Here is a 922,746-nt window from a genome sequence, read left to right on the forward strand (position 1 = left end):
GCCTCCCCAGATACGTTCTTTCATTTCAGCTTTAAATTGCAGTGGATATGCTTGTGTCAATCGAATCTCTCCTTATCTATATAAGTGCAGGGTGTTTATTTGGAAGCAGGGGCTGGCTGGAACATCTCAAGAAACTCGCCATCAGGGCCATAAAAGAAAAAGTAGCGGGCCCCATTTGGCAGTGTCGTGATTTCGGTGTCTTTAAGCGGAACACCTAGCGCCCTGATACGGACAAATTCCGCTTCGACATCATCGACGGTAAACGCTGTATGGTGGGTCCGGCCTTCAGCGGCCAGCTCCCCGTCATAGCCTTCGACCAGCTCAAGCTCGGATTCATGAGCGTCAGCTCCCGCAAGGAAGGCTAGGCGGATAACTCCGTTGGTATGGGTCATAGTGTACAAATGCTTCAATCCGACAACTTCCGTATAAAAAGGGATGGAACGGTCAAGGTCTTGAACCATAATTCCGACATGCTCCAATTTTCGTACTGCCATAGTGGTGGGCCTCCTTATTATAGAACCGCTTTATTATAAGAACCGAAGGATCAGAAGACATTCAGGTCCGGCTGGTCTTCTTCTCCACCGCAAGCAGAAAAGGGGCCGCCGGTTTTTGCGGCATCCGGTAAAGAACGGCTTGTCCCTCAACGGAAGGCAGTTCAGCTGCCCATTCTTCCACTGCGGCCGCTTCGCTGTCTCCTCCCGGGTGGCCGGGATAGAGGACTACAGTAAGGATACCGCCGGTCCGAAGCAAGTCAAGCGATGCCTCCAGAGCGGCAAGTGTGGATGACGTTTCGGTAATGATCGACGCATCCGCGCCGGGACCTGGAAGATAGCCCAGGTTAAACATGACCGCGGCCAGCCTGTTCCGGTGAGCCTGCCCGATATATGCAGCCATTCCGGCATGGCTCCCATGGATCAGATGGAGCTCCGGGAGCCGTTCATGAGGAACCGACGCCAGACGCTGACGGGTGCGCTTAAGTGCCTGCTCCTGAATATCAAAGGCGTACACACATCCGCGCCGGCCGGTACGTTCGGCAAGAAACAAAGTATCATTGCCGTTGCCGCATGTTCCGTCAATGGCCGTATCGCCGGGAGAGAGGCGCTCGGCAACCAGCTTGTGAGCCATGCCAAGCACAGATAGAAATCCCATTCTCCTTCTATGCCTCCCACAACCGGCCCTGCCATGTATTTCGGCGGCTGAGCTCCTGGTCGATCGCGTTGAGCACTTCCCATTTCTTCAGGCTCCACATGGGGCCGATAAGCAGATCGCGCGGCGCATCGCCGGTCAGACGATGAACAATCATCTGGGGGGGAAGAAACTCCAGCGTATCCGCGATCAAACCAATATATTCATCCTGATCGAGAAAACGCAGCAGGCCGGCTTCATACTGGCGGACCATAGGTGTCTTGCGCATCAAATGAAGCAGGTGGATCTTGATGCCCTGTACATCCATAGCGGCGACAGCCCTGCCCGTATCCAGCATCATCTCATGCGTTTCCTGGGGCAGACCGTAAATGATATGTGCGCATACCCGTATGCCGCGTTTCCGCAAACGTTGGACGGCATCCAGATAGCATGCCGTATCATGGGCGCGGTTGATCAGTGCAGAGGTGGACTCATGAACCGTCTGGAGGCCCATTTCAACCCACAGATAGGTTCGTTCATTCAGCTCCGCCAGATAGTCTACGACATCGTCGGGAAGGCAATCCGGACGAGTTGCAATCGACAAACCGACGACTCCAGGCTGGCAAAGAATTGCTTCATAATATTCGCGAAGCTCTTCGACAGGAGCGTAGGTATTGGTGTAGGCCTGAAAATAACCGATATAACGGGCATCGGGCCATTTCTGATGCTGCAGGTCCCGAATGGTATTGAACTGCGTAACCAGATCATTCCGGCGGCTGCCGGCAAAATCCCCCGAGCCGCGTGCGCTGCAGAAGGTGCAGCCGCCGGCAGCGATGGAGCCGTCGCGGTTGGGGCAGGTGAAGCCTGCATCCAGCATGACCTTAAACACCTTGCCTCCGAATTGTCCGCGCATTTCATAGTTCCAGGTATGGAACCGTTTGTCCGCCCACAATGTTGGTTTGGCGGCGGTAGTGTCAATCTGCTTGATAGCTTGCATTTTTTGTTCTCCTCATGCCTGCAGAGGCTGTTCATTCATTCTTTTCATTAGGGAACAGCACCTGCAAGCCGTCATGGCTTACTCCCCCAATTGTATCGAAATTTTCAGCGGAACGCTACGCCGCAACCGTTATTGAATAAACATCCCGTGTTTGCCGGTGGCGGGAACTCTTCGCTGGCTGGAAATAAAACAGTGGAATTTCACTGAAAAAGCTTGCTGTACCTTACATATAGTGTTATATTAAAAGTGCGGAAAATCAACATTTTCATTAATTTTATCCTCACTACAATCACTTGTCATAGCTTGTCGGTTTTCTGGAAATCGTATTGACTAAAACCGTGAGGTGATTCTGGATGAATACGCAAGTGAAAATTCCCCAAGGGGATGAGAAGATTACCGTTCAATTAACCCGCAAAGAAATGATGGCTTTGGCTGGCATTCGTTTTCATGGCAATCACAATATTGAAGTTTCCGCACGCAAAAAACTAAACGAAGCTTTGGTGGAAACGTATGAATCCGACAATGTTCAGCCGCGTCAGATCATTAATTAAATCCCCATAGTCCACTTAAAACTTTGATTATCATTTTTCAATAAAGCCGGGCGGCGTTTATGACGCCAGCGGCTTTTTGTTTTTTAGCCGCGTTTTTTTTGGACCTCGGTTGATTCCTGGTCGCTCTCTGCTCTTTACAAGCGTGCCGTTGCTTTGGCACAATAAGGACGGACAAGGGCTAATGAGATATTGGAGGAATGAAACAACTATGCGTCTTAGAGGAAGAAAAGGAATACGCGAAAGCTTGGAAGCGCAGCCGGAACTGGTGGTTCTTGAGGCGCAGCCTCATAAAGGACGCTGGCATGAACTATTCGGCAACGACCATCCCATTTATGTGGAGCTTGGCATGGGGAAGGGCCGGTTTATTACCGATATGAGCGTCCGCAATCCCGATATCAATTATATCGGCATCGATATGTATGATGAACTGATTCGCCGTGCAAGCGACAAGGCACGTGTCGCCTGGGCGGAAACAAGCGAAGAGAATCCATGCAACCTGGCGCTCGTGCTCGCGAATATCGAGACCATTGAAGAGATCTTCGCACCAGGGGAAATCCAGCGCATTCATTTGAATTTCAGCGATCCCTGGCCGAAAAGCAAACATGCACGCAGAAGATTGACCCACTCGCGTTTTGTAGCGAAATATATCGAAATTCTTAATGAATGGGGAGAAATTCACTTTAAAACGGATTCCGAGTCCCTTTTTGAATTTTCACTGAACAGCTTTGCGGATATGGAGCTTCCTATGCGCAATATTTCTTTGAACCTGCATAAGGACGGATTGCGCGATGACCTTGTCCTGACGGAATATGAAGCCAAGTTTGTCGATCGCGGCAATCCGATTTACCGGTTGGAGGCCATCATAGGCAAAAACTCGCTTGCTGAGCATCGCGAAACCAAGCGGCATGCTCAATTGAAGGACCAGGTAGTGCAGACAAGCATTGAGGTTGCCGAGCCCAATACGGCGCCTGCCACCACATCCGAAGGATAATGCAGCCCCAGATACATTCGCGACCATGCCACGGATATGCCAAGGATGAGAGCGGCCGGCAGCAGCAGAGGCAGCAGGGCGGCGTCTGCTGCCAGCCAGGGGATCAGCCAGGCGAATATCGCAGTCGTGTGCCCGGAAGGAAAGGAAGAATCACACAAGGGCTTTAGAACCGTATTGACTTTAGGCAAAGCCTGATGCGGTCTCAGCCGCCTGAATTTCCGCTTCACGACCGCGACCGGAATATGGCTGATTGCGACGGCGGCTGTAGCTTGCCACCCTGCGGTTCGCCAAGGGTCAGGCGCGAGCAGTGCGCAAAGAAGCGCACTGCTCAGTGTAAATGTGGCTCCGCCTGTATGCGTAATGGTATTCAGCCATCTTCCCAGCCATCTTTTTAACCCCCGATGGGAAGGTCCGCGGTTCACCCACATAAAGATCCGCCGCTCATTGGATTGCAGCCAAGAAACGACCCGGCTCATCGAGCATACCTCCTTTTTTTCAATGGAGTCGAAAATCTGCATCTATTACAGTTTACAATGAAATTGTATGTACAGTATCAATCAAGAAATTTGTTAATACCTATTTAACCACATATAGGATATACGAATTGCGTGGGGCTGGAGTTGCAGCCGATTGTGCCCGATAGCAGGCGTTTTCTGTTGAGAAAGCGCCTATTTTGCATGAAATGCCGGATTTAAAAGTAATTTGACCGAAATTTTCCGTTTTACAATCGGCATAGGATGGTTAAGATGTTATGGAGATAGAAGTTCTGGAATGGAATCTGCCCCTCAAGGATTGGAATAATGAGGATCCGTTTCCATCAAGTTCATCATTCCGTCACAATGCCAGCTTGGTTGATGAAACTTTTACATCCGTTTTTTCGTTAAGTAGTTAGGCGAACGATTATGATTTTTTCGTAAAATGCATGAAAAAAAGGGTGTAGCATCAGAAAAACAGGGTTTAAGCTTGCTGGAAGGACCATGTAAGCCTTTTTCTAAGCTAAAAGGACCGAAAAAAGGACATTTACGCTTTTGACAAAAAGGAAATTAGTGTGGAAAATCATTATGGCTGCGGAAAACAAACAAATAGAACCGCATCGATGAATCAACACACGCACCAAAACCAGAGAGAATATGAAAAATGGGGTCTCAAGGGGGCAGTAATGGTTATGGTCAATTCACTTTTAATTTTTTTCCAAATCTTTTTGGCGTTCGTCGGTGTTTATCAATTCACCATTTCGCTGTTCGGAATCGTTCGCAAAAGAAGGCATCTGCAGCACAAACCACAAAAATCATTTGCCGTGCTCGTCGCAGCCCATAATGAGGAGCAGGTTGTGGGCGCATTAATCGAAAACCTTAAAAATCTTGATTATCCGAAAGAACTTTACGATATTTTTGTCATTTGCGACAACTGCACGGACGGCACGGCTGAAATTGCACGCAGCTATGGCGTACATGCATGCGAGCGCCAGAACCCGCATTTGCGCGGCAAGGGTCACGCGATCGAGTGGATGCTGAAGGAGCTTTGGGGCATGCAGCGGCAATACGATGCCATCGTCATGTTCGACGCCGACAATCTGGTCGGCAATGACTTCCTGCTCCACATGAACAATGATCTTTGCGAAGGCAAGCAGGTGATACAAGGTTACCTGGATACGAAGAATCCGTCCGATTCCTGGGTTACTGCTTCTTATGCGATTACCTACTGGTATTGCAACCGTTTGTGGCAGCTTTCGCGCCGCAATCTGAATATGGCCAACTTCCTTGGCGGCACGGGGATGTGTTTTGAAGCCGGCCTCTTGAAAGAAATGGGCTGGGGTGCGACAAGTCTGGTGGAGGATTTGGAATTCTCCATGCGCTGCGTAAAACGCGGCATACATCCGGTACTAAATTACGATGCCAAAGTTTACGATGAGAAGCCGCTTACGTTCAAGGCTTCATCGCGTCAGCGCTTGCGCTGGATGCAGGGGCATTTTACCGTGGCCCGGCATTATTTCTTCCCGCTGCTCTGGGCAAGCATCAAGGAACGCAATTTCGTCAAATTCGACGCCGCACTTTACTCCATATCCGTGTACAGTACCTTTATCGGTTTCGTGGCGACGGCGATCCTTTGGATTGATAATATTATTCCCGCCCAAAATGCTTTTACTTCGATTTATTTTTATCTGCCGCTCTGGCTGCCGATCGTTGCCATTTCGCTGACTGCGGTTATGTTCCCGCTGGTCATGTTGCTCGAAGGAATCAAATCCGGCAAGATGTATGCGCACTTGTTGTCCATGATCGTATTCCAGCTTTCATGGCTGCCGATTACGTTCTATGCCTTCTTTACGCAAAACAACAAACAGTGGAGCCATACCCAGCATACACGGGTGCTTCGGCTGGAAGAAGTGCAAAGCAAGCAGATATAAGTCGTGTCCCAATTTGATAGTTGACATCAAAGCGATAGACATGATATATTAATTTGGTGACGCAGGCATGTATCGCGTTAACGCAAAAGCAGAAGCACCCGCTTCTCACCTGTTCGGCAGTCGGCCGGCTGGTTCGCGATCGATGATTGAAATAGGCTTCGCCGTTTAAGGCGATGATTGAATGCCTACAATCTTGGTTAATGGAATGCGGGTCCGTGCGGATCCGCATTTTTTATTTTGCTTCAACGATTCGCAAAATTTGGAGGTGGCAGGCTATTAGCAGGGAACATCAAATCAACGATGAGATTCGAGCCCGCGAAGTACGTGTAGTAGGTGCGGATGGCGAACAAATCGGAATTAAATTATTTCGTGAAGCGTTGCAGATGGCAATCGATGCAAACCTTGATCTTGTGAACATTGCACCTACGGCGAAACCGCCAGTATGCCGCATCATGGATTATGGCAAGTTCCGCTATGAAACGCAGAAGAAAGAGAAGGAAGCCCGCAAGAACCAGAAGATTGTGGATACCAAAGAAGTATGGTTCCGTGCCAACATCGACGAGAACGATTACCAGACTAAATTCCGCAATGTAGTGAAATTTCTGGGTGAAGGCGATAAAGTGAAATGTTCCGTCCGCTTCCGCGGCCGTGAAATTACGCATGCATCCGTTGGTCAGAAGATTCTTGACCGGCTGGCGAAGGAAGTTGCCGATCTGTGTGTCATGGAACGTATGCCGAAGCTGGAAGGCCGCAGCATGATCATGATATTGGCGCCCAAAACAACCAACTAACGCATAATCAATGAGGAGGATCACCACATGCCTAAAATGAAAACACACAGCAGTCTGAAAGACCGCTTCAAAATTACCGGTACCGGTAAAGTTAAACGCTTCAAAGCGTTCCGCAATCATTTGCTCTCCGGCAAGTCCGCTCGTCAAAAGCGCGTATTGGCAACACAGCCGCTGATGGCTGCAGGCGATGTTCGCCGCTTGAAGCAAGGCCTTGGAAATTTGAAATAGCACATAAACGCGGATTCAAAAAATTCATGAACATGGACTTTTTGGCATCCTCATAGCAGCAAACATAAGCATAACCAACATTCGGGAGGTTTCTATTCATGGCAAGAGTTAAAGGCGGATTCGTCCGCGCACGTCGTCGTAAACGGATTTTGAAGCTGGCTAAAGGCTATTTCGGTTCCAAGCATCGCCTGTTTAAAACAGCGAAAGAGCAAGTAATGAAATCGCTGATTTACGCATACCGCGACCGTCGCCGCAACAAACGCGATTTCCGCAGACTGTGGATCGTTCGTATCAATGCAGCAGCTCGTTTGAACGGCCTGTCCTACAGCAAATTCATGTTCGGCTTGAAGCAAGCCGGCGTGGAAGTGAACCGCAAAATGCTTGCTGACCTTGCGGTCAATGACATTAATGCGTTCAACTCGCTTGCAGGTATCGCAAAAGAGAAAGTAAATGCCTAGCATTTGCATATAGAAGTGTTACAAAAAGAGCCATCCGTGTGCGGAAGGGCTTTTTTTCTTATTTCATGGCTTTCATAAAGTTTCCATGTACTTTAAATATCTATAGAGACAGGTACAATGAGGATGCCGCAAAAGGCGTCTTCTTTTTTTATTGAGACCGCAGTCAGCCTATCTTTAAGAGGCTATGGACAACGGTACAATCGGCAGCCGCTCATCCCGAATAAGCTGTACAGGGTAACTAAGCGAAGGTTTCGTAAGGGGGGACAGCCTGCCCATCAACCCCGGGAAACCCGCAGCAAAGGTTCGAATGACATGTACAGGAGGGATTGCGCATGCAACGCGTCTCCAAAGATCAGGCACGTAAGCTTATTGGCAAAACAATCTATGCGGTTCGCAGGGACGGATCCGTGCGGACGGGCAAGCTCGTCCGTGTTCATGAGAATAAGCTTTATTTGCGTCCGGCAGGCAAAGGAAAAGGAAAAGGCAAATCTGTTAGAACCAAAGCCATATTGCCGCTCGTACTTTTTGATTTGCTGGCCATTGGTACACTTCCGTTTGCCGGCGGATTCGGTCCCGGATTCGGTTCCGGGTTTGGACCAGGGTTTGGGCCAGGCTATGGTCCCGGACCGGTATACGGCCCTGGATATGGTGGAGGTTACGGAAATCCATGCTGCCCGCCAGGTTTCAAAAACTACTAGGCCGAGTTTGTTAATTGACGGGGTACGTGTTTTTTAAGTCAATGATTTAACCATCTCGAAGCAGCGCAATTCCGGAAAGTCGCGGTTCGCGCGGAAACCGAGACGGGTGTATAGCCGCTGAGCGTCGTTATTGCTGTAATCCACGAATAATCGGGCTGTTGTGCATTCTTGTTTCCGCGCGTAGGCTTCGCCGTAAGCCATCAGCTTGGTCCCCAATTTCTTCCCGCGATGCTGTGGATGAACCGCAAGCATGTCGTAGAGCAGCGTGCCGCCTTGCGTGTAGAGGTGAACGAAGCCGAGCGGCGTGCTTGTTTTTGTTCGTGAAACCACGAAGGTCGTGCCGCTGCGAAGGCGAATGGGCAGCTCGCGGATGGTCTGCGCATCCCGGGGAGAAGTCGAAAAGGACAGAGGCATCAGTTCGGATTTGATTAATCGGATGATCTCGGTATCATCTGTTCTTGCCCGCCTTGGTCTGATCAATGATAATCAACCTGCTTTCAGCCGGGCTTTTGTGTCAGTCGGCACCCGGTGCAATAGTTCTATCATCTTATGTGGGGGCATTCCGAAATGCTCCCCTGATCAAAGGCCTTTTTCGGTTATTTTGCCCTTGCAACCTACAATCGTTCTTGACTAACGCGGCCACGAAGCATATAATAAGTTTTAAGCAACACACAAGGACCAAGGGTTCCCGTATTACTGGCATGATTTAACAGGGCGATTGAGCCATGATGAATGTCAGGTTCTTATCAGTATCAAGAAATCTCCGAACAGACCAACTCAATGGTCCGGATATTTTCAAATAATGGATCTGCTATGAAGAGGACGAAGTGTTAAGGGCTCTTTTGCTCAGAGAGCGGACGGATTTGCTGCAACCGTCGCCAGAATCCCTTTCCAACGAGCTCACCTCGGAGCTGTTTCCCTGAAAAGATTGCACAACTTGATTTTGTGATAATCGTATTAGGGGAAATCGTAAGGCACACGTTAAGGTGCCAAGGTATGAACGATTGCGTGCACGCCGTTCTTACCTATTGAGGTTATTTGCTGCGAAGTGAATAACAAACCTGGGTGGTACCACGGAAGATATACCTTTCGTCCCTAGACGCTGAATAAGGCGTCAGGGCGCGAAAGGTTTTTTTGTTTTTCAAGAGAGGAGGACGACTTAATGGTCGCTCAAAGTGCAACGCTAAGGTCAAAAGAAGAATTGATGGAAAGAATGAGTAAACCAGATGTTATTACCGGTTCGGAAATGCTGCTTCGCAGCTTGGTGCTTGAAGGTGTCGATTGCGTCTTCGGTTATCCCGGAGGAGCTGTGTTGTTCATCTATGATGCTATGCATGGATTCTCGGATTTCCACCATCTGCTGACCCGCCACGAACAAGGCGCCATTCATGCGGCAGACGGCTATGCGCGTGCTAGCGGGAAGGTCGGCGTATGTATCGCAACGTCGGGACCGGGAGCTACGAATTTAGTAACGGGAATCGCAACCGCGTATATGGATTCGGTGCCGCTTGTCGTCATAACGGGCAATGTTGCGACGAACTTTATCGGAACAGATGCTTTTCAGGAAGCGGATATTACCGGCATTACGATGCCGATTACCAAACATAGCTATCTGGTGCGCGATGTTGATGATCTGCCACGCATCATTCATGAAGCTTTTCATATTGCCAATACAGGCCGCAAAGGGCCGGTACTGATCGATATTCCGAAGGATGTTTCGTCGCATAAGGCATTATTCAAGCCTGTGAACGAAGTCAGCATCCGCGGGTACAATCCGACCGTATCCGCGAAGAAGCCGCAAATTGACAAAATGATCAAAGCGATTGAGGAAGCGGAGCGTCCGGTCATTCTTGCGGGCGGCGGAGTTGTATACTCCGGCGGGCATGAGGAGCTGTTCGAATTCGCCACGAAAGCGGGCATTCCGATTACAACGACGCTGCTTGGTCTGGGCGCATTCCCGAGCGGCAACGACTTATGGATGGGCATGCCGGGTATGCATGGCACGTATACGGCCAACAAAGCGATCCAGTCAGCGGATCTGCTGATTAATATTGGCGCACGTTTCGATGACCGGGTAACGATGAAGCTGAACGGTTTTGCTCCAAAAGCCAAAATCGTACACATTGATATCGATCCGGCGGAGATCGGCAAGAATGTTCCGACTGATATTCCGATTGTCGGCGATATCAAGACTGTTCTCCAGCAGGCGAACAAGGATGTGAAATATGCAGCGAAAGCGGATGCCTGGCGTGCGCATATCCTGCAGTCCAAGCAAGATTATCCTTTGAGCTATGTGGATTCCGACGTAGAGTTGAAGCCGCAATGGGTTATCGAGATGATCCATGAGACGACCAAAGGTGAAGCGATTGTAACGACGGACGTTGGGCAGCATCAGATGTGGGCGGCGCAATATTACCGTTTCAACCAGCCGCGTTCATGGATCACATCGGGCGGTCTGGGGACCATGGGCTTTGGGTTCCCGTCCTCGATCGGTGCACAGATGGCCCATCCCGACCGGCTTGTCGTTTCCATTAACGGTGATGGGGGCATGCAAATGTGCGCCCAGGAGTTGGCGGTATGTTCCATCAACAACATCCCGGTTAAGGTTGCGATTATTAACAACCAGGTGCTGGGAATGGTTCGCCAATGGCAGGAGCTTATCTATGAGAACCGCACCAGCCACATCGATCTGGCAGGCAGCCCGGACTTCGTCAAGCTCTCGGAGGCATACGGGGTCAAAGCATTCCGGGCGACGAACAAGGAAGAAGCACGCGATGCCTGGATCGCAGCGATGGATCATCCTGGACCGGCCGTAGTCGAATTTGTCGTCCGCAAAGGCGAGAACGTTTATCCGATGGTTACGCAAGGATCAACGATCGATGATATGCTAATGGGGGATTCACAATGAAGAAACATACGATTGCCGTTCTCGTAAACGACCAGCCCGGCGTTCTGCAGCGGGTATCCGGCCTGTTCGGACGCCGCGGGTTCAATATTGAAAGCATTACAGTAGGGACAAGCGAAGAGCCTGGCTTGTCCCGGATGGTTATCGTCACGACAGGCGATGATCATACGCTGGAGCAAGTCACCAAGCAATTGTATAAGCTTATTGATGTTATTAAAGTTATTGATCTGAGCGCCAATCCAATGGTTGGCCGCGAGCTTGCGCTCATCAAGGTGAATGCCGAGCCGTCGTCGCGTCCGGAAATTCTTGGCGTGGTCGATACATTCCGCGCGGCTGTTGTGGATATTGGCACCAGCACGCTTGTTGTACAGGTTGTCGGGGATACCGACAAAATCGATGCCATGGTCGAGCTCCTGAAGCCTTACGGCATCCGCGAGCTGTCACGTACCGGCGTAACCGCGATGATTCGCGGGAATGCGAGATAAAAGAAACAACCGCCCGTTTTGGGCGGGAGTTAAAGCGGGGGAGCTCGGAAACAGTTTGTACTTCCGACCGTCCCTCCTTTAACACCCGCTCAAAAGGGTTAAATTAAAGGAGGCATTATTATCAATGGCAGTTACATTGTATTATGAAAAAGATGCAGACCAAAGCGTACTTCAAGGTAAAACAATCGCAGTTATCGGTTACGGCAGCCAAGGACATGCTCAAGCACAAAACCTGCGCGACAGCGGCTTGAAAGTGGTTATCGGTCTTCGAGCCGGCAAATCCGCTGAAAAAGCGAAAAACGACGGGTTTGAAGTATTGTCCGTAGCAGAAGCGACTAAAGTAGCGGATGTTGTACAAATCCTTATGCCGGATGAAACACAAGCTAAGGTATATAAGGAAGAGATTGAACCGAACCTGAAAAAAGGCGCGGCTCTGTTGTTCTCCCATGGTTTTAACGTTCATTTCGGACAAATTATCCCTAATAAAGATACCGATGTACTGCTTGTTGCTCCAAAATCGCCAGGCCACATGGTTCGCCGCACATACGTGGAAGGCTTTGGGGTTCCAGGACTTATCGCAATCGAACAGGACGCAACCGGCAATGCCAAAGCAATCGGCCTTGCTTATGCTAAAGGCATCGGCTGTACGCGCGCGGGCGTTATTGAAACGTCTTTCCGCGAAGAAACGGAAACCGATTTGTTCGGCGAGCAGGCTGTCCTTTGCGGCGGTGCAAGCGCGCTGGTCAAAGCGGGCTTCGAAACACTGGTCGAAGCCGGTTATGCTCCAGAGATGGCTTACTTCGAATGCTTGCATGAGCTGAAGCTGATTGTCGATCTGATGTATGAAGGTGGTCTTGCCTCCATGCGCGATTCCATCTCCAACACAGCTGAGTATGGCGACTATGTTACCGGACCTCGCATTGTAACCGACGAAACGAAGAAAGCGATGAAAGAAGTGCTGGTTGATATTCAATCCGGACGTTTTGCCCGCGACTTCATTCTTGAGAACCAGTCCAACCGCGCTATGCTGACGGCTACCCGCCGCAACGAAGCCGAGCATCCGATTGAAGTAGTCGGCGGACAGCTTCGTGAACTGATGCACTGGATCAAGAAGTAAATCTTAGATACAAAAGAGAAGAAGCCCGCATTGACTAGCCTATCGGGCGGCGGGCTTGTTTCTCTTCTCAATAGGGCTAACCTGTCATCCCGGATTCCAGGGACGTTTCCCTCTTCGCCTGCCTGGCGGATGAGGGAGCGTTCCGCCATCCGGGATCATTCCGTTCATGGAGGTGTACGACTTGCGTAAAATTTATGTATTTGACACAACGCTTCGTGATGGGGAGCAATCTCCCGGCGTAAACCTGAACACGAAAGAAAAAGTCGAAATCGGCCTGCAGCTGGAGAAGCTGGGTGTCGACCGGATTGAAGCCGGATTTCCGGCAGCTTCCCCAGGCGATCTGGAAGCTGTGAACGCGGTAGCCCGCGCCGTGAAGAACGCGACTATCATCGGTCTTGCCCGTTCGCGGGAGCAGGATATCGATGCGGTAAAAGAAGCACTCAAAGGCGCGCAGGATCCTTGCGTCCACTTGTTTCTGGCTACATCGCCGATCCACCGCAAGCACAAGCTGCGGATGGAGAAGGAGCAGGTGCTGGAAACCGCGGAGAAAGCGATCCGTTATGCGAAGCAATACTTTGACAAAGTAGAGTTCTCCCCGGAGGATGCCGGACGCACCGAGCTTGACTTCCTATGCGAAGTAACGGCGATGGCTATTCGTGCCGGTGCTACGGTAGTCAATATTCCGGATACGGTGGGCTACATGAACCCGTCCGAGTTCGGCCATATCTTCAAAACGCTTAAGTCCGAGGTTCCAGGGATTGAGAAGATTCAGCTAAGCGCACATTGCCATGATGATCTGGGCATGGCAACGGCTAACGCGCTGGCGGCGATCCTCAACGGTGCTGATCAAATCGAAGGCACGATTAACGGCATTGGCGAGCGTGCAGGCAATACCGCCATCGAGGAAGTTGCAATGGCGCTTGCTACACGTGCCGATTTCTTCCAGGCGAACACATCGCTCACATTGAGTGAAATTGCCAAGACCAGCCGTTTGGTCAGCAAGCTGACCGGCATGGTGGTACCGGGCAACAAAGCGATTGTCGGCGCGAATGCATTCGCTCATGAGTCCGGCATTCATCAAGACGGCATGCTGAAGGAGAAAACGACCTACGAGATTATTTCACCCGATATCATCGGGCTGAAGGAATCCAAGCTCGTATTGGGCAAACACTCCGGACGGCATGCATTCCGCGAGAAGCTGATCGATCTGGGTTATGAGCTCAGCGACGAATCCGTGAACCAGGCATTCGCCAAGTTCAAGGATCTGGCGGACAAGAAGAAGGATGTAAGCGATGAGGATATTCGCGCGCTTCTGGAAGAGAAGCTCATCGATACACCGGAAATTTATACGCTGGAAACGATTGAAGTCAGCTATGGCAACAAATCGGTGCCTAGTGCGACCGTCCGTATCAGCATCGAAGAGCATGGCGTGCGGGAGCAGAAGGCCGAAGGCAACGGTTCCGTTGATGCGATATATAATGCGATCGATGCGGTAACGGGAGAGACCGCCACGCTGGAGGATTACTCCATCAAGTCCGTCACGCATGGCAAGGATGCGCTCGGCGAGGTTCATGTCGTGCTCGCTCAGGATGGCGTATCGGCGCAGGGACGCGGTCTCAGCACCGATATTCTGGAAGCCAGCGCCCGCGCATATATCGATGCGCTCAACCGGCTGATCGAGAAACGCAAAACACCTGGCCGTCGTGACAAGATGAGCCTGATTTAGATGCCTTGCGCCAGCTTTCCACTTGGAAGGCGCCTGTTTTAAACTTTGCACGCATCCATTTGCTCTCATCCGGGCATAAGGATGCTTTTTTTTGCATCCACTAGCCATTAATCATGGTTTCCCTCTGCCAACAATATGAAATCGTCGATGTTGCGCTATTTACTCACCTGGGTCTATGAACCCATGCTATAATGGGAGTACATATAGGATCAGGGAGGATTTTTACACGGATGTTATTTGTCTGGATAGCGCTTTGGACCGCATCTGCTTTGCTGCTGGCTACCAACCGCAAGAGCGCGGCGGTACGCTGGCTCAGCCTGGTTGCTTTCTGCGGCGGAACAGGGGCATTGGCGTCCGTTATTGAAGGGTGGATACTCGCCTGGCTTGACTCTGGGCTGATCAACACCGGTCATGAACGATGGCTGCGGATTGTCCAGCGCGGATGTTCATGGACAAGTTACTACGGATTGCCATATGCATTTATTTGTTTTGCTTCCTCCTATCATGCGGGCGCACTGCCGTTCTTTTATGCAAGGAAGCTTCCTGCGTTGGCATTGTTGTTTCCGTTAGGCATGCTGGCTGTTCCGGTTACGCCGGATACTCCTGTCCATTTTGGACTGCTGGCGATATGGGCAATTCCATATATAGTCGTAGGGGCTGTGCTGCTCCTGCTTAAGCAAGACCGCCACCCGGCAGACCGGAGGGCGCATGCGGTCATGATGGCGGCCGTGCTTCCTGCTGTCCTGATTGCCTTGTTTATGAATTATCTTATGCCACTATTCGGCCTTTACGGCATGTGGCGTTATAATGTGTGGCCGATCGCGTTTGCTTTCGTTGTATTTATTGTGGCGCTCTTTAATTTTGGGTTTCTTGGCGTTCAGCTGCTCATTGAAAGGCGGCGGCTGGATTTCTCGCTGCGCGCGATCACCAGCGGGACGGCCATGCTTAATCATGCCATCAAGAATGATATTGGCAAAATTAAACTGTTCAGCGACAAAATCGAGCGTTCGGCTGAAACCGGTCAGGAGCTGCGTGAGGATATCCGGGTCATCGGCACGGCAGCCATTCATATCGAGGATATGATCAGGAGCGTGCACGAGCGTACGCAGGAGCTGAGGCTGCAGCCGCAGCGTTCCGGTTTGTCAACGCTTGTGCGCGACCAGCTGACAGCGCTTCTTCCGCGTCTTGAAGGCCGGATTGTGCTTCATGCGCATTACGACGAAAGTGCGGAGGCTCTGATCGATCCCGTCCAGACAGCCGAAGCGATCAACAATGTGCTGTCCAATGCCGTTGAAGCCATGCCAGGCGGCGGGGAGCTGAAGGTCAGGGTGATTGGCGGAAGGCGCGGCAGCACCATTGAAGTTCGGGACAGCGGTACCGGCATCGAGAAACAGCATTTGCGCAAAGTGACAGAACCATTCTTCACAACAAAAAGCGGCAAAGCTATGAATTTCGGTCTTGGTCTGGCATATTGCATGCAGCTGATGCATCGCCAGGGCGGGGAGCTGAAGGTACAGAGCGAGCCCGGCAGGGGAACGGTGGTCTCCTTCCATTTTCCAGCGATAAAAAAGGCCAAAGGAGCAGGATGATGACAGTAGAAAATGTGAACATCAGGGTCATGATTGTTGAGGACGATCCGGACTGGCGCAGAGGGCTGGCTGCCTACATCAACAGCCAGCCTGACATGGTTGTGGTAGCGGAGGCCGATACGGCGGAGAGAGCTCTGCAGCGGGCCGAGGAAGCGCAGCCGGATGTCATTCTGCTGGATATTATGCTGGCGGACAGTCCGGAGGGGCTCCGGCTTGCCGGAGAGCTGCCGTTGTCCTCGGACGCACGCATCATGATGCTGACTTCCATGGATGATAAAGCATTCGTTGTGGAAGCCTTCCGGGCGGGGGCAGTCAATTATTTGGTCAAATCCGAATTCTCGGTCATTCCAGATGCCGTCCGCAAAGCAGCAGCCGACCATTCCGCGATCGACGCCTCGGCGGCCAGACAGATGCTGGAGGAGTTCAGGCGGTTGAAGCACCTGGAGCGGGAATATGAAGTGGATAAATTCAAACGGCAGGTTACCCCGTCAGAGCTGCAGATGCTGTCCATGATTCATGAAGGGTACAGCCAATCCGAGATTGCCGAGAAGGAATTTCTTTCGCTCCGTACGGTCAAGAATCATGTCAGCAACATTTTGCGCAAGCTGGGCGGGAAAAGCAGCAAGGACGCTGCCAAGAAAGCCAAGGATATGGGCTTGTTCTAGGCGTGCAAAAACCCTGATTTGGTTTCATCCAGCCGATTTTGATCGCTGATCATAAAGCGGCGCAAACGAAAAATATTCAGGACGAAGGGGCTGCTAGCGGATATATCCTTGCTGAAGCGGGAAAGCCGCAAGAGTGGGAAATGTGGACATGGCGCATAAACCGGAAAGCCCCGGGTCACCAGGTACTTCGCTTATGCATCTTGCCTATAGAAGTCATAGCTTTAATATCTTTGTCTTATGCGCCGAAATATGGTACAACTGAACATAGACTGAGAATCATAATCAAAAGGGTTGCAGGACTGGCGGCGAACGAATCTATGCCAGCAGAGCAGGAAGCAAGCCCCAAATCAAAGGAGAATTCCATTATGGCAGACGTTAAAAAAATCGCGGTCATCGCGGGCGACGGCATTGGACCGGAAGTTGTAGCCGAAGCGCTAAAAGTATTGAAAAAAACCGAAGAGCTGTTCGGTTATAAGTTTGAAACCGAGCACGGACTTTTTGGTGGCATCGCGATCGATGAGAAGGGTACGCCGCTTCCCCAGGAAACGCTCGACATTTGCAAACGGGCAGATGCCGTGCTGCTTGGCGCTGTCGGGGGGCCGAAATGGGACAATAATTCCAAGGAGCTTCGTCCGGAAACCGGCCTGCTTGGCATTCGCAAAGCGCTTGGCTTGTTCTCGAATATTCGTCCTGCGAATGTTTTTGATTGTTTGAAAGAAGCTTCAACGCTCAAGCCTGAAGTGCTCGAAGGTACGGATCTGATCGTTGTGCGCGAGCTGACCGGAGGCATTTATTTTGGCGAGAAGTTCCGCCGCGAAGGCGCTGGAGGCGAGGAAGCCGTAGATACCTGCGTCTACAACGTGACCGAGATTGAGCGGATTGTCCGTCAGGCGTTCGAAATTGCCCGTACGCGCCGCAAGAAGCTGGCATCTGTAGACAAAGCAAATGTGCTGGAAACTTCCCGTCTGTGGCGTGAGGTCGTGAACCGGATTGCACCTGATTATCCGGACGTGGAGCTGGAGCATGTTCTAGTTGACAACTGTGCGATGCAGCTTCTTCGCCGCCCGTCGAGCTTTGACGTTATTGTGACGGAAAACATGTTCGGCGATATTTTGAGCGATGAAGCGGCGATGCTGACGGGATCGATCGGAATGCTGCAATCCGCCTCCCTGGGCGAAGGAAGCTTTGGCCTTTATGAGCCGGTGCACGGTTCGGCGCCTGATATTGCCGGACAAGGCATTTCCAACCCGATTGCAACTATTTTATCCGTTGCCCTGATGTTCAGGCTCACGTTCGATTACAAGGAAGCGGCGCAATCGATTGAAGATGCCGTAGAGTCCGTGCTGAACGCCGGACACCGCACAGGAGACATCGCAGTGGACAAGAGCAAGGCTATTGGAACAGTTGCGATGGGCGATTTGATCATTGCTGCGATGAAGAAGTAGTTTATAATAATTATTAAAAAGAAATCATTTCATTCTTGACTTTGTTACAAAGTGATGTTAGGATTTTAAACAGAGCAACATGCTAGGAGCGCTTGTCCAAGGCCGGTAAAGGTTATCCGCTTCAAACGGCCCCGTACCGGAAGGAAAGCGTTAATCAATTCGAAGCGAAAGCTTTTCGACCCCTTTTTCCGACAGAGTGACGAGGATCGTTGAGCGGTTCGCAAACAACAACATTGCGTAAGTTTTCCGGCAGCAAATTATTCGCGACTATAGCGATGATTGTTTAAGGAAGCTTGCCGCAAAAAACTTAGGAGGTATTCGCAAATGGCAGAACGTTTGGTAGGTCGTCCGGCTCCTGATTTCACTTTGGAAACGGTGAGCGGCAATGGACAGGATTTCGGCAATGCTTCACTTGCAGACTACAAAGGCAAGTGGCTGGTACTTTTCTTCTATCCTTTGGATTTCACTTTCGTGTGCCCGACGGAAATTACGGCTCTTAGTGACGCTGCAAGCCAGTTCAGCGAACTGAAAACCGAAATTCTTGGTGTCAGCGTAGACAGCAAACACAGCCACCGTGCTTGGATCAATACACCGGTTAATGATAATGGCCTGGGCAAACTGAATTTCCCTCTTGGCGCTGATATTACCAAGAGCGTTGCCCGTGACTATGGCGTTCTGATCGAAGAAGAAGGAATCGCACTGCGTGGTTTGTTCATCATCGATCCGGATGGCGAAATCAAATATCAAGTCGTTAACCATAACGATGTTGGACGCAGCGTTGAAGAAACAATCCGTGTGCTGCAGGCGCTCCAATCCGGCGGTTTGTGCCCGATCAACTGGAAACCAGGCGACAAGCATCTGGTAGCGAAATAAGTATCTTCCTGTTTCAACATGACAAAACCCGGCAGCCTTCCTTAGGCTCCCGGGTTTTTCGCCGCTATGGAGCAAAATGCCCAAGCAAGTAGCATACAGGGTATTAATCCGAAGTCAAGCAGGAATTATAAATATACATAACGAATACCTTTAGAGATATTCAATAAAACAGTTATATAAGGCGGCTATCAAGAAATACGGATTCGACAAACTTAACTCATTTTGCAAGCATATTTTTTTGAAAAAACTCATTCTGATTAACCAAGGTTTAATGTGGGTAAGGAGGAGTCTGTCATGAGTTTCTGCTGCGGTGCAAGTATGATTGGTACAAACGGTACATTAAAGCATTTTCGTACGCATATTCATAACGTTCCTATTCTGTTCTGTCCGGTATGTCATCGAGTGGAAATCCATCATATGGTTGAAAATGAATATGAAATTTTAGCTGAATATGCTCATGGCGACGGTGCTCCCGAAGTCGATTTTCTTGAATATGTCGAGAAGGACAATGAGACCTTATTCGAGAACTGCGTAAACAATGAGGACGAGGATCCCATGGATGTCGTACAAAACCAGATCGATATGGCACTTGATCTGCTCTGCTTTGCTAAACAGATTTCCGATGAAGGTTGGCAATTGGAATTAAAGCGAAGGCTTGGCACATTAAGCCAGCGGCGTAATAAGCTTCGTAAGCGGCGGACATCCGAGGGATATTGTTAAAAGGTTTACGCCTCCTTAAACAAGGGGGCTTTTTTCTTTGAACGGTGCGGTTTATACCCCCTTAAGACCACAGAACCGCACGAAACTTGTAAGGAGAGGTGGAATTGTTGCTACTCGTCGTATTTAAACGATTATTCGGAAAACACGGGTCTGACTTGCCACCACAAAAGAACGAGAAGGCTTCGCCCGAAATGATGGTGGAGCTTATACGCTCCGGTGAAGCTTCACGCGATGCATTCATCCTGGCTTATAAGCCGTATATCGCTAAAGTTACGAGCCGTTTTTGTAAAAGATATATAGATCCTTCCAGGGACGATGAGTTCAGTATTGCACTCAGCGCCTTTCATGAAGCAATGGAGCAATTTTCAAGTCAAGCAGGAAAATCGTTTCTCGGTTTTGCCGAAACGGTCATTCGGCGCAGGCTTATTGATTATGTACGAAAAGAACAGCGCCATCAGCATACCGTACCCTACAGCTCTTTTGATCGCCTGGATGATGAGGGGCAAACCATTAACCCCATTGAAATGCAGGAATCCGTCAGCCGCTTCCAGGACACTCAGCATGCGGATGCCAGAAGGATGGAGATTTCAGATTACAACCATAGCCTGCAGATGTACGATATTGCGTTCATGGATTTGCCGGATTTGTCTCCCAAGCATGCTGACTCCCGCGAGATGCTGATCGCGATCAGCCGCACTCTCGCCTCATCACCCGGCATGTATGAGTCACTTATGGAAACCCGGAAGCTGCCAGTGAAGGAGCTTTGTCAAATGTCCGGGGTATCGAGAAAAACGATCGAACGCAATCGTAAATATTTGATTGCATTAGCAGTACTGCAGCGCGGAGATTATCCTTATCTGCAGCATTATCTGGAGCCTGTCCTGTCGCCCCAAAAGGAAGCTGGACATCAGTCGATGGGAGTGAGAGTATGAATCGCGGAATCGTCATGGAGATCAGCAAACGTCATCTGGTCGTTTTGACAGCTGAGGGCTCCTTTTATCGTCTACCTGTCAAGCCGGATGCCTCTATCGGAGAAGAGATCCTTTTTCCGGCAGACGCCAGACGGGGCATTCCACGCCGTCTTCTCCGTTTGACCACGCTCGCCGCGGTCGTCTTACTCCTGCTGTTCGTTCCCTTTCTGGTGTTGCCATTCAAGGAACAATCAGCTGTTGCCGCTTATCTGACTATGGATATCAATCCCAGTCTGGAACTAGGTATCAATAAGAACGAGCATGTCGTTCAGCTCCGTGCTTTGAATCAGACCGGAATCAGTCTCATTAAGGACCTTGCCTTTCATGATTTGCCTCTGGAACAGGTGACTCGGAGCATTATGGAGCGTGTACAGAATCAACATTATCTGCCAACAGACGGGGGGGAGATTGTAATTACAAGCATCATGATGCGTCAGGTCGATGATGTGTCATATGAGAGACAATTGTCTCAACAAATGGATACGGCTATTAAGAAGGTGTTGGAAGAAACTGCAGCCGCTTCCGCAAACCATGTGGAGGTAACGACGTTAGCAGCGCCGAAGGAGTTGCGGGATGAAGCCAATGAGCAGGGGATTTCAGCAGGCAAAATGGCAGTCTATCTGCTGGCCAAAAGCCAGGGGCATGAGGTGTCCGTGGAGGAGCTGAAAACCCATTCGATACCGCACACAACCAAGAACTGGGGCGGGGTCAAAGCCGTCGTCGACGGTAAGGATAAGGTCTCGCCGGACCAGCAGAACCAGCTGAAGAAGAAACTGCAGGAACTGATCAAATCCGAAAAAGAAGAGCAAGCCAAAACGAAAAAGGCTCCCGAGGGTCAGCGCCAGAAAGGAAAAAGTCAGGAAAATAAAGCGAAGAACCCGCAAAAGGATGTCCCATCATCCAGCAAAGACAAGGATAAGCAGCATCAAGGGGGCGCTGATCAATCCAGGCAGGATAAAGCCTCCGGTCAGAAAGCGGGTACAGGAAAAACAGTTCCAGGTCAAAACACTTCGACAGACACGGACTTGGGTAAAAACGGCTCGGATTCCAAGGAAAAAAAACCTTCATCCGACAAATGGAAGCTGGAAATGAAACAAAAGCAGGAGAAAAACAAGAAGCAGGACAAAAATAACGGTCAGCACAACAGCAATAATGAAAACAATAACAGCCGTAACGATAACAGCAACGGAAGCGACGATACTGATAGCAACGATGACAAAGACAAAGATAAAGTTAAAGATAAGGACAAAGACAAAGATAAGGACAAAGAAATAGACAAAGAAAAAGACAAAGGAATAGACAAGGAAAAGGACAAGGAAAAAGACAACGGAAATAGTCGCAAGGAACAGAATAAGAACCGAAACAATCTGAAGAATAAGGTTAAAGATCATAATGACGAAGATCAGTGGAGCGGGGAGAAGCAGCAGGAGAAAAGCAAGACCATTTCCAGCAAGCAGGTGGAACCCAAAAACGACAAAATGGATATCACAATTAGAATGTGGGCAAAGGGAGCATAAAAACACTTCCCAATGGCCATTGTTTGTCGTTTTTGGAAGAGAATATGGAGAACGGTTGTAAATGGAGTAAAGCACGCCAAATGGAAGCACGAATGTTAAATCTACGCGGGCTATATACAGGCGAAGAGTCAAAAATCGCGTGTAAATTGTTCTTTTTTGACACGGCGTATTTCGACAGTATCTCCTGTTGACACAAATTAGGTGATATCTCTATGATTAGTGTAAGTTCTACTTGGATCAAACCCGAATAGCGGTTTAACAGAGTGGAGGCGATATTATATAGTGGAAATGTTCCATTTTCGAGGGACGGCCGATGTCATCATCGCACGTCAGAGAGGAAGGGACATTGCAAAAGCGATCGGCTTCGGTCTCGTGGATCAGACTATTGTTGCGTATATCATTTCAGAATTGGCAGTGAAGCTCCATAGCCCGCTTAGCGGAAGAGGATATATGGTGATACGAACCATCGCAGGGTGCAGGGAAGAATCGAAGCTCGGCATCGAAGTGCGGCTTTTTGACCAATTTCATGGGCTGAGCCGGGTACAAGTATCCAGTCTGGAGAAGCTCGTCGATGATATGGATGTGATACGTGATCGTGCGCACGGGACTGTAATGACGTTTCGTAAATGGCTGGTCTCTCCGCTTCATATCGATTAAACGATTTATGCTGCAGGAGAGGAGTAGAACATGCAAGCAATCCGAAAGCGCTACTTTCCGGCTCTCGCCGAATATATCCGGACCGGCAGTGAAGCTTCTCTTTTTGAAGCGACCGAAATCGGAAAATTGCTCAATGGCCTCCATCCGGAGGATATCATCGCTATTCATGATGAGTCCATGCAAACACTGGCCGCAAATGTGGAAACCGAGGAAGCGCTCAAGCTTTACAGCCGGTCTTTTATTTTTTTAATTGAACTGATGGTAGCCTTCAGATTCCGGTTGCAGCCGGATCAGACGCCAGAGCAGCGTTTTAATGAAATGCGCGATATGCTGCTTAGCTCCCATCGGTCGTTTCAGATGGTCAAAAATAAATATGAAAACGTGCTCCAGCATATGGACAGCGGTATTGCCATATTTGATAGCGACGGCTTTTTATCTTTTATTAATTTACAGATGGCCAAGCTGCTTGATATTCCCCGCAAGACGCTGATTGGCTGCAATCTCCGGGAGATCCTGGCCAATTCCCAGCTAAGCCGCAGCACCAAGCATATTTTGATAAAGCTGCATAAGGAAATGTTCCTGAGAAGAAGCCGGTATATGGAGTTTCAGGATGCCAGCGGCCGCCATATGTTGGTGACGGTTACATATGGCGATCAGCTTGACGGCGATTATTTATTCAGCGTGAAGGACGTAACGGAATACAAGCAGATCGAGCAAAGCGCCTACCAGAATGATAAATTAGCGATGTTAGGCAAGATCGCAGCTGCGATCGCCCATGAGATCCGCAATCCGCTGACCTCTATCCGGGGATTTATCCAACTGCTAAGGCCGCATCTGCTGCAGCTAGGTAAAGAAGAATACGCCCGGATTATATTGGCTGAGATCGACCGCGCCAATGATATTATTTATGAATTTCTTAACTCCTCCAAGCCCTCAGCTCCGATGAAGCAGAATGTACCGATCAATTCGCTGCTTCGTGAGGTTATCCTCCTGTGTGAAAGCGAAGCGCATATGAAAGATTGCCAGATTCAGTTTGAGTCCTATGACGAGGAACTCAACATCTCTATTGATGTCAAGCAAATCAAGCAGGTGATCCTCAACATTGTGCGAAATGCGATGGATGCCATTGAGGAAATGCGGGGCGAACGTGCGGGACTGATCGATATCGTGACCATGCGTGATGGAGCCTTTGCTGAAATTACGATACGCGATAACGGACGAGGCATGGATCATACAACGAAAACGAAGCTGTTCGAGCCCTTTTTTACTACGAAATCGGCCGGTACGGGATTGGGGCTTTCGGTGAGCTACCGAATCGTCCGCAACCATGGCGGTACCATCCGTTTAACCAGTAACAGCGGAGAAGGAACAGAGTTTAATATCTATTTGCCATTAGTGGAATAAAAGATTAGAATCGGGTTATAAACTTGATTTTGGGCACCTGCCTCCTAAAATCGGGAATGCCCGATTTTTTGTATGTCATAAAATAAAGAACCTTTTGAGAGTGGAGTGATTGCAGTTGAGTATTCAGTTTACATATGGAATGCGGGAAGAAGAATTTGACACCATTATCCGATTTGTCAGCCGGGAGGAGCTGCTCTCAGAGAATGTGGGAGATGCCCAATGGGTCCATCCCCAACTGGACGCGTCGCTGCGGCAGCACTTTGAGAATAAGCTGTTCAAAGCAGAGCCGAAGGAAACATTGTGTCTGGCAACGTTGGGTCTGCTATCCGCATCATATGTCATTTATGTCGGTGTGCCTGGACCGGGCATGAACACCGATAGTCTCCGTGACGCGGCAGCTGCAGCGGCAAAGGCGGCCAAACGCTTGAAGGCTGTTTCGGTGCGTCAGATTTTGCCCGGATATCTCTCTATCATTTCGCAGGAATCTCTTATTAGTGAAGCGGCGCAGGCATTGACGGAAGGTTATCTGCTGGGAACCTTCACCCGCAAGTCGGAGAAGAAGGACGGGGAGAAGGGACAGTCCACGATTCAATCGGTATCGTTCAACTCCTCCCAAGCGTCTGCACAGGAGTCGGCTCCCTGGGAGGCGGGCATCCGCCGCGGAACCGTATTCTCGCAGTCCGTCGGCTATGCGCGCGACCTGGTCAATCTGCCCGGCAACAGACTGACGCCCGAAATGCTGGCGGAAGAAGCGGAGTCGCTGGCTTTGACCTATGGATTGGACTGCGAGGTTCTTGATGAGTGGTCCGCCGCGGAGCAGGGAATGGGAGGGCTTCTCGGAGTCGGACAAGGCAGCGCCAATCCGCCAAGAATGATTGTGCTGCATTATAACGGTGCCCCGCAGGATGAGGAAATTTGGGGGATAATCGGCAAAGGCATCACCTTCGATACGGGCGGAATATCGCTCAAGAAGCCGCAGGGGATGGAGGCGATGATTTCCGATATGGGCGGTGCGGCGGCTGTGCTGGGCGCGATGCGGATTATCGGTGAGCTTCAACCTGCCGTGAATGTGGTCGCGGTCATTCCGACTGCTGAGAATATGCCATCGGACCGTGCCATCAAGCCTGGAGATGTCATTGCAATGATGAGCGGGCTGACTGTCGAGGTCGTCAACACGGATGCCGAAGGCCGTCTGGTCCTTGCTGACGGATTGACCATGGCCATCCGCCGCGGAGCAACAAAGCTGGTCGATGTGGCTACATTGACGGGAGCAGTGGGTGTCGCACTTGGCGATATCGCTACGGGCGCGGTGACCAATGACGAGACCTTGCTGCAGGAGGTTATCCTGGCTTCGAAGAAAGCGGGCGAGCGGATCTGGCAGCTGCCGGCATATCCGGAGTTCCGCAAGCAGCTGGACAGCGATGCCGCAGATTTGAAGAACAGCGGCGGCCGTTACGGTGGTGCAAGTACAGGCGGACTGTTCATCGGAGCGTTTGCCGAGGAGAAGCCCTGGGTGCATCTGGATATCGCAGGAACGGCGTATTTGGAGCGCGGGCGCAGTTGGGAGAGCAAGGGCGGAACGGGTGTCATGGTAAGAACGCTGGGAGAACTTCTGATTCCATAAATCAAGGCGTTGGTGTTATCAGCAATACAGTCGGGACAGTCATCTAGAAGGAGATCAGACACCATGTCATTTTGGCTTCATCTCATTTCGGTTTTTCGCCGAAAGAAGCTATCCGACCAAAGGAGAGGCCTGTTAACCTCGATTATGGAAGGAATTCCGGCCACCATTATCGGCAATTTGCTAGGCGGCCCCATGCTTACGATTTATATTGTTTTTCTCGGCGGGACCTCAGCGGATGTCGGATTGGCCGTTGCAATTCCGCAGCTGGCCAATTTGGTTCAGCTCATCGCCGCTTTCTCCATGCAGCGGTTCAACAACCGCCGGCTGCTGCTCACGATCTTCGGCGTATCCCATCGGATCATCTGGGTCGCTACCGGTCTGATTCCGTTTTTTGTGACGGAGGAGCTGCGTGTTCCTTTGTTCATCGGCATGTTCCTGGTCTCCTTCGTATGCGCTTCAACCAGCGGAATGTTCTTTACATCCATGATCGCTGACATGGTGCCTGTGAAGGTACGCGGCCGTTATTTCGGCATCCGCAATACCATTCACTGGGCCTTTGCCAGTATTTCTTTGCTGGTCGGAGGGCAAATTCTGGAGCATTTCAATGAAGAGTCCGGCTTTGTCATTCTTTTTGTAATCAGTGCGCTTTGTACAGTATGGAATGCCTTTGAGCTGCGGCGTTACCCCAATCTGCCTTTCGAGCGCTCCACGGCGACGAGCTCGGCAGCGTTGTTCCTGAAGCCCCTGAAGGATTTCGTTTATATGAAAGCGGTGATTTTTATCGCTTTCTTCATATTGCTGCAGAATGTGGCGATCCCGTTGTTTTCTTACGTCATGCTGGAAATTCTGGAAATCAGCAAATGGCGAATTACAGTCATTACGACGGTCCAGATGGTTTCGATGATGTTTAGCTATTATTATTGGGGCACACTGAATACAAGATTCGCGACGCGTACGCTGCTGCTCTGGACACTGCCGATTATTTCCTTTTCCTGCATGCTCTGGGCGGGAATCGAGTTTCTTCCGGCGCTGCTGGTATTGATTGTCGTACATGGTGCACTCGGGTTCGGTCTGGGTGGCTTTAACCTGCTGGTCTTCAATCTGATTATCGGCGATACGCCGAAATCGGACCGTCCCATGTATGTTGCGGTATATTCTGCGCTGACAGGGATTACCGGCTTCATTGGTCCGTTGACTGGAGGATACATCTATAACTGGATCGCCGAGAGTCCATTCTGGCTGCAAAGCTACGGGATCTCTTTTCTGTTCGGGACGGCTATGCTTGCTCTTTCATTGACGGTTGGACCGATGGTATTCCGGACACGGCGCGGAATTTAGATCCAAATGGAGGCGATGAACGATGGAAATGGAGTGGAAACGCGCGGACGAAGCGCAGGCGGACCATGCTTCCCGCGTCCCCCCGGGTCAGCGGCTGACGGCAGGTTTTCCGGTGCTGCATCACGGCGAGGTTCCCTATTACCGTGATATGGGGAAATGGGATTTACGGCTGTTCGGTCTTGTTGAGGATGAAACGGTTATTTCGTACGGTGATTTCATGAAGCTTCCAATGCGGGAGTTTGGCAATGATATTCATTGTGTGACGACCTGGTCCAAGCTGGACAATCGATGGGACGGCGTACCGGTGGCGGTTATTATGGAGAAAGTCAAGCTCAAACCGGAAGCGAAGTTCGTCATGCTGCATGCCGAGGAAGGATGGACAACCAATCTGCCGCTGGAGGATTTCCTGCGGGAGACGTCGTTCCTCGCCGTACGTCATAACGGAGAGCTGCTGACACCGGATCACGGTTACCCCGTGCGGATGGTCGTTCCGCATCTCTATTTCTGGAAAAGCGCAAAATGGCTGCGTGGTATTGAATTTTTGGCTGCAGATAAGCCGGGTTTCTGGGAACGCAATGGCTATCATATGTATGGCGATCCCTGGAAGAGCGAAAGATACGATTTTGATTGATTGTTGCAGACGGGAAATATACGGTGGCGGGAGTCGGTTTCGACTGCATACAATCGATGATATTTCTAAGTCCCGAAGTCGGATACAACCGACATACATGTAAAAAAAGATCACTTCATGGGCACTATGATGCTATGAAGTGATCTTTTTATGATTTTGGGCTATTGCACTGTCGTGCCCTTTAGATCAACAGATCTATGAATAGGGGCTTTACCTTATGACATGCCGAGCACGGTATCCATTTCAATTCACTAAAGTGTGTTAAAAGACTGACTTCTGGTTAAATATATCAGATAACCATTAAACAAAAAAATATGACACCCCAAGAAAAGGAAGGTCGATATGGATAATTCGAATCAAAACGTACCAGAGAAATCAGTCTTCAGCCTGTTTAGTGATGAAAATGTTGAGAATCCCTTTCCGTTATTCGCGCAGATGCGGCAAACGGGATCCGTTATTTCTATTCCGAATCCGATGGGTGGGACGGGAAAAGCTTGGGTGGTCACACGTTTGGAAGAGTCGCTGCAGGTTCTAAAAGATCATGCCCACTTTACTGTAGACCCAAGCTCCATAGCTGGCAGCAATAACATCAGGGCAACCCTCGCTGTAAATGTTGATCCATCCGCACCCCAGACCTTCTTTACCGGAAGTTCCATGCTCTTTGTCGATGAGCCTGATCATCGACGGTTACGGGGGTTGGTGTCCAAAGCCTTCACACCCAGATATATGGAAAGCTTACGCCCTCGTGTGCAGGAGATTGCTGACGAATTACTCGACCGGGTTCAAACTCAAGGCGAGATGGACATCGTCAAGGACTATGCCTATCCCTTACCGATTAACGTCATTTCTGAGATGCTTGGGGTACCAAAAGCAGATCAGGCAAAAATTCATGTCTGGTCTGGTGCGCTCGCGCGCGGTCTGGGATTTGGAAAACAAGAACCGGAGGTAGCGCAGCACCTGCGGGCGTTCGGCGAATACACCGCACAGCTAGTAGCTGACAAACGCCAGCATCCTGCTGATGATTTGATCAGCCAGCTGATCGCCATTGAAGAGGAAGGGGATCGCCTGGACGAAGCGGAACTGATCTCGATGATTACACTCCTAATCTTTGCCGGACATGAGACAACCTCAAACCTGATTGCTACCGGCACCTTGATGTTGCTAGATCATCCCGAGCAGTTGGAGAAGATCAAAGCCGACCTCAATCTGGTTCCTTCGACCCTTGAAGAATTGCTGCGCTTCAATGGACCCGTCACATCACCGGGACCTCGATTTGCCATCGAAGATGTAGAGCTTGGTGGGCAGCGAATCAAGAAAGGGGAAATGGTCATTGCCCTGGTAAAATCAGCGAATCGCGATGAGAGCCAGTTTACGGAACCGGAGGAGCTAGATATTACTCGCAAGATCAATCGTCATCTCGCCTTTGGGCAAGGAATACATATGTGTTTAGGCGCGCCGCTAGCCCGTGTGGAAGGAGACGTTGCGTTTTCCACTCTGTTGAGGCGCATGCCCGATCTGCGGCTCAACGTACCTCGGGAGAACGTCACCTGGCACTTCGCGCTGAACTCACAGGGGTTAGCCTCCCTCCCGGTCGCTTTTTAATGGAGGTAAAGATAATTGTATGTATTCTGCGAATGGCGCACACGACGGAGTGGGGGCATCCTCTTTCTTTTGTTTACCGAACGCCTCCAGCAAGTGAAAGCACGACCAAAAGCCCAGTCGCCTCGTGACTGGGTTTGGTCGTGTAAAACAAAGCCAACAGCACAAACAACTGTACGGAGCTATTTCAATTACCATTTGTGTTAATTTTATTGAACCACTTTTACGACTTTTAGATTATTTGACTTCGTATGTTCCAAGACTCTTCTGCCATATCTATCAGTGCCTGAACGGCTAATTAGTAAATAAAGAAACATACGCTGGTAGCAGGTGAGATTGTTTCGAAGGGGAATGGGGAAAAAAGGAGGACCATTATGGTATGGCCCTCCCTTGTTGAACTGTCTCACCCGTTCGTTTAAACGCTACCTATCGAATAACCCTCTGCCAACGAAGTATGCAGAAAAATCGGCTTTTTCCCTAGCTCTCGAGACCAAACAGACAATTGAAAGATGTGGTGATTCTCTTGAGCGATCAAATGGCGCATCACTTCGCCGTATGCAATCGAACCAATCATTGCGAACTTGCCAGTTATACTCGAATAATTTCAACATTGTCAAAGCCCCCAGATTTGAGGCATCACATCAAGTAACGTCCCGTGATCGACTGCTCCGCATGGATGATCTGCCCCGGTGTGCCCTCAAACACCACCTGTCCGCCCTTGCTGCCGCCGTCAGGCCCCATATCGATGATCCAATCCGCTTGGCTGATTACATCGAGATTGTGCTCGATGACGATCACCGTATTGCCGGCATCCACGAGCCGGTTCATGATCTCCAGAAGGTGACCGATATCTGACATATGCAAGCCGGTCGTCGGCTCGTCCATCACGTAGATGCTGCCTTTCTTATGCAGCTCGCTTGCCAGCTTGATACGCTGGCATTCCCCTCCCGAGAGCGTGCTGAGCGGTTGGCCCAGTGTGATATAATTCAGCCCCACATCACTCATCGCCTGGAGCTTGCGCACAACCTCTTTTAGTTGAAAAAAGTCCAATGCTTGCTCTACCGTCATCTCCAGCACTTCTGCAATGGACTTGCCGTTCAGCTTGTATGCGAGCACCTCTTCCTTGAACCGTTTACCTCCACATACTTCGCATGGCAGCTTCACACTGTCGAGGAATGCCAGGTCTGTATACACAACCCCAAGCCCTTGGCAGTTCTCGCAAGCCCCCTTGGAGTTGAAGCTGAACAAGCCTTGATTTACTTTGTTTGCGGTAGCAAAGGCCTTGCGCACATCATCCATAATGCCGGTATAGGTCGCGGGATTCGAGCGGGTTGACACCCCTATCGCAGATTGATCAATGACGATTGCATCCGGGTGCTGGCTGAGGAATACTTCATTAATCAATGTACTCTTGCCTGAGCCGGCGACACCGGTAACGACTGTCAAAACTGCGGTTGGAATATCCACACTCACGTTCCGCAGGTTATGAAGAAGGGCATCCTTAATGGGCAGCTTGCCGGATGGCTGCCTGCAATCATCCTTCAGCTGGAGCGGGCGCTTCATATGGGTGCCTGTAAGTGTATCAGCCTCCAACAGGCCTTGGAACCTTCCTTCATACACGATGGTACCGCCGCGTCTGCCGGCGTGAGGCCCGACATCGACGATATGATCCGCCACCTTGATCACATCGGGATCATGCTCGACGACGATCACCGTATTACCTTTGTCCCGCAGCTTCTGAAGCAGTTCATTTAACCGGTGTACATCACGGGGGTGCAGGCCAACGCTGGGCTCATCGAAGATGTAAGTGACATCCACCAGGCTGCCGCTCAGGTGCTTCACCATTTTGACGCGCTGCGACTCGCCTCCAGACAATGTATCCGTTTCACGGTCCAGCGTCAAATAGTCAAGTCCGATATCCACAAGATGCTGCAGCCGCTCCGTCAGCGATCTGACGACCGGCACGGCGACCGCGTCGTCAATTTCCCGGATGACGCGAATGAGATGTCCAACCTCCATGGAGGATAATTCCGCAATGTTGTATCCATTGATTCGGCAATTGAGCGTGCTCTGACTAAGTCTTGCGCCGTGGCAGCTGGAGCAGATACCTTCGGTAATGAAAGGCGCAACAGTTTGCTGCGTGCGCTCGGACTTCGTCTTCACATCCTGCTTGATGTATTTGTTGGTGAACTTTTCAATGACACCTTCTACTGTAATATTCGTTGCCTTTCCGGCGAAATCCATCTTCACTTTCCTCGCCTTGCCATACAGCAGTTGCTCCAGGTCTTCATCCGAATAATCGCTTAGCTTCTTGTCGGGATCGAATGGCCCAGATTGCATGACCATATTCCAATCCCAGCTGTTCACCGTATAGCCCGGCAGCAGGATTGCCCCTTCATTTAATGACTTTGACTTATCCACCGCCTTGCCTATGTCAATACCCAGGCTGCGGCCGATCCCATTGCACTCGGGACACATGCCTTGCGGATCGTTAAACGAGAACATATGCGCTTGTCCCACATAGGGCTGACCCACACGGGAGAAGAGAAGACGGAGAATGGGAGAGATATCGGTAATCGTGCCCATCGTGGAATGGGAGCCGCCTCCCAGCCGCTTCTGATCCACAATAACTGCCATACTCAGGTTCTCGATTGCGTCAGCATCGGGCTGCGGAAAACGCGGCAGAAAGTTGCGGACGAACATGCTAAAGTTTTCATTCAGCAGACGCTGGGATTCGGAGGCGATCGTATCGAAGACAATCGATGATTTGCCGGATCCGGATACTCCGGTGAAGATTGTGATCTTCCGTTTGGGAATACGCAAGGATACGTTCTGGAGATTGTTTTCCCTCGCACCCGAGATTACGATATACTCCTGATTTAATTCGCTCATTGTTAACACCCTTCCGATAGTGCTAATTTCTATTTCTTTCACATTGTATCATTATCACATCATGCGAACTAGAATCGAACTTACAAGATTTTCAGATTATCCAAAAGCAGACATAAACCGGCTGCAAAAGAAATGCGGCCGGTTTATGTTCGTTTTTAGGGAATGCCGTTATTGCTCCAAAACCTTTTCCAGCCCGCCGCACCATTTATCCTACAACAGGCTCAAAATTGTTATCCATCGCCTCACCATCCTGAATGTTAACCACCCACTTGGCAAGCTTGCTTGAATCGGTTAGGGCGGACCAAAGCTTCTCGATCGTGGTCGTGTACTGAAATTCCAAAGATAATGCTAAACTCATTCTTCTTCCTCCTCTAATAGTTGGTTCAAGCGCAGCATATTGGTTCCCCAGAACTTGCTATAGAAAGCTACCCAATCTTGAACCTCTCTGAGTGGAGAGGCATTTAGCCTAAATCGCGTTTCTCTGCCGACTTTTCGGTCAAGTACCAGTCCGGCCTCTTTAAGGATTGCCAAATGCTTGGATACCGCTGACCGGCCCATCTGAAACTGTCCCTTTAATTCAAGCGGTAATTCCTCTGCATCTACTAACAGATGAATCAGTCGGCGTCGGGTTGGATCTGCAATCGCATCAAACACATCCCGCAACTGGTTGTTCTCGTTCACAACACCCTCTCCCAAATATTATTCTGTAATGGAATCTATTGATGGCACGAAGGAAAGCCGATATTTTCATCAGCTCCTTAAAGTGTGCGGCCCTGCGGACGCTGCGCCCCAGGGGCGATGTTCAATGTAAAATAATTGGACACCATTTGGTGTCGTGTCAACAGCTTTTTTAAGCTCCATATGAGAACTGTCAGCCAGTTATAAGTGCCATCGATAGTAAAGGCGAGGTTGACAAGATTACTTTATACGACTATATTATACCCATAGGGGTATACGTATAAAATTATTATCCCTAAGGGAATATGTTGTTGAACTTGTTTGAGACCGAATGAACATAAAAAGGAGGAACGATCAATTTGAATGCAAGTCATGATATTAAAGCGGACCAGACAATTGATTGCAAAGGACTGGCTTGTCCCATGCCGATCGTAAGAACGAAGAAGGCGGTTGATCAATTACATGCAGGGCAAGTGATTGAGGTGCTAGCCACCGACAAAGGCTCGCTAGCCGATATACAAGGCTGGGCCAAAAACACGGGCCATCAATACCTGGGAACCCTGTATGAAGGTGAAGTGTTGAAGCACTACATCCGCAAATCAAATCCAAACGAGGTTCGACCAGAGAAGAAATTTCCCTGTTCGATTACAAGCGAAGAGCTGGGACAGAAACTTGCGGCAGGCAACAAGATAACGGTATTGGATGTACGCGAACCGGCGGAATATGCATTTAACCGGATCTCAGGATCCCTTTCCATCCCGTTGGGTGAGCTGGAGAGCCGGATTGCAGTGCTCGATCCGGAAGACGAGATTCATGTCATCTGCCGCACTGGCATGCGCAGCGATCTTGCATGTCAGCTGCTTTCTGCCAAAGGCTTCGCTCGTGTCACAAACGTTGAGCCGGGAATGTCGGGCTGGACGGGGTCCACTGAAAGTAACCAATAGCCTGTCAGATGACAATGGATGACATGAGCTTTTCCAAATATAGGAGGTAATTTCATCATGAGCATCGCCGCAGAGCTTAAAGCAATGACAGCCAGAGAACTTACGCAATTGGTGCTGGCCAAAGAAGAGTTGTTTATTCTAGACGTTCGCAACGAGAGCGATTTTAACGATTGGAAGATCGAAGGGGAACGAGTCGAAATCTTGAATATTCCCTATTTTGATTTACTGGACGGGGTCGAAGCAGCCCTTGATTCCATTCCGCAAGGAAAGAAAATGCTGGTCGTGTGCGCTAAGGAGGGCTCCTCCAAATTTGTCGCAGAGCAGATGATTGAGGCGGGAAGAAGCGACGTTTTCTATTTGGAAGGCGGCATGAAAGCTTGGAGCGAGCATTTGGAGCCGGTCAAGATCGGTGACTTGAAGAATGGCGGCTCTTTGTATCAATTTGTCCGAATCGGCAAAGGCTGTCTTTCCTATATGATTGTCTCGGGTGGTGAAGCGGCTGTCGTGGACACGCTTCGCATGACGGATGAATTTATGGATTTTGCGGAAGAGAAGGGCGCATTAATTAAGCATACGATCGATACGCATCTGCATGCGGACCATATTTCAGGTGGGCGGAAATTAGCGGAGCAAGCAGGAGCGAGCTACTGGCTGCCCCCGAAAGATGCGGAAGAGGTTATGTTCACTTACGACAAGCTGGAGGAAGGACGAACGATCACGGTAGGTCATACGACGATTCAGATTGAACCGGTATATTCGCCTGGCCACACCATTGGCAGCACTTCGCTTATCATCGATAATCAATACTTGCTGTCTGGAGATATTCTGTTCGTAGAATCGATCGGACGGCCGGATTTAGCCGGCAAAACGGAGGATTGGGTAGGCGATCTTCGGGAAACGCTGTATAGCCGGTATAAGGAACTTTCGCAGGATCTGATCGTACTCCCCGCTCATTTTGGCAAAATGTCAGAACTCGGCGAGGGTGGTAAAGTGTCGGCCCGGCTCTCGGATTTGTATCGCGACAATCCGGGCCTGAACATTGGAAATGAGGATCTATTCAGAGCGGCCGTTACGGACAATCTGCCTCCTCAGCCAAATGCCTATCAAGAAATCCGCCAGACGAATATGGGCAAGATTACGCCAAACGAAGAAGAGCAGCGCGGGATGGAAATCGGTCCGAACCGATGCGCCGTTCACCATTAAATCAAAGGGGGAATTATGGATGCAAGCGGATATTATTGTTGATGCCAAAGGATTGGCGTGTCCGATGCCGATCGTGAAAGCAAAGAAAGCGTTGGACGGATTGCAAGCAGGGCAAGTTATGGAGGTTTCTTCTACGGATAAAGGCTCAGTGAACGATTTTCAGGCCTGGATAAAGCAAACCAAAAACGAGCTTGTGAAACATGAAGAAGTGAACGGCGTTTATAAATTTTATGTAAGAAAGACCTGATTTAAATAAGCGAACACGAATAACGAAATGTGTTCGCTTATTTAAAACGCTCATAATCAAATATATTACCCTAATTACTGGAATTTTGCATACGGTTTTTCCGTTTCTCAAAGACGGGGGAGGGGCGTTATGGACATACTCCTTTTTATCGTTATGGTCGTACTGGGATTTGTCGGCTCCTTCTTCTCGGGGCTGCTCGGTATAGGCGGGGCTATTATCAATTATCCACTACTGTTATATGTGCCTTCCGGTCTCGACGTGGCTGATTTCTCGGCACATGAGGTGGCTTCGATCAGTATGTTTCAAGTGTTTTTCGCATCATTGGCAGGAGTGCTGGCGTTCCGCAAGAACAGAAAGAATGGCAGCGCCGTTGTACACAAAGGGCTCGTCATGTATATGGGTTCCAGCATTTTGGCCGGAAGTCTTATCAGCAGCTTTGCTTCCGGTTATTTAACCGGAGACGTCATCAACTTGATTTATGGAACATTGGCGATCCTTGCGGTAATTCTAATGTTAATACCAAATAAGGGCAAAGAGGACGATCAAGCAGGTCAAATCGCATTCAATAAAGGAATCGCGATTGGCTCCGCTTTTCTGGTTGGCGTCGTTTCCGGTATCGTCGGGGCCGGCGGAGCTTTCATTTTGATTCCGATCATGCTGACGGTATTAAAAATTCCGACCCGGACTACGATCGCGTCTTCGCTGGCCATCGTGTTCATCTCTGCAGTCGGCGGCGTGATCGGCAAATTAACGGGGGGCGCCATCCCCTTATGGCCGACGGTTTTTACGATCGCAGGAAGCTTAATTGGAGCGCCGCTCGGCTCAAAGGTGAGTTCGAAAATCAATGTCAAGCTTCTGAGATATGGTCTGGTTGTTTTGATCGCATTGACTGCGATTAAGGTCTGGTCATCTATTCTTATGAAATAACAAGGGGGTAAAAGACAAATGGAAATGACAAAAGAAAAAACGACTATTGTGTTGTTTAGCGGTGAATTGGATAAAGCGATTGCGGCCTTTATTATTGCGAACGGGGCGGCGGCGTACGATCACGAAGTGACCATCTTCTTCACCTTCTGGGGTCTGAACACGCTTCGCAAAGACGAAGTTGTGAAGACCAACAAAGGCTTGCTGGAAAAAGCGTTCGGATGGATGATGCCCAGAGGCGCGAACAAGCTTGGCTTGTCCAGAATGAATTTTGCTGGAATGGGACCCAAAATGATTAAGCATGTTATGAAGAAGCATAATGCGATGACGCTTCCTCAGTTAATCGAATTGGCGCAAGAGCAAGGGGTTAAGCTCGTGGCATGCACGATGACCATGGACCTGCTCGGCCTGCAGCAAGATGAGCTGATTGACGGCCTTGAATATGCAGGGGTGGCCACTTATTTGGGCGACGCAGCGAACGCGAAAGTAAATCTGTTCATTTAAGTGTTCATGAGATTATTTTTTTGCTTTATAATATACCCATACATGTATAACATCAATCGAAGGGTAGGGGTATGAATGAATTATAATTACACGGATCAAATGAAAACCCGGCTAAGAAGGATCGAAGGTCAGATTCGCGGTGTGCTTCGATTAATGGAGGAAGGCAAGTCATGCAAAGATGTGGTGAGTCAATTATCCGCTGTTCGTAATGCCTCGGATAAGGCAATCGCTCACATCGTGGCGGAGAATTTGCAGCAATGCCTCTTGGAAGAACAGGCAGCCGGCAACAATACGGACAAGCTGGTTAAAGAAGCCGTGGAGTTACTTGTGAGGAGCAGATGAATTTCAGGGCAATCGATGGGGAATTCTAATCCCGTATAGCATTTCACAATCCACACTATCGAGGTGCTTTAAATATCATGTTCAATTTTACAGTTGAGACGGCAGCAACACCCGAACAAGCCATAGCAGATCTTACGGAAAGCCTGAAAGTAGAAGGTTTCGGGGTATTGTGGGAACTTGACATGAGGGGGAAGCTTGCAGAAAAGGGAGTGGAATTTGACCGGGATTATTACATTATCGAGGTATGTAATCCGGCTGAAGCCAAGAGGGTGTTAACCGAAAATCCCTTGGTCGGGTACTTCTTGCCATGCAAGATGGCGATTTACGAGGAAAACGGAAAGACCAAAATGGGAATGCCGAAGCCCACGGTCTTGATGGGGAACATTGAAAGCAAGGCCCTGATGGAAATTGCTTCAAATATAGAAAAGCGGCTTATCGCCTGCATAGAAAATGCTGTTAAATGAGTCGGTGAGGCACTCTTTTCCGAAGAGAGGTCCACACCTGGACTTTTAGGAAACAAAAGCAGCAATGAAGCTCCCCTATGTTCCTGGGGGGCTTAAACGTTTTGCCTCATAACCACGCGATTCTGGCAGTTTTACATGATCTCAATATTTCGACATTTTTTGCTTATGTAAGCATTGACAAATAAAACTGTAACTGCTAAAATTACAGTATTCAGAAAAGATCTATGGCGACACATTATAGAATTGAGGTTGCCATTGAATCGTCTGAACAAGTGTAACTAATCGAGTTACAGATTGTATGCAAATTTCGCGACAGGTGGTGTTCAAGATGACATTTGAGATCAGCGATTGGGTACAGGCGAATACCAGCAATGGGGAATTAATTCATGGATATATCGAATCCATGGATGGGGAACAGGGAATTGCCAAGCTAATGGTTATAAAATCGGATAATGAAGAGATCGTAGGGAAAATGATCACGGTACGCGAGCATGGTCTGAAGAGGTTGCCGGCAGCCTCGTTCGATGATGTCGGGCACATACTGAACCTCATTGATCTGGCGCTTTCCACGCATGACGAAGCCTGGTTTATGGAGCTGACCGAGAAACTCAAACCGGCTGGCCTGGCCGCGAGGGAGAACCACCTCATACCGAGAATTCATCAATCGTTTACCAACCGGCTCGGGCTTTACGATCTTAAATAATAGCCGACCGTCATGGTATAAAAATAACCTTCATCTATTCAATCGTCAAGTATGAAATGCTTGGCGATTTTTTGTGCGCTTTTTCATGTATCGAAGACAGGCGGGTCATTTCCGGTACGTTATTAAGCTTGATCCCCTCTCGGCTCTTCAGGTATATTAAAATCGTAGAGACGTTCACGAACGGGCCTTGCATCCTGCAAGGTCCGTTTCATTCATGAGGTTGTTTCCTGAAGGATGGCATTGTTGTCGGGATTGTCGGATTGCACATTAGTATGCAAAGGAGTGCGGCACTGATGAATATGAAAGCTTTGGTATTTGAGGCCCCACGCAAAGCGGTCGTCAAGGAAGTTCCATATCCAAAACCGAATCACAATGAGGTTACGATCAAGGTTGCGAGCACGGGGATTTGCGGCACGGATATTCATATTTTTGAAGGTGAATTCATATCGCCTTATCCGATTATTCCAGGGCATGAATTTTCGGGCATCATCTATGAAATTGGCTCTAATGTAAGCGGATTCGAAGTCGGGGACCGGGTCAGCGCCGATCCTACACTGTATTGCGGAGCCTGCGAGTTTTGTCTGACCCAGCGCACCAATCAATGCCTGAATTGGGGGGCGCTCGGCAACACGGTTAATGGCAGCATGGCCGAGTTCGTGTCCGTGCCTGCGCGCAATGTGGTGAAGCTTCCGGATGAGATGAGCTTCCAGGAAGGAGCCTTCATTGAACCGATGGCATGTGTCGTGCATGCCATGAACCGGCTGCAGACCAAGGCTGGAGACCGGGTTATTCTCTTCGGGGCGGGAGCCATGGGGCAGCAGCTGGTTCAGGCATTGATCCATTCGGGCGCATCGGCAGTGGTGGTAGTGGATATGTCTCCTGGCAAGCTAGAGCAGGCTGTCAAGCGCGGGGCTACGAGAGGCGTGCTGGCTGAAGAAGCGGGCGAGCTGCTGCATACGCCGGAATACAAGCACGGCTTTGATATTGTGGTGGATGCGACGGGCATCCCGGCTGTCATAGAGCGGGCTTTTGCTTTCATGGGGCCAACGGCCAAATATTTGCAATTCGGCGTCACGGCAACGGATGCGCGGATCAGCTTGTCCCCTTTCGAGTTATATAACAAGGACTGGACCCTTATCGGCTCCATGGCGATCAACCAAACCTTCCTGCCCGCCTTTCACTGGGTGAAGGAGAAACGCGTAGAGCTTCTGTCCCTAATCTCCAGGGAAATTTCCCTGGACGAAGCGCCGGCTTTCTTCGAGCAGGCCAAAAGTCCGGACTGGTTCAAGATTCAAATCAAGCTGTAGACGAAAAGCCGTCTTATTCCAGAAAAATCGTATCGAACGGATAGTCCTGCCTCCTGATCCGGTATTCGCGCGGAGACAGGCCCAGATATTCGCGGAACACTTTGCCGAAGTAACTGGGGCTGTCGAAGCCGCAAATACGGCCGATTTCCTGAACGCTGCTATTCGTGCTCCGGAGCAATGCAACGGCTGCCTCCACTCGCCGGCGGCGCAGAAATTCCAATGGCGTAATGCCTTCCTTCTGCTGAAAGAGACGGCAAAGATAGGATCGGGAAATGCTGCAGTTCGCAGCGATTTCCTCCAGGGAAAGGCTGCGCGCATAATGCTCCCTCATAAAGTCCTTCGCTCTGCGAATGGGCTGGGGAGACACGGGCCCTGCCGCCATGGACGTTTCCGGCGCCAGTAAGGACAGCATGAAACCGTATAACAGCTGCGACAGGGAAGCGGAATCGGAGATCCCATCTATGGATACCGCCCGGTACAGTTCCCAGAACCGCTCAAGCGTCTGCGACCCGGCCTGCAGCGAAACGATCGGCCCTTTTCTGGCGAGAATGCGTTCCCACATGCGGACAGCATCCTCGCCTTTGGCATTTAACCAGATAAATTCCCACGGCTGGTCCTGCCGTCCGGCATAATAATAATGGTGCGAGCTGGGGATTTTCACAAGAAACCCTTTTCCAGCATGAAGCACGGAGGACTCGCCCCCGATCTCTATTTTTCCTTCCCCGCTCAAAGTATACTGGAATACCACATGCCCGTGATCCGTCCGTGCATGCCCTTCATTCCCGTAATTCGCGGAGCATGTGCTCTGCCAGCCGATGGAGTCAAGCAGCATATAGGGGAGCGGCTCGGCATAACGAAACGCGTAGGAGCCTGGCTTCAGCATAGATAATCCTCCTTTTATCTGAAAAGGAATGGCGAAAGTTGAAGAAGATGCCAGATCAACATAATAATATTGTTGCATACTTAATAATAAAATTTTACCATACCCGCGTAAAGAATACTGTGATTGGATAGTAACTCGTACGTACGATATCAATTTTGTTATAGAATGGGTACTATTTTAAGATTGATGCCGCCCGCTCACCTTGTTAAGATGAAGCCATAACAGGATCAAAGCTTTTCGTCAAAAAACGATGTGAAGAATACATGGGCAAAGGGGATATGGCGTGAAAGATACGATGATAGCTTTTGAAACCCGACCACTCAGTTCACTTACGAAGGTATTTGCCGATTCGGAGCTTGCGGATACGCGCAAAGCCGAAGGAACTGCTCTCTGGAAAGAGATTTTCTCCTTCCAGATCGCTTATCGTGCAGACGATTCCGTTGCCGATCTTCGCATAGCGGTTGATTCGCCGCTTGCTCCATATATCACGATGCGGACTGTCGGGCTCGCCCCATCGGAGATGCCGGTGTACGCAAATCCCGATGAACATTATTTGCGCACGGTACCGGGACTGTTTCCAGATCCCCTGTACCCGTTGACGGAAGGACTGCGGGCGGTAGCCGGTCAATGGCGGTCGGTATGGGTCACCGTCGCTCTTCCTTCCCGGCCGGAGGCCGGTGATCCGCTTTATGCCGAATCGACGGCATCGTACCCGATCGACATCGTAATCACGGATGCGGAAGGTAAGCAGCTGGGCGCAGAGCGTTTCCAGCTGGAAGTGATCCAGGCCGAGCTGCCTGACCAGAAGCTTCTTCATACGGAGTGGTTTCACAGTGATTGTCTGGCAACCCAATATGGCGTGGAAGTATTCAGCGAAGCCCATTGGCAGCTGATCGAGCGTTATGTGCAGAATGCCGCTGCTCACGGCGTGAATATGCTGCTGACACCGCTGTTTACGCCTCCGCTGGATACCGCTGTCGGGGGCGAACGTCCAACCGTTCAATTGATTGGCGTAGAACAGCTGGACGGGCAGGAGTACCGGTTTGATTTCACGCTTCTGAAGCGCTGGGTCCAGATGTGCCGCAAGCAGGGGATCAAGCATTTTGAATTTTCCCATCTGTTTACCCAGTGGGGCGCCAAACATGCTCCGAAGATTGTCGCTGCTGTCAACGGAGAGGAGAAACGCATCTTTGGCTGGGAAACAGAAGCGACCGGGGAGGAATATACCCGGTTTCTGGATCAGTTTCTGCCGCAGCTGGTTCAATTCATCCGCGGGCAGGGTCTTGAGAAGAACAGCTATTTTCATGTCTCGGATGAGCCGCATGCGGAGCATCTGGAAGCATACCGTCAGGCAAGCCATATTCTGAAACGGCATCTGTCGGAGTTTTCCTTTATTGAAGCGCTGTCTGATTATGAGTTTTTCGATCATGGACTTGTACCGATTCCGATTCCTTCCAATGATCATATCACGCCTTTCCTGGAGAATGGCGTAGAGCCCTTGTGGACGTATTACTGCTGCGGCCAGCACAGGGATGTCTCCAACCGGTTCTTCAGCATGCCGTCGTCTCGCAACCGCGTACTCGGTCTGCAGCTATATAAATTCGGCATCCAGGGATTTCTCCATTGGGGCTACAACTTCTGGTATTCGCGTCATTCCATCCATCCTATTGACCCGTTCAGGGTGACTGATGCCGTCTATGCATTCCCGTCCGGCGATGCCTTCGCCGTCTATCCGGGAGCGGAAGGGCCGCTGGATTCCATCCGCTGGGAAGTTTTCCATGAAGCCTTGCAGGATCAGCGGGCGCTTGAGCTCCTGGAGCAGCTTGCCGGCAAAGACGAAGTGCTGGAACTGCTGGAGCGAGGGCTGGATGAAGCGATAACCTTCAAGAATTATCCGGTGGATAAGGACTGGCTGCTGGGTACGCGGGAGAGTATCAACCGTCGTATAGCGGAGCTGCTGGCCGATAAATCCTAACAAACGCATCGCATAAATATCCATATGCAAACATGAAGCTGCCGGCAAAGATGCCGGCAGTTTTTTTGCTGCACTTTCCCGCCGAGTTCCATCGTTCGCATTTAGAGAACGCCGGAGAGGGGCTCCTTATGAGTTGAACAGGGGCTGTACGATTAGGTTATACTATCATTCAAGGGTGCAGCAAGGCTGTTAAAATTTCGCCTGCCCATTACATGCGGAGAGGGTCATGGCTATGAATAAGCTGAAAGAACGATTTTTGCAATCCAGTCTGAGAAACAAACTGATACTGGCATTCGCCTGTTTTATTATTGTTCCCTTCTTCGTCGTTGGCGGTACCTTGTCGTGGCTGTATGTCAATTCCAACCGCACCATGCTGCTGGATGCGGTCGTAGAGAACAACAAGCAAGTTATTAAGAACATTGACACCTCGCTTCAGCCCATTATGCGCTTATCGATCCTACCCATGCAGGATAAAACGCTGCTTCAGATGATGAATAAGGATTACGCGGCCTCGCCTTATCCTCTCTATGAGAGGGAAAAAGATTTTGATACGGCGGGAGGCATTATCAAGAACAGCATGCTGCTGAATTCCGATCTGATTGACTCGGTCGTTATCTACCAGAATACGAACAAGATCATCCTGGGACGAAGCCATAACGATTATATGAATCACGCCTATTTGCAGTCCGATTTTGCAAACGAGTCCTTCGTCCGGAAGGTACTGGAGAAAAAAGGCGAAAATGTGCCCATTGGCATTCATTCCGATCAACTGATGTCATTTCGCGGCACCCCAGTTGTTTCGGTCGGCCGGGCCATTGTGGACCCGTATACGAAGGAAGATCTCGGTTTCATCCTCCTGAATGTGGGGATCGATAAATTAAAGACGTTATGGAGCGACATTCATTTCACGAATCATACGAGATTCTATCTGGTGGATGAGCAGCAGCGGCTGATTTACAGCCAGAACAATGATGAAATCGGAAGTCTCGTCTCCGATGTGCTGGGCAGCGAGTTTGATTCGATCCGGGGCGAGGGCAAGGATTACAGACAGGACCGGGAACATTATTTGATATCGGCTACCGCAGCGAGCGCAAACTGGACGGCTATTACGGTCATACCCAAAAGCGAGCTCTTCGGGTTTGTGAATACCATCGTTCAGACTATTGCCATCTCGCTGCTGGTGCTGCTCGTTCTGTCCATCATTACTTCGGTATACATCGCTACGGGCATAACGAAGCCTCTTCTGATTTTGCAGCGGAAAATGAAGCTCGTCTCCCAGGGGAATCTGGATGTGACGATTGATATCCAAAAAGGCGAAGTGGGCAAAATCAGCATGACGATCGACAATATGCTGGCAGAGATCAGAAGGATGATTGGCCAGATTTACCGGGACGAGCAGGAGAAACGGCAGCTGGAGATGCTGGCGCTGCAATCGCAGATCAAGCCGCATTTTATGTACAATACGTTGAACGTGATCAAATGGATGGCTAAAATCCAGGGCGCCTCGGGCATTGAGGAGGCGTTGGGGGCTTTTTCCGCTGTTATCCGGTTTACGGCTAAGACCGAAAGCGATTTTGTTACCGTTGCCGAGGAGGCCGCGTTTATCCGGAATTATACGCATATTCTCGATGTCCGTTATTTCAATAAATTCGAACTTTCGATGGATATCCAGCCGGAGGTCATGTCTTATCAGACGCTGAAGTTTCTGCTGCAGCCCTTGGTTGAAAATGCAATCTTTCACGGATTTGACGAAATCCCCTACAAGGGCAAGCTTGGGATTCGCATCTATGAAGAAACAGGCCATTTGGTCATGCTTGTAACTGACAATGGACGCGGCATGAGCCAGCAGGAAGACGAGAAGCCGGCCGCGACTGGCGGGCAGCTCAATGCGATCGGCATGGATAATATCCGCAAAAGAATTGAACTGCATTTCGGGGATGCTTACGGCCTGTGGATCACAAGCGGGCCTGACCAGGGGACAACAGCCAAAATCATCGTCCCCATCATAAATGGACAAGGAACAGGTGAATAGAGATGAACATCTTTATTGTAGACGACGAGCCTCTTGTACGAATCGGGATTAAGTCCTCCAATGACTGGGAAGAAGCGGGGATGACCATTATCGGGGAAGCGGGCGATGGCGAAGAAGCGCTCCGGCTCATCGGGGAGCTTGACCCGGATATCGTTCTGTTGGATATCAAAATGCCAAAAAAGGACGGCATTCAGGTACTGAAGGAAATAAAAGAAAATGGTTTCAAGGCCAAAGTCATCATTCTCAGCAGCTTCGATGATTTCATCTATGTGAAACAAGCGATGAAATTAGGCGCAGTAGACTATTTTCATAAACCAAGCATGAACATTCAGGAAATCATCAGTCTGCTCCAAAGCCTGAAGGAGCAGCTGTCCAAGGCTCAAGGAAGTCTGCCGCTTCCGCAGGATCAGATCCCTGGAAAAGAAGTGATTCTCCGCAGCCTGATTGAAGGGAAGACAGAATATGCGGGGCACACCAGGCTGCGTGAAGGAAATTTGCATATCGTGCTTTTCAGCGTGAAAGAGGCAGCGCAGGTTATGAGAAGGTATACGAAGGAAAGTCCTTCTGTTTTGCAGAATACGATCCGCCATCTGCTTGGCGAGCTGCTTGCCAAAGAAAATGAAACTGAATTTTTTCAGGTAGAGGACAATCTGTTTTGTGTTCTGATCGGCTACAGCAAGTCGAATAGCACACAAGCTCTGTTTGCATATATCAATGATATCGTGCTTCTGATTCATTCCTCGTTGAAGCGCTTTGTCAATATTGAAACGGTATTCGGCGTCAGCGACGGGTTTCAATATTTCGGAAAAGCCGGACAGGCTTTCGATCAGGCAAGGGAAGCGCTTGGCATGAAGTTTTATCAGCCTGGCGATCCGGTATTCTACTACCGTCCGCTTCTGGACGGCGAGGAGAAGGTCGAGCGGATCCATGCCTATGTGCTGGCAATGAAAAACGGCTTGATGGAAGAGCAGTATGATCAATTTGCCACCAATCTGCAGGAGTGGGAGCAATATATTCAGCAGCATGAATGTCTGAGCGAGCAGGATGCGAAGAAAATCTACGAAGGGCTCCTGTTTATGCTGCAAAATGAAGAGCAGGTCCTGGCGAAACCGTCCCAGGTGGAGGAAATCGAAACCTTCTCCGATCTGTCGGCTTATTACCATTCGCTCTACAACGGGCTGCTTCGGGAGAGAATTTCCGGCGCCTATAAGGAATATAATCCGCTTGTTCAGAGCATTATACAATTTATTGAAAACCAATATCAGGAATCGATTACGCTCAAAATGCTGGGCGAGACCTTCCATGCGAGTCCCAATTATATCAGCCGTGTGTTTAAACAGGAGGTGGGGCGCGGACTGTTTGACTACTTGAATGAAATTCGGATTGATAAAGCCAAAGCGCTCCTGAAAGATTACCGCTACAAAATTTACGAAGTTGCCGAGAAGGTCGGTTTTAAAAGCCAGGTTCATTTTGCGATTGTGTTCCACAAGTATGTGGGCAAGCCGCCCAAGGAATACCGCAAAGAAATAGGGAGATTTCCATTAACAAATGATGATGAGAATAAAGAATAGCCGAAACCCGGTCCTGCAAGAACGCATTTGGTCTATTTGAATAAACGAATGGTGATCTGAATAATTTTTTTGGGGAATGTAAACCTTTATTATACGTATAGAAGAGAATCAACTACGTGCAGATAGAGGGGGAAGAACATGAGAAGAACAGGTAAGCTTACGGCTTTATTGGCTTTGTCTTTGGTTCTGGTAATCAGTCTTGCGGCTTGCGGAAACAAGAACAATGGCAATAATCAAGGAAGCACAAATGGCGGAGGTGCCAGCAATCAGAAAGCAACCGTTACGATGGGATTCTGGGGAACGGCGCAGGATCTGAAAATCTATCAGGATGCGGCAAACACCATTTCCGAGGAATATCCCAATATTGAGCTGAAAATCAAGCAGTATCCAAGCAGCGACCAGTTCTGGAATCAGCTGCCGGGTGAGATTGCGGCCAAAGTGGCTCCGGATTTCATCAAGATCTCCAACGAAGGTTCTTATGAGTATATTCAGAAGGGGTTATTCACCCCGCTCGACGATATCGTGAAATCCACAGGTGTGGATATGAACAAATTCAGTCCCGCTTCTCTGAATATCTGGAAGGTGGATGAGAAGCTGTACGCGGTTCCGAACAGCAGCTCGCCGGGGATGTTCTTCATTAATGAAGACATGTGGAAAAAAGCCGGACTCGGCGAATATCCGAAAACCTGGGATGAAGTGGAGACCGCAGCCAAGAAGCTGACGACCAAGGATGTACACGGCATCACGATCAATCTGGATCCATACCACATCTCCAATTACATTAAATCTTATGGCGGCGGCTGGGGTTTTGGCAAGACCATCAATTCCCCGGAAAATGTAAAAGCCCTGGAGAAGATTTTCGAAATGTACAAGGCAGGTATCGCCGTCACACCGAAATCGCTCGGCTTTGGCTGGGACGGGGAAGTATTCTCCAATGGCAAATCGGTTATGACCACAGGCGGTTACTGGTATAAAGGATTCCTGAAGGATGCGGCTCCGAATCTGAAATATTCGGTCATTCCGGTTCCCGAAGGCACGGTCAAGGGAAGCACGATGATTGCCGACTCGTACGTGGTGCTCAAAGGCGCCAAGAACAAGGATGCGGCGCTTCAGGCAGCGTATTACATGACCAATGAAAAAACGCAAAGCGAATTCCTGAAAATCGGCAATAACTCGGCGGTAGAGAGCTTGTCCGCCAAGTTTTTTGAAGAAAATCCCGATTTCAAGGCTGTACAACCGGCTATGGAATACAGCACCGACTTTGAATATCCGGCCGAATCGAAGAAATTTAAGGATGAGCTGGTCAATCAGCTCGAATCGGCCATCCTGGGCGGATCGAATAAATCGGCACAGGACATACTCGACGGTATACAAGCCCAATTCAAATAATTTGTCCGTTCCCGTTTCCGCTTATGGAACGGGAACGTTTTATAATCCGGTAGAGGGAGGGATATGATGGCATCTCAAGGCAACGGGACGATACAGGAGCCGGCAGGAAAAAACGGGAAACAGCCCTGGCTGCGTTCGATCGCAGATACCGACTTTACAGTCGGCTGGCTGTTTTGTCTGCCGTTTCTGCTGTTATGGCTGTGGTGGTTTCTGTACCCTTTTTTGCAGTCGTTTATTAGAAGCTTTCAGGATGCGAATTTTGCGGCGCTGGATGAGGCCAAATTCATTGGCTTGCAGAATTACATCACGATCCTGCAGGATCATGAGTTTTACCGGGCCGTGCTTCATTCGCTGGAAATCGTGGTGATCGCCGTTCCGGTCCAAACGATCATCGGTTTGCTGATCGCGATCCTGGTCAATCAGAAGGTGAAGGGCAAAGGCATCTTCAGAACGGTGTTTTTCATTCCGTACATTACCTCGCAAATTGCGATAACGACAGTATTTATGATGCTCTTCAAGCAGGGCACCTTCGTGACAGAATTTTTCTCGCTGTTCGGGTTCGCCAACACGACCTGGTATGCGAGTACCGATTACGCGCTGCTCTTTGTATGTATTCTATTTATTTTCCAACAATGCGGATTCACGATGATCGTATATCTGTCGGCCCTGCAGGAGGTGCCGAAGGATCTTTATGAAGCGGGTCAGATGGACGGCGCGTCCAAATGGGCGGCGTTCCGTTATATTACCGTTCCTTATTTGAAGCCGATCACGTTCTTCATCGTGTCGATCGCTACGATTCTGGGCTTTCAGATTTATGATCAGATTGCCGCGATTTCCAGATATGGGGCGCTGGGTTCGCCAGCCGGGGCGACGAGTACGGTCGTGACGTATTTCTACCAGAACGGGATCCGTTACATGAACATCGGATACGGAAGCGCGGCGGTGGTGCTGTTTTTCTTCATCATCATGCTGATCACGTTTCTTCAGAAGAAACTGCTGGACGAGAAGGGGTGAGGACAAATGGCCGCTAAAAAAAGAATGACGCTTATTAGTATCTATGCGCTGCTGGTGCTGTTTGGCCTGCTGTTCGCCCTCCCATTCCTGTACACCATCTATACCTCGTTTCTGACGATGAAGGACGTGAATCAATTTTCCGGCATCCCGGAACTTACGGTCGCCAATTACAAGATGTATTTCACGAACGAAGCCTATGACGTGCCAAGATGGCTGTTGAACACAGTTATTATGACAGCGCTGGTCATACTCGGCAATCTGGTCATTAATCCCATGACGGCTTTTGCGCTGGCCAAGCTGCAGTTCGCCGGCAAGAAAGTGATTTACTGGATTGTCGTCGGATCGATGATGGTGCCGTACCATATGATTCTGATCCCCGTATATGTGAATGTGGCACAGCTGGGATGGCTGAATTCCTTCTGGGGTCTGACGGTTCCGTTTCTGTATCAATGTCTGTATATCTTCATGCTGCGGCAGTTCTTCATCAGCGTGCCCGGTGAATTTATTGAAGCCGCCAGACTTGACGGCCTGACCAAGATGGGAGCCTTCTGGAGGATCGTCTATCCGCTGGCCAAGTCTTCGCTGATTACAATGTCGATTCTGGCGTTTGCCGGGACGTGGAACAGTTACCTGATTCCAAGCACCCTGGTCAATGTGCCGGAAATGTATGTGCTGGTTGTCGGGCTCAACAGCGTGAAGGATCTGTTCTTCGAGAACACGCCGCTCATTATGGCCGGTGTGGTGCTGACCACGCTGCCGATTCTGATCTTTTTCTTTATTTTCCAGAAGCAGTATATCGAAGGGGTATCAAGCTCGGGCGTGAAAGGCTGATTGCCCGGGAGCGACGCCCATATTTTCCAATAGCAGCACTCAGAAGAACCGCCAAGTCTTTCGCTTGGCGGTTTTTTATGCTTGGCAAAGAAGAATTTCTCCTCGCCGGGGGAGTTCTTATGTATAGGGCAAGATCCGTTCTCTTTTAATCAGAATGGTGCATATATCTGGAAGCGGTTTCTTGATAATATGGGTAGCAGAAAAGAAAGAGGTGGCAGCTATGACGCAATTGTTTATTCCGGCAGACCGGCGAGCATCAGATGGTCAGCAGCGCAGTGGGAAGCACCCCCCTATACCCAACCTTTGGCTGAGAATGCGCAAATACTGGATTCTGTATCTGCTCATGATTCCGGTAATCGTATACTATGCAATCTTCCGCTATTATCCGCTGGTACTGCAAACTGTGCTCTCGTTCAAAAACTACATGCTGCTCAAAGGAGTCTGGGGCAGCGAGTGGGTGGGCTTCGGCAATTTTCGCGATGCGGTCACCCATCCCGACTTCAATCACATTCTGGTCAACACGATCAGCATCAGTCTGCTGCGCATCGTGTTCGGATTTTGGCCGCCGCTGATCCTGGCGATTCTGTTATTCGATCTGACCTCGTCCAAGCTGCGGAGGATCAGCCAAACGCTGGTATACATCCCCCATTTCTTCTCCTGGGTAATTGTTTACGGCATGGTGTACGCGCTGTTTGCGAATAGCGGGTTGCTTAATGGGATTGCCGTGGCGATGGGAGGCTCCGTGCAGAACTTCCTGCTTTCTTCCGACTGGTTCCGTCCGATTCTGATCGGATCCGCCATCTGGAAGGAGATCGGCTGGGGCACGATAATCTATCTGGCTGCGCTGATGACGATTGATCCCAGCCTTTATGAAGCAGCTAAAATCGACGGCGCGGGGCCGCTCACGCGAATATTCCGGATTACGCTGCCAGCCATTTCGAACATTATCGTTTTTTTGTTTACATTGTCTCTGGGGGGCATTCTGTCCGCAGGCGGAGAACAGATTCTGCTGTTCTATAACCCGGCCACCTATAATGTAGGCGATGTTATTGACACCTGGATCTACCGCCAGGGTTTTAACGATTTGCAGTACAGCTTGTCCACGGCGGTTTCTTTTTTCCAATCGATGGCCGGTCTGCTCCTGGTACTTGCCGCCCACAACGTGTCCAAGCGAATAACTGGCATCGGTATTTGGTAATGAGGGGGAGACAACATTTGATCAAACAGATGAACGCTGAAAAAGCATACCAGGTCGTAATTACGATTCTCATTCTGCTCGTCTCGTTATCTGCATTATTACCGCTGATATATGTTCTCTCCACTTCGCTTGTCAGCGAACAGGAATACATTCAGCGGGAAGGATTCGTTTTCATTCCGCGCCATCCGACGATCGAGCCGTACAAGCAGCTTTTTGGAGAGATCCAATTCATGAACGCTTTCGGCATCAGCGTGGCGAGGACGGTTCTGGGAACCCTGCTTATTTTAACCTTAACCTCCATTACCGCTTATACTTTGTCGCGCAAAGACATTCCCGGACGCAACCTTCTCATCTGGAGTGTACTGGTGACAATCCTGTTCACAGCCGGGCTGATTCCCAATTTCCTCGTCGTAAGCGACCTGCATTTGAAGGATACCTTCTGGGCGATGGTGATTCCCGGGGCGATCGACAGCTGGAGCGTACTGGTGCTAAAGCAGTTTTTCGAGAATATTCCCCGCGAAACTGAGGAGTCCGCGATCATTGACGGGGCCAACGAGCTGCAGCTTATGTCCCGCATCATGCTGCCGATGAGCCTGCCGGTCTTAGCGGCGCTGGGATTGTTCGCGGCAGTCGGACATTGGAACGCCTGGTTCGATGCTTTCATATATATTTCCGATACGCATTTGCACCCGCTTCAGCTGTTTATCCATAATTTGTTTGTCAGCTCCAGTCCCACTGCGCTGGTTGGCGGCAATATGAGCGTTAATCCTGTCCATCGCGTCTCGGATGAAACGATGAAGATGGCGCTGGTTGTCGCCGGGACGCTTCCGATTCTCTGTGTCTATCCGTTTCTCCAGAAATATTTCACCAAAGGCATGTATCTCGGCGCTGTGAAAGGCTGACAAGTGAGCAAGTGTATGAATCCAGGTATCCGGCAGCTTGCTAAAAATACAAATAAAAAGGGGAAAAGCAAATGAAAAAGAATGTTGTTACTAGTCTGCTAGCGGTTTTGTTGATGGTATCGCTTGTATTGACTGCCTGCAGCAGCAACGAATCGGGCAAGGCTTCGGAAAACACAGACGTCAACAGGCAGAATAATGCCGACGGGGAGCCGGTGGAGAGTTCCAGCAAAAAAATTACCATCAACCTGCTGGAAACAGGGTGGGTCAATACGCCGCTGTCGAACGATCCCTGGAAACCGTGGGCGGACAGCAGATACAACGTTGACTTCAGGCTAACCGCCATCCCCGGGGGCGATCTTCAGCAGAAGCTGACCGTCGCTTTCGCCTCGCAGGAACCGCCGGATCTAATCTTCACGGGAGACAAGACGCTGATTGAGAAATTCTATAAGCAGGGTGTGCTGCTCAATGATTATACGCCTTATCTCGACAAGCTGCCAACCATGAGCCAATATTTCAATGACGGTACTAAAGCCTTCACATCAAGAGAGGGCAAAATGATTATGCTTCCGCTTGCGCCTGATAAAAACCGCTGGACCGTACAGATCCGCAAAGACTGGCTGGATAATCTGGGAATGAAGGAGCCAGCCACCGACGAGGAATTATTCGCATATTTGAAAGCGGTCACCTTCAATGACCCTGATGGCAACAATAAGAATGACACGTTCGGCACAACCTCGGCGGGAACCGGCAAGGATCTGTCTCTGTTCAGCAGCTTCGAGCTGATGTATGGCCCCACCGGCTGGTATATTGGCGATGACGGCAAGGTGAACAGCTCCATGCTGGATGGAACGCATAAGAAAATGCTGGATTTCGTAAAAAGGCTGGTAGACGAGAAAGTCGTCGATCCGGACTGGTATTTGCAGGACTGGGGTAAAATGGGCACAAAAGTGCATGGCAGTAAAGCAGGCATGATCTGGTATCCGTCCCGGGAGCTGATCAACGAGGAGTCGAGAGACAAGAAAAACGAAGATTATCTGAGCTTCTGGGAACCGATCCCGATTCCCAAAGGCTCGGAAAAAGGTGGCAAGCTTGGTCCCGATCCCATTGCAGGCGGTGTATATGCGATCTCGGCCAACGCGGCTTCCGACCCTGACAAATTGGACCGCATCCTGCATATACTCGATGACGGCCAATATCCCAACGAAGGGTATCTGGGTTTCCGCTGGGGTGTAGGCGTACCGGGTGTCGACCAGCAGATCCAAAAAACCGAGGATGGCAAGACTTATATCAACATGAAGGATGACTTCCGCGCGAAGAGCGGCAACTCGGCCGGTATTGATTATGGAACCTGGGTGAACTTCAATGGCACCGACCCTATTCTGGAGCTGTCGGAAGCCTCGCCCGGCAAGCTGACCCTTACATGGGCCGCTGCGGAAGAGAAGGTGAGAGGTTTTGACAAAAGCAAAAATTATAACGATCTGCTTAACCTGGATGCGACGATCGTGTCCGACCTGAAGAAGCTTCAGGATGAATTCGATATTCAGTATGTGCTTGGAAAAGACAGCAACTATGACAAGTTCATGGAAACCTGGCTGAACAACGGCGGCCAGCGGCTGCTCGAAGATGCAGCCGCGCAGTTCAAAGCGCAAGGATTGCTGCAGTAATTTACGAAGAGCGCGTTCGGGTACCGGCAAAACCTCCATTATATATGGGGGTTTTGCTGCTGCTGCTATACCGCCAAAGTCAAGTCCATTCCCGGCAGACGGGCGTTTGAGGTAAGATGGAAATAAAACAAAGGGACGATAACCAAACATGGCTGCAAATCTAAAAAAAATGTTTCGTTACCGGTCGTGGTCGCTGGCGCTGAAGCTGACGGTTATCTTTTCCGCTCTGATTACGGCTATTGTCGTGTCTGTTGGTGTAAGCTCTTACATGTCCTATAAAAAAACGATCCGCAACGAGATCCAGCGATTCGTGCCGCAAACGCTTGTTCAGGTCAACCGCCATCTGGACACCTATATAAGCGAAATGATCAGCATCTCCCAGGAAATTCTGAAGGCGCCCTATTATGATTTATTTCATGAATTCGAAAACGCCTGGGAAATGGGCGGCAACAAGCCGACCATTGAAAACTCGCTGCTGCTGAACCAGGCCATTCAGTTTGTCAGCAGGGGGTATGACCGCCATTTGCTTGGGCTCATCTACTACAGCAGCGACGGTTATGCCTATATTCGCACGAACACTGGAGGAGGCAGCTGGCTGCAGCGTGATTACCATCAGGAGGATTGGTATGTGGCGAGCCGGAAGCTGTCGCTTTCCATCCTCGGGACAAGGAAAGAAATTTTGTTTGATAACGAGCTCCGAATCGAAAGGGCTCCTTACGCGTTTACGATTGTGCAGCCAATTCCGAACCAGGAAAAAAACGGAATCAGCGGTATTTTGCAAATATCCGGCGACCTGGAGTCGGTGAGCAGCATTCTGGTGGGAATGGATATGGGGACGAACTCGAACATTTATATTACGGATAACGGCGGGAAAATCGTTTATTCGAGCGACAACCGGCTGCTCGGCAAAGTATGGGAAGCGGATGACGGCATTGATCTGAAGGCTGCCCATTCCGATATGGGTTCGCAAGTTATCGATTTGCATGGGAGCAGGATGCTGGCCAGCTACAGCAAATCAACCAAAACCGGATGGACCGTCATCAGCATGATCCCGATGAAGGCGCTGACTAGCGGAATCAGCAGCGTCGGAACGTGGACGGTGGCGATGGTGCTGCTCGCTGTCATCGTATCCGCGCTGGCTGCGAGAATGATTGCCTACGGGGTGACGAATCCGATCCGTCATCTTAGCAAGCAGCTGGATAAGCTGGACGAGGACAACTTTCGGATCATCCATAAGCCGGAGCGTTCCGACGAAATAGGCGTATTATGGAAAGCTTATGAGGGAATGGTCATGCGGATCCGGATACTGGTTGAGGAAGTGCTCAAGAGCAAGCTGCTCAAGCAGGAATCGGAAATCAAGGCGCTGCGCAGCCAGATCAACCCCCATTTCATCAATAATGCGCTTGAAAATATCCGGATGACACTGGTGCGGGAACGTTACGGACAGGTGGAATCGGCATTGGTCAGCCTCGGTGATATTATGCGTTATCAATGTATGCACATGGAGGAAACCGTACCGGCAAAAAAAGAAATCGAAATGGTGCGAAACGTGCTCCATATCCAAAAAATCCGTTTCGGTGACAGGCTAAGCGTCGAGTATGCGATCGATGCTCAAGTGGACGATATGCTTATCCCCAGCTTTATGATCCAGCCGCTGGTTGAAAACGCGGTTAAATACGGCATCTCCCCGGATGATGGATGTATCCGGATCGTGATCAGGATCAAAGCCGAATCAGGATATATTATCGGCTCGGTAATCGATGAAGGGGAAGGGCTTGATGCCGGCCAACTGGATCATGTCATTCAATTGATGGAGTATCCGGATAAAGGCGGCCCCCAAATCGGACTTTCCAATATCAGCCAGCGTCTCCGGTTAATATACAACGGCAGAGCGGAATTTGCCATCGACAGCGCGAAAGGGGCGGGTACGATCGTAAAATTCCGGCTGCCGGTCATTCTTAATGATGCGGGGGCTGAGGAGCTTTGATGAATATCGTCATTGTCGATGATGAAATTGAAATTCGCGAGGGACTTCGCCGTCTGATCGAAAAGCTGGACAATGCCGGTCATTACCGGATCGCAGCGGTATGCGACGGAGCCGTTGAAGCTCTGGATGCGCTTTCGCGGGAGAATGTCGATGTGCTGATGACGGATATCCGGATGTCCCAGATGGATGGACTGCTTCTGACGGAAACCGCCAAGAAACTTTATCCTGCCCTCCAGGTCATTATGCTAAGCGGCTACTCGCAGTTTGATTATGCGAGGCAGGCTCTGAAGTTGGAAGCAAGCGACTATTTGCTCAAACCGGTGCGCAAGGAGGATTTGGAAGGGGCGCTCGCCAAGCTCTATGACCGTCATGTGGAGCTGCGAGAATCCCGGATTTATCTGGATCAGGAAGAATTCCGGCAGCGGCTGTCCGGGTACGCCGCGATAATCGCGGCCGATGAAGACGGCACTACCGGCAGCGAGCTTCAGACAACGGAGCTGACTCTTGCCATGAAAGACATCGTCGCCGGGCTGCCGAATGCGTATCTGCTCAAAGGATTTATTACCAAAAACGGTTCGGGAGCGGTAGTTGGACTATATGGCGGTTCGGCGGCGGAGGTGGAGAAGCTGATAGGCGGGATTTGCAGCGCCGTACGGGAATACGGCGAACGAATGGAAAGCCCGGTCAGTATCGGCGTGTCCGATATCCTACAGGATCAACGTGATGCCCATACCCTTTATCTGCATGCCTGTACGGCATTGGCCAGCCGGATTATCGGGGGCGGAGGGGTCTGGTTCTACAAACCGGCAAGCTTTAACGGGAACCTGTTCCGAATCGATTTGAGCCGCATTGACGTTTCGCTCGACATCCTTGATTTCACAGCGCTGGGCAAGGAGATTCAGCAGTTGATGGAGGTCGCGGCAGATAGCGGCGAGATCGGGTTTCTCATCTGGACTATCAATACGATCATCCTGTCGCTGAACGAAAAAGTGAAATCGTTCAACCATCTGAATGAAGCGGCCCCTTATGATATATCCGCCTTTCTGTTCAAAATATTATGGTGCCGGAGCCGCGGGGAATTGGCTTCTTATATGCAGGAACGGGTGAAGGCCTTGCTCTGCCACTTGTCTCCCGAAAAAAGAGAGGGGCATATCATTCAAAAAGCTAAACAGTATATCCGGCTCCATCTCGATGAGCCGCTGACGCTTGCCGATATCGGGCAGGAGGTGTGCGTTAGCGTCAGTTATTTGAGCAGGCTGTTTCGGGAGAAGACTGGAGGCACGTTTCTTGAATATTTGACCGGGGAGAGGATGAACCAGGCGAAGGAGCTGCTATCCGATCCCGGAGTCAAAGTGTATGAAGCGGCTGAGAAAGTCGGCTATGGCAGCTGGAAGCATTTCAGCCGGACCTTCAAAGAAGTGACAGGACATACCCCAGCCGAATACAGGCAGAATTTATACAGCCGCAGCGAGCCCTGACCGCTTGGATCAGATGCGGGGTGGTCTGCCAAAACAGGTCTCCTTTCTTATCAGGGAGGCTTTTTTGTCGGGTCCGTGATCCTGGAAGGAAGCTTTCCGCGAGGGTCTATACAATTTATCCGGGGTACGATAAGGTGGCATTAATGACTTTATTGCCGGGAGTGAGAGCATGAACATTTGGAACCGTATTTCGTCCTTATCGATTTATCCCAAGCTGGTGCTGGCCTTCCTGGTTGTTCTCAGCCCCATGTATCTGATCAGCTGGCGCATGAATGATGCCGGCTCGAGCACAGTGGAGAAGGAGATTACCCAATCGCTGCTGTCGCGTGCATCTCTGTATATGAATATGCTGGAATTCGACTTGAGCCGGGTCATTACCCTGCTCCAGGAATATGTGAACGATGAGGATCTGCTAAAGCTTTCATCCTCCGCCGAGGTCATGTCTGAAATCGAAAAGATGCAGGCGCAGCTTGGTTTGAAGAAACGTCTGGATATCCTTAAGCATTCCAGTAAATTTGTAGAAAATGCAAGCGCTTTTATACCGTCAATGAACCGTACAATATCGGCTAATGACAGAATCTTCACCGCATTTAACGAAGATCAATTCCAGTCTCTGCACAGACCGACGAACCGGTTCGAGTCTCCGTTTCTGGTATGGCAGAATCGAATTTTTATCAGTCTGCCTTACCCGGATCCGGCTGTTTCCAACAATCAGAAACCGATGTTTATGCTTACGGTGGAAATTTCGATGAATGAGCTGTCTGATGTACTGAAGGAATTCACCACCGAAGGCGGCGGTGCCGTTCTTGCCGGTGAGGAGAAGTCCTGGACGGTGAGCGGAATCCGAAACGAAGCCGATGCTACGATGCTGCAGGAAGCGGATATGAATCACGAAGGAAAGAATCCGGATGAAGCGCAAATCCGTTCGTTGACCTTGAAGAACGATCCCTATATTGTGGTCTCGAAACGCTCCCCGAAGCTGGGTATGACGCTATTCATGTATCTGCCCAGCAAAAGCGTGACCGCATCGCTTAATTCTTACCGGTCATGGTTCTACATGCTGTCCATTGCTTCGATATTTATCGTGCTGTTGTTTTCCTACAGTATTTATCTGATCATTCACCAACCGCTGAAGAAGCTGGTGCGTTCCTTCCGGCGCATTGAGCAGGGACATTTCAATCTCGAGGTGAATTACCCGCTTAAAGATGAGTTTGGTTATTTATACGGACAATTCAATGGGATGGTCAAGCGCCTGGATGTGCTTGTGCATGAGGTGTACGAACAGCAGTATCGGGCACGCACCGCGGAGCTGCGGCATTTGCAATCGCAAATCAATCCTCATTTTCTGTACAACAGCTATTTCATTCTGTACCGGATGGCCATGCTTAAGGACCATGACAATGTCATTTATTTCACCAGGCATCTCGGGGAGTATTTTGAATTCATTACGCGTGACGGGGCTGAGCAGGTACCCCTTGAGAATGAAGTCAAGCATGCCCGGACATACGCCGAAATTCAGTCCGTCCGCTTCGGAAACCGGATCCAGGTGGAATTTGACGAGCTGCCGGAGGGAGCAGCCTCCTACGTCGTCCCCCGTTTGATTTTGCAGCCGTTAATAGAGAATTGCTACAATCATGGCATGGAGCAGAAACGCAAGGGAGGGTGGATTCGAGTTCAGTTCGAATGTCAGCCGAACAAGATAATGATTGTCGTGGAGGATAACGGGGGAGACATGGACGAGGATAAGCTGCGCGATCTGCAAAGCAAGCTGCATCAGGATGACTCGGTGGATGAGCATACGGGGCTTCTGAACGTGCACCGCCGTATTCAAATCCGTTATGGGGGCCAGGGCGGATTGCTGCTCGCAGTCGGTGAAGAACGGGGTTTGAAAGTGACGATGATTCTGCCCGGAGAAGGAGGAATGACAGCATGATCCGATTGTTGATTGTGGATGATGAGCCGTATACGGTGGATGGTTTATTCGAGATGCTGGAGAATACGCCTCAGCTTGAACTGGAGCTTTATCGCGCCTATTCGCCGGAAGAGGCGGTGGAATGGATGTCGCGGACGAAGATGGATATCGTGCTGAGCGATATCCGCATGCCGGGGATGACAGGGCTGGAGCTGCAGAAATGGGTGGTGGGACAATGGCCGCGATGCAAAATTATTTTCCTGACCGGCATCCGTGAGCTGCAAACCGCCCAGCACGCGATTCGGACAGGCTCTGTCGATTATATTCTGAAAACCGAAGGCGATGAAGCGATTCTCCGCAGCATCCGCAAGGCGATGGAGGAGCTGTTGGAAGAAACGCGAAGCGACCAGTTCATACTCCAGGCCAAGGAACAGATGCACAAGGCCCTTCCACTGCTGCACAGGGAATGGTTCAATTCACTTCTGGACCCGGGCTATCCAGGAGGAAGGAGTCAGTCAAGAATGCGGGAGCTTGATATCCCGCTGCTTTATAATGAGGATCTCATTCCGGTAATCGGGCGCGTCGACCGCTGGGAGGAGCGTGCCAATTCCGCGGATCATACGCTTCTGCTGTATGCCATACAGAACATTGCGGCAGAGTTTTTTGAAACCGTCGTCTTCTTCTCCGTCCATCTGGACACCAACCATCTTGTGCTGCTAATCCAGCCGCGATCCTCCGGGGACGGCTCAAACGAAGCAAAGCCAGTCCATTCGGCTGATGCACGTTGGAGGAAAACAGGCTCATTTGTCCAAGGGACGCTGGAGTCCGTGCAAGAGACATGCCTTCGTCTGCTGAAACTGCCGGTCTCCTTCATCAGCCCGGCTTACCCTGTAACATGGTCGGGCTTGCCCCGGGCTTATGCCAATATGAGGCATCAACTTGTTCTTGGGCTCGGCACGGGCGTAGGCATGCTGATGAGTGTTGACCCGCTTGACGAAGTCGGCAGCAGTGATCCGCTGCCTCCGGTCCGGATGATGATGGACAAACTGGAGCGGTTGTTGAATGAAGGGCTGGAGGAGCCTTTTATTGAATATTTGCAGGAAGTGCTGGCAAGGCCGGGAAAATTCGCCGATTACGTCCAGATCTATTATTCTGTGGCCGCTCTTCTGCTTGCCCAATTCGAGTTGGTGGATCCTGGAACGGACGGAAGCCAGACTGATCTGGAGGAATTGTTCAACCTCCCGATCCACCATACCAGCGAACAGGCGCATCAATGTTTCCTTAAGGTTTCCTCGCTGATTCTGGCCCGGCGCCGGGAGCTGCAGGATGAACGGACCTCGCAGGTGATCAGTAAGCTTCATCAGTATATCTGCTGCCATCTGGATGGGGATCTGTCTCTGACCAGGCTGGCGGAAGTCGTTTACCTGAACCCGACCTATTTGTCCGTGCTTTACAAACAATCGACCGGAAACAATCTTTCCGAATATATTGCCCGCATCCGGCTGGAGAAAGCCAAGGAGCTGCTGGAGACGACTCCGCTGAAGATTCATGAAATTGCCGAGAAGGTCGGATTTGAGACGGCTGGTTATTTTACGCGGTTTTTCAAAAAACGGCTGAACGTGACACCTCAGGAATTCCGAGGAAAGGGATGAACCAAACAGAAGATAACAAATCTAAGCAGAGTGACATTTACGCATGTATAGCCCGCCCTTTACACTAGAGAGCATAACAACCACACAACATATAGGGAGGTCGTAGAATGAGCAAGATCACAAGATGGACAACAATTTTGATGCTCGTTTGCATTATGGTATTTGTAACCGCTTGCTCCGGGAAAAACAATGAAAAACCTGATTCTTCAAATGGCGGCGACAAAGCGGGAGTCAATAACACCGATTCCGGCAGCAAGGATAACGCGGCAAGTGCTAACGAACCGGAGCCCTTCTCGGGTAAATTCGATCCGCCGATTGAAATTTCCACGGTCCGCATCGTTAATGACACCTATAAATATCCGGAAGGCGATTCCATAGAGAGCAATGTGTGGACCAAAACCATTATGGATAAGCTCGGCATCAAAATCAAAAATAAATGGGTCGTCAGCGGCGATCAGCCAGGAGGACAAGGCGAGCAGAAGATGAATGTCTCGATCGCCTCCGGGGATCTGCCGGATTTCATTCCGGTTAATGCCAAACAGCTGAAGCAGCTGCAGGAAGCTGATGAATTGATGGACCTGACCGAAGTTTTTGAGAAATACGGCTCACCTTTTCTGAAAGAGGTATTGAACCAGGATGGCCCGAATGCCTTGGCTTCCGCAACCTTTGACGGCAAATTAATGGCCATTCCTAACACGGGGTCTTCTATGGACGGTGCCCCAATGATCTGGATGCGCAGTGACTGGCTGAAAAAGCTTAATCTGCCTGAACCGAAAACGATGGCTGATGTGCTGGCGATATCCGAAGCGTTCACGACTCAGGATCCGGATGGCAATGGCAAGAATGACACCTACGGGATCGCCTTGAACAAGGATTTATACGGCGGTTTTGCAGATATGACGGGTTTCATGAATGCTTATCATGCCTATCCGAAGCAGTGGATCAAGGATGCAGAGGGCAATATTGCCTATGGCAGCATTCAACCAGAAATGAAAACAGCACTGGCCGTGCTTCAGGACCTTTACAAAAAAGGGCAAATTGATAAGGAATTTGGTGTCAAAGACGGTGGTAAAGAAGCGGAATTGACCGCATCCGGCAAACTCGGTATCGAGTTCGGTACGATGTCCAACCCGCTATGGCCTTTGGTGGACACCAAGAAGAATGACCCGAATGCTGAATGGCAGTCCTACGCTGTTCCATCGGCTGATGATCAGCCGATGACGCCTCAGGTCGGCTTTGCGGTTGGCCAATATTTCGCCGTTAAAAAAGGTGCCGAGCACCCGGAAGCGCTTCTGAAAATTATGAACTTGTTCGTGGAAACCGGCTGGGGAGAATCCACTACGCCGGAGAACTATGCGGCACATTTCACCAGCGATGGTTTCGAGTATCACAAGTATCCGCCTTTCCTGGCCTGGCCTTCACGTAAAAACCTGGATATCCATCTCCATGTTTCCGCGGCGATTGACAGCAAAGACACTTCGGCGCTTAATCCGGAAGAAACAGATAATTACGGTAAAATCATGGCTTATCTCGAGGGTTCCAACAAGGATCCGCTTGGCTGGGCTTACGACAAGGTTTTCGGTAAAACAGGCTCCTTCGTGATCATTAACGAATATGTCAATTCCGACAGATTGAAAATGACCGAATTCTTTGGTGCTCCGACACCAGCGATGGTGGAGAAGGAATCCAATCTGCAAAAACGCGAGCTTGAGGTATTCACCAAAATTATTATGGGGGATTCCATTGATAATTTTGATAAATTTGTAGCCGATTGGAAGAAACTTGGCGGGGACGAGATTACAGCTGAAGTGAATGAATGGGCTAAAAACAAGTAATTCATGAGCATGAAGGGGAAAGGATCGTCTTTCCCCTCCTCATGTTTTTCGCCAAGACCTGCTTCAGTTAACAACTTTTGAGGAGGAACCGTATGTCGCTGAAAAAATGGAGCGGACAGCTCCCGCTGCATCTCATGATACTGCCGGGACTTATCCTCATTCTCATTTATAACTATGGACCCATGTTCGGATTTGTTATTGCTTTTGAGAAATTCGTACCGGCCAAAGGGATTTTCGGTTCCAAATGGGCTGGACTCGACAACTTCCGTTACGTGTTGGAAATGCCGGAAACCAAGCTGATTTTATTGAACACCATCTACATCGCTTTGATGAAGATCATAGCTGGACTCATAGTACCGATTGTTACGGCTTTGCTGCTCAATGAGATCAAGAAGGAGTTTATCAAACGCGGTGTACAGACGCTGATTTATCTTCCCCATTTTCTCTCCTGGATCATCCTGGGCGGGATTTTGATTGATATTCTGTCGCCTACCAACGGGATTGTCAATCAGTTTCTGGGTATTTTCGGTATCGAGCCGATTTATTTTCTAGGCGATAATTCTTGGTTCCGCTTTGTGCTTGTCGCATCCGATGCATGGAAGGAATTCGGATTTAATACGATTGTTTATTTGGCGGCTTTGACAAGTATTAACCCTGCTCTTTATGAAGCTGCAATTGTCGATGGCGCTAACCGCTGGAAGCAGACGCTTAATGTTACGCTTCCTGGCATGGCACCGATTATCATCCTCTTGCTAACGCTAAGCTTGGGAAATGTGCTGAATGCCGGTTTTGACCAGGTATTCAATTTATATAGCCCTCAGGTGTACGAGACGGGGGATATTATCGATACGTTTGTGTATCGGATTGGTCTTGTCGATGCCCAGTACGGTGTGGCGACAGCAGTCGGTTTGTTTAAATCAGTCGTTTCTATGATTTTCATTTCGCTTTCTTACTATATTGCCTACCGCTTTGCCAACTATCGTATCTTCTAGTATAGAAAGGAGCGCAAAAACATGGTAGAACATTATTCATTCGGCCGCCGATTATTCATTGGCTTCAACTATCTGTTTCTTTGCCTGCTTTCTGTGTTATGTCTGCTTCCGCTGATTCATGTGCTGGCCGTATCGTTCAGCTCCAGCGGAGCGGCGCAGGCGGGATACGTTACGTTCTGGCCGGTCGAGTTTTCGCTCAGTTCCTATGAATTCGTCCTGAAGAAACCGGCATTCCCGCAGGCCATTCTGGTTACGCTCAAACGGGTTGGCATCGGAGTTGTCGTCAATATGCTGTTGACTATTATGGTCGCTTACCCGCTCGCGAAGGATAATAAGAAATTTCCGCTGCGCACGTTCTATGCCTGGGTGTTTGTCGTGACGATCCTGTTCAGCGGCGGTCTAATTCCGCTGTACATGACCATCAAATACACCGGAATTATGGATACGATCTGGGCGCTCGTGCTGCCTTCGGCTGTTCCGGTTTTCAATGTTATTCTGCTGCTCAATTTCTTCCGCGGACTGCCGAAGGAATTGGAGGAAGCGGCATTCATTGATGGAGCGGGCCACTGGACGACGCTGTGGCGAATATTTGTCCCTTTATCCACGCCTGCTCTGGCGACTGTTACGCTGTTTGCGACGGTGAATCATTGGAATTCCTGGTTTGATGGATTGATCTTCATGAATTCACCGGAGCATTACCCGCTTCAGAGCTACCTTCAGACGGTCGTCATTAACCGCGATCTTTCGCTGGTATCCTCCTCCGATATGGCATCGCTCTCTGAAGTGAACGACCGTACAGCCAAGGCAGCTCAGATTTTCCTGGGTTCGCTTCCGATTCTGATTGTATATCCATTTCTGCAGCGTTTTTTCATGAAGGGTATCGTTCTTGGCAGCGTAAAAGGATAACATGTCTCTTTAATAGAGTTCAAAAAGCAGAGCCGCAGCGAGTTGACATTCACCGTCAGATTCGCTGCGGTCCTTTTTTGTGGAATACCAGATAAAGGGTTGACTTCATGTTCCTATCCAGTTTAAGTTGAAGATTGGAAATAAGCACGGGAATGGAGCGATCAATATGAATCAAACATCTTTCCCGCCAGAAATGAAAGAGCAAAACAGTGTCAGGCGGCTGCTTCTTCGGATTTGGAAATACAAAAGTCATTATGTTCTGGTTATCCCAGCTCTGGTTCTGATCGTTATCTTCAAATTTAATCCGTTTCTTGATGCGGTCCGTCTTGCTTTCACGGATTATCAGCCCTTTAAGGGGATGGCCGGCAGCGACTGGGTGGGGATGGATAACTTTAAGACCTTATTTGATCATCCGGGGTTCAGGCAGGTTCTTGCCAATACCCTGTCCATCAAGCTCATTTATATTTTCTACAGCGCGATCGGGGCGCTCATCCTTGCCCTGGTCCTGAGCGCCGTTCAGTCCAAGAGGCTTCGCCATATTTTCTCGACACTGTTCCTGGTCCCCTATTTCCTTCCATCTGTTGTTATAGGCTATATTGTGATCATGTTTTTTTCGCCCAGCGAGTCGCCTGTGAATTTCGGGGATGTATTTGTGCTGGGGAATACGAGGCTGTTCCAGCCCGTGCTTATCGTCGTAGAGGTTCTGAAAACCATCGGCATTCCCGTTCTACTGGCGCTGGCGGCGGTCCGCTCGAAGCAGATCGCGCTGGAACAAAGCGCAGACGGCAGGAGCGGCAGCTATTGGCATGCCAGCCTGTCTCCTGCGCTGCGTGCCGTTGCGGCGTTTATGCTTCTGCAGCTGTCAACGATTCTATCCACGGATTTCGAACTGGTGAGCACCTTGTACAACCCGCTGGTTTACGAGGTTGGCGATACACTGGATACCTTTCATTACCGTACGGGATTTCTGAACGCTGAATACAGCATGGCGGGAGCATTATGGCTGTTTCAATTTACGGTTCAGCTGGTCTTTACGCTGATCGCTTACCTGCTTATCCGAACATTCTTGCTCAAAGATCTGTTCTCACAGTCTGAAGAGCGGGAGGGAAGGACGGCCAAAAGGCCTGGCGGTGGGAATGGAATCGGGATCGCCGCAGCAAGCTTATATGGCCTGCTTGTACTGTTTATGCTGTATTTGTTTTTCGGATATCCGTTGGTTTCCGGTAAAGCGGAAGGATTGGCATTGCCCGATGATTTTGCCATGGCCAATTATGTGCTGTATGTGGTTCTTTTCCTGATTGCCGTGGCGGTTAGTACCATTATTACCTTGACGCTTGCTTATCCGTTGACCGTGCGCAGGCTGCCGGGCCGCAATTTATATAAACTGTTCCTGCTGCTTATGCTGGGCTTGGGAACAGGATCCATTCATGAATTTTTATTCTATAAAGAATTAGGCTGGGTGAATACTTATTATCCCATGATGGTCCTGGGCTTCTTCCCGGTTATCCATGTGTTTGTCGTCAAAAGCATATTCAACAGCAAATATGCAGATCTCAAAGCAAAAGCGGAGGAAGAAGGAAGGGGAGAGCTGCACGCGTTCTTCCACCTGTTCATACCCAAAGTTTGGAAGCCCTTGGCGGCGCTTGGTATTCTGCAGTTTACCATGTTGTGGAACTCGTATGTCTCCTCCTTTCTGTATACGATGAGACCGGACCTGCAGTCTCCCGTGACCAATTTTCTGACCTATGCGACCCGGTTGGGGATGGGGGCGGACGCTGCGCCGGAATCCTCCGTTATTCTGACGCTGGGATTGCTCGTCTGCCTGCCGCCCGTTGCATTGCTGATTATGTTCCGGAAGCTGTTAACCTCAGAAGTATTCATCAGCCAGATCCGTAAACTGTAACGAGAGCCAATATCGCAAACCGCAGCTAAAATCCGTCAACCCTGCGCCTTACTTTGGTGCAGGCTTGTAGAGATACCGGCTGAAAGCACAAAAACGCCGTCCTTACCGGGGGAAGGACAGCGTTTTTGTTGTAATATGGAATGTCTGAATTTCCCCAAGCAACTGGCTTAGTCTTTTATTCCAAATTGGCGTGATTTCCGAACATCTTGGAAGAATCCAGCTTCTGACGATCCATTAAGGACAGAATAAGGGCATCGGAAAGCAGCAGGAGACTTTGCTCAAACAAGGAGCCCATAGGTTGAGCGGTAATAGCACCGCTATCCGTCTGTTCCTTGGAGGAGGCCGGTATGCGGACCACAATATCGGACAATGCTCCGATGGACGAATCGGCAGAAATCGTGGCGACGGCGACCGATGCGCCAATCGCTTTCGCTTTGCGGACCATAGAGAGGAGGCTGGCGGTTTCGCCTGAGCCTGAGCCGATAATCAGCACATCGTCCCTGGAAATGCCGGGTGTTGTCGTTTCACCGACCACATGAGCAGAATAACCCATATGCATCAAACGCATGGCAAGAGCTTTCATCATCAGCCCCGAGCGGCCGGCTCCGGCGACAAAGATCTTCTCCGATGCAATGATCCGTCCGGCCAGTTGATCCACCGCTTCAGCGGATATGCCTTTCAGACAATGAGAGAGCTCAGTGATAATTTTATCCGTATACAACGTGATCCCCATCTATTTAGCCCTGCTTAATGAGCTGCTGCATTTGGGAGGCTGCCGCTTTGATATCATCATGGCCGGTAATACCGCCGCCGACAATGACCAGATCCGGTTTGGCCGCGATTACCTCAGGCAGCGTGGAAAGCTTGATTCCGCCGGCAATGGCCGTTTTGGCATTCTTGACGACGCGTTTAATGGCCGTCAGCTCCTCGAAGGAGTTTTTTCCTTCCGCCTGGGTATCGTAGCCGGAATGTACGCAGATATAATCCACGCCAAGCGCATCGAGCTCCTTGGCCCGCTCTTCGATATTTTTAACGCTGATCATATCGACCAGTATTTTTTTGTTTGTTTTAGCCGCTTCCTCCACTGCGCCGCGGATTGTGGAATCCTCCGCCACGCCGAGCACGGTCACGATATCCGCTCCTGCTTCTACGGCTTTCATAACCTCGTAGCCGCCGGCGTCCATGACTTTAAGATCTGCCAATACTTTCAAATTCGGGAAAGCGTCTTTAATCGCCCGGACCGCATGAAGACCTTCGTTGATCACGACAGGCGTACCGATTTCTACAACGTCTATATAAGCTTCGACTTCCTTAACCAAGGCTTTGGCTTCCGGGATGTTTACAAGATCCAATGCTAATTGTAATTCCATATCAATCACTCCTGTTTCGATTTTTATTGTAATGTTCAGCTGCAAGGCTTATTCTAAAGCTAAAGTATCTATTGAGGAAGTACGCACTTGCAGGTGGGGTAGTCACCGTCAGTATACTATTGGCGCCCTGACAGGGTTTGCGGCCCGAAAAACGATGCTTCGGTTCGGTATGAGCGATAAGAAAGGAGCCTGCGAGTATGGCAAATGAGCTGAAGGAACGGATAAATCTAAAGGAGATTAACTGCGAGAAGGAATTGACGCTTGCTGTAATTGGAGGAAAGTGGAAACTGATTATCTTGTGGCATCTGGGGCTGGAAGGAACGAAACGTTTCAGTGAGCTGAAGCGGCTTATACCGTCGATCACCCAGAAGATGCTCACCAATCAGCTTCGCGAGCTTGAGGATGATCAATTGGTGGATCGCAAAGTGTATGCCGAAGTGCCGCCCAGAGTGGAATATACGCTTACTGATTATGGAGAAAGTTTAATGCCTATCCTTCGGATGATGTATAGTTGGGGAAAAGATTATGGTGAAAAAGTCGTATGGAAATAACGAATTTGCCAATGTCCGACCGGGTTCGACAAAAATGGACCTAAAGCGCTTTGTTTCAATAAGGGCGCTTTTTTTCGCTGCAAGATTTAAGGAAATAGGTCTGACTATTAAGTTGAAAATGGGCGAGTTAACAATTATGATGAATAGGAATGACATCAAGATGACGTGATCACATACTTCTATTTGTAATGTGTGGAGCTGTACTCTGCCTTCAAAAGGGGAATATGATGTGGGAATACTTCTTATGTTTGAAAACGCAGATGGGGAAAATGTACTAGAAACATTCCTGGAAGAAATTCTTCCTTATATGATGATTGTAAAAAACGGGAAGATCATCGCCATAAACTCCGATGCTTCACGTTTATTTGGTTACGACCGAAACAGGCTCTTTGGAATGGAGCTGCTTGAACTGATTCATCCCAAAGATAGGCGGACCTATCTGATCGAGGAGGAGGAAGTAAGGGCGCACAAAAGTAAGAACATCGTATGGCAGGCACGCGGGATCAGACAGGATCATTCGATCTTTCCTCTCGAAATCCATGGCGTGATGAAGCTGTTTCTCGGAATCCATTTATTCATGATCACGGAAGTTGTGGATCTGACGGAGCGCCAGCTGATTGAGAAAGCGGACAAGCAGATTGAGGAGCGCTTCCGTACGGTGTTCAATTACGCCGCTGCCGGCATTGCTCTGCTTGATATTAACGGGCGCTTTCTCGAAGCGAACTATTCGTTCTGTGATATCCTGGGATACTCTGAGGCCGAGCTTGCCAAGGTCCGCTTTCATGGCATCCTTCATCCGGATCATCTGGACGATCATCTGGATCATTCCACCAAGCTGCTGATTGCGGAGATACCCTGGTATGAAATGGAGAGCCGTTTTATCCATAAATCAGGTCAAGTGGTATGGGGATTGTTGAATACGACGATTGTGCGGGATGACCACAACAAGCCGCTTTATTATATCGTGCAATTTCAGGATATTACGACCAAGAAAGAAGCGGAGGAGCTTATCCGCAAGTCCGACAAGCTGCTGGCTGTCGGTCAGCTCGCCGCAGGAGTCGCGCATGAAGTGCGAAACCCGCTGACCGTTCTTAAGGGCTTCACCCAAATGCTGCAAAATACGGACAAGAAAAATGAGACCTATTACCAGCTGATGCTTTCGGAAGTGGACCGGATCGAATCCATTATCGGGGAATTCCTGATGCTGGCCAAGCCGCAGGAAGTCGAGTTCAAGATGAATGACATTGGTTCTATCATATCCAGTATCATTATTCTGATGGAAACGAACGCAATTTTAAGCAATGTGCAGATCAGCGCAAACCTTGGCAATGTGAGGACGGTTCTGGAATGTGACGAAATCCAGATCAAGCAGGCGCTCGCGAATATCATCCAGAATGCAATCGAGGCGATGCCGCAGGGCGGTCTGATAACGGTAACGGTGGAGGAATTCGATGAGGAGAATCTGCTTATCGCCATTGCAGATCAAGGCTGCGGTATCTCGGAGGACCGGATCGCAAGACTGGGCGAACCGTTCTACTCCAGCAAGGAGAAAGGAACGGGGCTGGGGCTCATGATCAGCTATCAGATCATCGAGAAGCATAATGGGCGGATTCGCGTGAACAGCAAACTTGACGAAGGCACCACCTTTGAAATTATTCTCCCCTTGCAACAGGATCAGGGTCCTCCCGTTCTTTCGGAGTGGTCCGGCGTCTGAATCTTTCTTATAGGAGCAGCGGACAAAAAAAACCTGACCAGGACCGGTCAGGTTTTTTTTGCTTTGTCATCAGGAGGTTGTTTTCTCCGGTTCCGGGTATTCAACGCCTTTCGTATCGACGGTGACCTTTTTCATTTTTGGAGGATTTACAGCAAGCTCTGTACCGGCAGTATCCACGCTGACGATGGCGTCAACGGTTTCCAAACCTTTGGTAACTTTGCCGAAAGAGGCATACAGGCCGTCCAGACCTGTATTGCTGTCCACCATTATGAAAAATTGCGAGCCTGCGGAATCCATATCCCTGGCTCTGGCCATCGAGATTACGCCCCGTTCATGAAGCAGATTGTTTTCTACGCCATTCTTGGTGAATTCGCCTTTGATGCTGTAGCCGGGTCCGCCCGAGCCGCGACCATCCGGATCGCCGCCCTGGATCATAAATCCGGGCATAACGCGGTGGAAGGTCAAGCCGTCATAGAAGCCTTTTTTGGCCAGAGAGATAAAGTTGTTGACTGTATTTGGCGCTGTTTTGGGATAAAGCTCAATCTCGATTGTTCCGCCGTCCTCCATTTCGATGGTAACAACGGGATTATCGCCCGAAGGAAGAGATCCATTTGTGCTGCCGCTGTTTGTATTGGCATCCCCGGATTCTGCAGGAGGCGTCGAATTGGTATTTCCCGATGCGTTTCCTGACGTATTCCCGGGCGTATTGGCTGAATTGCTTCCGTTAGCGGCATTGGGCGTATTTTCTTTGGCTCCGCATGCGGAGAGCAGCAGTACCAGTGCCGTAAGCGAGATGGCCAGCAGAAGCTTCATGGAAGATTTGGTCCATTGCAGTTTGGGGCCGGATTGAGCTGGATGAAGATCCGGTGTGAAGCCTGTCCGATTCATTGCTAGTCCCTCTTTTCATTTTTCTATTTTCTATGTTTTGGCGTAAGCATCTGAGAACTATTCGACGGGTGTTTGTTGGAATCCTTTCCATTTAGGGTCCAAAATATGTGGAATTTGTGGATTTTTTAGTGTCCGAAGTTTGTCTGCTGCTAATATTATGCGGTCCAGCGAGCATATAATAGGAGGGCTATATCATTAAATTGTGAACATTTTTAATTAATATGAGTATTAATGTTGATATATGAGTCATATTAATGTATATTGAAGTCAATAGTACGACACATATAATAAATTGTTTTCCAATCATGAGGAGGGATTCTCAAAATGGGTATGGAAATCGGTTATCAATCATCTGACAAGGACGCGTTGGAGCTCGGCGTCATTATCTGCAAGCATTGTTCCGAGATTATCGGCACGCTGCCGATGGACGGCTATAAGAAGGTGCACGGCATTTGTCCGGATTTGGATTGCATGAAGACCGATGATCAGAAGGAATCAGCCGGATAAAAAAAGACAGGTCAAACCAACTGAGCTGCGGTTGCTTCAACCTGCTTCCCAATTCTGATAATATGGAGGGATGAAGAAAGTCCAAGGAGGGGCGTCATATCGAACTTACATCCCGTCAACTGCAAATCGTCTCTATCGTCGAACAGGATGCCCCTATTTCAGGGGAACAGATTGCGGATAAGCTTGACACCACTCGTCCGAGCATCCGGGCGGATCTGGCGCTGCTTGTGATGCTTCACGTGCTGGAGGCCAAGCCGAAGGTAGGCTACTCTCTTGGCCGCGCGTCGTCCGGGCAGGATTCCCGCTATCTGGAGCGTTTTCATCAACGCAAGGTGAAGGAGGTCCAATCCGCTCCGGTGGCTTTGTACGAGACTACAAGCGTAAGCGATGCCGTCGTGGCCCTATTCCTGGAGAATGTCGGAAGTCTTACGGTGGTGGACGCGCAGGGTTATCTGGCCGGAATTGTCTCCCGCAAGGATCTGCTGAAGGTTACGCTTGGCAACCAGGGAGCCGCTGCAATCCCAATCAGTCTGGTCATGACGCGCCACCCCAATGTCGTAACAGTTACACCGGAGTGTACGGTTGTCGAGGCGGCCCGCAAGCTGATTACCCATCAGGTGGACAGCTTGCCTGTGGTGCGGGACGCGGATACACAAGGTTCGGGAAGCCGGCTGGAGGTAGTCGGCAGGATCTCGAAGACGACGATGACCCTTCTACTGCTTGAGCTGGCAACGGGCAAAACACCAGAAGCCTTGTAAGATAACGGATCAAGGAAAGGACCGCATTGGCGGTCCTTTCAGAAATAACCTGACGGGAAGCCGGTGCAGGAAAGGACTCTTTTACCATTTTAAATGTAAATATATTCATAAAAAGGTTGAATTAACAATTTTATACATGCATTTATTCCCCTACATACAAGGAAAAGGAGTTCTTTTATCATGAATCAGAAACAAATATTCTCATTCTCCGAAGGTCATGCCAGCATGAAATCTTTATTGGGCGGCAAAGGGGCCAATCTGGCTGAAATGGCCCGCATCGGACTTCCGGTCCCGGCCGGATTTACCATTACGACAGATGCCTGCCGTATTTTTTTTCAAAAGGGAGAGCGCTTGACGGAAGATCTGTGGCAGCAAGCCAGGGGCGCACTGGCGGATTTGGAAGTTGCTACCGGTCAGGCATTCGGCGATCCGGGCCGTCCGCTCCTGCTGTCCGTAAGATCGGGTTCGGTAACCTCGATGCCAGGCATGATGGATACCATTCTAAATCTCGGTCTCAACGATCAAACGGTCAAAGGGTTTGCCGCATCGACGAATGACCCCCGCTTCGCGTATGATTGCTACCGCCGCTTGCTGCAGATGTTCGGACATGTGGTGATGGGCATTCCTTCACATCTTTTTGACCGTCTGCTGCAGGAATTAAAGAATGAAGAAGGCGTGCAGCAGGACCAGGAAGTCTCTGCAGCAGGCTGGGAGAAGCTGATCGGCACGTTCAAGGCCTGTTATGTCGGCCAGACCGGCCGTGAGTTCCCTCAGGATGTGAGCGAGCAGCTGCGTCTGGCAGTGGAAGCGGTCTTCCGTTCGTGGAATACGAGCAGGGCACAGATTTACCGCAAAATTAACAGCATTCCCGACGATCAAGGGACGGCGGTTAATGTGCAGTCGATGGTTTTCGGCAATAAAGGCAACGATAGCGGAACAGGAGTCATCTTTACACGCAACCCCTCCACGGGCGAGAGGGGGTTGTACGGGGAATATCTCATCAATGCGCAGGGCGAGGATGTGGTAGCGGGAGTGCGGACGCCGCAGCCGATAGCGTCCTTGAATCATGAGCTTCCAGATATTTATAAGCAGTTGAACGATACGGCTGAGCTGTTGGAAAATCATTATCGCGACATGCAGGATATCGAATTTACGGTTGAAGGCGGAAGGCTGTTCCTGCTTCAGACCCGGGCCGGCAAACGCAATGCCCAAGCCTCCATGAAAATCGCCGTCGATCTGGTTAAAGAAGGGGTGCTGCGCAAAGAGGAAGCGCTGCAGCGTATCGAACCCGGGCATCTGGATCAGCTGCTGCATCGCGGTATCGAAGAAGAGCTGGTCCACGGTGTTATCGCTTCGGGGCTTCCAGCCTCCCCAGGGGCTGCGGTCGGCCAGGTCGTCTTTGATGCGGATATGGCCGAAGCCTGGAGCCGGGAAGGCAAAGCCGTCATCCTGGTCCGGTCGGAAACGACGCCGGAGGACATTCATGGCGTGCTGGCTGCCGAGGGCGTGTTAACCAGCAGAGGCGGGATGACCAGCCATGCAGCCGTGGTGGCAAGAGGCATGGGCAAGCCATGCGTATGCGGCTGCGAGGCGATTCATATTACGGCGGCTGAGAAGTATTTTGAAGCCGGGGAGATAAAAGTCGCCGAAGGGGATTGGATCACGCTGGACGGCGGAACGGGAAGAGTCATTGCCGGCATCGTGCCGCTTCGCGAAGCGGAGATGACGCCGGAGCTGCTGCAGATGCTGGAATGGGCTGATGAGATCAGGACGATGAAGGTGCTTGCCAACGCCGATAATCCCAAGGATGCGCAAGCTGCGCGAATGCTGGGTGCGGAAGGGGTCGGACTGTGCCGGACGGAGCATATGTTTCTCTCGCCGGAGAGACTGCCGCTCGTCAGGGAAATGATCCTGGCAGACAGCAGGGAGACCCGCGATCTTGCGCTGGCCAAGCTGCTGCCGCTGCAGCGGCAGGACTTTGAGGATATTTTCCGGGCGATGGATGGCCTGCCGGTGACGATCCGTCTTCTGGATCCGCCTTTGCATGAATTTTTACCGCAGAGCTCGGAGCTGCAGCAGAAGCTGCATGAGCTGAGCGGAGACGGACCGGAAGCGCAGCAGGAGAGACACGAGCTGCGCAAGCTGCTCGCCAAGGTACAGCACCTTCATGAAGCCAATCCGATGCTGGGCCAGCGGGGCTGCCGGCTCGGGATCGTGTATCCGGAAATCTATAATATGCAGATTGAAGCGATCTTTAAAGCCGTATTGACCTGTAAGACGGAAGGAATAACGGTCATTCCTGAAATCATGGTGCCCTTGGTCGGACATGATACGGAGCTTAAGCTGCTGAGGGAAAACATCGACAAAGCCGCTGCAAGGATCGTGGAACATGAAGGGCAACAAAACCTGTCCTATAAGGTTGGAACCATGATTGAGGTGCCACGTGCTGCGCTTACGGCCCGTAAAATTGCCGCCTATGCAGATTTCTTCTCTTTTGGCACAAATGATCTGACGCAGATGACGCTTGGCTACAGCCGGGATGATGCGGAGGGGAAATTTATGTCCCGGTACATCGATGAGAAGCTGCTCCCCTATAATCCGTTTCAGGTGCTGGATACCGAAGGCGTCGGACAGTTGATTGAAATGGCCGTGCTGACGGGCAGAGCGGTCCGTCCTGCGCTGAAGACGGGAATATGCGGGGAGCATGGTGGGGATAAAGCATCGATTGCGTTCTGCCTGCGGGCGGGGCTCGATTATGTCAGCTGCTCGCCATACCGCGTTCCGCTGGCCAGAATCGCTGCCGCCCAAGCATGGCTTGATATTCAAAGGGACGACAGCCAGGAGAAACCGGAAGCCGTATAACCGTTAGACGGCAGTTTACCGCCTTTCGTCGTGATTTCACCCAAAGACAACCCCCGGAGCCGCTGGCTTCGGGGGTTGTCTTTGGGTTCCATCCTGCTGTATCAGTCAGCCACAGGTCGATGAGCTGAAAAAGATGTTTATTTGGCGTCCGCTTTTTTGCCTCGCTTGAAGAATGGAAACGGGATCGAGAAACGTTTGCAGTCTGCTTTCATTTTGCCGTGCTTATCGAAGTGAAGCGAAGCGTTGATTTCACCGCCAAGCACAATAATAATGCTCGACAGATAGAGCCATGTAAGCAGTACGATAATCCCGCCGATACTGCCGTAGGTTTTGGAGTAATTGCTGAAATTGTTCACGTAAAAGGAGAAACATAACGAAGTGATAATCCAGCCAAAAGTGGCGAACAGCGCGCCGGGCACCACTTCTCGGAAACGCAGCCGCAGATTGGGCGCGAACAGATACATGCAAGCAAAAACGACAGCCATAACGATGATCGGGATGGCAAATTGCGCTACGGTCCAAACCATATCGAAACTGCCAGGCAACTGCGTCCATTTGTACAGCATATCTCCGATTACTCTGCCGAAGATCAGCATGACCATACTGAACAGAATGACCAGAGCCAGTACGAAGGTGAATATAAGCGAATACGCTTTGACTTTCCAGAACGGTCTGGTCTCCTCAACATCATAGGCTTTATTTAAAGCTTTCATGACGGCATTAATCCCATTGGACGCCGACCATAACGTGATGATCAAACCAACGGAGAGCAGAGAGCCGCTTCTTGAAGCCTGAATCTCGCTGAATGTGCTGCTGATGGTTTTGGTTGAGAGCTCCGGCATGACCAGCTGGATTTGTTCGATAACATCCTGCAGCGTCAAATTGGCGAAGCTGAGGACAGCGATAATGAAGATCAGGAACGGGAAAAAAGAAAGAATCAAATAATACGTCAGCTGTGCTGCCAGGGCCGGCACTTCGTCATCTTGAAAACGGCAGTATAAATTTTGGGCAAAATCCATGAAGGTTCTGCGTTTTTTTATATCGCTGCCGGCTTGGGAGCCAGTCGCTTTGTCAGGATATTGAATAACGACATTAGACTTCCCCTTGACAGAGTCTGGACCCACTAGTTTAGCCACTGCACTCAACCTCCTTCCATGAATACATTTGTAATTACCCGGGGACTCCCCCTGTAAACCTGTCCCTGCTTTATATTTATTCCACAGATGGAAAAGAAGACACACTCTTGTTGATTCCCTTGTGAATTTATTCATTTCCCTCAAGAGATTAACGTGGAATTCGCCCGCATTGCCGTTTAATGATGGCAGTACGGGTGTAATTCATATAGTGGTGGGGCAAGCATCCAGGTCTCATCTGATAACCTCCGGGGGGATAAAGAACAGGAATGAAAAAGATATTGATTATTGAGGACCACGGGGTGATATCGAAGCTCCGAAAGGATACTTTAGAAGCCGGCGGCTATGCCGTGGAGCTTGCGGCAAGCGCAGACGCAGGCGTGCAGAAAGCAATGAAAGAACCCTTTGCCATGATCATTCTGGACCTGGCGGTCCCGGGCAGAGATGGCTTCGATATCTGCAAGATTTTCCGTCAGACAGCAGATGCGCCCATAATGATGATACTAGCCACGCACGAAGAGGTCGATTCAATCAGAATACTGGGCCTTGGAGCGGATGATTATTTGGTGAAACCGTACAGCATGGACGAGTTTATGGCGCGGGTCGGCGTTCAATTGTCCCGTCATTTACCCAATAATGAACAGCAAGCACATACTGACACAGCGGAAATCAGCCCGCATAATCCATTCCGTGCCGGAATCTTGCTCATCGACAGGCTGGCACGGAAGGTATATGTGGAAGAATGCGAGGTGGCGTTGACCGCCAAGGAATTGGACTTGCTGCTGTACCTGGCGGCTAATCCTAACCGGGTATTTACCAAAGAGGAGCTGTTTGAGCGGGTTTGGGGCCTGGATTCAATGGGCGATCTCCCTACAGTAACGGTACATATCAGCAAACTGAGGGAGAAAATCGAGCAGAATCCTTCCAAACCGCAGGTAATCGAGACCGTTTGGGGCTCAGGCTACCGGTTCAATAAACAAGAATAGCAGCATAGCTTGCCCGCGCAGCAGCCGCCTGAGCTTACCCGGGCGGTTGTTTCTATCGAGAAGCCGCCGTATCCTGGTTGACAGCTATGATTCCATATTTTTGGGGCGAGCCTGTTGTGGCGCCAAACCAGACTTCTCCATTGCCTACCATTACGCCCTTGGCGTTAACGAATAGGTTATCTTTTTTTTGATTAGCCAGCGCTTCTTTTACGGAAACGGTAAATATAGTGTCGTACTTAGCGACAAAGTCCTCTTTGTTATTGATGGAAACAGAGCCTTTGGCGTCATTGACTCTCATCGGAAACAGCACATAAGCAGCAACTTTATTCGGATCTCCATCAGCTACGGCTGACTTCACCTGATCAAATACCGCTTCAAAGGCGGAAGGGTCGTCAATACCTGCAGCGGAATAAGGATTGTTTGTTTCTGCGGGTTTGGATTCGGCAGGTGGCCGCCCCTCTGCGGACTGTCCCGTTTGCGGCTGGACATTGTTATTGGCAGTGTTTTCGCTCCCACTAGCAGGGTCAGATTTGCCGGTACTGGTATCAAGTGAAGGGTTGGAACTGCATCCGGCAGTCAGCAGGAGACCGGCCAGGAGCAGGGTTGCGCTTCTATTATGAGGCTGCCTTGCAGGGAATTTCAATCTTGAACGCATCGTTCTTTGCATGGAGGCTCATCCTTTCTTGAAAGTGATCGTTTAGAATAATTAAAGCTGCGGGAAAAATTAAAAACTTCTTGTCCATTTTTTTTGACAAGTCAGCTGTCCATGGTACCATTAGGTATTATTTGGCGTCTTGGGACAGCCGGTGCGAGGAAGGAGAGGCATGTAATGAAGGTTATTACCTCTATAATGGTCCGTTCAACCGAAATTGATGTAAACGGTCATGTGAACAATGCCAAGTATTTGGAATATCTCGAATGGGGACGAGAAGAATGGTACGAACAGGCGGGACTTCCTTATGATGAATTTCTGCGGCTGGGCATACAGACTGTAACTGTGAATATCAACATTAATTACCGCAAAGAATGCAGGCAAAATGACCGACTGCAGGTTATTACAGTGCCGGAACGGGCGGGCAGAACAAGTTATGTCTTAAGCCAGCATATCTGTAGCGAAGAGGACGGCGTGCGGGCCGATGCGCTCATTACCTGCGTCACAATGGATGCCAGTACCCGCAAGAGCAGGGAGCTTCCCCCGGAGCTGCGCCGTTTATTCCCTGGCGGAGAGCTTCACCGCTAGCGACACAAACTCCCTTTCACGTTTTTTTATACTTCCTCTCCTGTGAATTTTATACTATAATGATCACAAACAAACCAAAACGAACATTATAGGAGGAAAAAGGAAATGAAAACGGAAATGGATATTCGTCATGCATCACACCCTGAGGATGTCAAAAGGTATGATACACAAACGCTGCGCAAACACTTTCTCATTGAATCCTTATTTGAGCCCGGCCATCTACATATGACTTATACGCATTATGACCGTCTTGTCATTGGGGGGGCTATGCCTGCGGAACAGCCGCTTGTTCTGGAAGCTCCGCAAACGCTCAAGACCGAATATTTTTTTGAACGGCGGGAGGCCGGCTTTGTTAATCTTGGCGGTCCCGCTGTCATTGCCGTTGACGGGGAAGAACATTCCCTGAACCGCCTGGATGCTCTCTATGTTGGAAAAGGAGCGAAGAAAGTGACGCTGGCAAGCCCGGATCCATCCGATCCGGCCAAGCTGTATTTCTGCTCCGCCAATGCCCACCATACGCTGCCGGTCAGCAAAATGGCTATCGATAAAGCCAATCCCAACCATTTGGGTTCGCTGGAAACCTCTAACGAGCGGACCATTTATCAATTTATCCACGAAGGTGGACTGCAGAGCTGCCAGCTGATGCTGGGCATCACGATCCTGAAGCCGGGCAGCATCTGGAACACGATGCCTGCCCATCTTCACGACCGGCGGATGGAAGCGTATCTTTATTTCGATTTGAATCCGGACGCAAGGGTCTTCCATATGATGGGTCTTCCGGAAGAATCCCGTCATCTTGTGGTAGCCAATGAGCAAGCGGTTATTTCCCCGCCCTGGTCCATCCATTCCGGCGCCGGGACCTCGAATTATTCCTTCATCTGGGCGATGGCCGGAGAGAATTATACGTTTAAAGATATGGACAGTGTACCGATGGATACGCTGAAATAAGTTGAAAGTGGAGGGGGGCGTTTCATTGATGCTGGCCGCAACCAGACACAGGAAGATTATCGATGAGCTGCAGCAACGCGGAGCGGTGAAGGTGGCGCAGCTTAGCGTTTCCCTCCAAGTGACGGAGAAGACGATACGCGACGATCTGGAGAAGCTGGAAGCCAAAGGGCTGCTGAAAAGAACGCATGGCGGCGCTCTGCTGCTCGAACCCAGTGAAGAGAATATCTACCCGCTTGTCTATCCGAACAATAAGCTGGAGGACGCGAAGGAAATGATAGCTGCTGCAGCTTTGAAGCATGTCCATACGGGCGACATTATCGCTCTGGACGGGGGCAGCACGACGCTCGCCATGGCGAGGCGGATGCAGAATAAGCCGCTGACAGTCGTTACGAACGATGTCTTAATTATCCGCGAGCTTGCGCTGCATGATCAAATCCGGCTAGTCGTTCCCGGCGGCTACAGGCATCATAATCTGCTGCTTCATCCGGAATCGCTGGATTGGGTGCGCCGGATGAACATCCATACCTTCTTCCTGTCGACGACAGGCATTCATGCGGAATATGGCTTCAGTGTTTTTACGCCGGAGCTGGCACCGGTTAAACGGATTTTTATCGAGGCATCCAAGCGGGTGATCTGCGTCGCCGACCACAGCAAATTCGATAAAGGGGCGCTGTTCACCTTCGCGTCTCTGCCGGAGGCCGAGCGGATTATTACAGATGATGACCTGGACCCTCTCATCCTCAGCAAATATCAAGCCTTGCAGGCAACTATTGAACAAGCGGACAGGAGTGGGAATGAATGAGTACATTATTTGACCTCACCGGCAAAAAAGCGCTGGTCACCGGAGCTTCACGGGGAATCGGCAGGGCGATTGCCCTGGCGCTTGCGGAAGCGGGGGCAGATGTGGCGCTTGTGACCAACCAGAGCAGCCCGGCTGAAATCGAACAGGAAATCACCTCATTGAACCGCAGAGCGGTGGTTATCAAAGCCGATCTGTCCGAGGAAAGCAGGCTGCCGGATGTGATTGCCCAAACGATCGGAGCTTTCGGCAAAATCGATATACTCGTCAACAATTCCGGCATCATCCGCCGGACCCCCGCTGCCGAGCATGCCGCGGCGGATTGGCATGATGTCCTGAATGTCAATTTGAATGCGGTTTTCTTCCTCAGCCAGCTTGCCGGCCGGGAAATGATCAAACAGGGCTCGGGAAAAATCATCAACATCGCATCCATGTTATCCTTCCAGGGCGGGATCAATGTACCGGGCTATACGGCAAGCAAACATGCCGTAGCGGGTCTGACGAAGGCGCTCGCCAATGAATGGGCATCCAGGGGCGTGCAGGTGAACGCCATCGCACCGGGCTATATCGAGACGGACAATACGGAACAGCTTCGCGGGGATCCCGAACGAAGCAAGCAAATTCTTGAGCGTATCCCCGCAGGCCGATGGGGCCAGGCCGATGATCTGAAGGGACCGGTCGTACTGCTGGCTTCCGCGGCATCGGATTATATGAATGGCCATGTGCTGTGCGTGGACGGAGGCTGGATGAATCGTTAATTGATCAAGCCAAAAAAAGGATGTCTTCCGGAAAATTGCCGGTCGACACCCTTTTTTTTTGGCGCGGGACACAATGGGGATACAGCTTGTCCATATTAGCCGCCGTTAGTGACCTTTCTTTCGTACTTGCTTATGGTGGTCTTCCGCCCATTCTTTGGCCTGTGCGGTAGCAATGGAGATGGCGCGGCCTTCTTCGTAACCGTCCTTCAGCAGGGCATTGGCAATTTCGACGGCTTTTTCGCGCACGGGGGCCATAAAGTTTTTCAGGGAGTCGGGATAATCGTCCTTGGTCCAAGGCATAAGCGTTCCTCCTTTATACAGGGATCTTTTATTTATTTAGCCCTTGTATCCAAAAAACAAACAGCGGCATCCGGCAAAATCGATATTCGTCACTCAATCATGTAGAATGGGTAAGGACAGATACGAACGAAAAGAAAGGGTGACGAGAATGGAATTCCGAACTGAAAAGGATTCGATGGGGGAAATTCAGGTCCCCGCCGATCGTCTATGGGGAGCGCAGACAGAGCGCAGCCTGCACAATTTCAAGATCGGTACGGAGAAAATGCCGGTTGAGCTGATACACGCTTTTGCTTATTTAAAGAAAGGAGCCGCGCTCGTAAATAAAGAGCTTGGCAAGCTGGAACCCGAGAAAGCCGCAGCTATAGCCGAAGCCGCCGATGAAATAATCGAAGGCAAGTGGAGCAGAGAATTTCCGCTCGCGGTTTGGCAGACGGGCAGCGGTACGCAATCGAATATGAATGTCAATGAGGTCATTGCGCGCCGGGCCGGTCAGTTGCTCGTGCAGCAGGACCCCGCCAGCCAGTTGAAGATCCATCCCAATGATGACGTGAACCGCTCGCAAAGCTCCAATGATACCTTCCCGACTGCTATGCATCTGGCAGCACTGATAACGGTAGAGGATACTGTCCTGCCTGCCATCGCCCAGCTCAAAGCAACGCTGCAGAGCAAGAGCGAAGCATTCGCCGATGTGATCAAAATCGGCCGCACGCATCTGCAGGATGCCACGCCCCTTACACTGGGGCAGGAAATAAGCGGCTGGGTGCGCATGCTGGAGAAAGGCGAGCGCAATATAAGAACCAGCAGCGAGGAGCTGCGGGAGCTGGCGATTGGCGGAACCGCAGTTGGCACCGGTCTGAATGCGGACCCCCGATTCGGAGAGCTCGCCGCCCAGGAGCTCAGCCGCTTGACCGGGAAAAGCTTCCTGAGCGCGCCGAACAAGTTCCATTCCCTGACGAGTCATGACGAGATCGTATTCGTGCACGGGGCCTTTAAGGCGCTGGCAGCGGATCTGATGAAGATCGCCAACGACGTGCGCTGGCTCGCCAGCGGTCCCCGCTGCGGAATCGGTGAAATCAGCATTCCCGAGAATGAACCGGGAAGCTCGATCATGCCCGGTAAGGTCAACCCTACCCAGGCGGAAGCATTGACTATGGTTGTTTGCCAGGTGATGGGCAATGACGCGGCAATCGGCTTTGCCGCCAGTCAAGGGAATTTTGAGCTGAATGTATTCAAGCCGGTGATTATCCATAACTTTCTGCAATCCGCAAGGCTGCTGGCCGATGCGATGCGTTCCTTTGACGAGCACTGCGCCGTTGGTATTGAAGCGAACCGCGAAGCCATCTCCGGCAATCTGAACAAATCGCTCATGCTCGTTACCGCACTTAACCCCCATATCGGATATGAGAATGCGGCGACCATCGCCAAAACCGCTCATAAACAGGGGCTTACGCTTCGGGAAGCCGCCATTCAGAGCGGGCTGATCAGTGCCGAGAAGTTCGACGAAGTGGTCCGTGCGGAAGATATGATCTGAAATCAGAATTAGGGCAGAACCGGTTCGTGTCGGCTCTGCCCTTATTTTCTTATATCGAGTAAGGGGAAGGGCTGCCGGCCCGCTCGCATCTGCGAAAAACGACAGCATTTTTCGTGGAAAGGAATCCTTATGTCAAGCCGATTTGGACATTTTGGCTTTGCGTTCAAGGAGGTTTTCAAGTATCATGGATAGAAAAGACAAGATATGCAAAAGGAGCTACACACTCGAATGAATGCTAAAATTAAAACCAATCATTGCAAAATCGTCGATTGTACGATACGCGACGGCGGACTCGTTAATAACTGGGATTTCAGCGTTGAATTTGTTCAGGATCTCTACAACAGCTTGAATGAAGCAGGCGTGGAGTATATGGAAGTCGGCTATAAAAATTCACCCAAGCTGCTTAAAGGAGCGGAATCCGCAGGCCCGTGGCGTTTTCTGGATGACGAATTCCTGCGCGAGGTTATTCCTCAAAAGCTGAATACAAAGCTGTCGGCGCTTGTCGATATCGGGCGAGTGGACGAGAATGATATTTTGCCGCGCGAGCAGAGCATGCTGGATCTGATTCGTGTCGCCTGCTACATCCAGGATGTGGAGAAGGCGCTTGAGCTTGTAAAGCTGTTCCACGAACGGGGTTATGAGACTACGATCAATATTATGGCGCTTTCCAATGTAATGGAGAATCAGCTGCTTGAAGCGTTCGAATTGCTTGAAGCAAGCGTGGTCGATGTGGTCTATGTGGTTGATTCCTATGGCAGCCTGGATCCCAATGACTTTCTATATCTGGTTGAGAAATTCCAGAAGCATCTGCCGAGCAAACGCCTTGGCGTGCATACGCATAACAACATGCAGCTGGCTTTTGCCAACACGCTTATTTCTGCCGAGAAGGGCGTCGAGCTTCTTGATGCATCCGTCTACGGAATGGGACGCGCGGCGGGCAACTGCCCGACTGAACTGCTGGTCGCCCATCTGAAGAATACCCGGTACAATGTGAGACCGGTCCTGGATATGATCGAGAAGCATATGATTCCCCTGCGCGAGAAGGAAGAGTGGGGTTATATCATTCCTTACATGATTACCGGCATGCTGGACGAGCATCCCCGTTCAGCGATGGCGCTGCGGAATTCGGCAGACAAGGACAAAGGCGTGGACTTCTACGACAAGCTGACCACACCGGAGATTCTTCACAGTAATTAGATTTTATCCTTGCGTCCAGGCAAGAACATGATGAAGTAGAGGGCTGTCCTGTCCAGCGGAGCTTAAGTGGAGGCTCTGGTGAGGCGGGGCAGCCTTTTTTGTGCAAAGAGCGATCCAATACTTTTGACTGAAAGAGGGGGCCGCGGCATGTCTTTCGCTAAAATAACCAACCGAAAAATATACGAGCAGATCGCCGATCAATTGAAGCAGTTTATTTTGGAAGGCGGTTGGAGAAGCGGCGAGAAGCTTCCTTCCACCAAAGAGCTGTCCGAGCAGTTCCAGGTGGGGCGCTCCACCATGCGCGAAGCACTGAGCGCGCTGCGGGCGATGGGACTAATAGATATCCGTCAGGGGGAAGGCTGTTTCGTGCGGTCCGTGGAATCGGCTGAAATCCAGATGCCGGTATTCGAGTCGCTGCTGCTGAGCAAAGAAGCGATCTTTGAGTTGTTGGAGTCGCGAATCGCACTGGAGGCGGCGAATGCATCAATCGCTTCAACCCGCCGGACAGAGGAGGATCTGGCAGCTTTTCGTCAGCTTCTGCATTCGATGCAGGAGCATTTGGGGGATGAAGCATCGGGGGAGGCCGCTGATATTGAATTCCACCGGCTGCTTGCCGCAGCTACCCATAACTCCATCATGGTGAGACTGCTTGATACGATATCCTCCCAGATGGAAGCAGCGATACGCGAAGCCCGGCGCATTCAGATTTATGGGAGCAAACAAGTTTCCGTCCAGCTGTGGGAAGAACATGAAGCCATCTTCAAGGCGGTGGAGGAACGCGATCCGGCGGGGGCGGAGAAGGCGATGCGGACTCATTTGACCCATGTCGAACGGGTGCTCCGCAATTATTTGGGCAAAACAGAGGCTCATGACAGTGGCGATATGTAACATTTTATTTGCCATGGGCCAAGCAATTTGCCCTTTATTTTTATCCACATGTCTGATAAGCTGATAATATCGAAATAAAACGTATTCATCGAGAGGGGACTCGAAAAGAAATGAAAGTATCCTTATTTATAACCTGTCTGGCCGATACGCTGTATCCGGAGGTCGGGGAAAGTGTCGTACGCGTGCTCAGCGATTACGGCTGCGAGGTAGATTTTCCCGAAGCGCAGCTGTGCTGTGGACAGCCGGCTTTCAACAGCGGCTATCAGGATGAAGCCCGGGAAGTGGCCCGCGGCCTGATCCGAGCCTTCGAGCATAGTGATTATGTGGTATCGCCGTCAGGCTCATGCACGGGAATGGTCCATCATTATTATCCTTATTTATTTGAGAATGAGCCAGAGTGGAAAGCAAAAGCGGCTGCGCTGGTGGAGAAAACCTATGAATTCTCGCAGTTTCTCGTGGGTGTGCTTGGCGTAACCGATGTGGGGGCTTCGTTCCCGCATTCTGTCACCTATCACCCGTCCTGTCACGCGATGCGCCTGCTCGGCGTAACCGAGGAGCCGCTTCAGCTGATTGACGCCGTCAAGGATATCGCCTTCACCGAACTTCCACGCAAGCAGGACTGCTGCGGGTTTGGCGGTACTTTTGCTGTGAAGATGGCTGACATGTCGGAAGCGATGGTGTGTGACAAAGCGGCCTGCGTATGCGAGACCGGCGCAGAGGTGCTGGTGGGCACGGATATGGGCTGTTTGATGAACATTGGGGGCCGGCTGAATAAGGAAGGCAAACCAGTGCGGGTTATGCATCTGGCACAGCTGCTTGACGAAGGGAGACGGACATAATATGAGTGGAACTACGGATCAATTCGTGGAGGACCGGGAGAAGCCGCAGTCGCCTACAACAGGGGGCAAGCCGCAGCATGCGCCGGTTCATTCGCCAATCGGCTCGGAGCTGAAGAAACGGACCAGAGAAGCGCTCAAGGATGATTTTTTGCGCAAAGCTGTAGCGTTTACAACCGATAAGCTGCGCAATGGACGTCTGGGCGCTGCCGATGTATTAGGGGACTGGGAGGCTTGGCGGGAACGCGGACGGGCTATTCGCGAGCATACGATCTCCCATCTTGATTATTATCTGAGCCAGTTCTCCGACAATGTCGTAAAGAATGGCGGCAATGTATACTTCTGCAAGACCGGCGATGATGCCGTCAGCACCTTCATGGATATTGCCAAGAGCCATAAAGCGAAGCTTGTCGCCAAAGGAAAGTCAATGGTTTCAGAGGAAATGCATCTGAATCACGCTCTTGAGGCAGAAGGCATAGATGCGATTGAGACGGATCTGGGCGAATATATTTTGCAGCTGGCGAGGGAAACCCCTTCCCATCTGATTATTCCCGCGATTCATAAGAACAAGCAGCAGATTGCCAATCTGTTTGAAGAGGATTCCGGGCGGCCTTTCGAGCCGGAAACCAAGATTTTGGCCCAGTATGCCAAAAATAAGCTGCGCAATTATTTCCTTGAAGCGGATATTGGGCTTACCGGCTGCAACTTCGGCGTAGCGGAGACCGGCTCGATTTCTCTGGTTTCCAATGAGGGGAACGGGCGGATGGTCACAACGATCCCGAAGGTTCATGTCGTGGTTATGGGGATGGAGCGTCTGGTTCCGAACTTCGAGGATCTTGAAGTGGTGCTCAATCTGCTTGCACGAAGCGCGACGGGGCAGAAGCTGACGGCGTATACGTCAATTCTTACGGGCAAGAAAGGACCGCAGGACCTTGATGGCCCGGAGGAACTGCATGTCATAATTCTGGATAACGGCCGCTCCGGACAACTGGGCGATCCCATCTTCCAGGATGTGCTGAACTGCATCCGCTGCGCGGCTTGTCTGAACGTGTGCCCAGTCTACCGCAACGTCGGCGGACATACGTACGGCTCGGTCTACAGCGGACCGATCGGTGCGGTGCTGACGCCGCTCCTCCAGCAGGACATGAAGGAAGCGGGCACCTTGGCCTATGCCTCCAGTCTGTGCGGGGCCTGCTATGAAGCTTGTCCAGTCAAGATTCCGCTGCATGATATGCTGGTTCATTTGCGCCACCGCAAGGTGAAGATGAAGCTGACCGGGCTGCCGGAGCGGGTTGCATTCAAAGCCTATGAAACGATGTTCGGCAATGTTACGCTCTTCAAGCTTGCTACCAAAGCGGGCTATTATTTGCAGAAACCGCTTGTCCGCAATGGCTTCATCAAGAGCGGACCGCCGCCGCTGTCTGGCTGGACCCAATCCCGCTTTATGCCGATGCTGCCGAAGCAGAAATTCCGCGACAAATGGGCTGCCCTTCAGGAAGAGCTTGCCGCCAAGGCCAAAGCCGATTCGATCGTCGGCAAAGCGCCGGTGAAGGCGGATGCCGTCGGTGCCCAGGCGCGGGCGGATGCCATACAGCAAAAAAACCGTAAAGGAGGCGGTGGCGATGGCGCCAACTAATGGTATAATGCATGGTAAAGAAGAATTTATGAAGCGGATTGCCAATAACCTCGGACGCAAAAGTCCGCTGACGGCGCCGCCGGCGAAGCCGATCCGCGGCGTGCCGGATCATTACCGTGCCGTCGAGCTGAATGCGGATGAGCGTCTTGATGCTTTTATCGCCAACTGGACGGCGCTCAGCGGCAAGGTTCTGATCGTGGACGAAGACGATGCGCCTCATACCATCGGGCAATATTTGCTTCAGGTCTGTCAGGACCATAACATTACCCGCACCGTGCGATGGAACCATGAAGGCTTGAATACGCTTGGCCTTGATGAGACGATGCGCGGCGCCGGCATAGAATCCTTGATCTGGCGCGAGGGTGGCGAAGCGGATGTTGAGCCTCGCCCTCTGCCGACCGGACCGGACGGCAACTGGTCCAAGCGCAGCAGATTGCTGCAAGCGGCAGAGCAGAGCCGCCTTGGGATTGTTTGGCCGGACAGCGTGATCGCCAATACCGGCACGCTTGCCCTGTTCAGCGAAGGCGGTAAAGGCCGATCCGTCAGTCTGCTGACGGAGGTGCTGTTCGCCATATTCCGCGCGGACCAGATTGTGACCCGAATGGGCGATGCGTTCCAGCTTTTCCGCTCGCTTCATCCCGAGGTGGCGACGATGCCTTCTTCCCTGAACCTGATTACGGGTCCGAGCCGAAGCGCCGATATTGAGAACGATTTGACCATCGGCATCCATGGGCCAGGAAGCGTGTATGCCATTATCATTCAATAAAGGAGCGATTCATTTATGTCCAATCATGAGCCATTGAACCGGATAACCGATCGAATTCAGTCGCGGGAGCAGCTGCAGGAGCTTTCTCCTAAGGGCGTATGGGACTCTTCGTTGACTGCTGCGATCAACAGCCTGAGCTTCAATACGCCTACGGCCGATGCGGCTGTGGACAAGGCGATGATTGCGCTGAAGGCCGGCCTTCATTTGTGCAATGACAGTTTGGACGAATCGCATGCCTACTCACAGGAAATAGAAGATGACAGCACCGGTGGTTACTGGCATGGACTCATGCACCGGATGGAAGGCGATTATTCGAACGCCAACTATTGGTTCAGCCGTGCCGGAGCCCATTTGTCGCAGGCGAGTATTCAGTCTAGAGTCAGCGATTATTTGCGCAGCGACGTTGATCTGGAAGAACTTCCGAGCGGAGCAGTACGCGAAGCGCTGCTTGCGATCAGGGACGGGCAGATATGGCTGCCCCAGATCCTTACCGGAGCGATTGCGGCCCAGGAAAGCGGGCAGGAGAAGGAAGAAACGCGGCCGGTGCTGCAGATGATTCAGCAAATTGAGCTTGCGGAGCTGCTGGCCTTTACCATAACGGCGGCAACCAAAGAAGAACAAATGATCTAATAAATAAAGAAAAGCCTTAGCTATAGTCCTTTATTACTGGACCTTGCAGCTAAGGCTTTTCTTCGCGTTGGCGTTCAGTCGGTATGAACGCTTGGCGGATTGAGTTGATTTGAGCTTGATAACGGTGCGGCGGTCCGATCCCGTTTGTTGAACGGCCACCAGTTGGCTTCCCCGACCAGATTGGCCAGAGCCGGTACAACCAGGCCCATAAAAACGGTAGAATAAAGCACCAGTCCGATGACGATGCCCGCTCCGATCTGCAGCAGTGTATTTACGCCGGACAGCATGAGCGCGGCGAAGGTTCCGCCCATAATAACTGCAGCGGATATAATAACCCCGCCGGTCGTAGACATCGCCCGGGTCATGGCATACGCGATTCCGCGAGGCCGGTATTCTTCCTTGAACCGGGCCATCAGGAAGATGCTGTAGTCGACCCCGAGCGCCACGATAATCAGGAAGATGAAGAAGGAGGCGCTCCAGGACAAGCCTGTTTCTCCGAGCAGCCGCACGAAGATGAATTCGACGATCCCCATGGTCACAAAATAGTTGAAGCCCAATGACAGCAGCACATAAAGCGGCGCAAGGAAAGAACGGAGCAGAATCATTAGCACAATGAAAATTCCGATCAGCACAAATGTGCCTGTGCGCGTAAAGTCATTTTGCGAAATCGCCTTGAGCTCCTCAATTTGTGCGGTTGTGCCGCTGAGGCGGATTTGTGGTTCGGATATGGGGCTTTTGGCCAAGCTTTGGTTCAGCGCATTGCGCAAGTTATCGACGGTTCCCATGGCTTCCGCGGAATAGGGATTAACCGAGAGAATCACATCGAATTTGGTTGTTTTCCCGTCTTCCGACATGTAATAATCGAGCGCCTGTTGAAGCTCGGGACGATCCAGCGCTTCCTGGGGCAGGTTCCAGCCGGGGATTTGACTATTGCCGATCATCGTCTGGGCGTCCTTTACCTGTGCCAGACCCAATGAGATATCTGCAAGTCCCTTAGCCCCGTCATTCAGACCGCCTGTCAGCGTGTCTAAACCGCCTTTAAGCTTGGCTGTTCCATCAGCCGCCTGCTTTTGCCCAGCCGCAAGCTGTTCCAGTCCGCCTGCAGCTTCCGCGACTCCGGGATTAAGCTTCTTGAAGCCCTGCTGGAGAGCGGCGGTGCCTTTAGTCAAATCCTTCAAGCCGCCGCTTAGTCCCTGCTGTTTGCCGAGAAGCGCCTGGATGTTGGCATCCTCTACAAGCTCGGGATGTGCTTGAAGCAGCTTTTGCAAATCAGCACTCATGGATTCCGCCAGTATTGCGCTTTGCGATAAACCCCCGGCCACTTGATCGGTACCTTTGGCAGTATCCTTCAAACCATTGTAGATTTGGTCAAGCCCTGTCTTGGCTTTGGTCGTCTGCGAGGCCATGGTGCGCAGCCCGTTGGTCAGCTTGTCGATATCATCTTGGCCGCTCTCGATCGAGCCGCTTGCGCTTGTCAGTCCAGCGGCAATCTTATCGACTCCGTTCTTCATCTCGCCTAGCGCATCCGATGCCTGATCAAGCTGGTTGGGCACGGCCAGGTCGGCCAACTGCTCACCGAGCGGCCGGATAGCGCTTCTGACCTCCTGGACTCCCGCAAGCCTAGACAAGCTTTCACTAGCGGCCTCCAGCGCGGCAAGCGCTTCTGGCGTTCGCATGGACGTTGAAGAGCCCAGAGCGATGGAGACCGGGAATACTTCACCAGAACCGAACGCCTGCTCAACCTGGCGGAAACCCTGCACGGAACTGTGGCCGGAGTCGATTTCGGCAATATCGTCAAAAGAGCGTTTGCCCTCAAACAGCAGGGTAACCGGAGCGAGCAGAATAACCGTGACGAGCAGCACCGCTACCGGCCTGCGTGCGGCCAGGGAAGCCATTGCGGTCCACAACTTGGATTCGCCATGTCCCTGTCCGCTTATCACCTTCGATGGCCAGAACGTGGCACCACCGAATATCATCAGCAATGCAGGTGTGAGCGTCAGACCCGCGAGCAAGGTGACCGCAACCCCGATCGATACGCCGACGGCAGACTGGTACAAGCCGAATTGGGCAAAACCAATCAGAAAGAAAGCGACAAATACGGTGCTGGCGGAATAAGCTACCGTCTTGCCGACGGTTCGCATGGTGCGTATCATCGCTTCCACCTTATCCCCGTCGTGGCTGAGTTCCTCGCGGAACCGCTGAATGAGGAGAATGCAATAATCCGTTCCCGCACCGAACAAGACGGCTATGAGGAAGGATTCCGTGAAGGAGGAGACAGGCATTCCGTAATCGGTTGCCAGCGCCACCAGCCCCCTGGTAATCACGAGTGATATCCCGATGGTCATGAGGGGGATGAACGGTGCGACCGGTGAGCGGAAAACGATCAAAAGAATGATAAGAACCAGTCCTACCGTAAGCAGCTCTGTTTTCTTCAAGCCTTCCTCCGAGCTCTTCTGAAAGTCTTTGGAGATAGGCGCGCTGCCTGTCAATGAAACCTGGCTTCCGGCGGGAGCCCCCTGTACCTTCTCGCTAAGCTTATCGACGGCTTCCTGCGTGATGATATCATTCTCCGGCCATTCAAAGCCCACAAGCAGCATTTCGGTGGTGCCGTCACCGCTGCGGAATTTGCTGGCGAGCTCCGGGGTATCGTACGCGGATTGTACCGATTGAAAGCCTTCCTTGCCACTGAGGGCTGTCAGCTCCGAGGCTTTGTTGCGAAGCCAGTCCTGATCTTCTTTAGTCAGACCCGAGGCTCTTGAATAAACCACAATAGCGCTTGATTTTGTGATGGATGCGGGGTTGATCTGCTCCATCATTTTTTTCGCTACGGACGATTCAGCGTCGGAGGAGATAAATTTCTGTTCCGTATTGCGGACAATGGCTTGCAGGTCCGGCAAACCGAACATGGCGGCCACCGTGATGGCCAGCCAGGCGATCAATACGATCCACTTGGCGCGGGCCAAACCGCGGACAAAGCGTTCTGTCATTTGATTGTTCCTCCCTTTTTTTGTTCCAGGCAATTATTGTTCCCAACCCCAATTTCAATCCCCACAGAACTAGTTATAAATTAAAATCCGAAAAAAATCAATATTTTTGTACTAGCGGTCATTTATTTTTTTTTCATAAAATCATTGAATTTATTGAGTTTATTGATATGATTCGTTTGGTTTTATGGATTTGTTTTGGTTTTAATGTACTATCAGTCATAAATATGTACGTCACGAGTCCAAGTATGATACACTAGGTTTTGTATAATGTCCGCAAAGAACTGCAAAGCGAGGAGATCTGCTTATATGGATCGCGAAATGAAGAAGGAACAGACAAGGCTGCGGATTAAAGATGCGGCGTATGCCTTATTTTCCGAGCTCGGTTATGAAGCTACGACCGTTGAACAGGTAGCGAAGCTTGCGGGCGTGGCCAAAGGCACTTTTTTTAACTATTTTTCCTCCAAGGATGATCTTATACATGAGCTTCAGGGGATATTCGTCATGACGGAGGTCGCAAAGCTGAAGGATAAGCCGGGGCCGCTTATTCCCCGCCTGCGGATGGTTATTTTCCAAATGGTTCAGCAGTTCCCGCATAATAAATCGTTAATCAGGGCTTTGTTCCAGGCTGAGCTTGGGGGAGGGCGCGCGCTTGAGATGCATAATTGCATCGTCGAGGATCTGCTTGAGGGCATTGTTCCGATTATCGTGCTTGGCCAGGAGAGCGGCGAGCTGCGCAAGGATATGCCTGCGATTATGATCGGGCAGCTGGCGCTTCAGACTTATTTTGGAGCGCTGTTCATGTGGTCGATGGACTCGGGCGATGAGCCGATAGACGAGCAGATGGCATTAACCTTTGACCTTTTTTTCAAAGGAATTGCCAATTAAAATAGGATTGAGGCAGGCACATCATGGAAATACCCCGCCGGTCGGAGCCCGGCGGGGCGTTTTTGCTTATTTTTATTCGAAGCAAGTGGGAATAACGTCAAGCGGTACTTTTTCAAACAATGGACTGACCGACTCGCTGCGATGAATCCTGCCGATCGCTTCGCCGAACAGCGGCGCGACCGAAACCAGCCTGATTTTGCTGGAATGAACCAGATTCGGATTATCGACGGAGTCTGTTCCAATCACAAACTCGATCGGACTTTCCTCGAGCTTGCGGACCGCCGCTTCGGTGAAGGCGAGATGGGACAGGCAAGCAACAATACGTGTAGCTCCTTTAATTTTCAGCCATTTGGCCAGTTCAATCAAAGTGCCTCCCGATAAAGAGAAATCATCCACGATCAGGGCGGTCTTTCCCTGGACATCCCCGATGATTTCCATCATTTCCGCTTCTTCCTTGTGATTATGCCGGGTCTTGTCCCCAAGCGCGATGGAAGCATTCAGGTTATTTGCGAACTTTCGGGCCTGCTTGGCAAAGCCCGCATCAGGAGAGACCACAACCAAATCGGTGAGTTTCATCTGCTTGACTGCTTCGCACAGGACGGGCAAGGCAAATAAATGATCCACCGGTTTTTTGAAAAAGCCTTGAATCTGATGGCTGTGCAGATCCATGGCCACTACCCGGTCAGCTCCGGCAAGCTCAATGGATTCCGCACAAACTCTGGCTCGAATCGATACACGGGGCTCGTCTTTCTTGTCCCCTTTGGCATAACTGAAGTAAGGCATGATGACCGTTACGGAATTGGCGCTTGCCCGTTTGAAGGCATCGACCCAGAACAGGATTTCCACAAACTCGTCATTGGGCTTAACACCAATGGATTGCACCAAATATACATCTTTATCGCGAACCGTCTCCCCTATTCTGACAAAGGTGTTTCCGTCGGAGAAGGTTAAAGCTTCGGAATAGCCAAGCTCAACGCCCATATAGCGGCACATTTTGCGGGCAAAGGTTTGTCCCGAGCTGCCGGCAAAGATTTTGATTTCATTGTGAGTCATAAGGATCCTCCGGATTTTTATAATAGGTGCAAAAGGGAAAACAAGAAAATAACAGCGTTGAAACAGTCTGCCGGTTAACCCAGGCCTTCCAGTTTACCGTCGCCGCGAATGGCGGCTGCATGATGCTTCGTGTTGGGATGAAGATAGCCTGTGGCAGTGAAGGAGCTGCCTTCCACAGAAGTGCCCTTCAGCTCCACGCGGATATCCTCACTTTGTTCAAAATCCCGCAGAAGCGAAGACTGTGTCATCCCGTCAAGATCAATATACCACAGCCTGAAGCCGCCCTCGGTGACAATCACAAGCTGAGCGGAGGCAAATGCAAGCCTGGTTGCTATATGTTTATGTGTGATGGTCAGTTCCGACAGCATATAAGTGTTCATGATGCTCCTCCTTCAAGCAATTACGGCAAACACGCAGAAGAATCATTTGGCACGCAAAGCGTCCTTTTTCGTTTCTTCCGAGAAGAAATGTTCAGGCACGTAGAGCTGCCTTTATCGTTTCTTCTGAGAAGAAACGACCAGGCACACAAGTCTGCCTTTATCGTTTCTTCTATATACTACAGGATAAATGTCGAAAAAACACGTTTGTTTTCATATTAACTCCCGCTTCTTCCGTTAGCGCGGACGTAAAATATTCACACTTTTTGCTTAGCTGCAACAATTCCCAATTCCGCAACGTCGAATTATTCAAAGCCATCCATAAATAGACAAATTGGCTTAATGGTGCTTGGAGAATATGCATTTGACAAGGGGGAAGCAAGAATGAGAAAGGTAAGGGGAATTTTGCGCCCAGGCGCTGTCCGGCTGCTGGGTTTGGCTGCGTTGCTGCTGCTTGTGCCTGCGCTGGGCGCTTGTTCGTCGTCATCGGATAACGGCATGCAGAATGCGGCGTCATCTCCGGATCATTCGACGGAGTCGAAAGAGGCTGCTGCCGGTGACCGGGCGACGGAAAGCGGTTCCAGGTCTAACGGTGACGAGACCGCAAGGGTTGAATCCGAGACGACCGGAGAAGCCGACAGGCCGACCGGAAAACGGGAGCACAACCTGGAACCCGAGCCACAAGCAGGCTTATTGACTGCAGGAGAATGGAATGATCTTGGCCGCTGGAATGAATGGGAGGAGCTGCTTGATAGCTCCGAAGGAGCGGATAACCGGAAATATTGGTCGTTTTATTCATTTAAACGTTTGGAGCTGACAGTGACCGGCGGTGGGCGTCCGGTATCGGATGCGGAGATAGCCGTGATAGACAAGGATGATCAATCCATCTGGGAAGTCAGAACGGATATTAACGGAAGAGCCTCTGTATTTAACGGAATATTTGAGCAGCAGGGAGGCAAAAGCAAATATCAGGTAGTCGTGAAAGCAGGCGGCCAGACCAAACGGTATGAGAATGTGGACATCCGGCGCAGCCAAAGCCAGACGCTTGAAATTAAACTTGATGAGAGCGTGCCTGTATCCAATTCACTGGATTTGATGCTGGTTGTGGATACGACCGGCTCCATGGGCGACGAGCTCAATTATTTGAAAACGGAGCTTAAGGACGTCGTTGAACGGGTGGCAAAAGATAACGGACAGCAGCTGGGAATCAGGGTCAGCACCAACTTTTACCGGGACGAAGGTGATGATTATGTCGTCAAACCGTTCCCGTTCACTGGCGATGTGGAGAAAGCCGTCCAACAAATTTCCGGACAGCGGGCAAATGGGGGAGGGGATTTCCCGGAAGCCGTGGATCAGGCGCTGGACAACGCTATTCATGATCATGATTGGAGCGAAGATGCGCGCGCAAGGCTGCTTTTTCTGGTTCTGGATGCGCCGCCCCACCACGACAGCACAATTGTGAAGCGGATGCAGAAACTGACGCAGGAAGCTGCGGGCAAGGGGATCCGCATCATACCGGTTGCTTCTAGCGGTGTTGATGTGAACACGGAGTACCTCATGCGTTTTATGGCGGTATCCACAGGAGGAACGTATATTTTTTTAACCAACCATAGCGGAGTCGGGGATGATCATCTGGAGCCGGCTGTTGGGGAATATGAAGTGAAAGCGCTGAATCGCTTGCTCGTTGAGGTTATCAACCGATACTGCGGGAGCGGTCAGAGCACCGGCATCGAATAAAATAGGCATCCTCCAGCGAAGTCGTCTGTTTCGTGAAATGGGCGGCAGGGGGCTCCTGTCCGATACAGCGGACGGTGTAGACGCGATCCTCCGAGCGCATGTGGAGAATAATGGCTGGATCAAGCTCGCTGCAGGCGACGGAATCAAGCTGGCCTTCCCAGACCGAAAGCTGCAGACCATGATTCCAGTCCTCGATGGAGCCGTGATAGCGAATTTGCCCGCCTTCCAACCATATGACCTGGTCCGCCCACACATCCCATTCATTAAGCTCATGAGTGGAGACGACAATGGTCTGCTCGCGGGCATTAGAGGCCATGAAGCGGATAAACCGCAGGCGTTCCAGTGAATCCAGCGCATTGAGCGGCTCATCCAGAAAAATATAAGCAGGCGATCCAATCCACGCTTGGGCAAGCGCGATCCGTTGACGGATGCCTTGCGCGAGTGTTTTTATTTTTTTCGTCTTAAATGGCGTAATATGAAAAGCATCCATCAAAAAGTCCAGATGCTGCTGATTGGCTCCGCCTTTGAGCTCCGCCAGGTAGTGGAGCAGCTTGGCAGCCTTCATTTCATCATACAGCTCGATGCCGGTAGGCACAAATCCGATCATGGAACGGATAACGGGCAAATCGCGTTCCACTGTCAGACCGTTATAGCGGATCTCCCCCGCTGCGGGAAACTGCGCCGTAGCGAGCAGCTTGAGCAGCGAGGATTTACCGGCGCCATTTCGTCCGACAAGCAGCGTAATACCAGGCTTGATGGACAGTCTGGGAATACGAAGCTGGAATTCCGAACCGGCGGAGCGCCATAGGATCTGTTGAAGCTCAAGCATGAGAGACCCCTCCTTCGCAGTTTCATTAAAGTAATAACGGCGCTGGCCGCAGTGGTTACTGCGGCAGCAATTTTGTGCCAAAGCTGCGGCGGTAAGCCTGTATCAGCAGCAGCAAGCCGGCGGCCAGGGTGAATGCGTGAAAGGATACAAAATGCTTGCTGATCGTCTGGTCGATCATGGGAGAAGCATATTGTTCGATACTGGTCCATCCGATCCAGAGGATGAACGAGCACAGGAAAGCGGCTTTGAATCCTTTCCACATCAATACATAAGCGGTTACTCCGCTAAGAAGCAGGAGCAGCGACAACCACTGCAGCATAAACGGCAGCATCGGAAAGGAATAGACGCGGACATTCATGTAGATGGACCCCACTAAACCGAAAATCAGATTAAGCCCGATGACAATCATCGTTCTGACAACCAGCAATAAGGCCGGGGGATAAGGGGTAATGCTCTCGATCATCCGCATCTCTCTATTCCACGAACGGAAGCTGTAGGCAAGCGAAGCCAGCAGGAGAGCGGGAAGGGCCAGAGTGAACATGGTGCCGACCGTATGGAAGGAGACATTGTCATGTGTAGGCAGCAGCCACAGCAGCATGACGAATACGACCAAGCTTGACCCCCAATATACCCGGGAGTAGGACGAAAGCTGCGACCGCAGCAGTCTAAGCAGCGAAGGGCGTTTGACGCGGGCATGCGTGCTGTGCGAAAAACGTTCTTCTTCATATGATTCGCGCAGCTCGTCGAAAGCAGGCTGCAATGTCCGGATCAGCATTGTCGTGTCGTTAGAGGACACGGGATTTGTCATGATCTGGGATAGAGGCGCCCGAAGCTCTTGCTCCAGCTGCTTGAGCTCATCATCTTTTGGTGTGTTCATAGCGTTGACCTCCTTTATCGCTTTCTTCCTTGCTTGCCCGCCCATGTCCCAGACGCGCCTTTAATTTCCGCAAGCCGCTGTACAGGTGAGTTTTGACCGAACCGAGCGGCAGACTGACAATATCGGCGATATCCTGCAGCTTCAAATCCTGATAGAAACGCAGCGTGATAATCTCCCGCTGAACTTCCGGCAGCGCCTCCAGCGAATGGAGCACTTCTTTTTTGGTTTCCTGGCGTTCTGCCAGCTCCACGACGGAAGGACCCGCATCGCGCTGTTCGGGGGGATCGGCAAATGGGAATTGATCTGTTCTGAACTGTGCGCTTTTCCAATAATCGCGGCACATATTGAGCGCAACGCGGTACAGCCATGCCTGTACATTGTCCGGCGGTTTTTTATTATGCAGCTGCTTGATCAGCTTCAGAAAGGTTTCCTGCGCAAAGTCCTCCGCCCGGCCTGGATCCCGGAGCTGCCTCTGCAAAAAGCCGGATAAAGGAGCATGATACCGGTGAATCAGAGCTTCGAAGCTTGCCTGATTTCCGCTTTGCATTCCCTGTAGCAATTCCTCGTCCGTCATTTCCGTCCTTCACCTGCTTTCTCTTCTTTCCAGACACGAAGCCAATCCATCCATGATATATCCGGGTAAGTGTAAGGGCTTCTTTCCATTTCGTTGTAGCTGTAGGGGATGTTTAAGAAGTTATCCTCTACCTTCAGTCCTTGCTGCAAAAACCTTAGCAGTACACGCTTCACCAGATCGGCTTCGCCGTTTGAGAAGGCTTCATTGATCATCAGCGCCATCGACTGGGAAGGGGGCGAATCGCCCATTATTTGAATGCTGAAGGTAGGATCGATTTTGTCATAAGCTTCTTTTTGATCCAGGGACAGAATAGCCGAGCGGATCTCCTGCACGATGGAGTATTCATTCTCGGGGTCGCGGTAATCCTCCCATTGGTTCACGTCCAAATACACCTCGGTATTATCACCGAACAACAGCTTGCTCATAATCGGCTGCAGACTTGAATAGGTCAGGCGGGTGTATTGGTTGGCCTGGAAGAAGAACATATTGCCCTGAGCGGTCCCTTGACCACTGAAATAATTAGGGAATTGGGCACTCATGGGGAAATAGAAAATCTGCTCCACACCCTCAAGCGGCATTCCCGACCATGCCTGATAATAACTGCGCCGTTCTTTGAACGCGAGCAAGAATGATTTGGCGTCCTTTGCGCTCCCTGGTGTGGTCATGACCGAGAGCGTCTCTCCAGGTATTCGCACTTGGGTGAAATTGCCTCCGAGCAGGAAGGGAGCCTCTGCAGAATTCTGGACGAAATGGCGCGCCTGCGGACGATCATCCGCGGCAGCCGCTATTGAAGCGTAAACAGGACCGGGAAAGCCGCGAAGCGTGATGTCGAAATGGGTCCGCAATCCTTTTACAACGTCAACACGGTCCGATAGATAGGTCCCGGTGTACAATTTCAAAGTGTCTCCGCCGGGGATCGGAAACCATCCCAAATGAGCTGGCAGCAGGACATTGGACCCTTGAACAAAAGCAAATTGCGTTTCTGAGCCGCCGTTCGAACGCCACTCATTAATGGTGCCTCCATAATGGATTTCGATTATATGGTTTTGTCTGCCGGACTCCAGAAGTCGCTCGTCAAAGGAAACAAAATCGCCGTCCCGCCGCCATGAAGCTGGTTTGCCGTTAATATTCATAGCATTTATTTCAAGCAGCGGATCGAGCAGGAAGGTAACCTGCCCCGGGAAATGACGCTTCACCTGCCGGATCGTCTCAGAAGCAGGAATGAGACTGCCCTTTTGAGTCGGCAGCTCGATGCGGGCCAGGATATCAAGAGAGTTATCGGCTTGGCGGGTCAGATCCAGGATCATGCTGTCGATCCGAAACTGGTATAGCTCATGCGGATCGATTTGCGCATCGTTCTTGGCGGCTGCTATCATAATGTGCTGCTGGGTATAGCGTTCGTACCACATCCAGCCATATGGGACATAAACCGCTGCAGAGAACAGCAGGCCAAGCAGCATGATGATCATCGGAGTGTTTGCTCTGTATACGGGTCTCGAACAGGCCAGTCTGGCACCTGCTGCCGTAAGCATAAACAGACTGAATGCCGCCACAAAGAAAAACATCAGAATATATTCCCGTCCCGCCAGGTCAAATGTCCACACCTCGTTGTTGGTATTCACAGTGATGCTCAGCAGATGATTGAGGCTGAAGACCTTGACAGGATACCAGTGCATGTTGTCCACCATTAGAGCCGGCAGGAACAGCGCGCCAAATACCCATCCGCAGAATGCGATCGGCAGCGAGAACCGCAAGGGCATCAGCGCACCAAGCACCAATCCAAGCGCAATACCTGCCGCAAAAGACATTTCGTAAAAAAGCGTGTACCAGACGATCATATGCAGGGCCGATTCCAAAGGCAGAGCATGATGCCATGCCAGTGCCGCGTAGCCAAGTTGTATCATCAGAGTACTGACGCTCATATAAAGGAAACCCGCCGTCCATTTGCTGGCGATGATAACGCGATTGGTCACGGGCAGCCCAAGACTCCATTCATACGATGCATGAAGCGTATCGCGTCGAATTAGCAGCACACCAAGCAGCACGGGTACGGCGGTGATGAACATCATAATGAGGCTGTGCGCTTCCGCGGCATAGAGATTGAGATCAGTGGACTGAAAATGCCGCATATCCAGGCATTGAAGGATCATCCACGCGCCTGCAGCGGGGGGCAGCAGAAGCGGCCAGCGCTGCTTGACCAGCATTCGCAGCTCAAACCGGATCTGCAATATCAGCGACCTCATTGTCCGTACACCTTCGGCAGGCCGGCTATAAGCGCCATATAGCCATCTTCCATGGTGGGAGTAGCGGAGGTGGCATACGGAGTTGGCGGCCGATCGCCGATCGCTCTGCAGCGTATGCCGTCCGCCGTTCTACGGGCGGTCATCAGCCACTCCAGCGACATCGAGCGCCATTCATGCTCGGATGCCTCCCATTCCCATAACCGGCCATCTGCGAAGCGGGCAAGTCCCGCACGCGGCCCTTCATAATGCAGCTGTCCGTTCCCCAGGACGATTACGCTGCGGCAGCTTGTCGCCACATCGCTCAGTACATGGGTGGAGAGCAGGACTACGCTACTGTGGGCTAGTTCAGCCAGCACATTGCGCAGACGCACGCGTTCCTCGGGATCAAGCCCTGCGGTAGGCTCATCTACGATCACCACCTGCGGGTTGCCAATCAATGCCTGGGCGATTCCCAGCCGCTTCACCATGCCGCTTGAATAGGTCCTGGCCGGCCGGTCCGCCTGGGCTTCCAGATGGACGGCGTGCAGCAGCCGTTCCATTTCGTTGTCCTGTTCGTGGCGTGTGCCAGAATTTTTCAACCTGGAGACATGCCTCAGCCACTGGCGGGCGGTGAGCTGCGGATACATTTGAAAGGTTTGCGGCACATAGCCGATGGACCGTCTGACGGCTACGCCCCCGCGGACGGAAACGCCGCGGATTGTAGCATCCCCGGTAGACGGCGCAAGCAGGCCGGCAAGCAGCCGCATCAGCGTTGATTTCCCGGCTCCGTTCGGTCCGAGGAGGCCATAAAGCCCTCTTGTAAATTCCAGGGACAATGGCTCAAGCGCCCAGTTTTTTTTATATTTTTTCCCTAAATTGTAGGCGGCTAACATCGTTGTTTCTCCTCCTGCCCAAATGACGATTGCATGGTCCAAAAAGTTTGAGTTGCCTCTTTCGAAAGGTCTGGACAAGATGAACCTTTATGGTACAAACTATAAAGTGCAGGTTCAAACGTTTAATGATATCCTCCAACGGATAAAGGCGTATGCTTCATTATAACAAGACGAGTCAAGACAAGCGGATTCGTTATACAAGAAGCATCGTGGCGGAATCAGGAGGAGGCCGGCTATATATCAGCCAGGCACAGTACCGGACGCCATTACTATGAAAGAGCCGGCACAATAACAGATGCCGCCGCTCCTATATGGAAAGGACATCATACCCATGCATGCATCAAAGATAAAATGCCTTCTTAAAGCAGATAAAAGCACGGATGATGAAAATATCCCTATGGTTGATCTAAATTGCGATTACGGCGAGAGTTTCGGCGCCTATTCCTTTGGTCACGAAGAGTTGCTCCTTCAATATGTCACCTCAGTCAACATTGCTTGCGGGTTCCATGCCGGAGACCCGCACACGATGCATGAAGCGGTCATGCAGGCTATGGATGCCGGCACCGCAATCGGCGCTCATCCCGGACTTCCCGACAGGCTTGGTTTCGGGCGCAGGGAGATGGCGGTCAGCACACAGGAGGTCTACGATCTAACGCTTTACCAGATTGGCGCCCTGGATGCTTTCGTGCGAGTCGCAGGAGGGAAGATACGTCATGTAAAGCCCCATGGAGCGCTCTATCATATGTCGGAAAGACGGGTGGATATCGCTGAAGCTCTTGTCCGTGCAGCCAAAGACTATGACGAGCGGCTGATTATTTACGGTCAATCCGGAGGCCTGCTGCTTGCGGAAGCGGATAAACAGTCCATGCGCCGTGCTTCTGAGGTATTTGCAGACCGCTTTTACATGAAAGACGGCACTCCTATGCCGCGAACAACAGAGGGCGCTTCGCTTTCGAATCCGAAGGAAGCGCTTCAACAAGCGCTTGCCATGGTTCAGCGCGGAGTGGCGTTCACGCCGGAAGGAACAGAAGCAGCCGTGCAGGCGAATACGATCTACCTGCATGGTGACAGCCCGCATGTCGAAATCTTTGCTTCAACGCTGCGGCAGGGCCTGCTTGCAGAAGGGATCAGACTAGCTGCGCCATTCGCTGCTCCCCCAAAAAACATGGATGATCAGTAGAGCCGAAATTTCTCCGTATTTTTATGAAAGGGGTCACCATGTCGATGAACCGGGCGGAAAAAACGACATTATTCACGGCTCTTATCGCCGTCATCAGCTTTATGCTCATACAACTTTTTCATGGTGAGCTGTATCGGCCGATCCCGCAAGCTGTCAATCTGTTCCTGCATTCCGCAATGGAGCTGCTCAATTTCGCGATCAGCTTCACGATCTTGGTACTAGGCTGGCTTTTTTTTATTAAATCGTTATCGCGACAACGCCTGTATACAGCAGCGCTGTTCAGCATGGTCGGCATTTTCGATATGCTTCATGCTCTTACGATGGAAGGGATGCCTTTTTACCATGAGGTCGGGACTGTCTCGTTGTCACTCGTTTACGCCGTTTCGGCGCAGCTCATCGGTTCGCTTGGACTGTTTCTTATTTTTCGCGCAGACGATAGGCCTGTACCCTCAGCATCGCGGCAGCCAGTATTCCTGTCTGCCATTTGCTGCGGCCTGCTGCTTGCCGTCCTGTTGTATTCCATATCCAAATGGCCTGTTGCCCAACTTTTCTCTGACACTTCATGGAATGTTCTGCAGATCTTCGCAACTGTACTGATATTAACCGCCTATGGCGCAAGCATTGGAACCTTGCTCTATCGAAATCGCAATGATCGTCCTCAAGCGCTTTTGACGGTCGTGCAGTCGCTGATTTTCTTCCTGTTTGCCAGTCTGCAGTTCTGTCTGAGCAGCAGTATCCATGACACCGACATGCTGGTCGGGCATCTCTATAAGCTTGCGGGATACTATTATTTGATGAAGGGCATCTATTATGTCACCATTGAAGAGCCATTCAAGGAGCAGGAGCGCTCGGAGGCGCGAATTAATTATTTGGCGTACCATGATGAGCTGACGGGTTTGTCCAACCGCCGTCTGCTGACAGAGCGGTTGCATGACGAGATTCAGCGCGCTCAGCAGAACGGCAACCGACTGGCCGTTCTCCTGATGGATATTGACCGCTTCAAAACCATTAACGATGCACTGGGCCATACGTTCGGCGACCAGATGCTGCTTGCGGTTTCCCACAGGCTGCGTGAGGCTGCGGCAATGCCTGAACGGGTGTTCAGGATGGGCGGAGACGAGTTTGTCTTATTATTGCCCGACCTCACGGAAACATTAGCTGCGAAGGAGCAGGCCCAACTTCTGATGAGGCTGTTCGACAAGCCATTTCTGTTGGATCAGGCTGAGTATCATGTGACCATCAGCGTAGGCATTTCTTTCTATCCCGAAGACGGACAGAGTGTGGATATTTTGATGAAAAATGCCGACACGGCGATGTATAATGCCAAAATCCACCGCAACGAATTCGCTACCTATGTTCCCCGTATGAATGTAAAGGCCCATGACCGGCTCCGTCTGGAAAGCGATTTGCACCGGGCACTGGAGGAGGAGCAGTTTGCACTTGCCTATCAGCCGCTTGTCAATTTGGCGACGAATAAGGTAGTCGGCGTCGAGGCGCTGGTCCGCTGGCATCATCCACAGCGCGGGCTGCTGCCTCCCGGTGAGTTCATTTCGCTGACGGAAGAAAATGGTCTTATTCTGCCGCTGGGCGAATGGGTGCTCCGGGCTGCATGCCTGCAAAACAAAGCCTGGCAGGATGCGGGGCTTCCGCCCATGATGATGTCGGTCAATCTGTCGATGCGCCAGTTCCGGCAGCATCAGCTGGCAGATCGGATCAAGTCGATATTGGACCAGACAGGTATGCACGCGAAATATTTGGAGCTTGAAATTACCGAGAGCATGACCAGTGACGTGGAATTTGCCACCGAGACGCTGACAAGTCTGAAGAAGCTCGGGGTCCAAATCAGTATTGATGATTTCGGAACGGGATACAGTTCTTTGGTCTATCTGAAGCGGTTTCCGATCGACAAGCTGAAGATTGACCGGTCATTTGTAACCGATTTGACCAAAGGCGGCAGTGATGCCGCCATAGTAACGACGATCACCTCAATGGCCAAGAACCTGAAGCTGCGAGTGACCGCCGAGGGCGTCGAAAACGCTGAGCAGATCCGCTTCCTTCGTGAGCGGCAGTGTGAGGAAGCGCAGGGTTATTATTTTACCAAGCCGATCCCTGCAGGCTTGTTCGAGAATTGGTACAAGCACCGAAGCCATTCGGCTTAACGAGAAGCTGTCTGGCATTGTGAGGCTTATTTTGCAAAAAGGGCTGTCTTTGCGCGACCGTTTATACACGGTCAAACAAAGACAGCCCTTTGTAGATTATTTGGCAGTTGAAATCTGAATATCAAGCATGAACGATCCAGTCATGGCTCCTGCTGCATGGCTGACTCTTGCGGCGCTGTTTGTTTTTATTCTGGGTTTGGATCTGTATGAGGACAACACATTGGTGATTTCGGACCAGTTGGCAGGTTGGGACAAGGAGTCCGGTATCGGAACAATCTTATTGGATTTGGCCGTAGATACGGAGAAGATGACGGCGAAAGTGAAAAGCAGACAAACCATCGTGTAAACACTGACCCGTTTCATCCAATGAAAAGCTGAAGTCCCGTCATCCCTGTGAATCCGCCGTCTTCGTGCCTTTTGTCTCCAGATCAGCAGAGCAGCAGCAGATGCAAGCGACGCAACCAGAATGATCAGCTCGTTCTGAAACTGGACTGGAAGCGGATAAAGAATCATGGCTGCATGGATGATCGCTCCTACAGTTACGGTCTGGATCGGCACAACAAGCCCAGCTTGAGCGGCGATGCGCCGCTTGGTCCGGTTGGCTGGAACCTCTGGCTCCGCTGTCTGCAGCCGGATGATTTCCATCAGCTTGGGTCTGGAGTAAACCGCGCAGGCTGTTAGAGGGAGGGAAATCATGGGGACAAACAGCAGTGCTTTATCCCATACAAACCACCAGCTGTAGGTGGAGAAAAGCAAAAACAGCGCAATCTGGCTGATCGCCAGCAGTCCAAGTGCAGCAAGCAGCACGAGGCAAAGCTTGGCGGTTCGCTGCATCTCCGCAATCGTATGCCGGAAAGCAATACTGCCGGTGCCGTAGCCTGCAAGCAGAGCAACAAGCAGATAAACGATGGCGAGTACCGCATTGATTCCCAGAAGTGCTTCAGACATAATCATTTCCCCCGTTCTATTCTCTGCTTTAATTCTACAGGGGATAGAAACAATTGTTAATCGTCCCATAGACCAGATTCATGCTGGACTTTAGTCGAGCATAAGAATCAGACCCTGGAATCATCGTGAAATTAAGGTCTAATAGTGCGCAATAGAAGAGAGCGGGTACTCTTAGCCGCTGCCAAGAACGCTGCGAAGTTGGGCAGTTGCGCCAACTTAATGGTCCGGTCAGCATACCCTTCATTGGCTTCCTTGTCAATGATTGGATATTGTTGGTCCTTCTGTAGAGCGGTTTTACTTGTTGTATAAAACTACTATTTTTATTTAGGGAAGTAAATCCTTGGGAATGGAGGGGGATGCCAAGTTCTTCTGCGATTTTAGGCAGACTAACAAGCATTAACTTGATGTAATACGACCACTTACGGGGATAATGCGTCCCTGAGGTTGGGAACTGAAAGGGAGAATACCAACAATCTTTACGAAAAAGAGCCAATAAAAGACCAAGCTTGTTGAACAAGCTTGGTCTCTTTTAGAAGCCTTTTAAAGGTCGCCCCAGTTGAGATTGGACGATTTGCTGTAATTGGTTACTTTTTGTTCGAAGAAATCAGTTTTCATTCCGTTCATATTGCTGAAGCTTTCCACCCATCTCATGGGATGTTCGACAACCTCAGGGTAAAGAACATCGAGCCCGAGCTTGCGGAGGCGCTCATTGGAGAGGAAGCGGATATATTGATCGATGATTTCATTTGTAATGCCGGCAATTTGATTGTTGGTGATATACTGACCCCACTCAATTTCATGTTCCACGGCTGTTTTCATCATCTGCCGCAGCTCCTCAATGAGCACGGGCGTAAACAATTCGGGATTTTCTCTGCGCACTTCCCGGAAAATTCCCTGGAACAGCGCCAAATGCGTCAGTTCATCGCGTTGAATATATTTAATCTCGGATACGGTACCGAGCATTTTTCCTTGTCGTCCCAAGGCATAGAAGAAGCTGAAGCCGCTGTAGAAATAAATGCCTTCGAGAATATAGTTGGCCATGATGGTTTTAATGAGGTTCTGCGATGAAGGATTAGAGATGAAGTTCTCATACAGATCGGTAATAAACCGGTTGCGTTTGAGCAGATTCTTATCTTCGCGCCACAGATTGTAGATTTGATCGCGTGCCTCTGCCGAACAAACGCTGTCCAGTATATAGGAGTAGGACTGGCTGTGGACGGCTTCCTGGAACGTGTGAACAGTCAGGCATAGATTGACTTCCGGAGCGGTGACATACTCATTCACATTCGGCAGGTTGGCGGTCTGCAGCGAATCAAGGAAAATCAGAAAGCTGATTATTTTATCGTAGCTGTTCCGTTCGGAAAGCGTGAGGTTCTTGTAATCTTTGGCATCCTGGGCGAGCGGAATTTCCTCGGGGATCCAGAAGTTATTCATCATGGTACGGTACATTTTGGTTGCCCAGTCGTATTTCACATTATTAAGTTCAATCAGGTTGGTGGTGTTGCCGCCGATCATGCGGCGCTTGCCCCAATCACGGTCACCGTCTTCGTTGAACAGTTTTTTCTTCTGCAAATCCATTAGACTGCTTCCTCCTTTATTACATAAAGAAACCTTGTCAGATATGAGCGCATAAAACGCGATGGTTACCCCTCATTGCAGCCGGTCTGCGGCAGGAAAGCTGCAGCGCTTTACGCGCTGCAGCTTTCGCAATCCTCAACCTCAAGGCTTTTGTTGCGGCAATAGTAAACGGTTTTGAGGCCATTCTCCCAAGCTGCCATGTAAAGCTCCAGAAATTCCTTCGCCGTATATTCCGGCGTGATATACAAGTTAAAGGACTGTGCCTGGTCAATATGGCGCTGTCTGCGACCTGCGGCTTTGATGCTCCAGTGCTGATCGATATGATGCGCTTCCTTGTAGAACCAGAACGTTTCTTCATTGAGGTTGGGCGCCGTTTGCGGGATGACCGCATTTTTCTTTTCTTCGACGAAGAACTTGCTGAATATCGGATCGATACCTGCGGTCGAACCGGCAATCAACGAGGTCGATGCCGTAGGCGCGATTGCGAACATCCAGGCGTTGCGGACCCCATGCTCGGCTACTTCTGCTTTTAGTTTCTGCCACTCAGGGCTATTGTAACCGCGACGTTCGAAAAATTCGCCGGTCTGCCATTCGCTGCCTTCAAATACTTTATAGGTGCCTTTTTCCTTGGCGATTTCCATGGATGCCTTGACGGCGCAGAAGTTAATCCATTCGTACAGTTCATCGGCTTTATCCAGATGATCCTCCGATTCCCAGGCGATGCCATTGAGCGCCAGCCATTGATGATAGCCGCTTGTCCCAAGCCCGACAGCGCGGTATTTCTGGTTGGTGATTTCCGCCTGCGGGATTGGATAGTGGTTAATATCGATCACGTTGTCCATCATCCGCATCTGGCAGGTGACGACTTCTTCAATTTCTTCACGAGAACGGGTACGGCCCAAATTCAAAGAGGAGAGGTTGCATACGACATAATCGCCGCTTTTCACTCTTGTAGTGATCATACCGTCTTCATGTGTTGAGGATTCGTATTCCGTCGGACTCATGTTCTGGCAAATTTCCGTACACAGGTTGGAACAATAGATAACGCCTTTATGCTTGTTCGGATTGGCGCGGTTAACCGCGTCCCGGAAAAAGACAAACGGCGTGCCGGTCTCAAACGAACTGGTCAATATACGTTTCATGATATCAATCGCAGGCACTTCGTCACGGCTAAGGTTCGGGTTGCTGACGCATTCCTCGTACCGGCTTTCCCATTCCTCGCCCCATGAATCCTCAAGTGCCCAGCCCATCAGGGAACGGACCTCATGCGGATCGAACAGGCAGAAATTCTCGCGCTCTTTGACCTTGCGCATGAACAAGTCGGGAATGCAAACGCCAGGGAAGATGTCATGCGCCTTCATGCGATCGTCGCCATTGTTTGTTTTGAGATTGAGGAAATCGAGGATATCCTTGTGCCAAATATCCAGGTAAACCGCAACGGCTCCTGAACGGACACCCAACTGATCGACCGCGACGGCCGTGTTGTTGTAGTTCTTGATCCATGGCACAACTCCGCCGGCAACACCCTTGTATCCGCGGATGTTGGAGCCGCGGCTGCGTACCTTGCCGATGTAAATGCCCATGCCGCCGCCGAATTTGGATACCTGTGCGAAGCTGGAATCGACATTGTAAATGCCCCACAGATTATCCGGCACCGTATCGATGAAGCAGCTGGACAATTGGTGGAAAGGTTTGCGGGCATTGGCCAGCGTAGGCGTGGCTACCGTCATCTGAAGACGGCTGAGAACATCATAAAATTTGCGCGCCCAGGCCAGTTTGTCATCCTCTTTCATCGCCAAATGCATCGCCACGCCCATGAAAAGCTCCTGGGGCAGCTCCAGTACATCGCCACTGAAGCTCTTGATCAAGTAGCGGTCAGCGAGCGTTTTGAGGCCGATATAATTAAACAAATAATCACGCTCGGGAGCAATATAATTGCCCAGTTCGCGGATTTCTTCACGGGTATAATGCTCAAGTATGTACTTGCCGTATAATCCTTTATCCGTCAAATACGTAATCAGTGAATAGAAATCCCCATAACCGAAATAACCGTATTTACGGTTGATGGCGGACTCTTTATAAAGATCGTACACAAGCAGCTTGGCAGCAACATATTGCCAGTTCGGCTGTTCGATGCTTGTCTTCTCGACGGCGACCTGGGTCAGGGTACGTTGAATTTCCTTGGTGGTAATATTGTTGCGGAAATAGGGAAGCAGGGCGGTTTCGAGTTCGAGCGGATCGCAATCGTTGTAGCCCACGCACGAGAAATCAATCACTTTTTTGAGCTTGGAAAATATCAGTTCTTCTTTCTGGCCGTTTCGTTTAATAATATCCACGAGGGCAAGTCACTCCTTGTCGAAGGGTTATGGGAAAGAACCCCTATATACACAATATGTTGATGGCACTTAACAAAATTACACCAATATATAGTAGGTGTCAAGAAATATGATTCGACAAATCCACCCTCCAAGCAGCCCCGGAAAAGGCTTTGAAAAGAGATGAAAACGTATAGTTATGCGTATTTCAGCCTCTGATTCAAACGGTTTTAGTCCCTAACGGATTTTTAATAAATGGATACATTGGAATTAAATTAAGCTGACTATGCAATTATGAAATGGATTCATTTATCACGAAATGTTCGGATTTGTGGATTGGTGTTCATCGTGGGGGTTTAGTAAACTAGGGAGGAATGATTATTGCTGCCCAGCGAGAGGACGTGTGGTTACAGGCCATGACAGAAACAAGACGCTTGAATCCTATTTTTTTGAAATATTTCACTTTCCTTGCAGCCTTCTTCATGATGGTGACGGTCCTGATTGGTATACCGGGCACTGCCCAGGCCCATGCGGAGCTGGAACGCTCGATACCAGAGGCGAATACGAGGCTTGACGGGACGCCGGAAGCTGTTGAACTGTTCTTCAATGAACCGATCGAGCCCAAGGCGGGTACGGTGGAGGTGCTGGACGCCAAATCAAATTCCGTTACATCCAATGATCCGGTGGTAAGCCAGGACCGCAAATCGCTTAAGCTCCAGCTTCCAAAACTGGGAGAGGGCGTATATACCGTTTCTTATCAGGTGATTTCAGCGGATGGACATCCGGTGAGCGGCTCATATGTATTTGTTATCGGCAATCCTCCCGAAGGCATAGACGCATCGACCTTTGATCCGCATAAAGCTATGGGACATGAAGGACACAGCTCTACGACCCAGCTTTCAACGGAGCAATTTGTGCTCTATGCCGTCCGGATCGCCTATTATGCTTCCCTGCTGCTTGCTGCCGGCTTTATGCTATGGTCCGTTCTTACCCGCAGCCGCAGTACGCTGGCAGAGGATACCCTGAAAAAATGGGGGCAGTTGGGAATGCGCGCTTTGCTCGTTTCTTCCCTGCTCTATGTATTTATCCATTCCCGCGAAATTCTGAAGGATTATCCATCGAGCGAATACAGCCGGCTGTTTCTGTCCACTTCCATCGGTCAGATCTGGGTCGCGCTGATTCTTCTTGCAATAGCCGGGTTTGCCGCATTGCGGTTCAATCGTGCCGTGAAGCTTGTCTGGCTTGCTGCGATACTCGGAGTAGAAAGCTGGAGCGGCCATGCCGTGGTTTTCCGTCCGAAGCTGCTTTCTGTTCTCTTTGATTTCATTCATCTGGCAGCAGCGGCGGTGTGGGTAGGGGGATTGGTGCTCGTGCTTGCGCTTTGGTTCCGGGACAGGAAGGAAGCGGGGCGTTTCGCCCTTGGCTTCTCCAAGGCGGCGCTGCTTTCAATTGCTGTGCTTGCGCTGAGCGGTGTAGGCATGACGCTGCTTTTCCTGCCGTCCCTGAATTATCTGTTCTATACGTCCTGGGGCATTCTGCTGATGGTTAAGACCGGCTTTGTGCTTCTTGTTCTTGTGACTGGCGGTATTCTCCATATGCGGACACGGCGGGGGGATCTTCCTACGACTGCGCTGCTGCGGATTGATGCCGGATTAATGGCTGCAATCGTCGTGGCCGCCGCCCTCTTTACCTATATAAGCCCGGTTCCGGCCAACGAGCCGGTGTATTATCACAAGATGGGCGAGGATATGCATTTGACCCTGAAAATTACACCTAATAAGCCTGGTGTGAATGAGCTGTCCGTGAAGGTCTGGCTGCCGGAAAATGTAGGTGAGCCGAAGTCGGTTCTGCTCCGCTTGCACGCTCTCGACCGCAAGGAGCTTGGCCCGATTGATATTCCGATCCAGCCTTTTGAAGATAAGGAGCTGACCTCTTTTGACGGTTATATAAAAGCGGCGTACAGCGCCGAAGGGCCCTTTATCCCGTTTGCCGGCCGCTGGAATGCCGAGGTGAGAGTTATGGACAAGGAAGATAATGAGCTTGTCCGAACGTATGAGTTCCGCAATTATTAGATCGGATGAAAATACTCGAGGACAGGGAATAAACAGGAGGAGCGCTATCATGCCGGAAAAGCCCACCAGCGAAACGGAAATGAGCGGCCGCAGCGCCGTGACTGACGGCGGTACCACAAACGTAAGTACCCCGGCCGGTTCAGCTTCGCCCTATACAAGGATTAAATGGCTGATCCTGTGGATGCCGACTCTGACGATCGCTTTATGGGAATATGTCCGCCATACGTTCCTGCTTCCCTATATATCGATGGATCTGGGCAATTTGCTGGCACCGGTTATTGTTCTGACGGTTACCGCGACGCTTGGCCGGAAGCTGTTCCGGATGCTGGAGCAGACAAGCGAGTCCCTGCAGTTGGAGAAAATGACCAAGGCCGCCTTACTGGAGCGGGAGCAGCTGGCCCGGGAGCTGCATGACGGCATCTCCCAGTCGCTGTTCCTGCTGTCGGTTAAGCTCGACAAGCTTGAGCAAGTTCAGGATAACGAGAGTGGCCGTGAAACCAGAGAGCAAATCAGGCAGACGGTACGTTATGTCTATGAAGATGTGCGGCAATCGATAGCGGGTCTTCGCAGCGAGCCGTCCATGACGGAGGTGCAGTGGCTGGAATCCGTACGAAAAATGGCTGAGGATTTGCGGCTTGGCGGGCTTGAAGTAAAGATGGACTGGAGAATTGCCGAGCGCTCGCTCGCAACCAAGGAGAAGATCGAGCTGCTGGCGATCGTCCGGGAAGCGATGCTGAATGTGCAGAAGCATGCTTCTGCATCCAGCCTGATTGTAACGGCGGAATCCACCGGTGATTCTGCAGGAGAAGGAAGCGGATTTCGCTGCGTTGTGGAGGATGACGGCGCAGGCGCTTCCGAAAAACAGCTTTATGCCAAAGGAAGGTTCGGCATCCGGATGATGCAGGACCGCGCGAAGGCGATGGGCTGGACCTTCCAGATCGGCAGCAGGGCCGAATTAGCGGAAGGACCCCCATCTGGAACATTCATTCTCGTGGAGAAAGATCAGTTGTGAGTGAAGGGAGCGGGCTGGAGATGTCCGAGGCGAAAATAATAAGGGTGCTCCTGGCTGACGATCACCCGCATGGCCGGGAGGGAATCCGCGAGATTATCAGCGCCGATCCCGCGTTTGAAATTATCGGCGAAGCGGTGAATGGGGAACAGGCCGTGATGCTTGCGGCTGAGCATGGTCCCGATCTTGTGCTCATGGATATCAACATGCCGGTCATGAATGGCATGGAAGCGACCCAATCGATAAAAGCCATTGACCCGCGGATCAAAATTGTGATGGTCACCGTTTCGGACGATATTGCGGATTTATTCGAGGCTGTCAAACGTGGAGCACAGGGTTATTTGCTCAAAAACCTCTCTCCTTCCGCCTGGCTGGATTATCTGAGGGCTATCGCTATCGACGAGATTCCTCTCTCCAAAGAACTGGCATACCGATTGCTGCAGGAGTTCAGCGGTGCAGGCGGCCAGGAGCAGGCAAGAGCCTCACGGGCAGGAGACATGAACAGCGTCAGGGAAGTAGGCCGCGCTTTCTCCCGCCCTGAGGCGGCTCCGCCTGCCCAGCGGAGCGTCAGGGAGGAAGGCAAGACGCCGCTTACTGTCCGGGAGAGGGACGTTCTCGAACGGGTTGCATCGGGGAGCTCGAACCGGCAGATCGCGGAGGACTGCGGGATTTCGGAAAATACCGTCAAAAATCATCTGAAGAATATTCTGCAGAAGCTGCATCTCGATAACCGAGTGCAGCTGACTCGTTATGCCGTGGAAAAAGGGCTGCTAAGGCGCGGCGGCGAATTCACGGATTAATCACATTTTCATAGCCCTATCGAGTCATGCCTTCCCCCTTCTCTCCGGACTATAATGAAATTGCGGCATATATACGGCCAAATTGTTAATATACCGATCATGAAACAGGGGGATTTCAAGAAAATGAGTATGAGGAAAAAATGGTCCACAGCTTTTGCAGCCATGCTGTCGTTATTTTTATTTGCAGGTTTAGCCAGCGCGCATGTATCGGTACAGCCGCAGCAAACAACGCAGGGTTCTTATGAAGTGTTTACGGTCCGAGTGCCAAGCGAAGCGGAGAATGTAACAACCAAGAAGGTTCAGGTCAAGGTCCCGGACAGCGCGGCCGTAAGTCGTGTCCAGCCGAAGCCGGGCTGGAAGATCGAGCTGGAGAAAACCGCGGACAATGCGGTTACCTCCATTACCTGGACTGCTGAAGGTAACGGTCTTGCGCAGACAGAGTTTGATGAATTCCGTTTTCAGGGCAAGGTGGCGGACGACGCGAAGGAATTGCTCTGGAAAGCTTATCAGACCTACAGCGATAATTCTGTCGTGGAATGGGTCGGCGCAGCCGGTTCCGATTATCCGGCCTCAGTGACTACCGTTACGGCCGGAACCGGCGAAGGGGATGGCCATGGCGCGGCGGCGCCTGCGGCTGGTAACGATGCTGCCGATGAGGCAGGCACGCCGGATGCGGACAGCGGCGATAACACCGTGACATTATGGCTTGCCATTGCCGCGCTTGCCATTTCCATCATTACTTTGATTTCTGTTTTGTCCCGACGCAAAAAAGCATAGGTTTTATGAGCCAATGGGAAGCGCGGCCTTGCGTAGAGGCTGCGCTTTGCTTATAATTAATACATTCGATTATGAATAGTACGACATGCCTTGATGGAGAAAAGTAAGCCGCGATTCGCGCACAGGGAGAAGACGCCGTGATTGAGAGCGTCTTTGCAGATCAAACGCCGCCGAAGTTCACTCCGTAGCAGACTGCTTGAACCGCGCACCCAAAAGTGCCGCAGTAGGGAAGTCCGGCCCGGCCCGTTACAGCCGGTATGAGGGATTGCACATACGTTTTGGAGCAGATCAAGCTTATCCTGCCGTTTTCTTTGCGGTAGTCGATGGCGAAGGCTGAACACTACGAATGATACATGCGTTGCCGACGGTAGGAACCTGAAGGTTCTTATAATAAGCACAGGGCAGGGCAATCCGAATTAGGGTGGTAACACGGTTCTTTCGTCCCTTACGGGGAGAGAGGGCTTTTTTTTATGTTTGGAAATCGGCAGATTGAGCGTACATGACGTTAGCGCTGAATCAATAATGCAGGCTGAATAACCTCCTGAAGGGAATGAGAGCAATGAAGGAAAGATTGGAAGCCCTGCGCACAGAGGCGCTGAAAGAGCTGGAGGATGTACAGAATCCGCAGCAGCTGAATGATCTGCGTGTCAAATATCTCGGGAAGAAAGGCGCTTTAACCGAGATTTTGAGGGGAATGGGCGGTTTGAGCGCCGAAGAGCGTCCTGTTATTGGGCAGGTGGGCAACGAGGTCCGTGCAGCTATTGAAACGGTTATCGAGGAGAAGCAGGCCGTATTTCTTCAGGCAGAAACTGAAGGCCGCTTACGCGCTGAAACAATCGATGTTTCGCTTCCCGGCAAACAGCTTCCAGCCGGCGCAGTGCATCCATTGAACAAGGTTGCGCAGGAAATCGAAGATGTGTTTATCGGCATGGGCTATACGATTGCTGAAGGACCTGAGGTAGAAACGGACTTTTACAACTTCGAAGCCCTGAATCTGCCCAAGGATCATCCGGCGAGAGATATGCAGGACTCCTTCTACATCACGGATGAAATATTGATGCGCACGCATACGTCGCCCGTGCAGATCCGCACCATGAAAGCGATGAACGGCCAAACGCCCGTTAAAGTCATTTGTCCGGGCAAGGTGTACCGCCGGGATGACGATGATGCGACTCATTCGTTCCAGTTCAACCAGATCGAAGGCCTTGTAATCGGCCCCGATATCCGGATGAGCGACTTGAAGGGAACGCTGCTGCAGTTTGCGCAGGAAATGTTCGGCAAGCAGACCCAGATCCGCCTGCGTCCAAGCTTCTTTCCGTTCACGGAGCCAAGCGCAGAGGTGGATGTGACCTGTGCGCAATGCGGCGGTCACGGCTGCCGGATGTGCAAGCAGACAGGCTGGCTGGAAATACTCGGCTGTGGAATGGTCCATCCCCGCGTGCTGGAAATGGGCGGCTATGATCCCAATGAGGTCAGCGGGTTCGCCTTCGGGATGGGCGTGGAGCGAATCGCGCTGCTTAAATACGAAATCGATGATATTCGCCATTTCTACACGAACGATCTGCGCTTCTTAAGCCAGTTTGTACGAATGTAACGAGGAGGTTTGGACCAATGAATGTATCTTATAAGTGGCTAAGTGAATATATCGATCTGTCCGGTTTTGACGGAGATCAGCTGGCCGAGCTGATGACGCGCGGCGGTATTGAAATCGATGTGGTCGAAAAACGCAACAAAGGAATCAGCGGTGTGGTCGTAGGCCATGTGTTGACCAAGGAGAAACACCCCGATGCGGATAAGCTGAATGTTTGTACCGTGGATGTCGGGCAAGGCGAGCCCTTACAGATCGTATGCGGAGCCAAAAACGTCGCTGCCGGTCAACATGTGCCGGTTGCAGTAGTAGGAGCTAAGCTGCCAGGCGATTTCGCAATTAAGCGGGCCAAGCTGCGGGGCGTTGAATCCCAGGGGATGATCTGCTCGGCGAAGGAGCTGGGTCTGAACGAGAAGCTGCTGCCCAAGGACCAGCAGGAAGGCATTCTCGTGCTGCCGGAAGGTACGGAAATAGGCAAATCCATCCTGGATGTGCTTGCGATTGAGGATGAAGTGCTGGAGCTGGATTTGACGCCTAACCGCTCGGATTGTCTGAGCATGCTTGGGGTAGCCTATGAGGTCGGCGCGCTGACAGGCCGTCCGGTCAAGCTGCCGGAAACGCAGGTGAGCGATGCAGCGGAGGGAGCCGCTGATCATATCACCGTAACGATCGAAGGAGAAGAGCAGTGTACCCATTACGCCGCCCGCTATATCAAAGGCGTGAAGATTGGCCCTTCGCCGCAATGGATGCAGAACCGTCTGATGGCGGCAGGCATCAGACCAATCAGCAACATTGTGGATATCACCAACTTTGTCATGCTGGAGTACGGACAGCCGCTGCATGCGTTCGATGCCGACAAAGTGGAAGGCGGCCGGATTGTCGTACGGCTCGCGCGGGAAGGCGAAACGATCGTAACGCTCGACGGGCAGCAGCGCAGCCTCGAGCCGCATATGCTGGTAATCACGGACGGGGAACGGCCTATTGCGCTAGCCGGCGTTATGGGCGGAGCTTCTTCGGAAGTGACTGACGGCACGGTCAATATCCTGCTGGAATCGGCCCGCTTCAACGGCGCGACGGTCCGCAAGACCTCAAGACAGGTAGGGCTGCGCTCGGAATCCAGTATCCGGTTCGAGAAGGGCGTTGATCCGGCCCGCGTGATTCCGGCTCTAGACCGTGCCGCTACCCTGATGGCGCAATACGCTCAGGGGCTCGTGCTCGATGGGATCGTCGAAGAGCTTGGCTCCAGTCAGGATGAAACGGTATTGACCATGACGCTGGACAAAATAAACCGCTACCTCGGTACGGAGTTGTCCAAGCTGGAAACGGAAATTATTTTCGGACGCCTGCAGTTCCCGTATGAATTTGGGGCAAACGGGGAATTTACGGTGAAGGTGCCTACACGCCGGGGAGATATTTCCCGGGATGTGGATATCATTGAAGAGGTCGCGCGTCTTCACGGCTATGACAACATCCCGACAACGCCGATCGAAGGACCGTCCACCCCCGGCTCCCTGACCAAGCCGCAGGCAATCCGCCGCGAGCTGCGCAAGCGCCTGACCGATGCGGGACTGCATGAGGTGATGACTTATTCCTTCACGCATCCGGACCGTACCCTGCTGTTCCCTGCGCTGTCGGAAAAGGATGCACAGCCGGTAAAATTGTCTTTGCCCATGAGCGAAGACCGGAGCGTGCTGCGAACCGCCCTGCTTCCGCAAATGCTGGAAGTCGCGGCCTACAACCGCAACCGCAAAAACGACAATCTGGCGATATTTGAAATCGGCAGTGTCTTCCACTCGGATGAGGCGCTTCTGACACGCCTTCCGCAGGAGAAACACCGTTTGGCTGTGCTGCTGACCGGCAGCCGGAATGAGGCGGCCTGGAATCAGAAGCCTGCAGCGGTGGATTTCTTTGATGCAAAGGGAATTATCGAAACGGTCGCCCAGGTGCTCGGCATCAGCGGGATGGTCCAATATGAGGCTGCACAGCCTGAGCATATGCACCCTGGCCGCACGGCGGCGATCGTCTTGACGACGGAAAGGGGACCGGAGACGATCGGTTATGTCGGCCAGCTTCACCCGTCGGTCCAGCATGATCATGATTTGGCGGATGTTTATGTGCTTGAGGTTGAGCTTGGGCCGTTGTATGATGCGGCTGCTTTCAAGATCGCCTACAGCGTGCTGCCGCGTTATCCGTCTATTGACCGCGATATCGCCGTTGTCATCGACCGCGCGCTGCCCGCAGGCAAGCTGCTTGATGCTGTGCGTGAAACCGCAGGCGAGCTGCTGGAATCGGTGAAGGTCTTCGATGTCTACACGGGCGAGAAGCTTGGAGCCGACAAAAAGAGCGTCGCCATCTCGCTTGTCTACCGGCATGCCGAGCGTACGTTGACGGATGAGGAAGTTACCGATCTGCATAACCAGGTCGTGACAAGATTAGAAGATTCTTTTACTGCAGAATTGCGTAAATAGGCAGGAGATAAGCGAAGCCGTATCGAATTAGTTCATTGCGAACCGATATCGATGCGGCTTCGTCTATTATTTGTTTGAAAAGCTTGAGGGTGAACGGTTGCTCGATGGATCGTAACCGGGTGGACGGCAAATAGGGATGAATGGCATCTGGTGCTAGTAAGGCAATAGATCGATTGGTTTAGCTTATGCTTTCGAAGATATGGTGCTTCGAAAACTTTTTAGGAGGATATGCCCTCATGGACGCTGCCGAACGCGCACGTGTAACAGTTGACATATATGGAAACCAGTTTAAATTTACAGGTCATACCAACCCGGATTATATTAAGCGGATTGCCGCTTTGGTCGATGATAACATGAACAAATTAGCCAAGGGCTATCCTAGGCTGGATTTGCCCAAGCTCTCCCTTCTTGTCGCCGTGCATATGGCGGAAGATGTATTTCGGCTAAGCCGTGAGAACGAGCGCATGCAGGAGATGGAGGAGCGGCGGGATGCGGCAGTAGCCGAGATGGAAGAAAACAAGCTTCTGCTTGACTCTATTCGCGAGAAAGCGGCGGCTGACAAGGCTGATGCCGAAGCGGAGCTGGCAATGGCCCAGGAGATTGCGCATGAAGAATTGGAGAAAATCAGCTCCGTTTTGCAGGGGCGCCTGGAAGAGACGAAGCAGCTGGCGCAGCAGGAGCTTGCGGCTCAGCGCGAGAGACATCTGGAAGAGGTCAGGAAAGAACGCGAAGCAGCCAGCCTTGAGCTGGAGCAGCTGCTGGCTGCACATGACAGCGAGCTGACGAATATGCGAGAGACCGCAGACGCGGAACTGGCAGGCATCCAGGAGAAACACGTCTTGGAAACGGATCGGGAACGCGAAGGGGCCCAACTGGAACTGGACCATGTGAGGGAAAAGCTCAATGCGGAGCTTGCTCTGGAGCAGGAGGCTCACGCGAAGATGGTCGCGGCAGGGGCAGCCGAGCTGGAGCGGACACGCACGGAGCTGCAGAATCGGCTCGATAAGGCCATAGCCGATGCGCGCGATGAGCTGGAGCTTGCACAGAGCATCCATCAGGATGAGCAGGCAGCGGCAAGGGCGTCAGCGCAAGAAGAGCTGGAACGCGAGCGTGAATCTGCCCGCCAGGAGCTGGAGAGCGAAGCTGCGGCCTGGAACAGCAAGCTCAAGCAGCTGCAGGATGAGCAGACAGCTGCAAGGGCGTCAGCGCAGGAGGAACTGGAGCGCGAGCGTGAATCTGCCCGCCAGGAGCTGGAGCGCGAAGTCGCCGCCTGGAACAGCAAGCTCAAGCAGCTGCAGGATGAGCAGGCAGCGGCAAAGGCATCTGCGCAAGAGGAGCTGGAGCAGGCTCGGGCCTCTTACGACGAAAAGCTGGAACAGTTGCTGGAGGAACAGCTTAAAGCCGAGGATGCAGCCCAGAAGGAGCTGCAAGAGGTGCGTTCCGGACTACATGCGGAGCTGGAGCATACCCGGGCAATGGCCATGGCCGAGCAGGAAAGGGTCAGGCAGGCATCGCGCGAGCGGATTGAACGCCTTCGAGTGGATGCCGAGCGAGCAGCCGCTGCGGCCGCTCTGGCTGCGGAGGAGCAGCTGGCGAAGGTTCGCGAAAGGGCCTCAGCCGAGCTTGAGCAGGTGCGTGCCGCTTCCGCCGCGGCTTTAAGCGAAGAACGTGAAACGGCCCATGCCATGCTGGAGGAATCCGAGCGCACCGCTGCCGCTGCCGCGGCTGCTGCTGAAGAACGGCTGGAAGCTGCGCGAGAAGCCGCCAGGAAGAGGTCTTCGGAGCTTGAGCAGGAGCTGGCGGCTGCCAAGTCCGCATGGCTAGAAGAGCGCAAGGCCGCAGAGTCGAAGCTGGCTGAAGTTGAACAGACGGCGCAGGAAATGCTTGCCGAAGCGATAGAAGCAGCCGCTGCAGCGAAGAAGGAGCTGGAGCAGCGGCTGGAAGAGTCGCAGGAAGCGGCCCGGTCCGCGCTCGCGCAGCAGCGGGCTGAAGCCGAGGCGGCTCTACGTAAGGAACGCGAGGCTGCAGAGACTAGGCAGTCAGAAGTCGAGCAGACCACACAGGAAATGCTTGCCGAAGCGGAAGAAGCAGCCTCCGCAGCGAAGAAGGAGCTGGAGCAGCGGCTGGAAGAGTCGCAGGAAGCGGCCCGGTCCGCGCTTGCGCAGCAGCGGGCTGAAGCCGAGGCGGCTCTACGCAAGGAACGCGAGGCTGCAGAGACTAGGCAGTCAGAAGTCGAGCAGACCGCACAGGAAATGCTTGCCGAAGCGGAGGAAGCAGCCGCCGCAGAGAAGGCGGAGCTTGCGCAGCGGCTGGAAGCGACCCGGACAGAACTTGCGCAGCAGCGGAAGTCCCAGGAGGAGCAGTTGTCCCAAGCCCGCAAGTCAGCTTCGGAGCTGGAACGGGGGAAAGCCGCCGCAGAGGCAGCGCTGCAAGAGGAACGAGAAGCGTTGCAAGCCATGTTGGAGCAGGCGCTGCGCGAGGGCGAGGAACAGGCCGGGATCATCCGCGTGGAAATGGAGTCGGAGCGTGATGGGCTGGAGCAGAGGCTGCGTGAGGAAATGGACCGAAGGGCTCTGGAATGGCAGCAGGAGCGTGAGCAGCTCAGCGGGAAACTGACTCAGGTCAGGCATGAATATAATGCAGCCCAAACGACATTATCCGAACAGCAGCGACTTGCGCTGGAAGCGGCCGAAAGGGAAGAGTCGCAGCGCACGACAATTGACACTCTTGAACAGGACCTTCTGGAAAGCGAGATCGGCCTGGAAGAGCTGCAGCGTCAATTCACCGAGCTTCAGCAGGAGGATAGCCGCAGGGCCAGGGCATTGGAACAGCAGGAGCAGCAGCTGAAGGAGCTGAGCGACAGGCTGTCGGATGCGCGGCACGCAGCCGGTGAAGCCGATGAGCGTCTTGCCTTGCTGACGGAGAACCAGGCCCGGCTGAAAGCAGAGCTTGAGGAGCAAAGCGTTCAAGAGCAGGAGCTTCGCGAGAAGCTTCAAGCGGCTGAGGACCGTGCCGCTGACATGATGACGGAGGCCCGGATGCAGATGGCCGAAGCCGAGCGTCTGGCCGAGGAGACTGCGGCGGAAGCGGAGAAGCGGGAACGAATGGCCATGTCCGAGCTGGAGCGGGCCAAGCAGGAGGCAGCGGCACATGCCGAGGCGGAAGCGGGTCTTTACGAGCAGCTGCTTCAAAGCGAAGAGGAGACAAGCAAGGCCAGAAGCCGGATTCAACAGCTTATCGACCGGATCGAGGAGCTGGAAGCATTGGCATCGGAAGCCAGTTCGTTCGAGGACAATTTACAGTCCGAGCATGAAAGGCTGCAAATTGAACACGGCAAGCTCAAGACAGAATACTTCAAGCTGCAAACCGAATATAATGAGTGGATTGAGCTGATTGAGAAGAGCTGACACCCCATAAAATGAACAAGAAGTGCCGCAGGGACCCCTGGATCCCCGGCACTTTTTTATACTTCCCTGCTAATAGAAGTTTTCTTCGTTTGCTTGCAAAAATTCCGCTGCCCGTGCTGGTGCCCTGATTTCTCGCAAGAAGAGCATCATCCTGCCATCGGCGCAATGTGCACAAAAAAAAGCTCCTGCCTCTTGTGAGCGAGGAAGGAGCCGTAAGCCATACTAAACTGTTGCATATGCCGCAGCCGCTAATGAACTATTCGACTTTGATTTTGGCGATCATCTTGCTGTGGCCAGTGCCGCAAGGGATGTCGCAGTGAAGTTCATATTCGCCAGCATCGTTAACCGTTACATCTTTTGATTTGCCATCTGTCAGCTTAACTTGAAGATCGGGAATTTCAACGCCGTGAACGCCGTCGGATTTGAAGGAAATGGTCGTTGCTTCACCTTTTTTAATCGTATATACTTCTTGATCGAACTTCCAGTTGCTTGCTTTAATGACGATCTCATTGGCTGCGGCAGTACCTGTATTTTCTGCGGGCGTGTTGTTTGCGTTCCCTGACTTGTCATTGTTGGATCCGCATGCGGCCATAATCATTACCAGAGCTGCCACTACGGAAACCAATAGGATTTTTCTCATGTAATCATTTCCCTCCATACTGAATAATTAACTATCTTTTACCAGTATAACGGGATTAGCCAAAAATTGCAGTGTCAAACTGATGAATGAAAGATGAACAAATGATGAACATTTCAATAATTATCCATAATATCATCATTCAAAAGGCCGGGCATAACGGATGTACCGCCATGCCCGGCCCTTTGGGACGTAACTTCTGACTCATCTAGCTGTTCTTGGCCCGGCCCGCCTCATACGGTGTGGCAACCGGGATGAACAAGTCGATAATACCGATGACTAATGCGGCCAGAATCGCACCCAGCCATGTGACGCTCACTCCACCGACGATAAACTGGGCAATCCAGATCACAATGGCGCTGGCGATAAAACCGACAATGCCGCGGCCGAAAGGGGTGACCTTTTTACCGAAAATACCTTCGATAATCCAGCCGAGAGCGGCGATCACAAGCGCGAGGAATAATGCGCTCCAAAATCCGCCGACGCTAAACTGGGGAACGATGAAGCCCACAATCATCAGCACGATGGCTGAAATGACGAACCGAACGACATGACCCAGAAAATTCATGCGGGAACCTCCTAAAAAGTTTTTGGGAACTTTCGCGTTCCGGTTTTTTGCATCATTCTTCCTTACTGTCAGTCTCCATGCATACAGCTGACATTACAGGATGCTTCATTATTGTTACCTTCTTTGCTCCAGTCATGCATGCTGTCTTCAGTCATGGCATACGTTGTACGCTTCGGCTATAATAAGAATCGAGGGGAGTTGTGCTCGTTGTGGACAAAAAAATCTTACAGACATTAGAATTTTCAAAAATTGTAAATAAATTATCGCAGCATGCGGCTACTTCGCTTGGCAAAGCAGTGGCGGAAGCCGTTCATCCAAGCTCTGATCTGGAAACGGTCAAACTGACGCTGCAGGCGACAGACGAGGCATATAAAGCGGACCGCCTCAAAGGCAATGCGCCTTTCGGAGGAATTGTGAACATTCGTCCTGCACTGCTGCGTTCGATTATAGGTGGAACGCTCAATCCGGCAGAGCTGTTGGAAATTGCCGAGACCATTCGCGGCTCGCGGCGTGTGAAGCGCCACGTGCTGCAGCTTCATGACGATGATCCGGTTCCGATGCTGGCCGATATGGCACAGCAGCTGACCGAACATAAGGTGTTGGAGGACGCGATTCTCGCCTGTATCGACGAGCAGGCTGAGGTCATGGACAGCGCAAGCGCACAGCTTGCCAGTATCAGACGGGAGTTGCGAGGCGGGGAGTCGCGTGTTCGCGAAAAGCTGGAGCAAATGGTGCGTTCTTCCTCAGTGCAGAAGATGCTGCAGGATGCGATAGTAACTATTCGAAACGATCGGTACGTGATTCCCGTAAAACAAGAGTACCGATCCCATTTCGGCGGCATTGTACACGATCAGTCCGGCTCCGGAGCTACCCTGTTTATTGAACCGGAAGCCATTGTGGCGATGAATAACAAGCTCCGCGAGCTGCGCCTGGCGGAAACCCGCGAGATCGAGAAGATCCTGCAGATGCTGACTGCTCAGACATCAGAATACGCAGATGACTTGCAGCTGGATCTGGAAGTGCTCGGGGTGCTTGACTTTGCTTTTGCCAAAGGTCGGCTTGCTCATCAGATGGGGGCGACGCAGCCGCGTATGAACGACCGCGGTTATCTGAAGCTTCGCCGGGGAAGGCACCCTCTGATTGCCAGGGAGAAGGTTGTTCCGACCGATGTGGAGCTCGGCAACTCCTATTCGACGATCATCGTGACAGGACCCAATACAGGGGGGAAAACGGTCTCGCTCAAAACCGTAGGCCTGCTAAGCCTGATGGCGATGTCGGGAATGTTCATTCCGGCGGAAGACGACAGCCAGATGTGTGTATTCGATGCTATATATGCCGATATCGGCGATGAACAAAGCATCGAACAGAATTTAAGTACATTTTCCAGCCACCTTACGAACATTATCCGCATTTTGGGCAATATGACACCGAAGAGCCTGGTGCTGCTCGATGAGCTCGGGGCGGGAACCGATCCCGCGGAAGGTTCGGCTCTGGCTATTGCCATCCTGGAGCATATGCATAAACTGGGCTGCCGGATCATTGCCACGACCCATTACAGCGAGCTCAAAGCTTATGCTTACAACCGCAAAGGAATCATTAACGCCAGCATGGAGTTTGATGTGCAAACGCTCAGCCCCACGTATCGGCTTCTTATTGGCGTCCCGGGACGAAGCAACGCTTTTGCCATCGCCGAAAGACTCGGCTTGCAGCGCTCAATTATCGATGTGGCGCGGGGAGAAGTCAGCGAAGAGGATATGCGGGTGGAGAACATGATTGCTTCCCTGGAGGAGAACCGTCTCACGGCCGAAGCGGAGCGGAAAACCGCTGAAACGCTGCGCAGAGAGGTGGAAGAACTGCGGGCGCATCATGAGGCCGAGCGCGACAAATTTGATCAGCAGCGCGATAAGCTGATGATCAAAGCCCAGGAGGAAGCACGCGATACGATTGCAAAAGCAAGGAAAGATGCGGAGCAAATCATCACGGACCTGCGCAGGCTTGCCATGGAGGAAGGCGCCTCCGTCAAGGAGCATAAGCTGATAGAGGCGCGCCGAAAGCTGGATGAAGCAACACCGGAAGTGAAGAAGTCGAAAACCGGCAAACCGAAGAATGCTACTAAGCCGCAGCGGATCGAGCCGGGCGACGAGGTGATGGTATATAGCCTGGGGCAGCGCGGCCATGTTATTGAAATTAGCGGGAACGATGCTCAGGTTCAGCTTGGCATTCTGAAGATGAAAGTTTCGGTGGGCGACCTGGAACTGGTCAAACGGGCCGAAACGGCCAAAACCCAGCAGCCGAAGCTCGCGGCGAGTTTGAAGAGGACCCGGGATGAAAATGTGCGCATGGAGCTGGATTTGCGGGGAGCGAATCTGGAGGAAGCAATTGTTGAAGTGGACCGTTTCCTGGATGAATCCTTCCTGGCCGGCCTCGGCCAGGTCTATATTATCCATGGCAAAGGTACCGGTGTGCTGCGGACGGGAATCAGCGAATTTCTGCGCCGCCACAAGCATGTGAAAACATATCGGCTCGGCAATTACGGAGAAGGCGGTGCTGGCGTTACTGTTGCAGAAATGCATTGATGAAAGCAAACGCCATACACCTGCATGCCCGTCAGAATAAGGGAGGCTCTCAATGGAAAACGAAATCGATACGCTGCTCGGCAATCCGTATGCGGCGTCGCTTGCTTACGTTTCAGTGGCCATTTTGGCTCTGGTCGTTTTCCTTTATTTCTTTGAATATGTCACCCGTTATCAATGCTGGCAGGAAATTAAAGAAGGAAATATTTCCGTCGCCATGGCCACAGGAGGGAAAATATTCGGTATCTGCAATATTTTCCGCTTCTCTCTGCAATCCAATGAAACCGTATATCAGAGCCTGTTATGGGCAACGTTCGGTTTCCTGCTATTGATCGTCGCTTATTTTTTGTTTGAATTTTTGACTCCCGTTTTTCGGATTGACGATGAAATCAAGCGGGATAACCGGGCTGTCGGTTTTATAGCCATGATTATATCGGTTTCCATCTCTTACATTATAGGAGCTACGATTGCTTAAGTCTCATGGCTCGTTAGGATCCACCAACAACATTTCGGAGAGGGCTTTTACACGTATGAAATATTTATGGGGAACTTTGTTTGCGCTGGCTGTGCTTTTTGTTGTACTTGGTGTGATCTATCTTACGAAATAAACACTCAATCCATTGAAAAAGGAGATCAAAAAATGGCAGAAGTTGAAAATCCGATATGCCCGTGGTGTCAAACGGAAATTGTTTGGGATGAGGAAATCGGGCCGGAACGCCATTGTCCTCACTGTGAGAATGAACTGACCGGTTACCGGACCGTTCAGGTTGGACTTGACGGCCTTGACGAAGAAGTGGAAGATTCGGAAGAAATAGGGGAGAATTGGGACGAGGAGGAGGATGAGGCAGCGAGCGGCAATAACCAGCCGGATCTGACTGGGCTCAGCCATTACAGCAGAGACCGTCTGGCATTGGATGAGACGATGGATCGTCTGCTGGATGACCAGCTCGAGGCGCCGGAATGTCCGTCCTGCCGCGAGTTTATGCTGGAGGCGGGCACGCAGACGATTACGGAAACCCAATTCCAGCCGCGCACACCTGAAGCTCTGACTGAGCCACTTCTGACGACGCCGTTCCGGATTGTGCTCTATTTCTGTCCTTCATGTTTCCACACCGAGCAGCGGCTTGGCGTACAGGAACAGGAGCGATTGGTGAAGCTTTTGACTAAGGCAGTAGCTGACGGGAATTAAGAGCTGCCGCATGCCTGGCAGGTTCAAGAGGCACAGCATGAAGAAAGAAATGGGAAAGGGTTCGATCCCGGCATGCATTGGGTTCTTTGAGGGAATCTTACGTCAAGTAGAGCGCTCAAAGCAAACATGCGGGAGGGATTGGCTTGGATCATAGCAAACATGCCGTTCATTCACGGGGGTTCGCTTCTTCCAAACCCGGCAAATTGCGGACTGAAACCTTTGAAGACAAACGGGGCGGCCGTCAAGCCCTGGACAGGCAGGCCATGCTTCTGCTTGCGGTTCAGGGTCTGATAGCCGTGGCAACCGCGCTTTCCGGAACGTTTTTACCGATATATTTATGGAAGGTCAGTAAGTCGTTTGCATTGATCGGCTGGTTTAATTTCACGTTGTATACGGTGAGCGGACTCACCTTCTGGATTGCAGGCAAATGGGTGAAGGAACATAATAAGATGAACAGCCTCCGTCTGGGCATTATGATGTCGGGGGTATTTTATTTTATCATCCTGCTCTTGGGGTCAAAGGCGGTAACGTATGCTATTCCGCTGGGCATACTCGGTGGACTGGGCCAAGGTTTTTTTTGGCTGGCTTATAATGTCGTTTATTTTGAAATCACGGAACCGGGCAACCGCGACCGTTTCAACGGGTGGACAGGACTGATCGGATCCGGCACAGGCATTGCGGTCCCCTGGATATCAGGATTTATCATAACAGCTTTTCATGGCGAGCGCGGCTACAGCATCATTTATACAGCATCGGCCATTATATTCGGGATTGCCATGGTTCTCAGCTTCTGGCTCAAAAAAAGAGAAGCTACGGGGCGATATGACTGGTTCTATGGCTTCAGGCAGCTCCGAAATTCAAAGGATCCGTGGCGCCGTATTGCCTTGGCAACTGCAGCGCAAGGCATACGGGACGGTGTATTTATGTTTTTGATCGGACTGTTGATCTATATGGCGACGAACAATGAGCAGAAGCTGGGCAGCTTCTCGCTCGTAACCTCGGTTTTGGCTTTAATCAGCTTCTGGGCAATCGGGAAGTTCCTCCGGCCAAACCTCAGAAGCCGGGCCATGTTGATTGGCGCGGTTGCTGTAACTATTGCCATTTTTCCGTTGTTTTGGTCGTTGACGTATAGAACCATGCTGACTTTTGGAATCGGGACAGCGATATTTATGCCGCTGTTCATCATTCCGATGACATCGATCGTCTTTGACCTGATTGGGCGAAATGAGGAAAGTGCTAAGCGTAGAGAAGAGCTTGTCGTGCTGCGGGAGGCTTCGTTGACCGTCGGCCGTATTATCGGCATTACGGCTTATCTGCTTGTTCTTCCGCAGGCTTATTCCATGTCCCGGGCTATTCCCTGGCTGATGCTGGTCATTGGTGCTTGCCCGCTGATTTGCTGGTTCCTTGTGCGGCGTTTTTTAGGCGGCTTGCCCGCCGGCAGCTCCGGGAAGGACCCGGTCTGAATCCAGGGGAACGAGCCTGCCTGGTGACAGGTCCGACCAGATGATTGGGTCACGAGGCAGAGCATTTTAATTAGATGAAGACACTGTTGTTCGCAGAACCCTTATATTAGCCGCGTCTTTTAAGAAGGGCGGAAGGGCCGCCTTTCTGACCTTCATAATATTTACCGGAAGGAATCCAGCGCCCAGTGCAGAATTGTCGAAGACAGAGGCACAGGGCTTCTTTCCATTCATGGCGAGCATGAAATTCTATATTTCGGATACGGCATTATAAATTGAAAGGCGGGTATGCCCGATGATGAAGACACAAAAGTATAAAAACCCTGCCCTTCCTGTAGAAGAACGGGTAGCGGATCTCCTGGCCGTAATGACTCTGAAGGAAAAGGTCGGCCAGCTCAACCAGCATATGTACGGCTGGGATGCGTACCGCCGCAATGAAACAGGAGGCGTGGAGCTGACGGAAGCCTTCAAGCAGCATGTTGCGGAATATGAAGGAATGGGAGCCCTCTATGGACTGTTTCGGGCGGATCCCTGGTCTGCCGTCACCTTTGACAATGGTATCCCCACTGCCGATAACGCTAAAATCGCCAATGATGTGCAGCGCTACATACAGGAAAATACCCGGCTTGGAATCCCTGCCTTGTTGACGGAGGAGTGCCCGCATGGACACCAGGCCCTGGACGGCACTCTGCTTCCTATAAATCTTGCAGCGGGTTCGACATGGAATCCCGCTCTATTGGAAACAGCTTATGCCCATGTTGCTGCCGAAATCAGAGCCCGTGGAGCTCATATCGGTCTGGTATCGGCGCTTGATATCCTGCATGATCCGCGTTGGGGACGCTCGGAGGAATGTTATGGAGAGGATCCTTATCTTGCCGCCCGGATGACAGCTGCGGTCGTTAAAGGCATGCAGGGGGACGACGAGAGTCAGCTGCGTTCTTCCCGCAAGGTTGCAGCCGTAATCAAGCATTTATGCGCGCAAGGGGCGCCTCTGGGTGGACTGAACGCCGCACCGGTTCCCATTGGGGAACGGGAGCTTCGTGAAATTCATCTGCCCGGAGCAAAGGCGGGCATTGAAGCAGGGGCCATGGGCTGCATGGCGGCTTATAATGAGATTGATGGGATTCCCTGCCATTCCAATGAGCAGCTGCTTACGGGCATCCTTCGCGGGGAATGGGGATTTAACGGGATTGTTATGGCAGACGGCTGTGCAGTTGACCGGCTGATCTCGCTGACAGGCGGTTATGAAGAAGCGGCTGCGCTGGCGCTTGCCTCCGGGGTTGACCTCAGTCTGTGGGACACTGCTTTCACAACGCTTGAGCAAGCTGTCCGGCAGGGAAAAGTGGACGAGCGTTACATTGACCGGGCGGTCGTCCGCGTGCTGGAATTGAAATTCAGGCTGGGCTTGTTCGATCATCCCTATACGGATGAGTCGCTGGCGGCATCGGCAGTGAACAGCCCGGCTATCCGCGAAACAAATTTGCAGGTAGCACGGGAATCCGTGATCCTGCTCCGCAATGAAGGAAATCTGCTGCCTATCCGTAGAAATGTAAAGCGGATTGCCGTCATCGGACCGAACGCGGACCGGCTGTATAATCAGTTAGGCGATTACACCAGCATCCAGCGGGAAGGAAGCGGGACAACCGTACTTCAGGGAATCGCCATGACTGCACCTGAGGGCGTTGAAATTGTGCATGCCCAGGGATGCGGCATACGCGATCAGTCCACAGCTGGTTTGCAGGAAGCGGTTGAAGCCGCCAGGGCGGCGGATATTGCAGTGCTAGTGTTGGGTGGAAGCAGTGCCCGCCGTTTCGGCGGAAACTTTGATCTTAACGGCGCCGCTATCGTGTCGGAAGGCGATCCTTCGGAAATGGACTGCGGGGAAGGCGTGGATTTGGCCGATCTGCGGCTTGGAGGCGTACAGGAGCGGCTGGTGCGGGAGGTCGAAGCGACCGGGACACCAGTCGTGATTATTGTTATTCAAGGAAGGCCGCATGCGTTATCCGCGATTGCGGAGCGCTGCTCCGCCCTGTTGTGTGCCTGGTACCCTGGAACCGAAGGCGGCAGGGCGATAGGAGAAATATTATTTGGGGCTGTTAACCCCAGCGGAAAATTGACGGTTTCGCTGCCGCGTTCCTCGGCGCAAATTCCGGTTTATTACAACCGGAAAGATCAGGGGCAGCCAAGCCCTTATGCTGATATGCCGTCTACGCCGCTGTATCCCTTTGGTTTCGGGCTAAGCTATACCCGGTTCGCATACAGCCCAGTCCGGTTGTCCAGATCAGCAATCTCTGCTTCGGAGCTGCAGAACGGATGTACAATTGATGCGGAGCTTGAAATTGAGAATGAGGGAGACAAAGCAGGAGATGAAGTCGTTCAGCTGTATATTCAAGCCAGCCAGTCCGGTATTACAAGGCGATTGCTGGAGTTGAAGGGTTTCCGTAAATTAAGGCTGGAGCCTGGACAGCGTCAAACAGTTTCCTTCCAGTTGGGCCGGGAGGAGCTGGCGATTTGGAATCGCGATATGAACTTCACCGTCGAACCGTGCAAGGTATCCGTGAGAGTCGGACCCCATAGTGCCGATACCGCCGGAGAGGAATTTACGGTGACCGTGTGACCAATAAACAAGGATGATCTGGTCTGAGCGGGAGAAGGGGAGAGTGGGAGAGTGGACATGGGCAAAGTAATAGATGGCATCATTGGGTTGTGCGTGGGGGACGCCCTGGGTGTTCCCGTTGAATTTCAATCCAGAGCCGTGCTGGAGCAAAAACCCCTCACGGATATGATCGGGTATGGCTCGCACCGACAGCCGGCAGGCACATGGTCGGATGATACTTCCCTTACCTTATGTTTAATGGACAGCATCGCGGATTGCGGCGGTCTTGACTTGCGTGACCTGGCGGACAAGTTCCGGAAGTGGTGCTGGAATGCAGATTGGACCCCTCACGGGGATGTATTTGATATCGGGATCGCTACGCGTGAGGCGATTATGCGGCTCGATGACCGATCACTGCCGCCGGAGCAGGCAGGAGGAGCAGGCGAATTCAGCAATGGCAATGGCTCGTTGATGAGAATTCTTCCACTTGCTTTCTATTTGAAGGGCCGCTCCTTTGAAGACCGTGTGCTGGCCGTCACCCAGGTATCTTCGCTGACACACAGGCATCTGATATCCGTCATTGCCTGTGTGATTTATGTGGAAACCGCCATTTCTCTATTGAATGGGAATGTAATGGAAGACAGCTTGAATAGCGCGAAGCAATCAGTGGTCCGGCACTTTTCCGGGAGCCCGCAACTTGCGGCCTTTGACCGCATTTTGAAGGAGGATTTGAAACAGCTGGAACGCGCGGAAATTCAATCCACTGGTTATGTGGTCCATACGCTGGAGGCCAGTCTATGGTGTCTGCTGCATGCCGGAAGCTATGAGGAAGCGGTATTACAGTCCATCAATCTGGGTGAAGATACAGATACTACCGGAGCGGTAACTGGCGGATTGGCGGGACTGATTTATGGCTTATCCGGCATCCGCAGCAACTGGACCGGCCAGTTGGCCAGATACGATGAGATTGTTGGTTTATGTCATCGGTTCGAAGAGACGATCGGCAAAATAACGGATAAATAAAACGAGGAGGCTATCATGGCGAGAATTGTAAACAGTATTACCGAGCTTATTGGAGATACACCCGCAGTCTGCTTGCAGCGCTTGATCAAGCCGGGTGATGCTGAGGTAATTGTCAAGCTGGAGCGTTTCAACCCCAGCGGCAGCGTGAAAGACCGGGCAGCGTTTTCATTGATTCAGGATGCCGAGCAAAGAGGCAAGATCAAGCCTGGAGACACCTTAATCGAACCAACCAGCGGGAATACCGGTATTGGGCTGGCAATGAATGCCGCAGCAAAGGGATATAACCTGATTCTCGTAATGCCTGACAATATGTCCATTGAGAGAATCGCGCTTCTCCGGGCGTATGGAGCGGAGGTGGTTTTGACTCCTGCAGCGGAAAGGATGCCAGGAGCGATACGTAAAGCAATGGAGCTGCAGACCGGAATACCGGGCAGCTATATTCCCAACCAGTTTGAGAATCCCGCGAACCCCGATATCCACCGGGTCACCACGGCACCTGAGATTATCGCCCAGACAGAGGGCCGTCTCGACGCATTTGTTGCCACTTCGGGTACAGGCGGAACGATAACGGGCACAGGGGAGACGCTTAAAGCGGCCATTCCCGGAATTCATATTGCGGTCGTGGAGCCGCTTGGCTCGCCGGTACTCTCCGGAGGCGAGCCAGGTCCGCATAAGCTGGTCGGGACAAGCCCGGGATTCGTTCCGGCTATACTCAACACAGCGGTATACGATGAAATTATTCGCGTAGCCGATGACGACGCAATAGCTACTATGCGTGATCTTGCGAGGCTGGAGGGTCTGCTTCTGGGACCTTCTTCTGCTGCGGCTGTCTGGGCAGCCATGCAAATTGCATCGCGGATTGGAACGGGCGGCCGTGTTCTGTGTATGGCGCCGGATAGCGGTGAGCGATATTTAAGTATGGAGCTCTATTGACGCAGTAAGCACGAGGTCTATCTGAAGGACTCTAGGCTTTCCAGGACCGCAATACATCCTTGACAATAAGCCGTCGTTCTTTAATATACGTTCGGAATACCTCCGGCTCCTCCAGAAAGGTGGCAAAGGGTGATTTTCTCGTAAAATCATCCCTGATGGCCGGCAGCAGCCGCTCATGCATTTGGATCAGGATGGGATCAAGCCGCTTCATTGTAAATTGATCAGCCAGCAGCCGGGTTAGAATACGGCGGTAGTCTTCCCGGCAAGAGCGGTATGACAATACTTTGCGCGTCAAGACATTATATCCTTTAACACTGACAAGATCACTGCCGCATAGTTTGCCGTAGCAATTTCTTCCCCAGGTGCCTTCATAGTCCCAGGGGATTATCCGGTATTTGCCGCTTGGCACATGTTCATAGAGGGCATAATTCTGGTCGAAGCCATCATAATTTCCGGTTAACACGGCACCGGCAAGCCACTTCAAATAATTTCTGATATCCAGACGCTTCCCAATAAAGGTTCGCAGCTTGTTGTCCGCCGGCCGGTTGATGCCCTTGAGGAACCGCTTCAGCCTGACCGGTGTCATTTTGTTCCCCTTCATCACATGGTATCCGGACAGCAGCCATAGTTTCTTCATTTTCGTATCCGGATCAAGCTCACTGAAATTAGCGTGGTCATTCACCGCATAAATAAGCGCGCGGGAGCGGATGCCCCGCGTCTGAAAGAAGGTCTGGTTAACGGCTTCAAGCTCCAGATAAACCCCATGCGGCTGGCCGTTCCATTCCAACAGGAAATGACGGGTGTGCGGCGAAGGAACGCCGATCATATTGAAGAAATGGAAGGAAAACATATTGCGCAGCATAGAGGGATCATCGAATTCGGCATTCCAGTGCAGTGTCTGATTATTGCCATAGACGACTTCATAGGATTTTTTTGGATAATTTCGTGTATGGCCTCCGCGGTAACCAAGCCGGGCATCATATATTTGGCCTTCCATCTCCAGCTTGACCGGTACAAATCCCATGCTCCAGACATCGGACCGGAGAATAGCCAAATCGGCTTCTTCAATCGTAATTTTTCGGGTCGGCAGCTCTCCTGGTGACATTGGACCATCCCCTTAAACGAAGATAAAAGCCCATCGCAAAGCGGTAGGCTTCTTATGCTTCTTTACATTATGCGGGCGGCTGCCTAAAGGTCACAGCCGTGCTTCTGCATTGGATAAGGGTAAAGGGACCACCGTAGGGGCTCGCCGGAAGCTGCTATTCTTTTGTGGGTTCCTGATCCCCATATGAGGAAGGGCGTTTGCCTTTGGTGCGGTTCACTCCCGCGGAATTTTGCGCTTTGTCTTTCGTGTCGTTTATCGTTCCGGATCGATGCTTCTCGCCCCGCGTTCTCTGTAAACCTTTTGACCGGTCTTTCTCGCCCCGCGTTCTCTGTAAACCCTTTGACCGGTCTTTCTCGCCCCGCGTTCTTTGTAAACCCTTTGACCGGTCTTTCTCGCCCTGCGTTCTCTGTAAACCCTTTGACCGGTCTTTCTCGCCTTGCGTTCTCTGTAAACCCTTTGACCGCTCTTTCTCGCCGCTTGTTTTCTGCATGCCTTTGGACAAATAATAGTCCTCGCCATCCTGGCAAGGAATGCCACCGTAGAATGGATCCTCTTTTTCTTGATTCGCCGCTTTTCGTTTCGGCCGTTTTCCGCTTACAAGGGATGCGGAATCCCGTTGCTTCTTCCATTTAGCAGTGCTTCGCAGGGATGAGCCGGCGGCTCTTCTGGGCATGAAAGTTCCTCCTTTGATTCATCTTTATCCAAGCTATGCAGCTAATCTAGCAGCGGCGCCGGGCTTAAATCTATCTTTCGCAAAATAGATACTCATCCAGTGCGGTTCCTGTTTGAGATTCATATAGATAACGTACAGCAAGCTTGATTTGATAGATGCAGGGAGGTCGAATGCTAGTGAAACTTGGTCACCCATTATTGGGTCAGAGGGTCGAAATTTACGTGCCGGACCGCGCTCATTCCTTATCGGGCAAGCTGATAGAATGGGGACAGGATATGCTGGTTCTTCATAATGGGAAGCATTATATTTATATCCCGCTTCTGCAGCTTTCGCAAATGCAGGCTGTTGCCGGAGCCATTGGGGAGACCGATGATCCGCAATCGAATTTCGAGCTGCACAGCGAGCATTTCTCGTACCGCAACGTCCTGATGAATGCAAAAGGCATGTTTTCTGAAATTTGTATAAACGGCCAACCGGCTGTTCATGGTTATTTGAGCAGTGTCATGAACGATTTCTTTGTATTCTGCTCACCGGCTCATCATTCCATCATGGTGACCCTCAAACATTTGAAATACTTGATTCCCTACAGCCCTAATGTCAATCCCTATGCGTTGACGCCGGATCAGATTCCGCTTAAACCGACCCCGTTCTCACTCGCTCGGACATTTGAGCAGCAAATGAACAAGTTGGTGGATCAATTCGTCATTCTCAATCTCGGAGAAGATCCAAATAAAATCGGTCTTCTGAAAGGAATCCATCAAAACATAATCGAGCTGTCCAATGCAGCCGGTGAATCCGTCTATGTACATCTTGACCATGTACAAACCATCCATGTTCCCTGAGGCAAGCGTGAACGGATTCTTCCATTAGAGGAAGAGTTCGGATACATATTATTATCAGCAGAGGACATAATACGGAAGGTTCACTCAGTTGGAAAAAAGGAGGGAGTTTTGCAAATGATGCAGCCTATATCATCCAAGGAAATGGAATATATCGTCGATTCCATATCCAATGAGGATTTGTTGATGAAACAATGCGCGGCCGTTGCGTTTACAGCTCAAAATCAAGGGATCAAGCAAGTATGTTCGCACATGATTTCGACGCACCATCAACATACGCAAACCTTAATGAATGCTCTTCAACAGCACCAGCAGCTGGCCCCAACCCAGCCGCAAAACTAGACGAACGGGAGGAATCGAAAAATGTATCAGCAGCAGCAAAATATGCAGAATGGGCCCTTGCAGGCGCTTATGCCTGAAGAAGATATGGCTTACACCGTCCTGGCGGATCTGAAGAGAGTAGTCCGGGAGTATGCGACTGCGGCAACGGAATCAAGCTGTCCGGAAATTCGCGGGATGTTCACCCAACTGCTGAACAATACGCTTCATATGCAGGAAGATTTGTTCAACGCGATGAAAGCCGCGAATATGTACAGTGTCTCCTCGCCAGCGCTTCGCCAGGATCTAGCCAAGCAAATCCAGCAAAATCAACAAATGATTCAAAAAACGGAACAGCATCTTCAAAAGCTTGAGCAGAAAAATCAGTCAGCCCAACAGCAGATGCAGCAAAACTCAAGTCAACATCAGGCGTATCAGCAGCAGCAAACGCCGCCGCAAAACGGCCAATATTTTATGTAGATGCCTTACACTGCAATCTGTTTATTTGGAAAAAGCCCCGAGAGGGGTTTTTTTCAATTATAGGAAAGTATCTTTAATTCTAATGGAAGAACTTGCGTCGCATGGACTGCATCAGCTGTTTCTTCTTACGTTTACAAGCTCTGCGTCTTTTGATCTTTGCAGGAAGCTTGGATTCGTTGTAATATATTCATTATAACTATTGACGCGAAGACAGCCCGACTGCCCTTGAACAAGGCGCAAACGAAGCTGTCCGTGCTGGATTACCAAGACATTGGGAGGCTATGACGATGAATGAGCGCAAGATGAAAATTTTGGAGCTGCTTAAAGAAGATGCGCGCCGCAGTGCGGATTTGATCGCAACCATGCTGGATGAGCCGTTGGCGGAAGTTAAGCAGGAGATTGCTGAACTGGAACAGGACCATATCATCGTCAAGTACGCGACCGTAGTGAATTGGAGCAAAGTGGAAGACGAGAAGGTAACGGCATTGATTGAGGTACAAATTACACCGGAACGCGGTCGGGGCTTTGAGGGGATCGCGGAGCGGATTTATTTATATCCGGAAGTGAAGTCGGTCTATTTGATGTCGGGGGCGTATGACCTGCTCGTGGAAGTACAAGGGAAAACGCTGAAAGATGTGGCTTCCTTCGTATCCAACAAGCTTTCTCCGATTGATGCGGTACTTTCTACAAAAACCTTCTTTATTCTGAAAAAATACAAGCAGGACGGCATAATATTCGAAGAGCATGAAGACGACCACCGTCTTCTAATCTCACCGTAAAGGGTGATCGGACATGATTAAAGACGAAGAATTACAGCAGAATCCCACCAGCCGGACTTCTATGGCTGATTATTTGTCGCCCCAGGCCAGAGTAATGAAACCATCGGGCATCCGCCGTTTTTTTGATTTGGCCAGCGGCCGCAAAGATATTATTACACTCGGCGTAGGCGAGCCGGATTTTGTCACGCCATGGCATGTACGCGAGGCCTGTGTTTATTCGCTTGAAATGGGCAAAACACAATATACCTCCAATGCCGGGACTCCGGAGCTGCGCGAAGAAATCGGCTATTATTTGAACCGTCAATTCGATGTATCCTATAATCCGGCGGACGAGATTCTGGTTACGGTCGGAGGCAGCGAGGCGATCGATCTGGCGCTGCGGGCCCTTATTGCCCCTGGAGACGAGATTCTGGTGCCAGAACCTTGCTATATCTCCTATTCTCCTATTACTTCCTTGAGCGGTGGCGTGCCGGTCGGGATCGAGACATTCGCGAAGGATCAATTCAAGCTGACGGCCGAATCGTTGAAGGCTGTCATTACGCCCCGCTCGAAGGTGCTTATTTTGTGTTACCCCAGTAATCCCACGGGCGGCATCATGACACGGGAAGATTGGCTGCCGATTGCCAAAGTCGTGGAGGAGCATGATCTTATCGTCATATCCGATGAAATATATGCGGAGCTGACCTATGGTGAAAAGCATGTAAGTTTTGCTTCGCTGCCAGGGATGCAAGACCGGACCATTCTGGTTAGCGGCTTCTCCAAAGCTTTTGCGATGACGGGCTGGCGGATCGGCTATGCCTGCGGACACCGGGATCTGATTTCCGCCATGCTCAAAATTCATCAATATACCGTCATGTGCGCGCCGGTGATGGCTCAGGTAGCGGCTCTCGAAGCGCTGAAGAACGGACTGGAGGAAAAGGACCGTATGGTGGAAGCTTACAATCAGCGCCGCCGGCTGGTCGTTCACGGATTCCGTGAAATTGGATTGGATTGTCACGAGCCGCAAGGCGCCTTTTACGCGTTTCCTTCCATCAAAGCGACCGGACTCAGCTCCGAGGAATTTGCGACAGCTTTGCTGCTGGAACAGAATGTGGCTGCCGTACCGGGTGATGTATTCGGGCTTGGAGGCGAAGGGCATTTGCGCTGTTCCTATGCCACTTCGGTCAGCCAATTAACCGAGGCGATTGAACGTATCGGTAATTTTGTACGAAAGCTCAGGGCGGGCTAATGGGTATTGTAGAAAAAAATGTATTTTAAAAAATAATATGTTCACATTTGTAATTGTTTGTTATAATTTAGTAAAACTTCAAGGAAGCTAGGAACTAGTGGGAAGAATAACAAACATTCCGTTGTTATATCCTTAAAGTATTGTGGGGTAATTCCCACTGCCAACAGCAGTAGAACGACGACAAGGAGGGATGGCAATGGCTTTTGCGGATTATGGCCTATCGTTTAATAATGAGCCGGGTACCGTGTCTGCTAGAAAGTTGTCTTCCTCAATTCAGACGTTAGAAGATGAGATTTATATGCTTCGCACGAAGATGGAACAATCCTATACGGAAGAAACGACCTTTAATTCCGACAAGGTGATTGATCTGAGCCGCAAGCTGGATTTGAAAATTAACGAGTATATGCATGTTATGAGAAGAAAGGCAAAATCATAGCGTCGGAGATTCTCATACCTTGAGCCCTTGACGAGGGCTCTTTTATTTTTTTTGGCATCCATTTATGCTATATTTGACGTAGATATTCGAGGTGGAGGGATTAAGTTGTTGTTAAAGAGGAATCGAGCTTTTTTTGCAGGTTTAACGCTTTTGGTATTATGCATAGCTCTTTCAGGTTGCGGATCTAAAGCCGATTTGACTGTTTTTATCATGCCTAAGGAATACCTGCCTGACGGTGTCACCACAAAGGTCCAGGAGAAGCTGACGGAGAAATTCGGAGAAGACAAGAAAATCGTGATCAATGCTTCTCCTATGTACAATGACCAAAAGCTGATTGTGGAAATCGCCGCTGGAGGTAACGGGGTTCTCATTCTTCCCAAGGAGACGCTGGTCAATATGATTAAACAGGGACCAGCTGTGCAGCTGGACGAGTGGTTTGACGCTGCGGCTTATCCGGAGGGTGTGATGGAAAGCGAAATTGGCGATTCCAAGAACCTGAAGCTCGTCAAAGGACTGTTTGCCATTCCTGTCGAAAAAACGATTTTTAAGGACGCGGGCTATAACGAGCCCGATATGCTGATGATTATTCCGGCCAATGCACCGGATCAGGAATTGTCTGCTGCGGTGATGAAGGAGCTTATTAAATCATGAAATTATATACACGAACAGGGGACGAAGGACAAACGTCCGTAAAAGGTGGACGAGTCCGTAAGGACGATGTCAGGGTCGAGGCGTATGGCACTGTCGATGAGCTGAATTCTTTTGTAGGTCAAGCTGCGGCCGTCGCTGCGGCTTCCGGGAAGCTGGAGGCATTGGTGGAACAGTTGATCGAGATTCAACAGGAATTGTTTGATTGCGGCTCTGATCTGGCCTTTGCTGACCCGCAAGGCCGCGAATGGAAGATGGATGCCTTACCTGCCGCAAGGCTTGAGGAATGGATCGATGCTCATGTGGATGCATCGCCGGACTTAACCCGTTTTATACTGCCTGGAGGCAGCGAGGTTTCGGCATTGCTGCATGTTTGCCGTACGGTCTGCCGCAGAGCGGAGCGCCGTACTGTAACGCTGGCGGCAGAGCTTCCCATCAATAATGAAGTGCAGAAATATATCAACCGTTTGTCCGATTATTTCTTTGCTGCCGCCCGATATGCCAACGCCCGGCTGGGGGCCGCAGATACGGAATATGTGCGCAGTGCGGAAGTGTTCCGCAAACGGGAAAAATGAGTGTCCTTTATTATGAACCGCTGGTACTGGAGATTGCCGCCGAGGATGATGGCAAAACCGTAAGGACCGTGCTGGAACGGCGCCTTGGCGTATCCCGGAAACTGATGTCGCGGTTGAAGCTTACGGAGCATGGACTGACCTTGAACGGAAAACGGGTATTTACGAATGAAAGGGTCAAAGCGGGCGATTGTCTGGCACTGCGGATGGAGCAGGAGCAGTCGGACGATATCCTTCCGGAGCCGATGCCCCTTGATATTGTATACGAGGACCGGGAGCTGCTGATTATTAATAAGCTTCCGGGGATCATTGTTCACCCGACTCATGGACATTACACTGGAACGCTTGCTAACGGAGTCGTTCACCACTGGCTGCAGCAGGGGGAGATAGTCCGATTCCGACCGATCCATCGGCTGGATGAGGAAACCTCGGGTCTGGTCGCCATCGCCAAGAACCCGTACGTACATCAGCAGCTCTCGGAGCAGATGCAGGCGGGAGAAGTGGACAAGCGCTATCGTGCGTTTGTGTATCAAACACTCCATCCGCTATCAGGCACAGTCAACGAACCTATCGATCGTTCGCCCGATGAACCGCATCGGCGCATGGTTCTTCCAGATGGTTATCCTTCTGTCACCCGTTATGAGACCGAGGCTGTATATGGAGACGGCAGCGCGTCGAAGATTAAGCTGAAGCTGGAAACGGGGAGGACTCATCAAATCAGGGTTCATATGAAGCATATGGGCTGTCCGCTCATTGGCGATAAGCTTTATGGCTATGCGTCCGAGCCGGGAATCAGCGGTGGTTCGCCGGTATTGGAAGCTGCCGTGGAGCGCCAGGCGCTGCATGCCGCAGTCCTGGGTTTTACCCATCCCATGACACGCAAATATATGGAATTCGAAGCAGCGCTCCCGCAGGATTTACAGCGGCTGGAGAAGCTGCTCCTTGCCGGGCAGCGGCAATAGGGGATTCAAGCGTCCCTTATTAGAAAGGAAGCATCTTATGAAAAAACTGACAATATATGAATATCCTAAATGCGGCACATGCCGCAGCGCCGTTAAATCACTCAAGAGCAAGGGATATATGCTGGAGTCCCATGATCTGTTTGAGCAGGCACCTTCCGTGGGAATATTAACCGGACTGATCAGTCGTAGCGGTCTTGAAATCAAGAAATTTTTTAATACCTCTGGTGATGTATACAGGGAATTGAATCTGAAGGATAAGTTGTCGTCGTTATCGGATCAGCAGAAAATTGAGCTGCTTGCATCGAATGGGCGACTTATTAAAAGACCGGTTGTAACAGACGGGTCGAAAGTAACCGTCGGCTATAAAGAAGAGGAATATGAAGATGTCTGGGGTGGTTGATTACCAATGTTGACTACGGGTTGTTCCTGCGCGTGCAGGAAGCCGGAATTGCCGCCTTGCAGGAGAATATGGAAGGCTTGCCGCCTTCGCGGTGGGGATGATCTACGAACCGCGCAGAGATGCCTTGGTGGAGGCGTTGCACAAGGAGGGCTGGGAAGTGGAGAAACCTAAAGCAACCATGTTCCTATGAGCCCGACTACCCAAGATGCGATGGAATATTGAGGTTCCATGGGTCTTCCGCATCATTTCCCAGGAAATGCTACGGCGCTGCGGAGGGACCAATTTATAATATACGAACCCATAATGGAGGAGAGGAAATGATGAACAAACGACTGATTATCGGCGACGCAACGCAGGAAATGGCCAATACGCGCCGCATTCTGGAAAGCCTACCCGAGGAGCATTTGTCATGGAAGCCGCATGAGAAATCGATGACGCTCGGCGGGTTGGCTACGCACCTGACCAATCTGCTGAACTGGCAAATCGCGATTTTGCAATATCCGGAGTTCGATCTTTCCACTGTGCCGCAGCGGCGGGAGCCTCTGGATAAACGAGCTGACTTTCTGAAGGAGTTTGACGCGAACGTCGGCACCTTTGATAAGCTGCTCGCCGAATGTGACGAGAAGTCGCTCGGCGAAGAATGGACGCTGCGCCATGGTGACCATATTATCCTCCGCGAATCGCGGGCGATTGCGCTCCGCACCTTCGGATTAAGCCACATGGTCCACCATCGGGCGCAGCTCGGGGTCTACTTGCGGCTGCTCGATATTCCGGTGCCGGGTATGTACGGTCCATCGGCCGACGAGGAATCCCAATGAAATAGGCTTCTTCATCCAAATAGTCGCAGGGCACTGGCATGACCGCCGGTACTCTGCGACTGTTTTTGTTATTGTCGATTAAATGCTCAAATGGATCAGACACGCGGCGCAGCTGGAGAATAAGCAAAACATGGAGGGTTGATCACATGAAAATAGCTGCGCTTTACGATATTCATGGAAATTTGCCAGCTTTACTCGCTTAGATTAATGAATTCCGGCCTCGTTGAACTGATGGGTAGTAGGGTTAAATGTGATATGAATTGTGCCATGCTCTAAACGCCGTTTTCCTGAGATCCATAGGAAGATGGGTTCGCCTGGATGCTCGGGGAAATAAAGCTGGTGTAGATGCGCAATTCTCTTTAGGTGATGAAAAACTGGCTTTTTCGGTGCGGGAGGAATACAACGAAGTTGATTTTTCAGTAATATATACACTACCAAACCCAAATACAATTAATGTTTTAAAACAAAGTACAAATTGTATCAATATGTACCTGCATGGTTTACCAACCAGTTTGTAGATTATTTAACTAAACATTCCTAGAGCTTGAGAAATGGGCTCTGTAAAAAAGGAGCGCCTCGGATGGGTTTGTCCACAACACATCAAGGAGTCGCTCTTACTATGAAGTATAAGCAATCAGACGCACAAAATCACAGATTGAACGAATTACCACCTCACATCTCAAAAGAGGTCAAGCAGTAAAAACTGACTAGCCAAAAAAATTAAAAAGGCTGATTTAGCTATATAAGGTCATGAAACAATCCGATCCATTGCAGCGTCTTACCTTTAAAAGGGGAGTTGATGACATAATGAAGAAAATTATATTAGCGGTTGCGACCGCGAGTCTACTGACCGTTTCGGCAACAACCTACGCTGCTGCACCTGACAAAATCTTTGTTAAAGGGGAGCAAATCCAATCTGAAGTTCCGCTAATAGTCGATAAAGGCAGGGTATTAGTCCCGCTTCGCACTATAACTGATTCGCTTGGCGCTTCGGTAGAATGGAACCAAGAATCGAAAACTGCCACCATCCGCAAATGGTCGGAAACGGTTAAGATAACCGCTGGTAAAAACATCGCGTATTATATAAAGGCTGATCAATCTAATAATATGACGCTTGATGTGTCCGCAAAAATCGTAAAGAATCGCGTTTATGTTCCACTTCGTTTTCTTTCGCAGTTTTATGGTTATCACGTGGCCGCAAATGAGAATACTGTGTTCGTGAACTCGCCGCTCAGCCAAAACGAGCAAGATATCCTATATAGGGGAGAACTGGCGAATGCGCGGCAATTTGTGATGGACAAGGGTCCGAGGAATGCTCATTATGCTCAAAAATCAATACCTTATACGCATGAACGAGAAGGTTTTGAAACAACCTTTCTTTTCCCAGTCGGCGAAGCCAATCGCTTTTTCTTGATATCGGACGATACCGTTTCGTTTTATGAACTGCAAGATGACTTTTTCGTGATCACATGGCAGGCGCACATACCTGTTGGTCAAAAAGACACGGATCAGCTTTTCCTGGACAACAAAGTGACGAACGCCACAGGAACCAAACCCGACATCAAAAAGGAATTTTTCTTTTACAGAACCAGTGGCTTAATGACCAGCACCAATATTACAGCAGGGAAAATCAGTCTTGATGGAAAGATCACTGAAACTGGCGTCAAAAGAATTGTCGGCGATGAAGTCAAAGAACAATCAGGATCACTGGCTTTCGAGCTTCCTGACGAGATAAGGGCAGAGATAAATCAGTAATCAAACTCGAATATCTGTAATCGGATAGTTAAACAGAACAACAAGTGATGTTAAAAAAACTGCCGTTACGAATACACGGCAGTTCTTCCAACTTCTATGGAGGACCATTCATTTACATCAGATGGGTTGATATCGCTAAATCTAATTTACTTGTTCGCATCCTCATAGCTCTTTTTGAAGTAATCGAATACCTCCTTTGCTCCCTTGGAATTGTAGGCATCGAGGAAGCTATTTTTCGCTTTTTCAAAGTCAGCATCGGTTTTCTGGTAAATGACTTTGGCGATGTTAGCAACCAGATAAGCATCCAGCTGTTCTTTCTTCCCCTGAATATCGGAGCCCGGAACGGCTGAAAGGCTTCCCAATTTGCCTACATCATAGGAATAGTTTGGAATCTTTATAAAAGCATCGTTGATCGTACTGTAATTATAATGAGCCATAAAATCATTTTGAACAGGGGTTGCAAGTTTTTTCACAGTCTCTGGCACCTGCATGAAGTCGGATGGATATCCCTTTGGATTTTGGGGCGGATTGAAACGCTGCATATGTGAATATTTCAAGACGCCCGTTTGCAGGAAGTGTTTAGGATCACTCTTCAATGCGTCCAATTCCGAATCCTTTACAATAGGGACGCCGTTCACCATATCGTATTGTTTTCCTTCGACACCGTTTTGCAGAAGCTCTGAACCTTCATTGGTATATAAATAGTTGATAAATTTCATTGCGGCTTCGGGATTTTTGCTGTTTTTGGAGATAAACATCTGGAACTGGTTCCCGTTTATCGACTGTGCTGCAACATAGATATTATTCGGATTATTATTAATCATGAGGGGGACAAATCCCTTCTCTGGGTTACCCTCGGCAATAAATTGCTGATCAGCGCCAGCTTGAGACCAATGCGTTGTACTGGCAAAATACCTTCCTGACTTAAATTTGTCATTTAGTGCTGCAAACTTTAATGTAGCAGATTCCGGATCGAGAATGCCGCGCTTATAGGCCTCGTTATAAAACTTCACCGATTTCCAGAAAGTGGAATTTGGATCAGATATCCGTGGAACGATTTGTTTTTTATCCATACTGTAATAAAGATCATTGTATCCGCAGCAGGCCTCGCCTGCCATATTATAGTTCGCTCTATCGATCATCAATTGTCCCCAATCATCGGACAAGTTGATGCCGATGCCGTAGGTTTTCTTGCCGGCTTTGTTAGTGGGTTCCAGCTTCATCATTTGTTCCATTACATTAAGCAAATCATCCAATGTATCCAGCTTTGGATAGTCTAATTGTTTATATAAGTCCCAACGCAGGTTCCATGCATTCTCATTGACAAGCGGTGAGAAAATAACCTGTTTAACACCACCGGGCAAATAATATAAGGCATGCGTATCATCCGAACTCAACTGTTTGGAGACTTGCAAAGCATCTCCGGCGTTTTTCAGGATGTCCGGACCAAACTCTGCCACCAAGTCATCCAGCGGAATCGCCTGTTTGGCACCATATACTTTAGCTTGATCCGTCAGTGTATTGAAGATCACAATATCGGGCAGGTCATTGCCTGCCAGCATAACCGCCATTTTCTGTGCGGGATCCGAAATGTTGAGGTTCGAGGTGAAATCGAGTTTCACGCCAGTCCGCTTTTCCAATTCCTTCATCACATCGTCATCTTGAAAAGCACCGTTAAGGTTTGCCGATTCCACACCGCCAAAGATAGTTAACGTCACAGGCTCGGATGGGGTTGTCGGAGACTCTGTTGATCCTTTGTCTGAACTTGGTTCCGTTGTTGTTTCTTGAGTGGTGTTTGTGTTGTTCCCGCTGCAGCCCACCATCATAACAAGCAATACGGCGATGAATACGAATACAAAGCTTTTTTTCCATTTCTTGTTCATAGCGACCTCCAAATATTTTTTTTATATCAAAGGCTCTTTGTCTGGATATACCCGTCTGGATATACCTGCCTGGATATCGTTTGAAATCTTATCGACTTGTCTTAACCTTTGACAGCGCCAAGCATCAGTCCCTTGAGAAAGAACCGCTGCAAGAAAGGGTAAACCAGTATGATCGGGATGGTGGCTACCATGGTAATGCTCATTTGCACCGAAGTTGGCGTTAGGGTAACAGCGTGCTGCGACATGCCGGCATTGGTAACCATGTTCATGGCCGAATTTTGCTGATTGACAAAGCCATATAGCAGCAGCTGCAGCGTTTCCAGCTTCGGGTTGGGAACCATATACAAATTGTCGACCCAGGAATTCCACTGATTGACGGCATTAAATATGGCGACAGTTGCCAGAACCGGTACGGACAAAGGCAGGATAATCTTGTAAAGAATTTGATAATAAGATGCCCCATCAACCATGGCCGATTCCTCCAGTGCCTTAGGAAGCTCCTCCATATAGGTTTTGATCAAGACAACAAAAAAGGCAGAAATCACCCCTGGTAGAATATAGAGTAAATAATTGTTGTAAAATCCCAGCGCCTTCATCGTGATGTACCATGGAATCAATCCAGGAGTGATATACATGGTAATCAGTACAGTAACATACATGGTTTTACGAAAAGGAACGATTGGCTTACTAATGCCGTAAGAGAAGATCGTGCAGCCGATCAAAGTGATTAAGGTGCCCAGTACGGTGCGGGAAACCGAAATAAAGAAGGCCTGGATGATCATGTTTTCTTTGAATAATTCACGATAATTGTCAAGACTAAAGCCAGCCGGCCAGAGATATACGCCGTGAATGGCCTTGGTCGGATCGCTGATGGAATAGATGAATATATAGTAGAATGGGAAAAAAGTTATCAGAACAATCAGGGTCAGAATCGCTATATTCAATACATCCCATGCGCGCTGCTTTGGTGTTAACAGAACCCGATTTTGCTTCAATGTGTTCACCTCGTTTACATGATGGAGCGACCTGTGGTCATTTTTGTAAAGCGGTTTGCAGAAAACAGCAGGATTATGCTAATGAATGATTTGAAAATACCCGCTGCTGTCGCGTAAGGAAAGTCAAACTGTACAATACCCATTCTGTAAGTATAGGTGTCGATGACTTCAATACGCTCGCTGATCAAAGCATTATGGAACACGTAGTATTGATCGAATCCGATATTCAGCATATTGCCGATATTGATTAGCATCAGAATGGTAAACGTCGGCATGATGCCAGGGATCGTAATATGCAGCATCTGCTGCCACCGGCTGGCCCCATCCACTTCAGCGGCCTGATATTGCTCTTGATCGATCCCCGCGATAGCTGCAATATAGATTATTGCAGTCCAGCCTACATTTTTCCACAGTGTCGCAAAGGTCATGAGCCACCAGGTCCAGCGGGGGTCTGCCAGAATATTCGAAGGCGCTCCAATCCAATGAAGCGTATTGTACAGCAGGCCGTTGACCATCCCGTCATCAATGGACAGAAAGGCAAAGAAAACGGAGTACACAATAATCCATGAGGTGAAATGAGGAAACGAAGAGACAATTTGTACAAACTTCCCATACCAGCGGCTTCTGACATTTGTAATTAGAATGGCCAATATAACGGGAGCCGGTGAGAGTAGCAGGCCCATAAAACTAAGTACAAGCGTATTACGCAGCACAAGTCCGAAGTCTGAGGTAGAGTCGAACAATCTATGGAAATATTTCAGCCCGACGAAGGGGCTTTCCATAATGCTTCTACCCGGAATATAATCCACAAACGCAATGCTCCATCCCCATAAAGGAACATAATTGAACAAGATCACAAGGAGAAAAAAAGGAACGGTCATGACGAGTAACGGGACTAGGTTTCTCCGTCTTAGTTTGCTTTTTGCAAGATTGCGCTTAACCAAGAGGGTATTTTGCTTCAAGGGTGACACTCCTTTGACTGGATTCTGACTCTGTTCAAATAATAGCATTCAGGTTGAGCGTATTCATTCCATAATATAAAGAATTTCACTAGTAAAAATAAAGAATGGAGCAGATCCGCTTGCGGACCGCCCCACTAGTATCTATTCCTTATCTGAATCGTTTCGCTTGCGCAGCTCGCCGGGATTCATATCATAAGTCTGTTTGAACCACCTGTAGAAATGATCTGCATATTTATAGCCAACCCGTTCCGCAATTTCCGAATTGGAAAGTGAGGTTTGCTCTAACAACCGATAGGCGTGCTTGACTCTGACCTTGTTTATGTAGTCGTTGAAATATTCGCCTGTTTTCTTCTTAAACAGCTGACCCAAGTAGACCTTATTGATGTAAAAAAGCTTCGATAATTCTTTTAAATTCAGCTCCCGCATATAATTTTGTTCGATGTGTTCGATAATCTCGTCGATGCGGCTATCTGATTTTCGATTCTTGGTGCTCTCGACATACCCGAAAATTTCAAGCGAAATTTGCATTAAAAATTGTTCCAGCAGCTGGATATCGCCGTGGCCGATAATATGCTCCGCTTCACTAGATTTACCGGTATAAAACGTTTGCCAATCGCCATGATACTCTTCTGTAAGCTTAGCCAGATGAATGATCGTCGTGATCACACCATATTTTAATTTCGCCAAGGTCATATAATGCAGCTTCAGCGATGCGATTAATTGCCCGATTTCTTTAGCGATCCGCTCTGGACTTCCCTCGCGGATCGCCAGCAGCAAGGCATCATCATCCCAGAGGATATCGGGCAAGCCTCCTTTAAACACCTCGGGTTTGTAAATAAACACATGTTTCATTACGAAAAAAAACTTTTGCTCCATCGCTTTCAACGCTTGATTGTACGAGTGCTTAATCTCCAAAGGTTGCGATACGATGGAACCCACCCCAATGGTGACTGATTCCTTGACATATCGCTCGGTGCAATCGACGATGTGTTCAGCCATAGCGGATAAACGATCACCAACCGTTTGTACGGGATCAGTTAATAAAATCCCGAAAAGCTGATCGGAAATTTCAAATACATAGCCGCTATGACTTACAATTTCCGTCATGACATTGCGCACTGCAAACCGCTTTAACCGAATTTCCTCGCCCGGTAGTGAAATCAGAAATTCGCCAAAACGATCGACCGAAACAATCAGCAGACAGAATTGATCTCCCTGAAGCCCAATATCATAGGTGGACGCAGTATCAATCAAATTCTGAATAATTTCGCCACGGGCTACTTTTCCCAGAAAGATATCCCTGAGCGATTGAAGCTGCTCCATCTCTTTCAATCTTAGTTGAGTGGCATGCCACAGCCGATTGTAAATCAACTCCAATGTCTGACCCAATTCAATCGGATCGACCGGCTTGAGCAGGTAGTCGTTAACCCCGTACCGCAATGCTTCTTTGGCATAAGAAAAGTCGTTATAGCCGCTAAGAATCAATAGCTGAATGTCCGGGTACTGTTTATTCAATACGCGAACCAGCTCCAATCCATCCATCAGCGGCATTTTGATATCCGTAATGACCAGATCCGGCTTCAATTCAGCGATTCGCTCCTGCGCTTCCAGACCGTTCGATGCTTCCCCGACAATCACAAAGCCAAAGCTCACCCAGTTAATAATCGTCTGCATACCTGTGAGAATTCGCGGCTCATCGTCGACAATGAATGCTGTATACAAGGATATTCCTCCTTTTTCCTTGCAGAGTGCTTACAATGGATACTGAATGGGCAGCAGAACGACCACCCTTGTTCCAGTCGGCTCGTTGCCTCCTATGGCAATCCCGTAACCGGCACCAAAGTGAAGCGCAATGCGGTCGTGCACATTTTTCAACCCGATACTGCCGCTTTTTTTCATTTCTTCTGAGGCCAATTCCCGTTGGATGGCAACCAGCTTAACAGGCGGAATCCCCATCCCATTATCCTCCACCACAATTTGCATCGTATCGTTATCGCCCTCTACAACCGTAATCGAGATGAGAGCCGTACCGCCAATGCTCTCGATGCCATGCTTAACCGCATTCTCAACCAGCGGTTGAATCGTGAGTTTGGGAATCAGCGTGTTTTTTAAATGGGGAGGAAATGCGATCTGATAAGATATTCTATCCTGAAAGCGGTATTTTTGAATACTGAGGTATTTCTCAACCAACTCTAATTCCTCTTCTAAACCAACTAGATCGCCTTCCCAATTCAACAGGTGACGAAACAGCTTTGAAAAACTTAGAACCACGCTGGATGTCTCTTGATCCCCTTTGTTATGCAGTCCCATTCGAATCGATTCCAAAGTATTGAATAAAAAATGCGGATTGATCTGGCTTTGCAAAGCGTATAATTCAGCTTCCCTTTTTTTGATGGTAATATCCTTGAGAGTTAAGTTGACTTTATAGTTCTCAATAATCGATTGTTGCAAATTCTCGATCATCCTGTTGAAGCTTTTGGTCAGAACACCGATTTCATCCGTTGCTCCCGTATCTTCAATGATGGAAAACTCGCCATTTCTCGAGCTCTGCATTTTTTTGACCAAGGCTTTGATTCGGGCCGTAATCCGGTTTAAAGCAATGATGAACATGCCGCTGCTGAACAGTAAACAAAGCAGAAAAGCTGCTAACAGTGTTTTTCTAATTGTGACTTCTTCATGAATGATTTGATCAAGCGGAATTAAGGTCAGCAGCCGCCAATTCGAAAACGCCTGGCCATCGCCCAGCTTTTTAATCAATACTTTAAACATTTGACCCGTACGATCATCTTTAATATCGAATGGCTCTACTTGTTGATCGGATTCAATCAGCTTCCTGACGATCGGCCATGTCATGGGAATGTTTGAATTGGAATAGATCGTCTTCCCCTCCGTATCGGTAACGGCCATGGCTTGAGCGCTTTTAGTTCCTTTGACAGTGAGGGAGTCGAAGATGCTATTCGAAATTAATACGGAGACCACAGCAGTAAATTGCCTTTGACTATTATACATTGCTCGGGACAAATAGATCTGATCGCCGATCTCACCCCATACGAGCTTTCCGAGAGCGGCAGTTGCAGACGTATATTCCAACTGATTTTGCACATCGTGATCAGCAAATATGAACGTATTCGAGTCTTGAAGCAGGGTGGTATTGGTAAAATATATTTTCAAGCTGGCTGTAGCATTTTTGTTGTTGAAATCATAAAAAGTGACAGGCTTAAGATAATAAGCGTAGGCATCTATGCTTTCCAAGTCACTTTGATACACCCGATTTGGATTTAAATAATTAATCAGCTCCTGATCATAGCTTAATCGATTAACCATATCCACGTACTGATTCAATTGTCCCTGGATCGTGATGGATGTCTGCTGGGTGCTGTCCTGAACCAGGTTGGTCGTCTGCTGAATAATTTTTTTGCCGGAAATGGATAAAACGATCTGAGTGGTTATAATCAACGGGATGAAAATCGTCATGAAGTACAATAAAAACAACTTGGTTCGCAAATTTAATTTGGTCAAGCGAATTCGTTTCAAGATAGCCCCCCTTATTGCGATCAGAGTAACAAGACTTAGGCAGGTTTCTAATCGATTGACACCCGTTTAAGCAGATTGCTATAATTCGTTTGAATTATAGCGTATTTAAACTATCAAGGAAAGAAGGGAAAACGATGAAAGAGGTAAGATATGTAGCCCATCGCGGATTCAGCATGAAGGCACCGGAGAATACAATCCCGGCATTTGAACTGGCGGGCGATTCCGGCTTTTGGGGAATTGAATGTGATACGTACTGCACCGTCGATGGAGCATGGATTGTGCATCACGACCGCACGGTAGACCGGATGACGAACGGGTCTGGCAAAGTGAAGGATTTGACTTATGCACAAACGCAAGAATTGACGATTGTTTCCGGTCATAATATCTCCGATTATCCAGGTTTACGCATGCCGCTATTGGAAGAGACGCTTGCCGTTTGCAAAAGATTTGGAATGTTCGCTTTTGTAGAAATCGAAGAATATCATAGAGATGCCGATTTGCAGGCGCTGGTAGAGATAGTTGAGCGTAGTGGAATGATTGAGCGGTGCCGCTTCATCTGCTTCAATGCAGAAGACTTGCGAAAAGTAAGAAAGCTGCATAAGAGCATACCGCTTGGGTTCCTGACAAGCGAGTGCCCGACAGAGTCAGATCTGGACATCGTCCAAAGCCTGGCTCCGGCTTTTCTTGATTATTATCATGAGAAAACAACGGCGGAGGATATTCGCAGATGCCACAAGGCTGGAATTGAAGTTTCCGTTTGGACCGTTAACACACATGAGCTGGCTCAGCCTTTTATACTGGCCGAAGTGGACTATATCACAACAGATACTGTGCTTCATCAAAAGTAACAACGGGGCAGGGCTTACATCTAGGTCGGATTAAAGGAAAAGCTGATTATTTATATTCCTGACAAATTGTTGTCAGGGCCGCGATTAGGTAATTAGAAGCAGGAAATTAATAGCGTGTTTTCGTCGGTGTCGAAGGTCATGGCACATATATACAAGGTTGATTGCGGTTGGTATGACATCATGATGGGAAAAAGCATGAAAGAAGCGTTAGCGGCTTCTTCTCAAATCGAGGCGAATGCAGAAGCTGGAAGCCTTGAGGAACTGGAAGCCAGGTATGACGATTTATCAATGAGATTCAAAGCATGTATTAACGAACATGCGGATCTGGAGAAAGAGGTTGCCGGATCCGGTTATATAGAGCAAGATGTTATCCCGCCTTGGCCGTTTGGCCGAAGCGGGATTTTTATGTCATTTCATAATGAAAACTGCCGTTCTACTAGAGCTTAGATTCTGCTCAATAACGCTGCAGCACAACATGGGTGGCGTTATATTTTATTGATCGACTCTCGAATGACAAGATCGGTAGAAAGTAATACTTTTTTGTAACCGCGGGAGGTGTCCTTGATGCTCTCGAACAGAAGTTTTGCGCCTTCATAACCAAGCATCTCGAAATGCTGCTTGACGGTGCTCAAAGAGACTTTGGCGAATTTGGAGCTTTCAATGTCATCGAAGCCCATGATGGATATTTGCTCCGGTATTTTGACGCCTTGCAGTGTAAGTTGTTCAATTACTTCGAGAGCACGTCTATCGTTTACGCAAAAAAGAGCGGTAAGCTCGCCTTTTTGAATTTGTCTCAAAAGCCTGGAGTAGTCCAGATCCCGCTGAAGAAATAAAATATCGTCATTTGGCGTTAGTGAGGCGTTTGCCATGGCATTGAGGTACCCGTTGTAACGTTCGACCTCTGTACTCAGATGGAAATCATAGGCGGCAAATCCGATATTCCGGTGGCCTTGGTCAATCAAGTACTCAACAGCCTCATAGGCGCCGTCATGATTATTACATGTAATACAATTAACTGGATAGCCCGATGGAAAACGGTCCAGCATGACAAACGGAATCGATCTTTTTCGAACTTCTTTGAGATATTCTTTGGCTGAGTCGGGGTTGGCGGAATAAATAAGGAGCCCTCGATTCTCGGATTGAATGAGTTTCAGAATGAGTTCCCGTTCTTGCTCAACATCATTTTCCACAAATTCAATAATGAGTTTGCAGCCCTGTTGGTTCAAGAAGGATTGAACGCCTTTAATGAGCTGCATATACGAACTGTCGTACATTTCGTTGCCGGAAATAATAAAGGTAACGTAATCAGACGGTTTACTGACAGAAGCCTCCTTACTTGCGACAAAGCTTCCCTTACCCCTCACACGATAAATGACCCCTTCATTGACAAGTTCCGTCAACGCTTTCCGCACCGTAATCGAGCTCACATCGAGCAATTTGGCAAACTCTGATCCGCTCGGAATTCGATCATCCTTGCCGAGCTCATTATTCTCTATTTGTAAAAGGACATAATCCTTTACCAGCTGATACTTTGGCAATGTTGTATCGTTCTTGCTCATGTAAGATCACCTCATATTGGATGTATGCTTAATTATAGCGCACTTTATGAGAAATTGTATACTAACTTATTCTATTCAACTCAACATCCTGAAGAAATCGGCCACCAAGCGTTCACACTTGAGTTGACGCAGAAAAGGGTTGGCGACCGCCCGACAAGCCAATATTCCCAAGAGAATGGTGGATTCCAGGCTTTAAGGGTTTATTTGATTTGTACTTGTCATAAATTAAGCATACAAATCAGTGGGATTATTTTAAAAAACTCTGTATTGACGCAAAATATGGTATGTGTTATTCTTCGCTTAGTATAACAACTTAGAGGATGCAGCATAAGGGAAATCAGCATTTATGTTAGTAGCGGAAGTACATAATCGCGAGTATGGAACGTTGTCCGAATACGTTGCATGTCTATTTTGAAAGCGTTTAAACGTGGGCAGAAGCGTGAAAGGGAAATTTGTACAGGCTGAATTGAGTGCGCTTTCAATTCCAAGATCAAATCCAATGGCTTCTTTCAGATCGAAGGACTAAGTTGGAAGCAATCTCTGACATGAACTTCATAATAAAAGGGGTGTTCCTTTGGAAAGAACGAATAAAAAGCTAGGATTAAAAATTTGGAAACAACGTTATCTTTATCTGATGGTGCTGCCTGGTTTTTTAACGATTCTCATATTTTGTTACTTTCCGATGTATGGGATTACCATAGCGTTCAAGGATTACAGCGCTTCTAAGGGGATCATGGGAAGTCCCTGGATTGGATTTAAATATTTTAACACTTTTTTTCATGACCCAATGGCATTCAGAGTGTTAAAAAATACATTACTTTTGGGTCTGTATACTTTGCTTTGGTCGTTTCCCGCTCCAATCATACTTGCCCTATTATTTAATGAACTGAGAAACAAACATTTCAAAAAAATCGTACAAACGGTTTCTTATTTCCCTCATTTTATCTCTGTGGTAATCGTTGCGGGTATACTTAAGGATTTTGCTGCCAGAGATGGTCTCTTTAATCATATTATTTCCTATTTTGGCGGAAGTCCGATCATGTTTCTATTAGAACCGGGCTATTTCAGAACCATATTCATTTCATCAGGTATATGGCAGGGGATTGGTTTTGGGACAATTATCTACCTTGCTGCTTTGAGTGGAATAGACCCTACCTATTATGATGTCGCGGAAGTGGATGGGGCAAACAGATGGAAGAAGATCGTGCACATCACTTGGCCGTCAATCAGACCAACAACAATCATATTACTTATATTCTCCTTAGGCGGAATACTGGGATCGGATTTCCAGAAAATCATCTTGCTGTATTCACCGGAAACATATAGTGTAGCTGACGTCATTGGATCCTATGTATATCGGCAAGGAATTTTAGGCGCAAGATATGAGTATACCACTGCAATAGGTTTATTCATGTCAGTGATATCCTTTTTCATTCTGTATATCTCAAATTGGGTAAGCCGCAAGGTATCGGAAACGAGTTTGTTTTAGGGGGGAGAATATTGAGGAAAGTCAGTTTGGGTTCCAGAGCCTTTGATGCTGTTAATATTTTCATTATGCTATTGATCCTTGTTGTCGTGCTGTACCCCATATTGAACATTATTGCTACTTCTCTGAGCAGTGCAAGGTACATATCCTCGGGAAGCGTTGCGATTTGGCCAAGAGGATTCACTGTACAGGCCTATGCAAATGTATTGAAAGACGCGCTTATTTATAAGGGGTATATGAATTCGATTCTTTATGCAGTTGGTTCTACCGGGATTATGCTGTTGTTTACTTCCTTATTGGCTTATCCGCTTACCGTCCCAGGATTTATGGGGAAAAAATTCATTACCATATTTCTCATGATCACAATGTTTTTCAGTGGAGGATTAATCCCAACCTACTTGCTTATGCGCAGTATGCATTTGTTAAATACGGTTTGGGTGATGATACTTCCCGGCGCGGTCGGTGCATACAATGTGTTTTTATTTAGAACGTTCTTTTTAAATATTCCGACGGAGTTAAAAGAATCGGCTGTCATTGATGGAGCCAATGATATTGTGGTCCTGTTTAGAATTATTTTACCATTATCGAAAGCCCTGCTTGCCACTTTTGCTTTATTTGGTTTAGTAGGAAGCTGGAACAGCTGGTTTGAAGCTTTAATATACCTTAAGGATCAGGATAAGTATCCATTGCAAATGATTTTAAGAAACTATTTATTCACCCTGGACACAAGTGCAATTCAGGGTAGGGTAGGGGCTGGCAATGTCGCCATTAATTCATCGGGAACCGCGCTTGATCCCAAGGCAATAAGAATGAGTGTCATCATTATTACCATGTTTCCCATTATGGCCATATATCCATTTTTTCAAAAACACTTTACAAAGGGGGTATTGGTTGGAGCGATTAAGGGTTAATGAAATGATCTTGATGCAGTCTTTGACGCCATAAGAAACATATTCATAGGGAGGAATTTGAATGATTAGAAGGGCAAAAATGCTTAGCCTGGTCATGGTCTGTTTGCTCGTTTTTTCCGCATCGGCCTGCACCAACAATAATGAAGCTGCTGATGACTCCAAGGATAGTGATACCTTGACTTTTTCTGTGACTTTAAGTTCCCAAGGGGTAGACAATGAGAATAGTTTGGCAGGAAAAGAATGGAAGAAGCAGATGGAAGCGAAGCTGGGCAAAAAACTGAACATAAAGTTTAACTATATTCCAGCATCTGAATATGACGAAAAAGTTAAACTCATGATTGCCAGTGACGATATGACAGATTTCTTCGTAACTCCTTTATTCTACGATATCACGGATATGGCTAAGGAGGGCCAGATTCTGGAGCTAAGTCAATACAAGGAACTAATGCCTAACTATATGAACTATCTCAGCAAGGTTAATAATGGCATGGCAAGAGTGACCAATTCTGAAGGTGAAATGTATTCCTTTAAAGAAACATCTACGCCACGTTTTCCTTTGGATAAAGGGATGTTAGTACAGAATGTATCTGCATACCGATATGATGTATTTAAGGCAAATAACATAAAAATTCCGCAAACGCTTGATGAATTCTATGACGCGGCAGTAAAACTGAAGCAGCTCTATCCAGATAAATATCCTATCGATACAAAATGGAACAGTTTAAGATCTCTTTTCTCTGCTAATCACGTGAAGGATGATATTTACTGGGATGGAAGCAAATATGTTTATGGCATTTTCGATGAAGGATATAAAGATGCCATTCAGTTTGCCAACAAGCTTTATTCAGAAAAGTTATTGGATCCTGAGTATACAATTGATACGGATGATACGATCAAGAAAAAAGCTTTGAATGGAGATACCTTTATGTGGTTGACCCAGTGGTTTACGGAACCGGGCGATTATACGAGAACGGCTAATGACGATAAAATATATGCGGTTTCCTTGTATCCGGATAATCCAAAGTATGGTACAGCCTGGCAGGAAGTGGCCAATGGAAATACCCCGGACTTAGGTTGGGCTACCTTTTGTATCAGTTCTAAAACCAAAAATCCTGAGGATCTGATCAAGCTTATCGATTTACAATATTCTGACGAAAATATCAGACTCGTGACTTGGGGAATCGAGGGTACCACCTACAAAATCGGAGAAGACGGCAACCCGACCTTTATGGATTCATTTAAAACGGCAAAGGATCCATGGGCGGAAGGCGATAAATACGGGATCCGAGCAAGTAAAAAATATAATCCTGGTTTGCAAATGGTAAACGATGCAAAAGCATTCGTAGACTTTGCCGCAACTGATTATACGTTCTTTGATAACAAATATGAAGAAGTCCCCATTGAAAAGTCGCCGTATTTAACAAGTTTACCCATGCCCAAAAATGATTATATTCCCTCGTGGTTCAGTGAACCGGCCATCCAATTTACACCGGACGAAAGCCAGGAAATATCCGAGATTATGAACCCGATCAAAACCTTTGTTACGGAAGAGCAGGCGAAGTATGTTTCCGGCAAGGCAAGCTTTGACAGCTGGTCCAAATTTATTGACCAGGTTAAAAAAATGGGGGATACCGATAAAGTGTTAAAGATTTACAACGATGCTGCTCAACGAGTCCTGTCCAAATAACCGATCAGTAACATGGCAATTTCACCCGTCACCAATCGAAAAGAAATTCGGGAGGGAACAAAAGATGAAATTGAAACTGTGGAAAAATGCAGGATTATGGGCCTGCGCTATGCTGATGGTCATGGTAGCACCAGGCGTTACGACGGCGGGGCAGGCAGCGGGGAGCAGTGTAGAGCAGGTGGAAAGCATGACGGTCCTTAAGAAGCATGCACCGTTCATGATTAAGGTCGTGGATGCCGAGACGGGCCGTGGTATTCCGCTCGTGGAGTTAAAGACGACGAACAACATCCTGTATTACACGGACAGCTCCGGTATCGTGGCGTTTGATGAACCGGGCCTTATGGATCGGCAAGTATTCTTTCATATGTTCAGTGACGGCTACGAGGTGCCAACCGACTTCTTCGGCTACCGCGGTCAGGCCGTCGACGTAACGCCCGGCGGGAGCGTCACGCTGCAGATGAACAGGGTCAACATTGCCGAACGGCTTTACCGGGTTACCGGCCAGGGCATATACCGCGATAGTCTGCTGCTCGGCTTGAAAGCACCGATTAAACAGCCGGCAGTCAACGGTCTGGTTATGGGCCAGGATTCCGTGCAAACAATCGAGTACAACAATAAGCTGTACTGGTTCTGGGGGGATACGGATAGACCGGCCTATCCGCTGGGGAATTTCCGTACGACGGGCGCGACGTCGAAGCTGCCTCAAAACGGCGGCCTGGATCCCGATGTCGGCGTTAATCTGGACTATTTCACCAATACAGACGGGTTTGTGAAAAGCATGGTGCCGTCTCTTCCTGATGGGGCGAATATGGCGTGGATTTTCGGCCTGATGACGGCCGAGGACAGCACGGGAAAAGAGCGCCTGCTCACAGGCTACAGTACGCTTAATCCGGATTTAACCGTGCGCGGCATTCTCGTCTTTAATGATCAGACGGAGCAATTCGAACAGGCCGTTCAGTTTCCGTCCAAGGACGACTGGCGCCATCCGGGCGGCCAGGCGACCTACTACGAGGAAAACGGCGATGGCTTTTGGCTCTTTACCGAGCACCGAATACCGAATTTGCGCGTTGCCGCAAGTTACGATGCCATTGTCGACTATACCCAATACGAGTCGTTTACATGCCTGGCGCCGGGAGCGGCCTACGACGGGGCTAATACATCGCTCGAACGCGACCAGAACGGCCAGCTCCTGTGGGGCTGGAAGAAGAACACCCCGCCGCTCAGTCAGGATGAAGAGAAAGAACTGATTAACCTCGGTCTGATTCATGGTGGCGAGGAGCGCTACTATCAATTGAAAGATGCCGATACCAATAATGAAATTCAGCTGGCCCAAAGCTCTGTTGAGTGGAACGATTACCGGCAGCGCTATGTGATGATTGGACAGCAGGTTATGGGGACAACATCGGTTCTCGGTGAGATCTGGTATGCGGAAGCGCCTTCGCCGCAAGGTCCGTGGACAACGGCCAAGAAGATCCTTACACATGACAATTACACCTTCTATAACCCGGCTCAGCATAAGTTCTTCTTCGAAGACGGCGGCCGCGTCATTTACTTCGAGGCGACCTATACGAATACGTATACGGATCATATTCCGACGCCGCGCTACAACTACAATCAGATCATGTATAAACTCGACTTGACTAATCCGGCCCTAGGCCTTCCATCTGTTGAAGGAACTACCGGAAGCTAGCGGGGCGTGTAGCGAGAGCGTGTCGCTGAAGCGACACGCTCTGGCCGTGCTTCGGAGCAGCGGCATTTGTTCCAACCAAGATAAAGCCATAGGATGTGAGCGGAGATTTGAATACGAGAACAGAGATTCAGTACCATATCGAGAAGCTGTTAAAGCTTAAAGACCGTTACATATATACGAAAATCTCGTCAATCGATTTTACAGGCTTTGTTACAAACGAGCGTCTTTCCTGTGCGGAAACGAGCGGAAATTTGTTCAACCCTATACGCCCTGGGGAACGGTGGGGCGGCGATTGGATGTATGCGTGGCTCCGCGCTTCGGTTATCGCTCCGCAAGCAGCGGAAGGCAAGAGGCTGGTTATCCTGGCCGATTTTGGCTCGGAAGCAACAATTTATGTGAATGGGATCGTAAGCGGGGCGCTGGATCTCCAACATCATGACGTGACATTGACGCGGAGCGGGATGCCCGGCGAGAAATTTGAACTTGTCGCGGAAGCGTATGCCGGCCATACGGGTCTGCAGCCGATGATGGGCAAATCCTTTCTCTGTGTATTCGAAGAGGACATCTATCAGTTTTACATCGATTTGGAATGTTTATTTCAAGTCAGACAGCATGTTGACGTGAACTCGCTGCGGGCAGCGGAAATCGACGGTCATCTGAAGCAGGTTATATCGACAATCGATTTCAGCCTTGCATTGGAGGAGCGGACGGCTAACGTGAATCGGTGCCGGTCGTTTATGGCGCCGCTCCTGGCGTGCGTGAACGGCTCGACGGCTCCACTGATGTTCCTCATGGGGCAGTCGCATCTTGATATCGCCTGGTTGTGGCCGATCGAGGAGACCAAACGAAAGATCGCCCGAACGATGTCCAATCAGCTCGCGCTTATGGAGGAGTACCCCGAATACCGGTACGTTCAGAGCCAGCCGTATTTGTTTCAGCTTGCCAAGGACTTGTATCCCGAACTGTATGCGCGCATTAAACAGGCGGTGGCGGAAGGGCGGATCATCCCCGAAGGAGGCATGTGGGTGGAGCCCGATACGAATTTGCCTGGCGGGGAAAGCTTGATTCGCCAGGTGATGCACGGCAAGAGATTCTTCAAGGAAGAATTCGGCAAAGACAACGACATGCTTTGGCTGCCCGACGTATTCGGTTACTCCGGCAACTTGCCGCAGATCATGAAGGGCTGCGGGCTTCGCTACTTTGCATCTGTTAAAATGTTTCAGACTTACGAGAATGTAGCCGCCCCGTTCCCGTTCAATACATTCCTCTGGGAGGGCATCGATGGTACGCAAATTCTGACGCATCTGCTCGATTACGGCGAATTTCCCATCCGGGTCAACCCGTCGTTTCTGATCAGCCAGTGGAATGGACGCGTGCAGAAAGACGGCATTGCAACAAGACTCGTTCAATTCGGGCATGGCGACGGCGGAGGCGGAGCGAACCGGGATGACCTGGAGTTTCTGCGCCGGCTTGAAAATTTGGAAGGTGTCCCGAGAACGAAGCACGGTTCCCCGATCGACTATTTTCAGGATCAGATTGACAGGGGGATTCCCGATGCGAAATACGTGGGAGAGCTGTATTACCCGGCGCACCGGGGAACGTTAACGACGCAAGCGCTGCTGAAGCGGTTGAACCGGAAGGCCGAAATCAGCCTGCGCGAGGTTGAACTGTGGGGTGCCGCAGCAGAAAGGCTTCAAGGCCGGGAGTATCCGTATGATGCGATGGACCAATTGTGGAAACGATTATTACTGCATCAATTTCATGATATTTTGCCTGGTACGTCCATTCACCGGGTTCATGAGGAAGCACAGGCTGAACTAACGAGGCTGAACGAGGACATCTGCGACATGGCCGCAGGCACACGGGATACGCTGGCCGACGGCGGAAGCACTGGCCTTACGGTCTTTAATTCGTTGTCCTGGAAGAGAAATGAACTGCTTGTGCTCCCTGATGGCGTCAATGGGATTACGGATTCGAACGGCAAGGCGATACCCGTTCAACGGCATGACGGGGTCATATATGCCGAGGTCGAATCCCCCTCCATGGGCTGGTCGACGTATGCGATCGGACAAGGGGGGGCGCCAGTGGAAGTTGTGGTCCCTAAGGCGGTATCTGCTACAAGGACGCATCTTGAGAACGAATATCTCTCGATTGAAGTCAATGGACAGGGGGAGCTTGTCAGTATCGTGGACAAGGAAAGCGGGACGGAGTGGGCCGCGGGAAGTTGCAACGCCTTAAAGATGTACCGGGACCAACCGTCCGCCTTTGATGCTTGGGAGATTGACCGGCGTTACGCTGCGTCTCCGGTAGAGCTGGACGGGAAGGCCAGCGTATGTGTTACGGCGGATGGCCCGCTCTTTGCGAATATTCGGGTCGAACGGGTTCTTCATAACTCGACCCTGATTCAAGATATCCGGATTCGGGCGGGCAGCCGGCGGATCGAATTCCACACCACGGTCCACTGGAATGAGACGAACAAGATGCTCCGCGTCGATTTTCCAGTGGGCATTTATGCGAACGAGTCGCTCCAGGAGATTCAGTTCGGTTATGTCCGAAGACCGAATCATTCTTCGCTGCCCCACGACTCGGACCGTTTCGAAGGGTGTCAGCACAAGTGGTCGGCGCTTGCGGAGACGAACCGCTGCTTCGCGCTTCTAAACGATTGCAAATATGGGATTTCCGTGAAGGATCATACGATGAGCATGACGCTGCTCCGGTCACCGACCTATCCGGATGAGACGTCCGATCAGGGAACGCACCAATTTACATACGGGTTCCTGATCTGGAATGGATCGTTCGCAGACAGTCCCGTCGTCCAGGAAGCCTACGAGCTGAATTATCCCGTCAGCATCACGCGTGGAGCCAGCCGAATTGAAGAAATGTCACTGCTACAAGTCAATCAAGCCAATGTGATTGCGGAGACGGTCAAGCTTGCCGAGGACGGTTCGGGGGATTGGATCATGCGCTTGTACGAGTGCAAAGGGTCCTCGATATCATGCGGACTGGATGTGGGCATGCCCGTTGCGGCCGTGTTCGAAACGAACATGCTTGAGGAGATCACAGCCGAATTGCCACACGAGAATGGGGAGATCCTGCTACATTTCCGCCCTTTCGAGGTGAGAACGATTAGAATCGTTCAAAATGTTCAACCAGCTTGAAGGAGTACAGGGCCGAAGCGACAGTGAATAACATGAAAGCTGTGGAACACTAACAGATGACAAGAACAATATTTCATTAATTTGCCGCGTAAATCGCGGTACCCGAAAGACAGGCACTTATTCAAAGTGTCTGTCTTTCGGGTAAGTTTTCAAACAAATGCAGCAACCTTTTTCAATTAAAGTTTCTTATATCTTTCATTGGCTGCATTTAACACTTCCATATAACGGTCTAAGCCCATTCCTTCTAATTTTTTCACATAGTTATCCCAGTTGTTAAATGATTCCTGGCCAAGAATAAATTTGACTTCCATTTCTTCAGCATATTGCATGGCTTCAGCTTGAAAGCTCTTAACAATTGTATTTTCTTCTGATGTAAACATAAATGGATCTACTCCATTAGCCATAACTGGCTGCGTATACGGCTCAAATCTTTTTACAGCCTCGTCAATTCTGGTAATCGCTGCGGCTTCAAGCATTTCCTTTTTCCATGGACGACGCTTTGTCATTTCATCGGGAACAATATAATAAGGCAAGCCTAGACCAAACATGGGTGAGAACTGACCACGGCTCTTTTCGATGGGTTGAACCAAATGGTCATATTCCGGCGTCCACCAATAACCTCCATCTGCATCTACTTCATAAGTTACACCTTTAAAACCATACTGCATTTCAATCCAGCCTTGCTCAGAATACCAATAATCAAGCCACTCCATCGTTTCCTCCGGGTGTTTATTGGCATTTGTAAGTACGACCTGATTTTGCCAGACTCCTGAGTTAAATGTAGTGAGTAGCGGATGATCCGTGAATTCACTCTTGAACGGTGCAACCATGTCGAAATCGTCCGGCTTATGAGGTTCCGCATTATGACTCATAAAGGCACCGACTAATCCTGCATTAGCAAGGCTGACATGATTTTCTTCCTTATCATTCAACATAGTTGGGCTTAATAATTTTTCATTCCACAGCAGGTTCAAATATTTCAACAGCTCTTTGTAATTGGGATCTGTCTTCACAAACCTGATATTTCCACTAGCATCTAAATCAAATCCATACTGAATGAAATTATCCGAGCCTTTGGTACCTAATCCAAACGAACCCGCAAAGTATTGACGTGCATTCGAAGCACTAATATACATGGGCACAACATCAGGCCCTTTTTTGCGGAAGGCTCTTAAAACATCTGTAAATTCATCAAGAGTAGTCGGTGTGGAGAGTTTCAATTCATCCAGCCATGTCTGTTTAACCCATAACTTTCTGGTATTGTCGCCCATCCAGCCATTAATAACCGGCAGAGCGTAAATATTACCGTCTGCTGAAGTAATCGCTTTTCTAATTCGAGGATTTTCATCTAAGACCGCTTTAAGATTAGGGGCATGGTTATCAATCAGATCATTTAGACCGATAATAATTCCTTGCTTCGCATAAGTATCAATTTCCACTGCGGACAATGACGAGCGTGCAATGAAATCTGGCACATCATTGGATGCAAGGATGAGATTACGCTTCTCCACATACCCCTCGCCAATATTTTCCCAATTCACGACGACATTCGTGTTTTTTTCGCGTTCCTTAAATACCAGCATCGTGTTCCAGTCCGCCTGATAAGGGTGCTTTGAGGTAAGGGCTTTCAAAACAATGGTTTTGCTCGAGTTATTCTGAGATGTATTCTTATCATCTGCGCCATTTGTTGCTTTGTTTCCATTCGTGCTATTGCCGTTATTCGAGCAAGCCACTACAAAAAGCAGAACAAGCAATACGCTTACTACCATAAAACCTTTCAGAGTTCTCGTCTTCGTCACACAATTACCCCCTCATTATTAAGCTTGAATGTTGATCATTAATGATTATCTGAATAGCAAAGTAAGTGTAAAGCTTACCCTGCTAACAAGACCCTACCCTTTGATGGCTCCTATCATAACGCCCTTAACAAAATACTTTTGTACAAAAGGATACATAATTAGAACGGGCAAGGTTGAAACAACGATAACTGCATATTTAATGCTTGAACCAAATTGCGAGCTATCTTGAATAAAGGTTGACGAATTGGCTTGCATGAGATTGCGCAGATCGTTTTGCACTAAAATTTCTCTTAAAATGAGCTGAAGCGGAAATTTATTTCGATCACTTAAAAAAATAAGGGCATTAAAATAAGAGTTCCAATGTCCAACCGCATACCAGAGTAAAATAACGGCAATAATTGGACCTGATAACGGAAGTACGATTCGAAATAAAACACCTATTTTTGAACAACCGTCAATATCAGCCGCTTGATATAGCTCTTCAGGAATCGAAGTTTGGAAATAGGTACGCATGACGATGACATTAAACATCGATATAGCAGAAGGAAGAATCATGACCCAAAAATTATCAATCAAACCCAGCTGTTTTGTAACCAAGTAAAGAGGGATTAAGCCACCGCTAAAAAACATGGTAAACGTGAAAATCATCGTAAATACATTTCTTCCAACCAAGTCTTTTCGAGAAAGAGGATATGCTGCCATAATCGTGAGTGCTACATTGATTACTGTACCAACGACTACATACATAATCGTGTTCCAATAACTGCGAATAATATCACCATTTTCAAAAACTTTAATATATGGCGTAAAACTAAACCCCTTGGGAAGCAGCCACACCTCCCCCCGATTTACATAATCAGGATCGCTGAAAGACGCGCTGAGGATAAAGACGAGTGGATAGAGAAAGATAAATGTTAATAGGATAAGAAATGTTACATTAATAATGTCAAACGTACGATCTGCCTTCGTCTGAATGATTTTCATATTCCACCTCCTCGTTTACCATAGACTAACTTCACTTGTTCGCTTGGCAATGGCATTTACCACAATTAAAATGACGAAATTAATAACCGAATTAAATAGACCGACTGCAGTAGAGAAACTATACTCCATATTTTGCAGCCCCAATCGATATACATAGGTTGAAATGACATCCGACGTCGCCATATTAACTGAATTCTGCATAAGAAAAATTTTCTCAAACCCAACACTCATAACATTGCCTGCCGATAAAATAAACAAAATAACCGCTGTAGGCATAAGATAAGGCAATGAAATATGCCAAATCCGCTGCCATTTATTGGCTCCATCAATAACTGCGGCTTCAATTTGTTCATGATCAATTCCAGCTAAAACAGCAATAAAAATGATTGCGCTCCAACCTGTAGACTGCCATATCCCGGAAAGCACATAAATACTTTTAAACATGCCGGGATTATTCATAAATGCAATAGGTTCAAAGCCAAAAAGTCCTATAAAGTTGTTCACTAAGCCTTTGTCCGGAGCAAGAAATATGAAGATGATACCTACCATTACAACTTGAGATATAAAATATGGGGCATAAGATACGTTTTGAATTATTTTTTGAAAACGTTTACTTATTAGTTCGTTAATCAGTAAGGCGAATATAATTGGAGCTGGAAAGCCTAGAACGATAGAGTAGACACTAATCAAAATCGTATTCACTACGGTCCGTTCAAAGAAGATGGAGTTGAAAAAATTCTCGAAATGGATAAAACCAACCCATTCACTCCCGACTATCCCTTTTGAAGCCCAAAAATCTTTAAATGCAATTTGCACTCCATACATAGGCCAATAGCAAAAAACTAAAAAGTACAATAATGGCGGGAGTAATAACAGATATAATGGCCAATTCACTTTCATACTTCGTCTTAGATTACGGAATGGTGAAGATTTCTTCTCAAGCAGTGGTACAAGATAAGTCGAATTTTTCATATTTTCTTTCCTCCTAGCAAATATTGTTTACAGAGCCTGCAAAACGGAAAGACCATTCGGAGTGGAAGAGCTGAATCCGCTTCCATTTCTGTGTAGTAGATCAACGATGGGCTGCATGTGGTAGAAGATGACTCTGATTAATTGAATACCTTAACAATAAATTGTTGACATTTATTATCAACAGGATACAAGGTTGCTTTTTTATTGTCAATATTTTACCGGCAATTATTTTTCGCTTTTACTGCCGGCATGGGCGATTCGCTTGAAATCTAGTTTTTTACTACGGTTGATTATTCCTCTAACCTTCCTGAAAGATGTTTTGACCGAACAAGGAATTCCCACATCGGAGCGTCATGCCATACGTCTCTAAGTCTTTTTTATATACGCCATAATTGTATTTACTACAAAAAAATAACATTGTATACTAAAATTATATATTGTATGTGTTTGTATTGTGATATGGGAATTGAGGCTCGCATGGTTGGTAAGGGGAAAAATCGTTTGAATGAGGAGTGTGGATATGTTTACGGAACGCGCTTTTATTTTTCAAAAGGGGTGGCGTCTCAGCACCGACCCCGAGAACGTAGGAATCCATAAGGAATGGTTTGCGTCCGGCGCCCCTAACGCAGCGAAGGACGTTATCGTGCCAGGCATTATTCAGCAAGTATTTCCGGATTATAATGGCATCGCTTGGTACTGGACGGAATTTGATCCTCAGCTTAGCAACACTCCGACTAGCAGGTATTTGTTGAAATTTGGTGCTGTTGATTATGCGGCGAAGATCTGGCTGAACGGTATATTCATTGGCGAACATGAAGGTGCGGAAGTCCCGTTTGAATTAGAAGTTACGGATGTTCTGCATCCGAACGCCAGGAATCTCCTCGCTGTTCGCGTAATCAATCCGGGTGAGGAGCCGGTTGAGGGTTTTGCACTGAAGCAAATTCCACACATGAATAAGGTCGCTACGGCAAAATTCACTCCAGGCAGTAGTTTCAACTCAGGCGGAATCGTGATGCCGGTAACATTGTGCGAAGTACCCATGATTCGCTTCAGAGATGCGAGGGTCACAGCTGACCTTCACACTGGCGAAGTGAATGTAGAGCTTGAATTGGAATCAGAGTCTCTCAGTGACTGCTCCGGGATGCTGACTGCAACTGTTAGACCTGTTCGTGACGGACAATTGACGGCTTCTCTTGTCCAGGAGATTAATTTCGGTGCAAATTCTCGCGAAGCGGCAGTTCGATTTCGCATGGAAGACCCTCATCCATGGAGTACTGAAGATCCGTATTTATATCAGATTCAAATGCAACTGATTGTAAAGGCTTCCAACAACACTGCACCTATGATCGACGAACGGACAATTCGGTTTGGGTTCCGTCATTTCGAAGTGAAGGACGGCTATTTTTTCCTGAACGGGAAGAGAGTGTTCGTGCGATCAACTCATACAGGCAATCATTATCCAATTGGCGGTCGTGTGCCGATTAACAGGGAGCTGCTTTACAAGGATCTCATTTTTTCCAAAGCAAGCGGGTTTAATATGGTGCGGTTCATTGCCGGAACAGCCATCCCGGAGCAGCTAGATTTCTGCGATGAAATCGGCTTGATGGTCTATGAGGAATGCCATGCGGCCTGGCTGCTAGAAGATTCTCCACAGATGGGCGAACGGTTCGACCGCTCGACGCTCGGGATGGTACAGCGCGACCGAAATCATCCGTCCGTTGTGATCTGGGGGTTATTGAACGAAACGTTTGACGGACCGGTATTCCGTCATGCCCACCAGTTCTTGGCGAGGTTGCGCCAACTGGATGCAACCAGGCTTGTGCTGCTCGGAAGCGGTCGCTGGGACGGCCATAACGCGGCAGGTTCCGTCAGCAATCCTCACTCATTGGAGTGGGAACATGTGTGGGGTAATGAAGAGCCAGGTATCCTAGGTGATGTCAAACGAACAGAATGGTATAAGGGCATAAATGGATATGTGAAAGGGGCCGGAGATGCTCATTTATATCCCACGCTGCCGCAAAACTCAGAGATCACTCGAGAGATTCGCAGTATTGGGGAAGGTGCTAAACCAATTTTCGTCAGTGAGTATGGCGTAGGCAGCTTGCTCGATGTCTTACGGGGCAGTAAACGATATGATCAGCACGGAGTGGACCGGGGATTGTTGGATGCTAGGTTGTTCCATTCGATGGCGGATCGCTTCCTCTTCGATTGGAATGCGTATGGTTTCGATAAGGCATATTCGTTCCCGGAACGGCTGTTTGAGGAAAGCCAGCGTTTACACGCCTTGCAGCGGAGATTCCAATTCGATCTCATTCGCGCGAATCCCAATGTGGCCGGTTTCAATTTAACTGGCATGTTGGACCACGCGATTACTGGTGAGGGACTCTGGACATTCTGGCGGGAGTGGAAGCCGGGGATCGTCGATGTGTTGGCGGATGGATGGAGTCCCCTGCGCTGGTGTTTGTTTGTCGATCCTCTCCATGCGTATACAGGGAAACCATTCGCTATTGAAGCAGTGTTGGCTAACGAGGATGTGCTAGCGGCAGGGCAATACTCTGCTTCACTGCGTATATCGCACGACGGCAATGTTGTGTGGGAAACGGCGGCGAGTTTTGAAATTAAAGACCCAGCACCGTTAGCCGCTTGCGTATATCGTGATGAAGTGGTACTGGATGGCCCGGAAGGGACCTATGAGTTTGAAATCATATTGGATCGTGGAGGAGCTCCTGCTGGGGGAAGACTTGAATTTTTCCTTTCAGATGAGGTGAAAGCTGCAGATGATCATTCCGGGCTCGTTCTATGGGGTATTAATGATGAGATTGAGGAATGGCTGCATGCGAGAGGCTTTCCTACGACACGTTATAGTATTGATTCTGTGCTTGACGGGGACTCGCTCGTTCTTGTGGGGGCTTTAAAAGAGGGGGAAATTGATTCCTTATTGTGGAACCGATTGCTAGCGGCTGTTTCTCAAGGCGCTAGCGTTGTATTTCTGACACCAGATCCGTTCCAAGTTGGAGGAGATCCCACGGGCAGACTGCCATTGCCTCGCAAGGGAACCTGCTATCATTTGCGCGATTGGCTGTATCACAAAGAATGCGTCGCCGTACCGCATCCTATGTTTGAAGGGTTGCCCACTCGAGGCATCTTAGATTGGAGGTATTTTGGAACGGTTACACCCTCTCATCTATATGAAGGGCAAGAGTTGTCCACTGACATCGCGGCGGCTGGCTTCGCGACCGGTTATCCGTGTCAGGGCGGATATAAATCCGGTACAGTGCTTTCTAGCCATCGGTTGGATGCGGGCATGCTAATTCTGAACACATTCAAGATCATCGGGAATGTAGGCAAAAACCCAGCAGCTGATAGGCTTCTGCTCAATATGATTCGTTATGCAGCGCTTCAAGAGTGAAGCCATAGATGAACCCAAACCATAATCACTATTTAAAAAATCAAGCTGCCTGCAGCAGAAACTGACGATTTAAGCGATCATAGGTTAGTTTTGTGCTGTTGTAGCTCGTATGTGCTTAAGCACATAACTGTAAAAACGGGCAGTTCGCCAATTCATCTCGTGGAGAGGTCTGTCAAATCTTTTGTGTAACATCTTCTTTATATCATGATGAAGCTGGTAAATATAGGAGTGGAGACTCTTATACGAACATGATACTATATATAGTAATTCAGTTTTGGAGTGGAGAGATCAAGGTTGAGTGATAACAAAAAAAAGGTGCTCTTAGTCGACGGTATGGCACTGCTTTTCAGGGCGTACTATGCGACTTCATATTCGGGTTATATCCGGAAAACTAGTTATGGTTTGCCTACCAATGCAGTATTCGGGTTTATTCAATACTTTTTTGACGCTATTAACACGTTTAACCCGACGCATGTCATTTGTTGTTGGGATATGGGCAGCAGTACTTTTCGTACCGAGAGCTATAACCAATACAAACAAAATCGTCCGGAAGCTCCACTTGAGCTTCTGCCGCAATTTGACTTAGTCAAAGAAGTAGTTGCTGAAATGGGTGTGCCTAATATTGGATTAGCTGGCTACGAAGCGGATGATTGTATTGGTACATTGTCAAATCAACTTCAAAGCGACTCCGAAGTATTTATTTTAACTGGAGATCACGACATGCTTCAGTTAATAACAGAACAGGTGAAAGTAGTAATCATGAATAAGGGGCGATCTAATTACACGGTGTATGATTTAGATACGCTTTTTTCTATCAAGCAACTCACACCTTTACAGATCATAGATTTAAAAGCGTTTATGGGAGATACAAGCGATAATTACCCTGGCGTTAAAGGTATAGGCGAAAAGACTGCCCTTAAGCTGTTGAGTGAGTATAAATCTGTAGAAGGTTGTCTCGAATGCCTTGAATTGCTTCCCGCAAGTATTAAGAAGAAAATTGAAGAAAATTTGGATATGCTGCATCTTTCAAGAGATCTGGCCCGAATCCGGCTTGATGTGCCCATAGAGTGTGTTTTAAATGATTGTCTATGGGAACTCCGTCATGATGCGATCACAAGGAAGTTTGAAGAATTGGAATTTGGCGGTCTTGTTAAGATACTTGGCGAGCCAGTTCATAGTTAAAGTTTGTCTACTTGTTTGAATAAGAATGGTGACTCTTGCAGCCGTTTATCCGGCCTATCAAGGGTCTTTTTGCTGTTAAGCGGGTTTATCGAACTATTTCCTGCCTGTTTTCTTGAAATTAGTTAATGAATTGATGTTTTTATTCATTTTATTTTCTATATAGCAAATTTAAATTTGATTATGCTTGTGATGTGAAAAGGAAGAACTCGTTGTAGAGAGATTCATGCTTTATTTGGGGAGGGGGTTATATCGGAATTATTCCAGAAAACAACTGTGGCAGGTTAGAGAAGACAGACCCTAGAACCGGAATATAATACGGGAATGATATTACGGCTACTTAAAAAAAGGAGAAATAAAATGAACATTCCGAGAATTGTAAGCGCTATATTAGCTCCTGTTCTACTGATCTGCCTGTTGCTGGGTCCGCTGCCCGGTAAATCGGAGGCCGCTGCCGGCGTTCAGTTGACGTTCGATCTGGGCGCCCAGGGACAGACGATGGCCAACAAGTTCGATCAACTCAACATTTGGGATTTGAACGATCATTGGACCGGCAAGGCAGATGATCAACCAGCTGATTATTTTGCATCGCGTTATCCCTTCATTGAAAGAGTTAAACTGATGACCGCAACAGGGGGTTGTTATACGGGGTACACCGGCTGCGGTACAAACCGCGATTTGTTCGTCGATCCTTCGGACAGAACGAATCTGACGGATTACAAGTTCGATACGCTTATCCAGGCGATGCATAACATTATTAATCAGGGGCTAAAACCTTATATCGTCACCGGCAATGTACCGATGAAATATAGCTCCAATCCGTCGATAGGAGTATTCGGCGTAAATGTCAGTCCTCCGGATGATTATGAGGTGTACTATAGCTATATTAATGCTCTGGCAGACGCATTAGTCGACGAATTTGGAATCGACCAGGTCAGAAACTGGGAGTGGGGAGTAATCACGGAGTTTGAAAATCGCGATATGTTCACCGACGGTGCGATAGATGCATCAAGTACGCGAATCGCTTACTTCAAACTTTATGATTATACGGTAGCCGCGCTTCGGGATGCGATTGGAGCGTCCAATCTGACGGTTGGAGCGCATGCGATGGCAGTCTCTCCAGGACTCTGGAGCCATTTGGAATTTATTGATCATGTGGCGAAAGGAGTCAATGCCAAGACAGGCGAGATCGGAACGCAGATTAATTTCATTAGCGGATCCTTCTATGATCTGAAGCCCGGAACTCCTGCTCCTTCCTCCAAGTCGCTGGAGGATACCTTGAAGTTTCTGCGCGGCCGCGCTATCGAGAATGGATTGACAAACCTAAGAATTGGTATAGATGAGGGTCGTATTCTTCAAGGATTGGACGGGAGGGATTTGTTTTCGAGAGTGGTTGGGCATAGCTTCCAGGCGGCGGCGGATGCTAAGCTGTTCAAGCAACTGCACGATTGGAATATCGACTGGTTCTCGATGTGGGGTATGAACACGGAAGGAGTCTGGGGAGATGTTGATTCCGTAAGCGCACACATTGCGAATCTCTCCTACCGCATGGTCGGCGACCGGCAGATCAATGCGCAGCTGACAGGTTCGGCTAATGGGCCAGGCAATGAAATCGGAGGAATCGGTGGTTATAACGAAGCGGATAACAAAGTGAACCTCATGATCTACAACTATAATGCCGATCTTGGAGCAACGACCGGGGAATCGCCTGCGATTACGATTGAAAACATCGCTCCGGTTGCCGGGGACTCGGTAACCGTGAAACAGTGGATCGTGGACGATGAGCATGCCAATTTCTGGCCGACGTGGTGGGCGGATCAGTCCACGCGCGGTTTGAATGACGGGTCCTATAACTTTTGGTCGAAGTATTCCGTTGAAGTACCGACTTCGCTTAATAACCAGGGAGATAAGGACTATTGGTACTCTAGGGAGGATACGTACCGGGATTTGGCCGAGCTAAATTCCACGACCAAAACGGCCGTTGTCAGCGGCGGCAAGTTGACGCTACATCCGTCTCTTGGTCATCATGGCGTCGTTTTCTATGAGATCACGAATGCGGTCCATACGGCTGCGCCGCAAGTAGTGGTGGACGAGCTTGACGATTGGAGCAAGAGTGATACGCATAGCGCCGGATTTATATTCGATACGGGTAATGCCGCGCTGCTCGGCGATTCGAGCCGGTTGATGCGGAAAGATCCTTCTTATGATACTGACGGAGATTATGTGACGTATCATTATCCCGGTATGATCAGCTTCAACGCCACAGGCTTGTTTGCCTCGTCCGGCGAACGAATCAGCGATTTCAAGCTGTACACGTCGGCAGACGGGGTGACATGGGCAAAACAGATCGGCTGGAGAAGCCAGGATACTTTGATCAATGATGATTTGTGGACCAAACGCGAGTACTCGCTTGCCTCCGTACCGGCGGGAACGAATTATATCAAAATCGAATTTCCCGCGGAGCAAGCTTTCTTCTACAGTCCCCAGCTGTCCAAGGTGGAGATCGCCTATTCGGCATCGTGCGCATGCTCGGATCCATTAACGCACGCAGATGAGCTGGATGACTGGTCGGTCGCCGATTCCCATAGCGCCGGTCTGCAATTCGATACGGGAAACAGTGAATTGTTAGGCGATCCAAGCAGAGTCATGCGGACGGGGATTGACACGGAATTAGCGGAGTACGTTACTTATCGCTTTGATGGGATGGCGGCTGCTTCGATATCGGGCGTGTTCGCTTCGAACGAGGAGGAGATTGTGGATTTTAAGTTTTATACTTCGGCTGACGGTTCATTGTGGACGGAGCACAACGGAACCACTTTCGCGGATACACCGATCTCAAGCATTCTATGGACGAATCGGCTATATTCTTTGACGGGGATGCCTGAGGGTACACGTTTTCTGAAAATCGAATATCCGCTCGGCGGGGCGAATTTCTGGAATCCGCAGCTTGGGCGCGTGTCTATCCAGACCACGCCGGAGGCTCCCGTTCAGGTGATGGCAACCGCTTTGGGGATGTCAGACATTCTAGTGAGTTGGGCAACTTCCATCGGCGCCGACACCTACAACGTGTACAGAGCTTCGAGCGCAGATGGCGCTTATGCGAAAATCAACAGCACCCCGGTTGCAGCAACGGCTTACAGCGATACCGGATTGCTCGCGGGGATGACGTATTTCTATAAAATCTCTGCGGTCAGCAGCTCCGGGGAATCCGGGACATCGGCCGAAGCCGGTGCCACAACGGCTTCAGCGGCCACGACCCTTCATACGGACGAGCTTGATGATTGGACTGTCGCTTTCTCGCACAGCACAGGCCTGGAATTCGACACTGGAAACGGCAGTTTGTTAGGCGATCATAGTCGTGTGATGAGATCAGAGACGAGAGAGGATTCAGTTGAGTCTGTCATTTACAACTTTGAAGGCATTTCACGCGTGGATATCAATGGCCTCTTCTCATCAAGTCAGGAAGACATCCGGGATTTCAAGTTCTTCCTGTCACAAGACGGCAACTCTTGGACGGAATACAACGATGCGGTCATTAGCGATACGCCGATCACAAGCGTATTATGGACGAATCGCAAGTATACTCTGAGTGAAATCCCTTATGGAACTGCGTATATGAAGATCGAATTTCCGGAGATCAACAACTTCTTCTGGAACCCGCAGCTTAGCCGGGTTGAAATCCAGGTGACGGAATATGCGGTACTTCAGGCGCCATCCGGATTGTCCGCAAGCTCTTCCGATGCCGCTTCGATCCAGCTAGGCTGGACTACTGTTGCCATGGCAGACTCGTATAACGTTTATCGGGCCCAAGAGGCGGACGGTACGTACGAGAAAATAAATGCCTCAGCCATTTCGGAGGCTGCATATACCGATGCCGGATTAGCGGCGGAGACGACCTATTATTATCGGGTGACGGCAGTTAATAGTAAAGGCGAATCTGAACTTTCGGCGACAGCGAGCGCTGCGACGGGCTCACTCCCGACGAACCCACCGACGGACCCGCCGACAAACCCACCGACAAACCCACCGACGGACCCGCCGACGAACCCACCGACGGACCCGCCAACGAACCCACCGACGGACCCGCCGACAAATCCAGATCCAACCGGAAGCAGCCCGTCTTCGAATGAAGGATATTCGGGGCAGCAACCAGATAAGGCAGCAAATGAGTCGAGGATAACGGTTGCGAGCGGCAAGCTGCATGTGTCCGCAACAGAAGACGGTAACGGAATCGTGCAAATCAAGCTGCAGGAGGATCAAATCAGGCAAGCGATTCAAGGAGTTGATGCAGGCGTACTCACGATTGAATTGAATACAGGGGAGGGCCGGCAGGCTGATGGTGTTCTGCTTTCAATTCCACTCCAGCATGTGGCAAGCGCCACTGATAAGATTCGCAGTATTCTGATAAAGGCCGGCTCAGTCACTGTGGAAATTGCGGTCGACGAATCGGCGGGCATCGTCAATGGTGATTCTTCTAATTTGATACTCGCGGTCTCGTTAGTCGATCCGGCTTCGCTGACAGAAGCGGCGAGGCAGCAAATTGGCAGCCATGCAGTTTACGATATCTCGCTTTCCGTAGACGGCCGTGACCTGCATCAGTTCAATTACCCTGGAGCCATTGTTTTATCGTTGGCTTATAAACCAGGAGAAGGGGAGCATCCTGAACAGATTGTGAGCTACTTTATTCGACAAGACGGCACCCTGGAGGTGGTGCAGAATGCGAGATTCCATGCACAGACCGGCGAGGTAACATTCCAACCGGCGCACTTAAGCCAATATACGGCTGCGTATGCCGAGGTTTCGTTCACTGATCTGGATCTGGCCCCATGGGCAACTTCTTATATTCGCACGCTTGCTGCGAGAGAATTCGTACAAGGAATGACTGACAGCAGCTTCCAACCGGGGAAAAAGGTCACCCGCGCAGAGTTCCTGCAGATGCTTATGAAGGGATTGAACCTGATTGATGGCCACGCATCCAGCAACTTTGACGATGTGAAAGAAGGAATGTGGTACTACCAGGCAGTGGCAAGCGCAGAGACGCTCGGAATTGTGCAAGGCCGGAGAAGCGGAACCTTCGATGCGGCAGCGTCGATTACCCGAGAGGAGATGGCTGTCATCGCCTATCGTGCGGTTCTAACGGCCGAGCTGCTCGAGGTGCCTGCAGTGGACAGCGGGGAGTCTTTCACCGATCAAATGCAGATCTCCTCCTATGCGGCACAGGCGGTTGGCGCTATGCGTCAAGCGGATATCATCAATGGGTTCGAAGACGGAGCATACAGGCCGAAGGAAGCCGCAACTCGCGCCGAATCAGCATCCATTCTCTATAAATTGCTGTTCTTGAAGCAATAAATCAGTGGACAATGCCGTGCTTGGGTAAGCACGGCATTGTCCTATATCCTGTTGCACCCGATCCTGGGAGTACGTCCAGCTTGATGGAGCAGAAGTTCGATGAATTGAAGTCGTCCATTCCGCATATCCTGACAACGATCATCCATCCAGGGGCAAAGAGGAGACGCCGGCATCCGGCGTCTCCTCTTTGAGGTGGGAAGGGATTTCTTGAACGTCACGATTTTCCCGGTTATTCTTTTACCGCTCCGAGCACCATACCCTTGACGAAATATTTCTGCAGGAAGGGATATACAAGAAGAATGGGAATGGCACCGATAAAGATCTGGGATGCCTTAACGGTCTCATTGGAAATTAATCGGATATCTTCCGGCCGCATGTTGATCTTGCTGAAGTCCTCTGTTACGACAATGGTTTGCAGCAGGGTACTTAACGGCCACTTTTTCGCCTCCGACAAATAGATCATTCCATCAAACCATGAGTTCCAATGCCCAACCATCGTGAAAAGCGACAACGTAGCGAGTGCCGGCATGGAAATCGGCAAGTAGATAAACAAAAGTGTCTTGATATGATTCGCCCCATCGATTAGAGCCGCTTCTTCCAGCTCTTTGGGAACCGTCTTGAAGAAGTTCAGCATGAGCACCATATTCCAAGCGGAAACGGCGCCGGGCAGTACCAATGCCCAGATTGAATTCATAAGCTGCATCTTCTGGATGACGATATAGGTGGGGATCAGACCGCCGTTGAAAAGCATCGTAAACACAAAAAACCAGGTATACGCGGTTCTCCCGCGAAACAACGAATTCATCTTGGAAAGGGGATATGCCGTCAATATGGTTACAAGCATCCCGATCCCGGTTCCAAGGATGACCCGTTGGATCGAAACGCCCATGGAGCGTATGAAGTTTGGATTGGACAAAGTTTGTTTATACGCATCCACATTGAATCCGATAGGCCATAAAGTGACCATATGCGAATTTGCCGGCTCTTTGGCACTGAATGAAACGGCCAGAATATGAATTAAAGGCAGGATGCAGGCAATCGCCGCGGTAAGAAGAAATAGGAGATTCACGGAATAAAAGAGCTTATAGGTTTTGCTTTTATAATACATCAGTCTGCTCCTTTGGTTAGAATATGCGATAGTTGGCGAATTTGTATGCCATTCGGTAAGCGGTCACGATAAGAACCAGACTAATGACGGCTTTGAACATGCCTACTGCTGCACCGAAGCTGAATTGGGTCTTGAGCAGGCCTACCCGATAAGCGAAGGTATCGATGATATCCCCCTTGTCATAGACCAGCGCATTGTACAGATTGAATATTTGATCGAAGCCCGCATTCAGGATACTGCCCAAAGACAAGGTGCCAAGTACGATAACGATCGGGATGATGGAGGGGATCGTAACACTCCACGTCTGCTGCCAGCGACTTGCCCCATCTACTTCCGCAGCTTCATAAAGGGATGGATTAACGGCCGTCAAGGCGGCCAGGAACAGGATTGTGCCAAAACCGAATTCCTTCCATACATCGCTAACGACCACCGTAAATCGGAACCAGTCGCCTTGCATCAGAAAAGGGAGCGGCTCAATGCCGAATAAGGAACTGAGCAGTTGATTGACAGGGCCATTGGTGCCAAGCAGGTTGATCAGAATCCCGCCCAGAATGACCCAAGACATGAAGTGCGGGAGATAGACGAGCGTCTGCACCAAACGTTTGACGAACATATGGCGCAATTCATTCAATAACAAAGAAAACACGAGGGGCACCAATAGTCCGAAGAATATTTTGAGACCGGCTATAATGAAGGTATTGCGAATGACCTGCACGCTGTCTTCCCTCGTCAGCATAAGACGGAAGTGATCCAATCCCACCCACGGAGAATGGAAAAATCCGAGCCACGGCTTGAAGTCTTGAAAAGAAATAACGAGGCCGAACATGGGCAAATAGAGAAAAATGACGGCCAGTACGATTCCGGGAATCAGCATAGCGTGAAGCTGCCAGGTCTGTCTGAAATTCCAGGCGTTTTTGTACCAATTCAATTCGGGTTCCTCCTTTATGGGGTTAATGATATTATTGTAAAAGAGCATATGGATTACAGATACGCCAATTCCTTAACTAAAAAAGCAATCTGTTAACTTATGTCGAAAGCGCTGTCATTCAAGTTAATGAATTGTCTTTTTTCTTGAATATGTTTTCTGTTTTCGATGTTATTTTTTCGCTATGCTTGGGTTGCATTTACAAATAACATTGGAGGTCAACACATGAACGGAATCAGAAAGCGGATCGCTCTGGTACTGAGTTTGGTTTTCTTGCTCACAACACTGGCGGCGTGCTCCGGCAATTCCAGCAACACATCATCGGGGGAGCCACAAACTGCACCGAGTGCTTCCACATCAAATTCAAGCGGAGCGACGGACTCGACTACGGAAGTATCCACGGAAACCGCGCCCTTCCAGAACGGCAAGTACGAGCCGGCAATTTCTATTAATACGGTAATTCCGATATCGGATGACATTCAGTACTTCAATGGGGAAACGGCGGAGAAGAACATACTTTTCGATCAAGTCAAAGAGAAATTGGGGTTGGATATCAACGTTCTATGGACCGCCCCCACAAAAAACGAGGGCTTTAAGACGAAAATGCTTCTTTCTTTGTCATCCGGCGAGAAGCTCCCCGATGTCATCAATACGATGGGAGACCCGGACTTAACGAATCAATTGATCGATTCGGGCAATTTCATGGATCTTACAGAAGCGATCGAAAACTATGCAAGCGAAGACATTAAACGTATTTTCAAAGAGAATCCGGACTTGTTCTACTCGGTCACCCGCAATGGAAAGATCATGGCGCTGCCGATCCCTTCCTTTGGACCGAATGGGCCGCCGCTCATGTATATTCGCCAGGACTGGCTGGATAAATTGGGACTGAAAGCGCCGACGACCATTGATGAGATGGAAACGGTTATGGATGCATTCGTGAATCAGGATCCGGACGGCAACAACAAGAAGGACACCTTCGGACTGGCGCTGCAGCTGAAAAATCCTTCAGGGGACATCTTCGCGGACGCCACTGCACTGTTCGGGGCATTCGGAGTCATTCCCGGCAACTGGAGCAAATCTGAAGACGGACAATCGCTTGTCTTTGATACGGTACAGCCTGGGATGAAAAACGCCATTGCCAAGCTTCGGGATTGGATGGCCAAAGGATTGATTTCCAAGGACGCCCCTCAGCAGGACGGAGGTACGGCGACGCAGCTCTTTACTTCAGGCAAAGCCGGAATCGTATTCGGACCGAATTGGTTTCCGTATTTTCCGTTGCCCGATTTGGGGGCGAACGTGGAAGGAGCAACCTATAAGGTGTATCCCGTTCCTGTCGGACCGGACGGCAAGGCCGGACGGCGATCATTCCCACTGGTCGGGGCAACGATACTGATCAACAAAAACTACGCCCACCCTGATGCCGTGTTCAAATATGCGCAAGTCATGTACGAGTTTGCCAGAGACAGCGGAATCTGGGACATGACCAAGGACAAAATGCTCAGCGGCGGTTACGATGCGCAGGGAAGCGTATTCCATGTGGCGAAGTACGGATTTATGCCGAACTATTTTGTCGATCCCTGGTACCAGGTCGACGGATATTTGGATTATATGATCCAGGGCAAGCCGGGAAGATCCTCCAGCGAACAGGAGAGCTTCGATACGTGCAAGAGTAATCCGCTCTGCATAGACGGACAAATTGAATCGATGAAAGCCTGGAAGACGCAGCAGGATGCGGACAGGATGAACCTATTTGTCGGACCAACCACGGAAACTCAAAAAACGCAGGGTGATTTTCTCAGCAAACTGGAATATGAAACGATCGTTACTCTTATTTTCGGGACAAAACCACTCGAAGACTTTGAACCTTTTGTGGAGAAATGGAAGTCCAGCGGCGGGGATAAAATAACGCAGGAAGTCAATGAATGGTATACTGCAAATGTGTTGAAAAAATAGAAATTATCAAAGAAGAGGCGGAGCTGTCATCCGTCTCTCTTGTTCGTTAAAATTGCCGTGATCAGAAGAGATGAAAACAGACGGGGCGGTTATTTATGGTCAGAATGAACAACTTCATTAAAGTGAATATCCTCATCCTCATTCTGTTGGTTCCCGTCCTCATTATGTATATGTATTCCAATCGTACAAGCATTGGCGTACTCGAGCAGAACATCCGGGATTCACAGACAACCCGGCTGGCGTATTTGTACAAACAGCTGGACGATAATGTCAGGCAAATATCACTGATGGCAAATGTCCTGCTCAAGGATCCTAATGTGAAGGAATTCAGGGATGCGGATCTGTACGGAAATGATATGACATATGACCTGCTCAAGAACGTACAGGTCATCAGCCAGAAGCTTAATCTGCAGAGCGTCGCCAATACCTTTACGAATTCCATTACGATTTACGCCCCGCGGATCCAGAAGGCGATCGGACAATATTCGCTTGTCTATTATGATTGGAACGATATCGGCACGCATGCCTCTCCGAAATGGCAATATGATCGGACCAACGGCCAATTCGTACTCTATGCTTTTGATCCCATTAACGAGCATCGCCTGGTGGAAAATGCCGGATTGATTGCCAAGGTAGGCTTCTCATCGAGCAATATCGTCAAGCTTCTGGACAACAATCACTCCGGCGGAGAAGGCGGAACGTTCCTGTACAATCCCGCAGACAGTGCGGCGATTCCTTCCGGAAGCGCATTTTCCATTGCGCAGGACATCCGCAATGAGATTCGCAACTGGCAGCTCACCGATCAGGGGTACGGTACAATTGCTATCGGCAAAGCCAATTACTTGGTGAACTATGTGAAATCGGAAGAGCTGGGCTGGTACCTGTTAGACTTCGTGCCGATGCAGGATATTTTGTCGCCCATTACGGCCAACCGCCGTTTCTTCTTCTTGTTCCTGGGGATTATGCTCTGTGTAAGCGTTTTAATCTCTTATATTTTGTACCAGAATATCCGTATGCCGATCAAGGATCTGATCCGGGGCGTTCATCAGCTGAAGAAGGGCAATTATGCCGCGAGAATTCAAGTGAAATCGGATAATGAATTCACCTTTTTGTTTCAAAGATTCAATGAAATGGCCGAGGAAATCGAAAATCTGGTCGGGAAGGTATACGCGGAGCAAATCCGCTCGCGGGAAGCGACATTAAAGCAGCTGCAGTCGCAAATTAATCCTCATTTTCTATATAATTGCCTGGCTTTCATGAAAAGCATGGCGGTGCTCGATGAGAAGCAAGCGATTATTGCCATGTCCGTCAGTCTGAGTAAATATTACCGTTATACAACGAGAAATGAACGGCAGCTTGTGACAGTGCGCGCAGAGATGGAACTGGTCGAGAATTATTTACGGATACAAGGGCTTCAAATGAAACGGCTGAGCGTGCATGTTGAGCTCCCCGAAGATCTGCTCGAGCTTGAGATCCCCAGGCTGTTGATTCAACCTGTCGTTGAGAACGCGATTATTCATGGAATTGAGCCGCATGCGGAAGCAGGGCAGCTTATCATAAGGGGCGAACAGCGCGATGGCGAAAACTATATTTCCGTTGAAGACGACGGACCCAGTCTCACAGAGGTGCAAAGACTTGCACTTGCCAAGAAGATCAATTTGCCGTTGACGGATGAAATCGGCTGCGGCTTGTGGAACGTTCATCAACGGCTGCGTTATCAGTTTGATTCGAACGCTGGATTGCAGTTCGATGTTTCATCGGCCGGCGGGTTAAAGGTTATTCTTCATTGGAGATAGATCAAAGGGGAGAGCAGGATGTTTCAAATACTGATTGTGGATGACCACGAACATCTGGTGGAGAGTCTGGCAAGATCGCTCCCTTGGGATGAACTGGGAATTGAGCAGGTGCACAAAGCCTATTCCGGCAGCGAAGCATTGAATCTTCTGGATACGTATCCGATTCAAATCGTGATCACGGATATCAGGATGCCGGGCATGTCCGGTCTGGAATTGATCGAACGGATCCGGCAGAAGCACAAGAGAATCAAAAGTATACTGCTAAGCGGCTATGCTGAATTCGAATATGCTAAGCAAGCCATTCAAAGTCATACTGTCGATTATATTCTTAAACCGGCCGAAGACGAAGAGATTATAGCAAGTCTGCGTAAGGCGACGGAAGCGATTTGTAAAGAATGGGAGGAGGTCAGCTCTCATCAGCGGACGCTCTATACCTTAAGAGAAAATGTGCCTAAGCTGAAAGATAATTTGCTTAATGAACTGCTTAGAGGGCGCAGTCTTCCAAAGGTTGTTCTGGCACAACAGCTGGAGTCCTTTGAAATTCCCTTCTCCGCAGATGACGAAGTAACGATGATGCTCGTTCGCCTGGACGAATCGTTTTTTGCTTACAGCCGACATGATTTCTATCTGTTGGAATATGCAATCGGGAATATGGCAGAGGAAATATTCGGAGACGAATATGAGCTGTGGACATGCCGCGATGCCAACGATTACCTTGTTTTTCTCATTAAGGAGAGGGCGGTGTTAAGCACAGACCTTTATTCCGGGGAGAATTCGCTGCTGCATAGACCGCTGAAGTTGGAACGTGAGGCAAGCGAGCTGCAGAACTGTGTCAGATCCTTCCTTCAAGGCAGCATTTCCGTATTGATCAGCAGCAAAGGATCATTTCCGCGTGAAATACCGATGCTCTACCAATCGTCTCTCAGACTAATCCGGCAACGCTTCGGGGGAACCGACGAATTTCTTATTTCCGCCGACTCCTTCAGTAATTCACAGACGATCGACTCGTCCACCGGCTTGTATGATTCTCCGACACTGGTTCAATTGCTGGAAGCGGGACGGTATGATGCAATTGACGACAAACTGCACACCGTATTTGAGTCCATTGGCCGGAGTAATCGGCAAACCTACCAGGAACATATCATGGAAGTTTGTTTTGCCGTAGCAAGCGCATTGATTTATATTTCCCACAAGAACAGCAAACAGCTGGAAGCGGTCATCGGCGAAGACTTCAGTGTGCTCCTGCAGGCGATCCCTTTCCGGAATGTCGGGCAATTGCAGATGTGGGTATCACGGGTACTTGGCAAGGTTAAGGCGGACATGAACAGCGAGCAAGGCGAGACGGCGGCCTATCTGATCCGGAGGGCCCAGGAATATGTCGAGGATCATCTTTCGGAGGATACGTCCTTGCAGGCAGTTGCGGACTTTGTCCACCTGCATCCCGTCTATCTCTCACGCGTTTACAAGTCCGAGACTGGTGAAGGCTTGAGCGGGTACATCTTACGATTAAAAATGGAAAAAGCCGAGAAGCTCCTGCTGGAAAGCAGCAAAAAAATACATGAAATTGCCGAGCAGCTCGGTTATGAGAATCCGCCTTATTTCATTAAAGTATTCAAGAAGTACTTCGGGTGGACGCCCAAGGAATTCCGGGATCAGAATGCGCACTGAAAGGGAGCAAGTATAGATCTTAAAAATAACTAAGGAGGATACACATTTGAACGGTAACCGCAGGACGGACGCTTCATAAAGCGTCTCTCTTGCGGTTTTTTTTAATAGCCGAAGTATGATCTTTTCATCAGAATCTTTCATCAGCATATTCAAAATTCCCCCTCCTTATCCGACAATGGTATAGACACTCTACATATCTGGACATGGAAAGGGATTGGGGCAAGGTGCACAAAGACAGAAGTCAAAAAAAGAGAATGATTAAGTTGAATTGGAAGACGGCAGGGCTCGCGGCAACAATGATGCTGGGTGTTCTCGCGGTTCCGCTAATGGAGACGGCATCAGCCGTGCCGTATAAGGAATCGGATAAATCGGGCATTAACCGGACAGCATCCAACCGGGCACAGTCCATAACGGCGGAAGAGCCGGCAGGTCAAGTAACCCTTACCTATCCCAAGGCTTCAGTTGCTTTGACCGCTGGTACACGGGAGTTTATCGGCAGTTCGCTGATCGTTTCCGAAAAGGTGGCTTTGACATATCAAACGGGTAATCCAGCCGTCGCCAAGGTGAATACGGCGGGTGTTATAACGGCTGCTGCCGCAGGCAGTACGACCTTGACTATTACGGTGGTTTCTACCGGCTATAAGGGCCAGTTAAAGCTGCCGGTAAAGGTTTCGGCCGCGCAACCGCTAAAGCTTGGCTTCTCTCCCAAGCTGGAATCGCGTAAGGTAACGGCTGGTGGCAAGAGTTTCTCCGTTAGCATGGTTACGATACCCAAAGGCATGCCCGTCACTGCCGGAATTGCAGGCCGGAGCGTAGGCGCAACCCAGCCGTTATCCGCGATAGCCAAAAACTATAACGCTGATATTGCCATTAACGGGACCTTCTTTGATGCTTATAGCGGCGTTCCCGATCCATATGGCAATATAATCCGCGACGGGCTGCCGGAGCATATTGGGAATTTAGGCACAACAATCGGTTTCAAATGGGATGGAAGCGCGGTGATGGACTCCCTGCGCATCAAAATATTCGGGAATGTTGAGGGCAGCGAACGCACCAGCGGCTGGTATGCTTATTTTATTAACCGCAAGCCTACCTCCGGCTCGGCTGCGACCTTGTTTACCCCCGCTCGCGGCGCAAAGCTGGGATTTGCTGCGGCATCGGCCGTCATTGTGGAGAACGGCAATGTGAAACGGATCGCCTACGGCGAGAATGCGGAGATTCCGAAGAATGGTTATGTATTGGTTTTCCTGGGCGCGGAGAAAGGACAAGCGGGCAAATTCAAAGTTGGCGACAAAGTGTCCTACAACGTCGAATATCAGGACATGAACGGCAATAAGCTGGATTGGAGCCAGGTGCATACGGCTATTGGCGCAGGTCCCAGACTGGTGAAGGATGGCAAGGTTTCGCTGAATGCGGCGGACGAAGGTTTCAGGGATCCGAAAATCCTTAGCGGAGGGGGCGCAAGAAGCGGTATTGCCATCCTCAAGGACGGGTCGGTCATAATTGCCACGGTATCGGGAGCAACGATGAAGCAATGGGCGCAGGTAATGGTCCAGCTTGGCGCCCGGCAGGCTATGAATTTGGACGGCGGAGCCTCGTCCGGTCTTTGGTACAAGGGCAAATCTGTGACCTCTGCCGGACGCGAGCTCAGCAATGCTTTGCTTTTCGGAGAGAAGCTTAAGTGGTAGATTGACAACAAGAAGCCGGCACTCTTTTTTAGAGGCCGGCTATTTTTATCGTTTTTTTATCGGTTAACGTTCGAATTCAAGGCTCATCCTGAACATCCGGTACGATATTGAGCTTGTCGGAAGGTCGATAACCGATACGCCATGGCGTGCTTGAGCCAAGTGATTCGGAGATCAGGTCGGAACCATAGGATTCCTCGGTATTTTCTTCTGCCGTGAGGTCATTGTGCTGCGATTCAACCGAAGACATATCGGTCTGACGGTTTTCTTTGCTGAATCGGCTGCTCATTGTGATTCCCTCCTGCTTTGAAGCCTATTTAATGCTTTCTTAGTATATCCCGTTCAATCCGTAAAATTCACGCTACCCACTACAAGCTCCAGAAACGGGCTCAGGTCGCCGGCTTCTTCCTCGGTAAGCTTGAACACATGCTCCAGATAACCTTCCTGCTCCAAATCATCCTGGCCCATAATGGCGGTACGGCCGCTTTGCAAATCGGTTACCAGCTTCTTGCCATAGAAACGGCTGGTCGACATGATAGCAAGGTCGAACCGCTTGTAGTTCGGGGTTATAAAAGTGACGAAACGCGTCGACGTATCTTCAGTCATGTCCGACATAAAATCATAATCAGGGAGCAGCATCGGGGAACCTCCTTCATTTATACATCCTGCAGGGCCGGCTTCGCAGGCCAGGCCGTTGCGTGCACGTTCTATCATAGCACCTGGACGATACAAGGGGCAATATGGATAGAGACCTCTTGTCATATACTGCCTGAAGTTCTTTGTTCAAAAGGCTATTGCACGAAGACGTGAACTTATGCTATGCTTTGAGCAATCAAATCATTGCACCGTGAGGAAGCACCTCTTCAGCCCTAACCGGCAGGAGAGGTGCTTTTTTTGTGCCCATTCCGCAAGAACCGGGTGCCTCGACGCTTGCTGCGATTGAGAAACAACTATTATTAGGAGGCGTGAAACATGCAAATCGTCTTTATGAACACCTTTGAGAAATCGGAGGACAATGGACGCAGCGTTCAAGCACAACTGTCCATATGTGAGCAGGAGGGAGTGTGGACAGTGATCTGGACGGAGCCGGAAGGGAAGAAGCCGGATCAGCAGTCCGTTTGGTTTGAAGGAGGTTCCTGGGAAGAAATGATGACAGCCTTTCGTCATGGGATCGCGGTTCAGATGGGCACGGGCTATATGCCGCTTATTGATGGTCTTCTCGATGACCGGCTATCTGCAGCCGGCAGGGGAGGGATGTATACCATGCTGCAGTGTTACGGTGAAATGAACGCAAACAGCGAATTGTTCGGCCAGCTCCGGGAATGGCGCAGATCCAGGGCAATCGCCGATAAGAAATCGGCGTATCTGATTTCCGCCAACCGGATGCTTTGGATGATCAGCGCGTTTGTGCCCCATCAGCTTGAAGAGCTGGCGCAAATTCCCGGTTGGGGTGAAAACAAGCAAGCGGCTTACGGGGAAGAAGTCCTCGCAATCACGCGCGCGTTTAAGCAGAAATCGTCTTTTCCGCTGGAATGGGTTGCAGACTCTTTGGATCAGAAGGCCTATACCCAATGGTTATTCAAACAAAAGGAGAACAAGTATAAAACCCAGATGAACAGACAGCAGGAGAAGCAGCATCTTCTGAGAGCGATTGCAGAAGGGAAGACGCTTGACCAGATGCAAGCCGAGCTGGAGCTTCCGCGGCGCGACCTCATGGAGCGGATCGAGAAGCTGGAGACGGAAGGTTATGATGTGGAGCCTTTGATTGAACGTGAACTGGAGCAGGTGCCCGAAACGGAGCTGCAGCTGGTATGGGAAGCGCTGCTGAGTGAGGGAGACCGTTACCTGAAGCCGGTCCTTTTCAAGGTATATGGGGAGGATACGGTAAAAGGAAAGCCGGTGGATAAGTTGTATGACCGGCTGCGTCTCATCCGATTGCGCTACCGGCGGATTAAACCGGAAGCGATCTAGTTCGTCTTCCTAGACCAGATGGGATCGGCATGAAGTATCTTGGCACCGCTGCCGCAGGGAAGCCCCGTTTCGTAGGAGCGGTTGGCAATAAGATCGGCCGCCGCCACCCGGAGCGGGCAGGACTGGAACAGGCTGTCTTCATGGACAGGCTGTGCAGCCATCCGATGGATTTCCCACAGCCACAGGAGGATCGCTGTTATGATCGGTTTGTCTTCATTCAGGGCTATGTTCCACATGTCCCAGATGCTCTCCGTTCTGATTTGTTTGCCGTCCGTGGGATCCAGCCAAGGCCGGCGTCTTTCATTTATAGAATGTCAAGAGGCGGCAGGGACCGTTTAAAAACAAATGGTTCAATCCTGCCGAAGGTAAGGATCCGCCGGAATCCCGAAGGATCGTGGAAAAGCCGCTGCGCCCGTATCATATCACGCATAGCGGCACTCCATTGATCCCGCCTGTGGCAATCAAAGCTTCTTCACCAAGCACTTCCAGTACTTTTTGGCCAAATATGAAATGCGTCCATATATTCGGCATCCTCTTACCTCCTGGGGCTTTAGTTCGACAAAATACAACATAATTTACTAAAATGGAGACGAGAGTAGTATACTTGTCCTAATTTCTTTAGTATAATATGTGAGAAGAACGAATTAAGAATCAAGTCGAAAAGGGGCGCTACTTCACGATGAAGGCAGAATATATTAATCCCTTCCTGGAATCCGCAATTATTGTCATCGAACAAGTTGCTCAAATTCGACCTGCTGCCGGGCAGTTGGGGATAAAGGACGTTAAGTTCGTTGAGAATCATATTTGGATTCAGATCGGTCTCAATGGCCAAATGACAGGCGATATCGTATTCGGTTTGAGTGAAGAGGTTGCTATGAAGATGATTTCGGCGATGATGGGCGGCTATGTCATTTCGGAAATTGACGAGATGGGACGAAGCGCAATCTCGGAACTTGGGAATATGATCAGCGGAAATGCCAGTACAATGCTTTATAATCAGGGTGTGAGGGTGGATATAACTCCTCCTAAAGTCATGCATTCCGCGCAGGCGGCCGGGTTCAAAGCTCAGCGGGCACTCACTATTCCACTTATTATGGAGGGAATTGGCGAACTGGACATTCAGGTATTAATTGCATCCTAGCATGTTGTGAGCTCCTGCCGGAGCTTTTTTGTTTTTTTAGAGCTAAAAAAAACTTGTCTATGCTATACGCAGGCAACCCTGCTAAACCGGATAAATGTGAATATTTTGCCTTAATGTCCTGCTTGCAGTAAACTGGATAGCAGGTGATGAACGTTGATACGAAATAAGATCATTTTAATAACCGGTGGATCGAGCGGAATCGGAGCGGAAACAGCCAAACGGCTGGCTTTGCGCGGTGCAATCCCGATTATTACCGGCCGCAATGAGAACCGCCTGAAGGAGATGTCAGCCGAAATTGAAGGCAGGCATGGCATTTACCGGATGGATGTGACCTGCTATGACGAGGTTCTTCAGATCACCCAGCGTATTCAACAAGAGTTTGGAGCCATTGATGTCCTGCTCAACAATGCGGGCTTTGGCTTGTTTGAAAGCTTTGTGGATGGGGAAGTGGAGCATTTCGCAAGCATGATGGATACCAACTATATGGGCATGGTACGATGTGCCAAGGCTGTGCTGCCCTATATGCAGAAGCGGGGATCTGGGCACATCATCAATGTAGCGTCGATGGCAGGCAAAATAAGCACAGCTAAAGCTTCGGGCTATGCGGCCACGAAGCATGCTGTGCTGGGACTGACCAATGCCATGCGAACAGAGCTGGCACCTATGGGGATAACGGTATCTGCCATTAATCCCGGTCCTATTGATACGCCTTTTTTGAAATCTGCAGATCCGGAGGGCACATACTTCGACAGTGTCAGGGGATTTATGCTCACGCCGGAGCGGGTAGCCGCGGCAATCGTCAGAATGATCGAACGTAAGACGCCGGAAGTGGACCTGCCGTTATCCGCCGCGATCGGGATCCGGATATACGGATTGTTTCCGCGTTTTGCGGACCGTATTGCCGGACGCTGGCTAAACCGTAAATAATAGATGCTTAACATTAAGGAATGAGGGACAAGATGGACAAGACATGGGAATCTTTTGAGCTGCATCCGCTGCTGGCGGAGGCGCTCCGGGCCAATCATATTGAAACGCCGACTGCTGTGCAGGCAGCCGCCATTCCGCTTCTGCTTGAAGGGCGCGATGTATCAGCAAAATCGCAAACGGGCACGGGCAAAACATTGGCTTATATGCTGCCTGCCCTGCAGAAGGTGGATACCGCCAATTCAGGTGTACAGGTGATGGTGATTGCGCCGACCCAGGAGCTCGCCATGCAGATTTTTCGCGTTGCGGAGCATTATGGGGAACCGCTTGGCATTAAGACGCAGCAGCTAATTGGAGGCGCCGCTATGCAGCGTCAAGTGGAGAAGCTGAGACTGCATCCGCATATTGTCGTAGGCACGCCGGGTCGGATTCATGAAATTATGGCTGCTGGCAAGTTAAAGCTGCATCATATCGGACTTGTCATTATTGATGAGGCGGATCAGGTGTTTAATCTGGGTTCGACCCGGGAGGTCGAGACTCTTCTGAAGGCGATGCAGCGGGACCGCCAAATCGCTTTCTTCTCGGCAACCAGGCCGGTAGAAATGGAGAAAGTGGAAGCAAGGTGGATGCGCGGACCGGAGCGTGTCGATGCGACGGGCAGCAGCCAGGCTCTTGAGAATGTGAACCATTATTTCCTGGTTTGCGACAAGCGGGACAAGGTGGACACGGCCAGGCGTCTGATCCGGATGATGGAACCGAAAACAGCGCTGCTTTTTATTAATGAAACCGATGAAATTGCCAACTACGAGGCTAAATTCGGCTACGAGGGTTTTAAGGTTGAAACGCTTTATGGCGATGCGGATAAGCAGCGGCGGGCCGGGACGCTTCAACGTTTCCGCGAGGGCCGGATCCAGCTTCTGCTGGCTACGGATATAGCGGCGAGGGGACTGGATATCGTGGATCTGCCGCTTGTGGTTCACCTGGATCCGGCACTGGATGCGGACCATTATGTTCACCGGTCGGGACGGACAGGACGGATGGGCAAGCCGGGCACGGTGGTATCCATAGTTACCACACAGCAGCTGTTCATTATGGATAAATTCCGCAAGCAGCTCGGAATCGATCTGCGTGAGAAAGTAATGTACCGCGGAAAACTCGCAGATCCGGGAGAAGGCGGAGCCGTCCGCGGGAGCAAATCCTACGGCAGACAGCTTGATGAAGCTGCCGCAGCGCAGAAGAGGGCGGGCCGCGATGCTTCCAGGCATCCAGGAAGCGAAGAATCCGGCGGGAAAACTCACCGCGAAGCTGCCAATGCAGCTGCAAGAACGAAATTATCTGCCGGGGGAACGCAGAACCGGGGAGATGAAGCTCAGCGGGGCGACCCGTCCCGTCAGGCTTCGGGCAGCCTGCCTTCCAGTTCGAATCCACGTGCTGCGGGGACATCGGGCACCCATAAGGAATCTGCGCAGCTGCCGCAATCCGACAGAGCATCCAAGCCGTCAACCGCTGCTGGAAGCACAAGCAATACAAAAGGGAAACCGGCTAAAAACATCCAGCCTGCGAAGTCGAAGAAAGAAATGGAACGCGAACGGAAAAATAAAGGGGCTCCAAAGTGGCTGAAAGCCAAACGGGGAGATGCAGCAAGCAAGGAAAATAATGATCGTCAGTAACTGTAAAAGGGAGGAGCAGCGGCCATGTGCGGGTGCTTCTTCTTTTTTTGCTGTCCAAAGGGGCATGCACGTTTGTGCTACGCGGTTATGTTATGCAGTTGTCTTACGCGATTCTCCCAAATCGTCAGAACCGTACTGTCTACCCATCAATCATGCCAAGGTCCGCATCCCTTGCAGGCTGAGCCAGGACGACAATCAAATCAATATCGCTTCGTTGAGGAGGGAAGCCGTCAAAAGCGACCGAGCCTTGGATATACAGGCCAATGGTATGGTCGTGCTGGTCGGTTTGCAGTAGCCTGTAAAAAATCCAGATCATGGGGTAAATACGGCAGGTATTGTGGATTCTTTCATCATCTATACTTCTCCTTCTATCGTTCATTTGCATGAACACCTGGTGGTCTGGGAAATGTAATTTTAAGGGAAAACGTCTCAGCCCCTCACTAAATGGGTAATAGAACATATGCCTGCTAGGCAGGTTCTTGTTATTAATGGAAAGGGGAAGTGAACCTTATGATGGAACATGCGAAGAAGGTGGCTTTCTTACTGGCGCACGACTTTGAAGATTCCGAGATGAAAAACCCTTATGAAGCTATAGTGAAAAATGGCCACGAGGCGGTCATCATCAGTTTACAAAAAGGCATGGAGCTGACCGGTAAACACAGGACGGTGTCCTACACCTCTCATTTAGCAGCGGAAGATGCCAATGCGGCGGATTACGATGCTGTCATCATACCGGGGGGGGAATCGCCTTCCCATTTGATCGACAATAAGTCCGTCATAGCGTTCATCAAGGAGATGGACAAAAACCATAAGGTCATTGCCGCAATTTGTCACGGACCATTGCTCCTTGAGCGCGCGCAACTGCTGGAGGGACGGAATATAACCGCCTATCCGGAGCTTCATGAAGAATTAAACGATGCTGGCGCCCGGTTCATCGACAAAGCCGTGGTAGTGGATGAGAATCTGATCACCTCCCGCACGCCTGAAGACGAGCCATATTTTATCGAAGAAACGATAAAAAAACTGGGCGTAGCCGCATATTGACAACATGACGGTTTGATCCAACATATCCGTGACCGGCATGAAACGTTGACCCTCTTGAGGGGGCAGCGTTTTTTTGTTGGCTCAAGGTTGCTTAGTCGCTTTTTCTAAAAAAGTCTGACCGGGTCATAAATCCCCATTCCGCTAGGTCTGCCGCTCTCTGTACACTGCGGGCGAGCAGCCGAACTGCCTGCGGAAAATCCGGTAAAAATAGGAATAGCTGCCGAATCCACAGGTCTCGGCAATTTGCTCCAACGGCATAGTGCTGAACTTCATGCGCTCCATCGCCATGGACAACCGGACATTCTGGGTATACTGGATAATAGTGACGCCGAAGCATTCTTTGAATAAATGAACGGTGCGGGAAACACTCAAACCAACATGGCTGGCCACGTCCTGGATGAGAAAAGTAGCACCAGCCTGTTCATCGATGAAGTTTTTCATCCGTGTAGCGATAAAGGATTTCCCATGCAGCACCGCCTGCGTGGCTACGGCCCTGTCCAGACTCAAACACAAGGAACGTAGCAGATAGTCGCACATTTCCCGGTCCTCCTGTATGAACCGCCGTTTCTCCAACGCAAGTGCCCTCCATATGGACAACAGCCGCTCGTCGGAAACAATTTTTGTTTTCTGGGGACGTTCCTTGCGGGCCCACCATTCATCCAGCCAGGGGCCGTTGCACACCACAAAATAATCGCCGCTCGCTGTTTGCGATTGACCGCCGGCAGGGGAATGGTCCTCCGCCACAATATGAAGCTGATAGGGATCCCCGGGCTTGAACAGCAGCAGATCGCCGGCCTCTATACGTTCCAGCCGTCCGTTGACGAGCGCTCTGCAGGAACCCTCGGTCTGAAGCCGGAACAGATAGGTTTGCAGCCCTTCCGAATATTCAATCTGAAAGGGATGTGAATGATAAGAATAACTGCAAAGCATAACATCATTATACGTAGGGTACATAGTCTGACCTCATTTAGTAGCAAGATTGTTCATGTTATAAGTATATTCTACATCTCCTTGCGGCGGCTTTTCCACTATAATGATTGTCAGATCAGTAATCAGTTTGAGAGAGGATGAATCAGATGAAAATCGGATTGCAATTGTATACACTGCGTGATGTTTTATCACATGATTTCAATGGAACGCTTCGCGAAGTAGCGGCAATGGGATATGAAGGGGTCGAGTTTGCGGGATATGGAGGCGCTTCCGCAGAGGAAATGCGTGACCTCTTGCAGGAACTGGGCATTGAAGCTTTTGGCAGTCATGTCAGCCTTCAGCGTCTGGAAGAGAATCTCGAAGAGGAAATCGCTTTTTTGAAAACAGTGGGAGCAAGCTATGTCATTTGCCCTTATCTGACGGCTGAGCAGCTTAGCGGCGGAGAAGCTTTCTGGAAGGAATTGTTCCGGAAGTTTGCCGCAATCGGCGAGCGTTTGAAGCAGGAAGGCTTGCAGTTCGCCTACCACAATCATGATTTTGAATTCGCCGGCAAAATCGGCGGAGAGTTCATATTCGATGCCATGTACAGCCATGTGGATGCTGATTTGCTTAAGGTGGAGATGGATATCGGCTGGGTCCAGTATGCGAAGCAGGATCCGCTTGCCTATATCGCGAAGTACAAAGGCAGACTTCCGCTGCTTCACTTGAAGGATTTCCGTCAGCAGGAAACAGGCGGAGCCATTGATACAGTCGAGCTGGGACAGGGGGATTTGGCCTTGAACGATATTATAGCCGCTGCCCAGCAGGCTGATGTGAAATGGCTCGTCGTCGAGCAGGATACCTGCGCGAACCCGCCGCTTGATTCTGTCCGCACCAGCATCAACTGGTTGAAGGAAAATGGTCATAAAGCATAATATTCATTCGAGTTAAGAATACAATACCCGGAAGAGGAGTTGCCGTCAGTATGAGTAAAATCAGAGTTGCGGTCATCGGCTGCGGATCCATCGCCGAAAAAAGACATATTATTGAATATGCAGCGAACCCCAATGTTGAATTTGCGGCCTTCTGCGACCCCGTCATGGAGCGTGCGCAGAAATATGCGGATGAATATGGAGCCAAAGCTTTCGCCAATTACGAGGATATGCTTGCCGAGATCAAACCGGATGCAGTAAGCGTTTGTACGCCTAATTACCTGCATGCCGCAGCAACAATCGCGGCTGCCAATGCCGGCGCTCATGTGCTGGTCGAGAAGCCGATGGCTGCCACCGATGGGGAAGCGGAAGCGATGATTGAAGCAGCCCGCAAAAACAATGTGTATCTGATGGTCGGCCATAACCAAAGACTGATGCCACCGCACGTGAAGGCGAAGGAGCTGCTCCAAAGTGCGGGACTCGGTCGCGTTCTTACTTTCCGCACTTCTTTCGGGCATCCTGGACCAGAATATTGGAGCATAGACGGTCCCGGCAGCTGGTTCTTCCGCAAAGAGGAAGCCGTGATGGGCGCTATGGGCGATCTCGGCGTACACAAGTCCGACCTGATCCGTTATTTGCTGGACGATGAGGTAGCGCAGGTGACGGCTTTCATCGGAACGCTGGATAAGAAAAATACGCAAGTGGACGACAATGCGACGGTCCTCCTTCGTATGAGCAGCGGCGCTATCGGCACGCTGGTTGCCAGCTGGACGTACTATAAAGGCGAGGACAACAGTACGGTGCTGTGGTGCGAGAATGGTGTCATGAAGATCGGAACAGATCCCGAGGACCAGATTATTGTGGAGCTTCGGGATGGAACGGTCGAGCGTTATAACGTCGGCGCGATCTCAACGAATGACAAACAGCAGACAAGCGGCGTCATTGATGCTTTCGTTGAAAGTCTGGTCACGAACACGCCTCCGGCTATAACCGGCGAGGAAGGCCGCAAGTCGCTGGCTGTTATTCTCGCAGCCTTTGAATCGCAGGCCAAGGGCACGGTCATCAGCTTGTAGGTTTCAACAAACGAAACAAGCACGCTTCGTGTACGGGACAAAGCACGCTTCGCGTACGGATTAAAGGAAACAAAGCACGCTTTGCGTACGGATCAAAGGAAACAAGCACGCTTTGCGTAAGGATCGAAGGAAACAAAGCACGCTTCACGTACGGATCATTCTTACGATCGCTGTCGTCCCCGGATTTCTTTGATTGTATAAAACATGTATCGGTTGAAATCCAGTGACGAAGACGACCACTATCGTTTCTCCAGAACGATTCCGTCCGCTTTCGCGCTAAACCTGATTAACCGGCTCCCATTATGGGGCCGGTTTTTTTATCGATTTTTCTATAGACGAAATTAGCTGGTATATATTTCTGCATCCAAAGTGTGGGTTGCAAATCACAATGCCTGCTGCAGTAAGGTTTTTCCTTCTTAGAGCTGGAAGAAGATGTCGTAAGGAACTACAGCAAGGATTTCCCATCTTAGAGCAGCCGAAGATGGCCTTCAGAACCATATTGCGAACTGCAATAAGGTTTTTCCTGCTTACAGCCAGGAAAACAAGACATAGGCTGATGCAGGAAGGTTATTCCTTGCTGGGCTTCCGAATTACCCGCAGGCGCAGGAACTTCGTATGACCTACCTCCAAAGCGGGACAGCTTATCAATGTTACATTGCGGTCACAATAACTTATGCAAAGGAGAGTACCTGCCGGACCCATCTGCCGCCGTTATCTGCTTGGAGAGTTGACCATCCCAGGGATTCCGCTGGCGGCAGGTTATGCAGCTGATCATCGATATAGAGTACCCGGGATCCGGGAGGCAGCAAGGAAGCTGTATGGGCAAAAATAGCGGGAGCAGGCTTGGAGGACCCGAACTGGCTGGAGATGGTCATGCTGCTGAAGCAGTGCCTGACCGGCGACAATAGTGGCAGAAGCCATTCGGAACGATGATTGCTGAGCAGATGAATGTCGAAAACCTCATGCCATTCCGGGATGAGCTTCATAGCGGGCAAAGGCTGGATATTCATATGCAGCAAACGGCGCGCCTGATGCTCCTGAAGTTGCGGCAGTTGTTGCCGCAGCCAATGCCAGAAGGCAGGTTCTGCTGCTTTTCCATTCCACAGGTCCTCCCGAAGCTCGAGTTGATATGTTTGAACCAGCTGATCATAAGCAGCGGGTTCACCTGCTATTTGCTGCCAGAACAGCGGAGACAGATTGGCCACAAGCACGCCTCCCGCATCAAGGACAAGCTGTGGTTTCATTGGCATAGACGCGCTCCTCTCATGAGCAGGCATACAGAATGAAGTCCCCCATTTCGGTGTTTCATGGGCCTTGGTCTATTAAAAATCGTGTGGACTCACGCACCAGAAGCTTTGTAGGAAGCACGATTTTGCGCCGCTCCTGCATGGGATTGGCGATCACGGACAGCAGCAGTCTGGCGGCTTCTTGCCCGATCAGCTGATCCTGCTGGATGACGACTGTAGGCGGAACCGCCCACATGGCCCCGTATTCGACATCATCAAAGAAAACCACGGACAGCTGCTCCGGGACCTTTATGCCCAGCATAGCGGCCGTTTTCATAATCTCATAGCCAGTCCCGGAGTTCTCCGCGAATATGGCGGTGGGCAGCTGCCGCTCCTCCAGAAAGGCTTCAATTACGGACGGTGACGCATCTGTCACCCGATAACCGGGAGCAGAGGTGATGCCTGCCTCCGCCAACGCTTTCTCGAAGCCGCTCAGCCGCTCCTCAACGCTGGTCGTTCCGCTTTTCCCGGATGCGATATATGCGATATGGCGATGGCCCATACCAAGCAGATGCCGGGTCGCTTCATAAGCGCCTCCACTATGATCGGAATAGACGCAGTTCGCGGCAATCCCCGGCATATCGCGGTCAATCAGGACCAAGGGAAAACGCGACAAGGTCAGCTGAACCAGTTCTTCATTATAATGCTCGCCGTCCACAGGGAAAACGATCAGGCCCTTCACACCCAGCCGGAGAGCCTGGCGGACCCGCTCCCGCTCCTGCTCCTGCGAATCATTCGTCTTGAAAAAAAGCAGATTATAGCCGGCTTGCACGAGCACCTCCTCGATTCCGCCAAGGATATGGGCCGTAAAAGCGTTCTGCAGGCGGGGCATCAGAAAAGCGATCGTCTTTTTTGCGCCGCCCGTCGAATCTTCACTGGTTTCTTCGGTGTAAATGGTTTTTTCCCCGACCCCGGGCGCGGATAGAAAAGTTCCTTTGCCCTGAATGCGGTATATCAATCCTTCTTTGACAAGCTGCTGAAGCGCATTTTTGACCGTAATACGGCTTACATTAAACTTCGCAGCCAGTTCATGCTCGGTCGGCAGCTGATCATTCTTGTTCCATACGCCCTGCCGGATCTGCTCAAGCACGAAGGAACGAAGCTGTATATATAAAGGAATACGTTTCTCGGAATGGGTCAAGCGATTCATCTCCAGACAAGAGTTATATAACAAATATACAATTAAGACTGCTGCTTGTAAATGATTGCGATTATAAAAAGCAACCTTCAACTTCATACAGGTTCTATTCCCATCGATAAATAAAACGATTGACGGAAAAATAACGGAATGATAAGTTATATACATATTTAATAGACCATTAAAAATTTGTATATTTGTTATACTAAAGGAGTGCTTCAGATGTCCGAGTCCGCTAAAACTGTCCATGTCATTTCCCACTCCCATTGGGACCGCGAATGGTATATGCCTTATGAGAAACATCATGTCCGATTAATCGAGCTGATGGATACGCTGCTCGGTCTTATGGAGGCGGATCCTGAATTCCGCAGTTTCCATCTTGACGGGCAGACGATTATACTTGAAGATTATTTGCAGGTCAGGCCGGAGATGAGGGGACGCCTGGAGCATTTTGTCCGCAACGGTCAAATTCAGATCGGTCCCTGGTATATTCTTCAGGATGAATTCCTCACCAGCAGTGAGGCGAATATCCGCAATCTGCTTATCGGGCTGCAGGATGCAAGCGCGTACGACAAGGTATCGAAGCTCGGTTATTTTCCCGATTCATTCGGCAATATGGGGCAGGCCCCGCAAATCCTGCGCCAGGCGGGAATTGATACGGCTGTTTTCGGCAGAGGGGTGAAACCGACGGGCTTTAACAATGAAATCTCCGGCAGCTATTCCTCGATGTTCTCGGAAATGTATTGGGAGTCGCCGGACGGCTCGAAGGTGCTCGGAATCCTGTTTGCCAACTGGTATCATAACGGGATGGAAATTCCGACGGATCCCAAACAGGCGGCGCTTTATTGGAAAACCAAGCTGCAGGACGCGGAGCAGTTCGCCTCCACTCCGCATCTGCTATTTATGAATGGGTGCGACCATCAGCCTGTGCAGACGGATTTATCTGCAGCGCTGAACACGGCACGTGAGATTCTGCCGGAGATTACATTTGTCCACTCCAACTTTGATGATTATATTGCCAGTGTCAAAGCCGCGCTTCCCGAGGACTTGGCCGTGATCCACGGCGAGCTTCGGAGCCAGCAGACCAATGGCTGGTTCACGCTGGCGAACACCGCTTCCGCCCGCGTATACATCAAGCAGGAGAACCAGCGCGGCCAAACGATGCTGGAGAAGGTCGCCGAGCCGCTCGCCGCTTTTGCAGCGCTGGCAGGCAAACCCTACCCGCATCATCTGTTTACGTATGCTTGGAAAACCTTGATGCAGAATCATCCGCATGACAGCATCTGCGGCTGCAGCGTCGACGAGGTGCACCGTGAAATGATGACCCGGTTCGCCAAAAGCTTCCGGGTGGCGGAGGAGATTGCCTTAGAGAGCATGACGGCTATTACCTCCAGCATCGATACGGAGAGTGTTTATGAAGGACAGGACGCTGTTCCTTTCGTGCTGTTCAACTCTACAGGCTGGAAGCGGACTGGCGTCGTCGTAACCGATGTGGATATTCAGCGTCTGCCCATAGGCTCGCAGGACAGGGAATCCCTGATCAGCAAACTCAAGCAGATCAACCCTGGCGATTACACGGTCGTTGACCCTAAGGGACAGGCGGTGCCTGCTGCAATCGAGGATCTGGGAGTTACCTTCGGCTACGATCTGCCTAAGGATAAGTTCCGCCAGCCGTACATGGCTCGTACAGTCCGGGTGACGTTTCATGCTGATGCGGTGCCGCCGCTCGGTTACCGTACTTATGCGCTTGTTCGCCAGGCAGAGGTTGAAGCTTCAACTGGCTCGAACGCAGCAGACCAAGCGCATGATTCACGCGAGATGGAGAATGAATTCCTTGCTGTGCGTATTCAGAATGACGGCACGCTGCATGTCACCGACAAGCGCAATGGCCGAGTATATCAGGATCTTGGCGCTTTCGACAACACGGGCGATATCGGCAATGAATATATTTACAAGCAGCCTGAAGGCGAACAAACGTTAACGACATTCGGCCATCCGGCTGTGATCTCGCTTCATGAGAAAACGGATTTCCACACCAGCTATGACATTATTCACGAATGGGAGATCCCGGCAGGGGCAGACGAAAGGCTGGTTGAGGAAATTGCCGGGTTCGTACCGTTTCTGGAACGCCAAGCCCAGCGGTCTGAGGAGACCGTCACTCTTCGTCTGAACACAAGAGTCACATTGGAGCAGGGAAATCCGTTTGTCCGCTTCAACACCAGGTTCAATAATCAGGCTATGGATCACAGGCTGCGGGTGCTGTTCCCGTCCGATGTGGAGGCCTCCGTCCTTCGGGCCGATTCCATCTTCGAGGTAGCGCAGCGGGATATCCAGCCTTCCGTAGAATGGGTCAATCCAAGCAATGCCCAACATCAGCAGGCGTTCGTGAATGTCAGCGACGAAGAAGGCGGCGTCACAGTTGCCAATTTGGGGCTGAATGAATACGAGGTGCTCCGCGATGGCCGCAATACGATTGCCGTCACGCTGCTGCGGGCGGTTGGCGAGCTTGGCGACTGGGGGGTGTTCCCGACACCCGAAGCGCAGTGTATCGGTGAGCAATCCTGCGAGTATCTGTTCATTCCGCATGAAGGCGGGGATGGAAGAATGGAGTCCTTTGCCATGGCTTATCAGGAACAGGTGCCTTGGATGAGCGTTCAGACGGCGATGCAGCCAGGTGCGCTGCCTGCCGAATATCAATTTGTGGAATGGTCCGGGGCCAATCTGGCACTGTCAACCGTCAAAATTGCCAAATCAACGGGAGATTTGATTTTACGCTGGTTTAACACGACCAATGAATCCGCTGAGCTGTCATGGAGCAGTTCTTCGGAAGTGCGCTGGTATAAGAGCAATGTTATCGAAGAGCCGGGAGAGCTGCTCCCCGAAGGCAGCTGCAAGCTGTCCATCGGACGGGCAGAAATCGTGACGGTCGGCGGAGTATCGAAGGACGAATAATTTAATAAGCAGGATATCGGGGCTGCCTGGCTGACATTCATGGAATGTGGCCCGGCGGCCTCTTGGTTATACGGTGCCAGAGATGTTACAATGCTAGAAAAAGCCGCCGAAAGGGTGCATGAATGATGAAAGCTGTCTACGCAGGGAGCTTCGACCCCATTACGCTCGGGCATATCTCCGTCATTGAACGTGCTTTAAAAATATTCGAATCGATCCATATTGTCGTCGCCAACAACCGTTCCAAAAACCATTTGTTCACCTTGAAGCAGCGGGCGGAGCTGGTGCAAAGCTCTATCCCGGAGCAATATGCAGCCCGGACTGTGATCGCTCCCTACGAAGGGGTCGTGGCCGATTATATCAATGCCAACGGAATCGGAGCTGTGATCCGGGGAATCCGCAATGCAACGGATCTGGAGTACGAGCTCCAGCTGGAGCAGTACATCCGCAATACGACGGAAGCTGAAACGGTATACTTATCTCCTTATACGCAGCATATGCAGACGAACAGCTCGCTTGTCCGGATGTTTTTTCAGTCGGGCAAACATGAACTGGCCAGCCACTATATGGCTCAGGGTGCCTACAACCTCGCTCTGCTCTACGAAATGGGAGGAAAAAGCAAATGAAAATCACGATACTTGGCCCATGGGGCGCTTATCCCAAGGCCGGCGAAGCCACAGCGGGTTATTTGCTTGAGCATCAAGGGAAATCCGTTCTCATTGATTGCGGGAGCGGGGTCCTGGCTCAAGTACAGCGTTATCTGACGCTTCCAGAGCTTGATGCGGTCATCATTACGCATAAACATCATGATCATGTCGCCGATTTGGGCTGCTTGCAGTACGCCTGCCTGATCGATACCGATCTGGGCAACCGAAGCACGGTCCTCCCGGTCTATTATGCTGCTGAATCGGACAAGGACCTGAATGTCCGATCACTGCCGGGTACGGAGATCCGCCGCATTGAGGCAGGAGGGAAACTGCCGCTGGCAGGACTTGATTTCACCTTTTTCAAAACCTTTCATGAAGCTTATTGTGTCGGCATGAGGATAAGCGATGGCCAGCGACACCTCGTTTATACAGCGGATACGTATTATGAGGAATCGCTGATTCCGCATTGTGCGGGGGCTGACGTGCTGATCGCCGAAACCTCCTTCCATAAAGCGGTCAGGGATGCCCGCAAATACGGCCATATGAATAGCGAAGAAGTTGGTAGATTGGCGGAACAAGCACAGGTGAAGCGTCTGGTTCTGACCCATCTGCCGCATTTCGGCGATATTGGCCAGCTGGCGCCTGAGGTGGCGGAAACTTACCGGGGGCCGATAGAAACTGCGGTTTGCGGCATGGAGATCCGATTATAAGGGGATTTTCTATATAGCTCACACATTGGGAGCAAAAACAAAGAGGACCCGACTGCCGCAGCAGCGTGGGTCCTCTTTGTTTTTGCTATTTGAAAAAAAGGAAATGGGTCGGAAGCGACCGCAGCACTCCATCCGAGGGATGGTTGACCACTCGGCCGTTAAAGACCAGCGTGGAGGAGCCGCCGCCGTCGAGATTATAGCCGTCGATGGCGCCGAAGCGGGACAGCAGAATCTGCATCTCCTCAAGCGTTGCCCCCGAGCTGCCGTTCTCATTGCGCCCGTCAACAACAAGAAACAGAAGCTGGTTATCCTTATAATTGGCGACCGCCGTACGCGGAGCGCGCACCGGGTTGTTTTTCCATTTCTCCGGAATTTTTTGCGTGACCCCGTTCTTCAGCAGCACCGGTACGAAGGAAGCGCCGAATTTAGGTTTCTGCTCGTCAAGCTGCGTTTTATCCACAAATTTTCCGCCAATGAGCTCCATCCGTTCATTCAAGCCCACGAAGAACAGGTCTTTATAGGTAGGTTCGAACCCGCTCAAATACTCTCCGTTCACGACGGTTGTGCTCAGCGGATAACGTTTACCACGGTCATCGGCAAATCCGCCCGCATTAACGCCGGCTACCGCTTTATACCTTTTGACCGCTGCGAGGGTCGTTTCGGAACTGCCGTACTTGTCCTGGCCCAATACCATTTTCATTCCTTTATCCGAATTCAGCTTCACCTTCAACGCATAACCGCTGAAATTCTGGGCTTTAACGGCAAACAGCTGGGCCTGCAAATTATCCGATTTAACGGTCTCCAGCGGTGCCCCGATTTTTTTGGTAATACGGGTATCGTAAATTTTAGCCGGCCGTCCCGACTGGGCGGAAGCCGTTTTGACTATAGAATTCATGCTTTGGTTGGTAGCTTGATAGAGAGCAATCGTTTTTTTCAGCGATTTGGCCGTATCCGCTGCTGTTTGCTTGGCTAGGTCAAGGTCGCCCAGAACCCGGCTGGTCTCCTGAAGTGGAACGGAAGCAGCCGAATTATCCCGGGGAAAAGCGTTATCTGTCAGCGTGAAGGACATGCTGGAGTACAGCATCCAGATCAGCAGACCAATAAATGGCGCACATGTTAACAGACAAAACCGGTTGAACTGTTTAATTGTCATCGTCATTTCAATACATCCAGACTTTTTTGCAATTCGGCCAGTTTTTTCTTCACTTCATTAATCTGTGTATACAGCTGGTTGCTGTTATCGGTTTTGTCATTGGCATTGTCCTTGGTGAATTTCAGCAGCTGGTTGAGGGCGTCCACTTTTCCTTGAACCTTGGTGATCTCGCCGGCAAAGCTTGTCTCCAGCTGTTTGATCCGGTTCTGATAATCCGTCTGCATGGCGCTGATCTGCTTGGCGGTCTGCCGGCTGATTTCCGTTTGCATCTGCGTTTTCATTTTTCCGGTGTACCATATGGCGCCGACCACGCCACTCGCAATAAGAATCATCCAAACGGCCAGAAACAGCGGAAATGTCGACCTTGATCGGCGTTTGATCTGCTCTTGCCGGTTGTATGTAGTGGTCTTGATGTCGGTATTCATTGCTATCAATCTCCTTTTAAACCTTCTTCGAATCTATATTCTAGCATAAAAAAGAGATGGAAGCAGAATAGGCCGCTGAAAAACGTAGACTTAAACCAATGAGAGAATGGTTATGCCCTTGCAGCTGAATGGCAAAAAGACCCGGCGTAGAGGCGGTCAGCATACGCGGGTCAATGTGAATGGAGTATGGATGTTTGTGCCCGGTTGCGCTGCAGTTTTCTCCAGGGCAGAGGGAGACAGCCACCCCTTCTTCTGAAACCAGCCGCTGAAGGCATGGATAGTCGAAAATCCGGTCTTTATGCATGCAAACCGTCAAAGAAAATGGCTATTCTTCTGACGGTTATTCAGCTTTTTACGGCAACCTCTTGTTTGCGCTTGTCCGATTCATAGACCGCTTCAATGACACGAACGACAGATCGGCCGTAATCTCCGGAGCAATAGGGCTGTCTTCCATCCCGGATACAAGCCAGCAGGTCGAGAAACTGGAGACGCATGGGATTTACGGACTCAATTGAAGGCACTTCTTGATATACACCATCCCGGGACAACCAGACGGATTTGTGATTGAGGATCTTAATCATTCCGTGTGTGAATACCAACTCGGTTTCCTCGCTGCCAACACCTTTGTAGCCCGACAAATTCACGGTGCATGGCACGCCCTGAGAAGTCGTCAGCAGCATAGAAGCGCTGCCCTCCACATCGGGATACCCTTCAGCCTCATAGCTTAATATCGCTTTGGCTTGAACAATACGGCTGTCGGTCAGCCACTGGATTTTGTCGATGCAATGTGCGCCCAGATTGGCGACGATTCCCCCGCCCGATTTGGCAGGATCCAGGAACCATGCTGGCCGGTCAGGTGTGAAGTATGAGCAGTGCCGATTGTCATTCACCATAATCAGATTGCCAAGGCGGCCCTCGCGGATCAAAGCTTTGGCGGTCAAATTCTGGGCCAGATACTGCTGGGTATGTCCGACGAAAATGATCAGCCCTTTGCTGTTCGCCAGCTCTATTATTTCACTGCATTCTTCGTCGGACAGCGCCATCGGTTTTTCGAGCAGCAGGTGGCAGCCTTGATTCAGGCAATAAAGGGCCACCTCCCTGTGAAGGAAGTGGGGCAGCGCGATAATAGCGATATCAGGTTTAACTTCCGCAATCATTGCGCGGTAATCCGTATAGGCCTTCAGCCCGAAGCGGTCTGCGCAATTCTGTGCTCTCTCCAGGTTAATGTCTGCGAGAGCGGATGCCTGGATGCCTTCCAACCTGGAGATGGCCTCAAGATGGCTGTCTCCGATACCTCCAGCACCGATAAGGGTTGCCGTAATCGTCATTTGTTCTGAACGCCACCTTTGCATGGAGTGATTTTCGAGGCAAGTATAACATTAGTATCTGAATGAAAAGAAGGACTATATGTTGTCTTTAATTACGAGGTTCTGCTTTTATGCGTCAGTTCAAGTTAGAATAAGGCTCATGAACATCATTTCGTAATTTCAAGGAGGCAATCAAGGATGAATAAAGAGCTTCGTATTGGAATGATCGGTTTGGATACCTCGCATTGCGGTTTGTTTACAGGCCTGCTTAATGACTCCTCCCATCAGCATCATGTATCAGGCGGCAGAGTCACACTTGCCTATCCCGGCGGGTCAGCGGATCTGCACAGCAGCTATTCCCGTGTTGATGGTTATACGGAGGAGATGCGCACGAAATATGGCGTGTCTATGGCAAAAACGATTGAAGACGTGGCTGGGCATTCAGATGCCATCTTCCTTACTTCCGTAGATGGCAGGGTGCATCTTGAGCAGTTCGCGCAAATTGCAAGCTATGGCAAGCCGGTTTATATCAATAAACCCTTTGTATTAAGCTTAAGGGATGCGGAAACGATTTTTGAGTTGGCTGATAAATATAAGACCGCCATCCTGAGCTGCTCCTCGCTGCGTTATTCCGACCCTCTGATCCAAAGTCTGCTGCCGGATGAGCGCGGACAAGTCATTGGCGCGGATTCTTTCTCCTGCATGCCGCTGGAGCCAACGAATCCCGGGTGGTTCTGGTATGGGATCCACGCCGTAGAGATGCTTTATACGGCACTGCCGACAGGCTGCCGGAAACTCCGGTCCTATTCAGACTCCAGAAGCGAACATGTCGTTGGAGTTTGGGAAGATGGCAGAATCGGCACGGTTCGGGGCAACCGGATGGACAATCATGATTACGGGATTACCGTTCACCGGGAAAGCGGTTCGATTGCCATTAATCCTTTGGGAGGCAGCCGGCCTTTTTATGTGAACTTCGTGGAGGAGGTCATGAAGATGTTCCAGACCGGGACAACGCCTCTGGATCCGCAGATCACACTGGAAATAACACGCTTCATGGAAGCTGCGAACGAGAGCCGGATCAGCGGCGCTGAAGTGAAAATAAGGTGACGGAGGATAAGAATATGACAGCACCCCGCATTTGGGATTTATCCAGCCAGCATACACTCTCCCTGCTTCTGGATCCGATAACAGGCGCTCCCAAGTCTTTATCCATCCCAATCCATTCCAGTGCAGCTTCAATGTCGTTCATTGAAACCACCTTGCGCGATGAAGATGATCAGATCCGTTATCGTGCGCAGATCGTGGTGGAATGGACTGGAGACCATTTGCTTGAAATTCCGGCCAATTGGTTCGAGCCGGTGGGATCGCAAGATATGTCCGCTATATTGACCCAATTGACATTGACCTGTTGGGATAGCGGACCGCTTTCGGCTATGCTGACTGTAGACCATCCGGTATGGACTGAACATACGCCGCTCATTCAGGTGAACGAGCGGGAACAGCTGCTGGATGTGTTCACGGCTCCGGGCTTTTGGGAACCTGGCGAGTGGGAGCAAACCTCAGGCGAGGGCGCATTCAAAAAAATGTGGCTGTACGCGCAACTAAGCACCCAGTCCGGGCCTGAACAGTCAGGTTCGGTTGCTTACACGAAGCAGTATGATAGGCCTATTGATCAGTTCCAGGCATTGGTTCTGGGTTTGTCCACCGATGAGCTAGGCGCATTCAGTCTTCAAGTCATGGTGGACGGTGTAAACCGGCTGGTGGTCGACCGCAAGCCGGGAAGCGGATTTGAGGAGCTTCGCGTTGATTTGGCCGGGAAGCTGTTGAATTCCGTTACGATTGGGCTTAGTACGGATCCGGGGCGCGAAACGGGGGAGCAAGAGGGGAAGCTGATCTGTCTCATCTACTGGATTATGCTGGAGAGCCGTGGCGAATTTCCAGCAATAACGAATGAGATCACAGGAAGCGGTGATATCGTGGCGCCGACAGAGGAGGTGCTTGCGGGAGCAGCAGTTTATCCGGTTAAGGAAGCCGGGCTTCATGAGCAAATGCTGCCGGTCGGTTTTTTGTTCGATCGTGAAGGCTTGCTGGCCCTGCGGAAGCGCGTGTTCCAAAAAGGTTCCGAAGCCAGCCGCCTGTTCGGTGAAATTCGGGCTGAAGCAGAAGCCAACTTGAGCTATCGGCCGGAAGATTATCTTGGCACATACATGCCTGTAGACTGGGCAAGGCAGGGCATCGAACGGGCATCCTCCCCTAACAGTGACACTCATCGCTTGTTCAGTACACTCGTATACTCCGCCTTCGCCTATGCCATCGAAGGGGATCTCCGTTTCGGCTTGGCTGCCCGGAGGGCGTTGCTGACCGTTGCCCGGATCAAGCACTGGGCAGCAGGGTTCGTGGCGAGATACCCTGCAGGCTTGCGGGGTTATCGCGCGCCCTTCATTGAATCGCATACCTCGCAGGCAGTTGCATTGTGTTACGATCTGATTTGTCCGCTCCTCACGCCGGAGGAAAGGCGTGAAGTTGAGGATGCCTTATATACGAAAGGCATGATTTGGCTGGATGCCTTCCTCCGTCAGAATGGGGAAGGGTACTTGCTTGGGAGCAACCAAGGAGCTGTATATACGCTTGGATTGTTGTACGCTGCACATGCGGCAGCCCGCAGTCATCCGGATGCAGCGGCAGTCGCCCAGCGTTGGAGCAGTTGGCTGGAACGCATGCTTGCCGGCTATTACCATGCGGACGGCAGTACGAATGAAGGGATGATGTACTGGGAATATACGACCCATTATGCGATTGAATCGCTGTTGATTATTAGCGGCCAGAGCGGTCGTCCCGTCAGCGGGCTGATACCGCCATCAATGGCTCAAACCATGGATTATCTCTCTCATTTACAGTCGCTTGCCTATCCTTCACTACGGTTTCTCGCACTGGGAGATTGCCGCAATGAGGACTTCAATAACCTGGGGCCTTCGCTGCTGTTCTTCTCGCGTTACTTGGGAGATACGCGATCCTTGGCCATGTGGCAGCAGCACTATGCCATCGCACACCCGCCAGGCAATCCTTTCTTCGGGCTCCCGATTGGAACGGGCCAATATACGACAAATGGGCTGCTTACCCTGCTCTTGCTGCAGGATGAGAAGCCTGTGAAGCAGGAACTTCCCAAGCATCGGATATTCGCGGAGACAGAGCGCATACTCTGGCGCACAGGCAGTAATTTCGGAGATAAACTGTTTTTCTTTGAGGGAGGACCGCAATCGTTCGAGCACACCCATTACGACAAAGGCCAGTTCCTGCTTGAAGCGTTCGGCGAAACGCTTGTCGTTGATCCCGGAACGATTACATACAACAGACCATTCTCGACATTATTGAAGGCTTCCAAATTTCATAATGTCGTAACCGTAAATGGCAAGGACCAATCCTACAAGGACCCGTCTCAAGCTGTCGGGATAAAAGCTCTACGGGAAGAACAGGATTATGATTACCTGCATGCAGACCTGACCCATTCTTATCAAGAGCTGTCCGTCTATAACCGCCGGATTCTATTCGTCAGGCCAGACTATTGGCTGTTGTATGACGAGGTTGATGCGATAGAGCCGGGACTGGAGTGGAATTTGCACAGCAAAGGAATGTTCTTCGCGCTGGAACCGGATGGGCGAAGCCTGCATTTTATCGCCCAGGCGCCTCAAGCCGGATTAAGGGTTGCTGTTGCAGCAGACCAGTCATTGACAGCGAAGACAGCAACATATTCCGATGAGGGTGTTGTTCTTAGTCATCACCTTGCCCTTCATACTGGCCGCAGCGCCGCGAAGCTCAGGCTTGCAGCCATACTGTGCCCTTATGCAGGAGAAGATGAGAATGCCGTTAACGCCATAACAATCCAAACAGAGAGCAGCAAGGAAGGGGCGGTGTTTACCGTAAACGGAAGCTTTGGTTCAGATCGGGTCACATGCAGCTTCGAAGACGGCATATTCAGGGTGGAACGCGGCAGCGGGTGCATGATTATCGCTTAACTTCATGTCTATGATTTGAGCCATTCACAAATGGAAAGCTTCCCTTCAATAACACCTACGTTGCCGAAAGGGGGCTTTTATTTACTGTCAGCATATTGGATGGTGAGCCTGATTAAGTATTGTGTATGAAAGACCAAGTAAAGTAGAGGCTCACATTTTTTACAATATATTAAATGTTTGAAGTTCATAGATGTTATGCTATACTCAAAAAAGTTAATGACTGAGGAGGTTATCGCATGCTGCAATTTGAAGTGGATAAAGAATACCCTAGGCCGCAATTTTACCGTTCGTCCTGGTTGAGCTTAAATGGGGTTTGGGAGTTCCGTTTCGACGATGCGTCGGAGGGCGAGCAAGCAGGTTGGCATAAGGATGTTCCGGGAGACCGCAAAATCATAGTGCCTTATACGTATGAAACGAAAGCGTGCGGTATTGGCGAGGAGAAATTTCATCCCGTCGTATGGTACGAACGCGAGCTGGATATTCCTGCGGATTGGAACGGGAAACGCATCAGGCTGAATTTCCAGGCTTCCGACTATTTGACGAAGGTCTGGGTCAATGGAACGTTTGTCGGTCAGCATGAAGGCGGTTACACTGCTTTTTCATTCGACATTACCCATGCTCTGGCGCAAGAAGGCGTTAACAAGGTAGCCGTCCGCGTAGAGGACAATAACAGCTGCAATCTGCCTCGGGGCAAACAGCGCTGGGTGGAGAATAATTTTGGTTGCTGGTATGTACAGACGACCGGTATTTGGCAGAGTGTCTGGCTTGAAGCGGTCGAGCCGCAGTATATCGATTCGGTGAAGATGACCCCGGACGCCGACAAAGGAAGCATTAAATTCGAATACGATGTTCGCGGCTGCGATCAGGCGGAGCATCTTAGCTTAAAGACGCGTGTAACGCTTAAAGGCGCCTTTATCCGGGAAGTACAGCAATCGGTGGACCGCGCCCAGACCACTCTGGAGATCGACCTGTTGAGCGAAAATATTGGCGAGTGGAAATCCGCGCATTTGTGGTCTCCGCACAATCCTAATCTGTATGAGGTGGAATTTACGCTGCTGCGGAACGGGGAAGAGGCGGACTATGTCCGTTCATACTTCGGCGTCCGTAAAATTTCGATTCAGGGATCCGAAGTATTGCTCAATGGAGTGCCTCTCTATCAGCGCCTGCTGCTTGACCAGGGCTACTGGAAGGATACGCATCTTACGGCGCCTTCAGTTGACGCGCTGATTGAGGATATCGATAAAGCGATGGCCTTCGGCTACAATGGCGTCCGCAAGCATCAGAAGCTGGAGGATCCGCGGTTCCTGTACTGGTGTGACCGCAAAGGGCTGCTGGTCTGGTCGGAAATGCCGGCCGCTTATGAGTTTAATGACGATGCCGTGCAGCGCTTTACGCGGGAATGGATGCAGGCGGTTCGCCAGAACTATAATCATCCGAGCATTATTACGTGGGTGCCGTTCAATGAATCCTGGGGAGTCCACAGCATTGCCCAAGACTACAAACAACAGCAGTTCACCGTCGCGATTTATCATTTGACCAAATCCTTTGACGCGATGCGTCCGGTAATTGTCAACGACGGCTGGGAACATACGGTATCCGACATTATTACGCTACATGATTATGAGGAGCGCGGCGAAGCGTTTGCGGCCTGGTATGCAGATAAGGACGAAATATTCAAAAAGTCGTTCAATAGAAGCAAGTATGCGATGGCCAGCGGCTATGAATATAAAGGCCAGCCTATCCTCATCAGCGAATACGGCGGGATTGCCTTCAACTCCGAGGAGGGCTGGGGGTACGGCAATCAGGTGAAAACGGAGGAACAGTTCATTGAGCGCTTCCGCAGTATTACGCAGGCGATCAAGCAGCTGCCTTATGCATGCGGCTTTTGCTACACGCAAATTACCGATGTGCAGCAAGAGGTTAACGGCTTGATGACGATCGACCGCGAGCCCAAAATCGATCCGGAAATCATTAAAGCGATCAATCTGTCCTGAAACTGAAGCAAAATTTCCATAACCGGCCGGTCCGTCATCTTCTTATGACAGCCGGCTGGTTTTTTGTATGAAGCGGACTTGAAAAAAGTAAGTCGATAACAGGAGCTTGAGGGAGCTGGTATCGGGTTTCGCTTCAATGACTTTTTTCGGTATAATAAATGTTGAGGTGAGTAGTGATGGAACCGGTGCTGCATGTTCACCATTTAACGGGCGGATATAGTCCGCGAAAGCCTGTGCTTCATGATTTGTCTTTTGAAGTGCACCCAGGCGAAATGATTGGTTTGATCGGTCTGAACGGGGCCGGAAAAAGCACAGCAATTAAGCATATTCTTGGGCTTATGCAGCCGCACAAGGGCGAAGTCCGCATTCAGGGCCATACCCTGCAGGAGCAGCCGGAGCATTACCGCAGCGCGCTTGCTTTTGTGCCGGAAACGCCGCTGTTGTTTGACGAGTTGACAGTCGAAGAGCATCTGCGTCTGACAGGAATGGCTTACGGCATGGACGAAACCCTCTATAAGGAGCGTACCGAGAACCTGCTGGATGATTTCTACATGACCGGAAAAAGGAGTGCTTTCGCCGCGCATCTGTCCAAAGGGATGCGCCAGAAGGTGATGATCATGAACGCATTATTAGCGCGTCCGGCGCTTTATATCATTGATGAGCCGTTTCTGGGGCTGGATCCCCTCGGAATCCGTTCCCTCCTGGATCAGCTGGTGGAAGTCACCCGTCAGGGTTCGTCAGTGTTTATGAGCTCGCATATCCTGTCGACCGTGGAATCGTACTGCCACCGCTTTATTGTGCTGCATCAAGGCAGAATTATTGCCCAGGGCACGCTTGCGGAGGTTTGCGTGGCAGCGGGTCTGGAGAAAGGCAGGGAGTCGCTGGAGGAAGCCTTCTACCGGCTCGTTGCGGACGGGGGATCACATGGACCGGTCAGTTGAGATGCTTTGGAGCTCGCGTGCGCGCGCTTTCTGGAAAGAGTCGATGCCCTACATAAGCGCAATGGTCCAAAGCGGTGTTCCGCTCGTAACCTCATTTCTGCTCATCGCGGGATTCGCAGGTTATACGACCCTGATTCATCAGGTGGACCAGACGTTTCCTTTTGTCTGGATTGGCGTGCTTGTCCTGACCCCAGTCGTATGCTGGAATCCTTTGCGGACGTGGCTCAGAGAAGCCGATACTGTGTTTCTGGTGCCGCGCGAAGCGCAGATGGGGCGGTATTTGCGGCGCTCGTTCCTCTATAACGGGACGACGGGGCTTATAGGGGCGGCTGCCGTTGTGCTGATTTACAGCCTGCTTTATGTGAAGGGGCCAGGGCTGATAGCCTGGCAGCTGCTGGTGATTGCGGTACTGGCGGTTAAGCTGCTGAATGCGGCAGCGGCCTGGAGGGAAAGACAGTTATCCTGGATCGGCGCGCGGCGCGGCATGCGTGTGCTGCGGTGGATAGCGACTGCAGCGGGGTTGGCGGTGTTGTTGAAGGCACAGCCCTGGATGGGCGCCGTGTACTTCATAGCAGCGGCGGCCGTGATGGCCCTGATCTACCGGGGGCTTAAGCGTTATCCGGTACCGTGGCTGACGCTTATTGCGGAGGAGAACGCCACCAGGCGGAGATTCACTGTTTTTTTCAGCGCATTTGCGGATGTGCCGTCGGAGAATGCGCAAGTATCCACAAGGAAATATATAACCTGGCTTCCTGCCCGGCTGTCATTCAGCAAAGAGAATGCGTTTGCGTATCTATTTGCCCATACCCTCATTCGTACGGAATTGGGTGCAATCGTGCTGAGACTGACCGCCTTCGGCATGATTGCCAGTTTCCTTGCCGCTTATTCGGCGCTTTGGTCGGGGTGGGGATCTGCCGGCGTATGTCTATTATTCCTTTGGCTCGTGGGCACACAGATTGCTTCCTTGGTCCAGTCCCACCGTCATTCCGTATGGCGTCATCTCTACCCGCTGCCGGATGATTCGCGTTTGTCGGCCCTGCTGAAGGTGGACCGCATCGCATTGTTCGTATGCGGCGCGCTGGTATGGCTGCCGCAGGCTATCCTTCTGCCCTTGCGCGGTTATCCAATACCGGCTGCCGCAGCCGCTCTGCTCATCGCCTTGTACGCGCTGGGGCTGCGCCCTTCCCGCATAAAACGAAGCTATATGGGCGAATCGGAAGAGGATTAGGCAATCATCTTGGCCCTTGTGATGGGATCACATGTATATACAGCTTTTTAAAAGCAGCTTTCCTTAGGAATGTTTCCACTTCCATGAGAGCTGCTTTTTTTTATGTTGTGCAGCGCTTGGAGCCGGGATAAGAAGAAATCAACTGATCGGGCAAAGCGTTTCACTTAAACTTGCTTTCTCGCATATACCAAAAATCCGCTAATCTCTCAAGCTATTTGTCTATAACATCTTTGAGATCGAGACATAGAATAAAGTATCTTAAAGGAGAGGCAGGAAAGTGTAAATGAAAAAGTTATACGTCAAGAATTACAAATCAATTGTACGCAATTCTCGCGGTAAAGTGAATTTGAAGGGGAAAGTTACCATCAAAGGCTGCGGAGGCAGCGATGTTGGGGGCGTCGGCGACAGAAATAGAAATGATGACTGCAGCAGAGGCTTTCGCGGACCTTCGCTCAAACAGCGCCTTTGCGGTTGGGCAGAGGCCAGTACGCTCGTCACCGTCAGTGTTGACCACACAATCTTAAGAGGCCGCGTTATCAGCGTGGATGATAACGGATTTGAAATGACCATCACTCACGGACGTGAAGATTGCAATGATGGCAACCGTTCGCGATTCGACCAGTTCCCGGCCGGAGCTATCGTCTTTATTACTTTCCGAAATGTCAATGCCATCGCAGCTGGCATCCGCTAATCATTGGAATGCAGAAAAAGAGAGAAGCGCAGATTGCGCTCCTCTCTTTTTTGGTAAAAGGAGAAATCCGCAAATCTATGAAGTTATATGTCTATAGAATCCTGCTTGCTTTTGCATAGAATATTGTAACTTGAAGGAAAGGACGGTACCGGAATGAAAAAAGTATTCGTTAAAAATTATCATTCACTTATCCGCAAAGCCCCAACCAAAATAAAAGTAAGCGGCAAAGCAACCATTAAATGCTTTGGCTTTGGCTTTGGTTATGGCCGTATGCCTTATTTCGGAAATTACGGCAACAATGCCTATGCCAATCCATTTATGCAGAGAGAAAAAGTCGAGCAAGGCCCCTGCAGGAACGGATTTAACGGGCCGACGCTTAAGCAGCGTCTATGTGGTTGGGCAGAGGCCAGTACCCTTGTCACAGTCAGTGTTGATCATGCCATCTTAAAAGGGCGCATTATCAGCGTCGATGACAATGGCTTTGAAATGACCATCACCAACGAGCGAAAGCGTCGTGACAAATCCCATAAAAGTTCGCGTGAACAGATTTTCCCGGCGGGATCCATCGTCTTTGTTACCTTCAGGCAGCTTAACGCCGTAGGGGCAGGTGCATGCTAAAAGCTCCGGCTCGTCAAAAAGGAAGCACCAGGCGGCGCTTCCCTTTTGACTTAGCCATAAGTGCCCTGGCGGAGACAATCTTTACATAAAAAAAAGCAGAGCCCGGGTGGAGTCCACTACGGGCCCTGCATATTGATCCTGCTGTTAACTGCTGGTGACAGCGACATCCTGCACAGCTTTATATATCGTATCAAAAAGCTCTTCAAGATCTGCCTGCTCAATACAGGAGAAAGCCACGCGCAGATCTGTTTCGCCCAGTGCAATCGTCCCTACGCCGTATTCCTCCAGCAGTTTGGTGCGCACTGTTTCGGCGCTGATTCCGCTTAGTTTCAGGCACATGAAGTAGCCGGAGTTGAAAGGATAATAGGACCACACCTTGCCATAGCGTCCGCTGTCCAGCAATTCTTTTACCCGATTGGCACGGCCTTTCATAATGGCAGCCTTCTCCGCCTTCTGAGAGTTGAATTCCGGCGATTGAAGCGCCCGCAATACGAAGGTTTGAGACGGATGCGGTCCGCTGGAGATGGTGGCGCGGATAATGCCGAGCGTTTTCTGCTCCAATGCCCCAAGCAGGGCAGCCGAAGGGGAGGCGTAAGTAATGAAGCCGACGCGGAAACCCCATACATATTCTTCTTTGGTTGCTCCATCGACTTTAACAGCCAATACTCGCGGATGCAGGTCGGCTAACTGGCCGAACAGCGATTCATGCATGGAATCCTCGAAGAACAGACCGAAATAGGCATCGTCCGTAACCGCTACAACATTCACACCTGCTTCCGCCGCATCGCGGATCGCGGCAACGATCTCCGCACCTTCCGCCGCGCCAGGTGTATAACCGGTCGGGTTGTTGGGGAAATTCAGGATGACGATCGCTTTGCCTTTATCTTTCTGCGCCAGAAGCGCTTGCCTGAGGCCTTCGCTATTGAAACGATCCTGCTCGTTATACAGCGGATATTCCACCATTTCCGCACCGCGGCGGATGCCGAAGGTCAGCTCGTAATTTTCCCAGTTTTTGTCGGGGATAATGATGGCATCGCCGGAATCTGCGAACAAGTCCGCCACGATGCTCAGGCCATGCGTAAGCGCATTGGTCACGATCGGATTGCTGATGGTTTTGGCCTTGATTGACGGGTTCTCTTCCACCATCTTGCTGCTCCACGCACTGCGCAGTTCAGGTTTGCCTGCAGGCGGCGCATATTCATAAATGTCCTTCGGATTATACGCGGACAGGGTGTCTTGGATGACCTTCAGATGCATCGGTTGTCCGTCTTCAATGGCGATTCCAATCGTTGCATTATATTTCTTCGCCTTTGCTTTTGCTTCGGCCGATTGGCTCAAAATGCCTTCCTTCGGGAAATAGATGGCTCTGCCGAGGGAGGACAGCATCGCATACACGTTAGCATTTTCGCGTTCAATCGTCTCGTTCAACTGCCTGGCAAGTGGGTTCATGGAATACATTCATCCTTCCAAAATATCATTCAACCGTCCAAGAGGAACGGAAGTCTTTTAGCTGATATTATATCACTTTTGGCGAGGCTTAGGCCATTGTGAACGATGATTTTTTTATGTCAGGTTGCACAGTGATTTTGCGCTGGTGTATGATGACAACGACAGATAACCTAACAGCGTTTTAATTTTAATTAAAAGATATGGCTGGGAAGCATTTCAGACATCGTATTTATATGTTTTTTTTATTCGAGGGGGAGTTTGTATGCTGCATTGTAATGCTTCATCCTTCGTACTGCTATCCTCATTTGCCAAAATCGTCTGCGAACCGGGTTGGAAGTGGCAGAAACGGGAAAAGCCGATCCCCAACTTCGATCTGTTCTATATATGGAGCGGACAAGGGAACCTGGAATTAAACGGGGAGACCTACCCTCTATCCAAAGGCAGCTGTTTTCTGTTTCGCCCGGGCGATTATACGAGCGCCACCCATAATCCGCAAATGCCGCTCGTTCTGACCTATATTCATTTCAGGATCAATGAATCCATGGAGATGATTCCGGAGCGTTATCGGATATTGAAGGAAACGGTCGACTTTGAGCGTATGCTCTCCCGTTATGTGCGGCTTTTTTTGGTCAAGACGTATGCAGCCGAGGAGGAAGCGCAGCTTATTCTCAAGCAGTTGATGATACATCTGCTGCGCGAGGATCATGAAGGACCGGTGGAGCGCAAGGCCAGCAATCAGCTGACCGAAGCGATTCATGAAATTGCCAACTATATCCGGCAAAATCCTGGTATTGCCCACCGTGTCGAGGATCTGGCGCAGCGTGCACAGCTGTCACCGCGTTATTTTTCTATCAAATTCAAGGAAATGATCGGCTCCTCGGTGCAGACCTATATGATCCGGACGCGTATTGAGCGGGCCCAACATCTGCTCATGCATGCAGGCATGAATGTAACTGAGGTCGCCGATACGCTGGGCTATCGGGATATTTTCTTTTTTAGCCGGCAGTTTAAGCAATATACCGGGAAAAATCCGTCTGAAATACGCTAGCCTGATGAACAAGGCCCCACCCGCTAAATCGCGGGCGGGGCCTTATTCTTATAAAGGGAGAAATGCGATTAGCGGCTAGTCTCCAATAGAATGAGGGCAGAAGCGTCTCATGAGCTCGATCGTTTCGGTATCCTGCGGCAATCCGCGGTTTTCCAGACCTTTCGTGAGCGACTCCCGTTTGGAGGATTTTAAATTCTGCCCGAATTTGAACTTTCCGACCATCCTGGAAGCATCGATCCTGACGATCGCCACACCTTTAAGACGGGGAATATAATCGGCATCTCCGGCATCGATTGTCTTATACCCGCCCTCAGGCTGGAGCTTGCGCATCAGTGCCTCCAGCACCTCTGCTTTCTCATGGGGATCATCGACAGCGACGGCCTGGCCGTCTATACGGACGGATTTGAAATAGGAGGTCGCCGGGCAGGCCATAAGCGGATCGGAGAAATAGGAAGGAATGATGGCATATTCCTTGGCGACTGCAAAGGTTACGCCAGCTTGCTTCCTCAGATTGGTCATTTTTTCGCCGATCCGGCTGCCGTGGAAATACAGGCTCCCATTGTGGAAGACAAAATTCAGCGGTGTGATGCACGGCATGCCATCCGGGTCGACCGTGCCCAGAAATCCGAAACTCATTTCCTTCAGAAAACCGGAGCATTCCTCTTGATTAATCTGGCTATCCATTTCAAATTCCTTTCTCCGCATAGAATCATCCCCATTCTTCCCCAGTGGCCGTTTATCGATCAGTTGGCTATGTCCACTATAATATCCCGAATATTGACAACTAAAAAGATCCAATTTAGAGTTGTTTTATTGAACCAATTGGATGGGGGAATGACAGTGGAGCTGCGGATCGCCTATGACCGTTATTATACGGAGCTCGGGAAGAAGTCAGAGGCGCTCTATCAGGCGCTGCGGGAAGCTATTGTCGCGGAAACGCTGCCCGAGGGCTTCAGGCTGCCATCAAGCCGGAAGCTCGCGAAGCTGTATGAATTGTCGAGAGGCGCAGTCAATATCGCTTACGATACGCTCCTTGCGGAAGGGTATGTAAGGACCGAAACAGGCAGCGGGACATTCATCGCTTATCGTCCATCCTCAGCGGAGGATCATGCCAAGGCGGAGGAGCAGGGAAGACAGCATGCTATCATTCATCTGTCCGACTGGGCCGAGCGTCTTGACGGCAGCACGGGCAACAGCATGGGCATCACGAAGCGGCAGGAGACGGAAGAACGCGAATCGGGAAATTGGGATAAATCAGCGGAACAAGCCGAATCGGGTGGACCAGCTTCTGCCAGCAGATCAGACAGGCCTTTGATCGACTTTGGCATCGGCCAAGTAGATCCGGAGCTGTTCCCTGTGGAGGAGTGGCGGGCTTCGCTGTATGCCGAAGTTCGCGCGATGACAAGCCATTGGCCCTTACCGCCAGCAGAAGTAGAAGGCTATTTGCCTCTGCGGGAAGCGCTGCTGCAGGAGCTAAGACGGGAGAGAGGCATACATGCATCCGCTTCACAGTTGTTTCTGACCAGCGGATCCGCGCAGGCGATCACATTGCTGTCCATGCTGCTGGTTACACCCGGCACTTCAGTTGTTCTTGAGGATCCCTGTTATTCCGGAACAGCCAGAGCCGTCCGCGCCGCAGGAGGCACCATTATTCCCGCGCGGGTGGATGATCAGGGCATACTCCTCTCCAATTGGCCTGCAAAGCTGCTGTTCGTTACACCGACCAGGCATTTTCCAAGCGGAGCTGTCCTGTCCGCAGACAGGAGAAAGGCGCTGTTGGACTGGGCCGTACGGCGCCAGGCCGTCATTATCGAAGATGACTATGACAGCGAGCTCCGCTGGGGCGGTCGCCCGTCCGAGCCGCTGAAGGCGCTGGACCGCGAAGGGCGGGTCGTATATGTCGGCACTTTCTCCAAGACAATGTTCTCGGACTTAAGAATCGGTTATGTTGTCGTTCCGGAATCGCTGGTGGAGCCGTTTCGTCTGGCGAAATCATTGATCGAGCCCCGGCCAGCCGGCCTTGCCGAACAACGTGCGCTGGCGAATTTTATGAACAGCGGCAGCTATGCCAGACATTTACGCCGGATGAAACGTGTTTGCGGAAGAAGACTGATTTGTCTGCGTGAGCAGATGAGTCTCCGGCTGGGCCGCTGGCTGCGGATTGTTCCTGTCGATGCAGGTCTGCATCTATATGCGCAGTGGCGCGGAGAAGCGGGCGATTATGAACGGTTCCGTGAAGGCTGTGCGGCAGCGGGGGTTCATTTCACGGATGACGGCGGCTTATGGTTGAATGAACCGGAGGTCAGGGCGGGATTGTTCGGTTTTGCCCATTTGAGCGAGGAGCTTCTGGATCTGGGGGTTCGTCGGATGGAACAGGTTGTGCGTTTATTATAGGAGCGGGTTATAGCCAGTGCAGCGGACAGGTGGGGGCGCACGATTTTATGTTGAGGATGGCAGAAGGGGCAAACAAGGACGATAGTCAACGGGTGGCCATATAAAAAAAGCGTGATGCGAGTCAAGCAGGGTTAAACGGAGTTCTCCTGCAAGTCGCATCACGCTTTTTGGTTTGTGGCGGTGCGGTTATTTTACTTGCAGATGCTGCTCCAATACATTCGTGCTTAGGGAACCAGCATTGCGCCGAGCCTTTCGCCAACCGAAACTTTCAGACCAGTTGTCAAATCCGGACGCGGAGTGAACGTATTCTCCTCCAGCAGCAGCACGACGGTAGAGCCAAATTCGAAATAGGCCAGTTCTTCGCCCTTCTCCACCTTATTATGAAGGGGCTCTACATATTTGATGCTGCTCACGTTCATTGCCCCTACCTTAACGACAGCCGACTCGGCATGAGCATGGCGGATATAGGTTATCAGCCGTTCATTGCGGCTAAGAACCCTGCGCATATGACGCAGGCCAAACTCATTGACGGGATATACTTTGCCGGGCACATGCTCTCGTTCCACAATAGTACCTTCAACCGGGGTATGAATCCGATGGTAATCGGTCGGACTGAGATATAGCACGATATAGTAGCCATTCTTATAGTTATCTGTCCGTGGAGAGCGGTTCAGCAGCTCTTCCACCGTATAATCCTGTCCTTTGACATTGAGGATGGTACCGGCTTCAATTGGTCCGCATCCGGTGATCAAAGCATCAACGGGACTTACAACGGCATCCGGATCGGTATCCACATTGCGCAGGCCCGGTTTTAACCGGCGGGTGAAAAATTCGTTGAGGGTACTGTATTCTTCAAGCCGTTTCTCGGCTTCTTCTACGCGGATCCCATAGATGCGTGAGAATCTTGGAATTAAGCGCCGGCTAGCGCCTGACTGGGCAAACCGACCGGTTAATCGAGAAATCCATTTGCGGGAGCTCAGCTCCGTCATCGATCGAAGCAGCCATTTGGTCATGCCGGAAATTCACGTCCTCTCTTCGCTTGCAATTACTCTAAATTAGCAGAAAGGAAAAGGGTTGCCTAGTCCTTATTCGATTTCATCTAACTTCTTTCGGATAAGTTTGACATATCACATCTGATTAATCAATAGAGAACGTGATCCATCAGGTTTAGGCCAGGCTATTGTTGCAGATGCTATTCTAGTGAGGTGAAAGCTGATGGTGGTAATCATCCTGGCTGGCCTGATTATGGGAGGCTGCCTGCTGTATTGCTTGTGCAAGTGGAAACGTGAATTGGAAAAAGCTGTCGATGCGATTGCTGTTGTTGCGTATATCGGTTTCTTTTCTCTGGCAGCCCGAAGCGTGATCCGGACGCTCCTGGATCATACCGTATTCATGACCCAGGTACATGAGGTGTTGATGGACCCGGTGTTTCTGGCATGCGGTGCTTATCTGGGACCCTATGGTCTTCGTTTGCTTCTGGAGAGATTGGCCGGTCGGTAGGCGGCTTCACCGGTCATGTCCTGTTATAGGATATTGCCGGGTTCAAGGAAGCTAGTAGAAACGTATGCTAAAAATATTGAAATTCCAGTTGAGGCTTCTTATGAAAGGAGCTGGTTATTTACGATGAGGCGCCCCAAAATTGCATTCGTAACACCAGGCACTTTTCCGCTGCCGTCGGCAAACAGCAGCTCGGTCGAACGTGTCATCGAGAAGCTTGCACCGCTGGTGGGCACATCGGTGGAAGCGCGTATATATGGCCGCAGCAGCCGGAATCTCCCTCGTATAGGCAGCTTGGGGGCCGTGAGATGCGAGCGGTTTCCGGCGGCTGACAAGCGGAAATATGTGCAGCAGGTTGGACGATCAATCAGACGCTTCAAACCGGATATTACGGAAATCGAGAATCGGCCGGGCTTGGTGCTCAAGCTGATGAAACAGCGGCCTTCCGGGCGGTACTGGCTGCATTTGCATTCGTCGACTTTTATCGGTCAGCATTCGATCCGCCCGGCTGCGCTTGTCCGGAGCTTTCAGGCAGCGGATAAGGTGCTGGTGAACAGTGAATATTTGCGCGGTGTGGTAGCTGCACGTGTACCGGATTATGCGCATAAGCTCAGAGTTGTATACCCGGGTGTGGATACCGGTCGTTTCCAATCGCAGTTTACTCTCGATGGGGCATTTCGCCGAAACCAGCTTCGTTCCGAGAGGGGCTGGAACGGGCGGAATGTGATATTGTTTATGGGGCGGCTGATCCACAAGAAAGGTGTGCATCACCTGCTGCGGATGATGCCGGAGCTGATTAGAGAGCATCCTTCGGCATTGCTTGTCATTGTAGGCGGAGCCTTCTACGGATCAAGCAGACAGACGGCGTATGTGCGTGAGCTTCATCGAATAGGCAAGCAGCTGCGGGGGCATGTTCAATTTGTTCCGTATGCCCCTTATTCCGAGGTGCCCGACTGGTTCCTGACGGCGGATGTCGCCGTCGTGCCCTCCGGCAATCGGGAGGCGTTCGGACTGGTGAATGTGGAGGCTATGTCTTGTGGAGTGCCAGTCATAGCGACCCGGGCGGGCGGAATGAAAGAAATTATCGAGGATGGCGTCACGGGTTATCTGGTTGAGCCTGCGCAGGTCGAAGCGCAAATACGCGAAAGGCTGCTTACCCTGCTGCGCAATGATTACCTGAGATTGGCGATGGGAGTCAGAAGCCGGGAGCGTGTGGAGCAGCACTTCACATGGGGCCATTCCGCGGCACGCTGGCTGGAATTGTTGAACGAGAGCGGTTTTTGACGAATTTAATCCTTGTCATTTGTCGAGCATGCCGTTATTATAGGTAGTAATAAAGTGACCGGTATAAATGATGCATGAGCAGGAAGCACCTGCTTGCAAGCTGTTTTTTCAGCTTGCAGGCAGGTGCTTTTTTTTGTATTCGGACAAGGAAAAAGATCGTCGAATGCCAGGAGATGATGGTAGAATATGCTAAAGATTGGATTATGCTGGTGTAGGTTGAAGAGGTAGTCTGAGAGATATTCAGTTATGAATGAAAAGGAGAGAATTTTACATGAAAAAACGTATCAGCATAATGGTGATGGCAGCCACGCTGCTTTTCACCCAAATTTCGTTCGCAGCCCCTGCGGCAACAGCAGGCTTTAGCGATGTTCGCTCCAAAGATTGGTACTATGCATCGGTACAGAAACTAGTGGCGAATGGCATTCTGAACGGGTTTTCCGATGGAACGTTTAAACCCAACCAGTCCGTAACACGCTCCGAGCTTGTGAAAATGATGGTTGTGGCACTTGATTTGTCGGTTGAAGAGCGCAAAGAAGGGGAGACCTGGTTCGCGCCTTATGTGAGCGCAGCCAAAACTGCGGGATTATACAATGTCAAGGATTTCACTTCCGGTTGGGAGAAGCCGATTACACGTCTGGAAACAGCACGAATAGCAGTCCGGGCGGTCGATCCGGCCTTTAAAAATTCAGATGACAAACAGCTTATGTACGAGTCCACCAAACGCGGCATTATTAATGGCGTGGCCAACGGAGAATTAGGGAAAGCGGAGTCCTCTACCCGCGCCCAGGCCGCGGTTATTATTGACCGTGTGCTGCAGTTGGTGGATGGTAAGACGCTGTCAATGGATAAAAGAGCAGCATCCTATGCCGAGGTGGAGCTTAGAGGGACGAATATGGAAACTATGTGGGGCGGGAAAATGGATGCTTTGCCAAATAAACAAGATCTATCTAGCTCTGTAAGAGGAACATTTGAGCAGGTTTTAATCATCGACATGGACGATAAAAATAGCCCCTACAGAAATTGGGCTAATGGAGCGATAAAGGTAGACGGCACGGATTGGAAGGGAGATTACTTGGTTGCATTTAAGATTACAATGGAAAATACAAAGATTATCCCTAAAACAGAACTCTATTTCAACTATTTAGTTGGCAATCCATTCTTTACCAGAACGGTTATTCCAAAAGACTCGGGAATTATGACCCCAATAAGCAACGTTACGTCCTTGCATATGGATAAAATCAATAAAATATCTACTTGGTTTTTAGTCACACTTAGCAAAAATAAACTCACAGAAATCAAATCGCACAATGAGATGTTTTGGTACTTCCAATTGATCGGCAGCACATCTTACTTTACTTTATCAAAAGACGGAAAAATATTATAATTAAGAGGGGAAAGACATGAAACGTCTTCATACAATAATATTACTGATTTCAATATGTCTTTCATTAATGCCTAGCGTTTCTTTTGCAGATAGTAATCCCTTAGAACCATTGATTATAAATTCATCAAATTTAGCAGGATATCAAAAATATTCACCAACCTATTTACGAGACATTTCAGTTACTGTCCCGCAGTTTACAGGCTATGAAGTTAAGTCGTATAAACTAACAAAAAATGGTATTCACAAAGGGCAGCTAGATCCATATGATCCAGCAACAAAAAAAATAAGCATAGAAGGCTTGAATGGAGATGCAGTATTACTAACCGGTGAAGCACCGTCAAATATGTTCCACGCGATTTGGCGTACAAGTTCTGGAAATTCATGGAGAACTAGCCTGCCAGAGCTCGGCACATATCAGTTTACTGCAGACTCATCAACAATATCAGGAGGCGTATCTAATTATCCAGGACTTTTCCCTGTGAATGATGACAGTGGAGTAAAAATTCCTGATCCACTTCGATACTCAGACGGATCGGCAGCATCTTGGTCTGATGGAATAACTGCTCCTTCAATATTTAAAACAGAATTAAAAGAAGAAATCTCTAAATCATTAGTCGAACCAAGTTCTATTACTATTACCTCAGCCACCCCAAAACAACGGGGTATGGTTATCGATTATTACGGAAAGGGAAAAGACGGTTATGGATATTTAAAAGTACATAAACCTATGAATAGCACATACAACATCGAAGGAATTGACTATGATGCTGATAATAGCCTTGGTTATCCGGTTCAAGGTAGAACCTACGTCTTAGAATCTCTAACAACCTGGTCTGCACAAACGTATGTACTTAATTTCGAGATTGAAGTTACCTATACAAGCTCTGACATAACGACATTAACTGATCTCATTGCCGATGAAATTATTCCGAGCGGCACAATTGAAGTCAATAAAACAACGACCTTTCGAGCCCAATTTCATAATGTTGGACCGGCAATCAATACACCCTACAATCTAAAGGTCATGGATGAATTAGGGAACACTGTGTACTTAACATCACGGTCCACGACACCGCAAAATAGCGGAATCTTGGAAATCTCATTCACGTATACGTTTACTAATTCAAATACGAAAACCTTTCGTTTCATAGTAGACAGTGCAAATGCAATTACTGAAACGCGAAAAGACAACAATGAAGTATCCCGTTCATTCAAACCGGGTGACACGCCTCCACCGGACCCGGGCGACAAGAACTTTACTGGCGACTTTGATGTCCTTCCTGGAACGATTTCTTACCGGGATTCATTCACCTTACATCCAAAAGATTTTCAATTACAGGGCTGCACCTACATATCCCATTCCTTTAAAATCCAGCGCGGCCTTACCTGGATCGGACCCGATGTCGTGGGTCAAGCAAAAGACTCTACATACACGTACAACACCTATCCTTCGATTATCGGGGTAGGGACCCATCAAGTTTCAATGAAAATCACAACCAGCTGCGGGGAGAAGTGGGTAGGGCCCAAGACGCTGACCGTTACGGGACCCGCACAGAATAATCCGCCACAGTTCCAAATCGCCTTTGTGGATCCCTCGCGGCCAACCGTTCCTGTTCATGAAGTGATTGAAGGAACTACGTTGAACCTGGTGGTCATCCAGGATCCATCTGTTCCTACACCAATGGATCCGGACGGTGATTCGATTTATTTCGATGAATTTTTCTTCAGCTCCAGCGAGTCGCCGTGGATCAAATCTTTACCGGCCAAGTATACGGTTGTCCCCTGGGGCATGTATAACATCAAGATGGACACGAGCGGTATCCATCAGGTGAGCGCGCAGATTCATGATGTGTGGGGATTGTCAACACAAGCCTCGACCTACATAACTGTCCGGCCGGAAAACCCGATCCCCGTTGCCCGATGTCCCGCCACGGTGATTGAGAATCATGTTGTACCTGCATCTGCCTTTGATGCAAGCGCAAGCTATAGTCCCGTTCCGGGAAGATCGATTAACCACGGACGTGATGAATGGACGAATAAATTGACATCCTACACGAACGGCACCGATCACGATATTACCGTGCAGGTATCTCTGCATGTCTATGATACCAAGGGATTGAAATCTGTCTCACCCTCGACCTGCGAGATCATCGTCAAGCCGGATTTGCCGCCAATTGCGAAGCTCGATGTACCGCCGCTCGGTATCCGGAATGAACCGACCGTCATTCTCAATAAATCCTCCAGCCCGGATGGCGACCAAATTGTAAAAGCCGAGTACAAGTATAAGTACGATGCCAATAATAACGGCTTTGCCGATGATGCCTGGCAACCGATTACAGGACGGCTGGACAAGCTGACGATTAATCCGGACAAGGTCGGGAAGTATCTCTTTTATGTGAAGGTGACCGAGGAGTTTGGCCAGTGGGGGGATACCTCCAAAACCGCCGAGGCGACGTTGACGTTGGATGTTGTCAACAATGCACCGGAGGTTTCCTTTGAAGTCGAAGGCAAGAATCCGCAGCCGGATCTGGATCCGTCCACGACCATTCGCCCGGAAGTGATGATGAACTGGCCGGTCTACATTACGAACGATACGCAGGAAGTGTACAATAAAAACAATTTGTGGCAGCCATCGGGCGGCAGCCTGATCAGCGGGGAAGGCCGCAATTTCGGTAATCAGAGGTCTTATCCTTACATCGAATACAATTCGTTTACAACTTGGTACGACGCATTTGATTTGTCGGATAATGGATATGGAAATAACCGGCTTTCTCCTTGGCGAGCTGCAGAGAGTTTTAATCCAGCATTATCCGATTTGGTAATCGGAAAAGATAATATTCATGTGCTGTTTTATGAAACAAATAAAATCAGATCAAACAAAAAAACCATTTATTTTGATGAATATAATTATCAAAACAATAAGATTGTTTCATCGACCATTTATGCCCTTGATCCATCAAAATTATCAGAGCAAGAAACTTACGGTACTGGTGGTAGTTTACTATACCGTTATAGAAACGGATCGCCATATACGTATTTCAAAACCTTTTCTCTACCCACTAATTGGGGGGGAGCAGTAGAATGGGAATTTGCCGATCGGTACATTTACGTTGCAAATGCGAGGACGATGACGGTTCTGGATGCCCGTACAGGAAATCAATTGGCGACCAAAAGTTTTGCCGATATGGGACTAGATGTTGTGAATGACTACGGCAATTGGTATATCAGTCATGCAAATGGCAGTAAGTTGATGCTGCGAAGGGATAATTTCACCAAAACCGCGTCCTCAAGTACACAATGGAGAGAAATCAGTCCCGATTTGACCGTAAAGCAATTGAGGGATTGGTCCATACCATCACCACGCGCGAGTTTATCAGGCATGGATATGAAGTATACAGTAGCTCGGACATTATTTACTGATCCGGCCGGTGCCATTTACACCTATGAAGGGTATGACTCACAAGGATCCAATTTTCATCATTACCGGGATATGAACGTTACTAAGTACAACCCGGATATGACATTGGCCTGGAGAACTTATTTGACTGCAGCTTCAACAAGCGGCTATACCGGTCAGGATCTTAACGGCGGGGGACCAAGTAATCAACGTTTTAACGGTCTTGCTATTAACCCCATTAAAAATGAGATTACGGTGAGCGATTACAATCAGGTATCCGTAAACGGCGAGACTGCCTATTCTATCATCAATACAAATTCCGGGACGATAAAAAGCCGGACATTATACAATGGAACTCAGGACTCTCCGTACCGGTATGGAGCAAATGGAGCTACTGTTTACACCTTGGATTGGGCTGGAAATTATGTCGCTGGCCAAAATAGATCAATGACTGCTGACGGATATCAAACCAACACATCCACAGGCAAATCTAACACTTGTGGCAGTTCTCCAATCGAAGTATTTAATCCAAGTGGCACTCGTACATCCCAAGTGAATCTTTGTAACTGGGGAACCAACGGCGGCCAATGGATTAGTGAGTATGTGGGAGATGGTGTTCTCGCTTACGTGCAGTTTGAGGCCAACCGAGGTTATGCTTTAGGCTTGGCGAAGGGAACTCCCACGACAACGCCACTCGTCAAGAAAACCTTTACCAGCGGCCAATTTGTCTCCGATCTGTCGCTGAACGATGTCGAGATGAAGTTCAGCTTACGAATGGAGGATGTGGGCTATGACCGGGAGATGACGGGATTCTCGTTCCGGATGCAGGATACGCGCAACCGGTATGCCCTTGAAACGGATGGTCACATGTTCAATCTGATGAAATATGTGAACGGCAGTGCAATCCTGCTCAAAGCCGGATCGTATCCGTTCGAATCGAACAAAAGTTATGCCGTGAAGATCAAAACGGTAGGAGACCAGATCGATGTGTTTCTCAACAATATTCCGCTGCTGACGGCCGCGGACGGTTCTTATGCGGAAGGGCGTTTCGGATATTTCAGCGATAAATCCTTCGTCACGTTCAGCGCCTTCACATACAAAGCCGTCCAGAACAAAATCGAATGGTCGGACAGCTATGCAATTTGGGATGAAGGCACGGCCACGGCGGACGTTATCTACAAGAATATCCTGTTTATGGATCCGGAAGGCGACCCCAAAGCCGGCTCCTACCGCTGGAATATTCAGCATACGCCGCGGTTCATCAATAACCAGGGCGTGTCGGCCAAAAATGGCCAAACCTTCAATTCCGAACAGCTGACCTTTGACAAGGTAGGAGACTATATCGTTACGCTGCAAGCAAAGGATGATCCGAATCCAAGCTATCCGTATCCGAATATGACCTTTGATGCTTACCGTAAAAACTCGAATGCATTTGGCAAAAAGGTCACGGTTCACCGCAGGCCGGTATCCCAGTTCACCGTTGTTCCGGGAGCTGGCGGCAAGCTGATCTGGACGGACAGCAGCTTTGATCCGGACCGGTACCTTAGTCCAACGAATTACTCGACAGAACCGTCTACCATCGATTACCGAGTGACCCGAGGCGTGATCGAGAAGAAGTTCTATTACCAGACGCCTTCCGGAAATATTGTGTTTGAAAAACTTGTCACCCCGCAGGAACGGGGTTATTACGAAATCGGCATGGCAGTGAAGGATGAATACGGCGCATGGTCGGACTATACCGTTGTGTCCCTGGACATCTCAACGATACCAACGCCGAACACGCCGCCTGTTCCCGGCTTTACGACAAGCTATATGAACACCTATCGGAGCGTCCCGGTTGTCATTGATTCAACGGCCTATGACGCCGAAGATGGCGGTCGTGAGAATCTGCCGCATGAGTATTACATTCGCAATGTGACGACGGGTGATGGCGAATCGCTGCAAAGCACTTCACGAACATTCTGGACCAAAGTCTTCAATACACTGGGTACCTTTAATATCCGCCAGGTGGTCCAGGATTCTACGGGGGTAGAGGCGCAGTTCAACCGGCAGGTGAATATCGTGAACCGGCTGCCGGTAGCTCAAATAACGGTCCCGGGAAGCACAGACCAGAATAATCCGACGAAACTGAAGGAATTCCGCCCAGCTTTTGACTGGTCGTATCAGGATGCAGACGGAGATGTTCAGACCCGTTATCAGCTTCAGATTTTCAAGTACGGCGGGCTTCTGTACCGGGACACCGATATCAAGCCGGGCAATATAAGATCCTGGCGGCCAGCGGATGATCTGCCGGAGCATGTATATATGTATGTGAAAGTACGTGCATATGACGGTTATGATTGGGGCAATTGGAGCGATCCGAAATATTTCTATATCGAGACCAATCAGCCGCCGACGGCTAATTTTGACTGGACTCCCAAGCCGGTTTATGAGGGCGATACCGTTCAGATCCGCCATACGATTGACGATCCGGATCTGGATACGCTGCAGGTTTCCTATGTTGTCAAAGATCCGGATGGAGGATCCCAAACCTTCGCCTCGGTTCTGAACAGTCCTTATCCGCAATCCGGGCCGACCTTCCGAACAGTCAAGGTGGGGACTTACAAGGTGGAGCTCACGGTGCTGGATGGAAAAGCGCCGCCGGTGACAGTACACAAGGATATTCCGGTACTGCCGCTTGCAGTATATGGGCAGGTACGTCACACAGATTTATGGGATCAGCGCCGCAAAGAATACAATACGAAACAAAGCGGCAGCGCGAACAGTCCGCGTGGGTATGAGGTCTTCTGGGCAGGAGAGAAGTTTGTGTTGAACGCTCAAACGACAGAGACTGGAACAGCAACACAGGCGGTTGCGGTTAAGGTGACAATGAATGGATTCATCTCACAGCTGGATGCCGCAGACTTGCGTAGAACAGGTTGGAGCGGGAGCTTGTGGGATGAGAGCTTCGAGAAGCTGGCGGACGGCCCGTTGACGTTTGCTTTTACATCTACTTATAACAACGGCACTAAAAAAACCGCGAACGTCACGGTAACGATTGCCGGGAATGTTCAGCAGACGGTAGGTGTTCACCGGAGACAATAACCCGGAGGCAAATGCCGTTCCGGCATGCGTATGACTGCATCAAACCTGTAAACCAAACCGTACCGCCGGGAATCCAAACCCGGCGGTTTTTTTAATGAGCGAAGGGGTTTATAATGAGCAGATAAGCTTCAGACGAGAAAGGAAGGATCTTATGATCACCCATTTCAAAGAATTGCAGCTGAATACAGTCTCGATTCCCAGCGTAAAACAGTTTTATCATGAGCGCTTGCTGCTGCCGATTGTTCAGGAATCCGGGAGCCTGGTTGAATTTCAGGTGACGGAGCATTGTACGATCCTATTCATAGAAGCCTACGAGCCTATTGCTCCGGCGCATCTGGCATTTGAAGTGCCGTATTCGGAATTTGACCAGCTCGCCGCTTTCTTGAAGCAGCAAGGGGTCATGATTGAGAAATGGCCGGACGGCAGGGAAGTGGTTGATTTTGATAAGGGACGGAATATATATTTTCGCGATGGGGACGGGAACTTGCTGGAACTGATCGCTCATCCTTATATTAAAGAGGATGTTGTCGTCCCCAGTGGCTCTTTGCGTGTGCTGTATATGCGCGAGATCGGATTTCCCGTTGACGACGTGGGTGATTTTCGGACTCGGCTGCAGGAGTTGATGAATATCAAACTGGATAAGGTCTTAGATGATTTTGCCTTTGCGATTGGCGGAACAGCTCATTTCGTACTGGCGTCGAAGCAGCGCAGATGGATCCCCATCGCCATGCTTGCGCTCCCACCCCGAATGCTTGTAACATTGGGAGTCCCGGATGCGGCAGTTCTTCGGGAAATCGACAGCCGTTTGAGGGAGAATGAACGAATTTCCGCTACGGCAAGCGAGCTGCACCTGATGATTAATGATTACCATCTGTGTCTGAAAGTGGACCCTGGTTTCGGCCAAGAGCTGCCGTCGCTGCTTCAGCTGCCGCTCGCGGATACGGATTAACAAGAAACGATTGAGGGATTATTTATGATAACCAAAGAAGATTTTTTCGCGCGCAAGGAAGAGCAGACGGGTGTCACTCTGAATGATATCCAGAAGCAGGCCGTTCTCCAGACCGGGGGAGCACTGCTGCTGCTGGCTTCTCCGGGATCAGGGAAGACAACGACCATCATTATGAAGATCGGATATCTGATCCAGCAGAAAAAGGTTGATCCGTCGCGGATCAAGGCGGTCACGTTCAGCAGGGCATCGGCACTCGATATGAAGGAGCGTTTCAAGCGTTTGTTCCCGGAACTTAAGCCAATCGACTTTTCGACCATTCACAGCCTCGCCTTCGAGATTGTACGGGAACATTTCCGGCAGACCCGAACCGCGTATCAGATTATTGAAGGACATTTTGATAATAAAGAACAAGCCGGGGAGAACTATGATTCGCAGCAGCTTCACAAGAAACTCATTTTGCGCAATGTGTACCAATCGATTACCGGCAACTTGATTACAGAGGATCAGATGGAAGAATTGACTACCTACATCAGCTACATCAAGAACAAAATGATTCCCAGCGACAAATGGGCCCAGGTCCCTTGTGAAGTGAAGCAGGCCGAGCGGATCCTCATTGCTTATGAGGAATTTAAGCGCTCCGGCAGCGGCTCGGGCAAGCTTCTGCTGGATTTTGACGATATGCTGACAACAGCCGGCGACGTGCTGAAGATGAACAGGGAACTGCTGGGCAAATACCAGCAAAGATATGATGTCCTGCTGACGGATGAAAGCCAGGATACCTCGCTCATCCAGCATGCCATTATTGAGGAGTTGGCAAGAGAGCATGGCAATCTGTGCGTGGTAGCCGATGACGATCAGTCGATCTACAGCTGGAGAGGCGCGGAGCCCTCGTACCTGCTTCATTTTCGGGATGTTTATCCAGACGCCGTGATCTTGTATATGGAACAGAATTACCGTTCATCTGCGGATATTGTGAGCGTGGCGAACGGTTTTATCAAACGCAACAAGAAGCGCTATGACAAGAATATGTTTACGGCCAATGAGGCTCATGAGCCGGTTGCGATCCGCCATTTTACCGATTATAATCATCAATCCAAATATGTGGTGGAACATATCCATCAGCTGACGGAGCTGCGTGAGGTCGCGGTGCTTTACCGGAACAGCTCATCGTCCATTATGCTGATGAATGAATGCGAGCGGTCCGGAGTGCCTTTTTATATGAAGGATTCGGATAACCGGTTCTTCTCCCACTGGATCGTCAAGGACATGCTGAATATAATGCGGATGACCTATACGGACAAACGTTACGATCTTCTGGAGCAGGTGTATACGAAGCTCAATGGCTATATCACGAAGCACCAGATGAGCGTGCTGCGGGAAATTCAAAATAACGAATCGGTTTTTGACAATCTGTTGAGTTATGTGGATCTGCAGGAATATCAGCGCAAGCCGATTCAGGAATGCAAGGAAACGCTGCAGCAGATGAAGGGGATGCCGCCGCTTGAAGCGATCCGTGTGATCCGTACCAAGCTGGGTTACGACAAGGCGATTGACAAGATGGTGGATCGACTCGGCTTTCGCAAGGATTATTTGATCGGCAATTTGAATACGCTGGAAGAGATCGCAAGCACCCTAGGAAGCATGGAGGAATTTGCGGGGAGACTCAAACATCTGGAGGCGGTCATGAAAGCTTCCAGCTTCAACAACCATCAAAATGTCGTGACGTTATCGACTTTTCACAGCGCCAAGGGGCTGGAATTCGAGACGGTTTATATGATAGACCTGGTTGCGGGCGTCATCCCCTCGGCAGAGGATATGAAACAGCAGACGGAAGGGAATGCCGAACCGATGGAGGAGGCCGTCCGCCTGTTCTATGTGGGGATGACAAGAGCGAAACGTCATCTGGAGCTGTTAACCTACAAATACCGCGATGGGGTGAAAATGGACGAGTCCGCATTCGTCGGCGAGGTTGCAAGACTGCTAAACCCCGCCAAGCTGACCGTGAGAACGGAAGAACCGGAAAGCCCCATGGACCCGAATGCGCTCACACAGCGGAGCGACCTCGTGATCGGCCGGATAATCGAGCATCGCGTGTTTGGCCGCGGTGAAATTATGAAGCTGACTGAAGAGCGTGTCCATATTGAATTCCAGACCGGGGCCAAGGCGCTTTCGCTTCAGACTTGTCTGGACAAAGGGATATTGACGCCAGTTGAGTAGAAATCAATAGTTGCCCAAATTGCACCTGCAATGTCATAATTAAGCATTCGAAAAAAGAAAGAGAGTGATTAATATGAAAGTCTGCAATTCCATTGTTCACCGAATGAATGTAGAGGTACGGATGGGATAATCGTTAAGCGATACTTATTCCCTTCCGAGCAAAACTCAAAATATGGAGGGAAAACACATATGTCTTTTAGTTATTATGGGGAACTATGCACTGAGGTTTACGATCATACAAAAAAGATCGGCCAGTCCATTGATGGCGATATCGACTATTACCGGAATGAGTTAAAGCACACCAAGGGGCGTATTCTTGAAGCCATGGCCGGCTCCGGAAGAGTATTGATTCCTTTGCTTGAATCCGGCCTTACTGTTGATGGCGTCGATTATTCACCGGAAATGCTGGCTTCCTGCCGCAGACGCTGCGACGAACGCGGACTAAGCTGCCAGTTATATGAAGCCGATCTGCAGGCCCTTTCATTGCCTCAGAAATATGAAGCCATCATTATTCCCGGCGGGTCGTTTTTGTTGATTGAACAGCGTGAAGCGGCATTAATTGTTTTAGAAAAGCTTTATGAGCATCTGGAGCCCGGCGGCCGGCTCATCCTTGATTTATTTCTTCCAGATCACAATACTCGTACGGCTGAGGTCGGCAAATATGAGGGGGTAGCAACTCATCATCTTCCAGGTGGCGATATCATTACTATGGAGAGCAAATGCGTGGAAGCGGATCTGTTTTTCCATCAGTACAAAGTCTCTTATCTGAAATATGAGAAGTGGCGGAAGGGAAAGCTGATTCAATCGGAATTGCAGCGTGTTGCCATCCGCTGGTACGGTTTGGAGGAATTCAAGTTTATATTGCAAAGCATCGGATTCCAACAGGTTACGATTTCCGCCGACTTTGAGAATGGGAAAAAACCGACTCATGGCAATCAGAAATTCGTATTTCAAGGTATAAAAAAGTAGCGTCAGACGCGATAAGCGGTCAACCCGGAGCTTGTCCAATAATAGAAAAGAACAATCATCCCAAAAAGCCCGTGCCAGTTAACACGGGCTTTTTGAGATGAGAATCAAAAGGAATATCAGGTTTAGGTTGACACTGATAATCATTATCAATTAAGATGGAACTATTCCTATACCTAATAAGAGCCAAGGAGCTGAAAGTATCCATGTTGCCCGATTTCTATATAAACAGGCAGAAGTTCCCGCTGCATTTTTCCTCGGTTATTGTGCGCAGCGACCGGAGCCTTGTAGCGGCTTCGCCGGGACAGGGGATATTCCTGAAATGCGGAAACGAAGTCTGGCGTCTCCTATCCGACGGCCTTCCGGAAGGTACGGCGGTGAACCGGCTGCAAATGTCCGGCGGCGTTACCTACGCCTGCACGAATAAAGGCTTGTTCCGCCTAAAGACCACCGAATGGCAGGTTGAAGAGGTTGGCCATCCTTGTTACCAATATAAGGAAGAATGGGGTTACGGCTTTGCCGCCACCCAATCAGGCCTTTATTATAAATCGGGGGACAACTGGAAGGAATCCGCCTACAAAAATACCATCGTCTATGATTTTTTATTTACACCCCACTATTTATATATTGGACTTGATCATGGCATCAGCATGTACGACCGGATAACAGACCGCTGGGCTGCGTTTGAGCTTGGGTTCGGGGTTACGGCGCTGGCCGCCACCAAAGATAATCTGTTTGGTTCAACTGTGAAAGGGGAACTCGTTGTCAGCAATGGCCAAGGAGGCTTCAGCACAATTCAGTTTCCCGATATTTTCATTTTCTCGGTCATTTCCAAGCATGCACGGGTGTATGTATGCACGGACAAGGGGCTTTACCGCATCGGAAAGCTTGGGGACAGGCTGACGCTATTTTCCGTAAAACCAGGCGTGCCGGTAACGGATATCGACTGGCTGGGAACGGAGCTATATATGGCTACGCTTTCCAAAGGCGTACAAATGATGCTGACGTAAGTCTTGACGGCCGGACTTCCAGTCGACCCGATGCTGCTGTCCCGCGATAATGGAAAATTTTAAATCGGCAGCTTGCCTGAATTTGGGCAACAGCCGGTTTTTTTTATTTTTCACGTTTAATGCCGAGGATTTGAGAAGCTGACCTCCCGAAATGATTCTTCTTTTATGTGACCTGCCTATAGGTGAATGCATATGATACCTATGACATTTCAGGCGGAAGAAGGAGAGGGCTATGGCCAAGAACAGCAAAGGGAAGAGTCCCAAAGGACGAAAACCGTTATTTTTCGTAGACAATCCAAACACTTCGGAATTGGAATGGATTGAGAATTTACAGAAAAACAAGCAGCCGGTGCGACGGACAGTGGACGATCGAACCGTTACGGTCAATTCGGTGGCTGCTTTAGAGGAGCCATCGGCAGACTTGCAAACCGGTGAGCCGACGGTCGAAGATACCTCAGCGGAGGAGGCAGGAATAGAACAAAGCCCCATAGAGGAACAAAGTGACTCCGCGGATCTGGTTGAAGAAGACGGAATTCGTGCTGAGAATGATGGGCAGGCGGTGGATCCGCTGCTTCAGACAGATGCCCTGGTGGAGACGGGAGATCAGAAAGTCGTCGCTTCAATTCAGACTGAACAACCGATCCTCGCAGAGGCAGTCAGCAAAGAGGAGCGTGTAGAAGAGAAGCGGCTTCCGGATCCTGCTATTCCCTTCATTTATACCGATGATATCGCAGACGATGCGATTACCTTCGACAAGCTTGCACCGGGCGCAGTTGAAACCTCCCGTATAAAACCGGGCGCCGTTCAAACAGAATCGCTGGCTGACTTTTCCGTTGAAAGCATCAAAATCGCCGAGGGAGCGATTAATGCTTCCAAAATCGCCCCTGAATCCATTATGAGCGATCATCTTACCCGAAACGCCATATCCGGTGCCAAAATACGCGACCGTTCCATCACCGGTGAGAAAATACGGGACGGCAGCGTCACCTCGGAGAAGCTCGCGGACCGGACGATCAGCGCCGACAAACTCGCAGAGGGCTCAATCGAGGCAAAGCACCTGAAGCCGTTCATAATAACGACAGATCTTATCGGCGATCAGTCGGTGACGTCCAGTAAACTCAGGAGCGGAGCGATCCGGACAGAGAACATCGCCAATGATGCCATTCATACTTCCAAAATGGCTGACGGGTCCGTTACCAAGTCCAAGCTTCGTGATCAAGCGGTAACGGGCGATAAGCTTGCAGCAGGTTCTATTGATTCCGTGCATCTGAAGCCAGGTCTGCTGCTGGCTGAGCATGTTTCGGATGGGATTGTGCTGGGAAAGCATCTGGCCCCGGGCGAAATCAACGCCATTCACCTGGCCGAAGGAGCAGTGAGCTCCAAACAACTGGAGGAAGGGGCCGTAAACGGGCCGGCAATCGCACAGGCAGCAGTCGGACCGCTTCATCTGCAAGACGGAGCTGTAAACGCCGCCCATATCGGAGCTGATGAAATTGGATCCCAGCATATCGCCGATTTGGCTGTTACTTCCCCCAAGATTGCCGATATGTCCATCTCAACGATCAAGCTGGTCGATCATGCCATAACGTCATCCAAAATCGCGGACCAAAGCATTACTGCCGCCAAGATAACGGATGAAGCGGTTCAGACCCGCCATCTTGGGCGTTCAAGCATCAGTGCGGATAAGATTGCGGAGGAAAGCATTGAGGAGCAGCATTTGTCCGCTGATTCGGTCAGAGGCAAACAGCTGGCAGCCGACAGCGTGGACACCATTCATCTGGCAGACAAGTCGGTCACGACGAAGAAGCTGGCGGCGGGGGCTGTCCAGAGAATCCACCTTAGCACGGAGGCGGTCAGCGGAGAACAGCTGGCAGCCGGCGCTGTGAGTGAAAGCAAGCTGGCAGCTGGCAGCGTCAGTGTCGGGAAGATCGCCGACCACGCCGTTCAGACCCGCCATCTGAGTGACGAGTCGATTACCTTCGATAAGATCGCGCCAGATGCAATCCGCGCTTATCATCTGTATGAAGGTTCCGTTGGCGAAGACGCCATCTCTCCGGAGTCGGTTGGATCCGCCCATTTGCAGAAAAACCTGATTCAGGCTTCGCATCTTGCAGAAAACTCTGTGGGCGCTTATGCCCTGCAGGATGGCGCAGTGAAATCGTCTAAGCTTGCACCTGGATCCGTGATGGAGAAACATCTGGCCCAGGGAGCCGTATTCTCTCATCATCTTGCCGATCATATTGTGAATTCCCTCAAACTGTCCCCGGAGAGTGTTTCCACGGATAAGCTGTCCGATTGGGCTGTAAACACAGCGAAGCTTGCAGACAGCAGTGTTACAACAGCGAAGCTTGCATCCCATGCCGTGACTGGGGGGCAGATAGCCCCGCAAACCGTAGAAGGTGCCCATCTGGCAGCAGGTATTATCGAAAGCGGGCATATCGGTGCCGGTGCCATTCATACTACTCATCTGGGGAGATCGGCCGTCGTCAGCGAAACACTGGCTGAAGGGGCTGTAACCGGAGAGAAGTTGGCACAAGGAGCGGTGAACAGCGGACATCTGGAGAATGAATCGGTGGTCAGCAGGCATTTGGCGGAACAATCCGTGCTGGGTGTCCATCTTGGCAATGAAAGTGTGGGTGAACGGCATCTCGGCAGAGAAGCTGTGACTGAAGATAAGCTTGCCGCGGGAAGTGTCGGGAGCGTTCATTTGCAAAATGGCGTCGTAGGTCCACAGGCTCTGCAGGATGGGGCGGTTCTTAGCTGGCATGTGGGCCGGGGAGTAATTGATACCGGTCATTTGGCTGATTTGCTGATCGGAAGCAACCACCTGCAGAAAGACAGTATTGAGCAGCAGCATTTGACGGATCAGGCTGTGGGTACGGGGCAACTGGCTGCTGGAGCGGTTACCGGCGAGAAACTGGCTCCTGTGTCGGTAAATGGCGACCATATCCAATTGGAAAGCATAGCCGGTAAACATTTGAAGGCGGAGTCGATTCAGGGTTATCATCTCCGCAAAGGATCCATTACGCAGGCGCATCTGGCAACGGAGCTGTTTGCTTTCGAGAAAGCACCGGATGGCATCCTGCCCGGCGGCAAAATCAAACCCGGAACCATTGGGGCGAAACACCTGGAGAAAAACCTCATCGGCAGGGAGCAGCTTGCCGCGGATGCTGTCAGTGAGACGGAGCTTCAGGACGGGGCTGTAACCTTTGCCAAACTTGCGGCTCAGTCCGTGTCGAAGGAGCAGTTGATTGACGGATCCGTCGGAGAACGCGCTCTTGCTGAGGGGGCGGTCACAAAAGACAAATTGGCGGGCAACGCCGTTGGGACAGAGGCTCTTATTGACGGTGCAGTGACGGCAGAGAAGCTGTCTGCTGCATCAGTCGGCAGCGGCGCGCTGGTCGATGGTGCGGTAACCGAAGCGAAGCTTGCTGTGAAGTCAGTGGACACCGCTGCGTTGGCCGATGAAGCAGTGACAACGGCAAAGCTTGCATTGGCGGCAGTCACCTCTGTGGAGCTGGCCAATGGCGCGGTAACAGGAGCAAAGCTGGCAGCCGGTGCAGTCGAAACAGCTGCGCTTGCGGAGGGCGCGGTCAGTGGCGGGAAGCTTGCGCCGGATTCGGTTACAGCCGACAAGCTGGCACCGGGAGCAGTTGCTGCGCACATCTTGGCAAACGGGGCCGTTACAAGCAGCAAGCTAAGTGAAGGAGCTGTAAATTCGGCAGCATTGGACGCTGGAGCGGTGACCGGTGAGAAGCTGGCTTCCGGCGCCGTTGGAACCAATGCACTGGGGGCCAGCGCTGTCACGGAAACGAAACTGGCGCCGGGAGCTGTAACGAGTATGAAACTGGCGGACGGCTCTGTCGGTTCCGATAAACTCGCAGAAGCGGCGGTAACCAATGATAAGCTGGCAGCAGGATCCGTTAGGGCTGATTCACTTGCCGATGGAGCGGTAACCGGGGCGAAGTTAGCAGCGGGATCGGTGACGGGATACTCGCTGGCACAGGGCGTGGTTACCGAGGAAAAGCTGGGCGAGGGAGCGGTTGGCTTCGCAGCGCTGGCAAATCGGGTGGTCACGGAAGCGAAACTTGCGCTCGGCGCGGTTGTGACGGAATCCTTGTCTCATGGAGCGGTAACGGCTGAGAAGCTGGGTGACGGAGCGGTTGGACCGGATGCGCTGGCAGAAGGTGCCGTGACAGCAGCGAAGCTTGCGCCGGAGGCAGTAGGCGAAGAAGCATTGGCAGGCAGCTCAGTAACGAGTGAAAAGCTCGCTGCAGGCTCGGTAAGGTCAGAAACGCTGGCAGATGAATCGGTAACGGACAGGAAGCTGGCACCCAATGCAGTTACCGGAAAGGCATTGGCAGATGAGGCCGTGACGGGAGCGAAGCTGGCGGCGGGAGCCGTGACTTCGGAGAAACTCGAAGCAGGCACAATCCTTTCGGATCATTTGGTGGATGGCGCTGTGACCGCAGCAAAGCTGGAGCAGGGAGCCGTAACCACGGATGCGCTGGCCGATGGAGCTGTCGAGGGAGCGAAGCTGGCGGCTGGGGCTGTAACTTCGGAGAAACTTGAAGCAGACACGGTCCTTTCGGATCATTTGGTGGATGGAGCTGTGACCGCAGTGAAGCTGGGTCAGGGAGCCGTAACTGCGGATGCGCTGGCCGATGGAGCTGTCGGAGGAGCGAAGCTGGCGGATGGGGCAGTGACCGCGGATGCGCTGGCTGATGGAGCTGTCGAGGGAGCGAAGCTGGCGGCAGGAGCCGTGACCGCGGATGCGCTGGCTGATGGAGCTGTCGGGGGAGCGAAGCTGGCGGCGGGAGCCGTGACTTCGGAGAAACTTGAAGCAGGCACGGTCCTTTCGGATCATTTGGTGGATGGTGCTGTGACCGCAGCGAAGCTGGGTCAGGGAGCTGTGACCGCGGATGCGCTGGCCGACGGAGCTGTCGGGGGAGTGAAGCTGACGGCTGGGGCTGTAACCGCGGATACGCTGGCTGATGGAGCTGTCGAGGGAGCGAAGCTGGCGTCTGGAGCCGTGACCGCGGATGCGCTGGCTGATGGTGCTGTTGGAGGAGCGAAGCTGGCGTCTGGAGCCGTGACCGCGGATGCGCTGGCTGATGGGGCTGTCGGGGAAGCGAAGCTGGCGGCAGGAGCCGTAACTTCGGAGAAACTCGAAGCAGGCACGGTCCTTTCGGATCATTTGGTGGATGGTGCTGTGACCGCAGCGAAACTGGGGCAGGGAGCTGTAACCGCGGATGCGCTTGCCGATGGAGCTGTCGGGGGAGCGAAGCTGGCGGCTGGGGCTGTGACTTCGGAGAAACTCGGTACGGAAACGGTTCGCGAGGATCATTTGGCTGATGGAGCTGTGAGCGCAGCGAAGCTGGGTCAGGGAGCTGTAACCGCGGATTCGCTGGCCGACGGAGTTGTCGGAGGAGCGAAACTTGCGGCAGGAGCCGTAACATCGGAGAAACTCGGTACGGAAACGGTTCGCGAGGATCATTTGGTGGATGGCGCTGTGACCGCAGCGAAGCTTTCTTCAGGAGCCGTAACCGCGGATGCGCTGGCCGACGGAGTTGTCGGAGGAGCGAAGCTTGCGGCAGGAGCCGTAACTTCGGAGAAACTCGGTACGGAAACGGTTCGCGAGGATCATTTGGTGGATGGCGCTGTGACCGCAGCGAAGCTGGGTCAGGGAGCCGTGACCGCGGATGCGCTGGCTGATGGAGCTGTCGGGGAAGCGAAGCTGGCAACTGGCGCGGTTCATGCCGATGCGATAGCCGCACATGCGGTAACCCGGGATAAAATTGGCGAAGGAGCGGTGGGATCAGAGGCCGTCGCGGATGGTGCGATTTCAGCATCAAAGCTGGCTCCCGGCTCGGTAACCTCAGAGGTCCTGGCTGATCAGGCGATTACTGGAGCTAAGCTTGCCGCCGCAATTGTCACCACAAGCACGATCGCTGACGGGGCGGTGACCAGAAGTAAACTGGCTGAGGATGCTTTCGGGGGAGATTGCCTTCAGGACGGAGCGGTGACCGCCTCGAAGCTCGCTTCCGGCTCGGTCGGTCAAGAGCAGCTGCAGGCAGGAGCCGTGACTCTGGGCAAAATCGCACCCCGATCCATTACGACTTCCAATATTATTGCTGGTTCCGTCGAAAGTGAACTGCTCTGCGACGGTGCCGTAACGAGCGGGAAGCTGGCTCGTGGAGCGGTAGGTACGGATTCGCTTGAAGACGGGGCGATTACGGCAGACAAATTAGCGCCGGGACTCCTTCCAGACCTTGAGCAGGCAAACGGATTGATACCGGCATCGCGTCTGGAAGACGGAGCGGTGGCTGCGGAGAAACTGGCGGCAGGAGCTGTTACATCCGACAAAATAGCCCCAGGCTCTATCAAAGCGGAACATTTTGCACCAGAGGTATTGGCTTCTTTGTTCCCCGATGCCGATCAAGCAACCGTTGAAACGCTACCGGAAACTAAAACGAATCCGGAGCCTTCGGATAGCCCAGCCCCGGCGGTGACTGCCACCGCGGCAACAGCAGCGGTCTGCCAGCAATTCGGCCTGGCGGCCTACAGTTTCGTCGGCCAGGGTGAGCAGCTGGATATCGAGATCGCATTCCAGCAACCGTTCGCGAGTGATGAATATGCACTGGTGGCTTCAACGGACCAGTTATCCTGTTATGCATTCATAAAAGCCAAAACAACAGATACAGCCATGCTGACCGTTGTGCGGACTCGTCTTTTTCCGGAACCGGCAGGATTCGTCAACTGGATCGCCATTGGCAGCAGATAGCTGGAGGCATGGGCTTAAGAGTGCGGCGGAAGGAAGCAACTACTATTTCAAGAGCAACGTCCGGCAGCGGGTATAATCCGTTGCCGGACTTTTTATATCATAGCCAGAATTTATAAGTTTTCAGGGAGGACGAAAGGGCTGCCCCCAGGAGATAACCCTCTAAATCCCCCAGAGGGGGGCCCCAAAGGTTTCCGACGGAAAGGAATAACGTAGGCGGTGCCGTCCCATACGGGACCCACTTGTACGTTTGCGCACCCGAGCTGGCGAATGTCCCTTCGGGACAGGGAAGAGAAGCTTATTGAAGCAAGCCTCTCATCGAATATTGAGGTAAACGTTCTCCTCGAACAAATAGCAAATTGGGCAACAACGTTATGATGGGACGAAGTCAGGTGGCACGAGAGCAGAGATAAGGAAGTGTGTCCCGCAGGGACGAAAACGATCATTACAAATAGTAACTCACATCCGGTTCTCTGCAATCGCCCACGTTATGCTATTTCCGGGAGTCCAGAGGGGCGGCCCTCTCTGGGGTCCCTCCTGTGGAGGGATTTAGGGAGGGGGACTCTCCTTCATATTGACGGATCTTTTTGGTTGCCCTATAGTAAATTTGTATTTATAAGCAATACAAATACAGGTCGATCGTTGCAAGACATCCCGTTTTATGCTCCAATGTTAGTGATAGCAGCAGCTAGGGGGAGTTATATGTATAAAGTCCTAATTGTAGAAGATGAGATGCTTGTGAGATTGGGATTAAGAAATTCTGTAAACTGGCATAAATTTAATATGACGGTTGTCGCGGATGCGTCGGATGGCCGCACAGCATGGGAGTGGTATAGCCGGGAACAGCCGGATGTCGTTATTACAGATTTGAAAATGCCTGAGATGGACGGGATGACTCTCATCTCCAAAATTAGAGAAAAAGATAAATGGACCAAAATTATTGTCTTAACCTGCATGGAAGAGTTTGACTTGGCTCGGAAGGCTGTCTCGCTTGGAGTCTCCGATTATATGATTAAACTGACCATGACGGAGGAAGAAATGGAAGCGGTTTTACAGAAAACCTATCAGGAGCTGCAGCTGCGCAATGACATTAAGCCGGCGAAACCGGTCGTACAGGCGAACAGTTATTTTGTAAAAGAAAAGCTTCTGAAGGATTTCATGTTTTACAACATTTATTCGGCACAAGAATTCGGAAAAAATGTGGATGAACTAAAGCTGCGCCTCAGTCCGGCCAGATTGATATTGTGTGTCATGGAAATAGACAATTACAAGGATTTGGCGGAAAAATTCAGGGATGAACAAGGGCAATTGATTAAGATGTCCTTGTTGAATATGTTGGAGGAGATATTGGGCAACAGCGGCAGGGGAGAGGCGTTCTATATAAACGACATGCACTATGCTGCCCTGTTCAGCTTCGGCGATACCGCAAGTGAACAAGCTGTACATCAGGAGCTCCATGGCACGTTGAACCGCATCAAAGAAGTGATCGGCACTTATTTCGGCGTTTCTGTGTCCTTTGGGATCAGCCCTATCGATAATGGATTTGCCTCGCTTGGGAAGCTGTATCAGGAAGCTCAAAAAGCGCTTGAACATAAATTTTTTATGGGAACGGGTTTATTGATAGGCTCAACCCATTACAGGCCGGATGGGCAAATCGCTGACAAAATCGAGGCATTGAAGCATTCCCCCGAATTATCCAAACTGCTGGGAGAGCAGGGGGCGGTCAAGTACAACGCAAAAATAGATGCTTTTGTAAAGCGTTTGCCGGAAGATAAAAGAATGTTTAATCAATTTTTCTGTGGGCTGGTTCAATGGATTTCCGCTGCCTGTTACGCAAGCGGCGAACCGTATAGCGCTCTTGTATTGGATTACAACCGGAACATTCAGCAATGCGATACGCTCGACCAGATGATTGCGGATTTCAAAATATTTATTTCCGAAGCATTGGATCATGTGCGGAATAGAAAGAAATTAAGCAAGGAAGTCGCGGCGGCGGTACAGTTTATTGACAGCCATCTCGGCCAAGACATTTCCCTGGTTCAGGTGGCGGAGTATGTAAAGCTAAGCTCGAGCTACTTAAGCACCCTCTTTAAAAAAGAATTGCAGGTTACCTTTATTGAATATTTGAATCATGCGCGAATTGAGCGGGCTAAGGAGCTTTTGGTAGGCACGTATTTGAAGTCTTATGAAATTGCCGAAGAAGTCGGCTTTACCGAACCGACCTATTTCAGCAAAGTCTTCAAAAAAAGCTCAGGTTTAAGTCCCAACGAATACCGCAGGCAGCGGATGAAAGAATGGACTGGGGATATGGACAATGAGGATAGTAGAGTGGATTAAGCGGTACAAGTTTAAGAACAGCCTGCGCACCCAGTTGATCCTATATTTTATGATTGTCAGCCTTGTTGTTCTGGCCGTCGGATCCTACTTCAGCTACAGCTTTATGCTGGAAACCGTCAAAGGGCAGAACGAGAAATATCTTCTGCAGCAATTCCGCCAGTTGGAGCAAAATATGACGGCTACGATCAATGATGTCGACAGACTGTCCAAGCTGTTCATCATGGACGAGCCTGTTCAGCAATTTCTGGTAGCCAATATAAACAGCGATGAAATTGCCGCGATGGAAACACATAAAAGCATATTGAGACGAATAACGGATTTTCTCTCGAATTACAGCCATATCAATTCCATTTACATGTATACCAGGAACAGCGGGGAAATTGGAGGAAGCGCCAGGAATATATTAATCAACCGGGATAATGAAGGGGCCGGGAACGCGTTCCAGCACGAAATTTTTGAAAAAGCTACGGATTCCTTTCCAGCCCTCGTTCTGGAAGGTGGTAAAAATGAAACCTATTTCAACCCCAGCATCATCAGCAGCAAAACCCATCTGATCAGCGTCGTAAGAGCCGTCAAACCGATTTATGACACGAGAAAGAGCGCCATTCTTGTGTTTAACATAGACGAGAGGAACTTTGCATCCGTTTATTCCGCAACGGTAGATGCAAGCGAAGGAAACATGTACATTATCAACGGCAGCGATGAGATCATTTCCAGCAGCGACGGGACCAAGATTGGGACTGTAAGTCCTGCCGCATCCCAGATTCACAAGGAAGCCAGCTTCGGCAGCTATGTGTCCAAAGAAGCCGATGGACAAATTCAAATTGTCTATTATAAGCTCAAGCATACAAATTGGTATATTGTACGAGAAATCCCTTTGGCGATTTATTCGGGGGATATATTTGCCATGCAGAAAATGATCGTGATCATTTTCTCTTTCAGTATGCTGTTTATCTTCATGGCCTCGTTCTACTGGTTAAGAAAAGCGATGGAGCCGTTGAATATGCTGACGGGCAAAATGCGCGATTTGAGCAGCGGGAAGCTGGGGTCGACCTTTGCAAAAATTCCGAATAACGAATTTGGTTTTGTCATAACGAGATTTAATGAAATGTCTGTCAGCATCGTCGAGCTTCTCAATAAAAACGATCAAATCCAGGATGAAAAAAGGAAGCTGGAAATTGAAGCGCTGCAATCGCAAATCAACCCGCACTTTATTTATAATACGCTCAATATGATTAAATGGATGGCGGCCATGATAAAAGCTAAAAATATTTATGACAGCATTGTCGCGCTCGGAAATATGATGAGGCCTGCCTTTAAGGATACCGAGCCTACCTGTACGTTAAAAGAAGAGATCGATTATCTTGAAAATTACTTGAAAATTATGAATTGGCGATACGGCAACAGAATCCGGTTTGAGCTGCATATTCCGCAAAACTTGTTTGCATGCAAAGTATTGAAGTTTATTTTGCAGCCGCTTATTGAAAACTCGGTTATTCACGGTATGAAAAATCATGGGAATGATATCCGGCTTATTATCGCGGGAATTGAGCATGAAAATGACTTCAGCATCATCATCTCCGATACCGGAGGCGGCATCGACCCTCAGAAATTAACCGAAATCAACGAAACGCTTGCCAGCCCCGATAAAATGAAACCGAAAAACCATAATGCTAGTATAGGGATTTACAATGTGAACAGAAGAATTCTTTTAAGCTTTGGCGATCCGTACGGCGTGCGGGTTGAAAGCATTTATGGCGAAGGAACAAAGGTCTCGATCCTTATGCCCAAAAGTGTTGAATAAACAATATCCCCCCAAAAAAGTTCAACTTTTCGCAAAAAAATGCAAGTTAGGATGCGAAAGCCTGTTATTTCCCCCTCTTATGAAGGAATCGTTCAATAAAATCAAGGATTATTTCATTCTCTCCCTCTCTGAATTTATTTATGATCATTCCAGAGAGGAGAAATGAACTGTGGCTCATTCATTGGTAAGCGTAAAAAAAGAAAAGTTCAGAAAGAAAAAACCAAGGAAAAGCATGGTCTTGTTGTTGATGGCAATCCCTTTTGTTTTGCTAGTGTTTGCTTTCAACTATGTGCCGCTTTTCGGATGGATCTATTCCTTCTATAACTTTAAACCCGGCATTCCATTGGACAAAACCCCATTCGTCGGGTTCGATTATTTTAAAATATTGGTGACAGAGGGCAGAGAGGATATTATACGCGTTCTGAAAAACACGCTTGCTCTCAGCTTTCTTCTCATCCTATGTTCACCGCTTCCGGCTCTGCTCGCCATCCTGCTGAATGAAGTGAAGTCCAAGAGATTTCGGAGAATCATTCAGACAACGACTACGCTCCCCAATTTTATCAGCTGGGTCATCGTATTCTCGCTTGCCTTCTCGATGTTTTCTTCGGAAGGACTTATAAACAAGCTGCTGCTGGACTGGCATGTGATCAAGGAACCCATGAACGTATTGGGCAATGGTGAGATCGTTTGGCCTTTCCAGACGGCGATAAACGTTTGGAAAAACATCGGATTCTCATCTATTATCTACATCGCCGCAATAGCCGGTATCGACAATGAGTTGTATGAAGCTGCCAAAGTAGATGGAGCAAGCCGCTTAAGGACGATCCTACACATTACCCTTCCGGGGATCAGCTCCACTTTCTTTGTTCTGCTGCTTCTGCAGATCAGCAATATCCTTTCTGCCGGCTTCGAGCAATATCTGGTCTTCTACAACAGTCTGGTTTCCAGCAAAATCGAAGTTCTTGACTACTATGTCTACAAGCTGGGCATTGTGACCAGCGACTATTCGTATGCGACAACAATTGGGATGCTCAAGACAGTCATCAGCATCATTCTGTTGTTCAGTGTGAATTATCTTTCCAAAAAAGTTAGAGGCAACAGCATCATATAGGGACTTGTAGGGGTGATAAACATGAAGATCAAGGAACGCGGCTTTGGCTTGACGTTATTCAATCTATTGAATTATACGGGTCTCACAATCTTTTTCATTATTTGCATTTATCCCTTTTATTATATTTTCATCTATTCGATCAGCGATCCGGTCCAGGCGCAAAAAGGGATCGCGCTCCTTCCGGCCGGGATTACAATAAACAACTATATTGAGATTTTTCAACTTCGCAATATTTTAAATTCCTTTGTTGTTTCGGTCCTCAGAACGGTAATAGGAGCGGGAATAACGGTGCTATGCTGCTCCTTGTTTGCTTACATCGTTTCTAAAGACGAGCTGCCTTACAAAAAAATCATTTATCGCTTTGTGATCATTACGATGTATTTTAATGCCGGTATTATTCCGTATTACTTAACGATGAAGATGTATCATTTAAACAACAATTTTTTGCTCTATATCATCCCTACTGCAATCTCGGCCTTTTATGTCATTCTGCTTAAAACGTTCATGGAACAGCTTCCGGCGGCGCTGGAAGAATCGGCCAAGATCGACGGAGCCGGGTACTTCACCATTTTTGTCAAAATCATCTTTCCGATATCCACGCCAATTGTTGCTACGATCGCGGTATTTGCCGCCGTTAATCAATGGAACTCGTTTATCGATAACTTCCTCCTCGTCCAAAGCCTCAAGCTTAAGACGCTGCAGCTGGTACTTTTTGAATATTTTAATCAAGCCAGTCAAATTGCTTCCGCCTCCAAGGAGGATTTAACCCGGGGGACGGCCGTAAGGAAAATTACACCCGAAACGATCAGAATGACGATTACGATGGTCGTTACACTGCCGATTATATTTGTTTACCCGTTCATGCAGAGGTACTTTGTCAAGGGACTTATTCTTGGGGCAGTCAAAGGCTGACTGCCAGACCTAGGTTGTTTGGTGTTTGGGCCCAGGCACCATTACACATATATAGAAATGAAATTAAAATTGGAGGTCATCAGATGAGAAAGTCGATGTTGGTTTCAGCTGCATTTATTCTAATTCTATCGATGGTAGTATCGGCATGCAGTGGAAACTCGGACAAGGGGAACGAAAATAAAGCCGGAAACGAAAACAAATCCGGAAACACGTCTCAAACGTCACAGCCGGATGAGTCAGGCGGCACGCCCGACGCAAAAGAGCCGATCACCATAACGATGCTTGTTCCGGAGCCGGGAGCCGCGGTCTGGAACGATTTCCAGGATAGCGCAATCCAGCAGGAGATCAAGAAGGCGACAGGCGTTACGCTGCAAATTATAGAAGCGGACAGCGATAAATTCAATGTCATGCTGGCCAGCGGCGATTTGCCGGATATGATTCGGGGCGGTCCCGCTTACATCAAGCAATTAATCGAAGGCGGCAATGTGGTGCCAATCGACGATTTGCTCCAGTCCAATGGGCAAAATATTTTGAAGGCGGTTCCAAAGACATTGGCTTTCAGCAAAAAGTTCTGGAGCAACGGGACGGACAAAACCTATTTTCTCCCCCCGCAAATCGGTCAGGATCGAATGCCAATTGAAAATGGGATAGGAGCATTTATTCGCTGGGACTACTACAAGGAGCTTAATTATCCTGCAATAAATAATGAAGATGAGTTGCTTGATGTTCTTGCCGCCATGGCGAAGAATCATCCGACAACGGAAGACGGAAAAAAAGTGTACGGGGTATCCGGCTGGACGGATTGGGGCAACTGGTCATACCAGTATACGATGGGCTCGCTTTATGGCAATACGCCATTGACAGGTGAAGTAGCGGGCTTGAAGTGGGATACCAACGAACTCAACAATATGCTTACCGATACAGAAGGCGCATTCTGGAAGAGCGTGAAATATTTCAACAAGGCGAACAGGCTCGGTATTCTTGATCCGGACGCGCTCTTGCAGAAATTCGGCGATTTTGGCGCGAAAGCTACCAGCGGGCAGCTTCTCTCCGGTCCCTCGATCTGGTCTTTGGGCGATTTCAACTCCAACAATGCCAAGGACGGCAAAGGATTTATTTCCGTGCCGATGGATTGGGGCTTCCAATGGAGCGGTTCAAACCAATTGCTGGGCTTTAGCGATAAGCTGTACGGCATCACCAAAAATGCCAAAGCACCCGGTCGGATCATGGATTTAATGAACTATCTGTGGTCGTTTGATGGCGCCAGAACGTTGTTAAGCGGCGTAAAAGGCGTTCACTGGGATGAGGTTGACGGCAAAGCTGTATTAAAGCAGGAAACTATTGATTTGCAAGTGGCAGGCGGTGATTCATGGAGCAAAACATTCATTGGTCAAGCAGGGAATCTGGTTGGGATAAACGCATTTACTCTTCACCCGGAAGACGGGGCGCCACTCGATTTATTCCAGGATCCGGCTATTTATGCGAGCCGCGTTAATGCCCTTCAAAAAGACTTTTCCGATCACTATGGCGTTAAGTACCCGGCAGAAGTATTCATGCAGAAGCTGGAAAGCGGTAAAAATAAAAACCAAAAGGATCAAAATACGCTTGCTATGGGCTTGATGCCATCCCCGCCGGATGACATTAAGAGAATGGAAGCCAAGCTGAAAGATTTGGCTGCTCGGCTGTCGGCAGAATGCGTGCTTACCAAATCGGACGAACAATTTGCAGAAAAACAGAAGAAAGCGATTGCAGCATATAAGGATGCCGGAGCTGACAAAGTGTTTGAATGGTATGCGAAAGCATGGGAGGATGCCAAAACCCAATCGGCTACCATTAACTAGTACAGCTAGCGCTTGATATCTATTTTCCAAACGGACACCAGGGCCGCTATGGCCTCGTTATCGTCTTGAATGCAGAGACTTACGGATCAGAGCCGTTATTTCATCACATATCCGTAAGTCCATCCCAAGCGGACGTTTTCGCCAAATAGCGTCTCCTGTGTCCTCTAGTAGCTACCTCAAATACCAAGTATTGGAACCCGTTGAAGGCAAGGTGATCAAACGACAAGTCCATTTGATATGACAAGGAGCTGATTAAATGATTAAAAAAACAAATGTATTATTGGCTTCATGCTTACTGGCAGCCGTTCTGCTCTTCTGTTTGCCGAAAGCCGCACTCGCGGTTAATGATATCGACATTGTTGCTTCGAACAGCATCGTGAACGCCAATATTGTTGGGTTAGGGTGGAACAATATCAACCTGTGGCCCGAGGGTTCTGAAAACAGATGGCCGGAGGAAATGTTTTTAAAGTCTTTCACCAACGAGGACTGGAACAAGTTTTTTGGCTTGCTGGCCTGGACCAACCCTGCGCTAATACGGCAGGAGGTCAGAATTGAAGATTATCAGCCAACGCAAAACAATATCAACTGGAATAACGAGCAAATGAATAGACTTCGTAAACTGCTGGACAAATACCAGGAATTTGGAATAAAGGTGTACTTGAATGTGTGGCGTCCTCCGGCCTGGGATCGAAATCCCTATAACGCCGACAACTTCGCCCAGGAAATTGCCGACCTGGTGTACCGCATGCGCGTGACCGAAGGCTACGACAATATTGTCGGAGTGGCAACAGGGAACGAGCCTGATCAGGAAGAAGTAACGCAAGCCGATTACCCGGATCCTTATTGGGCCGTGTACCCCAAGCTATCTGCAAAGTTGACCACGCTTGGGATTAAAGACGTGATCAAGATATACGGTCCGGAGACCGCTTCGTATCAGGGCAATGATACAACGATCGACAGCATGCTGAACAAGTATGGGAACGTGCTGGATATGTATACCGATCACATTTACACCTCCGACTACACCAATGCCGTCAACGGATTGAGCGCCAGAGCGAGCAGCCTGAACAGCCGGTACGGTCATGACGTGCCCGTGCTCGTAACCGAGTACGCCCCCAATGGCCTGCATCCCTCCAGGAACACGGACACGCTTTATGGCGGCGTGCTGTATGATACCGGGCAGCTCATTGCACGCGGATTAAACAAAGGAGTAGACGGGTTTTTAAGATGGAGCTGGTCGGGCCGCGATGCGCTAGAGGAAACGGTGTTTAAAGCCCAAACGGGGCTCGACCACTGGGATCCGGACTATTACTTCAAACCGAGCGATCATTTGTATTATCCGCACGCAGTGCAGTCAAGGTATATCAACAGTGGCTGGAACGTGCTGTCAACCAATGTGCTGGACGGGATCGGCGGCATCTATGCTTCCGTACTGCGCTCGCCGGACAACGCGCAGACAACGGTGCTGCTGACAAATATCAACGATAGCGCCAAAACGGCAGGATTGAATTTGAGCGCACTGCCGGGAGCTCCCGGCTCACTTAACAACGTAATGGTGACGGGGCCTAAATCAAAGATGGTAAGCGGTACGAGCGTTTCGCTCACCGGCGGTGCCGGAACGATTACGCTGCCGCCGAACAGTATTGTCACGCTTACAACGCTGCCGCTGGGCAACCTGAACGATCCGATCAACCTGTATTCGCTTGCCAGGCCTTATAATTTGGCGTGGAAGAAGACGGTGACGGCCGGCACATCAGTGGAAAATCACGGTTGGAACAAGTCGAAAGCCGTGGATGGACAGAGACATTCATTAACCGATATTTATGGCTGGACCAGTCTTCCTTCTTCATCGAATCATACCGAATGGATCCAGGTAGACCTTGGGGACAGTTATGCCGTAAACGAAGTGAATCTGTTTGCAAGAAACGACAGTGGGCACATGGGAGACTCTTTCCCGATTGATTTTACGATCCAGACCTCAAACGACAACACAAACTGGACGACGGTTGTGACACGTACCAACTATCCGTTGCCGGCCGCTGCACAGAATAGCTTTACCTTTGCAACGCAAACGGCCAGGTATGTCAAAATCGTCGGCACAAAGCTGCGGCCTGTCGGTACGGAATACCGGATGACCTTGGCGGAGATCGAAGTATATGCCAACGGATCGCCGTCGCCTGCACCTTCGCCTGCTCCAACCCCGCCGCCTGGAAGCAACCTGGTAACCAATCCGGGATTTGAAATGGATGGTTCAACAAACGGCCTTGCCGGCTGGATCACGACAGGAGCCAATCCGGAGGCCGACGGCAGTCAACCGGGCGGACACACGGGATCCTATGAGCTCGTCCATTACAAGGGCAGCGCCTATCAAGTCTATACGTACCAGAAATTAAAGGGTTTATCCAATGGAATATATACGTTAAAAGCATGGGTTAAGAACGATTTCGGCGGGCAGGGTACGGCTTACATGCAAGCCAAAAATTTCGGTGGAGCTGCCGCCACAGTCAATATTCCTACCAGCTCCGCGTGGACGCAGATCAGTATTCCGAACATACAAGTAACCAACGGGGAATGTACGATCGGATTTTATTCCAACTCGCCTTCGTCCTGGTACCTGGTTGATGATGTTGAATTCAATCAGGTGAATGTTGCCTTGAACAAGACCGTCACGGCATCCAGCTCGGTAGAAAACTTTGGCTGGGCAAAGACGAGTGTTGTGGATGGTCAGACGAACTCCACTTCAAGCTCCATGGGCTGGTCCAGCAGCAGCAGCAATACCGTCAACCACACCGAGTGGGTAAAGGTGGATCTTGGAGCAGTGTCCGCCATCCATCACATCAATCTGTATTCAAGGAGCGATGAGCTCGGCAGAAATTTCCCGGTTGATTTTACGATCCAAACATCTACCGACAATACGACATGGACGACTGTAGCGGCACGGACCAATTATACGCTACCGGCAGCAGCCAAACAGAGCTTTTCCTTTGCAACCGGCAATGCCAGGTATGTGAAGATAGAGGGCACAAATTTAAGGATGGCGCCTAACAATACCTACAATATGGCATTTGCAGAAATAGAAGTCTATTAGAGGTGAACACTTATTATTAGCAAATAAGGGAGAACGGATATTGACATGAACAGACAGGAAGAGAAGACGAAAGTCATCTATAACGGCAAAATTGTTACGGAGCACGAGGGAGTTATAGAATCAGGCACAATCGCTTGGAAAGGAGAACGAATCGAGTATATCGGTCCAACACAGGCGTATTCCGGACATCGGATTGCACACGGAACGCCGCAAGAATCGATCGATGCGCAAGGCGGTTGGGTGCTGCCGGGATTTATCGATGTGCATGTGCATGGGGGCAACGGGCATGATTTTATGGAGGCCGCCCCCGAAGCCTACGATGTTATCACCCGTTATCACGCGCAGCACGGTACGACGGGCATGCTTGCAACAACGGTTACAGCTCCGCGCGATGCCCTGACCCGCGTCATCCGCGCTGCGGATGCGTACCGCCGGGCAGACCCCGCCTATGCTGAGCTGCTGGGCGTACATCTTGAAGGGCCTTTTATTAGCTCCTCATGGTCCGGTGCCCAGGACCCCAGGCATATCGTACCGCCTCAGCAGGATTGGCTGGAGGATTGGGTGGGCGAATATCCGGACATCATCCGGATGCTGACGCTTGCACCGGAGCTGGACGGGGCTATGGCGCTCATTGCATGGTTAAGTGAGCGGGGGATTGTTGCTGCGTGCGGGCATACGGATGCTGATTATGACTGCATCCGCGAGGCGGTGGGCCAAGGGCTGCGCCATGCCGTGCATACCTTTAATGCCATGAAGGGACTGCACCATCGCGAGCCCGGTACCGTGGGAGCCGTCCTCAGCGATGACCGGATAAGTGCTGAAATCATCGCGGACGGTTACCATGTCCATCCGGCGTGTATCCGGATGCTGTCGAAGCTGAAGGGCGCGGATCAATTGATTCTCATCACCGATGCGATTCCAGCCGCCGGTCTGAGCGATGGCGAGTATAACATCGCGGGTCTGGATGTCATTGTGAAGGACTCGGTTTCCCGGCTTAAAGATGGAGGTAATCTGGCCGGATGCACGCTTACGATGATCGAGGCATTCCGGTTTATGGTAAGGGAAGCCGGACTCGGCGTTGAGCAGGTCAGCCGCTGCGCGAGCGGCAACCCTGCCCGGCTGCTGGGTGTTGAGGAGCGGATGGGCAGCCTCTCCACAGGCAAGCTTGCGAATATACTGCTGGTCACGCCGGAGCTTGAGTTGAAGCGTGTGTGGGTGCATGGCAGACCTGTATGGGAAGAGGAGGATTGTACTAAAGGATGAAACAAACGAATATAGCAGTCATAGGGGCAGGTTCTATTTCGGAAGCCCATTTAAAAGCGTACGACCGTAATAGCGACGCGAAGCTTTATGCCATTTGCGATTTGAATGTGGAACGGGCCAATGCTGCTGCCCGCAAATATGGCATCGCAAACATTTACACCGATTATCGCGAGCTGCTGGCGGATCCCTCGATTGAAGCGGTCAGTATTTGCACCTGGAACAATAAGCATGCGGAAATGGCCATTGCCGCGATAGAAGCCGGCAAGCATGTGCTCGTGGAGAAGCCTCTTTGCCGTACGGTAGAGGAGGCGCTGCAGATACAGCGGGCCGTTCGTTCCTCGAATAAAATTTTGCAAATCGGCTATGTCCGCCGCTTCGAGCCGAAAGCTCAAATGCTGCGCAAGTTTGTGGATGAAGGCGAGTTTGGTGATATTTATTTCGCCAAGACGTCCTACATTCGAAGATTGGGCAATCCCGGCGGCTGGTTCGCGGATATCGAGCGCTCCGGCGGAGGTCCGCTTATTGATATCGGCGTACACGTCATCGACATCATCTGGTATTTGATGGGCAAGCCGAAGGTCAAATCCGTAAGCGGGAACACCTACCGGCAGCTCGGAAACCGGGCGAATGTGGAAAATCTGTCTTTTTACAAAGCGGCTGATTACGATGCCGGAAAAAACACCGTTGAGGATATGGCTAATGTTATGATCCGGTTCGAAAATGGCGCATCGCTGCTGGTTGACGTGAGCTTTACGCTCCATGCCAAGGATGAGAGCTCGATTCGCTGCTTCGGTCAACGAGGGGGCTTTGAAATCGAACCGGAGCTTGTCCTTGTCACGGAAAAGCATAATACGATTCTCAATATGCAGCCGCAAACGGATAGTCCCGGGTTTCAATTCGATACGGCCTTCCAGAACGAGATCGATCACTTTATCGATTGCGTGAGGCAGGGCAAAGAACCGATCAGTCCAGTAGAAGACGGCGTCGAAATGATGAAAATATTATGCGGTATTTATGAATCGGCAGCTAAAGGGGTAGAAATATTGCTATGAAAATCGGAGTAAGTACTTACAGCCTATGTCGGGCTATCCAGTCACAAGAAATGAGCGTTACGGAAGCGATAAGCTATATTGCCGAAATAGGCGGGGAGCATGTCGAGATTGTTCCCATCGGGTTTGATTTGACGGAAAGTCCCGAATTAATTGAAGCCATACGCAACAAAGCGGCCGAACTGAACATAGATGTTTCCAACTATTCCATTGGAGCCAATTTTGCGGGAATCGATGAGCAGTCGTACCAGTTGGAAATTCAACGGGTGATGAAGGAAGTGGACATTGCCAGCCGCCTCGGTGTGAAGCGCATGCGGCATGATGTGGCAACCTCCGACGATATCTCGATTCGCCAATTTCTCGCAGATTTGCCCCGGATGGCTGACGCTTGCCGCCAGATTGCAGATTATGCTGCGCAATACGGGATTACGACCAGTGTAGAAAACCATGGTTACTACTTCCAGGCCAGCGATCGTATACAGGCGCTTATTCATGAAGTGAACCGCGACAATTTCAAAACGACGCTGGATATCGGAAACTTTATGAGCGTGGACGAAGATTCCGTAGCTGCGGTAAAGAAAAATATTTCTTACGCCTCGATGATTCACGTGAAGGATCTATATCTTCGTCCGTCCAATCAAAACCCGGGCGAGGGGTGGATCCTGACGCAGAGTGGAAATTATTTGCGGGGTGCCATTGTCGGGCAAGGGGACATTAAGATCCGGGAAGTGCTGCAGATCATTAAGAACTCCGGATATGACGGATATGTTTCCATCGAATTTGAAGGGATGGAGGACTGCCGGACGGGAACAAGAATAGGTTTGGACAATGTAAAAAGAATATGGAATGAGATTCAATAGACGATAGAGAACATAGATACATTCATGATTCAAAGGCCGCTGATGAGTCAGGGGTCTTTCCTTTTATACTGTGCCTGGAAATATATGGAGGTTTGATGTATGGATATTATCGGAAAGCGTACTTTACCGGGACTGCTTAAGGAAAAGACCACACTTCATCCTGATAAACCTTTTATTCTTTTTGAAGACAATAATGAACAGATATTTACCTTGAATTACAAACAATTTTCGGAAAAAGTAAATCGGTTGAGCATGGTTTTTCTCCAACATGGGGTAGAGAAGGGGGATCATGTCACCCTGCATTTACCGAACGGCTTGGAATTTATGATGTCGTGGTTTGCGCTAGCTCATATAGGGGCCGTCATGGTACCAACTAATATTTTGTCAACGGCGGACGAAATGGATTATGTCATCAGCCACTCCAAATCGGTACTACTCATCACGGAACAGATCTATTTGGATAAATTTAATGACAGTGCCCGGAATTCGCCATCCCTTCGGGAAATTTTACTTGCCAGATATGAAGGTGACCCATTCCGCAATAAAAGCTTGCATGCCTTGATGGAAGAGGTGAAAGAGGAGGCATCTTCGATTCAGCTTGAATCGGAGGATGTGGCCGCGATGCTGTATACGTCCGGTACGACATCACAGCCGAAAGGAGTCCTCATCACCCATGCCAACTATGTGTATGCAGGTGAAGTGATGTCGAAATCGATCCGTCTATCGCCGGATGACCGGCAGTTGATTGTGCTGCCGCTATTCCATGGGAACGCGCAGTATTACTCTACCATGTCGGCCTTAATTGTCGGCGGCAGCATCGCGATCACTGAAAGATTCAGCGCTTCCCGCTACTTCAAGCAAGCCATAAGAATGAAAGCGACGGTCGGCTCGCTTTTTGCCGCACCCATCCGCATGATTCTCGGTCAAGTATTTGATCCGGACGACCGGAATCATCAGCTCCGTCTCATCTGGTTTGCGCAAGTCGTAACGGAAGCTCAACTGGATCTTTTTGAAGAGCGGTATCATACGCGGCTGCTGCAATTATATGGCATGACAGAAATTCTGGGTGCACCGTTGATGGTGCCGCTTGACAGTGCGGGGAAAAGTGTGGGAATCGGGAGGCCGACCCTTGGTTTCCAGGTAAAGGTGGTAAACGAAGATAGTCAGGAGGTGCCGCCTGGCGAGGTCGGGCAGTTGATTGTAAATGGAGTACCCGGACGGTCCTTGATGAAAGGATATTTTAATAACCCGGCAGCGACTCAAGAAACCATTCAGGATGGATGGCTCTATACAGGCGACAATGTCCGGATGGACCAGGAAGGCTGCTTTTCCTTTGTCGACCGGAAGAAGGATATGATCAAGCGCTCGGGGGAGAACGTGTCAGCCAATGAAATCGAGAAGGTGATCAGTGATCATCCGGCTGTATCCGACTGCGTGGCAATCGGGATTTCTGACGAGATTCGGGATGAGTCCATTAAGGTCTATGTGGTACTGAGGGCCAACGAAGAAGTATCGGAAGAGGATATTATTTCCTACTGCAAAATTCGTTTGTCGAAGTTCAAAGTGCCGGAGTATGTGGAATTTATCGCGGAGCTGCCCCGCACGTCCGTAGGGAAGATTCAGAAGCATCTGATACGTAAATGTCATGAGGAAGGAATGAAACAGCATGGATAGAACGAGGTCCGGACAAACGGCAGTCGTGTCTGTTATCGGAATTGGAAGCACACGTTACGGCACATTACAGACATCTTTTGCGGAGCTGATAATTGAAGCGGCGGTCCAGGCGCTTGACGATGCCGGTCTCAGACCGGAGGATATCGATGCTTTATATCTCGGTAATTTTGCCGGGGACCAGTTTATCGGACAAAATCATCTCGCGTCTTATGCCGCATCCGCTATAGGTCTGCAGGGAGTGCCCGCCACAAGAGTGGAAGGGGCGTGCGCCTCCGGCAGCTTGGCGATCCGCGAAGCCGCCTTTGCCATAAGAAGCGGATTCTATAAACGCGTTCTGGTCGTGGGGGCGGAAAAAATGTCTACTCTGCCCACAGCCGGAGTTACGAGCATGCTCGCCCAAGCCAGCAATAAAGAACTGGAAGTGGAGATCGGGCTAACCTTTCCCGCCTTATTCGCCTTAATTGCACAGCGTCATATGCACCGGTATGGGACTACGCGGGAACAAATGGCTGCCGTGGCCGTGAAGAATCATGACAACGCCCTGCTGAACCCTAATGCCCATATGCATAAAAAAATTAGTATGGAAGAAGTGTGTTCCTGTACAAGTATGGTGGCGGAGCCGTTAAACCGGTATGATTGTTCGCTTATTTCCGACGGCGCGTCCGCCATGGTTCTCTGCTGTCCGCAGCTGGCGGCGGATTATCGGAATGATGTGGTCGATATCATCGCGTCGGGTCAAGCGTCAGGCCCATTCGAAATATTCGCAAATGACGATCTGACTTCCTTTAGCGCGACCCGGCTCGCAGCGGCGAGTGCTTATGAGATGGCCCGTATTGCACCTGGCGATGTAGATGTCGCAGAAGTTCATGACTGCTTTACGATTGCCGAAATTGTGGCGACAGAGGACCTGGGTTTTTTTCAACCGGGTGAAGGGGGAGCGGCGGCTATTGAAGGACGAACACGTCTGGGCGGGCAACTGCCGGTCAACACCAGCGGTGGATTGAAGGCAAAGGGACATCCGATCGGTTCCACGGGAGTCGGACAGGGTGTGGAAGTCGTTACCCAATTGCGCGGACAGGCAGGCGGACGCCAGGTGCCCGGCGCAGCCATCGGTCTCACTCACAATTTAGGCGGATCCGGCGGTACTTGCGCCGTTCATATTTATCAAAGGAGGTAGGTGAGTTTGTCCCATCCATTCACGGTTTATCAGTGTCATTCCTGCGGGCTGCGGTCAATCACCGCTCCGGGATATTGTTCCCGCTGCAGAAGCAAGCAAAGCTATGAGCTTATCGAGGCAGAAGGAAGAGGAACGGTGTTTTCTTGTACGACTGTCTATGTTTGCGAGCAAAAATGGCAAGCAGAAGCCCCCTATCAATTGGCTGTAATTGAATGTGAAGAAGGCTTGCGTGTGCTGGGTAGAATAGCCGATTCCGGGGCGAATCCAGTGAAGATCGGAACTAGCGTGACCTTAACGGAAGTCAGAGATGGAGTCCCGTTTTTTCATATCATGCAGGGATAAAGGAGCCAACGACGATGAACAGTCCATTTCAACCCGGTCTTGAGAACGTAATCGCCAGCGAAACGGCGATCTCATATTTGGATGTCGAGAATGAAGAAATTGTACTACGCGGTTATGATCTGATTGAGCTGGCGAATAAAGTCACTTATGTGGATATTATAGCCTTGATGCTGGACGGGAGCCTGCCTGCCGAAGAACAGAGAACGGCGCTTGAACTAAAGCTGAAATCGGAGGAGGGTTTGCCGCAGCGTGTGATCTCCATCATGCAGTCGCTACCCGAACAAACGCATTTCATGGATGCCCTGCGAACAGGAATATCATCCATCGCCTCCTTTGATGAAGAATTGGAAGACCGCTCTCCGGAAGCCAATTATCGCAAGTCGATTCGTTTGCTTGCCAAAGTACCCCAAATTGTTGCAAACAGCTATCATTCTGCGATGAATAGACCACTGGTGGAACCGCAAAAGGAGCTTTCTTACAGCGCCAATTTCTTGCATATGATTACCGGGAAGAGCGCTACTGCCCTGGAACAAAAAGCGTTTGATCAATCGCTGATCGTCTATAGCGAACATGAAATGCCGAATTCGACATTTGCTGCCCGTGTCATTGCTTCCACTCAAGCTGATATATATGGGGCTTTGACAGGTGCGGTGGCATCGCTTAAAGGAACACTTCATGGCGGGGCGAACGAGGCGGTCATGAAAATGCTGCTGGAGGCCGGCACGGAGGACAACATGGAACCGCTGATTCTCGGTAAATTAGCCCGCAAGGAACGAATTATGGGTTTTGGCCATCGCGTCTACATGAAAAAACCAGATCCGCGGGCAATGCTTATGAAGGAAGCGCTTAGAGAGCTGGCTGCAGCTAAAGACGAAGACCGACTGTACCAAATGTGCGTGATTGGGGAAGAAGTGATGAAGCGGGAAAAAGGGTTATATCCCAATCTCGATTATTATGCCGCTCCCGTTTATTATTTGCTGGGTATCCCGATCGATCTGTTTACGCCGGTCTTTCTGGCTGCCCGCACGGTCGGAATTTGCGCCCACGTGATCGAACAGCACCAACACAACCGGCTTTTCAGACCCCGCGTTCTGTATAACGGTCCCCGCGGACTGCATCCCTAGCACAATTAGAGAGAGGAAGGAACAAGGATGACAACAGGTAAAGTGGATAAGCTGCTGGAGGAAATTGCGGACTATGCCCTTCATTATACAATCGAAAGCGAAGAAGCCTTTCATATTGCACAGCATGTGCTGCTCGACTCGATGGGAACCGCGATGCTGGCGCTGCGATTTCCAGCGTGCACGAAGCATCTGGGCCCTCTTGTTCCGGGTGTCGTCGTGCCGCACGGCTGCCGTGTGCCGGGTACCCGGCTGGAGCTCGATCCGGTTCACGGCGCATTCAATATCGGCTGCATGATCCGCTGGCTCGATTTCAACGATACATGGCTTGCCGCTGAATGGGGGCATCCTTCGGATAATTTGGGCGCTATTCTGGCCGTTGCGGATTATGTAAGCCGCTGCCGCGTCGCAGAGGGCAAAGAGCCGCTGAAAATACGCGACGTTCTAATTGCTATGGTGAAGGCACACGAAATTCAAGGGGTGTTGGCGCTCGAAAACAGTTTGAACCGCGTAGGCTTGGACCATGTGCTTTTTGTGAAAATAGCCTCTACTGCCGTTGCCACAACTCTATTAGGCGGCAATCGCGAAGAAGTCATTAATGCGGTTTCAAATGCTTGGCTCGATGGGGGAAGCTTAAGGGCGTATCGTCACTTCCCGAATACAGGCTCGCGCAAATCATGGGCGGCTGGCGATGCGACAAGCCGCGCCGTACGGCTGTCCCTCATGGCGATCCATGGAGAGATGGGTTACGACACGGCGTTGTCGGCTCCAAGGTGGGGGTTCCAGGACGTGCTGTTCAAAGGAAATGAATTAACGCTCGCCCGGCCGTTAGGAGCCTATGTGATGGAAAATATTTTGTTCAAAATATCATTTCCAGCCGAGTTTCATGCCCAGACGGCAGTCGAATGCGCGTTTGATTTACATCATCTTGTGAAAAACAGGCTGGATGAAATAAGCAAAATCACACTGACCACTCACGAGTCTGCCATCCGCATCATCGACAAGAAAGGACCGCTGCACAATCCGGCGGACCGCGATCACTGCCTCCAATACATGGTTGCCGTTGGTTTATTGTTCGGCGAATTAACCGCTGAACATTATGAGAATGAAGCGGCGGGCGATGGCAGGATTGATGCGCTCAGGGACAAGATGGTTGTCGTAGAAAATCCGCAGTACAGCAAGGATTACCTTGATCCGGACAAACGCTCCATCGCCAACGCGATACAGATTCATTTCACCGACGGAACGGAAACGGACACCATAGAATGCGAATATCCGATTGGTCATCGCAGACGCCGCGCGGAAGGATTGCCGAAATGTATAGAAAAATTTGAAAACAATCTGTTGACACGGTTCCCAATGAAGCAAGCATCGCAAATAGTCGACCTTTCGTTGGATTTAGAACGGCTTGCCGAAACACCGGTCCAGCAGTACATGAGCATGTTCGTTATTTGATCGCCAAAAAAATAGTACTGGGGTGGACAACGATGTCATGGTTGATCGAGCAAGAACCGGAGCAAAAGGATTTGGCCGCTCGTTTTCTGCAAAGAATGGACAGCGGTCCCATTATGAAAATTCCCGGCGCACATGATGGAATGGCGGCGCGGATTGCCAAACAGTTTGAGTTCGAAGCGATCTATCTTTCCGGAGCGGCCTATTCCGCCAGCCGCGGCTTGCCGGACCTGGGTCTGATCTATTCAAATGAAGTAGCGGACCGCGCTCGCGAGCTTATTCGTTCTTCAGGGCTCCCGCTGCTCGTAGATATCGATACAGGGTTTGGCGGTATACTGAACGCTGCCCGGACAGCCAAGGAGATGCTGGAGGCTAAAGTGGCCGCAGTGCAAATCGAGGACCAGGAGATGCCGAAGAAATGCGGGCATTTGAATGGGAAACGGCTTGTTTCCATTGAAGAAATGCAGCAAAAAATAAGCATAATCAAGGAAATGTGCCCCTCTTTGGTTGTGATTGCCCGTACAGATGCCAAAGGCGTGGAAGGCATGGAGTCGGCGATCGACCGGGCCAGCCATTATATGGCCGCCGGAGCGGACGGTATTTTCCCGGAAGCGCTGGAAAACGAACAAGAATTCAGAAGGTTCCGAGCTGCAGTAGACTGTCCCTTGTTAGCCAATATGACGGAATTCGGGAAAACCCCTTATTTTACAGCTGATCAATTTCAAAGCTGGGGCTACAATATGGTCATTTATCCGGTCACATCTTTGCGGGTTGCCGCCAAGGCGTATGAACGGGTATTTACAGAAATCAGCAGAACCGGAACGCAGGTGCAATCCTTGGATGATATGCAAACCCGCAAAGAGTTATATGACACGATTCGATACGATGAATACGAGAAGCTGGACGGGAAAATAGCGCAAAGAGAAGGCGGGGACGCCAAATGACGACGTGCGGTAAACGGATTGTGATTGTAACAGGTTCAGCCAGAGGAATCGGCTACGCAATTGCAGAAGCATTCGCCCGCAATGGGGATCAGCCGATTATAGCGGATTTGAGCTTCGATCACGCCCGGGAAGCTGCAAATTCGTTGGTGGAAAAGTATCATTGCAGCCCGGCAGCTTATGAATTGGACGTTGCCAATCCGTTATCCGTTGAAGCCTTCATAGGGCATGTAGTTGATAAATGGGGAAGAGTAGACATTGTTGTCAATAACGCGGGTTTGCAGCATATCGATCCTGTGGAACAGTTCCCGGTGGATAAATGGGACGCCTTGATCAATGTCTTGTTGAAGGGACCGTTTCTTCTGACCAAGTATTGTGTGCCGCATATGAAAAAACAACAATACGGCAGAATCATCAATATTTCTTCCGTACACGGCAAATTGGCCTCCCCTTACAAAAGCGCGTATGTTGCCGCCAAACATGGAGTTGTCGGCTTGACACGCACAGTCGCACTTGAGGTCGCCAGCAGTCACATTACGGTCAATGCGGTGATGCCTGGCGCCGTTCACACGAAGTTGGTCGACGAACAATTGCTTAAGCTGGCGGAAAAAGACGGCACTACGCCTGCCGAAGCGTTGGAGCAGCATATTTTGGCCAAGCAGGCGATCAAACGATTTATTAAACCGGAAGAAGTGGCCGCCTGCTGCATCTATCTTGCCTCCGAAGGAGCCGCAGGCATAACAGGGGAGACGATCAGCGTTTCCGGTGGCTGGTAGAAATTGTGAAGCGAGTTGGAGGAGCTATTGTGGAATAGGCTCAAATCGTTTCATTTAAGTGGAAATATACCGGAATCATGAAGAGGAGTCCCTTATTCTGTACTATTAAATGTGTAGGAAGTTCGCTCTACCCAATAACAATAAGCAATTGAATACATTGTTAAACATTCTATTGTAGGATGAGTCATGCATTGGGAATTTCCCCTATATGTGCTACTCATCCTCTTTTTTTTCTACGACTGATCAATTAATTTTCTGCCTCTCTAAGTTATTTTGCAGGATTTCTTCTGAAGCGACGACGCTTAGTTGTATCCTCTAACCGTAAAGACCAACGTTGTCTTTCGGCATGAAAAGCTTAGCTAGCCCTGCGAATTGTCCAGCGCAGTTGCTGGCCGCTGAATGGACCGATGACGAATGTGGGATACCATGATTGCAATGGAGGTCGATAAGAAGACGATCTGGATTAGGGTGCGAGGGACAAGAGCATCTGACGCGTTAGTTGTGATACCTTCGAGTGCTGCGTATATATTGGCTGGGAACATCGCGACAAGCATGAGGGTAAGCCCGCCAGCTGCCCATGTGGCGGTCGGCCGCCACAGCAATCCTATAGCGCCGGCCAACTCAAGCAGACCGCTGATGGTTATGAGTAAACCGGGATTTGGTAGGGCTGGCGGGACCATGCTGATGAGTTCAGCGCGCATCCCGACGAAGTGAACAACACCGGTCAGTACGAACATGGCCGATAGCCCGCCCCGAAGTGCAACAGACCAAGGACGTAGACGCTTAACCCCTACGGCTCCTGCAATTAGGAGCGCGAGCGTGACTACAACAAGTACGATAAGTGGTTCCATTAGATTTACCTCCTATTATTTGTCTTGCGGTAAAAATCACGAATTCGAAATGCGCAAAATGTGTATAGATACTATACACTTAACTCAAAATTTTTTGTGATGCTTCTGCTACAAGTGACTCAATTTTTCTTCTATTTTCGTTAAAAAATCTTTTGCAAAGGTGACCTTATCAACAGGGACATCCTGTAAAATCTCTACGACCATCTTCTTGAATTTATTATGATATTCCAAATGATGAGCATAGGCAGTTTCACCTTTAGCGGTTACTTTCAGTATAATCCTCGACTGGTTGCGAATATCCTTCTCTTTTGTAATCAGCCCCTTCTGCTCAAGTTTTTTGAGCACTTGGGACACCGCGCCTTTGGTTACCCCACAATGCTCTGCCAGTGCAGTGATATGGATGCCTTCATGTTCCTTTATTTCATTAAGCGTATGAATCTCTGAATGATATAAAGGTTCCCCAATCCCATAGTCCTTGTTTTTCCGATCTACTTTGGAGAATGTATGGATAACGTCCAAAAGGGTGTCGCTGATATTCTCTTTAGAAATTTCATCTTTATTCATCATAAGGAAAGCATATAGCACCTATACACATTTGTCAATCAAATCAAAAGCCTGATCCCGCCGCCAGGGGCTCCTCTTTTTGTGCATATCCCCAAGCTGTCATAACGTACAACAGCCGTTCCTCTTGCTCATACGTGTCCATACAATAAGTGGTAAAAGGACTGTCTTTGTCTTGCACGCACAAGACCATTCGCCAAATGACGAAGAGGTGATCAGAATCAGAACTCCTTTTTGGGGCATTACCATGCAAATGAATGGCTTCCGGGCTAGGAAAATTGCGGCAATCGTCAGGTTGCCCGTAAGAAAGAAGCTGCCGGAGTCGATCAATAAGCCCGCGATCAAGGTGCCCAGGGAAGAGGAAACCGGGCGCGTGGAGGGGTCAATCGCAAGGATCAGCCGGAACCGCGGAGCCGGAGCAAAGTCAACCCGTAAACCGGCAAACCTGAAGCTTGCCTCAAGGCGTCCAGCTGAAGTAAATGCGCCTACCCGAAGCAATCGGATATCCGGCCCTCCTGCCGGCAGGAGCGCAGTAAAGCGCAAACCGGCAGGCGCTGCAGGGAAAACCAAAAGCGGGGAGCCAGTAAAAAGAAACATACTTCATTCTCATGGAACAGCACCGCGCAAGCAAAGCCGAAAGCGAAAGCGCAGCATCCCGAGTACCCGAACCGCCAAATCGCCCGCTAATTTCCACCATGGAACAGCAGAGCGTTTCCCCCAGCCGAATGAAAACAGCATAATGCATCCAGCTCCTACAGCCGGAGGGCCGGAGGCAGTCGTTTCCATCGTTATTCCCGTCATGAATGAACGCCGTTCGATTGCGCGGGTCATTCAGGAGGCCAGACGAATTCATAGGAATGTGGAAGTCATTGTGGTAGTAAACGGATCGACGGACGGTTCCGCTGCAGTTGCCAAACGAAATGGGGCGCAGGTGATTGAGTTCGCCGAGCCGCTTGGGCATGATGTGGGACGCAGCGTTGGCGCAGCAGCAGCAAAAGGTCAGGTGATGCTTTTCATCGACGGGGACATGGTGATCAGCGGTACGTCTCTTCGGCCGTATGTAGATGCCGTATTGGACAGAGGCATCGATGTGGCTCTCAACGATTATTCCGGGCCGACCAATAAGCAGGTTGTCCACAGCGTCGTTCTTGCCAAACATGCTTTAAATTCGCTCCTTGGACGGCCGGATTTGAAAGGGACCTCAATGACGGCAGTGCCCCATGCGATAAGCCGCCATGCGCTTGAAGCCATAGGTACGGATGCCTTGTCCGTACCTCCTCTGGCGCATGCCAAAGCCGTGCAGCTTGGACTTAACGTTAAGGCCGTACACCCCGTCAACGTTGGTAAATTGAATTTGCCGCGGCTGGAGCGGGAGAGAACCAATCCGCTTGAAAAACTTATTATCGGCGATCATCTGGAGGCGATAGACTGGCTGTCCCAACAGCGTGACAGCCTTGGCGGTTTTACTGCTTGGCAGCGAAATCAGGAAATGGCGAGGTGAGCCTATGCGGGTGGCGAAGCCGGTAAAAGCAGCCAAAGGGAAGATAAATCCCCGGAGATCGCGGAAAAGACCGTCTTCGAGGCGAAAGAAGCCTATGCATCATGCAAAAGCATTCAAGCCGAAGACGGCCGGTCCGAGAACCTCTTATATTGATGGGAGACACGATGCTATCAAGCTGCGGGAGGCTGGCAGCTTGCCTTCTCTGGAAGCGCTGAAGCTGCGGATGAATGAAAGCTGGTCCCGTCGGCACCGGCTGAACGGCAGACTCAGTGACAATGTGCTGCAGCAGGGAAGAGCGTATGCGGATGGGTTTCTGGATGAGCTGCGTCTCAGCAGACAGAGCTGGCAGCCGGTGAAGCTGTCAGGCTCGGCGTCAGCTATCGTTCTCGCCGGAAGGGAAGGGGACCTGAAGTTTGATTGTTTGCGTGAATTGAACCGTTTGCCGCTGCAGGAAATCATTGTGGTTCTGGAGGATGCGGCTGGCCGCGATTATGATGCCCTTCGGGCATTGCCGGGCATCACCGTTGTGCATGTGGGGACTGCTCTTCAGCGCGATAGTGGGCGGTCCATTGGAGCAAGGCTGCTGCGGACGGATACGATGCTCTTCTGTGATGCGCATGCGCCCATACCAGCCGAGCGATTGGCCTACCTGCTCGCAGCGGTGGATAGCGGTGCTGATGTGGCGATCAGCGAGACCACAGACGCGCTCGGCGTATTCCGGAAATGGGATGAACTTTCACGCGTGAAAGCATTTGTTAACTGGTCGCTAGGCCGGCCTGACCTGTTGGCCAACTCCAATTCGGAGCTGCCCAATGCTTGGTCCCGGAGGGCGGTAAATCTTGTAGGAGAAGCCGCGCTTTCGCTTCCTCCAGTAGCCCAACAGACCGCGCTTTATCACCAACTGAACATCGTAGTCTGCCGCAATGTGCACCCCGTTGGGAACTTGCGGGAATCCGGAGGCTTGGGCGTGAACAGCCTTGCCGCTTTCGGCCATCTGGCCGCCTTGAAAGCAGCAATGGATCATAGAGGAGGGCGCTTGTCGCATCCCGACCGGGTGAGACGCCGCGGCGCAGCTGGAGGTGCAGCGCATTGAAGCTTACCAGCATTATCATACCGACCCATAATGGACTTGAACTGGTACGGCAAGCGGTGGATTCTATCCGTCTGTATACCGACCGCCAGAATACTCCTTATGAAATTATTATTGTTGACAATGCTTCGACTGACGGGACAGCCCAATGGTGCCTTAAAGAACAGCTTGCTTTCATTTCTTTGCCTGTGAACACCGGCTTTCCGGTGGCGTGCAATAAGGGATTGCGGCTTGCGCGGGGCGATTCTCTCCTGCTGCTGAATAATGACGTCATCGTCTCGCAAGGCTGGTTGAGCACCATGCTTGGCGTGCTTGAAAGCGCGGAGGAAATTGGCATTGTGGGTCCTGTGACGAATTATGCCAGTGGAAAACAGCAGGTGGACTTTACCTTTCAATCTATGAAAGAATTTCACCGGATTTCAGGAGAGGTGCTGAACCGCAGCGGAGACGATGTGCAGCCGGTGCTTCGGCTGGTTGGTTTCTGCATGCTCTTCAAACGCTCGCTTTACGAGCGTATCGGTGAATTGGATGAACGCTTTACACCCGGGCATTACGAAGATGACGATTATTGTTTACGGGCGCGTATGAGCGGGTACAGCTTGCTGATTTGCAAGAATGTGCTTGTTTTCCACCAAGGCAGCGCCAGCTTTAATCGGAGCGGCGGAAGCGAACTGCAGCAGCTTGTCGAGCTTAACCGGCAGCAGTTTATTGATAAATGGCAGGTCGATCCCAGAATTTTTATATAGCTTGCGGCGTGCGTTTTCGCAATGCTAAGCGGGTGCTTACGAAGTCGCGTTTTCTTCGAAAACGCAGCGGATGCTTACGAAGTTGCGTTTTCTTCGAAAACGCAGCAGATGCTTACGAAGTTGCGTTTTCTTCGAAAACGCTTAGGAGGTCATTTATTTGAGAGCGATTATCTTGGCCGGTGGGACGGGTTCGCGGCTTCTTCCGCTGACCAGGCTGATGAATAAACATTTACTTCCGGTAGGCAAGCTTCCGATGATTTGTTACAGCCTGATCAAACTGAAAGAAGCAGGCATTACCGATATTCTTCTTGTTACAGGACGTGAGGCTGCGGGATCGTTTACCGATTTTCTCGGGAGCGGACTTGATTATGGCGTTTCCCTGACCTATCGTGTTCAGGAACAGGCCGGGGGTATCGCCCAGGCGTTGGAGCTTGCCCGGCCTTTTGTGGACAATGAAGATAAATTTCTGGTTCTGCTGGGTGATAATTTGTTCGAGGAGCCGTTGAAGCCGCATCTGGAAGCCTTCGTCCAGCAGTCTGAAGGGGCGATGGTCCTGCTCAAGCAGGTTCCGGATCCGGAGCGGTACGGTGTACCGGTCTTTGACAAGAAGGGCCGCATAAAACGAATCGAGGAAAAGCCGGAAAAACCGCAAACCAATTATTGCGTGACCGGCATTTATTTCTTCGATGCTTCCGTATTTACGCTGATCAGGCAGCAATCACCTTCCCAGCGGGGAGAACTTGAAATCACTGATGTAAATAACGCTTATGCAAGCAAAGGCAAGCTTCAGCATACCCTTATGAATGGCTGGTGGGCCGATGCCGGGACTTTCGAGTCGCTGCATGAAGCTGCGGTCAAGCTAATGGGGAAAATACCATGAACGGACGGGCGGGAAAATCCCTCCTGGGCAAGGCGCCGGTTTCACACCGGCATACGCGGACATCACAGGCAAAAGCTGCAAGCAGAAGGAAGTCTGCTCCGGCTTCAGTCCGCTCGCGCAACCGCGGCGGTAAGCCAAGGAGGAGCCCCGTGCTCAAGAAACGGACAAGGTTGGGGATTCGTCACCGTACCAAGCGCCTGAACCGCGAAGCTGTAGCCGGTAACCGAACGAAAGACCCTGCGGAGAAGCATACGCCTGCAGAAATCGCTGAAACCGCAGACCTCGCATATAAAAGAGGCTTCGAAAACGGCCAATATGAGGGTGGCGAAAAATGGCTGGAGAATGCCGTTCCGCAAAATATGCTCCTGCCGGAGGTATCGCTGCAGGAGATCATAGCCATTGGGGTAGAACAGCTTAAGCCGCGTTGTTACCCGCTTCTTGAACCACATGAGGTATTTGCCCAAATGGAGCAGGCTTTGACGTTAAACTCGCCTTGTGCAGTTGTACGGCTGGGGGACGGGGAGCTGCTTGCCTTGTCGCAGGATGTGGTCTATAACACCGGCGCGCTGAAGCAGGAAGGGGAATTTCTTCCCTATGCCGGTCTTCATACACCCGATATCGGGGCGCGTGACCAATTGGCCCTCGCTGTCCGGCACGCCCAGATTGTAGGGGTCCCCCTGTCGCGACGAAAGCATTTCCAACCTCTATTGTATCCCGTTCTACGTGGTCATGGCTTGAACCCCGGTACGCTGCGTCTGACCCAGTCAACGATTAATTACGGCCTTTATCAGGCCGGCCTGCTTAGAAGGCTGTTGACAAACCGCAAGCTGCTGGTCATTGGCAATGCCGCCCCCGCGCTTGCCCAGGTGCTTGTTGAGCAGGGGTTCATTGTTTCGGGGGTCATCAGTCCCGTCAACGGATTTGCCGATATCGATCGGGTTATCGATGAGGTTCGTCCGGTGATATTCGACCTGGCCCTGGTGTCTGCGGGTATTCCGGCGGTCGTGATTTGCTGGCGGATCGCCGCGGAGCGGGGTAAGGTAGCTTTGGATTTTGGCCATATGGCCGATGCGATGGTCAAGGGGAATGTGACGTTATAGGCAGCCGGATTCCAAAAAAATAGGAGTGACAAAGCTGATGATTCAGAAAAAACGGCGTACACAACTGTCAGGAAAAGGCAGGTTGGTCAAATCCGCCTCAAGCACCTCGCACGGGTATCCGGATGGTTTAAAAGCAGGTTACGAGGAAGGCATGCGCCTCGGATTTGACAGCTTCGGCAAGTTATTTGCAGGCACCAGCATTATTATCCCCAGCTATAACCAGGTCGATTATTTGAAGCAGTGCATCGAGAGCATAAGCGAGAACACCAGTGTGCCATACGAGATCATTGTTGTGGACAATGCTTCCGATGACGGGACGGCGAAATACCTCCGAACCGTAGGCAAAAACGTCCGGCACCGGATTCTGGAATCGAACCGGGGCTTTGCAGGCGCTGTCAATATCGGGATGATGATGGCCAAAGGCACGACGATGCTGCTGCTTAACAACGATACGATTGTGACAGAGAACTGGCTGAGTAATATGCTTCAATGCTTGGATAGCGATCCCAGAATCGGCATGGTTGGTCCGGTGACCAATTATATTAGCGGCGATCAACGTATTGATGTGCCGTATACAGATGTCCGTGACATGCCGGGATTTGCCCGGCGCTTCAATGTCCTGGATCCCGGCAAATGGCAGCGGACCGACCGGCTGACCGGATTTTGCCTGTTATTCCGCCGCGAGCTGTGGGAACGCACAGGTTTTCTGGATGAGGGTTACACGATCGGAAATTTTGAGGATGACGATTTCAATATTCGCGTGCGCCTGCAGGGCTATTCGCTCGTCATTGCGCGCGATACCTTTATTCATCATTATGGCAGCGTCAGCATGAAAGAGCTGGGTGGACGTTTCAACGAAGTGAATGATCACAATTTACAGTTTTATATAGAGAAATGGGGTAATCCGCAGGAGTTGATCCACGATGTAAAAGAAAGGCTGCACCCGCGTGTGGAACAGACCGCCGGGATGCCGCTCCCGCTTCAGCCGCAAGGAGAAACGGCCTTTTTTCCGCAGCATGTCGCCGTCCGCGGAGTCGGTCAGACCGTATACTGGATTGAGAAGGGAAAGCGAAGGCCGATAGAAGGATTTTCTGCGATACCGGTTGTACGCGTGTCCCAGGCGGATTTGCGTCGTTGGCCTGTCGGTGAAGGGATTTCAGCCGAAGCGGTAGCGGATTGCTGGCATGTCCATCCGCTGCCGAATGAGCCGTTTCCAGACGGAATGATCGTGAAGGTGGCCGATGGCCGGATTTATACGATGGAAGAGGGAAAACGCCGCAACCTCATTACTCCAGCAGCAGCAGAAGCGTGGGCGCTGCATCTTAAGCCCGAGGAGCTTGTACTGAGCACGGAAGAAATCGATTTATTGCCGGAAGGATGGCCGGTTATTCCGCCTTCCCGTGTGGCTCCACAGTTATAATCGATGCATGAAAGAGCGAAAGCCCGGGTCAGTATCATGCTGTAAATGCGAGCATATGCTGTAGGGAGTGGGGAGGGACAGCGGTATGCAGCATATTGTAACTGAAATCATCGAGCACATGTCCCGTTCCCACGAGCAGATAGCGCGTGTTATGGAAGCAGAGCGGCATGTGGCGGTCAGGATGGCCCAAATTGTGCATGCATTGCCGGATCATCATCCGGATTTCGGCGGGGTCAGTAAACTGATGGAACAGTCACAGTCGGTGAGCAAGAGCCTTGTTTCGTATCTGAACAGTATTGCCGAGCTTCAGGAAATGATGGCTGTGACTCTTACCGCAGTCATGAAGGAGCTCGCCGGTGAGGACGAGGAATAGGGCAGTCCTAAAGGAGAGTGCGGGCTTTGAGTCGTGAAACGGCATATGCTCGAATGCTCGATGCCTCCGCCAAGATGCAGTCGAATGTGGCAATGATCCTTGAAGCCAAAGCGGTCGAAGCGGAGAAGGTGCGCAGCTGGCTGTGCAATCATGTCACGCCCGATGCGTTCACGGAGCACGAAGAGCAGTTGAAGGAAACCTTGCTTGTGCACGAGCAGTTGATCGAGATTATTGACGGTTTGGCGAAGCTGGGTCAAGGCATGTCGAATGTCTTGAAAGCCGCCCTGCGTCAGGATCAGGAAAGCGGCGGCGGTTTCGGAGGCGGGTTTGGCGGGGGATTCGATATGGGAGACAAAGATCAATGAGTCTCATTCAGAAAGAATGGGAAGCCCGGCTTGAACTGATCCGATCCATTGCGGGCAGTCAGCGTGCGATTGCCCGCATTTTAGACAGCGTAGCAGATATCTCCAGTCAGACTCCCGGTATGGCACGGTCCATTTCCGGGAATTTACGCTACCTTACCGCTATGCAGCTGACGATGGCAGAAACCGTGGGACTTCTGCGGCTGAATCGGCCCGTACTGGGAGTTCCGAAGCGGCCTTGGCTGCAAAAAGGAGTGTTCCCCGGCAGCGGCCAGCAGTCCGGCAGCAGGCTGACGAGAAACGGGAGGAGACAAAAGTGAGCGTACCAGCACGAAAGCGCAGGCCGGGGCGGGCTGTGGCGAACAGACTCAGGAAGAGCCGCATCTTACGCCAAAGTAAAGCGGGGAAAGTCAAGAAACGGCCCGCCGTCCACAAGAGTACCTTGATGAAGAGGAAGAGGAAGAGGCGGCTTCTGACGCGCACGGGCAAAGTCATCAAGCGGCGGCGGCAGCGCAAGCGGACCGGCCCAAGAAACACAAGAAATGTGACCAAATCTTTTGATCAATCTTACAATGAAGGGTATAACGCCGGCTTCGCCAAAGGATTCGAGGACGGGCATCAGCTTGCCTATGCACAGCAGCCTTAACATTACGTATACCGTAGGCGGCATTGTTGCATTCAGAAACGACAAAACCGCCCTGCAGTTTGCCGTCAATCTGGCAACATGCAGGGCGGTTTTCGTATTTTTCACTATAATGTGAAAAAAACTAGATGGGCTGGGGGAGCGGCTTGCCTAGCAGATAACCCTGACCGAGATCTATACCGTTCTCCGGGCAGAACGCCGATTCTTCCGTGCGCTCAATCCCTTCGGCCAGTACGATATCTTTGAAGGATTCGGAAACAGCGATAATGGTGCGGATAGCCGCCTGCTTCTGCTCACACGATCACAGAGCCGGATGATTTCACGGTCGATACTTACATAAGTTTGCTATAATCGCTGGAGAATAGATAAGCAGGCGGAAGTAGAGAGGGGCGGAAGGAATATGCCGGATTTCGGAGACTATCATCATTTCAAGAGGGTGATTCAGGCACTCCCTCTGAAACAAAGCTATGAGCGCGACGATTTGCTGACCGATGGCTTGTTAATGGACCGGGAGGGCGGACTCAGCATGTATTACGCCCCTCACAACGAAGTCGTGCAACCGTCCGCAAGGGTCGTAATTGTAGGTATAACGCCGGGCTGGCAGCAGATGGAGCTGGCCTACCGGACATTCAAGCAGGCGATCCAACAAGGCCTGCCTGAGGAAGATGCATTCCGGCATGCCAAATCTTCAGCCAGATTCGCAGGTGCCATGCGCCGGAATCTGCTTCAGATGCTGGGCGATCTGGGACTCCACGCTGAACTTGGCCTGCCGGATATCGATTCTTTGTTTGATGATAACTGCCGGCTTCTTCATACAACCTCAGCGCTTCGTTATCCTGTGTTCTCGGCTGGCAAGAACTATACAGGGCATCAGCCGCCCCTGATGGCCTCTGCGTTTTTGCGGACTTATGCGCTCCAGCTCCTGAACCGCGATATCGGACAGCAGACATTACGTCCATTATTCATCCCTCTGGGACGGACAGTTGAAGAGGTTTTTCGTGCGATTGTCCAGGCAGGAACCCTGGAAGCCTCGCAGTGCCTTTGGGGATTTCCCCACCCGTCGGGGGCCAATGGACACCGGCATACACAATTTCAGCAGAACCGGAACGAGATGAAGCGTAGCGTTGCGGAATATTTCCGCAGGGCTTGAACCGAGCCCTGGACCGATCATCATGAACCACTAAAACGAGCATGGACAGGGTTTCCGGTTAGGCAAGGCGCTTGATAAGCTGGTTCCTGTCAGGGCCGACTGATATATAGCGGACGGGGACGCCGAGGGAACGCTCGATATACAGTACATAATCCCGGGCTTCCCGGGGAAGCCGGTCAAATTCGCGTATGTCCGTGATGTCCGATTTCCAGCCTGGCAGCTTCTCGAGAACAGGCTTGGCTTGTGCCAGCCGTGCCGATACAGGAAAGCTGCCGGTCGGGATGCCGTCTATCTCGTAGGCAGTGCAAACCGGTATCCAATCAAGGAAACCAAGCACATCCAGATTGGTCAGCGATACCTCCGTCGCTCCCTGGAGCATGCAGCCGTACCGGGTCGCAACCGCATCAAACCATCCCATACGGCGCGGCCGTCCGGTGTTCACCCCGTATTCTCCCGCATCGCCTCCCCGCTCCCGCAGCGCACACGCGGCTGGTCCGTCTATTTCTGCAATAAAGGGGCCTTCGCCAACGGAACTGGAATAGGCTTTGGTCACCGCTGTGATCCGGGTTATCGCATGCGGGGGCAGGCCTGCACCGACAGAAGCGTATCCGGCAAGCGTGGAGGAGGAAGTGGAGAACGGATAGATGCCGTGATCCGGATCGCGAAGCGCCCCGAGCTGCCCTTCTACCAGGATCGGTTCACCCATTGCAGCGGCACGCTGGAGCAGTTCGGTTGTGTCGCATAGATAGGGCTCCAGTTTTTCCCCCATGCGCAGCAAGTCCTCAAGCATATCGACCGCGTGCAGCCGGGTTTGCCCATATAGATGCTCCAGAAGAACGTTTTTGGGCAACAGCGATGATTCCAGTCTATCCAGAAGTCTGTGCCGGTCAAATAAATCTGCTGCCTGAATGCCCAGCTTTGCCGCTTTATCCGCATAGAATGGCGCAATGCCGGATTGGGTGGAGCCGAATTTGCGGTCGCCAAGACGCTGCTCCTCCAATGCGTCAAATAATTTATGATAGGGGAGCACCAGCTGCGCCCGCTCGGAAATTCGCAGGTGCGGCTTGGGAACTCCTCTGGCTGCCAGGGCGTCCAGCTCCCGGAACAGGTCAGGCCCATTGAGCGCCACTCCCGGACCGATCACATTTACAACCGTGTCATGAAAAACACCGGACGGAAGCAGGCGAAGGGCAAATTTGCCGTATTGATTAATGATCGTATGTCCCGCATTGCTGCCGCCCTGATAGCGGACTACATAGCGGGCATCCGCCGCAAGCAGATCGGTCATTTTTCCTTTGCCTTCATCGCCCCAATTTGCCCCTACCACTGCCGTTACACTCATATCCCCACATCCCTTTGTTAGAGTTAGAACCGAACCATCAGCATGAGTTAAAGTTACCTCTTTATTGTAAAACCGGTTATACTATAAATAAAATTAATATTAATAATGGCTGATATAAGGAGGGGTAATGGTATGGTGCAGAACCTGGAGTGGTACCGCGTGTTTTATTTCACGGCAAAAACCGGCAGCTTGTCCAAAGCGGCGGCAGAATTATTCATCACCCAGCCGGCTGTAACCCAAACGATTAAGCAGTTGGAAGCGCAGCTTGGCGGCCAGCTTTTCTTCCGGACATCGAAAGGGGTTACCTTAACGGCAGAGGGAGAGGAACTCTATCAGTTTATCGAGCAGGCCTATAATTTCATCCGTAATGGCGAGCGGAAGATAGCCGCCATGCATCAGCTGACGGAGGGTGAAATCCGTATCGGAGCCGGTGATACGTTATGCAAGCATGTACTGCTGCCCCATCTGGCGGACTTTCACAAGGCGTATCCCGCGATTAAAATTCATGTTACGAACCGGACAACGGCAGAGACGCTGCAGCTATTGAAGCAGGGACATCTGGACCTGGGGATTGTCAATATGCCCGTGGCAGACAAATCCGTCGTTATCAGGGAAATGATGCAGATCGAGGATTGTTTAATCGCGGGGGATGCCTACAGCCATCTGTATAAGCAGCGTCTTGCCTGGGATGAGCTGATGAATTATCCGATTATGGTTCTCGAGAAGGGGAGTGCGACCAGAAGCTATCTCAACAGATTTGCGGAGCAGCAGGGAATGGCATTGAAACCCGAAATTGAGCTTGGAAGCGTTGATTTGTTGGTGGAGTTTGCGAGAAGAGGCTTCGGTCTTGCATTTGTGGTTAAAACATTTATTGAGGATGAGCTGGCACAAGGACAGATCCATCAAATCCACCTGAAAAAACCGATTCCCAAAAGAGGAATCGGCCTTGCAACCTTGAAGGATGTTCCGCTTACCGCCGCCGCTGTCACCTTTATGCAGCGGATGCTGGCTTCAACGCCGTCGTAATGCCCGGCCGGCTTCGTCCGCTATTATTGAAATCCTTTTTTGGCTCCATTGGAGAGTACGGGAAGCAATCTGATTTCACTGGTCATGACGGAGCTGCAGATGGGGCAGACAGGCTGTTCACCGAAGGAAAAATCATCTCTCATCCAGCAGGAGCAGCCCTCGCTTGTACATGTCCAAATCGACGTTTGTTCTTCCGGAATAGGCTCGATGATTTTTTTGGAAAAATGAATAATCGTAACCTCCTTATGTTCAATCAAGTTTGATAGTCTCAGCTTTTTAGATCACCGGCTTGTTTGAATTCGCTTTTATAATATGTGTATGACCTTCCATAAATATACTATGTTTGAAATTCGGCATTATGAACGGTGTTTCGCACCGTCAATATGCCGTTTTTGTTTTGTAAGGGCTGTCCATCCGCATATGCCCTGCAGGTCATGCGCCAATTTTACGGCCGCGGCGGACAAGTGACTATGAGCCTTGCGGGTCAGCCGCATATATATGGTGGTAGATCCGACAGAAACAAGGCAGGAGTGTGCGCTATGCATACGAAGAAAGCAACAAAATCCCGCTTTAATGCCGCGGGGTATTCCGCAGGCTATGTTCAGGGACTACGGGATGGCGCCTGCGAGGCCCTTGCCGGTCATGTAAGTCCGCCTTCCGCCGTCAAACATGATGTTCGGGTTCTGTATATCCCGCAGGGCTTTGAATCGATCGACCAGGGAATAATTGAAGCGCTCGGCTCGACCGTGCGGGAGCTGTACGTTGCGGATCCGGCAAGAATGGCGGAGCAAGCTTCGTTGCTGAGACCGGATTGGATGTTTGTTTTGAATGGCATGCATGTATTTCCCGAGGATCATTTGGTGCAGGTGGATGCTGTGCGCGCCTTGGGAATCCGGACGATGATCTGGTTTGCCGACGATCCGTATGTTACGGAGGACACGGTTGCCATTGCTCCCAGATATGATGTCGTATTGACCCACGAGCTTAGCACAATTGAGGTCTACCGGCAGCTCGGATGCGCCAATGTCCATTATATGCCGCTGGCCGTTCATACGGGGTGGTTCAAGCCGCAGCGAATTGAGGATAAGTACCGCAGTGATATTTGTTTTATCGGCCAGGCATTCTGGAACCGGGTGGAAACCTTTGATGCCATCTCATCTTATTTAAAGGGCAAGCGCGTTTTTATCGCAGGGGGTATGTGGGACCGGCTGAAAAATTTCGATCGGTTGAAATCGGCCATTCGGATGGGTTGGCTGCCGGTGGATGAGTCCATCCGCTATTACAACGGAGCCAGAATAGTTATCAATTTGCATCGTACCACCGCATCGGGCACTGACAACAAGAACACGCTGAATTTGCCCGGTCGTTCCATTAACCCCCGCACCTACGAAATTGCCGCATGCGGCACACTGCAGCTGACCGATTTGCGGGAGGATCTTCCGAACTTTTATAAACCTGGCAGTGAAATTGAGACCTTCACGGGACCGGATGAGCTAAGGGTCAAGCTGGACTATTATTTAACCCATGAGGAAGAACGCCGTACGATCGCACTGCGTGGGCTTCGCAGGACTCTCAAGGATCATTCGTTTATATCGCGTATTCAACAGCTGGCAGATACTCTCCAATGGTAAGCACAATAGAACATCAATGAAAAGAAAGGGAGTGAGGCGGGTGGCGGTTTCATTAGGCAGACGTGTAAGCAGCCGGAAAGACCTGCTTAGAAGTAAGAAGGTAAACCGGCATGGGGCTTTTCAGCTGGGCTGGGACCACGGTTACTGGTACGGACAGTGCGAATCCGTGTTGAAACGGACCGAGCGGGTTTTTGAGGTACGGCCGATTCATGTCCTGTTCGTCGCGACGGGCAAAGGATTTCCTTATTCGCCGCTGGACGAAGCCATCTCCAGCACACTAAGAAAGATGGTCAGCCAACTGACCGTTACTGACACCACTCAAAATGTCTCCGAGCTCGCCAAGCAGATCAGGCCAGATATAGTGATCGTGCTGGATGGGCTTCAGTTTGATATCGTCCATGCCGATGAAATGCGCCGGGCCGGCATACGAACGGCAATCTGGTTCACGGATGACCCTTATTACACCGATATTACCGGCACGCTTGCGCCTCATTATGACTATGTCTTTACCCTCGAGAAGACTTGTGTGGAGCTCTACCGCCAATTGGGCTGCCCGCGCGTGCATTATTTGCCCCTCGGGGCGCACCCTGTAGAATTCAGGCCGCGCAATCCCAAGCTCTCCCAACGTCATGATGTATGCTTCGTGGGCTCGGCATATGTGAACCGGCTTGCCTTCTTTGACCAGATTACCCGTTATTTGTCCACCAAAGATACTTTAATATCGGGCATCTGGTGGGAACGGTTGAAGGATTTCGACTTGATCGCAAGCAAGGTCGAGCTTGGACGCTGGATGGGACCTGCCGAAACGGCTGATATCTACAATGGAGCGAAGATCGTGATCAATATGCACCGTGCCCATGATGACGAGACATTCAACAATAACAGTGCGGCGATTACCGCCATATCTCCCAACCCGCGCACCTTCGAAATATCCGCCTGCGCCACGCTGCAGCTGACGGATATCCGCAGTGATTTGCCGTCCTTCTATACGCCTGATGTCGATATCGTGACGTATTCCTCCCCGCAGGAGATGGTGGATAAGATTGAATATTATCTGAACCATGAGGCTGAACGCCGTGAAATCGCCATGCGCGGTCTGTACCGGACCATGAACGAGCATACGTATGAGCGCAGACTTGATGAAATGTTCGCCATCCTGTTTCCAGGCCCGCTTCTGCCTCTCTAGATGCCACTGGGCAGCGAGATAGACAAGGACACTCATATTTGTGCGTATGGAAAGGGTCCAAGTGTCGTGCCGATTGAATAGCCCTCTAAATATAGTATAGGAACAGGTTATAGAAGGGTAGCAGGAGGAGGTGAACGCGTATCCGCTTCCCTTAGAAACGGATACCAGCGCCGCATGATGCAATCAAAACCCAAAATGCTTATTTTCTCGCATATCTGCAGCCAGAAGTTCGTGACAGGTGCGGAAAAGCTTCTGATGTTTATGACCCGCGAGCTGCTTCAAAACTACGCCTGCACCTTGGTCGTCCCGATAGAAGGAGCCATTGCGAAGCAGGCAAGGGCACTTGGTATCCCGGTCGTTATCCAGGACGTTCCCCTGGTTGTTTCCCTCTATCTGGCCCTGTCCCATTTCCCGGAAGACATTAGGAAAAAGCAGCAGGAACCTGCCTGGCAGGAACTGTTCCGTCTGATCAACCGTGAACGCCCGGATGTCATTCTGACCAATACTTGCGTTCATCCTCTCCCGGCAATTGCCACCAAGGCATTCGGTATACCGGTTATCTGGGCCATTATGGAGACCATCGAGGAGACGTCTTACACCCCTGAGTCCGCAGCTATCATCGAGCGGTACGCCGATTACGTCATCGGAATATCCGAAACTTCACTCGCTCCGCTTCGTACCCCGGGCATGCTGCCCAAAACCAGACGTATACCCCCCTCATGGGAGCACTCAGGGCTGTCCCCGGACTTATGGCAGGAGCATCGGATCAGCCGCCGCAATCAGCTGGGCATCACAAACGAGCAGCGGCTGATCGGTTACATTTCATCCGCGATATTTCAAGCCAAAGGGCTGGAGCATTTCATGCTGATGGCCGTATCGGTGGCGGAGCGGTTCGAGCATGCCCGTTTCCTGATTGTAGGCAATCCTGTGGACACTGTTTATTTTGAAAAATGCATGGGCCATGCCCGCAGTCGCAACCTGATGGAGCGCTTCCGCTGGGTCCGCTATGAGGATCGAATCGAAACGATTTACCCGGCTATGGATGTGCTTGTCATTCCGAGTCTGAGTGCCGAGGGCTTCGGCATGACGGCTCTGGAAGGGATGGTATTCGGCAAGCCGGTTGTGGTCTACGGCTCCGGCGGGCTGAGCGAAATCGGAAATGCCACTGGCAACAGCAGCTATGTTGTTCCAACCGGCAATGTAGATGGATTATTCCGCAAGGTTAGCGGACTGCTTGGCGATGAATTGGAGCTGGCAGCTGTCGGGACGCGCAATGCCAAGATGGCGCTCTCGGTATTCGGATTACCGGCTTACCGGAAGCTGCTCAGGAAATTTATGCATGACATTTCCGGTATCGGCCCGCCCAAGCGGCGTCTGGTACGGGGAACGATGCCAACCGTTTATTTGTTAGAGGATGGAGTGCTTCGGCCTTTTGCTTCGGAGCATTCATTCCTGAAGGCCGGCTATCGCTTTGAAGATGTGCATGCGGTGCCGGGGGCGATGATTGCCGCTCTTCCGCACGGAGCCGCCATCGGTCAAAGCAATAAGCCCTCAAGCATATTTCCCGGTTCCTCTAAATCTGCGAGCCGCGGCAGAGGACGACGGAAGCGAAAGTCAGGAATAAAGCAAGCGGCCGGAAGAAGGAAAAGGACCGGATCGTTGTCCCGCCGAGCCGGAAGAAGGATACGGACGCGGCGGCGGTCAGCCGTTGGCGTCGCGAGGGCACGGAGAAGGCGCTAAAGAAGCAATTTCCGAAGCGGCCGGTCACGGCAAAAGGAAGGAGATTGCTGAACATGCGCGTGGTCACCATACTGGGCACACGCCCTGAGATTATACGTCTGAGTCTCATCATCCAGAAGCTGGATCGATGGGCTGAAGAGCATGTGCTTGTGCATACGGGACAGAACTTTTCCCCCGCGCTCAGCGATGTTTTCTTCGCAGATCTTGGTCTGCGGCAGCCTGATTACCGGCTTGGTCAAAGCATGCAGACGCTTGGCAGGCAGCTCTCCGCTATGTTTGGCCGGATCGAGGATATCTTGTTGCAGCATCAACCTGATGTGGTGCTGCTGCTGGGCGATACGAATAGCGCATTATGCGCGATTTTAGCGGAGAGGATGGGAATCCCCGTTGTGCATATGGAAGCGGGGAACCGCTGCTATGATTTGACGGTGCCCGAGGAGAAGAACCGCCGGATTATCGATGCGGTATCCACGATCAATATGCCCTATACCTCCTACAGTAAAAACAATTTGCTGCGTGAAGGGTTCCCTCCGGAAAGGATCGTGCTTACGGGCAATCCCATTCACGAGGTCATCACCCATTATAGACCGCAAATCGAGGCCAGCGATGTATTGACAAGGATGGGGCTGGTGACTGGCGGCTATATGCTTGCAACAGCGCATCGCGCCGAGAATGTGGATTCTCCGCAGCGGCTTGCTGGCATTCTTGACGGCTTGAACCGGATAGCCAGGCGTTTTGACAAACGGCTGATCTGCAGCGTTCATCCGCGTACTCGGTCACGCCTGGAAAGCGGCGAAGCACGCGTGCAGATGGATGAGCGGGTTGAATTCTACGAGCCCTTTGGATTCTTCGATTTTGTTCAGCTTGAACGCCAGGCAGCCTGCGCGATCACAGACAGCGGAACGGTACAGGAGGAATGCTGCTTGTTCCGCGTACCGACCGTGACGATCCGGCAGACGACTGAAAGGCCGGAGACCGTTGACTGCGGCAGCAATGTGGTGTGCGGTCTGAATGCCAAATCGATCGAGGAAGCGGTGGCCGTGATGACTTTGCTGCCGCCAAAGTGGCAATGTCCGGAAGGATATCTTGCAGAAGGCGTGTCCGATATCGTGGTCAAATTTGTACTTGGAGGGAAATGGGATGTTCACTAATCAGCGGATCCTGGTAACAGGAGGCACCGGGTCATGGGGGTACGAACTGATTCGCCAGCTGCTCCTGCAGCAGCCAAAGCAAATTATCGTTTTCTCCCGTAACGAATCGAGTCAGGTGGCAATGAGATGTGCGTTAGAGGATGCCCGATTAAAATTCTGCATCGGTGATATTCGCGATAAGGAAGCGCTGATCCGCGCATGCGAGGGGGTCGATTATGTCTATCATCTGGCTGCGCTCAAGCATGTGCCGGTTTGTGAGGATCAACCCTACGAGGCGCTTAAAACGAATGTAATCGGGACACAGAATGTGATTGAAGCCGCGATTGCCAACAAAGTCAAACGCGTGATTTATATTTCCACCGATAAAGCGGCCAATCCATCCAATTTCTACGGCATGACCAAAGCAATCGGCGAGAAGCTTATCGTGTACGCCAACCTGCTTCACTCGGAAACGACCTTTGTCTGTGTGCGGGGCGGAAATGTGCTGGGTACAAACGGCAGCGTGGTTCATCTGTTTATGAACCAGATCAAAAACAACCAGAGTGTCCGGATTACCGACAAAAAAATGACCCGGTTCTTCCTGACTCTCCAGGACACCATAAACCTGCTGTTCAAAGCTTCCAAGGAGAGTGTCGGAGGCGAAATATTTGTCATGACGATGCCGACCTGCCGGATCGTCGATCTCGCATCCGTATTGATGGACGCGGTTGGCATCCATACGGAAATGGTGGAAACCGGAGTGAGACCGGGGGAGAAGCTTCACGAGATCCTGCTTACGGACCACGAAAGCGCCACAACAGTTATATACGACAAAGCTTATCTGGTCATTCTCCCTACCATTGACATACCCGGACTTGCCCAGCATTACAACGAATACGAGAAGGTGAATTTCGACAGCTTCAGCTCTAATCAAGAGCTGATGAATAAGGAAGAAATCCATGCCATGCTGGTGCGCGGAGGTTTCCTGCCATGAAGCTGCTGATCATCGGTGGAAATGGAATGGCCGGGCATCTGCTCGTTCGTTATTTCCGCCGGGAGCGTGGCATGGAAGTCGCATATACGACCCGGAAGGAATCTCCGGTGAGCGAAGGCATTTTTCTTGATGCCGCAGATGGCGAGGCTGCTGCTGCTGTGGTCCGCAGTCAGTGTCCTGACGTGATTATCAATGCCGTAGGCATTCTTAACCGCGATGCGGAGGAGTATCCCTTGCAGGCTTACCAGGTGAACGGTCTGTTTCCGCACTGGCTGGGCCATGTGGCTGACAGAATCGGCGCACGGCTGATTCATATTAGCTCGGATTGCGTATTTAGCGGTGAAACAGGGGGATACAAAGAAACGGATATACCGGATGGCACAAGCGTCTATGCGAAAACCAAAGCGCTCGGCGAACTGAAGCATTCACCTCATTTGACAATCCGGACTTCCATTATCGGACCGGAAATCAGAGCCAATGGAATCGGTCTGCTGGCGTGGTTCTTACATCAGGAGGGCCATGTCAGCGGGTATGCCCGTGTGATGTGGAATGGAGTAACGACGCTGGAGCTGGCCAAGGCTATCGCCTATGCTATTGGCCGTCCGGAGATTGGGGGACTCGTTCATCTGACCGCAGGAGAATCAGTCAGCAAGCTGACGTTGCTGACCTTGTTTCAAAAATATTTTCACAAGACCCGTCTCCATATCTTGCCGGATTACGAGCTTGCGATCGACAGGACGCTGGTGTCTGCCAGAGATGACTGGCGTTACGAGGCTCCAAAGTATCCGGCTATGCTGGCGGAACTTGCGAAATGGATGGAGGAGGAATGAGCCGTCCCCGTTTACTCATAACAGGAGCCGGCGGATTTTGCGGCGAGCATGCCTGCCGGTATTTCTCCGCCTCCGGATGGGATGTGACAGCGCTGGTCCGCCGGCTTCCTTCGGAAGGAGAATCAAGCTGGCTGGAGCAAGCGAGCTTGGTATTGGACGGAGATCTGATTCTGCCCGAAGAAGCAGACGACATAGTGGCACAAGCACAGCCCGAATATGTGCTGCATCTGGCCGGCAAGAATGCCGTAGCGCCATCCTGGGTAGCCCCGATTGATACGCTGCAGAGCAATGTCATGGGAACGGTCAATCTTCTGGAAGCGGTCAGAAAGCTCGCTGGCAGCGGCTTGAATTGCCGTGTCCTTGTGGTTGGCTCCATGCTCCGTTTTCATCTGCCTCCCGAGGGAACGGCCCCAGTACCGCCGCATCCCTATAGTCTGAGCAAGACCATGCAGGTATTGGCCGCGCAGAGCTGGTCGGCGCTGTACGGGATGCCGGTCGTGGTGGCCGAACCGTCGAACCTGATTGGACCGGGACGGTCCAGCGGGCTTTGCACGCTGCTTGCCCGTTATGCGGCGATGATGGAGAGGGCAGAGGCAGGCTGCGGCGAAAGACCTCAGCCCATGAAGCTGTCTTCGCGCACGGAAACCCGCGATGTGCTGGATGTGCGGGACGCTATACGCGCGTATGAGCTGCTGCTGCTTCATGGACACGAGGGCGGTATCTATCCTGTCGCCTCCGGTGTGATGCATCCCCTTGGCGAGTTGGCAGATATATTCTCTTCCTTGATTGCGTGCCCGCTGGAATTTGATATTGGATCCTCTGATGCACCATCGCCATTGCCGGTGCATTGCCAGGCTGTACGTTCTCTTGGCTGGTCGCCTGCAATTCCACTCAGGCAATCTCTGGAGGATGTATTGAATGATGCGCGCAGGCTGGACTGCTAAAACATGGCGGACGATTTCTGATTAGGACTGGAGGCGTAGGAACATGGATAAAAATAAGCCACAAGTTACGATCGTCATTCCTTTTTACAATGATCCGTATGTGGGGGAAGCGATAGAAAGCGCACTGGCTCAGAGCTATGACAATCTGGAAATAATTGTGGTCGATGACGGCTCGACTCTCCATGCGGATAAAGTGCAGCCCTACCTCAAACAAATTCACTACTTGGGGAAAGCAAACGGAGGTACCGCAAGCGCCCTTAACCACGGCTTCCGTCTGGCCGGCGGGGAATATATGGCATGGCTCAGCTCGGATGACCGCTATCACCCTGACAAGATAACAAAACAGATGGAGGCGATGACCCGTTACGGAGCTCTGATCGGTCATACGGGATTTAACCGGATCGATGCGTCAGGCACAACAACGCTGGAAGCTATTATTCCTCCCGGCTGCGAATCAGGGGATTTGTATCGGACTCTGCAGCATAACAATCCTATCAACGGCTGCACGGTCATGCTGCATAAATCATTGTTCCGTCTGATCGGTCCCTTTGACGAGACGCTGCGTTACACGCATGATCTGGATTATTGGTTCCGTGTGCTCTTGACGGGGATCCCGATGCAACTGACGCCTTCCCCGCTGACCGATTACCGCTGGCATGAGGCGATGGGCACCCTGCGTCACCAGGAAGCCATTGCCATTGAGACGGCCTCCACATTTGGTAAATATAAAGTACGGTGGGATACGTATCTGAAGCAGTTGGGCTATATTACAGCACCTTTATATGCCTCTCCTGTCGTAAAGAGAAACCGGAAGACAAGAAAGTATGATTGACATGGTATCAAAGTTTCCCCTATTATTGACCTATCTGACAGGTAGAAGGGTTTGTGAACAAATTGGCCGTCCAGAAAATACAAAAGATTCTTGTCCACGAACAAGTGTCACAAGAAATTCGTAATTATATTCATGATGAAAAACTCAAGGAAGGAGATAAATTGCCATCCGTCTCGGAGATGACCCATATGTTCGGAGTAGGCCGATCCTCGATGCGCGAAGCGCTGAGGTACTTGGAAGCCATGGAAATTATCCGGGTTGAGAACGGGAAAGGGATCTTTGTGCTTGAGGTCGATACTTTCCGGTTCTCCGGCAAAGTGAAAGTAGAGCGTGAGAGGCAGTCCCTGCTTGCTATTCTTGAAGTGCGCAAAGCACTGGAGGGCAAAGCCGTCGAGCTGGCTGCACAGCGGATTTCAGCGGGCAGGGTAAAGGAAGTCAGGAAATGCCTGGAAGAATACCGCAAGCTAAAGGAAAGCGGCGAGGATACTTCGATGGTTGATCTCATGTTTCACCGGCATATTATTAAAGCGGCTGATAATCCGATTCTGGAAACGGTGCTGAATTCCGTTTCCGAGCTCTATGAGAAATTTTTCAATGATCCGCTGGGCGACAAGCAGCTTTTTGATGCCACATATGAATTTCATTTCACCATGTTCGATGCAATCGCCGCTCATGACACCAAGAATGCTAAACGGGAATTCAACAAGCTGATGAATGCCATCGAAAGTAGGATCAAGCAGTTCAAACCCGCATAACGGACCCGCTTCGTCCAGGAAAGAAAATGCCAGTCCTTCTCTTTTTATCCGACAAAATTCGATAAATATTTACAAAATGGATAAATTTCATTTGACAATTCAAAACCGTCCCCTTTATAATCAACCTATCAGACAGGATGACTGTATGATACATGTTGGGGAGGGGTCGATTAGAATGAGAAGGTACAAAAAAGGCATGGCATTATTGTTTGCTTCCGTTCTTGTAACCGGTGCATTAAGCGGTTGCGGAAGCAATGATAACAAAAATGCAAACGCTGGCAATGGCGCTGGCACTGGTGAAGAGAAAGTTAAATTGCGTATGATTGAGAGCTTAACAAGTCCTAAACGTACTGAGCTGCTGAATGAAATGATCACGAAATTCCAGGATGCGAATCCGAACATTTCCGTTGAACTGATTTCGCCTCCGCTTGACCAAGCGGACAACAAAATCAGAACGATGCTTTCAGCCAAGCAAGATGTGGATGTTCTTGAAGTCCGCGATCTGAATATCGCTGAATATGTAAACAACGATTATATTTCACCTTTGAACGAATATGCGGACAAGTGGTCGGACTATGCCACAGTTGGCGCGCTCCCTAAATCGCTTGGTTCTTTGGGCGACAAGCTGTATTTTGTACCAAACGGCCTGTACCAAAGACAAATGTACTACCGTGCGGACTGGTTCAAAGAAGCCGGTCTGGAAGCGCCAAAAACCTGGCAGGAGCTTTATGAGACAGGCAAGAAGCTGACAGATCCTTCGAAGAACCGTTTCGGATTCTCGTTCCGCGGAGGTCCAGGATCCAACGGCAACACCGACGCTATGGTTCTTACCTATAACGGAGATAACGTGGATCTTGAAGATTCGATGTTCCTGAAAGACGGTTCGTCCATCTTCGCATCGCCCGAAGCCAAAGAAGCGATGGAATTGTATGTAAAACTGTATAAAGAAGCATCACCTCCGGATTCCATCAACTGGGGTTTCCAGGAACAGGTACAATCCTTTACATCCGGCGTAACCGGTATTCTTCTGCAGGATCCGGACGTTATTCAATCGCTGTCTGAAAAAATGGAAGAGGGCACATGGGCGACTGCTCCAATGCCAGCAGGTCCTGGCGGCAAAGCTTTGGTCGCAGCAGGCGGAGCAGGCTGGGGAATCACTTCCTACTCTCCCAACAAGGAAGCGGCTTGGAAGCTGATTGCATTCCTGTCGAATCCGGAACAAAACACTAATTTCTCGAAAAACTATGGCCTGGTTCCTATTCATACCAGCGCTACTGAGGATGAGTTTTTCAAAACTGGCCCTTACAAATCGCTGATTGATGCAAGCAACCAACCGGAAGTTTTCGTGAATTACAAACCGGCTTTCCAATATCCAGGAACGGGCCAATGGGGCCAAATCAGTACAGAAAGCGAACAAGCCTTGTTGCTTGGCCGCGATAAAGTAGAAGATACGCTTAAGAAGTGGGCCGATTTCTGGGTTGACCAAAAATCAAAGCTTAAATAAACAATTCCAAAAGGTAATGGGCGGCCGTACGCATAAGCCGTCCATTACGCTTTTATCAAGGTGGTGCGCCTGATGAAAAATCAGAGAATGTTCATTGGACTCAGTCTTCTGCCAGCCATTGTGCTGGTCCTGGTATTCACGTTCTATCCTTTTATCAAGGGAATCATTATGGCTTTCCAGGATTATAAAATCTTCGACCTTCGAAACACCCAGTTCGTCGGTCTCAGCAATTTTACTGCAGCGTTTAACGACCCGAAATTTCTGATTGCTTTATCCAACAGCGCGTATTGGGTCGGGTTCTCGCTGGTATTCCAGTTCTTGTTCGGATTGCTGCTGGCGATGGTGCTGCGCAAGCCGTTTCGCGGGCGGGGCGTATATCAGGGATTCGTCTTCTATTCATGGGCACTCTCAGGATTCCTCATCGGGTTGATCTGGAAATGGATGTTTAACTCCCAGCTTGGCGTCATTAACGATATCCTGCTGCGCCTTGGCATCATTGAAGAACGGATCGGGTTTCTGTCTGATCCCAAATGGGCGCTGTTTTCCGTTATCGTTGTCAACATCTGGTATGGCATTGCATTCTTTGCCATCATGCTGCTGGCCGCTTTGCAATCGGTGCCGGCGGAGCTGTATGAGGCTGCAGATATGGACGGGGCTAATTCCTCGCGGAAATTCTTTAATGTCACGTTCCCTTATATTTTCCCGACCATTATTACTACAACACTGCTCCGGGCGATCTGGATATTTAATGATCCGGCCATTATATACGGAATGACCAATGGCGGTCCCGCAGGCTCGACGCATATTTTGTCCTCGTTTATGCTGGATAAAATCATCTATGGCGGCGATTACGGCGCAGCTTCTGCTGTCGGTGTCATCATGATTATTCTCTTGCTGCTGTATACGATCTTTTACCTGGGCGTGACGAAGTCAGAGAAAGTGGGGGATTTTTGATGAAAAGACGTCTGCTTCTCATATCTAAAATCCTGTTCCTTGCGCTCAACTTTCTCGTCATGGTATTCCCGCTGTACTGGATTGTTATTACTTCCTTGAAGCCGCAAAAGGATATCTTTTCGTTCCCGCTGCGTTATTGGCCCAAGGAGCTGACACTCAGCAACTATGAGAATATTTTCAAAATATCCAAGTTTCACATTTATATGGCCAACAGTTTGATTGTCGCGATTGCCGCGGCTGTAGCCGTGTTGGTTATAGCGATTCTCAGCGCCTATGTTATGGCACGTTTCCGTTTTCGTGGTCATAAGCAAATCATGCTTGGTTTCTTCCTGACACAGATGCTCCCGGGTTTCGTTGCCCTGGCGCCGTTGTATCTGCTGATGAGCCAGCTGGATCTGATTAATAACCGGTTGGCGCTTGTTCTTATGTACACCGTATCCTTGATTCCTTTCTCCACCATCCTGCTGCGCGGATTTTTTCAACGGATTCCGTCCAGTCTGGAGGAGGCAGCCATGATTGACGGCTGTTCAAGATTAACCGCTTTATTCCGGATCATTATTCCCGTCATGCTCCCCGGAATCGCATCAACCTTTATTTTCGCGTTTGTGCAGAACTGGAATGAGCTCTTTATGGCGGTTATGTTTATTGATACCGATGCGCTCAAAACGTTGCCTGTCGCGATGAATTCCTTTGTCCTGAAATATGATGTGGACTGGGGCTCTATGTCCGCAGGAACGGTATTGTCCGTTATCCCAACGATCCTGTTGTTCGCTGTAGCGCAGCGGTTTATCGTAGAAGGATTGACACAAGGAGCAGAAAAAGGGTGAGTCAAACAATGGGAGAATCTACTGCCGATAAGAAAGAAAAAAAAGCCAGCGAATATACGCGAGTGGTATATGATCCGATTGATACCCGGCATTATGGCGCGATTCACACACCGATCTATCAGAACAGCCTGTTCGCTTTTGAAAATTATGACCAATTCGACAAGGCTTTTCAGGATTTGTCTGCAATCCCTGTCTACTCCCGCGGGAATAATCCGACGGTAAGGTATCTGGAGCAGAAGATAGCGGACCTGGAAGAAGCGGAAGACGCCAAATGTTTCTCTTCCGGAATGGCCGCCATTACGGCAGCCATCATGTCCACCGTCAGCCAAGGCGACCATATTATTTGCATCAACCAGGTATACGGTCCGACAAAGGAGTTTTTGGGCAGCTATATGCTGAAGTTTGGCGTAGAGACCACGTTTGTGGACGGCAGCAAGCTGGAAGCCTGGGAAGATGCAGTGCGGCCCAATACGAAGCTGTTCTATCTGGAGAGCCCGTCAACGCAGATGTTTCAACTTCAGGATATACGGGCATGCGCGGAACTTGCGAAGAGTATCGGCGCCGTTACGGTCATTGATAATACATGTGCCACGCCTTTATTCCAGAAGCCGCTGCAGCTGGGCGCGGACCTTTCGGTTCATTCCATTTCCAAATATATCGGGGGACACAGCGACTGCATCGGCGGGGTTGTCATCGGTTCTTCGAACCGCATAAAATCGCTTTTCAATAAAGAATATATGCTGTTTGGGGGCATTATGACCCCACAGACGGCAGCGCTTGTGTCCAAGGGAATTCGGACTCTGCCGCTGCGTTTAAGAAGACATGAAGCAAGCGCGCTGCGAGTAGCGGCATTTCTGCAAGAACAGCCGTTTGTCTCCAAAGTTAATCATCCGGGTCTGGATTCCCATCCTCAGCACAAACTGGCTTTGACTCAAATGTCGGGAAGCACGAGCCTATTTTCCTTTGAATCGGTTATGCCGCTTGCCCGCATCAAGGAATGGGCCAACGGTTTGAAGTACTTCAAAATTGCAGTCAGCTGGGGCGGTTTTGAAAGTCTTGTAACGGTAAATGAGGTTGCTTGGGACAACAATTCCGGTTCGCGCGTCGTTGTCCGGCTTTATGTTGGTTTGGAAGAACCAGACGATTTGATCGCCGATATCGCAGCAGCCTGGAAGCATGCTGAGGCGCTTGAAGCGTTGTAAGATGATGAACAGCAAAATTTCAAACAAACACCCCGAATCATCTGAGCGGGGTGTTTGTTTTTTTTTGCGTATGAAACAAGCTGCGCGCTTGCTGTGCCGCCGTTTTCTTTTCCCGGTATTATACGATTCTATCAAATGGTCCATACCATTAACTTCACCTTTTCATAGAATACCTTAACTGACTATGTGCAAGGGAGGAGGGAGGATGAAGATTGTCATTACGGGAGGTGCGGGATTTATCGGTTCTCGGCTTGCTGCCGCTCTGATTGACGAGGGTCACGAGGTTCTGGTACTGGATGATTTGTCATCCTGCCCGCCTGGGGCAATTCCGGTGAATGCGCGATTCAAACAGATAAGTGTATGCGATTCGGATATCCCCCGGCTTATTGAACAGGAGCTTCCGGGAGCGGTGTTCCACCTGGCGGCGCAAGCCGATATCAGCCGGTCGCTGATAGACCCGGTTGCGGATTTGACGACCAACGTCATCGGTACGCTTCAGGTTCTGGATGGCTGCCGGCGTGTCCATGGCTGCAAAATTATTTTCATCTCTACGGCAGCTGTATTTGGCGATCTGAATCCGTTCATTCTGACAGAGGAGATGTCGGTAAAACCAGCCACTCCTTATGCGTTATCCAAAAGAATAGCCGAACGGTATACCGAATGGTTTTACCGGATTCACGGTGTTCCTTTTACGATATTAAGGCTGTCCAATGTTTACGGGGCAGGTCAGAAGCCCGGAGGAGAAGGAGGGGTAATAGCATTTTTTATGGAACAGCTGCGGCTTGGAGAGCCTTTGGTAATTCATGGGGATGGCAGTCAGGTTCGCGATTTCATCCATGTAAAGGATGTTGTCCATGCCTGCATGCTTGCACTTGGCAAAGGGAATCAGGAGACGCTGCATATCGGCTCAGGCGTGCCCTGGTCGATTATTGATTTGGTTCGGGAGCTTGCAGCCATCAGAGGCGGAGCGCCGCCTGAGACCATATATGCGGAAAAAAGGAGTGTCGACAGCCTCCGCAGCCTCTTTAATCCCGATAAAGCTTCACTGGTGCTCGGCTGGAAGCCGGGCATCCGGTTTGCAGAGGGACTCAGAGCCACTTATGAAGACGAGCTGGGAGCTGCCGGTGTCTCTTTCATCGACAGTGAGGATGGAACTAAGGATACAGATGAAGACCTAACGCTGCCATAATATTGATAATATCGGCCATCAATAGGCGGTCATGGATCACAGACTCCATTTCAGCAGAATGGCAGCCTCTGTCAATCCGCCGCCAAAGCCGTACAACAGACATATATCCCCCTTGTGGATCCGGCCGTCGCGGATGGCGGCATCCAGCGCCAAGGGTATGGAAGCGGCGGAAGTATTACCGTATTGTGCCATGCTGGTTAATGTTTTATGAAGAGGTATCCCTGTTTTTTCGCAGACAGATTCCACAATCCGCATATTGGCGCTGTGCGGAACAAACCAGTCGATGTTCTCCGCAGTCATGCCGCTGCGCGCAAGGAGTGCCGCAATGCCTTTGGGAACTTGGGTTACGGCCCATTTATACACCTCGCGGCCATCCTGAATAATTTTTCCTGAGGTTTGTATAGGGTGTCCATCTATAGCGGAAGACAGACTGGAGCGGTAAAGATGATGCCCGCTTCCACCGTCGGTCAGTGAATACGAGCCCAGCAGAGAGCCTTCGTCGCTATGTTCAAGCAGAACGGCGCCTGCTCCGTCTCCAAACAGAATACAAGTGGAGCGATCGGTATAATCCGTCACTTTGGATAAAGTCTCCGCTCCAATAATAAGAATTTTGCGGTGGATGCCGGTCAAAAGCAGACCATTTGCAAGCTGAATAGCGGCAACAAAACCTGCGCAGGCTGCCTGGATATCAAGCGCGCCGCATGCGGCAATCCCGAATCTGGCCTGGACCCTTGCCGCCATACTCGGAAAGAAGGTATCGGGCGTTGAGGTTGCGACGATGACATAATCCACATCCTCCAAACTCACGCCATAACGGGCTTGCATATCGGCTACAGCTTCAAAACACAGATCGCTGCAGAATTGTTCAGCCGATGCGATGCGCCGCTCCTTAATGCCGGTACGCTGCACAATCCATTCATCATTTGTATCCACCAGCTTCTCCAAATCATCATTGCTGAGCGTTTGATCGGGAACATAAACCCCAAATGCGGTAAGTTTGGCCTGTGATTTCAAGTTGGGCATCATTTTGGCTTCAACTCCTTAATACTTGGTATTAGTACCAAGTTCTAATTTCTAAAGTCTAACACAAAACTGTAATGCTGTGTTGGGTAAAAGGTCAGATATTTAGAGAATATACTAAAAAAGAATAAAAATACATGCTTCTCCATCGCCTTTACCGCTTGTCCATTTCTTGGTCATCATCCCGACTACCGGACCTTCTTTCATTTTCTGGTAGTCTACTTGATTGATTTAAGTGTACAATGGGGAAGTATAATCTTTGCACTGTATCGTCCTTATCAATAATAAAATCCTCTTATTTTATAACGAATCATAATCCAAGTTTCTCATAACCGTTTGAACGTAATTGACATTATTTCTGGAGGGGTTCGAATGGAAATTAGACACTGCGTCGCAGGGACAATATCGAAATCCGCCGAAGCGCCGGGAGGTGGCATGCATCCGTTCTGTTATGAAATTCTTTATATTACCGGGGGGAAGGTCAAGTTCAAGTGGCGAGGGAATGTCTGCGAAGCGGAAGCGCCGGCTGTGTTCATTCTGCCCAACTCTACCCCTCACGAGCTGGAGAGCTTGGTGACTGAGGCGAAATACCGATTTCTGGAGCTTGAGGACCTGGAAGAATTCCCGTTTACCAATGAACAAGTGGATGAATGGAATTTCATGCAAGCCCACAAGGATATCTATTCTAAAATCGTGCTCGCGTCTTCGGTTCTTCAGTCTCTGGATTTCGTCTATCATCTCCAATCGACGGGCCTGGCCGAGCAAGATTCGAATCTCGGTGGGGTATGCCTGCTTGAGATTCGGAAGACGTACAAGCTGATCGCCCATATTCTGGGGATGTCGAAGAGCGGGACTGCCATGCTTGATCCAAGGGTGAAGCATAAGTCCCGAGCCGCGGTCGATTTACTGATCGATTATCTCGATTGGCGTTATAAGGAGAATGTTACGCTGGAAGCGCTCGCGGAGATCGTTGCCTTGGATCCCTCTTACCTTGTGAGACTGTTCAAGAAACATATGAAGATGACGCCGTTCGAATATCTCCGGGATCTTCGCCTTAAAGCCGCGGCCAGTTACTTATCCGGAAGCGACATGCCGATCAGCGCCATCGTTCAGGAGACGGGTTTTAATAGCGTTCATCATTTTACGAGGCTATTCAAGAGCCACTACGGACAAAGTCCCGCCGAATGGCGCAAGCAGTTGAAAGCTCAAGGTCTTATGGCTTGAGGGAGGGGAAGCGGATGAGAAAAACACTGATGATCTTGATCGCGAGTATGCTTGCGGCGACGACGGTACTTATAGGCTGCGAGGATGCGAGTGAGCGCCGGTCGATCACCGAGCCTCAAGAGGTCGTAAAGCTAAGCGTTTCCGGGTACAAGGCCGGCTCGGAGATTGGGGCGATCCCCGAGCTTAACGATCTCTTCATGAAGGAAAACCCGGGGATTGAGGTCATCTACGAAGGGATGCTTGGTATTCAGTATGCCAAGTTTATTCAAAACAAATTCGCGGCAAACGACGCGCCCGATGTGATCATGCTTCATCCCGGAGAAGAGCACTGGGGATATGCGAAAATCGGCTTCGTTCGCGATCTGAGCGAAGAGCCCTGGGTTACTCGATTTACGCCGACGGCGCTGGAAGCCGTCTCGCTGGATGGAAAGGTGTACGGAACTCCCAATGACACGGTCGTGCTGGGCGTCTTTTACAACAAAGATTTGTTTAAGAAGCTTTCATTAAAAACGCCTACAACCTGGAGCGAGTTTCTGGCCGTATGCGCCCGGCTGAAGGAAGCGGGGGTGACGCCGATTTCGATCGGCAATTACGACGGCTGGATGACGTTGGTCGCCTTATTCGCGATGGGTTCCTCTCTTATTCATGACCCGGACTTTACCCAAAAAATCAACGCCAGGGAAATCAAGTTCAACGGGACGTGGAACGACATGGCGAAGATGTGGTTCGCGTTAGACGATATCGGTTATTTGACGCCGAACAGTACAAACGTAACGATTGATCAAGCGCAGAAGGACTTTACCGACGGTCGCGCGGGGATGTTCATTAACGGCAGCTGGGCGTTGGACGGGTTGTTGAAAGCGAACCCTGATTATCGGATCGGAATGTTCGCTATGCCGGCTGCTTCCACTGAAGAAGACACGGTCTTGACCGTGGCAGCGGGGACGACATGGGCGATTAGCAGCAATACGAAACAATTGGATGCCGCGCGCAAGTATTTGGATTTCTGGGCAAGGGAGCAAACATTGAGACGATGGACGCAAACCCAGGGCGCCTTTCTTACTTTAAAAGACAAGGTAAGCTACGTTCCCGCGGAATTGAGCGAAATATACGGATTCATCGAAGAGGGCCGTATTCACGAGTATTTGTCCAATCGCTGGGATCAAAGCGGACCTGCGGTCGATGAATTGATGGATTCGGCCCAGGGGGTATATTTGGATGCCCTGACCATCGAAGAAATGCTGACGAACGTTGACGACGCATGGGATAGGTCGGCCAGCAACGGAGGAGGATTCCGATAGACCGACTAATTCCTATTAGGGAACTGACTCAGGGTATTGAAATCATTCGAAATATTCTAGGGACCTTGACGGGAGCAGCCGTGCTGCTCTCTATTGCGCTTTCGTTACTATTTCGGGGACCGGTATGGATTGACGTCGAGCGGGAAATCCGGTAAAGGGATGATGGTCGAGATTCGGATGTTAAATATGAAGGAGGAGGGTGTGAGGCGTGCCGACGATTATGGTCATCGATGACGAGGAGATGATTCGCACGGGGATCGTATCTATTATCAGGAGACTTGCTCCCCAGTGGCGCATCACCGAATGCAAGGACGCTCGAAGCGCTATCCGGAGCTTGGGCGCCGACCGGCCGGATCTTATGCTGATTGATATTTCCATGCCGGGCATGGACGGTCTGGAGTTCTCGCACTACCTGAAGGAACAGTATCCGGATATTCTGAAGATCGTGTTAACCGGCCATGACAAATTCGCTTACGTTCAAAATGCATTACGAGCAGAGGTTATGGATTATTTGTTGAAGCCGATCATCCGCGAGGAGCTCGTCGGAGCTCTGGGGAAAGCGGAACGGTTGATCGGCGAGCGAATGCAGACGCGACTGCGTGCTGCGGAGGAAAGGGCAACAAGATTGCGACATTCGTTGGTGGATTTGCTTTGCGGATTGCGGGAGTCGGAGGACCAGTTGAAACGCATTTTAACCGAGGAAGGTTGGCAGCTCGAATCGACAAAGTATTCCCTTCTGGTGTTTGTTCGAGATGACGATGGGTTTGACGCGCTAGAGGAAGAACTGTCACAGCAGGTAGAGACATTTCAATCCAGATTCAAGGAAGAGGAGCATACCTTTGCTTTCTTCGCGGACTCCCGTCATTTCTTTGTATTCAGTACGGGGTTGGCTCTCCCATTAGAAGAAATGTGGGGCTGGTGGTTGAACACGTGGTCTTCATCGTCGGTGGATCGTTCGTTGAGCGGCGAATCGTTAATCAGGGGAGCAGGCGCTTCGTTCTCTGCGTTGGCAGAAATGCCCGAAGTATACAGGAACCTGATTCATGAAACGTATAGATCGGACAACGCGCGCAAGAAACCGGACGCCCGAAACGGAGCCGACCGGGATCGGATCGATCAAGAGAACCGGCTCCTGGCCGCGTTGGAGACGAACGACTTCGAAGCCCTTTTGCATTCTCTTCAGGACGGCTTTAACAAGATAAAGCATCAGACCTTGGAACATCCTTCCATGATACGGCTTGGGATATTTCATTTCTTGTTGATTATGCTTCTGCCCGTCCTGAATAAGACTGAATCGAAGTTGAGCTTAGCTATGCGGGAGACTGTTGCGGATGTGCTTTCCCGGTTGTCCCTGCCTGGGTCGAAGATTCATTTGATGACATTTGTGTCTGAGTTCGAGTACCAGCTTCGAACGCTGGTATCCAATCTTCCGGACAATATGAAACAAAACAAAGTGATTGAGATCGTCAAAGACTACATTGGCAAAAACTATGGAGACAAGACATTAAGATTGGAAACGTTGTCCAAAATCGTGCATATGAACGGGAATTACGTCAGCAATCTGTTCAAGGAAGTGACCGGCGAGAATTATCTCGTTTATTTGACATCGGTCCGAATGGAGCAGGCGAAGAGAATGCTGCGGAACTCGACGCTGAAAACCTATGAAGTCGCAGATAGCGCGGGCTATTCGTCGACGAAATATTTCTGTAAGCTATTCCGGAAATTGCACGGAATGACGCCGTCGGAATACCGCAATCGTTCGCAGGGGCTGGCTGGATCGGACAAAACGTCTGTAGAATTGTGAAAATATCAGAAGATTGATGCCTATTCGTAGAAGAACATTTCGTATTACGATATAAGAGAGCGCTTTCAATCGTTTCAAAAAAAGGAGATGGTTATGATGGGACAATGGAAAACCAAGAGAAAGGCTAGGGGAGCGCTGCTAATCGGCATCGCGCTACTGCTCGCCGTCGGCGGGGGGAGCGCTTCGGCTTCCGGGACGGGAGAGTTCCATGTCGGAGCTTTCCAGCAGCCGATGGCCAAACCGGTTGACTACAACACGAACGCGAACTGGTCGAATATCGCAAACGCTTATCTAGACAGAATGGTCTCGATCGAAACATCCGGAAATGTGACTTACAACAAGGCGGAGAACGAGAACGGTATAGCTAACAGCTACTCGAATGACGTTCAACTGTTCGTAACCGATAGCGGCCTCTATAATTTCCAAAGTTATACGCCTTCGGATTATGCTACGTTGGAAAGCCGACTTGCTCCGTATAAGGCGGATTCCCGCGTGTCCGGTATTAGCTTCAAGGACGAGCCGATGGGGTGGCATATCGAAGGGTATGCCAACACGATCCGGCGCGCCAAGGCGTTCGCGCCACAGCTTGATGCTTATATTAACTTGACTCCGAGCTTCGCGGAAGATCACTTGCAGCCAAAGCCCGGCAGACTCGCCCTGTCCAATTCAGGCGCCCAGCAGTCGGGCACGTACGTGACTTCGTCGCAAAGCTTGGGACAGACGGTCAAAATTCCGGCCGGAATGAATGTTCTTCATGGCGTGGATTTGAAAATCGACATGCGGCAGTGGTCCTCCAGCGAGACGATAACCTTGAAGCTGTGGAATAGTACCGCCAAAACGTCCTTGATCGCGCAGAAGAGCTTGACCGGAAACGGCAGCGCCGACGAATATTGGTTCTATCCGTATTTTGAATTCAAAACGACGACAAGCCCCGGAGCAGCGGTAACCCCTGGGGCGACCTACTACCTCGAGCTGACCCACAATGGCGGCGGAGACAATTCGGTTGGCTGGGTGACACATTCCACCTCCAATCTATATGCGGACGGAACCGCGTACAAGGGTGGTGTGGCGCAAGCTTACGATCTCTTCTTCAGGCTCTACAACGAAAGGGAGAACACGCGGGACATTCTCTCTTCGGGAAATGTCGACGGGGATTATGTTTCCAATACGACCCGTCTCGGGCAAACCTTCACGACGCCGGCCACCGTCAACCGCAGAATTCATTATATTCAATTAAACATGGATGCCGGCCAATGGAGCAGCGGGAATCAGCCGATTACGCTCACGCTGTGGGACAGCCCGGCCCGGACGAAGAAGATCGCATCGTCCGATACTTATACGAGCTCGAACAATGGCAATTACCCGCTCTTTAAGCTCTATTATCCCGTTCAGCCGAATACCAGCTATTACTTCGAAATAACGAGTTCCAGCGCAACGCCTCTCGGATGGGTAACGAAAGGGACTACCAGCACGTATGCCGGCGGACAAGGATACAAGAACGGGACGGCCCTCGCCAGTGGCATCGACTATTATTTCAAAGTCGTGTTCGGCAGTTGGTACGAGAATACGATCGACGATCTGCTTGAGATCAGCGGCTCGGATGAGCTGATGTTTGATAATTATCCGTTCCTGGGAGGCACCGGCTTCGACGGATCCTACTTCCAGAACGCGGAGTTGATCCGAGAGCGGGGACTTGCGCACGATGTACGATATGGCGGTTTCTTGCAAAGCACCAAGATCGCCAACAGCGACGGTTCGTACGTCAAGTACAGGGGGACGAACCTGTCCGAAAAAAGATTTAACGTCTATACGTACCTCACATACGGATTTAAGAACATGTATTGGTTTACGTATTGGCAACCCAAACCCGTACTAGGCTGGAACGAGTACTTCAGCGAAACTCCTGTTGCTTTGGATGGGACGCTGCAGCCGGGCTATTACGATATTCAGACGTTGAATCGGGAGATGTCTAACCTGGGGGGCACTTTGAAGGATCTGACATCGCAAGCCGTCTATCATTCCGGCTCGACGATTCCGAAAGCCACGCTATCGATTCCGGCGACGTTCTTCGTCCAGCCTGCCGATCCGGCGCAGCCGCTTATCGAAGGCTACTTTACGAATGGCAGCGGGCGCAAGTACGTCATGCTTACAAACCGGGACTACGTCAACTCCCGTACGGTAAGCTTTAATTTCAATCCCAAACCGGCATCTTTGACAGAAATCTCCAAAACGACCGGGCTGGAGGTCGGCACCGGATTTACTTACAATTCTGCGACGGGCGTTCTGACGATCACGTTGGATAAAGGCGAGGGCAGGTTGTTCGCTTTGCCGACGGCTTAGATGGACGCCGTTTTTCCCGGCAAGCCTATAAAAGAAACTGGCGTCGATATTCCTTCGATGCCGGTTTCTTGTTTTTCGATCATGGAAGTGGCGACAACCAACGAAATGAGCGGGTGATGAATTGTTCCGCAAATTAAATCAAATCAAATATAAGATCCTGATTGCAAACTTAATATTGCTTCTTTGCTTCAACTTGCTCACGGTATGGTTTTGGAGTGAACGGTTTTCTACAGATGCAGAAGATTCGGCGAGCACCTATATAACGGAAATGCTGCGTGTTTCAAATGACAATTTTGAGGTCTCATTAAAAGATATCAATGCCATCGTGAATATTGCTTCAAATGATGGCCGATTTATTGAAGTGCTATCGCATCCTGAACATATTTCGGGAGCAGAGTACTTACGTGACTCTCGGGTAATAAAAGACTATTTATTAGGATTGTTTACGTACAAACACTATTTAAATGATATTTTGGTGGCGGATTTAGGAGGCCGATCATTTTCCAATGGCAACACGATTTCACTTGAATATTTAATGAAACAGGACTGGTACCCTGAATTAATAAACACTGAGGGCAAGATGGTTATTATTCCCCCCCACTTTAATTCTGATCGTGCTTCTGTATCGATGAATTCGAGTGATAAGGTGATCTCGATCGCTAAGCCAATCATGGACGAGGGAAAAGTTCTTGGTTTCATAATCGCCGATGTGCGCAGTCAATTGCTGACCGATGTTTTCCACGGTAATTTATCAAGCCAAACTCAAATGATAGTCGCAAATGCTCTAACAGGAGAAGTTATTAATGATGCGGAAGCACGAAATCAGTCGTTGCCCTATAGTTCGGATAACCTTAAGCGTGTCGTAAGTTCGATCGAACAGACGCAAGGAAGCTTTTACACACAGGTTGGGAATAAAAAAGTCTTAATGGTGTATCGATACTCTACGATATCAAATTGGGTCTTTATTGGAATTGTGCCCAAATCAGCTTTAATGGAGCATTTCTATGATTCGAGGAACGCCAACTTATGGATGACCGCGTTATTTGGTTTGATCGCAATTATTGCATCTGCATTTATATTTTCTTATTTAACAAAATCGATCCGCCAATTAAATCGAGCGATGGAACAAATCGATCACAATAATTTGCAAATTAAGGTGAAGATTAAATCTCATGATGAGATTGGACAACTTTTTCGTCAGTTTACTTCAATGGTGGAGCGGATACGCAAATTAGTTAGCGATACGAAGAAAAAAGAAGAGGACAAAAGAAAAGCGGAGCTGCGGGCGCTTCAGGCTCAAATCAATCCGCATTTTCTTTACAACACATTGAATACGATCAAATTCGTTTCTATTTTGCAGGGCTCCTATGATATCCAGAATATTGCGGAGTCTTTGTCAAGATTAATGCACATTAATATGCAAGATAAAGTGTTTATTTCGGTTGAAGAAGAAATGGAATATTTACAGTGTTACTTACAAATACAGGAATATAAATACAGCAATAAATTCACGTATAGTTTTTCCATTGACCCGGATATTAAGCTGCTTCGAATCCCTAAGTTATTGCTGCAGCCTTTTGTCGAAAATGCCCTCATTCATGGAATCGGTCCTATGAAAGGACAGGGACTGCTGATCGTAAAAGGCTATCGCGAGTCAGGTCAGCTTAAATTTGTTATTCATGATAATGGACTTGGTATGGACGATACCCAATTGAATGCAATTGTGGATGAAAATACTTCCGGTAAAGGGCTGGGTGTTCGAAATGTTATTTCACGAATCCGGATGTATTTCGATGAACAAGGCAAAGTATCCGTTGTCAGTGAAAGAAATTTATATACCATTGTGGAGATCACATTGCCGATCATCAATAACGAGAAGGAGAAATGGCATGCTTAAAATCATTATCGTAGATGATGAATTATTATTACGAACGAATATCAAATTAATGGTGGATTGGCAGAGCAATGGTTTTGAATTATGTGCCGAAGCAACGAATGGTGTGGAGGCGCTCTCTTTAATCGGGTTGTGGAACCCGGCTATTATCATTTCCGATATTCGCATGCCCGTGATGGATGGTCTTCAATTGTCCAAGGAGATCAACGAAAAATTTCCCCACATAAAATTAATTGTATTAAGTAATTTTGACGACTTTGAATACGTTAGAGGGACTTTGAAAAATGGAGCCATTGACTATTTATTAAAGCATAGTCTCAATGAACAAGTAATATTAGAATCCCTTGAGAGGGCTAAATCGCATTATTATGCTCAATCAAGCGGAGTTGTTAATGAGAAAACACAATTAGAAACAAGGTCGGCACTCAAGCAAAAGTTTCTTATCGGATTGCTAACAGGTTATATCCATCATGAAGCAGAAGCAAAAGGACATATTCGGGCATTAGGATTACAAATGGAGCTTACACGCATCATACCGGTTATTCTCGAAATCGATCATTTTCAAGTCCTTGTTGCAGAAAGAGGGCTGCGCGAGGAAACGATCCTTCAATTTGCAATCGAAAATGTCATAGAGGAAGTACTTGAAGATCATGGAAATGGGGTTCTGAGTCATGTATCAGGAGGCCGATTCGTCATTTTATTCTCGTTCTCGGCAATACGCAGTGCAGCATTACTTGAAGAAGCTCTTCGATTCGTTCTAACCCGTATTGATTTATGTTTGAAACGATTCGTGAAATTATCTGCCAGTATCAGTATTGGCATGATGTGCGATCGAATTGCCAATTTGCCTGCGAGCTATGAAAAAGCGATTCAGTCCCTGTCAGAAAAGTTCTATCAAGGGAAAAATGTACTTGTCCGCAGTGGAGAGAAAGAAGCAGTTCGTGTAAAGGTTCTTGGTATAAGTACAAACGACGAAAAGAACTTGTTGGCTAATTTACGATTGCGAGATCAGGAAGCTGTATATTCAACACTGTCCGCTATTTTCGGGAAAATAAAAGAAGAAAAAATTGCTCAATCAAGTGCAAAAATGATGTTCAATGAGATGCTTGGCATCTTAAGCAGAGTTTCCAAGGAAAGTATGCTTGATATTTCTAAAATTTATAAGGATAAAGAATCTCCATTCGAAAAATTGACCCGCCTGGAAACGCTTAATGAGGTTCAAGATTGGATTCTCTTGCTATATGAACGGACGATTATTCAACTTAAAGAGAGCAATAAAAGTAAATTCTCAGTCCATGTGAAGATTGGAATTGATTTTGTAGAACGGTTTTATCATAGGAATATATCTCTTACTCATGTCGCCGATGAAATTGGATGGAGTGCTAATTATTTTAGTTCGCAATTCAAAGATGAAGTAGGCATCGGCTTCTCCGAGTATTTAAATGATTATCGTGTTGGCAAAGCAAAGGCCATGATTATACAGGGAGAAAAGGATTTGAAAGAGATTATCAGGCAGTGTGGATTTAATAACTATCCTTACTTTTTTCAAGTTTTTAAACGAAGAACCGGGATGACCCCAAAGTCTTTTATGGAAAATAATCCATCGTAGAAAATTGTAGTTTTCCATAAAACTTTATAATCTTCTCGATCTCCTTCCCAAGCTAATATTGAATTGCAACACCAGTATAAATACGGAGGGCATGGGAATGCGAAAAAAAACAAAGTTAGTTTTATGGGGGACACTTGCGCTAGTTCTGATGTTGGTGACGGCGGCATGTGGTAATGGAGGCTCTAACAACAAGGTCAATGCACCTGATTCCTCGACAGCAAATTCGTCTGCAGCAACGTCGCAGTCGGGAGAGAATTCTGAAGCCCCTAAAGAAGTAAAGGAAATATCATTGCTTATGTTCGCGGATTGGTACAAAAGCGGTTTTCAGGCGATTGAGAACGATATTAACAGTCGTTCAGAGGAGCTTGGTTTTAAATTGAATGTGGAGAAAATCGTAGGAGGAGCGCAAGGGGATAACCTGATCAAGGCTAGATTTGCTGCAAATGAGCTGCCGGATCTGTTAGCCATTTACGGAACCAATTGGATGAAGAATAATCTGAATGGTTTGGGCAGCTTTCAAGAATTAACGGGGGATTGGACAAAGAACTACCCGGAATCCATTATGAGTACAGCTAACTTCTCGGATGGCGGTAAAGTGTATGGTATTCCATTCGATAACGTTAATATTTTAGGCGTATTTTATAACAAAAAAATCTTTGATCAATTGGGCTTGCAACCACCACAAACCTATCAGCAATTTTTGGATGCCTGCGAAAAAATCAAACAAGCTGGAATTACACCGATCTACTTGCCAGCTAAGGACACCTGGACTGTAAATGCTTTTGAGCATGAAGCTTGGTTCCGTATGAACGAACCGCTCGGATCTATCTTTGAAAAGATAAATACCAATCAAGCTCGATATGCAGACTACCCGCTTTACAAGGATGCATTTGTTAAACATAAAGAATTGCTGGACAAAGGATATATCCAAAGCACTTATTTGTCGGATACCTATGATTCCGCGCAACAAGCAATTGCCAATGGTACTGCTGCTATGACGATTAATGAGACTTGGATTATGGATGCCATTTCTTTGAAATTCCCTGATAAGGTCGACGATATTGGAGCATTTCGCGTACCTTTTGATGAAAGCAAAATGGCAAGTCTCTTCCTGCCTTTCCAAATGGCAGCGACAAACGACTTCGAGGATAAAGAGCTATTAAATCGGTTCATCGCCTATTTCACTTCCAAAGAGACGCAACAGAAGTTCTATGATGCTCAGGGCGGTATTCCAGCAATTTCGGGTGTAGATTCTAAATTGGCACCTGCTCAAGCTGATTTGAAAAAACTATTGGATGACAACCGTGTAAGTCAATTTTGGGCTGATCTTGCTCTCTATAATTCTGGAGATCAGAATGCTTCTGTACTCGATTATTTTACAGGAGGGAAATCAGTAGACGATATTCTCAAGGCCATGGATGAAGCGACAACAAAGGCAGCAAAAAGCAAAAACGATCCTAATTGGAAATAGAAAGGTGTGGAAGTGCGTTCCATTGTTTGGAACGCCCTTCCAATAGTGGGAGGCACAATCATGTCTAAACAAAAACTCTATCCCTATACCATGTTAGTCCCGGGCTTACTATTGTTTACCGTTTTTTTCATTATTCCAACTTTTCAAGGCATGTACTACTCGTTTACAGCCTGGGATGGTTTTACTGCACGGTGGGTGGGAATGGAGAACTTTCAATCCTTTTTTATGCAGTCCGAACTGACGAAAATCGTCAAAAATACAATCCTATTCACGATTGTGACCTCAATCTTTAAAGTATTATTCGGACTCATTCTGGCTGTCTTGCTTAGTCGAAAATGGACTGCTGTCGGTTATGTTCAGACCATTTTCTACGCGCCCGTAATACTAAGCAACATTGCCGTTGGTTTAATATTTGTTTCACTGCTTCATCCTGAAACGGGCATTGTTAACATGACATTACGAGGTATAGGCTTGGAGAATTTAGTAAGGGATTGGCTGCATGATCGTACTATTGCTCTATACAGCGCAAGTGCTGTAGAAATTTGGAAATGGTCCGGATTTAACATGATCATCCTCTTAGCGGGCATTCAGACCATATCCGGCTCCTATTACGAGGCGGCAAACATCGATGGTGCCACTGCATGGCAGAAATTTATTCATATTACGTTTCCGCTCATCATGCCGGCGTTCAATAATATTTTGTTGTTGAATTTGATCGGGGGTCTGAAGGTATTTGATATTATTTTTGCAACAACTGGCGGCGGGCCTGGTACCGCAACTGAAGTCATTAACACCTGGATTTACAAATCATATGGATCAGGTTTTTTAGGCGAAGCAAGCGCCGGTGGGTTCATTCTTGCATTCATGGTAGCGCTTGTAGCCGTTCCTACGTTTTCTTTACTTCGTAGGAGGGAGGTTGAACTATGAACGTGTCCAAATGGAGAAAAATCCGGTTTCATCTGATGGCCATTCCGTTTTGTTTCCTAATTCTTATTCCCTTCTATTCACTGGTCGTCAACTCACTCAAAGATAAGGCCGGAGCAGCCCAGATGGATTTATCTTTTCCATTCAAGATGCATGTTGAGAATTTCTCTACGGTTTATAGAGAAGCCCACATATTAAGAGCGCTGAACAACAGTTTAATCATTACGGGCTGCGCCGTTGTCTTCATTATTTTGTTTTCCAGCATGACGGCTTATGTCATTGAGAGAAGAAAAAGCAAAACAACGAATGTACTTATGGGTATTGTATTACTCGGAATGACAGTTCCGGTGTTTATGGTTCCAACCTATATGATCGCAAAGCATTTACATCTAACAGACAGCCTATTGGCTATGATCTTCGTCAGTATTGCCTTGAATTTTCCTTATGCTGTATTTTTGTACACGGGATTTTTTAAAACAATACCACGGGAAATTGATGAGTCTGCCATTATAGACGGTACTGGACCCTACGTATTATTTTTTAAAATCATCTTTCCATTGTTATTGCCCGTAACGGTTACCAATGTCATTATACAATTCCTGGCTGTTTGGAATGATTTTGGTACTGCAGTGTATTTTCTCAATACACCAGAAAAACAGAATTTGGTCATGACGACATTTCTATTTTTCGGAGCACATGCTGCTGACTGGAACCTCGTATTTGCGGATCTCGTATTTGTATCCTTACCCGCATTGATTGTTTATATTGTTCTTCGGAGATTTGTAATTTCAGGACTCACGACGGGAGCTGTAAAAGGATAACTTAAAATAATGGGGAGGGAAATGATTATGGTTTTAAAGAAAGCTTTAGCAAATATTTGCGTGATTTGTTTGGTAAGTGTGATTGTGTTCTTGATTCCTGCTTACTCTCATGTTTCAGCGGAGTCTTCGGGGGATGCCTATATCAATTACGATAGTGTCAGCAAGTCATGGACACTCGGTACGGGTAGAGTCGAGAAAGTTCTTCAGTTGAATGGCAGCGGACAGTATTTGCTTAAAAGCTTTAAGAACAAAATGACTAGCCGGGAATATATTCAGAATGGTCAGATTTCGGATGAGTTTTCCATAAAAGTCGGATCCGTTACGTATACAGGTTCGAGTACGGGATGGACATATGATGCGCATGCCATTACTACGTTATCGCAGGGCGAGCTCCAATTGGTGGTTACCTTTCACAATAGCGTTATAAAAGTAAGTCGTACCTACATTGTATATCCGTCTACTGGAGTCATTCAGGAATGGTCCGATTTTCAGAATGTGTCCGGAAGCAATCAGACCTTCATAAATCCAAGTATGTTCAGACAACGAATCATGATGAATGATATCAGTTCAACCGACTTTCATTATATGACCGGCGGGATGAATTTTACTGGCAGCCATGTGTTGAAAACGGTTGCGGCTTCTGGTGGTTATGCTCGTACATTTGATTCGTATGACGCTTCTGAAACTATGACAGTTGATGGTCAGTGCTGTGGACAATGGAACAACCCCAAATACGAAGGCTCTGCTATTTACAATCAGTTTTTCGCATTGAGGAACCGGGGGCAATCCGACGGCGTCTTCTTAACGTTTGACTATTTAGGTCATTGGAATTCGGAGATGGGCAACTTTAGTGGGAATTTTTTGATGAACGGAAAAGTTATTATGCCGGGTAAAACCGTTGCAAACAATGCTTCAATTACATCCCCCAAAAGTATGACGGGTACATTCCAGGGCGATGTGGATGATATGGGAAATACCATTCTGGACTATATTTACAGATATAAGTGGGATTATACAAGGAGCTCGTATTTTGGACAAATAAAAGCTTCCCAGTGGCTAGGGATGCAGGCTGCACCCAATGTGGCACAGACCCCGAATGCGTTCCAGGCCATTAATAACGCACGATACATTGGAGCGGATAACTTCTGGATTGATGATGATTGGTACGACAAGAAAGGCAATTGGAACACGATTTACGGAGATGACTTCAAAGCGATTAATGATTACGCTGCAAAGAATGGAATGAGTTTTACCGTGTGGTATCCATCCTATCATGCAGACGCTGCTTCTACGCTTCTCGTGGAACATCCTGAATATCAAACAGCGAATGACGAGAATTCCTATTATGGCTATCATTTGAACAATGCAAGAACAGATGTTATGAACTGGCAGAAAAACTTTCTTAATGGCAAACAATCAGAATGGGGCCCCCATATGTGGAGAAATGACGGTCAGCCCGTTTACCCTGCAGGAGGTTATGTGGACTGGGCGCATAACACAACGGTAGGCGATGACAATGATGCCCTGGCGCAGTCTAATCATTTCTATGACTTATTAAAGCAGTTTAAGACGGATAATCCCAATGCGGGTATTTTCGGAGTGGCGTCGGGTGCAGAGACGCTTTCCATTGAAAGTGTCCGTTATACCGATGTTCAACAACTTTCGGATGGATATGTTAACCACTTATCAGGATATTGGACTTCTTTGATTGCTCCTCTTGATAAGCTGCTATCCGGGGCGGCAACCGAAAATGCAAACTGGCAATCGTATTCTAAAAATAATCGAGGAAATTTAAGCCAAACCTGGTTTGTTCAGATGAACGATGCTAGTGCAGCAGCTGATAAAGAAGGTTGGCGAAAGGATATAGACCTGTACCACTATCTCCAAAGTATTGGTGTAGCAGGAAGATGGAGCAAAGTTTATCGTCCGACTGTTAGTTCAGGCGACCAAACCTATTACTTACAAAAAATGAGCAATGACAATTCCAAAGGATATGTAACCATAAGACATGACAATTCCAAGATCGGAAGCAACGTTATCGTTTATCCTAAAGGACTTATTGCAGGTACCAGTTATACAATTACTTCGTTAGAAGGAAGTATTGCTGCTGCAACAAATACAGGAAGTTACTGGATGAGTAATGGTATTCCATTAACCCCTCTAAAGAGAGGAGAAGTTCTGTTCTTTAATGTTCCAAATCGACCGGGCGCGGGAGCAGATTCTACTGCACCTTCCGCTCCTTCAAATGTTACAAAAGCTCAATCTTCCTACTTAGGCAAAGGTGGAGTGGAAATAAACTGGGCTGCAGGAAACGATGATAATTGGGTGTCATATTATGAAGTTTTAAGGAATGGAGCGGTTATAGACAAAGTAGCCAAAGGAACATTTTACTTTGATAAGTATGGTACAAAAGTCGATTCCTATCAAGTTCGTACCGTAGATGGTGATGGAAATGTTTCATCCTCAAGCACAGCTTCGGCGGTGAATTCGAGTGTATATAAGATAGAAGCTGATTTTTCGAGCACACAAGGAAGAAACAATTGGTACTACATGGAGAAGAATGGGAGTTCCTACTCCAACATGACATGGAATGGCAGTGCGTGGAAGGGTGCCGGCACCTACAATCTTATTTGGGAACCAGGACAACTGCACCCGGATACTAACGATACGGTTCTTGCATGGAAAGCGCCAAGTGCAGGTACGGTTAGGATTAGTGGAAATGTTCTCAAGCACATTTCAGGTGGAGACGGCGTCAAAGTAAAAATGATTAAAAATAGTTCACAATTATGGCCAGCCGCAGGTTGGCAATCCATTAGTGGTGAGGATATCATTGGATTCAATCATGATATTGTAACCACAGTGGCTCTAAACGACATGATTTATTTTGTTGTCAATAAAAACGGTGATAATACTTTTGATGAAACGACGTGGATGCCGGCCATTGCGTATAATTCATCTACACCTGCCCCGACGCCGGATATTCCTGTCTTCCAGGCATCCAAAGATTTTTCTTGGTTACAAGGACAAAAAGGATGGTTTTACGGTCAGCAAAGCGGAAGTACCTACTCCAGGATGACTTGGGATAATACGAAGTATGAATGGAAAGGTGCATATACGTTTAACACGTTATTATCACCAACGTTTATGCATCCAGATACCAATGACACCGTAAAATCATGGAAAGCTCCTAAACCGGGTACTATAAGAATTACAGGCAACGTTGCAAAAGCTGATGCCGGCGGCGGTGACGGAATAAACGTAAAAATCGTTAAAAACAGCTCGCAGGTCTGGCCAGCATCGGGGTGGCAATTTATCGGGGCAACAGACAAGACGGGTTATAATTTTGATAAAACGGTAAACATAGCACAAGGTGACACGATTCATTTCATTCTTAATAAAAACGGAGATAATTATAATGATTTGACAAATTGGAACCCGAAAATCGAATATACCGTTGTATCGGATCCTTCAATAAAAGGCAGTTGGAAATTGAATGAGAACACAGGTACTACTGCTGGGGATTCTTCGAATATTGGAAATCATGGGCTACTAACGAATAGCCCGGTTTGGACGACGGGAAAAGCTGGTAGTGCGATTAATTTTGACGGTGTGAACAGTTTTGTGAATGTACCGAATTCAGCGTCGCTTGAAAATTTACAGGAAGGGGATTATACACTCGCTGCTTGGTTTAAAGCCGACACGATCCCTTCGGGCACTGGATCGGATAACAACGCGTTGTATGGTATTGTCATGAAACCAGGGTATCATCTGGGTCTCGCCTATGGTAGTGATCAAAAACTGATGTTGATTCATTATTTGAGTAATGGTGCAAATGTTGAGGCCAAAACAGCGACGACCTATGCACCTGGAACATGGTATCACGTCGCTGGTGTTGTCAGCAAAGAGAAGGGTACAGCAGAAATATATGTGAACGGCTCCTTAAAGCATACAGCCACATTTACTCCAGGCACTTCTGCAAAAGAATATAACACATCTCCTTGGTATATCGGTATAGCAAATCCAGGTGCTTCCACTTACCGATGGTCAACGGATGGAAGCATTGACGAGGTAATGATGTACAATAAGGCGCTGTCTGATGCTGAAGTTACAGCCTTGTACAACTCATACTAACATAAAGTGCCCCGCGGCAGCTGGCTAAAACAACGGCTGCCGCTTCTTTTTTATCCTTAGTATGGCTTCATCCCGTATTGCTGAGACACCATTCAATTATGGAGCAGCCAGATGCCTGAAGGAATAACGGTGGCGCACATCTATCTTGTCATCGTCAAGGTCGTTGGAAAAAAACTTACCAGCATAGAGCTTCCCCGTTCGGCAAACGCTATAAGCGGGCGCAAATGATACAGAGCTACGAAACGGAGGATGGCATATGCAGCGTAAATGGATCATGCTCATCGCAGTGGTTTCATTGATGGTTTTGCCGGCTGGCTGCTCAAGAAATCAGGGGCATCTGGGCAATAAAAACATTCAGCAAAACAGTATCACGTATGATATGAATGGCAATATGATGAACAAACGTTTTGCCAATGATCAGCTGAACGACACCAATCGGATGGACGGCCGCAGGCTCAACAGCAATAATATTATCGGGGCCCATAAGAATTACCGACTGGAAATGAGCAGTGAAATCGCGGACCGGATTAGGGAAATCAAAGAGATCGACACCTCGTACGTCATGCTGGCGGAAAATAATGCTTATGTCGCCGTAACCTTAAAGGACTCGGCCGGGAGCGGACAGTCTGGTGCTTTGTCAGCACAACAAAACACGCCTAAAGGCAGAACGGCACAAAGTTATTTACGTCCTTTAATGGGTATGAGATCGAATGCGGCCAACATTGAGGTCGCCTCTGAACTGAAACAGAAGGTCGCTCAGAAGGTGCAGCAGATGGCTCCGCAGATTGAGCATGTTTATGTTTCGGCATCGCCCGATTTTGTCCACCGGATGAACGCATATGCGGATGACGTCAAATTAGGCCACCCCATCCAGGCCTATATTACAGAATTTAATGCTATGGTCGACCGCATTTTTCCCACCCGATCCCGATAACGAAACGAACAACCACATGCAGCGAGCTGCACAAGCTCTTGCGGATGGTTGTTCTTTTTTCTGGGGAACTTGCATTTAATCCGTTACTAATGCGGAACAGAACTGGCTTAGACTGGTTCCCATCTTGCTTTTGAACATACGACCAAATGTATGAACATCGGAGTAGCCGACAGCGCAGGCGATTTCGCTGATGGACATATTGGTCTGAACGGCAAGCTCCTTGGCTCGTTCAATCCGGACCTGGCTTAAATATTCGAACGGGGTTACCCCGAACGCGGCACGAAATTTTACGATAATGTAATTCCGGCTCAGGCCAGAGAGCTCCTCCAATTCATGATGGGTCATTTCGCGGTTGAAATGGGCAGCTATATGATTGCGGATCAGCACCATTTTGGTTTTAATTTTATGCTGCCCTTCTGTCGTGGTTTCAAGCTCCTGCTTCCATTGGGACAGCTCGGCGAGCAGCTCCATCAGAAGCCCCTGGCATTGAGAATGGTGACTAAGGCCTGGCTGATGATAATGGGTAATCAGCTGCGTTAATTTCTTCTCTATCGCAAGGCCATTGAAATTGCCCAGCAGCCGGTTCTCTCCCAGAAGCCGCTGTACGGGATAATCCGAATCTCCAAAATGAAATAAAATGGAGATACAGATATACGGCTCGCCCGGAAGCTTCCTGAGCTCATGCAGCTGATAGGGGGAATGATAAATCAAATCACCCCGGCGGGTAACAATCGTATGTCCCTCGATCTCGTATTCGGCGCTCCCTTCCACTACATACTGAAACTGGTAATTGCTCAGCCTGCGTGGCGGTATTCCCCAATCAACGGGTGAGTGGAACAAATGGGCAAGGGTGATATAGGGGGGGAAGAAATACATGCCGGCAGCATGCTCAGGCAGGGAATGAACAATTATGGGCGTTGATTCATCGGACATTGCCATATCTCCTTAGGGAAAATGATAACGCTGTCAAGATGAAGTGATTATAATAAAGGAGAGTGATTTTAGCAACCTTTTTGTTACTTTCAGCTAAATACATCGACCTCTTTCTTCTCTTATACTACAGATAACAACTTTCTACACGAAGAAGGAGAGAGCAAATATGAAGACGTCTAAGATTGAAATGCCGGTCGTAGATGCACAGCTGCAGGACTGCATTAATGAAGAGCAGGCGAAGTTTTTTCTGGATAACGGTTTCCTGGTCATCCGCAATGTCCTCAAGGGCGAGGAGCTGAAGCTGATTCAGTCCGAAATGACCACGCTTTATGACAAAGGCGTGGCCGGGACAGACGGAGACCCGGATTATATGTACAGCAAGGGTGTGAAATCTGGCCAACAGGTGCTCAAACGGGTTGAATACGTCATTGACAAAAGCGATCCTATGAAGGTGCTGTTGGGCCATCCTTTTATCCTTCGTTCCGTAGAGAAGCTGCAAGGACCCAATTTTATCCCCACCTGGGACTCCATGGTGCTCAAAGCCCCCGACGAGGGCATCATTGTGCCATGGCATCGCGATGCGGCTGTGCCTGAAGGCTGCGAGGATAAACGCCCGATCTTTAATGTAGACTTTTATTTGGACGAAGCGGATTTGCAGACTTGTTTATGGGTCATTCCGGGGAGCAGCAACTGGTCTGCCGAAGAGGCGGATGAACGCTGCAAGCGTCCGGGCTTCTCGACGGAAGACGCCATTCCGGTGCCGATGCAGCCGGGAGATGTCATTTTCCATAATATACTCGTACTGCATGGTTCCCCTGATGGCGACGGCAATCCGATGAGGCGTACCGTCTATTATGAATTCCGTCCAGGTGAAATCGAGGCGGGATTCGGGCCGCATACGCTCGAGTATCTGGCACTCAAGCAGAACGTGCTGCTGGACTGCATTGAACGGCGCAAACAGGCTGCGTATACCGAAGGCGAGACGTCCTTTGCCTACAAGCCTACGGGGGGCTTTGCGATCAAGCGGGCAACCAAGCCGCAGCAGTACCGTTACCCCCATGAAAGCTACTGGCGGCAATAAGCTCCTGGAGTGTGAGGGAAAGCGATCCTGAAGACTATCCAATATCCGAATATCCGAAAAAAGAGGCCGGCCATGATCTTCATGGCTTCTTTTTTTTGCGTACCGCCCAATTTTAATCGGAATCGCACCACTGCAAGCGCCCCTTCATATGATAAGTTGACTGTATCCCTTAACCTTGTTAAACCATAAAAACCCGAGCAAGGAGGGGTGACAAACATTGAAGGGTAGCGACCAGAAAAGCAAGTTTCTACTAACCCATCGTGAACGCGAGGTTTTTGAATTATTGGTACAGGACAAAACGACCAGAGATATCGCACAGCAGTTGTTTATAAGTGAAAAAACTGTGCGGAATCACATATCTAACGTAATATGCATTGAAGCACACAATAAAAAAAGAAGCCTATTCTTCTGAAGGCTTCTCAGATTACTACCCGACTTAACAAGGCACTCAATGGGGATGATTCGATGGCTGCTTGCCTGTCAAACTATTTTCGAACATGTCTATGATTTCCAGAAAATGTTCGGCTTCACGGAAGACGTGATCGGCCAATAACGGATGAATAATGCTTTTGATTTTACAGGCTTCGATTAAATCACGGGCTGTTTTTTTGAAATCGCGAAGAGCTGTAACGGATACTCGATTCTGATCCAGAAATTGGTCCAGCAAGGGTACGGTTTGCGATTGTGGCCGCATAGACTCCAAGTCCTTCGCCTGGAATAACAATTGGTCGAATTCTTGTCCGAAGTGATTTGCTTGTTCAACCAGCTTCCGTTCAGACGGATCCAGCAAGTGACTGATAAATTTGGCATGGTCGGCCATGATTCTCAGGAAAAACACATTCTCGTCAATGATGGCATCAGCTAACGGTGCTAACCGCCCCTCATTTAATTCCCGTAACTGGTTTCGGAAATAATTAGCCTCCCTGCTTACATGATCAACGAGCAAGGGGAAATTATTGGCGCCGGGAAGCTTGCAGCTAAGTATTAAACCAAGTACTTTTCTCTTAAAGGCCCAAATATAGGACACGGCATTGTAGACCTCTTGATTGAAGCTTTTGATTACAGCCGGATCTGTTCCCAATGTGTATGCATTAGCCCTGTTTTCAATCGCCTCAAAGATGGAATAAAACTGATTGGCCTCATTAATTAATTGGGTGTCTTCACATCGAAAACCTAATCGAAGAAACAAAGAATGCTCTTTCATAATCCTCGACCAAAATCGAATTTCCTCTAAGGAACGTGCAACAAATAAATCGGACAGTCATAACACCTCCCTTTGATTCCGCTCTTCTTCTAAATGTATGAGGGTGTATCTTGGTCATATACCGTTTGGTCATCATAAAAAACAACTGACAAAACAGGGGCAACATGACCATGCCTTTGCTCATAACCTAATACGGGTGATGGCCATGGGCAGACGACCAGCGATTAGCCGGGGCGCAAAGAAAAAAGTGAAAATTAACTTCAATCCTGTCGAAGGCGAGATATTGGACGCAATTGCCAAAGCAATCGAACCCCAAGTAAATGCTGTATTAGCAAAGCATGGAGCAAGCCTGCGAATCAGTGTTAAAGAAATTTTGCGAAACCATGCAAAGGGGTGATCGGTCTGAATGCAAAAAACAAAACTGGCGAAAAAAAAGGGGGCGCGTGCTTATGTTCGCGTCTCTACTTTAAAAGAGTCGCAGAAGGACAGCCCTGAACATCAAGAAGGACTCATACGTGAAACAGCTGGGGGCGAAGGAATAGAAATTGAGCATGTTTACCTGGATAAGGGGACAGCTACAAATATCATCGATCGTGAGGATGTTCAAAACATGATAGAGGATGCGAAGAGCGGGGAATTTGATACGATCTATTTCGCATCCTTATCCCGTTTTAGCAGAGATACATTGGATGCCGTGTCTCTTAAGCGGATTATGGTTAACGCGCTTGGCATCCGGCTTGTATCGATCGAGGATCTTTATGACTCTTCAAAGGATGATAATGAGATGATTTTTACGATCATTTCATCAGTCAACCAAAAGCAGTCGGAGAACACGAGCACAGCGTCAAAACGGGGAATCAGGCAATCTGCGAAAAAGGGGAATTTCACAGGCACCATCGCTCCATATGGCTATAGAAAGGTCGTTATTGATGGCCGAAAAGCATTAGAAGTGGTTCCTGAAGAGGCTGCCATTGTCAGAGAAATATTTGATCTGTATGTGAATAGCAGCAGGGGGGAAAAAGCAATTGTGAATTACCTCAATAATGATAAGGAATTGCCAAGCCCCAAGGGTGGTTTATGGGGCCTGACTTCCGTCCAGCGGATATTGCAAAATGACAATTATACCGGATATTTGAGTTTTGGCAAGATGGAAAGCCAAAAGGTATATGAAGACCTGAATGATCTGCAAAACCGCCGAAAAAAATTGGTGCTGCGTGATCGGAGTCTCTGGGAGAAAACTGATTTTCAAACTCACGAAGCTATTATTTCACCAGAACTTTTTGAACAAGCTGTTATTATGCGGGATACCCGGGGCGGCGGTAAACGCGGGGGCCGGCGGGCTTTTGTTAACGTGTTTGCGAAAATGATTTTTTGCAAAGAGTGCGGGGCGGCTATAGTGACGATGGGATCCGGAAGAACATCCGACAAAACGAACGCCATTAAAATGTACCGGTACCTGATGTGCAGTCAACGAAGACGCCAAGGGGAGAAGGGCTGTTCAAATTCTGTATGGACTCCGTATGTTGAAACAAGGGATGCGATTATAGACGGAATAGCCGATCGAGTGGAACGGTTTGTCTCATTGGAGGATTCGAGCCTTACAACAGATTCAGCATCAGAGTTTAAGGAGATGGAATTTGAAAAGGAGACGAAAAAGCTTGAAAAAATGATTTCAGATCAAAGGAGGTTATTGTTCGAAGTTCGGAGGCAAAACCTGCTTGGAGTTTTATCACGTGAGCAATATACATTTGAGCGGGAACAATACGAGTTGGAAATAGCGGATTTAGAAAAAAAACAAGAGTCAATTCATCGAAAAACCAAGGATCGAAAAAACCGGAGCTTATACAGGAAAGAGATAAGGAATGCCTTTAGTATCCTGAGAAATGTAGAACTTGATGATCATGTTGAAAATACGAGGCTGACGCTGATGAAGCTTATCGATAAAATTGAAGTGGGAAAAAACGGAGAAGTGGATGTTTATACGGTTCTTGGAAAACTCTGATTGTTTTGCGTGCTTGAAAACACATATCTAACGTTATGCAAAAATTAAACGTTAAAGGTCGTTCGCAAGCGGTTGTCGAGCTGATCAAGCTTGGGGAATTAATTATTTGACCTTTTCCTCGCTAACCTTGCAAAGCCTTCTCGTTATAGCTTTCTTTGCCGGAAGCTAAACGTGAAGGTTTTTTGATGTGGGGAAATACCTTGAGGCGATTGCTAAAAGGACCTGTGCAGGTTGTTTGGACATCCACATAAAAAACAGGGAGCCGCCACATAGCTCCCTATTACCTGAATTTGTGAATCATCGCACTGCAAAGTGAACTACTTGTCAGTTGGCACTGCTGCATTCTCGTCGGATTCGTAAGCGATAAGAATAATATCTTCGCCTGTCGCGCGGGAAAGCTCGCTTTCGTATTGCTGCAGCTTTTTGACAGCATCGTTTGTAAGCTGGGCGGTTTTGTACGCCATAAGGGGAACCTCCTGAATTTTCGTCTTCTTCCCTATTATGGCCGAATTTTCGCCTTGCAATCATGAAGCAAACAAGGATTGGAAGGATTCCTGCAGTCAGGGGCGGATAGTCACACGCGTACGCAGCGGCACGATCTGCGCCAGAACGACCACATCTTCGTTATACATCCGGATGCAGCCGTGGGACACCAGTCTGCCGATGGAGGAAGGGTCGTTGGTCCCGTGTATCCCGTAATGGGGTCTTGACAGCCCCATCCAGAAGGCTCCGAAGGGGCCGCCCGGATTTGGCTGCTTGTTAATGATCGTATATTCGCCGGTAGGGGTCTGTGTCAGCATCTTGCCGATGCCTACAGGATATTCGTTGATGACTGTATTGCCATCAAGCAGATACAGTTTTCTATCCGAGAGATCGACTATAATCCGGTACAGAGGCATGGTTGGCTTCCCTCCTTTGATCCCATCTTATGTCGAAGTCGGGCTCAGGGCGCACAGCAAAGGCCCGGAAGCCGCATTTTTCCAAGCTTCGGGCCTTCTTAAGAACGAATTAATAGGGGCCTGCTTCATGCCCTTCCTGCTGCGCCAGCTTGACCGCCTGCTCCGGATCAGTTTGACCGCTTGTCATGCTGCTGCCGGCATGCTTCAACCCTTCGGAAACACGATGGCCGTATTCGGAATCCGCCTCGGTCAAGTTCCCGACCATGCGATCGCGAATATCGCTGTTGCATTTCTGGAAAGCATCCACCAGATTGGCAATCAGCTCGTCCTTCTCCCAAGGCTCGAAGGAACGATACGTTTCACCGGCCTGGCTGAAATTATTCGTTCGCTCGATAGGCTCATGCACCAGCTTTGCGTCATAATGCGGCTCATGATTGCCGCCAGCAGGCGTGGCTTCATGAAGTCCCCCCATACTTGAAGGCTCATAGTTGACATGCGGATTCTGTCCCGGCGCGCGATCCATATAGATCTGCATCTGTCCGCCGCTCTGGTTCGTGGCAACTTGTGTTTTCGGGGCATTGACCGGAAGCTGCAAATAGTTCGTGCCTACCCGGTGGCGCTGGGTATCGGAATAGGAGAAGGTCCTGCCCTGAAGCAGCTTGTCGTCCGAGAAATCAAGGCCATCGACCAATACCCCCGTGCCGAACGCAGCTTGCTCCACTTCGATAAAATAATCCTTGGGATTGCGGTTGAGCGTCATTTTTCCTACCGGCAGAAAAGGGAACTTGTCGGTCGGCCAAAGCTTCGTCGGGTCAAGCGGGTCGAAATCAAGTTTGGGATGCTCGCCGTCGCTCATTATCTGCACGCACAGCTCCCATTCGGGATAGTCGCCTTGTTCAATGGCTGTATAAAGATCCAGTGTGGCATGATTGAAATTAAGCGCCTGAATGCGGTTGGCTTCTTCCTGCAGCAGGTTTTTGATTCCCTGCTTCAGCGGCTCCCAGTGGTATTTCACCAGAACCGCTTCCCCATTCTGGTTCACCCATTTGTAAGTATTGACGCCGGAGCCCTGCATTTGCCGGTAATTAGCGGGGATGCCCCATGGAGAGAAGAGGAAGGTAATCATATGGGTGGCTTCCGGGCTCATCGAGACGAAATCGAAGAACCGCTCCATATCCTGCACGTTCGTAACAGGATCGGGCTTGAAAGCGTGGATCATATCCGGAAACTTTAATGGATCACGGATAAAGAAAATCTTGAGATTGTTGCCCACCAGATCCCAGTTTCCGTCCTCGGTATAAAATTTGACGGCAAATCCGCGGGGATCCCGCAGCGTTTCCGGCGAATGCGTCCCGTGAATAACGGTGGAGAAACGGACAAATACAGGCGTCTGCTTCCCGGCCTCCTGAAACAGCTTCGCCCTTGTATATTTGGAGACGGGCTCGTCTCCCGCTTTGCCGTAGGCTTCGAAAATCCCGTGTGCTCCCGCGCCCCGGGCATGAACGACACGCTCAGGCGTGCGCTCCCGGTCAAAATGGGTTATTTTTTCGAGATAATGATAATTCTCCAGTGTACTCGGTCCCCGACTGCCTACGGATCTGATATTCTGGTTATCCGTTACGGGATGGCCCTGTCGGGTTGTCAGCGTCATCGATGACGCTGTTTCTTCCTGGTTGGTGAGGTTCTTATCCACGCGTGAACCACCTTTCTGCCCTTTTCGGGTTTGCTTATTATTCCCTTTTTAGGAATAACCATTCCCGAAATAAAGGAGCAGGAGGTACCGACATAGCGGCAATCAGCACTTAGAAACCAGCGTATTTAAGGTCAGGGCTGAGTCTGTCCTTTACGCGGAGCTGGAAACACGGTTTGGGAATTTGACCACGAATAATGCGCCTTTTCCGATTTCACTCTCAACCTCGATTGTCCCGCCGTGGGCTTCTGCAATGGATTTGGAAATAGGCAACCCCAGACCTGCACCCCCATGAATGCGCGTCCGGGAATTATCGCTTCGGTAAAAGCGGTCAAATACATGGTCCAGATGCTCCTGATCAATGCCACTCCCGTTATCAAGAACGGACAACTCAGTGGCGTTTTCTGTCTGACAAAGTGTGATGCGGATGTTGCCTGTTTCCGGATGGGTATGCTGTACCGCATTATGAAACAGATTCAAGAGAACCTGCTTGATTTTATCGGGGTCGTAGTGGCCTTTTATCCCATCCGCAATTTGAAGCTCTACATGGCGGCTGCCGGCAATCATCTGAAGCTGCAGCAGCGTTTCGCGGATCAGAATATCAAGTCTGACTTCAGATAACTGCAGCTGCGGGGCGCGGTCAAGCTTGGCCAACAGGAGCAGGTCGGCAACTAGCTTGTTAATCCGCTTCGATTCCCCGTACATACTGTTCAGTGCACCTTCCAGCTTCTGCTTGTCGTAAGCCGCTCCGCGAAGCAGAACCTCCAGAAATCCATGGATGGAGGCAAGCGGCGTTCTCAGCTCATGGGAAGCATCTGCAATAAATCGTCTCATCTGCTCCTTGGTTTCCCTTTCCGCCTCAAAGGAGGTCTCCAGACGCTCCAGCATGCGGTTGAAAGACTCCGATAAACGGTCAATCTCCTCCTGGCCTTGACCCACAGGGAAACGATCCGCCAAGTTCCCGGCATCCGTTCGTTCCACTGCTTTGACCATATTGGAGAGGGGAACGAGCGTCCTTCTGAGGACAGGCAATGAAATGAACAATCCGAAGATCAGTGCCAGCAGGGATAAGGCGGAAAAAGTCAGGAGCTGCTGTATCAGCACAACCTGCAGTGAAGAGGTCAGAGAACCCATCTGAACCAGACCTTTATGGCTGTTTGGCATTCCGAGCGGGCGGAACAGAACCAGCTGCTCGGCTCCTTCATTATTTAACACAATCCGGTAGTCGACATGTTTGCCTTCTTTAAATGCGGTCATTATAGCAAGATATTCGCTTGTGGACAGCTGCGGCGACTGTATACTGCTGTTTTCCGAAAAATCCTCAAAGGCCCCTGCCGAATCGATATAAGCAAACGACGTATCGGGCGGAAACAGGAAATAGTCCCTTGGTTGCCCTATATCTGAATCGGGGGGAGGGACGGGGACATTCCCGTCGAATTCGGGCGGAAAGCCAGCGCTGCTTCCTTTATCTATCATAAACTCCATGGGCAGAGAACGGATCTGGGCTTCCATCGATTGTGCTTTATTGCGGTAAAGAAAATCCTGCATCAGAAAATATTGCAGAATCCCGATCAGCAGGAAAAGAGCAGCGAGGATGAATAAGGACCGGGCCAGCAGTTGGTTTCGCAGTGATTTCGGCGCGAATAGCCGTTTGATGCGGTTGCCGGTCGTCCTCATGGCAAATCCAGCCTGTAGCCAGCGCCTCTTAATGTGCGGATCAGCTTATGTTCCTTGTCGCCAAGCTTGTCCCGGAGCGAACGGATATACACCTCGACAATATTATCCTCTCCGCCAAAGCTGTAGCCCCAAACTTTATCCAGAATAATCGTTTTGCTGAGCACAATGCCTTTATTCAGCACCAGAAAAGTCAACAGCTCGTACTCGGTTGGTGACAGCTCCAGCACCTGCTTCTGATAGCGGATTTCCTTGCGGCTGTTGTCCAGGCGGAAGGGCCCTTCAATTACTTCTCCAAGCAGGTGCGGAAATTGATTCCGCAGACGGGCCATGATCCGGGCTAGCAGTTCGTCGAAGCTGAAAGGCTTGACCAGATAATCATCGGCTCCCAGGGTCAGTCCCTTCACCCGATCCTCCACGTCGTCCTTGGCCGTCAACATAATAATGCCGGCATGGTGGTTTTCCTTAATTCTGCGGCATGCCTCAAATCCGTCGATGCCGGGCATCATCACATCCAGTATAATAATTTGCGGCTTGCATGCGTCCGCCAGTCTAATGGCGCTCTCGCCATCTTGAGCGGTTATAATTTCAAAGCCTTCAAATGCAAGTCCCAATTCCAGGAACTGCAGTATATGCGGCTCGTCATCCACCAGCATAACGGTGATTCCCTTTTTTGGCTTCATTTCCATGCTCCTTCCTTCAGAAAACGTTGCAGCCGTTATTTATCGTCAATGACGCTTGTCCTTCTTGATGTTAACTGGTTTGGATGCGGAAGTAAACGTCAACTGCCAGTATAGGCAGCAAGGGCGTGCAGGCCTAACTCTAAAGGCGCCGGTATAAAGGGTGGACGCTGTTCTGCCTGGCAAGCACCACGGTGCGAAAAATAGTAAAGGGTCTATGTTTGTATAAAAAACAAGAGCCCTCCTCCGACCTATATGGAAAGGGCAGATGGAAAGCTCTTTTTTATGCGGCGCTCATTGGGCGTGACACCTGCCCCTATCGAAATGGGCACTCTGGTGAAAGAAAGGGTTGTTCTTCGGGCGAAATAAGTATTGTGTATTAAAAAAGATATATGATACATTATTAGATGAATAAGATGTTTTATTCGACAGGGAGTGATTTTCATTACATTGTCTGAACGACAAATGGAGATAGTCAAACTAGTAAAATTGCATGCCCCGATAACAGGCGATCAGCTGGCTGAAATGATGGGAACAGGCAAGCCTACGCTGCGTGCCGATTTATCCCTCCTGGTTATGCTAAGGCTGCTTGAGGCGAAGCCAAAGGTCGGGTATTTCCTGGGCGACGCGGGAACCGGACGCGAGCTTGCCCTTAAACGTTGGGAGGGGGTGCTCGTCCAGGATGTTCAGGGAATGCCTGTCAATGTTTCCGAGACCACATCGGTTCACGACGCCGTCATCAGCTTGTTTATGGGCAACGCTGAAGCGCTGACGGTTGTCGACGACCAGCAGCGTTTCGTAGGTGTGGCAACGGCCAGGGACCTGCTTAAGGTGACGCTCGGCAACGGCAATCCGGCTGCTATCCCGGTTAGTCTGGCGATGAACAGGCTGCCTGCCATTGCGGCATTAAAACCCGATCAGCCGCTTGTTGAGGCTGTGAATAAGATGCTGATTCATGAGCTTGACGGGCTTCCCGTTGTAACCGGGGAGGACAGCCGCTCCAATCGCGGCGAGGTGACCGGCTGGATCAGCAAGACCAGCATCCTCCGATGGATGATGGAATAATAACACATAGCAGCCAGGATTGGAGGAGGACGCAGCACTTGGATAAATTGGAGAATAAGCCCCACCGCCGCATTTACATCTGCTCGGATGCCGTCGGCGAGACCGCCGAAGCCGTGGTCAATGCGACCATGCGGCAATTTGCCAGCGAGCAAGTCAAATTAAAGCGTTTCAGCCACCTCAAATCCGAGGAGGAAATTGCCCATATTGTCGAAGAAGCAGCGCTCAGCCAAGGATTCATTGCTTATACGCTGGTCCAGCCGGAGCTGAGGGAAGCCATGAAGGAAGAAGCGCTGAAGAGAGGAGTCCGGGCAATTGATGTGTTGGGTCCGATGATGCAGGCCTTTATCGATACCTTTAACGATTCGCCCAAACGCAAACCCGGACTGCTTCATGCGCTTGACGATGATTATTTCCGCAGAATTGAAGCCATTGAGTTTGCGGTCAAATACGATGACGGAAAAGATATGCGGGGATTGCTGCTCGCTCAGGTTGTGCTGGTCGGCGTATCCCGCACGTCGAAGACGCCGCTGAGTATCTATCTGGCCCACAAAGGGATCCGGGTTGCGAACCTGCCGCTTCTGCCCGAAGTGAAGGTGCCTCCTGAACTTAAGGAAGGCAAGAAGCTGATCGTAGGACTGACCATGAGTCCGGACCATCTCAGCGGCATCCGGACGGAACGATTGAAGGCGATGGGCCTGCCGTTCTCGGCACAGTATGCTTCCATAGAACGCATTCATACAGAGCTGCAATATGCGGATATGATTATGCAGTCGCTTCGCTGTCCGGTTATTGATGTTACGGAGAAAGCGATTGAAGAAACGGCGGGGACCATAATCGGATGGCTGCAGGAACTAAGTTAAACAAATGACTCGCGAAACAGGATAAAGGGGCTGGAGGCATGGAACGCGAATTAGCACTTGAAATAGTCAGAGTTACGGAGCTTGCCGCATTGGCGGCGGCACCATGGATGGGCAGAGGGGATAAGCATCACGCCGATGAGGCTGCGACCAATGCTATGCGGGGGATGCTGGATTCCGTCTCCATCCGGGGAACAGTCGTGATTGGAGAAGGCGAGATGGATGAAGCGCCCATGCTGTATATCGGCGAGTCGGTCGGGAGCTTGCAGGGACCGGAGGTGGACGTAGCCGTCGATCCTCTGGAGGGCACGGAGCTTGTCGCCAAAGGCTTGAACAACGCGCTCGCCGTTATCGCCGTAGCGCCCAAAGGGCATCTTCTGCATGCGCCGGATATGTATATGGAGAAGCTCGCAGTCGGTCCTTCGCTTGCCGGCAAGCTCAGTATTGACGACCCGATCCGCACGACAGTGGAGAAAGCCGCGCTTGCTCTTAACAAGCAGGTGTCGGATTTGACCGTTATTTTGCTGGACAGGGAAAGGCATGGATCCTTGATCCGTACCTTGCGGGAGGTAGGCGTGCGGATCAAATTGTTATCCGATGGGGATGTGGTAGGTGCTATCGCTCCCGCGTTCGCGGAGACGGGTATTGATTTGTATGTAGGCTCGGGAGGCGCACCGGAAGGCGTGCTTGCTGCTGCCGCGCTCAAATGTCTGGGTGGGGAAATTCAAGGAAGACTGATGCCTGAAAATGAAGAACAAGCGCAGCGTTGTATCGATATGGGGCTTTCCGACCCGCGCAAGCTGCTGCGGATGGATGATATGATTGGAACGGGTGATGTTATTTTTGCCGCTACAGGCGTTACGCCGGGAGAATTTCTTAGCGGTGTGCGGATGCTGCCCGATCAGCGCGCAGAAACGCATTCCATCGTGATGCGCGCCAAAACGCGTACGATCCGCTACATCAAATCGCTGCATTATTTGCCCAATAAACCGCTGCTGGCGGATTTGAAGCATTAGGTACAGGAGAAGCAGAGCGCTTGAATGCAATCGGCGCACCTGCTTCTCATCAGAGGTTCACGTGCTTTGGCGTTGATGCTGCTTGCGGAAATCCGACGGCGTCAGACCATAGTGCTTCTTGAAGGTTTTGCTGAAGTGCGAGTAATCAGAGAAGCCCGCCTGGTAAGCGGCTTCCGTGGTCGGACATTCTCCTTGCTCCAGGAGCAGCTTGGCTTTTTCCATCCGGACACCAATCAGGTATTTGACAAAATTGATGTCCATTTCCTCCTTGAAAGACCGGCTTAGATAAGGAACCGACATGCCAAGCGAGTCGGCCACATCCTTAAGCGAAAGCTCCTCCCTGGCATAATGCTCCCCGATATACTTAACCGCTTTTAGAATATTGTTGCGGGATCCCAGATTTCGGGATCCTTTTATTTCGTCGATCATACCCTTCACGGCGTCCCGCATACGGTCGAAGCTTGCCTGATCTTCAACTGGCCATTGGCCTTCTCCGGCATAGGTGTGCGAAAGCTCGAAATGCCGTCTTTGAAGCTCGCTCTCTACTTCTCTCAGCAGGTCTTTGGCAAATTGGGCTGCGCTGTATTCATCGCTGCCGGGGTTCCTGTAATGCTCTACCACTTCCTCGATCGCCGCTCCGGCCGCCTCTTCGTTGGCAGACCAGATTTGTTCGGTTAAGTTCTTGACCATTTCCTGCTGCCGGCGAAGCCATTCCTTCTGCAGGAGCAGGCGGCCTTCGCCGTCACTCAGCAGGCTGCAGACCTGCTGCAGACTCTCTATGAACTGATCCGGATTCACCGGCTTGAGCAGGAAATCGCGTACTCCGTAACGTAGTGCCTGCTGGGCAAACTCAAAGCGTTCATGGCCGGTCAGGATGATGAAATGAATGCTTTTCCGGTTGTCTTTGGCCCTCTGGATGAAAGCAAGACCGTCCATCTCAGGCATGCAGATGTCGGTCACGATAATATCGGGATTAACGGATTCTAGCAGGTTCAAAGCCTCAGCGCCATCCTCGGCTTCGCCGGCTATGACTACAGGGAGCCCGGAGGTTTCCACGAGCTTGCGGATGCTGAGATGGATCATTCGCTCATCGTCAATTATCATCATTCTGTACATGCGTTTTCTCTCCCTCCCTGAAGTTTGGCAAGCGGATTTCGAATATAGTGCCCGTGCCTGAAGATGAATGGACGACGCGCAAGCCGAATGCCGGACCGAAAGTAAGCTGCAAACGCTGATGAACATTCATCAGACCGATGCCCGATGTTTGGTTGCCGGGGGAAAGTCCCTGCTGTCCCTGCAGGAACAGCAGGTTGAACCATTCGTGGCGTTCGGGATCCATGCCGACTCCGCGATCCTCGATAAGAACGCTGTACCAGGATTCTTCGGCCCTTCCGGCTATGCCGATATATACAGGTTTTTTGTTCTTGTATCCGTGAATGAAAGCATTCTCCACAAGCGGCTGCAGCGTCATCCGAACCGCCTCGATATGCTCTGTCAGGGATTCGTCCATATCTATCTCGACGGACAGTTTGGAGAAACGGGCCTGTTGTATGGCCAGATAGGACCGGATATGGGCCAGCTCCTCCTGCAGGGTAACGATATTCCGGGCATTTCCGATATTGTACCGGAACATATGAGCCAGGGCGGCCGTCATCCGGCTGATTTCCCGGTTTCCCTCTACGATGGCGTGCGAGTTGATGATCTCCAGCGAGTTGTAAAGAAAATGGGGATTGATATGAGCCTGCATGGCCTGCAGCGCCGATTCTTTCTGCCTGATCGTCAATTCCTGCTCTTTCAATTTGGAGGAATGGACCTCGCTGACCAGGCGCCTGAGTTCGCTTACCATCTGATAGAAGCTTTGAAATACTGATCCGATCTCATCCTTTCGCCGGCGGCTGACAGGCTGGCGCACGGTGAAGTCGCCGCTTTCCACTTTCGCCATCAGGCGCTGCAGCAGCTTCAGGGGACGTGTCAGTGAGAGCGAGAATCCGCCAACGATACCCAAGGTGAGGATCAGCATGACGGCAGCCGCAGTCAATGACAGGTTGCGCAGATAAATCAGGTTGCCGATAATCTTGTGGAGCGGGATATCTGCTACCAGTATCCACTTGGCCGCTTTGGAGAATTCGTAGATCATAAACTTCTCTTCCCCCGATTGCTGAATACGGAAATAATCCGGTCCGCCCGTACTTACCCGCTCCAGCAGCGTGTCGGATATATGCGTACCCATCAGCGAAGGGTCTGAATGGTAAACGATCTCGCCCTCAATGGTGGAGATCCATACATTGAAGCTGCCAAGCGATACATTGCGGCAAATATTCTCGATCTGCTGCAGGCTCAGATCTACGATCAGCATTCCCTCATACCGATAGGTTGTATTGCTGTGAAGTTTGCGGGCTACGGTTACGACCGGTGTCTTCCCGACTTTGCCAAGCCCGACGACCTGAAAATCATCCAGCGTATCAATCTTGGACAGATAGTCCGTGTTGCGGGCCCGGATAGGCCGCATGTCGAGCATTTCCTTAGCTGTGCTGTAATCGTTGATTTGCCGGCCATTCCTGCCAGCCACCGAAATGCCGACGATATCGCTTCGGCCGTATATCATTTGGGAGAACAGATCGTTCTCGACGTCCTCGGAAAGCTGGAAATACTGGTAGGCAGACAGAGATGGCGAATCCATGAAAGTCTGAATCAGGGCATTATTGACAAAGGGATACGTGGAGTTGGCCAGGTTGGACAGATAAAGATCAAGATATTCGTTGGTCTGTTCAATGATACGTTTATTGGTCTGGATCGCATTCTGCTCAATCGTCTCGGTGGATGATCTGTACCAGGACCAGCCAATTATAAAGAATGGAAAACAGATAAAAAAAACGATGAGAATCAGCAGCCGTTGATTGATCGAAATGGTAATCCGCTGCTTCTGCCTTTCCTCCAACGCGAGTCACCATCCCTTTACGCAGCTCTCATCCTGCTTGTGATTAGAGATCATTATAGCAAAAAAACACAAGTTGTAAATAAAAATACATGTAAGGATAACAGACATTGTTTTATACTTCAATTCATAAAGCCTCATGGAGTACAGATTACAAACGCTTTATCCTGACATCGAAAGGAGACGGAGAATCTGAAGTTCCATTTTAAGGCGTTTTAATTGTTAATTTACATTACACAGCTAACAGCAAGGAAAATGTTGGTGAACGTACAATATTTTAATCTTATGGGGGGCAATCAAGAATGGCAACAGGAAAATGGAGAGTTTTATTGCTTGCGGTTATAATCACGTTGGCCGCAGCAGCAAGCGGGTGTTCGGGAAAAAATAACAATCCTGCTGCGAACGGGGAAGGGTCAGGCGCTCCGGAAGGAAGCGGGAATGCTGCCAAGAACGAGGAGAAGGTTGATATTCTGCTTGGTTATTATTCGGACGAGAAATCAGACACGAAGATGAAGCAGTTGATTCAAACGTTCATGGAGCAGCACCCGAATATAAATGTCAAGACCCAAAGTGCGCCATACGGCCAGTTTTACCAGAAGCTCGATACACAGATCGCGGCTGGCAGCGCACCGGATGTCTGGCTTTCGGATGGCGTATATGTCATGAAATATGCCCAGCGCGGTGCGGCCAGAGATTTGACAGAATGGATCGACAGGGATTTGAACAAAGACGACTACTACGGACTGGAATACAACAAGGACGCGGATGGCCGCTATTGGGGCGTCCCGCAGGGCATTCAAGTGGGCGTCCTGTTCTACAATAAGGAGCTATTCGACAAAGCGGGAATCTCCTATCCAACCGAAGAATGGACCTGGGAGGATCTGAAAACCAACGCGGCCAAGCTTACATTGGATGCCAAAGGCAAAACCGCGGACGAAACAGGCTTTGATGTCAATAATGTCAATCAGTTCGGGCTTACCTTCTTCAGCATTACCGAAGGCTGGTTCTCGGTGATGAAGGCTTATGGCGGTGGCGTGCTTGACGACACGGTTACCAAATCCATTATCGACACCCCCCAGAACAAGCAGGCATTCGAATGGATGGTTGACGGGATGAAACGCGGCATTATTACCGATCCCGTGGACCTGAAAAGCTTTCAGAGCAATACGGCCGTATTTCCAAGCGGCTCGGCTGCCATGCGCATTGGTTTGTATGCACGGGTGCTGGCTGCCAATGAATCTGGACTCAATTACGATGTGACGCTCCTTCCGAAAGGGCCGGACGGCAATCGTGCGGCGCCGGTCATCGCTAATTCATGGGTTGTAAATGCCAAATCCAAGGATGCTAAAGCGCAGGCAGCTTGGGAATGGGTCAAATACTGGGCAACCCAGGATGATGTTCAGAAGCAGTGGGGAGAGCTTGGTGAAGCGATTCCTGTCAAGAAATCCGTTGCAAGCTCCGATGTTTTCCTGAAGGCAACCGAGCAGCCGGCCAACCGTCAGGCATTCCTCGACAGCCTGGATTTCGCCAAAACGCTCGATGTTAATGCTGTCTGGGAAGAATGGGTCGGCAAATTCAATGAGAATGCGCAGCGGGCCTTTCTGGGCGATGTATCGATCGATGATGCGCTGAAGCAAGCCAATACTGATGTACAGAAGGTTCTGGACGATTTCTACTCCAAAAAATAACCGGTTGGAAAGGCGGGATTGAAATGGATAGCGCAGTCCCCAATAATCATCAGGATCTCCAAGGCATCCCGGTCCGCAAGCGAAAGCGGTTCAGCCATGAGGGAAGGTGGGGACTGCTTATGGTCTCCCCTTACCTGATCCATTTCGTTGTATTTGTAGCGGGGCCCCTTGCGGCCTCACTTTACTTCAGTTTTTCGGATTATGACATGCTTAATCCTCCGAGCTGGTCCGGCCTGGACAATTATTCACGCCTGCTGGACGATCCGTTGTTCTGGAAAGCGTTAGGAAATACCCTGTATTTTGCTGTGCTTTTTGTGCCTCTTCAGACTATTCTGGCACTCGTGCTGGCGGTGGTGCTGAACCAGCGGTTGAAAGGCTTGAAGCTGTTCAGGATGGCTCATTTCATCCCGGTCATATCCTCATGGACGGTTATCCTCTATGTGGCCGATGCCATCTTCAATCCCCGTTTCGGCATGGCCAACGCTTTGCTGACGAAAATGGGCCTGGACACGCAGCGCTGGCTGCAGGATGAAGCGCTTGCGATACCGCTGCTTGTGATTATCGCCGTTTGGAAAGGCATTGGTTACATTATGGTCATTTATCTCGCCGGCCTGCAGAGCGTTCCGAAGGATCTGTATGAAGCCGGGGAGATTGACGGTGCCGGGGTGCTGAAGAAGTTCAGCTCCATAACGCTGCCGATGATTTCCCCGACCACATTCCTGGTCATTATCCTTAGCACCATCTCCACATTCCAGGCATTCGAGCAGGTGTACGTCCTGACAGGCGGCGGGGATATGAGCTCGGCTGGCGGTCCCAACAATTCGACGCTGGTCCTGATGCTGGACCTGTACCGGGAAGGCTTTACCTATCTGAGAATGGGGTATGCGTCGGCTATTGCCTGGGTGCTCTTTATGATCCTGTTTACGCTGACAATGCTGCAGATGTGGGGACAGAAGAAATGGGTGCATTACGATTAAGGGATGGAGGTTCGGGCCATGAAGCATAAAAGACTGTCAAAGGCCATGGCCTATATCGCGATTACGGCCAGCGCTCTGATTATGATTGTGCCGTTCCTGACGGCATTGATGAATTCGCTCAAAACCTACAAGGAGTATACGGCTGTTCCGCCGAAATGGATCCCGGACGTGTTCCAGTGGTCCAATTATACGAAGGTGCTGGAGCTCGGAAATTTCGGCCACTATACGCTCAACAGTGTTCTGGTGGCCGTGCTTTCGGTTGCAGGGTCGTTGATATCCTGCTCTATGGTCGGCTATGCGTTCGCAAGAATGAAGTTTCCACTGAAACAAGCCCTGTTCGTGATGGTGCTTGGCACGATGATGATTCCGCCTGTTGTTATCATCATTCCGCATTTTATTATTTTCAACAAACTTCATCTGCTGGACACACTGACCCCGCTTTGGGTCATTGAATGGCTGGCGCAGCCGTTCGGCATATTTTTGATGCGGCAGGCTTTCATGAGCATTCCGAAGGAATATGAAGAGTCGGCCAAGATGGAAGGCTGCAACCCCTTCCAGATCTATCTGCGGATATTCATTCCCATGGCCCGGCCGACACTTGCTACGCTTGCCATCTTCACTTTCATGGGCAAATGGAACGAAATTATGGCTCCGGTCATTTATTTGACCTCCAATGAGAAATTTACGCTCCCTATCGGTATTCTTTCGCTTGGCGGACAATGGGTCGGCAATGAACAGCTGATGGTGGCTGCTGCGCTGCTCAGTCTGATTCCGATTCTGCTTGTGTTTATGGTCGCTGAGAAATATTTTGTGCAGAACCATGCCAGCTCAGGCATCAAATAATACCAAAACGGCAGCAAGTCTGGCTTGCAAAAGGAGATTGAGACAAGATGAAATATGCGGCTTTCAGCGGCGCATTAATGGATTACAGTATCCACGACGCAATCGCTACTGCAGCCCGGCTTGGCTTCGACGGCATCGAGATTGCCTGCCGGGAACCGCATCTGTCACCGGATACGCCGCTTCGGCGAGTCCGGGAAATAAAGGAACTCGCCGATGACAAAGCGCTGTCGGTTCCCGTCCTGGCAGGGTATATGGGCAAATTCTCCGAGAACGGGGATAAGGATTGCGAAGCCGCTTACGAGGAGTTCCGCAGGCTTCTGGAGCATGCGGATGTGCTGGGGGCAGATGGGGTACGCCTGTTTCAGGGAGGACCCAACGCTTTTTTGGCGGAGGATTACCATTACGAGAAAGCAGCCTTCTGGCTCCGCAAATGTGCAGGTGAAGCGCGAAAACACGGAAAGCGCGTCCTGCTTGAAATACACAACAACAGTCTTGTCGAAACGCCTGCCAGCGCGCTGCGCCTGCTGAAATTGGTCCAAGACGACAACATTGGGCTTATCCACGATGCCGGTAATATGTATATAACGGACACAGAATTCGGCAGGGAATCCGTTCAACAGCTCGGCCGGTATCTATCACATGTTCACGTCAAGGACGAGCTGCGCATCAAGGAGGCTGGTGCTCCCGGAACCTTCACGAACCGGACGCACCATGGCGAAGAGCATTTTCTGCAATGCCGTCTTGGGGAAGGTGGGGTGGATCACAGGGAGCTGTTCGCGGCGCTGATGGAATCCGGCTATAGGGGTTGGATAACGCTGGAATGCTTCGCTCCCTTTCCGCCGGAAGAACAGCTTGCCCATGATTTGCAGGTCGTCAAAGACTGGATGAACTTGGGAGGGAGCCGTTAATGAAATCGCTGAACTTTGCAATAATCGGCTGCCAGCATGCACATATCGGCATCTTTATTGAAGAGATGCTTGCTATGGGTCACCGCTGCTCAGGGTTATATGAACCGGACAATACAGAACTTGCGGATAGAATCTCTCTTACTTACGGTCTCCGACAGGTCCGGGAGCAGGATGAGCTGCTCGGCGATGATGTGGATATCATCGGCTGTGCGGCTATCAATTGTGACAAAATCGATATCATTGAACGATGCGAGCAGGCAGGCAAGCCGATTATGGTGGATAAACCGGCCGTTACCGGCCGCGAAGGCCTGGATCGGCTTGGGGAAGTACTGGGAAGAAACAGAATTCAGCTGGGGATGCTTCTGACGGAGCGTTTTCGTCCGGTGCTCCAGACAGCCAGGCGGCTGCTCGCGGAAGGGGCGCTGGGTGAAATTGTCCATCTTGCCATGCGCAAGCCGCATCTGCTTAAAGAAGCCACTCGTCCCTCCTGGCATTTCGATAAGACACAGTCCGGCGGTATCATCATCGACCTGTTTATTCATGATTTCGATTTGCTGCGCTGGCTTACGGGGAAGGAAATTAGGCATACGAATGGTTATATGTCCAAGGCCATTCTTCCGCAGTATCCCTCCTTCTACGATGGTGCAGGACTTCAGGTGATGCTGGAAGAGGGCATTACTTCTGAGCTTTATGCCGATTGGCATTCGCCCGAAGGCTGCTGGACTTGGGGGGACGGACGGATCTTTATTACCGGTACGAAAGGAACGATGGAGCTGCGGCTGGAGGGCGATCCGCTAGCCGGATCGACAGCGGGCATGCTGCTCATGACAACCGATAAAGAAGCGCTGCGGCAAATCGAAACGGACGCTCCTTCGGGCTCCGTTACGGCAGATTTCCTGAACCGCCTTGAAGGCAAACCCCATCTGCTGACTCACCGGGATATTCTTGCAGCTTCCGAAGCGGCGGTCGATTCGGATGAACGGGCTGAGCGGGTCATTCGTTCAAGACCCTCTCACTAAGAAGAAAGGATGGAGGAAAGTATGATAGAAGCAGAATCGCCGGTCAGGTTCGGCATTATTGGTTGCGGCATTATTGCGGACGTTCATGCCAAAGGAATTCGGGACACGGAAGAAGCGGTTCTTACGGCGGTATATGACCATGCGGAAGAGGTGGCGGAGCGATTCGCGGCGCAATATTCCGCTGCCGTTTGCTCTACCTTGGAGGAACTGCTGGCTCGCGACGACGTGGATGTTGTATGCATTTGCACGCCAAGCGGGCTGCATGCCGATCAAACCGTAATGGCGGCCAGGGCTGGCAAACATATTATTGTTGAGAAACCGATGGCGATCCGCCTGGAGGATATTGACAGGATGCTGGATGCATGCGTGAAAGGCCGTGTGATGCTATCTACCGTATTTCCCAGAAGAATGTCCCCCCAGGCTCAATACGCCAAAAAAATGATCGAAGACGGCCGTCTGGGCCGTCTGAGTCTGTGCTCCGCATACGTCAAGCTCTATCGTGATCAGGCGTATTACGATAGCGCGGGGTGGCGCGGTACTTGGGCGATGGACGGCGGCGGGGCGATGATGAATCAGGGCATCCATACAGTCGATCTCCTCCAGTGGCTGGCCGGAAAGGTAGAGTCTCTGCATGGACGTTCGAAGGCGGTGCTGCGCAGCATAGAAGTGGAGGATACCGCTGTCTCGCTGCTGCAATACCGCAGTGGGGCAATGGGGACGCTGGAAATAACGACAACGGCATACAAGGGCCGGGGGCAGCGGCTGGAAATTCACGGCGAGAGAGGGACACTGATCATCGAAGAGGATGATATTGTGTTTCTCGAAATAGATGGTGAGAATGTCAGTCTGCCCGTATTCGAGCCGTTCCGGGTGATCCCCGACGGCCACCGGATGCAGATCCGGGATATGGCCTTAGCCGTACGGGAAAAACGTGAGCCGATGGTGCCGGGCCGGGAAGGTCGGCATTCTCTGGAAATTATTTTGGGAACCTATAAATCCTCCCGGGAGCAGCGTGACATCATGCTGTCCCCTCCAGTACAAGCCTGAACAAATCATCCCGGATGGGTGTGACCCAAGCGCAATTTTGGCGCTTGGGTCTTTTTGCTGAAAATATCGACAACTTTTATATATCATGATATATTATTATACATCATGTAAATAATAGAGTCGGGAGGTCATGCAATCATGAGCGAGCAAGCGTCATCCAAGCCGATGTACGAGAAAATTTTTGATGAAGTGAAGCAGCATATTATCATGAAAGTCTATCAGCTTGGCGAGCGCGTTCCTTCCGAGAAAGAGCTGGCCGATGCCTATAATGTAAGCCGGATAACAAGCAAGAAAGCGCTTGAGATGCTCGCCGCCGAACGATTGATCGTGCGCAAGCCGGGAAGAGGCTCGTTTGTAGCCGACCCGGATACGGATTTTCCGGAACCATTGCCTGCGTCAGCCGCCAGCTCCGGCTCCGAGAGAAGCACACCTTCTGTGGTCAACCCTGAGGAAAAGACAATCGGACTGGTTATCACGGATTTTGGCAACAGTTATGGGACCGGGCTGATTTATGGTATGGAGCAGGCAGCACGCGACAATGATTGTTTTCTGGTGCTGAGGAGAACCTTCGGTCTCCCGGAGAATGAAGAGAAGTCTATTCAGAAGATGTTAAGCCTTGGAGTGGACGGGCTCATTGTGTTTCCGGCGCAGGGAGAATTTTTTAATGCGGAAATTCTAAAACTGGTTATTGGCCGTTTCCCGCTTGTGCTGATCGACCGCCATTTGAAGGGCGTAGCCGCCGCCTCGGTGAGCTCTGATAATATGACAGCCGCTCTCAAAGGCACAGAGTATCTGTTTGATCTTGGACATACCCATATTTCCTTTCTTTCCCCCCCTCCTGTGGATACGACTGCCGTTGAAGACCGGATCGAAGGGTTTATCCAGGCTCATGCCCAGCGGGGAATTGCGGTTGACAAAGGGCTCTGGGTGAGCGATCTGACCTCCACGCTGCCCAATTCTTTCAATGACGAGAATATTGAGCGCGATATTTCAAGGCTTGTCGCCCATTTGGAAAGCATCCCTTCAATAACGGCTCTGTTTGCAGTGGAATACAACATCGCGCTGCTGGCCAAAACGGCAGTGGAACGGCTTCATCTGCGAATCCCGGAAGATATTTCGATTATTTGTTTTGACAGTCCTCCTACGCATCTGGGAGGCGGGTATCCTTTTACGCATATGCGCCAGAATGAGGAGGAAATGGGGCGAATTGCAGTGGAAAATGTACTTAGCATCATGAACGGCCATGCCGTCCCTAACCGTGTGGCACTGGATGCAAGACTGATTCCCGGCGAATCTACAGGACCGGCTAAACAGCCGAATGCGCAATAGCTGCCTTTAACGGGTGCGCACAGCCATTGCAGACCGCAGCAGCAGGCGCAGCGTGGATTCCACGCCTCAGAGGGTGCTTGGTGCTTGCTGCATTGGCAGGGCGCTGTAGCGGCAAGGGGTGAGTCAGCGGCATTAGCTCGGAGTCCAAGCCCATGTGTAGGCTGTTGTATGGGCTGGTGCCATAGCGGCACGCATGGGCTAATGCCCAGTCAGCGGATTTTTTTATTAGGCGCTGCATTTTGATCGGACCCTTTCGAACTGGAAGGGTTTTTTTGTTGTTTCATGGATGATATCAGCGGTCAAATTCATCACATAATATTATACTATTTTTTCATCAACAAAACATATTGACATATATATAGCATACTAATATACTAAGTTGTGAAAGCGGTTTAGAGGATTTCGACGAAAGGGAGGTACTCAATCTGAACACAACGAGAGAAATACCTGAAGCTATGAAGGCTTTGACAGCCCGCGTACGAAGCAAGCTGCCGGACCGGCCGAAATTGACAGCGATGTTTGAGCAATGTTTGGCAAACACATGGAATACGACAATAAAGTCCAGATCGGACGGGACGACCTTTGTTATTACCGGTGATATACCGGCGATGTGGCTGCGGGATTCCGCTGCCCAGGTCAGACCTTATCTGATGTTGGCATCAGAGGACGAAGGCGTCGCGGATATGATTCAGGGGCTGGTGGAGCGTCAAATGGCCTTTGTCCTGCTCGATCCATATGCCAATGCATTCAATGAAGAAGCCAGCGGCCACGGACATCAAGCGGATCTTACCGAGATGGGACCATGGATTTGGGAACGGAAATATGAAATTGATTCGCTCTGTTATCCCATTCAATTAAGCTACCTGCTCTGGAAAAACACAGGGCGGACGGCACACTTCAACGAACATTATGTGGCTGCTGTCAAGCAGATCATGAAAGTGTGGACGACAGAGCAGAATCATGAAAGCGATTCCAATTATCGTTTTCAACGAACGGACTGCCCTCCTACAGATACCCTGATCCGCGAAGGCAAAGGGACTCTTACTGGTTATACGGGAATGACTTGGTCGGGTTTTCGGCCGAGTGACGATGCCTGTGAATATGGCTATCTGATTCCCGCCAACATGTTTGCGGTAGTCGCTTTGCGGTATATCGGCGAGATTTCCCGTGAGGTATTGGGGGATTCCAAGCTTGAGGCACAAGCACGCCAGCTGTCAGAGCAGATCGACGAAGGGATTCGGCGGTATGGCATTGTAGAGAATCCCGAATTCGGAACCGTGTATGTTTATGAGACGGATGGACTTGGAAATGTGAATATGATGGATGACGCCAATGTTCCAAGCCTGCTATCCATTCCCTATCTCGATTATGTCGACGCAGATGATCCTGTATACCGGAATACCCGCAAGTTGATTCTGAGCAGAGCCAATCCTTATTACTATGAAGGCAAAGCAGCTTCAGGTATTGGCAGTCCCCATACGCCAAGCCATTACATTTGGCATATTGCCTTGGCGATTCAGGGAATGACATCCACCAGCGAGGAGGAGCAGGAGCAGCTGCTTTCCCTTATGGAGCAGACGGACGCAGGTACGGGCTTTATGCATGAAGGTTTCCATGTGGATGATCCGGATAAGTACACAAGACCCTGGTTCTCCTGGGCGAATATGATGTTCTGCGAGTTTCTTCTCATGCGCTGCGGCATCAGCGTCAAACGCAGCTGAAACAGGAGGACATTTTCATTCATCTCGGGAAGAATCACAAAAAAATCTAAGCAAATGCTTCCGAAGTGATTTTTTTGTTCACAGGATGAAATCTCAGGAAGAATCACAAAAAACTCAAAGCATTGGCTTCCGAAGTGATTTTTTTTTGTTCACATGATGAAATCTCAGGAAGAATCACAAAAAACTCTTAAGGGGATAAAAAAATGAAGAAATGGTTAGTAACGGCTACGGGGTTGGCTATGGCCGCTGTTCTTGCAGCGGGCTGCGGCGGAAATAACAGTTCCTCTAATAACGGCAATAACAAAGACGCCGGAAGTGATGGAAGCAGCTCCGGAGGCAAGAAGACAGAGCTTACGTTCTGGGGGGATTGGGGCGGAGAAGGCCAGAAGCAGTTCGAAACGATGGTCGATGCTTTCAATAAATCACAGGACAACATTCATGTTAAATATGTGCTGCAGCAGGATATGATCACGAAGTTTCTGACTGCAGCGACAAATGGCGGCGCGCCCGACATTCTGTTCTGGGACCGCTGGCGGACATCGCTTTATGCTCCCAAAAACGTTCTTCATCCGGTAGACGAATATCTGGAACGCGATGGGATCCCCACAGATGATTTTTACAATGAGTCCCTGAAAGAGCTCTCCTACAATGATAAATTATATGGCTTGCCGCTGACGGTTGACGCGCGTGCCCTGTTCTACAACAAGAAGCTTCTGGCAGATGCCGGTCTCCAGCCTCCGACAACCTGGGAAGAGCTTGAAGCGGCAGCGACGAAGCTGACGAAATGGAATGGTAACAAGCTCGAAACGGCGGGTTTTTCAATGGGCGATCTGGGATTGTTCAACATGTATCTGCAGCAGGCCGGCGGGCAGATGCTGACCGAGGACGGCAAAACCAACTTCAATAACGAGCAAGGTAAACAGGTGCTGGAGTTCTGGGACCGCATGATGAACAAAAACAAGGTGTACAAGGTGGGATTTGAGCAGGGACTTGGCGAAGGACAGGATGCTTTTGTCACAGGTAAAGTGGCGATGTTGTATTCCGGTCCGTGGATGCTCAGTACCTACAATAAATACGGCAAGGACCTGGAGTATGGCATCGTTCCGCCGCCGGCAGGCCCGAATGGCGATAAAGGCAGCGTAATGGGCGGATTTGGACTCGTTATTCCGGAAGGCTCCAAGCACCAGGACGAAGCGTGGGAGTTTATCAAATGGTGGACAGCCAACAAGGACAATGCGCTGCTGTGGGCCAAAACCAGTCTCAATCTGCCTGGCTACAAGCCCGCTCTGGAGGATCCGTTCTTCAAGGATGATCCGCAATGGAAACCGTTTATGGATACGCTGGAATTCGCAAAAATCCGTCCGACTCACCCGGGCTACTCCGTCATGGAAACTGACGCGCTGTCACCGAACTTACAATTGAACCAGCAAAACAAACAAAGCATTGAAGATACCTTGAAGAAAGCCCAGGAACAAGGGGACAAAATGCTCAAGGATAACGAAGAAGTGAAGTAATGCAGTAGCGCGGCGAATGGGGAGGTTATGCCTCCCTTTTGCATTCCTGCGGTCCGAAGCTGCAGCAAGGATTTTTCCTTGCTGGAGCGGCAAGCAAGGCGGCAGTGAGGGGCGAAGCGAAGCTGCAGCGCAAAGTTTTTGCGCTGGCAAGTCAGCTTGTAAGAACGTACTTAACTAATGAAGGGGGAGTTGTAGTGGATGGCTTCCATCAGAAGGCTTGAGAAGCACCAGGCGAGGACGGCATATCTGTTTATTACGCCTACAGTGCTGCTGTTTGCAGTATTTACGGTAATCCCCGTTGTGATGGCGTTGTATTTAAGCTTTACCAACTACGATGTGCTTAGCAGAAACGATTGGATCGGATGGGACAATTACCGGAGGCTCATCAATGATGAGCTGCTGTGGAAGACGTTTCGCAATGTGTTCCTGTATGCGGTTGTTTTTGTGCCGCTTAATATTCTCATTTCGCTGATGCTTGCAATTCTGCTGAATCGGGCGTGGCGCGGCGTAAAGCTGTTCCGGACGTTGAACTACCTCCCGACGCTGACTTCCTCCGTAGCGGCGGCGACGGTATGGATCTGGCTGCTTCATCCCGAATTCGGCCTCGTTAACGGTCTGCTGTCTTATGTGGGCATAGCAGGTCCGGCCTGGGTATCGCAGACGGAAACGGCGATGCTCTCGATCATTATGGTCACCTTATGGCAGTCAGTTGGCTCCAATATGATTATTTACTTGGCTGGCCTTCAGGGCGTGCCGGATTATCTCTATGAATCGGCGCGGCTCGATGGCGCCAACAAGTTCGACTGCTTCCGCTTTATTACGTGGCCGCAGCTGCGGCCGACCACTTTCCTGGTCAGCACGATGGCGATTATCGGCGCACTGCAGCTGTTTGACCAGGCGTTCGTACTTACCCAGGGCGGTCCGGCCAATGTTACCAAAACACCGGTGTATCTAATTTATCAGCAAGGCTTTAATCAGCTTCAGATGGGTTATGCATCAGCCCAGGCCTTTGTGCTTGCGATGGCGATACTCATTTTCTCGCTGATTAATATGCGGATCACCAAAGCGGAAGAGTCCATTGTATAGAGAGCACGCCAAGGAGAAGGAGGTTCAAAAGAAATGGAGACAAGCGGCAATTCCGCGCTGAAGCGGGGACTCGGCAAGTCGTTTTATTATATTGCATGCATCGCCATCGCGATCGTGATGTTCCTGCCGTTCTACTGGAGCGTGCTGACCTCTCTGAAGCCGGATGAGGAAATATTCGCGATGCCGATCAAGTGGTTTCCCACACATCTGACATTCGAGCATTACCGCAAGGCGTTCACGACGGTGCCGTTCGCTTTGTTCTTCTGGAACTCGCTGGTATTGGCCGTATCCGGCGTATTGGCGAATTTATTCTTCGGTTCCATTAGCGGTTACGCTTTTGCGAAGCTGAAATTCAAGCTGAACAAGCCTATTTTCCGCGTGCTGCTGGCTGCTATGATGATTCCCGGAATTGTAACGATGATTCCGACGGTTTATGTCATGCGCCATATGCCGCTAATTGGCGGCAACGATATTTTCGGCAGCGGCGGCATGGGGCTGATGAATTCGTTCTGGGGCATTATTTTGCCCGGCGCATCCGGCACATTCGCTGTTTTCTTCATGAGACAGTTTTTTCTGACGCTACCCAGCGACATGATGGAGATGGCCCGGATCGAAGGCTGCGGAGAATTCAAGATATTCTGGCGCATCTATCTTCCGCTGACGAAGCCGGCTCTTGCGACACTGAGCATCTTTACGTTCCAGGCAGGCTGGAACAGTTTTCTCTGGCCGATGATCGTGCTCAATGATCCGGATAAGGCTACGATTCAGATGGGGCTGCAAGCCTTCTCCTATAATTTCCAAACGGATTACGGCCCTATGATGGCAGGCGCACTGGTGGCCATTCTGCCCATTCTCGTTCTGTTCCTGGCACTGCAGCGTTATTTTGTCCAGGGTATTGCATTCAGCGGCACGAAAGGTTGACCGGTTCCAATTCATGTAAGCCCGCAGAGGAAGCCGCAATTAATTGTTCAAATTAAGAAGCGGCCCTGCTGCCCGGCTTACTGCAGCAAGAGACTTTGAAAAGGCAAAGCTGGCGTAACAGAGAGCTCCAAAGGAGCGCAGATTTTGATAGCTGGGAGAGAAAGCATGATGAATCAAGTTGAACATGGGTTGTGGGACGAACGCGCCGATCAGGCGCAGGAAACACTGGAGAGATTATTCTGGAACGAATCGATCGGTATGTACAACATTGAGACCCCCTGTCCCAACGGGGAATGCAACACGATATTTCATTACTGGTGGATGGCGCATGCGGTGGATGTGCTGGTGGATGGCCTGATGCGAACGGGCGATGAACGTTATGCCGCGCGTCTGGCCACTCTTCATGAAGGCCTTCTTAAGCGTAATGGCGGAGCGTGGCCAAACGAGCTTTATGACGATATGGAATGGATGGCACTTGCGTGGCTGCGCGCCTTTCAGGCAACGGGTCAGGAGATCTATAAAGAGACGGCCATTGTGCTTTGGAAGGATATCCAGACTGGCTGGAACGAACATATGGGGGGAGGCATTGCCTGGCAGAAGTCGCAGCTGGATTACAAGAATACCCCAGCCAATGCGCCGGCAGCCATCCTTGCGGCACGTTTGTACCGCGCCTTTGGCGATGCCGATGATCTGCAATGGGCACATAAAATATACAATTGGCAGAAAACGCATCTGATCGATGAAAAGACTGGCTTTGTTTGGGACGGCATGAACCGCACCGGGGATGGTTCAATCGACAAGGAGTGGAAATTCACTTACTGCCAAGGCGTTTATATCGGTGCGGCTGTGGAGCTTTTCCGGATTACGAACGAACCTGTTTATCTTGAGGATGCGCGCCGCACCTTCACTGCGGCCAAGAACGAGCTTGCCGATGCGGAGTATAGTGCGCTGCCGGATGAAGGAACTGGAGACGGCGGGCTGTTCAAGGGTATTCTGATCCGCTATATTGCGGAATGGGTCAAAGTAGATTCGGCCGCAGATGCAGAGGAATTTCTTCTTGCCAATGCCAGCGTGCTGTGGGAAAGAGGGAAATCGGCGAATGAAACCTTGTTTGGGACGGATTGGACCGCTGCTTCCACAGGCGTTATTCCGCTTAGCGCCCAGCTCAGCGGCGTCAAGCTGCTGGAGATGATGGCCGGTCTGACAAAACATCGGGCTTAAAGGGAATTCTGCCATAACCTTCAAGAGCGGATACCAGGATTATGATCCATTGGAAGAGGTGGGAGACCATGACAGATGACAGGAATGCAAGTGAGCAGGATTGCTGGAATGAACGCGTCGAACGGTTTCAGCAAAGCCTGCAGCAATATTATTTCAACGAAGAGACAGGCATCATGGATCAGTGGTATCCCCGCGAGTACAACCGCCAAGGCGATAATTTCTATTACTGGTGGCAGGCCCATGTGATCGATGTGCTGATTGATGCCTACGAACGAACAGATAACAGGGAATATGCGAGCAAAGTAGAAAACCTCAGCCGCAGCCTCCGTGCCTGTAACGGGGGAACATTCATTCATAATTATTATGATGATATGGAGTGGACGGCACTTGCACTGCTGAGAGCTTACAAGGCGACGGGCAATGAGGCCTATAAACGGGATGTCCTAGAGCTATGGGCTGACATCACGACCGCCTGGAACGAGCATTGCGGGGGCGGGATGGCTTGGAAGAAAGATCAGCTGGATTATAAAAATACCCCAGCCAATGCCCCTGCGGCTATACTTGCCGCCCGCTTGTATGGAATCCTGCACGAGGAGGAATATTTAGAATGGGCGATCCGCATTTACGATTGGAATAAAGAGAATCTGGTTGATCCGGCAACAGGGTTTGTTTGGGATGGAATGAACAGACTTGGAGATGGCCTGATCGATTATGACTGGGAATTCACTTATTGCCAAGGTGTGTTTCTGGGTGCCGGTCTGGAGCTGTACCGCGTTACAGGTGAAGGTAAATATGCGGAGGATGCCAAACGGACGGCTGAGGCCTGCATAAGCCGTCTATGCAATCCGGCTACGTTGATGCTTCCGGATGAAGGGATTGACGACACGGGATTGTTCAAAGGCATTCTGATCCGTTATTTTGTCCAGCTGTACCGGCAATTCCCGGATAGCGCCAAGGTTCGCGAGGTCATTCTGGTCAATGCCCGGCGGTTTTGGGAACAAGGCCTGAACAAGAAGGTTGTGCTGTGCGGTTCATCCTGGGAGAAAGAGCCTGAGTTCCCGGTTCAACTCAGTGTCCAGCTTAGCGGCCTGATGCTGCTGGAAGGCGCAGCTGCGGTTGCAGGCGGCCATCCATAAGGTTATTTTCAACGTTAACATTAAAAATCGTCCGGAAGGTGAGGCGCATATGTCAGAGTACAATCATGCAGCTCTAAAAAACGGCGAAGTCCGGACCGAAAAAATACCGGAAGTTCTCGGCAGGATCGACCCGGCGCAGCGGGATGAAATTCTGCGGGATTTTGACCAGTTCCGTTCCTATCTTGCCAAACGGATCCATATGGCGGAAGCGATGGGGCTGAATGAAGAAGAAATCGCTGTAACTGCCCAAAAGGTCGCGGATTATTTGGCCCGTCATGAAGAGCCGCGGAATGCGCAGGAACATTTGCTGCAGGAGCTGTGGAAAGTCGGCCGCGAGGACGAAAGGCATATGCTAGCTCATATGCTGGTCCGTTTGGCGCAAACGACGTAATCCGCATAAGTAAACACCCGTATCCGTTTCATCAAAGGGATACGGGTGTTTTGTCTTTGCAACCCATGGTACGCAAAAGCTTTCCAATACAGGGAAATTTGTGCTACCTCCCGAAACTGCATTGGTGTACAATGATGGAAGAATTTCGAACCTATTGGGGGAGGGGCTATGTTCAAAATAATCGGTTTTTTATTTCTGTGGCGGCTGCTCGGCAATCCCTTTCTGGCTCTTATCGTGCTGCTTGTCATTCTCTATGCGCTTGACCGCCGATTTGTCGGCATTTTTCCCAGCTTCGTCAAACCGCTCAAACGGCGAGGGGCCATCAGACGGCTGCGCCAGTAGATCTACATGAACCCCAATGATGTGCCTTCCAAACATGAACTGGCCCGGTTATTAATAGAAAAGAAACATTACAAGGAAGCAAGGGAGTGGCTGATGCCGTTGCAGGATCAGTTGGAGCATTCGGCCGAGTTCTGGGATGATCTGGGCACTTGCCTGGTTCATTTGGACGAACCGGAAGCCGGGGAAGCAGCGATTGGCAATGCGTTGTCGATTAACCCCAGAGTAAAATACGGTACGCCATACTTGCGTCTGGCCGCTTTGTACGCGAAGAAAAACCCTGAAGCGGCAATCCGTCATCTTGATTCGTTCCGCACGATTCAATCCTCTTCCTGTGAAGCCTACTATCGTCTGGCGCTGCTCTATGATGAAATGGACCGCAAGAGGGAGGCGGAACAAGCGCTGCAGGAATGCAAGGGCATTTACCGCTCGCTGCCGCGTTATAAGAAACGGCAGGAGCGCAAGTGGGCGATCCTGGCCGCGATGAAGAAAATAAAGTCATAAAGTTCCACTTACAACTAGAATCTATTACCGGGGAGTCTAATGATGCGTCGAAACGTCTGGTTATTGGCGATACTTCTGATTGCCGTTCTTCTGGGCATCAATAATACGATTTATTATTTTACAAGCAAGACTACGCTGGAGGAGCGCCTTCGTGGCGAACTGAACGATATCGCCGGACAGATTCAGCTGTCCATTGAATTATCCCGCACAGGTTCAGAGAAATTCCAGGAGCAGATTGGCCGCGAGCTTCGCGCGGCCTCCATTGCAGCGGAGTTTGCTTTGAATCCGGACATTGACAAGGTAACCAACGCCCAGCTTGTCGAGCTCAAAAAAAAGCTGGACATGGTCGATATCACGCTGCTTGAACGAACCAAAGACAACATCATCCTGTCCAAATCTTCCAACCCTAAACAGATTGGCTACAAAACAAGTACCTGGAAGCCGTGGTATGAAGCTTTTAACCAATTATTTGATAACAGGCAGGTGACTATTCCCTGGGGACAATCCCTGACTAATTTTTGGACGGGACCGTTTGAGTTTTCCACGACGGATACCAACAATATTTACAAATGGGGCTATTATTATGATGGGACTGCCAATTATATCATCGATCCTTTTATCAGCTATGAGAGCAGGCAAAGAGCGTACGACGAGGCTACGGGCGTTAATCAGCTGATCGGCCGCACGCTGCGGGCGAACAGCTCGCTGCTGGAAATAGCGGTCATCAATCCGCAAACCTTCCTTTCCGGATCGCTTACATCCATAACCGATAACGGGGATAAGCTTAAGCATATAACGCAGAATCCGATCATTAACGGCACCTATATCTACAGACACAATGAGGATCAGCGCAATGTCAAGCTGGCCAACGATTCCAACCATCCTGTATGGATCAATGAAAAAATAAACAACAAGCATGTGATCAAGGCGTTCATACCGGTCGATATTGACAAGGTGGCCAGCATTCTCAATGAGAAAGGCCAGCCTATTAACCGTTATGTGCTGACGCTTGTATCGGATTATCAAACGATCGAGGACACGCTGGACAGGCAATTTGTTAATATCGGCCTTATTGTAGGGGTTGTAACACTGCTCAGCCTGGTCGTCGTGTACCTGGCGGTAACCGGTTACCGCAAGTCTCAGGACAAGCTTGTCCGCAGGACGCAGGAAACCTATGTGGATGAAATTAATCAGCTGTTTCAAGCCATCCGGGCGCAGCGGCATGATTTTATAAACCATGCCCAAATGATCCAGTCGCTTGCACAGATGAACAAATTTGATGAGCTGAAAGAATATGCCACCGATCTGACGGGTGAAATCCGCGGCGTGAATGATATGATCGGTATCGGGAATCCGGCGTTAGCTGCCTTGATCCGTTCCAAAATATCGCAAGCGGAGCCGCTAAAAATCCATTTGGAGACCAGTTTCAGTGATATCAGCAAGCTTTCACTGGGTGTAAAATCGCTGGATTTGACAAGAATGCTTGGCAATCTGATCGATAATGCCTTTGATGAGGTGGCGGATTATCCGGAAGAAGAGCGGTTTGTCAGAATCCGGATTTATGAGAAAAGCGGGTTTATGGAGTTCGCGGTCAGCAATCCATGCCACAATCCGGAAAAGCTGAAGGACAAGCCCTTGTTCTTGTCCGGATACAGCGATAAACAAACCGGGCATTCCGGTCTCGGGCTGGTTATTGTAAAATCGATTGTGGAGCAGTATAACGGCACGGTCCGCGTTTCCTTCGATGAAACGGATGATGTGACGTTCACGATTAGAATTCCATATTGATCATCATAATATCGAGAGGAGTCATGGAAGATGCCGGATATGCTGGTCAAGCTGTATGAGCTGCCAGAAGGAGAAGCGCCGCTGCAGTATACGGAACGTACGGGTGTTGTCATAAGAAGGGCGCTTGCCCCGGAGCTGCTTACTATCGCAGAATGGGTGGAAAAGCAATTCAATAAAGAGTGGAGAAGCGAGTGTATGGTGGCGATCTCGCAATCGCCGGTGAGCTGTTACGTCGCGGTTAAAGAGGGCCGACTGCTCGGCTTTGCCTGTTACGATGCCACGTGCAAAGGTTTCTTTGGGCCAACCGGTGTGGATGAGCAGGAGCGGGGACTTGGCGTCGGCAAGCAGCTCTTTCTGGAGACGCTTAGAGGAATGCGCGAAGCGGGATACGGTTACGCCATTATCGGGGGGGCGGGGCCGACCGGATTCTATGAGAAGGTTGCGGGCGCGACCATTATCGAAGGTTCGGTACCTGGAATATATAAAGGGCTGCTCAGAAGTTAGCGAAATACAATCATTTCAAACTGAATAGGCTGTTGAGGGAGGGCTCTTTATTCGGACAATTGCGTTCGAGTAAAGAGCCTTCCGGGCCTGTAGGTTTTGAAAAAAGCATAGGATCTAAACGGGGCTGTCAGTCAGCGGGTAAGAATGGTTAAGGGCTCTTTCTTTCCCAAACGATAACGTCTGCTCTCATCAGGCAATCGTTTCTTCATTGGGATGTGGTATAATGGATGGATGCGTAAAATTCGAACGGAGGGACGTCAAAGTGAGCGGATCTTTTCAGCTTGACGGGCAAAGGCTGCATGCGTTTGAATCCAAGCTTGCTGGTGTTATGCCTGTTCCCATGCTTGAAAAGGGCTGGGATTATTTCCGGCGTGAAAAAGTGCTTAACGTTCAGGTTATGAACGGCTCAGCGATCTACGGTGCTGTTCGCGGCACGCAGATCTATGCCGTCACGCTCGATACCGACGATATCAGCTTCAGCACCTGTACCTGTTCCTTAAAAGGATACTGTAAACATATGGCTGCCATGTACTACGCGTATTGCGGATTTGCCGGGGAGAGCGCCGATGGGGCGCATAACCGGCTGCTTAACGGGGGGGAACCGGGAGCAGCAGAACCGGTAAAACCCGAAAACGCAGAGGAGCCAGCAGGAGGTGCCGCCCCTGCCGATTGGATCAGGCAGATGGAACGCCTGCATGGCGATGTATGGCGGCAGTGCCGCCATTCGCTTCATCCGCTTCAGGCTGTGCTCTCCTCCCTGAAAGGATTGTCCAAGACTTGGGAGGGGGGGCTGCGCCGCCTCCATTGGATGCATGCGATCCTGTTTGTTATTGAACTGGCGGAGAAAGCCTATTCAGCAACGGACAGCTATAACCGCTACTATTATGAGATGGCCTTCGCACGAATGACAGAGCCGTGGGTAAATCATTATCACGAAATGGCCGGGGAACTGGAGCCCGGTTCCATGTCTGAGCCGGAGCAGGAGGCGCTGAGCAGCCTGCTCGGCATGTTCCATGAACGGGATATGGACCGCGAGCAGCAGCTCCACCGCTGGGAAATGCTCTATTTTTCCCTGTGGGCGAAGCTGGTTTCATTCCCGGAATGGAGAAAGCGGGAGCAGAAATGGCTGGACGGAAGACGGTCCGGGGAGGGCGGCCAGGGCACTTTTTATCCAATGGCTCTTGCCTATCTTGCTTTCGCAGAAGACCGTGACGAAGAAGCGATCGCTCTGCTGGAGGATACCGCCTTTAACCGTACGGCTCTGCTGGCCAGCGATTGTGCGCTGCAGCGGCTGGAGGACAATGACTGGCCCAAGGTTGAAGCCTGGCTGGCTTATTTGAACAAAGGGCTGCAGATTGAGCGTAAATCAAGAGCATTCGGCCCTTTCCTGACAATGTGCAGGGTGGCGGATGTCAAACAGCCGGACAATCCGGCCTGGCAGCAGTACCTGATCGCGTTCCTGCCCTACTCCTATTCGGCGTTAACCGATCATTGGCTGGAGAAGCAGCAGTTTATGGATTGGGCGGACCTGCAGCTGCTGCTGGGTATTGAGCCGGATGAGATCGATATCCAGGTGATGCGCGAGATTGCCAAGACCGCGCCTGCCGCATTAATCCCTTTATATCACCAGTCTATCGACACTTCTATACGGGCAAGAAACAGACAGGGCTACAAACAAGCGGTCAAAATGATGAAGAAGCTTGAGCGGCTTTACAAATCCGGGAAGAAGCCCGAAAAGTGGAGCCAGTATGTCAATGAGATCGTACGCAAGCATCAAAGGCTCCGTGCATTGCAGGAAGAGCTCTGGAGGGGAAAAATCATCACATGAGAGGCTATACTGGCGCGGAAACGATTAAAGTGGACGGGTTTTGGAAGGACGGCGAGGGAATCATACTTGCAGCCGGTCATGCTTCAGGATTGACTTTGCGGCTGCGCCGCCTTCTCTTTGCCTGGCATGAAGCCTCCTGGTATGGCACGGATGTTGAAGAGCGTGTAGATGAACGGTCGAAACTTACGGAGCTGCCGCTCTCGCCGCTGCTGGCCATGGATTATCTTTCTTCACCGGATCCCGTCCGATTGCTGCGGATCGAGTGGACGCCCAGGGCAAGGACGCTAATGGAACTGGCTAAAATGCTGCGTGAGGCCCTGCTGAAAGGCTGGTACGGCCCGGACTGGTCGCAATGGTCGTCTGATGCGAGAGCGTGGAGACTTGAGGTTCCGGAAGCTGAAGAAGAAGCATCCGCACGGCTTTCGGAGCTGCTTCGGCAGCTTGAGACGCAAGGCGACCGTGGCGCGTCCCGGCGCTGGCTGAGTCTGATTCTGGAAGAAATGATTGGGGGCGGCGGTGAGGTTGCCGCCGTATGGAAGACAACCGCGGCTGAAGCGGGAGAAAGCGCACTGGTGATGAAAGCGGCTGACGAGGAAGACTGGCTTGTTTCCATCGGCATGAAGCAGGATAATGTTCCGTTCCGCACGGCGCTGCAGCTGCTGGAACCCGATGATACGCACGGGTGGAGACTCCGTCCTGCGGTGCAGGGCCGCTCCGAAGGCAGCCGCTGGATCACGCTTGAACGTGCTGGAGCGAATACGGAGAACGGGAATATTCTCCCGGCTGCGGATGCTTCAGAGCGGCATGCTCAGCCGCCTCTACGGTTCACACTTCCAGTCGATGTCCCCTTCGGGTGGAGGAAATATTTTGACACCCGTATGCGTAAGGAGGAAGCCAAATGGGCTGCTGCACTGCCGGAATGGCTGGGTGAGACGCTTCAACGCACGCAGACTGCAGACGAAGCAGGAACGGTTGCTGGGCAAACCGGGGCCGCAGCTGCGTCACAGAACGGGGATGCTGTCCCCGGCCTGATAAAGACCGAACTAAGCGACAACGAAGCATGGCTGTTTCTGGAGCAGGCCAGCGTCAAGCTGCTGGCAACAGGCTGCTCCGTGCTGCTGCCAGCCTGGTGGGAAACGGTGCGCAGCCGGAAGCTGCGGCTGAAAGCCAAAGTGAAATCCTCCGTCGGCTCATCGGAGCAATCTATGTTCGGCCTGCAGCAAATTGTTGATTTTGACTGGAAGCTGGCCGTCGGCAATGTCGATATGAGCGAAGCGGAATTTATGCAGCTCGCCCAGGATAATCGGAGACTGATGCGCATTGGCGGAGAATGGGTCCATCTGGATCCGGACGATGTGGAACGGCTGCGCAAATGGCTGCGCAAAAGCGGAGGCAAAACCGACTTTACGATGCGCGATGTGCTGGAAATGCATCTGCGCGGCGGAGCGGAGCTGGAGCCTGATCGCGAAGATGCCGAAGGGCTGGAGGCGGAGGTGGAGCTTAATGAGCATCTGGCCGCCTGGATCGGCAAGCTGAGTGAAACATCCGGACTGCCTCTTGTGGAGAAGCCTGCCGCATTTCAGGGTGAGCTGCGGCATTATCAGCTGCAGGGAGTATCCTGGCTCGCTTTTCTGCGGAGATTTGGTCTTGGTGCCTGCTTGGCCGATGATATGGGTCTGGGCAAGACGATACAATTCACGGCTTATTTGCAGCATGTGATGGAGCATGGGGGGCTTGGGCCTTCGTTATTGATTTGTCCGACCTCCGTCATCGGCAACTGGGAGAAAGAGCTGGAGCGGTTTGCCCCCGAACTGCGTGTTCATGTCCATTACGGACCGAGGCGTCTGAAGGGCGAGGAGTTTGCCGCCGCGGCTGCTGAATCGGATCTGGTGATCAGTTCCTACGCGCTTGCGCCGATAGATGAAGCGGATATGGATGCTGTGAAGTGGGATGTTATCTGTCTGGATGAAGCGCAAAACATTAAAAACTACTACACCAAGCAATCTACCGCGATTCGGGGACTGCGCGCCAATCACCGGATTGCGCTCACCGGAACCCCGATGGAGAACAGGCTGACCGAGCTGTGGTCGATATACGACTTTACCAATCCCGGCTATTTGGGCAGCCTGGGCGAATTCCGCAGAACGGTTGTTCTGCCGATTGAGCGGGAGCGCGATCCTGTGCTGATTTCCGAGCTCCAGCGATGGGTCAATCCATTCATGCTCCGGCGCGTCAAGAAGGACCCGGCTATCCAGTTGGCGCTGCCGGAGAAGAACGAGATGCAGACGTACCTTTCGCTGACTGTGGAGCAGGGGGCTTTGTACGAAAATATTGTATCCGAGCTGCTTGGCAAGCTGGAGTCTCTGGGCGCTATGCAGCGGCGTGGCCTGATTCTCTCCACGCTGACCCGGCTGAAGCAGGTCTGCGATCACCCCAATCTGTTGATCAAGGAAGACGAAGCCTTGTCTGCCACGGCTTGGGACCCGGAGCGTTCGAACAAGGTGCTGCGGCTGCTGGAAATGACAGAGGAAATTGCGGCTGAAGGAGAACGCTGCCTTATTTTTACGCAGTATGTGGAAATGGGAGCGATGCTGAAAAGGCTGCTGGAGGAACGGCTCGGGATCCCGACCCCTTATTTGTACGGAGGGGTACCCAAAGCGGGGAGAGATGCGATGATTGCTTCCTTTCAGGATGAGCAGTCGCCAGGCTGCGCCTTTGTGCTCTCGCTCAAGGCAGGCGGAATCGGGCTTAATCTGACGGCCGCCAATCATGTCTTTCATTTTGACCGCTGGTGGAACCCCGCAGTTGAGAATCAGGCTACCGACCGGGCCTTCCGCATCGGCCAGACGCGTAATGTGCAGGTGCATAAATTTGTCACCCTCGGCACGCTGGAAGAACGGATCGACGATATGATTACACGCAAGCAGGTGCTCAACGACCAGGTTGTAGGCCAATCGGAGAATTGGATCACGGAGCTGTCAACCGACGAGCTGCGGGATCTGTTCTCCTTGCGGAAGCATAAGCTGAAGGGCTAAACCGATTGGAAAGGCGGGGTGCAGCTGCATATGACAGAGAAACCGGATTATGAGAATCAGCCGGTTCATGGGGATCATGAGAACCAGACCCGGCACGCGGACGCGGATTCTGGCGCAATGAAAGGCTCGCAGGAAGCCGAGGGCAGCAAGCAGCGGATCCGCACGCCGGGCTCGCTGCAAGCCAGCCGTTACCTGGAGGAAGAGCCGGAGGTTCCGGCTGAGGCAGGAGCAGAGGCTGAGGTAACAGTTGGGCCAGTTGAAGCGTCGCCCCACTGGAAATCGTTTTATCTGGCGGTCAGCAAGGCAGTTGCGGCTATGCGGCAGGACCCATAGTTGTACGGATAATATATAAAGCAAGCAACCTCTGCATCTACGGATGCGCTAGAAATCCGGAGGTTGCTTTTTGTTTTTTTCTTTTTGCTGACTATACCCGAGGGAACCAACTGAACTTAAATTGCGTACTTTTCAATTCTAGCGCGATCCTCTATCATTTAGAATGAATCTATTTGCGAGGGAGAGATGATATCGTTATGAAGTACACGTATTTGGGACGATCGGGATTAAAGGTCAGCCGGCTTTGCCTTGGCACGATGAACTTTGGCGTGGAGACAGACGAGAAGGAATCGTTTCGCATAATGGACGCTGCGCTGGACGCGGGAATTAATTTCTTTGATACCGCCAATGTATACGGCGGTAGTGAAAATCAAGGCCGCACGGAAGAGATTGTCGGGAAATGGTTCAGCCAGGGCGGAGGCCGCCGCGAGCAAACCGTTCTCGCTACGAAAGTATATGGAAATATGGGCGACAAGAGCGACGGGCCAAACGATGAGCGCGGATTGTCCGCATACAAAATCCGCCGCCATCTGGAAGGTTCGCTGCGCCGATTGCAAACCGACCATGTCGAGCTGTATCAAATGCATCACATTGACCGTAATGTAAGCTGGGAAGAGCTGTGGGGCGCTTTTGAAACAGCCGTAGCGCAAGGGAAAATCGGTTATGTCGGCTCCAGCAACTTTGCCGGATGGGATATCGCCGTTGCCCAAGGCGAAGCGAAGGCCAGAGGCATTCTGGGACTGGTCTCCGAACAGCACAAATACAATCTGTTATGCCGTCTGCCGGAACTTGAGGTGCTTCCAGCTTCAAAAAGCCTGGGGCTGGGCGTGATTCCGTGGAGTCCGCTGGATGGCGGCCTGCTGGCGGGCAACGCTCTGCGCGGCGGAGGTGGCAAACGAAGCGGCAACATGGAACGTTTCGAGCAATTCCGTCCTCAGCTGGAAGCATATAAAGGCTTCTGCGATGAGCTGGGGGAACGCGAGGATGTGGTTTCCCTTGCCTGGCTGCTGGCTAATCCTGCGGTTGCCGCGCCAATCACCGGCGTGCGTACGCTGGAGCAGTTTGAACGGACGCTTCGCGCCGTGGAGCTTGAGCTCGATGAGTCGGCGCTCAAGCGGATTGACGAAATATTCCCGGGTCCGGGCGGCGATGCGCCGAAGGCCTACGCCTGGTAGATCCGCTTTTGTGAGTTTTTGTTAGTGCAGCCCTGCAGAAGATTCCTTCTGCGGGCTGTTTTTTATTGGCATGTGCGTGATGGTGGCAAAAAAACGGATAATTAATATCTTGCAAATAGCGGCTCTGGAGTCCGGTTCGTTCACCTACCGGGCCGTATGGGGGTACCGTCAACATTGATTTATGTTGAGATTGAAAAGGAGCGCAAAAAAGCCGGCTTCAAAAAGAAGCCGGCTAGATGTTTATTTTGATCGTTATTTGGCAATAATTTGATGGATATTATTGATTGAATGATGATTTTGTGATACAATATCGGTTATGGCATCATAATAAGCTCATCTAAATTTATGATAGCACTTTATCTATTCTGTGTCAAGCGGAAAAGTGCTCACAGCAGCCGCAAAATGGTTTCCATAGAGAGGGAGCTGGATTATGGAGAAAGACTATCTTAAGCAATCGGATACGGATCTTACGCTTGAGCAGACCAAGGAACTCTTAATCGAGCAAGGCAAAAAAAACTCGTCATTGAGCGATAAGACGATTATTGAGAAGCTCGCTCCTTTTGACCAGGACACACAGGATATCGATGATTTTTTTGAACAGCTTTCCGAGCTGGGTATTGAAGTGGAGCATGATTCCAACGACGATTCTCCCAAGGAGGCAGGAGACCGGGACTTGGACGAGCTGAATTACGGCGATGATCTGACGCTGCCCCCCGGTATCAAAATCAACGATTCCGTCCGCATGTATCTAAAGGAAATCGGTCGGGTGCCGCTGCTCTCGGCGCTGGACGAAGTGGATCTTGCCAAAAGAATCAATCTTGGAGATGAAGAAGCAAAACGCAGATTGGCGGAAGCGAATTTACGTCTTGTTGTCAGTATAGCGCGAAGATATGTGGGACGAGGCATGCTGTTCCTCGATTTGATCCAGGAGGGCAATATGGGTCTGATCAAGGCGGTGGACAAGTTTGACTATACCAAAGGCTTCAAATTCAGCACCTATGCCACCTGGTGGATCAGACAAGCCATTACCCGTTCCATAGCGGATCAGGCGCGGACCATTCGGATCCCGGTGCATATGGTGGAAACGATCAACAAGTATGTCCGGATATCCAGACAGCTGCTGCAGGAGCTGGGCAGAGAGCCGTTCCCCGAGGAAATTGCCAAGGAGATGGAGCTTACACCGGAGAAGGTGCGCGATATTATGAAAATTTCCCAGGAGCCGGTATCGCTGGAAACGCCAATAGGCGAAGAAAATGATTCCAATCTGGGCGATTTCATTGAAGACCAGGATGCGCCGGCTCCAGCGGATGCGGCAGCCTTCGAACTTTTGAAGGATCAGCTGAAGGATGTTCTCGATACGCTCTCTGAGCGGGAGGAAAATGTGCTTCGCCTTCGTTTTGGCATCGATGATGGGCGGACCCGGACTTTGGAAGAGGTAGGCAAGGTTTTTGGCGTAACCCGTGAACGGATTCGCCAAATCGAGGCCAAGGCGCTGCGCAAGCTCAGACATCCCAGCCGCAGCAAACGGCTAAAGGAGTTTCTTGATTAATCAGCGGACGAAACGGTTGGATTCATCATCAGTCTGAGGAGGGATCGTATGGAAGCCGGTTTTGTTATACGTTGTTTGAACTGCGGCGAGGAATATAAAGTAACACCCGGAAAACGCGCGTTCCGCAATGAGCGTATCGTATTCGGGACGGATAATTACGGAGCGGACCAGATGTCCTGCGAATGCGGGAATGCGATTGAAGAACACAGCAAATATGAGGGCGAACCATCCGAAGGCGAATTCCTGGTTGAATGGCGGGATAATTCGAAGCAAGGGTAGTTTCAGGTATGAAAAGGTTGTTCCAAGCCGTTTGCGGGCTGGGAACAGCCTTTTTTTTATGAAAAAGGACGGAGATACCCTTTTCTTGCCGGGGATAGACGAAGGAAGGGCTTTCCGGTATTATATAATCAAAGTGTTGGATTAAATAAAGGACAAGGGGTTTTATCGCGAATGGAGCATGAATCTTCCCAAAGGCAGTTAAAGCGGATCAACGAGTCCATTGTCCTGCATGCGATCCGGCAGAAGGCGCCTATCTCGCGTGCCGCTCTTGCTAGCTATACCGGCTTAAGCCCGCAGACTCTCACGAATGTCGTCCGCCGTTTCCTCGTGGACGGATTTCTGGTGGAAAGCGGAACGGAGGAAAGCGGCGGTCGCGGGCGCAGCCGGGTGCGGCTTGAGCTTTATGCGGACGGAGCTTACGCAATAGGGTTTTGTATGGAACGCGACAGCTTGTCTATGGGGCTGGTCGATCTGAAAGGGCGCGTACTGGACTATAAATGTGAATCGATTGAAGTGATGGAATCCCCGCAGCAGACGATGAAGCGTATGACCGCTTATGCTTCATCTATTCTGCAAGGTGACGGGTACGCTCCTATTCGCAGCCGGATAATCGGCATCGGTGTGGGTACACCGGGGCCCATCGATTATGATAAGGGCGAAGTGGTTTCGCCCCCCAACTATGAAGCCTGGGCCCGCATCCCGATCCGCAGCTTTCTACACGAGGAGCTTGGCTGTCCGGTTGTGATTGACAACAGTTCGACGGTGGCTGCGATCGGCGAGCATTGGGCTGGTAGATGGGGGACGGACTCCTTTCTCTATTGCTATTGGGGGATGGGGATCGGCGGCGGTCTTATAGCCGCGGATAAAGTTTACCGCGGGCAAAGCGGGAATGCCATCGAATTGGGACATATCGTCGTGGAGAGCCGGGGGCGTGCTTGCCAATGCGGCGGACAGGGCTGCCTGGAGGCTTACGCATCTATTCCCGCTCTTCTGCGTGAAGCATCGGCTTACGGCGAATTCAGGGATTTCGGCCAGCTGCTGAAAGCGGCAGAACCCGGAACGGTACTCAGAGAAATACTGGATCGTGCTGCTGAATATATGGCTCAGGCGATGGTTACGGCCATTAACCTGCTGGATGTGGATTTCATTGTTCTGGGCGGGGATCATGTTCATTTGGCGGCGGAGATTTTTCTGCCGGTCATGAAAAGAAGGATAGCGGAGCAGCCGCTGAGGGCCAAGGTTGCCGCCGCGCGGGTCGGGGTCTCTTCCTTGAAGCAGGAGGCCGGAGTAATCGGCGCCGCTTCGCTGGTTTTTCATGAGCTGCTGCTTGGCCAATAGAATAAGGGGAGGTTGAATGAGATGAAAGATAGAGTCCACTTGCTTGCCGGAATCGATATTGGCGGAACCAAATGCGCGGTCAGCCTGGGGTTGGCGCGGAAGGATGGCATCGATATCCTTGCCAAGGAACGATTTGCAACGCCTTCTTCACCGGAGCTAGCTCTCCTTCGATTCGAGGAAACATTAAAGCAGCTGCTCCAAGGGCTGGAGGGGGCGAATGGGGAAGGCAAGCCGGTGCTTGCGGGAATTGGTATCAGCTGCGGCGGACCGCTGGACAGTAAAAAAGGGCTGATCCTGTCTCCGCCCAATCTGCCGGGGTGGGATAGAATCGATGTGGTTGGTTATTTTACCGAACGGTTTGAGGTTCCTGCAGGACTGCAAAACGATGCCAATGCCTGTGCCGTTGCGGAATGGAAATGGGGCGCAGGACAGGGACTGGACAATGTGATCTTCCTGACCTTTGGGACCGGAATGGGCTCTGGGCTCATTCTGAACGGCCGATTGTATTCAGGAACCAACGACATGGCCGGTGAAGTCGGACATCTAAGAATCGAAGACGAAGGTCCAATCGGCTATGGAAAAGAAGGCTCGTTTGAGGGCTTCTGCAGCGGTGGCGGCATCGCCCAGCTCGCGCAGGGAAAAGCCATTATCGCCCATGTCAAAGGAGAACATCCTGCCTACTGTCCGCAGCCGTCGGATCTTGCAGCAGTTACAGCGGAACGTGTGGGCTTGGCCGCGCAGCAGGGAGACCCGCTTGCAATTGAGGTATTCCGCCTGGTGGGACGCAAGCTCGGCAAAGGACTGTCCGTATTGATTGATTTGTTGAATCCACAGCTTATTATCATAGGCAGCATCTATGGCCGCCAGCAGGCGCTGCTGGACGAAACGCTTTACGATGTGCTGAAGGCGGAAACATTATCGCATTCTTTGGAGGTTTGCCGCATCGTTCCCGCTGCACTTGGCGAACAGATCGGGGATTATGCGAGTTTATCGGTGGCAGCTTATCAATTGGAACAACAAAGAGAGGGGTACTAATCCATGACTAATAATGCTTTTACTTCCCTTACAGACAAATATCCGGAGCTTGCCGTCTGTTTGCCCGATATTGTGAACGCGTATGAACTGCTTGAAGGCAGCTACAGTGCCGGTGGTCAGGTATTGGTTTGCGGCAATGGAGGGAGTGCTTCCGACAGCGAGCATATCGTCGGTGAGCTCATGAAGGGCTTTATGCAGAAGCGCCCGGTTCCCGATTCGTTCCGCGAAGAGGTTGGCGCTTTGTTTCCCGGAGAAGAAAGGGAGATATGCGATAATCTTCAGGGCGCGCTCCCCGCGATATCGCTGGTCAGCCATACAGCATTGATGACGGCCTTCATGAATGATGTGTCGGCGGATATGGTATTTGCCCAGCAGGTTTATGGCTACGGCAGGCGCGGCGACGCGGTGATCGGCCTCAGCACCTCCGGCAATTCCCGCAACGTAATCCGCGCATTGCAGGTGGCCAAAGCCAAGGGGTTGAAAACGATAGGGCTGACCGGCCGGGACGGCGGGAAAATGAAGGGGCTTTGTGATGCTGTTATCTGTGTTCCCAAGGACAGTACGCCGGATATTCAGGAGCGGCATCTGCCTATTTACCATGCTCTTTGCATTGCTCTGGAGGAACGTTTCTTCGGCTAGATTGGTCAAGCGCAGCCTGGACAGGAAGAAAACCGGAGTTACAACTCCGGTTTTCTAATTCTCAGCCGAAAGCTCATCCAGTGTCTTGCTGAAACTGGGTGCCATATGTGTCAGAAACCAGTCGATTTCCGGCATTCTCATCTGGGTCAAGGACTGCTCGATCTGTCCCTTGGCTACGGCAAATTCCCGGTTGCCCGAGGAGAGCTCCGACAAGCATTTGATATAAGCGTCAAGCAGATCGGCCGCCTTCAGGATTTTCAGCAGCTCCTGCTCCTCCATAGCTGCTTGCGGTGGCAGAGTGGTCTCCTGACCCGCTGAGTCCGTCTTTGAGACGTCTGCAGAAGGGGGATTCCGGTAAGCTGCTTTTCCCGTGACCAGTGGCGCATAAGCCGGCTTGAGCGCTTGGGGCACCATGCCAATCAGCCGTTCAGCAGCCATAGCCTCCAGCTCCCGGAAGTTCGCCAGCATCCTTGGGTTGTGGTGTTTGACAGGCGTGGGAATATCTCCGGTGAACACTTCTGTGGCATCGTGAAACAGCGCCATCGACGCAGCTCTGTCCGCATTCAGCTTGCGGCCGAAAATGCGGTTGCCAACCTCACACAGCATGTGGGCGAGTAGGGCGACATGATAGGAATGCTCGGCGACATTCTCACGCGTGGTGTTGCGCATGAGGCTCCAGCGTTCAATGTATTGCAGGCGGTATAAATAAGCGATGAAATGACTGTCCATATCCGTTAAACACTCCTTGGGAAACGATATGCCGCGAAAGGCTGACTATGTTATTATATAGTTAAAAAACATACGCGACCAGTGAGAGGAGACAGCACTTATTTATGCATCATTTCGAAGAAAGCGTCTATAAACTTATTGTGGAAACCTCAACCAATCTTCCCGGGGACGTGCGTAAAGTCATCCAGGCGGCGCAGGAAGCCGAAGACCGTGCCACACGGGCCGGCTTATCGCTCTCCACCATCGCTACCAATATCGAAATGGCTGAAACCAAAGTATCACCAATATGTCAGGATACCGGCATGCCGACTTTCATTGTGCATACGCCTGTTGGTGCCAATCAAATAATAATGAAGCAGCAGATCCGCAGCGCCATTGCCCGCGCCACCAAGGACGGCAAGCTGCGGACGAATTCCGTCGATTCCCTGACGGGCGCGAACACCGGCGATAACCTCGGACCGGGCACGCCTGTTATTCATTTTGAGCAGTGGGAAAAGGAAGATATCGACGTTCGTCTTATTCTTAAGGGCGGCGGCTGCGAAAATAAAAATATTCAATACAGCCTTCCGACGGAGCTTGAAGGACTGGGCAAAGCCGGACGCGATCTGGACGGCATCCGCAAATGCGTGATGCACGCGGTGTACCAGGCCCAGGGCCAAGGTTGCAGCGCCGGGTTTATTGGCGTGGGCATCGGCGGCGACCGCACGACAGGATACGAGCTTGCCAAGCAGCAGTTGTTCCGGCATGCCGACGATATGAATCCGGATCCCGAGCTAAGAAAGCTGGAGCATTATGTCATGGAAAATGCCAATAAGCTGGGTATCGGCACGATGGGCTTCGGCGGCCAGGTCACCTTGCTGGGCTGCAAAGCAGGCGTTATGAACCGGCTTCCAGCCAGTTTCTTCGTTTCCGTCGCCTACAACTGTTGGGCTTACCGCCGTCAAGGCGTACTGCTCAATGCTGATTCCGGCGAGATCCGGGAGTGGATTTATCCAAGCGGCTCGGACACGCCTATGGTATCCCAGGCTGCGGATGCAGCAGCCGAAGCGGTTACAGGGCAGGAGGAGCGCCGCGAGGTCGTGCTGAACACGCCGTTTACGGAAGAGCAGATGCGCAGTCTGAAGGTAGGCGATATCGTCATTATCAACGGCGAAATGCATACCGGCCGCGATGCGCTGCACAAATATCTGATGGATCACGACGCCCCTGTCGATTTGAACGGCGCGGTTATTTACCACTGCGGTCCGGTTATGCTAAAGGATGAGACAGGCTGGCATGTGAAGGCAGCCGGGCCGACTACGAGCATCCGCGAAGAGCCTTATCAAGGCGATATTATCAAGAAGTTCGGGATCCGCGCCGTTATCGGCAAAGGCGGTATGGGACCCAGGACGCTGGCAGCTCTGCAGGAGCACGGCGCGGTTTATTTGAATGCCATCGGCGGAGCGGCGCAATATTATGCCGAATGTTTTAAACAGGTTAACGGTGTCGATTATATGGAATTTGGCATCCCTGAAGCGATGTGGCATCTCAAGACGGAAGGATTTGCCGCGATCGTTACCATGGATGCGCATGGCAACAGCCTGCATGCGGATGTTGAACAAGATTCCCTAGCCAAGCTTAAGCAGTTCAAAGAGCCTGTATTCGTTTAACGTTTCGCTTTAAGGCTTTATGCAGCAACCGCGCGCGGCTATAGGTCAGGCCGTGAATAGGCAGATAATTTATTGATCCCGGGATGGACCGATCCCCGGGATTTTTTTCCTTCATGCAGAAGGCTTTTACAAAAGCTTAACAATGGAGCACTTGGCAGGGAGACCTTCCGGCAGGTACGATGGAGGCTGAAGAAACGTTGGGGGTATAACGAAAATGAATAGCTTTCGCACACGGCTGACCCTGATTATGATTACCTTGATCGGTCTCTCTGTTCTGACGGCAGGCCTCTTTATGGGCAAAACGTTCAAGAATAACCATCTGGATGCGCTTGAGGATAATATGGTGCGCGAGATGAAGATCATTTTGGACAGGATGGATTGGCGCGAGGGAAGGCCTGATGCCCTGTACAGCTACTACACCCAGGAAGCCATCCGCTTGAGAGATATTACCGATTCCCGGGTTACGTTCATCAATGGCACGGGGGTGGTCCTGGGGGATTCCGATCACGATCCCCAAACGATGGATAATCATCTGCAGCGCCTGGAAGTCCAGGAGGCGGAAAAATCCGGTGTCGGCAGAACCATCCGCTACAGCGAGACCCTTAATCAAAATCTGCTTTATGTTGCAATGCTTGTTGATCCGGATCGTCCGGAAACGGGAATTATCCGGCTTGCGATCAGCCTTCAGGAGGTGGATGAAAGCATTGCGCGCATCTGGACGACGTTATTGATTGGACTGCTGATCCTGTTCATCGTGGCGGTATTTATCAGCTTCCGTGTCGCCAGAGGGCTGACAAGGCCTCTGGAGCAGATCACGCGCGTCTCCAAACGGATTAAAAATCTCGATTACCGGGCAAGAGTAACGGTAAAGGGCAGCGATGAAATCAGCGAGCTGGGACTGGCTATCAACGCCATGGCGGACGGATTGCAGATACAGATGGAACGGATCCATCAGAACGAGAGCCAGTTGGCCAGCGTCCTGGACAACATGATTGACGGTGTGGTCATGATTGACCGGAATGGTCGGATTGTGCTGCTCAACCGCTGTGCCGAGGAGATGCTGGGCTTCTCATCCAGGGAACTGGTTGGCCGGGATTATGTCGAAGCGAAGCAGCAGTACGAGCTCCTGCAAATTATTCAACACGGTCTGGAGCGAAGAGAGCATCTGCGCGAGGAGATCACGTTTTATTTTCCCGAAGAACGCCTGCTTGATCTTAATCTGGTGCCGATTATTCAGGATGATGAATTCGGCGGGGTGCTGCTTGTTCTTCAGGATGTATCGGCCATTCGCCGTCTGGAGCGGATGCGCAGCGAGTTTGTGGCGAATGTTTCCCATGAACTGAAAACGCCGATTACAGCAGTAAAAGGCTTCGCTGAAACGCTGCTGGGCGGGGAAGTGGATGATCCGGAGACAGCACGCTCCTTTCTGCAAATTATTTTTGACGAGAGCGACCGTCTGAACCGGCTGATCGGGGATATTCTGGAACTGTCCAAAATTGAATCGCGGCGCATACCGCTGCAGTTCTCGCCAGTTGAACTGACGTCCTTTATTGGCAAATCCATCAAGCTGATGTCGGCGGAGGCCGCCCGCAAGGATATTGAAGTAACCCTGAAAGCCGAGCCCGGCATCTATGTGGAGGCGGATGAAGACCGTCTGCGGCAAATTATTATGAATCTGCTTGCCAATGGGATCAGCTACACGCCCGATGGCGGGCATGTGACCATTGTGGTGAAGCCGGTAGCAGGTACCCAATATGTATCCGAGGGAGAAGACTACGATCAGATCCATATTTCCATATCGGATACGGGCATCGGCATTCCAAAGAAGGATTTGCCGCGCATCTTCGAGCGGTTTTACCGGGTAGACAAAGCCCGTTCACGCGGATCGGGTGGAACAGGACTCGGCTTGTCGATCGTGAAGCATCTGATTGAGCTGCATAAGGGCTCTATAACGGTGGAGAGCACGGTCGGAGCCGGTTCAACCTTTACGATTATATTGCCGGTGCTGCAGTAAACCGGCGCCTCTGATTAAGGCGCTGGACGTTTCTTCTCCATGAATGATATGATGGATGAATAAGTATCTATATGAAAGTGAACCGCACATTTAATGAATAATGTGTGGAGGCTGGGGGTCAATATGTCGCAAAAAGTGCTGGTCATTGAAGACGAACCGACACTGGCGAGACTGCTCTCCTACAATTTAACGCAGGAAGGGTACGATACGACAGTTATCGACCACGGTGCTGAAGGTTTGCAACTCGCGCTGCAGCGTTCGTTTGAATTGATCATTCTGGATATTATGCTGCCGGGAATGAATGGTTTTGAAATCTTGACTAGACTGCGCCAGAGCGGCAACCGCACACCTGTTATTGTGCTGACGGCACGAAATGCCGAAGAAGAGGTTGTGCAGGGGCTTAAGCATGGCGCGGATGATTATATGACCAAACCATTTGGAGTGGCGGAGCTGCTGGCACGGGTATCCGCTGTGCTTCGCCGGACCAGCCAGGATGAAGGTAAACCGAGCGAAACATCAGGCAAAGTCATTACGGCGGGCGATTTGTCCATTTATCCGGAGCGTTATGAGGTTGTGCTGGATGGGGAGTCCATTCCTCTTCGTCCGAAGGAATTTGAGGTGCTGCTCTATCTGGTGCAGCGTCCGGGGATGGTCATCACGCGTGATGATTTGATGAACGTGGTATGGGGCTTCGATTATATCGGCGGTCAGCGTACCGTAGATGTCCATGTCAGCTCGCTCCGCAAGAAGCTGGAGCTTGGTCAGCAGTCGGTTCAGATTGAATCCATTCGTGGTGTGGGTTACAAGCTGGTTATGCCAAAAAAGCTCGGATCTCCGAAAAAATAATCGGTAATCCGGGCTTTTCTTGTGCGGTTAATTGCGATTCCATGCGAGCATCCGCTTCTGGAACTGTTTGGGCGAGCAATCATTATATTTTTTAAACATTTTATAGAAATGGGCCATATTGGGCATGCCAATATGGTCGCCTACCTCGGACACACTCAGGTCCTTGGTCAGAAGTATCCGTTCCGCCCATTTGATTTTACGGTAATTAACGTATTCCGTGAATGATAAGCCGATCGCTTTCTTGAAGAACTTCACAAAATAATAATAGCTCATATTGGCCATTTTGCTGACTTCCTCCACCTGAATGCGGTCCGTCAGATTAGCTTCTACGAAATCCAGCACATTGCGAAGACGCGCCCGGTCAAAATCCTCGCGCTCGGCAAGCACCTTCTTCGTATCACTGCGGATCAGCAGCAGGAGCAGTTTCTTAATGATCATGCTGACGGCAAGCTCATAGCCGGTTTGCTTGAAAGTGACTTCTTTCAGGATGGCACGGATGCAGTCCGCTGCTTCCTTATTGGCCTTATCGTTATCCCGGAATATATAATTTGCCCGGCTGAGCGGGTTTTTCGTTTCGGAGAAGAACCGCATATAAGGCATCGTGCTATGATCAAAAAATTGTTCAATATCAAACTGGAGCACATTGTAGTTAAGCGGAACGCCCACGCTGCGGTCCCGATGAAGCTCGTTGGAACCGATGATAGCAACATCGCCCGCTTCCAGACGCACGGACTTCTCATCAATGTTAACATCCAGAATCCCCTCATTGACCAGCAGCAATTCAATCTCCCTGTGGTAGTGCCAATTTATAGTGAAATCATGATTACGCTGGGATTGAAATACTTTTGTCGACAAAAGAGGGTTTTCATAAGCAACTTTTTCATTATAAACTTCCACAATACCATCCCTTCGACGACAAAATAACATAAAAGCAGCGCCATTCCGAAGCTGGTTTTTTATAGCCGTAATCGTCTATACTTATTCTAGTGTTTGTTGTGTCATGAAACAAGCAGCATGTAATAAAAATATATATTTTCCCACCTATGGAGGTAGAATCAATGTCGAAGTTACGTATTGGCATCATCGGCTGCGGCGGTATCGCAAACGGTAAGCATTTGCCAAGTCTTTCAAAGGTTCAGGAAGCTGAAATTGTCGCATTTTGCGATATCGTTGTTGAACGTGCCGAGGATGCTAAAGCGAAATACGGCACATCCGAAGCTAAAGTATACACGAATTACCATGAACTGCTAAGCGATCCTTCTATTGATGTCATTCACGTTTGTACGCCGAATGATTCCCATGCGGAGATTTCGATTGCTTCCATGGAAGCTGGCAAGCATGTTCTTTGCGAGAAGCCAATGGCTAAAGTGGCTGCAGATGCCCGCCGTATGCTGGAAACTTCACAACGTACCGGCAAGAAGCTGAGCATTGGCTACAACAACCGTTTCCGTTCCGACAGCCGTTACCTGAAACAGCTTTGTTCCGAAGGCGAGCTCGGCGAGATTTACTACGCACGCGCTCATGCTATTCGTCGTCGCGCTGTTCCAACATGGGGCGTGTTCCTTGACGAAGAAAAACAAGGCGGCGGTCCGCTTATCGATATCGGTACACACGCATTGGATCTTGTTCTGTGGATGATGGACAACTACAAGCCTAAAGCGGTTCTTGGACGCACTTATCACAAGTTGTCCCAAACTGAGAACGCGGCTAACGCTTGGGGTCCTTGGGATCCTAAAGAATTCACCGTTGAAGATTCCGCATTTGCCATGATCACTATGGAAAATGGCGCATCGATCGTGATCGAGTCCAGTTGGGCGCTCAACACGCTTGATATCGATGAAGCGAAAGTTTCGCTTTCCGGTACCAAAGCAGGTGCGGACATGAAGAACGGTCTGCGCATTAACGGCGAGAAAAACAGCCGTCTGTATGTGAATGAAATTGAATTGAACAGCGGCGGCGTTGCTTTCTACGATGGCGCAAGCGAAGATCCGGCTGAGCTGGAAATGCGCACATGGGTAGACGCGGTTCTTAATGATAAAGATGTTCTCGTGAAACCGGAGCAAGCTCTGGTAGTTTCCGAAATTCTTGAAGCGATTTATGAGTCAGCACGTACCGGCAAAGCTGTTTATTTCGACTAAGTTTAACAGCTTTAGTCAAGAAATCAAGCTTTGTTTTTCTTAAAGGAGTTGGGCAGTGTAAGAAACTGCCCAACCCTTTTTTCTTTTCCGGTTTACACCGAAGCCTTGCACGAAGTATTGCGGCTTCTATTTTAAGGAAGAGTCGGTCAGGAGGGGTGTGGGATAGGAAGATATAGTGGAGAACATGAGTCCGGAAGTTATAAGAAGGATTTTCCTTGCCGGAGAGCCGAATAGGACACCGAAATGATAAAAAAGCGCTGTAAGAGGGTTTTTCCTGCTTAGAGTCTATTCCTGTATGCCAAACGGAATATAAAAGGATTTTCCTTGCTGGAGAGCTGAATAGGACACCGAAATGATAAAAAAGCGCTGTAAGAAGGTATTTCCTGCTTAGAACCCGTTCCTGTACGCCAATTGGAATGTAAGAAGGTTCTTCCTTGCTGGAACTGCAGCGCTCAGAAAGCCAGCAGCACATAGCCTTGAGGGGCAGGTCTGTGGTTGAAACCGCCAATTTACTAGGAGAATAGGGTCCGCCGATATGCGGCGGTTTAATCGTTAAGAAGCCGGGAACTCTCAGCTGTCTAGCCCCGATTTTCCTTTCGTTGGGCAATTTCGTTGCTGACGACATACCCGAGCTCCTCGTTATCAAACATCGATAGCAGTTGAAGCAGCGCATCATCCGGGATTTCGGGGGAATTCTCCTTCGGAAGGGCCTGAGAGATAGCGCCTTGCAGGGCAGGATTGGCGGCCTGCTGTGGGTAAGCGCGTGTATATAATTCTTCCGGATCCAGATCATGATTGATGCACCACTGGGCAAAAGCATCCACCATCATCTGCTCGTCGCGCCGGTAATTTGCAGCAATCCATTCTTCTATTTCTTTGCGGTCCATGTGAGCACTCTCCTTATATGGGGCTATTATAACATAAGAATGCCCTCCCTAAATCCCTCCATTGGAGGGACCCCAAGGGCTTCCAGCCCTCTGGACACCCGGCATGACAATGGTGTTCCGATTGATCTTTATTCAAAAGTTATACAATCTCTGGCTCGCGCTTATTATGTTATCCGGCGTATGGATTCTGCTATGGTATGAAGGCGCTCCCCACATATCGGAGAAGCGCCTTCCCACATGCTATACCATCCATTCAGAGCTACGAGCCGCGATAAATTTCCATCCAGCCCTCATTTTCCTTTATCGGTTCAAAGCCGAAATTGGCATATAACCCCTGTGCATCTATGGTTACGAGAAGAAATCTCCGCAACCCTTGTAAATCCGGGTGATCTACGATGAGCTGCATCATCCGTTTGGACAACCCTTGACCCCGATATTGGTCTATTACAAATACGTCTGTTAAGTAAGCGAAAGTGGCGCAATCCGAGACGACTCTGGCGAATCCGACTAACTGCCCGTTGTCCGACGAATCGTACGCACCGACCACGACAGCCGAATGGGCGATGGCCCGTTGGAAGGCATCCAGCGTCATGGCTTTCGCCCAGTACATATTTTCGTGAAGATACCAATAGGCGAAAGGCAGATCCAGCAGGCTGCGATCCGTCGATATTGCAAGGCTGTCCATATCTATATTCGACTTGCTCATAGCCAATCACCATCCTCAGGAATATCGACTTGAGCCAGCAAATTCTCTTCGGACAGCCGAGACCGTAGGACATCCCTCGTCACCATACAATGATTAATCGTATTCATATGGACAGCAATGACTCGGGTATATGAGGCATACTGGACCAGTTCGATTAAGTCGTTCTCATCCATCGTAATCGCATCGCCAATTACGAATTTCGCTCCCCCCGCATTGACGATCGTCGTATCCGGCTTATAGGTATCGAGCGCATGCTTCACATCCTCGCACCATATCGTATCGCCGGCTATGTAAAGCGTGGGCTCGCCATCTGCTTGGAGAACGAAACCTGACACCTGTCCCATTTTCCGTCCGATCTCGCCCGTACCATGTTGTCCACCCGTACGATGGATGGTTACGCCTTGGTACGAAGCGGTAGTGTGGATCTCCGCAATATTGGAAAAGCCGGATGAGCTAATCGAATTCTTATCTCCCGGTTGGCAGAATATCACCGATGATTTCGGTAACAATTGCGCCGCCGCTTCATCCCAATGGTCGCGGTGCAGATGCGTAACGAGGATGGCGTCTGGGGCGAGCCAATGATCTAATGTTCCAGGCAACGGAACAAGCGGATTGCGCCGTTCATCTCCAGAATTGGCAATCGGCGGGTTGACCTCTTTGTCGCTGAACATAGGGTCGATCAGGAAGGTCACTCCTGCATATTTCAGCCATAGGGTTGCATGGCGAACGAGTTGGATTTTCATACACGCCTCCGTTTCAATGATTCGCGGCCGTCATTTAGCAACCTTTTTCCCATAAGCCATATGGCCAGACCTGTTCCCCAGAGGACCAGAGCAGATCCGAGACCAACTACAGACATGTATGCAAGGACAGGATATCCTCCCATCGTTATCTCCTCAGGAACGAATAACCATGTGATGGTGGCGATTAGACAGAGGAGTACACCCGTATAATGATACAAACTAACTTGAAACAGGGGGGCCAGCGGGAAAAAATGTGTCATATCCAAAATCGTCCTTTCTTCTTTATTAAGCGGCAATTCGCTTTAGCTTCTCGATGGTGATCCGATCCACGAATTTGCTGAATTTTTCTTTCCCTTTTGCTTGTTCCTTATAGATATCAATAATCTTCGTTACAGCGGAAACAAGTCCTTCCCTTGTTAATCCGGAGATAAGCAACTGGCCTAAAGCTGCCTTAAGACCCTTAGCCTCTCCTCCGACGTAAATATCGAACGTGTCCCGCATTTTGACGACGCCGATATCTTTCAGCAGCGGCTCACTAGTGCCCAGCGCACAGCCTGCATATCCAATCTTCAGCGGTGTGGGCGTCTCTATGCCGGCAATGGCTTGATTCAGAACCCTCGCCGTTTCCAACCCAGCTTCCTCTACGCCTTTGCAGAAGTTGCAAGCGATCAGGCTTTTGGTGGCAAATCCGGCCGGATACACTTCCAGTCTGGAACGCTCGAGCTCTTCCTTAATGGCATCTTGTTGATCGAGAAGCACTTCAATGTACAGCTGCTTGAATGATGTCATTTCAATTTTGGCATCAGCACCAGCGACAGCACCGATCTTGGCCAACTGCTCCGGCGTAAATAAGCTCCCCCCGGCTTGAATGGCAGGCGATACCGCTAATTTTGTTTTCTCTCCCATGATCATTCTCCTCTCCCTGTGATCCATGCCTACCTTGAGCTTACGTGTTCCAATAAGGATTAGCTGGTTAAGTGTCGCATTTTAATACGCTGCAGCCTCAAGGCATTGAGGACAACGGATACCGAGCTTAATGCCATCGCTGCGCCCGCGACCCAAGGGGCCAACAATCCGATTGCGGCAATAGGAATCCCGAGCGCGTTGTAACCGAGCGCCCAGAATAAATTTTGCTTGATGTTGCTCATAGTTTTGCGACTCATAAAGATCGCGTCAGGAATGCTCGATAGATCTCCGCGCATGAGGGTCACATCCGCCGCTTCCATGGCCACGTCCGTACCCGTGCCGACCGCCATGCCGATATCAGCCGTCGCAAGGGCAGGCGCATCGTTGATGCCGTCCCCAACCATGGCGACTTTCTTACCGGCCGCTTGTAACTTTCTCACTTCGTCTGCTTTTCCTTCCGGAAGAACTTCCGCTAACACGTGATCGATACCGACTTCGGCCGCGATCGCCTTCGCTGTACGTTCGTTGTCGCCGGTTATCATGATAACTTGAATTCCCATTTCCTTCAAACGGCTGACAGCATCCTTCGAGGTGTATTTAATCGTATCCGCCACCGCTACAATGCCGGCATAACGGTTATCGATTGCAGCTAGCATCGCCGTCTTCCCTGTCTTTTCCAGATGAGACATCGTTCCATAGGCTTGCCGTGCATCTACTTCGAATTTCTCCATCAATCGGCGGGTGCCGATCAGTAATTCCTTACTTTCTACTATGGCTTTGATACCATAGCCCGGGATCGCTTCGAATGCTTCCGTTCCCGGCAATGAGATATTTCGTTCCTGGATACCCGCTACGATGGCTTCCGCCAGTGGGTGCTCGGAATTTTTCTCTGCCGCTCCAACGAGTCTCAGGAAGTCCGTTTCGTTTTCGTCCGTCAGAATATCCGTCAGCTCAGGTTTCCCTTTTGTGACTGTACCCGTTTTATCCAGAATAATCGCGTCGATCTTATGGGCTTGTTCCAGATGCTCGCCGCCTTTGAACAAGATGCCGAGCTCGGCCGCACGTCCCGATCCCGCCATAATGGAGGTCGGTGTAGCCAGACCCAAAGCGCACGGGCATGCGATAACTAGAATCGCGATGGCCTTTTCGAGCGCCTCCGCGAAATCACCCGGCGTTACGAAGAAGTACCAGACCAAGAAAGCGGCAACAGCGATTCCGACTACGATCGGGACGAAAATTCCCGAGATGACATCCGCTACCCGTTGAATCGGCGCTTTGGAGCCTTGCGCTTCTTCTACGACTTTAATGATCTGCGCAAGCGCCGTTTCTTTGCCGACTTTCGTCGCTTTGATGCGGAGCATGCCGTTCTTGTTGATCGTCGCGCCTATGACCGCATCGCCGGCTTTCTTCTCCACGGGAATGCTTTCGCCGGTTAGCATTGATTCGTCTACCGAAGAAATGCCTTCCAGCACTTCTCCATCGACCGGTACTTTATCTCCCGGGCGGACAAGCACGTTGTCTCCTTTGATAACTTCATCGACCGGAATGGTCAACTCCTGGCCATCGCGGACAACCAGCGCGGTCTTCGCTTGCAGTCCCATCAATGACTTTATCGCTTCCGACGTCCGGCCTTTCGCGAGGATTTCGAACAATTTCCCCATAACGACAAGCGTAATCAGTACAGCGCTCGTCTCATAGTACAAAGATGGGCTGTGATGTGCGGCAGCCCCCGCCCGGAACCATTCGATCGAGAGATATAGACTGTAGAAATACGCGGCTGATGTCCCCAGCGATACGAGCACGTCCATGTTCGCGCTTCTGTTTCTCAATGCTTTATAAGCCCCTCTGTAAAACTGCCCTCCGACATAAAATTGAACCGGTGTGGCAAGGATGAACTGCAGCCATGGATTCATGAGAATCTCCGGCGCATAGATCCACGAAGTGAACGAGAAGTGCCCGACCATACTCCACAATAGCGGCAATGAGAGAATAACCGAGAGGAGAAGAAGCCGCTTGTGATGCCGAACTACCTTCTCGCGATGATCGCCCTTTCCTTCATTCTCCTGTTTCGTAATTGCATTATAGCCAAGCTTTCGTACCTTATCCTGCATGTCGCCGACCGAAATCTCTACCGGGTTATATTCTACGCTTGCCGTTTCCATCGCAAAGTTGACTGTGGCATTCGTAACGCCTGGCAATTTGCCAAGTCCCTTCTCGATCCGAGTCGCACAGGCGGCGCACGTCATGCCCGTTAGCTCCAAGATCGTTAGATTGCTTACCTTCTTGTCAACTGTTCCGATCATCTAAAACCCGCTCCTTGTCCCTAACGTGTTGTTCAAACGACGTCGTATCCTTGCTCCTCAATTGCTTCTTGACAGCCTCAAGCGTGACTTGGTTAGGGTCATAGGATACATCCACTTATCTTGTTCATCGTTTCAAGTCGTTTCAAGTATCCCATCTGCGATCTCCTCTTCATTCCGAAGGGGATTGATTATCTTGTAAGTATTACATGGCAGCCGTGTTGCTAACTTCCCCCTGGTTGGGTGAACGGATAAACAAGAAGGCTAACACCGCACCTGCTAAAGCTACGATACCGGACCACAAGAACGCTCGTTGAAATCCTTCATTCAGCGCAGCGGCAGGATCAACACCTGTTTGGGAAGCGGTAGTTGCCCCCGCAATCGCAACCATAATGGCCAGACTGATGGCCGAGCCGATCTGGTAGCTCGTATTGGCAAGACCTGATGCAAGACCTGCTTCTTCAGGTTTGGCACCTGACATGGCGGACATGGTAGCCGGAATATAAGCAAGCGACATCCCGAGGGCACCGAGCAAGGAAGCCGGAAGAACGTTAACGATAAAGCTTCCGTCCACAGGCGTATTTCCTGCGAACAGCAGCATCGAACCTCCAAGCGCGATCAACCCAATGACCAAGTTGGCCTTCAATCCGAACTTCCCGATTAATTTTCCGGTAATTAAAACCATGAAGATGGCTATTAGAATCGTCATCGGCAACAAACCGACTCCGCCTGCAAAGGCAGAAAACTTCAACACTTGCTGCATATAGAGATTTAGGAAATACCATAGCGGAATCCATCCGCCGGATAGCATAATAAGAGCGATATTACCAGCTGCCAGATTCGGCGCCTTCAAAATCTTCAACGGAACAAGCGGCTCCTGTTTAACGGCTTGGATGATCAGGAACAGGATAAACAACGCTGCACCCGAGATTAGCGTCCACACCGTGGTTGCTGCCCCCCACCCGTTGTGCTCTGCAGTTACAATTCCATATACCACCAAAACCAATGCCGCGGTTACGAAGAGGGAACCTACCACGTCGATGCTGCCCTTCCTCCTCATTCCCTTGGCCAATAACCCAGGCGATAAGAGTATAGCGACAATTCCGACCGGAACATTAATGAGAAAAGTCCACTGCCAACTGAGCCACTCGGTAATAACACCGCCCAGAAACACGCCTGCCGATCCGCCTGCAGCTGCCGATGCTCCCCAGAAGCCCAATGCTTTTCCTAATTCTTTAGGATTACCGCTGAAAAGCATCATAACAATCGTTAACGCGGAAGGCGCGATTAATGCGGAACCGAGTCCTTGCAAAGCGCGACCGACATTTAGCGATTCCTCATTCCAAGCCAGCCCTGCCAGTAAAGAAGCTAATGTAAGAATGGAAAATCCCCACATGAATATTCGCCGCTGACCAAATAAATCGGACAATCGTCCCCCTAATAACAACAAACCGCCAAAGAAAATGACATACGCGTTAAAAACCCACTGTAAACTTGATTGCGTATAGCCGAGTGCCTCTTTGATTGCCGGCAAAGCAACTCCGATAATGGAAGTGTCCATAATGACAATGAAATTAGCTAAGCATAATAACGCAAGAGCCAGCCAACGCTTCGGGTCTTCCTGTGGAAATGACGGGGCTTGATCCCCTTGATTCTTCATGTCTGTTTTCTCCTTTGAAAATCAAAAAATTATTTTGGCTGGGGCAGGGGAGGGATGTAGTGATGTGAAGGCACTTCTCCGAATTGTGGGAAGTGCCTTCCTCTGCATGGAACTAATCCTCAGACACTTCCGCTTTTCGTCGGAAGCGGATTAGCAGGAGAGTAATCGGGCAATCGCCAAGTTAGGGGCATTCCATTCAATGTGAGCCACGCTTGTTCGACATGGAATCGAAGTATTCTTTCCGCTCCCGCAAATCTGTTCCTGCTGGATGTTCCCCAGTCTATTTCTACGGTGCCGCTTATCTGCAGTAAATCTCCCGTTTCGAAATCTAGAAACAACAACCCTCCCTGAGGGTGACTGAGGAAATTGCCAAGGGTGTTAAACATCGAATTGCCTTTATAGTCGGGAAATACGATCGTATGATCATCCTCCGCCTGAACAAATCCGGGCATTCCTCCACGATGGGAGACATCCGCCCCGAAGTCGGGATGATGGCTGGCGATAAAAAACGTGTCCGCATGATGAATCCATCTTAAGACGTCTTCCGTCAACGAGCTTAAAGCGAATCCTCGTCTGTCCCCGGATGGCTCATTGGACTTGATGATCTCTCGTGCTTGGATATATTTCGGGCAGTTGGAATAGACCTGATGAACCTCCAATACAAAGCCATCCGTCTCTTTCTTACGAACGATCCCATTTGTTCTCATTCTCCGCCTTGTTGAGAAATCGATTCCGATTGTACCTAAATGGTTGCCCTCCGTTATGCATTCGTACATAGGGTCATTGGATATTGGAAATGCATGGATTTGCAAGGTCCGAGCGTCCATTACTTGCACAAAACCAGGATTGTCAAATATTGCGGTGGCCCATACGCTGCCATTCTCTTGAGCGGCACCCATGATGAAGTAAGGCTGCGCTTCCAAAAATGATTGTGCCACGAGTGGAATTGAAGAATAAATATCGGATTTGCGATCCGCGATATGTCTCACACCCGCTCGTTCTTGAATCCGTATCTCGTCGGGATGATATTTCATCAGAAAAATCCGCACGCTTGGCCGTTCGTCGTAGAACAGGAATGGGAGCTAATTCCCTTTAACGTATAAATCTCCAAGCGTATACCGTCAGGATCTTCGAAGTAGATCCCGCCAGAATCTGCACCCTCGGTGTGAGTGACCATTCCGTCATAAATGAAAGCCACGCCATGGGACTTTAATTTGTGTTCGAAGTCTTTAACGATTTCTACAGAATCGACTTCAAAGGCAAAGTGGTGTATTCCGGGCAATTGCGGGGAGAATGCGCCTTCGCTTTGTTGCCAAAGCGTGACTAGGTTCTTGTTGTCATCGCCAAGCAATGCAAACTTCTTCTCGGGATCATCAGAACGAGATCTTATCGTAAATCCCAACACCTCTGTGTAAAACCGAACCGACCGATCCAATTCCGAAACATTAAACCCGATGTGACCTAAATTCATACGATCTCTCCTAACCATCAAAATGTAGTTACAGGCATTATAATATACATTGTATATTAACTTGTAAACACAAATTTAGGGAGTTATAATTATTGTGTCAAGTGTTTCGCGAATAGTGGAGGTGCTGTATGAAAACTTCAAATTTTATCTTTATCGGGAACCACTTCGTTACGGATTTTGTGAATACAAGAAAAAACGTGAAGGGTGCTCGGACCGAGCTTCTTCACGATTATGGCGATTTGATGGACTGGTTGGAGCAATCCGGCAAAAGCAAGTTTGTATCGGGAAATCCAGACTCTCTTCCTTCATCGAGACGGGGGGAACTGTTCCAAAATATAATGTCGTTTAGAGATGACTTGGAACAAGCTTTTGTTGATATGATCAGGGAGAAATCCGTTCCGACTTTTATTACAGAACTGATCAATAAAAGTCTGAAATCGAACGGGGGATACCTACAAATAGAGCAAAGTGAAGCATCCGTTGCATTAGCAAGGTATTACACCACTTCTCAGTTGTTTGTATTGTTTCTTGAAGAGGCAGCACTATTCTTTGCCTCGATCAAACCCGATAACTTGAAAAAGTGTGAAAACGAGGCTTGTATTCTTTATTTTTATGACACGAGTCGTAATCAACAGAGGCGTTGGTGCAGCATGGAGAAGTGCGGAAACCGAGTAAAGGTGAACCAGCATTACCATCGGAAGAAAAATAGGATCCAATAGAATTATGAGTTCCCCACATGAATTTTAGTTGTTCAGCGTTCTTCCTGAAGTGCGCGATAGACTTTGGAAAGCCCCCGCTTGATGATCGAACGTTCCTCTTCGTCAAGGACGCTGAGGAAATAGTTCGATATCCCGTTCGCATAGGTAGGCCATGTGGCGAGAAACGCCTTTTTGCCTTCCCGCGTCAATACTGCGAAGGCTCCCCGCCGATCTTCTTCCGTTCTTTCTCTCTTTACAAATCCTTCACGTTCCAATCGTTCGACGACCCGTGTCAGACCGCTGCGGGTTAAAACCACTTGATTAGCCAGATCGGTCATCCGGAGCTTCTTACTCGGGGACTGATACAAGGCCACCAATACATCGTAAGTGGTCAGCGGTATTTTACGTTGCTCGGATAAATCCTTTTCAATTCGTTCAATAACCGATGCATGCGAATTCATGAACGCGCGCCATACGGACAACTGCTCTTCTTCTAGTTGATTCATTAGGGAGTGCCTCCTGAAGCTTCGCTTTTCCTTATCATACTTGATTTATTGTTGACTGCGCAATTAATCCGTGATAATTTAATTGCGCAGGAAATATTTGCTTAAACAAGTATATGATAAGGAGGGGAGATTTCTTGAATGGTTTACTATTTGGACTCTTGTCGGCTTTTTCATTTGGGACTGCTGATTTTTTTGCGGGGAAAGCAAGCAAGAAAACAGGGATATTTTCAACACTCTTTTACATGCAGCTCGTCGGTTTCATCTTCCTGACGGCAGCCGTGACTTGGTTTGGACAGTGGCATAACTTGAACTCTTTCGCAGATGTAGCCGCAGCCAGCTTGTGGATGGCACTTGATCTGATCGGCATTCTTTTTCTTTATCATGGTTTGGTGTCCGGGAAGTCTTCCGTCGTCGCTCCTATCGCGTCCAGCTTCTCGGTCTTCACCATTATTCTGGCTTTTGCTTTTGGAGAGCGGTTCAGCACAGTGAAACTGGCAGCGATCATACTGACGTTACTTGGTATATTTCTTACAACATTAGTCGTAAACGGCAGGAAAAAAAGCGGATCTGGCCAGAAACTGGAGAGTGGAGCGGTTTGGGCGATTGTTGCTGCTTTGTTCCTCGGTACGGCGTTCTTTGGACTACGTTATCCGCATGAAGCGTTAGGCGGTCTCGTAACGGTTTGGATCGGTCGTCTGCAAGCCACGATTCTGCTTCCAATTGTGTATGCATGCTTCAAGAAGCGATTGGTAGTTCCGGATAAGAATAGTGCATACTTGATCGTCATCGTTGGCATTCTTGATGCATTGGCTCTTGTTTGCTATAACCTTGGACTGGGCTTAGAAGATACCTCGATTGTGATTACAGCTACATCCTTGTTTGCCGTCGTGACTCTGCTTTGGGGTGTGTTTGTAGGTGGTGAAAAACCTTTATGGAATCAATGGGTAGGCATTAGTTGTACGTTTGTAGGGATTTCCTTAATATCCCTAATCTAAATAAACCACGAGGTGATCCGATTGAAATCGATCTTGTATATTACCGCGAATCCGAAGAATGAGGAAAATTCCAATAGTCTAACTGTGGGCCGCTGTTTAGTGAACGCCTATCTTTCTTTGCATCCCGGTGCACCGGTTACCGAAATTGATGTATTCCGGCTGCACATTCCGCTAGTGGATGAACACTTTTTGTCTGCGCGACAAAAAGTCTCCTCCGGTGCTGAGCCGGAAGAGCTGTTACCTGCAGAGAAGAACATCACCGAACAAATTCATCGATTAACCGCGCAATTCATTGACGCAGATGTGTACATTTTCGCATTCCCGTTATGGAACCTTGGCGTTCCGCCGCTCTTGAAGGCGTACGTGGACACCATCAAAGTTGCAAGGAAAACGTTTCGTTATACACCCGATGGCCCGGAAGGGCTTCTAAAAAATAAAGTGGCCGTACTTATACAATCAAGCGGAGATGTGTACTCATCCGGGCCGTTAAAAGAATTCGAACATGGAAGCAGATATTTATATTCCGTATTATCGTTCATCGGAGTTGAACGGATCGAAACCATCTATATGGAGGGGATGGATAGGGATACAAACAAGGACGCAGCACGGGGAAAAAAGGACCGAGCGCTCAATAAAGCTATTGAGATCGCTCGGACGCTTCTATAAGGAATTAAATGTAGTCAGGTTCGAACCGATTTTAATGCGCCAGACCAGCTTACTACCTGATTCAACCGCGATTTTCTCGCCGACTGCTTCATCGACGCACGGAAACAAGTCAATAAATGAAAAGAAAGTCATCCGATTGCGATTGCGTTCGCATTGTTCCTGCTATTAATCTTAATAAAAGGAGCGATATCTTGAAGACACCTTCGATTTGGCCTAATCTATTCGTTTATCAGAAGATCGTGATCGTTTTTTGCGTACTGATCGTCCCCAGCTATGCTCTTAGCCTATGGTTGAATACGACGGGCATGAATTTTATCCGCAAGCAGTACTCCGATTCCATCGTATCCAATGCAGCTTTCTATGCCGATCAGCTCGATAGGCAGATTTTATTTATCCGCAACCAACAGTTGCAATTCATGAACGATTCCGACGTGCAAAGCTTGAACTTTCTTGCAGGCACGCTGAACAGTTATGAATTGCTTCAGTACGTGAAGAAAATAACGGAACGGCTAGTGGCGATTCAGACCTCCGACGATTTCGTGGTCAGTGCCGGCGTCTATATCCAATCGCTGGGCAGAGTCATTTCCGCTAGGGGAGGTATGACGGATTATTCGCGTAGCGAATGGAGGACCATATCCGATTTCTTTTCGAGCACGGGTAATACTTCCATGATCGACGTACAAGGAAGATTGTTTTTCGTAGAATCTTCCAACAATGGCAGCATCGTCTCTTACGTGGAGCTGTCTTCGGCCAAATTCAGCGAATCGCTGGCCAATCTCGTAAAGCCGGGCAATGGCACGGGAGCCGTACTTTCTTTCGATAGGGAAACTCCGGGGATATCCCCGCAGGTGAATATCGAGCTGTTCAAGGATTTGTTTCGGACAGGCGATTGGGAAAAAACGAAGCAGCAGCCGGGAGTGCGCAGCGATGTTCGAATCTCTGGCAATAAGCGGTACGAAGTCACGTCGGAACGAATCGATTCGATCGGGTGGTATTTGTTCACTTACATCGATCAGAATAAGGCAACCGGACCGCTCAGGCTGTTTCTCAAATGGCTGACCGCGTTGTCCGTCATTTCCATCGCCGTTATATTCCTCTTTGCCTTCTCTATCCATGCGATCATACATCGTCCCCTTCGCAAGCTGATACGTACTTTCGAGTCCTTGAAGAGCGATAATATGACGTTCTCCGACAGGTCTGCTAAAGACAACGAATTTCTCTATTTATTTCGCGGCTTCGACCAGATGATCGAGAGATTAAACGACTCCATCCAGCAAAACTACGAACAGAGGCTGGCTTTGCGTCAGTCCGAGCTTAAGCAGCTTCAATCGCAGATCAATCCCCATTTTCTGTACAACGGATTTTATAATATTTACCGGCTTAGCAAGACCGGCGACAACGAAAGCGTCGCATTGTTATCCCAGAAGCTGTCCAGCTACTATCAATTTATTACGCGCAGTGGCTCGGCGGAAGTTCCGCTAAGCGCCGAATACCGGCACGCGATGGATTATTGCGATATTCAGCGCATCCGCTTCTCTAACCGCATCCGCATCGATGCCGCCGTACTACCGGAAGCCAGCAGCTCGATTCTGGTGCCTCGACTGATTATCCAACCCGTCATCGAAAATGCGTTCGAGCATTCTTTCGAATCGGAAACGGGCGAAGGTTATATTCGAATTCTCGTTAGTTACGAAGATGACAGATTAATCATTTCCGTGGAGGATGACGGGCGAACGTTAACGGATGAATCCCTGGCTAATCTCAAGGTGAGGCTTGCGGATGTAAGGAATGCCTCGGAAACGACGGGACTCGTTAACGTGACCAGAAGAATCGTTCTGAAGTACGGGGACGGCAGCGGGCTGAACGTATCGAGAAGCGAGCTGGGAGGCTTGAAGGCGGAGATAGTCATTATGCCGAACGAGGCAAGGGGGATATTGGATGCATAGGCTGCTGATCGTAGACGACGAACCCGCCATACTCGACGGGCTTGTACGGTTGTTCGAACAATTAACGGAGCCGAAGCTGGATGTGTGCAAAGCATATTCGTCCGCGGAAGCGATCGGGATCGCGAGGAAAACGAAAATCGACATCGTACTGAGCGACATTCGTATGCCCGGTAAAACCGGGCTTCAGATGATCGACGATATCGTGTTCTATTGGCCGGATTGCCGGATTATTTTCCTCACCGGATATAGCGAATTCGATTACGTATACCATGCTTTTCAGAAGAACGTAGAAAATTTTATCTTGAAAACAGAGGATGACTCCGTTGTTATCGCTACCGTGCAAGCGGCAGCCGCGAAGCTGGATTCCGAGCTGCATATGCGAATGCTGGCGGAGCAGGCCGAGAAGCGGACTCGGGAAATGGACGAGTTGCTCAAAATGGAAACGATCCGCGCTCTGCTTTCTGGAGAGCGGATCTCCCATTCGATTCACGATTGGTTCCCGGCTGTGCAAGATGGGGAAACCGTTGACCGATCAGTTTTGCTTATTGTCGGACAGGTGATCAACTATTCCCCCGAGTCGGGCTACGGGGCTAAATTAGATGTCTTATCCGTCATTCGAGGGTTATTCGACGGCTTGTTCCCCCCATGGCTGCGCGCGGAATCGACCGTATACGACGCCTCCACGCTTGTGTGGCTGGTGCGTTATTATCCGGGTAACGCCAGATTCGGCACGGTGGACGGGATAGTGGATTGGCAAGGCGTCGCCGTTTATATGAGAGGCGTATTGGAAGCGGTTCAGAACGGCTGCCGCGAACAGATGGGGCTCCACGTCTCGATCGCGGTTTCGGGGCCGGCTGTTGAAGAGGCGGACATCGCCGAGCTGTTCCGTGAAGCCAGGCATGTCATTAGTCCTTCGGTCGCTCACGAGCCTTCGCTAGTCGTGATCGGAACAAACTGGGAAGGCGCGGAATGGCTTGGAGGAAAGCACTCTGCCCACGATTCCCAGCCCTTCAGGCATCAGCTTAAACAGTTGGAGCAAACGCTTGCCGAAGCCGACGAAGAGCAAGCCGTGAGCCTCTGCCGGGAGCTATTAGCCCATCTGCAACAACAAATGCAAACGAACCCTTGGACGGGAACGGAGCTCTATTGCGAGTTCGCGCTGACCTATTTCGCGAGACTCGGAGATTTGGAAGGCGAAGACGCAAGGCGGGTTCCGCTTCGGGTTCAACTATTGACGCTGTTGCAAGTTCCTAAGGATTGGAACAAAGCCGAAGAGGAGTGGGTTCGGCTGTCCGAGAATATATGCGCCTTGCAGCATTCGCGAGAATATGACCGCGAGCAGAAGATATTGGCGCGGATTCATCGGTTTCTGGATGACAACATCGGGCGGCATCTATCGCTGGCTCAAATCGCCGAGGCAGTCTATTTTAATCCGTCCTATCTTTCCCGATACTACAAGCGAGTCACTGGCCGCAATTTGTTCGACTACATTAATCTCTTGAAAACGGATACAGCATGCGCCATGCTGCGTGATAACCAATTGAAAATTCAAGATATCGCGGCGAAGCTCGGATTCGAATCTGCGTCTTATTTTACGACTTTTTTTCGCAAAATGGTCGGAAAAGGCCCACAAGAATACCGTGAGGAGTTCCATAACAACAAGTAAACGGAGTTGAAGAATGTCAATCGTTTGCGATTGTCCGCTTCCATGTGAACCCATTATCATGAAGATGTAAGGCTCGAGACTTACGCAGATAGCGACTTGAAATCATCCAAGGGAGTGGTCACGCAATGCAAAGAAAATTAGCGTCTCGCCTGATCTCCGTATTGATTATCACCGCGGTTATGTTGGCGGCATGCAGCAATTCGAAAGATTCCTCGTCTCCATCCGCATCTGATGCTGGAGGTTCACCTTCGGCTCCTGCAACATCGGATGCGTCAGCTTCACCGACCGCTGCGGAAGAAGCGAAAGATCCGCTTGGCAAATACCCGGAGCCGGTAACAGTCACGATGGTGCTAGGAGCGAGGACGCCGGAATCCAAAGAAGTCCCGGCTGGACTCACGCCTGATCAGAACGGGTACTTGAAGAAGCTGAAAGAAATGACCAATATCGAAGTCAAATACGACTGGACCGTTCCTTACGAGCAGTTCACCCAGAAATTCAAGCTGTCGATCGCTTCGGGAGACCTCCCGGACGTGATGTACGTCGATCAAATCACGTTCGAGCAATTTAAAGCGCAAGGCGTTCTCGGCGATCTGACTCAAGCATACGAGGATTATGCTTCGCCGACGATCAAGAAGTGGATGGCATTCGACGACGGCGCTTCGATAAACATGATGAAATCGGACGACGGAAAGCTGCTTGGTTTGCCGAGCTACTCCGATGCCAATCAATCGTTGCAAACCGTATGGATTCGTGCCGACTGGTTAAAGAACGTCGGTCTGGAAGCGCCTCAAACTTTCGAAGATTTGGAGAAAATTGCAGATGCCTTCACACATAAGGATCCGGATCAGGATGGCAAAGCGGACACTTATGGATTGGCACTTATGAAAACGCTCAACTTCTGGGGGTTCGATGCAAGAGGGTTCTTCAACATGATGGGTGCTTATCCTTACAATTTCATTAAAGGCACGGACGGAGGCCTCGTGGCCGGTGAGATGCTCCCGGAAACGAAGAACGCGTTGGCGAAGCTGGCGGAGTGGTACAAGAACGGCCTGCTGGATAAGGAGTGGGCGTTCAAGGACGAGAACAAGGTCGTCGAAGATATGGTGGCAGGCAAAGTCGGGATGTCGTTTGGCGAATGGTGGTATCCGAACTGGCCGCTAAATCTGGTCAAAGACAGCGAGCCGAAAGCCGAATGGATTAACGTGCCATTGCCGTCTTACAACGGCAATCCGGGAAAATCCCTCGTTCCGCGCGCTCGGATTGGCAAAATTCTGGTCGTCAACAAAGACTTCGCCCATCCTGAAGCGGCCATCAAGATGGCGAACTTCTATCCGGAGATGACGAAGAAGGAATACCTTGATATCGCGACTCCGGCACAAGGTTTCGTATATGAATGGTATGAGCCGCGCATCAGTAACCCGACCGAAATGGAAACGAATTATGTTCAAGTAAATGAAGCTTTGAAGGCGAACGACGATAACTATCCGTTCGAGAACGGTTCGGGTGCGATGTTGTACGAGACCGCCAAGAAATATGCAGGTGGAGACGCGGCAAGCTGGGGCCTGACCTTTAGCCGTGCTTCGGAAGACGGAGGCTGGGGCGTCACGCGTAAGGTTCGCGATGCGGGTACGTTCGTGCGCAGCGGGTACGCGGGTCCTCCGACGCCGACCCAGGTTGAGAAAGGGGCTTCCTTGCTTAAGCTGACGGACGAAACCTTTACCAAGATCATAATGGGCTCCGCATCGGTCGATGCGTTCGATAAATTCGCGGAGGACTGGAAGAAGCTTGGCGGCAATGACATTTTGAAAGAAGTAAACGATTGGTATGCCAAAAATCCGATGGAATAACATTGCGCTTTAGAACATCGGGAAGAGCGAGAAGAGACGGGAGAGCGTGTGTAGGCGTGACTCTCCCTTTCTTATCACCAATGATGCTTATTAACGCCTGCAAGGAGGTTGCGAATCATGAACAACGTATCCAAGAGAATGGTCCGTATCAAGGACGAACTGCCTTATCATCTGCTGCTTCTCCCTGGTGTCATCTTCATTCTGATCTACCATTACGGCCCGCTTGTCGGACTTGCGATGGCTTTTCAGAAATATCAACCGATCGCCGGTTTTTTCCGCTCCCCGTGGGTGGGGCTGAAAAACTTCGAATATGTGTTTAATTTGCCGGACTTTAGTCAAGTGTTCTGGAACACGCTGGAGATCGCCGTGCTTAAAGTCGTATTCGGCTTGGCGGTTCCCTTGTTGCTAGCGCTGCTGCTCAATGAATCGACTAGAGCCTGGTTCGTGCGCTCCGTTCAGACGAGCGTATTTCTACCCTTCTTCTTGTCTTGGACGATTCTTGGCGGCGTTCTGTTCGAGCTGTTCTCGCTCAAGGGGCCGATTAACGGGTTATTCTCCTTGTTCGGAATAGACCCCATATTGTTCATGGGGGATGCCGGATGGTTCCGCACGATCCTCGTCGGCTCCGACGTATGGAAGGGCATGGGCTATAACATGATTATTTTCCTAGCGGCTATTGCGGGCATTAATCAGAATTTGTACGAAGCGGCTCAAGTGGACGGAGCGGGCAAATGGAAGCAGGTCATCCATATTACTTTACCCGGAATGGCACCGATCATCATTCTTGTGAGCACGCTCAGCATTGGTGGAATTCTGAATGCGGGGTTCGAACAAGTGCTAATCCTTTACAACCCGACTGTGTATAGCAGCGCTGACGTTATCGACACCTTCGTCTACCGTCTCGGCTTATTCGACCAGCAATATTCTCCTGCGGCAGCGATCGGGCTGTTCAAATCCGTGATCTCCTTATTTCTAGTCAGTCTATCCTACTATCTTGCCTATCGATTCAGCCGATATCGCATATTCTAATACACCCGGGGGAGGGAAAATACGTGCCGTTTCGGAGGATGGCGTTCAGCCGCCAATTGTTCGTCGTAACCAACTCGATCGTGCTCGCAAGCTTATTCGTGCTCGGGTTGTTGCCTTTTATACATCTCTTATCCGTTTCTCTAAGCTCCAATCTCGCGGCCGTCTCGAACGAGGTCAAATTATGGCCTGTCGGGTTTACCGTTGAAGCTTACAAGTTTCTCGGTCAGAAACCGGAATTTCTGAACTCGCTGGCGGTTAGTCTGGAGCGGGTCGTTCTTGGTACCACATTGAATATGATTCTTGTCGTGATGGCTGCTTATCCCTTGTCCAAGGAAGTAGAGAGGTTCCGTCTGCGGACGCTCTACGTTTGGTTTTTCGCTGTGACGATGTTTCTGGGCGGAGGTCTCATTCCGACTTACATCGTCGTGAAAGAAACTGGAATTATGGATACGATCTGGGCGTTGATCCTGCCGGGCGCTCTTAGCGTATGGCATATGGTTATGCTGCTGAACTTCTTTCGGTCGGTGCCTAAGGATCTGGAGGAAGCCGCTATCGTTGACGGTGCGGGTAAAATCAAAATTCTAGTGAAAATCTATGTGCCGATTTCGTTGCCGGCAATCGCTACCATTCTATTGTTCACGTTGGTTGGTCATTGGAACTCCTGGTTCGACGGCATTCTGTATATGAATTCTCCGAGCCACTATCCGCTTCAAAGCTATCTTTATACGCTCGTGACGAAAATCAATATCGAAGCGATCTCGACGGAGGATATCGGAACGTTAAACCGTTTAAGCGAGAAGACGCTTCGATCGGCGCAAATTTTCCTCGGCGCGCTGCCGATTATGCTCGTATATCCGTTCCTTCAACGTTATTTCATTAAAGGCATTACCGTCGGGAGCGTGAAAGAGTGAATCCTACACAATCTTTTCCTCGATTATTCGTGACGGATTTGGACGGCACGGTGCTTGGAGGCGGGTTCCGCCCCTATTCCAGAATCCCCGACGTGGTCTGTAAATTCCTCGACCGCTTGGACGGATATGGTTGCAAGTGGATGACGAACACGGCATGGGAAGCGAAACCGCAGATCGATCTGATTGCCGTAAGCGCGATGATGAGTTGTCCGCTATACGTCTCGGGCAGCGTCGGTTTGGAATTATGCCAATTGCGCGGAGAGAAGTTGACGGAAGTTCAGCCTTATTCTGCGAAGCTTCGAGAGCAGTTAATGGAAGTTCAATGCTCCGTCCTGCATTCGTTCGTCCAGGAAATTTGCGGCCGATTCGAATCCGAATTCATTCTATATAACGGATTTTGGTTCGCTTTGACGCCGGTCGAAGGCCGGCTCGAAGAGATGTACGCTTATTTGCAAGAACGGCAGCCGCAGTTGCCCGAGATCAGCATCCAGCTTCTGGCTCATGAGAGACGGTTCTATTCACACCCGGCGTTTCTGACGAAAGATTTGCCGATCAGAGAAGCGATGAGACTTCATGGTTGGACGCCCGATCAGATCGTCGTTGCCGGTGATGAATTGCCCGATCTGCACATGATGGACCCTGAAGTTGCGAAACATGCGATCTGCCCGGGCAACGCTCATCCAGACGTGAAGCGGCGAGTCATCGAGATGGGGGGTGTTGTCGGACAATCTGAATATGGACTAGGAGTCGTTCAGGCATTCGAAGAGCTAGCCGTGAAGAATGGCTGGTCGTAGACATAATCTCATCCAATAGGAGGCAATGTCATGACAAGTAATCGGAGCAGGTTACGGACATTCTTGGGATATCGCTATGGGTTGTTGGTATTCGCATTGCTGCTTCTCTTATCGTCGATGCCTGCAGGGGGCATCGGGGTTGCCGAAGCCACGGTCATTCCGCAAGTGCGGATAACGGAGATGGTTCCGCAGCCGAACAAGTCAGCGTCAGACCCGGCGGATTCTTATGAATATATTGAGCTTCACAATGCCGGTTCGAGCAGCATCGACTTGGCGGATTATCGCTTCAAGGTGTCGACGTCGGTTACGACTAGCGTATACTGGGATATTACGACTTCCAAAACGATTCCGGCCGGCGGTGTCATGGTCGTATGGATATACAACAGCGCTTCTGCTGGATTGACGCTTACTGACTTTAACACGCATTACGGTGTCAGTCTTACGACCGCGAACAGCATGATTCTTAACGTGACCGGTATGCTGCTCAACACGGGAAGTCAGAAGGTCGTACTCGCTCTGGATACCGGAGAGGAAGTATCTGTTGCGAAGTACAACGATGTCATACTGAATAACACGAACAAATGGGTGGATACCGCGATTGCCGATGCCGGCATTGTCTATGAATATCCGGAATACGAATTTCCGGGAAATATTGCGATGCGTAAGGTCGCTTCGAACCAGAAGGCTACGCCGGGAGTCCTTCCGTCATATCGGAACTGGTGGATTACGGAAGTAATGCCCAACTCCTCAGCCGACGGCGGCAGTCCGAACGATGCTTATGAGTATATCGAGCTCTATAATCATTCTTCCTCCGCGATCGATCTGGCAGGGTACAAATTCCAATGGTATTACAATACGGCAAGCCCATCAGATTTCGTCCCCTGGGATATGTCCACAAACCGCGTCATACCGGCGAAGAGCCGCGTCGTCGTTTGGCTGCAACGCACGGAGAGCGCGGGCAAGACCATTGCCGATTTCAAAAATCACTATGACTCGTACGTCGATGACTCCGTCGTCTATCCGCTCTATACCGGCCCCGAAGGACTCGCGAATACGGGCAAGAAGAAGTTGGCACTCTTAACGGATGCAGGAACGGAAGTCAGCAGCATCATCTACAACGACGGAACGGCGAACGACATGACCGCGACGGTCGATACGACCGAAGACAAGAGTATCGTCTTTAACTATCCCGTCGATAACACCACTAAGATGCGTAAAGTCGCGACGGGTCAATACGCGACGCCGGGAGAGACGTACAACTGGTTTTACGGCGACGTTCATGCTCATACGGCAGTCGCAGAGGCGCTAGGAACGCCTGCAGATGCTTATAAAAAGGCTAGAGAACGGGGAGCAGACTTCTTCTTCCTCTCGGATCATGCGGAAGGGTTCGATAATCGAACCAACTATCCGCTGAGCGAAGAGTGGAAGATGATCCGCACGCAGGCGGATGAACACAACGTTCCTTCCACCTACTCTGCATTCTCGGGCTTCGAGATCGCTTACAACCACAACACGGGTTATTACGGCCATCTGAATGTTTTTAATACCGAGTGGTTCTACGAACGATACAACAAGAGCTACCCGGATTTGTTCGGCGAACTGAGGGCCACCCCCGAGGCGATCGCCCAATTCAACCATCCGGAGGATCATTTCGGAGACTTTAACGATTTCGTCAATCCGGACGGCGATCCTTCCACGTACGATTTGATTCCGTTGATCGAAGTGCGTACGGACCATCAGTTCGAATATTTTAAGCGGGGCTTGGACAAGGGCTGGCATTTCGCCCCCACGTTCGGCGGGGACAATCACTCGAAGAATTGGCTGGGCACTCAGAGCCGCACGGTCGTCTTGGCGGAACAGAATACGCGGGAGAGCATGCTCGACGCCATGCGTAGCCGAAGGGTGTATTCCAGCTACGGCGATGCCGATCTGCGGGTGCGTTTCAAAATCAACGGCGCGGAAATGGGCTCGAAGCTCGTGTCGCCCGGCATGCTCAATATTGATGTCACCGCGACGAATCCGACTTCCGACAACATCTCGAACATCACGGTCTATTCCAATAGTGGAAGAATCGTCGCAACTCAAAGCTACGTTAGCCGCAAAGCGCGGTTAACGGCCTCGCTTCCTCCTCAATACGGTTACTATTTTGCGCGAGTGGAGCAGGCCGACGGGGATTGGGCTGTGACGGCACCCATTTGGATCGCCGACCCCATGCCTTTGGAAATCAGTATGGGAACGCGGCAAGTATCGGGAACAGCGCCGGTTCAGGTGGAAGCGACAATCCATAATAGCGGAACGGTTCCGCTTTCGAATGTAAAAGTGGAATTCTTCAAGAACAATTGGGATGCGGGGAATAAGATCGATGAAACGACTTTGCCGTCGATAGCGGCTTCGGGATCTGCTATGGCGGTCACCGCGGAAATACCGGCTTCAGCGGGGCTGCCGATACTGGTTCAGGCAACGGCTACGGTCGGCGGCGTATCCCGAACGATTTCCAGCTCCGTTATCGTTCCGGAATTGCTGATTACGGAAATGTCGGGCAACTCCCCCGGAGGCTCCGGAGCAGATGTCGACGAATTCGATTTTATCGAAGTCTATAACAACACGAAGAGCGCGATCGATCTCGGGGACTACGCAATACGCTACGATTACACCGATGAAAATAAAAAACTTGAAATCGAGAAAAGCTTCGCTATACCGGCTCAATCCGCGAAGGTGTTTTGGCTTCGCTTAACTGGCAGCACGAAAACGCTGGCGGATTTTAATTCGGCTTACGGAACGTCTTTGACTGCTTCGGATGTCTATATCCTGGATGCCCATCCCGATCAGAGCAAGGCATTAAACGGCAATGCGACCTGGGTGAAGCTTGTTCGGGACTCGGGCGATGCGGTCGTAAGCATGGCTATCTATAATGAAGGCTCCAGTACCGTGCACGGACCTATGGCTAACGGCGAACACGTGATTTCGTATTTGGATACGGCGGTAGACGGATCGAGCGTAGTATATGGCAACCCGCTAGATGGGACTTACAGAATGAGCAAGTTATCGGCCAACCAGCCCCCTACCCCGGGGACCGTCTTGAGCTCTCAATTGCCGCCTAACTGATGGGGTTGTTACTGCAGCCTTGATGCAATACAGAAGACTCCCCTAGGGGAGTCTTCTGTATTGTGAGATGTGAAGTCATTCACTCGTCGGGAAACGGGAATACAATCTGCTTGGGTGGATAAATCTGGAACTCACATAACTAACGGCTTGGTCGACTATTACGCCTACTAATTCTGAAGTTCTTACTTGCGTCCTAAGTGCAATTGAAGCAGCGGTCGAAGGGCATCCGCCCAAATCTGATAGCCGCGCTCCGTCAGATGACAGAAGTCGAACGCAATACGGTGTGAGAGTGTCCCGTCTGTTTCGAGTAAAGCTGGTCCAATATCCACAAAGTTGTACTCCCGATCTTTGGCTATTTGGGCAAAACGCATGTTGATCTTTTCGATCAGTTTCCGACGTGGGTGAATTGGAAATTCTTCGCGGGGGAGTATGGCCATGATGACAATCGTCGCTTGCGGCGCATAGTTGTGTATACGATCACAGATGGCGTGCAGACCTTCGGCAATCTCATCAGGTTCGTTGGCCCGAGCGTTCTTGGTTTCGCTTGTGTTGTTTGTTCCAATCAGTATCACGACAATCTTTGGATTAAGACCTTCCAATTCGCCGTGATCGAGCCGCCAAAGCACATTTTGCGTTCGATCCCAACCGAATCCGAGGTTCAACACTCGATAGGGTGCAAATAAGGAGTGCCAGGCTTCCTTCGATCCGTGAAAGATCCCCGTTTCGGGATCTCCTTCCCAGAAATGCGTGATGGAATCGCCAATGAGTACGACTTCCGGGTCGACGTGATGCTTGACTGACAAAATCTTCTCGTGGCGCGCCCGCCAGTCGTAACCGTTCTCCTCCAGTTCAGGCGTGGGAATGATCGCTGAGTTTGCTAATTCATTGAAACTTGTATGAACCATCGTTCGTTGAGCTCCTTATGATATCGATGTGATTGCGCTTTCGCGGAAGAGTATTTGCAGCTCGGCGCCGCAGTTCTTGAACTAGGTAAGGAAGCGTTTGTGGAACAGCTCTTTACGAATGAGTTTGCCGTCATTCGCGAAGGCGAAGTGTTGATCGTCGAACATTAAAAGCGCTTGGACATATTGGTGCGTTTATATATTTTAGTATATACCTAACAATAGGAGAGTGTAAATTTGAAAAAACCTGTGTTTCTCCCGGCGTGAAACTACTGGACGAAACATCAGTTACTATAATTTTAATCTTTTACTAATATGAATTCTGTATAATACTTCCGAAAGCTGCCATCGCGCGCAGCCAAGGGAGTGGAGCGAATGCACCTACTAATCGTGGAAGACGACAAACATCTTTTAAGAACAATTGTAACCATTCTGAACGACGAGGGATATCGGGCGGAAGGCGTGGAAACGGGAGATGACGGCTGCTATTTGGCGGAAAACGGCGCTTACGATCTGCTAGTGTTGGATATTATGCTGCCGGGCATGAACGGTCTCGATATTATTCGGCAAATCCGGTCGAAAGGCACCTCGACGCCGATTCTGCTGCTGACAGCCAAAGACAGCGTCGACGATCTGGTTAAGGGACTGGATACCGGAGCGGACGATTATTTGACCAAACCATTCGAATTGCGCGAATTGCTGGCGCGAGTGCGGGCTCTTCTCCGAAGACAGGGAGCGATTGACACAGATGGGGATGTCCACTATAAAAGAATTACGCTTCGTCCGAAAATGAGAGAGATACATGTCGATGGCCAGCCGCTCGAGTTGTCCCAGAAAGAATATGAGTTATTCGAATACCTGCTGCTCAATCGCGAGCAGATTTTGCATCGCGATCAAATCTCCGCACGAATATGGGGGATCGAAGCTGAGAACTCGGCGAATATCGTCGATGTGTATATTTATTATTTGCGTAAAAAATTGAAAGCTTACGGCTGCGATTCGATGATTCATACGGTCCGAAATGTCGGTTATATGCTAAAGGAGAAAAACTGATGTTCCGCGCCACGCGAACCCGTCTGTTGTCACTTAACGCCGCAGTATTCTTTATCACACTGACCGTTTTCAGTACCGTTATTTACATGTACATAAGCCTGAATTTGTATAACAAAGTGGATGAATCGCTGGCGGAAAGATCCAGCCAGTTCTTACAACCGTCGGATATGATGAAGCGAAACGTGCAAATCATCGATCCAGCCAGCTTTCTAGTTCTGTGGGACGCGGATGGCAACGCCTTTCCACTGCTCAAGGAAGATGAGTACAATGACAGTGTCATCGGTGTATTGAACAATTATCGAACGGCCACTGATCCAAGGACAATTAGGATCGAAAACCACTATTATCGCGTTCAGATGCTGAAGTTGGATCAGTCCAAGACTGTCTTGTTGCCGACGTCAATATTTCCTGGAGGAAAAACCACAAAAGTCGTTTCCGCGCACGCCGTCATCAATGTGGATTCCGAAGTTCATATGCTGCGAAATCTGATGCAGATCATCGGAATCGGAATCGTTGTCGGCGCGGTGGGCACCGTATTAGCCAGCTTATTTTTGGCGAACCAGGCACTCCGCCCGATTCGCCGTTCGTGGGAACAACAGCAACAATTCGTCGCGGATGCATCACACGAACTTCGGATGCCGATCTCCGTTATTCATGCCAATGCGGAGCACGTGTTTCGCCACCCCGACCGTTCCATTCTTCAGATGAGCGAACCGATCTCCATGGTGCTGAAAGAATCCAAACGGATGAAGAAGCTCGTGGAGCAGCTGCTTACGCTCGCCCGCGCCGATTCCAATCAGACGGAGCTTCTGTTGGCGGAAATTCGTTTGGACAAAGTAGTGTCCGAATCCGCGCAAAAGTTCAACCCGTTCATGGAGCTGAAAAGGATCCGGTTCGATATGACCGTTCAACCGGTGAGTATGATGGGGGACAAGGAGAGACTTCAACAATTGATCGTCATCCTGCTGGACAACAGTTTGAAATATACGCCGGAGGACGGCGAGATCCGCGTCGTCTGCCGAAGGAACAGCCACGATGCCGTACTGATCGTGGAAGATTCGGGAATCGGCATCTCCAAAGCGGATTTACCGCACATTTTTGACCGATTCTACCGCGGCGACCAGACCCGAAACCGCGACGACGGCGGCACAGGCCTCGGCTTGTCGATCGCCAAATGGATTGTGGAAAAACATAGCGGTACGATTAGTGTGCGCAGCAATCAAACGACCGCGGTAACCGTTAAATTGCCATTGCACTCGAAGCTGGGTGGTTAAGCTGCCGACAGCAACCTCCAATGTCAATAAAGAGCTGTCCCAAGTCATTAGACGAATGGGACAGCTCTTTTTTGCTTTAATCGTTTTCTAATATCTCTTTGACATAATTGGATCCAATGACGGAAGGAAAGGAGGGGATCGACATTTTTACACGGCGGCTCGAAAGCGAAGGAATCATCGCAAGTTTGTTCTTGCTGCCAAGCTTGATCGGATTTGTCGTATTTTTCGCCGCTCCGTTTCTAATCGGCTTCTATTATTCATTAATGGACAGTCCGGTTGGCGGTTCATTCGTCGGTCTGGAAAATTATAGGGATTTACTGGGCAACCCCGTATTCCGCAGAGCGGCGGAAAATACATTCCGGTTTACGGCCATTAGCGTGCCGCTTAACATGCTTTTTTCGCTTGGCTTGGCCATGCTGCTCAACCGCAGAATGAGGATGCGCAACTGGTTCCGCATCGCTTATCTGTCGCCGCTCATCGTGCCTGTCGCGTCCGTCGTTCTTGTCTGGAAAGTGCTGTTCGATGACTCGGGGGCGATCAATGGCTGGCTCGCAGCGGCCGGAGGCAGTCCGAAAGATTGGATGGAAAGCGGCTGGGCTATGACGGTTATTATCATCGTCTACCTGTGGAAGAACATCGGGTACAACATGATTTTGTTTCTCGCTGGTTTGCAAAATATTCCCGCCGATTATTACGAAGCGGCGTCCATTGACGGTGCGGGTAAATTCCGGCAATGGACTTCCATCACACTTGTCTATTTGACGCCGACCACTTTTTTCGTGTTCATTATGTCCATCATCAACTCTTTCAAAGTGTTCCGGGAGACGTATCTGATTGCGGGCGAATACCCGCACAACAGCATCTACATGCTGCAACATTACATGAACAACATGTTTAGGTCGCTCGATTATCAGAAATTGACTTCAGCCGCTTTCTTAATGGCATTAGTAATTGTCGTATTGGTGCTGATGCTTTTTATGATCGAGCGCCGAATCACCAAATCTTTAAGTTAATCAGGGAGGTTTGCGGGAGGTGATGCAGACGTTACGCAATATTCGCAGGTGGCCGCTCATGGCACTGCTCATCGGATTGACCGGCTTGTTCCTTTTTCCGATCACGCTGACGATCACCAATTCGTTCATGACAGAATCCGAAATTTCCGTTACGTACGAGGCGATACAAGGGGAGCAAGACCCGTCGGCCGTTATGGAGCATGTGGCGCTGAAGTGGATTCCGCAGCTCGTTACCTTATCACAATACTACTCGGTACTGATCGAGAAACCGCAGTTTCTGTTGCTGTTCTGGAATTCGGTCAAAATCGTTGTTCCGATCATCGCGGGACAGATTGCAGTGGCGTCGATGGCGGCTTACGCATTCACACAGCTTCGCTTTCGGTTTCGGGAGCCGCTGTTCTTCATCTATATCGTAACGATGCTGATGCCCTTTCAAGTGACTCTCGTTCCCAATTATATTGTCGCCGATAAACTCGGTTTGTTGAACAGCTACTTGTCGATTATTTTCCCGGGTATTTTCAGCGCATTCGGCGTCTTCCTGCTCCGGCAGTTCATGATGTTCGTTCCGCGCAGCTACACGGAAGCCGCCCGGGTGGACGGCGCGGGTTACTTGTACATATTCGCGAGAATCGTGCTGCCGATGTGCGGTCCCGGAATCGCGGCGCTGTCCATCCTGGTCTTTATCGACAACTGGAACATGGTGGAACAACCGCTCATTTTTTTGCATGATGCCGCCAATCAGCCTTTATCGGTTTACTTGTCCGTCATCGGCAGCGGCGAGCTCGGCATTGCGTTTGCGGCGTCCGCTTTATATATGATGCCTTTGATCCTGCTCGCACTGTATGCCGAACACTACCTAGTTGAAGGAATACAACTGTCCGGAATCAAAGGCTAAGGAGGAAATGCGAAATAGATGGAAATGACAGTGGCAACGGAAAGACGCTCCGGCAAAAAGGGGGGGAGAAGAGCGATTATCATCTTCGCCGTCACCCTTGTGGGACTTACTTTCTTCTCCAATACGCTGCTGAATATGTCTCTGCCCCAGGTGAGATGGGTGCAGCCTCAGCAGGGCTTACTGAGTCATGAAGTGCGCGGTTCGGGGGTCGTGGAAGCGGCCGAAACGCATTCTCTGTATACGGAGACGGCTTGGCCGGTAGATCAAGCGATGGTGGAAGCCGGGGATCGCGTAAAAAAGGGGGACGAGCTCGTCACCTTCCAAACGAGGGACGCGGAAAACCTGTTGAAAGACCAAGAAGCCCGCTACAGACAGAAGCAATTGAGCCTGGAGGCGCTTCAGGATCGTTATCCGGAAGCTGCGCGCATTGAGGATGAAGAGGCCAAGCGCAGCCTTTCGCGGGAAATCGAAAGCGCGAAGCTGGATCTGCAAATTCAGATGAGGCAAATCGACGATTTAAGGCGGCAGTTGAACGAGTTTGCCGTTCTGAAGTCGCCGGTGGACGGAGTCATAACGAAGCTGGATGCTGTGAAAGGCGCGCCGATTGCCGGCGGAATCGCAGCGGTAACCGTCGCCGATTTGTCGAAGGGATTGACGTTCAAAGCTTCGATCGAGGCAGACATGGCCGGATATATACAGGCGGGGGACCACACGGAAGTTTTTTTCCCGGCGCTCGAGAATGCGCGGATACAAGCGGAAATTATCGAAGTAAGGGATGTTCCCTCCGCCCCGGCGGGAGCCGATGCAGCCGAAAACCGCGAAGAACTGAAAGAAGTCACGTTGTCGCTTCAGGACGAGCGGTTGCAGGGCGGGGAGCGGGGGGAGTTTGCCATCTCCAAAAAGTCTTCCTCTCCCGCCGCATTGCTGCCGGCTGGCGCTGTCCGAGAAGACGAGAACGGAAGTTATGTGTTGGTGCTGCAGGAGAAAAAAGGGACGCTTGGGACCGAATATTACTTGCAAAAAGCGTATGTGGAGGCCGGCGATGCGGACGAGGAATCCGTCGCGATCGCAAGCGGAGTCACCCTGCTCGACAAGGTCGTTGTCTCCAGTAACAAACCGGTGGCTGACGGGGATCGGGTGCTTCAGATGAATGGATGATGGCTGCGGTGGGGAAGGGGGGACGGGATCTGGTTACACGATTGGCAACGCGATTAACGGCAGTCGGAATACTCATTATGCTGCTGTGCAGCCAATGGATATCATCGGTGCAGGGCAGCTGGCAGCAATTGAACGGTGCTGTCGGGACGGACAAATGGATTGTGAACCGGAATGTCGTGTCAGCGGACGGCGGCTTGACATTGGCGGAGTTTGAACGGCTCGGCGAGAGATGGGGCCAGCTGCCGATAACCGCGATCGCGCGTACGACGGAGGCTGCAGATGGAGGGCCTGCTGCTGCTGCGATTGCGGATATTGTGGGAGTGAGCGCAGGATACCAGAACTTTCATCAGCTTCGGATAATGTCGGGATCGTTCTTCGATTCCTCGGCGGCCGAATCGGGCAATCGGGTCGCTGTCATCCAAGCAGATGTCGCCGAACGACTGTTTCGCTCCGGGGATGCTGTGGGCCGTTCGATCGATATCGGGAACACGCCGTTTACAGTAATCGGGGTGTATGACGGATTGGGAACGGTATTGGAGCAAATGTCGGATGACGGTGTACCGGATATTATCGTTCCCGTCAGCGCACTTCTCGCTGCCCGTCCCGACCTGAAGATCCAAACGCTGGAACTCGCAGCGGATCCGGATTCGGCGATCCAGGATGAGCAGGAGATCCATAGCGCCCTGCAGTCGATCGGCCATAGAGCGGAATGGTATGAGATCACCAATATGAAGAGGATCGATGTCGCTCGGTCGCAATGGAGTCTGCTTATGCGGTTTATCAATGGCGGCATTGCCATTCTGCTGTGCATCAAGCTTTTAATGGCGAATATCGGGGCAGCACGAATGTTCTTCAAGGAAAAAACGGCAATAGCAGACTGGACTGATGTTATCCGCTCCGAACGAGCGAAGGTCGCCGTTTTCGGCGCAGCAATTGTAGGTTGGGGGGCCTGTATAGCCGCTGTTTGGTTGATCGTCAGGTTTGGCTTCCAGATCCCGCCCGATTGGCTGCCGGATCAACTCATCGATTTCCGCTTTTACACGGATAAGATCAAGTCGCTTTGGCAGGCACGGGTCGAGCAATACGGATATGTACCGTCATCCGGTGAATTACTGGGAGCGGCGGCCGGTCGTTTCGTGTCACTTTTGTTTCTCGCCGGAATGCTGCTCGGATTGCCGTCGTTTCTTATCGGCTTACGGCTGGCGGCTCTTCATCCATCACCGCCGGCGGCAATCATGGAACGCTTGGCGCTGCTGATTGCGGTGGCGACGGCGCTTTCGTTCGCAGTGATCCGGATGTCGGGAATGGACTATACCGTCGGGTGGACGGATATTGCGGTAATCGCCGCCCTGTTCCTATCAGCTCATCATCAATTTCAATTGAAAAAGGAGAGATTTGCGAATGTTCACCAGGAGAGTTAGACCCCTGCTTTTAGCCTTTGTCATGGTGTCGGTTCTCGTATTAACCGCTTGCTCCGGAAAAACGGAGAGTCCAGCCGGCACGAGCACTGGCAGCGGCGGCACGGCTGAGCCTGTAAACAACGGGGAGCAAGTTACGCTGACGATGTCCGTCAAACAATCCAGCCGATTGTTGGAGCTGGCGAAACAGCAGTATGAAGCCGCCAATCCGAACGTAACGATCGAGATCAAGGAATATTCGGCTGCGCCTACCATGAACGGCAAAACGGTGATCGGCGGAAAGCCCGATCCCCAAGACGACGAGAAGTTCGTCAATTCGATCAATGCGGAATTGATGGGAGGGAACGCGGCGGATATAATCGCCATGGACGGCAGCTTGCCATATCAGAAATATGCCGACAAAAAGCTGTTCGAAGATTTGAAAGGATTTATGAAAGAACAAAAAGGCTTCGACCCAAACCAATATTATAATAATCTATTCAAGGCGATGGAGTACAATGGTGGATTGTATACGATCCCGATTCGGGTCCAATTGAACTTCCTCGTGGGCAACTCGTCCGTTATCGCGGGGACGAACATCGACGACTCTACGTGGACATGGAACGACTTCAAGACGGCGGCGGAGGAGATTACGGGGGCAGGCGAGTATGCGTTCGTCAACATGCCGCCCGACAAGCTGCTCAACCGGATACTGGAAAGCAGCTTCGGCAAGCTGCTCGATATGCAGAACAAAACGATCGATACTCAAGCCATTATCGATCTGCTCAACCTGGAAAAGTCGTTCTACGAAGATCATCTGGTGACGGGAGATCGTGTTGACGCGAATTTGGGCATTTTCCAGACCTTCGGAGTCAGCCAGTATGACGAGCGAATTTTGTTTATGCTCACGCAGATGGCGTATGAGGGCCAGGCGCATTACTATAAGCTGCCCAGCGAGAATGAAACGCGCGGCGCCTCGTTCCGTTCCGATTTGCAGATGGCTGTCAACAGCAAGTCCGAACATAAAGAAGCAGCTTGGGATTTCATTTTGTATCTGTTGTCTGAGGAAGTGCAGTCGTCCCGCGATCTGATGGGATTTTCCGTCAATAAAAATGCCGAGCAAAAAAGATTGGATCAACTTGGCGCAGGTGGAGCGGGAGGTGCTACGGTGGATGGTCAGGTCGTATCGATGCAGGCGCCGGCTCCTGAAAACGTTGAGAAGATAAAGGGTTATCTGGAAAATGCGGCTTTTTATGCCGAAGGCGATCTGAGAATCCGCAATATCGTTCTGGAAGAATCGATGTCTTTCTTCAGTGGACAGAAAACCGCGGAAGAAGTGGCCAAGATCGTGAAAGGAAAAGTAGAGACGTATTTGCAAGAATAGAAGAACGGTAAGCCCTTGGGAAAACGAACAAAAATACATTGACGAGAATGTATCGTTGGCATGCGGAAGCCAGGTTAGTTTAACTTGGCTTCCGCCTTTTTTGTAGATCGGATTTTCATGGGATCGTGAACGGGTTAAGCATAGTATTCACCCGAATTTTATTATTTAAGGCGCTGGGTCAATGCCCAGAATAGAAGAGCCGAAGCGCTGACGATTGCACCTAACACGCACACTCCATTCCAGCCTGAGTAAGCATAGATACGGGTAGATGCGATTGACCCGGTGGCGCTACCAATGGAGTAGAAAACCATGTAACCGGCAGTAAGCCTACTACGTGCCTCAGGGCGCAAAGTAAGGATCATGCTCATATTGGTGACATGTACGGCTTGTACTGCCAGGTCAAGAAGGACAATACCGACGATTAATGCGAGAAGCGAATGTTGAGTATAACTTATTGGCAACCATGATATAAGCAACAGAATCAGTGCCACGCCCGTGGTTCTTTGTCCGAAACCTCGATCGGCAAGACGACCTGCACGCGCCGCGGCTAACGCACCGGCAACTCCAGCGAGGCCAAAAGCTCCAATCGCAGTATGTGAAAGAGAAAGCGGCGGTGCGCTGAGAGGCAGCACTAGAGGAGTCCATAATATACTGAAAGCGGTAAAAATCATCAGACATAGTATAGCTCGGACTCGCAGGATTCGTTCTTGCGCGAACAGCCTGAGCAGCGAACGAAGTAGCTGTAAGTAGGATAATGATTCTCTTTTGTGCTCGGAATGCGGCAGCACCCTAAACAATACACATGCCGCGATTAGAGTTAATACCGCAGAGACAAGGTAGACAGAACGCCAACCGGCTAAATCCATTAATATGCCGGCAAAAGTTCGCGCCAGTAGAATACCCATTACGACTCCGCTTGTCACTACACCCACGGTACGCCCTCGTTCGGCTGGGGCAGCCAAAGTTGCCGCGAACGCAACGAGCGTCTGTGTCACTACGGCAAGCAATCCAACCGAGGCTATGCCGATGAATAACACCATGCTGGTGGGAGAGGTACCAACCGCAATCAGAGCCAACACGGATACTAACATCTGTCCAGTGATCAGCCAACGTCGATTGAATAAATCGCCTAGGGGCACTAGCAATAGCAGTCCAAGTGCGTAACAAACTTGAGTGATTGTAATAACAATGCCGACGGATGAATGAGTAATACCGAACTCGTTTGAAATAGCGTCCAGCAAGGGTTGCGCGTAATAGATGTTGGCGACTGCCAGTCCGCAAGCAATCGCAAATAAGAGTGTAACATTGCGGGACATTAAAGAAGCGGGCGCTGATTCTGATGCTATATGCATCTCTTGAGCTGGTTCAACGTGTTTGCCTGTATAATCCACGGTAATGACTTTCGGTTCCTCAACAAACTTCCCCAAAGAAAACGCCTCCTTAAATTTTTGTTTATCAGATTTACTAAATAAAATACCGATTGGTATGAAATGTTGCCTGATAAATATAACGCTAAAAAAAGATAACTGTCAAGAGATTCCTGTAGAGGATAACTGAGATGGGGCGAGAACTCTTTCAATTCTGCTATTATAAGAGATCTAAGAGCTGTAAAAGCTTAATATTATTGACAGGATACTCTTCACATAATAAAATTATAATATACCGTTCGATATGAAAAGAAAGGGGGGATTGCTATGGCTCGGCCACGCGAATTTGATGAGGAAAAGGCATTGGATACAGCTATGAAACTATTTTGGGAAAAAGGGTTCGAAGCTACTTCTTTAAGCGACTTGACATCAAGAATGGGCATTCAACGTCCAAGCATATACTCCACCTTTGGAGACAAAAAAGGTTTATTTGAAGCTGCGTTGCGAAAATATACGAGTTCCCATGCTGCCTATGTTCGCGCCAATTTTCAAAACAATTCTTCTGTTAAAGAGGCATTCCGTGCTTTTTTTGAAAATATGGTGGCAAAAGAAAATGAAAAAAGTCCGAACTGGGGGTGCTTTTGCATTAATTCGATGGTGGAACTTGCTCCTCATGATGAGAAATTTGAAATCCTAACAAGAGAACATCAGATGTATCTCTCGGTAATATTCCAAGAAGCGATTGAACGAGGTTTGCGCTCAGGTGAGCTTGATAGCGGTATTAACGCAAAGGGTTTAGCGCAGACACTAGTCATATCGTTAATAGGACTTACTGTGTTCATGAAATCCCGTCCTGAACGAGTATTTGTTGATAACTTTGTAAAAGAGATACTTACATTAATGAAGTAGAGTCGAAAAAATAGGTTGATGCCATCAGCGGAAGTTATTAATCATCATCACAATTTTGCAAACTGAACGGCATTTGGGAAACATGGTCGAGGCTATTGCTCCTCAAGGAAAAATTTGCTCCATTGTTGAAACAACACGCTTGTACTTTCCATGGCCACATGGTTTCAGCGGTAATCTTAAATCAAGTCGATCATTTCTAGCAGAAAGACAGTATGAGTGCGAAACGTCTTAATCTCCTTTCCTTCTGGTGTAACGATACAGGCAGTGATGGACTCTAGTGAACATCGAGACCGCATGCTCGTTCAATCAGTACTTCCACCTGGCCCACCTTTCTACGGCAAATGAGGACTGGTGCAACTTAGCATAATTAGAAATAAATGAGGTGATATGGATGCATACGATCCGGAACATGTTTAAGCAGTTGCATTGGGCAAACGAACGGATTCTCGAGCATCTGCTTACACAAGCCGATAACAAACAGGCGATGCGGTTATTTGCCCACATTTTACATTCCGAGAAAACATGGTTTACTCGATTGTCGGGGAGAGACAGCTCGCATATTCCTTTATGGCCAGATGCTGATCTATCGGATTGTAGCCGATTGGTCGATGAAAACAATGCAAACTTTTCAGCGTATCTCTCTTATTGAGACGAACGGAAATTTGGAGGATGTCGTCGCATATAAGAATCAAACCGGGGCATCCTACGCCACGTCTGTTCGTGACATATTGACACATCTAGCGCTGCATGGACAATATCATCGCGGCCAAATTAACACAATACTTCGTTCCGCCGGCGGCGAGCCCGTCAACGTCGATTACATCACCTATATAAGAGAGCTTTCATAGCCCTCTTTCGAAAATAATATGAATGGCAACTTTTAGCTAGAGAGTTACAGGCAACGTATCGTCGTGGAGCAGGCTATGCGGGCCGCTGGAGTTGGGCCTCGACGTGATAGCAGATACGGTCAATCCCATCCAACTAACGCGCCAAGCTTGGCGCAAAGTGGCAGAATCTCTTGAAACTCTATTTGTGGATCGAATTTGTCTGCTCTGACGAACGATCGTGAACACAGGCATCGAATCGAAACGCGTGTAGCCGATACTCCCGGATTTGTTCTACCCTTAAGGGAGCAGATTAGGAACCGACCGCTAAAAGCATGTCAACATTAACACGCAAAAAGGGGTCGCTTTGTGTGATATATATAAAAGCAGATATGCCAAATAACCCTCCAATGTTAGTCGATTGAAAGGTTATTCCAAGGGGAATTATGGTGTTCTGTGAGGTCCTTAACCCACAGGTGAAAGCTAGTATCAGGGCATAACACAGCTGTCTGGAACCACGCTTCTTCAGCAAGAGCATCTATGATTTGTTCCAGCTCTCTGCAAGATGCTCTTGGTACTGAAGAATCACGGTGATGAGAACCTTCAAATTAATTAAATGACTTGAGTGCATAGTTTGCTGAAAAGGATTTTGCTTGGCGGCCATCAGCAGTTTCTGCGCTCTTTCTTGTACCCAACTGTCTGAGCGACCTCGTCTCGAGTATAGCAGGGACAAGATCTTGTCATGCAACAAGTCCTCGTCAGCCCGCAGCACAGAGTTGGAGATAAGGAATTCAAGCAGTAGCTTCGTATTGCCGTGTAAGGTGCCCATGCAAATGTCCCGGAGGCGTACTAGTGTATCGTGAATAGTGACCATTACCGGATCGTCCGGAAGTTCATCTTTGAGCAAGCCGTTCTCCCTAAGCCACTGCAGCAAGTGATTCGGCTCTTCAAGAACATCAACTTTTTGATTTTCTTGCATCAAGATTGTATTCGCCAGATTGACCCATATACTGTACCACCAAGTGTAAATATCATCTGTTCCATGAATGGTTCTCCCTTTTATCGGGTTTTGCATGCTGCCGACAACGAGTTACAGTGTTATTGTTTCCATAGTTTTTATCAACCTGATGTTCACTTTACCTCCCGAAGCCGCCGCCAAGCGGGTGGCAATATTGGGTGTTTCGTTATAGATAGGCGGATAATTCATCGTTTCATAGTGGATGGGTACAAGTGTTGTGGCACCAAGAACTGCGGTTGCCGCGACGGCCTGCTCTGGCGTTAAGCAGATGGGTTGTCCGCTAGGAATCATCCCCGGAAGCTCAAGCACTGCACCGTTGACCGGTAAGAACGCCGCATCGAACGGTCCGTAGTGTTGAGCAATATTCCACCAATAACCGTGCCAGAGTGTATCCCCGCAATGAATAACCTTATGTCCGGCTCCTTCTACTACCCAAGCAACTTGCATGTCGCCGAGACCATCTACGGATGGCAACGCAGTCACCCTTACATCCCCACCAAGCTCGAATGATGAGCCTACTGTAACGCCGTTTACGTTCGTCAACCCAACAGCCCGAGTCGCATCTTCCATTCCGGCCGGCAAGTAGACCGGGATCGCAGACCCGTAAGCCTCAATAATCGCAACTGGATCGAAATGATCCTCATGTAGATGTGTAATCAATACGGCATCTGCTTTACCGAAAGAGCCGAGCGGATACATGGGCTCACGAGCGCCCCCAAACTCCTCGAGAATGCGAGTAATTGGATCGACGAGAATCGTTATGTCTCCCGTTTCGATTCGGATACCTGCCCAAGGCAATTTTTGAATGTTCATTTCCATCACCCTCCTGTTTTATAACCTGACTAAAATGGTTTCATTGGTTATAGGGATATCATACCATTTTTATATAACCTATAAAATATATTTTTGATGGTTATATTAGAGGTTACACGGGATGGCAACAGCCAAATACCGGGGGCTATTTGGCATGCGAACATAGGCCTACCTCACCACGTATGTTATAAATGTGAAACGGATGGTGAAACTAATAAGCGAAAGCAGCCCGCCCTCAGATGAGGAACGAGCTGCTTTTTGAGTTTTCACGATTACATTTCCAATTTAATGCTCAATTTTATTCAAAAACAAGACTTTTGCAGGGCTCTCTAAGTAGGTTTATATTGCTATCGAAATGGAGTGTCGGCGCACTCCCGGTAAATGTCTGCAATTGTGGTTTGCGCAAGCATAGCCTCTAGTGCTTGCTCCGCATTCCTATAAGCTGCTTTCTGTATTGAACAGAAGGGCAGCTTGTTTAATATGCGCCATTTGCGACTGCACATCCTGCAAACCGAATTGCCGAATATCAAGGCGATCGGTAACTGCATATACACCGCTTGAATTCTCCATAGGTTAACCTCTCTTTTCGAATGGTTCTCAAACTGTTCTGGATTTGAAAAAATCAATGAGCCATTCCGACAATTGCTGCTGTGCTTTGCTGATGAATCGGTCAGCATAATACGTCAACTCCAGGTGACGAACGGGAGCAGGCTCAGAGATAGGAATCGATACGATATCGGACCATTCCGGATGTTGTTTTAACAAATCTCTCGGTTGTATGGTCGCACCGATGCCGGCCGCAACCAACTGTAATAGGGAGGATGCGGAGCCAACCTCCATGACCGTCGTCAATTCAAAGCCTTGTTCTCGGCAAACGTCATCCACCAAATCTCTGCCCAAATAACCTTTCGGGTACATCACCAGAGCATGCTGTGTCAGTTCTTCGAGCGTAATCTCGCGCCTCTTCGCCAGTTCACTTGCTGAGTGAACAAACAATTCGTAAGGCTCGCTTCCCAGCGGAATCTGAACCAGACGTTTATCCGAAGGACCACAAAGTCCGATTCCGAGATCCACTTTATGGGCAAGCACTTCTTCCCGGACAAAGATCGTCGAGAATGCCTGCAGCCTGGTTTCGGGATAAAGGGTCTTGAATTCGACGAAGAGCGGAACAAGCTGGAAATCGAGATCGGAGGGCAATACTCCAAGCCGGACGGTTCCACGCTTTTCGGATAATAGCTCTTTAATGGCATTCTTCGCATCCATTTCAGCCTGAAGCATTTTCATGCCGTATTGATGGAGCAGCCTGCCAGCCTCGGTTGCAACTACTTTTTTACCGATCCGGTCGAAAAGCGGCATGCCCACTTCGGCCTCAAGCAAACGAATCTGCTGACTCAGCGTAGGCTGTGAAATCCCCAGAAGCTCTGCAGCTTTCGTGAAATGAAGATGCTCGAAGACAGCCATAAAATACGTTATATTTCGAGTATCCATCTTTTTCCCCTTCATGAACAATAGTATTTTACTATTATAATAATACGAATTATTGGATTGATCAATGAATCATACAGATTTATACTCATAGTGACTTCAACAAGAATGGGGAGGAAGAGTACCGATGAAAAAAACATTCTATTTATTCGCTCTATTTATAGCGGCTTTGAACCTACGCCCCATGATTACCTCTGTTGCTTCCATGATGGGTATGATTCAATCCGAGCTGGGCATCAGCGCTTTGACAGCAAGCCTTCTGACCACGCTGCCCGTCTTGTGTATGGGACTGTTTGCTCCATTTGCCACAACGCTAAGTCAACGGTTGGGTCTGGAGCGTACACTTTTTATTTCGTTACTCCTCATCACCATGGCAACCTCAATGCGTGGTGTTGACCGATCTGTCACCATACTTCTTGTTACTGCTTTGGCAGGAGGGATCGGGATCAGCTTCGCCGGGCCTCTGTTGTCCAGCTTTATCAAAAAGTATTTCCCAGCCAGACCGGGTATTGTCAGTATTTACTCGGTATCCATGACGATTGGGGCAGCACTCGCTTCGGGCTTAACCATCCCGATTTACACTCAAAATCAACATAACCTGCCATTCGCTTTGTCATGCTGGGCTGTTTTGGGGTTTATCGCTCTGATCATCTGGATGGTTCTGATAAGGAAAAAACAATATTCCGGCAACGAGAGCCGGCGTCTCAGACTGCCGCTTGGCAACAAAAAAGCCATCCAATTCACCTTGTTTTTTGGCTTCATGGCCAGCATGTTCTATGCATTGACGGCCTGGATTTCACCTATTGCTCTCAGTTTCGGATACAGCCCGCAATATGCGGCTATGCTGCTTACCATGTTCACGCTGATTCAGGTCCCGGTTGCGTTGCTGGTTCCTGGTATTGTCAATCGCTCGGGAAATCCCAAATTATTGCTTGTCTTATGCAGTGTGTCAGAGCTCATCGGCCTGGGGTTACTACTGTTACCCGTTCCGATGCTTTCAGCCGTACTTTTTCTGGGCGTTGGCGCAGGCGGATTGTTTCCCCTGGCGCTGATGCTGCCCATTATGGAGACTCGTACCGCTGAGGAAGCGGGAACCTGGTCGGCTATGTCACAGATGGGAGGTTACATCATGGGTGCTTTTGGGCCTTTTTTTATCGGATGGATCTTTGATCTGAGTGGACATTTTAACGCTTCGATTATTGTCATGCTGGTCATCGTCATGCTGATGATTGGCGTGCAGCTGTCCATGACCCTGGGGAAAAAAGCTATAGAAGGACCTAATGAGCAGTAAATGGAGCACGATGTCACATGATGCAACAACACAAATCGCCACAACCTACGATCTAAATAGGCTTGTGGCGATTTGTTTTCATTTTATCAGCCGTTCGTTGTCAATTTCTCTTCAGCCCTGTTTCTTCTGCTTCCGGCCAAACAGCCAGAACAGGAATACAACCGCGCAGGCTACAACCAGAAAGGGAGCAACAAATATCAAGAAATCCTCCATCTGATCACCTCCTAAGTTTTTAAAAACGCTTTTTTTATTTGCCCCTTTTTCCCTGAACATATTTCGCATCGAACAGGAACAGACGCATAAGCAGATAGAGTGACGGGATGAGCAGCAGCAGCCCAAGAATAAAGACGGCGATCAGCGCCAGAGCCATCGGCTCGCTGGTGAAATTATCATAAATGGTCAAGTGCGGGTAAAGAATATAAGGCAAATGCGCTCTGCCATAACCAAAGAACGCGAATCCGAACTGCAGCATGACGAAGATGAAGGAAAGACCCAGCTTTTTGCGCGACCATACCAGGTAGACTGCAACGAGAAAGCAGGCAAAGGAAACAATGAACATCCAGGCATAGGACAGCATCTGCTCAAAATGCACCGGATTATGATTGCGGATCGCGAAGAATACAAGGAGGCTGCTCAATATCGTCGGGCCGCTCCAGGCGAGCGCATATTTGCGCACCACCTCAAATGCGTTGCTGTCATTCGCGCGGTTGGCATAGTAGCTCAGAAACATGGCCGATATATAGAGAACGCTCACGATCGCCAGCAGCACGACGGTCCAGGAATAGCTGCTGGTAAACAGCTTGCCGAACAAAAAGCTGACCTTGCCATCGCCACTGACCGCAATATATCCCCCTTCTGAAATCGTCATGACGGTCGATAAGGCCGCCGGGATCAACAGGCCGCTTGCCCCGTAGAGCATGATATAGAAACGGTTGTTTTTCTTCGAGCCGTAAGCGCTGAAAGCATAATAAGCGCCGCGGATGGCCAGCAGCACAATCGCTACGCTGCCCGGAACCAAGAGGGCGGTTCCGTAATAATAGGCGGTGTCCGGGAAGAAGCCGACGATCCCCACGAAGAAGAAAACGAGAAAGACGTTGGTTACTTCCCATACCGGCGATAGATACCGTTCAATAATATTGTGGATCAGATGGCGTTTGCCTGTAATGGTGCTGTAGTAGCTGAAAAAACCGGCGCCGAAGTCGATGGAAGCTACAATGAGATAGCCGAACAGGAAAATCCACAGTACGGTGATGCCAAGCACCTCATAACTCATTGTCCATCACCCTCCTCAATCCCTCTGGCTTTCATCTCGTCTTCCACATGATTGGTTTTAAACATTTTGATCAGCACGCGCACCGAGGTGAAGCCGAGCACGACGTATAAGGCAGTGAAGACGATCAGCATCGTATCCACGTGATCCGAGACGGTTGCGCCCTCAGAGGTTTTCATGATGCCGTGGAGAATCCAGGGCTGGCGCCCAACCTCCGCGAAGATCCAGCCATGCTCAATGGTCAGCATAGAGACAGGTGCTGCCAACACGATTCCCCACAGCAGCCATTTGTTCGTGAAAGCAAGCTGGCGTTTGCGCCAGAGCACCAGCATGAAGGCCGAGGATATCAGAACCATCAAAGCGACAAACCCCATTTTGATATCAAACAAATAATGAATCCAGAGCGGCGGCTGTTCATCATCCGGGATATCGTTCAGTCCGGTAACTTCCGAATTGGGATTCCCGTGCGCCAATATGCTGAGGGCGAATGGAATCTTCAGCCCGTATTTGATTTCATTATTCTCGTCGAGAATCCCGCCAAGCACGAGAGGCGCCTGAGTGGAGGTTTCGAAATGCCACTCCATAGCAGCCAGCTTCTCCGGCTGATAGCTGGCAAGGTATTTGCCCGACAAGTCGCCGATAACAGCACTGCCGATCAGGAACACAAAAGCGGATACCATGGTCAGTTTCAGCGCTTTCTTATGATAGACATGATTTCGGCCTTTCAGCAGGGAATAAGCGGCAATAGCGGCCAAAGCGAACGCGCAGGTTGTATAGGCAGTAATCAGCACATGCGATACCTTGGTCGGCATGGCAGGGCTGAGCATCGCGCCGAACGGCGAAATGTCGGTGATGGCGCCATCGACAACCGTAACACCAGCCGGTGCATTCATGAATGCATTGACGATGGTAATAAAGAACGCCGAACCGGAAGAGCCGATCACAACGGGAACGAGCAGCCAGAAATGAATCATTCTGTTCTTGAAACGGTCCCAGGTATATAAATAAATGCCGAGAAAAATCGCTTCGAAGAAAAAAGCAAAGGTCTCCATAAACAGTGGCAGCGCGATGGATTGGCCGGCTACACGCATAAAGCTTGGCCACAGCAGACTGAGCTGCAGTCCGATAGCGGTCCCCGTTACTACACCGACGGCTACGGTGATAACGAACCCCCGTGCCCAGCGTCTGGCAAGCAGCAGGTAATGCGGATCATTGCGCCTGATCCCGATCCATTCCGCAAGCGCAATCATCAGCGGCACCCCGACGCCGATCGTGGCATAAATAATGTGAAAAGCGAGTGTGAACGATGTGAGTATCCGGCTGTACATGACCGGATCGTATCCGCTAAGCAGCATGTTCAAAACCCTCCTTTATCTGATAGAGTAAGTGATTATAATTAAAAAATCCGCCGGGAAAGTGCGAGCAGCATAATAACAGCTACCACGACGCAAAGAATAATAAGACGTTTCTCCTGTTTGGCAATTCGTTCGCCGGATGAATGCTGCTGCTTGTCAGCCATGAGAATCCCTTCTTTCTGGGTGATTGTTGTCTATTGCTTCTAGTATAGATGAAATTGTGATATTTTTCACAATCATATGTGACCAGGGATTGACTAATTGTTGTCTAAGTAATGAATGGACCCTCATCAACAATCCAACTGAACACACAAGTTGGACCACTTGTGTGTTCAGTTGGATCAAGCTCATGATCAATGCAAAACTGGGCAAGTCCCGGCACTTCTTTGGCAAACCGCAAATTTTAATGGTTTACACGATTGTTTTTTCTGCTATGGGTTAATCGATATTCGGTTAGCGAGACTCCGAAATATTTTTTAAAACTTGTGTAGAAGTAATTTGACATTTCCATTCCGCATTTCTCCAATATTTCGTTAATCGGCAATGGAGATTGCTCTAAATAATTTTTAATATGCTCCATCCGTACCATCGTGATGTATTCGGCTACGGACTTGCCAGTTGTCGTTTTAAACATCTTACCAAGATAAACGGATGATATGTTGAACACGTCCGCACAGTTATTCAACGTAAGATTCTTATCTGCAAAGGATTCGTTTATCATGTCGATCACCTTATTTACGATTTCATTTTTTTTCCTGTCCTTTAAGCCCTCTTTCAGCAGAATGATTTCATCGAATAATTCGAAAAATGTCTGTTCGATTTCCTGAAAAGTCTCAAATCTACCGACCTTGTTGAAGAAATCAATGGAAATATTGTTGAATGTCGATTGTGAACCCTCTGTGATTCGGCTAAGTGAGTTATAAATGGAAAAAAACAAGGATATGACGGATGTGATGATATTGTCATAGGAGGAATGTTCCATCGTTTTAATAATTTCCTTGTAGGCTTCTTTAGCAGCCCCGCCACTTCCCAGCTTCAGACAATCGATGAGCTGTTTTTCTTTTGAAGCTGGGAACATAAAGGAGCCATCATCGACTTGCTTCAAGATGTCCGGGGTTATGATGCTTAAATGTCCCAATTTAATTCGATACATGGAAAGAAGAAGCGTCTCTTCGTATTTAGGCTTAATGTTAGGAGGAGAATCGACTGGAAACCCAAGCGTTCCGGATAAGGAGATATTCAAATACTGCATAACTTGGTTTTGAATATTAGTGATGATAGCCTTGAATAGGTCATATAACTCATCTTCTTTACCTGAATAGCCATCGATGTCTGCCAATACCGTAATATGGTCCATTGCAGTGTCGATAACTTCGTTTCTATAATGCTGGGAAGTAATTTCTTTGGCTATATTCACAATCGCATATTTATATAAAGATCGGTCATTCTCATTATACGTATTGGAAAAATCTTTGAAGGAGTCAATTTTCAAAATAAATAAAAACAAGGTGTTCGTAAATTTTACGTGGAAATTAAATTCTTTTTCTTTGGCGATTATTTTATCCGTTGAAAGGAAGCCGTGACCGGTCACCAAATTTTTCAAGAAATTATTTTTTAAGAGGAGAGAATTATCTCTATTTCTATTCTCGAGCAGGCTTGTCTTATCAATGATTCCGGTGAACGTACTCGAAAGAAAACCTACCTCATCCATTTTCTTCTCCAGTTTATCTTCTAAAGCCAGTTTTTGCTTGATCCCCCTGGTAAGAGCGCCAAGCGGACTATATAACCTTTTGGATGCAAGAAAAGAGAATAAAAGTCCCATTAGCAAAATAATCAGGCAAAAAATGATGGTAATATACCCATTTTTTTTGACGCTCGAAAATACGGAGTCATAAGGAGTCAGACTTAGAAATTTCCATTTCAAAACATCGGAAGAAACATAGGAGATGACATATTTTTTTTTGTCCAGCTGATCAAAAAAAGTACCTGATGGAGCAGCATCGGAGAGAATGTTACGAATATAGGGCTGATCTGCAATATTCTGCATGAACATATCGGATAAACTGTGGCTTATGATTGTACCTTTCTCATCGATGACAAAAATTTCGTTTCCTTCGTTGCTCATATTATTGTTCAGGGAGGAGATCGTTAACCGTAACCAGTCGGCATCCACGTTTAATACGATGGCACTGTTGAAGCTTCCGGTATTATAAAAGGTATCGAATAAAATGTAGGTATATACATTGGCAAAGGCTGTCTCTCCACCTTGTAGAGTCGGGATTTTTCTTGGGATTGGATAAAGGGGAGCCGATTGGTTGGTGCGGGGGCTCTTCAACAAACGGACAATTTCTTTATCGTAAAAGTCGGCACTGTTATAAAAAGTTTCCTTGGCAATAATCGTATCAATTTGAGGGTTATAAATGTAGGTCGATTGAATGTAGGAGTTGGGGATCGTTAAATCATTTAAGGTTTTAATCGCGTTGCTGATATTAAGAATATCTTCCGTGGTACTGTAAGCAAAAGCCATAATTCCGTTATTCAGCAATAATGATTGACAGAACTTTTCGGAGAGATTGTCCATATATACAGAGCTGTAGCTGATTTTGGACAATATATTTTCGTTCAACCCTTTTACCGTTTCGACGGAGGAAGAGGTGTAGTTATAGTACAGCAGGGAGGAGAGCATCAGAATTAAGGTTGTGATACTGGCCACGAACGAGAGGAGCAACTTTCTGTACATCCTTAAACCACCTTTGTTGAAGGACTGGATAACCGGGAAATTTTGTATATCCACTGTAATATATCCGAAGTAGAAACTCAACACTATTGTACTTTTTTCGTGAGATGTTCATTTTTTAGAGGATTGAATAATTTTCGTTGGCCTATTTTCAAAAAAACGGTGTTCTATCGTTTTATTGTTGTATCCATGACGCTGGCATTCGACTTATGCTCAGTTTACAAAAAACATTTTACAATAAGGAGAAATGCGGATGAAAGGCAAGACGACCAGCAGACGACCCATACCCTTTATAAGTGAGATCATTAAAAATAAGATCTTTTATGCCATGATGCTCCCCGGGCTGATCTACATTATTGTGATCTATTATTTGCCTATGCTCGGAGTGGTTATCGCATTTGAAGAATACAACCCGATCAAGGGTATTTTCGGGAGTAAGTGGATCGGGTTCAAGAACTTCACTTTTCTCTTCCAATCGGATGCGCTTTTTCAAATCACATTCAATACGATCTTCTATAACCTCATTTTTATTATTCTCGGTATTGGTTTATCGCTCGTGATTGCCATTCTGATCAACGAAATCGGCAATCGTTTTCTTGCAGGTGCTTATAAGAGCATTTTACTGCTTCCTTATCTCTTGTCGTGGGTAGTAGCTGAATATTTACTGTTCTCTTTTCTAAGTATGGATAAAGGCATTATTAACAATATTCTACTGGCAGTCGGATTCGAGCCTGTTCAGTGGTACTCGGAGCCAGGTTACTGGAGGATGTTATTGCCGGCGGCTTATGTATGGAAGAATGTCGGTTATTTCTCTGTCATATTTGCTGCAGGTATAGCGGGAATTTCCACCGAGTTTTATGAGGCTGCGAAAATGGATGGAGCAAGCAGGCTTCAGCAAGCCATCAAGATCACAATTCCGATGTTGGCCCCAATCACAGTCACCTTGCTGCTCCTGCAAGTGGGTAAAATCTTTTATGCTGCTTTCGGGGACTGGGGATTATTTTATAATCTGCCGAAGGAATCAGGTGTGCTGTTTAGCACCACCAATGTAATTGACACCTATGTCTACAGATCACTTAAAACGATGAGCGATTTTGGAATGTCTTCGGCTGTAGGCTTGTACCAGTCCTGTGTTGGTTTTGTCCTTGTTCTTGTGTCGAACTATTTGATAAAACGGTATGATCGTGACAGTGCGTTGTTTTAGGAGGAGATAAGATGAATCAGCGAATTTCGTTATCCAGTACAGTCATTAATCTCAGCTTTATGGTCTGCTGCGCACTATGTTTGTTGCCATTGTTAGTGGTTCTTTCCATTTCATTGTCCGATGAGCAATCTATATTCCAGTTTGGCTACCATTTCATTCCTAGGAAGTTTAGTTTCAGTGCTTATGAATATATTCTTAACGGAAACTCGCCTCTATTACAGGCATACGGAGTCACGATCCTCGTTACAGTCGCAGGTACCTTATTGCATCTTGTCATTTCATCAATGTTTGCATACAGCCTTTCAAGAAATGAAGTGAAATACAGGAACATCGTTTCCTTCTTAGTCGTGTTCTGTCTATTATTCAATGGGGGAATCGTGCCTTGGTATATCCTGCTCTCGAAATTTCTTCATCTGAAAGACACTCTATTTGTGCTGTTTGTTCCTTATCTTGTCTCATCCGTGAATGTACTCATCATGAGAAATTTTTTTAAGTTTACGATTCCGGAATCCATTATAGAGTCTGCAAGAATTGATGGTTCAGGTGAATTTAATACGTTTTTAAAGCTTGTCATCCCCTTATCGACGCCAGTGCTCGCAACGATCGGTCTTTTCACCGCCGTCTTTCTCTGGAATGACTGGTTTACTGCGGCTCTCTTCATTGAGAACGGTAAGCTGTATACGCTGCAGTTCCTCCTTCAGTCCATTATGAATAACATCGCCTTTCTCCAAGGTAATGCGTTGACGGCAAGAGCCGCAGCTGCTCAGCCGGATGAGACCGCGAGGATGGCAACATGCATTTTGGCAATAGGGCCAATCATACTGGCGTACCCTTTTTTACAGAAATATTTCGTAAAAGGTCTTACATTAGGCGCTGTGAAATCGTAAGGTATGGCTTTACTGGGCATAAGCCTGTTTAGTATAAAAAATGCGGAGGTCAAAACATGAAAAGAACAAAGAAAATGCTGAAGTCTGTGCTAGCGATGGGTCTTGGTTTCACGATCGTGCTTGCGGGTTGTTCCAAACAAGAGAATAAAGTAAATACGGATCCGCCTGAACCTGCACCTGCAACGACAACCAAGGAGACGGCACCGGAGGATAAACCAGCCGAGACCGAGTTACCGCCTGTTGATCTTACGTACTATTTCCCGAATTCGCCTCAGCAGGATTTACAATCTGTAGAAGATAATTTGAATAAGCTTGTTCAGCCGAAGATTAATGCTACGATTCATCTCAAACTTATTGATTGGGGCACGTACGAAGAGAAAATGAAAGTTATTATGGCTTCCGGGGAGCCCTACGATATTGCCTGGACAGCCGGAAATTTAAACAACTATTTCCAAAACGTGGCGAATGGAGCTTATGCGCCGCTGGATGAATTAATTGAAAAATATCCGGACATGAAGGGCGGTATTCCTGACATGTTCTGGAATGCCGTGAAAGTTAAAGGACAAATCTATGGCGTGCCTGTCTTCCAACAGTCAACCGCAGGGTACGGCTATGAAATACAGAAAGCCGTAGCGGATAAGTATAAGCTGGACTGGAAGTCAATCACGAAGCTTTCGGACCTGACCCCATTTCTGGAAACGGTTAAGAAGAACGAACCTAATCTTATACCTTGGGAATACAGTCAACAGGCTGATCCGTTCCAGGTGGCTCCTCCCATGTTCGGCCTGGAGACCTTAGGCGATCCCAAGACTCCCGGAGATCTTTACTTAACAGATGCCAGTAAGGTTGTTAACCAGTATGAAACACCAGAATTTTTAGAATATGTAACCCTGATGAGAGAATGGTACACCAAAGGATATTTAAGGAAAGATGCCGCTACATTAAAAGAAACCGCTTCAGATCGTAAAGCTGGAAAAAATGCTCTTATGTTAGGCCAGATAGATAATGACTCAATAGCTTTTGAGAATGCGGGAATGGATGCAGGAGGAAGGATGTCCAATTTCAATCCGGATACGCAGTCCTATGACCTCCAGTTCGTTAAGCCTTTGCTTACTACGGATAAAGCTTCTGCTACAATAACAGCTATCTCTGCGAATTCTCCAAACATAGAGAGGGCTATGATGTTCATAAACCTTCTTAACACAGACAAAGAAATTTACAATGCACTGGTATGGGGCGTTGAGGGTAAACATTACAAGAAAGTGGCGGAAAACCGTATTGAAACGAATAAAGAAGGAGGTTACCAGATTTTTTCCCCGTGGGAGTTCGGCAACATGACGCTTAGCTATTTGTTTGAAGGTGATCCTAAAGGTAACGACGAAAAGTATACTCAGATGTGGATCGACCTTAATAAAAATGCCACACCTTCAAATGCCTTAGGATTTGTATTCGACTTTACACCTGTGAAGGCTGAGAAGGCTAATGTCGATGCTGCCTTTACTGAGCTTTATTACGCTTTAGCTTCCGGTTCTGTAGATCCGGATAAGTACTTGCCCATCTTCATTGATAAATTAAAGAAAGCAGGGTCAGATACAATTATTGCCGAGAAGCAAAAGCAATTGGATGAGTGGAGAGCAACAAACAAGTAAGAAGTAATTAAGGAATAGTAAGGAATTATAATAAAAACTGGGAACTTACACTGTAGATCAATTCGTTGAATTTACATGAAGGTTCCCTTTTTTACGTCTGCAGATCGCATAGCGGATGTCGCCTTGTGCGATTCCGATATCGACGATATTCGCCATTATGTTAGGAAGAGCCAGTAAAGCGATGGACTGAGCGATCATAAGAATGAAACCCATTGTTGTTTAATACGAATAGCCCCATTTTTTTCGGATGCCTCATTTTTTACTTGATGCCAGTTGGTTATTTCATCTACTGTATGCGGTTACAACCATGTGGTACAATTAATTTTATTTAAAAGATAAGGGGGATTCCGATGCTCCATAAGCTGATAAGGGTCTCCAAAGGCCGAAATTTTCTGATCAAGCTGGTTACTCATACACTGCTTGTGTCTGTGGTTCCCCTTCTGCTGCTCAGCTTTTTATTTTATCAAAATACGAAGTCGACGATGAAAGCTGAATTGCAGGCAGCGAATCTGGCTTCGCTTAATCAATCCGTGCATGCGATGGAGCTTGTGATCGACCAGATCGGGAACAGCTTTATGCAATTCATTTCCGATAGTACATATCGTGATTATGCCCAGTTTCCCCGTGGTGAGTATTATGAGCGGCTGACAGGCGCTTTTCATGCAGAAGATATGCCGGGCCTGCAGAAATATTTGACGAGCAAGGCGAAGCTAAGCTTTAATATTGATAATCTGAGGATGTCGAGCAATTTTATTGATTCTGTATACATGTTCGATCACGCTAAAAATATGATGCTGACCCAGAGCGATCTGCAATATCCGGCCGATCGTTTCTATGACAAGGATTGGGATCTGGGACTGTCGGAGAAAAGCTATACCTATCCGATCATTATGGATGTCCGCGATGCCGTTAAATCGAACGGGACGCACAAGCAAGTTATTCCGATTGTATTCAGGTCCAGCTACGAAGGCAATTATGTCGTGTTCAATCTCGATGCCCAGCTCGTATACGATAACTTGGTCAAGAAACTGGACGGCAAGCAAAGCGGCAGCTTCTCTGTCTATTCCAAAGGAAGCAAGCTTATGTTGTACGATCGCGCTGATCAGCTAATTGTCCAAGCGGATGAGGAATTACAGAAATCCCGATTATTCGACGGCTCCACAGAGGCCGTAGAGATTCGTCTTGACAACTATCGCCTTATGGCAACTTTATCAAATTCCTCGATACTCGGCTGGACGTTTGTCAATGTGACCGATCTGGATGTGCTCTACACAAGCATCAACAATTTACGCAGCATCATGGTGACGATTGGAACGCTGTTGTTCGTTGCGACGGCTCTTCTCGCTTTTTTGACGAGCCGCGATATTTACAACCCCATTCGGCATTTGCTTCATTTTGTCATCAGCAACCATAGTCCGGTTTCGACAACAACGGGAAGAAACCAACTTGGCGAACTGAAAACAATTCGCAATGGTCTGGTTGAAGCCTATGAGGGCCGCAAGAGCTTACAGGTCAGATTGAAGGAAAGCCTGCCTGCTTACCGCGAGAAGTTCTTGCACACCTTGATCAAAAATGGGACATACACAAAAGAAGAAATCAGTGAGCGGATAAATTTTCTGGATATCGATCTGGAATTGCAGGATATTACGCTGCTGTTGATTATGGTGGAAGACCCAAAAGGAAGGCAAACCGGTGTCGAGAAGTATAGTATGAATAAGCTTCGGGCGGCCGATATGATCGAACGGCAAATCATCGGCTCAGGCGAGCATCGTTCGGTGCTCGTTGAATTGAACGAAGAAATGTTCGCGCTGCTGCTCAATTGCCGTGAAGACGAGTTTGCCGATATCTTCACGATTGCTGAACATGTTCAAACGGGCATCCACAGCGAGACCGGACTTCGCTGTTCAATCGGCATCGGCTCTTACTGCCGCGAAATTACGGATTTAATGATAACCTACGAAGAAGCAGTGGAGGCACTCGGCTACCGTGATATGACTGGTCAAGGCGATATTGTCTACATTGAAGATATTCGGCCGGAGAACGGAAAGAGTTCTCAATATCCGAAGGATAAAGAAGATTTGCTGAAGCACTGTATCAAGATCGGCGACAAATCGGAAGCCCTTCTTGTGTTGGATAATTTGATCGATCAGAGTGTGCAGGGCCAGGGTGGCAAAACGCAATTCCGACAAATGCAGCAATCGTTGATGCGATTGCTGGTCGGCCTGATGGATACCGCAGGCCAATATGGACTCGACCTGCAGAAGACGATGCGGGCGAAGAACAATATGTATCTGGAGCTGCTGCAGAAGGGCGACCTCGATGGGATACGCGCCTGGTTCGCTTCAATTGTCTCCATGATGATCGAGTCAATTGGCGAAGCGCATCAGGAAAAGACGAACAGGCATGTCCAGGAAGTGTTGGCGATGATTGAAGAGGATTGCGGTGATACCATCTCGTTGTCGCTTATCGCCGAACGGCTCGGACTGAATCCCTCTTACCTCAGCCGCAGCTTCAAGGAGAAGACCGGACAGACGTTTCTAGTGTACTTGACTGCCGCTCGGATCGAGAAGAGCAAAGTGATGCTGATCCAATCCGATCTGAAAGTCAAGGACATTTGCGAACGGGTCGGTTATGTGAAGGTGAATCATTTTATCAAACTGTTCAAAGAGCGCACAGGGACAACACCAGGAGAATTTCGTAAAATGTATGTCCAAACGGCTGAAATTGAAGCTTAATGAGGACGGAGCAATCCGTCTTTTTCTAATTGCAGGAAAGGTTGAGGGCGGCGTTAGCCGTTTCTTCATGCTTGCATGAATATCCTCTATTTTTCGGGATGCTCCATTTCTTACTTCGTCGGTTTTAAGGGACTTCAGTACAAGAATGAGGCATTTCGAAGAAAGCGGTTACCCGTTACGATGAGTGTGGTTAACCGTATGGCGGGTTCCGGAACCCGCTCGTATGATCATGATTGGTTCAACAATTAAAGGGAGGTTTTTTTTGCATGTTGAAAAAAGCAAGTCACCTTATCTTAGCCGCTTCAGTCGTCTTATCTGTTTCGGCTTGTTCGTCGGGTAACAAAGAGTCCGGAGGAACGAATCCTACAACCGATTCCAATTCGGAGGCTTCAACGAAAACAGAAAAAATTTATTTCTATGCAAACGGTGGTCAAGTATCCCAAACGAAGATGAGTAAGCCGGAGGATCTTGAGCTCGTCAAGCAGGCGATCATCGACAAGATCGGCATTGAGGTCGTCCCGATTATTCCTCCAAAAGGAACAGAGGAAGAGAAGTTGAACATATTATTGGCTTCCAATGAACCGCTCGACGTGTTTTTGGCGGGCAAATTGCCCAACTTCCAAAGCAAAGGGGCGCTCATGCCGCTGAATGATCTGTTAGACAAATACGGAGCGAATATCCGAAAGCTATGGCCTGAGGATTGGGCGACTTCATGGGATGCCGTATCGACACCGGATAAGAAAATATGGGGAATTCCAAGGCTGCCTGCAATTGCAGGAAATACGGTTTACATGCGTACAGATTGGTTGAGCAAGTTAGGGCTGCAAATGCCGACCACCATCGATGAATTGGAAAATGTACTGAAAACGTTCAAGGAGAAGGATCCGGCTGGATCTGGTCAGACGATTCCGCTGCTCACGAACTTGTCTGGCTTAAACAACTCGTTGGCCGCCGGTTTTATGGGTACGGGGTATGGCAATTGGATCGACACGGACGGCAAAGTGAAGCCTGCTGTGATGCATCCGGGTTATAAGGAGTTCCTTGCCAAGATGGCTGACTGGTATCAGAAGGGCTATATCTTCAAGGAAGCTTTCTCAGCAAAAAACGAACGCATCACCGAATTGGTCAAGCAGAACCGCGCAGCTGGATTTGCAGGATGGTATTCATCTATAGCAGGCAATGAAAGTGCGCTGCAGCAGAACGAACCCAATGCCAAATATGAGGTTGCTGCCGAGCTGAAAGGACCCAAAGGCTACGTGACCAGTATGGGCGGCATTGATGTCAGCGGATGGGCGATCAGCAAAAGTTCGAAAAACGCCGAAACGGTTATAAAGTATATCGATTGGCTGCATTCCGATATTGAAAATTATTTCCTCGCCTTTTATGGCATCGAAGGCAAGCATTGGAAATACGTAGATAAGGAAAAACGGGTGTTAGAGACATTGAATACGGATTATGCCGGCGAGTTCGTTATCGGATCGACCTTTGCATATACGGTCCAGTTTGAATCGAAGGACCCCGTAAACGCACCGCAATTCGACTATATGCGCAAATATATAACGGACACGAAGCGTGCCCTCATGCCTGGCGATGCGGAGGAAGCGTACAAATACGATAACGCGTTGATTAACGAGCAAGTGCCTGCACTGTCGGACTTGACCCGCATGATGGAAGAGGAAGTAACGAAATTCATCATGGGAGCAAGACCGATGTCTGAGTATGATAAATTCCTTCAAGAACTAAATCATGCAGGCATGGACAAATGGATTGAGGTTTACACCGACCAGAATATGAAAGTGAAGGCAGCCAAGTAAATAATCGCAAGGCATTATTTGGTCACAAGCAATCAGATTCCGATGCGTGATGTTCGCCTAGAGGCGCCTGCCGGGCGGACATCCGCAGGTTGCGGCCAAGAGATTTTGCAGAAAGGAGAAAGCTGATATGAAGGCACAAGCCTCTAATAGCATCAGGGTCACCTTGCGCAAGAACAAGCTGTATTATGCGCTTATATTACCTGGCCTGCTTTATTTTATTATTTTCCATTATGTGCCGCTTTACGGTATTATCATTGCTTTTAAAGATGTGGCGCCGTTTGACGGTCTCCGGGGCATATTTTCCTCCGAGTGGGTCGGCCTTAAGCATTTTCGAACGTTTATGGGTTCGTATTACTTCTGGGATATTCTTGGCAACACGATCATTATTAGTTTTTACCGGTTGCTGTTCGGATTTCCAGCTCCGATTATATTAGCGCTGCTGATGAATGAGGTGCGGGTAGCCGCTTTTAAAAAGTTCGTACAAACCATCTCGTATCTTCCTCATTTTATTTCCATGGTTGTTATGGCGGGATTGATCACAACGGTCTTTGCGCTGGATGGGGGTATCTTGAATGGGCTGCTCCAGAAGCTAGGAGTAGATCCCGTCTACTTTCTTGGAGACACAAACTATTTTCGCAGCGTTCTCGTAACGACAGGCATTTGGAAAGAAGTCGGCTGGGGGACGATCATCTATTTGGCAGCGATTACAGGGATCGATCCACAGCAGTACGAAGCTGCGGTTATAGATGGTGCCAGTAAAATCAAGCAAATTTGGCATATCACTCTTCCCGGGATGATGTTCGTCATCGTGATTATGTTCATATTTGCAGTCGGCGGACTGTTGAATGCGGGTTTCGAACAAATCTTCCTGCTGTATTCCCCGCCTGTATATAAAGTAGCCGATATCATCGATACGTATGTATACCGGAAGGGTATGGTTGAGATGCAGTACTCATTTGCGACGGCTGTAGCTATATTCAAATCGGCTATCGCCATGGTCCTGCTGCTTGGCACGAACTATTTGGCCAAAAAACTAAATCAGGAAGGCATCTGGTAGAGGTGGATCAGTATGGTAAATAGAAAAACAGCGTTCGGCGAGAAACTGTTTAGAATCGGGAATTATTCATTTTTGACGATTGTGTCGTTATCATTCCTGCTGCCATTCCTGGTGATTCTTTCAACGTCATTCGTCAGCGAGAATGAGCTCATCCGCAGAGGAAGCTTCATCCTCATCCCGCAGAAATTGGATGTAACGGCATATAAAGTACTGCTAAGCGGAACGTCAACCTTATACCACGCTTACTACATTACGATTATGCGAGTCGTTATAGGCACAGCACTTAATCTGATTATAACGGCGATGATGGCTTACGGTTTGGCGCGCAAACAATTGCCTGGACGGAATGCCGTGATTGCATTGATCTTTGTCACGATGCTGATTGATGGCGGGCTTATTCCGAATTATTTGCTCATGAAGGGTCTTCATCTGACTAATACATTCTGGGTCATGGTTCTTCCGGGGCTAGTCAGCGCCTGGTATTTGATTATCATGAAAAATTTCTTCACGCAAATACCGGAAAGTCTTGAGGAATCCGCTATGATTGACGGCGCGTCGCCGCTGCGGATCCTTGTCAGTATCGTCGTGCCGCTTAGCCTGCCGACATTTGCGACAATTGGACTATTCTACGCAGTCGGCCACTGGAACGCCTGGTTTGATGCGATGATTTACATCACCGACACCAGCTTGCTTCCGGTACAGGCAATCATGAGGCAAATCGTGCTGCAATATAGCTCGACTGATATTAATCAATCGGTCATTGCAAGCTTATCGGAGAAACCAACGGCGGAAAGCGTTAAGGCTGCAGCCATCATGGTGACGACGCTGCCGATTCTGCTCATTTACCCATTTCTGCAGAAGCATTTTGTCAAAGGGGTATTGACAGGTTCGGTCAAAGGATAGCAGACCAATTTCATTCTAAGGAGAGAGAAGTCATGGCAGGTTTATGCATGAATGAAGACAACAACCATTTCTATTATAATCGGCGCGACCGTGAGGTATCACGTGCAGATATCGAAGCACTCGTCGATCAGTATGCCGATACCCAGGTTAAAGAATTTCTCGTCAATGTGAATGCCATGCGGACATCTTATGATAGTCAGGTGTGGGATTCGTTCTGGAAGGGCTACGATCCCGAAGCCGGGGCCGATCAGCCGCACTTTCAAAGCCTGCCGGAGGAATCGCGCGAGTCTACGCGAGCGTGGATTCATCGTGCCTGGCAAATCCATCGGGATGGATTGGACTTCTGCGGCATCCTGCTGCAGCGCGCACGGGAGAAGGGACTGTCGCCTTGGGTGTCGGTCCGGATGAACGATGTCCACTGCGTGAACGATGAATCGCACCCGTTAATAGGCGGATTCTGGCGCGAAAGGCCGGATCTGCGGCGGGTACAGCACCGCTTCTCGGCGTGGACGGACAAAGCGTTCGACTTCGGCAAAACGGAGGTCCGCGAGTACCATTTCCGATTGATCGAGGAAGTAGTGGACAGGTATGAGTTCGACGGAATTGAACTGGACTGGATGCGATTTGCCTTTCATTTTAAGCCGGGCGAGGAGGAAGTGGGCAGAGAGCACTTGACTGCATTCCTGCGTCAAGTCAGGGAACTGCTCGACCGCAAAGGCGCGGAACGCGGTATGCGGATCAAGCTGGGCTGCCGGGTTGCTTCACGGCCACAGACAGCCTTCGATCTCGGGATGCATGCGGTGTTGTGGGCTCGCGAAGGACTGGTAGACATGCTGGTCCCAACCCCATTCTGGGAGTCGATTGAAACGGATATGCCAATCGAGTTATGGAAGCAGCTTCTGGAAGGCAGCGGTACGTTGCTTGCTGCAGGGCTGGAAGTTCTGCTGCGGGCGTATCCGGCAAGTCCACTGCGGCAGACCAATACGCTTGAGACGGTTCGCGGTGCGGCAGCTTCGTTCCTCGCGCGAGGAGCTGACCGGATCTACTTGTTCAATTACATGGACGCAGATACGACAATCTCGGATCTTCACCATTACCCAATTCTGCTGCAGGAGGCAGGAGAACTCGCTACACTTGCGGGCAAGCCGCGGCGTCATGTACTCACTTATCCAGATACCTGGGCACCCGGGGACCCTCGGGCAACGGCGCTGCCTATTGAGCTGAGAAGCGGGCAGAACAAAGAGGTGCGCATTCCGACTGGTCAGAAACCGCAGCCGGAAACTGATACCGCGGTTGTAATCGCAGCGGGGTCAGATTTTAGCGCGGAGCAGTTGAAGGTTTATGTGAATGGCGAGCTCTGTGGAACGGGGACTCCCGTGGAACTGCCGATGCCGAAGCCTGAAGGGCAAGCCTATTCGTATTCCCTATCCGCGTCTGTGCTGAAGGATGGCTATCAGATGATCGATCTTGTGTCCGCTGCCGGAGCCGATCATCAGGCTCAGACAACGATCAAATGGGTTGAATTGCGTATTGGACGATAGGGCTCTGCCGATTATTGTCCACAATTCGAAGGAATCAGGACCCCTAATTCAATAAGAAAAGAAGTGATATGGTGTGGAATATGTGCACGGAGTGTGAGACTGTACAGCAAGAAATATCCTTGTACGCCTGTCCGGTATGCGGCGGCATTCTGCTGCCGCAGTATGAGAGCGTGCCAATAAATGATAAGAGTCAGAAAGGAATTTGGCGATATCACGCAAGTCTTCCTCCGGTGCCAGTAGAGAACAGGCTTTATTTGGGAGAAGGCATGACGCCACTTATTCCGAGTTCCCGGCTTGGGGATAAGCTTGGCATCGGCGAACTGTATTTCAAGTATGAAGGGGGCAACCCGACAGGTTCGTATAAGGATCGCATTGCCGCAATGGGTTTATCCTGGGCCATTGGGCAGGGCCGGGAGGCTTGCATCGGCACTTCTTCTGGTAATGCAGGAGCCGCTACTGCGGCTTATGCAGCTCGTGCCGACCTCCCTTATCATTTGTTCGTACTGGAGGATGTAACGGAGGCTAAGCTTGCCCAGGCTCTTGTGCACAAGGCGAACGTGCGTAAGGTCAAGGGCTTCGGAAATGACCCTGCCATTGGCAAAAGAGTCTTCGAACGCATATTTGAAGGGGCCGCGGAGCACGGGTGGGAAATGATGATCACCGCTTTCCGTTTCAATCCCTATGCCATGGAGGGCGTTAAGACCATTGCTTACGAAATATATGATGAATTACAGGGCATGCCCTCGCATGTCTATGCATCCGCAGGAGGCGGCGGATTATACTGCGGTATCTGGAAAGGCTTTAATGAGTTGAATAAGAACGGTCGAACGGCTGCTGCCCCCTGTATGGTCGCCGTCCAGTCCGAGGGCTGTTCGAATATCGTACGGGCGTATCACGCCGGATCGAGGGATCCTCTATCTGGAGCGTCGACGTCGCAAATTTCGGGCCTGCAAGTTCCGAATCCCCCAGACGGCAGGCTTGCGCTGCAAATCATGGCCAATGGCGGCGGGAGTGGCATTGCCGTTAGTGATCCGCTCATTTGGGAAGCTCAGAGGCTGCTTGCAGAGGAGGAAGGCATCTTCTGCGAGCCGGCTGGCGCTGCTTCAGTAGCCGGGCTCATTCGCGACTGTGCGGAAAATACCGGGCGATCTTTTGATAAAGTTGTCTGTGTGATCAGTGGCAACGGCTTCAAGGACGGCAAACGCTTGTCCGCTATGACCTCGGAGATTGCTGTTCCATGTCTGGATGTAGAGCAATTGGATATATAATGCAACCACTCAGGAAGGAATGATTCCATGATCAGGATTCGCTTGGGCATTATTGGTCTCGGCAGCTTCGCCGAGCAGCATGCCCGCATATTAAGCCGTCTACCGAATGTCGAAGTTGTGGCAGTCAGTGACCCCGATCCTGATAGGTATGCCCGTTTCAAGGAGTGGTTTCCTGATGCGCGCTGCTATGTCAACTGGCCGGATATGTTGGCCTCAGCCGAATTGGATGCTGTCGATATTCTTACGCCGGAACATCTGCATACAGAACCTGTCAAGGCGGCCTTGAGAGAAGGACTGCATGTGTTCGTCGAGAAGCCGCTCGCGCATAATCCGGAAGCTGCTGCCGAACTGGTGCAGGAAGCGGCGGCAAGCGGACGCATACTGATGAGCGGTCACTTATTGCGTTTTGATCCAAGGTATGCCGCCGTCAAAGAGCGGCTTGCCAAGGGTAACCTTGGCTCTATTCGCTCGATTTATGCGAAGCGCAACAATTGGAAGTCCGTGTTCTCCATCTATAACCGGATTGAGCCGGTGTTCATACTCGGTATTCACGATATCGATCTTATGCACTGGTATATGGAAGATGATGTGCATCAGGTCTACGCGACTCGTTCCACTCCGGAAGGATCTGAGGCTGCCGATATGAATTGGGCCATCCTTCATTTTAACAAGGGAGGTATCGGGATCATCGAATGTAATTGGCTGCTGCCTGACGGAGCCCCATCCTACCAGGACGTCCGCATGGAGATCACAGCGGATAACGGGAGTGTTCAGATCATAGATCCGGAACAAGGCGTTACGTATATCGATGAAACCAGACCACTTGTTCCCGCTATTCTCAACATGCATGAAACGCATGGACGTCTGGGAGGCGCACTAGCAGATGAGCTATCTCATTTCGTCGATTGCGTGGCTTCAGGCAAACAATCGGACATCCTGGACCCAATGGATGGTTACAGGGCAGTGCGCGTCGCATGGGCCGTGATGCAGTCAGCAAAGTCGGGGCAGCCAGTGAACCTGCCGCTCCTGTCCGTTGAAGAATAGCCTTTATCAACAGCTAATTGCCGGACACGGGGAAACCGTACTGGAAAGCGGCGGTGAAGCGGTGCCTCTTGCCCATGAACGCTTCGAGCAAGGGCTTCCTCCGTTAAGTATCGTATAAGAAGGAGATGTGGCACAATTGACAGCGGATCGGATACCGGTCGATCAATTTACATGGAATCGGAGTTCACGGTCAGTGAAACATACGTACAGGCTGCTATTAGAAGGCAAGCCGGATGAAGGAGATGAAGTTTGGATCCCTGCATTTGAAATCGCGGGGGATGAAGACGGACCTAATCTGCTCATTCTGGCAGGTATTCATGGCGATGAATACGAAGGGATCGAGACGATTCTGCGATTGTTCAGCGAACTTCTGCCAGAGGATATTAGAGGGAATCTGTTAATGATTCCCTGTGCGAATCCGTACGCTTACGAGGGGGGAACCCGATTAAGCCCGGATGACGGAGTGAATCTGGCCCGTGTTTTCCCGGGACAGCAAAGCGGTACGGTAACCGAAAAACTGGCTTATGAGCTTCATCACCGCATGATAGCTAAAGCGGATTTTTTGCTTGATCTGCACAGCGGGGGAACCCATTATGCGGTCGCGTCATTAGTCGGCTACTATCAGGAAGAAGGATCCGCTTTCAGCCAGCGGTGCAGGGAGGCTGCTGAAGCATTTGGAGCTAAGCTAATGTGGGCACACGACGAGATATCTCCCGGCAGAAGTGTATCTTCGGCACAAGCGCTGGGCATTCCATGGCTGTATACAGAGGCATATGGAGGGCGCAGGGTCCGTCAGGAGGATGCAAGATTATTTTATGGAGGGACTATCCGGCTGATCAACCATCTTGAAATGCTTGTCGACCCACTTAAGTGGCCAATCGATCAGCAGGAAATGGAACGGAAAACGATATACAGCGACGGCAATTTCGACCATTCGGCGACAGCGGAGGAGGACGGCTTCTTCATTCCGGCGATTCCGTTGGAGAGTGAAGTTAGACAAGGGGATTTGATCGGAACGATCTATGCGCTGGACGGTTCGGAACTGCAGCGCGTCCTTGCAGGCAGCGACGGATTTCTCGTCATGATCCTCGGAATTCCCGTCATTCGCAAGGGAGACCCCGTTTATTTGCTTGCATCCGTAACAAGTAGTTGATCCGTCCTCATGTAATCATCCATAGAAGGTAGGAAACTGACCATGAAGTCATATGACCTGGATAAATTTAAAGGCGTAACCGTTGCGATCAACTCCTGTTACGATAACAATGGGAATATCTATCAGGAAGCCGTCAAACGGCTGATCCGGTTCTTAATCAATAAAGGCGTGAGTGGGGTTTACGTTTGCGGCAGCACCGGCGAGGGCCTGCTGCAAAGTATAGAGGAGAGAAAGCAGGTGCTTGAAGCGGTGATCGCGGAAAGCCAAGGGGAAATCGCGGTTATAGCTCATATTGGAGCGATGACTACACGGGACAGTATCGAGCTTGCGGCTCACGCCGAGCGTGCCGGAGCTGACGCCATATCGGCGGTCCCTCCTTTCTATTACCGGCATAGTGAGGAAGCCGTGCAAAAGCATTGGGCGGCCATCATGGACAGCACCGAACTGCCGTTTATTATTTACCATATTCCCGCAACAACGGGCTTCATTCTTACAACGGGACTGCTGCGGCGAATGATTGAGAATCCCAAGGTTATCGGCGTCAAAGTTTCGGTGGCAAGCACCTTCGAGTTGGAGCGTTTCAAATCGATCTGCGGCAAGGATTTCCTTATTTTCAATGGTCCGGACGAACAATATTTGGCCGGGAGGGTCATGGGAGCCGACGGCGGTATCGGCGGGACTTACGGTTGTATGCCCGAATTATTCGTGCGTCTGGAGCAGTATTATGCAAACGGTATGATGAAGGAAGCGCAGCGCCTGCAGACATTGATTAATGATATTATTACCGATCTCCTGTCACTACCCACCCATTCTGCACTGAAAGAAATCATCCGTTTAAGGGGGATTGATTGCGGGACGGTCCGTGCGCCGATGGAAGAGGTACAGCAGTCTCAAATACCGCTTGTAATGAAAATTCATGAGAAAATTATGCAGACAATTGGGGAGCTTGCGCCGGTTGGAGAATAAATCGCCGAATACGCAGGAACGCGATCCTCGATTCAAAATTGAAATAGAAGGGGAGGGGCGAGCGTCGTCCCCTCCCCTGTTTTATTTGATCGCAAGGGGATTTTTGACTAGCATTTATGGATCTGTCACAACATTCATTTTTTTGTAAACCGATGGGGTGACCCCTTCATGTTTTTTGAAGGCAATACTGAAATAATTGCTGTCAATATAACCGACTTCAGATGCAATATCGGAAATTTTCATATCTGTGTTCGCAAGTAGCTCCTTGGCTTTATCGAATTTGGCTGTGAGAACATATTCGGTAAAGGTTACGCCGGTAGCTTGCTTGAACAGCACACTGAAATGGTTGGGGCTTATATGCAGCAGCTCTGCTAATTGGGTTAACCGCAGCTCTTCGTCCAGATGCTCTGAAATCCATGTTTTCGCTTTCGAAATCATTTTGGATACGGGTATTTTTTTAGTTTGGGCGATTTCTGTTGTAATACTGGTTATGTAGCCTAATAGCAGACCCTCAATTTCCTCATTGGACCGGTTGGCAACCAACCCTGTCAGAAGCGGTTGAACATCGATTGCGTCCCCTTCCAAATGGAATTCATGAATCATCCTCATCATCGGCATGACCAAATTCTTGGCATAGCCTTTGATGGAGCTTGCTCCACTAGCGTAAATCTTGGTTGTCCATCGCCGATAGCTGGATTGGGCAAGCGTCAAATTCCCTTCACTCATCCTGCTGAGCATGCTCAGCTCTAATGGCATAATATCAATATGGTGATGAATCCGGGTCTCCATATAAGGCGCAAATAAGATTTTTCCGCTGCCGACAGCGGACTTTTGTACCAGTGCATGCAAGGATTGATGATAGGCTTCGGGCAGCCGGTCGTATCCGTTTACGAGCGAACTGACACCTGCGGTGATCGTTGTTTTTAGATAATCACGAAATACACGCTGGAAATGCTGGGCAAGCTCGATGATTTGTTCGTCAAAGTAAGTTCTCATATGGCGGCTTACCCCATATGAGATGACGGCGATTAAACGGCCGGGAAAGTCGCTGATGATTCTGCAGTCCGACAGGTTAATCTGATCAGCCGCTTCCTGGGCAAGCTTCTGGTAAGCATACATGTAAGTGGCTTTATCCTGTTGGGATCTTTCACTTGATAATTGCTCGTATAAATCGATTTCCATGCTGATGACATAATAAATATGTTCCCTGGTATGTGCTTGCAGGAATGGGATTTGGCTGACGATTTCGTCTGCACGTGTACGGGATTGAAGCAAATCCAAGAGAATGATATCCTGTGGCGCTTGGCTGAGCGATTGGATTTGGGATTTCAAAAGTGAAAGATATTGTTTGCTTTTATTCTTCTCATGATGCTTGCTCACAGCTGCTTTAAAAAGCTGCAGCAGGTCATCATAAACAATTGGCTTCAGCAGATAATCTACTGCCTGCAAGGTAATGGCTTCCTTTAAGTAACTGTAATCATCATAGCCGGTCAAAAACAGAATCTGGGCTTCTTGATCAACATTGCGAATACGGCGTGCAACCTCAATTCCGGATAGTTTCGGAAGATTAATATCAAGCAGTACGATATCAGGCCGGAGGGACTGGAATTTATTCCAGGCTTCTAACCCTTCTTCCGCTTCTCCGACCGTATCTATACCGAGCTCACCCCAGGGAATGGAAGTGACGATCCCTTCCCGAATATAATATTCATCATCCACTACGAGAGCTTTTACCATAACGGGTTGTCACCTCATTTTCCGTCAGAATGGGGATTGTGATGATTACGGATGTAAATTGCCCTGGCTGGGAGACGATCCTGATTCCATATAAATCGCCGAATTGCAGTTTCAACCTTCTGTGAACATTGCGCAGGCCATACGCCTGGTCCCAGCTGTCCACATCTAATGCAGCCCTCAGTTCCGTTAATTGCTCTTCAGACATGCCGATGCCGTCATCCGTAATTTGAAATTCCAGGCTGTCACCCACACGATCGCCCGTCAGCATAATCGTACCTTTCACATTCGTGGGTTTAAGACCGTGGTAGATGCAGTTCTCTACTATGGGCTGAAAGATGAATTTGGGGATGTAATAACCCATCACCTGCTCGTTAACCTCAATAATAAGTTCGATTTTGTCCTTATAACGGAATCGTTGAACAATCATATAAGCATGGACATGATCGATTTCTTTGGCGATTGGAATATAAGTGCTGCCCTTGCTAATGGCAATTCGGAAGAAATCACCCAGTGCCCCTATAATTTCGCTGATAAGCATTTGCTTGTTGGATATAGCCAGCCAATTCAGGGATTCTAAAGTGTTGTACAGAAAATGCGGGTTAATCTGCGATTGCAGAGCCTGGATTTCGGCTTCGTTTCTTTTGATCAGTTCGTTAACAATCTCGTCGTTCAGAAACTGATTTTGTTTTTTTAATCGGATATAAAGGATGCCGATCTGGCCGACCTCGTCTTTCTCGTCAAAATCACCATTGTCTGACTGAATGATACCGTCCTGCTTGATCAGCTTGTGAAGCTTGCGCAGAGGTTTGCTGATCATATTGCCGAATCGCAATGCGAGCAGAATGCCAAGAAACAGCATGAGGAAGAAGATGACAATCGTCGAGTTTCGGATGGAGTCGGCATCCTTCTCAAAAAGCTTGACGGACTCGGTGAAATGAATGATTTTCCACTTGGAAACGGGCTCTTCTGCATAGAAAACACTGTAGTTCACCCGATTGTACCGCATGGTGAATTTTCCCGAATGCTGTCTGTCAGACATGGCATGAACCACTTCATTCATAAGGGGACTCCGGTAGTCATGAGAGGTGTCCATGATGACATTTTCCGGATCCAACACCATGACATTCGAGTCCGGACTGCTGGTCAATAATTCAATATCATTAAAAAATTTCTTTTTATCGATCACCACAACAAGCAATCCGATGACATGATAGTTATCCACATACTGATGAATCAGCTTGCTGGCATAGAAATAATTGTTATTCTTAAAGGAATTGAACAAAAAACTGTTCGAATGAAACAGCGTTCTGGATGGTTGTTTCTTGAGATAATTGACCCACTTATCCGCATTCACATAGTTGGATTCCAGGATGTAGGGGTCTGCCGCAGTTGTTATTCCCCGGTAGAACCGAAAGTTTTTCTGTTCGCCCGTCCCATAAATAACATAGGATTGAATATAATCTTTGGTCTCGATAATGGAATCAGTGATCTTGTTGATGATCTTGTAATTGGATAAATATTGCTCCTCCGAAACCACCTCGGCGGAGAGAAGCTGCTGGACGGTATCGTTGACACGAACAACGTCCATCAGTTCATCCAGATCATTAAACGTCCGCGTTAAATAGGAATTAGCTGCGCGCAGGGATGTTTCAGCGAAATAATTAGCGTTATCTCTCAGCTTGTTTAAGGCAATATAGTAGAATAGCGAGCTCAATACAATCATCGGCAGGACCGTGAGGATCATGGTCTGCAGAATGAACTTTCCGCGAATGGTATGGATATCGAACAGTTTCAACATAATCGGCAACCTGGGACTTTCATGGTTATGTGCCTCCGAGCTCCTGCCTGTTGGCCAGTTTAATATCCTAACCTTATCGCTAGCCTTTGATACCTGTCAATGTGATTCCTTCTATGAAATAACGCTGCAAAAAGAAGAATATAAGGATAAGCGGCGCTGTTGCCGCAGTGGCAGCTGCCATCAGCATGCCCCATTCCGTCCGGAACGCGGTTTGGAAGGCCGTAAGCCCAACGGCAACCGTATAATTCTCGGCGGAATTCAGGTAGATAAGCGGACCAAGCAGATCATTCCAGACTCCGCAAAAGCCCATAATGGCGATCGCAATATAAGCGGGCACAGAGAGCGGAATAAGAATCCGGGTCAGAAAGGTTAGCGGGCTTCCGCCATCCATATATACGGCTTCATCCAGATCCTTTGGAATCGTCATGAAAAATTGCCTCAACAAAAACATATACAGAATTCCCCCGACACCTAACCATCCCGGGACCGTGAGCGGAGCGATGGTGTCCAGCAGATTGAGCGTTTTCCAAAATAAAAACTGGGGAATGAGCACAACAGCCCCTGGGAGCATAATCGCGGACAGGATGACCGCAAAGATTACATTGCGCAAAGGCCACTGCAATCTTGCGAAGCTGTAAGCCGATAATGTGCATGTGATCAGCATGCCGACCAGATAAACGACTTCAATCTTGAAAGTGTTGAAGAAATACGTACCGAATGGAACCTTTGTAAATGCATTTTTGTAATTGCTCCATTTAAACGGATCAGGTATAAGCTGAGGAGGGAAGGAGAACATCTGAGTCTCGCTCATGACCGAGCTGCGAATGAGCCAAATGAAAGGAATCAAGCAGAAAGCCGCTCCGATAGCGAGAAAGATATATACAAAAAGTTTTCTTGAACGGTTCAATGCTTGTCACCTCCTTCGTAATAGACCCAGCTTTTGGAGGTCTTAAAGACCACAAAGGTCAGCAGGGCGATGATGACGAATAATATCCAGGCGAGGGCGCTTGCATAACCCATCTTGGACTGGGAGAAGGCGGTCGTATAAATGTTGTACACAAAAAAACGTGTCGCATTATTCGGGCCACCTTGAGTCATCGCGTAGGCAACATCGAATACCTGGATCGTCGCGATCAGCTGCGTAATCAAACAATAGAAGATGGTAGGCGTTAAGGACGGAAGGGTAATATACCAGAACTTATGCCAGCTTTTTCCCCCATCCACCTCGATCGCTTCGTAAAGATGAGCAGGCGTACCCTGCAAGCCTGCCAGAAAGATGATCATCAGGGCGCCGCTTGACTGCCAGGCGACCATCAATACAATGGAAGGCACTGCGGTAGCTTCGCTGTACACCCATTCCAACCCCGGTATCCCCAGAAAGTCCAGAATAGAATTGAATATGCCAAATTCCGGATTGTACAAATACATCCAAATAATAATAACGGCTATGCCGGGCACTACGGACGGAAGATAAAATATAGTACGAAACAGCGATAGGAAACGGATTTTGTTGTTCATCAGGAGTGCTGCAAGGAAACCAAACAATACGGTAACCGGTGTCCCGAGCACGGCATAATAAAGAGAGACAACCAGGGATTTGCGGAATGCGGTGTCTTCGGTGAACATTTTTTTGTAGTTTGACAAGCCAATGAACTCTGCGGGAGAACCAATCTCCCAATTCGTCAAACTGAAATATAAGGAAGCGATCATCGGACCGAGGATAAATATTGTGAAACCGATCATAATAGGCGTTGCGAATATAATGCCCCATTTGCGCTCCATGCTGGCAATGCCATGAAGCCTTTTTTCGGGTCTGCTCACATTTGCTTTGTAAATCATATCAACCATCTCTCCCTAATGAGCATGTCGGGAACATACATGTGCATATGCTCCCGACATAATGGATCTTATTTGGTTTGATTATCTATTTGGAGTATTTTCCTTGCAGCAGCGGCTGGACTTCATTTTTCAACTCATCCAGTGCTTGCTGTGCCGGTATTTTACCACTCATAATCAGTTCGATCTTCGGTGAAATCTTCTGATCGATTTCGGTCCAGTTTTTCAACTTATATGCGGCGGGAATAACGGAATGATTCATGACGTAATCGATAACGGCCACTTTGTATTCCTTAACATGGGCATCATTATTGATCCAACGGTCCATGGACGCCTGATCGGTATAAAATTTCTTGTCAGCAGGCATCAGGTTGCCGGAAATATAATTGGGATTATTCTCGAAGTCGTTCAGGAATTCATAGAATAGCAGCGCTTCATAAGGATGCTTGCTTTCAGCGAATACGCTGAAAACAGAGCCCAGCAGAATCGTTTTTGGTTCTTTGAATTTCGGCAGTGGAGCAACGCCGTAATTGAAGTCGTTCTCGGCAAAAGCGGAAATATTCCATTGGCCATCAAACGCCATCGCAATTCTTTTGTCTTTGAATTGTGTGACGAGCGAGCTCATGTTCTTCTGGACCATGAGGGACGGGGCCACGTGATATTTGTGAATCAAATCCTGAAGCGCCTGAAATACCTCAACCGATTCAGGGTTGTTCATGGTGAATTCCGTTCCGTCTTCATTCGTTATATCTGCATTGTTGCTCGCCAGGAGAGGATTCCATGCCCCCCACCAAGCAGAGAAATTAACCCCGTATTGCACAATGTTTTTCGGATCGAAACCAGCTTCTGACGCGTTTTTGCCGTTTTTGTCCAGGGTCAGCTTCTGTGCTGTTTTCAAGAAGGTATCCCAGTCCCAAGCTTTCTCGGCTTCGATTGGAGGTGCATCTATGCCTGCTTTTTCAAACACTTCACGATTGTAGAACAGCTGGAAGGATTCCACGCCGTTCATATAACCGATATTTTCACCATTCTCGCCAATGTAATAATAGGAACTCTCCAGTTTGTTTCCAAGCTCCGGGATCTTATCGTAATATTTGGACAGATCCAGCAGCTTTCCTTCCGATCCCCACTTAAACGCCAGATCCTCTGTCATTTGCGCAATATCCGGCACATCGCCTGTTGCCATTAACGCATTGATTTTAGTCTTAAAACCTTCGTTGGCAACCCCGCTGTGCTTGATTTTGATGTTGGGGTACTTCTCTTCGAATTTTTCAATGGTGGTCTTGGTCATTTCACCGGTTGTGTCCCAATCCAGAAAATTCAGCGTCACGGTTTCTTGTGAACCGTTAGCCGCGTTTTCGTTTCCTGTCGAATTCGGATTGTTGTTTCCTGATGAACAAGCGGATAAAGAGACTGTTAATAACACTGCGGGAACAATAATAGCTTTTGCGTTCAATTTCAAAACCCTCACCCTTGTTTTGTATATTTGCAGAATACGGCTGCATGAACCTCATTCTAATCGTTCTTGATGCAATCGAAACTAGAAAGATATACGAAATTCTTGAATAAAAAATGATTATTTATCGGAGCGCTTTCACCGCGAGAAAAAAAAAAGAGGCCAGCCGGATTGAACCGACCTCCTCCATTGTTATTTTTCAAATGATGATGGCTTCGCAGGAGTTTTCTTGGAGCGGCTCCGATACTCCGACGGTATAACTCCTTTGAATCGCTTGAATAAACGGACAAAGCTGCGGTAGGACTCAAAGCCGGCTTCAATAAGCACATCGCCGATCGGCATATTGGTCGTGACGAGCAGATGGCTTGCGGATTGGATTCGTAATTGATGCAGGTATTCCAGAAAACTGATCCCCACTTCTTTCTTGAACAGCCGGCATATATGGGGGATGCTGATATGGAATTTTGCGGATAGATGCTCAAGGGAAAGGGCTTCCCCGTAATTCAGGTGGATGTACTGAAGCATATTCGCGATTTCCGGGGATTTATTATCAGAAGGCGGATTCCTGTTCTCTTGGTGAGCGCGGATATAGATTAACAACGCTTCGATTAATTTCGTACTCAGCATACTTTGCTTGCATGGGCGCGATTGATGCAATTCATCGATCATTTCATCAAATACGGCTGCTAACCGGTTAAACGTGTTTTCTGTTAATTGCGTATGAGAAGGAAAGCTCTGTCCGGATCGCAGCAGCAGTGTTCCTAATTCGGTGTGAGTGGAGGATTCCATTAAGAGACGCATATCAAACATGCAGCAGTAGGCACGAATGCCTGCTTTCGGTGCAGCGTGGATCTCGTGGATATGATGGGGTAGAAGAAAGGAGGCTGTGCCTGTCTTCATCTCGTGTTCAATACCGTTAATCGTCTCGGTTCCTGTTCCTTCAATAACAAGGGACAGCTCGGCAAAATCATGATGATGCAATTCGCTTGTCGAAGCAATGGTATTAATCGAGATATAACAGGGAAGCTGTCCGGGTGTATAATTTCCAACTACATCCTGATATTCCGGATATTTAAACATGGAAGGACACCTCAATCAATATTTGTCAGTTGAAATATTAGATTTGGCATATCTGAACATGAATTTCCTTTAAGATAGGCTTAGTTACAGAATAGTCAGCTATTGAGGTTCTGTCAATTTTTATATAAAGGGTGGTATTCAATGTCAACTGGGATGAATCTTTTGGCTGGATTTGGACGATCGGATATTACGCCAGGGCTGGGAGTTGAATTATGCGGTTATGGATTCAAACTGGGCCGTAAAGCGACGGAAGTTCTCGACCCTCTGTATGCCAATGCGATGGTTTGGCAGGACGGCGACCGGAAAGGCGCTATCCTTTCATGTGATCTCATTTCCATGAGCAATGAACGGTCCATAGAGGTTCGGAGCCTTATCGCAGCACAATGCGATATTCCGTTTGACCACATTATGCTCTGCTGCACGCACACGCATTCCGGTCCGGCAACAACAAATGTGATTGGACTCGGAGAGAAAGATGCCTCTTATCTGAACGCCTTGCCGGCCAAAATAGCAGATGCCGCACGCAAAGCCTCGAACTCGCTGCTTCCCGTAGAGCTTGGGTACGGGGAAGGGCTGGCAGAAGGGATTGCCTATAACCGGGAAACCCATTCAAAATCGGAACCGGGCGGAATGACGGACGAGGTTCTGAAAGTGCTGAAAGTCAGCCATCAAGGAAAAATGATCGGATTTTTGGCTCACTATTCCTGCCATCCCGTTACATTGAATCACCATGGAACCCTCATATCTGGAGACTTCGTGGGACGGGCGATCAATAAGCTCTCCGAGCGGCATGGGGTGCAGGGTTTATTTCTGCAGGGGTCTCTCGGGGATCTGAATCCGGTATATTGCCATGATGAATTACAGGCCTCCATCGGACAGGTGGATATCCTTTCCAATAAGTTGTCCGCTATTATAGAAACGGCTTTGAACGCGGCCAGCCCGTTGACGGAAGGGGGAATAGCCGTTAAACGGATAGAGATCGAGCTGCCTCAGGTTGTGGCGTCCGACAGAGCGATGATCCGGCGGAACTTGGACTTTATATACCGACTGCAAGGAAGCTTCGAAGAAATGCCGGAGCAGGCACAGAAACAGATTCTGTTTGAACGCGAAGTATGGGAGTCGTTCTGGAACGAATACGATGTTAAATCAAGAGGTTATATGAAGACGGAAGCGCAGGTCATTCAGTTCGGCGAGCTTCTGATGCTGGCCCATTCAGCTGAGCTCTTTTACAGCTTTCATCGGAAAATCGTGAACCAGCTTTCGCCGTTCAAGGTTTTTGTCATTAATCAAGCCAACGGGTCGATCGGTTATGTGCCCACGGCTGATAAATATGATATTTCAAATAAAGAATACTCCTACCCGGCTTGTTTCTCTCCTTTCATGCACGGCGAATTTCCATATGTCCCAAACGTCGGCGACTTATTGGTACAAGAACTAGTCGGATTGGGCCAACAAATAAAAAGTTAATCAGCTCCATTCTTGTTTAGATTTGGCATATTCAGAAAAATAATTGTCACCTCATCGCAAGTCCGATCTTATAGACTCAAGGAGAAATGACAATGCGAGAGGGGAATAGATGGATGAATAAATTAGCCGTTGACGGAGGCACGCCTGTCCGTACTGCCGGATTCAAGGAGTGGCCGATTTTTGATGAACGTGAAGAGAAACTTCTGCTCGAAGTCTTGCATTCGGGTAAATGGGGAGGAACGGGCGGAGCGCTTGTACCTGACTTCCAAAGTAAGATTACACAATTGGAAAAGCAGTTTGCCCAGTACCATGATGCCAAATACGCCCTTGCATGCGCCAATGGGACCGTTGCCATTACGATTGCTCTCCAGGCAGTCGGCGTGAAGCCTGGCGATGAAGTTATCGTTCCGTCTTATACCTTTATCGCTACGGCTAGCGCAGCACTGGCTTTCGGAGCCATTCCCGTGTTTGCGGATATTGAAGAAGAAACACTTCTGCTTGATCCGGATGCAGTAGAGAGATTAATAACTCCAAAGACAAAAGCCATTATAGCCGTTCATATAGCCGGGGCTCCGGCGAACCTGAAGCGTCTGAAGGAAATTGCCGATCGGCACGGGTTGAAGCTGATTGAGGATGCCGCTCAAGCAATCGGCGCATCCTTCGAAGGCACGAAGATTGGCGCAATCGGCGATATCGGAACCTTCAGCTTCCAATCCAGCAAAAACTTGAATGCAGGCGAAGGGGGCATGATTGTCACCAATAGCGATGAGGTGTATCAGGCAGCATGGTCTTATATCAATGTAGGGCGTGTACTCGACGGTGCTTGGTACCAGCATGATAGAATCGGTCAAAACTACCGGATTACCGAATTCCAAGCGGCCATCCTAATCGCTCAAATGACGCGTTTGGAAGATCAAATACGCGTCCGTAAGCAGAATGCGGCGCTGCTGGACTCCTTGCTCGGGCAGCAGGAAGAATTGATTACCGTTAAAGAAACCCCCGGTACGACTTGCCATGCCTATCATCTCTATATGCTCCGGCTTGCTCCCGAATTTTCGGAGCGTGTGGATAAGAATGACTTTATTCGCAAGCTGAATGCGGAGGGGCTGCCTTTCTCATACGGCTATATTCCGCTCAACAAGAATGAAGCGATTCAGAAATCGATTGAAGAATGGACGGGGAAGCCGCGAATCGATTCATGTCCCGTAAGCGAGCGGATGTGCGAGAAAGAAGTGCTCTGGCTCTCGCAAACCGTGCTGCTGAGTGACGAAGAAGCTATGAATGATATTAGCGAAGGACTTCGCAAAGTCATTGCCAGCTATAGCGAATAGGATATCGACGGGGATAAGCTTGCTTGTTCCGGGCACAGGAGGGAAAGAATTGAAGGTCGCGATTATAGGATTGGGTACAATGGGCTGGATGTATGCGAGCCGCTTGGCCAGAATGGACGGGATACAGCTTGCAGGCGCTTATGACCGTTCTGCTGCAAAAGCAGAAGCATTTTCCAGCCAATACGGCACCAGGGTTTTCGATACATTCGAGCAGTTGATGACAGAGGGTAATCCGGATGTCGTTTGTATTACCCTTCCAACCTTTCTGCATAAGGAATATGTGTTGAAGACGGCGCGGCTTGGCAAGCACGTCATCTGCGAGAAGCCGTTGGCCGTGCGTCCAGAGGATGCGGCGGAAATGGTTCAGGCTTGCGAGAAACAGCAGGTAAAGCTGTTTGTATGTCATGTAGCCCGTTTCTTTCCGGAGAATCAGAATTTGAAAAAAACCATTGAATCCGGGCAAATCGGCAAGATTGGCATAGCCCATGCCAAACGTGCGGGTACAAATCCATCACTTGCGAGCAGCTGGTATTCCGATGAAACAAGGAGCGGTGGAATTATCATGGATCTGATGATTCATGATATTGATCTCATGCGCTGGATGATCGGGGATATCCGGTCCGTTTATACGATGAGCCGCCGCAGCTCCAATGTTCATGTTGCACTTGTCACCCTTCAGTTCCACAACGATGCAGTGGCTAATATAGAAGCGTACTGGGGATATCCGGGGCCGTTTACTACAGCAGTAGAAATTGCCGGCAGCGGCGGTGTCATTTTTTCCGACAATCAATCCACACAGCCTTATACCATACAGAGAATGAACCCTTCATCCGATGTAGCGGAGGCCATTCAGGTTCCCGGTGATTCATCCCTGCATGATCCTTATTTTGCAGAACTGAGCCATTTTCTGACTTGTATAAGAACGGGAGATGAGCCCATTATTACAACAATAGACGCGGTCAAGGCTGTCGAAATCGCAGCTGCAGCCATTCTCTCCGGAAACACCGGATTACCGGTAACGATTTGATGAAAGGAGGCTCCCTGTGGAACAAATACGGATTGGAATGATCAGTTTCGCTCATGGTCACGCGTATAGTTACTTGCATGCCCTCCGGAATGTTCCGAATGTGACCGTTGTCGGATTTGCGGATTCGGACAGTGCGAGAGCTGCGGCAATCGAAAGAGAGCATACGTTGACCCGTTATCAGGATCATCATAAGCTGCTGGCGGCCGGTCTTGATGCGGTCATTATTTGCTCTGAGAATGTTCATCACGCCCGCTTGACCATTGATGCGGCCCATGCAGGAGTGCATGTGCTGTGCGAAAAGCCTCTTGGCGTTTCTCTAATCGAAATGAAGGAAATGATCGAAGCATGCGAAGCGAATAGCGTGCAGCTTATGACAGCTTTTCCTTGTCGTTATATGCCTGGTGCCCGGGAGGCTAAAGATGCGATTGACCGGGGGGAGATTGGAGAGCTTGTCGCCTTCAAAGGGTTCAATCGCGGCAAAATGCCCGGAGATTGGTTCGTGAATCCTTCTTTATCAGGCGGTGGCGCCATATTGGATCATACTGTCCATGTTGCCGATCTGATGAATTGGTTTCTTGGCTCCGCACCAGTTGAAGTCCATGCGGTATCGCGAACCTTGTTTAATGATTTGCCAGTTGAGGATTCAGGAATCGTTCATATGAAATATTCCGGGGATGTCGTCGGCGTCCTGGATACCAGCTGGTCAAGACCGAAATCCTTTCCTGTATGGGGGGATGTCGTTATTGAAATCATAGGAACGCAAGGCGTCATTAAGCTGGATGGGTTCGCTCAAAAAAATCAGGTTTTCAGCGAGTCGAACGCTCAAACAAAATGGCTTCACTGGGGCCAGAATATGGATGCGCTGTTAATAGCGGACTTCGTGAACGCGGTGAAATCCGGCACGCCGGTGCCTATTACCGGACGAGACGGCTATCATTCCACAAAAGTTGCTTTAGCGGCGTATGAATCCGTGTCCAGTCAAGGACCGGTGAAGTTAAGCGAATACTGAGGGTAATAGCCATAGAAGCAAGCCCGGAACTTTATTTCTTCCTGTTCCGGGCTATTTATTATGTGCCGTTGAAGACTGCGTTAATTCGGAGAGAGCCGCATAGCGGCAGGAAATCACCTCCCGCCGAACAACTATTTTGGCAACCCGATGCATTCGCCTATACTAAATTTTTTTTATTGCATAGGCTGTTATCATAACGTGAGGCTAAGGGGCTTATCTAGCATGTCAAAAACGACCACAAACTCCGAATTAAATGATATATCGGCTGATGATCTCGCTTTATGGTCCGCAGTTATTGTAATTATTGGCGATCTGGTTGCGCTGCTGGCCGTTTTAAAAGCCAGATCGGAAAAACAATGATTCTCCAAGAGTCGGTTGTGAAGAGAGTCAATAAACTGTGAGAGGAGACGAGCGGATGTCTGATGACAAAGGGATTACCTCTGATGATCTGGCGAGGATTTCGGCTTGTCTTGAAATTGTTGGATATACGTTAGCTCTGCTTGCGCTGGAGAAAACCAGTTCGGACAAGAAAAGTGATGCCAATACCATGAAAAAAGAATCCATTAGAATGGCCTTGAACCAATTATATGAGAAGCTGTCGTGAGGAAGATGAAATTCCCGAGATCGGCAGGAAGGCGGCTTTTGTTTACGGGGACCATTTCGGACGGAGCGGGCAGCCTATGCATCAGCGCTGGGCTTCAAGCCGCCAGCCAAGTTTGCCGGGAAGACTTGAAGGACCAACGGGCGGAGCTTTATGCCGAAATGCAGCCTGGTTATGCTGGCGATTATATTTGGAAAGAGGAGCGCTCCTGTTAATACGATCCTCTTGCCGATCTGCCTCATACTGAAGAACTTGCCGACTGGCAGGCGTCTCAATAAATGGGCCTGGGGAGTTCAAGCATCGCAATTCAAGGGGAATAGTGGTCAGTCTTGCGGCGTACTTAACGGTAGCGCATCCGGAATTCCTTCGGCTTGAAACCGGTGCTGCGGCTGAAGCAGCGGATAAAATAAGGAAAGGAGCCAAAACCCGTCTCCTCGGCAATCCGACCTATGGAAAGGTTGCTGTGAATAAGCATGCGTTTGGCTTGCTCGACCCGATAGCGGGTGACATATTCCAGGGGCGTGCAGCCGTATGCCTTCTTCATGCAGATGGCGATATAATTCGCGTGAAAATGAAGCTCTTCCGACATCCGCTTGTAGCCAAGCGGTTCTTTGTAATGCCGTTTGAGAAAGGCCGCGGCTTCATCGGCAATGATCAAATGAGGGCTGCTTGCCGTCATGCCGCTTTCTTCCTGCAGCTGAAGCAGCAAATCCTGAAATAGCTGCTGCTGCAGCCAGCGGGCCGAACCTGTCGGCTGGAGCTGATGAAGCAGGAGCTGTTTCATTCTGTCAGCGAGCGCCCCTGGGTCCTGCAGCTGTCCAGACCTGGGAAGATAGAAGGCAAAAGCTTCGAGCTGCATATAAGGGTCGCGCGGCGGCGGTATAATGGGCCGTTTCTCTTTCTCTTCGCTCCAGTCGCCAAAGGTGTGAAAGTGAAGCCAATAGAAATGTGTCTCCTCCTCACAAGGTGCCATCGTCCGATGTGCGCGGTCAGGACGAAGCAGGGCAAAATGCCCTGCGGGTATAGGGTAATGCGTTCCTTCTTCCTCGAGATGCAGACACCCGCGGGTGACCATCAGCAAATCGAATACACCAATGCTGGAACGGCTGGCATGCCGTCCGCCTACAGGGTATGTGTCTTCACCGCAGGTGATAAAATGCGGCATCGGCGGAGAGATGAATTGGAGCATGATCGGTATCCTTCCTGCTTTGAGTTCTCTTTCTATAATAAGCGATTACAACCTGTTCCGCAAAGTAACTGATTGAACGCGTGATGTTGTGATTGGATAAAAACCGGTTGTGTTCAGATATCCTTATCCCCTTGCCGGACATGATATATTACAACTGAATGATAGGCGAAGAAAGGGAGAGGCCAATGAACTTAACGAAGACGGCTTTTGAAGCACTTCCGCTTGGACGGATAAAACCTGCCGGATGGCTGAAAGATCAGCTGCGTATTCAGGCAGACGGCTTTACAGGACATCTGGAGGAGCACTGGGCGGATGTAGGTCCGGATAACGGCTGGATAGGCGGCAACGGGGAAAGCTGGGAACGGGGACCTTATTATGTAGATGGTTTGCTGCCGCTGGCCTATTTGCTGGAGGATGAGAAGTTGATTGCCAAAGCGAAGCGATGGGTGGAATGGTCGCTTGCCAGCCAGAAGGAGAACGGATCCTTCGGGCCTGCCCGCATCGAAACGGTCAACAACGATGTGAACAAGAAGCAGGACTGGTGGCATTATATGATTATGCTGAAGGTGATGACCCAATATGCGGAGGCTACTGAGGATCCGCGGATTGTCCCGTTCCTGACTTCTTTTTTCCAATACGTTCATGCTGAAATTGTCGATAATCCGCTTGAGGGCTGGGCAGAAGCCCGGGGTGCGGAGATGCTGCTCAGTATTCAATGGCTGTATAAACGAACCTCAGACGCTTTCCTGTTGGAGCTTGCCGGTCTGGTTGCCGGCCAGACCGTCGACTGGACGGATGTGTTTCACGATTTTCCGTTTTGGCGGAAGGTGGAGGAATGGGACTGGAAATCCCATGTGGTGAATGTGGCAATGGGCATCAAAACGCCAGGCGTGCTGTACGAGCTGAGTGGTGATCCGCTTGAGAAGGTAGCGGTGCATCGCGGGATCGACAGTCTGATGACGTATCACGGTCAGGCCCATGGCATGTTCTCCGGCGATGAATGGCTTTCCGGCACTCACCCCAGTCAAGGAGTGGAGCTGTGCGCCGTAGTGGAATATATGTTTTCGATGGAGCAGCTGACGAGGATATTCGGTGAAGGCAGATTTGGCGACATTCTGGAGAAGGTAGCCTTTAATGCGCTGCCTGCCGCCATATCTACGGACTGGACATCCCACCAATACGATCAGCAGGTGAACCAGATTGTCTGCAATATTGCACCCCGCAGCTGGAGCAACGGGCCTGATGCCAATCTGTTTGGTTTGACCCCGCATTTTGGCTGCTGTACGGCTAATATGCATCAAGGATGGCCGAAATTTGTATCCCATTTGTGGATGCAGGACGGAAGTGGCGGCTTGGCGGCTGTTTCTTATGCGCCGTGCACCGTCAGCGCACAGGTAGGCCGCGGTGTTGAAGCCACACTCGAAATCAGCGGGGATTATCCTTTCCGGGATGAAGTGGCCATATCGGTCTGCCTGGCACAGCAAGAGAGCTTCACGATTTCGTTCCGGATCCCGGAGTGGTGCGTAGCGCCGAGCTTGACCGTTAACGGAGAAAATATTTCTCTTCAAGCGGCTAACGGCTATGCCCGGGTTGCCCGTGAATGGAGCGATGGCGACAAGCTCCGCTTGCATCTGCCGATGGAGGTCCGGACGGTATCGCGGAACTTGTATGCAATCAGCGTGGAACGGGGACCCCTTGTTTATGCGCTGCCGGTGCAGGAGAATTGGCAGCTGCTAACGAAACGGGAAATGTTCAGCGACTGGGAGATCTATCCCGGTTCTCCGTGGAAATACGGTCTTCTGGCCGATACGGATTATCAAGTCAGCTTGGCGGATATCCCTTACCAGCCGTTTGATACCCATAATGCCCCCATACGCTTGACGGCAAGCGGTCAACTGGTCCGCGAATGGAAGATGGAGGGCAACAACGCGGGAACGCCGCCGATCCATCCCGACACGCAGGGGCAGCCGCTGACGGAGCTCACGCTCGTTCCTTACGGAAGCGCGAAGCTGCGTGTAGGCGAATTTCCGCTAATCGGCAAACGCAAGCCGGTACGGTCTTTGAGATAGGCTGTCCGATTTTGCCGCCGCAGTTTGGATCAGCCAATCAGCCGCTAAGCCTCTCATTCCTAAAAAAAGGCTCATTTCCTTTCAGAGTTTTGATATAATGAGAGAGTGTAACAGGTTGATAAGGAAGGAGGCTGGCCGATATGGCACGCTATTTGTTCGCTTTTGAAGTAAAGTCGACCGGTAAGAAAGGTGAATTCAGCTGGTCTGCCGAGACGGAAGAGGAAGCGCGTGAGAAGGTCCTGCTCAAAATCGCCGATTTTGAATTTTCGGAAGTCGAAGACATCCTGCTTGGCGATTTGCTTGAAGTGAAAGCAACGACAGGAAATCAGTATTATGAATGCGAAGGCTGCAGCGCGTAAATTCGCTGCTGCTGACCTCGAGGAACAATAATCAGCGCATATTCATAGAAGGCCGTCCCTAAGTCGAAAAGACCGGGACGGTCTTCTTTTGGAGCGGTCAGTTTGAGGAGCTGCAGCAAGGCTTATCCTTGCTGCAGCTCCCGGTGGGATGGAGCAAACGCACAGATGCCGATCCATTGGACGGACAATGAGAATCAAATCATCCGGCTCCACTGCCGGTATTTGCCCGGCGGGAGACCAGTCTGCTCTTTGAACCATTTTGTAAAAGCATGAATGGAGGCCGCATTGCACCGCTCCGCGAGCCTGACGAGAGGCTCATCGGTCTGGATAAGCCAGTATTTCACAACCGCAAGCTTTTCTTTCATAAAATAATCATAAGGCGTGAGACCGGTTTCCTTGCGGAAAAGCCGGCTGATATAGTCGGGATGGTAGGAAGTCCAGGCTTCGAGCCAGGCCCTGTCGTATTTCTCTTGCGCATGCTTGTGCAGATTTTCGGCAACGAGCCGGACGAGGGGGCTGCCGGTGGAACGGCCCAGATGGGGAAGCTGTACGCCCTGCTTGATGGAGATGACCAGCTCCAGAAACAGCGACCTCAGCAGGAGCGGGATATAATCGTAATCCATCAGATAGAGCTCCACGATTCGTGCGAACCGCGATTCAATCCGCTCCAGGTGGTGGGATTGTTTATCCTGTATCAGCAGCGCGTCTTCTTCTTTCTCTCCTTCGATCAGCATTGTATTGGGGATCGCTTCAACCGCCCCGGAATCGTCCAAATCGATGACCCTAATTTCCTTCACGCCTCCTCGAGCGGGCAGCTGCGCCTGCCAGGAGAAATGAATGCCGTATAGGATGAAGGGCTTATCTTCATCTGCTGTAAACGTATGGACCACAAACGGCCCGTAATAAAATAAATCCCCAGGCTTCGCTTCATAGGTTTTTGACTGAATATTCACAGTCCCGTATCCGGCAATGACCAGAATAAATTGATAATCCATAATATACCTCGGACCAAAAGAACTTCCCGGTAAACCCTCATAGCGATTTGCATAGGAAACGACAGGTGTCAGCTCATTCCATTGCAGTCTTCCAGCAGCAGGTATTCCCATCTGCAACATCCCCTTCAAAATAGTCGGTAAACGTTAAAAAACCGTCTGTGGAAAACAAATACAACCATACTTAACTAGCATATAGTGTAAGTAAGAAATCGGCAATCCACAATTAATTCATCGGAGGGATATCCAATGAGTGACCATAACCCGCTTCGGGACACCGCGTTAATGCCGGCGAGCCGTATGTTTGAGGATGCCACGCCCCTGCTGGAGCAGCCGGAGAAGCTGCTTGAGAGGGCGAATGAGAAAGGATATTTGTTTTTCAAAGGCTTTTTTTCCAAAGAGAGTATTATACAGGTCCGTAAAGCGATACTGATGATTTTGCAGGAGCAGGGATTGCTGGACGCCAGACATCCACTAATGAGCGGTTATGCCGATCAGGAAGCGTTGGACCGTTTGAGCGAAGAGGATGCCAACTGGAACGGTGTCGGTGTGCCGTATGAGGTTTATCTTGCTGTTCAAAAGCTGGAAATATTTCATGCGATGACCCATGATCCCAAGCTTCTTGCGCTTTATGAGACGTTATTCGGCGCCCGGGCTATCCCGCATCCGCGCAATATCGCCCGTGTCATGGTGCCGCACCGTTTTGCGCATGCGACTCCGCCGCATCAGGATTTCCTTCATATCCAGGGCGATTATGACACGTGGACCTGCTGGATTCCGCTCGGCGATGTTTCCAGAGAGCTGGGGGGCTTGTCCATTCTTGAAGGGAGCCATAAGGCCGGCTTGCTCGGAGTGACCAGCAATCCGGGAGCCGGAGGTCTGGAATCGATCCTTTGCGGATTGGGCTGCGAATGGGCTGAGGGCGATTATGAGACAGGGGATTTCGTCACCTTTCATAGTCTGACGGTCCATAAAGCACTACCGAATCAACAGCCTGGACGCGTGCGGCTTTCCTGCGATTTCCGGTTCCAGTCCGTTGAGCACCCCATTGAGCATGCTTCGCTCCTGCCGCATGGTCCCTTTACCTGGGAGGAACTGTATGAAGGCTGGCAGCGCGAGGACCTGCAGTATTACTGGCAGCAGGAGAAGTTTGAATATACCACCTTCGATGAATCCATCCGCTGGCAGAAGGATAAGATTTGTTAATTGACGGTCAAAATAGCAAAATCCGCTCCGCTTTGCAGATTTATTCCGCAAGGCGGTTTTTTTAACCTAATAGAATGTATAAGTTTCACGCTTATAAATTTCCATATAGTCTAAGGGAAGAAACTAACTTTTCCGCCAAAGGACGGCGCAGTTTCTTGTAACAATCTTTCTCGAATTTTTGGTAGTATAAGAGAAAAGACATCCAGACCAACCAGCGCTTCATCCATACAACTGCTGAAGAAGGGAATTGTGGAAACATGAACGAACAGATCTGGAAACATCGCAGACCCTTGGCGGCCCTGCAGCGGGCGCTTGCATCGGGAACTCTCCGCCTGGGCTTTATCGGGGGCTCCATAACGGATGCCAGGGGTCGCAATAATTGGCCGGAGCCGGTTATCGCCTGGTTTGCGGAGCATTACCCTCAAGTACGCTTATTTGTCGAGAATGCCGCAATCGGAGCAACGGGAAGCGAGCTGGCTGTGTTCCGGGCCGAACATGATTTGATCCAGCGGAAATGTGATCTGGTTTTTGTGGATTATTCCGTCAATGACGGGGATGAGCCGAGCGAGAAGCGGATGCGCACAAGAGAAGGGCTGCTGCGCAAATTATTAAAGGACGGAACAAGGGATGTGGTCGTGGTTCACACGTTCAGGCAGCCCTTCTACCGCGACATGATTGAAGGGAACATGCCCGCATCGATCGCCGATTTTGAGACGCTTGCGGAGTATTACGGGGTCGGTTCTGTCTGGATGAGCCTTTACGCGCTTGAAGAAGTGAAGAAGGGCCGGATGCGCTGGGAAGAATGGCTCCCTGACGGACTTCATCCTACGGAGCGCGGAAGCCTGAGCTATGGCCAGAGCGTGATCGCTTTTCTGGAGAAAGAGCTTCAGACGGACTTGGAACAGGCAGGCCAGGAGGATGCCTATGTTCTCCCTGAACCGCTCAATGCCAGCCATTGGGAGAGAGCATACCAGCTGTCCTGGAGTGATGTGAAGACGGAAGGGCCTTGGGTGATCAGACGCTGGCCTCATCTGGAATGGATCGATCAGGCACTGGAAACGGCAGCGGTGGGCGCGCGCCTGAGCTTTTCCTTTGTCGGCAGGGGGTTGTCGCTCGGGTTTGATTTTGGTAAAAACTCTTCGGAGATCCGTTATCGTCTGGATGGGGGAGAGTGGGTCACCTCCGTTCGCGAACGTCCGGATTGGTGCGGTAATGATGGCTGGTTCCGAAGCTATCTGGTTGCCGATGATATGGACCCGGGAACGCATCATTTTGAAATGGAAGTGGTGCATGGAGACACGCCGGATTGCCGGGGAACCAACTGCCGGATCGGTCTGATCGGTATTATTGCTTAGGGCAGAAGATGCGCCGGAAATCGTTGAAGGCTTTACAGAAAAAACGGTATAGGAATGGGAGACCGGCGCTAAGCCAGTCCCCATTCCTTTTTGGCCTCGGTGATTTTTTTGAGGGGTTTATTGGTTATGTTCTCATGTGCTTTTGGTTTTCGCCCCACCCAGCGCTGGTCGATCGGCTCGCTGGTCAGCTGGTATCGGGTATCGCAGCTGATGCGGATATGATCGGTCACATTGACAGTGGAGCTGTGCATCGTGAACATGCCGAACAGAATCGCATCCCCAGCCTGGAAATCACTTGTCGCCCAGCGTCCGCCGTATTTCTCAATGACCTCCAGCGGATCATTGGAGAACCAGCCTTCCGTATGATCGCGGTCGACATCCATCTGACCATACGTTCTGCGGACATGCTCCCATTGATGAGAGCCAAGCAGAATGGCGAGCGTTCCCATTTCAACGGGCGTATCGCCAATTGGCGTCCATAGCGTGTAAAGATTGGGCGTTCCTCTGCCCATATAGACGATATCGTAATGCGCTCCGGTCGATTCGCCATTAGCAACTGCGCGGAGCCATTTGTAGTCGTAGGTGGAAACCTCTCCCCCGAGAAAGGTCGAGAAGAATTCCATCACCTTGGGCGAATTGACGACCTCAAGAAATGCCGGCTTGTCGGTGTTTACACCACCCCAGAAGGCGCCTTTGTTGTCCGGGCCGATGAGCCCCTGCTCCGGCCGGGAGCCGATTGCGAGCTTGCCGCTAGCGTGCAACTGCTCCAAAATTTCAGACCGGGCTTGCAATACTTTGTCCCGGTCATGAAAGCCCCGAATAAACAGATAGCCGTCTTCCTCCATCCTTGCCTGCAGAGCCTCGGCATCACCGCAGATATCATTCGATTCACGAAGCGCCGTCAGGAAGGGGCCATCCATTTCCAACTGATGGGGTCCCATAGCAATCTTCAATACAATCATCTCCTTTGTTTTTACGATAACAAATCCCGATGTCGGTTTCCCATGTTTGAATGTTGGATCTATTTGTATATCTGTGTTATAAGAGAAAATAGCGGGTCCAATTAGCCGCCACAGACAGGAGCGATGGCCGCATGCTTCCGACTATTGATCATTACACTGTACCCAGGCATATGAATGACCTGTATTTGAATTATTATGGCAGTCAATCCTGCCCCCCGGAGCATCTTTATGGACCGGCCATGCGGGATCATTATTTGTATGTGCTGGTCATGAGCGGGAAGGGCCTGTACCGGGTAAGGAACAGGGATTATCCGCTTCAGGCGGGTCAGGCTTTTGTGTTGTTCCCCAATGAGCTGACGATGTACCGGGCTGATGACCGGGAGCCATGGGAGTATTTGTGGTTCGGATTTGGCGGCAAGCTCGTCCACGTCTTCCTGGCGGAGGCGGGTATTGATATCGAGCATCCCATTATCCTGCATGCGGAGCCGCAGCGGCTCCACCGACTATTTGGCGAGCTGTTCGGCCACGAGAGCGGGGATGAACGCAGAGACGAGCTTTTTTATACCGGCTGCCTAAACAGCATGCTGGCCGAGATTTGTTTTGGGGCGAAACGGGAAAGTCATTCCGGAAGGAAGGGGCATGGGGGAAATTATATTATTCAGGCCCAGAACTTCATTGAACAGCATTATGACAAAAACATTCAAGTTCATGATGTCGCTGCATATGTTGGGCTGGAGCGCAGTTATTTCTCCAAGCTGTTCAAGGCCGCCACGGGAATTGCACCTTATGAATATGTGATGGACCTGCGGCTGTCCAAAGGCAAGCAGCTGCTTCGTGAAACGGATATGCCCGTTGAGCATATTGCTCTGCTGCTGGGCTTTAAGGATACCTTTCATTTCTCCAGTTTTTTTAAACGAAAGGCGGGCGAGGCGCCGCTGCATCATCGCAGAAAACATTGGAAAAACTGATTCCGGTATAAAAGAGCACTGGGGTGTCAAACGGGAACGGCAGCAGCCCTGATTATGCGGCTATAAGGTGTTCAGCCGTCTGTAGTCCCGCGGGGTGAACCCCGTTTTTTTCTTGAAAATAGCCAGAAAATATTTCATGTCCTGATAGCCGACCTGCTGGACGATTTCCTGAACGCTCAATCTCGTATGAGCCAGCAGGCCGCAGCTTTTCTCGATCCGTTTGGTCTGGACATAGCTTGTAAAGGTGCAGCCAAGCCGGCTTTTGAACAGTCGGTGGAAATGCCGCTCGCTCATTCTGCAGGCTTCTGCCAAATGTCCTGCTGTGATGGGCTCGGTAAAATGAAGATCGATATACTCTACGGCCGTATCGAGGGAATCATTAGCCTCCTGGAGGGAGTCGGCCGTTTTGACCACACCTTGCAAATGACGCTCCAGCAGGACGGCAAGCTCCAGAAACAAGCTGTACAGCCGGACGATAAAGCCAGGCTTGCGCTGCGTATACTCGCGGTAGGCCAGCTGGAACCAGGCGCCGATCTGGCCGTCATGATCCTTCAGCCTATGCCAGAGGGCGCTCCTGCCTGGCTGGATCTGCAGCAGTGCAAGAGCTTCGGACAGCGAAGCCATTCCCGGAAAAGCGGCAAATTCCTCGGACAGCCGCTCCGGCTTAAAGATGCAGTTATAGACGATGAGCGGATGGTTCGGCTTGGAGCTGGTCGGACGAAATACATGGGATACGCCGATAGGAAGGATGAACAAGTCGTTTTTGGCGACTTGCATCACGTCGTTCTCGACATAATGAAAGCCCGAGCCCTCGTCAATATAAGCGAGCTCCATGAAATCATGCCGGTGCAGCTGCAGGCGGAACGACTCGTTCACGCGATTGAAAAAGAAAGGCAGGGCATCCTCGTCAAATAAATTCCACGTCGTCACATCAACTGGTGTCTGCACCATCTGCTTGTCATTCCTCCCCTTACGGACAAAGACTTGGACTCCATCCGTATATTCCGCAATCGTCCTTATATGATGTCATTATACCCCCTTATATCTGTCAGGAACAACCGTATTTATTCTGATGCAATGACTTACAATGGACGATAGGATAGGAAAGATTGATGCCTAGATCTGAATGAAGAAAGGTTGGGAGAAGAATGAGCAAGGAATGGACTGCCCAGTGGATCTGGGGAGGCGAAGAAGAAAGCCCGCGCAATGAGTGGCGCTGCTTCCGCCGTACGTTTGAGGTATCGGATAATCCCGGTGAGACCCAGCTGCGCATCAGTGCCGACTCCCGGTATGTTCTGTATATAAATGGTTCCCAGGTTGGCAGAGGACCTGTCCGCTCATGGGCGAAAGAACAATTCTATGATACGTATGAGGTCGGCCATCTGCTGAAGGCCGGTCAGCCCAATACGATTGCCGTGCTTGTCATGCATTTTGGCGTGGCCAATTTCTATTATATCCTGGGTCGGGGCGGCCTGATCGCCGAACTCAGCAGCAAACAGGCAGACGGAAGTACAGGTACTCTGCTTGTGGCTACCGATGAGTCATGGAAAACCTCGCGTCTGGAAGCGCACGATCCAAGCTCGCCGCGGATGGCATGCCAACAAGGATTCGCCGATATTTACGATGCCCGCAACTGGGATGAGAATTGGAACCGGGACGGCTATGACGACTCCGCCTGGCAACCCGTCCATTCCATCGGGGCTGTGGGAAGCGGCCCCTGGAAGAAGCTAGTGCCGCGCGACATTCCGTTTCTGACGGAAGAGAAAATGATGCCGTCCCGGATCGAATCCTTCCAATGGGTCAAAACGCCCGCCTGGACAGGAGCATTCGATCTTCGCGCAGCCTTTGTGCCTGGCACGAAGACGCATGCCGACAATACGGCCTACAGCGGTTATCTGGCAACCCTGCTGGTCCTGAAGCAAAGCGCCAAGGTTACACTTGGGTTTGCCGGCGGGCTGCGCACGGAAAATGTGTTTGTGGATGGCAAGCGCTGCGCAGACTGGTATGGCACGCTTCCGGAAAGATTCAGCGATCTGCAGCTTGACGCGGGCGAGCATCTGCTGTTGGTCGATATTTCGGCAAGCGATCATGGTGGCAGCTATCATATTGCTGTCGACAGCGAGGAAGCTTTTGAGCTTCGTTATCCCGTCGGTGGCGACGCTGCCGGCGCAACGCCTTTTGCCATGGTGGGTCCTTTCGATACGGTCGTAAATGTCACCTATAAAGGCGTGCGCAGCTTGAACCTTACCGAGCAGAAGTATCTGGCTGCTGCCGGAATCAAGAACGCACAAGAGCTTGAAGCCTTTAAGGAATGGGTCCAACCTCTCTCCGCTGCGTATTATAACGAGCAGGATGTGCTTGGTGCCAACATGTGGCGTACGGAAGCTATTCGCGCTAATGTGACGACGCAGATGGAGCAGGGTATAATCGCTTCGCCGGAGCCGGCTTTGATCCCTGTATCCGCAGAAGGCTACGACAGCGAGCTGGTCATCGACTTCGGCAAGGAATGGTCGGGCTTTATCGGCTTTGAGGTAGAGGCGGAAGCAGGGACCATCATTGATTTGTATGGACTTGAATATATGAACGGCGAATACCGTCAGCATACCTATGGTCTGGACAACACCATCCGTTACATTTGCCGCGAAGGCAGGCAACAATATTTGTCTCCGGTACGCCGCGGGTTCCGCCACCTGATTCTAACCGTAAGAGGCGCTTCCAAACCGGTCAAGCTGTACGATGTCTATGTTAATCAGAGCAACTACCCGGTAACGGAAGCGGGCGCTTTCCAAAGCTCCGACCCGCTGCTGAATCAAATTTGGGAAATCAGCCGTCATACGACGCGCTTATGCATGGAAGATACCTTCGTGGATTGCCCCGCCTACGAGCAGGTCTTCTGGGTTGGGGACAGCCGCAATGAGGCACTGGTGAATTTCTATGTATACGGAAGCCTTGATATCGTCAAACGCTGTTTGAATCTGGTTCCCGGTTCTGCCGATATCACGCCACTCTATCTTGATCAGGTCCCAAGCGCCTGGAACAGCGTCATTCCGAACTGGACCTTCTTCTGGGCGATCGCATGCGCGGAATATGTCGAGCATACGGGGGACAAAGTCTACGCCGCAGAAATCTGGCCGGCAGTCCGCCATACGCTGGAGCATTATTTGACCCATATCGATGATTCCGGATTGCTTAATATCAAAGGCTGGAATCTGCTGGATTGGGCTCCGATGGATCAGCCGGACGACGGCATTGTGACCCATCAGAATATGTTCTTATACAAAACGCTGCGCAAAGCCGATGAGCTCGCGGCAGCTGCCGGCGAAGCAAAGGGCTTGTTCCAGGATGCTGCGGACTCGCTGCATGCGGCCATCAACAACCGGCTTTGGGATGAACAGCAGGAGGCATATCTGGACTGCATCCATCCGGACGGCAGACGCTCTGACATCTTCAGCATGCAGACACAAGTCGTCGCCAATTTATGCCATATCGCTGAAGGGGCGCGCAAGGAAAAGGTTGCCGCGTATCTCGTGCAGCCGCCCAAATCCTTCGTTCAAATCGGCAGTCCGTTCATGTCCTTCTTCTATTACGAAGCACTGTCACAGGCGGGTCATTATGAACTGATGCTGGAGGATATCCGCACCAATTACGGCCAGATGATCGAGCATGATGCAACGACCTGTTGGGAAATGTATCCTAACTTTGCCGAGAACCGCGCTTCGGCCGATATGCTGACGCGCAGTCATTGCCATGCCTGGTCGGCCGCTCCCGGTTATTTCCTCGGGGAAAGCATACTCGGCGTCAAACGAGTGGAAGACGGCTGGCGCCGCGCAGCGATTGCGCCTCAGCCTTGCGGTCTCACCTGGGCCAAAGGCAAGGTTCCTCTGCCGCAGGGTGGACGGATTGAGGTGGAATGGCGCGTGGAAAGAAGCATCCTCAAGCTTGATGTTACCGCACCGGAAGAAGTCGAGTTGGATATTGTCATTCCGGAGGGGCTGACAGGCGAAGTCCATATTGTAAAAACTAAAGAGAACGTTTCGGTAGCACACGTTTGATTGGTAAACATCTAGTTCATAGATCGAGCTCCAAAGCAAGCTCAAGAAATCCCGGCCATGATTTGCGGCCGGTTTTTTTTGTCTAGCATAGCAGGCCTGCCCGATTAAATAATAGGCATTCTACAGCTTATTACAAGCTGTTTTTGTTTAAATTGGGATAGAGGGTAGAATGCTACTACGGTTAGGCTACAGGTGAGGAAGGACGATTTTCAAATGGAGATTTTTCTGATTGTATTGTTTCTGCTGGCTCTGATCGCCTTATCCAATATGATTAACCGGCTTGTCTTCTTCATCCCTGTTCCGTTGATCCAGATTGCACTGGGCATGATTGTCGCCGGCATTCCGTTCGGGTTCGACATCCCGCTGAGCCCGGAATTGTTCTTCGTGTTGTTCGTCGCACCGCTGTTGTTCAATGACGGCAAACGGGTCCCGCGCGACGAGCTGTGGAATATGCGCGCGCCGATCCTGCTGCTTGCTCTCGGGCTGGTTTTTGCTACGATGCTGGTAGGCGGGCATGTTATTCATTGGATGATCCCTTCCATACCGATGCCGGCTGCTTATGCGCTTGCAGCTATTTTATCTCCGACGGACGCCGTTTCAGTAAGTGCGATTTCCGGACGGATCAAGCTGCCCAAGGATATTATGAGGCTTCTGGAGGGTGAAGCGCTAATGAATGACGCTTCAGGCCTGGTTGCTTTCAAATTTGCCATCGCCGCCATGGTTACAGGCTCGTTCTCGCTGGCGGAAGCAACGGTCAGTTTTGTGTTGATCTCGGTTGGCGGCTTGATATGCGGTGCGGCAGCAGCCTTCCTGATCATCTGGTTCCGGGTATTTCTGCGCCGCTTCGGAATTGAGGACATTACGATGCATATGCTCATTCAGATCCTCACTCCTTTTGCGATTTTTCTGATTGCCGAGGAACTTCATCTGTCGGGAGTGCTGGCGGTCGTGGCAGGAGGGATCGTTCACGCCATCGAGAGAGACCGTTCGGAATCGCTGACGATGAAGCTGCAGTTTGTTTCAGCCGGTACCTGGTCAGTCATCCTGTTTATTCTTAACGGTCTGGTTTTTGTGATCCTCGGGCTGCAGATTCCGAGCGTCCTTGCTGCGATCTTTGAGAATAACGCCTTCAATAATGGACAGGTACTGAGCTATATCGTGGTCATTTCCCTGACCTTGATTGTACTTCGTTTTCTTTGGGTCTATCTATTCAGTGCACTGGAACGCAACAAGGAGAAGAAAAGCCCAAGGTTCAAATCCGCTGTTCTGACCTCGCTTTCCGGTGTCCGCGGTGCAATTACGCTGGCAGGCGCCTTCTCGATTCCGCTTTATCTGGACGATGGGTCGCTCTTTCCCGAGCGGTCGCTCATTATATTTTTAAGTGCGGGCGTCATCTTGTTCACGCTGATTGTGGCAAGCTTTATTTTGCCGCTGATTCCCATGGAGAAATCGCCGAAACTAGAAGGTCAGAAGAGCCAGGAGGATCGCTTGAAGCATGCCAAAATTCAAATTATGAATGCGGCCGTCAGAGCGATCAAGGATCACATTCAGGAGGATAATAAAGCGGCGGCACTGACGGTCATCGCTGATTATCGCAGACAGCTTCTGCATATCCGTACGGAAGGGGCGAGCACAAAAGAAGGAGCCGATTTCCGTAAAATGACCAAAAAGCTCCATTTACTTGCGCTGGATGCCGAACGACAAGCTGTTGAGAAGCTGTTCGAGCGTGGCGAAATCAGCCCTACTGCCGTTCGGCGTATCCAGTTTCAACTTAAGCAGACAGAGCTGCTGCTCACAAACAGGCTGAAATATGCGGCTGTACTGACGATTCTGGTGTTGCGCAAGGTTATCCGGAAGCTGATGGGCAGCAAAAAAGAAGAGATGAGTGAGAAAGATATCAAGGTGCTAAGAGAAATCAAGAAGCAAGCTGCCGAGGCAGCAGCTGCCGCAATTGAGAAAATAATGGATAATAGCAACAAATCGGCGGCACTCACGGTTGTTTCCCACTACCATGAGATGATTGAGCGTTTGAACAGCGGGATGCAAGGACGGAAGAAATCGCATAAAGCGGATCTCGATGTAAAAGGGATTCACATTATGGCCATTCAAACCGAACGCGACGAAATTCAATCTCTCTATGAGAAAGGTGAAATCACCTACGGCATGGCTAATAAATTACGGTTGTTCAGCAATTTTCGGGAAGCTTCGGCATTTGAAGAGGAGGAAATCGGCTGAAAATCCTTACGCCTGAACGAAATGAAATAGGCATGCGATGCATAATTACACAGACCGCGCCATTTTCGATGCAAACTCGTAATAAGAGAAACAAAGCTTGTGAATAATAGTTAGGATTGCAGCCTTATAAAGGAGAATCAATCCTATGAAAAGCAGTTTTGCCTGGTTCGTCTCGGAATGGAAATCCGTCCTCAGGTCGCCAATGCTCTGCGTGTCGCTTTTTGGTGTTATGTGTATCCCCGTGCTCTACAGCGGAATGTATCTGTGGGCGTTCTGGGATCCGTATGCCCATATTGAAAAAATTCCGGTTGCCGTCGTCAATGAGGACCGGCCGGTCGAATATGAGGGTAAAACCTATGCGATCGGAAATGATCTGACGGAAGAGCTCAAGAAGGATCATTCCTTCGCATGGGCTTTCGTCAGCCGCGCACTGGCGGAGCAAGGACTGGGCAGCCATGAATATTATTTCAGCATCATGATCCCCGAGGACTTCTCCAGGCGGGCAACGACGCTTACCGCGAACCAGCCTACCCCGCTCGAGCTTCATGTCGTCACGAATGAAGGACTTAACTATTCCGTATCCAAAATCGGCCAATCCGGCGTGGAGGAAATCCGCCAGAAGCTTTCGAATCAGCTTAGCGAAAACTATGCGGCTGCTTTATTCCTTGAGCTTGCGCAGCTGAAGGACGGCTTGCAGAAAGCAAGCGGTGGCGCAGCGGATCTGCATGACGGGCTGCAGGAGCTGTCGTCAGGCACTGCAGAGCTGCTGGTTGGAATCAAAGGCCGGCAGGATGCCTTGAGGAAGCTGGATGAAGGCGGGGCCAGCCTGAAAGCTGCGGCGGCGAAGCTGTCCTCCGGATCAGCGGCTCTCGCGAAAGGAGCTGCCGATGCAGCAGCGTCAATGGAAGCACTCGGTAAAGGGTTAGCGGCGGCAGAAGCGGGAAGTAAGCAGCTCGGGCAGGCAGCCGGAGAACTTGCGGGAGGCGTGCGTTCCGTAAACGATCTACTGAAGCAGTTTGCGGAAAGTCATCCCGATCTGGCCGAAGAGGAGAGTATGATCAAGCTGAATGCCGCAGCGGCACAAACAACGGAGGGACTTGAACCCTTGTTGAAAGGAATAACAGACCTGAATGCGGGTATTGCCAATCTTGGCGCGAAACAGGGACAAATCAGATCAGGCATCGCCGGGCTCAGCGGCAAACTGAAGGAGCTTTCCAAAGGGGCCTCGCAGCTGGGAAAGGCATCGCAGACGGTGTCCGCCGGTATTCATCAGGTCCGGGAAGGGTGGGACGGGCTGATCGGAGGACTGGAGAAGCTATCCCAGGGAGAAGCCAGGCTTACGGCGGGCAGCAGGCAATTAAGCGATTCCTTATCCCAGGGAGCGGATCAATTAAGCAAGCTCCATGCTTCGCAATCGCTCTATGAGATGATGGCGAACCCCGTCCGCCTGAAGGAGGAGTCGTTCAATAAGCTGCCTAATTACGGGACCGGAATGGCGCCGTTTTTTTTATCGATCAGTCTTTACGTGGGAGCGCTTTTGCTGAGTACCGTTTTTCCTATGCGGTCGCCAGCTTCCTCCCCGCCTTCAGGTTTCATGTGGGCGGTAACCAAATACAGTTTTTTGGCGCTGGTGTCCATCGTCCAAGTTCTTCTGGTCAGCCTGATTATTACCCGGGCTGTGGGACTGCACCCCCAGAACATGCTCTACTTTGTGGGTTTCGGCCTATTGGCAAGCCTCGTGTTCATGGCGCTGATCCAACTGCTCGTTGTTGCAGGGGACAATGTGGGAAGATTCGTGGCGGTTATTCTGCTCGTACTTCAACTGACCGCCACCTCGGGTACATTCCCCGTTGAGCTGGTGCCCCAGCCATTGCAGCGTATCCATGCCGTTCTTCCAGTGTCCTATACCGTGGACGGATTCCGCAGTATTATTTCCACCGGAGATTACAATTTGCTCCGCGAGGATTCGTTGATCCTGCTACTATTCGGCGGCGCCTCGCTGTTGCTTACGATTATTCTGCTTACCTTGTACAGCAGGGGAGGAAGGCCTCTGCAGCCGGCAGCTTGAACTATTCGGCCGCTTCCTGAGGCGCCCGCGCGGTTGTGCTGCTCCTGATAATCAGATCAGGAACAATTTCATCTTTGAGGATCCCTTTCCCATCAAGGCCGGTCCATTCAAAAAGCACCATCTCGGTTGCCCGCGCGCCCAGCTTTTCAGGATTTTGATGCACGGTAGTAAGACCCGGCCTCATATGCTGGCTGATAGGCAGATCATCATATCCGATGACGCTGATATCTTCCGGCACCCGGAGTCCATGCTCCTTGATGGCGCGTATGGCGCCATATGCTTTATGGTCGCTGGTTGCGAAAATGGCCGTTGGCCTGTCTGCGAGCTCCAGCAGCTTGAGGCAGCCTTCATATCCCATTTCCTCCAGTTCCATAACCCCGGAAACCTCGACGATAAGCGAAGGGTCGGATTCAATCCGGTATTGGGACAAAGCCAGATTATAACCCTGCAGCCGGAAGGAAAACTCCTGGTTGAGGCTGCCCTGCACGTCTTTAGTCAAGATAATCCCGATCCTGCGGTGGTTCAGGGCAAGCAAATGCTGTGTAGCCAGATACCCTCCTGTATAGTTGTCCACGATAATATAAGGGATATTGAGATGCGGAAAGGACATATGGATATTGATCATCCTGCGGTTCTCTGCTTTCCAGCGCTCAAAGGCTTCTACGTTGATTCTGTTGGAGATCAGGATAAAAGCAGTATGGTCTTCCTCCGGAAGCTCGTAGGAGACGCTTGCATCCCATAACTGGAACGATACGTCATGCTGCCTGCAAGTTTCGGAGATTCCTTTGATCATATCGAACCAGAATGGATGCATCAGGGACTGATGATTAGTGAAATGAACCAAATATACCTTATGTACGGTTAAAAAGGTTGGAGTGATGCCGCTCTGCCGCTGGTCGTTGACAAAAGTTCCTTTTTTGCGGTACCGCACAATCAGACCTTCGGCCGATAGCTCTTTCAGCGCCCGTTTCACGGTGACTTCGCTGACCTCGTAAATTTTGGCCAGTTCTATTTGTGTGGGGATGGGATCGTTGGCTTGCAAATCGCCGGATTCGATCTGCAGTTTGATCTTGTCGTATACCACTTTATACAGCGTATTTTCCTTCATTCACCCTCAACCCCTGCGTTCTAATAGCTCTAGGTTACTATATAAATTAAAATGAATACAACATTTAAAAAATAAACTTAATCCCACTGTATAAAATTTAATAAGTCTATATACATCAATTTAGGTTTATAATATAATCTTGGTTAAGCGCTTACATTCCCTTCCATTTCTAATTCTCCCTCTTATTTTATATACCACCAAGACGCTGTGCACCCTTAATCCGTTAACGCACTTCATTCTCTATAGGATGGTGAACCTAAAGATGAGCATAAGTGAAGAGAAGGATCTTCTGGTGGAAATTGCCCGTCAGCAGCGGGAGCTTGCGAGACTGATTAAGAGCCGGTTTGAGCATGTCCGGGACCCCCTTCTGCGGGATTGGATGCGGGGGTTGAGCTACATCAACAAATTGCATGCCAAAACCCTCGATTTTGAAGCCGGTCTGATTCCGGTCAATCATGAAGAGTACACCTCGCAAGAAAGCAGGGTGCAGCAGAGCAAAGTCTGGCTTGCGCATTTATTTGCGAATGAGAATATCTGGAACGGGCGTTTTGCCGAAATTGACGGTCTTTGCGTCGATCATGCCTTCTTCAAGGTTGATGGTGTCTACCACCTGATTTATATCCGTCTGGAAGCCTGCTCGATGTGGCAGGAGCTTCCGATGAGCAACTTTGGCCATGCGGTAAGCAGGGATCTTATCCACTGGGATGTTCTGGAGCCGGTGCTGCCCACAAGGCCAGGGACCTGGGAGAATACCCATGTCTGGGCTCCGCATGTCATTACCTTCCAGGAAAAATACTGGATGTTCTACACAGGAGTCAATGAAAATGCCTGCCAGGCGGTTAATGCAGCTTGCTCCACCGATCTGTCCCGGTGGGAACGGGTATCGGAGGAGCCTCTGATCAGGCCGGGCTCCTGGGGACATTGGAACCCAGCCGAGTTTTCCAACTGCCGCGACCCCTTCGTTTTACAAACCACGGAAGGCTTTTTTTGCTACTACACCGGTTTTTTGAAAGACGAACAGCAATATTGTGTGGGAATATCCCGCTCGAATGATCTTATCCGCTGGGAGGACTGCGGCTATGTGGTTTTGGCCGGCAGCAAATCTACCCCGCCGGAATCCCCGTTTGTTGTCGAGCGCAGCGGTCAATATTATATGTTCTATACAAGTTATGCGGACGGCACGGTAGTGGCGGTATCTGACCGCCCGGATGGGGGATTCGCGGACTGCCCCGAAGAAACCTATATTTTGCGCAAAGGTGTCTCAGCAAGCGAGTTTCTGCAGGATGACGATGGACAATGGCTGATGACAGCGATCTCGCATGATCCGAACCATTTTCATTTTATAGAATTTTTCCGTATGTATTGGCCAGACGACGGTAATCCCGCATTCCGGCTGGAGCCCATCAAAGCGGCAGAGTATGATTTTTTTACGGCTCTGAAGGATGCGCTTACAATAAAGCGTTAGATCATAGGCGCAAGTCAGGAGGAGGATAACCAAAAGAATAAAGCAGCTAGGTGTGAGTCCGAAGTGGAATCATGAAGATTGAGAACTCCTTTTTCAGTGCGCTTCAATAAGCGATAGGATATGGAGGTTTGATCATGAGGATTGTTCGTGTTGGACTGGTTTTGCTCTTGCTTGGCATGCTGATTCCCGCTGTGGGGAATGCAACTCCGATCAGCATCGCCACCGCGTCTTCGGTTACTGCTTCATTCGTTGCAGCGAACGCGATTGATGGAAACGCCGCTACCTTTTATTCCAGTAACGGCTACACGGACGGCAACCACACGGAGTGGCTTCAACTGGATCTGGGGCAGAAACAGTATTCCCTGTCCGATATCCGCCTGACGGCCCGGCCGGTCGGGTATGGCTTCCCGGTCGATTTCAAGATCCAGTACAGTGACGATGCCGCCACCTGGAGCAATGTGCCGGGAGCAAGCTTTGTCAACTATTCCAATCCGGGGGGCAAAGAGGTCGTCATTCCCTTCCAGAGCACCGTTAATGCCCGTTATCTTCGCATAAATGCAACCAAGCTGGGAACCGATAACGGCGGCGGCTATTACCTGCAGTTCGCCGAAGTAAAGGCAGATCAGTATTATCAAGCCTCCGCATCCTCAGTCACAGGGCTGCACAATGCCAACCTCGCCATCGATGGCGATCTTTCTCCCCACACCTTTTACTCTAGCACCGGTTACGCGGATGCCAATCATACAGAATGGCTCGCTCTTGATTTGGGCAGCGCCAAGCCCAATATTGACCAGGTCGTGATTTATCCGCGATTGAATGGTTACGGCTTCCCGAAGAATTTTAAAATTCAGTATAGCAGTAATGGATCATCGTGGTCGGATACGCCGGGCGGCGTGTTTACCAATTATACGAACCCCGGAAACAATAATCCGATCACGATTCCATTTGCCGCGCCGGTGAATGCGCGTTATATCCGTCTCTACGCAACACAGCTTGGCAGCGACAGCGCAAGCTATTACCTGCAATTATCCGAAATGCAGGTGATGCTGGACAGTCCCGAGACGGATGCGGAAACAACCAGCTCGGTTGCCGTGTCCTCTTCCATAACGGGATGGCCGGGAAGCTACTTGTCCGACAAGAACCGGGCTACTATGTGGTCGAGTGTAAATCATGCGTCTGCCGCATTTACGGAAAGCTTCACGCTCCAATACCCCGGCAAGCAGTTGTTCAACAAGCTTGTACTGTCTCCGCGGGGCTATGGATACGGCTTTCCGACAGCCTTCAAGCTGCAGTACAGTGCGGATGGAACAACATTTGCGGATATTCCCGGGCAATCGTACAGTTCTTATCCCAATCCAGGGTCGAAGCGGCAGACCTTCAGCTTCGAACCTGTCAGTGCGAAGGCGCTGAGAGTGGTCGCCACCGCCTTATCGGCTGATGATTCGGGTACGGCGTATTATTTCCAGCTGGCAGAAGCTTCGGGCTACAGATGGGATACTTACAGCGATACCTGGGCGGCTACCGATCATTTGGGCAGAACCGTTCAGAGCTATTCGGATTTCAATTCGAGCCGTCAGGGCAAATATGTCGGGATGTTCTACTTCCTGTGGCTGGGCCAGCATGGAACCGGCGGACCTTATGACATCACCAAGATTATCAACAATAACACGAACGCCATGAACAACAGCGCAAGCCCGCCATGGGGCGCTTACGGCTCATTCCACCATTGGGGCGAGTCCCAGTTAGGCTATTATTTATCCGATGATACTTATGTGCTGAAGAAACATGCCCAGCAGCTGGCCGATGCCGGCGTTGATACGCTTATCTTCGATGTCACGAACGGCTATACGTACAAGGACAATTATATGGCGCTCCTGCAGGCCTTCACGGAGGTACGTAATAACGGAGGGAAAACGCCGCAGGTCATGTTCCTTGTTCCTTTCGGAAGTCCGGTTGCGGTGGTCAATGAGCTGTATACCGATCTTTATGGTCCGGGGCTCTATTCCGATCTATGGTTCCGATGGGAAGGCAAGCCGCTGATTATGGCGGACGCCAGTCAAATTACGAACACGACCCAACGGAATTTCTTCACTTACCGCGGCAATCAGCCCAGCTATTTCACCGGCCCGACAAGCGCGAATCAGTGGGGCTGGCTGGAGACCTTCCCTCAGCATAATTTCTCCAGCACCACAACCGCCAAAGAGGAAATGACCGTCGGCGTCGCGCAGAATGCTGTTCCGAATGGCAGCGGCGGATGGCAGCTGGGACCGATGAGCCAGAATGGCGCCATGGGAAGAAGCTTCCATAACGGCAGCCTGCCGTCAGCTCCATATCCGACAGAGTACGGTTATAATTTTGCCGAACAATGGGGAAGGGCGCTGGAGAACGATCCTAATTTTATTTTCGTCACCGGCTGGAATGAATGGGTTGCCCAGCGCTTCGACACGATAGGAAGCTACACGGCGCCCAATATTTTCTACGATGCTTTCAATCAGGAATTCAGCCGCGATATCGAACCGATGAAAGGCGGTTACACCGACAGCTATTATTATCAGCTGACGGATTATATCCGCAAATACAAAGGCATCAGGCGGCCGCAGAGCAGCGGGCCTCTGAAGACGATTGCGATCGACGGGAATTTTGCGGACTGGAAGGATGTTCAGGATGAATACCGCGATGATATCGGCGATGCAGCTCAGCGCAATCATGCGGGCTGGGGGACGGCAGGAACGTATACCAATACGACTGGACGCAATGATATCCAATCGGCGAAGATAGCCCGGGATGCCGATTACGTCTACTTCTACGTAAAAACGAAAGATAATATCACCGCTTATACGGGATCTGGCTGGATGAGGTTGTTCATCAAGACGAATGCTGCGCTTAGCAACTGGGAGGGTTATAACTTTGTCGTCAACCGTTCAGTCGTGAACGGTACGGCAACCAACCTCGACAAAGTAACAAGCGCAGGCGGTTGGAACTGGTCCAATGTATCGAACTCCGTTGCATACCGCGCAAGCGGGAGGGAAATGGAGCTGGCGATCCCGAGAACGGCTCTGGGAGTTAGCGACACCTCTGTACCGCTGCGGCTGGAGTTCAAATGGAACGACAACATGCAGTCACAAGGCGATGTCTCCGAGTTTAATATCAACGGCGATACAGCGCCGAACGGCCGATTCAATTATGTATTTGCCGAGAAGACACGCTGATCAAGGACGCAGGTCCGGGAGGCGGAAGAATTCCGCTTCCCGGTTTCACCTGATTGCAACAGCTAAACGAATGGAGGTAGGGAAATGAGGATTTTTCTGAAGCTCGCAGCATGCACGCTGCTGCTGATGGGAATGGCAGGAGTTGTTTATGCCCAGACAAATCAAGCCATTGTCGAGCCGGGCGAAGACCATACGCCTGTCAAGCTTGAGGAGCAGGCAACACTCGGTCAGGATTTTATAGCCACGCAAGCGTTTAATTCGCTACTGCTGCCGCTGCCGACCTGGTCGACGACGACGTCAGGATTCACATTTACGCTGCGCAAGCATGGACCCAGCGGCGAAGTTGTTTTTACGCAGGACGTTACGAATGCTGCGGACAACAAGTCGGAGTTCCAGATTCCGGAGCAGGGCATCGGGCGCTATTACGCGGAAATCAGCCAACCAGCGGGGCAGATCGGCTGGTGGACGAGAGGAGATGTTTACGAAAGGGGAACGGCTTATTCGAACGGCAAGCCTGTGATCGGAAACGATCGTGAACTTATCATTTCACTTGAGCCTTAGCCCAGGGATAAACAAAGGAGGTATGATGATGAAAAAAAAGTGGCTCAACCTGCCGATAGCCGCACTGATGCTCGCAGCCATCGTTGTCCCGCAGTTCTCGCTTGCTGCAGATGATGAGGAGGCGGCTCGCCAATTGCCGCCTACCGCAATCAGCATTGCGGGTAAAGTCAAAGACCCCGTCGATCTGGTGCAGGGGCTTGTACCAGTGGAGACTCCGCTCGTGAAAGCACAGCCCGGCAGCCAGTCCCAGAACTTGGCGCCCGGTTCCACGCTCGGTCAGGATTTTTTGGCCGTCACCCCTTTTACAAGTGTAGGTCTTACAACACCGGGCTCGGGAAGCGGAGCTTCAGGCTTTACCTTTAAGCTCTATAAGGATGGCCCCAGCGGTACTCTCCTGTTCTCCGGGCAGGTGTCGAATGCGGTGGATGGAGTCAACCGCATCCTTGTTCCGGCCCAGGAAGAAGGGCGGTATTACGCGGAAATAACCGATCCGACAGGAAATGTCGGCTGGCTGACGCAGAATGTTAGCTATATGCTGGGATCTGCTTACGACAATGGACAGCTGCTGGTGGACAAGGAGCGTGTTCTCTCCATTTTCCGTGATGCTCCTGCGGTACTTGGCCAGACTTTCAGCACGGATGGGAGCTATAACCAGCTGATATTTAGTCTCCCCGCCAAGGCCATCGAGAACGCAAAGGTCAAGGCGTCTATATATTACGGCGGCCGGGGCGGCCAACTGATCAGCAGTACACCGCTCGTATTCGATAAGAAGGAAGCGAGGCTGCAGACGGGAACCATGCCGGCCGGAACGTATTATATCGAGCTGGTCAATGAGGGCGCAGTGCCTGTGACATTCGGCTACGGCAAGGAGGCTTATGCCGGGGGCGATGCCTATCTGAATGGTTCTATAGTGCAGGGAAAAGATCTTGCGCTCAGCTATATGACGGTCAATGGAAACCAACTGACGAAGTGGGATACCAAAAGCGATACGTGGGCTGCTACAGATGCTCTGGGCCGCACGGTATCGACATCCGAGCAGGTGGGACCACCTCGTAAGGATAAATTCGTCGGGTTGTTCTATTTCCTCTGGCTGGGGTACCACGACACGAGGGGGCCGTTCAATATTACTGAAATTTTGGCCCAGGATCCCAATGCAATGAATGACAAGAATAGTCCGCTGTGGGGACCGCTGCATGATTTCCATTACTGGGCGGAGCCATTGTTTGGCTATTATCGTTCCGATGATGAGTATGTCATCCGCAAGCATGCCCAGATGCTGAGCGATGCGGACGTAGACACGATTATTTTCGATGTCACTAACCAATTCACTTATAAAGAAAATTACATGACCCTGCTGCGAGTATTCACGGAAATACGAAATGAAGGAGGCAGAACACCGCAGGTTGCGTTTCTAACGCCGTTTGGCGACCCATCCAAGGTCGTGAAAGAATTGTATAACGATCTGTACGGCAAAGGGCTGTATTCGGATTTATGGTTTCAATGGGAGGGTAAGCCGCTTATTCTCGCCGACCCGGCTTTGGTAGGAGCGGAGCAGTCATCATTCTTTACTTTCCGTAAACCTCAGCCTGATTATTTTGTCGGTCCGACCGGTCCGAATCAGTGGGGCTGGCTGGAGGATGCTCCCCAGCATGTATTCCTGGATTCTGACGGTAACAAGGAGCAGATGGTGGTGGGCGTCGCCCAGAATGCGGTCAATGGAAAGCTTGGCTCACTCAGCGATCCTGGAGCTCAGGGCCGCAGCTATCATAATGAGAGCCAACCGGCTGAGCCTTATCCAACAGCGAGCGGGTTGAACGCGGCGGAGCAGTGGGAGCGGGCGCTCGCCGAGGACCCCGAGTTTATCTTTATTACCGGCTGGAATGAATGGATCGCCATGCGTTTCGATGAATTCAATAATGTGAAGGCCCCTGTAAGCTTCGTGGACCAGTTCACGCAGGAATTCAGCCGTGATATCGAGCCGATGAAAGGCGGGCATGCGGACAGCTTTTATTATCAAATGGCGGATTATATCCGCAAGTTCAAGGGAGCTCAGACCCTGGAGCCCGCAAGCAAGAAGCAGAAAATCAAAATCGACGGAAATTTTAACGACTGGAAGCATGTAAGCCCTGAATATAAGGATGATATTGGAGATACGGCGCACCGCAATCACCCGGGCACAGCCAATGCAGGCGTCTATACCAATACGACTGGCCGCAATGATATTATTCTTTCCAAGATGGCCAGGGACAACGACAATGTGTACTTCTATGTGCAGACTCATGACCCTATTACTCCATATACGGACACAAGCTGGATGAATCTGTTCATCAATACAGACGGGAATGGCACAAACGGATGGAACGGATACGATGTTCTGGTGAATGCATCTGTGGTGAACAACCATCAGACAACGATCAGGAAAACATCCGGAGCCTGGAATTGGCAGAACGATGGGAATGCCGAATATAAAGTGAACGGCAACGAGATGGAGATTGCCATACCGCGCGCCAAACTTGGATTAACGAGCCGGGACACCTTTGAACTGGAATTCAAATGGGTGGACAACAGGCAGAAAGACGATGACATTGTAGAATTTACGGTAAGCGGGGACAGCGCACCGAACGACAGATTCAATTACCGTTATAAAGTGGAACAACGTTAGAGATTCCTATTATTGCTCATCGAGACGGGAGAGCTTATGTGGGTCATTCGGGCCTGCGAAGGTGCGTATAGATGCCCTGGCTCTCCCGAATCATAAAACGTTTTTTATAATTGGGATTATATTATAAAATTACCTTTTAATTGGAGGGTTTATAATGACTGACCCTAAACTTTATGACAATGAGAGTGATACATGGTCTGCTACGGATGCCCTTGGGCGAAGGCTCCCCGGATATGAGGAAGTCGGGCAACCCCGGGAAGGCAAGTTTGTGGGCATGTTTTATTTTATATGGCAGGGAGAGCATGGTACGGATGGGCCATTCGGCATTACTGAAATTCTCAACGCTCACCCTGAGGCGATTTATGACAGCAATCATCCTGCTTGGGGGCCTCTCGGCAAGTTTCACCATTGGGGAGAGCCGCTGCTTGGGTACTATCTGGCCGATGACCGCTGGGTAATCCGCCAGCATGCGCAGATGCTTGCCAATGCGGGCGTGGATACCGTGATATTCGATGTGACCAATCAGTCTACCTACAAAAAAAGCTATATGACGCTGCTTGGCGTTTACACCCAGATGCGGCAGGAAGGCGCAAGAACGCCACAGGTCGCGTTTCTGACGCCGTTCTGGGATCCGGGCAAAGTAGTGAGCGAGCTTTATGAGGATCTGTACGGTCCTGGACTGCATGCCGATCTGTGGTTTCCGTGGCAGGGAAAACCACTGATCCTGGCGGATCCGGAGAAGGTTCATGAGAAACACCGGGAATTCTTCACCTTCCGTAAGCCGGAGCCTTCATATTTCGTCGGTCCGTCAGGTCCGGACCAATGGTCTTGGCTGGAAATTTATCCGCAGCATGCTTATTACAACAGCGCAGGGGAACTGGAGCAGGTATCTGTCGGCGTTGCCCAGAATGCGGTTGAGGGCAGATTAGGCGCGCTCAGCGAGCCGGGTGCACGGGGAAGAAGCTATCGCCGGGGACAGCAATCCGAGAATATCGAGCATGATGTTCCTTACGGTTTGAATTTTGCCGAGCAGTGGGAACGCGCGCTTGAGCTGGATCCGTCTTTTATATTCGTCACAGGCTGGAATGAATGGATTGCCATGCGGTTCGAGGAATTCAACAATGTAAGACATCCGGTCATGTTCGTGGATCAATTCGATCTGGAGAACAGCCGCGACATTGAACCGATGAAAGGAGGTTTTGGGGACAGCTATTATTACCAGCTGGTAGCCTATATCCGCCGCTTCAAAGGAGTGCGCCGCAAAGACATTTCAGCTCCGGTTGCCACCATTGACCTGCGGGGGGATTTCAGCCAATGGGAGCATGAGGGCGTGGAGTACCGGGATGATGCCGGAGATGCCGTCCACCGCAACCATGACGGTTGGGGGAATGCCGGCAGGTATGTGAATGAAACGGGACGCAACGATCTGGTGACGATGAAGGTGGCGCACGACAGCGAGTTTCTATATTTTCTTGCTACAACCAACGAGGAGCTCACGCCGCCGGGAGCGGATGACTGGATGTGGCTGATGCTGAGCATTGCCGCCAGTGACCGGCCTGCATGGGAAGGCTACCATTACATCGTTAACCGCTTACCCTGCACAGAGGACAAAACATGGCTGGAATCGTGCATTGGCGGCTGGAACTGGCAGCCTTTAACGGAAATCTCGCATAGGATAGAGGGCAGCCGCTATATGCTCGCGATACCCAGGGCAGCACTGGGGCTTGCCGGAAGCACTGTGGAAGTGGAGTTCAAATGGGCTGATAATACGCTCTGCAGAGGCGATATTCTAGATTTCTACATCAATGGAGATACTGCCCCTGACGGCCGCTTTAATTACAGATACACGCTAAAAAATGACGCCTGACTGATTTGACTGGACAGGATTGAAACGGGGCGGAAGCTCATACAATGCAACAAGGGTGCTTGCAGTGTTCTGCTCCGCTTAGCGGCATGAACATAATCAAACGTACCGAAAAAGGAATACGCCAAACACACTTTCGTATAAAAACGTTTTAATAAATGGTTGCTTGGAACCCGCTACGGATCACTGAAAAGTAAATATTATATTTACTCTTAAAAATGAACGCACTTAATCGTTAAAAGGAGCTGATTGCAGCTATGCCAAACTATCTTCAAGCCGGTTATTCGGGAGAGTCGCTTACCCTCAGCAATGAATTCATCAGGGTGGATCTGCATAAACGGTTAACAGGCTGGGGCTGGGCGGAGCTTTTCACACATGAGGGCAAGTATTTGGGGGTCCTGGATCATTTTGGGGAGGTTATGCTCCGCGATCAGGAAATTCCGATGAGAATGGAAGCGGATACATTTGAGCGGCGGGATGATGCGGACGGGGTAACCCTCGTTTTCCCGGTCAAATCCATGATTGTCCAGCAGAAGCTCAAAGGAACCTCCTTCGACAGCTGGATTCAATATCCGTTCAAGGAGCATTTGCTTGAGGGGGAGGTCGTACTGACGCTTCCAGCGAACGAATCCTGCCTGAAACTGCAGTACCGGTTGAAATCGAAATTCAACCTGTTTGTCCGGTATGTGAGAGGCCCATGGCTGAAAATTGGCGCAGATGGGTTCGGCAGCAACAAGACGGATGCGATTTTCCCTGGAATTGAGTGGCTTGAGAAAGAGGAATGGTCCAGCGGAACGGATTGGTTCAAGGATCCCTGGGCGCTGCGTTATGCTCCACATCCGAACAAAGTGGCGATTCCCGCCATGGTCGTCAGCCATGAAGGCACGGCGGTGGGATTAAGCTGGAATCCGCGGCAGCGGGCTACGCAATGGTTCAACTACCGCAGCCACAGGCCACAGCCAGTATTTGCTTCGCCGAATTTCATTGACCGCCGGAATAACCATCTAATGGGTCTTATGGTACCGGATATCGAATCCGACGACCATGAGAATGCCATTCTGGCGGATCCGCCCCTGGAGCTTCATCCGGATCAGCCGATCGAGTGGGACGCCGAGATTTTTGTCGTAGAAGGAAACAGCCTGGACGGGATCACGGATTGGATTAAACGCAAGGGGATGCCGGAGTCCCCGGCTCCGAGATGGCCGTATGCGGAAGCGCTTGACCGGATCGCGAACGCTTACAGTACCCGCTTCTGGCGGGAAGGAGAAGGCTTCGGATCTCCCCAGCATCCGGACTCGTATGCTCCGCGCCTTCCGCGATTTCTGGAGGATTACCTCAGGATGGCCGAGCAGGATTCCGATCTATGGCGGGAGTTGAACCGCAAGCGCGATTGGTGTATGGCCGCAAGCAGGGAGCTAGCAGCAGAATCAGCCGGGCGGCAGGAAACGGCAGGTTCGGTGGATGCGGTGAATGCTGTTATCGCGAAGTTGACAGAGCGGGGGCTGAAGCTGCTGACCTATCAATTGGCGAGAGGCGCATTTCCTTTTGACCCGGAAGGCAGGCATTACCGGAAGGACGATTTTGTAGTGGCCCGTGAGTTCGTCGAGCCGATGGGACTCGCAGGCGATACGGCGCTTGACATGAGTATGCTGCCGACGCTGGAACTGATTTCACTCTGGGAAGAAACCTCCGATGAGCGTTTCAGGGAAGGCGCCGTCCGCGCCCTTGACTATTGCATGGGAATGACGCGGCCCGAAGGGGGGGATTTCTGGGAGACCCCCCTCCACAGTCCAAACCTGCTGGCCGGCGGGCATGCGGCCATCGCGTATTACAAGGCATACCGCGCCTTTGGGGATGAACGCTATTTGAGCAAAGCGGTCTATTGGATCCGTTCGATCCTTCCCTTCACCCATCTTTGGCAGCCGGACAACACGCCTATGCTTTACAATACGAAACCCTGCTTCTGTTCAAGCGACTGGTATTTTGCCAATTGGGTGAGGGACCATGTCCAGTGGGAGGTGCTCGGCATATTCGCCGATTCCTGGAGCCAGGGCATCGACTGGGCAGAGATAGACAAGGATGTAGACTGGCGGCGATATCAGGAGGGCATCACCAATGCCGCACTCAGGTGGATGATCGACCATAAGCTGGAAAACTGGCAGCCCCACAACCTGCCTGCTACTAGAGATATTTACCGGCAGGGGCTGCTGGACGATTGTTTTGCCGATACCCACAACTCGGTCACAGGAAATTACGGGGGCATGGCGATTCTGCCGGATACGATAGCGGTCAACCTTATTGCCCTGCTGGCCAGGAATAGTCCGCTAACCATTCATTCATGATTCACGCATTATTGGAGGGTTACAGATGGCGATACCGATAAAAGCTGCTGCCGAACGAACAATCAATATCCGGCTTAAACGAATCCTGATGATCAGCTCGGTCGCCGTTATTCTGGCGGCTTCCCTGCTGATCATGAATCTCCCGTCGAAAGGCGGAAAGCAATTCCGGAGTCCTGCCAGCGCGGACACGCTGCATGAACCGGTGTTTGCATCCCGTAACGAGAACGAAAGAACGTATGGCAGAGTGCTGGCTGACGGTTTGAAGAAGGGATACCCGGATTATGAAGGGGCCGATGTTTCCCTTGATATCGGACATATTGCCCAAAGCTCAGGCAAGGTGGAGAAGCAGACGATAGAAGGCAAACAGGCCGTGGTGACGGATGGGCTGGACAGTTGGGTCGAGTGGGAGTTCGAAGCCCCCGAGTCGGCCATGTATCAGATCGATATGGGTTATCTCCCCCTTGACGGGAAGAAATCTAGTGCCGAGAGGGCGCTGATGATTGACGGGAAGCGCCCCTTCAAGGAAGCCTCCAGATTCTCCTTCCAGCGCTACTGGCAGGAACAGGACGGTGAAAAATACGACAGCCAGGGCAATCAGATCCGCTCCCTGCAGAACGAAATTAGGAAGTGGCGTATAAAGCCGATGGAGCATCCCGAGAAATTTTACAATGAGGCTTACCGGTTTTATTTCGAAAAAGGAAAACATGCGATTCGCCTTATCGATGTGCGCGAGCCGATGGCGGTCTCGTCCATTGTATTGCATAAACCGGTTGTCCTAGCCGGCTATGAGGAAATAGCTGCCGGATATCTTTTGAAGGGCTACAAGAAGGCGGAAGGCGCACCGCTTAAATTCCAGACCGAGATTCCACTGGAAGCTTCGGAATTATCGCTTCGCGCGGAATGGAATGACGATCCCCACTCCGAGCCCAAAGCGATACAAAAGACAAACTACAATGTCTTTGGAGGTGCCCGCTGGAAGCTGGGCGGTCAAAACGCATCCTGGGAGTTTGACGTACAGGAAAGCGGATTATACGAATTTGCTTTCCGTTATGCAGTCCCGATCCAAAACCAGGTTGCCCACCGGACGATCAGGATCGACGGGGAGGTCCCTTTCAAGGAAATGCAGGAGTATGTATTTCCAGCTATACAGGGCTGGTATATCGAGCCTCTCAAGGATGAGAACAACGAGCCATACCAGTTTTATTTAACGCAAGGCAAGCATGTCATTACGGTCGAGGGCACGCTTGGTCCCATTCGGCAGGTGACGGAGGATATCACCAATGTCATCGACAATCTGTCTGAACTGAGCCAGGATGTGGTGAAGATAACCGCTTCATCCAAGGATGCAAATGGGAAAATCACAACTGACCGCAACCAGGACTGGAATCTGGAGCGGTATATCCCGAATCTCGTGGAAAGACTGAATACCGCGGCGGGCGTATTTGAACGCTCTTATGCCCTGATCAGGGAATCCAATGGTGGCAAGATGCCCTCCTACGGCCAATCGCTTCAGACTGCAATCAGCATGCTGAACAAAATGGCAGGCGATACCGAGGAAATCCCCTACATGCTTAATGAAGTGGGAACGGTGTCGGGCGCACTGGGTACGACCGTGCAGAGTCTGAAGGAACAGCCGCTTTATTTCGACTATATGCTGGCAAGCCCGCCCGGCACCGATTATCCGTCCGGCTATTCTTCCTTCCTGGAAAATATGGAGGCGACAGCGGTGAAATTCTCAGGCTCCTTCAACAAGGATTCGGCCGGGCAGGACGCGGCGGGAGACGAGAAGGTGCTTAAAGTCTGGGTGGCGCGCGGACGGGAATGGACGGATATTATCAAGTCCATGATTTTGGAGGACTTTACGCCACGCACCGGCATTCGGGTGGAAATCAACACCGTTCCGCTGGGTTCCGAGCATTTGCTGCTGCTGGCTTATACAGGGGGCAAGGCGCCTGATGTCGCACTTGGCGTAACGCCGAACATACCGGTGGAGTTCTCCGTCCGGGGCGCCGTAGTCGATCTGAACAGCTTCCCGGATGTGGACGAAGTCAAGCAGCGTTTCATCCCGGAAGCGCTGGTACCGCTCGCTTTCAATGGCGGATTATATGCGATTCCGGAAACGGTGGACTTCAACCTGCTGTTCTACCGCGAGGATATCCTGAACCGGATCGGAACAAAACCGCCGCAGACCTGGCAGGAGGTGTATGCCCTTCTTCCGAGGCTGCAGGAGGAAGGAATGAGCTTCTACTATCCGGCGGGACCAGGCGGCTACACACCATTTCTGTTTCAGCATGGAGGATCGTTCTATTCCAAGGACGGCTTGAAGTCTGAACTGAATACTCCTGAAGCGCTCAGCGCATTCAAGGAGTGGACCAATCTGTTCAACAATTACAAAATGCCCCTGCAGGCTGATTTCTACCAGCGGTTCCGCAACGGTGAAATGCCTATCGGGATCGGGAATTACGACTTCTATGTGAAGCTGTCAACCTCGGCTCCGGAGCTGAACGGCCGCTGGAAAATGATACCGCTTCCCGGAATCGAGCGTGAGGACGGTGTCATTGACCGGAGCGCATCCGGAGCGGGTGCGGTAAGCGCCCTGCTGGGCACAACGGCGCAGACGGGTCTGATTATGAGCTCGACGAAATACAAGCAAGAGTCCTGGGAGCTTCTGAAATGGTGGATGTCCGAGGAAACCCAGGAGCGTTTCGGCCTGGAGGTAGAAAGCATGGTCGGTGTCGGCTCCAGATGGAACAGCGCCAATGTGGAGGCTATCAAGGGCATGGCCTGGAGTAGAGACCAACTGGACGCGATTCTGGAGCAGTGGAAATGGCTGCGCGAACAACCCGTCGTATTGGGTGGCTATTATACACAGCGGCACATTACCAACGCGTGGAATAAAGCGGTGCTGCTTGGCGACAATGAACGAATCGCTTTGGAGGATGCCGTGAAGGAAATCAACAAGGAACTAACCCGCAAGCGGGAAGAATATAACACGATGATAAGAAGAAATGACGGCACGGCCAGCGCGGCGTTTGCGGAAGGAGAGGATCAGCCTTGAACATGGCCAGAGTGGAAAAACAAGCCAGGCCAAAAAGGGGATTGACTCTGAACACAGCCAGATTGAAATGGCAGCTCGGCGAAATCTGGAAATGGCGGGTTTCGTATATCATGCTCGCCCCCTTCTTCCTGCTGTTTCTGATGTTTATCATTGTGCCGACCGTTTCCTCGGGTTATCTGAGCTTTACGTACTACAATATTTTACAGCCCCCGGTCTGGACGGGGTGGAGCAATTACATGACCCTGCTGGTGGACGATGAGATATTCATCAAGTCCTTGATGAACACACTTTATTTTGCCTTGGTAACAGGCCCGCTCGGTTATATTCTGGCGTTCCTCTTTGCCTGGCTTATTCATCAGATTCCCAAACGAATACGCTCCTTCTATACCTTGGTCTTCTACGTGCCTTCGCTGACCAGCGGTGTAGCTATGGCGGTTGTCTGGCTGGTCATTTTCGCCAACGACAGCTATGGCTATCTGAACAGTCTCCTGATCCGCATCGGCGTAATCAGTGAGCCGATCCAGTGGCTCCAGAATGTGGACCTGATTATGCCGGTTGTCATTACCATTTCGCTGTGGATGAGTCTTGGAACAGGCTTTCTCGCCTTTCTGGCGGGCTTTGAAACCATCAATACCGAGCTTTACGATGCGGGCAAGGTGGATGGCATCCGCTCCCGCTTCCAGGAATTGTGGAATATCACGATTCCGTCCATGAAGCCTCAAATGCTCTTCGGCGCGGTACTCGCGGTTGTAGGCTCGTTCAAGGTCGGGGAAGTGAGCAAGGCGGTGGCGGGATTTCCGAGCCCTCTCTATGCCGGTCATACGGTGATCCTGCATCTTCAGGATTACGCGATCATCCGTTACGAAATGGGTTATGCCTCGGCCATATCGATTGTATTGTTCCTCATCATATACGGATTGGGAAAACTGTGTTTTACGTTATTTTCTTCGAAAGGAGAATAAACCGGCATGTCCAAGAAGCTTCGCGGGACCAAACGAAAAAAAGATTACAGCCTGTTGATTATCCTGTTGTTTCTGACGGGACTTGGCATTTTCATGATGCTTCCGCTGGTTTTTCTGATCAGCACCGCATTCAAGCCGATGGAGGAACTCTTCGTCTATCCTCCGCGATTTCTCGTCTACCATCCGACCCTGGATAATTTCAAAAATTTATTTTTGGCCATGAGCGGCGACCGGATTCCGCTGACCCGTTATTTCTTCAACAGCATCCTCGTCAGCGGCGTGACGGTTTCCCTGACGATTATCATCGGATCATTGGCCAGCTATCCGCTTGCCAAGCATAAGTTTCCGGGGCACAAGATGCTGTTCGGCCTGATCATCGTTTCGCTTATGTTTGCGCCCGAGGTCGTGGAAATTCCCCGATATCTGGTTGTTTCCTATTTGGGGCTTATGGATACGTACAGCGCGCTCATTCTGCCTTCGCTGGCTTTCCCGATCGGGCTGTTTCTGATGAAGCAATTCTTGGAGCAGGTTCCCGATGAAATTTTTGAAGCGGGCAAAGTCGACGGGGCAAGTGAATGGACGATGCTTTTCCGGTTTGCCATCCCGCTGATCCGTCCGGCATGGGCGACAGTTGTCATTCTGAGCTTTACGGCGATATGGAACGATGCCGGATCATCCGCGCTGTTTACGCAGACGGAACAGATGAAAACGCTTCCGTATTACCTGTCCACCGTGAACGGGCAAGGGGTTGCACGAGCAGGCGCCAATGCGGCGGCAACGTTCCTGCTGACCGTTCCGACCGTGTTGATTTTTGTTTTGTTCCAGCGCCAGGTGCTGTCCACCATGGCTCATTCCGGAATCAAATCCTAGGGGGACGAAAACATGCTGCACAAATGTTATGCCATTACCCTTTCGTCCATTGTCGTTCTCCTGCTGGCAGCTGCGCTGGTACCGGCTAACCGGGCGGCCGCGGCCACGCCGTTTCCTAATTATTATATTAGCCCGGACGGCTTCTATCTGAAGGTGCCGGCGCCTTATGTCCCGGACGGAACGATTGCTTTGGATGGACAGCCGGGCGGAGGACTGAAGAAGCCGCAGGATTTGTTCATCGACGGCGAGGATCATTTGTTTATCGCGGATACGGAAAACAAGCGGGTAATCAAAACCGACAATAAGGGCAATATTCTGCTCGTTATCGGAACAGGTGAAGGGGATTCGGACAAGGGCAAGCTTTCCGCTCCCAGAGGAATATTCGTGGATGGGGAAGGCATGATTTATGTCACGGATGCCACCAAGCAGCGGATCGTCCAATACGACAAAGAGGGCAAGTTCATCCGTGAGCTGGGCAAGCCGACTTCGCCGCTGCTGGGCGAGAATCTGGTTTATCAGCCGGTCAAAGTCATTGTGGATAACCGCAAATATTTCTACGTTGTCAATCAAGGGGACCAGAAAGGCTTGATGATGCTCGATTCCGATGGAGAATTCCGCGGTTATTTCGGAGGGAACCGGGTTCAGGCCACGTTTGCGACCACCTTGATCCGGTTGCTCTACAATCAGCAGCAGCGGGCAGGGTCATATGTGAATCTTCCGTATTCCTTTAATAATGTGTCGCTTGCGCCGGATAACTACATCTACTCCACAACGACGGGACTTAGCAGCAAGCAGGTCCGCAAATTCAATGCCGTGGGCGGGGACGTTTATCCGGGTGCCAGCGACTTTACAGATCAATCGTTCGACTACGACAACCGTACGCAAAATTTTATCGATTCCGTGATCGATGAAAGCGGCAATATGACGATTGTAGATCAGACTTATGGACGCATGTACCAATACGACGTGAATGGACGCCTGTTGTTTGCTTTCGGCAGCAACGGAATCAATAGGGGGAACTTCAATTCCGCCGTAGCCATCAGTATCGACAGCAAAGGCAATCTGTATGTGCTGGACCAGAATCTGAATCTCATTCACCGTTTTCACCCGACGGAGTTTACCTCTCTGGTCCACAAGGCAAATGTTCTTTTCAATGAAGGCAAATATAATGAATCCTTCGCCCCCTGGCAGAGGGTCCGCGATCATAACAACTTCTATGAGCTTGCCTTGCAGGCAATGGGCCAGAGCGAGTTGAGGCAGGAAGAATACGCGGGAGCCATGGAATATTTTAAAGCAGCCTATGACAAAACAGGGTACTCGGATGCTTTTTATGAATTCCGGCGCGAGTATGTAAAAAAGCATTTTAATGTGATTGCTTCAAGTGTCCTGACCGCCGTGCTTGTGCTCTATATCGCCCTGAAGCTGAAATCCCGAAGGAGCAGGAAAGGCCCGGACATGGCCGCGAGACATCCAGCCCTCAGACCGTTTGCCGCCGCAGGGGGATTCTTCAGGGAAGCGTTCTGGGTGATGACGCATCCATTTCAAGGTTATGAGGCACTCAAATACGATAATAAGGGCAAATGGTCCAAGGCTCTGCTGCTTATGGGATTATATATTATCGTGAGCGTCCTGCAGCTTGTCCTGATAAGCTTCACCTTCGAAGAGTATCCCATCCAATTCGTCGATTGGGAATTTATCATTTTGTACCCGGTTCTCTATTGGGTGCTCTGGAGTGTCGTCAGTTACGGCCTGACGACGATCAGCAGCGGCGAAGGAAGACTTCGCGAAGTCTTTATAGCGACCTCGTATTGCTTTACGCCGTTTATCTTCTTTTCCATTCCGCTTACGCTACTTACCCATTTGATGACGCTGAAAGAAAGCAAATTCTACGACTTGTTCGGCAATATCATGCTTGTCTGGGTTATTTTCCTGCTGTATGTCAGCGTAAGAGAAACCCACAGCTTCGATTCCGGCAAAGCGTTCGGCATCTCGATCCTGACCGTACTCGGAAGCGTCGTTATGATTCTGCTGGTATTCGTATTATATGGTCTGGGAGCGAATCTGATCGACTTTGCTCAGCAGATCGCAAGGGAGGCGTTCTACGTTGGCAGCTGAGTTCTGGAACCGAAAACGGGTAGGCGCGCTCGTAAAAATATTGATCGCCTGTGGGGCGCTTCTCTGGTTTATCTGGTGGATTATGCCTCAGGGAGAGAGCTCGGTGGTTTTCCACTATGATGAAGGTGAGTTTACACCTGCGGCGGAATCAACCGGCGGGGAGCTGCCTCTGGGCGAAGGGATGAAAGTTTATGCCAGAGATGGACAGCTGGAACTCTCGGCCGATCTGGGCAAACAGCTGTTCAAAATCAAAGATACGGCAACCGGCGTGGAATGGGCCAGCGGCCCGGATACTGCGGGCGACAAATCCATTAATACGCTCACCGCAAAAATCGTCGGCTCACCGTTCATCATCAGCTACACGAAAGACAACAGCCAGGTCAACACGCTGGCCATTCTTAGCGGAGATACCAAATGGAAAGCTTTCCCGATTAAGGGAGGCGTACAGATTCATTATGACCTTAAATCGCTGGGCATCAAATTTATAGCTGAATTTGCCCTGGAGGATGGAGCGTTGACCGTCCGCATTCCGGAAGAAGGGATCGAGGAAACGAAAGGCCCCAATATGGGTTCGCTGGTATCGCTCAAGATTCTTCCGATGCTGGGAGCGGCCAAGCAAGGCGAGCAGGGATATATCATTGTACCCGACGGCTCCGGCGCTCTGGTAGATTTCAGCAAACCGCATAATCAGGCAACCCAGGAATACAGCAAATGGATTTATGGGGAGGACCCTGTTCTGGACCCGCAGTTTGATCCCAAGATTCAGGAGGAAATCGCTATCCCGGTGCTGGGTGTCGTGAAGCAGGACGGCGGTTATGTCCAGACGGTCATTGAAGGTGCAGGAGATGCCAAGGTGGTCGTCAGCCAGCCGGGCATCCAGCGGATTAACTATTACCGCGGCGGCTTTGAGTTGTTTCTCCGCAAATCTTATGTCACCTATTACGGGGACTCATGGTCGGCCTCGCCCATTAACCGCGTGGAAGCGGGGCGCATTGGGATGGACAGGGCTGTCCGGTTTGATTTTGTGTCCGGCCCGGATACCACCTATGCCGATCTGGCCAGGCTGGTCGGCGACCGCATGTTTGGCAGCGAGAAGAGTCCGGCGGAAAGCAAGCCGCCTCTGATCCAGTTGTTCCAGGGCGTGCAAAGCAGAGGAGACAGCTACAGCAAACGGCTGGAGACGATGACGACCTTCGCGGAAGCCAGGAAAATCATGGAGAGACTGGGACAGGAGGGGATTACCGCATTCTCCGCCGAGATTAAAGGCTGGTACAACGATGGTTATTACGGCAGGCTGCCGGATCGTTTTCCCGTCGAGAAAGCCTTCGGAGGAGCAAAAGGGCTTGCCGATTTGCTGAAGTGGACAGCGAGCCAGGGCATCGAAACTTCATTGGAAGATAATTATCTGGATGTTTACCGGAAAGAAAAAGATGGCGTATCCCTCCGCACCGATACGGTGCGCAAACCGGATAACCGCCAATACGTCAATAAGCCGATCGGAACAACCGGCTGGTACCGCTGGGGGACCAGCTGGTATACGCTCAGCCCTCCGGTTGCGGATAAAAAAGTAGTGGAAGCCGATCTGGACAGGTTGAAGGAACTGGGCGTGCAATCCGTTAATCTACGCCATCTTGGCGAACGGCTGACCAGCGACTATAACGCAGACTATCCCCTGCGGCGGGGAGAAACGCAGGCCTATTACGAGAAATGGCTGGAGCTTGCACGCAAGAAACTGGGAGCGGCCGGCATCTATTACGGCAATGACTTCGCGGTTAAGCATGCGGACCGTGTCGTGGGCATTCCGCAGTATGCCTCGAACCATTATTTATTCGACGAGGAAATCCCGCTGCTCCAGATGATCTATCACGGTCGTATTCCTTATTACTCGGGGGCGCTCAACCGCAGCGACGATTCTGCGATCGAACAGTTGAAAGCTATTGAATACGGGGCTATACCCGTCTATGAATTGACCTATCGCGATACGACTCCGCTGCGTTATACGAACTATGATTTTCTGTTCAGCTCGCAATACGAAACCTGGCTGCCTTCCATCAAATCGGCGTTCGGCGGTTGGCAGAATGCGGTGGAGCCTTTCGGCAGCTTGCAGATGTCCGGTCATGAGAGGCTGCAGGACGGCGTATTCAAGACCACCTATTCCGATGGCAGCATGGTTTGGGTGAATTACAATGACGAGATGGCAACCGTCGATGGGGTATCCATTAAACCGATGAATTATCTGGTGTCCAAAGGCGGTGGTGCATAGATGAGCAAACGCAGAGGCTACAGCATGGAACGCAAAAAAATGATAGAAGGTTATTTGTTTGTTTCCGTGTGGGTGATCGGATTTCTGGCTTTCACACTTTATCCGCTGCTCAGCAGCCTGAAAATCAGCTTTACGACGGCAAAGGTCAATGATCTTCTGAATGGAACCTGGGTGGGATTCGCCAATTATAAAACCGTTATTGCCGATCCCCAGTTCGGATCTTATTTTACGGATCAGATTGTCCGTTCGCTGATCGATGCGCCGATCATTTCGATTTTCGCTCTGATCTCAGCGGTTCTGCTCAATGGGGAGATTGCAGGCAAACGCTACTGGCGGGCGGTCTTCTTCACGCCGATTATCATCAGCGGACTGATGATTGAGATTCTGAACAGCCAGGGCGCCGCGAACTTCTCTATTTTCCAGCAAATCGGGGGGAGCGGGATCATCGCCGATTTTATCGGCGAAGACACCTTTACCCGGATGGGACAGCTGCTATGGAGAAGCTGCGTTGAGATTTTGATTTTCCTTGCAGGTCTTCAATCCATCTCGCGTTCCCTTTATGAAGCGGCGCAGATGGATGGGGCTACACCATGGGAGTGTTTCTGGAAAATTACCCTTCCATCCATGTCGCCTGTCGTAATTCTGACGATTATCTATGCGACAATCGATTCCTTCACGGCCCCGGACAACCAGATTATGGCCTATATCAAGCAGTACAGTATCGTAACATTCAAATTCGGCCCTGGTGCGGCTCTGAGCTGGATGTATTTTATGACCATCATTGTGGTCATTCTGGCCATATTTTACATCGGAAGGAGGTTCACGGCCAATGAAGGACCCAACCGGCATTAATCTGTTAAAAAACATGAAGCATCATTATCACAGAAACAATGTCGGCCGCCGTTATGTGCACAAAGCCAAGCAAATTATTATGAAGCTGCTTGTTTATATTGTGCTTCTGGAGCTTGGTTTCATCTTCCTGCTGCCTCTCCTTTATTTGGTCAGCAAATCTTCCATGTCGATGGAGGATCTGGTGGATGCCAGTGTCGTATGGCTTCCAAGCGAATTTCATTGGCAGAATTTTATAGACGGGTTTAATGGGCTGAATTTTAAGGTGACTGGGCTGAACAGTCTGATGATGTCGGTGCTCCCGGCCGTGGGCCAGGTCATTTCCTGCGCTATCGCCGGTTACGGGCTGGGGCGGTATGAATTCCCGGGCTCCCGGATCATTTTCGGAGTCGTGCTCCTGTGCCTGATCATACCGCCGCAAACGACCATCATCTCGCTCTATTCCTTGTTCGCGGACCTGCACTGGATCAATACGTATTGGCCGTTTATCGTGCCCTCCTTTTTTGCGCAGGGCCTCCGGGGCGCTTTGTTCATGTTGATTTTTACCCAGTTTTTCAAGGGGCTGCCCAAGGAGCTGGACGAGGCGGCAAGAATCGATGGTGCAGGGGCGATCCGGGTTTTCTCTGCCGTGATGCTGCCGCTTGCGAAGCCGGCGATGTTCGTTGTCGCCATGTTTTCGCTGGTATGGAACTGGAATGACACGTATATGTCGCAATTTTTCGTCAATCAGCCGGATATGCGGCCGCTGCCGCTGCAGCTGATGAGCGTCAATCAGAACTATCTTCTGCAGATGGGCAATCCTGCCGGCGGAACCCAGGCTTATCTGATGGCAGCCTGTCTGCTGGTCGTTCTGCCCCTGTTCGTCATTTATATTATCGGGCAGCGCTACCTGGTGGAAGGGGTGGAGAGGACCGGGCTTGCCGGCGATTAGGACGCCGGACGTCAGGCCAGGGTAAGGCTGTTGAATCACGGTTCGGAACCTTGACAATAGATGGTAACCATGAAAGGCGGTGATAGATGTTAATGGCGCCGTTAACGATGGCCGCTGGCGTGTCTGGGCGTGATCGAACATGAAGCCAGGCCGCGGACGATTATATGGAAAGAATGACAGGCTGGACAGGAGCCTGGATTAGCAAGTCAACTATGTTAACCAGATTATGCGGGAGTTTGAGCGCATCATAAAAAAACATTTTTCGGAGGGGACAGATGAAGATGAGAAAGGGACTTCTATTCATGTTCGTTGCCATCATGGTTTTTACATTAGCGGCTTGCAGCGGCAATGGTGCTCCAACACCACCAAATACAGGTAATAACCAGAGCAATACTCCCGATAACGCCACGCCTGCACCTGAAAATGACGGAGCGGATGACCCCGTTGTGCAAGATAAAGAACCCGTTACGCTGACAGTCGGCACTTTCGGCGATGATGCCGAAAAAGCGGCTATGAACGGCTGGTTTGATGAATATAAGAAAACCCATCCTTATGTCACGTTTAAACTGATCGCGCTGGAGGGGAACCCGGCTGCAACCGCCGTCACGATGGCAGCGGCAGGAAATATGCCGGACGTTATCTGGGTTTACGACGGCTATGTCAAAACGATGTATGAGCAGGGGCTGCTCGCTCCGCTTGATGAAGGGTTCCAGCGTCTTGGCGTGGATATGAATGATATTCCGGAGGGCATGATGAGCTACGGGCATATCGAAGGCAAGTACTATTTTGCGCCTCGTGACCACAGTCAGTTGATGGTGGTTGTCAACAAAACGCTGCTGGAGCAGGAAGGCATCCCGATGCCGCAGAACGGCTGGAGCTGGGATGAGTTCGTTGATACCGTTAAAGCAACAACCAAGAAGGATGAATCCGGACAGACAACCCAGTTCGGGGTCAGGCTTAATCTTGCCTGGCTGCCGTCCATTGAATCCTACGCACTTGGCCGCGGAGGCGAATATTTGAATAAAGAGACGCTGCAGGTGAGCTTCTCTGATCCCAAAGTGGTTGCGGGCTTGAAGGATGCGGCGGATCTGATCAAGGAAGGCTACGCGGATAACCCGTGGGTCACCTATCCCGAGGATTTCTGGGCAACCGGCAAAATGGCCATGGCTATTCATGTCCGTCCGGGGATCCCAACTTGGGCGAACGCAGCGAAAGCGAAAGGCTTTGAATGGGATGTCGTGTCGTTCCCGAAACTGCCAGAACGCGAAGCAATCGGATCCGGAACAAGCGGCTATGCGGCTAACGCGGCATCCAAAGTAAAGGATGAGGCCGTTGATTTTGTTGCTTCGCTGATGCTCCCTGCCGAACATAAAGCGTTCGGGGTGGCTGGCGGAACGGCTGTGCCGATCCTCAAGTCCCTTCAATCCGATGATTACTGGAGAAAAGGTATCGTGGAAGGCAAAAACACGGACGCTTTCGTATACAATGTCGATAAAACGGTTGGGCGCGACACCGACGTGCTGCTGAAGGCTGAAGCGGGGCAGAAGGTGGAGTCCGAGATAAGCGAAGCGCTCAAAAAATATGTCACCAATGAAACGTCATTGGAAGATGCGCTGAAGAAGGCTGACGAAGTAATTAACGGTACACAAGGCAAGTAGCAAGGAGTGCGGAAGAGTGGAGATTGTGCGCTCTTCCGCTTTTTTATGTGTTCATCCGATAAATATGAAAAAAAATGGTTTTGATGACATGGCGGGTAAAATCTAATCGGATTTTAGAGATGAAGATGTTCCTTAACTTTTGGTACTATTAGGAAAGGCAAGATCATAAGGAGGAATGAAGGTGAAGGAGCAATCTACGATCGGCATAGAACCTATGCTGCCAAGTGAAAACATTGATGAAAGCGTCGCTTTCTACAGGGCGATTGGTTTTGAAATTGTCCGCGACGAGACATTCCCATACCGGTTCGCAGAAGTTCGGGATGGCGATCTCTGGCTCATGACGTCAAGCTATGCCCAATTCGGGGGCAAGAAGGCATTCGGTGCCTTCATCGTTAACGTGACCGAATTGGGGAAATTCCATGATCGTTTTGCAGTTAATCTTAGGAACAACCTCGGGATTGTACCACTCAGCGGTTTACCCCGTCTTACTCGCCGCTCGCGGGATGGGAGCCAGTTTCGGGTCTTCGACCCATTCGGCAATATGCTTGTTTACATGGACAAGCAGTACGCGCCTCCTCTGTACCTTGATGCCCAAGACCGCACGGAGGAAATCCTCAATCAGGTATGGTTTCAGCGCGACATCTATGCAAATGATCGTGCGGCGGCCAAAACTCTCGATCGCGCCTTGGAAGAAACGAAGAACGATTCCGGCATTGGGTGTGCAAGACTGCTGGCAGCTCGGGCCGAGATCGCTGTCGCCATGGGTGAATTGGAGCTTGCCTCCAAGCTGGAAGACAGGGTCTCTCGCATACACCTGGAAGACACGGAGTTCCGAAGATTCGAAGAGGAACTAAGATCATCGCAAGAACTTCGGAACTGGGCTGGACTCGAATCAGGCGTCTAATCCTTGTGGCAGACGTTTCAAGGTGAGCGCCGCCGCATTTGAAGCCGGGCAGCTCCATTATTAGTACCGCTTCGGTAACCGCTTATAGGGGAGCGCCGCTGCTGCTGGATTACTCCTCGACCAAAGGGAGCATCGTCTCGTTCACGCGGTCACTGTCGCTCCAACTGGTTGCCTGCGGCATCCGCGTAAATGCTGTTGCTCCCGGCCCTATCTGGACACCGCTTCAGCCGGCCAGCTATCCGGCGGATTATATCCGCACTTTTGGCACCGATACGCCGATGAAGCGTGCCGGTCAGCCCTTCGAGCTTGCTCCAACCTATGTCTATCTCGCTTCGGACGATTCCGGTTTTGTGACCGGACAGGTGCTGCATGTGAATGGGGGAATCATCACGGAAACCTGAGCATACAAATAAGGCGGAGAACAGCATGAGCGGACTTCTATCCCGTGCCGAAAGAGCAGATCAAACGGCTAAGACCTCTGCGGTTTTAGTCGTTTTTTGTTGAAAAATTCTGCAGGAATGGGACAGTCGGCTGTGTTAGTTATTCCTGATTGACTATATTTCCCATCATCGGGTATGATAGCGGCAAATAGTTGCCTTGGATAGGGACGGGGGTTGAAAAGTGGGGAAATCCGCAATTCGATTAAATAAAAGAAGCAGACTTCGTCTTCTCATGGTTGGAATCGGTGCCGTTATTCTGCTGGGTGCCGTTTTTTTTGTCAGGGACAGATTTGCGGAGCAGAAGGGGGATTATGGCATTGCGGCGACTGTTGACGGCGAATCTGTTTCGGTTGGCGAACTGAAGCATCAACTGCTGCTCGCACGCAGCGAGACCGTCATGTATTTCCTCCATACCTACGGAGCAGCCGAGGACGATTCATTCTGGACGAAGCGTTATGGGGACGAGGTGCCCAGACAGGTCCTTCTTCGAAAGGCGCTCGACCGGAGCGTCAGAGTTAAAGTTGAGCAGCTGGAGGCAAAGCGCAAAGGTCTGGTGGATGATATATCTTATGCCGCTTTCCGCAGCGGCCTGGTCCAGGAAAATGAGCGCAGGCAGAAGGCGGTTGAGCAGCAGCAGGCTGTATACGGACCGGTCCAATATACGGAGGATGTCTACCACGAATATGTGAGGTCCAATATGAACCTCGCACTCAAAGCTGCGTTGATTCAAGGCGATATGCCCATCGGTGAGGATGAGCTTCGCAAGCATTACGAGACTATGCGGGATGAGCTTTACAAGGAAGAAGGGCGGATTACAATTGAGAAAATCCGGCTTGGTTTTTTTGACGGGCAGGGAAGGATCAGTGATACCGTGAAGGAAGAAGCCGGAAAACGGATCGAAGAGGTTCGGCAAAAGCTGAGCAGGCAAATGGATTTCGGAGAATTGGCGGAAGCGTATAATGAAACCGCTTCCGAGCGGGAGACCCGCGGCAGGCAAGTTTTCGATTCCGCCTCGGGACGGCAGGATCAGCTCTATGATCTTCAGCTCAAAGAAGCCGCCATGAAGCTGGAACCCGGACAAATCAGCGGAATCATTGAAACGGCAAGCGCTTATTTTATCATTAAATGCATAGCGAAACAAAGCGATGCCTATAAGCCGTATGAAGAGGTCAGGGAGAATGTGAAATTAAATCTGACCAACGTCAAATTCGAGGAATGGATCAGCCGCAAGATGAAAGATGCGGTGGTCGAAACCAACAGTAAGGTGCTGGATTCCATGAAAATATTATAAAGCGACACTCATTCCTGGTCGTTTAGGGACAAGGAGGGGCCTGACCCCTCCTTGCAGGGTTTATGATTCATGTAATCTTTCACGATACTCTTGCGGGGTGTGGCCGAACTGCTTTTTGAACATCTTAATGAAATGCTGGGTCTGGTTGTAGCCCAGTTCGCTTGCAATATCATAGATTTTGAGCGGCTTGCTGCGCAGTAATGTGACAGCTTTCTCCATACGGACTCGGAGCACATAATCACTCAAGCTCTCGCCTGACTCGGATTTGTAGACACGGGAGAGATAGGACGGATGGAGGTATACATGGTTGGCGATGGTCTGGATGGACACGTCCTTGCTGAGGTTTTTCCCGATAAAATCATGGACCTGCCTGATAATGGCCGCATGCGAATGGCGGCGTTCCTGATCGACCAGGTTCGATAACCGCTCCAGAATGCGGAAGGTCCAATCGCGCAGCTGCTTAACGGTCTTGAAGGGCAGTCCGCCCGTCAGCTTCTCATATTCGTCCCCGATCAGCTCGGATAAGCGTTTGCGGTTCTTGTGGACGATATAGGTGAGCATTCCGCAAATCTCCAGGTACGCTTCCAGAATATGTTCCTCGGAATGGGACCAGTCCTTAAGCAGTTCGTCAAAGATACGGTTCAGTTTATCATAGAGCTCCTTCTTATGCCCGGTCTCGATAATCTGCTTCAGGGTCGGAGGTTCATAGAGACTTGAGAAGATGGCAATATTTTGGTCGGGAACCGAATCGGACAATGTCATGAAGAACTCTCTCTCATCCCCAATACGCTGGCGGAATGCAAACAGGCAGTTCTGATAGCAGCCATGGAGCTCCCCGGGAAAAGGAAACCATTCGCTGACAAGGATCGAAATGCGTCCCTTCAATACATTTTTCACATAATGCTGTAGCTGTGCCGCAAACTGCTCCAGCAGCACCTGCAGCTCCCCAAACGGCTCTTCAGCTGTCACTTTGATCCGTTCGTCTTCGGGAATAATTAGAAAAACCAGATATCCATAGGTATCCCGGCAGCTCCATAACCTGAAATCATGCTCGGAGATTTCCTCCGCGATATTCGTGATCGAATATTCAAACAGATAACCGGCATTGTAATCCGGATAATCATCCTCCAGCCGGATCATGGCCAAAGCGACCGGCTGCTCCATATTGATCGGGATGGCGAATGTTTCGAGTTGTTCCTGCAGCTGTTTGATGCTCTGTTTATGACCCAGAAGCAAATCGTTCAATAAATTCTGCTTCAGAATGGGCAGATTCTGCTGCAGGGTCTGCAATGCCCGCTGATTGGAAACAATCTCCAGCCATTCTTCCCTGGCTTTCTCCAGAATGCGCTGGATGGAATGGATCAACTCGTCATTGTTAATGGGCTTCAGTAGATAATCATCCACTTCCTGGAGCAGCGCTTCTTTGGCGTATTCAAAATCCGAATACCCTGATAGCAGGATGCATTTGGCTTTTTTCCAGCTGCGGCGGATGTTCTCAATCAATTCCAGCCCAGACATGCCGGGCATGCGGATATCGGTAATGACCAGATCGATGGGATGGGACTGCATCAATTCCAACGCTTCATAAGCGGAATACGCCTTATGTACGTGGCCGATGCCGAGCGTCTCCCAGGGAATGGTCTTGGCCATGCTGTCAACGAGATGCGTATGGTCGTCTACAAGCATTACCTGATACATTGTCGCTCCTCCTGTCTTATTCTAATGTCTCCCAGCGGAGAGTGACGCATAAACCGCCATATTGGGAAGGAGTCAGAAGGATTCCGGCTTCCGGACCGAATTTGGTCTTCAGGCGCTGATGCACATTCCACTGCCCGCAGCCCACGTCATCGCTAAGGGGCAGCTCAAGCTTGTTCTCCAGCTCCTCCAGAAGTTCGGGTGTTATGGCGCTGCCGCTGTTTTCAACGGTAATACGGACCGCTTTTCCCTCCTGGACTCCCGTAATGAACAGTTCGCCCCAGCCAAGCTCGGGCTCAATGCCATGGATAATCGCATTCTCCACGATAGGCTGCAGAAGAAGCCGGGGAATGGGAATATCGAGCATAGCATCCGGAATATCGATCTGGTAATCGAAGCGCTGCATTTGCAGGCTCTGGATGGTCAAATAATGGGTGACCAGCTCCAACTCCTCGCGGAGGGTAGTTTCCTGATTTTCCACACGCGTTGTATAACGGTAATATTTGCTTAAATTAAGCGTCATCGCAATAACGGCTTCCTTCTCATCCAGCTCGGTCATGCTTTTCACAAAAGCAAGACTGTTGTAAAGAAAATGAGGATTGATCTGGGATTGCAGCTGCTTTAGCGTGGCTTCACGCGAACGGATTTTCTCGGCGTAGACATTCTCGATCAGCTGTTCGATCTGCTCGCCCATCTGATTGAAGCGGTTGAAAATAAAGCCGAATTCGTTGCCGGGCGTATTCTCCAGACGCGTGGAGAAGCTTCCCATTCCCATTTTTTTGACCCCCTGCAGCAGCTGGTAGATGGGAATTTGCACATTTTTATAAAGCAGCAGAGCGAAGGCGATGCTCATCAGAAGCAGCAAACCGATGGAGGAATAAAACAAGAGCGAGCTTTTTGTAATCGGTTTCAAAACCTTTTCAAGAGGCACATAATCAATCAGAAACCAATTTAGCTTATCCGACTTCACATAATTGACCATATAGTTTTGTCCATGGAGGCTAATATAGGCCGTATCGCTGTCTCCAAGCTTGCTGTCCTTCAGATAACCAACCAGCTCCCCGACCAGCGGCTGGTCAGCTGTCCGGTTCACGATCGGCTGAAACCCTTCGTGGAAGAGAAAGGGGTCATTCTTTCCTTTCATCTTGATCTGGTCCAGCATCGTCAGAATGTTGTCAATGGTGAAGCTGACCTCGACGATCAGCTGGGAGCCCGGATAAACGGTATGCTTGACGAATTGCTTGACAAGCTCTCCGTTCTGCTCAATCTGGCGGTATTTCCAGACGAGGGAAAGCGAGTCCGGCGAGAACATGGTGGAATAGTCGATCTGGTTGAGTGTGGTAACACCGGTTCCGGCGGTGGGGGAATAAACGGTGAACTGATTGGTCCAGTTGCTGGAGGCTCCGAGCAGCTTAAGCTTCTCCATTAAATCCTGTTTGACCTTCACCTTCTCGTATTTGCTTTGGATTTCGTCAAAATGCGTTAATTCTTCGATGACTTGGTAACCCCCAATGGTGTTGGCGGCCACAGACAGCTGCTCGAAAGTCATTTCCGCCTGACTGAGGAAGAAAGAGAGCTGCCTGAGATTGGATTCTTTCATTTCCTTGCGCACGACGTCAACGCTTACTTGATTGGAATAGGTATACAACGCGAATACCGGAAGAATCAGCAGAATGAGAATGACAATAAACTTCCGGAAAATCGTCATCTTGAACGGCATGCGCTTATCCTCCATTCCCATGTGCGATCCATACCTTCAGAAACCCGGTGATTATTCATACTGCGCATGCGGAAACGTCTTCCGATCGCTGTTGTACCCCTGAATTTTTGAATTTGGATATCTTTGGGGCAAAGCGGTTCACTATTTGAATTATGAAACACTTTGCACCCCTATGGGTTAAATTCGGGGTACAAAGGCGAACGCTTACGCTTCTCCAGATCGTTTTCCGCCTGCTCCGCCTATTGTTTCACCGACTCTTTGGGCCGTGCTGCACTCTTTCATTATACAATTTATCCATAGGAGGAAAAGAGTGGGTAAACGAGAATCAATCATAAAGTAATGAAAACAGCATGAATGTATTCAAAACGACATGTAACTGGCGCCTCCATGCCATTATGATAAATACAAGAGGGGATCTGGTACTTATGATCAAGGTACTGAGCGTGATTCTGCTGTTTTCATTCTTAACCGTGTCCTGTACCGCTTCCAGCGGGGAAGGCGAAGAGGCCGGCAATAGCGATGCTGCTTCCGGCAAGCAAGTAAAGAAACCGCTGCAAGTGACATGGATGAACGCGGCCTGGGGTACGCCGCCCCCCGGCGGGGACGCGGTCGGAAGGGAAATTGAAGAAGAGACGGGAACCGAGATTACATGGCAATGGGTACCCTGGAACGGGTACAAGGACCGTTTGAATGTGGCGATTAATACCGGAACACTGGCGGACATCGTCCAGGTCCCGACCAGTACGCCGATCTATGAAACGACGACCCATGAAGCGATTCAGGCTGGCAGTTTTCATGATCTGACCTCCTATCTGAGCGGCGATGCGCTGAAGCAGTATCCGCATTTGGCCGCTTATCCGAAGGAAATCTGGAGCAACATGGAATACAACGGAAAAATATGGGGGATTCCCCGGCATCCCAATCCGCCTGTTTTCGTAACGGTCCACATCCGCAAGGATCTGCTCGATAAAGCAGGCCTGCCCGTCCCTCAGACATGGGAGGAGTTTACAGATGTCGTAATGAAGCTTAGCCATCCCCCGGGCATGTATGGGTTGGCGATGAAATCGACTTCCAGCGTGGATATATTCGCGAACGCCATAACAGGTATTCAGAATTGGCAAGTGGATGAGAAAGGGAATTTCTCATACCGGGATTTTCTGCCCGTCTACAAAGAGTATTTGCGCTGGATGAGAAAGCTGTATGCAGCCGGTGCGATTCACCCCGAATTCCCTGTGGTGGAGGGCAGTGAAACCGATCTGTTCAAGCAGGGGCATTATGTGGCGGTGGCGGCCAACACCCATATGTTTACCATACCCGACTGGATCGACAAGCTGCAGAAGAATGCACCGGGGGCGGATGTGCTGACGCTGAAGGTACTGAAAGGACCTCGCGGTTATGCAACATCTGCGGCTACGGGATCCTGGACCAATTTGATGATCAGCTCCAAGGTGCCGGAAGAGCATATTCCCCAGCTGCTGAAGCTGATTGACTATACCTCCTCCAAGGATTACCAGAAGCTTGTGCTGTATGGCATCGAAGGCATTCACCATAAGGTGAAGGATGGGGAAATCATCAAAAACGACAAGTACAGAAGTGACGGAATCGAAGCTTATACCTGGAACGACGGCACATACTCCGGCCACAATAATTATCTGCTGTGGGATGCCGACCCGGACCGGTTCAAATGGTATAAGGAAGTGTTTGACGATTCCCAGTTGAAATCGAGCTATGACAATCCGGCCTTTAATCTGTACTCGCCGACACTCAGTGCAAAGTGGGGGGATCTGACCCGCGAACTGGAAGACAACAAGGTCCGCTTCACGATGGGAGAATTGACGGAAGAAGAGTGGGACCGGTATGTCGCCAAGCTGACCGCGTCGGAGGATTATAAGAAAACACTGCAGGAATTAAAAGCGGCCTACAATAAGTATGGCGAATAAACAATGGGATCAGGGAGGGCAGCCATGGCGGACGTATCGTTCAAGCATGTGTATAAGCAGTACCGTTCCGAGCCCCGTCCATCGGTGAGCGACTTTAATCTTGAAATCGCAGACGGCGAATTTATGGTGCTGGTCGGTCCGTCGGGCTGCGGCAAAACGACAACACTTCGCATGCTGTCCGGGTTGGAGGAGATCTCCAAAGGCGAGATCTATATCGGGAATAAATTCATTAATTATGTATCCCCCAAAGATCGCGACATTGCGATGGTTTTTCAGAATTATGCGCTTTATCCCAATCTGTCGGTCTATGAGAACATGGCGCTGGGCTTGAAACTCCGCAAAACGGCCAGGCATGAAATTGAGCTGCGGGTGAAGAAGGCAGCGCGCATTCTCGAAATTTCCAGTCTGCTGGAGAAGAAGCCAAACCAACTCTCCGGCGGTCAGAAGCAGCGGGTTGCCTTGGGCCGGGCAATCGTACGGGAGCCGGAGGTTTTCCTGATGGATGAACCCCTGTCCAATCTGGATGCCAAGCTGCGCGCGCAAACCAGAGCCGAGCTGATCCGTCTGCATCAGGAGCTTCGCACGACCACCGTCTATGTCACGCATGACCAGACGGAAGCGATGACGATGGGCACGAGGATCGTTGTCATGAAGGATGGGCTTATTCAACAAGTGGATACACCCAAGGAGATTTACAGCCGACCACGGAATGCGTTTGTTGCCGGATTTATCGGTTCCCCTGCCATGAATTTCATCGAAGGGACCCTTATACTGGAGGGAGGCCGGTATTATTTCCATAACAAACGTGTTCGGCTGGGTATTCCGGAGAAATTGGTTCCTGCGATTAAGTCCGTGAAGCCGGGCAGGATCCTGCTCGGCATTCGTCCCGAGCATGTGGCATCCGAGCCGGAAGTCGTACAGAGGCTGCCGGATTCTATCAGCGCAGCGATTGATATTGTGGAGCATATGGGATCGGATACATTCCTTTATCTTAAGCTGGGGGAGCAGACGGTTATTGCAAGAACAGGGGAGAGCGATACGCGGTTTGAGCAGGGCGACAAGCTGAATATCGCTTTTCATATGGAAAAATCCCATTTATTTGATGCGGAAACAGGGGATAATATAAGCATTATTTCATAGCGGGGGTACGTGATGAAGTCATGGAAGCCAATCATTTATCTGGCGATTATTGCTCTTGTTGCAGCGTTTTATGTCGTGCGCTCCCGGGGAAGCACCGATAGCGTGTTTCCCGTTCTTGCTGCAGAAGCACTGGAGCCAAAAGGAGCCGATGGCGACGGTGTTCCGTATTATCTGGAGACGGTCCATGCCCTGAAGACCGCGGGAATCAAGGCTTATACGGGACCTCCGATCCCCATAGATCCTGCCGGCTATTCTGCGGTATCTCCTGGCGCTTCGATAAGTAGCGGCCGCGATTACGAGTTGAACAAGGAAGTGCTAAGCGGACCGGGCAGCGGCTGGGTGGAATGGACCTTCGATGCGCCGTCGGACGGCTTTTATAACATTGAAGTGGAATATGCGGAGGTTGAGAAGAACAGCAGCAGCTCCATCCTCTATGCGTTGACCGTAGATGGCGCTCAGCCCTTCTCGGAATCGGGTACGATCGAGTTTGTGAAACGCTGGCGGGATAAGACGGTACCGTACCTGAAGGATGAGATCGGCAATGAGATCCGTTCCATGCAGGAGGAGATCGGGGGCTGGCAGACAACCAGACTCGTCAATTATGCGATATCCTCGGAGCCGCTTCAATTTCATTTCACAAAGGGCCGCCATACACTTCGTTTCACCGCCCTTAACGAAGCGATGAGATGGGGAGAGATCCGGATCACAGCGCCGGTGGCGATCCCATCCTATGAGGAATATCGGGCCGACAAGATTGGGGTGGAGACCGGATACATGCAGGCGGAATGGCACACGCGCGTCGAGGCGGAACGCTACAGCTACAAATCCCATCTCTCCACGCAGACGGGCAGTCATAACGAACCGGAGGTTTCTCCTGATCCAGCCGGACGTATTGTTTACAATGTTATGGACGGGAACCGCTGGAAGAAGCCGGGCGAGGCGGTAAGCTGGGAGTTTGAAGTGCCGGAGAACGGCATTTATGAGCTGGATATCAAATATTTTCAGCATTTTCAGGGGAAATCCAACGTCTACCGCACCATCTACATCGATGATCAGGTTCCGTTTCAAGAGCTGCTGCATACACCGTTCGCTTACAACAGCAAGCTGGAGGTTCATAACCTGGGCAGCTCGGAGGGGGAATCCTACCTCTTCCGGCTGGAGAAAGGCAAGCATACTTTGCGCATGGTTGTGGATGCTTCCTTGCTGAATCCGTCCTTGCTGGCGCTGCAGAGCATTGTCAGCGACTTGTATAATCTGGAGCAGAAGCTGAGGAAAATGACAGGCGATTACGGAGAGAATGCCGGAGACATCAACCGCACCTGGGATATGCAGGCGTCTTTCCCGGGATTGGCGCAACAGCTTACGGGTATCCGCGACCGGCTGAACGCGACCGCCGATTATTTGAACGGTCTCAACCAGAATCGGACGGACGCCACTAATTCGCTTAAGATGGGAACGGCGATCCTGGACGATCTGCTGAAGAACCCCGATCAGATACCGAATAAACTGGGCAAGTTTCCGGACCTTCAACTCCGTCTGGGCACCTGGATGGATGCTTTCCTTAGCGGAGGCATGACGGTGGATTACCTGGTCGTTCGAACACCCTCAGCCAAGCCGGAGGCGGGCGAAGCTACGCTGGCCAGCAAGTTGCCTTATATCGTGACGAACTTCTTCCGAACCTTTTATCTCAAATACGATACCAAACATCTTGGCAAAGAAGACGCACTCGAAATTTGGGTCGGGCGGGGAAGAGATTATGCGAATCTGCTGCAGGAAATGATTGATCAAAGCTTCACGCCGCAAACAGGAATTCAGGTCAACGTCAATACAATGCCCGATGCCAACGCACTCACGCTCAGCAATGCCGGCGGCGATCAGCCGGATGTGGCGCTTGGACTGCCGCAGGATATGCCTGTTGATTATGCCATGCGCGGAGCGGCTGTTGATTTGACTGAATTTTCCGACTATAAAGAAGTGGCGAATCGTTTCAATCCCGGTGCAATGAGGTCTTATGTCTACAATCAGGGTGTTTATGCCCTTCCTGAGACCCAATCCTATCCCCTGCTGTTTTACCGCAAGAGCATCTTCAATTCGCTAGGGCTGGAGCCTCCGGATACCTGGGAGGATGTGCACAAGCTCATGCCGACGCTTCAGGAAAACGGACTGGGCTTCTATCATAATGCCAAGGATTTCGTCGGATTCTTCTATCAGAATGGGGCGGAGCTGTATGCGGCTGACGGACTAAGGCCCGGATTCGATACCGTGCAGGCCTACAAGGCATTCGCTATGTGGACCGATCTGTACAGCAAATACGACTTGCCCCGGGAAGTGCCCGCATTCTTCCAGCACTTCAAGCTGGGCGACATGCCAGCAGGCATAGCGGATTACAACACCTATATCCAGCTGCTTGTATCGGCGCCGGAAATTCGCGGAGATTGGGCTATTAAGCCGATGCCCGGCATCAAGGATGCCAAAGGAACGGTTGTCCGCTGGGCTGCCAATGGGCTGACATCAGCCATGATTCTAAGGCAATCCGAGCGGAAGCAGGAAGCCTGGGCATTTCTGGATTGGTGGACATCCGCGGATGTGCAGCTGCAGTACGGCGTGAACATGGAATCCTTTTACGGCATGGAATACCGTTGGAACACGGCCAACATGGCTGCTATGGCGCGAATGCCGTGGCCTGAGGGTGACATTGAAACCATCAAGGAGCAGAACCGCTGGACGAGAAATGTTCCTTTTGTACCGGGCGGGTATTATCTGTCTCGCGAGATGGAATTCGCCTGGAACCGGACGGTTGTGGAGAAGCTGCCGCCGAAGGAGTCGCTGGACCAGGCTTATGTATCGCTTGAGCGGGAGATGCTCCGCAAGCAGCAGAACCTGAAGCTGTCGGATAACGACCAGCTTGCGCTGCCTGCTCTGGACCAACCGTTCGATTGGGGGACGATTCAACGATGAAACCCGGTTTGACAAAAGAAGCTAACGTTATGCGCCTCCGGGCGGCAGTGCTTCCAACTGGCCTGCTCAAACAGATATGGAAGGAGCGAACGGCTTACCTTTTTATGGCGCCATTCCTTCTATGCTTCTCGGCTTTTATTTTATTGCCAGTCATCATGGCGATTCTGCTGAGCTTCACCTCGTTTGACGCTTTCCGGTTTCCCGAGTTTGTCGGCTTCCAGAATTATATTGCGCTGCTGACACAGGATACCGTGTTTATGAAATACGCCCTGCCCAAAACGATCAAATTCGCTCTGTTTGTCGGTCCCATCGGCTATCTGCTGAGCTTCTTCGTCGCCTGGCTCATCTACCAGCTGCCCAAGAGCATCCGCGATGTGATCACACTGGCCTTTTATGCGCCTTCCATGGCGGGGGCGATTGCGTTGACGGTGGTCTGGCAGGCGGCCTTCAGCGGGGATTATGTCGGTTACCTGAATCATTTTCTGCTGCAAGCGGGTCTTATTGAATCCCCGGTGCTGTGGCTGCAGGATCCCCGGTATCTGCTGAATGTGATGATTCTGGTCACAATCTGGATGGGATTCGGCGTCGGATTTCTGGCCTTGCTTGCAGGGTTCGATACGGTCAACAAGGAGTTGTACGAGGCAGGCAAAATCGATGGAATCTCCAATCGCCTGCAGGAAGTGTTCTATATCACCGTCCCATCGATGAAACCGCAAATGCTGTTCAGCGCAGTCATGGCGATCGTGGGGACGTTGAAGGCCGGCGCGATTTCCACGCAATTGACGGGCATGCCCATTACGCAGCAGTATGCCGGCCATCTGATTTTGAACCATATCGACGACTATGCTTTTATCCGGTTCGAGCTGGGATATGCCTCAATGGTGTCGGTCGTGCTGCTTCTCATCTCGTATGTTGCCATGAAGCTCAGTTACCGGCTGTTCGGTTCTAGGGACGGTGAATAAATGACGGTTATCGGAAAATTGAGGTCGCTCACGCTGTTCGAGACGCTGCTGCTGATTGTTCTGATCGCGGTTGCCGCCTTCCTGTCCCTGCCGATCGTGTTTATTCTCAACCATGCCTTCAAGCCGTTCCATGAACTGTTTCTGTTTCCTCCGACCTTCCTGGTCAGACAGCCGACCTTGTCGAATTTATACGATTTGTTTATGCGTACTTCGGATACGATTGTTCCGTTCTCGCGGTATTTGTTCAACAGCGTCCTGGTTGCGGGATTTACGCTGACCGCTGTCATCCTTTCCAGCAGCCTGGCCGCTTATGTGCTATCCAAACTCAGCTTCGGGCCAAAAAAGCTGGTGATGGGAACGATTATGCTGGCTTTGATGTTCGCGCCCGAGACCGTCTCCATTCCACGGTATCTGATTATCAGCTGGTTTCATATCAACAATACGTATTTCGGTCATATTTTGCCCTTTGTGGCCTCTCCGGTCGCCGTTTTCCTGATCAAGCAGTTTATTGACCAGATTCCAAGGGATCTGCTGGAGTCCGGCAAAATCGACGGCGCTTCCGAACATCAAGTCTTCCTGCGGATTGTTATGCCTTTGACGATGCCCGCCATCGCCACGGTCGCCATTATTACCTTTCAGGGCGTATGGGGAGATACGCAGGCTTCCACATTGTTTATGCAGGATGAAACGATGAAAACACTGCCTTACTTTATCCTGTCGCTTACAAGCGGCATGGCCAACTCCGTCGCAGGTCAGGGAATGGCCGCCGCCGCCGGGCTGCTGATGTTCCTTCCGAACCTGGTTCTGTTCCTCTTCGCGCAGAAACGGATAATGGAAACAATGATGCATTCAGGCGTGAAATGACGGAAAACAGGTTGGATTAAAGGAGGGAGGATCAAAGTATGCGAAGCACCTTGCGATGGTCCGTGCTTCTGCTGGTCATCAGCATGTTGTTTCCGGTAACGGTTTCCGCCATGCAGCCCTATGATACCTTCTATATTTCCAGCGGTACCGGCGGGGCGGACACGCGGATTTACTGGATGCAGGATGTGTACACCCTGGCGGAGACTTCCGCACTGAGCGGGGAGCAGGCGCTCAATAAACCCAGCGATCTGTTCGTTGCCGGCAATGACCATGTGTTTATCGCGGACAAAGGCAACAACCGGATCATTGAGACGGATGAGCAGGGAGCATGGGTCCGGACGATCGGTGGCAAGGAAGGCAAAGGAATGCTTCGTGCTCCTGAAGGTGTGGCCGTAGCAGCCGACGGAACAGTCTACGTAGCGGACACCGGCAATCAGCGGGTTGCCGTCTTCGACGGAAAAGGCACCTTTCTTCGTGAATACGGAAAACCGGGCGGCGATTTGCTGCCCGCCGAGTACTTTTTTGTACCCGTTAAGTTGGCTGTGGATGCCAGAGGGGTCATGTATGTGGTGTCCAAAGGTTCGTACCAGGGAATTTTGCGAATGAACCCTGAAGGCGGGTTTACCGGATTTTTCGGGGGGAACAAAACGAAAGCCGGGGCTATGGATTGGCTGAAGCGGAAGATGTTTACGAAGGAGCAGATGGCCAAAGAGGAGCTGAAACGTCCGCCGGAAATCGGCAGTGTCACGATTGACGGTGATGGCTTCATCTACACCTCCACTCCCGGTACAATGCAGGATCAGATCAAGAAGCTGAATGCGGGAGGCGTGAACCGTTTCAGCGGGTTGAAAACATTAACGAAAACGGAATCGGATCAGATCGCGGATGTGGCGGTGGACGCCAGAGGTTTCTTCTATGTCCTGGACCGCAAACAGGAACGTTTTGACGGGATGATCACCCTATACGGACCTGGCGGAACGGCATTGTTCAAATTCGGAAAGTCGCGGAAGGATCCGCAGCAGCGCGGCGTATTCTCCTATCCTGCGGCAATCGGCATTGACAGCCGCAATCGGTTGTGGGTGCTGGATACCGACCTCAACCTGATGCAGGCTTTTGACAGAACGCCGCTTGGCAACGCCGTTCTGAACGCCGCCGCCGATTATTATGAGGGCGATTACACCACAAGCAAAGCCAACTGGGAGCAGGTGAGATCGCTCAATGAGCTGGTGAATTTAACCTACCTCGGCTTGGGAGAAGCTGCCCGCAAAGAAGGCCATGTCGGGGAAGCGATGGCCTATTTCAAAATGTCTTATGACAACGACGGTTATTCGGAGGTTTTCTGGACGTACCGGAGGCAATGGATTCAGCATTATTTTGCTTATGTGGTCGCTGGGCTTCTGGCCCTTTGGTTGCTGCACCGATTCTTCATCAAACCGCAGCTCAGAAGGATCCGAATTCCCCTGCCTGTAGCGATTCGCCGGATCGGCAGCGAGCTGGCGGATGGCTGGTATACGCTTTTTCATCCGTTTGAAGGTTTTTACAGGATGAAAGGGAGGCGAATCTCAGTGGTCAGCTTGGGGATTGTCCTGCTTCTGGTACTGGCGGGCAGACTGCTGTCGCTTTATGGAACGGGTTTTATTTTCCATCCTGTCGATCTTAATGCGATCCGGCCCGGCAGGGAGCTTGCCTTGTTCTTCGCCCCGTTTGCGACCTGGATCGTGGCCAACTATCTGGTCAGCACCGTGAAGGACGGGGAGGGACGATTCCGCGATGTGCTGCAGGCCAGCATTTTTGCTATGGTTCCTTATGTGGTTCTTACAGGTCCGATTGTTGTACTGACTCATATTCTGGTGCTGGAGGAAGGGATCCTCGTTTCCTCGTTAACCTCCATCATGTGGCTGTGGATGATCGTTTTATTCCTTGTTGGCAGCCAGGTCATCCATAACTTTGAGTTTGTGGAGAATATCAGGAACTCGGTTATAACGGTGCTGACCGTTGGACTTATCTGGATCTTCTTCATCGTGAGCGCAGGGCTGACCTATAATGTCACGGATTTTATCTATCAGCTGTATAAGGAGGTGGCCGTCCTTGGCTAAAGGGATCAAGCGCAATCGAATCATTATCATCGCTGCAGGGGCGGTACTTTCCATTGTCTGTCTGGTCTGGATTGTCCGGCTGCTGACGGCGGACGCAGTATCGGCAAAGCTGGATATTCCTTCATATCAGCCCGTTTATCTGGCTGCCGACGGGGGCGCGGTTTGGCAGCCCGGCGAGCGTGACAGTCAAGGTTTTGCAGCCGCAGCGCAGAATGGCCGTTACCGTTTATCGGTTCATCCCGGTACTGGACAATTGAAAATAACCGATCTTCAGACCGGAGATAGCTGGTCAAGCAATCCTAGTGCGGAGGAGGCGATGAAGGAGAAGGTAGCCGGTACGCTGCGGACCAATGTGGAATCGACTTTCATCGTGGAATATTTCGAAAAAACCAAAATTCAGCGGCAGGTGGTCAACGCGCTTGATCCCAGCGTTACGATGGCCGTTACCGCCCTCAAATCGGGGGTTGCCGTCCATTATGAAGTCGGCAAAGCGCAGCTTTCCTTCAGCATTCATTATGAAATAACGGACGATGGCCTGCAGATGTCCATTCCCGGCAAAAGCATAAAGGAAGAGGGTATTTTCCGTATTCTGTCCATCGAGGCGCTGCCGTTCTTCGGCGCCGCCGGCAGCAAGGAATCCGGCTATTTGTTTGTGCCGGACGGACCCGGCGGACTGATTTATTTTCCGGCCCGCAAGGAGCTTTCAGGCAAAGGCTACAATCAGGAGGTGTACGGACCGGAAATTACGAACCGGGTGGGTGACGACTACAGCAATAACCAGTCCGTGGCCCTGCCTGTATTCGGTATGAAAAAAGGGGAGCAGGCTTTTCTGGCGGTCATTGCCGCAGGCGAAAAATCCGCGGTTATACGGGCTCTTCCTTCGGGAGTCGTCAGCTCCATGAACACCATTCATGCCAAATTCGTGTACCGTCAGGAATATGACCGCAGGCTGAATCTGAGCGGCAGGTCGGTACGGGTATTTCAGGACCAATTGCTGCTGCAGGACCGTGTTGTCCGTTACTATTTTCTGTCGGGGAAGGAAGCTGGATATGCGGGGATGGCTCGAACCTACCGCCGGGACCTGATTGAAACGATGCAGCTGCCCGCCAGGATAGACCCGCAGCAGCAAACGGGGCTGGATTTGACACTGATCGGCGGAGATACGGTTTATTATGGCGGGCACCGTTACGAGAAGGCAACCACCTTCAAGCAGGCGGAGCAGATCATTACGGAGCTGAAAGCTGCCGGGGTTGAGCGGGTCAGGGTGACCTATGAAGGCTGGCAGGCAGGAGGAACACTGAACCCGGATAAAAAATTCCATCCCGAATCGAAGCTCGGCGGATCGGGAGGGCTGCAGGCTTTTGTAGACCAGGCGCACAGGTTGGGCTATAAGGTCAATCTGGACACCGATCTGGTAACAGCGGACACATCCTTTACCTCCTTGCCTCCCAAAACCTATGGCATACGGGCCGTGGAAGAAGATGTGCTTTTCCGCTACGAGAATTTTTATCTGAATCCCAACATTTCCTACAATCTGGCTGTGGATCTTATTGCCGGCGCCAAGCGTTATGGCATTGACGGCATACGGTTTAATTGGCTGGGTGAGCTGGTGTTCAACGACTATAACCCGGCTTACGCCTACACCCGGGACGATACGGCTTATCTGTACCGCAATATCCTGAAGCGCACGCAGGAGGAACTGGGCTACAGCGCTGTAAATGCCGGCAACGCCTACGCGCTGCCCTATACGAGCAGCATTCATTCTTTAACGGCCGATTCCAGCTATTCGTATGCGGTTGATGAAACGGTGCCTTTCTATCCGATGGTGCTGCACGGCAGCATCCCGTATTCGCTCACACCAGCCAATCTGCGGGATGATTACGAGCTGGAATTTCTGAAAGCGATCGAATACGGCTCGATCCCCTCCTTCATTCTCACCTATGAGAGCAGCCGGGTCTTGATGGAAACGCTCACCTGGGGCATTTACAGCAGTACATTCACGCAATGGAAAGACGATCTTATCCGGGAATATAGGGACTTTGAGCAGTTGTCTCCGATCCATGACCAGCCGATGACCGATCATTACCGTCGCTCGCAAGGGGTTTATGTGACTGAATACGCTAACGGCATGGCTGTCATTGTCGATTACAACCGCAGGTCGTTCCAGGTGGAAAGGATGGGAGACCTATGAGCGCTGAGGTCCGGGCTAGTCGCAAAGCCAGAGCATTCTACAGATGGAGAGGGCATGCAGTCGGATACCTGTTCATGCTACCCTGGCTGATTGGATTCTGCGCCTTCATGGCTTTCCCGATCGGCTGGTCCTTATATCTCTGTTTCCAGAAGGTAAGCCTGTCCGGTGCGGGGCTGTTCAACTATCAATATGTCGGGCTGCAGAATTTCAAGGACGCCTTGTTCAAGGACAATGAATATACGATTCAAATGATTGCTTTCTTCCAGCAGATGATTCTGATGCTGCCCATCATTATTATTTTCGCCCTGCTTGTGGCGATCCTGCTTAACCAGAATTTCAAAGGGCGGTTCGTGTACAGGGCGATCTTCTTCCTGCCCGTCATCTTCTCGACCGGTCAGGTGCTTAATGAGTTGTTCCAGCAGGGAGCCGGCGATGTGCCGTTTCTCTCACAGTATGGCGTCGATTCACTGGTCAAAGCCAATTTCAGCGGAGCGCTGGCGGATACCGCTGCGGATATTCTGGGCAAAATCATCCTGATTTTGTGGTCGTCGGGGGTGCAGATTCTGATCTTTATCGCCGGTTTTCAGACCATTTCCAAATCAATCTATGAAGCGGTGCGGATCGACGGGGCTTCGCCGTGGTCGAGCTTCTGGAAAATCACGCTTCCCGGCATCAAGCCGTTCATCGGGCTTAATCTGCTTTATACGATGGTCGATTTGTTCACCTTTCCGTTCAACCCGGTTATGGCGCAGATCAAAAGCAATATGTTCAATATCTCGACAGGATACGGTTATGCAAGCGCACTGGCATGGTTTTATTTTCTGCTTATCGTGATCCTGCTTGGGCTGATTCTGTGGTTCATGGGCAGCTCGAACAAGGAAAGGAGGTCATGAAATATGAAAGCCGATGCGCTCGTCAGGGAATATTCCCGTCAGGCCCGTACTCTGCTCAGCGGCAGAGGGGCGCAGAGAGTGAAGCTGCTGCTGATGGGTCAGCACACGAATGACGGCCTGTTTGCCAAACTGTTCATCTATTTCATGCTCTCCATTATCGCCTATCTCTACCTGCAGCCGTTCCTGTATATGATCTCGACGATGCTCAAGACGCTGCCCGACCTGTTGGATCCCACCGTACAGTGGATTCCCAGGTCCCTGGAATGGAGCAATCTGGAACGGGCGCTCAAAGGCATGCACTATTCCCGCTCGCTGCTCTATACTTTGACGCTGGCAGTCATCCCTTCTTTCATCCAGGTATTGATCTGCTCGGTTACCGGCTATGCGCTGGCCCGGCTGCCGTTTCCCGGCAAAAATCTGTTTTTTGCCCTGATTCTGCTTACTTTCCTTGTCCCTCCGCAGATTATTATCATTCCGCTCTATGTGATCTACAGCAAGCTGGGCTGGCTGAATACGCCGCTTGTGTTCATCGTACCTGCCCTGTTCGGGCAGGGGCTGAAGAGCGCGCTGTTCATTATTATTTTCCGGCAGTTTTTCCAGTCGCTGCCCAAAGCGCTGGAGGAGGCGGCGATGATCGACGGCGCCACCATGTTCCGATTATTCTTTCGCATCATCCTGCCGCTGTCGATCCCGGCTTGCCTGGTTGTATTCCTGTTCTCGTTTGTCTGGCACTGGAATGAAAGCTACCTGTCTTCGATGTTTCTGTCGCAGGATTTCACGCCCTTGTCGATCCGGCTGGCGAATCTGGAGACGGAAATATTCGGCAGGGAACCCACCATGGAAATGCTGGCGGTCAATCCCATTACGGAAGGCACGAAGATGGCCGGCGCCTTTCTGATCGTATTCCCGCCTCTGCTGGTGTATATGATTGCCCAGCGCTGGTTTGTCGAAGGCATCGAGCGTACCGGACTTGTGGACTGAGCGGAGCGTGACCGGTGTCATCTCGTCTTGCAGAATTTGAGTTGATTCTTTAAGGGAGGTGTTGGCTGGCGAATCAATTAGTGGGGGAATTTGACGCGCAAGCAATGGTTCACGAAGCAAACAATGGGAGATGAGACAATGAAAACGAGAAAAAGGGCATTATGGTCTTTGGTTATCCTGCTTCTAATCGTCATGACGACGGCTGCCTGCTCAAGCGGCAATAATAAAGGCGGCAATACGAAGAACGAACCGGTCGCGCCGGCAGACACATCCGCCAACACGAAAGGTGAAGGCAATAAGGCTGAAGGGGAAGGGGATAAAACAGACCCGCCTGCCGCTGAGAGCAATGATCCGGTTACGCTGCGTATGGTCGTGTGGGGCCCGCCGCTCTGGACGGAAACGATCCCTGCCAAGTTTCAGGAGAAATACCCGAATATCACGCTCAAGGTTGAAAAAATCGATGGCGGCGACAACGCATCCGTCCTGGAGAAAATCACGGCGCTCAGCGCAGCGGGCACCCCGGCAGATCTGACCTGGATTCCAGCCATTCCGGGATTTATGAAAGACGATCTGCTTGTTGACCTCGGACCTTACATGGAGACAGATCCCGTGCTCTCTAAGGCGCAGTTCTCCGATTCCGTGCTGGATGTCATGAAGTGGAAAGGGAATCTGGTTGCTCTGCCGAGGGCGATGGATGCATATTTTATGTTTGTCAACAAGGATCTGCTCGCCAAGCATGGCATGGATATGCCGACCAAGGACTGGACGTGGGATGAGTTCCGCGAAATGGCCAAGAAAGCGACCGATCCCAATGCCGGCGAATATGGCATTGCTCCGGGCGTGTTCAACTATCAGGCGCAGGCGCAGGCTTACGCGGTATCAAACGGGCTTGCTCCGAATCTGAGCTTCATGGACGAGAATTGGAATCAAAGTCTGCTCACGGATCCCAAGGTGCTGTCCGCTGTCCAGTGGGTTGCCGATCTCGGCTGGGTCGACGGTTCGCGTCCCAATGATGAACAATCCACCAAAGCGGGCGTCGATCCCGCTGGCTGGGGCAGCTGGGTTACTGGGAAATTCGCCTTCGACATCATGGGACAATGGGAAGGTGCAAGCCGCAAGGAAGCCGCGAAGTTCGACTGGGATCTGCTCCCACTGCCCAAGGGCACAGTCAGCCAGGCCGGTTATAACGGCATCTCTCCAATGGGCATTCTCAAAGGCTCGCCGAATGTCGATGCTGCCGTCAAGTTTCTCTCCTGGCTGGTTTCCGAGGACGGACAGCGGGTGCTGATGTCGGACGGTAATATTCCGCTCACTTCCGATCCCCAGATGTGGGATGAATTAACGCAGATTGAAACCTGGAAAGGGAAAAACATCAAGGATGCGGTTACGCAGGAATGCTGCATGAACCGGACACTCATCGGCGAAGAGAAATATATCAACTGGTTTGATGGCGAGATCGGCGGGATTATTAAGAACGGCGGCGATCTGAGTATTTTCCAACGGAAAGCGACGGAGTTTAATACGTATACGACGCAGCTGCGGAAGGAGCTTGGTCTGGAGTAGAGGGGGGACGTGGTTGGTTTGGAGGGGTCGCAGGGACGAGGCTGAGGTCAAGGTCAAGGCTAAGGCTAAGGTCAAGGTCAAGGCACGCTCCGCATGCGGAAACTTCTTCCGATCGCTGTTGTAGCCGGATTTCCTCATTATATAAATGAGTCAAAGGTCGAAATCCGGCTACAAAGGCGAACGCTTCGCTTCTCCAGAATGCTTCCGCCCGCTACGCGCTTCCCCACTCACCACCAACCACTAATTTAAAATGCCCTTTGGCCCGGAGCCAGTGGCTTTGCCAGGCCGAGTTCTCAAGTGCAAGATCAATTTCGAAATCCAATGCATGAACCACACCAAAAGCCAAACCAAAAGCCAAACCAAAAGCCAAACCAAAAGCCAAACCAAAAGCCAAATCAATTCAATAGAGCAAGGGTCAAACCAAGACATTTTGAATAGATCAGAACCAAGATCAGAACCAATGCAGAACCAAGAGCAATGGCAAAACATTATAAAGAATGGGGGATATGAATGACCGAAGCCAAACCTACCAAACAACAACTCGCCTGGCAAGACATGGAGCTCGGCATGTTTTGTCACTTCGGAATCAATACGTTTTATGATCAGGAATGGGGGGATGGCTCGGAGGACCCTGGACGCTTCAATCCCCAGTCCTTCGATCCCCGGCAGTGGGCCGATGTGGCGAAGAAAGCCGGATTTCAATATCTGATTCTCACAGCCAAACATCATGACGGTTTCTGCCTGTGGCCGACCGCCACTACAGACCATTCCGTGAAGTCCAGTCCCTGGAAAGACGGGCAAGGCGATATTGTCCGCGAGGTATCGGATGCCTGCCGGGAAGCCGGCATCGGATTCGGACTTTATCTGTCGCCCTGGGACCGGCACGAGCCCTGTTACGGGGATAAGGAAGCTTATGATACGTTCTACTGCCGCCAACTGACCGAGCTGCTTACGGGTTACGGTCCGCTTGTCGAGGTCTGGTTTGACGGGGCGGGATCGGAAGGGCGGGAGTACGACTGGGCAAGCATTATTGCCCTGGTGGACCGGTATCAGCCAGATGCCATGGTATTCAATATGGGAAGACCCACTATTCGCTGGGTGGGCAATGAGGATGGCGTTGCTCCTTATCCCTGCTGGAATTCGGTCAAGACGGCCCGTCTCAGCATGTTTACGGATTCCATCGCAACCTGGCTGCCCGATACGCCGGAATGGCTGCCGGCGGAATGCGATGTTCCAATTCGCAAGCTGCATTGGTTCTGGCACCCGGACGATGAGGAGCAGCTGAAATCTCTGGATGAATTAAAGGATATTTATTACCGTTCTGTCGGACATGGAACCAACCTGCTGCTTAATCTGTCACCGGACAGCAGGGGATTGCTGCCTGATCTTGATGTTCAGCGCGTGAACGAGCTTGGGCATTGGATCCGTGAAAGCTTCGACCAGCCTATTGCGGCGGTCTCCGGTGAAGGAATCTCGCTCCTCCTGCCTCTGGAGCAGGAGCGGAACCTCCATCACGTTCTGCTGATGGAGGATCTTACCGGAGGAGAACGGATAAGAGAATATACGCTGGAAGCCCGCAGCAGGGGAGAATGGAGAACCATCACCACGGGTACGGCTGTCGGACATAAGAAAATTGAATGTCTGGATGCTGTTCAGGCAGACTGTCTGCGTCTTACCATAACCGCATCGGTAGATATTCCAATTATCCGTCAATTTTCCTGTTTTTAACTTCAGGGCGGTAGGAGTAAGGGGTTTCTCTGCCGAACTCCTGATATAGCAATCGCATCCTGTCTTTATTGCACCCGCCGTGCCGGCATCGTGACCAGTCACCAATCGGCAAGTATTATGGGAGGTGATGAACAAGTGATGATATAACGATTTCAATCGGATAGCTGCGACCCGTCACACGCGATTCCACGTGGAAATGAGGAATGTGGACATGAAAGGTCGTCTTTGCAGTAAGTCGGTGATTCGTCTAATCATCTTATCCTTGTTATGGTCCTCCATCCCAGCCGGCACCGGATTTACTCCCGTTTATGCTTTAGGACCCAATGATCCTTTGCAAGCCTATGCTCTGAATGAAGGCCAAGGCAGCACGACAATTGACAGCGTCAGCGGGAACTCGCATGCAATAAGCGGTACTCCTGCGTGGGTGACCGGCTATACCGGCCAGGCGCTGGCCTTCAATGGACTGAACAGCTCCGTTGTCATGGATGATTTCGACAAACAGTCCTTTACTTTGATGGCATGGATCAAGCCCGCCTCTTACTCCAACAGTCACACGATCATCGGCCAGGGCATTGCCGGAGGCCAAAATAATTTGTTTAACTGGTGGGTCAGCGGCGATTCCATGTTTTTCCTCATGAGCGACTCTTCAGGGAATAGTTACGGCTTGTGGCCTCTGCAGTCGCCGGCCGGCTCAATTCCGCAGGATGTGTGGAGCCATGTTGCGGTTTCCAGGGACGGCAGCACGTACCACATGTATGTCAATGGAGTATGGGTCTCCTCCAAAACCACCTATGCAAGCATTACACAAAGCAGCAATCCTAACCCGCTGCGGATCGGCGCGGTGAACAATTCGTCAGGTCAGGCCACTGAGGTATTTAACGGTATCCTCGATGATGTGCGGATTTATCCGCAAGCGCTCTCTTCCCAGACGATCCTGAACATCAAGCTGGGCCTGGATGTAAGTCCAACCACGTATTACGTGGATTCCGTGGGGGGCAGCGATAGCAACTCCGGTACTTCCGTCAGCAGTCCCTGGAAGACGCTTGCCAAAGTCAATGCGACCACTTTCCAGGCCGGCGATAAAATCCTGTTCAAGGCGGGTTCTTCCTGGACCGGACAGCTGTGGCCCAAAGGCTCCGGGTCAAGCGGTTACCCGGTCGTGGTGGACCGTTATGGATCGGGAGCCAAACCGCTTATTAACGGAGCAGGCCTGTATACCGAGACGGTAAGGCTGTTCAACCAGCAGCATTGGGAGATCAACAATCTGTCCATCACCAATGAGGGAGCACAGCGGGCATCTCGCCGCGCGGTCTGGATCGAAGCGCAGAATATCGGCACAGCCAGCCATATTTATCTCAAGAATCTGGATATCCGCAATGTCAATGGACTGACGGAAGTTCAGGATCTGGAATCCGGCGGCATTATTGTCCGTGTGACCGGGTACGCTGCGCCGACCAAATTTGATGATGTGCTGATTCAGGACAATACATTCACGGATGTCGACAGCACAGGCATATTCATCCGCAGCGACTGGCGCAACCGGGCGACCCGGACGGACGGATCCGGCCCCTGGCTAGGCATGACGCGCGTCGTTGTTCGGGGCAACAGCTTGAACAGGACCGGGGGCGATGCCATCATCATTTGCGAAAGCGCTGCCCCGCTTATCGAATATAATGTGGCGGCGAACAGCTACTATGATTCGGTCGGCTACCATGCCGGAATCTGGGCGATTAATTCGGATAACGCTTTATTCCAATATAACGAAGCTTATCTGACCCGGACGGTTCTGGATGGCATGGGCTTTGATCTGGATGAGCTTTGCGGGAGCTGTATTATGCAGCATAATTACAGTCATGATAACGAAGGCGGGTTTATGCTGCTTGTCGGCCAGCGCGGTCCGGGGACCGGATATGACCAGAATGGAATTGTCCGGTACAATATCAGCGAGAATGACAACTACGCTTTATTCCAATATGTCGGACGACTCCAGAACTACCACATCTACAACAACACCTTCTACACGGCGCCGGGCATGAACGTCCGGTTTGCGATGGCGCCCGACATCAGCAACTTTCCTCAAGGCAGTATCCTCGTCACGAATAATATCATCTACAATCAGGGCTCCAATATGACGTATTACTGCGGCGGCGCGAGCTGCGTCTACGATTATAATGTTTTCTACGGCAATCATGATGCCAGCGAACCCGCAGATCCGCATAAGCTGACTTCCGATCCTCTCCTTACCGCTCCTGGAACGGGTGGCATTGGACGGTCGACAACGGGCGGCTACAAGCTGGCGGCCGGTTCCCCGGCAATCGGCAGCGGGAAGCTTATTTCCGGCAATGGCGGAAGTGATTATTGGGGTAATGCGGTATCCGCAACCTCATCTCCGAACCGGGGAGCTTATAACGGTCCGGGAATTACGGGGAGCTATGCGGCTATTCCCGGACGAAGCATCACGGTTGACGGGATACTCGACACACTGTCCTCTACGCCTGGGATCGATCTGGAATCAGAGGGACAATTTCTGATTACCGGTTATGGCGGCCCCAACGATCTGAGCGGCAAGCTCTGGGTGACATGGGATTCGTTGCGCTTGTATCTTTCGGCGAAAATCAAGGACGATACATTTTCCCAAAGTGCCTCCGGGAGCATGACCTGGCAGGGCGACGGCATCCAGTTTGGGGTTACCCCCGGCGCACCCGGCGTCAGCAGCGCATGGTACGAATACGGGATGTCGCTTACCGTTAGCGGCCCTGAGCTATATCGCTGGTCGTCCATCGGAATGTCGGCGGGACTGGTATCCAACCGCCAGCTGGCGATAAGCCGCAACGAAACGGCGAAGGAAACGATCTATGAACTTGGCCTTCCATGGTCTGAGTTGTCTCCGGTAACATCGAGCTCCGGGCTGTTCAGCCTTTCATTGCTTGTCAATGAAAATGATGGGGCTGGGCGAAGAGGCTGGGTGGAATGGGGAGGAGGAATTGGGGGCACCAAGGATAACGGCGCCTTCAAGGCGGTCCGTCTGACCGGCCCGTGATATCGGCATAGAGGCTTTGACTGGCTAGCTGATACTTGGAACGAATAGTTGAATAATGACGGCTGCCTGCCTGATTCAAGGCGAGGCAGCCGAATTTAAGGAGGTGTGCAATGCGGTTATATGAAAGGCTTACAAGCCGGTTGACAGTCGGGTCACTGGCATTTCTGCTAATGGCGGGTACAATCCTGTTCCAGCCGAAAGCTGCGGAAGCGGCGGTCCTTATGGTGAATGATTCAAATCCGTCCATTTCTTACAGCAGCATGGACCCTGCAAGCGCTGGAAGGGGACTAGGGGATTATGAAGACGATGTGCATTACGCGACCGCCAATGGGGCTTATTTCGAGTATACATTCAGCGGCACCGGGGTGGAGTATATAACAGAGAAATACAGCGATCAGGGAGAGGTGGATATTTATATTGATGGGGTTTTCAAACAGACGGTGAATTGCTTCTCCGGGAGCAGACAGGTTCAAGTTTCCGTATACAGCATCGCGGGTCTGGCGCAGGGAACCCATACAATCAAAGGTGTGAAAAAGAACGGCACGTATATGCTGCTTGATGCCTTGCGCGTGACATATGATTCCGGATCAAATCTTGCGTATCAGAAGCAGGCGATTGTTTCGTCGGTCCGCAGCGGCAATGCCGGGGGCAACGCGTTCGACCAATCTGCATCAACCCTCTGGGAAAGCGATTATTCCGATCCGCAGTGGCTGATTGCCGATCTCGGCCAGCCATATCAGGTGAACCGCGTTAAATTGACATGGGACTCCACCGGGTACGGCAAAGCCTTCCGGATACAGGTATCCCAAAATCTCATCAACTGGACAGATGTATACAGTACTACAACGGGAAATGGCAGTGTGCTGGACACTACTTTTACCGGGGTACAAGGACGTTATGTAAGAATGTATGGCACAAAGCGGGGGAATGCGAACGGCTATGCGGTCAAGGAGTTTGAGGTATATGGGAACTCGGTTTCTTATACACCCCCGGCCGTGGCGCCGCCGGTGCCGCATCTCCCGCTGCCGAGCAGCCAACAGGTTGCGTACCAGAAAATGGAGACCATTGCTTTTGCCCATTTCGGCATGAATACATTTACCAACCGGGAGTGGGGAACGGGAACGGAAAGCCCGAACACATTCAACCCTACTGCCTTCGATGCGAGGCAGTGGGTAAGCAATCTCAAGAACGCGGGCTTCAAGCTGCTGATCCTGACAGCCAAGCATCATGACGGATTTGCCCTGTGGCCAAGCGCATACACGACCCATGACGTGGCGAGCAGCAGCTGGAAGAACGGGCAAGGGGACGTGGTCCGGGAAGTGGCCGATGCCTGCAGCGAATTCGGCATGAAGTTCGGGATCTATGTGTCTCCTTGGGATATGCATGAACCAACCTACGGATCAGGTCAGGCATACAATGACTTCTTCGTCAATCAACTGACGGAGCTGATGAGCAATTACGGCGAGATCAGCGAAATCTGGTTCGATGGCGCGAAGGGGGAAAATACACCGCAGGATTACGATACGGAGCGCTGGTATTCTGTTATCCGCCAGCTGCAGCCCAATATTGTCATCTGGGGTGCCCCCGGCGATGCGCGTTATATCGGGAACGAGGACGGTATTGCAAGTGAAACGAACTGGGCCAAGGTCGTTCCCCAACAGACCGGCAATCCTTATTGGGCGCCAAACCAGTATGGCGAAGGTTTCCCCAATGGCACGGTCTGGCAGTCGGGAGAAGCAGATGTGTCGCTGCGGCCGGGCTGGTTCTATCATGAGTGGGAGGATACCCACCTGAAGAGCCTGGCAACGCTGACCGATATTTACCAGAAATCCGTCGGGCGGGGAGCCAACCTCCTGCTTAATGTTTCGCCGGACCGCAGAGGCCTGCTGCCTGATGGGGATATTGCGAGATTGACAGAGCTTCGCAGCTGGATCAACGCTGCATATGGTGTGAATCTGGCGCAGGGGGCACCGGCGTCTGCCAGCAATGTCAGGGGAAATGCAGCCGCATATGCGGCGGCGAATTTGACCGATAACAATTATGATTCTTATTGGACAACGAATGACGGCGTCACGAGCGCTTACGTGGATATTGATTTTGGAACAACGAAGACCTTTAATGCGGTGACCTTGCAGGAATATATTCCATTGGGCCAGCGGATATCCGGTTTTAATGTGCAGCTATGGAACGGCAGCTCCTGGCAGACGGCAGCTTCCGGCACGACAATCGGGTACAAACGGATTTTGACCTTCCCGGTAGCGACGGCCTCCAAGATCCGGATAGCGGTGACAAGCTCGCAAGCGCCGCCGCTGCTGAATTTTGCCGGCGTTTACCATATCGGCGGAGCCGGTCAGCAACAGGATTCAAATGCGGAGCAGGTCTATGCATTTAATGAAGCAACGGGCTCAACCACAACGGAATCAGTGAGTGCCCAGTCCAAAGCTATTACGGGTACGCCGGTTTGGGTCACAGGCAAATCAGGAAGCGCGCTGCAATTCAATGGGACGGATACCTCTGTTGTAGCGGATTCCATCGTCAAGCAGAACTTTACTTTCGCGGCCTGGATTAAGCCGACCTCTTATAATACGAATCGTATGATCCTGGGGCAAGGTGAATTTGGAAGCTCGGTGAACATGATGAACTGGTGGATTCAGAATGGTCAAATGTATTTTCTGATGAGTGACTCCGCAGGCAACGGATACGGGCTGTGGCCGTTTGTTACGCCAGCTGCTTCCATCCCGCTGAATCAGTGGACACATGTAGCGGTATCCAAATCAGGAAGTCAATTTAAAATGTTTATCAATGGAACGCTCGCCGCAAGCAGGACATCGACGGCCGATATCCCGCAGGTAAACAATTCCCGCCCTCTGCGCATCGGGGGACAGAATGCCGGATCAGGAAGTGCGGAAGTATTTGAAGGGATCATTGACGAGCTGCGCCTTTATCCGCAGACGTTAACGGAGCAGCAGATCTACAATTTAAGCCAATAGCAGTGTGATTCAGGCCTACCGTAACGATCATGCCACTGGAGGTGGAAGAGTTAGATGAAGAGACCGGTTTCATTCGTCCTTATCATTTCAATTGTCATGGCCTGCTTCATTACAGGACCTGTCTCTACGGAAGCAGCCGACAACGCCGAACAGACCGCATCACGAAGCGGCACAACGTATTACATGGACTCCTCAGGAGGCAGCGACAGCAACGCGGGAACCAGTCCAAATAAAGCATGGAAAACTCTGAACAAGGTTAATGCTGTCACCTATCAGCCGGGCGACCGGATTCTGTTCAAGGCAGGTTCTTCGTGGAAGGGTCAGCTGTGGCCCAAAGGCTCCGGATCAGACGGGCATCCAATTGTCATTGACCGGTATGGCTCAGGCAGCAAACCGGTCATTCACGGAGCTGGTCTGTCGGCGGAGACGCTGCGGCTGTTCAATCAGCAGTACTGGGAAATCAGCAATCTGGAATTGACCAATAAAGGAGCGGATCGTCAGACCAGACGCGCCGTATGGATTGAAGCGCAGGATATTGGCATCGCCAGCCATATTTATTTGAAGAATCTGACGATCCGCGATGTGAACGGAAAAACCGGAATAGGCGATCTGGAATCCGGCGGCATTATCGCGCGCGTAACTGGCAGTGCCGTACCGACCAAGTTCGATGATCTGCTTATTCAGGACAATACATTCACGGATATCGACAGTACAGGCATCTATATCCGCAGCGACTGGAGAAACCGGCAGACACGGACAGATGGAACCGGACCGTGGCTTGGCTTCACGAATGTGGTCATTCGGGGCAACAGCCTGAACCGGACAGGGGGAGACGCCATTATCGTATGTGAAAGCGAGTCCCCTCTTATCGAATACAATGTGGCGGCTCACAGCTATTACAATTCCGAAGGCTATCACGCAGGAATCTGGGCAATCAATACGGATAATGCCTTGTTTCAGTACAACGAGGCTTATCTGACCCATACCACTTTGGACGGGATGGGCTTTGACCTGGATGAACTGTGCAATAACTGTGTCATGCAGTACAACTACAGCCATGATAATGAGGGCGGCTTTATGCTGCTTATCGGCCAGCGGGGTCAAGGGGAGGGATATGACCAGAAAGGCATTGTCCGTTACAACATCAGCCAGAATGACCGGCATGCCCTGATTTCCTATGCGGGGCGGATGGATAATTATCAAATATACAATAACACCTTCTATACTTCCCCGGGCATGAAAGTGAAGTTTTCCGACACGCCGGATTACAACAATCTGCCTACGGGGAGCATGAGCATCCGAAATAATATTATCTATAATCAGGGAACAGGAATGTCCTATACCTGTGGCAATTTGACATGTACCTACGATTCGAATACGTTCTACGGCAATCATGATCCGAGTGAGCCGGAGGATCCCAATAAGCTGACTTCCGATCCGCTTCTGATTGGCGCCGGTTCCGGGAGCGCCGGACCGACAGATGGTAACCGCCTCACGGCGGATCCGCTGTTGTACGATTACGGCCTTGGAAGCACCGGAAGGACAACAGTAGACGGATACCGGCTGGCGGCAGGATCTCCGGCTATCGGCAGCGGGGCTATTATTGCCGGCAACGGCGGCAAGGATTATTGGGGCAACGCCGTATCTGAATCTGCGCGGCCTAACCGCGGAGCCTATAACGGCAGCGGCGTGCAGGAAGAGCCGGTGGGCAGCGGCATCAAGAGCTATCTTTATCTGAAAGACGGACATCAGGAGCGTTATATCGGGTCCGCGGAACCACAGCTGTTAACGGTGAAAGCGACTCAGGCTCTGATTGTGGCCGATGCAAACGGTACAAAAACCTATTATCCTGATAAAGATAAACAGGTCTATCTGACCGTTTCCGATCCACCGATCAAGGTGGTCGGATCTATCAGCAGCATGAAGGGAGGCAGCAAATATTCGCTTGTTGCTGAACCCGCATACCGGGGTGACGACATCAGCCTGAAGCTGCTGGTGGACAACAGGGTATCAAAGGCAGTTGTCAGCGGGCAGTTCATCATTGGCATCCGGGTCTTTAAAGTCGAAGCGGCGGCCGGGAAGCTGGCGGAAATTAAACTTGTTATACCCGGATCCTCCGAAGCGGAGGTCCAAACCGTCACAGGCCAGTTATTCATCGGAGGTAAACCGGTAGGGCGACTGACTGCCGGTGTTACGATCAGTGATCCTCTGACCATGGAAGTTGCGCATGTTCTGAAGGAGGATGGCAGCGAGGTATTGCGGATCCATACAGTCAATGTGTCCAACCGGGCCCGGAAGCTGAAGGATATCAGCTGGAGTATCGGCAGCCAGTCGGGAATATTGATGCTTACGGACACGATTGCGGCAGGAGCCGGTCATACGGCGGAGATTTCATTGGCCGGCATGCTGGAAGGGACAAGGAACGCGGTTTCCATGACGCTGCGGACTTCCGATGGGCTCACTTGGCCGTATAGCGGAGAAACGATAACCTCGGCTTCCATGACCAAAAAAACAATTTCGGTTGACGGCAAGCTGGATGATCTGTCAGCAGTTCCTGCAATCGAGCTGCCTGCGCGGGGAGTCGTCCAAATGAGCGGATATGGCGGCGCGGAGGATTTGAGCGGCAGCGTGTGGCTAACCTGGGATGACGATCATCTATATCTATCGGCACGCATCCGCGATAATCTGTTCTCGCAATCGGAAACGGGCGGACAGATTTGGTTGGGCGACGTAATTCAGTTCGGTGCATCTCCTGGAATGCCAGGCGAACATGCAGGCATGTATGAATACGGCATGGCGCTGACTTCAGCCGGACCGCAGCTGTACCGCTGGTCTGCCCTGGAAGGCGAGCCTGGCGCTATCACAAGCGGCCAGCTGGCGGTTGAGCGGAATGAGCAGCGCCGCGAAACTGACTACGAGCTTGCCGTACCGTGGTCTGAGCTTGCACCCATACGTCCGGGTGAAGGGCCGTTCAGTTTTTCATTTCTTGTCAATGACAATGACGGCGCTGGACGAAAGGGATGGATCGAATGGGGCGGAGGCATTGGGGGCAGCAAGGATTCGGGCCTATTTGTCCCCATCCGGCTGACGGGTCCGGTTCAGCGAACGTTGTCCGCCCTTAAGATCAACGAGACGCTGGCCTACAGCGCGTCGCCGGTATCCCTGAGTTTAACGGGGATGTACTCGGATGGGGCTACTGGAATCGTTACGCATGCGCAGTGGACATCAAGCGATCCTGAGGTGGCCGTTGTTCAGAATGGGACCGTTTCATTCACCGGCAAGAAAGGTCCTGTTACTATAACGGCGGCTTACGGGGGAATAGAAGCGACTGTCAGCACCGTCGTGGCTGATTACGACCAGTATTATGCTTTCGACGAGGGGCAGGGAAACCAGGTAACCGAAAGTGTTACCGGTTCAATCTATGCCATCGAAGGAGAACCTGTCTGGGTGGATGGCAAATTCGGCAAAGCGCTGTTCTTCTATGGCAATTCCATCAAGATCAATCCGATCGCCAAAGGAGATTTCACCTTCATGGCCTGGATCAACCCGTTTAGCGATTCGTATAATCATACTATTTTGGGTCAGGGGGTGACGGGAAGCCAGGCCAATATGTTCAACTGGTGGATCAGCGAAGGCCGAATGTATTTCCTGGCCAGCGATGCGGAGGGCAGCGGACATGGCATGTGGCCGTTTAATACGGATGATCATTCCATTGCACTTAATGAATGGACGCATGTGGCCGTCACCCGGCAGGGAACCGAATTCAAATTGTACATCAACGGTGTGAATGTGCTCACCAAGTCGGTTCCGGTTTTGCTGGATCAGACCGTCAATCCCAATCCGTTCCGGATCGGTGCACAGAACGGACCTTCCGGGGGGCCGTCCGAAGGATTCCACGGCGCAATCGACGAGCTTCGGCTGCTCCCGGAGGCGCTCTCTGAAGAGAGGATCCGGCAGCTTGCCCAGCTTTCGGCTATACCTGACCAATCGCCGAAGACCGATGGAAGCGATCCTCTTCAAGAAGAGGATGAACAGCTGGAGCAGGAATCTCCTGCTGCTTTGGAAGATCATGAGAAAATTCAAAATCCTGAAAATGGATAAAGAAGAAGGAGGAACCCAATAATGAGGAATCCACACGTTTTGCAGCGTAGAATCATGTTGATGGTTATAGCGCTCCTGGTCGTCGCCGCAAGCGGTCTCGTCAGCCCGAAACAGGCAGCGGCTGCAACAACAATGATCAATAATTCTAATCCGGCAATTGTCTATCAGAATATGAATCCGGCCAGCCCTGGCAGGGGGCTTGGCGACTATCAGGATGATGTTCACTATGCAACGCTTGACGGCGCTTATTTCCAGTACACCTTTACCGGAACGGGAATTGAATACATCACGGAAAAATTCAGCGATCAGGGTCAGGTGGATATTTATATCGATGGTGTTTTTAAGCAAACCGTCGATTGCTATTCCCTCGCGAGGCAGGTCCAAGTAAGTGTTTACAGCATATCGGGATTGACCTCAGGTACCCACACCATAAAAGGGGTGAAGAAGGACGGGACGTATATGCTGCTTGATGCTTTGCGGGTAACATCGGATACCGCGCCTGTTATCAAGGTAGCCGCTGTCGGGGATAGCATTACAACGGGGAGTTATCCCGCCCAGTTGGGAAGCTTGCTGGGATCCGCCTATGAGGTGCGCGCCTATGGCGTTGGGGGCACGACAATGCTGAAGAACGGCGACCATCCCTACTGGGATACGTATCCTTTCATTGACAGCGGCAATTGGCTGCCGGATATCGTGATTATTATGCTGGGCACCAATGACTCCGCGGCACAGAACTGGCAGTACAAGAATGAGTTCCTGGGCGATTACACGGACATGATTAACCATTACAAGAATCTTTCTTCCTCGCCGACTGTTTACGTTGCGCTGTCTCCGGAGGATTATTGGCCGGGAAATGTCGTATCCAGCGAGGTGGTGCCGCTCCAGATTCAAGCAGCTAACAATACAGGCAGTACGATTCTGGATGTCAATACAGCAACCAAGAATATGGCGCATAATTTTCCGGATAATATCCATCCCAACGAAGCGGGTTCAACTACGATTGCGACAGTTATGTACAACGGAATGAAAGCTGCCGGATTGCCGGCTTTAGTGAATGCCTACGGCAAGACGGAGGCAGAGGACTTTAATTCGAAGTCCGGTTCTGTCCAGGCGGAGTGGAGCAGCGAAGGCAGCCCGAATCTGGGATTTATCGGTACCGGCGATTACGTGGTTTATAATCATTATAACTTTGGCAATGGCGCAACGAAATTTGATGCCAGAATCGCCAGCGACAACACGGTAGGCAGGATTGAGATCAGGCTCGACAGTCCGACAGGAACATTGGCAGGGACGGTATATGGAGTCAATACGGGCTCCTATCAGACCTACACGACTCAACAAACGACGATCGCAAGCGTTACCGGCATTCACAATGTCTATCTTGTATTTACGGCAGGACTGAATTTGAACTGGTTCCAGTTCAAACAATAGAAGCCTATCAATCGGGGCCGTCTCCCCATTTGGGAGACGGTCTTTCTATGCAATCCGGGCTCGGGAGAGGAAAGAAAAAGTGGTTGAACAGGGTATTATTCCTGCTCAACCACTTGCTGTTCCCATCCGATTATATCAGGCGGTCATCTATCTCTTTTACAAGCCCAGCTTATGACCCTTTTCCAGACGCTGAATCTGCTTCTCTCCAGTATCGGCCAATTCCCGGAACTGATTGATGGTGTCGCGCATTTTAGGCAGGGCTTCCTGCTTATAGGTGCTGATTGAATCCAAGGCCGACAGCACATCCGTGAAAGCTTGTTTCAATGTGTCTGCCGAGATGCTGGTTTCAAGCGACTGCTTTTGAATCTCGGCCCCTTGGTTCTTCAGCATTTTTGATGTGTTTGCGATCAGATTGTTTGTCGTCTGGTTCAACAGCTCGATTTTTTTCAAGACAATCTTTTGATTATAGAGGGCGCTTGCGACGGTTACGGAAATTTTCAAGGCCGAAATGGTCACATTCTTCGCCCGGTCTACCCCGCGAATCAACTCTTTGTTATTGCGGATGACCACTTCGATAGCCATAATTCCCTGTTGGTTGACCACCAGCATCTGCTGCAGATCCATTACTCGCTGACGCAGCGGAAACAGCACTTCTTCGGTGATGAAACGGATTTTGTCAGGGTCTTCATTTCGCTGCTTTGCCCCTTCGATTTGCGATTCGACATTTTCATCCATCAATACGCCAAGCTGAATTTCCTTTTGCAGCCTTTTGGTCAAATCCCGTAGTGCCTGCTGCTCGATCTCCAGTGTAGTGTTGTCGTTCTTAAGGGTCGATTTCCCTTTATCGAGGGAAACCACGATATCCGCAATCACGCCATCGGCTTTTTGATATTTGAGGAAATAAGCGCGCAGCGGGTTGAACAGCTTGCCGAGAAAACCTGTCTTGGCAAAGTCTATTGCGCTTGGATCCAAATCCCGCAGCTGAATTTGAAGCTCAGTCAAGCCCTTGGCAACTTGACCGCCTTCATCTCCCGTTTTCGAAAGATTACCTACCGATACTTGAAGCAGCGTATTTTTATCCGAGGACATCTTCATCGTCTGGAGTCCAAAGGTATCGATGGATTGCAGAATTTCTTTGCGTTTCTCAAGCGAATCCATATCCAGCGCCATAATCGTGGCCACATTGGAATCGGCTACCTCCTTGAGCTTCGCAACTTCCTCGGGAACCGGCTTAACCTCTTGTTCAATCGCAGCCTGAATCTCTTCCGGACTTGCCACTTCCATTGTAAATGACATGGTCATCCCCCTTATGGTTGCTTTACATTTGGACGTTAAACAGGTTTCCGATCTTGTAGACAACGTCATCGGTATCCGCGTTGATACTGGCCGCCTCATTGATGCTGGAAATGCTTTGAAGTGCCTTGATATCAGCATTGTAGCCAATTGTATAGATCGGAATCTTATACGCTTCGATCAGAGAACGGATGTCTTTCAGAGAATTCCCATCATTCGTCTCGCCGTCACTGAGGACGAAGATCAAGGGCTTCGTGTTGGGGTCAACAGCTATCTGATCCTGGAGCAGTTTCAATGCTACGACAATAGCGTCAAAAGTAGCGGTGCCGCCGCTGGCCGACAAGCTGTTTACCGCGCCAACTAACATGGATTGCTGGTTGGTGTCATATTTGGCGATCGGAAGGTTGATCGTGACCGTGCTGGAATACGAGACAAGACCGATGCTGTTATCCTTGCCCAAATATTTCTGTCCCTTGATCAAAGACTCCTTCAAACGGTTCAACGGTTCTCCGTTCATGCTGCCGGACACGTCGGTTACAAATACCGCAGTGATCGGTTTATTGCCGTTCTTCTTCTCTTTCCACAGCTTCTGCGCCGGGGACAGGAGGCTGCCGTCAATTGCGCCGAGCTCCGGCTTGTAATCTTCAAGATCATTGAAACCATTGTCTTTGGCAGATTGCTGGTACTTATCCTGCGCGACAAATTCGGCGAATTTCTTAATAATATCCAGCTTCGCTTGTGGCAGGCTGCCTAAAGCATACAAAGGACTGTCATGTCTTGCGCCGAAAGGTGTAAACACATATGCGCCTTTCAAGTCAGCCGCATTGACAAAAGTTTGATATTCCAAAACAAATGCGTCCAGGGAGCCTGACTTGGCGGCATCACGCATTTGAATGGTCGTCGATGCGATAAAAGGCACATTCGCCTGAAAATTCTCAAATCCCTGGACGGCTTTCTCACCCAGAAGATTAGTGTTATCAAAAGTATGAAGGGCTGTGATAAGAAAGTTCAAGCCGGTGGAGCTTGCGAAGGGATCCGTATATCCCATGGATAATTCGTTGTTTGAGATCGCTTCGGTGACTGTTTTGACAGTAATAGATCCATACTTGGCTACTAAACTGTCATACTTCGCTTTGGCTATGACTATACCGGGGACATTCCCGACAAGCCGTTTGGATACCAGTTCTGTTTTGACGCCGCTCGCTTTGACCATTTCTCCCCATAACTCATTCGATGGGGTGAAGGCGTCCGGTACATATTTGCCGGATTTGATATAATCGGCGGCGGTACCGGAGGCGATATTGCGAATCTTGACAGAAGCAGGTTTACCGTCTACCTGAATATTCGCCTTGTTGAAATCCTTCGCGACTCCGTTCAGCCAACCGTCAACACCTGTACCGGACTTTTCGGTGGAGGAGAATATTTCCACGAAATGATCTGTCGTACTGTCTACGGAGATCGGGAATTTCGTGATTTCCGGCAGCGCTTCCGCAACATCGGCAGGGTTCAGATCGATCTGGCCTTTTAAAGGGGGTTGAGTGGAAACGGATATGTTGTTATAAAGCTTGTTCAGCCGTTTGCCCGCTTCAGCCGCGGTCACCTGTGGTTTTGTTTTCCCCAGATTCGTGGTCACATTTACGCCTATATACACCAGGGCAAATACAAACACTACAATTCCGGTTAACAGGAAAAATTTACTTTTGGTTGTCATGCTTTGCACCTCTCACTGTTTATATAATTTGGTCTGCTTGATTAAGGTATCTATTTCCTGCATGCAAGGCATGCTTTCAATATCTCCCGGTTCAAAACTGTCCAGGCGGGAGATTTCCAGCAGCAGCTTATCCAGCTTCAGCAAAATTTCTTCATTGGTACCGATTGAGCTTTTTACGAATGACAGATATTCGTTGTATACGTTGGTTTTCTCCTGCAGAAGTTCACGGGAGAACGATGCCGCTTTCTTGCCGGTAATCCTAGCATATTCCGATTCGTCAAAGACATTAAGCCGGTTCAAAATACTTCGGACATTCAGATAAAATAACTTCTCTACCTCCAGCGTAACGGAAGCGAACTTCTTGTAGCTGAGCTCCGTTGGATCAAACCGCTGGTTGAAGACGTTGAACATGGTGGTCTTCTTTTTTCGGATCCGGTCCATTTGTTCAAGGGCCAACAGAATATCATCTTCCAGCACTTTTACATGCCTGTATCGGTTCAAGGCTTCGACATAGTCCTCATGCGTGTTGATTTGTTTGATCGGAAGGACTGCCGGCGACTTAAACAATAACGTATAGCTCCCGTAAGACAGCACTAGAGCGCTGACAAACAGCAAGGTGATGCCGGTTGCCGTGGAGAGGGCGCTTTCGCCTATCGTGACCCCTATAAATCCGGGCGAGAGCACGAGAATATCCAGCACAGCCAAGCCAAAAATAAGACCCAGCAGTTTTATATATTTTGAACCTGCCAAAACCTGTGCCCCCTTTACCTCCATGTTGGAAAGATTCCGATGTCCTGCTGGAGATTTTGTTCATTTGCCGACCGGTTCAGACCGGCAGTTATGTCTCATTCCGTGCGCAGGAAATGTTTTTATGTACATTTTTCTTGGAAAAAAATTTATTCTTAAGTACATTAATGTACTCTTCGAATGATTGTCCTGATTCGTCCTATTTCCATAAAAAAGAGGCTCTAAACCAAAATGGGTGCTTGCCAAAATCGAAAGAGTCATGAAACGGACCGTAAGGGCCGTTAATAGGCTCCAACAGCCTATTTGTTAGTCAATTGATTGATTTTTGTCTTTTCGGGCCCTCCAGTTTTTCGGATGCTCCGGTTTGCCGGGATTAGGCTGGTTCCGGTCGAGTATCCAGGTTTTTCCCTTTTTAACTGCTTTATGTTCCTTCTCGAGCCGAAGTCTGCATAAATCTTTGATATAGGAAGGTTTTAGCCCCCAAAGGAGGGAGGCTTCTTCAACATCCATGATGTGCTCCAGAGGATTTGATTTCTTAGGGGTGCTTTCTTTTAGAATAAATTTTTCCTGTACATCCATCTTCTTCACCTTCACCCTATGAATATTCCAAATATAAGCGATAACGCTTACCATGTCTATAGAATGATTAAATAATTCCAACTCTGATTAATTCAGGTGTTTCTTACAGGCAGAGAAAGTGTCGTGCTTCAAGCAGACAACAAAATTGTTCATTCAATATGAATACACCGCAATCCGTTTACAAATCGTTTCCCAACGAGGAGGGAGGATGACTGGAAGCAAAGGCCAGTCAGCGGGGAAGGAGCGATTGGGCGGATATCCTGTATTTCCCCGGGGATTGACCATGCTCCCTTCTGAACAGCTGGCAGAACTGGGCATCGGTTGAAAAACCGGAGTCCAGCGCAATATCCGAGATTGAGCGCCCGCTCTGTCTCAGCAGGAAACGGGCATGCTCCAGCCGTTTGTTTAAAATATATCTCTGGGGCGAGCAGCCGTTTATTTCCTTGAACAAATGACGGAAACGGTCATAGCTGTAGCCGGCCAGTTGGGCAAGCTCCGATTGCTCAAGCTTTTGCTGGAAATGCTCATTCATATAATTCCGTACATAATGAAGCTTGTCATTCCGGGAGGGGGCAGTTTGTACATAAGATTCGATGCGGCATAATTCAATGATAAGCTCACCGGTCAGAAGATCAAGCTTCTCTTCATAAAGCGGTTTTTTGTGAACAAACTCTTCTTTCATTCTCAGCATCAGCGATCTTACCGGATAGCCAGCGCCAACGCTTTCTTCCTGAAAGAATCCGCTTGGCAGATAGAGATGAGAAGGAATTTGAAAACCGATAAAGATCACATCGGAGGCTGTGTCATGCCATTCGTCATGAGAAACCAACGATTCGATCACCGAGAACATGTTCGGGCCGAACCGGAAATTTTGCCCTTCAAAACAGGTCTGGCCGCCGCCATTCAAATAGTATACGAGCTCGTAACAGGCATGTTGATGAAATCCGACATGAAACCCTTTCTCCCGGGTCAAGGATTGAAAAAAATCAAGCTTCGTCAACATCGCTTGAACCTCCTTCTCAGTCTCTGAGCAATATAGCCGACCTGCACAATAATCCGGCCGAATCGTGATAGAAAAGAATTTGAACAAGTGTTATCTTATAGGAACGGGTGGGCAAAGAGTATCAGCATGCACAGCCAAATCATATAACTTCTGCAGCCACAGGGCAAGCTTCAGCAATCCTCTATTTATCTCAAATCAATGAGAAAGAAGCAGAAGGCAGTTCAGTAAAATTTCCCGGGAGGTTATCTAACCATGGCAATACAATTTCCAACGCTTACAAATGAAGAACGGGTACGCCGGCTGGAGCCGCCGCAGCGTAAAGTAAAGGCCGTCCTGGATACGGACACGTATAATGAAATCGATGATCAGTTTGCCGTTGTCTATGCGCTTCTATCGCCGGAACGCCTTCAAATGGAAGCGTTCTACGCGGCTCCCTTCCATAATGAATTGTCGGACGGACCGAAGGACGGCATGGAGAAAAGCTATAAGGAACTGAAAAAAATTCTGGGCTTGATGCAAAGCGGTGTCCCGGCATACCCAGGTTCGGAGCGTTATCTGCCCGGGCCTGAAACGCCGGTGGAAAGCGAAGCCGCCCGGAATCTGGTAGAAAGGGCGATGGCTTCCTCCGAGGAAGATCCCCTGTATGTATTGTCAATTGGCGCGATCACCAATGTAGCTTCCGCTATTCTGATGCAGCCGGAAATTATCCGCAAAATCGTCGTGGTCTGGTTGGGCGGCCACTCGTTGCAATGGAACGACACGAAGGAGTTTAACCTGTTCCAGGACATTCATGCCTCCCGGACGATCATGGACAGCGGGGTGCCTCTGGTATTGATTCCTTGTATGGGCGTGACGACTCATCTGGCCACTACACTGTCGGAAGTGCGGGACTACGTGAAGGACCAGGGTGAGATCGGACAATATTTATATGAGGTTTACCGCGACTGCATGAGCGACCATAAAGGCTCCTCACGGGTCATATGGGATATTTCCACCGTGGCTTTCATGAATAATGAGGAATGGACGCCAAGCTCGCTGATCCCAAGTCCCCATATATCGGAGGATTTCCGGTGGGGGATGGATTCGTCGAGACATCTTATTCGTTATGTAAACCATATTCACCGGGATCCGGTATTCAAGGATTTCTTCTCCAGACTGCAGGCCTAAGGAGCCGTGGCAATCCGCTTGGAGCAGAAGTGTTGCAGGCGCCTGATAGCGAGGCTGCGGCAGGAGACAGCTTGGAATAAATAAACAAGCGTTGGCCGGACAGTTGTCCGCCAACGCTTGTTTTGCGCGAATAATATTCGATCCCGTACCGCTTCCGTATGGCCGCTGTCAATTGACTTCCAGCAACGCTTGGATAAAGGCCTTCATCGGGCTTGATCCCGTGCTGGCGATCCAGGAGCGCAGCTTCTCCTGTTCATTTGCAATAAACCAGGACAGTTTCTCCTGCACGTCCTTCATATAAACATCCGAAGGAAGTGTTTCCTTCTCGTTCTTCATTTCTTCCGTCAGAAGGCGCCAATCGGGATGCTTCAGCTCACCGAAGCTGCGCTCGGGATACTGCGCAGCGAGCTGGATGACGTTATCGAAGGAGCTGCCTGCTGCCAGCTCAATAGCAAGATAGATCCCGACAAACCGGTGGCTGTCATCCTTCAGCAGCCCCTGCCGAAGCTCTTCGCGTGCTTCATCCAGCTTGCCCTGCTTCATCAACACAATTCCATAAACCGACTGGGTATAAGACGAGAATTGATCCGCAAGCAGATGAGCGTATCGTGCGCGGAAATCCGTATACGAATTCCAATCATCCTGCGTATAATAGGCGTCCAGGATGGAGTAGGCATAACTCTCAGAGGGGTTAAGCTCCATCATCCGCAGGAGATACGGGAGTTCCTCGCCGGTCTGATCCCGGCTTAATAACGCCTGGGCATCAAGCAGCCGAATGATCATCCGCAGGCTGTGAACGTCGCCGGCGTTATCGGACCAAGCCCGCTTGTACAGGGCCAGAGCCTCGCTCAAACGGCCTTTCATCAAGAGGGTATCGGGAGTGGTCATACGCCGTTCCTTCATATAAAAGAATGGCAAATTCCCGAGCGTATCCGTATTCAACCGGTATCCGTTGCTGCGGGTTAAGATTTGTCCGTTCTTGTCATACGCGTCCACGCTCCAGGAGAAACGGTTATCTGTATTCGCAAAACCGAGCAGGGTAACGGGATCGACCGTTTCCCAGTTGTTATGATCCGTATAGGAAATTCCAAATTTGTGATCATACAGCTTATTGAGCGTGAGCTCGATCCGATTATCCGGGATATGGCTCACGAGCTGTGTGCCGATTGTTCCGTTTCTCGTCTGCAGCTGCCCGTTAAGAGCATAATAAGCGGCACCCTCAACCTTCTCCCATTGGAAGGATACCGATTGTCCGGATACAACCTGTTGATTGACAGGCGAGATCAGCTCCAACAGCGGATGCATCGTCACATCCCGGATAACCTTTCCGCCTTGCTCCACCTCCAGCCAATCGTCATAGTTGACCGGCCATGTCCAGCCGTCGATCTGATCGAAAGACAGCCCCAGATTCAACTGATAGTCCTGCGGAAGGACATTTCTAAACTCGTAATGTCCGTGGGCATCGGTAATCGTCCCATAGGGATCGCCTTCCGATACACTCCGGTTGGCCGAGCTCTCGTCTCTGAGAAAAACGCCTACCCCTGCGAGCGGGGTGCCGTCATTTCGCATAATGGTGCCCGATACTGTTGCCAGTCTGCCGCCGCTGCGGTTCCGGAAATATTCGAGGTTGGCTTTTAATCCGGTGAGATGCTCTAATGCTGCGGGCGTTCCGCTTTCCTGGTCAGGCTTGCCTGCCTTGGCAGCGTTCCAGGATTTCCGGTAAGCCGCAATCTCTGAATCAACATAAATCAGAGCGTGCTCAATCCCGTCGCGGCTGATCAACAGCTGCGCTCTTTCCCGGGCCACTCGGCCGTTCATATCCCAATCATTTGCGCCCAGCCTGTCTCCCAACTGCTTGAAAATCTCTTCCGCTTTGTCATATTGTTCAAACGACGCATATATCGAAGCTTTCTGAAGCAGCAGTTCATTCTTCTCATAGGATTGGTAAGCTTCTTTCATCCGCTTTATTCCATCGTCCAGAACCGCTGCCGCTTGATCCGGCAGCCCTTCAGTCTGATAATAAACAGCCAATTGGCGGGCAGCCCTTACCAGATAGCCGTCGGAAGGTCCATTTTGCAAATAATCCTCCAAATAAGAGAGCTTGTCGGAGAGCGAGAGGGATTGCTTGTTTGGCTGGTCGCCAATCATCATGGTGGAATTGGGACCGACATAAATATCATAGCCGGTCGCGGCAGTCTCGCTGCCTGTTTCAATGATATTCTTGCGGATCAGCTCCCATTTCTGCTTGCCGGACGCTGTCGTATCGATCAGACGGAGCAGCCGCTCCTTGCTTCCTGCTGCCCCATTGTCAAATTGCTGCTGAGCCGCTTCGATTTCGGTTCTGGGGCTGATGAACTGCAGCAACAGGATAAAAACAGCGGCAGTCACGGTAGCAAACAGCACCAGATGCTTAATCTTGACGGTCAGTTTCATTCATCGCCACCGCCTTCTTGTAATCGTCATCCCAGTAAGTGTTGCCGCCGGCTTCAATAAGCTGCGGATTGCCAGTCCCGTTCTCATCGGTATGAGACTGCTGCCATTCATGTACCGCCGCGATAGCCAGCAGGACCAGTACGGCCGATCCGGCGGGCAGGAGCGGGATTTCAAGCTCCGTATTCCATATCGATCGCAAGCGTTCCAGCCAGCTTCGTGGATGCGTCCGGGTCCGGACCTTATGATGACCTGTGAAACGCAGTGCGTCCAGCTCCTCGTCCAGCTGCCGTTTAAATGAATGTTGTTCCGGTTTCATCCGCTGTCCGCTCCTTTCCCAGAATTTGATTGAGCTGTATCCGCCCTCGTGCGAGCCTGGCTTTAATCGTGTTCTCGTTGGTTTGCAATTGCAGCGAAATGTCTTTAACAGACATTTCATTATAATAATAGAGCGTGACTACCTCGCGATATTTGTAGCTCAGACGATGAACCGCCTTGCTGAGCTGTTCATTGCGCCACTCCAGCAGCAGCAGCTCTTCAGGGCCTGGAGCTGTCTCATCGCCGTGCAGCTGCTCCGTCTGCCCAAGGGGCAGAAATCTTCGCCAGTTCCACAGCCGCTGCTTCATCCGGCAGCGGTTTACCGTGATCCGCAGGAGCCAGGCCTTCATCTTGTCCGCTTCCCGCAGCTGTCCGATTTTATTGAAAGCTTGAATAAAAGTATCCTGAACGACTTCTTCGGCCGTTTGGCGGTCATTAAGAATGAGGTATGCGGTCCGAAGCAGATAGTCCCCGTACTGCTGCATTATTTCCTGAAGCGCAGCTTCGTCGCGCGCTGCCAATCGTTGTATAACATCCAGTCCGGCTCCCCCCTTACCTTATAATGATGCGCACTGGACTCAACAGGTTGCAAGAATCAAATAATAACATGAATTGCCAAAATGACGGTCTTCAGCTAGGATAGGAAACAGAGAGTCAGATGACAGAATATCAGATTTCAAAACCATACAGATTGGATGAGTGAGGATGAAAAAAATAAAGCTTCTTCAACAGGTATCCCAGCAGGGTGTCGTTGCCGTACTCCGGGGTGAATCCCCTGAGGAAGTGATCGAAATGGCCAACCAGTGCATCGAAGGCGGCATCAAGGTTATTGAGATCACGATGACTGTCCCATTTGCGCTGCGGGCGATCGAGAAGCTGGCGGTATCCTATTCCAGCAATGCGGCGGATCCATCGAAATTTGCCATTATCGGGGTCGGCACGGCGCTGGATCCGGAAACAGCCAGAGCTGCCATTCTGAGCGGCGCCGAGTTTGTCGTAGGCCCGTCGCTGAATCCGGCAACGGTAACGCTCTGCAACCGGTACAGAGTGCCAATTATGCCCGGTGTCATGACCATCAAGGAAATCCAGGAGGCGTTAGAGCTGGGTGTGGATATCGTCAAGCTGTTCCCCGGCAACCTCTATTCCCCGGCGATGATCAAAGCTATCAAGGGACCGGTGCCGCAGGCGAATATTATGCCGACCGGCGGCGTATCGCTGGATAACCTTGCGGAATGGGTCAAAGCTGGCGCGGTGGCAGTCGGAATAGGCTCCGATCTGACAAGTGAAGCGGTGAAAACAGGCGATTACAGTCTTATTGCGGGGCGTGCAGCCCAATACATGGAAGCATACCGCAGCGCGAAGAATCCGGAATAATCGCTTACTTAACCGATGAGGCGTGCGCAATTGCCGCATAATCAGGGAGCAGCAGACATTATTTCTGCTGCTCTCTTGTTTGAATCCAGCCATTGAACAAGGCTTCGGGTGAAAGCGGGATAAGCCATTGGTACAGGACCGCTATCTGTTGTAAACTTAAGAAGATTATCGATGGTAGAGGTGGAAAAAATCTTGATGTTCATTTATACGCATTTATATACTATCATCACAATCTTGAATATCCCTCTTGCCATCACGGTTATGTTTCTGGAACGCCGAAACATTGGGGTGACCTGGGCCTGGCTGATGGTCCTGCTGTTTCTGCCGGTGGTTGGTTTTGCCGTCTATCTGCTGTTTGGCCAGAATCTGAGCAAACGGAAGCTATATAAGATCGGCAGGCGCAGCCGCATCATGATGGCGGCCCTGATCGAGAATCAGCGGAAAGATTTTCTGGAAAATCATATCACCTTCACCGATACCGCCATGGCGGAATACCGGGATATGATATTTATGAACCTGTCCAGCGGCTATGCGCTGTATTCCCAGAACAACAGCGTGGATATTTTCACAAACGGCACAGACAAATTCGAATGCCTGTTCAAAGATATCGAACAGGCTAAGGAAAGTATTCACATGATGTATTACATTGTCCAGAACGATAGCCTGGCCAGGAGAATGGCGGAAGCTCTCACGCGCAAGGCGAAAGAAGGCGTTCAGGTCCGTTTCCTGTATGATGATATCGGCAGCCATCACCTGAACCGCCATTTCTTCGACGGTCTGAAGGCGGCGGGCGGTCAGGTATCTGCATTTTTCCCATCCAAAATTCCGTATTTGAATTTCCGGGTCAATTACCGCAATCACCGGAAGCTGGTTATTATTGACGGGGTGATCGGATATATCGGCGGCTTTAATATCGGTGATGAATATTTGGGCATTGACCGGCGTTTCGGTTTCTGGCGGGATACCCACCTGCGCTTGACAGGAAATTCCGTCCAGCAGATGCAGTCGCAATTTTTACTGGACTGGAATCTGGCGTCTCCTTTTATGATCAGGGGCTCCGAGCACGGGATGTTCAAGGAGGCCGAAGAGAGCGGGGACGTCGGCATTCAGATTGTATCGAGCGGGCCCAACCAGACGCTGGAGCAGATCAAGAATGCGTATATTAAAATGATCAATTCCGCCAAAGTCAGCATTTATATTCAAACGCCCTATTTTATTCCTGATGAAAGTCTGATGGATGCCCTCAAAATGGCGGTACTGTCGGGGGTTGATGTGCGTATGATGATTCCCAGCAAGCCGGATCACAAAATGGTCTATCTGGCCTCCTTTTCCTATTTGGGCGATTTGATGGAGCAGGGGATGAAATGTTATCTTTACGAGAAAGGCTTTATGCATGCCAAGACGATTGTGGTGGACGGCAAGGTGGCTTCGGTTGGTACGGCGAATGTGGATATCCGCAGCTTCAAGCTCAATTTTGAAGTGAACGCGGTTATCTATGATACGAATACGGCAACAAGGCTAAAGGATATTTTTGAAGAAGACATGCTTGACAGCCGTGAACTGACCTACGAGGCTTATTGCAACCGTTCGCTGTATCAACGATTTAAGGAATCCTGCACACGGCTGCTGTCGCCTATCCTGTGAAGGCTTATGCGGGCATCGCGAAGACCGATGCAGGAAGCAGAGGGGAGAGAACGACACAATGATGGAAAAGAAGATGGTCATGGAATGGGCCAGGCTGCTTATGAATTATAAATTCGCCTTGGATGAAGTGGAGACCAAGCTGACGATATTGAACGAGGAATTGCAGTTTGTCCAGCATTACAACCCGATCGAGCATTTGAAAACGCGGATTAAAACCCCCGAAAGCATTACCGAGAAGCTGCTTCGCAAGGGGCTGGAAGTCACAACGGAGAATGCGATCAAACATATCCGGGATATCGCCGGAGTCCGGGTGACCTGCTCCTTCTCGACGGACGTCTATCGTGTCTATGAAATGATCAACAGGCAGAGCGATGTCCAGGTGCTGGAGGTTAAGGATTATATCCAGAACCCCAAGCCCAACGGTTACCAAAGTCTTCATCTCATCATTCAGATTCCCGTATTTCTGTCGGATCGTATTGAGCATGTCAATGTGGAAATTCAGCTGCGTACGGTCGCCATGGATTTCTGGGCCAGCCTGGAGCATAAAATTTATTATCATTTCCATGAGGACATGCCTGAATCGATTCGTGATCAGCTGAAGGAAACCGCCCTAATGATTTCAAGTCTCGACAAGCGGATGATGGGACTTAACGAGGAAGTCAAACGGCTTGCCAACCCATTACCTAGTCTGCTTTGATGTGCTGCCCGTGGCTTTCCTCAGATGTCCGCCGCTGCACATTTGCTTAAACTGACACCTGAGGTCATTTTGTTTCTGCAAGATATGGAAAATGGAACGGAAGTATCAAAAGAACAGCCGGTTGCGATTCATTGTGCTTTATTCGAATGAAACAGATGGTGCGTCTGCGTCGAAATATATTTCGGTTAAGTAAAAAAACTCGCCGATCTTAGCCAAGTTTTCTGCGAGGATCGGCAGTATGAAAAGTTCGATCGGCTTTTCGTCTTTTATGACCTCGATCCGGATATCATGGGTACCGGCAGGCATGATTAGTTCATGCATCTTGCTTCTCGGCGAACGGTGATACGCAGGCATAAACTCAGTTTCTTGGTCGTCTTCGAATAAAACAGTCCCGTTCAGCCACACTTTTACCGGGTTAGCAGTTCCGGCAATCAGCCGGATGGCTTGTTCATTTGGATTTACAAGCTTGGAAACCGCGGTATATGTACCGGGCACCGTAGTATTCAAGGCACCGTTTACGTCGATTCGATCACCGGCGAAATCGACCGTTTGGATAACCGATTGATTCGGGCCGGAGATTTGCCATCGGGATGCGGCCAGTAGGGTGAATGTAACGGTTTCTTTCGACCAATGGGCATTATCATGGATACGGTGGATGATTAGCGCTATTTCGTTAGTTACGGAAATCGTGTCTGGTGCGCTAATCGTTTCCGTCCAAGTTAGGACGCCATCAGGTGCGAGGGCAAAGGGGCGAGAACCTGAGCCGCTCCAGCTATCAGGAAGCTGCCAATCGAGATTCCCGTTCCATGCCTCATGGGAATGATTGACTAGAGTCAATGCCAGTTGTTTTGTTCCGCCACGTCCGATAGAAGGGCCGGCCATGCCATAATCGATTGTCAGTTCCAAGCCTAGTCTGGCATTCCGTGTACCTTGAGGGAGAAGGTAACGATTAGCGGTAAATGGAGCATGCCATAGCGCTGTCACCGATTCCGGTACTTCCAGGAAGGTGTATTGACTGTTATATGAGGTAGATGCGTCGGACCGGATTTCGACCCCAGCTCCCCATGTCGCCAATACTTCGCGTCCGACCGCCATCGTGCGATGTGTAAGTTCGTCCAATGTAGCTGGAGCGGGAAAGCCTTTGATTTGCGGGCTGACGACGATCCGGTCGCCTACTGGATGAACCCATCTCTCTGGCAGAAGCTCCGGTCCGAGAATCATACCTAGAATTGCACCAAGCGTCGCCGCGGTACAGTCCGTATCGTAGCCGCAGTTGGCTGCCTTCAGGATACAGTCCTCGAAATCGGTTCCGTACAGCCAGCCAAGAATCGTAAAAGCGATATTTTGCGGAGTGTCCGTGAAATTGAAGTTTCCGTGATTCTCAAGAATCAGGAGACGCGCTTCCATCCAATCCTTACCCTCTTTGTGCCAGCGGAGCAAATCGTGAACGGCTTTTGCGGTCCGACACGTTGCAGGAATATGCTGCAGACCGATGCTGATTAACCGGTCCCTGTCGGTTTCGAAGAAGATTGCGCTTTCGATAGAGGCGAAAAACATTTCCCCGAATACGCCTTCACCGCCGGCATGGTCGACGATTGCATCCTGATAGGCATAATAAGCAGCCACATGCGGAGCGCCGGGAGCCACCATCGCCCATATTTCTGAGCGGATGGGAGAGCCCATACAATCGGTAAACGGATTGTTGAACCACCCTGCCACGGGAGCAGCTAGTCCTCTGCGCAAGTTAGTTAAGGCATAGCCGTATTCGTCGAACGGAAAGAACACGTGTTCCACCCATTCCTGTCCCAACTCGACAGCTGTTAATCGCGCTCCGTATTGCTCCAAGGCATGAAGCCAAACGAGTTGTAAATCCAAATCATCGTTTTCCAGCGGTCCATCAGGAAGTTTAGGATAGAACGTTAAATTAAGCAGTTCCTTGGATCCTTCCACCGGTGCTCCGAGTGTTCCTCCTATATTTTTACCAAGCCAGCCTCCATACACCCGGCGATAATAGTCCTGTTCATTGATAATCTTACCAGCCATGATTCTAACTCCTTCTGAGCGCTTATTTTTTGTTATAATGATCATAGCAATGAGAGTGCTGCTAAATCCATGCACAGCTTTAAGATAAGGACCGTCGGAAAAATGGGAGGTAAAGCATGGAATATTTTTCGCTACCTCGGACTTCCACACTCGATGTTAGATGGGCTGGTATATTTGAAGCGATAATCGGCTTAGTAGAGAGCAACCATTATAATCCGCATTATGAATTGATCGTGGTAGCGGAAGGACCTGTTTACCTGCAGGTGGGGGAGCGCCAAATGGTGCTGAAATCCGGAGAAACCTTGCTGCTTAAGCCCTGGGAGCAGCATAGCAGTCTGAAACAAACAGAAACAGGTCGGTTTTTCTGGGTGCAGTTTACGTCCGAGCCGCCTTTGCTTGAGCTCGATGGCTCGACGATTTTTAGCGAAGACCTTAATATTGTCCATGCTCTGCCCAATGAATTGCGAACCTCATCGCGCCCAGATGTCGATGGACTGCTCATTCCTAGACAATTCCGGTTGTCCAACCGATACCGGCTAATGACAGTATTCGAAAGGCTGATAGAGGAGTTCAATGAGCCAGAAGGGTATTTTCGCTACCGGATGTCACTTATCCTGGGCGGGATGCTGGAACTTATCGCTGATGAACTGCGACAATCAAGCAATGAGTTCAACGTTCCGGTCCCGTTTCTAACATTTCGTAAAATCGTCAACTATCTGGACGAGACATATGCACAAAACGTCAGGAAGGAAGCGATAGAACGCAGCCTCGAACGCAAATACGAGTACATCTGCCAGGTGTTCAAGAAGTATGCGGGCATCACGATCGTAACGTATATCCAACAACTTCGAATCCAGCGGGCTAAATATTTGCTCGCGAACAGCGTCGCCAGCCTGCAAGAAATTGCCGCCGAAGTCGGGTTTGAAGACCCGTTCTACTTCAGCCGCGTGTTCAAAAAAATCGAAGGAATATCGCCTACGGTTTACAGAGAGCGGACAGAGAATGGGCCGCTATAAATCATTTACCTAACGTGTATCGAGCCATTAATGATCTTTATGATCGTCCATGGCTCGTTTATTTTTAAACAAAACCTTCAAAAAAAAAGTATTGACAAACTTACGACTAGTCAAATATTATTCAACTTAAATTCAGAAACATGAAATAACAAACAAAATTCGAATGGGAGGACATTGGAGTTGAGGCATGAAAAACTACAAGACTTTACGAGATTATCTGGATAGGAGGCTATAAATTCATTCTTTGAAAGTCACTTCAGACGATTTGAATGAGCATCCAAAAGTAAGCGCTTACATTTTTTCTGCGGAGAGGAGTGCCATCTATTTCTTGTGCTCATTTTATAAGGAAAGTCATCATCTTCTCTGAATTTGGGAGTCGAATCAAAGAAAGGGGAAATTGACATGATAGACAATGAAGTTAGTAAACAGACACTAAGGATATTGAGATTGGCATGTTTTGCATTATTCAGTAGCGTAATGATCTTCCTTCTGCCTACAAAGCCTGCAATAGCGGTTGATACCTATGTTTACAATGCAACAGTAGGAACCGACAGCTTGAATCGCAGTTTGCCTTTGAATAGCGATACTGGCAATGCCAAGGCGAACCGGTACGTCGGCATGTTCTATTTCCTGGCTTCAAGCTTTGATATTGGTCCTTATGATATGGAATTTTTATACAGAAAATATCCGGATGCCGCCTATGATAATAGAAGACCAGAGTGGGGAGGAATAGGGACTAATCATTTTTGGGGGAATCCGCTATATGGGTATTATGATCACCACGATCCTTGGGTCATACGCAAGGATTTACAGATGCTCGCGGAGGCAGGAGTCGATTTTATCGTATTCGATACGACCAATGTACCGACATACGATACGGTGCTTAAAAATCTGCTTGATGTCATGCAGGATTTGTACGATCAAGGCGCCCCCGTTCCTAAAATAGCCTTTTATACCAATACCGATTCAGGCAGCACGATGGAGTACATTTATGACCGGTATTATAAAACTGGGGCACCGGACCGACACCCCGATCTTTGGTTCAACTGGAGATCCAAGCCTATGATTATTGGCATCTCCAGTCAGGCTTCATCGGCTGTATCCAATTTCTTTACGATCAAAGAAGCGCAATGGCCGACAGAATCACCCAAGAACAACGGCTTTCCATGGATTGACTTCGTAAGACCTCAGCAAGTCTATCAGTATAACGGACAAAAAGAAATAATGAGCGTATCACCCGCCCAAAACTCGGGATCCCTTTTATTTAGCGATAATGCATTTTTTGGATTGCCTAGTACCTGGGGCAGGGGTTACCATAACGGGACACATGACGATAGCTTGGAGGCCGTCAACTCGGGAACTAATTTTACCGAGCAATGGAACAATGCGATCGCTCAGGATCCTCCGATGGTATTTATCACGGGTTGGAATGAATGGATGGCGGGCATTTGGGATGGAATCGGAAACCACAAAGTGAACTCGTACGATGCCGCAACAATGGCATACAGTCGTGATATTCAACCAATGAAGGATGGCTTTAAAGACAATTATTATATGCTTCTTGCCAAATATATTCGGGAATATAAAGGCTTTAATGCGATGCCAGTGCCAAGTGCGGTTAAAACGGTTACGATCAATACGGATTTTTCGCAATGGAGCAATGTTTCACCGGCCTATAAGGACTATACGGGAGACACGGCGGCGAGGGATTACAGGGGCTATGGAGCGCTTTATTTCAAAAACAATTCCGGTCGAAACGATATCGATGTGATGAAGGTGGCCAGAGACTCGAACAATCTTTATTTCTATGTAAAATGCTTGGCGAATATTAGCTCTTATACCGATTCTTCCTGGATGCGACTATTCATCAACACGGATGGAAATCCGACAAACGGCTGGAATGGATTTGACTTTGTTATAAACCGGAAGGGGGTGGGGGCTAATACGACCACGCTTGAACAAAGCACAGGGGGATGGAACTGGTCTACTGTGAATTCTAATATAAGCTATAGCATCTCCGGTAAAGAAATGATGATTCGAATCCCGAGAAACGATCTGGGACTTACCGGCGATCCTGTCAATATCGCTTTCAAATGGGTGGATAATATGCAGAATGACGGCGATGAGATGGATTTTTACGTGAATGGCGACACAGCGCCCGGCGGAAGATTAAGCTATGCGTATTATACAAACGAGAGTGTGGTAACCACACCGTCTCCTACCCCAACTACGATGCCGGGGCTCGCTCCAATCGCTGAAAACGTCAATGTGCCTGGAACCGCAAGATCTTGGGAATTTGTTAATCTGGCAGATCCGGAGGGCTGGAAAGTCGATACGATTAAAACGGATATGTACAATACAAGTGCAGCCCAAACGACTGTTGCGATTGGCAGTACGGATGTAGCGGCAGAGAAGTTCACGACGACAAGCTGGCTGAACAGAATTGAATTATTAAGTCCGGTATATACCGGATCCGGTACGGGTCTACGGTTAACGCTCTATAAATGGGATACGGATTACGGAACGACGATTAACGGAGCACCATTCACGACGTACATCCATAACAGCGTCAATGCCAATAATCCGTGGATTCACGTTTGGGCGCAGCCGGCATTGCCTCCGGGAGATTATCTTTGGACATTGTCTTTGAGCAGCACTCCCGTGGCAAATGCCGGAGTGATAAAAAGCGCCGGAAGTTTTAGCGGAAAGACATCTTATTTCAACGGGGTGCCTATTGCGGATCATTACACCATGAGAATGTACGGACCTTCCATGGCTGCATTCGGGGTTACCGAGGAGCAAGCGCTGAGAGGTACGGTTTCAATGAATAATTCCTATACGGTATTGAAGAAGGATGCCGATATCGATTTAGCAGGTAAAAATGTGGTGCAGATCAGAATGAGCAACGCCACCAATGCGACAAGTGCTAAATTGTATTTTACGACTGCAGCCGACGTCACTGCTTGGAATTTTGACTCCAATCATGAGAATTGGATTGGCAGCACCAATATTGGCGGATTTACATGGCAGACGGGAGGCTATATAGGTGGAAATGTAACAGGCCCGGATCCATTCATTGTTTCGCCAGATAACCTTGGTATCGATGCAGCAAACAATACAATAATCAAAGTCAAATTGAAAAACAACACATCTAACACAACCGGGCAGATATATTTTACAACGACAAGCGACACAAACTGGAGTGAAATCAAGTCTGTAACTTTCCCGATAAATGCGAATGACAATAAATACACAGAGTATTCGATTGATATGACGGAAGCTATAAACGGGCTATGGTCAGGAACCATCAAAAGGATCAGGATTGATCCTAACAAAGATGTATCAAGCGGATCGTTTAGCCTAGACAGTGTGACTGTGGTAAAAACAGGTTTCTCCGATACGAAATCGAAGACGTTTACGATCAACGCAAACTCCGGATATACGATTTACAATCTTGACATGTCGAATATTGCGGTTTGGAGCGGAACCTTGAAAAGGATCAAGCTAGTTCCTGCGGTGAATGCTTCAAGCGGGTCGTTCGGGATCGACTTTATCAGGATTTTCAACAGTCCTGCAAAAGGGTGGTATTTTAATTCCACTATTGATGATTGGACAGCTTCCGGTGAGATCAGCGGATTCGGTTGGAAGACAGGAGGTTATGTGGGTGGAGAGTTCACAGGCTCTGATCCATACCTGTTTTCTTCTGACAATTTGGGTATAAACGCGGACAGCAATACAATTATTAAAATTAAAATGAAAAATAATTCCACGATTACAACCGGGAAAATATATTTTACGACGAACACCGATACATCGTGGACGGAAGCGAAATCCAAGACTTTCACGTTGACCGCGAATGACAGCAATTATACGGATTATTTTATTGATTTGTCGGAGGTGCCAGGCTGGTCGGGGACGTTGAAGCAATTGAGGTTTGATCCAAATGAGGGTGCTACATCCGGTTCTTTCGGCATAGATGAAATAACAATTTCTAATGCTGCCGTTTATACTCAATCCAGAAGCTTCTCGACAACACAGGGAGTGAATGGATGGAGTTATCAGGAGTGGATTTGGAATGGGGCAACCAGAACGATAAATAACATGACGTGGGATTCTACCAACAATCGGTGGAAAGGGACAACGGCCAATAGTTTCGTCGGTGCTGGTTTACAACAGTCCGATCTTAACAAAGAATCGGTTCAAGTCTTTACTGTCCCTGCGAGCGGAACTATAAGGATTATGGCCAATGTGAGAAAAAGCGTCAGTAACGCGGCTTCTGACGGGGTACAGGTGAAAATCAAGAAAAACGATCAGGATTGGTGGCCGATCGGCGGAGGATTTGCGCAAGTAAGCGATATGGCCGGCATTGTTATCGATCAGATTGCCGTGGCTACGGCAGGAGATCAATTCCAGTTTGTCGTTAATTCGAAGGCTTCTTCGGCCTATGACAGGGTCTATTTTGATCCAACCATTACGTACTATGGGGGTGCATGGAATTTAGATTCAACAGTCGAGAACTGGACGGCTGGAGGAAATACGAGTGGCTTCGGATGGCAAGTCGGCGGATATATGGGCGGCACTGTGACGGGAACCGATCCGAATTTGATGTCAACTGATAATCTCGGCATACGAATAGTCGATCATCAGTTTATTAAAATTAGAATGAAGAACGCAACAGCAGCTAAAACGGCCAAGTTCTATTTTACTACAAAAACGGATACGGCCTGGAACGAAGCGAAATCGAAAACATTTGCTACGATAGCAAATGATCCGAATTATACGGAGTATGTTGTGGATATGTCTACGGTGCCTGGATGGACAGGGGTATTGAAGCAATTGAGATTCGATCCAGAGGATAGTGTATCAACCGGATCGTTCAGCATCGACTACATCCGACTCTAGTTCAGAGGTGTTGGATCGATAAAGTCGATTAAGGACTCATAAATGGAGGCGAGTTTTCGCCTCCTTTTTATGATTCAACCTAATAAAGTTTTAAAAATACGGGGGAATTTTATGAAGATGCTGCTTACATTATGGAAAAGAGGGATATTCAGAAGGCTGTTGTCTACCTTTCTTGTGGTCGTGATTCCAATTTGTTTGTTAGGTATCAATTTTTTTAATCTCGGGATGAGTGCTGTAAAAAAAGAAATTTCAAATTCCATACAATCTCAAATCAACTTCTATTTTGAGCATTTCGAAAAGGAAATGGATCGGATAAAATTACTTCAAAGTGATTTGATTAACGATGTAAATCTGAATAAGATTGCGAATCTACCTGAAACAATGAATCTGTATGATAGGACGAGCGCAATTCTAAGCTTGCAACAAAGACTGCAGGCCATAAAGAACAGCAGTACATATATAAAGGACATTATCGTGCTTTTACCTGCGAGCGAAGACGAAATTAAAATTACTGCCACTAATGGCTTAAGCAAAATAACAAGCAATGATAAAGAACTGCTTGATAACATCCCGGACAAAAGTCATAACTACTTTAGCTTCTGGGAGAATAGGTTGTTTCTAAGCTTTTTTAGCCCTTTGGAATTTAATAAGAACACGCATTCTTCCCCATTCGTTATTGCAGTTGAACTCACCGAGAAAGAAATAAGAATGGCCTTGAATCAATTCAACAATTATCAAGACAGCGGGGCAGTGCTCATGAACCCTTTACACAATTATATTCTTACGACTGGTGATAACCCTATTGTTGAAATACCGTTGAAAAAATACTTGGGTGAACGAATCGAAAAGAAAAAAATGGGCAACGATTTAGTCGAAATAAAGGGGAGGGCATATCAAGTATTTTATGCATTATCCGCTCATTCAAATCTAGTACTGGCTAAGTATATTCCTGAAAAATTCATGTTTGAACGTTTGAAAGGTTACAGCAATTGGTTGTGGTTTTTTTCGGCTACTTCCCTCATTATCATTATTTTATTTTCGTATTCAACTTATAAGTATATTCACAAGCCGATGGTAAAATTGGTTAGTTCTTTCAGAAAAGTTGAAAATGGCGATTTGAACGTATTCATTGAACATCATGATCAAGATGAGTTCAGATATTTGTTTCAAAGATTTAATGTCATGGTTGAAAACACGAGGACGTTAATAGATCAGGTCTATAAACAGAAGATATTGGCTCAAAAGGCTGAATTGAAGCAGTTACAGTCACAGATAAATCCCCATTTTCTGTATAATAGCTATTTCACCTTATATAGCATGTTGGAGAATGAAGACTATGACAATTCCAAACGGTTTGCACAACAAATCGGGGGATATTTCCAATATATGACGCGCAATGCTTCCGATGAGGTGAGTTTTGCGGCTGAAGTGGCACATGCCAGGATATATGCCGAAATTCAAGCCAGGCGCTTCCGTAACCGCATGCGTCTTGAGTTCGAGGATTTGCCACCGGGATATGAGAATATAATCGTACCTCGTCTAATCATACAACCCCTTATAGAAAATGCATTTGAGCATGGTCTCGAAAACACTATGTCTGCTGGAATTGTAAAAGTAAGATTTACTGCAATGAATCGATTTCTGTATGTAATCGTTGAAGATAACGGAAATGGAATGAGTGAGTCGGATCTAGACATCCTTGCCGGTAACATTTCGGGTGACGCGGATGTAGTAGAGATCACAGGGATAATGAACATCCACCAGCGAATCCGAATGAAATTCGGTCCCTTAAGCGGCGTGGAAGTTTACCGGGGAAGCGGACTAATGGTTAAGATCGCTATGGAATTTGAAAGGGAGAGACGAATGGATGCTTAATTTACTAATTGTGGATGATGAACAAGATATAGCAGATAGCTTGTATATGCATTTCAAGCAAATAGAGGTTATGGAACTGGATGTGTACAAGGCTTATTCGGCCAATGAAGCATTGGAGTGGTTGAACAGAACCAAAATCGATGTTGTCCTGTCGGATATCCGCATGCCGGGTATGAATGGGCTGCAGTTGCTGGATATTATCAAGGTGAAGTGGCCGAAATGTAAAGTGATTTTTCTAACAGGGTATAACGACTTTGATTATATTTATGCAGCAACTAAAAACGACGGCGTCAAATACTTATTAAAGACTGAAGGATATGAAGTAATCGTTAATGAAGTGCAAAAGGCATTCAACGAATTTGAATTTGCAATAGAAATGAATGATCTACTTGATAAAACCAAAAGCCAAATGCTGCAGGCATTGCCGCTTTTACAAAAAGAGTTTCTGCTCGACTTGTTGGTTGGAGCACCGTATTCCAAAGAAGAAATAGCTCAGCAGCTCGAAAATTTAAATATTCAGTTGGATGCTTCTATTCCATTGCTATTGCTCGCAGGAAGCATAGATAAATTAAATGCCAACAAAGTCAGTTTCGAAAGAACTCAAACCTATTTCAAAATTAAGCTTATCGTTGAACAGCTCCTTCATCCCCATGTCAGGACCTACTTAATCATGTATGATCATTCGACATTTCTTTGGATCATTCAGCCGAACGGGGATAGCATGACGTCGGGCTCAGATGACAACGGGGCTGATATGCGGGTGTTTGTAAAAGGGATGTTAGACAACATCCAGGCAGCCTGCAAGGAAGTCGTGGAGATGTCCTTATCCCTTGTTATAGATAATAGGGCTATAGGTTGGGAAACCATCTCGGAAAGGTTTGTTCATCTGAAGCAGTTATTGAACTTTCGAATCGGTACCGGATTGGACGGTTTTTTAGTTGACAGCGGCCTTATGCTGAATGAATTCGAAACATTTGACCAAGCGGGCAGGGATGCTCAAAAGCTTTATTTCCAATTGAAAAAAATCACAGAGCTGGGAGGTTATCTTGAAAGCGGTAAACAAGATCAATTATTGATCGGATTATCGGATGTTGTGGATGGGTTTAAGGATATCGAAAATAAAAACCATAATCCATCTTTAGAGCTATTTTACTCCATGTCCATCATGTTTTTATCCTATATTAACCGGTGGAATCTAACAGAGAAAATAGCATTGAAAATCAATATGAATAAACTTACACGCGCAGATGAACACTCGTCATGGAAGGAAGCAGGTTATTATTTTTTACAGTTGGCGAATGTGATTTTTGATATTCAAAGAAAAGAAGAAGAGAAGCGCTCTGATGTTGCCGTATCACACATCAAGGATTATATTATCGATCACTTGGGAGAAGATTTGTCGCTTGTCTTGCTTGCCGAGCAAGTACATTTCAATCCATCTTATCTTTCGCGACTCTTCAAGCAAGTTACAGGCAACAATATATTCAACTTTATTAAAGAGGCTCGGTTGGCAAAGTCAAAGGAACTCCTCAGAAATAACCATTTAAGAATCAATGAAATTGCTACGGCTGTCGGATACATCTCCGCGCCTTATTTTACACGTTCCTTTAGAAAGGCCACCAATATGAGTCCTCAGGAATATCGTGACCATAGCCATAGCATGAACAAGTAAAGAGAAGGCAAGATTGTAAATGGATTGTATATTATGCAATTCGCTAACTATGAGTATGATTGATTTATAGCGTTGTGCACAACCTATTTCTCTTCCTTACACTTAAATTGGAGGTATTCGTATGTGGGGATTATTTGTCAAAAGGAATATCGTGGCACTACTATCCGTAGTGCTGATTGTCTCGCTTGCAGCTTGTACAAAAAATACAAATAATACTGCTACCAGTGGAGCAGGGTCATCCGTTGTTGAAACACCCGATTCTGAAAGCGCTTCTTCTGCCGATCCATTCGGCAAATATTCGCCGCCTATCGAAGTGACAGGTTTTAAGGCGATTGGCATAAGTACAAAGTTTGAAAATGGAGAAACAATTGATGACAATCGATGGATGAAGGCTTATGAAGATGAGTTAGGCATCAAGCTTAAATGGACTTGGGCAGCAGATGAAGCAACTCAATACTATAACAAATTAAATGTATCGATTGCTTCGGGTGAATATGCTGATTTTTTCTTTGTTAATTCCAAACAGTTTAAGATGCTTGCCAATGATGGTCAGTTAGCGGATTTAACCGATGCTTATGAGAACTACGCATCCCCTCTTGTTAAAAAATATATGAACGCTTTTCCTCAAGGTTTTGAGTCTGGGAAGCTGGATGGAAAACTATTGGGGTTATCTCCCCAGGGGGATTATGCTGGTCAGTCCTTGATGATATGGATACGTCAGGATTGGATGCAGAAGCTGGGCTTACAGCCTCCGAAAACAATGGACGATTTTGTGAAAATAGCTGATGCTTTCGCGAAGCAGGATCCCGACAATAACGGAAAGAACGATACGTATGGGTTGGCTGTTACGAATGCCTTTTTCGGTGGATTCCAAGGTGACTATTTGATGGGGTTTGCTTCACTTGAAGGCTTCTTCAATGGTTATCATGCATATCCTTCCATTTGGATAAAGGATGACAGTGGCAAACTAGTATACGGAAGCGTTCAGCCTCAAATGAAAGACGCATTGAAAAAGCTTCAGGAAATGTTTAAAGCAGGGCTTATAGACAAGGAATTCGGGGTTAAAGACCCCGGTAAAGTCGCAGAGGACATTAATAAAAATAAAATTGGTATGAGTATAGGCATGGAGTGGAATACAGGCTGGCCGTTCGACGAAATGCTTAAAACGAACCCGGAAGCCATTTGGAAGCCTTATCCACTGGTATCTGTAGATGATCAGCCTGCACTTGCGGAAAATCCATGGCCAATATCCGGTTACATGGTTGCTAGTAAAGATAGTAAAAATCCGGAAGCTTTAATCAAGATGCTGAACCTTTATGTAAAGTATGTTGTGGATGAAAACAGATCGAAAGAAGATAGCAATAAATTTGAAAAATCGCAAGACGGTTCGTATTTATACAGCTCATATGCGCTTGCTGGCATGCAAAATCCGGACTTGGCGATGAATGATTTTTACAAATTAAATACGGCTTTAAAGAATAAAAGCGATGCTACGCTCCGGTATACCGATGGTCCTTTGAAAGGCGAAGTCAACAGTTTGTTGGAAAGCATATATAATCAAGGATTGGCTTATGTGGAAAAAGGTGATGTTTCCAATGGGAACCATTCCGTTTATATCCAAAAAATGGCTGACGATGGATCGTATGCCATACTAAAGCATTATAGAGATAATAATCTTTTAATGATTAACCAGATGCCTGGCGTTGGAACCGATACTCTCGTGCAAAAGAAATCTACCTTGCTAAAGCTGGAGCAGGAGGTACTAACTAAAATTATTATGGGAGTAAGCCCATTAGATGACTTCGATAAATTCGTCGCAGATTGGAAAAAACTTGGCGGAGATCAGATCACTAAGGAAGTTAATGATACTTATAACAACTAATTATGCATAGATAATAATCCTTGGGAAAGGCGACAATCCCGTTATCTTTCCCAAGTTATTATTATAACTCAGAGAAGGTGATTAACTTTGCACAAAATGAAATGGATTAGAGAGTTGCCATTGCATGTTATGATTTTACCTGCCTTTATTATTGTCTTTATTTATAGCTATATTCCCATGTTTGGGCTTATTATAGCTTTTCAGAATTTCACGCCTGTAAATGGATTTTTAGGGTCGAAGTACGTCGGCCTGGATAATTTCAAATATATCCTTCAGTTTCCAGACATTTATCAGGTTTTATGGAACACGGTTAACATTGCTCTGATGAAAATTGTCGGAAATTTAATCGTGCCCGTAATCATTGCTCTTCTACTAAATGAGTTAATCAGACCGTTTCACAAAAGAACAATTCAAACCATTGTGTACCTGCCCAACTTTCTTTCTTGGGTAATTGTATCCGGCTTAATCATTGATATACTGTCTCCTTCGGAAGGAATTGTCAACAAGGCGCTACAGTTTGTTGGAATTCAAGAAGTGTTTTTTCTTGGAAATCAAACCTGGTTTCCGTTCATTATGGTCATTACAGACATTTGGAAAAACTTTGGATTTGGTACAGTGATATTTCTTGCAGCATTAACCGGAATTGACCCGACCTTATATGAATCTTCGATTGTTGATGGTGCTAATCGGTGGAAGCAGACCATTCACATTACTTTGCCGGGTATTAAGCCGGTTATCATTCTCATGACTGTGCTTAGTCTGGGCAATATATTAAACGCAGGATTTGAACAAATTTTCAATTTATACAACCCTATGGTATATGCAACTGGGGACATTATCGACACTTTGGTTTACCGGCTTGGCATCGTTGATGCACAATATTCGCCAGCAACAGCCGTTGGACTATTCAAATCTGTCATTTCTTTTATCATGATTGCTGTTTCTTACAAATTAGCTGATAAATTTGCCAACTACCGTATTTTTTAAAGGAGATGAGCTCGTTTGCTTCACAATAACACCAAAGGTAGAAAGCTATTTATTTTTTTTAACTACATGATCCTTATCGTGGTATCTTTATCTTGTTTGATTCCATTATTGAATGTGTTGGCAATTTCGTTTAGCAGCAGTGCAGCGGTTTCGGCAGGCAGGGTTTGGTTTTGGCCGGTGGAATTCACTACAAAATCTTATGAATATGTTGCCAGTACAAGTGCGTATATTCAAGCTCTAGGTGTCTCTATTAATAGAGTGGTTTTGGGTGTCGGGATTAATATGCTTCTAACGATATTGGCTGCGTACCCGCTGTCAAAAGAAAAAAGTGTTTTTCGGTTGAGGGGATCTTATGCTTGGTACTTTCTCATTACGATTCTTTTTTCCGGCGGCATGATTCCTACCTATATGGTCATTAAACAAACGTATCTGATTGACACGATATGGGCGCTGATACTTCCCACGGCACTTCCTGTTTTCAATATGATTGTTCTACTGAATTTCTTTAGACAAATTCCAAAAGAGCTGGAGGAAGCTGCTCACATGGATGGGGCAGACCATTGGAAAATATTGTTCCGAATATACCTGCCATTGTCTACGCCGGCTTTGGCAACATTGGTGTTATTCTGTTTCCTTAATCACTGGAATTCGTGGTTTGATGGTCTTCTATATATGAATAAGCCTCAACATTACCCTTTACAAAGCTATCTTCAAACTATAGTTATTAATGTCGCTGCTCAAATACAAGCTATGTCGAGCAACGGAAATGGCGGGTTATTGGATTTTGTTAATCAAAGGACCAATAAGAGCGCTCAAATCGTACTTGCTATGATTCCAGTCATTATTATCTATCCCTTCCTGCAGAAATATTTTACTAAAGGCTTGATTTTAGGAAGTGTAAAAGGATAGACACAGAAAAGCATAAACAGGTACAGGATCCTCAAGTTAGTGAGGGGGCTGTACCTTTTTTCATGTATAATAAACGTCATATATTTGAGGGATAGTGTACAGTGTTTATATTCTGAAATGTCTAATTATGAACTGAAATAATGGATAATTTTTAGATGTTTTTCTTATCCGCCGCTGATTTACAATGAAGGCAGCGACAATCGATCAGGGGCATCCGACAAAATGAAATCGCTTTCCTGGTCATCGCGGTCAAAACAAAGAGGAGGCATGGGATGTGATTCGGGTGATCATACGCGGAATTAATGATTTGAAGCTGAGAACCAAGCTCATTCTTTCTTTTATTGTTGTTGTATTCGTTCCTGTTATGATTGTCGGATTATTTCTGACCAATGAGCTGCGCAATCAGGCGCTTCAGAATGCGCTTGAACAAACGGCTGTAAACGTCGATCGGGTCAAGAAGCGGACCTCGGAGGTCATCAATGCCGCTTACGATATATCGTACCTGCTGTCCAACGACAGCCGGTTGGCGCGGCTGGCGGCTACGCAATATGAAACGGTCTATGATGTGGTTAAAGCTTATAAGGAGTACCCGGATATCCGAGAATACATCAATTTATACAAGGAAATTTCGAATATCCGCATTTATATGAACAATCCCACGCTGCTGGATAATTGGGAGTTCATCCAGCCAGACAGCGAGATTATGGAATCAAGCTGGTATCAGTCCGCGATGAGCAGCAGCGGATTGATTGGGTGGAACTATCTGAGGGATGAACGCGACGGCAAGGAATATTTGAGCCTGATCCGGAAGATCGATTTTCTCGAAGATCGGTCCAGCGCCGTTCTGGTCATAAATGTGAATTCACGCATGCTGGATGCTATTCTCAAACAGGAAACATTCGAAACCATGATCGTGGATGAGCAGAACAACATAATATCTTCCAACCGTCCGGGGAGAGTGGGCAGGAAGCTTGCGGATCTGAACCTGAGCAAGGGTATCATGGATATGCAAAGCGGGACATACGATGCGGTGGTCAATGAACAATCGGCCAAAATCCGCATTGAAACGCTTGTTCCACTGTCCAGTCTGAATGGAATCCGGATCTTGTCGGTCTTCTCGGTCGCAAACATCGTGAAGGATGCCAATGAAATTATTATTTTGGCTTCGATCGTCATTTTTATCAGCCTGATTGTCGCCATTGTTCTGATTTATGGGTTCTCCGCGCTGTTAACCAAGCGGATGCTCCGGTTAAGCAAGCATATTTCGAAGGTGGCCACGGGAAACTTTGATGTCACGCTTGCGATTGACGGGAAGGATGAGATCGGGCAGCTGTCCAGACAGTTTAATGCCATGGTCTGGAGCATTAACGAACTGCTTCTTGAGGTCAAGGAGTCCAACCAGCAGAAGACGAGGCTGCTTTCCAGCCAGAACGAAATTAAGTTTAAAATGCTGGCGAGCCAAATCAACCCGCATTTTCTGTTTAACGCCCTGGAGTCGATCCGGATGAAGGCCCATATTAAAGGCGAGAAGGAAATTGCAAATGTCGTCCGGCTGCTGGGAAGAATGATGCGAAAAAATCTGGAAGCGGGGAGCAGAGCGGTGACGCTGAAAAGCGAGATCGAGGTTGTCCGCTGCTATCTGGAAATTCAGAAGTTCCGTTATGAAGACCGTTTGAATTATGAGCTGCTTATCGATCCATTGACGCAGCAGATTCAAATTCTCCCGCTCATTATCCAGCCCCTTGTCGAGAACGCCGTCATTCATGGACTGGAGAACAGCGAGTATGGCGGCAGCGTCCGGGTGAAGGCGGCATTGATTAATCAATGGATGCATATTGAAGTTTCCGACGATGGTGAGGGGATGGATGAGGAGAGACTGGATTTCGTACTGCGAACGCTGGAGGAACAGGAAGGTGAAAGTGAAGAGAATAACCGGATCGGTCTGCGCAATGTCCATATGAGACTTCAGCTTTCTTACGGGAGCGAGCATGGTCTGGCCATCACCAGCGCGCCGGGATGTGGAACACAAGTTAAATTTACGATTCCGATTGGGGGCGGTTTACATGTATAAAGTACTGATTGCGGATGATGAACCAACGATCAGAGAAGGTTTGAGGACGCTTATTGAATGGGATAAGTTCGGCTACAGGGTCGTGGATACAGCTGCAAACGGCAAAGAAGCGCTGGAGAAAGCAGCACTCCATTCGCCCGATTTGATAATTGCCGATATTCGGATGCCGGGAATGAGCGGCCTGGAGCTGATCGAGAAGCTGCGCCAGAAGGAGTCGTCCCTTCATGTGCTGATTCTGAGCGGCTATGCCGATTTCGATTATGCAAAAAAAGCGATCTCCCTGCAAATAGACGGCTATATGCTGAAGCCGGTCGATGAGGACGAGCTTATTGAATATTTGGTGCAATTAGGGAAGACGCTTGAACAAGAAAAGCTCAGCCAACAGAGAATTGCCGCTTTCAGCGGTTTATCCCGGGAAATGATCATACAATCCATGATTTCTCCTGCAGGCAGTGAGGCAGCAGAGATGCTTCATGAAGAAGAAGTGTTGAATGCCGGTTTGCTGTGGGACCACTATGAAATCGTGCTGATCAAATTTCAGGAGATTGATCCAAGCGGCGCGAAGGGGACATACGCGCTATTGAAAAGCCAGCTTGCCGAATGGTCCGAGTTGTCCGGCAAAGGCGTTATTTTCTCGACCGATTCTTATATCGGACTTCTCGTCAATGGTGATTTGCGCCAGGCCAATACACGTCAAAACCTTTATGAAGATATAGAGGCAATCGCGGCGAAGCATGGCAAGGCACTTATTGCCGTGTCGGGCGGCTTGGTGAAGCGGCTGGGAGATATCCGTCTTTCTTATGAGGCAGGGGTGCAGCTCATGGGTAGGCGGTTCTTCTACGCTGAGGGATTTATAGCCGCTCCTGACGATATACCGGCCAGTGCGCTGGCTTCCGGCGAGCTCCTGCCCGCACAGCTGCCCGATTATCATGCTGTTGCCGACAAGCTCTATTTTGCCGTGGATGTCGGCAATCGCATGGCCGTGGCTCAATTAATCGCGGAATGTCTAAATGCTCTGCTCGCTGCCGGCTGTACGGAACAAACCATCAAAGCGGGTTTGGCGCAAGTGGTAGCGGAGACGCTCGCTAAGCTCACCCGTGACGGTTCGGCGCAAGCTGCCGGGGGTGGGGATTATTCGGCAAACATTCTGGAATTGCACCGGCAGCCTACCTACAGCTCGCTTAAACGGTATCTGACGGGTTTTCTGCATGGGCTGATCAGCGATCTGCCTGGCGGCGGCATTGACAAGCAAATGAAGAAGATGATCGACCTCATTGAAAGGAACTATTATGAGAATTTGAAGCTGGAATCCTTGGCCGAAATATTCAATTATAACAGCGCTTATCTGGGCAAGCTGTTCAAGAATACGACGGGCGAATATTTTAATACCTACCTGGACAAGGTCAGAATTAAGAAAGCGAAGGAGCTTTTGGACAACGGAATGAAGGTTTATGAGGTGGCCGAGAAGGTGGGTTATACGAATGTCGATTATTTTCACAGCAAATTCCGCAAATATGAAGGGTCGTCGCCATCGGCTTACCGCAAAAAGCAATTTTAAGGTAAGCGTTTTCTGAAAGCGCTAATTTGTATATGATTTTTGCTGAAAATGGTTGGGTATTTCAGGGGGGCAAAATCCATTATCATAAGAACATAAAGCAAGGAGGGGAATACATGGCAGCGGTTACAACGGAAATTAAAGCCCCTGTAAAGCGCGTTAAGAAACAGTTCTGGAATGTGTTTTTCCAGCAGCGGTATTTGTACCTCATGTCGCTTCCGTTTATCGCGTGGGCATTTGTGTTCAATTATCTGCCTTTGTGGGGCTGGACAATGGCCTTTCAGAAATTCAAGCCGGGTCGAAGTTTTTTCGATCAGGAATGGGTGGGACTCCAATACTTCAAGGAGCTGTTCCACGATCCCCAGTTCTACCTGGTACTGCGCAACACGCTTGCCATGAGCACCATGGGACTGGTCGCCGGCTTTACAATCCCGATCTTCTTCGCGGTTGTGCTCAATGAAGTAAGAGCGATGGCCGTCAAACGGTTCGTGCAAACGGTATCGTATCTTCCCCACTTTGTATCCTGGGTCGTTGTGGCAGGTATTGTTACCAAGATGCTCGCAACCGATGGAGCTGTGAACGGGCTGCTGATGAGCTTGCATATCATCGATCAGCCTATCCAGTATATGGCCAAAGGCAATTTATTCTGGTATATCGTTACAGCCTCGGATGTCTGGAAAGAAATGGGCTGGAACACCATTATCTATCTGGCTGCAATCGCAGGTATAGGACCAGAGCTGTATGAAGCCGCGAAGGTCGACGGCGCGAACCGGCTCCAGCAGATGTGGAATATTACGCTGCCGGGGATCCGCTCTACCATTATTATTTTGCTGATCATCAATATCGGGCATCTGGTGAGCATCGGTTTCGAGAAACAATTCCTGCTCGGCAACCCGCTTGTCAGCGATTATTCTCAGGTGCTTGATCTTTATGCGCTGAACTACGGGCTTGGCATGGGACGCTTCTCCTTCGGTACGGCGATCAACATATTCAACTCCCTGATCAGCGTTATTCTGCTGCTTGTCGCGAATGGCATATTCAAGAAAGTAACCAAAGAAAGTATTTTCTAAAAAGGAGGACCCGAGCATGGCGTCGCATAAACTGGCCTCCGGTGTATCCTGGTCGGACCGAATCTTTGATCTTGTCGTCTATTTCATACTGGCGGCCGTTACAATTGGTACGCTTTATCCATTCCTGAACGTACTGGCAATTTCCCTTAACGATTCCACTGACAGCGTACGCGGCGGTATTACAATTTATCCCCGGGTGTTCACGCTGAAAAACTACGAGACGATTTTCGCTTTCGGTGGGCTGATTACAGGCCTCAAAATATCGGTTCTCCGGACCGTGATCGGAACGCTTCTGGGACTGATCAGCGCATCGATGCTTGCTTTCGCGGTCAGCCGGGTTGATTTTCAGGGACGCCGGTTCGTCTCTGCCTTTCTGGCCTTGACGATGTATGTATCAGGCGGGTTAATTCCGTTCTATATCCTGATCCGTGATTTGAATATGATCGGCACCTTCGCCGTCTACGTTCTTCCCGGACTTGTAAGCGCGTTCAACGTATTTATCATCCGCTCCTTCATTGACGGCATTCCTTATGCGCTCCAGGAATCGGCGAAGCTGGACGGCGCGAATGACTGGACCATTTACTGGCGGGTCATTCTCCCCTTGACGAAGCCGGCGCTGGCGACGATTGCGTTGTTCCTGGCGGTTGGACAGTGGAACTCGTGGTTGGATACGTATCTGTTCAATGGCTCGAATGAGCATCTGACCACGCTGCAGTTCGAGCTGATGAAGGTGCTGCAGAGCACAACGACCAACGCCGATTCCTTCCGCGGCCGCAATATGACAGAGGTTATGCGCCAGATTTCGCCCGAGTCCGTGAAGATGGCCATCACGATCGTCGTTACGGTTCCGATCCTGGTCGTCTATCCGTTCCTGCAGAAATATTTTGTGAAAGGCATGACGCTCGGCGCGGTCAAGAGCTGATTGCACCACAATGCGGTATTGGCAGGTTTCCTGTTTATACAATAGATAGCCAAACAAAATGGGAGGGTTTACTGACATGACGAATACGAAATCCAAAGCAGCGGCGCTTCTGATGACCTTTACGCTTTCGCTCGGTCTGCTGGCTGGCTGCTCGGGCACCAAAGAAGATAACAATAAAGACGCCGGGAAAAATACCGGTACCGCCAATAACGGAGCCGCGAATACAGGCAAGGGCGCAGGAGAAAACAAAGAGGACCTGACTCCCGTTAAATTCAGCATGTTCGCCGAAGACCCGAACCCGAACTGGAATAATATGCAGGACGATGTGTCCAAGGAAATTACGAAGAAAACAGGCGTCACGCTGGATGCTGAATTTGCCGTAGGGGATCCGGCCCAGAAAGTCGCGCTGATGGCGGCAAGCGGCCAATACCCGGATATCATTTCCGCCAAAGGCGATATCGGCAAGCTGGTTGATGCCGGAGGCGTTCTCGATCTGACCGATCTGATCGAGAAGCATGCACCGAACATCAAGAAAGTATTGGGTCCGTATCTCGCCAGAGCAAAGTATACGACGGAAGACCAGTCGATTTATGCGATTCCAACCTGGGCTGCCGTTGACGAGCAGAAATTCGTAGCGGGCGGGGGCTTCGAGCTGCAGCACCGCATCGTGAAGGAAGCCGGTTATCCGCAAATCCGCACCGTTAAGGACTATGAGAAGGTCATTAAGGAATATTTGGCCAAGCATCCTACGGATGAGAATGGCAATAAGAATATCGGCGTATCCCTGAATGCCGACGACTGGCATATGTATATTTCCGTTACGAACCCTGCTGTCGCAACAACCGGCGGATCCGATGACGGGGAGTACTGGGTTGATCAGGAAACCTTTGAAGCGACGTATCATTTCCGCCGTCCCGAGGAAAAGGAATATTTCCGCTGGCTCAACCATATGAACGCGGAGGGTTTGCTAGATCCGGAGAGCTTCGTTCAAAAATACGATCAATATAAAGCGAAGGTCGCTTCGGGACGCGTGCTTGGACTGATCGATCAGGACTGGGATTACAATGACGGTCAGCAGGCTCTGAAGACTGCAGGCAAATTCGATCAGACCTACGGACATTATCCGGTAACCATGAGTGAAGATATAAAAGAACCGTCCTTCTGGCCAACGGGATTCATGGGCGGCTATGGCATCTCGATCTCCAGTACCGCAAAGGATCCGGTGCGCATTATCAAGTTCCTGGATTTTCTGGCATCGGATGAAGGGCAGATCCTCAACAATTGGGGAATCGAAGGCAAGCATTATGTCGTAGAGAACGGCAAGCGCGTCGTACCGAAGGAAGTACAGGATCGCATCAACAACGACAATACCGCATTCACCAAGGAAAGCGGCATCGGCTTCTACTGGAATACGATGGTTCATTACGGGGATGGCGCCAAGGATTCGACCGGTAATTATTATACCAAAAATAATCCGGACCTGATTCCGGTCGGGTACAGCGATGTGGAGAAAGAAACGCTTAAAGCGTACAATGCCACCATCTGGAAGGATCTTTTCCCGAAAGAGGAGGAGTTCAAGGAGAAAGCCTACGGAGCAGCCTGGAATATCCAGATTCCGGGTGAAGACGAAGTAGCGGTTCTGGGCAACAAAATGAAGGATATCACCTGGAAACGCGTGCCGGAGGCCATTCTTGCGAAGCCTGAAAACTTCGATAAAGTCTGGGATGCCTATCAGCAGGATCTGATCAAAGCGGGCGTGGAGAAAATGGAAAAAGGCTACACGAAATATGTACAGGACCGTGTTGCATTATGGAGCGACGATTCGTCAAAATAAAGCATGGGCGCACAAGCTGTTCTTGTCATCAGACGAGAGCGGCTTGTTTCTTTTTCACGGGTCCGCTCCTTCCTTCAACCGCTTGCGTTCCCGGGTCTGCAGAAGGAAATTATTTCAGACGGTTCCGCCAATTAGCGGGGCTGTCCCCATACATTTGCCTGAACAACCGGGTAAAATAATGGACGCTGTTGAAACCCGTTTGCTCTGCGATCAACCGAATCGGCATATCGCTTCCCGTGAGGAAGCTGGCTGCTGCTTTTATGCGTAAATTTTGCAAGTATTGCGTGGGGGTGCTTCCGGTGTATTCCCTGAATATGCGAATGGCGTACGAGGGATTCATATGCACCAGCTTGGCCAATATTTCGATGGTGACCGGCTCGCGATACCGCCACTCAAGGTACTCGGTCATAATAACAACAGCTTCCTCTGCTGTTTTCCTCTTCTTCGACGGGATGGTTGTCTCCATGGAATCCGACCGCCCGCAAAGCGACAAATGGGCCATAAGACTGACCATCTTGGCGACCTCATACTCGCATGCACGCTCAATCTCCCGGTCGCTCCCGGCTTTCCCCGACATGTACAGCTGATGGACGAATTCCATGGATTCAAAAATCTTCGCGGTAAATAAGCTGTTGGCATCCGGATCCTGAAACGCCTGAAGTTTGTTCCATCGATGGATGTCCAACTGAGGCGAATCCATGCCAGTCAGCAGGTCCTGGATATCGACGACAAGATAAAGATACGAAGCGGCTTCATCGCCGGCTGTGGTCAGGATGTGGGGGGTATTCGGTGGCACGATAAACAAGGCGGGCGCTTGCGCCAGACAGCTGTGAGCCGTCCAATGGAAGCGGACTGTACCAGAGGAGATGTATAGCAATTCGCAGCTGTCCGGATGAATCCCCCCTGATTCTCCTGTGCTGTCCGGATGGACCGAACCTGCACCGAATGAAACGATTCGCATTTGAGCCCACTCCTGCCAGTGTGATTTTGTGCAATAGATGCATGGAAATTCCCGGTTTCTTGCCGGACTATCCTGAAACTTTCAAACCTGAACTGCAATAATCCGTGCAAAGACGGCAGAACATCGTTATTGTACACTGGGTTCTAAGAAAGAATCAATGGGAGAAGGAGTGGAATCATTCGATGACAAATGCATGGAACGAAACGACCGGACTAAAGGAACTGGAGGATTCGGCACCGCTTTTAGGCGATCTTCCCGGTTTGCGGCTGCGTCTGCAGGAAAGCGGCTATTTGTTTTTTCGCGGCTTGTTCGAGCCGGAAGCTCTGCTGCGGATACGCGAGGATATGCTTCGGACCGCAAATAAACATGGCATTCTCAAGGAAGGAAAGGAGCTCATGGATGCCATTTATGCCGGCGGCGAGATCCCGACCTCTTATAAGTTCGAGGCGTCGCTTCTGTACCGGGACATGCTGGAGCAGGAACGCTTTAATGCGTTTGGAAGCCATCCCCTGCTTGCATTGCTTCTCGGCGGTCTGCTCAATGGACCGATACGGGAGCACCGCAGACGGATCGCCCGTATCACATTTCCGGGAAGCTTCGGCAACACCACGCCTATCCACCAGGACCATTATTATATACGGGGAGCAATGGATACGTACACATGCTGGATTCCTTGCGGGGATTGTCCGGCGGAGCTTGGCGGGCTTGCCGTTCTCGAAGGATCCCATAAGCTCGGTTTTCTTCCGCATGTGCCGATGAGCGGGACAGGCGGAAGAGGGATAGAAGAAACAGAAGCGATCCGTGACGGGAAATGGCTTTCCACGGATTACCGGTTGGGCGATTTGCTTCTATTTCACGGGCTAACCTTGCACAAGGCACTGCACAACATAACGCCGGACAAGCTGCGTCTTTCCCTTGAATACCGGCTGCAGCGCAGCGGGGACCCGATTGATGACGCTTCTCTTCGCTCCCACTACACAGCGGATTCCATCGGATAATAGGAACAAGGGAATGAAGAAACGTAATATGGTAAAAAAAGGGACTCTAAATCGGAGTTCCTGTTTGTTTTTTCTAATAGATGAAAGGAGAATCCCGTATGAGAATCGAAGCGCCTTTCCCAAAAGGGTCCATCCTGCTGAAGCTGATTGTTACCTTCAGTGTAGCGGTCGCACCTTTGTTCGCGCTGAGCCTCTTTCTCAACGAGCTTGGCAGACAAGAGGTGCAATCGCGTGTCTCCGATGCTGTCATGACCCGTATTCATTATGAACGGCTTTCATTCGAGCGGGAGCTGGAACGGATTGTCAATTTGCAGCAGCAGATGATCGATGACAGCAATTTGCTCGCCTTAAGCAGCCAGTTGGAGTTCGAATCCGATTACGAACGGGCGCGAACCATTAACCGTTTGTACGACAAGCTGATCATTATGCGCGATTCCAGTCCTTATATTGCTAAAACCAGTATCTATATGCCTTCAGCGGACCGGATCGTGACGACCGGCACGATAAAGGACAAGGCCACCGCAGAGCGGCAAATGGAGCAAATTTCGCTGGCTTCGTATAAAGGGGGATATCCGCTTACCGATTATGAAGGAAACACCTATATTTCGCTTGCTTATCCGATGCAATATGATGGTGCGCCGCCTTTGTTTATTCATACCATCGAGCTTTCCCGCGGAGCTCTCTCCGCTATGCTTGACCGGGTCTCGCAGGATGGTGGGACTGCGCTTTTTGGAGAAAATTTCCTTATCGGTCATGACGGCGAAGCCGGACTTCAGCTTGAAATCGGAAAAGGGCTTCGCGGCGAGCTGGCGGAGCAGGGAAGCTTTCGGTTGAAGAACGAAACAGATGGTCAGGATTACATGGCCTTTTATGAAAAATCAGGCTTAATGCATTTCACGCTGGCAACCTACGTTTCGGAGTCTGTCCTGCTGGGAGCCCTTCAATCTTACCGGATCTGGTTTTGGCTGCTTGTCGTGTGCTCGCTCATTATTGTGGTGCTTTTCTCCATTGGCATACGCAGAGTCATTCAGCGTCCATTGTCCTTGCTGGTCCACTGGTTCAAGAATGTCGAGGAAGGCAACTTCAATGTCGTTGTCCAGCAGAAGCGAACGGATGAATTCGGATATCTCTTTACCAAATTCGATGGCATGGTGCGCAAATTAAAACGTTTGATAGAAGAATTGTATGAGCAGAAAATCCGCTCGCAGAAATCAGAACTTAAACAGCTCCAGGCTCAGATTACGCCTCATTTTCTATACAACAGCTTCTTTATTCTGCAGCAGTTGATCAAGTCCCACGAGAATGACACCGCGGAGCTTGTAGCGAAAAATCTCGGAGACTACTTCGAATATATTACGCGCAATGGCAAGGAAGAAGCGGCGCTGGAATCGGAAATCAACCATATCCTTTCTTATATCGAAATCCAGTCTGTCCGTTTCTCGGACCGGATTGCCGCCGACATCAGCCCGCTCCCTGAGCGTTACCGGCACATACGGGTTCCCCGGCTGATTCTACAGCCGATTATCGAGAATGTGTACCAGCACGGACTCGGAGACAAGCTTTCGGATGGGCGGCTTGAAGTCGATTTTCCTGTCCGGCAGGAAGGCTTGTGCATCCGCATCAGCGATAACGGCTGCGGGATGGAAGAGGATAAGCTGAACAATCTGAGGAACCGGATGAATCACGAGGAGCTCGAAGGCGAGAGTACCGGACTTATGAATGTCAATCGCAGATTGCGTATCCGGTACGGGAAAGCCGGCGGTCTGACGCTGCATCCGGGACCCCGCGGCGGGTTGACCATTGAACTTCACATCCCATACAAAGAGGAGGAATAGCCTGTGCGCCGTATTCTGATTGTCGACGATGAACCGATTATTGTGAACAGTTTGTATCAGCTGCTGCAGGAAGGGGGCACGCGGGACATCGAGCTGTTTCGGGCGGGAAACGCCTTCCAGGCGCTGGAGAGGATGAATCGGACCCGCATCGATTTGATCATCACGGATGTGCGGATGCCAGGGCTGAGCGGCATCCAGCTGCAGGAGCGGATCATGAGCCGATGGCCGACCTGCAGAATTATTTTTCTGACCGGCTATAACGAATTTGAATATGCCCAGGCTGCTATCCGAAATGGCGGCGTTGTCGATTATTTGCTCAAAAACCAGAGTGAAGAGCTGCTTGTCACAGCAGTTGACCGGGCCTTGAATGAATTAGAGGACCAGGAACGATCGACCAGGCAAACCTTGCTGGAGCAGGACCGCCTTCGCGCAGCGCTGCCAGCCCTTCAGCAAAAACTGCTGACCGGGTTAATCGAAGGGCAGCAAGCTTCCCTTTCCGGGCTCAAGGAGGACTTCCAGCAGTGCGATATCCGGCTGTTCCCGGAACGGCCGGTAATGCTCGTTGTCGGTCGAATTGACAGCAAGGAATCGAAGGAAGCATCAGGCAGTCTCAGCGGACTTGCCCGAGATTGTCTGCATGTCGTGGAGCGGGAGTTATCCTCAGCTGCAACAGCCGTTTCGGTAGTATATGAGAACGATCGCCTGCTATGGATTCTTCAGCCGAGAATCTGGTTGTTTCCTGATACGGACGAGGAGGGAATCGCGGATGCGGCGCTTTCGCAGGATTGGTCCTATCTGCACAGCAGTATCGACAGTCTGACGGAAGCGGCGCAGGAGGCTTGTTCCACTATGCTTGGAGCAGCCGTATCATTTGCAATCGGCAGTAAAAGCTGCTCATGGGCGGAGATCGGTCCGCGCTATCATTATTTGAAGATGCTGCTGAGACAATCATCGGGCACGGGTACCGAATTGCTAATCCGCGAGAGCGGTATCCACCCGCCAGACGAACAGCCGCGCCTTCCTCGTGCCGCGTCAGGCCTGGCTGAGGGGATCGAGAAGCTGCAGCGTATGCTGGAGGAGGATCGGTATGAGGAATTTACAGACTATTACCGGCAATTGATGCTGCCTGCGGACAGCCGGATACCGGATGGCGAGCGCCAGTCTGAACTGTTCTATTCGCTCTCTTCCATGATGGTTTCGTTTGCGATTCGTTCAGGCGTCTTTCACGAGCTGGCGATGCGTACGGATATGGAGTCCATCACCCGAATCGACGCCCATGCTTCCTGGTCAGGCATTGTCGAGGCTTTTGACACCTATGCCGATTTGCTGCGCGAGAGCCGACAAGGCAGCCCGGATGACCGGACATCAAGGCTGGTGCGAAGCATCCGCCGTTATGTGGAGGAGAACATCGGCGGCGATTTATCCTTGACTGCACTTTCGGGACTTGTGCATCATAGTCCCACATATCTCTCGCGTCTCTATAAAAAAACAACCGGCGTCATGCTCTTCGAATATATTACAGAGCGCCGGATGGACAAAGCCAAGTCGCTGCTGGCAGACGACCGGCTGAAAATTCATGAGATTGCTTCGGCGGTCGGCTACGAATCAGCGGCACATTTTACCCGTGCTTTCAAGAAAATAATGGGACAGACTCCACAGCAGTACCGTAATCGATGCTGATTTTACAGACAAAGGGATGATCGGACACAAGAAGGCAACGAAGAGCAAAGAAAGGCAACAGATGCTCATAGTTCATCGTCATCAACGATTCTATAATGAGATTGTTGGTCATTACAGATCGTCAACAGGGGAGGAACAAGAAATGATGCGTTTACGAAATCAGATCGGATTGATCGTACTGCTTTGCTTGATGTTAGGGCTGACCGCATGCGGCGACAGCAATACGAAGAACAGCAGCAAGCAGACAAATGGTGCGGCTAATGCCCAGGAAAACGCGGCGGAGAAGGACGGCAAAGATGCCGAAGGCAGTGCAGCTCCGCTGAATACCGATCCGCTCGGCGCTTATGATCCGCCGGTGGAAATCACTGCCGTACGTTCCATGGCATCCACCATGAAATTCGAGAACGGGGATTCAATCGGAAGCAACGGCTGGACCAAGCTGTACGAGAAGGAGCTGGGCATCAAGCTTAAATACCTTTGGGTGACGGACAACAGCCAGTATGAGCAGAAGCTTAATGTCATGATGGCATCCGGTCAGCTCCCCGATATTCTCTCGGTTCCGGCTGTGCAGATGAAACAGATGTATGATGCCGGACTCCTGGAGGATATTTCCGGTGCTCTTGATACATACGGCTCAGAGCGGACGAAGGAGCTGTTGAACAAGGATGGCGGCGTCGCACTTGATTCCGCGACGTTTAAGGGGCAGCTTGTCGGACTGCCGATGAATCCGGGGTCGGTTGACTCGGCGCCGCTGCTGTGGGTACGGGCGGACTGGTTGAAGAAGCTGAATCTGGAAGAGCCCAAAACAATCGACGATGTGTATGTGGTTGCAGAAGCGTTCGTCAAAAACGATCCGGATGGCAATGGCAAAAACGACACGTATGGTCTTGGCGTAGCCAAGGAATTCTATGGCGCCTTTGCAGGTCTCGACGGTTTCTTCAACGGATTCCATACCTACCCGGGCATCTGGGTGGAAGACGCTTCCGGGGAGCTGGTATACGGCAGTGTCCAGCCGCAGATGAAAACAGCGCTGACCAAGCTGCAGGAAATGTACAAGAAGGGCGTTATCGATCAGGAGTTCGGGGTCAAGAACGGTGATCAGCTGATTCAGGACGTTAATGCCGGCAAAATGGGGATTTTCTACGGCGGGCACTACATGCCGCTGCTGTTCCAGGAGGGCAAGAACAACAATGCCGATATGGATCTTAGACCGATTCAGCTGCCATCCGCGGATGGCGAGATAGCCAAGCCGCAAACGACATTCAGCGTTCCGGAGTATTATGTGGTTCGTAAAGGAGCCGAACACCCGGAAGCAGTTGTCAAGCTGATGAATGCCTTTTATGAGCCATGGTCGCGGGATAAATACCCGGTGGCGGAAATTTCTCAGAACGGCGATGTAGAGAAGTGGCAGTATGCGCTGGTCAAAGGCTCCAATCCAACGCAAAATCTGGATAATTACAATAAAATCAAGTCAGCGCTGGACAAAAACGATGAGTCCGTTCTGGATCAGACGACAGGTCAGCCCTATATTTACGGTGAAATCAAAAAGCTGCAAAGCGGGGATAACTCGGGCTGGGGTTATGGCATGGTATTCGGACCAGGCGGTTCCCAATCGCTGCTGAATGCTTATAACGACAGCAAGGGATTCCAGCCGACAGCGTTCATCTCGGGACCGACCGAAGCCATGACCAAGAAACAGGCGACGCTTAGCAAGATGGAACTGGAGACGTTTACGAAAATCGTAATGGGTTCGGCTCCGGTTGATTCCTTCGACGAGTTTGTCGCCAGCTGGAAGAAGCTCGGAGGGGATGAAATCACGAATGAGGTCGCCAAATGGAAAGCCAGCAAATAACAAGGATGGGTTTGTCTGATTTGAAGGAGAGGGAAAAACGGGTTTGGCCGCATAACAGCGGCCTTGCGGTTATTCCCGGAAAGGACCGGTGCGAATGAAAAACAGGAATTTGCGGCTGGAATTCCCGCTGCATATGATGCTGATTCCGGGCGTCCTTCTCGTCTTTGTGTACTGCTATATCCCGATGGCCGGGATCGTCATTGCTTTCCAGCAGTTTGTGCCGGTCAAAGGAATTTTCGGCTCGGAGTGGACGGGTCTGGACAATTTCCGCTATGTGCTGGATATGCCGGATATAGGGCAGATTGTCTGGAACACCTTCTATATCTCCATCATGAAAATCGCGGCTGGTCTGATTGTACCGGTCACCGTCGCCCTGATGCTGAATGAGGTTGCCCGGACCTTCATCAAACGCGGCATTCAGACACTGATCTATTTGCCGCATTTTCTGTCCTGGATTATCCTGAGCGGGATCCTGATCGATATTCTCTCCCCATCGCAGGGGATTGTGAATCAGGCCTTGAAGGGACTGGGCTTTGACCCGATTTTTTTCCTCGGGAGCAACAACTGGTTTCCCTATGTACTGGTTTCCTCAGATGTGTGGAAGGAGTTCGGCTTCAGTACGATTGTGTTCCTCGCCGCGATTACAGGGATCAATCCGACGCTTTACGAGGCTGCGCGTATGGATGGAGCGGGCCACATGCGGCAGGCCTGGCATATCACCCTTCCGGGAATTGTGCCGATTATCGTATTGCTGGCCACCATGAGCCTCGGCAACGTGCTGAATGCCGGATTCGAGCAGGTCTATAATCTGTACAGCCCATCCGTTTACGAAAGCGGCGATATTCTCGATACGCTTATTTACCGGATTGGCATTATGGAGGCGCAGTTTGGAGTTGCAACCACGATCGGACTGGCCAAATCCTTTGTGTCCTTCATTCTGATCTCACTTTCTTATTATCTTGCGTACCGCCTTGTCAATTACCGTATTTTTTAAGGAAGGAGCCCGGGTCCATGCCAATACGTGAATCGTGGAGCAGGCGGATTTTCGTCTATGCCAATACCTTTCTCCTGCTGCTGCTATCCGCGATTTGTCTGTTCCCGCTTGTGCATGTGCTGGCGATTTCCTTCAGCTCCAGTACGGCGGCGGGGGCCGGACGTGTCACCTTGTGGCCAATAGATTTCACTTTTCAATCCTACCAATATATTATGCAGAAGCCGGAGTTCATCCAATCGTTCCTCATCACACTGGAACGGGTTGCGATGGGATTTACAATTAATCTTCTTCTTACGCTGCTCTGCGCCTATCCGCTGTCCAAGGAACGGGAGAGGTTTCGGTTTCGTACGGTGTATGCCTGGTATTTTGTATTCACCATCTTGTTCAGCGGCGGCCTTATTCCATGGTTCATCATCATCCGCGAAACCGGCCTGCTCGATTCGATCTGGGCGCTTGTCATTCCCGGGGCGGTGCCAGTCTTCAATGTGATTCTGATGCTGAATTTCTTCCGGGAACTGCCCAAAGAAATCGAGGAATCAGCGCTGATTGACGGCGCAGGCCATTGGCGTATTCTGAGCACGATCTACGTGCCGCTGTCCATGCCCTCTATTGCGACGGTATCCCTGTTTATTATCGTCGGCCATTGGAATGCCTGGTTCGACGGCTTGCTTCTGATGAGCTTTCCCGAACGTTACCCGCTGTCCACTTATTTGCAATTAATGGTCATCAACAGCAATCCGCTTGCTCTGAGCGGTGTCAGTCTGAGCGAGGTTTCCGAGATCTCGCAGCGGACGGCGCGTGCGGCACAAATTTTTCTGGGCGCGCTTCCTATTCTGCTTGTTTATCCTTTCCTGCAAAAGTATTTCGTCAAGGGCATTGTGCTCGGAAGCGTAAAATCTTAATGTAGGCAAGTCGTATGTCCTGCCACAGGCGATTGATCCATAGTTAAAAACTGTTGCATGATAAGCCCGGAAGCCTGTTCCTTCAGGCTTCCGGGATGTTTCATCAGGGCAAGGTAAAGGGAAGGGGATCAGTTTTCCGTTTTATGCGAGCGCCGGTATTCCCGCGGCGTCATGCCGGTATGCTTGCGGAACGTTTTGTTAAAGAAGCTGATGTCGTTGAATCCCGTTTCCAGCGCGACATCCAGAATCTTGGTGTCCGTATCGAGCAGGAGTGCCGAAGCATGGCGGATCTGTACCTCATGCTTGTAATCCATCAGGCTCTTGCCAGTGTTTTCCTTGAATTTGGCGGTGAACGAGGAAACGCTCATGCCGCAAATCCGGCTCAGCTGGATCAAGGTCAGCGGCTGCTTGTAATTCAGCTCTACAAAATTGCGGATCGACAGAATCCGCTCGCGGTCGCTGAGCACATGCCGCTGTGCGCTCCGGTTCTCCTGATGGTAGCGGCTGAGCCAGACCAGACATTCGATCCACCGCGTCTTGATAATCAGCTGCGAGCCGTCGCGCCCCTGCTCATATTCGTCGTAGATGGTCTGAAGATGGCTCTGGAACTGGAGCTTCTGGGCGGCCTGCAGCGGATGGTAAGGAATAAACGACTGGCTTTTCCGCAGAAACGGCATCAAATAGAAGAAATCGATGAAGGCGGGGATTTCCTGAAGCGCCTCCAGCTCTTTTTGCAGAAAAGCCGTGTCGAACAGCACATTATAAACAACGGTATCCTCATCGGCCGATCCCAAATAGCTGTGATACACATGCGGCTCCAGAATAAAAACATCCCCCGTAGCCAGCCTGTACTGGTGGCCGGCCATCTCATGAAAGGCGCTTCCCTCCACCACAAAAACCAGCTCGACGAAATCATGGGTGTGGGAGGGGATCGGCTGATTTCTGCTGATGACGGCACGGTCGATATAGAACGGAAACCGGCTGTCCCTGAAATAATCGTTTCCGGTATAGACGGTCATTTTATTCTCCTTTTGGCAGATCGCCTTAGTTTATTCGCTCATCCTCCAAGATTATGGTTCTATAATAGCTTAAATTAAGGGTAAGACAAATAACTTTCGAGCCAAAGGGAGACGAGCGCATGTTAAAAAAGAAAATCAAGCTGACAGAAGATCAAATTACATTTTACCAGGAAAATGGATTTGTTCAGATAGACAACATACTGTCGCGTAAAGAATTGAACGAGCTGCGCGGCCATTTGAACGAGGTCATGGGCCAAACGACCGGCAATTCCGTTCAGACGGACAAGAAGGAAGGCGCTTACTTCAAAGTATTGAATCAACGGGTAAACACCTGGCGCGATCATGGCGGGATGGCCCGCTTCATCCTGTCCGAGCGTTTCGCCGACGCAGCCAAGCAGCTGACCGGCGCTGACGGGATCCGGTTGTTCCATGACCATGCCCTGTTTAAAATGCCTCAGGATTCCAAACCGACCCCATGGCATCAGGATGCGCCTTACTGGCCGATGAGCGAGCAGACCGGCTTGTCGATCTGGATTGCGCTCGATGATGTGGATGAAAATAACGGCTGCATGATGTTTGTGCCCAAATCGCAGAAAATCAAAAATCTTAAATCGGTGGATCTGGTTACGCCGCATGATATTTTCGAAGATTCAGGAGCGCTCGGCGCTGACCGGAATACAGCAGCCATTGTGCGGATGAAGGCTGGAAGCTGCACCTTCCACAACGGACTTACATTCCATTATGCCCATTCGAATCAAACGGATCAGCCGCGGCGAGCGCTTGCGATTATTTTTATGGAAGATGGCACAACGTTCAGCGGAGCCCGTCATGTCTGTACGGATGGACAATCGCTGGAGAAGGGAGACCCGCTTGCGGGTGGATTGTTTCCAAAGCTTGCATAAGCGGATGCCGGCATAAATTCAACAATAAGCCCTTCTTCGTTTCTTTTGGACGAGGAAGGGTTTAATCGTGATGCGGCGGGCCTTCAGGAAAAATGAGAGCGCTAATCTTATATATTTTGAAGTAGTTTTATATTTCCTCGCTGGAGGAATTGTTCTATACTAGGGGCAAATCTATTAAGGCAGGTGTAAACGTATACATGACAAAGAAACTAAAATGGGGCGTTCTCGGGTGTGCCGGCATTGCGGTAGGTTCGGTTATTCCCGGCATCAAAAAATCAGAAACAGGCGAAGTGGCTGCGATTGCCAGCCGCAATCTGGATAAAGCGCAGGAAACAGCGGCCAAGCTGGATATCCCCACGGCTTATGGCAGTTACGAGGAATTATTAGCGGATGAGAATATCGACGCTATTTATATACCGCTTCCGAATCATCTTCATATGGAATGGGCAATCCGGGCGATGGAAGCCGGTAAGCCGGTTCTTTGCGAGAAGCCGATTGCGCTGAACGCCGGGGAAGCTCAGAAGATGGCTGATGCCGCCCGCAGCACGGGCGTCCATCTGGCAGAAGCTTTCATGTACCGGTATCATCCGCGTTATGAGCGGATCAAGGAAATTATCGACGCCGGCGAAATCGGCGAAATCCGGGGCATCCACGGTACGTTTACTTTCAACAATGCCGGGGACAAGTCCAATGTCCGCTACCGCCGGGAATGGGGCGGAGGCTCGCTGTATGATGTAGGCTGTTATCCCATCAGCGCCGCGCGCCTTATTCTGGGAGCGGAGCCGGAAGCGGCAACGGTGCATGCCCTGATTTCGCCCGAGCATGACAATGTTGACATGATGGCTTCCGGCATTCTTGAATTCCCGGGAAGCGTCGCCCTGACATTCGATTGCGGCATGTGGGCCGCATTCCGCAATACGCTGGAGATTCTGGGAACAGACGGCCGGATCGAAGTGCCCGCAGCTTTCGTCAATGAACCGCATTTCTTCGTTTATAACAAGGATGGCAAACGCGAAGAACAGCAGCCGGAGCTTAACCAGTATGCGCTGCAGGCGGATGATTTTGCCCGTGTCGTTTGGGGAGAGAAGCAAGCCCGCTTCACGCCTGACGATGCCGTCGCAAATATGAAGGTTCTCGACGCCTGTCTGGAGTCGGCTTATTCACGCAAGCGCGTACTTGTCTAAATATCAATTGCATATCTGACATAGGAGGAATATTCTAATATGAAGAAGATTAATTTGCCTGGCCTCAAGAAAGGCGTAACCCAGCTGATCATGGGTTCGGATTATTTTGCCCCGGAAGTTTATGACCTTGTCTGTACAAATCTCGATGCATTTGCCGCTATCGGAGGCAATACGATCGATACGGCTTACGGCTATTGCGGCGGCAAAAGCGAACAGGCCATCGGCATGTGGATCGAAGAGCGCGGCAACCGCGACCAGATCAACATCTGGACGAAAGGCGCGCATCCCAACAAGGATGGCCCGCGTGTGAACAAGGCGGCGATTCATGAAGAGCTGATGACCAGCCTTGAGCGTTTGCGCACCGACTACGTCGACTTATACGCACTGCACCGCGATGATCCGAATATTCCGGTCGGGCATATTATCGAGGCGCTGAACGAGCATGTGGAAGCCGGACGGATTCTGGCATTTGGCGGCTCCAACTGGACAACCGCCCGACTGGACGAAGCGAACCGCTATGCGGCCGAGCACGGCCTGCGCGGCTTTGATTTCAGCAGTCCGAATCTTAGCCTGGCGAAAGCGCAGGAAGCCTACTGGGCGGACTGCCTCAGCGTAGACGACGAAATGCTGGCCTGGCACGAGCGCGGCGGCATGCCTTTATTCTCCTGGTCTTCGCAGGCACGGGGCTTCTTTACGGGGCGGTTTACGCCGGAGGACCGTTCTGATGCCGATCTGGTCCGCGTATTCTATAATGATGACAACTGGAAACGTTATTACCGCGCAGAACAGCTCGGCAAGGAGAAAGGCTTGACCACGATTCAAATCGCGCTTGCTTATGTGCTGAATCAATCTTTCCCGACCGGGGCGATTATTGGTCCGCGCAATGAAGACGAGATGAATTCATGCCTGGAGGCTACGAAGATATCTCTGACACAGGAGGAAGTAAAGTGGCTGGATCTGCGAACGAATTAATCGAGCTTTGGCCGGAAGGCGCTCCTTACGCTGAAGGCCGTACGGATGAAGACCGCCCAGCCATTACCCCCTATCTGGTGGACGGCCAAGGGAAAGGCGCGGTGATCGTTGTTCCCGGAGGCGGATACTCCGGCAGAGCCGATCATGAAGGCGAGCCTATTGCTTTATGGCTGAATTCCATCGGTATATCGGCATTCGTGCTCCGCTACCGGGTGGCGCCTTACCGTTATCCGAGCGCTCTTACCGATGTACAGCGGGCGATCCGCTATGTACGGCATCGTTCGTCCGAGTGGGGCCTGGATACAGGAAAGATCGGCGTGCTTGGATTTTCCGCGGGGGGGCATCTCACGGCAACTGCCGGCACCCTGTTTGACCTGGGAGAAGCGGATGCGGAAGATCCTGTGCAGCGGCTGTCATGCCGGCCCGACCTGTTAGTATTATGTTATCCCGTAATCACGATGCAGCGGCCCTATACCCACGAAGGCTCCAGACAAAATTTGCTCGGGTCCGAGCCGGATGAGCAGCTGGTGCAGAAGCTGAGCGGCGAACAGCAGGTCACGGCGGATACACCGCCAACTTTCCTCTGGCATACTTCCGATGATGCCGGCGTTCCTGTTGAGAACTCGCTGGTGTTCGCTTCCGCTTTGAGCAAAGCGGGCGTCCCGTTTGATCTGCATGTTTATGAGCATGGAAGACATGGACTTGGACTTGCTGAAGAAGATGAACATGTTGCAACATGGACCACCGTTTGCGGTCTATGGCTCAAGCGTTACGAATTTCATAAATAAAGACTGTGTCCCTTTCCTGAATGATTCCGCGGCTGATTCCCGCCGCGGCCATACAGGAAGGGGATTTTCTGCCTGCGCCTAAAGGGAGTCATAACAAGTTTGGTTTAACCGGCATTCGGTATGGTTAATAAGAATGTACGTCTTTCGGGGGTGTGATTTCTTTTGAAGCCGCAACGGTTGCTGTTTAACTACATTCGGTCTAATTGGTACTTGTACGCGATTGCAGTCAGCTTCACGATGACTGGAAACGTCATTCAGTCGTTCTACCCCAAAGTAATCGGGGATTTTACAGACCAGCTTGAACTTGGAGATATTACCCGCACAGCCATTGTTGATTACAGCTTGCTCCTGCTCGCTGTCGGACTCAGCTTCGGCCTGCTGGCGGGAATGGGACAATATATGATAATGCGGCTGGGACGCCGCTTTGAATTTTATACACGGAACCGCTTGTTTGTTCACTTTATGACGCTCAGCGAAAACTATTATTCCAAGCATGGGGTCGGGAAATGGCTCAGCTACGTGATTAATGATGTGACGGCTGTCAGAGAATCGATCTCCGCGGGGATCAACCAGACAGCGAATGCCACGATGCTGATTATTTCGGCAGTTTTCATGATGCTGATCAACGATATCCCCTACTATCTGATTATTGCTTGTGTCCTGCCACTGCTGGTGATTCCGTGGATCGTAACCCGCTTCGGTCCGATCATCCGGGGGCGCTCGATGAAGGTACAGGAGTCGCTGGGCAAAATGACGGAGTCGGCGGAGGAACAGTTCGGCGGGATCCGCGTCACGAAGAAATTTGCGGTTGAGCCGATCATGATCGACCGTTTCGGCCAAACCGTGGACAATATCCGCGATAACCAGCTTCATCTGGTGCGTGTGTCCTCATTGTTCCAGGCGCTTATTCCTTTCCTGGGAGCGCTTTCGTTCATTGTAACCATCCTGTACGGCGGATATTTGACGATCCATAACACCATATCTCTGGGAAATTTCGTCGCGCTGACCCTGTACATCCGGATGATGGTCAACCCGCTGCAGCAGATCGGCAATGTGATCAATACGATGCAAAGGTCAAGAGCTTCGCTGACGCGTATCAACGATCTGCTGTCGGTGGAATCGGAGATTCAGGATTCGCTTGAAGCGAAGCCTGCCGATCTTAGCCATGCGGGAGTGGCGATCCGCCATCTCTCTTACACGTATCCCGGGGCTTCCAAGGAAACGCTGCATGATATCGATTTGACGGTGGAGCCGGGCAAGACGCTCGGGATTATCGGCAAGACCGGAAGCGGCAAAACGACTCTGATGAAGCTGCTGCTCCGCGTTTATGATTCCCCGGAAGGGACCATTCTTTTTGATGACAGGGACATTCACGAGCTGACGATTGAAAGCCTGCGCAGCCAGATTGCCTACGTGCCGCAGGATGGATTCCTGTTCAGTACGACCATTCGCGACAATATTGCATTCTTCCGCCGCGAATCGGGTTTTGAGCATGTGGAGAAAGCAGCAAGGCAGGCGCAGATCTACGACAGCATTGCAGCTTTTCCCGAACAGTTCGAGACCAAGCTCGGTGAAAGAGGCATTACGCTCTCGGGCGGCCAGCGCCAGCGCACAAGCCTGGCCAGAGGCATAATCAAAAACGCGCCGCTGCTTATCATGGATGACAGCGTAAGTGCTGTCGATGCGGTGACCGAGACGAGCATCGTCAATTCGATCCGCAAGGAACGCAAAAGCAAAACGACGATTCTGATTGCCCACCGGATCAGCGCAATCAAGCATGCGGATGAAATCGTCGTGTTAAACGAAGGGCGGATTGTTCAGCGCGGTACGCATAAAGACCTGCTGAAGCAGCAGGGCTTGTATGCGGAGCTGTACACCATTCAAGAGGAGGGAAGCCGACATGTCGACCATGTCCGTTAAGCGCGAGAGGCAGAAAGCTGACCGGGATAAAGCTCCGGTCGATATGAAGGGGAAAACGGGCTTTCGGGTGTTGTATGGTTATGTGAAACCGCACCGGCTTGCTTTCTCCCTGATGATCGTGTGCACGCTGCTGGCAATCGCTGCCGATCTGTTCCAGCCGTATCTGATGAAAATCGCAATCGATGACCATTTGATGGCAGGCAAAACCGACTACCGGACGCTGGTCATTATCGGCGGCATTTATTTTGCCCTCTCCATCGGCGGCCTACTGTTTACGTATTTGCAGAACAATTTGCTGCAATTTGCCGGCCAGAGCATCGTAGCCAGCATCCGCAAGGAGCTGTTCCAGCATATTTCCAAGCTGTCGATCCCATTCTTCGACCGTACGCCTGCCGGAAGTCTGATTACGCATGTATCGAGCGATACGGAAACGCTGAATCAGTTTTTCACTCAGGTTGTGCTCAGTGTGATCCGCGACGGGTTGACCTTGATTTTCATTCTGGTGCTGATGTGGCAGCTGGATGTCGAGCTTACGCTTTATTGTATGATTTTACTGCCGATCATCGCCCTGATTGCGATTTCCTTCCGTTCTTATATGAGAAAGACCTACCAGCTGTCCAGAGCCCAGCTGTCCCGGATGGTGGCTTTTGTAGCGGAAAATTTGGCTGGAATGGGCATCATCCAGGCTTTCCACCAGGAGAAGGAGCAAGGCAAGCAGTTTACGGGCAGGAATGAATCGTACCTGAAAGCGAATTTAAGAGAAATCCGCACCAATGTCCTGTTCAACCGGTCCTTCGATATTCTGGGCAATATGTCGATTGCGTTTGTGACATGGCTCGGGGGCATGGCGGTCTTTGATCATAAAATCGAATTCGGCGTGCTGTACGCGTTTATTACGTATATCCGCCAGTTTTTCCAACCGATCAATGCGATTACCCAGCAGTGGAATACGCTGCAATCGACATCGGTCGCCGTTAACCGGATCTGGACAATATTCTCCATCTCACCGGATGTGCAAGACAGCAAGAAACCGGTCGAAGTAGGTTTGCCGGATGTGAAAGGCGCCATCGACTTTAACCGTATCACCTTTGGCTATAAAGAAGATACGCCCGTTATCCGCGACCTGGATCTGCATATCGCACCAGGCGAAATGATCGGTATCGTCGGTACGACGGGCGCAGGAAAAAGCACGCTGATCAGTCTGCTCTGCCGGTTCTACGATACGCAGAAGGGAAGCGTCACGATTGACGGAACCGATATCCGCGAGCTCCCGCAGGAGAAGCTTCACCGGATCGTCGGCCTTGTCCAGCAGGAGCCGTATCTATATTCCGGAAGCATTGTGGACAATGTGCGGATGTTCGATGAATCGATTTCCAGGGAAGCGGTTATTGAGGCCTGCCGGTTCGTCGGCGCGGAGGAGTTGATCGCTCAGAAGAAAGACGGTTACGATACGCGCCTTTCCGAGCGGGGAAGCGGCTTATCCGCCGGCGAGCGTCAGCTGATCTCGTTCGCAAGGATCATCGTATTTAAGCCCAAGGTCCTCATTCTGGATGAAGCGACGGCGAACCTGGATTCGCAGACCGAGCAGCTGATCCAGTCGGCATTGGAGGCAGTGTCCGAGGGCCGTACGACGCTGGTCATCGCCCACCGGCTGTCCACCATCATGCAGGCGGACCGGATCCTGGTTATGCGCGAGGGACGGGTGGTGGAGGAAGGCACCCATGAACAGCTGCTCAGCCGCAAAGGATATTACGAGGAGCTTTACCTGCATTCGCAGGGAAGGCAGGTATCGGCAGCCAATTAACGGCCTCCAGAAATTTTGTTTTGTTGTCAGTGAACAAGAAGAGGTGCTGCCGATGACCTATCCTTCACAGAGAACCTTTATCCAACGGTTCTCTGTTGCCCTAACCGATACCGATACATATGGGGCCGGAATTGGGCAGGAGAGAACAATACTGCCTTCTCCGCCGGCGCCCTTTGTGGTAATCTTAGGGAGGCAAGAGCTTACCGATTCATTATTCATAATAAGGGAGCGATTAACCGAATATGAGCGAACCAACTGCATACAAAGGCAACTATCAAGGGGAAAAAGCCGTTTGGCTGAAGAACGGCAATTACGAGGCGGCGATTCTCCCGGAGATCGGCGCGAATCTGATCGCTTTCCGCGATAGCGCAAACGGTTATGCCTTTCTGCATGAACCCACGCAGGACGAGATGGAATCCTTCAAAGCCAGACCGTTTATTCATGGCATACCGGTCCTGTTTCCTCCCAACCGGTTCGAGGACGGGAAGTTTCCGTGGAATGGAAAGACGTATACGTTCCCAGTGAATGAAGAGAAGACGGGCAATCATCTGCATGGCTTCGTCCATAGCGAGACCTGGGCTGTAGAGGATTTCGGGCAGAGCGCGCAAGAGAGCTTCGTAACCGTAGCGCTTAAGGTGGACGAGCAGCATGCCGTATACCGGTTTCTGCCTCATCTGTTCACAATCAAGCTCAAGTATACGCTCAGCGCCGAAGGTCTCTCTCAGCATATCCTGATCCTCAATGACGGCGAGGATGTGATGCCTTGCCTGTTTGCTTTCCATACTTCGGTGAATGCCCCTTTCGCTCCTGGAAGCGAAGCGGCGGATTACCGGGTGAAGCTGACGATCGGCAACCGCTGGGAGCTCAATGAACGGATGCTGCCGACAGGCAAGTTCCAGCCGCTGACCGTGGATGAAGAGCAGCTGAAGGGCGAAGGCGTCTATCCGTTCTTCGCGGAGATGGACAATCATTATACGGCGGTGCCGCAGAACGGCCGCAACCGGATGGAGCTCACCGATACGAAGCTTGGCCGGACTTTGGTCTATGACGTGGGAACCTCCTACAAGCAGTGGATGATCTGGAACAACTTTGCCACTGAGGGTTTCTTCTGTCCGGAGCCGCAGGTCAGTCTGGTCAATGCGCCGCATGTCGAGCTTCCAGCAGATGAAATCGGTTTGTTTGGTTTGGCCTCGGGTGAAATCTGGGAAGAAACGGCGCGTTTGTATTTGAAATAGAGGAAATGGAATCAGGAGAATCCGCTTATCCAAGGGAGCAGACGGCATCAGCAGCCGTTAGCCGCGCCTTGCGATAAGCGGATTTTTTGCATGCGCATCTTCCGGTGCATTGAAGCTGGCCGACAATACAGTTGCAGGCTTGACCATACGGGTTGCCCGATGATATGATTCTAAAAATATATCTAAAACCAGACAAGGAGTGGAGAAGAGTGGCTCATTATTATTTAGAACCATCCCGGACTTTCAGCGAATTTCTATTAATCCCCAGTTTAACCACGAAGGACTGCACGCCGGCCAATGTGGAACTCAAAACGCCGATCACCAAATTTAAAAAAGGCGAACAGCCGGATATTTCCTTGAACATCCCGTTCACCTCTGCGGTTATGCAATCCGTATCCGACAATAATATGGCGATTGCCTTGGCCCGCTGCGGCGGCATTTCGTTTATTTACGGCTCCCAATCCGCTGAGGATCAGGCTGCGATGGTGCGGAAGGTGAAGGAGTACAAAGCCGGGTTCGTCGTGAGCCGGTCCAATTTGACCCCGGAAGCGACCCTTCAGGATGTACTGGATCTAAAAGAACGGAACGGCCATTCTACGGTCGCCATTACCGATGACGGCACACCAAACGGAAAACTGCTCGGTATCGTCACCAGCAGGGATTACCGGATGAGCCGCGATCCCCTCGACAAACGCATTAAAGACTTTATGACCCCCTTCTCCTCGCTTATATACGGCGATTCCAAAATCACCCTATCCGAAGCCAATGATTTGATTTGGCAGCATAAGCTGAATTGTCTGCCGATTGTGGACGAAGAGCAGAAGCTGCATTATCTGGTATTCCGCAAGGATTATGACGCGCATAAAGGCAATCCGCTAGCGCTTCTGGATGCCAACAAAAGCTATATTGTCGGGGCAGGAATTAACTCCAGGGATTATGAGGAAAGAGTGCCGGCGCTGGTTGAAGCGGGAGTCGATGTGCTGGTCATCGACGCTTCGGACGGGTACAGCGAATGGCAGCAGGAGACCTTGAAATACGTCAAATCCAACTTCAACGTCAAGATCGGCGCAGGCAATGTCGTGGACCGCGAAGGGTTCCTGTATCTTGTAGAATCGGGTGCGGACTTCGTCAAGGTCGGGATCGGCGGCGGGTCCATCTGTATTACGCGGGAACAAATAGGGATCGGCAGAGGACAAGCTTCGGCGCTGATCGAGGTTGCCAAAGCCAGGGAAGAATATTACGAACAGACAGGAATCTATGTCCCCATCTGTTCGGATGGCGGCATCGTGCACGATTATCACATCACGCTGGCTCTGGCTATGGGCGCGGATTTCGTCATGATGGGCAGATATTTTGCTCGCTTTGATGAGAGTCCGACCAAGAAGCTGAAGGTCGGCAATAACTTTGTCAAAGAGTTCTGGGGGGAAGGCTCGAACCGGGCGCGGAATTGGCAGCGTTACGATACCGGGGGCAAACAGAGTCTTGTCTTCGAGGAAGGCGTGGACTCCTATGTGCCTTATGCGGGCAGTCTGCAGGAGAATCTGGATAAAACGATCAGCAAAATCAAATCGACCATGTCCCACTGCGGGACAAAATCGATTGAAGATTTACAGAACAATGCCAGAATTACAATTGTTTCCGCAACCAGTCTCGTAGAGGGCGGCGCGCATGACGTTATTATGAAGGAAAGCACCTTGTCCGGGGAATAAGGGGCAAAAGAAACGAATAGAAGCTGCCGGCATTCATATAGGAATGCCGGCAGCTTTTTGCTGTTCAATCCGATGACAGCCGCCGCGTGTTGGAGCATGGATGGTGTACTTTAGCGTGCAGCTAAGTTTCTTCTTCGGATATCGGACGGCGTGCTGTCCTTGATCTTCTTGAACACCCGGCCAAAATAGGTCATGTTGGAAAACCCGACCTTATCGGCAATTTCAGTCACGGAAGCGTCAGTGTCTAGCAGAAGCCGCTCAGCTTCCTGGACCCGCAGCAGATGGAGATATTCGATGAGCGTCTTGCCCGTCACCTGCTTGAACACCTTGCAGAAGTAGTTCGGGCTGAGGTTGACCATCCGGGCAGCCTCATCAACACTGATCGGTTCATTGTACCGCTCGCGAAGTGTCTGGAGCAGGCCCGAGAAGTCCGGGGCATTCGCGAGGCGAGGTGCTTTCAGTCCTTCAAATTGCTGCGCATAGCGAAAATATTGCCCGAAAATCCGCAGCAGTTCGGCTTTTACCAGGAGCTCATAACCTGGCTGCTTACCCTTGAACTCGTCAACCAGCCTGGCGAAGGATTCGTTCATGCTCTGCATGAGCGGATCGGTCCTGCGGATCATTCCCGGCCATTTCAGGTGCTGGTTCAGATATGGCAGAAAATAATGATGCTCGGTAATATCCAGTCCGCTGCCCCGGACCAAAGCTTCGTTGAACACAATGCAGATCATCTCGGTTCCGGGTTCCAGATCAACCGCGCTGTGGAGCTGCCTGGAATTGACAAAAGCCAGCTCTCCCTGCTGCAGCGTTTCGAAATCGGCATCGATCTGAATGCGGGCTCTGCCTTCCTTGACGAAAATCCACTCGATATGGTCATGCCAATGCAAGCCGATCCGACTGACAAAAAAAACATTGATCGGAAAGGTCTGATCGGGAATCCAGGTATGCTCTTTATGGGGACTGACCGTCATTTGCGGATGTCTCCTTCATATGAAAGTGCGAATAAACAAGAACCATACAATTTTCTTATTATAATCGGTATTTTCGAAGCTGTCGACGTTGAAAGGGGTTAAAGATCATAAGATTGTATGAATGAAACACAATTTCATTCATAGCCTGATCGCTATCTGTCCGGTAAGATAAGGACAGATCACGGGTGTGAAACCTTAGGAGGGCATAATGAAACAAATTCGGATCGGTACACTTGTCGGCGGTGGAGATGCGGTGCGCGTTCTTCCGCAAATTATTCCCCATTGCTTTGAATCCTTCTCGCTCACCTTCTGGCAGACAACGCAGGGCGTGGATTTGAAGGAGCTTTCCAAGCGGATAAAAGAACTGACGGCAGAGCATGATATTGTTATCTCAAGTCTGGGTATATTTGGAAATGTCCTCACAGGAGCGGGAGATAATCAGGATACATTAGCGAGCTGGGAACGGCTCATCGACCATGCCGGGGACTTCGGCACGGATCTGGTCGCCGGCTTTACCGGGCGGATGCCGGGCTCCATCGATGAATCGCTGCCGCGCTTCGGCGAGGTGTTCGGCGAGCTTGCGCGCCGTGCGGAAGCCAAAGGCGTGAAGCTGGCATTCGAGAACTGCGATATGGGCGGTACCTGGCAAAGCGGGGACTGGAATATTGCGCATAATCCAACGGCCTGGGAAATGATGTTTAATGCCGTTCCGGCAGCCAATATCGGCCTGCAATGGGAGCCATGCCACCAAATGGTCAGCCTGATCGATCCCATTCCGCAGCTTCGCAAGTGGGTGGACAAGATTTTTAACGTTCATGGCAAGGATGCGACGATTGCCTGGGATATTGTGCGTGAATACGGCATCCATGGACCGAAGGAATTTGTCTGGCACCGGACACCGGGCTTCGGCGATACCAACTGGACGGACATTATCACGATTTTACGTCAAGCCGGCTATGAAGGAAGTATCGATATCGAAGGCTGGCATGACCCGGTCTACCGCGATGAGCTGGAGATGACGGGCCAGGTGCACGGGCTCAACTACCTGAAAAGATGCCGGGGCGGCGATTTTGTTCCTAATCCGGTTTAATTTTGAATAGCAGACGGGCTTGAATGAGACTATTAGAGTGAGAGGGTGTTTGGATTGTCACAGCATAAAATAGTCGTAGCAGGCTGCGGCGGTATGTCCAATACGTGGCTGGATTACGTAGGTCAGCGGGAGAATGCTGAAATTGTCGGCCTTGTCGATATCTTTGAAGACAGCGCGAAGAAAATGGCGGAGAAACGCGGGCTCGATGTACCGACGTTTACCGAGTTGTCCCAGGCCTTGGCGGCAACGGATGCCAATCTTGTGTTCGATGTGACCATTCCGGCCAGCCATAAACAGATCGTCACCACTGCGATGGAAGCGGGCTGTAATGTGTTTGGCGAGAAGCCGATGGCGGAATCCTATGCGGATGCCGAAGAAATCGTCCGCACCAGCACGCAGACGGGCAAACGTTATGCGGTGATGCAGAACCGCCGCTATCTGAAGCAGATTCGTTCGTTCCGAGATCTGGTCGGTTCCGGCGCTATCGGACAAATCGGCTCAATCCATGCGGATTTCTTTCTGGGACCGCATTTCGGAGGCTTCCGGGATGCCATGGACAGTCCACTCATTATTGATATGGCGATCCATACCTTCGACCAGGCACGTTTCATCATTGGCGCTGATCCGGTATCGGTGTACTGCCATGAATACAATCCCCCGGGATCCTGGTACAAAGGAAACGCGTCGGCTATCTGTATTTTCGAGATGAGCGACGGTTCCGTATTCAGCTACCGCGGCTCGTGGTGTGCGGAGGGACTGAGCACGTCGTGGGAGGCTGATTGGCGGGTGACCGGCAGTAAAGGATCGGCCAAATGGGATGGCGCAAGTCTGCCGATCGCCGAGGCTGTTGATACCAGCAAAGGACCGGAATTCATTCTGCCGATGCAGCAAATCGACGCCGCTGATACGTGGGAAGGACGCGAAGGACACTGGGGCTGTCTCGACGAAATGTTCCATGCCCTGGAGCAGGGCCGCCCTGCGGAGACGGACTGTCTGGATAACATCAAGAGCGTCGCAATGGTATTCGGGGCTGTTGAGAGTGCACGGACAGGGAAGAAGGTACAGCTGTAAGTCAACATATTCTGAAGCCATGCGAGCGAAATCGGCGCATGGCTTTCATTATTATAGGTATGATTCATATTGAAAGCTAATAGTAGCCGGGTAATTGGATGCCGCTCCAGACGCTTACATCGCATTGGCCTTCATTATTTCGCCCCACAGCCACCACTGTGCCATCCGATTGAAGACCGACGGTATGAGCGCAACCCGCCGCAACTGCCACAATATCGCGCCAGCCACTTATATTGCATTGGCCATGCTCATTCCTGCCTACAGCCGCCACAGTACCGTCCGATTTAAGGCCTATGGTATGATTACTACCCGCCGCTATTGCCACCATATCGCGCCAGGCGCTTACATTGCATTGTCCTTCTTTATTTCGTCCCACAGCCATCACTGTGCCGTCCGATTTAAGACCGACGGTATGAAGGTAACCCGCCGCAACCGCCACTATGTCACGCCATGCGCTTACGTTGCATTGGCCATACCGATTATTACCCACAATCGTCACCGAGCCATCCACTTTAAGCCCGACCGTATGCCAGTCACCGGCCGCAACCGCCACCACATCACGCCAGCTGTTTACATTGCATTGGCCTTCATTATTTCGGCCCACAGCCACCACTGTGCCGTCCGCTCTAATCCCGACGGTACGACGCCAACCCGCTGCAACCGCCACCATACCGTTCCAGCCGCTTACATCGCATTGGTCATGCTTATTCCAACCCACGGCCGCCACCGTGCCGTCCGATTTAAGGCCAATTGTATGAGCATTACCCGTATGAGCATTACCCGCTGCAACCGCCACCATATCACGCCAGTTGCTTACATCACATTGGCCATATTTATTATCACCCACGGCCTTCACCGTGCCGTCCGATTTAAGACCGACGGTATGACGATAACCCGTCGCTATTACGGTTTTCATAATGGAATTCCCCTTTATTCATCATTTTATTAGATAATATTGCAGAGCTTTTACGAATTTTTCAAAAGCACTTTTCCTTGTTTTCCTAAAACGAAGCCCCAACAATTGACTAATCTCCCGCTTGACGGTAGATGCGGTGAAACGTTTGATACAGGGGCAAAGTGAGGGCTCCCGGAATGATCCGGGAGCCCTCCTCCTGATGAAAAAGAAACGTGGCTGCTTATCGCAGATTCGGTACATCGACCTCAGCCGAAACATCAGCCTCGTAATCAACGCCTTCCGACTCAAAGCCGAACAACTGGAAAAATTCCTTGCGGTAGCCTTTGAGATCCGACAGATCGTAAATATTATCCGTAGTCAGCTCTTCCCAGAGCTTGGCCACTTCAGCTTGCACATCATCGCGCATTTCCCAATCATCGATGCGGATACGTCCGGCTTCATCGAGCTCCGTGCCTTTGGGATTGTAGAGCCGGTCAGAGAACAAGCGGTAGGTCTGCTCGATGGTTCCTTCGTGGATTCCTTTTTCCTTCATGACCTTGTAGAGAGCGGAAATATACAACGGCACGACTGGAATCGCAGAGCTTGACTGAGTGACCAGCGCCTTGCACACGGATACATATGCTTGTCCGCCTTTCTCCCCAAGCTGCTTGTTCAGACGCTGGCCGGTTGCTTCCAGATCGTCTTTGGCCCGGCCGATGGTGCCTTCGCGGTAAACCGCCTGGGTCAGTTCAGGCCCGATGTAGGAATAAGCGACAGTTGTCGCGCCATCGGCAAGCACGCCGGCTTCCAGCAGCGCGTCGATCCACATCTGCCAGTCCTCGCCGCCCATGACGGCAACCGTATTGTCGATATCTTCCTGAGTGGCAGGGTCAATCGTGATGGAACTGACCTCTCCGTTGTGGAAATTAACCGTCTTGTTCGTGTAAGGCTTGCCGATCGGCTTCAGGGTGGAATTGAAAACCTCGCCCGTTGTCGGGTGAATCCGTCTTGCCGAGGCGACACTGTAGACCACCAGGTCAACTTGTCCCAGCTCTGCGCGAATAACGTCGATGGTTCTGGCCTTCGTCTCATCGGCAAAAGCATCGCCGGTGACGCTGAAGGATTTCAGGCCGGCGTCCTGCGCCGCCTTCTCAAAGGCCGCCGAGTTGTACCAGCCGGCAGTTGCTGTCCGGTTGCCGGAGGCTGCGCCCTGGCGGTATACGCCAATCGTATTGGCACCGGCGCCGAAGGCTGCAACAATGCGGGATGAAAGCCCGTAGCCGGTGGACGCGCCGAGTACGAGCACATTTTTGAATCCGCTCAAAGCGGGCTGACCCTTCACGTATTCGATCTGCTCTCGAACCTGGCTGGCACAGCCCTCCGGATGAGCCGTTGTACAAATAAATCCGCGTGTTCTCGGTTTAATGATCATTATGTAAATTCCTTTCTTGTAACAGAGTGGGTGGAGCTGTTGAATGAAAAGGTGATCCTATTTATTTTAATGATTTTTTGGGGAAATGGGAAGTGTGGGTGAGTAGACTAATTGTTTTTATAGTATTCGTATTTCCTATTCAGGGATGATAAAAAGGGACAAGTATTAAATCGAAAAGAGATTAAGAATGGTGAAACTGTACAATTAAACTGTTTTACTTACAGTGCACTTGGATTAGTTAAAACCGCAGCGGATGGCAAGGAACCAACAACTACCTACGGATTTGAAAAGTATGTTTATGACAAAAATAACAATCTGGATAGGCTAGTGCACAAGAAAGGGGTAAAGTTCAAATACACCTATTCTTCAAAAAATGAGCTGCTTTCTAAAGAAGTAACAGGGTTCCCAACGGAAAAAATTAGTTTCCAATACGATCAGGTAGGGCGAAGAATAAGTATGCAAGATGAGACCGGAACAACTAGTTATAGCTATATTCTTGGGACGGGTGAACAATCCCAGGTTACTTATCCAGATGGCAATAGAATTGCTTATTCTTTGGATGAGAATGGAAATCGCAATCAGATGTCAGATTCATTCGGAGGAAATGAGATTTGTGCCAGTTCAAACGCTGCAATCTGCTATAAAATATGGTGAGAAGTTGGCTGATCCTCAGGGCAGTGCTGCGAAAATGTATTATACTGTTATGTATAAGAATGATAAAGCTTATAATTTAGAGGTGCTGTACGACAAAGCATTAAATACAGTTTATCATTTTGAGTATTTTCGAGACGCTCGAGGTCCGTTGTCTAAAATCAGCAAGTAATGGAGGTGCAGTATGAAAGAACGTTGTCCAAAAGAAAGATTATTTTGGTTGCTATCACAATATAAAAACGGAGAGATAGAAATTGATTCCTTTTGTAATGAGTTTCACATTACTTATGCCCATGATTTGGAGTTTGACGAAATAACTCAGAAAGAAGAGGAACTTTTTGAGAGATTATCTCGATGTGCAGCAAGATTTTCAAATGATATAGAAGATCAAGTGAAGTACCCTAATGTTTATACGACTACCGAAGAAATTCAGGAGATAGCAAACAAGATATTTCAAGAGCTGAATATATAAATGATAGGCCACATGCGAGTCAAACAATCCGTAAGTGCGTTTATTTATGTGCAGGATTGCAGAATCCAGACGTGGTCAGGCATGGATAGAGATGATCAAATTTTATACACCGTCCTTTTGCGAATACCCTGGGTATCCGGCATATCGCATTTGCTGTTGGGGATATTGAAGTCGTTGGTAGAGTGACCTCCTGATGGGCTTTTTGAGGCAATGGCCTATGGGAAATCGAATAATTTACCGCTATTTCGACAGCATTCTTGGGATAAAACAGAACCGCAAAAACAATTGACCGACATACTTCTTTGCGTTAGAATGATTGGTAATACCAATTAGTCATACATTAAATAATTTATATTTTGTAAAGCGTTTTTCAATAGACAAATTGTGCTAAAAATGTGACTAGATTGTTATGTGAAAAAGCTAGATTGCATCACCACGACATTTTGATAAAAATGGATACTTTCACTTCCTGCCTTAATTTTTTGCTTTTACGCAGAGTATTAAAGTCTGAATATTTTGACGTTCTATCCACATGTTTATTTACTTCAATTTTCATTTTGGATTTCTGGCTTGCATTTTCAAAAAGTTTTAATACAATGCTAATGGTTAATACCATACCATGTATGTCAAGGAGTTGAGTTGTGAAAACTTGATTTTGTTGAGGAAAGGACGCTTTGGAGGCAACACGTAAGAAACCTGCCGTATAGTCCAAATTTTGATACTAGTTTCGAGGGCAGGGGGTTGGTTGGAAAGTTAAAATAAGGGAATCGTTACGGTTTTCTCCTCTCAGGAGGTGTGTATAGTTTGTTGGTTTTCCAGTGTCTTCCATTTTAAGGGAGGAAAGGACGCGAGCTCTTTTGTGTTTTTAGTCTGTTAAAATTGGTCATACCATAATATATATGTGTGTTGATCATACTCTAACATTAGAGGAGACGATTCAAATGACAACGTTTAATGCAGATATGTTCAAAGGGGTTTACGTCGCAATGCCGTCGTGTTACGACAAACAAGGGACAATAGATACGGGGGCAGTCGCCAAGCTCGTCCGTTACTTGATCAATTCGGGCATACAGGGACTGTATGTTGGTGGCAGCACAGGGGAAGGCCTGCTGCAGACAACGGCAGAGCGCAAGCAGGTGCTAGAAGCGGTCATTGCCGAGAATAAGGGGCAGATCCAGATCATTGCGCACGTCGGCGCGATCACCACGCAAGAAAGCGTCGAGCTGGCCATTCATGCCGAGAAGTATGGTACCGATGCCATCTCCTCCATCCCTCCCTTCTACTATAAACCTACCGATCTAGGCGTCAAGAACCACTGGTTGGCGATGATTGAAGCGACCAAGCTTCCGTTCATTATCTACCACATTCCCGTAGCTACGGGCTTTAACCTAACCCTTGGGTTATTTAACCAAATGATCGAGCACGAACAAGTTATCGGCTTGAAAATTACGACAGCCAGCAGCTACGAGCTGCAGCAGTTCAAGCGGCATGGCGGCGACAACTTCGCTGTATTCAACGGTCCTGACGAACAATACTTGGCCGGGCGTGTTATGGGTGCTTGTGGTGGTATTGGCGGTACATATGGCGCTATGCCTGAGCTCTTCGTGAAAATCGAGAGCTGCTACCAAGCAGATAACATCGAAGAGGCCGCGCGTTGGCAGTTCCGCGTGAACGAAATCATCAGCGATATGCTGTCAGTACCAATCTATGCTGCGTTGAAAGAAATCATTCGTCGTCGTGGTATTGATATCGGCGCTCCGAGGTTGCCGATCGAGCCACTTTGGCCGCAGCATATGGAAGCGGTCGACCGGATTACGGCAACGATCGAACGTTACGTAGCGGAGTGCAAAGGTTATGAGCATGAATAATCGCGGATCGGGCATTTGGTTGTACGCGGAGCGTCTGCCGCATGTTTCTGAGCAGCATCTCGTCACGCTGGGAGAAGGGCGAGTACCGCTCGTGCGCAGCTGGCGTATCGGAGAGAAGCTCGGTCTACCGAACTTATATTTCAAGTTGGAGTCGCTTAATCCGACCGGCTCCTACAAGGACCGCATCTCCGCGTTAGCATTGTCGCTAGCTCGTGAGCAAGGTAAAACCGCCTGTATCGGCACGACCTCCGGCAACGCCGGAGCGTCGGTTGCCGCATACGCGGCACGAGCCGGTCTGCCCTATCATGTGTACGTTCAGGAAAATATCATCCAGTCGAAACTGGAGCAAATTCTTGTCCACCACGCGCATGTGTATAAGGTGGAAGGAATGGGCTTTAATTCACAGGTCGGGCAGCAAGTGTTTGAGAACGTGCGAACCAAGGCCGCAGCGAACAACTGGGAAGCGGTTATCACGGCATTCGCATACGCGCCCCAAGCAATGGAAGCGGTCAAAACGATCTCCTTCGAAATACAAGAGGAGCTCGGAACGCCTGACGCGGTATTCGTCCCCGTCGGCGGCGGCGGTTTGCTCGCTGGTATTCACAGCGGATTCAGCGACATGCTGGTGAGTGGGCAAGCTTCCCGCCTGCCGAAGATCGCGGCTTGCCAGTCGTCAGGCTGCGCCAATCTCGTGCGCGGCTGGGAGCAAGGCTTGAATAAGCCTGTTCCGGGCGACTCGACGTCGCTGATTTCAGGCATTCAGGTGCCCAACCCGCCGGATGCTGATCTTGTGTTCTCTGCACTCCGCGAGAGCGGCGGATTCGGCACCGCACTACAGGACGAGGCCACTTGGCATTGGCAGGAGCTGCTTGCCGTTGAAGAAGGCATATTCTGCGAGCCCGCCGGCGCGATTGGACTGGCCGGCGCTGTACAAGCGCTGCAGGAAGGCCGAATCAGCGGCAACGATACGGTGGTTGTCATTATTAGCGGCGCCGGGTACAAGGATGTACATCGGACCAAAGTGATGACGGAACATGCCCACGTGCCTATTATATCAGCCAATGAGATGTAATTCGGATATGATCGCCAAATTGAGGGGGAGGACTATGAGATGAAAGAAATTAAATTGGGCATCGTCGGACTGGGACGGTTCGCCCAGTTGCATCTACAATGCTACCGACAAATACCAGGCGTTAGCGTAGCGGCAGTTTGCGACGTCAGAGCAGAGGCCGCGCAGGAAACAGCGCAGCAGTTCGGCTCTAAGGCATATACCGACCCGCTGGAGATGCTGCGCAATGAGCAGCTCGACGCGCTCATCGTATTGACGCCTGAACCGCTCCATTATGATGCGGTCATGGCTGGTATTGATGCCGGCTTAGCCGTATTCGTCGAGAAACCACTGGCGACCGATCTGGCCGATGCCGAGCGTATGGTCACAGCGGCTGCCCAGCGCAATACGCTGCTGGTGGTTGGCCATGCAACCCGCTTCGACCCGCGCAACTTGCAGTTGAAGCAAGCGATCGACGCCGGCAAGATCGGCCGTATCCGCTCGATCTATGCACGGCGCAGCGACGGCCGGCAATTTTTTCACATTTACAAACGGACGCCTGCCATATACACACTCGGCATTCACGATATCGATCAGATTTTGTGGTACATGCGGGAGCTTCCGATAGAGGTGTACGCCAAATCATCCTCTTCCGATGTAGGCGAAGATATGGTATTGGCAATGTTGACCTTTCAGAACGGAGTAGTGGCCGTGATCGACAGCAATTGGATGACGCCGAATGCCTGGCCCGCCGGGCAGGATCAAACGACTCACATTATGGGCGATAGCGGCCAGCTGAGCATGGGGCATCCGGACAGTGCATTCGTCATGAGCACGGAAGATCGGCATGAAATCCCTAGTTTATACACCCTGAACAATATTCACGGCAAGCTGCAGGGTTCGCTTTATTCCGAGTTGGAGCATTTCATTGACTGCGTGCGGGATGGCCGATCGTCGTCACCGATCTTACCTGCGCAGGATGCATTGCGCGTCGTTAAGGTGGCCGATGCGATCGTCCGTTCGTATACCGAACAGAAGCCTGTGCTACTGGAGCCGGAACAACTATGAGGCTGAGCGAGTAAATCCATACGCTGGGCAGCGGATTACTCTGCATGAACGCGAGTCACGAGCTTGACTGCAATGTCTACCTGCTCGACCGCGACACAGCACAGGCAGTCATTGATTGTGGGACCGGCTATGGTGTACTCGCGTCGCTCGCCGAGCTAGCGCGGGACGGTTTCGCCACAGGTAACGTCTCCACCGTGCTGCTGACACATGCGCATCAGGATCATGCCGGCGGCGCAAGCCAATGGCGTCATGCGACCGGGGCGGCGATTGCCGCGTCGACCGAGACAGCCGCTATCATCGAAGCAGGCGATGAAGAAGCAAACGGCCTTTTCGGCGGTCGGCTTGCCGGCATCTACCCCATGGACTGCCGGCTGGACGCTTGTAAAGTGGACATACGGCTCGTCCACGGCGAGTACATCACAATCGGCGATTTGACGCTGGAGGCGATCGCTACGCCAGGACACAGCAGCGACATGATGAGCTATATTGTGCCCGGAGCTGAAGGCGCTGTTCAGCGGCGACACCGTCTTTGCGGGTGGCCAGATCGCTTCCTTACGAACAATCGACTTCTCGATCGCCGATCTGGCCGCATCCGTGCAGCTTCTGTCCCACTATGAGGTGGATAAACTGCTGCCCGGTCACCTGTGCCCGGTTATACGCGGCGGCGGCGCAATCGCAAACGCAGCAGCGGAATTCGCGCAAGGCGTCAACCCCCGCAGCATCGTGTGACAAGAAAGGAGCTCCCCATGACGACGATTATCGATATCGACAGATTCAACCTGAATGCGGTGCAGGCAGGAACGAAATCAAGCTTTTCTCTGCGCTACACAGGACCGGGGACGACTATCTCAACGCTTCCTGTCAATGTAATCAAAAGTACAGAGCCCGGTCCGACGCTGTTGATCATAGCTGCCGTGCACGGCGACGAGTACGAAGGCGTGGAAACGATAATCCGGCTGTTCCTCGCTTTGCAGCCTACCGACATTCGCGGTGCGCTTGTTCTCGTGCCTATCGCCTACATGCTGTCTTATGACGGTGTTTCGCGTACCACGCCTGAGGACGGATGCAACCTCGCTCGTGAGTTCCCGGGCGACCCGAACGGTACAATCACACAGCGGCTCGCCTGGCATATTCAGGAGAAGCTAATCCGGCACGCCGACTTCCTGCTCGATCTGCACAGCGGAGGGACGAATTACGCAGTTCCCGAGTTGGTTGGCTACTATCACAACGACGACGACGAAGTAGGCAGACGCAGCCGCGCGGCTGCAGAAGCGTTCGGCATGGAGGTCGTCTGGGGCACCCGCCGGCAATCGCCCCCGGCCGTACAGTATCGTCAGCTACAGAGCTCGGCGTTCCATGGCTGTATACCGAATGCTTCGGCGGCCGACGCATTCGCCCGGAGGAGGAGAAACACTACCGTGATGGCGCCTACCGTCTGATGGCGCACCTCGGTATGCTAAAGAATCCGCAGCTTATTGTGGACATCCCCTCTCGTCCGATTCGCTGTCGGCTGATGAGCGACGGCAATTTCGACTTTGCGATAGAAGCTGCTACAGAAGGCTTCTTCGTTCCTAGTGCCAAGCTGCTGGATACCTTAGCGAAGGTTGACCGGATCGGCGTCATTTATGACTGGGGTGGAACTGAGAAGCAAATCGTTCTGGCTTATGGAGACGGCGTGTTGGTTATGATCACGGGAACGCCGCGGATCGCGAAGGGCGGCTTCCTCTTTATGCTGAGCAAAACGCTAGAGACACCTTGATTATTGGCATGGCTGTCGCGCATGTGGAGGAGTTGCTGTTCGAATCCGGCAATTCCGTCGAGTTTGAAGGACTTGTTCGATGATCGCTTCCTTCTGCCCACCGTCATTCTTGACGATACGAGCTTGGTCGGAGTCGGGATAGTCCTTTCCCGCAAGGAAGGATTCTCTTTGCTGACAGGGATCCGCACGGGGAGGGGCAACATTATAATACATGGATTGCCGAACATCGACAATTCATCGTATTTCAAAATAACGGCTCCGGTGATACGGGGCTACACGTACGGGGTTCGCATCAAGGCGGCAAGAGCGACGTGAATACGGTGAAAGTTGGCCGGCATCATTTACACGAATACGGCGCTGTCAGGAAGCAATTTTGTCAACAAATTGTCATGGCGGATGGGAAATCTTTACTCTCTGGAGCGGGTCTCAGCCAGTCGAACTTGACTGTACGGTACAGCTGTCGGACCCTGTTTGCCAATGCGTCTTCCGGCGATTTCTACTTGAAAACAGGCACGGAGGCTATCGATGCCGGAAATAATCTTTCGTCTTCCAGCGTTGTCGACGATTGGACGGCAAGGCGCGGCCAGGCGGCATCGCCGATATCGACGCGTACGAGTATTAGCCGGTTATACGATGGAAGAGAAAACGGGGAGATGCATTACAGTCTCCCCGTTTTCTCTTGCGATTCGTACTCCGTCTGCGGCGGACCAAATCGATTCGAATTCGATTTTGTGTTTTTTCTATCCATTCTCAATTTTCAACATCGAGCTCCCAAAACACGTTATAGTATTATATTGCTGTAATACTATACAATTGAATTATGTCTAACAGATGACAAGGAAAAACACCCTGCGGCCAAACATTTTGCGCCGCATGTGGACACATTCGCTACCCTTAATGGGGCTTGAAAAAGAATAGGGGGATTATGAATATGGCACGTATCCGGCTTTTTTCTTTGGCGAGAAAACGAAACTTATTAGTAAAGTTGACTGCATTTATTCTGATTATTTCCTTGACGCCCTTATTGATAATGAGCGTATTAATCTACCAAAACATGCGAATGACGATGCAGCAGGAGCTGCAATCCGCTAATTTAAACTACTTGAAACAAACGGTAAACGCGGTAGAGATCGTAACGAATCAAATCAGTGAAAGTTTCCGACGGCTTCCGTTAGATTCGAATATTCGCGAATTTGAAAATTTTACGCGCGGGTCATATTACGAATCTTTGTCCGGGGATTACAAGCCTGAAGATCAACCGGGATTATACGCCTATTTAAACAGCAAATATCGGCTCGTTACGAATATTCAAATCTTGAAACAGTCGAACGATTATATTTATTCGGTTTATATGGTCGATCAGGGAAAACGAATGATTCTTACGTCGGACAACATACAATACAATCCGGATAACTTTTATGACAAAGAGTGGAACGTCAGTTTGAAAACGCTTTCCGAGTTCCCGACTGTAATGGACATACGGGAATCAAAGGCGAGAGACGGCGGGAGCAAAGCGGTCATTCCGGTCTTTTTTACGCTTTCGATTCCGGGCAATTATCTTATTGTGAATTTGGATGTCGACTCCATCTACAACTCGATCGTCAGCAAGCTGGATATCAAGCTTGGCAATTCGTTCTTCGTAATGTCGGAAACCGGCCAAATGATGCTGTACGACGGGCGAAACGAATTGAACGTTATGATAGGAGCAGACCATAATTTTCTGGAGCTGCTGGATACTAAAGGGGAATCCTCATCCTACGAGCACGAATACAAAGGCAGGAAGATGCTCGTCACGACACAGAAATCGGATTCGCTCGGCTGGACGTTCGTTACGGCGGCGGCACTCGACGAGCTGTACAAAAGCGTGTCCACAATGAGCAGCATGATCATTTTGATTTGCTTCCTTCTTGTCGCGGCTACGGGCCTGTTTGCCGTCGCGGCAACCCGTAATCTGTATAACCCGGTCCGGCATTTGCTGCAGTTTATCAATAAGAACGTCGACCCTGATTCGCACAAGGTGGATCCCGATCAGCGGGAACTGGGCGAATTTGGCACAATCCGGGGCAGTTTGGAAGCCGCCTTCGAGGACAGAAGAAGTTTGCAAATCCGTCTGAAGGAAGGCTTGCCGGCCAATCAGGAGAAGTTCATCCACATGATCATTCGCAAGCATTCGCTTGCCGTAGAAGATATTTCCGAGCGTTTGAAATTTCTCAGTCTTGATCTGAAGCTGGAAGGCATAGCGTTGATGCTGATCTCTCCGGAGGAGTCAGACAGAAAGGGGAAAAGTGTCGAAAACGAGAAACTGAGAAATCTGAAGCTGGTCGACATCGTGGAGAGCCATATTCCGGAAGAGCGGAAGCGAATCGTCATGGAATTTATCGAGGATATGTTTATCGTGCTTGTCAATTGTACCCCTCACGATTTTTCCGACAATTTTCAGCTTGCCAAACATATCATTCATCAAGCGGAAGAGCATCTGGGCATTCGATGCTCGATCGGCATTGGCGAATATTGCGAAGACATTTTCACCTTGGGGAAATCCTATGAGCAAGCGAAAGAAGCGCTAAGGTACCGAAGCATGACCGGTTCATGCGAAGTTATTTATATTGAGGACGTACGTTTGGAAGGGACCCCTTTGTTTATTTATCCGAAAGACAGGGAAGCGATGCTAATTCATTCGCTCATTAACGGCGATTTGCCGGAAGCGATGCAATCGTACCGGGAAATGATGAAAGAAATCCGCGCTTACGAAGGGAGAGTGCATTACCATCAAATCAAGCATGCTTTTATTCAATTGCTGGGAAGGTTCGTTGCGACTGCGGGCGAGATGCGGGCAGATATGAATACGCTGCTTCAGGAGAAAGACAACTTATTCAGCCTGTTGCTGCAGAAAAATGATTGGAACGAGATTATGGCCTGGTTCGAGGAGATCATCAAGAAGCTGTCGGATCATATCGGCAATGCATTCCGGGAGAAGAACAATCGGCATATTGTTGAGGCGATGCGGATCCTTGAGGCGGATTGCGGCGGGACGATCTCACTCTCTACCGTCGCGGAAAAACTAGGTTTGAATCCGTCCTATTTGAGCCGTATTTTCAAGGAAGATCGGGGAGAAACGTTCTCCGAATATTTAACACGCAACCGAATCGAGCGCAGCAAACGAATGATTGCGGAGACGGATATGAAAATTAAAGAAGTCGGAGAGCACGTGGGCTATTACAAAACCAACTACTTCATTAAGCTGTTTAAAGAGTATACGGGGATGACTCCCGGCGAATATCGCAGCTTGAAGCTTGCTTCCGGCGACAAAAATACGCCGGCCAATTAATCGCCGTTCATGTAAAGAAAGTGACGCTGAAATAAGCCAAATTCTTTACTTATCATCGTTGTGGACATGCATGTAAAAAAAGTTGCATATCTTTTTTAACGCCTCTCCTCCTACAATTAGCGTATCACAAGAACCAATCGGCCGATTTGGATTGCAGTGATAATCTCGAGGGGATAATTTAATGAATGAACACATGAAAGTTGCACACACAATAACAGGGAGGTTAAGAATACAATGTCCAAAGGAAACAAAGGAAACAAAATTTCCGCAGTACTTGCAACGATTCTGCTTAGCGTAAGTGTGCTCGGGGCATGCGGTTCCAATGACAATTCTGGAAGCGCTTCCCCGGCGGCATCGAACAAACCGGATACAACAAGCAGCTCGGACAACAAAAAAGTGGAAAAAGTATATTTATATGCGAACTACGGACAGTTTTCAACAAATACAACGATGAGCAGTCCAGAAGCGCTGGAAGAGATCAAAAAAGTGATCATCGAGAAAACCGGGATTGAGCCTGTCGCCATAATCCCGCCGAAAGGTTCGGAGAATGACAAGCTGAACTTGCTGCTGGCCGGTAATGAGCCACTCGATATCTTCGCCGGGGACATGACCACCCATCAGGCCAAAGGCGCCGTCATGCCGCTTAACGACCTGCTCGACAAGTATGGCCCCAATGTCAGGAAGCTGTGGCCAGAAGAGTGGGATGCTTCGTATGTAGCGATGTCGACCAAAGACGGAAAAATTTGGGGCATTCCGGACGTTCCTGCAATCAATGCGAACACAGTTGCTGTTCGCGAAGACTGGCTCAAGAAGCTGAATCTTCCAGTTCCAAAAACATTCGAAGATTTGGAAAACGTTTTGAAAGCGTTTAAAGAAAAAGATCCTGCCGGCAACGGACAAACCATTCCGCTGCTCACCGACTACAATACGAGCTCGGCAACCTTGAACGGTATGAATATGTCGATGGCTGCCGGCTTCATGGACAACGGTTACGGCAACTTTATTGATAAGGATGGAAAAGTCAAACCGGCCGTCTTCGATCCAGGCTATAAGGATTTCATTACCCTGATGGCCGACTGGTATAAGAAAGGGTATATCTACAAGGAAGCGTTCCAGATCAATGCCCGTTCGATGGAACAGGATCTGGTGAAGCAAAACCGCGTCGGTGTCGCAGCCCTCTGGTATACCGGGGTGCTGAACGGAAACGGATATATGGCTTTGCGGCAAATTGCACCGGAAGCGAACTATATCGTGGTCGACCTGAAAGGACCAAAAGGCGATTCTGTTACTTCGGGAGGCAACGCGCTCACTGGAACGATGATCAGCAAAAATTCCAAAAATCCGGAAGCGGCCATGAAATACATCAACTGGGTTTACTCCGATCTGAATAACTACATGCTGGTTTTCTTTGGGATTAAGGATAAGCATTGGAAATGGGTCGACGAGAGCAAGCATACGTTTGAAGGTATTGGCGATAAAGTCTACTACGGCGACTATCTCGCTGCGGCTACTTTTGCCTACACCGTACAATTCACATCCTTCAGCAAGGATTTCCCCGATAAAGGCGGATATTCGCCTGACTCCGAATACATCAACAAATATATTACGAATTTCAGCAGAGTCAAAAAACCGGGCACGTTCGAGTACGACTATAAATTCGACCAGAAAGAAATTACCGCCCAAATTCCGACTTTGAACGATTTTAACCGGATGATGGAGCAAGAAGTCGTGAAATTCGTCGTGGGCGCGCGGCCGATTGCGGAGTACGACAAATTTCTGGAGGAGTTGAACAAGGTTGGCCTCGACACATGGGTTAAAGCTTATACCAGCGAATATAACAAAGTGAAATAAGAATGCCTCTCTGACCGTATGGTGGGCATGCTGCGCATCGTACGGCCAGACGATATGCTTATTGAACGGAAGGTTGGGCGATTGGCATGAATTCGAAATTACTAGGCAGAATCAGAAGGAATCAACTGTACTATTTGCTCGTTATTCCCGGCCTGCTCTATTTTTTGATTTTTCATTACATTCCGATGCTAGGGCTAATGATCGCATTTAAGGACGTAGCGCCATTTGACGGGCTTGATGGTATTCTCACATCCGATTGGGTCGGCCTCCGTCATTTCAAAAATTTCATTAATTCGTATTACTTCTGGAATATTTTGGGGAACACGGTCATCATCAGCGCTTACAAGCTGGTGTTTGGTTTTCCGCTCCCAATTGTCCTGGCACTCCTTATTAACGAGGTCAGACATATGAAGTTCAAGAAGGTCGTTCAGACGATTTCATACATGCCGCATTTTATTTCGATGGTTGTATTGTCGGGCCTCGTTACCACACTGCTCAGCACGGACGGGGGTTTCGTAAACGCTGTGTTATATAAGCTTGGTTTCGAACCCATTGTTTTCCTGTCCGATACGCGGTATTTTCGATCGATTATCGTTGGTTCCGGCATATGGAAAGAAGTAGGCTGGAGCAGCATTATTTATTTAGCCGCGATTGCAAGCGTCGACCAGCAGCTGTATGAGGCGGCCAAAGTTGACGGAGCAAGCAGACTGCGTCAAATATGGCATATTACGCTCCCAAGCATCAGCTTTATCATTGTCATTTTGTTTATTTTGCAAATTGGCAGCGTGATGGATGCCGGGTTTGAACAAATTTTTCTGCTTTATTCTCCTGCCGTGTACCAGGTAGCCGATATTATCGACACCTATGTTTACCGGAAAGGACTTATCGAAGTTCAATATTCCTTTGCTGCAGCCGTTGGCATGTTCAAAGCGGTAATTGCCATCATACTTGTGGTTGGAACAAACTATATAGCGAAGAAGCGGGGTCAGGAAGGAATATGGTAGGTGAATCAACATGAAGCGAAACCGCAGGTCAGTCGGAGACATCATTTTTAGCAGCTTTAATTACAGTTTTCTGACGTTGTTAACGATCATCTTTATTCTGCCTTTTATTATCATCGTCTCGACGTCAATGGTCGGAGAGGCTGAATTGCTCAGGAGGGGGAACTTGATTCTATATCCCCACCAACTTGATTTTTCCGCTTACAAGACGTTATTGAACGGCGATTCTATTTTGTATAATGCATACGGAATTACCCTCATGCGGGTAACGATCGGGACAGCGCTTAACCTTTTCTTTACGTCGATGATGGCCTATGGCTTATCACGTAAGGCGATGCCGGGTCGTAATTTCTTTATTACGATCGTTTTTATCACCATGTTGTTTAGTGGTGGTCTGGTACCGAACTACTTGCTATTAAAGTACTTACACTTGACGGACACATTCTTGGTGATGATCGTCCCTTCGCTAATCAGCGCATGGTATTTGATTATCATGAAAGGATTTTTCGCGCAAATACCGGAAAGTCTCGAAGAGTCTGCGACCATAGATGGGGCATCACCGCTCAAGATATTAACGACAATCATTATTCCGTTAAGTTTGCCTACTATGGCGACGATCGGCCTTTTCTATGCGGTTGCCCATTGGAACGCCTGGTTCGACGCGACGATCTATATCAATAACCCCAAGCTCATGCCCGTGCAGGTGCTGATGCGACGAATCGTGCTTACCATGACAACCCAGGATTTGGCGGGGGAAATCAACAACGTATCCGATACCAAACCGACATCCCAGGCGCTTCGCGGAGCGATGATTGTCATCACGACATTGCCGATCATTTGTGTATATCCTTTCCTTCAGAAGCACTTTGTCAAAGGCGTTTTGACCGGTTCGATCAAAGGTTAATGGCGACAGGGCTGTACGATGACAGGATAAATGCGATATAAGGTAATTTTGATGGTTGGATTGTGGAAAGAAGCCTGCCCGCCGGCACTGCCGTTACGGGGTTTGGCAGCAGAGCGGATATTTAGCCCAAAACGCAGTTGAGAGAAATCAGCTGCGTTTCGCCGAATCGCAAACGGAACTGGAAGAGGCGCAATGGCAATATTCAAAAATTGAAGCGGCGGAGTGATCGGCAATGAACCGAACCGAGAACCAGGAAGACATTTGCACACACTATGCGGACGAATACGACAAGTACCTTGGGGCGATTGTCCCTCCGATATTTCAAAACACGCTGTTTACCCATAAAACGGAAAACCACGGCTATTCTTATACGCGCGCGAACAACCCGACGATTGAAATCGCCGAGCGAAAAATTGCCGCCCTTGAGGGGGGAGAGTCGGCTGCCTGTTTCTCTTCAGGGGTAGCCGCGATTAGCGCTGCGATACTGCATTGGTTAGCTAAAGACGATCATCTGATTTGCGTGAGCAGCGTGTACCCACGGACAAGGGCGTTAATTCACTCCTACTTGGACAAGTTCGGAATAACCGCCACTTTTGTACCCGGGCATTCGATTGAGGAATTCGAACACGCTATTCAGCCCAATACGAAGCTCATTTATTTGGAGAGCCCTTCGTCGATTATTTTTGCCATGCAGGATTTGGCGGCTGTCGCCGAGCTGGCGCAAACCCACGGCATCGTAACGATGATTGACAATACGTGGGCAACGCCGTTGTTTCAAAATCCGTTGCATCTCGGCATCGATGTGGCCATTCACTCGGCTACCAAATATTTAGGAGGACATAGTGATATTTTGGGAGGGGTGGTCGTTGGGCGAGCTGACGCGATCAAAGGTATCGTCGAACGGGAAAGAGGACTCCTCGGCGCGATTATGGACCCGCATCAGGCCTGGCTGCTTATACGCAGTTTGCGTACGCTTCCGGTGAGGATGAAGCAGCATCAGGAAAATGCACGCAAGATGGCGGCTTTCCTGGAAACGCATGCTGCTGTATCGCAAGTGTTTTACCCGGGGTTGCCGAGTCATCCGCAATATGAAATCGGAAGAAAACAAATGAGTGGCTTCGCGGGCGTCATGAGCTTTATCGTCAAAGCTTCTTACGAGCAATTGGATAAAATGCTGCACGGATTGATGATGTATGAGATGGGGGCCAGTTGGGGAGGCTTCGAAAGCTTGATCAGCGGCATCGCGATCGACGAACCGTTATCTGTTTACACCGGGTTACCGGTTGGAACACCGATCATTCGCGTGTCTGTCGGTCTTGAGAACATCGATTCATTAATTGCCGATCTTCATCAAGGCCTCGACCGGCTTCTTTTGTAAACATGATGAAGGGTTGAAAATATACCATGGGGAGAGCTAAAGACATGAAGATCGAGCATAAAGGGTTCGAACAGTTTCGTCAAGGCGTATTCGGGAACGGGGGAGACAACCTGTTCGTCGATGCTGGCGGCACGATCCGTAGAATCATGGATAATGATCTGAATGGCAAAGGGACTTTCGATATTGTGCTTCCTAACAGCCACGGTTATATCGAACGCGCACCGACCTATATATATACGAACCAGGATGGAGCGTGGATCAAAACGCAGTTGCCTCATGACAGCTGTTGGATGTCGAAAGCGGTCGACGTAGACGGCGACGGTTATCTTGACCTCATTGTTGTAAACGGAGAGAACGGCGTTACTTCCGAATTGAAATCGTATATTTATTGGGGCGGAGCAAGTGGGTTGACCGGCGAATGTACAGCGCTGGATACGATCGGCGCATATGACGTTGCCGTATGCGACATTAATGGCGACGGACGGAAGGACATCATCTTCACGACAGCTTGGTTCGACCATCATAACGGCGGTATACCCATGAATCAGAAAGTGTATATCCAATCGACGCCACGGCAGTTCACGGACGCAACAGAAGTGTACAACCTTCCAGGTGTCGCCACGGTATCGCTATTGTGCGAGGATTTGAACGGGGACGGCTATCCGGAGCTGGTGCTGGCCAACTACCGCGAACAATATGAATATGATACCGAATCGTTCATCTACTGGGGGGGGCCAGACGGATTCGATGCGGCGAACGTCACCCGTCTGCCTACTCACTTTGCGCTTCAAGTGATGGCTGCGGACTTGAACGGCGACGGGTTCAAGGAACTGATTTTCACCGGGGGCAACCAGCTGATGATCTATTGGAACGCTGGCGGCGTCTTCCAATCGGACAACCGACTGGTGTTGAATATCACGGGAACGAACAGCCAGTTCAGTCAAGGCATCCTGCCGCTGGATATCGCAGACATCGATGCCGACGGCATACCCGAGCTTGTGATCGGCACTGCCGCCGGGGTTGAAATCCGCAAAGCGGGCAAGCTGGACTCCGTATGGCAGAAGCTGCCCTGTTACGGCGTTACGGGCATAAAGGCAGCAGATATCGGAAATATCGGCCTCATGGACATCATCGCATCCCACTACTGTTCGACCAAATCTTACGATACCGAGTCGCTTGTATTCTGGAGCGGCGAGGAGGGATACAGTGCCAGCAACACGACCGCGTTCGCAACGCATGGCCCGATGGGCTGCACCGCCGCTGATCTCGACAATGACGGTGTGAAGGAGATCATTTTCTGCAATACGATGCGGGGGCCATCACAGTATGATCCTGAATTTCCCGTTTTCGTTTATTACGGAACGGCCGATCACCAATATGAAGAAGCAAACCGCAAGGAGTATCCGATTCCGATCATGTCACATTCTTATGCTGTGGCGGACGTGGATAACGACGGTTATGTCGAATTGATCGCCACAACCGGGAACGGCGTACGCATATTCAAAGGAACGCCGGACGGACCCGACCCGGCGCAATACTACGATCTCAACGAAATGCGTGCCATTGGCGGCGTCTTGATCGGCGATTTCAATCGCGACGGCTGGCTAGATTTGATCGTGACGCCGTGGATGTACAGCAGCAGCGATAAGGATTTGGCTCAATCCGTATTTATTTATTTCGGCGGTCCCGAAGGGTACTCCAACGAAAGGCGCCAGTCGCTTCCTTCTAATATCGGATGCGCGCAAGCGGTACTGCTGGCCGACATCGACAATGACGGCTACATTGATTTTCTATACGGCGACAACGATGGTTTCGTTGGCGTGCATTATGGAGGCCCGGACGGGTTCAGCGGGGATCGCGTCGGCAAAATTCAGTTAAAGGATCCGAACGGCGCGCTAATTCTTGGGCTGGCGGCGGCCGATGTCGACAAGGACGGTTGGCCCGAGCTTTTCGTCACGACCGCCGGGCACTACAGCCGCAAGAAGAGTCACCTATATTACATGCGCGACGGCAAGAGCGGATTCCCTCTGGAAAAGACCGTCAAATTCGAAACCGGCGGTTCCACTGGATTCCCGTCGGTCGCTGATATGAACCGCAGCGGCAATCTCGACCTGCTCCTGCCGTTCTATTCGACGACGGAAACAAGAGAACTCCCCGCCCGCATCTTTTCTGGCGACGGACGGGGGAATTTCGATTGGGAGCATCCGCTGGAAATCGAATGCCTGTCCTCGATCGCATTCAGCCCCGTCGACCTGACCGGGAACGGGTATCCGGACCTGTTCATCTGCTGCCACCGGAATGACATCGGCCATATCGTGCATTCCAAGCTGATCATGAACGGGCCTGACGGCCTTCGCCTGGAAAAAACGCAGGAGATACTGGGCTATGGCCCGCACAGCTTCACGGCCAAAAATCAAGGAAATGCACTCGATAGAAGCGAAGACGAGCACTATACGTCTCCCGTATTCGAATGCGCCATGCCCAAGTGGATCGATTGGCAGGCAGAAACGCCGTTCCGTACGTCGCTTGTTTTCCGCTTGCGTTACGGCGCCAGCGTGGAGGAGACGATGAACGCTGTGTGGAGCGGGACCGTCGACACAAACGGAAGCGAAATCCAGGTTCCGGAAGGGACGAAGTTTATGCAGTATCAAATCGCATTCCGGGCTCCCGGGCTGGTGAGTTCACCGAAACTGACAGTGGTGACGATCGAATGCGGATGACCATGGAGCTGCCGGCCCAGTTGTACGATCTTGGCGGTGTTAAGCCCGGGACGAAACAAGACTGGCTGTTGACGTTTGCAACGGAAGAGGAGGCGCGGGGCGAAATACCGCTCCATGTTGTCAAAGGACTCGAGCCGGGCCCTACACTGCTAATACTGGCGGCAGTGCACGGGAATGAGTACGAAGGGGTACAGACGGTCATGGAGCTGATCCATGCGCTTCAACCCGGGGATATTCGCGGCACGGCGCTGCTGGTGCCGTTTGCCAACAAGCTTGCGTACGAAGGCGTATCGCGGGAAACGCCGCTGGACGGGCGCAATCTGGCACGCGAATTTCCGGGCGACCCGAACGGCGCGTACACGCAGCGGCTTGCTTGGCATCTTGACCACACGTTGATAGCCCATGCCGATTTTTTGCTGGACTATCACAGCGGCGGAGCGAACTTCTCCATCCCGCTGTTAATCGGTTATTACCATCATGACGAAGATGAGGCCGGTCGTCGGTCGCGCGCTGCTGCGGAGGCGTTCGGCATAGAAACGATTTGGGCTCACCCTGAAGTCGGTCCGGGACGAACAGTATCCTCGGCCACCGATCGCGGCATCCCATGGATCTATACGGAAGCGTTCGGCGGCTTGCGGATCAGGGCGGAGGAGCAGGAGCGGTATCGGCTCGGCGCGTTCCGGCTAATGGATCACCTCGGCATGCTGCTGCAGCCGGAGCGTTGGATCGTCGGTGATTGTCCGCGGGTTCGGAACCGACTGCTTGGAGACGGCAATTTCGACCTTTCGTTCTGCAGCAATACCGCCGGATTCTTCATCCCGGCCGTGCAGCTGCTTGACGATGTGCAGACGGGCGATCGCATTGGAACGATATACGGCGCGTTCGGCGAAGAGCTGCAATCCATTCATACGACAGCGGCGGGTGTCGTCGTTGGCTTGGCTGCTAGGCCCAAAATTAACGCAGGCGACTCTATATGTGCGATCACAAGGCGGTTCGAAGCCGCGAAGCCGCAAACCGGTCGGTAACCGCCGATCGGAGACGGTTTTCGAGCCATGAACAGCAATAGGCTAAAGGGGAGGGATATTCGATGAAAATCGTGATGAATATGGATTATTACGACGACGTGCTTACGAGCGAGACTCCTTATGACGAAACGAAAATCGAACAATTCATGCGACAATGCCGCGACAATGGTGTCGAGATCGTGCATTGGCGCCTGTCGATTTGTGGCAAGCTGGCGTATCCAAGCAAGGTCAGGGCGGAAGACGTGTTCCGCGAAGGGCCTTCCAACGTCGCTGGTGACAAGATGAGAGCAATACTGGAATCTTTCGATCCGCTTGAAGCTGCTGTCCGGCTCGGGCATCAATACGGTATCAAAATTTATGCATGGATTACAGTAATGGACGAATATTATATGCGCCAAGGCGATACGATCGGATTGGAAAGTGAATTTGTGATAAAGCATCCGAAGTACACGTGGATTAGCCGGGACGGACAGCATCATATGCTGGGCGCCATCTGCTACGATTATCTGGAAGTGGTGGAGCACCGGCTGCGGGAGATCGAAGAGGTGCTGACGTACGATATCGACGGCTTATATTTGTGCACGCGAAGTCATGCCAAACACAGCATTCCCGTCCTGCAGGACGACTACTACGGCTATAACGAGCCGTGGGTGCGGAAGTATAAGGAGCGGTACGGCGTCGATGTGCGGACAGAAGCGTTCGACTCGGATCTGCTGTCGGAAATACGCGGCGAATCGTTCACTGAGTTTTTGCGTCTTGCAAGCGAGCGGGTTCGCCGCAAAGGCATTCCGCTTATCATCGGCTTGCGCAAAAGCAAGCACGAAGCGATGAATATGTATCCGTATGCGAAAATGTTCTACGATTGGCAGAAGTGGGTGAAGGAGGACATCGTCGACGAAGTGTCGATGTGCGCCGGCGAAGACTTCCACGATCAAACGCCGGAATGGTTGACCGAAATTGCCGAAGAGATGGCCGATTATTGCCTCGCGTACGGCAAGAAGATGAACGTCTGGATGCGGATGTGGGACTGGAGCAATAAATACTCCGAACGCACGGCGGTGCCTTGTCCGACGAAACCGGCGGAGGTGGTTCGCGATATCTTGCGCACACTGGCTTCCTATCCGAAGCTGAATACGGTTGCGCTGCACGAAGCGCTAAACGTAGAGCATCATAACTTGTGGGCGGACATCGATCCGCGCAAATATAAATGAAGGAAGGGTGAGGAGCAACGATGATTGTAGGGGACTTTCGCGGTTATGATCAGGAGCGTGTGCTGTATCCGGCCGCTCTTATCCGAGCGCTCGATTATTTGAAAGAAGCCGACTGGTCGAAGCTGGAGAATGGGAGATACGACATCGACGGGGATCGCATCTTCGTCAATGTGGGCGACGGAACGACGGCTCATGCGTCGCAGCGCAAGGCGGAGCGGCACATTCGTTACACCGACGTGTAGTATGTGATCAGCGGCGAAGAGACGATGGGGTTCGCGCGTCATTCGGAACGGCTGTGCGTAAGCACCGACTTGTCCGATCAAGACGCGTATTTGTTTGACGAGTTGGAGAACGAAACGTTTCTTCATTTGCAGCCGGGCCAGTTCGTCGTATTTCTGCCGCATGACGTTCATCGTCCGGGCTGCGCGACGGGAGAGCCGGGGCCAGTCAGAAAGGCGATTGTAAAAATCGATACCGTGCTGCTGTTGGAATAGCAGCAGCATGACAAACAGCTCTCGGCGATCGACAATGATTCGGATGCGGCATACGGCCGGGGAAGCCGCATCGCAACGTCCTACAATTATCAGGTTCGGGATCCGGATGCATGTGGATGTTTGGCACAATAGCAAAAAGATCGGGCTCTTGACCACTGCGCCGTCCATTGGTTCGCTGCTTTCGCCGCTATGGGCAAGCTGTATTGAAGCAAGAAACCGGTTGAAGCCGTTTGCCGTCATTCCGGGGCTGATCGCCCGGTTGTTGCTCATGATCCCCGTCATGGAAGCGTCCATGCTGAACTATATGTTCCCGCTGTTCATCGTGATGCTCGGCATTACCCTTTTCGGCGAAACAAGTCCGTGTAAATCGCGGACTTGTTAGTTTATCGGACAGTGTTCTTGACAATTTGATGACAAGAACATAGGAAGAGTTCACGGGAATGGAAACACACTCAACCGACATTGAAAACAGCAAGACACATCAAGATAGTTCAGCATCATTTGGTATGCCAAAATCTTTGCGCGGTAATCGCTTCGGCGTTTGTGGAGCCACGGTTTCCGGCTACAGACGAGGAAGAGGAGAATGATATGGAACAGAGAAAGAGCGTTCTGTTAAACGATTTCAGCAAATGTATGCCGCAGGAGGCCCTGTCACCCACGCGCCCGGCGGACAAATGGGAGCTCTGCCCGTATGAGACGATGGACGTTAAGGGGACGATGCTCGTATCGCTGCGGGGAGGCACGCCGCCGCCCGTTACGGCGCCGCTGGGGTTATCGGGAAAATACGCAATTTTCGTGTGCCTAGGAGCATATGGGCAGCACGGAGCAATGACAATTAATCTGAAGCTCAAAAACGATGGAAGCTTCTCCACGTTTTCCTGCACGGAAAACGCACAGAACAAGCTGGAAGAGAGCTTTTGGAAGTGCGCTGACCTGACGGGGCAGGACATTACGATTTCAAAGTTCTGTGACGGGACATGGTTCAACTCCATGCTGGCATGGCTCCGCTTTGTGCCGCTGACGGACGCAGAGTGGGCGGCCTATCAAAAGGAGCAGGCGCGGAAGGATACCAAGCGCCTTTACGCGACACACGATATGCACGGCGTTCTCTGTTTGGGCAGTCCGTCCGACAAGCAGGAATGGCGCTACATCCTGGAGGATTACCGGGATTCGGACGTCAAGTACTTCTCCATGGAGAACATCTGGATTTTCGACGGGCCTGTTTCCACGGGCGACGCGGATAACATGACCTATTTCCGGGACGGGGATCGTCAGGTTCAGCACAAAATGGAGCTGTACACCGACGAGCAGATGAAAGAGCTGTTTCACTATGGGCGTACGATGGGGATGGAGCTGATTTACAGCCTGCGGATGGGCTTTTGGAGCATTGAATTCCCATACGACCAGATGTATTTCACCAATCAGTTTTACGAGAAGCACCCGGAGCTGCTGTGCATCAACAGGGATGGGGCCAAGGTGGAGCGCCTATCTTACGCCTATCCTCAGGTACAGGACTATATGCTGGACCAGTTCTCCCACATGGCGGAGTTCGACTGCGACGGCGTTGAAATGCTTTGGAACCGGGGCGCGCCCTATCTCCTGTTCGAACCGCCGTTCGTTGATGAATTCATGAAGCGGTATGCCGGGCTTGACCCACGGCTGCTGCCGCTGGAGGATGCGCGCGTTCAGGGCATGCGCTGCGAGATTATGACCGGGTTTGTACGCCGTCTTCACGAACGGCTGGACCGGGAGCGGGCAGAGCGGGGTCAGAAAAAGCTGAAATACGTTGCCCGTGGGCTTCTGAACCTGGACGATAATCTGGTATTGGGCCTTGACTTTGAGCAATGGGCCACGGAAGGGCTGATTGACGTCGCCATTTCCTATCAGCTCCAGATTCGTGAAAATCTGACAGGCGATGTATGGCAGGATGGAAACCCAGAGCTTTTGGACCTTGGGAAGTATAAGAGAGCAGTACTGGAATCGGACACTGCGCTGACGGAGCGCATCGGCGATTTCCGCTTTGTCGCTAACATTGAGACGGATTTTGGAAACAGCTTCCAGCTTCCTATTGCAGAGCGAATTGCACAATTTAAGCGGCTGGAGGCCTATGGCGTTGAGGTGTTCCACGACATCATGCCCCGGCAGCTAAGCTGCGAGGAGTATAGACGCCGCGCACTGGAGCTCTACGACAACGGCGCGGAGAACCTGAGCCTTTGGGATTCTTACGGACGCGTGCCGGTGCGCGCAACCTGGACGATGGCGAGACGGCTTGGACATAAGGAAGAGCTGCGGTCCTTCAACAGCGGCGAGGGCGTACTCTGGCAGCACCACCGGCTGCTGATGGTACGGGGCATCAACGTGAGCGTTTATCCGCCGAACTGGGGCTGATTTTGTATATTTATTCATGCTCACAGAAAAAAGCGACAGTTGGGCAATCACATCAGAACGGTATATGACGCGTTCAGCGAAGAGCTGCAATTCAATCATACAGGGGAGAGCAACCGGATTGTTGTTTACTGGCCGTTCAACATAAAAGTATCTCTAGAGGATTGATTAACTTGCCTGCTTATAAAAAATCGATTCAAAAAAAAGCATTGAAAAATGCTCACTTTGAAGCTTTCAGTTCTACGGTTTTTATTAATTTGCTCCAAGGTCCTTATTTAACGGGCTACTTATTGTATCTTGGGGCTAATGCCGGGCAAATCGGCATGATTATGTCAATTCCGCTTGTGATGAATGCGTTTATTGTTATCTCCGCTTTTTTTATGGAGAAATATACAAACCGCTATCGAATATCTTTTATCGCGATCCTCATCCATCGCAGCTTATTGTCAGCTTGTGGACTGATCCCCTTTGTCGTTCCTAAAGAGTGGTGGGTACCGGTTTTTTTGATTCTGTATTCGGTTCTTAGCTTTTCCGGATCATTTTCATCCGTACCATTTACGACATTATTTACTGACCTGGTGCCAACCAAAGTACGCGCCAAGTATTTGGGACATCGCTTCACGCTATCTGGAATAGCTGCAGCAATCACGATGCTGACAGCTGGTTGGTTGCTGGAACGGTTAAATCAATCCGCGGGATTCGCCCTGCTTTTTATCATCGGATTCCTTATAGCCATTATAAATATTACTTTTATTGGGAAATACCCGAACCTCCCACATATACCTTCTGAAAACGGGCTATCCCTGCAGCATCTATTAATACCATTTCGTGATTCCAGCTTTATTAAATCGATTATGTTCGTATCTATTTGGATTATGGCGCAGGGCAGTACGATTTCTCTTTTCAGTTACGTGATGTTGGATATTATGAAAATAAATTATGAATGGCTGGGCATATCAAATACCCTATTGGCCATCGTGTCGATTGTCGCTTTTTCCATTTGGGGGAAATTAAGTATCAAGTGGGGAGCGCGAAAGCTGCTCTTATGGGTTTTTCCACTCAATGCGCTATCAATTATTTTCTGGGGACTCCAAGACTTTACACCTGTCTCCGTTATGCTTATTGTTGTCTACAGCTTTTTGGGCATAAGCATGGCAGGCTTTGGGCTCCTTGTTTTCAACTTCGTAGTGAGTCATGCTCCTAAGAGGGATCTTCCGATATATTTTGCTGTTTATGCTTCATTAACCGGTCTGTTTGGATTTTTTGGACCGCTGATAGGGGGCCTTATTTTTGATCACATTAAGACTTGGCCGCTCTGGTATCAAGAGTATGGTTTGCTGGTTTGCATCGGATTCTTGATGTTACTTGGTTCGTTAACTCTTGCATTTCGCATATTTAATGTGAGCCGAGTCCCAAAATCAATTAAAAACTCTGAGCCCTGAAGCAAACCTTAGATCGGATCATAACCTCGTCGAAGATGTCAAATTGCTCGTCCCTCCTAAATGTGCGGTCGTGGCGGAATCGGCAGACGCGCTGGCTTAAGGTGCCAGTGGCAGCAATGCCATGGAGGTTCGAGTCCTCTCAACCACACCACCCTAAGAATGAATTAGCTCTTGAACTTGTCCTTATGACGGTTCAGGAGCATTTTGCGTAATTGGGATTTGTAAAGTGTTATTCATAACCTGTGCCAATGAATTCTTAGATATATCTGCTTTGGATCTTGCCCAGACCTCAGAACGCGATTATGAATAGATCTGCGATTTTCTCCGCAACAATCGTTTTCCCGGCTTTCAGATCGAAGTCTGAGGTCGGAAAAGCCAACAGAGTTTTTAGTGAAACAGCAGCGTTTAAGTTTCCAAATACCCTTAAATTCAGGGTATGCCTGATTTAGAACCCCGGCAGCAAGTAGATGTTGCCTTCTTTCAGGTCTTTGACGTGGAAGGCAGGTCGAATAAGGGAGACAGTGGCCATGGGGCAAACCGGATTGACGAAACTCACCCTTATGCACGTGCGTGAAGGAATATGAGACAACTTTGAAGATCGAGGCGATTGCGTGATTCACTTGGTGGTGAGAGGATGGGAATTCAGAACGTGCTGATTAATATCCCGGTTTGTTCCATAATTATTTAGAATGTATATTTATAATTGTCATGCAAAAAAGCGGCTATTTAGGTTTATTCCTAAGTAGTCGCTTTTCTATAGTGGCAGTCCATATATGTAGCAAGCATCAGTGAATGGATATTTTTTTCAGAAACTTTGAAATGTATCAGACAATTCTAAGGTGGCACCGTTGGTCCGGGTTGAAAGCCTGTCACGAGATGAAGGGGAATGACTCCTTGATGCATAATTTGCCTTCCTATTGTCTAAGGGTTAGTCTCCTATGCCACTGAAGGGGTACTTCAGGGTGGAAAGCAAACGAGCATCAGATCAATTTAAGCTGCAGCATGCATTGCTTGACTTTATCTTGAGCGGCTGAATCAAGTTTAATGTTGTAATCGGGACCGAAACCACCCTCAAAACCAAGTAAATTCATTGCATACGTAAATCCGTTGAACACGCCTACACTGACGAATGTATTCCGCAGCAAGAGGATATCATCCAAACATTGGCTTGCCATCTTCTGGTCTCCAGCAGCTAAACTTGTATATAATCGCTTGTTAATCGGTGTGGTACATGCAAACATGCCATCCAATTGCTTCGTTAAACCATATCCATAGGCCACATCAAATACATCCAGTCCGCTGAACAAAACGTCGAAATTCGTACCATTCTGTTGCTGTGTCCGATGTAATTCTCTTGCTGTAGGCAGGTCTCCGGTTTTGATGCCGACAATATTGTCCAACTGCATCAACTGTGTTGCAGTGCTGACTTCGATTTTCGTTTTGGTTACCCCAGGTAAATCATACATGTATACCGGAAATTTCGAGGAAGCAGCAATCTGCTCAAAAAATCTTTGGACCTCGCTCTGGTTCATGCCGAAATAAAAAGAAGTCGTTGCAACCACGCCGTCAATTTTCAAGTCTTTCAAACTATTAATGCGATCCAACACTCTTTCGATGGAATTGTCCATCACACCCACAAACACGGGGCAATCTCCCTTGGCTGCATCCACAGCAATTTGGGCGACTTTGGCGTACTCACTGTTTTTGACAGTGGGTTGATTGCCCATCGAGCCCATGACTAACAAGGCGGCAGGGTCTGCAGTGAGTTGGTCCTCCACATGCAACTTCAAGCTCGATACGATCACATTACCCTGTTCGTCTAGTGGTGTTCCAATTGCGGGATAAAATCCGTCTCTCATTTGTCAAAATCTCCTTCAATTTATATTTATCATTATTTTATATTTCAGCGGCAAATGGATAGCTTCAAGGTTGTCAAGGTTATCCACTAGTATCCAGCGCGAATCCAAGGCAGACCGAGTGCTTCTTCGTTCCCTTCGCGCATATAACGGGCCGTTGCTGGGGAACAAATGATTTGAGTGCAGTGAGCTGCTGAAATTGATAGGCCATGCCAATAAATGTTGAATGCCAAGCAAACCACTGCCAAGATGAGGTACACAATTAGATCGCTGCATCGTCAGTTATTCGCCTCACCTCTCCATGAATAGAGATAATATGGTCTAACCAATATTAATGTATCATGGAGATAAATGGGGGTCAATTAATTTTTCTTTTGCGGATCAATTGATTTGATTCGGCCCGGTTTCTATGAGACCTTTCTTTAAGAGAGGGGCTTGCTTATGATAAAACTGATGATCGTCGATGATGAGCCAATTATTCGCAAAAATATAATTTCAGCCCTAGATTGGCAGGAGCATGGCATCGGTTGTTGCAGAAGCAGTGGTTGGCATCGAGGCGCTCGAGAAGATTACGGCTTTACGGCCGGATATTGCTCGAATCGATTGTCCTCAGGTGTCCCAATTCAGCCCTCTTTACGACACAAGACGAACAATTTATTTGGCTGATTGCATCCAACAAAGCGGAGAACAGTGCTGTTTCGGAGATTTGCGAGCAGATCGTCACATCCTTGATGAGCATTCTCGACATCGAAGTCACGATAGGTGCTTTGTATTTTCGCTTCACAAGCATGTTCTCCATAGTGGGTTATTGTCATAACGAAGAGGGGGGAAGGGGGGCTTTATCGATGAGTTCGTATGTGAAATACCGATCAGGGCGAAGTATGCGGGCTGCCTTGCATATGAAATGAATGCCGACGAACTGCGAATGAAAGTGAACGGTATCCTGTTCCCAATCGGTTGGAGAAACGAATACGCTTAACAAGCGACCTTGCGCTTCGTATCGACTATCGCGCCTGTTTAATAAAGACCTTTCATAATAATTTCTTTCAACGGGCTTAGATGTTTCACCATCGTTTTTTTGGCGCCTTCCAAATCCATCTGCTTAATGAAATGAACGATTTGCTTATGCTCGACCAAAGTATTTCCATATCCTTCCGGTATGGACATCCTGCTCTCCCTGACCTCATGGAAATATTGGGTGATCACTTCGCTCAACTCGTAGAAAGTTTGATTGCCTGTCATTTTGAACAGCTTACGATGAAATTCGATATCTTCTTCCATAATAGGTAACTTCAACTTTATCGCCTTTTCCATCTGTTCTATTCTAGCATCCATCTCTGCGAACTCAACGGCCTCAGGTTTTGAGTTCAATCTTCTAATAATCAATTCAAGGGCCGACAGCTCCAACATAACCCGCGTTTCCAATAGCTCCAGCATTCTGGAGCGGTCCCGCGACCATCGGAACGAAAACTGGTTAACCAGATGGTGTAACGAAGATTCATTAACGATGATGCCATCTCCTGGTTTAATCCGCAGCACGCCTACGGCCTCCATCGCTTGTAACGCTTCGCGCACAACTGTCCGGCTTACTCCGACCAAACTAATAATCTCCTTCTCGTTTAAGAATCGATCTCCCGGCTGCAGTTGATGATCCACAATATGCTTATGAAGCTTCTCGATTACGATATCCTTCAAGCTCATCCGCTTCAATGGTTTCATTCCTCAACCTTCCTCCCGTTTAAATGCATTTTCAGCAAATGTATCGCGCCTTCCTTGTCCTTCTCCTGCAGTAACCGAACGATGTTGCGATGCTGTTGAATCGTGTCTTGCCTTCGAAAAAAGATTCCGACCTTTAACTTGCCTGTGTCTATCCAATGGAAGTACTTATTGATAACATCAGTAAGTTGAAAAAATAACGGGTTGCGCGTTAAACTTAGCAACTCGCGGTGGAACAAATAATCCAGCTTGATAAATTCACTAAAAGTTAGTGAATCCTGTTCAGATTGTGTAATTATACTATATAATCGTTCATAATCCGAAGCTTCTGCCTGTTCGATGATGGACTCTACAGAACCCTGCTCCAACAGAACCCGGAACTGCAGCAGTTGTTCGGGATTGTCCTCATCCTGCTGCCAAACGCCCATCATTTCATGGAACAATACGGAGAAATTGGGATTTGTAAGGAAAGTCCCTTTTCCCTGCCGCTTTATAATTAAGCCTAAAGCTTCTAGCGTGCCGAGCGCTTCCCGGATGACAGGACGACTAACTTCCAATTGCTCCGCGAGAACTCTCTCAGGAGGTAATTTGTCTCCTGATTTAAGTCCGTTGTCGGCGATATACCCTCTAATTTTATTGCCGACCATCCGGCTTAACATTTGATATTCGTCTTGAGCTATTGGTTCCATATTCTCACTCCTTAATGATATCATCTATAGTAACATGGTAATACCAATAATTTATACACAAAGAATATCCATTTACTATGCCATGTGGAATCATCCTATCAACTAATTCCTTGTATTTATCATTTGTTGAAGCATTAGACCAGGCGGTCTCGCTTTTAAAATTTGAATGACCTACCCATTGCCGAATGATTGACTATATGAAGTATCCTTGTTTTCTAAGACTTTGTGAGCCTCTTTTTTTAAATTCCCAATATTTACAATACTTGTTATAATGGAAAGGCAGTCACCAGGATGTTAGATGTACGATTACTGGATGTAATAATCAACAAATTTGGAGGTCAGATGATAAGGAAGTTAAATTACACAAAACCAGTCATAACCGATCTACATTATGATAAACCGGAATGGATTACGAACGAAGTTATTCGGAAGGAATTCATATGTCTATCTTTCGAAACTGACACACAAGAAGTTGAATTATTTTTAATCCATCTATTTGGTTTCAACCAGATCAATGTGGATCAATCGATTCAACTGTCTTTCGATGAATTGTTTAAGCAAGACGAAGTCGCTCTTTCTGGTGGGATTGCTTTCTTTGAAGATGAGAAAAAGTATGTTTTGCCAAGCTGCTGCTGCGGACTAGAAGATTTTCTGAAGTAATTAATGCGATAACAAAAAAACAAAGCCCATGGATGGGACATGATCCTGCGCCATGTATTACATATAACAACTTACAAGTATTTGTTTGGCCTGATGATCCGGAAGCGATCGGAAGAAATACAAATAATTGCATCCAATATTCGTATCCAGAATTACTCGAAAGTCTTGATGAAACTCGAAAAGATGTACAAAGTTTTATTGAAGGGCCATTATTTAATTGGATTGAAAGGAAAGATAGTGAAATTGCAAATACGATGAGAGATAAGATGAAGAAATGGATAACGAAGACTTAAATTGATTTTGAATATACAAGGAGAATGCCTGTGACCCAATACAATGCTTCTGACATGATGCGAGCTTATGCAGAATATGCCTTAGATCTCGCGGAACAGTTAAAAGTAAACTTGGATTTCTCGGAAGAAAGTTTAATGGACTTGAATCACATTAGGCCCTTCTGCTCAAGATATTCGGGGAAGGGGCTAGATGATAACGATTAAACTATTGTTTGTTTGCAGTAGAAATAAATGGAGAAGTTTAACAGCAGAGAAGATTTTTGAACAATTCAATATTTATGAAGTAAAATCAGCAGGAACGGAAGAGGGGGCAAGAATAAAAGTAAATGCTGGACATATTGGCTGGGCAGATTGGATATTTGTTATGGAGAAAAAACATGAAAGAAGACTTAATGAAAAATACAGGCAAGAACTGATTGGAAAACAAATAGTACGACTGGATATACCCGATGATTATGGATTTATGGATGAAGAGCTGATTGAAATCTTAAAGAGCAGAGTATCTGATTATATGGAAATACCTGAATGAAGTAAATAGGAATCGTGATAGGACGTATGCAGCATGCATGCGTCTTTTTGCGTTTGATTTCTACAATATTCGCCATGAAGTAACAAGAAGTCAAGAAAAGTAAAAAGAATGCAATCGATATAGATAGAGGCAGACAGGAATAGGAAGGCATGATAGCGAACTGGAAAACAGATGTCATTTTAATTCAATAAAAGGATGTGCTCTTATCATAAATATTCGTGCCTTGCTGCGCAGAATGACGATCTTTCTCAAGCTGATTTTGACTTTTCTCGTGGCGATTGTACCGCTCTTTGTCGTCAGCCTGCAGTTCAACCGAATGGGTGCGGAGAGTGTGCGCAAAGAAATATGGGGCTCCATGGAGACGCGTCTTCGCTTCGAGAGATCCGAATTGCTTAACATGAATATGGCTCTGTACATGCCGGAGGAGCAGGTTCTTGGTCCCCTGAACCAATACCGGACCTGGTTCTGATGATTCTTATGTAGTGAAAAATCTTATCATGAAGAGGGACTTCATCAGAGTGAAGCATGGGATATACCGGCTATGATGAACCAGATTAAACTCAGTACCTATATCAATGAGTGTATACAGACTGGATTTCGGATGGAAAGAGTGGTCGAAGATGTGGTTCTGCCAGAGCATACTGAACCAGATCATCCAATGAGATGGTACTCGCTTGAAAAAGCATCACTCATTCCTCCTGCATTTATTGTGAAATGTTCCAAACCTCAAATCGTAACCTGACACACTGTTGTCATCTTACGTGTTATATACTGATGTCAAAAGTATATAAAGGAGCGAATGGCCATGAGCAAAAAAATAGAATATAAAAAAGATTATAAACATCTTTATCTGCCAAAAAGCATTCCGGTTATTATGGATGTCCCTGAGATGCCATTTATGATGATTGAGGGTACAGGTGATCCAAATGGAGAGGAATTTGCCCGAGCGACAGAAGCATTATATAGCTTAAGCTACGCGGTTAAAATGTCCTATAAAAATGAAGATGTACCTGTGGGTTACTATGAATATACCGTTTTTCCGCTTGAGGGAATTTGGGACTTAATTGATAAAACAAAGCCGGCGACAGACAAAAATAATCTGAAATACACCATTATGATACGCCAGCCAGACTTTCTGACTGATGAATTATTCATGAAATTTGTGGAGCTGACCAAAAAGAAAAAGTCAAATCCCTACCTTGATCATGTAACATTCGGTAAAATTACGGATGGCTTATGCTGCCAGGTGATGCACACAGGAAGTTTTGATGATGAACCGGAAAGCTTTGCGAAGATGGAGGAATATTGCAAGGACAACCGCTATGTTCGTTCTGATTTAACCCACAGGGAAATTTATCTGACCGACCCGCGCAAGACTGAAATGCTGAAGATGAAGACAGTTCTAAGATTCCATGTAAAAGCAATAATGAACTGATCACCTAGATCTTGCTTCTGAAAGGCAATGGGCATTGATGCGCCGCTGATGAAAGCAAAGCAAAAAGCCGTTAGAATAACTCTAGCGGCTTTTTGAGTACTTACATTATTATTTTCCAAGATGCTTTTGTCTTTCAATTAATATGGTTAAACTAACGAGCGTAACAAATATGGTAGCTCCCATATCGGAGAGAATGGCAATCCATAAAGTGAGCCATCCGGGTATGGTAAGCAAAAGCGCTATTACTTTCAGCCCAAGTGATACGATAATGTTGAAACGAATAATACGATTTACCTTTTTGGCAACCGAAACGGCTTCCGGAAGTTTGCCCAGGTGATCCTGCATCAAGACGATATCCGCTGTCTCGATAGCACTATCTGTTCCTTTGCCCATCGCAATGCCTAGCTGCGCAGAAGCGAGGGCGGGAGCGTCATTAATACCATCACCAATCATGGCGACATGATGATTCACCGAAAGCTCTTTAATTCGTTTTACTTTGTCTTCCGGAAGCAAATTCCCGTAAAATTCAGAGACTCCAACGGCCGAGGCCACTTTCTCTGCTGTTTTCTGATGATCGCCAGTCAGCATGACGGTGCTTTTAATTCCTATTTTGTGTAAGGCTGCAATTACATCTCGGCTTTCTTCACGAATTTCATCTGCAATTCCGAACATACCGATTACTTGTCGCTCGTCTGCAACCAGAACAAGGGTAAGTCCTTCTTCTTTCAATTGTTCAATGCGGGTTTGTATAGAATCAGGGATGGCGATGTGGGCAATGCTTTTTTCATTCCCAAGCCAGTACGTTTGACCATCCACCATCGCTTTAATCCCTCGACCAGTAATCGTTTGGATTTCATCCGGTTCTGGAGTGACGATGTTTCTTCTGTCTATTTCTTTCATAATCGCTTTCGCCAGCGGGTGAGAAGATGACTTTTCGATTGCTCCGGCAACAAGGAAGAATCGTTCTTCATCATAGGACTCCAATTGAGCTACATGTGGTTCACCTTTGGTTAATGTCCCTGTTTTATCAAAGGCAAGCGTATCGATCTTGCCGAGCTGCTCCAGGAACACACCGCCTTTGACTAGTACGCCGTTCCGCGCGTTTCTCGTAATTCCTGAAACAATCGCAATAGGGGAGGAAAGAATCAGCGCGCAAGGGCAACCAACAATTAATACGGATAAACCTTGATAAAGCCATGTCATCCAATCTCCTTGAAAGAGGAGTGGAGGTATAAGTATGACAAGAGCTGCAACAATCATAATGAGCGGTGTATAATACTTCGCGAATTTATTAATAAAGAGTTCAGTTGGTGTTTTTGTTTCTTGTGCTTCTTGAACGAGATGAAGAATTTTTGCTAAGGAAGAATCCTTATAGGCTTTTTCTATACGTACGAGTAGAAGCCCTTCATTATTGATGCTTCCACCATATACAAGCTCACCGGATTCTTTCTCTACCGGAAGTGATTCGCCAGTAATGGCAGCCTCATTAACCGAGCTCTTTCCTTCTGAGACGATACCGTCCGAAGGGATTTTTTCACCTGGCTTAATCTTCACCAAATCACCGGCTTGTAGAGAGGAAATCGGAACGATGATTTCTTGACCGTTCTCCATCTTCAAGGCTTCCTTTGGAGCAACTTGCAGTAAAGCTTCCATGGAACGGCGGGCTTTTTCCATACCGTAGCCCTCGAGTAATTCATTAAGCCCGAACAGGATCGCAACAAGAGTAGCCTCTTTCCATTCCCCTATGGATACGGCGCCCACTAAAGCAATGGTCATTAAAGTATCGATATTAAATTTTAATTTGAATACGTTTTTCAAACCTCTTAAGAAAGTTGTGTAACCACTTATGATGGTGGCGATTAAATATAAAAGAACGACTGCTTGTTTATCAAGGACACCATCCAGCAGTAAGGCTGCAGCATAAATAACACCGGATGAGATGAGCATTTTAAGCATCTTCGCATTACCTTCAGTATGGCTGTGATCATGTCCATCATGATCATGGTCACTGTGCTCGTGCCCAATATTTGTTTCCGAGCTCTTCTCAATATAAGCATTGTCTGATTTCAAAATCTTTTTGACATCAGTTATTGAGACTTGTGGATTTACCGTTAACTTTCCAGAGTTATAGCTTAGTTTGGCATCTTCACCATGCTCCAATTGTTGAATTTCTTCTTCAATTCTTTGGGCACAACCAGCACAAGAAAGCCCCTTTATCCGATATTCATTCATAAGACATCCTCATTTCAAAACGATATATGAATACTTGTTCATATGATATTCGATTCCATGATTTATGTCAAACTTATTCACTCCTATTATTTTAGTGAAGTGAAAATTTTATTTGTGTATTGAATGATTATTTGCTCATGTGTTAATCTTTTGAGTGTGTCTATTAAATAGTTGAGGTGGATTATGAACAAAAAAAGTAAGAAATCGCGCAGTTTAGTTCTTTATACCTTGGTGGTTATCGTATTGTTTGTGGCCTTGTTCGCTATAAATCAGGCAACAAATAAAAAAGATAATATGAATCAAACGACGACTGCAGAAGCCCCATCTACGACTTCACAGCCTGTAATGGGAAATGAAGATGCCAAAGTTTCCATTGTTGAGTTCGGTGATTATAAATGTCCATCCTGCAAAGCGTGGGGCGAACAAGTTTGGCCGCAATTAAAGAAAGAGTATATTGATTCAGGAAAAGCAAAATTTTCGTATACGAATGTTCTATTTCACGAAGAGGAATCAAAATTAGGTGCTCTAGCTGGAGAAGCCATATTGAAGAGTAACCCGGAAGACTTCTGGAATTTTCATAAAGCATTATTCGATGCGCAACCAAAGGATAACCATGATGGACTTTGGATAACAGAAGAAAAACTGTTAGAGGTCGCTAAGCTTTCTGTTCCTGCAATTGATTTAGAGCAATTCCAACTGAACTTCAAATCAAGTGAGAATCAAGCTTCGGTAGATCTAGACCAAAAATTAGTGGAACAGTTCAATATTAAACAAACCCCAACGATTATGATTAATAATATCGTGATTGCTAATCCGTTTGATTATGCTGCAATTACAGCAGCCATAGAGCAAGAAATGAAATAATTCGAAGAGGAGTAAGGGGTAATGGGGATTAGGCAATATACCTTGTATATGGCATGGATTGTAGCTGTCGTTGCAACACTCGGCAGTCTTTATTTCAGTGAAATTAGAGGTTTTATCCCTTGTGAGTTATGCTGGTATCAACGCATTTTAATGTATCCGTTGAGTTTGATTTTAGGGATCGCAGCTTTTTATGAGGAATACAAGATTAAGAAATATGTGTTACCGTTATCCATTATGGGTATTTGTGTATCCTCCTTCCACTACATGGAACAAAAAATACCAGGATTTGCGGCGATTAAACCATGCACGCAGGGTGTCCCGTGCAATATCCAATATATTAATTGGCTTGGATTTGTTACTATTCCTTTCTTAGCGCTGTTAGGGTTTAGTCTTATTACTCTGCTTTTGCTTATGAAGAGAAAATAGCCCTGAAGGAGGATTACAAGTGTCGCAGGTTATTGTCTTTTTTGCCATTATTACTATTGTAGCGGTTATATTGCCTCTCATCGTTGTAAAGTCTGTGAGATCGTCCCAATCCGGCCAGACGACTAAAAGACAAATTGAAAGAAATGATGATGAAATATGAAAGTATTCTAAAGAACTTATTGGAGGGTTATGCCGAAAACAATCGAATTAAACTATGATTCATAGTCTAATAAACCGCAACGGTAAAAGAAACAGATGGCAAAGAATTATCCTGGGGGCTTAGCTCAGTTGGGAGAACACATCGCTGGCCCGGCCACGAAAGGCAAAAATATCAAGAACGTTGTACCTTCCCCCGCTTTGCTGCGTACTTCAATCCAGCCTTGATGTACAAGAATGTTTTGCTGGGCGATAGCCAGACCAAGACCGGTCCCGCCGTTTGGACGAGTCCTTGAATGGTCAGCCCGGTAAAATCGGTTGAAGATATGAGGCAGGTCCTCATCGGGTATACCGATTCCGTTATCCTCGATCATGATCCGGACATGCTCAACCTGTCGGTCCTTCATCACTCGTTCTATACGTATTTGAACTTGTCCACCGTTGTTCGTGTAGTGAATCGCATTAATCAGAATATTGTAGAGTGCCTGAACAATGCGATGTTTCTCTATGGACACCTCAATAACATCCTCTGAAAAATACGCGGATAAGCGGATTTGTTTATCTTCCGCCAGAAACTGGATTTTCTCGATCAATTCCTCCATAATCGCGACAATATTCTCCATTGCCGGGCGGAGTTCTGCCCCGCCAGCCTCCAACCTGGATAAATCCAATACATCATGGACCAATCGATTTAGCCGTAATACTTCGTCGAGAAGAGACGATATTTTCTCCGAAGAAAGGGACGTCTCGAGCTCCTGGGCAAGTTCCATTTCCCCCTGCATGATCATGAGCGGGGTTTTCAATTCGTGTGCAACATCGGATAGCAGTTGCTTACGGGATTGTTCATGACTTGCGAGACTGACGTTCATCTCCTGAAGCGCTCGGGAAATTTTCCCGAATTCGTCTTTTCTGTCGACAGGTAGCGCCACTTCAGGCGTTCTTTTCTTGATCATGTCGATTCCCTTCATGATTTTACCAATAGGAACGGTTAGTCTCCAAGACAATAGGAAGATGGTAACCAGAGCGGCAATACAGGTAAATAACAAGGATACACGGAGAATATTTGGGAAAATGCCATACCACATGGATTTGAATTCATAGGTCTTGTACTGGCTTTCATTCATCACGTAAATTCGGCCAATCTTCTGGTCATTTGCATGAAGGACCAGTGGGAAGCCTCCCTCCCGAAGATCCTCTTGCTGCAGCTGTCCTTTTCGATAGATCGCTTCCCCGTCTATAACTAGGGCGATTTCAACAAAATGTTGAGTATATGCGAACTTGTTATGTTCCACGCCTTCCCAAGATTCATCATGACTTGTGTAGTATTGCTCAAACTCCCCACGCAAGGATTCGAAAATGGCTTTCTTTTCAAAATAAGAATAATCACGAGCTATGTAAAATTGAACATGTGTGACTAAAAACAAGACAAGCAGGATGAATGAAATCAGAATGCTCATCGACAGAATCAACTTGGTTCTAATTTTCATGCTTTGCCCCGAAACGATATCCAAACCCGTAAACCGTTTGGATGTAAATGGAATGATCGATATCGTCCTCTATTTTTTTGCGCAGCTTGCTAATATGGGAATCTACGGTACGTTCATCAATGACGAATTCCTCTTCGAAGGCGTGCTGAAGCAATTGCATCCGGCTGTATACCCGCCCAGGCTTCGATGCCAGCAGATGAAGGAGCTTGAATTCGGTCGGAGTTAACCTCAGTTGCTGATCCCCTTTAAATACTTGCAGACTTTCTTCATGAATGATTAAATCTCCCCTTCGGAGCACGCTGCCCTGCCCGCCGCTATCCCCTCTGTTCATGCGCCGCAATAAAGATCGGATTCGTGCGGATAGCTCCCTCAGGCTGAAGGGCTTCGTTAAGTAATCGTCCGCGCCCATTTCCAAGCCGACGATTTTATCCGTTTCCTCGTTTTTGGCCGTCACCATGATGATTCCTGGCTCGCCTATTTGTCTGAAATGACGGCATGCATCCAGACCGTTCATGTGTGGAAGCATCCAATCAAGGACGACAATATCCGGCTTGTTCTCAGCGAATAGCTGCACGGCAGTTTTTCCGTCTTGAGCTGTGATGATGTCATAACCTTCGGTCTGAAGAAAGGTTTCCATTAACGATAAGATCTTTTCTTCATCTTCCACGATTAAAACTTTGATCCCCATTTCCGTCTCCCCATCTCATACGCTTCATTTTCCCTATTATACAACATGTTTATCGGATGAGTTAAGGCATCACAACCTCTCCAGATGTCCTCCATAAGTTCGCAACATTTCAGTGTTAGCATAGGTTTCAGATCGTTACAGATGGCGTTGGAAGGAAGTAATTCTCGAAGGAGCCACAGCAAACATCATTGCGCTTGTTTGTAGGACGGCAATCTCCTATTTCAAACCGTTCGGTAAAATTAAAACAAAGAGGTGAAAGGTAACCGTGTTCGAAACAATTGCAAGCATCTTATTATCTTTCGCTATGACGGCATTATGGTTGGTTGCCGGTATAGTTGTGACGGGACTTCCTTATGTTAAAAACAATCAACATCTGAAAAGCTGGAGAATCTTCCTGCTCTGGGTGAGCTGCATCGCTCTTGTCCTTGGTGTGTTATGGGCCATCTTGATCACAAGCCTGTTCTTGCGAAGTGGATGGATATTCGTAGAAGGCACAATGAAAGCGATTGTTCCTGCCCTGTTCATTAGCTATTTGCCCGTCGCTATTTACACATTGCCCAAATTAAGAAGCTTGGGACAATCCAATAAAGAAAAACCTGCGGCAGACACATTAGCTAAAGCAGCCCATCCTATGGTGGTTATCCCTATTTATGCGGCGGCATTAGCATCCGGTCTATGTGCTGCTAGCCATATGTTTGCACAACCCGTCCTGCCAAGCTTAGTTGAAATTGTACAAAGGCCTGTCCTGCTCCTTCTAATTCTGGTCGTACCCTCATTCTTTGTAATGAGAAGGTATAGTACGGTTCTCAGAGGCGAATTCATCCTGCATAAATTGTGGAAGCGATTATTGAAGCTTGGGTTGGTGAGTGCGTTGACGGCAGGTGTTGTGATTGTGATCTTTGTCATTCAAGTTCTTATCGGAATAAATTCGTCCAAATTGCCGGAAGCCTCCGATATGATGAACCATCATTTAATGGATGAAGGGGGTGGAACACCTACTATGCTAACTGGTAATCAGATGAATCAGGATCATTCCAATCATTCCAATATGGTTGAGGTGGCAGCGTTGACGGGAGATGTTTCAGCTCCGGCAGATATCAAGTTTGAACTCGTCGCACAGAAGCGGGAAATAACGCTTGCTTCCGGTGCCAAGATCGATACGTGGACCTACAACGGTGAAATAGCCCCTGAGCTGCGTGTGCGTTATGGAGATATGGTGGAGGTCAAGCTGGTTAACAAGGATGTTGACAAAGGAGTCACCATACATTGGCATGGTTACAATGTGCCGAATGCGATGGATGGCGTGCCTGGAATGACCCAGAATGTTGTTAAGCCGGGAGAATCCTTTACCTATAAATTTCGAGCTGCTCAGGAAGGAACCTATTGGTTTCACTCTCATCAGCAAGCCGCAGAGCAAGTCGAGAAGGGGCTGTTCGGTTCGCTCATTGTCGATGCTGTCAATGAAACAGAGGTTTACGATGAAGAGATAACGGTAATCAATCATAGATGGGATACAGACCAAGGGGATAAGATCGCCTTTGGGAACCACGATCAGACACAATTGAAGCAAATCGAGACAGGTAAGAAAGTAAAGCTGAGAATCATTAATACGCATAATCTCTCTCGTAAATACTATCTTCAAGGAGTCGATTATCAAGTCACGAGTATTGACGGTGTACGAATTAAAGACCCGGATACCTTGTCCGATCGGACGGCATTCCGACTTGCGTCCGGTGGAAGATACGATATTACCTTTACAATGCCGAATCATCCCGTCTTGTTTAAGATTGGCGATTATAACGACGCTGAGAATCCCAGTATTATTTTCTATAGGGATGCCCCACCAATGAAACCGAGCTTCAAAGCCGAATCGAACTTGTTTGACCCGTCACAATATGGGAAACCTGTAGAGAATGATTTAACCTCGACCACAGAGTTCGATAGGGGATTTACGATGATACTTGGAAATCGGATGGGATTTTATAACGGACAATTTCATTTTCTATGGACGATTAATGGAGAAGTCTACCCTAATATACCAACCTTTGTTGTCAAAGAAGGCGAGAAGGTCAAAACTACCTTTGTGAATAGAAGCTTCGCAGAACATCCCATGCATCTCCATGGGCATCATATGACGGTATTAAAGAAGAACGGCAAGAAAGTAAAGACTCCATGGATGACAGACACTTTAAACGTATATGCAGGTGAGACCTATGAAGTGGCATTTATCGCCGATAATCCAGGGATGTGGATGGACCATTGCCATAACCTTGACCATGCGGCGACAGGCATGATTTTGCATCTGATGTATGACAATGTGCTTCCTTCGTATGAAGTAGGAACGAGATCCGGGAATTTGCCGGAATAATCATGAAGATGAAGCGTCTTTCACGTAGATACGGTGGATAGTGGGCAGTGTAACAAACCAATGTGGGAGAGCGCTTGAATGGCATGCAAAAAGTCTGCGGTTCGATCCTAAAAGAGAGAGAAAGTATTAATCAATCGTGTCCGGGTAGGGTCTTTATGTGGAAGGCTCTGTTAAATTGATATTTGATAGATTTTCATATTCTAGATAAAATCATAATAAGAACGAAATGGAGCGTGCAGAAATGGATAAGAAAAAAGAATAAAGTGCAATTATTTTTGAATTGGAGCGTGAAGAATTTATGACTGTACAACAGGTTATTAATCAAATAAGTAATGAGCTTAGTGGAGTTAAGGGCATTGTGGGCGTAGTTTTAGGAGGTTCACGGGCAAGAGGAACGAATCATGCTACTTCTGACATTGATATTGGGATTTATTATGATGAAACGGCAGGCTTTGATGGAAGTGAAGTTAGTAAAATCGCTACAAAATTAGATGATGAACATAGGGAGAATATCATCACATCTTTAGGAGAATGGGGTCCATGGGTAAATGGTGGGGGATGGCTCATTGTTCAAGGATATCATGTGGATTTTTTATTCCGTGATGTAAAACGTGTATCACAGGTTATGGATGACTGTTTGATGGGAAAGGTTTCTCCCCATTATCAGACTGGACACCCCCATGCTTATATTAATGTTATGTATTCGGGGGAAATCTCAATTTGTGAAATATTATTTGACCCCACCAATCAAATTGCCCAACTAAAAGCTAAAACCATGCCGTATCCAAAACCATTAAAAGATGCAATGATTGGATATTTTATGTTTGAATCATCTTTCTCCTTAATGTTTGCTGAGAAAAATGTAGATAAGGATGACATTTCGTACGTTGCAGGCCATGTCTTCCGCTCTATTTCATGTTTAAATCACGTGATATTTACATTAAATGGAGAATACTGTATCAATGAGAAAAAGGCAGTTCGGATGATTGAAGGTTTTAATGCAAAACCCAATGATTATAAGAAAAAGATAGACCAAATTATTACTTTGATTTCATCAAATCAAGACCGTACAAAGGAAGGTATTGGAGTACTTCAAGAACTCATTTCAGAAACAGAAAGATTATTAAACAAATAGTTGTTCATAAGGACATAAAGAAGATGGGGAACCTTTTGGGATGGGGTTCCCCTTATTTTTTTTCAGCAGGATTCTTAAATGCCGACATTTTAGTGTAATCGTGGTTGACAGATTATAAAAATTACCATATTCTAAGATTGAACGGTCGAACCAATCAACAAACAATTTACAGTTTCAACAAAATGAACAGCATGAATTCACAATTGGAGGGATAGTATCATGAGCGAAACGAATGTAGCGGTTAACCAAGGAAAGTCAGAACGTGCCATTATCATCGGGGGAGGAATTGGGGGGTTACTTGCTGCAAAGGTGCTTTCCGAGTACTACAATGAAGTATTGATTGTCGATAAAGATGACCTCCCTGAAAAACCTGAGAATCGTGCCGGCACTCCACAGGATAATCAGCCACATCGTCTAACACCTCGCGGGGGCATGATTATGAACCGTCTCTTTCCTGGATTTAACGATGAATTACTGGCACAGGGTGCACCGTCATCACTTAATAAAACCGCTCATCTGAGCAATCCATATGGAAGCCACGCTATGCCAAACTCAGAGAATGAAGCTACGTTTAGCAGAGCCTTGCTGGAATGGGTCTTTCGTGAACGCGTAAAGGGGATTGCGAATGTTCAGGTCCTTCCCAAACAGGACGTGATTGGTTTGCTGACAAATACGGAACGAACCATTATTACGGGTATTTCCATACGAGATCGAGGTCAATCCAGACAGCAGAAAACACTGACAGCGGATCTGGTATTGGATTCCAGCGGACGTTCTTCCAAGCTGGTGACATGGCTTCAGGAGCTGGGTTATACTGTACCTAAACCTGACATTCTAAAGGTTTCTCTTGGATATAGTACCCGGCATTATCAGATTCCTCCCCATATAGCAGATAAATGGGATGTCATTCGGGTAGATGGGAACCCCAATAAGAAGGAATTCACAGGAGTTTTTTCCATTGTTGAGAATAACAGAGCAGAGGTGCTGCTTTGGAATGCGGGTGGAAACTATCCTGCCACCAAAGCTCAAGAATTTGAACAAACCGTTGCCCAGCTTGCAGATCCGCTAATTGCGGAAGTTGTGAAGGAACTCGAACCGCTCACATCGCCCCGAAGTTATCGGATAACCGAATTGTTCCGTCATCACTTTGAATCAATGGAACGATGGCCATCTGGACTGTTAGTTATGGGAGATGCTCTGTGCAATTTTGATCCGATATATGGTCTTGGAATGACTATGGCAGCGATCCAAGTGGATATGCTGGACAATTGTTTAAGCGAACAACGGACAAATCCCAAAGCCTCTTTTGAACAAAACATACTCCAAAGACTTCAAGATGTGATTGAGCCCGCTTGGTGGTTGAATTGCGTGTCTGATTTACAATGGTCAGGCGTAGAATACGAGGGTCAACCAATGGTCGGGATTGATTTTGCCCAAAAATACTTTAATGTGTATCTTCAACAAGCAACTGTGAAACGTGATTTTGAGCAAATATTATTGTATTGGGGTGTGAATTCATTATTGTTCTCCCCAGCTTTAATGATGAATCAACAAATGGTAAGCTCTATTCTCGCTGATGCATCTACCGCAGACAAACAATGGTTCACTGATTTTTTGCAAAAAGAGGGCCAATCATTAGAAACGTATTTGGCCAGTTTGCCTTCCTTCTCTGAAGCCTCCTTTGTGTCCTTTTCACCGGAAAGTTAACGTGCACATGCTATTCATGAATTGAAAAAGGAGCGAAATACATTGTCACCTTTGAACGAAGAACAGCTACAACATATTCGTGATGAACGAAAAGAACAGATCATGGAAGCAGCTCTTAAGATCTTTGCACGCAGAGGCATCATTGGGACAAAATTGAGCATGATCGCCGCAGAAGCAGGTATGAGTCAAGGTCTTCTATACCATTACTTCAAATCAAAGGATGAGCTGTTCGTTATTCTGATTCAGCAGGCGATCCAAGCATCAATCGATAATATGAAGACCATTTATCAATTACCTGGATCACCAATCGAAAAATTAAGAACCTTTACCCGGCTTGATAATGAGGGTCAGCTTTATTTCATGCTGATCCACCAGGCTCGTACATCGGACGGAGTACCTGAGAAAGCCAAACAGCTTATTGAACAGTACTCCTTGGAATCCTATGTTGTCGATATATTGGAACCATTATTCATTGAAGGACAGGAAGCGAAGGAATTTGCACCAGGTGATCCGCGGAAGTTAATTTCCTCCTATTTTACAGTTGTTTCTGCATTAATGACCTTGAATATTCACGAGGATGAGGCTTATGAAATGCCGGAGGTAGATCTTTTATTGCGGATTGTAACAGGACGTCCTTAATGCTAAAAACAAGGAGATTATTATAATGGCTACGAAATGGTCGGTACGAGGCAAATACGTCGTGATTACAGGAGTAACCAGCGGCATTGGCCTAGCTGCAGTCAAGGAGCTTGCGTCTCTAGGTGCAAACCTGGGAATCATCGCACGAAATCAAGCCAAGGCGAATGAAGTAGCAGCCCAAATTAAAGCATCAACCAGCGGAAATATCACTGTTGATGTGTTTCTGGCCGATATGTCTTCCCAGCAGTCTATACGCAAAGTGGCTGCAGACATTCTGGCCAAGTGTCCCCGAGTGGATATGTTGATCAATAATGCCGGTGCTATGTTCGAAACGCGGCAGCTGACTATCGACGGTATCGAGATGACTTGGGCTGTTAATCATTTAGCTCCGTTTCTATTAACGACACTGCTCCTCGATCGGCTGAAGGAAAGCGGGAAAGCCCGGATTATTACAACCGTATCCGACAACCACATGATGGCGAAGAAGGGGATTAATTTCGACGATCTCAGTGCGGAACATCTCTATCGTTTCCCCAAAAGGTTAATGGGAGGTCCTACCTATCGTTACGGCGAAACCAAGCTGGCCAGCATCTTGTTCACTCTAGAATTAGCGAGGCGGCTGGAAGGTAGCGAAGTTACGGCACACTGCTTCCATCCGGGTCTAGTAGCCACGAATTTCAACAAAAACAATGGAATAATGGCTCGTTTAACCATGTCCGTAATGAAAATGTTCTCCATCAGTCCCGAGAAAGGTGCAGAAACTCTAATATGGTTGGCGAACACAGATGAGATTCCCGGTCATAGTGGCAAATACTATACCGACATGAAATTAGGAGCTCCATCTGTGCCCGCCCAGGACGTTGAAAGCGCAAAACGATTGTGGGAGATAAGTGAGAAACAGATCCGGGCCACTGAAAAGTAGTGATTCAATGCTGCAGGGCTAAGGTGCTGCACACTATTTCGCAGTTGAAAGGAGTAATGACATGCAACCATTTCGTGCACTCGTTGTAAATAAACAAGACGGTCAATTTTCTATTGCAACGCAAAAGCTGACCCTTCATGATTTGCCAGAGGGGGAAGTACTGATTCGCGTACATTATTCTGGTGTGAACTACAAAGATAGTTTAGCTGCTATTCCGAACGGAAACATCGTCAACACCTACCCCTTTGTTCCTGGAATTGATTTGGCAGGTATCGTTGTCTCATCGGAAGATCCCCGTTTTCAAGAAGGTGACGAAGTTATAGCGACAAGCTATGCGATCGGTGTTTCCCATTTTGGTGGCTATAGTGAGTATGCTCGTATTCCAGCTAATTGGATTGTTCCACTTCCCAAAGGTCTTTCGTTAAAAGAAGCAATGATTATCGGAACAGCTGGATTTACTGCGGCATTATCCGTTCAGCGGCTGGAGGAAAATAAGGTTACTTCCGAAATGGGAAAGGTTCTCGTAACAGGTGCAACTGGGGGCGTTGGAAGTTTTGCTGTCTCTATTCTCTCGACTCTCGGATATCAAGTCGAGGCAAGTACGGGCAAAGAATCGGAACACGAATATTTGAGAAAAATCGGGGCTGCTACGATTGTCTCGCGTGAAGAGGTCTATGGTGGAGATATCAGAGCATTAGGCGAGAAGAAGTGGGCTGCTGCTGTCGATCCCGTTGGCGGCGAACCGCTTGCAGCTGTCTTAAGCCAAATTCAATATGGCGGTTCAGTGGCTGCCAGTGGACTAACAGGGGGAATAAATTTATCTACTACGGTCTTTCCTTTTATCCTAAGAGGTGTAAATTTGCTCGGAATCGACTCTGTATATTGTCCCATGGAGACTCGATTGAAAACGTGGGCTCGTTTAGCTACTGACTTCAAACTAGCAAACCTGGAAGAACTCGTTCAACAAGAAGTCACACTGGAACAACTTCCCGACGCTCTTCCTACCTTGCTAAAAGGTCAAGCACGAGGAAGAATACTTGTCAAAATGGTGAAATAAAGCGACCAGGTTAAGAAAGCTCATGCAGACAATAAAGCATGGGCTTTTTTTTGTGTGCCAACGATGTCATCTAATGATTAGGAAAGGTCAAATGATGATTATTTTAAGCGCACTATTCAACGTTCTCCCCGTTCGTTTACTGGTGTTTGAATAAAGTCATGAAGTGATTATTTTTAGAAAGTGCTTTCTTTAATAAGCTAGGAACATCTCTTCATCCAATAACTGCGAGGTGTTTGAAATGAGTAATCAACCATTACTAATTGATACTGATGTCCATAATGGCATTAAGAGCCCAAGGGATTTACTTCCATATTTATCGAAAGTCTGGCATTCACAATGGTTGGCGTCTGGAACGGGTCTAGGGCAGCCGTATTATTCACCGGTTGGTGTACTTAGACAAGACGCAGTTCCTGATGATGGCTCGACTTCAGGCAGTGATCCTCATTTTATGGTGAAAGATCATGTTGAACGATTTGGTTTTGATTATATTGTGTTGACAGGCCAAAGCATACTGGAATTGTCCTTGCACCCTGATATTGATTATGCAAACGCAGTGGTTTCAGCTTACAATGATTATTTAATTGAGCAATGGCTAACTGTAGATAAAAGGTTCAAAGCAGCGATGGTTATTAACCATTCCGATCCTCACCATGCTGTTAAAGAAATCGAACGTATTGGATTGCACCCTGATATCGTTGAAGTCATCATGTGCAGTGCTGCCAATAAATTGTATGGTCATCGTGTTTATCACCCAATATATGAGGCATGTGCAAACATGAATTTACCCATTGCGATACATCCGGGCACAGAAGGAAGAGGTCAGACGGGTGCTCCAACTGCCTCAGGTTATCCTTCCCGTTATATGGAATGGCATAATATACTACCAACGAATTATATGGCGCATGTAAATAGTCTTGTTTGTGAGGGTGTTTTCGAAAAATTTCCGGAGTTAAAAGTAGTTGCCATCGAAGGCGGCATAGCATGGCTGACTCATCTCATGTGGAGAATGGATAAAAACTATAAAGCGCTTCGAGATACTACACCTTGGCTGAGAAAAATGCCTTCTGACTATATAAGAGAGCATGTCTTTCTTACAACGCAGCCTATTGAAGAGCCAGAAAATCCGCAACATTTAGTTGATATTATTAAAATGTGCAGGGCAGAATCACAAATTTTATTTTCAAGTGATTACCCTCATTGGGATTTTGATCATCCCAAACTGGCATTACGTTCCTTTCCCAAGGATCTTAAGCAGGCCATAATGGGTGACAATGCAGCCAAACTATATGGCTTAACGCGAGTCTAATTATAAAAAGGAGGGGTACTTTGAGAGCGCCATCATTGCAAGTGATAAAAGACATACGTAAAGACTACTGGCTCTATTTAATGGCCATTCCTGGTATTTTGTACTTTATCATATTCAAGTATCTCCCTATGGGCGGCGTCATCATTGCATTCCAGGACTTCCATCCATTCTCCGGTTTTTTGGGCAGCAAATGGGTAGGGCTTAAACATTTTGAACGACTTGTTACAGATATGGACTTCTGGATGCTTCTGCGTAATACATTGATGCTGTCTGTATTTCAGCTTGTATTCGCTTTTCCTGCTCCCATTATAATTGCCATTATGCTAAATGAAATTCGAAAAGAGGCGTTTAAACGCTCGATTCAGACCATCATCTATATTCCTCATTTCATGTCTTGGGTTGTCGTAGTTTCTATGTTCTTTATTATCTTTGAATCCGAACGCAGCCTATTGCAAAGTTTATTATCTTCTTATGGCGTTGACAACTTTACGATTATGATGAGTGAGAAGCTATTCAGACCTATGTATATTTTGCAAGTGATCTGGCGGGATACAGGCTGGGGAACGATTATTTACTTAGCTGCATTATCTGCGATTAGTCCAGAGCTGTATGAAGCCGCGCGAATGGATGGCGCAAGCCGAATTCGTCAAATATGGCATGTCACGCTCCCCGGTATACGCAGCACAATTGTCATTCTATTTTTATTAAAGCTGAGTGATATTCTAGAAACCAGCTTTGAACATGTCTATGTGTTAGTTAATTCTTTAAATCGAGAGGTAGCTGAAGTTTTTGATACTTATGTTTATCGAGTCGGTATTGAAAGCGGTCAACTAAGCTATGCTACTTCCGTTGGTTTATTTAAAGGCCTCATAGGCTTGCTGCTTGTTGTGATGGCGAATCGGATAGCCAAAAAATTAGGTGAGGAGGGACTGTATTAATGAAGGAAAAATCATTTGGGAAATATACCTTCGATATCGTTAATATTAGCCTGCTTACTATATTTGCACTGATTACCATTATTCCATTCATTCATATTATCTCCAGCTCCTTCGCTTCAGTCGAAGAGTATAACTCGAGAAGCTTCTTGTTAATTCCAACAGACTTCTCGCTATCTGCCTATAGATACATTTTTTCAACGAATGCTCTGCCTGCGAGTCTATGGATAACAATAAAAATCACGGTTATAGGTACATTGTTCAGTTTGTTAATGACGACGTTGCTTGGTTATCCGCTGTCTCGACGCAGATTTCATTTTAAGCGAACGATCATGTTTTTAATTGTTTTTACGATGATCTTCTCGGGCGGGATGATTCCAGATTACTTGATCGTTAAAGAGTTGGGATTGTTGAATAATTTCGCTTCACTTATTATTCCGAGAGCTATAATCGCTTTTTACTTAATCATACTGATTAACTTTTTTAGAGGGATTCCCGAAGAGATTGAAGAATCCGCTAAGATAGATGGTTGTGGAGATTTAACATTGCTGTTCCGTATTATGTTGCCTTTAGCGTTACCAGCAATCGCTACTTTAACTTTGTTTTATGCGGTATTTCAGTGGAACACGTATCTTCACGCTATTTTATATATCAATGATACCGAAAAATGGCCCATACAAGTATTGCTGCGCCAAATTGTAATGGTTTCTCAAGCTGGCTTTGTTGAACAGGGTTCCGTTGACGGTGAATCGTCTATTCCCCCTGAAACCGTCAAAATGGCGGTCATTACAGTAGCAACTTTACCTATACTTTGTGTCTATCCTTTCCTGCAAAAATACTTTGCTAAAGGTGCATTAATTGGTTCTGTTAAAGGCTAATGAAGGGAGAATTGAAATGCAGAAATATTTAGTGGCATCGAAAGAGGAAGTGGTTGAGGGCAAATGCAAAATCGTGAAAGTGAAAAACACGGAGTTTGGACTTTATCGTGTGAATGGGCAATATTATGCCTGGAAAAATGCCTGCCCCCATTTCGGTGCACCCGTTTGTAGAGGGGTTATTACCGGCACAAGGCTTCCTTCTCTTGTTTATGAATATGAATATGGACGAGAGAATGAGATTGTACGCTGCCCTTGGCACGGATGGGAATTTGATCTAATGACCGGCGAACATCTTGTAGATCCCAATACGAAGCTATTTAAAGGAAAACTTGATCATAACACCGAAGATGAGGGCTTGGAAAAAGGCGAGCTCGAAGAAGATGATAAGGATCTGTATATTTGGCTGTAGGTTCCCGATTGGTTTGTAGCATCGCCAGCTTCTTCTACATTGGCGAGCTGGAAATAGATAATGATAATGGAGGTCAATACATGAAGAAGAAAAAGTTCTGGTCTACGGTATTAAGTGCTACTTTGGGAGTATCGATTGTTTTGAGTGGCTGCAGTTCAAGCAATAGTGGTACCCCAACAACAGGAACTAGCGGTACTTCTTCTACGGGAACTGGCGGTACGTCATCCGAGGGATCTAAAGAAAAAAACAAAGTATCCATGATGAACGTATTCTTCTCCAACACAGCTCCTTCAGACGATGGTCCAATTGTAACGGAAACGGAAAGAATTACAAATACCGACTTAGACATCACTTATGTACCTTTCAATGTATACGCAGACAAATTAAATGTTACGCTTAGCTCTGGTGAATTACCACAAGCAATTATGGTAGATAATCCATTCATTACAACGGTAATTAACGGAATTGAGTCTGGAATGTTCTGGGACATCACTCCTTATTTGGATGAGTTTCCTAATCTGAAAAAGTATGATCAGCAAATTTTAGATAATCTATCGATTAATGGAGGTTATTATGTTATTCCGAGACCTCGTCCACTCGTTCGTCCGGGAACCATCATTCGTAAGGATTGGCTTGAGAATGTTGGAATGTCAGAGCCAACCACGGCAGATGAATTTTACAACCTCCTAAAAGCATTCAAGGATAAAGATCCTGACAAAAATGGAGTCAATGACACCTACGGTCTCATGTTTTATGAGAACGTTATATCTCCTGAAATCTTCTCATGGTTTGGAGCGCCAAATCAGTGGAAGGTCGATGACAGTGGAAACTTTGTCAAAGACATTGAGACAAAAGAATTCCGCGAAGCATTAGCATTCGTACGGAAGCTCTATGTTGAAGGATTAATCAATAAAAACTTTGCAATTATAGTACGTAATGAAGCACGAAAGGATCTATATAATAGCAGGGTTGGTCTAACTATCGAATCAATTGACGCGGTTGTGCCATTCTATTATTTACAAATGAAAGAAACGAAAAACGTCTATGATATGACAGTAGGTCCACCTGTTAACAATAAGGCCTATGCTGATACTGGAAATTTTGGAGGAGCTTTAATTCCAAAAACAAGCGTGAAAACGGAAGAAGAATTGAAAAAAGTATTAAGCTACTTTAATGCGGTAAATAGTGATGAAGCGAAGGCTGAATTCGTTAGAATTGTAAAAGAAAATGCATTAAAGCCAGCCGAAGAGCAATTCAATCTTGATGACTTGAAAAATCTAATTACGACAGATGCCGTTATGTATCCTATTAGTGAAACAGATACGGATAAAATGCTAAATGAGCGCATGGTTGAGTATGCTGCAGTTGGTGTTTCCAATCCATCAAATGGATTAATCTCACCGACACAAATCGAAAAAGATGAGCAGCTGAAAACAATTATTTCGGATGCAAAAACAAAATATGTGATGGGCGAAATTGATGATGCTGGCTTTGACGCTGCTGTAGAGATGTGGAAAAAAGCAGGTGGTTCGAAAGTGGCTAAAGAATTTTCTGAGCTTTATAAAAATAAATAGATAAATAGCCAAGCAGGGGATTCTATCGGGAGATATGATCCTCTTCTTGGACGCTTTTTATCTATGGTATGATAGTGAAAAAATGGGAGGAACAACATGATAAAGCTTGTGCCGAGAAGCTTTTTTAATAAAATGCTCATCATTAGCTGTCTGATTGGTGTTTTCCCAATTCTATTATTAGGATACCTATCATTCCATAAATCTGCATCCGTATTACAAGAGGAGTTAACCGCAAGCAATAAACTTATTTTGCAGCAAAATAAAGCAAGAGTTGAATCGGTTTTGAAAACAGTCGACACGTTAACAACACAGACGATTATTACTCCCGTTACGACCAATGCGATATCTATGCAAAGCGTATTGGATTTACCATTTGATTACGAGAATCGTGAGGTGTTTGAGAAACTAATCATTAGCTTGGTACAAATTCAAGTGTTTGAGCTGGGTATTACAGATATTAAACTCGTCAGCTACAACGAAGACTGGCTAGTGGATAGCGGTGCCGTATACAAAATGAAAAATCGTGTCCGCGTCGATAAACATGATGATCTATTATCTGAAATTTATCATGAGCTTACACTGGCGAGTGCTACCGGCAAGTCCTCCTACTGGAAGCTGGATTTTGAAGAAAATGGGAAATCCATCATTCAATTAAATAAAAACATACCATTAAATTCAAACCATCCATATGGTTTGATTTCTGTACATATTCCATTAACCGAGCTTAATAAACAGCTATCTGGAGATTCTAGCAGCGACAATACGTTTGTCGTGGATTCAAACGGTCAAGTGGTTTCCAGTCTTATACAGTCAGATGTAGGAAGTCTGGTTACTGAACAAGCGTACTTCAAAGAAATCCAACTTATTGACCAGTTAGAAGGCTATTTTATTGACACAATCGACAATAAAGAGCTGCTCATTCAGTTTAATAAAGCCCAATATAATGACTGGATTTACATATCAGTAACGCCTATTAAAGAACTGATGAATAAATCCAAAAACATCAAATTTTACACCATCATTAGTGTATCGATATTAATTTTACTCGTCATCGCAACTTCATATTTTTTCTCTAATCATATGTCTTCTCCAATTAGAAGGTTGTATCGTTCGATTACGAAACATCAAGGAGAGCCTGATCATAACGAGATCCATTTTATAAGTGATCATCTCAGTGAGCTTACGACCTCAAAGCACCAGTTAAAGGTACAGATGAATCAGCTGTATAAGCAAGCACAGGAATTTTTTGTGATAAAGCTTTTATTAGGACATGTTAATACCAGTACGATTGATGAGCAGTTGGAGAAGCTATACTTGCCTGTGAACTGGGAAACCTGGAGCATTGTATCCTTGCAAATTGATCGACAAGAATTACAGTACTCCGCTCAGGATTATGATTTAATGCTGTTTGCTATTTGCAATATTATCGACGAGACCATTGATAAAGCGTATACATTGCCTCCGGTAATAAACAACCAAATGATTCATCTTATTATGGGTAGTCCGCTTGAAAGCCCTGTTTCGTTAAAAATCTATTCGTATAATGCAATGGTGCAGCTGCAGTATAATATTAAATCTTTCTTAAAGCTTGCTGTAAATATCGGGATTAGCCGTGAGCATCACGACTGGATATATACCTCTTTAGCTTATGATGAAAGCATTCATGCGCTCTATTACCGGGCTCGTCTGGAGGATGAATCTATTTTAAGTATTGAAGAAGTAGAGCCGCATAACTCGGAATTATTCCGTTATCCGAAAGAATTAGAAAATCAGCTCATTGAATCGATTAAGCTATTAGATGAAGAGCATGCGGAAGCAAAATTAGAGGAGCTGCTTAAACATATTTGTTCCTTTGCCAATCATCATAGTGATTATCAGCATGCCATGAATCGATTGTTTAATAACCTTACAGGCATCATCCAGGATGCTGGTGAATCCATAAGCATGGTACTTGAGCAGCATCGTTTGCCTTTGTATATGCTCGAAAGCTCTCATTTGGTAGATGAAACGAAACAGTGGCTAATTGTTCATTTAGTAAAGCCTTTAATCGTATGGAATAGAAAGAAAATTCAAAAGTCAGAAATCAATATTTCGCAATTTGTGACATTAGAGATTATGGAGCGGTACGATCAGGATCTTAGTATTGAATATTTTGCGAGCCAGCTGAATTATCATCCGAGTTATATAAGTCGCGTATTCAAAAAGGATGTTGGAGTTTCATTCTCTGACTATTTATCTAATTATCGAATAGAAAAGGCTAAATATATGCTAAGGCATACAAATATGAAAATAGCTGATATTGCTGAGAAATTAAGATACAGCACGGCTTCTAATTTTAATCGCCAATTTAAAAAGGTTGTTCAGTTAACTCCTAGTCGATATAGGGAGCAAGAGGATTAATTGTTGAGGAGATACAGGTATGAAAAATACAGGAGTACAATTGGCTGCTCACGTATGCAAGGCTGCCAATGAGGTGAGTATTTCAGCTGGCAAGCATATTCCAAGAGGTTGGTCAGCTTCGGTGATTGGGGATGAAGAGAACTCATTAAGCTTAAACTGGGATGATCATGCGCTGCAAGCCATCGAAAGTGAACAGGTAGCCGATTATCGTTTGCGCATTACAAATGCTGTGGATTATCGGGATGAACAGCTCATACTCGTGAAACTAAAGCAAAGCAGTGAGCTCATTGGTACGATTGATGTTCGTTATAGTTATGTGTTTCAATATTTTGAATTCATACTGGATAAAACAACAGCGAAAAAGGTTGTTACGGAGGGATTAGTATTAAGCTGTTCAGGCGAGATGCAGCAACTTTGGATCTTTAATGATCAGAACAAAAGCATTGATCAGCATTTTTTTGTTCCGCATATACTCGTTATGACTGCAGAAACTACTAAAATTGAAGAGGCTATTCATAGCCTGCTGTCTTTTAAATCCATACAGCCGTTTGGCTGGATTGAGGGATGTGTACTCGATGGCATAGACAGTTTTATGTATGGTAATTACTCGGAGAAGGCTAATCAAGCGCTCGATACACATCTTGGTCAATATGTAACAGCCGATGGAGAGCTTGTGTATGAAGATTTGTATGGAAATATAGCAGATGGCTCTTTTACTACCATCGAAGCAACCTTACCCGTAGCGATAATTGCTAAACGCCATCCTCATCACCCATTAATTGAAAAAGCAGCAGCTTTTTTTAAACAAAGAATGCTCAAGTCAGCGCTTATTATCGATCATGATATGGTTTCTGCTGAAGGTTGCTATACAGTCGCCTATCCTTTAGCGGTGATAGCGAAAGTCTCGCAAAATGAATCATTTGCGAAGCAAGCGATTGGGCAAATATTACTTCGCAAAAAATATTTAACGACGGATCAGGATGTCTATTTACGTTATATGCTTGATTCCCAATCCTATACGTTTAAAAATTGGTCGAGAGCATACGGCTGGTATTACTTAGGATTAGTTAAAACCTATTGCACGCTCATGCATTCTGTATATAATCAGTTGCCTGAATTGGATGAGCTGCAACAAGAGATTGTAAGGATGAGTGAACTCGTATTAAAGCGGCAGCAGCCACATGGATTATGGAATGTATTTTTAGATAGGCCGGATACAATTGTTGAAACTTCTGGATCTTCAGCTATTGCAGCAGCAATGGCTATTTCAGTTAAAGAGAAAGTGATAGGTGACAGGTATTTGCAGGAAGCTGAGCAATGTTATCGGAATTTGGTAAAGCATTTAACGAACGATGGCCTATTAAGCGGAGTATCACAGCATAATGCAGGCGGTATGCAGCTGCAGCTAAGCGGCTATCGGGTTTTATCTCAAATGGGTTTAGGTCTATGGGGGCAGCTTCATAGTGCACTGTATGAATAATTAGCTTAATTGGCGACTGATCTTGAAAGCAATTAAAGGCTACCGATCGATTAAGTCGGCAGCCTGTTGTATTATTTTCAGTTAACGATCCCAGTACTTCATCTGATAAACTTACAAATGGGATCCTCCACTAGCATCTATCAATTGGCCGGTTACCCAGCGGCTGTCAGGAGAGGCAAGAAAAGCAGCTATATCCGCCACATCACTTGGCTCTCCCCATCTTCCAAAAATAGAGAAAGCAGCACCGAACTTCCATCCGTCGGGATCTTTCAGCGTTGCAGCTTGCATGTCCGTGGCAACGAATCCAGGTTGGATTGCATTAATCGTAATCCCACGGGGCCCTAATTGATTGCTTAGGGCGAGCGTTAGCGTGTTGATTGCCCCTTTGGTCATGCTGTATGCGGGAATAGCCGGGAGGGATATTCTCGTCGTTGCAGACGAAATATTAATAATACGACCTTCGTCTCGAATACGCGGCAGAGCTTGTTGAGTCAAGAAGAACGGCGCTTTCACGTTGATGGCCATAATCTCATCGAAAGCTTGTTCCGTTGTCTCCTCAATGGATGTTGCTAAGGATATTCCCGCATTGTTTACCAGAATATCGAATCGAGTGTCACCCGTACGTTCCTTCAAAGCTATATCTAGCTTTTCATAAAGATCTTTCACGCCTTGTACAGACCCAAGCACAGAACCTATTGTGAAAGCAGAACCGCCCATCTGCTCAATCTCACGAACCACGGTTTCTGCAGCATCATGGTTCCTTCCATAATGCACGGCTACTAAAAGTCCATCCTGAGCGAAGCGTTGTGCAATGGCTCGCCCTATTCCTCTACTTGCTCCTGTTACTAATGCAATTTTGCCTTTTAACTTGCTCATTTCCCCATCCCCTAACATTATTTAGAATACCTTTTGCACTTTATTTATATCATTAAGTGACTTTTGAAATGTTGCTCTCTCATTCGAAGGACTCATTAATCATTTAGTTTGGAGATATCGATTTTTTTGTCTCTCCTCTCCACACATGTGGAGTGTACAGTGTTACTTAAATGGAAAGGGGCTTTCGATTAAGCCCCTTGCAATAATTCACCCATTCCCTTAGGGTGGGCGATGTTGTAATGAATCTTGATAGAGCCATCTTGATGGACTTCTATCTTTTGAATGACCTGATGAAGTAACTGTTTTAGGAAAAAGCGCGGCGCCCGGCAGGAGCAACTGGCGTCTTTGTCGTCGGAAACGATCACCCACCGGTTAGCGGACACAGAAGCGTTCTGTCCGTGCTGCAACGGCACCTTGCACGAGATGAGCAAGGAAGTGCATCGGGAACTGAAAATCATTCCGGCCCAAGTGAGCGTCGTGGAGAACGTGCAGTTCGTCTACGGTTGTCGGTTCTGCGAGCGCAATGACACTCGGGGACCGGTGATCACGGCCTCGATGCCGGCGCAGGCGTTTCCCGGCAGTATCGCCTCGCCCTCGGCGGTTGCGTATGTGATGACGCAAAAATACGTCGACAGCCAGCCGCTTTACCGGCAGGAGCAACAGTTTCAGCGTTTGGGAATCAACCTTTCCCGGCAGACGTTGGCGAACTGGATGATTGCGGGGGCAGAGCGGTGGATCGGGGCGCTATACGGACATTTGCATACGCGTCTGCTGGAGCAAGACATCGCGTATGCGGATGAGACGACCAGTGGCAGACGGTCGTGCTGAAGTTGATTCGTCAAAATTTGAATGAACGGGATAAGAAGCAGGTGCAGCCGAGGCTGCAACAAGCCTACGCAAATAATGGGGAAGGCTTTTATGTGTATGCGCCGAAACAAAAAGGGAATGTGAAAGCCCAACTGGGATTCATAGGCCGCTACATCAGAAGACCGGCGATTGCGGTAAACCGGATCGTGAGCTATGACGGAGAATATGTGGAATTCAGGTACCATGACAAGATAGATGGGCAGGAGAAGACAGAGCGAGTAACCGTGGAAGAATTCATAGCGCGGCTTATTCGGCTGATCCCGGACGCGAATTTTAAGACCATAAGGTATTACGGGGTATATGCCCGTCGAATCAAGGCGCTGTGTAAAAAGCTTGTGAGTGAATGGCAGCAAACCGCACGGAAATGGATCGTACGAGCCAAGCGCATGCTTGGGCGCAGAACATGGAGCGAGCAAGTGAAAGAAAAGACAGGACACGACCCGATGACTTGTCCGAAGTGTCAATGTTATTATGAATAGAAGGGAGAAGTCTGCCTCGAGGGAAGCGCGCCGCTGAGCAAGTTTCTGCGCGACAAGATGGCCGGCAATTACATATGCCTGCAGTGTGAGGAGCAGGAAAAGATCCCGTATGACGCAGTGAGAAGCTTTGACAGGATGGATATCGGGGATCCGATGGCGTCGCCGCAGTTTTCGTGCGGGTTTTGCGGAGGAGCGATGTACCCCGAGTATTACAAAGGCGTGCATGGTTACGAGTACAGGATTGAGGATGTCCGTAAGGGGGACGTCGAAGAATAACTCATCAGCACGAACGCAAAGGACCGTCAGGGCGATCTTCCCTGACGGTTTTTCTTGAAATTATCTTGACTGTCTAGAATGCGTATCTTTTCAGAGTAGAACCGGTGAAATAATATAAATTACCGAACCAGTCCGGGCTCAAACCAATGGCCCCTCCTGAATCAAGAACCGTCATTGACATCGTGGATGGGACGATTCTGAATAATTTCAGTCCCGAGATGGTTCCATAGACATTACCATCTTTGGCACTTATAAGAGTGGCATCTCTTACCATAGTTGCGGTTGCTGTCGGATTGTAGGACACTGTAGGAAACCAGTTGTAATAGTATACAAATGCATTTGTCGTCGGATTGTAAAGGAATAGATATCCTTCTGCCATCATCCATATGTTCCCATCGGGTCCAACTGTTACAGCAGTAATTGCCTTTAACCCTGAAACGGGTAAGCTAATTACCGTTGAGGTTCCATCAGACACTTTGTATTTAAGAAGCTTGGCTTCCGTTTGTGACGGTGCTATCCCCAAGCCCCCCGATACAGAGCTTCCGCCGTAAACATAACCATTCAAGTACGTCAGTGCAATAATACTTTGTTTGTTCACAATGTTCTGATGTACGGTATATTGCGATGTGGCCGGATTGTATATAGTCAGTGCTCCGCCGAGAATGCCGTATTCAGGCGCTGTGCCGATGAAAAGCAATCCGCCCCCGCTTGCCATGCCGAAAGGCCGATCCTGTTGATTCGCCTCAAGGCTAAACATTTGACGAGGATTCGTGCCACTTACCCATGCTGAATTTGGATCATGCTCGTAGATGATGGCCCCCGGATAGCCGCCGAAGTAATTCTTGCCATTCAAGGTCGTCATCCCTTCCGCTTGTTCCACGCCGCGCAAAGTAGGTGTATTCAAGTCGGATCTCAAGGGGGTGTAGATGCCGGTTCCGCCGGTCAGATAACCGCTCGAATATATTTTACCGTCCGCTCCCCCAAGAATGCTCTCAATTCCAGATACCGATTCAGAGACGGATAGAGGGGCGTAGGCAGTATAGCCTGTCTGGATGTCGTATTTGCTTACGCAAAGTATTCCATTGCAATTTCCGATTCCCACCACAGATTTTCCGGGGTAATTCACTTGATCGGTTAATGTAAGAATGCCAAAAGCATAAGGATTCACCCCAAAACCGGAGGATAAGGAAGTGGAGACTTTGCTGGCCATATTATAAGAGTATAATGTTGTGTCTTTTGTATAATAAACTAATCCGTTATCGGCTGGAGATACATAGGTAGAGGTCATAGAAGGGATCACAGCATCTAAAGTAGCGACACCACCCGAGGTTACATTCATTACGACTACGCTGGTGCTCGGACTCATATGTGCGAATACTTTGGTGCCCGAAACATTGAGTCCGTAGATTAAAGATTCGCTGCTATAGGCCGCAGGCAATATATTCACATTAGTGCCTGTTTTATTATCGAATCTCATCAAGCGGGCATTTGTGCCTGTTCCGACATAGGTTATGTCATTTGCAGCATCGTAGGCGACCGCCCGGGAATAAACCGAGCCGGGACTAAAGGGTGTCGGTCCGATTCCTGCAAACCCTGTACCTGGGGTATATTTAAATAGACGTGCGTTAGGGAAAGTTCCCGCATAAACCTTACCACTTAACCCTGGGGTTAAGCCGTAGATAAATGTCTCGCCTGCTAGCGCTTGACCCAAATCAATTACACTTGCAGCTCCGGGAGTATACTGATATAGATGGCCATTCGTATAGGCCCCAACATAAACTTTTCCATCTGTTGCCGTCGTTGCAGCCCATCCGCCTGAGGAGCCCGGCAGCGTAAATGAATTGGCGACAGCTAATGTGTTTGCATTAATCGCAACTAGCCTGGCTTGTGTGGTCCCATCCAAAGCTCCGTCAACTACAGCATAAATCATGTCATTGTTGGCTGAATCCTTGCCGAATGTTGCAGCGTGAATTGAAGCACTGGTCACCTGAGGCCCGAGTGTAGTAAATTCAGCTGTTACAGTCACATCATCCCAATAAGCAGTTCCAACATTAGCATTGTTTGAATATAGCAATACCGCTAAATAGGCTGTTCCCGCAGGCGCTGTCATCCTTGCCTTCAAATAAGTCCATTGATTGGTCGGAGAGCTTTTACTCACATATGTAGATGTAATTAGCGTATGGGAACTATCGTAATACCTAAGATACAAATCCGCTGCGCCGCTAGTAATATATGCCCATGCATAAGTTTCATACGTGGTTCCTGCGGTTGCACTCATAAAGGCGCTCTGGATTCCAAATTGACCGGTATTTAATGTATCCGTAATTTTAATGCTCTTAGCCCCAGAATGTTGTTGTGCTGTGGAAGCCGTAATCCCGCCTGTACCAAAATTTTGCGTCCAAGAGGTCAGATTTGACTCGAAACTGTAGTTAGGGATTAACATATCCGCAGCATTTGCCTGAATAATTGGAATAAAGGAAAGCAGTAACAGAATGACGGCTAAAATTTTTTTCTTCATAAAATATTATCCTCCTTGTGGTTTGTAATTTAACAAATTTTTAAAAAGAATAACGTCAGCAAAAAAACTATCACCTCTTTCCTCCAAGCTTATTCTCAATTTCACCTCCCTTCTTATTCGTAAAGGCGACACTCCGGCTTTCAATATTCAATTGATGAATTTCGAAATGCGTCACGTATGTCTTTGATCGCGGCTACATCGACTATTCCGCCTTTGATCGTTACTGCCTTGACGGCATCTGGTTCGTGACACGTTTGAAGAGCAATACGCATATCGAGGCCGCTAGAGGATCTCGGTATCCCTGAAGGCAGCAAGGTCTAGGCCGATTGGCACGTCCGAATCGGCTCACAGCAGAAGAAAATGAAGCATGTACTGCGGATGATCCAGTCGTAAGATTCGGAGGGTAACTTGCTCTTTCTGGTGACCAACCGCTTCGACCTGACGAGTGAAGAAATCAGTGAGATGTACCGCAGACGCTGGGCGATCGAGACGTTTTTCAAGTGGATGAAACAGCATTTACAGAACAAGCATCTCTATGGTACCTTCGTTAACCAGCGTGTGAGTTGCAACAAACTGTGTCCGACCTTGTTTTCCAGTTTCACCAGTATGAGCAAGCAATACGCAATCAGCGCGATCCAGATCTGGTTGGTTACGGCTTGTTCGCCGCTAAGAATTTTTACGAAAGAGAGGTTCAAATCACTGATAAAGCAGAATTTTATATAGGATTGGATTTTTGGAATGTATTCAATTTATATTTAATTGTTAAATTCCTTATGGTTTCCATTTTTTTAGTAAGTTCAAAATAAATGTTTAGGTAACTATCAATGTTTTTAATATAGATAGAATCCCCCAAGTATTTTATACGGTTAACCATAAGTTTAGAATGGATCGTCTACACTAATTTAGACAGAAAAAATAAGGGCTAGTAGAATGAAGGGAACAGATAGGGGAGCGAATCAACGATGCCAAAACCAAGACGTACATTTACAGCCGAGTTTAAGAAGCAGATGGTCCAGCTTTACGAGAGTGGAAAATCAAGAGCGAACATTATCAAGGATTATGATCTGAGTGCTTCTGCATGTGATCGTTGGATTGCACAAAGTCAGAAAACAGGTTCCTTTAAAGAAAAAAATAATCGCACAGAGGAAGAGAATGAACCCCTAGCCTTACGCAAAGAAAATCAGCGTTTGAAAATGGAGAACGATATTTTAAAGCAAGCCGCGCTGATCATGGGACGAAAGTAAATGTGATTCGCAATAATGCACACAAGTACTCGGTATCAGCAATGTGCGAAGTCCTTCAACTACCACGAAGCACCTATTACTACAAGTCTGAGCCCGCCGCTAACGAGGAAGAACAACGGCTAGAGGATGCGGTTCGAGACATCTTCGCAGCTAGTCGAAACAACTATGGGACACGAAAAATCAAGGTGGAATTAGGAAAGCGGGCCCTATTAGCCTCACGCCGCAAGATCGGTCAGATCATGAGCAAACATGGGCTGGTATCTAAGTACACAGTAGCGCAGTACAAGTCTGTTAAAAGCGATTCTAATGAGGCTATCGTAAAGAATGTGCTGCAACGGGAATTTGATCAAGATGAGCCATACGCTGTTGTCATCAGCGATTTGACGTACGAACGGGTAGCCGGTAATTGGCATTAAGTATGCTTGTTTGTCGACCTCTTTAATCGTGAAATTAGGTGCGGCAGCTCGGTGAGGTTGGATCGCATTCAAATGTTTCATATAGATCGTGGCAGAGAATTTGATAACAAGCTCATTTCTGAAGCGTTGACAACGTTTGGCGTTACACGTTCGCTTAGCCGAAAGGGCTGTCCCTACGATAATGCCGTTGCAGAAGCAACCTTTAAAATCTTCAAGACGGAATTCGCTAACCAAGCACATTTTCTCACGGAGGAGCAGCTTGACGTCGAACTCCATGATTATGTCCATTGGTTTAATTACCATCGGATTCACGGAACACTAGATTATCCGACTTCTGTTCAAGCCAGGAGTATGCCCTTATAAAAGTTGTTCAGTTTTGTGTTAACAATCCAGAACGTTCATAAAAGAGATGGTAAGGTCTGATATCGATAACCGCATCAGTTTCATGAACACGTTCTAAATGAAGTAATATATTATTATACACATCTAATCCAAAACACCAATTCTGTGAGGGAGCAGTTTTATTTCTATAACGAGCTGATGAATTTCTAGAACCTAAATAATCCTGTAACTCCTCAATTTTGCAAATCAAATTTATAAAATGAACTGTCATTATACCTCCACAGTTCTATTTCTGATAAATGATGTTCATAGTCAATTTTCAAGGTTTCTTCAATTGCATTTTCAATCTCTTCAACAGTAGCTATCATATAAATATATTGACCTTTTACATAGTCAGCAATTTGAAACGTTTGTCTTAACGAGTCGAAACCATAAATAAAAACCTCATGAAAATATTTGTTTTTTTTGTTATAGCTCAATATTTTTGAGATGTCCAAAACTGCATAAATATAGTAACCATTTCTTAAACTAAGAATTAATAAATCACCGAAAGTAGACATTTCTTTAACTAAAGATTTCGAAATGCTATTCTGCTTAAGAAAACGACAACTATAAGAATGGATTAATCCGTTATTCAGGTAAAAATCTGCAAAAGTTATTTCAGGGTCTGTGTCCATATATATTTGTATGTAATTACTATAAATCCAAGCTAAAGAATCGGGATGTTTTAATATTACGGATTGAATATTTGAATGCCAATTATATACAGAAAAAAATCGGTTTATTCAGCGGGAGACTAACTGATTTCACATTATCTTCTCCTGATATCGACAGTCGGAACACCTCCTTGAATAGAGTAACAATAGCATATATCCAACTAACAATTATGCCAAAAATTTAGTATATCAAGTCAGATCTTATAATTCACGTAGTCTATACTAGCACAGCCCTCGGCCTTTCCACAGGTGGGGGCTATTTGACGCTAACTCATCGAGAGTTACCACTGCCAGCTGCGTAAGGCGGCGAAGGGCAAAACGAATTCCAAGGAATGATTTCTTATTGAAAATGCTTTATCTGGTCATCATGGGCGTGACCCGCAAGTGGACAGATCGCGTACAAAATTGGGGATAATGCTTCTCCAGCTATCCGTCTTCTTCCCAGATAGCATCTCAGATAATTTCTCAGCGTGGAGAAGCGGTAAAAGAGTTTGCACAAAAGATTTGATAGACCCGGTAGTAATCGCTTTTTTTGAAAGTAATCGTGTGTTATCCCGGAGATGCTCAACTGTCGTCACAATTGTAGGCGAATATCGATTGAAGGCTCATTTCGTTCATGAGGACAAGTGATTTTGTACATCCTTAAACAAGAAAAGTGTCCATGTTAATATTGACATTTATACTTATATTTCTTCAGCCAAATCTCTATACTGTCCTTGTCATTAATCTCTAGGTGAATATCTTTTCGCTTACATTGCTCGAACAACTATTCAATCAGTGGGTGAAAGGGGTTCGAAAGAAAGCCCTCATCGTTCTTGTAACAAGAAGAAATTTAAGAGGGTGCAATTTCGATCCACTAAGGTGATGCCGGCTAAAGTCAATGACCGAATTCCAATAGAGGAATTACCTAATGAAGAAGGTGTCACACATATGTCTTCGATTGAGGCTATGTCGATTATCCAGCCTTATTACATGCTATTAATTTATGAAATTTACGAAATGTACAAGCTTACCTTTAAGAGGCTCTTGACCAAATCTTCTTAAAATTCAGTCAATTTTGGATTTAAGGTTTATGCAAGGCTGACGACTGAGGATAAGATTTATAGGGAAAAAACGTGCAAAAAGTGTCAAATATTAAAGAAAAATTCAATTATTATTGATTTTCTCCATCTGTTCATGATATTTTGTGGTGACTATGTAATTTTGGTAAAGGAGGATATTATTGACTTAAGTACATGTGACTATAGGAATAACTTCGGTGATGAATTACGTAGTGATTTTTTAATACAAACAATAAATAAAGACCCAAATAAAAAGGTATATCTTAATCATAAATAAACCTTAATCCGTAAGGTTTCTGAATGATTGCTAGCACCTGTTTGTCAGAGCCCGATTTTAGAATATAATGAACGGTCCTCAACCAAAATGTGCATACAGGCGACGTAACTGCGGATTCAAGGGCTTTAACGGCCAAAAGAAATTTGAAGCTGAGGGGATGTTTCACAAAACGGGCTGAAGCGAGTAGAAGATCCTGACTAACCGGTTGGACCCGCTGACGAAATACCTTCTTCTTCATAGGTTCAAATTCCCCAGAAGGTAGACACTCTAGATCCAGTTCGGATTTTATTCTCACTATGAAACTTTTCACTGGTCGCATGGTCTTTGTAGAGTAAGACGATCTGCTCCTCCGGGCACAGAAGGGATGTCCAGAACAAATTTCAGGAACTAGGTACAGCTGTCCGTTTGGTTATTTGGTAAACGAGCTAGGCCGGCGTCAGGATGTTTCGTAAGGTTTCCCCCTGCATGTACTCCATTAGCAACCAAGACTGAATACCTTGAGGGTATAATTCTAGCTTTTGTACCAGAGTACCACTTACTTGAATTACTTGTATCATTGTCATCAACCTTTGAATCCTCTATTACCTTATCAATAACGAATCCCGTATTAATTAGTTCATTAATGAAGGTGCTTATTTTTGATTGTGCATGACTATTGGAGTCCCCCTCCAAGAATCATGTTTTTCAATTTCCTCATGAACATAAGAACGTCTAAAGCTTAATTGTTCATTCGTGTATTCAACAACACTGTGTACAGGATGTTCCCAGCTAAAGACTAAAATACCGCCCGATTTTAGGCTTATATAGATATTGCTTAGTGTTTTTGGTAAATCTACTGTCCACCCCAGTGCATATATAGAGATGGCTTTATCAAAATAGCTTTCAGGAAGACCGGGAATATTTTCCATCGGTGATTCAATAAAGGTAATTGGAGTATCTAGATTGGAGACAACTTCCTTTGCTGTCTTTATTTGAGTGCTGGATAGATCTACGCCCCATAACTCTCATGCTCCACGTTTAGCGAGATATTCCAAGGTATGAGCGCTTCCACAACCAACCTCTAAAATAACGCTATCTTCGATTTGTCCAAGTAAATGTAATTCTTCCTCTGTTGGCGCATATGTACCGTAGTCAAGAATGTCAAACGAGCCTTCGAAAAACTGATTAGCGACTTTATCCCAGCCACTTTTGTTTATTTGTACATCTCTCTTTGTTTCAGCACTCGCAATCACCTCATAGAACTTATATTTGTGTGCTATTGCTTAGTGGACTTCTTGAGATATAGAGATATTTGTTGATTGTAAATCCAGTATCCTTGGTCGAACGTCATTTTTTGAGATAAAAATCTCTTCTCCATTCTTGCCGAAGCAATATGCAATTGGTATCGACACGCCAGTATCGCCATAGGAGCCATCGGCGTGACTTGTGCCAATAATCATCGTATTATAAGTGATTGCAATTTTTCGAGCTTCATCTATCCACTCTTGAAATTGTTCCTCACTAAACATCCCTACACCAATTGGATGTACAACTAAATCGACGTTCATTTCACTTTCGTTCTTAATTCCTTGGACGATTAATTCGTCACAAAGTATGTGGCCAATTTTCAGACCTTCAACTTCAACAAAAGATGTTGGGCTATATTTGATTCTATCTAGAATAACCGTCCCTGAACGGTCAATAATAATCGCTCTATCCTTTGGTCTATCATTCAATCTTCTATGTCCACCGATAAGTATGGTATTAAATCGTTTTGCCAAATGGCATGCTGATTCAATATTTTCATTCAAATATCCCTCTGGAAATATTACTATATCTGCAGAGTTGTTGTTATGTAATTCATTCTCCAGTTGCTTAATCGTGTGCTCTAGCTTGGGTTGAATAATAAGTATCTTCATCTAATCCCTCCAAAAGTGTTCTGTGGAATACAAAAATCATATCATTTTCTGGAAGAAATAAACAAACGGTAAAAACAAGCGTTCGTATTTTGTTTGATGATAGGATTATAGGCACAGAATGCTTTCAAGGCGTTTTCACAAATAAGGTTCTCTTTATTTCTCGCTATGACGTCAGTATTCATACATTTATAAGATTTGTTATTAAAGCTGGCTTCTCGCGTAACGAGCGGCAGGGCGCGCGTGGTATTCGACGGCTTCAGCGGGGGGGGGGGAGGAAATTACCAATCCCTCTCAGGCAGTTGGACTGTACAAGGACATACCTATCAAAAGAGCGGTACAACCGGCCTTGGTGTTACTAAAATCAAAGACAAACGTTGGGGCAATGCGACTTATGAATTCGATCTGAAACTGAATAACAGCGGAGGCGATGTGGTCTTGTATCGAATTAATAAAAATCAGCTTCTCGAACTACCAGCATGTAAAGATCGAAAATTCCGGTTCCAACATCAAAGTGTTCGTCAACAATGAAACAACTCCGCAAATCGATTTCAACGATCATACGTTTGCCAATGGATATGCTGGACTTGTAACGCATAAAAGCACCTGGTCCTTTGACAATCTGAGCATCTCTGGGGGAGAACTGCTCTATCAGATCGAATTAGGGCCGGAGGAGCTCCTTTATACGGATGCCTCGCTGCCTATGAACAGGTACGTGGAGATAAGGGATCGAAAAGCGTTCCTTGTATATAGTATGATCGGTGTGTTGGTTAATGTATGATGGATAATAGAATGATTGCCTTAACAGGTATTTATATTAGATCATAGGAGGATAACATGTCCTGGAGCAAATTGAAGCAACAGCTGGAGGGTTTTCTCTGTCCTGCGTTACAGGGAAGGGTCGAATACCGGGCTACTGGCTACCGTTATTTGCCTGATAAAGCAGGCCTTTGTTATATTGCTGTAGATAAAAAGAACGTACTCAATATGAGCGATGCAACGACCCTGGTCAAATGGTATCAGACGGAGCTGGAAATTAAGAATGATCCAGATTTCCATGTTCCTGTCAGTCATGAAGAAATTGAAGCGGCCAGAATAGAGACCAAGGGGAAAGTGCCAGAGGATCGTCTAAGGGTAATTGCCAGAAGCAGAAAAATATCAGAATATGCCAAGGAGCTTTTGTCTGCACAGTCATCATTAAGTAAATCAAATTTTGTCGTTGTTGCAACTAAGTTTTTATCTATTTCTATAGAGGAAAGCCTGGAGAGCCCGGATATCTTATTGAATATTCTGGCCTTGATCGACAGACGGGTTGGAAAAAAGCGGATTTTAAACATGAACGAGAAGATGAGGTTAAAGCATCCGATTGTGCAGTATTTTTATGAACTTCGGCGCAGTACGTTATGAAAATAAATAACTCATTCGCTTCCCAACGGGAGCAGGCCCTCACGATAATTCCAGTTCATAGGTGAAATACCTTCAAGACATTTTACGAAGAAAGTGTGATGAAGACAATGTCAGAGATCACCTCAATTGAATTAATAACAGCAGATGAGCATGATAAACCAATATTGAGAAATTTAATGCAATACTACCAATATGATAGTTCAGCATATACCAATGAAGATCCGGGAAGGTTTGGACTTTTTGATTATAAATATCTTGATCATTATTGGACAGACCAAGGGAAAGAAGAAGAGGGGAGACAGGCTTTTCTAGTTAAAGTAAACCACATGCTTGGTGGATTTGTATTGGTAAACAATCATAGCATTTTGAAGAAACCCGGGAATGAAACAAAAACAATAGCTGAGTTTTTTATTATGCGTAAATGGAGAAGACAAGGAGTAGGTAAGGAAGTAGCATATAAAACGTTTGAGATCCATAAAGGGATTTGGGAAATAAAGCAAGAGAAAGAGAATATCGGTGCTCAAAGATTTTGGGAAAACGTGATTAATGAATATACAGCAGGCAATTTTAAGAGAGTTGAATCTGTCGGCGATGACTGGGATGGGCCTGTAATCTGGTTTGATAATTCAAAGTGATTGAATGGATCACTACAAAACATCCCGCGAGGCGATTTCCGCCTTGGGGCCGAACTATCCTGGGGATCCCAGTTTCGCTTTTTTTATTACACGTCGGCCGCAGGTGCAGGCTTTATGCCTCGCGTACAAGGAAAGTCGATGCAGTTGATCGTTTTTAGGAGGGGGAGACCGGATGAAGCTGCACTATAGCATGGCTCATGAACCTTTGCTGGATCGGACCGGAAGGGACGAGTTAATCGCGAATATGAAGAAAGCCGGCATTCAGAAAATTTGGATTGCGGGTTTCTTCTCAGGCAAGATGGTCGACATGGAGGAGCTCAAGGAAGCGAAAGCATTTGCCGAAGCACATGGATTCGAGGTGGGTTCGGTAACCATCCCGATCGGTCACCCGGGCAATTCGCTTAATCCGGATGATCCCGATCTCGATCTGGAGATTCCTGATCGCTGGCATTATCGGGTCAATAATCTCGGAGAAACGGTCTATTTCTGCGGGGCAATCGATAACTGCCTCATTGAGGACAACGGCCAAGCGGCAAAACGGCTGTATGAGGCAGGCTTCCATGAAGTTTTCCTGGATGACGATCTGCGCGTCGGTAATTTCAATGCGTTGATAGAAGGCTGCTACTGCGATGTTTGCATATCGGAATTTAATGAAATCTACAAGCATCAGGAAACCAGAGCGTCCTTAATGCGGCAAATAACGGAGAAGCTGAGCACGGAATTAATGAAAGATTGGGTCGCCTTTCAGTGCGAGAAAATTACCGCGGTAATAAAAGCGACGAATATTGAGGGCGTTCAGCCCGGCATCATGGTCATGCATTTTGGTGATGAGCGGCACGGGATTGATATTCCCACCATCCGCAATCAAATACCGGACACGCTATTCCGGGTCGGCGAATTGCAGTTCAATGATGCAAGCTTCACCAAGCCCTATGCCAAGGCCGAAGAAATGCTGGGTATCGCCTATCATCTGAACTTTATGGATAAACAATTCGCTTACAGCGAATCGACTATTTTTCCTCCCCGTTCGCTTAAGGAGCATAATTTGGTGTATAAAGCGAAAATGGCGATCGCGTCGGGGCTTGAAAACGTGCTCTTCATGAGCGGTACATGGGTACTGGAGGAAAGCTATTGGAAAGCGATCGCGGATGCGCTTCCGGTGCTGCGGGAATTTGACAAAGCCGGCGCAGGCGTGGAACGACATTATCCCGTACACCTTGCTTATGGAACGCATGGAGCTTATGCCGAACCTATCGTTCCGACAAGCTTGCCTGTGCTGGCAGGTTTGCCGGTCAAGCCTGTCCGTGCGGATCAGAGAAGCGAAGGCGGAGAATTGCTGCTATTCTTCGGGGATTATGAACTGGGAGCGGAATGGCAGAAGAAGCTGCCTTTGTATAAGCAGGTCATCTTTGATCAAACGGCCGCGTTAAAAAATAAAGCTGTCCTGGAGCAGCTGAAGCCGGATGCGGCACAACTCATTTGCTGGGATCATGCTGCATCCACAAGACCTTCCAATGAGGAGATCTCCTTGCTTCAAAAACGGGTTGGTGAGGAATCCCGGAGTTTCCCCCGCGTGATGGAAGGAAGCAACATCGGCCTGGTCTGGTTAAAGGACAGCGGCAAGGTCATCTTATTTAACTTATTGGAAACAAAGAATCAGGGTGTGGTGATGATCACGGATCACCCGTATACCGTTACTTTGAAAGCATTGTCCTTCGCGATTCTGGACGGCGCCGGAACATGGACCGAATATGATACAGAGGTCAATCTCGGGAGTTAACGATGCCGAACAAGAGTGGGGAGGCAAGAGGAAAGGTCCGTTATTTCCGATTTCAAGTATAATCCTCCTAGTGGTATACTGAGGGTAAAATCCTGGGAGCGGATTGAGTTGCTGAAGAAACGTAATGAATTTCAAGAACGATACAGCAAGCTAAGGCATGACTTACTTCAGGAAATGAAGGACGGAAAGCTCGGCCCGGGAGATTATTTACTGTCGGAACGTGAATTAAGCGATAAATATAACTTAAGCCATATGTCGGTTCGCAAACTGCTGGCTGAGCTGAAGAACGACAATCTTATCGAGAAAATCCCCGGCAAAGGCAATCGGGTCCAGTTGTCCGCCGGGCCTCGGGAGATCGCCCCCCTTCGAGTTGCCTGTTATGCCGACTCGCATGAACGGGATACGTTAAGCCGCTTATTAGCTGCATACCAGAACGAACATCCAGAGCTTAGGATCGAGCTCATTCCGATTGCGGCTGGAACCTATTTGGACAATCTGCTCAGTATGACCGACAACGGTGAGGCTCCCGATCTTTGGGTGATTTCCGATCAGCATTTTCGATGGCTTATAGACCGCGGCAGATGTGATCTGCTTTTACCCGTTTCCGCAAAGGAGCTGGATCCCGGTCGCAAACTTTATTCCGCTTTATTTGATCTGTTTACCGATGCTAAGCTAAGGGCTGTCCCTTTCGTTTTCTCTCCGGTCGTCTATTGCTACAATAAGGACATGATTTCTGAAGCCGAGCTTGATCAGTTGGACAATTGGCGAAACCTCCTGATCTTGGCAGAACGGCATACATGCAAAGACGAAATAGGCGCCATCCAGCAATATGGCTATGGATTCTCAATCTCGAATCACCGCTGGCCGATGTATCTGCTGCAGAACGGAAGCAGCTTCTTCTCCGGGGAAGGGAACGCGCCCTTTCTCTCGAATCCGGCGACCATTGAAGCCTTCCAATTCTGTCTGGACCTTATGTATAAATATCAGGTGTCACCCGTGTTTCTTCAAGGAAATACACGGTTCGTCGAAAATCTGTTTATGAAAAACAAAGTAGCCCTGATTACGAGCACGTATTACTTTATGAACGAGTTCGCGAAAAGCGGGATAAACTGGGATATTGCACCGCATATCCCAAGCCATATCCGTAAGGGTACGCTGTTGTTGGGCGCGGGATTGGCTATCCATTCGAATAGTCCTTCGATTCCTCAGGCCAAACGGTTGATTCAATTCCTGATCGGATCCCAAGCCCAGACGCAATTGAAACTAAGCGGCTGCACCGTTCCAGCCCGCATCTCGGTGGCGGAGGATGAATCGCTGCATAATCCGCTCTTGCACCCCAAGCATTATCATTACTTCCGAGACGTCTTGCCCTATGCCAAGCCCGTCAAGGAAATGAACATGAATCCCAGCAAGATGGAGAAGCTGCAGGAGGAGTTGTTCCTCATGTGGATGAACATGGAGAAGCCGGAAGAAGCCTGCAAGCGGATCGATGCTGATTGGAAGACGAGCTGGATCAGCGATAGCGGCACATAGAGAAGACCGTCTGTGAATAGCCAGACGGTCTTCTTCCTGCTGGGTGCAGGTTACGGGATTAAGCTGTCAATTCGTATAACGCTTCAATTCGGTTCCATAAAAATAGTACAAATTGCCAAATTCGTCTTCGGTTATCCGGTTGGCGCCGTTGTTGACCAAGGTGATGATGTTCTTGGACGCATCAATCCGGAATAAATATTTGTTCTTAATGGTACCGAACACCTGGCCCGACTTTGATAGAAGCAGTTCAGCATCCCGCCACACATTGCCGTTGTAAGAAACATCGGTGAATTTCTGCTGGAACGAATCGAAGGAGTTCGTTGCCGGGTCGAATACGAACAAGTACCCTTCGGCCATCCCCCACAGCTTGTTATCCGGGCCAACGATGATGGATGTGATGGCATCCATGCCGGATACCGGCAATGTATATTGCGCTGCAGTATCACTTGCCACATCGTACACGAAGAATTTGGCCGCAGTTGCGGTCGGGGTACTGCCCAGTCCTCCCCAGATGGAAGTTCCGCCGAATACCTTGCCGTTATAGTAAGCAAGCGCCGTAATACTCTGGTTGCTGATGATGTTTTTCTTGACGGTTTTCGTGCCCGCAGCTGGATCGTAGATCGTTAAAGCGCCTTCAAGCCTTCCATAGTTTCCCACGGTTCCGATAAAGATCTTCCCGCCTCCTGACGTCATCGCCACTGGCCGGCTTTGCTCTTCGCTCTTCAGATCCATCACCTTTTGGGGATTGCCTGCGCTCATATCCCAAGGCAGACTCGGGTTGTATTCGAACAAGCGGGCGTCAGGATAGGAGGCGAAATACATTTTACCGTTCAACGCCAACATGCTTTCCGTCTGCATAACCCCGTCATATTGCGTGTTCAGGTCATCCCGTATCGGTGAATACACGCCAGTTCCGCCAGTTAAATACCCGCTTGTATAGATTTTTCCATCCGGGCCGGTGCCTACATCCTCCAGACTACTCGGCGATTCAGGTGTGTCCAGGATGACTGTCTTGAAGTTTGCCGTCTGCAGATTGTATTTGAACAGCAGCGTCTGCCCGCCCAATGTGCCGACGCCTGCCAATGTCGAACCTGGCCAGTTCGTCTGATCGCTTAATGTGGCGAAGCCAATCCGCACGGGGGTAATCAGTGTATCCTTGTTCAAGGATGCGTAGCTTTTTGCTGCAAGGTCGTAAGTGTGGATGACACCTCCGCTTGTATAATAGATTTTGCCGCCAAGCACTGGGGAAACCCCTAACGTACCGACATTCGGCACGACAGCATCCAGAGCCAACGTCGTCTTGTCGATTACAAGCATGTTGTTGCTTGGCGTCAGACGTGCGAATATTTTGCCGCCCTCTACGTTGACGTTATAAACGAATTCCTCGCCGGAATAGGCGGATGGCAAAATATCTGTTTTAGTCCCTGTTGCGTTATCGAACTTGATCAAATGAGCGTGTGAGCCAATGCCTTGGTACGTAACGTCCTCGGCTTCATCGTAATCGAGACTCTGGACATAGTCTTCGCTCCCCCATATCGGTTTGGAGCCAATCTGCAGGAAGCCTCCGCCAGTAGAGCCGCCATAATAGCGGAAGAAACCGGCATCCGGATATGTGCCTCCATATATTTTGCCGCCGAGTCCAGCAGTTAAACCACGGATATGAGTCGCCCCTGTCAAGGGTTGCCCTAAATCCACCGCCGACGATTCTCCTGGCGTGTAGGCATACAAATGACCAAGGCTGAACGTACCGGCATAGATTTTCCCGTCTGTCCCCGTTGTCGCCGCCCATCCGCCACCTGCTCCGGAAAGAGAATAAGATGCGCTGACCGATTCCGTATTCAGATTGATTTTCGACAGCTTGGCGTCCACCGTTCCGGCTGCTCCATCCATGACGGCGTACAGATTGCTGGCATCGGTTCCAATCCCGAATGTAGCGGCATGCGGAACAGAATTGGTCACCTGGCTGCCAAGATTGCTATATTCCGGCGTCACGTACACATCGTCCCAATAAGTGGTACCGGTATTGCCGGCATTGGAATACAGAAGAACAGTGACATAAGCCGTATTGGCTGGCGCAGCAGCCTTAACCTTGATTGTGGTCCATTGATTCACAGGAGTGCTCTTCCCAGCGAATGCGGAGGTAAGCAGCATGTGCGAGCTGTTGTAGAAGCGTATATATAAATTCGCGCTGCCACTTGACACGTACAAACGGGACATGGCGGCATAGCTGAGACCGGCAGTTGCAGGCTGGAAACCGCTCTCAATTCCATATTGCAGAGTCGCGCTGCCGTCTGTAATCTTAACGCTTTTGGTTCCGGTGAAGGCTTGATCGGCGCTTACAGTGATACCCCCGGTTCCATAAGCTTGCGTCCAATTCGTCAATCCGCTTTCAAAGCTGTAGTTTGGAACTAACAAGTCGGCGGCGGATGCGGGCAGCACAGGAATGAACGGTACGAGCAAGAACAGCATTAAGACCAAGCTTTTGAATGGCTGCTTGCGAAGCATTACCTCATCACCTTTCCCTGGTTAAAGTGGTTGGAGCGAACTAGGTTCCGGCCTCTGTGTACAGTGTGTCTGTGTAATTGCCTCCTTTCTTGTTCTTTCGCACCCGTTAAAGTACAATGAGCATGGATATAGAACAGTTGTTTATAGGTGTAATTAGAATATAACGGCTGCCCGGAAAGCTGTCAATATGGCTGAATTTCGTACAACTCACCCCAAAAAGGCCAGGTATAGCACATTGTCTGTTAAAAATAGTTCTTCGCAAGAGAGGATTCACAAGAAGATGATTCATGAATGTCCTAACCAAATGGACAACGGGGATATGCGGGCTTTAGGAGAACGTTCTTATTGCTGGCTAGAAATACGGTTTATTTTGGATTCCTGCAATTGGCGGAATTCTGTAGGCGTAATGCCTTTCATAAGGCGGAAAGCTCTGGAGAAGGTGCGGTAATTTTCATAGCCTACTTCATAGGCAACATCGGTTATATTCATTTCAGTGGTACATAAGAGACTGGCGGCCCTGTTGATCCGGAGTATTTGCAAATAATCGCTAACCGACTGTCCTGTCTTTTTCTTGAACATGCGGCTGATGGGAGTTGGCTGCAAATTGAAATGATCAGCGATCATATTAAGGGAGAGCGGCTGCATGAAATGGAGATGAATATACTGAAGAACGTCTTGAATCCGGTTTTTTCGATCATGTATTCTGGGACCAATATGAGGAGGCGGAAGCTGGTGGTTGAGATTCCGCATCATCAGGATGATCACTTCGATCAGCTTGCTGCGAAGCATTTCATTGCGTCCCAGGCGTACATTTACATACTCCGCCATCATATCCTCCATCAGTCTGAGAACGGATGAGTAGTCTTCATCATTTAAGCGGCAATGAATGGGAGTTTCATTGTCATTATCGGCCATATAGGTATTCAAAAGGGAACCGCAATCCGTGCTCTGCAGAATGTTCATTTCGAACATGCAGGTATAGGCAAGCAGCTGCATGTTGCTCCCGTTATAGCTTTCGTGGAACTGATTGGGAAGGATCAGAGTCAGCGTTCCCGGCTCCAAAGTGCATTCGACATTGTTGACCACCTTCTTGCCATTTCCCTTGTAGGTGATGGACAACTCGGCAAATTCATGAAAGTGAAGCGGAAAATGTTTTTGAGGCGGATGAAGGCTGGATACGAGAACAAAAGGCAGTTCTCCCTTGCCGATCTTTCTTTCGTTTAGGACATCCTGATACTTTGGAAATGCCACCATAGCGATCCCTCCAATGTTAGGTTATGTAACTCAGACATTATTAAATAGTCAAAATTGTCTTGCACATATCCAAAATTGTCATGACAGCCTTTACCGGCTTTTTATATAAATAAGGTGATCAAATTACCTTTCTGAAGGATAGAAGTGGAGATGGCGCCTGATCGGAGCTATACTGGAAAATGCTAACATTATTCTCTACCCAAGTATATAAATATAAAAATTATCTGTAAAGTGCGGGGTGGGGAAAGGCAGTTTGGCGGCATCTTTGATTTATTGAGCAGGTTCTATCCTTTTTAAATTCCGAATGAAGAGGTGTGAAGAAGATGACAGAAAAAGTGATCACGGAGAAACTGGCTATACACGGGGGAGCGAAAGTGAAAACAACCTCTTTTGGGGAGGGGAAACGATTCGGAATCGAAGAGGCGACACAATTGCTCGAAGCATTGGAACAAAACACGCTGTTTTATCACCAAGGCAACAAAGTTAAAACCTTTTTGAATGATTTTAACCAGCTTGTTGGAGTGAAGTACAGCGTGGCCACATCCTCAGGAACGGCTGCGATACACGTCGCGTTAGGGGCGGCGGGGATTTCGGTCGGCGATGAAGTCATTACCGGTCCGATTACAGACCAAGGCACGTTGATTGGAATTCTGTACCAAAATGCGATTCCAGTCTTTGCGGATTTGCTGCCGCATACCTACAATATGGATCCAGCAGCGATCGAATCGAAAATTACGGAACGAACAAAAGCAATCCTGGTTGTTCATCTGGCAGGCAACCCAAGTGATATGGATGCCATTATGGAAATTGCGCGGAAACATCATTTAATCGTAATTGAAGATTGCGCCCAAAGTTATATGGCGAAATATAAGGGCAAATATGTAGGCACTATTGGCGATTACGGCTGCTTCAGCACCAACGATTTCAAACATATATCCACCGGGGACGGAGGCATGGTGACGGTCAATTCGGGCGATGAAGACGATTTTCTGAAAACGCATGCATTTGCCGATAAAAATTATCAACGTTTCGGGCAAAGCGTGCAGCGTGACTTACATTACGTTGCCCCGAATTATAGAATGACCGAGCTGCAAGGCGCGGTAGGAATTGCCCAGTTAAAGAAGCTGCCATGGATTTGTGAACAGAGAAGGCAGTTCGGAGACCGCATTACAGCCGGTATTAAGGATTTGCCCGGGGTTGCCGCACATGAGGTCACAGAAGGGGGGGAATGCACATACTGGTTTTATATGCTTCGGTTGAATGAAGCCAATTTGACCTGCACGCGGGAGCAATTTTCCAAGGCTCTTTTGGAAGAGGGGATTCCCAACAGTGCCGGCTATATTCCGGATGTCGTTTACATGCAGCCTATGTTCCAAGCTCGCCAAGCTTATCTGAACAGCCATTTCCCTTTCGACATTACCGGAATTACATACGACAGAGGCTTGTGTCCGAATGCCGAAGAAATATTGCAAACTGCGATCCGGCTTAGAGTAAGCGAATTTTTCACTGCTCAGGATATCGAAGATATGATTGCCGGAATCCGTAAGGTGGAGCAATATTACCGCAAAAAATAAAGATAAGAGCAGTACACCTTAATAAGGAGAGGGCCTATATGAAATTTGCCATAATTGGCTGCCAGCATTCCCACATAAAGATATTTATTGACCAAATGATAGGTTTGGGACATCAGTTTATCGGGATTTATGATCCAAGCCCATTTTTCCTTCCGAAACAATACGCTGAGGCTTATCAGGTTCCATTGCTGAACAACCTCGACGAAGTTTTGGAGCGCGGGGTAGAAGTCATTGGCAATGCCGCTGCTTACGATCAGAAAATCGGGATCATCGAGTGGGCTGAAAAACACGGAATCCACACCATGACAGATAAGCCGATTGCGATTGATTTTGATGGATTGAACCGGCTGCAGAAGGTGATTGAACGAAGCAAAATCAAGATTGGCATGATGCTGACCGAGCGTTTTGAAGAAACGTTATATACCTTAAAGCAATTGATTGATCAAGGGGAATTGGGCGAGCTTCTCGACTTTACTTTTTTGAAGCCTCACAAAGTGAATGTCTCGTCCAGACCGGACTGGTTTTTCAAAAAAGCGATTAACGGCGGGCTGATTATTGATCTGATGGTTCATGACATTGATTTGTTGCGATGGTTGACGAAGAAAGAGGTTGCAGGCTGTCAGGGAACGCTCATTAAAAACATACTCCCGGAGTATCCGGATTTCTATGACAACGCACAAATGAGTGTGCTGATGGAAGGCCGGGTGACAGCAACGATCAAATCGGACTGGTTAATGCCGGAGGCGTTTGACGCGTGGGGTGACGGCCGAATTTTCGTTACAGGAAGCAAAGGAAGAGTGGAAGTAAGATCCGCAGGTGACGTTCTTGGAGAACCGGGTCCATTTATTATGCTGGCAACACACCATAAGAAAGCTGTCCGGTTGCATCCTGTCCATCCGCCCTGCAGCTTGACGGAAGACTTCTTGAAACAAATTGCCAATGAACCGCACATCGTAACGCAGAAGGATATTTATGAGAGCAATAAAACCGTACTTTGCATGGACATGGCATGCACCAAAATAAGCAAGACTTGACTTCCTAGTTGAATCAGAATAAGTCGTTGGCTGCCGGTACCAGCATAAACGGAATTGATGATTTTATAACTAATATGGGGGAATTGGAAGTATGAAAAATCGGGGTAAGCTTTTATCGGGTTTCATTATTTTTTCTATGCTTTTTACAATTGTTTTGGCAGGATGTTCGTCGAACAACGCTAATGAATTGCCGGATTCAGGCGCTGAATCACCTGCAGCGGATAATCCGGATGCCAAGAAGATCGACTTAACGATGTTTATGGGAACTTCGGGAAAAGATTATCCGGATGGTGTTGATCCTAGTGATAATCCTTTTATTGATATAGTGGAAAAATATTCCAATGTTAATTTGAAAATGAATGTTCCCGGGTATGCCGATTTTAAAACAAAATCGGATTTGCTTTTAGCATCAGGAAAACTGCCTGATATCATGCACAGCTGGTATCCGGAGGAGATGGAAAAAGCAGCCGATGAAGGTGCGTTTATCGATTTGAAAAAATATTATGATAATTCTCCTATTGTTCAAAAAGTGATTTCGCCTGAAATGATGGAGCTCGCCAAATCAAGCGACGGCCATTATTACCGGATACCCATGTCGTACAGTGATGCGCCGCTGGGTGCCGGGTTGCTCACAAGATATGATTTGGTGGAGAAATACAACGACGGCAAATGGCCGACAACCATTGATGAATGGGTAGCTCTGATGGAGAAGGAGCATGAGGCCGATCCGAGTGCCATCGTTATGTCCAACAGGGTAATGGGCGACAAAGGATTAAGTTATGGCGGTGTGATGTACTATCAATTGTATGGTGCTCCGGTTTATGGCTATCGGGTTCAGAATAGCAAGGTAATCAGTACGTTTGAACTGCCGGAATATCGTGCAGCTACGGTACTCATGAATAAGCTGTTTGAAGATGGGGTTCTCGAAAAGGATTTTGCAACAGGTAAAAACTATTTTTCGGCCTGGGCCAATAATAACTCATTGATGCAGTGGAATAGTTCGGATCAGCTCGTTCCTGCTGCCCAAGATGCCGCATCAGGTCAAAACGACCCATTAACCAAAACATGGAAATTAGCTATGGCTCCGCCACTAACAGAATATCCAACCGATGCGAAGTATGTTTGGCCTTACAAAAATATGCCGATTAGCGGTCATGGCGTTTATATATCCACAAGCAGCAAAAACCCGGATCGTGCCTGGAAGGTTATTGAAGGATTTGCCTCTGATGCCTTGAAGGAAGCAGTCTACTGGGGAACAGAAGGAGAAACATATACAGTGAAGGACGGCAAGCGGATTCCCGATGCCGCCAAATTAGGCGATAAGAACCGGGCCTGGACACTGGGTTTGATGATTATTCATGGTTTTGTTACAGGTCAAGACGTTAAACAGGCGCTCTCTACGCAAATCATGGGTCCCGATTATGCCAAGGTGGTATACGACAGCCAGATCCCTATCGCGGAATTGGCGGAACAGAAGGGATATGCCCTATCTAATTTCTTTCGGGCTTCAGATGAAGCAAGCAAAAAAGCGGCGGAAGAAAAACAATTTATTACCAAAACAACAGTCGAAGCGATCATGGGAAGAATTTCGATGGATGAGTTCGATAAGCAGGTGGCCGTCTACCATGACAAATATGGATTCATGTATGACGAAATGACAACTTATTTGAACGATAATAAAGATGAATTATTGAAGAAAGGTGTTATAGAAGCAGGATGGTAGAACCGATTTAACAGGGATAGCACGCAGCAAACCTCATTCCAAGAGAGCTGCAAGGACAGTAGTTAACTTCTAGGTGCGGGTTTGATGCTGCTATCCTCTTTATTCATTGTGGGGTCCTATTATTAGAAAGGAGTGCTTCTATGCCAGCTGCTGTCGAACTTGCCCAACAACCGGTGAGAAAACAACGCAAGCAATCCAAAAAAATATTCAGCCTCTACTTGCTGCTTGCTCCGGCAATTGTTTTATTGTTTGTATTTCATTATTTGCCGATGTACGGCGTTCTTATTTCCTTTCAGGACTTTTCTGTTTTCAAAGGTATTGGGGGAAGCGATTGGGTTGGATTAAAGAATTTCAGTTACTTTCTGAATGACGATACATTTTGGAAAATTATGAGGAATACATTGATTTTTAATTTTTACGATATCATTTTTGGTTTTACCGCCCCCATTATTTTCGCCATCCTGGCAAATGAGCTTTACAGCATAACGTTCAAAAGGATTATGCAAACGGTATCTTATTTACCCCACTTCTTATCCTGGATTGTTGTTTCCGGTATCGCTTATGAAATATTGTCACCTTCACATGGAATGGTTAACGACGCCCTGAATGCATTATTCGGCACCAAGCCCATTTTCTTTATGACGGATCCGCAGCTATACCGTGGAATCAACGTAGCGATAGAAGTTTGGAAATCAACCGGATGGTCAGCAATTTTATATTTTGCCACGATTGCCGGGATTGATCAAAGTTTGTATGAAGCGGCAAAAATCGACGGAGCGAACCGGTTTAAACAGATCATCTATATCACGCTGCCGATGATGGTTCCCATTATTGTCCTGCTGTTTCTATTAAAAATTTCTACGATATTCACCGCCTCCTTCGATCGATTCTATCTTTTGGAAAATCCATTGGTGTATGACGTGGGAGATGTGATCTCCACCTATATCTACCGGATCGGATTGGAAAAGGCACAATATAGTCTGACCACTGCTATAGGTTTCGTTCAAAGCCTGCTCGGTTTTATTATGCTGGTAGCGGCGAATAAGATATCGAAAAAACTGGTAGGCTTGGGATTATATTAAGTTCGGAGGGGGTTTGGCATGATCAGGGAGTCTGCATCCAGAAAATTATTTATGGTCTGCAACTATATATTTTTCAGTCTCATTTGTCTTTCCGTATTGCTTCCCTTTCTGAACGCCATCGCCATCTCACTAAGCAGCTACGAAGGGATAGTCAGAGGCGGCATTCATATTTGGCCACATGGTTTTAATTTTGAAGGTTACCATAAATTGATCTCAAGCACGCAGTTTTTGCGCAGCTTTCTTAATACCGTGTTCCTGACCGCAGTGAATACTTTCCTTGTCATTGTGATATCGCTGGCCGCGGGTTATGCATTGGCGAATAAGCATATGATTGGAAAAAGTATCGTGTTTTACTACATCATCATTCCGATGTATTTCAGCGGCGGGCTCATTCCAACCTATTTGTTAGTAAACAAATTAGGTTTGGACAACTCCTATTTAGCGCTTATCCTACCGAATATCGTCAGTATGTTTTATATGATTGTGTTTAAAAATACGATCGAGCAGCTGCCCAGAGAGCTTATGGAATCGGCAGAAATTGACGGGGCAAGCGAACCCGGAATATTGATCAGAATTATACTTCCATTGATTCTTCCGATGACCATGGCTTTTGTTATTTTTAGCACTGTGGCTTATTGGAATGAATGGTTCGGCGTGCTGCTATATATAACAGATAAGACCAAGTGGACCCTGCAGTATCAATTGCGGGATATTCTGGTCAATGCAAGTCTGGTTGATGCGGATACAGAGGCTGCCATCATACAAGGATCGGACAGGGTGAACCCGGAAAATTTAAAAATGGCCGCCTTGATGATTACGGTGCTTCCGATCATCGTTGTTTACCCGTTTGTACAAAAATATTTCATCCACGGACAGTTGGTTGGTGCGGTTAAGGGGTAACATTTCGTATTCATGTTGTGGAGGGGTTTGTTATGCCTGCAATTGGCAGTCAGATGCAGTATGAACGCTTGGAGGAACCATGCAGAAACTTCAACATCCTTGGTTCAACGACAATCGTCGATCCCAAGGACGGACGTGAGAAAATCGTGCTTTCCAATTTCGCTGCAGGAGCTGTCGGAAATGTGATATTAATGGACAGTATGACCGGTGAAGGAGAATCGATTCAACTGCCAGGAGACCATGGAGCCTGGGCAATATTGAATGTAAACAATGAAAAGCTGCTGATTGGAACCTGTTCCAAATTCGGATATCTGCACAGTCTTGATTTGAAAAGCAGAACGTGGGCAGAGCCATTGAGAGATGAGAATGAATCGTATATATGGAATCTGACGCTGGGATCTGACGGAATGGTTTACGGGGGTACTTATCCGGGATGCTCACTCTTGCGTTATAATCCCCAAAAGCATACGTTAGAGAATCTGGGCAGGATGTCGGATAATCCGAAAAATATATACAGCCGTTATGTTTATGGAGATGTTCCGGGGTATATTTTGATTTCAGGCGGATTTGACGCTCCTTTTCTTGCGTCCTGGAATATTGAAACGCATCGTCTAAAACAATTTGCGTCTCTGGATACGGTCGGAGTTGTCCAGCAAATTACGAGTGAATATATTTGTGTGGGATCTGGTAAAGACAATGAGAAACTCAGCTTTTGGGATCCAAACTCCTTTGCGCCTCTGGATGACTCCACGTTCAAAGATAAGAGAATGGCTTCAAAAGGCTTGATGCTCAAAGATGACAGATTGTTGCGCGTCAGAGGACAGGATTATTATACCTTTGAGAATGAGGAGGATCAGCCCGACTATAAACGTATCCCAACATCAGCGCCGGCTACTGAAATTCATACCATTACCTCAGATGCGGAGGGTACGATTTGGGGGGCCTGCGGTTTCGGGCAAACGATATTCTATTACAAGCCTGAAGATAAAAGCTATTGGAATTCATCGCAAATCACGAGCAGCGGCGGAGAAGTTTACGGGATGAGTTTTCATCAGAATAAACTGTATATGTCGGCATATGCCGGCGGTGATCATATTGTATACGACCCATCAAAACCATGGGATGAGTTGAATAATGTAAATCCAAAAACATTAAATTCGGTATCCCCGCAGTTAATCCGCCCAACTGGAAGAACTGTCGTCGGTCCGGATGGCGGCGTGTGGACAGGTTGGTCGGCTAAATACGGCAAGTATGGTGGCGGGCTTTCCCGGATTGATCCGTCTACCGAAGAAGTTCTCTCTTGGTACGATCCTATTGCGAATCAGCAAATTGCCGGACTTTCCGCAGATGATACTTTTATTTATTTCACTACGAATGGCGGTGCCAGCGGGCTGACCTATAATCAGGATGTGCGTTGTCACTTTGTTGTGTGGTCGCCTGAAGGGCGCATCGTTCATAAGCAGCCATTTCCAAAAGATATCGTATTGCGAAACGTGATTGCTGCAGGTGGGCGTGTGCTTGTAAATGCCGGGGAACACATTCAAATCTTCGATCCCTCCCAAATGGCCTTTGTTAAGAACATTACCATTGGTGAAGCATGTTCTTGCATGCTTGAGACGGATCATGGGTATGTTCTTGCGTTCTGCAAAAACCATGTGTATCGAATCCATTGCATAACGGGCGAATTCGAGCCTATTTCCGATTTGCCGGGATCTGTGGGGACAGCAGCGATCACCCCTGATGGAACTGTTTATTTTGCACACGCTACTGTCCTCTATCGATTAGTTCAAGCTGCGGAGACAGAGAAGGCGGGGAAATTGAATTGATGCCAAAAAATATCAGAGTGGAAAAAGACTTCCTGGGTTCGATGGAAATACCCATTGATGCGTATTACGGTATTCAAACGCAGCGGGCCGCTCAAAATTTTCCTATTACCGGTTATCGAATTCATGAGGAAATGATAGTTGCCATTGCCATGGTCAAAAAAGCGGCTGCTTTGGCAAATATGGAGATCAAACAGCTTGTGCCCCGATTAGGAAACGCAATCGTGGAGAGTGCCGATGAGATCATACTGGGCAAGTGGCATGATCAATTTATAATCGATCCCATCCAGGGAGGCGCAGGTACTTCTTTTAATATGAATGCAAACGAAGTCATTGCCAATCGCGCTATTGAATTAATGGGAGGAACGAAGGGGGATTATCAAATTCTGAGTCCGAACACCCATGTGAACCGGGCACAGTCTACCAATGATGTTTTTCCAACATCCATTCATATTGCTGTTCTTTCCTTAATTACAAAACTGTTGGAAACCATGGATCAGCTGCATCTCGCCTTTCAAATAAAAGCGAAGGAATTTGCAGGGATTATTAAAATGGGACGCACTCATCTGCAAGATGCAGTTCCGATCAGACTCGGTCAGGAATTTGAAGCTTACAGCAGGGTTTTGGCCCGTGATATTAAGCGGATCAAGCAGACACAAGAGCATCTCTATGAGGTGAATATGGGAGCCACTGCCGTTGGAACGGGTCTGAATGCCGATCCCCGCTATATCCGTACGGTTGTGGAATTATTGGCTGGACTAAGTGGATTTCCACTACGCAATGCGGAACATTTGGTTGATGCCACACAAAATACAGATGCTTACACAGAGGTCTCGGCGAGTCTGAAGGTTTGTATGATCAATATGTCCAAAATTGCGAATGATCTTCGGTTGCTGGCATCCGGTCCACGTGCAGGCTTGGGGGAAATCAATCTTCCAGCCCGCCAGCCGGGTTCCTCCATTATGCCAGGCAAGGTGAATCCGGTCATGTGCGAGGTTGTGAACCAGGTAGCTTTTCAAGTTATTGGAAACGACCATACCATTTGTCTGGCGTCTGAGGCAGGGCAGCTGGAATTGAACGTGATGGAGCCGGTCATGGTCTTCAATCTTATACAATCCTTAAGCATGATGAATCAAGTATTTAAATCTTTCCGAACGTTTTGTCTGGAAGGCATAGAGGCGAATGAAATTAGATGCCGCGAATATGTAGAGAAAAGTGTAGGGATCATTACAGCGCTTAACCCGCATCTTGGTTATGAAGCCGTGGCTAGAATCGCGAAGGAAGCTATTCTTACAGGGCAATCGGTTATTGAACTATGCTTGAAATATCAGGTGCTGACAGAAGAGGAGCTAACGCTTATTCTGGATCCATTTGAAATGACAACCCCTGGAATTGCAGGCGCAAGTTTATTGGATAAATAATGAATATCCGAATCATGTTTCAAAGCAGAGGAGAACGAGAGATGGAGTCATTAGAAACCCTTTACTCGCTTGAAGGCCGGCCTTGCCGTAATTTTACCATATTCGCCTATACGAACATGATAGATCCTTGGGACAGCAAAGAAAAGCTGGTTTTAGCTAACTTCACCCCTGGCGGAATCGGATCGATCATTTTTATCGATTCGATTACGGGTATAGGAGAGTCGTTTGAGCTGCCGGGAGATTCGGGTGCATGGGGACTTGTCAATTGGAACAATGAGAAACTGATTGTCGGTACCTGCTCCCAATATGCCTATCTGCATAGCTTTGATTTAAAAACGCGTACATGGGCTGAATCGCTTAAGGCCCCGAATGAAAAGTATTTTTGGGATATGGTAGAGGGCTCCGACGGCATGATCTATGGGGGCACATGGCCTGGATGTTCACTGATGAGGTACGATCCGAACCATCATACCCTGGAGAATGTGGGGCGGGTATCGGACAATCCCAAAAACCTATACAGCCGTTATCTTCATGCGGGGCTTCCCGGTTATATTTTTATCACGTATGGCTATGATAAGGCTGCTATTAGTGCGTTTCATATGGAGTCGGGGACGTTTCGCGATTTCGGAATGCCGGGATATCGGGTCAGGGAAGTGACGGATGCGTTTATTGCACTGGAGAAGCTGGATAATGAACGGGATCTTGTTTTTTATCACCCGGATACTTTCGAACGGATTTCCGACGATGCCGGACTTGCGGAGCGGTTAACCCCCCGCGCAGTTCTGCTCCCGAACGGCAAGCCAAACCGCGTGAAGAAGCTGACTGACGGGCGGATGGCAGGCATACGCGGGCAGGATTATTTTATTCTTGATCATCCGGAACAACAAGTTGAGCTCAGGCGCATTCCGGTAGAAGCCCCGCCTACAGCTATCCATTCCATGATTGCCGATGAGAATGGGATGATATGGGGCTGCACTGGACTGGGGCAAACGATATTTTCTTACGATCCGGCAACCGGAGCTTTCTGGAACTCCTCTGGAGTATGCGACGCCGGAGGTGAAGTGTACGGGATGCAGTTTGCCGGAGGCCGCTTGTTTATGTCCGCTTATGTAGGCGGTGATCATATTGTTTATGATCCGAAGCTGCCATGGGATCAATTGTATAATCACAACCCCAAGACGCTTCGTCCGGCCGGTCCTGACTTCATACGACCCGAAGGCCGCAGCGTGATCGGCCCTGACGGCGGCTTCTGGACGGGATGGTCAGCCAAGTACGGCACCTATGGCGGGGCTTTATCGAGGGTGGATCCCGATACGCTTGAAGTCGGGATTTGGGCCGATCCGGTTCCGGAGCAGCAAATTTGCGGTTTAACCGCGGATGATAAGTATTTATACTTTACGACCAATGGCGGGGCCAGCGGACTCGCTTACAAAAATGTGCCAAACCATTTTGGGGTCTGGTCTCCGGAGAAGGGCTTGGTGCATCTCCATCGTTTCGAGGAAAACGTGATGGCCGGGAACGCCGTTCTTGCTGCGGGAGGACGTGTGTTTGTCGGGGCGGGGGCCAGCATTCGCATTTTCGACCCCATTACGATGAGCTTCGTGGCCGAAAGGACGATCGACGACACGTGCAGCTGGATGGTTATTCTAAGCGAAAAGGCTATGGGCGTATTCAGCGGAAACCGCCTGCTTGTTATGGATCCCGACGACCTGTCAATTATCCATATTATTCCTACTCCCGGCCTTGTGAGGACGGCTGTTGTAACGGAGACGCAGCACTTGTACTTTGCTGTGGATGCGGCATTGTATCGATGCAAGGTGTCGGAGTTGAATCCGGGAAGGTAATGAGCTATATACAGAGAACGGCCAGGCAGTTGCCCCGTTCATTGGCGGTAGTGAATATTTTACGGTGTAAGCGCATTTCGCGGCTTGCGCCGTTTTTTTTATTTCTGAGGCCCAACCGCCGCACGATTTTCTTGGTCAAGATTCACAATCTGTCGTATACTGACAGGTGTATGTAATCGGTTCCCCCGAAGTTGCGGCAACCTAATACGAGGAGCAAAGGGTGTGATGAGATGGAACAAGAGCTGTACAAGGAAGATCCTGCTGTGGGTAATGGGTTTCGTGAACAGCAAAAAAACCAATTCGATCATTTGATTGTTCGCCTGCGACAGGAAGCGGACGGGAAAAGACAATCGTTATTCAAGTTGGATACATCGAGCGTTGCAGCATACGAGCTAGAGACCGAACCCCTACGGGAGCAGCTTAAGCGGATGGTTGGATGGCCGCTTGCGATGGAGCATGATTCGGGCCTGGAGATCAACTCTCCGGTAGTACCCGATGCCAAGGTGAGCTTTGTGTCCGAAGACCAGTTGGGAAGAATCTTCCGTGTGGAGGTTGAGGCTGGGGCTGGTTTAACGACCTATGGCCTTTTATTTCTTCCATTCGGGGAGGGACCGCATCCGCTTGTCATTGCCCAGCATGGAGGCGGGGGAACTCCGGAGCTAAGTTCCGGCTTGTACGGAGAGACCAATTATAACGATATGACACGCAGAGTTTTGAAGCAGGGGGCGGCAGTGTTCGCACCGCAGCTTTTCCTCTGGAATCAGGGTACATACGGTCCGGAATTCAACCGGGTTCAGTACGATAATCAGTTGAAACAGGTGGGGAGCTCAATCGCCGCAGTGGAAATTCACAAAATCCAGCGTGCGCTTGATTATCTGACAGCAAGGCCGGACATTGATGGTTCCAGGGTGGGCATGATCGGATTATCCTATGGCGGGTTTTATACGATGTTCACCTCTGCGGTCGATACGAGAATCAAAGCTGTATACTCCTCCTGCTTTATTAATAACCGATTTGTGGTCGATTGGCCGGATTTCACCTGGTTTAATGCGGGCAGCAGGTTTTTGGATGCGGAGGTATGTTCATTGATTGCCCCGCGTTTTCTTTATCTGGAAGTGGGAAGGCATGATGATCTTTTTCTCCACAAGGATGCCCAGCCTGAAATCGATAAGGTGGCTGCTCTCTACAAGCTATTAAACTTAGAAGACCGGTTTGCCTCCAAGGCCTTTGACGGCGGGCATGAGCTGGATCCGGACAATGAAGGAATTGAACGATTTTGTCGTTATCTTTCGATGTGTTAAGGAGCGCAATAAAGGTCAAATAACCAAAACAAGAAACGTGGAGGGGATGGATAACATCTCTCCACGTTTTTTTGTTATTCGTCTCCTTGATTGTTCGGGGATGAAGCTCCTAATCATTGCTGCTGATCAGCCGGTGGCCGGGCTTCGCGGTGGAATCCCGGATGACCAGCTTGGGCGGGAAGAACAGCTTCTGATTGTTCTGTTCCGGGTTCTCCATGAGGGAGATGAGCAGCCTGGCGGCTTCCATGCCGAGCAGATTTTCTTCCTGGCTGATAAAGGTCGGCCTGATGCTGTGGAATTCGGAAAGCTCGAAATCGTCGAAGAAAATAAGGGAGAGGTCCAGCGGAATCCGGATACCGATTTCCGAAGCCAGCTTGATGACCTGCAGCCCAACGCCAGGATTAATGGCGAAAATCGCCGTCATTTCGGGATTTTGGTCCAGGAAAACTCTGATCTTGTCCTTAATGGGGATCGGCTCCCCAAGGTCGATGTCGACACAGCGGTAGCGGTGGTCAATGGGGATATGGTTGTCCGCCAGCGCCCGCTCGTACCCGGCCAGACGGTCTTCAACACTGCTTGTGCCTGCAATGGCCGTTGAGAGAAAGCCGATATTGCGGTGGCCCAGCGAGATCAGGTAATTGACCCCGTCCCGGGCTCCCTGGAAGTTATCTGGGCAAACGCAATTCGTGTCAATTCCCCGCAAATAACGATCCATTACGACAAGTGGAAAAGAATCCAGCGTCAGCTGCAGAATTTCACGATTATACGACTCCCCGTCAACGGGATAAACGATCATGCCCGCTACTTGTTGTCCGATCATCTCCCGGATGACACGCTCTTCCTTCTCGATAGAGTTCTCCGTGTTGCAGAACAGCAGGGAATACCCGGCTTGGGAGAGTATGTTCTCCACGCCGTTTAACAGCAGGGCATTATGCTGGTTGTTGATAAAAGGCAGCAGCAGCGCAATGGTTTGTTTCCCGGGCTGGCCAACAGGCATCTCTTCCGTAGATGGCTCCGCTCCGGGAGAAGAGACGAAGGTGCCTTTACCTTGCACCCGGTAGATGACGCCTTGATCGACAAGGTCCGACATCGCTTTCTTGACGGTAATCCGGCTGACCGAAAACTGCTCCGTCAATTCGTTTTCCGAGGGAAGCTTGTCATGGCTGTTCCAGTGTCCCTGGTTAATTTCAGTTAAAAGATATTGCTTGATTTGTTCGTAAAGCGATACGTTTGAAACCGTTTTTCCCATTTTAAAACCTCATATCCTTTAAGCTTGTTATATAACATCTTATATTCAGAGTTGAAATTTGTAAAGTTTTGAAAGAGACCGTAAGAAGAGGTGTAAATCATTTAAAAGAGTGCGATAAAGCTACAAAATGGAGCGTTATGTGGCTATCCTGCCGATAAAAAACGGAAAATGGGCCTAAAGCGTCATTTACAACCCTTTGCTTGTAATGCTAATATCCATACCAAGATCATGATTTATCATTTGAATACATAACAACATAAAACAATATATCAACCCACACGCTGACCACCCGCATATCCTTCACATAATAAATTCAGTTCCTCTTCTGAAGTTTCTGTTTTTCGAGTTTGTTGTAAGCGCATCCATCTCTTCTTCGCGTAAACAAGTGCGATAGTATCAAAATGATTGTAAGCGCATTCTTTATGGATTGGTGAAAATTCCCGCAGGGAAATTTCATAGATAATCTGATACCGGAGTAGGAGGGCCGCTAGAAGACTTGCCAAACAAATAGCTCTGAGGAGGAAGAACATGGATCAAGAAAAGAGAGCCAATAAGCGTGCACGGAAGCTTGGACTGTTATCTCTTGTAATGATTATGCTGCTTAGTCTGGTTATTGGGTGTGCCAAGAACAATTCCGGATCGACAACTGAAGGCAATACGGACGGGGGAAAAACAAAAGAGAACACCGGGGAAAACGCAGGAGATGGAGGCAGCAGTCCTAGCAAAGGACCGTTGAAATTCAGTTACTCCAGGCCAACCTGGGGGCCGGCCACCTATACCAAAGGCGGAGCGTATGAGAAAGAATTGTTTAAGCAAGCAAACGTCGAAATCGAGGCCCGGATTATTCCTGTCGTTGATTACGACGCGACAATCAAGACGACAGCTGCCGGCGGCAACATGCCTGATGTCATCTGGGGCTGGGGTCCGGTAGACCCGTTCTGGAAGGATCTGCAGAATCAAGGAGGATTCCTGAAAATCAATGAATATCTGGATCAGTACCAGGCAGTTAAAGATGCTGTTCCGGCAGGCATCTGGGATAAAATGGCCGATGACAAAGGAGACATCTATTTTGTTCCCAATCTGATTTATCCGGTTGTCCCCTTCTTCATCAATTACCGCGCCGATATCTTCGAGGAGCTTGGAATCGCGGAACCGACCACCGTTGCCGAGCTCGAAGCCGCACTGGAGAAAATCAAAGCCAGCGGCAAAGGAATCGTGCCGATGACGCACGGCAATACGGTCCCCTTCTGGGCGGCCAAGGATCTTGGCACCTCATTTGGCACATATTCCGGCTGGGCACCTACCAAAGAGGATCCGGAGAAGATCATTCCTCCCGAGATGCAGGAGGAGAATCTGGACTTCAAATTCTGGCTGCAGGACTTGAAGAAACGCGGGTTATTCGATGAAGAAGCAGGCGTAAACCCCGATGCTTCATTTGGCGAAACCAAATTCAAGGCCGGACGTGCAGCCGTTATTCTGGGGGGGAATCTTCAATCCCTTTACATTGATCTCAAGAAGAGCGTGCCTAACGGCGACATCAAGATCATGTCCCCGCTGACCGGACCAGAAGGCCAGAAGGGCGGAACGCGCGTTGTTTTCCCGCAGGACAGGGGGTTCTATATTAATGCCAAAGCCAAGGACAAAGCAGCTCAATTTTTCGAATTTCTGAACTGGTCGTTAACGACAGGAAGCGACTTTAGAAGATACGGCATTGAAGGCAAAACCTATACCGTGGATGCGGAAGGAAGAAAGGTGCCGATTCCCGACGAACAGCGTGAAGCTCCCTACAAAAACGCCCAAATCGAGCCGCTAAAATTCCTTGATCCGATGAGCGAGAAGCTGGACTGGGAAGCGCAGGAGCTGTCTTTCATCGGCACGGGCATCCAGGACAAGTTTGAATATTACAAGAGCATGTTCGAGAAATATGCAGCTACGCCATATAACGACTATAAAGATCCAACGGTAACATCTCCCACCAACGCAGAGGTCGGCCCCCAGATCTGGGAAGATTATATGGCCAAAGTGGACGGAAGTATCCTCTCGGATATGAAGCTTACCAAAGATGCTTATAAGGCAGCCCGCCAGAAATGGCTGGACGCGGGAGGACAGAAAATTATCGATGAAGTCAATGAACTGCAAAGCAGTAAGTCAGAACCGAATTATGTCGATTAAATGAACGGGATTGAGGGGACCGGGCAGTTTCCGCTGCCCTTTCCTTGCCGATATCCGGTAATCTTTCGGAGAAGGAAAGGAATGATGGGATGAGTGCGAAATCCGTCTATGCTCCGCCCGGCACTACGGGGACGCCTAACAACCCTGTCGGGATGAAGAACAAAAGCCGCAGGCTGGGTACGCGGATTTGGAAATCACGATTTATTTATCTGCTGATTCTGCCTACGATTGTTTATTTCGCCGTCTTTACGTACGCACCGTTCTACGGTATAACGATCGCCTTTAAAGATTATAAAATCATTGCGGGTATCATGGACAGCCCATGGGTCGGCTTTAAACATTTTCATGCGATGTTTATGTCGGAAAAGTTTCCGGCGCTGCTCAAGAACACCATTCTCATCAGTATGTACCGCCTGCTGTTTGGTTTCCCGGTACCGATCCTGTTTGCCTTGCTGCTCAATGAGGTGAGGAACATCTGGTTCAAGCGCTCCATTCAAACGATTACGTATTTCCCTCATTTTCTATCATGGGTCGTATTTGCCGGGATCATTTACAATTTCATCGGACCTAGTGGAATTATCAATCTTGTGCTCACGAATATGGGCCTGGAAAAGTTCAATTTCACCACTAATCCCGATGTATTCCGGACGCTTGTGGTCATTACGGCGATCATGAAGGAATTCGGCTGGGGGGCTATCATATATTTGGCTGCTTTATCTGGCATCGACTCGCAGCAATACGAAGCGGCAAAAATTGACGGCGCCGGAAAGCTGAAGCAGATCTGGCATGTGACCCTGCCCGGAATCCGGTCCATTATCGCCCTTCTTTTCTGCTTGCAGCTCGCAGGCATATTGGATGCTGGTTTTGACCAAATCTTTATGTTTCTGAATCCGGCCCTCTATGATGTCGGCGATATTATTGATACGTATGTATACCGGCTCGGTATTCTGCAAGCCCAATTCGAGCTTTCGACTGCAGTCGGGTTGTTTAAAGGCGTGATCGGCATGATCCTCATCATTACGGCAAACACCATCATTCGCAGGATGGGGGAGAAATCGTTATGGTAAGAAGAAAGGATTTGGATGCGAATCCATGGTGGGCGCAAGGACTCATCTATCTGATTCTAATTGCAGCCGGCCTGATTACTCTCATGCCTATGGTGAATGTGTGGGCGATTTCCTTCAGCGAAGCGCATGAGATTTACAAGAATCCCATGATGCTTTGGCCCAAGTCGTTTACGCTGGAATCGTATAAATACATTTTCAACACGGAGGTTCTGCTGAAAGCCTTCGGCATTACGGTCTTTGTCACGGTGGTAGGGACTTTCCTGAATCTGGTATTCACGGCCACCGGCGCGTACGGCCTGTCGAAGACGCATATACCGGGGCACCGGTTTCTGCTGTGGCTTGTCATCATCCCCATGCTGTTTGGGGCAGGCCTCATCCCGATGTATATTCTGCTCAAAAATATGGGCCTGCTGAACAGCATCTGGGTGCTTATTATCCCGCAGCTCGTGGCTCCATTCAACCTGATCCTGATGCGCAATTTCTTCTGGAGCATCCCGGACAGTCTGGAGGAATCTTCGCGAATCGACGGGGCTTCGGAAATGCGCGTATTATGGAGCATTATTCTGCCACTGTCCAAACCGGTTATCGCCACGGTCGGCTTGTTCTACGCGGTGGGGCACTGGAATGACTTCTTCTCCGGCCTGTTCTTCATCAGCGACAACAGCAAGTGGCCGCTTCAAATGGTTCTGCGCTCCATTATTATCGATTTCAATATGCTGAATATGGGAACCCAGAACACCAGCACGTTGAATGATTCAAGCCGCTTGGTCGTCCAACCGGAGAATATCAAGGCGGCCACGATTATTTTTGCCATTGTACCGATCCTGATTGTTTACCCCTTCCTGCAAAAATATTTTGTCAAAGGCATTATGCTGGGGTCCGTCAAAGGTTAATCAAACTCACAATGTGAAAGCGAGGCTGATGAATGTGGCTTTATCCGCTTACCAAACGACAAAAGAGGACATTCTGGCGCACTATAAAGAAAATGGCTTTGCCGTAATTCCCGATGCATTGTCCCGGGAGGAGCTTGATTATCTCAACGGGATGGTCGAGATTTCATTGAAGAAATCCCCGGAGCTTTGGCATAAACCAATGGAAGGGGCAGTGGGGACAGGCAGCTTTCTGGAGCAGCATCCGCTTGAAATGGATCGATTTATCCGCCATTCCGGAATTTTTCCGCTGATTCAGGAGGTATTGCTCGGCGAGGCCCGTTTTGCCCAGTTCGATTTCCGTGACGTGTCTGCGGAAAGGGCAAGCGCAAGCGAGATGAATTTCCACCGCGACATCAGTTATTACGGCACCATGGGCGGGAAGATTTACGATCCCGAAAATCCCTATATCAGTACGTATACCTGCGTTATTTATTATTTGTCGGATGTCCATGAATGCTGCCCGGCCTTTTGCCTGGTACCCAACAGTCATACGTATGCTACGCTTGACGAAGCGAAAGAGAAGCTCGGTGAGGCCTATCAGGAAATTCCGATCCGCGGCAAAGCGGGAACTGCAGTGCTGTATAATATCACCACCTACCATACCCGTAAGGGCGGGCGGGACGACTGCACGCATGGACGGCGGACCATGCATAATTACCATTCGCGGGCAACCAGTTATCCTTTGACCAATTGGGCCACAGTGCCGGAGGTGCTGGCGATGAGCGAGGATCACGACACCCGGTTGTTCTATTCGCAATGGACGCCCAACCAACTCAAGTATGCCCGCGATACGTATTCGAAGCCGGTGCCTCCCTATTATCCGGTGCATATGATCAAGTAGGTTCGAACCGGAAAGGATGGATGAAATGACAAGGATCAAACGGATCAGGCTGATTCGTACGCGCCAGGATAACAGCTGGTCGATTGTGAAGGTGGAGACGGATCAGGACGGCCTCTATGGCATCGGCTCGGCGAACGATTATTTCAATCCAGGCGCCGTAGCTGCCGTCATCGAGGAGCTGCTTGCGCCGACGCTGATCGGCCGTGACGCCGGTGCGATCGAGGATATCTGGCAGTCTATGTACCAGAGCGGGTATTGGCGCAATGGTTCGGCTTTGATGACAGCCATTGGCGCTATCGATATGGCGTTATGGGATATTAAAGGCAAGGAAGCGGGCATGCCGGTGTACCGGCTGCTCGGCGGTCCTTGCCGCCCGGCCGTTCCCTGCTACGCCCACGCGAGCGGTAAGGATCTTGCCGAGCTTACGGAAGATATCGCTCGATACATGGAGGAGGGATATCCGGTCGTCCGCTGTCAGCTTGGAAATTATGGTGGCGGCGGCTTCGTCCCCGCGCAGCAGGCGAAAAGGCCGGCGAATGCCTGGCCGGCCACAGTCGTGTTTGATGAAGAAGCTTATCTGGAAGCGATTCCGAATATGTTTGAACAGCTTCGCGGACATTTTGGGCCGGATGCCAAATTTACGCATGACGTGCATGAGCATCTGAGCCCTCAAGGAGCGGTCATTCTGTCCAAGCGGCTGGAGCCCTACCGCCTGTTCTTTCTTGAGGATGTGCTGCCGCCCGAGCAAATCGCCTGGTTCCGCAACATCCGCCAGCAAAGCACAACGCCGCAAGCGATGGGCGAACTGTTTACGAACCCGCATGAATGGATCCCGCTTATCCAGGAGCGGCTGATCGATTATATCCGTGTCCGCGTATCCAAAGGCGGCGGCATATCGGCCTGCCGCAAGCTAGCAGCGTTCGCTGAGGCTTACGGCGTCCGCACAGCTTGGCAGGAAGGCGGTGATAACGATCCGGTTAACCAGGCGGCGGCCATGCATCTGGATATGGCGGTCTGGAACTTTGGCATCCAGGAAGAGAATACATTCAGGGCGGAAGAGCTTGAAGCGTTCCCGGGTCATGCGGTTCTCCAAGGCGGTCATCTCTATGCCAATGAGCGGCCTGGTCTTGGCGTTGATATCGACGAGGAGAAAGCGGCTAAGCTTGTAAATCCGGAGCTCAAAACCCGCATGTATCATAGGCCGTATCCGATTGACCGCAAGGCGGACGGGACAATTGTCCGACCGTGATCGGAATCAGGGAGGGAACTTCAAATCGATGAAGCATATCGCAGTCACCGGAGGAAGCGGCAAGCTTGGACGGCAAGTGGTGTCAGACCTCACCGAACATGGCTATAAAGTAACCGTAGTGGACAACAAGCCGCCGGATGGGCTGCCCTGTACGTTCATTAACGCCCACCTTTTGGATGCGGGCGAAGCTTACGGCGCACTCAAGGGAACGGATGCGGTTATTCATCTGGCCGCGATTCCGGGGCTTACGACTTATACGCACGGCCGTATTTTTACGAATAACGTCATCTCCACTTACAATGTGTTGGAAGCAGCCGAAGCGCTGGGCATGAAGAGAGCGGTAATCGGTTCCAGTGAATCGTCATACGGCTTTTTTTGGGCGAAGCATCCCTTTGTCCCGGACTATTTGCCCGTGGATGAGAATCATCCGAAGCTTCCGCAGGAAACATATGGCATGTCCAAAGTAATAAATGAGATGACAGCCGGGATGTTCAACCGCAGCTCGGGCATGCATATTGCGCCGCTGCGTTTCTCGACTATCATTTCCGAGCGGGAATGGCCGCATATCGTCCGTCAGCTGCTGGCAGATCCTGCCCGATTCAAACGCAATCTATACAGCCATGTTGACGTGCGCGATGCGTCTGCGGCATGCCGGCTGGCTCTGGAAATGGATATTCCGGGAGCCCAGCCTATGAATATCACCTCTGGCACGACGTTGTCCGATGTCGATACACCCGAGCTTATTGCGCGTTATTTTCCCGGCATCACGGATATCAGGGAAGATCTCTCCGGGCACCGGGCGCTTGTCAGCAACAGCTTGGCAAGAGAGGTCCTTGGTTGGCAGCCAGTGCATTCCTGGCGGGAATTCGTCTGAAGAAGTCAGAGAATAGGCTGGAATGATAACTTGGACATTTCGGAATGTGGTGAGGCATATCAACGTACATCGCAGAATAACGGGTTCCATGGCAACTTCGGCTTTGAGGGATAGCATCCTTCAAAGCTTTTTTTATGGGATTGTCAAAATGAAAGCGTTTTATAGAATAGTTATGATTTTGTGTAGGATCCTGAATCCCTACTTCCCCGCTACCATCCTTTAATTCGTATAGACCAGAAAATAGAGAGAGAATTTTGACCTGCAATTTCATAGCGTGAAAATGGCCGTTTCCGTTCATTATCCTCTTGAACATTGATCCAAATAAAGCTATAGTAAACACAGGAAGTTTATTATAAAGAAATCGGTTTATTATAATGAACTAGCGAGGTGGGGAGCAATCAGGTGACGGAGGAACGAAAGTATTGGGTGCCTGCGCTGGATAAGGCGAACCGCGTGTTGTCCGTCGTATCGCAGGAGCCGGGGAAATACAAGCTGATCGATTTGTCCAGGCGGCTTGATATTAACAAAAGCTCCATGTTCTCGCTGCTGCACACGATGGAAACGCTTCAATGGGTGAAGAAGGGTGCTGACGATACGTATTCGCTTGGCGAAGTCATAGCGGTGCTTGGATCCTTAATGATTAGGCAGTTTGATCTTCAGGATATTTTTCAGGAAGAAGCCGCGGGGGTAAGAGACCGATTGCAGGAAACGATTCAGCTGGCGCGGCGGATTGACGACCATATCCTTTATCTGGGCAAAGTTGAGGCGCCTACACCTGTCCGGCTGCAATCCGAGCCTGGTATGCGTTTGGCGGCTCATGCGACAGCATTGGGCAAAGTCATGCTCGCCCAGCTTCCCGAAGCGGAATGGGAACGGCTTTATCCCGGCAGAACGCTTGCCAAGATGACGCCCCGGACAATTGATGACCGGTCAGAGCTGTTCGCCGAGCTGACTGAGATTCGCAAGCAGGGTTATGCGCTGGATGATGAGGAAGCGGTAATCGGTTTTCAATGTGTGGCCGCACCGATTTATAATCTGGCGGGGGAAGCCATTGCGGCGGTAAGCTGCTCCATGCCGCTGCATCAGTGGGAACAAAAAGCAGAGGCAACCAGGCAGGAAATCGTTGACCTGGCAAGAAGATTGTCCCGGCTACATTAGGCCGGTCCCGGAAACGGAGAACTTCAAAAAAACAGGAGGTTATCTCATTATGCGATTGCAAGGTAAAGTTATCCTCATTACTGGCTCAGGTTCGGGGATTGGCAGAAGCACAGCACAGCTGTTCGGACGCGAGGGCGCAAAAGTTATCGTTAACGATCTGAATACCGAACACGGCGAGGAAACGGTCCAGCTTATTCAACAGGCAGGCGGAGAAGCGGTATTCATCCGTGCAGACGTAACGAATCCCGGCGAAGTGTCAGCCATGGTCGAACAAATCATTGCCCAGTACGGCCGCATCGATGTGCTGTTCAATAATGCCGGCATCAGCGGAGTCGGTCTGCTTCATGAAATTGAGCCGGAAGCTTGGGATAAAGTAATCAACGTGAATATCCGCGGCGTCTTCATCCCAAGCAAATACGTCATCCCGCATATGATGAAACAGCAAAGCGGCTCGATTATCAACATGTCCTCCTGTATCGCCGAGATCGGACTCGCCCGCCGGGCATCTTATGCAGCCACCAAAGGCGCCGTGCTGGCACTCACCAAATCCATGCAGGTGGATTACGCGTCCTACAATATCCGTGTAAATGCGCTGCTTCCGGGGACCATTATGACGCCTTTTGTTGAAGATTATCTCAAGAAGTCGTACGATAATCCAGAGGAAGCGATTGAGGGTCTGAAGAAACGCCAGCTGAGCGAAGAGCTTGGCCGTCCGGAGGACGTGGCGCTGGCCGCCCTGTTCCTGGCGTCCGACGATTCCAAGTTTGTCATGGGGGCGCCTTTCTATGTAGATGGAGGAGTCGTTTTCGGCAAAAACGCTTAGCGGAAGTTCAAAAAGCCCCCGATTGATCACGAAGCAAATGCAGGGGAGCGTACCCGGCGTCGAATCTTGCGTTCGCCTTTGAAGTGAGGTGCTCATGTAGGTTTAGCCTACACTGCGCTCCACCTTCTGCAGGCTTGCGCAACCTTCTCGGTGCTGAATCGTTGACTTTTTGAACCTTGATCTTAAGCGGAAGTTCAAAAAGCCCCCGATTGATCACGAAGCAATTGCAGGGGAGCGTACCCGGCATCGAATCTTGCGTTCGCCTTTGAAGTGCGGTGCTCATGTAGGTTTAGCCTACACCGCGCTCCACCTTCTGCAGGCTTACGCAACCTTCCAAGCACAGCACTTATATTATGATGAAAGAGGTTGAGTATCAATGAAGTTAGTTACAATTGCAAATAATGGAAATAATGAGCTTGGTGTGAAAACAGAAGCCGGTATTATCGATATCGGCAAGGCGTTCCAGCAAATTCCGGCAAGCCCGGATACCCCCAAGACGGTTATGGAGGTTATCGAAGGAGGCGACCAGGCAGTTGCGGCTCTGCAGAAATACATCAATGAGCTGCCGGCAGAGGGAGCGTCTTATGTACTGGATGAAGCAGCCGTTCAGTGGGGACCTTGCGTCACTCACCCGAACAAAATCATCTGCGTGGGCTTGAACTACCGCAAGCATGCCGAAGAAACCAATGCCAAAATCCCGGAATATCCGATTCTGTTCAATAAATTCAACAACACGCTGACTGGCCATGAACGCGATATCGCCGTACCGAAGGTGACCAAGAAGCTGGATTACGAAGCGGAACTGGTTATCGTCATCGGCAAAGAAGCCAAGTATGTGTCGAAGGAAGATGCGCTGGGCCATGTGTTCGGATACTGCAACGTCAATGATTTATCGGCGCGCGACCTTCAGCTGCGCACACAGCAGTGGCTACTCGGCAAAAGCTGCGACGATTTCAGCCCGCTTGGCCCTTATCTGGTAACGGCGGATGAAGTTGGCGACCCGAACAATCTCGCTGTTAAAACAACCGTGAACGGCGAAGTGCGCCAATCGTCGAACACTTCGGATATGATATTCCATTGCGATGAAATTGTTAGCTATATCTCGCAGCATATGACCTTGGTCCCTGGAGATATTATTCTGACGGGAACGCCGGAAGGTGTTGTACTAGGTTTGCCGGAGGATCAACAGGTCTATCTGAAGGCAGGCGATGAGGTTACGATTGAAATCGAAAAGCTGGGCGCGCTGACGAACCGTTTTGTGGAGGAAACGGTGTAATAACCGATCGCTTCCAACGATTCATAGCTGAACGAAAAACAGGGAAAGCAGCCGTATGCGGCCATTTGCTTCCCCTGTTTTTTCGTTTCACAGCCTGCTTATCTTGAGGCGGTCTGGCGGTATTCGGCTGGAGCGGCACCCGTTAACCGCTTGAACATCCGGTGAAAATGAGGCAGGCTGTCAAAGCCGCATTCCAAAGCGATTGCGGATATCTTAAGGTCGGTCGTGACCAGCAGTTCCTTGGCATGAATCATTTTCTTCGTATTGATGTATGTTTTGAAGGTCATGCCGATCAACTGCTTGAACAATCGGCTGAAATGCTCGGGCGATACCGAATACAAAGCGGCAAGCTCGGTCAGATTGGAGGAGCCTGCCACATCGCGGTCAATATGCGCAAGCGCCTCGGCAAACCATTCCGGTCTGGCGGCGTTCTGTTCATTGAACGAAGGCTGATGCAGGGCGGGCACCAGCCGGCTGATTTCCAGCAGGGCCAGCTGCAGCCTGGCGGCGATCATATGCCGGTATCCATGCCCGCGCCGTTCGGATTCCAGCTTAAGCTCATCTATCATGGCGCTGAAATTCGCCGCGGCAATCGGAGGCAGAGCGAGCTTGTAGCTGATTGCGCTTGAAGACCGGAATAGCTGATGGAAGGAGAAGGCTTCACCATAGGTCTCCGCTGGAAGAATGGAGGAATTGAAGAACAGCGCCGTCGAGGTGACGGGATCCTGTTTGTCGGGAAAAGCGCGGTGAATCGTATTTCCCGGAATCACAAACAAATCGCCCGGCTCCATTTGATAAAAGGTATGGTTAATAAAGATCGTCCCTTTGCCGCTGTATATATACACCAGTTCATGCCAGTCGTGAATATGATCGGGAAGCTCGCTTTGCGGCTGCTTCGTATCCTTGTAAACCATGCTGAGCGGGAATGGATGGTCATCGGGAAAAGGTTTGACGATAGGCTTCATGTCGAACATCTCCTTTCATCATTTAAGTGCATTATATCAAAAAAAGATATGTTTATATCTGTTTTAACACTTTTAATCCAAATTATTGATGCTATGATGAGAAGATAAGCGAAAACGGACACCGATATGGAAGCGGTATCTCCAAAAGCTGGCACTTCATGTTAACGCCGATCATCTGTTTGTAGCAAATTCAAAAATGAAGAGAGGAGCCATTGCCGTTGCCTAGAATTGATGCACACCAACATTATTGGGATCCTGCACAGATTGATTATGGATGGCTGACGGAGAAAAGTTCTCCGATTCTTTACCGTTCCTACATGCCTGAGGATCTGGAACCTGCGCTCCACGCAGCCGGAATGGACCGGACGATACTGGTTCAGGCTGCGACCCATCATGAAGAAACCCATTATATGCTGAAGCTCAGCGAGCAGCATGAATCAATCGCAGGGGTGGTCGGCTGGCTTGATTTGAATGATCCGCAGTGGGCAGCCGTATTGGAATCTTTCCGGAGCCATCCGAAGTTCCTTGGTTTCAGGCTGATGATCCAGGACATGCCCGAGCCCAGCGAAATCCTTCGACCCAACGTGATCGAAGCCCTGCGGGAAATAGCCAAAATGGATCTGCCGGTCGATCTGGTGGCCATGTGGCACCAACTGCCGGTTGTTCTTGAGCTGCTCAGAAATGTGCCCGGTCTCCGGGTCGTGATGGATCACCTGGCGAAACCCCGGATTAAAGAAGGCATTTTCGAGCCATGGGCCACTCAAATGCGGGAGGTCGCAAGCTATCCCAAGATTTATTGCAAGCTTTCCGGGCTGGTGACGGAGGCGGACCACACCGCTTGGGAAGCCGGGGATTTCACCGCATATGTTGCCCACATTGTGGACATTTTTGGCACCAGCCGGATTATGTATGGCAGCGACTGGCCTGTATGCCTGCTCGCGGGAAGTTATGCCCAGGTTCATGAAGCGCTGGGCAAGGTGCTGCCGGACACGCTGACTGATGCCGAACTTACCGCGTTGTATGGAGGAAATGCGGCTGTTTTCTACAAACTGGATGCTATACCGGAATAAAATATAAACCGCTCAGAGATACAAGAATGACCCGCCAAAAGTTGGTGGGCTGCGTGGGCAATGAGGAACAGCCCGTGCTGATACGGCTGGGATTTCCAGGCCCCGTCGTGGAAAGTCAGAAGGCTGCTGCCTTTAGAGACCACAGCGGCTGAAACAACTAAAGGAGGTATATCTTGAATGTCACAGACAAGACAAGGCAGTGATGCCAAACCGCTTGACAGCCAGGTGCTAAATGCGGAGGAATCGGCGGCGTTCAAAGCGATGAAGCAAAGCCCCGTGCGTATCGTCCAGATTGGCGAAGGCAATTTTCTGCGCGGCTTCGTCGATTGGATGGTCCATGAGATGCGCAGGCAGGGCAAGTATGACGGAGCGGTTGCCGTCTCGCAGCCGCGGCCTTCGGGCAAGGCCAAGCTGGAACAGCTGCAGGCGCAGGACGGGCTCTACACATTAATTGTCAGGGGCATTGAACAGGGGGCTCCGGTGGAACGGATTGAGAAAATCGCTGTTTTTGGCGAGTTTATCGATCCCTACACCCAGTGGGAGGCTTTGCTTGCCTTAGCTGAGCGACCGGAGCTTGAGGTGCTGGTGTCGAATACGACGGAAGCGGGATTAACCTATCAGCCTACGGAAGTTTCCCTCGATAAACCCGCTATCTCATATCCGGCGAAGGTAACTGCCCTGCTTTACCGGCGTTTTCTGACCTTCGGCGCCGACCCCGCTAAAGGACTTCTGCTGCTTCCCTGCGAGCTTATTGAAGGCAACGGGGATGAGCTGAAACGCTGCGTTCTGCAGCACAGCGCCGATTGGCAGCTGCCGGAGCCGTTTATGGCCTGGGTGCGGGATCATAACCGTTTTCTGAATTCGCTGGTGGACCGGATTGTGACGGGCTATCCTGGCGAAGAAGCTGCTCAGTGGCAGGAGCGGCTCGGCTACGACGATAAGCTGCTGTGTTCAGCAGAGCCCTATTATTTATGGGCAATTGAAGGCGAAGCCGGGTTGGAGAGCAAGCTGCCTTTCCAGGCAGCAGGTCTTGATGTCGTCTGGACCGGTGATTTGAAACCCTACCAGCTGCGCAAGGTTCGTATTCTGAACGGGGCGCATACGCTGATGACGCCGATCGCGCTGCTGAATGGCGTTTCGGAGGTGCGGTCTGCGCTTGAGCACCCGCAGCTGGGCCCTTATATAAGGGATGCCGTAGAGCTGGAGATTATCCCTTCCCTGGCTTCCGAGATGGCTCCCGCCGAGACGAAGGCGTATGCCGCCACCGTCTTCGAGCGGTTTGAGAATCCTTATAACCGTCACCGGCTGCTGGATATCGCGATGAACAGTATCAGCAAATTCCGGGCGAGGCTGCTGCCGTCGCTTGAAGGTTATATGTCCGCCCACAACGGAGAACTGCCCGAACGCATTGTGAAGGCACTGGCTCATCTGCTCCGGTTGTACAAGGTGAGGCTGGTAGAGGATCAATTTGCAGGCGAACGTTTTGACGGATCTGACTATACGATTCGCGATGACCGGACTGCGCTGGAATTTCTGGCAGCCGCGTGGGACCGGTATGAAGCCGGAACCCACGACCGGACACAGCTGGTTGAGGAGCTGCTGGATTCCGACTTGCTCTGGGGCAAACCATTGAACGGCATACCGGGACTTGTGGAAGCGGTGGTGGAGCAGTTCAAGGGAATGAAGGAGGAAACAACATGAGTGACTCTATTAAACTGAGCCCGAACGATCACGTCATGATTGCGCTGCGGGATCTGCAGCCCGGTGATACGGTGCAGACCCGTGAGAGCGGAGGCGCGGCGATCACAGTGCTGGAACCGGTGCCCAAAGGACATAAAGTACTCGTCAAGCCAGTCACCCAGGGAGATGATGTGCTCAAATTCGGTTATTCCATCGGCAAAGCAAAGGAAAGCATCGAGGCCGGCCATTGGGTGCATACGCATAATCTGGAGACGGGACTGAGAGGGAAACTGGATTATGTGTATACGCCATCAGCTCCGGCAGAGGAGAATGCCCTACAGCAAACGTCTCCCACTCAGCTGACATTCCAGGGTTATATCCGGGACAACGGCGAAGTCGGGATCCGCAACGAAATCTGGATTCTGAATACGGTCGGCTGTATTAACAAGACCTGTGAGTCCCTGGCCAGGATGGCTTCCGCGGAACATAGCCAGCGTATTGACGGGGTCTATCATTTCGCGCATCCTTACGGCTGCTCCCAGCTGGGAGACGATCTCAAGTATACCCAACAGCTTCTGGCTTCATTGGCCAATCACGGCAATGCAGGCGGCGTTCTGGTGGTAGGTCTGGGCTGCGAGAACAACCAGATTGATTTGTTCAAAGAGGTGCTGGGCGATTACGATCCCGACCGGATCAAATTCATGCGTTCGCAGGATGTGGCCGATGAGCTCGAGACAGGGATGGAGCTGATCGGCGAGCTTGTCGACTATGCGGCGAAATTCAAACGGCAGTCGGTACCCGTATCGAAGCTGAAAATCGGGCTCAAATGCGGCGGCTCCGACGGTCTGTCCGGCATAACGGCCAATCCGCTGGTCGGCGCGCTTTCCGACCGCGTAATTGCGCAGGGAGGGACGGCCATCCTCACGGAAGTGCCGGAAATGTTCGGTGCGGAGACGATTCTGATGAATCGAGCGAGCGACGAAAGGGTGTTTCATAAAATCGTGGATCTGGTCAACGATTTCAAGCAATATTTTATCAATCATGGCCAGGATATTTACGAGAACCCTTCACCAGGCAACAAAGCAGGCGGAATTTCAACGCTTGAGGAAAAGTCGCTGGGCTGCACGCAGAAGGGCGGCCATGCCATAGTCATGGATGTCGTGCCATACGGCAAACGGATCGCGGCCACTGGCCTCAATTTGCTGGAAGCGCCGGGAAACGATCTGGTGTCGGTTACGGCCTTATCCGCTGGCGGAGCGCATATAGTGTTGTTCACGACGGGGAGAGGCACACCGTTTGGCGGGCCGGTGCCGACGGTCAAGATTTCGACGAATTCCGAGCTTGCCGCGCATAAACGCAACTGGATTGATTTTAATGCAGGCCAGCTGCTGGAAGGCAAGAATATGGAGGGATTGTCGGAGGAACTGCTTGATTATTTGCTGGAGGTGGCGTCCGGCCAGCAGCAAACCAGGAATGAGCGCAACGGCTACCGGGAAATTGCGATTTTTAAGGACGGCGTTATTTTATAGAAACGGGAAAGCCGTCAAGCTGCTGCTCAGCGGCAGACTGGAACCTATCCATTACGGTCGGACCAACTGGCAGATACCGACTATTTAACAAAAGAGGTGCTAATGATGAAAACCATTATTTGCGAACATCCGGATAAGCTGTATATGACGGAAACGGAAGCGCCGTCTTTTGTGCCCGGTGAGGCGCTTGTCCGGATCCGGCGTGTCGGTATTTGCGGTACAGATATGCATGCCTACAAAGGGAACCAGCCTTTTTTTGAATATCCCCGTATTCTGGGGCATGAGCTTTCCGGCATTGTTGAGCGAGTAGAGGATGATGCCAGCGGAATCCGGGCAGGAGACCAGGTGGCCATTATCCCGTATATGGCTTGCGGAGCCTGCATTGCCTGCCGTGCAGGCAAAACCAATTGCTGCACTTCCATGCAGGTGCTTGGCGTTCATCGCGACGGAGGGATGCGCGAGGTGATATCGGTGCCAACTTCCCTTCTGATCCGCACGGAGGGGCTGACACTAGACCAATCGGCTGTTGTGGAGCCGCTGGCCATAGGTGCCCATGCGGTGAGGCGATCTGAGCTCAAGCGCGGCGAATTCGTGCTGGTAATCGGAGCCGGACCTATCGGGCTTGGCGTGATGGCTTTTGCCAAAGAGAGAGGGGCGAAGGTCATCGCCATGGACATTCATGACGAACGTCTAAGCTTCTGCCGCAGTTGGGCCGGAGCGGAGTTTACGATCAATGCTCGGGACAACCCTTTGGAGAAGCTGGACGGAATTACCGGTGGAGATTATCCGACAGTTGTGTTTGATGCGACAGGCAATGTCCAGTCCATGGGCGATGCCTTTGGGTATGTCGCCCATGGGGGCAAGCTGATTTTTGTTGGTCTTGTGCGGGCAGATATCACCTTTAACGATCCGGAGTTTCATAAACGCGAGCTGACGTTGATGGGAAGCCGCAATGCCACGCCGGAGGATTTTGATACCGTGCTGGAAGCTCTTCGCTGCGGGGCTGTTGGCGTGGAGCGTTATATTACGCACCGTGCGCCATTTGACGGGATGCTGGAGCAATTCCAGCATTGGCTGAAGCCGGAGAGCAAAGTGATCAAAGCAATGGTGGAGCTGTAACCGCCGCAACATAATCCGCTTTAAACGAGCAAATCCTGCAATCCACCGTTTACGCGGTGGGCTGCAGGATTTGTTGTTCGTAAATTCGTCGGCTGCCGGTTTACCACAATGGATAGATCCTTAAACTTTACTGGGAATGAGAGTATCCGCATAGAGGGAGAGCGTAATTTCAAACACAAAACAGGCTCCGCCTTCATAGGATTCGTCAAGCCAGATATCCCCGCCCATCAGATCAATTAATTGCTTGCAAATGGACAAGCCCAAGCCGGATCCGCCATAGTTGTTCGGATTGCTTGAATCATGAAGCTGGGAAAAGGATAAAAACAACCGGTGTTTCTGATCAGACGGAACGCCGAGACCTGTATCCGATATATGAAATGCCAGGGTTACCGTCCGGGTGTCGTAATTCGTACTTTTCAGTTTCACCTGTGCATGAACTTGGCCATGATCCGTAAATTTAATCGCGTTGCTGATTAAATTGACAAGAATCTGACGAATCTTGATTTCATCGCCCACCAGAATGAGCGGGATTTCATTGCCTATCTCGGAGGTAAGCGAGATCCCCTTTTTATCGATTTCTGATTGGAACAAATCCATGACTTGTTTCAGGCAGCCGTGAATATCGAAAGCCGCAGCATCAAGCTCCATTTTGCCGGCGTCTATTTTAGAATAGGCCAGAACATGATCGACGAAGGTAAGCAGGGATTCTCCGCTCTTGCGGATAACTTCCGTCATGCCCCTCTGATCGTGATCAAGATCCGTAAGCTGCAATAATTCGGTCATTCCCAATACACCGTTCATAGGCGTGCGGATTTCATGGCTCATTACAGCAAGCAGATTGGATTTCTCCTCCATCAGCTTCCGCTTTTCCGTTTCCGATTCTCGCAGCGTGGTAATGGTTTCCTCAAGCTCAAGCACATTGGCAAAGAAAGCCGCAAGGGAGCTTAATAAGGAAACCTCTTTTTCTGTGAAGCGGTAGCCCTTATCGTCAAACGCGCAAAGCGATCCGAACACGATCCCATTCAGCCCAACGATACGCACGCCCATAAACGAACAAGCTCCGACGAATCGGGTGGCATCCATATCCTTTGTTAGAGGATGAGTTAAATTATCATCAATAATCAAAGGTCCTTCCGACTTCTCAATGACCAGATGGCAATAGGATTCTTCGTTGTCGACGATGAGGCCCTCTTCCAGCAAAATGGCTTCCCGGTTAAACGCTTTAAGGACGGTAGTGGTTGAACGGTCGTTATTGGCAATACAGAAGGTATTGGCTCCAATCAAATCACTGGCGGTTTTCATCAGATTACCGGCTGTTTCGTACAGATTTTGAGTAATTAATTCCAAGACATTATCGACATATTCTATCCGCAAATATGCACCTGCCTTTCTGCTTGTTAGATGTATCTTGTTAGATATATATGGATTGTTCTAAATAAAAAGGCTAAATCTTTATCACATAATTTTGTTCTTGTCTACCCTTTCCTTTAATGATAGAACAGATAAGACTTTATGTCTACTAGATATACCCCACTAAATCAATCAACAAAGTGATAATAATAGGATGAGCATACGTCAAAAGTATCCTATAGTGACTGAACCGTATGGGAAATGCTGCTGCCCTATCTATTTGCGGCCTTCCGGCAGGAGGTAGGGGGTATGAAGTGGAAGAAAGAAGGATAAGACCTGTTTTGCACGAACACAGGCAAGATTATAACAACGAACGAGGTGGATAAAAAGCTCATGGAACTAAGAAATTTAAAATTGGACGATTTCGACGCCAGTGTGGATTTGTCCCAATATGCTTTTCAATATTCTTTGACCGCCGAACAGCGTGAGGAGCATCGCAAAAGCTTTAAGCCCGAGCAGGTTTGGGGCGTTTTTGAGCAGAACGAGCTGGAGGCTCAATTGACCGTGATTCCTCTGGAGATGCATATACAAGGAAGGAAATATGCAATGGGCGGGATTGCCGGGGTGGCATCCTGGCCGGAGCACCGCCGCAGAGGAAATGTCGCCCAACTGCTTCGGCATGTGCTTCTTCATATGAAAGAGAATGGCATAAGTGTCTCCAGTCTGGCCCCGTTTTCCTTTGGCTTCTACAAGAAATATGGCTGGGAGCTGTATGTGGAATACAAACAGTATACCATCGAAACGGGGTTATTCCCGCAGCGTAAGGAAATAGAAGGGAAAGTGAGCCGTGAGGCTGCTGATATACCACTGCTTTCACGACTCTATGAAGCGTATGCGTCGCGTTATAATGGGACGCTTCATCGGAGCGAAGAATGGTGGAAGAACACGCTGAAGAACAGCAAGAAAGGGTATACCGCCGTTTATTACGGGCAGGATGGCGAAGCCGTGGGTTACATTCTGTACGAAATCAAAGCGCGTGTGCTGCATGTTCATGAAATGGTATTTGAGAACGAGCAGGCCCGTCAGGCACTCTGGACCTATCTGGCCAGCCATGACTCCATGGTAGAAAAGGCTGTCCTGAAAGCGCCCATGGACGATACGTTGCCGTTTCTGTTGTCCAACCCCAGGATCGGTCAGGAAATCGTGTCCTACTTTATGGCGAGGATTGTGGACACGGAAGCTTTTGTGCAGCAGTATGCATTTGCTCCCACAGCGCAAGGGACTCGCTTGACAATTCGGCTAAATGACCCGAATGCCCCATGGAATGAAGGGGATTGGAATCTGTCCGTAACGGCGGATGGCAAAGGGACGATGGAACCGGTCAAGCTGGAAGAAGGCGCACAGCCCGATCTGTCCTGCGATATTAATACATGGTCCGCACTGATGATGGGTTACCGCAGCGCAAGTGAGCTGAACCGCTTTGGGCGGCTTGCAGGATCACCGGAGGCGGCAGAACAGCTGCACGCGGTCATTCCGCAGCGGCAGACCTATTTGATGGATTTTTTCTGATCCATTGGATATCCAGCAGTCGGCTTCGGCTGCAAGAAAATAAGCAGCTTCCTTGTTTTATAAAGGGAGCTGTTTTTGTTTTGCTGGCGTGCCTATAAGGCATCAAAACATAATCTTATATATCGGGATAATAAAAAAAATTATCCCCTTACTGAACCTTTTTCCCCATGGGAGCGAATTAAGGGTTGTAACATGTTCAGGAGGGGCCCCATGAATGATAAAGAGTTACTTCCTTGGCTTGAAAAAGCGACGTTGGGCGACTAGTCGGCCTTTCAGCTTGTCTATCAGGCAACTCACCAAGACGTCTATCGGACGATTGCTTTTCTCGTCTACAACAAACAGGACATTGATGATATCGTGAATGAAGTTTATTTGCGCATGTGGCGGTCGTTTCACACGTACGACTCTAGTCGGCCTTTGCGATTTTGGTTGCACGGAATCACTGTACGTCAGGTCCAGGATTGGAAAAGAAAGGCCTGGCGGCGAATTCGCCTCTTTGAACTAAACCGCCAGATGGCTTGCGAACAGTTCGAGTGGACGGACAAAGCTGTCCTGCAGTCCGAAATGCAGCATGAACTGATTAGCCATGTCCGCCAGTTGTCGTACAAACTACGTGTGGTCGTCATCCTGCGCTATTTTCACGACTATGCTTTGGAAGAAATCGCAGACATGCTGCAGATCCCCGTTGGCACAGTGAAATCCAGGCATCATCTGGCACTGAAAGAACTCCGGAAACGTTTCGATATGACGGGAGGAGACGTGTATGTCCATTGACAAAAAATTGCGTGAGGAGCTTCGCCAGGCGGCAGATTCGATGTACTGCCCCCCCGATTTGCATGGACGTGTCCAAACGTCCTATCAACACTATTTGAACGAAAAGAGAGGTAGATCACCCATGAAAAAACGCATGTTAGCAGGCATTGCTGCAGTAGCAATCCTGATTCCGTCTGCTGCATTTGCTGCTTCCTATCTGGCCGATGATATTTTCGGTTCTACTAAGACCATTGAACAGCACGGCGGTTCGCAGGAAGAATATCAACAGATCGAGGGAATGCTTCAGACAGCAAAAGGCAAGCTCACGGAAGAAGAGTTCAAGGAGTATATGGAGCTTAAAGCTGAAGATCACCGATGAAAAAGGGGTCGTACATGAGGAGAAACTGACCAAAGAAGAGCAGCAGCAGTTTGAGCGACTCGCCTCAAAGCTAGCCCCGTACTTCGAGAAGATTAACGAGACCGCACAGCCGTAAGAAGATGAAGCTGGGACCCTTCCGATGTGGATTGGGTCCCTTTTTTATATAGACTCCACCGAATAGGAAAACCGTAATATTCTCCCCCGTCGACCATTAGATAGTTTTGGCTCATTAACGAATCTGGGAATTGCCGCCACCTGTTTGTTCTGCCGCCATCGGCTGGCTGGAGCAGAGTAGCCCATATGCCACATTTTAACAATATCTTCATAGTAGCTTGATAATCATTTTACAATGGGACTTTATAATCAGATTTGTACATAACGTTGGCATTCTGGGAGGGTGAGAAACCCGGCGGGCGATGAAAGCTGGGGCGGTCGGCAATTTTAAAAATAGACACATACCAAAAACGTGAATCCAGAAAGGTGATACGAGCCCTATGTCGATGAAAAAAAAGCTTTTTCTTACAGCGTTTGCAGCAGCAGTTTCCACTTCAGCGGTCAGTGCTGTTTCAGCGTCGCAGCTCCAGAAGAGCGTGGCAATCCAGCAAACCTCTTTCGTCATTAATGATGCCGCTGTACCTGTGCGGGCTGTCTCGCTGAACGGTGTTTCGTATGTATCATTGCGCGATTTAGGTACTGTAGCAGGCATCTACTTCGAAGTGGGCGGCAAAGGCATCACGGCGATATTTAATGAGCATATGGCCGAACTGCGCGCATTATCCAGAGAAGTGGTGGTGGACGGCAGCGTCATCGAGTTGAAAAATGCCATCGAGAATATCAACAATGCTTACTTTATCACACTCGAAGATTTTACAAGCGTGTTCGGAGCAGAAACAACGGAGGATGAGGCAGGACAGGTAGCCATCAGCACGATCCAAATGGTGAAGGATGCGGACCGTGTCGTCTGGATCGACTCGCAACGTCTGCTGGCATCGGTAATTACCGAAGACGGCAGGGTAGATTATGTGGTCAACGCAGCGACAGGCGCTTATACCGAGCTGATGAAATCAACGGATGCGTCCGATTTAGTTGTTTCCCCTAATGGACAAAAAGCAGCGTACACGCTGGAAAGCGGAGCAGTATATACCGTTGATCTTGCCAGCAAGCAAACGAGTGTAGTGACCTCCGAAAATTCGATCAAGCCCGAGCTCGTATGGTCTGCCGACAGTTCTGCGATTTATTTCCTGCAGGGTGACAAAGGCAGCGTAATTGCCAAGCTGAATCTCGCGGACGGCACGATCACTAAAGTTCTCGAAGATAAAGTGGATTACAAATCCAACCTGAGCGTTTCCGCGGACGGCACAAAATTCTATTACACCGTGATTAAGCCAGGCGCGGTGACGGCCGATGCTTCCAAGCCGGTGGAAGAAGACAATGTGGCAATAGATATGACGGGCACCGAGCCGCAGATTATCCACTATGATGCCGCAGTTAAGGACGGCAAGCCGTCAGCTCTGACAACGACGAACGATGATAAAATCTTTGTCGGTTCCGCTTCCGACGGCAGCAAAGCCTTCTATGTCAGCGTGGAAGAAGGCAAAGCGTCTTCGCTGATTTCCATCGCCAAGGACAAAACGGCCGTCAAGCTAATTGAGGACAAGGACGTCCTTCAGGCTGTTATGGCAGGCGATAAAATCTATGCGGTTACCGATAACGGGAGCAATGAAACGGTTTATGAAGTCGATACCGCAACGGGTGCTAAAAAAGAACTTTACACCATTCCAGGCAGCGTAACAGAGCTTCTTGCCGCATCGGGAACACCGGTAGCGGTTATCGCGGACGGTCAAGTATCGGTCAACCAAAACGGTACTTGGAAGAAAGTAACCCACTAATAAACAGGGGCCTGATGCCCAAGAGGAGAATGCGTTCATTATGAAAACAAATTGGTTGAAAAACATGGCCTTTACGGCAATTGCCCTGACCGTCGCTTTTGGATCGGTATCCGTGGCAAGCGCTGCTAGCAAGCTTAGCGGCAAAATCGTGGTCAACGGCTCGTCCGCTCTGCTTCCGCTTACGCTTCAAGCAGCCAATGAGTTCAAAAAATTGAATCCCAAAGTGAAAATCGCCGCTTCCGCTGCCGGTTCCATAACGGGACCACAAGCCGTCCGCAAAGGCATCGCCGATATCGGAGCAGTTGACTGGGATGCCTCCACAGACGTGCCGGGGTTTAAGAAATTCGATGGGCAGGTCGCTCACAAGGTTGCCGTTATCCCGTTCGCAGCCGTAACGAACAGCAGCGTAAAAGTAGATAACCTGTCGACGAAGCAGCTGCAGGACATTTTCTCCGGCAAAGTGAAGAACTGGAAAGAGGTTGGCGGTTCGGACGCCGATATTGTCGTGGTTAACCGCGCATTCGGATCCGGAACTCGCGTCAACTTCCAGATCAAAGCGCTGGATGGCAAAGATTTCATGACCAAAGGCGACAATTACAAAGAAGTGAAGTCCAGCGGCGACATGAAAACAGCCATCGAAACGACGCCCGGTGCAATCGGCTATATTGACCTTGTGTATGTAACGGGAAAAATGTCCGCTGTGAAAATCAACGGAATCGCACCAACCGAAGATAATGTTATTAAAGGCTCTTACAAAGTATGGGGCTATGGCTACTACATGACCAAAGGCCAACCGGAAGGCGCTACAAAAGCATTCATTGAATACGTACAAAGCAAAACGTTCCAAAACGGTTCGCTCAAAAAGCTAAAATTTATTCCGATTTCCGCTATGAAAAACGTGTAGACCGCGCTGCTGTCAGCAGACGGATGTAGAAAACAGGAAGCCAGCACCCGGTACTGCTTGCGGTCGGAGCTGGCTTCTCTTCATGAATAATGACGAAAGGATGTATCCAATATGCTTGAAGCGCCTGCTTCCAGTCAGGCTATGACCGGCGCCGATTTGGGGAAAAGTCTCAAAACCGGCTCTGCACGCACATTCGATCGCAAGAACCGGCTATCCTTTTACAACAGAACCTTCAAACTGATCTGCATCGCATGCGTGATCTTCGTTTGTTTGATTCTGTTCACGATTCTGTTCTTTATGGGCCGCACCGGCATCCTGACCTTTCAGACCGTTTCGCCCTTCACCTTCTTTTTCTCTACGGAATGGGCGCCGGAGAACAATCAATATGGAGCGCTTGTCTTTATCTTCGGGACATTGGCATTAACCTTTCTGACGATGCTAATCTCTGTTCCTCTGTCTGTGCTGATTGCAATCTTCCTTGCCGAAATGACGCCGACGTGGCTGAAAACGGGCCTGCGTCCCATTATGGACCTGCTTGTCGGCATTCCCTCGGTCGTGTATGGCTTTCTCGGCATCACGGTACTCATTCCTATGCTTCGCAGCGTAACGGGCACCAGCATGGGTGACGGGCTTTTGGCTGCTGCCATCGTACTGACGATTATGGTGCTTCCGACAATCAGCCGGATCACGGACGACGCTATTGTTGCGGTACCGAAGAAATTCCGCGATGCTTCCTACGCCTTGGGAGCGACCCGTTTCCAGACGATTGTCAGAGTGGTGCTTCCGGCAGCCAAAAGCGGCGTGATGTATGCGGTTATTCTGGGGATGGCGCGGTCAATCGGCGAAACGATGGCAGTGGTCATGGTCATCGGAAACACACCGCAGCTGGCGAATGCCATGTTCAAGCCGACCGCGGTACTGACCAGCAATATCGTCATGCAGATTTCCAATGTCCCGTTCGATTCCACCTGGAACTACGCGCTGTATATGATGGGCTTCCTGCTGCTTATTATTTCGTTGATCATGATCGTACTCGTTCGGGTCATACAGCGCAAAGGAGCCCAATCATGATAAAGTCCGATGTCAAACAACACGCCGGCAATCCGTTCGCTTCCCGTAAAAGCATGAATCATATCAATAACCGGATATTTACCACAGTTGTGTGGGGAGTCGGCATCGTCACTGTCCTGTTCATACTGGGCCTGCTTTTTCTGATCCTCCAGAAGGGCTTGCCCAAGCTGGAATGGGGCTTTCTTATCGGGCTTCCAAGCGAGATCGACGAAGGCGGGGGGATCGGGCCGACCCTTTTCAATTCCTTCTATGTATTAATCATTTCCCTGATTATTTCCATTCCTCTGGGTATGGCGGCAGGAATCTATCTGGCAGAGTTCGCGCCGGACAACAAATTTATTGCGTTTGTCCGTGTCTGTGTAGAGGGACTGGCTTCCGTTCCTTCTATTATATTCGGGCTGTTTGGAATAGCCTTATTCGTAGAAGCTTTCCAGATTGGACTTACAATTATCGGAGGTGCGGTCAGTCTGGCGTTTCTGAATTTGCCTGTCTTGACCCGGGTGACGGAAGAAGCGATCCGGGCTGTACCCCAGGATATGAAAACAGCATCCTTCGCCATGGGCGGCACCCATCTGCAGACGATCCGCCGCGTGCTTGTGCCTGTTGCGCTCAATGGGATCATTACTGGCATATGTCTGGTGGCCGGCAGGGCATTTGGGGAAAGCGCGGTTATCATTCTCACAGCGGGCGTCTCGACATCAGGCGAGATGTGGGATTTCAGCTTGTTCTCGCCAGGCGAAACGCTCGCTGTGCATTTGTGGTATGTGCAGTCTGAGGCGATTGTTCCGGACGCTACGGAAATTGCCGAGAAGGCTGCGGCTGTGCTCGTGTTTGTTGTGCTTCTGATCAACTTGTTTTTCAGGGTGCCGCTCTGGCTCAACTCCCGCAAGATGAGGTGATTCCCCCTAAATCCCCCAGAGGGGGACCCCAATGAGGCCGCCTCCTCTGGACACCCGGAAAGTCATTCGGGACCCACTTTTACTGTAGCGCACCCGAGTCACCAGATGCCCTCCGGGACAGGGAATAACGTTTGGGAGGAAGAGATGCACCCGCGATATTTCTCCCTCGAATCCTCGTTTACGTCCTTCCAGGACACACTTTACAGAGTCCGAAATTCGGTTTCGATTTTCCTATATCATATATGGAAATTCGAAACCGAATTTCAAGTAATAAGCCCCAAAGGTAAACATTCACATCGAATATATAGCCCCAATGCGTCTCTGACGCGCCAACGTTCTAATGGGACGAAGTCCACCGGGTGCCCCGGGAGGGCAACAAGGAAGTGTGTCCCGTGAGGGACGAAAACGATCCAAGCTTAAAAGCAGCTCACAACCGATTCTCTGAAGCGCCAACGTTATACCATTCCGGGTGTCCAGAGGGGCGGTCCTCTCTGGGGTCTCTCCTATGGAGGGATTTAGGGAGGGGGCATAGTAGAACCAGATAATGAATCCGCAAGGAAGAGAGCGTGATGACAATGACATACGTGGAAGCCTTGGAAGAGCCGCAGGTTGTTTCCAAGTCTCATCAGGTGAAGGACCAGGAATGGTTGGATTTTATCCGTCCTGCCCCGGTTGTATATGCTTCTCACACATGCCAGGAAGTAATTCAGCAATTCGGTTCGGAGCCGGATTGCGATTGTGTGGTTGTTTGCGACGATGCCAACAAGCCGCGCGGTCTGGTGATGAAACGGAATTTGACCATTATTCAGACGCATCGCTTCGGCAGAGAATTGTATTATAGTCGTTCCATTGTGAAGCTTATGGATGCCCATCCGATTGTCATAGACGAACATACACCGCCCCAGAAGCTGCTTGACCTTGCGCTTGGACGAAATGAGAAGACGCTGTATGACAGTGTGATTGTGACAAGCGAGGAGAGGCTGATCGGCATCTTGTCCGTTGCTGATCTGCTTCATCTGTCGCGGCTGATGCAGCGGCTTAGCATTGAATCGCAGCTTCGGACCATTCACGGGGCGGAGTCGATGATTCGGGGAATTGACCAGGCAGTTGTTCATGTGCGGAGCGCTTCGGAGCAGGGGGAGACAATGTCCAGGGTGATGGTCGACCTGACCTTGCAGGGCAAGAAGGAGCTGGATAAAATAACGGCCGCCTTCCGCAGCTTGAGTGAAAATACGACCAAACAGGAAGAGCAGATTAGCGAGCTGCAGCAGCGGGCCAGCTCTATCAGCTCCGTCTCCAGGCTTATTCGCGATCTCGCCGAGCAATGCAATCTTCTTGCCGTCAACGCAACCATCGAAGCGGCACGAGCTGGCGAGCATGGCAGGGGTTTCGCCGTAGTGGCCAATGAAGTCCGCCTGCTCGCGAACCAGACCAAGCAGTCTGCCGATCAGATTCATGCGCTCATCCGGTCGATTCTGGAATCGGTGCAGCAATCGGTAGCTTTGGTAGGCGAGGGAAGGGCGGAGGCTGCTTCGAGCAAGGCTAATGTCCAGGCTGCCTTCGATGCGTTCGAGCAGCTTTTTCAGGCGGCGGCGAACAACAGCCGAAGCGCGAAGGAAATCGGCAGCTTGTCCAAAAAGGCTAATACGCAATCCGAGTATGTGATGTGCGAGATGAAGCGTCTGGTTAACGAGATTCAGCTGGACCAATGAGCTTAAATTTAATATGGCGTTAACAAAACCAGCAAACCCGCTTTACAATTTGCTTATACAATACAACTATTGATGTGGACGTCTGTCCACGACAGGAGGTGTCCGCCATGCAAGCATTAATCGATATTCAAAAATTAAATTTGTATTACGGGACCTTCCATGCGTTAAAGGATGTATCCATGGATATCCCGGAGAAAGCGATCACCGCGTTTATCGGGCCGTCCGGCTGCGGCAAATCTACGCTGCTCCGCACGTTGAACCGAATGAACGATATGATACCCGGAACACGTATTGAAGGACTCGTAGCGGTAGGCGGCGCAGATATTTATTCCAAAGAAGTCGATGTGGAGACGCTCCGCAAAAAAGTCGGGATGGTGTTTCAGCAGCCCAATCCATTTCCCAAGTCGATCTACGACAACGTCGCTTACGGACCGCGTCTTCATGGTATCCATAACAATCAGAAGCTGGACGAAATCGTCGAGACCAGTCTTCGTTCCGCCGTCCTGTGGGAGGAAGTGAAGGACTATCTGAAGAAATCGGCGCTGAGCTTGTCGGGCGGCCAGCAGCAGCGGCTGTGCATTGCCAGAGCCCTTGCGGTGAATCCGGATATCCTGTTGATGGACGAAGCGACATCGGCCCTTGATCCCATTTCCACCCTGAAGATTGAAGAGCTGGCCCAGGAGCTTAAAGACAAATACACGATCGTGATGGTTACGCACAATATGCATCAGGCTGCCCGGGTATCGAACCAGACCGTTTTCTTTCTCAATGGCGAAGTAGTGGAATTCTCGGATACGGAGAAGCTGTTCTCCAATCCGCGGGACCAACGTACGGAAGACTATATCAGCGGTCGGTTCGGCTAAGAAAAAAAAGGAGCGCATGCCATTATGATGACCCAAAGAAAAGAATTTGATTTAGGGCTGGAGGAATTAAAAGCCCATATCATCGAAATGGGCAATCGTGTCGAGCGGTCGATCGGTGATTCCATGATGGCTTTGGAAAATGTGGATGTGCCGGAAGCGAAGCGTTTGATTGCCGAAGACAAGGAATTGAATCAGATTGAGGATAAAATATCGGAGCTGGGCGCCAAACTGATCGCCACGCAGCAGCCGGTTGCCAAGGATTTGCGGCGTATTCTCGCAGCCTTCAAGATTGCCAGCGATCTGGAGCGGATGGGCGATCTGTCCGTTGATGTTGCGAAGGTCGTTGTGCGGCTGGAAGGCCAGGTTCTGATCAAGCCGCTGATTGACCTGCCCCGCATGGCGGAGATTGTCCAGATGATGACAAGGGAATCCATTCAGTCCTTTATTCAAGAGAATGTCGATCTAGCCTACAAAATGGCCAAGGATGACGATCTGGTGGATGCCTTGTATTCACAAATCATCCGTGAGCTGTTCACGATCATGATGGAAAATCCTAAAACGATTTCGCAGGCCAACTTGCTCAGCTTTGTCGGACGGTATATTGAGCGTTTTGCCGACCATGCAACGAATATCGGCGAATGTGTGGTTTATCTGGTTACCGGATCGCGTCCGGATTTGAACTCGTAGGGTTACCTCTTACTGTCCTCATTGATTCTTTATTTCAGAAGAACCGCGCATGAACCCGACCCTCGAGTTCTGGCGCGGTTCTTCATTTTAATCGGCCTCCTCCCGGCAAACCTGATCAGGTTTCTTATTCTCCGATGTGCGCCTTTCTTGTCCGTTCATCCTGATTTTCTAAGTATATTCTTCTTCATCCCGATATCATTTTTCTCTTGCGGTCGGAGCAGAAACAATCCAAGCTTACTACTCTTCCCGGCGGGAGACGTGTTCCGGAGAACGATCAGGCCGGCGATAAAGATAATGACCCCAATGGGCTGGCTAGTTCGATGCCTAAACTCACGCATGACAAAGGGATGCTCTTCAGGTTGTAAACCTGAAAAGCATCCCTTTGATGTTGAGCAGCGCCTACAGCCGGCGCTGTTTGCCGCCCTGCGGTGCGGGCTGCTGCTTGGTTGCATGGAATCTTAACGCACCATCCCACCTTGTTGGGCGGGTACCATCTGGAGTACAGTATTGTCCAGAAAATCAATCAGCTCATAATTGAATTTCTCCTGTTCGTCAAACAGCAAGCCATGTCCGCTGTCGGTAAAGCGGACCAGTCTGGAATCCGGTATTGCGGCATCCATAGCCAAAGCGAAGTCGAACGGACATATCTCATCGGTTTCTCCGTGCAGAATGGCAGTAGGTACGTTGAGTAGCGGCAAATCCCCACGCAGATCCTCATCCCGCAAAGATTCCAGACATTTAATCGTTCCGTGAGCGGATGCCATCGTACCTTGTGCCTGCATCCAATCCATGAAAGGCTTGCTGTGAGTCTTATGAAGGAACATGCCGCCGAAATCCGCAACCATTTTCGGCCGGTCGGTTTTGGCCTGTTTAATCAGCTTGTTCACTTCAGATTCGGGCATTCCCAAGGTATAACCCTCCCGCTGGGTGAAGGAAGGGGCCGCCGCTCCGGCCAGCACCAGCTTATCCACTTTGTAGCCGCTATGACGGGCCATATAACGCACAGCAATCGCCCCGCCAATCGAGAAACCGACCAGGTTCACATGATCCAGTCCCAGCGCGTCGATTACAGCCCGGATGTCATCCGCCTGCCGGTTATAATCATAACCGTCCCATGGAGCATCCGATTTGCCGAAGCCCCTCTGATCTACTCCAATATAACGATAACCGACCTCTGGCAGCTGGGACATCTGGTATTCAAACATCGTATGATTCAAAGGCCATCCATGTATGAACAGGACGGGTTTCCCGCTGCCGATATCTTCGACGTACAACTTTACATCAGGTTCAACCTGAACATATTTCCCCATAACAAACGCCTCCTGTATGCAGATATTCAAAGCTAAAACGACTTATGAACATTGTTCGACAGTGATAGGCAAGTAGTGGTTATTACCCAAGGCGGGAGAAGCCTTAACAAAAGCCTCCTGGGAAAAGCATCCACGATAGATAGATTGTCATTTCTGGGATGCACCTGCATCTTGGTGTTAATCTTCCCGATCTACCCCTGCATGGCGACGCGAAGTCTGTCCATGACACGCTGCATTAGCTGAGGACGGGGATAATCGCTGCGCCAGGCTGCATAAAGTTTCCAGACAGGAAGCTTGCCGGGAAGCTTGATAGATGGAAAGCTACCGGACGACGCCTGCTGGTTCAGTCTTGCAGGCAGGATGGAAAGACATCCGCCGGTGCGGACCGCCTGCAGTGCAAAATCCACGCGATCGGTCTCTTGCTTCACCTGCAGCGCAATTTGCTCTTCATTCTCCCACTGCCGTACGATCCTCATTAGCGATTCCTCATTAAGCAGCGCGAAGGGTTGGCCACTGAGCCGGTAGGACCCCGGTCCGGAATAGCGGGTCAGAGGATGATCGGGCGGTATGATCAGAGCCAGTTCGTCTTCGGCGACTAGCTCGCATTGGAGTGCGGGATGCGTAAGTTCCAGGCCGCATAAGACCAGATCAATGCTGCCACTCGCCAGCATTGCGTATAGTTCTTGTTCGCCGCTTGTCCGGATGGAGAGAAGCATGTCCTCGGGGACCTGCGAGTTCTGGAACACTGCGGATTGGAGAAGTAGAAGGGCGGCGGTATCCGTACAGCCAATGATAAACGGGTTCCTTCCTGTATGGCGGAGGGCTTGCATCCGAACCTGCGCTTCCCCATAGAGGCCGTCGATCTGCTGAGCGTAATGATGAAGGGTCCGGCCGGCTTCAGTCAGCAGCACCTTGCCTGTTTTCAGCTCAAACAGGGTCAGGCCCCATTCTTCCTCCATTTTCTTCATATGAAAACTGACCGTCGGCTGCTTGAGATTCAGTTCATGGGCGACGGCTGTTACTTTTTTGTACCGATCAAGGAGCACGAGAATCCTCATTCTTAATATACTCATGACACGGGGCTCCTTTTGCTTCAGATTTATAGAATAAACATATAATAAACCGTGAAATTATACAATAATTCTATGTATTTTTAGCATAGCGTTAACACTTAGAAAATATCAGATTAACACCGGCAACCTATAATGAGTTTGTAAATCAAATAACCGTGCGAAACGGAAGGAGAAACCAAAGAGATGAAAAAGCTGGTGTTACTTGTAGCGGTGGTCTTATTATCGATTAGTCTGGCAGCATGCGGATCAGCTAAAAATGAAACGAATTCCGGCAATACGCCTAATAGCGGCGGAACGAACACAGAAGCAGGAGGCAATGCGGGAGGCGATAAAACAGACGAGACGCCGATAACCGGGTCGCTTCTGGCAGTCGGATCCTCAGCGCTGCAGCCGCTTGTCGATCAGGTCTCGAAGAAATTTATGGATGACAAAAAATATAGCGGCATAACCGTTCAGGTTCAAGGCGGCGGCAGCGGCACAGGACTTACCCAGGTTCAAGGCGGCCAGGCGGATATCGGCAACTCGGATATTTTCGCTGAAGAGAAATTCAAGGGTGACGATGCGGACAAAGCCAAAGAGCTGGTTGATCATCAAGTAGCGGTCGTCGGCATGGCGACAGTCGTCAATAAAAGCGTCACAACCGACAACTTGACCAAACAGCAGCTGGTGGATATTTTCACGGGCAAAGTGAAGAACTGGAAAGAAGTTGGCGGCCAGGACGAGAAGATTACGATCGTCAACCGTCCATCGAGCTCCGGTACACGTGCGACATTCGAGAAATATGCGCTTGGTGTGAAATCGGAAGATCTCCCCGGCTCCATTCAGGAGGATGCATCCGGCACGGTTAAGAAACTAGTTGCTGATACCTCTGGCGCAATCGGATACCTTGCTTTCTCCTATATCGACGATTCCGTTAAAGCGATGAAATACGAAGGCGTAGAAGCCAAAGAAGAAAATGTCGTGACAGGCGATTATCCGGTATGGGCTTATGAGCACATGTATACCAAAGGCGAGCCGAACGAAGCTGCCAAAGTATTCCTGGAGTATATGATCAGCGATGACGTTCAGAAGAACGATGTTGCAGAACTAGGCTATATCTCCATCAAAGCCATGCAGGTTAAACGCGATGTTGACGGCAATGTGACGAAATAATGATTAAATAAATCAGCCTTAAGAGGTGGAGACATCCGCCTCTTCTTGGCCATTAAGGAGAGGTCCCTATGGAGCGGCAGGCCGCGGGCGGGCAACCCGCTCATCAACGATCGAATCATAAGCAAATCAAACCGCACATTATGGAAGAATGGGTCGGCAAGGTTTATACGACTCTTTGCATCATCGTACTTATTGTAACAATAGCAGCGATCGTTTATTTTGTAGCTTCCCGCGGACTGAGCACTTTTTTTGTGAGCGGCGTAAATGTCGGCGAGCTGCTGACAGGATTAAAATGGATGCCGGAGGGCGATATCCCCATGTTCGGGGCGCTGCCTTTCATCTTCGGTTCCTTCAGCACCTCGCTGCTTGCCGCTCTCATTGCCGCTCCTCTGGGATGTTGTGCGGCTATCTTCATGACGCAAATTATGCCCGGAGCCGGCCGCCGCGTACTTCAGCCTGTCATTGAGCTGCTTGCAGGCATCCCTTCCGTTGTATACGGCTTTGTCGGACTGAGCATTGTTGTGCCTTTCCTGCGCTCGGTTTTTCCCGGACAGGGAATCGGGATTGCCGCGGGGGCGATTGTACTGTCGATTATGATTCTGCCGACCATCACAACGATTGCAACCGATGCGCTCGCCGCTCTGCCTTTCGGGTTGAAGGAAGGCTCTTATGCGCTAGGAGCAACCCGCTGGCAGACCATCTACCGGATTGTCATTCCCACGACATTACCGGCTCTGCTGACGGGGGTTGTACTGGGCATGTCCCGGGCGTTCGGCGAAGCGCTTGCCGTGCAGATGGTAATCGGGAACGCACCGCATATTCCCCGTTCCTTGTTCGAATCCGCGTCTACTTTGACGAGCGTGATCACCTTAAGCATGGGAAATACGGTTAACGGCTCTCCGCATAATAATGCGCTCTGGTCGCTGGCTCTGATCCTGCTTGCCATGACCTTTGTGTTTGTATTCGTGGTTCGCTTCCTGGAAAGGAGAAATAAACAATGAGTGCCAAAGCCGCAGACAAGATTGCTACAGCCGTTATCTATATCGTATCCGCATTGATAGTCCTTATTCTCGCCGGACTGCTCGGCTACATTATTATCCGGGGACTGGGTCATATCAGTTTTGATTTCCTGACCTCGGCGCCGCAAACGATCAAGGCGGGGGGCGGGATTGGCCCGCAGCTGTTCAATTCGATATTTCTGCTGATCCTGACTCTGATCATTACAATCCCGCTGGGGATTGGAGCCGGTATCTATATGAGCGAATATTCCAAGCCCGGACGTCTGACGGATACGATCCGTCTTGTGGTCGAGGTATTGTCTTCCTTCCCGTCGATTGTGATCGGATTGTTCGGGCTGCTCGTTATTGTCAACTTGTTCGGTTTCGGATTCTCCTTGTTTTCGGGCGCGCTTGCACTGACGGTATTCAATCTGCCGCTGATGGTGCGGATTACAGAGCAATCGCTGCGCGGCGTACCCCGCGAGCAGAAGGAAGCAAGTCTTGCTTTAGGCCTATCGCGCTGGAAGACGATTACGTCGGTTATGATGCCGATCGCAATGCCGACGATCGTAACCGGTACGATTCTGGCCTCGGGACGCGTGTTCGGCGAAGCCGCCGCTCTGCTCTTCACGGCAGGCATGAGCTCGCCAAGGCTGGATTTTACCAACTGGAATCCCCTCAGCCCCCAATCACCGCTTAATCCGTTCCGCCCGGCTGAAACGCTGGCCGTGCATATTTGGAAAATCAACAGCGAAGGACTTGCCCCGGATGCGGGTGAAATTGCCGCAGGCGCTTCTGCCGTCCTCTTGATCATGGTTCTGCTGTTCAACTTCGCTGCCCGATGGTTCGGCAGAAGATTGCATCGCAAATTCACGGCAACCAAATAAGAATGAAACCTTAAGAGAGGAGGGACATCGCATGAAGGAAACGGAATTGTCAGCGAAGCAGCTGAGTGTGTTTTATGGAGAGAAGGAAGCGATCAAGCGTGTATCGCTTGATTTCGAGGCGCGCCAGGTTACGGCCCTGATCGGCCCGTCGGGCTGCGGGAAATCCACTTTTTTGCGCAGCCTGAACCGGATGAACGATACAATCGGCGGCGTCCGCACGACAGGCGAAATCTGGATGGACGGCCAGAATATCAATGATACAGGCGTCGATGTGGTGCTTTTGCGCCAACGTATCGGAATGGTGTGGCAGCGTCCAAATCCGTTTCACAAATCGATTTATGAGAACATTGCGTTTGGCCCCCGATATCACGGTATCAAGAATAAGAAAGAGCTGGATGCCATTGTAGAAGATTGCCTGCGCAAATCGGCGCTGTGGGAGGAGACGAAGGATCGTCTTCACAATTCCGCGCTTGCTTTGTCCGGCGGTCAGCAGCAGCGGCTTTGCATCGCCAGGTCCATTGCTGTTAAACCGAAGGTCATCCTGATGGATGAGCCGGCTTCGGCGCTTGATCCGGTATCCACCTCCAAAGTTGAAGAGCTGATCTCCGAGCTGAAGCGGGATTACTGCATTGTCATTGTGACGCATAATATGCATCAGGCAGCGCGTGTCTCGGACAAAACTGCCTTCTTCTATATGGGCAAAGTGGTCGAATTCGACGAGACGCATAAAATATTCACCAACCCTGCGGAGAAAGCGACAGACGATTATATCTCCGGACGGTTCGGATGATGCCGGCAGTTTTGAACAACGACGTATTCGAACCGGATTCCCAGGAGATTTTGTCGAACATATCGGAGGGGACGACTTCATTGTTCTCTCCGGGCATCCCCATCCGGAAAGGCTGTGCGTGCCCGCCCGTAAGAGCAAGAGTCAGACAGCCCTGGATATCCGCGGGTTGTTTTTTTTATTTCCCGTGAGAGCTGGAAATCATTAGGATAGACCCTGATCGGGGAATGTTCGGGATATCTGATTGACTAAAGGTATGGAATCAGAGGAAATGTTAACGTCTGGAAGGGTTTGAAGATGGGAAAGCTTGCTCCCTTTATGCTATGATAGTCATAGGAAAATCAAGGTGAGGTGTACCTTTCAGATGGATAAATGGATATTGATTGATGGTAACAGTATTGTTTTCCGGGCGTTCTACGCGATGCCTCCACTTACCAATTCAGCCGGGATGCATACGAACGCGGTTTATGGCTTCACGACGATGCTGCTCAAGCTGCTGGAGGAAGAGAAACCCACGCATATGCTAGTCGCATTTGATGCCGGGAAGGTGACCTTCCGTCACGAGGGATATGAAGACTATAAGGGCGGACGGGCCAAGACGCCGCCGGAGCTGTCCGAGCAGTTCCCGGTGCTGAAGGATCTGATCCGTTCCTTCGGCATTGCCCAGTTTGAGCTTCCCGGTTATGAAGCAGATGATATTATCGGGACTTTAACCCGGATGGCCGATGAGCGTAAGGTTGAGACTCTGATTGTCTCCGGGGACAAAGATATGCTGCAGCTCGCTTCCGACCATGTCACAATCGCTTTGACGCGGAAGGGCGTGAGCGAGGTTGAGCGGTATAATCCGCAGGAGATTATGGATAAATACGGCCTGACGCCGCTGCAAATTATTGATCTAAAGGGACTTATGGGCGATGCTTCCGACAATATTCCGGGAATTCCGGGCGTTGGCGAGAAAACTGCACTTAAGATGCTGCATGAATATGGTTCCGTAGAGGAAGTGCTGGCCCACTCCGGCGAACTGAAAGGCAAAATGAAGGAAAAGGTCGCGGCCCACGAGGAAGACGCCAGGATGAGCAAGAAACTTGCGACCATATTCCGCGAGGTTCCCCTTGATGATGAAGAGGGCGTAAAGGCTTATAACGGTTACGATCCGGCGGAGCTGGCGGAAGCGTTCCACAAGCTTGAATTCCGCTCCCTCATGGAGCGGCTGGAGCTGCCGGAGGTCGGTTCTGCCGGATCTGAGGCAGCAGCAGAAATCAATCACAATCTTGTTTCGCTAAACGATTTGAAGACAGAGGAACTCGAGGGGCTGCTGTCCGGCGCATCCAATGTATATATTGAAGCCATTGGAGATAATCCGCATCATGCGGAGCTGCTCGGGCTTGCTATCCCTGTAGAGGACAGAATGCTTGCCATCACGGCGGAGGAGCTTCTGAGCGAGGCAGGCAAGCCGGTGCGTCAATGGCTGGGCAATCCTGATGTCAGGAAATATGGATATGATCTGCACAAAGCGGATCTGACGCTGCATTGGCGCGGCATAGATTTATGCGGTACGGATTTCGACGTCCTGCTCGCCGCTTATTTGCTTGACCCGACCGAATCCAACCAGACGCTCGTCTATCTGATGCAGCGCTACCAGCTGCCGGCGATCCAATCGGATGAGGCGGTCTATGGAAGAGGTGCCAAGTTCCGCGTTCCTGAACACGGGATTCTGATCCGCCATCTAGCTGCCAAGGCAAATGCGGTTCGCGAGCTCGTTCCTCTTCAGCAGAAGGCTCTTGAAGATACAGGGATGAGCAAGCTGTATTATGAGCTGGAACAGCCTCTTGCTATTGTTCTTGCGGGTATGGAGAAACAAGGCATTCAAGTGAACGCCGGAACGCTGGAGGAGCTTGGTTCGGAGCTTGAACAGGGCATTGCCCGCTGTAAGAATGAGATTTATACACATGCCGGGATGGAGTTCAACATCGGATCGCCGAAGCAGCTGGGTGAAGTGCTGTTCGAGAAGCTCGGTCTGCCGGCCATGAAGAAAACAAAGACCGGTTATTCCACCGATGCCGATGTTCTGGAGAGGCTGGAGCCTTACCATGGAATCATCCCGCTTATTCTGCAGTACAGGACGCTGGCTAAACTTCAGTCCACCTATGTGGAAGGGCTGCTTAAGGAAATTCGCCGTAATTCCGGCATGGTTCACACTTATTACCGCCAGACGATTGCGGCAACCGGCCGTTTGTCCAGCCAATTCCCGAATCTTCAGAACATCCCGATCCGATTGGAGGAAGGCCGTCGCATCCGTAAGGCCTTTGTTCCGTCCGAGCCGGGCTGGACAATTCTGGCGGCGGATTATTCGCAGATCGAGCTGCGTGTGCTGGCGCATATTTCCGGAGACGAGAAACTCAAGGAAGCTTTTATTGCGGATATGGACATTCATACGAAGACTGCGATGGATGTGTTTGGCGTGAGCGCCGATGAAGTCGACAGCAATATGAGGCGCCAGGCGAAAGCAGTCAATTTCGGCATCGTCTATGGTATCAGCGATTTTGGACTGTCCAACAACCTGAATATTTCCCGCAAGGATGCCGGGCGTTTTATCGAGCAGTACTTTGAAGCTTTCCCCGGAGTTCGAGGATATATGGATAATATTGTGCTGCAGGCCCGGAATGACGGGTATGTCACGACCTTGTTGGAGCGCCGCCGTTATTTGCCAGATATTAAAGCGTCCAATTTCAATCTGCGGTCCTTTGCTGAGCGAACGGCAATGAACACGCCGATTCAAGGTACAGCGGCGGATATCATCAAGCTGGCTATGGTACGGATGGACGAGATGCTGCGGGAGCGCAAGCTTCGCAGCCGTATGCTGCTGCAGGTTCATGATGAACTGGTATTCGAGGTGCCTGGGGACGAGCTGGAGCTGATGAAGACGCTGGTGCCCGAGGTTATGGAAGGTGCCCTTAAGCTGGATGTGCCTCTCAAGGCGGACGTCAATTATGGCGTGAACTGGTACGAAGCGAAGTAGGAGGCAGCTTGTCCGGTAATCGGTTATAATGGTATGGAACTGTCAGGAGGGAGTGCATCAGCCGTGCTCTCCTTGCCCGAACGATTCGTAAAGGAATGATTAGCTGCGCTGGCGGCAGCGCGGCTTCTATCTATAGCGTGAGAAGAATGATTTGTCAGTTGCTAGCGTCTGACGGTCATAAAGCAGTTTTGCAGCAGAAAACAGGAACCAGCCAAGCAGATGAAAGCAAAACGCTAATCGCTTGCTTGGCTGCTCGGGGGTGAGGGAATTGCCGGAATTGCCGGAGGTGGAAACCGTTCGGCGGACACTGAATCAGCTGGTTGCAGGTAAACGAATACTGCGGGTAACCGTTTCGCTGCCGCGGATTATTCAGCGTCCCAAAGCGCCGGACGAGTTTGCCGCGATGCTGGCCGGCAGGACGATTCTGTCGGTGGAGCGAAGAGGGAAATTTCTGAGAATCATAATGGATGGACTTGTGCTCGTTTCGCATCTAAGGATGGAAGGGCGCTATGGCGTGTATCATGAAGACGAAACGACTGAGCTTCATACGCATGTCGTGTTTCATTTCGACGATGGTATGGAGCTTCGTTATAAAGATGTCCGGCAGTTTGGAACGATGCATTTATTTGCATTGGGGGAGGAGCTTGCGCTCCCGCCTCTCAACAAACTGGGCATGGAGCCGTTGGAGGATGCCTTCACGCTGCAAGCCTTCAAGAAGAGACTGGCGAAACGTACAACGAAAATCAAGCCGCTGCTGCTGAATCAGGAATATGTGGTGGGTCTTGGCAATATTTATGTAGATGAAGCGCTGTTTACAGCGGGAATTCATCCTGAGCGGACGGCTAACTCGATCAAACCAGCGGAATGGGCGCGTCTGCATGTATCTATTGTGGCCACCCTGGGACGGGCGGTTGAAGCAGGCGGGTCTTCAATCAAGTCTTACGTGAACGGACAAGGCGAGATGGGTATGTTTCAGCATGAACTGCTGGTCTATGGCCGGAAGAATGAACCCTGCAGCCGCTGCGGACAATTTATTGAGAAGTTTGTCGTAGGAGGCAGGGGTACCCATATTTGTACGAGCTGCCAACCCCTTCCAAAAGGCTTGCAAGCAGGCAGGCTGTCGCGTAAATAAGGCACGACTGGAAAACAGCCGCATATGATGTACCGTTCATGTTAATGGGCGAATGTACAGTATTGCTCCCGGAGCTGAAGCTTGCTTTCAAGCTTACGGGCAAGCTGGAGCAATCGCCATTATGGGAGGGACATCGGTTGCTGGCACATGGCATTTCATTATTGCTCCTTGCTTTCGCCGTCAGTCTGGACGGCTTCGGCGTTGGTGTGACGTACGGACTCCGGCGGATTCGGATTCCGGGCTTGTCAATTGGGATCATCTCCTTATGCTCGGGTCTGGTCGTATGGTTGTCGATGCAGATCGGCACGATGTTAAGCGGCTATCTGTCTCCGGAGACAGCCAAATGGATTGGAGCTTGTCTGTTAATGCTGATTGGCTGTTGGGCGCTGTTTCAATTATGGCGCAGACGCAAGGACGCCATAGAAACGGATACCCGAATAACAGAGGCTTCGGGCGTCACCAAGGATGCCCCTGAGAAAAATCCAAAGCTGCCGGCCGTGCCCGTGCTGCTTCTGGAATGGAAAAGACTTGGAATTGTGATTCAAATTTTGCGGACGCCACAGATTGCCGATGTGGACCGTTCCGGTATCATTACCGCCTCGGAAGCACTGCTGCTTGGCATTGCTTTGTCGATTGACAGCTTTGGTGCAGGTCTTGGAGCAGCGATGGTTGGATTGCCGCCGCTATGGACAGCTCTTGTTATTTCTTCAACAAGCGGATTATTTCTGCTTGCAGGCATGCGGCTGGGCTTTCGTTTTGCTGCCTGGCGCGGAATGCGGGCGTTGTCGGTGCTGCCGGGATTGATGCTGATTATTATGGGATGTTTACGATTGTTATAAAGGCGTTATGAGGTGAAATCATGATAGTAGGGTTAACAGGCGGTATCGCTTGCGGCAAAAGCACAGTATCGGCTATGCTTGCGCAAAGAGGGGCGGAGATCGTCGATGCAGACCAGGTGGCCCGGGAAGTAGTTCTTCCCGGCGAGCCTGCGCTTGCGCAAATAACAGAACTATTCGGACAAGCCATATTGAACGAGGACGGGACGATGAACAGAGGCGAGCTCGGGCGTCTTGTTTTTGGCAATCGGGAGAAGCTGGATCAACTGGAGGGCATCTTGCATCCGGCCATTCGAAGCCGCATGTGGGAGCGTATGAATGCCAGTGAACAGAAGAATCCCGGCGGACTGATCGTCGCGGATATTCCTCTTTTGTATGAGACGGGACAAGCTTTGCTGTACAAGAAGGTGATTGTGGTGTATATTCCGCGCGAGCTGCAGGCAGAGAGACTGATGGCCCGCAATGGGTTTACGATGGAACAGGCGGAGCAGCGGATTTCCCTGCAGATGGATATTGAAGAGAAGAAGAAGCATGCGGATTATGTAATCGACAATAGTGGTTCACTTGAGAATACAGAGACTCAAATTGAACAATTATGGCTTGAGTTGGGACTATCCGGATGTTGAAGAAAGTTTTAAAAAAACGCGTACTGCTATTCCTGGTTATTGTACTGCTGGTCATGCTTTATCTGAAATCCGACTGGATGAACCGCTGGATGTATCCGATTCATTATCAGTCGGACATCCAGATCAGCTCCGTCAATTATGGGCTGGATCCTCATCTGGTTGCCGCGATTATTCGAGTGGAGACAAATTTCAGCAATAATAAAGTATCCAAGAAAGGCGCGATCGGGATGATGCAGCTGATGCCGGATACGGCGGACTGGATCGCCGAAAAAGGAAAGTTCACCAAAATATCCCATAATGCCATAGCCAGCCGGGCAGATATCAGCATTGAAATGGGCGCCTGGTACCTCAATTCGCTTCAACAGCAGTTCAAAGGCAACACCTATGCGATTGTTGCGGCTTATAACGCCGGGCCGGGAACGGTGAACCGCTGGCTGAGCGACGGAACCTGGGACGGAAAGATGGAGACGGTCAACCAGCTCCCATATGGCGAAACGCGCCACTATGTACAGCGGGTCATTTATTATTATAATAAGTACAAAAAGCTTTATCCCGATTTTGGGGCAAAATAATAAGGAAGCCTTGGCAATTCCGCCCCAGGGGCGGCTGCCAAAGCTTCCATTATGAATCCTGTGTGGCTTATTTAAACTGACCTGCGATCGATTGCTCAGCGATTTGTACCAGTTTGCGGGTGATATAACCCCCAAGGGAACCAGCGTCACGCGTAGCCATGTTGCCATAGTATCCATCTTGAGGGATCGAGATACCCAGCTCTTGAGCTACTTCATATTTCATTTGATCGAGCGCTGCATTAGCTTGTGGTACAACCAGTTGGTTGCTGCTGCGGTTTGAACTCATTGTCTTTCACCTCCTCGCGGTTGGTACAAGTATTATGTGCGATAGCGCGAGTTTCATTACAGGAAACGTATGGAAATTTTTATGAAGATGAATATGGGGGTCAATAATTCCGATGAAATGTCCGTATTGCGATTACGCGGGAACCAAAGTATTGGATTCCAGACCTGCGAACGACAACAAGTCCATCCGCCGTCGCCGTGAATGCGAGAAATGCACCCGAAGATTTACGACCTTCGAGATGATTGAAGAAACCCCGCTGATCGTTGTCAAGAAAGACGGTAGCCGTGAAGAATTCAATCGCGACAAAATCCTGCGTGGTCTGATCCGTGCCTGCGAGAAGCGCCCTGTTCCGGTTGAGAAGCTTGAAGTGATTGTCTCCGAGGCCGAGAAGGAACTGCGTACGACTGCTCAGGCCGAGGTCCAGAGCCGCGAGATCGGCGAGCTTGTCATGATGCAGTTGTACCCCGTAGACGAGGTGGCCTATGTTCGTTTTGCCTCCGTATACCGGCAGTTCAAAGACATCGATATGTTCATGAAAGAGCTCAATAGCCTGCTCTCTAATGGCGGCAATAAAAGTGATTGACAGATACGCTAGTCTGATGGTATGATCTTACTTGTCGCCATGATTCACGGGGCCTTAGCTCAGCTGGGAGAGCGCATCGCTGGCAGCGATGAGGTCAGGGGTTCGATCCCCCTAGGCTCCACCAAACAATAAATTTAAACCACTTCATTCGAAGTGGTTTTTTTATTGTTGGTGGAGCCCTAATAGGGGGCGAACCCGGGTTCGCCCGCGCGGACGAAATGGAGGGAGTAAGCTTCGAAGAAATACCTCTAATGTAGGAGCACGGCGTCTGAATCTACCGCTAAAAGTCATCGTCGAGTAGGCTTCGTCAGCCTACAATCAAGATTCATACATCCCATGAACCGGCATGCCAAGTAAAAGGCATCCCCCTAGGCTCCACCAAATATTACAAGCGCACACGCGCACACTCATTTATTAGAGTGTGCGCGTTTTTTGCGTTTTCGGGGAGGATATATTTAATGAACCATGTGAACAACATAGGTGATTTGTTTTGGTTGGATTTGAAGTCGTTAGATGTTGATAAGACCAAGACATTTTACGGGGAAGGATTTGGCTGGTCATTTATAAATGAAAATTGGGGTCACCGAAAGCAAACGGTGATTTATTTCGAAAAGTATCGTATTGGAGGATTAACAGATCTTCGTTCACCGGTCTATCCACCTGAGACGGAGCCGCATGCTAGTATTTATATTTTGGTCAATCATGTAGATACAATGCTGGATAGAGCGGTAGAAGCGGGTGGAAAAGTTATGCTTGAGCCATTTGATCTTCCTGGGATGGGACGTATGGCGACGCTGCAAGATCCGCAGGGGGCTGTGTTTTCTGTCTGGGAGCAAACTGGGGCTTTTACGGGGATTGGAACGCAGGAAGGGGCTGCGGAGAGGCTAAGCTGGATCGTACTTTTTTCGAGGGAAGTTTTCCAAGCAAGTCAGTTTTATCAGCAAGTATTTGATTGGGAAATGAAGCGCATGCGTGACGGGGATCGGGTTAGAAATGGGATTTGGAACAAAGGAGAGCAGATTGGTGCCATCGTGGAGAGGGATGGAACAGAAAAACATATCACAAATGAGTGGATCATCGGATATAAAGTTCAAGCATTGGAGAAGCAATGCCAAGACAGTTAGTTTAGGCGCACAGGCTGCGGAAACACGGTCAGAGCGTCAAGGAACAAGTAAAATGGTGTATGGGATCGGAGCGGATGGTATTCCGTTTGTGTTGATTCAAGTTTAATTTTCAGGAATATATCTGTAAATAGACTTCAAATCTTTTGGACATAAAGGGAAGCCCAAGTCATATTGGACGCTTCCTGCGAACAGCATAGCGAAATACTTGTAAAAGGCTTAGAGCGCAATGTAGATGTTGAGCTTATTACGAAATCCAACGGCTGATTAGAAGAAAACAACCCATAAAATGCCCGTTCGACCTCCTACGGGGAGGCGAAAGGGCTGAAAAGTCTGAAAAGTCTGCTTTCACGGTACTTGGATCTTTGTTAACCTTTAGGAACCGCCGTATGCGGACCCGCATGTACGGTGGTGTGAGAGCTCAGAGGCTAGTCGCCCCCTGCTACTCGATTATTTTCTGACACGTTGGTTGAAGGCTGCCATTGTTTCGCTTGTAGAAGAACTCGAAGTAAACATTCGCAGAGATTCCAGACACCGCGCGCCCAGAGAAGAAGTTACGGAACAATTCGAACAATTCAGCCGCTCTTTTTTCGAAGCTCAGCAAAAGTTGTACTCCAGTTGGGAAGAGAAACGGGGCTTTTTAGGCGCAATGGAAAAAGAACAACTGTATATCCATGGATTTATGGATGGTTACAAGGTAAACGGCGGATTCAATGAATGAAGTCATGAAAGATCATCCAGTATGATTATTGATGATGGCAGCCGCATGCAACCCATGTTTACAACCGAAGCCCTGGATGCGATTTACGCGCATACGCACGGCATCTGCCGGGAGATCAATAACATCTGCACCGCTACCCTGCTGGATGCCGTCTTGCGAAAGGACAAGCTGATTGATCTGGCTCCACATCAAAACCAAGCACGTAGTACTGGCTTCAATTAGCCTTCCCCGTGCAAATTTTTTTGTCCGTCACTATAGTTGTCGAAACCTGATCGCCATCTTCATGTCTGCGGAGAAAAAAAAGCCACCGTTATTGGCGGTTCCGAATGAATTCTCCGTCAATTAATGTGGTGTATGACATTAACAATTACGGTAATTGGAAATCGATAAATGATATTGACACAGAAACTTCCTCCTTGTAATATAGACATGTATAAACATGTATTTATTAGAGAACCATCTGATTGGACTGAATTACAATCCTAAAGGGGGGATATAAAGAATGAAGATTTATCAGTCTACGATCAGAATTGTCATGGCTTTGACGGTGATCGGCACGATGATGTTATTCAACCATTTTCCGGTTCATGCTTCCGATTACACGTATGACAGCTTTAAGAAGTACGATCAAAGTTGGAATTATGGCAGAGGCTTCAGCGATCCTGTTCTGACTGCGGATGCGGCCGATGGGGGGACTGTGGCATGGGCGCAATCCTATCTGCTTAACGGGTACGTAAACAGCTATCATGCTTCCAAGGATAATTACTGGCTGGACAAAATCGTGGATCAGACCGACAGGCTGCTTACAAATGCTTCGACGCTTGGCGGTACCGCCAAAGGATGGCCGTCGTTGTATTCCTATCCGATGCTGGATAACCGTGATTTCAAATTCGCGGGCCCCTTGAACGGAGCAACGGAAATGGTGCTGAACGGCGGATTCGAGACTGCCACGGGAGGAATACCGAATAACTGGACAAGGACGGGCGGATCTGCCGATGTTTACGTGTCGACGACGGAGAAATTCGCCGGAAATCAGGCGATTGTCATTAAGTACAATGGCACAGGAACGCCGAAGCTGACTCAGACAATTACTGTTGCGCCAAATCAGGAATACACGCTCAGTTACTACGCCAAAACAAATGGTTACCAGACGGGAGCCATCCTCAGTGCAGTCGATACGGCTACCGGTTCAGTCTTGGCCAATTCAAAGGTGTCGGATATGGATCCGGTCGTCTATCATCCGAATTGGGAACGTTACGCCTACAATTTCACCGCGCCTTCTTCGGGGAGCATCAGGCTGGAAATCGCCCTGACTTTCTACCAGGATACGGGGTGGATGGCTTACTTCGATCAGATTTCTGTAATGGCCGCAAACGCATCAAACGCAGCCACGATTGTCCAAAACGCGTCCTTCGAGACAGTGAACGGCAGCGATTCCACGCTGCCGCAAAGCTGGAGCCGCTGGCAGGGAAGCGCGTCTACCGCTTATCGGTCCATGTTGGTTACGGATGGATATGACGGCACAGCTTCGGCGGTCATCAAAGCGAACGGCACATCCTGGCAAACGATAGAGCAGACGCTCGCATACACTCCCAATACCGTTTATACAGTCAAATTTTCCGCCAAGAATAATATGTCCACCGCAGTCGGCAAAGTGGATGTTATAGACGAGAACAATATTACGTATGGGAGCATCACGTTTCAAAATGACACATGGTCCGTTTATAACTTTACTTTCAACGCTCCGTCCGCAGCGGGACACACCTTGAAGCTGAGACTGCTTCAGAACGATTACACGAACAACAAGTGGGTCACGGTCTACGATAGCGTGAACGCGTATCCGGTTCAACAGACGTCGTCCGCATCCTGGGAGCTTGTGAACGGCAATTCGGCTAACGCCTACCGGACCAATCAGTACAGCCCGAATTCAAACGTTCCTTGGGGAGTGGTCGTTTCCAACAGCAGTACGCAATCTCCATATTACAAGCAAAGACTGCTGGGATATGCCGCGGGAACCAAACACGGTCTTAGCGTAACGGCGAAAGCGCTCAGCGGCTCAACGGGCAGAGTGACGGTATACAACGAAACGACCGGTACGGAAATCGCTCGTAAAGACTTTGCCATTAACGAGTTCGGGTCGTTTGTCCTTGGTTTCACCACCCCTTCAAATACCTCGGATATCGTGACGATCCGGATTGGGTTGGCGGATAACGTCAATGGGCACGGGGCGGTTTACAGTAACGTGAATGCTGGGGAATACGGATTTTATATGGTTCACGAAGGCATGATTATGAATCCCGTTTTGAATTTCGTGAAGCTGGTTCAGAACGATTCGTCGCTTCATACCGCGTACTTGAGCAAGGCCAACGCATACAAAGCCTTTATCGTCGATAATTTGTACAGCAAGTGGGAGTCGAATTGGCAAGATATTAACGCCTCCTCGGGGATTTACAAGCAAACGAACAGCAACGTCGGGCAATCGAATCCAGGCAAAAGCTTGGCTAACAATCAATATTTATCGTACGGAGGAGCTTTGTACTTGCTGTATGACGTTACAAGCGATTCGACTTATCTGAACAGGGCCAATAAAATGGTTACCGCGTTCAAAAACAAGCTGAGCACGAACGCGTCGGGGGGCTATCAATGGAATTACTGGAGCAATCACGGCTCATGGGATAACAACTTCTGGTTTGATGACGCCAGCGTTTATAGCTTCGTTGATGATCTGACTCATTCAGCGGTGGCGCTGACCGGCCCGATCGAGGCTTATCGGCATGGTCAAGTGTTTACCCAGAGCGATATGATCAAGTTCTCCAAGACATTCACAGATGTGATGTGGAACGGTTCGGCGTCGCCGTATTTAATCAGTCACAGCCTCAATACGACAGGGGCGTATCCGATCCATTATCATTCATGGACGCCTTATGCGGGCTTCTGGGGCATGCTGGCAGAGGTTAATGCTTCTATGAAAAATATCATAAGCGGAATTGTGAAGGATCCGAAACAATCGGTCTACTTTCCGTTGACGGGCACCGCTGCGTTGAGATGGGCGAATGAAAACACAATGTTGAATCAAGGCTTCGAATATACCAATCCCGCAGATTCAACGTTGCCGCTTTATTGGCAAAGGTGGCAATCGACAAGCGCTACCGCATATATCGATACGGTCAATTTCCGGAGCGGAAGTGCGGGAATGACAGTGAAAACAAACCCGGCAGCAGGCTGGCAGGTGCTTGAGCAGATCGTTGCCGATTACGAGCCGAATACGGAATATACCTTGAGCTTTTATGCGAGGAACAATGCGACGCCAGCCAAAGGCAGGGTGGATATCGTTACCGATACGACAAGCGCCTTATTGACAACTGTCAATTTCGACAGCGGGACTTGGACGAAATATACGGCGACATTTCGTACCCCGGCGGCAGCGACAGAAAAGCTGAAAATCAGGCTCTATCATCAGGATTATGCGGTATCCGGAGGGATCAGCTACTTCGACGACGTATCCCTCGCTCCCTCCTTGTTCCACTCCGCAATTCCCAATGGGGGATTTGAATACACGGAGTTTTCGGATCCTACGTTGCCCAAATGGTGGAGCAGAGGGGGGACGACTTTGGAGAGCAAAGCGGTTGTGGCTCCCGCATTTAATTACCGTGGCACTCAAAGCCTCAAGCTGGAAACCTCGCCAGCGAACGGCGTTCAGGAGCTTATGTATTCCTGGTACGGCTACAAGCCGTCCGGCAATTACACGCTGAAGTTCTCGGCATCGCTTGGGGCGGGTTCAACTACGGGAGGGAAAATCATCGTTCGAGATAGGACGGCCGGAACGGATTTGGCGACGGTAACCTTCACGGCGACAGGACAATTTTACGATTATTCAACGACCTTTACTGCCCCGACAAGCTATGACCATGAGTTAAGGGTTATCATTCAGCATGATAATCCTGCCGCGAGCGGGGGCGTGATTTATGTCGATGAACTGGGTATTACGTTATAAGGCACTTCAATATTGATAAAGAAACGGAGTTTATCAAAGATGAACAGACTGGCGATTAACGGCGGCAATCCGGTACGAACGACACCCTTTATGGAGTGGCTTGATCAATGGAGCTATGTCGTCCAAGGAGAGGGTATGATCCGATGAAACTGGGGGTAATCGGCTACGGATCACGCATTCGGGACGTATTAGAAGAGCTAAGAGGCGTTGATGATCGATGTTTCGTCGGGGCGATTGCGGATGTCCGGCATGCGGAAATCAGGAATAATTGGCATGAGCGCGGAGGGGATGTTCCCCGGTTCTATAAGACGACTGAGCAAATGCTGCAGAAGGAAAGGCTGGACGGTATTCTGATCGGTACCCGTTGCTCGCTTCATACGGACATCGCTTTGAGAGTGCTGCCGACGGGGCTGCCGCTTTTCCTGGAGAAGCCGGTCGCGACCAGCATCGAGGATTTGCAGCGTCTGAAGCTCGCGTATGAAAGACACCCGTCTCCCGTACTTGTTTCTTTTCCGTTGCGCACATCGCCGATGATCCGGCTCGTCAAAGAGATCATCGACTCTGGCAAAATCGGAACGGTCGAGCATGTCCAGGCGGTAAACAACGTAACCTACGGAGGCGTATATTTCCATAACTGGTACAGAGACGAGCGGGAGACCGGCGGATTATTCTTGCAGAAAGCGACACATGATTTCGATTATATCAATCACTTGACAGGGCAGAAGCCAGTGGCGGTATGTGCGATGGTTTCAAAACAAGTTTTCAAGGGCGATAAGCCGGCGGGTCTGAAATGTGCGGATTGTGCCGAAAGGGAAAGCTGTGAGGAAAGCACGGCCAGCAGTAATAATCGCAACCGTACGCCTAAGGAGTGGGAATACTGCTGTTTCGCCGAAGATACGGGTAATGAGGATTCCGGGAGCGCCATTGTCAAATATGAATCGGGCATGCACGTCAGCTATTCGCAAAACTTTTTCGTGAGACGCAAAGCCGCAACGCGCGGAGCCCGATTGGTCGGCTATAAAGGTACATTGGAGTTTGACTTTTATACGGACACGGTCAAAGTATATATGCATCACACGCCACGCGTCGATACGTACGCGCTTGATCCGGATCAAGCGCATTTCGGCGGAGATGTCGTATTGGCGCAAAATTTCATCGAAATGATGAATGGAACCGGGAAGCCACTAAGCACGCTAGATTCCGGCCTGCTAAGTGCATTAATGTGCTTGAAAGCGAGAGAATCGGCACACACAAGCACCTTTCAACAAATCGTCTGGTAGATATCGCATTCCCGTTAAGGCGGCTTACCACCAATTGCCCTTCGTTGCTCTCGAGGTAGTTATCCCCTATAATGTAGACATGTATTAACAGGTATGCAATAAAGGGGTGTCGCTACGAAGCTTTTCGTGCAGCGGGTACTCGAGAGGAACGGTTGGAAGATGAAAGAGCTTAAACGCAGAAACAATTTTGATGAACGTTATCAAAAGCTGCTGGCTGATTTGAAAACCCATTTGAATACGGGAGTGCTGCGGCCGGGAGATCCGCTTCAGCCGGAGAACTGGCTGGCGGAGCATTATCAGATGAGCCGGACTTCCGTACGCAAGGCATTGGATTCGCTCGTTGAAGCGGATATCATTGTTAAGGTGCCGGGGAAAGGGAATTATATCAAACAAATCCCTTCCGTTAGCCTGAGCAAGGAAACGTTAAACATTTGCCTATATAAGCCCTTCTATGACCAGGCTGCGGTGAAGGCGGTCTTCTCTTCTTTTGAATCCGCCTACCAGAATGTCTCTATAGAGGTTACAGAAATATCCAGTCAGACGTACTTGCAGGATTTGGTTGCGATGCTCTCGTCGGATGAGGCGCCGGACTTGTTTCTATTGACGGATCTGCACTTATCCCTGCTCGATTTCAGCGAGTATTTATTTGATGTTACCGGATGCCTGCCATCTGGATTTGATCTGGAACGGGACAGCTTTGCGCCGGTATGGCAGCCCTATCTGAAGGAAGGCCGGCTCTATGGCTTGCCGGTATCCTTCTCACCGGTGCTGCTCGCGTACAATAAGGATTTGCTGAGCAGATACGGAGTTTCTTATCCGGCAGCGCCGATGAACTGGGCCGAGCTAAAGCGATTGGCCCTGCAATTAACGAAGCAGGAGGACGAGCAAGCCGTTTACGGTTTCGGTCTAAGCACGACGATTAATCGATTCAGCAGCTTTCTCATGCAAAGCGGTTTCCATGTGAAGGCTGGTGAATCGATCGACTGGAACAGCGAGGAAGTCCGCAAAACCGTTACGTTCGTTTACGAGATGCTCTTCAAAGATCAAGTATCGCCGATTTATCCCGCTTCCGAAGGAAAGATGGTGGATGAATTGTTCCATCTCGGCTATATGGGTATTGTTCAGACGACACTGATCACGATGAATAATCAGCGGAAGGATCATTTTAACTGGGATATTGCCCATCCTCCATATGAAGATGTCAAGGCGACTCCGGTTCTTACCGCCGGGATAGGTTTGAATCGGCGCAGCAACAAAAAAGCGCTGTCCCATCTTCTGTTACAGCACTGGCTTAAAGAGGAGACGCAATTGGAGTGGAGCCGGCATACGTTAAGTCCGCCGCTGCTGCGCGCCGTTGCCAAGGAAGCGGCCGCGCTGCCGAATAAACCGGACAACTGGAGACTATACGAGGACATTATGGCTTATGGGAAAGCGATTTCTGAAGTGGTCAATCCACATGATTTGCAATGGTTTGTCGACCAGCTATATCCATTATGGGCGAATATCGAAAGTCCGAGAACAGCTTGCGAACGGATCCAAAAGGAATTTGTATTAAAACAAAAAGAAGTAGCGCAAACTTAAGTGTGAGCAACGTGTAATAAATGTTGACGCATTCTCGCGAGTGTGTTAACTTAAAATTATGTATACATGTATACACATGTATACATTGCAGGAATCAACAGGGAGGCGATGCTGTCAGACTATTTCCACGAGCAACAAGGGGCGAAACGAAACAGGAGGGGGCGCCAACATGAAACCATGGATTATTCCTACGCATTACTACCAGCAGTTTGATGCTGATTATTCGCTGGAGCATCCGGCAGAAGGTTATGGAGGCTGGAAATGCGCCGACCTTCCGATTCAGCCGGACCGCACGGCAATCGTGATGATGCATGTGTGCGACTGCGGTACGCGCGATGAATATCCAGGATGGTTCAACAGCGTGGAATATTTGGAGCGTTCCTACCGGATTGCCAAAGAGGTACTGAAGCCGCTTGTATCCGCAGCGCGTACATCCGGAGCGATTAAAGTGATACATGTTCCTTATGACAAGCGCTACGTAACCGGATTGCCGGGATATGAAAGGGTTTGCAGGATGAGTCCGGATACGCCGGATCGGCTGGAGAAAGCGGATGAGGATGAAGTGTTATTCCAGCTTCGCAGCTTTAGAAGCAATCAGGTATATCCGGGAGAACGCAATCTCGAAGACGTGTTGCAAGGTGTAGAACGAATGAGTTTTGTCGATGGACTTGAACCGTTGAAGGACGAACTAATCACTGCCAGCAGCGAGCAATTGTTCGCCATATGCAAGGCGCAAGGCATCAATCATTTGATTTATACCGGCTTCGCCATCAATATGTGTCTGCTGATGTCACCCGGGGGGATGCTGGATATGTCGCGCAGAGGGATTCTTTGCTCGGCTGTCAGACAGGGGGTTACGGCAGTGGAAAACAGGGAGACGGCGGCAACGGAGATGGCCAAAGAGGTTGAATTGTGGCGTGTGGCATTATCGTTCGGATTCCTATACGATGCGGACGATCTGATCTCTTTATTGGCTTCAGATGGGCAAATGCAGCAATCAGGAGTTTCATAACCGGGAGGAGAACTTACTCATGAATCGATGGACGAACAAGGCATTACTCGTGTTGGCAGCGATACTGCTCTTATTTAGCGCAGCCTGCGGCTCCGGCGGCAACAATAAACCGGCTGATACCGCATCCGATTCACCATCCGCACCGGCCAAAAGCCAAGCAACCACTTCGGCATCCAATGAGCCGCAAGAGAAAGTCACCTTGAGGCTGTATACGCTTGATGATACCGACAAAGAACTGGTTGATTCCACAATCGATGAGTGGCACAAGATCAACCCGAATGTGGATGTGGAGGTTGTTATTCTCACAGGCGAAGACTCCATGGACAAGCTGAAAGTCATGCTGGCTGGAGGGGAGAAAATCGATATCGTGTACTATGATTTCTCGAACAGCTCCCGGGATAAGGCGTCGAAAATATATTACAAGCTGAACGACTTGATGGCTGTGGACAATTTCGATTATTTGGGAACCTATGGCGAGTATGGCCGGGCGACCATGATCGGCGACGAAATCTATGGCTTCGCCAATTGGCTGTCCCCAAGCGCGATCTGGGTCAATACAAAAACGCTGGAGCAAAAAAATATTCCAATACCGGATGACAACAACTGGACGTTCCAGGATTACTTCGATTTGATCGCGCAGCTTTCTTCGGACGAAGGGGGCAAACGCCAACATGGCGGCATGCACTTCCAACGGGGAATCTCCGGTATACTCGACGTGGCGGCTTACGGGGACTGGGAAGTCGTTAATGAAGACGGTACTCCCAATCTAGACAACCCGGTGCTGAAGCAGTCCGCGCAATGGTTCTATGATGCGATGTTCACGAATAAGTCAATGCCTACTGAAGCGGACGTAGACGCAAACAAGCTAGTCGCGTTGTTTGATTATGCCAAAGGACAGCTGCCCACGATGTTGGGTGCTGCCAACAGCGCCTTGTTCTTCGACGTATGGAAGACAATGGGGTATTTGACCGAGGAAGTGGACGCCCAAAATCCGTTCAAGCTGCTCAAAATGCCGAAGTGGGACAGCGCTAGCCCTTCAAGTCGCCATACAGCAACCGTTATCTCCCATGCCGTTGCCAAAACATCTGGGCACCCGAAAGAAGCTTATGAATATTTGAAGTTCTTTACACAACAAGGGCTTGTCCTCTCCTCCAAAAGCGTGCACCGCATTCCGCTCTGGAAAGATGCAGACGTGAACACGCTGATGAGCAACTGGAAATTTTACAAGGACAAAGACGGCAACTTGGTAGAAGGCAAGGATCGTACCGAGCTGTACAAGGCGGCATTGAATCGGGAACAAACGCCAATTTTCCCGAAATACGCGAATAAGTACGCCTATTCGTCCTTAATGCTTCAGGAGCTGAAGAAGGAGCTGAGCCTTGTGCTCGCAAACGAGAAATCGATTGATAAAGCCTTGGCCGACGCACAGAAAGCTTCCGAAGCTATCTACAAAAAGAACAGCTAAACCCCTTTCCGCTATGATTAGCTTGTCGGAGCCCCGACTGGACTTAAGTTGCGGCGGGGCTTCGTAACCTCTTGGTTTGGAGCGAGTGCGATGCGTAATTTACGCCGAAAAACGAAGGAAAACATGATAGGGTATTTGTTCATAATGCCCAATATTATCGGCTTTGTGCTGTTTACGGCGTTTCCCGTCCTATTTTCCATGGCAATGAGCCTGACGGACAGACAGATCTTCGATACCTTTGCCGACAGCAACTTTATCGGCTTGGACAACTACAAAGCCATTTTCACAGATAGCTGGTTTCGTGCCGCCATTCTCAACAACTTTTATTTCTTGCTGTTTATTCCACTGCAAATGTTTCTGGCTCTCGTATGTGCGGTTATATTCAACGGAAAGTTTCTGGCCTCGGGCGCGGTTAGAATGACGATATATTTGCCCTATATTACAAGCTTCGTGGCGATCTCTCTTATATGGTTTCAATTGCTTCATCCTAGTCAGGGCATCGTTAACGAATTACTGCGGACGCTCGGAGTCTCGAATCCGCCCGCGTGGCTGGGCAGCAGCACGTGGGTAAAACCGGCGATTCTGGTTATCCTCACTTGGCAAACACTAGGTTATAAAATGCTGCTGTATATGGCAGGCTTGCAGGGGGTCCCCGCTTACTTATACGAAGCGGCGGAGATCGACGGCGCCGGACGCGTCCGCAAGTTTTTCCATATTACCATACCGCTCATCTCTTCCGTCAGCTTCTTTATTCTCATCATGTCGATTATCGAATCGTTTATGGCGTGGTCGACGATTCAAATATTGACTGGCGGCGGTCCGGGTACCTCCAGTACGGTAATCGGATACTATATTTATAATACGGCATTTGAGAACGATAATCTCGGGTATGCTTCCGCGGTGTCATGGGCGCTGTTCTTCATTGTTCTGGTTGTCACCATGCTGCAGTGGTGGGGGCAAAAAAAATGGGTCAACTATTGAAAGGTCCGGTGATTCTATGATCAAGCTGCTCCGTATCGTTATCGCTTACGCCATCGCGGCCTGCATGTTGCTTCCCTTCCTGTGGATGGTGTCTACTTCGTTCAAAAATCCGGCGGACGTGTTCGAGTTTCCTATTAAATGGATACCGGATCCGATTAATTTTGACGGCTACCGCTATGTGTGGCAGGCATCGGTAATCGGAGTGCCCTTCTACTTGTTCTACTGGAATTCGTTAAAGGTTGCATTCCTCGTGTTGGCCGGCACCTTTTTCAGCTGCACATTAGCTGCATATGCTTATGCCAGAATCGAGTTTGCCGGACGAGGCTTCATCTTCATGATTCTCATCGCTACCATGATGATTCCCTTCCAGGTAACGATGATTCCGATCTTCATCATGTACAAGGAGCTCGGATTGTTAGATACACATGTGGCCTTATGGCTGCCTGCCTGCTTCGGCTCCATGTTCGGCGTATTCCTGCTTAGGCAGTTCATGAAGTCCATTCCAATGGAATTGTCGGAGGCAGCGGTCATCGACGGGGCCGGACATGCGCGTATTTATTGGAGCATCGTGCTTCCGTTGATCAAACCGGCGGTTACCGCCTTGCTCGTGCTGACGCTTGTTTCCACCTGGAACAATTACGAAGCTCCGCTGCTGTTTCTCCGAAGCGCAGAGCTTTATACGATTCCGGTAGGGCTTAAAGCGATGGCGGATGATATTTACAACATCAATTATTCAGGCATTATGGCCGGTGTCGTCAGTTCGATTGTACCGATCCTGCTGCTGTTCGTGTTTGGCCAACGGTATTTTGTGCAAGGCATTACTTTCTCGGTAACAAAGGGCTGATACACATTATAGTAGTTGATAAAAGAGGGATGATGATGAAAATCGCGCGTGTAGGCGTATTCGTGAACCGACGCGAGCTTGAAGACAGATGGAAAAGAAACGAAAATTTCTTTCCTTTGTATATAGAAGAAATATTCCGGCATGCCGGCATACCATTCGAATTTGTCAATGAACCGGTCGGCAAGGAAGCGCGTGAACGATGGGATGTTATGATCGTGTTGGGGGATCTGTCACAAGGGGCCGAACTGGACGGAGTTCGGGAATATGTTAGGGCAGGCGGTCATTTGATCAGCTACGGCGGATTGACGGGGCTTGTGGACGAACTGGAAATGAATATCGTGCGGATGAAAGCCGGATATGCGGCATTGGAGCCGGAAGATCAGCCCTTACGGTTCGTACAGGCTGAGCTGTGGAAGCAGCGGGCGATAAGCGGTTGCAGGATTGAAGGATATGGAAATATCCGTGAGCAACCGAACGAGGATACTCTCGGCCCGGCGCTCGTATCGTTCGCGTATGGCAAAGGCCGAATTGATCGTTGGGCGGTGAACATTCCAACAACGGTCGTTGCGCTCCAGCAAGGACAGCACCCGGTTTATCAAGACGGCAAGCCGGCTCCGGACGGCACGGCAGCAATTGATGAGGGTATTTTAAAAGCGGATGACGGAATGGTATTGGATTGGCAATGGGATCGCATTGTCGACGGCAGAGGGATGCCGTACTTTCCTTATCCTTTTGCCGACTGGTGGAGAGAGGCGCTTGTCCGCCATGTGTTGCAGTTGGTGACGGAGCATGGCAAGACACTGCCCTTTGTCGACTATTGGCCGGATGGCGTGGAAGCGATTGCAATGATCTCCCATGACAGCGATCTGAACAGGGAGGAGGACGCTGAGACCACCCTGGGAATGCTGGACGAATTGCAGATCAAATCCACGTGGTGCATGCTGGAGCCGGGGTATTCGCAGGATATGATGAGCAAGATTCAGGCGAAGGAGCATGAACTCGCGTTGCATTATAATGCGCTGGAGATGGAAGGGAAAACCTGGGACGCCGTGGATTTCGCCAGACAGGCCAGATGGCTGATGGGTGTGGGGGGCGTCTCCGAAATTGTGTCGAATAAAAACCATTATACGTGTTTCGAAGGCTGGGACGATTTGTTCATTTGGTGCGAGGATAACGATATTTTATCCGATCAGACAAGAGGCCCTAGCAAAATCGGAAATATTGGATTTTTATTCGGAACGAGCAGGCCTTATTTGCCTATTTCCTGGTTTCACCATCGCAACCGGCTGTTGAACGTGCTGGAAATCGGATTTTTGACGCAGGATATCGGGCACCCGGACAGGGCGGATTTCAGCGTAATCGAGCCGTTGCTTAACCAAGTGAAACGAGTAAGGGGGGTAGCCCATTTCTTGTTTCATCAAGTGTGCCTGAACATGTACGAGGGAGTCCGGGAAGGGATGAGAAAACTGGTCCATGACGCCAGGTCAAGCGGTTTTGTCTTCTGGACAGGCAAGCAGATTAACGACTGGGAACGGGCGCGGCGCAGCGTAAAGCTGTCTATTCTCAATGGTGCAGGATGTTTAAGGCTCGAATCCGACAATCGGATCGAATCGTTGGTGCTGTGGGTACCGCTGACGAAACAGGAGAAAGAGCAGGATTGTACTCGGATGGATTTGGACGAAGAGGTGCGGCTTGTAATGGGCGTAGCCTGCCGAAAAGTTGCCATAGGCGAATGGACGGGCGCAGTCGATGTGGATATAAGCGGACAAGAGGTGAACACTTCCCGACAATGAACATTTATATAATGACTGATATGGAAGGGATAAGCTTGGTCTCCAAGTGGGATCAGGTGAAGCAAGGCCAGTCCTTCTACGAAAAGTACCGGACGATTCTGACGCAGGAAATTAATGCTGCGGTGGAAGGGGCAATTTCCGCAGGAGCGACCCGGATTGTTGTGAACGATGGGCATGGCAGTCAGGATTATAATGTGATGTGGGAACTGCTCCATCCGATTGTGGAGCTCGAACGGCCAGATTCGGCTGCCGATATATGTCCATCGCTCGATGAAAGCTTCCATGCTGTTCTGCACATCGGAGCTCATGCCAGAGAAGGAACCCCCAACGCCATTATGCCGCATACACAAAATCATGAAACATGGCTGACTTATGAAGTAAACGGGCAGGTATACGGGGAAATTGGGCAATTGGCGATCGTTGCGGGTTATTCGGGAGTGCCTGTTGCCTATATTAGCGGCGACGCCGCTGCCGTTGCCGAAGCGAAGGAGTTGCTCGGCGACGCGCTTCCGGCTACGATCGTCAAATGGGGACATGCCGCAGGGGCGGCGACGTGCTTGCATCCTGAGGAAAGCATGCGAAGAATTCGTGCGGACGTGGACAAGGCACTAAGGGATATTCTCACGAAGCCATACCGATTGGAAGGCAGGCTCGAAGTTAAGGTGACTTACAAGTCGACCAAGGATGCGATGAAGGCCGCCGAAAAGCCGGGAGCGGAGCTGCTTGATCCTTTCACGGTGCGCAGGATGGTTGACAACGCAAAACGGGCTGTCGATATATAGAGCATCAGGCTGCGCTGCCAAATCCCCCGGCTGGGTAGTAAACTCGCCTCAACCGGGAGAGCGCATCGCTGGCAGCGATGAGGTCAGGGGTTCGCCCAATACGCTTCGTCAGCCTACAATCAAGATTCATACATCCCATGAACAGGGATGCCTTATAAAAGGCATCCTCCTAGGCCCCATGACTTCGCACATATCCGCTTTTGAAAAAAACAGTGCGACAGCCTGATGTTCAGACTTCTGCACTGGTTATTAACGATCGTTCTCCGGTTCCCATTTGTTGCCCTATAGATCTGCGGTAGCAGTTGATAGCCTTCAGTCGTTCAGCTCATTCAAAGAAAAGGGTTAATATGGATGATAGCTCCTGTTGATCGGTCCAAAATCGATATCGTTGCGTGGTTATAAAGTTATAGACTAATTGTCGTGGTTTATCGCGGTTATTTATCCTGGATTTGAGATAAAAGAGTAACCGCGTCGAAACAGCCGCGGAAGCAACGTTCGGAAAATCCACGAGTAGAGTAAGCTCCGTTGTGAAGGCCATCAATCTATCAAGTTCTCCCGGTTACTTTTCAGCAGATCGATTTGCATTTCCAGCTTTTGTTGGGCTTCGTCTAATGTTTTTCTTTGTTTAATGATTTCGTTTCGTTTTTTTTCATATACTTGCAGCAATTCTTCGCAATACTCCCCTTTATTTTCGTCTGCTTCCAGAATTTCAGGGTACTCGCAATACATGATATCCTTGATCTGGTCTGTTGTTAGACCCAAGCCCAAATACAATTGTATGGTACGAACGGTGTCAACCGACGATTCGTCAAACTCGCGATAATTGTTGGCTAGACGCGAAATTTGAAGCAATCCCTTTTTCTCATAATGGCGTATGGAGCGTATGCTAACTCCTGTACGATCTGCCAATTGGCTGATTTTCAATGAAAACCGCTCCTTTACATCATGTTATTGCTTTTGCCATAGTATTACACAGCATCCTGATCTGAGCAAACGATCAAGGCACTCTCCAATGAAAGAGTGCCTTGATCGAAGGGTTGCCGCATACTTATTAGCTAAAAACGCGCAAATGTTCTGCAACCCACTGGGCAAACGTCCGGGCATCTTGGCCGGTAACGTCTTTAACTGTCGGTACGACTGTGAATGCTTCTTTAGGCAGATTCTCATGCCAATTGTGTACATAATCAATCATCTCATTCGAGACACCTGTTTGTTTAAGCCGCTCCCGAGCCTGTTGCTTCGTAAGCTCATCGAATCGAATGTCACGCTTGAGCGCTGCTGCGATGACGTTCACTTTATCGCGTGGGGTCAATGCTTCAGGACCTGTCAGGGTATACGTTTTGCCGGCATGACCCGTTTTAGTCAACGCCGCCACTGCTACTGCTGCCACATCCGCCTCATGGACGATGGCATTTAAGTAATTGGCGAAGGGCTCCTGAACGACGCTTGCCGTACGAATCGACTCTGCCCACGACAAAGTATTGGACATAAATTCGCAATAAGGTTGAATATGCGTCCACTCAAGATCGCTCGCTTCGGCTGCTTGCTCAACCGTTCCCTTCACGCCGCTCCACAGAATGGCAACGCGCTCTACGCCTGCCTTCATAGCCAGGTCAATGATTTCGTCTCCGGTCTGAAGTGGGGTGCCGCCTCCGCTGCTGGTCATCAAGTAGATGCCCTTGACTCCTGCCATTACCGATGTGAGCGTCTCCGGCGCTGCCAAGTCCCCGTATACAACCTCTACACCTTTAGGCAGCACTTCTTTCGCCTTTGCAGGATTACGCGTTAAAGCACGTACTTGTTGTCCGGATTGAACAAGCTGATGAACGACATGGCGGCCGACATTTCCGGTTGCGCCTGTTACGAGAATGGTCATTGTGTTTCTCCCTTCGGTATTTGGTTTTGGAACAAATGGATACCCAGTTCCTCAAGAACATCGATTGCCTTCTCAACAGGCAGTCTCGGTAAGTTAAACTCGCGGTCGATTACTTCCCGGACCTCGTTGCGGTTAGCTAATATACGTTTTTCGACCTGCCCGCGGCTGTTCCTGATACTGAGCACATTGTTGACTAGTGAAAGTGATCGCTGCTGATCCAATTGCCAAATTTGACAGCGTAAGAAGGAGGTGAATATACCATTCGGCTTGTAATAGTTTTCGATTGCTTTTTGAAAATCATCAAAGCGGTACTTATTGCGGGTATCGAAAGTCCAGTTCAATTCAGTAATCGGCTTTCCGTCCACCTCTCTGTGATACGTGTACGTTCCGGGTTCAGCTCCAGGTCGCAATCTTACTTCTATACCGCCGTAACGGGACACCTGATGGGGATCGGTCTCCAGTCGAAAGGGTTCAAAAAATGGGGCGCTGTTCCCACAATCCACGTACATTTCTTCTTGTTCATCCGGGAGTCGGACGAGCAGCGCAACATGCCCGCCGCCCAATAAAGCATAGCGGCTGTGAAATCCAAGCCGGTTCAGCAATTGGTGGAGACTGCTGTTTAGGACATAGCATGTTCCTCCCATATGGTGCTGAAAGAGTTGCTCCACAAACAGCTGTTCATCCTGCTGAAGATGTTTTTGCTTGTGGTAAGCTTTAAAATTCATTAATGTGCTCACGTTTTCGAAGGGAATACGATTCAGATGGGCGGTGCAAATCATTGTTAAATAGTCATAAGAAGGTTCTTGCTCCGGAACTTGAATGTAGTTCAAATACTGGATCGCCCAGGGTGGCAATGGCTTTCGAATCAAGGTAGTCACTCCTTTACGTTTTTTATAAATTAACCGCAAATTTATCTTAAACTGTAGCACTAGTGTCATAGTCAAGACAAAACTTATGCGAATGAATCGATTGTTTGGGATGACAATGGAACTATTGGAAAAAAGAATGAACGACCAGCAGTAATAATGATCGTAGGGTCTTAACTCAACGGGGGGTCCTAATTCTGGTGGTTACACGGTTCGATTCCGCGGAGCTCCACCACACTTTATCATTAAAACTTCCAATTGGAGGTTTTTTGTTATAATGAAACAAGCAAGCATCGACAGGTCAACTTTATCTAAAGTTGGGGGGGTGAAAAGAATGTACGAGGATAAAACGCTGCAATACAAGGACTTGCTTATCCTGAAAACAATAGCAGAAACGCTGAACCAAAATCATGACATGAAGCCCATGCTTCAAACCACGCTCGAGAAGCTGCTCGAATTGACTGGATTGAAGACGGGGTGGATCTTTCTGGCGGACGAAGAGCCAATCTATCACCATGTGGCGGACCATAACTTGCCTCCAGTGCTTGCTCAGGACGACAAAGAACCGATGCGGGGCGAAGTGTGCTTCTGTCTGAAGCTATACTGGAAAGGCTTGCTTAGTCAAGCCGTTAACATCATCGAATGCGAGCGTCTGCATGATTCCAATACCAATTCACAATGCGATACAAATAATCTCACTCATCACGCAACGGTCCCGCTAACGATATGCGGGGAGCGTTTCGGAGTTCTTAACGTCGGTTCACCCGGCAAAGAGCATTTTAGCGACGAAGAGCTTGCTCTTCTGGAAGGGGTCGCATTTCAGATTGGTACGGCGGTAGAGCGAACACGGCTGCTGGAGCAAAAGGAGAAGCTTGCGGTCGACAAAATTGCACGCTACATCGTGGATTACTATGCCAATACGAATGAAGTGACTAGACAGATCTGGACGATTAATAACTTAAACGAACTGTTATTATCCGTTGTCACAAACATCGGAACGTATTTCGATTGGTCGACGGTGGCCATCGCCATTCATCAAGGCAATCGCTTAACGTTACGCGCCCTCTATGACAAAGATAACCCCATATTAATGAATGATTCCGTACATCTGCAGCAGAAGGAATCTGCGGATATGATCCACAAGGCTTTTACGGAACAGAAAGTATGCCAAAGTAAGAATGAAACTTTTTCGTTTGCTGCACTCCGCCAAAGCGAAAACATGTTTTCGATTGCACTCCCTCTAAAAAAACAAGAGCCTTTATTAAGAAACGAACCGCTTGGCATTCTTTTCATCGGAAGAGAAACATCAACGTTCAGCGAACTGGAGATTGAAATATTGACGATGCTGGCGTATCATATTTCATTGGCCATGGAAAGAATTCGCTTGTATGACGAATGGCAAGACTTGCTGCTGTCCGAAGAACGGAACAGACTTGCGCTCGATCTGCACGATTCTGTCAACCAGAAGTTGTTTTCTCTTTCGTTGACCGCACAAGGCATCAAGGAAATGATAAACGACCAGAATCCGCTCGTCGTAGATGGTATAAACGACATTCAGCTTTTGACGCAAGAAACTTTGACCGAAATGCGTACGTTGATATGGCAGCTTCGGCCTTATAGCGCCGAGAAGGGGATGATTGTTTCTTTGAAGGAATACGCCGAAAAAATCGGATTGCACGTGACCTTACAGATGAAGGATGATGTGCATTTCCCTGTTGAGGTTGAGAGAATTTTATGGCGAATCGGACAGGAAGCATTAAATAATGTCAGCAAGCATGCCCGGACGAACCACGCAACGATCAAAATTCAGTCGATCGAGGATCACATTCAAATGAGCGTAACAGATCATGGCTGCGGCTTTGTGCCTGAGCAAGTGGAGTTGAAGGCGGCAACGCTCGGCATTATCGGCATGAAAGAAAGAGCGTTGCAAATCAACGGAAACTTACATATCAGCAGCATGGAAGGCAAAGGAACGATCATTTCCGTTACGGTGCCGCAATCAAGGGAGATCTAATATGAAGACGATAAAGGTTCTAATCGTAGACGATCATTTGGTTGTGCTCAGGGGACTGCGTTTCTTCTTGCAAACCCAGGCCACAATTGAAATTGTCGGTCAGGCACAAAATGGGGAGGAGGCTCTGCAGCTCGTGCACGCGTTGCAGCCCGATATCGTGCTCATGGATTTGATCATGCCGGGATTGAGCGGGATCGAGGCCACAAGGAAGATAACGGAACATTATCCTCAAGTCAAAGTGATTATCCTTTCCAGCTACTCGGATCGTGATTCCGTTCTGCAAGCCATAAAGGCTGGAGCTATCGGCTACCAGCTGAAGGATGTGAGGCCGGAAGTGTTGATCGAATCCATTCAGGCTGCGATGGACGGCGTAAAAACACTGCATCCGCAAGCCACTCATCAACTGATGTCCCACGTGGTAATGGAGATTGAGGATGAGAAGAGTATCGACATCCTGACCGCGAAGGAAATAGTGGTTCTGAAGCATATCACTTTAGGTCAAAGCAATAAGGAAATTGCGGCCGAGCTTCATATTTCCGAGAAAACGGTTAAAACGCATATCACCCATATTTTAGCCAAATTGGAGATGCAGGATCGTACGCAAGCCGCACTATTCGCGACCAAAAATCATTGGTTCGATTAAATCATAGGTCGTAGCCAAGGTCTTATCTTCGGATAAGACCTTTTTCTTATGCGTTCATAAGACGTATGCAGGACGTATTAACTTGGGGATTGATGTAAATTTAAGAAGCTCGATTAATCCGGTTATTCAAATCAATTTGAGGAGGATGAACAAATATGACCATTCTAGTAACGGGAGCAACAGGAAACGTAGGACGGCACATTGTAGATCAGCTTGTTCGTTCAGGTGCTCGCGTTCGGGCCCTTTCGCGTAACCCAGCATCCGCGAATCTACCTCAATCCGTGGAAGTCGTATACGGGGAACATACCAATCCGGACAGTCTTGTTCAGGCGTTGGACGGTGTTACCGCCATGCACTTGATCACGTTTAACAGCGTCGACTCCGCTCCGCTGCAAACCGGGGCAGATATCGTAAGGCTTGCAACGAAAGCCGGCGTACGAAAAATAACGACATTGTGGAGCGGTGCAAAAGGGGCAGTGGAAGAGGTTGTAGAAGCAAGCAGTCTGGAATGGACCCATTTTCAGCCTGACGTTGAGTTTATGTCCAATACGTTGGCATGGGCGGACTCCATCCGGTCGGAAGGCGTGGTTCGGCAGCTGAACGGCCAAGCGTTAAATGCCATGATTCACGAGGCAGACATTGGAAGTGTCGTTGCGACCGCGCTATTGGGAGATGGGCACGCCTTCAAAAGCTATCCGTTAACCGGACCTGAAGTACTGTCCGTATCCGATAAGATTCGAATGATCAGCTCTGAAATCGGCCGGGATCTCCGATTCATTGAATTGTCCGAAGAAGAAGAGCGCACCAGGATGCGCCAGGCCGGCGTTCAGGAAGACATGATCGACTATGTCGTCGGATGGTACGCGAATCCTCCCAAGGAGGCGTATCGCGTGCTTCCACTCGTCGAGGAAATTACCGGTCGTCCGGCTCGAACATTCGCGCAATGGGCAGCGGAAAACAAAACAAAATTTTAATAGAACGGAGAAGAAGCAAATGAAAGAGCAGTTAAAGATCGGCATTATTCTAGGCAGTACCCGTCAGGGAAGAGTAAGCCCGCAAGTGGGCGAATGGGTGAAAAGAATGGCAGAAAAACGTAATGATGCACATTATGAGGTTATCGACATAGCCGAATATAAACTGCCATTTGCCGGGGAAGCCCGCCCCGATGATGCAGGGGTAAAGTCTTGGTCGGAAAAAATCGATGAAATGGATGGGTATGTTTTCATCGTTGCGGAATACAATCACAGTTTAACCGGAGTTTTGAAAAATGCACTCGATTCGGCCTACAAAGAATGGAATAACAAAGCAGCGGGCATCGTCAGCTATGGCTCGACAGGAGGTGCTCGCGCAGCTGAGCATCTTCGCGGAATCTTAGGCGAATTATCGGTAGCAGATGTACGTGTACATCCTACCCTGTCCATTTTCACAGACTTTGAGCAGTTCCATACGTTTAAACCTGCCGAGCTTCATGCAACAACGGTGAATGACATGCTTGATCAAGTTACGGCTTGGAGCGGCGCGCTAAGAATTTTGCGTTAATTCGATCATATTCAAGGGGATAGGATATGATGGAACATACAAGTGGGAATAGCGGGTATTGGTCGGCGGCATTCCTGAAAATCTGCTGCTGCAATATGTTGGTCTTCTTCTCGTTCCAAATGATGCTGCCGATACTTCCGGTTTATCTGACGGACACTGGCGCCGAGCGGTCTTCCGCTGGACTCGTTGTGGCCATCATAACGATCGCCGCCGTCATGATCCGTCTATTGACGGGTTATGCGCTGGATCACTGGAATCGCAGGCGTATCGTTCTAGCAGGATCGCTCGCGCTCCTACTCGCAATGCTCGCTTTTGTCCTATTGCCCTCAATAGGCTGGATTATCGGCTGCAGTATCGGATTAGGTATCGGATGGGGCATCCTGACCGCTACTTACGCGACCATTGTGTCCGATCTGATTCCACCCGGAAAACTAGGGGCGGGTATCGGTACATTTATGTTGTTCGGTTTGGTAAGCATGGCCGTCGGGCCTTACGCAGGCGGTTGGGTATATGGTCAATTCGGCGCATCGGCGCTGTTCGGTACGGCTTCAGCGCCTCGATCCTTGTTCGACCGTTGGCCGGAAGATTATTCGACACAAGAGGTCCGGCATATGTTCTTGTTCCAGGAATCCTGCTTGGCATCGTCGCTCTATATTTGCTCTCGGCGGCAGCAGGTTTCGGACTATTTGTTACGTCCGCCTTCGTTTATGGCTTGTCGTTCGGCGCAGTTCAGCCCTATATGCTGGCATGGACCGTCCAAAGGGCGAAGCCCGAAAGGCGCGGGGCAGCTAACAGCACATTCTTGATCGGGATGGATGGCGGTATCGCAATAGGTTCGGCTTTGCTGGGATTATGGATCAAGAACGGCGAATACGCCGCCATGTTTCGTGGGTCGGCGGGTATTCTCGTCTTGCTCCTCATTCTTTATGGCGTTACTCTTATTTATGCGAGCAGGTCGAAAGTGTCTCGATCCGGCTAATAGTGGGGTTGAATCTCGATGTTTCAGTATTTGAATCGGCGTCTGAATCTACCGCTAAAAGTCCAAGAGGCTGATCTTGGAATCAGCCTCTTTCTTCATTCTTATTTGAAACTTACATGAGCATACTAACAACGATCCTTAGAACTTCCTATCCTGATACGTGAGTCCTTCAACTCAAAGGATATTGTAGTACCAACCCATTCCGGATCTGATTCCGCACTAAGGATTTAGGATAATAGAAATTTTTTTACCACAGGAGCCAATACAGGCGCTTCGAGGTGATGGTTTTGACCTTCCAGACATATATACTGCCCATTAGGAAGATCGGTTGCAAGCAACTCGTTTGATTGCTTGAATGAGTCTTTGCTTTCTTCCCCAGTCACCACAAGTACAGGGGTGGAAATACCAACCAATTCTTCACGCAGAGGGGGCTCACAAACAAGTCTTGTATCGTAAACTGTCGTGTGCGCGAGAGCCTCTAAGTAAGGTCTAAAGGGTGCATTCCGAAGTTGGGTCACGACATCATCCGGGAGACCGACTAATTTGGATTGGAAGAACTCGACCGCATCGCCGCGACGACCTGCGGAGATCAACTCAGATAGCTGATTAACAAGGTTATTGTCGTGCCCTTCGACGGGTGCTTCATACAATACAAGTTTGGAGATGGCGGCTCCTTTGACAGCTGCTTTCAGTGCAAGGTTGGCGCCGGATGAGTAGCCGAATACGCATGCAGATCCGCCAGCAACATCGATTAAAGCTTCCAGATCTTCAATCTCTCTTTCGATCGCGTATGGTAAAGTGTCTCCGCTTGCTCCCTTCCCACGGCGATCGTAATTGATAACCGTGAAATTGGATTCAAGGAGCTTAGCTAAATGCGCACCGGTTGAACGGTCGTTAAATGCGCCTACAACCAAAATAATCGGCGGTCCTTCTCCAGTACGATCGAATTCGATAGAAGTGCCGTCTTTGGAAATAACTTTGCTCATCCTAAAATCCTCCTTTTTTTCTCCTTGATTTTGTTCAGAAATCTCCCAAACAAACGATTGTTTGTATATTGGACAAAAAAATTAAGAAATGTAATTCATAATTCGTTGCTTCGCTTCTGCAAGATATTCGGAATCGGAATAAATCACACTTAAGATGATGGCGCCCTGCAGCTCCGTGACCGCTTGCCTGGCAAGCTCCTTCGCACGTTCTACGCCTAATAATTCCTGAAAGATTGCTTCAAAAGCGTGCATTGTACGGCGTCTGAATCTACCGCTAAAGTCCAAGAGGCTGATCTTTGAATCAGCCTCTTTTTCTTCATTCTTGTGTGTAACTTACCTGAACATACTAACCATGATCCTTAGAACTTCCTGTCCTGATACGTGAGTCCAGCACCATCTTCACAGTAGGTTTTTAGACTATATAAGAACATAGCCCAATTATAATTGCAGGAACGATAGAAGTTGGTGATTTCCCTCCAATTCATATGCCGTAGAATAACGTCGGTTTTGCCATGTTTCTCGTTCAATTCAAAGGATATTGTAGTACCAACCCATTCCGGATCTGATTCCGTACATAACCATTCAATTCGTTTTGGAGGGGTTAGCTCCATAATCTGCATCTTCGTCAAATCGTCGTTACCGAATTGAAATTCATTGATCTCTCCGACCTGCCCATAGACCTTTAGTTCACGGGTCCACACTTCAGATAACCCTTGGGCTGAAGTTAAAGCTTTGTATATTTCTGTTGCGGGAACACGAATCGTTTGCAAATGTTCGATATTTGCCATGAATTACGTCTCCTCCTACCCTGAATTTATCTAAATTATATCAAAAGGAAGTAGCAAAGGTATCTTACGGATTGCGATAATTACAGTTACAGATTCATAAAACATCCCCTTGTAAGACTACAATTAAATGGGACTGTCGGCGCTTGCAGTGTAGAGGATTATGACGCTTTAAGAGGCCTACTGCCATGGGAGGAAGTACAAATCAGGATCGACAAGCAATGGCCGATATGTGACAGGGGCCCCATTTCCTCGTTTTGGCAATGGGATACAGAATACCGATTATGGAAAGGCAGATTTGATTATAGCTCATAGTAGGAAGTGGCAAAATGGGACAAGCAGAGAATAATAAGCCAGTACTGGGCGTTATCGTAGGAAACAGAGATTTTTTTCCCGATCATTTGGCTGCTTCGGGTCGAGCTACGATTTTGAAGGTGCTGGAGGCAGAAGGAATCGAAGTCATCATAGTAGGAGAGACCCAAACAAAAAACGGCACAATTGAAACACATGATGAGGCTAATATATATCAACAGTTGCTAATTTACATTTGCGAACAAGGTTTTGAGCATCATGTCGCGGTGAATTTAAACAATGTCTCAGATTCGGTTAAAGAGGCGTTCTCCAAATATTTAGGCAGGAAAGTCTATCACCACGCAGGTTGAGGAGGTAGCGGGCTTCATCCTGTCAATAGAACGTCACCACAACACGTGGTGGCGTTCTTTGATAGGGGCTGTTATCGCCTCGGAGGTATTACATTTTTGAATCCATTTAAAGACGTTATTCCGACCTTCTTTTTCTGTTGCAGAAATGATATATTGGTAGAAGTTGAAGATATTAACGCAAAGGAGAATTCCGTAAAGATGACCTTGACAGCAGCAATAATCGGAGCAGGCGGCATCGGAGCCGCACATTTGGAAGCGCTTTCCGAAATGGAGGGCATTGCGGCCGTCGCGTTGTCAGATGTCAGCCCCGAACGGGCAGAGCAGTGCGCGCAGCGCTTCGGCATAAAGGCATATTTGGACTATCGCGCTATGATTACCGAAACCCGGCCGGATATCGTCATTATCGCGCTTCCTCACTTTCTGCACAAGGAAGCTTCCCTTTATAGTCTGAAACACGGCTGCCACTTGCTGATCGAGAAGCCGATGGCGATCTCCGCAGCGGAATGCGACGAAATATTGGCTCTGGCCGACAGCAAGGAGAGGATTCTGTTCGTCGGTCACACACAGCAGTATTTGGCTATGAATTTGCGAGCCAAATCGATCATTCTCCAAGGCGGCCTGGGTAAACTCGTTATGATCAACGACACCCGGCACAAACCGTATTTCACTCCGGAACGGCCGGCGTGGTTTCTTGATCCTGCCAAGTCGGGCGGCGGCATTGTCGCCAACCTCGGTGCACATGCCATCGACAAAATCCAGTGGTTGACTGACAGTCGGATCGTGCGGGCACGTGCCACGTTAAGCTATGAGTCCGCCGGCTATCCTGACGTGGAAGGAAGCGCGGCAATGCTGTTGACCACTTCCCAAGGCGTGCCGTGCACGGTGAATCTTTGCGGCTATGCGGATGTTTCGCACGAGGAAACCGTGCTGGTATTCACGAACGGCATGCTGAAAATTATCAACCGTAAATCAGTCTGGCTATCCCAAGGCGGCCTCTTTCGCGAAGTGACTTCGGACAATATTGCCGATCCGTTACGACTGCAATTCGAGGATTTGCTCGCATGTATCCGCGACGGCAAACAGCCGTATTGCTCGGGGGATTACGGCCGTTCGGTCGTACGGGTAATCGAGGCGGTATACGAGTCGCATAAACGAAGCGCGGAAATTGCCGTTCCGCAATAACATAACCGGATAACGAATGTCGCTGCCGCCCAAAGCCGATGTCGCGCGATCGACAACGGTCATCATGTCTCGGGCAGGCGGCAAGCCGGGAACGATAAATCAGCTTAGGTGCAGGTTCATACGCGAGAGGTGGTTCGCATGCGGTTGCCCGGAAAGGCTCATAAAAGCAATATATACAAGCGCTTTCTGGTTTCGTTTCTGCTGATGCTGATCATCCCGATCATGTTGTCGAGCTTCACATATTATGAGGCCGTCAACATCGTGGAGACACAGTCCCGCGAGGCAAAGCTGTCCGTCCTGGAACAAACGCGCGATTTGCTAGACAAGCAATGGAAAGATATGGACGAGGCTTCGATCCAACTCTCCTTCGATTCCCGACTGAATGGGCTGTTCAACGTGAAAGCTCCGCTGGACAACTCACCGGTGCTGTTTGATATTTGGAACTATTACAAGGATTTTCGTTCTATGGCTTTGACTGGAGGCGCATTCACGAATACCGTATTCGTCGTGCTAAAGAACAGCGATCTCGTGTTCTCCAAGGCCCAGACGACCGACTCGACGCGAGAGTTCTATAGTGACGTGTTTCACTACGACGGGGTGTCGTACGAGGAGTGGCACGCCCTCCTGTTCGACAAGTCGCATTTCCGCGAGGTGCTGCCGTCTCGTCAAGCCCGGGTCAACGGGGTCGACACGTCTGTGATCATATACATGACTTCATTGCCGCTTGGGGCCACTCAGGAGAGCCAAGCCGTGGTCGTTTTCGCGATCGAGGACAATGACATTCGGAAGCTTGCCGGCATCGATGGGGAGAATGGCCATACATTCGCGATCCTGGATGACAAGGGGGAGCTGCTGATGGGTGATACGAACGTGCCGATTCCGGCGGCGATCCGCAGCTCGACCGAACGGCACGGCTACATGCACGCGAAAATCGGAGGGGAAGACCACCTCTTCGTCTATACCCGCTCGGGTAACAACAATTGGGTCTACGTCGCTTCCGTGCCGATTGAGCAAGTGATGGGCAACGTCTACTACATCCGCACGATCGCCTTGTCGGTTGCCGCCGGGACACTCGTCGTAGGTACGATAATATCGCTCTGGATGGCAAATCGGCACTCCAAGCCGTGGAAGGAAATCGTTTCCGTCCTAAGGGCGTTTTGGGGCCAAGACCAAGGCGTTAAACACGAACTGGTCGGGTTGCCGGACAAGCCGAACGAGGTCGATTTCCTTCAGAAGAGCATCACACGGTTGATCGACAACAACTTGACGCTGGAGCAGTCACTGCAGCGGCAGGCGGACACGCTGAAGACGGTATTCATCGAGCGGTTGTTCAGGGGCGAGTTCGAGGACCGTTCGCAGATGCAGGCGATGCTTGCCCACGTCGGGCTCGAGCTGCGCGGGAGCGGCTTCGCCATTGCCGTGTTGCACATCTACAAGATCAACGTCGCGTTCAATCCGGAAAGCTTGGAGGAGCAGAGCATCCTGCGGGCTCTGATGGAGGAAGTCGTACAAGAGCAGCTGCAAGGAGACGGTCACCTCCATACGATGCACGAGAACGAGCTCGTGATTCTGATCCGGTCGGACCTTGCGGACAAAACGGTGTTCGTCACCGTCCTCGAAGCCCTGTTCACTCGGATCAGCCAGCAGATCAGGGAGCGCTATGTCATCGCGCCGATGATCGGCGTCGGGGAGATTTACGACGATTTGTTCGACGTGCACTATTCGTATCAGGAAGCCAAGCAAGCGGTGACAGACACGCAGACGGCGGGCGGTGAAGAACCGGCTGTCGTTTGGTACGCGCAGATGAAAAACCGGCATACGGGGTACTATTACCCGACGGAGTTGGAGATCCGCCTCATGAACGTGGTCAAAGCGGGCAACGCCGCAGAGCTTGAGCATTTGCTGCAGCACCTGCACCACGAGAACTTTGCGGTCCGGTCGCTATCCCCGGTCACGAATCAGCACTTGCTTGGCGATCTGCAGGCGACGGAGCGCAAGCTGAAGGACGAGCTCGGCGGTCAATTGCCGAGCGAAGCGGCGGATCCGGGGCCAGTACCTGCTTTCGTTGGCTACGACAAAGACTTGCAGGACATGTTCTTTCAATTCCTTCAGCTCTGCCGGTCGATCGAGAAGAACAAGAAAAGCCGTAACTCCCGTCTCATGGACGAGATTGTGGCGCACATCGACGAGCATTTTCAAGACGCCAACCTCAGCTTGTACGCGATTGCGTCCCACTTCAATTTGTCGGAATCGTATTTGTCGCAGTTTTTCAAGGAGCAGTCCGGCGAGAAGTTCAGCTCTTATTTGGAAAATCGCCGCATTTCGCTCGCATGCAAACTGATCGTGCAGGACACGCAGTCCATCGACAGCATTGCGGTGCAGACCGGGTACAACAGCACGCATTCCTTCCGCCGGGCGTTCAAAAGGACGATGGGTGTGTCCCCATCGTCCTATAAGCAGCTGTGACCGAACGCTGCAGCCCATACAAATTATTTTGCCTTGTTGTACGCGTCGGTCCGCAGATTCACGACTTCCGACAGCCCGGCTTTGTTCGCAGCTTTGATAAACTTCTCCCAATCCGAATCGTTGGTCGGGTCGAGCGCCCCAATGATGAATTTCAGCCAGTACTCGTCCCGCACGCCGTTCAGGTTTGTCTCGAGCGCCACCAACTCCTTGCGCTCGTCTTCGCTGAACTGGAAAATCGGCTCGATCGGGCCGTAGTAATTCGGCTTGCTCGGAATGACCTTGCTCATGTCCAGCTTCACTTTATTGAACGATTCGTCGAAAGCCTTGTGTAGCGTCATGAAGCCGCCGAATCCGATCAGCCCGATATTGATGCCGTAGGTTGGCAGCTTGTCGCCCTCAGCGTTGGTCGGCGTGCTCATAGTCGGGAGGTAGGTGGGGACGCCGTTTTTCATCTCGTACGTAGCCCCTTCCTTGCCGAATGTATACCACATCTGGCCTTCCTCCGAAGCCGCCCAGTTCAAGTAGTCCAACAAGCGGTCGACCTTCTCCTGGCTCGTACCCGCTTTGATCGCAGGTCCCCAGAACGAATAGTATGCTTCCTTCTTGTAGATCGTCTTCTGCGGGTTGTTCGTCGGATGGTCATAGTTCTCGACCCAAGTCCAGTTGACGTCAGGCGCGACTGCCTGTTGCAGCTCGTTGTTATAGGCTGGATCGGTAATCGTCTGCATGATGACGTTGTTGCCCTGGGCGATCAGTTTATTCGTCTGGTCCGCTGTGGCGGTGGCGAAATCCTTCATCATCAAGCCGTTTGTATACATCTTGTTCAGGAACACGAGCATCTCGCGGCTCTCTTCTGTAGCGAGCGGGTACGCGTGGAATTCATTCGTGACCGGATCGACGTAGGAGTTCCAGTTCAGCACGAGATCAGGGAAGCCGAACATTTGAAAGAACGTGCTGACCGCCCACAGCGGACTCGAGGTGTTGCCGGGGGACACGAACGGGATCAGGCCGGTCTTGTCCTTGATCGTCTGGAGCGCAGCAAGCATCTCGTCCGGCGTCTTCGGGAAATCCACGCCGTATTTGTCAAACAGATCTTTGCGGTACTGCCACGCGTTTTGGACGGGAATCGTCCGCTTGGAGGGCAGAAAGTACACCTTGCCATCGGAGAAGCGAGTCGATTTGTACACCGTGTCCCATTCCTCGTCTGTCCAGATCTTCAGGTAGTTGGGCAGCTTCTGCTTGATCTCGTCCAACTCGAACGGGCGGAGGTAACCAGAAGACATCCATTCCACCGATTTCCACTGGTCGCGGGAATAGGGGATGAACTCAGGCCCGTCTCCCGTGGAGAGCAGGAGTGTCATCTTGGTCGGCCAATCGTTGCGGCTGTAATCCTCCGACTTGAACACCAGATTGAACTTCTCCTTCAGCATCTTCGCTTCCAAATCTTCTTTCACGTTCGTGGCGTCCAGAATCGCCCGGGACACTGTGATCGTCAATTCCTTTTCGTATTTGCTGTTGGCAGTCGCCGTGGGCTCGGACGACGGAGATGCCGCGGGCGCTGGAGAAGGAGACGGCGCATTTCCGCTGTTGGAGCAGCCGACGACAAGTAAGGCCGGCAGGATGAGAGACATGAGAAGCGAGAATGGTTTTTTTAACACAGAAACTCCCCCTAGAGTCATTGAATTGGGCGTCATCCCTTTAAAGAACCGATCATAACGCCTTTGACGAAATATTTCTGAATGAAGGGATACAAAATCATCATCGGCCCGATGGAGACGAAGAGTGTCGCGTACTTGATCGATGTGACATCCGTGGACGCCATCTCGCTGGCCGATGCCTCACCAGCCCGGATCGACTCCATAAGCAGCTCCGAACGGATGATGATCTGTCGCAGCACCATCTGCAGCGGGTATTTGTCCTGGTCTTTCAGGTAGAGCAGCGAGGAGAACCAGGCGTTCCAGTAATTCACCGCGTAGAACAGCCCGATCGTGACCAGCGCGGCCATCGACAGGGGCAAGGTGATGCGGAGAAAGATGACCAGATCGTTGGCGCCGTCCAAGTAAGCGGATTCATTTAACTCCTCGGGAATCGCCTGGAAGTACGAGCGCATGATGATCAAATAATACGTCGACACCGCCGTGGGCAATACGATAGCCCAGACCGAGTTGTATAAGCCCAAGTTCTTCACAACCAGGAAATTGGCGATCATGCCGCCGTTGAAATACATCGTGATCAGCACGAACGCCATGTAGAAGCCCCGCAGCGATAAGCGCTTGCGCGAAATCGCATAGGCGAGCGAGGTCGTCAGCATCATGCTGATCGCCGTGCCGAGGGTCGTGTAAACCACGGAGTTCAGAAACGAATGAGTGACTGTTTTCGCTTCCCAGATAAGACGGTATGCCTTCAGTGTAACATCAACCGGAAAGATTGACACCTTGCCCAGGTTAAAAGCTGCCGGGCTGCTGAGCGATGCGGACAATACGTACAGCACCGGATATAGCGTGGCGACCAGCACAAGGATCATCACCACGTGCACGACGACGTCCAGCAGTCTCGAAGACAACGAGCGGTCTTGAATCATTGAGGCACCTCCATCGGGTTAAAATAAGCTGTTGTCGGTCGTCTTCTTGACGATCCAGTTCGCGGTCAGCAGCAGGAAGATGTTGAGCAGCGAGTTGAAAAAGCCGACGGCGGTGGCGAAGCTGTATTCGCCGAACTCGAGACCTCTTCGGTACACAAATGTACTGATCACGTCCGACACCTCATAGGTAACCGGAGATTGCATGAGCAGCACCTTATCAGCGCCCAGAGACATCATCTTGCCGATCTGGAGTAGAAGCATGATCATGATCGTCGGTTGGATTGCCGGCAAGGTAATGTGCCAGATCATCTTCACCCGGCTTGCTCCGTCAAGCGAAGCGGACTCGTACATATCCGGGTTTACGGTTGTGAGCGCTGCCAAGTAGATGATCGCTCCCCAGCCGAGCTGTGTCCAGATGTCGGACAGGATATACAGCGGTCGGAACCATTCGGATACGCCCATGAAGTTGATCGGCTCCATATGGAACACCTTCACGAGCAGCATGTTGATGGGCCCGTCCTGCGGTGAGAGGAACATGTACAGCATCCCCACGATCGCCGGCAGCGAGATGAAATGCGGCAGATAACTCACCGTCTGCACGAAGCGTTTGTAGAATTGTTTTCGTACTTCGTTCAGCAGGATGGCGAACGCAATTTGCAGCGGGAACACGAACAGCAACTCCAGGACGCTTAGCAGCAGCGTGTTACGGATGACCCGCCAGAAGTACATGTGTTCGAAAAACTTCACAAATTGGTCGAAGCCGACCCAGGGGCTGCCCCGCACCCCTTTCAAGGGCTGATAATCTTGAAATGCGATCAGGATACCGTACATCGGGACATAGTTGAAAATTACAAAAAACAGGACCCCCGGCAACGCCAATAGATGTAGATACTTCGATCGCGCCCACCCTTTTCGGATCACCGATCTCCAATCGCTTCTCACTTTCCCCCGATCGCGAGCAAGGGGCGCCGCATTGTTCAAATCTATCGTCTCCTTTCGCTTGCGCTTCGATTGCTTCCGTGGAGGATGGAAGCGTTTCATTCACATCTTACAAAGGTCTTTCCGGATGAACAAGGTACACCTCTCAATAAGGGTACGATTACTTAGAATCCGGGCTAGAGAATGCCAATTCTAAATAATCGTACGGTTGCCGAAGGAAATGGATCTAGCTCTGGACGGAAACAGGGAGTATCATCAAACCTACGGGAGCTACAAGTAAGCGTTTACAAAACGCTCCTCAAGTGATTAAAGGGGGGGCCGGATGGCAGTCGAGGCAGGCAAATGAGATCTGCATCATGATATCACACGATCCAGTTCGGTATTATCAAACGGACAAACGGAGGAGGAATATGATGAAAAAGAAATTAATTGCTCTATTGCTGTCATTATTGCTGGCGCTGCAGTTGCTGCCTGTAATGCCCGCTCATGCTTCGTCCATTGGCATCGACGATCTGACGCTGAATAACGAATGGTTCGCGCCAGTCACGTATGCGGTATATGACGATTTGCAAGTCGATCAGCCCGTGTACGTGAATGATCCCGCCACCAACTTTTCCAACGTAGGCCCTTATGCCGGATTGTCCTATATTCAGACCGGCGGCGGAACGGAGCATAAGAACGAGCCAACCAACCCGTTCCTTAATTTCACTATCGATACCGACGCAACGATCTATGTCGCGATGCACGCGGACGACGCGTATACCGATCCGTTCTCCGCCGACTTCTGGCTAACCCCTCAGTATGGATGGACGTTTACGGGGAATACGCTCGAAGCCGAGGTGAAAGATGAGTACGGCAACGTCACGGCGACGAACATCTACCGCGTCTATTCGCGCACATACAAGGCTGGTACCGTCGCACTGGGCGGCAACAATGCGACCGGCCACATCGGCTTTGGTCTCATGTACTCTGTCCTCGTCGGCCCGGCCGTCGGCACGCCGCTTGATCCGCCGCCGCTGCCGCCCGACGTTGTGCCCGGCACGGTTCCCGCTTTCCCCGGTGCTGAAGGCGGAGGCAAATACACCACCGGCGGACGAGGTCAAGACGTCTATTATGTCACGAATCTGAACGATTCGGGACCGGGCTCGTTCCGCGACGCGGTCAGCCAGAGCAACCGGACAATTCTGTTCAAGGTGTCGGGCACGATCGAGCTGCAGTCGTTACTGTTCGTCACGGCGTCCAATTTGACGATAGCCGGTCAATCCGCGCCAGGGGACGGGATTACATTCAAGAAGCATACCATCGTGTTCCAGGGTGATAACCTGATCGTCCGGTATCTCCGGTTCCGCACCGGCGACGAAGCCGGAGTGGATATGGACGGCATCACGGGGCGGTTCCGTAAGCAGCTCATGTTCGACCATATCTCGGCGAGCTGGGGTACCGACGAGTCGGCTTCGTTCTATCAAAATACCGACTTCACGATGCAGTACAGCACGATCGCCCAGACGATCGTATTCTCGAACGTGGCCGGCAAAGGCTTCCATGGCTACGGTGGCATATGGGGCGGCGACAACGCCACCTATTATTACAATCTGCTTGCCCACAACGACAGCCGCAACCCGCGGTTCACCGGCAAGTCGATGGACGTGCGCAACAATGTGATCTACGACTGGGGCTACAAGAGCATGTACGGCGATAGCCAGCAGGGCAACATGGTGAACAATTATTACAAGGCCGGCCTCAGCACCCAGGATCAGGATCGTATGGCCGAGGCGGAGCCCGGGTCGAGCATCGCCCTGACCGGCAACAAAAGCGTCCGCCGGGACGGCAGCTTGTCGTCCGCCAGCCATCCGAACAACTTCGCCGGCATCAAGAAAAACCCGCAGCTTTTTGTCGCGACGCCGTATGCGATGCCGAATCCGTCGCCACAGGACAGCCCTGACGTCGCTTACGGCAAGGTGCTGGAATATGCCGGGGCCAGCCTCAAGCGCGATTCGGTCGACCAGGCAATCGTGAGCGATGTTATCAACGGGACGGGGACCGTGATTTATACGTCGAACAGTGTCACCCCCGAGGAGCAAGTCCTACTGGATGGGAAGAACGCGACCAAGGTGACGCTGCAATGGCCGACACTGCAGACGGGCGAAGTGCCCGCGGATACGGACGGCGACGGGATGCCGGACGTGTGGGAGCGGGAGCACGGCTTGAATCCGAACAGCCCACTGGACGGGAAGACCGATTTCACCGGTGACGGATATACGAACGTGGAGAAATATTTGAACGAGCTCACAATCGGCACCTTCCCGGAGGGAGTCGTGCCCGCGGTGCCGAAGGCCGCTGTGAGCGGAGCCCCTAGTGGACTGCGCGCGCAGGCGCTGGACCGGGATTCAATCCGGCTCGACTGGACGCCCGTGGCGGGAGCGACCGGGTACCACGTGTATCGCGCGGCCAGTGTGAATGGCGCGTACACCAAACTGACGTCAACGGCGCTGACGGCTGCGGCCTTTACGAACAACGGGCTGACCGCCGCGACCGAGTATGCTTACAAGGTCACTGCCGTTACGGCTGGCGGCGAGTCGGCTATGTCGCTCCATGCCGCCGCTAAGACGAAGGCGCCGCTCCAGCCGATCTCCGTCGACTACAACGACGGAACCGACGGGCAGCCTTATTATGCGCCGGCCGAGTGGCCGGCGGCATGGACCGTGTCGCCAGTGCCGAGCTCGGCGGACAAGAGCCTCAGCGTGGCGCCGAATGCGACCGGAACGTTCACATACGATTTCACCAATACGGGCACGACCGCGCATCTGCGCTTCGACTATATGCGCGAGGCGAACTTCGATTTGGATAAACTGTTGATCTACACGGGGACGAACTTCCTGGAGACGGTCACCGATTCCGATAACGGCTTGCGCTACCGCCTGGGCGCCACGACTGTGTACCGCGATCTCATCCCGGGCTTCCAATTGAACACTTGGTATACGGTGGCGGTCGATCTGGACTTCGCGGCAAACACAGTGACTTTCCGCACGGGGCCGAAGAACGGGTCTCTGACCGTGCAGGCACATGAATCGTATACGGCGGCCAGTCCGAAAATAAGCGCTTTTCGGGTCTTCCACCAGCGGTCGAGCGGCAATGTCTACTTCGACAACTTCACAGCCTGGAACGGGCCCGCAGAGCCGACCGGCGTGACCGCAACCGCCCGTCGGAACGAGGTCGCGCTCAGCTGGAGTCAGGTCGCTGGAGCAGATTCCTACGCCCTCTACCGGGCGGACAGTTCGAGCGGGCCTTATCGCAAGCTGGAGGTGGGCCCAATCACCAACACCTCCTATCGAAACAAGGGCCTGGTGTCGGATACGACGTACTACTACAAGGTGAGCGCGATCAATGCGGAAGGCGAATCGCCGTTGTCGGCTCCGTTGGATGTGATGGTCGGCGGCTCGTCCTCGGACTTGTTCGTCGATTTCAACGACGGTACCATAGGGCAGCCGTATACGGCTTATCCCGACGCCTGGCCTACACCGTGGTTGGTCGCGGACGTGCCGGGTAGCACTGATCTCAGCTTGAGTGTGCCCAGTGGCGCGGCGGGGAACTTCGTGTACGAGTTCCTGGCCGAAGGACCTACGGCGCATTTCAAAGTAGATTACATGCGGGAAGCGAACTACAACGGGGATAAGCTCTTGTTGTATACCGGCTCAAACTTCCTGGAGATCCAGACAGATACCGCGAACGGCTTGAAGTACCGTTTGGGTACAACCAGCACCTATCGCAACCTCATTCCTGGCTTCCTGCTGAACACGTGGTACACGCTGGAGATCGATCTGGACTTCGTCACGAATACCGTGACGTTCCATACGGGCCCGAAAAACGGCACACTGACGCAGATGGCCCAAGAGTCGTACACGGCGGCGAGTCCCAAGATTAGCGCCTTCCGGATCTTCAACCAACGGTCAGCGGGTAACGTGTATTTCGATAATTTTAATGTGACTCGTAATTAAACGGGGCTGACTTGATTCCCCGCCTGCTCATGACCGTGCAGGCGGGGGATTTTTTTGTTCTTATATATTGGCTCGATAAATATCGGAATGGTTTTGTGACTTTGTTAACAAGTGGTTGGATAGTAGGGACGTCAACGGGGCGGTAGAGAAAGGCTAAGCAGCGCTCATATATCCGATTGTTGGAAGTCTCGCGAAGCGCATTTTCAACGATTTGTTTTCTTCGGTTATTGTCAATAAGATCACGTACTAAAGCTCAATTATTCAAAGTGCAGTTCTTTAATTCAGTCTATATAGTGTGAAGGTCAATAGAATCATTTTCGCACCAAATATTACATAATAATTGCTTTACAGGTCACATAATGGTGTTATACCCTTAAATAGGACACTGATAGGTGTCGGATAATAATAAATGAATAAGGAAGTGGATCCATATGCATATTTTAAACATCGTTCTTCAAAGTTGGCTGCTTTTCTCCATGGTTTTCTTTGGCGGAAGCAAAATTGCAGGAGCCAAGCATCAGGTAGAACTGTTTGACTCGATTAAACTTCCTCAATGGTTCCGGGTCATTACGGGCTACATTCAAATTGTTGGATGCATAGGACTCATTCTCGGTTATTGGTATCCGGGGATTGCTGCATGGGCAGGAATATTGATAGGCATTATGATGCTGCTGGCGTGCCTCGCGCACCTCAGAGTCAACCATCCGATCGGGAAAATGATACCTGCCTTATTGAATCTCTTGATTGCAATTGCGGTAGTATTCTTATATGCAGACGAACTGCCCCGTCTTTTTGGGTAAGTTCATATCAATGGTATTGAAATAAAAGCTAAAGCCTTGCAGGGCAAGGCTTTTCCAGACTTTACGTTTATACGTTCGATTGCACCAACGCTCACCAATTTCCCGAAATATCCAGCATGCAGGACCCTCTCCACAGCGAAGAGTCGGTTTATCCGATTAGTTTTAATAGGTTTTCCTGACATTTCGTTTCTGGTATTGGGATGTAGACGGTTAGAGCCGTCCCCTCATCTTCACACCGGTAGAACTCATGCGCTTCCATCTGCAGCCTTCCCACTTTAGGATGCATGATCTCTATCGAACCTGTTAGCGCGCATCGTACGTCGTGATCGGTCCACCATTCCCGAAATTCCGCACTGCGTTCAGACAATGCGGCAATAAACTCCCCATACCATGGATCCTCCATATTCCGGGCGTAATAGCTGCGGAATTGCGCCAATAGATTTTTCGCCACTCCCTCCCGATTGACAAGCATGACCCGAATCTCCTCCGTAGTAAACATCTGCCAAACCAAATTACTGCTGTACTTGCCAACACTTCTGAAATTACCGAAGACGAGGGAGGCCACCCGATTCCATGCCAGTATGTTCCACCTTTGGTCCGAGAAAAAAGCGGGGCATTCCGCAAATTGATCCACGATAATTTGAAGAGACGGAGGTGGCGCTGTACCGGGATTCAGTACTGGGAGCAGAGGGGTTTGCTGATTCGCCAGTGTATACAGATAAAGTCGTTCATCTCTATCGAGTTTGAGTGTTCGAACTAAGCTTTCGAGTATCTGCTTGGAAACCTGGATATCGCGGCCTTGTTCTAGCGACGTGTACCACGGTAATGAAATACCGGACAAGACGGCAACTTCCTCCCTGCGCAATCCTGGCGTCCGACGCTTTGGAGCCGTGTATTTTAATCCCGCATCCTGCGGAGTTACCCTGGCGCGGTGGGTTTTGAGAAAGTTCGCCAATTCCTTACGGCGTTGTTCGTCGTTCATTCAAACCTAACCCCCTAACAGATAGAAATTATATTAGTTTCCCGACTATTACTACAGGTAATTATACTATTAATGCTCAACTATTTCATTCCCTCCCCATGACATATACTGAATTCGAAACGAAAACTATTGAGAGGATGGAGTATTGCATGACATCAGTTCTTTACATTACCGCACATCCGCTAAACGGGTCAGAATCGTTTTCCATATCGGCTGGTGAAACGTTTATTGATGCATATCGGACTGTCAATCCCGATTGTGAAATCATTCATTTGGATTTGTATAAAGCCGACGTCCCTTCGCTGGATGCGGATATTTTAAGAGGGTGGGGCAAGCTGGAAGAGGGGATGGAACTAGAGCAGTTGCCGGAAATCGAACGAACCAAAATCGTCCAACTGGACAAGTTGGTCGATCAATTTATTCAAGCGGATAAATACGTCTTTGTAAACCCGATGTGGAATTTCTCGTATCCGCCAGTTATGAAAGCCTACATCGACGCAATAACGGTGGCAGGCAAAACGTTCTCATACACGCGCAACGGTCCAATCGGATTGCTTCAAAATAAGAAAGTGCTTCATATCCAAGCGAGCGGTTGGGTCTATACGGAGGGGCCAGACGTCGAGGATGAAGTGAGCCATCGTCATCTGAAATCAATCATGCGTTTTATCGGCATAACCGATTTGCATGCGTTATTTATTGAGGGACACGACCAATATCGTGATAGGCGTAATGAAATAAAAGAGGAAGGTATAAAGAGGGCACGTGAACTTGCGGCTACCTTCTAGAGATCATTTACAAACAAAAGCAACCTGCAAGGGGTTGCTTGTTTTGTGTTATGAGGAACTGCAGGCAAGGATTTGTGCTGTTGGATTCATTTCCTGGAAGAGATGTCTTGTACTGCTCTTATTAAAGCAACAGGAAGTAAGGTAATAGAAAAAATAGAGGGCTGGCGTACCTTGAAGCAGCAAACGTAGTGCACTCAGTTTTTATCATGATCGCTAAATTGCGACAGACCGACTATGGGGCGTGTTACCGGGGCCAACTGGCTTCAGTTATCTTGCAATGCTCAATATACTCACTTCCCCAATCCGTTAGCCCAATAATCGTTGGATAAAGCTTTTTCCCCAAATCAGTTAAAGAGTATTCCACTTTTGGCGGAACTTGATTATAAACCTCACGGTGAATAAGTCGAAAGTTTTCCAGTTGCCTTAGTTGTTTAGTCAGCGACGCATGCGTTAAGCCGTCAAATTTCCGTAACAGTTCGTTAAAACGTATTGGTCCGTTCATTAGATGAAAAATTATCATGAGAGACCATTTGCCGGACAATACTTTCTGAGCTGTATTGAACGAACAGGTTAGTTCAGAACTTTTTAATTCAATCATGGAAATTCACCTCTTCTTTATATTCTAAGTTCATATAACCTCTATCAGATATGCTAAAAACAAGCTGCGTTTGAACTGTTGTCCTCCCTTTCTTAGGTATACCATTTGATCCTAACGATACAAAAATATCGTACTATTCATATCTATCATAATCTAATAATATTGATTATGCATTAAATTTATCTTAAAAGGAGCAGGAATAATATGTCGACGAATGAAGGAAAATTCAATGGTAAAATTGCCTTGGTTACAGGGGCAAGTCGTGGGATAGGGGCTGAAATAGCCAAAAAATTAGCTGCTGGCGGAGCAGAATTTATAGGCGTTCATTACGCCAGTAATAGGGATGCTGCTTTAAAAGTTGTTGAAGAGATTAAGGCGCTGGGCTCAAAGGCTATAGCTCTGGAAGCAGAATTAACCACGGGTATTTCCGGTGTAAAAAAGCTTTGGGCTGCATTTGAAGATGCTGTTCGTTCGGAAATTGGATCTGTGCAATTGGACATCTTAATCAATAACGCAGGTATTGCACCGGGTAATCCTTTTGAAGAAACGTCAATTGAAACGTTTGAAGATGTAATTAATGTTAACCTTAAAGCTCCATACTTTATTACTCAAGCAGCTAGCCCGTATATACGGAGCGGTGGACGAATCATTAACATTTCTACTGGCTATACTCGTGTTGCCAGCCCAAATGCTACCATTTATGCGGCTTCCAAGGGAGCCCTAGAGACATTTACTTTGGCTTTAGCTCCACATTTTGCATCAAAAGGTATTACTGTAAACGCAGTAAGGCCTGGAGTTACGGATACTGATATGAACAAGGATTGGCTCGCCGACCCAGAAGCTCGTGCTGCAGCAGCTTCAATAATGCCCGCTTTCGGAAGAGCTGGCACCACTGAAGACGTTGCTGATGTAGTTGCGTTCGTAGCATCTGAGGAAGCGCGATGGATCACGGGGCAATTTATTGATGCCTCCGGAGGAACTAGGCTTTAATAGCAATAAAAATTACTGGCATTTGATGTTAAAGGGGTTGTAATTAGGAAATTGCCTCCAATTTTAGATACTGGAGGACAATTTTTACTGTACTTGCAATATATCAATCCATAATGCAGGTTGATTTCGGTTGAGAAGTGGAATGGTGCATTGGAGAAGTATGAAGAGGGTGCCCCGCAGCCATAGGCTATAGAGGCACCGTCTTTTTTATTTATCGTGGAGCCCTTAAGGGGGGCGAAGCCGGGTTCGCGGGTCAACTTTCGCCTAACACACCGTTACGGTGTACATCCTCCGCAGGTATAAGAATATCTACGCTCGTTCCCTTGTCTTCCATGCTATGGTAAGTCAACCCATACTTATTTCCGAAATAGTGTCGGATGCGCATGTCAACGTTTCTGCTGCCATAAGAGTCATCTCGTACAACTGGCTTGGTGAATTGGTCATTCAGCTTTGCGAGTTGGTCTGCGCCCATGCCTATGCCGTTATCACTTACCGTGATCAGGATATCATGACCAGCCCTTGCCGCAGTAATTTCAATCGTACCTTTTCGGCTCTCTCGTCCCAGGATACCGTGAGCAATGGCGTTCTCTACTAACGGCTGAAGCGTTATTTTCGGAATGAAATAGTTGAACATATCCTCTGGCACATTGACGAGAAATTCGATTTCATAATCATAGCGGATATTTTGAATTTGCACATAAAATGAAACATGATCAAGTTCTTCTCTCAGGGTAATGATGTCTCTTCCATTGCTGAGACTGACTCTGTAAAAACGGGACAGGGTCTTTACGACGTTCCTGATCTCATTATTCATGCCTCGGGTAGCCATCCAGTTGATCAGATCCAATGTATTATAAAGGAAGTGTGGATTGATTTGCGATTGCAGCGCTTTCAGTTCTGCGCTTTTCCTCTCCTGGCCAAGCTGAAACTGTTGTTCATTCATGGCGGATATTTTCTTGATCATGAAGTTATACGTTCGAATTAACTCGCCCACCTCGTCTCTCCCATCGATGGGGGACAAGGGGAGCATATTGCCGACTTCCACCTCTCGAATACGTCTAGTCAGCCGTGATATGCGCCGTGTAATGGATATTGCAAGAAGATAGGCCAAAAAATAAGCGGCAGCTGCGATAACAATCAACAACAGGTACAGCTGGTTGCGCAGCTGAAAACCTTGTTTGACAACTTCATCCAGCGGAATGACAGTGACCATACTCCATTTTGAATATGGAACTGGGCGTGCAGAATAGTAATTTCCATTGGTTGTAAATATTTTCGTTTCATCGCGCAACTGGATATTGTCCAGTGGTTGAACAAGATCAACAGGGACTGAGTCGGAAGCCAGAATAACGCCCATTGTTGAGTCGTGTAGAAAGGTTACGCTATTTTTCACGACATTTGCTTTATTTAAGATCATTCTTAGTTTTTCTTTCTCGACATCAACTCGAAGGTGGCCAATTGGCGACTGATAATCGTTCGGATCCATTATATTCCTGGCAACTGAGATGAAAGATGCATCATCTGACGGTGAATATCCAGCAAGAGTGTCAGCCGTACACCACATGTATTTTTGCTTTTCCTCTATTAACCGTTGAAAGCAGGGGCTATGATCCGCGAGACTAATAGGCAGGAAGTTCTCCATCTCCCTGGCAAATAAGAAGGTGTCCGGGACGTACATGACAACGCCCGCAATATCAAGGTTATCGCGAATCGAGATCATAAGCCGTTTGAGTTCGTCGTATTCCTGAAGCTCATTGTTTATATTTTGAATCGTTTTCAGCTTTTGGATGGAGTTGGATACAGCAGGATTGGTGACCAGCATGTCTGTCGTCTTGGCAATGCGCTCCACGCGATAACTGAAGTAGGAATAGGTTTGATCAAAGCTTTGTTCCGCCGAGTAGGTAATCTGATCGACGATCAAATCCGCTATTTTGTCTGAAGCGACATATTGGAATATCCCCAGAGGAAGAATGATCAACGCCAAATAAGTAAGCAAAATCTTGTGTTTCAATTTGGTGTTGTACAACCATCCTTTGTATATTTTAATGACGATTGATTTCATGGACGGTACCGGTTCCTGTATTCGGATGGTGTCATCCCTGTATGTTTTCGAAACACCTTTGCGAAGTACTCCCCGTCTTTGAACCCCGTTCGAGCAGCGACAACACTCATTTTCATCCAATCCTCCATTAATAGCTGCTTGGCTTTTTCCACTCGGTATTCCATTATATACTGCTTGACGGTTTTGGCCGTACTCTTCCTGAACACCGCAATCAAATGAGAGTTTGTCATTTGCAAGTATTCGCTCAAATCTCCCACTGACAAGCTTTCTCTTGCGTAATGTTCATGGATGTATCTCATGATCCGTGATGCCGTAGCGCTCTTGCTTCGTTCGGCGACTTCCTCCTGAAGCAGTCTGATCTTAGACTTGACTGCAGAAAGCACATCGTCAATATAATGGCATCCGAGAATGAACTCCAAAGGGGAATCCCCGTTGTTCAGTGTGAATAGTTTAATGCTGCGGGATTCAGCGAAGGTCTCCAATTCGATGGCGATCCGACAGTACAGATCCTTGGTTGTACTCACGAGTTCCATAGGACATTCCCTTATAAGGTCGGTTAGCTGTTGAACAGCAGCGTCGATCTCGTCGAAACGTTCCAGCTGAAGTGCGGCTTTAATATTATCCATTAACAGTCGCTTCTGTTCTTCCGGAAAGCTTCGCAAGGCAATGTCATCCGTCACTACGGCGCAAGGGGGCAGGTAGAAGGCTCGTTGCATCCTTACGACGGCAGTGATGTAGGATTGTCTTATGGAATCGATACCGCAGACGATAGCTCCGGCAGCGACAGCGTATCTTTGATAGTGTGAGCTTAACGCTGAAGCCAGTTCATGACACATCGTGCTGAGAGTAGGCTTATCCAGGCGGCAGGCAGACCCCGGAAATAGATGGAGAACATAGTGCATATTGTCCTTGGGAGCAAGAAGAAAGGGGCATACGAGCTGGTGTGCCGCATTTGTGATGATAGTCATGGCTTGGTCGGTTTCTGCTATTCGGTCGATAACTTTGACAAGCACGGTCGCCCCTGCGACAGGGGATGGCAGATCGAAGCCCGTCCAATCCAGCTGTTTGCGGAGCTGAGGTTCATCGATTGACTCCCCGATCATTTTAAGTGTGGCTTCCTGCCGTACAAGTGATGAGTTGGCCCTCGCAAAAGCTTCGTTCTCATTAGAAGACAGGTCATCCATGCGTTCTTTGACCGCTTGTTTTACCGCTTCCTCCAGTTCATCTATATCTATCGGCTTTTCCACATACTGTACGGCTTTCAGAGAAATAGCTGCTTTAAGGTAGGCCTTGTCGGCGTAACCGCTTATGAAGATCACCTTGCAGCCAGGGTTTATCCGGCGCAATTCGTTTGCCAGCTTAATGCCGTCCATTCGTGGCATGCGTACATCGGTGAGCAGGATATCGGGCTTGAATGTATCCAAAATAGATAACGCGTTGAGTCCGTCGTACGCTTCTTTTATTTCGGATATCCCGATATTCTTCCAATTTGTTTCGTCCCGCAGTCCCTCGCGGGTCAATCTTTCATCGTCAACAATGAGCAGCCTCACAACATTTCCCCCCTTTTCTTCAAGCTTACCTGCATCCACAGTGTAAGGCTATCATTTTTTCGCAGGATCGATATAGGTTACAGAAAACCGATATTTGCACGGGTTCTAAATGGCTGGGCGAGCTGTTAATTTATAGTTAGATAAAATTCATACAAATATGAAGGGAGGGATTGGACGATGAAGCGGGGGATATTCTCTTATATGGCAAGTCGTAAAACGCTGCTTCTCATGCTTGCGCCCGCAGTCATTTACTTCTTTATTTTCGCCTATTTGCCAATGGCGGGAATCGTCTTGGCATTCAAGCAGTTTCGCTATGATTTGGGCATCTTCGATTCGCCGTGGGTAGGATTTGATAATTTTCGCTTTTTCTTTTTGACTGGCGATGCTTTGCGTGTCACGCTGAACACACTTGGGTACAATGCTGTATTTATCATTGTAAATAATATCCTTCAAATTTTTGTTGCGATCCTGCTTGCAGAGATTGGAAAAAAATGGTTTAGAAAAATAGCACAAACGATCTTGCTGCTGCCCTATTTTTTATCCTGGGTTGTTGTGGGAGCCATTGCCTACAATCTCTTTAGTTTTGAGTACGGCCTGATTAACAGCTTGCTAAGAACCTTTAATCTGGGGCCGCTGGATATTTATACAACACCGGATTATTGGAAGTATATATTGGTGATTACTTCGGCTTGGAAGACAGTAGGGTACGGAGCTGTGTTCTATATGGCTGCGATCATGAACGTAGACCGCGAATCGTATGATGCGGCGGAGATCGATGGAGCCAATATTTTTCAGCGAATCTTCCATATTACACTACCGGCGATCAGGCCGACGATCATTATTTTGGTGCTGTTGTCTGTAGGCATGATTTTCCGTGGAGATTTTGGTCTGTTCTACCAACTGGTCGGAGGAAATGGACTGCTTTATCAAGCAACGGACGTTATAGATACTTATACGTATCGCTCACTCATTGTCGATAATGAGATCGGCATGTCGGCGGCTATAGGCTTTTATCAATCGGTACTCTGCTTTATTACGATTCTTGCTGCGAACTACCTGGTGCGGCGTGTCGACAGAGAAAACGCATTGTTCTAGGGTGATTAGGAAGAGAGAGGTGCATGCATGAGTAAACCTGCCGGGGCCAAGATGGCGAGAGACCGCTTGCTCCTTCATAGTATTGGCTACTTTTTCATTACATTGGTTGTATTATTTTGCTTGATTCCCTTTGTATTGGTCGTGAGCGGATCTTTAACGAACGAATCGGACATTTTGACTAATGGTTTTCGGCTCTGGCCGACTTCCCTGGATTTCAGCGCCTACGAATATGTGTTCAGAGACCCGGAGGTATTAGTTCGATCTTACATGCTGACCATATCGCTTACCGTGGCAGGGACATTGTTTGGCTTGTTCACTTCCGCGATGGCTGCCTATGTGCTTCAAAGGTCGGATTTTAAATGGGGCTATGGTTTCTCGTTTTATTTTTACTTTACGACACTCTTTCAAGGGGGACTGGTTCCCTGGTATATTCTCATGGTAAATTATCTGCACGTTAAGGATACCTATTGGTCTCTGCTGCTGCCCCTTATGCTCAACGTATTTTATATCATCATATTGAGGACCTTCATGCGCAGCATACCAGATGCGATTACCGAATCTGCCAAGATTGATGGAGCAGGGGACTTTACGATCTTTGTGCGTCTCATTCTTCCTCTGGCAAAACCGGGTCTGGCAACAATTGGGCTGTTTACGGCATTAGGGTACTGGAACGACTGGTTTAACTCGCTTCTCTACGTATCGGATGAGCGTTTGTATACGCTTCAGTATTTGCTTTATCGATCGTTAGGAAATCTTGAAGGGGTAAGAAGAATCATGGCACAGACGGGGATTGTAGTCGGGCAGCTGCCGGGCGAGAATCTCAAGATGGCGCTTGCTATAGTGGCCACGGGGCCGATCGTTTTGTTGTATCCCTTCGTTCAGAGATATTTCGTACAAGGCATGACGATTGGCTCAGTCAAAGGATAATCACGGCTCGTCCGGTTATCACATATAAAATATATGATAAAGGGAGGAAGAAAAAAATGTCTACAGGAAAGAGAAAAAGTCTTAAGACCTGGGGTACTCTTGTTTTTCTCGTGTTAACGTTAGTTCTGAGCGCCTGCGGAAAAAATGCTGCACCGGAACCATCTAATTCTAATGCGTCTACAACTGGTCAAAATGCTGCAGATGCCTCGAATGCAGATACGAGCAAGGAAGTGGTCCTGAAAATGGTGCTGCTTGGCGCAAAGCCTGCCGATTTCGATGAGGTGTATGGCGAAGTGAACAAACGATTGAAAGAAAAAGTGAATGCAACGTTGGATGTCAGTTTTATCGATTGGGGAGATGTGGAGCAAAAGTATCCATTGCTGTTTGCGGCAAACGAAGATGTGGATCTGGTGTTCTCCGCCAATTGGAATAAATACAGTCAAATTGCAACCAAAAAAGGATATATGGAAATAACGGAAGAGATGTTGAAGAAATATGCCCCAACAACTTGGGAACAACAACCGGAGACTGCTTGGGGGCAGGCACGGGTTAATGACAAGATTTACATGGTGCCGCAGAATGGTTTCGAGTATTCACATAAGTTGATTGCGGTCCGCGGCGACTTGAGAGAGAAACATGGCATTCCCGAAATCAAGACACTGGAAAATTACCAAAACTTCCTGGTCGAAATTGCAGCAAAGGAGAAGTCGGTCATTCCAAGTCTTGGCCCAGGAGAAGGATCTTGGCTGGAATACGTGCAACCGAATGAATTTGCTGATGTGATGTATCCGCTGCCGATTGGCTACAGTATGAATGATGCGACAGGCAAGGTCTTCAACTACATGGACACTCCCGAATTTACTGCGTATATCGAAAAGATGTACACGGCAGCCAAAGCCGGAGCTTGGCAAAGAGACGCGATTGTAAGCAAAATGGATAAGCTGCAGGCGTTTAAAGATGGGAAGCTTGCGGCGATTGATTGGAACCTCGGTACGCTGCTAGGAGCAAAAGCGTCCATTAAGAGTTCTAATCCGGATTGGAAGATTGAGATTATCGATATCAGCGATGGAAAGAAAAGATACAGTGTTCCTTTCACCGCCAATGGAATGTCCATCAGCGCTTCAAGCAAAAATCCTGAACGCGCATTGATGGTGCTCGATCTGCTTCGTTATGATAAAGAAATACATGATCTGACCTTCTACGGAATTGAAGGCAAGCATTACGAAGCGATCGGTGATGATCAATACAAGTCACTGCCTGCTTTTGAGGGCTTCCCGCCAGGCGGAGTTTGTCCATGGGGATGGGTTTCAGATCATGAACGTCAAAACGTAGAAACAGCAGAAGAATATTACAAAATCATTGACGAGTTCAAGAAAGTCACTGTGAATCATCCTTTGGAAACTTTCGTATTCGATGACTCGAATGTGAAGAACGAGATCGCCGCGATTAATAACGCCATGGACACATTTGGTAAACCCCTGAAGTACGGTATGGTGGAGCCGGGAGACAAAGTGCGCGGGGTAGCCGTTTTCCAAGAGAAACTGAAAAGTGCCGGCATCGAGAAGGTCATCCAGGAGATGCAAAAGCAAGTAGACGAGTTCCTGAAATAGGAGCCAGCATGCGCGCCTACGCTCCATAAAGCAAAAGGTCCAACCGAGAGGGTGGACCTTTTGCTTGTCACTGCGTTCTCTAAATTTCTCGCCCTGCTTTCATACCGTTGTTATACATTTTTTCTTCTTCAACGGGACTTTCTTTAGCCGTCACTTGGTGCGGAATAATACGGCAAACTTGGACCGGTCCACCGAAAACAGCCGATCTATACTTTTCCACATGCTGCTTGGGCAGGGGGCGGTTATAATAGCCGGGTACATATTTATGGATCATTTCCTGAAGGACATGGGTGGCTTCATCCAAATCTGTTATCGGCTCTGCTTGTCCAAATATCATTACGCTCATATAAGCCGTATCCGTTTTGGCAGGTACCGGATCCGTGATGGTTCCGTATTCCTCGCATACCGTAAAACATACTGCTGAATTTTCACTCATGACCTGGTTGCGTCTTCCGTCCCCAGCGCCATGAAAATAGAGCTTCCCACCTGTCCATACATAATTAAGCGGTACAACATAGGGCAGATTCCCGTCAACCAACCCCAGATATCCGATTCTTGCCTGGTGAAGGAAACGTTCAATTTTCTCTTGATCCCGGCATTCCCTGATTTTGTAACGAACCGAATTCATTTCAAAGTCTCTCCTTTATCTCATAAAATATAAAACATCCCATTCGAAGTATTAACTCCGAATTTCGACTAGCGTGCATCAACGACTCTCTTGCAAAGCCCAGTGTTATTACGGTAGTATAGCAACGAATGGAATGCGCATAAACATCCAAAGTTCGCATTTATAAGCAATCCATAAATAATATAGTACAGTTTGCGTTTCAATTTGGGGGTGTGCGCGATGTTGAAAGTAAACCGAAACGATAACAGACCGATCTGGATGCAATTGCTTGATCAAGCGATTCATAATATCAAAAGCGGGATTTGGCCACCGGGAGAATTGCTGATTCCTTCCCGGGAACTCGCGCACCTGATAGGTGTCTCTCGCTCAACGATTCAGATCGTTTATGAGGAATTGTTAAGTCGAGGCTATACGGTTACATCTCGTCGAGGAGGAACACGAGTGAGTGAATGGAATCAAGTCACTGGCTCAACGAAGGAAATAATAACCGATGGCCCCATTCCCCCTTCGCTTCCCTTGTTGAACTCGGCAGTTGAACAATTACATGACTGGTTCAGAGGGAAAGAACATCGGGAAGTGGATATTGATTTTAGTCCCCATGAACCATATCTGGATGATTCATTTCAAAAGAACTGGCGACAATCATTTCTCCATGCATCCACTTCCATGAACTTATCAAGCTGGGCTTACGGTAATCCCTATGGGTTCCTACCATTACGGGAGGAAATTCAGCGTTATTTATCACTTGAACGAGGCATCCATATCCAAACCAATCAGATTCTGTTAACTTCAGGAGCTCAGCATAGCATTGACTTGATCGCTCAATCACTGTTAACTGATGGGGACATTGTCTCTGTAGAAGATCCCGGTTTTCCGGCTGCGTGGATGGCAATGAAATATCGGCGTATGAATGTGGTGCCCGTTCCCGTTGATGAGTATGGTCTTGTCATTGAGCGGATTCATCCACAATCCAAACTGATCTTTGTGACCCCATCGCATCAGTGCGCGACAGGAGTTGTGATGTCGGAACCGCGAAGGCAGCAATTGCTTCATAAGGCCGTTCAAGAACAATTTTGGATCATTGAGGACGACTATGATAGTGAATTCCGATACCGTGGTGAGCCGCTTCCAACGTTGATTAGCCAGGAACCTAATAATACGTTGTACCTTATGAGTTTTTCTAAAATGATCGCGCCAGGCATTCGTATTTCGGCAATCGTGGGCTCTGTCGAGGCAATTGCTCAACTGGCCAGGGTACAGGAGCTGACTTATCGTCATCTTCCGATTATGGATCAGCTAACACTAACCCACTTCATCAAGAATGGGCATTTTATGCGCCATATGAGAAGAGTCAGAAATGTGTACCGGCGAAGGCATGCTGCCATGACAAAGGCTATTATGGCTAGCGGTTTAGGGGAGCGATTCACACTAAGCGGAGTAGAAACGGGATTGCATATGTTACTTGAAGCGGAAGAGTCCTACGATGAAGAAACCGTGACAAAGTTAGCCCTTCAAAAGGGAATACGAGTGTATCCTCTCGGACCCTATTGTTTGGAAAGCAAACGAAAGGGATGGGTGTTGGGGTTTGCAAAAGTAGATGAAGTATCGATTGAGCAGGGGATTTATCGTCTTGCAGAGTTGAGCTGCTAGCTTCATTGCGATCCGAAGTTCACTTGCAGTTTCCATACAAAAGCAGGTCATTTATACAAAAAAAGCGCTGAGTTGTTGGTATCAACTCTGCGCTTTTTTTGTTATATGGTCATTTTTTTCTCAACTTTCCGAGCTAGTTTTAAAGCGCCTTGATCAATATATTTCATATAATAATGCGACAAAATAAATAAGGGCACCATGGAAACGATAAATGTAATTGCATAGGCAAAATTATAATTAAAATGATGAATCACTTTACTAAACAGGAACGCGGAGAACGTATTGAGGAAAGTGAAATGAATGAGGTAAAGGGAAAATGAAATCTGTCCTAAATAAGCAAACGGTTTCCATCCAAACACATGCTGAAGCACTTTTAAACGGAGCAGAGCAAACAAAATCATAGCAGAACCGAGAGTTCGCGCAAGAAGTCGTGGATCGATGTTAAATTGAATCCATTTATTGATCATTTTTGTCCACACTTCTATGGGTTCGTACATCGTCCCCATTAATGGAGTATAAGGCGCAGAACCTGCATAAATCCCCATTATAAGGACAAGTACTGCCGTTATTTTATTTTGGACCCATTTGTGCTTGAGCAAATCGGCAAGCAGCATTCCCCACAAAAAAGCGACAAAATAGGTTTGAATAAACGCAATGGATAAGACCCCATACACAATCCATCTTTTTTTCACTCGTCCAAATAAAGCAAGAAAACCGAAAATTAAAAAAGAACCTAATAGCTCGTAGCCCATTGTCCAAAGAACAGGATTGTAAGGATGCCCGTTAAAACGGAAAAACGGATCAAAAATAGCAGCCTTGATAACGGTATATACATTTGTATCTAATGCGTAGTAGTTCTTTTTCATATCCGTCCCTGTTGTTCCCCATATTTCCTGGAGATGAAAGACATTCGTAATAATGGCCAGATACACAAGCAATACGGATACCGCTGCCGGCACGGCAAGCCGAATGTACCTTCGTATGGCGCTGGAATGCAACAATTTTTGAGAGGTTTCATTATCGAGCTCTTTTTCAAACATTTTGACACTGAGCACATAACCACTTAGCACAAAAAACAAACATACGGCAAATTGTCCATTATAAAATAAATTAATCGGAGAATGTCCATACCAGATATCCCATTTAAAATGAGCTTGTTGCGGTCTTCCATTTAACGCTGCTGGATAAAACACTTGTATGTAGTGCGAAATAACCACGGCAAATGCCGCAAGTCCTCTGATACCATCCAAATAGAATAGTTTTTTCTCGGATGTTTCTTTAATCAATTTCATTTTTTCCTTTCTTTCTTGAATAAAACTATTATAACATGCGGCGAGCATGATAAAACGCATATCGTTAACCCTTTTATTCTTTTAAATACCAATTTATACCACATAATAATGATGGTTAATTAGATATATTCTTGTATGTTTAGGTTGGAGCCTTAACAATACTGCGGATCAAATCAATCTCATTTTGAAGGCATATCGAAAGGTAAAAGAAATTAATTGACAAGATAAAACAAATATAATAGTATGAAACGAAACAATAAAGAAACATAAAGAGTAACCATTTGAATGAAGAAAAGATGCTATCGGATAGTTAAAGTGAATATTGCCGCACATTCCCTGACACAATTTTCGGTTATGAGTTGATCCGTAATGAAACGCTAGCCAAATGACATTTTATGATGAGGGATTTTTTTATGACTGACTATCAAATTGAAGATATCGACATTGATGAGAGAAGGAAGAGGATCCTGGATTTGCTCCAAAGGGAAGGAAAAGTCAGGGTCACGGACTTAAGTAAAATCTTTGGTATATCAGAGGTGACGATCAGGGGCGATCTTGATGGCCTTGAGGAGCAGGGGCTGCTTCAGCGAGTTCATGGAGGTGCGATCAGCACGTATAAAGGTTATTACAATATGACCTTGCATGACCGCATGGAAACCAATAAAGATGAGAAAAGAAGAATTGCCGTTGAAGCTGCTTCTATGATTTCGGATGGCGATACGATCATCGTTGGTTCAGGAACAACTCCGCTTTTTGTAATGAGAGAATTAAAAAACCATAAGAATCTTATTATTATTACGAATTCCTTGGCTGTTGCTCATGAAGCCGGCTTTAACAGGAACATTAATGTTGTTGTTTTGCTTGGCGGTAATCTTAATTTGCAGTATCAGTTTGTATCTGGCGACGATACGATAAGCCAATTAAATAAATACAAGGCGGATAAATTAATTCTTTCATCAGATGGAGTAAGCTTCGAGTATGGGATTACAACCTATCATCACACGGAAGCGGAATTGTATAGACGGATGATTGCCAAAGTGGACATGACGATTCTGGTCGCCGATTCCATTAAAATAGGCAGAGCGAATTTTTCCCAAATCGAAACGATTGATAAAATTGATTATTTAATTACGAATAGTAATGCCAATAAAGAGGAAGTCGACGCCCTGAAAGAAAAAGGCATTGAGGTGCGTCTGGTATAGCGCATCTATCTTGATAGCAAGGAAGGAGTATTCGGATGTCGGGTGAAGAAGTTATTCAACGATTTAATGGAGGACTTGACTATTTAATAGGCCTTGACATCGGAACATCTGCTGTAAAAGGGGTGTTAATGTCTACGGATGGTCTGATTGTTTCCAAAGAGAGGAAGGAAACCGAATATCAGTCGTTTGCAGGCGGATGGATTCAGTTCGACGTTGATCAATTATACCGTATAACCGTGGATGTCATTCGCAGACTGACAACTGTTTTGCCGGAAGGAGCATCAGTGGCAGCGCTCAGTATCGCTTCAGCAAGCGGGAATACCGTGCTGGTGGACGATCGAGGCGAGCCTATGATTCCAGCTTTCAGCTGGATGGATACGCGTGCTACGAATGAGATGCAAACGGTGTTCGGGACATTAAAGGCTGATGATGTACATGAATTAACAGGGTGGCCCTTGCTCAATATGTTCCCTCTGGCTCATCTATCATGGCTCAAATGTCACAGACCCGAATTTCTGGATCATTCCTCCAAAATTTGCATGAGCACAGAGTATATTAATTTTAAATTAACGGGAAAGTGGGGGATTGATAACTCTACGGCCACTACTTTTTATTTACTGGATCAGGAAAAAGGAGAATGGCATCAACCCTTCCTGCAGCAGCTGGGTATTACCGGTGAGAAGCTTCCTCCCATCCATGCACCGGGAACGGTTCTGGGAACGATCACATCAAATGCGGCTTTAAAGACGGGACTTCCGCCTGGAACGCCTGTTGTTCTGGGCTCATTTGATCATCCTTGTGCAGCGAGGGGGTCAGGTGTGCTGGATGAAGGACAGCTCTTGATTTCCTGCGGGACTTCATGGGTAGGTTTCTCGCCAGTGAAAGAACGCCAGAAAGCGCTGAGGCAAAAGATGCTGGTGGATCCTTTTCTCCATCCTGCGGGCGCTTGGGGCTCCATGTTCTCACTTCCGGCAATTTCGGCTTCGGTGGACAAATATATAGGTACATATATTTCCGCCGGGCCTGATCGATATCTGGCGTTTGATAAGCTTGCCGGATCTGCTCTTCCCGGTGCTGGAGGGTTAATCATAAATCCAATGCAGGAGCCTGGAAACGCAAGTCTTGCAGGGTATGCAAAAGCAGATATAGCAAGAGCCTTGATGGAAGGAACGGTTTATCTCTTTAACATGCAGCTGGAAAAACTGGAGCATGCGGGGATACCATTTTCATCTGTAGCCATGGTTGGTGGTCCATCTGAGAGCTCCAATTGGCCGCAGATCGTATCGGATGTGCTGGGCATGGAGGTCAGCGCCATTAATGGAGCAAGCGCTGGAAGCGTCGGAGCCGCTATGCTGGCAGGTATAGGAGTGGGTGTATATCTGAACGAAAGGGATGCTTTTCAAAAGTTGGCATTTTCAAAACAAGTCCTGACGCCAGATGAAGCCGCACAGAAGCTACATAAGGATCAGTACCGGGAGTTTTACAAGCAGACCCATTCATAATGTTGGAGGTTATTCGATATGGCATTGTTTGAGATTAAAGACGTAGACAAGATCTTCTATGAAGAGAAGTTGAGGGATTTTTTACCGGAGCGAATGATTGATATCCATACCCATGTTTGGCTTGACAGCTTCAGAATTCATGCCGCAAATGCACCGGTGAGGGCAGTTAGATGGCCATCCCTGGTTGCAAAAGACAACTCAGTGGAAGATTTATTCGAGACATTTAATCTGATGTTTCCAGGAAAAGAAGTTACTCCGCTGCTCTTCTCGCAAGTAAGTCTTGTATATGACGTTGAGGCGGGCAACGACTACGTAAAAGAATGTGCCGCCAAATACAAGCTGCCATCCCTGATGGTGACCAGGCCTGAACTGAGCGCTTCAGAATTTGAAGAGGGAATCGAAAGAGGCGGCTTCCTGGGATGCAAAGTATATTTGAATTTCGCGAAACCTTATATTCCTGAAAAGGAGATTCGCATTTATGATTTTCTGCCTCCTCATCATCTGGAGATCCTGAATAAACGCGGTTGGATGGCGATGCTGCATATACCGAGAGACGGCCGGTTAAAGGATCCGGTTAATTTGGCGCAAATGCTGGAAATTGAAAAGAAATATCCTTCGCTTAAGCTGATTATTGCCCATGTAGGAAGAGCTTATTGCCCTGAGGACGTAGGAAACGCTTTCGAGATCCTTGCGGAAACTAAAAATATGGTTTTTGATTTCAGCGCGAATACGAACACCTATGTATTTGAGCAGTTGATTAAGGCAGTAGGGCCCAAAAGGATTTTGTTCGGCAGCGATTTGCCCATTCTTAGAATGAGAACGAGACGGATTTGCGAGAATGGAAACTATGTCAATTTAATTCCAAAAGGATTATATGGGGATGTGTCAGGCGATATCCACATGCGCGAGGTTGAAGGCGAAGAGGCAGAAAAGTTAACCTTTTTCATGTATGAGGAGATTGATGCCTTCCGGCTTGCTGCCGAGTCGCAAGGATTAAATAAATCCCATATCGAGGATATTTTTTATAACAACGCCAAAACAATAATCGATCTTATCGAGGAGAGACGTTAATGGAGAATCTTAAAATTGGCCTCTTGCCGCTGTATCTCAAACTATATGATGATACTTCGCCTAAATTAAGAGAACGAATAGACTCTTTTCATCATACAATTGCCGGCGAGCTTGGGAAAAGAGGGCTGGAAGTTGTATCTACTCCGGTATGCCGGATCAAAGCGGAGTTTGAGCAGGCCATTCGGACCTTTGAAGAAGAGGAAGTGGATGCGGTTGTAACGCTGCATTTGGCATACTCGCCGTCTCTTGAAGCTTCAAGTGTCCTGGCTGCGACTGACCTTCCGTTGGTCATACTGGATACGACGCCAACATTCCATTTCAATCCAGGGCAGCATCCCGATGAAATCATGTTTAACCATGGCATACATGGTGTTCAGGACATGTGCAATCTGTTGATAAGAAACGGGAAAGCGTTTCTAATTGAATCGGGACACTGGGCAGAGTCGGATGTTCTGGAGAGGATTGCAGATTGTGTGAAAGCTTCGCGGATAGCGGGGAAATTAAAGCAAGCCAGAGTGGGAAGGCTGGGAAACCCTTTTCAGGGTATGGGAGACTTCGCGGTACCGTCAGATGTGCTCCGTTCAACAATAGGAATTTCAACCATTCCGTTTGACCTCAATGAAAGCGGTTCACTCTTTGAGGAGGTTACAGCCGAACAGATTGACGAAGAAATCGCGAAGGACAAACAGGATTTCCATTTGGGCAGCTTTGACAATAACACTCACAGACAATCCGCAGATGCATGTCTTCGGGTAAGAAAGCTGATCGAAACAAACAATCTGACAGCGTTTACAGTGAATTTTATGGAAGTGACCAAAGAGTCGGTTATTTCCTCCATGCCATTCCTGGAAGCCAGCAAAGCCATGAGCAGAGGAATCGGTTATGCGGGCGAAGGCGATGTGCTTACTGCGGCTTTGGTAGGAGCGCTGCTTTCGGTTTACCCTGAGACCTCGTTTACCGAAATGTTTTGCCCGGACTGGAAAAATAACCGCATTTTCTTAAGTCACATGGGTGAGATGAATTTACAAGTCACAGCCCGTAAACCTGTTCTTCAGGAAATGAATTTTCCCTATACAGATGCGGATAATCCAGTCGTCGCGTATGGGAGATTCCGCGGAGGCAAGGCCGTTTATGTGTGTTTGGCACCAGGAAAAGACAATACCTATTCCTTAATTCTATCCCCCATTGACATGCTTGAGGTGAACGATGAGAACTGGGTGGCGGATACGATACACGGATGGTTCAGAACCGGCCCTTCTGTGGCTGACTTCCTAGCTGCCTTCAGTAAACATGGGGGGATTCACCATGGAGCCATAGTCTATGGCGATGTGTTAAAGGTTATGGAACAATTTGGCGAAGTGATGGGCTGGAATGTTGTGAAAATCGAGTGAGGTGTAAGTCACACCGCATGTGAGTACCTTGAAGACACAACGATCAAGGGGGTGATTGTTCAACTCGGAATTTCAAGCATTACGAACTGAAAACGGTTTCAAATCGACACTGGGGGATCTGCAGCACTTCAAATGGAATAGTTTTTCATTAAAGGAGGATAAACGAAGATGAAGTTTTATCGTAAAGGACTTGTTTCAATCCTGGCGATCGCCATGTTAATTCTGGCAGCATGTTCAAACAATGGATCCGGCACCGCCCCGTCCTCTCCAAATCAGGGTTCCAGTAGTTCCAATAATACGAATGAAGAGTATGTCATTAAAGTCATTAGTGATAGTTCAAAAACGATTAAGCGCAGCGATGAGACGGAAATCGGAAAGGTGATTAAAGAAAAATTCAATATCGTATTTGAATATGTTTATTATACCGGAAATTATATCGATAAATTAAATTTGATGCTGGCTGCCGGAGATTATCCGGAAATCGTATGGATGCAAGGCAATGATTCACTTGATAAATATATCAGTTCAGGCGCTCTTCTCCCATTGGACGACTACTTGCCAAACGCACCTGAATTTTCAAAACGCTATAAAGAGCAAATTCCGCTATGGAGATTAGTTGCATCTGATGAGAAATTGTATAAATGGGAAGCCGGTGTTCCGACCAGTTTTGAAAATAATGTCGAGGTGCTGGATGTCGGGGTTCGGATCGACGCTTTGGAAAAACAAGGCTGGCCAAACCTGTTGTCAACGGATGATTATATCAAATTCTTCAAACAGTCGCTCAAAGATTTCCCGACGACGAATGGGCAGAAAACGATTGGCATGGTTGTTCCTTTCGCAGAGCCTTGGGGAATGCAAGGAATTGGCGGAATTATGTACGAAAAAGGCGGCCGGACAGCTGGTGGCGCTGGAAACCTCGGTGTGATCTGGAACGCTGTCGACAAAAAATTCGTGGATTACATGATGGACGAGTATGTGAAGGAGAACCTTCAATTCTTTAACCGGCTTTATATCGAAGGAATTTTGGATAAAGAATCTTTCACGGATACGATGACACAAATAAACGAGAAGCTCGCCAGCGGCAGAGCGTTGTCCCATTGGTACTTCTTTGGCGGGCAAAACCAAAGTGTGATCCAGGCGGGACATCCTGAATTGCAAATGATCAACATGCCGATCCGGAGCATGACGCAAATGCAGCGTAACGAAAAGCGCCAAATTCGCGTTGAGGATACAAGATCCCATGAAATGTTCGGCATTACCAAAAAGGCGAAGCATCCCGACCGCATTTTCCAATTGTTAGAGTGGGCCTCATCGGATGAAGGTCAAATTCTATTGCAATCCGGTATTGAAGGAAAGCATTATACCATTGAAAATGGCAAACGTGTTCCTACGGAAGAGTTTGTCCAGGTAATTAAAAATCCGGAGTCAAGCTCGAAAGTCGGCTTCAGCCTGTTCCGCTTCCTTGGAAATGTAGGAACAAATGCTCCTGATGGCGGGCCCTATAGTATGCAGTCAGCTCCGGATATGCAAGATAAATTGACATTGACAGACGAGCAAAAAAATGCGTTTACCAAACTGGGCTGGAAAAACTCGAAAGAGTATTTCCTCGAAACGGGCGAGCCGGCTTATACGGGAATAGTAGCTTCTATTTCACTTGATTCGACTTCAGAGCTTGGCAGCCTGCAGCAGAAAATGGTCGAATTCCGTGTCAAGAATATGGCGAAGTTAATTATCGAACCGAAAAACGATGCAGAATTTGAAGACATGTATAACACGGTCATCAGTGAATACAAAAAAATGAACCCGGAACGCGCAGTCGATAAATATAACGATCTGTATAAAGAAAAGCAAGCGCAACTTGACAAGTTGAAGTAGGCAGCAGCGTGCACCGGCGGTTATTGGGTCTGCAGCTACAATAACGCGAAGCCCAATAACCGTTGGCTTTTTTCAAAAACTCACTTGATCGAGGTGTAGGATGAAGAGCGTCCAAATGAAACTTGAACCGGCTAAATACTCTGTAAATGGAAGAGGCAAGTTATCAAGGAAACTATATAACCAACGTTATTTATTTCTTATGCTGCTGCCTGCCGTTATTCTGGTATTTGTTTTTTCTTATGTCGTCCTTTCCGGCTGGTTGATCGCCTTTATCAATTATCGTCCGGGTTTTAATATCCTGCGTTCCCCGTGGATCGGGTTTGAGCAGTTTAAAGTGTTTTTAACGCAGAGTCAGGATTACAGTTACCTTCTTAGGAATACGCTCATCATGAATATCGGCTCGTTGATTACAAATTTGTTTACGGCTTTTATTTTCGCCATTCTTCTCAACGAAGTCCGCTCGCGCCTGTTTGGTAAAATCGTGCAAACCGTTACCTTCTTTCCTTTCTTTGTTTCATGGGTCATTATTTATTCCTTGGTGAATGCCTTGTTCGCGCCCTCAACCGGAGCCATTAATGAAACGCTCGTCAATTGGGGGGTTCTGAATGAAGGTCTGAACTTACTGGGCGACAAAAGTTATTCCTGGGGAATGATGATATTGCTCGATGCCTGGAAGACATTGGGCTATAATAGTGTAATTTTTCTTGCTGCCATTGCAGGCGTTTCTCCCGATGAATACGAAGCGGCTGAGATTGACGGTGCCAATCGTTTTCAAAAAATTGTGTATGTTTTGATACCTAACTTAATGCCCACTGTAATCGTCTTGTTGATTCTTAATAGCGGCTGGATTTTGAACTCCAATTTTGAACAGTTCTTCCTATTTACCAATACGACTAACTGGGAAACCATGGAAGTGTTTGATATGTATGTTTATAAATTCGGTTTAAAATTGCTTAATTACCCGTATGCCACCGCAGTCGGGATCATGAAATCGATAGTCAGTTTGTTAATCCTAATAGCGGTTAATGCGATATCCAAAAAATCAACGGGGAGATCCATTATCTAATGGAACAAAGGGTGAATGTATGAAAAGACGTTCAGTGAGCGGGTTAGTTTTTGATATTAGTAACCATCTGTTTTTAATTCTCGTCTTTTGCGTAATGGTTCTTCCATTCCTTTACATTATCAGTTACTCGGTTAGTAATCCCAGCTTGTTAAAGGGCGGGCTGATTCTTTTTCCGGTTGGATTCACATTCGACTCCTACAAACTTGCCTTTCAGGATCCGGCGATCATCACGGGGATTTTTATTTCTGTCGCACGGACAATCATCGGTCCGATAGTTATGCTGTTTTTCACTTCCATGGCCGGATATGTATTAACGCGCAGGGAATTGGTGGGCGCCAAATTTTTCCGTAAATATTTTGTGTTTACGATGTACGTTTCCAGTGGCCTGGTGCCCATGTATATTGCCATGAACCTCTTGCACCTGACAGGAACCTTCCTGATTTATGTGCTTCCCGGGGCGATCTCAATCTTCAATATGATATTAATTAAAACCTATATTGAAAGTGTGCCAAAAAGTCTTGAAGAAGCGGCGATTATTGATGGGGCCAATGATTTCGTGTTGTTTTTTAAAGTTATTTTCCCTGTTTGCATGCCGGTATTGGCTGCCGTGACGTTATTTACCTGTGTAAACCAGTGGAATACATTTATCGATGCGCAAATCTATAATACGATGTACCCGAACCTGTATCCACTGCAATATGTCCTGTACAACACGCTAACCTCTGTCTCGTCTTTGGAACAGTTGCAGAGACAAGCAGCGGAATCACAGCCTTTAGCCACGCCGCAGAGTTTGAAGATGGCGATTACCGTCATCACCATACTCCCAATCGCTTGTGTGTATCCCTTATTGCAAAAGTACTTTATGAAAGGCTTGTTAATTGGTTCAATTAAAGGATAAAAGGTATGACAATATGAGGAGGTAGAGAACGGATGAAGGATTATGTACGTTTGGCAGTAGTAGGTGGAAGCAGGGGAGCAAGTTTCGATAAAGTGCTTCAGAGTTTAGCCAGCAAGGTGCAGCTTGTCGCCGTATGTGATTCAAACGAAGAGGTGTTGAACAGGTGGAAAGCTGACTATCCCCACGTACATGCTTATATTGATTACGAAAAACTGCTTGAAGATGATCAGGTAGACGCCGTTTTTTTAGCAACACCGATGCTTATTCATGCCAGTCAGGCTATACGCGCTTTACGGGCCGGCAAACATGTTCTGAGCGAAGTGATTGCCATCCATAGGCTGGAAGACGGAGATGAATTGATCGAAACGGTGGAAAAAACCGGCCTTACTTATATGATGGCGGAAAACTATTGTTACACGCGGCCGAACATGATGGTTAGGCAAATGGCGCGTGCGGGACTACTCGGTGACCTTGTTCACCTTGAAGGGGGTTATATTCACGACTGTCGTACATTAACCCATAACCCGGAAGGCCAACTAACATGGCGGGGTGAATTAATCCGCGACTATAACGGCAATGCTTATCCAACCCATTCGTTAGGTCCAATCGCCCAGTGGCTGGGCATTAACCGGGAAGACGGGGATGATTTTGAGGAATTAACAACGTTCGTCTCCAAAAACGCAGGTGGACGGGAATATTTTAAAGAAGTTTTTGGGAGCGAACACCCTGGGGCACAGGATCACTTCCTGACTCTTGGTGATTCTTCGATGACGCTTATCCGTACGAAAAAAGGTGCCCTGATAACGTTAAGATTCGACATGCAATCCGCCAGGCCGCATAACATGACCCATTATGCCCTGCAAGGGACTAAAGGAGCCTATATGTCTTCGCGATACCATGGTGAGGATGATCTGATTTGGATCGACGGGCTTTCGCCAGGTAAATCGCCAGATGGCTCAGCCGAATGGGAATCCCTGTGGAACTGTGCAGAAGATTGGGAACACCCTCTCTGGAAGGAGCTCGGGGATAATGCTCTGAAGTCCGGACACGGTGGCGGCGATTTTTTTGTGCTAAGAGAATTTATTTCCGCGATTCTGGAGAAAAGAAAGCCGGAAATTGACGTTTACGACGCTGTCATTTGGAGTTCAGTGTTCCCTCTTAGCATGCAGTCGGTGGCAAGCGGCGGCGCCCCGGTTAAATTCCCTGACTATAGAGCCCGAAAAAAGCAATAGACCCAAGTGGATTCCAAGAGACTCCCGGAGATAACGGGACGTTTCAAACGCAATAGTTCTAACTCTGACAACGTCAGAGAAGGCTTTTCTTCAGGCACCTCACAAAGCAAAACACGAAAAGTGTTCTTTGCCGGGGTGCTTTATTATATAAAAAGGCGATGACTACGCAGATTAAGATGAGAATAGGGATAAGAGTGGCGTATTTTTTTACCCAAACAAAAAAGAAAGTTAAAAGAAACAAATTGACAACAAAATAGAAAGTGTATATCATTAAATCATAACAACAACGAAATCGTAATGGAGTGAGTTGAGAGCATGCGAACGGTAAAGAGGTCACTGGTCCAGATTCTTGGGAATGATTATATGGAAGCTGTAATCGCCGGAGCGGCTATACTGAAGGACTTGGACAGGGAAGAAACGGAACGCTTGGCTGAGGAAGAGATTGATTTCATGCCGGAGGCTTATATAAACAAGATGGATCGCTTATTGGCGCAGGTAGGAACGAGGATTGTCCCGGCTATGCAATCTTCCATCGCCGGTGCGCCTACGGATTCATTCAGGAAAGCAGCCAATTCGAAAGCCAGTCCCATCGGCGGATTAGGGTATCTTCGTCTGGGTGAGGATGGAAGATTATACCTCGCGGCCAAAAGTGAGCATTATCACATCCCTTTGGGGCACCATTTTCCAGGCTATAAGCTGATTGACCATGCAAGGGCTCTCGGGATCACGAATGCAACACACAACAACACCAGGGGACATATTACACGCTTGCTAGAGAGAGAGCTAATCCGAACAGTTAATGGGATAGACCGGGATGACGCTCATGCTGTGGATGAAATATTGGATTCCCGCGAAGCCCATGTGCTGAACCGCGTAATCAATCTGGATACGGGCTCATTGTCTTGCGAAGCGGGGATAAAGATGATGCTCTCCAGGTTCTATAAACTGGATGAGCAAAGCCCGCAACCGAAGTATGCGGATCGAACACCTGTGTTTTTTGTAATTGCGGATAAAGAAGGTAAAGGAAAAGCAAATTATCACGGCACAACAATCATCGCTCAGACGATGAGGGATTTATGGCCTGATTTGTATGATAAAATGGACAAAGCAGGCATGATGAAAGTTGTTCCGGTTAACATCAATCATATGGAAGATTTTCGCGAGAAATTCGAGCGGTACAATAAGCCGCCATTCAAAGCGGCAGGATTTATCCATGAAATTATTATGATGAATTATGGCGGAATCAAGCTGGAAGAGAGCTTTCTGAAGCAGGCGTATGAACTTTGCCATGACCATGACACTCCGGTGATGTGCGATGAGATCCAGTCGTGCATGTGGTATCCAGGCATGTTTCTGTTCAGGGAATATGGATTGAATCCGGACTTCGTCGTCATCGGCAAAGGCTTTCCGGGGGGAGAATACTCCGCCTCACGGATCATTACGACCAGCGGGATGGATACGCTTAATCAGTTCGGCGCGCTGGTCACCAACGGGCAGGAAGAGCTGGCTGCCTTGTCTTACCTGATTACGATGAGCTTTGCGGAGGAAAATGCGGCCTATACGCGCAGGATGGGCGACTATTACGAAGCGAAGCTCAGGGAAATGGGGTTGCGCTATCCGTCTCTGGTCGATTGCATAGAGGGCAAGGGGCATCTGGCGACGATTTTCTTCCATGAAGCGGCGAAAGTTATTCAATTCACAGACATTCTCAATGACAAATGTATTGATGTAAGCTCTCAAACCTACAAGGCGATGTGTCCGCCTACGGCACTTACGAAACCGCCTATTATTGCGACTCCGCAGATGCTGGATTATCTTCTGGACAAAATGGAGGAAGCGTTAATGACGATCAATGGGGAAGCGCCGCTGCAAATTATCGGAAAAGAGGGATAGCATGACGGAACTAAGACTCGAGGATCTTAAAATAGAAGAGAGAAGAAAAACAATTCTGGAACTGCTCCATAAAGAAGGCAAAGTAAAAGTTATTGAATTAAGCAAGCTCTTCGCCATATCGGAGGTAACGATCAGGGGAGATCTGGATGCGCTGGAGAAGGAGGGGCTGCTTGAACGCGTCCATGGCGGCGCGGCAAGCAATTACAAAAGTTATTATAATATGAATCTGAATGACCGCATGGAAACCAATCAGGAAGAGAAAAGGAAGATTGCCATTGAGGCTGCTTCCATGATTAGTGACGGGGATACCCTCATTCTCGGTTCCGGAACGACTCCCTTGTATGTCGTCAGGGAACTGAAGAACAGGAAGAATCTAATGATCATTACCAACTCATATTCTGTGGCCCAGGAAGCGGGTCATAACCATAACATTAAAGTTATCGTACTGCTGGGAGGCAACCTAAATCCCGAGTATCAATTCACATCGGGTGATGATGCTATCAGTCAATTAAGCAGGTATAAGGCAGACAAGCTCATTCTCTCATCGGATGGAGTCAGCGCAGAGTTCGGGGTCACGACTTATCATCATCTGGAGGCGGAATTGAACAGGCAAATGATCGCCAGAGTGAACAAGACGATTGTCGTAGCGGATTTCACAAAGATCGGAAGAGCGAACTTTGCCCATATCGCCGGGCTCGACAAAGTCGATTGCTTGATTACCAATGAGAATGCCAACAAGGATGAGATCGCAGCTATTCATGACAGCGGCATTGAGATTCGTCTCGTTTAGCTGCAGTAAGAAAAAGGGGAGAATTCACAAATGATCATTGGTTTGGTTAAGGAAATCAAGAACAATGAAAATAGAGTGGCACTTACACCTGGCGGCGTACTTGAACTGATAGGGAATGGACATCAGGTGCTTGTTGAGAAGGGCGCAGGCTCCGGAAGCGGATTTGGAGATGAGTTGTATGTGGAGGCCGGAGCATCGCTGTTTGCGGACAAGAAGGAACTCTTCGACCAAGCGGAAATCATCGTTAAAGTGAAAGAACCGCTGGAATCGGAGTATGAATTATTCAGAGTGGGGCAAGCCTTGTATACCTATTTGCATTTGGCTCCCAATCGTTCTCTGACGGAGATGCTCATTGAAAAAAAGGTGACAGGGATTGCGTATGAAACCGTGCAGCTGGCAAATGGACAGCTGCCCCTTCTTTCACCCATGAGTGAAGTGGCAGGTAGAATGTCGGTTCAAATCGGAGCGACGATGCTTCAAAAGTATAATGGCGGAATGGGAATTTTACTTGGAGGAGTACCTGGTGTAAGCAGCGGCGAGGTGGTCATTATAGGCGGCGGTGTTGTAGGAACAAATGCGGCAAAGATGGCTTTGGGACTTGGCGCAAGAGTTACGGTATTGGACGTGAGTAAAAATAGATTAGCGTATCTGGATGATATATTTGCCGGTAGAGTTTCAACGTTGATATGCAATGATTTCAATGTTGCTCAAGCTGTAAAAAATGCTGATTTGCTCATTGGAGCTGTTCTGGTTGCGGGCTCCAAAGCACCTAAGATCGTTAAAGAAGCTATGGTGAAAACCATGAAGAAGGGGTCTGTTATCGTAGATGTGGCCATTGACCAGGGAGGTTCGATCGAGACGATTGACAGAGTAACGACACATGATAATCCGTACTATGAAAAACACGGGGTCATCCATTATTCTGTTGCCAATATGCCCGGTGCTGTACCGCGGACTTCTACTTTTGCGCTTGAGGCAGCTACACTTCCCTACCTGATCCAAATTGCGAATAAGGGAGTTAAGCGTGCGCTTCTGGAGGATCCTTGCCTTATGGCAGGCTTGAATACTTATGACGGTATGATCACTTATGAACCAGTTGCAGTAACCCTGGGATTTAAATATGAGGATCCGAAGAAATATTTATAATACAATAGAACCAGCTCAGATCTGCCTGGCAATCGCCGGGTTTTTTTTAATTCCGTGTCATCGACTATTCCCCTTTATCACTCCCTCTTCTTACTCCTCCAAGCTTGTCTATTCAGTGCGGCTTATTAGCGGTTCATATTCCGTTCATATTTTTGCTTTACCATTCTTGAGTAATCAGTTGTATAGGAGGAATTGTAATGGAACATGTTTACAGAAAGGAAATAGATCCGGGGAATGGCGGCTGGGCCGTCGAAGCGGAGGGACTGGTCAAAGCATTTGGCAGCAATCGCGCGGTGGACGGTGTGGATTTGAAGGTGCGCACCGGATCGATTTATGGCGTGCTTGGGCCCAATGGGGCGGGCAAGACCACCACAATCCGCATGCTGGCGACCTTGCTCCGGCCGGATGCAGGATCGGCACGCATCTTCGGGCACGATGTAGCGAAGGAGTCGCAGATCGTCCGTCAATTGATTGGGGTGACCGGGCAATATGCATCCGTGGATGAGTCGCTCAGCGCTACCGAGAACCTGATTATCTTCTCCCGCCTGCTAGGACTGGGCCGAAAAGAAGCGAAGCATAAGGCAGAGGAGCTGTTGGAGGAATTCGGCCTGTCGGAGGCGGCGAAACGGCCGCTGAAGAATTTCTCCGGAGGCATGCGCCGCAGGCTGGACCTCGCGGCGAGCCTCATTGCACAGCCGCCACTCATCTTTCTGGATGAACCGACTACCGGATTGGATCCGCGAACACGTTCACAGATGTGGGATACGATCCGCAGGTTGGTCAAAACAGGCTCCACCGTTCTGCTGACGACACAATACCTTGACGAAGCAGACCAATTGGCTGACCGGATCGCGGTAATCGATCTGGGCCGGGTTGTTGCCGAAGGAACCGTAGATGAGCTGAAAGCATCCGTCGGTACCTCATCTTTACACTTGAAAGTCCAGAATCCGGAAGATATCGGAAACGTCCGCCGGACCATCGAGCAGGTGCTCCACGTTCCGTCTCAACTATCATCGGAAGCCGGAACGATTACGGCGCCGATGGCGAACGCAGATCTGGTCACTGATTTGCTTATCGCCTTGCGTGCAGAAGATATTCACCTGATCGAAATGAGTGTCCAGAAACCGACGCTGGACGAGGTGTTTCTGACCATTACCGGCCACGGCGCAAAGAGCGGCGAGCAGCAGACAGCTCATGAACCATACAAAGCAAAGGAGGCAAGAGTATGAGAAGCACTTCCGTTTATCCTGCCGCCGATCTCAAGCTTAAGAACCATACGAGCTTCGGTCAGACGGTACGCAATTCGCTTACGATGGCCTATCGGGGGCTGCTGAAGATACGCCGGACGCCCGAGCAGTTGTTCGACGTTACGCTGCAGCCTATTATCTTCACGCTGATGTTTACCTATATCTTCGGCGGGGCCATATCTGGCGATGTGCAAAGCTATTTGCCCGTTATTATCCCCGGTATCCTTGTACAGACTGTAATTACGACCTCTATCGTCACGGGCGTCCAGCTGCGGGAGGATATGGATAAAGGGGTATTCGACCGATTCAAGTCATTGCCTATCGCCCGCATTGCACCGCTTGCCGGAGCTCTTCTGGCCGATACCGTCCGATATACGATTGCGACTGTTCTTACCTTCGCGATGGGCTATATAATGGGCTATCGGCCTGAGGGCGGACTGGGTTATGTCGCGATCGCGGCTGTGCTTGTCATTTTTTGCGCATGGTCAATCAGCTGGATTTTTGCCTTTTTCGGCGTGATCGCCCGTACGGCCTCAAGTGTGCAGGGGATATCCATGATCGTATTGTTTCCGCTCACGTTTCTATCCAACGCGTTCGTACCGGTCAAGACGATGCCCGATTGGCTGCAATGGTTTGTCAACATGAATCCGATCTCGCATCTGGTTACTGCAGTGCGTGACCTGGCCAACACAGGGACCGTAGGCTGGGATCTTGGGATCTCCCTTATCGGATCGGCGGTCATTGTGGCGATCTTTGCCCCCATCACAGTACGTGCTTATATGCGCCGGACCTAAACCAGCCCATTTAGAAAAACACCTTATGGAGCAGTCATTGGATAAATCCTATCCATTGAAGCTCCATGGGGTGTTTTTTGTGTTTCTTGTCAGGATTTGGCGACCGTTTCCAGAGCAACCTCGATCATGTCGTTGAAGGTGGTTTGTCTCTCGTGCGCCGTAGTCTGTTCGCCTGTAAGAATATGATCGCTGACGGTCAGAAGACTCAGGCCTTTTACATTGAATTTAGTCGTTAGATAATATAACGCAGCTGTCTCCATTTCGACTGCCATCACGCCATGCCGGCCCAGTTTGCTTACGATTTCTTTATTTTCCGAATAGAACACATCAGATGAAAGCACATTTCCTACACGCAGCTCAAGACCTTTGCCGGTTCCGATCTCATATGCGGTTTTGATTAATTCAAAGTTGCCGATCTGAGGGAAATCAAAGCCCGGGAACTGATTGCGGATCATAGCGGAATCTGTGGCCGCTGCTTGGGCAACAAGGACATCCCGCAAATGGACATCCTGTTGAATAGCGCCGCATGTACCGATACGAACGAGATTCTTGGCGCCATAGTCGTTGATCAACTCATGAATATAAATTGAGGCGGAGGGCATGCCCATTCCTGTACCCTGAATCGATACGCGATTACCTTTATAGGTTCCAGTAAAGCCTAACATGCCGCGGACATTATTATAACAGACGGCATTCTCGAGGAAGGTCTCCGCAATATACTTCGCACGTAACGGATCGCCGGGCAGTAAGACGGATTCTGCAATTTCACCAGTTGCGGCTTCAATATGAACACTCATTTGAATGACCTCCATAAATTCGTATTAGGGTGCATCAGAAACAGCTTGCCCGAAAATCATAGCACAAAATAAGTCCGCATTATGTTAAAGAGCCAACTTTGAATCTGTGAACGGCCAAACGGCGGAGGGCTAGAAGTATTGTAGCATGGGTTTGCGGAATAATAGCAATACATCGCCAGTCTTTCCATGAGAATGAGGAAACTGTATGAAATGCGAACGATTTGCCGTGATTGGCATTTGCCGATTTAGCAGCAACCATCGCAGAAAAATTTGGGATCACCAAACCGAAATCGGGGAAAGCTTTTTAGAGTTATTAGGTGAACATAACTAACATTCTGAGAGGATCGCTTGCTGCGCCCGGTGGAGCGACGATTGTATTGGCCTCGAACAGCAGCTTTGCATATAATACCATTTCAGGACAAGGCTATATTGCGCTTGCAGCCGTTATCTTCTGAAAATGGAATCCGGCCGGAGTATTGCTTGCTTCCTTGTTTTTCGGTTTAGCCCAGGCGGTGAAGGATCAGCTACAAATTTTCGATTTTGCCGCAAATATTCCGAATGAATCTTTTATATGCTGCCCTATGTGTTAACATTATTCGTATTGATTGGAGCAGTAGGGAAGGCTCGTTCGCCGAAAGCATGAGGTGAACCTTACGAGGTCGGCAAACGATAAGAGGTGGTTCAACCATAATGAATAGTCCATTGTTCAAACGGTTCCAGATTGAAAGAAAACAAACGTCGATACGGACGGAACTTGTTGCCGGGACAACATCGTTTATGACGGTTGCCTACATCGTAGCGGTGAACGGAGCCATCCTGCATCTGGCGGGCATGCCCTATGAAGCCGCAACGATTGTCACCGTAATCTGTTCGTTTATCGGCTGCATGCTGATGGCGCTTTGGGCCAATTCGCCATTGATACTGGTCCCTGGCATGGGGGACAATGCTTTTTTTGTTTTTACCCTGGTATTCTCGCTGGGATTGACGTGGCAGCAGGCTCTTGCTGCTGTATTCCTGGCCGGTATCGTTTTTCTGGTAACGGCGGTAACCAAAGGAGCCGATTATTTATCGCGCTCGATTCCCAAATCGATGATAAGCGCCATGACGGCTGGAATCGGACTCTTTATCGCTTTTCTGGGGCTGAAGAATGGTGGGATAATCGTCGCGAGCGAAAGTACTTTCGTCACATTGGCGAATCTTAGCGACCCTTATGCGTTAACGACGATCCTGACTTTAGTGATCGCGATACCGCTTTTCATGCGCAATGTGAAAGGGAGCTTCCTGATCGCCATTCTTGCAGGTACAGGGATCGGTGCGCTGCTGGGTATCGTCGATTTTTCAACGCTGCGCGATTTTAGCATTTCTTTTGAAGGTTACGGCGAGCTTTTGTTTGCCCTGGATTTTAGCGGAGCGGGTTCGCTAAATTTTTGGACAGCCGTATTTTCTTTATCGATGGTCATCATCTTTCAGAATATGGGCGCACAGCTGGGGATGCTTCCGGATAAGGGGGAGTTCCGCAGGTCCTTTCAAGCCAATTCCGTTTCGGTTATCAGTGCAGGGCTTCTGGGCTGCAGTCCCATGACGACAGCAGCTGAATCGGCAACAGGCATCGCATCGGGCGGGAGAACGGGGCTGACTTCGTTTACCACAGGACTTCTCTTTATTCCCGCATTGTTTCTGATTCCCCTCTTCAAGGTCATTCCAAGCAGCGCCATTGCGCCTGTTCTCATTCTTGTCGGCTGTCTGATGGTGCAGAGCATCAGGGAGATTCCGTTCAGTGACTTTACGGAAGCCTTTCCCGCATATCTGATGTTGGCGATTATGCCTCTATCTTTCAGTATCGCCAATGGAATTGCCTTTGGATTCATTGCTTACCCGATTCTGAAGCTGGTTACAGGCAGGAACAAAGAAATATCGGTGACGATGGTTGTAATCGCCTTATTTTTTCTGCTTTATTTTATATTGGGATCCATTTAAAAGCGGTCAGCGTCCAGCCTGCCTAAATGGGACATAAACGGCAGAGATGCCGTTTTTTTTCTGAAAGGATCGTTATCCGGTCGTTCCTTTTTTTGTCTGGTTATGGATCGGTCGCCATGCCATAATAGCAGGAAACCACGAATGATTATATTGATGATGATGCAAACCGATTTGGTGAATAGAAGGAGGGTATATCATGCTAAATGCTTCTTACTGGTTAATGAATGTACGATTGGAACAGGGATATGCAATGGAAGACGGCCAAGTGTCCGGTACGAATACGGAGATTTGTCATCTTCGCATACAAGGCGGTACGATTGCCGAAATTGCGGGAACTGACCCGCAGTCTTCTGGAGATCTTCCGAAATACGACTGCAAGGGTTTATTGCTGCTTCCCTCATTCGAGGAGGCGCATATCCATTTGGACAAAACATATTACGATGGACCGTGGAAAGCCGTCAGGCCTATTACCAGCATCTTCGAGCGGATGGAGGAAGAGAAGATTCTGCTGCCTAAGCTGCTGCCAAGGGCCAAACAACAGGCAGAGAGCATTTTGCGCCTTATTCAGAGCTTTGGTGCCACACATGTTCGGAGCCATTGTAATATCGAGCCTGTCAGCGGGCTTCATCGGCTGGAGGCAACCAAACAAGCCCTGGATACCTTCTCTGGGAAAATATCCTCTGAAATTGTAGCTTTCCCGCAGCATGGGCTGCTACGGTCAGATTCGGTTCAACTGGTAAAGCAGGCGTTGGAAGAAGGGGCCACTCATGTAGGCGGAGTAGATCCTTATACGGTGGATGGAGATATTGAGAAGTCGCTGCAGATTACCGTGGAGCTGGCGGTACAGCATCATGCCGGCATTGATATTCATCTGCATGATGGAAATAAAGCGGGAAAACAAACGTTGATGCGGCTGGCCGATCTGACTGAAGAAGCCGGATTGCAGGGGAAGGTCACGATTAGCCACGCATTTTGGTTTGCCGGCGCCCCGCAGCATGAAGCGGAAGAGGTGGCAGTGAGGATGTCATCCCTGGGCATGTCCATTGCTTCGACTGTGCCGATCGGAAAGACAAGCATGCCGCTTCCAATGCTGCATAACAAAGGTGTAAAAGTGAAGCTGGCAACTGACAGCCTCACGGACCACTGGTCCCCATTCGGTAACGGAGATCAGTTGGAGAAGGCGGGGCGGTTCGCGGAATTATACGGGTATAACGATGAACGGTCGTTGTCGCGAAGTCTGGGTTTCATTACTGGCGGGATTACACCGCTGGACCAACAGGGGCAGCAGGTGTGGCCGAAGGCAGGGGATACAGCGAGCTTTGTGCTCGTTCATGCCAGCTGCTCAGCCGAAGCGGTTGCGCGAAGAGCGCAGCGTCAAGCTGTATGGTATGAAGGGCGTATCGTGAGCGGCTCAATATAATAATAAGCAAATTCGGCCCCGGGCTTAAGGAGAAGCCCGGGGTCGTTATGGGTTGATCCCTGAGTAAATGAGCAATTTATAAGAAATCATAATATTTGATAGATGCTATGATAGAAGCAACTTCGCATGATAGGAGAAATAAAAATGTCAACTAAACGTGATCCTGCAATGGAACGATTGAATGTTTTCGTCGGAAAATGGAATACAGAAGGTGTGATTAAAGCGAGTCCGTCCGGAGCAGCTGAACAGTTAAAAGCAGTAGATACCTACGAATGGCTGCCCGGGGGTTATTTTCTTATTCATCATATTGATGGCCATATGGGGAAAGAGGAAGTTAAGGCTATTGAGATCATTGGCTATGATCCTTCCAGTCAGAAGTACACCACACACTCCTATGACAACCAAGGCAATTTCAATGCATACAAAGCGAATCTGCTCGACCGTGACTGGACCATTTTGGGGGAATCGGAGCGTTTCACAGGAATGCTTAGTGAAGATGGCAACATCTTAACAGGTACTTGGGAGCTGTCACACGACGGTGAGAATTGGGCGCAGTGGATGGACATCAAGTTGACTAAAGTCATCTAGCTAAAATTGTCTACTTTACTAACTGATACATTAGCTCAATTAACCGCCTTCCTTAGAAGGCGGTTAAATTTTCAACTCAGAATCAATAGTAAGGTTTAACATTGCCCAGGAACTTTAACCAAGTGTTCATGGATTGCCTTTATTTGATTGAGGCTGCATAGATTTCCTGAATGGATTTGGAAAGCATCCTGTTGAATGCATCGTCTGTCTGCCCGGCCGTCAGCCCTTCCGATAAAGCGCGCGAGAAACTGGCAATGAGACCATGATTTTGCGCCAGCCTTTCATTCGCTTCCATTTGCGAGTAGCCACCCGACAAGGCCACGATTCGTACAACATGCGGATCTTCCATTAAATCGCTGTAGAAATTGTCTTCCGTTGGAATGGAGAGCTTGAGCATGATTTGAATGTCTGGGTCAAGGGTTGATAATTGAGCGAGAATCTCGTTTTTTAATATTCTTTCCGATTCGGCCTTATCCGCGCTGTTGATATCCACTTCGGGTTCGATAATCGGTACCAGTCCCATCCGGGCAATCTGCTTGCCGATCACAAACTGCTGCTCTACGACTTTTTTGATTCCGGCAGGATTGGCTTCCTTGATCAAGGAACGCATTTTGGTCCCGAATATATTTCGCTGAGCCGCCCGCTCCAGGAGGTCGTTTAACCCGGGAATAGGCTTCATTAGCTGAACGCCGTCTTCGAGGCCGGCAAGCCCTTGATCGACTTTCAGGAAGGGCACGATGCCTTTCTTCTCCCACAGATAATCGGCTGTTAATTGACCGTCTATGGAACGGTCCATCGTGTTCTCAAACAAGATCGCGCCTAAAATATGACGGGAATCAAACGCGGAACTCTGAATAATGCGCGTTCTCATCTCATGTACCAATGCGTACATCTCTTCATCATCCGAATAGCTGGTTTCCTGAACACCATATTGCAGCAGTGCTTTAGGGGTACTTCCGCCGCTTTGGTCCAAGGCCGCAATAAAGCCCTCACCCGTACGGATTCGTTTCAATTGCTCTGTGTTCATGAATCATTCTCCTTTCCTCTCGGGGATGGAATGGCAGCATCTTGTCTATTATAGCACTTCTCCGAAATAAATTACTTTTCCAGGATCGCTCTTTGCGGTTTTTGGTCACATGATGGCACTAAAACACGAAATTCGCTACAACAACTATAGTATTTTGTTCATTCCAAGTTGATATGTATTGCTGTAAGATAAGGGAGACAGGCATAACAGGAATAAGACTACTGTTAAAAGATGTTGATGGCATGGATGTACCGAGCGATAGAATTAGTAAGGGCGCTCTATGGCCATCCGCCGCATGTTTAGAATTGCGGTATTTGTACCCATTGTTTTTCTTTGGATGAGGTTTCAACGGCTTCAAGAACGAGCTGATTTCGATAACCATCTTCAAAATTAGGGGACGGACTTCTGTTCTCCGCAATACCCTGCATCAGCTCATGCGCAATGTTGATAAAGGTATGCTCGTAACCAATGATATGTCCGGCAGGCCAATAGGCACCGGCATAGGGGTGGATCGTCTCTGTACAGCTGATGGTCCGGAATCCCTGCGAGCCTTCCTTGTCAGTGTCGAGGTATAATTGCAAATCATTCATATGCTCCATGCTCCAGCGTACAGAACCCTTGGATCCATTGATTTCGAACTGGTTGGTATTGCGGTTGCCTTTGCCGAAACGGGTCGCTTCAAATACGCCCATCGCCTCATTATCGAAACGGCAGATAAATGCCACAGCATCGTCGACATCCACCTCGCCGACCTGTTCGCCACTGGCCTTGGCACTGAGCCCGCCGCTCATTTCACCCAATGGCCGCTGCTTGATGAACGTATTCATCATCCCGGAAACTTCGGTTATTTCGCCTGTTAAATATCGGGCCAAATCAATCGAGTGCGCCATGAGATCCCCGTGCGTACCGGAACCGCAAATATCCTTGCGCAGCCGCCAGACCAGGGGGAAATCCGGGTCCATGATCCAATCCTGCAAATAATGGGCTCGCATATGATAAATCTTGCCCAATTGTCCGCTGTCAATCAGCTGCTTGGCATAACGAATGGCAGGTACGAAGCGGTAATTATGGCAAATCATATGCACGACTCCCGCTTTGTCGACGGCTTCCAGCATGCGGCGGGCTTCATCGGCATTCAAAGCCAGGGGTTTCTCGCAAATGATATGCTTCCCCGCTTGCGCAGCGGCGATTGCGATTTCCGCATGGGTATTATTCGGCGATCCGATATCAATCAGGTCAATATCGTCCCGTTCCACCAGGCGCCGCCAGTCCGTTTCATAAGAAGCCCAGCCCATTTTGTCCGCAGCAGCTTTGACACCGGCTTCATCGCGGCCTGCAATCGCTTGCATAACAGGCTGGACATCGTTATCGAAATAAAAAGGCAAATCACGATAAGCGTGACTATGGGCTTTCCCCATAAATTTATATCCCACCATACCAATCCGGACTTGTCGCTTCGCCATTCTTCAAAAACCTCCTGACGTTATTGCATTTATTAAGTGAATTATATATCGCCATATTATGAATGTAAATAATTAATACATTAACCAAAAAATGATATATTTCGTTGTTTTATCTGTTGTTTTGAGGAATTACGACGTCTTTTCTCATAAAATATAAATCAAAAGTCGGTTTAACCCGGAATAAAGGATATTTCATCGAATAACGGAGGCAAGGATTTTTGACGCGGGTGGTTGTGTAATAATAGGTAGTTATTCAGATAACCGGAAATGAGGGAGCTGCTTATGAATATTAAACAATTTTGCGAGGGAATTAAACTTGATCCGGCTGCGCGGCGGCAGCTTGAAGAATTCACGATTAGCGAGGAAGAATATCTCGGATATAAACAACATTTCTATATGGATCACGCAGCTTTTTTTGAATCGGTGAAACAAACGGCCGGCTACCGGAAGCTGCTTCTCTATTTATTTGTAAGATTCGCAGTTGATGTTTACGAGAAGTACAAGCTCCAGCAAATTGACGATGCTATTTATTATGATACGTTCTCAGACTTTCAGAACTGGTGCATGCAATGCAAGGCCGATACCGGTGAATACGGGATTGAAGAATACAACTGGCTGAAAGAGCATGTTCAGCTTCGATTATTCCGTTTAGGCCGATTACAGTTTCAACCGCTTGCCTTTGATCGTGAATTAATCGTAAACGACTATAAAATAAGAGTGAATCAAATCGTGCTCAATGTGCATATTCCCGCGGGAGATCCGCTTTTGGCGGAGCAGGTAGAGCGTTCATTCGAGATGGCGAAAGCTTTTTTCAGAGGCATACCTCCGGTATTTATTTGTCATTCCTGGCTGCTCGAGCCCGAATTAGGGGAAATCCTTCCCCCGGAATCGAACATTCTCCGGTTCCAGCAGCATTTCCACCTGTATAAGATCGATAAAAACGCCAAGCAGGCGGAAGAACGAATATTCCGCAAGACTTGTGATAACCCGCATGATTACGAAGCGGTTACCCGATTGCAGCGCAGCGCAAAAGCCTTCCTCATCGCCGGCGGCAAGCTGGGGATCGGCTTTGGCATTAAAGTGATTGAAAACTGAATTGAACGTTAACGGGTGAATAAGAACGAACCGCCATGGGGGCTGTTGAACCCGGTCAGCGGTTCGTTTTTTACATCGGCAGCCTGGGGTTAAGCAGTTGCTATCACCCGAGGAAAGACGCAGTTTGACTTCTTTTCCGCTTAAGAAGCGGCATAACGATCAATATTCCTAGCATAAAACAAAATGCGGCCATTGAATAAACGGAGGCGAGGGAAAGCGTATTTTTTAAGGTTCCGGAAACACTCATCATAAGGAGCATCGAACCAGTCATCAGCGGAGTGCGTATCCCGGTAACCCGACCGATATAGGATTGCTCGGTCTGCTGCATCACTAAAGATATATTTCCAACAAAAATAGCCGGTTGAAGGAAAGCGATGAAAAATTGCAAAAGCATCGTTAACCATAATTGTGAAGACAAGCCTAATAATAGAATACCGGCTCCATTGACGGCTAATCCGGTCATCAATAACCGCTGCGGGGCCACTTTGGCTGCTATCATGAATATGACCAACCCACCGATAATTTCTCCCAAGCCGTAGGGAATGGTGAGCCACTGTAAAAATTGTGCAGAAAGCTCCAGCCGCTCCGTAACGAGAAAAATACTAAGCGGTGTGATAAGTCCAACCCCGAGTCCAACAAATGTGAAGCAAAGGCTTAACCGGAACAGTTCTCTTCTGTACCAAACATAACGAAACCCATCCGCCATCTCATGGAATATAGAAGGCTGCTCTGCCGTTCTATGTTTGGATGAGTCAGGATCCGCAGGAACAAACAGCATGGCAAACGCGGACAGCAAGAAAGACAGTCCGGTTAACAGGATCGAAGGCTTAATGCCCAGTTGTTGATAGACAAACGTACCAAGAATCGGGCCGATAATCATAAAAAGAGAATTGAGGGTCTGTAATAAGGACATGCAAGCAGGAGCATCCTCCTCCTGTATATGGTCTTTGAACAGCTTCATTCCGGATGGACCGGCGAATTGCGATAGAATAGAAGAGCATAAGGTAGCTAGAAAAACGGCTTTCCATGAACCGGTTTCGAGGATGAGAAACACGATTAACACGGAGAAGGCGCTTAAATATTCACACCAGACCATCGTTCTCTTCGGGCGCCAACGATCCGCGAATACCCCGCCGACGAAGGAAAATATAAAAATAGGCGCATATTCAGCAATTGAAATCATCGAGACGGCAAAAGCATCACCATTTGTCCTATCCATTATATAGAGCAAAATGGCGAAGTTCCGAATCCATATCCCGCATTGGGAAAATAAATTGGAAATAAATATGGTTCTTACAAAGCCGTTCCGGAGCAGTTGAAATGAGCTTGCCATGAATGATTCCCCCTAGTATCGTTGATTGGTTTGAAAGAGAGCTTATCTCCTCCTCCAGGGTCAGAGTCAATCGTTTTTTTTTAATATCTATTCCGGTGTTGACTCTCCTCCTAGGGGAGCCTTTACACTTTATACAGAAAGGAGCGCAAGTTCAATGCTATATACGGTAAAGGAAGTATCCTCATTATCGAATGTAACGATCAAGACCCTTCACCACTATCACAAAATCGGCCTCCTCCTGCCGGGCGAGGTCAGTGAGGCGGGTTACCGGCTGTACGGGATAAAGCAATTGGAGCGCCTGCAGCAGATTCTGTTTTACAAGGAACTGGACTTCACCCTGGATCAAATCAAGCATCTGCTTGAAGGGGATCCGGATCCATCCTCTATTTTTGCGAAACAGGAGAAGCTGCTTCTCCAGCGCAAACAGAGATTGGAAACGATCATTGAAACATTAAGAAAATCGATAAGCAGAAGGGAGAATGGAGAACAGATGGACGATAAGGAAATGTTCAAAGGTTTTGCAAGCGAGGAAGAATGGGAATCGGCCATGGAGGAACAAAATAAACATCTGAAAGAAACCTATGATGTCGAGTTGAATCAGTCGGCTCCATTGGATATTCAGAACATGAATGATCTGGCGTCGGAGGCGGCATCCTTCATGACAGGCATGGCGGAAGCTTTACGGGCGGGACTCAAGCATAATGACGAGAAAATCGGCCATTCGATCAGCAACCATCTTGCATTTCTGAATGAGCATGGACACAACTTATCCGCTGCGGATTTTGCAGCGCAGACCCGTTTTTTTCTTGCCGATGATTTCCATCTTCAGATGCTTGAAGGCCAGCAGACCGGATTGGCTTATTATCTGTCCGCAGCGGCAGATGCTTATGCAGCAGCTCCTCAACCCTAAGTGAGTTGTTGTACCGAAACGCCAGAAAGACCCTGTTTCTCTACATTCGTAGAAAATCAGGGTCTTTCTCCACCGTAAAGAAGGTTAGAGTTGTATAATTCTGTATTCCCCATTCCGATCAAGATTGTAGAATTGGCAAGTTGCGGTCAGCAGCAATAACAGGCAGACAGGGATTAAGGTTATGGAATCGTACCAATGGATGCCGCTGGACTTTGGCATGACAGAATACAGCAATCTGTAAGAAACGAGGGTATCTCCTCTATGTTACAATTACCGTACCAGGAAAACGAGAGATAATCCAATCGATTTAAAAAGGAGTATGGGAGTATGCAGAAAATCACCACGTTCTTATGGTTTAATGACAAGGCGGAGGAGGCAATGAATTTTTATATTTCCATTTTCAATGATTCTAAGATAATAGGCGTATCCCGTAACGGAGATTCTGTAATTTCCGCAACCTTCCAGCTTGAGGGACAGCAGTTCATGGCTCTGAACGGCGGCCCGCATTATTCCTTCACGCCGGCCATATCATTGTTTGTTAACTGCGAAACGCAGCAGGAAGTTGATGAATTGTGGGCGAAGCTTTCCGAGGGAGGCGCGGCAGGAAGATGCGGTTGGCTGACTGACCAATACGGGCTGTCATGGCAGATCATTCCCCAAGCACTGGGCCGGCTGCTTCAGGATCAAGATCCCGAGCGCTCGGCAAGAGTTATGCAGGCTATGCTTCAAATGGATAAAATCGACATTGCGCTTCTGCAGCAAGCTTATAATGGATAACAAGCAGAGAAGCCCTCATTTGACTGGAGAAAGTGAAATGAATCCGGAGCAAACAATCCATACGTAAACCAATTAAATTAAGCCTCCAGAATGCCGACAGGCAATCCAGGAGGCTTATTTTAATTCCTTTTCCTATTTAACCGCTCCGGCAACGATGCCATCATTAATCCGGTTCTGGAAAATGATATAGATGATCAGCACCGGAATTGTCGAAATCAACAAACCGGCAAATAGGGGACCAAACTCGATCCGATATTGCATCTCACCTTGCATAAAGGCGAGCCCGACAGGAAGGGTATATTTCAGAGCATCATTCATTAGAATCAAGGCATACTGGTATTCATTCCAGAAATTCAATAAATTAATGATACTGATGGTAACCAATCCCGGCATGGCCAGCGGAAGCATAACTTTGAAAAACACGCCGTACAACGAAGCTCCATCGATCACGGCCGATTCTTCCAGTTCACGAGGCAGTGACTTGAAAAAACCCATTAAGACGAGTAAACCAAGCGGAAACGCTGTAATGGAGTATAACAAGATAAGTCCGCTGTAGGAATTGTTCAAATGCAGGTCGTTGAATAAGAAGAACATGGGAACGACGATCATCATTGAAGGAATCGTCATGCCAGCCAGATAGATGTAATACAGAAAGCCGCTTCCTCTGAATGAGAATCTGGCCAATATATAGGCAGTCGTAGAAGTCAGAATAAGAGTTAGCACAATACTTCCTGCCGTAATAATGGTTGTATTAATGAAATAGGAACCGAAGTGATATTTTTCCCAGGTATAAGAAAAGTTGGACCAAAGGAGCGGAAGATCCGGAAGCTCCCAGGATTTCCCGGTGAAAAATTGCTCGTTATCCTTTAATGACTGGAAAACGGAGAATATAAGCGGATATATGGCGAAAAAGGTCCAAAGCAGCAGAAGAAATCGGAACACCCACCGAACCGGAGGGCTAATCACTTTATGTTTCAATCGGATTGCCCCCTTTTATGAGACTTCATACGTTTCTTTTTTCAGCAATTTCTGCAAAATAACGGTTGTCAACAGGGAAAGGACCAGTATGAGAACGCCGACAGCGGATGCGTATCCCATATGGAATTGTTTAAATCCCATCTGATACAAATAATAGCCCAGTACTTGAGTGGAATTATCCGGGCCTCCTTCAGTCATAACACTGACAATGGCAAAAGAGCCATTCAATGATGTTATGACGATGAGGACAATGGAAACTTTGATCTGCTCCCAGATCAGCGGCAAGGTAATATGCTTAAATTGTTTCCATTGCTTAGCGCCGTCTATTTCGGCTGATTCGTATAGCGACAAGGGGATGCTCTTGATGGCTGCAATCAACAGAATCATAAAGAAGCCGATACCCGCCCAGATTGCCGGGGGCAGCAGTGCCCACAGGGAGTATTGGGTATCGCCCAACCAGGGAATTTCCACTTTTCTGTTCAGAATAATAGATAGGATATTGTTCAGCAGACCAAAGGACGGATTGTAAATGAACCGCCACAGCACGGCGATGACGACAATGGAGAGCACGTTCGGGAAAAAGAAAACGGCTCTGAAAAATTTTTCCCCTTTCATCCTGAAGCGTGTAAGGGCCACGGCAAATAAAGTAGCCAACAACATAATTCCAACTATTTTCCAAAATATGAGAAAATAATCGTTGACTATCGCCTTGTATATGATCGGATCTGAGAACATCTCACGGAAATTTCCGAGCCCGATGTAATCCATATTTTCAGAGGAGCCGGACCAATCGAAGAGACTGATCTGTAGCGCCTTAAAAATCGGATATACAGTGAAGATGCAATAGAGTATGAAGGTCGGCAAAATAAAAGAGGCAATAAATAGGGTGCGTTTCCGTTTAGCTGTCATAGTTTACCCTTCTTCATTTGATTTATTTCACTGTTTGTCGGAATAGAGAGATGTCTGCGCTGTCAGAAGACAGCGCAGACGTTTCAAACTTCTAATTTTTCGCGCGCAACTTCGCGGCAGCTTTCTCTACACGGTCCGCCCACTCTTCTGGCGTAAGTTTGTTGTCTGTCAAGGCAATCATGGCATTTTCCATTTCCTTGTTCAAATCTGCATTGTTGGTGAAATTAGGAAGAACAACGAGATTCGGATCGCTATAGTACTTGCTTGCACTAATGGATAATGGGCTTGCTTTCGTGCCGGCGAGATCGACTTTGAAATTCATCAGGGATCCCGTTAATTCGGCCCATTCTATAGCCGCTTTCTTGGTGTACATGAATTGAATGAACGCTTTGGCAGCTTCCGGATTTTTGGCTTTGCTGGCGACAGCAAGCACAGTGGAATAAGGATTAGCAATATATTTTCCGCCCGGTGCTTGGCCAATCGAAGGAATCATTGCGAATTCAAAGCCTTCAGGCGTATCTTTCTTCATTTCATTCTCAACCCATAATCCATTCGGGATAAAAGCGTCTTTGTGCTGCACGAATTGAATCTGCGAATCGGTATGGTTGAGTGCAATGGAAGCTTTATCAATGAAGCCTTTATCACGCATCGTGACGACCTGCTGCAATGCCTTCATGACGGGTTCGCTCTTGAATACGCCTTCCTTCATATCAGCAATGTCTTGCAGGACAGAAGGATCGTCTCCGTTAGCTGATACGGCTGCCGGGAAGAAGAATCCTCCCATAAAATATCCCGTGTATACGCCAGTGTGAATATAAGGCGTGATGCCTGCCGCTTTAATCTGTTCGCTAACAGCCAGGAAGCTGTCGAAATCGGTCGGTACTGCCCAGTTGTTTTTCTTGAATAGAGCCGCATCATAGAAAGTTCCCCATGATCCGAATACATTGGGAATCGTATACGATTTGCCATCAAAAACCTGGGGCTGCGTAATCAACAAGCTGGAGATTAATTCGCCGTCCACATTCTCGGCGGTTTTAAACCATTCGGTAATATCCATCAGTTGTCCGTCTTTAATAGCCGTTGGAACATCAAGTCCGCCAGCACAATCGATAAACACGAGATCCGGCGGATCGCCTTGAATCCAACGAGGTTTCATTTGATCGTTGATTTTAGGTCCTGCAGATTCTTTGATCGTTACATCTGGATATTTTTCCTTGAACTGTGCGATGGTCGACTTCTGCCAAGCGTCTCCGTAACCGCCAACGCAGTATTGAATCTCAAGCTCTCCTGCGATTTTGGGTCCGGAATCAGTATTCGTATTGGATTGCGAGTCCGATGGTGCGGGTTCAGACGCGGGTTCGGAAGGCTTATTCGATCCCCCCGGATCATTGGATCCTCCGCAGCCGGCTAATACAATCATGAGCATAAGCAGTGCGGCCAAGCTAAGAAGCGACAACTTTTTTGTTCTCATTTTCTCGATCCCCTCAAGTATATTTTTGACTGCAAATCTACTATAGAGGAAATGAAAAGGCTTTCCTATTACATAAAATCCATTTTTATACCACTTTCTCCAGTAGATATCGAACCTGCAGTGAGCGGAAAAATATACATGTAAAAAAGAGGGGATCTGGAAATTTGGACCTGTTTTTGCCGGATTCGACACAATTGGGGTTAAGCGCTTTCAATAAAAGAGGCGCATAATAGCGGGACGAAAAGGACGTAAATTCGTGATGCTGGTTAATCGCGATTAAAATAACGCCAGAGCGGTAAGTTTCATTATTAATATTCCGCATCCGGATCCGTGACATGGTCAGCACGGTTGCGGTAATCGGTAGGTGTCATTCCGAACTGCTGACGAAATAATTTGCAGAAATATTTGGCTGAGGAATAACCGATCTGATCTCCGATTTCGTAAGTCTTCAGGTGAGTTTCCCGAAGCAGCTTCTTGGCATGATTCATCCGGACGGAGGTAAGATAGGCCAAATAATTTTCACCGGTAACCTCTTTAAACAAATCGCTTAAATAGTTGGCGTTCATATGCACAATCTTTGATAGCGCTTCAAGCTTGAGGGACTGGTCGCTGTAGTTTTTCCCGATATACTCTTTGATAACCTTTATGACTTTATTCTTCTCCAGGCTATCCGTCTGGGTGGAGGTCATCATTCGAATCTCGTTCTCGAATTCATGAAGAATGGACATCAGATGAAGGGACGAGCCTGGCGATGAAAGGCTGGCAAGCATGTGAGCAAGCGTCTGCCGCAGCGCCAGGCTGAACCTGGATTCGGTCTTATTCAGCAGGGGCATTAACTCGAGCAGCATAAAGCGGAACATTTGGGACAGCACGATGGAGGGGGAAGTTTGTGCGTGGCGCTTAATTTCCGCTACACTTTCCTCCAGAAATTTGCTGACGCCCTCGGAATCGTTCATTTCCAATGCGATTCGAAACCTTTTCTGCTGCTCGTTCCAATCGTTGTCCCTGTAAATCGAATGAAGCTGCTTCTGCGCGTTGACCGAGCGATACGTTTCTTGAATCATCTTCCCATAGATTCCGGGCAATTCGCTCCATGAAGAGAAAGAAGAACTAACTGCCGCAATCGGAGCCAGCCTGAACTCTAACAAAGAGTAAGAGTCCGGCTCCCCCGGGAGCCAAGCCTCCAACCACCATCCTTTTATCCGCTCTGCAGGAAGAGACGTTCCCGAACTGATCAGAAAGAAATGCTGGGAGTCTGCGAAGAAAGCAAAGGCATCCTCCACATCCATGAAGAGCGTTTTGTAATCCGCTACAAGATGCAGCAGCTTTTCCTCTTGGATGGCGAAGCCGTCAGCTTCTCCGATCAAGAGCAGCAGGGAGAGCTCTGTCCCATTGAAGCTCCATCCGTTTCCGGCCAGAAGCTGTTTTAGCTCATCTTCCGGCACGTCCACACCGCATAACAGCCATTCCAGGCTTTGCTGCAGTTTTTGTCGTCTTGCGGCCGCCTCCTGCTGCGCTGTTACCATACGTTCTGCGATCAAATGTTCTGCTTTCTCCAGAGCTTTCAACAGTTCTTCGCGAATAATCGGCTTCAGTAAGTAATCCAGAACCTCAGCCCGCAACGCGTTCTGTACGTAAGAAAATTTATCATGTCCGGTAAGAATGATCTTCAGAATATCAGGATACTTCATCTTTAAATAATGGGCCAGCTCCAACCCGTCCATCCCGGGCATATTGATATCGATCAGCATGAGATCAGGCTCATCCACAGCTAACTGCTCTATTGCGCTCTGAGCGTTTGTGCATTCACAGATTTCCCAGCTCGGAGCCAGCCGCCGGATGATGGACACAATTCCTTTGCGAATGATGACTTCATCGTCAATAACCATTATCGTCGGCACTGGAATTTCCCTCCTGCTGGTTATAATTGTCCCAAGTGTTGTCCATGTTCGTTAGCATCTGTTCGATGGTCAGCGCCTTCAAATAAACGCCTTGGGCAGACTCCATCATTTCTTCCGTAACATAAAATCCGCTCGTCTCCCACCGATTCGATAGAAATTCACGCGTTGATCCTGTCTCAAGCGAACGGGAAATTTCGTGCAATTCTGCAAGTGCTCCGCTTTCCACGTTGTTCAGAGTCAGGAATGATGCCTGACTTATAGCCCATTGTCGTAGCGTCTGCCCTGTCGACCAGAACGCCAGATACTTCCTCGCGGCCTCCAATTGTTTCGTCTTGCTGCTAATCGTCCATGTCGTTCCGACAGCCGCAGTCACGACGGTTCTCTCGCCCGGCGGATTGGCCGGCAGAGCGAACATACCAAGTTCAAGATCGGGATTGCTCTTCATTAAACCGGGCAATGCCCAGCTTCCGTTAATAAGCATGCCGGCCTTTCCGTCCATAAAGTACTTCTGAGCTTGATCCATGCTTACCTCCGTGCTGTTCGGAGTCAAATAGCCTTTGTCCTCCAGGTCATACCACATCTGCACCATTTCGTTCCAGGTTCCGTTGAATTTAATCTGACGCGCATTGAGTTTCTTGTCGAAATCGGGGTCCTTGATCAACGAGGCGCCCATCGCGTACAATGCGGCAAGCGTCATCCAGCCGTCGTTGTTGCCGATCGAAATCGGCGTAAGCCCGCTGCTCTTCAGCTTAGCGCAGACTTCGACAAACTCGTCCCAGTTCGTAGGTATTCGCAAAGAATGTTTCTTGAATAGCTCCTTATTGTAGTAAACTCCGAGCACGACCATTTCGTTTGGGGTTCCGTACACTTTGCCGTCAATGGAGACGCCTTCAATCGCCCACGGAGTGAACTTGGAAATCCAGGGCTCATCGCTAAGATCCCGAATAAAGCCGGCCTTGGAATAACCCCCCACCTCGTCCAAACCTGGATGAAGCATAATGACATCGGGAGCTTCGTTCATTGCGAACTGGTTTCGGAGCTGCTTGCTGAATTGCACTCCCGGCATGCCGTCATAGATCACTTTGATATTCGGGTTTTCCTTCATGAACCGTTCGTTCAATTCAGGAATGGCTCCGATTTCGGAGCCGGATTTGTACCCGGCCACTCTCAGCTCGATGACCGGTAGGGGTTCTACTGTCGGAGTTTGCTCCTGGGAAGCATTGCAACCGCTCAGTACTGTCATCATTCCGAGAATCGCCGTCAATAAGACCATGAACATACTTTTCATTCGTCTCATCTCTTCTCTAGTACTGTTTAGAGGGAAGTCCTTGCTATACCCCATTTTTAACATATCTCGTTCTCCAGTTCCATCAATATTCATCTTGATAGGCAATGCTGGTGCTCGCATCCGTCATATATTTCATTCGGATCTCGACCGTAGTACCCTGACCCGGTTCGCTCTGCACGGTGAGACCATACCCTTCGCCATAATAGTGCCGGATTCGGTCGTATATATTTTTCAAGCCGATATGAATTTCATCATCTTCTTTGTTCGCATCCGTCAGAAGGTGTGATTGAATATCTCTGCGCTTGCCTTCTTCGATTCCGACACCGTTATCGATAATGCGGATATACAAATCTTCGTTCAATTTTGACGCTTCGATGCGAATCCAGCCTTCATTGTTCAGCGGAGCAAGACCGTGAATCAGAGCATTTTCCACCAGCGGCTGAATGATCCAGGGCAGCATCAACGAGGAGAGGACCTCCTGCTTGATATCCAGAATGAAGGACATCTCGGGGAAACGAATTCTCTGCAACTGGATATAATTCTCTATATATTCCACTTCTTTGGATACGCGAATCAATTCGCGGTTGTAATTAATCGTCATTCGGAACAGACGGCCCAGCCGCGAAATCATGTCAGCCACCTCGTAGTTGTGGTCAAGCTCGGCCTTCATGCTGATGGACTCCAATGTGTTATACAGAAAATGAGGATTGATCTTGCTCTGCAATACTTTGAAATCTGCTTCCCGCTTGAGAATCCGGATGGCGAATACGTTGTGGACCAACTCGTTGATCCTTTTCACCATAATATTGAAGCTGGTCGCCAGCCTGCCGATCTCATCACTGGATTGCACCTTGAATTGAACCGTATAGTCTCCGTCTTCGACTTTGTTCATCAGGGATTTCATCTTCTTAAGCGGCAGCAGCAGCCTTCGGGTCAGGAATACGGAGAGTCCGATCGATAAGATGAGGGCGACTATCGTTAACGTCCATAACAGATTTCGTAAAATCTCGATATTATGGGTGAGTTCACTTACGGGAATAACGTTGGCGATTTTCCAGCCGGACACTTGGGTCGTGATGTAATTGACCATCGTTTCTTTGCCGTCCGCCCGAAAGATGAAGCTGTCAAACTCCTTGTCCAAAGGCAAGGGGAATTTTTCCGTAATTTTGATTCTATTCCGGTCATAAACGATGTTGCCCTGCTGATCGACGATGTACAACTCCTGTTTGGTATCACCAAGCACATTGGAGAATATTGAGCTGAGGCTATTCAAGTTTAGATCAATACGGAAGACGCCGGCCGATTGGTTCTTCGGGATATTGATCATGCTCCGGAGGAAAGTGAAGGCGAGCTCTTCTCTGCCGTCGATGCTTTGCAGCGCATATGTCGGGAGATAGATCCCCTTCCCGTCTGCCGTCAACGCCTCCCGATACCACCGCTCCTGCTGGAACTGGCTGTAATCCGCCTGACGGTTCGAACTGTACCGCGAGAATATTTCTCCGCTGGGCTTGAACAAATAAGTTCCAATCACATCTTTGAACGGAACAAGCACGATGTTCATCAACGCTTTGTCGATAAGCTTCTTGTCGTTGAACCGGTTGGCAGGAGAGTCGTTCGTCTCCGGCAGCAGCGCTTGCTGCACTCCCGCATCCATGGAGAAGGAGAGAGAGATTCGTTCCACTTCGTTCAAATAGTTATCGAGATTTTTCCCGAGCTGATTAAGCAGCTCCAGACTGAACTCACTGACTTTATCCTTCATGTTCTCGTTGTATCGCTGAAATCCGAGGAAGGTCACGACGAGCATAGGCAACAGAATCATCAAGGTATACATCAGAATCAGCTTCTTGTCCAGATTCCAATTCCGATAGGAAACCCGCCAGTTTGTCTTTCCCATTCAATATCTCCCTGCAACCGCTTTATTCACGCATCCATCATTCCTGCAAATCTGCGGTTATATCTACTAATTTTATTCTTATTATAGCAGAAAAAGCCCTTGTAACGATCGTTTTCTATGACCTAAGAAGCACTCCCGATTGTTTTCACGACCCGCTTAATTATTCCGTGGTAGTTTTATACACGCGTTCTCGTGATTGCCGGGACTTACACTGTGAAATTGATTTTATGGAGTGGCGAAAAGAACGGTGCAAGACGATGATGCTGGATTTTCGCTACAGGAAGGTTTTGCCTCACTGGAGCGGGGAGGAAGGGGCTTAAAAAAACTCCAGCAAGGTTTGTCCTTGCTGGAGCACGGAAGTCGGGCGGTACGATATCGGGCAAGCCGGAGCTTATTCCACCGGCTTGGAGGTGGCGACGGTAATGGTACGGAAGGAATGCAATTCTTTTCCCGTCCTGTCACCATCCTGGTAAGGCCGGACAGCCGTATAGAAATGATACAGAACATCGTTATAATAGAGGATGCTGGCCTTGTGGGCATGGATCTCGTCCAGGGATCCGATATAGCCGGACTCTAGTATGGGCCTGTCATGCTTGCGCCAATGAAGGAGATCCGCGGAGAAAGCAAGCCCTTCCTGGGCATGAACGCCATCAAATCCGAAATAGAAATTCAACCAAAGATCGCCATCCCGGCAAATGTAAGGATCGGAGACAAATTTACTGTCCCACTGGCGTACCGATATCTGGAGAATAGGGTTATGGTCAAACCTGGTCCATTCCAGCAGATTTTGTGAGACGGCTGCTCCGGTCTGTTCGGCCCATGCCCCATGAGTCAGGTTCTTGGCATTATAGAAGAGATAAAACTTGTCTTCATGTTCGATCAGGCAAGCTTTGTACAGACCGCCTTTCTCCCAATCGTCACCATCCTTCCAGGTGAATACAGGTTCCGCAAGTTTATGCCATTCCAGCAAATTCTCATCCTCGCACCAGGCCAGCCCGATTTCGGCTGCTCCTTCTTCATAGCCAGGGGAAGGGTAAGAATGATAGACCATCCAATAGCGGTCATTAATTTTCTTAAGCTGAGGCAGCTCATACAGATCATTGGATTGTTTGAGAATCCATGTCCCGGCCGCTCCGATCCGGTCCCAGCGATCCGAGTCTTCGCGCCCCAGAATGACACCTTGAAAGGACCAGTCCAGCAGGTTGTCACTGACGGCTAGAGCGGTTTGATAACCATCTCCGTCAAAGCCTACATAGGTCATATAGAAGCGGCCGCGATGAAAAAAAACGAAAGGAACATCCACGGCAAGGCTGTCGAAACGGCCCTTCATGCCAGATCCCGTAAGAACCGGGCGTCCCAATTTGTAAGGGGTGGCGTACTTTTCAACCTCTGATTTATTCATCTTTTCTCTCCTTAATGTGCATTTTCCGTTCTTCATTCAGGTGTTGCAAGAACAAGATATCATAGTTATATTTAACCTGATATAACAGGATCAGATTTAAAGTTGACATTATCCGACATTAGGGATAGTGCCGTATACAGAGCGACGAGAGTGAGCTAGGGATAATGTCAGACTAACAAGGAAGCGTTTATATGCATCAGTTGGACAAGGAATCCGGCGGATTTCAGGAGATCGTCGTCTATGAAGCAGCCCAGCTGTTTGGAGAGACTGGAAAATTCCGCTTTCTCCAGTTTTCGGACCAGGCCGTCCAGGGCGCTGTCGACCTGAATAATCCCGGGCGTATCGTGCTTGAATATCCAAGAGCAATCATACATGTAATGGAATGCAACCGTCCGTCATTTGAGAATGTATTCATGATCGGGCACGGAATCGGCACCATCGCCAGCCATTACCCCGACAAACGGTTTAAAGTAGCAGAAATCGACGGGAATGTCGTGGAGTTAAGCAGGCGTTATTTTGATTACCGGGCAGATAATGTTGAGATTGGGGACGGGAGGCACCTGCTCGGGAAGGAAGAGGCAGGCAGGCTGGATTACATCATTGTGGATGCCTTCACCCGGAAGGGCACACCTACGCATCTGACTTCGCTGGAGTTTATGAAGCTGACCAATGAAAAGCTTGGCTCCCGGGGCTCGCTTATCATGAACTTGATGGGCAAACCAAAGGGCGACCGGTTAATCAATGCGATTTATTCGACGCTTGGCGAAATCTATCCCTATCGAACGGCTTTGTCCCTGCGGGGCGCGGGGGAGGAGTTGCGGAATATTATTGTTGTTGGAAGCTCAGGCGCCATCGAATGCGATTCACGTGAGTTGGCAGGGTTTGAAGTTATTGAATTGGATGAAGGACATATCATTTGGGATAGTCCGCACGGAGATTTCCTTGAAAGAATCTTCTGACTTTAGGGTGTAGAATACAAGCCCAAAGAGCAATAAAACTCTCCGGGCTTCAACTACAATTGTAAATAGTGGGTTGGATTCTAGAACAAACTAATATAAGAAGAAGCACGGTCAAACAATACGGATTTTATCGCTGACAGATTATATCCGGGATTGATTTTCAACTGCTCTAGGGCGGTAGAGACCAGTACGCTTTGCAAGGTTTCTTCATGGTAATACTTCAGTAACAAACCGGGATTGCAGGGCTCCGTGGAACCCAGGATGTCCCGGAAACGGCTGGACCATGTAATCCAGTCCGCAGGCTTTTGCCAATTTTCGAGCACCATATCGCTCCATGCTTGACCGGTGTTTGCAGTCAGGAACAGGATGACCTGATAGCGGATCCATTTGTTGTCATTGAGGGCCACAACAAACAGTTCCATCCTTTTGATTTGAACAATCTGTAAGCGGAGTTCCGGTTCAGACAGGGGGTCAACGGTTTGAACAGACATTTTTAAATTCTCTCCCTTTTTTTCGTTTACGAGGTTAGCTGTCGGATTCGGACGAGAGAGCCGCCCTGCCAGAGCCGTTAAGCATCCGGCTTCACCCCTTGAATGAAAGATTTTCCAGTCGTTCACATGGTTCCCCCGCTGCTTCCTTTGGAAGCATTCAACGAATAAATGATAGCCGTGATCAGGCTTGCCATTTATCATATTCCGTTCCTATTATTCTGTAAAATGAACCGCAGCCTGATAAACACGCCATAACCCCATATTTTTCATTTACAGTGAATATAAGTGGCTAAAACCAGTCATTTTGCGTAATTCCTCGTTCCCTCTCCATGTATCTTCTGCTCTGCTCCAAGCCCGTAGTACTGTTGATTTCTGTATTTGCAGAGATTTAGAAAACGGACGAAAGACTGCGCTAGAAGGGGGATGGAGGATTAATGACTACTTGGAAGCGCTTAAAAAGAGGCGCAATGATGTTTTTTATGCGGATTTGTGTTCTGGACATGCTTTACACACCGTATGAGTGGGGAGTATGATTCATATCGTGCTAAGCAACATATATCCATTTTTTGATCGCTGAGTTTCCGCCCTCGGGCGGAAAGCGGGGGAACCATAGAAGCGCTGCCGGATTCCGATGTGAGAGTCGGACACTGGCAGCGCAGGGGTGAATCGTTGTGTGAGTGTCATGAAACTCATGCAATGTAGGGCGACTCTCACCGCCCGAATCCGACAGCTAACCTCGTAAGCGCAGGTGGAGAGAGGAATGGTGAACGAAGTGATCGATTAAATTCGACCGCAGAGCGTCACGTGCCTCTGCGGTTTTTTGTTGTATAGATTTTTGTATAAAACATTGAATTTGTTTCATTCGCTGAATATTGCGCAGCAGCTGCAGTAACGGGGGAACCAACGACTGTCCTCGTCCAGTGGGACGAATGCTACGGTCACGGGGTGAATCATCCGGCATTCCAAAATGCCGGGCGTAGGGCGACTCTCATGCCCGAATCCGACAGCTAACCTCGTAAGCGTACGGGAGAGGCAACACTTATCGCGAGCGATCAGGACAATGTCTTGGTCAAAGAAGCCGCAGGTAAAGGTTACTCTTTTCCTAAGGCTTCTTTTTTGTTGCCTTCTTCCTGTGAATCTGGAGGAGAAACGTATGGAACAACAGCTAATAATGGTGGCAGCATCGACCGAAGCGGGAGGAAATTCGTACGGCTGCTGTTATCGCTGCCTGTATTGTGCGCATGCAATCCGGAGAAGTCGGGTTCTTGCTCAGCCGTTTGAATGATCAACCATAAAGGGAGTGCTGATATGCTGGATGTTTGGATGACTTTGACTTTGTTTGTATGCTTCCTTCTTATCGCTGGATTTATGATCTGGTGCGGCAAGTCGATCGATGAGTCGGAGGGAGAACGCTCATGACGGTAGTATTGATTTTTACAGGTGCGTTGCTGATCTACCTGGTGTATGCCCTGCTGCATCCGGAGAAATATTAAATGAAATATAGACCGGTGAATGACGTTTTTGCATGAGCAGCCAGATTTTTTCAGCGGACGTTTAGAGTCGATTAAGCCCCAAGGAGGAACGGCTATGGATATATTGCAAATTGTGATTGTGATCGGCATTCTGATGCTGATTGCCAAACCGCTCGGGAATTATTTGTATCTTGTATTCTCGAATGAACCTAATCGCACAGACAAGGTGTTCGGTCCGGTGGAAAAAGTGATTTATATGATCATGGGACTCAAGAACAGGGCAGGGATGAGCTGGAAGAAGTACGCCATCAGCTTTGTCACCATCAACTTCGTACTTGTAGCGATCAGCTACGTGCTGCTGAGAGTGCAAAGCGGCTTGCCGGCAAATCCAAACGGAATCGGCAATATGGAGCCAACGCTCGTACTGAATACTATCGTCAGCTTCATGACCAATACGAATCTTCAGCATTATAGCGGTGAAACGGGGCTGACGTATTTCTCGCAAATGGCGGTCATCATGATGATGATGTTCACATCGGCGGCGACCGGCTTCTCGGTTGCAGTCGCTTTTGTAAGAGGCATCACAAGAAAAGGCAAGACGATAGGAAACTTCTTCGAGGACTTCGTCAAAGCGCACACACGGATTTTCTTCCCGTTGGCGGTTATCGTCACGCTGGTGCTGGTTGCGCTGCAGGTGCCGCAAACGCTCGGTCCAGCCTTGTCCGTCGTTACGCTTGAAGGTGTGACCCAGCAGATCGCAATCGGGCCTATTGCTTCATTGGAATCGATCAAGCATTTGGGCACCAACGGAGGCGGGTTCTTAGGCGCCAACTCGGCGCATCCATTCGAGAATCCAAGGCCGCTTACAAATGTTATCGAGATTTTGTCGATGTGGTCGATACCTGCTGCACTTCCATTTATGTACGTTAGATTTGCAAAAAGCCGCAAGCAGGGCTGGGTTATTTTCTCATCCATGATGATCCTGTTCCTTGTATTCCTCACTGTCGCCTATACGGCTGAAAAAAGCGGCAATCCGGTGCTGAACGGGCTTGGGATCGATACCTCACAGGGCAGTATGGAAGGTAAGGAGGTACGCTTCGGGATTGCACAGTCTGCCTTATTTACGACAGTTACAACAGCGGCGACAACAGGAACAGTCAATAATATGCACGATACGCTTACACCTCTTGGCGGTCTTGTACCGCTTGGGGAGATGATGCTTAACGTCGTGTTCGGGGGCAAAGGCGTCGGGCTGGTCAATATGCTGATGTATGCCATTCTTGCCGTGTTTATCTGCGGCCTGATGGTCGGGCGAACGCCAGAGTTTCTCGGCCGTAAAATTGAGCCAAGGGAAATGAAGCTGATCGCGATCGCTATTCTGGTGCATCCGTTTATTATTCTGGTACCGACGGCCGTAGCCTTTCTTACCGATCTCGGAAAAGGGGCAATTTCGAATCCAGGCTTCCACGGCATTTCACAGGTCCTGTACGAATACACCTCTTCCGCGGCTAATAACGGTTCGGGATTTGAAGGACTTGCAGATAATACGCCGTTCTGGAATATTTCCACTGGCCTTGTCATGTTCTTCGGAAGGTATATTTCGATGATTGCGATGCTGGCCGTTGCCGGGTCGCTGACCCGCAAGCAATGGGTGCCGGAGACGATCGGAACGTTCCGCACGGACAATGCGCTGTTTACGTTCTTATTGATCGGGACTGTGGTTCTGATCGGCGCTCTGACCTTCCTGCCAGTTATCGTCATGGGACCGATCGCCGAGTATTTGACAATTCGTTAGAAGGAAATGGGGTGAGCCGAGAATGAATGGAAATCGTAATAAAAGTATGTTTTCTGGCGATCTTGTCGCCCAAGCGCTAAAAGCCAGCGTAATCAAGCTGAATCCTGCAGTCATGATCAAGAATCCTGTCATGTTTGTCGTTGAAATCGGCACCGTCATTGTGCTGCTGATGACGATATTCCCGGGATATTTTGAATCAAGGGATCGCATCGGCTTCAATTTGACGGTGTTTGTGATCCTGCTGTTTACCGTGCTGTTCGCCAACTTCGCAGAGGCTTTGGCTGAGGGGCGGGGCAAGGCGCAGGCGGATTCGCTTAAGAAAACCAAGCAGGAAATTATGGCCAACAAGGTTGTAAGCGGCGGCATCAAAATCGTCCCCTCCACCGAGCTTCGCAAAGGGGATATCGTTATTGTCTCGCAAGGGGAGATGATTCCCGGTGACGGCGAAGTCATCGAGGGTCTCGCATCTGTTGATGAATCGGCGATTACAGGCGAATCTGCACCTGTCATCAAGGAGGCCGGCGGCGACTTCAACTCCGTTACCGGCGGAACTAGGGTTGTCAGCGACCGCATCAACGTACGGATTACAAGCGATCCCGGCGAAACGTTCATCGACCGGATGATCGCGCTGGTCGAGGGGGCGAAGCGGCAGAAAACGCCGAATGAAATTGCCTTGAATACGCTGCTGATCAGCTTGACGCTTATTTTTCTTATTGTCGTCGTAACGCTAGGGCCCATTGCTTCCTATGTGAATGTCGATCTGGAAATTCCGGTTCTCATCGCTTTGCTCGTCTGCCTCATACCGACGACAATCGGGGGACTGTTATCGGCGATCGGCATCGCCGGTATGGATCGGGTCACGCAGTTTAATATTCTGGCGATGTCCGGCAAAGCGGTGGAAGCCGCCGGCGACATAAATACGATGATTTTGGATAAAACAGGGACTATCACTTTCGGTAACCGGATGGCCAGCGAAATCGTCCCGGTGGGCGAGACGAATGTGAACGATACGGCCGCCTGGGCGGCAATCGCCTCAGTACAGGATGAAACGCCGGAAGGCCGTTCCGTACTGGAATGGATGAAGAAGAACGATAAAAAGTATGATGCTTCGCTTGGCGAAGGCGGAAGCTTTGTGGAATTCAAAGCGGAAACCCGGATGAGCGGTATCGATCTGAAGGATGGCCGCAACGTGCGCAAAGGAGCGGTCGACGCGATCCGCAAATGGGTGCTTGCCCAGGGTGGTGTTATTCCGGCGGATCTGAGTAAGCAGGCTGACCGCATTTCCTCTGCGGGCGGCACGCCGCTGGCAGTAGCAGTTGACAAAGAAATCTTCGGATTGATTTATTTGAAGGATACCGTGAAGCCCGGTATGCGGGAACGCTTCGAGCAGCTTCGGGCCATGGGCATCAGGACGATCATGTGTACGGGTGATAACCCCCTGACGGCGGCTACGATTGCCAGGGAAGCGGGCGTCGACGATTTCATCGCGGAGAGCACGCCCGAAGACAAGATTGCCGTTATCCGCCGGGAGCAGGCCGAAGGCAAGCTGGTTGCCATGACAGGAGACGGCACGAATGACGCGCCCGCACTTGCGCAGGCGGATGTCGGTCTTGCGATGAACAGCGGCACGACAGCCGCCAAGGAAGCGGCGAATATGGTCGATCTCGACTCCGACCCTTCGAAGATTATTGAAGTGGTGGCAATCGGGAAGCAGCTGCTGATGACCCGCGGAGCATTGACTACGTTCAGCATTGCCAATGACGTTGCCAAATATTTCGCTATCATTCCGGCAATGTTCATGCTGGCCATTCCGGAGATGGATGCTTTGAACGTGATGCGGCTGGGTTCTCCGCTGTCAGCGGTATTGTCGGCCTTGATCTTCAATGCGATCATCATCCCGCTGCTCATCCCGCTGGCCATGAAAGGCGTCGCTTATCGCCCGATGAGCGCTTCGCGGCTTCTCAGCCGCAACCTGTTCATCTATGGATTGGGCGGAATAATTGCTCCGTTTATTGGTATAAAATTGATTGATTGGATCGTTCATGTGTGGATCTGACGAACGGGGCCAGGTTACAAACTCAAATAGAAAGAAGGAATCGTACCATGAGTGTACCACTTACGGATAACGGGAATGACAATCAGTCCGGAGGATCGGTTTTTCTGATTGCCCTGCGGGCCGGCGTGCTGTTCATCGTGCTTTGCGGAATTGTGTATCCGCTTGTCAGCACGGGGCTTGCGCAGCTGTTGTTTCCCGCCCAGGCGAACGGGAGTCTGCTGAAGGATAAAGACGGTCATGTAGTCGGCTCCGAATTAATCGGCCAGAACTTTACGGATTTGAGCTATTTTCAAGGACGCGTATCCAGTATTGAATATAAAGCGGAGGCTTCAGGATCCAATAACTATGCTCCATCCAATCCGGATATGCTGGCGCGGATGAAGGCTTCGAACGAGCAGTGGCAAAAAGATAACCCGGATGTGCCGCTTGCGCAGCTGCCGCTTGCCCTGGTGACCAACTCGGGTTCGGGTCTCGATCCCGATATTACCCCGCAATCAGCCCTGGTTCAGATTCCCAGAATCAGCAAGCTGACCGGCATTTCCGCTCAGGAACTTGAGTCCTTGGTCAATGAGCATACGATTGACCGGGACTTGGGCATATTCGGCGATAAGCGGATCAACGTGCTGAAGCTCAATCTGGCTTTGTCGGAGCTGAAGAAATAATCATTAAACCGTACCCAGTCCGATAGGCGTTCCACGGACGGGGCAGCGGGAGGGGGCGGATACGTGACACAGTTCAGACGCAAGACGCCGGAAGAGATTCTGCAATCAATCTCCAGATTGCACCGGGGACGCTTGAAGATCATTATCGGCGCTGTCAGCGGATCCGGCAAAACCTATCATATGCTTCGGGAAGGCAAGCTTCTGAAGCAGGAAGGGATCGATGTAGTTATTTGTGCGGTATCGACGATGCAGCGGTCGGAAACCGTCCAGCAGGCGCAGGATCTGGAACGCGTGCCAAGCATACATTGGCAGCGGGACGGCAAGGAGCAGAAGGACCTGCCGCTGGACGTCCTGCTTGCCCGGAATCCGGAGGTTCTGCTCGTCGACGGTCTCGCCCACCGCAACCGTGAAGAAGCCCGCTTCAAGACCAGGCTCGAGGATATTCAGTATCTGATGGACCACGGCATCAGCATTATTACCACGATTAATGTCTATGAGCTTGCGGGTGAAGACGAGTTTGTCTTCAAGCTGACAGGCATCAAGGCCGAAGAAACCGTGCCCTCGAATACGCTTGAATTGGCTGACGAAGTCCGGTTGATCGATGCTTCGCCAGAAACGATACTGAAGCGGATTGATGAAGGGGTATTGGGAGAGAGTATGCATCCGGCTCTGTCCCGCCGCGGCAATCTCGGCGTGCTCCGCGAGATTGCGCTCCGACTGATGGCCGAAGGCGTCAATGAATCGTTGGAGAAGCACCGGGAGGAGCAGGGTCTTATAGGACCCTCCGGGGCGGCGGAACGGATTCTTGTCTCCGCGCAGTATCACTGGAACGGCTCGCTCTATGTTCGCAGAGGACAGCAAGTTGCAAAACGGCTGAACGGGGATCTGGTGGTCGTTACGTTTGTGCTGCCCAGGCAGAAGCTGAACCGGAATCAGCAGGCGTTCAAGCTTTCCATCCAGAAGCTGGTGGAGAAGGTCGGGGCTAAATTCGAGGAACTGCCTCTGCCGCATCTGCGAAAGCTTCCTTCCGTGCTTGTGCGTTATGCCAGACAGCACAATGTGACCCGGATCGTCATGGGCCATTCCAAGAAAAACCGCTGGCAGGAGCGGTGGCAGGGCTCGATTGTGAACAGAGTACTGAGAAGGACCAGGAACATCGATGTATTTCTCATGGCAGACCGCGCGGAGCATGAGGGCGAGCGCATTCTGCCTGTCAAGCCCAATATGGCTGGAAGAACGTTCCGCCGGCTCAGCTCGCGGGAAATCGAGGAGAAAATCGAGACGATCCGGCGCGGGACTTTAAAGGTGTACATTGGCGCTGCCCCGGGAGTCGGCAAGACTTATAAAATGCTGCAGGAAGGTAATATTCTCCGCAGCAAGGGCATCGATGTTGTCATCGGCCTGCTTGAGACCCACGGACGGAAGGATACGGCAGACCAGGTGGGCGAGCTGCCGGTTATTCCACGCGCGAAGACCAGCTATCAGGCAGCGCAGCTGGAGGAGATGGACACGGAGACGATCATCTCGGTTCATCCTGAAGTGGTGCTGGTCGACGAATTGGCGCATACGAATGTGCCCGGCAGCCCGTTCAAGAAAAGATACGAGGATGTCATCCGGCTGCTGGAAAGCGGGATTTCCGTTATTTCCACTGTGAATGTTCAGCATCTGGAAAGCTTGAACGACGCCGTTCTGCAGCTGACCGGCGTGCGTGTCAGGGAGACCGTGCCGGATGCCATTTTGAAGATGGCGGACGAGGTCGAGCTCATCGACGTCACCCCCCAAATGCTGCAGACACGGATGCGGGACGGGAAAATCTATGCGCTGGAGAAGGTAGATCAGGCGCTGGGCTCTTTTTTTAAAATCGGCAATCTAATCGCCCTGCGGGAACTGGCTCTGCGTGAAATCGCAGACGATGTGGATGAACGGCTGGAGGCATGGGACCGCAATACCTCACTGCGGGGGCATTGGCGCAGACGCGAGGTGATCTTCGTCTGCGTGGACACGGGCAGCCGCTCTGAGCGTCTGATCCGGCGCGGGTTTCGGATTGCCCACCGTCTGAAGGCAGAATGGCATGTGCATTATGTGCATTTTGGTGCGGTGATGACGGAGGAAGAACAGAAGCGGCTCGATACGCTGCGCCAATTATGCGAACGGCTGGGCGGGAACATGCAGGTAGCCGCAGCGGACAGCCGTAAAAGAATGCGCAGGACGCTGCTGCAAAGGATGAACGAAGTCCACGCCACGCAGCTCATAATCGGGCAATCCCGCAGACCGCTGTGGTACACGCTGTTTAAGGAAACAGTCGTTCATTATCTGCTCCGTACCGCCCGCCATATGGATATACTGATCGTAGCGGATTTTGATCCTTCGATGAAGGAATAAACATATTATACAGCGGGAATCCCTCCTTAATCAGGATGGGATTTTTTTTGATTGGCTAACCCTTTCAGTTCGTCATGATGTTCAATGACCTCGCAGTTCTTAGATGAAATTGTGTCCGGCGGGCAAGTATACTATCATAATAACAGGTTGACAGTTCAGGCAGGAATGGCAGCAATGGAGGAGAATCATGGCAAAACATTTATTGATCGCAGATGACGACAGCAATATCCGCTCCTTGCTGAGGCTTGTTATGACAGGTGAAGGGTATCATGTGCTGGAAGCGCGGGACGGACTGGAAGCGTTGAGTCTGCTTGCGGAGAATCCTGTGGATTTGGCTATTATAGATATTATGATGCCCAAGCTGGATGGACTGGAGCTGTGCGAGCAAATCCGCCAGCACTACGATATTCCGATTATTATGCTGACGGCGAGGGAGCAGCTGAAGGATAAGGAACAAGGATATTTACGCGGTACGGACGATTACATTACGAAGCCGTTCGAGCCGATGGAGCTACTGTTTCGGATAAAGGCGTTATTCCGGCGTTATTCCCGCGTCTCAAGCGACAGAATCCGGCTGGGCGGCGTGATTATCGATATCATCAACTACGAGATCATCGCCGGCGATACGGTTCTGCTGCTGCCGCTGAAGGAATTTGAGCTGCTCGCACAACTGGCGCAGTATCCGGGACGTCTGTTCTCGCGGGAAGAGCTTATAACTCTGGTATGGGGTGCGGATTATATGGGGGATAGCCGGACGGTTGACGTTCATATCAAGCGGCTGCGCGAGCGTTTTGCCGATTACCGGGAAGACTTTACGATCCAGACCGTGAGAGGGATCGGCTATAAGGTTGAGGTGGCTACCTAATGAAATCGTTATATTACCGTGTGCTGTTCATCACGATCGCGACGGTCGCGGTCAGCAGTCTGCTTGGTTTTTTGGCATCCAATCTGTATTATCACACAAAGCTTAAGGCTTTTAATGATGAGAAGCTGATCCGTATAGCCGGGGAAACAAGAAACTTTGCATCGGAGCATCCCGATTTAGCGGACTCCTATCTGCAGAGCGCTGCGGAGTTGGGTTATGAAATTTATTTAACGGATGGAAGCGGCATTGACCGCTTCTATGGCAACGAATTCCGGGAGCACGATCTGCTGCCGGAGAACGTCCGGCTGGTGCTTGGAGGAGATGTGTACCATGGGGTGGCTTCTTTCCCCAATAAACCCTTCGTTACCGGCTTTTTTGAAAATAGTCTAAGCAATACGGTAGGCATTCCCTTACAATTGGATGGCAAGTCGTATGCGTTGTTCCTGAGGCCGGATACCATGCTGCAGTTTGGCGAGCTGCGCATCTTTTTTGCTCTGGTGGGCGGACTTACGGTCGTGTTCAGCCTATTGTTTTTTCTGATCAGCACCAGATATCTCGTGAAGCCGATAACAAAGCTTAGCGAGGCGACCAAAAAAATAGCCCAGGGACATTACAATTTGACTCTGCCGAAAAACCGGCGCGACGAGATTGGGCAGTTGGGCGTGCATTTCACGATGATGGGCAAAGAGCTGGAGCGGGTCGAGCAGGCTCGGCGGCAGTTTGTCGCTGATGTATCGCATGAGATCCAGTCCCCGCTGACTTCGATCCACGGCTTTGCCCAGACGTTGTCCAATCCGGAGCTAAGCGCGGAGGAACGAATCCGCTACGCGGCTGTAATAGCTGAAGAGAGCGGGCATCTCTCACGGCTCGGCAGACAGCTGCTGACATTGTCCTCGCTGGAGCAGAGCGTGGATGGCATGAACATCGCCTCATTCCGTCTAAAGCCGCATATCCGCCAGGTGGTTCAGGTGCTGGAATGGCAGCTGGCGGAGAAGAAGCTGGCGCTGGGCTTGTCCGTGCCGGATGATCTGGTTATTAAGGCGGACGAGGATTTGCTTTCCCAGGTCTGGATGAACCTGCTTGCAAATGCCGTGAAATACACGCCGGACGAAGGGACGATCAGGGTCAGCGCGAAGCTGACCGGGGGTCAAATCGAAGTTGCCATTTCCGATACCGGACAGGGCATTCCCGACGTCGAGCTGCCTTTTCTGTTCGACAGATTCTACAGAGCGGACCACTCGCGTGAACGCTCGACCGGCGGATCGGGCCTCGGTCTTTCCATTGTGCAGAAAATTGTTCATATGCATGGCGGGCAGATCGAATTGGCCAGCAAACAGGGTCAAGGAACCACAGTTACCGTTAAGCTCCCCCAATTGTAATTTGGTATTCACACGCCGTTCATTTTCGATTCCTACACTGGATCTTAGAAACAGGAGGGATGAGAAGATGTATCTGGCATTAAGAGAAATGAGGTTTGCCAAAACCCGCTATATGCTGATTATTACCATTATGCTGCTTGTATCTTTTCTGGTGCTTTTCGTTACCGGCCTGGCAAGGGGACTGGCTTATGCGAATGCATCGACGGTCAAGAATATGGCAGCAGACCATTTTGTCGTTCAAAAGGATGCGGACCGGCGGTTTACGCGCTCGCTGCTGTCCGAAGATCATTTAAATAATGTCCGATCCGTTGTTGGCGAAGCCAATGCGGCTCCGTTAAATCTTAGAATGACGTCCATTACGGAAAAAGGAGAATCCGTCAAAACCGATGTAACGCTTTTTGCGGTAGATATGGAAGGATGGCTTGCCCCTGAAACAGTCAAAGGGAAGGAAATCTCGAATACATCCGACGGTCAAATCCTTGTCGACCGCAAGCTGGAAGATTCCGGCGTCCGGATCGGAACGGTGCTTGAGGACACCATGACCGGCAGCCAGTGGACGGTAAGCGGCTTTGTAAACAATGAATCGTTCAGTCATACGCCAAGCCTATTTATGAATGAACAGGACTGGCTCAAGCTTCAGAAGCTTGCAACCGTGAATGGCAAGGATCCTGGTGCAAATACCTACAATGCAATTGCCGTCAAGACGGACAAAGGCCAGGTAGATCTGTTGAAGGATAAGCTGCCGGATGCCGAGGTCATCTCCAAATCCGAGGCTGTGTCCGCAGTTCCGGGGTACAAGGAGGAACAAGGATCGCTGCTCATGATGATTGTGTTCCTGTTCGTCATCTCGGCCATGGTGCTTGCTGTCTTCTTCTATGTCATTACGATTCAGAAAACAAGCCAATTCGGCATTCTGAAGGCGATTGGCGCAAGAACGGGTTACCTTGCGCGAAGCGTCATGGGACAGGTGCTGCTCCTGTCAATCGGCAGCCTTGCCATCAGTCTACTGCTGATTCGCGTTGTGTATGCGGTACTTCCAGCTTCCATGCCGTTCCAGCTTGACAGCTCGACGCTCATCCTCACCTGCACATTGTTTATCGCAATGTCGCTGATCGGATCGCTGCTGTCTGTCTTCAAAATTGCCAGAACCGACGCTTTGGATGCGATAGGGAGGACTGCCGGATGAGTGCAAAGCTGATCATGAATGAGGTATCCCGGACGTTTCACGACGGGGATTCGGAACTGACAGTGTTGAACAAGCTGTCGCTGAAAGTCGATGAGGGGGAACTGGTTGCCGTTATGGGTCCTTCAGGCTCGGGCAAAAGCACGTTTCTTTCGATTGCAGGCGCGCTGCTCAGTCCAACAGCCGGTGAGGTCATTATCGATGGCGTGCCGCTTTTCGGAATGAGCGAGCTTGAACTTGCGGAGCTTCGGCTGAGCAAAATCGGATTTATTTTTCAAAGCGCCAATCTGATTCCTTATCTCAAAGTGAAAGAGCAGCTGCAGCTTGTAGCGAAGCTTGGACACCGGAGCCCGGCTGCATCATCTAAACGGTCGCTGGAATTGCTTGACCGGATGGGCCTGCGGCATCGGCTTTCCTACTATCCGGACAAGCTGTCCGGAGGTGAGAAGCAGCGCGTGGCGATTGCCCGCGCATGGATGAACAAGCCGGCTCTGCTGTTTGCCGACGAGCCGACGGCGAGTCTTGATGCTTCCCGGGGACAGGATGTGGTGAAAATGATTGCCGACGAAGTCAAAGCGGAAGGCAGAGCAGCTGTCATGGTGACCCATGATGAGAGGGTGCTGCATCTATGCGACCGGGTTCTGTATTTGCGTGATGGGGCTCTGAAAGAAACGCAGGAATAGGCAAGGTGGACAGCATTCAATAAAATAAAGCGTAACGATGGCAAGGATGAACTCTTGCGGCTGTCGTTACGCTTTTTATTTGTCGCTAACCCAAATCATGTTTCACCTCAATAGGTCGTTTGTTTTATCCATTTTGTGGTAATTAATACTAACTGACAGCGTGCTTTTCGGACTGCCATTAGATTCGATACCCTTTCGTGTAACGAAATCATAGTTAATCAAGGAGGAGAGTACATGAATTACGCTTATGCTTATGTACTGGATACGATGGCGGATTGGGAGCTTGGCTTTGTAACTGCGGAGCTTAACTCGGGTCAATATTTCAAAAGACGTGGGAGTCGTATTCCTGTCAAAACGGTTGGGGCTTCCAAACGACCGATCACGACAAAAGGTGGCATGAAGATCCTGCCGGACCTGACGGTAGATGAGATCTCGCATGAAACATCCGCGATACTGCTCTTGCCGGGGGCAGACAGTTGGAATGATCCCGAACATGCACCAGTTGTCGAAAAAGCAAAACAACTGCTGAAGGCAAGCGGCAATGTTGCCGCCATATGCGGAGCGACCACTGCGCTTGCCAATGCCGGATTATTGGATGACCGTCAACACACGAGCAACAGTCTGGAGTATTTGACTATGTTCTGCCCCGCATACAAGGGAGCTGCCTTTTATAAAGAGAAGAAGATCGTTGCCGACGGGAATCTCATTACAACCGGTTCTGCCGGCGGACTTTTATTAGCTCGTGAGGTTATTGCACTGCTGGATCTATTTAAAAAGGATACGTTAGAAGCGTGGTATAACTACTTCAATACTGGCGACGGCAACTATTTTGCTGCCATGATGGAGACGCTGCAAGAGAGCAATTCTACCGAGAAAAAATAATCGCTATTATGTAATATGATTGCTATTTATAGAAAAAGACAGGACCGCCCGCCGTAGGATCAGCGGTTCTGTTAGTCCTTATCCACCATACTTTTCTTAGCTTGTTCGAGTAAATTGTTTACATAATCGGCTTTTTCATCCGAATAAGCGAGTAATGTCGTGTGCCCTTTATTTATGGAATGGAGCTTTATTTCTGAGTAATGTTTGGCTGCATTCGGGTTATCCCTTAAGAAATTTCTTATGAGGAGATTATTTACCCATTGCTCACCGTTCCAGATCACTACAGCAAGGTTATAGGCATGTTCCTGGCGTTTCCGAAAATATAATCTACCTTTTACCCCAGCTTCTCCGAATCCTTCATATCCCAGTTCTATTAAATTGTTAATTATAGAATTGTTCAACTCAAGCGTTTTCAAGCCAACCAAGATATCAATAATCGGTTTTGCAATCATTCCTTGTACCGAGGTGCTGCCGAAATGCTGTATGTCGATAACATCTTCTCCGAAAGCTTGCAAAATATTTGCCTTTTCATTTTGAAATAATGCAGGCCACTTATCATCGTATTGAACGACACGTATAATCTCATCAATTCCCATTCAATCGTTCACCCGCTTTTATTTAGTTTGCAGCTCCACTCACTTGAGAATAAACGTGACTGTTAATGCAAAATGCTAAGCTTGCGGTAAGCTCGGGGAGAAATGCCCTGCCATTTTTTGAACACTTTGCTGAAATTATGAAGATCTTCATAGCCGAGCTGACGACCGATCAGCTCGATTTTCATATCGGTTTCCCGCAGCATTTTTTTGGCTTCGCGATGTCTGATAAACTGCAAATATTTGCGTGGACTCATGCCGACGATATCCTTGAACAACCGGATAAAGTGATCCTCGCTCACATTGAAACGACCCGCCATTTCCGCATTTGCCCATGGCGCTCCGGGACGAATCTCCATTTCAACAGCCAACTCCTTGATTTTCCCCTGGTATCCGGAATGAAGATTAGGCCGGCTGGACTTCGTGTCCAGGCTGAGCAGCTGCGTGAAGATCAGGAGCATAAGTCCCCTGCATGCCAGCTCATAACCCGGATTTCCCCTGCCTTTTGCATGCTCCTCCACAATCCGTTCCATCCATTCTACCATTTCATAAGGAACCGACTCATAATGAGCGCCAAAAACCGGATGGCCTTCTCCCATCACGGGAATAGAACAGAAGCGCTCCGGATCGATTTTATCCTCACGCACAGTAAGGTCCTGTTCAGCCAGGACGGTTTGCTCGTTGAAGAAATCAAAGTGGATGCCAAGCAGATGGGTATGGGGGTCGGCAAGCAGTTCGATGCGGTGGCGCATTGCCGAGGAAAGCAGCAGCAGATCCCCCGCTCCTACAGGAATAGGGGCAATCTCATCATTGAAATGAATCAGCAGTTCCCCCTGAAAGACATAAATAAGCTCGAAGTCATAGAGGGTCCGGTATTTGCCTGGACCGGGAAAAGGCCTTTGAATCTGGGCCCAATGGACACTGGGACACAGATGCGGCCATTCAAGTCGCCGCGGTTTGGGATGTTGGAACATCTGCCTCGCCTCCATATCGGAAAAGGATAACTTCATATCGATCCCCACCAAATCCATCATAGCTTATTTGTGCTAATATCTGAAGTAATCCCGGGATGATCCGTTTATTCTTCCGTTTTGAAATTGTATAACATCATAAAAGGTGGTAGAAACCGATGGACCGCGATCTTAAACAACAGTTTGCAGAGCAGGGTTATGTCATTATTGAAAATTTATTTTCTCTGGAGGAAGTGAAGGAGCTTAAGGCTGAGGTCGCCCGAGTGCTGGAGCAAGTCAAGCAGGAGCGTGGGGAAGGTGCCGTAAAACACGGCGTATACGTAGGCATGGCTGCGGCAAGCGGATTGTTCAAACAAGCGGCGGCAAAGGCGGAGCTGGCGAAGGTTCTGAAAAAGATAGTCGGGGATCAGGTTACATTCCTTAGTGATAAAGTGGTTTTTAAGGACTCCAGGGTCGATTTCGGATCTCCCTGGCATCAGGATTATCCCTATTGGGAAGGCAGCCATAAATATTCCGTCTGGATTGCGCTGGATGACGCCACGCCGGATAACGGCTGTCTGAAGATACTTCCGGGTTCGCATCTGAAAGGCTTCCTCCATCATGGCGGAGGGGATCATGACGGCAACGGCTTCTCAAGCCGGTTGAAGGATGAGAATATCGAACAATCGCAAATCATTGACCTTCCGGCATCGCGGGGAACGGCTATTGTTTTTCACGATCTGCTTTTCCATTCTTCCTATCCCAACCGGTCAGGCAAAGATCGCGTAGCACTGATATCGACCTATAAGGACGGGACGCAGGATGACCCGGATTATGAATGGGCTATAGCAGCTTTTCCGATCTGAAACGACACCCAAAATGAGTGGATAACGGAGGAATCGGCGGATGGAGGATCACAGATTTGGCAGACCGGTTGCGGCCATCACAGCGGAGGAAATATGCCAGCCTCCGGAATGGGCCTTGCTGCAAAGGCTGCTGCTGGATACGATGAACCAAGGGGCAATGGAATTCGTGGATAGGTATACCCGCAAGGACAGAACACTCATCTGGCGGGAATTTTGGCCCGGGATGGACGGATCGGATGATCCTTATGAGGGCTTCATGAATTTTCCACTGCTGTATGCGCTGGGCGGCAATGAAGAACTGTACCGCGTGTCGCGTGAAATTTGGGAAGCGATTACATGGCAGTGGACGGAGTACGGACAGATCCATAATGAATTCGATGCCTATTATGATTGGATGCATCATGGGGAAGGTTATTTATTCTTTTATTTCTTCGGTCTGGCCGACCCCCGCGTACTCAAGGACAAACAGCGGGCTGTCCGGTTTGCCGGCTTCTATGGCGGTGATAATCCCGATGTGCCCAACTACGACAAAAAGAAGAAACTGATCCGTTCGCCAATTACCGGCAGCAGAGGTCCGCGCTTCCAACAAACTGCGGAGGATTGGGAAACGCATCGTGAAATCCTGGACAATTATTTGCCGCCGTTCGAGGACATACCCGGTGTGGACCGTTATGGCAGCAGCTGCCCCTGGTCCGACGATGAGGTGTATAAGGAAATTCTGCTCAGAATCAACGACAGGCAGGCACGTGGAGATGTGCCGCTGAATCTATGCGCAACCAGCATGATTACTCATGCCTATATGTATACGGAGGATGACGCCTACCGGAGCTGGGTGCTTGAGTATCTGGAAGCCTGGAAGGAGCGCACCGCAAAGAATGGCGGGATCATGCCGGATAATATCGGATTATCCGGCGATATCGGCGAATATAATGACGGCAAATGGTGGGGCGGCTATTATGGCTGGCGGTGGCCGCATGGAGCAGTGACGATCCTGGAGCCGACCATTATCGCCGGAAGCAATGCGGTGCTGCTGACGGGTGATTATTCCCATCTGGATCTAGCGCGTTCGCAGATTGACAGGTTGTGGTCTATGGCAAGGGAGGAAGACGGAAAGTATTTGGTACCCAACCGCCATTACGATGAGGGCTGGAGGGACTACCGGATTCCGCACCCGATGTTCGCTGTATATGTGTGGAATATCTCGATGGATGAAGCGGATGCCCAGCGGGCAGAACGCGGTTGGTCCTCCCCGCATTTCGACAGAATCGACTCGCGATACAGCAGCTATGGACAGCAGACCAATGGCGGGCATATGGGCTTTAACGGCAATACCGCCCAGTGGTTCCGCTATATCCGGGGCAAGGATCCCGACTATCCGGTAGGCATCCTGAGGTCGAATTACGCGATGATCCAGGCGCAGTTGAAGAAGATCCGTTCGCCGGAATACGCGCCGGAGAAGACGGCATTGTCGCAAGCGGCGCTCAGCATCCACCAGTGGCAGGAACTGACGCCGGTGCTTGTCGAAGGTTTGGCCCAATTAACGATGGGCGCTCCGATGCATGTTTATCATGGGGGACTGCAGCACGCGAGGGTACGGTATTTCGACGCGCTGGCAAAACGCCCCGGACTGCCGGACTCGGTCGCCGCGCTGGTAGAGAAGCTGGCTGGCGATTCGGTCACTCTCCGGCTGGTGAATCTGAGTCTGTTCGAGGCCAGGGATGTGATTGTCCAGGCGGGAACTTTTGGCGAACATGAATTTACTGCAGCCCAGAAGCTGACGGAGGAGGGGGAAGTATGCGGAATGCAGCAGGTACAAGGGAAGTGGCTGCTTGTTCGAATGGCTGCCGGAACGGGTGTCCGGCTGCGGCTGGGAATGAATCGTTATGTCAATCAGCCCACTTACGAAACTCCCTGGAGCGCATCGGAAGAAGCGGAGAAAATCGTGCAGGGCAGGAATCAGGAGCAAGACACGAGCAAATAACGCAGCAATCTGAAGAAACCTGACCCCAATATGATAACGAAGGAGCCATTAATCCATGTTCACATTGGAACGGCAAAGCACGCATCAACAGATGCAATCCGTGCTGCTTGACTATATGAAGACCGTTTCTGCCTGGATCGACAAGGAAACGGGAGCAATTGAAGACCGCTGGGATACGATTTACAGCGAGAATTATACGGCTGGTACTGCGGCGGTTATTTTCGCCGGGGGTGCGGGATTCAGCGGCAATACGGAGCTTCAGGATACGGCAATCCGCCTGATCCGGCGTTCCATTGTGCGCTTGAAGGATATGAACGCCGCGCCGTTCACCCGCATGTTTATTTATCATTTCAGTATGATGGCGCTTCTGATCCTGCCTGAAGACGTCCGCAGCCGCCATAAGGAGGAATTTGCGGAAGATTTCCTGCATGGCGAGCCGCAGGATTGCGGCACCATTAATTTGAACTGCGCCGCCCTGCAGCTGGGCAATGAGTTGTTTCTCGAGAAGCTGGGTTACCGCCTTGCAAACAAGGCGTTTATGGCAGATTTGATGGCCTTGATTGAAGAACGCGAGAATGAGGGGTTTCTGAACGATTCGTTTGATCAGCATGATCAGGAAACCTTCAGAGAGCATGATGGCATGCCGATTTCCTATTCCGCGTTTATCATGTTTATTCTGACAGGCGTGATGTCGGCGATTGAGGAATGGACGCCAGAGCAGCTGGAGATTCGCGCGCGGCTGCAGCTGCTCATTGAGAAAGGGCAGGCGTGGCTGAATCATGCAACATCCTTCGACGGAACCTTCGCGATGATGGAGCGGAGCCGCCATCAGATGTTTACCTGGGGATCGTTTGTGGCGTATCAGGCTTATGCCGGAATGGGGGATAAGGGGCTGTTCGATAAAGCCTTTCAAGCCTGGCTCCCGTACAAGAAAGAGGATGGCACCTACAGCATGACGCCAAATTATTTGCCTCATGAGCTTCGAGTGGGTTATGAGTGGTATACCTTGGTGAATTGTTACGGTATTCTGGGAATGACCGGAATTTCCATGGCGGAACGAATTATACGCAGCGACCTGCAGATGGAACGGATCAATGACCGCCCGCCGCTCCCTGTAAACAATCAATACCTGGATTTACGCAGCGGCTATGCTTTTGTCCGCAGCGGAGATGATTTCTTTGCTTGCAGCCTGAGAATGCATGTGGGCAAGTACAGTCCGGCCCTGTGCGGATTTCATTACCGGCTGGGTGGTACCAAGCCGCCGCTGGCGGAACCGAAGCTGAACCCCGCAAATCTTGCGCCTGGACTGTATCAGCAGGGGTATGATCTGGGAGCATGGGAAGGATTTCTGCTGCGGGATGTTGAAGGTACTTTGTATTACCCCGATATGACGGTCAACCCGGAAACAGAGTGGCTTGAGAAAGGGATTGCCATGACGGGACAAAATGAATTTCTGAAGTACCGTAAAACGATTGCGCTTACCGGAACGGGAATCGAATGGACGTACCGGCTGAAAGCCAAGCGTGATTTTGTCTCATGCGAGCATATTCTGCCGCTGCTGCTTACGGATGGTCGCGATGGAACAAGAATAGAGAAGCGGACAGAGCATGGCTGGATGCTTTCCTATGCAGGGAGAAGATACGAAATTTCCTGCGATGCCTGCGACAATACGATCCGTACGCCCGATGCGGTGTACGCAAACGAGAATAACCTTTCCCTGTCCCGTTCCTTGCGATCGGTATCCGGCGTTTCCGCCAACCTGTCGCTGGTCGTGGCTGGACCCCGTCAAGCCGGGGACGAATGGACATGGACAACGCGGTTAGTGGAGCTGAAGTGACAATCTGCAAGTAAAAGGAGAATGAACATAAGTGGAGTATACACAGCTTGGCCGAACGGGGTGGCAGGTTTCCAAGCTGGGACTTGGCGGCGCGCCCCTCGGCGGCGATTTTGGTGAAACCACGGACCGTGAGGTCGAAGACGTGGTGCATGCCGCAATCGACCTTGGCATTAATTTCTTCGATACTGCGCCCTTGTACGGCCAGGGAGAAAGCGAACGCAGGCTGGGGCTTGCGCTGCGCGGCCGCCGGGACCGCGTTATCTTGGCGACAAAGGCCGTCATGCGCGGCGAATCTTATTCCTACGATAATACCATCCGCTCGGTGGAGGAAAGCCTGCGCAGGCTGCAGACCGACTGGATTGATCTGATTCAGCTGCATGAACTGGAATCCTGCGGCGAGGAAATGGCCAGGAACGAAACGCTGCCCGCTTTCCGGACCCTCCTGGAGCAGGGCAAGGTCAGGGCGCTCGGTGTAAATGCCGGTCAGCTTGGGCTGCTGCTGCCGTTCGTACAGGAAAATCTGGTAGATACCGTGCAGACCTTCGGCAAATACACACTGATCGATCATACCGCGGCGGAGATTTTGTTTCCCCACACGAGGGTCCATGGAACAGGTGTTATTCACGGCAGTCCTTTGGCCATGGGAATGCTGGCGGACAGCCCTGCGCCGTTTCTACACAAATATCCAGCCAAACTCCAGGAAGCCGAGCGCCGCAAAGCGGAGCTCGCTTTCCTGCGTCAGCCGGGTCCGGGCGGTCTGATTCAATCGGCGATGCGTTTTTGTCTGGGCTGTCCTGATATTTCGGTCACGCTTACCGGAACGACCGATATTCGGGAGCTGACCAGAAATGCATCGTATTGTGATGGCAAGGGACTGGATCCCGAAATCGAAGGCCGTGTGCTCTCTACGTTCAAAGGTGAAGCAATGCTGTAAGCGACTGACGGCATTTCAGACGAAAGGTCGGTGAGGTGTTCGGTGATTGCGAAATGGAAGAGCAGCTATTATTTCCGGTTGGTTCTGTCTTATACGGTGTTGGCCCTTGTGCTGATCGGCATTACGGGCGGTTATTTATTGACCAATGCGAACCGTATGGTGACGAGCGAAGTTTCCAAGGAAGCCAGGTACGGCTTACTGAATGTGAAGGATCTTGTGGAAAACAATTTTCTGCGGTTTTATGAGGATGCTTTCTTTAATAAGGTACTGATGACGTTCAACAAGGACAGCAACGAGGAAATCAAATACCTGCTGGAACATAAAGCGGAAGGTAATGTTTCGCGGATTGTCCGGTTCATTACGGATCTCGGATTAATTAAGGAGATGACGGCGGGGCTTGACGGGATTACGGTGTATATGCGTGAGGGCGAATATGCCATGGATCACAACCGCTATTATACTTCTCCAGATAATTCCAAGGATGCCGCCTTCATCCACACGCTTGACAAGGCGGTGCCGAATCACTGGTTCAAGCGGGATAAAGCAGATTCACCGGACCACCAAGTCATGACGTATGTGTTTCCGCTTCCCTACCAATCATCGCCTGCCAATGCGGCGGGCTTCCTTTATCTGGACATCAGCCTGGAGCATTTGAACACAATGGTGCGAAATGTGCTGAATGTCCCACAATCCCATGTTTATATGTTTGATGAGAACGGTCAGTTGATCCTCGGGGGAGAAAATGCAGAGGCCGGGGAAGTCGCGGCAGTCCGGCGTGAAATGGCGCGTTCGTTGATTAACAAGACCGGAGATGATGAGCTTTCCCGTTTCGGCAGCAGCATCATCTCCGTCCTGCCCCAGAACGATTCCGTTAACCGCTGGAGCTATGCGATCGTCAAGCCGATGAATTCTTTCCTGCTGTCGGCCAACAAGATGAAGCGCCAGGTATGGACGGCCTGTTTGATGGCACTGCTCGGGGGAATTATCATTTCCTTTCTGATGTCCAGGCAGTTTTATTTGCCGCTCAAAAAACTGCTGTATTCCATCCGCAATCTCTATAATGGACCTCCGCCGGCTGCGGGGAATCATGAATACGCTGCCATTGACCATATGTTGATGTTCATCGATATGAGCATGCTCCAGATGAAGGACCAGGTAAGGACAAAGCAGATTACGGGGTTGATTACCGGTCAGCAAACGGCTGCGGAGTTCGGACATTTTCCGGCGATGCCGCTGGAATGCCGGTATGCGGTAGTCTACATGGCAACCGCACCCGGAGATAGCGATATGCTGACGCGAATGGTCAGTGAGCAGACTGGGCTTGCAGCAGAGCTTGTCAGTCTGAGCGCAACGGAAATGGCATTGCTTCTATTCATTTATGACCAGCAGAAGGATACTTTCGACATTGTCGTAGAAAGTTTGGAAGCCATGCGCGATTTCCCTGGCGCTGTGCCGTTTGGTGCCGGTATCGGAACGGTAGTGGAGTCTGTGGAAGCGATTCATCATTCTTATCAGGAAGCGATGCAGGCTTACAAATATTGCTATATCCGCGGCAAGGATGCGATTATCCGGTTCGAGGAAATCTCTTCATGCCGGGAGACCCTGCTTCTACCTCAGGTTGGATACGATATGCTGCAGAACAAGGTGCAGACCGGAAATGCGGCCGAAGCGGGGCAGTGGATGGATGAAATGACAGTCACCTTGAAGACGGAACTTCTCAGTATTGAGACAATTGAACTGATCAGTCTGCGGATTGCCACGGTACTGTCCCAGGTTGTAATTGAACAGAAGCTGCATGAATTATTTCCCGTATTCGGGTTCCAGGAAAAGATCAGAAAATGCACGATGGACGAAACGATGGCTATGCTCAAAGAGCAGGCTGTGGATATCGCCAGGCATATCCAGGAGACCCGTAACGATGCCCACCATGAGAAAATCATTCAATTAAAATCCTATATCGCCCAGCATATGGCGGATGATCTTTCTCTTGAGAAGCTGGCCGGAAAAGTGAATCTGTCGGCGAATTATGTTTCGACCTTATTCGGTTCCATCTCGGGCGAATCGTTTACCGAATATTTGAACCGCATTCGTTTGGAGCAGGCGGCTTTTCTTCTTGTTTCAGACAGAGAATCTACTGTGGCGGAAACTGCCGCTTCCGTAGGCTTTCGCAATTCGCAATATTTCTGCACGAGGTTCAAAGCCAAATTCGGCGTGACTCCACTTCAGTACCGCGGCAAAGGCAAACTGCAGGAGAGTCTTGCCAAGTGACCCGCCATTCTTAGGTTATATAAATCTCCAATCGATAAAATTATAATCCTCCATCAGAAAATATTGAACGGAATCGGAAAGAATTGAAATGGACGCCCGCCTCCATCTTCCACTACATTAGACATATCACCTGCAGGCAAAAGCTAAAGAGAGGATGGGGCACGGATGCAGACGGCATATTGGCGAAGAACCTGGAAATCCTATAAGCGGTATAAATTTTTGTTTATTCTACTTGCTCCTGCCTTGATATGGTACGTGGTATTTGCGTATGGCCCGCTCTACGGGATTCAATTGGCCTTTAAGGATTTCATTATTAACAAAGGCATTAATGGCAGCCCTTGGGTTGGTCTGAAACATTTCCAGTCGATGATCAGCGGCGCGCAGGATTTTCATCTTATTATCCGCAACACCATTGTGCTCAGCTTATACCATTTGATCTTTGGGTTCCCGGCTCCCATTATATTAGCCTTGCTTCTGAATGAAGTGAGAGGCGAAATTTTCAAGCGAATTTCGCAAACGCTTTCATATTTACCGCATTTTTTATCCTGGGTCGTTGTGGCCGGTTTTATGTTTACGGTCCTATCTCCTTCCAGCGGTATTGTGAATATGATTATCGGCTGGTTCGGTATCGAGCCGATCTATTTTGTCGGCCAGGCAGCCTACTTCCGGTTCACGCTGGTGATGTCGGCCATTTGGAAGGAAATAGGATGGGGAGCGATTATCTATTTGGCGGCTCTCGCCGGAATTAATCCTCAAATGTACGAGGCTGCCGTAGTGGACGGAGCAAGCCGGTTCAAGCAGCTGCTGTATATTACGCTCCCTTCCCTGATCCCGGTTATCTCCATTATGTTCATTCTGCGGATTGGCCATATTCTCGACGCCGGGTTCGACCAGGTGCTGAATATGTATACGCCGGCGACTTACCGGGTAGCGGATATTCTCGATACGTACGTGTATCGCGTCGGTCTGGAGCAAATGCAGTTCAGTTTCGCGACGGCAGTCGGATTGTTCAAGAATGTGATCGCCTTCGCGCTGGTATTGTTCACCAACTACATCGTGAAACGCTCCGGACAGGAGGGGTTGGTATGATTCCGTGCTGCCTGAAAAGGGGATGGCGAGGATGAAAATGACATGGCCCGAAAAAATCTTTCAACTCCTCCTTGTGCTCGGTCTGTCGCTTATGTGTCTGACTATGCTGTATCCGTTTCTGCACCAGCTTACGTTGTCGCTCAGCGCCGATGCGCCAAGACTGGGAATCAGTCTGATCCCCAAGAAGTTTGCTGTATCCGCATACTCTGAACTGTTCAAAACCAAGGAAATCTGGACAGCTCTGTACAATTCCGTATTCCGCACCGTGATCGGTACGATTATGATGGTGGCGATCATGTCGGCTGCCGCGTACGCCTTATCGAAGAGAGGGCTGCCGCACCGGAAATTTTACACCATGTTTATTGTCATCACGATGTTTTTCAGCGGTGGACTGCTCCCCACTTATCTGCTCGTTCAGAATCTGGGACTGCTGGATTCCCGCTGGGCGCTTATTCTGCCTTGCTTGGTCAACACGTTCTGGCTGATCATTATCCGCAATTTCTTTATGGAGCTGTCTGAAGAAATCGAGGAATCGGCCAAGATTGACGGTGCCAACGACATCCGCATTTTTGTGGGGATTGTTCTGCCGGTATCGATGCCGATCATTGCCACGATGACGTTGTTCTGCGCGGTGTTTCATTGGAACGCCTGGTTTGATGCCTTGCTATACGCGCAGGATCAGAAGCAGATCGTCCTGCAGATTTACTTGAGACGGCTGATTGTCAGTCAGGATGACAGCATGTTGACTTCGGCGCTTATGAGTATCAGCGCCCCTCCCAAGGAATCGCTCAAAGCAGCTGTGCTTGTTTTTACGACGCTGCCGATTTTACTGGTTTATCCTTTCCTGCAAAAGTATTTCACGAAAGGCATTCTGGTCGGTTCAGTCAAAGGTTGAAGGGCAAGCTTACAGTGTTATTAAGAGGCGGTTCTGATGCTTCTTGATATAAAAGCAGGTAAAAAAAGGGAGGATTCATAAACATGATGAAGGGAAAAGCATTTTTCAAGTCAGGCGTTTTTGTATTGCTGTTCATGATCGTGCTGGCAGGCTGCGGCAGTAAAGACAACAACAACCCGCCGGCCCCGGCAGCGGATCCGGGCAACACGTCCACAGAAGAGAAGGCTCCCGAAGAAGCAGCTCCCGAAGCGGAACAGCCTATCGAGATTTCATGGATTGGCGCCTATATTCCGGGAACAGATACACTTGCCCAGAAGTATGTGGAGAAGCGCTTCAACATGAAAATCAAGCCGATCGGTATAGACCGCGCCAACTGGGAACAGCAGCTTAACATTAAGCTGGCTTCAAATGAGAAGCCCGACTTTTTTGGAAACTTGGATTCCCGCATGGATAATTTCAAAACCTGGGTCAAACAAGGCATCATCGGTGAAATCCCGGTTGAGAAAATTCGCGAGTTTGCACCCAAATATTCCAAAATGATTGACGATGCCGATCCGACTGCTTGGGATGTACCAGTCGTGGATGGAATAAATTACGGCATTCCGAAGATTTATGCCGAAGGCGATTCTCCATTTATTCCGGCCTATAACGAAGCCTGGTTGACCAAGATTGGGTTCAGCGAGCCGCCGAAAACGTTGGAAGAGCTGGAGGAAGTGCTTACGAAATTCCGCAATGACGATCCCGACGGCAACGGCAAGAAGGATACCTACGGAATTTCCGCACGCGGTAAAGATACGCTCGGGAGCAACCAAATCTTCAACACGGTCTTCGCCTCCCATGGCATTACGCCTTCCGGATGGGTTCTGCAGGCAGATGGCAAAGTACAGTACGGCCTCACAACGGAACAGGCCCGCGCAGCTTTCAAGCTGCTGAACAAATGGTATAAAGCAGGCATCATCGACCCTGAATTCGTTACCGACGACTGGAATGCTTACCGCGCCAAATTTGTCGGTAACAAGACAGGCATGCTGGATCAGGCTCTATGGTACCACGATCATAGCTCCGGCCAGGTAGGCATGGATGCGGAGAAAGCAGGTATGAAGATGGTTGTCGGCAAGCCGGTCATCGGTCCTGCCGGAAAAATGATGGGGATCGCGCAAGGGTTTAAGCAGGTTCCTTTTGCTATCGGCGCGGACGCCTCCAAGGATCCGAAGAAGGTAGAAGCGATTCTGAAGATGCTGGAGACGCTGGCAACTGATGAAGAAGCCTATCTGTTGACCTCATACGGGGAGAAGGGCGTCCATTATGACTTGGCGGAAGGCGGAGGCGTTGTGCCCAAAGCTGAATATACCGATCCGATCCAGGCGACATCCGCACTCGGGATCAATTTCTTCAATCCGACCAAAGGAAACAATATGCTGATGCTCAAATGGGATTATCCCGCCGAGAAAGTGGACTTCCGCACGCAGGTTAACGACAAAGGAATTACGCCGATAACCGATGCCATGCAGATGAAAACATTGCCTGCCTGGGATGCCAACAAAGATGCTCTGTTGAAGATGGCTAAAGAATATGAGCTGAAGCTGATTCTTGGCGAAGTGGACACCGATAAAGGGTTCGACGCATTTGTCGCTGATATGAACAAAGCAGGATTGGAACAAGCGACCATTGAAGCCAATGAAGTTTACGCGGCATCGAAGAAATAAGCATGCAGACATGGCTGTCCTTTAAGCGACTTCCAGTCGTTTCCTGGACAGTCTTTTCGCTTTCGCAGCTTGTTTCCCATAAGGTTCGCTTCCGCACGAAATCAATCTGGTTCAGACAAGGAGGATTAGGATGGAAACGGTCAGCGGTCATACTTATTATGTGGCGGTGAACGGCAGCGACAGCCAGGATGGTCTGCATCCGGACCAGCCATGGCGGACGATCGGTTACGCTGCTGCAGCGATGGTGGCGGGCGACTGCTGTATGGTAAGCGAAGGCGTTTACCGTGAGACGGTGTCACCATCGTCTTCGGGCCGCGAAGGTGCGCCCATCACATTCAAGGCTCAGCCTGGAGCACGGGTAGTCATTAGCGGCTGCGATCCTGTGGAAAACTGGGCGCAGCGGCAGGGTGGGATATATGAGGCAGCGATGGAATGGAGCCAACGGGGTGACAGCGGCAATATCCTATTCATAGATGGCGTGCTCAGCCATGAAGCGATGTGGCCACCTATTACGGACCGTCTGGATCGTTCACAGTATGCGGTTGTCGACTCGTGCACCAATGCCTTGCCTGTCTATACGATTTATGACGAAGACCTGCTCGCTTTTTCCGATGGGCATTGGACCGGGGCGGTCGTGGCCTGCGTCAACGGGGCGGGTTATTATATTTCAACCGCCCGGGTGACGGATTTCCGCCAAGGCACGCTTTATTTTGACGGGTGGGTCAGCTCGGCTCCCCACTACCGTACCCAGTCAGGGGATATCTATTTTCTTACCCGTTCCTATCAGGCGCTTGAAGAAAGCGAAGGCTGGCATTGCGATGCCGTGAGTGGCAGATTATCCATCAGGCTAGCAGCCGGCGGAGATCCCAATGACCATGTTGTCGAGGCCAAGCGCCGCGATTACGCGTTTGACCTGCGCGGACGCCATTATATTGAAATCGAAGGTTTTGAAATTCGCGGAGCCTCCATTACAACCGAACAGGCCTCTTACTGCAAGATCAGTCATGTACGCGTCGAGGGCATCGACCGCTGCTTTGGCGACCGTCAATCCATCTATGGGCAGACGAAAGGGATTGAGCTTGGAGGGCATGACAATATCATGAGCGGAAGCGAGATCGGCTACTTTGAAGGCATAGGTGTCAATCTATCCGGCGAACGCAACCGGTTGGTCAACTGCCATATTCATGACGGCAATATGGAAGGCTCCTATGCCAGTCTTGTATGGGCGAGCGGTTCGCAGCATCTGATCAGCCGCTGCACGATTGCAAGGTCGGGACGTACCTGCATTTCCGGCGTATTCTCCCGCTCGGTAATCGAATATTGTGATATTTCCCATGCGAACTGTCTGACCAAGGACTCCGGCATTATTTATTTGTTTAATCACGATTTTGACAACACCGACATTCATCATAACTGGCTCCATGACAATGAGTCGCCGCATCTGAGTTTCGGCTTCTATATGGACGCATGGACGAGCGGCGTCAACCTCTTCCGCAATGTAGTATGGAATATTCCGCATCATGGGCTGCATCTTAACCGGCCCTTGCAGCGTACCCTTATTTACAACAATACGTTTCTGCGCAGCGGCGACGCGGATTCAGCCGTATTCTTGTTAGATGATATGTACGGCATGCAGATGATCAACAATATATTCTCCGATGGCAAGCTGGTGAAATGGGGCGAAGACTGTCTGGCTTCCCATAATCTGTTCGGACATGACGGCGGTTTTGTAAATGCTGATGAACGGGATTTCCGGCTCCGTCCAGATTCCCTGGCTTATTCGGCGGGGAGGAGAATCGCGGGCGTTACAGCTTCCACAGGCAAAATGCCTGATTTGGGCGCATATGAAAGCAATGAGCCTTATTGGATTCCCGGCCATGATTTTGGCAGAGAGACAGACGCGAAGCTCGTCCATTCGGCCCTCCGCAGCAAAAGCGCCATCGGCAACGGCGGCTTCGAGTCCAACCAGTGGGCCCCATGGGAGCCGACGAAGGGAAGTCCCAGCATCGTCTATGAATGTGCATGGGATTTCAGCCGGGAGGGTTATCCTTCCGTTGTGCGCAGTAATAAATATGCGGCGATGCTGGGCCCAGGCGATGAGATCAGGCAGAGAATTACAGGTGCCGAGCCCAATGCGGAGTATGAATTATGGGCCGGAATCAAGCTGGATGGCGAATACCGCAGCGCAGAGCATTTTGATGCCATTCAGAAGAAGGGGGCATTGGATACCGCTCCGGACGGCGGTTATGCTGTCTACCGCGATTTGCGTTATGTCGGTCCGCTGGTTGAAGGCGATTGGTTGAAGTATGCGGAAGTGGATTTTGGAAATCCGGGCAAATACGATCATTTGGCGCTGGGTCTGACGAAAATATCGGGTCCAATAGCGGTGGAAATATGTCTGGACAGCCCGGATGGAGAATGTCTTGGCATCATTTCCCAGGAAATGGATTACGAAAATGTGTGGCGGTATTTTTTTATGCCCATCGAAGTAACGCCGGGTGTGCATGATGTTTACATCAAGATCAAAGGAACAGGACGGCTTCTGTTCAGCGGCTTCAAGCTGGGTCACAGTAATTTTTTTGGCGCTGGTGCTACGATGGCCATCCACAGTTCTGATGGTGCCGTTGCGGAGCGCGGGGTATTCCGCCTGAACTGGGAAGCGAAGATGGCGAAGCTGCCATTCATATCGGGACCGGAAGAAACGGAATTTGAGGTGTCATTCAGGAATAACAGCCGGTATACCATTTATTTGGATGATGTCGGGCTGTGGCGGCCTGATCCTGGTAAATAAAGGGGCGGCTCTGTTGCGGCGGTGCTTCAAATCTACGCCAGAAGGCGGATAAGAGTGGAGAGGGTGATTGTCTTGGCTAGCGTTAAAGGGATGGTTCACAGTTTCACAGAGGAGCATTTGGTCGTGCTTGCTGATAATAATCAATGGTATAAATTCCCGATTCCTGAGCAGCGGCCGGAGGTCAGCAAGCGGGTGGTGGTTTGGCCGCGGGAGGATGGTCAGTCTACATTTACCTATGACGAGAAGCCGGTGGATGCCGCAGCAGCTATAGCGCAATCGATGTACCGCTATGATCATATTGCTTCGGACCGCGCGGCAACGGCTCAGGATGTTAACGATTACCGGATCAAGCAATTTTGGGAACAGGGGTATCTGGTTGTTGATCAGCTGCTGACAGAAACGGAGGTCGCAGCTGCCAATGAGGCCATCACGGACATTATCCAGGGACGGATTGTTGGACCCCGCCTGCAATTTATGAAGAAGGATAACGAAATGCTCACCCCTGAGGACCGGGACAGAGCGATGCGCAAACTGCATAAATTCATTGATCATGCTCCGGCCCTGCACGATGTTTGTTTTAATAGTCAGCTCCAGGACATTCTTGAGCGGATCTTCGGGGAGAAGGCGCAGTTTCTGGAGGATCAGGCCATTCTGAAGCCGCCTTCTTCGGAAGCCGGCGGTGAGAAGCCCTGGCATCAGGATATGGCTTATGGGAATCTATCCCAGACCAAAATGATCTGCGGAGTCTGGATTGCCCTCGACGAGGCAGCGCTCGACAATGGCTGCATGCATGTGATCCCTCGCTCCCACATGGACGGTCCCGTACCCCATTATGCCATTCGGGATTGGCAGCTGTGCGATACCAATGTCGCTGTTGAGCGCGATGTTGCCGTTCCGTTGAAGCCGGGAGGCGCGCTTTTCTTCGCCGGGTTGCTCCATCATGGAACGCCGCCGAATTTCTCGAGCAAGCGGAGAAGGGCGCTGCAATTCCATTATTCACCGGCATCATCAAGGAAGATGACCCCCCAGGAGTTCAAAATGATGTTTACCAACGAGATGACCAATGCTGAATGCTAAAGGAGAGACCATTATGAAACTGTTAAAAGTGGGCATTATCGGGCAAGGCAGAAGCGGTCACGACATTCATGCCAAAACGCTGAAAGGGCTGCCGGAGCTTTTTGAAATTGCAGCCGTTTCGGATTACGAGGTTTCCTACCGCAAGCGTGCCGAAGAGGAGTTCGGCTGTGAGGCTTACGAAGATTACAAGCAGCTGTTTGAGCGTGAAGACCTGGATTTGATCGTCAATGCTTCGCCCAGCCATCTGCATGTGCCGATCACGCTGGAATGCCTGGAACATGGCTTTCATGTATTATGCGAGAAGCCGCTTGCGCGCACGGCGGAAGAAGTGGATACCTTGATCGACGCTGCCAGCCGGGCCGGAAAGCTTCTGACCATATTCCAGCAGTCCCGCTATTCTCCGGCTTTCCAGCAGATTATGGAGGTAGTAGGGTCCGGTGTGCTCGGGCGTATTGTCCAGGTTAGTATCTCGTTCAATGGATTCGCGAGGCGCTGGGACTGGCAGACGCTGCAGGCCAACAATGGTGGGAATTTGCTGAATACGGGGCCGCATCCGCTTGACCAGGCGCTGCAGCTGTTCGGGACGGACTCGATGCCGGAAATCATGTGCTTCATGGATCGGGTCAATACCTTTGGTGATGCCGAAGATTATGTGAAATTGATTATGCACAAAAACAATCATCCGTTGCTGGATCTGGAAATTACCTCCTGCGATGCTTATCCTGGCACTACCTACCGGATTCAGGCGCAATACGGCGGCATCAGCGGGACAGGGACAAAGCTGAACTGGAAATATTTCCGGCCGGAGGAGGCTCCCGAACAGCAGCTGATCCGCACCCCCTTGAAGCATGCCGACGGCTCTCCAGCATATGGCTCGGAAACGCTGCCCTGGATCGAGAAGCAGTGGGAGCTGCCGGAAGAACAGAAGGATATGCTGGGCCATGTATGCCGGACCTTTTATGGAAAACTGCATGCGGCTCTAGTGAACGGGGAACCCCTTGATATCACACCGCAGCAGGTCAGACAGCAAATTGCCGTAATCGAAGAATGTCACAGGCAGAATCCTTTGCCCAGATTGTAAGTAATACCAGGAAAGGAGAATGGCCTTGAAAGAATTAAAGCTTGGTATGATCAGCCTGGATACTTCCCACGTTGTCGCCTTTACAGAGCTGCTGAATGATAAGGATCATCCGTATCATGTTGCTGGCGGAAAAGTGACTGCCGGGTATCCCGGAGGATCCCCTGATATGCATGCCAGTTTTTCCCGGGTGGAAGGATACACCCGTGATTTGCGCGACCGGTTTGGGGTGGCTATCGTCAATTCACCGGAAGAGGTTGCAGAGCGCTGCGACGCGATTCTGTTGGAATCGGTGGACGGACGCGCACATCTGGAACTGTTCCGCAAAATCGCCCCATACGGCAAGCCGGTCTTTATCGACAAGCCTTTTGCGACGACTACAGCCGACGCTCAGGCCATGGTTCAGTTGGCCCGGCAGTATCGTGTTCCGATCATGAGCTGCTCGTCTCTTCGTTACGCTGCAGGGCTGACCGAGGTGCTGGCTGCCGCCGATGAAACGGCGGACGGCCAGATCATCGGCGCCGACTGTTATGGCCCAACCCCGCTTGAGGAACGGATGCCGGGCCTGTTTACGTACGGGATTCATTCCGTGGAAATGCTTTATGCCGTGTTGGGACCAGGCTGCGTAGAGGTGAGCACCCGCTCGGGAGCGGATTACGATCTGGCTGTCGGTGTGTGGCGCGACGGACGGATCGGGACGGTGCGGGGCAACCGCAAAGGAAACTATCGTTTCGGGGCTGTGATCCACAGGGAGAAAAGCACGCAATATGCGGATGTAAGCGCGCATCCCAAGCCCTTCTATGCCGGCCTGCTGGAGCAGGTGATGGTTATGTTCAAGACAGGCGCCGCACCGCTTGCTATCGAAGAATCCCTGGAGCTGATCCGGTTTATTGAAGCTTCCAATGAAAGTGCGCTGACCGGCAGGCCTGTCAAATTATAATGGCTTCCTGTGAACAAAATTGCTATATTTCGAAGCCGATTTCGAAAGAAAACGTTTCCTAATCCTTGTAGAATGAAGATATTCCAAGCAGCGGGAGATGAATATCCAAATGTCCAACGTATCGAATTTTCAGCTTACTGAAGAAATGATCGAGCAGTTTTACCGCGAGGGTTATTTCTACGCCCCCGGCTTTCTGACAAGAGAGACCGTGGACGCGATTAACGAGGAAAATGTGGAATTCGCTAATGCAAAAGGCGACGGGAAATGGCGAAGCAAAGGCATTACGAATATTGCCGAGGCTAAGGCCGAATATCCGAAAACAACCGATTTTCTAACAGATCCGCATATTGTTCGCATATTCGAAAGAATTGTCGGCGAGCAGGTTAAAATTTGGATGGGCATGTATGCTGTAGTCGCTCCCCAGGGCAACGGTCTGGAATGGCATCAGGACAACCAGTATACCCATATTCTTGGCCATATGTTCAACGGCTTCATTGCCCTTGATGAGATTACGCAGGAGAATGCCGGTTTATGGCTTGCTCCAGGTTCCCATCTGAATGGGCGTCAGCCGAATCTCAATGGCGATGGCGAGCACAGGCGCGCAGCGGACCCCGAGAATGGAACGCCCTGCGATCCAATGAAGCCCGGGGATGCCGTGTTCTTTCACCGCGAGACCCTTCACCACAGCAAGAAGAACCACACGGATAAGCCCAGACGGGCTTTCGCCTTCCAAGTCGCGGCTGCCAGCTGCCGGTTGGCGAAGACGGGCAAGCTGATTGAAGACCGGGAGTTATTGTCCGGTTACCGCAAATAAAACGGTCAGACACGAAGAAGAGGCTGCCACGCCAGATGATATGCTCCCCATACAGTAACAGGTTTTTATTATTTCACCTGTCTATCGTATGGGAAGCATATTACAGATGTGGGCAGTCTCTTTTTTTGTGTCCCCTGCGGGCGTTTACAATTGCTTCCGAAATTCCCCCGGCGTCATCCCCCGGAATTCCCGGAACACTTTGTTGAAATAGCTGGAAGAGCCAAAGCCGCAGGACAGAGCGATGTCCGTGACGGAGTGGTTGGTAGCACGCAGCTGCTGGCTGGCATACTGCAGGCGGAGCCTGACAGTAAAGGCCAAGGGGGTAAGACCGGTTATCGCTTTGAATTTGGTGTAGAACCACGTTTTCTTTAGCTGTGACCGCCCGATCAGCGCATCCATGTCGATTTCCTCGGACCAGTGTTCCATCATGTATTCGACCGCTTCGATGATTCCGGAAAAAGCAGCCGTATCGACGCTGTTTTCAACCATCTGCTCCATAAAATAACGATGAATATGGACGAGAATCTGGATCAGCAGGCTGTAATGCTGGAGCTCCCAGCCGGGGAGGGCAGTTCGCCTCTCCTCCATTGCTGCAAGTACAAGCCGGTGGACGTTCATTGCATGCGGTGAAGCCGCGGGAATGAGAGGCGAGATATCCTTGGTATAGAAAGGGGTGAGCAGACTGTATCCGTTTGGCACTTGACCCACAATCGAAGGGAAGAAAAGCAGCATGACCCAGCGGCCGGGCCTGCCTTCTTCCTGGATGAGGTTCCAATGCGGCTCGAACGGACGGAGCAGAAATACATCACCCGGCGAAGCACAGTACATCTCGTTGCCGAGAGGATATTTCATGGCATTATCCAACGGAACGCTGATCTCCAGCGCGTCATGCATATGACATTCATGTTCGGTGAACTGTGCCAGCCTCTCTTCGATCGTGTAGCCATTGGCCAGCTGAATATTGGAATCGTACAAGGGGTTATCCACTCCTGAACGGGAATGTGATCTTCCTCTCTAGAATATCATGTTAGAGTAAACGAGAGAAGCACTCTTCTTCGCTGCAGCAGCCCGCAGATTGTCTTATGATTTACAGTTCCGAGCGGGACATGGTATTTTAAGGGAAGCTATAATTTTCCATCAAGCAGGGAGCTGAAAACAGTTGTATATTGTATCGGAGAACAGGCTGCCGGTGCCCGCCACTGAATTGAAACGATTTCAAAGCAAGCATAACATCAAGCTGCCTATGTCCTATTGCCGGTTTTTGAGTGAATATGGACAGGGCACCTATCGCGGTGTGATGAATATCGTTCAGCCTGATGTACAAATTCTGGTACCTTTTGCAGAGCATGAGCTATGGGATCATGAGGGGGACAGTCCTCTGACGCAAAGCCAAATCGCAGAATGCGTAGCCATTGGCACATCGATTGACGGGGATTTTATTGCTGTTCATCGGAATGTCGAAGGACTGCTGTGGCTTCCCAGACACGGTACGGATATAAGCGTCAAACAGGTAGACAAAGCCAGTTGGGCTGAAGTGTTGGACGGGATTTTGGAGGAAGAGTATACGGCAAATAATTCCGAAACGGGTTATTTTGAGCCATGGAACAACGAGCGTAAGCATGTATTTCTCAAATTCAACGAGTACGGGAAGTCGATGAAGGAGCTGGCGCGGCTGTTCCGGGAAGAGTTCGAGATGGACTTCCAGTTTGAAAACGAATATACCTGTCAATTGTTTCTGGCGCGCCTCCATGGTTATGTCCGCTTCAACTATGCCTATAACACCGAAATTGCAGTTATTTACGAACCGGCAGGAGCGGAACTGTACGGGCAAGTCATCCGGTTTCTGGAGAGGCATCAATGCATGATATTAAAATGAAAGGGGAGGAAGTTCAGTGGACGGTGTGAATAACTGTCCTTCCCCCTTATGTCCGTTTGGCTTGATAATTCTTAAAGAGTCGGATACGATACATAAATACCGAAAGTTGAATGATTATGTCGTTTTGGTGAAACGTTCCGGGTTTTGATCCGTATTAAATGGAGTGAATAATGGCAACGAATAAAATCGGATTATCAGATTAAACAAAACGAGGGAAGCATATGGAAGTGTTGCGCCAATTTTTTGCCCATTCTATTGTAAAAAGAATTGTATTTCTATTGCTTGTTCTGCTGCTGCTCTACAGTCTGCGGCATATGATCAATTTGCTTCTTCTCCTCTTTCTGGTTACCTTCGTGATGGGGCGCCTCGAGGGAATCGTTACGCGAAAGCTTAATCGTTTATTTCCCGTTTCTCCGATCATTGTGAATGTCGGACTTTATCTGCTCCTTATTTCCTCGCTGGTTTATGGCATTTTTAATTACGCGCCCAAAATCGTAAGCCAGGTCGTGGATATGATCAACAACATTTCCAGGTTCCTGAGCCATTCGCAGAATGACGAAGTAGCCCGCCAGTTAGCCATCGCACTGGAAAAGGTGGATTATCAGAAATATTTGGGCAGTGCTGTCGATTATATAATGAAGCTGGGGAAATGGCTGGAGATTATTCTTTTTGTTATCCTGCTGAGCTTCTTTTATTTGCTGCAAAAGAACAAGGTCGTCGCGTTCACGAGCAAATTCGGCAACAGCAAAATCGGTTGGATCTACAGAGAGTTCGATTATTTCGGCACAAAATTTGTTTCTTCCTTCGGGAAGGTCATCGAAGTTCAATTGATGATTGCGTTATTTAATACCATACTGACCATGATTGGTCTTTGGATACTAGGCTTTCCGTATTTGTTTGCCCTTACGATTATGGTGTTTCTGCTTAGCCTGATTCCTGTGGCGGGTGTGATCATCTCTTTCATTCCCATTGGCATTATCGGCTATCAGATCGGCGGATTCTCACTTGTACTGTGGGCGATCATTTTGATTTTGGTTATCCATTCGCTGGAAACTTATTTTTTGAACCCCAGATTGTACGCGCATAAGACGAAGCTTCCCATGTTCTATACCTTTATTATCCTTATTTTCTCTCAGCACTACATGGGCATATGGGGATTGATCATTGGAATTCCAATCTTCATGTTCCTGCTGGATGTACTGGAAGTGGAACAATCAGAGTGATATAACATACACATTTTGCGGAGGCTGTCCCAAAAGTCATCATTAGATGACTCAGGGACAGCCTCTTATTTGTCTATTTCCACTCCATACAGCAGTCGCTGGCAGAAGACGTATAAGCGGTAGTCAATATGACTCCAGCTTCACAGGCTTCCAGCCATAATACTGCAGCGTTTCATCCTCGCTCTCCGGCATGCCGGGCAGAATCAGCCCGCCGTCGATCTTCAATGTTATGCCGGTAATGTAAGATGCGGCATCGGAAGAAAGCCACAGCACCGCCTCCCCGATATCCGCCGGCTCGCCGATCCGGCGCAGCGGAATTTTCTCGGCCAGCACCTTATAATCCTCTTCGTTAGCACGTTCAATCCGGGTCGCTCCCGGCGCGATACTATTCACCCGTATGCCATGCATCGCAAGCTCCAGTGCGGCGGACTCGCCAGCTCGCTGAAGCCCGGCTTTCATGCCGCCGTAGAGGACGGAATGCGGATACGCGCGCTCTGCCCGCGTGGATGTGATGTTGATGAGGCTGCCGCGAATGTTCTTCTCCAGCATATGCCGGCTGACCGCTTTCATCAACAGAACCGGGGCTACGAAATCAATATTAATGAAAGCAATCATTTCTTCCGCACGGATTTCGGTCAGCTTCTCCGAATAGTAAGCTCCGGCATTATTGACCAGAATGTGCACTTCTTGGGATATCTCCAAGGCCTCCCGGGCAAATTGCTCGACATAAACCGGATCGGTCAGATCCCCCTGAAAGGCATGAAATCTCCGTCCATAGGTTCCGCTCACGATTTCTTTCAGCTGCTCAATTCCTTCTGTATTGGATTGATAGACTGTTACGATATCATAGCCTTCTCTGGCGAGCACGATTGCGATCCCTTTGCCTATTCCGCTGCTGGCCCCGGTGACAATGGCCGTATGTCCGCGGGAAGGCTTCATATGGCTGGCAGATGGTGTTCCTTCAGTAATCGGGTTATAGGTGCGCATGAGCGGGTTAGCCCCTTTCGATGGATATTCTTCCTAATTGTTACCCTATTTCATGACAGGTAAACAAGCTTGCCGAATCTATATTCCCCTTCACCCATAACACTATCACCCCGTACATAATATATTAGATTATTAATACGGAGGTGGTAGAGAAGATGAGATATTACAATACCAAGCTGGGCAAACATAGCTTTTTGAAGACAAGCACAGCGCTTCGGGGTCATATTCCCCATGCGCAGTTGGCCACATACGGAAGCATCAAGCACATGCTGGATAAGTATCGGTCGGTTTATATTAAACCCAATAACGGGACCGGCGGGTACGGGATTATGAAGGCGGTCAAATTAAGCAATGGCGCCTATCAGCTGAAACGGGGTATGGGCACCTCATTATATGCTTCTTATTCCTCTCTGTACGCCTCGATGTCCAATAGTCTTTCCCGGCGCATGCATCTGGTCCAGCAGACGGTTCATCTTCAGCACTACCGCAGCCGCCCTTTCGATTTACGGGTAATGGTCCAGAGAAACCAAATGAACCAGTGGGAAGTTACCGGCATTATCGGCAGGCTCGCCCAGGCGCACAAAATCGTGACCAATTACCATAATGGCGGGACACCGCTCACGGCCAGGCAGCTGCTCGCGCCAAAGTTTGATCAGGCAGGTTTAACGCGTTTTATCAAAAGAATCGAAAAGCTGGGGCTTGAAACCAGCCGTTACATCAGTAAAGCTTTCCCTTCCTACAGGTCTTTCGGTATTGATATTGCCGTCGACCATCAAATGAGGCTTTGGATTCTTGAGGTGAACACACGGCCGGACAAATATATTTTTAGAGCGATTTCCAATAAATCAATGTTTCATAAGATCATGCGTTATTCCAAATTCACTTGGCGGCGGGATAAGCTGCCTGCAAGAATCGTACGTAATCGGCGCGTTCACAGGTGACCCTATTCTCCGGGTACCTGCACAAGTGATAAGTTGTACCTGTGTTATGATGGGATGGACATGCGGATTTCCATATGAGGATTTATGCCCTGTCATGTATATTCCCATCTATAAACAGGAGGTTTCTATGAATCTGCATGCTTTCGGAATTATTGGCGGCGGCTGGCGCGCCGAGTTTTTTTTGCGGATTGCGGAAGAGCTGCCGGAACGTTTTTGGGTTGCGGGCATGGTAGTCCGCAGCGAAGAGAAAGGCAAAGAGATAGAACGGCGCTGGGCGGTGCCGACTTACCGCACGATTGGCGATATGCTAGGCGGGACCCGTCCGTCATTTGTTGTGGTCAGCGTTCCCCGCTCCGCCGCGCCCGGTATTCTGCTGGAGCTTGCGGCTGCCGGCGTTCCAGCGTTGTGCGAGACACCGCCGGCGGAGAGTCTGGAGGAGTTGGTGTCCCTGTATCAAAAGTTAGGCGGTAAAGCCAGAATCCAGATTGCCGAGCAGTATCCCTACCAGCCTAATCATGCCGCCAGGCTGGAGCTGGTCCGTTCCGGCAAGCTTGGGCCAATATCGCTTGCGGAAGTTTCGGCTGCCCATGATTATCACGGACTTGTGCTGCTTAGACGGTTTCTGGGAATCGGATTCGAAAATGCCGTCATCCGCGGGCAGTCGTTTACCTCCAAGATTGTGCAAGGCCGGGGAAGGGAGGGAGGACCGGATGACCACCGCCTGGTGGATTCCGAACAAATCCTGGCAACCTTCCAGTTTGACGGCAAGCTGGGTGTGTATGATTTTACGGGAGATCAGTATTTCTCATGGATTCGTTCGCCGAGGCTTTTGATTCGGGGTGAGAGAGGGGAAATCAATAATTTCGATGTGCGTTATCTCCAGGATCATCGCACGCCTGTACATACGGAGCTTAAGCGGCTGCATGCCGGACATGACGGGAATCTGGAAGGCCATCATTTGAAAGCCATCCTTTGCGGCGACGCTTATTTGTACCGGAATGAATTTGCACCCGGACGGTTGTCGGACGATGAAATAGCGGTTGCGGCTTGTCTTGCGAGAATGGGTGAATATAGCGAAGGCGGACCTGAATTCTACAGTCTGGCGGAAGCCTGCCAGGACCATTATCTGGGGCTTATGATGCGCAAGGCGGTGGAGTCCAAAGAAGCGGTCCATACGCAAACCCAGTGCTGGTCATGACGTGGATGAAGATCTTGCGGAATTGAAGCATCCGTGGTAAACTCTAACCACAAAGGAAGGAGGTGCGTCAACATTCATAATCACATGTTGAACGTATCCCTTACCCGATTCAGCAGCTTCAATTAATCGATTCTGCTGAAGGCGCGGGATGCGGATCAATGTTTCAAACAAGCGCCACGGGTGAAAGAGGCTGTCTTCGGACAGTCTCTTTTTTACTTTATCCAGCTTTGATAGTAGAGAATGAGAAGCTCATGCTCCAAAAAAAACAGCCCTTTGCAGGGCTGCGTCATAAGGGCATGTTATTCCTGTTCCGATTCACCGGTTTGTTCCGGAAGACTGGATTCATTCTTCCAGGGCTTGCCGATCCATTTGGTCATGAGTAGAAACAGCGGGGATGAGTCCATTTCAATCAGACCGAACATTTCAGCCCAATTGTAAACGAGCAGAAAAGGCAATAATGCAATAGCCAAGATACCAAAGATCAAACCGGCGGAGAGACTGCGTGCAAATTTGCCAAGCGTCATATCTTCATCTCCAATCCTTTGTCTTTCTGTAGCGGCATTGACGGCGATTTCCTAATGTTCTCATTTAGTATAACGCATTTCTGACATTTTTTCACTGCAGCTCTTGCGGGCGTTCTATTTGGCTTTGAAATGAACCACGGCGCTGTACTGCATTTTATGGGTCATAGGGTTGAAAACAGCCTGGTGGCTGAGCGTAAATACATCCAGCATCAGAGCCTTGTTGTTCTCGATCTGATCATTGATTTTAGCTTCCAGCGTCCGCAAATCCTGTGCTTCAAAAAATTCGATTTTATTCTCAATCCGGGAAAGTGAAATTTCCACTTGCGATCAGCCTCCTGCCTTGGTTTGAACTGCATTCATTGTAATATAGAAAACAATCAATTAACAACCGCGATGACCTTCTGGCGCACAGAAGGAAGAAACACGAGCAAGATGTTATTTGACTATGGAGAGCCTATAATAAGAATAGATCCGTTAAGAAAGGGGCAGCGCGTATGATCGTCTATGAAAAAGCGACTACCTTTGTGCTGATTAACCAGCATGACCATGCTCAAATATCCGGTGATCTCGCTTCGCAGTGGAAAGACAAAGAGCTTCCAGGTCCTGACAGGAAAGATGATCTTGTTTATGCCGCTTACGAGCATGACCGGGGATGGATCGATCTGGATGCCGCGCCACTATGGAATGATGCGAAGCAATGTCCGTATTCTTTCCGCGATTTTCCGCTCAGGCCCAGATTTGTCTTCTACAAGAAAGGCATTGACGAGGTTGCAGCCCGCAATCCGTATGCCGCCTTGTTATGCAGTCTTCTGTATACCACTTTGTTCGAGCGGATCAGGGATGAGGAAACGAATCGATACCTGCAAGCGGAATATGCCAGACAGCAGCAGCTGCTTGGGCTCCTGCAAATCGATTCTGTTGAAGATCCCAAGGTTCGGCATCACCTGGGGATCATGCTTGTCTGCGACGAGCTGTCATTGTTTCTATGCATGAAGGCGCCTGGAACACCTGCCAGGGATTATGAGTGGTTTGGCAGCGGAATCCACTATTATCCGGAAACCGACATAGGGGAAACGATAAACGTACATTGGATAAGCTCCACTGTTATCGGACTCTCACTGTTCCCTTTCCGTCAGGATGTCAGCGTGGTCCTTCCTTATAAGGAGGTTGGCAAACGGGACATTCAGGCGAGAGGCATGATTCAAGCCTACCGGGAAGCGGTTCAGCGCGAATTGCGAGTGACCTTTACAGGGCAGCGGCAGGCGTAAGGCTCGAAACTCCCTGTCAGGAGGGGGGGACGGATGAGCGGTAACGGGAAGGACTTACTCCAAAATGAGCGGTAAATTGTCTCGTGAAATGATTGATGGAGGTATACCCTAGCTCTATCGCGATTGAAGTGATGGTGCGGCCGGTTTCCTGGAGAGCGGCAACCGCTTTGTTCAATCGGGATTTCACGATGTATTCGTGAAGCGGCAGCCCGGATTCTTTTTTGAACAGCTCATAGAAATAGGATTTGCGCATTCCGCATGCCTCGCTCCATTGTTCATAGCTCAAGCGCCGCTCGGGATGGGCATCGATTTCGCGCAGAATTCTCACGATCCGCTGGTCTGTGGCACGCGGCTCGAACAACTGATGATGAAGCTCCAGAATCCAGGCGTAGAAGAGGCTGTTTGCCATCTCTGCGCGATAGGCTCCGGATTCTTTGAACACCCGCGACAGATAGATGAAATTATCCATCAGATGCGGATATGCGCTGAGTGAGATGACGGAAGGCAGCCTGTCCAGATCCTGGCAGCTTTCCTGGGTGGTTTCATTTTCTTTGCGGTAGGGAAAGGGGGAATAGGTAAATTGCGGTACTGTGGAACGAAAATCGCTTTTCTGCCACAAATCGCAATACACATTATGCGAATGGACAGGCGAGCCGGGCGGGATTACAAAGGAATGCGGCTGACCGGGCCGGACGAAAACAAGGACTCCCTTGCTTAAAGGGATGGTCCGCTCCTCCAGGGTCATGCAATCGCTGCCCTTGCCCCCCATAAACAAGTGGAACGCATAACAGTTTCCGCTTCTTTTGCGTTCGTTGATACTCCCGTCATAGAGATATGGTCTTGCGATGCCGACATGCGGGGTTATATCTTTCAGGCTTCTCATGGCACTTCTCCTCCAACGATTAATTAGGCGGAAGTTTTGGCAACTGTGCGGAAGGCCGGCCAAAGACAGTTAAACGCTTCCATGATACTATAATAGCTGAATAGATGCTATCAGGGAAGGATGAATAAACCGATGTCAGGACCGAAGACAGGCGGAAGTTTGACTAACGAGCAGTTAGCCGCATATGAACAGGAAGGTTATCTCGTTATACCGGATTTGCTTAACGCAGAGGATATGCTAGCCCCCAGAGAAGCTATGGAGCAAAAGGTATCAATTATCGCGGATGAGCTGTATTCGAATGGATTAATATCCGACAAGCTGGAGAACCGTCCATTCGAATACCGGTTGGCGGAATTGTTCAAAGGCCTCTCCGATCAGGAGTTTCTTAAATTTGGCCGGGGCTGGAGAGACCGGTTTCCGGGTTATTTTCATTTGATGAGCAACCCCAAGCTGCTGGATGTGGTGGAATCACTGATTGGCGGCGAGATTTTTGCCAGCCCGGTATATAATGTCCGGCCCAAGGTGCCTGGCGTTGCGGCAGGTGCTGTACCCTGGCATCAGGACAAATCCTATTGGCCGGATGCCAATGCCAATCCTGTCATTACGGTATGGCTATCCTTCGTTGATGCAACACTTGCCAACGGTTGTCTCTATATCAAGCCCCGCACACACCGGAAGAAGCTGCTCGACTGGCATCAGGAGTCATACAGCGGCACGGGCTACACGGCATTGCATGAGCATCAGCTAGGGAAGGCGGCTCCTGTCGCACTTCCGGTCAAGGCGGGGACAGCCATTCTGTTCAATGACAGGCTGCTGCATATGTCGACGCCCAACGAATCCGATACTGTACGCTGGAGCGTGGATTTGCGTTACCAGCCGACGGATCAGGACCCCATGAGGCAGCATGGAACCGGATTTCTTGCCCGCAGCGGCAAATACCCGGAACGGGTGGCGGGTCTTTCGGATTGGCTGGATGAAAGAATGGAGAAGGCATGATCCGCCGGTGAGTGAGCATACTGCAAAAGAAGGCTTCCACGGTTCTACCGGGAAGCCTTCTTCGTCTTTCCCGTTGCCGAAGGAAGCCTGCATTGCTGGCTTAAACACAGCCGTTCACAAGGACAAAAGAGGAATCAAGGATACCGGGAGAGAATAGTAATGGAGCTTTTCAGACCTGACAGCCAAGAGTGGCATCATTAAAGGAGGTGTCCCATGCCGGATATCAAGCCGTTGTGGCGGCGTATGAACGGCAAGCTTTTTTACAAGATGATCGTTGTTTATTCCCTGCTGACCGTCATACCGATGATTACCATCATCAGTTTGTTCTATGTCAGGACAACAGACATCCTGGAGAAAAAAATTCAAACGTCAAGCAGGCAAACACTGGTGGAAACGACAGACAAGATTGACGGTATTCTGAAGCTGATGGAGCAGCAGGCCTTGAGATTAAGCAATACCTTGCCGCTTAACAAAATCCTGAATAATGATTTTGATCCCGATACGTCGCCTTTATCCGATGAAGAACGCGCCGGGCTGATTGAGGAATTGCTCCGGGATATCGGCAGCGAAATGAATGTTAGCGATTTGATTGACGAAATTTATGTCTTTAACCTGGAAGGCCAAGCCTATGCATCCACAAAGGCCATCGAGGTTACGAGCTTTCCGGCACTTACCTATATTGCCCACCAGCAGGAGCCGGGGACGCTGGGCTGGTCTTTTTTCACCGACCACAAACGGGTATGCTCAGCTTTGGAAGTTATTAATAAAGCAACGGATAAGGTAACCGGATATATTGTGTTTATGCTGAAACCCGACTTGTTTACCGATACCTATTCGTCTTACACCAGCGGAGACTTCATGATTACCAATTCCAACAGTCTGGTTCTGTCGGCCCGCAACGCAGATCTAATCGATACAAAGATCAAGCTGGAGCAAGTCGGCGACGATATGGTCGTCAACCGCCGCAGCTCCTATTACACGGGGTTTACGTACATCAGCTTTCTGCCCAAAAAAGAATTGAATGGGGAAATTACCGACTTGGCTTATTATGCGATCGGGATTACGCTAGCTGCCTGGCTGGTTGTCTTTATCCTCACGTTTATCATTCTCAGGCATATTACCAAACCGCTTGTACGGCTCTCCAATCTGATGCGCAAGGCGGAGCGTGAGGAGTTCTTCCAGATCAGCGGCATCACCACCAACGACGAGATTGCCCAGCTTTGCCGCAGCTTCAATCAGCTGATGGAAAAAATCAAATTTCTGATTCAGCAGGTTTACCAGGTGGAGCTGTTAAAGAAGGAGGCAGACCTGAAAGTGGTCAAAATGCATTTGAATCCCCACTTTCTGTATAATACTCTGGAATCGATCAGTATTATGGCGCGGGGGAACGAAGCGGCTGAAATTCCCAAGATGATCGATCTGCTGGCCAAAATTCTGCGTTCGTCGCTCATGCCCAAAAATGATTACGTTCCTCTTGAGGCGGAAATCCAGTTGGCCTCTTCTTATTTGCAGCTTCACAAATACCGCTATAAGGAGAAGCTACAATGGTCATCCGAGGTGGAAACGGGTCTGGACGCCTTGCTTGTGCCCAAGCTCATTCTCCAGCCTATCGTCGAGAATGCCATCAAGCATGGCATCGAACATGTCCATCATACGGGGCGCGTCGTCATCCGGGCGTATGAGCACCAATTCGATCTGGTTCTGGAAGTCGAAGACAGCGGACCGGGTTTCCAGAAGCTCAATTCCAGCCATGCAGGGGGATTCGGCACGGGACTGGATAATGTTGCGTCACGTTTGCGCCTGCTCTTTGGAGGCAAATATGGAATCACAATAACAGAAGGTACGAAAGGCGGAACAGTTATCCGGATCCGCCTGCCGATCATGATGACGGAGAGAGAGGCAGCCCAATGAGAATTTTGATAGTCGATGATGAGACCTTGATCCGCCAACATTTAAGCAGCCTTGAGGAATGGGAAAGCCTGCAGTGCGCCATCGTAGGGGAAGCGGCAAACGGACGGGAGGCATTGGAGTTGATTCCGCTGGTGAAGCCGCAGCTGGTGATTACAGATATCCGCATGCCGGAAATGGACGGAATTGAGCTTGCGGGCATGATCCGCCGGATTTATCCCCATATTCATGTGATGTTTATTTCAGCTTATGACGATTTTGAATACGCCAAGCAGGCGATGAAGCTGGGAGTCTGCGATTTCATTACCAAACCAATCCAGGTGTCGGAGATGATAGACTCCGTGGAGCTGCTGCAGCAGGGGATACTGCGCATGAATGAGGATGAGCGCCTGGAGCGTGAGAAGGCCATTTCTCTTCTGCTGTCGGAGGATACGGGTATCATGGAAGCCCAGAACCTGCTGGTTGCCCATCATGTGCAAGACCGCAGCATTCAGGTCATTCTGGTGGAAATCGACAATGCCGACCTGATGCATCTGTCGGAGAGGCCGTTATCCTTTATCGTGCTGAGAGAGCTTGTGGATCACCGGCTGCAGGATCAGCCTCAAATGTATTGGACGTATCTTGACCGCAGCGGCATCTATATTGTACTGTTTGCCGCCGACGATATGCCGCTTGCAGGAGGTGTGCAAAGCATGCAGATCGCCAACCAACTCCTGGACGAAATCGGAAAACTCTCCGGTTACAGTCTGTCCATCGGGATCAGCAGGCCGCTACCTTCCGCTGCAGAGCTGCGCGAAGGCTTCCGTCAGAGCAAGCAATGCATGGAATACCGGATGCTGCTGGGTAAAGGCTCCATTATATCCTATGAAGCGCTGATTGGACTTGAGAAAGGCAGGATGGATAAGGAAGACAAAGCGATGACGGAGCTGCTGATGCATATCCGGCGCGGGGACGGCAGCCAGATACCGGCTGCGTTGCGGGTGATTTACCGGGAAATGCTCGCTGCAGGGCTGGACAAGAAAGTGATTCAGCACTATGCACTGGAAGTCCTCACGCGTGCGGATCAAATGCTCGAGGAGCTGCATATCCCGATTCCTCCGGAATCAAGCATTGATGCGAAGCAAAAAATTTTCAGCTATAGCATTCTGTCCGACCTGCTTGAATTTTTATCCGGCTATTTGAGCCAGGCAGCGTATTTGATTGCCCAGCAGTCCGACACCGGAACCCCCTCCATTATCCGTAGGATCCATCTTTTTCTGGAGCAGCATTACAAAGAGGATGTGACGCTTGCATCGCTTTCCGCGAAGCTTCACATGAATCACTCCTATCTGTCGAGATTGATAAAGAAACAAACCGGCGTCCACTTTCGCGATTTGCTGTGGAAACACCGCATTGACAAGGCTAAGGAGCTGATGAGGCAGCAGGAGCTGAAGACCTTTGAGATCGCCTATGAGCTCGGATTTAAGGATCCTTCCCATTTCAGCCAGGTGTTTAAGCGGATGGTCGGCGTAAGCCCTTCGGATTACAGGGCATCGCTGCCGCCAACCTGAAATAGTCAACTGGGTCACAGAAAAGTAAACTGGGCACATTCCGTCTTTCCGGCAGACTGCTTAGAATAGAAGCATGGCAGTCGTACAAGGGGCTGTTGTTATGAATCTATTGAAAATGAAGGGGTGTAGGACATGAGAAAAAGGCTGCTGGCATTTGTAAGCGGTTTATTCGTACTAATGCTGCTGGTAACCGCCTGTTCAGGTAATGGGGGCGGCAATTCGGGCGGCAATGCCGCCGGAGGAAACGCTGGAGATGGAAATACAGGAGGAACAGAAGGCAAGTCTGGAGAGAATCTGAAGAAAGTCGTCATTAAATTTGATCCTCAGTCCCATCTTCCCAAGAAGCCGGACGCTCAGGATCCGACAGAGCGCAAGGTTCTGGACGAGTTGAACAAAGAATACATGGAGCTTCATCCCAATGTCACCATCGAGCTGGTTAAAGTGCCGTCCACACAGGACCGCAGCGCCTGGCTGCAGGCAAGAATGATGGCCAAGGATGCGCCGGATATTTTCTGGTCCAACTTTGAGGAGACGTGGAACAACTACAAGAAAGGCTGGTTCCTGCCGGTTGATGAATGGCTGAAGAAGCCGAACCCTTACAATGAAGGCAAGGAATGGGAATCCACATTCATTCCCGGTATTCTGGATTCGGTCCGGGCCCCGGACGGCAAGATTTACGATATTCCGGCGGACGGGGTTGGCGTGGCGATATTCTACAATAAAGAAATCTTCGATAAGCTGAACCTTCAGATCCCCAAAACCTGGGTAGAGTTTATGGATGTTCAGGCGAAGATCAAGGAAAGCGGCGTTACTCCGTTTGCCTTTAACATTGTCAACAAAGGCTGCTGCGATGCGCAGTGGACCGACGCTCTGATTCATAACCAGTTTCTGATCGGCAATATCGATGATCTGGACACCAATGCCAATAATCGTCTTGATCCGATGGAAATTGCCCAGGCTACGCAAGATGGGAAAATGCCGAACAAAGACATCCGGAGAGAGGAATTCACCCTCTACAAGGAGTGGGCTCAATACTGGCCGAAGGGTTTTGCCGGCAAATATGACAAGAACGAGATGTTCGCCTCCGGCAAGGTGGCGATGATGTTTGGCGGAAGCTGGACCATAGCCGAGCTGAATGCCATGAAGCTGCCGTTTGAATTTGCAAGCTTCAACTTCCCGATGATCACGAAGGAATCCGCTTCCTTATCGACGGAAACGGGAGCGAAGATTTATGGGCCTTGGGGGCCTGGACAATGGATTATTCCGGGGTATTTGCAGAAAGATGATCCCGATAAAATCGAGGCCATCATGGATTATCTGATGTTCCTGAGCAAACCGGCCAATATATCGGCGCTCGATAAGGAAACGGAATCCGAGCCCAATATTATCGGCGCTGAAGCCCCTGCCGGGCATGAAGTGTTCCAGGCGGATATTCCGATTATCGTCGCCCAGCATTTCACGGCTTATCTGGGTCAGGCTTTCTCCGATAAATTCGAGAGCGCTCTGACGTTGTATCTGACAGACCAGCTCAGTCTGGATGAATTCCTCACTCAGGTCGAGCAGTTCTACAAGCAAGGCGCAGCCGATACTATTTCCCAGCAGGGAAGCTGATTTTGTAAAAAAAGAGAGGGGGCTTGCCCCCCTCTGATGCCTATGATCCGTAAGGAGGTTATCCGATGTCACTTGGCAGAGCCGAACCGGCCGCCAGATCCAAGCCTGGTCGCAGCAAGTCTCCGAGAACGATGAAAACCAGACATAATCTGATCGCATTTGCATTTTTGCTGCCAACCATGTTCATGATACTGGTATTTAATTATTATCCGGCCATAGCCGCTTTTATTTATTCCTTCACGGATTGGAACGGCTTCACCACAGCCCGTTATGTAGGACTGAAGAACTTTACCGAGATGTTTACTACCACCGTATTTTCCCAGGCATTCCTGAACTTATTGTGGCTGACACTGGTGCGGGTCGTCGTCGCGATTTCCATCCCGCTCTTTGTCGCTTTTCTGATTTATAAGGTGAAGAACCCGCGGTTGCAAAATATATACCGCTTGATGTTCGTATTTCCGCTGGTCATTCCAATGATGGTCGTTCTGCTGCTCTGGCAGTTCATCTTAAGTCCCGACGTGGGGCTTATCAATGCCATCCTTTCCGCTGTAGGCGTTCCCGAAAGCAGCCAGCCGATCTGGCTGGGCAGCCCCGAGACCGCTTTGATTTCCCTGATGCTGATCGGCTTTCCCTGGGTGGATGGTGTGGCGCTGCTGATTTATTTGGCCGGGTTTCAGAGCATTCCCCGGTCGCTGGTGGAGGCGGCTACCATGGACGGGGCAGGCGGTTTTCGCAAGCTTATTTCCATCGAGCTGCCGCTGGTCTTGTCCCAAGTCAAGCTGATTCTGATTCTGACCATCATCGGCACACTCCAGGGCTTCCAGACTCAACTGGTGCTCACCGGAGGCGGGCCGGGTTATTCTACGACGGTTCCAGGCTTGGTCATGTACCAGGAGGCGATGCGCAACAGCCGCTTCGGCTTTGCCTGCGCGATCGGGGTTGTCCTATTCATCCTGATCCTTGGTTTAACGATCTTCAACAACAAATATCTCAAATCTTCCACGGAATATGGGAGTGAATAATCGAAGAAAGGAGGAAGCGGGTTGCCCAATCAGTTTCGTTTCCGCACGTTGTTCGCGCATGGCGGCATATGGATTTTCGGTCTCCTGACCATCATCCCATTTCTGATCCTGCTTAATCTGTCTGTCAAGGATCTTTCGCAGTTCAATCTGCAGCGCTGGTCAATCACCTTTCCTTTTCATTTCGAGAATTATTCGGCCGCATGGGCCGTTATCCGTTTATATATCTGGAACAGCTTTGTCATCAGTGGTGTTACCGTGGTCGCTGTACTGGTCCTTTCCTGCCTTGCGGCGTATCCAATGGCAAGAATGAAGTTCTTTATGAAGGAGAAAATCTATTATCTGATCATCGCGCTGCTGATGATTCCGTTCACGCTCACGCTAATTCCCTTGTTCAGTCTGATCATTGAGTTCAAATTTCTGAACAGCTGGCTAGGACTATGGGGGCCGTATATTGCGGGAGGACAAGTGTTCTGCATCTTCGTGCTGCGATCCTTTTTTGCTTCGCTTCCGGAGGAGATGTTCGAGGCGGCGAGGGTTGACGGGGCAGATGAGCTGAGAATTCTGTTCTCGATCGTGCTGCCGCTGTCCAAGGCGATTATCGCCACGCTGGGGGTATTGAATATTCTCAATACGTGGAATGATTATATCTGGCCGCTGATGGTTATCAATGATGATGGAAAGATGCCGATAACCTTGGGGCTGAGCACCTTCCAGCAGATGTTCACAACCAATTGGGGGCCATTGTTTGCAGGCTATACAATTGCCTCGCTTCCGCTTATTCTGTTGTTCATGTTCGCAAGTAAACAATTTGTGGAGGGACTGGCTTCCGGTTCGATTAAAATGTGAGGGATGCGGGGAAGAAGCGTGCTTGATAGCCGTTTCTTCCCCGCAAACTTATTTGCCCGGTTATGTCCAGTCGAGGGAACGGAACATGCCGGTTTCTGCCGATTCCTTTGCTTTCAGGCACATGAGAGCGCTCAATAATCCGTCATCAAGCGTCGAGAGAGAATCGGCGCCTTTTTGCATGATATCGATGAAATTTTGTGCAAGCGCCGTATCTCCGCCAAAATGCCCTTCTCCTCCAGAAATGTCGTATGTTTCCACACGCGGCGTATGATGCATATACACATTTACTTTACCGGTATAGAAATCAAAATCGAGCGTTCCTTTATAGCCGAGTAAACGCGCCCCTCGGGCGCCGGCTTCCCTGCGTGCAAAAAAATTCTGCGAATACGAGACATGCATGCCGGATTCATAACGGATCAGCGAGCTGCCGGAATCCTCATTGCCCGTATCCTCCGCATAACAGCAGGAATCCCAGCTTTGCTTGTCAGGTGTTTTGAAAAAGCTGCTGTCGAGACAAATCCGGTTATCTTCGCAATTGCCGCATGTTAAGCCTGCAGGGCGGCTTCCTTTGAAGATCTGCTTGGAGGTCATGGCGCATATCTGGGCAGGCTTGCTTCCAAGAAGAGAATTGATATAGTCGAAATCATGCGTCGCTTTCTGCAGAAATAGACCTCCGGTTTCCCGTTCGTCGCGGTACCAGCTTTGAAAATAAACCGATCCATACGGCACATTGTTTACAGCTTGAACATGTTCGACCGTGCCGATTTTACCGGAATCGATAATTTCTTTGGCCAAGAGGACGATTGTCGTCAGTCTGAGCGGGAAGGATACCACCACCTTGGATGCCGAGGCTTCGAAGGCGCTCTTGAGGCGGATTAAATCATCCATATTCGTCGCTACCGGTTTCTCCAGATAGAGAGGCAGTCCGCTTTGCAGCACCTTAATCGCCATCGGCGTATGCAGCGAGCATCGTGTGCCGATCAGGATGCCGTCCAGCTCTTCTATGCGCAGCATTTCCTCGGCCGTGTCGTAAAAATGTATTGCGTGTTGACCTTCTGCCTGAAGCTCGGCACTAATGGCATCCTTCCGTATATCAACGATAGCGGTCACTTTGCAGGACGGTTCCTGCTTGATGATCTCTGAAATGATTGAACGAATCCGGAGTCCGTAACCGATTACACCTAATTTCATCCCAAAAGCCCTCCCATGATCTGAATTCCATTTCAGTATAAAAGGTAAAGAAGGGGATGGCTTTGTTTAAAAAGCCCGGTTTTTTGTTGTTTTGCAAAAGGAATATGCCCTTTTCGTCCCGTAGAACTCGCGGTATGATAGTTTTAACCGAAATAGCGGGAGTTGATGATGGCTATGGTCCAGCAGTCAGGACTTGACAATATGAAGCGAACGGCATTGCGGCAAACACTCGAGATTCAACAGTTGATTACGATGTACTATTTCGAGTTCGACAAAAACTATGTGTTTAACGGCGAACAACATAATTTCTGGGAATTTTTATATGTGGATAAAGGGGAAATTGAAGTGCTGGCCGACGGCCGGAAACATCTGCTGAAGCAGGGCATGATTATTTTCCACAAACCTAACGAATTCCACGAGTTTTATGCGGCGGAGGGCAAAGCGCCAAATGTCATTGTCATAACCTTTGACTGCAGCAGCGCCTCGATGGACCGCTTTGCGGATAAAGTAATAAAGCTCGAGGATGAGGAGCGCAATTTGCTTGCCCAGATGATCAAGGAGGGGGAGAATGCCTTCATCTTTCCATTCCGGCATCCGCTGGAGCGGCGCGGGGAGACGGTATTCGGCAGCGAGCAGCTGCTCCGCTGCTATTTGGAAATTTTTCTGATTCGCCTGCTGAGAAGAAGCACCCTGCCCGATTCGGAAAAATCCCCCTTATCCACTTCCGCCAGGGAAAAGAGCAAGGATGACCAAACCAAGCGGGTGCTTCGTTATATGGAAGAAAAAATAGGGGATCCGCTGAATATTAACGGTATTTGCAGTGAACTGCTGATCAGCAAGACCCAGCTCAAAAGTCTGTTCAAGCAAAACACCGGGTACTCCGTCATGGAATATTTCACAAAGCTTAAGATCGAACGGGCCAAAAGGTATATCCGGGAGGATAGCTTTAACGTGACAGAAATATCCCAGCGGCTTGGCTTCAGCAGTGTCCATTATTTCTCCAAAGCTTTCAAGAACGCCACCGGGATGAGCCCGTCGGAATATGCCCGTTCGGTGAAGTCGCGAATGACCCTTGAATCCGGGGGATAAAGACTCACAGCAGCAGTTCCTGGATATCTTTCATTTTGGACTTGGCAATTAGCGCCTGCCTGGGATAATTTCCGAAGAAGACCTGATAGGTTTCTCCCATTTTGACAATGCGGGTCACTCTATTAAGATTAATCAGATAGGATCGATGGGCCTGTACCAGCTTCATGGGCGCAAGCTTGTCGTAGGTTTCCAGAGGATCGTTATGCATGGTATGCACGATTGATTTCTTTCCCATTTTTTCTATAAAAAGAACTTCGTTGTAAGCGATAATATGCAGGTTTGTATTGATTTTAACGATGAACTTCTCCGGAATTTCAATTAAACAGTCTAGCTTTCTTTCCATATTGAGCATCCGTTTCGTTCTGTCCAATGCCTTGTAAAGCCTGCTTCGCCCAATGGGTTTAATAAGATAATCGGCTACTCCTAAGTCAAAGGCTTCGGTCGCAAAATCCCCATGCGGAGCCATCCATATCATTTTCAAATGGGAGACGTTTTGCAGACACTCTTTCAGCTCAGCAATGCCGTCTATTTCACATTGTGAAGGATCTATCAGCAGGAGATGAGGTTGTTCCCGTGCGATTAAATCCATGAGAGCGCTGGCGGATTCCGTTTCGCCGACAATCATCATATAGGGAAGATCGGCCATATATTTTTTGAGCATGCGTCTGGTTTGGTCATTTTCATCCGCAATGATCACTCTTATATTTTCCATCTATTTACACCCCAATCATAATTTCGGGCAGATCCATCTTTGTCCTGGAGGAATAAAAAATAGACTTCATTTCAGTGGAAAAATTGCTGAAAAGTCGATTTTAAACCATGAAAGATGAGAATTTTGGCATGAAAAGCCAAATTCCCGTATTCATCATTATTCGTCATAGTTAGACAAAATACCTCCAATGGAGTAAACTGAACATAATAGGATAAGGTATATATACCTAATTTACTCAGAAGAAATTAGGGATAAATAACTAACTATTTAGAAATTCGGCATCTATATTTGGCAGCGTCTTCATACCTTCAAGCAACCAGACCGGAAAGGCCAAGTTTTAGTCCTTACTGCAGGAAGATAAACCGCAGCACCAAAAATGAATAGCGGAGGCTTACGGATATGGCGTCTGTTGCGCGCATGCAGAAAGTCATGGTTATTACAATCAAACGATGCCAAAACGGCGAACTAAAATTAAACAGCGATATTTCGCTCCGGTGGGATGGCATGCTTGTCCTGGCTTCTGAAAGCGGTGATATCGCCTGAATCCGACTAAATGGCAGTACCAGTACGTGGGTATGAGAATCAATAAAAATATGTACAATGAGTTCGGCGCCCTGATTGTGCCTGCGAATGCTTTGCTGAACCGAAAAAGCGTCAGGCGGCTATACCAGCATCGGATTTTGCTGCAGGAGGAGGACGTTGAAAACCTGCCTATTCTGCATCTACTTAATTCGGCCATTGTGGAATTGAAAGAGGTATTCCATAACGTCAGGCATTTCAATTCGATTCCAACTACGGATATCCGCAATAATCTGGTGCCTATCATCATTGAGATGAGCAATCATATGAATTTAAAGCAGGTGTTCAGCCATTTTGGCGAAAATGACGAATATACGTACAGGCATATTATCGGAGTGGCGCTGATTTCCCGGTTGATCGGTAAAGCAAAAGGGTATGACGGGGAGGAATTGCTGAATTTAACGATTGCCGGCTTCCTGCACGATATCGGCAAGGCGAAGATCTCTGAGGCGATTCTAAATAAGCCTGGTAAGCTGACTCTCGAAGAGTTCCAGGAGATGAGAAAACATACGGTTTATGGTTTCGATATGATCAAACAAACGCCGGGACTGAATTACAGGCATGCTCTGGTCGCACTGGAGCATCATGAGCGTGAAGACGGCAGCGGCTACCCACACGGAAAAAGAGGCTGTCAGATGGACCCGTTCAGCAAAATCGTTGCAGTTGCAGATGTATTTCACGCGATGATCTCCAAGAGGGTCTACAAGGAGCCGATTCCGTTCTATCATGTGCTGCTGGAAATGTCCCGCAGCGCTTATGGATTGCTGGAGCCGGACACCACGTTATGCTTTCTCAAACGGATCATGGATATGCTGATCGGCAGCGATGTCCGGCTTTCTAATGGCCAACAGGGAAGAATTGTCATGGTCTGCGGCAATGAGCCATTATCGCCCTTGATTAAGGTGAAAGGCCAATATATGGATTTGAGCCGAGACCGGTCGGTACAGATCGAACAGATTGTTTGATTGAGCGGACATTCGGTTTATTATTGTGATTGAAGTTCTGCCGCCCGCAGATTCCGAATATACAACAATACGGAAGCACGATCAAAGCGGGGCTGAAACGGGCGGGAGGGACTTAAAATGCTGCAGAAAATCAGGCATATGGGTATGGAATCGAAATATTCCGTCTTGTCGTTTATGTCTGTGATCGGCGTTGTCGTGCTGCATGGGATTCATTGGGCATTGGCACCACTACTGATGGGGGCCGCTTCTGAAATGAGGAGGCATCATCAGGATATGGAAGGCACGGGCTCCATCATCATGGGGCTCTTTATGCTTGTCTTGTTTCTTGTGAATATAGCCAGCATGTATTTTGCCTGCCGGCAGCTGGGAATGGCCTGGATGAACCGCACGAATGTTACAAGGCATACGTATTTATGCTGCGGACTATCTGTAGTTGTACTAGGTATCGGGATTTATACCTTATTTTCTTTTTGAAAGGAACAAGACGAAAGATTGTCGCAGGTTTATTGGGGAAAGAGCGGTTGTTGTGCTGATAATTATTTTGTCTATATAAACATCAAGCCGGTGAATTGCCAGTAAAGAGGCAAATTCTCCGGCTTGATGTTTTTAGAGTTGTCAATTAAATGTCATTAAACATAACATATATTCGGCTATTAAGTGGGTGTAAAACAAATGAATTGATTTTTGACTCCATTTACGTTAAATTAATGTTATATAAAATAACATAAAAAAGACCTGGAGAGGGAGAAATCATCATGAATGTCGCTTTCGTTGCTCATGACCGGAAGAAAGAAGAACTGGTGAATTTTGTTATCGCCTATGAGCCTCTTTTTAAGGAACATACGCTTTTCGCTACTGGAACGACGGGTGGGCTTATTATGGAGAGCACGGAACTGGATATCATGAGATTCAAGTCAGGTCCGCTTGGCGGGGATCAGCAGCTTGGAGCGATGGTCGCCCGAAATGAAATGGATCTGCTTGTTTTCTTTCGCGATCCGCTTGCCTCCCAGCCGCATGAGGCGGATATCTATGCTTTGCTCCGATTATGCGACGTATATGGGATTCCTGTTGCAACTAATATGGCGACTGCCGAATTACTGATCCATGCGCTGCGACGGGGGGACTTCCAATGGCGGGATATTGTGCATCAACACCGTCCTGTCTACATGGCGGAGAGGAAACCCAGGGCGGCTGATTACAAGATAGACGACTATGATTTGACTTCCAGAAAAGCGACCGGTTTATAAGGATTGTTCGTACGGACCCATCCCGCCCCGATTCGGCGGGATTTTCTTGTTAATAATTGTTTTCGTTATTGGGCTTCTGATGCTGTGTTAGTGCGATGAACGGGAGCAGCCGCATCTTGCCTGATAAAGACAAGTCAGCCAAAAAAACAAAAGATCTGACAATTCGTTTAGGGGATGCAAAATCCGTCGAATAGGTATACAATAGATACAGATGTGACCTACTCGTTCGCATCAGTCTGGATCCGGCACGCCTCTATGATTCTATGTGAAGATTTTCACTAAGAAGGTTAATATAATCATCATTATCCTTATGAAGAAGAAGAGTATCCGTTTTCAGCAGCGAGCCGGCACTATTTATTTGAATGAAGGAGGAAACGTGCAAATGTCAGAAACAACTGCCCCACAAACAGAATTGGATGTTACCGCAGTACAAGCAGCTGCCAAGCCGGATGTGCTGGATCAACTGCTTAAGCCGGAAGTGCAAGAGTCCTTAACGGTATTGGTGGAACAACTGCCGAAGCTTACCGAAATGATGACTCTCCTGACCAAAACATACGACCTGGCTTCCAAAGTAGCAACTGACCGCGTGCTTATTCAGGATATGGTTGGTGGACTTCAAGAAGTGGTGAAACCTCTGGAGAAGAAAGTCAAAGGTTATGCATCTGCTGTAATCGAAGCCAATGACCGCGCCGAGCATGCTGAAGGCACAATCGGTCTGTTTGGCATGCTTAAGCTGCTGAAGGACCCTGAGCTTCAGAAGATGCTTCGTTTCAGCCAGGCTTATCTGGATATTCTTGCCGAAAGAAACAAAAAAGAAGACGAATAGATTAATCATTCAGAACGGAGGATGAACGTGAGTAAACATATTCTTATTTTGGGCGGCGGATACGGCGGCTTGTTGAGCGCTCTTTCGGCCCGTGAACATTTGTCTGCAGAAGAAGCTACAATCACCGTAATTAACCGTGTTGCTTCACACCAAATCATCACGGAATTGCATCGTCTGGCAGCAGGTAATGTTGACGAGAAGGCGGTTGCTCTGCCACTTGAAAAATTGCTTAAAGGCAAGCAAATCAACATCAAAGTCGGCACAGTTCAAAAAATCGATGTTGCCGGCCGTTCGGTCAAGCTGGAGGACGGTTCTTCCTACCGTTATGATTCCCTGGTTCTGGCTCTGGGCAGCGAAACCAACTACTTCGGTATTCCGGGACTGCAGGAAAACAGCCTGACTCTCAAATCCGTATTGGATGCCAACCGCGTCTATGCGCATGTTGAAGAGCGCATCCGTGAATACAGCAAAACCAAAAACAAAGCGGATGCAACTTTCGTTATCGGCGGCGGCGGTCTTACCGGCGTAGAGCTTGTAGGCGAGCTGGCGGATGAGCTTCCCGGCATCTGCCGCAAGAATGGCGTTGATTTCGCCGATGTTTCGCTTTATCTTGTTGAGGCAATGCCAAGCATTCTGCCAATCTTCTCGGCTGACCTGATTGCCCGTGCAACATCAAGCCTCGAGCAGCGCGGCGTGCAATTCCTCACCGGACTTGCCATCACGGAAGTGAACGGATCCATCGTCAGCCTGAAAGACGGCCAAACGATCGACACGAACACGCTCGTGTGGACTGGCGGCGTTCAAGGCAGCACGCTGGTAGGCGAAAGCGGAGTGGAAGTCAACCGCGGACGCGCTACGGTGAATGAATACCTGCAATCCGTTTCCCATCCGGAAGTATTCCTTGCCGGCGACTGCGCGGTTGTATTTGGTCCGGAAGGACGTCCATACCCGCCGACGGCACAGCTGGCTTGGCAAATGGGCGAGCTTGCTGGCGCGAACATCGCAGCTTTCTTCAATGGCAGCACCATGGATACGTTCAGCCCTGTATTCTCGGGTACGCTGGCCAGTCTCGGACGCAAAGACGGGATCGGCAGCATTGGCGGCAGCGGCATCGAGCTGAAGGGCACGCCGGCTTCTCTGATGAAAAAAGCGAGCAACGCTCGTTACCTGGCTCACATCAACGGCCTGTTTTCACTTGCTTATTAAGATTCGCCCGCAATACATTTCTATTTATGGCAAAAGCGCCCGATTTCTTTTTTGAAATCGGGTGCTTTTTTAATGTTGGTATGAGTTCTCCCCCTAAATCCCCCAGAGGGGGACCCCAAAGGTTTCCGACCTCTGGACACCCGGGAAGGTATAACGTAGGCGCTGCTGCCAGCGTGAGAGCAGCGGCGAGCAAGCCGCGTTTACGTCCCATTCGGGACCCACTTTCACATGTTGCGCACTCGGGCTGTCGAATGTCCCTGCGGGACGGGGAAAAGAAGCAAAGTCTAGAAGTAAACTTTCTCATCGAACGGGTAGTTAAACGCGTCTCTGGTGTATCGACGTTATCATGGGACGAAGTCCACGGGTGCCACGGGAGCGCGATAAGGAAGTGTGTCCCGGAGGGACGAAAACGATCATGGTAAGCAGTAGCTCACATCCGATTCTCTGTGATGCCAACGTTATACCATTCCGGGAGTCCAGTGGGGCGGTCCTCTCTGGGGTCCCTCCTATGGAGGGATATAGGGAGGGCATTTAAAGGGGCATAGGGAGGGCATTATAGGTGAATTAAGGAAAAATTAGGGGGTAAATAAGGGGGAGCGCCAAAAAGAAGCGGCCCCCTTGGACTTGCATTCCAAGGCTGCCGCTTCATAAGTAGTGCTATATAGCCTGCGAGAAGGTACTGCATTCATCGGAGCAGTAATGATCATGTTCATTCGCACATTCCTCGCAAACGATATGCTGCAGATGGCAAAGATCATTGGCGCAGTTGATATAAGTGTCGGCGGGTTTGGCGCAATGGTGGCATTTTCCCACAACATTGGCTTCCTCCGTGTGATTGATCGGGATGGAAATGCGCTCATCGAAGACATAGCATTTGCCGTCGAATAATCTGCCTTTCACTTCCTCGTCCTGTCCATACGTGACGATGCCCCCATCAAGCTGGTACACATCCTCAAACCCTTCCTTCATCAAGAAGCTGCTCAGCTTCTCGCAGCGTATGCCTCCTGTACAGTAGGTGAGAATGGGTTTGTTCTTGTTCTGGCTTAAATGTTCCCGGATCCATTCCGGAAATTCCTTGGATGTTTCCACATCCGGACGGATGGCATTGCGGAAATGGCCTAAATCATATTCATAACCATTGCGTCCATCGAGCACAATAACATCATCCCGCTGCAAATATTCATAAAATTGCTTGGGCGCGAGTCTTTTGCCGCTTTGCACATTCGGATTAATATCTTCCTCATTGAAACGGAACGTGACCAGCTCTTTCTTGTAACGGACAAACATCTTGCTAAAGGTATGTCCTTCGGAAGCGTCAATCTTGAAGACAATATCGGCAAAAAGAGGATTCTGGCGCAGATCATGCATATATTTCTCCGTCTGCTCAATCGTCCCCGAACATGTACCATTGATTCCTTCATCGGCGATCAAGATGCGTCCCTTGATGCCAAGCTCCTTGCAATAAGCCAAATGCTCCTGCGTAAATGTTTCCGCATCGGGCACGTCTATAAATTTGTAAAACAATAATACAGCGTAATCGGATTGCGCGTTCAACTTGTTCACCTGCTTCATTAAATGTAACTCATATTTTAACATAATGCCGTCTAATAAAAAACGGAAATAATTATGGCTATTTCGCAAGCTCGCCAAATCTGGAGAATATCGCAAGCGCTGGATCTATCGGAACCTCTGCGCGCTGTACATCATGGGGAATCGCAATCGTCGGCGCAGCTTTAGGTTCGCGGCCGGCAAACTGCGGCAGCCACTGTGCCTGCGCTTCCAGCATTTCCGTTACCATTTCCCTGATTTCCTTGAGCGAAAGCACCGCCGAGGTTAAGGGATCCAGTGCGCATGCGTGGACGACCGCTTCGGGGTCCCCTGATTTGGCAGCCAGCACGGCGAGCCGCTGCACATTGATGTTGGTCATATTAAGCGCCATGCATTGCGGAGGAAGATCACCCAGCAGCGTGCGGTGGAGTCCCGTCCGGTCCGCATAAATCGGGCCTTCCGCGCAGCAGTCATGTGGGAGATTGGCAATCATCCCGTCGTTGCGCACGTTGCCGTTGAATGCGAAGGGCTTGCCTGTCTCCAGCGCTTCAATAATATAGGCGCAATATTCGACGCTCCTGGCAGGCAGCTTCGTCGGCTCGTTATCCATAATATTCGGCTGATTGTATTTGTCCGCCACATAAGCCGACCACGCATAAGCTGCGCCGGATTCACCGCCGAAAGCCGGTTCGTCGCAGTACAGCGCCAGCTCGCGTTCATTCTTGCGGAACCAGGGGACATATTCGGACAAATGGCCAGTCGACTCCGTCATGAAATATCCGAAGTGACGGAATACTTCTCCCCGCACCTTCTCGTTAACGTAAAATTCCGGCTGCTCGAACTTCTCGCGGAGAAGCGGGTAGAGGTCTTTGCCTTCGTGCTCCAGCTTGAGAAACCAGCCCATATGATTGATGCCGGCGCTGACGTAATCGATCTCTGCTTTGGGAACGTTCGTATAACCTGCGATCAGGTCCAGAGTCGTCTGCACGCCATGGCAGAGCCCCACGAATTTCACCTTGGTTTCACCGAGCGCCCAGCAGATCATCGCCATGGGGTTTACATAGTTAAGCAGCAGCGCGTCCGGGCAGAGTTCTTCCATTTCCCTGGCCACATCGAGAATAACGGGAATGCTCCGCAATGCGCGGAAAATACCGCCAGGACCCAGCGTATCGCCGATGCATTGGTCCACTCCGTATTGGAGCGGGATCTTGTAATCCATTTCAAAGGCGGCAACTCCGCCGACCTGGAAGGTGCAGATCACATAATCGGCGCCTTTGAGCGCTTCCCGTCTATCCGTCGTAATGGAAACCTTCGACTTCAATCCGTTCTCCGCAATGACTTTATTGGCAAAAGCCTCTACTTGGGACGTCTTCGCGGTGGAGGGAGCCATGAGCACAAATTCCGTTTCTTCCAGCGCTTCCGTCGCCATAATATCCAACATCAAAGTTTTGCAAAATACGATACTTCCTGCACCAATAATGGCAATTTTCCTCATAATCGCATAAAACCTCCTGTACGCTTGTCTATCCTCATCATAACATGATTTGGCGGGGGATCTGTAGCAGGATCATCTGGAGCCCCGCACTTTGAAAAGCCTCTTATGTCCGCATCGGGCTTAAATTTTTTTGGACAAACCTGCATGTCTGTATTGACATTAAAAATGGGGAATGATATAAAATAAGGGTTGGCACTCAACGGATTAGAGTGCTAATCACAAAACCTCAACCTATTTTACAAAAAACGGGTGTCTTTTTATTATGGAAGGGAGAGATAAGGATGGCAGTAAAAGAGTTTAAAGCAGAGTCCAAGAGACTGCTGGATATGATGATCAACTCCATCTACACGCAGAAAGAGATCTTCTTGAGAGAGCTGATTTCCAATGCCAGCGACGCAATCGACAAAATCTATTATAAAGCGTTAACCGATGATAATCTGGCCTTCGACAAGGACAGCTATTTTGTTAAAGTGACCGCGGACAAAGCATCCCGGACGCTGATTATTACAGATACCGGTATTGGCATGACCCAGGAGGATCTCGAAAATAACCTTGGGATTATCGCCAAAAGCGGTTCTTTGGCGTTCAAGAAAGAAAATGAATCCAAAGACGGCCACGATATCATCGGTCAGTTCGGGGTAGGCTTTTATTCCGCCTTCATGGTTGCCGATGTGGTAACGGTTATCAGCAAGCCTTTGGGTGGCGAAGGTGCTTTCAAATGGGAATCCCATGGCGCTGAAGGTTATACCATTGAGCCTTATGAGAAGGATTCGGTCGGTACGGAAATCATCCTCAAAATCAAGGAAAACACAGAGGATGAGAGTTATGATGAGTATCTCGAAGAATATCGCTTGAAAGCGATTATCAAGAAATACTCCGATTTCATCCGTTACCCGATCAAGATGGAGATTTCCGGCAAGCGGCCTAAAGAAGGCAGCGAGAATGAATTCGAGGATTATCAGGAAGAGCAGACTGTCAATAGCATGGTTCCCATTTGGAGAAAAAACAAAAGCGAGCTGACTCCCGAGGACTACGAGTCCTTTTATATGGAGAAGCATTACGGCTTTGACAAGCCGCTTAAGCATATCCATCTGAGCGTTGATGGCGCGGTACGGTACCAGGCGATTTTGTTCATTCCGGCTAACATTCCGTTCGATTATTATTCCAAGGAATACGAGAAAGGTCTGGAGCTGTACGCCAACGGCGTGCTGATTATGAACAAATGCGCCGATCTTCTCCCCGACTATTTCAGCTTTGTCAAAGGGATGGTCGATTCTGAGGATTTGTCACTTAATATCTCCAGGGAAATGCTGCAGCATGACCGTCAATTGAAGCTGATTGCCAAGAACATCCAAAGCAAAATCAAAAGCCAGCTGCAATCGCTGCTTAAAGACGAGCGGGATCAATACGAGCAATTCTACAAATCATTCGGCCGCCAGCTGAAATTCGGTGTTTACAATGAGTATGGCCGCCATAAGGATGTCCTTCAGGATCTGCTGATGTTCTACTCTTCCAAAGAGAAGAAACTGGTCACGCTGGACGAATACGTTGCCAGAATGCCGGAAGACCAGAAATATATTTATTATGCGTCCGGTGAAACGAATGAACGAATCGACAAGCTGCCGCAGACCGAAATGGTTGCGGATAAAGGCTATGAGATTCTCTACTTCACCGATGACATTGATGAATTTGCCATCAAAATGATCATGGCCTACAAAGAGAAAGAATTCAAATCCGTTTCGAGCGGCGACCTCGGCATAGAGGAAGACAAGGATCAGGATCAGTCCGATGCCGACGAGAATGAGAATAAAGAGCTGTTTGACGCCATGAAAGAATTTCTGGCGGATAAAGTAAGCGGCGTTAAAGCCTCCAAGCGGCTGCGGACCCATCCCGTATGTTTCTCCACAGACGGCGAGGTTACCATCGAAATGGAGAAAATACTGAAAGCCATGCCGAACAGCCAGGATGTGAAAGCGGACAAGATCCTTGAGATCAATACGCATCATGCGGTATTCCAGTCGCTGAAGGATGCCAATGGCAAGGATAAGGAAAAGCTTCAGCTCTATACGGCTCTCCTTTACAATCAGGCGCTGTTGATCGAAGGACTGCCGCTGCAGGATCCGGTGGAGTTTACGAACGATATTTGTAAAATTATGGTTTAGGTTTTCATATAGGATGAATCTACGATTGGGGTGGGCCGGCAGCGGCTGCGCCTCTTTTTTTTGAATTTATTGTCGGATAATGTTTAGGTTGACTTCCCTACATCCTTCTTATATCTTATATATAAGAATAGGCGGTATGATTTTTCATCTTGAGAAAGAGGCGTGGTTGCTGTGGATTTACCTAAAATTCAAACTTCCAATTTATTCGATCAGGTATACATAACTTTGAAGCAGTTAATTATCCGCCGAACCTTCCGTTCCAATGAGAAAATATCCATTCCCGTCCTAGCGAAAAATTTGGGAATCAGCATCACTCCAATCCGGGAAGCGCTCAACCGTCTGGAAGCGGAAGGGTTGGTCAAAACCGTGCCCAAGGTCGGGACTTTTGTCGTCGGAATTGACAAGAGCTATGTGGAGCAAGTAATTGAATTCAGACTGATGATCGACTACTGGGTGATTGAACAGTACCGTCAATTCTCCGCAGAGCGGTTTGAAGAAATCGCCGGCAGGCTCGACCAGCTTACACGGCATGCCGTTGCGGAAGTTGACCCGGCAGTAACGCCAATCGAGCAGTATGGCCATTTTGATATGATTTTTCATACGGAGTTTATCAATGCCTGCGGGAATATTCAAATCTTGGAAACCTATCAGAATCTCATGAATTTTCGTATCTTGACCGTCGGCAATCCTACACCGAAGCAATATAATTTGTCCATGACACAGCACAGGGAAATCGTGGATCAGCTTTTGAAGCAGGATTGGCAGGGGACCCGCGATGGATTACGTCAGCATTTGAACTATTCCAAACAAAATTTAATCGATTGGATCGACAGCAACGGCGGGGAGGTGTAAACCTTCTCCGACATTCATGCAAACGTTTACAACAACTATGCGCCCCCATACTCCCTCCAATATGCATCAGAACTCCCCAAGCTTATTACCTTTATCGTTCTTTTCGCAGCTCCAATCCGAGACCGGCAACCATTGAAAACGCTATCCTTCTATTATTCAGTATTGCTATAAAGGTGGTGGTTTTTATTTGAAATGTATATAAATAGCTAACGAACCGTTCAAACAGCATGAGGATTTATACACGTCAATCTCGCTTGCGGAAATTCATATAAGGGGCTTGAATGTAAATCTATCCTATTCCTGTGGAGGGTTATGCATGAAAAAAATCAGCACGATGCTAGTAATAATGGTCTTTGCTTTAACATCCATTCTTTCTGCATGCAGCGATTCTTCCAAGCCGATTGTTCCCGCCAACAATGAGCCTGTTACCAACGAGCCGTCAGCAAATGGAAATAAAGATGAAAACAAGCCGGTGGAGCCTGCTGCCGAAGAGGAACCGCCTGCTGCGGGGGTGAAAGCCTTCAGCGGTGAAATCGTCATCTCCCTGAATGGGAGCCCGGAAGACACAGGAGCTGCCAAAGCATTCGAATCCCTGGCAGCGGCCTACAAAAAAGTACAGCCTAATGTAAAGCTGATATGGGAGCCGAAGGGCAGCACGGCCGGTGATTACCCGACCGTCCTTGGAACGCTGCTCGCTGCTGGCACGCCTCGCCCGGATCTGGTGGCGGGCAACTACGTGCCTACCTATGCAAAGTATTTGAACTTTGACAAATACCGTTATCAAGTCAACCCGTATACCGGCAACAAGTGGGATGACGACCTGGACTTCAATTTCTTCGTAGCCAAAAATGCCAAAGGCGAACGCATCATGCTGCCGACGCAATCGGTTCATATTATGTGGTTCTACAATAAAGACATCTTCGACAAGCTGAATCTGCAGCCGCCGACCAACTGGGAAGAGCTTGTGAGCGTGTCCGAGACCATCAAAGCGGCTGGAATGATTCCCATAGCCTCCAATTTTGTATGGAAGGTGCCGCAGTGGGTCATCGAGATCTATCTCGATCAATTTACCCGTGGCTGGCATGATATTGTCCGGGCGAAGGAAGGCGATTACAACTACGATGATGAAATGGATGGTACATTCACGGCCGATCCGAACGATCCCTATATTGATCTGAAATACAATTTCAATCAGGCAAGGTTTTTTAAGGCCATTAAAGAGGGGCAAATCCGTTTCGATACGCCGGAGATGACGGAGATGGTCACGAATATGGCCAAAGTATTCCCGAAATATGCGCAGAAGGATTTCTTCATAAGCTCCGACGATTATCCCTTGTTCCTTCAGCAGAAAGCCGCCATGATCATTGACGGCACCTGGAGCCTTCCGACTGTGAAGCAGGATATGGCCAATCTGAATGATCCGAAACGGCTGGAAGAGCTGAAGATTACGGATACCAGCTCGCTCAAGCCTTTTAATTGGGGGACGTTCGAGAATCCGCCGATGACGGGAGATCTCGTTCAGGGGCCGGTGCGCAGTGTAGAGTCTGCCTCGGGCGAATATGTAAGCATTATTGAAAAGAATCAGAATCAAACGGATATGGTACTTGATTTCGTCATGTTCTGGCTTTCCCAGCCCGGCTATCAGGCTTGGGTCGACGGCATGGTGGCAGCCGATAAATTCAATCCCGGCGGTCCAGTCATGGTCAAAAACGTCAAGGTGCCGGCAGAGATCGAGGAGATGTTTAAAGGGGTCCAGATGCTCGGTAACGCGGAAATTCCGATTAATAATCCGTTATCGACAAGTGTGCCGGACTTGAGCAAGGCCCACTTCAACTTGTACAAAGAGGCGCTTGAAGGCAAGATAACGCCGGAGGAATTCGGCAAGAAGCTCCAGCAATCCTGGATGAAGAACTTTGATGCCATCATCAAGAACGCAGGACTGACCGCGGAAGACATCGAGCATCCGGAACGGGCGCCCGGGCAATAAGCGTCCAGGAGGGAGGGTATTATGCCGAACCTATCACGGGAGAAAGGCGCGTTGCCGCTTGTAAGTAACGCGCTGCGGACAGCGATCGGAGCTGTGATCCTCATCATTATTGCCAACTTGCTGTATTACTTCGCCTTTGCATCTTCCGGGGAACCTGTTCAGGTGAGCAGTCCGCTTGGCAGCGGGAGAATCATGAAAGCAATCGAAGTGGGCAGCCGGACAACTGCTGCCATTACCAGCGATAGCCGGCTGATTATTGTGGAAGGGCGGCAGCTGCTCCTTGAAAAGAAGCTTGCAGGGACAGTAGCGGATCTGGCTCTGTCGGCTGACAAAAACAAAATCTATGTCGGCACAAGCGACCGGAAGGTTTTTGTATTTGATTTGTCGCTGAATGAGCAGTCCAGCTTCAATGTCAACGGGCGGGTTATCGCACTGGACTCCGGGGCAAGCGGTGAACTGGCAATTGCTTATGGCATCGGGCAATATACGGATAAATTTTGGGTCGGCTTGTTCGACGAGTCTGGCAAGGCCGTCTACAAGACGAAAATTGGTTTCGATGTTACCGCTGTCGCTGCAGGGAAGAATGGCGTATATTTCGGCACTGCCGATTCCAAAGTGGGATACTTGTCACCTGAAGGAGATGAGTTGTGGCGAACGAATCTGATTCAACCCATCGCGAGGCTCGGTTTGAGCGGGAACGGGGAACTATTGGCGGGAGACGAGAGAGGTCATGTTTCGCTGGTATCGGAGCAAGGGAAAGTACGCTGGATCAACCAGATCTCATCCTATCCCGTCACGATGGTTGCAGCAGTCGATGAAGCAGGTCATATTCTGGCGGGTGACAAGGAAGGCAAGCTGTATGTACTGGATGCGCAGGGCTATGGGCATTATGAAGCGCGTGTGACGGCTGGCACAATAAACAGTCTTATGGGCACAGCGGGCGAAGAAATTTTGCTATTGACCGATCGGGGAGAGACGGTAACGGTTTCTCTCCAGAGCGCGCTCGACGCAGACAGACTGCGTTATTTCAAAATTACCCTCATTGTGGTGAATGCTGCGTTGATCTTGACCATAATATGCGCTCTGGTCTGGTCAATCGCAAGCTGGCGTGCAGCAGTGCTCGGTTTCGGCCGAAAGCTGAAGCGTTCCAGGTCGGCTTATCTGCTGCTGCTGCCTTCCATTGTGCTGATTCTGATCTTTAATATTGCGCCGACGCTGATGGCGGTCTTCTATTCCTTCACGAACTTCAGCTTGAAGGAGCCGCTCAAGATCATCGGCTTTGAAAACTTCGCTGCCCTTTGGTCCGATTCGTTCTTCTGGGTCGGGATCTGGAACATGTTCATCATTCTGATCACTTCGATTATTAAAGAAGTGACGATGCCGCTGCTCGTTGCGGAGCTGATTTTCTGGCTTCGCAGCAGCCGCATGAAATACTGGTTCCGCACGGCTTACGTTGTCCCCAGCATCGTGCCCGGCGTTGTCGGCATTCTGCTGTGGAAGATGATGTATGAGCCCGAGGTGGGGATGATCAACCAGTTTCTGGACGCAGTCGGACTTGAGAGCTGGAAACGTGCCTGGCTGGGCGAGGAGAGCATTGCCCTTTGGAGTATTATTATGGCCGGTTTTCCATTTGTGAGCATTTTCGCTTTTCTGATATATTTCGGCGGGCTGATCGGAATCAGCAGGGATATCTACGATTCATCCTCGATTGACGGGATAGGCTCATGGGGACGTTTCTGGAAAATTGATCTGCCGATGATCCGGCCGCAAATCCGTTTGATTCTGTTTTTTACGTTTATCGGAAGCATTCAAGGGTTTGCCAATATCTATCTGTTCACCCGCGGCGGACCGGGTACGGCTACTTATGTACCAGGCTTGCAGATGTATAACCAGATCTCCGATGCAAATTTCGGTTATGCTTCCGCGATCGGATTTGTTCTGGCAATCTTCGTGTTGGCCGGCTCAATACTGAATTTGCGATTCTCGAAACAGGAAGGAGTCGAATGAGGATGCCAAGGAAAATAAATGCGAAAGCGATCATCAGCTATTCCTTGCTGGCTGTTATCCTGATTCTTTCTTTTGTGCCTATCATTATGATGCTCTCCATGTCGCTGCGGAACAGCCTGATGATCTACGGCGATTTCTGGGGAATGCCCTGGCCGCCGATTCTCAGCAATTTTTCATTTGCGCTGTTCGATTTGATGGCTCCGATCCTGCGTACGATCTATTTATGCGTCATTTCTATCCTCGGCATCATGCTGTTTTCGACGCTTAGCGGCTATGCGTTTGCCCGGTTAAAGTTCGTAGGCCGGAATCTGATGTTCTGGGTTATTGTCATGCTGATGACTGTACCTGGCGTATTGCTGCTGACGCCAAACTTCGTGCTGGCGGACTGGCTGCACTTGAAGAACTCCCTGGAAGGGCTGGCCGTCTTCTATATCGGCGGCGGTCAGCTGTTTGCAATATTCCTGCTGCGCACCTTCTTCACCTCGCAGCCTGAAGAACTGTTCGAAGCGGCAAGAATGGAAGGAGCCAATGAATTCCGCTGCGTGTGGTCGATTGCTCTTCCGCTGGCGCGTCCCATATTGATTACGATCGCAATCATGAACTTTCTTTCGATCTACAATGATCTGATCTGGCCCATGCTGCTGATCAGCACGCCGGACTTGCAGACGATTTCCATGGCTTTAGCCAGCTACGCGCCGGATTCGGGTAACTCGGTAGGGAAAATATCCCGTCCGGATCTTGGCATTATCACATCGGGTTATGTGTTCGCTTCCGTACCCTTGCTGTTGATGTTTACGCTGGGCATGCGTTATTTTATCGAAGGACTTACGTCCGGCTCGATTAAAGCGTAGCTGGCGGCAGGATGGAAGCGAAGTAGAATGACTACAGCGATAAGCAGTACCATACGGAAGGAGATGTAACAAGTGAGTGTAAACGAACTGTATGTATCGACATTAGGCAAAGACACATGGACGGGGAGACTGCCGGAGCCTCATCCTGAGGACAATGACGGTCCTCTGGCAACCATTGCCGGAGCGCGGGATGCCATCCGGCATCTGAAGCAGTCCGCTCTGATTTCCGGGGCGGTTACGGTATGGCTCCGCGGGGGCCATTATCATCAGACGGAACCTGTCGTGTTCACGCCGGAAGATTCGGCGGCTGTCACCTATGCCGCTTATCCGGGAGAAACGCCTGTTGTGGATGGCGGACGCCGGTTATCCGGCTGGCGGGAAGAGACGATAGGCGGCATTGCGATGTGGGTCGCCGATGCTCCGGTTGCAGACGGAGACAACGGATATTTCCGTCAGCTATTCGTCAATGGGGAGCGGCGGTCCCGCACCCGTCTGCCCAAACAGGGTTTTTATTGGATGAAGGATGTGCCGGGCACCGGATTTCAAGGAGGGGAGATGAGCAGCGATCTCTTTGCCGGAACAGATACATTCGTGTGCGCACAAGGCGATATCGATGCTTCATGGCGCAATAGGAACGACATCGATGTCGTGGCTGTCCATTATTGGATCGAGGAAAGAATGCCGGTGGCATCTTTTAATCCCGATACGGGGGAGGTGAAATCCAGCCGAAAGAGCATGTTCGTGCTTAAAGACGATGTAGCCCGGCGCTATGCCAAATATTACGTGGAGAATGTATTTGAAGCTTTAACCGATCCCGGCCAGTGGTATCTCGACCGGACAGCCGGCAAAGTTTATTATATCCCCCTTCCGGGGGAAGCGTTGGCGGAAACGGAGCTGGTCGCATGCTCCGCCCGCCAACTATTGAAGCTTGAGGGCAAGCCGGAGGAAGAGAAGTATGTGGAGCATTTGTCGTTCCAGGGATTGACCTTTGCCCACACGGATTGGATCCAGCCAAAAGGCGGCGGCGAACGGTTCGAGCTGCCGGGCATTGACTTTGCCGCAGCGCCGCAGGCGGCTTTCCATATTCCTGGCGTGGTTCACATGCGCGGTGTCCGCTACTGTTCCATCGAGGATTGCCGGATCGAGCGAATCGGCTGGTACGGGATCGAACTGTCCGAGGGCTGCATGTCCAATCGGATTGTCGGCAACACCATAAGCGATATGGGAGCTGGCGGAATCAAGCTGGACGGCGCGGATGCCAGCGGTTCCATCCTGCTGCGTACAGGCAGCAACAGGATCACGGACAATCATATTCACGCCGGCGGGCGTATTTTTCATAGTGCTTGCGGCATTCTCTCTGTTCATTCCGCCGGCAATACATTTTCGCATAACCATATTCACGACCTGTATTATACGGGGATCTCCTGCGGCTGGGTATGGGGCTATGCGGAGAATGTGTCGAAGAACAACCGGATCGAGAAGAACCATATACACGATATCGGCCACGGGCTTCTAAGCGACATGGGTGGAATTTATACGCTTGGCGTCCAACCCGGAACCGTCATTCGCGGCAATCTGATCCATGATATTGAGAAATGCAATTATGGGGGTTGGGCGATTTATCCGGATGAAGGCAGCTCGCATATCCTTATTGAGAACAATATTTGCTTCAGGACGAGCAGCCAGGTGTTTCATCAGCATTACGGCCGGGAGAATATCGTACGCAACAATATTTTCGCATTCGGCCGTGAAGGCCAGGCCGCGCTTGGCAGAGCGGAGGATCATCTTTCCTTTACATTCGAGAAGAACATCATTGTCGCCGACGGGCAGCCGATGTTTGTGGCGGGCTACTCCGGCCAGCTTGACAAAAAAGGATTCAGCAGCGATTTGAACCTGTTCTGGGATATCTCAGGCGGCGAGCCGGAATCCGGCAATCAAAAGTTCGACGAACAGGCGAATTTTTCGCTGAATGACAAACGCTCCATGGAGGATATGAACCAGCTTGGATACGATCTGCATTCGATCTATGCCGATCCCCGTCTGGAGGATCCGGCAGGCGGTAATTTCACGCTTTTGGAGGACTCGCCTGCATGGGCACTTGGTTTCCAGCCGATTGATCTGACCGACGTCGGACCCCGCTCCGCTGCTGACAGGGAATAAAGCCATTACCATTGCCGGGAGATGAAGAAATGAGCGTTCAAGGTAAAACGGCAATTATTACGGGCTCAACGAGCGGGATCGGTCAGGCAGCTGCAGAAACACTGGCACGTCACGGCGCCAGAGTGTTGATAAGCGGCCGGGACCGCGAGAGAGGGGAAGGCATCGTCCGGGGCATTACGGAAAGCGGAGGCGATGCCCATTTCCTGCAAGCTGATCTGGCGGACCGCAGTAGCCCTGACAGGCTTGTCCGCGAGGCGCTAGGCAGATGGGGCAGGATCGACATTATTGTCAACAATGCGGCTCTCGTATGCCATAAACCCGTCGATGAGATCACGCACGAGGACTGGGACAGACTGCTCGCGGTCAATTTAAAAGCCCCGTTCTTCCTCGTCCAGGCGGCGCTAGCCCATCTGAAGGAAAACGGCGGGAGCGTCATTAATATCAGCTCCATCAACGCGATTCATAATGACAGCAACAACCTGGTCTATGACACGATTAAAGCCGGATTGAACCATATGACGCGGGGCCTGGCCCTTGATCTGAGGGAGGCAGGTATCCGCTTCAATGTATTGATGCCCGGAGGAATTGATACTCCGCTGCTCAATCAATGGTTTGGACAGTTTGCGGGCAGTCCCGAGGAGGCGGACCGGATGGCTGAGGCAGCCAAACAGGAACCGAATGTAGGGTCCCCGCAGCAGATTGCCGATGCGGTGCTGTTCCTGTCCGGCAGTAAGTCATCGTGGGTCAACGGCGCGATTGTCCCGGTCGATGGCGGTTACCATCTTTAGTTGAAGCTAGTAGCGGGAAGTCCCAATTCATAAATGAGGTGAGATCATCATGGCAGTGAAACGGCAACAGGTCCTATTCTTATGTTTGGTTAATCCTGAGCTCAGCTCCAAAACAATCGCTTGGGCGCTCTATGACGGAGCTTCGTCCGCAGAAGACAGCCGGATGGAAACAGGAGATTCCGCCGTCCCTCCTTATGCGTCCGTGCTGGATGCGATGAGGGACGGATGGAAGGTGCTCCAGGCTCCCCAGCTGCCTTATTTCATGCATGGCCATGAGAATGAAACCGGCCATCTGCCTTGGGAATATCTGTTGGAAAGGGAGGTCGAGACCGATGGCTAGAACAGCAAACGAGCATCTGCTGGATGCCCGTCAGATGGCGCGTTTTTGCAGCGACGGGCTGATCGTCCTGGAGGATCTGGTTCCCCGGGAGCTGAACGAGGCTGTCTATCAGGATGAGTTGAATGTCGAGCCGCAGGGATATGAATTCTGGAACAGCTCGGAGGCGATCCGCAGCGTATTTGATTTGCCCCAGGTGCGGGGAGTCATAGAAAGTCTGGTCGGCCGGAATTATGTGTATGACCATTCCTACCTGCACACAGTCAAGCCGAACAACAGCAAATCGCAGAACTGGCATGTGGATTCCGGCATCATGAATCCCAACCCCCACAATTTCGATATTCAGGCTTTCTATTTCGCCCATGATACGCCTGTCGAAATGGGGCCAACGCTCGTACTGCCCGGTTCCCATCTGCGGCGCGCCAGCTACTGGAGCATCTCACGCTACAAGAATATCGAGGGACAGCGCCATCTGGCCGCGAAAGCGGGAACGATCGCTTTTATGCACCAGGATATTTGGCACTGCGCGCAGCCCAACAAAACGGACCGAACCCGTTATGTGTTCAAAATCCGCCTGGATGCGGTGGAGCAGCAGCGGAATCTGTTTAATACGGACGGGTTCGATGATCCGGAAGTGATTGAGATCCTTAAGACCCAGTATCCCTGGTATGGATCGGATGGGCAGAAAGAAACGTACCAAAGGCTGGCATTTTGGCGTTTCCTTGTCGGCAATGATTTTATTTTGAAAAAACGCTGATGTTCTTATTCCACTTACAACGGGGAGATGCAGATTATGATGAAATTGGCGGCTGAAGAAACTTGGGATCCTCCCCACTGGGCGCTGATGGAGAGATTGCTATTCGATACACTGAACCAAGCGGCAGTTGAATTCGTGAACCGGTATGTGCGTCCTGACGGCACCTTGATTTGGCGTCCGGATTGGCCGGGCATGGATGGGTCAGACGATCCTTATGAAGGGTTCATGTATTTGGCGCTGTTGTATGTGCTCGGAGGAAGCGATGAAACCCTGGAGCTGGCCCACAAGGTGTGGGAAGGGATTACGTGGCAGTGGACGGAATACGGGCAAATCTCCCGTGAATTCGATGCCTATTACGACTGGATGCATCATGGGGAAGGCTATCTTTATTTATATTTCATGGGGCTTGCGGACCCGGATTATTTGAAGAACCGGCAGAGAGCCAAGCGGTTTGCGGCTTTATACACCGGCGACGATCCGGAAGCGCCCAATTACGATCGGGAAAAGCGGCTGATCCGCTCGCCTATCAACGGCAGCAAAGGCCCTCAGTTCGATCTGACGGAAGAGGACTGGAGCACGCACCGCGGGATTCTGGATCATTATCCGGCCCCATTTGAGGATGTGCCGGGCGTAGATTATGCTTTGGGCAAATGTCCCTGGTCGGATGATGCGGTTTATAAGGAGATCATCCAGATGATGAATCAGCGGATGACCAGGGGAGATGTCCCGCTCAATTTGAATGCTACAGGAATGGTGACCCATGCCTATCTGTATGCGGGGCAGGAATCCTATCGCGATTGGGTGCTGGAATACACGGCTGCCTGGCAGGAGAGGATCGATGCGAATGGCGGAATTATTCCGGATAATGTGGGATTAAGCGGGATAATCGGGGAATACATGGACGGCAAATGGTGGGGCGGCTATTATGGCTGGCGCTGGCCGCATGGTTTCCTGACGATAATCGAGCCGCTGATAAACGCTGCTGCCAATGCTGTGCTTATGACAGGGAATATGAAGCAGCTGGATTTGGCCCGCTCCCAGTTGGATCTGATTTGGGAGCTGCGGAAGGAGGAGGGCGGCCATCCGGGCCTTCCGCTAGTGCCTTACAAGCATACGGACGGGGGCTGGACTGATTATCGTCCTGCCAATCCTATGCATCCCATTCACTTATGGTTTATCTCCATGGCGGATGAGGATTTGGAGCGGATCCTGCGAACCGGTCTGGATGAGAGCTCGCTGGAGGTCCATATTCCGGGGCTGTCGGGGGCAAGCAAGGGGAGTTACCAGAGTACCAAACATTATAACGGCAATACCATTCCCTGGTTTCAATATATGCAGGGGAATAACCCGAATTATCCGACGCGGATTCTGGAGGCTAACTACCAACTGATCCATAATCAATTGCGGAAAATGCGATCGCCGGAAGGCGACCCGGAAGAATGGCGGTCGGACGGGTTCAATTTGGAGGATCTGTCAAGCATCCATAAGTGGCAGGAGATGTGCCCGGTTTATTTTGAAGGGCTGCTGCAGATGACACTTGGCGCGCCCATGCATGTTTCACATGGCGGCCTGCAGCATGCCAGCGTCCGTTATTTCGATGCGCTCCGGCAGCGTCCCGGGCTGCCAGCTGATGTGGCGGCTCTTGTGGAATCCGTTACGGCAAGCGAATTGACCCTGCAGCTGGTGAATTTGAGCTTGTTTGAGCGGAAGGAACTGGTTGTGCAGGCAGGTGCGTACGGTGAACATAACTTCGAAGAAGCGGTCATGTACAACCAACAGGGGGAAGTCATCCAGCAGGTGGAAGTCCGTGACAAGTGGATTTGCGTGGAGCTTGCACCTGGTGCCGGAACCCGGTTGAAGCTGACGGTTGCCCGCTATGTGAACCGTCCGGCCTATGAATCACTATGGCCGGATCCTCATAAGGGAGATATCCTCAAGGGAAGAACGAATTAGCAGCATTGTGGGACCCTGCGCCGGATGGTGCCGGGTCCCATGTTTTTTGGACAGAAGGTGCTGCTTGCCATTCGTCAGGTACATACAATTTTTGAGTGCCGCCAGGTGTAACAATATGGTAAATTGGATGAGATTGAATCCAACATTCGGGGACGTGTTTATTTTATACAAGTCTCTCAAAAAGGAGGCAACATGAAAACAATCCTTTATATGGTCCGGCATGCTGAATCCCCTTTCGAATTCGGCAAGGAAAGAAGCCGGGGGCTTTCGGCAGAAGGGATGGCGGAAGCGCGGCGTGTCACTGAGGTTTTCACTGGGATTGACATCCAGTATATGGCCTCCAGTCCCTATACGAGAGCGAAACAAACGATTCAATATATTGCCGAGCAGAAAGGCTTAACGATCACCGAATATGAGGCACTTAGAGAACGTTCCATGGAGGGGCCGGATGATAAGACTGGTTGGGATCAATTGTATGAAGCCATACGCAAATCCTTTGATGACAAGGATTTTGCATTGGAGGGAGGAGAATCTGCCCGCAGTGTGCAGCAAAGAGCCTTACCTGTCATACAAAGTCTTTTGGATGAGCAACGGGGCAGCACTATTGTCATAGGCACGCACGGCAATATCATGACGATCATCATGAACTACTACGATGATCGATATGGCTTTGAGTTCTGGGATAAGACTACCAAGCCCGACATCTATAAATTGACTTTTGACTGGAATCACTTAGAGCAGGTCGAGAGGATCTGGAAATGAGAGGACGGCGGGAGGCGGTACAAGGTATGTTTCAAGCTATCGTTCTGGATTTGGATGGGACTTACCTGAGCTCCGATAAGCGTGTATCCGAAAGAAATTTGCAGTCCGTAATGGCCTGTTACAACAAGGGAATTGCGATTATCATTGCCACCGCCCGGCCGCCAAGGACTGTAAAGAATTTTCTTCCTGAACCATTATTAAAGATTGCTTCTTTTGTTTATTACAACGGGGCACAAATTTCCTGTCCTCTTTCAGGCCTGGAAATGAACGAATCCATTCCCGGCCCGCTTACTTCTGAAATAGTCGATTATTGTTTGCAGTTTCATGCCGAAGCGGAAATGACAATGGAAGTGCAGGATGAATGGTACAGTTTAAAGGAGCTTGATTATTCGGCTGCGATGAGCGTCCTTACAAATCCCGTAGTGAAATCGCTGGAGGATTTCAAACGATTCGATGCTACAAAAATCCTGCTGACGGGATTCCAACAATTAGAGCCTTTCATTCATCAATTCGGAACACAAGTAAATATTTTGATAACAGACGATAACGGATTGGTGCAAATTATGTCAAAAAAAGCCTCGAAAGAAGAGGCGGTTAAACGGTTATGCGATAACCTTCACATTGATGGCCAATCCGTTCTGGTATTTGGAGACGATTATAACGACATCGGTTTGTTCCGAACATTCGGTTATTCCGTCGCGATGGGGAATGCAATTAAGGAGTTAAAAGAAATAGCCAGTGATACAACGGGAACCAATGATCAGGATGGAGTGGCGCAAGTTTTGGAACGTCTCGTTCTTTTATGAATGAAAGGATAATTAAAAAATCAGATTAGTTTGGAGGTGGATGCCAATGAGCGATGTGACTTCTGCTCCGATATTACGATCGTTTCCTGAGCAATTTGAAAGCGATCGTTTGCTCATTCGGGCTCCTTTATGGAACGATGGCATACTGGTCAACGAAGCGGTAAAGGAAAGTATAGAGGAGCTGCGGCCCTGGATGCCGTGGGCTGACAAAATTCCATCCGAGGAGGAAAGCGAAATCAATATCCGGCAGTCCAGACTGCAATTCCTTGAGCGGACGGATCTGAGGCTGCTAATATTTCTGAAACAAACAGGGGATCTTGTCAGCAGCAGCGGTCTTCACCGGATTAACTGGGTAGCACGCAAATTCGAGATTGGTTATTGGATTCGCACCTCATTGAGCGGTAAAGGTTATATGACGGAGGCTGTGGATGCCATCACAACTTTTGCCATTGACGAATTACAAGCCAACCGGATTGAAATACGATGTGATTCGCGGAATTTCCGAAGCGAGCGCATAGCCCAGCGATTAGGTTTCATACTGGAAGGGATTTTACGCAATAACGATTACGCGGTGGACGGTTCATTGAGGAGCACCAAGATTTTCTCGAAAGTTCGCGGCATTGAATATTGAAAATGTGATTTTTCATTGGAATACCAATCGCTGAACGAAAGGAAGTTATCCCAATGTTGAAGCTGAAAATGGAAAATAATACTCCCAAACTCGTCGGAGCCGGGTCTGCTCTCTCTTTCTCTGAACGCCCTTATCAATATGAGATTATTAGCCGTCTTGAAAAGGGGACGATTCATCAAGAAACAATAGCTGCGTTAGTAGAGAATCAAGATGGCGGAATGACCATTTGCAGCGGCAGCTTTCCGGACTCCGGCCTGGTGCTGGAGCAGAGCTTCCAGTACGTGGAGGACGGAGTATCCGAAACGCTCACGCTGTCCAATCCGAACCCCTCCCCTGTTCATATCGATCAAGTCCGGTTCGGTTTTACAGCCCTGTTGAACGACCGGGAAAGCTGGCGTCTTTGCGCCATTCCCTTCAAGGTTCAATTGGACGGGAGCAAACATGATTATACCGTTGATGAATTGATCGCAGGGAAAGGCAAAAATGCGGCTTATGTGGATGCTTCCCGGGAGGAGCCAAGCTTTACGGAGGAAGGACTGCGGTCGGAAGCCTGGGCTTGGGGAGATGCGAGCGGAGGCCTGGTCATCATCAAATATAACAATGAACAGATAGAATACTCCATGGCCAGGGTGGATTCAGTTGTGGAGGGCAAAGAGGAGAAGGTGCTGCGTTTTGGTGGAGCAGGCCTCGCCCTTTATGGAGAGCCCTCCGGCACAAGAGTATTGGAGCCAGGCGAATCTTTTAAGTTCGGCCAAACTTTCTATTATCTCTATGAGGGCGAAATAGGGCAGGCTTATAAACGGTATCGTTCGTTCCTGAAGGATAGAGGACATACTTTTCCGCAGGATTACAATCCTCCCGTTAACTGGAATGTGTTATATGATATCGGCTGGCATCATTCGGACGCGGATCAGCTTCGTGAGCATTATCACAGGGACGCTGTACTGCAGGAAGCCGCCAAAGCCCAGGATTGCGGCTGCGAGCTGCTTTATCTCGATCCGGGCTGGGAGGTTGCAGAAGGTCTCACATTATGGGATGAATCGCGTCTGGGCGACGTTAACGGACTCGTTGTCCAATTAAAAGAAGAGTATGGCCTTGATCTGGGCTATCGTACGATACTGCGGGCTTATAAACCTCACTGGAAAGAGGAGTATATGGTCCGTCATTCTTATGGCTTGATGCAGCCGGAGAAAATGGAACCGGTATGGGGATATCATTTCGAGGAACCCTGTCTGTGTAATCCCGCATATTTCGAGGTGAAGTTAAAGCGCATTCTTGCCATTACAAGCCAGGGTATCCGCTTCATGATGTTTGACGAGATGGATTGGAGGGGACCATGCTATGATCCGAGCCACGGACATCCGGTGCCGTCTACCCCGCTTCATCACATCGAAGCAGTTTACCGGCTGGCCGAAGCGGTGCGCAACCATTGCCCCGTGGTGCTGACGGAGGTCCATGATCCGGTATGGCCATGGTCGAATGCTCTTTACGCACCAACGTATTTCCGCCAAGGGGCCCAAGGAATCGGCAGCTATAACGAGAACTGGGGCTTCGAGTATATGTGGAATTGTATTGAGGACCTGAAGACGGGCAAAGCACTTGCGCTGTATTATTATAATCTGGGCTGCAGCATTCCCTTATATCTTCATATAACTATGGCAGCGGACAATGACGCCTGTGTGTTCTTCTGGTGGACGGCTTCGACGGTCCGGCATCTGGGCATTGGCGGGAAAACGAGCCATCCAACAGTAGAGTTTGCGGGAGAACTGGCTCCTTATGATAAGGAACAGCGGTATGAAGGCTACAAAAATCAGATGGCCTTGTACCAGAGGTTGAAGGCTTATTTCGTTAGGGGAACCTTCCATGGTTTGGCGGAGCATATTCATCTCCACACGTTGGAGGGGCAGGAAGGCGGCGTGATCAACGTATTCAATCTGGCAGATGAAGAGCTGGAGCTGGTCTTCACGGTACCCGCTAATCTGCTTGGCAGTCAAGGAAATCTGAAGGTGGTCGGAGCAGAAGGGCAGTGGCAGGAAGCCTCGGCCGAGTTCCGGCTTGTGCTTGGCCCAATGTCCCCCGGAGTTGTTGCAGTAGGAGAGGCTGCGGAACTGATCGAATAAGCCGGCAAGCATACGGAATCTTCCTCGTGATCGGTTATGAGGAGATTGAAGGTACGAAAGGAGTGCTTCATGTGCAAGGAATAGAGTTGAGTCGTCGATTTTATGCAGAAATGGTTGAACCGATAATGAAAAGCTTCCCGAATACCGAATATTCTGCCGCGCTTATCGGTCCGGGAAGCGAAGTGCTCGGTTACGATACTGACATGTCAAGGGATCATGATTTCAGTCCGCGTGTATTCCTATTTCTTGAGGAGACGGATACTGTGTTAACCGGGCAAATTCAAGCGCGGCTAGCCCAACAGGCCCCGCCTCTATCGGTCACAACTGGATTAAATCTATCAAGTTTAAGGGATGATTCATTTTTGCTATAAAGTTTGTCCGCTGTCCACTGTAATGATTTGACCTGTAATCGCTTCTTGTTCCAGGGTCGCGCAAATAAATGCCGCAATATCTTCAGGAGTAGAAATCCGCTGGAGCAGAAGATTAGGCGCGAGCTTCATCATTTGTTCTTCCCTTCCCTCCCACCATCTTGTCGCTACGGCTCCGGGTGCAATGCAATTGACCCTGATATCCGGAGCCAAGGCGCGAGCCAACGATTTTGTCAAAGCGTGAACGGCTGCTTTGGATACAGCGTAAGGAAGGGAAGAGCCTAATCCGGTATTTCCCGCAATACTGCCGAGATTGACGATGGCTCCTTGTTTATTCATCTTCATGAATGGGGCAACCGCCCGCGCGCAATAGAACATGCCTTTGACGTTGACATCATAAAGCTCATCCCATATTTCCTCCGTAACAGCCTCCAGATCAAAGAGCGGGATATGCCGGGTAATGCTTGCATTGTTTACAAGCACATCGATCGTCCCGAATTGCTGCACGATGTCATCAACCATTTCACGTACTTCATTATCCCGGGAAACGTCAGCTTTTATGGTTATGGCACGCCCGCCGGCATCATGGATCATTTGTGCCGTTTCATTTGCCTCCGCCCTGGAGCGTGAATAGTTCACAACGACGGCCGATCCTTTCGCAGCAAGCGCAAGGCAAGCGCCTCTGCCGATCCCCGTACCGCCGCCGGTTACAAGGGCTACTTTGTTTTTTAAATCCATATGAGTCATCTCCTTTAATTGCACGTTGAAAATAATCATATAGAAGATTTTTGAATTTGTATAATTGATTTTAAAACTTGCTCCGGAAGGAATCCTTACCGAATCACCTTTTTTTACGCTGTACCGGCTTTCATCCTGGTGCCGTAACGGAAGGACACAACTGCAGCCATGAAAGCAAGAAACAATGCAGCGCTGGCGATCCAGGGATTATAGAATACAGTAGCATTCCATGTGACTGCCATGCCCCCTAAACCCGCTCCGGCCGCCAAACCGATCTGCGTCACGGATGTGTTGAGGCTGATAACCAGATTGGCCGATTGCGGCGCTTTCTCGATGAAGTAGGTTTGCGTTGCCGGACCCATAACGAACATGGACATCACCCATAAAGATAGAAGTGCAATCGCTAGCGGAAAAGAGTGGATCGTCAGCGGCAGCATAACCAGTGTCACGACATGAATGGTCATGCTGATGACGATGACCCGCAAGGTTCCCCATTTGTCCACAGCAGATCCACCAACCCTTGACCCAAGTGCACCGGCAATTCCGAATGCGAGCATGATGAATCCGATGTCGGATAAGCTTCGATGCAGAATCGTGCCCAGAAAAGAAGTTAAATAAGTGAACATGACGGAGTTGCCGACTTCTCTGAACAAAACCAGCACCAATGCGAACAGAATAACAGGGTTGGCAAGCACGGTGAATTGTCTGCCAAAAGGTACGGGAGCATCGCCTTGAATCTCCGGCAGCATGAGCGCCATGGCAATCAGGATGATGAGGCTGCCGGCAGCGAGGAAGATGAAAATCACCCTCCAGCTGAACATGTTGGTAAGCGCAATGCCGACCGGAACGCCAAGAATCATGGCACTGCTGAAGCCAAGAACAATGGTTCCAAGTGCGCTGCCGATTTTCTCGGGTGGAACCAGCTTGACAGCGGCACTGAAGGCGGCAACCAGCAGGACGCCAGAGCTTGCGCCCAATAGAATTCGAGAGGCTATTAACGGGGTGAAGCTTGTACTGATAAATGCAATGACGTTTCCGATGATGAAGACAAGCATAGCAAGGAGCAGCAGCTTCTTGCGTTCCATTCGCGCGGTCAGCGACACGATAATTGGCGTTCCGATTGCAAAGGCAAGCGAATAGACGGTAATAAGCTGCCCGGCGAGAGCAATGGAGACCTGCAATTGCTCGGCTAACACGTTCAGAATGCCTGCCACCACCAACTCGGAAGTAGCGGTGAAGAAGACGGCTATTGTAAGAATGTAAATACTGATTCGGTTCACAGTCAACAATCCCTTTCTTAATTAGAGTTTCAGCCGTAGGACCACTCCGGGAAGCTCCATTGATTTTTAGTACTTGGCAATGTCCTGCACCAGGCTTAATCAGATTATAGTAAAGTTACTTTCATAAAGTAAGAACGCAATTCATTTGGATATAGTCCATATTGTTGGATCAACTAACATTTAGTAAGTGGATGCCGCTCATGACAAAAGCCGCCCAACACAAAAAGCCATCCGACACAAAAAAACCGCCAGGGCAATGTGCCCTGGCGGTTAAAATCAAGCTGCTATGCGTTAAGAGGTTTGGCCCGCCGATTCAGCGGACTTCACCGGATTTCCCCATTTCTGAACCCATTTGTCCATTTCTTTCAAGGCTGCTTGAAAATCATTGCCTTTCTCCGTCAGCGAATATTCGACCGTTACAGGAACGGTGGGGAAAACTTTACGGAGGACAAGTCCGTTGCTTTCCAGGTGGCGGAGTGTATCGGTAAGGGATTGGGTCTTGACGATGGATAGATTGCGCTGAAGCTGATTGAAACGCTGTGTCCCGTTCAGCAGTTCTTCGAGAACAAGGAAAGCCCATTTGGCACCTAAGATCTGCAGAACTTCACATATGCTGGAGCCGGCGGACTCCTGGCGTTCCTTGCTGTCGCAGGCTTGTTTGTCCATCTGGACGCGCCTCCTTTGAATAGGGATAACCGACTCTCTTAATGCCATTATGACCCTGCGCATTTGTTTATGTCAATCCTTGCCAAAGCCGGATGCTGCAATAATCCACTGCTCTGCGGAGCGGCTGTTGCTCCGAATCAGCTGCTGGCACTGGATGACGTTTAACAGGCACAGGTCAAATATCAGAAGCGGCTGGATTTTGGAAAAATAGTGATGTTTCTGCGCAGATGATGGTACAATACCAATTGAAGGCTGTCTGGATTCACATAGGAAGGTTTTCATTGGATGTTAGGATGAATTGAAATAGAAGGAGAATGGATCGCTTGAATGAAACGGAAGCAACAAACGAATTACCCCCAAATTATGAGGAATTGAAGAAAGCGGCAAACCGTACATCAAGCTGGAAGGAGCGTTTGGAAGCGGTTGAGGAGCTGGGTCAGTATAACCATCCGAAGACGATTGATGTTCTTACCCACCGGATGATGCATGATACGGTATTCAGCGTCCAGGAAGCTGCTTTCCGCAAGCTCCAGGCATTTGGCGAAGATGTACAAGCACCGGCACGTCCCAAAGGCGAGTTGATTAAAGGTGTCGGCAAAGTTCTGGTCCGAGTCAAGAAAAGCTTGCCTCAGGGCCATTCCTATGAGGAATTCAAGGAAAAGCTGAAGAAGACCCGCCTTGATATCTATGACACCTATGAAGGCGACAAAGGCGACGAGTTCGATGCCTGGCTTGAACAGACCTGGGCTTCCTTAACAAGAAGATAGGTGTCTGCATATCTGTATCCGGTACAAAATAAAAGCCGTATCCGCAGGGTCGCGATGACCCGGGATACGGCTTTATGCCGTTTAACGCCGCGATTATGACGTTATTTCGCCAGTTCTCCGAACCGGGAGAAGATAGCTAGGGCCGGGTCGATCGGAACTTCCGCCCGCTGCACATCCTGCGGAATCGGAATCGTCGGTGTCGCGCGCGGTTTGCGGCCTGCAAACTGCGGAAGCCACTGCTGCTCCGCTTCGAGCATTTCGGTAACCATCTCGCGGATTTCCTTGAGCGAAAGTACGGCTGAAGTGAGCGGGTCCAGCGCGCAGGCATGGACCACATATTCCGGATCGCCGGTTTTGGCCGCCAGCACCGCCAGGCGCTGTACATTGATATTCGTCAAATTCAACGCCATACATTGTGCCGGCAGGTCGCCTACCAATACACGGTTCAATCCGTTGCGGTCAGCGAAGATCGGACCTTCCGCACAGCATTCCTGCGGCAGGTTGGCGATCATGCCGTCATTGCGCACATTGCCGTTGAATTTGAACGGTTTTCCTGTCTCCAGCGCTTCCAGGATATAAGCGCAATATTCCACGCTGCGCTGCGGCAGGGCTGTCGGCTCATCATCGAGAATGTTCGTCTGACTGTATTTGTCCGCCACATAATTGCACCAGTTGAAGTAGGCGCCGGATTCGCCGCCGAAGGACGGCTCGTCGCAGTAGAGGTCAAGCGCTTTGTCATTCTTGCGGAACCAGGGAACATATTCCGACAGATGGCCCGTGGATTCCGTCATGAAGTAGCCGAAGTGACGGAATACTTCGCCGCGTACCTTCTCGTTGACGTAAAATTCAGGCTGCTCGAATTTCTCGCGGAGCAGCGGGTAAAGATCCTGGCCTTCATGCTCCAGCTTGAGAAACCAACCCATATGGTTGATGCCGGCGCTGACATAATCGATCTCCGTCTTCGGAACCTCCGTATAACCGGAGATCAGATCCAGCGTGGTCTGTACGCCATGGCAGAGGCCGACGAATTTGATGTTGGTCTCCCCAAGCGCCCAGCAGATCATCGCCATTGGATTGACGTAGTTAAGCAGCAGGGCATCCGGACATAATTCCTCCATGTCCTTGGCGACGTCCAGAATGACCGGAATACTGCGCAGCGCACGGAAGATCCCGCCTGGACCCAGCGTATCGCCGATACACTGATCGACGCCGTATTTGAGCGGGATCTTGTAATCCATCTCGAAGGCGGAGACACCGCCAACCTGGAAGGAGCAGATGACATAATCCGCCCCGGTCAAGGCTTCACGGCGATCAGTTGTAATGGACACCCTGGATTTCAAACCGTTCTCCTGGATCACCTTGTTCATGAATGATTGAACCTGGGAGGTTTTGTTTGTGGAGGGAGCCATCAGCACAAATTCGGTTTCCTCCAGCGCTTTGGTGGCCATGATATCCAGCATCAGCGTTTTGCAAAATACAATACTTCCCGCACCAATGATTGCAATTCTTCTCATAAACCTGACCTCGCTTTATGTTGGAATGGTGATTCTCATTGATAGGCTTCAAGCAGGCGGATATAATCCCGGGCGATCTTCAGATCTTCCAGCGCTTCGGGAGCAGCGCACGGGGCAGGGCGTTCGCCGCGGATCGCCGCCAGATAATTTTTGGCCTGATTGCGCATGGCCGATACATTCGGCATAACGGGCGTCGTATAGGAAGGGGCTTCCTTGCCATTGTCGCGCATAATCGTCACATTGCCGGATTGCTGGCGGACAAGCGGTGCAGGCAGATCCACTTTCACAAAACCTTTTTCAAAGGCAACCAGGATGCCTTCATGCCATTCAATCGACGTGCTGTAAGGAGCCATTTCCAAAGTAACGCATACGCCGCTTTCGCTCTCTCCGACAAACAGCGTCTCGGAACGATCGGCGAAAGTGACTTTATAGGATTCTCCGAGCAGGAAGCGGATGGCATTCACTTGATGGATGTAATAGTTGACGAATGCGTCGTATTTCCTTCCGTTTGCTTCGCTGAACTCCGCCGGAAGCGGCTCGAGAACGCCCGCTGTTCCAGGCTCGCTGGTACCGATCGGCATATCGGTAGCTGCCGTCCAATCGCCGGGCGGCATTGATACGCGGATATAACGCATCTTGCCGAATTCACCGCTTTGCTTCCATTCGTCGACGACGCGCTTGGCATGCTCCATCGCGGGGTCGGAGCGTTTGTGATACCCGACCATATGCAGGGAGCCCAATTCCTGCCCCAACTTGACCAGTTCTTCTCCGGCCGCGACGGATAAGGTGACCGGTTTTTCCGTCAATACCGGAACGCCGGCGCGCAGAATATCCGGGACTAGAATACTGTGGCGCGTATAAGGCTGCGAAGCGACCACGGCATCAACCAGGCCGCTTGCCAGCAGTTCCTCATGATTGCTGAACACATGGGGAATGCCATAACGGGTAGAGATGGATTGCGCAAGTACCGGACGCGGTTCGGCAAGAGCAACGATCTCACATTCCTCCGGCAGATTGATATAGTTGGTCATATGTGCGAGCTGACCCATGAAACCGCTTCCGATAAAACCAAGTTTGATTTTTTTGCTCATTTCTTTTCCACTCCTTCGTTATGAACCGAGATTTTCAAACAGATAAAGCCCGTCCTTGCCTGGGGCTACGAGATCGGGTCGTCCGTTGCCGATCAAATCCTCGATCCAGAAATAAATGCCGCAGCCGGTCGCTTCGCCGGCAGGTCCGTAGTCGATCACATGCTTCTCGAACTTGCCGCCGTTAATCTTGAAATAATAAATGCCTACGGGATCAAATGCGCCCGGATCGCCGTCGTTATGGGCGCGGTAGCGTTTGCCGGTAACCAGCTCAATCTCCCCGTCGAGATCGATGTCCACGAGATACAGGTCATGATACTGCGAGCAGGTAGGATCGATTTCATGCTTCAGCCAGCTTCGATTGCCTGTCGAATCGACGATTTGCTCATACCAGTCGAGACCGTAATCATGCGCCTGGCCGACAATCAGATCATTCAGTCCGTTTCCTGTAACATCGTGGGCGATGATGGGAACGCTTGCAGTGCCCAGCGAAAATTCGGGATGAAAGACCCAAGGCGTCTGGAGCGGATTCTCCGGCTGCTCCAGCCAACCTCCGTTTAAGAGAATGTCCGTACGGCCATTTCCATTGATATCGCCGAAGCCCAGCCCGTGGCCGCTCGGCTGCTCGCCGATCACATATTTCTCGAATTTGCCTGTCCCGCGGCCGTTCTCATCCACAATCAGCTTGTAGAAAAGCTGCGGACCGCCTGGCGTATTGGGGAAAATCTCGGGAACGCCACAGCCGTCAATATCAAAATATCGAATGGTTTCAATGCTGCCGATATGCTCGATATCAAAGGTCTGCCATTCTCCTCCGGCAGCGCCGGGATTTTGCCGCCAGCGCAGCGTCTCGCCCCACCAGGCGCCCGTTATAATATCCAGATATCCGTCGCCGTCCACATCCATGGGATAGTCGGAAAAATCATCATGATATTCGTGGATAGCCAGAATATCGCATATTTTATGTTTTTTTGTGAAATCAGGTCCTTCATACCAGTATTCACCGCTGACAATATCGAGCTGTCCGTCGTTGTTGACATCGAATACGGCACAGGCTTCGAATGGTGCAGCATCTATCAATCGCTTCTTCCACTTCACAGACACTGGTGTGTCACCTCCATGTTGGGATACGTCCATTTTATAGCAAGATCAACTCTTCTATAAGAGTCAAGAAGGACATTATATTACGTTATCCGGACATAAAGCATTGATTAAAGTCTGTTATCTGTTATTCTGATCATAAATCATCCATTAAGGGTTATGGAGAGTGAATATCATGCAGGTAACGTTCGACCAAATCGGGATTGAAGCGAATTTTATGGGATATGTTGCGCCCAAGCCCGGCTGGTATATTGCACCGCATTCCCACCAGCAGTATGAGCTGCATTTCATCACAAAAGGCAAAGGCATTAATTGGCTCGAAAAGGACCAGTTCGATCTGGTGCCGCAGATGGTGTACATGGCTCCGCCAGGGGAGATTCATGAACAGCAGTCGGATATGGTGGACCCTATGGAAATCTTCTTTCTGCCCTTTTCCCTGACCGGCCTTCGCCAGGATTTGCCGCATATTCACGGCGCCTATCCGTTGATTCAGAAGGAGCTGCAAACGATTCTGCATCTGCAGCAAAATGTTGGCGGCCATCAAATATTTCGGGTGCAAATGAGAATTATTGAGCTGATCTGGACCATTATTTCGCCGCTCGTCGAGCTCAAGGATCATGCGGCAGGCAAGATCGTCGATGCGGAATTCGTCGTTCCCTTGCAAATTGTGGAGCAAGCCCTGCTCTACATCCAGGATCATAAGCTGGAGAATCCGACTCTGGAGCAGGTCGCAAGGCATTGCCATATCAGCCCGCGCCATCTGTCCCGGGTTTTTGCCGAGATGATGCATATGACCGTCCATACGTTTATTCAACAGGAGCGCTTCCTGTGGGCCTGCAGGGAGCTTGAGCAAACGGAGAGCACAATCGACGAAATCAGCGAAGCGCTGCATCTGGGTTCGAAGCAGTATTTCTGCCATTGGTTCAAGCGGTATTCCTCGAAGAGCCCGTCTGTATACCGGAGGGAAAGCTAGCCGGGGACATTCCAAGCTTACTGGTGCCGGCATCCGGGCAAAGGAAGTTGCTTCGATGGGTCAGATTGCTTTCATGGAGGGCGGCGACTTGTGGACCGTTCGGATGGATTGCTGGGAAATCATCAGCAAATACGCAGCGTCCAGGATGAAGATCAGCACATACAGGATCGGCAATAAAAAAGAATGCGGAAAAAGCAAATAGCTGAAGAGGGAGGCGCATAAGGTGCCTGCCAATTTGAAGAAAGCGATCGACCGGGATTGGCCCTGCATCCCTTTTTTCAGCAGCATTTGTATGAATAGGATGGACATCAGCAGGTTAATGCCAAAAGCCGAATAAATTCCCCATTTATCCTGAAATTCGACCGCAATTCCAATATGAAGCAGCAAAGCGATGACAAGCAGTGAAAAGACGGAAGCAATTAGCACAGGCTGCGGATATAATTTTTTTGAATAGAAGAAATATTGCAGCAGGATGATGCAGTCCAATAGAAACCATACCAGCGTCACGACTTGCTGAAGCGGGTGGAACGGCAGCAGAAACGTAAACAGAAACTCCCAGGTGATATTAGCGCAGATGGAGGGGAGGGGCATTCCGCAGGTTTGATCCTTCAATCCTTTGTAAATGACAAGAATATAAACGATCGTCCAAAACAGAGCTGTTCCAAACATCAACAGATATTCAACTTTCAGTGGCAGCAGGTGCTCCATGTCGGGGTTCTCGCATCCTTTCTTAAATATGATTGTCGGACAAGGTTTGAATATCGGCTTGTCTATCTATATGAATCAGGCAATTTTTGTAGACCGTAAGGCCGACAAGCCAAGTGTCGATAGCTTTACCGAGCTGCTCATGGCTTCCAATGCCAATCTGGAGGAATGGGAAGAGATTGATTATTGATTCTTTCATCCGCGGGCGCTCACATATACCTGCTGATGGCAGGTTTTTTTTATTGCGCAATTCCCATTCCCCCGTAGAGGGAACCAATTCTTTTCCTGCGCTGTCTAATCCATGAGAGGTGAAGCAGGTGGAACAATCCGACTGGAATTACATGGCTCATATCGAGCGCATGGAAACATCCCATCTTCGAGATTTGATGAATACATATGGGCAGGATGTGTGGAACTTGGCATATTTGCTCACCAGCAAATATGACCTGGCTGACGATATTGCGCAGGATGTTTTTTTGAAGGCCTACTCCAATATTGCTTCCTTCCGCGGAGGATCGTCCATGAAGACCTGGCTTCTGGCAATTACCCGCAATACTTCGATTAACTATTTGAGAACGGCTTTCCTGCGCAGGGTTACTCTGATGGATCGGGTGCAACCCAAGGGAACCAGTCCGTCCGCGGAACAGGAAGCGATTGATAGAACTCTTGCATCCGCTATTTGGCAGGATGTATTGAAGCTTCCGGTCAAGCAGCGTGAGATTCTGATTCTTCACGGCAAATATGGGATGACAACGAATGAAATTGCTGCGATGCTCCAGCTCTCGGAAGGCACGGTCAAGTCCCGTTTGTCACGGGCCAGAAGCCGGATGTCTCTTTACAGAAAGGAGAGTGGAAGCTATGAATAGGAAGACGGAGGAATTATACAGACAATTGCAGGAGGACCCTTTCCGCAAGCGGACGTTCACAGCAGCCAAGATGGATGAGATTCTGAGGCTGGCCCGGGAGCAGGAGATTGCAAGCAAGCGAGGCAAACCTTCGAGGAAACTGTGGGTGATATCGGCAGCCTCGATAGCGTTCGTCATTCTCGTCATTCTGTTTGTTCAGCATCCCTGGAGGGATAAGGATGTCGGGGATGGAGGAGAGATAACAGCGAAACCACCGGTTACAACTCCGGAGCCTGTGAAGCCGGATATTTCAGTTGAGCTTAGCCGTGAGACAGGTGAGCTCAGGGACCAGCTGCCTTTTGATACGGAGAAAATCGAATCCATCAGCTTGCTTCCAGGCAGTAGCGGACAGGAGATAACCGTTCCTGCAGACCGCGTGTATGTGTTTCCCCAAAACCTGTACAATGAGAATCTTTCATTGGCCAAAGCGGATGTGCAGGTGTCCGGGGATCAGGATGTGTTGATCCGCATTCACATGGCGGACGCTGTTTATGCCATTCCATACGACGTGGACAGCAATACCTATAAGCTTGGAAACGCGAGATTTTATGCGGATGATCAGGTTATGCTTCTCATGCATGGCTTGTTCCGGCCGGAATCGGCTCTTGCGCTGGTTGACCGGATTATGGCGCAAGCAAGCAAGGAAATGAATGAAAATGATACGAATATTGATGAAAGCTTCCTCTATGAGCGGGAACGTTTCGATATCGCAGGTAAAGATTATAACGCCTGGGCAGACATAACAGCCAATGATGACAGCTACAGCTACTCCATACCCTATTACGACTTTGTTGCGGAAAAAATGGGCTCCGTGAGAGAATTCACAGATAAGGGGCTTATCGTTTTGCAGGGCAATCTCGTTTTTCTGAAGGATACAGTTGGTACGACTGACGGTATCAAGGTAGGAATGACGAAGGACCAGGTAATGACCATCCTTGGGAAACCCAATCTGAAGTTGAATACCCGCTGGAGCTACAAACTCGGAGATTATTTGAAGTTTCATCTCTATCTCGAGAACGATCAAGTGGTCTTCATGTCATTAACGATGCCATAAAGAGGCGCCCTCCGGAATTTTTCCGGAGGTTTTTTTGACTTGCAGCGAAGGGGGATCACTTCTTCATTCTCAGCCAATGGATACAAATAGTGGCGGTGGTGTCCGTAAGAAGTGGAAGCTGTTCAGTATGACGTTAAATCATTGAAGTCCATTTCCACTGTAATTCTATTGTGCTATAGTTCTCTTGTTGTATGTAATCGGTTACATTTGCTGTTCACCGACACCTTTTTTTGATAAACGACCTTTCACGAATGGAGATTTACAATGAAATCATCTTCCCTTTTGTTCATCAGCAACATGAAGCTTAAGCACAAGCTGATTTATTCGTTTGCCCTACTTATTTTTCTCTCTGCGTTCAGTATCGGAACCGTATCCTATTATCTGCTCAAACGGTCCATTGTGAGCGAGCTTGGCCAATCCATCCAGGAGACGCTGCAGCAGACGATGCAGAATATCGACTACAAACTGAGGGATATCGATGAGATCTATGTGAAAATGATTATGAACCAGAAGCTTCAGCAGCTGATGGAGCAGCCGCTTAGGCCCGGGCAGGCGGATGACGCGTACAAATCCTTCTATGAGGAAATTTACCCCGATGTGTTCGGCGGCCGTTCGGAGCAGCTGCAATCTGTCGCCATCTACGGTGAGAATGGCCTGAACCTGACCTATAATCTGGGAGAGAATGCGATGAACAGGCCCATTCAAGAGGTAAGGGGTACTCCACTTTACAAAAAAGCGTCTGAGGGCCGCGGAAAACCGCTGTGGTCGTTTGAGAATCAGGATTTAATTCCCGGTGCGGGCGGTCGCTCAAATACCATCGTCAATGTGCGCAAAGCGCTGGGGTTGTTGACCTTCAAGGATTGGGGCCTCGTCATCATCAGCGTGCGGGAGAGTTATATCTATGAAAGCTACAAGGACACGCTGAAGAAATTTCATTCGACCACCTTTATGGTGGATGAGCAGGGTGTGATTATGTCGCATCCCAATAAGAACCGGTTGTCTTCCCTGGCGGATCCGGCCGTGCAGACGGAGCTGGGTAGAGGACTGAATGACAGCTCCCTGATCAAGCTCGAAGGAATAAATTATTCACTCCATTATGTAACTTCGGATCATACCGGGTGGAAGCTGGTTACCCTCGTGCCCCAATCCGAGATGAATCAAAACCTAGATCTGGCCAAAAATACGATTTTACTTATTATCGGCTTGACGGTGCTGCTGGTTTTTATTCTCTCGGTTGTGATCTCCACGGGTATTACCCAACCCATCGTGAAGCTCCTGCGGCATATCCGCAAAATCAAAGGCGGGGATATGGACACCAAGCTCAATCTGGGCACGCAGGAGGAGTTCGGGGAACTGGCGGAAAGCTTCAATGAGATGACCGGAGAGCTGAAGGAGCTTATTACACGGGCGCGAGAGGATGAGCGGCGCATCCGCGGGGCGGAGCTTAGAGCGCTGCAGTCGCAGATCAACCCGCATATGCTCTACAACTCGCTGGACACGATTTATTGGATGACGATGACCAAGGATTATGAAGAAATCGCCGAGATGACCACTTCACTTGCCCAATTCTTCCGTCTGGTTCTGAATAACGGAAACGAACGGACAAGTATCGCCAAGGAAGTGGAGACGATTGAACAGTATCTGCGGATTCAAATCCTGCAGTTCAAGGATAAAATCCGGTACGAGATCCTCATTGAGAAGGAGCTGCTGGAGATGTCCTGCATCAAGCTGATTTTGCAGCCGTTGGTGGAAAACGCGATTCTTCACGGGATCAAGCCTCTGCGCAGCGGACAAGGCCATATCAGCATCACGGGGCAAAGGCAGGGCGGCGACATTCTTCTTGAGGTGGCGGACAACGGGGTCGGGATGGATGCCGCCCGAAAAAAATCGCTGCTGGAACCTCCGGTTCAAGGAACGGGAGGTTATGGCGCCTATAACGTACATGAGCGGATTATGATGGCCTACGGGCCGGGATACGGCATTGAATATGAAAGCGAACCCGGGTTAGGAACAAGGGTACGCCTTCTTATACCAGGAGGGGAATATGTATAAATTAATTGTTGTCGACGATTCCGAGCGGGTCAGGAAAGGGCTGAAGGCCAGCGTGGATTGGAGCGAGCATCAGATTGAAATCGCCGGCGAAGCGGAGGACGGGGAAGCGGCGCTTGCATTGATCGACCGGGTGAGACCCGATCTGATATTGACAGACGTTGTGATGCCCCATATGACGGGGCTGGAATTAATCGATAGAGCGCTTGCGATCGTGCCGCTTGCCAAGGTTATCCTGCTGAGCGGTTACGATCAATTCGATTATGTGCAGTCCGCAATCCGCAGCGGGGCGTTTGATTATTTGCTTAAGCCGACGAAGGTGGATGAGCTGCTCGCTGTATTGAATAAAGCCAAACAAAGCGTGGAGCGGCAGCGGGGGCAGCTAAACGGGGTAGTGGAATTAAAGCAGCAGCTTCATGAGAGCATCCCGATGCTGAAGGAGCGTTATTTGGGTCAACTGCTGGAAGGGCGGATGCCGCTCTCCGAAATCCGCGGGAAATACGGGTATTTGCAGCTTTCGATCGGGGGGAACGGCTGTATTTGTCTTATTCTTGAGCTGGACGAGGTAGAGGCTCTGACACCGTTTGAGCGGCACGACGACCGCCAGCTTGTTCTATTTGCCTGCAAAAATATTGCCCTGGAGCTGTTCAAGGACAAATTTCAGGCCGAAATGATAGAGATTGCCGATGGACAGATGGTGATGATTGTCAGCGGAAGCGGCTTGCAGGACATGAAACATGATCAGGAGCGTCTGTATGCCTTGCTTGGGAAGGTGAAAGCGTATATATGGAATTATTATAAACTGCGCGTTTCGTTCGGAATCGGCAATTTGTACGAGTCGGCGGATCAAATTACGCAGTCCTACGAGGAAGCGGTGCAGGCGATAAAATACAGACTGTATGCCAAAGATGAGGGTTTCATATTCTACCGGGATATCAGCGGAGCCCGTATGCAGGAAGCGGCGGAATACCCTTTTGAGCTGGAAAAAAAGCTCTGTCTGGCGCTGAAGGCGGGAGACAAGGAAGCGGCTTCAGCTTGCGCCACAGAATTTATGCAGGCCATTGTAAGCGGATCGCCCCCTGGCCCTGAGCAGCTGCGCAATATGTGCTGCCAGCTTGTGTATACGATGCTGCGTATGCTGGTGGAATGGAATATCTCCGATGGGCGGGTGATGGATTTCGCCGCTTTAGATGGTCAGATGCGCAAATGGACAACGACAGGGCAGGCCGAGAGATGGCTGGTTCATTATGTGGAGGAGCTCTCCGACATGGTTTCGCTTCGGATGCAGCAGCGAGGCGCCTCGATTGTGCAGAAGGCAATCGCCTATATGGAGCAGCATTATGCCAGGGATTTATCCCTGCAGGAAGTGGCGGAGGCCGTCCATTTGACGCCGAATTATCTTGCAAATGTGTTCAAGCTGCGCACGGGGGAGACTGTGCTAAATGTATTGTCGGGCATCCGTATGGAAATAGCGAAGCAGCTGCTCAGGCAAACGGATATGAAAATTTATGAGATTGCCCGTGAAGCGGGGTTCACAGATCCCAAATATTTCGGTCAGGTTTTCAAAAAAATCGTCGGCGTCACGCCGCTGGATTACAAAAGGCAGTAGGCCGCGCGCTTCAATACCATAGAATCGCAAACCGATCATAGGAATTTCACCTGTCCCGTCCTTGCCCGATTCCGGATAATTAGCCTTACGGGAAAGCAAGGGGGTGAAAAAGTGATACTGAAGAAATTAGGCATGTCCAATAAGAATGTCGTCGGGTATTTGTTTTTGCTGCCGCTCATTTTGGGCGTATTGACCTTCTCCCTCTACCCCATTATCGAAGCGTTCCGCATCAGCCTCTACCATCACAACGGCGTGCGGGGTGTCTGGGCGGGTCTGAGCAACTATGATTTTATTTTGCATGATTCCACCTTCTGGAGGGCGCTGCGCAATACGTTCGCGATGGGACTCATGGGGCTTGGCATCGGGCTGCCGCTGAGCTTTATCGTCGCTTCCCTGGTCAATTCCATCGTCAGGCCGGGGATGAGCATGCTTTTCAAAGCGATTTATTTTCTGCCGAATGTAACCTCCACCATTGCGGCGTCCATCGTATTCATGCTGCTGTTTTACCCCACTGAGAAGGGGATAGCGAACTCGGTTCTGGACGTTTTCGGAATGGAGCCGCTGGGCTGGATGTCGGATCCCCGATATGCCCAAATCAGCGTCATTCTGATGGATACCTGGCATGGTTTGGGGTATTCGGTGCTGATCTGGCTTGCGGGACTGCAATCGATATCACGCGATCTTTACGAGGCGGCGGAGGTGGATGGGGCAAGGAAGCTGCAGCAGTGGCTGTATATTACCATTCCATCCATGAAACCGGTCATTTTCTTCATGGTCGTGATGGGTACCATCAACGCCTTCAAAAGGTTCGGGGATGTTTTCGTGATCGGGGGACCGGACGGCAATCCGGGCGGCGCCTTGTTCACCTTGATGCTTTATGTGTACCGCTACGGGTTCTATACATTTGATTTCGGCAAAGCCGCAGCCGCCTCCTACATTATTTTTATTATTATTCTGTTATTTACGCTGCTTAACTTTACGGCCTTCAAGAATAAAGACTGACTGACCGGAGTTGAAATGTATGTCACAGCTAGCTGCTGGAACAAAAAGACGGCTGCAGACGCAGTCGAAAAGAAGATCGGACTTGTTACTCCGTTCTTTCATCATCCTCGCTTTGCTTGCCGGAAGCGTGCTCATCATCGTACCGTTCGTGGTCATGCTGTCCATCAGTCTGGACCAGGACGCGGTTTTTGAATTTCCTTTTCCGTTTCGTCTTATACCCGAGCATATCAGTCTGGACAACTTCAGAATGGCTATTGCCAATACGAATATGATGAGACTGTATGTGAACACCCTTATGGTAGCGGTCGGGGTTATTGCCATCAGCACATTTTCCGCTCTGCTTGCGGGTTATGCGCTTTCAAAGCTGAAGGTTACAGGAGGCAATATCATTCTGCTGCTGGTGCTCGCTACGCTGATGATTCCCGGCGAAGCGACGCTCATTCCGCTGTTCATGTTATTTAAGCAGCTCCATATGATCAACACCTACTGGGCTTTCTATCTGCCGGCGATTTCCAGTGTGTTCGGAACTTTTCTGGCAAAGCAGTTCATGGACAGCATTCCGGGGGAACTTCGCGAAGCCGCGATTATTGACGGGGCGAATGAGTTCAATTGCTTCACCCGGATTTATTTTGCTCTGAGCATGCCAATCGTGGCGACACTGGTCATTCTTTCTTTTCTGGGGGTGTGGAACAGCTTCCTATTCCCGCTGATCATGCTCAACGATCCAGCCAAATATACCATTCAACTGGGCATCGCCTTGCTCAAATCGCGCACATCGAGCGGTGAAGCACCGCCGGGAATGAATATGGCGGCTACGGTCATGTCGATCATTCCGGTACTGCTGGTCTATCTTTTTTTTCAGAAATATATTATTCAGAGCGTGGCGCATACAGGGATTAAACAATAATCGATATTCATATAAGGGGAGAAAACATGAAAATGCTCACCAGACGATTTAAAACATGGGGAAGTTTGGCGATTTGCGCACTTCTGCTCTTCTTGACGGCTTGCGGCGGAAATGGCGGAGAAAAAGGGGCAAACGGCAGCAAACCGGTTGCCGCGGACGATTCCGGTGATTTATCCGGTGTAGTAAAAATCGCAGTGACCGGCTTTCCGCTTGATGACGGCATTAACCCTGCTACGGGCAGAGAAGCCAAAGGTATCAAAACGCTGTTCGAGCCTTTTCTTGCCGAACATCCGAAGCTGTCCATCGAATATATCGAAGTTCCCCAGGATGACCGCAAAGCCAAATGGCAGGCGCTCCTGCTAAGCAACAGCGTGGACATTCTGTTCCTGGACGCCGCGATCGATTTCTATAACCAGGGTTTTCTGATGCCGCTTGACGACTATATGGCGAGGGACAATTGGAAAGCGAATTTCCGGGAGTCCTTATGGACGGACAATGAACGGTTGACCAGCAATTCGGACGGCAAGGTGATGGCCATGCCTGGAGGGATTATCACAAGTACTGTCGTGTATGACAAGCAAATTTTCGACGATTACGGCGTAGAACCACTGAGCGACAAGCCTACTGCCGAAGAAATATTGCAGAAAGCGAAGCAGCTTACCGGAACGAATCCCAAAACGGGCAAGCAAACGTACGGCTTGTTTTATAACCCGAAAGGCTCCTCCCATCTGAATCTGGATATATTGTCGGATGGACAGGGCGTTGAGTTTGGCACTATAGACTGGGGCAATTTCGGGAACAGTCAGTTAAATTTCAATACACCGGCGATCAAAAAAAGCCTGCAAACGATGATTGACATGAACCCGTATCTTCCTCCAGGCTATGAAATTGGCCGAGGCTCTGAGAATTGGGGCAAGGAATCCAACACGATCGCGATTTGCTTATGGTGCAACAATATGGATGAGGTATTAAAAAACAAGCTCACGGACCGTTATGTGATGACAAAAGGCATTCGCGATAAGAACGACAAAACGAGCTTTGGCACCGCACGCGTCATGTCAATGGCCAAGGAAAGCGCCAACCCCGAGGCGGCGTGGCAAACATTAAAATTTTTATCCGGCCCGGAGGGACAGAAATTTTTGTATGATAACTATAAAGAGCTGCCATCCTGGAAAGACGCCGATTGGGTGAAGAAAGAGGATAATCCTTACGCGGATCAGCTGCTTGCCGTGGTCGAAGATACAAAAAATCAGCTTTTTCCTCCGATAATGTTCTCGACGATCCGTCCATGGATGGCAGATCTGATTTCCCGGGCCGTACACGGTCAGAAATACGACATTGACAGCGAGCTCGCGCAGATTCAGGAGAAGGTAGACAAATGGGTGGAAGAGCAAAAAGCGATCAATGCGCAGAAGAGCCGCGGTTAATGGAATCGGCAGTTTAATCAGGAGGGGAGCTTGGAGATGAACGGGAATACGAAAGCATGGGGAATCAAGGAACAGAATGAATTGTTTGCAGCGGGAGGCGCGCAGCACCAGCAATGGGGGGTGCATATTACCCGCCTCGCACCTGGTGACGGCTGCGTCATTATCGATTGGGTGAGCGAGCTTCCAGAGGGCCAGCCAGGCAAGGAAGCTTTACGTTTCCAGGTCGAATATGGTCTAAGAGGGGAAGCGGATAAGAGCGTCCATGATGCAAGCGGACCCTCGGGCAGCTACACCATTGCGGGAGTGATCAACGGGTCGGATTATGAAATCCGCCTGCTTGCTATCGACGGGCCGACGGGGGACATCGCTGCAAGCAGTCCGATGAGATTAGCAAGGCCGGGGGTGGTGCCAGGTACGGTGATCAATTACATCCACCCGGAGGATTACACCTTTAACTTCTCAGGACGGTCGACGGCGAGCCCTTCAATAATCCGACTTCCGGATGGAGCGCTGCTGGCCTCGCATGATATCTATTGGGGGCTCAGCGGACAGAATGTCAGCACGATCTTCCGCTCCGAGGATGGCGGACAAACATGGCGGTATGTGACCTATCTGTATCCCTGCTTCTGGGGCAAGCTGTTTCTTCACCGTGATCGGGTCTATATGTTGGCATGCAGCACCGAGTACGGGGATTTATTAATCGGCGGTTCTGCGGACAGCGGAGAAACCTGGAGTCCCCCTCGCGTTATTATCGAAGGGGGATCGCGGGAGAAGGGTGGGCCTCACAAAGCGCCAATGCCCGTCGTTGCTCATCGTGGACGAATCTGGTCAGCTGTGGAGTATGGCTCATGGTCCACAGGAGGTCACGGAGCGGGTGTTGTTTCTGCACCGGAGGATGCCGATTTGCTGGATCCCGCCAATTGGACGGCATCGCCTTTTTTGAGATATGACGCAGCGTGGCCGGGTGCTATCGAAGGCGGAAATGTGCCCGGCATTCTGGAGGGCAATGTTGTCGTTACGCCCGAGGGGCAGCTGGTTAACCTGCTCCGGTACCAGACCGACGGCGGAACGCCGAATTACGGCAGGGCTATCCTGCTTGACATCGACCAGGATCAGCCGCAGGCGCCGCTGCAGTTCCGCAAGGTCATCCCTTTTCACGGCAATCTGTCGAAATTCGCCGTTTATTATGACCCGCAATCGAGCAGTTACTGGTCGCTGGTGAATCGGGTGACGACCCCATTCGTGAGTCAACGGAATATACTGACACTGGTCAAGTCGGATAATCTGGAGGAGTGGGAGATTGTGCAGGATATGCTGGATTACGAAAGCAACGGTTGGCATGAGGACAGAACCAAAGTTGGTTTTCAGTATGTGGACTGGTTTATGGATGGAGACGATATGCTGGTGGCATCCCGTACAGCCATTAATGGGGCATTCGATTTTCATAACGCGAATTATACGACCTTCCACCGTATCGGAAACTTTCGCAGGCTGGGAGAGAAAAGAGGGGATGCGCAATGAACAGTCTGGCAGCGGGGGTATGGCCGACGATGGTGACGCCCTTTACAGATAAGAACACTATCGATTATGACGCGCTGGAGCGGGCGGTTGAATGGTATATTGGCAAGGGAGTCGACGGCCTCTTCGCTGTCTGTCAGTCGAGCGAGATGTTTTGTCTGAGCCTGGAAGAGCGCGTCGAGCTGGCCTCATTTGTGAAGCGGAAGGCTGCTGGCCGGGTGCCGGTCATCGCTTCAGGCCATATTGCAGACCGGTTTGAGGATCAGGTCGCGGAGCTGCAGGCAATAGCTGCTTCCGGAGTCGATGCGCTTGTTCTGATTACGAACCGTCTTGCGCAAGAGCAAGAATCCGACGACAAGTGGAAAAATAATTTGGAGAAGCTGCTGCGGCTGCTGCCTGAAGAGCTTCCCCTGGGCTTCTATGAATGTCCATATCCTTACAAAAGGCTCATCTCTCCGGAACTGCTGCGATGGTGCGCCAATACAGGAAGGTTTCATTTTCTCAAGGATACCAGCTGCAATATTGCCGATATGAAGGCTAAGCTTGAAGCCGTCGTGGGATCTAACCTGGGCATCTTTAATGCGAATTCGGCTACGCTGCTGGAAACCTTGAAGCTCGGAATCCGGGGCTACAGCGGGGTTATGGCCAACTTTCATCCCGAGCTTTACGGCTGGCTGGCGAAACATTGGCAGCAGCAGCCGGAACAGGCCGAAGCATTGGAGGATCTGCTGAGTACCATGTCGCTGATTGAAAAGCAGCTTTATCCCGTTAATGCCAAATACTACCTGATGCTGGAGGGCGTATTCGCCACCATCCATAGCCGCTCCCGGGATCACCGCGACTTTACCGCCACCCACCGTCTGGAGATCGAGCAGCTGAGCAGGCTGTCGGCCAGGACAGTCGGGCAGTTGAGAGTTGAGTTTAGCGGATAAGCAAGGAAGAGTGGGGTACAGCGGGGATCACATGCGCTGTACCCCTTTCTCATAATTGCCGGGTTTGACCAAAAATTTTTTTGTGTTGTGCCGCCTATGGATTTATCCAAAAAGACCATCACCTTGTCCGTATGCGGTTAGGTACCGTAGGCGCGCTCGCTTACCGGGCTGCTGAAGGGATACTTACATACCGGAGCAAGGCGGATTGCTGGTGTGGATGCTATCCAACAAAGAAGAACCTTTCGGTCTATATATAGACGGAGAGGTTCTTCTTTGTTGAGATGATACGTTTAATTCCAGACCAGGATTACAGCAGCTTGAGCTTATCATCTTTATTCTTGTCCGTTACGATAACGGCATCGTCATCGTCGGCAATGCCTTTTGTGGAATTGCGGAATTCGCGCAGCGTGTCTCCGAAAGCCCGTCCCAGCTGAGGCAGCTTGGCCGGTCCGAATACAATAAGCGCGATCAGCAAAATAATGACGAGCCCTGAAATGCCGATATTATTGAACATGGCTTAAACCTCCTTTCATGTTTGGCTTGAAGGTACAGCGGATATTCCTCTCCGGCGATAATAGTTCACGGAAATGAGGACGCTGATTTCGAATAGGACCAGCAGCGGGATGGTTACGGACAAATGCGACGCGAAATCCGGCGGGGAGATACACGAGCCCGCTACAGCCAGGGTTACATATGCGTATTTCCGGGTGCTGCGCAGCTTGTCTGGTGTCAACAGGCCAAGCCGCGTCAGAAACAAAATAACGAGCGGCATCTCAAAGGCGATTCCAAGCGGAAGCACCAGATTGAACAGGAAAGAGAAATAACGGTCAATGCCGTAAGTTTCCACCGCTCCGATGCTCTGGTTCATCTGTTCCATAAAGCGCAGCATCATCGGGAAAACGAGAAAATAGCTGAACGAAATGCCGGATAGAAACAGCAGGAACGATACCGGAACGTAGGAAAGCGTTCCTTTGGCTTCTTTGGCGGTCAAGCCTGGCCTCGCAAACGCCCATATATGATACAGCAAGAGCGGCAGCGTAAGTAGAACGGCAAACAATAAGGCACAGCGCAAGTAGATAAACAGCCCGTCCGTGAATGAGAAGACGTTCCATTGAATGTGCACCGTACCGGGACGGGATTTGATGTATCGTAATATCATAGGCGACAGATACAAGCCTCCGCAAAAGGATGCCGCAAACCAGGCGGCGACGAGAATAAGCCGTTTGCGTAATTCGCTCAAATGACGTATCAGGTCCTCGTCGTTATTTTTCATCCATCGTCAGCCTCCCGATAATTGAATATTTTCCTCTTGAAATGGCTTTTCAGGGATACTTTTACTTTGCCCATAGTATGCCGCATTATTCGTAACTTGAGACCTGTGTGTCCCATGAATGAGGAGAAGGAAGTCGGGAAAGCTTAAAGACAAGCAGTCTACCGCTAACGTCAAGGAGGAAAAATCGTTATGCTCAAAACAATAGGATCTTTGGTCATTATGATGGCAATCGTAATGATGATTGCCGCAGGATGCGGCGGCAACAATACCAACAATGCACCGTCGGGCGGTACGAACAACGCTCCGGGTGGAAACAATAATGCTCCAAGCGGGAACAACGAGTCGGTTAATGCGACAGCGGAAGCGGTATACAAGCAGCAGTGCATCTCCTGCCATGCCGCAGATCTGGCCGGTGCAGTCGGACCGAATCTGCAGAAAGTCGGCGCAAGGCTGGATGCGGAGCAAATTTCAACCCGGATCCAAAACGGCGGCGGAGGCATGCCCGCGTACAAAGGGAATTTGACGGACGATGAAATCGGCGCACTTGCGGAATGGCTGGCTGCGCATAAATGATTTCATGCTAAAGAAAGCTTGCTCTCAAAAATCCCCATACCACTGGGGATTTTTTTTTTGCTGCCAAGCATTCTTCTGCAATGAGGGGTTGTATGGTCCGAATTCCCAAGTCCAGATTCATGCAAAGTTTTCAATGAAATCAGGGTGATTTTTACCGTGTAAAAAAAATGACTCGGGTTCGTCTTTATACATCCCGGCATGGAATAGACTATAATCCAAAGAGTTAAGATTGCGAAGTTAACAATACTGCTATATTCTGTTAGTAATACGAAATGTGGAGGTTATTTATGGAACCGGTACAATCGTTATCCGAGCTGTTTTCGAGTGGCGCACCTGGTACTTTTGTCGAAGTACCCGGTTATATGGCGCGGACATTTGGTCAAACTACGTTGTCTGCCACGCTACCAATGAGCAAGTTGTTTTCCATTTATGAAATTGATCTTGAGGTACAGCGTCAGCTTATCCCGAAGAATGTTTCGCGCCTGGTGGATTATATTTTGTTATATCTGGACCATGGGCAAAATATTTATTTTCCCGGTATTATTCTTTCCGCCAGAGGAGCGGGCAAATACGACTCCAACCGAAGCTCCTATGATCTGCAATCGGTGGAGAAATGCTACGTCGTAGACGGACAGCATCGCCTGGCTGCATTCCGCCGCGTTATGGAAACGCTTCAGGGCAACATGGCAAGGGCCAAGGACAGGCGCGAATACGACAGAGTGGCAGAGCTTACGGAAAAGCTGCGCAAACTGTATGATTTTCCTATGTCGGTCATGATCTATCTCGATATCCATTCCCGCCAGGAACGCCAGCTGTTCTCCGACATCAATAAACTGCCGCGTAAAATCGGCGGGAATCTGGCCTCTTTGCGCGACCAGAGGCGGTTCTATCATATTATGGCGACACGCCTTGTGCAGGAATATCCCGTCATGGAAAAGCTGCCGACCGATACGTTCTCAGAGCGGGGCAAGGGGCCGGACTATCTGTTTGCCTATTCCCTCGTTATCGAGCTGTTGATTGCCTTGTTTGAGGGAAGGCTCAAGTCGGCCGCCAGAAACAATGGCTACCATTATACCGAGGTTTCACTGAACGAGCATCTGGAGCAGGCCAATGATTATTTTCAGGGAATGCTGCGTTATTTGCCTGCTCCCGACCGCGGAGAACTGTGCTGGTCGGAGAATGTTCAAATCGCGCTCGCGCTGTTTTTCAATGAGGAAGCGTTCAAGACCCTGCAGTTTAACAAATATTCGCTTGGTCATGCCATGAAAATCCTGCCTCATATTGATTGGAGCCTGATTTACAAGGATGAGGAGAAGGATCGTCTGCCCAGACGCAGCCGGATTATGAAAGCGTATCAATACATTCGGGACTTCTATGATAAAGAGCATCTGTTTCTCATTTCGGACCAGGGAGGGATCGGTTAATGGATGGTTTACGCTTGAATATGACGATTCATCCGTATTGCGGACGTTTCGGGCTGGCGACGGTATCGCTGCGGATCCATGATTTGCTGAACTATACGGCTATCGATCCTATGGTACAGCGGAAGCTGAGCGGAATGCAGCGCCGCAAAATCGCCAACTATCTGCAGGAGCGGGAGCTGGACCATGTGTTCTTCGGTCCTGTCACCCTGAGCTTGCGGGAAGTGGGGGCGCTGGCCAAGGAAGAGGACCATCTTGTGCTGCTGCATGGCGCAAAGCTCAGCATTCTCGATGGGCAGCACCGGATTCTGGCCCTTGGTTATACCAATGAACAACTGCTCAAGGAAAATCGCAAATGGGAGAAGGAAGTCGCGAAGCTCAAGCTCAAATGCCGTCGGTTCCCTGAAGATTCAACGGCCAAGGAGGAACTGGAACAGGCGGAAGGGCTGCTTGCCCAAATGGAAGCCCGAAGGCTGGACTTGCTGGAAAGCGAGCTTTCCGTACAGCTTTATGTCGGCCTTGGGGAAGAGGAAGAGAAGCAGCTGTTCGGGGATATCAATTCCAAGGTGCAGCTCGTTAGCAAGGAATTGGGACATTCCTATGATGGGAGCGATCCGCTCAATCTGGTGCTGCAGCAGGTAGCCGATAATAATGAACTGTTGAAAACCGTCGGCATTGAACGCCGCAACAATCTGACCGCCTATAACAAAAATTTTACATGCTTCAGCTGGCTGTATTCCGTCGCGACTCTGCTCTTTACGGGTAAAATGAATCCAACCTATGAGCTTGCCCGCCGGATTCGCAAGGATCCCGCTACGCATGTGGAAATTCTCCATCAGTTTTTTAATGGGATCCTGCCGTATATGCCGGAGCAGCCGGGACTGGCTCCTTACATTTCTTCAAGCCGTGTTGTGCAGGAATCACTTGCGCTGTATGCCCATGAATTCCTGTACAACGAGGACGGCAAATATAATCCAGGCTGGGCAAGCTGCCTGAAAGTGCTCGAAGGGGTGGATTGGACCCATCAGAATACAAGACTTGGCGAGTATTTCGGAAAGCTCGACAACGGAAAACTTAATATGGTCCATGAGAAATCCATGCGCAAGCATCTCCAGCTTATTGAATACTTGAAGGGAATGGAAAGCACAGTTGTCAATTAGGAGAGTCTAGCAGTATGATAGGTCATGTAAGCCTACTAATGCTTGAGGAGGTTTTGGATTGATGGTAGATATCGCGATTATCGGTGCGGGTCCCGCAGGAGGCAGCGCAGCGCTGTTTACAGCCAAAGCAGGGAAGAAGACGTTGCTGATCGACAGTGACCAGAGCGTTACGAAAAAAGCATGGCTCGAGAATCATTATGGCGTTCCGGAAATTAAAGGCCCGGATCTTGTTGAGGTCGGGATCAAGCAGGCGCAGAAGTTTGGAGCCGAGTTGGTCAAGGCTAAAGTAACCCAGATTGAGAAAACTGAGGACGGCTTTCAAATCACAACCGATCAGGAAACCTATCAGGCAAAAGTGGTCATTCTCGCGACAGGATTTTTGCTCGATCTGGCGGAAACGACAGGCCTTGCGACCAAGCCGGGAACCGAACCGAGAGTGAAGGCGGTTTTTGATGTTGACGCTGCAGGCAGAACGAATGTGGAAGGAATCTGGGCGGCAGGAACCTGCGCCGGTGTAAGTGTCCATACGATTATCACGGCAGGCGATGGCGCAAAGGTCGCGATAAATGTAATTAGCGAGCTGGACGGTGCGCGTTATGTCGACCATGATATATTGAAAGCGTAATGAAAGCCTAAGCTGTTATCATATTGAATAATTCCTATAAAAGGCAGGGCAGCCGCTCTTGGAGCAAAGGCTTTCCTGCTTTTTTCCTATGCTTGAAAGCAATGACGTTAGCCGTTTCTTCTTAATCCAGTTATAATAGAGAGATGCGGCGTATAAGCATCCTTAGCAGAAGCGGAGTGAATGTATGAGGGTTTTTCGGATGGTTGGCACAATAATTGCGGTGCTTGGGGTTTTTATAGGCCTGCAATGGTATATTGGCTGGAATGGATCGGTTTTTCTTTCTGCTGTAACGGATGGTAATTCCGGCGCTGTTTATTGGGTTTTTTTCTGGTTGATAGCTTTCTCTTATATCATATCCCGCCTGCTTGAGAGATTGATTCCAGGTCCTCTGCCGCGCGGGCTCAAGTGGATCGGCTCTTATTGGTTTGCGGTATTCGAATACAGTGTTCTGCTGCTGCCAGTGGCGGATCTCATAGTCTGGATCCTGCTGCGGACAGACACGCTTTCCCGGGAAACAGCGATAATCGCTGTTGGTTCCGCCGTTCTGGCCATTCTGGCCGCTATATTGGCACGGGGCTCCTGGAATGCGTGGAATCCAGTTGTACGGCATTATTCAATCGTTGTAAACAAACAGGCGGGCCAGCTGAAACAGCTTCGCATCGCGGCAGCGTCCGACCTGCATTTAGGAACTATTGTGGGTACCCGTTACCTGAAGCTGCTTGTGGAACGGGTTAATCAGCTCAAGCCGGATATCGTGCTGCTTCCGGGAGACGTAATCGATGACGATGTTGAACCTTTCCGCAGGCTTGATCTGGGGAGCGTAATGAAGGGTTTTAAATCCCGCTTCGGCACCTATGCGGTGCTGGGCAATCATGAATATATTGGCGGCAAGAAAGAAGAGTTCATTGCACTTATGGCTAAAGCGGGAATTCCCGTCCTGACGGACCAGACTACTAAAATTGCCGACAGTTTCTATTTGGTGGGCCGCAAGGACAAGGCCGCGCAAAGTGTCCGGACCGGCCAAAGCGGCCGTCTATCCATCAAGGAGCTTATCGGGGATTTAGACCAACAACTACCGCTAATTATGCTTGATCATCAACCATCCTCGATTGCTGAAGCAGCTGACAACGGGATTGACGTTTCACTTCATGGCCATACGCACCGGGGACAAATGGCGCCGAATCATCTGCTTACCCGGAGGATTTTTGAATTGGATTGGGGTTATCTGCAAAAAGGCAAGCTTCATGCCATTGTAAGCTCCGGCTACGGAACCTGGGGGCCTCCCATACGGATCGGGAGCCGTTCGGAAATCGTAGACATTACGATTTCCTTTGAGCCGCTTGTTTAGCTGCTATGCATTAGACGACGGGCAGCATTTGGTTTAGGTCTCCTCGTAAGCCTTTATGTACCAGAGGGTCGAAGGCGTATCCACAACTACACCATTTTTGGGAGTGTATGTCGAAATGGAGATGGAAATCCGGCCTGTTCGCCGAAATTCTATATTTATCGAATGGCTGCTTAATCGAATATACAGCATGTTTGATTACGATACGCGCTACTGGCGATATTCGCTGATTGGACCTTGGCTTGCCTGCTCCGCTATGCTGGCGGCCGCGGCGCTTGGAATGCCCACAGGATTTGGCGTGGTTTTCGACACGACAGCTATTTTTCTGCTTGGTTCGATCGGCCTGGCGCTGGGTGCGGTAATCATTGCTTTTATACTCTCGCTTTGCTATTTGCCATTGCCCCGTTTTTATGCGGGTGCGCTGCTTTTTACCGGTATGGTTATTTATGTGATCTGGTATTATGCGGATGCGGGAACGATATTATCGCTTATTCTTTCACTTATCCTTACATTGGCGGGGACGGCGGCCGGGCTGCTGGCGGGGCTGCTGGCCAGCCGGCAGATTAAGCTTCGGTCAAAGCTGGCCGTACTGCTGACTGGGTTTATCCTTTGTATGGGAGCGGCTTATTGGCCTTGGCAGGACAACGCGGCGATGCCCGCCTTAGCCCAGGAAGTCCCCGACGATGCATTCGTAGTCCCTTCCCTGGAGGCGGATAATCCCGCTAAGCCTGGCCATTTCAGCATCAACAGCTTCACTTACGGCAGCGGGGAGGATCTTCGCCGGGATGAATTCGGCGAGTCGGCCGATTTGGTCTCGCAATCTGTCGATGCATCGGCATATATCAGCCACTGGCCTTGGCTTCGCTCTTTTTTCTGGGGATTTGACGAAACGGCGCTCCCCTTGAATGGCAGAGTGTGGATGCCGGAGGGCGCCGGGCCTTTCCCTCTGGTGTTGATCGTCCATGGCAACCACCTGATGGAACAGTTTTCCGATGAAGGTTATGAATACCTGGGCGAGCTTCTGGCCAGCAGAGGATTTATCGCTGTTTCTGTGGATGAGAATTTTCTGAATTATTCCGTGTGGGCCGATATTCCCAATCAGGATATGAAGGTAAGAGCCTGGATTTTGCTTCAGCACCTCCAGCAGATTGCGGTTTTCAACAAGCAGGAGGGAAATCCTTTTTACAATAAGGTGGATCTGCAGCAGGTGGGACTGATCGGGCACTCCAGGGGCGGCCAAGCGGCAGCGATGGCGGCTGACCCTTCCAAATGGTTTGCTTCCGATACGACCTTGAATCTGTTGGACGATATTGAGGTTCAAGCGGTTATCGGTATTGCGCCTACGGACAAAACGGTCGACAAGCAGCTCGCATCGCTCGATGACATCTATTATTTGACGCTTCAGGGTGCTAATGACGGCGATGTCGATACTTTTACGGGAGAGCGCCAGTACATCCGCAGCACTTTCACGCCAGGCTCGGAACGCTTCAAGGCCTCCCTTTACATCGCACGGGCGAACCACAGCCGCTTCAACTCCGATTGGGGCACCAGGGACGACAGTCTTCCCGGGGGGTTGTTGTTGACGCAGAAAGGCATGATGGACGCTGCCGACCAGCAGCAGATCGCCAAGGTGTATGTTTCTGCATTGATGGAGGTAGCGCTTCATGGCAATACGCTGTACAAGCCGTTGTTCAGCGATTACCGGGTGGCGGGGAAATGGCTTCCCGAAGCTGCCTATACAAGCCGCTTTGAAGACGGGAGCTTTAAGGAGCTGGCCCGTTTCGACGACGCATCCGGTAAACTGAACCAGCAAGGCGGAGTCACCGTTCAGGCGGATGATTTGAAATGGTCGAAGGAAGATGCGGAAGACCGTAACGGCAACGGCAAGGGCACAAAGGGCGCAGTGCTGGAGTGGAAGGAGCAGGAGGGGGGTTCCTACACGCTGGAGCTGGACGATTCTCTGAATGAAGAGCTGGCTATAAATGAGAATACGAGTCTGGTATTCTCCATGTCCAATCTGGAGCAAAATGTACAGGGCGGGGACGAATCCCCCGTTATGTCATTGCCTTTTGTCGATATTCAGCTGGAAAGCCGGGACGGCGTACAGGTGAAGCTGGCGCTTGACCGTTTTCTTCCCGTAGTCTGGCAGCCTCATGCCGTATTCACGATTGCCTCATGGCTGGAGAACGGAATCAAGGACGGCAAGTACAAGGAGTCCACTCAGCCTGTATTCCAGACGTACCGTTTGCCCTTGGCTCAATTTCAGGCGGAGAATCCGCAGTTTGAACCAAGCCAGCTATCGCGTATCACTTTCTTTCTGTCTGGCAGCGAAGGCAAAATTATGCTGGATGATATCGGGATCGATGAGCCGGCTTTTTCATAAATCCCCGATAAAAAAGCTTTTATGAGCCGTGCCGCTACTTAAACGCCAAGGGCACGCTTTCGCTTGGCAGCCATGCCGGTCACCGCCTCTTTACAGGAGCGCGGCGACCGGCTCTTTTTATTAAATGAATAAATGTTCCGCTTGATATACGGTTATCCTACATTCATCCATATCGCTGCTAAATGCGTCCATATTCAGCTATGCGGCCCGCACCTATACTTAAATCGTATTGGCAAGCTTACAGGAAGAATTTCTAGGGAGGACATAGAAAAAATGACCATTCACTATAATCCAAGCCATCAGCTTTTTCATTTGCAGACTCCATCCATGAGTTATATTTTTCAGGCGCTTAACGGTTATCCGGCCCAACTGTACTGGGGACGCAAAATTAAGGAGGCTCATCCCGGGCGCTTGCTTGAGCGTGTAGAGCGGGCTTCCTTCAGTGCCACTCCGCTACGGGAGGACCGCACAATATCCCTGGATACGCTGCCTCATGAATATCCCGGCTACGGAACGACAGACACGCGAACGCCTGCCTACGAAGTGCTGCTCTCCAATGGATCAAGCGCCACAGAGCTCCACTATGTCTCGCACCGGATCGAGACCGGCAAACCCAAGCTGGACAATCTTCCGGCGGTATATGCGGAGAACGAGGATGAAGCGCAAACTCTGATTGTTGTACTGGCTGATGAACAGGCAGGACTTCAGGTAGAGCTGAGCTATACGGTATTCGAGAAATACGACGCTCTTATCCGCTCCTCGCGGATCATCAATCAAGGAACGGAAGCGCTGATGCTGCGGCGCGCGCTTAGCGTCAGCGTCGATCTGCCTCATGACCGCTACGATATGCTGCAGCTGTCGGGGACTTGGACGCGGGAGCGTTACATCCATCGCCGCTCTCTGATGCCTGGCACGCAATCGGTCGAGAGCCGGCGGGGCTCCAGCAGCCATATGCACAATCCGTTCTTTGCCCTCTTGGGCACGGATGCCACGGAGGACCAGGGAGAGGTGTACGGCTTCAGTCTGGTCTACAGCGGAAACTTTGCAGGAGGGGTCGAGGTGGATCAGTACCATACCTCCCGCGCTTACCTGGGTATCAACCCTTTTGATTTCTCCTGGCTGCTTGAGGCCGGGGAAATGTTCCAGACACCGGAAGCGGTTATGGTCTTCTCCGCGCAAGGTCTGGGAACGATGTCCCGCACCTACCATGAGCTTTACCGGACGAGGCTTTGCCGCGGGGTATTCCGCGATGCCGTGCGTCCGATTCTGGTTAATAACTGGGAAGCCACTTACTTCAATTTCAACGCGGACAAAATCGAAGCCATTGCCAAGGCGGGAAGCGAGCTTGGTATTGAGCTTCTTGTATTGGATGACGGGTGGTTCGGACACCGCGACAGCGATAACAGCTCGCTTGGAGACTGGGTGGTAGATAAGAGCAAGCTGCCGGCCGGTCTTGCCGATCTCGCAGAGCGGGTGCGCAGTCAAGGTCTTCAGTTCGGGCTCTGGTTCGAGCCGGAGATGATCTCGCCTGACAGCGACTTATACCGCGCTCATCCGGATTGGTGCCTGCATGTGGAGGGCAGAAGACGCTCGGAAGCCAGAAGTCAGCTTATCCTTGATCTCTCCAGAGCAGATGTTCAGGATTATATTGTTCAGGCGGTAAGCGATATTCTCCAAAGCGCCCCGATTACGTATGTGAAATGGGATATGAACCGCAATATGACGGAAATCGGGTCGGCGCTGCTGCCTGCCAGCCGCCAGCGCGAGACCGCCCACCGTTATATGCTTGGCCTTTACAGCGTGTTGGAGAGAATTACCTCCGCGTTTCCTGATATCTTGTTCGAGAGCTGCTCCGGCGGCGGAGGCCGCTTCGACCCCGGCATGTTGTACTACATGCCTCAAACCTGGACCAGCGATAACTCCGATGCCATCAGCCGGCTGAAGATTCAATACGGAACAAGCATCGTATATCCCGTTAGCTCCATGGGGGCGCATGTGTCCGCTATTCCGAATCACCAGGTGGGGCGGAACACGCCGCTTAAGACCCGCGCGGATGTGGCCATGTCCGGCAATTTCGGTTATGAACTCGATCTAACGCAGTTCAGTGATGCTGAGAAATCGGAAGTCAAAAGCCAGATCGAGATGGTGAAAGAGATTCGCGAGCTCACACAGTTCGGTCTGTTCTACAGACTCCTCAGTCCATTCGAAGGCAACGAGACCGCCTGGATGTTTGTATCTTGCGACCGCTCCGAGGCGCTAGTAGTCCACGTGACGGTGCTAAACGAACCCAATGCCCGGCTTGACCGCCTGCGTCTGAAAGGACTGGACCCCGACCGCAATTATGAACAAGTCGGAACGGATGAGCTTATCGGAGGCGACGAGCTGATGTATGCCGGAATTGTCAAGCCTCAAGCCCGGCATGATTATGCCAGTGTCGTTTACCGTTTTAGGGCGGTGTAGCGTTTACCGGGGCGGCATCGGGTCTTCGTTGTCAAGGATCCTCTTTTTGATTTAAGCTTCTCTATTAAATGGTTGTTTTTACCGGGACATGACAACGGACAACCTTCCCAGATTCCGCATATGGTGTTATATGGAACCATAAAAGGGGGGGGGGAGGACCGTGCAGCATTTCAGTGTTTGTTCGTTGTTGGCAGCAATTGGCTCCGTATTGACGTTTTCCTTTGGAATGTGGCCGGAGTCGCTCACTCTGCTGCTTGTTGCCATGGGTATTGATTATATAACCGGTATTTCAGCGGCCATGATCGAACAGAAGGGGCTGAGCAGCCTGGTGGGGGCTTGGGGTATTGCCAAGAAAGGCATCATGCTGCTGGTTATTCTGCTTGCACACCGCATTGACGTTCTTTTTGGGCTGCAGAATATGGCGATGGGCGGTGCCATATATTTTTACTTGGCCAATGAGCTGATTTCTATTACCGAGAATTTGGGCAGAATCGGTGTTCCTATGCCGGACAAACTGCGTCAGCTCATCGAAGTGCTCAAAAATAAAAAAAATTAAAGCGGTATAACTCATCCTCCCCGAGGTCAGTCTAATAGGACTGGCCTTTTTTTGTATTCGGGTGCCTTCCTTGCATTACAGGTGTTTCTAGTTTATAATGGGAACAAATGTTCTGTTTAGTGGAGATAATGGAGGGGTCTTAGAATGGCCATTAATATGAGCCCGCAGCCGCCCGTTCAAATCGGCAGAGAGCTGGAGCTTGTGAAGCGTTATGTTCTGCTCGGTATTTTGATGCTTATTCTTGACCATGATATTCGTGTTGTCGGATCGGCGGCAACGAAGCTGCCAAGAGTTTATGAATCGATGCTGCGCGGACTGCAGGATCGCGTAATGCTGGAGCTGGCCGCGTTGCGGCGGCAGTTTCGGGAAAGCGGGATTCATATCTATGAGGAGAAGCGTGGCGATGTTGGAATCACAACCAAATATGTCTGTCAGGGCTATCATCATGAATTTTCGCTGCGCTGGACATTCATCCGTGCCGAGGCGGAACGGCTATTAAAGACGTATATGGTCAAATAACGTTCATCGTTTTGTCAAAAAGCCAATTTTTTTTGCTCCTTTATGCACTTTATGGTTGAGAACAATGGATGATGTTAGGTAATATAAGAAGTAGACATTCTGATGAAGAAGGGGAGCAAGGAGAAATGCATAAGTGGATTATGTTCATCGTTTTCGCAGCAGCTTCACTTTTAGGCGTGTATTTACTGACAACTCAACTTCCGGGCAAGCCAGTGGATGAAGCCGCCTCGCTGCCGCCAGGTACGACGCTCTTAAAAGTGGAAGCATCAAGCGACTTCGTATTCGACAAACCGGAATACCATGTTAAAGCAGGAGATAAAGTAATCATGAAGCTTATTAATAAGAGTGGGGTTCATGGCTTGGCTATTCCTGAACTGAATATTGATCTGCAAGGTGACAAAATGGAACAAGAGCTCACCTTGGACAAGCCTGGCAAGTATGAAATGCACTGCTCCATCATGTGTGGAACAGGGCATGCAGATATGAAGTCCGTTCTAATCGTTGAATAAACGGAAAAAGGAGCCTTAGGGCTCCTTTTTTCGATCAGGTTTGACTTCGGCGTCTTGTGCCGCGGGCAATCATCCAATCACAGAACAAGCCAATCAGCGCCCAACTGATAATCGTCAGTACATACATCAGAATGACATTCAGCTCATGAATATCCATGAATAAATCGGCAAACCAGCCGGGGATGCTGAACATGAAGAACACCATGTTGTGCGGGTCATACCCCGTATAATTAAAAAGGCATAGAACAACGCCGATCAAAGTTGCGACAATCGTAACTGGATAACGCACAGAGATACCAGCCCCTTTTTGCAAAAGAATTGCCGATGTACGGCAGCATAGGTTATTATGTGACAAAAGGGATCACATCATGCGATACATATCCCAATAGAAAAGGAGCGATTTAGTCATGATAACGCATATTGTATTATTCAAGTTGAAGGACCGTTCTCCCGAGAGCATTGCCCGGACCGTGGAGGTGCTCAAGGATATGGAAGGCAAAATTGACGAACTCCGGTCCATTGAGGTAGGCACCGATGTTCTCCACACGGAGCGCTCTTATGATATTGCACTCGTTACCAAAGTGGATTCGTTGGAAGCACTGGCTGCTTATCAGGTACACCCTGTTCACAAGAAAGTGATTGAGCATATGACGGAAGTGCGGGAATCCTCAGTAAGCGTTGACTATGAGAGCTGAATCCTTTAGAACATGAGACTTTAGGCTGTATGGACTCGCAATTGAATACACATGTAAACAATGGCAGGAGCTTGATGGCATGTATTATGTAAATCGGGAACAGATATCGGCCAGACTAAACGTCATTCCGAAGGTAGTAGATGCGCTGGAATTAATTGCGGCCGGCTGGGATGGTCAATTGCTCAAGAGCTTTGCCCAGGAACGGGCTCTGCATTTGGCCATTGAAACGGTAACCGATGTTGGCAGCTGCCTGATCGACGGTTTTATTATGAGGGATGCCAGCAGTTATGAGGATATCATTGATATTATCGCCGGGGAAGGCGTATTTTCGGCGGATATCCATGGGACGCTGTTGGAACTGGTCCGGCTGCGGAAACCGCTGGTACAGGACTATTATGAATGGGACAGAGCTCAGCTTCATCCTCTTACGCTTGTCCTTCCGGCAATCCTGCAGCAGTTTCAGACTGCGGTCAATACTTATCTGGAACAGGAATTGGATCGATAAATTCGTATTTGAGAGGGGCAGCAGCAGGCGCAATCGGGCCGGCAGCTGTCCCTTTTTTATAGAGAGACATAGGTCCTGCGATTTACGAAACATTAAAAGTGCGATACAATGACGCTAATATATCGTGCGGATAAAGCTTGAAGCAGGAACCGTGCGGCGCGTAAGGTGGTGGTGAAGGTGGAACAGAATGGCGAGTTTTTTGCACAACAGGAACTGCCTGCCCGGCATGAGGGATCGACGCGCCAAACCGTCCTTCTGCTGCTAAAGACGAAGGGACAAATGAGGGCCAGCGATCTGGCGAAGCATCTTGATGTAACCGAAATGGCCGTCAGACGCCATCTCAGCACTCTGGAACGGGATGGACTAATCAAGCTTTCCGTCGTTAGACAGGCTATGGGCCGACCGTCCCATGTCTATCGATTAACAGAGCAGGCCGAGCATTTGTTTCCTAAGAACTATCATGTGCTGGCGCTGGATCTGCTTCAGGAGCTTGAAGACGATCCGGATACCGCTCTCTTGGTCGACCGTTTATTTGAAGGGCGAAAGCGAAAGCTTATGGAACGGTATGCGTGGAGGATGGAAGGGAAGTCGCTGACGGAGAAAGTAACAGAGCTTGCCGCCATTCAAAATGACGGCGGGTACATGGTGCAGCTGGAGCAGGATCAGGATGGTTTTGTTCTTCATGAATACAATTGCCCGATTGCGCAGGTGGCAAGCCGTTATCAGCAGGCCTGTAAGTGTGAGTTGGCGCTGTTCAAGCAGCTGCTGGATACAGAAGTCGAACGAACGGAATGTCTGGCCAAAGGCGGAGGCAAATGCAGCTACCGGATATCCGGGGGATGAAGCTGCTATTATGTCAAGGCAGGGAATAAGTGACAAACAAAACACGGGGGAGCTGTCCCCCGTGTTTTGCTGCGTTTATTTCGGGTAATCCGCCGCAACTATACCGTGAAGAAATAAATCTATGACCTGACTGGCAAGCAGGGATGGAGATTTATGACCTGGCAGAAGCTGTGTGACGGTCAGACGTTGAATAACGCCGACCAGACTTTGCTCAATCAGCTCCATATCGACTTCCTGACGGAAATAGCCGCTATTCTGCTCGAACAGCAAGTTTTCAGCGATGATGGCGGACATCCTGGATTTGATGTTCTCCGATTCCTCGCTCTGAATAAATCCGATCCGGGTCAGATCGTGCCGACTGTCCAAATAGCTGAAGATCCGTTCCATTACAAGTGATACCTTCTTATACTGGGCCAGAGGAGCGGCAGTTTGAAACCGAAGGCAAAAGCAACGCGGGCGGAAGCGTGCACGCTTCTGGCTTCTATTCTGAGACAGCTTCGAACGCCAAGTTGACACGGAGCGTATCCATCGGACTTCCAGCGTTTGGTAACACATGGGTATGACCAAACACAACTATCGCTCTGCCAATGCAGAGCGATTTTTGCTTTGTGGTTCTTACTAAAAATACAAGGGCTGGTCCAATCCTAAAAACCAGTGTCAAGTCAAGCCCATGCTGCTTATACTGTGGGTAGAAATGGGCATTAGTCTATCGTACAGCAAAAGGAGGGCGGAAGGACGATGCTGACTCTTTGGCTCACAGCTGCCTCTGTTGCCGCATTTGTTATGCTGGTGCTGGGTGTGCTCTTATGGCTGCGGTCCGTGGACCGCAAGCTGGTTCAGCTTATAAAGGCCGCAGAGGCGATGGAGCGTCACGCAGGAGCAGCAGCCGCACAAACCTGTGAGCTGATGGAAGCGGCCTCGAAAACGCTCAAGACGGTACAGCGCCAGCTTGACGATGCATCCGGAATGTTGAAGTCGGTCCAGAGAATCGGGGAAACCGTGGACCACACAACCCGGGCGATCAGCGCTTTGTCGGGCGTCTTGTCGGAGACGACAGAACGTTATGTGGCAAAGTCGGGCGGCAAGTATCAACGGCATTTGAGCGAAGCGCTGGATTGGGCTGAGGTGGGATATACAGCTTGGCAGTTCTGGCAGACTAAGCGCAAAGAAAACAGGAATTCTTCTGCATGCCCGGACTATGTGAAGGGGCACGCTAGTAAAGAGAACCAATAAAAGGAGCGATTAAAATGGCGAAATACAAACGGAGTAACAGCTTTTTGTTAGGTGCATTTGCCGGAGGGATTATCGGGTCAATTACAGCATTGCTGCTCGCGCCCAAGGCCGGGAAGGAGCTTCGCAGCGATATTTCCGCAAGCACCCGCGAGGCAACAAGCCGGACCGTGAGGGCGGTTACGAATGCCAGTGATTGCACGGCGCGTGCGGTGAAGCAGGTCGGCCACAAAGCAGCCGTTCTCACCGACAAAGCCAAAGACACAGCAGGCCAGGTCATCGGAAGCATCAGCAGCTGGCGAGGAGCCAGACAGGATGATCTGCAAGGCAGTATTCTGCTGGATTCAGTAGCTTCAGACGCCATACAAGAAGCCAGGGAAGAAGCCAAGGAAGCGATAGAGAACGATCGCTAGGAAATTCTGGTCGTTCCCGCAGCAAAAGTTCACGAACATAAAAACAACAATAAAGGCAGAGCCATTATGAATGGCCCTGCCTTTATTGTTGTACGCTATGGTGTTCCTTGCGATGCCGCGTGCGGTATTCCGACGGGGCCAGACCGTAGGTTTTGCGGAACTGTTTGGAGAAATAGAGAGCATCCAGGTAGCCGACAGAAGAAGCGATCTGGTCAATCGACAGATAATGCTGTCCCACCAGAAGTTCCCGTGCCCGTTCCATGCGGACTTTCAGCAGAAACTGCATGGGGGAAACACCCGTTACCTGCTTGAACATTTTGGATAGATGAGTACGGTGGTAACCAAGCTTCCGGGACAGATCCTCAATGGAAATCTGCTGGGCATATTGGAACGAAAGCCAGCGCACAGCCTGTTTGATCTGCCGTTCAATATCCGGAACGATCGCCAAAGAGTTAAAGGTCAGCTTACCCGCATTGCAGACTCCATACTCCTTGAACATAATGCGCAGCAGCCCGCTCGCTTCCAGATCAGCCAGCTCCGGGTAAGGCGCACGTTCAAGCGTTACCTTCATCCGCTTGTAAAGATCGCGGAGCGGACGCAAATCATCGCTGTGGATCACGGGGTTCAGCGGTGTGATGCCCATGGTCAGCAGCAACGGCTCGGCCATATGTCCTTTGAAGGCGACCCATCGGTAGGACCACGGATCATGGGCATCCGCGATGTAGGAGAACAGGACATCCGGGAAAATAAAAAACGTATCTCCTTTACTGCATTCGTACCTCGTGCCGTGGATTTCAAATACCCCGCGGCCGGAAATCACGGTATGGACCAAATAATAATTATGGACCGATGGACCGATCCGGTGGTTTGGAAAAGGCTTGCCCTCGCCTGCAAACAAAACCGACAATTCACCGTGCGCCGGCAGGGTATTGGATTCGATGGATATTTTATAATGATCGTCCATGATTGTTCATTCCTTTCGGGAGGATCTTGTTTAGCCGCAAACGTCATTTACAGCGTATAATATAAAACTACATATGTCCATATTGATCATGCATTAATTCCTACTCAAACCTATGTTTATTGATTTATAGTAAGGATAAGGAAATACATTAAACCGCTTTCTTGGTTGAAAAAATGTTTATCTATTCAAGGGAGGATACTCATGTCTAAAATTACGTTTCTTGGAGCAGGAAGTACCGTATTTGCTAAAAATGTGCTAGGCGATTGTCTCAATACACCGGCGCTGCAAGGATTTGAAATCGCGCTGTTTGATATTAACCCGGAGCGGTTGTCGGATTCCGAAACCATGCTCAACCATATCAAGAATACGAGCGGCAGCACAAGTGTGATCAAAGCCTATTCGGACCGTAAGGAAGCATTGCGCGGAGCCAAATATGTGGTCAACGCCATTCAGGTCGGTGGCTATGACCCTTGTACGATTACGGATTTTGAAATCCCCAAGAAATACGGCTTGCGCCAGACGATTGCCGATACCGTCGGCATTGGCGGAATTTTCCGCAATTTGCGTACCATTCCCGTGATGCTTGATTTTGCCCGCGATATTCAGGAAGTTTGTCCGGATGCGCTCTTCCTCAATTACACCAACCCTATGGCCGTCCTGACCAATGTAATGAATACACACGGGGGCGTGGAAACAGTCGGCCTATGCCACAGCGTCCAAGCTTGCGTCAGCGGGTTGTTTGACAGCCTGGGTCTTGATCAAACGGGTGTCAAATCGAAAATTGCCGGCATTAACCATATGGCATGGCTGCTTGAGGTAACCAAGGACGGGGTCGATCTGTATCCGGAAATCAAACGCCGCGCGCGCGAGAAACAAAATGAGAAGCATTGGGATATGGTCCGGTACGAAATGATGTTGAATTTCGGTTATTATATTACCGAATCCTCCGAGCATAATGCGGAATATCACCCCTACTTCATTAAGAAAAGCTATCCGGAGCTGGTGGACCGCTTTAATATCCCGCTGGATGAGTATCCGCGCCGTTGTGTCGAGCAAATCGACAGATGGAAGAAACTCAAGGATGAGCTTGTTCATAATTCCGAGCTGCATCATAAGCGGACCCATGAATATGCTTCCTATATTTTTGAAGCCATGGAGACCAATGTACCTTTCAAAATCGGCGGAAACGTCATGAATACAGGCGGTCTGATCTCCAACCTGCCGCGCGAGGCTTGCGTCGAGGTACCGTGTCTGGTTGACCGCAGCGGTGTAACGCCTACCTATGTCGGCGCCTTGCCGCCGCAGCTTGCAGCGCTTAACCGTACGAATATCAATACGCAGCTGTTGACGATTGAAGCGGCGATTACAGGCAAGCGTGAGCATATCTATCATGCCGCCATGCTTGATCCGCATACCGGGGCGGAGCTGTCCATGGATGATATCCGCTCCATGTGTGATGAGATGATCGAAGCGCATGGCGAGTGGCTGCCAAAATACAAGTGAGGTCCAAAATGGCCAAAGAGCCGCCCATCCTCGAAGAGGACGGGCGGCTCTTTGGCAGCCCCACCAGATAGCCGGATAAAGAACTGAAATATGTGATAGGAAATGATTGGATATTCCGGGTTCGGGACCCTGGCAGATGCGGAAAACCGTTTTGCAGAATCCAGGGAGCAACCCCGGTTCAACTACAGTACCGCCGCGGTTTGGCGGACTTCTCGCTTTCTTGAACCTTGTCCATGGTTAGGCTAAGATGTAGGTACGTTTTCATTCCCGTATTCATATTCTATTGAAGTCTGCCAAAACGTACAAGAAAGCGGTGTGTCTGTGCAACAACCGATTGCAATTCTGGATTCCGGCGTAGGCGGTCTTACCGTAGTCAAAGAAGTGATGCGCCAGCTTCCACGCGAGAAAATCATTTATTTCGGAGACACGGCACGCACGCCTTACGGTCCGCGTCCTGCCGAAGAGGTTACACGATTTACAAGAGAAATTGTGGATTATTTGATTCAATACCGTCCGAAAATGATTGTGATCGCCTGTAATACGGCAACAGCGGTTGCACTGGAGGATATCCAATCACGAGTTATCATTCCTGTCGTCGGCGTGATTTATCCCGGCGCGAGAGCGGCTAACAGCTCGACCCAAACGGGGGTTGTTGGCGTGATCGGTACGGAAGGGACAATCCGCAGCGGAGCCTACGAACACGCGCTCAAACATTTATCTCCAACTATTGACGTCATCAGCCTGGCTTGCCCGCGGTTTGTGCCTCTGGTGGAGCAGGGGAATTTCCGCTCCGAAGAGACGTTTGAAACGGTCAGAGCATCGCTGCAGCCGCTCAAATCGGATAAATTGGACACGCTCATATTGGGCTGCACCCACTATCCGTTTCTGGTAGAAACGATAGCCGAGGTTATGGGGAAGGATGTAAATCTAATCAGCTCTGACGGAGAAACAGCCCGGGAGGTCAGTACGATCCTTCAAGACCGCAACCGCCTGCAGCAGGGCGAGGCTGTGCCTGTGCATCAATTTTTCTGCAGCGGGGATCCGGTGATGTTCAAAAGGATTACTCAGCAATGGCTGGGTGAGCAAATTGAGCTGATGCCCATTGTATGGCAGGTTCCAAAGATTGGCTAGACCCGCAGGACCCCATTTAAGAACAACTGCCTGAATATTTAAGATGCCATTTTAACATCCCCTGCCAGAATAAGTAATCTGGCGGGGTTTTCTTATAATATATCATGCTCGCTTCATCGCGTGCATAGCATGGGTCTATAAGGTGCCCTGCAGGCTGGGCGACCATATATGAGCAAGGAGGCTGTCCTATGTTCCCATATATCGTAAGGCAAGGAGATACAGTGCTGAGAATTGCCCGGGAATTCGGAGTGAACACGGAATCGCTGCTGGCTGCTAATCCGCGGCTATCCGCTGCGATTAAGCTTATACCTGGCTTGCTGCTGTTGGTTCCCGACCAGTTGGCTTCCATGTATTGCATTCAAAAAGGGGATACGCTGCTGCGGATTTCCGAAGCCTTCAATGTTCCTGTAACCGGACTCACCGCTGCAAATCCGCATCTGGATCTGAAACAGCTGGTACCCGGGCAAATGATCAAGATCCCTCTGGGAGCTCGCAGCCGGATTGTTGAAGGCGGGGCAGAATACGGGCATGCTGAGCTTAAGCGGGATTTGGAAGCGCTGGAACATGAATATCCCTTTCTGCAGAAAGCTGTGATCGGTTACAGCGTGCTGAACAAACCGATTTCTGCGGTTCGGCTTGGCGATGGTCCACGCAAGTTGCAAATTAATGCTGCCATGCATGCCAATGAGTGGATTACAACTCCGCTGCTGATGTTTTTTATGGAGGACTTAGCCAAAGCTTGCGCTTGCGGCGGGAGTTTTGGCGGAGTGGATATGCGCAGGCTCATGCAGCAAGTATCGGTGTGGTTTGTGCCACTCGTGAATCCTGATGGCGTGGAGCTTGTACAGGAGGGCTTGCAGCGTGACCATTCCTATTATAATCAGCTTCAGCTGTGGAATCGGCATTCCAGTCATTTCGCAAAGTGGAAAGCCAATGTGCGGGGAGTGGATCTGAACGATCAATTTCCCGCTTTCTGGGAGGAGGAAGTGAAGCGCAGAGGAACGGCGGGACCGGGTCCGCGGGATTATCCTGGAACGGCTCCTCTATCGGAACCGGAGGCGCAGGCATTGTTTTCTTTTACACAGGAACAGGGCTTTGATATGGTGCTGGCCCTTCATACGCAAGGCCAGGAGATATATTGGAACTATCGGGGCTATGAACCGCAACACGCTGAGGCGCTTGCCCTCAAGCTGGCGCTAGCCTCCAGTTACAAGCCTGTCAAGCTTAGCGGCAGCGATGCCGGCTTTAAAGATTGGTTTATTCAGGATTTTCGCAAGCCAGGCTTCACGGTCGAGGTAGGATTAGGCGTTAATCCGCTGCCGATCGCATCCTTTCCGGATTTGTATGACGAACTTTGGCCGCTCTTGGTCACTGCAATCGAAGCGCTGGCGGAGGAAGCGTGAGCAAAACTACTTGGCAACAAAGTTGAAAGCAGTTCGCGGGGCTAAGGAAAGTTCAAGATAAGCGTCAGTTGTCCATAGAGGAGTTGTCGGAGGATTTGTAATTTGTTATAATTAAAATTAAATAGTAATTATTACTGAACCTTACAGAGAGCCGGTGGGTAATGATGAGCATACTCGATGAAATGGGCACAGCCAATCGACAGCTGATCGTCATGGGTTACAAAATAACACGGCAACGTGAAGCTACTCTGCGCGTGTTATTCGAGAATGAGGCCGAACACCTCAGCGCCGAGGAAATATTCATGCTGGTAAAGAAGAACAACCCTGATATCGGGCTCGCTACTGTATACCGGACTCTTGATCTGCTGAACGAACTGGATATCGTCGAGAAAATAAATTTCGGCGATGGTGTGGCTCGTTTTGATTTGCGCAGCAAGGATCACGAACATATGCATCATCATTTGCTCTGCAGCGAATGCGGCCAAGTCAAAGAAATCAAGGAAGATTGGCTGCAGGAGATGGAAGTGCGGCTTGAGAAGGAATTTGGTTTTAAAGTATCCGACCATCGCCTGGAATTCACAGGGAGATATCATAAATGCGCGAATAAATCCTGCAAAAAAGTCAGGAAAGCCGTATAAGAAAAGAGCCTTTCCATGGAGAGGCTCTTTTTATGTGAGTCATTTTCCTCCCGTATGCGGCTGGCCTGTGATCCAAGCTTTGATAATTTTTGAATCCCTATTGTCTGGCTTGCGTAAATATTCTTAATGGAAATGCGGCACTTCCTGCCGTTTGGGATAGATACCTGCAAGAGGGTAATCTTATAACCGACATGCATTCGGAAATGTACGCTCCAGCAAAACAGGTTATACCCAAAGGAGGCAGGCAATTATGAGAAAATTATTTTCGCTTCGGCATTGGCGGCATGTGTTTGCCCGCATCTACCGTCTCCTTACTTCGCGCCATGTCAAATTGATTCACAAGCTGCTGTACATTGTTCCGGTATTCCTGTATTGGGTGCTGCCTGATGTATTGCCTTTCATGCCTATTGATGATATTGCCGTCACGATGCTCGCGGCGGAGGGATATACGCGCTATATGGAACGCAAATACGGCGAACATCTCGGAATCGGCAGCAGCGCCGGACAGTCTCGCGAAAAATAGCAGAACCTATACGGTTGAACAATTGGCCGGGTTTCTTTAAAATAGGAAAAGACGTGTTTGAACATAAAGGAGATGTTTACC

749 protein-coding genes, 2 tRNA genes, 15 pseudogenes, 3 riboswitches and 1 other annotated feature (1 of these 770 running past the window's edge) are annotated in these 922,746 nt (G+C 49.6%); of the genes and pseudogenes, 577 read left to right on the top strand and 189 right to left on the bottom strand.

The window, feature by feature from the left end; all coding sequences use genetic code 11:
* The 4 genes from IEY46_RS00980 to mnmL form a co-directional block, all read right to left on the bottom strand.
* Positions 1-60 carry the 5' portion of a type I phosphomannose isomerase catalytic subunit gene (locus IEY46_RS00980; protein WP_188988278.1) on the bottom strand. It extends 909 nt beyond the left edge of the window, so 60 of the gene's 969 nt are visible here — the first part of the coding sequence; it begins with the start codon at positions 58-60; its stop codon lies off the left edge, out of view.
* Positions 61-95: 35 nt separating this feature from the next.
* Positions 96-494 carry a VOC family protein gene (locus IEY46_RS00985; RefSeq protein WP_188988280.1) on the bottom strand — a complete coding sequence of 133 codons (399 nt, stop codon included), beginning with the start codon at positions 492-494 and terminating at the stop codon, positions 96-98.
* A 61-nt stretch (positions 495-555) separates the two neighbouring features.
* Positions 556-1,149, bottom strand: coding sequence for a tRNA 5-(aminomethyl)-2-thiouridylate-methyltransferase MnmM (mnmM, locus tag IEY46_RS00990; RefSeq protein ID WP_188988282.1), 594 nt, complete (start codon positions 1,147-1,149; stop codon positions 556-558).
* A gap of 7 nt (positions 1,150-1,156) precedes the next feature.
* Positions 1,157-2,122, bottom strand: a complete 966-nt coding sequence (mnmL, locus tag IEY46_RS00995) for a tRNA modification radical SAM protein MnmL/YtqA (RefSeq protein ID WP_188988284.1) — start codon at positions 2,120-2,122, stop codon at positions 1,157-1,159.
* 353 nt (positions 2,123-2,475) lie between these two features.
* On the opposite strand from mnmL, the gene IEY46_RS01000 reads away from it, so the two are divergent.
* Both IEY46_RS01000 and trmB read left to right on the top strand, forming a co-directional pair.
* A complete protein-coding gene (locus tag IEY46_RS01000) occupies positions 2,476-2,673 on the top strand; it encodes a hypothetical protein (protein WP_188988286.1) in 198 nt (65 codons plus the stop codon).
* Between the two features lie 208 nt (positions 2,674-2,881).
* Positions 2,882-3,664, top strand: a complete 783-nt coding sequence (gene trmB, locus IEY46_RS01005; protein ID WP_188988288.1) for a tRNA (guanosine(46)-N7)-methyltransferase TrmB — start codon at positions 2,882-2,884, stop codon at positions 3,662-3,664.
* Here the strand turns inward: trmB and IEY46_RS01010 are convergent.
* Positions 3,583-4,140, bottom strand: a complete 558-nt coding sequence (locus tag IEY46_RS01010) for a phosphatase PAP2 family protein (protein WP_188988290.1) — start codon at positions 4,138-4,140, stop codon at positions 3,583-3,585. The genes trmB and IEY46_RS01010 overlap by 82 nt on opposite strands.
* Before the next feature lie 689 nt (positions 4,141-4,829).
* Between IEY46_RS01010 and IEY46_RS01015 the strand changes: the two genes are divergently transcribed.
* The 5 genes from IEY46_RS01015 (at position 4,830) to IEY46_RS01035 (ending at position 8,243) form a co-directional block, all read left to right on the top strand.
* Positions 4,830-6,068, top strand: a complete 1,239-nt coding sequence (locus IEY46_RS01015) for a glycosyltransferase family 2 protein (RefSeq protein ID WP_188988292.1) — start codon at positions 4,830-4,832, stop codon at positions 6,066-6,068.
* Positions 6,069-6,148: 80 nt separating this feature from the next.
* Positions 6,149-6,309 (top strand) — a sequence feature (ribosomal protein L20 leader region).
* A gap of 34 nt (positions 6,310-6,343) precedes the next feature.
* Complete coding sequence (gene infC, locus IEY46_RS01020; RefSeq protein ID WP_229750188.1) at positions 6,344-6,859, top strand: translation initiation factor IF-3; 516 nt, start codon at positions 6,344-6,346, stop codon at positions 6,857-6,859.
* A 27-nt stretch (positions 6,860-6,886) separates the two neighbouring features.
* Entirely contained in the window at positions 6,887-7,087 is a 201-nt protein-coding gene (gene rpmI, locus IEY46_RS01025) for a 50S ribosomal protein L35 (RefSeq protein WP_188988296.1), read from the top strand.
* A gap of 98 nt (positions 7,088-7,185) precedes the next feature.
* A complete protein-coding gene (gene rplT, locus IEY46_RS01030) occupies positions 7,186-7,545 on the top strand; it encodes a 50S ribosomal protein L20 (protein WP_188988298.1) in 360 nt (119 codons plus the stop codon).
* A 332-nt stretch (positions 7,546-7,877) separates the two neighbouring features.
* The gene (locus IEY46_RS01035) at positions 7,878-8,243 is read left to right on the top strand and encodes a hypothetical protein (protein WP_188988300.1); all 366 of its coding nucleotides are present in this window, start codon (positions 7,878-7,880) and stop codon (positions 8,241-8,243) included.
* A gap of 33 nt (positions 8,244-8,276) precedes the next feature.
* Here IEY46_RS01035 and IEY46_RS01040 read toward each other — a convergent pair whose 3' ends face one another.
* The gene (locus IEY46_RS01040) at positions 8,277-8,723 is read right to left on the bottom strand and encodes a GNAT family N-acetyltransferase (RefSeq protein ID WP_188988302.1); all 447 of its coding nucleotides are present in this window, start codon (positions 8,721-8,723) and stop codon (positions 8,277-8,279) included.
* 682 nt (positions 8,724-9,405) lie between these two features.
* Between IEY46_RS01040 and ilvB the strand changes: the two genes are divergently transcribed.
* From ilvB to IEY46_RS01125, 17 genes are all read left to right on the top strand, one after another.
* Positions 9,406-11,151 (top strand): biosynthetic-type acetolactate synthase large subunit, encoded by a 1,746-nt coding sequence (gene ilvB / locus IEY46_RS01045; protein WP_188988304.1) that lies wholly within the window; start codon positions 9,406-9,408, stop codon positions 11,149-11,151.
* Positions 11,148-11,633 (top strand): acetolactate synthase small subunit, encoded by a 486-nt coding sequence (gene ilvN / locus IEY46_RS01050; protein ID WP_188988306.1) that lies wholly within the window; start codon positions 11,148-11,150, stop codon positions 11,631-11,633. The genes ilvB and ilvN overlap by 4 nt, the downstream gene beginning before the upstream one ends.
* Positions 11,634-11,757: 124 nt before the next feature.
* Complete coding sequence (ilvC, locus tag IEY46_RS01055) at positions 11,758-12,750, top strand: ketol-acid reductoisomerase (protein WP_188988308.1); 993 nt, start codon at positions 11,758-11,760, stop codon at positions 12,748-12,750.
* A gap of 181 nt (positions 12,751-12,931) precedes the next feature.
* Positions 12,932-14,476 carry a 2-isopropylmalate synthase gene (locus tag IEY46_RS01060; RefSeq protein WP_188988310.1) on the top strand — a complete coding sequence of 515 codons (1,545 nt, stop codon included), beginning with the start codon at positions 12,932-12,934 and terminating at the stop codon, positions 14,474-14,476.
* 230 nt (positions 14,477-14,706) lie between these two features.
* The gene (locus tag IEY46_RS01065; protein ID WP_188988312.1) at positions 14,707-16,065 is read left to right on the top strand and encodes a sensor histidine kinase; all 1,359 of its coding nucleotides are present in this window, start codon (positions 14,707-14,709) and stop codon (positions 16,063-16,065) included.
* Entirely contained in the window at positions 16,065-16,730 is a 666-nt protein-coding gene (locus tag IEY46_RS01070) for a response regulator (RefSeq protein ID WP_188988313.1), read from the top strand. Before IEY46_RS01065 ends, IEY46_RS01070 begins: the two co-directional genes overlap by 1 nt.
* 365 nt (positions 16,731-17,095) lie before the next feature.
* Entirely contained in the window at positions 17,096-18,175 is a 1,080-nt protein-coding gene (gene leuB, locus IEY46_RS01075) for a 3-isopropylmalate dehydrogenase (protein ID WP_188988315.1), read from the top strand.
* Positions 18,176-18,499: 324 nt separating this feature from the next.
* Positions 18,500-19,048: a peroxiredoxin gene (locus tag IEY46_RS01080; protein ID WP_188988317.1), complete on the top strand. Its 549-nt coding sequence runs from the start codon at positions 18,500-18,502 to the stop codon at positions 19,046-19,048.
* 294 nt (positions 19,049-19,342) lie between these two features.
* Positions 19,343-19,768 carry an FH2 domain-containing protein gene (locus tag IEY46_RS01085; protein WP_188988319.1) on the top strand — a complete coding sequence of 142 codons (426 nt, stop codon included), beginning with the start codon at positions 19,343-19,345 and terminating at the stop codon, positions 19,766-19,768.
* A 104-nt stretch (positions 19,769-19,872) separates the two neighbouring features.
* A complete protein-coding gene (sigI, locus tag IEY46_RS01090; RefSeq protein WP_229749979.1) occupies positions 19,873-20,700 on the top strand; it encodes an RNA polymerase sigma factor SigI in 828 nt (275 codons plus the stop codon).
* Complete coding sequence (locus IEY46_RS01095; protein WP_188988321.1) at positions 20,697-22,256, top strand: anti-sigma factor domain-containing protein; 1,560 nt, start codon at positions 20,697-20,699, stop codon at positions 22,254-22,256. The genes sigI and IEY46_RS01095 overlap by 4 nt, the downstream gene beginning before the upstream one ends.
* Positions 22,257-22,538: 282 nt before the next feature.
* Complete coding sequence (locus tag IEY46_RS01100; protein ID WP_229749980.1) at positions 22,539-22,913, top strand: ATP-binding protein; 375 nt, start codon at positions 22,539-22,541, stop codon at positions 22,911-22,913.
* 30 nt (positions 22,914-22,943) lie between these two features.
* Positions 22,944-24,317, top strand: a complete 1,374-nt coding sequence (locus IEY46_RS01105; protein ID WP_188988325.1) for an ATP-binding protein — start codon at positions 22,944-22,946, stop codon at positions 24,315-24,317.
* Between the two features lie 115 nt (positions 24,318-24,432).
* Positions 24,433-25,941 carry a leucyl aminopeptidase gene (locus tag IEY46_RS01110; protein WP_229749981.1) on the top strand — a complete coding sequence of 503 codons (1,509 nt, stop codon included), beginning with the start codon at positions 24,433-24,435 and terminating at the stop codon, positions 25,939-25,941.
* 63 nt (positions 25,942-26,004) lie between these two features.
* On the top strand, positions 26,005-27,279 hold the full coding sequence (locus IEY46_RS01115; protein WP_188988327.1) for an MFS transporter: 1,275 nt from the start codon (positions 26,005-26,007) through the stop codon (positions 27,277-27,279).
* Between the two features lie 28 nt (positions 27,280-27,307).
* Positions 27,308-27,910 (top strand): sulfite oxidase-like oxidoreductase, encoded by a 603-nt coding sequence (locus tag IEY46_RS01120; protein WP_188991558.1) that lies wholly within the window; start codon positions 27,308-27,310, stop codon positions 27,908-27,910.
* 342 nt (positions 27,911-28,252) lie between these two features.
* Positions 28,253-29,512, top strand: a complete 1,260-nt coding sequence (locus IEY46_RS01125; protein ID WP_188988329.1) for a cytochrome P450 family protein — start codon at positions 28,253-28,255, stop codon at positions 29,510-29,512.
* Positions 29,513-30,145: 633 nt separating this feature from the next.
* Here the strand turns inward: IEY46_RS01125 and IEY46_RS01130 are convergent.
* From IEY46_RS01130 to IEY46_RS01140, 3 genes and pseudogenes are all read right to left on the bottom strand, one after another.
* Positions 30,146-32,401 carry an ATP-binding cassette domain-containing protein gene (locus IEY46_RS01130; protein WP_188988331.1) on the bottom strand — a complete coding sequence of 752 codons (2,256 nt, stop codon included), beginning with the start codon at positions 32,399-32,401 and terminating at the stop codon, positions 30,146-30,148.
* A 208-nt stretch (positions 32,402-32,609) separates the two neighbouring features.
* A pseudogene (locus IEY46_RS01135) lies at positions 32,610-32,759 on the bottom strand (SRPBCC family protein); the annotation flags it as partial.
* Positions 32,756-33,082, bottom strand: coding sequence for an ArsR/SmtB family transcription factor (locus IEY46_RS01140; protein WP_188988333.1), 327 nt, complete (start codon positions 33,080-33,082; stop codon positions 32,756-32,758). The pseudogene IEY46_RS01135 and the gene IEY46_RS01140, both read right to left, overlap by 4 nt.
* A gap of 356 nt (positions 33,083-33,438) precedes the next feature.
* Between IEY46_RS01140 and IEY46_RS01145 the strand changes: the two genes are divergently transcribed.
* From IEY46_RS01145 to IEY46_RS01185, 9 genes are all read left to right on the top strand, one after another.
* Positions 33,439-34,023: a sulfurtransferase TusA family protein gene (locus IEY46_RS01145; protein ID WP_188988334.1), complete on the top strand. Its 585-nt coding sequence runs from the start codon at positions 33,439-33,441 to the stop codon at positions 34,021-34,023.
* 57 nt (positions 34,024-34,080) lie between these two features.
* Entirely contained in the window at positions 34,081-35,226 is a 1,146-nt protein-coding gene (locus IEY46_RS01150) for an MBL fold metallo-hydrolase (protein WP_188988336.1), read from the top strand.
* A gap of 19 nt (positions 35,227-35,245) precedes the next feature.
* Positions 35,246-35,473: a sulfurtransferase TusA family protein gene (locus IEY46_RS01155; RefSeq protein ID WP_188988338.1), complete on the top strand. Its 228-nt coding sequence runs from the start codon at positions 35,246-35,248 to the stop codon at positions 35,471-35,473.
* Between the two features lie 129 nt (positions 35,474-35,602).
* Positions 35,603-36,400 carry a sulfite exporter TauE/SafE family protein gene (locus IEY46_RS01160; protein ID WP_188988341.1) on the top strand — a complete coding sequence of 266 codons (798 nt, stop codon included), beginning with the start codon at positions 35,603-35,605 and terminating at the stop codon, positions 36,398-36,400.
* A gap of 18 nt (positions 36,401-36,418) precedes the next feature.
* On the top strand, positions 36,419-36,901 hold the full coding sequence (locus IEY46_RS01165) for a DsrE/DsrF/DrsH-like family protein (RefSeq protein WP_188988343.1): 483 nt from the start codon (positions 36,419-36,421) through the stop codon (positions 36,899-36,901).
* A 75-nt stretch (positions 36,902-36,976) separates the two neighbouring features.
* A complete protein-coding gene (locus IEY46_RS01170) occupies positions 36,977-37,243 on the top strand; it encodes a metal-sensitive transcriptional regulator (RefSeq protein WP_188988345.1) in 267 nt (88 codons plus the stop codon).
* 77 nt (positions 37,244-37,320) lie between these two features.
* Entirely contained in the window at positions 37,321-37,707 is a 387-nt protein-coding gene (locus tag IEY46_RS01175) for a DUF302 domain-containing protein (RefSeq protein WP_188988347.1), read from the top strand.
* 328 nt (positions 37,708-38,035) lie between these two features.
* Entirely contained in the window at positions 38,036-38,410 is a 375-nt protein-coding gene (locus tag IEY46_RS01180; RefSeq protein WP_188988349.1) for an IDEAL domain-containing protein, read from the top strand.
* A gap of 293 nt (positions 38,411-38,703) precedes the next feature.
* A complete protein-coding gene (locus IEY46_RS01185) occupies positions 38,704-39,717 on the top strand; it encodes a zinc-dependent alcohol dehydrogenase family protein (RefSeq protein ID WP_308422768.1) in 1,014 nt (337 codons plus the stop codon).
* Between the two features lie 13 nt (positions 39,718-39,730).
* Here the strand turns inward: IEY46_RS01185 and IEY46_RS01190 are convergent, their stop codons facing one another.
* Positions 39,731-40,600, bottom strand: a complete 870-nt coding sequence (locus IEY46_RS01190) for an AraC family transcriptional regulator (protein ID WP_188988351.1) — start codon at positions 40,598-40,600, stop codon at positions 39,731-39,733.
* 283 nt (positions 40,601-40,883) lie between these two features.
* Between IEY46_RS01190 and IEY46_RS01195 the strand changes: the two genes are divergently transcribed.
* From IEY46_RS01195 to IEY46_RS01275, 17 genes are all read left to right on the top strand, one after another.
* Complete coding sequence (locus IEY46_RS01195; protein ID WP_308422769.1) at positions 40,884-42,575, top strand: DUF4091 domain-containing protein; 1,692 nt, start codon at positions 40,884-40,886, stop codon at positions 42,573-42,575.
* Positions 42,576-42,807: 232 nt separating this feature from the next.
* Positions 42,808-44,607, top strand: coding sequence for a sensor histidine kinase (locus IEY46_RS01200; RefSeq protein WP_188988355.1), 1,800 nt, complete (start codon positions 42,808-42,810; stop codon positions 44,605-44,607).
* 2 nt (positions 44,608-44,609) lie between these two features.
* Positions 44,610-46,178, top strand: a complete 1,569-nt coding sequence (locus IEY46_RS01205) for a response regulator transcription factor (protein ID WP_188988357.1) — start codon at positions 44,610-44,612, stop codon at positions 46,176-46,178.
* Positions 46,179-46,316: 138 nt separating this feature from the next.
* Positions 46,317-47,567 carry an ABC transporter substrate-binding protein gene (locus IEY46_RS01210; RefSeq protein WP_188988359.1) on the top strand — a complete coding sequence of 417 codons (1,251 nt, stop codon included), beginning with the start codon at positions 46,317-46,319 and terminating at the stop codon, positions 47,565-47,567.
* Positions 47,568-47,633: 66 nt separating this feature from the next.
* Positions 47,634-48,581, top strand: a complete 948-nt coding sequence (locus IEY46_RS01215) for a carbohydrate ABC transporter permease (RefSeq protein WP_188988361.1) — start codon at positions 47,634-47,636, stop codon at positions 48,579-48,581.
* Between the two features lie 6 nt (positions 48,582-48,587).
* Positions 48,588-49,412 carry a carbohydrate ABC transporter permease gene (locus IEY46_RS01220; protein WP_188988363.1) on the top strand — a complete coding sequence of 275 codons (825 nt, stop codon included), beginning with the start codon at positions 48,588-48,590 and terminating at the stop codon, positions 49,410-49,412.
* A gap of 220 nt (positions 49,413-49,632) precedes the next feature.
* Positions 49,633-50,610 (top strand): ABC transporter permease, encoded by a 978-nt coding sequence (locus IEY46_RS01225; protein WP_229749983.1) that lies wholly within the window; start codon positions 49,633-49,635, stop codon positions 50,608-50,610.
* A 17-nt stretch (positions 50,611-50,627) separates the two neighbouring features.
* Positions 50,628-51,512: a carbohydrate ABC transporter permease gene (locus IEY46_RS01230; RefSeq protein ID WP_229749984.1), complete on the top strand. Its 885-nt coding sequence runs from the start codon at positions 50,628-50,630 to the stop codon at positions 51,510-51,512.
* 71 nt (positions 51,513-51,583) lie between these two features.
* Positions 51,584-53,176 (top strand): extracellular solute-binding protein, encoded by a 1,593-nt coding sequence (locus IEY46_RS01235; protein WP_188988368.1) that lies wholly within the window; start codon positions 51,584-51,586, stop codon positions 53,174-53,176.
* A 148-nt stretch (positions 53,177-53,324) separates the two neighbouring features.
* Complete coding sequence (locus IEY46_RS01240) at positions 53,325-55,163, top strand: sensor histidine kinase (RefSeq protein ID WP_188988370.1); 1,839 nt, start codon at positions 53,325-53,327, stop codon at positions 55,161-55,163.
* Positions 55,163-56,641 (top strand): response regulator transcription factor, encoded by a 1,479-nt coding sequence (locus IEY46_RS01245; protein ID WP_188988372.1) that lies wholly within the window; start codon positions 55,163-55,165, stop codon positions 56,639-56,641. The genes IEY46_RS01240 and IEY46_RS01245 overlap by 1 nt, the downstream gene beginning before the upstream one ends.
* 169 nt (positions 56,642-56,810) lie before the next feature.
* Positions 56,811-58,574, top strand: coding sequence for a sensor histidine kinase (locus IEY46_RS01250; protein ID WP_188988374.1), 1,764 nt, complete (start codon positions 56,811-56,813; stop codon positions 58,572-58,574).
* On the top strand, positions 58,571-60,205 hold the full coding sequence (locus tag IEY46_RS01255; RefSeq protein WP_188988376.1) for a response regulator: 1,635 nt from the start codon (positions 58,571-58,573) through the stop codon (positions 60,203-60,205). The genes IEY46_RS01250 and IEY46_RS01255 overlap by 4 nt, the downstream gene beginning before the upstream one ends.
* Before the next feature lie 107 nt (positions 60,206-60,312).
* The gene (locus tag IEY46_RS01260) at positions 60,313-62,040 is read left to right on the top strand and encodes an extracellular solute-binding protein (RefSeq protein WP_188988378.1); all 1,728 of its coding nucleotides are present in this window, start codon (positions 60,313-60,315) and stop codon (positions 62,038-62,040) included.
* A gap of 92 nt (positions 62,041-62,132) precedes the next feature.
* Entirely contained in the window at positions 62,133-63,032 is a 900-nt protein-coding gene (locus IEY46_RS01265) for an ABC transporter permease (protein ID WP_188988380.1), read from the top strand.
* Positions 63,033-63,053: 21 nt separating this feature from the next.
* The gene (locus IEY46_RS01270) at positions 63,054-63,938 is read left to right on the top strand and encodes a carbohydrate ABC transporter permease (RefSeq protein ID WP_188988382.1); all 885 of its coding nucleotides are present in this window, start codon (positions 63,054-63,056) and stop codon (positions 63,936-63,938) included.
* Between the two features lie 166 nt (positions 63,939-64,104).
* Entirely contained in the window at positions 64,105-65,841 is a 1,737-nt protein-coding gene (locus tag IEY46_RS01275; RefSeq protein ID WP_188988383.1) for a hypothetical protein, read from the top strand.
* 175 nt (positions 65,842-66,016) lie between these two features.
* On the opposite strand, the gene hxlB is transcribed toward IEY46_RS01275, so the two are convergent.
* Both hxlB and hxlA read right to left on the bottom strand, forming a co-directional pair.
* Positions 66,017-66,574 carry a 6-phospho-3-hexuloisomerase gene (gene hxlB / locus IEY46_RS01280; protein WP_188988385.1) on the bottom strand — a complete coding sequence of 186 codons (558 nt, stop codon included), beginning with the start codon at positions 66,572-66,574 and terminating at the stop codon, positions 66,017-66,019.
* Between the two features lie 4 nt (positions 66,575-66,578).
* The gene (gene hxlA, locus IEY46_RS01285; RefSeq protein ID WP_188988387.1) at positions 66,579-67,211 is read right to left on the bottom strand and encodes a 3-hexulose-6-phosphate synthase; all 633 of its coding nucleotides are present in this window, start codon (positions 67,209-67,211) and stop codon (positions 66,579-66,581) included.
* Between the two features lie 197 nt (positions 67,212-67,408).
* Here hxlA and IEY46_RS01290 point away from each other — a divergent pair, with 197 nt between their 5' ends.
* Positions 67,409-67,762, top strand: a complete 354-nt coding sequence (locus IEY46_RS01290) for a winged helix-turn-helix transcriptional regulator (protein WP_188988389.1) — start codon at positions 67,409-67,411, stop codon at positions 67,760-67,762.
* A 229-nt stretch (positions 67,763-67,991) separates the two neighbouring features.
* Positions 67,992-69,476: a PAS domain S-box protein gene (locus IEY46_RS01295; protein ID WP_229749985.1), complete on the top strand. Its 1,485-nt coding sequence runs from the start codon at positions 67,992-67,994 to the stop codon at positions 69,474-69,476.
* 69 nt (positions 69,477-69,545) lie between these two features.
* On the opposite strand, the gene IEY46_RS01300 is transcribed toward IEY46_RS01295, so the two are convergent.
* Complete coding sequence (locus IEY46_RS01300) at positions 69,546-70,364, bottom strand: peptidylprolyl isomerase (protein ID WP_229749986.1); 819 nt, start codon at positions 70,362-70,364, stop codon at positions 69,546-69,548.
* Positions 70,365-70,688: 324 nt separating this feature from the next.
* Between IEY46_RS01300 and IEY46_RS01305 the strand changes: the two genes are divergently transcribed.
* The 3 genes from IEY46_RS01305 to ppdK all read left to right on the top strand — a co-directional run bounded on the left by IEY46_RS01305 (position 70,689) and on the right by ppdK (position 74,491).
* Positions 70,689-70,871, top strand: coding sequence for a GapA-binding peptide SR1P (locus tag IEY46_RS01305; protein WP_188988393.1), 183 nt, complete (start codon positions 70,689-70,691; stop codon positions 70,869-70,871).
* 125 nt (positions 70,872-70,996) lie between these two features.
* Positions 70,997-71,629, top strand: coding sequence for a helix-turn-helix transcriptional regulator (locus tag IEY46_RS01310; RefSeq protein WP_308422785.1), 633 nt, complete (start codon positions 70,997-70,999; stop codon positions 71,627-71,629).
* Positions 71,630-71,809: 180 nt separating this feature from the next.
* A complete protein-coding gene (ppdK, locus tag IEY46_RS01315; protein ID WP_188988395.1) occupies positions 71,810-74,491 on the top strand; it encodes a pyruvate, phosphate dikinase in 2,682 nt (893 codons plus the stop codon).
* Positions 74,492-74,628: 137 nt separating this feature from the next.
* Here the strand turns inward: ppdK and IEY46_RS01320 are convergent, their stop codons facing one another.
* Positions 74,629-75,627 carry a YihY/virulence factor BrkB family protein gene (locus tag IEY46_RS01320; protein ID WP_229749987.1) on the bottom strand — a complete coding sequence of 333 codons (999 nt, stop codon included), beginning with the start codon at positions 75,625-75,627 and terminating at the stop codon, positions 74,629-74,631.
* A gap of 266 nt (positions 75,628-75,893) precedes the next feature.
* Between IEY46_RS01320 and IEY46_RS01325 the strand changes: the two genes are divergently transcribed.
* Complete coding sequence (locus IEY46_RS01325) at positions 75,894-76,610, top strand: response regulator transcription factor (RefSeq protein ID WP_188988397.1); 717 nt, start codon at positions 75,894-75,896, stop codon at positions 76,608-76,610.
* A 52-nt stretch (positions 76,611-76,662) separates the two neighbouring features.
* Here IEY46_RS01325 and IEY46_RS01330 read toward each other — a convergent pair whose 3' ends face one another.
* On the bottom strand, positions 76,663-77,277 hold the full coding sequence (locus tag IEY46_RS01330) for a hypothetical protein (protein ID WP_188988399.1): 615 nt from the start codon (positions 77,275-77,277) through the stop codon (positions 76,663-76,665).
* A 162-nt stretch (positions 77,278-77,439) separates the two neighbouring features.
* Between IEY46_RS01330 and IEY46_RS01335 the strand changes: the two genes are divergently transcribed.
* From IEY46_RS01335 to kduD, 4 genes are all read left to right on the top strand, one after another.
* A complete protein-coding gene (locus IEY46_RS01335) occupies positions 77,440-77,850 on the top strand; it encodes an acyl-CoA thioesterase (protein WP_188988401.1) in 411 nt (136 codons plus the stop codon).
* A gap of 117 nt (positions 77,851-77,967) precedes the next feature.
* Positions 77,968-78,798: a 5-dehydro-4-deoxy-D-glucuronate isomerase gene (kduI, locus tag IEY46_RS01340; protein ID WP_188991569.1), complete on the top strand. Its 831-nt coding sequence runs from the start codon at positions 77,968-77,970 to the stop codon at positions 78,796-78,798.
* A gap of 28 nt (positions 78,799-78,826) precedes the next feature.
* Complete coding sequence (locus IEY46_RS01345; RefSeq protein ID WP_188991571.1) at positions 78,827-79,600, top strand: DeoR/GlpR family DNA-binding transcription regulator; 774 nt, start codon at positions 78,827-78,829, stop codon at positions 79,598-79,600.
* Positions 79,597-80,355 (top strand): 2-dehydro-3-deoxy-D-gluconate 5-dehydrogenase KduD, encoded by a 759-nt coding sequence (kduD, locus tag IEY46_RS01350; protein ID WP_188988403.1) that lies wholly within the window; start codon positions 79,597-79,599, stop codon positions 80,353-80,355. The genes IEY46_RS01345 and kduD overlap by 4 nt, the downstream gene beginning before the upstream one ends.
* 105 nt (positions 80,356-80,460) lie before the next feature.
* Here the strand turns inward: kduD and IEY46_RS01355 are convergent, their stop codons facing one another.
* Complete coding sequence (locus tag IEY46_RS01355) at positions 80,461-80,655, bottom strand: DUF2188 domain-containing protein (RefSeq protein WP_188988404.1); 195 nt, start codon at positions 80,653-80,655, stop codon at positions 80,461-80,463.
* Between the two features lie 148 nt (positions 80,656-80,803).
* On the opposite strand from IEY46_RS01355, the gene fumC reads away from it, so the two are divergent.
* From fumC to IEY46_RS01390, 7 genes are all read left to right on the top strand, one after another.
* Complete coding sequence (gene fumC / locus IEY46_RS01360; protein ID WP_188988406.1) at positions 80,804-82,186, top strand: class II fumarate hydratase; 1,383 nt, start codon at positions 80,804-80,806, stop codon at positions 82,184-82,186.
* A gap of 228 nt (positions 82,187-82,414) precedes the next feature.
* Positions 82,415-83,383, top strand: a complete 969-nt coding sequence (locus IEY46_RS01365; RefSeq protein WP_188988408.1) for an aldolase catalytic domain-containing protein — start codon at positions 82,415-82,417, stop codon at positions 83,381-83,383.
* Between the two features lie 147 nt (positions 83,384-83,530).
* Positions 83,531-84,271 (top strand): FadR/GntR family transcriptional regulator, encoded by a 741-nt coding sequence (locus IEY46_RS01370; protein ID WP_188988410.1) that lies wholly within the window; start codon positions 83,531-83,533, stop codon positions 84,269-84,271.
* A 110-nt stretch (positions 84,272-84,381) separates the two neighbouring features.
* The gene (locus IEY46_RS01375; RefSeq protein WP_188988412.1) at positions 84,382-85,110 is read left to right on the top strand and encodes a (Fe-S)-binding protein; all 729 of its coding nucleotides are present in this window, start codon (positions 84,382-84,384) and stop codon (positions 85,108-85,110) included.
* Between the two features lies 1 nt (position 85,111).
* The gene (locus IEY46_RS01380) at positions 85,112-86,743 is read left to right on the top strand and encodes a LutB/LldF family L-lactate oxidation iron-sulfur protein (protein WP_188988414.1); all 1,632 of its coding nucleotides are present in this window, start codon (positions 85,112-85,114) and stop codon (positions 86,741-86,743) included.
* Positions 86,730-87,509, top strand: a complete 780-nt coding sequence (locus IEY46_RS01385) for a LutC/YkgG family protein (RefSeq protein WP_188988416.1) — start codon at positions 86,730-86,732, stop codon at positions 87,507-87,509. Before IEY46_RS01380 ends, IEY46_RS01385 begins: the two co-directional genes overlap by 14 nt.
* Before the next feature lie 15 nt (positions 87,510-87,524).
* A complete protein-coding gene (locus IEY46_RS01390) occupies positions 87,525-88,139 on the top strand; it encodes a hypothetical protein (RefSeq protein ID WP_188988418.1) in 615 nt (204 codons plus the stop codon).
* A 74-nt stretch (positions 88,140-88,213) separates the two neighbouring features.
* On the opposite strand, the gene IEY46_RS01395 is transcribed toward IEY46_RS01390, so the two are convergent.
* A complete protein-coding gene (locus tag IEY46_RS01395) occupies positions 88,214-91,126 on the bottom strand; it encodes an MMPL family transporter (protein WP_188988419.1) in 2,913 nt (970 codons plus the stop codon).
* Positions 91,127-91,432: 306 nt separating this feature from the next.
* Between IEY46_RS01395 and IEY46_RS01400 the strand changes: the two genes are divergently transcribed.
* Positions 91,433-92,011: a TetR/AcrR family transcriptional regulator gene (locus IEY46_RS01400; RefSeq protein ID WP_188988421.1), complete on the top strand. Its 579-nt coding sequence runs from the start codon at positions 91,433-91,435 to the stop codon at positions 92,009-92,011.
* Positions 92,012-92,083: 72 nt separating this feature from the next.
* On the opposite strand, the gene IEY46_RS01405 is transcribed toward IEY46_RS01400, so the two are convergent.
* Together IEY46_RS01405 and IEY46_RS01410 are read right to left on the bottom strand one after the other, a co-directional pair.
* A complete protein-coding gene (locus tag IEY46_RS01405; protein WP_188988423.1) occupies positions 92,084-93,064 on the bottom strand; it encodes a ribose-phosphate diphosphokinase in 981 nt (326 codons plus the stop codon).
* A 74-nt stretch (positions 93,065-93,138) separates the two neighbouring features.
* Positions 93,139-93,444, bottom strand: coding sequence for a hypothetical protein (locus tag IEY46_RS01410; RefSeq protein WP_188988425.1), 306 nt, complete (start codon positions 93,442-93,444; stop codon positions 93,139-93,141).
* Positions 93,445-93,825: 381 nt separating this feature from the next.
* Here IEY46_RS01410 and IEY46_RS01415 point away from each other — a divergent pair, with 381 nt between their 5' ends.
* Complete coding sequence (locus IEY46_RS01415) at positions 93,826-95,178, top strand: VWA domain-containing protein (RefSeq protein WP_188988427.1); 1,353 nt, start codon at positions 93,826-93,828, stop codon at positions 95,176-95,178.
* Here the strand turns inward: IEY46_RS01415 and IEY46_RS01420 are convergent.
* The 5 genes from IEY46_RS01420 to IEY46_RS01440 are packed head-to-tail and all read right to left on the bottom strand — an operon-like array spanning position 95,135 to position 100,573.
* Entirely contained in the window at positions 95,135-96,007 is an 873-nt protein-coding gene (locus IEY46_RS01420) for an ATP-binding cassette domain-containing protein (protein WP_188988429.1), read from the bottom strand. The genes IEY46_RS01415 and IEY46_RS01420 overlap by 44 nt on opposite strands.
* Before the next feature lie 55 nt (positions 96,008-96,062).
* Entirely contained in the window at positions 96,063-96,884 is an 822-nt protein-coding gene (locus IEY46_RS01425; protein ID WP_188988431.1) for a hypothetical protein, read from the bottom strand.
* On the bottom strand, positions 96,865-97,458 hold the full coding sequence (locus IEY46_RS01430) for an RNA polymerase sigma factor (RefSeq protein WP_188988433.1): 594 nt from the start codon (positions 97,456-97,458) through the stop codon (positions 96,865-96,867). Before IEY46_RS01430 ends, IEY46_RS01425 begins: the two co-directional genes overlap by 20 nt.
* Positions 97,455-99,701 (bottom strand): ABC transporter permease, encoded by a 2,247-nt coding sequence (locus tag IEY46_RS01435; RefSeq protein WP_188988435.1) that lies wholly within the window; start codon positions 99,699-99,701, stop codon positions 97,455-97,457. The genes IEY46_RS01430 and IEY46_RS01435 overlap by 4 nt, the downstream gene beginning before the upstream one ends.
* Positions 99,698-100,573 carry an ATP-binding cassette domain-containing protein gene (locus tag IEY46_RS01440; RefSeq protein WP_188988437.1) on the bottom strand — a complete coding sequence of 292 codons (876 nt, stop codon included), beginning with the start codon at positions 100,571-100,573 and terminating at the stop codon, positions 99,698-99,700. Before IEY46_RS01440 ends, IEY46_RS01435 begins: the two co-directional genes overlap by 4 nt.
* A 397-nt stretch (positions 100,574-100,970) precedes the next feature.
* Here IEY46_RS01440 and IEY46_RS01445 point away from each other — a divergent pair, with 397 nt between their 5' ends.
* Both IEY46_RS01445 and IEY46_RS01450 read left to right on the top strand, forming a co-directional pair.
* Positions 100,971-101,753: a LamB/YcsF family protein gene (locus tag IEY46_RS01445; RefSeq protein ID WP_308422770.1), complete on the top strand. Its 783-nt coding sequence runs from the start codon at positions 100,971-100,973 to the stop codon at positions 101,751-101,753.
* A 44-nt stretch (positions 101,754-101,797) separates the two neighbouring features.
* A complete protein-coding gene (locus IEY46_RS01450) occupies positions 101,798-103,912 on the top strand; it encodes a putative bifunctional diguanylate cyclase/phosphodiesterase (protein ID WP_188988439.1) in 2,115 nt (704 codons plus the stop codon).
* Between the two features lie 96 nt (positions 103,913-104,008).
* Here IEY46_RS01450 and IEY46_RS01455 read toward each other — a convergent pair whose 3' ends face one another.
* The 3 genes from IEY46_RS01455 to IEY46_RS01465 all read right to left on the bottom strand — a co-directional run bounded on the left by IEY46_RS01455 (position 104,009) and on the right by IEY46_RS01465 (position 108,774).
* On the bottom strand, positions 104,009-104,860 hold the full coding sequence (locus IEY46_RS01455; RefSeq protein ID WP_188988441.1) for a hypothetical protein: 852 nt from the start codon (positions 104,858-104,860) through the stop codon (positions 104,009-104,011).
* Positions 104,861-105,400: 540 nt separating this feature from the next.
* Positions 105,401-106,438: a ribonucleotide-diphosphate reductase subunit beta gene (locus IEY46_RS01460; protein ID WP_188988443.1), complete on the bottom strand. Its 1,038-nt coding sequence runs from the start codon at positions 106,436-106,438 to the stop codon at positions 105,401-105,403.
* 110 nt (positions 106,439-106,548) lie between these two features.
* Positions 106,549-108,774: a ribonucleoside-diphosphate reductase subunit alpha gene (locus tag IEY46_RS01465; protein ID WP_188988445.1), complete on the bottom strand. Its 2,226-nt coding sequence runs from the start codon at positions 108,772-108,774 to the stop codon at positions 106,549-106,551.
* Positions 108,775-109,169: 395 nt separating this feature from the next.
* Between IEY46_RS01465 and IEY46_RS01470 the strand changes: the two genes are divergently transcribed.
* From IEY46_RS01470 to zapA, 7 genes are all read left to right on the top strand, one after another.
* A complete protein-coding gene (locus IEY46_RS01470) occupies positions 109,170-110,825 on the top strand; it encodes a copper resistance CopC/CopD family protein (RefSeq protein WP_188988447.1) in 1,656 nt (551 codons plus the stop codon).
* Between the two features lie 49 nt (positions 110,826-110,874).
* Entirely contained in the window at positions 110,875-111,837 is a 963-nt protein-coding gene (locus IEY46_RS01475; protein WP_229749988.1) for a sensor histidine kinase, read from the top strand.
* Between the two features lie 20 nt (positions 111,838-111,857).
* Positions 111,858-112,634, top strand: a complete 777-nt coding sequence (locus IEY46_RS01480; protein ID WP_188991577.1) for a response regulator — start codon at positions 111,858-111,860, stop codon at positions 112,632-112,634.
* A gap of 123 nt (positions 112,635-112,757) precedes the next feature.
* Positions 112,758-113,411: a YcnI family copper-binding membrane protein gene (locus tag IEY46_RS01485; RefSeq protein ID WP_229749989.1), complete on the top strand. Its 654-nt coding sequence runs from the start codon at positions 112,758-112,760 to the stop codon at positions 113,409-113,411.
* A gap of 559 nt (positions 113,412-113,970) precedes the next feature.
* A complete protein-coding gene (gene pheS / locus IEY46_RS01490; protein ID WP_188988450.1) occupies positions 113,971-115,005 on the top strand; it encodes a phenylalanine--tRNA ligase subunit alpha in 1,035 nt (344 codons plus the stop codon).
* Between the two features lie 17 nt (positions 115,006-115,022).
* Complete coding sequence (gene pheT, locus IEY46_RS01495; RefSeq protein ID WP_188988452.1) at positions 115,023-117,467, top strand: phenylalanine--tRNA ligase subunit beta; 2,445 nt, start codon at positions 115,023-115,025, stop codon at positions 117,465-117,467.
* 236 nt (positions 117,468-117,703) lie between these two features.
* A complete protein-coding gene (gene zapA / locus IEY46_RS01500; RefSeq protein WP_188988454.1) occupies positions 117,704-120,874 on the top strand; it encodes a cell division protein ZapA in 3,171 nt (1,056 codons plus the stop codon).
* A 256-nt stretch (positions 120,875-121,130) separates the two neighbouring features.
* On the opposite strand, the gene IEY46_RS01505 is transcribed toward zapA, so the two are convergent.
* Together IEY46_RS01505 and IEY46_RS01510 are read right to left on the bottom strand one after the other, a co-directional pair.
* Positions 121,131-121,514: a cupredoxin domain-containing protein gene (locus tag IEY46_RS01505; protein ID WP_188988456.1), complete on the bottom strand. Its 384-nt coding sequence runs from the start codon at positions 121,512-121,514 to the stop codon at positions 121,131-121,133.
* Between the two features lie 205 nt (positions 121,515-121,719).
* The gene (locus tag IEY46_RS01510) at positions 121,720-122,079 is read right to left on the bottom strand and encodes a phage holin family protein (RefSeq protein ID WP_188988457.1); all 360 of its coding nucleotides are present in this window, start codon (positions 122,077-122,079) and stop codon (positions 121,720-121,722) included.
* Between the two features lie 209 nt (positions 122,080-122,288).
* Between IEY46_RS01510 and IEY46_RS01515 the strand changes: the two genes are divergently transcribed.
* The 7 genes from IEY46_RS01515 (at position 122,289) to cysK (ending at position 131,853) form a co-directional block, all read left to right on the top strand.
* On the top strand, positions 122,289-124,655 hold the full coding sequence (locus IEY46_RS01515) for an endonuclease MutS2 (RefSeq protein ID WP_188988459.1): 2,367 nt from the start codon (positions 122,289-122,291) through the stop codon (positions 124,653-124,655).
* Positions 124,656-124,707: 52 nt separating this feature from the next.
* On the top strand, positions 124,708-125,127 hold the full coding sequence (locus IEY46_RS01520) for a DUF350 domain-containing protein (RefSeq protein WP_188988461.1): 420 nt from the start codon (positions 124,708-124,710) through the stop codon (positions 125,125-125,127).
* Positions 125,128-125,292: 165 nt separating this feature from the next.
* Positions 125,293-125,841 carry a hypothetical protein gene (locus IEY46_RS01525; RefSeq protein WP_188988463.1) on the top strand — a complete coding sequence of 183 codons (549 nt, stop codon included), beginning with the start codon at positions 125,293-125,295 and terminating at the stop codon, positions 125,839-125,841.
* Between the two features lie 143 nt (positions 125,842-125,984).
* A complete protein-coding gene (locus IEY46_RS01530) occupies positions 125,985-127,304 on the top strand; it encodes an MFS transporter (RefSeq protein ID WP_229749990.1) in 1,320 nt (439 codons plus the stop codon).
* Positions 127,305-127,596: 292 nt separating this feature from the next.
* Positions 127,597-129,918, top strand: coding sequence for a glycoside hydrolase family 3 N-terminal domain-containing protein (locus IEY46_RS01535; RefSeq protein ID WP_229749991.1), 2,322 nt, complete (start codon positions 127,597-127,599; stop codon positions 129,916-129,918).
* Positions 129,919-129,975: 57 nt separating this feature from the next.
* Entirely contained in the window at positions 129,976-130,920 is a 945-nt protein-coding gene (locus IEY46_RS01540; protein WP_188988465.1) for an ADP-ribosylglycohydrolase family protein, read from the top strand.
* A 15-nt stretch (positions 130,921-130,935) separates the two neighbouring features.
* Entirely contained in the window at positions 130,936-131,853 is a 918-nt protein-coding gene (gene cysK, locus IEY46_RS01545; RefSeq protein WP_188988467.1) for a cysteine synthase A, read from the top strand.
* A gap of 31 nt (positions 131,854-131,884) precedes the next feature.
* Here cysK and IEY46_RS01550 read toward each other — a convergent pair whose 3' ends face one another.
* Positions 131,885-132,958 (bottom strand): CotH kinase family protein, encoded by a 1,074-nt coding sequence (locus IEY46_RS01550; protein WP_188988469.1) that lies wholly within the window; start codon positions 132,956-132,958, stop codon positions 131,885-131,887.
* A 154-nt stretch (positions 132,959-133,112) separates the two neighbouring features.
* Positions 133,113-133,631, bottom strand: a complete 519-nt coding sequence (locus tag IEY46_RS01555) for a hypothetical protein (protein ID WP_188988471.1) — start codon at positions 133,629-133,631, stop codon at positions 133,113-133,115.
* Positions 133,632-133,801: 170 nt separating this feature from the next.
* On the opposite strand from IEY46_RS01555, the gene IEY46_RS01560 reads away from it, so the two are divergent.
* From IEY46_RS01560 to IEY46_RS01615, 12 genes are all read left to right on the top strand, one after another.
* On the top strand, positions 133,802-134,473 hold the full coding sequence (locus IEY46_RS01560) for a YwrJ family protein (protein WP_188988473.1): 672 nt from the start codon (positions 133,802-133,804) through the stop codon (positions 134,471-134,473).
* Positions 134,474-134,587: 114 nt separating this feature from the next.
* Entirely contained in the window at positions 134,588-134,812 is a 225-nt protein-coding gene (locus tag IEY46_RS01565) for a hypothetical protein (protein WP_188988475.1), read from the top strand.
* 21 nt (positions 134,813-134,833) lie between these two features.
* Entirely contained in the window at positions 134,834-135,268 is a 435-nt protein-coding gene (locus IEY46_RS01570; RefSeq protein WP_229749992.1) for a spore coat protein, read from the top strand.
* 287 nt (positions 135,269-135,555) lie between these two features.
* A complete protein-coding gene (locus tag IEY46_RS01575; protein ID WP_188988477.1) occupies positions 135,556-136,047 on the top strand; it encodes an Lrp/AsnC family transcriptional regulator in 492 nt (163 codons plus the stop codon).
* 13 nt (positions 136,048-136,060) lie between these two features.
* Entirely contained in the window at positions 136,061-137,275 is a 1,215-nt protein-coding gene (locus tag IEY46_RS01580; RefSeq protein ID WP_188988479.1) for an aminotransferase class I/II-fold pyridoxal phosphate-dependent enzyme, read from the top strand.
* A 196-nt stretch (positions 137,276-137,471) separates the two neighbouring features.
* Positions 137,472-137,711 carry an aspartyl-phosphate phosphatase Spo0E family protein gene (locus IEY46_RS01585; protein WP_229749993.1) on the top strand — a complete coding sequence of 80 codons (240 nt, stop codon included), beginning with the start codon at positions 137,472-137,474 and terminating at the stop codon, positions 137,709-137,711.
* 195 nt (positions 137,712-137,906) lie between these two features.
* A complete protein-coding gene (locus IEY46_RS01590; protein WP_229749994.1) occupies positions 137,907-138,362 on the top strand; it encodes a hypothetical protein in 456 nt (151 codons plus the stop codon).
* On the top strand, positions 138,359-138,934 hold the full coding sequence (locus IEY46_RS01595) for a cob(I)yrinic acid a,c-diamide adenosyltransferase (RefSeq protein ID WP_188988485.1): 576 nt from the start codon (positions 138,359-138,361) through the stop codon (positions 138,932-138,934). The genes IEY46_RS01590 and IEY46_RS01595 overlap by 4 nt, the downstream gene beginning before the upstream one ends.
* Positions 138,931-139,893 (top strand): RluA family pseudouridine synthase, encoded by a 963-nt coding sequence (locus IEY46_RS01600; RefSeq protein WP_188988487.1) that lies wholly within the window; start codon positions 138,931-138,933, stop codon positions 139,891-139,893. The genes IEY46_RS01595 and IEY46_RS01600 overlap by 4 nt, the downstream gene beginning before the upstream one ends.
* Positions 139,894-139,930: 37 nt before the next feature.
* Entirely contained in the window at positions 139,931-140,293 is a 363-nt protein-coding gene (locus tag IEY46_RS01605; protein WP_188988489.1) for an arsenate reductase family protein, read from the top strand.
* 320 nt (positions 140,294-140,613) lie between these two features.
* Complete coding sequence (locus IEY46_RS01610; protein ID WP_188991587.1) at positions 140,614-141,111, top strand: DinB family protein; 498 nt, start codon at positions 140,614-140,616, stop codon at positions 141,109-141,111.
* Between the two features lie 807 nt (positions 141,112-141,918).
* Positions 141,919-142,866 (top strand): copper amine oxidase N-terminal domain-containing protein, encoded by a 948-nt coding sequence (locus IEY46_RS01615; protein WP_229749995.1) that lies wholly within the window; start codon positions 141,919-141,921, stop codon positions 142,864-142,866.
* A 146-nt stretch (positions 142,867-143,012) separates the two neighbouring features.
* Here IEY46_RS01615 and IEY46_RS01620 read toward each other — a convergent pair whose 3' ends face one another.
* The 5 genes from IEY46_RS01620 to IEY46_RS01640 form a co-directional block, all read right to left on the bottom strand.
* Positions 143,013-144,749, bottom strand: coding sequence for an extracellular solute-binding protein (locus IEY46_RS01620; protein ID WP_188988493.1), 1,737 nt, complete (start codon positions 144,747-144,749; stop codon positions 143,013-143,015).
* A gap of 101 nt (positions 144,750-144,850) precedes the next feature.
* Positions 144,851-145,744 (bottom strand): carbohydrate ABC transporter permease, encoded by an 894-nt coding sequence (locus IEY46_RS01625; RefSeq protein ID WP_229749996.1) that lies wholly within the window; start codon positions 145,742-145,744, stop codon positions 144,851-144,853.
* 14 nt (positions 145,745-145,758) lie between these two features.
* Positions 145,759-146,706 carry an ABC transporter permease gene (locus IEY46_RS01630; protein WP_229749997.1) on the bottom strand — a complete coding sequence of 316 codons (948 nt, stop codon included), beginning with the start codon at positions 146,704-146,706 and terminating at the stop codon, positions 145,759-145,761.
* A 141-nt stretch (positions 146,707-146,847) separates the two neighbouring features.
* Complete coding sequence (locus IEY46_RS01635) at positions 146,848-148,428, bottom strand: response regulator (protein ID WP_188988497.1); 1,581 nt, start codon at positions 148,426-148,428, stop codon at positions 146,848-146,850.
* Positions 148,429-148,458: 30 nt separating this feature from the next.
* Positions 148,459-150,240 (bottom strand): sensor histidine kinase, encoded by a 1,782-nt coding sequence (locus tag IEY46_RS01640; protein ID WP_188988499.1) that lies wholly within the window; start codon positions 150,238-150,240, stop codon positions 148,459-148,461.
* Positions 150,241-150,374: 134 nt separating this feature from the next.
* On the opposite strand from IEY46_RS01640, the gene IEY46_RS01645 reads away from it, so the two are divergent.
* Both IEY46_RS01645 and IEY46_RS01650 read left to right on the top strand, forming a co-directional pair.
* Positions 150,375-151,088: a glycerophosphodiester phosphodiesterase gene (locus IEY46_RS01645; protein WP_188988501.1), complete on the top strand. Its 714-nt coding sequence runs from the start codon at positions 150,375-150,377 to the stop codon at positions 151,086-151,088.
* A 105-nt stretch (positions 151,089-151,193) separates the two neighbouring features.
* Positions 151,194-151,535: a DinB family protein gene (locus tag IEY46_RS01650; RefSeq protein ID WP_268239494.1), complete on the top strand. Its 342-nt coding sequence runs from the start codon at positions 151,194-151,196 to the stop codon at positions 151,533-151,535.
* A gap of 38 nt (positions 151,536-151,573) precedes the next feature.
* Here the strand turns inward: IEY46_RS01650 and IEY46_RS01655 are convergent, their stop codons facing one another.
* Positions 151,574-152,647 (bottom strand): GntR family transcriptional regulator, encoded by a 1,074-nt coding sequence (locus tag IEY46_RS01655; protein ID WP_188988503.1) that lies wholly within the window; start codon positions 152,645-152,647, stop codon positions 151,574-151,576.
* A gap of 634 nt (positions 152,648-153,281) precedes the next feature.
* Here IEY46_RS01655 and IEY46_RS01660 point away from each other — a divergent pair.
* From IEY46_RS01660 to IEY46_RS01680, 5 genes are all read left to right on the top strand, one after another.
* The gene (locus IEY46_RS01660; protein ID WP_373288780.1) at positions 153,282-154,136 is read left to right on the top strand and encodes an ABC transporter permease; all 855 of its coding nucleotides are present in this window, start codon (positions 153,282-153,284) and stop codon (positions 154,134-154,136) included.
* Positions 154,137-154,147: 11 nt separating this feature from the next.
* The gene (locus tag IEY46_RS01665; RefSeq protein ID WP_188988507.1) at positions 154,148-155,044 is read left to right on the top strand and encodes a carbohydrate ABC transporter permease; all 897 of its coding nucleotides are present in this window, start codon (positions 154,148-154,150) and stop codon (positions 155,042-155,044) included.
* A 61-nt stretch (positions 155,045-155,105) separates the two neighbouring features.
* Positions 155,106-156,731: a type 2 periplasmic-binding domain-containing protein gene (locus IEY46_RS01670; protein ID WP_188988509.1), complete on the top strand. Its 1,626-nt coding sequence runs from the start codon at positions 155,106-155,108 to the stop codon at positions 156,729-156,731.
* 64 nt (positions 156,732-156,795) lie between these two features.
* Positions 156,796-158,421 carry a glycoside hydrolase family 183 protein gene (locus IEY46_RS01675; RefSeq protein WP_188988511.1) on the top strand — a complete coding sequence of 542 codons (1,626 nt, stop codon included), beginning with the start codon at positions 156,796-156,798 and terminating at the stop codon, positions 158,419-158,421.
* A gap of 107 nt (positions 158,422-158,528) precedes the next feature.
* On the top strand, positions 158,529-161,579 hold the full coding sequence (locus tag IEY46_RS01680; RefSeq protein WP_188988513.1) for an alpha-mannosidase: 3,051 nt from the start codon (positions 158,529-158,531) through the stop codon (positions 161,577-161,579).
* A gap of 176 nt (positions 161,580-161,755) precedes the next feature.
* Here the strand turns inward: IEY46_RS01680 and IEY46_RS01685 are convergent, their stop codons facing one another.
* The 3 genes from IEY46_RS01685 to IEY46_RS01695 all read right to left on the bottom strand — a co-directional run bounded on the left by IEY46_RS01685 (position 161,756) and on the right by IEY46_RS01695 (position 165,334).
* Entirely contained in the window at positions 161,756-163,378 is a 1,623-nt protein-coding gene (locus tag IEY46_RS01685) for an extracellular solute-binding protein (RefSeq protein WP_188988515.1), read from the bottom strand.
* A 93-nt stretch (positions 163,379-163,471) separates the two neighbouring features.
* Positions 163,472-164,362: a carbohydrate ABC transporter permease gene (locus tag IEY46_RS01690; RefSeq protein ID WP_188988517.1), complete on the bottom strand. Its 891-nt coding sequence runs from the start codon at positions 164,360-164,362 to the stop codon at positions 163,472-163,474.
* Between the two features lie 15 nt (positions 164,363-164,377).
* Positions 164,378-165,334 (bottom strand): ABC transporter permease, encoded by a 957-nt coding sequence (locus IEY46_RS01695; protein WP_188988520.1) that lies wholly within the window; start codon positions 165,332-165,334, stop codon positions 164,378-164,380.
* Positions 165,335-165,854: 520 nt separating this feature from the next.
* Between IEY46_RS01695 and IEY46_RS01700 the strand changes: the two genes are divergently transcribed.
* From IEY46_RS01700 to IEY46_RS36720, 3 genes are all read left to right on the top strand, one after another.
* Complete coding sequence (locus IEY46_RS01700; protein ID WP_188988522.1) at positions 165,855-168,743, top strand: glycoside hydrolase family 2 protein; 2,889 nt, start codon at positions 165,855-165,857, stop codon at positions 168,741-168,743.
* 294 nt (positions 168,744-169,037) lie between these two features.
* On the top strand, positions 169,038-169,925 hold the full coding sequence (locus IEY46_RS01705; RefSeq protein WP_188988524.1) for a 5'-3' exonuclease: 888 nt from the start codon (positions 169,038-169,040) through the stop codon (positions 169,923-169,925).
* Positions 169,926-170,282: 357 nt separating this feature from the next.
* A complete protein-coding gene (locus IEY46_RS36720; RefSeq protein ID WP_188988527.1) occupies positions 170,283-175,271 on the top strand; it encodes an S-layer homology domain-containing protein in 4,989 nt (1,662 codons plus the stop codon).
* A gap of 229 nt (positions 175,272-175,500) precedes the next feature.
* Here the strand turns inward: IEY46_RS36720 and IEY46_RS01715 are convergent, their stop codons facing one another.
* Entirely contained in the window at positions 175,501-176,379 is an 879-nt protein-coding gene (locus IEY46_RS01715; RefSeq protein WP_188988529.1) for a carbohydrate ABC transporter permease, read from the bottom strand.
* A gap of 16 nt (positions 176,380-176,395) precedes the next feature.
* Positions 176,396-177,253: an ABC transporter permease gene (locus tag IEY46_RS01720; protein WP_229750193.1), complete on the bottom strand. Its 858-nt coding sequence runs from the start codon at positions 177,251-177,253 to the stop codon at positions 176,396-176,398.
* A 276-nt stretch (positions 177,254-177,529) separates the two neighbouring features.
* On the opposite strand from IEY46_RS01720, the gene IEY46_RS01725 reads away from it, so the two are divergent.
* From IEY46_RS01725 to IEY46_RS36210, 4 genes are all read left to right on the top strand, one after another.
* Positions 177,530-179,260 carry an extracellular solute-binding protein gene (locus tag IEY46_RS01725; protein ID WP_188988533.1) on the top strand — a complete coding sequence of 577 codons (1,731 nt, stop codon included), beginning with the start codon at positions 177,530-177,532 and terminating at the stop codon, positions 179,258-179,260.
* A 95-nt stretch (positions 179,261-179,355) separates the two neighbouring features.
* Complete coding sequence (locus tag IEY46_RS01730) at positions 179,356-181,056, top strand: sensor histidine kinase (RefSeq protein ID WP_229749998.1); 1,701 nt, start codon at positions 179,356-179,358, stop codon at positions 181,054-181,056.
* A gap of 18 nt (positions 181,057-181,074) precedes the next feature.
* A complete protein-coding gene (locus IEY46_RS01735) occupies positions 181,075-182,724 on the top strand; it encodes a response regulator transcription factor (RefSeq protein ID WP_188988537.1) in 1,650 nt (549 codons plus the stop codon).
* A gap of 254 nt (positions 182,725-182,978) precedes the next feature.
* Positions 182,979-184,412, top strand: a complete 1,434-nt coding sequence (locus IEY46_RS36210; protein ID WP_229749999.1) for a phosphodiester glycosidase family protein — start codon at positions 182,979-182,981, stop codon at positions 184,410-184,412.
* Positions 184,413-184,488: 76 nt separating this feature from the next.
* Here the strand turns inward: IEY46_RS36210 and IEY46_RS01745 are convergent, their stop codons facing one another.
* Positions 184,489-184,698: a hypothetical protein gene (locus IEY46_RS01745; RefSeq protein WP_188988539.1), complete on the bottom strand. Its 210-nt coding sequence runs from the start codon at positions 184,696-184,698 to the stop codon at positions 184,489-184,491.
* Positions 184,699-184,751: 53 nt separating this feature from the next.
* Entirely contained in the window at positions 184,752-185,048 is a 297-nt protein-coding gene (locus IEY46_RS01750) for a DUF3055 domain-containing protein (RefSeq protein ID WP_188988541.1), read from the bottom strand.
* Between the two features lie 333 nt (positions 185,049-185,381).
* Between IEY46_RS01750 and IEY46_RS01755 the strand changes: the two genes are divergently transcribed.
* Entirely contained in the window at positions 185,382-186,380 is a 999-nt protein-coding gene (locus tag IEY46_RS01755) for an HRDC domain-containing protein (protein WP_188988543.1), read from the top strand.
* On the opposite strand, the gene IEY46_RS01760 is transcribed toward IEY46_RS01755, so the two are convergent.
* The gene (locus IEY46_RS01760) at positions 186,377-186,616 is read right to left on the bottom strand and encodes a hypothetical protein (protein ID WP_188988545.1); all 240 of its coding nucleotides are present in this window, start codon (positions 186,614-186,616) and stop codon (positions 186,377-186,379) included. The two genes, IEY46_RS01755 and IEY46_RS01760, sit on opposite strands and share 4 nt — an antisense overlap.
* A 443-nt stretch (positions 186,617-187,059) precedes the next feature.
* On the opposite strand from IEY46_RS01760, the gene IEY46_RS01765 reads away from it, so the two are divergent.
* The 3 genes from IEY46_RS01765 (at position 187,060) to IEY46_RS01775 (ending at position 190,115) form a co-directional block, all read left to right on the top strand.
* Positions 187,060-187,521, top strand: a complete 462-nt coding sequence (locus IEY46_RS01765) for a chemotaxis protein CheX (RefSeq protein WP_188988547.1) — start codon at positions 187,060-187,062, stop codon at positions 187,519-187,521.
* 153 nt (positions 187,522-187,674) lie between these two features.
* On the top strand, positions 187,675-188,448 hold the full coding sequence (locus tag IEY46_RS01770) for an SDR family NAD(P)-dependent oxidoreductase (RefSeq protein WP_188988549.1): 774 nt from the start codon (positions 187,675-187,677) through the stop codon (positions 188,446-188,448).
* A 32-nt stretch (positions 188,449-188,480) separates the two neighbouring features.
* Positions 188,481-190,115, top strand: a complete 1,635-nt coding sequence (locus IEY46_RS01775) for a DEAD/DEAH box helicase (protein ID WP_188988552.1) — start codon at positions 188,481-188,483, stop codon at positions 190,113-190,115.
* Positions 190,116-190,254: 139 nt separating this feature from the next.
* Here IEY46_RS01775 and IEY46_RS01780 read toward each other — a convergent pair whose 3' ends face one another.
* Positions 190,255-190,494, bottom strand: a complete 240-nt coding sequence (locus IEY46_RS01780; RefSeq protein WP_188988554.1) for a hypothetical protein — start codon at positions 190,492-190,494, stop codon at positions 190,255-190,257.
* Between the two features lie 131 nt (positions 190,495-190,625).
* Between IEY46_RS01780 and IEY46_RS01785 the strand changes: the two genes are divergently transcribed.
* Positions 190,626-191,159, top strand: a complete 534-nt coding sequence (locus IEY46_RS01785) for a type 1 glutamine amidotransferase domain-containing protein (RefSeq protein WP_188988556.1) — start codon at positions 190,626-190,628, stop codon at positions 191,157-191,159.
* Positions 191,160-191,300: 141 nt separating this feature from the next.
* Here IEY46_RS01785 and IEY46_RS01790 read toward each other — a convergent pair whose 3' ends face one another.
* On the bottom strand, positions 191,301-192,113 hold the full coding sequence (locus IEY46_RS01790; protein WP_188988558.1) for an AraC family transcriptional regulator: 813 nt from the start codon (positions 192,111-192,113) through the stop codon (positions 191,301-191,303).
* 113 nt (positions 192,114-192,226) lie between these two features.
* On the opposite strand from IEY46_RS01790, the gene IEY46_RS01795 reads away from it, so the two are divergent.
* Positions 192,227-193,003 (top strand): sugar phosphate isomerase/epimerase family protein, encoded by a 777-nt coding sequence (locus IEY46_RS01795; protein WP_188988560.1) that lies wholly within the window; start codon positions 192,227-192,229, stop codon positions 193,001-193,003.
* Positions 193,004-193,053: 50 nt separating this feature from the next.
* Complete coding sequence (locus IEY46_RS01800) at positions 193,054-194,073, top strand: Gfo/Idh/MocA family protein (RefSeq protein WP_188988562.1); 1,020 nt, start codon at positions 193,054-193,056, stop codon at positions 194,071-194,073.
* Positions 194,074-194,744: 671 nt separating this feature from the next.
* Here IEY46_RS01800 and IEY46_RS01805 read toward each other — a convergent pair.
* The gene (locus IEY46_RS01805) at positions 194,745-195,323 is read right to left on the bottom strand and encodes an HAD family hydrolase (RefSeq protein WP_188988564.1); all 579 of its coding nucleotides are present in this window, start codon (positions 195,321-195,323) and stop codon (positions 194,745-194,747) included.
* 55 nt (positions 195,324-195,378) lie between these two features.
* Positions 195,379-196,500 carry a GntR family transcriptional regulator gene (locus tag IEY46_RS01810; protein ID WP_188988566.1) on the bottom strand — a complete coding sequence of 374 codons (1,122 nt, stop codon included), beginning with the start codon at positions 196,498-196,500 and terminating at the stop codon, positions 195,379-195,381.
* Positions 196,501-196,719: 219 nt separating this feature from the next.
* Here IEY46_RS01810 and IEY46_RS01815 point away from each other — a divergent pair, with 219 nt between their 5' ends.
* From IEY46_RS01815 to IEY46_RS01825, 3 genes are all read left to right on the top strand, one after another.
* Entirely contained in the window at positions 196,720-199,449 is a 2,730-nt protein-coding gene (locus IEY46_RS01815) for an alpha-mannosidase (protein ID WP_188988568.1), read from the top strand.
* Between the two features lie 122 nt (positions 199,450-199,571).
* Entirely contained in the window at positions 199,572-200,072 is a 501-nt protein-coding gene (coaD, locus tag IEY46_RS01820) for a pantetheine-phosphate adenylyltransferase (protein ID WP_229750000.1), read from the top strand.
* Complete coding sequence (locus IEY46_RS01825; RefSeq protein ID WP_188988572.1) at positions 200,069-200,803, top strand: MBL fold metallo-hydrolase; 735 nt, start codon at positions 200,069-200,071, stop codon at positions 200,801-200,803. The genes coaD and IEY46_RS01825 overlap by 4 nt, the downstream gene beginning before the upstream one ends.
* Before the next feature lie 85 nt (positions 200,804-200,888).
* Here IEY46_RS01825 and IEY46_RS01830 read toward each other — a convergent pair whose 3' ends face one another.
* The 3 genes from IEY46_RS01830 to IEY46_RS01840 all read right to left on the bottom strand — a co-directional run bounded on the left by IEY46_RS01830 (position 200,889) and on the right by IEY46_RS01840 (position 203,709).
* Entirely contained in the window at positions 200,889-201,962 is a 1,074-nt protein-coding gene (locus tag IEY46_RS01830; protein WP_188988574.1) for a phosphodiester glycosidase family protein, read from the bottom strand.
* Positions 201,959-202,381, bottom strand: coding sequence for a PilN family protein (locus IEY46_RS01835; RefSeq protein ID WP_188988576.1), 423 nt, complete (start codon positions 202,379-202,381; stop codon positions 201,959-201,961). The genes IEY46_RS01830 and IEY46_RS01835 overlap by 4 nt, the downstream gene beginning before the upstream one ends.
* A gap of 344 nt (positions 202,382-202,725) precedes the next feature.
* A complete protein-coding gene (locus IEY46_RS01840; protein ID WP_188988578.1) occupies positions 202,726-203,709 on the bottom strand; it encodes a Gfo/Idh/MocA family protein in 984 nt (327 codons plus the stop codon).
* Positions 203,710-203,886: 177 nt separating this feature from the next.
* On the opposite strand from IEY46_RS01840, the gene IEY46_RS01845 reads away from it, so the two are divergent.
* From IEY46_RS01845 to IEY46_RS01875, 7 genes are all read left to right on the top strand, one after another.
* Positions 203,887-204,795, top strand: coding sequence for a Gfo/Idh/MocA family protein (locus IEY46_RS01845; protein WP_188988580.1), 909 nt, complete (start codon positions 203,887-203,889; stop codon positions 204,793-204,795).
* Positions 204,796-204,809: 14 nt separating this feature from the next.
* Positions 204,810-207,701: a heparinase II/III domain-containing protein gene (locus IEY46_RS01850; protein ID WP_188988582.1), complete on the top strand. Its 2,892-nt coding sequence runs from the start codon at positions 204,810-204,812 to the stop codon at positions 207,699-207,701.
* Positions 207,702-207,937: 236 nt separating this feature from the next.
* Positions 207,938-209,695: a glycoside hydrolase family 2 protein gene (locus tag IEY46_RS01855; RefSeq protein WP_188988584.1), complete on the top strand. Its 1,758-nt coding sequence runs from the start codon at positions 207,938-207,940 to the stop codon at positions 209,693-209,695.
* 176 nt (positions 209,696-209,871) lie between these two features.
* Positions 209,872-210,636, top strand: coding sequence for an ABC transporter ATP-binding protein (locus IEY46_RS01860; protein WP_188988586.1), 765 nt, complete (start codon positions 209,872-209,874; stop codon positions 210,634-210,636).
* Positions 210,620-211,864, top strand: coding sequence for an ABC transporter permease (locus tag IEY46_RS01865; protein ID WP_188988588.1), 1,245 nt, complete (start codon positions 210,620-210,622; stop codon positions 211,862-211,864). The genes IEY46_RS01860 and IEY46_RS01865 overlap by 17 nt, the downstream gene beginning before the upstream one ends.
* A 283-nt stretch (positions 211,865-212,147) precedes the next feature.
* Positions 212,148-212,555 (top strand): hypothetical protein, encoded by a 408-nt coding sequence (locus IEY46_RS01870; RefSeq protein ID WP_188988590.1) that lies wholly within the window; start codon positions 212,148-212,150, stop codon positions 212,553-212,555.
* A gap of 153 nt (positions 212,556-212,708) precedes the next feature.
* A complete protein-coding gene (locus tag IEY46_RS01875) occupies positions 212,709-213,173 on the top strand; it encodes a hypothetical protein (protein ID WP_188988592.1) in 465 nt (154 codons plus the stop codon).
* 144 nt (positions 213,174-213,317) lie between these two features.
* Here IEY46_RS01875 and IEY46_RS01880 read toward each other — a convergent pair whose 3' ends face one another.
* On the bottom strand, positions 213,318-214,622 hold the full coding sequence (locus IEY46_RS01880) for an aminotransferase class I/II-fold pyridoxal phosphate-dependent enzyme (RefSeq protein WP_188988594.1): 1,305 nt from the start codon (positions 214,620-214,622) through the stop codon (positions 213,318-213,320).
* 262 nt (positions 214,623-214,884) lie between these two features.
* On the opposite strand from IEY46_RS01880, the gene IEY46_RS01885 reads away from it, so the two are divergent.
* Positions 214,885-215,670: a helix-turn-helix domain-containing protein gene (locus tag IEY46_RS01885; RefSeq protein ID WP_188988596.1), complete on the top strand. Its 786-nt coding sequence runs from the start codon at positions 214,885-214,887 to the stop codon at positions 215,668-215,670.
* A gap of 75 nt (positions 215,671-215,745) precedes the next feature.
* Here IEY46_RS01885 and IEY46_RS01890 read toward each other — a convergent pair whose 3' ends face one another.
* Complete coding sequence (locus IEY46_RS01890; protein WP_188988598.1) at positions 215,746-216,375, bottom strand: pyridoxamine 5'-phosphate oxidase family protein; 630 nt, start codon at positions 216,373-216,375, stop codon at positions 215,746-215,748.
* A gap of 108 nt (positions 216,376-216,483) precedes the next feature.
* Here IEY46_RS01890 and pdxR (IEY46_RS01895) point away from each other — a divergent pair, with 108 nt between their 5' ends.
* A complete protein-coding gene (gene pdxR, locus IEY46_RS01895) occupies positions 216,484-218,064 on the top strand; it encodes a MocR-like pyridoxine biosynthesis transcription factor PdxR (RefSeq protein WP_229750001.1) in 1,581 nt (526 codons plus the stop codon).
* A gap of 224 nt (positions 218,065-218,288) precedes the next feature.
* On the opposite strand, the gene asd is transcribed toward pdxR (IEY46_RS01895), so the two are convergent.
* A complete protein-coding gene (gene asd, locus IEY46_RS01900) occupies positions 218,289-219,077 on the bottom strand; it encodes an archaetidylserine decarboxylase (protein WP_188988600.1) in 789 nt (262 codons plus the stop codon).
* 202 nt (positions 219,078-219,279) lie between these two features.
* Between asd and IEY46_RS01905 the strand changes: the two genes are divergently transcribed.
* From IEY46_RS01905 to IEY46_RS02025, 25 genes are all read left to right on the top strand, one after another.
* A complete protein-coding gene (locus IEY46_RS01905) occupies positions 219,280-219,564 on the top strand; it encodes a hypothetical protein (RefSeq protein WP_188988602.1) in 285 nt (94 codons plus the stop codon).
* A 123-nt stretch (positions 219,565-219,687) separates the two neighbouring features.
* Complete coding sequence (locus IEY46_RS01910) at positions 219,688-220,845, top strand: glycosyltransferase family 4 protein (protein ID WP_188988604.1); 1,158 nt, start codon at positions 219,688-219,690, stop codon at positions 220,843-220,845.
* A 271-nt stretch (positions 220,846-221,116) separates the two neighbouring features.
* Entirely contained in the window at positions 221,117-222,229 is a 1,113-nt protein-coding gene (locus IEY46_RS01915) for an S-layer homology domain-containing protein (protein ID WP_188988606.1), read from the top strand.
* A 727-nt stretch (positions 222,230-222,956) separates the two neighbouring features.
* Positions 222,957-228,710: a glycoside hydrolase family 78 protein gene (locus tag IEY46_RS01920; protein WP_188988608.1), complete on the top strand. Its 5,754-nt coding sequence runs from the start codon at positions 222,957-222,959 to the stop codon at positions 228,708-228,710.
* A 151-nt stretch (positions 228,711-228,861) separates the two neighbouring features.
* The gene (locus IEY46_RS01925; protein WP_188988609.1) at positions 228,862-229,659 is read left to right on the top strand and encodes a VOC family protein; all 798 of its coding nucleotides are present in this window, start codon (positions 228,862-228,864) and stop codon (positions 229,657-229,659) included.
* Positions 229,660-229,683: 24 nt separating this feature from the next.
* Complete coding sequence (locus IEY46_RS01930; protein ID WP_188988612.1) at positions 229,684-231,876, top strand: ATP-dependent helicase; 2,193 nt, start codon at positions 229,684-229,686, stop codon at positions 231,874-231,876.
* A gap of 189 nt (positions 231,877-232,065) precedes the next feature.
* Positions 232,066-232,845 (top strand): class I SAM-dependent methyltransferase, encoded by a 780-nt coding sequence (locus IEY46_RS01935; protein WP_188988614.1) that lies wholly within the window; start codon positions 232,066-232,068, stop codon positions 232,843-232,845.
* A 203-nt stretch (positions 232,846-233,048) separates the two neighbouring features.
* The gene (locus tag IEY46_RS01940) at positions 233,049-233,852 is read left to right on the top strand and encodes a hypothetical protein (RefSeq protein ID WP_188988616.1); all 804 of its coding nucleotides are present in this window, start codon (positions 233,049-233,051) and stop codon (positions 233,850-233,852) included.
* Between the two features lie 232 nt (positions 233,853-234,084).
* Complete coding sequence (locus IEY46_RS01945) at positions 234,085-240,636, top strand: WIAG-tail domain (protein ID WP_188988618.1); 6,552 nt, start codon at positions 234,085-234,087, stop codon at positions 240,634-240,636.
* 699 nt (positions 240,637-241,335) lie between these two features.
* Entirely contained in the window at positions 241,336-242,970 is a 1,635-nt protein-coding gene (locus IEY46_RS01950; RefSeq protein ID WP_188988621.1) for a response regulator, read from the top strand.
* On the top strand, positions 242,948-244,774 hold the full coding sequence (locus IEY46_RS01955; RefSeq protein ID WP_188988623.1) for a cache domain-containing sensor histidine kinase: 1,827 nt from the start codon (positions 242,948-242,950) through the stop codon (positions 244,772-244,774). The genes IEY46_RS01950 and IEY46_RS01955 overlap by 23 nt, the downstream gene beginning before the upstream one ends.
* A gap of 169 nt (positions 244,775-244,943) precedes the next feature.
* A complete protein-coding gene (locus IEY46_RS01960) occupies positions 244,944-245,885 on the top strand; it encodes an ABC transporter permease subunit (RefSeq protein ID WP_229750002.1) in 942 nt (313 codons plus the stop codon).
* A 21-nt stretch (positions 245,886-245,906) separates the two neighbouring features.
* Entirely contained in the window at positions 245,907-246,797 is an 891-nt protein-coding gene (locus tag IEY46_RS01965) for a carbohydrate ABC transporter permease (protein WP_188988625.1), read from the top strand.
* 83 nt (positions 246,798-246,880) lie between these two features.
* Positions 246,881-248,638 carry a type 2 periplasmic-binding domain-containing protein gene (locus tag IEY46_RS01970; RefSeq protein ID WP_188988627.1) on the top strand — a complete coding sequence of 586 codons (1,758 nt, stop codon included), beginning with the start codon at positions 246,881-246,883 and terminating at the stop codon, positions 248,636-248,638.
* A 256-nt stretch (positions 248,639-248,894) separates the two neighbouring features.
* Positions 248,895-251,726: a discoidin domain-containing protein gene (locus IEY46_RS01975; RefSeq protein ID WP_188988629.1), complete on the top strand. Its 2,832-nt coding sequence runs from the start codon at positions 248,895-248,897 to the stop codon at positions 251,724-251,726.
* Positions 251,727-251,771: 45 nt separating this feature from the next.
* A complete protein-coding gene (nagA, locus tag IEY46_RS01980; protein ID WP_188988631.1) occupies positions 251,772-252,989 on the top strand; it encodes an N-acetylglucosamine-6-phosphate deacetylase in 1,218 nt (405 codons plus the stop codon).
* Entirely contained in the window at positions 252,986-254,041 is a 1,056-nt protein-coding gene (locus IEY46_RS01985) for a Gfo/Idh/MocA family protein (RefSeq protein ID WP_188988633.1), read from the top strand. Before nagA ends, IEY46_RS01985 begins: the two co-directional genes overlap by 4 nt.
* The gene (locus tag IEY46_RS01990) at positions 254,038-254,898 is read left to right on the top strand and encodes a sugar phosphate isomerase/epimerase family protein (protein ID WP_188988635.1); all 861 of its coding nucleotides are present in this window, start codon (positions 254,038-254,040) and stop codon (positions 254,896-254,898) included. Before IEY46_RS01985 ends, IEY46_RS01990 begins: the two co-directional genes overlap by 4 nt.
* Before the next feature lie 99 nt (positions 254,899-254,997).
* Positions 254,998-256,572 carry an AMP-binding protein gene (locus IEY46_RS01995; protein ID WP_188988638.1) on the top strand — a complete coding sequence of 525 codons (1,575 nt, stop codon included), beginning with the start codon at positions 254,998-255,000 and terminating at the stop codon, positions 256,570-256,572.
* On the top strand, positions 256,565-257,749 hold the full coding sequence (locus tag IEY46_RS02000) for a thiolase domain-containing protein (protein WP_188988640.1): 1,185 nt from the start codon (positions 256,565-256,567) through the stop codon (positions 257,747-257,749). Before IEY46_RS01995 ends, IEY46_RS02000 begins: the two co-directional genes overlap by 8 nt.
* 6 nt (positions 257,750-257,755) lie before the next feature.
* The gene (locus IEY46_RS02005) at positions 257,756-258,091 is read left to right on the top strand and encodes a Zn-ribbon domain-containing OB-fold protein (RefSeq protein WP_188988642.1); all 336 of its coding nucleotides are present in this window, start codon (positions 257,756-257,758) and stop codon (positions 258,089-258,091) included.
* Between the two features lie 14 nt (positions 258,092-258,105).
* Complete coding sequence (gene mmgD, locus IEY46_RS02010) at positions 258,106-259,215, top strand: citrate synthase (protein WP_188988645.1); 1,110 nt, start codon at positions 258,106-258,108, stop codon at positions 259,213-259,215.
* A gap of 27 nt (positions 259,216-259,242) precedes the next feature.
* Positions 259,243-260,667, top strand: a complete 1,425-nt coding sequence (locus IEY46_RS02015) for a bifunctional 2-methylcitrate dehydratase/aconitate hydratase (RefSeq protein ID WP_188988647.1) — start codon at positions 259,243-259,245, stop codon at positions 260,665-260,667.
* Positions 260,668-260,699: 32 nt separating this feature from the next.
* Complete coding sequence (gene prpB, locus IEY46_RS02020; protein ID WP_188988648.1) at positions 260,700-261,608, top strand: methylisocitrate lyase; 909 nt, start codon at positions 260,700-260,702, stop codon at positions 261,606-261,608.
* Positions 261,605-262,381 (top strand): 3-hydroxybutyrate dehydrogenase, encoded by a 777-nt coding sequence (locus IEY46_RS02025; RefSeq protein ID WP_188988650.1) that lies wholly within the window; start codon positions 261,605-261,607, stop codon positions 262,379-262,381. The genes prpB and IEY46_RS02025 overlap by 4 nt, the downstream gene beginning before the upstream one ends.
* Before the next feature lie 359 nt (positions 262,382-262,740).
* On the opposite strand, the gene IEY46_RS36215 is transcribed toward IEY46_RS02025, so the two are convergent.
* Complete coding sequence (locus IEY46_RS36215; RefSeq protein WP_229750003.1) at positions 262,741-263,232, bottom strand: DoxX family protein; 492 nt, start codon at positions 263,230-263,232, stop codon at positions 262,741-262,743.
* A 108-nt stretch (positions 263,233-263,340) separates the two neighbouring features.
* Positions 263,341-263,799 carry a MarR family winged helix-turn-helix transcriptional regulator gene (locus IEY46_RS02035; protein WP_229750004.1) on the bottom strand — a complete coding sequence of 153 codons (459 nt, stop codon included), beginning with the start codon at positions 263,797-263,799 and terminating at the stop codon, positions 263,341-263,343.
* Between the two features lie 241 nt (positions 263,800-264,040).
* Here IEY46_RS02035 and IEY46_RS36875 point away from each other — a divergent pair, with 241 nt between their 5' ends.
* From IEY46_RS36875 to IEY46_RS02095, 11 genes are all read left to right on the top strand, one after another.
* Positions 264,041-265,294 carry a glycosyltransferase family 2 protein gene (locus tag IEY46_RS36875; RefSeq protein ID WP_308422771.1) on the top strand — a complete coding sequence of 418 codons (1,254 nt, stop codon included), beginning with the start codon at positions 264,041-264,043 and terminating at the stop codon, positions 265,292-265,294.
* Positions 265,295-265,388: 94 nt separating this feature from the next.
* Entirely contained in the window at positions 265,389-266,387 is a 999-nt protein-coding gene (locus IEY46_RS02045) for a glycosyltransferase (protein ID WP_188988656.1), read from the top strand.
* Positions 266,384-267,130, top strand: a complete 747-nt coding sequence (locus IEY46_RS02050) for a glycosyltransferase family 2 protein (RefSeq protein WP_188988657.1) — start codon at positions 266,384-266,386, stop codon at positions 267,128-267,130. The genes IEY46_RS02045 and IEY46_RS02050 overlap by 4 nt, the downstream gene beginning before the upstream one ends.
* Before the next feature lie 157 nt (positions 267,131-267,287).
* The gene (locus tag IEY46_RS02055; RefSeq protein WP_188988659.1) at positions 267,288-268,010 is read left to right on the top strand and encodes a sugar phosphate nucleotidyltransferase; all 723 of its coding nucleotides are present in this window, start codon (positions 267,288-267,290) and stop codon (positions 268,008-268,010) included.
* A gap of 149 nt (positions 268,011-268,159) precedes the next feature.
* A complete protein-coding gene (locus tag IEY46_RS02060; RefSeq protein WP_229750005.1) occupies positions 268,160-269,110 on the top strand; it encodes a GT-D fold domain-containing protein in 951 nt (316 codons plus the stop codon).
* 37 nt (positions 269,111-269,147) lie between these two features.
* Entirely contained in the window at positions 269,148-270,530 is a 1,383-nt protein-coding gene (locus IEY46_RS02065; RefSeq protein WP_188988661.1) for a glycosyltransferase family 2 protein, read from the top strand.
* An 85-nt stretch (positions 270,531-270,615) separates the two neighbouring features.
* Complete coding sequence (locus IEY46_RS02070) at positions 270,616-270,903, top strand: nucleoside-diphosphate sugar epimerase (RefSeq protein ID WP_188988663.1); 288 nt, start codon at positions 270,616-270,618, stop codon at positions 270,901-270,903.
* Positions 270,904-270,920: 17 nt separating this feature from the next.
* On the top strand, positions 270,921-271,268 hold the full coding sequence (locus tag IEY46_RS02075) for an alpha-helical endospore appendage domain-containing protein (RefSeq protein WP_308422772.1): 348 nt from the start codon (positions 270,921-270,923) through the stop codon (positions 271,266-271,268).
* Complete coding sequence (locus IEY46_RS02080; protein WP_188988667.1) at positions 271,265-271,585, top strand: hypothetical protein; 321 nt, start codon at positions 271,265-271,267, stop codon at positions 271,583-271,585. Before IEY46_RS02075 ends, IEY46_RS02080 begins: the two co-directional genes overlap by 4 nt.
* On the top strand, positions 271,582-271,911 hold the full coding sequence (locus IEY46_RS36220) for a hypothetical protein (RefSeq protein ID WP_229750006.1): 330 nt from the start codon (positions 271,582-271,584) through the stop codon (positions 271,909-271,911). The genes IEY46_RS02080 and IEY46_RS36220 overlap by 4 nt, the downstream gene beginning before the upstream one ends.
* A 397-nt stretch (positions 271,912-272,308) precedes the next feature.
* Positions 272,309-273,058, top strand: a complete 750-nt coding sequence (locus IEY46_RS02095) for a uracil-DNA glycosylase family protein (protein WP_188988671.1) — start codon at positions 272,309-272,311, stop codon at positions 273,056-273,058.
* Positions 273,059-273,116: 58 nt separating this feature from the next.
* On the opposite strand, the gene IEY46_RS02100 is transcribed toward IEY46_RS02095, so the two are convergent.
* Positions 273,117-274,400, bottom strand: a complete 1,284-nt coding sequence (locus IEY46_RS02100) for an adenylosuccinate synthase (protein WP_188988673.1) — start codon at positions 274,398-274,400, stop codon at positions 273,117-273,119.
* Between the two features lie 132 nt (positions 274,401-274,532).
* On the opposite strand from IEY46_RS02100, the gene IEY46_RS02105 reads away from it, so the two are divergent.
* The gene (locus IEY46_RS02105) at positions 274,533-275,426 is read left to right on the top strand and encodes a LysR family transcriptional regulator (RefSeq protein WP_188988675.1); all 894 of its coding nucleotides are present in this window, start codon (positions 274,533-274,535) and stop codon (positions 275,424-275,426) included.
* A gap of 23 nt (positions 275,427-275,449) precedes the next feature.
* Here IEY46_RS02105 and IEY46_RS02110 read toward each other — a convergent pair whose 3' ends face one another.
* Complete coding sequence (locus IEY46_RS02110; protein ID WP_373288760.1) at positions 275,450-275,683, bottom strand: cold-shock protein; 234 nt, start codon at positions 275,681-275,683, stop codon at positions 275,450-275,452.
* Between the two features lie 282 nt (positions 275,684-275,965).
* Here IEY46_RS02110 and IEY46_RS02115 point away from each other — a divergent pair, with 282 nt between their 5' ends.
* From IEY46_RS02115 to IEY46_RS02180, 14 genes are all read left to right on the top strand, one after another.
* Positions 275,966-277,057: a CgeB family protein gene (locus tag IEY46_RS02115; RefSeq protein ID WP_188988677.1), complete on the top strand. Its 1,092-nt coding sequence runs from the start codon at positions 275,966-275,968 to the stop codon at positions 277,055-277,057.
* Between the two features lie 40 nt (positions 277,058-277,097).
* The gene (locus IEY46_RS02120; RefSeq protein WP_229750007.1) at positions 277,098-278,243 is read left to right on the top strand and encodes a CgeB family protein; all 1,146 of its coding nucleotides are present in this window, start codon (positions 277,098-277,100) and stop codon (positions 278,241-278,243) included.
* A gap of 174 nt (positions 278,244-278,417) precedes the next feature.
* Entirely contained in the window at positions 278,418-279,983 is a 1,566-nt protein-coding gene (locus tag IEY46_RS02125; protein ID WP_188988681.1) for a glycosyltransferase family 4 protein, read from the top strand.
* 53 nt (positions 279,984-280,036) lie between these two features.
* Entirely contained in the window at positions 280,037-281,134 is a 1,098-nt protein-coding gene (gene wecB / locus IEY46_RS02130) for a non-hydrolyzing UDP-N-acetylglucosamine 2-epimerase (protein ID WP_188988683.1), read from the top strand.
* On the top strand, positions 281,124-282,107 hold the full coding sequence (locus IEY46_RS02135) for a polysaccharide biosynthesis protein (protein WP_188988685.1): 984 nt from the start codon (positions 281,124-281,126) through the stop codon (positions 282,105-282,107). The genes wecB and IEY46_RS02135 overlap by 11 nt, the downstream gene beginning before the upstream one ends.
* Complete coding sequence (locus IEY46_RS02140; RefSeq protein ID WP_188988687.1) at positions 282,104-282,937, top strand: dTDP-4-dehydrorhamnose reductase family protein; 834 nt, start codon at positions 282,104-282,106, stop codon at positions 282,935-282,937. Before IEY46_RS02135 ends, IEY46_RS02140 begins: the two co-directional genes overlap by 4 nt.
* The gene (locus IEY46_RS02145) at positions 282,934-283,881 is read left to right on the top strand and encodes an NAD-dependent epimerase/dehydratase family protein (RefSeq protein WP_188988689.1); all 948 of its coding nucleotides are present in this window, start codon (positions 282,934-282,936) and stop codon (positions 283,879-283,881) included. Before IEY46_RS02140 ends, IEY46_RS02145 begins: the two co-directional genes overlap by 4 nt.
* A 43-nt stretch (positions 283,882-283,924) precedes the next feature.
* The gene (locus IEY46_RS02150; RefSeq protein WP_188988691.1) at positions 283,925-284,713 is read left to right on the top strand and encodes a glycosyltransferase; all 789 of its coding nucleotides are present in this window, start codon (positions 283,925-283,927) and stop codon (positions 284,711-284,713) included.
* A gap of 53 nt (positions 284,714-284,766) precedes the next feature.
* Positions 284,767-285,468, top strand: a complete 702-nt coding sequence (locus tag IEY46_RS02155) for a FadR/GntR family transcriptional regulator (RefSeq protein ID WP_229750008.1) — start codon at positions 284,767-284,769, stop codon at positions 285,466-285,468.
* A 175-nt stretch (positions 285,469-285,643) separates the two neighbouring features.
* Positions 285,644-286,972, top strand: a complete 1,329-nt coding sequence (locus IEY46_RS02160) for an ABC transporter substrate-binding protein (protein WP_229750009.1) — start codon at positions 285,644-285,646, stop codon at positions 286,970-286,972.
* A gap of 72 nt (positions 286,973-287,044) precedes the next feature.
* A complete protein-coding gene (locus tag IEY46_RS02165) occupies positions 287,045-287,926 on the top strand; it encodes a carbohydrate ABC transporter permease (protein WP_188988693.1) in 882 nt (293 codons plus the stop codon).
* Positions 287,926-288,753 (top strand): carbohydrate ABC transporter permease, encoded by an 828-nt coding sequence (locus IEY46_RS02170; protein ID WP_188988695.1) that lies wholly within the window; start codon positions 287,926-287,928, stop codon positions 288,751-288,753. Before IEY46_RS02165 ends, IEY46_RS02170 begins: the two co-directional genes overlap by 1 nt.
* Positions 288,750-289,955 carry a trans-sulfuration enzyme family protein gene (locus tag IEY46_RS02175; protein WP_229750010.1) on the top strand — a complete coding sequence of 402 codons (1,206 nt, stop codon included), beginning with the start codon at positions 288,750-288,752 and terminating at the stop codon, positions 289,953-289,955. The genes IEY46_RS02170 and IEY46_RS02175 overlap by 4 nt, the downstream gene beginning before the upstream one ends.
* Before the next feature lie 205 nt (positions 289,956-290,160).
* Positions 290,161-291,144 carry an NAD-dependent epimerase/dehydratase family protein gene (locus tag IEY46_RS02180; protein WP_188988697.1) on the top strand — a complete coding sequence of 328 codons (984 nt, stop codon included), beginning with the start codon at positions 290,161-290,163 and terminating at the stop codon, positions 291,142-291,144.
* Positions 291,145-291,180: 36 nt separating this feature from the next.
* On the opposite strand, the gene IEY46_RS02185 is transcribed toward IEY46_RS02180, so the two are convergent.
* Positions 291,181-292,170 (bottom strand): ketoacyl-ACP synthase III, encoded by a 990-nt coding sequence (locus IEY46_RS02185; protein ID WP_188988699.1) that lies wholly within the window; start codon positions 292,168-292,170, stop codon positions 291,181-291,183.
* A 366-nt stretch (positions 292,171-292,536) separates the two neighbouring features.
* On the opposite strand from IEY46_RS02185, the gene IEY46_RS02190 reads away from it, so the two are divergent.
* The 11 genes from IEY46_RS02190 to IEY46_RS02240 all read left to right on the top strand — a co-directional run bounded on the left by IEY46_RS02190 (position 292,537) and on the right by IEY46_RS02240 (position 310,617).
* Positions 292,537-293,388 carry a helix-turn-helix transcriptional regulator gene (locus IEY46_RS02190; protein ID WP_188988701.1) on the top strand — a complete coding sequence of 284 codons (852 nt, stop codon included), beginning with the start codon at positions 292,537-292,539 and terminating at the stop codon, positions 293,386-293,388.
* A gap of 14 nt (positions 293,389-293,402) precedes the next feature.
* Positions 293,403-294,689, top strand: a complete 1,287-nt coding sequence (locus IEY46_RS02195) for an ABC transporter substrate-binding protein (RefSeq protein WP_188988702.1) — start codon at positions 293,403-293,405, stop codon at positions 294,687-294,689.
* A gap of 208 nt (positions 294,690-294,897) precedes the next feature.
* On the top strand, positions 294,898-296,493 hold the full coding sequence (locus IEY46_RS02200) for a response regulator transcription factor (protein WP_188988704.1): 1,596 nt from the start codon (positions 294,898-294,900) through the stop codon (positions 296,491-296,493).
* Between the two features lie 93 nt (positions 296,494-296,586).
* The gene (locus tag IEY46_RS02205) at positions 296,587-298,833 is read left to right on the top strand and encodes a hypothetical protein (protein WP_229750011.1); all 2,247 of its coding nucleotides are present in this window, start codon (positions 296,587-296,589) and stop codon (positions 298,831-298,833) included.
* 121 nt (positions 298,834-298,954) lie between these two features.
* Positions 298,955-300,730, top strand: coding sequence for a sensor histidine kinase (locus IEY46_RS02210; protein WP_188988708.1), 1,776 nt, complete (start codon positions 298,955-298,957; stop codon positions 300,728-300,730).
* The gene (locus IEY46_RS02215) at positions 300,723-302,336 is read left to right on the top strand and encodes a response regulator transcription factor (protein ID WP_188988710.1); all 1,614 of its coding nucleotides are present in this window, start codon (positions 300,723-300,725) and stop codon (positions 302,334-302,336) included. Before IEY46_RS02210 ends, IEY46_RS02215 begins: the two co-directional genes overlap by 8 nt.
* A gap of 97 nt (positions 302,337-302,433) precedes the next feature.
* Entirely contained in the window at positions 302,434-303,807 is a 1,374-nt protein-coding gene (locus IEY46_RS02220; RefSeq protein WP_188988712.1) for an ABC transporter substrate-binding protein, read from the top strand.
* Between the two features lie 60 nt (positions 303,808-303,867).
* The gene (locus IEY46_RS02225) at positions 303,868-304,734 is read left to right on the top strand and encodes a carbohydrate ABC transporter permease (RefSeq protein ID WP_188988714.1); all 867 of its coding nucleotides are present in this window, start codon (positions 303,868-303,870) and stop codon (positions 304,732-304,734) included.
* Positions 304,731-305,552: a carbohydrate ABC transporter permease gene (locus IEY46_RS02230; RefSeq protein ID WP_188988716.1), complete on the top strand. Its 822-nt coding sequence runs from the start codon at positions 304,731-304,733 to the stop codon at positions 305,550-305,552. The genes IEY46_RS02225 and IEY46_RS02230 overlap by 4 nt, the downstream gene beginning before the upstream one ends.
* 27 nt (positions 305,553-305,579) lie before the next feature.
* Complete coding sequence (locus tag IEY46_RS02235; RefSeq protein ID WP_188988718.1) at positions 305,580-309,683, top strand: LamG-like jellyroll fold domain-containing protein; 4,104 nt, start codon at positions 305,580-305,582, stop codon at positions 309,681-309,683.
* Between the two features lie 256 nt (positions 309,684-309,939).
* On the top strand, positions 309,940-310,617 hold the full coding sequence (locus tag IEY46_RS02240; protein WP_188988720.1) for a YhcN/YlaJ family sporulation lipoprotein: 678 nt from the start codon (positions 309,940-309,942) through the stop codon (positions 310,615-310,617).
* A 75-nt stretch (positions 310,618-310,692) separates the two neighbouring features.
* On the opposite strand, the gene IEY46_RS02245 is transcribed toward IEY46_RS02240, so the two are convergent.
* Positions 310,693-311,550 (bottom strand): helix-turn-helix transcriptional regulator, encoded by an 858-nt coding sequence (locus IEY46_RS02245; RefSeq protein WP_229750012.1) that lies wholly within the window; start codon positions 311,548-311,550, stop codon positions 310,693-310,695.
* Between the two features lie 166 nt (positions 311,551-311,716).
* Between IEY46_RS02245 and IEY46_RS02250 the strand changes: the two genes are divergently transcribed.
* Positions 311,717-312,631, top strand: a complete 915-nt coding sequence (locus IEY46_RS02250) for a phytanoyl-CoA dioxygenase family protein (protein ID WP_188988722.1) — start codon at positions 311,717-311,719, stop codon at positions 312,629-312,631.
* Between the two features lie 217 nt (positions 312,632-312,848).
* Positions 312,849-313,001, top strand: a pseudogene (locus IEY46_RS02255) (LuxR C-terminal-related transcriptional regulator); the annotation flags it as partial.
* Positions 313,002-313,079: 78 nt separating this feature from the next.
* Here IEY46_RS02255 and IEY46_RS02260 read toward each other — a convergent pair.
* On the bottom strand, positions 313,080-313,892 hold the full coding sequence (locus IEY46_RS02260; protein ID WP_188991615.1) for a DUF2935 domain-containing protein: 813 nt from the start codon (positions 313,890-313,892) through the stop codon (positions 313,080-313,082).
* Positions 313,893-313,938: 46 nt separating this feature from the next.
* On the opposite strand from IEY46_RS02260, the gene IEY46_RS02265 reads away from it, so the two are divergent.
* The 3 genes and pseudogenes from IEY46_RS02265 to IEY46_RS02275 form a co-directional block, all read left to right on the top strand.
* Positions 313,939-314,232: a hypothetical protein gene (locus IEY46_RS02265; RefSeq protein WP_188988726.1), complete on the top strand. Its 294-nt coding sequence runs from the start codon at positions 313,939-313,941 to the stop codon at positions 314,230-314,232.
* Between the two features lie 9 nt (positions 314,233-314,241).
* Entirely contained in the window at positions 314,242-315,837 is a 1,596-nt protein-coding gene (locus IEY46_RS02270; RefSeq protein ID WP_188988728.1) for a recombinase family protein, read from the top strand.
* A gap of 20 nt (positions 315,838-315,857) precedes the next feature.
* Positions 315,858-315,947 (top strand): annotated as a pseudogene (locus tag IEY46_RS02275) (LuxR C-terminal-related transcriptional regulator); the annotation flags it as partial.
* A gap of 207 nt (positions 315,948-316,154) precedes the next feature.
* On the opposite strand, the gene IEY46_RS02280 reads toward IEY46_RS02275, so the two are convergent.
* From IEY46_RS02280 to IEY46_RS02300, 5 genes are all read right to left on the bottom strand, one after another.
* On the bottom strand, positions 316,155-316,301 hold the full coding sequence (locus IEY46_RS02280) for a hypothetical protein (protein WP_188988730.1): 147 nt from the start codon (positions 316,299-316,301) through the stop codon (positions 316,155-316,157).
* 96 nt (positions 316,302-316,397) lie between these two features.
* Entirely contained in the window at positions 316,398-316,736 is a 339-nt protein-coding gene (locus IEY46_RS02285; RefSeq protein ID WP_188988732.1) for a L,D-transpeptidase, read from the bottom strand.
* Positions 316,737-316,845: 109 nt separating this feature from the next.
* On the bottom strand, positions 316,846-318,387 hold the full coding sequence (locus IEY46_RS02290) for a catalase (protein WP_188991617.1): 1,542 nt from the start codon (positions 318,385-318,387) through the stop codon (positions 316,846-316,848).
* A 192-nt stretch (positions 318,388-318,579) separates the two neighbouring features.
* A complete protein-coding gene (locus IEY46_RS02295; protein ID WP_188988734.1) occupies positions 318,580-320,103 on the bottom strand; it encodes a sensor histidine kinase in 1,524 nt (507 codons plus the stop codon).
* Entirely contained in the window at positions 320,100-320,783 is a 684-nt protein-coding gene (locus tag IEY46_RS02300; RefSeq protein WP_188988736.1) for a response regulator transcription factor, read from the bottom strand. Before IEY46_RS02300 ends, IEY46_RS02295 begins: the two co-directional genes overlap by 4 nt.
* 447 nt (positions 320,784-321,230) lie before the next feature.
* Here IEY46_RS02300 and IEY46_RS02305 point away from each other — a divergent pair, with 447 nt between their 5' ends.
* From IEY46_RS02305 to glpX, 3 genes are read left to right on the top strand one after another with little or no spacing between them, the layout of a single operon-like run.
* Entirely contained in the window at positions 321,231-321,845 is a 615-nt protein-coding gene (locus IEY46_RS02305) for a CBS domain-containing protein (protein ID WP_229750013.1), read from the top strand.
* Positions 321,846-321,892: 47 nt separating this feature from the next.
* Positions 321,893-322,705 (top strand): pyruvate, water dikinase regulatory protein, encoded by an 813-nt coding sequence (locus tag IEY46_RS02310; protein ID WP_229750194.1) that lies wholly within the window; start codon positions 321,893-321,895, stop codon positions 322,703-322,705.
* 38 nt (positions 322,706-322,743) lie between these two features.
* Positions 322,744-323,718, top strand: a complete 975-nt coding sequence (glpX, locus tag IEY46_RS02315) for a class II fructose-bisphosphatase (RefSeq protein WP_188988743.1) — start codon at positions 322,744-322,746, stop codon at positions 323,716-323,718.
* A 57-nt stretch (positions 323,719-323,775) separates the two neighbouring features.
* Here glpX and IEY46_RS02320 read toward each other — a convergent pair whose 3' ends face one another.
* A complete protein-coding gene (locus tag IEY46_RS02320) occupies positions 323,776-324,834 on the bottom strand; it encodes a response regulator (RefSeq protein ID WP_188988744.1) in 1,059 nt (352 codons plus the stop codon).
* A complete protein-coding gene (locus IEY46_RS02325) occupies positions 324,812-326,656 on the bottom strand; it encodes a cache domain-containing sensor histidine kinase (protein WP_188988746.1) in 1,845 nt (614 codons plus the stop codon). The genes IEY46_RS02320 and IEY46_RS02325 overlap by 23 nt, the downstream gene beginning before the upstream one ends.
* Before the next feature lie 299 nt (positions 326,657-326,955).
* Here IEY46_RS02325 and IEY46_RS02330 point away from each other — a divergent pair, with 299 nt between their 5' ends.
* The 28 genes from IEY46_RS02330 to IEY46_RS02460 all read left to right on the top strand — a co-directional run bounded on the left by IEY46_RS02330 (position 326,956) and on the right by IEY46_RS02460 (position 356,800).
* Positions 326,956-328,341 carry an ABC transporter substrate-binding protein gene (locus tag IEY46_RS02330; RefSeq protein WP_188988748.1) on the top strand — a complete coding sequence of 462 codons (1,386 nt, stop codon included), beginning with the start codon at positions 326,956-326,958 and terminating at the stop codon, positions 328,339-328,341.
* 23 nt (positions 328,342-328,364) lie between these two features.
* On the top strand, positions 328,365-329,318 hold the full coding sequence (locus IEY46_RS02335; protein WP_188988750.1) for a carbohydrate ABC transporter permease: 954 nt from the start codon (positions 328,365-328,367) through the stop codon (positions 329,316-329,318).
* Positions 329,319-329,336: 18 nt separating this feature from the next.
* Positions 329,337-330,161, top strand: coding sequence for a carbohydrate ABC transporter permease (locus tag IEY46_RS02340; RefSeq protein ID WP_188988752.1), 825 nt, complete (start codon positions 329,337-329,339; stop codon positions 330,159-330,161).
* A gap of 47 nt (positions 330,162-330,208) precedes the next feature.
* Positions 330,209-331,069 (top strand): sugar phosphate isomerase/epimerase family protein, encoded by an 861-nt coding sequence (locus IEY46_RS02345; RefSeq protein WP_188988754.1) that lies wholly within the window; start codon positions 330,209-330,211, stop codon positions 331,067-331,069.
* Positions 331,069-332,088, top strand: coding sequence for a Gfo/Idh/MocA family protein (locus tag IEY46_RS02350; protein WP_188988756.1), 1,020 nt, complete (start codon positions 331,069-331,071; stop codon positions 332,086-332,088). Before IEY46_RS02345 ends, IEY46_RS02350 begins: the two co-directional genes overlap by 1 nt.
* Positions 332,089-332,109: 21 nt before the next feature.
* Positions 332,110-333,135, top strand: coding sequence for a Gfo/Idh/MocA family protein (locus IEY46_RS02355; protein WP_188988758.1), 1,026 nt, complete (start codon positions 332,110-332,112; stop codon positions 333,133-333,135).
* A 138-nt stretch (positions 333,136-333,273) separates the two neighbouring features.
* Positions 333,274-334,464: a GntR family transcriptional regulator gene (locus IEY46_RS02360; protein ID WP_188988760.1), complete on the top strand. Its 1,191-nt coding sequence runs from the start codon at positions 333,274-333,276 to the stop codon at positions 334,462-334,464.
* A 455-nt stretch (positions 334,465-334,919) separates the two neighbouring features.
* Positions 334,920-336,185 carry a glycoside hydrolase family 125 protein gene (locus IEY46_RS02365; RefSeq protein WP_188988762.1) on the top strand — a complete coding sequence of 422 codons (1,266 nt, stop codon included), beginning with the start codon at positions 334,920-334,922 and terminating at the stop codon, positions 336,183-336,185.
* Between the two features lie 203 nt (positions 336,186-336,388).
* Positions 336,389-337,699 carry an ABC transporter substrate-binding protein gene (locus tag IEY46_RS02370; protein WP_188988764.1) on the top strand — a complete coding sequence of 437 codons (1,311 nt, stop codon included), beginning with the start codon at positions 336,389-336,391 and terminating at the stop codon, positions 337,697-337,699.
* Positions 337,700-337,737: 38 nt separating this feature from the next.
* Positions 337,738-337,920: a hypothetical protein gene (locus tag IEY46_RS02375; protein WP_188988766.1), complete on the top strand. Its 183-nt coding sequence runs from the start codon at positions 337,738-337,740 to the stop codon at positions 337,918-337,920.
* Positions 337,898-338,785 carry a carbohydrate ABC transporter permease gene (locus IEY46_RS02380; protein WP_188988768.1) on the top strand — a complete coding sequence of 296 codons (888 nt, stop codon included), beginning with the start codon at positions 337,898-337,900 and terminating at the stop codon, positions 338,783-338,785. The genes IEY46_RS02375 and IEY46_RS02380 overlap by 23 nt, the downstream gene beginning before the upstream one ends.
* Positions 338,786-338,818: 33 nt before the next feature.
* Positions 338,819-339,706, top strand: a complete 888-nt coding sequence (locus IEY46_RS02385; protein ID WP_188988770.1) for a carbohydrate ABC transporter permease — start codon at positions 338,819-338,821, stop codon at positions 339,704-339,706.
* Positions 339,707-339,871: 165 nt separating this feature from the next.
* Entirely contained in the window at positions 339,872-340,927 is a 1,056-nt protein-coding gene (locus IEY46_RS02390; protein WP_229750014.1) for a glycoside hydrolase family 76 protein, read from the top strand.
* Between the two features lie 68 nt (positions 340,928-340,995).
* Positions 340,996-342,063 carry a glycoside hydrolase family 76 protein gene (locus tag IEY46_RS02395; protein ID WP_188988773.1) on the top strand — a complete coding sequence of 356 codons (1,068 nt, stop codon included), beginning with the start codon at positions 340,996-340,998 and terminating at the stop codon, positions 342,061-342,063.
* A 49-nt stretch (positions 342,064-342,112) separates the two neighbouring features.
* On the top strand, positions 342,113-342,454 hold the full coding sequence (locus IEY46_RS02400; RefSeq protein WP_188988775.1) for a DUF3243 domain-containing protein: 342 nt from the start codon (positions 342,113-342,115) through the stop codon (positions 342,452-342,454).
* 168 nt (positions 342,455-342,622) lie between these two features.
* Positions 342,623-342,796: a hypothetical protein gene (locus tag IEY46_RS36880; protein WP_308422773.1), complete on the top strand. Its 174-nt coding sequence runs from the start codon at positions 342,623-342,625 to the stop codon at positions 342,794-342,796.
* A gap of 6 nt (positions 342,797-342,802) precedes the next feature.
* Complete coding sequence (locus IEY46_RS02405) at positions 342,803-343,297, top strand: tetratricopeptide repeat protein (protein WP_308422774.1); 495 nt, start codon at positions 342,803-342,805, stop codon at positions 343,295-343,297.
* Positions 343,298-343,336: 39 nt separating this feature from the next.
* Positions 343,337-345,085 carry a sensor histidine kinase gene (locus tag IEY46_RS02410; RefSeq protein WP_229750015.1) on the top strand — a complete coding sequence of 583 codons (1,749 nt, stop codon included), beginning with the start codon at positions 343,337-343,339 and terminating at the stop codon, positions 345,083-345,085.
* A 30-nt stretch (positions 345,086-345,115) separates the two neighbouring features.
* A complete protein-coding gene (locus tag IEY46_RS02415) occupies positions 345,116-345,589 on the top strand; it encodes a GNAT family N-acetyltransferase (RefSeq protein ID WP_188988779.1) in 474 nt (157 codons plus the stop codon).
* A 262-nt stretch (positions 345,590-345,851) separates the two neighbouring features.
* A complete protein-coding gene (locus tag IEY46_RS02420) occupies positions 345,852-347,417 on the top strand; it encodes an SWIM zinc finger family protein (protein WP_188988781.1) in 1,566 nt (521 codons plus the stop codon).
* The gene (locus tag IEY46_RS02425) at positions 347,414-350,452 is read left to right on the top strand and encodes a DEAD/DEAH box helicase (protein WP_188988782.1); all 3,039 of its coding nucleotides are present in this window, start codon (positions 347,414-347,416) and stop codon (positions 350,450-350,452) included. The genes IEY46_RS02420 and IEY46_RS02425 overlap by 4 nt, the downstream gene beginning before the upstream one ends.
* A gap of 30 nt (positions 350,453-350,482) precedes the next feature.
* On the top strand, positions 350,483-350,785 hold the full coding sequence (locus IEY46_RS02430) for a hypothetical protein (protein WP_188988784.1): 303 nt from the start codon (positions 350,483-350,485) through the stop codon (positions 350,783-350,785).
* A gap of 197 nt (positions 350,786-350,982) precedes the next feature.
* Positions 350,983-351,960, top strand: a complete 978-nt coding sequence (locus IEY46_RS02435) for an aldo/keto reductase (RefSeq protein WP_188988786.1) — start codon at positions 350,983-350,985, stop codon at positions 351,958-351,960.
* Positions 351,961-352,390: 430 nt separating this feature from the next.
* Positions 352,391-353,509, top strand: a complete 1,119-nt coding sequence (rpoD, locus tag IEY46_RS02440) for an RNA polymerase sigma factor RpoD (protein WP_188988788.1) — start codon at positions 352,391-352,393, stop codon at positions 353,507-353,509.
* A 48-nt stretch (positions 353,510-353,557) separates the two neighbouring features.
* Entirely contained in the window at positions 353,558-353,788 is a 231-nt protein-coding gene (locus IEY46_RS02445; RefSeq protein ID WP_188988790.1) for a hypothetical protein, read from the top strand.
* A gap of 171 nt (positions 353,789-353,959) precedes the next feature.
* Positions 353,960-355,126: an ROK family transcriptional regulator gene (locus IEY46_RS02450; protein WP_188988792.1), complete on the top strand. Its 1,167-nt coding sequence runs from the start codon at positions 353,960-353,962 to the stop codon at positions 355,124-355,126.
* 21 nt (positions 355,127-355,147) lie between these two features.
* The gene (locus IEY46_RS02455) at positions 355,148-356,161 is read left to right on the top strand and encodes an ROK family protein (protein ID WP_188988794.1); all 1,014 of its coding nucleotides are present in this window, start codon (positions 355,148-355,150) and stop codon (positions 356,159-356,161) included.
* Positions 356,162-356,164: 3 nt separating this feature from the next.
* Positions 356,165-356,800 (top strand): D-sedoheptulose-7-phosphate isomerase, encoded by a 636-nt coding sequence (locus tag IEY46_RS02460; protein WP_188988796.1) that lies wholly within the window; start codon positions 356,165-356,167, stop codon positions 356,798-356,800.
* Between the two features lie 54 nt (positions 356,801-356,854).
* On the opposite strand, the gene yfbR is transcribed toward IEY46_RS02460, so the two are convergent.
* Positions 356,855-357,529 (bottom strand): 5'-deoxynucleotidase, encoded by a 675-nt coding sequence (gene yfbR / locus IEY46_RS02465; RefSeq protein WP_188988798.1) that lies wholly within the window; start codon positions 357,527-357,529, stop codon positions 356,855-356,857.
* Positions 357,530-357,633: 104 nt separating this feature from the next.
* On the opposite strand from yfbR, the gene IEY46_RS02470 reads away from it, so the two are divergent.
* From IEY46_RS02470 to IEY46_RS02480, 3 genes are all read left to right on the top strand, one after another.
* A complete protein-coding gene (locus tag IEY46_RS02470; protein WP_188988800.1) occupies positions 357,634-359,178 on the top strand; it encodes a fumarate hydratase in 1,545 nt (514 codons plus the stop codon).
* Between the two features lie 214 nt (positions 359,179-359,392).
* Complete coding sequence (pnpS, locus tag IEY46_RS02475; protein ID WP_188988802.1) at positions 359,393-361,192, top strand: two-component system histidine kinase PnpS; 1,800 nt, start codon at positions 359,393-359,395, stop codon at positions 361,190-361,192.
* A 123-nt stretch (positions 361,193-361,315) separates the two neighbouring features.
* Entirely contained in the window at positions 361,316-362,038 is a 723-nt protein-coding gene (locus tag IEY46_RS02480) for a response regulator transcription factor (protein ID WP_188991619.1), read from the top strand.
* Between the two features lie 27 nt (positions 362,039-362,065).
* Here the strand turns inward: IEY46_RS02480 and IEY46_RS02485 are convergent, their stop codons facing one another.
* Positions 362,066-362,965 carry a helix-turn-helix domain-containing protein gene (locus tag IEY46_RS02485; RefSeq protein ID WP_268239477.1) on the bottom strand — a complete coding sequence of 300 codons (900 nt, stop codon included), beginning with the start codon at positions 362,963-362,965 and terminating at the stop codon, positions 362,066-362,068.
* A gap of 131 nt (positions 362,966-363,096) precedes the next feature.
* Between IEY46_RS02485 and IEY46_RS02490 the strand changes: the two genes are divergently transcribed.
* Positions 363,097-364,176 (top strand): Gfo/Idh/MocA family protein, encoded by a 1,080-nt coding sequence (locus IEY46_RS02490; RefSeq protein WP_188988806.1) that lies wholly within the window; start codon positions 363,097-363,099, stop codon positions 364,174-364,176.
* 578 nt (positions 364,177-364,754) lie between these two features.
* On the opposite strand, the gene yxiS is transcribed toward IEY46_RS02490, so the two are convergent.
* The 8 genes from yxiS to IEY46_RS02530 form a co-directional block, all read right to left on the bottom strand.
* Positions 364,755-365,063: a protein YxiS gene (gene yxiS, locus IEY46_RS02495; protein ID WP_188988808.1), complete on the bottom strand. Its 309-nt coding sequence runs from the start codon at positions 365,061-365,063 to the stop codon at positions 364,755-364,757.
* A 259-nt stretch (positions 365,064-365,322) separates the two neighbouring features.
* A complete protein-coding gene (locus tag IEY46_RS02500) occupies positions 365,323-365,769 on the bottom strand; it encodes a GNAT family N-acetyltransferase (protein WP_229750017.1) in 447 nt (148 codons plus the stop codon).
* Positions 365,766-366,512: an MBL fold metallo-hydrolase gene (locus IEY46_RS02505; RefSeq protein ID WP_188988810.1), complete on the bottom strand. Its 747-nt coding sequence runs from the start codon at positions 366,510-366,512 to the stop codon at positions 365,766-365,768. The genes IEY46_RS02500 and IEY46_RS02505 overlap by 4 nt, the downstream gene beginning before the upstream one ends.
* A gap of 285 nt (positions 366,513-366,797) precedes the next feature.
* Positions 366,798-367,418 carry an NAD(P)/FAD-dependent oxidoreductase gene (locus IEY46_RS02510; RefSeq protein ID WP_188988812.1) on the bottom strand — a complete coding sequence of 207 codons (621 nt, stop codon included), beginning with the start codon at positions 367,416-367,418 and terminating at the stop codon, positions 366,798-366,800.
* 59 nt (positions 367,419-367,477) lie between these two features.
* Positions 367,478-369,721, bottom strand: a complete 2,244-nt coding sequence (locus IEY46_RS02515; protein WP_188988814.1) for a heavy metal translocating P-type ATPase — start codon at positions 369,719-369,721, stop codon at positions 367,478-367,480.
* A gap of 202 nt (positions 369,722-369,923) precedes the next feature.
* The gene (locus IEY46_RS02520; protein WP_188988816.1) at positions 369,924-371,378 is read right to left on the bottom strand and encodes an MFS transporter; all 1,455 of its coding nucleotides are present in this window, start codon (positions 371,376-371,378) and stop codon (positions 369,924-369,926) included.
* Between the two features lie 119 nt (positions 371,379-371,497).
* Complete coding sequence (locus tag IEY46_RS02525) at positions 371,498-372,412, bottom strand: pyridoxamine 5'-phosphate oxidase family protein (RefSeq protein ID WP_188988818.1); 915 nt, start codon at positions 372,410-372,412, stop codon at positions 371,498-371,500.
* Positions 372,412-372,849, bottom strand: a complete 438-nt coding sequence (locus IEY46_RS02530; protein ID WP_188988820.1) for a VOC family protein — start codon at positions 372,847-372,849, stop codon at positions 372,412-372,414. The genes IEY46_RS02525 and IEY46_RS02530 overlap by 1 nt, the downstream gene beginning before the upstream one ends.
* Positions 372,850-372,977: 128 nt before the next feature.
* On the opposite strand from IEY46_RS02530, the gene IEY46_RS02535 reads away from it, so the two are divergent.
* Entirely contained in the window at positions 372,978-373,568 is a 591-nt protein-coding gene (locus IEY46_RS02535) for a CGNR zinc finger domain-containing protein (RefSeq protein WP_188988822.1), read from the top strand.
* Positions 373,569-373,600: 32 nt separating this feature from the next.
* Here IEY46_RS02535 and IEY46_RS02540 read toward each other — a convergent pair whose 3' ends face one another.
* Positions 373,601-374,053, bottom strand: a complete 453-nt coding sequence (locus tag IEY46_RS02540) for a MarR family winged helix-turn-helix transcriptional regulator (protein ID WP_188988824.1) — start codon at positions 374,051-374,053, stop codon at positions 373,601-373,603.
* Between the two features lie 134 nt (positions 374,054-374,187).
* Here IEY46_RS02540 and IEY46_RS02545 point away from each other — a divergent pair, with 134 nt between their 5' ends.
* From IEY46_RS02545 to IEY46_RS02585, 9 genes are all read left to right on the top strand, one after another.
* Entirely contained in the window at positions 374,188-375,048 is an 861-nt protein-coding gene (locus tag IEY46_RS02545; RefSeq protein ID WP_188988825.1) for a DMT family transporter, read from the top strand.
* 21 nt (positions 375,049-375,069) lie between these two features.
* Positions 375,070-375,714, top strand: coding sequence for an FMN-dependent NADH-azoreductase (locus IEY46_RS02550; RefSeq protein ID WP_188988827.1), 645 nt, complete (start codon positions 375,070-375,072; stop codon positions 375,712-375,714).
* Between the two features lie 191 nt (positions 375,715-375,905).
* On the top strand, positions 375,906-377,660 hold the full coding sequence (locus tag IEY46_RS02555; RefSeq protein WP_188988829.1) for a sensor histidine kinase: 1,755 nt from the start codon (positions 375,906-375,908) through the stop codon (positions 377,658-377,660).
* Positions 377,653-379,326: a response regulator transcription factor gene (locus IEY46_RS02560; protein ID WP_188988831.1), complete on the top strand. Its 1,674-nt coding sequence runs from the start codon at positions 377,653-377,655 to the stop codon at positions 379,324-379,326. The genes IEY46_RS02555 and IEY46_RS02560 overlap by 8 nt, the downstream gene beginning before the upstream one ends.
* 125 nt (positions 379,327-379,451) lie before the next feature.
* Complete coding sequence (locus IEY46_RS02565) at positions 379,452-381,173, top strand: extracellular solute-binding protein (protein WP_188988833.1); 1,722 nt, start codon at positions 379,452-379,454, stop codon at positions 381,171-381,173.
* Positions 381,174-381,311: 138 nt separating this feature from the next.
* Positions 381,312-382,202 carry an ABC transporter permease gene (locus IEY46_RS02570; protein ID WP_188991623.1) on the top strand — a complete coding sequence of 297 codons (891 nt, stop codon included), beginning with the start codon at positions 381,312-381,314 and terminating at the stop codon, positions 382,200-382,202.
* A 38-nt stretch (positions 382,203-382,240) separates the two neighbouring features.
* Complete coding sequence (locus tag IEY46_RS02575; protein ID WP_188991625.1) at positions 382,241-383,113, top strand: carbohydrate ABC transporter permease; 873 nt, start codon at positions 382,241-382,243, stop codon at positions 383,111-383,113.
* Positions 383,110-383,907, top strand: coding sequence for a hypothetical protein (locus IEY46_RS02580; RefSeq protein ID WP_188988835.1), 798 nt, complete (start codon positions 383,110-383,112; stop codon positions 383,905-383,907). The genes IEY46_RS02575 and IEY46_RS02580 overlap by 4 nt, the downstream gene beginning before the upstream one ends.
* Positions 383,908-383,937: 30 nt before the next feature.
* Positions 383,938-387,012 carry a lamin tail domain-containing protein gene (locus IEY46_RS02585; protein WP_188988836.1) on the top strand — a complete coding sequence of 1,025 codons (3,075 nt, stop codon included), beginning with the start codon at positions 383,938-383,940 and terminating at the stop codon, positions 387,010-387,012.
* Between the two features lie 182 nt (positions 387,013-387,194).
* Here IEY46_RS02585 and IEY46_RS02590 read toward each other — a convergent pair whose 3' ends face one another.
* On the bottom strand, positions 387,195-387,917 hold the full coding sequence (locus tag IEY46_RS02590; RefSeq protein ID WP_188988838.1) for a GDSL-type esterase/lipase family protein: 723 nt from the start codon (positions 387,915-387,917) through the stop codon (positions 387,195-387,197).
* Positions 387,918-388,289: 372 nt separating this feature from the next.
* Between IEY46_RS02590 and IEY46_RS02595 the strand changes: the two genes are divergently transcribed.
* From IEY46_RS02595 to IEY46_RS02625, 7 genes are all read left to right on the top strand, one after another.
* Positions 388,290-388,967, top strand: a complete 678-nt coding sequence (locus IEY46_RS02595) for a response regulator transcription factor (protein ID WP_188988840.1) — start codon at positions 388,290-388,292, stop codon at positions 388,965-388,967.
* Entirely contained in the window at positions 388,967-390,241 is a 1,275-nt protein-coding gene (locus IEY46_RS02600) for a sensor histidine kinase (RefSeq protein WP_188988842.1), read from the top strand. Before IEY46_RS02595 ends, IEY46_RS02600 begins: the two co-directional genes overlap by 1 nt.
* 116 nt (positions 390,242-390,357) lie before the next feature.
* On the top strand, positions 390,358-391,254 hold the full coding sequence (locus tag IEY46_RS02605; protein WP_188988844.1) for a carbohydrate ABC transporter permease: 897 nt from the start codon (positions 390,358-390,360) through the stop codon (positions 391,252-391,254).
* Between the two features lie 22 nt (positions 391,255-391,276).
* Positions 391,277-392,149 carry a carbohydrate ABC transporter permease gene (locus IEY46_RS02610; RefSeq protein ID WP_188991627.1) on the top strand — a complete coding sequence of 291 codons (873 nt, stop codon included), beginning with the start codon at positions 391,277-391,279 and terminating at the stop codon, positions 392,147-392,149.
* An 18-nt stretch (positions 392,150-392,167) separates the two neighbouring features.
* Positions 392,168-393,307: an efflux RND transporter periplasmic adaptor subunit gene (locus tag IEY46_RS02615; RefSeq protein ID WP_188988846.1), complete on the top strand. Its 1,140-nt coding sequence runs from the start codon at positions 392,168-392,170 to the stop codon at positions 393,305-393,307.
* 8 nt (positions 393,308-393,315) lie between these two features.
* Entirely contained in the window at positions 393,316-394,728 is a 1,413-nt protein-coding gene (locus tag IEY46_RS02620) for an ABC transporter permease (protein WP_229750018.1), read from the top strand.
* Positions 394,709-396,088, top strand: a complete 1,380-nt coding sequence (locus tag IEY46_RS02625) for an ABC transporter substrate-binding protein (RefSeq protein WP_188988850.1) — start codon at positions 394,709-394,711, stop codon at positions 396,086-396,088. Before IEY46_RS02620 ends, IEY46_RS02625 begins: the two co-directional genes overlap by 20 nt.
* Positions 396,089-396,249: 161 nt before the next feature.
* Here the strand turns inward: IEY46_RS02625 and IEY46_RS02630 are convergent, their stop codons facing one another.
* Positions 396,250-397,440 carry an MFS transporter gene (locus IEY46_RS02630; protein ID WP_188991629.1) on the bottom strand — a complete coding sequence of 397 codons (1,191 nt, stop codon included), beginning with the start codon at positions 397,438-397,440 and terminating at the stop codon, positions 396,250-396,252.
* Positions 397,441-397,782: 342 nt separating this feature from the next.
* Here IEY46_RS02630 and IEY46_RS02635 point away from each other — a divergent pair, with 342 nt between their 5' ends.
* Positions 397,783-398,364, top strand: a complete 582-nt coding sequence (locus tag IEY46_RS02635) for a TetR/AcrR family transcriptional regulator (RefSeq protein WP_188988852.1) — start codon at positions 397,783-397,785, stop codon at positions 398,362-398,364.
* Positions 398,365-398,543: 179 nt separating this feature from the next.
* Here IEY46_RS02635 and IEY46_RS37195 read toward each other — a convergent pair.
* Positions 398,544-398,683: pseudogene (locus IEY46_RS37195) on the bottom strand (IS110 family RNA-guided transposase); the annotation flags it as partial.
* Positions 398,684-398,858: 175 nt separating this feature from the next.
* On the opposite strand from IEY46_RS37195, the gene IEY46_RS02640 reads away from it, so the two are divergent.
* Entirely contained in the window at positions 398,859-399,212 is a 354-nt protein-coding gene (locus IEY46_RS02640; RefSeq protein WP_229750019.1) for a DinB family protein, read from the top strand.
* A 514-nt stretch (positions 399,213-399,726) separates the two neighbouring features.
* On the opposite strand, the gene IEY46_RS02645 is transcribed toward IEY46_RS02640, so the two are convergent.
* The 4 genes from IEY46_RS02645 to IEY46_RS02655 form a co-directional block, all read right to left on the bottom strand.
* Positions 399,727-400,263 carry an ABATE domain-containing protein gene (locus IEY46_RS02645; RefSeq protein WP_188988856.1) on the bottom strand — a complete coding sequence of 179 codons (537 nt, stop codon included), beginning with the start codon at positions 400,261-400,263 and terminating at the stop codon, positions 399,727-399,729.
* 15 nt (positions 400,264-400,278) lie between these two features.
* Complete coding sequence (locus IEY46_RS02650; protein WP_188988858.1) at positions 400,279-401,019, bottom strand: MBL fold metallo-hydrolase; 741 nt, start codon at positions 401,017-401,019, stop codon at positions 400,279-400,281.
* A 435-nt stretch (positions 401,020-401,454) separates the two neighbouring features.
* Positions 401,455-401,589 carry a hypothetical protein gene (locus IEY46_RS36725; RefSeq protein WP_268239478.1) on the bottom strand — a complete coding sequence of 45 codons (135 nt, stop codon included), beginning with the start codon at positions 401,587-401,589 and terminating at the stop codon, positions 401,455-401,457.
* A gap of 27 nt (positions 401,590-401,616) precedes the next feature.
* On the bottom strand, positions 401,617-402,522 hold the full coding sequence (locus tag IEY46_RS02655; protein ID WP_188988860.1) for a LysR family transcriptional regulator: 906 nt from the start codon (positions 402,520-402,522) through the stop codon (positions 401,617-401,619).
* A gap of 109 nt (positions 402,523-402,631) precedes the next feature.
* Here IEY46_RS02655 and IEY46_RS02660 point away from each other — a divergent pair, with 109 nt between their 5' ends.
* Positions 402,632-403,795, top strand: a complete 1,164-nt coding sequence (locus IEY46_RS02660; RefSeq protein WP_188988862.1) for an MFS transporter — start codon at positions 402,632-402,634, stop codon at positions 403,793-403,795.
* A gap of 111 nt (positions 403,796-403,906) precedes the next feature.
* On the opposite strand, the gene cydS is transcribed toward IEY46_RS02660, so the two are convergent.
* The 5 genes from cydS to IEY46_RS02675 all read right to left on the bottom strand — a co-directional run bounded on the left by cydS (position 403,907) and on the right by IEY46_RS02675 (position 409,133).
* Positions 403,907-404,008 (bottom strand): cytochrome bd oxidase small subunit CydS family protein, encoded by a 102-nt coding sequence (gene cydS, locus IEY46_RS36990; protein WP_373288761.1) that lies wholly within the window; start codon positions 404,006-404,008, stop codon positions 403,907-403,909.
* Between the two features lie 34 nt (positions 404,009-404,042).
* The gene (locus IEY46_RS02665) at positions 404,043-405,068 is read right to left on the bottom strand and encodes a cytochrome d ubiquinol oxidase subunit II (RefSeq protein ID WP_188988864.1); all 1,026 of its coding nucleotides are present in this window, start codon (positions 405,066-405,068) and stop codon (positions 404,043-404,045) included.
* Positions 405,065-406,420: a cytochrome ubiquinol oxidase subunit I gene (locus IEY46_RS02670; RefSeq protein ID WP_188988866.1), complete on the bottom strand. Its 1,356-nt coding sequence runs from the start codon at positions 406,418-406,420 to the stop codon at positions 405,065-405,067. Before IEY46_RS02670 ends, IEY46_RS02665 begins: the two co-directional genes overlap by 4 nt.
* A gap of 41 nt (positions 406,421-406,461) precedes the next feature.
* Complete coding sequence (locus tag IEY46_RS36730) at positions 406,462-406,584, bottom strand: hypothetical protein (protein WP_268239479.1); 123 nt, start codon at positions 406,582-406,584, stop codon at positions 406,462-406,464.
* 239 nt (positions 406,585-406,823) lie between these two features.
* A complete protein-coding gene (locus IEY46_RS02675) occupies positions 406,824-409,133 on the bottom strand; it encodes an AraC family transcriptional regulator (protein WP_229750022.1) in 2,310 nt (769 codons plus the stop codon).
* A 277-nt stretch (positions 409,134-409,410) separates the two neighbouring features.
* On the opposite strand from IEY46_RS02675, the gene IEY46_RS02680 reads away from it, so the two are divergent.
* From IEY46_RS02680 to IEY46_RS02740, 12 genes are all read left to right on the top strand, one after another.
* Positions 409,411-410,361, top strand: a complete 951-nt coding sequence (locus IEY46_RS02680) for an ABC transporter permease (protein ID WP_229750023.1) — start codon at positions 409,411-409,413, stop codon at positions 410,359-410,361.
* Between the two features lie 11 nt (positions 410,362-410,372).
* On the top strand, positions 410,373-411,248 hold the full coding sequence (locus IEY46_RS02685; protein ID WP_188988869.1) for a carbohydrate ABC transporter permease: 876 nt from the start codon (positions 410,373-410,375) through the stop codon (positions 411,246-411,248).
* Positions 411,249-411,304: 56 nt separating this feature from the next.
* Positions 411,305-412,897, top strand: coding sequence for an ABC transporter substrate-binding protein (locus IEY46_RS02690; RefSeq protein ID WP_188988871.1), 1,593 nt, complete (start codon positions 411,305-411,307; stop codon positions 412,895-412,897).
* A 350-nt stretch (positions 412,898-413,247) separates the two neighbouring features.
* A complete protein-coding gene (locus IEY46_RS02700) occupies positions 413,248-415,632 on the top strand; it encodes a helix-turn-helix domain-containing protein (RefSeq protein WP_188988875.1) in 2,385 nt (794 codons plus the stop codon).
* A 266-nt stretch (positions 415,633-415,898) separates the two neighbouring features.
* Positions 415,899-417,446, top strand: coding sequence for an extracellular solute-binding protein (locus IEY46_RS02705; protein ID WP_188988877.1), 1,548 nt, complete (start codon positions 415,899-415,901; stop codon positions 417,444-417,446).
* A gap of 127 nt (positions 417,447-417,573) precedes the next feature.
* On the top strand, positions 417,574-418,503 hold the full coding sequence (locus IEY46_RS02710) for an ABC transporter permease (protein WP_188988879.1): 930 nt from the start codon (positions 417,574-417,576) through the stop codon (positions 418,501-418,503).
* A 12-nt stretch (positions 418,504-418,515) separates the two neighbouring features.
* Positions 418,516-419,406, top strand: coding sequence for a carbohydrate ABC transporter permease (locus IEY46_RS02715; protein ID WP_188988881.1), 891 nt, complete (start codon positions 418,516-418,518; stop codon positions 419,404-419,406).
* 32 nt (positions 419,407-419,438) lie between these two features.
* Positions 419,439-420,947, top strand: coding sequence for a glycoside hydrolase family protein (locus tag IEY46_RS02720; RefSeq protein WP_188988883.1), 1,509 nt, complete (start codon positions 419,439-419,441; stop codon positions 420,945-420,947).
* A gap of 80 nt (positions 420,948-421,027) precedes the next feature.
* The gene (locus IEY46_RS02725) at positions 421,028-422,215 is read left to right on the top strand and encodes a threonine synthase (protein WP_229750024.1); all 1,188 of its coding nucleotides are present in this window, start codon (positions 421,028-421,030) and stop codon (positions 422,213-422,215) included.
* A 27-nt stretch (positions 422,216-422,242) separates the two neighbouring features.
* The gene (locus IEY46_RS02730) at positions 422,243-423,259 is read left to right on the top strand and encodes a Gfo/Idh/MocA family protein (protein ID WP_188988887.1); all 1,017 of its coding nucleotides are present in this window, start codon (positions 422,243-422,245) and stop codon (positions 423,257-423,259) included.
* Positions 423,260-423,395: 136 nt separating this feature from the next.
* Positions 423,396-424,412, top strand: coding sequence for a succinylglutamate desuccinylase/aspartoacylase family protein (locus tag IEY46_RS02735; RefSeq protein WP_188988889.1), 1,017 nt, complete (start codon positions 423,396-423,398; stop codon positions 424,410-424,412).
* A 42-nt stretch (positions 424,413-424,454) separates the two neighbouring features.
* Entirely contained in the window at positions 424,455-425,378 is a 924-nt protein-coding gene (locus tag IEY46_RS02740; protein WP_188988891.1) for a dihydrodipicolinate synthase family protein, read from the top strand.
* Between the two features lie 114 nt (positions 425,379-425,492).
* On the opposite strand, the gene IEY46_RS02745 is transcribed toward IEY46_RS02740, so the two are convergent.
* The 6 genes from IEY46_RS02745 to IEY46_RS02770 all read right to left on the bottom strand — a co-directional run bounded on the left by IEY46_RS02745 (position 425,493) and on the right by IEY46_RS02770 (position 433,285).
* Positions 425,493-427,115 carry a response regulator gene (locus tag IEY46_RS02745; RefSeq protein WP_188988893.1) on the bottom strand — a complete coding sequence of 541 codons (1,623 nt, stop codon included), beginning with the start codon at positions 427,113-427,115 and terminating at the stop codon, positions 425,493-425,495.
* Positions 427,090-428,913 (bottom strand): sensor histidine kinase, encoded by a 1,824-nt coding sequence (locus IEY46_RS02750; RefSeq protein WP_229750025.1) that lies wholly within the window; start codon positions 428,911-428,913, stop codon positions 427,090-427,092. The genes IEY46_RS02745 and IEY46_RS02750 overlap by 26 nt, the downstream gene beginning before the upstream one ends.
* A gap of 79 nt (positions 428,914-428,992) precedes the next feature.
* Positions 428,993-429,820 (bottom strand): carbohydrate ABC transporter permease, encoded by an 828-nt coding sequence (locus tag IEY46_RS02755; protein ID WP_229750026.1) that lies wholly within the window; start codon positions 429,818-429,820, stop codon positions 428,993-428,995.
* On the bottom strand, positions 429,817-430,752 hold the full coding sequence (locus IEY46_RS02760; protein WP_188988897.1) for a carbohydrate ABC transporter permease: 936 nt from the start codon (positions 430,750-430,752) through the stop codon (positions 429,817-429,819). Before IEY46_RS02760 ends, IEY46_RS02755 begins: the two co-directional genes overlap by 4 nt.
* A gap of 85 nt (positions 430,753-430,837) precedes the next feature.
* Complete coding sequence (locus IEY46_RS02765) at positions 430,838-432,205, bottom strand: ABC transporter substrate-binding protein (protein ID WP_188988899.1); 1,368 nt, start codon at positions 432,203-432,205, stop codon at positions 430,838-430,840.
* Between the two features lie 192 nt (positions 432,206-432,397).
* Positions 432,398-433,285 (bottom strand): AraC family transcriptional regulator, encoded by an 888-nt coding sequence (locus IEY46_RS02770; protein ID WP_188988901.1) that lies wholly within the window; start codon positions 433,283-433,285, stop codon positions 432,398-432,400.
* Between the two features lie 141 nt (positions 433,286-433,426).
* On the opposite strand from IEY46_RS02770, the gene IEY46_RS02775 reads away from it, so the two are divergent.
* The 7 genes from IEY46_RS02775 to IEY46_RS02805 all read left to right on the top strand — a co-directional run bounded on the left by IEY46_RS02775 (position 433,427) and on the right by IEY46_RS02805 (position 438,935).
* The gene (locus tag IEY46_RS02775; protein WP_188988903.1) at positions 433,427-434,752 is read left to right on the top strand and encodes a neutral/alkaline non-lysosomal ceramidase N-terminal domain-containing protein; all 1,326 of its coding nucleotides are present in this window, start codon (positions 433,427-433,429) and stop codon (positions 434,750-434,752) included.
* Between the two features lie 113 nt (positions 434,753-434,865).
* Positions 434,866-436,083: a DegT/DnrJ/EryC1/StrS family aminotransferase gene (locus IEY46_RS02780; RefSeq protein WP_188988906.1), complete on the top strand. Its 1,218-nt coding sequence runs from the start codon at positions 434,866-434,868 to the stop codon at positions 436,081-436,083.
* Positions 436,084-436,132: 49 nt separating this feature from the next.
* Positions 436,133-437,110 carry a Gfo/Idh/MocA family protein gene (locus IEY46_RS02785; protein ID WP_188988908.1) on the top strand — a complete coding sequence of 326 codons (978 nt, stop codon included), beginning with the start codon at positions 436,133-436,135 and terminating at the stop codon, positions 437,108-437,110.
* Positions 437,111-437,126: 16 nt separating this feature from the next.
* Positions 437,127-438,119 (top strand): Gfo/Idh/MocA family protein, encoded by a 993-nt coding sequence (locus IEY46_RS02790; RefSeq protein WP_188988910.1) that lies wholly within the window; start codon positions 437,127-437,129, stop codon positions 438,117-438,119.
* A 222-nt stretch (positions 438,120-438,341) separates the two neighbouring features.
* Positions 438,342-438,479 carry a hypothetical protein gene (locus IEY46_RS02795; RefSeq protein WP_188988912.1) on the top strand — a complete coding sequence of 46 codons (138 nt, stop codon included), beginning with the start codon at positions 438,342-438,344 and terminating at the stop codon, positions 438,477-438,479.
* Positions 438,480-438,534: 55 nt separating this feature from the next.
* Positions 438,535-438,723: a hypothetical protein gene (locus IEY46_RS02800; RefSeq protein ID WP_188988914.1), complete on the top strand. Its 189-nt coding sequence runs from the start codon at positions 438,535-438,537 to the stop codon at positions 438,721-438,723.
* Positions 438,720-438,935, top strand: coding sequence for a hypothetical protein (locus tag IEY46_RS02805; protein ID WP_188988916.1), 216 nt, complete (start codon positions 438,720-438,722; stop codon positions 438,933-438,935). Before IEY46_RS02800 ends, IEY46_RS02805 begins: the two co-directional genes overlap by 4 nt.
* Positions 438,936-439,060: 125 nt before the next feature.
* Here IEY46_RS02805 and IEY46_RS02810 read toward each other — a convergent pair whose 3' ends face one another.
* Positions 439,061-439,909, bottom strand: coding sequence for a helix-turn-helix transcriptional regulator (locus IEY46_RS02810; protein WP_229750027.1), 849 nt, complete (start codon positions 439,907-439,909; stop codon positions 439,061-439,063).
* 185 nt (positions 439,910-440,094) lie between these two features.
* On the opposite strand from IEY46_RS02810, the gene IEY46_RS02815 reads away from it, so the two are divergent.
* Positions 440,095-441,978 carry a beta-L-arabinofuranosidase domain-containing protein gene (locus tag IEY46_RS02815; protein WP_188988918.1) on the top strand — a complete coding sequence of 628 codons (1,884 nt, stop codon included), beginning with the start codon at positions 440,095-440,097 and terminating at the stop codon, positions 441,976-441,978.
* A 140-nt stretch (positions 441,979-442,118) separates the two neighbouring features.
* A complete protein-coding gene (locus tag IEY46_RS02820) occupies positions 442,119-442,337 on the top strand; it encodes a hypothetical protein (RefSeq protein WP_188988920.1) in 219 nt (72 codons plus the stop codon).
* Positions 442,338-442,531: 194 nt separating this feature from the next.
* Here IEY46_RS02820 and IEY46_RS02825 read toward each other — a convergent pair whose 3' ends face one another.
* Positions 442,532-443,443 (bottom strand): AraC family transcriptional regulator, encoded by a 912-nt coding sequence (locus IEY46_RS02825; protein ID WP_188988922.1) that lies wholly within the window; start codon positions 443,441-443,443, stop codon positions 442,532-442,534.
* A gap of 135 nt (positions 443,444-443,578) precedes the next feature.
* On the opposite strand from IEY46_RS02825, the gene IEY46_RS02830 reads away from it, so the two are divergent.
* Positions 443,579-444,535 carry a phytanoyl-CoA dioxygenase family protein gene (locus tag IEY46_RS02830; protein ID WP_188988924.1) on the top strand — a complete coding sequence of 319 codons (957 nt, stop codon included), beginning with the start codon at positions 443,579-443,581 and terminating at the stop codon, positions 444,533-444,535.
* A 257-nt stretch (positions 444,536-444,792) separates the two neighbouring features.
* Complete coding sequence (locus tag IEY46_RS02835) at positions 444,793-445,890, top strand: SGNH/GDSL hydrolase family protein (RefSeq protein ID WP_188988926.1); 1,098 nt, start codon at positions 444,793-444,795, stop codon at positions 445,888-445,890.
* Between the two features lie 68 nt (positions 445,891-445,958).
* Here the strand turns inward: IEY46_RS02835 and IEY46_RS02840 are convergent, their stop codons facing one another.
* A complete protein-coding gene (locus IEY46_RS02840) occupies positions 445,959-446,843 on the bottom strand; it encodes a phytanoyl-CoA dioxygenase family protein (protein ID WP_188988928.1) in 885 nt (294 codons plus the stop codon).
* Positions 446,844-446,983: 140 nt separating this feature from the next.
* Between IEY46_RS02840 and IEY46_RS02845 the strand changes: the two genes are divergently transcribed.
* On the top strand, positions 446,984-447,820 hold the full coding sequence (locus IEY46_RS02845; protein WP_188988930.1) for an AraC family transcriptional regulator: 837 nt from the start codon (positions 446,984-446,986) through the stop codon (positions 447,818-447,820).
* Between the two features lie 60 nt (positions 447,821-447,880).
* Here IEY46_RS02845 and IEY46_RS02850 read toward each other — a convergent pair whose 3' ends face one another.
* On the bottom strand, positions 447,881-448,771 hold the full coding sequence (locus IEY46_RS02850; RefSeq protein WP_188988932.1) for an AraC family transcriptional regulator: 891 nt from the start codon (positions 448,769-448,771) through the stop codon (positions 447,881-447,883).
* 197 nt (positions 448,772-448,968) lie between these two features.
* On the opposite strand from IEY46_RS02850, the gene IEY46_RS02855 reads away from it, so the two are divergent.
* The 3 genes from IEY46_RS02855 (at position 448,969) to IEY46_RS02865 (ending at position 456,175) form a co-directional block, all read left to right on the top strand.
* A complete protein-coding gene (locus IEY46_RS02855) occupies positions 448,969-451,872 on the top strand; it encodes a family 78 glycoside hydrolase catalytic domain (RefSeq protein ID WP_188988933.1) in 2,904 nt (967 codons plus the stop codon).
* A gap of 213 nt (positions 451,873-452,085) precedes the next feature.
* Complete coding sequence (locus IEY46_RS02860; protein WP_188988935.1) at positions 452,086-454,107, top strand: Na+/H+ antiporter; 2,022 nt, start codon at positions 452,086-452,088, stop codon at positions 454,105-454,107.
* A gap of 145 nt (positions 454,108-454,252) precedes the next feature.
* Positions 454,253-456,175, top strand: a complete 1,923-nt coding sequence (locus tag IEY46_RS02865; protein WP_188988937.1) for a YhgE/Pip domain-containing protein — start codon at positions 454,253-454,255, stop codon at positions 456,173-456,175.
* A 1-nt stretch (position 456,176) separates the two neighbouring features.
* Here IEY46_RS02865 and IEY46_RS02870 read toward each other — a convergent pair whose 3' ends face one another.
* Positions 456,177-457,283: a GntR family transcriptional regulator gene (locus IEY46_RS02870; protein WP_188988939.1), complete on the bottom strand. Its 1,107-nt coding sequence runs from the start codon at positions 457,281-457,283 to the stop codon at positions 456,177-456,179.
* A gap of 262 nt (positions 457,284-457,545) precedes the next feature.
* Here IEY46_RS02870 and IEY46_RS02875 point away from each other — a divergent pair, with 262 nt between their 5' ends.
* The 17 genes and pseudogenes from IEY46_RS02875 (at position 457,546) to IEY46_RS02955 (ending at position 484,727) form a co-directional block, all read left to right on the top strand.
* Positions 457,546-458,748, top strand: a complete 1,203-nt coding sequence (locus tag IEY46_RS02875; RefSeq protein WP_188988941.1) for a family 43 glycosylhydrolase — start codon at positions 457,546-457,548, stop codon at positions 458,746-458,748.
* Positions 458,749-458,882: 134 nt separating this feature from the next.
* The gene (locus IEY46_RS02880; RefSeq protein ID WP_188988943.1) at positions 458,883-461,957 is read left to right on the top strand and encodes a discoidin domain-containing protein; all 3,075 of its coding nucleotides are present in this window, start codon (positions 458,883-458,885) and stop codon (positions 461,955-461,957) included.
* An 84-nt stretch (positions 461,958-462,041) separates the two neighbouring features.
* A complete protein-coding gene (locus IEY46_RS02885; RefSeq protein WP_188988945.1) occupies positions 462,042-462,518 on the top strand; it encodes a hypothetical protein in 477 nt (158 codons plus the stop codon).
* Positions 462,519-462,546: 28 nt separating this feature from the next.
* Positions 462,547-465,180 (top strand): hypothetical protein, encoded by a 2,634-nt coding sequence (locus IEY46_RS02890; RefSeq protein WP_188988947.1) that lies wholly within the window; start codon positions 462,547-462,549, stop codon positions 465,178-465,180.
* A 154-nt stretch (positions 465,181-465,334) separates the two neighbouring features.
* Positions 465,335-467,047, top strand: coding sequence for a hypothetical protein (locus IEY46_RS02895; protein ID WP_188988949.1), 1,713 nt, complete (start codon positions 465,335-465,337; stop codon positions 467,045-467,047).
* Between the two features lie 254 nt (positions 467,048-467,301).
* The gene (locus IEY46_RS02900) at positions 467,302-469,386 is read left to right on the top strand and encodes a glycoside hydrolase family protein (RefSeq protein WP_188988951.1); all 2,085 of its coding nucleotides are present in this window, start codon (positions 467,302-467,304) and stop codon (positions 469,384-469,386) included.
* A gap of 25 nt (positions 469,387-469,411) precedes the next feature.
* Positions 469,412-472,444: an extracellular solute-binding protein gene (locus tag IEY46_RS02905; RefSeq protein ID WP_188988953.1), complete on the top strand. Its 3,033-nt coding sequence runs from the start codon at positions 469,412-469,414 to the stop codon at positions 472,442-472,444.
* Positions 472,445-472,446: 2 nt separating this feature from the next.
* The gene (locus tag IEY46_RS02910; protein WP_188991637.1) at positions 472,447-473,406 is read left to right on the top strand and encodes a carbohydrate ABC transporter permease; all 960 of its coding nucleotides are present in this window, start codon (positions 472,447-472,449) and stop codon (positions 473,404-473,406) included.
* Positions 473,407-473,412: 6 nt separating this feature from the next.
* Positions 473,413-474,276 (top strand): carbohydrate ABC transporter permease, encoded by an 864-nt coding sequence (locus tag IEY46_RS02915; protein WP_188988955.1) that lies wholly within the window; start codon positions 473,413-473,415, stop codon positions 474,274-474,276.
* Between the two features lie 12 nt (positions 474,277-474,288).
* Positions 474,289-476,391: a YIP1 family protein gene (locus IEY46_RS02920; RefSeq protein ID WP_188988957.1), complete on the top strand. Its 2,103-nt coding sequence runs from the start codon at positions 474,289-474,291 to the stop codon at positions 476,389-476,391.
* Positions 476,381-478,654, top strand: coding sequence for a DUF5696 domain-containing protein (locus IEY46_RS02925; RefSeq protein ID WP_188988959.1), 2,274 nt, complete (start codon positions 476,381-476,383; stop codon positions 478,652-478,654). The genes IEY46_RS02920 and IEY46_RS02925 overlap by 11 nt, the downstream gene beginning before the upstream one ends.
* A complete protein-coding gene (locus tag IEY46_RS02930; RefSeq protein ID WP_188988961.1) occupies positions 478,655-479,506 on the top strand; it encodes a carbohydrate ABC transporter permease in 852 nt (283 codons plus the stop codon).
* Positions 479,484-480,434, top strand: a complete 951-nt coding sequence (locus tag IEY46_RS02935; protein ID WP_188988963.1) for a carbohydrate ABC transporter permease — start codon at positions 479,484-479,486, stop codon at positions 480,432-480,434. The genes IEY46_RS02930 and IEY46_RS02935 overlap by 23 nt, the downstream gene beginning before the upstream one ends.
* Before the next feature lie 275 nt (positions 480,435-480,709).
* Positions 480,710-482,092, top strand: coding sequence for an ABC transporter substrate-binding protein (locus IEY46_RS02940; RefSeq protein WP_188988965.1), 1,383 nt, complete (start codon positions 480,710-480,712; stop codon positions 482,090-482,092).
* Between the two features lie 181 nt (positions 482,093-482,273).
* Positions 482,274-482,996, top strand: coding sequence for a DUF8817 family protein (locus IEY46_RS02945; protein ID WP_188988967.1), 723 nt, complete (start codon positions 482,274-482,276; stop codon positions 482,994-482,996).
* 26 nt (positions 482,997-483,022) lie between these two features.
* Positions 483,023-483,397 (top strand): annotated as a pseudogene (locus IEY46_RS02950) (SDR family oxidoreductase); the annotation flags it as partial.
* 220 nt (positions 483,398-483,617) lie between these two features.
* Positions 483,618-484,727: a peptidylprolyl isomerase gene (locus IEY46_RS02955; protein ID WP_229750028.1), complete on the top strand. Its 1,110-nt coding sequence runs from the start codon at positions 483,618-483,620 to the stop codon at positions 484,725-484,727.
* A 60-nt stretch (positions 484,728-484,787) separates the two neighbouring features.
* Here the strand turns inward: IEY46_RS02955 and IEY46_RS02960 are convergent, their stop codons facing one another.
* A complete protein-coding gene (locus IEY46_RS02960) occupies positions 484,788-486,425 on the bottom strand; it encodes a response regulator (RefSeq protein ID WP_188988971.1) in 1,638 nt (545 codons plus the stop codon).
* Positions 486,426-486,441: 16 nt separating this feature from the next.
* Positions 486,442-488,142 (bottom strand): sensor histidine kinase, encoded by a 1,701-nt coding sequence (locus IEY46_RS02965; RefSeq protein ID WP_188988973.1) that lies wholly within the window; start codon positions 488,140-488,142, stop codon positions 486,442-486,444.
* Positions 488,143-488,567: 425 nt separating this feature from the next.
* On the opposite strand from IEY46_RS02965, the gene IEY46_RS02970 reads away from it, so the two are divergent.
* The 15 genes from IEY46_RS02970 to IEY46_RS03045 all read left to right on the top strand — a co-directional run bounded on the left by IEY46_RS02970 (position 488,568) and on the right by IEY46_RS03045 (position 517,020).
* The gene (locus IEY46_RS02970) at positions 488,568-490,082 is read left to right on the top strand and encodes an extracellular solute-binding protein (RefSeq protein WP_188988975.1); all 1,515 of its coding nucleotides are present in this window, start codon (positions 488,568-488,570) and stop codon (positions 490,080-490,082) included.
* A 24-nt stretch (positions 490,083-490,106) separates the two neighbouring features.
* Positions 490,107-491,222: an ABC transporter ATP-binding protein gene (locus IEY46_RS02975; protein ID WP_188988977.1), complete on the top strand. Its 1,116-nt coding sequence runs from the start codon at positions 490,107-490,109 to the stop codon at positions 491,220-491,222.
* A 12-nt stretch (positions 491,223-491,234) separates the two neighbouring features.
* Positions 491,235-494,180, top strand: a complete 2,946-nt coding sequence (locus IEY46_RS02980; protein WP_188988979.1) for an extracellular solute-binding protein — start codon at positions 491,235-491,237, stop codon at positions 494,178-494,180.
* Positions 494,177-495,142 carry a carbohydrate ABC transporter permease gene (locus IEY46_RS02985; RefSeq protein WP_188988981.1) on the top strand — a complete coding sequence of 322 codons (966 nt, stop codon included), beginning with the start codon at positions 494,177-494,179 and terminating at the stop codon, positions 495,140-495,142. The genes IEY46_RS02980 and IEY46_RS02985 overlap by 4 nt, the downstream gene beginning before the upstream one ends.
* Positions 495,143-496,006, top strand: coding sequence for a carbohydrate ABC transporter permease (locus IEY46_RS02990; RefSeq protein ID WP_188988983.1), 864 nt, complete (start codon positions 495,143-495,145; stop codon positions 496,004-496,006).
* Positions 496,007-496,044: 38 nt separating this feature from the next.
* A complete protein-coding gene (locus tag IEY46_RS02995) occupies positions 496,045-498,102 on the top strand; it encodes a YIP1 family protein (RefSeq protein ID WP_188988985.1) in 2,058 nt (685 codons plus the stop codon).
* Positions 498,095-500,293, top strand: a complete 2,199-nt coding sequence (locus tag IEY46_RS03000; protein WP_188988987.1) for a DUF5696 domain-containing protein — start codon at positions 498,095-498,097, stop codon at positions 500,291-500,293. The genes IEY46_RS02995 and IEY46_RS03000 overlap by 8 nt, the downstream gene beginning before the upstream one ends.
* Positions 500,290-501,186, top strand: coding sequence for a carbohydrate ABC transporter permease (locus IEY46_RS03005; RefSeq protein ID WP_188988989.1), 897 nt, complete (start codon positions 500,290-500,292; stop codon positions 501,184-501,186). Before IEY46_RS03000 ends, IEY46_RS03005 begins: the two co-directional genes overlap by 4 nt.
* A gap of 3 nt (positions 501,187-501,189) precedes the next feature.
* A complete protein-coding gene (locus IEY46_RS03010; protein WP_188988991.1) occupies positions 501,190-502,167 on the top strand; it encodes a carbohydrate ABC transporter permease in 978 nt (325 codons plus the stop codon).
* A gap of 138 nt (positions 502,168-502,305) precedes the next feature.
* On the top strand, positions 502,306-503,730 hold the full coding sequence (locus tag IEY46_RS03015) for an ABC transporter substrate-binding protein (protein ID WP_188988993.1): 1,425 nt from the start codon (positions 502,306-502,308) through the stop codon (positions 503,728-503,730).
* 510 nt (positions 503,731-504,240) lie between these two features.
* Positions 504,241-505,458, top strand: a complete 1,218-nt coding sequence (locus tag IEY46_RS03025; RefSeq protein WP_188988997.1) for an alpha-L-fucosidase — start codon at positions 504,241-504,243, stop codon at positions 505,456-505,458.
* 211 nt (positions 505,459-505,669) lie between these two features.
* The gene (locus tag IEY46_RS03030) at positions 505,670-508,498 is read left to right on the top strand and encodes a LamG-like jellyroll fold domain-containing protein (RefSeq protein WP_188988999.1); all 2,829 of its coding nucleotides are present in this window, start codon (positions 505,670-505,672) and stop codon (positions 508,496-508,498) included.
* A gap of 110 nt (positions 508,499-508,608) precedes the next feature.
* The gene (locus IEY46_RS03035; protein ID WP_188989001.1) at positions 508,609-511,488 is read left to right on the top strand and encodes an alpha-L-fucosidase; all 2,880 of its coding nucleotides are present in this window, start codon (positions 508,609-508,611) and stop codon (positions 511,486-511,488) included.
* A 54-nt stretch (positions 511,489-511,542) separates the two neighbouring features.
* Positions 511,543-515,589, top strand: coding sequence for a LamG-like jellyroll fold domain-containing protein (locus IEY46_RS03040; RefSeq protein ID WP_188989003.1), 4,047 nt, complete (start codon positions 511,543-511,545; stop codon positions 515,587-515,589).
* A gap of 21 nt (positions 515,590-515,610) precedes the next feature.
* Positions 515,611-517,020: a carbohydrate-binding protein gene (locus tag IEY46_RS03045; RefSeq protein ID WP_188989005.1), complete on the top strand. Its 1,410-nt coding sequence runs from the start codon at positions 515,611-515,613 to the stop codon at positions 517,018-517,020.
* Between the two features lie 156 nt (positions 517,021-517,176).
* On the opposite strand, the gene IEY46_RS03050 is transcribed toward IEY46_RS03045, so the two are convergent.
* The 5 genes from IEY46_RS03050 to IEY46_RS03070 all read right to left on the bottom strand — a co-directional run bounded on the left by IEY46_RS03050 (position 517,177) and on the right by IEY46_RS03070 (position 522,353).
* Complete coding sequence (locus IEY46_RS03050) at positions 517,177-518,316, bottom strand: toxic anion resistance protein (RefSeq protein ID WP_188989007.1); 1,140 nt, start codon at positions 518,314-518,316, stop codon at positions 517,177-517,179.
* Positions 518,317-518,338: 22 nt separating this feature from the next.
* Complete coding sequence (locus IEY46_RS03055; protein WP_188989009.1) at positions 518,339-520,024, bottom strand: vWA domain-containing protein; 1,686 nt, start codon at positions 520,022-520,024, stop codon at positions 518,339-518,341.
* Between the two features lie 12 nt (positions 520,025-520,036).
* Complete coding sequence (locus IEY46_RS03060; protein ID WP_188989011.1) at positions 520,037-520,774, bottom strand: hypothetical protein; 738 nt, start codon at positions 520,772-520,774, stop codon at positions 520,037-520,039.
* A gap of 303 nt (positions 520,775-521,077) precedes the next feature.
* Positions 521,078-521,350 carry a helix-turn-helix domain-containing protein gene (locus IEY46_RS03065; RefSeq protein WP_188989013.1) on the bottom strand — a complete coding sequence of 91 codons (273 nt, stop codon included), beginning with the start codon at positions 521,348-521,350 and terminating at the stop codon, positions 521,078-521,080.
* Positions 521,351-521,579: 229 nt separating this feature from the next.
* Positions 521,580-522,353 carry an AraC family transcriptional regulator gene (locus tag IEY46_RS03070; RefSeq protein WP_188989015.1) on the bottom strand — a complete coding sequence of 258 codons (774 nt, stop codon included), beginning with the start codon at positions 522,351-522,353 and terminating at the stop codon, positions 521,580-521,582.
* Positions 522,354-522,605: 252 nt separating this feature from the next.
* Here IEY46_RS03070 and IEY46_RS03075 point away from each other — a divergent pair, with 252 nt between their 5' ends.
* Entirely contained in the window at positions 522,606-523,520 is a 915-nt protein-coding gene (locus IEY46_RS03075) for a nucleoside hydrolase (RefSeq protein WP_188989017.1), read from the top strand.
* Between the two features lie 168 nt (positions 523,521-523,688).
* Here the strand turns inward: IEY46_RS03075 and IEY46_RS03080 are convergent, their stop codons facing one another.
* Genes IEY46_RS03080 through IEY46_RS03090 form a run of 3 tightly spaced genes read right to left on the bottom strand, consistent with a single transcriptional unit; the run spans position 523,689 to position 526,789 of the window.
* Positions 523,689-525,953: a hypothetical protein gene (locus IEY46_RS03080; RefSeq protein ID WP_188989019.1), complete on the bottom strand. Its 2,265-nt coding sequence runs from the start codon at positions 525,951-525,953 to the stop codon at positions 523,689-523,691.
* Entirely contained in the window at positions 525,931-526,269 is a 339-nt protein-coding gene (locus tag IEY46_RS03085; protein ID WP_188989021.1) for a hypothetical protein, read from the bottom strand. The genes IEY46_RS03080 and IEY46_RS03085 overlap by 23 nt, the downstream gene beginning before the upstream one ends.
* Positions 526,244-526,789, bottom strand: coding sequence for a sigma-70 family RNA polymerase sigma factor (locus IEY46_RS03090; protein ID WP_229750029.1), 546 nt, complete (start codon positions 526,787-526,789; stop codon positions 526,244-526,246). Before IEY46_RS03090 ends, IEY46_RS03085 begins: the two co-directional genes overlap by 26 nt.
* Before the next feature lie 184 nt (positions 526,790-526,973).
* Between IEY46_RS03090 and IEY46_RS03095 the strand changes: the two genes are divergently transcribed.
* From IEY46_RS03095 to IEY46_RS03110, 3 genes are all read left to right on the top strand, one after another.
* A complete protein-coding gene (locus tag IEY46_RS03095) occupies positions 526,974-527,642 on the top strand; it encodes a bifunctional 2-keto-4-hydroxyglutarate aldolase/2-keto-3-deoxy-6-phosphogluconate aldolase (RefSeq protein ID WP_188989023.1) in 669 nt (222 codons plus the stop codon).
* Positions 527,643-527,837: 195 nt separating this feature from the next.
* Positions 527,838-529,286: a cardiolipin synthase gene (gene cls, locus IEY46_RS03105; protein ID WP_188991640.1), complete on the top strand. Its 1,449-nt coding sequence runs from the start codon at positions 527,838-527,840 to the stop codon at positions 529,284-529,286.
* A 58-nt stretch (positions 529,287-529,344) separates the two neighbouring features.
* On the top strand, positions 529,345-529,983 hold the full coding sequence (locus IEY46_RS03110; protein ID WP_229750030.1) for a GTP pyrophosphokinase: 639 nt from the start codon (positions 529,345-529,347) through the stop codon (positions 529,981-529,983).
* A 138-nt stretch (positions 529,984-530,121) separates the two neighbouring features.
* Here the strand turns inward: IEY46_RS03110 and IEY46_RS03115 are convergent, their stop codons facing one another.
* Entirely contained in the window at positions 530,122-532,026 is a 1,905-nt protein-coding gene (locus tag IEY46_RS03115) for an ADP-ribosylglycohydrolase family protein (protein WP_188989027.1), read from the bottom strand.
* A 116-nt stretch (positions 532,027-532,142) separates the two neighbouring features.
* On the opposite strand from IEY46_RS03115, the gene IEY46_RS03120 reads away from it, so the two are divergent.
* The 12 genes from IEY46_RS03120 (at position 532,143) to IEY46_RS03175 (ending at position 552,721) form a co-directional block, all read left to right on the top strand.
* Positions 532,143-533,042, top strand: a complete 900-nt coding sequence (locus IEY46_RS03120) for an AraC family transcriptional regulator (protein ID WP_188989029.1) — start codon at positions 532,143-532,145, stop codon at positions 533,040-533,042.
* 555 nt (positions 533,043-533,597) lie between these two features.
* Positions 533,598-537,944, top strand: a complete 4,347-nt coding sequence (locus IEY46_RS03125) for a glycoside hydrolase family 71/99 protein (RefSeq protein ID WP_188989031.1) — start codon at positions 533,598-533,600, stop codon at positions 537,942-537,944.
* 111 nt (positions 537,945-538,055) lie between these two features.
* A complete protein-coding gene (locus IEY46_RS03130; protein ID WP_229750031.1) occupies positions 538,056-539,819 on the top strand; it encodes a sensor histidine kinase in 1,764 nt (587 codons plus the stop codon).
* Complete coding sequence (locus IEY46_RS03135) at positions 539,812-541,491, top strand: response regulator transcription factor (protein WP_229750032.1); 1,680 nt, start codon at positions 539,812-539,814, stop codon at positions 541,489-541,491. Before IEY46_RS03130 ends, IEY46_RS03135 begins: the two co-directional genes overlap by 8 nt.
* A 121-nt stretch (positions 541,492-541,612) precedes the next feature.
* The gene (locus IEY46_RS03140; protein WP_188989037.1) at positions 541,613-543,373 is read left to right on the top strand and encodes an extracellular solute-binding protein; all 1,761 of its coding nucleotides are present in this window, start codon (positions 541,613-541,615) and stop codon (positions 543,371-543,373) included.
* 96 nt (positions 543,374-543,469) lie between these two features.
* A complete protein-coding gene (locus IEY46_RS03145; protein WP_308422786.1) occupies positions 543,470-544,360 on the top strand; it encodes an ABC transporter permease in 891 nt (296 codons plus the stop codon).
* 15 nt (positions 544,361-544,375) lie between these two features.
* Complete coding sequence (locus IEY46_RS03150; protein ID WP_229750033.1) at positions 544,376-545,269, top strand: carbohydrate ABC transporter permease; 894 nt, start codon at positions 544,376-544,378, stop codon at positions 545,267-545,269.
* 274 nt (positions 545,270-545,543) lie between these two features.
* Positions 545,544-547,340: a sensor histidine kinase gene (locus IEY46_RS03155; protein ID WP_188989041.1), complete on the top strand. Its 1,797-nt coding sequence runs from the start codon at positions 545,544-545,546 to the stop codon at positions 547,338-547,340.
* A complete protein-coding gene (locus tag IEY46_RS03160; RefSeq protein ID WP_188989043.1) occupies positions 547,333-548,898 on the top strand; it encodes a response regulator transcription factor in 1,566 nt (521 codons plus the stop codon). The genes IEY46_RS03155 and IEY46_RS03160 overlap by 8 nt, the downstream gene beginning before the upstream one ends.
* A gap of 113 nt (positions 548,899-549,011) precedes the next feature.
* On the top strand, positions 549,012-549,965 hold the full coding sequence (locus IEY46_RS03165) for an ABC transporter permease (protein ID WP_188989045.1): 954 nt from the start codon (positions 549,012-549,014) through the stop codon (positions 549,963-549,965).
* A gap of 16 nt (positions 549,966-549,981) precedes the next feature.
* Positions 549,982-550,887, top strand: a complete 906-nt coding sequence (locus IEY46_RS03170) for a carbohydrate ABC transporter permease (RefSeq protein ID WP_188989047.1) — start codon at positions 549,982-549,984, stop codon at positions 550,885-550,887.
* A gap of 76 nt (positions 550,888-550,963) precedes the next feature.
* Positions 550,964-552,721 carry an ABC transporter substrate-binding protein gene (locus IEY46_RS03175; RefSeq protein WP_229750034.1) on the top strand — a complete coding sequence of 586 codons (1,758 nt, stop codon included), beginning with the start codon at positions 550,964-550,966 and terminating at the stop codon, positions 552,719-552,721.
* Between the two features lie 109 nt (positions 552,722-552,830).
* On the opposite strand, the gene IEY46_RS03180 is transcribed toward IEY46_RS03175, so the two are convergent.
* Entirely contained in the window at positions 552,831-553,682 is an 852-nt protein-coding gene (locus IEY46_RS03180; protein WP_188989049.1) for an AraC family transcriptional regulator, read from the bottom strand.
* Between the two features lie 182 nt (positions 553,683-553,864).
* On the opposite strand from IEY46_RS03180, the gene IEY46_RS03185 reads away from it, so the two are divergent.
* From IEY46_RS03185 to IEY46_RS03210, 6 genes are all read left to right on the top strand, one after another.
* The gene (locus IEY46_RS03185; RefSeq protein WP_188989051.1) at positions 553,865-554,680 is read left to right on the top strand and encodes a phytanoyl-CoA dioxygenase family protein; all 816 of its coding nucleotides are present in this window, start codon (positions 553,865-553,867) and stop codon (positions 554,678-554,680) included.
* 98 nt (positions 554,681-554,778) lie between these two features.
* On the top strand, positions 554,779-556,515 hold the full coding sequence (locus IEY46_RS03190; RefSeq protein WP_188989053.1) for a sensor histidine kinase: 1,737 nt from the start codon (positions 554,779-554,781) through the stop codon (positions 556,513-556,515).
* Between the two features lie 3 nt (positions 556,516-556,518).
* On the top strand, positions 556,519-558,195 hold the full coding sequence (locus IEY46_RS03195; protein WP_188989055.1) for a response regulator: 1,677 nt from the start codon (positions 556,519-556,521) through the stop codon (positions 558,193-558,195).
* Positions 558,196-558,337: 142 nt separating this feature from the next.
* The gene (locus tag IEY46_RS03200; RefSeq protein WP_188989057.1) at positions 558,338-560,047 is read left to right on the top strand and encodes an extracellular solute-binding protein; all 1,710 of its coding nucleotides are present in this window, start codon (positions 558,338-558,340) and stop codon (positions 560,045-560,047) included.
* A 94-nt stretch (positions 560,048-560,141) separates the two neighbouring features.
* On the top strand, positions 560,142-561,041 hold the full coding sequence (locus IEY46_RS03205; RefSeq protein ID WP_188989059.1) for an ABC transporter permease: 900 nt from the start codon (positions 560,142-560,144) through the stop codon (positions 561,039-561,041).
* 17 nt (positions 561,042-561,058) lie between these two features.
* Positions 561,059-561,943 carry a carbohydrate ABC transporter permease gene (locus tag IEY46_RS03210; RefSeq protein ID WP_188989061.1) on the top strand — a complete coding sequence of 295 codons (885 nt, stop codon included), beginning with the start codon at positions 561,059-561,061 and terminating at the stop codon, positions 561,941-561,943.
* Positions 561,944-562,071: 128 nt separating this feature from the next.
* On the opposite strand, the gene IEY46_RS03215 is transcribed toward IEY46_RS03210, so the two are convergent.
* Entirely contained in the window at positions 562,072-562,962 is an 891-nt protein-coding gene (locus IEY46_RS03215; protein WP_188989063.1) for an AraC family transcriptional regulator, read from the bottom strand.
* Positions 562,963-563,081: 119 nt separating this feature from the next.
* Here IEY46_RS03215 and IEY46_RS03220 point away from each other — a divergent pair, with 119 nt between their 5' ends.
* The 8 genes from IEY46_RS03220 to IEY46_RS03255 all read left to right on the top strand — a co-directional run bounded on the left by IEY46_RS03220 (position 563,082) and on the right by IEY46_RS03255 (position 573,476).
* Complete coding sequence (locus tag IEY46_RS03220) at positions 563,082-563,864, top strand: phytanoyl-CoA dioxygenase family protein (RefSeq protein ID WP_188989065.1); 783 nt, start codon at positions 563,082-563,084, stop codon at positions 563,862-563,864.
* A gap of 197 nt (positions 563,865-564,061) precedes the next feature.
* Positions 564,062-565,048: a Gfo/Idh/MocA family protein gene (locus IEY46_RS03225; protein ID WP_188989067.1), complete on the top strand. Its 987-nt coding sequence runs from the start codon at positions 564,062-564,064 to the stop codon at positions 565,046-565,048.
* 39 nt (positions 565,049-565,087) lie between these two features.
* Positions 565,088-566,020: an aldo/keto reductase gene (locus tag IEY46_RS03230; RefSeq protein WP_188989069.1), complete on the top strand. Its 933-nt coding sequence runs from the start codon at positions 565,088-565,090 to the stop codon at positions 566,018-566,020.
* Entirely contained in the window at positions 565,996-566,808 is an 813-nt protein-coding gene (locus tag IEY46_RS03235) for an alpha/beta hydrolase (protein WP_229750035.1), read from the top strand. The genes IEY46_RS03230 and IEY46_RS03235 overlap by 25 nt, the downstream gene beginning before the upstream one ends.
* A gap of 162 nt (positions 566,809-566,970) precedes the next feature.
* Entirely contained in the window at positions 566,971-568,728 is a 1,758-nt protein-coding gene (locus tag IEY46_RS03240; RefSeq protein ID WP_188989073.1) for an ABC transporter ATP-binding protein, read from the top strand.
* The gene (locus IEY46_RS03245; protein ID WP_373288782.1) at positions 568,718-570,532 is read left to right on the top strand and encodes an ABC transporter ATP-binding protein; all 1,815 of its coding nucleotides are present in this window, start codon (positions 568,718-568,720) and stop codon (positions 570,530-570,532) included. Before IEY46_RS03240 ends, IEY46_RS03245 begins: the two co-directional genes overlap by 11 nt.
* A gap of 242 nt (positions 570,533-570,774) precedes the next feature.
* Positions 570,775-571,767, top strand: coding sequence for an aldose 1-epimerase (locus tag IEY46_RS03250; protein ID WP_188989076.1), 993 nt, complete (start codon positions 570,775-570,777; stop codon positions 571,765-571,767).
* 209 nt (positions 571,768-571,976) lie between these two features.
* Positions 571,977-573,476 (top strand): IMP dehydrogenase, encoded by a 1,500-nt coding sequence (locus IEY46_RS03255; RefSeq protein WP_188989078.1) that lies wholly within the window; start codon positions 571,977-571,979, stop codon positions 573,474-573,476.
* A gap of 110 nt (positions 573,477-573,586) precedes the next feature.
* Here the strand turns inward: IEY46_RS03255 and IEY46_RS03260 are convergent, their stop codons facing one another.
* The gene (locus tag IEY46_RS03260) at positions 573,587-574,447 is read right to left on the bottom strand and encodes a helix-turn-helix domain-containing protein (RefSeq protein WP_188989080.1); all 861 of its coding nucleotides are present in this window, start codon (positions 574,445-574,447) and stop codon (positions 573,587-573,589) included.
* A gap of 208 nt (positions 574,448-574,655) precedes the next feature.
* On the opposite strand from IEY46_RS03260, the gene IEY46_RS03265 reads away from it, so the two are divergent.
* A complete protein-coding gene (locus tag IEY46_RS03265) occupies positions 574,656-575,537 on the top strand; it encodes a sugar phosphate isomerase/epimerase family protein (protein WP_188989082.1) in 882 nt (293 codons plus the stop codon).
* A gap of 54 nt (positions 575,538-575,591) precedes the next feature.
* Entirely contained in the window at positions 575,592-576,608 is a 1,017-nt protein-coding gene (locus IEY46_RS03270) for a Gfo/Idh/MocA family protein (RefSeq protein WP_188989084.1), read from the top strand.
* Between the two features lie 76 nt (positions 576,609-576,684).
* On the opposite strand, the gene IEY46_RS03275 is transcribed toward IEY46_RS03270, so the two are convergent.
* On the bottom strand, positions 576,685-577,524 hold the full coding sequence (locus tag IEY46_RS03275; protein WP_188989086.1) for an RCC1 domain-containing protein: 840 nt from the start codon (positions 577,522-577,524) through the stop codon (positions 576,685-576,687).
* Between the two features lie 220 nt (positions 577,525-577,744).
* Positions 577,745-578,935, bottom strand: coding sequence for an enoyl-ACP reductase FabV (gene fabV / locus IEY46_RS03280; protein WP_188989088.1), 1,191 nt, complete (start codon positions 578,933-578,935; stop codon positions 577,745-577,747).
* A gap of 532 nt (positions 578,936-579,467) precedes the next feature.
* On the opposite strand from fabV, the gene IEY46_RS03285 reads away from it, so the two are divergent.
* From IEY46_RS03285 to IEY46_RS03405, 23 genes and pseudogenes are all read left to right on the top strand, one after another.
* A complete protein-coding gene (locus tag IEY46_RS03285) occupies positions 579,468-579,758 on the top strand; it encodes a hypothetical protein (protein ID WP_188989090.1) in 291 nt (96 codons plus the stop codon).
* A 12-nt stretch (positions 579,759-579,770) separates the two neighbouring features.
* Positions 579,771-580,058 (top strand): magnesium and cobalt transport protein CorA, encoded by a 288-nt coding sequence (locus IEY46_RS03290; protein ID WP_188989092.1) that lies wholly within the window; start codon positions 579,771-579,773, stop codon positions 580,056-580,058.
* A gap of 962 nt (positions 580,059-581,020) precedes the next feature.
* Positions 581,021-581,926 carry a dihydrodipicolinate synthase family protein gene (locus tag IEY46_RS03295; RefSeq protein ID WP_268239495.1) on the top strand — a complete coding sequence of 302 codons (906 nt, stop codon included), beginning with the start codon at positions 581,021-581,023 and terminating at the stop codon, positions 581,924-581,926.
* Positions 581,913-582,998, top strand: a complete 1,086-nt coding sequence (locus IEY46_RS03300) for a pyridoxal-phosphate dependent enzyme (RefSeq protein WP_188989096.1) — start codon at positions 581,913-581,915, stop codon at positions 582,996-582,998. The genes IEY46_RS03295 and IEY46_RS03300 overlap by 14 nt, the downstream gene beginning before the upstream one ends.
* Before the next feature lie 39 nt (positions 582,999-583,037).
* Complete coding sequence (locus IEY46_RS03305; protein ID WP_188989097.1) at positions 583,038-584,042, top strand: Gfo/Idh/MocA family protein; 1,005 nt, start codon at positions 583,038-583,040, stop codon at positions 584,040-584,042.
* 44 nt (positions 584,043-584,086) lie between these two features.
* Complete coding sequence (locus tag IEY46_RS03310; protein WP_188989100.1) at positions 584,087-584,659, top strand: MBL fold metallo-hydrolase; 573 nt, start codon at positions 584,087-584,089, stop codon at positions 584,657-584,659.
* 108 nt (positions 584,660-584,767) lie between these two features.
* Positions 584,768-585,481: a succinylglutamate desuccinylase/aspartoacylase family protein gene (locus IEY46_RS36225; RefSeq protein WP_444544050.1), complete on the top strand. Its 714-nt coding sequence runs from the start codon at positions 584,768-584,770 to the stop codon at positions 585,479-585,481.
* A gap of 14 nt (positions 585,482-585,495) precedes the next feature.
* Complete coding sequence (locus IEY46_RS37200) at positions 585,496-585,801, top strand: hypothetical protein (RefSeq protein WP_444544051.1); 306 nt, start codon at positions 585,496-585,498, stop codon at positions 585,799-585,801.
* Between the two features lie 72 nt (positions 585,802-585,873).
* Entirely contained in the window at positions 585,874-586,116 is a 243-nt protein-coding gene (locus tag IEY46_RS03325) for a hypothetical protein (RefSeq protein ID WP_229750036.1), read from the top strand.
* Positions 586,113-586,604 (top strand): hypothetical protein, encoded by a 492-nt coding sequence (locus IEY46_RS03330; RefSeq protein ID WP_188989105.1) that lies wholly within the window; start codon positions 586,113-586,115, stop codon positions 586,602-586,604. The genes IEY46_RS03325 and IEY46_RS03330 overlap by 4 nt, the downstream gene beginning before the upstream one ends.
* A gap of 128 nt (positions 586,605-586,732) precedes the next feature.
* Entirely contained in the window at positions 586,733-589,129 is a 2,397-nt protein-coding gene (locus IEY46_RS03335; RefSeq protein WP_229750037.1) for a helix-turn-helix domain-containing protein, read from the top strand.
* Between the two features lie 234 nt (positions 589,130-589,363).
* Positions 589,364-590,980, top strand: a complete 1,617-nt coding sequence (locus tag IEY46_RS03340) for an extracellular solute-binding protein (RefSeq protein ID WP_188989110.1) — start codon at positions 589,364-589,366, stop codon at positions 590,978-590,980.
* An 86-nt stretch (positions 590,981-591,066) separates the two neighbouring features.
* Positions 591,067-591,984, top strand: a complete 918-nt coding sequence (locus tag IEY46_RS03345; RefSeq protein WP_188989112.1) for an ABC transporter permease — start codon at positions 591,067-591,069, stop codon at positions 591,982-591,984.
* Positions 591,985-591,994: 10 nt separating this feature from the next.
* Entirely contained in the window at positions 591,995-592,885 is an 891-nt protein-coding gene (locus tag IEY46_RS03350; protein WP_188989114.1) for a carbohydrate ABC transporter permease, read from the top strand.
* 232 nt (positions 592,886-593,117) lie between these two features.
* Positions 593,118-594,263, top strand: a complete 1,146-nt coding sequence (locus tag IEY46_RS03360) for a trans-sulfuration enzyme family protein (protein WP_188989118.1) — start codon at positions 593,118-593,120, stop codon at positions 594,261-594,263.
* A gap of 44 nt (positions 594,264-594,307) precedes the next feature.
* Entirely contained in the window at positions 594,308-596,983 is a 2,676-nt protein-coding gene (locus IEY46_RS03365) for an FG-GAP repeat domain-containing protein (protein WP_188989120.1), read from the top strand.
* Positions 596,974-598,008: a succinylglutamate desuccinylase/aspartoacylase family protein gene (locus tag IEY46_RS03370; RefSeq protein ID WP_188989122.1), complete on the top strand. Its 1,035-nt coding sequence runs from the start codon at positions 596,974-596,976 to the stop codon at positions 598,006-598,008. Before IEY46_RS03365 ends, IEY46_RS03370 begins: the two co-directional genes overlap by 10 nt.
* A 62-nt stretch (positions 598,009-598,070) precedes the next feature.
* Positions 598,071-599,219, top strand: a complete 1,149-nt coding sequence (locus IEY46_RS03375; RefSeq protein ID WP_188989124.1) for a glycoside hydrolase family protein — start codon at positions 598,071-598,073, stop codon at positions 599,217-599,219.
* 20 nt (positions 599,220-599,239) lie between these two features.
* Positions 599,240-599,713 (top strand): annotated as a pseudogene (locus tag IEY46_RS36230) (NanQ anomerase/TabA/YiaL family protein).
* Between the two features lie 7 nt (positions 599,714-599,720).
* Entirely contained in the window at positions 599,721-600,095 is a 375-nt protein-coding gene (locus IEY46_RS03390) for a hypothetical protein (protein WP_229750038.1), read from the top strand.
* 206 nt (positions 600,096-600,301) lie between these two features.
* Positions 600,302-602,101, top strand: a complete 1,800-nt coding sequence (locus IEY46_RS03395) for a hypothetical protein (RefSeq protein WP_188989131.1) — start codon at positions 600,302-600,304, stop codon at positions 602,099-602,101.
* Positions 602,102-602,271: 170 nt separating this feature from the next.
* Positions 602,272-603,540 carry an MFS transporter gene (locus IEY46_RS03400; RefSeq protein WP_188989134.1) on the top strand — a complete coding sequence of 423 codons (1,269 nt, stop codon included), beginning with the start codon at positions 602,272-602,274 and terminating at the stop codon, positions 603,538-603,540.
* A gap of 64 nt (positions 603,541-603,604) precedes the next feature.
* A tRNA-Leu gene (locus tag IEY46_RS03405) sits at positions 603,605-603,691 on the top strand.
* Between the two features lie 829 nt (positions 603,692-604,520).
* On the opposite strand, the gene IEY46_RS03410 is transcribed toward IEY46_RS03405, so the two are convergent.
* Positions 604,521-605,399: a dihydrodipicolinate synthase family protein gene (locus IEY46_RS03410; RefSeq protein WP_188989136.1), complete on the bottom strand. Its 879-nt coding sequence runs from the start codon at positions 605,397-605,399 to the stop codon at positions 604,521-604,523.
* A 524-nt stretch (positions 605,400-605,923) separates the two neighbouring features.
* Between IEY46_RS03410 and IEY46_RS03415 the strand changes: the two genes are divergently transcribed.
* Entirely contained in the window at positions 605,924-606,304 is a 381-nt protein-coding gene (locus IEY46_RS03415; protein ID WP_188989138.1) for a hypothetical protein, read from the top strand.
* A 109-nt stretch (positions 606,305-606,413) separates the two neighbouring features.
* Here IEY46_RS03415 and IEY46_RS03420 read toward each other — a convergent pair whose 3' ends face one another.
* Positions 606,414-607,115, bottom strand: a complete 702-nt coding sequence (locus tag IEY46_RS03420) for a FadR/GntR family transcriptional regulator (protein ID WP_188989140.1) — start codon at positions 607,113-607,115, stop codon at positions 606,414-606,416.
* On the bottom strand, positions 607,112-607,801 hold the full coding sequence (locus IEY46_RS03425) for a FadR/GntR family transcriptional regulator (protein WP_188989142.1): 690 nt from the start codon (positions 607,799-607,801) through the stop codon (positions 607,112-607,114). Before IEY46_RS03425 ends, IEY46_RS03420 begins: the two co-directional genes overlap by 4 nt.
* A 291-nt stretch (positions 607,802-608,092) precedes the next feature.
* Between IEY46_RS03425 and IEY46_RS36235 the strand changes: the two genes are divergently transcribed.
* The 4 genes from IEY46_RS36235 to IEY46_RS03445 all read left to right on the top strand — a co-directional run bounded on the left by IEY46_RS36235 (position 608,093) and on the right by IEY46_RS03445 (position 610,718).
* On the top strand, positions 608,093-608,461 hold the full coding sequence (locus IEY46_RS36235) for a hypothetical protein (RefSeq protein ID WP_229750039.1): 369 nt from the start codon (positions 608,093-608,095) through the stop codon (positions 608,459-608,461).
* A gap of 492 nt (positions 608,462-608,953) precedes the next feature.
* Positions 608,954-609,283, top strand: a complete 330-nt coding sequence (locus IEY46_RS03435) for a low molecular weight protein tyrosine phosphatase family protein (protein WP_373288783.1) — start codon at positions 608,954-608,956, stop codon at positions 609,281-609,283.
* Between the two features lie 223 nt (positions 609,284-609,506).
* A complete protein-coding gene (locus IEY46_RS03440) occupies positions 609,507-609,752 on the top strand; it encodes a hypothetical protein (protein WP_188989146.1) in 246 nt (81 codons plus the stop codon).
* Between the two features lie 336 nt (positions 609,753-610,088).
* Complete coding sequence (locus IEY46_RS03445) at positions 610,089-610,718, top strand: GyrI-like domain-containing protein (RefSeq protein ID WP_188989148.1); 630 nt, start codon at positions 610,089-610,091, stop codon at positions 610,716-610,718.
* 108 nt (positions 610,719-610,826) lie between these two features.
* Here IEY46_RS03445 and IEY46_RS03450 read toward each other — a convergent pair whose 3' ends face one another.
* On the bottom strand, positions 610,827-612,950 hold the full coding sequence (locus tag IEY46_RS03450; RefSeq protein ID WP_188989150.1) for a heavy metal translocating P-type ATPase: 2,124 nt from the start codon (positions 612,948-612,950) through the stop codon (positions 610,827-610,829).
* 183 nt (positions 612,951-613,133) lie between these two features.
* Here IEY46_RS03450 and IEY46_RS03455 point away from each other — a divergent pair, with 183 nt between their 5' ends.
* Both IEY46_RS03455 and IEY46_RS03460 read left to right on the top strand, forming a co-directional pair.
* Positions 613,134-613,814 carry a DsbA family protein gene (locus IEY46_RS03455; RefSeq protein ID WP_188989151.1) on the top strand — a complete coding sequence of 227 codons (681 nt, stop codon included), beginning with the start codon at positions 613,134-613,136 and terminating at the stop codon, positions 613,812-613,814.
* A 21-nt stretch (positions 613,815-613,835) separates the two neighbouring features.
* The gene (locus IEY46_RS03460; RefSeq protein ID WP_188989153.1) at positions 613,836-614,240 is read left to right on the top strand and encodes a disulfide oxidoreductase; all 405 of its coding nucleotides are present in this window, start codon (positions 613,836-613,838) and stop codon (positions 614,238-614,240) included.
* 284 nt (positions 614,241-614,524) lie between these two features.
* Here IEY46_RS03460 and IEY46_RS03465 read toward each other — a convergent pair whose 3' ends face one another.
* Positions 614,525-615,883 (bottom strand): sensor histidine kinase, encoded by a 1,359-nt coding sequence (locus IEY46_RS03465; RefSeq protein WP_188989155.1) that lies wholly within the window; start codon positions 615,881-615,883, stop codon positions 614,525-614,527.
* The gene (locus IEY46_RS03470) at positions 615,873-616,571 is read right to left on the bottom strand and encodes a response regulator (RefSeq protein WP_188989157.1); all 699 of its coding nucleotides are present in this window, start codon (positions 616,569-616,571) and stop codon (positions 615,873-615,875) included. The genes IEY46_RS03465 and IEY46_RS03470 overlap by 11 nt, the downstream gene beginning before the upstream one ends.
* A 265-nt stretch (positions 616,572-616,836) precedes the next feature.
* Between IEY46_RS03470 and IEY46_RS03475 the strand changes: the two genes are divergently transcribed.
* From IEY46_RS03475 to IEY46_RS03535, 13 genes are all read left to right on the top strand, one after another.
* Complete coding sequence (locus IEY46_RS03475; RefSeq protein ID WP_188989159.1) at positions 616,837-618,939, top strand: multicopper oxidase family protein; 2,103 nt, start codon at positions 616,837-616,839, stop codon at positions 618,937-618,939.
* 298 nt (positions 618,940-619,237) lie between these two features.
* Positions 619,238-620,074 (top strand): nucleotidyltransferase domain-containing protein, encoded by an 837-nt coding sequence (locus tag IEY46_RS03480; RefSeq protein WP_188991650.1) that lies wholly within the window; start codon positions 619,238-619,240, stop codon positions 620,072-620,074.
* A gap of 219 nt (positions 620,075-620,293) precedes the next feature.
* Positions 620,294-621,781: an FAD-dependent oxidoreductase gene (locus IEY46_RS03485; RefSeq protein WP_188989160.1), complete on the top strand. Its 1,488-nt coding sequence runs from the start codon at positions 620,294-620,296 to the stop codon at positions 621,779-621,781.
* Positions 621,782-621,823: 42 nt separating this feature from the next.
* Positions 621,824-622,420 (top strand): TetR/AcrR family transcriptional regulator, encoded by a 597-nt coding sequence (locus tag IEY46_RS03490; protein ID WP_188989162.1) that lies wholly within the window; start codon positions 621,824-621,826, stop codon positions 622,418-622,420.
* Positions 622,421-622,445: 25 nt separating this feature from the next.
* Positions 622,446-623,342, top strand: coding sequence for an SDR family oxidoreductase (locus IEY46_RS03495; RefSeq protein ID WP_188989164.1), 897 nt, complete (start codon positions 622,446-622,448; stop codon positions 623,340-623,342).
* A 61-nt stretch (positions 623,343-623,403) separates the two neighbouring features.
* Positions 623,404-624,399, top strand: coding sequence for an NADPH:quinone oxidoreductase family protein (locus IEY46_RS03500; RefSeq protein ID WP_188989166.1), 996 nt, complete (start codon positions 623,404-623,406; stop codon positions 624,397-624,399).
* A 238-nt stretch (positions 624,400-624,637) separates the two neighbouring features.
* The gene (locus tag IEY46_RS03505) at positions 624,638-625,705 is read left to right on the top strand and encodes an amidohydrolase family protein (protein WP_188989168.1); all 1,068 of its coding nucleotides are present in this window, start codon (positions 624,638-624,640) and stop codon (positions 625,703-625,705) included.
* Between the two features lie 80 nt (positions 625,706-625,785).
* Positions 625,786-626,643: an ABC transporter permease gene (locus IEY46_RS03510; protein ID WP_188991652.1), complete on the top strand. Its 858-nt coding sequence runs from the start codon at positions 625,786-625,788 to the stop codon at positions 626,641-626,643.
* Positions 626,643-627,518: a carbohydrate ABC transporter permease gene (locus IEY46_RS03515; RefSeq protein ID WP_188989170.1), complete on the top strand. Its 876-nt coding sequence runs from the start codon at positions 626,643-626,645 to the stop codon at positions 627,516-627,518. Before IEY46_RS03510 ends, IEY46_RS03515 begins: the two co-directional genes overlap by 1 nt.
* 16 nt (positions 627,519-627,534) lie before the next feature.
* Complete coding sequence (locus IEY46_RS03520) at positions 627,535-627,927, top strand: Rieske (2Fe-2S) protein (RefSeq protein ID WP_188989172.1); 393 nt, start codon at positions 627,535-627,537, stop codon at positions 627,925-627,927.
* 80 nt (positions 627,928-628,007) lie between these two features.
* Positions 628,008-629,501, top strand: coding sequence for a type 2 periplasmic-binding domain-containing protein (locus IEY46_RS03525; RefSeq protein ID WP_188989174.1), 1,494 nt, complete (start codon positions 628,008-628,010; stop codon positions 629,499-629,501).
* A 96-nt stretch (positions 629,502-629,597) separates the two neighbouring features.
* Complete coding sequence (locus tag IEY46_RS03530; RefSeq protein WP_188989176.1) at positions 629,598-631,901, top strand: helix-turn-helix domain-containing protein; 2,304 nt, start codon at positions 629,598-629,600, stop codon at positions 631,899-631,901.
* A 19-nt stretch (positions 631,902-631,920) separates the two neighbouring features.
* A complete protein-coding gene (locus IEY46_RS03535; RefSeq protein WP_188989178.1) occupies positions 631,921-633,381 on the top strand; it encodes a glycoside hydrolase family 88 protein in 1,461 nt (486 codons plus the stop codon).
* A 111-nt stretch (positions 633,382-633,492) separates the two neighbouring features.
* Here the strand turns inward: IEY46_RS03535 and IEY46_RS03540 are convergent, their stop codons facing one another.
* A complete protein-coding gene (locus IEY46_RS03540) occupies positions 633,493-634,257 on the bottom strand; it encodes an SDR family oxidoreductase (protein WP_188989180.1) in 765 nt (254 codons plus the stop codon).
* A gap of 306 nt (positions 634,258-634,563) precedes the next feature.
* Between IEY46_RS03540 and IEY46_RS03550 the strand changes: the two are divergent.
* From IEY46_RS03550 to IEY46_RS36240, 3 genes and pseudogenes are all read left to right on the top strand, one after another.
* Positions 634,564-635,064 (top strand): annotated as a pseudogene (locus IEY46_RS03550) (IS66 family transposase); the annotation flags it as partial.
* A pseudogene (locus IEY46_RS03555) lies at positions 635,064-635,600 on the top strand (transposase); the annotation flags it as partial. The pseudogenes IEY46_RS03550 and IEY46_RS03555, both read left to right, overlap by 1 nt.
* Before the next feature lie 138 nt (positions 635,601-635,738).
* Complete coding sequence (locus IEY46_RS36240) at positions 635,739-635,879, top strand: hypothetical protein (protein ID WP_229750042.1); 141 nt, start codon at positions 635,739-635,741, stop codon at positions 635,877-635,879.
* A 73-nt stretch (positions 635,880-635,952) separates the two neighbouring features.
* Here IEY46_RS36240 and IEY46_RS03565 read toward each other — a convergent pair whose 3' ends face one another.
* Complete coding sequence (locus IEY46_RS03565) at positions 635,953-638,397, bottom strand: carbohydrate binding domain-containing protein (RefSeq protein WP_188989185.1); 2,445 nt, start codon at positions 638,395-638,397, stop codon at positions 635,953-635,955.
* 393 nt (positions 638,398-638,790) lie between these two features.
* Here IEY46_RS03565 and IEY46_RS37205 point away from each other — a divergent pair.
* Positions 638,791-638,934, top strand: a pseudogene (locus tag IEY46_RS37205) (transposase); the annotation flags it as partial.
* A 425-nt stretch (positions 638,935-639,359) separates the two neighbouring features.
* A pseudogene (locus tag IEY46_RS03575) lies at positions 639,360-640,420 on the top strand (IS3 family transposase).
* Between the two features lie 7 nt (positions 640,421-640,427).
* Here IEY46_RS03575 and IEY46_RS36245 read toward each other — a convergent pair.
* A complete protein-coding gene (locus tag IEY46_RS36245) occupies positions 640,428-640,670 on the bottom strand; it encodes a hypothetical protein (RefSeq protein ID WP_229750043.1) in 243 nt (80 codons plus the stop codon).
* A 715-nt stretch (positions 640,671-641,385) separates the two neighbouring features.
* Between IEY46_RS36245 and IEY46_RS37210 the strand changes: the two are divergent.
* Positions 641,386-641,568, top strand: a pseudogene (locus tag IEY46_RS37210) (IS256 family transposase); the annotation flags it as partial.
* Positions 641,569-643,085: 1,517 nt separating this feature from the next.
* Here the strand turns inward: IEY46_RS37210 and IEY46_RS03585 are convergent.
* From IEY46_RS03585 to IEY46_RS03595, 3 genes and pseudogenes are all read right to left on the bottom strand, one after another.
* Positions 643,086-643,442, bottom strand: a pseudogene (locus tag IEY46_RS03585) (class I SAM-dependent methyltransferase); the annotation flags it as partial.
* Positions 643,443-643,457: 15 nt separating this feature from the next.
* The gene (locus IEY46_RS03590) at positions 643,458-643,685 is read right to left on the bottom strand and encodes a class I SAM-dependent methyltransferase (protein ID WP_188989190.1); all 228 of its coding nucleotides are present in this window, start codon (positions 643,683-643,685) and stop codon (positions 643,458-643,460) included.
* Between the two features lie 30 nt (positions 643,686-643,715).
* Positions 643,716-644,351, bottom strand: a complete 636-nt coding sequence (locus IEY46_RS03595) for a carbon-nitrogen hydrolase family protein (RefSeq protein WP_188989192.1) — start codon at positions 644,349-644,351, stop codon at positions 643,716-643,718.
* A 427-nt stretch (positions 644,352-644,778) separates the two neighbouring features.
* Between IEY46_RS03595 and IEY46_RS03600 the strand changes: the two genes are divergently transcribed.
* The 5 genes from IEY46_RS03600 to IEY46_RS03620 all read left to right on the top strand — a co-directional run bounded on the left by IEY46_RS03600 (position 644,779) and on the right by IEY46_RS03620 (position 649,703).
* Positions 644,779-645,129, top strand: coding sequence for a hypothetical protein (locus IEY46_RS03600; RefSeq protein ID WP_188989194.1), 351 nt, complete (start codon positions 644,779-644,781; stop codon positions 645,127-645,129).
* Positions 645,130-645,185: 56 nt separating this feature from the next.
* Positions 645,186-645,755 carry an SF0329 family protein gene (locus IEY46_RS03605; protein WP_188989196.1) on the top strand — a complete coding sequence of 190 codons (570 nt, stop codon included), beginning with the start codon at positions 645,186-645,188 and terminating at the stop codon, positions 645,753-645,755.
* Between the two features lie 107 nt (positions 645,756-645,862).
* Positions 645,863-646,390 carry a GNAT family N-acetyltransferase gene (locus tag IEY46_RS03610; RefSeq protein ID WP_188989198.1) on the top strand — a complete coding sequence of 176 codons (528 nt, stop codon included), beginning with the start codon at positions 645,863-645,865 and terminating at the stop codon, positions 646,388-646,390.
* Positions 646,391-646,562: 172 nt separating this feature from the next.
* Positions 646,563-648,170 carry a hypothetical protein gene (locus IEY46_RS03615; RefSeq protein ID WP_188989200.1) on the top strand — a complete coding sequence of 536 codons (1,608 nt, stop codon included), beginning with the start codon at positions 646,563-646,565 and terminating at the stop codon, positions 648,168-648,170.
* Positions 648,171-648,278: 108 nt separating this feature from the next.
* Positions 648,279-649,703, top strand: a complete 1,425-nt coding sequence (locus tag IEY46_RS03620; RefSeq protein WP_188989202.1) for an extracellular solute-binding protein — start codon at positions 648,279-648,281, stop codon at positions 649,701-649,703.
* 66 nt (positions 649,704-649,769) lie between these two features.
* On the opposite strand, the gene IEY46_RS03625 is transcribed toward IEY46_RS03620, so the two are convergent.
* Both IEY46_RS03625 and IEY46_RS03630 read right to left on the bottom strand, forming a co-directional pair.
* Positions 649,770-652,208, bottom strand: coding sequence for a ligand-binding sensor domain-containing protein (locus IEY46_RS03625; RefSeq protein ID WP_188989204.1), 2,439 nt, complete (start codon positions 652,206-652,208; stop codon positions 649,770-649,772).
* A 342-nt stretch (positions 652,209-652,550) separates the two neighbouring features.
* Complete coding sequence (locus IEY46_RS03630) at positions 652,551-653,462, bottom strand: AraC family transcriptional regulator (RefSeq protein ID WP_188989206.1); 912 nt, start codon at positions 653,460-653,462, stop codon at positions 652,551-652,553.
* A gap of 323 nt (positions 653,463-653,785) precedes the next feature.
* Here IEY46_RS03630 and IEY46_RS03635 point away from each other — a divergent pair, with 323 nt between their 5' ends.
* The 9 genes from IEY46_RS03635 to IEY46_RS03675 all read left to right on the top strand — a co-directional run bounded on the left by IEY46_RS03635 (position 653,786) and on the right by IEY46_RS03675 (position 666,164).
* The gene (locus IEY46_RS03635; protein WP_188991656.1) at positions 653,786-655,036 is read left to right on the top strand and encodes a DegT/DnrJ/EryC1/StrS family aminotransferase; all 1,251 of its coding nucleotides are present in this window, start codon (positions 653,786-653,788) and stop codon (positions 655,034-655,036) included.
* Positions 655,037-655,074: 38 nt separating this feature from the next.
* On the top strand, positions 655,075-656,070 hold the full coding sequence (locus IEY46_RS03640) for a Gfo/Idh/MocA family protein (protein WP_188989208.1): 996 nt from the start codon (positions 655,075-655,077) through the stop codon (positions 656,068-656,070).
* 91 nt (positions 656,071-656,161) lie between these two features.
* Positions 656,162-657,793, top strand: a complete 1,632-nt coding sequence (locus IEY46_RS03645) for an extracellular solute-binding protein (RefSeq protein ID WP_229750044.1) — start codon at positions 656,162-656,164, stop codon at positions 657,791-657,793.
* Between the two features lie 140 nt (positions 657,794-657,933).
* Positions 657,934-658,875: an ABC transporter permease gene (locus IEY46_RS03650; RefSeq protein WP_188989212.1), complete on the top strand. Its 942-nt coding sequence runs from the start codon at positions 657,934-657,936 to the stop codon at positions 658,873-658,875.
* Positions 658,876-658,893: 18 nt separating this feature from the next.
* Positions 658,894-659,775 carry a carbohydrate ABC transporter permease gene (locus IEY46_RS03655; RefSeq protein WP_188989214.1) on the top strand — a complete coding sequence of 294 codons (882 nt, stop codon included), beginning with the start codon at positions 658,894-658,896 and terminating at the stop codon, positions 659,773-659,775.
* A gap of 32 nt (positions 659,776-659,807) precedes the next feature.
* The gene (locus tag IEY46_RS03660; RefSeq protein WP_188989216.1) at positions 659,808-661,601 is read left to right on the top strand and encodes a ligand-binding sensor domain-containing protein; all 1,794 of its coding nucleotides are present in this window, start codon (positions 659,808-659,810) and stop codon (positions 661,599-661,601) included.
* Entirely contained in the window at positions 661,601-663,019 is a 1,419-nt protein-coding gene (gene aspA, locus IEY46_RS03665; RefSeq protein ID WP_188989218.1) for an aspartate ammonia-lyase, read from the top strand. The genes IEY46_RS03660 and aspA overlap by 1 nt, the downstream gene beginning before the upstream one ends.
* A 41-nt stretch (positions 663,020-663,060) precedes the next feature.
* On the top strand, positions 663,061-664,863 hold the full coding sequence (locus IEY46_RS03670) for an SMP-30/gluconolactonase/LRE family protein (RefSeq protein WP_188989220.1): 1,803 nt from the start codon (positions 663,061-663,063) through the stop codon (positions 664,861-664,863).
* 230 nt (positions 664,864-665,093) lie between these two features.
* Positions 665,094-666,164 (top strand): dienelactone hydrolase family protein, encoded by a 1,071-nt coding sequence (locus IEY46_RS03675; protein WP_188989222.1) that lies wholly within the window; start codon positions 665,094-665,096, stop codon positions 666,162-666,164.
* A gap of 109 nt (positions 666,165-666,273) precedes the next feature.
* Here the strand turns inward: IEY46_RS03675 and IEY46_RS03680 are convergent, their stop codons facing one another.
* On the bottom strand, positions 666,274-667,413 hold the full coding sequence (locus IEY46_RS03680) for a GntR family transcriptional regulator (RefSeq protein ID WP_188989224.1): 1,140 nt from the start codon (positions 667,411-667,413) through the stop codon (positions 666,274-666,276).
* Positions 667,414-667,941: 528 nt separating this feature from the next.
* Here IEY46_RS03680 and IEY46_RS03685 point away from each other — a divergent pair.
* From IEY46_RS03685 to IEY46_RS03725, 9 genes are all read left to right on the top strand, one after another.
* Positions 667,942-669,585, top strand: coding sequence for an extracellular solute-binding protein (locus tag IEY46_RS03685; RefSeq protein WP_188989226.1), 1,644 nt, complete (start codon positions 667,942-667,944; stop codon positions 669,583-669,585).
* An 89-nt stretch (positions 669,586-669,674) separates the two neighbouring features.
* Complete coding sequence (locus IEY46_RS03690) at positions 669,675-670,652, top strand: ABC transporter permease (RefSeq protein ID WP_229750045.1); 978 nt, start codon at positions 669,675-669,677, stop codon at positions 670,650-670,652.
* A complete protein-coding gene (locus tag IEY46_RS03695) occupies positions 670,646-671,545 on the top strand; it encodes a carbohydrate ABC transporter permease (protein WP_188989228.1) in 900 nt (299 codons plus the stop codon). The genes IEY46_RS03690 and IEY46_RS03695 overlap by 7 nt, the downstream gene beginning before the upstream one ends.
* A 34-nt stretch (positions 671,546-671,579) precedes the next feature.
* Positions 671,580-672,425 (top strand): phytanoyl-CoA dioxygenase family protein, encoded by an 846-nt coding sequence (locus tag IEY46_RS03700; RefSeq protein WP_229750046.1) that lies wholly within the window; start codon positions 671,580-671,582, stop codon positions 672,423-672,425.
* A 25-nt stretch (positions 672,426-672,450) separates the two neighbouring features.
* Positions 672,451-673,674 carry an enolase C-terminal domain-like protein gene (locus IEY46_RS03705; protein ID WP_188989232.1) on the top strand — a complete coding sequence of 408 codons (1,224 nt, stop codon included), beginning with the start codon at positions 672,451-672,453 and terminating at the stop codon, positions 673,672-673,674.
* 28 nt (positions 673,675-673,702) lie between these two features.
* Complete coding sequence (locus IEY46_RS03710; RefSeq protein WP_188989234.1) at positions 673,703-674,548, top strand: NAD-dependent epimerase/dehydratase family protein; 846 nt, start codon at positions 673,703-673,705, stop codon at positions 674,546-674,548.
* 402 nt (positions 674,549-674,950) lie between these two features.
* Positions 674,951-675,706: an IclR family transcriptional regulator gene (locus tag IEY46_RS03715; protein WP_188989236.1), complete on the top strand. Its 756-nt coding sequence runs from the start codon at positions 674,951-674,953 to the stop codon at positions 675,704-675,706.
* Positions 675,707-675,755: 49 nt separating this feature from the next.
* Positions 675,756-676,529, top strand: a complete 774-nt coding sequence (locus IEY46_RS03720; RefSeq protein ID WP_188989238.1) for an SDR family NAD(P)-dependent oxidoreductase — start codon at positions 675,756-675,758, stop codon at positions 676,527-676,529.
* 376 nt (positions 676,530-676,905) lie between these two features.
* Positions 676,906-677,805: a fumarylacetoacetate hydrolase family protein gene (locus IEY46_RS03725; RefSeq protein WP_188989240.1), complete on the top strand. Its 900-nt coding sequence runs from the start codon at positions 676,906-676,908 to the stop codon at positions 677,803-677,805.
* A 98-nt stretch (positions 677,806-677,903) separates the two neighbouring features.
* Here IEY46_RS03725 and IEY46_RS03730 read toward each other — a convergent pair whose 3' ends face one another.
* Positions 677,904-678,770, bottom strand: a complete 867-nt coding sequence (locus IEY46_RS03730; RefSeq protein ID WP_188989242.1) for an AraC family transcriptional regulator — start codon at positions 678,768-678,770, stop codon at positions 677,904-677,906.
* A gap of 218 nt (positions 678,771-678,988) precedes the next feature.
* Between IEY46_RS03730 and IEY46_RS03735 the strand changes: the two genes are divergently transcribed.
* The 4 genes from IEY46_RS03735 (at position 678,989) to IEY46_RS03750 (ending at position 684,168) form a co-directional block, all read left to right on the top strand.
* Positions 678,989-679,840, top strand: a complete 852-nt coding sequence (locus tag IEY46_RS03735; protein WP_188989244.1) for an amidohydrolase family protein — start codon at positions 678,989-678,991, stop codon at positions 679,838-679,840.
* A gap of 177 nt (positions 679,841-680,017) precedes the next feature.
* Positions 680,018-681,541, top strand: a complete 1,524-nt coding sequence (locus IEY46_RS03740; RefSeq protein ID WP_188989246.1) for a tagaturonate reductase — start codon at positions 680,018-680,020, stop codon at positions 681,539-681,541.
* Positions 681,538-683,049, top strand: coding sequence for a UxaA family hydrolase (locus tag IEY46_RS03745; RefSeq protein WP_188989248.1), 1,512 nt, complete (start codon positions 681,538-681,540; stop codon positions 683,047-683,049). Before IEY46_RS03740 ends, IEY46_RS03745 begins: the two co-directional genes overlap by 4 nt.
* A gap of 105 nt (positions 683,050-683,154) precedes the next feature.
* Complete coding sequence (locus IEY46_RS03750; RefSeq protein ID WP_188989250.1) at positions 683,155-684,168, top strand: zinc-binding alcohol dehydrogenase family protein; 1,014 nt, start codon at positions 683,155-683,157, stop codon at positions 684,166-684,168.
* 120 nt (positions 684,169-684,288) lie between these two features.
* Here IEY46_RS03750 and IEY46_RS03755 read toward each other — a convergent pair whose 3' ends face one another.
* The gene (locus IEY46_RS03755; RefSeq protein WP_229750047.1) at positions 684,289-685,542 is read right to left on the bottom strand and encodes a sensor histidine kinase; all 1,254 of its coding nucleotides are present in this window, start codon (positions 685,540-685,542) and stop codon (positions 684,289-684,291) included.
* Positions 685,543-685,911: 369 nt separating this feature from the next.
* Here IEY46_RS03755 and IEY46_RS03760 point away from each other — a divergent pair, with 369 nt between their 5' ends.
* The 10 genes and pseudogenes from IEY46_RS03760 to phoU all read left to right on the top strand — a co-directional run bounded on the left by IEY46_RS03760 (position 685,912) and on the right by phoU (position 696,244).
* Positions 685,912-687,087, top strand: a complete 1,176-nt coding sequence (locus IEY46_RS03760; protein WP_188989252.1) for a GNAT family N-acetyltransferase — start codon at positions 685,912-685,914, stop codon at positions 687,085-687,087.
* A gap of 210 nt (positions 687,088-687,297) precedes the next feature.
* Positions 687,298-687,861: pseudogene (locus tag IEY46_RS03765) on the top strand (sigma-70 family RNA polymerase sigma factor).
* Positions 687,851-688,219 carry a DUF2147 domain-containing protein gene (locus IEY46_RS03770; protein ID WP_229750048.1) on the top strand — a complete coding sequence of 123 codons (369 nt, stop codon included), beginning with the start codon at positions 687,851-687,853 and terminating at the stop codon, positions 688,217-688,219. The pseudogene IEY46_RS03765 and the gene IEY46_RS03770 overlap by 11 nt, the downstream one beginning before the upstream one ends.
* Positions 688,220-688,713: 494 nt before the next feature.
* On the top strand, positions 688,714-690,108 hold the full coding sequence (locus IEY46_RS03775) for a stalk domain-containing protein (RefSeq protein WP_229750049.1): 1,395 nt from the start codon (positions 688,714-688,716) through the stop codon (positions 690,106-690,108).
* A gap of 40 nt (positions 690,109-690,148) precedes the next feature.
* Positions 690,149-691,012 carry a phosphate ABC transporter substrate-binding protein gene (locus IEY46_RS03780; RefSeq protein ID WP_188989256.1) on the top strand — a complete coding sequence of 288 codons (864 nt, stop codon included), beginning with the start codon at positions 690,149-690,151 and terminating at the stop codon, positions 691,010-691,012.
* A gap of 111 nt (positions 691,013-691,123) precedes the next feature.
* The gene (gene pstC, locus IEY46_RS03785; RefSeq protein WP_188989258.1) at positions 691,124-692,083 is read left to right on the top strand and encodes a phosphate ABC transporter permease subunit PstC; all 960 of its coding nucleotides are present in this window, start codon (positions 691,124-691,126) and stop codon (positions 692,081-692,083) included.
* Positions 692,080-692,982 (top strand): phosphate ABC transporter permease PstA, encoded by a 903-nt coding sequence (gene pstA, locus IEY46_RS03790; protein WP_188989260.1) that lies wholly within the window; start codon positions 692,080-692,082, stop codon positions 692,980-692,982. The genes pstC (IEY46_RS03785) and pstA (IEY46_RS03790) overlap by 4 nt, the downstream gene beginning before the upstream one ends.
* 569 nt (positions 692,983-693,551) lie before the next feature.
* On the top strand, positions 693,552-694,694 hold the full coding sequence (locus IEY46_RS36885; protein WP_188989262.1) for a methyl-accepting chemotaxis protein: 1,143 nt from the start codon (positions 693,552-693,554) through the stop codon (positions 694,692-694,694).
* Positions 694,695-694,801: 107 nt separating this feature from the next.
* Positions 694,802-695,557 (top strand): phosphate ABC transporter ATP-binding protein PstB, encoded by a 756-nt coding sequence (pstB, locus tag IEY46_RS03800; protein WP_188989264.1) that lies wholly within the window; start codon positions 694,802-694,804, stop codon positions 695,555-695,557.
* Positions 695,558-695,584: 27 nt separating this feature from the next.
* Positions 695,585-696,244: a phosphate signaling complex protein PhoU gene (gene phoU, locus IEY46_RS03805; RefSeq protein WP_188991661.1), complete on the top strand. Its 660-nt coding sequence runs from the start codon at positions 695,585-695,587 to the stop codon at positions 696,242-696,244.
* Between the two features lie 458 nt (positions 696,245-696,702).
* On the opposite strand, the gene IEY46_RS03810 is transcribed toward phoU, so the two are convergent.
* Together IEY46_RS03810 and IEY46_RS03815 are read right to left on the bottom strand one after the other, a co-directional pair.
* On the bottom strand, positions 696,703-697,554 hold the full coding sequence (locus IEY46_RS03810; protein WP_188989266.1) for an alpha/beta fold hydrolase: 852 nt from the start codon (positions 697,552-697,554) through the stop codon (positions 696,703-696,705).
* A gap of 191 nt (positions 697,555-697,745) precedes the next feature.
* Positions 697,746-698,627, bottom strand: coding sequence for a LysR family transcriptional regulator (locus tag IEY46_RS03815; RefSeq protein ID WP_188989268.1), 882 nt, complete (start codon positions 698,625-698,627; stop codon positions 697,746-697,748).
* 183 nt (positions 698,628-698,810) lie between these two features.
* On the opposite strand from IEY46_RS03815, the gene IEY46_RS03820 reads away from it, so the two are divergent.
* From IEY46_RS03820 to IEY46_RS03860, 9 genes are all read left to right on the top strand, one after another.
* Entirely contained in the window at positions 698,811-699,779 is a 969-nt protein-coding gene (locus tag IEY46_RS03820; RefSeq protein ID WP_188989270.1) for a phosphate ABC transporter substrate-binding protein, read from the top strand.
* A gap of 140 nt (positions 699,780-699,919) precedes the next feature.
* Entirely contained in the window at positions 699,920-700,780 is an 861-nt protein-coding gene (gene pstC / locus IEY46_RS03825; RefSeq protein ID WP_229750196.1) for a phosphate ABC transporter permease subunit PstC, read from the top strand.
* The gene (pstA, locus tag IEY46_RS03830) at positions 700,777-701,664 is read left to right on the top strand and encodes a phosphate ABC transporter permease PstA (protein WP_188989273.1); all 888 of its coding nucleotides are present in this window, start codon (positions 700,777-700,779) and stop codon (positions 701,662-701,664) included. The genes pstC (IEY46_RS03825) and pstA (IEY46_RS03830) overlap by 4 nt, the downstream gene beginning before the upstream one ends.
* Positions 701,665-701,695: 31 nt before the next feature.
* Positions 701,696-702,454 carry a phosphate ABC transporter ATP-binding protein PstB gene (gene pstB / locus IEY46_RS03835; RefSeq protein ID WP_188989275.1) on the top strand — a complete coding sequence of 253 codons (759 nt, stop codon included), beginning with the start codon at positions 701,696-701,698 and terminating at the stop codon, positions 702,452-702,454.
* Between the two features lie 361 nt (positions 702,455-702,815).
* Positions 702,816-705,470, top strand: a complete 2,655-nt coding sequence (polA, locus tag IEY46_RS03840) for a DNA polymerase I (protein WP_188989277.1) — start codon at positions 702,816-702,818, stop codon at positions 705,468-705,470.
* 268 nt (positions 705,471-705,738) lie between these two features.
* On the top strand, positions 705,739-706,602 hold the full coding sequence (mutM, locus tag IEY46_RS03845; protein WP_188989279.1) for a DNA-formamidopyrimidine glycosylase: 864 nt from the start codon (positions 705,739-705,741) through the stop codon (positions 706,600-706,602).
* Positions 706,603-706,739: 137 nt separating this feature from the next.
* Positions 706,740-707,441, top strand: a complete 702-nt coding sequence (ytaF, locus tag IEY46_RS03850) for a sporulation membrane protein YtaF (RefSeq protein ID WP_188991663.1) — start codon at positions 706,740-706,742, stop codon at positions 707,439-707,441.
* 20 nt (positions 707,442-707,461) lie between these two features.
* A complete protein-coding gene (gene coaE, locus IEY46_RS03855; protein ID WP_188989281.1) occupies positions 707,462-708,064 on the top strand; it encodes a dephospho-CoA kinase in 603 nt (200 codons plus the stop codon).
* Positions 708,058-708,636 (top strand): lytic transglycosylase domain-containing protein, encoded by a 579-nt coding sequence (locus tag IEY46_RS03860; protein WP_308422775.1) that lies wholly within the window; start codon positions 708,058-708,060, stop codon positions 708,634-708,636. Before coaE ends, IEY46_RS03860 begins: the two co-directional genes overlap by 7 nt.
* A gap of 67 nt (positions 708,637-708,703) precedes the next feature.
* Here the strand turns inward: IEY46_RS03860 and IEY46_RS03865 are convergent, their stop codons facing one another.
* A complete protein-coding gene (locus IEY46_RS03865) occupies positions 708,704-708,922 on the bottom strand; it encodes an alpha/beta-type small acid-soluble spore protein (RefSeq protein WP_188989285.1) in 219 nt (72 codons plus the stop codon).
* Positions 708,923-709,034: 112 nt separating this feature from the next.
* On the opposite strand from IEY46_RS03865, the gene nrdR reads away from it, so the two are divergent.
* From nrdR to IEY46_RS03935, 13 genes are all read left to right on the top strand, one after another.
* Positions 709,035-709,505: a transcriptional regulator NrdR gene (gene nrdR, locus IEY46_RS03870; RefSeq protein ID WP_188989287.1), complete on the top strand. Its 471-nt coding sequence runs from the start codon at positions 709,035-709,037 to the stop codon at positions 709,503-709,505.
* Positions 709,506-709,553: 48 nt separating this feature from the next.
* Positions 709,554-709,629, top strand: a tRNA-Ala gene (locus IEY46_RS03875).
* 334 nt (positions 709,630-709,963) lie between these two features.
* Positions 709,964-710,629: a VOC family protein gene (locus IEY46_RS03880; protein WP_188989289.1), complete on the top strand. Its 666-nt coding sequence runs from the start codon at positions 709,964-709,966 to the stop codon at positions 710,627-710,629.
* 739 nt (positions 710,630-711,368) lie between these two features.
* On the top strand, positions 711,369-711,569 hold the full coding sequence (locus tag IEY46_RS03890; protein ID WP_188989293.1) for a hypothetical protein: 201 nt from the start codon (positions 711,369-711,371) through the stop codon (positions 711,567-711,569).
* Positions 711,570-711,849: 280 nt separating this feature from the next.
* The gene (locus IEY46_RS03895) at positions 711,850-715,341 is read left to right on the top strand and encodes a DUF642 domain-containing protein (RefSeq protein ID WP_188989294.1); all 3,492 of its coding nucleotides are present in this window, start codon (positions 711,850-711,852) and stop codon (positions 715,339-715,341) included.
* A gap of 143 nt (positions 715,342-715,484) precedes the next feature.
* Positions 715,485-716,621, top strand: coding sequence for a Gfo/Idh/MocA family protein (locus tag IEY46_RS03900; RefSeq protein WP_188989296.1), 1,137 nt, complete (start codon positions 715,485-715,487; stop codon positions 716,619-716,621).
* 159 nt (positions 716,622-716,780) lie between these two features.
* On the top strand, positions 716,781-718,202 hold the full coding sequence (locus tag IEY46_RS03905; protein ID WP_188989298.1) for an extracellular solute-binding protein: 1,422 nt from the start codon (positions 716,781-716,783) through the stop codon (positions 718,200-718,202).
* Positions 718,203-718,371: 169 nt separating this feature from the next.
* Positions 718,372-719,214: a hypothetical protein gene (locus IEY46_RS03910; RefSeq protein ID WP_188989300.1), complete on the top strand. Its 843-nt coding sequence runs from the start codon at positions 718,372-718,374 to the stop codon at positions 719,212-719,214.
* A gap of 19 nt (positions 719,215-719,233) precedes the next feature.
* The gene (locus IEY46_RS03915) at positions 719,234-720,679 is read left to right on the top strand and encodes an ABC transporter substrate-binding protein (RefSeq protein ID WP_188989302.1); all 1,446 of its coding nucleotides are present in this window, start codon (positions 719,234-719,236) and stop codon (positions 720,677-720,679) included.
* 90 nt (positions 720,680-720,769) lie between these two features.
* On the top strand, positions 720,770-721,660 hold the full coding sequence (locus tag IEY46_RS03920; RefSeq protein ID WP_188989304.1) for a carbohydrate ABC transporter permease: 891 nt from the start codon (positions 720,770-720,772) through the stop codon (positions 721,658-721,660).
* 16 nt (positions 721,661-721,676) lie between these two features.
* Complete coding sequence (locus IEY46_RS03925) at positions 721,677-722,504, top strand: carbohydrate ABC transporter permease (protein WP_188989306.1); 828 nt, start codon at positions 721,677-721,679, stop codon at positions 722,502-722,504.
* Positions 722,505-722,539: 35 nt separating this feature from the next.
* Positions 722,540-724,297 (top strand): hypothetical protein, encoded by a 1,758-nt coding sequence (locus tag IEY46_RS03930; protein ID WP_229750050.1) that lies wholly within the window; start codon positions 722,540-722,542, stop codon positions 724,295-724,297.
* Positions 724,294-725,079 (top strand): M55 family metallopeptidase, encoded by a 786-nt coding sequence (locus tag IEY46_RS03935; RefSeq protein WP_229750051.1) that lies wholly within the window; start codon positions 724,294-724,296, stop codon positions 725,077-725,079. Before IEY46_RS03930 ends, IEY46_RS03935 begins: the two co-directional genes overlap by 4 nt.
* Positions 725,080-725,616: 537 nt before the next feature.
* Here IEY46_RS03935 and IEY46_RS03940 read toward each other — a convergent pair.
* The 3 genes from IEY46_RS03940 to IEY46_RS03950 form a co-directional block, all read right to left on the bottom strand.
* On the bottom strand, positions 725,617-726,003 hold the full coding sequence (locus IEY46_RS03940; protein ID WP_188989312.1) for a MerR family transcriptional regulator: 387 nt from the start codon (positions 726,001-726,003) through the stop codon (positions 725,617-725,619).
* A gap of 127 nt (positions 726,004-726,130) precedes the next feature.
* On the bottom strand, positions 726,131-726,955 hold the full coding sequence (locus tag IEY46_RS03945; RefSeq protein WP_188989314.1) for an NmrA family NAD(P)-binding protein: 825 nt from the start codon (positions 726,953-726,955) through the stop codon (positions 726,131-726,133).
* Positions 726,952-727,824, bottom strand: coding sequence for an arylamine N-acetyltransferase (locus IEY46_RS03950; RefSeq protein ID WP_188989316.1), 873 nt, complete (start codon positions 727,822-727,824; stop codon positions 726,952-726,954). Before IEY46_RS03950 ends, IEY46_RS03945 begins: the two co-directional genes overlap by 4 nt.
* A 331-nt stretch (positions 727,825-728,155) precedes the next feature.
* On the opposite strand from IEY46_RS03950, the gene IEY46_RS03955 reads away from it, so the two are divergent.
* The 6 genes and pseudogenes from IEY46_RS03955 to IEY46_RS36995 all read left to right on the top strand — a co-directional run bounded on the left by IEY46_RS03955 (position 728,156) and on the right by IEY46_RS36995 (position 732,996).
* A complete protein-coding gene (locus IEY46_RS03955) occupies positions 728,156-729,835 on the top strand; it encodes a GAF domain-containing sensor histidine kinase (RefSeq protein WP_188989318.1) in 1,680 nt (559 codons plus the stop codon).
* A gap of 1 nt (position 729,836) precedes the next feature.
* Positions 729,837-730,478, top strand: coding sequence for a response regulator (locus IEY46_RS03960; RefSeq protein ID WP_188989320.1), 642 nt, complete (start codon positions 729,837-729,839; stop codon positions 730,476-730,478).
* A gap of 155 nt (positions 730,479-730,633) precedes the next feature.
* The gene (locus IEY46_RS03965; RefSeq protein WP_188989322.1) at positions 730,634-731,452 is read left to right on the top strand and encodes an NmrA family NAD(P)-binding protein; all 819 of its coding nucleotides are present in this window, start codon (positions 730,634-730,636) and stop codon (positions 731,450-731,452) included.
* Positions 731,453-731,471: 19 nt separating this feature from the next.
* Positions 731,472-732,017 (top strand): NADPH-dependent FMN reductase, encoded by a 546-nt coding sequence (locus IEY46_RS03970; RefSeq protein WP_188989324.1) that lies wholly within the window; start codon positions 731,472-731,474, stop codon positions 732,015-732,017.
* A 29-nt stretch (positions 732,018-732,046) separates the two neighbouring features.
* Positions 732,047-732,556: pseudogene (locus tag IEY46_RS03975) on the top strand (MFS transporter); the annotation flags it as partial.
* 35 nt (positions 732,557-732,591) lie between these two features.
* Complete coding sequence (locus tag IEY46_RS36995) at positions 732,592-732,996, top strand: MFS transporter (protein ID WP_373288763.1); 405 nt, start codon at positions 732,592-732,594, stop codon at positions 732,994-732,996.
* Between the two features lie 227 nt (positions 732,997-733,223).
* Here IEY46_RS36995 and IEY46_RS03980 read toward each other — a convergent pair whose 3' ends face one another.
* The 3 genes from IEY46_RS03980 to IEY46_RS03990 all read right to left on the bottom strand — a co-directional run bounded on the left by IEY46_RS03980 (position 733,224) and on the right by IEY46_RS03990 (position 734,770).
* Positions 733,224-733,982, bottom strand: coding sequence for an alpha/beta fold hydrolase (locus IEY46_RS03980; protein WP_188989329.1), 759 nt, complete (start codon positions 733,980-733,982; stop codon positions 733,224-733,226).
* 81 nt (positions 733,983-734,063) lie between these two features.
* Entirely contained in the window at positions 734,064-734,234 is a 171-nt protein-coding gene (locus IEY46_RS03985) for a hypothetical protein (RefSeq protein ID WP_188989331.1), read from the bottom strand.
* Positions 734,235-734,341: 107 nt separating this feature from the next.
* On the bottom strand, positions 734,342-734,770 hold the full coding sequence (locus IEY46_RS03990) for an SRPBCC family protein (RefSeq protein WP_188989333.1): 429 nt from the start codon (positions 734,768-734,770) through the stop codon (positions 734,342-734,344).
* A 326-nt stretch (positions 734,771-735,096) separates the two neighbouring features.
* Between IEY46_RS03990 and IEY46_RS03995 the strand changes: the two genes are divergently transcribed.
* The 3 genes from IEY46_RS03995 to IEY46_RS04005 all read left to right on the top strand — a co-directional run bounded on the left by IEY46_RS03995 (position 735,097) and on the right by IEY46_RS04005 (position 739,077).
* Positions 735,097-735,429: a hypothetical protein gene (locus IEY46_RS03995; RefSeq protein WP_188989335.1), complete on the top strand. Its 333-nt coding sequence runs from the start codon at positions 735,097-735,099 to the stop codon at positions 735,427-735,429.
* A gap of 198 nt (positions 735,430-735,627) precedes the next feature.
* The gene (locus tag IEY46_RS04000; RefSeq protein ID WP_188989337.1) at positions 735,628-736,611 is read left to right on the top strand and encodes a Gfo/Idh/MocA family protein; all 984 of its coding nucleotides are present in this window, start codon (positions 735,628-735,630) and stop codon (positions 736,609-736,611) included.
* A 138-nt stretch (positions 736,612-736,749) separates the two neighbouring features.
* Positions 736,750-739,077, top strand: coding sequence for a helix-turn-helix domain-containing protein (locus IEY46_RS04005; protein ID WP_188989339.1), 2,328 nt, complete (start codon positions 736,750-736,752; stop codon positions 739,075-739,077).
* A gap of 23 nt (positions 739,078-739,100) precedes the next feature.
* Here IEY46_RS04005 and IEY46_RS04010 read toward each other — a convergent pair whose 3' ends face one another.
* The 3 genes from IEY46_RS04010 to IEY46_RS04020 are packed head-to-tail and all read right to left on the bottom strand — an operon-like array spanning position 739,101 to position 742,579.
* Positions 739,101-740,735, bottom strand: coding sequence for an extracellular solute-binding protein (locus tag IEY46_RS04010; RefSeq protein ID WP_188989341.1), 1,635 nt, complete (start codon positions 740,733-740,735; stop codon positions 739,101-739,103).
* Positions 740,736-740,767: 32 nt separating this feature from the next.
* Complete coding sequence (locus IEY46_RS04015; RefSeq protein WP_188989343.1) at positions 740,768-741,658, bottom strand: carbohydrate ABC transporter permease; 891 nt, start codon at positions 741,656-741,658, stop codon at positions 740,768-740,770.
* Positions 741,659-741,676: 18 nt separating this feature from the next.
* The gene (locus IEY46_RS04020; protein ID WP_229750053.1) at positions 741,677-742,579 is read right to left on the bottom strand and encodes an ABC transporter permease; all 903 of its coding nucleotides are present in this window, start codon (positions 742,577-742,579) and stop codon (positions 741,677-741,679) included.
* Between the two features lie 428 nt (positions 742,580-743,007).
* On the opposite strand from IEY46_RS04020, the gene IEY46_RS04025 reads away from it, so the two are divergent.
* Together IEY46_RS04025 and IEY46_RS04030 are read left to right on the top strand one after the other, a co-directional pair.
* Positions 743,008-746,592: a fibronectin type III domain-containing protein gene (locus IEY46_RS04025; protein WP_229750054.1), complete on the top strand. Its 3,585-nt coding sequence runs from the start codon at positions 743,008-743,010 to the stop codon at positions 746,590-746,592.
* A 431-nt stretch (positions 746,593-747,023) separates the two neighbouring features.
* Complete coding sequence (locus tag IEY46_RS04030; RefSeq protein ID WP_188989350.1) at positions 747,024-747,392, top strand: DoxX family protein; 369 nt, start codon at positions 747,024-747,026, stop codon at positions 747,390-747,392.
* Positions 747,393-747,540: 148 nt separating this feature from the next.
* Here the strand turns inward: IEY46_RS04030 and IEY46_RS04035 are convergent, their stop codons facing one another.
* Entirely contained in the window at positions 747,541-748,374 is an 834-nt protein-coding gene (locus IEY46_RS04035) for a helix-turn-helix transcriptional regulator (protein WP_188989352.1), read from the bottom strand.
* Between the two features lie 149 nt (positions 748,375-748,523).
* Between IEY46_RS04035 and IEY46_RS04040 the strand changes: the two genes are divergently transcribed.
* Positions 748,524-749,159, top strand: coding sequence for an FMN-dependent NADH-azoreductase (locus IEY46_RS04040; RefSeq protein ID WP_188989354.1), 636 nt, complete (start codon positions 748,524-748,526; stop codon positions 749,157-749,159).
* 244 nt (positions 749,160-749,403) lie between these two features.
* Here IEY46_RS04040 and IEY46_RS04045 read toward each other — a convergent pair whose 3' ends face one another.
* Positions 749,404-749,757: a winged helix-turn-helix transcriptional regulator gene (locus tag IEY46_RS04045; RefSeq protein WP_188989356.1), complete on the bottom strand. Its 354-nt coding sequence runs from the start codon at positions 749,755-749,757 to the stop codon at positions 749,404-749,406.
* 204 nt (positions 749,758-749,961) lie between these two features.
* Between IEY46_RS04045 and IEY46_RS04050 the strand changes: the two genes are divergently transcribed.
* Entirely contained in the window at positions 749,962-750,747 is a 786-nt protein-coding gene (locus IEY46_RS04050; RefSeq protein WP_188989358.1) for an SDR family NAD(P)-dependent oxidoreductase, read from the top strand.
* Positions 750,748-751,000: 253 nt separating this feature from the next.
* On the opposite strand, the gene IEY46_RS04055 is transcribed toward IEY46_RS04050, so the two are convergent.
* The gene (locus IEY46_RS04055) at positions 751,001-752,809 is read right to left on the bottom strand and encodes a cache domain-containing sensor histidine kinase (protein WP_188989360.1); all 1,809 of its coding nucleotides are present in this window, start codon (positions 752,807-752,809) and stop codon (positions 751,001-751,003) included.
* A complete protein-coding gene (locus tag IEY46_RS04060) occupies positions 752,806-754,359 on the bottom strand; it encodes a response regulator transcription factor (protein WP_188989362.1) in 1,554 nt (517 codons plus the stop codon). Before IEY46_RS04060 ends, IEY46_RS04055 begins: the two co-directional genes overlap by 4 nt.
* A 177-nt stretch (positions 754,360-754,536) precedes the next feature.
* Here IEY46_RS04060 and IEY46_RS04065 point away from each other — a divergent pair, with 177 nt between their 5' ends.
* From IEY46_RS04065 to IEY46_RS04075, 3 genes are read left to right on the top strand one after another with little or no spacing between them, the layout of a single operon-like run.
* A complete protein-coding gene (locus IEY46_RS04065) occupies positions 754,537-755,454 on the top strand; it encodes an ABC transporter permease (protein WP_188989364.1) in 918 nt (305 codons plus the stop codon).
* A 27-nt stretch (positions 755,455-755,481) separates the two neighbouring features.
* Positions 755,482-756,381 (top strand): carbohydrate ABC transporter permease, encoded by a 900-nt coding sequence (locus tag IEY46_RS04070; protein WP_188989366.1) that lies wholly within the window; start codon positions 755,482-755,484, stop codon positions 756,379-756,381.
* A 56-nt stretch (positions 756,382-756,437) separates the two neighbouring features.
* The gene (locus IEY46_RS04075; RefSeq protein WP_188989368.1) at positions 756,438-757,991 is read left to right on the top strand and encodes an ABC transporter substrate-binding protein; all 1,554 of its coding nucleotides are present in this window, start codon (positions 756,438-756,440) and stop codon (positions 757,989-757,991) included.
* Positions 757,992-758,070: 79 nt separating this feature from the next.
* Here IEY46_RS04075 and IEY46_RS04080 read toward each other — a convergent pair whose 3' ends face one another.
* Positions 758,071-758,619: a pyridoxamine 5'-phosphate oxidase family protein gene (locus IEY46_RS04080; protein ID WP_188989370.1), complete on the bottom strand. Its 549-nt coding sequence runs from the start codon at positions 758,617-758,619 to the stop codon at positions 758,071-758,073.
* 219 nt (positions 758,620-758,838) lie between these two features.
* On the opposite strand from IEY46_RS04080, the gene pdxR (IEY46_RS04085) reads away from it, so the two are divergent.
* Positions 758,839-760,269 (top strand): MocR-like pyridoxine biosynthesis transcription factor PdxR, encoded by a 1,431-nt coding sequence (gene pdxR / locus IEY46_RS04085; protein ID WP_188989372.1) that lies wholly within the window; start codon positions 758,839-758,841, stop codon positions 760,267-760,269.
* A gap of 101 nt (positions 760,270-760,370) precedes the next feature.
* Here the strand turns inward: pdxR (IEY46_RS04085) and IEY46_RS04090 are convergent, their stop codons facing one another.
* The gene (locus IEY46_RS04090) at positions 760,371-761,621 is read right to left on the bottom strand and encodes an acyltransferase family protein (protein ID WP_188989374.1); all 1,251 of its coding nucleotides are present in this window, start codon (positions 761,619-761,621) and stop codon (positions 760,371-760,373) included.
* Positions 761,622-761,974: 353 nt separating this feature from the next.
* Between IEY46_RS04090 and IEY46_RS04095 the strand changes: the two genes are divergently transcribed.
* From IEY46_RS04095 to IEY46_RS04155, 13 genes are all read left to right on the top strand, one after another.
* Entirely contained in the window at positions 761,975-762,763 is a 789-nt protein-coding gene (locus IEY46_RS04095; RefSeq protein WP_188989376.1) for a DeoR/GlpR family DNA-binding transcription regulator, read from the top strand.
* A gap of 35 nt (positions 762,764-762,798) precedes the next feature.
* Positions 762,799-764,265 carry a xylulokinase gene (locus IEY46_RS04100; RefSeq protein ID WP_188989378.1) on the top strand — a complete coding sequence of 489 codons (1,467 nt, stop codon included), beginning with the start codon at positions 762,799-762,801 and terminating at the stop codon, positions 764,263-764,265.
* 18 nt (positions 764,266-764,283) lie between these two features.
* The gene (locus tag IEY46_RS04105; protein ID WP_188989380.1) at positions 764,284-765,336 is read left to right on the top strand and encodes an amidohydrolase family protein; all 1,053 of its coding nucleotides are present in this window, start codon (positions 764,284-764,286) and stop codon (positions 765,334-765,336) included.
* Positions 765,336-766,727 carry an L-arabinose isomerase family protein gene (locus IEY46_RS04110; protein WP_188989382.1) on the top strand — a complete coding sequence of 464 codons (1,392 nt, stop codon included), beginning with the start codon at positions 765,336-765,338 and terminating at the stop codon, positions 766,725-766,727. The genes IEY46_RS04105 and IEY46_RS04110 overlap by 1 nt, the downstream gene beginning before the upstream one ends.
* 168 nt (positions 766,728-766,895) lie before the next feature.
* Complete coding sequence (locus IEY46_RS04115) at positions 766,896-768,602, top strand: extracellular solute-binding protein (protein ID WP_188989384.1); 1,707 nt, start codon at positions 766,896-766,898, stop codon at positions 768,600-768,602.
* Between the two features lie 115 nt (positions 768,603-768,717).
* The gene (locus IEY46_RS04120; RefSeq protein ID WP_188989386.1) at positions 768,718-769,668 is read left to right on the top strand and encodes an ABC transporter permease; all 951 of its coding nucleotides are present in this window, start codon (positions 768,718-768,720) and stop codon (positions 769,666-769,668) included.
* Entirely contained in the window at positions 769,628-770,566 is a 939-nt protein-coding gene (locus tag IEY46_RS04125; RefSeq protein WP_188989388.1) for a carbohydrate ABC transporter permease, read from the top strand. The genes IEY46_RS04120 and IEY46_RS04125 overlap by 41 nt, the downstream gene beginning before the upstream one ends.
* A 32-nt stretch (positions 770,567-770,598) precedes the next feature.
* Positions 770,599-771,798 (top strand): Gfo/Idh/MocA family protein, encoded by a 1,200-nt coding sequence (locus IEY46_RS04130; protein WP_188989390.1) that lies wholly within the window; start codon positions 770,599-770,601, stop codon positions 771,796-771,798.
* A gap of 315 nt (positions 771,799-772,113) precedes the next feature.
* Entirely contained in the window at positions 772,114-773,691 is a 1,578-nt protein-coding gene (locus tag IEY46_RS04135; RefSeq protein ID WP_188989392.1) for an aminotransferase class III-fold pyridoxal phosphate-dependent enzyme, read from the top strand.
* 1 nt (position 773,692) lies between these two features.
* On the top strand, positions 773,693-774,481 hold the full coding sequence (locus tag IEY46_RS04140) for a DeoR/GlpR family DNA-binding transcription regulator (protein ID WP_188989394.1): 789 nt from the start codon (positions 773,693-773,695) through the stop codon (positions 774,479-774,481).
* 30 nt (positions 774,482-774,511) lie between these two features.
* Positions 774,512-775,627, top strand: a complete 1,116-nt coding sequence (ald, locus tag IEY46_RS04145; RefSeq protein ID WP_188989396.1) for an alanine dehydrogenase — start codon at positions 774,512-774,514, stop codon at positions 775,625-775,627.
* Positions 775,628-775,824: 197 nt separating this feature from the next.
* Entirely contained in the window at positions 775,825-776,856 is a 1,032-nt protein-coding gene (locus IEY46_RS04150; RefSeq protein WP_188989398.1) for an ATP-binding cassette domain-containing protein, read from the top strand.
* Positions 776,853-777,668, top strand: a complete 816-nt coding sequence (locus tag IEY46_RS04155; protein ID WP_188989400.1) for an ABC transporter permease — start codon at positions 776,853-776,855, stop codon at positions 777,666-777,668. The genes IEY46_RS04150 and IEY46_RS04155 overlap by 4 nt, the downstream gene beginning before the upstream one ends.
* Before the next feature lie 89 nt (positions 777,669-777,757).
* Here IEY46_RS04155 and deoD read toward each other — a convergent pair whose 3' ends face one another.
* Entirely contained in the window at positions 777,758-778,465 is a 708-nt protein-coding gene (gene deoD, locus IEY46_RS04160) for a purine-nucleoside phosphorylase (RefSeq protein WP_188989402.1), read from the bottom strand.
* Positions 778,466-778,797: 332 nt separating this feature from the next.
* Here deoD and IEY46_RS36260 point away from each other — a divergent pair.
* The 4 genes and pseudogenes from IEY46_RS36260 to IEY46_RS04180 all read left to right on the top strand — a co-directional run.
* Positions 778,798-779,108, top strand: a pseudogene (locus tag IEY46_RS36260) (ABC transporter permease subunit); the annotation flags it as partial.
* Between the two features lie 47 nt (positions 779,109-779,155).
* A complete protein-coding gene (locus tag IEY46_RS04170; protein WP_188989406.1) occupies positions 779,156-780,442 on the top strand; it encodes an NCS2 family permease in 1,287 nt (428 codons plus the stop codon).
* Between the two features lie 196 nt (positions 780,443-780,638).
* Positions 780,639-781,862, top strand: a complete 1,224-nt coding sequence (locus IEY46_RS04175; RefSeq protein ID WP_188989408.1) for an amidohydrolase — start codon at positions 780,639-780,641, stop codon at positions 781,860-781,862.
* A gap of 144 nt (positions 781,863-782,006) precedes the next feature.
* Positions 782,007-782,450, top strand: coding sequence for a DUF1579 family protein (locus tag IEY46_RS04180; protein WP_229750055.1), 444 nt, complete (start codon positions 782,007-782,009; stop codon positions 782,448-782,450).
* Between the two features lie 139 nt (positions 782,451-782,589).
* Here the strand turns inward: IEY46_RS04180 and IEY46_RS04185 are convergent, their stop codons facing one another.
* Together IEY46_RS04185 and IEY46_RS04190 are read right to left on the bottom strand one after the other, a co-directional pair.
* Positions 782,590-783,477: a fructose bisphosphate aldolase gene (locus IEY46_RS04185; protein WP_188989413.1), complete on the bottom strand. Its 888-nt coding sequence runs from the start codon at positions 783,475-783,477 to the stop codon at positions 782,590-782,592.
* A 299-nt stretch (positions 783,478-783,776) separates the two neighbouring features.
* Positions 783,777-784,940 carry a Gfo/Idh/MocA family protein gene (locus IEY46_RS04190; RefSeq protein WP_188989415.1) on the bottom strand — a complete coding sequence of 388 codons (1,164 nt, stop codon included), beginning with the start codon at positions 784,938-784,940 and terminating at the stop codon, positions 783,777-783,779.
* A 282-nt stretch (positions 784,941-785,222) separates the two neighbouring features.
* On the opposite strand from IEY46_RS04190, the gene IEY46_RS04195 reads away from it, so the two are divergent.
* Entirely contained in the window at positions 785,223-786,035 is an 813-nt protein-coding gene (locus IEY46_RS04195; protein ID WP_188989417.1) for an acyltransferase domain-containing protein, read from the top strand.
* A gap of 103 nt (positions 786,036-786,138) precedes the next feature.
* Here IEY46_RS04195 and IEY46_RS04200 read toward each other — a convergent pair whose 3' ends face one another.
* A complete protein-coding gene (locus IEY46_RS04200) occupies positions 786,139-787,368 on the bottom strand; it encodes an MFS transporter (protein ID WP_188989419.1) in 1,230 nt (409 codons plus the stop codon).
* Positions 787,369-787,522: 154 nt separating this feature from the next.
* On the opposite strand from IEY46_RS04200, the gene IEY46_RS04205 reads away from it, so the two are divergent.
* Together IEY46_RS04205 and IEY46_RS04210 are read left to right on the top strand one after the other, a co-directional pair.
* The gene (locus tag IEY46_RS04205; protein ID WP_188989421.1) at positions 787,523-788,278 is read left to right on the top strand and encodes a MerR family transcriptional regulator; all 756 of its coding nucleotides are present in this window, start codon (positions 787,523-787,525) and stop codon (positions 788,276-788,278) included.
* Positions 788,279-788,605: 327 nt separating this feature from the next.
* Positions 788,606-789,055 carry a VOC family protein gene (locus IEY46_RS04210; protein WP_188989422.1) on the top strand — a complete coding sequence of 150 codons (450 nt, stop codon included), beginning with the start codon at positions 788,606-788,608 and terminating at the stop codon, positions 789,053-789,055.
* 132 nt (positions 789,056-789,187) lie between these two features.
* Here IEY46_RS04210 and IEY46_RS04215 read toward each other — a convergent pair whose 3' ends face one another.
* From IEY46_RS04215 to IEY46_RS04245, 7 genes are all read right to left on the bottom strand, one after another.
* The gene (locus IEY46_RS04215; protein ID WP_188989424.1) at positions 789,188-790,033 is read right to left on the bottom strand and encodes a carbohydrate ABC transporter permease; all 846 of its coding nucleotides are present in this window, start codon (positions 790,031-790,033) and stop codon (positions 789,188-789,190) included.
* Between the two features lie 15 nt (positions 790,034-790,048).
* A complete protein-coding gene (locus tag IEY46_RS04220) occupies positions 790,049-790,942 on the bottom strand; it encodes a carbohydrate ABC transporter permease (RefSeq protein WP_188989426.1) in 894 nt (297 codons plus the stop codon).
* Positions 790,943-791,033: 91 nt separating this feature from the next.
* On the bottom strand, positions 791,034-792,413 hold the full coding sequence (locus IEY46_RS04225; protein WP_188989427.1) for an ABC transporter substrate-binding protein: 1,380 nt from the start codon (positions 792,411-792,413) through the stop codon (positions 791,034-791,036).
* A 308-nt stretch (positions 792,414-792,721) separates the two neighbouring features.
* On the bottom strand, positions 792,722-794,314 hold the full coding sequence (locus tag IEY46_RS04230) for a response regulator transcription factor (RefSeq protein WP_188989429.1): 1,593 nt from the start codon (positions 794,312-794,314) through the stop codon (positions 792,722-792,724).
* Complete coding sequence (locus IEY46_RS04235; RefSeq protein WP_188989431.1) at positions 794,292-795,602, bottom strand: ABC transporter substrate-binding protein; 1,311 nt, start codon at positions 795,600-795,602, stop codon at positions 794,292-794,294. Before IEY46_RS04235 ends, IEY46_RS04230 begins: the two co-directional genes overlap by 23 nt.
* Before the next feature lie 82 nt (positions 795,603-795,684).
* Positions 795,685-797,496 (bottom strand): cache domain-containing sensor histidine kinase, encoded by a 1,812-nt coding sequence (locus tag IEY46_RS04240; RefSeq protein ID WP_188989433.1) that lies wholly within the window; start codon positions 797,494-797,496, stop codon positions 795,685-795,687.
* Between the two features lie 391 nt (positions 797,497-797,887).
* Entirely contained in the window at positions 797,888-798,898 is a 1,011-nt protein-coding gene (locus IEY46_RS04245; RefSeq protein WP_188989435.1) for a glycoside hydrolase family protein, read from the bottom strand.
* A 191-nt stretch (positions 798,899-799,089) separates the two neighbouring features.
* Here IEY46_RS04245 and IEY46_RS04250 point away from each other — a divergent pair, with 191 nt between their 5' ends.
* The gene (locus IEY46_RS04250) at positions 799,090-799,857 is read left to right on the top strand and encodes a spermidine synthase (RefSeq protein WP_188989437.1); all 768 of its coding nucleotides are present in this window, start codon (positions 799,090-799,092) and stop codon (positions 799,855-799,857) included.
* Positions 799,858-799,937: 80 nt separating this feature from the next.
* Here IEY46_RS04250 and IEY46_RS04255 read toward each other — a convergent pair whose 3' ends face one another.
* Positions 799,938-800,348: a hypothetical protein gene (locus IEY46_RS04255; RefSeq protein ID WP_188989438.1), complete on the bottom strand. Its 411-nt coding sequence runs from the start codon at positions 800,346-800,348 to the stop codon at positions 799,938-799,940.
* An 8-nt stretch (positions 800,349-800,356) separates the two neighbouring features.
* Positions 800,357-800,521, bottom strand: a riboswitch (cyclic di-AMP (ydaO/yuaA leader).
* Positions 800,522-800,909: 388 nt separating this feature from the next.
* Positions 800,910-801,108: riboswitch (cyclic di-AMP (ydaO/yuaA leader) on the top strand.
* Between the two features lie 93 nt (positions 801,109-801,201).
* Positions 801,202-801,385, top strand: a riboswitch (cyclic di-AMP (ydaO/yuaA leader).
* A 378-nt stretch (positions 801,386-801,763) separates the two neighbouring features.
* Between IEY46_RS04255 and kdpF the strand changes: the two genes are divergently transcribed.
* From kdpF to IEY46_RS04305, 10 genes are all read left to right on the top strand, one after another.
* Entirely contained in the window at positions 801,764-801,841 is a 78-nt protein-coding gene (gene kdpF / locus IEY46_RS37000) for a K(+)-transporting ATPase subunit F (protein WP_188991665.1), read from the top strand.
* A 94-nt stretch (positions 801,842-801,935) separates the two neighbouring features.
* Entirely contained in the window at positions 801,936-803,615 is a 1,680-nt protein-coding gene (kdpA, locus tag IEY46_RS04265; protein WP_188989440.1) for a potassium-transporting ATPase subunit KdpA, read from the top strand.
* A 22-nt stretch (positions 803,616-803,637) separates the two neighbouring features.
* A complete protein-coding gene (gene kdpB, locus IEY46_RS04270; protein WP_188989442.1) occupies positions 803,638-805,671 on the top strand; it encodes a potassium-transporting ATPase subunit KdpB in 2,034 nt (677 codons plus the stop codon).
* Between the two features lie 47 nt (positions 805,672-805,718).
* Positions 805,719-806,333 (top strand): potassium-transporting ATPase subunit KdpC, encoded by a 615-nt coding sequence (kdpC, locus tag IEY46_RS04275; protein WP_188989444.1) that lies wholly within the window; start codon positions 805,719-805,721, stop codon positions 806,331-806,333.
* A gap of 63 nt (positions 806,334-806,396) precedes the next feature.
* A complete protein-coding gene (locus tag IEY46_RS04280; protein ID WP_188989446.1) occupies positions 806,397-808,715 on the top strand; it encodes a histidine kinase in 2,319 nt (772 codons plus the stop codon).
* Positions 808,716-808,902: 187 nt separating this feature from the next.
* Entirely contained in the window at positions 808,903-809,580 is a 678-nt protein-coding gene (locus tag IEY46_RS04285) for a response regulator transcription factor (protein WP_188989448.1), read from the top strand.
* Entirely contained in the window at positions 809,580-810,959 is a 1,380-nt protein-coding gene (locus IEY46_RS04290) for a sensor histidine kinase (protein ID WP_188989450.1), read from the top strand. The genes IEY46_RS04285 and IEY46_RS04290 overlap by 1 nt, the downstream gene beginning before the upstream one ends.
* Before the next feature lie 67 nt (positions 810,960-811,026).
* Complete coding sequence (locus tag IEY46_RS04295) at positions 811,027-812,145, top strand: ABC transporter permease (protein ID WP_188989453.1); 1,119 nt, start codon at positions 811,027-811,029, stop codon at positions 812,143-812,145.
* The gene (locus IEY46_RS04300; RefSeq protein WP_188989455.1) at positions 812,142-812,825 is read left to right on the top strand and encodes an ABC transporter ATP-binding protein; all 684 of its coding nucleotides are present in this window, start codon (positions 812,142-812,144) and stop codon (positions 812,823-812,825) included. The genes IEY46_RS04295 and IEY46_RS04300 overlap by 4 nt, the downstream gene beginning before the upstream one ends.
* A 234-nt stretch (positions 812,826-813,059) precedes the next feature.
* Positions 813,060-813,707 carry a DJ-1/PfpI family protein gene (locus IEY46_RS04305; RefSeq protein ID WP_188989456.1) on the top strand — a complete coding sequence of 216 codons (648 nt, stop codon included), beginning with the start codon at positions 813,060-813,062 and terminating at the stop codon, positions 813,705-813,707.
* A 71-nt stretch (positions 813,708-813,778) separates the two neighbouring features.
* Here IEY46_RS04305 and IEY46_RS04310 read toward each other — a convergent pair whose 3' ends face one another.
* Together IEY46_RS04310 and IEY46_RS04315 are read right to left on the bottom strand one after the other, a co-directional pair.
* Positions 813,779-814,303, bottom strand: coding sequence for a GrpB family protein (locus tag IEY46_RS04310; RefSeq protein ID WP_188989458.1), 525 nt, complete (start codon positions 814,301-814,303; stop codon positions 813,779-813,781).
* 62 nt (positions 814,304-814,365) lie between these two features.
* Positions 814,366-815,310 (bottom strand): AraC family transcriptional regulator, encoded by a 945-nt coding sequence (locus IEY46_RS04315; protein ID WP_188989460.1) that lies wholly within the window; start codon positions 815,308-815,310, stop codon positions 814,366-814,368.
* Between the two features lie 119 nt (positions 815,311-815,429).
* Between IEY46_RS04315 and IEY46_RS04320 the strand changes: the two genes are divergently transcribed.
* The 13 genes from IEY46_RS04320 to IEY46_RS04380 all read left to right on the top strand — a co-directional run bounded on the left by IEY46_RS04320 (position 815,430) and on the right by IEY46_RS04380 (position 833,526).
* Positions 815,430-816,116, top strand: a complete 687-nt coding sequence (locus IEY46_RS04320; RefSeq protein ID WP_188989462.1) for a phytanoyl-CoA dioxygenase family protein — start codon at positions 815,430-815,432, stop codon at positions 816,114-816,116.
* 40 nt (positions 816,117-816,156) lie between these two features.
* The gene (locus tag IEY46_RS04325) at positions 816,157-818,097 is read left to right on the top strand and encodes a DUF8034 domain-containing protein (RefSeq protein WP_188989464.1); all 1,941 of its coding nucleotides are present in this window, start codon (positions 816,157-816,159) and stop codon (positions 818,095-818,097) included.
* Between the two features lie 55 nt (positions 818,098-818,152).
* Positions 818,153-819,934, top strand: coding sequence for a hypothetical protein (locus tag IEY46_RS04330; protein ID WP_188989466.1), 1,782 nt, complete (start codon positions 818,153-818,155; stop codon positions 819,932-819,934).
* A 31-nt stretch (positions 819,935-819,965) separates the two neighbouring features.
* The gene (locus IEY46_RS04335) at positions 819,966-820,868 is read left to right on the top strand and encodes an aldo/keto reductase (protein ID WP_188989468.1); all 903 of its coding nucleotides are present in this window, start codon (positions 819,966-819,968) and stop codon (positions 820,866-820,868) included.
* Positions 820,869-820,910: 42 nt separating this feature from the next.
* Complete coding sequence (locus IEY46_RS04340) at positions 820,911-823,136, top strand: helix-turn-helix domain-containing protein (RefSeq protein WP_188989470.1); 2,226 nt, start codon at positions 820,911-820,913, stop codon at positions 823,134-823,136.
* A 165-nt stretch (positions 823,137-823,301) separates the two neighbouring features.
* On the top strand, positions 823,302-824,225 hold the full coding sequence (locus IEY46_RS04345; protein WP_188989472.1) for an ABC transporter permease: 924 nt from the start codon (positions 823,302-823,304) through the stop codon (positions 824,223-824,225).
* A 31-nt stretch (positions 824,226-824,256) separates the two neighbouring features.
* Entirely contained in the window at positions 824,257-825,120 is an 864-nt protein-coding gene (locus tag IEY46_RS04350; protein WP_188989474.1) for a carbohydrate ABC transporter permease, read from the top strand.
* An 83-nt stretch (positions 825,121-825,203) separates the two neighbouring features.
* Positions 825,204-826,826 (top strand): type 2 periplasmic-binding domain-containing protein, encoded by a 1,623-nt coding sequence (locus IEY46_RS04355; protein WP_188989476.1) that lies wholly within the window; start codon positions 825,204-825,206, stop codon positions 826,824-826,826.
* A 130-nt stretch (positions 826,827-826,956) separates the two neighbouring features.
* Positions 826,957-829,617, top strand: coding sequence for a right-handed parallel beta-helix repeat-containing protein (locus IEY46_RS04360; RefSeq protein WP_188989478.1), 2,661 nt, complete (start codon positions 826,957-826,959; stop codon positions 829,615-829,617).
* A gap of 72 nt (positions 829,618-829,689) precedes the next feature.
* Positions 829,690-830,694, top strand: a complete 1,005-nt coding sequence (locus IEY46_RS04365) for a phytanoyl-CoA dioxygenase family protein (protein WP_229750056.1) — start codon at positions 829,690-829,692, stop codon at positions 830,692-830,694.
* Positions 830,695-830,707: 13 nt separating this feature from the next.
* On the top strand, positions 830,708-831,775 hold the full coding sequence (locus IEY46_RS04370) for a Gfo/Idh/MocA family protein (RefSeq protein WP_188989482.1): 1,068 nt from the start codon (positions 830,708-830,710) through the stop codon (positions 831,773-831,775).
* 19 nt (positions 831,776-831,794) lie between these two features.
* Positions 831,795-832,712 carry a Gfo/Idh/MocA family protein gene (locus IEY46_RS04375; protein WP_188989484.1) on the top strand — a complete coding sequence of 306 codons (918 nt, stop codon included), beginning with the start codon at positions 831,795-831,797 and terminating at the stop codon, positions 832,710-832,712.
* 109 nt (positions 832,713-832,821) lie between these two features.
* On the top strand, positions 832,822-833,526 hold the full coding sequence (locus IEY46_RS04380) for a phytanoyl-CoA dioxygenase family protein (RefSeq protein ID WP_188989486.1): 705 nt from the start codon (positions 832,822-832,824) through the stop codon (positions 833,524-833,526).
* 144 nt (positions 833,527-833,670) lie between these two features.
* Here IEY46_RS04380 and IEY46_RS04385 read toward each other — a convergent pair whose 3' ends face one another.
* Positions 833,671-834,501 carry a helix-turn-helix transcriptional regulator gene (locus tag IEY46_RS04385; protein WP_188989488.1) on the bottom strand — a complete coding sequence of 277 codons (831 nt, stop codon included), beginning with the start codon at positions 834,499-834,501 and terminating at the stop codon, positions 833,671-833,673.
* Between the two features lie 184 nt (positions 834,502-834,685).
* Here IEY46_RS04385 and IEY46_RS04390 point away from each other — a divergent pair, with 184 nt between their 5' ends.
* Positions 834,686-835,402 (top strand): SMI1/KNR4 family protein, encoded by a 717-nt coding sequence (locus tag IEY46_RS04390; protein ID WP_188989490.1) that lies wholly within the window; start codon positions 834,686-834,688, stop codon positions 835,400-835,402.
* A gap of 221 nt (positions 835,403-835,623) precedes the next feature.
* Positions 835,624-836,625, top strand: a complete 1,002-nt coding sequence (locus IEY46_RS04395; RefSeq protein WP_188989492.1) for an AI-2E family transporter — start codon at positions 835,624-835,626, stop codon at positions 836,623-836,625.
* Positions 836,626-836,748: 123 nt separating this feature from the next.
* On the opposite strand, the gene IEY46_RS04400 is transcribed toward IEY46_RS04395, so the two are convergent.
* Positions 836,749-837,612 carry an SDR family NAD(P)-dependent oxidoreductase gene (locus IEY46_RS04400; RefSeq protein WP_229750057.1) on the bottom strand — a complete coding sequence of 288 codons (864 nt, stop codon included), beginning with the start codon at positions 837,610-837,612 and terminating at the stop codon, positions 836,749-836,751.
* A gap of 155 nt (positions 837,613-837,767) precedes the next feature.
* Here IEY46_RS04400 and IEY46_RS04405 point away from each other — a divergent pair, with 155 nt between their 5' ends.
* Both IEY46_RS04405 and IEY46_RS04410 read left to right on the top strand, forming a co-directional pair.
* A complete protein-coding gene (locus IEY46_RS04405; protein WP_188989494.1) occupies positions 837,768-838,553 on the top strand; it encodes a YheC/YheD family protein in 786 nt (261 codons plus the stop codon).
* Positions 838,554-838,680: 127 nt separating this feature from the next.
* Positions 838,681-839,751, top strand: coding sequence for a Gfo/Idh/MocA family protein (locus IEY46_RS04410; protein ID WP_188989496.1), 1,071 nt, complete (start codon positions 838,681-838,683; stop codon positions 839,749-839,751).
* A 299-nt stretch (positions 839,752-840,050) separates the two neighbouring features.
* Here the strand turns inward: IEY46_RS04410 and IEY46_RS04415 are convergent, their stop codons facing one another.
* Both IEY46_RS04415 and IEY46_RS04420 read right to left on the bottom strand, forming a co-directional pair.
* Positions 840,051-840,275 (bottom strand): hypothetical protein, encoded by a 225-nt coding sequence (locus tag IEY46_RS04415; RefSeq protein WP_188989498.1) that lies wholly within the window; start codon positions 840,273-840,275, stop codon positions 840,051-840,053.
* 114 nt (positions 840,276-840,389) lie between these two features.
* Complete coding sequence (locus tag IEY46_RS04420) at positions 840,390-840,596, bottom strand: DUF2536 family protein (protein ID WP_188989500.1); 207 nt, start codon at positions 840,594-840,596, stop codon at positions 840,390-840,392.
* 173 nt (positions 840,597-840,769) lie between these two features.
* Between IEY46_RS04420 and IEY46_RS04425 the strand changes: the two genes are divergently transcribed.
* The gene (locus IEY46_RS04425) at positions 840,770-841,543 is read left to right on the top strand and encodes a DUF3891 family protein (RefSeq protein WP_188989502.1); all 774 of its coding nucleotides are present in this window, start codon (positions 840,770-840,772) and stop codon (positions 841,541-841,543) included.
* Positions 841,544-841,559: 16 nt separating this feature from the next.
* Here IEY46_RS04425 and IEY46_RS04430 read toward each other — a convergent pair whose 3' ends face one another.
* Positions 841,560-842,426: a helix-turn-helix domain-containing protein gene (locus tag IEY46_RS04430; protein WP_188989504.1), complete on the bottom strand. Its 867-nt coding sequence runs from the start codon at positions 842,424-842,426 to the stop codon at positions 841,560-841,562.
* Positions 842,427-842,558: 132 nt separating this feature from the next.
* Here IEY46_RS04430 and IEY46_RS04435 point away from each other — a divergent pair, with 132 nt between their 5' ends.
* The 6 genes from IEY46_RS04435 (at position 842,559) to IEY46_RS04460 (ending at position 850,359) form a co-directional block, all read left to right on the top strand.
* Positions 842,559-843,422, top strand: coding sequence for a phytanoyl-CoA dioxygenase family protein (locus IEY46_RS04435; RefSeq protein WP_188989506.1), 864 nt, complete (start codon positions 842,559-842,561; stop codon positions 843,420-843,422).
* A 213-nt stretch (positions 843,423-843,635) separates the two neighbouring features.
* A complete protein-coding gene (locus IEY46_RS04440; RefSeq protein ID WP_188989508.1) occupies positions 843,636-845,333 on the top strand; it encodes a cache domain-containing sensor histidine kinase in 1,698 nt (565 codons plus the stop codon).
* Positions 845,330-846,880 (top strand): response regulator, encoded by a 1,551-nt coding sequence (locus tag IEY46_RS04445; RefSeq protein ID WP_188989510.1) that lies wholly within the window; start codon positions 845,330-845,332, stop codon positions 846,878-846,880. Before IEY46_RS04440 ends, IEY46_RS04445 begins: the two co-directional genes overlap by 4 nt.
* Before the next feature lie 132 nt (positions 846,881-847,012).
* The gene (locus IEY46_RS04450; RefSeq protein ID WP_188989513.1) at positions 847,013-848,491 is read left to right on the top strand and encodes an ABC transporter substrate-binding protein; all 1,479 of its coding nucleotides are present in this window, start codon (positions 847,013-847,015) and stop codon (positions 848,489-848,491) included.
* Between the two features lie 65 nt (positions 848,492-848,556).
* The gene (locus IEY46_RS04455) at positions 848,557-849,513 is read left to right on the top strand and encodes a carbohydrate ABC transporter permease (RefSeq protein ID WP_188989515.1); all 957 of its coding nucleotides are present in this window, start codon (positions 848,557-848,559) and stop codon (positions 849,511-849,513) included.
* Positions 849,514-849,534: 21 nt separating this feature from the next.
* A complete protein-coding gene (locus tag IEY46_RS04460; protein ID WP_188989517.1) occupies positions 849,535-850,359 on the top strand; it encodes a carbohydrate ABC transporter permease in 825 nt (274 codons plus the stop codon).
* A 60-nt stretch (positions 850,360-850,419) separates the two neighbouring features.
* On the opposite strand, the gene IEY46_RS04465 is transcribed toward IEY46_RS04460, so the two are convergent.
* Positions 850,420-851,550, bottom strand: a complete 1,131-nt coding sequence (locus IEY46_RS04465) for a Gfo/Idh/MocA family protein (RefSeq protein ID WP_188989519.1) — start codon at positions 851,548-851,550, stop codon at positions 850,420-850,422.
* 174 nt (positions 851,551-851,724) lie between these two features.
* On the opposite strand from IEY46_RS04465, the gene IEY46_RS04470 reads away from it, so the two are divergent.
* Positions 851,725-852,639 (top strand): AraC family transcriptional regulator, encoded by a 915-nt coding sequence (locus IEY46_RS04470; protein ID WP_229750058.1) that lies wholly within the window; start codon positions 851,725-851,727, stop codon positions 852,637-852,639.
* Between the two features lie 4 nt (positions 852,640-852,643).
* Here IEY46_RS04470 and IEY46_RS04475 read toward each other — a convergent pair whose 3' ends face one another.
* Positions 852,644-853,351 (bottom strand): LytR/AlgR family response regulator transcription factor, encoded by a 708-nt coding sequence (locus IEY46_RS04475; protein WP_188989522.1) that lies wholly within the window; start codon positions 853,349-853,351, stop codon positions 852,644-852,646.
* A gap of 399 nt (positions 853,352-853,750) precedes the next feature.
* Between IEY46_RS04475 and IEY46_RS04480 the strand changes: the two genes are divergently transcribed.
* From IEY46_RS04480 to IEY46_RS04505, 6 genes are all read left to right on the top strand, one after another.
* The gene (locus tag IEY46_RS04480) at positions 853,751-853,894 is read left to right on the top strand and encodes a hypothetical protein (RefSeq protein ID WP_188989524.1); all 144 of its coding nucleotides are present in this window, start codon (positions 853,751-853,753) and stop codon (positions 853,892-853,894) included.
* 32 nt (positions 853,895-853,926) lie between these two features.
* On the top strand, positions 853,927-854,895 hold the full coding sequence (locus IEY46_RS04485; RefSeq protein ID WP_188989526.1) for an HD-GYP domain-containing protein: 969 nt from the start codon (positions 853,927-853,929) through the stop codon (positions 854,893-854,895).
* Positions 854,896-855,012: 117 nt separating this feature from the next.
* Positions 855,013-855,369, top strand: coding sequence for a hypothetical protein (locus IEY46_RS04490; RefSeq protein ID WP_188989528.1), 357 nt, complete (start codon positions 855,013-855,015; stop codon positions 855,367-855,369).
* A 281-nt stretch (positions 855,370-855,650) separates the two neighbouring features.
* Entirely contained in the window at positions 855,651-856,142 is a 492-nt protein-coding gene (locus tag IEY46_RS04495; protein ID WP_188989530.1) for a methylglyoxal synthase, read from the top strand.
* Between the two features lie 382 nt (positions 856,143-856,524).
* Positions 856,525-856,968, top strand: coding sequence for a DUF1641 domain-containing protein (locus IEY46_RS04500; RefSeq protein ID WP_188989532.1), 444 nt, complete (start codon positions 856,525-856,527; stop codon positions 856,966-856,968).
* 27 nt (positions 856,969-856,995) lie between these two features.
* Complete coding sequence (locus IEY46_RS04505) at positions 856,996-858,174, top strand: NAD(P)/FAD-dependent oxidoreductase (protein ID WP_188989534.1); 1,179 nt, start codon at positions 856,996-856,998, stop codon at positions 858,172-858,174.
* A gap of 657 nt (positions 858,175-858,831) precedes the next feature.
* On the opposite strand, the gene trhO is transcribed toward IEY46_RS04505, so the two are convergent.
* Positions 858,832-859,746 (bottom strand): oxygen-dependent tRNA uridine(34) hydroxylase TrhO, encoded by a 915-nt coding sequence (gene trhO, locus IEY46_RS04510; protein ID WP_188989536.1) that lies wholly within the window; start codon positions 859,744-859,746, stop codon positions 858,832-858,834.
* Between the two features lie 58 nt (positions 859,747-859,804).
* Positions 859,805-861,217, bottom strand: a complete 1,413-nt coding sequence (gene melA / locus IEY46_RS04515; protein WP_188989538.1) for an alpha-galactosidase — start codon at positions 861,215-861,217, stop codon at positions 859,805-859,807.
* 281 nt (positions 861,218-861,498) lie between these two features.
* On the opposite strand from melA (IEY46_RS04515), the gene htpG reads away from it, so the two are divergent.
* The 15 genes from htpG to IEY46_RS04590 all read left to right on the top strand — a co-directional run bounded on the left by htpG (position 861,499) and on the right by IEY46_RS04590 (position 879,761).
* Positions 861,499-863,379 carry a molecular chaperone HtpG gene (gene htpG / locus IEY46_RS04520; protein ID WP_188989540.1) on the top strand — a complete coding sequence of 627 codons (1,881 nt, stop codon included), beginning with the start codon at positions 861,499-861,501 and terminating at the stop codon, positions 863,377-863,379.
* Between the two features lie 171 nt (positions 863,380-863,550).
* Positions 863,551-864,231, top strand: coding sequence for a GntR family transcriptional regulator (locus IEY46_RS04525; protein ID WP_188989542.1), 681 nt, complete (start codon positions 863,551-863,553; stop codon positions 864,229-864,231).
* A gap of 316 nt (positions 864,232-864,547) precedes the next feature.
* Complete coding sequence (locus IEY46_RS04530) at positions 864,548-866,218, top strand: extracellular solute-binding protein (RefSeq protein ID WP_188989544.1); 1,671 nt, start codon at positions 864,548-864,550, stop codon at positions 866,216-866,218.
* A gap of 21 nt (positions 866,219-866,239) precedes the next feature.
* Positions 866,240-868,225, top strand: coding sequence for an ABC transporter permease subunit (locus IEY46_RS04535; protein ID WP_188989546.1), 1,986 nt, complete (start codon positions 866,240-866,242; stop codon positions 868,223-868,225).
* Positions 868,226-868,227: 2 nt separating this feature from the next.
* Complete coding sequence (locus IEY46_RS04540) at positions 868,228-869,076, top strand: carbohydrate ABC transporter permease (protein ID WP_188989548.1); 849 nt, start codon at positions 868,228-868,230, stop codon at positions 869,074-869,076.
* Positions 869,077-869,148: 72 nt separating this feature from the next.
* Positions 869,149-871,236 (top strand): right-handed parallel beta-helix repeat-containing protein, encoded by a 2,088-nt coding sequence (locus tag IEY46_RS04545; protein WP_188989550.1) that lies wholly within the window; start codon positions 869,149-869,151, stop codon positions 871,234-871,236.
* A 29-nt stretch (positions 871,237-871,265) separates the two neighbouring features.
* Positions 871,266-872,024, top strand: a complete 759-nt coding sequence (locus tag IEY46_RS04550; RefSeq protein WP_188989552.1) for an SDR family NAD(P)-dependent oxidoreductase — start codon at positions 871,266-871,268, stop codon at positions 872,022-872,024.
* Positions 872,025-872,073: 49 nt separating this feature from the next.
* Complete coding sequence (locus tag IEY46_RS04555) at positions 872,074-872,364, top strand: hypothetical protein (RefSeq protein ID WP_188989554.1); 291 nt, start codon at positions 872,074-872,076, stop codon at positions 872,362-872,364.
* Complete coding sequence (locus tag IEY46_RS04560) at positions 872,357-873,118, top strand: phytanoyl-CoA dioxygenase family protein (RefSeq protein WP_188989556.1); 762 nt, start codon at positions 872,357-872,359, stop codon at positions 873,116-873,118. Before IEY46_RS04555 ends, IEY46_RS04560 begins: the two co-directional genes overlap by 8 nt.
* Positions 873,119-873,154: 36 nt before the next feature.
* The gene (locus IEY46_RS04565) at positions 873,155-875,071 is read left to right on the top strand and encodes a DUF8034 domain-containing protein (protein ID WP_188989558.1); all 1,917 of its coding nucleotides are present in this window, start codon (positions 873,155-873,157) and stop codon (positions 875,069-875,071) included.
* A gap of 192 nt (positions 875,072-875,263) precedes the next feature.
* Positions 875,264-875,833 carry a histidine phosphatase family protein gene (locus IEY46_RS04570; protein ID WP_188989560.1) on the top strand — a complete coding sequence of 190 codons (570 nt, stop codon included), beginning with the start codon at positions 875,264-875,266 and terminating at the stop codon, positions 875,831-875,833.
* Between the two features lie 26 nt (positions 875,834-875,859).
* Positions 875,860-876,639: an HAD family hydrolase gene (locus IEY46_RS04575; protein WP_188989562.1), complete on the top strand. Its 780-nt coding sequence runs from the start codon at positions 875,860-875,862 to the stop codon at positions 876,637-876,639.
* A 46-nt stretch (positions 876,640-876,685) separates the two neighbouring features.
* On the top strand, positions 876,686-877,270 hold the full coding sequence (locus IEY46_RS04580; RefSeq protein ID WP_188989564.1) for a GNAT family N-acetyltransferase: 585 nt from the start codon (positions 876,686-876,688) through the stop codon (positions 877,268-877,270).
* Between the two features lie 53 nt (positions 877,271-877,323).
* Positions 877,324-879,390, top strand: coding sequence for an alpha-galactosidase (locus IEY46_RS04585; RefSeq protein ID WP_188989566.1), 2,067 nt, complete (start codon positions 877,324-877,326; stop codon positions 879,388-879,390).
* Positions 879,391-879,416: 26 nt separating this feature from the next.
* Entirely contained in the window at positions 879,417-879,761 is a 345-nt protein-coding gene (locus tag IEY46_RS04590; protein ID WP_188989567.1) for a hypothetical protein, read from the top strand.
* Here IEY46_RS04590 and IEY46_RS04595 read toward each other — a convergent pair.
* The 3 genes from IEY46_RS04595 to IEY46_RS04605 all read right to left on the bottom strand — a co-directional run bounded on the left by IEY46_RS04595 (position 879,756) and on the right by IEY46_RS04605 (position 882,442).
* Positions 879,756-880,496, bottom strand: coding sequence for an SDR family NAD(P)-dependent oxidoreductase (locus IEY46_RS04595; RefSeq protein WP_188989569.1), 741 nt, complete (start codon positions 880,494-880,496; stop codon positions 879,756-879,758). The genes IEY46_RS04590 and IEY46_RS04595 overlap by 6 nt on opposite strands.
* Positions 880,497-880,609: 113 nt before the next feature.
* Positions 880,610-881,776: an MFS transporter gene (locus tag IEY46_RS04600; RefSeq protein WP_188989572.1), complete on the bottom strand. Its 1,167-nt coding sequence runs from the start codon at positions 881,774-881,776 to the stop codon at positions 880,610-880,612.
* Between the two features lie 291 nt (positions 881,777-882,067).
* Entirely contained in the window at positions 882,068-882,442 is a 375-nt protein-coding gene (locus IEY46_RS04605; RefSeq protein WP_188989573.1) for a winged helix-turn-helix transcriptional regulator, read from the bottom strand.
* 323 nt (positions 882,443-882,765) lie between these two features.
* Between IEY46_RS04605 and IEY46_RS04610 the strand changes: the two genes are divergently transcribed.
* Entirely contained in the window at positions 882,766-883,209 is a 444-nt protein-coding gene (locus IEY46_RS04610) for a HEAT repeat domain-containing protein (RefSeq protein ID WP_229750059.1), read from the top strand.
* 101 nt (positions 883,210-883,310) lie between these two features.
* Here IEY46_RS04610 and melA (IEY46_RS04615) read toward each other — a convergent pair whose 3' ends face one another.
* The 3 genes from melA (IEY46_RS04615) to IEY46_RS04625 are packed head-to-tail and all read right to left on the bottom strand — an operon-like array spanning position 883,311 to position 886,915.
* Positions 883,311-884,723: an alpha-galactosidase gene (gene melA, locus IEY46_RS04615; RefSeq protein ID WP_188989577.1), complete on the bottom strand. Its 1,413-nt coding sequence runs from the start codon at positions 884,721-884,723 to the stop codon at positions 883,311-883,313.
* 35 nt (positions 884,724-884,758) lie between these two features.
* Entirely contained in the window at positions 884,759-885,814 is a 1,056-nt protein-coding gene (locus IEY46_RS04620) for a Gfo/Idh/MocA family protein (protein WP_188989579.1), read from the bottom strand.
* A gap of 18 nt (positions 885,815-885,832) precedes the next feature.
* The gene (locus tag IEY46_RS04625) at positions 885,833-886,915 is read right to left on the bottom strand and encodes an FG-GAP repeat domain-containing protein (RefSeq protein WP_229750060.1); all 1,083 of its coding nucleotides are present in this window, start codon (positions 886,913-886,915) and stop codon (positions 885,833-885,835) included.
* Positions 886,916-887,087: 172 nt separating this feature from the next.
* Here IEY46_RS04625 and IEY46_RS04630 point away from each other — a divergent pair, with 172 nt between their 5' ends.
* Positions 887,088-887,885, top strand: coding sequence for a helix-turn-helix transcriptional regulator (locus IEY46_RS04630; protein ID WP_188989583.1), 798 nt, complete (start codon positions 887,088-887,090; stop codon positions 887,883-887,885).
* A gap of 60 nt (positions 887,886-887,945) precedes the next feature.
* Here IEY46_RS04630 and IEY46_RS04635 read toward each other — a convergent pair whose 3' ends face one another.
* The gene (locus tag IEY46_RS04635; protein WP_229750061.1) at positions 887,946-888,593 is read right to left on the bottom strand and encodes a transmembrane-type terpene cyclase; all 648 of its coding nucleotides are present in this window, start codon (positions 888,591-888,593) and stop codon (positions 887,946-887,948) included.
* Between IEY46_RS04635 and IEY46_RS04640 the strand changes: the two genes are divergently transcribed.
* The 10 genes from IEY46_RS04640 to IEY46_RS04685 all read left to right on the top strand — a co-directional run bounded on the left by IEY46_RS04640 (position 888,592) and on the right by IEY46_RS04685 (position 899,993).
* Positions 888,592-888,780: a hypothetical protein gene (locus tag IEY46_RS04640; protein ID WP_229750062.1), complete on the top strand. Its 189-nt coding sequence runs from the start codon at positions 888,592-888,594 to the stop codon at positions 888,778-888,780. The genes IEY46_RS04635 and IEY46_RS04640 overlap by 2 nt on opposite strands.
* Positions 888,781-888,907: 127 nt before the next feature.
* A complete protein-coding gene (locus IEY46_RS04645; RefSeq protein ID WP_229750063.1) occupies positions 888,908-889,456 on the top strand; it encodes an RNA polymerase sigma factor in 549 nt (182 codons plus the stop codon).
* Entirely contained in the window at positions 889,449-890,549 is a 1,101-nt protein-coding gene (locus IEY46_RS04650) for a hypothetical protein (RefSeq protein ID WP_188989589.1), read from the top strand. The genes IEY46_RS04645 and IEY46_RS04650 overlap by 8 nt, the downstream gene beginning before the upstream one ends.
* 264 nt (positions 890,550-890,813) lie before the next feature.
* Entirely contained in the window at positions 890,814-892,601 is a 1,788-nt protein-coding gene (locus IEY46_RS04655) for a sensor histidine kinase (RefSeq protein ID WP_188989591.1), read from the top strand.
* Positions 892,594-894,207, top strand: coding sequence for a response regulator (locus tag IEY46_RS04660; protein WP_188989593.1), 1,614 nt, complete (start codon positions 892,594-892,596; stop codon positions 894,205-894,207). The genes IEY46_RS04655 and IEY46_RS04660 overlap by 8 nt, the downstream gene beginning before the upstream one ends.
* 111 nt (positions 894,208-894,318) lie before the next feature.
* Positions 894,319-895,209 (top strand): carbohydrate ABC transporter permease, encoded by an 891-nt coding sequence (locus IEY46_RS04665; protein WP_229750064.1) that lies wholly within the window; start codon positions 894,319-894,321, stop codon positions 895,207-895,209.
* A gap of 19 nt (positions 895,210-895,228) precedes the next feature.
* A complete protein-coding gene (locus IEY46_RS04670; RefSeq protein ID WP_188989595.1) occupies positions 895,229-896,116 on the top strand; it encodes a carbohydrate ABC transporter permease in 888 nt (295 codons plus the stop codon).
* A 26-nt stretch (positions 896,117-896,142) separates the two neighbouring features.
* Positions 896,143-897,543 (top strand): ABC transporter substrate-binding protein, encoded by a 1,401-nt coding sequence (locus IEY46_RS04675; RefSeq protein WP_188989597.1) that lies wholly within the window; start codon positions 896,143-896,145, stop codon positions 897,541-897,543.
* 36 nt (positions 897,544-897,579) lie between these two features.
* On the top strand, positions 897,580-899,064 hold the full coding sequence (locus IEY46_RS04680; protein ID WP_188989599.1) for a sialidase family protein: 1,485 nt from the start codon (positions 897,580-897,582) through the stop codon (positions 899,062-899,064).
* Positions 899,061-899,993: a dihydrodipicolinate synthase family protein gene (locus IEY46_RS04685; RefSeq protein WP_188989601.1), complete on the top strand. Its 933-nt coding sequence runs from the start codon at positions 899,061-899,063 to the stop codon at positions 899,991-899,993. The genes IEY46_RS04680 and IEY46_RS04685 overlap by 4 nt, the downstream gene beginning before the upstream one ends.
* Before the next feature lie 307 nt (positions 899,994-900,300).
* Here the strand turns inward: IEY46_RS04685 and tatA are convergent, their stop codons facing one another.
* On the bottom strand, positions 900,301-900,507 hold the full coding sequence (gene tatA, locus IEY46_RS04690; RefSeq protein ID WP_188989603.1) for a twin-arginine translocase TatA/TatE family subunit: 207 nt from the start codon (positions 900,505-900,507) through the stop codon (positions 900,301-900,303).
* A 15-nt stretch (positions 900,508-900,522) separates the two neighbouring features.
* The gene (tatC, locus tag IEY46_RS04695; RefSeq protein ID WP_188989605.1) at positions 900,523-901,266 is read right to left on the bottom strand and encodes a twin-arginine translocase subunit TatC; all 744 of its coding nucleotides are present in this window, start codon (positions 901,264-901,266) and stop codon (positions 900,523-900,525) included.
* A gap of 189 nt (positions 901,267-901,455) precedes the next feature.
* Here tatC and IEY46_RS04700 point away from each other — a divergent pair, with 189 nt between their 5' ends.
* From IEY46_RS04700 to IEY46_RS04745, 10 genes are all read left to right on the top strand, one after another.
* Positions 901,456-901,839 (top strand): c-type cytochrome, encoded by a 384-nt coding sequence (locus tag IEY46_RS04700; protein ID WP_229750065.1) that lies wholly within the window; start codon positions 901,456-901,458, stop codon positions 901,837-901,839.
* Positions 901,840-902,126: 287 nt separating this feature from the next.
* Positions 902,127-903,263, top strand: coding sequence for a DNA sulfur modification protein DndB (locus IEY46_RS04705; RefSeq protein ID WP_188989607.1), 1,137 nt, complete (start codon positions 902,127-902,129; stop codon positions 903,261-903,263).
* Positions 903,263-904,420, top strand: a complete 1,158-nt coding sequence (locus tag IEY46_RS04710) for a DNA sulfur modification protein DndB (RefSeq protein WP_188989609.1) — start codon at positions 903,263-903,265, stop codon at positions 904,418-904,420. The genes IEY46_RS04705 and IEY46_RS04710 overlap by 1 nt, the downstream gene beginning before the upstream one ends.
* Before the next feature lie 61 nt (positions 904,421-904,481).
* Entirely contained in the window at positions 904,482-905,045 is a 564-nt protein-coding gene (locus tag IEY46_RS04715) for an FAD-dependent oxidoreductase (protein WP_188991674.1), read from the top strand.
* A gap of 199 nt (positions 905,046-905,244) precedes the next feature.
* Positions 905,245-906,393 carry a metallophosphoesterase gene (locus IEY46_RS04720; RefSeq protein WP_229750066.1) on the top strand — a complete coding sequence of 383 codons (1,149 nt, stop codon included), beginning with the start codon at positions 905,245-905,247 and terminating at the stop codon, positions 906,391-906,393.
* 115 nt (positions 906,394-906,508) lie between these two features.
* Positions 906,509-908,773: an alpha/beta hydrolase family protein gene (locus tag IEY46_RS04725; protein WP_229750067.1), complete on the top strand. Its 2,265-nt coding sequence runs from the start codon at positions 906,509-906,511 to the stop codon at positions 908,771-908,773.
* Positions 908,774-909,046: 273 nt separating this feature from the next.
* Positions 909,047-911,233, top strand: a complete 2,187-nt coding sequence (locus IEY46_RS04730; RefSeq protein ID WP_188989615.1) for an alpha-galactosidase — start codon at positions 909,047-909,049, stop codon at positions 911,231-911,233.
* A 160-nt stretch (positions 911,234-911,393) separates the two neighbouring features.
* Positions 911,394-911,789 (top strand): phage holin family protein, encoded by a 396-nt coding sequence (locus tag IEY46_RS04735; RefSeq protein ID WP_188989617.1) that lies wholly within the window; start codon positions 911,394-911,396, stop codon positions 911,787-911,789.
* A gap of 144 nt (positions 911,790-911,933) precedes the next feature.
* Positions 911,934-912,308, top strand: a complete 375-nt coding sequence (locus tag IEY46_RS04740) for a YhjD family protein (protein WP_188989619.1) — start codon at positions 911,934-911,936, stop codon at positions 912,306-912,308.
* Positions 912,309-912,433: 125 nt separating this feature from the next.
* Entirely contained in the window at positions 912,434-912,817 is a 384-nt protein-coding gene (locus tag IEY46_RS04745) for a cupredoxin domain-containing protein (RefSeq protein ID WP_188989621.1), read from the top strand.
* Positions 912,818-912,851: 34 nt separating this feature from the next.
* Here IEY46_RS04745 and IEY46_RS04750 read toward each other — a convergent pair whose 3' ends face one another.
* Positions 912,852-913,106 carry a hypothetical protein gene (locus tag IEY46_RS04750; RefSeq protein WP_188989623.1) on the bottom strand — a complete coding sequence of 85 codons (255 nt, stop codon included), beginning with the start codon at positions 913,104-913,106 and terminating at the stop codon, positions 912,852-912,854.
* A gap of 118 nt (positions 913,107-913,224) precedes the next feature.
* Between IEY46_RS04750 and IEY46_RS04755 the strand changes: the two genes are divergently transcribed.
* From IEY46_RS04755 to IEY46_RS04765, 3 genes are all read left to right on the top strand, one after another.
* On the top strand, positions 913,225-913,512 hold the full coding sequence (locus tag IEY46_RS04755) for a Dabb family protein (protein WP_188989625.1): 288 nt from the start codon (positions 913,225-913,227) through the stop codon (positions 913,510-913,512).
* A gap of 79 nt (positions 913,513-913,591) precedes the next feature.
* On the top strand, positions 913,592-914,017 hold the full coding sequence (locus IEY46_RS04760; RefSeq protein WP_188989627.1) for a DUF86 domain-containing protein: 426 nt from the start codon (positions 913,592-913,594) through the stop codon (positions 914,015-914,017).
* A gap of 177 nt (positions 914,018-914,194) precedes the next feature.
* A complete protein-coding gene (locus IEY46_RS04765) occupies positions 914,195-914,860 on the top strand; it encodes a helix-turn-helix transcriptional regulator (RefSeq protein WP_229750068.1) in 666 nt (221 codons plus the stop codon).
* Positions 914,861-914,935: 75 nt separating this feature from the next.
* Here the strand turns inward: IEY46_RS04765 and IEY46_RS04770 are convergent, their stop codons facing one another.
* Positions 914,936-915,247, bottom strand: a complete 312-nt coding sequence (locus tag IEY46_RS04770; protein ID WP_188989629.1) for a hypothetical protein — start codon at positions 915,245-915,247, stop codon at positions 914,936-914,938.
* A gap of 351 nt (positions 915,248-915,598) precedes the next feature.
* Here IEY46_RS04770 and IEY46_RS04775 point away from each other — a divergent pair, with 351 nt between their 5' ends.
* On the top strand, positions 915,599-916,093 hold the full coding sequence (locus IEY46_RS04775) for a DUF948 domain-containing protein (protein WP_188989631.1): 495 nt from the start codon (positions 915,599-915,601) through the stop codon (positions 916,091-916,093).
* A 14-nt stretch (positions 916,094-916,107) separates the two neighbouring features.
* A complete protein-coding gene (locus IEY46_RS04780) occupies positions 916,108-916,503 on the top strand; it encodes a YtxH domain-containing protein (RefSeq protein ID WP_188989635.1) in 396 nt (131 codons plus the stop codon).
* A gap of 82 nt (positions 916,504-916,585) precedes the next feature.
* Here IEY46_RS04780 and IEY46_RS04785 read toward each other — a convergent pair whose 3' ends face one another.
* Positions 916,586-917,467 (bottom strand): AraC family transcriptional regulator, encoded by an 882-nt coding sequence (locus tag IEY46_RS04785; RefSeq protein ID WP_188989638.1) that lies wholly within the window; start codon positions 917,465-917,467, stop codon positions 916,586-916,588.
* Between the two features lie 201 nt (positions 917,468-917,668).
* Between IEY46_RS04785 and IEY46_RS04790 the strand changes: the two genes are divergently transcribed.
* From IEY46_RS04790 to IEY46_RS04810, 5 genes are all read left to right on the top strand, one after another.
* Positions 917,669-918,970, top strand: coding sequence for an alpha-glucosidase/alpha-galactosidase (locus tag IEY46_RS04790; protein WP_188989640.1), 1,302 nt, complete (start codon positions 917,669-917,671; stop codon positions 918,968-918,970).
* 321 nt (positions 918,971-919,291) lie between these two features.
* Positions 919,292-920,101: a glutamate racemase gene (racE, locus tag IEY46_RS04795; protein WP_308422776.1), complete on the top strand. Its 810-nt coding sequence runs from the start codon at positions 919,292-919,294 to the stop codon at positions 920,099-920,101.
* A gap of 188 nt (positions 920,102-920,289) precedes the next feature.
* On the top strand, positions 920,290-921,504 hold the full coding sequence (locus IEY46_RS04800; protein WP_188989644.1) for a M14 family metallopeptidase: 1,215 nt from the start codon (positions 920,290-920,292) through the stop codon (positions 921,502-921,504).
* A 161-nt stretch (positions 921,505-921,665) separates the two neighbouring features.
* Positions 921,666-922,142, top strand: coding sequence for a ferric iron uptake transcriptional regulator (fur, locus tag IEY46_RS04805; protein WP_188989646.1), 477 nt, complete (start codon positions 921,666-921,668; stop codon positions 922,140-922,142).
* A 250-nt stretch (positions 922,143-922,392) separates the two neighbouring features.
* Positions 922,393-922,665, top strand: a complete 273-nt coding sequence (locus IEY46_RS04810) for a hypothetical protein (protein WP_188989647.1) — start codon at positions 922,393-922,395, stop codon at positions 922,663-922,665.
* Positions 922,666-922,746 lie beyond the last annotated feature (81 nt).

Source organism: Paenibacillus nasutitermitis, assembly GCF_014641075.1.
Lineage (GTDB): Bacteria > Bacillota > Bacilli > Paenibacillales > Paenibacillaceae > Paenibacillus_Z > Paenibacillus_Z nasutitermitis.

Bases quoted from the DNA above. Each gene is read 5' to 3' on its own strand.
- IEY46_RS02430 (WP_188988784.1), top strand. From the start codon at position 350,483: ATGACAGAGAAACCGGATTATGAGAATCAGCCGGTTCATGGGGATCAT.
- IEY46_RS00985 (WP_188988280.1), bottom strand. From the start codon at position 494: ATGGCAGTACGAAAATTGGAGCATGTCGGAATTATGGTTCAAGACCTT.
- IEY46_RS02585 (WP_188988836.1), top strand. From the start codon at position 383,938: ATGACAAGTAATCGGAGCAGGTTACGGACATTCTTGGGATATCGCTAT.
- IEY46_RS04560 (WP_188989556.1), top strand. From the start codon at position 872,357: ATGGCTAGAACAGCAAACGAGCATCTGCTGGATGCCCGTCAGATGGCG.
- IEY46_RS02565 (WP_188988833.1), top strand. From the start codon at position 379,452: ATGCAAAGAAAATTAGCGTCTCGCCTGATCTCCGTATTGATTATCACC.
- IEY46_RS03025 (WP_188988997.1), top strand. From the start codon at position 504,241: ATGACCGAAGCCAAACCTACCAAACAACAACTCGCCTGGCAAGACATG.
- IEY46_RS03050 (WP_188989007.1), bottom strand. From the start codon at position 518,316: ATGTCATTTACAATGGAAGTGGCAAGTCCGGAAGAGATTCAGGCTGCG.
- IEY46_RS03135 (WP_229750032.1), top strand. From the start codon at position 539,812: ATGCTTAATTTACTAATTGTGGATGATGAACAAGATATAGCAGATAGC.
- IEY46_RS04295 (WP_188989453.1), top strand. From the start codon at position 811,027: ATGTATCTGGCATTAAGAGAAATGAGGTTTGCCAAAACCCGCTATATG.
- IEY46_RS03425 (WP_188989142.1), bottom strand. From the start codon at position 607,801: ATGGAACCAATAGCTCAAGACGAATATCAAATGTTAAGCCGGATGGTC.
- IEY46_RS02205 (WP_229750011.1), top strand. From the start codon at position 296,587: ATGATGGGACAATGGAAAACCAAGAGAAAGGCTAGGGGAGCGCTGCTA.
- IEY46_RS01910 (WP_188988604.1), top strand. From the start codon at position 219,688: ATGAGGCGCCCCAAAATTGCATTCGTAACACCAGGCACTTTTCCGCTG.
- IEY46_RS02500 (WP_229750017.1), bottom strand. From the start codon at position 365,769: ATGAGCAAGTCGAATATAGATATGGACAGCCTTGCAATATCGACGGAT.
- IEY46_RS03190 (WP_188989053.1), top strand. From the start codon at position 554,779: ATGAGAATCGAAGCGCCTTTCCCAAAAGGGTCCATCCTGCTGAAGCTG.
- IEY46_RS03640 (WP_188989208.1), top strand. From the start codon at position 655,075: ATGAAATTTGCCATAATTGGCTGCCAGCATTCCCACATAAAGATATTT.
- IEY46_RS04450 (WP_188989513.1), top strand. From the start codon at position 847,013: ATGAGAAAAAGGCTGCTGGCATTTGTAAGCGGTTTATTCGTACTAATG.
- IEY46_RS02830 (WP_188988924.1), top strand. From the start codon at position 443,579: ATGAGTGACCATAACCCGCTTCGGGACACCGCGTTAATGCCGGCGAGC.
- IEY46_RS01690 (WP_188988517.1), bottom strand. From the start codon at position 164,362: ATGAAAATCATTCAGACGAAGGCAGATCGTACGTTTGACATTATTAAT.
- IEY46_RS04070 (WP_188989366.1), top strand. From the start codon at position 755,482: ATGAGTAAACCTGCCGGGGCCAAGATGGCGAGAGACCGCTTGCTCCTT.
- IEY46_RS04050 (WP_188989358.1), top strand. From the start codon at position 749,962: ATGTCGACGAATGAAGGAAAATTCAATGGTAAAATTGCCTTGGTTACA.
- IEY46_RS01420 (WP_188988429.1), bottom strand. From the start codon at position 96,007: ATGCTTGAGCTTCAACAGATCCTATGGCGCTCCGCCGGTTCGGAATTC.
- IEY46_RS03115 (WP_188989027.1), bottom strand. From the start codon at position 532,026: ATGGCTGGTAAGATTATCAATGAACAGGACTATTATCGCCGGGTGTAT.
- IEY46_RS03670 (WP_188989220.1), top strand. From the start codon at position 663,061: ATGGAGTCATTAGAAACCCTTTACTCGCTTGAAGGCCGGCCTTGCCGT.
- IEY46_RS03880 (WP_188989289.1), top strand. From the start codon at position 709,964: ATGAACCATGTGAACAACATAGGTGATTTGTTTTGGTTGGATTTGAAG.
- IEY46_RS01745 (WP_188988539.1), bottom strand. From the start codon at position 184,698: ATGAGCAGCCGATTCAGCAAAGAAAACCGTCAGACCGATATGTCTTCG.
- IEY46_RS04090 (WP_188989374.1), bottom strand. From the start codon at position 761,621: ATGCGTTTTATCATGCTCGCCGCATGTTATAATAGTTTTATTCAAGAA.
- IEY46_RS04680 (WP_188989599.1), top strand. From the start codon at position 897,580: ATGAACGGGAATACGAAAGCATGGGGAATCAAGGAACAGAATGAATTG.
- IEY46_RS03010 (WP_188988991.1), top strand. From the start codon at position 501,190: ATGAAAGCCGATGCGCTCGTCAGGGAATATTCCCGTCAGGCCCGTACT.
- IEY46_RS01365 (WP_188988408.1), top strand. From the start codon at position 82,415: ATGAATGCTAAAATTAAAACCAATCATTGCAAAATCGTCGATTGTACG.
- IEY46_RS04570 (WP_188989560.1), top strand. From the start codon at position 875,264: ATGAAAACAATCCTTTATATGGTCCGGCATGCTGAATCCCCTTTCGAA.
- IEY46_RS02000 (WP_188988640.1), top strand. From the start codon at position 256,565: ATGGATAGAACGAGGTCCGGACAAACGGCAGTCGTGTCTGTTATCGGA.
- IEY46_RS02715 (WP_188988881.1), top strand. From the start codon at position 418,516: ATGGTAAATAGAAAAACAGCGTTCGGCGAGAAACTGTTTAGAATCGGG.
- IEY46_RS03370 (WP_188989122.1), top strand. From the start codon at position 596,974: ATGCGGATGACCATGGAGCTGCCGGCCCAGTTGTACGATCTTGGCGGT.
- IEY46_RS01970 (WP_188988627.1), top strand. From the start codon at position 246,881: ATGAGAAAGTCGATGTTGGTTTCAGCTGCATTTATTCTAATTCTATCG.
- IEY46_RS02385 (WP_188988770.1), top strand. From the start codon at position 338,819: ATGGAGACAAGCGGCAATTCCGCGCTGAAGCGGGGACTCGGCAAGTCG.
- IEY46_RS02905 (WP_188988953.1), top strand. From the start codon at position 469,412: ATGGCGATACCGATAAAAGCTGCTGCCGAACGAACAATCAATATCCGG.
- IEY46_RS01250 (WP_188988374.1), top strand. From the start codon at position 56,811: ATGAACATTTGGAACCGTATTTCGTCCTTATCGATTTATCCCAAGCTG.
- IEY46_RS01125 (WP_188988329.1), top strand. From the start codon at position 28,253: ATGGATAATTCGAATCAAAACGTACCAGAGAAATCAGTCTTCAGCCTG.
- IEY46_RS01095 (WP_188988321.1), top strand. From the start codon at position 20,697: ATGAATCGCGGAATCGTCATGGAGATCAGCAAACGTCATCTGGTCGTT.
- IEY46_RS02405 (WP_308422774.1), top strand. From the start codon at position 342,803: ATGAACCCCAATGATGTGCCTTCCAAACATGAACTGGCCCGGTTATTA.
- IEY46_RS02095 (WP_188988671.1), top strand. From the start codon at position 272,309: ATGCCGGATTTCGGAGACTATCATCATTTCAAGAGGGTGATTCAGGCA.
- IEY46_RS02980 (WP_188988979.1), top strand. From the start codon at position 491,235: ATGAAGTCATGGAAGCCAATCATTTATCTGGCGATTATTGCTCTTGTT.
- IEY46_RS01225 (WP_229749983.1), top strand. From the start codon at position 49,633: ATGACGCAATTGTTTATTCCGGCAGACCGGCGAGCATCAGATGGTCAG.
- IEY46_RS03890 (WP_188989293.1), top strand. From the start codon at position 711,369: ATGATTATTGATGATGGCAGCCGCATGCAACCCATGTTTACAACCGAA.
- IEY46_RS04700 (WP_229750065.1), top strand. From the start codon at position 901,456: ATGCTCAAAACAATAGGATCTTTGGTCATTATGATGGCAATCGTAATG.
- mmgD (WP_188988645.1), top strand. From the start codon at position 258,106: ATGAACAGTCCATTTCAACCCGGTCTTGAGAACGTAATCGCCAGCGAA.
- IEY46_RS02270 (WP_188988728.1), top strand. From the start codon at position 314,242: ATGCAAAAAACAAAACTGGCGAAAAAAAAGGGGGCGCGTGCTTATGTT.
- IEY46_RS02570 (WP_188991623.1), top strand. From the start codon at position 381,312: ATGGTCCGTATCAAGGACGAACTGCCTTATCATCTGCTGCTTCTCCCT.
- IEY46_RS03925 (WP_188989306.1), top strand. From the start codon at position 721,677: ATGATCAAGCTGCTCCGTATCGTTATCGCTTACGCCATCGCGGCCTGC.
- ilvB (WP_188988304.1), top strand. From the start codon at position 9,406: ATGGTCGCTCAAAGTGCAACGCTAAGGTCAAAAGAAGAATTGATGGAA.
- IEY46_RS02105 (WP_188988675.1), top strand. From the start codon at position 274,533: ATGGTGCAGAACCTGGAGTGGTACCGCGTGTTTTATTTCACGGCAAAA.
- IEY46_RS04150 (WP_188989398.1), top strand. From the start codon at position 775,825: ATGGAACATGTTTACAGAAAGGAAATAGATCCGGGGAATGGCGGCTGG.
- IEY46_RS01435 (WP_188988435.1), bottom strand. From the start codon at position 99,701: ATGAGGTCGCTGATATTGCAGATCCGGTTTGAGCTGCGAATGCTGGTC.
- IEY46_RS03500 (WP_188989166.1), top strand. From the start codon at position 623,404: ATGCAACCATTTCGTGCACTCGTTGTAAATAAACAAGACGGTCAATTT.
- IEY46_RS01505 (WP_188988456.1), bottom strand. From the start codon at position 121,514: ATGAGAAAAATCCTATTGGTTTCCGTAGTGGCAGCTCTGGTAATGATT.
- IEY46_RS03695 (WP_188989228.1), top strand. From the start codon at position 670,646: ATGGTAAGAAGAAAGGATTTGGATGCGAATCCATGGTGGGCGCAAGGA.
- IEY46_RS04245 (WP_188989435.1), bottom strand. From the start codon at position 798,898: ATGAATAAATCAGAGGTTGAAAAGTACGCCACCCCTTACAAATTGGGA.
- IEY46_RS02670 (WP_188988866.1), bottom strand. From the start codon at position 406,420: ATGCTGCTTAGCGGATACGATCCGGTCATGTACAGCCGGATACTCACA.
- IEY46_RS02935 (WP_188988963.1), top strand. From the start codon at position 479,484: ATGAAGGACCCAACCGGCATTAATCTGTTAAAAAACATGAAGCATCAT.
- IEY46_RS04205 (WP_188989421.1), top strand. From the start codon at position 787,523: ATGCTATATACGGTAAAGGAAGTATCCTCATTATCGAATGTAACGATC.
- IEY46_RS04605 (WP_188989573.1), bottom strand. From the start codon at position 882,442: ATGGACAAACAAGCCTGCGACAGCAAGGAACGCCAGGAGTCCGCCGGC.
- IEY46_RS02125 (WP_188988681.1), top strand. From the start codon at position 278,418: ATGATGCAATCAAAACCCAAAATGCTTATTTTCTCGCATATCTGCAGC.
- IEY46_RS03505 (WP_188989168.1), top strand. From the start codon at position 624,638: ATGAGTAATCAACCATTACTAATTGATACTGATGTCCATAATGGCATT.
- IEY46_RS04175 (WP_188989408.1), top strand. From the start codon at position 780,639: ATGCTAAATGCTTCTTACTGGTTAATGAATGTACGATTGGAACAGGGA.
- IEY46_RS36215 (WP_229750003.1), bottom strand. From the start codon at position 263,232: ATGGAACCACTTATCGTACTTGTTGTAGTCACGCTCGCGCTCCTAATT.
- ilvN (WP_188988306.1), top strand. From the start codon at position 11,148: ATGAAGAAACATACGATTGCCGTTCTCGTAAACGACCAGCCCGGCGTT.
- IEY46_RS04530 (WP_188989544.1), top strand. From the start codon at position 864,548: ATGAAAAAAATCAGCACGATGCTAGTAATAATGGTCTTTGCTTTAACA.
- IEY46_RS03705 (WP_188989232.1), top strand. From the start codon at position 672,451: ATGACAAGGATCAAACGGATCAGGCTGATTCGTACGCGCCAGGATAAC.
- IEY46_RS02680 (WP_229750023.1), top strand. From the start codon at position 409,411: ATGAAAGGCAAGACGACCAGCAGACGACCCATACCCTTTATAAGTGAG.
- IEY46_RS01160 (WP_188988341.1), top strand. From the start codon at position 35,603: ATGGACATACTCCTTTTTATCGTTATGGTCGTACTGGGATTTGTCGGC.
- IEY46_RS04555 (WP_188989554.1), top strand. From the start codon at position 872,074: ATGGCAGTGAAACGGCAACAGGTCCTATTCTTATGTTTGGTTAATCCT.
- IEY46_RS02660 (WP_188988862.1), top strand. From the start codon at position 402,632: ATGAAAAAAACATTCTATTTATTCGCTCTATTTATAGCGGCTTTGAAC.
- IEY46_RS04470 (WP_229750058.1), top strand. From the start codon at position 851,725: ATGGTCCAGCAGTCAGGACTTGACAATATGAAGCGAACGGCATTGCGG.
- IEY46_RS02080 (WP_188988667.1), top strand. From the start codon at position 271,265: ATGAGTCTCATTCAGAAAGAATGGGAAGCCCGGCTTGAACTGATCCGA.
- IEY46_RS03035 (WP_188989001.1), top strand. From the start codon at position 508,609: ATGCGGTTATATGAAAGGCTTACAAGCCGGTTGACAGTCGGGTCACTG.
- IEY46_RS02915 (WP_188988955.1), top strand. From the start codon at position 473,413: ATGTCCAAGAAGCTTCGCGGGACCAAACGAAAAAAAGATTACAGCCTG.
- IEY46_RS02290 (WP_188991617.1), bottom strand. From the start codon at position 318,387: ATGACGCTGACAACCCGACAGGGCCATCCCGTAACGGATAACCAGAAT.
- IEY46_RS03250 (WP_188989076.1), top strand. From the start codon at position 570,775: ATGAGCGAACCAACTGCATACAAAGGCAACTATCAAGGGGAAAAAGCC.
- IEY46_RS03110 (WP_229750030.1), top strand. From the start codon at position 529,345: ATGATGGAAAAGAAGATGGTCATGGAATGGGCCAGGCTGCTTATGAAT.
- IEY46_RS03820 (WP_188989270.1), top strand. From the start codon at position 698,811: ATGAAAAAGCTGGTGTTACTTGTAGCGGTGGTCTTATTATCGATTAGT.
- IEY46_RS03215 (WP_188989063.1), bottom strand. From the start codon at position 562,962: ATGACCGTCTATACCGGAAACGATTATTTCAGGGACAGCCGGTTTCCG.
- IEY46_RS04360 (WP_188989478.1), top strand. From the start codon at position 826,957: ATGGAAACGGTCAGCGGTCATACTTATTATGTGGCGGTGAACGGCAGC.
- IEY46_RS03480 (WP_188991650.1), top strand. From the start codon at position 619,238: ATGACTGTACAACAGGTTATTAATCAAATAAGTAATGAGCTTAGTGGA.
- IEY46_RS01265 (WP_188988380.1), top strand. From the start codon at position 62,133: ATGTCGCTGAAAAAATGGAGCGGACAGCTCCCGCTGCATCTCATGATA.
- IEY46_RS01395 (WP_188988419.1), bottom strand. From the start codon at position 91,126: ATGACAGAACGCTTTGTCCGCGGTTTGGCCCGCGCCAAGTGGATCGTA.
- cls (WP_188991640.1), top strand. From the start codon at position 527,838: ATGTTCATTTATACGCATTTATATACTATCATCACAATCTTGAATATC.
- IEY46_RS02295 (WP_188988734.1), bottom strand. From the start codon at position 320,103: ATGAGGACGACCGGCAACCGCATCAAACGGCTATTCGCGCCGAAATCA.
- IEY46_RS01180 (WP_188988349.1), top strand. From the start codon at position 38,036: ATGACATTTGAGATCAGCGATTGGGTACAGGCGAATACCAGCAATGGG.
- IEY46_RS36725 (WP_268239478.1), bottom strand. From the start codon at position 401,589: ATGGAGAATTCAAGCGGTGTATATGCAGTTACCGATCGCCTTGATATT.
- yxiS (WP_188988808.1), bottom strand. From the start codon at position 365,063: ATGGACCGCAAAGAAATAGAAGAATGGATTGCTGCAAATTACCGGCGC.
- IEY46_RS04025 (WP_229750054.1), top strand. From the start codon at position 743,008: ATGATGAAAAAGAAATTAATTGCTCTATTGCTGTCATTATTGCTGGCG.
- IEY46_RS04005 (WP_188989339.1), top strand. From the start codon at position 736,750: ATGCGGTTGCCCGGAAAGGCTCATAAAAGCAATATATACAAGCGCTTT.
- kdpA (WP_188989440.1), top strand. From the start codon at position 801,936: ATGGATATATTGCAAATTGTGATTGTGATCGGCATTCTGATGCTGATT.
- kduD (WP_188988403.1), top strand. From the start codon at position 79,597: ATGAGTACATTATTTGACCTCACCGGCAAAAAAGCGCTGGTCACCGGA.
- IEY46_RS02425 (WP_188988782.1), top strand. From the start codon at position 347,414: ATGAGAGGCTATACTGGCGCGGAAACGATTAAAGTGGACGGGTTTTGG.
- IEY46_RS04635 (WP_229750061.1), bottom strand. From the start codon at position 888,593: ATGGAGCACCTGCTGCCACTGAAAGTTGAATATCTGTTGATGTTTGGA.
- IEY46_RS03525 (WP_188989174.1), top strand. From the start codon at position 628,008: ATGAAGAAGAAAAAGTTCTGGTCTACGGTATTAAGTGCTACTTTGGGA.
- IEY46_RS01835 (WP_188988576.1), bottom strand. From the start codon at position 202,381: ATGAATACCGACATCAAGACCACTACATACAACCGGCAAGAGCAGATC.
- IEY46_RS01080 (WP_188988317.1), top strand. From the start codon at position 18,500: ATGGCAGAACGTTTGGTAGGTCGTCCGGCTCCTGATTTCACTTTGGAA.
- IEY46_RS02070 (WP_188988663.1), top strand. From the start codon at position 270,616: ATGCAGCATATTGTAACTGAAATCATCGAGCACATGTCCCGTTCCCAC.
- IEY46_RS01580 (WP_188988479.1), top strand. From the start codon at position 136,061: ATGATTAAAGACGAAGAATTACAGCAGAATCCCACCAGCCGGACTTCT.
- IEY46_RS03905 (WP_188989298.1), top strand. From the start codon at position 716,781: ATGAAAGAGCTTAAACGCAGAAACAATTTTGATGAACGTTATCAAAAG.
- IEY46_RS04125 (WP_188989388.1), top strand. From the start codon at position 769,628: ATGCGATATCCAAAAAATCAACGGGGAGATCCATTATCTAATGGAACA.
- IEY46_RS02865 (WP_188988937.1), top strand. From the start codon at position 454,253: ATGAAAAGCAGTTTTGCCTGGTTCGTCTCGGAATGGAAATCCGTCCTC.
- IEY46_RS01405 (WP_188988423.1), bottom strand. From the start codon at position 93,064: ATGACTCACAATGAAATCAAAATCTTTGCCGGCAGCTCGGGACAAACC.
- IEY46_RS01205 (WP_188988357.1), top strand. From the start codon at position 44,610: ATGAACATCTTTATTGTAGACGACGAGCCTCTTGTACGAATCGGGATT.
- IEY46_RS03605 (WP_188989196.1), top strand. From the start codon at position 645,186: ATGTCCTGGAGCAAATTGAAGCAACAGCTGGAGGGTTTTCTCTGTCCT.
- IEY46_RS04120 (WP_188989386.1), top strand. From the start codon at position 768,718: ATGAAACTTGAACCGGCTAAATACTCTGTAAATGGAAGAGGCAAGTTA.
- IEY46_RS02535 (WP_188988822.1), top strand. From the start codon at position 372,978: ATGAAAACTTCAAATTTTATCTTTATCGGGAACCACTTCGTTACGGAT.
- IEY46_RS01070 (WP_188988313.1), top strand. From the start codon at position 16,065: ATGACAGTAGAAAATGTGAACATCAGGGTCATGATTGTTGAGGACGAT.
- ald (WP_188989396.1), top strand. From the start codon at position 774,512: ATGATCATTGGTTTGGTTAAGGAAATCAAGAACAATGAAAATAGAGTG.
- IEY46_RS04675 (WP_188989597.1), top strand. From the start codon at position 896,143: ATGAAAATGCTCACCAGACGATTTAAAACATGGGGAAGTTTGGCGATT.
- IEY46_RS02390 (WP_229750014.1), top strand. From the start codon at position 339,872: ATGATGAATCAAGTTGAACATGGGTTGTGGGACGAACGCGCCGATCAG.
- IEY46_RS02400 (WP_188988775.1), top strand. From the start codon at position 342,113: ATGTCAGAGTACAATCATGCAGCTCTAAAAAACGGCGAAGTCCGGACC.
- IEY46_RS02145 (WP_188988689.1), top strand. From the start codon at position 282,934: ATGAGCCGTCCCCGTTTACTCATAACAGGAGCCGGCGGATTTTGCGGC.
- IEY46_RS01155 (WP_188988338.1), top strand. From the start codon at position 35,246: ATGCAAGCGGATATTATTGTTGATGCCAAAGGATTGGCGTGTCCGATG.
- rpoD (WP_188988788.1), top strand. From the start codon at position 352,391: ATGGAGAAAGACTATCTTAAGCAATCGGATACGGATCTTACGCTTGAG.
- IEY46_RS36730 (WP_268239479.1), bottom strand. From the start codon at position 406,584: ATGGCTGACAAGCAGCAGCATTCATCCGGCGAACGAATTGCCAAACAG.
- IEY46_RS04185 (WP_188989413.1), bottom strand. From the start codon at position 783,477: ATGAACACAGAGCAATTGAAACGAATCCGTACGGGTGAGGGCTTTATT.
- IEY46_RS04345 (WP_188989472.1), top strand. From the start codon at position 823,302: ATGCAGACGGCATATTGGCGAAGAACCTGGAAATCCTATAAGCGGTAT.
- pstC (WP_229750196.1), top strand. From the start codon at position 699,920: ATGGAAGAATGGGTCGGCAAGGTTTATACGACTCTTTGCATCATCGTA.
- IEY46_RS02135 (WP_188988685.1), top strand. From the start codon at position 281,124: ATGTTCACTAATCAGCGGATCCTGGTAACAGGAGGCACCGGGTCATGG.
- IEY46_RS03170 (WP_188989047.1), top strand. From the start codon at position 549,982: ATGGCGTCGCATAAACTGGCCTCCGGTGTATCCTGGTCGGACCGAATC.
- IEY46_RS02880 (WP_188988943.1), top strand. From the start codon at position 458,883: ATGAGGATTGTTCGTGTTGGACTGGTTTTGCTCTTGCTTGGCATGCTG.
- fur (WP_188989646.1), top strand. From the start codon at position 921,666: ATGATGAGCATACTCGATGAAATGGGCACAGCCAATCGACAGCTGATC.
- IEY46_RS01795 (WP_188988560.1), top strand. From the start codon at position 192,227: ATGAATCAGATGAAAATCGGATTGCAATTGTATACACTGCGTGATGTT.
- IEY46_RS02230 (WP_188988716.1), top strand. From the start codon at position 304,731: ATGAACGTGTCCAAATGGAGAAAAATCCGGTTTCATCTGATGGCCATT.
- IEY46_RS03305 (WP_188989097.1), top strand. From the start codon at position 583,038: ATGAAAGAAATTAAATTGGGCATCGTCGGACTGGGACGGTTCGCCCAG.
- IEY46_RS03005 (WP_188988989.1), top strand. From the start codon at position 500,290: ATGAGCGCTGAGGTCCGGGCTAGTCGCAAAGCCAGAGCATTCTACAGA.
- IEY46_RS37200 (WP_444544051.1), top strand. From the start codon at position 585,496: ATGCTAAAGAATCCGCAGCTTATTGTGGACATCCCCTCTCGTCCGATT.
- IEY46_RS04670 (WP_188989595.1), top strand. From the start codon at position 895,229: ATGTCACAGCTAGCTGCTGGAACAAAAAGACGGCTGCAGACGCAGTCG.
- IEY46_RS01865 (WP_188988588.1), top strand. From the start codon at position 210,620: ATGGACCGGTCAGTTGAGATGCTTTGGAGCTCGCGTGCGCGCGCTTTC.
- IEY46_RS03615 (WP_188989200.1), top strand. From the start codon at position 646,563: ATGAAGCTGCACTATAGCATGGCTCATGAACCTTTGCTGGATCGGACC.
- IEY46_RS02720 (WP_188988883.1), top strand. From the start codon at position 419,439: ATGGCAGGTTTATGCATGAATGAAGACAACAACCATTTCTATTATAAT.
- IEY46_RS02485 (WP_268239477.1), bottom strand. From the start codon at position 362,965: ATGTTATTTTGTCGTCGAAGGGATGGTATTGTGGAAGTTTATAATGAA.
- IEY46_RS03650 (WP_188989212.1), top strand. From the start codon at position 657,934: ATGCCAGCTGCTGTCGAACTTGCCCAACAACCGGTGAGAAAACAACGC.
- IEY46_RS02065 (WP_188988661.1), top strand. From the start codon at position 269,148: ATGATTCAGAAAAAACGGCGTACACAACTGTCAGGAAAAGGCAGGTTG.
- IEY46_RS02240 (WP_188988720.1), top strand. From the start codon at position 309,940: ATGCAGCGTAAATGGATCATGCTCATCGCAGTGGTTTCATTGATGGTT.
- IEY46_RS03445 (WP_188989148.1), top strand. From the start codon at position 610,089: ATGAGCAAAAAAATAGAATATAAAAAAGATTATAAACATCTTTATCTG.
- IEY46_RS03200 (WP_188989057.1), top strand. From the start codon at position 558,338: ATGATGCGTTTACGAAATCAGATCGGATTGATCGTACTGCTTTGCTTG.
- IEY46_RS04105 (WP_188989380.1), top strand. From the start codon at position 764,284: ATGGCATTGTTTGAGATTAAAGACGTAGACAAGATCTTCTATGAAGAG.
- IEY46_RS36240 (WP_229750042.1), top strand. From the start codon at position 635,739: ATGGATATCGGGGATCCGATGGCGTCGCCGCAGTTTTCGTGCGGGTTT.
- IEY46_RS03275 (WP_188989086.1), bottom strand. From the start codon at position 577,524: ATGAAAACCGTAATAGCGACGGGTTATCGTCATACCGTCGGTCTTAAA.
- IEY46_RS01540 (WP_188988465.1), top strand. From the start codon at position 129,976: ATGGGCAAAGTAATAGATGGCATCATTGGGTTGTGCGTGGGGGACGCC.
- IEY46_RS01455 (WP_188988441.1), bottom strand. From the start codon at position 104,860: ATGTCTGAAGCACTTCTGGGAATCAATGCGGTACTCGCCATCGTTTAT.
- IEY46_RS02800 (WP_188988914.1), top strand. From the start codon at position 438,535: ATGTCTGATGACAAAGGGATTACCTCTGATGATCTGGCGAGGATTTCG.
- IEY46_RS03810 (WP_188989266.1), bottom strand. From the start codon at position 697,554: ATGGGGAAATATGTTCAGGTTGAACCTGATGTAAAGTTGTACGTCGAA.
- IEY46_RS02225 (WP_188988714.1), top strand. From the start codon at position 303,868: ATGTCTAAACAAAAACTCTATCCCTATACCATGTTAGTCCCGGGCTTA.
- IEY46_RS04495 (WP_188989530.1), top strand. From the start codon at position 855,651: ATGAATGTCGCTTTCGTTGCTCATGACCGGAAGAAAGAAGAACTGGTG.
- IEY46_RS01175 (WP_188988347.1), top strand. From the start codon at position 37,321: ATGTTCAATTTTACAGTTGAGACGGCAGCAACACCCGAACAAGCCATA.
- IEY46_RS04640 (WP_229750062.1), top strand. From the start codon at position 888,592: ATGTCGGGGTTCTCGCATCCTTTCTTAAATATGATTGTCGGACAAGGT.
- IEY46_RS04180 (WP_229750055.1), top strand. From the start codon at position 782,007: ATGTCAACTAAACGTGATCCTGCAATGGAACGATTGAATGTTTTCGTC.
- IEY46_RS01170 (WP_188988345.1), top strand. From the start codon at position 36,977: ATGAATTATAATTACACGGATCAAATGAAAACCCGGCTAAGAAGGATC.
- IEY46_RS02415 (WP_188988779.1), top strand. From the start codon at position 345,116: ATGCCGGATATGCTGGTCAAGCTGTATGAGCTGCCAGAAGGAGAAGCG.
- IEY46_RS04585 (WP_188989566.1), top strand. From the start codon at position 877,324: ATGTTGAAGCTGAAAATGGAAAATAATACTCCCAAACTCGTCGGAGCC.
- IEY46_RS01000 (WP_188988286.1), top strand. From the start codon at position 2,476: ATGAATACGCAAGTGAAAATTCCCCAAGGGGATGAGAAGATTACCGTT.
- IEY46_RS02855 (WP_188988933.1), top strand. From the start codon at position 448,969: ATGAGCAAGGAATGGACTGCCCAGTGGATCTGGGGAGGCGAAGAAGAA.
- IEY46_RS02990 (WP_188988983.1), top strand. From the start codon at position 495,143: ATGACGGTTATCGGAAAATTGAGGTCGCTCACGCTGTTCGAGACGCTG.
- IEY46_RS04000 (WP_188989337.1), top strand. From the start codon at position 735,628: ATGACCTTGACAGCAGCAATAATCGGAGCAGGCGGCATCGGAGCCGCA.
- IEY46_RS01445 (WP_308422770.1), top strand. From the start codon at position 100,971: ATGGTTGATCTAAATTGCGATTACGGCGAGAGTTTCGGCGCCTATTCC.
- IEY46_RS02845 (WP_188988930.1), top strand. From the start codon at position 446,984: ATGCTTCCGACTATTGATCATTACACTGTACCCAGGCATATGAATGAC.
- IEY46_RS03420 (WP_188989140.1), bottom strand. From the start codon at position 607,115: ATGAAACCATTGAAGCGGATGAGCTTGAAGGATATCGTAATCGAGAAG.
- IEY46_RS01535 (WP_229749991.1), top strand. From the start codon at position 127,597: ATGATGAAGACACAAAAGTATAAAAACCCTGCCCTTCCTGTAGAAGAA.
- IEY46_RS03595 (WP_188989192.1), bottom strand. From the start codon at position 644,351: ATGAAGATACTTATTATTCAACCCAAGCTAGAGCACACGATTAAGCAA.
- IEY46_RS02450 (WP_188988792.1), top strand. From the start codon at position 353,960: ATGGAGCATGAATCTTCCCAAAGGCAGTTAAAGCGGATCAACGAGTCC.
- IEY46_RS04350 (WP_188989474.1), top strand. From the start codon at position 824,257: ATGAAAATGACATGGCCCGAAAAAATCTTTCAACTCCTCCTTGTGCTC.
- IEY46_RS03960 (WP_188989320.1), top strand. From the start codon at position 729,837: ATGAAGACGATAAAGGTTCTAATCGTAGACGATCATTTGGTTGTGCTC.
- IEY46_RS02525 (WP_188988818.1), bottom strand. From the start codon at position 372,412: ATGAAATATCATCCCGACGAGATACGGATTCAAGAACGAGCGGGTGTG.
- IEY46_RS02140 (WP_188988687.1), top strand. From the start codon at position 282,104: ATGAAGCTGCTGATCATCGGTGGAAATGGAATGGCCGGGCATCTGCTC.
- IEY46_RS01765 (WP_188988547.1), top strand. From the start codon at position 187,060: ATGAAGGCAGAATATATTAATCCCTTCCTGGAATCCGCAATTATTGTC.
- IEY46_RS04055 (WP_188989360.1), bottom strand. From the start codon at position 752,809: ATGAAATCAATCGTCATTAAAATATACAAAGGATGGTTGTACAACACC.
- IEY46_RS02520 (WP_188988816.1), bottom strand. From the start codon at position 371,378: ATGAAGAATCAAGGGGATCAAGCCCCGTCATTTCCACAGGAAGACCCG.
- IEY46_RS03515 (WP_188989170.1), top strand. From the start codon at position 626,643: ATGAAGGAAAAATCATTTGGGAAATATACCTTCGATATCGTTAATATT.
- IEY46_RS02185 (WP_188988699.1), bottom strand. From the start codon at position 292,170: ATGATGCCCAACTTGAAATCACAGGCCAAACTTACCGCATTTGGGGTT.
- IEY46_RS04210 (WP_188989422.1), top strand. From the start codon at position 788,606: ATGCAGAAAATCACCACGTTCTTATGGTTTAATGACAAGGCGGAGGAG.
- IEY46_RS03495 (WP_188989164.1), top strand. From the start codon at position 622,446: ATGGCTACGAAATGGTCGGTACGAGGCAAATACGTCGTGATTACAGGA.
- IEY46_RS02885 (WP_188988945.1), top strand. From the start codon at position 462,042: ATGAGGATTTTTCTGAAGCTCGCAGCATGCACGCTGCTGCTGATGGGA.
- IEY46_RS01460 (WP_188988443.1), bottom strand. From the start codon at position 106,438: ATGGATTTGCAGAAGAAAAAACTGTTCAACGAAGACGGTGACCGTGAT.
- pdxR (WP_188989372.1), top strand. From the start codon at position 758,839: ATGTTGAAAGTAAACCGAAACGATAACAGACCGATCTGGATGCAATTG.
- IEY46_RS01880 (WP_188988594.1), bottom strand. From the start codon at position 214,622: ATGAACCCACTTGCCAGGCAGTTGAACGAGACGATTGAACGCGAAAAT.
- IEY46_RS01325 (WP_188988397.1), top strand. From the start codon at position 75,894: ATGAAAAAGATATTGATTATTGAGGACCACGGGGTGATATCGAAGCTC.
- IEY46_RS01115 (WP_188988327.1), top strand. From the start codon at position 26,005: ATGTCATTTTGGCTTCATCTCATTTCGGTTTTTCGCCGAAAGAAGCTA.
- IEY46_RS03295 (WP_268239495.1), top strand. From the start codon at position 581,021: ATGTTCAAAGGGGTTTACGTCGCAATGCCGTCGTGTTACGACAAACAA.
- IEY46_RS03040 (WP_188989003.1), top strand. From the start codon at position 511,543: ATGAAGAGACCGGTTTCATTCGTCCTTATCATTTCAATTGTCATGGCC.
- IEY46_RS04760 (WP_188989627.1), top strand. From the start codon at position 913,592: ATGTATTATGTAAATCGGGAACAGATATCGGCCAGACTAAACGTCATT.
- IEY46_RS03740 (WP_188989246.1), top strand. From the start codon at position 680,018: ATGTCACAGACAAGACAAGGCAGTGATGCCAAACCGCTTGACAGCCAG.
- IEY46_RS02900 (WP_188988951.1), top strand. From the start codon at position 467,302: ATGCCAAACTATCTTCAAGCCGGTTATTCGGGAGAGTCGCTTACCCTC.
- IEY46_RS03965 (WP_188989322.1), top strand. From the start codon at position 730,634: ATGACCATTCTAGTAACGGGAGCAACAGGAAACGTAGGACGGCACATT.
- IEY46_RS02890 (WP_188988947.1), top strand. From the start codon at position 462,547: ATGAAAAAAAAGTGGCTCAACCTGCCGATAGCCGCACTGATGCTCGCA.
- IEY46_RS03920 (WP_188989304.1), top strand. From the start codon at position 720,770: ATGCGTAATTTACGCCGAAAAACGAAGGAAAACATGATAGGGTATTTG.
- IEY46_RS04480 (WP_188989524.1), top strand. From the start codon at position 853,751: ATGGCGTCTGTTGCGCGCATGCAGAAAGTCATGGTTATTACAATCAAA.
- IEY46_RS02645 (WP_188988856.1), bottom strand. From the start codon at position 400,263: ATGCAAAACCCGATAAAAGGGAGAACCATTCATGGAACAGATGATATT.
- IEY46_RS01800 (WP_188988562.1), top strand. From the start codon at position 193,054: ATGAGTAAAATCAGAGTTGCGGTCATCGGCTGCGGATCCATCGCCGAA.
- IEY46_RS01190 (WP_188988351.1), bottom strand. From the start codon at position 40,600: ATGCTGAAGCCAGGCTCCTACGCGTTTCGTTATGCCGAGCCGCTCCCC.
- IEY46_RS02015 (WP_188988647.1), top strand. From the start codon at position 259,243: ATGACAACAGGTAAAGTGGATAAGCTGCTGGAGGAAATTGCGGACTAT.
- mnmL (WP_188988284.1), bottom strand. From the start codon at position 2,122: ATGCAAGCTATCAAGCAGATTGACACTACCGCCGCCAAACCAACATTG.
- IEY46_RS02690 (WP_188988871.1), top strand. From the start codon at position 411,305: ATGAAAAGAACAAAGAAAATGCTGAAGTCTGTGCTAGCGATGGGTCTT.
- IEY46_RS02365 (WP_188988762.1), top strand. From the start codon at position 334,920: ATGAAGGCTTTGACAGCCCGCGTACGAAGCAAGCTGCCGGACCGGCCG.
- IEY46_RS03130 (WP_229750031.1), top strand. From the start codon at position 538,056: ATGAAGATGCTGCTTACATTATGGAAAAGAGGGATATTCAGAAGGCTG.
- IEY46_RS04655 (WP_188989591.1), top strand. From the start codon at position 890,814: ATGAAATCATCTTCCCTTTTGTTCATCAGCAACATGAAGCTTAAGCAC.
- IEY46_RS04235 (WP_188989431.1), bottom strand. From the start codon at position 795,602: ATGAAAAGTATGTTCATGGTCTTATTGACGGCGATTCTCGGAATGATG.
- IEY46_RS01700 (WP_188988522.1), top strand. From the start codon at position 165,855: ATGTTTACGGAACGCGCTTTTATTTTTCAAAAGGGGTGGCGTCTCAGC.
- IEY46_RS01660 (WP_373288780.1), top strand. From the start codon at position 153,282: ATGGTGCTGCCTGGTTTTTTAACGATTCTCATATTTTGTTACTTTCCG.
- IEY46_RS03205 (WP_188989059.1), top strand. From the start codon at position 560,142: ATGAAAAACAGGAATTTGCGGCTGGAATTCCCGCTGCATATGATGCTG.
- IEY46_RS04440 (WP_188989508.1), top strand. From the start codon at position 843,636: ATGCCGGATATCAAGCCGTTGTGGCGGCGTATGAACGGCAAGCTTTTT.
- IEY46_RS04415 (WP_188989498.1), bottom strand. From the start codon at position 840,275: ATGACGCTTGGCAAATTTGCACGCAGTCTCTCCGCCGGTTTGATCTTT.
- IEY46_RS04425 (WP_188989502.1), top strand. From the start codon at position 840,770: ATGATCGTCTATGAAAAAGCGACTACCTTTGTGCTGATTAACCAGCAT.
- IEY46_RS01510 (WP_188988457.1), bottom strand. From the start codon at position 122,079: ATGAATTTTCTGGGTCATGTCGTTCGGTTCGTCATTTCAGCCATCGTG.
- IEY46_RS02445 (WP_188988790.1), top strand. From the start codon at position 353,558: ATGGAAGCCGGTTTTGTTATACGTTGTTTGAACTGCGGCGAGGAATAT.
- IEY46_RS03915 (WP_188989302.1), top strand. From the start codon at position 719,234: ATGAATCGATGGACGAACAAGGCATTACTCGTGTTGGCAGCGATACTG.
- IEY46_RS03080 (WP_188989019.1), bottom strand. From the start codon at position 525,953: ATGAAACTGACCGTCAAGATTAAGCATCTGGTGCTGTTTGCTACCGTG.
- IEY46_RS03225 (WP_188989067.1), top strand. From the start codon at position 564,062: ATGACAAAGAAACTAAAATGGGGCGTTCTCGGGTGTGCCGGCATTGCG.
- IEY46_RS04130 (WP_188989390.1), top strand. From the start codon at position 770,599: ATGAAGGATTATGTACGTTTGGCAGTAGTAGGTGGAAGCAGGGGAGCA.
- IEY46_RS01760 (WP_188988545.1), bottom strand. From the start codon at position 186,616: ATGTGGAACATAGCCCTGAATGAAGACAAACCGATCATAACAGCGATC.
- IEY46_RS04220 (WP_188989426.1), bottom strand. From the start codon at position 790,942: ATGACAGCTAAACGGAAACGCACCCTATTTATTGCCTCTTTTATTTTG.
- rpmI (WP_188988296.1), top strand. From the start codon at position 6,887: ATGCCTAAAATGAAAACACACAGCAGTCTGAAAGACCGCTTCAAAATT.
- IEY46_RS04190 (WP_188989415.1), bottom strand. From the start codon at position 784,940: ATGGCGAAGCGACAAGTCCGGATTGGTATGGTGGGATATAAATTTATG.
- IEY46_RS01370 (WP_188988410.1), top strand. From the start codon at position 83,531: ATGTCTTTCGCTAAAATAACCAACCGAAAAATATACGAGCAGATCGCC.
- IEY46_RS02250 (WP_188988722.1), top strand. From the start codon at position 311,717: ATGAAGACGTCTAAGATTGAAATGCCGGTCGTAGATGCACAGCTGCAG.
- prpB (WP_188988648.1), top strand. From the start codon at position 260,700: ATGTCATGGTTGATCGAGCAAGAACCGGAGCAAAAGGATTTGGCCGCT.
- IEY46_RS04375 (WP_188989484.1), top strand. From the start codon at position 831,795: ATGGCCTTGAAAGAATTAAAGCTTGGTATGATCAGCCTGGATACTTCC.
- IEY46_RS01725 (WP_188988533.1), top strand. From the start codon at position 177,530: ATGAACGGAATCAGAAAGCGGATCGCTCTGGTACTGAGTTTGGTTTTC.
- IEY46_RS02985 (WP_188988981.1), top strand. From the start codon at position 494,177: ATGAAACCCGGTTTGACAAAAGAAGCTAACGTTATGCGCCTCCGGGCG.
- IEY46_RS01585 (WP_229749993.1), top strand. From the start codon at position 137,472: ATGGCTTTTGCGGATTATGGCCTATCGTTTAATAATGAGCCGGGTACC.
- IEY46_RS03360 (WP_188989118.1), top strand. From the start codon at position 593,118: ATGAACCGAACCGAGAACCAGGAAGACATTTGCACACACTATGCGGAC.
- IEY46_RS01270 (WP_188988382.1), top strand. From the start codon at position 63,054: ATGGTAGAACATTATTCATTCGGCCGCCGATTATTCATTGGCTTCAAC.
- IEY46_RS02460 (WP_188988796.1), top strand. From the start codon at position 356,165: ATGACTAATAATGCTTTTACTTCCCTTACAGACAAATATCCGGAGCTT.
- IEY46_RS04535 (WP_188989546.1), top strand. From the start codon at position 866,240: ATGCCGAACCTATCACGGGAGAAAGGCGCGTTGCCGCTTGTAAGTAAC.
- IEY46_RS03410 (WP_188989136.1), bottom strand. From the start codon at position 605,399: ATGAGAGACGGATTTTATCCCGCAATTGGAACACCACTAGACGAACAG.
- IEY46_RS01120 (WP_188991558.1), top strand. From the start codon at position 27,308: ATGGAGTGGAAACGCGCGGACGAAGCGCAGGCGGACCATGCTTCCCGC.
- IEY46_RS02655 (WP_188988860.1), bottom strand. From the start codon at position 402,522: ATGAAGGGGAAAAAGATGGATACTCGAAATATAACGTATTTTATGGCT.
- IEY46_RS03030 (WP_188988999.1), top strand. From the start codon at position 505,670: ATGAAAGGTCGTCTTTGCAGTAAGTCGGTGATTCGTCTAATCATCTTA.
- IEY46_RS01845 (WP_188988580.1), top strand. From the start codon at position 203,887: ATGAATAAAGAGCTTCGTATTGGAATGATCGGTTTGGATACCTCGCAT.
- IEY46_RS01610 (WP_188991587.1), top strand. From the start codon at position 140,614: ATGAACAAACGACTGATTATCGGCGACGCAACGCAGGAAATGGCCAAT.
- IEY46_RS04400 (WP_229750057.1), bottom strand. From the start codon at position 837,612: ATGCGCACCTATAACCCGATTACTGAAGGAACACCATCTGCCAGCCAT.
- IEY46_RS04780 (WP_188989635.1), top strand. From the start codon at position 916,108: ATGGCGAAATACAAACGGAGTAACAGCTTTTTGTTAGGTGCATTTGCC.
- IEY46_RS04310 (WP_188989458.1), bottom strand. From the start codon at position 814,303: ATGGGAATTGATGAGATTATACGTGTCGTTCAATACGATGATAAGTGG.
- IEY46_RS02280 (WP_188988730.1), bottom strand. From the start codon at position 316,301: ATGGCGTACAAAACCGCCCAGCTTACAAACGATGCTGTCAAAAAGCTG.
- IEY46_RS02455 (WP_188988794.1), top strand. From the start codon at position 355,148: ATGAAAGATAGAGTCCACTTGCTTGCCGGAATCGATATTGGCGGAACC.
- IEY46_RS03750 (WP_188989250.1), top strand. From the start codon at position 683,155: ATGAAAACCATTATTTGCGAACATCCGGATAAGCTGTATATGACGGAA.
- IEY46_RS02320 (WP_188988744.1), bottom strand. From the start codon at position 324,834: ATGTACAGAATGATGATAATTGACGATGAGCGAATGATCCATCTCAGC.
- IEY46_RS01010 (WP_188988290.1), bottom strand. From the start codon at position 4,140: ATGAGCCGGGTCGTTTCTTGGCTGCAATCCAATGAGCGGCGGATCTTT.
- IEY46_RS04410 (WP_188989496.1), top strand. From the start codon at position 838,681: ATGAATCTGCATGCTTTCGGAATTATTGGCGGCGGCTGGCGCGCCGAG.
- IEY46_RS03175 (WP_229750034.1), top strand. From the start codon at position 550,964: ATGACGAATACGAAATCCAAAGCAGCGGCGCTTCTGATGACCTTTACG.
- IEY46_RS03780 (WP_188989256.1), top strand. From the start codon at position 690,149: ATGAAAACAAATTGGTTGAAAAACATGGCCTTTACGGCAATTGCCCTG.
- IEY46_RS01990 (WP_188988635.1), top strand. From the start codon at position 254,038: ATGAAAATCGGAGTAAGTACTTACAGCCTATGTCGGGCTATCCAGTCA.
- kduI (WP_188991569.1), top strand. From the start codon at position 77,968: ATGGATATTCGTCATGCATCACACCCTGAGGATGTCAAAAGGTATGAT.
- IEY46_RS01890 (WP_188988598.1), bottom strand. From the start codon at position 216,375: ATGCGGAGAAAGGAATTTGAAATGGATAGCCAGATTAATCAAGAGGAA.
- IEY46_RS03165 (WP_188989045.1), top strand. From the start codon at position 549,012: ATGGCAGCGGTTACAACGGAAATTAAAGCCCCTGTAAAGCGCGTTAAG.
- IEY46_RS04575 (WP_188989562.1), top strand. From the start codon at position 875,860: ATGTTTCAAGCTATCGTTCTGGATTTGGATGGGACTTACCTGAGCTCC.
- IEY46_RS04730 (WP_188989615.1), top strand. From the start codon at position 909,047: ATGACCATTCACTATAATCCAAGCCATCAGCTTTTTCATTTGCAGACT.
- IEY46_RS01840 (WP_188988578.1), bottom strand. From the start codon at position 203,709: ATGACGATTACGGCAACCCTTATCGGTGCTGGAGGTATCGGAGACAGC.
- IEY46_RS02410 (WP_229750015.1), top strand. From the start codon at position 343,337: ATGATGCGTCGAAACGTCTGGTTATTGGCGATACTTCTGATTGCCGTT.
- ilvC (WP_188988308.1), top strand. From the start codon at position 11,758: ATGGCAGTTACATTGTATTATGAAAAAGATGCAGACCAAAGCGTACTT.
- IEY46_RS01470 (WP_188988447.1), top strand. From the start codon at position 109,170: ATGACAGAAACAAGACGCTTGAATCCTATTTTTTTGAAATATTTCACT.
- IEY46_RS03365 (WP_188989120.1), top strand. From the start codon at position 594,308: ATGAAGATCGAGCATAAAGGGTTCGAACAGTTTCGTCAAGGCGTATTC.
- IEY46_RS03120 (WP_188989029.1), top strand. From the start codon at position 532,143: ATGGAATATTTTTCGCTACCTCGGACTTCCACACTCGATGTTAGATGG.
- IEY46_RS01935 (WP_188988614.1), top strand. From the start codon at position 232,066: ATGTCTTTTAGTTATTATGGGGAACTATGCACTGAGGTTTACGATCAT.
- IEY46_RS04770 (WP_188989629.1), bottom strand. From the start codon at position 915,247: ATGGAACGGATCTTCAGCTATTTGGACAGTCGGCACGATCTGACCCGG.
- IEY46_RS02575 (WP_188991625.1), top strand. From the start codon at position 382,241: ATGGCGTTCAGCCGCCAATTGTTCGTCGTAACCAACTCGATCGTGCTC.
- IEY46_RS02165 (WP_188988693.1), top strand. From the start codon at position 287,045: ATGAAAAATCAGAGAATGTTCATTGGACTCAGTCTTCTGCCAGCCATT.
- IEY46_RS01410 (WP_188988425.1), bottom strand. From the start codon at position 93,444: ATGAACACTTATATGCTGTCGGAACTGACCATCACACATAAACATATA.
- IEY46_RS02045 (WP_188988656.1), top strand. From the start codon at position 265,389: ATGCATCATGCAAAAGCATTCAAGCCGAAGACGGCCGGTCCGAGAACC.
- IEY46_RS04745 (WP_188989621.1), top strand. From the start codon at position 912,434: ATGCATAAGTGGATTATGTTCATCGTTTTCGCAGCAGCTTCACTTTTA.
- IEY46_RS04500 (WP_188989532.1), top strand. From the start codon at position 856,525: ATGTCAGAAACAACTGCCCCACAAACAGAATTGGATGTTACCGCAGTA.
- IEY46_RS02730 (WP_188988887.1), top strand. From the start codon at position 422,243: ATGATCAGGATTCGCTTGGGCATTATTGGTCTCGGCAGCTTCGCCGAG.
- IEY46_RS02770 (WP_188988901.1), bottom strand. From the start codon at position 433,285: ATGTTTAAATATCCGGAATATCAGGATGTAGTTGGAAATTATACACCC.
- IEY46_RS03680 (WP_188989224.1), bottom strand. From the start codon at position 667,413: ATGGGAAAAACGGTTTCAAACGTATCGCTTTACGAACAAATCAAGCAA.
- IEY46_RS02710 (WP_188988879.1), top strand. From the start codon at position 417,574: ATGAAGGCACAAGCCTCTAATAGCATCAGGGTCACCTTGCGCAAGAAC.
- IEY46_RS36875 (WP_308422771.1), top strand. From the start codon at position 264,041: ATGCAAATGAATGGCTTCCGGGCTAGGAAAATTGCGGCAATCGTCAGG.
- IEY46_RS01965 (WP_188988625.1), top strand. From the start codon at position 245,907: ATGAAGATCAAGGAACGCGGCTTTGGCTTGACGTTATTCAATCTATTG.
- IEY46_RS36235 (WP_229750039.1), top strand. From the start codon at position 608,093: ATGTTAGATGTACGATTACTGGATGTAATAATCAACAAATTTGGAGGT.
- IEY46_RS02215 (WP_188988710.1), top strand. From the start codon at position 300,723: ATGCTTAAAATCATTATCGTAGATGATGAATTATTATTACGAACGAAT.
- IEY46_RS01440 (WP_188988437.1), bottom strand. From the start codon at position 100,573: ATGTTAGCCGCCTACAATTTAGGGAAAAAATATAAAAAAAACTGGGCG.
- IEY46_RS01565 (WP_188988475.1), top strand. From the start codon at position 134,588: ATGATGCAGCCTATATCATCCAAGGAAATGGAATATATCGTCGATTCC.
- IEY46_RS04475 (WP_188989522.1), bottom strand. From the start codon at position 853,351: ATGGAAAATATAAGAGTGATCATTGCGGATGAAAATGACCAAACCAGA.
- IEY46_RS03985 (WP_188989331.1), bottom strand. From the start codon at position 734,234: ATGCACGCTTTTGAAGCAATCTTTCAGGAATTATTAGGCGTAGAACGT.
- IEY46_RS03300 (WP_188989096.1), top strand. From the start codon at position 581,913: ATGAGCATGAATAATCGCGGATCGGGCATTTGGTTGTACGCGGAGCGT.
- IEY46_RS03655 (WP_188989214.1), top strand. From the start codon at position 658,894: ATGATCAGGGAGTCTGCATCCAGAAAATTATTTATGGTCTGCAACTAT.
- IEY46_RS02530 (WP_188988820.1), bottom strand. From the start codon at position 372,849: ATGAATTTAGGTCACATCGGGTTTAATGTTTCGGAATTGGATCGGTCG.
- IEY46_RS01695 (WP_188988520.1), bottom strand. From the start codon at position 165,334: ATGAAAAATTCGACTTATCTTGTACCACTGCTTGAGAAGAAATCTTCA.
- IEY46_RS01275 (WP_188988383.1), top strand. From the start codon at position 64,105: ATGAATCAAACATCTTTCCCGCCAGAAATGAAAGAGCAAAACAGTGTC.
- IEY46_RS03910 (WP_188989300.1), top strand. From the start codon at position 718,372: ATGAAACCATGGATTATTCCTACGCATTACTACCAGCAGTTTGATGCT.
- IEY46_RS02195 (WP_188988702.1), top strand. From the start codon at position 293,403: ATGAGAAAAACACTGATGATCTTGATCGCGAGTATGCTTGCGGCGACG.
- IEY46_RS03995 (WP_188989335.1), top strand. From the start codon at position 735,097: ATGGGACAAGCAGAGAATAATAAGCCAGTACTGGGCGTTATCGTAGGA.
- IEY46_RS01905 (WP_188988602.1), top strand. From the start codon at position 219,280: ATGGTGGTAATCATCCTGGCTGGCCTGATTATGGGAGGCTGCCTGCTG.
- IEY46_RS01730 (WP_229749998.1), top strand. From the start codon at position 179,356: ATGGTCAGAATGAACAACTTCATTAAAGTGAATATCCTCATCCTCATT.
- IEY46_RS02540 (WP_188988824.1), bottom strand. From the start codon at position 374,053: ATGAATCAACTAGAAGAAGAGCAGTTGTCCGTATGGCGCGCGTTCATG.
- IEY46_RS04225 (WP_188989427.1), bottom strand. From the start codon at position 792,413: ATGAGAACAAAAAAGTTGTCGCTTCTTAGCTTGGCCGCACTGCTTATG.
- IEY46_RS02505 (WP_188988810.1), bottom strand. From the start codon at position 366,512: ATGAAAATCCAACTCGTTCGCCATGCAACCCTATGGCTGAAATATGCA.
- IEY46_RS02615 (WP_188988846.1), top strand. From the start codon at position 392,168: ATGGAAATGACAGTGGCAACGGAAAGACGCTCCGGCAAAAAGGGGGGG.
- IEY46_RS04380 (WP_188989486.1), top strand. From the start codon at position 832,822: ATGTCCAACGTATCGAATTTTCAGCTTACTGAAGAAATGATCGAGCAG.
- IEY46_RS01390 (WP_188988418.1), top strand. From the start codon at position 87,525: ATGTCCAATCATGAGCCATTGAACCGGATAACCGATCGAATTCAGTCG.
- IEY46_RS02395 (WP_188988773.1), top strand. From the start codon at position 340,996: ATGACAGATGACAGGAATGCAAGTGAGCAGGATTGCTGGAATGAACGC.
- tatC (WP_188989605.1), bottom strand. From the start codon at position 901,266: ATGAAAAATAACGACGAGGACCTGATACGTCATTTGAGCGAATTACGC.
- IEY46_RS01785 (WP_188988556.1), top strand. From the start codon at position 190,626: ATGATGGAACATGCGAAGAAGGTGGCTTTCTTACTGGCGCACGACTTT.
- IEY46_RS01850 (WP_188988582.1), top strand. From the start codon at position 204,810: ATGACAGCACCCCGCATTTGGGATTTATCCAGCCAGCATACACTCTCC.
- IEY46_RS01200 (WP_188988355.1), top strand. From the start codon at position 42,808: ATGAATAAGCTGAAAGAACGATTTTTGCAATCCAGTCTGAGAAACAAA.
- IEY46_RS02920 (WP_188988957.1), top strand. From the start codon at position 474,289: ATGCTGCACAAATGTTATGCCATTACCCTTTCGTCCATTGTCGTTCTC.
- IEY46_RS01215 (WP_188988361.1), top strand. From the start codon at position 47,634: ATGGCATCTCAAGGCAACGGGACGATACAGGAGCCGGCAGGAAAAAAC.
- IEY46_RS02245 (WP_229750012.1), bottom strand. From the start codon at position 311,550: ATGTCCGATGAATCAACGCCCATAATTGTTCATTCCCTGCCTGAGCAT.
- IEY46_RS03485 (WP_188989160.1), top strand. From the start codon at position 620,294: ATGAGCGAAACGAATGTAGCGGTTAACCAAGGAAAGTCAGAACGTGCC.
- IEY46_RS02875 (WP_188988941.1), top strand. From the start codon at position 457,546: ATGAGCATAAGTGAAGAGAAGGATCTTCTGGTGGAAATTGCCCGTCAG.
- IEY46_RS02760 (WP_188988897.1), bottom strand. From the start codon at position 430,752: ATGATTTACAAAGCAAATGTGAGCAGACCCGAAAAAAGGCTTCATGGC.
- IEY46_RS01210 (WP_188988359.1), top strand. From the start codon at position 46,317: ATGAGAAGAACAGGTAAGCTTACGGCTTTATTGGCTTTGTCTTTGGTT.
- IEY46_RS04715 (WP_188991674.1), top strand. From the start codon at position 904,482: ATGGTAGATATCGCGATTATCGGTGCGGGTCCCGCAGGAGGCAGCGCA.
- IEY46_RS01105 (WP_188988325.1), top strand. From the start codon at position 22,944: ATGCAAGCAATCCGAAAGCGCTACTTTCCGGCTCTCGCCGAATATATC.
- IEY46_RS04565 (WP_188989558.1), top strand. From the start codon at position 873,155: ATGATGAAATTGGCGGCTGAAGAAACTTGGGATCCTCCCCACTGGGCG.
- IEY46_RS02360 (WP_188988760.1), top strand. From the start codon at position 333,274: ATGAGCGAGCAAGCGTCATCCAAGCCGATGTACGAGAAAATTTTTGAT.
- IEY46_RS03220 (WP_188989065.1), top strand. From the start codon at position 563,082: ATGTTAAAAAAGAAAATCAAGCTGACAGAAGATCAAATTACATTTTAC.
- IEY46_RS03345 (WP_188989112.1), top strand. From the start codon at position 591,067: ATGAATTCGAAATTACTAGGCAGAATCAGAAGGAATCAACTGTACTAT.
- IEY46_RS03290 (WP_188989092.1), top strand. From the start codon at position 579,771: ATGAAAGAACGTTGTCCAAAAGAAAGATTATTTTGGTTGCTATCACAA.
- IEY46_RS03350 (WP_188989114.1), top strand. From the start codon at position 591,995: ATGAAGCGAAACCGCAGGTCAGTCGGAGACATCATTTTTAGCAGCTTT.
- IEY46_RS04650 (WP_188989589.1), top strand. From the start codon at position 889,449: ATGAATAGGAAGACGGAGGAATTATACAGACAATTGCAGGAGGACCCT.
- IEY46_RS02170 (WP_188988695.1), top strand. From the start codon at position 287,926: ATGAAAAGACGTCTGCTTCTCATATCTAAAATCCTGTTCCTTGCGCTC.
- IEY46_RS02100 (WP_188988673.1), bottom strand. From the start codon at position 274,400: ATGAGTGTAACGGCAGTGGTAGGGGCAAATTGGGGCGATGAAGGCAAA.
- IEY46_RS02685 (WP_188988869.1), top strand. From the start codon at position 410,373: ATGAATCAGCGAATTTCGTTATCCAGTACAGTCATTAATCTCAGCTTT.
- IEY46_RS02180 (WP_188988697.1), top strand. From the start codon at position 290,161: ATGAAGATTGTCATTACGGGAGGTGCGGGATTTATCGGTTCTCGGCTT.
- IEY46_RS03095 (WP_188989023.1), top strand. From the start codon at position 526,974: ATGAAAAAAATAAAGCTTCTTCAACAGGTATCCCAGCAGGGTGTCGTT.
- IEY46_RS01605 (WP_188988489.1), top strand. From the start codon at position 139,931: ATGAAAAAACTGACAATATATGAATATCCTAAATGCGGCACATGCCGC.
- IEY46_RS04040 (WP_188989354.1), top strand. From the start codon at position 748,524: ATGACATCAGTTCTTTACATTACCGCACATCCGCTAAACGGGTCAGAA.
- IEY46_RS04030 (WP_188989350.1), top strand. From the start codon at position 747,024: ATGCATATTTTAAACATCGTTCTTCAAAGTTGGCTGCTTTTCTCCATG.
- IEY46_RS03065 (WP_188989013.1), bottom strand. From the start codon at position 521,350: ATGGATGTACAGGAAAAATTTATTCTAAAAGAAAGCACCCCTAAGAAA.
- IEY46_RS04540 (WP_188989548.1), top strand. From the start codon at position 868,228: ATGCCAAGGAAAATAAATGCGAAAGCGATCATCAGCTATTCCTTGCTG.
- IEY46_RS03245 (WP_373288782.1), top strand. From the start codon at position 568,718: ATGTCCGTTAAGCGCGAGAGGCAGAAAGCTGACCGGGATAAAGCTCCG.
- IEY46_RS04720 (WP_229750066.1), top strand. From the start codon at position 905,245: ATGGTTGGCACAATAATTGCGGTGCTTGGGGTTTTTATAGGCCTGCAA.
- IEY46_RS02970 (WP_188988975.1), top strand. From the start codon at position 488,568: ATGATCAAGGTACTGAGCGTGATTCTGCTGTTTTCATTCTTAACCGTG.
- IEY46_RS04595 (WP_188989569.1), bottom strand. From the start codon at position 880,496: ATGGATTTAAAAAACAAAGTAGCCCTTGTAACCGGCGGCGGTACGGGG.
- IEY46_RS02940 (WP_188988965.1), top strand. From the start codon at position 480,710: ATGAAGATGAGAAAGGGACTTCTATTCATGTTCGTTGCCATCATGGTT.
- IEY46_RS02965 (WP_188988973.1), bottom strand. From the start codon at position 488,142: ATGCCGTTCAAGATGACGATTTTCCGGAAGTTTATTGTCATTCTCATT.
- IEY46_RS03070 (WP_188989015.1), bottom strand. From the start codon at position 522,353: ATGTTGACGAAGCTTGATTTTTTTCAATCCTTGACCCGGGAGAAAGGG.
- IEY46_RS03265 (WP_188989082.1), top strand. From the start codon at position 574,656: ATGAAACAAATTCGGATCGGTACACTTGTCGGCGGTGGAGATGCGGTG.
- IEY46_RS01825 (WP_188988572.1), top strand. From the start codon at position 200,069: ATGAAAATCACGATACTTGGCCCATGGGGCGCTTATCCCAAGGCCGGC.
- IEY46_RS04100 (WP_188989378.1), top strand. From the start codon at position 762,799: ATGTCGGGTGAAGAAGTTATTCAACGATTTAATGGAGGACTTGACTAT.
- IEY46_RS02775 (WP_188988903.1), top strand. From the start codon at position 433,427: ATGTCAACTGGGATGAATCTTTTGGCTGGATTTGGACGATCGGATATT.
- IEY46_RS04800 (WP_188989644.1), top strand. From the start codon at position 920,290: ATGTTCCCATATATCGTAAGGCAAGGAGATACAGTGCTGAGAATTGCC.
- IEY46_RS01780 (WP_188988554.1), bottom strand. From the start codon at position 190,494: ATGAACGATAGAAGGAGAAGTATAGATGATGAAAGAATCCACAATACC.
- IEY46_RS04015 (WP_188989343.1), bottom strand. From the start codon at position 741,658: ATGATTCAAGACCGCTCGTTGTCTTCGAGACTGCTGGACGTCGTCGTG.
- IEY46_RS02235 (WP_188988718.1), top strand. From the start codon at position 305,580: ATGGTTTTAAAGAAAGCTTTAGCAAATATTTGCGTGATTTGTTTGGTA.
- IEY46_RS04255 (WP_188989438.1), bottom strand. From the start codon at position 800,348: ATGTCTGTTCAAACCGTTGACCCCCTGTCTGAACCGGAACTCCGCTTA.
- coaE (WP_188989281.1), top strand. From the start codon at position 707,462: ATGATAGTAGGGTTAACAGGCGGTATCGCTTGCGGCAAAAGCACAGTA.
- IEY46_RS02975 (WP_188988977.1), top strand. From the start codon at position 490,107: ATGGCGGACGTATCGTTCAAGCATGTGTATAAGCAGTACCGTTCCGAG.
- IEY46_RS02330 (WP_188988748.1), top strand. From the start codon at position 326,956: ATGGCAACAGGAAAATGGAGAGTTTTATTGCTTGCGGTTATAATCACG.
- IEY46_RS04200 (WP_188989419.1), bottom strand. From the start codon at position 787,368: ATGGCAAGCTCATTTCAACTGCTCCGGAACGGCTTTGTAAGAACCATA.
- IEY46_RS04080 (WP_188989370.1), bottom strand. From the start codon at position 758,619: ATGAATTCGGTTCGTTACAAAATCAGGGAATGCCGGGATCAAGAGAAA.
- IEY46_RS03625 (WP_188989204.1), bottom strand. From the start codon at position 652,208: ATGCTTCGCAAGCAGCCATTCAAAAGCTTGGTCTTAATGCTGTTCTTG.
- IEY46_RS01945 (WP_188988618.1), top strand. From the start codon at position 234,085: ATGGCCAAGAACAGCAAAGGGAAGAGTCCCAAAGGACGAAAACCGTTA.
- nrdR (WP_188989287.1), top strand. From the start codon at position 709,035: ATGAAATGTCCGTATTGCGATTACGCGGGAACCAAAGTATTGGATTCC.
- IEY46_RS01870 (WP_188988590.1), top strand. From the start codon at position 212,148: ATGAAAAAGTTATACGTCAAGAATTACAAATCAATTGTACGCAATTCT.
- IEY46_RS04075 (WP_188989368.1), top strand. From the start codon at position 756,438: ATGTCTACAGGAAAGAGAAAAAGTCTTAAGACCTGGGGTACTCTTGTT.
- IEY46_RS36885 (WP_188989262.1), top strand. From the start codon at position 693,552: ATGACAATGACATACGTGGAAGCCTTGGAAGAGCCGCAGGTTGTTTCC.
- IEY46_RS04430 (WP_188989504.1), bottom strand. From the start codon at position 842,426: ATGAGAAGCCTGAAAGATATAACCCCGCATGTCGGCATCGCAAGACCA.
- IEY46_RS03980 (WP_188989329.1), bottom strand. From the start codon at position 733,982: ATGAGCAAAGTTATTTCCAAAGACGGCACTTCTATCGAATTCGATCGT.
- IEY46_RS01290 (WP_188988389.1), top strand. From the start codon at position 67,409: ATGGCAAATGAGCTGAAGGAACGGATAAATCTAAAGGAGATTAACTGC.
- IEY46_RS01575 (WP_188988477.1), top strand. From the start codon at position 135,556: ATGAATGAGCGCAAGATGAAAATTTTGGAGCTGCTTAAAGAAGATGCG.
- IEY46_RS04660 (WP_188989593.1), top strand. From the start codon at position 892,594: ATGTATAAATTAATTGTTGTCGACGATTCCGAGCGGGTCAGGAAAGGG.
- IEY46_RS01750 (WP_188988541.1), bottom strand. From the start codon at position 185,048: ATGCTGCTCCCTGATTATGATTTTATGTCGGACATGACTGAAGATACG.
- IEY46_RS03725 (WP_188989240.1), top strand. From the start codon at position 676,906: ATGAAGTTAGTTACAATTGCAAATAATGGAAATAATGAGCTTGGTGTG.
- IEY46_RS02025 (WP_188988650.1), top strand. From the start codon at position 261,605: ATGACGACGTGCGGTAAACGGATTGTGATTGTAACAGGTTCAGCCAGA.
- IEY46_RS04355 (WP_188989476.1), top strand. From the start codon at position 825,204: ATGATGAAGGGAAAAGCATTTTTCAAGTCAGGCGTTTTTGTATTGCTG.
- tatA (WP_188989603.1), bottom strand. From the start codon at position 900,507: ATGTTCAATAATATCGGCATTTCAGGGCTCGTCATTATTTTGCTGATC.
- IEY46_RS04325 (WP_188989464.1), top strand. From the start codon at position 816,157: ATGGAGGATCACAGATTTGGCAGACCGGTTGCGGCCATCACAGCGGAG.
- IEY46_RS03015 (WP_188988993.1), top strand. From the start codon at position 502,306: ATGAAAACGAGAAAAAGGGCATTATGGTCTTTGGTTATCCTGCTTCTA.
- IEY46_RS03690 (WP_229750045.1), top strand. From the start codon at position 669,675: ATGAGTGCGAAATCCGTCTATGCTCCGCCCGGCACTACGGGGACGCCT.
- IEY46_RS02340 (WP_188988752.1), top strand. From the start codon at position 329,337: ATGAAGCATAAAAGACTGTCAAAGGCCATGGCCTATATCGCGATTACG.
- IEY46_RS03720 (WP_188989238.1), top strand. From the start codon at position 675,756: ATGCGATTGCAAGGTAAAGTTATCCTCATTACTGGCTCAGGTTCGGGG.
- IEY46_RS03455 (WP_188989151.1), top strand. From the start codon at position 613,134: ATGAACAAAAAAAGTAAGAAATCGCGCAGTTTAGTTCTTTATACCTTG.
- IEY46_RS02745 (WP_188988893.1), bottom strand. From the start codon at position 427,115: ATGGTAAAAGCTCTCGTAGTGGATGATGAATATTATATTCGGGAAGGG.
- IEY46_RS02220 (WP_188988712.1), top strand. From the start codon at position 302,434: ATGCGAAAAAAAACAAAGTTAGTTTTATGGGGGACACTTGCGCTAGTT.
- IEY46_RS04140 (WP_188989394.1), top strand. From the start codon at position 773,693: ATGACGGAACTAAGACTCGAGGATCTTAAAATAGAAGAGAGAAGAAAA.
- IEY46_RS04305 (WP_188989456.1), top strand. From the start codon at position 813,060: ATGAATTACGCTTATGCTTATGTACTGGATACGATGGCGGATTGGGAG.
- IEY46_RS04550 (WP_188989552.1), top strand. From the start codon at position 871,266: ATGAGCGTTCAAGGTAAAACGGCAATTATTACGGGCTCAACGAGCGGG.
- IEY46_RS03310 (WP_188989100.1), top strand. From the start codon at position 584,087: ATGAACGCGAGTCACGAGCTTGACTGCAATGTCTACCTGCTCGACCGC.
- IEY46_RS04810 (WP_188989647.1), top strand. From the start codon at position 922,393: ATGAGAAAATTATTTTCGCTTCGGCATTGGCGGCATGTGTTTGCCCGC.
- IEY46_RS01930 (WP_188988612.1), top strand. From the start codon at position 229,684: ATGATAACCAAAGAAGATTTTTTCGCGCGCAAGGAAGAGCAGACGGGT.
- IEY46_RS04330 (WP_188989466.1), top strand. From the start codon at position 818,153: ATGTTCACATTGGAACGGCAAAGCACGCATCAACAGATGCAATCCGTG.
- IEY46_RS04285 (WP_188989448.1), top strand. From the start codon at position 808,903: ATGGCAAAACATTTATTGATCGCAGATGACGACAGCAATATCCGCTCC.
- aspA (WP_188989218.1), top strand. From the start codon at position 661,601: ATGCCAAAAAATATCAGAGTGGAAAAAGACTTCCTGGGTTCGATGGAA.
- IEY46_RS03340 (WP_188989110.1), top strand. From the start codon at position 589,364: ATGTCCAAAGGAAACAAAGGAAACAAAATTTCCGCAGTACTTGCAACG.
- IEY46_RS01995 (WP_188988638.1), top strand. From the start codon at position 254,998: ATGGATATTATCGGAAAGCGTACTTTACCGGGACTGCTTAAGGAAAAG.
- IEY46_RS01675 (WP_188988511.1), top strand. From the start codon at position 156,796: ATGAAATTGAAACTGTGGAAAAATGCAGGATTATGGGCCTGCGCTATG.
- IEY46_RS01085 (WP_188988319.1), top strand. From the start codon at position 19,343: ATGAGTTTCTGCTGCGGTGCAAGTATGATTGGTACAAACGGTACATTA.
- IEY46_RS02560 (WP_188988831.1), top strand. From the start codon at position 377,653: ATGCATAGGCTGCTGATCGTAGACGACGAACCCGCCATACTCGACGGG.
- IEY46_RS36210 (WP_229749999.1), top strand. From the start codon at position 182,979: ATGATTAAGTTGAATTGGAAGACGGCAGGGCTCGCGGCAACAATGATG.
- IEY46_RS02910 (WP_188991637.1), top strand. From the start codon at position 472,447: ATGGCCAGAGTGGAAAAACAAGCCAGGCCAAAAAGGGGATTGACTCTG.
- IEY46_RS01550 (WP_188988469.1), bottom strand. From the start codon at position 132,958: ATGTCACCAGGAGAGCTGCCGACCCGAAAAATTACGATTGAAGAAGCC.
- IEY46_RS02150 (WP_188988691.1), top strand. From the start codon at position 283,925: ATGGATAAAAATAAGCCACAAGTTACGATCGTCATTCCTTTTTACAAT.
- IEY46_RS03600 (WP_188989194.1), top strand. From the start codon at position 644,779: ATGTGGTCTTGTATCGAATTAATAAAAATCAGCTTCTCGAACTACCAG.
- IEY46_RS04240 (WP_188989433.1), bottom strand. From the start codon at position 797,496: ATGGGAAAGACAAACTGGCGGGTTTCCTATCGGAATTGGAATCTGGAC.
- IEY46_RS01355 (WP_188988404.1), bottom strand. From the start codon at position 80,655: ATGCCTTGGACCAAGGACGATTATCCCGACTCCCTGAAAAACTTTATG.
- coaD (WP_229750000.1), top strand. From the start codon at position 199,572: ATGATGAAAGCTGTCTACGCAGGGAGCTTCGACCCCATTACGCTCGGG.
- IEY46_RS01245 (WP_188988372.1), top strand. From the start codon at position 55,163: ATGAATATCGTCATTGTCGATGATGAAATTGAAATTCGCGAGGGACTT.
- glpX (WP_188988743.1), top strand. From the start codon at position 322,744: ATGGAACGCGAATTAGCACTTGAAATAGTCAGAGTTACGGAGCTTGCC.
- IEY46_RS02595 (WP_188988840.1), top strand. From the start codon at position 388,290: ATGCACCTACTAATCGTGGAAGACGACAAACATCTTTTAAGAACAATT.
- IEY46_RS04445 (WP_188989510.1), top strand. From the start codon at position 845,330: ATGAGAATTTTGATAGTCGATGATGAGACCTTGATCCGCCAACATTTA.
- IEY46_RS01385 (WP_188988416.1), top strand. From the start codon at position 86,730: ATGGCGCCAACTAATGGTATAATGCATGGTAAAGAAGAATTTATGAAG.
- IEY46_RS01620 (WP_188988493.1), bottom strand. From the start codon at position 144,749: ATGAACAAGAAATGGAAAAAAAGCTTTGTATTCGTATTCATCGCCGTA.
- IEY46_RS02700 (WP_188988875.1), top strand. From the start codon at position 413,248: ATGCTCCATAAGCTGATAAGGGTCTCCAAAGGCCGAAATTTTCTGATC.
- IEY46_RS04465 (WP_188989519.1), bottom strand. From the start codon at position 851,550: ATGAAATTAGGTGTAATCGGTTACGGACTCCGGATTCGTTCAATCATT.
- IEY46_RS04195 (WP_188989417.1), top strand. From the start codon at position 785,223: ATGAATATTAAACAATTTTGCGAGGGAATTAAACTTGATCCGGCTGCG.
- IEY46_RS01255 (WP_188988376.1), top strand. From the start codon at position 58,571: ATGATCCGATTGTTGATTGTGGATGATGAGCCGTATACGGTGGATGGT.
- IEY46_RS04135 (WP_188989392.1), top strand. From the start codon at position 772,114: ATGCGAACGGTAAAGAGGTCACTGGTCCAGATTCTTGGGAATGATTAT.
- IEY46_RS01805 (WP_188988564.1), bottom strand. From the start codon at position 195,323: ATGCCAATGAAACCACAGCTTGTCCTTGATGCGGGAGGCGTGCTTGTG.
- IEY46_RS02665 (WP_188988864.1), bottom strand. From the start codon at position 405,068: ATGAGTTATGAGGTGCTTGGCATCACCGTACTGTGGATTTTCCTGTTC.
- IEY46_RS02705 (WP_188988877.1), top strand. From the start codon at position 415,899: ATGTTGAAAAAAGCAAGTCACCTTATCTTAGCCGCTTCAGTCGTCTTA.
- IEY46_RS03630 (WP_188989206.1), bottom strand. From the start codon at position 653,462: ATGGTGGCATTTCCAAAGTATCAGGATGTCCTAAACGAAAGAAAGATC.
- mnmM (WP_188988282.1), bottom strand. From the start codon at position 1,149: ATGGGATTTCTATCTGTGCTTGGCATGGCTCACAAGCTGGTTGCCGAG.
- IEY46_RS03375 (WP_188989124.1), top strand. From the start codon at position 598,071: ATGAAAATCGTGATGAATATGGATTATTACGACGACGTGCTTACGAGC.
- IEY46_RS02850 (WP_188988932.1), bottom strand. From the start codon at position 448,771: ATGGTGCAGACACCAGTTGATGTGACGACGTGGAATTTATTTGACGAG.
- IEY46_RS04045 (WP_188989356.1), bottom strand. From the start codon at position 749,757: ATGATTGAATTAAAAAGTTCTGAACTAACCTGTTCGTTCAATACAGCT.
- IEY46_RS02515 (WP_188988814.1), bottom strand. From the start codon at position 369,721: ATGATCGGAACAGTTGACAAGAAGGTAAGCAATCTAACGATCTTGGAG.
- IEY46_RS01560 (WP_188988473.1), top strand. From the start codon at position 133,802: ATGCTAGTGAAACTTGGTCACCCATTATTGGGTCAGAGGGTCGAAATT.
- IEY46_RS03900 (WP_188989296.1), top strand. From the start codon at position 715,485: ATGAAACTGGGGGTAATCGGCTACGGATCACGCATTCGGGACGTATTA.
- IEY46_RS01735 (WP_188988537.1), top strand. From the start codon at position 181,075: ATGTTTCAAATACTGATTGTGGATGACCACGAACATCTGGTGGAGAGT.
- IEY46_RS02510 (WP_188988812.1), bottom strand. From the start codon at position 367,418: ATGGGAGAGAAAACAAAATTAGCGGTATCGCCTGCCATTCAAGCCGGG.
- melA (WP_188989577.1), bottom strand. From the start codon at position 884,723: ATGAGAAGAATTGCAATCATTGGTGCGGGAAGTATTGTATTTTGCAAA.
- IEY46_RS02435 (WP_188988786.1), top strand. From the start codon at position 350,983: ATGAAGTACACGTATTTGGGACGATCGGGATTAAAGGTCAGCCGGCTT.
- IEY46_RS02870 (WP_188988939.1), bottom strand. From the start codon at position 457,283: ATGAAGGAAAATACGCTGTATAAAGTGGTATACGACAAGATCAAACTG.
- IEY46_RS01595 (WP_188988485.1), top strand. From the start codon at position 138,359: ATGAAATTATATACACGAACAGGGGACGAAGGACAAACGTCCGTAAAA.
- IEY46_RS02470 (WP_188988800.1), top strand. From the start codon at position 357,634: ATGCATCATTTCGAAGAAAGCGTCTATAAACTTATTGTGGAAACCTCA.
- IEY46_RS02480 (WP_188991619.1), top strand. From the start codon at position 361,316: ATGTCGCAAAAAGTGCTGGTCATTGAAGACGAACCGACACTGGCGAGA.
- IEY46_RS01520 (WP_188988461.1), top strand. From the start codon at position 124,708: ATGGAAAACGAAATCGATACGCTGCTCGGCAATCCGTATGCGGCGTCG.
- IEY46_RS04580 (WP_188989564.1), top strand. From the start codon at position 876,686: ATGAGCGATGTGACTTCTGCTCCGATATTACGATCGTTTCCTGAGCAA.
- IEY46_RS03540 (WP_188989180.1), bottom strand. From the start codon at position 634,257: ATGAGCAAGTTAAAAGGCAAAATTGCATTAGTAACAGGAGCAAGTAGA.
- IEY46_RS02960 (WP_188988971.1), bottom strand. From the start codon at position 486,425: ATGTATCAGGTAATGCTTGTAGACGACCATACGCATCTCGTTGACAGC.
- IEY46_RS02600 (WP_188988842.1), top strand. From the start codon at position 388,967: ATGTTCCGCGCCACGCGAACCCGTCTGTTGTCACTTAACGCCGCAGTA.
- IEY46_RS04095 (WP_188989376.1), top strand. From the start codon at position 761,975: ATGACTGACTATCAAATTGAAGATATCGACATTGATGAGAGAAGGAAG.
- IEY46_RS03675 (WP_188989222.1), top strand. From the start codon at position 665,094: ATGGAACAAGAGCTGTACAAGGAAGATCCTGCTGTGGGTAATGGGTTT.
- htpG (WP_188989540.1), top strand. From the start codon at position 861,499: ATGGCAGTAAAAGAGTTTAAAGCAGAGTCCAAGAGACTGCTGGATATG.
- IEY46_RS01305 (WP_188988393.1), top strand. From the start codon at position 70,689: ATGGGTATGGAAATCGGTTATCAATCATCTGACAAGGACGCGTTGGAG.
- IEY46_RS01925 (WP_188988609.1), top strand. From the start codon at position 228,862: ATGATCACCCATTTCAAAGAATTGCAGCTGAATACAGTCTCGATTCCC.
- IEY46_RS04620 (WP_188989579.1), bottom strand. From the start codon at position 885,814: ATGAGCAAAAAAATCAAACTTGGTTTTATCGGAAGCGGTTTCATGGGT.
- pstC (WP_188989258.1), top strand. From the start codon at position 691,124: ATGCTTGAAGCGCCTGCTTCCAGTCAGGCTATGACCGGCGCCGATTTG.
- IEY46_RS04755 (WP_188989625.1), top strand. From the start codon at position 913,225: ATGATAACGCATATTGTATTATTCAAGTTGAAGGACCGTTCTCCCGAG.
- IEY46_RS01815 (WP_188988568.1), top strand. From the start codon at position 196,720: ATGTCCGAGTCCGCTAAAACTGTCCATGTCATTTCCCACTCCCATTGG.
- asd (WP_188988600.1), bottom strand. From the start codon at position 219,077: ATGACCAAATGGCTGCTTCGATCGATGACGGAGCTGAGCTCCCGCAAA.
- IEY46_RS01600 (WP_188988487.1), top strand. From the start codon at position 138,931: ATGAGTGTCCTTTATTATGAACCGCTGGTACTGGAGATTGCCGCCGAG.
- IEY46_RS03390 (WP_229750038.1), top strand. From the start codon at position 599,721: ATGACAAACAGCTCTCGGCGATCGACAATGATTCGGATGCGGCATACG.
- IEY46_RS01235 (WP_188988368.1), top strand. From the start codon at position 51,584: ATGAAAAAGAATGTTGTTACTAGTCTGCTAGCGGTTTTGTTGATGGTA.
- phoU (WP_188991661.1), top strand. From the start codon at position 695,585: ATGACCCAAAGAAAAGAATTTGATTTAGGGCTGGAGGAATTAAAAGCC.
- fumC (WP_188988406.1), top strand. From the start codon at position 80,804: ATGGAATTCCGAACTGAAAAGGATTCGATGGGGGAAATTCAGGTCCCC.
- IEY46_RS03635 (WP_188991656.1), top strand. From the start codon at position 653,786: ATGACAGAAAAAGTGATCACGGAGAAACTGGCTATACACGGGGGAGCG.
- IEY46_RS01720 (WP_229750193.1), bottom strand. From the start codon at position 177,253: ATGCTGATTCCCGGAATCGTACTGGCCGTCATTTTTCTCTATTTGCCC.
- IEY46_RS01915 (WP_188988606.1), top strand. From the start codon at position 221,117: ATGAAAAAACGTATCAGCATAATGGTGATGGCAGCCACGCTGCTTTTC.
- IEY46_RS03815 (WP_188989268.1), bottom strand. From the start codon at position 698,627: ATGAGTATATTAAGAATGAGGATTCTCGTGCTCCTTGATCGGTACAAA.
- trhO (WP_188989536.1), bottom strand. From the start codon at position 859,746: ATGAAGCAGGTGAACAAGTTGAACGCGCAATCCGATTACGCTGTATTA.
- IEY46_RS03465 (WP_188989155.1), bottom strand. From the start codon at position 615,883: ATGAAAATTAGAACCAAGTTGATTCTGTCGATGAGCATTCTGATTTCA.
- IEY46_RS02035 (WP_229750004.1), bottom strand. From the start codon at position 263,799: ATGATGAATAAAGATGAAATTTCTAAAGAGAATATCAGCGACACCCTT.
- IEY46_RS03075 (WP_188989017.1), top strand. From the start codon at position 522,606: ATGGCAATACAATTTCCAACGCTTACAAATGAAGAACGGGTACGCCGG.
- IEY46_RS02860 (WP_188988935.1), top strand. From the start codon at position 452,086: ATGGAGATTTTTCTGATTGTATTGTTTCTGCTGGCTCTGATCGCCTTA.
- IEY46_RS02335 (WP_188988750.1), top strand. From the start codon at position 328,365: ATGGATAGCGCAGTCCCCAATAATCATCAGGATCTCCAAGGCATCCCG.
- IEY46_RS02835 (WP_188988926.1), top strand. From the start codon at position 444,793: ATGAACGAACAGATCTGGAAACATCGCAGACCCTTGGCGGCCCTGCAG.
- IEY46_RS04790 (WP_188989640.1), top strand. From the start codon at position 917,669: ATGTCTAAAATTACGTTTCTTGGAGCAGGAAGTACCGTATTTGCTAAA.
- IEY46_RS04300 (WP_188989455.1), top strand. From the start codon at position 812,142: ATGAGTGCAAAGCTGATCATGAATGAGGTATCCCGGACGTTTCACGAC.
- IEY46_RS02160 (WP_229750009.1), top strand. From the start codon at position 285,644: ATGAGAAGGTACAAAAAAGGCATGGCATTATTGTTTGCTTCCGTTCTT.
- IEY46_RS01670 (WP_188988509.1), top strand. From the start codon at position 155,106: ATGATTAGAAGGGCAAAAATGCTTAGCCTGGTCATGGTCTGTTTGCTC.
- IEY46_RS01790 (WP_188988558.1), bottom strand. From the start codon at position 192,113: ATGTACCCTACGTATAATGATGTTATGCTTTGCAGTTATTCTTATCAT.
- IEY46_RS01380 (WP_188988414.1), top strand. From the start codon at position 85,112: ATGAGTGGAACTACGGATCAATTCGTGGAGGACCGGGAGAAGCCGCAG.
- IEY46_RS02380 (WP_188988768.1), top strand. From the start codon at position 337,898: ATGGCTTCCATCAGAAGGCTTGAGAAGCACCAGGCGAGGACGGCATAT.
- IEY46_RS03955 (WP_188989318.1), top strand. From the start codon at position 728,156: ATGTACGAGGATAAAACGCTGCAATACAAGGACTTGCTTATCCTGAAA.
- IEY46_RS04710 (WP_188989609.1), top strand. From the start codon at position 903,263: ATGGATGGTTTACGCTTGAATATGACGATTCATCCGTATTGCGGACGT.
- IEY46_RS02190 (WP_188988701.1), top strand. From the start codon at position 292,537: ATGGAAATTAGACACTGCGTCGCAGGGACAATATCGAAATCCGCCGAA.
- IEY46_RS03230 (WP_188989069.1), top strand. From the start codon at position 565,088: ATGAAGAAGATTAATTTGCCTGGCCTCAAGAAAGGCGTAACCCAGCTG.
- kdpF (WP_188991665.1), top strand. From the start codon at position 801,764: ATGACGGTAGTATTGATTTTTACAGGTGCGTTGCTGATCTACCTGGTG.
- pheT (WP_188988452.1), top strand. From the start codon at position 115,023: ATGAATGTATCTTATAAGTGGCTAAGTGAATATATCGATCTGTCCGGT.
- IEY46_RS01975 (WP_188988629.1), top strand. From the start codon at position 248,895: ATGATTAAAAAAACAAATGTATTATTGGCTTCATGCTTACTGGCAGCC.
- IEY46_RS03335 (WP_229750037.1), top strand. From the start codon at position 586,733: ATGGCACGTATCCGGCTTTTTTCTTTGGCGAGAAAACGAAACTTATTA.
- IEY46_RS01985 (WP_188988633.1), top strand. From the start codon at position 252,986: ATGAAACAAACGAATATAGCAGTCATAGGGGCAGGTTCTATTTCGGAA.
- IEY46_RS01375 (WP_188988412.1), top strand. From the start codon at position 84,382: ATGAAAGTATCCTTATTTATAACCTGTCTGGCCGATACGCTGTATCCG.
- IEY46_RS01885 (WP_188988596.1), top strand. From the start codon at position 214,885: ATGCTGCATTGTAATGCTTCATCCTTCGTACTGCTATCCTCATTTGCC.
- IEY46_RS03660 (WP_188989216.1), top strand. From the start codon at position 659,808: ATGCCTGCAATTGGCAGTCAGATGCAGTATGAACGCTTGGAGGAACCA.
- IEY46_RS04315 (WP_188989460.1), bottom strand. From the start codon at position 815,310: ATGAAGTTATCCTTTTCCGATATGGAGGCGAGGCAGATGTTCCAACAT.
- IEY46_RS04705 (WP_188989607.1), top strand. From the start codon at position 902,127: ATGGAACCGGTACAATCGTTATCCGAGCTGTTTTCGAGTGGCGCACCT.
- IEY46_RS01130 (WP_188988331.1), bottom strand. From the start codon at position 32,401: ATGAGCGAATTAAATCAGGAGTATATCGTAATCTCGGGTGCGAGGGAA.
- IEY46_RS01165 (WP_188988343.1), top strand. From the start codon at position 36,419: ATGGAAATGACAAAAGAAAAAACGACTATTGTGTTGTTTAGCGGTGAA.
- IEY46_RS01855 (WP_188988584.1), top strand. From the start codon at position 207,938: ATGCTGCAATTTGAAGTGGATAAAGAATACCCTAGGCCGCAATTTTAC.
- IEY46_RS02300 (WP_188988736.1), bottom strand. From the start codon at position 320,783: ATGAAGCCAAAAAAGGGAATCACCGTTATGCTGGTGGATGACGAGCCG.
- IEY46_RS02810 (WP_229750027.1), bottom strand. From the start codon at position 439,909: ATGCTCCAATTCATCTCTCCGCCGATGCCGCATTTTATCACCTGCGGT.
- IEY46_RS02345 (WP_188988754.1), top strand. From the start codon at position 330,209: ATGAAATATGCGGCTTTCAGCGGCGCATTAATGGATTACAGTATCCAC.
- kdpC (WP_188989444.1), top strand. From the start codon at position 805,719: ATGAGTGTACCACTTACGGATAACGGGAATGACAATCAGTCCGGAGGA.
- IEY46_RS03730 (WP_188989242.1), bottom strand. From the start codon at position 678,770: ATGAAGCCTATCGTCAAACCTTTTCCCGATGACCATCCATTCCCGCTC.
- IEY46_RS03935 (WP_229750051.1), top strand. From the start codon at position 724,294: ATGAACATTTATATAATGACTGATATGGAAGGGATAAGCTTGGTCTCC.
- IEY46_RS03510 (WP_188991652.1), top strand. From the start codon at position 625,786: ATGGCCATTCCTGGTATTTTGTACTTTATCATATTCAAGTATCTCCCT.
- IEY46_RS03745 (WP_188989248.1), top strand. From the start codon at position 681,538: ATGAGTGACTCTATTAAACTGAGCCCGAACGATCACGTCATGATTGCG.
- IEY46_RS01830 (WP_188988574.1), bottom strand. From the start codon at position 201,962: ATGACGATGACAATTAAACAGTTCAACCGGTTTTGTCTGTTAACATGT.
- IEY46_RS03160 (WP_188989043.1), top strand. From the start codon at position 547,333: ATGTATAAAGTACTGATTGCGGATGATGAACCAACGATCAGAGAAGGT.
- hxlB (WP_188988385.1), bottom strand. From the start codon at position 66,574: ATGGGGATCACGTTGTATACGGATAAAATTATCACTGAGCTCTCTCAT.
- IEY46_RS04455 (WP_188989515.1), top strand. From the start codon at position 848,557: ATGTCACTTGGCAGAGCCGAACCGGCCGCCAGATCCAAGCCTGGTCGC.
- IEY46_RS02370 (WP_188988764.1), top strand. From the start codon at position 336,389: ATGAAGAAATGGTTAGTAACGGCTACGGGGTTGGCTATGGCCGCTGTT.
- IEY46_RS04395 (WP_188989492.1), top strand. From the start codon at position 835,624: ATGGAAGTGTTGCGCCAATTTTTTGCCCATTCTATTGTAAAAAGAATT.
- IEY46_RS03865 (WP_188989285.1), bottom strand. From the start codon at position 708,922: ATGAGTTCAAACCGCAGCAGCAACCAACTGGTTGTACCACAAGCTAAT.
- IEY46_RS01920 (WP_188988608.1), top strand. From the start codon at position 222,957: ATGAATAGCACATACAACATCGAAGGAATTGACTATGATGCTGATAAT.
- IEY46_RS01555 (WP_188988471.1), bottom strand. From the start codon at position 133,631: ATGCCCAGAAGAGCCGCCGGCTCATCCCTGCGAAGCACTGCTAAATGG.
- IEY46_RS01645 (WP_188988501.1), top strand. From the start codon at position 150,375: ATGAAAGAGGTAAGATATGTAGCCCATCGCGGATTCAGCATGAAGGCA.
- IEY46_RS36245 (WP_229750043.1), bottom strand. From the start codon at position 640,670: ATGACAGTTCATTTTATAAATTTGATTTGCAAAATTGAGGAGTTACAG.
- IEY46_RS04725 (WP_229750067.1), top strand. From the start codon at position 906,509: ATGGAGATGGAAATCCGGCCTGTTCGCCGAAATTCTATATTTATCGAA.
- IEY46_RS04065 (WP_188989364.1), top strand. From the start codon at position 754,537: ATGAAGCGGGGGATATTCTCTTATATGGCAAGTCGTAAAACGCTGCTT.
- IEY46_RS01775 (WP_188988552.1), top strand. From the start codon at position 188,481: ATGGACAAGACATGGGAATCTTTTGAGCTGCATCCGCTGCTGGCGGAG.
- IEY46_RS03260 (WP_188989080.1), bottom strand. From the start codon at position 574,447: ATGACGGTCAGTCCCCATAAAGAGCATACCTGGATTCCCGATCAGACC.
- wecB (WP_188988683.1), top strand. From the start codon at position 280,037: ATGCGCGTGGTCACCATACTGGGCACACGCCCTGAGATTATACGTCTG.
- IEY46_RS04035 (WP_188989352.1), bottom strand. From the start codon at position 748,374: ATGAACGACGAACAACGCCGTAAGGAATTGGCGAACTTTCTCAAAACC.
- pstA (WP_188989273.1), top strand. From the start codon at position 700,777: ATGAGTGCCAAAGCCGCAGACAAGATTGCTACAGCCGTTATCTATATC.
- IEY46_RS01065 (WP_188988312.1), top strand. From the start codon at position 14,707: ATGTTATTTGTCTGGATAGCGCTTTGGACCGCATCTGCTTTGCTGCTG.
- IEY46_RS01480 (WP_188991577.1), top strand. From the start codon at position 111,858: ATGTCCGAGGCGAAAATAATAAGGGTGCTCCTGGCTGACGATCACCCG.
- IEY46_RS03710 (WP_188989234.1), top strand. From the start codon at position 673,703: ATGAAGCATATCGCAGTCACCGGAGGAAGCGGCAAGCTTGGACGGCAA.
- fabV (WP_188989088.1), bottom strand. From the start codon at position 578,935: ATGATCATTAAACCGAGAACACGCGGATTTATTTGTACAACGGCTCAT.
- IEY46_RS01430 (WP_188988433.1), bottom strand. From the start codon at position 97,458: ATGACGGACGAGGAATTGCTACAGGGAATGCAAAGCGGAAATCAGGCA.
- IEY46_RS01860 (WP_188988586.1), top strand. From the start codon at position 209,872: ATGGAACCGGTGCTGCATGTTCACCATTTAACGGGCGGATATAGTCCG.
- IEY46_RS04485 (WP_188989526.1), top strand. From the start codon at position 853,927: ATGAGAATCAATAAAAATATGTACAATGAGTTCGGCGCCCTGATTGTG.
- IEY46_RS04110 (WP_188989382.1), top strand. From the start codon at position 765,336: ATGGAGAATCTTAAAATTGGCCTCTTGCCGCTGTATCTCAAACTATAT.
- IEY46_RS03770 (WP_229750048.1), top strand. From the start codon at position 687,851: ATGTCCATTGACAAAAAATTGCGTGAGGAGCTTCGCCAGGCGGCAGAT.
- IEY46_RS03180 (WP_188989049.1), bottom strand. From the start codon at position 553,682: ATGCGAATCGTTTCATTCGGTGCAGGTTCGGTCCATCCGGACAGCACA.
- IEY46_RS02650 (WP_188988858.1), bottom strand. From the start codon at position 401,019: ATGAACATTCAAAAATTGCCTTGGGCAGGTATCCGAATCGAAACGGGA.
- IEY46_RS03055 (WP_188989009.1), bottom strand. From the start codon at position 520,024: ATGACAACCAAAAGTAAATTTTTCCTGTTAACCGGAATTGTAGTGTTT.
- IEY46_RS01525 (WP_188988463.1), top strand. From the start codon at position 125,293: ATGGCAGAAGTTGAAAATCCGATATGCCCGTGGTGTCAAACGGAAATT.
- IEY46_RS02780 (WP_188988906.1), top strand. From the start codon at position 434,866: ATGAATAAATTAGCCGTTGACGGAGGCACGCCTGTCCGTACTGCCGGA.
- IEY46_RS04290 (WP_188989450.1), top strand. From the start codon at position 809,580: ATGAAATCGTTATATTACCGTGTGCTGTTCATCACGATCGCGACGGTC.
- IEY46_RS36880 (WP_308422773.1), top strand. From the start codon at position 342,623: ATGTTCAAAATAATCGGTTTTTTATTTCTGTGGCGGCTGCTCGGCAAT.
- pstB (WP_188989264.1), top strand. From the start codon at position 694,802: ATGCAAGCATTAATCGATATTCAAAAATTAAATTTGTATTACGGGACC.
- IEY46_RS03450 (WP_188989150.1), bottom strand. From the start codon at position 612,950: ATGAATGAATATCGGATAAAGGGGCTTTCTTGTGCTGGTTGTGCCCAA.
- yfbR (WP_188988798.1), bottom strand. From the start codon at position 357,529: ATGGACAGTCATTTCATCGCTTATTTATACCGCCTGCAATACATTGAA.
- IEY46_RS04155 (WP_188989400.1), top strand. From the start codon at position 776,853: ATGAGAAGCACTTCCGTTTATCCTGCCGCCGATCTCAAGCTTAAGAAC.
- IEY46_RS03565 (WP_188989185.1), bottom strand. From the start codon at position 638,397: ATGAAGAAAAAAATTTTAGCCGTCATTCTGTTACTGCTTTCCTTTATT.
- IEY46_RS02725 (WP_229750024.1), top strand. From the start codon at position 421,028: ATGTGCACGGAGTGTGAGACTGTACAGCAAGAAATATCCTTGTACGCC.
- IEY46_RS01220 (WP_188988363.1), top strand. From the start codon at position 48,588: ATGGCCGCTAAAAAAAGAATGACGCTTATTAGTATCTATGCGCTGCTG.
- IEY46_RS03970 (WP_188989324.1), top strand. From the start codon at position 731,472: ATGAAAGAGCAGTTAAAGATCGGCATTATTCTAGGCAGTACCCGTCAG.
- IEY46_RS01185 (WP_308422768.1), top strand. From the start codon at position 38,704: ATGAATATGAAAGCTTTGGTATTTGAGGCCCCACGCAAAGCGGTCGTC.
- IEY46_RS03185 (WP_188989051.1), top strand. From the start codon at position 553,865: ATGACAAATGCATGGAACGAAACGACCGGACTAAAGGAACTGGAGGAT.
- IEY46_RS04435 (WP_188989506.1), top strand. From the start codon at position 842,559: ATGTCAGGACCGAAGACAGGCGGAAGTTTGACTAACGAGCAGTTAGCC.
- IEY46_RS03210 (WP_188989061.1), top strand. From the start codon at position 561,059: ATGCCAATACGTGAATCGTGGAGCAGGCGGATTTTCGTCTATGCCAAT.
- IEY46_RS02820 (WP_188988920.1), top strand. From the start codon at position 442,119: ATGGCACGCTATTTGTTCGCTTTTGAAGTAAAGTCGACCGGTAAGAAA.
- IEY46_RS02995 (WP_188988985.1), top strand. From the start codon at position 496,045: ATGCGAAGCACCTTGCGATGGTCCGTGCTTCTGCTGGTCATCAGCATG.
- IEY46_RS02490 (WP_188988806.1), top strand. From the start codon at position 363,097: ATGTCGAAGTTACGTATTGGCATCATCGGCTGCGGCGGTATCGCAAAC.
- IEY46_RS01015 (WP_188988292.1), top strand. From the start codon at position 4,830: ATGGTCAATTCACTTTTAATTTTTTTCCAAATCTTTTTGGCGTTCGTC.
- IEY46_RS01875 (WP_188988592.1), top strand. From the start codon at position 212,709: ATGAAAAAAGTATTCGTTAAAAATTATCATTCACTTATCCGCAAAGCC.
- leuB (WP_188988315.1), top strand. From the start codon at position 17,096: ATGGCAGACGTTAAAAAAATCGCGGTCATCGCGGGCGACGGCATTGGA.
- IEY46_RS02815 (WP_188988918.1), top strand. From the start codon at position 440,095: ATGAACTTAACGAAGACGGCTTTTGAAGCACTTCCGCTTGGACGGATA.
- IEY46_RS03530 (WP_188989176.1), top strand. From the start codon at position 629,598: ATGATAAAGCTTGTGCCGAGAAGCTTTTTTAATAAAATGCTCATCATT.
- IEY46_RS04250 (WP_188989437.1), top strand. From the start codon at position 799,090: ATGCATCAGTTGGACAAGGAATCCGGCGGATTTCAGGAGATCGTCGTC.
- hxlA (WP_188988387.1), bottom strand. From the start codon at position 67,211: ATGGAATTACAATTAGCATTGGATCTTGTAAACATCCCGGAAGCCAAA.
- IEY46_RS01345 (WP_188991571.1), top strand. From the start codon at position 78,827: ATGCTGGCCGCAACCAGACACAGGAAGATTATCGATGAGCTGCAGCAA.
- IEY46_RS02610 (WP_188991627.1), top strand. From the start codon at position 391,277: ATGCAGACGTTACGCAATATTCGCAGGTGGCCGCTCATGGCACTGCTC.
- pstB (WP_188989275.1), top strand. From the start codon at position 701,696: ATGAAGGAAACGGAATTGTCAGCGAAGCAGCTGAGTGTGTTTTATGGA.
- IEY46_RS03760 (WP_188989252.1), top strand. From the start codon at position 685,912: ATGGAACTAAGAAATTTAAAATTGGACGATTTCGACGCCAGTGTGGAT.
- IEY46_RS02605 (WP_188988844.1), top strand. From the start codon at position 390,358: ATGACGGAAGGAAAGGAGGGGATCGACATTTTTACACGGCGGCTCGAA.
- IEY46_RS04320 (WP_188989462.1), top strand. From the start codon at position 815,430: ATGGACCGCGATCTTAAACAACAGTTTGCAGAGCAGGGTTATGTCATT.
- IEY46_RS01415 (WP_188988427.1), top strand. From the start codon at position 93,826: ATGAGAAAGGTAAGGGGAATTTTGCGCCCAGGCGCTGTCCGGCTGCTG.
- pstA (WP_188989260.1), top strand. From the start codon at position 692,080: ATGATAAAGTCCGATGTCAAACAACACGCCGGCAATCCGTTCGCTTCC.
- cydS (WP_373288761.1), bottom strand. From the start codon at position 404,008: ATGGAGGATTTCTTGATATTTGTTGCTCCCTTTCTGGTTGTAGCCTGC.
- IEY46_RS03895 (WP_188989294.1), top strand. From the start codon at position 711,850: ATGAAGATTTATCAGTCTACGATCAGAATTGTCATGGCTTTGACGGTG.
- IEY46_RS01400 (WP_188988421.1), top strand. From the start codon at position 91,433: ATGGATCGCGAAATGAAGAAGGAACAGACAAGGCTGCGGATTAAAGAT.
- IEY46_RS01150 (WP_188988336.1), top strand. From the start codon at position 34,081: ATGAGCATCGCCGCAGAGCTTAAAGCAATGACAGCCAGAGAACTTACG.
- IEY46_RS01715 (WP_188988529.1), bottom strand. From the start codon at position 176,379: ATGTATTATAAAAGCAAAACCTATAAGCTCTTTTATTCCGTGAATCTC.
- IEY46_RS02750 (WP_229750025.1), bottom strand. From the start codon at position 428,913: ATGTTGAAACTGTTCGATATCCATACCATTCGCGGAAAGTTCATTCTG.
- IEY46_RS02825 (WP_188988922.1), bottom strand. From the start codon at position 443,443: ATGGGAATACCTGCTGCTGGAAGACTGCAATGGAATGAGCTGACACCT.
- IEY46_RS03930 (WP_229750050.1), top strand. From the start codon at position 722,540: ATGAAAATCGCGCGTGTAGGCGTATTCGTGAACCGACGCGAGCTTGAA.
- IEY46_RS03990 (WP_188989333.1), bottom strand. From the start codon at position 734,770: ATGGCAAATATCGAACATTTGCAAACGATTCGTGTTCCCGCAACAGAA.
- IEY46_RS01955 (WP_188988623.1), top strand. From the start codon at position 242,948: ATGAGGATAGTAGAGTGGATTAAGCGGTACAAGTTTAAGAACAGCCTG.
- IEY46_RS03860 (WP_308422775.1), top strand. From the start codon at position 708,058: ATGTTGAAGAAAGTTTTAAAAAAACGCGTACTGCTATTCCTGGTTATT.
- kdpB (WP_188989442.1), top strand. From the start codon at position 803,638: ATGAATGGAAATCGTAATAAAAGTATGTTTTCTGGCGATCTTGTCGCC.
- IEY46_RS04630 (WP_188989583.1), top strand. From the start codon at position 887,088: ATGCAGGTAACGTTCGACCAAATCGGGATTGAAGCGAATTTTATGGGA.
- IEY46_RS01425 (WP_188988431.1), bottom strand. From the start codon at position 96,884: ATGAACACACCAAAAGATGATGAGCTCAAGCAGCTGGAGCAAGAGCTT.
- IEY46_RS03470 (WP_188989157.1), bottom strand. From the start codon at position 616,571: ATGGGGATCAAAGTTTTAATCGTGGAAGATGAAGAAAAGATCTTATCG.
- rplT (WP_188988298.1), top strand. From the start codon at position 7,186: ATGGCAAGAGTTAAAGGCGGATTCGTCCGCGCACGTCGTCGTAAACGG.
- IEY46_RS02630 (WP_188991629.1), bottom strand. From the start codon at position 397,440: ATGCATATAGCATCAGAATCAGCGCCCGCTTCTTTAATGTCCCGCAAT.
- IEY46_RS04775 (WP_188989631.1), top strand. From the start codon at position 915,599: ATGCTGACTCTTTGGCTCACAGCTGCCTCTGTTGCCGCATTTGTTATG.
- IEY46_RS02355 (WP_188988758.1), top strand. From the start codon at position 332,110: ATGATAGAAGCAGAATCGCCGGTCAGGTTCGGCATTATTGGTTGCGGC.
- IEY46_RS02740 (WP_188988891.1), top strand. From the start codon at position 424,455: ATGAAGTCATATGACCTGGATAAATTTAAAGGCGTAACCGTTGCGATC.
- IEY46_RS01755 (WP_188988543.1), top strand. From the start codon at position 185,382: ATGCAAATCGTCTTTATGAACACCTTTGAGAAATCGGAGGACAATGGA.
- IEY46_RS02635 (WP_188988852.1), top strand. From the start codon at position 397,783: ATGGCTCGGCCACGCGAATTTGATGAGGAAAAGGCATTGGATACAGCT.
- IEY46_RS02350 (WP_188988756.1), top strand. From the start codon at position 331,069: ATGAAATCGCTGAACTTTGCAATAATCGGCTGCCAGCATGCACATATC.
- IEY46_RS04115 (WP_188989384.1), top strand. From the start codon at position 766,896: ATGAAGTTTTATCGTAAAGGACTTGTTTCAATCCTGGCGATCGCCATG.
- IEY46_RS04685 (WP_188989601.1), top strand. From the start codon at position 899,061: ATGAACAGTCTGGCAGCGGGGGTATGGCCGACGATGGTGACGCCCTTT.
- IEY46_RS02285 (WP_188988732.1), bottom strand. From the start codon at position 316,736: ATGCCTCTGTACCGGATTATAGTCGATCTCTCGGATAGAAAACTGTAT.
- IEY46_RS04490 (WP_188989528.1), top strand. From the start codon at position 855,013: ATGCTGCAGAAAATCAGGCATATGGGTATGGAATCGAAATATTCCGTC.
- IEY46_RS03520 (WP_188989172.1), top strand. From the start codon at position 627,535: ATGCAGAAATATTTAGTGGCATCGAAAGAGGAAGTGGTTGAGGGCAAA.
- IEY46_RS03085 (WP_188989021.1), bottom strand. From the start codon at position 526,269: ATGAAACCGGAACAACATTCATTTAAACGGCAGCTGGACGAGGAGCTG.
- ppdK (WP_188988395.1), top strand. From the start codon at position 71,810: ATGAATCAGAAACAAATATTCTCATTCTCCGAAGGTCATGCCAGCATG.
- IEY46_RS02895 (WP_188988949.1), top strand. From the start codon at position 465,335: ATGACTGACCCTAAACTTTATGACAATGAGAGTGATACATGGTCTGCT.
- zapA (WP_188988454.1), top strand. From the start codon at position 117,704: ATGGACGCTGCCGAACGCGCACGTGTAACAGTTGACATATATGGAAAC.
- IEY46_RS01655 (WP_188988503.1), bottom strand. From the start codon at position 152,647: ATGAGCAAGAACGATACAACATTGCCAAAGTATCAGCTGGTAAAGGAT.
- pheS (WP_188988450.1), top strand. From the start codon at position 113,971: ATGAAGGAAAGATTGGAAGCCCTGCGCACAGAGGCGCTGAAAGAGCTG.
- IEY46_RS02930 (WP_188988961.1), top strand. From the start codon at position 478,655: ATGAGCAAACGCAGAGGCTACAGCATGGAACGCAAAAAAATGATAGAA.
- IEY46_RS01615 (WP_229749995.1), top strand. From the start codon at position 141,919: ATGAAGAAAATTATATTAGCGGTTGCGACCGCGAGTCTACTGACCGTT.
- IEY46_RS03285 (WP_188989090.1), top strand. From the start codon at position 579,468: ATGGCAATAGAATTGCTTATTCTTTGGATGAGAATGGAAATCGCAATC.
- IEY46_RS01950 (WP_188988621.1), top strand. From the start codon at position 241,336: ATGTATAAAGTCCTAATTGTAGAAGATGAGATGCTTGTGAGATTGGGA.
- IEY46_RS03645 (WP_229750044.1), top strand. From the start codon at position 656,162: ATGAAAAATCGGGGTAAGCTTTTATCGGGTTTCATTATTTTTTCTATG.
- IEY46_RS02115 (WP_188988677.1), top strand. From the start codon at position 275,966: ATGCATACGAAGAAAGCAACAAAATCCCGCTTTAATGCCGCGGGGTAT.
- IEY46_RS03395 (WP_188989131.1), top strand. From the start codon at position 600,302: ATGGAACAGAGAAAGAGCGTTCTGTTAAACGATTTCAGCAAATGTATG.
- IEY46_RS04740 (WP_188989619.1), top strand. From the start codon at position 911,934: ATGGCCATTAATATGAGCCCGCAGCCGCCCGTTCAAATCGGCAGAGAG.
- IEY46_RS04405 (WP_188989494.1), top strand. From the start codon at position 837,768: ATGAGATATTACAATACCAAGCTGGGCAAACATAGCTTTTTGAAGACA.
- IEY46_RS01450 (WP_188988439.1), top strand. From the start codon at position 101,798: ATGAACCGGGCGGAAAAAACGACATTATTCACGGCTCTTATCGCCGTC.
- trmB (WP_188988288.1), top strand. From the start codon at position 2,882: ATGCGTCTTAGAGGAAGAAAAGGAATACGCGAAAGCTTGGAAGCGCAG.
- pnpS (WP_188988802.1), top strand. From the start codon at position 359,393: ATGAATAGCTTTCGCACACGGCTGACCCTGATTATGATTACCTTGATC.
- IEY46_RS02625 (WP_188988850.1), top strand. From the start codon at position 394,709: ATGTTCACCAGGAGAGTTAGACCCCTGCTTTTAGCCTTTGTCATGGTG.
- IEY46_RS03945 (WP_188989314.1), bottom strand. From the start codon at position 726,955: ATGACCATTCTCGTAACAGGCGCAACCGGAAATGTCGGCCGCCATGTC.
- nagA (WP_188988631.1), top strand. From the start codon at position 251,772: ATGAACAGACAGGAAGAGAAGACGAAAGTCATCTATAACGGCAAAATT.
- IEY46_RS01335 (WP_188988401.1), top strand. From the start codon at position 77,440: ATGAAGGTTATTACCTCTATAATGGTCCGTTCAACCGAAATTGATGTA.
- IEY46_RS02590 (WP_188988838.1), bottom strand. From the start codon at position 387,917: ATGGTTCATACAAGTTTCAATGAATTAGCAAACTCAGCGATCATTCCC.
- cysK (WP_188988467.1), top strand. From the start codon at position 130,936: ATGGCGAGAATTGTAAACAGTATTACCGAGCTTATTGGAGATACACCC.
- IEY46_RS01485 (WP_229749989.1), top strand. From the start codon at position 112,758: ATGAGTATGAGGAAAAAATGGTCCACAGCTTTTGCAGCCATGCTGTCG.
- IEY46_RS01330 (WP_188988399.1), bottom strand. From the start codon at position 77,277: ATGCAAAGAACGATGCGTTCAAGATTGAAATTCCCTGCAAGGCAGCCT.
- deoD (WP_188989402.1), bottom strand. From the start codon at position 778,465: ATGAGTGTTCATATTGAAGCCGCAACTGGTGAAATTGCAGAATCCGTC.
- IEY46_RS01260 (WP_188988378.1), top strand. From the start codon at position 60,313: ATGAGCAAGATCACAAGATGGACAACAATTTTGATGCTCGTTTGCATT.
- IEY46_RS03140 (WP_188989037.1), top strand. From the start codon at position 541,613: ATGTGGGGATTATTTGTCAAAAGGAATATCGTGGCACTACTATCCGTA.
- IEY46_RS03460 (WP_188989153.1), top strand. From the start codon at position 613,836: ATGGGGATTAGGCAATATACCTTGTATATGGCATGGATTGTAGCTGTC.
- IEY46_RS03535 (WP_188989178.1), top strand. From the start codon at position 631,921: ATGAAAAATACAGGAGTACAATTGGCTGCTCACGTATGCAAGGCTGCC.
- IEY46_RS03775 (WP_229750049.1), top strand. From the start codon at position 688,714: ATGTCGATGAAAAAAAAGCTTTTTCTTACAGCGTTTGCAGCAGCAGTT.
- IEY46_RS01300 (WP_229749986.1), bottom strand. From the start codon at position 70,364: ATGAATCGGACAGGCTTCACACCGGATCTTCATCCAGCTCAATCCGGC.
- IEY46_RS01475 (WP_229749988.1), top strand. From the start codon at position 110,875: ATGCCGGAAAAGCCCACCAGCGAAACGGAAATGAGCGGCCGCAGCGCC.
- IEY46_RS04785 (WP_188989638.1), bottom strand. From the start codon at position 917,467: ATGGACGATCATTATAAAATATCCATCGAATCCAATACCCTGCCGGCG.
- IEY46_RS02795 (WP_188988912.1), top strand. From the start codon at position 438,342: ATGTCAAAAACGACCACAAACTCCGAATTAAATGATATATCGGCTGAT.
- IEY46_RS04370 (WP_188989482.1), top strand. From the start codon at position 830,708: ATGAAACTGTTAAAAGTGGGCATTATCGGGCAAGGCAGAAGCGGTCAC.
- IEY46_RS03145 (WP_308422786.1), top strand. From the start codon at position 543,470: ATGAAATGGATTAGAGAGTTGCCATTGCATGTTATGATTTTACCTGCC.
- IEY46_RS01035 (WP_188988300.1), top strand. From the start codon at position 7,878: ATGCAACGCGTCTCCAAAGATCAGGCACGTAAGCTTATTGGCAAAACA.
- IEY46_RS01940 (WP_188988616.1), top strand. From the start codon at position 233,049: ATGTTGCCCGATTTCTATATAAACAGGCAGAAGTTCCCGCTGCATTTT.
- IEY46_RS01570 (WP_229749992.1), top strand. From the start codon at position 134,834: ATGTATCAGCAGCAGCAAAATATGCAGAATGGGCCCTTGCAGGCGCTT.
- IEY46_RS03610 (WP_188989198.1), top strand. From the start codon at position 645,863: ATGTCAGAGATCACCTCAATTGAATTAATAACAGCAGATGAGCATGAT.
- polA (WP_188989277.1), top strand. From the start codon at position 702,816: ATGGATAAATGGATATTGATTGATGGTAACAGTATTGTTTTCCGGGCG.
- IEY46_RS03685 (WP_188989226.1), top strand. From the start codon at position 667,942: ATGGATCAAGAAAAGAGAGCCAATAAGCGTGCACGGAAGCTTGGACTG.
- IEY46_RS36720 (WP_188988527.1), top strand. From the start codon at position 170,283: ATGAACATTCCGAGAATTGTAAGCGCTATATTAGCTCCTGTTCTACTG.
- IEY46_RS04170 (WP_188989406.1), top strand. From the start codon at position 779,156: ATGAATAGTCCATTGTTCAAACGGTTCCAGATTGAAAGAAAACAAACG.
- melA (WP_188989538.1), bottom strand. From the start codon at position 861,217: ATGAGGAAAATTGCCATTATTGGTGCAGGAAGTATCGTATTTTGCAAA.
- IEY46_RS03045 (WP_188989005.1), top strand. From the start codon at position 515,611: ATGAGGAATCCACACGTTTTGCAGCGTAGAATCATGTTGATGGTTATA.
- IEY46_RS01240 (WP_188988370.1), top strand. From the start codon at position 53,325: ATGGCTGCAAATCTAAAAAAAATGTTTCGTTACCGGTCGTGGTCGCTG.